This window comes from Mesorhizobium neociceri, from assembly GCF_013520985.1.
Taxonomy (GTDB): Bacteria; Pseudomonadota; Alphaproteobacteria; order Rhizobiales; family Rhizobiaceae; genus Mesorhizobium; species Mesorhizobium neociceri.
The window spans coordinates 173,015-884,971 of record NZ_JACDTY010000001.1 but is presented as its reverse complement, the minus strand read 5'-3'; the positions used below and the strand labels follow the sequence as shown (position 1 = coordinate 884,971).

General features: G+C 63.1%; 668 protein-coding genes, 7 tRNA genes, 2 other RNA genes, 4 pseudogenes and 2 riboswitches (1 of these 683 running past the window's edge). Of the genes and pseudogenes, 293 read left to right on the top strand and 388 right to left on the bottom strand.

Features of this window, described 5'->3' with window-relative positions; translation table 11 throughout:
- Positions 1 to 208, bottom strand: a 208-nt coding sequence (locus H0241_RS04150) for a helix-turn-helix domain-containing protein (protein WP_181056173.1), incomplete at its 3' end; no start/stop codon positions are given.
- An 85-nt stretch (positions 209 to 293) separates the two neighbouring features.
- Between H0241_RS04150 and H0241_RS04145 the strand changes: the two genes are divergently transcribed.
- The 4 genes from H0241_RS04145 to H0241_RS04130 all read left to right on the top strand — a co-directional run bounded on the left by H0241_RS04145 (position 294) and on the right by H0241_RS04130 (position 5,966).
- Positions 294 to 1,289: a zinc-dependent alcohol dehydrogenase family protein gene (locus H0241_RS04145; RefSeq protein WP_181056117.1), complete on the top strand. Its 996-nt coding sequence runs from the start codon at positions 294 to 296 to the stop codon at positions 1,287 to 1,289.
- 462 nt (positions 1,290 to 1,751) lie between these two features.
- The gene (locus tag H0241_RS04140) at positions 1,752 to 2,873 is read left to right on the top strand and encodes a trypsin-like serine peptidase (protein WP_181056116.1); all 1,122 of its coding nucleotides are present in this window, start codon (positions 1,752 to 1,754) and stop codon (positions 2,871 to 2,873) included.
- 17 nt (positions 2,874 to 2,890) lie between these two features.
- Positions 2,891 to 4,153 carry a hypothetical protein gene (locus tag H0241_RS04135; RefSeq protein ID WP_181056115.1) on the top strand — a complete coding sequence of 421 codons (1,263 nt, stop codon included), beginning with the start codon at positions 2,891 to 2,893 and terminating at the stop codon, positions 4,151 to 4,153.
- Complete coding sequence (locus tag H0241_RS04130; RefSeq protein ID WP_181056114.1) at positions 4,146 to 5,966, top strand: pentapeptide repeat-containing protein; 1,821 nt, start codon at positions 4,146 to 4,148, stop codon at positions 5,964 to 5,966. Before H0241_RS04135 ends, H0241_RS04130 begins: the two co-directional genes overlap by 8 nt.
- Before the next feature lie 747 nt (positions 5,967 to 6,713).
- On the opposite strand, the gene H0241_RS04120 is transcribed toward H0241_RS04130, so the two are convergent.
- Together H0241_RS04120 and H0241_RS04115 are read right to left on the bottom strand one after the other, a co-directional pair.
- On the bottom strand, positions 6,714 to 7,493 hold the full coding sequence (locus H0241_RS04120; RefSeq protein ID WP_181056172.1) for an alpha/beta hydrolase: 780 nt from the start codon (positions 7,491 to 7,493) through the stop codon (positions 6,714 to 6,716).
- A gap of 198 nt (positions 7,494 to 7,691) precedes the next feature.
- Positions 7,692 to 8,627, bottom strand: a complete 936-nt coding sequence (locus H0241_RS04115) for a LysR family transcriptional regulator (RefSeq protein WP_268926399.1) — start codon at positions 8,625 to 8,627, stop codon at positions 7,692 to 7,694.
- Positions 8,628 to 8,821: 194 nt separating this feature from the next.
- Here H0241_RS04115 and H0241_RS04110 point away from each other — a divergent pair, with 194 nt between their 5' ends.
- The 7 genes from H0241_RS04110 (at position 8,822) to H0241_RS04080 (ending at position 15,160) form a co-directional block, all read left to right on the top strand.
- Positions 8,822 to 9,748, top strand: coding sequence for a DMT family transporter (locus H0241_RS04110; RefSeq protein ID WP_181056112.1), 927 nt, complete (start codon positions 8,822 to 8,824; stop codon positions 9,746 to 9,748).
- Positions 9,749 to 9,982: 234 nt separating this feature from the next.
- Positions 9,983 to 10,867 (top strand): cytochrome c oxidase subunit II, encoded by an 885-nt coding sequence (locus H0241_RS04105; protein WP_181056111.1) that lies wholly within the window; start codon positions 9,983 to 9,985, stop codon positions 10,865 to 10,867.
- Positions 10,868 to 10,891: 24 nt separating this feature from the next.
- Entirely contained in the window at positions 10,892 to 12,661 is a 1,770-nt protein-coding gene (gene ctaD, locus H0241_RS04100) for a cytochrome c oxidase subunit I (protein ID WP_181056110.1), read from the top strand.
- On the top strand, positions 12,658 to 13,362 hold the full coding sequence (locus tag H0241_RS04095) for a cytochrome c oxidase subunit 3 (RefSeq protein WP_181056109.1): 705 nt from the start codon (positions 12,658 to 12,660) through the stop codon (positions 13,360 to 13,362). Before ctaD ends, H0241_RS04095 begins: the two co-directional genes overlap by 4 nt.
- A 13-nt stretch (positions 13,363 to 13,375) precedes the next feature.
- Positions 13,376 to 14,098 carry a heme-copper oxidase subunit III family protein gene (locus tag H0241_RS04090; protein WP_181056108.1) on the top strand — a complete coding sequence of 241 codons (723 nt, stop codon included), beginning with the start codon at positions 13,376 to 13,378 and terminating at the stop codon, positions 14,096 to 14,098.
- Between the two features lie 9 nt (positions 14,099 to 14,107).
- Positions 14,108 to 14,512: a cytochrome C oxidase subunit IV family protein gene (locus H0241_RS04085; protein ID WP_181056107.1), complete on the top strand. Its 405-nt coding sequence runs from the start codon at positions 14,108 to 14,110 to the stop codon at positions 14,510 to 14,512.
- 174 nt (positions 14,513 to 14,686) lie between these two features.
- Complete coding sequence (locus tag H0241_RS04080) at positions 14,687 to 15,160, top strand: aminoacyl-tRNA deacylase (protein ID WP_181056106.1); 474 nt, start codon at positions 14,687 to 14,689, stop codon at positions 15,158 to 15,160.
- 54 nt (positions 15,161 to 15,214) lie between these two features.
- On the opposite strand, the gene H0241_RS04075 is transcribed toward H0241_RS04080, so the two are convergent.
- The 4 genes from H0241_RS04075 to tig form a co-directional block, all read right to left on the bottom strand.
- A complete protein-coding gene (locus H0241_RS04075; RefSeq protein WP_181056105.1) occupies positions 15,215 to 16,033 on the bottom strand; it encodes a DUF2189 domain-containing protein in 819 nt (272 codons plus the stop codon).
- Between the two features lie 377 nt (positions 16,034 to 16,410).
- Positions 16,411 to 17,343 carry a heme o synthase gene (cyoE, locus tag H0241_RS04070; protein WP_181056104.1) on the bottom strand — a complete coding sequence of 311 codons (933 nt, stop codon included), beginning with the start codon at positions 17,341 to 17,343 and terminating at the stop codon, positions 16,411 to 16,413.
- A 52-nt stretch (positions 17,344 to 17,395) separates the two neighbouring features.
- Positions 17,396 to 17,776 (bottom strand): c-type cytochrome, encoded by a 381-nt coding sequence (locus H0241_RS04065; RefSeq protein ID WP_181056171.1) that lies wholly within the window; start codon positions 17,774 to 17,776, stop codon positions 17,396 to 17,398.
- A gap of 388 nt (positions 17,777 to 18,164) precedes the next feature.
- Positions 18,165 to 19,640, bottom strand: coding sequence for a trigger factor (tig, locus tag H0241_RS04060; protein WP_181056103.1), 1,476 nt, complete (start codon positions 19,638 to 19,640; stop codon positions 18,165 to 18,167).
- Positions 19,641 to 19,980: 340 nt separating this feature from the next.
- Between tig and H0241_RS04055 the strand changes: the two genes are divergently transcribed.
- A tRNA-Leu gene (locus H0241_RS04055) sits at positions 19,981 to 20,065 on the top strand.
- A 97-nt stretch (positions 20,066 to 20,162) separates the two neighbouring features.
- Here H0241_RS04055 and H0241_RS04050 read toward each other — a convergent pair.
- The 3 genes from H0241_RS04050 to H0241_RS04040 all read right to left on the bottom strand — a co-directional run bounded on the left by H0241_RS04050 (position 20,163) and on the right by H0241_RS04040 (position 23,390).
- A complete protein-coding gene (locus H0241_RS04050; RefSeq protein WP_181056102.1) occupies positions 20,163 to 21,611 on the bottom strand; it encodes an aromatic amino acid lyase in 1,449 nt (482 codons plus the stop codon).
- An 88-nt stretch (positions 21,612 to 21,699) separates the two neighbouring features.
- The gene (locus tag H0241_RS04045) at positions 21,700 to 22,281 is read right to left on the bottom strand and encodes a GDYXXLXY domain-containing protein (RefSeq protein ID WP_181056101.1); all 582 of its coding nucleotides are present in this window, start codon (positions 22,279 to 22,281) and stop codon (positions 21,700 to 21,702) included.
- Positions 22,278 to 23,390, bottom strand: coding sequence for a DUF2157 domain-containing protein (locus H0241_RS04040; protein ID WP_181056100.1), 1,113 nt, complete (start codon positions 23,388 to 23,390; stop codon positions 22,278 to 22,280). The genes H0241_RS04045 and H0241_RS04040 overlap by 4 nt, the downstream gene beginning before the upstream one ends.
- A gap of 347 nt (positions 23,391 to 23,737) precedes the next feature.
- Here H0241_RS04040 and H0241_RS04035 point away from each other — a divergent pair, with 347 nt between their 5' ends.
- A complete protein-coding gene (locus tag H0241_RS04035) occupies positions 23,738 to 23,878 on the top strand; it encodes a DUF1127 domain-containing protein (RefSeq protein ID WP_091596947.1) in 141 nt (46 codons plus the stop codon).
- Between the two features lie 51 nt (positions 23,879 to 23,929).
- Positions 23,930 to 24,073 carry a DUF1127 domain-containing protein gene (locus H0241_RS04030; RefSeq protein WP_142865062.1) on the top strand — a complete coding sequence of 48 codons (144 nt, stop codon included), beginning with the start codon at positions 23,930 to 23,932 and terminating at the stop codon, positions 24,071 to 24,073.
- 323 nt (positions 24,074 to 24,396) lie between these two features.
- Here the strand turns inward: H0241_RS04030 and H0241_RS04025 are convergent, their stop codons facing one another.
- Positions 24,397 to 25,296 (bottom strand): LysR family transcriptional regulator, encoded by a 900-nt coding sequence (locus H0241_RS04025; protein WP_181056099.1) that lies wholly within the window; start codon positions 25,294 to 25,296, stop codon positions 24,397 to 24,399.
- Between the two features lie 135 nt (positions 25,297 to 25,431).
- Here H0241_RS04025 and H0241_RS04020 point away from each other — a divergent pair, with 135 nt between their 5' ends.
- The 4 genes from H0241_RS04020 to H0241_RS04005 all read left to right on the top strand — a co-directional run bounded on the left by H0241_RS04020 (position 25,432) and on the right by H0241_RS04005 (position 28,317).
- The gene (locus H0241_RS04020; RefSeq protein WP_181056098.1) at positions 25,432 to 25,911 is read left to right on the top strand and encodes a carboxymuconolactone decarboxylase family protein; all 480 of its coding nucleotides are present in this window, start codon (positions 25,432 to 25,434) and stop codon (positions 25,909 to 25,911) included.
- A 63-nt stretch (positions 25,912 to 25,974) separates the two neighbouring features.
- Positions 25,975 to 26,727 carry an SDR family oxidoreductase gene (locus H0241_RS04015; RefSeq protein WP_181056097.1) on the top strand — a complete coding sequence of 251 codons (753 nt, stop codon included), beginning with the start codon at positions 25,975 to 25,977 and terminating at the stop codon, positions 26,725 to 26,727.
- 58 nt (positions 26,728 to 26,785) lie between these two features.
- The gene (locus tag H0241_RS04010; RefSeq protein ID WP_181056096.1) at positions 26,786 to 27,214 is read left to right on the top strand and encodes a cupin domain-containing protein; all 429 of its coding nucleotides are present in this window, start codon (positions 26,786 to 26,788) and stop codon (positions 27,212 to 27,214) included.
- A gap of 65 nt (positions 27,215 to 27,279) precedes the next feature.
- Positions 27,280 to 28,317: a mechanosensitive ion channel family protein gene (locus tag H0241_RS04005; protein WP_181056095.1), complete on the top strand. Its 1,038-nt coding sequence runs from the start codon at positions 27,280 to 27,282 to the stop codon at positions 28,315 to 28,317.
- On the opposite strand, the gene H0241_RS04000 is transcribed toward H0241_RS04005, so the two are convergent.
- Positions 28,300 to 28,788, bottom strand: a complete 489-nt coding sequence (locus H0241_RS04000; RefSeq protein ID WP_181056094.1) for an RrF2 family transcriptional regulator — start codon at positions 28,786 to 28,788, stop codon at positions 28,300 to 28,302. The two genes, H0241_RS04005 and H0241_RS04000, sit on opposite strands and share 18 nt — an antisense overlap.
- Before the next feature lie 167 nt (positions 28,789 to 28,955).
- Here H0241_RS04000 and trmFO point away from each other — a divergent pair, with 167 nt between their 5' ends.
- From trmFO to H0241_RS03985, 3 genes are all read left to right on the top strand, one after another.
- The gene (gene trmFO / locus H0241_RS03995; RefSeq protein WP_181056093.1) at positions 28,956 to 30,365 is read left to right on the top strand and encodes a methylenetetrahydrofolate--tRNA-(uracil(54)-C(5))-methyltransferase (FADH(2)-oxidizing) TrmFO; all 1,410 of its coding nucleotides are present in this window, start codon (positions 28,956 to 28,958) and stop codon (positions 30,363 to 30,365) included.
- A 69-nt stretch (positions 30,366 to 30,434) separates the two neighbouring features.
- Positions 30,435 to 30,737, top strand: coding sequence for a type II toxin-antitoxin system ParD family antitoxin (locus H0241_RS03990; protein WP_181056092.1), 303 nt, complete (start codon positions 30,435 to 30,437; stop codon positions 30,735 to 30,737).
- Positions 30,709 to 31,035: a type II toxin-antitoxin system RelE/ParE family toxin gene (locus H0241_RS03985; RefSeq protein WP_181056091.1), complete on the top strand. Its 327-nt coding sequence runs from the start codon at positions 30,709 to 30,711 to the stop codon at positions 31,033 to 31,035. Before H0241_RS03990 ends, H0241_RS03985 begins: the two co-directional genes overlap by 29 nt.
- A 7-nt stretch (positions 31,036 to 31,042) precedes the next feature.
- On the opposite strand, the gene H0241_RS03980 is transcribed toward H0241_RS03985, so the two are convergent.
- From H0241_RS03980 to yajC, 6 genes are all read right to left on the bottom strand, one after another.
- Entirely contained in the window at positions 31,043 to 31,993 is a 951-nt protein-coding gene (locus H0241_RS03980) for a sterol desaturase family protein (protein ID WP_181056090.1), read from the bottom strand.
- Positions 31,993 to 32,427, bottom strand: a complete 435-nt coding sequence (locus H0241_RS03975; RefSeq protein WP_181056089.1) for a hypothetical protein — start codon at positions 32,425 to 32,427, stop codon at positions 31,993 to 31,995. The genes H0241_RS03980 and H0241_RS03975 overlap by 1 nt, the downstream gene beginning before the upstream one ends.
- An 82-nt stretch (positions 32,428 to 32,509) precedes the next feature.
- Positions 32,510 to 33,331 carry a phytoene/squalene synthase family protein gene (locus H0241_RS03970; protein ID WP_181056170.1) on the bottom strand — a complete coding sequence of 274 codons (822 nt, stop codon included), beginning with the start codon at positions 33,329 to 33,331 and terminating at the stop codon, positions 32,510 to 32,512.
- Positions 33,332 to 33,356: 25 nt separating this feature from the next.
- Positions 33,357 to 33,746, bottom strand: coding sequence for an Mth938-like domain-containing protein (locus tag H0241_RS03965; RefSeq protein WP_181056088.1), 390 nt, complete (start codon positions 33,744 to 33,746; stop codon positions 33,357 to 33,359).
- Positions 33,747 to 33,757: 11 nt separating this feature from the next.
- Positions 33,758 to 36,307, bottom strand: a complete 2,550-nt coding sequence (gene secDF / locus H0241_RS03960; RefSeq protein WP_181056087.1) for a protein translocase subunit SecDF — start codon at positions 36,305 to 36,307, stop codon at positions 33,758 to 33,760.
- A 287-nt stretch (positions 36,308 to 36,594) separates the two neighbouring features.
- Positions 36,595 to 36,942, bottom strand: a complete 348-nt coding sequence (gene yajC / locus H0241_RS03955; protein WP_023667680.1) for a preprotein translocase subunit YajC — start codon at positions 36,940 to 36,942, stop codon at positions 36,595 to 36,597.
- A gap of 272 nt (positions 36,943 to 37,214) precedes the next feature.
- Between yajC and H0241_RS03950 the strand changes: the two genes are divergently transcribed.
- Positions 37,215 to 38,090: an ATP-binding protein gene (locus H0241_RS03950; protein WP_181056086.1), complete on the top strand. Its 876-nt coding sequence runs from the start codon at positions 37,215 to 37,217 to the stop codon at positions 38,088 to 38,090.
- A gap of 130 nt (positions 38,091 to 38,220) precedes the next feature.
- Here H0241_RS03950 and H0241_RS03945 read toward each other — a convergent pair whose 3' ends face one another.
- The 13 genes from H0241_RS03945 to H0241_RS03885 form a co-directional block, all read right to left on the bottom strand.
- Positions 38,221 to 39,723: a peptidoglycan DD-metalloendopeptidase family protein gene (locus tag H0241_RS03945; RefSeq protein WP_181056085.1), complete on the bottom strand. Its 1,503-nt coding sequence runs from the start codon at positions 39,721 to 39,723 to the stop codon at positions 38,221 to 38,223.
- Positions 39,724 to 40,103: 380 nt separating this feature from the next.
- Positions 40,104 to 40,760, bottom strand: coding sequence for a protein-L-isoaspartate(D-aspartate) O-methyltransferase (locus H0241_RS03940; RefSeq protein WP_181056084.1), 657 nt, complete (start codon positions 40,758 to 40,760; stop codon positions 40,104 to 40,106).
- A 26-nt stretch (positions 40,761 to 40,786) separates the two neighbouring features.
- Positions 40,787 to 41,548 carry a 5'/3'-nucleotidase SurE gene (gene surE, locus H0241_RS03935; protein ID WP_181056083.1) on the bottom strand — a complete coding sequence of 254 codons (762 nt, stop codon included), beginning with the start codon at positions 41,546 to 41,548 and terminating at the stop codon, positions 40,787 to 40,789.
- Complete coding sequence (serS, locus tag H0241_RS03930) at positions 41,548 to 42,852, bottom strand: serine--tRNA ligase (RefSeq protein WP_181056082.1); 1,305 nt, start codon at positions 42,850 to 42,852, stop codon at positions 41,548 to 41,550. Before serS ends, surE begins: the two co-directional genes overlap by 1 nt.
- A gap of 109 nt (positions 42,853 to 42,961) precedes the next feature.
- Positions 42,962 to 43,837: a twin-arginine translocase subunit TatC gene (tatC, locus tag H0241_RS03925; protein WP_181056081.1), complete on the bottom strand. Its 876-nt coding sequence runs from the start codon at positions 43,835 to 43,837 to the stop codon at positions 42,962 to 42,964.
- Positions 43,834 to 44,580: a Sec-independent protein translocase protein TatB gene (gene tatB, locus H0241_RS03920; protein ID WP_181056080.1), complete on the bottom strand. Its 747-nt coding sequence runs from the start codon at positions 44,578 to 44,580 to the stop codon at positions 43,834 to 43,836. The genes tatC and tatB overlap by 4 nt, the downstream gene beginning before the upstream one ends.
- A gap of 86 nt (positions 44,581 to 44,666) precedes the next feature.
- Positions 44,667 to 44,888 (bottom strand): twin-arginine translocase TatA/TatE family subunit, encoded by a 222-nt coding sequence (locus tag H0241_RS03915; protein WP_181056079.1) that lies wholly within the window; start codon positions 44,886 to 44,888, stop codon positions 44,667 to 44,669.
- Positions 44,889 to 45,068: 180 nt separating this feature from the next.
- Positions 45,069 to 45,854 (bottom strand): SMC-Scp complex subunit ScpB, encoded by a 786-nt coding sequence (scpB, locus tag H0241_RS03910; RefSeq protein ID WP_181056078.1) that lies wholly within the window; start codon positions 45,852 to 45,854, stop codon positions 45,069 to 45,071.
- Positions 45,851 to 46,651, bottom strand: coding sequence for a segregation and condensation protein A (locus H0241_RS03905; protein WP_181056169.1), 801 nt, complete (start codon positions 46,649 to 46,651; stop codon positions 45,851 to 45,853). Before H0241_RS03905 ends, scpB begins: the two co-directional genes overlap by 4 nt.
- Before the next feature lie 175 nt (positions 46,652 to 46,826).
- The gene (nagZ, locus tag H0241_RS03900) at positions 46,827 to 47,846 is read right to left on the bottom strand and encodes a beta-N-acetylhexosaminidase (RefSeq protein WP_181056077.1); all 1,020 of its coding nucleotides are present in this window, start codon (positions 47,844 to 47,846) and stop codon (positions 46,827 to 46,829) included.
- A gap of 135 nt (positions 47,847 to 47,981) precedes the next feature.
- On the bottom strand, positions 47,982 to 51,320 hold the full coding sequence (locus H0241_RS03895; RefSeq protein ID WP_181056076.1) for an SPOR domain-containing protein: 3,339 nt from the start codon (positions 51,318 to 51,320) through the stop codon (positions 47,982 to 47,984).
- 103 nt (positions 51,321 to 51,423) lie between these two features.
- Positions 51,424 to 53,187, bottom strand: coding sequence for an arginine--tRNA ligase (gene argS / locus H0241_RS03890; protein ID WP_181056075.1), 1,764 nt, complete (start codon positions 53,185 to 53,187; stop codon positions 51,424 to 51,426).
- A 62-nt stretch (positions 53,188 to 53,249) separates the two neighbouring features.
- A complete protein-coding gene (locus H0241_RS03885) occupies positions 53,250 to 54,464 on the bottom strand; it encodes a deoxyguanosinetriphosphate triphosphohydrolase (RefSeq protein WP_181056074.1) in 1,215 nt (404 codons plus the stop codon).
- 76 nt (positions 54,465 to 54,540) lie between these two features.
- Between H0241_RS03885 and erpA the strand changes: the two genes are divergently transcribed.
- From erpA to H0241_RS03865, 4 genes are all read left to right on the top strand, one after another.
- Positions 54,541 to 54,888 (top strand): iron-sulfur cluster insertion protein ErpA, encoded by a 348-nt coding sequence (gene erpA, locus H0241_RS03880; protein ID WP_181056073.1) that lies wholly within the window; start codon positions 54,541 to 54,543, stop codon positions 54,886 to 54,888.
- Between the two features lie 3 nt (positions 54,889 to 54,891).
- Complete coding sequence (locus H0241_RS03875; protein WP_181056072.1) at positions 54,892 to 55,284, top strand: VOC family protein; 393 nt, start codon at positions 54,892 to 54,894, stop codon at positions 55,282 to 55,284.
- Between the two features lie 7 nt (positions 55,285 to 55,291).
- The gene (xth, locus tag H0241_RS03870) at positions 55,292 to 56,086 is read left to right on the top strand and encodes an exodeoxyribonuclease III (RefSeq protein ID WP_181056071.1); all 795 of its coding nucleotides are present in this window, start codon (positions 55,292 to 55,294) and stop codon (positions 56,084 to 56,086) included.
- Positions 56,087 to 56,202: 116 nt separating this feature from the next.
- Entirely contained in the window at positions 56,203 to 56,457 is a 255-nt protein-coding gene (locus tag H0241_RS03865) for a hypothetical protein (protein WP_235983916.1), read from the top strand.
- A 206-nt stretch (positions 56,458 to 56,663) separates the two neighbouring features.
- Here the strand turns inward: H0241_RS03865 and H0241_RS03860 are convergent, their stop codons facing one another.
- From H0241_RS03860 to H0241_RS03845, 4 genes are all read right to left on the bottom strand, one after another.
- On the bottom strand, positions 56,664 to 57,488 hold the full coding sequence (locus H0241_RS03860) for a tetratricopeptide repeat protein (protein ID WP_112564806.1): 825 nt from the start codon (positions 57,486 to 57,488) through the stop codon (positions 56,664 to 56,666).
- Complete coding sequence (ilvD, locus tag H0241_RS03855) at positions 57,475 to 59,199, bottom strand: dihydroxy-acid dehydratase (protein WP_181056069.1); 1,725 nt, start codon at positions 59,197 to 59,199, stop codon at positions 57,475 to 57,477. The genes H0241_RS03860 and ilvD overlap by 14 nt, the downstream gene beginning before the upstream one ends.
- A gap of 291 nt (positions 59,200 to 59,490) precedes the next feature.
- Positions 59,491 to 60,756, bottom strand: coding sequence for an OmpP1/FadL family transporter (locus H0241_RS03850; RefSeq protein ID WP_181056068.1), 1,266 nt, complete (start codon positions 60,754 to 60,756; stop codon positions 59,491 to 59,493).
- Between the two features lie 359 nt (positions 60,757 to 61,115).
- The gene (locus H0241_RS03845) at positions 61,116 to 63,899 is read right to left on the bottom strand and encodes a valine--tRNA ligase (protein WP_181056067.1); all 2,784 of its coding nucleotides are present in this window, start codon (positions 63,897 to 63,899) and stop codon (positions 61,116 to 61,118) included.
- 258 nt (positions 63,900 to 64,157) lie between these two features.
- Between H0241_RS03845 and H0241_RS03840 the strand changes: the two genes are divergently transcribed.
- Positions 64,158 to 64,799: a bleomycin resistance protein gene (locus H0241_RS03840; protein ID WP_181056066.1), complete on the top strand. Its 642-nt coding sequence runs from the start codon at positions 64,158 to 64,160 to the stop codon at positions 64,797 to 64,799.
- Between the two features lie 57 nt (positions 64,800 to 64,856).
- Here the strand turns inward: H0241_RS03840 and H0241_RS03835 are convergent, their stop codons facing one another.
- From H0241_RS03835 to H0241_RS03820, 4 genes are all read right to left on the bottom strand, one after another.
- On the bottom strand, positions 64,857 to 65,780 hold the full coding sequence (locus H0241_RS03835) for a PopZ family protein (protein WP_181056065.1): 924 nt from the start codon (positions 65,778 to 65,780) through the stop codon (positions 64,857 to 64,859).
- Between the two features lie 270 nt (positions 65,781 to 66,050).
- On the bottom strand, positions 66,051 to 67,433 hold the full coding sequence (locus H0241_RS03830) for a TolC family outer membrane protein (protein ID WP_181056064.1): 1,383 nt from the start codon (positions 67,431 to 67,433) through the stop codon (positions 66,051 to 66,053).
- Between the two features lie 187 nt (positions 67,434 to 67,620).
- The gene (locus H0241_RS03825) at positions 67,621 to 68,295 is read right to left on the bottom strand and encodes a protein-L-isoaspartate O-methyltransferase family protein (RefSeq protein ID WP_181056063.1); all 675 of its coding nucleotides are present in this window, start codon (positions 68,293 to 68,295) and stop codon (positions 67,621 to 67,623) included.
- A gap of 109 nt (positions 68,296 to 68,404) precedes the next feature.
- Positions 68,405 to 68,478, bottom strand: a tRNA-Cys gene (locus H0241_RS03820).
- A gap of 260 nt (positions 68,479 to 68,738) precedes the next feature.
- Between H0241_RS03820 and H0241_RS03815 the strand changes: the two genes are divergently transcribed.
- The gene (locus H0241_RS03815) at positions 68,739 to 68,900 is read left to right on the top strand and encodes a hypothetical protein (RefSeq protein ID WP_181056062.1); all 162 of its coding nucleotides are present in this window, start codon (positions 68,739 to 68,741) and stop codon (positions 68,898 to 68,900) included.
- A 21-nt stretch (positions 68,901 to 68,921) separates the two neighbouring features.
- On the opposite strand, the gene H0241_RS03810 is transcribed toward H0241_RS03815, so the two are convergent.
- Entirely contained in the window at positions 68,922 to 69,182 is a 261-nt protein-coding gene (locus tag H0241_RS03810) for a PGPGW domain-containing protein (protein ID WP_181056168.1), read from the bottom strand.
- A gap of 232 nt (positions 69,183 to 69,414) precedes the next feature.
- On the opposite strand from H0241_RS03810, the gene H0241_RS03805 reads away from it, so the two are divergent.
- Positions 69,415 to 69,489: transfer RNA gene (locus tag H0241_RS03805), tRNA-Asn, on the top strand.
- Positions 69,490 to 69,709: 220 nt separating this feature from the next.
- Here H0241_RS03805 and H0241_RS03800 read toward each other — a convergent pair.
- The 6 genes from H0241_RS03800 to H0241_RS03775 form a co-directional block, all read right to left on the bottom strand.
- Complete coding sequence (locus tag H0241_RS03800; protein WP_181056061.1) at positions 69,710 to 70,600, bottom strand: adenylate/guanylate cyclase domain-containing protein; 891 nt, start codon at positions 70,598 to 70,600, stop codon at positions 69,710 to 69,712.
- A gap of 714 nt (positions 70,601 to 71,314) precedes the next feature.
- Positions 71,315 to 71,680, bottom strand: coding sequence for a hypothetical protein (locus H0241_RS03795; protein WP_181056060.1), 366 nt, complete (start codon positions 71,678 to 71,680; stop codon positions 71,315 to 71,317).
- Positions 71,681 to 72,318: 638 nt separating this feature from the next.
- Entirely contained in the window at positions 72,319 to 72,729 is a 411-nt protein-coding gene (locus tag H0241_RS03790) for a TadE/TadG family type IV pilus assembly protein (RefSeq protein WP_181056059.1), read from the bottom strand.
- Positions 72,719 to 73,135 (bottom strand): TadE/TadG family type IV pilus assembly protein, encoded by a 417-nt coding sequence (locus tag H0241_RS03785; protein ID WP_235983911.1) that lies wholly within the window; start codon positions 73,133 to 73,135, stop codon positions 72,719 to 72,721. The genes H0241_RS03790 and H0241_RS03785 overlap by 11 nt, the downstream gene beginning before the upstream one ends.
- 46 nt (positions 73,136 to 73,181) lie before the next feature.
- The gene (locus tag H0241_RS03780) at positions 73,182 to 74,423 is read right to left on the bottom strand and encodes a pilus assembly protein TadG-related protein (RefSeq protein ID WP_181056057.1); all 1,242 of its coding nucleotides are present in this window, start codon (positions 74,421 to 74,423) and stop codon (positions 73,182 to 73,184) included.
- Between the two features lie 407 nt (positions 74,424 to 74,830).
- On the bottom strand, positions 74,831 to 75,094 hold the full coding sequence (locus H0241_RS03775; RefSeq protein ID WP_181056056.1) for a hypothetical protein: 264 nt from the start codon (positions 75,092 to 75,094) through the stop codon (positions 74,831 to 74,833).
- A 356-nt stretch (positions 75,095 to 75,450) separates the two neighbouring features.
- Here H0241_RS03775 and H0241_RS36110 point away from each other — a divergent pair, with 356 nt between their 5' ends.
- Together H0241_RS36110 and H0241_RS03770 are read left to right on the top strand one after the other, a co-directional pair.
- Positions 75,451 to 75,585 carry a hypothetical protein gene (locus H0241_RS36110; protein WP_268926398.1) on the top strand — a complete coding sequence of 45 codons (135 nt, stop codon included), beginning with the start codon at positions 75,451 to 75,453 and terminating at the stop codon, positions 75,583 to 75,585.
- Positions 75,586 to 75,892: 307 nt separating this feature from the next.
- Positions 75,893 to 76,390, top strand: a complete 498-nt coding sequence (locus H0241_RS03770; protein ID WP_181056055.1) for a cytochrome b — start codon at positions 75,893 to 75,895, stop codon at positions 76,388 to 76,390.
- Between the two features lie 266 nt (positions 76,391 to 76,656).
- Here the strand turns inward: H0241_RS03770 and H0241_RS03765 are convergent, their stop codons facing one another.
- Entirely contained in the window at positions 76,657 to 76,884 is a 228-nt protein-coding gene (locus H0241_RS03765) for a KTSC domain-containing protein (protein ID WP_181056054.1), read from the bottom strand.
- 173 nt (positions 76,885 to 77,057) lie between these two features.
- Here H0241_RS03765 and H0241_RS03760 point away from each other — a divergent pair, with 173 nt between their 5' ends.
- From H0241_RS03760 to H0241_RS03725, 9 genes and pseudogenes are all read left to right on the top strand, one after another.
- On the top strand, positions 77,058 to 77,672 hold the full coding sequence (locus H0241_RS03760; protein ID WP_181056053.1) for an alpha-ketoglutarate-dependent dioxygenase AlkB: 615 nt from the start codon (positions 77,058 to 77,060) through the stop codon (positions 77,670 to 77,672).
- 145 nt (positions 77,673 to 77,817) lie between these two features.
- On the top strand, positions 77,818 to 78,270 hold the full coding sequence (locus H0241_RS03755) for a hypothetical protein (RefSeq protein WP_181056052.1): 453 nt from the start codon (positions 77,818 to 77,820) through the stop codon (positions 78,268 to 78,270).
- A gap of 93 nt (positions 78,271 to 78,363) precedes the next feature.
- A pseudogene (locus H0241_RS36330) lies at positions 78,364 to 78,459 on the top strand (SEC-C metal-binding domain-containing protein); the annotation flags it as partial.
- Complete coding sequence (locus H0241_RS03750; protein ID WP_235983909.1) at positions 78,460 to 79,974, top strand: hypothetical protein; 1,515 nt, start codon at positions 78,460 to 78,462, stop codon at positions 79,972 to 79,974. It abuts the pseudogene before it with no gap.
- Positions 79,975 to 80,479: 505 nt separating this feature from the next.
- The gene (locus H0241_RS03745; RefSeq protein ID WP_407941712.1) at positions 80,480 to 80,767 is read left to right on the top strand and encodes a DUF6925 family protein; all 288 of its coding nucleotides are present in this window, start codon (positions 80,480 to 80,482) and stop codon (positions 80,765 to 80,767) included.
- Positions 80,768 to 80,899: 132 nt separating this feature from the next.
- A complete protein-coding gene (locus H0241_RS03740) occupies positions 80,900 to 81,334 on the top strand; it encodes a cupin domain-containing protein (RefSeq protein ID WP_181056049.1) in 435 nt (144 codons plus the stop codon).
- A 107-nt stretch (positions 81,335 to 81,441) separates the two neighbouring features.
- Entirely contained in the window at positions 81,442 to 82,212 is a 771-nt protein-coding gene (locus tag H0241_RS03735) for a copper homeostasis protein CutC (RefSeq protein ID WP_181056048.1), read from the top strand.
- Positions 82,209 to 82,718, top strand: coding sequence for a GNAT family N-acetyltransferase (locus H0241_RS03730; protein WP_407941703.1), 510 nt, complete (start codon positions 82,209 to 82,211; stop codon positions 82,716 to 82,718). Before H0241_RS03735 ends, H0241_RS03730 begins: the two co-directional genes overlap by 4 nt.
- Positions 82,719 to 82,790: 72 nt before the next feature.
- Complete coding sequence (locus H0241_RS03725; protein ID WP_235983906.1) at positions 82,791 to 83,138, top strand: SRPBCC family protein; 348 nt, start codon at positions 82,791 to 82,793, stop codon at positions 83,136 to 83,138.
- A gap of 203 nt (positions 83,139 to 83,341) precedes the next feature.
- On the opposite strand, the gene H0241_RS03720 is transcribed toward H0241_RS03725, so the two are convergent.
- Complete coding sequence (locus tag H0241_RS03720) at positions 83,342 to 83,608, bottom strand: hypothetical protein (protein ID WP_181056047.1); 267 nt, start codon at positions 83,606 to 83,608, stop codon at positions 83,342 to 83,344.
- 301 nt (positions 83,609 to 83,909) lie between these two features.
- Between H0241_RS03720 and H0241_RS03715 the strand changes: the two genes are divergently transcribed.
- A complete protein-coding gene (locus H0241_RS03715) occupies positions 83,910 to 84,149 on the top strand; it encodes a hypothetical protein (RefSeq protein ID WP_181056046.1) in 240 nt (79 codons plus the stop codon).
- 365 nt (positions 84,150 to 84,514) lie between these two features.
- Here the strand turns inward: H0241_RS03715 and H0241_RS03710 are convergent, their stop codons facing one another.
- From H0241_RS03710 to H0241_RS03685, 6 genes are all read right to left on the bottom strand, one after another.
- Entirely contained in the window at positions 84,515 to 85,537 is a 1,023-nt protein-coding gene (locus H0241_RS03710) for an acyltransferase family protein (RefSeq protein WP_181056045.1), read from the bottom strand.
- 288 nt (positions 85,538 to 85,825) lie between these two features.
- On the bottom strand, positions 85,826 to 86,623 hold the full coding sequence (locus H0241_RS03705) for an FAD binding domain-containing protein (RefSeq protein ID WP_181056044.1): 798 nt from the start codon (positions 86,621 to 86,623) through the stop codon (positions 85,826 to 85,828).
- A 12-nt stretch (positions 86,624 to 86,635) separates the two neighbouring features.
- On the bottom strand, positions 86,636 to 88,987 hold the full coding sequence (locus H0241_RS03700; protein WP_181056043.1) for a xanthine dehydrogenase family protein molybdopterin-binding subunit: 2,352 nt from the start codon (positions 88,985 to 88,987) through the stop codon (positions 86,636 to 86,638).
- A 120-nt stretch (positions 88,988 to 89,107) separates the two neighbouring features.
- Positions 89,108 to 89,608: a (2Fe-2S)-binding protein gene (locus tag H0241_RS03695; RefSeq protein ID WP_181056042.1), complete on the bottom strand. Its 501-nt coding sequence runs from the start codon at positions 89,606 to 89,608 to the stop codon at positions 89,108 to 89,110.
- Positions 89,609 to 89,839: 231 nt separating this feature from the next.
- Positions 89,840 to 90,238 carry an HK97 gp10 family phage protein gene (locus tag H0241_RS03690; RefSeq protein ID WP_181056041.1) on the bottom strand — a complete coding sequence of 133 codons (399 nt, stop codon included), beginning with the start codon at positions 90,236 to 90,238 and terminating at the stop codon, positions 89,840 to 89,842.
- Positions 90,213 to 90,557: a head-tail connector protein gene (locus H0241_RS03685; protein WP_181056040.1), complete on the bottom strand. Its 345-nt coding sequence runs from the start codon at positions 90,555 to 90,557 to the stop codon at positions 90,213 to 90,215. Before H0241_RS03685 ends, H0241_RS03690 begins: the two co-directional genes overlap by 26 nt.
- A 132-nt stretch (positions 90,558 to 90,689) precedes the next feature.
- Between H0241_RS03685 and H0241_RS03680 the strand changes: the two genes are divergently transcribed.
- From H0241_RS03680 to H0241_RS03660, 5 genes are all read left to right on the top strand, one after another.
- Entirely contained in the window at positions 90,690 to 90,971 is a 282-nt protein-coding gene (locus H0241_RS03680; RefSeq protein WP_181056039.1) for a hypothetical protein, read from the top strand.
- 402 nt (positions 90,972 to 91,373) lie between these two features.
- Positions 91,374 to 91,769 carry a PadR family transcriptional regulator gene (locus H0241_RS36325; RefSeq protein WP_181056038.1) on the top strand — a complete coding sequence of 132 codons (396 nt, stop codon included), beginning with the start codon at positions 91,374 to 91,376 and terminating at the stop codon, positions 91,767 to 91,769.
- Complete coding sequence (locus tag H0241_RS03670; protein ID WP_181056175.1) at positions 91,750 to 91,983, top strand: hypothetical protein; 234 nt, start codon at positions 91,750 to 91,752, stop codon at positions 91,981 to 91,983. The genes H0241_RS36325 and H0241_RS03670 overlap by 20 nt, the downstream gene beginning before the upstream one ends.
- Positions 91,984 to 92,398: 415 nt before the next feature.
- Entirely contained in the window at positions 92,399 to 93,583 is a 1,185-nt protein-coding gene (locus tag H0241_RS03665) for an FIST signal transduction protein (protein ID WP_328824612.1), read from the top strand.
- A gap of 4 nt (positions 93,584 to 93,587) precedes the next feature.
- Positions 93,588 to 94,931 carry an ATP-binding response regulator gene (locus tag H0241_RS03660; protein ID WP_181056037.1) on the top strand — a complete coding sequence of 448 codons (1,344 nt, stop codon included), beginning with the start codon at positions 93,588 to 93,590 and terminating at the stop codon, positions 94,929 to 94,931.
- A gap of 128 nt (positions 94,932 to 95,059) precedes the next feature.
- Here the strand turns inward: H0241_RS03660 and H0241_RS03655 are convergent, their stop codons facing one another.
- On the bottom strand, positions 95,060 to 95,743 hold the full coding sequence (locus H0241_RS03655) for a response regulator (RefSeq protein WP_023672627.1): 684 nt from the start codon (positions 95,741 to 95,743) through the stop codon (positions 95,060 to 95,062).
- Between the two features lie 178 nt (positions 95,744 to 95,921).
- Here H0241_RS03655 and H0241_RS03650 point away from each other — a divergent pair, with 178 nt between their 5' ends.
- From H0241_RS03650 to H0241_RS03640, 3 genes are read left to right on the top strand one after another with little or no spacing between them, the layout of a single operon-like run.
- Complete coding sequence (locus H0241_RS03650; RefSeq protein ID WP_181056036.1) at positions 95,922 to 96,617, top strand: fumarylacetoacetate hydrolase family protein; 696 nt, start codon at positions 95,922 to 95,924, stop codon at positions 96,615 to 96,617.
- Positions 96,618 to 96,624: 7 nt separating this feature from the next.
- Entirely contained in the window at positions 96,625 to 97,275 is a 651-nt protein-coding gene (gene maiA, locus H0241_RS03645) for a maleylacetoacetate isomerase (protein WP_181056035.1), read from the top strand.
- A 36-nt stretch (positions 97,276 to 97,311) separates the two neighbouring features.
- Entirely contained in the window at positions 97,312 to 98,352 is a 1,041-nt protein-coding gene (locus H0241_RS03640; protein WP_181056034.1) for a zinc-dependent alcohol dehydrogenase family protein, read from the top strand.
- Between the two features lie 27 nt (positions 98,353 to 98,379).
- Here the strand turns inward: H0241_RS03640 and H0241_RS03635 are convergent, their stop codons facing one another.
- A complete protein-coding gene (locus H0241_RS03635; RefSeq protein WP_181056033.1) occupies positions 98,380 to 99,243 on the bottom strand; it encodes a DMT family transporter in 864 nt (287 codons plus the stop codon).
- 106 nt (positions 99,244 to 99,349) lie between these two features.
- On the opposite strand from H0241_RS03635, the gene H0241_RS03630 reads away from it, so the two are divergent.
- On the top strand, positions 99,350 to 100,768 hold the full coding sequence (locus H0241_RS03630) for an aminotransferase-like domain-containing protein (RefSeq protein ID WP_181056032.1): 1,419 nt from the start codon (positions 99,350 to 99,352) through the stop codon (positions 100,766 to 100,768).
- 4 nt (positions 100,769 to 100,772) lie between these two features.
- On the opposite strand, the gene H0241_RS03625 is transcribed toward H0241_RS03630, so the two are convergent.
- Entirely contained in the window at positions 100,773 to 101,666 is an 894-nt protein-coding gene (locus H0241_RS03625) for a LysR family transcriptional regulator (protein ID WP_181056031.1), read from the bottom strand.
- A 129-nt stretch (positions 101,667 to 101,795) separates the two neighbouring features.
- Between H0241_RS03625 and H0241_RS03620 the strand changes: the two genes are divergently transcribed.
- Complete coding sequence (locus tag H0241_RS03620) at positions 101,796 to 103,250, top strand: MFS transporter (protein ID WP_181056030.1); 1,455 nt, start codon at positions 101,796 to 101,798, stop codon at positions 103,248 to 103,250.
- Between the two features lie 15 nt (positions 103,251 to 103,265).
- Here H0241_RS03620 and H0241_RS03615 read toward each other — a convergent pair whose 3' ends face one another.
- The 3 genes from H0241_RS03615 to H0241_RS03605 form a co-directional block, all read right to left on the bottom strand.
- Positions 103,266 to 103,763, bottom strand: a complete 498-nt coding sequence (locus tag H0241_RS03615) for a MaoC family dehydratase (RefSeq protein WP_181056029.1) — start codon at positions 103,761 to 103,763, stop codon at positions 103,266 to 103,268.
- A gap of 179 nt (positions 103,764 to 103,942) precedes the next feature.
- On the bottom strand, positions 103,943 to 104,365 hold the full coding sequence (locus tag H0241_RS03610; protein WP_181056028.1) for a phasin family protein: 423 nt from the start codon (positions 104,363 to 104,365) through the stop codon (positions 103,943 to 103,945).
- Positions 104,366 to 104,487: 122 nt separating this feature from the next.
- Complete coding sequence (locus tag H0241_RS03605; protein WP_181056027.1) at positions 104,488 to 105,783, bottom strand: DUF445 domain-containing protein; 1,296 nt, start codon at positions 105,781 to 105,783, stop codon at positions 104,488 to 104,490.
- A 290-nt stretch (positions 105,784 to 106,073) separates the two neighbouring features.
- On the opposite strand from H0241_RS03605, the gene rirA reads away from it, so the two are divergent.
- Positions 106,074 to 106,535: an iron-responsive transcriptional regulator RirA gene (gene rirA, locus H0241_RS03600; RefSeq protein ID WP_181056026.1), complete on the top strand. Its 462-nt coding sequence runs from the start codon at positions 106,074 to 106,076 to the stop codon at positions 106,533 to 106,535.
- A gap of 5 nt (positions 106,536 to 106,540) precedes the next feature.
- Here the strand turns inward: rirA and H0241_RS03595 are convergent, their stop codons facing one another.
- The 5 genes from H0241_RS03595 to hemP all read right to left on the bottom strand — a co-directional run bounded on the left by H0241_RS03595 (position 106,541) and on the right by hemP (position 110,740).
- Positions 106,541 to 107,329 carry a heme ABC transporter ATP-binding protein gene (locus tag H0241_RS03595; protein ID WP_181056025.1) on the bottom strand — a complete coding sequence of 263 codons (789 nt, stop codon included), beginning with the start codon at positions 107,327 to 107,329 and terminating at the stop codon, positions 106,541 to 106,543.
- A 7-nt stretch (positions 107,330 to 107,336) separates the two neighbouring features.
- Positions 107,337 to 108,434 (bottom strand): FecCD family ABC transporter permease, encoded by a 1,098-nt coding sequence (locus tag H0241_RS03590; protein WP_181056024.1) that lies wholly within the window; start codon positions 108,432 to 108,434, stop codon positions 107,337 to 107,339.
- A gap of 4 nt (positions 108,435 to 108,438) precedes the next feature.
- A complete protein-coding gene (locus tag H0241_RS03585; RefSeq protein WP_181056023.1) occupies positions 108,439 to 109,326 on the bottom strand; it encodes a heme/hemin ABC transporter substrate-binding protein in 888 nt (295 codons plus the stop codon).
- A 125-nt stretch (positions 109,327 to 109,451) separates the two neighbouring features.
- Positions 109,452 to 110,510: a hemin-degrading factor gene (locus H0241_RS03580; protein WP_181056022.1), complete on the bottom strand. Its 1,059-nt coding sequence runs from the start codon at positions 110,508 to 110,510 to the stop codon at positions 109,452 to 109,454.
- Between the two features lie 23 nt (positions 110,511 to 110,533).
- Positions 110,534 to 110,740 (bottom strand): hemin uptake protein HemP, encoded by a 207-nt coding sequence (hemP, locus tag H0241_RS03575; protein ID WP_023673860.1) that lies wholly within the window; start codon positions 110,738 to 110,740, stop codon positions 110,534 to 110,536.
- A gap of 272 nt (positions 110,741 to 111,012) precedes the next feature.
- Here hemP and H0241_RS03570 point away from each other — a divergent pair, with 272 nt between their 5' ends.
- From H0241_RS03570 to H0241_RS03555, 4 genes are all read left to right on the top strand, one after another.
- Positions 111,013 to 113,154, top strand: coding sequence for a TonB-dependent hemoglobin/transferrin/lactoferrin family receptor (locus H0241_RS03570; RefSeq protein WP_235983903.1), 2,142 nt, complete (start codon positions 111,013 to 111,015; stop codon positions 113,152 to 113,154).
- Between the two features lie 5 nt (positions 113,155 to 113,159).
- Positions 113,160 to 113,600: a hypothetical protein gene (locus H0241_RS03565; RefSeq protein WP_181056020.1), complete on the top strand. Its 441-nt coding sequence runs from the start codon at positions 113,160 to 113,162 to the stop codon at positions 113,598 to 113,600.
- A 127-nt stretch (positions 113,601 to 113,727) separates the two neighbouring features.
- Complete coding sequence (locus H0241_RS03560) at positions 113,728 to 114,687, top strand: energy transducer TonB family protein (RefSeq protein WP_181056019.1); 960 nt, start codon at positions 113,728 to 113,730, stop codon at positions 114,685 to 114,687.
- Between the two features lie 42 nt (positions 114,688 to 114,729).
- Positions 114,730 to 115,044 (top strand): antibiotic biosynthesis monooxygenase family protein, encoded by a 315-nt coding sequence (locus tag H0241_RS03555; protein ID WP_023714379.1) that lies wholly within the window; start codon positions 114,730 to 114,732, stop codon positions 115,042 to 115,044.
- Positions 115,045 to 115,085: 41 nt separating this feature from the next.
- Here H0241_RS03555 and H0241_RS03550 read toward each other — a convergent pair whose 3' ends face one another.
- A complete protein-coding gene (locus H0241_RS03550) occupies positions 115,086 to 116,138 on the bottom strand; it encodes a glycosyltransferase (protein ID WP_181056018.1) in 1,053 nt (350 codons plus the stop codon).
- 87 nt (positions 116,139 to 116,225) lie between these two features.
- Complete coding sequence (gene putA / locus H0241_RS03545) at positions 116,226 to 119,834, bottom strand: bifunctional proline dehydrogenase/L-glutamate gamma-semialdehyde dehydrogenase PutA (protein WP_181056017.1); 3,609 nt, start codon at positions 119,832 to 119,834, stop codon at positions 116,226 to 116,228.
- A gap of 165 nt (positions 119,835 to 119,999) precedes the next feature.
- Here putA and H0241_RS03540 point away from each other — a divergent pair, with 165 nt between their 5' ends.
- Positions 120,000 to 120,452 (top strand): Lrp/AsnC family transcriptional regulator, encoded by a 453-nt coding sequence (locus H0241_RS03540; RefSeq protein WP_023739069.1) that lies wholly within the window; start codon positions 120,000 to 120,002, stop codon positions 120,450 to 120,452.
- On the opposite strand, the gene H0241_RS03535 is transcribed toward H0241_RS03540, so the two are convergent.
- The 3 genes from H0241_RS03535 to H0241_RS03525 are packed head-to-tail and all read right to left on the bottom strand — an operon-like array spanning position 120,439 to position 122,275.
- Positions 120,439 to 120,609 (bottom strand): hypothetical protein, encoded by a 171-nt coding sequence (locus H0241_RS03535; protein ID WP_181056016.1) that lies wholly within the window; start codon positions 120,607 to 120,609, stop codon positions 120,439 to 120,441. The genes H0241_RS03540 and H0241_RS03535 overlap by 14 nt on opposite strands.
- Before the next feature lie 18 nt (positions 120,610 to 120,627).
- Complete coding sequence (locus H0241_RS03530) at positions 120,628 to 121,827, bottom strand: cytochrome-c peroxidase (protein WP_181056015.1); 1,200 nt, start codon at positions 121,825 to 121,827, stop codon at positions 120,628 to 120,630.
- A 4-nt stretch (positions 121,828 to 121,831) separates the two neighbouring features.
- The gene (locus H0241_RS03525) at positions 121,832 to 122,275 is read right to left on the bottom strand and encodes a FixH family protein (protein ID WP_181056014.1); all 444 of its coding nucleotides are present in this window, start codon (positions 122,273 to 122,275) and stop codon (positions 121,832 to 121,834) included.
- 156 nt (positions 122,276 to 122,431) lie between these two features.
- Between H0241_RS03525 and H0241_RS03520 the strand changes: the two genes are divergently transcribed.
- Positions 122,432 to 123,352: a sugar kinase gene (locus tag H0241_RS03520; RefSeq protein WP_181056013.1), complete on the top strand. Its 921-nt coding sequence runs from the start codon at positions 122,432 to 122,434 to the stop codon at positions 123,350 to 123,352.
- A 7-nt stretch (positions 123,353 to 123,359) separates the two neighbouring features.
- Here H0241_RS03520 and H0241_RS03515 read toward each other — a convergent pair whose 3' ends face one another.
- The 3 genes from H0241_RS03515 to H0241_RS03505 all read right to left on the bottom strand — a co-directional run bounded on the left by H0241_RS03515 (position 123,360) and on the right by H0241_RS03505 (position 127,331).
- Positions 123,360 to 124,379 (bottom strand): aldose epimerase family protein, encoded by a 1,020-nt coding sequence (locus H0241_RS03515; protein ID WP_181056012.1) that lies wholly within the window; start codon positions 124,377 to 124,379, stop codon positions 123,360 to 123,362.
- A gap of 200 nt (positions 124,380 to 124,579) precedes the next feature.
- Positions 124,580 to 126,037 (bottom strand): NAD-dependent succinate-semialdehyde dehydrogenase, encoded by a 1,458-nt coding sequence (locus tag H0241_RS03510; RefSeq protein ID WP_181056011.1) that lies wholly within the window; start codon positions 126,035 to 126,037, stop codon positions 124,580 to 124,582.
- A gap of 343 nt (positions 126,038 to 126,380) precedes the next feature.
- Complete coding sequence (locus H0241_RS03505) at positions 126,381 to 127,331, bottom strand: AEC family transporter (RefSeq protein WP_181056010.1); 951 nt, start codon at positions 127,329 to 127,331, stop codon at positions 126,381 to 126,383.
- Positions 127,332 to 127,441: 110 nt separating this feature from the next.
- Here H0241_RS03505 and H0241_RS03500 point away from each other — a divergent pair, with 110 nt between their 5' ends.
- The 10 genes from H0241_RS03500 (at position 127,442) to H0241_RS03455 (ending at position 138,082) form a co-directional block, all read left to right on the top strand.
- Complete coding sequence (locus tag H0241_RS03500; RefSeq protein WP_181056009.1) at positions 127,442 to 130,456, top strand: caspase family protein; 3,015 nt, start codon at positions 127,442 to 127,444, stop codon at positions 130,454 to 130,456.
- A gap of 102 nt (positions 130,457 to 130,558) precedes the next feature.
- Positions 130,559 to 131,107 (top strand): histidine phosphatase family protein, encoded by a 549-nt coding sequence (locus tag H0241_RS03495; protein WP_181056008.1) that lies wholly within the window; start codon positions 130,559 to 130,561, stop codon positions 131,105 to 131,107.
- A 218-nt stretch (positions 131,108 to 131,325) separates the two neighbouring features.
- Positions 131,326 to 131,399: transfer RNA gene (locus H0241_RS03490), tRNA-OTHER, on the top strand.
- Position 131,400: 1 nt separating this feature from the next.
- A tRNA-Met gene (locus tag H0241_RS03485) sits at positions 131,401 to 131,467 on the top strand.
- Positions 131,468 to 131,834: 367 nt separating this feature from the next.
- Positions 131,835 to 132,980 (top strand): slipin family protein, encoded by a 1,146-nt coding sequence (locus H0241_RS03480; RefSeq protein WP_181056007.1) that lies wholly within the window; start codon positions 131,835 to 131,837, stop codon positions 132,978 to 132,980.
- A 177-nt stretch (positions 132,981 to 133,157) separates the two neighbouring features.
- Complete coding sequence (locus H0241_RS03475; RefSeq protein ID WP_181056006.1) at positions 133,158 to 133,439, top strand: acyl carrier protein; 282 nt, start codon at positions 133,158 to 133,160, stop codon at positions 133,437 to 133,439.
- Positions 133,440 to 133,495: 56 nt separating this feature from the next.
- Positions 133,496 to 134,686: a beta-ketoacyl-ACP synthase gene (locus tag H0241_RS03470; protein ID WP_181056005.1), complete on the top strand. Its 1,191-nt coding sequence runs from the start codon at positions 133,496 to 133,498 to the stop codon at positions 134,684 to 134,686.
- A 42-nt stretch (positions 134,687 to 134,728) separates the two neighbouring features.
- Positions 134,729 to 136,000, top strand: a complete 1,272-nt coding sequence (locus H0241_RS03465) for a beta-ketoacyl-ACP synthase (protein ID WP_181056004.1) — start codon at positions 134,729 to 134,731, stop codon at positions 135,998 to 136,000.
- 38 nt (positions 136,001 to 136,038) lie between these two features.
- Positions 136,039 to 137,067 (top strand): zinc-binding dehydrogenase, encoded by a 1,029-nt coding sequence (locus H0241_RS03460; RefSeq protein WP_181056003.1) that lies wholly within the window; start codon positions 136,039 to 136,041, stop codon positions 137,065 to 137,067.
- Between the two features lie 4 nt (positions 137,068 to 137,071).
- Positions 137,072 to 138,082, top strand: a complete 1,011-nt coding sequence (locus H0241_RS03455) for a lipid A biosynthesis lauroyl acyltransferase (protein ID WP_181056002.1) — start codon at positions 137,072 to 137,074, stop codon at positions 138,080 to 138,082.
- Between the two features lie 4 nt (positions 138,083 to 138,086).
- Here H0241_RS03455 and H0241_RS03450 read toward each other — a convergent pair whose 3' ends face one another.
- Complete coding sequence (locus tag H0241_RS03450; RefSeq protein WP_181056001.1) at positions 138,087 to 138,518, bottom strand: L,D-transpeptidase; 432 nt, start codon at positions 138,516 to 138,518, stop codon at positions 138,087 to 138,089.
- Between the two features lie 218 nt (positions 138,519 to 138,736).
- Here H0241_RS03450 and H0241_RS03445 point away from each other — a divergent pair, with 218 nt between their 5' ends.
- From H0241_RS03445 to H0241_RS03425, 5 genes are all read left to right on the top strand, one after another.
- Positions 138,737 to 140,017, top strand: a complete 1,281-nt coding sequence (locus H0241_RS03445) for an acetylornithine deacetylase/succinyl-diaminopimelate desuccinylase family protein (RefSeq protein ID WP_181056000.1) — start codon at positions 138,737 to 138,739, stop codon at positions 140,015 to 140,017.
- 122 nt (positions 140,018 to 140,139) lie between these two features.
- Positions 140,140 to 141,618: an ABC transporter substrate-binding protein gene (locus H0241_RS03440; protein ID WP_181055999.1), complete on the top strand. Its 1,479-nt coding sequence runs from the start codon at positions 140,140 to 140,142 to the stop codon at positions 141,616 to 141,618.
- A 253-nt stretch (positions 141,619 to 141,871) separates the two neighbouring features.
- Positions 141,872 to 142,819, top strand: coding sequence for an ABC transporter permease (locus tag H0241_RS03435; RefSeq protein WP_181055998.1), 948 nt, complete (start codon positions 141,872 to 141,874; stop codon positions 142,817 to 142,819).
- On the top strand, positions 142,816 to 143,685 hold the full coding sequence (locus H0241_RS03430; protein WP_181055997.1) for an ABC transporter permease: 870 nt from the start codon (positions 142,816 to 142,818) through the stop codon (positions 143,683 to 143,685). Before H0241_RS03435 ends, H0241_RS03430 begins: the two co-directional genes overlap by 4 nt.
- On the top strand, positions 143,682 to 145,304 hold the full coding sequence (locus H0241_RS03425; protein WP_181055996.1) for an ABC transporter ATP-binding protein: 1,623 nt from the start codon (positions 143,682 to 143,684) through the stop codon (positions 145,302 to 145,304). Before H0241_RS03430 ends, H0241_RS03425 begins: the two co-directional genes overlap by 4 nt.
- 15 nt (positions 145,305 to 145,319) lie before the next feature.
- Here the strand turns inward: H0241_RS03425 and H0241_RS03420 are convergent, their stop codons facing one another.
- On the bottom strand, positions 145,320 to 145,751 hold the full coding sequence (locus H0241_RS03420) for a TerB family tellurite resistance protein (RefSeq protein ID WP_181055995.1): 432 nt from the start codon (positions 145,749 to 145,751) through the stop codon (positions 145,320 to 145,322).
- 172 nt (positions 145,752 to 145,923) lie between these two features.
- Between H0241_RS03420 and H0241_RS03415 the strand changes: the two genes are divergently transcribed.
- Positions 145,924 to 146,709, top strand: coding sequence for a TSUP family transporter (locus H0241_RS03415; RefSeq protein ID WP_181055994.1), 786 nt, complete (start codon positions 145,924 to 145,926; stop codon positions 146,707 to 146,709).
- A gap of 580 nt (positions 146,710 to 147,289) precedes the next feature.
- Here H0241_RS03415 and H0241_RS03410 read toward each other — a convergent pair.
- Positions 147,290 to 147,535 (bottom strand): annotated as a pseudogene (locus H0241_RS03410) (DUF5131 family protein); the annotation flags it as partial.
- Positions 147,536 to 147,636: 101 nt separating this feature from the next.
- Here H0241_RS03410 and H0241_RS03405 point away from each other — a divergent pair.
- Complete coding sequence (locus tag H0241_RS03405; RefSeq protein WP_181055993.1) at positions 147,637 to 148,239, top strand: hypothetical protein; 603 nt, start codon at positions 147,637 to 147,639, stop codon at positions 148,237 to 148,239.
- A 108-nt stretch (positions 148,240 to 148,347) separates the two neighbouring features.
- On the opposite strand, the gene H0241_RS36105 is transcribed toward H0241_RS03405, so the two are convergent.
- The 4 genes from H0241_RS36105 to H0241_RS03385 form a co-directional block, all read right to left on the bottom strand.
- Entirely contained in the window at positions 148,348 to 149,280 is a 933-nt protein-coding gene (locus tag H0241_RS36105) for a hypothetical protein (protein ID WP_181055992.1), read from the bottom strand.
- Between the two features lie 406 nt (positions 149,281 to 149,686).
- Entirely contained in the window at positions 149,687 to 150,247 is a 561-nt protein-coding gene (locus H0241_RS03395) for a J domain-containing protein (protein WP_181055991.1), read from the bottom strand.
- Between the two features lie 10 nt (positions 150,248 to 150,257).
- Entirely contained in the window at positions 150,258 to 150,713 is a 456-nt protein-coding gene (locus tag H0241_RS03390; RefSeq protein ID WP_181055990.1) for a hypothetical protein, read from the bottom strand.
- 88 nt (positions 150,714 to 150,801) lie between these two features.
- Positions 150,802 to 151,080: a hypothetical protein gene (locus H0241_RS03385; RefSeq protein WP_181055989.1), complete on the bottom strand. Its 279-nt coding sequence runs from the start codon at positions 151,078 to 151,080 to the stop codon at positions 150,802 to 150,804.
- A 103-nt stretch (positions 151,081 to 151,183) separates the two neighbouring features.
- On the opposite strand from H0241_RS03385, the gene H0241_RS03380 reads away from it, so the two are divergent.
- The 3 genes from H0241_RS03380 to H0241_RS03370 all read left to right on the top strand — a co-directional run bounded on the left by H0241_RS03380 (position 151,184) and on the right by H0241_RS03370 (position 152,785).
- Positions 151,184 to 151,354 carry a hypothetical protein gene (locus H0241_RS03380; protein WP_112565466.1) on the top strand — a complete coding sequence of 57 codons (171 nt, stop codon included), beginning with the start codon at positions 151,184 to 151,186 and terminating at the stop codon, positions 151,352 to 151,354.
- A 114-nt stretch (positions 151,355 to 151,468) separates the two neighbouring features.
- The gene (locus H0241_RS03375; RefSeq protein WP_181055988.1) at positions 151,469 to 152,293 is read left to right on the top strand and encodes a helix-turn-helix domain-containing protein; all 825 of its coding nucleotides are present in this window, start codon (positions 151,469 to 151,471) and stop codon (positions 152,291 to 152,293) included.
- A gap of 72 nt (positions 152,294 to 152,365) precedes the next feature.
- Positions 152,366 to 152,785, top strand: coding sequence for a VOC family protein (locus tag H0241_RS03370; protein ID WP_181055987.1), 420 nt, complete (start codon positions 152,366 to 152,368; stop codon positions 152,783 to 152,785).
- A gap of 48 nt (positions 152,786 to 152,833) precedes the next feature.
- On the opposite strand, the gene H0241_RS03365 is transcribed toward H0241_RS03370, so the two are convergent.
- From H0241_RS03365 to H0241_RS03355, 3 genes are all read right to left on the bottom strand, one after another.
- The gene (locus H0241_RS03365) at positions 152,834 to 153,862 is read right to left on the bottom strand and encodes an IS110 family transposase (RefSeq protein WP_235983901.1); all 1,029 of its coding nucleotides are present in this window, start codon (positions 153,860 to 153,862) and stop codon (positions 152,834 to 152,836) included.
- Positions 153,863 to 154,239: 377 nt separating this feature from the next.
- Entirely contained in the window at positions 154,240 to 155,709 is a 1,470-nt protein-coding gene (locus H0241_RS03360) for a cobyric acid synthase (RefSeq protein ID WP_181055986.1), read from the bottom strand.
- A 3-nt stretch (positions 155,710 to 155,712) separates the two neighbouring features.
- Positions 155,713 to 156,321 (bottom strand): dimethylsulfonioproprionate lyase family protein, encoded by a 609-nt coding sequence (locus H0241_RS03355; protein WP_181055985.1) that lies wholly within the window; start codon positions 156,319 to 156,321, stop codon positions 155,713 to 155,715.
- A gap of 150 nt (positions 156,322 to 156,471) precedes the next feature.
- Between H0241_RS03355 and H0241_RS03350 the strand changes: the two genes are divergently transcribed.
- Both H0241_RS03350 and mmsB read left to right on the top strand, forming a co-directional pair.
- Positions 156,472 to 157,638 (top strand): isobutyryl-CoA dehydrogenase, encoded by a 1,167-nt coding sequence (locus H0241_RS03350; RefSeq protein ID WP_181055984.1) that lies wholly within the window; start codon positions 156,472 to 156,474, stop codon positions 157,636 to 157,638.
- Between the two features lie 25 nt (positions 157,639 to 157,663).
- A complete protein-coding gene (gene mmsB, locus H0241_RS03345) occupies positions 157,664 to 158,548 on the top strand; it encodes a 3-hydroxyisobutyrate dehydrogenase (protein ID WP_181055983.1) in 885 nt (294 codons plus the stop codon).
- A 283-nt stretch (positions 158,549 to 158,831) separates the two neighbouring features.
- On the opposite strand, the gene H0241_RS03340 is transcribed toward mmsB, so the two are convergent.
- The 5 genes from H0241_RS03340 to H0241_RS03320 form a co-directional block, all read right to left on the bottom strand.
- Positions 158,832 to 159,473, bottom strand: a complete 642-nt coding sequence (locus tag H0241_RS03340) for a cytochrome c oxidase assembly factor Coa1 family protein (protein WP_235983899.1) — start codon at positions 159,471 to 159,473, stop codon at positions 158,832 to 158,834.
- A 115-nt stretch (positions 159,474 to 159,588) separates the two neighbouring features.
- Entirely contained in the window at positions 159,589 to 159,954 is a 366-nt protein-coding gene (locus H0241_RS03335; RefSeq protein ID WP_181055982.1) for a hypothetical protein, read from the bottom strand.
- Positions 159,955 to 160,074: 120 nt separating this feature from the next.
- On the bottom strand, positions 160,075 to 161,454 hold the full coding sequence (locus H0241_RS03330) for an aspartate aminotransferase family protein (RefSeq protein WP_181055981.1): 1,380 nt from the start codon (positions 161,452 to 161,454) through the stop codon (positions 160,075 to 160,077).
- Between the two features lie 257 nt (positions 161,455 to 161,711).
- Entirely contained in the window at positions 161,712 to 163,781 is a 2,070-nt protein-coding gene (locus tag H0241_RS03325; RefSeq protein WP_181055980.1) for a prolyl oligopeptidase family serine peptidase, read from the bottom strand.
- Between the two features lie 124 nt (positions 163,782 to 163,905).
- Positions 163,906 to 165,081, bottom strand: a complete 1,176-nt coding sequence (locus tag H0241_RS03320) for an MFS transporter (RefSeq protein ID WP_181055979.1) — start codon at positions 165,079 to 165,081, stop codon at positions 163,906 to 163,908.
- 267 nt (positions 165,082 to 165,348) lie between these two features.
- Between H0241_RS03320 and H0241_RS03315 the strand changes: the two genes are divergently transcribed.
- The 5 genes from H0241_RS03315 to H0241_RS03295 all read left to right on the top strand — a co-directional run bounded on the left by H0241_RS03315 (position 165,349) and on the right by H0241_RS03295 (position 173,075).
- Positions 165,349 to 166,926, top strand: coding sequence for a trimethylamine methyltransferase family protein (locus tag H0241_RS03315; protein WP_181055978.1), 1,578 nt, complete (start codon positions 165,349 to 165,351; stop codon positions 166,924 to 166,926).
- Positions 166,927 to 167,035: 109 nt separating this feature from the next.
- Positions 167,036 to 167,500 (top strand): endonuclease domain-containing protein, encoded by a 465-nt coding sequence (locus tag H0241_RS03310; protein WP_407941711.1) that lies wholly within the window; start codon positions 167,036 to 167,038, stop codon positions 167,498 to 167,500.
- Positions 167,501 to 167,518: 18 nt separating this feature from the next.
- A complete protein-coding gene (locus H0241_RS03305; RefSeq protein ID WP_181055977.1) occupies positions 167,519 to 170,089 on the top strand; it encodes a GcvT family protein in 2,571 nt (856 codons plus the stop codon).
- A gap of 83 nt (positions 170,090 to 170,172) precedes the next feature.
- Positions 170,173 to 171,708 carry an ArnT family glycosyltransferase gene (locus H0241_RS03300; protein WP_235983897.1) on the top strand — a complete coding sequence of 512 codons (1,536 nt, stop codon included), beginning with the start codon at positions 170,173 to 170,175 and terminating at the stop codon, positions 171,706 to 171,708.
- 56 nt (positions 171,709 to 171,764) lie between these two features.
- Positions 171,765 to 173,075: a M24 family metallopeptidase gene (locus H0241_RS03295; RefSeq protein ID WP_181056161.1), complete on the top strand. Its 1,311-nt coding sequence runs from the start codon at positions 171,765 to 171,767 to the stop codon at positions 173,073 to 173,075.
- An 11-nt stretch (positions 173,076 to 173,086) separates the two neighbouring features.
- Here H0241_RS03295 and H0241_RS03290 read toward each other — a convergent pair whose 3' ends face one another.
- The 3 genes from H0241_RS03290 to H0241_RS03280 form a co-directional block, all read right to left on the bottom strand.
- Complete coding sequence (locus H0241_RS03290; RefSeq protein ID WP_181055976.1) at positions 173,087 to 174,871, bottom strand: hypothetical protein; 1,785 nt, start codon at positions 174,869 to 174,871, stop codon at positions 173,087 to 173,089.
- Positions 174,872 to 174,987: 116 nt separating this feature from the next.
- Positions 174,988 to 175,821 carry a phosphate/phosphite/phosphonate ABC transporter substrate-binding protein gene (locus H0241_RS03285; RefSeq protein ID WP_181055975.1) on the bottom strand — a complete coding sequence of 278 codons (834 nt, stop codon included), beginning with the start codon at positions 175,819 to 175,821 and terminating at the stop codon, positions 174,988 to 174,990.
- 91 nt (positions 175,822 to 175,912) lie between these two features.
- Entirely contained in the window at positions 175,913 to 176,923 is a 1,011-nt protein-coding gene (locus H0241_RS03280) for a fatty acid desaturase (RefSeq protein ID WP_181055974.1), read from the bottom strand.
- A gap of 230 nt (positions 176,924 to 177,153) precedes the next feature.
- Here H0241_RS03280 and H0241_RS03275 point away from each other — a divergent pair, with 230 nt between their 5' ends.
- Complete coding sequence (locus tag H0241_RS03275) at positions 177,154 to 178,011, top strand: helix-turn-helix domain-containing protein (RefSeq protein ID WP_181055973.1); 858 nt, start codon at positions 177,154 to 177,156, stop codon at positions 178,009 to 178,011.
- Positions 178,012 to 178,125: 114 nt separating this feature from the next.
- The gene (gene bmt / locus H0241_RS03270) at positions 178,126 to 179,148 is read left to right on the top strand and encodes a betaine--homocysteine S-methyltransferase (RefSeq protein ID WP_181056160.1); all 1,023 of its coding nucleotides are present in this window, start codon (positions 178,126 to 178,128) and stop codon (positions 179,146 to 179,148) included.
- 92 nt (positions 179,149 to 179,240) lie between these two features.
- Here the strand turns inward: bmt and H0241_RS03265 are convergent, their stop codons facing one another.
- The 7 genes from H0241_RS03265 to H0241_RS03235 form a co-directional block, all read right to left on the bottom strand.
- A complete protein-coding gene (locus H0241_RS03265) occupies positions 179,241 to 179,429 on the bottom strand; it encodes a hypothetical protein (RefSeq protein ID WP_235983895.1) in 189 nt (62 codons plus the stop codon).
- Between the two features lie 326 nt (positions 179,430 to 179,755).
- Positions 179,756 to 181,879 (bottom strand): vWA domain-containing protein, encoded by a 2,124-nt coding sequence (locus H0241_RS03260; protein ID WP_181055971.1) that lies wholly within the window; start codon positions 181,877 to 181,879, stop codon positions 179,756 to 179,758.
- A 2-nt stretch (positions 181,880 to 181,881) separates the two neighbouring features.
- On the bottom strand, positions 181,882 to 182,442 hold the full coding sequence (locus tag H0241_RS03255) for an RNA polymerase sigma factor (protein WP_181055970.1): 561 nt from the start codon (positions 182,440 to 182,442) through the stop codon (positions 181,882 to 181,884).
- A gap of 280 nt (positions 182,443 to 182,722) precedes the next feature.
- On the bottom strand, positions 182,723 to 183,901 hold the full coding sequence (locus H0241_RS03250) for a BaiN/RdsA family NAD(P)/FAD-dependent oxidoreductase (protein WP_181055969.1): 1,179 nt from the start codon (positions 183,899 to 183,901) through the stop codon (positions 182,723 to 182,725).
- 102 nt (positions 183,902 to 184,003) lie between these two features.
- Positions 184,004 to 184,735 carry a dienelactone hydrolase family protein gene (locus H0241_RS03245; protein WP_181055968.1) on the bottom strand — a complete coding sequence of 244 codons (732 nt, stop codon included), beginning with the start codon at positions 184,733 to 184,735 and terminating at the stop codon, positions 184,004 to 184,006.
- A gap of 116 nt (positions 184,736 to 184,851) precedes the next feature.
- Entirely contained in the window at positions 184,852 to 185,535 is a 684-nt protein-coding gene (locus H0241_RS03240) for a 4Fe-4S dicluster domain-containing protein (protein ID WP_181055967.1), read from the bottom strand.
- 89 nt (positions 185,536 to 185,624) lie between these two features.
- Positions 185,625 to 187,199, bottom strand: coding sequence for a trimethylamine methyltransferase family protein (locus H0241_RS03235; protein WP_181055966.1), 1,575 nt, complete (start codon positions 187,197 to 187,199; stop codon positions 185,625 to 185,627).
- Between the two features lie 261 nt (positions 187,200 to 187,460).
- Between H0241_RS03235 and H0241_RS03230 the strand changes: the two genes are divergently transcribed.
- A complete protein-coding gene (locus H0241_RS03230; protein ID WP_027029468.1) occupies positions 187,461 to 188,159 on the top strand; it encodes a corrinoid protein in 699 nt (232 codons plus the stop codon).
- Positions 188,160 to 188,249: 90 nt separating this feature from the next.
- Here H0241_RS03230 and H0241_RS03225 read toward each other — a convergent pair whose 3' ends face one another.
- Complete coding sequence (locus H0241_RS03225; RefSeq protein ID WP_112565267.1) at positions 188,250 to 188,390, bottom strand: entericidin A/B family lipoprotein; 141 nt, start codon at positions 188,388 to 188,390, stop codon at positions 188,250 to 188,252.
- A gap of 65 nt (positions 188,391 to 188,455) precedes the next feature.
- On the opposite strand from H0241_RS03225, the gene H0241_RS03220 reads away from it, so the two are divergent.
- From H0241_RS03220 to H0241_RS03185, 8 genes are all read left to right on the top strand, one after another.
- Complete coding sequence (locus tag H0241_RS03220; protein ID WP_181055965.1) at positions 188,456 to 189,085, top strand: DUF1638 domain-containing protein; 630 nt, start codon at positions 188,456 to 188,458, stop codon at positions 189,083 to 189,085.
- A gap of 114 nt (positions 189,086 to 189,199) precedes the next feature.
- Positions 189,200 to 189,775: a DUF4893 domain-containing protein gene (locus H0241_RS03215; protein WP_181055964.1), complete on the top strand. Its 576-nt coding sequence runs from the start codon at positions 189,200 to 189,202 to the stop codon at positions 189,773 to 189,775.
- A gap of 109 nt (positions 189,776 to 189,884) precedes the next feature.
- Positions 189,885 to 190,667 carry a formyl transferase gene (locus H0241_RS03210; protein ID WP_181055963.1) on the top strand — a complete coding sequence of 261 codons (783 nt, stop codon included), beginning with the start codon at positions 189,885 to 189,887 and terminating at the stop codon, positions 190,665 to 190,667.
- Positions 190,668 to 190,859: 192 nt separating this feature from the next.
- Entirely contained in the window at positions 190,860 to 191,162 is a 303-nt protein-coding gene (locus H0241_RS03205) for a virulence factor (RefSeq protein ID WP_181055962.1), read from the top strand.
- The gene (locus H0241_RS03200; RefSeq protein WP_181055961.1) at positions 191,155 to 191,766 is read left to right on the top strand and encodes a methylenetetrahydrofolate reductase C-terminal domain-containing protein; all 612 of its coding nucleotides are present in this window, start codon (positions 191,155 to 191,157) and stop codon (positions 191,764 to 191,766) included. The genes H0241_RS03205 and H0241_RS03200 overlap by 8 nt, the downstream gene beginning before the upstream one ends.
- Positions 191,763 to 192,854 carry a methylenetetrahydrofolate reductase gene (locus H0241_RS03195; protein ID WP_181055960.1) on the top strand — a complete coding sequence of 364 codons (1,092 nt, stop codon included), beginning with the start codon at positions 191,763 to 191,765 and terminating at the stop codon, positions 192,852 to 192,854. The genes H0241_RS03200 and H0241_RS03195 overlap by 4 nt, the downstream gene beginning before the upstream one ends.
- Positions 192,855 to 192,930: 76 nt before the next feature.
- The gene (locus tag H0241_RS03190) at positions 192,931 to 193,905 is read left to right on the top strand and encodes a methyltetrahydrofolate cobalamin methyltransferase (protein WP_023670394.1); all 975 of its coding nucleotides are present in this window, start codon (positions 192,931 to 192,933) and stop codon (positions 193,903 to 193,905) included.
- Positions 193,856 to 195,985: an ASKHA domain-containing protein gene (locus H0241_RS03185; RefSeq protein ID WP_181055959.1), complete on the top strand. Its 2,130-nt coding sequence runs from the start codon at positions 193,856 to 193,858 to the stop codon at positions 195,983 to 195,985. The genes H0241_RS03190 and H0241_RS03185 overlap by 50 nt, the downstream gene beginning before the upstream one ends.
- Before the next feature lie 41 nt (positions 195,986 to 196,026).
- Here H0241_RS03185 and H0241_RS03180 read toward each other — a convergent pair whose 3' ends face one another.
- The gene (locus H0241_RS03180; protein WP_181055958.1) at positions 196,027 to 197,520 is read right to left on the bottom strand and encodes a hypothetical protein; all 1,494 of its coding nucleotides are present in this window, start codon (positions 197,518 to 197,520) and stop codon (positions 196,027 to 196,029) included.
- 359 nt (positions 197,521 to 197,879) lie between these two features.
- Between H0241_RS03180 and H0241_RS03175 the strand changes: the two genes are divergently transcribed.
- A complete protein-coding gene (locus H0241_RS03175) occupies positions 197,880 to 198,047 on the top strand; it encodes a hypothetical protein (RefSeq protein WP_181056174.1) in 168 nt (55 codons plus the stop codon).
- Between the two features lie 251 nt (positions 198,048 to 198,298).
- The gene (locus tag H0241_RS03170) at positions 198,299 to 199,279 is read left to right on the top strand and encodes an alpha/beta hydrolase fold domain-containing protein (protein WP_181055957.1); all 981 of its coding nucleotides are present in this window, start codon (positions 198,299 to 198,301) and stop codon (positions 199,277 to 199,279) included.
- Here the strand turns inward: H0241_RS03170 and H0241_RS03165 are convergent.
- Positions 199,198 to 199,548: a hypothetical protein gene (locus tag H0241_RS03165; RefSeq protein WP_181055956.1), complete on the bottom strand. Its 351-nt coding sequence runs from the start codon at positions 199,546 to 199,548 to the stop codon at positions 199,198 to 199,200. The genes H0241_RS03170 and H0241_RS03165 overlap by 82 nt on opposite strands.
- Positions 199,548 to 200,447, bottom strand: a complete 900-nt coding sequence (locus H0241_RS03160; RefSeq protein ID WP_181055955.1) for a LysR substrate-binding domain-containing protein — start codon at positions 200,445 to 200,447, stop codon at positions 199,548 to 199,550. Before H0241_RS03160 ends, H0241_RS03165 begins: the two co-directional genes overlap by 1 nt.
- Before the next feature lie 203 nt (positions 200,448 to 200,650).
- On the opposite strand from H0241_RS03160, the gene H0241_RS03155 reads away from it, so the two are divergent.
- The 5 genes from H0241_RS03155 (at position 200,651) to H0241_RS03140 (ending at position 203,477) form a co-directional block, all read left to right on the top strand.
- Positions 200,651 to 200,836, top strand: coding sequence for a hypothetical protein (locus tag H0241_RS03155; RefSeq protein ID WP_023700331.1), 186 nt, complete (start codon positions 200,651 to 200,653; stop codon positions 200,834 to 200,836).
- 364 nt (positions 200,837 to 201,200) lie between these two features.
- A complete protein-coding gene (locus H0241_RS36100; RefSeq protein WP_268926397.1) occupies positions 201,201 to 201,335 on the top strand; it encodes a hypothetical protein in 135 nt (44 codons plus the stop codon).
- Positions 201,336 to 201,686: 351 nt separating this feature from the next.
- The gene (locus H0241_RS03150; protein WP_407941710.1) at positions 201,687 to 202,625 is read left to right on the top strand and encodes a GlxA family transcriptional regulator; all 939 of its coding nucleotides are present in this window, start codon (positions 201,687 to 201,689) and stop codon (positions 202,623 to 202,625) included.
- Between the two features lie 73 nt (positions 202,626 to 202,698).
- Complete coding sequence (locus H0241_RS03145) at positions 202,699 to 202,989, top strand: type II toxin-antitoxin system TacA family antitoxin (RefSeq protein ID WP_181055953.1); 291 nt, start codon at positions 202,699 to 202,701, stop codon at positions 202,987 to 202,989.
- Entirely contained in the window at positions 202,986 to 203,477 is a 492-nt protein-coding gene (locus H0241_RS03140) for a GNAT family N-acetyltransferase (protein WP_328824603.1), read from the top strand. Before H0241_RS03145 ends, H0241_RS03140 begins: the two co-directional genes overlap by 4 nt.
- Before the next feature lie 4 nt (positions 203,478 to 203,481).
- Here the strand turns inward: H0241_RS03140 and H0241_RS03135 are convergent, their stop codons facing one another.
- The 15 genes from H0241_RS03135 to H0241_RS03065 form a co-directional block, all read right to left on the bottom strand.
- Complete coding sequence (locus H0241_RS03135; RefSeq protein WP_181055952.1) at positions 203,482 to 204,276, bottom strand: ABC transporter ATP-binding protein; 795 nt, start codon at positions 204,274 to 204,276, stop codon at positions 203,482 to 203,484.
- On the bottom strand, positions 204,273 to 205,046 hold the full coding sequence (locus H0241_RS03130; RefSeq protein WP_181055951.1) for an ABC transporter permease: 774 nt from the start codon (positions 205,044 to 205,046) through the stop codon (positions 204,273 to 204,275). The genes H0241_RS03135 and H0241_RS03130 overlap by 4 nt, the downstream gene beginning before the upstream one ends.
- Before the next feature lie 88 nt (positions 205,047 to 205,134).
- Positions 205,135 to 206,085, bottom strand: coding sequence for an ABC transporter substrate-binding protein (locus H0241_RS03125; RefSeq protein ID WP_181055950.1), 951 nt, complete (start codon positions 206,083 to 206,085; stop codon positions 205,135 to 205,137).
- Between the two features lie 94 nt (positions 206,086 to 206,179).
- Entirely contained in the window at positions 206,180 to 207,028 is an 849-nt protein-coding gene (locus tag H0241_RS03120; RefSeq protein ID WP_181055949.1) for a DUF1194 domain-containing protein, read from the bottom strand.
- A 94-nt stretch (positions 207,029 to 207,122) separates the two neighbouring features.
- The gene (locus tag H0241_RS03115; protein WP_181055948.1) at positions 207,123 to 207,998 is read right to left on the bottom strand and encodes a M50 family metallopeptidase; all 876 of its coding nucleotides are present in this window, start codon (positions 207,996 to 207,998) and stop codon (positions 207,123 to 207,125) included.
- A 48-nt stretch (positions 207,999 to 208,046) separates the two neighbouring features.
- On the bottom strand, positions 208,047 to 210,608 hold the full coding sequence (locus tag H0241_RS03110; protein WP_181055947.1) for a GcvT family protein: 2,562 nt from the start codon (positions 210,606 to 210,608) through the stop codon (positions 208,047 to 208,049).
- A 154-nt stretch (positions 210,609 to 210,762) separates the two neighbouring features.
- Positions 210,763 to 211,521 (bottom strand): FkbM family methyltransferase, encoded by a 759-nt coding sequence (locus H0241_RS03105; RefSeq protein WP_181055946.1) that lies wholly within the window; start codon positions 211,519 to 211,521, stop codon positions 210,763 to 210,765.
- Positions 211,518 to 212,753 (bottom strand): hypothetical protein, encoded by a 1,236-nt coding sequence (locus tag H0241_RS03100; RefSeq protein WP_181056158.1) that lies wholly within the window; start codon positions 212,751 to 212,753, stop codon positions 211,518 to 211,520. The genes H0241_RS03105 and H0241_RS03100 overlap by 4 nt, the downstream gene beginning before the upstream one ends.
- A 14-nt stretch (positions 212,754 to 212,767) precedes the next feature.
- Positions 212,768 to 214,198, bottom strand: a complete 1,431-nt coding sequence (locus H0241_RS03095; protein WP_407941709.1) for an aspartate aminotransferase family protein — start codon at positions 214,196 to 214,198, stop codon at positions 212,768 to 212,770.
- Positions 214,199 to 214,264: 66 nt separating this feature from the next.
- Positions 214,265 to 215,272 carry an NAD-dependent epimerase/dehydratase family protein gene (locus H0241_RS03090; RefSeq protein ID WP_181055944.1) on the bottom strand — a complete coding sequence of 336 codons (1,008 nt, stop codon included), beginning with the start codon at positions 215,270 to 215,272 and terminating at the stop codon, positions 214,265 to 214,267.
- On the bottom strand, positions 215,269 to 215,703 hold the full coding sequence (locus H0241_RS03085) for an EamA family transporter (RefSeq protein ID WP_181055943.1): 435 nt from the start codon (positions 215,701 to 215,703) through the stop codon (positions 215,269 to 215,271). The genes H0241_RS03090 and H0241_RS03085 overlap by 4 nt, the downstream gene beginning before the upstream one ends.
- Before the next feature lie 124 nt (positions 215,704 to 215,827).
- Positions 215,828 to 217,180, bottom strand: a complete 1,353-nt coding sequence (locus H0241_RS03080; RefSeq protein WP_181055942.1) for an FAD-binding oxidoreductase — start codon at positions 217,178 to 217,180, stop codon at positions 215,828 to 215,830.
- Between the two features lie 3 nt (positions 217,181 to 217,183).
- On the bottom strand, positions 217,184 to 218,617 hold the full coding sequence (locus tag H0241_RS03075; protein WP_181055941.1) for a UbiA family prenyltransferase: 1,434 nt from the start codon (positions 218,615 to 218,617) through the stop codon (positions 217,184 to 217,186).
- A 207-nt stretch (positions 218,618 to 218,824) separates the two neighbouring features.
- Entirely contained in the window at positions 218,825 to 219,088 is a 264-nt protein-coding gene (locus tag H0241_RS03070; protein ID WP_023670370.1) for a hypothetical protein, read from the bottom strand.
- 279 nt (positions 219,089 to 219,367) lie between these two features.
- Complete coding sequence (locus tag H0241_RS03065) at positions 219,368 to 221,857, bottom strand: mechanosensitive ion channel family protein (RefSeq protein WP_181055940.1); 2,490 nt, start codon at positions 221,855 to 221,857, stop codon at positions 219,368 to 219,370.
- 320 nt (positions 221,858 to 222,177) lie between these two features.
- On the opposite strand from H0241_RS03065, the gene H0241_RS03060 reads away from it, so the two are divergent.
- From H0241_RS03060 to H0241_RS03040, 5 genes are all read left to right on the top strand, one after another.
- Positions 222,178 to 223,437: a sarcosine oxidase subunit beta gene (locus H0241_RS03060; RefSeq protein WP_181055939.1), complete on the top strand. Its 1,260-nt coding sequence runs from the start codon at positions 222,178 to 222,180 to the stop codon at positions 223,435 to 223,437.
- An 11-nt stretch (positions 223,438 to 223,448) separates the two neighbouring features.
- A complete protein-coding gene (locus H0241_RS03055; RefSeq protein WP_181055938.1) occupies positions 223,449 to 223,745 on the top strand; it encodes a sarcosine oxidase subunit delta in 297 nt (98 codons plus the stop codon).
- Positions 223,742 to 226,738, top strand: coding sequence for a sarcosine oxidase subunit alpha (locus H0241_RS03050; RefSeq protein WP_181055937.1), 2,997 nt, complete (start codon positions 223,742 to 223,744; stop codon positions 226,736 to 226,738). The genes H0241_RS03055 and H0241_RS03050 overlap by 4 nt, the downstream gene beginning before the upstream one ends.
- Positions 226,739 to 226,745: 7 nt before the next feature.
- Positions 226,746 to 227,333 (top strand): sarcosine oxidase subunit gamma family protein, encoded by a 588-nt coding sequence (soxG, locus tag H0241_RS03045; RefSeq protein WP_181056157.1) that lies wholly within the window; start codon positions 226,746 to 226,748, stop codon positions 227,331 to 227,333.
- 175 nt (positions 227,334 to 227,508) lie between these two features.
- Complete coding sequence (locus tag H0241_RS03040; RefSeq protein ID WP_181055936.1) at positions 227,509 to 228,951, top strand: MFS transporter; 1,443 nt, start codon at positions 227,509 to 227,511, stop codon at positions 228,949 to 228,951.
- Positions 228,952 to 228,973: 22 nt separating this feature from the next.
- Here the strand turns inward: H0241_RS03040 and H0241_RS03035 are convergent, their stop codons facing one another.
- A complete protein-coding gene (locus H0241_RS03035) occupies positions 228,974 to 229,678 on the bottom strand; it encodes a nitroreductase (protein WP_181055935.1) in 705 nt (234 codons plus the stop codon).
- 283 nt (positions 229,679 to 229,961) lie between these two features.
- Between H0241_RS03035 and H0241_RS03030 the strand changes: the two genes are divergently transcribed.
- From H0241_RS03030 to H0241_RS03010, 5 genes are all read left to right on the top strand, one after another.
- A complete protein-coding gene (locus H0241_RS03030) occupies positions 229,962 to 230,504 on the top strand; it encodes a helix-turn-helix domain-containing protein (protein WP_181056156.1) in 543 nt (180 codons plus the stop codon).
- A 95-nt stretch (positions 230,505 to 230,599) separates the two neighbouring features.
- Positions 230,600 to 233,053: a GcvT family protein gene (locus H0241_RS03025; RefSeq protein WP_181055934.1), complete on the top strand. Its 2,454-nt coding sequence runs from the start codon at positions 230,600 to 230,602 to the stop codon at positions 233,051 to 233,053.
- Positions 233,050 to 233,949, top strand: a complete 900-nt coding sequence (locus H0241_RS03020) for a homocysteine S-methyltransferase family protein (protein ID WP_181055933.1) — start codon at positions 233,050 to 233,052, stop codon at positions 233,947 to 233,949. The genes H0241_RS03025 and H0241_RS03020 overlap by 4 nt, the downstream gene beginning before the upstream one ends.
- Positions 233,949 to 235,130 carry a pyridoxal phosphate-dependent aminotransferase gene (locus H0241_RS03015; protein ID WP_181055932.1) on the top strand — a complete coding sequence of 394 codons (1,182 nt, stop codon included), beginning with the start codon at positions 233,949 to 233,951 and terminating at the stop codon, positions 235,128 to 235,130. Before H0241_RS03020 ends, H0241_RS03015 begins: the two co-directional genes overlap by 1 nt.
- On the top strand, positions 235,127 to 237,574 hold the full coding sequence (locus tag H0241_RS03010; RefSeq protein WP_181055931.1) for a GcvT family protein: 2,448 nt from the start codon (positions 235,127 to 235,129) through the stop codon (positions 237,572 to 237,574). The genes H0241_RS03015 and H0241_RS03010 overlap by 4 nt, the downstream gene beginning before the upstream one ends.
- 161 nt (positions 237,575 to 237,735) lie before the next feature.
- Here H0241_RS03010 and H0241_RS03005 read toward each other — a convergent pair whose 3' ends face one another.
- The 7 genes from H0241_RS03005 to H0241_RS02975 form a co-directional block, all read right to left on the bottom strand.
- Complete coding sequence (locus H0241_RS03005) at positions 237,736 to 238,323, bottom strand: NAD(P)H-dependent oxidoreductase (RefSeq protein WP_181055930.1); 588 nt, start codon at positions 238,321 to 238,323, stop codon at positions 237,736 to 237,738.
- Positions 238,323 to 238,904 (bottom strand): NAD(P)H-dependent oxidoreductase, encoded by a 582-nt coding sequence (locus tag H0241_RS03000; RefSeq protein WP_181055929.1) that lies wholly within the window; start codon positions 238,902 to 238,904, stop codon positions 238,323 to 238,325. The genes H0241_RS03005 and H0241_RS03000 overlap by 1 nt, the downstream gene beginning before the upstream one ends.
- 201 nt (positions 238,905 to 239,105) lie before the next feature.
- Complete coding sequence (locus H0241_RS02995; protein ID WP_181055928.1) at positions 239,106 to 240,509, bottom strand: FAD-binding oxidoreductase; 1,404 nt, start codon at positions 240,507 to 240,509, stop codon at positions 239,106 to 239,108.
- A complete protein-coding gene (locus H0241_RS02990) occupies positions 240,509 to 241,810 on the bottom strand; it encodes a cytosine deaminase (protein ID WP_181055927.1) in 1,302 nt (433 codons plus the stop codon). Before H0241_RS02990 ends, H0241_RS02995 begins: the two co-directional genes overlap by 1 nt.
- Positions 241,811 to 241,987: 177 nt before the next feature.
- Positions 241,988 to 242,839 carry an ABC transporter permease gene (locus tag H0241_RS02985; protein WP_181055926.1) on the bottom strand — a complete coding sequence of 284 codons (852 nt, stop codon included), beginning with the start codon at positions 242,837 to 242,839 and terminating at the stop codon, positions 241,988 to 241,990.
- Complete coding sequence (locus H0241_RS02980) at positions 242,826 to 243,635, bottom strand: ABC transporter ATP-binding protein (protein ID WP_210284757.1); 810 nt, start codon at positions 243,633 to 243,635, stop codon at positions 242,826 to 242,828. The genes H0241_RS02985 and H0241_RS02980 overlap by 14 nt, the downstream gene beginning before the upstream one ends.
- A gap of 17 nt (positions 243,636 to 243,652) precedes the next feature.
- Positions 243,653 to 244,657 (bottom strand): ABC transporter substrate-binding protein, encoded by a 1,005-nt coding sequence (locus H0241_RS02975; protein WP_181055924.1) that lies wholly within the window; start codon positions 244,655 to 244,657, stop codon positions 243,653 to 243,655.
- A 253-nt stretch (positions 244,658 to 244,910) separates the two neighbouring features.
- Here H0241_RS02975 and H0241_RS02970 point away from each other — a divergent pair, with 253 nt between their 5' ends.
- On the top strand, positions 244,911 to 245,294 hold the full coding sequence (locus H0241_RS02970) for a RidA family protein (RefSeq protein WP_181055923.1): 384 nt from the start codon (positions 244,911 to 244,913) through the stop codon (positions 245,292 to 245,294).
- Between the two features lie 137 nt (positions 245,295 to 245,431).
- On the top strand, positions 245,432 to 246,235 hold the full coding sequence (locus H0241_RS02965; RefSeq protein WP_181055922.1) for a creatininase family protein: 804 nt from the start codon (positions 245,432 to 245,434) through the stop codon (positions 246,233 to 246,235).
- A 10-nt stretch (positions 246,236 to 246,245) separates the two neighbouring features.
- Here H0241_RS02965 and H0241_RS02960 read toward each other — a convergent pair whose 3' ends face one another.
- On the bottom strand, positions 246,246 to 246,755 hold the full coding sequence (locus tag H0241_RS02960) for a tyrosine phosphatase family protein (protein ID WP_181055921.1): 510 nt from the start codon (positions 246,753 to 246,755) through the stop codon (positions 246,246 to 246,248).
- The gene (gene cobD / locus H0241_RS02955; RefSeq protein WP_181056155.1) at positions 246,752 to 247,807 is read right to left on the bottom strand and encodes a threonine-phosphate decarboxylase CobD; all 1,056 of its coding nucleotides are present in this window, start codon (positions 247,805 to 247,807) and stop codon (positions 246,752 to 246,754) included. The genes H0241_RS02960 and cobD overlap by 4 nt, the downstream gene beginning before the upstream one ends.
- Between cobD and cbiB the strand changes: the two genes are divergently transcribed.
- On the top strand, positions 247,806 to 248,783 hold the full coding sequence (gene cbiB, locus H0241_RS02950; protein ID WP_181055920.1) for an adenosylcobinamide-phosphate synthase CbiB: 978 nt from the start codon (positions 247,806 to 247,808) through the stop codon (positions 248,781 to 248,783). The genes cobD and cbiB overlap by 2 nt on opposite strands.
- 11 nt (positions 248,784 to 248,794) lie before the next feature.
- Here cbiB and cobO read toward each other — a convergent pair whose 3' ends face one another.
- From cobO to H0241_RS02925, 5 genes are all read right to left on the bottom strand, one after another.
- Positions 248,795 to 249,409, bottom strand: coding sequence for a cob(I)yrinic acid a,c-diamide adenosyltransferase (gene cobO, locus H0241_RS02945; protein WP_181055919.1), 615 nt, complete (start codon positions 249,407 to 249,409; stop codon positions 248,795 to 248,797).
- Positions 249,409 to 249,921 carry a bifunctional adenosylcobinamide kinase/adenosylcobinamide-phosphate guanylyltransferase gene (cobU, locus tag H0241_RS02940; RefSeq protein ID WP_181055918.1) on the bottom strand — a complete coding sequence of 171 codons (513 nt, stop codon included), beginning with the start codon at positions 249,919 to 249,921 and terminating at the stop codon, positions 249,409 to 249,411. Before cobU ends, cobO begins: the two co-directional genes overlap by 1 nt.
- Positions 249,914 to 250,693, bottom strand: coding sequence for a CbtA family protein (locus tag H0241_RS02935; protein WP_181055917.1), 780 nt, complete (start codon positions 250,691 to 250,693; stop codon positions 249,914 to 249,916). The genes cobU and H0241_RS02935 overlap by 8 nt, the downstream gene beginning before the upstream one ends.
- A gap of 15 nt (positions 250,694 to 250,708) precedes the next feature.
- Positions 250,709 to 250,888 (bottom strand): CbtB domain-containing protein, encoded by a 180-nt coding sequence (locus H0241_RS02930; RefSeq protein WP_112565177.1) that lies wholly within the window; start codon positions 250,886 to 250,888, stop codon positions 250,709 to 250,711.
- A 36-nt stretch (positions 250,889 to 250,924) separates the two neighbouring features.
- A riboswitch (cobalamin riboswitch) is annotated at positions 250,925 to 251,119 on the bottom strand.
- A 68-nt stretch (positions 251,120 to 251,187) separates the two neighbouring features.
- Positions 251,188 to 251,880, bottom strand: a complete 693-nt coding sequence (locus tag H0241_RS02925; protein WP_181055916.1) for a gamma-glutamylcyclotransferase — start codon at positions 251,878 to 251,880, stop codon at positions 251,188 to 251,190.
- 121 nt (positions 251,881 to 252,001) lie between these two features.
- Here H0241_RS02925 and H0241_RS02920 point away from each other — a divergent pair, with 121 nt between their 5' ends.
- Positions 252,002 to 253,165, top strand: coding sequence for an aromatic ring-hydroxylating oxygenase subunit alpha (locus H0241_RS02920; RefSeq protein ID WP_181055915.1), 1,164 nt, complete (start codon positions 252,002 to 252,004; stop codon positions 253,163 to 253,165).
- Here the strand turns inward: H0241_RS02920 and H0241_RS02915 are convergent, their stop codons facing one another.
- Positions 253,166 to 254,365, bottom strand: coding sequence for an MFS transporter (locus tag H0241_RS02915; protein WP_181055914.1), 1,200 nt, complete (start codon positions 254,363 to 254,365; stop codon positions 253,166 to 253,168). It abuts the gene before it with no gap.
- A gap of 211 nt (positions 254,366 to 254,576) precedes the next feature.
- Here H0241_RS02915 and H0241_RS02910 point away from each other — a divergent pair, with 211 nt between their 5' ends.
- Positions 254,577 to 255,572 (top strand): DUF1624 domain-containing protein, encoded by a 996-nt coding sequence (locus tag H0241_RS02910; RefSeq protein WP_181055913.1) that lies wholly within the window; start codon positions 254,577 to 254,579, stop codon positions 255,570 to 255,572.
- Positions 255,569 to 256,075 (top strand): methyltransferase family protein, encoded by a 507-nt coding sequence (locus tag H0241_RS02905; protein ID WP_181055912.1) that lies wholly within the window; start codon positions 255,569 to 255,571, stop codon positions 256,073 to 256,075. The genes H0241_RS02910 and H0241_RS02905 overlap by 4 nt, the downstream gene beginning before the upstream one ends.
- A 315-nt stretch (positions 256,076 to 256,390) precedes the next feature.
- Here H0241_RS02905 and H0241_RS02900 read toward each other — a convergent pair whose 3' ends face one another.
- Together H0241_RS02900 and mgtE are read right to left on the bottom strand one after the other, a co-directional pair.
- Positions 256,391 to 256,777: a MerR family transcriptional regulator gene (locus H0241_RS02900; RefSeq protein WP_023685221.1), complete on the bottom strand. Its 387-nt coding sequence runs from the start codon at positions 256,775 to 256,777 to the stop codon at positions 256,391 to 256,393.
- Between the two features lie 157 nt (positions 256,778 to 256,934).
- Positions 256,935 to 258,353: a magnesium transporter gene (gene mgtE, locus H0241_RS02895; protein WP_181055911.1), complete on the bottom strand. Its 1,419-nt coding sequence runs from the start codon at positions 258,351 to 258,353 to the stop codon at positions 256,935 to 256,937.
- A gap of 301 nt (positions 258,354 to 258,654) precedes the next feature.
- Between mgtE and H0241_RS02890 the strand changes: the two genes are divergently transcribed.
- The 10 genes from H0241_RS02890 to H0241_RS02845 all read left to right on the top strand — a co-directional run bounded on the left by H0241_RS02890 (position 258,655) and on the right by H0241_RS02845 (position 270,881).
- Positions 258,655 to 259,509 (top strand): MipA/OmpV family protein, encoded by an 855-nt coding sequence (locus H0241_RS02890; RefSeq protein WP_181055910.1) that lies wholly within the window; start codon positions 258,655 to 258,657, stop codon positions 259,507 to 259,509.
- A 26-nt stretch (positions 259,510 to 259,535) separates the two neighbouring features.
- A complete protein-coding gene (locus H0241_RS02885; protein WP_181056154.1) occupies positions 259,536 to 260,312 on the top strand; it encodes a response regulator in 777 nt (258 codons plus the stop codon).
- Positions 260,309 to 261,634 carry an ATP-binding protein gene (locus tag H0241_RS02880; protein WP_181055909.1) on the top strand — a complete coding sequence of 442 codons (1,326 nt, stop codon included), beginning with the start codon at positions 260,309 to 260,311 and terminating at the stop codon, positions 261,632 to 261,634. Before H0241_RS02885 ends, H0241_RS02880 begins: the two co-directional genes overlap by 4 nt.
- A 337-nt stretch (positions 261,635 to 261,971) precedes the next feature.
- A complete protein-coding gene (locus tag H0241_RS02875) occupies positions 261,972 to 262,592 on the top strand; it encodes a LuxR C-terminal-related transcriptional regulator (protein WP_181055908.1) in 621 nt (206 codons plus the stop codon).
- Positions 262,593 to 262,738: 146 nt separating this feature from the next.
- A complete protein-coding gene (locus H0241_RS02870) occupies positions 262,739 to 263,929 on the top strand; it encodes an aminotransferase class V-fold PLP-dependent enzyme (RefSeq protein WP_181055907.1) in 1,191 nt (396 codons plus the stop codon).
- Between the two features lie 11 nt (positions 263,930 to 263,940).
- The gene (locus H0241_RS02865) at positions 263,941 to 264,903 is read left to right on the top strand and encodes an HpcH/HpaI aldolase/citrate lyase family protein (protein ID WP_181055906.1); all 963 of its coding nucleotides are present in this window, start codon (positions 263,941 to 263,943) and stop codon (positions 264,901 to 264,903) included.
- Positions 264,904 to 264,921: 18 nt separating this feature from the next.
- Complete coding sequence (locus H0241_RS02860; RefSeq protein WP_181055905.1) at positions 264,922 to 266,106, top strand: malate--CoA ligase subunit beta; 1,185 nt, start codon at positions 264,922 to 264,924, stop codon at positions 266,104 to 266,106.
- A gap of 14 nt (positions 266,107 to 266,120) precedes the next feature.
- A complete protein-coding gene (gene sucD / locus H0241_RS02855) occupies positions 266,121 to 267,020 on the top strand; it encodes a succinate--CoA ligase subunit alpha (protein ID WP_112565157.1) in 900 nt (299 codons plus the stop codon).
- An 87-nt stretch (positions 267,021 to 267,107) separates the two neighbouring features.
- Positions 267,108 to 268,076: a 2-hydroxyacid dehydrogenase gene (locus H0241_RS02850; RefSeq protein ID WP_181055904.1), complete on the top strand. Its 969-nt coding sequence runs from the start codon at positions 267,108 to 267,110 to the stop codon at positions 268,074 to 268,076.
- A gap of 135 nt (positions 268,077 to 268,211) precedes the next feature.
- Positions 268,212 to 270,881: a phosphoenolpyruvate carboxylase gene (locus tag H0241_RS02845; protein WP_181055903.1), complete on the top strand. Its 2,670-nt coding sequence runs from the start codon at positions 268,212 to 268,214 to the stop codon at positions 270,879 to 270,881.
- Between the two features lie 32 nt (positions 270,882 to 270,913).
- On the opposite strand, the gene H0241_RS35540 is transcribed toward H0241_RS02845, so the two are convergent.
- The 3 genes from H0241_RS35540 to H0241_RS02835 all read right to left on the bottom strand — a co-directional run bounded on the left by H0241_RS35540 (position 270,914) and on the right by H0241_RS02835 (position 272,829).
- A complete protein-coding gene (locus H0241_RS35540; protein WP_328824600.1) occupies positions 270,914 to 271,171 on the bottom strand; it encodes a glycine cleavage T C-terminal barrel domain-containing protein in 258 nt (85 codons plus the stop codon).
- Positions 271,125 to 272,510: an FAD-dependent oxidoreductase gene (locus H0241_RS02840; protein WP_328824599.1), complete on the bottom strand. Its 1,386-nt coding sequence runs from the start codon at positions 272,508 to 272,510 to the stop codon at positions 271,125 to 271,127. Before H0241_RS02840 ends, H0241_RS35540 begins: the two co-directional genes overlap by 47 nt.
- 234 nt (positions 272,511 to 272,744) lie before the next feature.
- A tRNA-Leu gene (locus H0241_RS02835) sits at positions 272,745 to 272,829 on the bottom strand.
- Positions 272,830 to 273,064: 235 nt separating this feature from the next.
- On the opposite strand from H0241_RS02835, the gene lipB reads away from it, so the two are divergent.
- Positions 273,065 to 273,808 (top strand): lipoyl(octanoyl) transferase LipB, encoded by a 744-nt coding sequence (gene lipB / locus H0241_RS02830; RefSeq protein ID WP_181055902.1) that lies wholly within the window; start codon positions 273,065 to 273,067, stop codon positions 273,806 to 273,808.
- A gap of 21 nt (positions 273,809 to 273,829) precedes the next feature.
- Here the strand turns inward: lipB and H0241_RS02825 are convergent, their stop codons facing one another.
- The 6 genes from H0241_RS02825 to mce all read right to left on the bottom strand — a co-directional run bounded on the left by H0241_RS02825 (position 273,830) and on the right by mce (position 280,511).
- On the bottom strand, positions 273,830 to 275,080 hold the full coding sequence (locus H0241_RS02825; protein WP_181055901.1) for a site-2 protease family protein: 1,251 nt from the start codon (positions 275,078 to 275,080) through the stop codon (positions 273,830 to 273,832).
- A gap of 656 nt (positions 275,081 to 275,736) precedes the next feature.
- On the bottom strand, positions 275,737 to 276,420 hold the full coding sequence (locus H0241_RS02820) for an ABC transporter ATP-binding protein (protein WP_181055900.1): 684 nt from the start codon (positions 276,418 to 276,420) through the stop codon (positions 275,737 to 275,739).
- Complete coding sequence (locus tag H0241_RS02815; protein ID WP_181055899.1) at positions 276,417 to 277,748, bottom strand: lipoprotein-releasing ABC transporter permease subunit; 1,332 nt, start codon at positions 277,746 to 277,748, stop codon at positions 276,417 to 276,419. Before H0241_RS02815 ends, H0241_RS02820 begins: the two co-directional genes overlap by 4 nt.
- Positions 277,745 to 279,073: a proline--tRNA ligase gene (gene proS / locus H0241_RS02810; protein WP_181055898.1), complete on the bottom strand. Its 1,329-nt coding sequence runs from the start codon at positions 279,071 to 279,073 to the stop codon at positions 277,745 to 277,747. Before proS ends, H0241_RS02815 begins: the two co-directional genes overlap by 4 nt.
- Before the next feature lie 752 nt (positions 279,074 to 279,825).
- Positions 279,826 to 280,110: a DUF1467 family protein gene (locus H0241_RS02805; protein ID WP_181055897.1), complete on the bottom strand. Its 285-nt coding sequence runs from the start codon at positions 280,108 to 280,110 to the stop codon at positions 279,826 to 279,828.
- The gene (mce, locus tag H0241_RS02800) at positions 280,107 to 280,511 is read right to left on the bottom strand and encodes a methylmalonyl-CoA epimerase (protein WP_181055896.1); all 405 of its coding nucleotides are present in this window, start codon (positions 280,509 to 280,511) and stop codon (positions 280,107 to 280,109) included. Before mce ends, H0241_RS02805 begins: the two co-directional genes overlap by 4 nt.
- Before the next feature lie 134 nt (positions 280,512 to 280,645).
- On the opposite strand from mce, the gene H0241_RS35535 reads away from it, so the two are divergent.
- Entirely contained in the window at positions 280,646 to 280,999 is a 354-nt protein-coding gene (locus H0241_RS35535) for an MBL fold metallo-hydrolase (protein WP_235983890.1), read from the top strand.
- Positions 280,996 to 281,487 carry an MBL fold metallo-hydrolase gene (locus H0241_RS35530; RefSeq protein ID WP_235983884.1) on the top strand — a complete coding sequence of 164 codons (492 nt, stop codon included), beginning with the start codon at positions 280,996 to 280,998 and terminating at the stop codon, positions 281,485 to 281,487. The genes H0241_RS35535 and H0241_RS35530 overlap by 4 nt, the downstream gene beginning before the upstream one ends.
- Positions 281,488 to 281,508: 21 nt before the next feature.
- Here the strand turns inward: H0241_RS35530 and H0241_RS02790 are convergent, their stop codons facing one another.
- The 19 genes from H0241_RS02790 to H0241_RS02700 all read right to left on the bottom strand — a co-directional run bounded on the left by H0241_RS02790 (position 281,509) and on the right by H0241_RS02700 (position 300,573).
- A complete protein-coding gene (locus H0241_RS02790; protein ID WP_181055895.1) occupies positions 281,509 to 283,179 on the bottom strand; it encodes a ribonuclease J in 1,671 nt (556 codons plus the stop codon).
- A gap of 33 nt (positions 283,180 to 283,212) precedes the next feature.
- Positions 283,213 to 284,034, bottom strand: a complete 822-nt coding sequence (locus H0241_RS02785; RefSeq protein WP_181055894.1) for a biotin--[acetyl-CoA-carboxylase] ligase — start codon at positions 284,032 to 284,034, stop codon at positions 283,213 to 283,215.
- Between the two features lie 5 nt (positions 284,035 to 284,039).
- The gene (gene nuoN, locus H0241_RS02780; protein ID WP_181055893.1) at positions 284,040 to 285,476 is read right to left on the bottom strand and encodes an NADH-quinone oxidoreductase subunit NuoN; all 1,437 of its coding nucleotides are present in this window, start codon (positions 285,474 to 285,476) and stop codon (positions 284,040 to 284,042) included.
- A gap of 18 nt (positions 285,477 to 285,494) precedes the next feature.
- Positions 285,495 to 287,000: an NADH-quinone oxidoreductase subunit M gene (locus H0241_RS02775; RefSeq protein WP_181055892.1), complete on the bottom strand. Its 1,506-nt coding sequence runs from the start codon at positions 286,998 to 287,000 to the stop codon at positions 285,495 to 285,497.
- The gene (gene nuoL, locus H0241_RS02770) at positions 287,000 to 288,973 is read right to left on the bottom strand and encodes an NADH-quinone oxidoreductase subunit L (protein WP_181055891.1); all 1,974 of its coding nucleotides are present in this window, start codon (positions 288,971 to 288,973) and stop codon (positions 287,000 to 287,002) included. Before nuoL ends, H0241_RS02775 begins: the two co-directional genes overlap by 1 nt.
- A 10-nt stretch (positions 288,974 to 288,983) precedes the next feature.
- Positions 288,984 to 289,292: an NADH-quinone oxidoreductase subunit NuoK gene (gene nuoK / locus H0241_RS02765; protein WP_023670810.1), complete on the bottom strand. Its 309-nt coding sequence runs from the start codon at positions 289,290 to 289,292 to the stop codon at positions 288,984 to 288,986.
- 1 nt (position 289,293) lies between these two features.
- Positions 289,294 to 289,914, bottom strand: coding sequence for an NADH-quinone oxidoreductase subunit J (locus tag H0241_RS02760; RefSeq protein WP_181055890.1), 621 nt, complete (start codon positions 289,912 to 289,914; stop codon positions 289,294 to 289,296).
- A gap of 236 nt (positions 289,915 to 290,150) precedes the next feature.
- A complete protein-coding gene (nuoI, locus tag H0241_RS02755) occupies positions 290,151 to 290,642 on the bottom strand; it encodes an NADH-quinone oxidoreductase subunit NuoI (protein WP_181055889.1) in 492 nt (163 codons plus the stop codon).
- Positions 290,642 to 291,685 carry an NADH-quinone oxidoreductase subunit NuoH gene (nuoH, locus tag H0241_RS02750; RefSeq protein ID WP_181055888.1) on the bottom strand — a complete coding sequence of 348 codons (1,044 nt, stop codon included), beginning with the start codon at positions 291,683 to 291,685 and terminating at the stop codon, positions 290,642 to 290,644. The genes nuoI and nuoH overlap by 1 nt, the downstream gene beginning before the upstream one ends.
- A 2-nt stretch (positions 291,686 to 291,687) precedes the next feature.
- Complete coding sequence (gene nuoG / locus H0241_RS02745) at positions 291,688 to 293,769, bottom strand: NADH-quinone oxidoreductase subunit NuoG (RefSeq protein ID WP_181055887.1); 2,082 nt, start codon at positions 293,767 to 293,769, stop codon at positions 291,688 to 291,690.
- Complete coding sequence (locus tag H0241_RS02740) at positions 293,769 to 294,050, bottom strand: pentapeptide repeat-containing protein (RefSeq protein ID WP_181055886.1); 282 nt, start codon at positions 294,048 to 294,050, stop codon at positions 293,769 to 293,771. The genes nuoG and H0241_RS02740 overlap by 1 nt, the downstream gene beginning before the upstream one ends.
- Positions 294,051 to 294,059: 9 nt before the next feature.
- Positions 294,060 to 294,752, bottom strand: coding sequence for an NADH-ubiquinone dehydrogenase (locus tag H0241_RS02735; protein ID WP_181055885.1), 693 nt, complete (start codon positions 294,750 to 294,752; stop codon positions 294,060 to 294,062).
- Positions 294,753 to 294,826: 74 nt separating this feature from the next.
- The gene (gene nuoF / locus H0241_RS02730) at positions 294,827 to 296,131 is read right to left on the bottom strand and encodes an NADH-quinone oxidoreductase subunit NuoF (protein ID WP_181055884.1); all 1,305 of its coding nucleotides are present in this window, start codon (positions 296,129 to 296,131) and stop codon (positions 294,827 to 294,829) included.
- Between the two features lie 11 nt (positions 296,132 to 296,142).
- Entirely contained in the window at positions 296,143 to 297,429 is a 1,287-nt protein-coding gene (locus tag H0241_RS02725; RefSeq protein WP_181055883.1) for an NADH-quinone oxidoreductase subunit E, read from the bottom strand.
- A 22-nt stretch (positions 297,430 to 297,451) separates the two neighbouring features.
- Positions 297,452 to 297,823, bottom strand: a complete 372-nt coding sequence (locus H0241_RS02720; RefSeq protein WP_181055882.1) for a hypothetical protein — start codon at positions 297,821 to 297,823, stop codon at positions 297,452 to 297,454.
- Between the two features lie 2 nt (positions 297,824 to 297,825).
- The gene (locus H0241_RS02715) at positions 297,826 to 299,016 is read right to left on the bottom strand and encodes an NADH-quinone oxidoreductase subunit D (protein ID WP_181055881.1); all 1,191 of its coding nucleotides are present in this window, start codon (positions 299,014 to 299,016) and stop codon (positions 297,826 to 297,828) included.
- A gap of 9 nt (positions 299,017 to 299,025) precedes the next feature.
- Complete coding sequence (locus tag H0241_RS02710) at positions 299,026 to 299,631, bottom strand: NADH-quinone oxidoreductase subunit C (protein ID WP_181055880.1); 606 nt, start codon at positions 299,629 to 299,631, stop codon at positions 299,026 to 299,028.
- A gap of 4 nt (positions 299,632 to 299,635) precedes the next feature.
- Positions 299,636 to 300,217 (bottom strand): NuoB/complex I 20 kDa subunit family protein, encoded by a 582-nt coding sequence (locus tag H0241_RS02705; RefSeq protein WP_095087216.1) that lies wholly within the window; start codon positions 300,215 to 300,217, stop codon positions 299,636 to 299,638.
- Positions 300,208 to 300,573: an NADH-quinone oxidoreductase subunit A gene (locus H0241_RS02700; RefSeq protein WP_112394699.1), complete on the bottom strand. Its 366-nt coding sequence runs from the start codon at positions 300,571 to 300,573 to the stop codon at positions 300,208 to 300,210. Before H0241_RS02700 ends, H0241_RS02705 begins: the two co-directional genes overlap by 10 nt.
- Before the next feature lie 333 nt (positions 300,574 to 300,906).
- Here H0241_RS02700 and H0241_RS02695 point away from each other — a divergent pair, with 333 nt between their 5' ends.
- The 8 genes from H0241_RS02695 (at position 300,907) to H0241_RS02660 (ending at position 311,019) form a co-directional block, all read left to right on the top strand.
- A complete protein-coding gene (locus tag H0241_RS02695) occupies positions 300,907 to 302,106 on the top strand; it encodes a winged helix-turn-helix domain-containing protein (RefSeq protein WP_181055879.1) in 1,200 nt (399 codons plus the stop codon).
- A gap of 29 nt (positions 302,107 to 302,135) precedes the next feature.
- Positions 302,136 to 302,340, top strand: a riboswitch (cobalamin riboswitch).
- 38 nt (positions 302,341 to 302,378) lie between these two features.
- Entirely contained in the window at positions 302,379 to 302,804 is a 426-nt protein-coding gene (locus H0241_RS02690) for a DUF1636 family protein (RefSeq protein WP_181055878.1), read from the top strand.
- Between the two features lie 2 nt (positions 302,805 to 302,806).
- The gene (cobW, locus tag H0241_RS02685; RefSeq protein ID WP_181055877.1) at positions 302,807 to 303,844 is read left to right on the top strand and encodes a cobalamin biosynthesis protein CobW; all 1,038 of its coding nucleotides are present in this window, start codon (positions 302,807 to 302,809) and stop codon (positions 303,842 to 303,844) included.
- 18 nt (positions 303,845 to 303,862) lie between these two features.
- Positions 303,863 to 307,384 carry a cobaltochelatase subunit CobN gene (locus tag H0241_RS02680; protein ID WP_181055876.1) on the top strand — a complete coding sequence of 1,174 codons (3,522 nt, stop codon included), beginning with the start codon at positions 303,863 to 303,865 and terminating at the stop codon, positions 307,382 to 307,384.
- The gene (gene cobG / locus H0241_RS02675) at positions 307,381 to 308,862 is read left to right on the top strand and encodes a precorrin-3B synthase (protein ID WP_181055875.1); all 1,482 of its coding nucleotides are present in this window, start codon (positions 307,381 to 307,383) and stop codon (positions 308,860 to 308,862) included. Before H0241_RS02680 ends, cobG begins: the two co-directional genes overlap by 4 nt.
- A 2-nt stretch (positions 308,863 to 308,864) precedes the next feature.
- Positions 308,865 to 309,497, top strand: coding sequence for a precorrin-8X methylmutase (locus tag H0241_RS02670; protein ID WP_181055874.1), 633 nt, complete (start codon positions 308,865 to 308,867; stop codon positions 309,495 to 309,497).
- Positions 309,494 to 310,258, top strand: a complete 765-nt coding sequence (locus H0241_RS02665) for a precorrin-2 C(20)-methyltransferase (protein ID WP_181055873.1) — start codon at positions 309,494 to 309,496, stop codon at positions 310,256 to 310,258. The genes H0241_RS02670 and H0241_RS02665 overlap by 4 nt, the downstream gene beginning before the upstream one ends.
- Complete coding sequence (locus H0241_RS02660; protein ID WP_181055872.1) at positions 310,255 to 311,019, top strand: precorrin-3B C(17)-methyltransferase; 765 nt, start codon at positions 310,255 to 310,257, stop codon at positions 311,017 to 311,019. The genes H0241_RS02665 and H0241_RS02660 overlap by 4 nt, the downstream gene beginning before the upstream one ends.
- Here the strand turns inward: H0241_RS02660 and H0241_RS02655 are convergent.
- The gene (locus H0241_RS02655) at positions 310,983 to 311,750 is read right to left on the bottom strand and encodes a cobalt-precorrin-6A reductase (RefSeq protein WP_181055871.1); all 768 of its coding nucleotides are present in this window, start codon (positions 311,748 to 311,750) and stop codon (positions 310,983 to 310,985) included. The two genes, H0241_RS02660 and H0241_RS02655, sit on opposite strands and share 37 nt — an antisense overlap.
- 1 nt (position 311,751) lies before the next feature.
- Here H0241_RS02655 and cbiE point away from each other — a divergent pair, with 1 nt between their 5' ends.
- The 7 genes from cbiE to cobT are packed head-to-tail and all read left to right on the top strand — an operon-like array spanning position 311,752 to position 318,049.
- Positions 311,752 to 312,987 carry a precorrin-6y C5,15-methyltransferase (decarboxylating) subunit CbiE gene (gene cbiE, locus H0241_RS02650; RefSeq protein WP_181055870.1) on the top strand — a complete coding sequence of 412 codons (1,236 nt, stop codon included), beginning with the start codon at positions 311,752 to 311,754 and terminating at the stop codon, positions 312,985 to 312,987.
- Positions 312,984 to 313,370, top strand: a complete 387-nt coding sequence (locus H0241_RS02645) for a cobalamin biosynthesis protein (RefSeq protein ID WP_181055869.1) — start codon at positions 312,984 to 312,986, stop codon at positions 313,368 to 313,370. The genes cbiE and H0241_RS02645 overlap by 4 nt, the downstream gene beginning before the upstream one ends.
- The gene (gene cobM, locus H0241_RS02640) at positions 313,367 to 314,131 is read left to right on the top strand and encodes a precorrin-4 C(11)-methyltransferase (RefSeq protein WP_181055868.1); all 765 of its coding nucleotides are present in this window, start codon (positions 313,367 to 313,369) and stop codon (positions 314,129 to 314,131) included. The genes H0241_RS02645 and cobM overlap by 4 nt, the downstream gene beginning before the upstream one ends.
- A complete protein-coding gene (cobA, locus tag H0241_RS02635) occupies positions 314,128 to 314,940 on the top strand; it encodes a uroporphyrinogen-III C-methyltransferase (protein WP_181055867.1) in 813 nt (270 codons plus the stop codon). The genes cobM and cobA overlap by 4 nt, the downstream gene beginning before the upstream one ends.
- Positions 314,937 to 316,250 (top strand): cobyrinate a,c-diamide synthase, encoded by a 1,314-nt coding sequence (locus H0241_RS02630; protein WP_181055866.1) that lies wholly within the window; start codon positions 314,937 to 314,939, stop codon positions 316,248 to 316,250. Before cobA ends, H0241_RS02630 begins: the two co-directional genes overlap by 4 nt.
- Positions 316,247 to 317,014 (top strand): adenosylcobinamide-GDP ribazoletransferase, encoded by a 768-nt coding sequence (cobS, locus tag H0241_RS02625; RefSeq protein WP_181055865.1) that lies wholly within the window; start codon positions 316,247 to 316,249, stop codon positions 317,012 to 317,014. Before H0241_RS02630 ends, cobS begins: the two co-directional genes overlap by 4 nt.
- Positions 317,015 to 317,038: 24 nt before the next feature.
- Positions 317,039 to 318,049 (top strand): nicotinate-nucleotide--dimethylbenzimidazole phosphoribosyltransferase, encoded by a 1,011-nt coding sequence (gene cobT, locus H0241_RS02620; protein WP_181055864.1) that lies wholly within the window; start codon positions 317,039 to 317,041, stop codon positions 318,047 to 318,049.
- Between the two features lie 106 nt (positions 318,050 to 318,155).
- On the opposite strand, the gene H0241_RS02615 is transcribed toward cobT, so the two are convergent.
- From H0241_RS02615 to H0241_RS02605, 3 genes are all read right to left on the bottom strand, one after another.
- Positions 318,156 to 318,845: an outer membrane protein gene (locus tag H0241_RS02615; protein WP_181055863.1), complete on the bottom strand. Its 690-nt coding sequence runs from the start codon at positions 318,843 to 318,845 to the stop codon at positions 318,156 to 318,158.
- A gap of 204 nt (positions 318,846 to 319,049) precedes the next feature.
- Positions 319,050 to 319,125: transfer RNA gene (locus tag H0241_RS02610), tRNA-Lys, on the bottom strand.
- Positions 319,126 to 319,231: 106 nt separating this feature from the next.
- On the bottom strand, positions 319,232 to 320,140 hold the full coding sequence (locus tag H0241_RS02605) for a PhzF family phenazine biosynthesis protein (protein ID WP_181055862.1): 909 nt from the start codon (positions 320,138 to 320,140) through the stop codon (positions 319,232 to 319,234).
- Between the two features lie 113 nt (positions 320,141 to 320,253).
- Here H0241_RS02605 and H0241_RS02600 point away from each other — a divergent pair, with 113 nt between their 5' ends.
- Genes H0241_RS02600 through H0241_RS02590 form a run of 3 tightly spaced genes read left to right on the top strand, consistent with a single transcriptional unit; the run spans position 320,254 to position 323,475 of the window.
- Positions 320,254 to 321,543, top strand: coding sequence for an efflux RND transporter periplasmic adaptor subunit (locus tag H0241_RS02600; protein WP_181055861.1), 1,290 nt, complete (start codon positions 320,254 to 320,256; stop codon positions 321,541 to 321,543).
- Positions 321,544 to 321,547: 4 nt separating this feature from the next.
- Entirely contained in the window at positions 321,548 to 322,255 is a 708-nt protein-coding gene (locus H0241_RS02595) for an ABC transporter ATP-binding protein (protein WP_181055860.1), read from the top strand.
- A gap of 2 nt (positions 322,256 to 322,257) precedes the next feature.
- Positions 322,258 to 323,475, top strand: coding sequence for an ABC transporter permease (locus H0241_RS02590; protein ID WP_181055859.1), 1,218 nt, complete (start codon positions 322,258 to 322,260; stop codon positions 323,473 to 323,475).
- Between the two features lie 174 nt (positions 323,476 to 323,649).
- On the opposite strand, the gene H0241_RS02585 is transcribed toward H0241_RS02590, so the two are convergent.
- Positions 323,650 to 324,126 carry an Lrp/AsnC family transcriptional regulator gene (locus tag H0241_RS02585; protein ID WP_181055858.1) on the bottom strand — a complete coding sequence of 159 codons (477 nt, stop codon included), beginning with the start codon at positions 324,124 to 324,126 and terminating at the stop codon, positions 323,650 to 323,652.
- A gap of 146 nt (positions 324,127 to 324,272) precedes the next feature.
- On the opposite strand from H0241_RS02585, the gene H0241_RS02580 reads away from it, so the two are divergent.
- Entirely contained in the window at positions 324,273 to 325,376 is a 1,104-nt protein-coding gene (locus H0241_RS02580; protein WP_181055857.1) for a 1-aminocyclopropane-1-carboxylate deaminase, read from the top strand.
- 4 nt (positions 325,377 to 325,380) lie between these two features.
- Here the strand turns inward: H0241_RS02580 and H0241_RS02575 are convergent, their stop codons facing one another.
- A complete protein-coding gene (locus H0241_RS02575; RefSeq protein ID WP_181055856.1) occupies positions 325,381 to 326,106 on the bottom strand; it encodes an NUDIX hydrolase in 726 nt (241 codons plus the stop codon).
- A gap of 2 nt (positions 326,107 to 326,108) precedes the next feature.
- Positions 326,109 to 327,221, bottom strand: a complete 1,113-nt coding sequence (locus H0241_RS02570) for an endonuclease/exonuclease/phosphatase family protein (protein ID WP_181055855.1) — start codon at positions 327,219 to 327,221, stop codon at positions 326,109 to 326,111.
- Between the two features lie 167 nt (positions 327,222 to 327,388).
- Here H0241_RS02570 and H0241_RS02565 point away from each other — a divergent pair, with 167 nt between their 5' ends.
- Together H0241_RS02565 and H0241_RS02560 are read left to right on the top strand one after the other, a co-directional pair.
- Positions 327,389 to 327,985 carry a BA14K family protein gene (locus H0241_RS02565; RefSeq protein ID WP_181055854.1) on the top strand — a complete coding sequence of 199 codons (597 nt, stop codon included), beginning with the start codon at positions 327,389 to 327,391 and terminating at the stop codon, positions 327,983 to 327,985.
- A 169-nt stretch (positions 327,986 to 328,154) separates the two neighbouring features.
- Positions 328,155 to 328,439, top strand: coding sequence for a PilZ domain-containing protein (locus H0241_RS02560; protein ID WP_181055853.1), 285 nt, complete (start codon positions 328,155 to 328,157; stop codon positions 328,437 to 328,439).
- Positions 328,440 to 328,517: 78 nt separating this feature from the next.
- On the opposite strand, the gene ilvC is transcribed toward H0241_RS02560, so the two are convergent.
- Both ilvC and H0241_RS02550 read right to left on the bottom strand, forming a co-directional pair.
- Positions 328,518 to 329,537 (bottom strand): ketol-acid reductoisomerase, encoded by a 1,020-nt coding sequence (ilvC, locus tag H0241_RS02555; RefSeq protein WP_181055852.1) that lies wholly within the window; start codon positions 329,535 to 329,537, stop codon positions 328,518 to 328,520.
- 26 nt (positions 329,538 to 329,563) lie between these two features.
- Positions 329,564 to 330,181: a TetR/AcrR family transcriptional regulator gene (locus H0241_RS02550; RefSeq protein ID WP_181056153.1), complete on the bottom strand. Its 618-nt coding sequence runs from the start codon at positions 330,179 to 330,181 to the stop codon at positions 329,564 to 329,566.
- Positions 330,182 to 330,368: 187 nt separating this feature from the next.
- On the opposite strand from H0241_RS02550, the gene H0241_RS02545 reads away from it, so the two are divergent.
- Positions 330,369 to 330,800, top strand: coding sequence for a DUF1772 domain-containing protein (locus H0241_RS02545; protein WP_181056152.1), 432 nt, complete (start codon positions 330,369 to 330,371; stop codon positions 330,798 to 330,800).
- Between the two features lie 27 nt (positions 330,801 to 330,827).
- Here the strand turns inward: H0241_RS02545 and H0241_RS02540 are convergent, their stop codons facing one another.
- The gene (locus H0241_RS02540; RefSeq protein ID WP_181055851.1) at positions 330,828 to 331,286 is read right to left on the bottom strand and encodes a MarR family winged helix-turn-helix transcriptional regulator; all 459 of its coding nucleotides are present in this window, start codon (positions 331,284 to 331,286) and stop codon (positions 330,828 to 330,830) included.
- A 97-nt stretch (positions 331,287 to 331,383) separates the two neighbouring features.
- Here H0241_RS02540 and H0241_RS02535 point away from each other — a divergent pair, with 97 nt between their 5' ends.
- Positions 331,384 to 331,689 carry a Rieske (2Fe-2S) protein gene (locus H0241_RS02535; RefSeq protein WP_181055850.1) on the top strand — a complete coding sequence of 102 codons (306 nt, stop codon included), beginning with the start codon at positions 331,384 to 331,386 and terminating at the stop codon, positions 331,687 to 331,689.
- Position 331,690: 1 nt separating this feature from the next.
- Positions 331,691 to 332,386: pseudogene (locus H0241_RS02530) on the top strand (glutathione S-transferase family protein); the annotation flags it as partial.
- On the opposite strand, the gene H0241_RS02525 reads toward H0241_RS02530, so the two are convergent.
- Together H0241_RS02525 and H0241_RS02520 are read right to left on the bottom strand one after the other, a co-directional pair.
- On the bottom strand, positions 332,283 to 333,596 hold the full coding sequence (locus H0241_RS02525; RefSeq protein ID WP_235983882.1) for an FAD-dependent oxidoreductase: 1,314 nt from the start codon (positions 333,594 to 333,596) through the stop codon (positions 332,283 to 332,285). The pseudogene H0241_RS02530 and the gene H0241_RS02525 overlap by 104 nt on opposite strands.
- A gap of 75 nt (positions 333,597 to 333,671) precedes the next feature.
- Entirely contained in the window at positions 333,672 to 334,079 is a 408-nt protein-coding gene (locus H0241_RS02520; protein WP_181055848.1) for a winged helix-turn-helix transcriptional regulator, read from the bottom strand.
- 136 nt (positions 334,080 to 334,215) lie between these two features.
- Between H0241_RS02520 and H0241_RS02515 the strand changes: the two genes are divergently transcribed.
- Complete coding sequence (locus H0241_RS02515) at positions 334,216 to 335,109, top strand: SDR family oxidoreductase (RefSeq protein WP_181055847.1); 894 nt, start codon at positions 334,216 to 334,218, stop codon at positions 335,107 to 335,109.
- 56 nt (positions 335,110 to 335,165) lie between these two features.
- Here H0241_RS02515 and H0241_RS02510 read toward each other — a convergent pair whose 3' ends face one another.
- Entirely contained in the window at positions 335,166 to 337,085 is a 1,920-nt protein-coding gene (locus H0241_RS02510; RefSeq protein WP_181055846.1) for a potassium transporter Kup, read from the bottom strand.
- Positions 337,086 to 337,188: 103 nt separating this feature from the next.
- Positions 337,189 to 337,929: a pyridoxine 5'-phosphate synthase gene (locus H0241_RS02505; RefSeq protein WP_181055845.1), complete on the bottom strand. Its 741-nt coding sequence runs from the start codon at positions 337,927 to 337,929 to the stop codon at positions 337,189 to 337,191.
- 245 nt (positions 337,930 to 338,174) lie between these two features.
- Here H0241_RS02505 and H0241_RS02500 point away from each other — a divergent pair, with 245 nt between their 5' ends.
- Positions 338,175 to 338,594 carry a SpoIIAA family protein gene (locus H0241_RS02500; protein WP_181055844.1) on the top strand — a complete coding sequence of 140 codons (420 nt, stop codon included), beginning with the start codon at positions 338,175 to 338,177 and terminating at the stop codon, positions 338,592 to 338,594.
- Positions 338,595 to 338,600: 6 nt separating this feature from the next.
- Here the strand turns inward: H0241_RS02500 and H0241_RS02495 are convergent, their stop codons facing one another.
- From H0241_RS02495 to H0241_RS02460, 8 genes are all read right to left on the bottom strand, one after another.
- Positions 338,601 to 339,728, bottom strand: coding sequence for an ATP-dependent DNA helicase (locus H0241_RS02495; RefSeq protein WP_112565033.1), 1,128 nt, complete (start codon positions 339,726 to 339,728; stop codon positions 338,601 to 338,603).
- Between the two features lie 137 nt (positions 339,729 to 339,865).
- Positions 339,866 to 340,210, bottom strand: a complete 345-nt coding sequence (locus H0241_RS02490; protein WP_181055843.1) for a nitrile hydratase accessory protein — start codon at positions 340,208 to 340,210, stop codon at positions 339,866 to 339,868.
- Entirely contained in the window at positions 340,197 to 340,856 is a 660-nt protein-coding gene (nthB, locus tag H0241_RS02485; RefSeq protein ID WP_181055842.1) for a nitrile hydratase subunit beta, read from the bottom strand. Before nthB ends, H0241_RS02490 begins: the two co-directional genes overlap by 14 nt.
- Entirely contained in the window at positions 340,853 to 341,458 is a 606-nt protein-coding gene (gene nthA, locus H0241_RS02480; protein WP_181055841.1) for a nitrile hydratase subunit alpha, read from the bottom strand. The genes nthB and nthA overlap by 4 nt, the downstream gene beginning before the upstream one ends.
- A 64-nt stretch (positions 341,459 to 341,522) precedes the next feature.
- Positions 341,523 to 344,687 carry an efflux RND transporter permease subunit gene (locus H0241_RS02475; RefSeq protein WP_181055840.1) on the bottom strand — a complete coding sequence of 1,055 codons (3,165 nt, stop codon included), beginning with the start codon at positions 344,685 to 344,687 and terminating at the stop codon, positions 341,523 to 341,525.
- The gene (locus tag H0241_RS02470; RefSeq protein WP_181055839.1) at positions 344,684 to 345,973 is read right to left on the bottom strand and encodes an efflux RND transporter periplasmic adaptor subunit; all 1,290 of its coding nucleotides are present in this window, start codon (positions 345,971 to 345,973) and stop codon (positions 344,684 to 344,686) included. The genes H0241_RS02475 and H0241_RS02470 overlap by 4 nt, the downstream gene beginning before the upstream one ends.
- Before the next feature lie 227 nt (positions 345,974 to 346,200).
- On the bottom strand, positions 346,201 to 346,797 hold the full coding sequence (locus H0241_RS02465) for a LysE family translocator (RefSeq protein WP_181055838.1): 597 nt from the start codon (positions 346,795 to 346,797) through the stop codon (positions 346,201 to 346,203).
- A 128-nt stretch (positions 346,798 to 346,925) separates the two neighbouring features.
- Complete coding sequence (locus H0241_RS02460) at positions 346,926 to 347,882, bottom strand: acyl-CoA desaturase (RefSeq protein ID WP_181055837.1); 957 nt, start codon at positions 347,880 to 347,882, stop codon at positions 346,926 to 346,928.
- A gap of 151 nt (positions 347,883 to 348,033) precedes the next feature.
- On the opposite strand from H0241_RS02460, the gene H0241_RS02455 reads away from it, so the two are divergent.
- Positions 348,034 to 348,423 carry a metalloregulator ArsR/SmtB family transcription factor gene (locus H0241_RS02455; protein ID WP_328824597.1) on the top strand — a complete coding sequence of 130 codons (390 nt, stop codon included), beginning with the start codon at positions 348,034 to 348,036 and terminating at the stop codon, positions 348,421 to 348,423.
- A gap of 338 nt (positions 348,424 to 348,761) precedes the next feature.
- Here H0241_RS02455 and ilvN read toward each other — a convergent pair whose 3' ends face one another.
- The 4 genes from ilvN to tmpA all read right to left on the bottom strand — a co-directional run bounded on the left by ilvN (position 348,762) and on the right by tmpA (position 353,361).
- On the bottom strand, positions 348,762 to 349,334 hold the full coding sequence (gene ilvN, locus H0241_RS02450) for an acetolactate synthase small subunit (RefSeq protein ID WP_023668352.1): 573 nt from the start codon (positions 349,332 to 349,334) through the stop codon (positions 348,762 to 348,764).
- A gap of 82 nt (positions 349,335 to 349,416) precedes the next feature.
- On the bottom strand, positions 349,417 to 351,198 hold the full coding sequence (locus H0241_RS02445) for an acetolactate synthase 3 large subunit (protein ID WP_181055836.1): 1,782 nt from the start codon (positions 351,196 to 351,198) through the stop codon (positions 349,417 to 349,419).
- Positions 351,199 to 351,628: 430 nt separating this feature from the next.
- Complete coding sequence (gene tmpB / locus H0241_RS02440; RefSeq protein WP_181055835.1) at positions 351,629 to 352,213, bottom strand: (R)-1-hydroxy-2-trimethylaminoethylphosphonate oxygenase; 585 nt, start codon at positions 352,211 to 352,213, stop codon at positions 351,629 to 351,631.
- Positions 352,210 to 353,361 (bottom strand): 2-trimethylaminoethylphosphonate dioxygenase, encoded by a 1,152-nt coding sequence (gene tmpA, locus H0241_RS02435; RefSeq protein ID WP_181055834.1) that lies wholly within the window; start codon positions 353,359 to 353,361, stop codon positions 352,210 to 352,212. Before tmpA ends, tmpB begins: the two co-directional genes overlap by 4 nt.
- 114 nt (positions 353,362 to 353,475) lie before the next feature.
- Between tmpA and H0241_RS02430 the strand changes: the two genes are divergently transcribed.
- On the top strand, positions 353,476 to 354,372 hold the full coding sequence (locus H0241_RS02430) for a LysR family transcriptional regulator (RefSeq protein ID WP_181055833.1): 897 nt from the start codon (positions 353,476 to 353,478) through the stop codon (positions 354,370 to 354,372).
- Positions 354,373 to 354,545: 173 nt separating this feature from the next.
- Entirely contained in the window at positions 354,546 to 356,348 is a 1,803-nt protein-coding gene (locus H0241_RS02425; protein ID WP_181055832.1) for an NAD(P)/FAD-dependent oxidoreductase, read from the top strand.
- Here H0241_RS02425 and H0241_RS02420 read toward each other — a convergent pair.
- From H0241_RS02420 to H0241_RS02410, 3 genes are read right to left on the bottom strand one after another with little or no spacing between them, the layout of a single operon-like run.
- A complete protein-coding gene (locus H0241_RS02420; protein WP_181055831.1) occupies positions 356,345 to 356,872 on the bottom strand; it encodes a GNAT family N-acetyltransferase in 528 nt (175 codons plus the stop codon). The genes H0241_RS02425 and H0241_RS02420 overlap by 4 nt on opposite strands.
- Before the next feature lie 23 nt (positions 356,873 to 356,895).
- Positions 356,896 to 357,204, bottom strand: coding sequence for a hypothetical protein (locus H0241_RS02415; RefSeq protein ID WP_181055830.1), 309 nt, complete (start codon positions 357,202 to 357,204; stop codon positions 356,896 to 356,898).
- Between the two features lie 4 nt (positions 357,205 to 357,208).
- Positions 357,209 to 357,775, bottom strand: coding sequence for a helix-turn-helix domain-containing protein (locus tag H0241_RS02410; RefSeq protein WP_181055829.1), 567 nt, complete (start codon positions 357,773 to 357,775; stop codon positions 357,209 to 357,211).
- A gap of 151 nt (positions 357,776 to 357,926) precedes the next feature.
- On the opposite strand from H0241_RS02410, the gene H0241_RS02405 reads away from it, so the two are divergent.
- Entirely contained in the window at positions 357,927 to 359,762 is a 1,836-nt protein-coding gene (locus H0241_RS02405) for an ATP-binding protein (protein WP_181055828.1), read from the top strand.
- A gap of 220 nt (positions 359,763 to 359,982) precedes the next feature.
- Here H0241_RS02405 and H0241_RS02400 read toward each other — a convergent pair whose 3' ends face one another.
- A complete protein-coding gene (locus H0241_RS02400; RefSeq protein ID WP_181055827.1) occupies positions 359,983 to 360,774 on the bottom strand; it encodes a GGDEF domain-containing protein in 792 nt (263 codons plus the stop codon).
- A gap of 131 nt (positions 360,775 to 360,905) precedes the next feature.
- On the bottom strand, positions 360,906 to 361,889 hold the full coding sequence (gene miaA / locus H0241_RS02395) for a tRNA (adenosine(37)-N6)-dimethylallyltransferase MiaA (RefSeq protein WP_181055826.1): 984 nt from the start codon (positions 361,887 to 361,889) through the stop codon (positions 360,906 to 360,908).
- Between miaA and serB the strand changes: the two genes are divergently transcribed.
- Positions 361,879 to 362,766, top strand: a complete 888-nt coding sequence (gene serB / locus H0241_RS02390; RefSeq protein WP_181055825.1) for a phosphoserine phosphatase SerB — start codon at positions 361,879 to 361,881, stop codon at positions 362,764 to 362,766. The genes miaA and serB overlap by 11 nt on opposite strands.
- Positions 362,763 to 363,326 carry a GNAT family N-acetyltransferase gene (locus H0241_RS02385; protein WP_181055824.1) on the top strand — a complete coding sequence of 188 codons (564 nt, stop codon included), beginning with the start codon at positions 362,763 to 362,765 and terminating at the stop codon, positions 363,324 to 363,326. Before serB ends, H0241_RS02385 begins: the two co-directional genes overlap by 4 nt.
- Here the strand turns inward: H0241_RS02385 and H0241_RS02380 are convergent, their stop codons facing one another.
- From H0241_RS02380 to H0241_RS02340, 9 genes are all read right to left on the bottom strand, one after another.
- Positions 363,327 to 363,587: a pilus assembly protein HicB gene (locus tag H0241_RS02380; RefSeq protein WP_181055823.1), complete on the bottom strand. Its 261-nt coding sequence runs from the start codon at positions 363,585 to 363,587 to the stop codon at positions 363,327 to 363,329.
- Positions 363,584 to 364,009: a putative toxin-antitoxin system toxin component, PIN family gene (locus H0241_RS02375; protein ID WP_181055822.1), complete on the bottom strand. Its 426-nt coding sequence runs from the start codon at positions 364,007 to 364,009 to the stop codon at positions 363,584 to 363,586. Before H0241_RS02375 ends, H0241_RS02380 begins: the two co-directional genes overlap by 4 nt.
- A gap of 51 nt (positions 364,010 to 364,060) precedes the next feature.
- Positions 364,061 to 365,578 carry a DegQ family serine endoprotease gene (locus H0241_RS02370; protein ID WP_181055821.1) on the bottom strand — a complete coding sequence of 506 codons (1,518 nt, stop codon included), beginning with the start codon at positions 365,576 to 365,578 and terminating at the stop codon, positions 364,061 to 364,063.
- 143 nt (positions 365,579 to 365,721) lie between these two features.
- On the bottom strand, positions 365,722 to 365,907 hold the full coding sequence (locus H0241_RS02365) for a DUF2065 domain-containing protein (protein WP_181055820.1): 186 nt from the start codon (positions 365,905 to 365,907) through the stop codon (positions 365,722 to 365,724).
- 4 nt (positions 365,908 to 365,911) lie between these two features.
- On the bottom strand, positions 365,912 to 366,868 hold the full coding sequence (gene hflC, locus H0241_RS02360) for a protease modulator HflC (RefSeq protein WP_181055819.1): 957 nt from the start codon (positions 366,866 to 366,868) through the stop codon (positions 365,912 to 365,914).
- Positions 366,868 to 367,986, bottom strand: a complete 1,119-nt coding sequence (gene hflK, locus H0241_RS02355; RefSeq protein ID WP_181055818.1) for an FtsH protease activity modulator HflK — start codon at positions 367,984 to 367,986, stop codon at positions 366,868 to 366,870. Before hflK ends, hflC begins: the two co-directional genes overlap by 1 nt.
- A 154-nt stretch (positions 367,987 to 368,140) precedes the next feature.
- Positions 368,141 to 368,755 carry a dimethylsulfonioproprionate lyase family protein gene (locus H0241_RS02350; protein WP_181055817.1) on the bottom strand — a complete coding sequence of 205 codons (615 nt, stop codon included), beginning with the start codon at positions 368,753 to 368,755 and terminating at the stop codon, positions 368,141 to 368,143.
- Positions 368,752 to 369,282, bottom strand: coding sequence for a dihydrofolate reductase (locus tag H0241_RS02345; RefSeq protein ID WP_181055816.1), 531 nt, complete (start codon positions 369,280 to 369,282; stop codon positions 368,752 to 368,754). The genes H0241_RS02350 and H0241_RS02345 overlap by 4 nt, the downstream gene beginning before the upstream one ends.
- Positions 369,282 to 370,298, bottom strand: coding sequence for a DUF4424 domain-containing protein (locus tag H0241_RS02340; protein WP_181055815.1), 1,017 nt, complete (start codon positions 370,296 to 370,298; stop codon positions 369,282 to 369,284). Before H0241_RS02340 ends, H0241_RS02345 begins: the two co-directional genes overlap by 1 nt.
- Positions 370,299 to 370,446: 148 nt before the next feature.
- On the opposite strand from H0241_RS02340, the gene cobF reads away from it, so the two are divergent.
- Positions 370,447 to 371,217, top strand: a complete 771-nt coding sequence (gene cobF / locus H0241_RS02335; protein ID WP_181055814.1) for a precorrin-6A synthase (deacetylating) — start codon at positions 370,447 to 370,449, stop codon at positions 371,215 to 371,217.
- Positions 371,218 to 371,227: 10 nt separating this feature from the next.
- Here the strand turns inward: cobF and H0241_RS02330 are convergent, their stop codons facing one another.
- The 4 genes from H0241_RS02330 to modA all read right to left on the bottom strand — a co-directional run bounded on the left by H0241_RS02330 (position 371,228) and on the right by modA (position 374,275).
- A complete protein-coding gene (locus tag H0241_RS02330; protein ID WP_112394630.1) occupies positions 371,228 to 371,569 on the bottom strand; it encodes a winged helix-turn-helix domain-containing protein in 342 nt (113 codons plus the stop codon).
- A 69-nt stretch (positions 371,570 to 371,638) separates the two neighbouring features.
- Positions 371,639 to 372,751 carry a molybdenum ABC transporter ATP-binding protein gene (gene modC / locus H0241_RS02325; protein ID WP_181055813.1) on the bottom strand — a complete coding sequence of 371 codons (1,113 nt, stop codon included), beginning with the start codon at positions 372,749 to 372,751 and terminating at the stop codon, positions 371,639 to 371,641.
- On the bottom strand, positions 372,748 to 373,452 hold the full coding sequence (modB, locus tag H0241_RS02320; RefSeq protein WP_181055812.1) for a molybdate ABC transporter permease subunit: 705 nt from the start codon (positions 373,450 to 373,452) through the stop codon (positions 372,748 to 372,750). Before modB ends, modC begins: the two co-directional genes overlap by 4 nt.
- A gap of 25 nt (positions 373,453 to 373,477) precedes the next feature.
- Positions 373,478 to 374,275: a molybdate ABC transporter substrate-binding protein gene (gene modA, locus H0241_RS02315; RefSeq protein ID WP_407941700.1), complete on the bottom strand. Its 798-nt coding sequence runs from the start codon at positions 374,273 to 374,275 to the stop codon at positions 373,478 to 373,480.
- A 159-nt stretch (positions 374,276 to 374,434) separates the two neighbouring features.
- Here modA and H0241_RS02310 point away from each other — a divergent pair, with 159 nt between their 5' ends.
- Entirely contained in the window at positions 374,435 to 374,641 is a 207-nt protein-coding gene (locus tag H0241_RS02310) for a TOBE domain-containing protein (RefSeq protein WP_112618756.1), read from the top strand.
- A 22-nt stretch (positions 374,642 to 374,663) separates the two neighbouring features.
- Here H0241_RS02310 and H0241_RS02305 read toward each other — a convergent pair whose 3' ends face one another.
- The 4 genes from H0241_RS02305 to H0241_RS02290 all read right to left on the bottom strand — a co-directional run bounded on the left by H0241_RS02305 (position 374,664) and on the right by H0241_RS02290 (position 376,918).
- Positions 374,664 to 375,059, bottom strand: a complete 396-nt coding sequence (locus H0241_RS02305) for a hypothetical protein (RefSeq protein ID WP_181055811.1) — start codon at positions 375,057 to 375,059, stop codon at positions 374,664 to 374,666.
- Positions 375,038 to 375,457, bottom strand: a complete 420-nt coding sequence (locus tag H0241_RS02300) for a HEPN domain-containing protein (protein WP_181055810.1) — start codon at positions 375,455 to 375,457, stop codon at positions 375,038 to 375,040. The genes H0241_RS02305 and H0241_RS02300 overlap by 22 nt, the downstream gene beginning before the upstream one ends.
- A complete protein-coding gene (locus H0241_RS02295) occupies positions 375,454 to 376,248 on the bottom strand; it encodes a thymidylate synthase (protein ID WP_181055809.1) in 795 nt (264 codons plus the stop codon). The genes H0241_RS02300 and H0241_RS02295 overlap by 4 nt, the downstream gene beginning before the upstream one ends.
- A gap of 358 nt (positions 376,249 to 376,606) precedes the next feature.
- Entirely contained in the window at positions 376,607 to 376,918 is a 312-nt protein-coding gene (locus tag H0241_RS02290; RefSeq protein ID WP_181055808.1) for a DUF2853 family protein, read from the bottom strand.
- Positions 376,919 to 377,086: 168 nt separating this feature from the next.
- Here H0241_RS02290 and ssrA point away from each other — a divergent pair.
- Positions 377,087 to 377,447, top strand: a transfer-messenger RNA (tmRNA) gene (ssrA, locus tag H0241_RS02285).
- A 111-nt stretch (positions 377,448 to 377,558) separates the two neighbouring features.
- A complete protein-coding gene (locus tag H0241_RS02280) occupies positions 377,559 to 378,110 on the top strand; it encodes an AAA family ATPase (protein ID WP_181055807.1) in 552 nt (183 codons plus the stop codon).
- Positions 378,111 to 378,153: 43 nt separating this feature from the next.
- On the opposite strand, the gene H0241_RS02275 is transcribed toward H0241_RS02280, so the two are convergent.
- On the bottom strand, positions 378,154 to 379,359 hold the full coding sequence (locus tag H0241_RS02275) for a multidrug effflux MFS transporter (protein WP_181055806.1): 1,206 nt from the start codon (positions 379,357 to 379,359) through the stop codon (positions 378,154 to 378,156).
- A 185-nt stretch (positions 379,360 to 379,544) separates the two neighbouring features.
- On the opposite strand from H0241_RS02275, the gene H0241_RS02270 reads away from it, so the two are divergent.
- From H0241_RS02270 to H0241_RS02255, 4 genes are all read left to right on the top strand, one after another.
- The gene (locus H0241_RS02270; RefSeq protein ID WP_181055805.1) at positions 379,545 to 380,234 is read left to right on the top strand and encodes a TetR/AcrR family transcriptional regulator; all 690 of its coding nucleotides are present in this window, start codon (positions 379,545 to 379,547) and stop codon (positions 380,232 to 380,234) included.
- 127 nt (positions 380,235 to 380,361) lie between these two features.
- Complete coding sequence (locus H0241_RS02265) at positions 380,362 to 380,907, top strand: SspB family protein (RefSeq protein WP_181055804.1); 546 nt, start codon at positions 380,362 to 380,364, stop codon at positions 380,905 to 380,907.
- 18 nt (positions 380,908 to 380,925) lie between these two features.
- On the top strand, positions 380,926 to 381,120 hold the full coding sequence (locus H0241_RS02260; protein WP_181055803.1) for a DUF4169 family protein: 195 nt from the start codon (positions 380,926 to 380,928) through the stop codon (positions 381,118 to 381,120).
- A 13-nt stretch (positions 381,121 to 381,133) separates the two neighbouring features.
- Positions 381,134 to 381,361 carry a ribbon-helix-helix domain-containing protein gene (locus H0241_RS02255; protein ID WP_181056149.1) on the top strand — a complete coding sequence of 76 codons (228 nt, stop codon included), beginning with the start codon at positions 381,134 to 381,136 and terminating at the stop codon, positions 381,359 to 381,361.
- Here H0241_RS02255 and H0241_RS02250 read toward each other — a convergent pair.
- From H0241_RS02250 to H0241_RS02230, 5 genes are all read right to left on the bottom strand, one after another.
- On the bottom strand, positions 381,358 to 385,311 hold the full coding sequence (locus H0241_RS02250; RefSeq protein ID WP_181055802.1) for an AsmA family protein: 3,954 nt from the start codon (positions 385,309 to 385,311) through the stop codon (positions 381,358 to 381,360). The two genes, H0241_RS02255 and H0241_RS02250, sit on opposite strands and share 4 nt — an antisense overlap.
- A gap of 130 nt (positions 385,312 to 385,441) precedes the next feature.
- The gene (locus tag H0241_RS02245) at positions 385,442 to 385,963 is read right to left on the bottom strand and encodes a hypothetical protein (RefSeq protein ID WP_181055801.1); all 522 of its coding nucleotides are present in this window, start codon (positions 385,961 to 385,963) and stop codon (positions 385,442 to 385,444) included.
- 78 nt (positions 385,964 to 386,041) lie between these two features.
- On the bottom strand, positions 386,042 to 386,548 hold the full coding sequence (locus H0241_RS02240; protein WP_181055800.1) for a hypothetical protein: 507 nt from the start codon (positions 386,546 to 386,548) through the stop codon (positions 386,042 to 386,044).
- Between the two features lie 88 nt (positions 386,549 to 386,636).
- Entirely contained in the window at positions 386,637 to 387,095 is a 459-nt protein-coding gene (locus tag H0241_RS02235; RefSeq protein ID WP_328824595.1) for an STM3941 family protein, read from the bottom strand.
- Positions 387,096 to 387,115: 20 nt separating this feature from the next.
- Positions 387,116 to 388,525 carry an FAD-binding oxidoreductase gene (locus H0241_RS02230; protein ID WP_181055798.1) on the bottom strand — a complete coding sequence of 470 codons (1,410 nt, stop codon included), beginning with the start codon at positions 388,523 to 388,525 and terminating at the stop codon, positions 387,116 to 387,118.
- Between the two features lie 120 nt (positions 388,526 to 388,645).
- Here H0241_RS02230 and H0241_RS02225 point away from each other — a divergent pair, with 120 nt between their 5' ends.
- Both H0241_RS02225 and H0241_RS02220 read left to right on the top strand, forming a co-directional pair.
- Positions 388,646 to 389,131 (top strand): thioesterase family protein, encoded by a 486-nt coding sequence (locus H0241_RS02225; RefSeq protein WP_181055797.1) that lies wholly within the window; start codon positions 388,646 to 388,648, stop codon positions 389,129 to 389,131.
- 145 nt (positions 389,132 to 389,276) lie between these two features.
- Positions 389,277 to 389,474: a hypothetical protein gene (locus tag H0241_RS02220; protein ID WP_013531006.1), complete on the top strand. Its 198-nt coding sequence runs from the start codon at positions 389,277 to 389,279 to the stop codon at positions 389,472 to 389,474.
- 47 nt (positions 389,475 to 389,521) lie between these two features.
- Here H0241_RS02220 and H0241_RS02215 read toward each other — a convergent pair whose 3' ends face one another.
- Positions 389,522 to 390,427, bottom strand: a complete 906-nt coding sequence (locus H0241_RS02215; protein WP_181055796.1) for a dienelactone hydrolase family protein — start codon at positions 390,425 to 390,427, stop codon at positions 389,522 to 389,524.
- Between the two features lie 455 nt (positions 390,428 to 390,882).
- On the opposite strand from H0241_RS02215, the gene H0241_RS02210 reads away from it, so the two are divergent.
- Together H0241_RS02210 and H0241_RS02205 are read left to right on the top strand one after the other, a co-directional pair.
- Positions 390,883 to 391,314: a hypothetical protein gene (locus H0241_RS02210; protein WP_181055795.1), complete on the top strand. Its 432-nt coding sequence runs from the start codon at positions 390,883 to 390,885 to the stop codon at positions 391,312 to 391,314.
- A gap of 394 nt (positions 391,315 to 391,708) precedes the next feature.
- The gene (locus H0241_RS02205) at positions 391,709 to 393,784 is read left to right on the top strand and encodes a putative bifunctional diguanylate cyclase/phosphodiesterase (protein WP_181055794.1); all 2,076 of its coding nucleotides are present in this window, start codon (positions 391,709 to 391,711) and stop codon (positions 393,782 to 393,784) included.
- A 19-nt stretch (positions 393,785 to 393,803) separates the two neighbouring features.
- On the opposite strand, the gene H0241_RS02200 is transcribed toward H0241_RS02205, so the two are convergent.
- Positions 393,804 to 396,119, bottom strand: coding sequence for a glucose/quinate/shikimate family membrane-bound PQQ-dependent dehydrogenase (locus tag H0241_RS02200; protein WP_181055793.1), 2,316 nt, complete (start codon positions 396,117 to 396,119; stop codon positions 393,804 to 393,806).
- 198 nt (positions 396,120 to 396,317) lie between these two features.
- Between H0241_RS02200 and H0241_RS02195 the strand changes: the two genes are divergently transcribed.
- Together H0241_RS02195 and H0241_RS02190 are read left to right on the top strand one after the other, a co-directional pair.
- The gene (locus H0241_RS02195; protein ID WP_235983878.1) at positions 396,318 to 396,494 is read left to right on the top strand and encodes a hypothetical protein; all 177 of its coding nucleotides are present in this window, start codon (positions 396,318 to 396,320) and stop codon (positions 396,492 to 396,494) included.
- Positions 396,495 to 396,633: 139 nt separating this feature from the next.
- Positions 396,634 to 399,390: an ATP-dependent helicase gene (locus H0241_RS02190; protein ID WP_181055792.1), complete on the top strand. Its 2,757-nt coding sequence runs from the start codon at positions 396,634 to 396,636 to the stop codon at positions 399,388 to 399,390.
- A gap of 20 nt (positions 399,391 to 399,410) precedes the next feature.
- Here the strand turns inward: H0241_RS02190 and H0241_RS02185 are convergent, their stop codons facing one another.
- The 5 genes from H0241_RS02185 to H0241_RS02165 all read right to left on the bottom strand — a co-directional run bounded on the left by H0241_RS02185 (position 399,411) and on the right by H0241_RS02165 (position 404,381).
- Positions 399,411 to 400,451: an ABC transporter permease gene (locus H0241_RS02185; RefSeq protein ID WP_181055791.1), complete on the bottom strand. Its 1,041-nt coding sequence runs from the start codon at positions 400,449 to 400,451 to the stop codon at positions 399,411 to 399,413.
- Positions 400,448 to 401,245, bottom strand: a complete 798-nt coding sequence (locus tag H0241_RS02180; RefSeq protein WP_181055790.1) for an ATP-binding cassette domain-containing protein — start codon at positions 401,243 to 401,245, stop codon at positions 400,448 to 400,450. The genes H0241_RS02185 and H0241_RS02180 overlap by 4 nt, the downstream gene beginning before the upstream one ends.
- An 86-nt stretch (positions 401,246 to 401,331) precedes the next feature.
- On the bottom strand, positions 401,332 to 402,345 hold the full coding sequence (locus tag H0241_RS02175) for a substrate-binding domain-containing protein (RefSeq protein WP_181055789.1): 1,014 nt from the start codon (positions 402,343 to 402,345) through the stop codon (positions 401,332 to 401,334).
- A gap of 99 nt (positions 402,346 to 402,444) precedes the next feature.
- Positions 402,445 to 403,353 (bottom strand): sugar phosphate isomerase/epimerase family protein, encoded by a 909-nt coding sequence (locus H0241_RS02170; RefSeq protein WP_181055788.1) that lies wholly within the window; start codon positions 403,351 to 403,353, stop codon positions 402,445 to 402,447.
- Positions 403,350 to 404,381 (bottom strand): Gfo/Idh/MocA family protein, encoded by a 1,032-nt coding sequence (locus tag H0241_RS02165; protein ID WP_181055787.1) that lies wholly within the window; start codon positions 404,379 to 404,381, stop codon positions 403,350 to 403,352. Before H0241_RS02165 ends, H0241_RS02170 begins: the two co-directional genes overlap by 4 nt.
- 194 nt (positions 404,382 to 404,575) lie before the next feature.
- On the opposite strand from H0241_RS02165, the gene H0241_RS02160 reads away from it, so the two are divergent.
- Positions 404,576 to 405,601, top strand: coding sequence for a LacI family DNA-binding transcriptional regulator (locus tag H0241_RS02160; RefSeq protein ID WP_181055786.1), 1,026 nt, complete (start codon positions 404,576 to 404,578; stop codon positions 405,599 to 405,601).
- Positions 405,602 to 405,629: 28 nt separating this feature from the next.
- Here the strand turns inward: H0241_RS02160 and H0241_RS02155 are convergent, their stop codons facing one another.
- Positions 405,630 to 405,944, bottom strand: a complete 315-nt coding sequence (locus tag H0241_RS02155) for a ferritin family protein (protein WP_181055785.1) — start codon at positions 405,942 to 405,944, stop codon at positions 405,630 to 405,632.
- A gap of 220 nt (positions 405,945 to 406,164) precedes the next feature.
- On the opposite strand from H0241_RS02155, the gene H0241_RS02150 reads away from it, so the two are divergent.
- Entirely contained in the window at positions 406,165 to 407,646 is a 1,482-nt protein-coding gene (locus H0241_RS02150; protein WP_181055784.1) for an esterase-like activity of phytase family protein, read from the top strand.
- A 79-nt stretch (positions 407,647 to 407,725) separates the two neighbouring features.
- Here the strand turns inward: H0241_RS02150 and H0241_RS02145 are convergent, their stop codons facing one another.
- Positions 407,726 to 408,520: a L,D-transpeptidase gene (locus tag H0241_RS02145; protein ID WP_181055783.1), complete on the bottom strand. Its 795-nt coding sequence runs from the start codon at positions 408,518 to 408,520 to the stop codon at positions 407,726 to 407,728.
- Between the two features lie 169 nt (positions 408,521 to 408,689).
- Between H0241_RS02145 and H0241_RS02140 the strand changes: the two genes are divergently transcribed.
- On the top strand, positions 408,690 to 410,162 hold the full coding sequence (locus H0241_RS02140) for an MATE family efflux transporter (RefSeq protein WP_181055782.1): 1,473 nt from the start codon (positions 408,690 to 408,692) through the stop codon (positions 410,160 to 410,162).
- Positions 410,163 to 410,165: 3 nt separating this feature from the next.
- Here H0241_RS02140 and H0241_RS02135 read toward each other — a convergent pair whose 3' ends face one another.
- Complete coding sequence (locus H0241_RS02135) at positions 410,166 to 411,371, bottom strand: MFS transporter (protein WP_181055781.1); 1,206 nt, start codon at positions 411,369 to 411,371, stop codon at positions 410,166 to 410,168.
- Positions 411,372 to 411,525: 154 nt separating this feature from the next.
- Between H0241_RS02135 and H0241_RS02130 the strand changes: the two genes are divergently transcribed.
- Positions 411,526 to 412,101, top strand: coding sequence for a TMEM175 family protein (locus H0241_RS02130; protein WP_181055780.1), 576 nt, complete (start codon positions 411,526 to 411,528; stop codon positions 412,099 to 412,101).
- A 9-nt stretch (positions 412,102 to 412,110) separates the two neighbouring features.
- Here the strand turns inward: H0241_RS02130 and H0241_RS02125 are convergent, their stop codons facing one another.
- Complete coding sequence (locus H0241_RS02125) at positions 412,111 to 412,392, bottom strand: hypothetical protein (protein WP_181055779.1); 282 nt, start codon at positions 412,390 to 412,392, stop codon at positions 412,111 to 412,113.
- Between the two features lie 132 nt (positions 412,393 to 412,524).
- Here H0241_RS02125 and H0241_RS02120 point away from each other — a divergent pair, with 132 nt between their 5' ends.
- Entirely contained in the window at positions 412,525 to 413,391 is an 867-nt protein-coding gene (locus H0241_RS02120) for an SDR family NAD(P)-dependent oxidoreductase (protein ID WP_181055778.1), read from the top strand.
- Between the two features lie 11 nt (positions 413,392 to 413,402).
- On the opposite strand, the gene H0241_RS02115 is transcribed toward H0241_RS02120, so the two are convergent.
- From H0241_RS02115 to H0241_RS02100, 4 genes are all read right to left on the bottom strand, one after another.
- Positions 413,403 to 413,828, bottom strand: coding sequence for a low affinity iron permease family protein (locus H0241_RS02115; RefSeq protein WP_181055777.1), 426 nt, complete (start codon positions 413,826 to 413,828; stop codon positions 413,403 to 413,405).
- Between the two features lie 406 nt (positions 413,829 to 414,234).
- Positions 414,235 to 414,876: a DapH/DapD/GlmU-related protein gene (locus H0241_RS02110; protein ID WP_181055776.1), complete on the bottom strand. Its 642-nt coding sequence runs from the start codon at positions 414,874 to 414,876 to the stop codon at positions 414,235 to 414,237.
- A gap of 106 nt (positions 414,877 to 414,982) precedes the next feature.
- On the bottom strand, positions 414,983 to 415,486 hold the full coding sequence (locus H0241_RS02105) for a CreA family protein (protein WP_181055775.1): 504 nt from the start codon (positions 415,484 to 415,486) through the stop codon (positions 414,983 to 414,985).
- A gap of 63 nt (positions 415,487 to 415,549) precedes the next feature.
- Entirely contained in the window at positions 415,550 to 416,056 is a 507-nt protein-coding gene (locus H0241_RS02100) for a cytochrome b (RefSeq protein ID WP_181055774.1), read from the bottom strand.
- Positions 416,057 to 416,268: 212 nt separating this feature from the next.
- On the opposite strand from H0241_RS02100, the gene H0241_RS02095 reads away from it, so the two are divergent.
- The 3 genes from H0241_RS02095 (at position 416,269) to H0241_RS02085 (ending at position 419,669) form a co-directional block, all read left to right on the top strand.
- Positions 416,269 to 416,856, top strand: coding sequence for an SCO family protein (locus tag H0241_RS02095; RefSeq protein ID WP_181055773.1), 588 nt, complete (start codon positions 416,269 to 416,271; stop codon positions 416,854 to 416,856).
- Positions 416,856 to 417,728: a 50S ribosomal protein L11 methyltransferase gene (locus tag H0241_RS02090; protein ID WP_181055772.1), complete on the top strand. Its 873-nt coding sequence runs from the start codon at positions 416,856 to 416,858 to the stop codon at positions 417,726 to 417,728. The genes H0241_RS02095 and H0241_RS02090 overlap by 1 nt, the downstream gene beginning before the upstream one ends.
- Before the next feature lie 96 nt (positions 417,729 to 417,824).
- Positions 417,825 to 419,669, top strand: a complete 1,845-nt coding sequence (locus tag H0241_RS02085; protein WP_181055771.1) for an aminopeptidase P family protein — start codon at positions 417,825 to 417,827, stop codon at positions 419,667 to 419,669.
- Here the strand turns inward: H0241_RS02085 and H0241_RS02080 are convergent.
- The 4 genes from H0241_RS02080 to H0241_RS02065 all read right to left on the bottom strand — a co-directional run bounded on the left by H0241_RS02080 (position 419,659) and on the right by H0241_RS02065 (position 422,373).
- Positions 419,659 to 420,555, bottom strand: coding sequence for a LysR family transcriptional regulator (locus H0241_RS02080; RefSeq protein WP_181055770.1), 897 nt, complete (start codon positions 420,553 to 420,555; stop codon positions 419,659 to 419,661). The genes H0241_RS02085 and H0241_RS02080 overlap by 11 nt on opposite strands.
- Before the next feature lie 356 nt (positions 420,556 to 420,911).
- A complete protein-coding gene (locus H0241_RS02075; protein ID WP_181055769.1) occupies positions 420,912 to 421,208 on the bottom strand; it encodes an AzlD family protein in 297 nt (98 codons plus the stop codon).
- Positions 421,205 to 421,933, bottom strand: coding sequence for an AzlC family ABC transporter permease (locus H0241_RS02070; protein WP_181055768.1), 729 nt, complete (start codon positions 421,931 to 421,933; stop codon positions 421,205 to 421,207). Before H0241_RS02070 ends, H0241_RS02075 begins: the two co-directional genes overlap by 4 nt.
- A gap of 95 nt (positions 421,934 to 422,028) precedes the next feature.
- Positions 422,029 to 422,373: a hypothetical protein gene (locus H0241_RS02065; RefSeq protein ID WP_181055767.1), complete on the bottom strand. Its 345-nt coding sequence runs from the start codon at positions 422,371 to 422,373 to the stop codon at positions 422,029 to 422,031.
- Between the two features lie 205 nt (positions 422,374 to 422,578).
- On the opposite strand from H0241_RS02065, the gene H0241_RS02060 reads away from it, so the two are divergent.
- On the top strand, positions 422,579 to 423,337 hold the full coding sequence (locus H0241_RS02060; RefSeq protein ID WP_181055766.1) for an SDR family NAD(P)-dependent oxidoreductase: 759 nt from the start codon (positions 422,579 to 422,581) through the stop codon (positions 423,335 to 423,337).
- A gap of 12 nt (positions 423,338 to 423,349) precedes the next feature.
- Here the strand turns inward: H0241_RS02060 and H0241_RS02055 are convergent, their stop codons facing one another.
- The 21 genes from H0241_RS02055 to mraZ form a co-directional block, all read right to left on the bottom strand.
- Positions 423,350 to 424,069, bottom strand: coding sequence for a DUF2461 domain-containing protein (locus tag H0241_RS02055; protein ID WP_181055765.1), 720 nt, complete (start codon positions 424,067 to 424,069; stop codon positions 423,350 to 423,352).
- A complete protein-coding gene (gene ligA / locus H0241_RS02050) occupies positions 424,042 to 426,246 on the bottom strand; it encodes an NAD-dependent DNA ligase LigA (RefSeq protein WP_181055764.1) in 2,205 nt (734 codons plus the stop codon). The genes H0241_RS02055 and ligA overlap by 28 nt, the downstream gene beginning before the upstream one ends.
- A 130-nt stretch (positions 426,247 to 426,376) precedes the next feature.
- Complete coding sequence (gene recN / locus H0241_RS02045) at positions 426,377 to 428,050, bottom strand: DNA repair protein RecN (protein WP_181055763.1); 1,674 nt, start codon at positions 428,048 to 428,050, stop codon at positions 426,377 to 426,379.
- Positions 428,051 to 428,239: 189 nt separating this feature from the next.
- The gene (locus tag H0241_RS02040; protein WP_181055762.1) at positions 428,240 to 429,109 is read right to left on the bottom strand and encodes an outer membrane protein assembly factor BamD; all 870 of its coding nucleotides are present in this window, start codon (positions 429,107 to 429,109) and stop codon (positions 428,240 to 428,242) included.
- A 263-nt stretch (positions 429,110 to 429,372) separates the two neighbouring features.
- Positions 429,373 to 430,320, bottom strand: coding sequence for a UDP-3-O-acyl-N-acetylglucosamine deacetylase (lpxC, locus tag H0241_RS02035; RefSeq protein WP_181055761.1), 948 nt, complete (start codon positions 430,318 to 430,320; stop codon positions 429,373 to 429,375).
- A gap of 275 nt (positions 430,321 to 430,595) precedes the next feature.
- On the bottom strand, positions 430,596 to 432,254 hold the full coding sequence (gene ftsZ / locus H0241_RS02030) for a cell division protein FtsZ (RefSeq protein ID WP_181055760.1): 1,659 nt from the start codon (positions 432,252 to 432,254) through the stop codon (positions 430,596 to 430,598).
- Positions 432,255 to 432,320: 66 nt separating this feature from the next.
- On the bottom strand, positions 432,321 to 433,628 hold the full coding sequence (ftsA, locus tag H0241_RS02025) for a cell division protein FtsA (protein ID WP_112560390.1): 1,308 nt from the start codon (positions 433,626 to 433,628) through the stop codon (positions 432,321 to 432,323).
- Positions 433,625 to 434,566 (bottom strand): cell division protein FtsQ/DivIB, encoded by a 942-nt coding sequence (locus tag H0241_RS02020; protein ID WP_181055759.1) that lies wholly within the window; start codon positions 434,564 to 434,566, stop codon positions 433,625 to 433,627. Before H0241_RS02020 ends, ftsA begins: the two co-directional genes overlap by 4 nt.
- The gene (locus H0241_RS02015) at positions 434,554 to 435,480 is read right to left on the bottom strand and encodes a D-alanine--D-alanine ligase (RefSeq protein WP_181055758.1); all 927 of its coding nucleotides are present in this window, start codon (positions 435,478 to 435,480) and stop codon (positions 434,554 to 434,556) included. The genes H0241_RS02020 and H0241_RS02015 overlap by 13 nt, the downstream gene beginning before the upstream one ends.
- Before the next feature lie 304 nt (positions 435,481 to 435,784).
- On the bottom strand, positions 435,785 to 436,750 hold the full coding sequence (gene murB, locus H0241_RS02010; protein ID WP_181055757.1) for a UDP-N-acetylmuramate dehydrogenase: 966 nt from the start codon (positions 436,748 to 436,750) through the stop codon (positions 435,785 to 435,787).
- Positions 436,747 to 438,153 carry a UDP-N-acetylmuramate--L-alanine ligase gene (murC, locus tag H0241_RS02005; protein ID WP_181055756.1) on the bottom strand — a complete coding sequence of 469 codons (1,407 nt, stop codon included), beginning with the start codon at positions 438,151 to 438,153 and terminating at the stop codon, positions 436,747 to 436,749. Before murC ends, murB begins: the two co-directional genes overlap by 4 nt.
- Positions 438,153 to 439,277: an undecaprenyldiphospho-muramoylpentapeptide beta-N-acetylglucosaminyltransferase gene (murG, locus tag H0241_RS02000; protein ID WP_181055755.1), complete on the bottom strand. Its 1,125-nt coding sequence runs from the start codon at positions 439,275 to 439,277 to the stop codon at positions 438,153 to 438,155. The genes murC and murG overlap by 1 nt, the downstream gene beginning before the upstream one ends.
- Before the next feature lies 1 nt (position 439,278).
- Entirely contained in the window at positions 439,279 to 440,430 is a 1,152-nt protein-coding gene (gene ftsW, locus H0241_RS01995) for a putative lipid II flippase FtsW (protein ID WP_181055754.1), read from the bottom strand.
- Positions 440,430 to 441,830, bottom strand: a complete 1,401-nt coding sequence (murD, locus tag H0241_RS01990) for a UDP-N-acetylmuramoyl-L-alanine--D-glutamate ligase (RefSeq protein WP_181055753.1) — start codon at positions 441,828 to 441,830, stop codon at positions 440,430 to 440,432. The genes ftsW and murD overlap by 1 nt, the downstream gene beginning before the upstream one ends.
- Positions 441,831 to 441,838: 8 nt before the next feature.
- Positions 441,839 to 442,921 (bottom strand): phospho-N-acetylmuramoyl-pentapeptide-transferase, encoded by a 1,083-nt coding sequence (gene mraY / locus H0241_RS01985; RefSeq protein WP_181055752.1) that lies wholly within the window; start codon positions 442,919 to 442,921, stop codon positions 441,839 to 441,841.
- 19 nt (positions 442,922 to 442,940) lie between these two features.
- Positions 442,941 to 444,374, bottom strand: a complete 1,434-nt coding sequence (locus H0241_RS01980; RefSeq protein WP_181055751.1) for a UDP-N-acetylmuramoylalanyl-D-glutamyl-2,6-diaminopimelate--D-alanyl-D-alanine ligase — start codon at positions 444,372 to 444,374, stop codon at positions 442,941 to 442,943.
- Positions 444,371 to 445,825: a UDP-N-acetylmuramoyl-L-alanyl-D-glutamate--2,6-diaminopimelate ligase gene (locus tag H0241_RS01975; RefSeq protein WP_181055750.1), complete on the bottom strand. Its 1,455-nt coding sequence runs from the start codon at positions 445,823 to 445,825 to the stop codon at positions 444,371 to 444,373. The genes H0241_RS01980 and H0241_RS01975 overlap by 4 nt, the downstream gene beginning before the upstream one ends.
- A gap of 55 nt (positions 445,826 to 445,880) precedes the next feature.
- A complete protein-coding gene (locus tag H0241_RS01970) occupies positions 445,881 to 447,623 on the bottom strand; it encodes a peptidoglycan D,D-transpeptidase FtsI family protein (RefSeq protein ID WP_181055749.1) in 1,743 nt (580 codons plus the stop codon).
- A complete protein-coding gene (ftsL, locus tag H0241_RS01965) occupies positions 447,620 to 448,015 on the bottom strand; it encodes a cell division protein FtsL (protein WP_181055748.1) in 396 nt (131 codons plus the stop codon). The genes H0241_RS01970 and ftsL overlap by 4 nt, the downstream gene beginning before the upstream one ends.
- A 4-nt stretch (positions 448,016 to 448,019) precedes the next feature.
- Positions 448,020 to 449,036: a 16S rRNA (cytosine(1402)-N(4))-methyltransferase RsmH gene (rsmH, locus tag H0241_RS01960; RefSeq protein ID WP_181055747.1), complete on the bottom strand. Its 1,017-nt coding sequence runs from the start codon at positions 449,034 to 449,036 to the stop codon at positions 448,020 to 448,022.
- A complete protein-coding gene (gene mraZ, locus H0241_RS01955; protein ID WP_181055746.1) occupies positions 449,033 to 449,491 on the bottom strand; it encodes a division/cell wall cluster transcriptional repressor MraZ in 459 nt (152 codons plus the stop codon). The genes rsmH and mraZ overlap by 4 nt, the downstream gene beginning before the upstream one ends.
- Between mraZ and H0241_RS01950 the strand changes: the two genes are divergently transcribed.
- Complete coding sequence (locus H0241_RS01950) at positions 449,490 to 449,783, top strand: hypothetical protein (protein ID WP_181055745.1); 294 nt, start codon at positions 449,490 to 449,492, stop codon at positions 449,781 to 449,783. The genes mraZ and H0241_RS01950 overlap by 2 nt on opposite strands.
- 113 nt (positions 449,784 to 449,896) lie before the next feature.
- Positions 449,897 to 451,012, top strand: coding sequence for a cystathionine gamma-lyase (locus tag H0241_RS01945; RefSeq protein ID WP_181055744.1), 1,116 nt, complete (start codon positions 449,897 to 449,899; stop codon positions 451,010 to 451,012).
- A gap of 242 nt (positions 451,013 to 451,254) precedes the next feature.
- Here H0241_RS01945 and H0241_RS01940 read toward each other — a convergent pair whose 3' ends face one another.
- From H0241_RS01940 to H0241_RS01915, 6 genes are all read right to left on the bottom strand, one after another.
- Entirely contained in the window at positions 451,255 to 451,566 is a 312-nt protein-coding gene (locus H0241_RS01940; protein WP_181055743.1) for a type II toxin-antitoxin system ParD family antitoxin, read from the bottom strand.
- A gap of 182 nt (positions 451,567 to 451,748) precedes the next feature.
- An RNA gene (gene rnpB, locus H0241_RS01935) (RNase P RNA component class A) lies at positions 451,749 to 452,146 on the bottom strand.
- Positions 452,147 to 452,196: 50 nt separating this feature from the next.
- Positions 452,197 to 452,916: a lytic transglycosylase domain-containing protein gene (locus H0241_RS01930; protein WP_181055742.1), complete on the bottom strand. Its 720-nt coding sequence runs from the start codon at positions 452,914 to 452,916 to the stop codon at positions 452,197 to 452,199.
- Positions 452,917 to 453,102: 186 nt separating this feature from the next.
- Positions 453,103 to 453,870, bottom strand: a complete 768-nt coding sequence (locus tag H0241_RS01925; protein WP_181055741.1) for an N-acetylmuramoyl-L-alanine amidase — start codon at positions 453,868 to 453,870, stop codon at positions 453,103 to 453,105.
- The gene (locus H0241_RS01920) at positions 453,867 to 454,586 is read right to left on the bottom strand and encodes a J domain-containing protein (RefSeq protein ID WP_181055740.1); all 720 of its coding nucleotides are present in this window, start codon (positions 454,584 to 454,586) and stop codon (positions 453,867 to 453,869) included. Before H0241_RS01920 ends, H0241_RS01925 begins: the two co-directional genes overlap by 4 nt.
- A 210-nt stretch (positions 454,587 to 454,796) precedes the next feature.
- A complete protein-coding gene (locus tag H0241_RS01915; RefSeq protein ID WP_181055739.1) occupies positions 454,797 to 455,000 on the bottom strand; it encodes a hypothetical protein in 204 nt (67 codons plus the stop codon).
- Positions 455,001 to 455,175: 175 nt separating this feature from the next.
- Here H0241_RS01915 and H0241_RS01910 point away from each other — a divergent pair, with 175 nt between their 5' ends.
- The 5 genes from H0241_RS01910 (at position 455,176) to H0241_RS01890 (ending at position 461,669) form a co-directional block, all read left to right on the top strand.
- On the top strand, positions 455,176 to 458,868 hold the full coding sequence (locus H0241_RS01910) for a hydantoinase B/oxoprolinase family protein (RefSeq protein WP_181055738.1): 3,693 nt from the start codon (positions 455,176 to 455,178) through the stop codon (positions 458,866 to 458,868).
- Positions 458,869 to 459,011: 143 nt separating this feature from the next.
- A complete protein-coding gene (locus H0241_RS01905; protein WP_181055737.1) occupies positions 459,012 to 460,259 on the top strand; it encodes a DUF3419 family protein in 1,248 nt (415 codons plus the stop codon).
- Positions 460,256 to 460,921 (top strand): class I SAM-dependent methyltransferase, encoded by a 666-nt coding sequence (locus tag H0241_RS01900; protein WP_181055736.1) that lies wholly within the window; start codon positions 460,256 to 460,258, stop codon positions 460,919 to 460,921. Before H0241_RS01905 ends, H0241_RS01900 begins: the two co-directional genes overlap by 4 nt.
- Positions 460,922 to 461,052: 131 nt before the next feature.
- Positions 461,053 to 461,349 (top strand): type II toxin-antitoxin system RelE/ParE family toxin, encoded by a 297-nt coding sequence (locus tag H0241_RS01895; protein WP_181055735.1) that lies wholly within the window; start codon positions 461,053 to 461,055, stop codon positions 461,347 to 461,349.
- 11 nt (positions 461,350 to 461,360) lie between these two features.
- The gene (locus H0241_RS01890) at positions 461,361 to 461,669 is read left to right on the top strand and encodes a HigA family addiction module antitoxin (RefSeq protein WP_181055734.1); all 309 of its coding nucleotides are present in this window, start codon (positions 461,361 to 461,363) and stop codon (positions 461,667 to 461,669) included.
- 34 nt (positions 461,670 to 461,703) lie between these two features.
- Here the strand turns inward: H0241_RS01890 and H0241_RS01885 are convergent, their stop codons facing one another.
- Positions 461,704 to 463,074 (bottom strand): serine hydrolase domain-containing protein, encoded by a 1,371-nt coding sequence (locus H0241_RS01885; protein ID WP_181055733.1) that lies wholly within the window; start codon positions 463,072 to 463,074, stop codon positions 461,704 to 461,706.
- A gap of 293 nt (positions 463,075 to 463,367) precedes the next feature.
- On the opposite strand from H0241_RS01885, the gene H0241_RS01880 reads away from it, so the two are divergent.
- Both H0241_RS01880 and H0241_RS01875 read left to right on the top strand, forming a co-directional pair.
- Positions 463,368 to 464,165: a glycoside hydrolase family 25 protein gene (locus H0241_RS01880; RefSeq protein WP_181055732.1), complete on the top strand. Its 798-nt coding sequence runs from the start codon at positions 463,368 to 463,370 to the stop codon at positions 464,163 to 464,165.
- Between the two features lie 134 nt (positions 464,166 to 464,299).
- On the top strand, positions 464,300 to 465,427 hold the full coding sequence (locus H0241_RS01875; RefSeq protein ID WP_235983876.1) for a lytic murein transglycosylase: 1,128 nt from the start codon (positions 464,300 to 464,302) through the stop codon (positions 465,425 to 465,427).
- A 162-nt stretch (positions 465,428 to 465,589) separates the two neighbouring features.
- Here H0241_RS01875 and H0241_RS01870 read toward each other — a convergent pair whose 3' ends face one another.
- A complete protein-coding gene (locus H0241_RS01870; RefSeq protein ID WP_181055730.1) occupies positions 465,590 to 466,810 on the bottom strand; it encodes an alanine racemase in 1,221 nt (406 codons plus the stop codon).
- A 210-nt stretch (positions 466,811 to 467,020) separates the two neighbouring features.
- Between H0241_RS01870 and H0241_RS01865 the strand changes: the two genes are divergently transcribed.
- Positions 467,021 to 467,938 (top strand): DMT family transporter, encoded by a 918-nt coding sequence (locus H0241_RS01865; RefSeq protein WP_181055729.1) that lies wholly within the window; start codon positions 467,021 to 467,023, stop codon positions 467,936 to 467,938.
- A gap of 493 nt (positions 467,939 to 468,431) precedes the next feature.
- On the opposite strand, the gene metF is transcribed toward H0241_RS01865, so the two are convergent.
- On the bottom strand, positions 468,432 to 469,349 hold the full coding sequence (gene metF / locus H0241_RS01860; RefSeq protein WP_181055728.1) for a methylenetetrahydrofolate reductase [NAD(P)H]: 918 nt from the start codon (positions 469,347 to 469,349) through the stop codon (positions 468,432 to 468,434).
- A complete protein-coding gene (locus tag H0241_RS01855; protein ID WP_181055727.1) occupies positions 469,349 to 470,371 on the bottom strand; it encodes an ArsR/SmtB family transcription factor in 1,023 nt (340 codons plus the stop codon). The genes metF and H0241_RS01855 overlap by 1 nt, the downstream gene beginning before the upstream one ends.
- 157 nt (positions 470,372 to 470,528) lie before the next feature.
- On the opposite strand from H0241_RS01855, the gene tsaA reads away from it, so the two are divergent.
- Together tsaA and H0241_RS01845 are read left to right on the top strand one after the other, a co-directional pair.
- Complete coding sequence (gene tsaA / locus H0241_RS01850; RefSeq protein WP_181055726.1) at positions 470,529 to 471,035, top strand: tRNA (N6-threonylcarbamoyladenosine(37)-N6)-methyltransferase TrmO; 507 nt, start codon at positions 470,529 to 470,531, stop codon at positions 471,033 to 471,035.
- The gene (locus H0241_RS01845) at positions 471,032 to 471,346 is read left to right on the top strand and encodes a DUF2293 domain-containing protein (protein WP_181055725.1); all 315 of its coding nucleotides are present in this window, start codon (positions 471,032 to 471,034) and stop codon (positions 471,344 to 471,346) included. The genes tsaA and H0241_RS01845 overlap by 4 nt, the downstream gene beginning before the upstream one ends.
- A gap of 6 nt (positions 471,347 to 471,352) precedes the next feature.
- On the opposite strand, the gene H0241_RS01840 is transcribed toward H0241_RS01845, so the two are convergent.
- Complete coding sequence (locus tag H0241_RS01840) at positions 471,353 to 471,859, bottom strand: hypothetical protein (protein ID WP_181055724.1); 507 nt, start codon at positions 471,857 to 471,859, stop codon at positions 471,353 to 471,355.
- 153 nt (positions 471,860 to 472,012) lie between these two features.
- Between H0241_RS01840 and H0241_RS01835 the strand changes: the two genes are divergently transcribed.
- Positions 472,013 to 472,975, top strand: coding sequence for an aminotransferase class IV (locus H0241_RS01835; RefSeq protein ID WP_181055723.1), 963 nt, complete (start codon positions 472,013 to 472,015; stop codon positions 472,973 to 472,975).
- A 142-nt stretch (positions 472,976 to 473,117) separates the two neighbouring features.
- Positions 473,118 to 473,960, top strand: a complete 843-nt coding sequence (locus H0241_RS01830; protein ID WP_181055722.1) for an SDR family oxidoreductase — start codon at positions 473,118 to 473,120, stop codon at positions 473,958 to 473,960.
- A 61-nt stretch (positions 473,961 to 474,021) separates the two neighbouring features.
- Here H0241_RS01830 and H0241_RS01825 read toward each other — a convergent pair whose 3' ends face one another.
- A complete protein-coding gene (locus H0241_RS01825) occupies positions 474,022 to 474,660 on the bottom strand; it encodes an MOSC domain-containing protein (protein ID WP_181055721.1) in 639 nt (212 codons plus the stop codon).
- The gene (locus H0241_RS01820) at positions 474,657 to 475,406 is read right to left on the bottom strand and encodes a TetR/AcrR family transcriptional regulator (RefSeq protein WP_235983868.1); all 750 of its coding nucleotides are present in this window, start codon (positions 475,404 to 475,406) and stop codon (positions 474,657 to 474,659) included. The genes H0241_RS01825 and H0241_RS01820 overlap by 4 nt, the downstream gene beginning before the upstream one ends.
- On the opposite strand from H0241_RS01820, the gene H0241_RS01815 reads away from it, so the two are divergent.
- The 3 genes from H0241_RS01815 to H0241_RS01805 all read left to right on the top strand — a co-directional run bounded on the left by H0241_RS01815 (position 475,399) and on the right by H0241_RS01805 (position 476,901).
- Positions 475,399 to 475,821, top strand: a complete 423-nt coding sequence (locus H0241_RS01815) for a hypothetical protein (protein ID WP_181055720.1) — start codon at positions 475,399 to 475,401, stop codon at positions 475,819 to 475,821. The genes H0241_RS01820 and H0241_RS01815 overlap by 8 nt on opposite strands.
- A 19-nt stretch (positions 475,822 to 475,840) precedes the next feature.
- Complete coding sequence (locus H0241_RS01810; protein WP_181055719.1) at positions 475,841 to 476,233, top strand: VOC family protein; 393 nt, start codon at positions 475,841 to 475,843, stop codon at positions 476,231 to 476,233.
- Positions 476,234 to 476,340: 107 nt separating this feature from the next.
- On the top strand, positions 476,341 to 476,901 hold the full coding sequence (locus tag H0241_RS01805; protein WP_181055718.1) for a methyltransferase family protein: 561 nt from the start codon (positions 476,341 to 476,343) through the stop codon (positions 476,899 to 476,901).
- A 66-nt stretch (positions 476,902 to 476,967) separates the two neighbouring features.
- On the opposite strand, the gene H0241_RS01800 is transcribed toward H0241_RS01805, so the two are convergent.
- The 6 genes from H0241_RS01800 to ettA form a co-directional block, all read right to left on the bottom strand.
- Positions 476,968 to 477,216 (bottom strand): hypothetical protein, encoded by a 249-nt coding sequence (locus H0241_RS01800; RefSeq protein ID WP_181055717.1) that lies wholly within the window; start codon positions 477,214 to 477,216, stop codon positions 476,968 to 476,970.
- 386 nt (positions 477,217 to 477,602) lie between these two features.
- Complete coding sequence (locus H0241_RS01795; protein ID WP_181055716.1) at positions 477,603 to 478,724, bottom strand: beta-ketoacyl-ACP synthase III; 1,122 nt, start codon at positions 478,722 to 478,724, stop codon at positions 477,603 to 477,605.
- A gap of 137 nt (positions 478,725 to 478,861) precedes the next feature.
- A complete protein-coding gene (gene tam / locus H0241_RS01790; protein WP_181055715.1) occupies positions 478,862 to 479,650 on the bottom strand; it encodes a trans-aconitate 2-methyltransferase in 789 nt (262 codons plus the stop codon).
- A complete protein-coding gene (locus H0241_RS01785; RefSeq protein WP_181055714.1) occupies positions 479,647 to 479,913 on the bottom strand; it encodes a type II toxin-antitoxin system RelE family toxin in 267 nt (88 codons plus the stop codon). The genes tam and H0241_RS01785 overlap by 4 nt, the downstream gene beginning before the upstream one ends.
- On the bottom strand, positions 479,910 to 480,158 hold the full coding sequence (locus H0241_RS01780; protein WP_181055713.1) for a DUF6290 family protein: 249 nt from the start codon (positions 480,156 to 480,158) through the stop codon (positions 479,910 to 479,912). The genes H0241_RS01785 and H0241_RS01780 overlap by 4 nt, the downstream gene beginning before the upstream one ends.
- Positions 480,159 to 480,221: 63 nt before the next feature.
- Positions 480,222 to 481,871: an energy-dependent translational throttle protein EttA gene (ettA, locus tag H0241_RS01775; RefSeq protein WP_181055712.1), complete on the bottom strand. Its 1,650-nt coding sequence runs from the start codon at positions 481,869 to 481,871 to the stop codon at positions 480,222 to 480,224.
- A gap of 241 nt (positions 481,872 to 482,112) precedes the next feature.
- Here ettA and H0241_RS01770 point away from each other — a divergent pair, with 241 nt between their 5' ends.
- Positions 482,113 to 483,396, top strand: coding sequence for a GGDEF domain-containing protein (locus tag H0241_RS01770; RefSeq protein ID WP_328824591.1), 1,284 nt, complete (start codon positions 482,113 to 482,115; stop codon positions 483,394 to 483,396).
- Between the two features lie 15 nt (positions 483,397 to 483,411).
- Here the strand turns inward: H0241_RS01770 and H0241_RS01765 are convergent, their stop codons facing one another.
- Entirely contained in the window at positions 483,412 to 484,026 is a 615-nt protein-coding gene (locus H0241_RS01765; RefSeq protein ID WP_181055711.1) for a hypothetical protein, read from the bottom strand.
- A gap of 59 nt (positions 484,027 to 484,085) precedes the next feature.
- Positions 484,086 to 485,039, bottom strand: coding sequence for a ribonuclease T2 family protein (locus H0241_RS01760; RefSeq protein WP_407941708.1), 954 nt, complete (start codon positions 485,037 to 485,039; stop codon positions 484,086 to 484,088).
- 223 nt (positions 485,040 to 485,262) lie between these two features.
- Between H0241_RS01760 and H0241_RS01755 the strand changes: the two genes are divergently transcribed.
- The 3 genes from H0241_RS01755 to H0241_RS01745 all read left to right on the top strand — a co-directional run bounded on the left by H0241_RS01755 (position 485,263) and on the right by H0241_RS01745 (position 489,097).
- Positions 485,263 to 486,195 (top strand): alpha/beta fold hydrolase, encoded by a 933-nt coding sequence (locus H0241_RS01755; RefSeq protein ID WP_181055709.1) that lies wholly within the window; start codon positions 485,263 to 485,265, stop codon positions 486,193 to 486,195.
- An 80-nt stretch (positions 486,196 to 486,275) separates the two neighbouring features.
- Complete coding sequence (locus H0241_RS01750) at positions 486,276 to 487,451, top strand: CaiB/BaiF CoA transferase family protein (protein WP_181055708.1); 1,176 nt, start codon at positions 486,276 to 486,278, stop codon at positions 487,449 to 487,451.
- Positions 487,448 to 489,097, top strand: coding sequence for a thiamine pyrophosphate-binding protein (locus tag H0241_RS01745; RefSeq protein WP_181055707.1), 1,650 nt, complete (start codon positions 487,448 to 487,450; stop codon positions 489,095 to 489,097). Before H0241_RS01750 ends, H0241_RS01745 begins: the two co-directional genes overlap by 4 nt.
- A gap of 223 nt (positions 489,098 to 489,320) precedes the next feature.
- On the opposite strand, the gene H0241_RS01740 is transcribed toward H0241_RS01745, so the two are convergent.
- Positions 489,321 to 489,764, bottom strand: coding sequence for a CHRD domain-containing protein (locus tag H0241_RS01740; protein ID WP_181055706.1), 444 nt, complete (start codon positions 489,762 to 489,764; stop codon positions 489,321 to 489,323).
- Positions 489,765 to 489,925: 161 nt separating this feature from the next.
- Positions 489,926 to 491,209, bottom strand: a complete 1,284-nt coding sequence (locus H0241_RS01735; RefSeq protein WP_181055705.1) for a cystathionine gamma-synthase family protein — start codon at positions 491,207 to 491,209, stop codon at positions 489,926 to 489,928.
- Between the two features lie 122 nt (positions 491,210 to 491,331).
- Here H0241_RS01735 and H0241_RS01730 point away from each other — a divergent pair, with 122 nt between their 5' ends.
- Positions 491,332 to 491,790, top strand: a complete 459-nt coding sequence (locus H0241_RS01730) for an Lrp/AsnC family transcriptional regulator (RefSeq protein WP_181055704.1) — start codon at positions 491,332 to 491,334, stop codon at positions 491,788 to 491,790.
- A 52-nt stretch (positions 491,791 to 491,842) separates the two neighbouring features.
- On the opposite strand, the gene H0241_RS01725 is transcribed toward H0241_RS01730, so the two are convergent.
- The 5 genes from H0241_RS01725 to H0241_RS01705 are packed head-to-tail and all read right to left on the bottom strand — an operon-like array spanning position 491,843 to position 496,189.
- Positions 491,843 to 492,814 carry an ABC transporter substrate-binding protein gene (locus tag H0241_RS01725; RefSeq protein ID WP_181055703.1) on the bottom strand — a complete coding sequence of 324 codons (972 nt, stop codon included), beginning with the start codon at positions 492,812 to 492,814 and terminating at the stop codon, positions 491,843 to 491,845.
- Between the two features lie 39 nt (positions 492,815 to 492,853).
- Positions 492,854 to 494,008, bottom strand: a complete 1,155-nt coding sequence (locus tag H0241_RS01720; RefSeq protein ID WP_181055702.1) for an ABC transporter permease — start codon at positions 494,006 to 494,008, stop codon at positions 492,854 to 492,856.
- A complete protein-coding gene (locus H0241_RS01715; RefSeq protein ID WP_181055701.1) occupies positions 494,005 to 494,883 on the bottom strand; it encodes an ABC transporter permease in 879 nt (292 codons plus the stop codon). Before H0241_RS01715 ends, H0241_RS01720 begins: the two co-directional genes overlap by 4 nt.
- A complete protein-coding gene (locus H0241_RS01710) occupies positions 494,884 to 495,405 on the bottom strand; it encodes an endonuclease domain-containing protein (protein ID WP_407941707.1) in 522 nt (173 codons plus the stop codon). It abuts the gene before it with no gap.
- On the bottom strand, positions 495,398 to 496,189 hold the full coding sequence (locus H0241_RS01705; RefSeq protein WP_181055699.1) for an ABC transporter ATP-binding protein: 792 nt from the start codon (positions 496,187 to 496,189) through the stop codon (positions 495,398 to 495,400). The genes H0241_RS01710 and H0241_RS01705 overlap by 8 nt, the downstream gene beginning before the upstream one ends.
- 116 nt (positions 496,190 to 496,305) lie before the next feature.
- Here H0241_RS01705 and H0241_RS01700 point away from each other — a divergent pair, with 116 nt between their 5' ends.
- A complete protein-coding gene (locus tag H0241_RS01700) occupies positions 496,306 to 496,710 on the top strand; it encodes a cupin domain-containing protein (RefSeq protein WP_142865483.1) in 405 nt (134 codons plus the stop codon).
- A gap of 17 nt (positions 496,711 to 496,727) precedes the next feature.
- On the opposite strand, the gene H0241_RS01695 is transcribed toward H0241_RS01700, so the two are convergent.
- The 6 genes from H0241_RS01695 to H0241_RS01670 form a co-directional block, all read right to left on the bottom strand.
- Entirely contained in the window at positions 496,728 to 497,102 is a 375-nt protein-coding gene (locus tag H0241_RS01695) for a hypothetical protein (RefSeq protein ID WP_181055697.1), read from the bottom strand.
- A gap of 17 nt (positions 497,103 to 497,119) precedes the next feature.
- Positions 497,120 to 497,491 carry a hypothetical protein gene (locus H0241_RS01690; protein WP_181055696.1) on the bottom strand — a complete coding sequence of 124 codons (372 nt, stop codon included), beginning with the start codon at positions 497,489 to 497,491 and terminating at the stop codon, positions 497,120 to 497,122.
- Positions 497,492 to 497,493: 2 nt separating this feature from the next.
- Positions 497,494 to 498,945, bottom strand: a complete 1,452-nt coding sequence (hydA, locus tag H0241_RS01685) for a dihydropyrimidinase (protein WP_181055695.1) — start codon at positions 498,943 to 498,945, stop codon at positions 497,494 to 497,496.
- A 35-nt stretch (positions 498,946 to 498,980) separates the two neighbouring features.
- Positions 498,981 to 499,421 carry a contact-dependent growth inhibition system immunity protein gene (locus H0241_RS01680; protein WP_181055694.1) on the bottom strand — a complete coding sequence of 147 codons (441 nt, stop codon included), beginning with the start codon at positions 499,419 to 499,421 and terminating at the stop codon, positions 498,981 to 498,983.
- Positions 499,418 to 500,668 carry a Zn-dependent hydrolase gene (locus H0241_RS01675; protein ID WP_181055693.1) on the bottom strand — a complete coding sequence of 417 codons (1,251 nt, stop codon included), beginning with the start codon at positions 500,666 to 500,668 and terminating at the stop codon, positions 499,418 to 499,420. Before H0241_RS01675 ends, H0241_RS01680 begins: the two co-directional genes overlap by 4 nt.
- 69 nt (positions 500,669 to 500,737) lie before the next feature.
- The gene (locus H0241_RS01670; RefSeq protein WP_181055692.1) at positions 500,738 to 502,066 is read right to left on the bottom strand and encodes an aspartate aminotransferase family protein; all 1,329 of its coding nucleotides are present in this window, start codon (positions 502,064 to 502,066) and stop codon (positions 500,738 to 500,740) included.
- A gap of 254 nt (positions 502,067 to 502,320) precedes the next feature.
- On the opposite strand from H0241_RS01670, the gene H0241_RS01665 reads away from it, so the two are divergent.
- The gene (locus tag H0241_RS01665; RefSeq protein WP_142868293.1) at positions 502,321 to 502,950 is read left to right on the top strand and encodes a TetR family transcriptional regulator C-terminal domain-containing protein; all 630 of its coding nucleotides are present in this window, start codon (positions 502,321 to 502,323) and stop codon (positions 502,948 to 502,950) included.
- Positions 502,951 to 502,959: 9 nt separating this feature from the next.
- On the opposite strand, the gene H0241_RS01660 is transcribed toward H0241_RS01665, so the two are convergent.
- A complete protein-coding gene (locus tag H0241_RS01660; RefSeq protein ID WP_181055691.1) occupies positions 502,960 to 503,832 on the bottom strand; it encodes a helix-turn-helix transcriptional regulator in 873 nt (290 codons plus the stop codon).
- A gap of 102 nt (positions 503,833 to 503,934) precedes the next feature.
- On the opposite strand from H0241_RS01660, the gene H0241_RS01655 reads away from it, so the two are divergent.
- Together H0241_RS01655 and H0241_RS01650 are read left to right on the top strand one after the other, a co-directional pair.
- Positions 503,935 to 504,774, top strand: coding sequence for an SDR family oxidoreductase (locus H0241_RS01655; RefSeq protein ID WP_181055690.1), 840 nt, complete (start codon positions 503,935 to 503,937; stop codon positions 504,772 to 504,774).
- Positions 504,771 to 505,490, top strand: coding sequence for an SDR family oxidoreductase (locus H0241_RS01650; protein WP_181055689.1), 720 nt, complete (start codon positions 504,771 to 504,773; stop codon positions 505,488 to 505,490). Before H0241_RS01655 ends, H0241_RS01650 begins: the two co-directional genes overlap by 4 nt.
- Before the next feature lie 3 nt (positions 505,491 to 505,493).
- Here H0241_RS01650 and H0241_RS01645 read toward each other — a convergent pair whose 3' ends face one another.
- The 7 genes from H0241_RS01645 to H0241_RS01615 form a co-directional block, all read right to left on the bottom strand.
- Positions 505,494 to 505,871 (bottom strand): DoxX family protein, encoded by a 378-nt coding sequence (locus H0241_RS01645; RefSeq protein ID WP_181055688.1) that lies wholly within the window; start codon positions 505,869 to 505,871, stop codon positions 505,494 to 505,496.
- Between the two features lie 85 nt (positions 505,872 to 505,956).
- On the bottom strand, positions 505,957 to 506,415 hold the full coding sequence (locus tag H0241_RS01640; RefSeq protein WP_181055687.1) for a carboxymuconolactone decarboxylase family protein: 459 nt from the start codon (positions 506,413 to 506,415) through the stop codon (positions 505,957 to 505,959).
- A 29-nt stretch (positions 506,416 to 506,444) separates the two neighbouring features.
- On the bottom strand, positions 506,445 to 506,963 hold the full coding sequence (locus H0241_RS01635) for an RrF2 family transcriptional regulator (protein WP_181055686.1): 519 nt from the start codon (positions 506,961 to 506,963) through the stop codon (positions 506,445 to 506,447).
- 109 nt (positions 506,964 to 507,072) lie between these two features.
- Complete coding sequence (preA, locus tag H0241_RS01630; RefSeq protein WP_181055685.1) at positions 507,073 to 508,386, bottom strand: NAD-dependent dihydropyrimidine dehydrogenase subunit PreA; 1,314 nt, start codon at positions 508,384 to 508,386, stop codon at positions 507,073 to 507,075.
- 12 nt (positions 508,387 to 508,398) lie between these two features.
- Complete coding sequence (locus tag H0241_RS01625) at positions 508,399 to 509,241, bottom strand: class I SAM-dependent methyltransferase (RefSeq protein ID WP_181055684.1); 843 nt, start codon at positions 509,239 to 509,241, stop codon at positions 508,399 to 508,401.
- A 5-nt stretch (positions 509,242 to 509,246) separates the two neighbouring features.
- Positions 509,247 to 510,602: an NAD(P)-dependent oxidoreductase gene (locus H0241_RS01620; protein ID WP_181055683.1), complete on the bottom strand. Its 1,356-nt coding sequence runs from the start codon at positions 510,600 to 510,602 to the stop codon at positions 509,247 to 509,249.
- Positions 510,603 to 510,738: 136 nt separating this feature from the next.
- Positions 510,739 to 511,446 (bottom strand): gamma-glutamylcyclotransferase, encoded by a 708-nt coding sequence (locus tag H0241_RS01615; protein ID WP_181055682.1) that lies wholly within the window; start codon positions 511,444 to 511,446, stop codon positions 510,739 to 510,741.
- Positions 511,447 to 512,385: 939 nt separating this feature from the next.
- Here H0241_RS01615 and H0241_RS01610 point away from each other — a divergent pair.
- Together H0241_RS01610 and H0241_RS01605 are read left to right on the top strand one after the other, a co-directional pair.
- On the top strand, positions 512,386 to 513,165 hold the full coding sequence (locus tag H0241_RS01610; protein ID WP_181055681.1) for a hypothetical protein: 780 nt from the start codon (positions 512,386 to 512,388) through the stop codon (positions 513,163 to 513,165).
- Positions 513,166 to 513,452: 287 nt separating this feature from the next.
- Complete coding sequence (locus H0241_RS01605) at positions 513,453 to 514,229, top strand: VOC family protein (protein WP_181055680.1); 777 nt, start codon at positions 513,453 to 513,455, stop codon at positions 514,227 to 514,229.
- Positions 514,230 to 514,302: 73 nt separating this feature from the next.
- Here H0241_RS01605 and H0241_RS01600 read toward each other — a convergent pair whose 3' ends face one another.
- A complete protein-coding gene (locus H0241_RS01600; protein ID WP_181055679.1) occupies positions 514,303 to 514,791 on the bottom strand; it encodes a hypothetical protein in 489 nt (162 codons plus the stop codon).
- 211 nt (positions 514,792 to 515,002) lie between these two features.
- Here H0241_RS01600 and H0241_RS01595 point away from each other — a divergent pair, with 211 nt between their 5' ends.
- Positions 515,003 to 515,395, top strand: coding sequence for a DoxX family protein (locus H0241_RS01595; RefSeq protein WP_181055678.1), 393 nt, complete (start codon positions 515,003 to 515,005; stop codon positions 515,393 to 515,395).
- Between the two features lie 27 nt (positions 515,396 to 515,422).
- Here H0241_RS01595 and H0241_RS01590 read toward each other — a convergent pair whose 3' ends face one another.
- Both H0241_RS01590 and H0241_RS01585 read right to left on the bottom strand, forming a co-directional pair.
- A complete protein-coding gene (locus H0241_RS01590) occupies positions 515,423 to 517,849 on the bottom strand; it encodes a GcvT family protein (RefSeq protein ID WP_181055677.1) in 2,427 nt (808 codons plus the stop codon).
- A gap of 57 nt (positions 517,850 to 517,906) precedes the next feature.
- Positions 517,907 to 519,445, bottom strand: coding sequence for a trimethylamine methyltransferase family protein (locus H0241_RS01585; RefSeq protein WP_181055676.1), 1,539 nt, complete (start codon positions 519,443 to 519,445; stop codon positions 517,907 to 517,909).
- 217 nt (positions 519,446 to 519,662) lie between these two features.
- On the opposite strand from H0241_RS01585, the gene H0241_RS01580 reads away from it, so the two are divergent.
- Positions 519,663 to 520,256, top strand: coding sequence for a transglycosylase SLT domain-containing protein (locus H0241_RS01580; RefSeq protein WP_181055675.1), 594 nt, complete (start codon positions 519,663 to 519,665; stop codon positions 520,254 to 520,256).
- Between the two features lie 39 nt (positions 520,257 to 520,295).
- On the opposite strand, the gene H0241_RS01575 is transcribed toward H0241_RS01580, so the two are convergent.
- From H0241_RS01575 to H0241_RS01545, 7 genes are all read right to left on the bottom strand, one after another.
- Positions 520,296 to 520,973, bottom strand: coding sequence for a glutathione S-transferase family protein (locus tag H0241_RS01575; RefSeq protein WP_181055674.1), 678 nt, complete (start codon positions 520,971 to 520,973; stop codon positions 520,296 to 520,298).
- Positions 520,974 to 521,139: 166 nt separating this feature from the next.
- Entirely contained in the window at positions 521,140 to 523,473 is a 2,334-nt protein-coding gene (locus H0241_RS01570; RefSeq protein WP_181055673.1) for a dipeptide ABC transporter ATP-binding protein, read from the bottom strand.
- A 47-nt stretch (positions 523,474 to 523,520) separates the two neighbouring features.
- Complete coding sequence (locus H0241_RS01565; RefSeq protein ID WP_181055672.1) at positions 523,521 to 524,678, bottom strand: ABC transporter permease; 1,158 nt, start codon at positions 524,676 to 524,678, stop codon at positions 523,521 to 523,523.
- A gap of 12 nt (positions 524,679 to 524,690) precedes the next feature.
- Positions 524,691 to 525,725 (bottom strand): ABC transporter permease, encoded by a 1,035-nt coding sequence (locus H0241_RS01560; protein WP_181055671.1) that lies wholly within the window; start codon positions 525,723 to 525,725, stop codon positions 524,691 to 524,693.
- 226 nt (positions 525,726 to 525,951) lie between these two features.
- Positions 525,952 to 527,604 (bottom strand): ABC transporter substrate-binding protein, encoded by a 1,653-nt coding sequence (locus tag H0241_RS01555; protein ID WP_181055670.1) that lies wholly within the window; start codon positions 527,602 to 527,604, stop codon positions 525,952 to 525,954.
- Positions 527,605 to 527,869: 265 nt separating this feature from the next.
- Positions 527,870 to 533,917, bottom strand: coding sequence for a translocation/assembly module TamB domain-containing protein (locus H0241_RS01550; RefSeq protein ID WP_181055669.1), 6,048 nt, complete (start codon positions 533,915 to 533,917; stop codon positions 527,870 to 527,872).
- A gap of 2 nt (positions 533,918 to 533,919) precedes the next feature.
- A complete protein-coding gene (locus H0241_RS01545) occupies positions 533,920 to 535,848 on the bottom strand; it encodes an autotransporter assembly complex protein TamA (protein ID WP_181055668.1) in 1,929 nt (642 codons plus the stop codon).
- A gap of 278 nt (positions 535,849 to 536,126) precedes the next feature.
- Between H0241_RS01545 and H0241_RS01540 the strand changes: the two genes are divergently transcribed.
- From H0241_RS01540 to H0241_RS01500, 9 genes are all read left to right on the top strand, one after another.
- The gene (locus H0241_RS01540; protein ID WP_181055667.1) at positions 536,127 to 541,610 is read left to right on the top strand and encodes an alpha-2-macroglobulin family protein; all 5,484 of its coding nucleotides are present in this window, start codon (positions 536,127 to 536,129) and stop codon (positions 541,608 to 541,610) included.
- Positions 541,611 to 541,816: 206 nt separating this feature from the next.
- Complete coding sequence (gene pbpC, locus H0241_RS01535; protein WP_235983866.1) at positions 541,817 to 543,907, top strand: penicillin-binding protein 1C; 2,091 nt, start codon at positions 541,817 to 541,819, stop codon at positions 543,905 to 543,907.
- A gap of 188 nt (positions 543,908 to 544,095) precedes the next feature.
- Complete coding sequence (locus H0241_RS01530) at positions 544,096 to 544,842, top strand: M15 family metallopeptidase (RefSeq protein ID WP_235983864.1); 747 nt, start codon at positions 544,096 to 544,098, stop codon at positions 544,840 to 544,842.
- Between the two features lie 228 nt (positions 544,843 to 545,070).
- A complete protein-coding gene (locus tag H0241_RS01525; RefSeq protein WP_181055665.1) occupies positions 545,071 to 546,099 on the top strand; it encodes a sulfate ABC transporter substrate-binding protein in 1,029 nt (342 codons plus the stop codon).
- Between the two features lie 23 nt (positions 546,100 to 546,122).
- Positions 546,123 to 546,974, top strand: coding sequence for a sulfate ABC transporter permease subunit CysT (gene cysT / locus H0241_RS01520; protein ID WP_181055664.1), 852 nt, complete (start codon positions 546,123 to 546,125; stop codon positions 546,972 to 546,974).
- On the top strand, positions 546,967 to 547,851 hold the full coding sequence (gene cysW / locus H0241_RS01515) for a sulfate ABC transporter permease subunit CysW (RefSeq protein ID WP_181055663.1): 885 nt from the start codon (positions 546,967 to 546,969) through the stop codon (positions 547,849 to 547,851). Before cysT ends, cysW begins: the two co-directional genes overlap by 8 nt.
- Positions 547,852 to 547,863: 12 nt before the next feature.
- A complete protein-coding gene (locus H0241_RS01510) occupies positions 547,864 to 548,904 on the top strand; it encodes a sulfate/molybdate ABC transporter ATP-binding protein (RefSeq protein WP_181055662.1) in 1,041 nt (346 codons plus the stop codon).
- A gap of 192 nt (positions 548,905 to 549,096) precedes the next feature.
- Positions 549,097 to 550,083, top strand: a complete 987-nt coding sequence (locus H0241_RS01505) for a sulfate ABC transporter substrate-binding protein (RefSeq protein WP_181055661.1) — start codon at positions 549,097 to 549,099, stop codon at positions 550,081 to 550,083.
- A gap of 259 nt (positions 550,084 to 550,342) precedes the next feature.
- On the top strand, positions 550,343 to 550,792 hold the full coding sequence (locus H0241_RS01500; RefSeq protein ID WP_006202816.1) for an RrF2 family transcriptional regulator: 450 nt from the start codon (positions 550,343 to 550,345) through the stop codon (positions 550,790 to 550,792).
- A gap of 17 nt (positions 550,793 to 550,809) precedes the next feature.
- On the opposite strand, the gene H0241_RS01495 is transcribed toward H0241_RS01500, so the two are convergent.
- Positions 550,810 to 552,363 (bottom strand): acyl--CoA ligase, encoded by a 1,554-nt coding sequence (locus H0241_RS01495; RefSeq protein ID WP_181055660.1) that lies wholly within the window; start codon positions 552,361 to 552,363, stop codon positions 550,810 to 550,812.
- 86 nt (positions 552,364 to 552,449) lie between these two features.
- Here H0241_RS01495 and H0241_RS01490 point away from each other — a divergent pair, with 86 nt between their 5' ends.
- Complete coding sequence (locus tag H0241_RS01490) at positions 552,450 to 553,598, top strand: hypothetical protein (protein WP_181055659.1); 1,149 nt, start codon at positions 552,450 to 552,452, stop codon at positions 553,596 to 553,598.
- Here H0241_RS01490 and H0241_RS01485 read toward each other — a convergent pair.
- The 7 genes from H0241_RS01485 to H0241_RS01455 all read right to left on the bottom strand — a co-directional run bounded on the left by H0241_RS01485 (position 553,593) and on the right by H0241_RS01455 (position 561,525).
- On the bottom strand, positions 553,593 to 554,147 hold the full coding sequence (locus H0241_RS01485) for a gluconokinase (protein WP_181055658.1): 555 nt from the start codon (positions 554,145 to 554,147) through the stop codon (positions 553,593 to 553,595). The genes H0241_RS01490 and H0241_RS01485 overlap by 6 nt on opposite strands.
- A 2-nt stretch (positions 554,148 to 554,149) precedes the next feature.
- Complete coding sequence (locus H0241_RS01480) at positions 554,150 to 555,136, bottom strand: ABC transporter permease (protein ID WP_181055657.1); 987 nt, start codon at positions 555,134 to 555,136, stop codon at positions 554,150 to 554,152.
- Entirely contained in the window at positions 555,133 to 556,113 is a 981-nt protein-coding gene (locus H0241_RS01475; protein WP_181055656.1) for an ABC transporter permease, read from the bottom strand. The genes H0241_RS01480 and H0241_RS01475 overlap by 4 nt, the downstream gene beginning before the upstream one ends.
- Positions 556,110 to 557,657: a sugar ABC transporter ATP-binding protein gene (locus tag H0241_RS01470; RefSeq protein WP_181055655.1), complete on the bottom strand. Its 1,548-nt coding sequence runs from the start codon at positions 557,655 to 557,657 to the stop codon at positions 556,110 to 556,112. Before H0241_RS01470 ends, H0241_RS01475 begins: the two co-directional genes overlap by 4 nt.
- 78 nt (positions 557,658 to 557,735) lie before the next feature.
- Complete coding sequence (locus H0241_RS01465; RefSeq protein WP_181055654.1) at positions 557,736 to 558,860, bottom strand: sugar ABC transporter substrate-binding protein; 1,125 nt, start codon at positions 558,858 to 558,860, stop codon at positions 557,736 to 557,738.
- Positions 558,861 to 559,169: 309 nt separating this feature from the next.
- The gene (gene gntR / locus H0241_RS01460) at positions 559,170 to 560,198 is read right to left on the bottom strand and encodes an HTH-type transcriptional regulator GntR (RefSeq protein ID WP_181055653.1); all 1,029 of its coding nucleotides are present in this window, start codon (positions 560,196 to 560,198) and stop codon (positions 559,170 to 559,172) included.
- A 154-nt stretch (positions 560,199 to 560,352) separates the two neighbouring features.
- Entirely contained in the window at positions 560,353 to 561,525 is a 1,173-nt protein-coding gene (locus tag H0241_RS01455; protein ID WP_181056145.1) for an MFS transporter, read from the bottom strand.
- 228 nt (positions 561,526 to 561,753) lie between these two features.
- Between H0241_RS01455 and H0241_RS01450 the strand changes: the two genes are divergently transcribed.
- From H0241_RS01450 to mocR, 4 genes are all read left to right on the top strand, one after another.
- Complete coding sequence (locus tag H0241_RS01450) at positions 561,754 to 562,041, top strand: DUF3175 domain-containing protein (protein WP_181055652.1); 288 nt, start codon at positions 561,754 to 561,756, stop codon at positions 562,039 to 562,041.
- A 115-nt stretch (positions 562,042 to 562,156) separates the two neighbouring features.
- Positions 562,157 to 563,068, top strand: coding sequence for a myo-inosose-2 dehydratase (gene iolE, locus H0241_RS01445; protein ID WP_181055651.1), 912 nt, complete (start codon positions 562,157 to 562,159; stop codon positions 563,066 to 563,068).
- A 213-nt stretch (positions 563,069 to 563,281) separates the two neighbouring features.
- Positions 563,282 to 563,488, top strand: coding sequence for a LacI family DNA-binding transcriptional regulator (locus H0241_RS01440; RefSeq protein ID WP_181055650.1), 207 nt, complete (start codon positions 563,282 to 563,284; stop codon positions 563,486 to 563,488).
- A 14-nt stretch (positions 563,489 to 563,502) separates the two neighbouring features.
- Positions 563,503 to 564,957 carry a rhizopine catabolism transcriptional regulator MocR gene (gene mocR, locus H0241_RS01435; RefSeq protein WP_235983862.1) on the top strand — a complete coding sequence of 485 codons (1,455 nt, stop codon included), beginning with the start codon at positions 563,503 to 563,505 and terminating at the stop codon, positions 564,955 to 564,957.
- A gap of 21 nt (positions 564,958 to 564,978) precedes the next feature.
- On the opposite strand, the gene H0241_RS01430 is transcribed toward mocR, so the two are convergent.
- Positions 564,979 to 566,223 carry a DegT/DnrJ/EryC1/StrS family aminotransferase gene (locus H0241_RS01430; protein WP_181055649.1) on the bottom strand — a complete coding sequence of 415 codons (1,245 nt, stop codon included), beginning with the start codon at positions 566,221 to 566,223 and terminating at the stop codon, positions 564,979 to 564,981.
- 319 nt (positions 566,224 to 566,542) lie between these two features.
- Here H0241_RS01430 and H0241_RS01425 point away from each other — a divergent pair, with 319 nt between their 5' ends.
- From H0241_RS01425 to H0241_RS01405, 5 genes are all read left to right on the top strand, one after another.
- Complete coding sequence (locus H0241_RS01425) at positions 566,543 to 567,454, top strand: polysaccharide deacetylase family protein (protein WP_181055648.1); 912 nt, start codon at positions 566,543 to 566,545, stop codon at positions 567,452 to 567,454.
- Between the two features lie 63 nt (positions 567,455 to 567,517).
- Positions 567,518 to 568,486 carry a rhizopine catabolism ABC transporter substrate-binding protein gene (locus H0241_RS01420; protein ID WP_181055647.1) on the top strand — a complete coding sequence of 323 codons (969 nt, stop codon included), beginning with the start codon at positions 567,518 to 567,520 and terminating at the stop codon, positions 568,484 to 568,486.
- A gap of 144 nt (positions 568,487 to 568,630) precedes the next feature.
- A complete protein-coding gene (locus tag H0241_RS01415) occupies positions 568,631 to 569,746 on the top strand; it encodes an ABC transporter permease (protein WP_181056143.1) in 1,116 nt (371 codons plus the stop codon).
- Positions 569,743 to 570,573 carry an ATP-binding cassette domain-containing protein gene (locus H0241_RS01410; RefSeq protein ID WP_181055646.1) on the top strand — a complete coding sequence of 277 codons (831 nt, stop codon included), beginning with the start codon at positions 569,743 to 569,745 and terminating at the stop codon, positions 570,571 to 570,573. Before H0241_RS01415 ends, H0241_RS01410 begins: the two co-directional genes overlap by 4 nt.
- 28 nt (positions 570,574 to 570,601) lie before the next feature.
- A complete protein-coding gene (locus H0241_RS01405; RefSeq protein ID WP_181055645.1) occupies positions 570,602 to 571,708 on the top strand; it encodes a Gfo/Idh/MocA family protein in 1,107 nt (368 codons plus the stop codon).
- Between the two features lie 60 nt (positions 571,709 to 571,768).
- Here H0241_RS01405 and H0241_RS01400 read toward each other — a convergent pair whose 3' ends face one another.
- Positions 571,769 to 572,545, bottom strand: a complete 777-nt coding sequence (locus tag H0241_RS01400) for a FadR/GntR family transcriptional regulator (protein WP_181055644.1) — start codon at positions 572,543 to 572,545, stop codon at positions 571,769 to 571,771.
- A 119-nt stretch (positions 572,546 to 572,664) separates the two neighbouring features.
- The gene (locus H0241_RS01395; RefSeq protein ID WP_181055643.1) at positions 572,665 to 573,555 is read right to left on the bottom strand and encodes an NAD-dependent epimerase/dehydratase family protein; all 891 of its coding nucleotides are present in this window, start codon (positions 573,553 to 573,555) and stop codon (positions 572,665 to 572,667) included.
- A gap of 117 nt (positions 573,556 to 573,672) precedes the next feature.
- Between H0241_RS01395 and H0241_RS01390 the strand changes: the two genes are divergently transcribed.
- Positions 573,673 to 574,611 carry an NAD(P)-dependent oxidoreductase gene (locus H0241_RS01390; protein WP_181055642.1) on the top strand — a complete coding sequence of 313 codons (939 nt, stop codon included), beginning with the start codon at positions 573,673 to 573,675 and terminating at the stop codon, positions 574,609 to 574,611.
- Between the two features lie 210 nt (positions 574,612 to 574,821).
- Here H0241_RS01390 and H0241_RS01385 read toward each other — a convergent pair whose 3' ends face one another.
- Positions 574,822 to 575,604 carry a FadR/GntR family transcriptional regulator gene (locus H0241_RS01385; protein WP_181055641.1) on the bottom strand — a complete coding sequence of 261 codons (783 nt, stop codon included), beginning with the start codon at positions 575,602 to 575,604 and terminating at the stop codon, positions 574,822 to 574,824.
- Between the two features lie 173 nt (positions 575,605 to 575,777).
- Positions 575,778 to 576,767, bottom strand: a complete 990-nt coding sequence (locus H0241_RS01380; protein WP_181055640.1) for a sugar-binding protein — start codon at positions 576,765 to 576,767, stop codon at positions 575,778 to 575,780.
- Between the two features lie 520 nt (positions 576,768 to 577,287).
- On the opposite strand from H0241_RS01380, the gene H0241_RS01375 reads away from it, so the two are divergent.
- From H0241_RS01375 to H0241_RS01320, 12 genes are all read left to right on the top strand, one after another.
- Complete coding sequence (locus H0241_RS01375) at positions 577,288 to 578,031, top strand: ATP-binding cassette domain-containing protein (protein ID WP_181055639.1); 744 nt, start codon at positions 577,288 to 577,290, stop codon at positions 578,029 to 578,031.
- Positions 578,032 to 578,086: 55 nt separating this feature from the next.
- Positions 578,087 to 579,085 carry an ABC transporter permease gene (locus H0241_RS01370; RefSeq protein WP_181055638.1) on the top strand — a complete coding sequence of 333 codons (999 nt, stop codon included), beginning with the start codon at positions 578,087 to 578,089 and terminating at the stop codon, positions 579,083 to 579,085.
- Positions 579,086 to 579,124: 39 nt separating this feature from the next.
- Positions 579,125 to 579,895 carry an SDR family oxidoreductase gene (locus H0241_RS01365; protein WP_210284711.1) on the top strand — a complete coding sequence of 257 codons (771 nt, stop codon included), beginning with the start codon at positions 579,125 to 579,127 and terminating at the stop codon, positions 579,893 to 579,895.
- Between the two features lie 326 nt (positions 579,896 to 580,221).
- Positions 580,222 to 581,049: an AraC family transcriptional regulator gene (locus tag H0241_RS01360; protein ID WP_181055637.1), complete on the top strand. Its 828-nt coding sequence runs from the start codon at positions 580,222 to 580,224 to the stop codon at positions 581,047 to 581,049.
- A 113-nt stretch (positions 581,050 to 581,162) separates the two neighbouring features.
- The gene (locus H0241_RS01355) at positions 581,163 to 581,606 is read left to right on the top strand and encodes an SRPBCC family protein (protein WP_181055636.1); all 444 of its coding nucleotides are present in this window, start codon (positions 581,163 to 581,165) and stop codon (positions 581,604 to 581,606) included.
- A gap of 25 nt (positions 581,607 to 581,631) precedes the next feature.
- On the top strand, positions 581,632 to 582,426 hold the full coding sequence (locus H0241_RS01350; RefSeq protein WP_181055635.1) for an FAD binding domain-containing protein: 795 nt from the start codon (positions 581,632 to 581,634) through the stop codon (positions 582,424 to 582,426).
- Positions 582,427 to 582,489: 63 nt separating this feature from the next.
- A complete protein-coding gene (locus tag H0241_RS01345) occupies positions 582,490 to 582,972 on the top strand; it encodes a (2Fe-2S)-binding protein (RefSeq protein WP_181055634.1) in 483 nt (160 codons plus the stop codon).
- A 10-nt stretch (positions 582,973 to 582,982) separates the two neighbouring features.
- Complete coding sequence (locus H0241_RS36095) at positions 582,983 to 584,350, top strand: xanthine dehydrogenase family protein molybdopterin-binding subunit (RefSeq protein ID WP_181055633.1); 1,368 nt, start codon at positions 582,983 to 582,985, stop codon at positions 584,348 to 584,350.
- 1 nt (position 584,351) lies between these two features.
- Positions 584,352 to 585,356 (top strand): xanthine dehydrogenase family protein molybdopterin-binding subunit, encoded by a 1,005-nt coding sequence (locus H0241_RS36090; RefSeq protein ID WP_181055632.1) that lies wholly within the window; start codon positions 584,352 to 584,354, stop codon positions 585,354 to 585,356.
- 8 nt (positions 585,357 to 585,364) lie between these two features.
- Positions 585,365 to 586,246: an AAA family ATPase gene (locus H0241_RS01330; RefSeq protein WP_181055631.1), complete on the top strand. Its 882-nt coding sequence runs from the start codon at positions 585,365 to 585,367 to the stop codon at positions 586,244 to 586,246.
- Between the two features lie 83 nt (positions 586,247 to 586,329).
- On the top strand, positions 586,330 to 587,511 hold the full coding sequence (locus tag H0241_RS01325; protein ID WP_181055630.1) for a vWA domain-containing protein: 1,182 nt from the start codon (positions 586,330 to 586,332) through the stop codon (positions 587,509 to 587,511).
- The gene (locus tag H0241_RS01320; protein ID WP_181055629.1) at positions 587,511 to 588,398 is read left to right on the top strand and encodes an amidohydrolase family protein; all 888 of its coding nucleotides are present in this window, start codon (positions 587,511 to 587,513) and stop codon (positions 588,396 to 588,398) included. The genes H0241_RS01325 and H0241_RS01320 overlap by 1 nt, the downstream gene beginning before the upstream one ends.
- A 238-nt stretch (positions 588,399 to 588,636) precedes the next feature.
- On the opposite strand, the gene H0241_RS01315 is transcribed toward H0241_RS01320, so the two are convergent.
- Positions 588,637 to 590,070 (bottom strand): DHA2 family efflux MFS transporter permease subunit, encoded by a 1,434-nt coding sequence (locus H0241_RS01315; protein WP_181055628.1) that lies wholly within the window; start codon positions 590,068 to 590,070, stop codon positions 588,637 to 588,639.
- 119 nt (positions 590,071 to 590,189) lie between these two features.
- Here H0241_RS01315 and H0241_RS01310 point away from each other — a divergent pair, with 119 nt between their 5' ends.
- Positions 590,190 to 591,191, top strand: coding sequence for an ornithine cyclodeaminase family protein (locus H0241_RS01310; RefSeq protein ID WP_181055627.1), 1,002 nt, complete (start codon positions 590,190 to 590,192; stop codon positions 591,189 to 591,191).
- Positions 591,188 to 592,705 carry an HAL/PAL/TAL family ammonia-lyase gene (locus tag H0241_RS01305; RefSeq protein ID WP_181055626.1) on the top strand — a complete coding sequence of 506 codons (1,518 nt, stop codon included), beginning with the start codon at positions 591,188 to 591,190 and terminating at the stop codon, positions 592,703 to 592,705. Before H0241_RS01310 ends, H0241_RS01305 begins: the two co-directional genes overlap by 4 nt.
- Here H0241_RS01305 and H0241_RS01300 read toward each other — a convergent pair.
- From H0241_RS01300 to H0241_RS01280, 5 genes are all read right to left on the bottom strand, one after another.
- Positions 592,670 to 593,470, bottom strand: coding sequence for a 3-methyl-2-oxobutanoate hydroxymethyltransferase (locus H0241_RS01300; protein ID WP_181055625.1), 801 nt, complete (start codon positions 593,468 to 593,470; stop codon positions 592,670 to 592,672). The genes H0241_RS01305 and H0241_RS01300 overlap by 36 nt on opposite strands.
- Before the next feature lie 88 nt (positions 593,471 to 593,558).
- Positions 593,559 to 594,653 (bottom strand): fatty acid desaturase family protein, encoded by a 1,095-nt coding sequence (locus H0241_RS01295; protein ID WP_181055624.1) that lies wholly within the window; start codon positions 594,651 to 594,653, stop codon positions 593,559 to 593,561.
- A gap of 17 nt (positions 594,654 to 594,670) precedes the next feature.
- Positions 594,671 to 595,585, bottom strand: coding sequence for a sugar phosphate isomerase/epimerase family protein (locus H0241_RS01290; protein WP_181055623.1), 915 nt, complete (start codon positions 595,583 to 595,585; stop codon positions 594,671 to 594,673).
- A gap of 54 nt (positions 595,586 to 595,639) precedes the next feature.
- Complete coding sequence (locus H0241_RS01285; protein ID WP_181055622.1) at positions 595,640 to 596,728, bottom strand: Gfo/Idh/MocA family protein; 1,089 nt, start codon at positions 596,726 to 596,728, stop codon at positions 595,640 to 595,642.
- A gap of 118 nt (positions 596,729 to 596,846) precedes the next feature.
- On the bottom strand, positions 596,847 to 597,617 hold the full coding sequence (locus H0241_RS01280) for an IclR family transcriptional regulator domain-containing protein (RefSeq protein WP_181055621.1): 771 nt from the start codon (positions 597,615 to 597,617) through the stop codon (positions 596,847 to 596,849).
- A gap of 102 nt (positions 597,618 to 597,719) precedes the next feature.
- On the opposite strand from H0241_RS01280, the gene H0241_RS01275 reads away from it, so the two are divergent.
- Genes H0241_RS01275 through pcaF form a run of 3 tightly spaced genes read left to right on the top strand, consistent with a single transcriptional unit; the run spans position 597,720 to position 600,569 of the window.
- Complete coding sequence (locus tag H0241_RS01275) at positions 597,720 to 598,577, top strand: CoA transferase subunit A (protein WP_181055620.1); 858 nt, start codon at positions 597,720 to 597,722, stop codon at positions 598,575 to 598,577.
- Entirely contained in the window at positions 598,574 to 599,362 is a 789-nt protein-coding gene (locus H0241_RS01270; protein WP_181055619.1) for a CoA-transferase subunit beta, read from the top strand. Before H0241_RS01275 ends, H0241_RS01270 begins: the two co-directional genes overlap by 4 nt.
- Position 599,363: 1 nt before the next feature.
- Positions 599,364 to 600,569, top strand: a complete 1,206-nt coding sequence (gene pcaF, locus H0241_RS01265) for a 3-oxoadipyl-CoA thiolase (RefSeq protein WP_181055618.1) — start codon at positions 599,364 to 599,366, stop codon at positions 600,567 to 600,569.
- Between the two features lie 13 nt (positions 600,570 to 600,582).
- Here the strand turns inward: pcaF and pobA are convergent, their stop codons facing one another.
- The 6 genes from pobA to pcaD form a co-directional block, all read right to left on the bottom strand.
- A complete protein-coding gene (pobA, locus tag H0241_RS01260) occupies positions 600,583 to 601,755 on the bottom strand; it encodes a 4-hydroxybenzoate 3-monooxygenase (RefSeq protein WP_181055617.1) in 1,173 nt (390 codons plus the stop codon).
- Entirely contained in the window at positions 601,755 to 602,807 is a 1,053-nt protein-coding gene (locus H0241_RS01255; RefSeq protein WP_181055616.1) for a 3-carboxy-cis,cis-muconate cycloisomerase, read from the bottom strand. Before H0241_RS01255 ends, pobA begins: the two co-directional genes overlap by 1 nt.
- Before the next feature lie 112 nt (positions 602,808 to 602,919).
- Positions 602,920 to 603,534: a protocatechuate 3,4-dioxygenase subunit alpha gene (gene pcaG / locus H0241_RS01250; protein ID WP_181055615.1), complete on the bottom strand. Its 615-nt coding sequence runs from the start codon at positions 603,532 to 603,534 to the stop codon at positions 602,920 to 602,922.
- Positions 603,534 to 604,289 carry a protocatechuate 3,4-dioxygenase subunit beta gene (gene pcaH / locus H0241_RS01245; protein ID WP_181056141.1) on the bottom strand — a complete coding sequence of 252 codons (756 nt, stop codon included), beginning with the start codon at positions 604,287 to 604,289 and terminating at the stop codon, positions 603,534 to 603,536. The genes pcaG and pcaH overlap by 1 nt, the downstream gene beginning before the upstream one ends.
- A complete protein-coding gene (gene pcaC, locus H0241_RS01240) occupies positions 604,279 to 604,692 on the bottom strand; it encodes a 4-carboxymuconolactone decarboxylase (RefSeq protein ID WP_181055614.1) in 414 nt (137 codons plus the stop codon). Before pcaC ends, pcaH begins: the two co-directional genes overlap by 11 nt.
- A complete protein-coding gene (gene pcaD, locus H0241_RS01235) occupies positions 604,685 to 605,494 on the bottom strand; it encodes a 3-oxoadipate enol-lactonase (protein WP_181055613.1) in 810 nt (269 codons plus the stop codon). Before pcaD ends, pcaC begins: the two co-directional genes overlap by 8 nt.
- 93 nt (positions 605,495 to 605,587) lie before the next feature.
- On the opposite strand from pcaD, the gene pcaQ reads away from it, so the two are divergent.
- From pcaQ to H0241_RS01195, 8 genes are all read left to right on the top strand, one after another.
- Positions 605,588 to 606,505 (top strand): pca operon transcription factor PcaQ, encoded by a 918-nt coding sequence (gene pcaQ, locus H0241_RS01230; protein ID WP_181055612.1) that lies wholly within the window; start codon positions 605,588 to 605,590, stop codon positions 606,503 to 606,505.
- A 300-nt stretch (positions 606,506 to 606,805) separates the two neighbouring features.
- Positions 606,806 to 608,104, top strand: a complete 1,299-nt coding sequence (locus H0241_RS01225) for an ABC transporter substrate-binding protein (protein WP_181055611.1) — start codon at positions 606,806 to 606,808, stop codon at positions 608,102 to 608,104.
- Positions 608,105 to 608,192: 88 nt separating this feature from the next.
- On the top strand, positions 608,193 to 608,867 hold the full coding sequence (locus tag H0241_RS01220; RefSeq protein WP_328824608.1) for an ABC transporter ATP-binding protein: 675 nt from the start codon (positions 608,193 to 608,195) through the stop codon (positions 608,865 to 608,867).
- The gene (locus H0241_RS01215; RefSeq protein WP_181055610.1) at positions 608,864 to 609,592 is read left to right on the top strand and encodes an ABC transporter ATP-binding protein; all 729 of its coding nucleotides are present in this window, start codon (positions 608,864 to 608,866) and stop codon (positions 609,590 to 609,592) included. The genes H0241_RS01220 and H0241_RS01215 overlap by 4 nt, the downstream gene beginning before the upstream one ends.
- The gene (locus H0241_RS01210; protein ID WP_181055609.1) at positions 609,589 to 610,485 is read left to right on the top strand and encodes a branched-chain amino acid ABC transporter permease; all 897 of its coding nucleotides are present in this window, start codon (positions 609,589 to 609,591) and stop codon (positions 610,483 to 610,485) included. The genes H0241_RS01215 and H0241_RS01210 overlap by 4 nt, the downstream gene beginning before the upstream one ends.
- On the top strand, positions 610,482 to 611,546 hold the full coding sequence (locus H0241_RS01205; RefSeq protein WP_181055608.1) for a branched-chain amino acid ABC transporter permease: 1,065 nt from the start codon (positions 610,482 to 610,484) through the stop codon (positions 611,544 to 611,546). Before H0241_RS01210 ends, H0241_RS01205 begins: the two co-directional genes overlap by 4 nt.
- A 2-nt stretch (positions 611,547 to 611,548) precedes the next feature.
- Entirely contained in the window at positions 611,549 to 612,334 is a 786-nt protein-coding gene (locus H0241_RS01200; protein ID WP_181055607.1) for a coniferyl-alcohol dehydrogenase, read from the top strand.
- 95 nt (positions 612,335 to 612,429) lie between these two features.
- On the top strand, positions 612,430 to 613,875 hold the full coding sequence (locus H0241_RS01195; protein WP_181055606.1) for an aldehyde dehydrogenase: 1,446 nt from the start codon (positions 612,430 to 612,432) through the stop codon (positions 613,873 to 613,875).
- A gap of 159 nt (positions 613,876 to 614,034) precedes the next feature.
- On the opposite strand, the gene H0241_RS01190 is transcribed toward H0241_RS01195, so the two are convergent.
- The 5 genes from H0241_RS01190 to H0241_RS01170 all read right to left on the bottom strand — a co-directional run bounded on the left by H0241_RS01190 (position 614,035) and on the right by H0241_RS01170 (position 618,881).
- Complete coding sequence (locus H0241_RS01190) at positions 614,035 to 614,889, bottom strand: sugar phosphate isomerase/epimerase family protein (RefSeq protein ID WP_181055605.1); 855 nt, start codon at positions 614,887 to 614,889, stop codon at positions 614,035 to 614,037.
- A 4-nt stretch (positions 614,890 to 614,893) separates the two neighbouring features.
- On the bottom strand, positions 614,894 to 615,670 hold the full coding sequence (locus H0241_RS01185) for an ATP-binding cassette domain-containing protein (RefSeq protein ID WP_181055604.1): 777 nt from the start codon (positions 615,668 to 615,670) through the stop codon (positions 614,894 to 614,896).
- Positions 615,667 to 616,659: an ABC transporter permease gene (locus tag H0241_RS01180; protein WP_181055603.1), complete on the bottom strand. Its 993-nt coding sequence runs from the start codon at positions 616,657 to 616,659 to the stop codon at positions 615,667 to 615,669. Before H0241_RS01180 ends, H0241_RS01185 begins: the two co-directional genes overlap by 4 nt.
- Positions 616,660 to 616,741: 82 nt before the next feature.
- Complete coding sequence (locus H0241_RS01175; protein WP_181055602.1) at positions 616,742 to 617,731, bottom strand: sugar ABC transporter substrate-binding protein; 990 nt, start codon at positions 617,729 to 617,731, stop codon at positions 616,742 to 616,744.
- A gap of 76 nt (positions 617,732 to 617,807) precedes the next feature.
- Complete coding sequence (locus tag H0241_RS01170; RefSeq protein ID WP_181055601.1) at positions 617,808 to 618,881, bottom strand: LacI family DNA-binding transcriptional regulator; 1,074 nt, start codon at positions 618,879 to 618,881, stop codon at positions 617,808 to 617,810.
- A gap of 200 nt (positions 618,882 to 619,081) precedes the next feature.
- Here H0241_RS01170 and H0241_RS01165 point away from each other — a divergent pair, with 200 nt between their 5' ends.
- Positions 619,082 to 620,113, top strand: coding sequence for a hydroxyacid dehydrogenase (locus H0241_RS01165; protein ID WP_181055600.1), 1,032 nt, complete (start codon positions 619,082 to 619,084; stop codon positions 620,111 to 620,113).
- A 354-nt stretch (positions 620,114 to 620,467) separates the two neighbouring features.
- Here H0241_RS01165 and msuE read toward each other — a convergent pair whose 3' ends face one another.
- Positions 620,468 to 621,028, bottom strand: a complete 561-nt coding sequence (gene msuE / locus H0241_RS01160; protein ID WP_181055599.1) for an FMN reductase — start codon at positions 621,026 to 621,028, stop codon at positions 620,468 to 620,470.
- A 269-nt stretch (positions 621,029 to 621,297) separates the two neighbouring features.
- Here msuE and H0241_RS01155 point away from each other — a divergent pair, with 269 nt between their 5' ends.
- Entirely contained in the window at positions 621,298 to 622,944 is a 1,647-nt protein-coding gene (locus H0241_RS01155) for an acetolactate synthase large subunit (protein WP_181055598.1), read from the top strand.
- A gap of 125 nt (positions 622,945 to 623,069) precedes the next feature.
- Here H0241_RS01155 and melA (H0241_RS01150) read toward each other — a convergent pair whose 3' ends face one another.
- From melA (H0241_RS01150) to melA (H0241_RS01125), 6 genes are all read right to left on the bottom strand, one after another.
- The gene (melA, locus tag H0241_RS01150) at positions 623,070 to 624,440 is read right to left on the bottom strand and encodes an alpha-glucosidase/alpha-galactosidase (protein ID WP_181055597.1); all 1,371 of its coding nucleotides are present in this window, start codon (positions 624,438 to 624,440) and stop codon (positions 623,070 to 623,072) included.
- A 20-nt stretch (positions 624,441 to 624,460) separates the two neighbouring features.
- Positions 624,461 to 626,128 (bottom strand): ABC transporter ATP-binding protein, encoded by a 1,668-nt coding sequence (locus H0241_RS01145; RefSeq protein ID WP_181055596.1) that lies wholly within the window; start codon positions 626,126 to 626,128, stop codon positions 624,461 to 624,463.
- Positions 626,129 to 626,138: 10 nt separating this feature from the next.
- Positions 626,139 to 627,272, bottom strand: coding sequence for an ABC transporter permease (locus H0241_RS01140; protein ID WP_181055595.1), 1,134 nt, complete (start codon positions 627,270 to 627,272; stop codon positions 626,139 to 626,141).
- Positions 627,273 to 628,280, bottom strand: a complete 1,008-nt coding sequence (locus H0241_RS01135; RefSeq protein WP_181055594.1) for an ABC transporter permease — start codon at positions 628,278 to 628,280, stop codon at positions 627,273 to 627,275.
- A gap of 102 nt (positions 628,281 to 628,382) precedes the next feature.
- Positions 628,383 to 630,434, bottom strand: coding sequence for an ABC transporter substrate-binding protein (locus H0241_RS01130; protein WP_210284735.1), 2,052 nt, complete (start codon positions 630,432 to 630,434; stop codon positions 628,383 to 628,385).
- A gap of 230 nt (positions 630,435 to 630,664) precedes the next feature.
- Positions 630,665 to 632,131 carry an alpha-glucosidase/alpha-galactosidase gene (gene melA / locus H0241_RS01125; RefSeq protein ID WP_181055593.1) on the bottom strand — a complete coding sequence of 489 codons (1,467 nt, stop codon included), beginning with the start codon at positions 632,129 to 632,131 and terminating at the stop codon, positions 630,665 to 630,667.
- 247 nt (positions 632,132 to 632,378) lie between these two features.
- Between melA (H0241_RS01125) and H0241_RS01120 the strand changes: the two genes are divergently transcribed.
- Positions 632,379 to 633,221 carry an AraC family transcriptional regulator gene (locus H0241_RS01120; protein ID WP_210284734.1) on the top strand — a complete coding sequence of 281 codons (843 nt, stop codon included), beginning with the start codon at positions 632,379 to 632,381 and terminating at the stop codon, positions 633,219 to 633,221.
- 18 nt (positions 633,222 to 633,239) lie between these two features.
- Here the strand turns inward: H0241_RS01120 and H0241_RS01115 are convergent, their stop codons facing one another.
- The 7 genes from H0241_RS01115 to H0241_RS01085 form a co-directional block, all read right to left on the bottom strand.
- Positions 633,240 to 634,307: an ABC transporter ATP-binding protein gene (locus tag H0241_RS01115; protein WP_181055591.1), complete on the bottom strand. Its 1,068-nt coding sequence runs from the start codon at positions 634,305 to 634,307 to the stop codon at positions 633,240 to 633,242.
- 3 nt (positions 634,308 to 634,310) lie between these two features.
- A complete protein-coding gene (locus H0241_RS01110) occupies positions 634,311 to 635,159 on the bottom strand; it encodes a carbohydrate ABC transporter permease (RefSeq protein ID WP_112562064.1) in 849 nt (282 codons plus the stop codon).
- Entirely contained in the window at positions 635,159 to 636,082 is a 924-nt protein-coding gene (locus tag H0241_RS01105; RefSeq protein WP_181055590.1) for a carbohydrate ABC transporter permease, read from the bottom strand. Before H0241_RS01105 ends, H0241_RS01110 begins: the two co-directional genes overlap by 1 nt.
- A gap of 222 nt (positions 636,083 to 636,304) precedes the next feature.
- Positions 636,305 to 637,582: an ABC transporter substrate-binding protein gene (locus H0241_RS01100; protein WP_181055589.1), complete on the bottom strand. Its 1,278-nt coding sequence runs from the start codon at positions 637,580 to 637,582 to the stop codon at positions 636,305 to 636,307.
- Between the two features lie 26 nt (positions 637,583 to 637,608).
- Entirely contained in the window at positions 637,609 to 638,805 is a 1,197-nt protein-coding gene (locus tag H0241_RS01095; RefSeq protein WP_181055588.1) for a PLP-dependent transferase, read from the bottom strand.
- On the bottom strand, positions 638,802 to 639,536 hold the full coding sequence (locus H0241_RS01090; protein WP_181055587.1) for a FadR/GntR family transcriptional regulator: 735 nt from the start codon (positions 639,534 to 639,536) through the stop codon (positions 638,802 to 638,804). The genes H0241_RS01095 and H0241_RS01090 overlap by 4 nt, the downstream gene beginning before the upstream one ends.
- A gap of 121 nt (positions 639,537 to 639,657) precedes the next feature.
- Positions 639,658 to 640,365, bottom strand: a complete 708-nt coding sequence (locus H0241_RS01085; RefSeq protein ID WP_181055586.1) for a DJ-1/PfpI family protein — start codon at positions 640,363 to 640,365, stop codon at positions 639,658 to 639,660.
- 87 nt (positions 640,366 to 640,452) lie between these two features.
- Here H0241_RS01085 and H0241_RS01080 point away from each other — a divergent pair, with 87 nt between their 5' ends.
- Complete coding sequence (locus H0241_RS01080; protein ID WP_181055585.1) at positions 640,453 to 641,400, top strand: GlxA family transcriptional regulator; 948 nt, start codon at positions 640,453 to 640,455, stop codon at positions 641,398 to 641,400.
- Between the two features lie 52 nt (positions 641,401 to 641,452).
- Here the strand turns inward: H0241_RS01080 and H0241_RS01075 are convergent, their stop codons facing one another.
- The 6 genes from H0241_RS01075 to H0241_RS01050 all read right to left on the bottom strand — a co-directional run bounded on the left by H0241_RS01075 (position 641,453) and on the right by H0241_RS01050 (position 648,421).
- Complete coding sequence (locus H0241_RS01075; protein WP_181055584.1) at positions 641,453 to 642,358, bottom strand: dihydrodipicolinate synthase family protein; 906 nt, start codon at positions 642,356 to 642,358, stop codon at positions 641,453 to 641,455.
- A gap of 9 nt (positions 642,359 to 642,367) precedes the next feature.
- Positions 642,368 to 644,080 carry an L-arabinonate dehydratase gene (araD, locus tag H0241_RS01070; protein ID WP_181055583.1) on the bottom strand — a complete coding sequence of 571 codons (1,713 nt, stop codon included), beginning with the start codon at positions 644,078 to 644,080 and terminating at the stop codon, positions 642,368 to 642,370.
- 4 nt (positions 644,081 to 644,084) lie between these two features.
- On the bottom strand, positions 644,085 to 644,864 hold the full coding sequence (locus H0241_RS01065; protein ID WP_181055582.1) for an SDR family oxidoreductase: 780 nt from the start codon (positions 644,862 to 644,864) through the stop codon (positions 644,085 to 644,087).
- Positions 644,865 to 644,888: 24 nt separating this feature from the next.
- Entirely contained in the window at positions 644,889 to 645,839 is a 951-nt protein-coding gene (araH, locus tag H0241_RS01060; protein WP_181055581.1) for an L-arabinose ABC transporter permease AraH, read from the bottom strand.
- A gap of 10 nt (positions 645,840 to 645,849) precedes the next feature.
- Positions 645,850 to 647,361, bottom strand: a complete 1,512-nt coding sequence (araG, locus tag H0241_RS01055) for an L-arabinose ABC transporter ATP-binding protein AraG (RefSeq protein ID WP_328824589.1) — start codon at positions 647,359 to 647,361, stop codon at positions 645,850 to 645,852.
- Positions 647,362 to 647,431: 70 nt separating this feature from the next.
- Entirely contained in the window at positions 647,432 to 648,421 is a 990-nt protein-coding gene (locus H0241_RS01050; RefSeq protein WP_181055579.1) for an arabinose ABC transporter substrate-binding protein, read from the bottom strand.
- Positions 648,422 to 648,680: 259 nt separating this feature from the next.
- On the opposite strand from H0241_RS01050, the gene H0241_RS01045 reads away from it, so the two are divergent.
- Together H0241_RS01045 and dgoD are read left to right on the top strand one after the other, a co-directional pair.
- On the top strand, positions 648,681 to 649,370 hold the full coding sequence (locus H0241_RS01045; protein WP_210284732.1) for a FadR/GntR family transcriptional regulator: 690 nt from the start codon (positions 648,681 to 648,683) through the stop codon (positions 649,368 to 649,370).
- 7 nt (positions 649,371 to 649,377) lie between these two features.
- Entirely contained in the window at positions 649,378 to 650,526 is a 1,149-nt protein-coding gene (gene dgoD, locus H0241_RS01040; protein WP_181055577.1) for a galactonate dehydratase, read from the top strand.
- Positions 650,527 to 650,565: 39 nt separating this feature from the next.
- Here dgoD and H0241_RS01035 read toward each other — a convergent pair whose 3' ends face one another.
- Positions 650,566 to 651,372, bottom strand: coding sequence for a family 1 encapsulin nanocompartment shell protein (locus tag H0241_RS01035; RefSeq protein WP_181055576.1), 807 nt, complete (start codon positions 651,370 to 651,372; stop codon positions 650,566 to 650,568).
- Positions 651,369 to 652,421 (bottom strand): Dyp-type peroxidase, encoded by a 1,053-nt coding sequence (locus H0241_RS01030; RefSeq protein ID WP_181055575.1) that lies wholly within the window; start codon positions 652,419 to 652,421, stop codon positions 651,369 to 651,371. The genes H0241_RS01035 and H0241_RS01030 overlap by 4 nt, the downstream gene beginning before the upstream one ends.
- A gap of 348 nt (positions 652,422 to 652,769) precedes the next feature.
- On the opposite strand from H0241_RS01030, the gene H0241_RS01025 reads away from it, so the two are divergent.
- The 3 genes from H0241_RS01025 (at position 652,770) to H0241_RS01015 (ending at position 655,306) form a co-directional block, all read left to right on the top strand.
- On the top strand, positions 652,770 to 653,081 hold the full coding sequence (locus H0241_RS01025; RefSeq protein WP_181055574.1) for a hypothetical protein: 312 nt from the start codon (positions 652,770 to 652,772) through the stop codon (positions 653,079 to 653,081).
- Positions 653,082 to 653,177: 96 nt separating this feature from the next.
- The gene (locus H0241_RS01020; protein WP_181055573.1) at positions 653,178 to 654,083 is read left to right on the top strand and encodes a WecB/TagA/CpsF family glycosyltransferase; all 906 of its coding nucleotides are present in this window, start codon (positions 653,178 to 653,180) and stop codon (positions 654,081 to 654,083) included.
- Positions 654,080 to 655,306 carry an FAD-dependent oxidoreductase gene (locus H0241_RS01015; RefSeq protein WP_181055572.1) on the top strand — a complete coding sequence of 409 codons (1,227 nt, stop codon included), beginning with the start codon at positions 654,080 to 654,082 and terminating at the stop codon, positions 655,304 to 655,306. Before H0241_RS01020 ends, H0241_RS01015 begins: the two co-directional genes overlap by 4 nt.
- Before the next feature lie 17 nt (positions 655,307 to 655,323).
- On the opposite strand, the gene H0241_RS01010 is transcribed toward H0241_RS01015, so the two are convergent.
- Positions 655,324 to 656,472, bottom strand: a complete 1,149-nt coding sequence (locus H0241_RS01010; RefSeq protein WP_181055571.1) for a GNAT family N-acetyltransferase — start codon at positions 656,470 to 656,472, stop codon at positions 655,324 to 655,326.
- A 259-nt stretch (positions 656,473 to 656,731) separates the two neighbouring features.
- On the opposite strand from H0241_RS01010, the gene H0241_RS01005 reads away from it, so the two are divergent.
- Positions 656,732 to 658,246, top strand: coding sequence for a glucosamine inositolphosphorylceramide transferase family protein (locus tag H0241_RS01005; protein WP_235983858.1), 1,515 nt, complete (start codon positions 656,732 to 656,734; stop codon positions 658,244 to 658,246).
- On the opposite strand, the gene H0241_RS01000 is transcribed toward H0241_RS01005, so the two are convergent.
- A complete protein-coding gene (locus tag H0241_RS01000) occupies positions 658,232 to 659,326 on the bottom strand; it encodes a glycosyltransferase family 4 protein (RefSeq protein WP_181055570.1) in 1,095 nt (364 codons plus the stop codon). The two genes, H0241_RS01005 and H0241_RS01000, sit on opposite strands and share 15 nt — an antisense overlap.
- The gene (locus tag H0241_RS00995) at positions 659,323 to 660,735 is read right to left on the bottom strand and encodes a lipopolysaccharide biosynthesis protein (protein WP_181055569.1); all 1,413 of its coding nucleotides are present in this window, start codon (positions 660,733 to 660,735) and stop codon (positions 659,323 to 659,325) included. Before H0241_RS00995 ends, H0241_RS01000 begins: the two co-directional genes overlap by 4 nt.
- A gap of 234 nt (positions 660,736 to 660,969) precedes the next feature.
- Between H0241_RS00995 and H0241_RS00990 the strand changes: the two genes are divergently transcribed.
- From H0241_RS00990 to H0241_RS00980, 3 genes are read left to right on the top strand one after another with little or no spacing between them, the layout of a single operon-like run.
- Positions 660,970 to 663,117, top strand: coding sequence for a GumC family protein (locus H0241_RS00990; RefSeq protein ID WP_181055568.1), 2,148 nt, complete (start codon positions 660,970 to 660,972; stop codon positions 663,115 to 663,117).
- 3 nt (positions 663,118 to 663,120) lie between these two features.
- A complete protein-coding gene (locus H0241_RS00985; RefSeq protein ID WP_328824588.1) occupies positions 663,121 to 664,251 on the top strand; it encodes a glycoside hydrolase family 5 protein in 1,131 nt (376 codons plus the stop codon).
- On the top strand, positions 664,248 to 665,774 hold the full coding sequence (locus tag H0241_RS00980; RefSeq protein WP_181055567.1) for a hypothetical protein: 1,527 nt from the start codon (positions 664,248 to 664,250) through the stop codon (positions 665,772 to 665,774). The genes H0241_RS00985 and H0241_RS00980 overlap by 4 nt, the downstream gene beginning before the upstream one ends.
- A gap of 67 nt (positions 665,775 to 665,841) precedes the next feature.
- On the opposite strand, the gene H0241_RS00975 is transcribed toward H0241_RS00980, so the two are convergent.
- The 5 genes from H0241_RS00975 to H0241_RS00955 all read right to left on the bottom strand — a co-directional run bounded on the left by H0241_RS00975 (position 665,842) and on the right by H0241_RS00955 (position 672,850).
- Positions 665,842 to 666,726, bottom strand: a complete 885-nt coding sequence (locus H0241_RS00975) for a hypothetical protein (protein WP_235983855.1) — start codon at positions 666,724 to 666,726, stop codon at positions 665,842 to 665,844.
- A 159-nt stretch (positions 666,727 to 666,885) separates the two neighbouring features.
- The gene (locus H0241_RS00970) at positions 666,886 to 668,538 is read right to left on the bottom strand and encodes an FAD-binding dehydrogenase (protein WP_181055566.1); all 1,653 of its coding nucleotides are present in this window, start codon (positions 668,536 to 668,538) and stop codon (positions 666,886 to 666,888) included.
- 49 nt (positions 668,539 to 668,587) lie between these two features.
- Positions 668,588 to 670,300, bottom strand: coding sequence for an aldehyde dehydrogenase family protein (locus H0241_RS00965; protein WP_210284709.1), 1,713 nt, complete (start codon positions 670,298 to 670,300; stop codon positions 668,588 to 668,590).
- A gap of 79 nt (positions 670,301 to 670,379) precedes the next feature.
- On the bottom strand, positions 670,380 to 671,564 hold the full coding sequence (locus tag H0241_RS00960) for an alanine racemase (protein ID WP_181055565.1): 1,185 nt from the start codon (positions 671,562 to 671,564) through the stop codon (positions 670,380 to 670,382).
- Complete coding sequence (locus H0241_RS00955; RefSeq protein WP_181055564.1) at positions 671,561 to 672,850, bottom strand: D-arabinono-1,4-lactone oxidase; 1,290 nt, start codon at positions 672,848 to 672,850, stop codon at positions 671,561 to 671,563. The genes H0241_RS00960 and H0241_RS00955 overlap by 4 nt, the downstream gene beginning before the upstream one ends.
- Before the next feature lie 304 nt (positions 672,851 to 673,154).
- Between H0241_RS00955 and H0241_RS00950 the strand changes: the two genes are divergently transcribed.
- Complete coding sequence (locus H0241_RS00950) at positions 673,155 to 674,321, top strand: alpha-D-ribose 1-methylphosphonate 5-triphosphate diphosphatase (RefSeq protein ID WP_181055563.1); 1,167 nt, start codon at positions 673,155 to 673,157, stop codon at positions 674,319 to 674,321.
- A gap of 17 nt (positions 674,322 to 674,338) precedes the next feature.
- Here the strand turns inward: H0241_RS00950 and H0241_RS00945 are convergent.
- From H0241_RS00945 to H0241_RS00925, 5 genes and pseudogenes are all read right to left on the bottom strand, one after another.
- Positions 674,339 to 674,476: pseudogene (locus H0241_RS00945) on the bottom strand (mannonate dehydratase); the annotation flags it as partial.
- 253 nt (positions 674,477 to 674,729) lie between these two features.
- Complete coding sequence (gene bamA / locus H0241_RS00940; protein WP_235983852.1) at positions 674,730 to 677,051, bottom strand: outer membrane protein assembly factor BamA; 2,322 nt, start codon at positions 677,049 to 677,051, stop codon at positions 674,730 to 674,732.
- Positions 677,052 to 677,267: 216 nt separating this feature from the next.
- Positions 677,268 to 677,852 (bottom strand): class I SAM-dependent methyltransferase, encoded by a 585-nt coding sequence (locus tag H0241_RS00935; RefSeq protein ID WP_328824607.1) that lies wholly within the window; start codon positions 677,850 to 677,852, stop codon positions 677,268 to 677,270.
- A gap of 203 nt (positions 677,853 to 678,055) precedes the next feature.
- On the bottom strand, positions 678,056 to 678,622 hold the full coding sequence (locus H0241_RS00930) for a hypothetical protein (protein ID WP_181055560.1): 567 nt from the start codon (positions 678,620 to 678,622) through the stop codon (positions 678,056 to 678,058).
- Between the two features lie 208 nt (positions 678,623 to 678,830).
- A complete protein-coding gene (locus H0241_RS00925; protein ID WP_235983849.1) occupies positions 678,831 to 679,553 on the bottom strand; it encodes a response regulator in 723 nt (240 codons plus the stop codon).
- 167 nt (positions 679,554 to 679,720) lie between these two features.
- On the opposite strand from H0241_RS00925, the gene H0241_RS00920 reads away from it, so the two are divergent.
- The 3 genes from H0241_RS00920 to H0241_RS00910 all read left to right on the top strand — a co-directional run bounded on the left by H0241_RS00920 (position 679,721) and on the right by H0241_RS00910 (position 683,518).
- Entirely contained in the window at positions 679,721 to 681,127 is a 1,407-nt protein-coding gene (locus H0241_RS00920; protein ID WP_181055559.1) for a HAMP domain-containing sensor histidine kinase, read from the top strand.
- Between the two features lie 191 nt (positions 681,128 to 681,318).
- Entirely contained in the window at positions 681,319 to 681,936 is a 618-nt protein-coding gene (locus H0241_RS00915; protein ID WP_181055558.1) for a DedA family protein, read from the top strand.
- Positions 681,937 to 681,979: 43 nt separating this feature from the next.
- A complete protein-coding gene (locus H0241_RS00910) occupies positions 681,980 to 683,518 on the top strand; it encodes a class I SAM-dependent methyltransferase (protein ID WP_181055557.1) in 1,539 nt (512 codons plus the stop codon).
- 63 nt (positions 683,519 to 683,581) lie between these two features.
- Here the strand turns inward: H0241_RS00910 and uxuA are convergent, their stop codons facing one another.
- Positions 683,582 to 684,766 carry a mannonate dehydratase gene (uxuA, locus tag H0241_RS00905; RefSeq protein WP_181055556.1) on the bottom strand — a complete coding sequence of 395 codons (1,185 nt, stop codon included), beginning with the start codon at positions 684,764 to 684,766 and terminating at the stop codon, positions 683,582 to 683,584.
- An 83-nt stretch (positions 684,767 to 684,849) separates the two neighbouring features.
- Here uxuA and H0241_RS00900 point away from each other — a divergent pair, with 83 nt between their 5' ends.
- The 4 genes from H0241_RS00900 to H0241_RS00885 all read left to right on the top strand — a co-directional run bounded on the left by H0241_RS00900 (position 684,850) and on the right by H0241_RS00885 (position 688,653).
- Positions 684,850 to 685,635: an SDR family NAD(P)-dependent oxidoreductase gene (locus H0241_RS00900; protein WP_181055555.1), complete on the top strand. Its 786-nt coding sequence runs from the start codon at positions 684,850 to 684,852 to the stop codon at positions 685,633 to 685,635.
- Positions 685,636 to 685,784: 149 nt separating this feature from the next.
- Entirely contained in the window at positions 685,785 to 686,336 is a 552-nt protein-coding gene (locus tag H0241_RS00895) for a MaoC family dehydratase (RefSeq protein WP_181055554.1), read from the top strand.
- The gene (locus H0241_RS00890) at positions 686,333 to 687,493 is read left to right on the top strand and encodes a CaiB/BaiF CoA transferase family protein (RefSeq protein WP_181055553.1); all 1,161 of its coding nucleotides are present in this window, start codon (positions 686,333 to 686,335) and stop codon (positions 687,491 to 687,493) included. Before H0241_RS00895 ends, H0241_RS00890 begins: the two co-directional genes overlap by 4 nt.
- Positions 687,490 to 688,653, top strand: coding sequence for an extracellular solute-binding protein (locus H0241_RS00885; protein WP_328824586.1), 1,164 nt, complete (start codon positions 687,490 to 687,492; stop codon positions 688,651 to 688,653). Before H0241_RS00890 ends, H0241_RS00885 begins: the two co-directional genes overlap by 4 nt.
- A gap of 51 nt (positions 688,654 to 688,704) precedes the next feature.
- On the opposite strand, the gene H0241_RS00880 is transcribed toward H0241_RS00885, so the two are convergent.
- Together H0241_RS00880 and H0241_RS00875 are read right to left on the bottom strand one after the other, a co-directional pair.
- The gene (locus tag H0241_RS00880; protein ID WP_181055552.1) at positions 688,705 to 689,541 is read right to left on the bottom strand and encodes an amidohydrolase family protein; all 837 of its coding nucleotides are present in this window, start codon (positions 689,539 to 689,541) and stop codon (positions 688,705 to 688,707) included.
- A gap of 67 nt (positions 689,542 to 689,608) precedes the next feature.
- On the bottom strand, positions 689,609 to 690,397 hold the full coding sequence (locus H0241_RS00875) for an IclR family transcriptional regulator (protein ID WP_181055551.1): 789 nt from the start codon (positions 690,395 to 690,397) through the stop codon (positions 689,609 to 689,611).
- 163 nt (positions 690,398 to 690,560) lie between these two features.
- Here H0241_RS00875 and H0241_RS00870 point away from each other — a divergent pair, with 163 nt between their 5' ends.
- From H0241_RS00870 to H0241_RS00835, 8 genes are all read left to right on the top strand, one after another.
- Positions 690,561 to 691,880, top strand: coding sequence for an ABC transporter substrate-binding protein (locus tag H0241_RS00870; protein WP_181055550.1), 1,320 nt, complete (start codon positions 690,561 to 690,563; stop codon positions 691,878 to 691,880).
- 135 nt (positions 691,881 to 692,015) lie between these two features.
- Positions 692,016 to 692,912, top strand: coding sequence for a carbohydrate ABC transporter permease (locus H0241_RS00865; protein ID WP_181055549.1), 897 nt, complete (start codon positions 692,016 to 692,018; stop codon positions 692,910 to 692,912).
- A gap of 2 nt (positions 692,913 to 692,914) precedes the next feature.
- Complete coding sequence (locus H0241_RS00860; RefSeq protein WP_181055548.1) at positions 692,915 to 693,781, top strand: carbohydrate ABC transporter permease; 867 nt, start codon at positions 692,915 to 692,917, stop codon at positions 693,779 to 693,781.
- Position 693,782: 1 nt separating this feature from the next.
- Positions 693,783 to 694,880: an ABC transporter ATP-binding protein gene (locus tag H0241_RS00855; protein ID WP_181055547.1), complete on the top strand. Its 1,098-nt coding sequence runs from the start codon at positions 693,783 to 693,785 to the stop codon at positions 694,878 to 694,880.
- Positions 694,881 to 694,883: 3 nt separating this feature from the next.
- Positions 694,884 to 695,996, top strand: a complete 1,113-nt coding sequence (locus tag H0241_RS00850; RefSeq protein ID WP_181055546.1) for a mandelate racemase/muconate lactonizing enzyme family protein — start codon at positions 694,884 to 694,886, stop codon at positions 695,994 to 695,996.
- Between the two features lie 11 nt (positions 695,997 to 696,007).
- A complete protein-coding gene (locus H0241_RS00845; RefSeq protein WP_181055545.1) occupies positions 696,008 to 696,337 on the top strand; it encodes an L-rhamnose mutarotase in 330 nt (109 codons plus the stop codon).
- Positions 696,330 to 697,406: a Gfo/Idh/MocA family protein gene (locus tag H0241_RS00840; protein WP_181055544.1), complete on the top strand. Its 1,077-nt coding sequence runs from the start codon at positions 696,330 to 696,332 to the stop codon at positions 697,404 to 697,406. Before H0241_RS00845 ends, H0241_RS00840 begins: the two co-directional genes overlap by 8 nt.
- Positions 697,403 to 697,858 carry a MaoC/PaaZ C-terminal domain-containing protein gene (locus tag H0241_RS00835; protein WP_181056132.1) on the top strand — a complete coding sequence of 152 codons (456 nt, stop codon included), beginning with the start codon at positions 697,403 to 697,405 and terminating at the stop codon, positions 697,856 to 697,858. Before H0241_RS00840 ends, H0241_RS00835 begins: the two co-directional genes overlap by 4 nt.
- Positions 697,859 to 697,889: 31 nt before the next feature.
- Here the strand turns inward: H0241_RS00835 and H0241_RS00830 are convergent, their stop codons facing one another.
- The 11 genes from H0241_RS00830 to H0241_RS00780 form a co-directional block, all read right to left on the bottom strand.
- Positions 697,890 to 699,419, bottom strand: coding sequence for an MDR family MFS transporter (locus tag H0241_RS00830; protein WP_181055543.1), 1,530 nt, complete (start codon positions 699,417 to 699,419; stop codon positions 697,890 to 697,892).
- Between the two features lie 93 nt (positions 699,420 to 699,512).
- Positions 699,513 to 699,668: a hypothetical protein gene (locus H0241_RS00825; protein ID WP_181055542.1), complete on the bottom strand. Its 156-nt coding sequence runs from the start codon at positions 699,666 to 699,668 to the stop codon at positions 699,513 to 699,515.
- 41 nt (positions 699,669 to 699,709) lie between these two features.
- Positions 699,710 to 699,946, bottom strand: a complete 237-nt coding sequence (locus H0241_RS00820) for a tautomerase family protein (RefSeq protein ID WP_181055541.1) — start codon at positions 699,944 to 699,946, stop codon at positions 699,710 to 699,712.
- A gap of 15 nt (positions 699,947 to 699,961) precedes the next feature.
- A complete protein-coding gene (locus tag H0241_RS00815) occupies positions 699,962 to 700,672 on the bottom strand; it encodes an SDR family NAD(P)-dependent oxidoreductase (protein ID WP_181055540.1) in 711 nt (236 codons plus the stop codon).
- A 151-nt stretch (positions 700,673 to 700,823) separates the two neighbouring features.
- The gene (locus H0241_RS00810; RefSeq protein WP_181055539.1) at positions 700,824 to 701,759 is read right to left on the bottom strand and encodes a LysR family transcriptional regulator; all 936 of its coding nucleotides are present in this window, start codon (positions 701,757 to 701,759) and stop codon (positions 700,824 to 700,826) included.
- Between the two features lie 263 nt (positions 701,760 to 702,022).
- The gene (locus H0241_RS00805; RefSeq protein WP_181055538.1) at positions 702,023 to 704,068 is read right to left on the bottom strand and encodes an SPFH domain-containing protein; all 2,046 of its coding nucleotides are present in this window, start codon (positions 704,066 to 704,068) and stop codon (positions 702,023 to 702,025) included.
- A 452-nt stretch (positions 704,069 to 704,520) separates the two neighbouring features.
- Complete coding sequence (locus H0241_RS00800) at positions 704,521 to 705,720, bottom strand: mandelate racemase/muconate lactonizing enzyme family protein (RefSeq protein WP_181055537.1); 1,200 nt, start codon at positions 705,718 to 705,720, stop codon at positions 704,521 to 704,523.
- A gap of 8 nt (positions 705,721 to 705,728) precedes the next feature.
- Positions 705,729 to 706,055, bottom strand: a complete 327-nt coding sequence (locus H0241_RS00795) for an NIPSNAP family protein (RefSeq protein WP_023767759.1) — start codon at positions 706,053 to 706,055, stop codon at positions 705,729 to 705,731.
- Positions 706,056 to 706,101: 46 nt separating this feature from the next.
- Positions 706,102 to 707,460, bottom strand: a complete 1,359-nt coding sequence (locus H0241_RS00790; protein ID WP_181055536.1) for a mandelate racemase/muconate lactonizing enzyme family protein — start codon at positions 707,458 to 707,460, stop codon at positions 706,102 to 706,104.
- A gap of 62 nt (positions 707,461 to 707,522) precedes the next feature.
- On the bottom strand, positions 707,523 to 708,689 hold the full coding sequence (locus H0241_RS00785; protein WP_181055535.1) for a mandelate racemase/muconate lactonizing enzyme family protein: 1,167 nt from the start codon (positions 708,687 to 708,689) through the stop codon (positions 707,523 to 707,525).
- A gap of 54 nt (positions 708,690 to 708,743) precedes the next feature.
- Positions 708,744 to 709,454, bottom strand: coding sequence for a GntR family transcriptional regulator (locus tag H0241_RS00780; protein WP_181055534.1), 711 nt, complete (start codon positions 709,452 to 709,454; stop codon positions 708,744 to 708,746).
- Positions 709,455 to 709,663: 209 nt separating this feature from the next.
- Between H0241_RS00780 and H0241_RS00775 the strand changes: the two genes are divergently transcribed.
- Both H0241_RS00775 and H0241_RS00770 read left to right on the top strand, forming a co-directional pair.
- The gene (locus tag H0241_RS00775; protein ID WP_181055533.1) at positions 709,664 to 711,142 is read left to right on the top strand and encodes an ABC transporter substrate-binding protein; all 1,479 of its coding nucleotides are present in this window, start codon (positions 709,664 to 709,666) and stop codon (positions 711,140 to 711,142) included.
- Positions 711,143 to 711,219: 77 nt separating this feature from the next.
- Positions 711,220 to 711,957: the 5' portion of a carbohydrate ABC transporter permease gene (locus tag H0241_RS00770; protein WP_181055532.1), read on the top strand. The gene runs 222 nt beyond the window's last position; 738 of the gene's 960 nt are visible here — the first part of the coding sequence; it begins with the start codon at positions 711,220 to 711,222; its stop codon lies beyond the right edge, outside the window.

The following is a 711,957-nucleotide window of genomic DNA, read 5'->3' as shown; positions in this document are numbered from 1 at the left end:
CTGCCTCCGTCAGGTTCACGCTTCTGGTCGTGCGCACAAAAAGCGGTGAGCCGACACGGGCCTCGAGGTTCCGAATTGCCTGGCTGACGGCGGACGGCGTCACCCCGAGACGCGTGGCCGCGGCCCGGAACCCGCGCAGTTCGGCAACGGCCAGAAACATGACCACGCCGTCCATGCGCGCTCGATCTATTGTGAAGTTTGATTGCACAGGCCGTACCAATATAGGGCGATTATCAAACAATCATGCTCCCGATAGACAGAAACCACAAGGCATCGAGCCCAGGAGCAAGATCATGCGTTCATTCCACATCAACAGTTTTGGCGGGCCCGACAGCCTGATCATCAAAGAGAGCGAAATTCCGAAGCCTGGTCGCGGTGAAGTCCTGGTCCGCGTCAGGGCGTCGTCGCTCAACTTCCGCGATCTGCCCATTTTTGCCGGCCAGTATCAGCCGACCGTTCAAATCGGCCGCGTGCCGTTGTCGGATGGCGCCGGCGAAATCGAGGCGATCGGTGAGGGCGTCAATCGCTTCCGGGTCGGCGACAAGGTCGTCAATTCCTTCTTTCCCAACTGGTTTGGCGGAACGTTGAACACGCCACCCGACCAGTGGGTCGTCCATCACGATGGCTGGCTGACGGAATACAAGGTGGTCAACGCGGAGATCCTTGTTGCCATGCCGTCTCACATGAGCTTCGAGGAAGGCGCCACGCTTTCCTGTGCCGCGGTGACGGCATGGTCGGCACTTGCCGGTGTTCGCGCCGGCGATGTGGTGCTCACCCAGGGCACCGGTGGCGTCTCACTGTTCGCTGTGCAGCTGGCCGTCGCGCTCGGCGCCAGGGTGATTTCGACGACCTCCAGCCATGACAAGGCGCAGACGCTTCGCAGGCTCGGCGCGCACGCCGTCATCGATTACAGCACGACGCCCGAATGGGGTGACGTGGTCCGCGACCTCACCAACGGCCGCGGCGTCGATCGCGTTGTCGAGGTGGGCGGCCCATCGACTCTGCCGCAGTCGATGAAGGCCTCCGCGGTTGGCGGGGAAATCTCCATCGTCGGCATCCTGGCAGGGTATGAAGGTGGCGTCGACTTCATGACCATGTTCATGAGCCGGGTCGGCTTTCGCGCGGTGACAGTTGGAAGCCGCCGGGACCTCGAGGACATGTGCCGGGCGATGGAAAAGCATGACATCCGCCCGGTCATCGACAGCGTCCATGCATTCGACGACGCCAAGGCAGCCATCGCACACTACGGCGCGCGCAATAGCATCGGCAAGGTCGTCATTCAGCACTGATCTCTTGCCGGACCTAAGGGAGCGCAGACGGGGCACGAACAACCGCTCGGCCTCGCCACGATCACATCCTCATCGGCAGGAATGGCAATGTCTCGATGAAGGGTCTGCTGCTAGTCTGCCCGCTTGGGCGGCAGCATCGCTGCCCTACTTCTTCGAGTTCATCGGCGGCAAACCCACCAGACTCGCAGGAAATATGCTTGAAAATATCCAGCACGACAGATGAAGAGCGCCAACAATTCATATCGACCCCGGGCGGCCTGATTTGAAGCCAATGCCTCCGCAAATATGAATCAGTGTTGCGTAAAGAGTTAGAATAACAAATATTAAAGCAAGCGCCGGATTTGCCGTATTCGGCGTTCAGCCGCTTCGAAGAGTGTCGCATGCGAGCTTGATCAATCATCGTCGGTGTTACGTTCTCTGCGCGGCCCTCCACAAGCGCCGGTTACGGAAAGGAGAAGGAGTTTGAGTAACCTGAGCGGAACCGCAATCGCCGAGCTCGGCAAGCTTATCGCCGACACCCTGAGCTTCGACGATCTAAACGAATTCGTTCACGCTAGCACCGGCGACCGGCTTTTCGTGGAGTATGTTGGCTTGGGGAAGCCGCGCAGAGCAACTGTCATTGAGCTGCTCAACGCCTTGGAAGAACTAGGGACAACCAAGCTGTTCCTCCGGTATGTGTATGTTCATCGGCCAGGCAGAGACGACGTCCGTCAAGCGATAGCGAAGCAGTGTCCGGCCGCGCTTGCCGTTCCCGACCACACGATCGCCATTTCTGCCCAGACTGCTGGGCAACTGCTGCCTAAAACCCCTGCGGAAGCGATGGCGCCCGGCCTACAGCGGAACGTGCGGCCCTATCTCGCAAAGCTCGACGTGCGGGTTTGGGTCGAGCGGCTGCTCGAGATAGAGCGCCGCGTCTGCCGTATCGAGTACGCTGGCACTGCCGCGGGAAGCGGTGTCCTCGTCGGGCCTGACGCCGTTCTTACCAACTGGCACGTATACGAAGCTGTGAAGGCGGCCGGATACCTTGCGGATCTCGCTTGCCGTTTCGATTACACGCGCCTACCCGACAACAGTCTGCAGGCCGGTCAGCTAGTGGCGGCGCATCCAGACCCGATCGATTGCAGCCACTACAGCGCCGCAGAGACGACCGACACGCCCGAGAACCCGTTGCCTACCGCCCAGGAGCTCGATTACGCACTGCTGCGGCTCAAGAGCGCGGCCGGAGAACAGATGCTCAATGGCGAAAAGCGTGGCTGGATCGTGCTACCCGCGGCGGCCCAGCCGCTCCCCAGTGACGCACCGATCCTGATCGTGCAGCATCCGGAAGGATCGCCGATGAAGCTCGCTCTCGACACGCAGGCGGTGATCGGACGCAATGGCAACGGCACGCGCCTGCGCTACCGCACCAATACGGATCCCGGCTCTTCTGGCTCTCCCTGCTTCAACATGGATTGGGATATCGTAGCCCTGCATCACTACGGCGATCCGAAATGGGCGAACCCACTGTTTAATCAGGGAGTCCCGATCGAGCTGATCCGCCAGCTCATCGCCACCAATGGTTTTTCCGGCGCGTTGGGCGACTGAAGGCAGCGAGAAGAGTTATGTCCATTCTCCCCAATCTGCGCCCTCTCGTTACCAAGGACATTGGAGCCTTCCTGAACGACAGCGATAAGATCCGGGACCTCGTCCAAGAGGCCACTGGCGAGAACCCACATGTCAACTGGACTAATCCAACGCTTCCGCTAGGTAAACAAATCTCGGATGTCCTGACGGGGCTAGAGGAAACGAAAGCCGATCGCTGGCTGCTGACTTATGTGTTGATTGCGGCGTTGGAAAACGGGCCGGAACATGACAAACTGCGCGAGCTGATTGTAAGGGCATGCCCTGAGACGCTAATCACAACACCAAAGCTGCAGCAACAGGTCGAACGCGTGCTCGCTGACCTGCAGCAGTTCCTGGTGACTCCGGTGCCGCCCAATGTGAGGGAGGAGTGGCGCCTCAAGCAAACACGGCTGCAGGCGATGGTGCAGGACACGGCTCGGCTGTTCGCCTACAAGAGCCTGCACGAGTCGCTGCATGGGCTGAAACTGCAGCTGACGTTTGGAGAGGTGCTTGGCCAGGCCACTGAGGCGCACATAGCGATCGACGATGCCCTCGAACGGGCCACTCTAGCGACGCCATTGCTCGGGGCCGACACCGACGAGGAGAGGGTAGAGCTGGAGTGGATGGCCGCGCTTAAGCCGCTGGGCACGCAGCTCGAGGCTGCTGCCGCAGCGCAAGACGGTAACATCGAACGTGACTTGATCGAGCAGGTCCGCGATCTTATCTGGCCGCATCTGATTCGTCTCAACGGCCACGTCTTCGACGCCGCCCGAAAACTGTCGCTGCCGGCAATCGTGGAGGATCCGCCGCTCGACTTCAGAACAAGGCCGGAGTTCATCGACTTGGGATATGCAGTGCACGACCTCAAGCCGACCGTGCTGGCGCGTGCTCTCAAGCACAGGATGTGGCAGGACGCTGAGAAGGAGTTGCCGCTAATCGACGCCCTGCTCGACGTGCCAGGCCCCACTAAAGCGGAGACCATTAACGATTGGTTCAGGTTCAAATCGCGCATCCTGTGGCTTGCCGAGCTCGACCCAGATGCTGGTTGGAGCGTGGACGCGAGGACCTTTGCTGACCAAATCAGCGACGCGATGGCCGACGCCGAGGAGCGGGACAGGATCAACATCCCGCGCGAAAACTATCGCAAGCTGATCGCGGCCTGCTTCTTCGCGATCGGCGCGATGCTAAAGGCCGACTGCGTCATGTTGCGGAAGGTCAATGAGCCGCTTAACGCGATCTTGCAGGAACTCGACCGTGTCTGAAACCGCAGCCACTACCGCCGGTTCGCCCGCGCCGGTTTCCGCTGCCGCACCGTTCGAGAGTTTCGCTGTGCTGCATCGGGAACACAGCGAACTTCGGCAGAGGTGCGGGAAGACGAAGGCAGACGCCCTGCGCGATGGCGTCGCCGAGAATGTGCGGCAGTTCATCCGCAGAGCAGCGGCAACCGGCGTGACGCTAGGCGAGCCGAGTGAGCGCAAAGGAGCGCAGGCGATCATCGAATACTGGTGTTCCGAACTGCTGGGATTACCCAATCCCCAGTCCGGTGACTTCAAACGCGTACGGCTGGCGGAACCTTCGGATACGTTGCAAGCGGCCGGTGCGACGAAAGCAGCAAACGCAAGGCCGGATCCTGAGACGCGCGACGTCATCCGGCTGGCTGCGACCGCCCGGTTGTGGCGCGACTCCGGGAAGAAGGGGTTTCTGCTGACTGGGGACGCTCTCAGCCACGCGGCCAAATTCCGCAGCATGGATGACGACATCGAGAAACTAGTACACGCAAGCCAGAAGGCGCTCCAGAAGATCTGGATGATCAGTACCATTGCGGCAATCGGGGGGGTGACTGCTGTGCTCCTCTTTCTCTTCGTCTTGGTGCCGCTTCTTAGCGAACGTGCTATCGTCGCCATCAAGAAAACGGCGCTTCGCGATTCCAACGGCGAATCCGTACGCGATAGTCTGTGGCAGCTTGGGCTGTACCAGCCGCTGCAGAAGCCATATGATCTTTCGGGCAATATCTTGTACCGAGAGGTGAAGGCGCCCGGGCTGAAGCTGAACGCGCCCAACTTCTCGTCGGCCACGTTCATATCGGTCGATCTTCAAGGCTCCGACCTGCACAACGCCTCTTTCAGTAACACGAGCATCACAGGAAGCAACTTTAATGGGGCGAACCTCTCGCTGACGCAGTTCCGCGAGGCCAACATCGCGGGAACATCCTTCGCCGATGCAGGGCTATACCGTGCGATCTTCGATCGGGCCTGCATCGGCGAAGACGTAAATTTTGAGGGCGCCGACTTGCGACTTGCCTCGTTCTGGGGGGCAACGTTCGATGATCGGTTCCCGTTCGACAGCAAGTTCAGAAATTCACCATGGTGGCTAGCCGAAGGCTGGAACTCGCGCCAGATCGCCGCGCTTTTGACTGCGGAACAAGCCGGATTTTTCGAGTCGAAGGGATTTGAGAAACATATCTGGCCTGCTCATGTGAAAGAACGTGCGGCGGCTAATTCGCCCGGCGCCTCGGAGAACCAGCTAGCATGGGATCTTGCGACTTGGGGCCTGCCCCCTCCTGCAACACCTCCCTTGCCGTCGCCTTCGCTTTCGTTGGACCAGATCTGTAGTAGTCGTGTCACTGTTCGCGCTAGCGAGCTTTCCAGACCAGAACTGGCACTAGATGCCGCCGAAGAGGCGGTGTGCATAGTGCAAAGGCTCAAAAAGTCAGACTCAGCTCCGAATTTGACGTGGAATCTGGCGAACCTGCAGGACACGAGAGCATATGTGCTGCTTCAGAGTGGCCGCAGCACCGAAGCGGCGGATATCTATCGAAACGAGGTCACGCCGATCCTCGACAAGGATGGTGGGGCGCTGTTCCGGGCGGCTGTGGCGCACCAGGCGATCGACGATCGCGACTTGGCGCTAGCCTTCCTCAAACGTTCGGTCGAACTGCGATATGTCCCGAGTCACGAGATGCACACACTGCGGGCTTATATCAAAGGAGATTTCCAGAAGGCGATCTACGAACAAATTGATAGATTCCGTCCTTCTATGCCGCCCCCAGCCTTCTGCCAAGGAGCACGAAGTTAAGCGCGGGCGAGCGAGTCAACACTGTACCGTGCACTGGCTCGGCCCTGCTTGGGCGGGCACAGAGCCGCCTAGCGTGGCCAAACCCGCCGCGATCCCGCATATCAGGGCGAAAATGGCTGCAAAGCCCAAAATTCTATTGGAACACACAACTGCTCCCTCCTAGGTTTGGAAAATATACACGATCAGACCATCTCCCGCAACACGAGGTTTTCAAGAACCCAGTCGCCAAGTCTCACTAGGCTTCGAATTAAGAACTCTAACAACAACTACTTATCGATAGATGCGCCGTAGTGCTGAAGTATGGGTCCGAGCAGTCCGCGGCGTCGCAGCATGGATGCTGTTGTGGCTCTACTACCCGCATCTGGATCGCCGCAAAAAAATGCAGCGCGAACGCCAGAAGGCCGAGCACACAGCCGCCGTCCCCTTGAGCCTTACCGCAACGCAGGCGGTAATCTCGCAGGTCCCCCGCATGCCGCTACCGAGTCCCGCCTAGCCATGCTGTTGAATAAGTCAGGGCGCGCAGAAGCGACCGACGAGTCGGCCTGCAGTTCCGATCATGCTCCATCCACGACCGCACGCTGGGTCGTTCTCATCATGCCCTTCCCATGAGACATCGAGATGACCAGGCAGATCGTCGACGCCGCCAGGCCGCTCGGCATCGTCGTCCACGATCACATCATCATCGGCAGGAAAGGGCAATGCCTCGATGAAGGGCGCCCTGAGGCGCCTCAGATCCGGCCAATCTCGCTAGCTGAGCGGCCCGGCTGCTTGCGAGATGAGTTGGGCGATCTCGTGCGGGTGAGAGATCAACGACAAATGGCTTGCCTTCACTTCGATGGTCTTTGCGTTCATGCGCTTTGCCATGAAGCGCTCGAGATCCGGGTTGATCGTGCGATCCTCGGTCGAGACCGCATACCAGCTTGGCTTCGAGCGCCACGCCGCTTGCGTTGTCTTGCCGGTGAAAAGCTTGTCAGAGATCGGCCCCTGGACGGCGTAGAGGATGCGCGCCTTCCCGCGAGGAATATCGCCGGCGAAATCGCGCAGGAAAGCCTCCTCGCCGAGCTTGCCGTAGCCTGCGGACCAGACGAGCCCGGCGGAGGCGGGCGGCGCCGCAAAAGTCTTGGCGAGCGCCGTGTAGTCTTCGCCCGCATCCGGCGCGCGCGCCGCGACATAGACGAGCGAGGACACCTTTGGATCCATTCCTGCCTCGGTGACGATCATGCCGGCAAAGGAGTGTCCGACAAGGACCGTCGGTCCATCCTGGAGGGTGATCGCACGGCGCGTTGCCTCAACGCCTGCCTCCAGCGTGGTCAGCGGATGCTGGACGACAGTTGCGTTGAGGCCTGCCTGTTGCAGCAGGCCAACCACCTCTGACCAGCACGAGCCATCCGCATAGGCGCCATGGACCAGAACGACATTGCGAACCTTGGGGGCCGTCTGCGCGCGCGTCTTGTGGGAGCCGGCCAATATGCTCGTCGCCACCCCAGCGACGAGCGCGGTGGAGAAAGTACGCCGATTTATCATGATCGTGGATTCCTTGAGAGGTTGGCAGATCGCGCCCAGACTTGCGCCGGGACGCGCCGCAAATGCTTCGCCCGGCGCCGACGTCCACACTTCGCAGCCTGTCGAGCCTTCGTTACGGCCGTCACCGCTTCGTGATCGCATGCCTCGGGCTCTCGCCGAGCTCGGAGGCTTTTTGTGGGGCTGAACCCGAGCGCACACGCTTCAGCTAGCATTCCTCTCGAGCACGCCGCCGCCAAGCCTGCCTTCCAGAAGATCGCGCCGCTGCTGCAATTCGCCGGAGACGAATTTGGTGAAGGCGTGGACGCGCGCCGTGCGGCGCAGATCGTCATGCACGAGCACCCACAGCGCCGAGCCGATCTCCTCGATCAGCCCTCCGACCCGCACAAGCCCGGGCAGACTGTCGCCGAGATAACAGGGAAGTGCGGCAACCCCCATGCCGGCGCCGGCAGCGTGCGACATCGTCACCAGGGAATCCGCGCGCAAGGCAATCTCGGCATCCGGCAGTGACGACCGCATCCAGCGGGCGACGCCGGTGTTGGCCAAGCTGTCATCGGGCGCGATCCAGCGCAGGAGCCCAAATCTCGGCTCCGCCGGCAGCGTCTCGGCATAGGAGCGTGCCGCATAGGCGGCGAAGGCGACGCCCGAAATGCGCCTGCCGACCAGGATTTCCTGCGGCTGCGACACCGGCCGGATCGCCACGTCGGCATCCCGATGCGTCAGATTGGCGATCGAATTCTGCGTCATCGCCTCGACCCGTATGCCGGGATGCAGCTTGTGGAATGCAGCCAGGATCGGCGGCAGCACCGACACCATAAGCGTGTCGGTCGTGGTGACCCGCAACGTGCCCTCGAACCTCAGATCCTGCCCTGACAGTTTGCGCGCCAGCTCATTGACCGTTTCGGCCATTGTGCGCGCAGCACCCAGCAATTCCTCGCCGCCGGCGGTGAGCGCATAGCCCGTCGGCAACCGATCGAAAAGACGGATGCCAAGCCGCGCCTCGAACGCGTTGACGCGCCTCAGCACTGTGGTGTGGTTCACGCCCAGGATGCGCGCCGCGGCCGCCAGCGACGCGCCGTCGGCGACAGCCAGCACCATGCGGAGATCTTCCCAGTCGATGTGGTCGCGAGAGCTGTGCATTTACGCAGATAAATAGCGGACGGCGCTGCGGTTGGCGAGCCAGGAACATAAGTCTTTCGGGTCATCCGTTCGCATGCCTGTGCAAATTTGCACGACTATTGGGCAAATCGGCAGATCGCTCTGCGACAACGCGTACGCCATATGAGCCGACGATACCGCTTGGCCGGTATGATCCAAATTTAGGAAACACGATCGTGGAAATCCTCTTCATCCCCCTGGCGCTTGTCGCCGGCGGTCTGCTCGCCGTGCAGGCCGGCGCCAACGCACAACTTTCAAAGGCAGTCGGTTCGCCCTTTGCCGCAACCACGCTTCAGCTCGCGGTCGGCGCGGTCGTGCTGCTGTCGATCACAGCCCTCACCGGAACGACGCCGGCGCTGCTGGCCATTCGCAAGGCCGAATGGTGGCACGCGATTGGCGGCATGGCATCGGCCTTCTACGTCGTCTCAACCATTCTTCTGTTCCCTCGCCTCGGCGCCGTCGTGTCGGTCGGGCTGTTCATCGCCGGGCAGATGCTTGCATCCTTCGCCCTGGACACGTTCGGCTGGCTCGGGATTCCAGAAGCTGGACTGCGAGCCGGGCCAGCCTTTGGCATGCTTATTGTGCTCGTTGGTGCTGCCCTCATCGTTCTCGGACAGAAGGGCGCGGCGGACAATCTCGCGTCCTCAAAGCTGGGCTGGATAGGGCTGGCGCTGCTGGCCGGCGCCGTGCTTCCGGTGCAAGGCGCGGTGAATGCCTTGCTTCGGCACGACCTTGGCGGCGCGCCGTTCGCCGTCGGCACCATTTCGTTCCTGGTGGCGATGCTGGCGATGGCCGCAGTTCTTCTGGCCACGTTCGCCCTGGCGAAGACACCTCGCCCTCGCCTCGCAGGCCTGTCATCGATGCCCTGGTGGGGTTGGGTCGGCGGGTTTGCAGGCGCGACCTATGTCACGACGGTGTTCACCGCCATCCCGGTCATCGGGGCGGCGGCTGCCGTCAGCCTGACGGTGGCAGGCCAGCAGGTTGCCAGCATCTTCGTCGACACGTTCGGCTGGTTTCGGCTGCCGCAGCGGCTGGTGTCGGGCATGCGGCTCGCCGGCGTCGTCCTGCTTCTGGCCGGCTGCATCGTCATCAAGGCGCTTTGATCCCGGTGGCGCGGCACGTCAGCCGAAATCGATCACCAGTTCCTGTCCCTCCCCTGATCTGGGGGGTCGAGGTGTCGCCGCGAGGTCACCAACGAAGCAAGGTCCGCCGTCCCAAAAGCAATTTTTCGCCCCTTCCACAGCCGGCTCTAGAATTTCGATCGCAAATCACGCATGATGCATTTGGTATTTTCCCGGGACGGCTTTGCGCCCCTGAAATACCGGGAGGAACGGGACATGCCCATCGTGGTTGTACTCGTTTTGATCGTCGTGGGCTCGGTGTTGTTCCACTTCCTGAGCCCATGGTGGTGGACTCCGATTGCCTCGAACTGGGACTATATCGACAACACCATCATCATCACCTTTTGGATCACCGGCGTCGTCTTCGCCGCCGTCGTGCTGTTCATGGCCTATTGCGTCTTTCGCTTCCGTCATCGGGAGGGGGGCCGGGCGGCCTACGAACCGGAGAACAAGCGGCTCGAATGGTGGCTGACGATCGTTACCGGCGTGGGTGTAACCGCCATGCTGGTCCCCGGGCTGTTCGTCTGGAGCCAGTTCGTCAACGTTCCAAGCGACGCAACCGTGGTCGAAGTCGTCGGCCAGCAATGGCAGTGGAGTTTCCGCTTGCCCGGCAAGGACGGCAAGCTCGGCACATCCGACACCCGTGACGTCACCGCAGAAAATCCGCTGGGCGTGATCGCCAAGGATCCCAACGGCCAGGACGATGTCGTGGTCGAAGCGGCCGACCTGCATCTGCCGGTCGGCAAGCCGGTCAAGATGCTGCTCCGCTCGATCGATGTGCTGCATGATTTCTATGTTCCGGAATTCCGCGCCAAGATGGACATGATACCGGGCTCGGTCACCTATTTCTGGTTCACCCCGACCAAGACCGGAACCTTCCAGGTCCTGTGCGCCGAACTGTGCGGCCAAGGCCATCCGATGATGCATGGCATCGTTATGGTCGACACCCAGGAAGACTATGTGGCCTGGCTCGACCAGCAGCAGACGTTCGCGCAATTGTCGGCGCCCCAGCAGACGGGCTCGGCGGAACAGGCGCCGGGCAACGCGACGGCGTCAGCTCTAGAAGTTGCGGTAAAACTCGAAACAGTCGGGTCCCGCTGAAAAGGGCACGGAGGTGCTCCGCCTATGGTCGATGTCACGCCTGCAGATGCCGTCCCGCCTGCCGAAGTTGCGGAAATGGAACTCTACCATCCGCACAGCTGGTGGACGAAGTATGTCTTCTCGCAGGATGCCAAGGTCATCGCCATCCAGTATTCGGCAACGGCAACGGCCATCGGCCTTGTCGCGCTGGTGCTGTCCTGGCTGATGCGCCTGCAACTCGGCTTCCCCGGCACGTTCGATTTCATCACCCCCGAGGCCTACTACCAGTTCATCACCATGCACGGCATGATCATGGTGATCTACCTGCTCACGGCACTCTTCCTCGGCGGCTTCGGCAACTACCTCATCCCGCTGATGGTCGGCGCGCGCGACATGGTCTTTCCCTATGTCAACATGCTGAGCTACTGGATCTACCTGCTTGCCGTGCTGGTTCTGGTGTCGAGTTTCTTTGCGCCTGGCGGACCGACCGGCGCCGGCTGGACGCTCTACCCGCCGCAAGCCATCATGACCGGAACACCTGGCGGCCAGGAATGGGGCATCATCCTGATGCTCGTCTCGCTGATCCTGTTCATCATCGGCTTCACCATGGGCGGCCTGAACTATGTCGTGACGGTGCTGCAGGGCCGCACGCGCGGCATGACAATGATGCGCCTGCCGCTGACCGTCTGGGGCATATTCACCGCCACCGTCATGGCGCTGCTCGCCTTCCCGGCGCTGTTCGTCGCCTGCGTGATGATGCTGCTTGACCGCGTGCTCGGCACCTCCTTCTTCATGCCCGCGGTTGTCGAGATGGGCGAACAGTTGCAGCACAATGGCGGCAGCCCGATCCTGTTCCAGCATCTGTTCTGGTTCTTCGGCCACCCCGAAGTCTACATCGTGGCGCTTCCGGCCTTCGGCATCGTCTCCGATCTGATCAGCACGCACGCGCGCAAGAACATTTTTGGCTACCGGATGATGGTCTGGGCCATCGTTGGCATCGGCGCCCTGAGCTTCGTGGTATGGGCGCACCACATGTATGTCAGCGGCATGCACCCCTATTTCGGCTTCTTCTTCGCCACCACGACATTGATCATCGCCATCCCGACCGCGATCAAGGTCTACAATTGGGTGCTGACGCTGTGGCGCGGCGACATCCATCTCACCATACCGATGCTGTTTGCCATGGCTTTCATCGTCACCTTCGTCAATGGCGGGTTGACCGGGCTGTTTCTCGGCAACGTCGTCGTCGACGTCCCGCTGTCGGACACGATGTTCGTCGTCGCTCACTTCCACATGGTCATGGGTGTTGCCCCGATCGTCGTTATCTTCGGCGCGATCTACCACTGGTACCCGAAGGTCACCGGCCGGATGCTCAACGAGACGCTCGGCCGGTTCCATTTCTGGGTCACCTTCCTCGGCGCCTACCTGATCTTCTTTCCCATGCACTATATCGGCCTGATGGGCGTGCCGCGGCGCTATGCCGAGATGACCGATGTGACGGTGATGACGGAGTCGGCGCATCACCTGAACTCGTTCATCAGCATCATGGCGTTCATAGTCGGCTTTGCCCAGATCGTGTTCCTGTTCAATCTGATCTGGAGTATCCGCCATGGCCGCGAGGCCGGTGGCAATCCATGGCGGGCCACCACGCTCGAATGGCAGACGCCGCAGACACCACCGGCGCATGGCAATTTCGGCAAGGAGCTGCCGATCGTCTATCGCTGGGCCTATGACTACAGCGTGCCGGGCGCCAAGGAGGACTTCATTCCGCAAAACATGCCGGGCACCTTCGGCCCCTCCAGGGAGCCCGCATGAGCGTCATCCTGGTCTTCCTGCTCGTGATTGCCGGCTTTGCCGGCTGGTGGCTCTCCCATCAGCGGCTGATGACCAAGCCATGGCTCGAGCAAGGTGTGGCGGAAGATTTTGTCCCCTTCGACCGGTCGGGCCTGCCGACCGCCAAGATCGGCCTCGGTGTCTTCCTTGCCGTCGTCGGTTGCCTGTTCGCGCTGTTCACCAGCGCCTACTTCATGCGGATGGCGCTGTCGGACTGGCAGCCGCTGCCAATGCCCCGCCTGCTCTGGCTCAACACCGGCATGCTGGTCCTGAGCAGCATCGCGCTGCAATGCGCCTCCGTCGCGGCACGCAAGCGCCAGATGGACACGGTCAGGCTCGGCCTTGTCGCGGCTGGGCTCACCGCGATCGCCTTCCTCATCGGGCAGCTCATGGCATGGCGGGACCTGACCGCCGATGGCTATTTCCTGGCCTCCAATCCGGCCAACAGTTTTTTCTACCTGATAACCGGGATGCACGGCCTGCACATAGTCGGAGGGCTGGTGGGCCTGAGCAGAACAACCGCCGGCGCCTGGAACGGAGCACGGCCGGAACGGCTTCGCCTCAGCGTCGAATTGTGCGCCATGTACTGGCATTTCCTGCTTTTCGTCTGGCTCGCCATCTTCGCTCTTTTGGCCGGCTGGGCCGCGACGTTCATCGATATTTGCCGGCAGTTGCTGACCTAGGAGGTCGAGGAGCATGGCAGAAACGACACTGACGCATACCGGCCAAACGGAGTCGCGGCCCGCAGGCTGGCAAGGCATCGCCGCCGACTGGTCGTCGGATCAGCGCGCGTTCAAGAACGTGTCCTGGGGCAAGGCCATGATGTGGATCTTCCTGCTCAGCGACACCTTCATCTTCGGCTGCTTCCTGCTCTCCTACATGACCGCGCGCGTCTCCACGCGCGTGCCGTGGCCCAATCCGAGCGAGGTCTTTGCGCTTCGTATCGGCGGTTCGGATATTCCACTGATCCTGATCGCCATCATGACCTTCGTGCTGATATCGAGCAGCGGAACGATGGCCATGGCGGTCAATTTCGGCTATCGCCGCGACCGCCGCAAAACGGCAATCCTCATGCTTTTGACGGCAGCGCTAGGAGCCACCTTCGTCGGCATGCAAGCCTTCGAATGGACCAAGCTGATCACCGAAGGCGTACGGCCCTGGGGCAATCCATGGGGCGCGGCACAATTCGGTTCGACTTTCTTCATGATCACCGGCTTCCACGGCACGCATGTGACGATCGGGGTGATCTTCCTCATCATCGTGGCACGAAAGGTCTGGCGTGGAGACTACGACGTCGGACGTCCCGGCTTCTTCACCAGCCGCAGGGGTCGCTACGAGAACGTCGAAATCATGGGGCTCTACTGGCATTTCGTCGACCTGGTCTGGGTGTTCATTTTCGCATTCTTCTATCTTTGGTGAGAGGCTGACATGGCTGAAGCAACCGCAAATGGCCTTGGACAACACGGACTTCACGCCAGCCATGCGCATGACGCGCCAGCGACTGGCGTCGCCCAGGCGGAGGTTCATCAGGAACACCCGATCAAGCTCTATATGGTGGTCTGGGCATGGCTGTTCATCCTCAGCACCTGCTCCTATCTGGTCGATTATTTCGGCCTCCACGGCTATCTCAGATGGTCGCTGATCTTGATCTTCATGATTCTCAAGGCGGGGCTGATCGTCGCCGTGTTCATGCACATGGCCTGGGAGCGGCTGGCGCTGACGTATGCGATCATCCTGCCGCCGGTTCTGATACTGGTGTTCGTGGCTATGATGCTGTTCGAAGCGGATTACACGCTTCTCACCCGGATGTCGTTTTTCGGGCCCGGGCCCTGACGCGCAATCCGAATTTGAGGCCTGGTCGACAGAGGCGCCCTGCTGTTAGGGTCGGGCTGGTGCTGCCTTGAAACAAGCGGCGGCTGATCCATCTTGTTATTGTCAGAAACGATCGGAGGAGAATGATTGCCCTCGTTTCCAATGCGCCGCGAAACTCCAGCAGGGAGGCCGAAGATGACGATCGCAAACAGACTGAAGGACTACATTGACGGGAGAGGAATCTCCTATGACACCGTCGCCCATCATCGCACATCGACGAGCAGGCAGTCCGCCATTGCCGCGCATGTGCCCGGCAGCATGATGGCCAAATCGGTGGTCGTTCACCACGAACTCGGTTATGCGCTGGCCGTAGTCCCAAGCACGCACAGAATCGAGCTCGGTACACTGCAGGACGTCATGGACAGGCGTCTTGGACTCGCTTCCGAAGACGAGGTGGTCTCACTCTTCGGCGATTGCGACACCGGCGCCATTCCACCGATCGGTGCCGCCTATGATGTCCCGGTGATCCTCGACGACAGCCTCGGCGAGGCTGCCGACATCTATTTCGAGGGCGGCGACCACAGGACGCTGGTGCATGTTAGCGGCAAGGATTTCCACAATCTGACAATGGACGCACGTCACGCCCGCTTCAGCCACGCTGCCTACTGAAAAATCAACCGGCTGCACCGGCACTCTCGCCCGTGCAGCCGGGGCCGGATATCGTCAACTCGCCGGTCTGACCGGCGACGGCGGTTCCACAACCTTGCGGTAGACATGCCAGGTGGCGTGACCGAGGATCGGCAGCACGACCGCCAGCCCGGCAAACACCGGCAGCGAGCCGATGATGAGGGCGACGGCGACAATCAGTCCCCAGACAGCCATGGGGATCGGGTTTGCCAGCACCGCTCGCACCGAGGTGTGGATGGCTTCGTAGGCGCCGACATCGCGGTCGAGCAACAATGGGAAGGCGACGACCGTTGTGCACAACACCACCACGGCGAAGACGAAGCCGATGGCGTGCCCCATGACAATCAGAGACCAACCACGTCCGGTGGCAAATATTTCATTGATGAAGCCGGATATCGATGCCGGCGGAGCCGGGCCGAAGAGATATTGGTAGAACACCTGCGCCGTCAAAAGCCAGGCGATGAAGATTGCAACCAGCATGATTCCGACCGCCGCGATGGCTGGCAGGGCCGGAGAATTCCTGACCTCGAAAGCGTGCCTCCAGGAGGTGTCGAGCCCGGCTTCTCGTCTGCGGCTTATCTCATAGAGGCCGATCGCCGCGAATGGACCGATCAGCGCAAAGCCGGACACCAGCGGAAACAACAACGGCAGCGCATTGGCGCCCGAAGTCCAGGCAGCGAGCACGACGCCGACAAGCGGATAGATCAGGCAGAGAAAAACGATGTGCGATGGTTTGACCATGAAATCGTCAACACCGCGCTTGAGTGCATCGAAAAGATCGGAAACACCGATTTTTCGAATTTTGGTGTGTTCCAGCGTCTCGCTGGCGCCTGCAATCACGTGAAAACTTGTCATGCCGTTCCTCCAGACCAGGTCCGGTAAGGTCGCGGTTTCACGGTGCTGCCGTTCTGCATGACTGGCCACGCAAAACCGCGACCTGCACCGCAATCAACATACCCCATTGCCTGGAACTTGTCGCCCTTTTGTCACAAAGGCTCGGAAGGCCATACGCTGGCCCTTGAGGCCTTTCTTCGATAACCTCTCCAATCGAAGGTGTAGGTCATGGACGGAAAAACCATTCTGCTGCTCGGCCTTGGCGTCGTCGCTCTACTGATCCTTGGATTCTGTGCTCTACCATCGTGAGCCGATCCTGGTGTGCAACGTTTTCGGTGCACCGATCACCGACCTGCCGTCTCGACCCGGCGAGAGTTCCGAGAACAGCGGTAAAGCTGTCAACCTCCGGCTGACATGAACGCGCGCATCGCGATGGTGTCGGCAAGCAGCACGGCAAAGATCGCGAAAAGATAGAAAATCGAATAGGCAAACAGTGCCTTTGCCGGCTTCATCTCCTTGTCGGGGATGACCAGAGCCTTCCAGGCATGCCAGATGAAACCCGCGCCCAATGCGGCCGAAACAAGCCCATAGAACCCGCTCGTGAATCCGAACGCCCAGGGCAGCACGCCGATTGGTGCCAGGAGCAGTGAATAGGCGAAGATCTGCCTCCTGGTCGAGGCCTGGCCGGCCACGTTCGGCATCATCGGGATGCCGGCAGCGGCGTAGTCGCCGGCCTTGAACAGCGCGAGCGCCCAGAAATGCGGCGGCGTCCACAGGAAAATGATCAGGAACAGGATGAGGCTTTCAATGCCGATGGCGCCAGTGGCCGCCGCCCAGCCAATCATCGGAGGAAGGGCACCCGCCACGCCGCCGATGACGATGTTCTGCGGCGTCGAGCGCTTCAGCCACATCGTATAGATGACGACGTAGAAAAAGATGGTGAAGGCCAGCAGAGACGCAGCAAGCCAGCCCACCAGCACGCCGAGCGTCATGACCGAAAGCGCGGAAAGCACCAGGCCGAAACCGAAAGCTTCGCCGGGAGCGACGCGGCCTGATGGAACCGGCCGCTTTGACGTGCGCGACATCAGCGCGTCGATGTCCGCGTCGTACCACATGTTGAGCGCTCCGGCCGCTCCCGCTCCAACCGCAATCGCGCCTATTGCGATCACGGCAATGACCGGGTCCATCGCGCCGGGCGCCACCATCAGACCGACGAAGGCGGTAAAGACGGCAAGCGCCATGACCCGCGGCTTCAAGAGCGCAAAGAAATCACCGGCCGTCGCTTCCGAGAGGCGGACGCTGGTATCCTTGAGGCTTTCCTTGACCGACATTTGAGACGACCATCGATGGAAAACGGGCAGCCTAGCCGGCCGAAGAGCCAGGCTACTGGGAAAATTGCTTCAGATAGGCGATGACGTTGGCGACGTCCTCGTCCTTCTTGAGGCCGGGAAACGCCATCTTCGTCCCTTTCACTTTGGCCTTGGGATCGTGAAGGTAAGTCGTCAGCGTGGGTTCGTCCCATACGACGCCGGATTTGCCGGCGGCGATCATGGCCTCGGAGTATTTGAAATCCGGATGCGTGCCGGCCGTCCGGCCGATAACGCCGTGCAACGAAGGACCGATCTTGTTCGTGTCTACGTCCGCGACGTGGCAGACCTTGCATTTGGTGAAGACCTTCTCGCCCGCCGCAGCATCCTGTGCCCGCGACGGATTGGCGATGAAAGTTGCAACAGACACGACGGCGAAAAACGCAATCAAGCGCATGGCATTTCCTCCCTGATCGTCAAATTTGCCTGAGACGATTTGCGCATGCCGATACCGCCAGCATACGCCTTGCACGGCAGAACAGATTCTCCGCTTCTCCCCCAAATTGAATTGCGGCATCTGTCTACCACAGAATCTAGCCGGCAGGTAGAACAGGTCGACCGTACAAAGGTTTAGAGCAATTCCAGGAAAAGTGTGAAGCGGTTTTCCCGGGAAAAGCGCGTAGCGCTTTCCCTTGGGAATTGCGTAAGAACAAATACATAGAGCGGTTCGCCGTTTCCATGAAACGGTGAAGCGCTCTAGGTGGTTTGCGGTGGCTCGAGGCACATCCGCCACAACGAAAAAGGCCGCCTCAAGGGCGGCCTTTTCTGATCTTGTCTTCAGGCGCTTATTCGGCGTCCTTGGCGGCCTTCTTCTTCGGCGCGGCCTTCTTCTTGGGCTCTTCCGCGTCGTCGGCCTTTTCAGCCTTGTCGGCCTTCTTGGCAGTGGCCTTCTTCGCCGGCTTGGCCTTGGCGGTATCGGCCTCCTCCTCGTCGGCCATCAGCTCTTCCTTGCTGACCTTGACGTCGGTGACCGAGATCTGGCCGAGCAGATGGTCGACGACCTTCTCCTCGAACATCGGCGCACGCAATGTGTTCAGCGCTTCCGGGTTGCTGCGGTAGAACTCGAAGGCTTCCTGCTGCTGGTTGGCCGGGTAGCGGCGCACCTGCTCGAACAGGCCGCGCTGCAATTCCTCGTCCGAAACGGTGACGCCGGCCTTTTCGCCGATCTCGGCCAGAACCAGGCCGAGACGCACGCGGCGCTCGGCAAGGCGCAGATATTCGGCGCGTGCCTCTTCTTCCGTCGTCTCTTCATCGGCGAAGGTACGGCCGGCGGCTTCGAGATCGCGGTTCACCTGGGTCCAGATGTTGTTGAACTCGGCATCGACGAGCTTCGACGGCGCTTCGAACGAATAGGCCGCGTCGAGCTGGTCGAGCAGCTGGCGCTTGACCTTCTGGCGCGTCATCGAACCGAACTGGTTCTCGATCTGGCCACGCACCACGTCGCGCAGGCGCTCCAGCGATTCCAGGCCGAGATTCTTGGCCATCTCGTCATTGATTTCCAGCGCGCCGGGCTTGGACACTTCCTTGACGGTGACGTCGAAGGTGGCTTCCTTGCCGGCCAGATGCGCCGCCTGGTAGTTTTCCGGGAACGTGACCGTGACCTGCTTTTCATCGCCGGCCTTGGCGCCGACGAGCTGGTCCTCAAAACCCGGGATAAATTCCTTGGAACCCAGAACCAGCGGCTGGTCGGTGCCGGCGCCGCCTGAGAATGCCTCGCCGTCGATCTTGCCGACATAGTCGATCGAAACACGGTCGCCTTCGGCGGCCTTGCCGGTCTTCGGCTCGAAGCTGCGTGCCGATTCGGCGACGCGCTGGACCTGCTCGTCGATCTCGCTGTCCGGCACGTCGAACACCTGGCGAGTCACCTTGATGTCGGAGAAATCCTTGATCTCGATCGCCGGGATGATCTCGTAGTTGAGGCGGAATTCGAAGTCAGCGCCGCCGGCCAGGATCTTCTCGGCCTCTTTTTCGTCCTCGGTCATGATCACTTCGGGCTGCATGGCGGCCTTTTCGCCGCGGCCGGTGATGATCGAACGGGTCGAATCGTTGAGGATCTCGTTGACCACTTCGGCCATGAACGACTTGCCGTAGACCTTGCGCAGGTGCTGGACCGGCACCTTGCCGGGACGGAAGCCGTTGATGCGGACCTTGTCGCGGGCATCGGACAGCCGCGCCATAAGCTTGGCTTCCATATCACCGGCCGGCACGGTGATCTTGATCTCGCGCTTGAGACCGGAGTTGAGCGTTTCGGTGACCTGCATCGTAAAACCTTTATCTTCACCAAAGAGACTGCCACGGCGTTTTGCCGTTCACAGCCTGCCGGTACAATCTTGCCGGGAATGGCTTTTGGTACGGAACCTGGCGATTTGACCGAAATTACGGCTCAAACTCTTCCAAACTGCGTTCCAAGATGTGAATAAGTTCTTGTTTTTCCTACTTCTTATCACATTCTGCAGAAGCGGATCGGCGCGTCCCGTCACATTTGACACGCCTTTTGTCACAGGCGAGGCTAATTTTCAACCATCTTCGCGTTGCAGCGAATTGACGCCATTTTCGCCCCGACATTGACAGAATGATGGCTACATGGGATTGCCGGGCGATGCGGATGTGGCGGAACTGGTAGACGCCCTGGATTTAGGTTCCAGTGCCGAAAGGCGTGGGGGTTCGAGTCCCTTCATCCGCACCACCCTTCGCTCTTTCGAGCTTCGGGTGGCAGGCCACGGGAAGCTCGAAAGACCGAAGGGTGTCCTCCGAAGCCTTGGCGAAGGAGGACTGGCGGCGCCCTACGCTTCAAACACCTGGCCCGTGAACCAATCTGCCAGCTTCGCCAGTTCAGGCCCCAGCACCCGGTCGGCATCGACCGGCGGGACGATCTTCCTGATATCGGCCACGAACGACTGCAGCGCCGGCGGTGCCGCGCGTTCAGTCACGTGTAGGGCCTGCGAGGCGATCATGGCCAGCATCGCCATCGCCGCATCGAGGCAGCGGCCCGCGGTTGCTTCCTTGGTCCAGGCGAAGAATGCCGTGGTGGCGACGTCGTCCTGGCCGGCGCCTGCCGATTCGGTTCCCGGAATGAAGGTGCGCTGCGCCGCGAGCTTGGCCTGTTCGAGATAGCCGGTGATCGCCATCGGCACATAGCCGACATTGCCGTGGCCATCGCTGTCGGCCCAGTGCCGCCCGGTCATCAACAGGTCCGGCAGCAGCGACACCTTGCCGTTGAGCAGTTTCGAGGCGTGACGGTCGCAGAGCAAGCAGAGATCGGCCCAGATCGCCGCCAGATCGTCGAGCGCCGGCGTCGCCATGGCATTGTGATAGCCGCCGGTGGAGATGCAGCGTCCGAGCGGATGCGCCTCGTCGGGCGGGATATAGACCGGATTGTCCGAGATCGAGGCCAGCGACACGGTGGCTGCCTGCTCGGCGCCGGCCAGCGCGCGATGCGCGTGGCCGAGCACGCGTGGCACGATGCGGTAGCTGACCGGCGCCTGGTAATTGCGCCGCCCGTCGCCTGCGCCGACCAGAAACTGCCGCAACCCGGACAAGGCCGCCGCCTCGTGCTCGTCGCCCCAGAGCCCGTCGAGCGCGGCATCATAGTGCTCAAGCGGCGCGCGAAACGCCTCGATCGACAGCGCAAACACCTTGTGCGCCATGGCGACGCGACGGCGCGCCGCCAAGGCCGCGTCCGCGACCAGTGCCGCCGCGCAAGGCGAGCCGTTGATCAGCGAACCCCGCTCCTTCACTTCGAGCTCCAAGCCAGCGGTAAGCGCGGCAAACAGCGGATAGAGCGCCAGGATCTCGCCGGCGCCGCCCTGCCCCTGCGACGGCACCACCGGCATCGGCCCGCCGTCCAGCATCGCGGCAACCGCCTGCGCGACGCGCGGCGTGGTGGCGGCATTGCCTTCGATGAAGTTGGTCAACCGGGCCAGCACGATCGCCCTGACGACGCGCTCCGGCAGCGGCTCGCCAAACGATGTGGCGGCGGCAAAAGCCTTGATCCGCGCATGACGGTCGCGCTCGTCACGTTCGAGCTTGCGGCTCGCCAGTTCGCCCATGGCGGTGGTGACGCCATAGATGACCGGCGGCGGATCGGATTCGATGAGTTTCAGGAATGAGGCGCGGCATTCGGCAATGCATTGCAAGGCCTTGTCGCCGATTGCGACCGTGTCGTTTTTCCAGGCGACACAAAATACAGAGTCGAGATTGATGTCTTCGCGCGTCGTCAGCGTAGTCGTCATGGTTCTTCGCCCGGACCTTGTTGCCTGCGGGCGAAGCGATCGATCTTTACCGAAACCCATGCCCTGAAATGAATTCCAGTCGTCAATTCTAGTAGAGCGGTTCCTCGAACATTGTCTTGTCGCCGTCCATAAGCGCCTTGATCTGCGCCTCGCCATTGGCGGCGAGCGCGATGCGCACCCCGAATGGCCGCACCCGCATGTCGTTCTGGATCGCCATGCCCTGGCCCTCCGGCAGGTAGAAGCGGTCGATGCCGTATTGCGGCGCGATCGTGGACTCGGGGTCAAGCGTCCAGCCCGGCGCGACCTGGCCGACAATATCGGCTTCGTCGGCGGCTGCCGGCGTCGGCGCCTTGCCGAACCAGGCCGTGGTCGCATGCCAGTAGCCGTCGGCGCCCGGCTTCAGCCGAACCACGATCGGCGTGGTGTCGCTGGTGGTCTGGCCGGCCGCAATGTTGGCGATCAGTTTCACCGGCAAGCGCGATATCTCGTAGCCGAGGATGATATAATCGCCGCGCAGCAGATCGCGCGGATCGACCGGCTCGATCTTCAGCAACACTTCCTTGCCGTTGCGCAGGATCGCGGCGCGGCCGGCGATGATCCAGCTCAGGAAGCCGATCTGGACGAGCGCCAAGACCAGCGCCGAGATGACAAGTTTCTTTCCCGATATCATGCTGCCGCTCCTTCCGGGGCCTTCATGCGCTTTTCCACGCGGATGATGACAAGCGCCAGTATGCCGAACAGCACCGCTGCGGCCAGGAAGAAGCCGGCCGTGTCGAGCATCGACTGCAGTGTCACCACGTAGATGATGGCGAGTTCGAAGGCAAAGCCGGCATAGGCGACCCAGCGCAGCCCCCTGCTCTCGCGCCCGCCCAGCATGATCGCCGCGGCAATGCCGGCCAGTGCCACGACCGAGGCGATGGCAAAGCCGCCGTTGAAGGTGCTGTGATCGCCAAGCTCAAACTGGATCATCGCCAGACCAGTCAGAAAGCCGATCAAGGCGTGCAATGGCAATCGGCCGCCGAGTTGCAAAATCCGGTCGACCGGCTCGGCTGCGAAGATCGCGACCGCAAACAGCAATGCCGACACCACGACCAGCGGGATGGCCAGCAGCAAGGTGTTGTGATCCATGCCGCGCACCGCAATATAGAAAATGACCGAGAGAATAATCAGGTGCCGGGCCGGCTGGCTGCGCGTCCAGAACGAGATGACAAACAGCACCGGCGCCATGATGACGAAGAAATTCGGGAATTCGGTGCGGTTGTAAAAGTCGAACTCCCGCACGAACAGCCAGGCAACGGATATGCCGACGGCCGCGACGGTCAGCGGGTTCGAGCGCAACGCCACCGCGGCAAGCGCCGTGCCGATGCCCCAGGTGACGATGGCCGAGGCCTCGTCGCCTGTGAGATGGTACATCTGGCCGATCAGCGCGATCGATCCGCCGAAGGCCGCGGCCGCCACGATCCACAGCGCCTCGCCGATCGCCGCATGGTCGCGCATCTTCAAGAGCGCGCCGCCGACATAGCCGGCGAGAATGACGGCAAACAGTGCCGCGACGCGCACCAACCGCGGGATGGCGTCCCAGTTGGAAGCGACGAACAACAGGATCGCGGCTCCAAACAGCAGCGCCGCCATCATTGCCAGGATGGTGCCGAAGCTCAGCGATTTGCGTTCGTTTGCCTCGATGTCGCGCGTCAGCGCATCGGCCGTCGGCGCATCGATCAGACCGGCCTGCAGCCAACGCCCGATATCCGACCTCACCCGTGACGAATAGCTCGCCATGCCGCGTCTCCCCCAGTTTGGTCTTTCTGACAGCCGATCGGGTCAAATTATTGACGCCAGAGCATGATGCCGAAAAGTGTGACGCGGTTTTCGGGCGACATCATGCTCTATCTCTTAGTTTAGAGGCGGATTCAGATTTCAGGTCGAACAGACCTGAAACCATCCGACTCTAGGCATTTTCCGATTCGGGTTTCTTTATGTCGAAGCCGTGAACGGGCGTTAATGTTGCATTGCACAATTTGCATTGCTGCCATGCGTCAATGGCACTTTTAAATCGATATAGTCCCACCTATTTTCTGTTCGTATACAAACGGAATGATCCGAAGAAAGACGAAACGAGTACTACCATGAACCTGATCCGCAACTACCGCAACTGGCGCCGCTACCGGGACACCGTCTCCGAGCTGAGCCGCCTGTCGACCCGTGAACTGACCGACCTCGGCATCAGCCGCAGCGACATCCACTACGTCGCCCGCAAGGCGGTCTAATCCTCTTCGGATCGCAAATGGTCCGAACCTGTTTTGAAAAAGAGAACGACAATGAACCTGATCCGCAACTATCGTAACTGGCGCGTTTATCGCGACACCGTTACCGAGCTGGGTCGCCTTTCGAACCGCCAGCTCCATGATCTCGGTATCGTCCGCGACGAGATCAAGATCATCGCCCGCAAGGCGACGATCTAAGTAAGAATTTCGCCAGGGTCGACCTCCTCCCCGACCCTGACGGATACGGTCAGCCTTCACCTCCTCCCGAGGGTTGACCACCAAAACGGCGCCCGCCGCACCTCCTCCCGCGGCGGGCGTTGTTTCCAAAGCGAACGTAGTTCGTCTTCCAAGAGGAAAGAATTTCGTCAAAGCCGACCTCCTCCCCGGCGATGACGAATAAGGCCGATCCCCACCTCCTCCCGAGGATCGGCCCCCAAAACGACACCCGCCGGATCCTCCCCCGGCGGGTGTTGCTGTTTCTAGGGTAGGCTTTCAGCTGAGCACGCCGTCGACCAAGGCGCCTAGGCCGCCATGAGAGCATCGTCGCGGACAGACTGGACAAGAAAGTCGAGCACCGTCGTCACACGCAACGGCATGTTCTTGCGGGTTGGGTACACGACATTGATCGGCAGCCGCGTCGGCGGAAAATCCGGCATCACCTTGACCAACCTGCCTTTCTCGATGTCCGGCCCGGCCAGGATATGGGACAGCACCGCAAGCCCTGCTCCCGCCAGCGTTGCCCGATGGACAGCCATTGAATTGTTGGCGACCAGGCGAGGCTCAACCCGCAGAACAACATCATCCGCCCCGTCGGAGAACGACCATGACCGGCCATCGCCGGCACGGCTGTAACAAATGCAGCGATGATCCCTGATGTCTTGCGGTGCTCGCGGTGTATCCCGCCCTTCGAGATAGCAAGGCGAGGCCACGAGAAAGGCCGTCGTCCAGCCGATCCGGCGGCAGATCAGGCTGCTGTCGCCGACCGGGCCGAGGCGCACCTCGAGATCGATGGCATCCGCGACGAGATCCGAGGGTTCCTCCCGCAAGATCAGGTCGACGGCGAGAGATGGATGGCTCTCCAGCAGCCTTGCAAGGCGGTCGCCGATAAACAACCCGAGCGGCGTGGGCAGGCTAAGCCGCACTTTTCCCGATACGGTTGCGCCCTCAGTGCCACTCGCTTCGCTCAGCGCCTCGACCGCTTCCACCACACGCAGCGCCATCGGCAGTATCTGCTCGCCCTCCACCGTCAAGGCAAGCGCGCTCGTCGTGCGATGCAAAAGGCGCGTCCTCAGATGCGCTTCCAGCGCCGAGACCTGCCGGGATACGGCCGGCTGCGTCAGGTTGAGGTCGATCGCGGCCGCGGAGAAGGACCTTGTCTGCGCCACCCGCAGGAACGTTCGCAACGCCGATACGACGTCCATCCTCAGCCTCATTACCTTTCGACATATGCCTTATGTCCGCATCCTAGGCGGCAGGCGCTTTACTGTCCAGATATTATGGATATTAATTGTCCTTAAGGACACAAAATATCCTCAAAACCCCCAGAAGGACAAGCAATGACACAGCGTCTGAACGCCGCCCAACAATCGCCCGAGCTGTTCAAGAAACTTTCCGACCTCAGCATGGCCGAGGCACACAGTGCCATCGAAGAGAAGATCCGCGATCTCGTCCATATCAGGGCATCGCAGATCAATGGCTGCGCCTTTTGCCTCGACATGCATGTCAAGGAAGCAAAGATCCATGGCGAGAGCGAGCTGCGGCTCTACCATGTCGCCGTCTGGCGGGAATCGACCCTGTTCATTCCGCGTGAACGCGCCGCCCTCGCCTGGACCGAAGCCGTCACCAAGCTTCCCGAAGGCGGCATTCCCGACGACCTCTATGAGCGCGTGCGCGGGCAGCTTTCGGAAAAGGAAATCTCCGACCTGACCTTCTCGATCATGGCCATCAACGCCTGGAACCGCGTCAGTGTTGCCTTCAAAGCCGTGCCCGGCTCCGCCGACAAGTTCTACGGCCTCGACAAGGCCGGCCTGAACTAACGCGTTCCCAGAGCAACCCATCAATCGACGCGGCGCGACAGCGCGCCGCAAACGGAGAGCATCATGAAAATCGTTATCATCGGCGGAACCGGCCTCATCGGCACCAAAACCACTGAGCGCCTGCGCAAACAGGGCCATGAGGTGATCGCCGCCGCCCCGAACACCGGCGTCAACACCATCACCGGCGAAGGCCTGAAAGAGGCGCTGGCCGGCACCGAGGTCGTGATCGATCTCGCCAACTCACCCTCCTTCGAGGACAAGGCCGCCATGGATTTCTTCACGATTTCCGGCCGCAATCTGCTCGCGGCAGGCAAGGCTGCCGGGGTCAAGCACCATATCGCGCTCTCGGTTGTCGGAACCGAACGCCTGCAGGACTGCGGCTATTTTCGCGCCAAACTCGTCCAGGAACAGCTGATCAAGGCCTCCGGCATTCCCTACACCATCGTTCATTCCACGCAGTTCATGGAATTCCTCGCCGGCATCGCCAAGTCGGGCACGGTCGGCGAAGCCGTGCATCTGTCGCCGGCCTATGTGCAGCCCATCGCATCCGACGACGTCGCCGACGTCATGGCGCGTGTCGCGCTCGCCGCGCCGATCAACGGCATGATCGAGATTTCCGGTCCGGAGCGCGTGCGGATGAGCGAACTCGTCACCCGCTACCTCAAGGCTGTCGGCGATCCCCGCAAGGTTGTGGCCGATCCGGAGGCGCTCTACTTCGGCGCGCGGCTGAACGACAATTCGCTCGTCTCCGACAACAATCCTCGCCTTGGCCACGTCACCTTCGAGCAGTGGTTCGCCACCGCGGCGCGGAAATGACCGTCGGGCTGCGCCTCAGCCCAGGCGCAGCGCATTCCTCAACAAAGGAGTTTTTCAAATGGTCAAATCAATCGTGGCTGCCCTCATCGTGGCGGCAGCCGTGGCCGGGCCGGCCGGAGCCACAGATACCCATCCCGCCGGCGAAAAAGCTGCCAAGGTCACCCTCGTCTATGAGCATGAACTGCCGAATGCGCCGGGCAAAAGCATCAAGGGCATCCTGGTCGAATACGGCCCCGGCGGTTACTCGGAAGCGCACACCCATCCAAGCTCGGCCTTCATCTATGCGACGGTGCTGGAAGGCTCCATCCGCAGCCAGGTCAATGACGACCCGGCCAAGGTCTACAAGGCCGGCGAGAGCTTTTCGGAGATGCCGGGCGATCGCCACAGCGTGAGCGAGAACGGCTCCAAGACGAAGCCCGCAAAACTGCTTGCCGTCTTCGTCGTCGACACCGCCCAGAAGGAATTGACCTATCCGGTCACGAAGTAGGCCGAAACGCCGGGCGCCTTGCTGGCGTCCGGCACTGCCTTGAGTTTGTATCATATCGGGGACCCATGTTCGGCGATCATCACTTCCTTGCCCTGGTCTTGATCAATCTGCTGGGGCTTGCCGGCATTGTCGTCTGGTGTTTCCAGGGCCGTGGGCGTCCGATGGCACGCCTGATCGCCCAGATCCTGTTCTTCGCCGGCATGACCGCGGTGCTCGGCTTCAGCGGTATCCTGCCGCATTGGGTGGCCGAGACAGATCTCACAGATATCCAAGGCGCGGGCGCGTATCTGGCGAAGTCGGCGCGCATCCTCTGGTGGATACACCTTGCCTGGACGCTCGTCGGCTTTGTGCGCCTCTATGTCGTCGTGGAACACCGGCCACGAGAAGCGCGCCTGCTCCAGGAACTGGTCGTCGCAGTCATCTATCTCGGCGTGGCGTTGTCGATAACGGGTTTCGTCTTCGGAGTTCCCGTCGCAACGCTGGCGGCAACGTCGGGCGTGGTCGCCATCATTGTCGGGCTTGCGCTGCAGAACACGCTTGGTGACGTCTTTTCCGGCATCGCGCTAACGCTGGGCCGCCCCTACACGCTCGGTGACTGGATCATGCTGAGCGACGGTACGGAAGGACGCATCGTCGAAACAACCTGGCGCTCCACCCACCTGCTCACCGGCGCCAACAACATCGTCGTCGTGCCCAACAGCGTGTTGGCGAAGATCAGCCTGACCAATCTCAGCCGTCCCGACGAGAGGCAGTTGATAAGCCTGACCGTGCGGATTGCGGCGACGCACGCGCCGCACATCATCGAGGAGGCTATGCATGCGGCTCTCCAGAAATGCCAACGGATCGTCAAGGACCCGGCACCGCTTGTCGCGCTCAAGGACATCGACGCGGTGGCAATCGGGATCGACCTGCTCTTTTGCGTGGCCGGCCCCGGCGATCGGTTGCTCGCCAGGAATGACGTGATCGACCTTGTCCATCGCCATTGCGAGGCGAATGGTTTGTTCCTTGCGATGTCACCCCAGAGCTATGCCGTCGTATTGCCGGCGACGGCTGACCAGCCGCCTGCGACGGTCATGCGTTCACGTTCATCCGGCGCGCTCTAGCACCCATTCAAAACTGTCCTTCCAAAGCTCCGGCGGAATCTCCTGCGCCAGCGCTTCGGTGAGGTCGGAAAGCCTGACGCTGCGCAGTTTCGCCCGCCAGGCCTCGTCGGCTTCCCACATGATGCGCGAGACCGCGCAAGGGCTGCTTTCGCAATAACCCTGCGGACGGCACGGATTGTTTTCGCGGATGTTGGTGCACACAAACGTCCGCGCCTTGCCCTCCACCGCTTCGACGATTTCGAGGAAGGTCAGCTCTGCCGGTGGCCGCGCCAGCCGGTACCCGCCTGACGGACCGAGCGTCGTATCGACCAGGCCCGCCTGCGACAGGCTTTGCAGCGCCTTGGAGAGATACTCCTTGGGAAGGCCGTGAAACTCGGCGAGCGCTTTTGTGGAGAGATACCGCCCTGCAGGCAGGCCCGCGAGAATGGCGCAGCAGTGCAGCGCCCATTCGACTTGGCTTTTCAGGATCATCAATGGATTCCGGGTCGATACCGATCGAGACTATTAAGGATATGAAATATCCCTATTTTCCTGCTGTGTAAACAGACGGTCCGGCGGAGTGGTTAGGGCGACGGTAACAACACAGGCTCGCAGCCGGCCAATTGCAAACAGCGCGCCAAGCGATTATTCCGGCGCTCATGAGCAAAAATCCAATCCACATCGTCGGCGGCGGCCTCGCCGGCTCCGAAGCCGCATGGCAGGCAGCGCAAGCCGGCGTTCCGGTAATCCTGCATGAGATGCGCCCGGTGCGCGGCACCGATGCCCACAAGACCGACAGTCTGGCCGAGCTCGTCTGCTCCAACTCCTTCCGCTCCGACGATGCCGAGAACAACGCCGTCGGCCTGCTGCATGCCGAAATGCGGCTGGCCGGTTCGCTGATCATGAGCGCCGGCGACGCCAACCAGGTGCCGGCCGGCGGCGCGCTGGCTGTCGACCGCGACGGCTTCTCCGACGCGGTGACCAAAAAACTCGAAGGCCACCCGCTGATCACTATTGAGCGCGAGGAGGTGCCGGGCCTGCCGCCGGCGGAGTGGGATCAGGCGATCATCGCCACCGGGCCGCTGACTGCCCCTTCGCTCGCCCAATCGATCGCCGAGGCAACCGGCGCTGATGCACTGGCCTTCTTCGACGCCATTGCCCCGATCATCCATTTCGACACGATCGACATGGACATTTGCTGGTTCCAGTCGCGCTACGACAAGGTCGGACCCGGCGGCACCGGCAAGGACTACATCAACTGCCCGATGGACAAGGAGCAGTATCTCGCCTTCGTGCAGGCGCTGATCGACGGCCAGAAAACCGAATTCAAGCAATGGGAAGGCACGCCCTATTTCGATGGCTGCCTGCCGATCGAGATCATGGCCGAGCGTGGCGTCGAGACGCTGCGCTACGGGCCGATGAAGCCGATGGGATTGACCAATGCGCACAACCCAACGGTCAAAGCCTATGCCGTGGTGCAGCTGCGCCAGGACAATGCGCTGGGCACGCTCTACAACATGGTCGGTTTCCAGACCAAGCTGAAGCATGCCGAGCAGGTGCGCGTCTTCCGCACTATTCCCGGCCTGGAAAACGCCGACTTCGCCCGACTGGGCGGCCTGCACCGCAACACCTACATCAACTCGCCGACGCTGCTCGACGCCTCGCTGCAGCTGAAGTCGCGGCCCGGCCTGCGTTTTGCCGGCCAGATCACCGGTTGCGAGGGCTATGTCGAGAGCGCCGCCATCGGCCTGCTCGCCGGCCGCTTCGCCGCCGCCGAGCGTCTCGGCTATGAGCTGTCGCTGCCGCCGCTCACCACCGCCTTCGGCGCGCTGCTCAACCACATCACCGGCGGCCACATCGTCTCCGACGATGAGCCGGGCAAACGCTCCTTCCAGCCGATGAACGTCAATTTCGGCCTGTTCCCGCCGGTAGAAGCGCCGAAGACCGAAGGCAAACGCCTGCGTGGCAAGGACAAGACGGTTGCCAAGCGCCATGCCATCACCTCGCGTGCGCAGGCTGATTGCCGGGAGTGGCTCGGGTTGCCGGCGCGGGCCGAGGCGGCGGAGTAAGCACGTTCAGGTTGGACGCTCGGCACAAAGTAGGATAGTATCCTACTTCGTGCATGATGGAGCCCAATCATGGAATCCGCCGAGAAACTGTCCGTCACCGTCACCCCCGCAATGGCGCGTATGATCCGCGAAAAGGTCGAGGACGGCTCTTTCGGGTCGGCGAGCGAAGTCATTCGCGCAGCGCTGCGCGCCTTCCAGCGCGAGGAAGATGAACACGCCGAACGCATGGCGTCAATCAGGGCACGGGTAAAGGCGTCGATCGAAGACACAAGGCCTGCTGTTCCGCTCGATGAGGCAATCGACAGGGTAAAGGGCCGGATTTCGCAACTCGCGCGAGACAGTGATGATCCAGCGCCTCGTCGTCGTTCTTAGCGAAAACGCAATCTCCGATCTCGAAGCGATTGCCAGCTACATCCTTGAGGCACGCGGCAGCGAAAACGTAGCCAAAGGTTTCGTGGATCGGATCAGGGAGCGCTGCCAGAGCATCGGCAACGCGCCTCGCGGCGGCCGATCGAGAGATGATATCTCGCTTGGACTGCGCACTGTCCCGTTCGAGCATTCAGCCGTCATCGCCTATGTGATCGAGAGCGATGCAGTTCTCAACATCTTCTACGGCGGTCGCGACTATGAGGCACTTATGCGGGATGGCGGATCGGGCGACCCATCCTGAAACGCAGCTACTCCGCCGGCTCAACGCCCGTCATCGGCAGCCCCGGCTTGCCGGCCTCGCCGGGATTTCGTCTGACATAGGCAGCCTTCAAACTCTCCGAAGTCTCGCGCGAACCGTCATGGCTCCAGCCGGGCGGCTTGATCAGGTAGTTGATGCGATCACGCATCGTCAGCCCCGGCGCAAAGGCATCCCTGAACATGCCGATCCACTCGTGGAACGCCACTTTCAGCGGATTGAACGTGCCGAGATTTTTCACGATGCCGTAGCGCGGCCGGTCCTCCTCCAGCTCCGCGACAAAGGTGCCGAACATGCGGTCCCAGATGATCAGCGTGCCGGCATAGTTGGCGTCGAGATAGCGCGGATTGGTGGCATGATGGACGCGGTGATGCGAAGGCGTATTGAAGATGAATTCGAACCAGCCCCACATCTTGCCGATCGCCTCGGTGTGGATCCAGAACTGCCAGACCAGGTTGAAGCCGAAGGTGAAGGCGATGACCGCCGGATGGAAGCCGAGCAGCACCAAAGGCGCCTGCAGCACGAACATGAAGGTGAAAAGCCCGGTCCAGCTTTGACGCAGCGCTGTCGACAGATTGTAGTGCTGGCTGGAATGATGGTTGACGTGCTCAGCCCACACCCAGCGCACCCGATGCGCGATGCGGTGATAAACGTAGTAGCGCAAATCATCGAGCAGGAAGGCGGCCAGGAACACCCACACCGACAGGCCGAGATTGAAGAAACGAAACTGCCACAGCCACAGCAGTGCCCAATAGGAGACGACGCCGAGCAGCAGGCCGGCAACGACATTGCCGGTGCCCATCATCAGGCTGGTCAGTGTGTCGCGCGTCTCGAACGAGCCCTTGGCGCGGCCCGTCCGCACCAGCCACAGCTCGATCAGGATCGCGGCGACGAAGAACGGGATGGCAAGCTGGGTCACCTCAGGGAAATTATAGTCGTCCATCACGCGGCTTCCTTCGCCTGGCTCGGATTATGCGGCCCAAATGCCGCCGCGACGGCCTTGGCGTCAGCCTTGTCGGCGAAGGCGAAGCGTCCGCCTTTCCAGGTCAAGTCTGCCAACTTCAGCGAAAACGCGCCGTCTTCATCGAGGTCAATGGCCTTGATGTCGTGCGGCGTGACGATGCGGGTCAAAAAGCAGTCGCCGACACTGTGGACGATGCCGCTGCGGGCTGGACCGAGATCGAGGAACGCCGTCCGGCCATCAGCCGTCAGGCGCACGGCAGAAGCCTTCTCGTCGGGAAAATCGTCGGCAAACCGGCTGAGCGCTTGATCGGCACCGGCCAGTGTGGCGATTTTGCTGCCACCGGTGAAGTGCACGGCCAGGACCGACAGCGCAATGCCGACAGTGACGAGGGCCACCAGAACGGGCAGGCTCATTGGCAGAAATCTCCTCCGGACCGGTCGCGTCTTTTGGCGACGATTTCGGGCCGACGGAGTCCTAGCACGATTGACGTTTACGTCAAATGGGCGGCCAGCCCCGCGTCGCGCGTCTGAGCAGCAGCCAATGCCGGCGCAAGGCCGAAAGCCGCGCTACGCCGGCCAGCGGTGACCGACGACCATTCGCCATTTTGCCGAAATAGGCGCTGGTCAGCGCCAGCGGCAGGAATGCCGGACGCAGTGTGTCCGGAAGCGCTGATGCCGCTTGCTCAAAAGCGCTGAGATGCTCCTGCGCCAGCGCGATCATCGCGGCCACCGCACGCTCGGCGCCGGGGCCGCCATCGCCGCTGACGAATTCTTCCGGCGACGAGCCGGCCGCTGCGAGAATATCGACTGGGATAAAACACTGCCCGCGCCGGAGATGCAGCGGCAACAGCAGCAGAAGGCCGGTCATCGCCTGGGCACAGCCCGCCCTGCCCGCAAGTTCAGCAAAGCGCGGCGCCTCAACGGGATCGAGCACCATCGCCGCCAGCTGGATCAGCGCCGCCGCCGTCTCGCCGCAATAGCCTTCGAGATCGGTGCGCGACGGCATCGGGTCGTCATAGAGGTCGAAGATGCGCGCCTCGAGCATGTTGTCGAAGGCAGCTTTCGGCAGGCCGTGGGCGGCAATCGTCGCCTTCAGCGCGTCGGCGAGCGGGTTGCCGGTGGCTGCGGCTTCAGCGGCGATGACATCGCGCCACCATTGCAGCCTCACCTCACCCGGCAATGCCTCATGGATGCGGTCGCGAACAGAGGCGATCTCGGCATTGAAGGCGTAAAGCGAAAACAGCGCCTCGCGCTTGTCGACTGGTGCGTAGAGTGCGCTGACATAGCGGTCATGGTCGCCGGCGCGCACCGCCTCCATGACGATGTTGGCGGTGTCGGTCACGTCAGTCGACGGCGATCAGCGCCGCAGCCACGGCGCGGTCTTCGGCAAGCAGCACATTGTATGTCCGCACCGCCGCGCCGGTCGACATCGGGTTGGAGGCAATGCCAGCCGCTTTCAGCGCCGCGCGCAGTGCCGCGGGCAAAGGCCGCAAATCCTTGCCGGTACCGACCAGCAGGATCTCGACCTTGCCGGCCTCGGCCAGCAGCAAGCCGAAATCGGCGGCCGTCAGCGCCAGAGGATCGGCCGGTTCCCAGCCATGGATGCCGGAGGGCAGGCACAGCAGCGAGCCGCGATGCGACATGTCGGCGAAGCGAAAGCCGCCATTGCCGTAGGCCTCGATCGGCGCCCGGCCGGGGAAATGCGCCTCGCGAATGACGATACCTGTTGCCACGTGAGCGGCCGTCAGGTCGCCACGGCCTTGCCGCCACCAACCGGCTTCTCCTCGTCGGCCGTCGCCTGTGGCCGCAGCCTGAACAGGATCAGCAAGGGTGCGGCGATAAAGATCGACGAATAGGTGCCGAAGACGACGCCGAACAGCATCGCCATGGTGAACGAGCGGATCACTTCGCCGCCGAACAGCACCAGCGCCAGCAGCGCCAGGATGGTCGTCACCGAGGTCAGCGTCGTTCTCGACAGCGTCTCGTTGATGGCGTTGTTCAGCAATTGCGGCAGCGGCATCTTTTTGTATTTTCGTAGATCTTCTCGAACGCGGTCATAGACGACGATCGTGTCGTTGAGCGAGTAGCCGATGATGGTCAGGATCGCCGCCAGCGACGATTGGTTGAACTCGAGCCCGGTGATGACGAAGAAGCCCAGCGTCATCACCACATCGTGCACCGTCGCCACGATGGCGCCGACCGCGAACTGCCATTCGAAGCGGAACCAGACATAGACCAGGATGCCGATCAGCGCGATGATCATCGCAATCGTGCCTTGCTTGGCAAGTTCCCCCGAAACCGTCGGTCCCACCACTTCGACGCGGCGGAAATCATAGGTGTCCTGCAGCTCGCCGCGCACCTTGTCGATGACGGTCTGCTCGGCATTCTCGCCGCCATCCTGGGTGCCGACGCGGATCAGGACGTCATTGGGGGCGCCGAACTGCTGAACCTGCACGTCACCGATGTTGAGCTCCGATAGCCTGCTGCGGATATCGGCCAGATCGGCATTGCCTTGCTTGGACTGCACCTCGATAATCGAGCCGCCCTTGAAATCGATGCCGTAATTGATGCCGACGGTCATGAACGTCACCACCGACAGGATCGACAGAGCGCTCGACAGTGTGAAAGTCCAGCGGCGGATGCCCATGAACGGAATTTTTGTCCCCGGTGGAACGAAGGTCACCGGCGCGCGGGGCAATTCCTTCGGACGCGCGCGGCGCAGCCAGATCGACACCAGCAAGCGGGTGAAGGTGAAGGCGGTGAACACCGTGGTCAGGATGCCGATGGCATAGGTGATGGCAAAGCCCTTGACCGGACCGGTACCGAGATAGAACAGCACCACCGTGGCAATCAGCGACGTCACGTTGGAATCGACGATCGTCGCCAAGGCCTTGGTGAAACCGGTATCGATCGCCTGGATCACCGAGCGGCCGGCGCGTCGCTCCTCACGGATGCGCTCATAGATCAGCACGTTGGAATCGACCGCCATGCCGATGGTCAGCACGATACCGGCAATGCCGGGCAAGGTCAGCGTTGCGCCAAGCAGCGACAAAAGCCCGACGATCATCGCCACGTGGACGGCCAGCGCAATGTTGGCGAGGAAACCAAGGAAACCGTAAGCGACGAACATGAAGGCGACGACGAGAATAGAGCCGATGATGCCGGCGACCTTGCCGGCATGGATCGAATCCTGGCCGAGGCCTGGGCCGACGGTGCGCTCTTCGATCACGGTCAGCTTTGCCGGCAGCGCGCCGGCGCGTAGCAGCACGGCAAGATCATTGGCGCTTTCAGCGGTGAAATTGCCCGAAATCTGGCCGCTGCCGCCGAGGATCGGTTCGCGAATGACCGGCGCCGAAATCACCTGATTATCGAGAATGATGGCGAATGGCTTGCCGACATTCTGCTGTGTCGCCTGGCCGAACCGGGTCGCGCCGCGCGAGTTGAAGGTGAACGAAACCACCGGCTCGTTGTTCTGCGAGTTGTAGGTTGCCGTCGCCTTGGCGAGATCCTCGCCCGAAACGATGACGCGATTCTCGACCAGATACGGAACCGGCGGATCGTCCTGCGAGTAGAGGACCGAGGAGCCGGCCGGCGGGCGGCCATTGAGGGCGTCCTGCACCGACATCGAGGTGTCGACCATCTGGAAGGTCATCTTGGCCGTCTGGCCGATGATCTCCTTCAGCCTTTGCGGATCCTGCAGGCCCGGCACCTGGACCAGCACACGGTCGTCGCCCTGCCGCTGCACGATCGGCTCGGTGGTGCCCAGTTCGTTGACGCGACGTTCGACGACTTCGATCGACTGCGCTAAAGCGGCCGAGGTGCGGTATTTGATGCCGGCGTCGGTGACGGTGAATTTGAGCAGGCCGGCTTCGGAATCGTCCAGTGACATTTCCTGGATGGAGCCGCCGGTGAACAGGCCGGCGGCGACCGGATCGGTCAGCGGCTTCAGCGCCGTCTTGGCGGCATCGATCTGGGCTGGGTCGGTGATGCGCACCTGCACGGTCCTGCCGGTGCCACCAAGGCCGGTATAGGCTATCTTCGCATCACGCAGCAGCGTGCGGATCTCATCGCGCGTCGTCTCCAGCTGCGCCTTGACCAGATCGTTCTGATCCATCTGCAAGAGGATGTGCGAGCCGCCCTGCAGATCGAGACCGAGCGTCATCTGCCGCTTCGGCACCCAACTGGGCAACTGCGCCAATGTGCTGGCCGGGAAGAGATTGGGCGCGGCAAGGATGAACGTGGCGGCGACAGCCAGCCAGATCAGGATCATCTTCAGGCGCGAAAAATACAGCATATGGCGTTGTCCGTCAGGGCGTGCTGGCGGATCGTTCCGCCGACAATTCGGTTATTTCTTGGCGTTGTTATTTGCCACCGGCTCGCCCTTACCCCGCACACCGTCGATTGTCGAGCGCGCCAACGCCAAATTGCCTCTGCCGCCGGGGTGGGTTCCGGCGTCAATCGGTTGATTTTCGGCCTTATTATAACGCGGAACACCGCCAGGCGTGATGCGAAATCAACATCCGGCTTTTACCCGTCGTATCGGCGGATGACACCGCCCGAAGGGCCCGTATCTCCGGATGCTTACTTCTTGGCGTTCTGGTTGGCCACCGGCTCGCCCTTGACCCGCACATCGGCGATCGTCGAGCGCAGCGCCGTCACCTTGGTACCGCCGCCGAGGTCGATCTCGAGCTCATTGTCGTCGATCACCTTGGTCACCTTGCCGACGAAGCCGCCACCGGTGATGACCGTATCGCCCCGGCGCACCGCCGAGATCATCTCCTGGCGCTTCTTCAGTTGCGCGCGCTGCGGCCGGATGATGAGAAAATACATGATCACGAAGATTAGGACGAACGGGAGTATCATGCCGATATCCCCGAACGGACCAAGCGGAGTTCCCGTGGCTTGGGCGTATGCCGGTGTGACGAACATCAAGAACTCCTGGTTACGAAGAAGGCCATAAGGCGGCCTCGCCAAATTTGGCCGGAATATAGTGGGTAAAGTTGCCAATGCAACTGCGCGGCCCGGCTTTCGGCTGCTTTTCCGGCCGGTTGACCCGTGTTAGAGCATGCTCCCGGATAGCGGGCGTGGTTTTCGCAAAAGATCATGCTCAAACAAAAGCTTGGAACCCGTTTCTATCTCGCCCGAACCAGGACGATTTCCGCCCCTACCCACGTTCGTGCAGAACAACAAAAGACCGAGACATGACCGACAGCACCATCGAGGCCCTGAACCAAAAGCTCGACCGCCTGATCGAGGCGGTCACCCGCCTCGCCCCGCCGCCGGTGCCGCAGACCGATCTTGCCGTGGCCGATTGCTTCGTCTGGCAGGCCGATCCCGGCTATCTCGAGCCGGTGCGCAAGGTCAATCGCGTCGACATCGGCCTGATCCGCGGCGTCGACCGGGTGCGCGACATTCTTGTCGAAAACACCGAGCGCTTCGCCGCCGGCCACGCCGCCAACAATGTGTTGTTGTGGGGGGCGCGCGGCATGGGCAAATCCTCGCTGGTCAAAGCCGTGCATGCCGAGATCAACGCCAAGGCCAAATCCGACCTGCCGCTCAAGCTGATCGAAATCCATCGCGAGGACATCGACACGCTGCCCAGGCTGATGGGCCAGGTGAAGGCAGCGCCCTTCCGCTTCATCCTGTTTTGCGACGATCTGTCGTTCGACCATGACGACACCTCCTACAAGTCGCTGAAGGCGGCCCTTGAAGGCGGCGTCGAGGGTCGCCCGGCCAATGTCATCTTCTACGCCACCTCGAACCGCCGGCACCTGTTGCCGCGCGACATGATCGACAATGAGCGCTCGACCGCCATCAATCCGTCGGAAGCAGTCGAGGAAAAGGTTTCGCTGTCCGACCGTTTCGGCCTGTGGCTTGGTTTCCACAAATGTTCGCAGGACGAATATCTCGACATGGTCAACGGCTATGCCGGCCACCACGGGCTCACCATCGATCCGGAACAGCTGCGCGCCGAAGCGCTGGAATGGGCAACGACGCGCGGCAGCCGCTCAGGCCGTGTCGCCTGGCAGTTCACCCAGGATCTGGCCGGCCGCCTCGGCAAGCCGCTCAACGACTGATGGCCGTCAGGCGCCCAATATCTTTTCGGTCACTGAAAAAGCCCGCCCCTTGCGGAGCGGGCCGAGCCGGCGGGCCGGACTGGAGGTCAGACGGCCTGCAATCGTTTATTGTTCTATTCGAGATAGCCGCCTATTCGAGATAGCCCGAGGGATCGACCGGGGCCGAGTTCTTGCGCACTTCGAAGTGCAGTTTCGGCGAGTCCGTGGTGCCGCTCATGCCCGACAGCGCGATTTCCTGGCCGCGCTTGACCTTCTGGCCGCGCTGCACCTCGATCGAACTGGCGTGGCCATAGACGGTGACCAGACCGTTTTCGTGGCGCACCAGCACCGTGTTGCCGAATTCCTTGAGGCCGTCGCCGGCATAGATGACGACGCCGTTCTCGGCCGCCTTGACCGGCGTCCCTTCCGGCACGGCGATGTCGACACCATCCTTGCCGCCACCAAAGCTGGAGATCACGCGGCCACGCACCGGCCAGCGCATCTTGCCGATGCCGGTGGCGTCCGGCGCCACAGCGTCGTCGTCCTCGGCCTGCTGGATAACCTTGGTGTCCTTCTTCGGCGGCGTGTAGGTGGCGAGTGTCTCCGTCGGCTTTGCCGCCGGCTGGGTGGCCGCCGTCGTCACCGGATCGACCTTTGCCGCCTTGGCGCTGGCGACTGTCGCGGTGCCGCCGGCCGGAACCTTCAGCGTCTGGCCGATCTTGAGCAGACCGTCCTGCATGCCGTTTGCCTGCTTCAGCGCGACGACGCCGACGCCGGTCTTCCTGGCGATGGAGGACAGCGAGTCGCCCTGCTGGACCGTATAGGTGCCCGCGCCGGCCTTGGGCGCGGCCGCAGCGGTCTGCTGCGCCGGCTTGTCGGTCTTCGGCTTGTTCGCGGCGGAGGCATCGACCTGCGCAGCGGATTTGCCGTCCTTGAGTTTCGGCTGCTGCGGCAGCACGGCGACCTTCTCCGGCGCCGGCGCCTTGGGGCTGTTCGCCGGCTTGCCGTCGGCAAGCTTCGGCTCGGTCCCCTTGCTCGAATAGGCATAGGCCGGAATAACCAGCTTCTGGCCGGTCTTGAGCCCCTTGGTGGCGCTCAGGCCGTTGACCTTCATGATCACGTCGGCCGGCACGTGATAGTGCTGAGCAATGCCGGAAATGGTCTCACCGTCCCTGACCACGATCTCCGTGGCATGCGGCGTACCAGCAGCAGCTGGTTTCGGATCGGAGTCACCAGCATTCTTGAACGGCCTCGCCGGTTGCACAGTGCCAGTGGTCGTCCTGTCGACATGCGGTGCAGGCGCAAGCGCGGGCGCCGAGGCGGTGCGCATTGGAGCAGCCTTGGCCTGGCTTGGCGGCGGCAGCTGCTGGACGGTGACCGGCTCCAGGCTGGAGCGGCTGACCGATTGGCTATGGCTGCCATCGACAGGTGCAGCAGCGACCGGCTCGGCCGCCACGTCGCCCGGATAGGGCTGCGCGTTGCTCTGCTTGTCGATAATGGCGCGCTGATTGTTGGTCGAGGAGGTGAAGACGTCGTCGACACCGTTGAACCGTGAGGCCTGGGAGCTACACCCCGCCGCCACTCCGGCTAGCATGAGAACAGCGCACCCCCGCGACAGAGTACGCCCGTTTGCCTTCAAAACACTGAATTGCATCGCACTAACCCGCACAGACCCGGTACACACTGGTCATGATTAAAGCGCGTTAATGTTACTGGCGGGTTAACCCCATAGAATCAGACGCAAATTTTCTTAAAACATTTTGGAAGGCGTCGAGGGTGCGTTGAGATTCAGGTCAGCGCCAGCTTCGTCGTCCCTGGGCGAAGCAGCCGCGAAGCGGCGTCGCGGAGACCCTGGGATTCATTCCGTGACGTTGGCCGAAGAATGCAGCAGAGCAGAATTCTGCGCCGTAGCAACGCCTTGATGGCGCGGCATGGATCCTCGGGTCTGCGCTGCGTCGCTACGCTCCTTGCTCCGCCCGAGGATGACGAAGGGAGAGGCGTCGGCCTACCTTCGAAGCAAGCGATGCACAGAGATCAAATCACCGCTGCGACGCTGCGCAGGATCGGCTGCAGGCGCACGGTTCCGATATCCTCGCGCTCGAAACGGCTGCCTACCTTGGTCAGCTTGGCCAGCACCTGCTCGCCCTCCTCCGGCCCGATCGGTGCAATGACGATGCCGCCGCTCGACAGCTGGTCGAGCAGGAAGCGCGGCAGGTTGTCGAAGGCCGCCCAGGCGACGATACGGTCGAATGGCCCTTCATTGGCGAGCCCGTTGGAGCCGTCGGCCTGGCGCACGATGACATTGCCTATGCCCAGCGCCTCGAAGCGTTGCCTCGCCTGTTCGGCCAGCGTCTTGTAGCGGTCGACGCTGACGATGCGCGCCGCCAGTCGCGACATCACCGCTGCCGTATAGCCGGAGCCCGTGCCGATCTCGAGCACCCGGTTGCCGGGCTCTATTGCCAACGACGCGATCACCGCCGCCTGCAGGTCGGCGCCCTCGATCGCCTCGCCGCATTCGATCGGCAGCATGCCGTCCGACCAGGCGATGGAATGGTACTGGCCGTTGAGGAAGCCGCGCCGCGGCGTCGCCTCAAAGGCCGCGATCAGCGCCTTGGGCACCGCGCCGCCGCGGCCACGCAAGCGCAGCAGGAAAGCGGCAAAACCCTCGCGGTCGTCTAGCGGCATGTTCATGCAAAAACCCTGTTCATGCCAAAACCTTAATCAGACAGAGCCTTGGTCAGTTGGTCACGGATTTCATGCGCGGTGAGATCGAGCTGCAGCGGCGTCACCGACACCAGCCGGTTGCGCAGAGCGTGGAGGTCAGTGCCTTGCTTGCCCTCGACCGGTTCGCGACCGAAGCGCAGCCAGTAGTAAGGCAGGCCGCGCCCGTCGCGGCGCTCGTCGACCCACAGGCTGTGCACCAGCTTGCCTTGCGAGGTGACGACGGTGCCGGCAACCTCGTCAGGCAGGCAGTTCGGAAAATTGACGTTGAGCAGCACGCCGTCCGGCAGCGGCATGGCGACGAGCTTTTTCAGCAGCGCCGGCGCCAGCGTCTCGGTGGTCTCATAAGGCACCACACGATCCTCGCCGACATACGAATAGCCCTGGCTGAGCGCGATCGAGCGGATGCCGAGCAACGCGCCTTCCATGGCGCCGGCAACTGTGCCGGAATAGGTGACGTCGTCGGCGATGTTGGCGCCCGAATTGACGCCCGACAGGATCAGGTCGGGCGGCTCAGGCAGGATCTTCTTGACGCCCATGATGACGCAGTCGGTCGGCGTGCCGCGCACGGCATAATGCTTCTCGCCGATCTTGCGCAGCCGGAGCGGCTCCGAGATCGACAGCGAATGCGCATAGCCGGACTGGTCCTGCTCCGGCGCCACCACCCAGACATCGTCCGACAGGGTGCGCGCGATGCGCTCGAGCGACGCCAGGCCCTCGGCATGGATGCCGTCATCATTGGTCAGAAGAATGCGCATTATTTCGATTCGATCTTCGCCAGACCGCCCATATAAGGCCGCAGCACTTCAGGAATGGTTACGCTGCCATCCTCATTCTGGTAGTTTTCGATGACAGCTATGAGGGCGCGGCCGACGGCGGTGCCCGAGCCGTTCAGCGTGTGGACGAAGCGGTTGCCCTTGCCATCCTTGTCCTTGTAGCGGGCATCCATGCGCCGAGCCTGGAAATCGCCGCAGACCGAGCAGGACGAGATCTCGCGATAGGCGTTCTGGCCGGGCAGCCAGACCTCGATATCGTAGGTCTTGCGCGCACCAAACCCCATGTCGCCGGTGCACAACACCATGGTGCGGAACGGCAGCTCCAGCCGCTTCAGCACTTCTTCGGCGCATTGCGTCATCCGCTCATGTTCGGCGAGCGAGGACTCCTGGTCGGTGATCGACACCAGCTCGACCTTGTAGAACTGGTGCTGGCGCAGCATGCCGCGCGTGTCGCGCCCGGCCGAGCCCGCTTCCGAGCGGAAGCACGGCGTCAGCGCGGTATAGCGCAGCGGCAGTTTCTCATGCGCGGTGATCTCCTCGCGCACCAGATTGGTGAGCGGCACTTCGGCGGTGGGGATCAGCCCGAGCCGACCCTCGCCATGCTGGACGAAAAACAGATCGTCCTCGAATTTCGGCAACTGATTGGTACCGAACAAAACTTCGTCGCGCACCATGAGCGGCGGGATGATTTCCTCATAGCCGTGCTCGGTCGTGTGCAAATCGAGCATGAACTGGCCGATGGCGCGTTCCATGCGCGCCAGTCCGCTCTTCAGCACGGTGAAGCGCGAACCCGACAGTTTTGCCGCCCGCTCGAAATCCATCATGCCGAGCGCTTCGCCGATCTCGAAATGCTCTTTCACCCAGTTCGGGCGGGTCGGTATCTTGCCGACGATGTGCCTGACGACATTGTCGTGCTCATCCTTGCCGACCGGAACGTCGTCGAGCGGCACATTGGGCAGCACCGCCAGCGCGTCGTTCAGCGCCTTGTCCAGCTCACGCTCGCGCGCCTCGCCATTCTGGATGAAGGTCTTGATGTCGCCGACTTCGGCCTTGAGCTTCTCGGCCAAAGCCGTATCGCCCGAACGCATGGCGTTGCCGATCTCCTTCGAGGCAGCATTGCGGCGTTCCTGCTTGGTCTGCAATTCGGTGACATGCTCGCGACGCGCCTCGTCCCGCTTGATCAGCTCATCGACCGTGGACTGCGCCTCGTCAGCCGACCACGAGCGCTTTGCCAGCGCCTCGACAAGGGCCTTCGGGTTGTCGCGAATCCATTTGATATCAAGCATGGTTGGTCCGTCCTCAGGTAAGGTCTGAGGGGGTAAACCGCATCCTTGATCGATGCAAGACGAGCGTTCGGCGGCTGTCGCGTTTTTCCGCTGGCGGGAACGCTGTCGTCTATGAAGGAGCCTGCGTTGAGGACGCCTTCGCAGCCTTTTCGGCCACCGCTTCGGCAGCCTCCTGCTTCTCGCGCGCCAGCTTTTGCTTGACCTGGTCGCGCTCGATAAACCGGGCCGCCCAGATCGAGACCTCGTAGAGCAGGATGGTCGGGATGGCCAAACCGATCTGGCTCATCGGATCGGGTGGCGTCAGCACCGCCGCGACGACGAAGGCAATGACGATCGCCCATTTGCGCTTCTCGGCCAGCGCCTTCGACGACAGCATGCCGACGCGCGTCATCAGGCTGGTCACCACAGGCAGCTGGAACACAAGGCCGAAGGAGAAGATCAGCGTCATGATCAGGCTAAGGTATTCCGACACTTTCGGCAGCAGAGAAATCTGCACCTGGTCATCGGTGCCGGCCTGCTGCATGGCGAGGAAGAACCACATCACCATCGGCGTGAAGAAGAAATAGACCAGCGACGCGCCCATCAGGAACAGGATCGGCGATGCGATCAGGAACGGCAGGAAGGCGTTGCGTTCGTTCTTGTAGAGGCCTGGCGCGATGAATTTGTAGATCTGCGTGGCGATCAGCGGAAAGGCGATGACCATGCCGCCGAACATTGCGAGCTTGACCTGCGTGAAGAAGAACTCCTGCGGCGCCGTATAGATCAGCTCGACCTTGTGCGGATCGAGGCCTGCCCATTGCGTCGCCCATTTGAACGGGACGACCAAAAGGTTGAACAGCTTCTTGGCGAAGAAGAAGCAGACGAGGAAGGCCACGAAGAAGCCGCCGATCGACCAGATCAGCCGCCGCCGCAGTTCGATCAGATGCTCCATGAGCGGAGCCGACGACTTCTCGATCTCGTCCTTTTCGCTGTCCGAAACGCTCACTTGGCGGCCCCCGCCGTCTTCTTGGCTGCCGTCTTTTTGGCCGGCGCGGATTTCGGCTCAGCCTTTGCGGCGGTCTTTGGTGCAGCCGCAGGCTTTGCGGCTTTTGCCGGCGCCACCTTGGCGGCGGCTGCTGACGGCTTGGCCGAAGCTTTCGCCCCAGGTGTAGCTTTTACCAGTGCTGTCTTGGTTGCCGCCGTCGTGGTTGCCGGCGCGTTAGCTCGCTTGGCTGTCGCGGCCTTCTTTGCAGGCGCTTTCTGTGGCGTTTCCGTTGCAGCAGCCGGCATCACCATGGACTCGTCGGTCATGGCCGGAAAGATCGGCGCTGCCGGCGCTGCTTCCGGTCCGTTTACGCCGGGCATCACCGTCGCGCCGTTCTTGAGCGGCTCGGCTGCCTGCGGCGTCTCTGCAGGCGGCGTTGAGGGATCGACCGCGGGCTTGGGCTTCATCACCGCATCGACGCCGGAGCGCACATCGGCAGCTGCCTGTTCGAACGGATTGAGCTGCTTGCGGATCTCGGCTGCTGGATTGAGGCTTCGCAGTGAATCGACCGACTTCTTGACATCGTCGAGTTCGGCTTCCTTCAGCGCCTCGTTGAACTGCTTCTGGAAGTCGGAGGCCATGGCGCGCAGCTTCGCCGTCGTGCGGCCGAAGGTGCGCAGCATATTTGGCAAATCCTTAGGCCCGACGACCACGATCATGACGATCGCGATCACCAGCATTTCGGTCCAGCCGACTTCAAACATGGCAATCTGTTCCGACTAGTGCTTGTCGCCCAAAAGTGCGAAGCGGTTTTGGGACAACGACTTGCACAAAAGCAACAACCTTGGGCTCAGCTCTTGCTGGCCTTTTCCTTCACTGCCGAAACGGTCTCGTCCGGGCGGTGCTCGACGGTGCGCTTGTCATCGGCGGTCTCGTCGTCGGCCATGCCCTTCTTGAAGCTCTTGATGCCCTTGGCCATGTCGCCCATCAGCTCGGGAATCTTGCCGCGGCCGAACACCAGCAACACGATCACCAGCACGATCATCCAGTGCCAAATCGAAAATGAACCCATTGTAACTCTCTCTCGAATGTTTTCCCTGGCGATGATCTATGCGTTTTCGCGTTGGGATTCAAACACAACAGCGACAAAGTTTATGAAGGCGCGGCTTATGTCACGCATTTTCGGCAAAGCGGCCCGCTACCAATCGGCGCATCTACTGCCGCAATGCAGCTTTTTGACAGCGGCTTGCGGTCAATCTTCCGTGACGCGCGGCGTCAACAGGCCGAGTTCCTCGAGGTCGATGTCGGTCAAAGCATCCTCGTCCTCGGTCAGCGCATCCGGATCGGCAGGCGGCAGCGGGATGGCGAAATTCGACGGCATGCGGCCGGAGAGCAGCCCTGCGCCCTTCAGTTCGTCCATGCCGGGAAGATCGCGGATCTCCTCGAGCGCAAAATGGTCGAGGAAAGTGTCCGTCGTGCCGTAGGTGACCGGACGGCCCGGCGTGCGGCGGCGGCCGCGCATGCGCACCCATTCCGTCTCGAGCAGCGTATCGAGCGTGCCCTTCGAGGTCTCGACGCCTCTGATGTCCTCGATCTCGGCGCGCGTCACCGGCTGGTGGTAGGCGATGATTGCCAGCACTTCGAGCGCCGCGCGGGAAAGCTTGCGCTGCTGGACCGTATCGCGGCTCATCAGGAAGGCGAGATCGCCGGCGGTGCGGAACGCCCAGGCGTCGCCGACCCGGACCAGATTGACGCCGCGCCTGGCATAGATTTGCTGCAGCTCGGCCATGGCAGCGGCAATGTTGATGCCGTCGGGCAGCCTGGCTGCGAGCTGCTTTTCACTCACCGGCTCGGCGCTGGCGAACACGATCGCCTCGGCCATGCGTATGGCTTCGGCCATATGCAGCCGCTCGCCAGGATTCATTGGCGAGTTCTGGGACGAATTCTGGGTCTCGGTCGGGTCCTGGCCGATGATGCCCTCCTCGGTCTCTTCTTCAACCTTGAACGGAATGACCGAAGCGTTGGCGCGTTCGCTCATGATGCCACCTCGACTGCCTTGATTGGCTGCGCGCGGCCGCGCAGATAGAGCGGCGCGAACACCTGGTCCTGCCGCATCTCGATGCTGCCTTCGCGCACCATCTCAAGCGACGCCGCAAACGAGCTGGCAATCGCGGTGCGCCGCTCTTCCGGGCTGGTCAGATAATCGATCAGGAAGCCGTCCAGCGCCGTCCAGTCGCGCAGCGAGCCGATCAGCCGGGCCAGGATGTCGCGCGCGTCCTTGAGCGACCACACGCCGCGCCGTGCGATCGTCACATTGGTGATCGCATGTTTCTGGCGCTGCTGGGCGTACGCGGTAAGCAGGTCGTAGAGCGAGGCCGAATAGGCGTTGCGCTTCTCGACGATGACCATTTCCGGCATGCCGCGCGCGAACACGTCGCGGCCGAGCCGATTGCGATTGACCAGTCGCGCCGAGGCGTCGCGCATGGCTTCCAGCCGCTTCAGCCGGAACTGCAGCACCGCCGCCAATTCCTCGCCGCTTTCGCCTTCATCGCCAGGCTGCTTGGGGATCAGAAGCTTCGATTTAAGGAAGGCCAGCCACGCCGCCATCACCAGATAGTCGGCGGCAAGCTCAAGCCGCAGCGCCCTCGCCGTCTCGACAAAGGTCAGATATTGCTCGACCAGCGCCAGGATCGAAATGCGCGCCAGATCGACTTTCTGGGTGCGGGCGAGATGCAGGAGGAGATCGAGCGGGCCTTCGAAGCCGGCGACATCAACGACCAGCGACGGATCGCCCGTGACGCGTGAATCGTCGTTCTCGGCCCACAGACGGTCCATCGGTGCGGCCTTCGCAGCCTTGCTGTCCAATGTTTCCGCCACTTGCCCCTTTGTCTCCTGTCTAGTGCATGATGCCGAAAAGTGTGAAGCGGTTTTCGGACGACATCATGCTCTCTCTATCTAGTTTAGAGCCGGATTCAGATTTCAGGTCGAACAGACCTGAAATCATCCGGCTCTAGGCCACCGCGTCGAAATAGGTGGCAAACTCGGCGCGTATTTCGGTTTCGTCGGCCCGGTCGTGGTCCTGTATATAGGTCAGCGCCCGCTTGGCGCGTTCCAGCGACGAGCCTTCAAGTCCTGTGGTTCGCGATGCGATGCCCGCCATCTCCTCGAAAACGCCATTGCAGTGAAGGACCAGATCGCAGCCCGCCGCAAGGATCGAGGCCGCCTTTGTCGGGAAATCCCCAGAAAGTGCCTTCATCGAGGTGTCGTCGCTCATCAACAGCCCGTCGAAGCCGATCTCGCGGCGGATGATCTCGTCGATGACCTTGCCCGACGTGGTCGCCGGGTTGTTCGGATCGATGGCGCTGTAGACGACATGCGCCGTCATCGCCATCGGCAGATGGCTAAGCTCCCGGAACGGGGCGAAATCATGCCGCTGCAGGTCGCTCAGCGAGGCGTCGACCACAGGCAGTTCGAAATGCGTGTCGGCAAAGGCGCGGCCATGGCCTGGAATGTGCTTCATCACCGGCAGCACGCCGCCCGACATCAACCCTTCCGCCGCCGCACGGCCGAGTTCGATGACCGGGCGCGGCTCCTTGCCATAGGCGCGCGCGCCGATGACGTCGCTGGCGCCCTCGATCGGCACATCTAGCACCGGCAGGCAATCGGCCGATATGCCGTAGCGCAAAAGGTCGAAGGCGTGCAGCCGCGCCATCAGCCAGGCGGCGCGGGTGCCGGCATCGTGGTCCTTGCGCCACAATGCGCCGAGCGCGCCGCCGGCCGGATAGTTCGGTGCCAGCGGCGGCCGCAGGCGCTGGACCCTTCCGCCCTCCTGGTCGATGAACACCAGCGCATCTGGGCGCCCGATGCAATCGCGCATCTCGGCGACCAGATCGCGGATCTGCTCGGTCTCACCGATGTTTCGCGCAAACAGGATGAAGCCCCACGGGCATTCATTGCGATAGAAACGGATTTCGTCGCGGGTGAGCGATTTCCCGGCACAGCCGAGGATCATGGATTTTGATTCGGTCATCCCAAGAGTTTAGGGCTTCGCGCCGTCAAAGGGAATCACCCCGGACGCCAAGCGCCTGAACCCCTCGCCCATCCACATGAAAAAGCCGGCGCGACCCCTTGGGAACGCGCCGGCTTTGATGATTGGGTCAGCTTTTTAGCGCGACACGAAGCAGTTGCCACCAGCAGCCTTGTAGCTGGTGCACAGATTGATTGCATCGTTGCGCGACTGCGCCGGGACGCGGACGCGGTAGAAAGTGCCCTTGCCGGCGATCTCCGCCTTGACGATGTTGGCGGTGCGGCCAGCAAGCACGCTGCCATAGCGGCGCTGCAGGTCTGCATAGTTAGCCTGGGCGCTTTCGACCGTCGGCTGCGAAGCAATCTGCATCGACCACGAACCGCCAGATGTCGAAGCCGTCGCCGGAATGGAGGCAACCTGGTCGGGCTTGACCTCACCGACCACGTCGACCGGCTGGTCGGACGGGCGCTGCGGCGCCACGGCAACCGTCTCCGGCGTATTGGCGGACTGCGCCTCAGCCTTCGGCGCGGCCGCCGGCTTCACCGGCTTGACCGGCTTGGCGGGTTCGGCACTTGCCTGATCGCTGTTGGCCTGATCGGCGGCCGGCGCCACGGTGCCGGTCTGCTCGGCATCGGCTGAGGGGGCGACGTGCTGCGGCGCCGGGTCAAGCGGCTCGGCAGCCGCAACCTGCGGTGCGGCCGGCGTCGGATCCTCGCGTGCAACCAGCGAGCCGTCGGGCTTGACCACCATGGTCCGTACCTTGCGCGGGGCGACGGCGACCGTATCGGGATTCTTGTCCGCTTCCTGCAGAACCTGCGCGATGCGGTCCTCGGATTTTGGCGCCGGCGCGACAGCCGCGTCGGGATTGCCGGCGGCATCGGGATTACCGGCAGCGTCGGTGCCCGGGGCAGCATCGGTATCGTCCGGCGACAGGTCGACGACGCGGCTTTCCGGCTCCTTCGCCTTCACATCAACCGGCTCTTCGGTGTTTGTGACCAGCTTTTCCTGCACCGGCTCGGCCGGCTTGGTGCCCTTGGCCACCGCGTCATAGACCTTGTTGTCCTGGTTCGGCACCACGGCGCCGCCCGGATTTTCCGGCTTGACCTTGATCGGGGTGTTGTCGGCCTTGACGATCACCGGAGCGTCGCTGCCGCCCTTGCCGCCAAAGGACAGGGCAAAAGCGCCAAGACCGCCGGCAATCGCCACCGCAGCAACGACCCCCGCGATCAGCAGGCCGCTCCTGCGCGGCCGTGCGGTTTCCTGTTCGGCCAGGCCCGGCACCGCCATCGCCTCGTCGAGATCCGGATCGTAGTCGAGTTCGTCGACAGCGAAATCGTCAGCCTGCGAAACCGGCCGGCTGCCCGGCAAATCGTTCATGTCGAAGCCACCGGCGGCACCGGCATAGGACGGTTGCGCTGCGGCCACAGGCGCTTCTGCCGGCCGCGCTGCATAGGCACGCTGGTCGAGCTCGTGGCCAAAACTGAAGCCGGAGCTGTAGGAGTCGTCGTCATAAGCGGCGCTGCGCGTGGCCGCAGGCGGCGGCGCCACTTCCAGCGCGTTCATGTCGGTGAGCAGACCGGCGAATTCGGCGTCGATATCGTCATAGGCCGCCGGCTCGTCTTCCTGGAAGCTGAGCTCGGGAATATCGAGGTCGTCAGCAATCGCCACCACGCGCTCCGGCACGTCGACTGTCTCGACATCCGGCATCTCGTCATAGGCCTGAGGCGGCGCTTGGTACGTCGGAGCAGCGGCTGCGACCGGCTGGTCGCGATAGGTTGGCGCTGCCGCCGGCGGCATCGAAGGCTTTTCTGCAAAAGAAGCTTGCGGCTGTGCTGTAAAAGAAGGCTGCGCTGCAAAGGAAGGCTGCGCGGGGGTCGGGGTCACGCGGCTCCACGAACGCGCCGGCTCCGGCGGCGTCGAGCGCCAATCGTCAGCAGAGCGTTCGGACGTGCCGTCATCACCGAGATCGATGCCCTTGGCCAAGGCCGCATCGAAGGCGTGATCATCGAACTCGATCTCTGGCTCCTGGCCCTCGAGTTCACCGGCAAGCAGATCGCCGAAATCGGCATCGTTCTGGGCAGCGGCGGCTTGAGGAGCCTGCGCAGCCGCGTGTTCGTCCAAATCCCAGTCGAGATTGTCGGCAGGAGCGACCGGCGTTGCAACGGATCGCTGCACCGGGGCAACCGGCTCATAAGCCCTGGTGGGCTCGATGGCGGCAGCCCTGGTGGGCTCGTTGACGACCGGAATCGGGGCGACTGGAGCTGGGCGTGGCGTGGTCATCGCGCCAAGCAGCGCGTTGAGTTCGTCTTCCAGTGTCCGTTCGTCCGCAACCGGCGCTGCCGGGGTCGCCACGACGGTAGGCGCCACATAGGCGGGTTCGACCGGGGCTGGCTGCACGGGCGCGGCTGCGATTTCGGCAACCGGCTCGTGGTCGGCAACTGCATCGTCGATGCTCAGATCGAAATCGTCGAATGCTTCGTGCGCGGCCTCATGGGGAGCCCCCGCAGTGGGAGCCTCCGCAGTCCAGGCCAGCAGCTCATCGCCTTCCGGCGCATCGACCTCAACCGGCGCGCTGGCCTCCAGATCGCTGACATCCAGATCGCGCTCTTCCGGATCCTCGGCTTCAACAGGCTGAGTTTCGAAAGCCTGAGGCTCGAAATCCTGGGCTGCAAAATCCATGTCGACATCGGCCATCGCGTCGTCGAAATGACCGCCAAAGTATTCGTCGGCAACAGCGTGGTCGCCGGCATCGACAACCGGCGCCTCGGTTGCCGGAGCGGCATACTGGTCCTGCGCCGGCACATCTCTGTCCAGCGTCAGCTCGTCTTCCAGCGACATCGAGACGGTATTGTCGAAATCATCGTCGAACGCGACATCGTCAACAGGCGCAGCAGCAACCTCGGCGACATCTACGCCATGGGCGACGTCATCGGTCGCATCGTCATCGAGCAGCAACCCCTGCTCGAGCGAAGCGGCAAGCTCGTCGTCCATCGGCAGGTCGTCTTCGAGCGGCGACACGTTCTCCAGCGAACTGGCGACGGCAGTGCCGAAATCGTCATCGAATGTCGGTTCGTCAAATGCGGGCTGGGCAAACGAAGGTTCGACGGCAGAAGCCGCAGCCTGCGCGGGAGTGCCAAAATGATGATCGGCGGCATCTTCGAAGACGAAATCATGGTCCAGAGAAGCGGCAAGCGCATCGTCCATCGCAGCGTCGGCAGCTTCGAAAGCCGGCTCGCGAATCTCTGCGGCAGGCTGGCTAACCTCCGTGGACGCGACGTCGTCGCCGAATTCGCCCATCAACTCCTTCTCGAGGTCGATGTCGAAATCACCCTCGTCCGCAGCCTTCTCGACGGCTGGCGCCTGTGGCTTGACCGGCTGGCGCGGATCGAAACCCATGATCCTGGTCAGTTCCGCGAACGGATCATCCTCGGCGAGGTCGTTGTTGTCGGCTACTCTCAGCTGGGTTCTGTCTGCCATTATTGTTCCCGAACTCGCACTCATTCGGACGCCATGGACGTCGCGTAGGGTTGGCCCTTACCAGCGCAATGTGGGCAAATGGTGACAGGTGTTTTAGTTAAACCTAACGCATTTCGGTGGGCGCATCAGCCCCAATCAGCGTCAGGCCGGAGGTCAAAACATCCGAAACAGCCTGCACCAGCCCTAGTCTGGCATGCGTCAATTGTCGGTCGTTAACCTTAACAAAACGTAAGTCGGGATTCTCGGTGCCCCGATTCCAGTGTCCATGAAAGCTGGAGGCCAGATCGTAGAGGTAGAATGCCAGTCTGTGCGGCTCCAGCGCAAGGGCCGCGGATTCGATCAGCCGGGGATATTCAGCCAGCTTCCGGATCAGGCCGATCTCGCCCTCATCGGTCAGCGACGCCGAGGCTGCCGCCAGGCTGTTGCGGTCGAAATTGGCCTCGCCGAGCTGCTCGCTCGCCTGCCGGAACACCGAATGGCAGCGCGCCGAGGCGTACTGCACGTAGAACACCGGGTTGTCCTTCGACTGCTCCGTCACCTTGGCAAAGTCGAAGTCGAGCGGCGCGTCGCTCTTGCGGTAGAGCATCATGAAGCGGATCGCATCGCGGCCCACCTCCTCCACCGCTTCGCGTAGAGTCACGAAATCACCCGACCGCTTCGACATCCGAACCGGTTCGCCGTCGCGAAACAGCTTCACCAGATTGCACAGCAGCACGGTAAGCTGGAGCTTCAGATCATCACCGGCAATCGCCCGCGCCAGTGCTTCCAGCCGCTTGACGTAGCCGCCATGGTCGGCGCCCAGCACATAGATCAGGTCGACGAAACCGCGATCGACCTTGTCCTTGAGATAGGCGACATCGGCGGCGAAATAGGTGAACGAGCCGTCCGACTTGATCAGCGCCCGGTCCATGTCGTCGCCGACCGCGGTCGAGCGGAAAAGCGTCTGCTCGCGGTCTTCCCAATCGTCCGGCTTCTCGCCCTTGGGCGGCGGCAGCTTGCCCTTGTAGATATGGCCCTTCAGCGTCAGATCGTTGATCGCCAAGCGGATCTTTTTGGCATTGTCGGCATGCAGCGTGCGCTCGGAGAAGAACACGTCGTGATGCACGTTAAGCAGCGCCAGATCCGAGCGGATCATCGCCATCATCGCATCGATGGTGCGGTCCTTGACGATGGCCAGCACCTCGTCGTCGGGCATTTGCAGCAGCTTGCGACCGAACTCGGCGGCCAGCGCCTGGCCGACCGGCACCAGGTAGTCGCCGGGGTAGAGACCGGCAGGTATCTCGCCAATGTCGTCGCCCAGCGCTTCGCGGTAGCGCAGGAAGGCCGAACGTCCGAGCACGTCGATCTGCGAACCGGCGTCGTTGATGATGTATTCCTTGGTCACGTCGTAGCCGGCGAAGGCCATCAAATTGGCCAGTGTGTCGCCGACCACCGCACCCCGGCAATGGCCGACATGCATCGGCCCGGTCGGGTTGGCCGAGACATATTCGACATTGGTCTTGCGGCCACCACCGATTGTCGAACGGCCATAGTTGCGGCCCTGCCCGAGCAGCGCCGTCAGATGCGCCTGCCAGAAGGCGTCCTTGAGCCTGAGATTGACGAAGCCGGGGCCGGCTACGTCGGCTGCGGCGACATCGGCGTCCGTGCGCAGCACTTCCACCAGCCGCTCGGCCAGGGCGCGCGGGTTCTGTCCCGTGGGCTTGGCCAGCACCATCGCCGCATTGGTGGCGAGATCGCCATGGCTGGCGTCGCGCGGCGGCTCGACGGCGATGCGCGACAGGTCGGGCGCAACGCCATTACTGTCTTTCAAATCAAGCGCTTCGACGGCTTTTGTGATTCGCGCGCTGAAATCGGCGAAGATGTTCATGGGTCTGACTCTGGCGGACTATGCAGGGTGACCGGCTCGTTGGCCGGCAAATCGCGCCCGCCCTAGCTTAAATCGGGCGTATGGTCAAACAGACGGCGGTGTTCCTTCAAGGCGTAGGTGTCCGTCATCCCCGCCAGGAAATCGGCAACGCTGCGCGCCTTGATGCGGTCCTCGGCCCTGTCGAGCCCTTCGCGCCAGCCATCCGGCATGGCGCGCGGATCGGCGAAATAGACATCGAACAGGTCGCGCACAATCTGCTCGGCATCGCCACGCACGCGCATCACCTCGTCATGGCGGTAGAGGTGCTTGTAGAGAAAGGTCTTCAATTCCTTCTCGGTCGCCGACATTTGTGCCGAAAACGTCACCATCGTCTCGCCCGCCGCCCGCACCGCTTCGGCGCTGTCAGGTTTTATACGCGCCAGATTGGCGGTGGTCGAAACAATGACATCCTCGACCATCATCGTGATCTGCCGGCGCATCAGCTCATGTCCGGTGCGGACATCGTCAAGGCCCGGGTAACGTGCGCGCACGCCTGCCAGGATCGATCCCGGCAGCGTAACCGTCTCCAGCATGTCGAGCGTCAGGAAGCCGGAGCGCAGGCCGTCATCGATGTCATGGGTGTTGTAAGCGATGTCGTCGGCGATCGCCGCGCATTGCGCTTCTATGCCGGCGAAACGGTCGAGTTCGAGGTCGTGCAGTTCGGAATAGTCGCGGATCGCTTGCGGAACCGGGCCTTTGAGGCCTTTTCCCTTGGCATCGGTCAGCGGGCCATTGTGCTTGACCAGACCTTCCAGCGTTTCCCAGGTCAGATTCAGCCCATCGAACTCGGCATAGCGCCGTTCCAGCCGCGTCACCACGCGCAGCGACTGCGCATTGTGGTCGAAGCCACCCCATTGGGACATCCGCTCGTTCAGGGCGTCCTCGCCGGTATGGCCGAACGGCGTGTGGCCGAAATCGTGCACCAGGGCGACCGCCTCGGCCAGATCCTCGTCACCGCGCAGCGCCCGCGCCAAAGCGCGCGCAATCTGCGCCACCTCGATCGAGTGCGTCAGCCTTGTGCGATAATGGTCGCCCTCGTGGGCGACGAACACTTGCGTCTTGTGTTTCAGCCGGCGAAACGCCGTGGAATGGATGATGCGGTCGCGGTCGCGCTGGAACGGCGTGCGGGTCGGGCTCTCGACCTCGTCATAGAGCCGCCCGCGCGACTTGGCCGGGTCGCTGGCATAGGCCGCGCGCGGCCGATAGCCGAACCCAATGTCGCCAAGCTCATTTGTCATGGCTGATGCCGCCGCAGTTGACTTGCCCCTTCCCGCTTCATACCTATCATGTGAAACCGAAAGCAAGGTGACGCCCATGGGCGCTGATGCCAAGACTGCCATGAAAGTCGAGATGACCGACTCCGCCGCCAGGCGGATCGCGAAAATCGTCTCTGGCGAAGCCGGCAAGACGGCGCTGCGCGTTTCCGTCGAAGGCGGCGGCTGCTCCGGCTTTTCCTACAAATTCGACCTGGTCGACACGCGCAATGACGACGACGTTGCCGTCGAAAAGGACGGCGCCACCGTGCTGATCGACGATTTATCGCTGGTCTATATGGGCGGCTCGGTCATCGACTTCGTCGACGATCTGATGGGTCAGTCGTTCCAGATCCGCAACCCGAATGCAGTAGCCTCCTGCGGCTGCGGCACCAGTTTCTCCATCTAGCAGATGTCTGCCATCGGCGCGGTCCGTCAGGTCGCGCTGTCGGCCGGGCGCGATCTCGACGTTACGCTGGCGTTCTGGCGTGACGTGCTCGGCTTGGGCGTGCACGCCCGCTACGATCCGCCGGGCATGGCCTTCATCATGGCCGGTGATATCAGGCTGCTGTTCACCGACGGCGTGCCGGCCGGCACCGTCTATCTCGACATAACAGGCCTCGAAGCCTTCCACGCCGAGGCGAAAGCATCCGGCGTTCCCTTCACCGCACCGCCTGCGCTCGTCCACAACGATAGCGAAGGCACGTTCGGTCCAGCGGGGGAAAGCGAGTGGATGGCCTTTCTAAAGGACCCGGCTGGCAATACGATCGGGCTTGTCGAACGTCTCCCGCCCGAACATCCCTGAGGCTGCTATGAAAATCGTCACCTGGAACATCAACGGCGTTCGCGCCCGCATCGGCAACCTCACCCATTGGCTGACCGAAAGCCAGCCCGACATCGTCTGCCTGCAGGAGATCAAGACGGTCGACGAGCAGTTCCCGCGCGCCGAGATCGAGGCGCTCGGCTACAACGTCGAAACCCATGGCCAGAAAGGCTTCAACGGCGTCGCCCTGCTGTCGAAGCTGCCCTTCGACGAGGTTATCAGGGGCCTGCCCGGCGACGACACGGATGAGCAGGCGCGTTTTATCGAAGGCGTGTTCTCGACCGACCAGGGCGCGCTGCGCGTCGCCTCGCTCTATCTGCCGAACGGCAATCCGATCGATGACGAGAAGAAGTTTCCCTACAAGCTGTCCTGGATGGAGCGGCTGCATCGCTGGGCCGAGCAGCGTCTGCTTCTGGAAGAGGCGCTGGTGCTGGCCGGCGACTACAATGTCATCCCCGAACCGATCGATGCGCGGTTCCCCGAGAACTGGCTTGGCGATGCGCTGTTCCAGCCGCAGACCCGGCAGGCCTTCCGCCGACTGAAGAACCTCGGCTTCACCGAAGCGGTGCGCGCCGTCACCGACGCAGCCGACGTCTACACCTTCTGGGATTACCAGGCCGGCGCCTGGCAGAAGAACAACGGCATCCGCATCGACCATCTGCTGCTGTCACCCGAGGCCGCCAACCGCTTCTCCTCGGCCTCGATCGAAAAGCACGTGCGCGCCTGGGAAAAACCGTCCGACCATGTGCCGGTGGCGATCGATCTGGCACTCCAGCCCGCCTGATATCAGCCGAAACCCTGATATCGCCACAATCAAGCCATTCAGTCGGATCTCAGCATGGCGGCTGGGGTTCCATGACCATACGATTCCTTCTTTGTCCGATCGGCTTGGCATTTACCATGGCTGCACCTGCAGCGGCCCTTGCCGATCAGGAATGCCTGGCCAATGGCAAGTCCTACCAGGTAGGCCAGGTTGCTTGCCTGACGGTTTCCGACCAGAGCCATATGGCCCGCTGCGACCTGGTGCTCAACAACACCTCATGGACGAAGATCGGCGACACCTGCCCCGACAACACGATGAAGCCGCACCTGCACGTAACGCCGATCTCGATGCCGGCATACAGCGCGGTGCCAGCGGAACCCACCGAGAACTGATTTTGTTTGAGAGCTGATCTCCCCCCTCGTGGGGGAGATGGCCGGCAGGCCAGAGGGGGGCGCGAAGGATCGCTATCTTCGATTAAGCCCTGCGAGCGACGACGACATCCGTAAGCGACTTGCAATCGAATGGCAGGCCGGAGGGACAGCGCCCCCCTCTGCCCTGCTGGACATCTCCCCATGAAGGGGGATTGGCAGTTCGACCCTTACTGGTCGCCGCCGCCCTTGGTCAGGATGTCGTCGGCCAGCGATATGGCGGTGCGGCGGTCGGCTTCGCCGGCGGCGGCGAACGCCTCTTCCTGCATGCCGCGGATCCATGGCTGGTCGGCTGGCGAGGCGCGTTCGAGCGCAGCCGTCATCATCGCCAGCCCGCGCACGATCTTGCCGCTCTGAAACAAGAGATTGCCAAGCGTCGCCTGCGCGCCGGCATGGCCTTTTTCGGCGGCGAGCTGGAACCAGCGGCCGGCCTGCTTGACGCTGGCCTTGACGCCGCCCTCGCCCTTCAGGAACATCTGGCCCATCTCGAACTGGGCGTTCGGATTGCGGTAATTGGCGGCCGCGCGCATGTAATATTCCTGCGCGGCGACCTCGTTTTCCTCGACCGGACTGCCGGGAATGCCTGTCCTGAGATAGTCGCCCAGCGCCACCAGCGCGTCGGAGACATAGCTTTCCTCCGGCGATCCCGGCTCGACGTCCTGGTCGACGATCTCGGAGAAGAATTTGAAGGCCGCATAGTCGTCGCGCGTCACGCCGTCGCCTTCGGCATACATACGTGCGAGCTTCCAGGTGGCGCCGATCTGGCCATTCTCGGCGGCGTATTTATAAGCCTCGACCGCCTGTTCCTTGTGGCCGCTCTTATAGGCGGAGAAGCCGAACTGGAACACGGCCCACGGGCTCGATTGCGGCTTCACGCCGGTCTTGTCGTCGAACACCTTGTCGTCGAAGGCCATGGCCTGGCCCACGGCGCCAAAGATCGCGACAGCGACCAGTGCCGGAAGGACAGACGACCTCAACAACTCAGATATCCGCATAGCAATGTGTTTCTTTGGCACCGCCGGGATGGGTGACCGCGCCGTCGCGGGCAGGCCCTACCGTCTGTGCGTATTTCCAGATCGCGCCCGACTGATAGTCGGTCGTGCGCGCCTTCCAAGTCTTTGCCCTCGTTGCCAGTTCAGCCTCGGACAGGTCGACCTCGATCGTGCCTTTGGTTGCATCGATCGAGATCACATCGCCGTCTTTCAAGAGCCCGATCGGTCCGCCAACAGCAGCTTCGGGGCCGACATGGCCGATGCAGAAACCGCGCGTCGCGCCCGAAAAACGGCCGTCGGTGATGAGGGCCACCTTGCCGCCCATGCCCTGGCCGTAGAGCGCCGCCGTCGTCGACAGCATCTCGCGCATGCCCGGGCCGCCGCGCGGTCCCTCATAGCGGATGACGAGAACCTCGCCTTCCCGGTAGTTGCGGTGCGTGACCGCCTCGAAACATTCCTCTTCCGAATCGAAACAGCGTGCCGGGCCTGAGAATTTCAGCTCCGTCATGCCCGCGACCTTCACGATCGCGCCTTCGGGGGCAAGGTTGCCCTTCAAGCCCACGACACCGCCGGTTTGGGTGATTGGTCGGTTGGCGGGACGGACCACATCCTGGCTATCATTCCAGACAACGTGCTCCATGTTTTCGGCCAAAGTACGGCCAGTCACGGTCAGGCAGTCGCCATGCAAATAGCCGTGGTCGAGCAGCGTCTTCATCAACAGCGGAATGCCGCCGGCCTCGAACATGTCCTTGGCGACATATTTGCCGCCCGGCTTGAGGTCGGCGATGTAGGGCGTCTTCTCGAAAATCGCGGCGACGTCGAACAGGTCGAACTTGATACCTGCCTCATGCGCGATCGCCGGCAGGTGCAAAGCCGCATTGGTCGAGCCGCCGGTGGCCGACACCACGGTCGCTGCATTTTCCAGCGCCTTCAGCGTGACGATGTCGCGCGGCCGGATGTTCTTGGCGATCAGCTCCATGATCTTTTCGCCCGAGGCGAAGTTGAAGCGGTCGCGCATTTCATAAGGCGCCGGCGCACCGCAGGAATAGGGCAGCGCCAGGCCGATCGCCTCGGCGACGGTGGCCATGGTGTTGGCGGTGAACTGGGCGCCGCAGGAACCGGCCGACGGACAGGCGACCTGCTCGATCTCGAGCAGTTCGGCGTCGCTGATCGTGCCGACCGAATGCTGGCCGACCGCCTCGAACACATCCTGCACGGTGATCTGACGGCCGCGATAGCTGCCGGGCAGGATCGAGCCACCATAGATGAAGATCGACGGCACGTTGAGCCGCACCATGGCCATCATCATGCCGGGCAGCGACTTGTCGCAGCCGGCAAGGCCGACCAGCGCATCGTAGCAATGGCCGCGCATGGTGAGTTCGACCGAATCGGCGATGACATCGCGCGACACCAGCGAAGACTTCATGCCCTGGTGGCCCATGGCGATGCCGTCGGTGACGGTGATGGTGCAGAATTCGCGCGGCGTGCCGTGGGCGGCCGCGACGCCCTTCTTGACCACTTGCGCCTGGCGCATCAGCGAGATGTTGCAAGGTGCCGCTTCGTTCCAGCAGGAGGCGACGCCAACCAGCGGCTGCGCGATCTCGGCTGCCGACAGGCCCATGGCATAGAGATACGAACGATGCGGCGCACGCGCCGGACCGACGGTCACATGGCGGCTCGGCAGCTTAGCCTTGGAAATGACTCTGGCGTCCATACTCTTCCTTGCCGCGGGCGGTGCGGCCTGCCTCATCGCCGAGCCTTTTGGCGCGTGTCCCGAGACAAATTTGAGGTGCGCCGGGTTTATGGCGGGAAATGGGCAATTTGGTCGAGCGGGACTGTAGCGCGGGGGTTGTTCAGAAACTGTTGCCAAAACGCCACAATCGCGAGAGGCGACGCATGTGCGTCGTATCTGCAACGCCGGCCCTCGCCGGCACGGCTCGAAACCGTGCCCGCATACGAAAAAGGCCGGGCGGTGCCCGGCCTTTTTCTCTTCAATTTGAAAGGTTTACCATTTGACCTTCAACGAGGTGGAGATAGCCGAGACAAGGTCGTTGCCGAAGTCGGCGGTATAGTCCGTCCCGTAGGTAACGCCATCGTCGCCTACGACTGGATGGATCGATCCGCTGGTGAGTACACCCAATGCGCCGCCAAGACGAACCTCGATGTTCTGGGTCGGCGTGTAGGCCACGCCACCGCTAACCGTCCAGGTATCCGTCTGGGCGCTCAGACCGGTGGAGGTTCCGCGATCCCAGGTCAGAGCGGCAGCACCGCTCCACTGATCATTGAACTTGTGGCCGATACCGCCAGAGACCGTCCAGCCGTCCCGATAGAGCAGATCAAGTGAAGTAGCCCGGTAAGGGCTGGTGGTCGAGCAAGAAGGGGAACCCGTCGGGCAGAAAGGAATGCTCTGCAATACGCTCCAATTCACCCACTTGATCGATCCGAATGCCAGCCAGCCGGGAGCAACGCCTGACTGCAGCTTCAGTTCGAGCGAGTCCGGCACTTGCGCGGAACCGCTGACATCGGTAACCACGCCCAAAAGCGGGTTACCCGGAAGAGGAACCTCGGTCAGATCGAGCGTTCCAGAGAGGTTGTCGAGCTTCACCGCCGAATTGTAGACTAGGCTGGCGCGCAGCGCGATATCAGGGATTTCATAGGCGACACCAGCGCGCCATCCCCAACCATCACCTTCGAGATCGAGACGGCCTATGCCGGTACCAATACCAAGCAACACTGGGAGAGGCGACACGAACTGTTCCTTGAAGCCCGAGACGTCCTCGTGGAACACGCCGCCGATGAAACGAAACTGTCCTTTACCGAGGTCCATCTTGTACGAGCAGGTCCCGCCCACGGCTTCGCTCTTGACCTTGGTTACGATATTGCCGTTCGCACCGGCCCAATTGGCGCCGGGATTGCTGTACGCACCGATCGGCTGGCCGTAGTCGATAAGACAATCGACGGGCCCCATACCAGCTTTAATACCGACGCTCGGCACCCAATAGCTTTCGGTATCGCGGGCACTGCTGGAGAACCCCGGAGCGTTAAGATCACCGCCACCCGTAAACAGGTCCGGATTAATGTCCTTGACGTTCTTCAGGTCGCGCTGCGGCATCACATAGGTGCCGGTAACCTCGCCCGTGACCTGCGCAGGATCGAACAGCAGATCGATGTCATAACCGCCGCGTTCCAGGCCGCCGGCATGCACGGAACCGATCAAGCCCAGCGAAAAACACCCCGCCCCCAGCAGTGTTTTCAAACGCAAATTGCTCATGGATGTCCTCCCCGAAATACTAGTGCGTCAAGCTAGAACCAATTCAGGTTAACGGTGCAACAATGAATTCAGATAGCGTACACGTACACTCTTGCGGACCGCATTTCGAACACAGTGGCGGCCCTGGCCAGCAGGTCCGAAAATGACCACTTGGGAGGCACACTAGGAAAAAAATCAGAAAAAAACGCTTAAAACGGCACGAAATCCGGCTATTTTGCCGGCATTCCGCCCGATTGTTACATTATGGCAACAATGGGGCTGAAACTTTCCGTTTACGTCAACATTAACGCAACGGAATGCCTATTTTTCGGGCAAAAGAGCCGTCGCGACGCGCTTGTCGGCGCCTCGCGAATCCGCGCTCAACCGGCGTCGCGGACCCTTGTCAACGCCACCGAAAGCTTCTCCTGCTGATCGCGGTATTCGTCGAGTTTTTCGCGCTCGGCTGCGACGATCTCTTCCGGCGCGCTGGCGACGAATCGTTCGTTCGACAGCTTCTTATGCAGCCGCGCGATTTCCTCGGTCACCTTGGCCAGCTCCTTCTGCAGCCGCGCCGCCTCGGCGGAGATATCGATCAGGCTGCCGAGCGGCAGGCAGATCGTCGCCTCGTTGAGCACGATCTGGGCCGAGCCCTTGGGTGCGGCGTCCTGCAGCGAGATGTCGCCGACCCGGGCCAGCCGCTTGATGGCGGAAGCATGACGTTCGAGCCTCTGGTGGGTCTCGGCGCTGGCGCCGACCACCACCAGCGGCGCGATCGCCGCCGGCGGCACGTTCATCTCCGAGCGCACGGAGCGGATGCCGGAGACCAGATCGACCAGCCAGTTGATGTCGGCGGCGGCGTCTACATCCTCGAAGTTCGGTGACGGCCAGGCGGCGTGACAGAGCAACGAGTCGCGCGTCATACCCTCGCCTGCCGTCTGCGCCCACAATTCCTCGGTCATGAACGGCATCATCGGGTGAAGCAGCTTGTAGATCTCGTCGAGCACGAAGGCGACGCAGGCGCGGCTTTCCGCCTTGGCCGCCTCGTCGGTGCCCATGAACACCGGCTTCAGAAGTTCCAGATACCAGTCGCAGAACAGGTTCCAGACGAAGCGGTAGGCAGCGCCCGCCGCTTCGTTGAAGCGGTATGAGGTGATGCCCTCGGTGATCGCGTGCGACGCCCTGGTCAGCTCGGTCAGGATCCAGCGGTTGACCGGCAGCTTGGCGTCGTTCAGCCAGAAATCGTCATTGCGCGCGACCTCGTTCATCTCGGCAAAGCGCGTCGCGTTCCACAGCTTGGTGCCGAAATTGCGGTAACCGGCGATGCGCGCCGGATCGAGCTTCACATCGCGCCCCTGCGCCGCCATCACCGTCAACGTGAAGCGCAGTGCGTCGGCGCCAAACTCGTCGATGAGTTCGAGCGGGTCGATGACGTTGCCTTTCGACTTCGACATCTTCTGCCCGTTCTTGTCGCGCACCAGGGCATGCACATAGACCGTGTGGAACGGCTCCTCGTGCATGAAATGCAGCCCCATCATCATCATCCGGGCGACCCAGAAGAAGATGATGTCGAAACCGGTCACCAGCACGTCGGTCTGGTAGTAGGTTTTCAACTCCGGCGTGTGATCCGGCCAGCCCAGCGTCGAGAACGGCCACAGCGCCGACGAGAACCAGGTGTCGAGCACATCCTCGTCGCGGGCAAGGATTTCGCCGGGCTTGAAATTCTCCAGCTTGTCCTCGACCCAGGCCTTCCACGGCCCTTCCAGCGCCAGATAATACTCAATTGCCGCGGCCAGCGCCTCTTCCTCGGTCTTCTCGACGAAGACACGCCCATCCGGCCCGTACCAGGCCGGGATCTGGTGGCCCCACCACAGCTGGCGTGAAATGCACCAGGGCTGGATGTTCTCCATCCAGTCGAAATAGGTCTTTTCCCAATTCTTCGGCACGAAGTTGGTACGGCCCTCGCGCACCGAGGCGATCGCCGGCTTGGCCAGTTCCGCGGCATTGGCATACCACTGCTCGGTGAGGAACGGCTCGATCGGCACGCCGCCGCGGTCGCCATGCGGCACGGCGTGGCGATGCGGCTCGATCTTGTCGAGAAAGCCGCCGGCCTCCATCAGCTCGACGATCTTCTTGCGCGCGACGAAACGGTCGAGACCGTCGAGCTCGTCCCAGACAGCCTGACGTTCCGGCGTCACGTCGAGCCCGGCGAGGAAGTCCTCATTGTCCCTGAGCTTGATCGCGGCCTCGATGGTCAGGATGTTGATCGCCGGCAGCTTGTGGCGCTTGCCGACCTCGAAATCGTTGAAGTCGTGCGCCGGTGTGATCTTGACCGCGCCGGAGCCTTTTTCCGGATCGGAATACTCGTCCGCCACAACAGGGATCTTTCGGCCGACGATCGGCAACACGACATTCTTGCCGACCAGATGCCGGTAGCGCTCGTCGTCCGGGTGCACGGCGACTGCCGTATCGCCCAGCATTGTCTCGGGCCGTGTCGTCGCCACGGTGATGAATGTCCCAGGATTTTCCGGATCGAAAATCTCACCCTCGATCGGATAGCGGAAGTGCCAGAGATTGCCGTTGACCTCCTGCGGCTCGACCTCAAGGTCGGAGATCGCGGTCAACAGCTTGGGGTCCCAGTTCACAAGGCGGTTGTCCTTGTAGATCAGCCCTTGCTTGTAGAGGGTGACGAAGACTTCGAGCACGGCCTTGGACAGGCCTTCATCCATGGTGAAGCGTTCGCGCGACCAGTCGGCCGAGGCGCCAAGCCGCTTCAGCTGGTTGAAGATGGCGCCGCCGGACTCGGCCTTCCACTCCCACACCTTCTCGATGAACTGTTCGCGGGTGAGATCGCGGCGATGGATCTGCTTTTCCATCAGCTGCCGTTCGACCACCATCTGCGTGGCGATGCCGGCATGGTCCATGCCGGGCTGCCACAGCACGTTCTTGCCGCGCATGCGCTCGAAGCGCACGAGTATGTCCTGCAGCGTGTTGTTGAGCGCGTGGCCCATATGCAGCGAGCCGGTGACGTTGGGCGGCGGGATGACGATGGTGAAGGCCTCCGCCCCCTCCTCGGCGCCGGCGCCAGCGCGAAATGCGTCCGCCTCTTCCCAGACTTTGGCGATCTTGGGCTCGACGGTTTTGGCGTCGTAGGTCTTTTCAAGCATGGGAAAATGGTCCGCGCTGTCGGGATTTTTGCTGGTTCGGTGTAAATCGGAAGGTCTTGGCCAAGTCAACCGCAAGGGCGGTCAACGGCACCAGCCATTAGATAGGGCGATATAGATCGAGGCAACAGGCCCGGGCGCGGCCTTGGTCTTGACCGCAAGCCGCAAACCGCCATACCGTGCCTACGCTGCTGTAGGGCGCATCGGCTTTTGGCCGGAGGGGCATTGCCCGCCTACGCCACCTCAACCCACAATGCGCCCATGCCAACGCTCGAACACCACAGAAAACAGGCCAAGCTCTACCTGAAATGGCATCGCGAGCGGTATTATCCCGTTGCCGATGCGATCGGGTCGCTCTTGCCGCGTTTCCGTCATCTCTCCGACAGCCAGATCCTGGACCACAGCTTCAAGCTCGCTGACGCCCTGGAACTGGTGGCCAGGAAGGCAGGTTTCGAGAGTTGGCAGGGGCTGAAGAAAGGCCTTCAGACCATGACCGACAGCACAACATCCGATGCCCAAAAACCATTTCTCGCCATGGCGGAACCCCAGCTTTTCGTTTCCGACATCGCTGCCACCTGCTCGTTCTACGAACAAAAACTCGGCTTCACGACGCGCTTCACCTATGGCGAGCCGCCCTTCTACGCGCAAATATTCCGTGACGGTGCGCGGCTCAATTTGCGCCATGTCGACCTGCTCCTTGTCGACACGAGCCTCCGCGCCAGGGACGACCTGCTGTCGGCTACGATAGTGGTCGAGGCTATCAAGCCGTTGTTTCTTGAATACCAGGCGGCCGGCGCCAGCTTTCATCAGACGCTGCGGACCGAGCCATGGGGTGCCCGCACTTTCATCGTCAGCGATCCCGACGGCAATCTGATCGCCTTCGCGACATCGGCCGCAGGCTAATCCGCAACGAAAAAGCGCCGCCCAACGGCGGCGCTTTGATCGGTGAGGTTGTGATCGCTACTGCGCGCCGCGCGCGACGCGCTCGATTTCCTCGCGCACCAGGCGCTCGACCAGCGTCGGCAGATTGTTGTCCAGCCAGTCCTGCAGCATCGGCCGCAGCATCTCCTCGGCCATCTCGTCGAAGGTCTTCTTGCTGCGGCTGGCAAAGGCGTCGGAGAGCTCGCCGAAGGCGGCGGCGACTTGCCGTCCCGTATGTTCCGAAACGATCGCCGGACGGACCGGCATTGCATCGGCCTGGCGCGCCTGCTCGCTGCGCGAAGGGCCATGCTCGAAAGTCGGCTCGGCCGCCAGATCGTCCTCGAAAGCCTCGATCTCCACGGATACAGCCTGCTGCCTCCCCGTCTCTTGCTGCTTAGTCTCCTGCGGCCTGATCTCTTGCGGCCTGACTTCCTGCGGCTTGGCCACATCGGCTGGCTTTGTCTGACTGCCCACGGCGGCAATTTCGCGCCGCCAATCGGTGACGATCGAATCGCTGGTTTCCGCCTTTGCCCGGGCCGGCGCTTCCGCCTTGGCCGCCGGAGCAGACTCGCCAGCGATTCTGGCGCTGACTTCCGCCAGGGTCATCGGCGCATGCGCGGGAGGCGCAGCGGTTGTAAGGGCCGGATTTGCCGGTGCCGGAGTGCTCGGCTTCACTGGCGCCGGTTCGGAGCGTGTCTCCAGCCGCGTCACGACAGGCTCGGCCAGTTGGGCCTGCACATCGGCCAGCGTCACCGGCTTCTTGCTTTCGGCCGCGCTGTGCAGCTCGCTGCGGAAGGCCTCGACATCCGAGGCCGGTCCGGCGGCCGGCGCAAGATCCTGGCGCAACTCATCGGCGTCACCCGGCTGCTTGCGGCCGGTGTCGCTGTCTTCGATGATCCTCCTGATGGAAGCCAGTATTTCTTCCATGGATGGTTCGCGCTGTGCGCTGCTTGCCGTCGCCATCGTCACATCCGCCGCCCTTGTGACCCGTTTGCAGATTCCTGTCCGGTAAAGCCGGGCACGAATCATGGCGACAGCGTAGCCGACGGATCGCCATCCGAGAATCCCCAATCTCGGGAGATGCGGGATTTCAACAATTTAGACATGGCTCGGAGCCGAAGACCTTCCTTCGGAAAAGATCATGTCGCTACAAAAGGATAGCGCCGCGCATCCCTAAGATGCGCGGCGCTCCAATGCTTCAATCCCGGCGGGATTTGAACCGTCTGGATGCGATCAGCGGCCGTCCGGCGTGCGCAGGCCGATCCATTTGTCCTTGACGGCTCTGTAGTGCTCTTCAGGCTTGTACTTCGTCACCTGCAGAGCAAGCCGCTCGACCGACAGGCGGCCCATGGCCGAAAGGATGGCATAGCTCGCCACCACCACATCGCGCTCGGAGCTGGCGAGGTCGATCTTGGCCGAGATGACGGCGTTCTGGGCGTTCAACACGTCGAGCGTGGTGCGCTGGCCGACATTGCGCTCTTCGATGACGCCGTTGAGCGCCAGTTGCGCGGCGGCGATCACCTGCCGGTTGGCGTCAACGCTTTCCTGCGCAGAGGTATATTGCGTCCATGCCGACGTCACCGCCTGGCGGACCTGATCGCGGCTGACATCGACCTCGATGCGAGCCTGGCTAAGCGATTCCTTCGACTGGCGGACCAGGGCCGAGGTGCGGCCGCCCGAGTAGATCGGAATCGTTAGCGACGCGCCGATGCTGGCGGCATTTGACGTGGCATCGCTGGTGGCGCTGGGAACCGTGTTGCTGTAGGCGCGGGAAACGCCGGCGCTGGCGGTGAGCTGCGGCAACAATGCTCCTTCCTGCGACTTCACCGCAAAACCCGCCGCATCGACAAGATGCTCGGTGGCGAGAATGGCCGGGTGTTCGGTCGCCGCGATGCCGATCGCCGCATCGAGGCTCCTCGGCAACAGCTTCGCCAGCGGCGAGGCCGCCTTGAGCTTGCCCGGCTCGTCGCCGACGATCTGGCGATAGGTCGCCGCACTGGCGAGCGCCTGCGCGCGGGCAGCGCTCAACTGCGCCACCGCGGCCGAGCGCGAGGCGTCGGCCTGTGCCACGTCGGTGCGTGTGCCTTCGCCGACCTCGAAACGCGAACGCGCCGCGCGCGCCTGCTCGGTCAGGAATTGCAAATTCTGTTCCGTCAGAACCGCCACCTGGCGATCATGGATCACATCCATGTAGGCGCTTGCCGCGTTGAACAGGGTGTTCTCTTCGGTGTTGCGCAAACTCTCAACCGAGGCCCTGACCTGCGCTTCGGCCGCCGCGACATTGTTTTTGGTCTGAAACCCGTCGAAAAGAGTCTGGTTGATCTGGATACCGAAACTGCCGGTGGTCAGGGCCAGGCTCCTGTTGGCACCGACAATGTGTCTGGACGTATAGTCAATGTCAGCCGAACCGTTGATGGTCGGGCGCCAGCCCGACTTGGCGATAGCGACGCCCTCATCGGTAACGCGCACGCCCGCACGGGCGGAATTCAGCGACGAATTGTTCTGGTAGGCCTTGGAAAGCGCGCCGAGAATGGTTTCCGCCGAGGCGGCTATCGGCGAAAGCGCGGTCGCGGAAATAAGGACGGTAGCAAACAAGCTCTTGGCTAAGGACGGCACTTTAAATCCCTCATTCGTTTTGCACGGGAACCACGCCACGCCAGCCCATCCCGAGGGATCAGCCAGCGCCGCGTCGATTTATCGTTCCCCCGCTGACGGCCTCCCGAAAACACCGGTTAACCAAATCAGCAACGATTGTCCAATCGCAAGCCAACATGACAGCGCCTTTGCTGCAAGGCAAAATCACTTAGAATTCGAACGCGTGAATACGTTCAAATCCCGGTAGTGGCTTAATTGCCGCATTAAATGCCCGTCTTCCGGTTACAACCCCCCCTGCCCTAATAAACAAGCGGGCCACGCCCGCATTGCCCTGCCCTTCGACGGCGACCAGACGGCCGCCTTCGGCGAGTTGGCCGAGCAGCGCCGCCGGCACTTCCTCGACGCTGCCGCCGATCACAATCACATTGTAGGGCGCCTTGGCGGCATGACCTTGCGGCAACGGCCCGGTGACCACGGCGACATTGTCGCAGCCCTGCGCCGATAGTGCGGCCTTGGCCGTTTCCGCCAGTCCGGCATCGCTTTCCAGCGCAATGACGGATTTTGCCAGTCTGGACAGCAGCGCCGCGCAATAGCCGGTGCCGCAACCGACATCGAGCACCGAATCGCCGGGGCCGATCTCGGCCAGTTGCAAAAGCTTGGCCAGCGGCGACGGCTCCATGAGGTAGCGTGCACCGCTGCCGTTGGCGCCATCGGAGATGCGGATATCCTCGTCAATATAGGCAAGAGCCTGCTGGCCAGCCCCGACAAAGGCCTCGCGCGGCACCGCGAGCATTGCATCGAGCAATGCTGCGTCTGTCACGTCGGTGGTGCGGACCTGGCCGTCGACCATCTTGACGCGAAGTTCGGAGAAATCAGCGCTCATGTCCCAACCAATCCGTCAAAAGCCAATGCGCTGAAATGCGCTTGTCGCGCCAACACTGCGGCGCATTCGACCGGAACTCAAGCCCCCGCCACGCGGGAGCTGAAGCAACTGGAGGCCTCGCCCGGAATCGAACCGGGGTGCAAGGATTTGCAGTCCTCTGCGTAACCACTCCGCCACGAGGCCTCGTCGCTCCCGGCGAGCGAACTCAATATGGTGGCAGCGAAAGGTCGTCAAGCGTCCGCGCAGCATTCCGGCGCGCTTTCCTCGTCAGCCTCCGCAACGTGGTTCCCGAGCGGTTTAACCGCTTGGCGCAGCGGTATATTAGGCAGTCATTAAGCATGGCCTGGCGATTGGTGAAACTCGAACCCGCGGGTTTACGTTGCGGGAGATGGAGGTAGCCCATGCCCAGGGCCGCAACAGACTGGAAAAACAGCGAGGGCAGATTGTCGCTGCTGCGCTGCGAAGAACTTGTGCGCTACGCGATCGACCGCCTCGGCATCGAGGGTGCAAACCGGCTTTCGCCGCATGATCGCGCGCGGCTGGCTTCAGCGGCCGCCGTTCTCAAGGAAATCTGCGAGGGGCTGGAAAAGCGCAGCGACCGCTGAGCCACGACCGGGCCATCGCTTTCAACTCGGCCGGCGGCGTCGTTCCCACCAGACGACGAACCGCCGCCGCTGGCGGCGCACCGCGGCAAATTCGTAGGAAAGCACCAAAAGGCCGAGCGGAATCATCCAGAAGCCGAGAATCGGCAGGAAGCCGAGAATGCCGAAAAACACCAGCACGATGCCGATGGCGATCCTGAGGCCGCGCGAGCGCGGCATGGTGAACTCGCGGCCGAACACCGAAATTTTCCGCGCCGGTGCCTGGTTTTCGCCTGCTGCAGTCATGTCGAAAGTCGATCCGGTTGCCATCAGTAAAGCCATATGCCGTAAAGGCTGCAATCGCCTTTTCGGTTCCGCCGACCAAGGCCGGACGGCGCCCAAGACCGCTCATATGTGGTGTGATCAGGCGATTGCCAGAAACCATCGCATGAAAAAGCGCAAAAAAAATGCGAAATGCTTCTTTGCAAAGCCGAAACGGGTTTGCTATAGGCTGCGCCACTCACATGAGAGCCTCTGTTCCCCGGTAGCTCAGTGGTAGAGCAACCGGCTGTTAACCGGTTGGTCGCTGGTTCGAATCCGGCCCGGGGAGCCAACATTTCCAAGGTTTTTAGAGTTCTCAGGAACAGCCGGAGATCGGCTGATCTACAGCATATCTACACAACTCGACTTCGCTGGGTGCCGATCTACACCCGGAGGAGAGAATGACCATTGACCACGTTTTCGACGGTCTGATCCGGCTGGAGGGAGTCCAACCGAAAGGAAATTGGCGTGCCTTTGCCATGTTCGACTGACCTACTGGCCGCCTCGCCGGGTCAGCCTGAGATAATCTCGTAGCTAAGAATCTGAGCGTCGCTGAGGGACGATCTCCGTCCAGGCGAGATGACGCCGGAGCCGAACAGGAGAATGGCTTCACGGCGCACGAACACTTCTTGGTCAGGTCCAGTCGACACAAATGTGCCCGACGAGCTTCGCTCAGCAAGCCCCGCCCTGCCGTTCGAAATGGTGAAGGTCGCGTGGTGCCGTGAGACCCAGGGCCGCGGGACGACGATATTGCATTCAGGAGATCGGCCGATGGTCACGAATTCGTTGTTGCGGCAAGATCGCAACTGATCTCCATAGCGGATGACCAGATTGATGTGCCTAGCCGGGGCGAACCGCCTATCGATAATGGTGCCCTGGCTGGCGATCTGCGTAGTGAGGCCCCCATCGTCGCTACCCAAGGTATAGACGTCGAAGGGCTCTTCCTTGCCCTTGAAGGGCATTTTGTCGAGGAGCCGCAAGGCACTGCGGCCCTCTGAGGAAAGGGCTTCGAAGAAGCTCTGGCTGATCAGCACCTCCCCCGGGTTGGCCGTGGTGGACAACCTTGCGGTGACATTGACAACGTCGCCGAATACTTCGCCCCGCGTGCGAATAACCGCCCCGAAGTGCAATCCGATTCGGGTGGTCAGCGACCCTTTCGTGAGCTGGCTGCTAATTTGAAGGACGGCCCTCAGGGCCGCCTCTGGCCTCTCGAACAGGCTAAGCACGTCATCGCCCTTCGAGTGAATGAAATCGCCGCCGTGCCGGACGGCAATCCCGCGTATCGCGTCTAGGCAATCTGAGATCTGCTGCAGAGCGGCATCGTCGCCGATGCGCTCATAGAGCGGCGTGCTGCCCACCACATCGGCTAAAAGGACTGCGGCTAGAATTCTTTCCTGATTCATCGTCCTAAAGCGCACTCCGGCGGCACCGGCTTAGCCTACAACCGAGCTTGTCACCCGTCCCTGAGTCCTTGATGCTTGCGTTGTATCAGATTTCCCCTCCGATGGTCCCGCTCTACATCGCCTGCATGGCCCTCCTGATGCTCGCCAGCGCTGTTTGGCGATACCGACGGCGCGATATGCTGGGGCATGACCGCCTAAATGCGGCTTCTCAAACACGCTAACGATGTCAGATAGTTGTTGCGGGCTCAGGAATGGCTGGCGTACTTCACCTTGCCCCACTGACTGCATTGAGGACACAAAGGATGGAGATAGGCCAACTTGTCTCCCGGAATATTTCCCGAACTAGTGATCGTCAGGCTGCTGCCCTCGAAACCCTCCAAGCTGTAGGATTCCCAAGTGCCGCTGAGGGGCTGAGCGTCTTCCCGTAGTTTCAAATACCCGGTGCGACCGCATTCGCAAACCAGCTTTTCCCGCAATACAGTTGAGAGCACTTAGGACAGCCTTCCGACGATGCGGCGAACAGGCCCGATGCTACCATGGGCACTTGGTATTCGAGTTACCCCGCACTGCCCAAGCTACAGGCGTATTAGCGATAGCTCAACTAAGACTGAAGTCCCCTAAGCCCTCTCTCGAAGGTCGGCTTCCACTCGCGATTGCTCTTGGCCTGATGCCCTCGTAATCAGGAACCACCGTGAAGAACATAGTCAACATTGATTAGAATGCGGTGGTGACCCTCGGCTTCATCTTGGCGATCAATTTATCCAACGACGCTATGTCGTTCAGTGCTGTGAAATCGAGATCGTCGCGGGATTGTTCAAGAGTCATCAAGCGAAGTTTTCCGTCCTGCCCGATCGATGAATAGCCAGCTACCAGCGCGGCACGATACTGCTCCAAGAGGATGATCGCCTGGTCGATCAGGCGCACCTTATCAGGTATCCAATCGCGCAGTGCAAAAACGAATTGGCGCGCACCTAAGCCGGATCGTCTCGCCAAATCGGCACGCGATTGATTTTGATCGCTACTAGTCGCCGAATCCAGCCCCGACCGCCTCGCGCCCTGTTGGCGCAAATGCTTCAACATCGAGCCTGCACCTTCGCAAAGGAAACAGCCCGACGCGCGCCACGCAGGTCGGCGGAACCTGGACGCGCGCCGGGCCATTTGCGGGTGGGCTCAGACTTGGGTATGGCCCGCAACGCCCAAACTATAGGCACCGTAGCTATTTGCTCAACCAGGACTGAAGTCCCCGGTCTTCCGTGGGTTCTGTCCCCGCAGGCTCGCCGAGAACACCCACCCGGGTTCTCAGCGAGCCAGCCACGCCGGCACGAGGGACACAACGGAGCGACCTCTAACCTGTACGGGTTCGATGTGCGAAAAGTTGCGAAGCATGACCCAAGAGAGTTCGTGCCACTCAATCTACGGCTGGGTAGCATCATCCGGACCACCCAAAATATATGAGGATTCACTAAAAAGTTTGGAACATCAGATGGACAGGGACAGAACCAAAGCGGTCACGCCAGACCTTCGAAAGCAAGCCGCAAGACTTTAGTCTGATAGAAAAAGCCCACCAATGAGGTCCCAGCAGCGGGCTTTAAGCGGCTACATCCACAGAGGGAATCGACCGCCCTGCAAATACAACTCCAGATGGGCGACTACGTTCCCGGTGGATCCGTTACGGTCTGAGTTGGGCGCCGCCAATTCAACGGAAGCCGGCGGTGCCCTTAGCTGGCAACCAGCGGAACGGTGACCGTTGTCGAGTAATTGATGGGGTATTGGTCGAAATACGGGAAGGCGATGACGAAGCCATAGCTGGCGGTCAGATGCGCCATCTTGAAGCCGCCGCTGGCAGGGTCGATCGCGATCGTCACAATAACGTTGTGCAGACCCAGGTTCACCAATTTCTGCGTAGCGATGGCCTGGATGTCGCTCTGCGAAAGCGTGTTGTTCAGCTGCAGCGCCCGAGAAGAGGTCTCCAGCGTATAGCGGACGGTCGACACGGCATTCATGGCCCAGCCGAAGGCGAAGATTCCGAACAAAAGCATCACCAGGACAGGGGCGATCAAGGCGAATTCCAGCCCTGCTGCGCCGGAGCAATCACGGCGCCATCTGGACCCGATCCTTTCAGCGGACACGGATCACCTGTTGATGTCTCATCGCGCGCGGGTCCGGGAAGACACCGAAGTTGAACGGGGGCACCCAGGTGCCCGTCGCCGTTATCTGGACGAAGATAGACGGCAACTTTGTTGTCCCGACGCAGAGCGTCTTGTCGTCGGCCACGACCGTGCTGCCGCACATGAACGACCTCGTCAGCGCGACCGTCCCGTCATCGGGGCGATTGTTCCAGCTCGAAAGCGCGACCGCCTGCGTTCCCGGGTCTTTGGCCGCGTCACTGCCCGCGCCGGCCATCACGAGATTGGCCGCGGTTTTGACGCCGGCGCGCATATGCAGGTAGCTCGTCACGTAGGACCAGCCGTCGGCGATGCCGAAGCAGACCAAGCACAGGATGGGCAGCACCACGGCAAATTCCACGGCGGCCATCCCGGCTTTGTCCCGGACAATGCGTAAGGCCCGCTTACCCATCCCGCTACTCGACCAGCTGAACGGACTGCGTCGCCGGAATGTCCTTAATCCCGAGGCTGGTGCAGTCCTGCTTGATGGTCGTACTGCCGGACCATTGGATGGTGTTGGCGACGACCTGAGTGCAGCCGCCGTTCCCCGAGAAGTTGCCAAGGTAGTTGACCTGCTGCTTGGGAAAATAGATGGCGCCGGTCAAAAGCGAGTCCGCCGTGCCGTTGAAGGTGCTCTGCGCTGCGGTCCCGGTCCTGTCGCCGTAGAACAGCACGCCGGAATAGGTTCCGGATGTCGGCGCGCTCAGCGTCACCTTAGCGTTGCCGTTCATGCTGACGGTGTTGCTGCCTGCCATGAAGATGGTTACCCCGTTGCCCGCGACGACCGCGTTGGCGTTGACCTTCATACTGCCCTGCACGACATAGACGCCGGGAGAAAGCGTGACGTTGCCGCTGAGGCTCATGCCGCTGCAGTAGGTGCCAGGCTGGAGTGTTTGCGAGTTCTTGTTGCCGTTGACATTCTTGCATGGGTTGCCGGCCGCAGGCGTCGCCAGGCTGGAGAAAGGATCGGCAGCCGGCAAAGCGTGGGTGATGTTGGACTTGCAGACCGTGGTCGCTGGAACGTTCAGCACCATGCCGCCGACCGTGATCAGGCAGTCGGCCTTTATCGTCGCCGATCCCTGGGTCTTGATGGCGTCCGAGGCAATCGAGTCCGACATGACCGAGCAGCCGGTGAGGTTGACGGTGGTGTTGCCGGAAAAGAGCGCAGCCTGGGCGGCCGACGGGCTGAGCGCCAGCACGCAGGCTTTCGAGGCGTCGGTGATGAGCGCCACGGCCCTCGCCTGTTCCGGAACCGGCGTGCTGTTGAAGATCGCCGTGAAGTAGCGATCGACGTTCTGCTTTACGATGACCTCCACCGCCTTCTTCGCGGTGTTCGGGCCGGACAATGGCGGCGTGTTGACCTGGATCGTGCCCGGCGTGGCAAAATTGTTCGAGGTCGCCGACTGCGTCGCGGCGGCGATGATGGTCGGGTTGTCGGAACCCGCGACCTTCTCGAGCGCGCCGGCATAGGCCGCGGCATCGGCCACCGCCTGCAGCTTCAGGCTGTTGTAGTACCAGAGGGAGGTCTCGACACCGAGGCCTGCGCCGCCGACCACGACCGGCAAGGTAAAGGCAAAGATGACGGCAACGTTACCGTTCGTGGCGCGTCTTAGGCGGCCCCAAAAAATCCGGATCCGGGTAAAAGCATTGAATGCCATGTGTTATTAGAAATCACGAATAGATAAACGAATGTCTAAAGACTCCATTCCGATTCGACGTAGTGCGACGGGCTAGGCGCGCGTTCGCGCCTGGAATTATCGTTGGGAAGCTAGTGATCTGTCGCGTGTCACCGCCACCGATGGCGGAAGACAAGTCGATATGAGCACGTGGTCCAAGTCGGATCGCGAGCGGCACACTCAACCGTGACGGAGCCGGATGGGCGTTTACCCGCCAGACATCGGCGCCCGGTGCGTTTCATTCGCTTAATGCATGTCGCCCAAAAGTGCGCAGCGGTTTTGGGACAACGACTTGCATAAATACAACAACCTAAAGCGCGTCGCATGAGGCCGTTCGGGCGCGACGCGCTTTAGGCCTTCAAACGCCACCGAATTATTCTCTGAAATCGTCAAGCACGCCCTTGCGGGGGCGTGGCTGCTCGCTTGACCGGCTGTTTGGCGGCGTCCGGAATGGCCTCCTTCGCCTCCTGCTCAGTGTTCCGCCGCCCGTAGACAAGCCCAAACACAAGCGCGAAATACCCCGCCTGCAGCAGAAAAGCGGCGATGACGCCCCAGATTACACCCTTCCCGACGGACCCCGTGTCAAGATAGGCCCAAACTGCAACGAGCACCGACGTCGCCAGCATTCCCACCAGAAACCGCGGAAAATACATTGCCCCAAACCCCTTTGCCGCCGTTCCCCAACGGCTCCCCGCACCTCCTGACCATTATTTAGTATTTTAGCAATTGCGCAAGTATGGCGGTTCGGTCGCTTGCGCAGCCGCCCTCTTCCGGGCTAGGTGTCCTCGCGGAAATCCTGCAGCGAGGCAGGGCGCACGTCCTCCCGGCAAGGCTATATGCCCTACGCGATCACACCATACCCTTGACTGGTGAGTCCGCTATTCTTCATGAGCGGCGGACCCCATTTCCGCCTTAAGGCCGGCGCCACCCCAAAAGCCCACCCAGGCATACCCCAACGGCGTCGGCCATTTTTCCCCGGAACATCTCCACGACAGCGACGTTCGCCTTGATGGCTATCGTCACCGGGTTCGCATCCGCAGTGGTGGTTCTTTTTGTCGTGCTGCTGTTCAGCCATGCGGCCCGAGACCTGCAAAGCTCGCCCAGCTATCACCGGTTATGTCGCCGCCTGCGCAAAGGCTTTTAGCGCCTGACGCGCATCTGCCTATTGATTCCCATCAGGTAGGGCCTGCGAGAGCGCTTGCGATGTGCCCGGTCGCATAGCAATTATTGTCCTCGTTGCGCGACCTTTTCAACGGAGATCGCCAATGGCCAAAAGGCGAAATTCATCCAGTGGAACATCGCCGGGGCGGCGTAGCCGCCTACGGCTGGGTAGCGCTTACAAATCTGTAACCTACTCGCCATAATTCCGGGAGGATTCGAGCCCAATTCGACCAAGGTTTCCTAGCTATTCAGTAACGCGACTGAAAAACTGTTCACATCATCAGGGAAAAATGACAGAAACTGGATCGGGATATTCAGCTTATCAGATTGCGCTTCACTGGATCACAGCTGCCCTTGTTTTATTCCAACTGTTATTTGGCGAGAGCATGACAACCGTGGTGGATGCCGCCGACGAGGGGCAACCGGTTTCTGCTCTCGACCAGACGCTAGGCTCTGCACACTACTGGATAGGTCTGGCGATCCTGGCTCTTGTCGTGGTCCGGCTGATTATGCGGTTGGTGTCAGGAGCTCCCAAGCCCGTAGAGGGCGGCCCTAGCTGGATGCAGATCGCGGCCCGCCTGTCGCATGGGCTGTTCTATCTGCTGCTGCTGGCAACGCCCATCCTCGGGCTTCTCGCCTTCTACGTTGGCGACCCTTGGAGTGATATCCACTCGCTCAATAAGCCGCTGTTTATCGTCTTGATTTCGGTCCATGCCTTGGCGGCTCTATTTCACCAGTTCTGGATTCGCGACGGGACGTTGAAGCGGATGCTGGCGCCAGATCGCTAGCCCGGTCTGTCAAATATTACTATCCCCATGCCTGCCGGCGACCAATTCTTCATTCATGTCTTCCTCGCAGCGGCGTACGCACATTTGGGCGAGACGCAGAAGGCGCGCGCTGAAGTCGAGGAAGCACTGACGAGGAAACACGACCTGACTGTCCGGCTGTTTTCAGGTTCCCGTTCGCCGACCAAGTCGCCCTCGAGCTTTTCACGTCAGGCTTCAGAAAGGCCGGTTTTCCAGCGTGAATGCGCCTTCCGGGCTTGATGCGTTGCTCAGGATCCAGCCGCTCGCCGGCGCCCTTCCTCAACCAGGCGAAACCGGTAGCGATCGCGTATGAACTCGTTGAAGAATTGTCCTTTCGAGAAGGCGGCCCGGAACGCCGCATGGGTCTCGGGCTCGACCTTCTCATAGTCATAACGGGAGCCGCTCGGGACGAACCAGACCGAAAGGACCTTCGTCGCCGGGTCGTAATGCATGTTGCGGATGGCAGTGGACGGCATGCCAAGAATCCTGCTTTGCCCTAATCCTGCTTCGCTCAAAGCCGTGCTTCGCCCCAAAATCCTGCTTCACCAGTGCGTAATGCCGCGGAGACGCGGAGGTTCCGTTAGGGTAGTTAGGCCGCGACAGCGCCGAAATCTTGCTTGCGCGCAGAGGCTCCCTATCTCTGCGTCAGATGTCGCTGACAAAATCCAACACAGAAGCCCATGCCAGCCAGGGCGATCTCTTCGGCGCGGTGGCTGCGCTGCCGGAAGGGTTTTCCTACCGGCCGGGCCTGATCACAGCAGGTGAAGAGGCGGAACTGGTCCATCACCTCCAGGGACTGTCGTTCAAGCCCTTTGATTTCCACGGCCATCTTGCCAACCGGCAGGTGGCCGGCTTCGGCCTGCACTACGACTATGATCGGCGCCGGGTCGTCGAAGCGCCGCCCATCCCCGAATTCCTGCTGCCGCTTCGCGATAAGGTCGCGGACTTTGCCGGCCGCCCCGCCGCGGAGTTCGCGCAAGTGCTGATCAACGAGTACCGACCGGGCGCGGGCATAGGCTGGCATCGCGACAAGCCACATTTCGATCTTGTCGCCGGCGTCTCGCTGCTGGCGCCTTGCAGCTTCCGCCTGCGCCGCAAAAATGGTGCGAAATGGGATCGCGAGACGATCGAGGTCGAGCCAAGGTCCGTCTATCTCATGGACGGACCAGCGCGTCACCAGTGGGAGCACGGCATTCCGCCGGTCACCGGGCACCGCTATTCCATCACGCTGCGCACGCTGAAAGTAGAGGGCTTCAAGAGGTGACGATCCAGCAAGCGTCAGGTCGCGCGAGAAAATATGCCAAACGGTCGGCAAGGTGGGCCAATTCGCATCGACAATGTTATGCCTGACGCGAAGCCTGTTCACGTTACGGTTTCATCAGGAAGTTCATTGTTCGGGAGGGGTTCGAATGGCTTTGTTTGGCGAACTCAAGAGATATCGGGACGAACGCGACGCGCTTATTCAGCATCGGCACAACCGGGACAGCCTTCTGGAGAGACTCAACGAGACCACTGCTGGGCTTAAGCGGAACTCACAAGAATACCAGATCGCCGTAGGCGACTACTTTGCCACGATCGACATTGTCGACGCAGAGATTGCTGAGATAGAAACAGCGCAGACGCTTAGGCGCGCTGGTCAATGGCGTATCCTGACGCCGCAACGGCCCTACAAGGAGGACGAAGACAACGACTTCTGGGAATGGCATGGTGTCCACGGTCGGTACTATCTCACCGAGGAAGCGATGCGGAGGGTCAGGCGAGAAGTCTATGAAGAGCGCGAGATGCGGATGAAGCCATGGCTAACATGGTTGGCTGTTTTGATCAGCGTCATCAGCTTGGCGATTTCAGTGCTCAAATCATAGGACGCCTGCCTCCCTTGACGAACATAGCGAGACGGGTAGGGGTAAGGCACAAGCTGGGACACCAGCTATAGATGCGTGTGCTAAAATACGCTTATGAGTAAAGGGACATCGAGTCGATTTCTCCCGATCAGCAGAAATGCGCCCTGCCCCTGTAATAGCGGTCGGCGCTACAAACATTGTCATGGCCGTTTGAACACCACGCCGGCAACGGACGAAGCTTTCGAGCGACGGCTTCGCGAGCTGATGCAGTTACACGAAGCCGAGGAAATGGTGCGGAAACGCCAGCAAGGCCACGGTCGGCCAATGGTGACGTCTCTTTATGACGGTAGGCGTGTAGTAGTCGTCGGCAAACGTATGGTCCATTCGGCGAAGTGGCAGTTCGTATCCGATTTTATGATCGACAACATGAAGCACGTATTCGGCCATGACTGGGGTGCAGCAGCCTCCCGCAGCACGCCGGACCATACCCTCTTCCGGTGGCTCCGAAAACTTCAGGAAGCACGAAAGGATGTCGGCGGTGGCGTCGCACTGCCTGCCAAGGGACATCTTTCCGCACTAAATCGTCTCGCTTACGCGCTCTACCTGATAGAGCACAACGACAAGCCGCTTAAAAGCCTGATCAAGAGGCTTCGACATCCGAACGATTTTGACCCTGCTCTTTACGAAGCAATCGTTGCATCCGCGTTCGCATTGGCAGGCGCGAAAATCGACGGTGCTGAAGACGCCAAAGGAAATCAGCCCAAGCCGGAATTTTTCGCTACATTTCCGGACGGGAGAACGTATGCCGTCGAAGCAAAACGAAAGCGCAGTTGGAAAGCCTCATTCGATCTCGATAGTGAGGCATTTGTCGCAGAACTGAATGGATGGTTGCGCGACAAGCTGCATGGCGCGTCCAAGAAGAATCTCGACAAGCCTGTCTACTGGTTTGAACTGGGAATTGGTGACGAAGCCACTGTAGAACAGCTTGAGCGCCTTCGTGTTTTGGTCACCAGCGCGGTGAGAGATGCCGAGGCTATCACGGTCAAGGGCGACCCTCCTCGCGCCGCGTACGTGTTCGTCACGAACAACAGGGATCTCGTGAACGATGATGCATCAAACCTGATGTTCTTCGGGTTGCTAATGGGCTTCGCCATGGACGACTTTCGCGAGGCTACTCTTGAGATAGAAACCGCAATGGAACTGCACGACAAGCATCGGCCAATTCGATGGGTGCATGATTGTCTAGCGCTGGTGCAGCGGGTGCCCAATAATTTCGAAGGGGTGCCCGACGAGTTGCTGGACGAGCGCGGCAAGCCAATTGAAACACTGCGGATTGGTGGCTTGTTCGCCTACCCTAGACGGGATGGAAGCGAGGGCTTTGGGACGATCGAGGAAGTCACATCCTTCGACAGTGACGCATATGCAATCATTGCCGACGAAGAGACCAAAGATCGGGTGATGGTCAAAGTCCCACTGACCGAACAAGAAGCAGCGGCTGCGAAAAAGCTTGGAAATGCTATCTTTGGCAAGCCGGAATCGCCGAACGAACCCATCACCGATCCGCTAAGATTTTACGATCGAATGCTCGAAATCTATGCGAACTATCCTCGCGAGTCGCTTTTAAATCAGGTCAAGAACCATGCGAGATTTGCTGAACTCGAGAAACTAGATACCGAAGCCCTACGAGTTCGCGTGGCACGAGAAGTAACCAAGATGCTGCGCTAGACCTCGAACAGGTCAGAGGGGCTGATACCGATCTCACCGACGATGCCCGGCGTGTTACTCCTGCTCCGACCTCGCTGTCAGTAGGCCCACATCGTCATCAGATCGGACGGTAATGGCTCCATCAGGCCGCGAGGATCCGACTGCGGCCCAAGCCAGCGCATGTAGTCGGGCGGTGCGGGATGACCGGCACGCGGTCGTCAAGAGAATGATACGGCGGGAAGTGCCTAGTACACACTCTACCGTGACGCAGCAGGCTCATCGGCCTGAGGGGGAGCTATTGAGTGCGATGCCGACAGGCAGCCATTCCATCATGGTCGTAGGGGCGGTGTTTGCCGCCCTCGCCTTGAGACGGACCAGCGCGCCACGAATGGGAGCACAGCATTCCGCCGGTCGCCGGGCACCGCTATTCCATCACGCTACGCACGCTGAAAGGCGGGGACTTCAAAAGGTGACGATCTAGCAAGCGTCAGCCGCCGAATCCCACCGGCGGAGTGAGAGGCGGCGTCTGCACCGCGACTTCCAGGCCTTGCCGGAAAGTTACGGCAACCCCGAAATCGTCGCCGTGAAGCAGCATGTGCTGGACGAGGTTGCCTGCGGCGATGGACCGGAGCGTTTCGACATGCCCGCCAACCGGTTTGCCCGCGCCGCCGTCAGGCTGGCGCTGCGCCAGCAGGCGCATGTCGCCACGCACGATCGCAACGACAGGCTCGGCGCCGTCATCGCCGCCTGGCAGGCCGTGCATGAGCAGACCGCCCAGCAGGATGTGGAAGACGACGACGCGCCGGGGCACTAGCCTGACGCCCCTTGTCGCGCAATCATGATGGACGATGGAACGGGCGGATGACGTTATGCCTCGGTAATTGAACTTGGCCCCATTGGCGCGGATGCCTGCCGCGGGACGGTGGCGGCAAAACCTGGAGGACCCATGCGAAAGATTCTGGCATCGACGCTGCTGTTCGCGGTCGCGCTATCTGCAAACCCTGCTGCGGCACTGGACAGTTCCAGCCCACCGGTGGTCGTGACGCCGCTTGCCGATCGTACCCAGACGGCTTCCGGCCAGCCGATCATGCTGCCGCAGAAAAATGTCCAGGTGCTGGTTTCGACCTACGACATCGCCGTCGGCGCCACCTTGCCGGTGCACAAGCATCCGTTTGCCCGCTATGCCTATGTCGAGGCCGGGACGCTCAAAGTGACGAATGTCGAGACCGGCAACAGCAACACATACAAGACTGGCGACTTCATCGTCGAGATGATCGGCCAGTGGCACCAGGCCACCAATGTCGGCGACGGTCCGGTCAAGCTGCTGGTCATCGACCAGGTCGAACAGGGCGCCAAGAACACCATCCTGCAGAAACAATAGATCTCTCGCGACGGATCTAAGCTGCGTTGCCGGCTGGCCCAAGCAGCGATTGGCTGTTCCCGCTTCCCCGGCAATCGAGCCGATGCTAGGGCTGGCCGTCTGCAACCATGAAGGATCGCCCTTTGGCCGGAAATGCTCGCCCCCTGATCGAAATCTGCGTCGAAGGCATCGACGGATTGCTGGCCGCGCAAGCCGCCGGCGCCGATCGGGTCGAGCTCTGCGCCAGCCTCGTCGAAGGCGGCATCACGCCGAGCCTCGGCACGGTGCGCGCCGCACTCGAGAGCGCGACCATTCCCTTCCACGTCATCGTGCGGCCGCGCGGCGGCGATTTCCTCTACAGCGAGGCCGAATACCGCTCTATGCTCGCCGATGTCGCAGCGCTGCGCGATCTCGGCGTCGCCGGTGTCGTTGTCGGCTGCCTCAATGCCGACGGCACCATGGACGAAACCCACATGGGCGCACTGGTCGAGGCGGCCGGTCCGCTCAACGTCACCTGCCACCGCGCCTTCGACATGACGCGCGACCCGGCCGAGGCGCTGGAAGCGCTGATCCGCTGCAAGGTCGGTCGCGTGCTGACCAGCGGCCAGAGGGATACCGCGGTGGAAGGCGCCGGCCTATTGGCGGATCTCGTCCGCCAGGGTGGCCACCGCATCATCATCCTCGGCTGCGGCGCGCTCGATCCCGAAAACATCGCCGGCGTGCTGGCAGCCACCGGGCTGACGGAAATGCATTTCGCCGCGCTCAAGGACGTGCCGAGCACCATGACCTACCGCAATCCACAAGTCGGCATGGGCGGCACCGATCTCGACCGCGAGTACCGCACCACGGTCACCGACGGCGCGCTGGTGGCAGCGACGATCGCGGCTGCCAGAGCATGATGCGCAAAGCCATGACTGCGCCCTCGCCGATCAGCCGCGTCTCGGCACCCGATGAAGCCGCCATCCTCGCGCTCAACAACGAGCACGCCGCCGAGCTGTCATGGCTTGAGCCGGAACGGCTGTCCTTCCTGCTCGGCGAAGCGTTTTATGCACGTCGCATCGGCGCGCTCGAAGCCTTTATCATGACCTTCGACCAGGATGCATGCTACGACAGCCCAAATTTCCTCTGGTTCCGCGAGCGCTACACCAGCTTCGTCTATGTCGACCGTGTCGTCGTTGCCGCAGAAGCGCGCGGCCGCGGCCATGCCCGCCGGCTCTATGAGGACCTGTTCGTGAAAGTCGCCCACGCGGGCCACAGCATCGTCACCTGCGAGGTCAATGCCGAACCGCCCAATCCGGCCTCGGACGCCTTCCACGCCGCGCTCGGCTTCACCGAGGTCGGCGACGCCGTGATCCACGGCGGCAAGAAAGCGGTGCGCTACTACCTCAGGCAGATCGCCGGCTGACGTGGGCGCCACTGGCGCCATAAAGAAGCCAAGGCTAGTGTAATCGCTCTCCGCCAGTTGGGGCGAAACACCATGCCAAGCAACGTCTTCCGCTTCGATGAGAGCTGGGACATCCCTGAAGCGACACCGCAACAGGTGTGGGATGTGCTCTCCGACGCCGAATTGCTGCCGCTTTGGTGGGGCGACGTCTACAAGGAGGTCGTGCCGCTCGACAAGAGAGGCAAGGGCGTCGTCGGCTCGCGCGCCAAAGCTCGGGCGCGCGGCGCCCTGCCCTATGAGTTGAGCTTCATCGTCGAGGCCGCCGAACTCGAGCCCGGCCGCCTGGTCGTGGTCAAAACCTTTGGCGATTTCGACGGCCTATGGCGGGCGGAATTGTCGCCCTCATGTAACGCGCAAGATCGGATGGCATCTGCCGGCTAAGGCTGGGAAAAGGTGATAATCGGCGGGATCAGCCGCCAGAAGCCCGGAAAACAAGGCGTTCAGCGGTAGACGGCGGTCGGGATAGCCAGAAGGCCAGAAATCTGGCCGCGCAACTTCACTTGGCATCAGAAACGGGCAGCGGCGCCGGCCGCGCAAGATCGAATGGCAGCGGCGAACACATTAAACTATGTGTTCCAGGTCCCTCAGGAGCCCAGAAGGTCGACCAGCTCGGCCTGGCTGAGATACTGGTTGTTGCGGCAGTCGGTCAGAATAAGCTCATAGGTGCCCAGCCCTTCCGACAATGGCAGCGGTGAGCCGGCGCGGATGGCGCGGGCGCGCGTTACAGCCTCTGCGCAAGCCGCTTTGGCCTCGACCAGGTCTACTCCTGGACGGATGCCGCCCGTGGCGGCCTGGTAGGCGCCGAGCGTCACTAGTCCCAGCGCGATGATCACAATGACCTTCTTTTCCATGCGCGTTCTGCCCTCAAACCGGACCTATCCCGTTGCCCGGAACTCTGACCATGCGTCAGAGTTCGGCCCGGCGAGTGTTGTACCGCCAAAACCGCTTATATTTCAAGCGTATGGGGAGGGCTCGTCGAACGGGAGGGTCGAGACAAAGGACGAAGCTGTCTTTGCCGTCGAACGCGCCTATACCAGGATCGTGGTTAAGGCCGATTATCCGAAGTGAGGGCATCCCGATTTGGCTCTAGGGTGAACTCGACAGACGTTTGTTTCGGTGGTTTGCTGCCCTCTCACACCTAGGGAGAGGCGAATGGAATTCGATTCGGGCGCACTGACTGCTGGCGCGCAGGCTGCGAAGCTGGGCTTCGACACGGTGAGGTCCCTCTTAGGCCTGCTCAAGGACGCCAAGGAGGCGTTGCCGAAGGGACCCAAGGCTGATGCAGTCGGTCTCGCCATTGAACAATCTGAGAAGCATTTTGCCATTGCGGAAGCACATTGGCCAAAGGGCTCGGCTACGAGCTCTGCAAATGTGAATTCCCGCCGACCATAATGCTTACGGTCGGCAATAAATTCGCCAGGGGAGATCGTGGCCCTGTTTATGAGTGTCCGAAGTGCCACTACAACACAGCGGCGCCATATGACTTTCATCGCATTCGGGACATTTAACGCTCCCTATTTGGTGCCAAATGAAGTTGCGCGGAGGTGCCAAACGATTTTGCGCGCTACACGGCACCCCACGTAGATCTTGTCTGGCAGGTGACGGTCGAGAGGCCGATCCTCAAACTCCTGGCGCCGCTGCTGCGCCCGGCCTTTGCTTGGAACCATCGCTGGCCACCCCGCGCGGCGAAGCCGGCCTGCGCCGCTATCTCGCGGCGCAGAAGAAGTCGGCCTGATGCCGCCTCGGCGCCGCAGAACTCACCAATTGCGGTTCAGCCAGGCCCGCGCCGGCTTCTCGACCAGATAGTAGCTGCACAATGCGCAGGCGAAGACTGCCGCCAGCATCGGGATCGGCGCGCTGCCCTGCTCGGCGACGAATTTGTAGAAGGGCTGCTGCCAGAGATAGAGCGAGTACGACCACAGGCCGATCATCACCATCGGCCTCGACGACAGCAGGCCGCTCAAATGCCAGCTGCTGGTATCCAGCGTATTGACGGCAAGGGCCAGCAACGGCACCGCGAAGAGATAGTGGATCGGCGTAGGCACCGGATCGAGGAACAGGAGGATAGCCGCGGCCGCCGACACCAGGCTGACATAGGGCCCTTTCAGCAGGGACGGCAGCCGGTCATCATGCTTGAGCAAGCAGATAGAAGCCGACAGCAGGATCGAGGCGATATGCACGTCGGTGCGCCAATAGCTGTGCTCATAGTCCATGCCGTACACCCAGTATGAAATGGCGCCGTTGGCCATCGCGAGCAGCGACAGCGTCACCAGCAGCCGCACGACATTGCCCCGCCCGGTCACCACCACGCTGATCAGCGCCAGGATGATGTAGGCATGCTCTTCCACGCACAGCGACCAGATATGGTCGAGCGCGCCGGCGCGATTAATGAGAATGCCGGCGTAGTTGTAGGTGAAGGTCAGCGCCGTCAGCGCTGCCTTCCATTTGAAGGCGATGAAGGTTCCGGAAAGACCGACCATGGCTGCGATGACGAACACCAGCAGCGCCGGGTAGATGCGCGAGAAGCGGCGCTTGAAGAACTTTTTCAATGGAAAACGTTCGATGAACAGGATCTCGCCCATCAGTCGGCCGCTGAGCACGAAGAAAAACTCGACGCCGAGCACGCCGAGATTGATCCCGGGAACGGGGAAAAAATGCCCGATCAGCACCAGAGCGATCGACAGCCCGCGCCAGCCGTCGAGATAGGCCAATCTTGCTCTGGCTGCTTTGTCGGTGACGGATCTGGACGGCACGACATGCGTCGCGGAGATGTCGGTCATCCCGGCTCCCTTCGCATTGAAATCTACGAAAAGGGTCGCAGGCCGCTTGCAACGCCCCGAACCCAGCTCGCGCTGGTCACCAGCATATTGCAGTGCAATATCGCTTTGTGCAAGTGCGAGAATGGCGCCGGGGCAGTCCCTGGGAAGTATGCGTCTGTTCTTGCACGGGAATTACCGGAAGCGACGGATACGCGCGCGGCGGCGCACTGGGAAGAACTGGGCAGGTACAGCCACCTTCCACGAAAAAGGGGCCGCAAGGGCCCCTTTCCTTGTCAGTAGTTGACAGTGTCAGGCATTGGCCGCGGCCACAGCGCGTTTTGCCATCACTGCGATCAGGTTGGCGCGGTATTCGGCCGAGGCGTGGAGGTCGGTCATCAAGGTCTTCGCCGGCACTTTTACGCCGTCGAGCGCCGATGCGGCAAAGTTCTTGGCCAGTGCGGCCTCGATCTCCTTCGAGCGGAACACACCATCATCACCGGCGCCGGTGACGGCAACGCTGACCCCGTCCTTGCCCTTGGCCACGAACACGCCGACGATCGCATACCGCGAGGCCGGATTGCGGAATTTTTCGTAAGCCGCCTTGGCCGGCGCGGTAAAACTCACGGCGATGATGATCTCGCCATCCTTCAGCGCCGTCTCGAACAGGCCGGTGAAGAATTTGGCCGCCGCAATCTCGCGCTTGTTGGTGATGATGGTGGCGCCGAGCGCCAGCAGTGCTGCCGGATAGTCGGCGGCCGGATCGTTGTTGGCGACCGAGCCGCCGATCGTGCCCTTGTGGCGCACCGCCGGATCGCCGATCAGCGACGCCAGATGCGCAAGTGCCGGACAGGCCTTCTTCAGCTTCTCGTCATTGGCAACGTCGTAATGCGTGGTCGCGGCGCCGATGGTGACGGTTTTGCCCGACACCTTGACGCCTTGCAGCTCCTTGATCCGCGACAGGTCGACCAGGTCGGAGGGGGCTGCAAGCCGTGTCTTCATCGCCGGGATCAGCGTCATGCCGCCCGACAAAAGCTTGGCGTCGCCGCTTTTCACCAGCTTGGCGGCGTCAGCGACCGAGGCGGCGCGGTGGTAATTGACCGAATACATCTTCGTTCCTCCTCAGTGCTTCTTCGTCGCGCGGATCGCCGCCCAGACCGTGGATGGCGAGGCCGGCATGGCGATGTCGGTAATCCCCAAAGCGTCGGTGATGGCGTTGATGACCGCGGGCGGCGAACCGATGGCGCCGGCTTCGCCGCAGCCCTTGATGCCGAGCGGATTGCTCGGACACGGCGTGTTCGAGGTCGAGACCTTGAACGACGGCAGGTCGTCGGCGCGCGGCATGGTGTAGTCCATGTAGCTCGCCGTCAGCAGTTGCCCGCTGGCGTCGTAGTGGGCGCCTTCCAGCAGCGCCTGGCCAATGCCCTGGGCGATACCCCCATGCACCTGGCCCTCGACGATCATCGGATTGATGATGTTGCCGAAATCGTCCGCCGCGACGAACTGGACGATGTCGGTCGTGCCGGTTTCCGGATCGATCTCGACCTCGCAGATGTAGCAGCCTGCCGGGAAAGTGAAGTTCGCCGGGTCGTAGAAGGCGGTTTCCTTCAAGCCGGGCTCCATGCCGGCCGGCAGATTGTGCGCGGTGTAGGCGGCAAGCGCCACCTGGAACCAGGGCAGGCTCTTGTCAGTACCGGCGACCTTGACCTCGCCATTCTCGATGACGATGTCGCCCTCATCGGCCTCGAGCAAATGGGCGGCGATCTTCTTGGCCTTGGCCTCGACCTTGTCGAGTGCCTTGGCGATGGCCGACATGCCGACGGCGCCTGAGCGCGAGCCGTAGGTGCCCATGCCCATCTGCACCTTGTCGGTGTCGCCATGGACGATCGAGACCGAGTCCAGTGGCACGCCGAAGCGCTGGGTGACCAATTGCGCGAAGGTCGTCTCATGGCCCTGGCCATGGCTGTGCGAGCCGGTCAGAACTTCGATCGTGCCGACGGCATTGACCCGCACTTCGGCCGATTCCCACAGGCCGACGCCGGCGCCGAGCGAGCCGACCGCCGCCGACGGCGCGATACCGCAGGCCTCGATATAGCAGCTCATGCCGATGCCGCGCAGCTTGCCTTGCTTGGCGGCGGCGGCCTTGCGTTTGGCAAAGCCGGCATAGTCGGACGCCTTTGTCGCTGCATCCAGCGAAGCGCCGTAGTCACCGGCGTCATAATTCATGATCACCGGCGTCTGATGCGGGAAGCTGGTGATGAAGTTGGTGCGCCGAAGCTCCGCCGGCGACACGCCGAGTTCGCGCGCCGCAGTCTCCATTGTACGTTCGAGCAGATAGGTCGCTTCCGGCCGCCCTGCCCCGCGATAGGCGTCGACCGGTGCAGTGTTGGTGTAGACGGTGCGCACATTGGCGTGGATCGTCGGAATATTGTACTGGCCCGACAGCAGCGTCGCATAGAGATAGGTCGGCACGCAGGACGAGAACAGCGACATATAGGCGCCGAGATTGGCGATGGTGTCGACCTTGAAGCCGGTGATCTTGTTGTTCTTGTCGAACGCCATTTCGACCGTCGAGACATGGTCGCGGCCATGCGCGTCGGTGAGAAAGCTTTCGGTGCGGTCGGCGACCCATTTGACCGGCACGCCGGTCTTCTTCGATGCCCACAGGCAGACGATCTCTTCGGGATAGATGTAGATCTTCGAGCCGAAGCCGCCGCCGACATCGGGCGCAATGACGCGCAGCTTGTTTTCCGGCGCGACATTGTAGAAGGCGCTCATCACCAGCCGCGCGACATGCGGGTTCTGCGAGGTCGTCCAGCAGGTAAAGTGGTCTTCGGCCTTGTCGTAATGGCCAAGCGCCGCGCGCGGCTCCATGGCGTTGGGAACCAGCCGGTTGTTGACGATCTTCATGCGCGTGACGTGGGCCGCCGCCTTGATCGCGGCATCGGTCGTCTTGGCGTCGCCGATCTCCCAGTCGAAGATCAGATTGTCGTCGGCCTCGGCATGGACCTGCGGCGCGCCTTTTTGCAGCGCCTTGGTCGCATCGACCACCGCCTTCAATTCCTTGTAGGTGATCTCGACGGCTTCCGCCGCGTCGCGCGCCTGGCCCTTGGTTTCGGCCACGACGATGGCGATGGCGTCGCCGACATAGCGCACCTTGTCGACGGCGAGCGGCGACCAGCCGCCCATCTTCATCGGCGAACCGTCCTTGGAATGGATCATCCAGCCGCAGATCAGGTTGCCGATGCCATCGGCCTTGAGTTCCTTGCCGGTGAGCACACCAATGACGCCAGGCATGGCCTGCGCCTTTTTGACGTCAATCTTCTTGATCTGCGCATGCGCGTGCGGGCTGCGCACGAAAGCGGCATGCTTCATGCCGGGAACCACCATATCGTCGACATAACGGCCGGCGCCGGTGATGAACCTTTTGTCTTCCTTGCGCACGACCCGAGCGCCGATGCCTTCAATGCCCATAAGAAATTCCTCCGGAATTTAGGGAGTAGTCAGTAGGGATTAGGCAGTAGGGGAAAGGGGCTCTCGGATCCGCGTGGGCCGCTTGCCCTACTCCCTATTGCCTACTCCCTACTGCCTTGTTCACGCTGCCTGTTTCACCTTGCCCTTCGACACCTTCGCCATCGTCTTCGATGCGGCGAGGATCGCCTTGACGATGTTGTGGTAGCCGGTACAGCGGCAGATGTTGCCTTCGAGCTCGGCGCGAACCGTCGCCTCGTCGAGGCCTTCGGGATGGCGGGCGATCATGTCGGTCGCCGTCATGATCATGCCCGGCGTGCAGAAGCCGCATTGCAGCCCGTGATGCTCCTTGAACGCCGCCTGCACCGGATGCAGGTCGGCGCCGTTGGCGAGCCCCTCGATCGTCACCACGGTCGATCCGGAGGCCTGCACGGCCAGCATCGAACAGGACTTCACCGCCCTGCCGTCGACATGGACGACACAGGCGCCGCATTGCGAGGTGTCGCAGCCGACATGCGTTCCGGTGAGACCAAGATTTTCGCGTAGGAAATGAACCAGAAGCGTTCGGTCCTCGACAGCGCCGCTGACCCGTTTTCCGTTCACGACAAACGAAACGTCCGACATGCATCCTCCCTGGGTAGAACCTCGGTAATCATGCTGCCGATGCGGCGTTGGCGCTCGGCCACGCGCTATTCGTACACCGCACAACGCGCAAAAAACACACGGGTGCTCCTTGTACTTTCGGACATGGAGAAAACGAAAATCATGGGCAACTCGTGGTCGGCAATCTTTCGCTGCTCGACCAGCACGCCAAGCACTTTGCGCCATTCCTTGGCCGCACGCGGCGGCATGTCCTTAGGTGCGGGAGGCACCTTCGACAGTGCGCCGTCCAAGGCCGTTACAGTCGCATTCCGCCCACGCATTATTTACCCCACGTTTTCTTGATTGACTTGGAAATTGCTCGATCAATTCGGCCGCGAATGCGCTTTCGGAGCGATCGTTCAGACACCCAAAGAACGGGTTGGCTGGCATCTTCCGAGTGCCGTATTCCTGGTACAAGGCCGCATCATTGTCGGTGAAAACGGTCCGCGACAAAGGCCGCGGGCCGGGCTCAGATCTTATGCTGGCTTGCAATTCACCGGTCTCGTCGGGCGCGAGGTAACGCATTCTCGCGACCAGTTCGTCGGCGCCCCGGTCGATTGCGGGCTGGATTGCTGCCTTGGCGGCTTTAGGGATGGCGTCGAGCGCCTTCATGAGGCGCGCAAGGTCTTGGTTCGCTGCCATCAGAACGTGTAGTTCCGCCGCTCGCGAACAATGTCCCAATGCCGAGAGGAAGTACGCCGGGAACGTCGCCCGAGGTTGCCTCGCGGTTCTCGTACCAGTTGGCCGCCAGCTGCATCACAGCCTGCACCAGGTCGGTCGGCACAACCTCGAATTCTTCCTCTATCGTGTAGCCCAGTAACTGCTCGAGGTGGGCCTGAGCTCCGTCAATCTGGGCCTGGATCTGCGCATCGTCGTCGTTGAAATCGACGCGCATGTGCGCCTTCTGGTCGTCAAGCGAGACGATGGCCATCAGTTCAAATTCCTATTTAGCGATTATTGCGAATTGTTGGGCGCGGGTGGTCTAGGAGCGAGGGCGGAAAGTCGCTTTCCTGCCCCCCGTGGGCTATTATTGGCTTGCGTCCGACAGATTCTGGAGGGGGAAATGGCTGAACGATTTCATGAAAACGAGATTGCCTACCGCGGATACATGGTGATGGCTGATATCTATCAACGAGGGCTAACCTCGATGATTTCAGAGGTGATAGCCTTTGCACTAATGATCTACCTCATATCGACATACTCACGTATATCGGCGATCGCACTTTCGGCCTGCCTCATCGCTTACGTGACTTGGAAGGATAACAAGCAAGTAAACAAGATGCTCGAGACTATGGCCAAGATGGAAGAGCTATACCCTGCCGCCCAAAAACACCCTCGCTCTTGATGTTCTTCCTGCTGTTGCAGCCACGCGCATAGGGCTGCCAGTTCAATCTATCCCAGAACAGAGCCATGCCGCCTTTCGGCGCGATCTTGTGGTCGACCATGTCGGCTTACCTGCCGCAGCCGCACGCGCACAGCGGGGCACCTAGCGCCGCCAAATAGGCCCTCGACTCCTTCTGCCACTTCGTACCGTAGCCGCGGCTAGGGCGCTGCCCCGCGCCTTGCCGTTTGCTACTTGGCGCGCTTTTGCATTGCGTACCTGGCACGCGCACTTGGTGCCTTTCGGCACGCTGAAGCCGCAGGGACAAATCCTGTTCATTCCGCAGCCCTTGTTTTCTTCACCTTCGTGTTATATAAATACGGTGTGGAGAAACCACACCCTCCGCCCGACACGGCGGAGTCAACAATGGAGAAAAGGAGAAGACACCACCATGGCGAAGAGCCCTTTATTTCGGCCAACAGTCTTAGCGTGGAGCTAGGACCTTTCGAACTGAGGCTGTTGGCCTCAATCAACCGACTGAGAGATGTTGCATGGGGGTCCAAACTCCAAGCCGAACTCTCGAGGTCTCTCGGAAGAGACGTAGCTGTAGGCCAGCTTTACCTGGCGCTCTCAAAGCTGGAGCGCAAAGGATTCATCTCCTCCGAGATCGTAGATCCAGAGCCCGTACGTGGCGGCCGCTCGAAGAAAGTGTTTCGACTGGAAACACCGGGTGCGAGGGCTCTGGAGAGAACGGTCGCTTTTTTAGACGCATCTGGTGTTCTCCTTCCAACGGAGATTCACCATGGCGAGAGTGCCATCTAAGATTGTCCGCTTTCTCGTCTGGTGCACAGCGGATAGCGGAAACAGGAATGATATAGTCAACACCTTGGACGAGCGCTTCGGTGAGCTATATGACGAATTTGGACCAGCCTATGCGCATTTCTGGAGTTTCAGCCAAGCGCTGAGGTCTCTGCCTTACGGCCTGATCGTCAACATTCTTCAGATAGCCGTTACGATCTGGGCTATCGGCAACTAGATCAAAGGCAAGGGAGTCTCATCTCCCTTGCCTTTGCCATTTCTGACGACAGCGCAAAGCATGCCGTCCGCAGTATCCGCAAGGGCACCACCCCTCGCTTGCCTTAGCTAGAATCGCAAGGAAGGTCGTTTGGCGGGCCAATCCTAGCCTTTCGCCGGCGCAGGCCACGTCCGTAAAGTTGGTGCCGTCATCGGACTCCTGCAGCTTCGGTGTGAAGTTGCCAGATCCGGCGATTGCGTCGATATAGATGACAATGCTCGCCGAGTTGTAGTCAAGCAGGTCAATTGCGGTCGACGTGTTCGTAGTTCGTCCGCCCATTGCCAAAGCCCGGATTGAAGGCAACAATACCACCGACGCTGGCGCTCCAAAGGACATAAAAACAAAAAACAGGCGCGCACAAAAATGCGTCGGAGGAATACGGAGAAAGCTGCTGGCCAGTTCGCGGACGAGCTATGCATCCGGCCTGTCGGCACTCACCACCGACGAGCCCGACCCCGATGCATTCGCCCGGGCGGTCGCCACTGAGGCCGCTGCCATCGACGCCGGCTTTGCGCTGCTGTTCTTCTCGCAGAGCCTGGTCGATGCCGCCGCTTTGTCGCAGGCGCTGAAGGCCCACGCACCGGCGCTGGCCTACGCCGCCTGCTCGACCGCCGGCGAGATCACCCCGCAGGGCCTGGAGGACGGTCACGTACTGGCCCTGCTCTTTCCCTCCGCGTCGTTTTCGGCGGTCAGCACCATGGTCGACAATCTCTCCTCGTCGGGCATGGACAGGATCACCGACGAGGTCGAGGCCTTGCGGCGATTGCTGCGCGGACGCACCGGCAGTTGCCACACCAAAAGCACCTTCGCGCTCTGCTTCATCGACGGCCTGTCCTTTGCCGAGGAAGCAGTGACCTCGGCCATCCATTGGGGGCTGGACGACATCCCGCTGCTCGGCGGTTCGGCGGGCGATGATCTGAAATTCGAAACCACCAGGCTGATCTCGAACGGCAAGGTGGCTTCCGACAGCGCCATCATCGTGCTGATATCGACCGAGATTCCCTTCCACGTCTTCAAGACCGACAATTTCGTTCCCACCGACGAGAAGCTGGTGGTAACGGCATCCGATCCCGACCACCGCACCGTGCGCGAGTTCAACGCCACCAATGCAGCTGAGGAATATGCAGCCTCGGTCGGCATCGTTGCGCAGAACCTGACGCCAATGAGCTTCGCTTCGCATCCGGTGGTGGTGAAGGTGGGCGGCGAATATTACTGCCGCTCGATCCAGAAGATGCATCCCGACGGCTCGCTGTCGTTCTTCTGCGCCATAGACGATGGCGTCGTGCTGTCGATCGCGCAGCCGAAAGACATGGTGGAATCGACCCGCGCCGCACTGCGCGACGTCGAGGAGCGGCTCGGCGGCATCGACATGATCCTCGGCTTCGATTGCGTGCTGCGCAGGCTCGATGCCCGCAACCGCCAGGTGTTCCGCGACATTTCGGAGCTTTACCGGGTCAACAACGTCATCGGCTTCGGCACCTATGGCGAGCAGTACCGCTCGATGCATCTCAACCAGACTTTCACCGGCATCGCTTTTGGCGACCGACAGGCAGCGGAATAGGCCCATGCCGCTGAGGGATATCGACGACATCGACAGGCTGAAGAAGATCAACGCCGCCCTGGTCAGCCGCGTCGAGCGCTCGATGGACCAGCAGGGCAACGCCTTCTCGCTGTTCCAGACCGCGATTTCTCTGGAAAACCGGGTGCGCATCCGCACCGAGGAACTGCATTCGACCCTGCGCCGGCTGGAACAGTCGAACATCGACCTCAGCGCCGCGAAGGAAAACGCCGAGCTGGCGAACCTGTCCAAGACCAGGTTCCTGGCCGCCGCCAGCCATGACGTGCTGCAGCCGCTGAACGCCGCCCACCTCTCCGTCTCGGCGCTGGCCGAAGTGCAGACCAGCGACGAGGGTAAAAAACTCGTCCGCCAGGTCGAGCGCTCGCTGGAGACCATGGAAGACCTGTTGCGCACGCTGCTCGACATTTCCAAGCTCGACGCCGGTGTGGTCCAGCCCGACATTGGCGACGTCAATTTGGAGACGCTGTTTTCCTCGCTGCGCTCGGATTTCCTGCCGGTGGCCGAGACGAAGGGCCTGGCGCTGAAGTTCCGCCCGGTCAGCGCGGTGGTGCGTTCGGACCGCACGCTGTTGCGCCGCATCCTGCAAAACATCCTGTCCAATGCGCTGCGCTACACCCGCTCCGGCGGCGTGCTGGTCGGCACCAGGCACCGCGGCGACACCATCCGCATCGATGTCGCCGACACCGGCTGCGGCATTCCCGAAGACCAGCGCGAGGCGGTGTTCGAGGAATTCCATCGCGGCGCCGCCATTCCGGCCGATACCGGGATCTCCGGCGGCGGGCTGGGGCTGGGCCTTGCCATCGTGCGGCGCATGGCCGCCGCGCTCGGCCATCCCGTGACGTTCTCCTCGAAGGTCGGGCGCGGGACCATCTTCCACATCGATGTGCCGGTCGGCATCGGCGCCAGCGCCGACGCCATCGCCAGCCTTGCCGAGATGGAGCGCCCGCGCGGCTATGGCCTGTTCGGCACCAAGGTGCTGCTGGTCGAAAACGACGCCGACGTCCTGCAGGCGATGACCTTCCTGCTCGAGCGCTGGCAATGCCTGGTGCGCGCCGCGACCTCGACCGAGGATGCAATCAGCCTGCTCGGCGACACCGACTGGGTTCCCGACATCGTCATTGCCGACCAGCATCTCGACGACGGCGACCTCGGCACCGCCACCATCGCCGAAGTCCGCGACTATCTCGGCCGTGCCGTGCCGGCGCTGATCGTCACCGCCGACAGTTCAGAAGCGGTGGTGAGAGCCGCCCGCGCCGCCGGCATCGAGCTGATGCGCAAGCCGCTGAAACCAGCGCAATTAAGGGCGCTGCTGGCGCATTTGTTGGCTTAGGCTCCATACCCTCCCCTCGATGGGGAGGGTCGGTGAGCAGCGCCGGGGTGGGGTGGACTTAGCCAGGCATCCCCACCCCGCTCCGCTTCGCGGATCGACCCTCCCGCGCGGGGAGGGTAAGCAAAGCCTCAAAACCCCGCCTGATCCCTGAATAGCTCCGCATTGTCGAGCTTAGACACCTCGATCACCGCTTGCGTGCGGCTGTAGACGTTGAGCTTGCGCAGGATTTCCGAGACATGCGCCTTGACCGTGGTCTCGCCGACCTGCAGCTCATAGGCGATCTGTTTGTTGAGCAGCCCCTGGCGCAGCATCTGCAGCACCCGCAGCTGCTGCGGCGTCAGTTTCGCCAGCCTCTGCACCATATCGGCGCGGTCGGCGCTATCGGCGTCGGGCGGCTGCCCCTCATAGGTCTCCGGCACATAGATGGCGCCCTCCATCACCGAGCGGATGGCGGCGGCGAGATCGCTCTTGCGGGCCGATTTCGGGATGAAGCCGGCAGCACCATAGGACAGCGCCTCGGAGATGATCTTCGGCTCCTCATAGCCCGAGACGACGACCACCGGCAGCCGCGGATGGCGGGTCCTGAGCTGCAGCAGCCCGTCAAAGCCATGGACATCGGGCATGTTGAGATCGAGCAGCGCCAGATCGAACGGTTTTATTCCACCCAGAAGATCGAGCGCTTCGGCGATCGAGCGCGCTTCCACCGTGTCGACTTCGGGATAGGCCATCTGCACCGCACTGTGCAGCGCTTCGCGAAACAGCGGGTGGTCGTCGATGATCAGGAATCGGGCGCGATCGTTGATTGCGGTCATGGGGTTCGTTTCAGTCCTCCCTGGGCACGATACTCCCGCTGGTATGGCCAGCTTATTGGCAAATAGTCTATCGCCATCTTAAGCCGGAGGCCGAGCCGGCGCTTTTGCGAACGCTCATGCCTTGCCCGGCGGTTCAAATCGGTCAAATGTGCCGGCAGCTGAAGCAGAAAGACCGCGCATGACAGAGTTCGTCCTTCCCCTGCCCGCAACCCCGTCGGTCGCCATAGAAGGTTCGCCGGACCGTTTTGCGGTGCGCCGCATCTTCTGCGTCGGCCGCAACTACGCCGCCCACGCCCGCGAACTCGGCAATGACGAGCGCGACCCGCCCTTCTTCTTCACCAAGCCGGCCGATGCGGTGGTCGATAGCGGCAGCACGATCCCCTACCCGCCGCTGACCAAGAACCTGCATCACGAGATCGAGCTGGTCGCGGCCATCGGCAAGGCCGGCTTCCGCATTCCACGCGCAGAGGCGCTCGACCATGTCTGGGGTTACGGCGTCGGCATCGACCTCACCCGCCGCGACCTGCAGGACGAGGCCAAGAAGGCGGCACGGCCTTGGGACTGGTCGAAGGCCTTCGACCGTTCGGCGCCCTGCGGCCCGCTGGTGCCGGCGGTACAATCCGGCCACCCGCAACAGGGCCGCATCTGGCTCGCCGTCGACGGCACGGTGAAACAGGATGGCGATCTTGCCGAGCTGATCTGGCCTATCGCCGATATCGTTTCGATCTGCAGCGAGTCGGTTGCCCTACAACCGGGCGACCTGATCTTCACCGGCACGCCGGCCGGCGTCGGCGCGGTCGCCTCGGGGCAGACGATAACCGGCGGCGTCGACGGCATCGGCACGATCGAACTGACCGTCGGTCAACCCAGTTGAGGACGTGATGAGCGATCTCGTCCTCCACAATTACTACCGCTCGTCCACCTCCTACCGCGCACGCATCGCGCTGGAGATGAAGGGGCTGACGTACGAGTACGTGCCGCATCATCTGCGCCATGGCGAGCATCTGGAGCCGGCCTATCTCTCAGTCAATCCGCAGGGGCTGGTGCCGGCGTTGATCCTCAGCGACGGCACGCTTTTGACGCAGTCGCTGGCGATCATCGAATATCTCGACGAGACCAATCCCGAACCGCCGCTGCTGCCGAAGGACGCGCTCGGCCGCGCCCGCGTGCGAATGCTGGCGCAGATGATCGCCTGCGACATCCATCCGGTGAACAATCTGCGCGTGCTGACCTCGCTGCGCACTCTGTTCGGCGCCGGCGACCAGGATGTCGTCAACTGGTTCCGCCACTGGGTGAACGAAGGCTTTCAGCCGCTTGAAAAGATTCTGGCTTCATCTGATGAGACCGGCACCTTCTGCCATGGTGATGCACCGGGCCTCGCCGACATCTGCCTGGTCGCCCAGATCGCCAGCAACGCCCGCTTCGGCGTCGACCTGACGCCCTACCCCGAGATATCGCGTATCCACGCCACCTGCATGGCGTTGCCGGCCTTCCAGAAGGCGGCGCCGGAGAATCAGATAGATGCGGAATAGGCGCACACTGCCGGAGCAGAGCATGGAGACTTGCCGATGAAAGCCGTCGTCTTCGAAAAATTCGGCGAGGCGCCGACGATCCAGACCGTGCCGGATCCGAAACCGGCCGCCGATGGTGTCGTCATCAAGGTCGAGGCGACAGGGCTCTGCCGCAGCGACTGGCATGGCTGGATGGGACATGATGACGGCATCACGCTGCCGCATGTGCCGGGTCACGAGCTGGCCGGCATCGTCGTCGCCGCCGGCAAGCAGGTCACCCGCTGGAAGGCCGGCGAACGCGTCACCGTGCCGTTCTGCGTCGGCTGCGGCCGCTGTTTCGAATGCACCTCCGGCAACCACCAGGTCTGCGAGCACCAGACGCAGCCGGGCTTCACCGCCTGGGGCTCGTTTGCCGAATATGTCGCCATCGAGCATGCCGACACCAATCTCGTGCGCCTGCCCGACGAGATGGAATTCGCCACCGCCGCCAGCCTCGGCTGCCGCTTCGTGACCTCGTTTCGCGCCATCGTCGACCAGGGCCGGGTGAAGCCCGGTGAATGGGTGGCGGTGCATGGCTGCGGCGGCGTCGGCCTGTCGGCGATCATGATCGCCAGCTCCATGGGCGCCAATGTCATCGCCATCGACCTCACCGACGAGAAACTGGAGTTCGCCAAAAAGATCGGGGCGGTGGCGACCATCAACGCCTCGACGACGCCGAACGTGGTCAAAGCGGTCAAGCAGATCACCAATGGCGGCGTGCACATGTCGATGGACGCGCTCGGCCACCCCACCACATCGTTCAACTCGATCGCCAATTTGCGCCGGCGCGGCCGCCACGTGCAGGTCGGCCTGATGCTGGGCGAACATGCCCGCCCGCAAGTGCCGATGGACAAGGTGATTGCCTTCGAGCTCGAAATCCTCGGCAGCCATGGCATGCAGGCCTACCGCTACCCCGCGATGATGGAGATGATCCGCACCGGCAAGCTGAAACCCGAGCTTCTGGTCGGCAAGAAGATCAGCCTCGACGAAGCGCCCGCGGCCTTGATGGCGATGGGCGGTTTTGAAGGCATCGGCATCGGGGTTGTAACGAAGTTTTAGGGACGGAGCCGTCCTCCGCCACCCGAACTACCGCGCAAACTTCTTCGCACCGAACACGCAGGCCACCACGCCGAGCGTGACCACAACCATCAGCGGGCTGACCTGCTCGTGCAGCAGCGTCGCCGCCAGTGCCAGGCCGAAGAAGGGCTGCAGCAACTGCAACTGCCCGACCGCGGCGATGCCGCCTTGCGCCAGGCCGCGATACCAGAAGACGAAGCCGATCAGCATGCTGAACAGCGAAACGTAGGCGAGACCCGCCCAGGCGCCGGGGCCGACGGCGGCAAAGGATGGCGGCAGGGTCGCGAAGGTCAGCACCAGCATGATCGGCAGCGAGATCGCCAGCGCCCAGCAGATCACCTGCCAGCCACCGAGCCTGCGCGACAGCGCCGCGCCTTCTGCATAGCCCAGCCCGCAGACGATGATGGCGGCCAGCATCAGACCGTCGCCGACCGGCGACGCCGTCACGCCTTGCATCAGGGCAAAGCCCGCGACCAGTGCGCTGCCGATGCAGGAGAACAGCCAGAAGGCGGGGCGCGGACGCTCGCCACCGCGCAGCACACCGAAGATCGCGGTGGCCAGCGGCAGCAGGCCGACGAAGATGATGGAATGGGCGGAGGTGACGTGCTTGAGCGCCAGGGCGGTCAACAAGGGAAAGCCGACAACCACGCCAAGGGCAACGATCACCAGCGACAGAAAATCGCTGCGCTCCGGGCGCTTCTGCCGGAACAGGACAAGCATCGCCAGACCGAGCAGTCCGGCAATCGCCGCGCGGGCCGAGGTCAGGAATGTCGGATCGAAATCGGCCACCGCCACACGCGTCGCCGGCAGCGAGCCGCTGAAGATCAGCACGCCGACGAATCCGTTCACCCAGCCGCTCGCGGTCTTGTCCATTCCAGGCTCCATTGCTTGCGCTCTCTATCGGGCACGCGCCTATGGTGCAGCCAGAGACAATGCGGTACAATTCGATCAAACTGTAATGGCTTATCGAGCAGTACGGATGACCGAACTCGTTTTGAAAACCGACAGCGCACACACTCTTGTCGCGACCACGCTGGTCGAAACTGTCATGGCGACCATCCGCCAGAGGATTGCCGCACGCAGCCTGACGCCGGGGGCGCGACTGCCTTCGATCCGCGCCTTTGCCAAGGCCATGCAGGTGTCCAAATCCACCGTGGTCGAGGCCTATGAGCGGCTCGCCGCCGAAGGCGCGATCCGGTCTCGGCCTGGCTCGGGCTTCTATGCCGCCGGCTCGCTGGCGCCGCTATCGCTGGCGGAGATCGGCCCGCGGCTCGACCGCGCCATCGATCCGCTGTGGGTGTCGCGCCAGTCGCTGGAGGCCAGCGGCGAGATGCTCAAACCCGGCTGCGGCTGGATGCCGGCCTCGTGGATGCCGCAGTCGGCGTTGCGCCGCGCGCTGCGCACCGTGGCGCGCGCCGACGATGTCGACCTCGCCGATTACGGCACGCCGCTCGGCCTGCCGCCGCTGCGGCAATTGCTGGCGCGGCGGATGGAAGGGCACGGCATCGAAGTTTCACCCGAACAGATCATGCTGACGGAATCCGGCACGCAGGCCATCGATCTCCTGTGCCGGTTCCTCATCGAACCCGGCCATACCGTGCTGGTGGACGATCCCTGCTATTTCAATTTTCACGCGCTGCTGCGCGCCCACCGCTCCAAGGTGGTCAGCGTGCCTTACACGCCATCGGGGCCAGACATCGAGCTGTTCGCGCAGGCGTTGGCGGAACACAAGCCGCGCCTCTACATCACCAATTCCGCCATTCACAACCCGACCGGCGCGATCCTGTCGCCGGTCACCGCGCACCGGCTGCTGAAACTCGCCGACCAGTCGGGCCTGACCATAATCGAGGACGACATCTTTGCCGATTTCGAACATACGCCCGCGCCCCGGCTGGCGGCATTCGATGGCCTCAACCGCGTCGTCCACATCGGCAGCTTCTCCAAGACGCTGTCGGCCTCGGTGCGCTGCGGCTTCATCGCCGCGCCCCGCGACTGGATCGACCAGCTCACCGACCTCAAGATCGCCACCACCTTCGGCGGCGGCCGGCTGGCGGCCGAACTGGTGCTGGCGCTGCTCAAGGACGGCAGCTACCGCAAGCACATGGATCTGCTGCGGGCGCGGCTTTCCCGCGCCATGGGCGAGACGAGCGCGCGCCTGAAAGCAATCGGCATCAGGCCCTGGATCGACCAGCCCGCCGGCCTGTTCCTGTGGTGCAGTCTGCCGAACGGTGTGGATGCGGCCGAAATCGCCCGCCGCGCGCTGGCCGACAACATCGTGCTGGCACCCGGCAACGCATTCAGCCTGTCGGGAACCGCCAGCCGCTTCCTGCGCTTCAACGTTGCCCAGTGCCAAGACGAGCGGATTTTCAGGGTGCTTGAGACGGCAATGGCGCGCTGATCGCTCAGCGAGAGGCCGCACAGACCTCGCGCACGCAATCGCGCAGCCAGCGTTGCGCCGGATCGGCGTCAAGCCGTGGATGCCACAGCATCGAGATGGTGACCTCGACGGTGGCGACCGGCAGCGGAAAGCTGACCATGCCGGCGCGTGCGCCTTGCGTATGCCGTTCGGGCACGCTGGCGATCAGGTCCGACGTGCGCGCCATAGCAAGAGCCGCCGAGAAGCCGGAAACCATGCACGCCACAGTCCGCTGCAGGCCGAACCCACTCAACGCCTCATCGATCGGCCCTTTTTCGCGGCCGCGCCTGGAAACGCTGATGTGGCGGCCGGCCGCATAGCGTTCCGGCGTTATCGCGCCTTCGCTCAAGGGATGGCCCGCTCGCACCGCGCCGACGAAGCGGTCGCGAAACAGCGCCTGAATGCGGACCTCCGGTCCCGTCTCACCGGCAACGCCGATTTCCAGGTCGATCGCCGCGTCGCGCAGCGCCATCGCATCCTTGCCGGATTTGGGCGCAAAGCGCAGCCGCACGCTAGGTGCCTCGGCTCCGACCCGGGCGACGAGACGCGGTCCAAACTCCTCGACGAAGCCTTCATTGGTGCGCAGCGTGAAAATCTGGTCCAGCTTCGCGAGATCGAGAAGCCTGGCAGGGCGCAGCAGCGTTTCCGCATCCTGGACGACACGGCCAGCCTGCTGCCGCAACTTCTCCGCGTGCGGCGTCGGAACCAGGCCACGGCCGGCGCGAACCAGCAGCGGATCGCCGGTCGCCTCGCGCAGCCGCGCCAGCGTCCGGCTCATTGCCGACGGGCTGAGCCGCAGCCGACTGGCCGCGCGTGCCACGCTGCCTTCGGCGAGCAGGACGTCGAGAGCGAACAGCAGATTGAGATCGGGCGATGTCATTGTCTAGCTATAACATGACATGGCGTTCTATGCATGAATAACATGCAAATGCTGCGCCTTCCGCCCTGCCACTTTAGAAATTAGATCTCCGACAGGTCCGTTTCCCGGACCAAGAAGAAGGAGATCGCCATGGCAATTGCTGAGCAAAACGAGCGCGCATCGGCGTCGCGGAAAACCCAGTCCGCAGTCTTGGCATTGGCAAGCCTGTCGCTCGCCACGCTGCTGTCGTCGCTCGGAACCAGCATTGCCAGCGTTGGGCTGCCGTCCCTGATGCAGGCCTTCGGCGCGTCGTTCCAGTCGGTGCAATGGGTGGTTCTCGCCTATCTGCTCGCCATCACCGCCCTGATCGTCAGCGCCGGGCGGCTGGCCGACATGGTCGGCCGCCGGCCGTTGCTGCTTGGCGGCATCGCGCTGTTCACGCTGGCTTCGGTGTTCTGCGGGCTGGCGCCGACACTGTGGATGCTGATCGCGGCGCGCGCCGTGCAAGGGCTTGGCGCGGCGCTGATGATGGCGCTGACGCTGGCCTTTGTCGCGGAGACCGTGAGCAAGGAGAGAACCGGCAGCGCCATGGGCCTGCTCGGCGCCATGTCGGCGATCGGCACCACGCTCGGCCCCTCGCTCGGCGGATTGCTGATCGCCGGTATCGGCTGGCGAGCGATCTTCCTCGTCAACGTCCCGCTCGGCGTCGCGACCTTCGCGCTTGCCTGGCTGGCCCTGCCTGCCCGCGGCAAGTCTACGGAAGCCGCTCAAGGCAGCTTCGATGCGGTAGGCACCGCGCTGCTCGCTCTGACGCTCGCCGCCTATGCACTGGCGATGACGCTCGGCCGGGGCAATTTCGGCACCCTAAACATCGGCCTGCTTATCGCCGCCGGCATCGGCGTCGTTCTGTTCGGCTTTGCGCAGACGAAGGCGAAGAATCCCTTGATCCGGCTTGCCCGGTTGTACGACTTCCAGCTCAGCGCCAGTCTGGCCATGAGCCTCGCCGTCGCCACCGTCATGATGGCGACGCTGGTGGTTGCGCCGTTCTATCTGTCGCGTGGGCTTGGGCTCAATGCCGCGATGGTCGGCTTAGTGCTATCGACAGGTCCGCTGGTCTCGGCGCTCTCGGCGCTTATCGCCGGCCGCCTCACCGATCGCTTCGGCGCCAACAGGATGATGATCGCCGGGCTGCTCAGTCTTGCCATCGGCACCTTCCTGTTGTCGCTCGCCATGACGGAACTCAGCATAGCCAGTTACATCGTGCCGATCACCGTCACCTGCTTTGGCTACGCGCTGTTCCAGACATCCAACAATGCCGCGGTCATGACCGGAGTCGGCGCCGGTGAGCGCGGCGTCGTGTCCGGCTTGCTCAATCTGTCGCGCAATCTCGGCCTGATCACCGGCGCATCGCTGATGGGCGCCATCTTTGCGGCCGCCTCGGCGGGAGGACAGGAAACTCAGGACGTGTTGACCTCAGCGGCAGCCGCCCATGGAATGCAGGTGACCTTTCAGGCAGCAACGGTTCTGGCAGTAACTGCACTGTTGCTGGCGCTGCTATCGGCCCGATCAGCCGGCAGGTCATCGTCGCGGCAACAGCCATCGTGATCGAAAGTAGGGTGCTTAAGGCGCGGCCCGCTTGCGACGTTCATAGAGCATGACCAGCGTTTCGGCGGTCAATGCCGGCCTCTGCTCGCCCTCGATCTCGACCGTGTTGGCGGCCTTCATCAGATACTGGCCTGGTCCCCGGTCCTCCACCGACAAAAGCGTGGTGCGCAGCCTGATGCGTGCGCCCACCCTGACCGGCGCCAGGAACCGCACCTTGTCGAAGCCGTAATTGAAGGCGGCTTGGGTGTTTTCGGGCACGATGCCCAGATCGAGCGCCAGCGCGCCGATGATCGACAGCGTCAGATAGCCATGCGCGATCGTGGTGCGAAATGGGCTCTGCCGCTTCGCGCGCTCCGGATCGACGTGAATCCACTGATGGTCGCCCGTGCATTCGGCAAACTGGTTGATGCGGTTCTGGTCGATGGTCGTCCATTCCGACACGCCGAGCTCCTGCCCGGCCATCGCCTTCAGCTGCTCAAAGGTCGGCGGCGTCTTCGGCCGTATTTCCGTCATTCCTGCTTTCCCGATGGCTCCAAATGCCTCGGACCACGAACCGACAGCCCCTGTCAATTCGCCTGTTGCGATTCCGTTCCGCCATTTTCCGCCAAACGGCACGCCTCGTCCATGGCCACGCGCTGCAAACCGCCCGCCTGTACAGGAGGCGGCGGGCCGCGATCACGCAACGCCAAGAATCACTTCTTGTCGTAGCCGGAGCGGATCTCCTCCATCGCTTCCTTGATGCGCTCGCGCAGGATCTCGACAGATTCGGTGCCAGATTTCTTGACCAGCTCGGCCACTTCGCTGGCATTTTTCAGGGCGGCTTCGAAGGATTTCTTGGCGAACTCTGCCTGTTTCGACATCAGCTCCTGGGGATTGCCCGGCGCCTTGTAGCTGTGCGCCATGTCGCTGACTTCACGCAGCGTGTCCTGCAGCATCTCGCGCTGCCTGGACAGAAGCGATGTCGCTCCGGCAGCCCCGGCCCGCGCTGATTTCTCCAGCGCTTCGAGGTTCTTGCGGTGATGCGCAAGGATCGCCTCGACGTTCGGCACCTTCAGGTCACGGCCGAACCGGCTGAACATGTCCAGGAACGAATCGGATTCGGGTTGTTTGGCCATTGCTCGCTTGCTCCCCAGTTTGCGCAAATGCTGGAACCCTGTTGCGGACAATAGCACTCGCGCGCCGCGTGTCCATTCGCCCGCGCAACGCAATTTTGCGGTGCAAAGGCGAAGCGCCCGCTTCAACCAGCGAGGAACAATAGCTCCGCCGTGTAAAGCACCAGGCCGGCAAGGCCGCCGATGATCATGCCGTTGAAGCGGATGTATTGCAGGTCCCTACCGATGTTCATCTCGATCAGCCTGGTCAGCTGGGCAAGGTCCCAGCGCTTGACCTGGTCGGCGATGAACGTCGACACGCCGCTCTTCTGACTCTCCACGAACGAGCTAAGCGCCACGACAAAGCCTTGGTTCATGTCGGCCCTGATCTGCGGATCGCCGGCGAGATGGCGGCCGACCTCGACGAACATGTTGGCGAGATGCTCGCGAACGATCGAATTCTCCGCCCTGGCGTCCTGTTCGATGAACACGCTGAGGCTCTGCCACATGTCACCGGCCAGCGCCTTGACCTCCGGCCGCGCCAGGAAATCGCGCTTCAGCTTCTCGGCCCGCTTGGCGTATTGCTTCGAGGTCCTGAGCCGCTCGATGAAGCTATGCGCGAAACGGTCGAATTCGGCGCGCATCGGGTGATCGGGATCGGCCCGCACCTCATCGAGCAGCGAGCCGGCGGAAGCGACGATTTTCTTCAACAGATACGCGTCGGCGCGGAACAGGTTGAAGAGCGACGGCAATTCCTCGCGGATTTTTTCGCGCATGGTCGCCAGCGCTTCCTCGTCGTTGAGGAAGCGGCCGATCACGCGGGTAAACTCGTCGAACAGTTTCTGGTGGCGACGGTCGTCGGTCAGCGCCGACAGCAGCTCGGCCGCTAGCGGCGCCAGCGGCACCTTGTCGATCTGCTCCAGCATGCGGCTGGTGACGAAGCCGCGCAGGCCGGATTGCTCGATGGCCGCAAGCGTCTGCGGCACCAGCCGCACGACGAAGCGCGACAGGCCGGCGGCGCGCTCGGCGTCGGCCAGCCAGTCGGCGACGAGCGCCGCAAAATCGACATCGGCGAGCTTTTCGCGCACCGGCTCTGGCGCCAGGAAATTGACCTCGATGAAGCGGCCGAGATTGTCGGCGATGCGGCTCTGGTTCGCCGGGATGATCGCGGTGTGCGGGATCGGCAGGCCGAGCGGTCGCTTGAACAGCGCCACCACCGCATACCAGTCGGCCAGGCCGCCGATCGTCGCCGCCTCGGCGAAGGCCGCGACGAAACCAAGCCACGGATAGGTGCTCTCAAACGACTTGGCCATGGCAAAGACCACGACGCAAAGCACCAGCGCAGCCGTGGCGAGGAACTTTGTCCGACGCAGCGCCGAAAGCTTGGCACCCGCCTCGCTGTCAAAAGCGGCGGGCGCCACGGACGAAACCGATTGAGACATGGATGAGGCGCTCCTGGTCGATCTCTATCTGGTCTGGGCTATTTAGGGAGTGTTTCGGCCCGCGGCATGATCGGATAGGCCGATTTCGCCCGGGACTTGCCGATTTCGCACGCAAAGTTGACAAGAATATTCATCTATCATGCAATCCCAGTCTGGAATTGTTCCAAGGTATAGGCCATATTCCGGCTAGGCCAGTGCGAGCGAATCCGAAGTTCCGGATGAGAAGCCGCGCCAGCACGAATCTAAATCTGGTGCAGTTCCAATGCGCCAGCACTTGGGTGAGGAATGAAATGCGGTTAACGCGCCAAACCAACTACGCCATGCGCATCCTGATGTATTGCGCGGCCAACACCGAACGGCTGAGCCGCATCCCGGAAATCGCGGCCGCCTATTCGGTGTCGGAACTCTTCCTGTTCAAGATCCTGCAGCCGTTGGTCGAGCACGGCCTGGTCGAGACCGTGCGCGGCCGCAATGGCGGCGTGAGGATCGGCCGCCCGGCCGAGCAGATCAGCCTGTTCGACGTCGTGCGGGTGACCGAAGAGAGCTTCGCCATGGCCGAATGCTTCGAGAACGACGCCGCCGAATGTCCGCTGGTCGACAGCTGTGCGCTCAACTCGGCGCTGCGCGAGGCGCTCAACGCCTTTTTTGCCGTGCTCTCCCGCTACACGATTGCCGACATGGTGGCGGCGCGCCCGAATGTCCGCCATTTGCTCGGCATCGACATGCTGGAACGCCGCGCCCCGGCCGCCTGAACTTTCTAGGCTGCGGACTGCGGCAGGACGAACGGCATATTGGCTGCAGGCAACACGCCGACACGCAGCCGGCAATCAAAGACCTTCTCGATCAGATCGTCGCTCAGCACCTCTTGCGGTGAGCCGTCGGCGGCGAGCCGGCCGCGATGCATGACGAAAATCCGGTCGGCATACATGGCGGTCAGATTGAGGTCGTGCAGGATGGCGATCACGCCGCCGCCGCGCCGGGCGAAATCGCGGGCGATGTTCATGATGATCAGCTGGTGCTTGATGTCGAGGCTGGACACCGGCTCGTCGAGGAACAGGTAGCGCGGCTTGCCGTCGAGCACCGGCGCCCAGACCTGGCACAGAACGCGCGCCAGCTGCACGCGCTGCTGCTCGCCGCCCGAAAGCTCCTGGTAGAAGCGGCCGGCAAAGCCGTCGAGGTCGACACGCGCCAACGCCCGCTCCGGCAGACGATCATCTTCGCCCGGCAGCACGCCGGAACGGCCGCCGACAAGGCCGAGCCTGACCACTTCGCGCACGGTGAAGGGAAAAGACAGCGTCGTCGCCTGCGGCAGCACGGCACGCGCTGTCGCAGCCTCCACCGGCTTCATCACGGAGAGGTCGCGGCCGTTGATATCAACCGTTCCTGAAAACGGCAGATCACCTGACAAGGCCTTGAGAAAGGTGGTCTTGCCCGAGCCATTGGGTCCGACGATTGCCGCGATCTCGCCCGGCCGCGCGGCAAAATCGACATTGGTGACAATGCGCTTGCCGCCGATCGCCACCGAGACATCGCGTGCTTCGATCAAGACAGCCTCACAAGTCGACTACGCCGCGCTTACGCAGCAGGATCCAGAGGAAGAACGGCGCGCCGGCGATCGCGGTGACGATGCCGATCGGCAGTTCGGCCGGCGCCACGATGACGCGGGCGACGGCATCGGCCAGAAGCAGCATCGAGGCGCCGAGCAGCGCCGATGCCGGCAAGAGATAGCGATTGTCCGGGCCGATCAGCAGCCGCAGCAGATGCGGCACGACGATGCCGACGAAGCCGATGCCGCCGCTGACCGCGACCGAGGCGCCGACTGCCGCCGAAACGCCGACGATCGCGGTGTATTTCAGCCGCTGCACCGGAATGCCGAGATGACCGGCGGTCGCCTCGCCCAGCGCCAGCGCGTTGAGCCCGCGAGCCAAAAACGGCATTGCCGCCAGCGCCAGCACGATGATCGGGCCGATGGAAGCGATCTTCGGCCAGGTCGCGCCGCCGAGCGATCCCAGTTGCCAGAAAGTCAGGTCGCGCAATTGTCGGTCATCGGCCATGAAGATCAGGATGCCGGTCAGCGCCATAGCAAGCGCGGCCAGCGCAATGCCGGCAAGCAGCATGGTGGCGACCGAGGTGCGTCCCTGCCGCGTGGCGACGCGGTAGAGCACCAGCGTCACCGCGAGGCCACCGCAAAAGGCGGCGAGCGGCAAGGCCAAACTGCCGAGCGCCAAAGTGAGCGGCGCCAGCCAGGTCGTGCCGAGCACGATGACGGCAACCGCACCGAGGCTCGATCCGGCGGAAACGCCGATCAGGCCGGGATCGGCGAGCGGATTGCGAAACAGCCCCTGCATGACAGCGCCCGATACGGCCAGTGCCGCCCCGATCAGCACGCCGAGCAGAACGCGTGGCATGCGTATGTCATAGACGATCAGCCGGTCGCGGGCGCCGAGTGCGGCATCTCTAGGTACAGTGCCGGTCAGCCAGTCACGGATGACACCGACGGCCGATGCATCGGAGGCGCCCGACGTCAGCGACAGGAACATGGAAAGCGCAAGCACCACGCACAGAAGCAAGATAACCAGGCGCGCACGCCCCGAACGATCGCCTTCGGCCGCCACTTTGCCCGCCACGCCGGCGATCGACTGATCCACCATCGGCTCAGTCCGTGACCTGACTGCCATAGAGCGAGACGGCGAGATCGTGGATGGCGTTGGCCGTGCGCGGCCCGAAGCCGAGGAGGTAGCTGCCATCCATCAGGATCAGTTTGCGGCCTTCGCCGGCCGGCGTCGAGGTGATCGACGGGATAGCGAACAGCTCGGCCTCCGCAATCGGCGGTCCGGCATTCTTCATGGCCAGGATCACGTCCGGCCTGGCGGTGACGATGGCCTCGTCGGACATCGGCTTGTAGCCGGAAAAACCTTCGACCGCATTGACCGCGCCGGCAAGCTTGATGATGCCGTCGCCGGCGGTGTCGCTGCCGGCGGCCAGGATCTTGCCGCCCTGGATCGACAGCACAAACAGGATGCGCTTGCGCTCCTTGATCGACGCCGTCTGCTTCTCGGCAGCCTTCAGCTTGGCATCGGTCTCGGCTACCAGCTTCTCGGCCTTGGCATCAACGCCGAGCGCCTTGGCGACGATGCGGATCTTTTCCAGGATGCCATCATGGCTGTAGTGCTCGGGCACGTCGATGAACGGAACGCTCGACTTTTTCAGCACATCGACCGCTTCCTTCGGGCCGCTGCCGTGCAGCGCCAGAATGCCGGACGGATTGACCGACAAAACACCTTCCGCCGACAGCTGGCGCATATAACCGACATCGGGCAGCGCGACCGCGGCCGCGGGGTAGCGGCTGGTCGAATCGCGGGCGACGAGATGGCCTTCCTCGCCGAGCGCGTAGACGATCTCGGTGATGGAACCGCCGATGGCCGCGATCCGCGACGTGTCGGCAAACACCCCCACGTTTTCGCTGGCCGGCGCCGGCGCGGCAAGAAACAGCGATAGGCCCATGGCCGCGGCAAGCGTCGGGCGCCTGAACAGTGAAATCATCGTCGTGGTCCTCAGAGCATGATGCCGAAAAGTGTGAAGCGGTTTTCGGACGACATCATGCTCTATCTCTTTGATTTAGAGCCGGATTCAGATTTCAGGTCGACTCGACCTGAAATCATCCGGTTCTAGGCTGCGGTCGGGCTTGGAATGCGCGGCAGGTTTTCGGCCAGGAACCGCCAGTCGTCGCGCTCGCCCTCGCCTTCATGCCGCTTGCCGAAGAACTGGATGATCATCTTGCCGTCGGCGCCATAGGCTTCGAGCGACGTGACATGACCGTCCTTGGTTGGCTTGCGCACGGCCCAGACCTCGTGGATGTGATCGGTGCGCAAATGCAGGTGGAAGGTCTCGTCCATGACGTTGATCCAGGGACCCATCGGCTTGATCGACTTGACCGGACCGGAATGGATCTGGATGCAGCCACGGTTTCCGACAAAACACATGATCGGCATGGCGTCCGTCGCGGCGTGATGGAACATGGCGCTGACGGCGTCACTGTCGAGCAGCCAGGCATAATCCTGGCCGACCATGCGCACAGCCTGGCGTCGGCTGAGCTTGAGCGCCTTCAGCATGCCGAAGAACTGATGCACATCGGTCAGCCGGCTCCAGCGGTCGCGCAAATCGTCGACGTTTGCGGGGGCGCCCGGCGTTTCGGCGTCATCGTCAGCCAGGCCTGCGATAGACACGGTCGGCTCCTGATTCGACGATTCGAGACCGGCCACGAGCTTCTGATAGGCGTAGAGATTGGACGCCGGCCGCAGATGCACCTTGTGCACCGCATCGCCCGCCGCGTCGAAGAATTGCAGGCTGCGGCGGATATCGCCGTCGTCGCGTTTTTCGACGGCAAAGCCATGCGCCCAGACCTTCGGAAAGATGCGCAGGTCGATGTTTTCGCCCAGCACCATGGCATTGTGCGCGCCAGGCACGACCTTGTCGTAGGCGCCGATCTTCTCGTGCACCGCGCTTTCGTTGCGGGTCAGCGCCATCACTTCGCCGACGGCGTCGAGGCCGGTCAGAAGATCGTTGACCCGCGGCTCGACGCGCACGACGCCGTCGCCGCAATGCGCGGCGACCAGTTCGGCCTCGGAAATACCGAGCTCGGCGGCCAGGTCGCGCTCGCGGGCCTTCGGGTTGTCTGCCCGCGCCCGCCGGATTTCATGCGGGGCGGGTTTCACGCGCTGGTCCATGTCCTGCTTACCTGTCTGGTTCGTCACTTGTTGAGGATCAGCTTGCCCTGGCGGGTGATCTTCAGCCGATAGAGCGCGCCATGGTGCTCGATGCCGATCTCGTGCTCGCCCTGGAACAGCGTGTTGGAGGACAGCGTCCTCACCGCCAGCGGCACCCGATCGAAACGGGTCGGCGTCTCCTCGGAACGGCGGACGCGGTAACGGAAGTCATTGGGATTGTGGGTGTTCATCTCTGTCGATCCCTTTCCTGTGCCGGGCGTCTGGCTAGGCGTTGCAAAATGCCGATTCATTTCTTGACTTGAATAGTCATGTTTATTAGTCAGTGCATTACCGGACCAAATGAGTCAACATTTAAGACGCCGGACGGAATGAAAAATGCCAGCGAGCGCCGCCGCCAGCCAGCATCGAACCTGGATTTGGAGTTGGGGCAATGGGGTTGGCAAATCGTGGACGACTGGATCTGGCAAACACCGATCCGGTGCATCGGCCTATGGTAAAGGCGATGGCAGCCTTGCTTGCGGGAACAGCTGCGATCGCACTGCTGACACCGTCGGCCAGCGCTCAACAGGCAGCTCAGCCGGCCGCTGACCAGGCCGACCAGGCCAAGAAAACCGAAGACGCCAAGCCCGCCCCTGCCGGCGTGACGCTGCTGGACAAGATCCTCGTCATCAGCCGCACCGGCGAAACGGCGATCGAATCGCTGGCCTCGGCCAGCCATGTCGACCAGGAACAGCTCGACCGCCGCATGGCGACGACACCGAACGAAATGCTGCTAGGCGTTCCCGGCGTCACCGTGCAGGCCGATGGGCGACGCGTCAGCTCCAGCATCAACATTCGCGGCCTGCAGGATTTCGGCCGCGTCGCGGTCATCGTCGATGGCGCCCGACAGAATTTCCAGCGCTCAGACCACGGCACGCAGTCGACCTTCTATGTCGATCCCGAACTCATCAAATCCGTAGATGTGATCCGCGGACCAACCGCCAACACCTATGGCTCCGGCGCCATTGGCGGCGTCGTCTTCTTCGACACCAAGGATGCTGAGGACTTCTTGAAGCCGGGTGAGACCTGGGCCGGCTCTGTCACCGGACGCTACGAAAGCAATGGCAAGGGCTGGACCACCAGCGCCAGCGGCGCCTACAAATTCAACGAAAACTGGGATGTGCTGGGCAACATCGTCTACCGCGACTACGACGACTACAAGAATGGCAGCGGCGACACCATCGCCGGCACCGGCTTCGACGTGCTGAGCGGCTTGCTCAAGACCACCATCCGCCCCAGCGAAAACAGTGAATTGAAGCTCGGCTGGGTCGGCTCGAGCGACAGCTGGACGGAAACCAGCGGCAGCGTGCCGGCCAACGACGTCGACCTGAAGTCGAACACCTTCACCGCCCGCTACAACATCACCGACGACGCCGAGAGCTGGCTCGATTTCCACATCAACGCCTCCTACAACAAGACCAAACTCGACCTGACGACGCTCGTGCCGCAAAACCGGTTCGATCCGGTCACCGGTCTTCCCGTGGTGCTGCCGGCAGGCTCGACATCGACCTTCGATGTCGGCACCACCGGCATCGACATCTGGAACACGTCGCGTTTCGAGACCGCCGGCATCGCGCACGAGCTGACCTATGGCGGCGACTGGGTCGGCGACAATGTCGAGACCGGCGGCACGTCGGGCGGCGACAGCTTCTACACGCCGTCGGGCAAGCGCAACGTTTCGGGCGCCTACATCCAGGACAAGCTGACATGGGACTGGCTCGAAGTCATCACCGGCCTGCGCTACGACAATTACAGCTTGAAGGATTCGGACAACGAAACGTCAGGCGACAGGCTGTCGCCGCGCATCACCGTCGGTGTCTCGCCCTTCGAAAGCGCCAGCCTTGCCGGCCTGCAATTCTACGGCACCTACGCGGAAGGCTACCGCTCGCCGTCACTGACCGAAACGCTGATCAGCGGCAACCATCCGGCCGGCGTCACCTTCCCGTTCCTGCCCAACCCGAACCTGCGGCCTGAAACCGGCAAGACCACCGAATTCGGCGTCAACTACAAGCTGAACGACGCTATCGAGGCCGGCGATGCGTTTCGGCTCAAGGCCGCCTACTTCCACAATAATGTCGACGACTACATCGCGGGCGTGACGCTGTCGCCATTCGACCCGACCAGCGGCTGCCCGTTCGGCCCCGGCATTCCGATCTGCTTCCAGTACCAGAATTTCGCCCAGGCCAAGATCAACGGCTTCGAACTGGAAAGCGTCTACGATGCCGCCTGGGGTTATGCCGGGCTCTCGGCCTCGATCATCAACGGCCACACCATCTCTTATGAAGGTGAGCGCGCCGACCTTGCCACCATCCCGTCCTCGCAGGTCACCGGGCAGCTCGGCTTCCGCTTCCTCGAAGACAAGCTGACCGTCGGCGGCGAGGTGCAGTACAACGGCAAGCCAAAGGGCAATCCCGTGGCCAAGGACTATACGCTGGTCAACGCCTTCGCCAGCTACCAGGCGACCGACAATTTGAAGGTGGACTTCCGCGCCGACAATTTGTTCGATGTCAAATACACCAACCCGCTGAACGGCAGCACCACCGCCGTCGTCTACGAACCCGGCATCACGCTGAAGCTGGCCGCAACCATGCGCTTTGGAGGCTGACACCCATGATACGCTTGACGACATCGCTTCGTCTGTTGACCTCGACGTTGGCGATGTCGCTTGGCTTGGTGCCGGCGTGGGCGCAGTCCGCGCCGGCTCCGCAACTCAGCCTCGAGTTCAACGCCGTCCAGCCCTCCGACAAGGGCTGCCGCCTGACCTTTGTCGTCAACAATGCGCTGGGTGCCGATCTCTCCAAGGCGGCGTTCGAAATCGCGCTGTTCAACGAGGTCGGCGTCGTCGACCGTCTGAGTGTGCTCGACTTCAAGGACCTGCCGGCCGGCAAGACCAAGGTGACCCGCTTCGACCTCGCCGGCACCGACTGCACCAAACTCAGCCGCGTGCTGATCAACAGCGCCACCGAATGCGCCGGCGCCGGTATCGAGCCGGGTGCCTGCATGCGCGGCCTGAAGACGCAGACCAAGACCGGTATCGCATTCGGCGTCTGAGGTGGGACTGCATCGCGCCTTCCTGCAAGATAGTTCGGCGCGGCCCGTCTCCGGCCCACCGTCATGGCCGGCAACCGATCTTGATTTGACAATCCCACCCCGCTCGCGGCAGGTCTCGCCGCGAGACATGCAGGACATCACCCCCCTCCCCGACGCCGGCAACGAACCGGCGATTACGCTGGCCGAGTCGCTTGCGCAGCCATCGGCCGCGGACCGCAAATGGACCGTGGCGATCATCGCCTCCTGCCTGCTCCATGTCGCCGCTGCGGCAGCGTTCCTGATCGCACCCGCCGGGACGTTCGATACCGGGGATGCAATACAGTCCGAAGGCACCGATCAATTGGGCGCCGACGTCCTCGGCACCGCTTTGAAAAACCCGGCACCTGACGCGATCGATGTTACCCTGGTGGCCGATCCGCAGCCGGCCAAACCCGAGGCCGCTCAACCCGTGCCGCCAACCGAGGCGCCTCAACCCATAAAGACGCCGGCGGCGCCCAAGTCTGCGCCGGAAGCCGCCGAACAGGCAACCGTCGCTCCATATCCACTGACGGCCGCCATCCCGAATGATCAAAGTGTTGCCCCAGAGGCTGAGACGTCGACCCCGTCAGCCGTTCAAACGCAGAGTTCAGAAGCGCCGCCAGCCGATAAGCCTGCTGTTGATTTGCCCGCCGAAAGGCCACCGGTCCCAAGCCAGAGGCCAAGCGCACCCATATCGGGAGAGACTGGCGGCACGGCAGATGGCGAAGAGCGTGAGGCACCGGCGGTTGCCAGCAAAGGCGAAAAACAGGGCGCGGCCGGCAATGCGATGGAATCCGGCTATAGCGTTGAAGTTCAGAACAAGCTTGTCCGCGCCAACCGCCACGTTTCGAAAAAGATTCAAGAGAAGGCTCGCAACAATGCCAGGGTCGTTTTCGTCGTCATGGCCGATGGCAGCATCAGCGACTTGCAGCTTGCCGAAAGTTCAGGGTCTGCCGAGCTTGACCAATTCGCTTTGAAACTGGTGCGCCAGCAGGCCCCGTTCCCGCCCATTCCACCCGAGACCGGATTATCAAGCTGGGTGTTCAGGGCGCGGATCGGTCCGTTTTAAGCACCTTCGCCAGATGCTATCCACCAATTCGAGAGGACGCCAATGTACATCGCCATGAACCGCTTCAAGGTCCAGAACGGCTCGGAGACCGCCTTCGAGGATGTCTGGAAGAACCGCGATTCCAGCCTGTCGGAGATGAAAGGCTTCAGGGAATTCCACTTGCTGCGCGGCCCGGTCAACGAGACCGAGGGCTACACGCTGTTTGCCTCGCACACGGTATGGGCAAGCCACGAGGATTTTGTCGCCTGGACCAAATCCGAGAATTTTCGCGCCGCCCACCGCAACACCGGCACCTCGAAGGTGCACTATCTCGGCCATCCCCAGTTCGAAGGCTTTTCGGTCGTCGAAGGTGCTTGAAATATTTAGCCTCAGGCAGCCGCATTCGAGGCTGCCCACTGTCAGGCCCGACCGACCAATCGCCGCAAAGAGCGGGTGACGCGTTTGCGCAGCCGTCGCAACCGGCTTCTGCGATCCAGAAAAGGCGTCACGCGCGGATCATCTCCCAGGCGGCCGAACCGCCTGATGTGCTGCGCCAGGAATCCAGGCAGGAAATCGCGGCCATTGACGGCACCGAGCCGATCCGCACTGGCAAGCACATAGTCGAGAACATCCGTACCCAACGTAATCTCATGCGTACGATAGGCCGCCGATTGCTGCACGTGGCCTCCGGCATGGGAGACACCGGCGGATGCGTTGGCGCCGTGCAGGCGATAGAGGCCGAGACATTCCGACAAGAGCAGGCTGCCGGCCGACAGATGCGCGCATGTCGCGGCCAGATAGTCGGTCCCTATCCTGGTCTTGAAGGGGAACGCCAGAACCGGTTCCAGTGCGCCACGCCTGAAAACCATCGATGATGTCGGCGCCCACATCCAGCCATAGACCCCTGGCCCAAAATAGGTGACCGGATGATCCGATGCATAGGCGAGCTTGGGCGCCATCTCGCCAAGCTGCTTGCCGGCTGGGATGATGGTCCCGAGGCCATCCGGCTTCGGACGCGGCTTGCGCAACAGGACATAGGTGCCGCCCAGCAATGTTCGGTCGCCATCGACCAGGAACACGTCTGAACTGGACAGCGCCGCAGAGCGCACTGCATTGAGATGGGCTGAAATATGCGCCAAGAGAAAATTCGGCAGCCAGACATCGTCGGCGTCGAGGAACGTCACAAAAGGCGCGTCACCAGCGGCAAAGCCGTCGCGGAAGGCAGCCAGTTGGCCGCCATTTTGCGGCCGTACCAAGAGACGCAGGCGCGGATCGTCGATTGACTGGAGAAGCTGGCGGACATGCTCGGCCGAGCCGTCGGTCGAGGCATCGTCGACGATGACGCAGTCCCAGTTCCGGTAAGTCTGCGCCAATACCGAACGGATCGCATCCTCGACATAGACGCGATAGTTGTGACAGGTGATGACCACACCAACGCGCGGCAGCTCAAACGGTGGGGACTTCTCTTCCATCTGTTTGGCTGTGGCCGCTCGAGTTGCTGTCTATATCAGCGCATACGCTTACAATCCGACGCAGACAAGCGAGCCACGAAAAGTCCTCTACGCCGCGGCCAGCAGGCTGGCATTGCCGCCGGCAGCGGTGGTGTCGACGCAGACGGCTCGTTCATGCGCATAGGCCGCCGGGTTCAGCACTTCGCTGACCAGCGGCACGATCGGGCCGGTCCGATTGGCGATCACCTTGCGCACGATGCGGGCCGCTTCCGGCTTGCCCGAAAAGGCGACCACATCGACACGCAGCGAACGCGTCTCGACCGGATCGGGCCGGCCATCTATGGCCGCGAGCGGCAGCCCCTTGCCGGTCAGCGCCGACAGTGCTGCCGGCGCGCCCGGCGCCACGGCCAGCACCGCATTGCCGGCGGCCAGCGCCTGGATCGCCTGCGCAAGCAGCGTGTCGGCGTCCGGCCCGAGGCACAGCACCCGGCCGCGCGGTGACAGCGACAGCGTGTTGGCCTCGCCGGTCGGGCCGGGCAGGTCGACCTGGCCGAAATCGATGCCGGCGGCAGCGCCGATCGCTGCCGCACCCTTGCCGCGCAGATGCTTTCTCAAAATGGCGATGCGGTCCGGCCGCGTCGACCAGCCGCCAAGCGTCGGATCGGGCAGGTTGTCGGCGAGTTCGGTTGCCGTCACCTTGTGCCCCTCGGCAATCTCGGTGCCGGCCTCCGGCCCCTTGCGGAAACGGCGGAGATAGTGCGGACCGCCGGCCTTCGGCCCGGTGCCTGAAAGCCCCTCGCCGCCGAAGGGCTGCGAGCCGACGACAGCGCCGATCTGGTTGCGGTTGACGTAGATGTTGCCGGCATGGATGCCGTCGACGAAATGCTGGACGCGACCTTCGATGCGGGTGTGCAGGCCGAAGGTCAGGCCGTAGCCCTTGCGGTTGATGGCGGCGATGACGGCGTCGATCCCGTCGGCGTCAAAACTCGCGACATGCAGCACCGGCCCGAACACTTCGCGCTCCATCTCCTCGATGCCTTTGACCCGGAACACATGCGGCGCGACGAAGCGGCCATCCCCAGGCGCCTCGAGCTTGGCGATCAGCCGGCCCTGCAGACCCATCGTGGTGCAATAGTCGCGGATCGAAGTCTGCGCCTCATCGTCGATGACCGGACCGACATCGGTCGAAATCTGCCAGGGATCGCCGATGGTGAGCGCCTCCATGGCGCCTTTCAGCATCTCCAGCATCTTCTTCTCGACGTCCTTCTGCACGTAGAGCACGCGTAGCGCCGAGCAGCGCTGGCCGGCACTCTGGAAGGCAGACGCCAGGATGTCGCGCACCGCCTGTTCGGGTAGCGCGGTGGAATCGACGATCATGGCGTTGAGACCGCCGGTCTCGGCGATCAGCATGGCGTCGGGCGCGGCGGTTTCGGCCAGCTGCTTCTCGATCAGCTTGGCAACCTCGGTCGAGCCGGTGAAGCAGACGCCGGCAATGCGCGGATCGGCAGTCAGCGGTCCGCCGACCGACGGGCCGTCGCCGGGCAGAAGCTGGATGACATCTTCCGGCACGCCGGCTTCGCGCAGCAGTTCGACGGCGCGGAAGGCGATCAGCGGCGTCTGCTCGGCCGGCTTGGCGATGACCGAATTGCCGGTGACCAGCGCTGCCGCGATCTGGCCGGTGAAAATGGCGAGCGGAAAATTCCATGGCGAGATGCAGACAATGGCACCGCGCGCCTCGGTGCCCGCTTCGTTGTTCGCCGCTTCGGCCGCATAATAGCGCAGGAAGTCGACGGCTTCGCGCACTTCGGCGACGCCGTCGGCCAGCGACTTGCCGGCTTCCCTTGTGGCAAGCGCGAAGAACTCGACGGCATTGGCCTCATAGAGATCGGCGGCGCGGTTGAGGATGGCGGCGCGCTCGGCGACGGGACGCTTTGCCCAGGCCGGCTGCGCCTCGACCGCAAAGCGTACGGCCGTCGCGACCTGCTTGGCAGCGGCTTCGGCGACCGTGCCGACGATTTCGGCAGGTTTCGCTGGATTGACCACCGGGCGCTGCTTGCCGTAGCCGGCGGCGCGGGTGATCGGCTTGGCATGCCAGCGCTCGGGCCCGGCGAAGGCCGCCTTGGCCTTGTCGATCGCCGCCAGAGTCACCGGATCGGTGATGTCGAACCCCTTCGAATTGCGACGCCCAGTGCCGAAGATCGTCGCCGGGCGAGCGATTGCCGGATTGGCTGCCGGACCCTGGCTCTCGACCGTTTCCAGCGGATCACGCGCAATATCTTCCGGCTCTACATCCTCGTCCGTCAGCTGATGGACGAAGGAGGAGTTGGCGCCGTTTTCCAGCAGGCGGCGGACCAGATAGGCCAGCAGATCGGAGTGCGCGCCGACCGGCGCATAGATGCGGCAGCGCGTGCCTTCGCTGTGGCGCACCGTCTCATGCAACGCCTCGCCCATGCCGTGCAGGCGCTGGAATTCAAAAGCGTCACGGTTGTCGGCCATCGACAGGATGGCGGCGACGGTATGGGCGTTGTGGGTGGCGAATTGCGGATAGATGCGGTCGGTCATCGACAGCAGTTTTTTGGCGCAGGCGATGTAGGAAACATCGGTGTTGGCCTTGCGGGTGAAGACGGGATAGCCGGAAAGCCCGAGCATCTGCGCCCGCTTGATCTCGGTGTCCCAATAGGCGCCCTTGACCAGCCGCACCATGATGTTGCGGTTGTATTTCTTCGCCAGCGCATAGAGCCAGTCGATGGTGAAGGCCGCGCGCGGGCCATAGGCCTGGACGACGACGCCAAAGCCGTTCCAGCCGGCGAGCTCCGGCTCGGACAGCACGCGCTCGATGACATCCAGCGACAGGTCGAGCCGGTCGGCCTCCTCGGCGTCGATGTTGAGACCCATGCGCGAATGCCGTGCGGCCAGCGCCAGAGACAGCAGCCGCTCGGCCATCACCGGCAGCATCTTTTCCTTCTGCGCCTCTTCATAGCGCGGATGCAGCGCCGACAGCTTGACCGAGATGCCGTGGTTCTGGCGGATATCGGGACCGTTGGAGCCGGAATCGAGCGAGGAAATCGCGTCGGCATAGGCCTTGAGGTAGCGCAGCGCATCGGCCTCGGTACGGGCCGCCTCGCCCAGCATGTCGAAGGAATAGAGATAGCCTTTCTGGATCATCGCCTTGCCGCGCTTGACGGCTTCCGCAATGGTGCGGCCAAGCACGAACTGCTCGCCCATTTCGCGCATGGCGGCGGCAACCGCCTTGCGGATCACCGGTTCGCCCAACCGGCGCACCATCGAGCGCAGCGTGCCTTCGATGCCGCCCTCGCCCTCGTCGAGCACGCGACCAGTCAGCATCAGCGCCCAGGTCGAGGCATTGACGAAGATCGAGCTCGAACCGCCCGAATGCGCCGACCAGTCATGCGGCGCGATCTTGTCGGCGATGAGGTCGTCCATGGTCTCGGTGTCGGGCACGCGCAGCAGCGCCTCGGCCAGGCACATCAGCGCCACGCCTTCCTTGGTGGAGAGGCCGTAAGCCGAGAGAAAAACCTCCATCAGCCTGGGATCGGACGAGCCGCGCACCGCCCGCACAAGATCCGCGGCACGGACCGAAATCGCATCGCGGTCTTCGGTGGAAAGCCCGGTTGCGTCGGCAAGCCTCTTCACCGCCACGTCTTCGTCGGGCAGGTAGTTGGCGCGGATCTGCTGGCGGATGGTGTCGAGCGGCATGGCGGTCCCTGCGGAGCGAGCATCTGGGAGCGGGCCGGCGGTCGCCGGACCGAATGGCGCAAGCTAGCACAGCGCCGTATTTTCAGCCGGTCCAAAGAAATCGACATAGCAGGTTGATCGATCTATCATTGCGATCAAATTGTCATCAAATGGACTATAATATCCGTGACAGAAGACCAATTGGACCGCATCGATAAGAACATCCTGTCGGCGCTGGCGCGCGACGGGCGGCTGTCCATGTCGGAACTGGCCGGCAAGGTTGGCCTCTCGAAGACGCCGGTGCAGGCACGCGTCAAACGCCTGGAGAAGGACGGCTACATCAGGGGCTACCAGGCGATCATCGATCGCGAGCGCATGGGCGAAGGCCATGTCGCCTTCGTCCAGGTCAAATTGTCGGATACGCGCTCGGCCGCCCTCGACGCCTTCAACCGCGCGGTGCAGGCGGTGCCGGAAATCGAGCAATGCCACATGATGGCGTCGAGCTTCGATTATCTCCTGAAGGTTCGCACCACCGACATCGCCGCCTACCGCCGCGTGCTCGGCGAGCGCATCTCGGCACTGCCGCACGTCGCCCAGACCTCGACCTTCGTGGCAATGGAAACGGTTAAAGACCGGTAGCGGAGGACTCTCCTGTCTGATCGAGTTCACCGCCGGTAACAATTAACGCTTCTACGGTCGCGAACTCAGCCTCCAAGGCCTCAAATTCAGCGGCAAATTCCGGGTCCTTGAACCAGTCCCTGGCAGCGTCTTCGACGGGAATTGTTTTTCGGTTCATGAGATGTCTTTTACCCCATCACTCCGACAGCGTCTTCAAAAACGCCACCAGCGCCGCGCGTTCGTGGTCCGACAGCTGCAGCGGATGGACCTCGGAGGTACCCTCGACGCTCGCCTCCGCCTTCGCATAGTGCGCCACCACTTCCTCCAGCGAGGAGAACTGTCCGGCATGCATATAGGGCGGCCGCGTTGCCGCTCCCCTGAGCGACGGCGTCTTGTAGGCGCGCACCAGTTCGGGTGCTGCCTTGACCATGAAGCGCAGTTCGCCGCAGGCGCCGGCATCGCCGTCGCGGAAGGCGCCGAAGCAGTTGAACGGGTCGGCCTCAACCTGGGCCACGGCATCGAAGCGGCCGCGATCCAGCGGAAGGTCCTTGACCGGCGGCACGCCGGTGTTGTGGAAGCTGTTGTCGGTGAAGCGCGGACCGTTATGGCAGGTCACGCAATTGGCCTTGCCGATGAACAGTTTCAGCCCGAGCATTTCCTCCGGTGAAAACGCAGCATCGCCTTTCGGCTTGGCGCCTGACGCCAGGTCGATGGCAAAACGGTCGAAGCGCGTCTGCGCCGGTTCGATCGAGCGTTCGAAGGCGGCGATCGCCTTGCCGATATTGGCAAAGACGCGGTTGACGCCCTCAGCCTGGGTTGGGGTCATTGCCTTCCACGCCGCTTGCTCGGCTTCGTTGCCGAGCGGGCTGGCGTTGGCGGGCACGGTCGAAAGGTCGGGCAGCGGTCCGAAGATGCGCTCATAGCGCTCGCCGAAGCGCTTCTGAATGTAGTGCGCAAAGGCGGCGCGGTTTCCCGCTTGCTCGAGCGGATTTTCCAGCGGCGTCAGCGCCTGCGCCCACAGGCTGTCGCGCCGTCCGTCCCAGAAGAACCATGGATTGCGCGCGACGCCGGCCAGCGGCATTGAGCGCCGGTTGGTGCGGCCGACGCCAACGGCCTGCGGCAGGTCGTCCTGGAACTGTCGGTCGATCTTGTGGCAGGTCGAGCACGACACGTTGCCGTCATGGCTCATGCCCTGGTCGAAAAACAAAGTGGAGCCCAAAGCCGCCGCGGCGGGCACGTCGGCGAAGCGGTTGGTGGTGTCCGGCTTCAACGCCGGCAAAGCGTTCAGCGCCAGCGAAGCAATGGTGTTCTTCTCGGCGTCGGAAAACTGCGGCTTGCCGCAGCCGGCAACCAGCAAGACCGCCGCCAGTGCCAGAAGGCGCGACAGGCGGATCATCGGCTCACAGCACCACGTTGAAGACGACCGTATCGGAACCGGCTGCCGCAGAAATGGCGAACCGCAACTGCCACACGCCGCTCATGGTGAATTTCAACCCCTCGATGCGGTAGCGCCCCTCGCCCAGATAGTCGGTCGCCTGCGGACTGGTCGGCAGGCCGTGATTGTGCTGCGGCATGCCGCCGGAGACCGAGATCGCCGCACCTTCCACCGGGGCGCCGGCAACCGTCTTCAGGGTCAGCAGCCAGGATTGCAGCTCGCCTTGTTTGATAATGCCCCGCTCCGGCTGGAAACTGGCGACAAACAAGCCGTTCGCCGTTTTCTTCGAGCGCGAAATATCCGGCCCCGGCGCTGACTGCGGCGCGGTCAGATAGACGATCGCCAGTATGCCAGCTAGCAAGGCGGCCAGACCTAGGCCCGCAAGAAGATAACGCCATAGTGATGCCAAACCGGTTCCTCTTCCAAACATAACGTCTCGGGAAGCAATTCGCGTCCCGCCGCTTCTGTGGGAAAACGCTTCTGGCGCAAAAATCCGCCGCCGCCAAGCATGGCGCTGCCGGCCGCAAAAAGCTACAGGACCGAAACCGAGCCCTGAGGGAGAGTTATGGCAACAGACGGCGTCGCTTCGATTGGTGAATGCATGCTCGAACTGTCCGGCCAGGCCGGACCGAACTGGCGCATGGGCTTTGCCGGCGACACGTTCAACACGCTTTGGGCGCTGCACGCGCTGAGTGGCGAGAGACCCGCCACTTACGTCTCTGCCTTCGGCGACGATCCGTTCTCGCAGGGTCAGATTTCCTTCTTCGCCGAAAACGGCATCGGCGTCGGCGCCAGCCCGGTCATTCCAGGCGCGCGACCCGGCCTTTACGCCATCACCTTGACCGGCGCCGAACGCGCCTTCACCTATTGGCGCAGCGATGCGGCGGCAAAGCGCCTTGCGTCGGACCCGGCCGCCCTGGCAAAAAGCTTGGAAAACCAGGCACTTGTGTATTTTTCCGGAATCACTTTGGCAATTCTGGACGCCGCCGCGCGCAAGACGTTGCTGGTAGCCGTCGCCAAGGCGCGCGCCGCCGGTTCGCGCATCGCCTTCGACCCCAACTACCGGCCGCGCTTGTGGCAGAGCCGCGATGAGGCGCAAGCGGCGATCCTCGATGCGCTTGCCGTCACCGATATCGCGCTGCCGACCTTTCCCGACGAGCAGATGCTGTTTGGCGATACGGCACCCCAGGTGACCGCCGAGCGGATGGGAAAACTGGTCGGCGAAGTCATCGTCAAGAATGGCGAGGAACCGGCGCTGATCGCCACTGGCGGAACCCTGCAGCCGGTTCCGGCTCAGCATGTCGCCACCCCCGTCGACACCACCGGCGCCGGCGATTCCTTCAATGGCGGCTATCTCGCCGCCCGGCTTGCCGGCCACGCCCCGGCAGAGGCCGTGCAACGCGCGCACCGCGTCGCCGCCGCCGTCGTGCAGGTGCGCGGCGCGCTGGCGCCGTTCGAAGTTCTGAGGACCGCGTTCGACAGCTAAAGAGACCTCAAGGCAAGCGGAACCGATATTCCGTGACCTGATGATAGATCTGGCCCGGCCACAGCGTGGCCTGCGGGAAATAGGGCCGGTTCGGCGCGTCGGGCCAGGCCTGGGCTTCGAGACAAAAGCCGGAAAACGCCTTGTAGCGCCGCCCGTCCAGGCCGCCCGGGGTCGGCGCGACGTACTGACCGGTGTAAAGCTGGAGGCCGGGCTCCGTGGTCCAGACTTCCATCTCGACGCCTGAATTGGCGCCTTGCGCCCACGCCACCTGGTGAAGCGGTCCTCGAGCTGACGCCAGGCAGAAATTGACATCGTAAGGCAGTTGCTCGCCTTCCGTTTCCATGCGCAGCGGCCGCGCCTGGCGGAAGTCGAAAGGCGTGCCGTCGACAGGCTTGACCACGCCGGTCGGGATCATCTCGGCATCGACCGGTGTATAGGCGCCGGCATTCAGCATCAGCCGGTGGTCGAGAATGTCACTGGTGCCGCCATCATCGAGATTGAAATAGGAATGCTGCGCCAGATTGCACAGCGTCGGCTCTTCGCAGGTGGCGGTCAGCTCCATCGAGAGCGTGCCGGGGATCTTCAGCCGATAGGTGCAGGTCACGTCGAGCGCGCCGGGAAAGCCCATCGTGCCGTCGGGATCGTGCAGGGTCAGCGTGACAAAGTCCCGGCCATGCAGCGAGACCGTCCATGGCCGGTGGAAATAGCCCCGCGAACCGCCATGCAGCGTGTGCTTGCCGAGAAAATTGCGTTCGGTCTGGTAACGCTGGCCGGCGATGGTGAAGCGGCCGTCGCGAATGCGGTTGGCATAGCGGCCGACGACCGCGCCGAAGAAGGCCCGGTCGGTCTCGTAGGGCTCGAAGCGGTCATAGCCGAGCACCAGCGGCGCATCGTGACCGGCAAGCCGCAAATCCTGGATGATGGCGCCGAGCCCGATGATATTGGCGCTGATGCCGCCGCCCCGGATGGTGAAACGGCGCACCGGTTCGCCCGCCTGCGTCGTGCCGAAGACTTCGCCGTCCTTCATCGCTGTGCCCAAACGTCGGTTCGTTGATCCATGGACTTAGAGCAATTCCAGGAAAAGTGTGAAACGGTTTTCCGTCTCGGAATGCTTCAAACAAAGAAATAGAGCGGTTTGACGTTTCCGTGAAACGGTGAACCGCTCTAGGCTGGCTGAATGTCGTCTGGCAAGGGCAGGCGCGCGGCCTGCCCCATCTGTCTACGCTGTTAGAGGCCGAGGCCGCCGATGCAGACATATTTGGTGTCGAGATAATCCTCGATGCCCTGATGTCCGCCTTCCTTGCCGAGGCCCGATTCCTTGACGCCGCCGAACGGCGCTTCCGGCGTGGTGATGAGGCCTTCATTGACGCCGACCATGCCGTATTTCAGACCTTCCATGACGCGGAAGGCGCGACCGAGATCTCCGGTGTAGAAATAGGCGGCAAGGCCGAACTCGGTGTCGTTGGCGAGTGCGATGGCTTCTTCCTCGGTCTCGAACTTGAACACCGGGGCGATCGGGCCAAAAATCTCTTCCTTCATGAAGCGCATGTCAGGCTTCGCATTGGCGATGACCGTCGGCTGGAAGAACGAGCCGCCAAGCGCGTGGCGCTTGCCGCCGGCGACAACCTTGCCGCCCTTGGACGTGGCGTCGGCGATGAATTCCTCGACCTTCTCGACCGCCTTCACGTCGATCAGCGGCCCCTGCTGCACACCCTCTTCGAGGCCCGAACCGACCTTGAGATTGTTGCTGGCGGCGACCAGCTTCTCGACAAACTTGTCGTAGATACCGGCCTGCACGAGGAAGCGGTTGGTGCACACGCAGGTCTGGCCGGAATTGCGGTACTTCGCCGTGATGGCGCCGGCGACGGCGCGATCGAGGTCAGCGTCGTCGAAGACCACGAACGGCGCGTTGCCGCCGAGTTCCATCGACACTTTCTTGACGGTCACCGACGATTTCTGGATCAGGAGCTTGCCGACCTCGGTCGAGCCGGTGAAGGTGATCTTCGAGATCAGCGGGTTGGCGCAGATCTCGTCGCCGATCTCGCTGGCCGACCCGGTCAGGATGTTGACGACACCCTTGGGGAAGCCGACCTCCTCGGCAAGAGCGCCCCAGGCAAGACCGGAATACGGCGTCTGCGAGGCCGGCTTGACCACGGCGGTGCAGCCGGCCGCAAGTGCCGGGCCAAGCTTGCGGGCAAGCATCGAGGACGGGAAATTCCACGGCGTGATGGCGGCGATGACGCCGACCGGTTCCTTGGTTACCAGGATGCGCCGATCGCCCCACGGCGACGGCACGACGTCGCCATAGGTGCGCCGGCCTTCCTCGGCGAACCACAGGATGTAGGACGCGGCCGAGCCGATCTCGCCCTTGGATTCGGCCAGCGACTTGCCCTGCTCGATGGTGAGCAGTTCGGCCAGCACGTCCTGATTGTCCATCATTGCGTCATGCAGCTTGCGCAAGAGCTTCGAGCGTTCGAGCGCAGTGGTCTTGCGCCAGGTCTTGAAGGCTTCGGCGGCGGCCTCGATGGCGCGGCGGGTTTCCGCCTTGCCCGACTTCGGCACGGTGCCAATCTTGAGGCCGGTGGCCGGATTGTTGACGTCGACTGTCTGGCCGCTGTCGGCCTGCACCCATTCGCCATTGATGAGATTGGCCTGGCGCATGAAATGGCTGGTTTTCTGAAGCATGGTCTAGCCTCCGTTCGGCGCGCTGACGGGCCGTCGCTGGATTTGATCGATGAGCGTGCGCATCGGTGCCGGCACGCCAAGTCATGAATTCATGACTTTGAGCCACTGCTCTTTACCGAGGGCAAGCCCCGCAAGCAATTGCAAGATGGCATATAGGGGTTGGGCCAGCGCAAGACGAGAGCCCGTTGGCGGATGTCGTTCAAGGTACGTTGAGATTCAGGTCAGGCCGAGTCGAGAGCGAGGGATTCCGAGAACCGGAACGGAGCGGACATTTGGTCCGTGAGTACCGGAAGCGCAGGAAGCCTTCGCTCGCAGGCCGGCATCACCTGAATATCGACGTACCTTAGCCAAAGACATGGACAACCACCGTCAGCCAGAAAGTCGTGGTGAGAGCGGCGCAGGCGGTGGCAATGGTCATCTGGTTCGACGCCAGCGCCTGGCCGGTGTTGAACTGCACGGCGATCAGGTAGGAATTGACGCCGGATGGCATCGCGGCCACCATCACCGCCACCTTGGCCGTCAAGGGCGGCAGGCCGAGCAGCCAGACGAAGACCAGGACCAGCGCCGGCATCAGGAAGAGTTTCAGTGCCGAAAGCGCCAGCGCCGGCCTGACATTCCCCGAAATGCCGAAGCGGCGGAGGCTGAGCCCCATGGCGAACAATGCCACCGGCCCCGCCGTACCGGCCAGCGCATCGACCAGGCGCGTGGCTACATCAGGCAGCGGCGCACCCGTGATGCGCCATGCAAGCCCCGCCAGAATGCCAATGACCAACGGATTCATGAACAGCCGCCTGAGGAAGCGACGGATAACGCGCAAAGGATGCACGGGTTCGCCGCTGCCGCGGCCGAATATCTCGAACAGCACGATCGAGGCCATCAGCATGATCGGCAGATGCACCGAGACCAGCAGAGACAGCACCTCGAAGCCATCGGCGCCGAATATGCCGAGGATAAAGGGCGCGCCGAGCAGCACGACATTGGAAAACGCCGACGACACGCCGCCGACGACACCTGCGCGGGCATCCCGGCCGAAAATGCGCGTGGTGACCAGATGGCCGGCGGCCCAGGTGATGGCGACCGCCGTAAAATAGGCGAACCATAGCGGCCATGGCGCCACCCCGTGGAAGTCGGACCTCACCATCGTCTGGAACAACAGGAGCGGCATAGCCACGTTGACGGCGAACTCCGATATCCCCTCGCCGCTCGCCGGCTTGAGATAGCCGGTCCACCCGGCGACATAGCCGAGCGCGACGAGGCTGAAGACGAAGAGGACGGTTTCGGTAAGTGCAGACATTTCCCGAGGGATAAGCGAGCCATGGTCGCGGCGCAATCGCGCCCGAATTTGATCATCGTCGGCTGGCAGGCTTATAGAGGGTTTGGATCATCGGGCGGACGACACGACAAATGGCCTTTGTCGGCACTTCAAATGGCAATTGTGTCCGGCGGCTGACGCGTCTCGTCGCCGTGCTGTTCTGCCTTGCCGTATCAGCGGTTCAGGCTGCCGAAACCAAAAGCCTTAAGGGCGTGGCGCTGATCATCGGCCAGTCGAAATACGACCATATCGCCGCCCTTGCAAATCCGGCCAACGACGCCCGCGACATGGCCAAGATGCTGACCGACCTCGGCTTCGATGCCCGCAACGTCACCGATCGTGACGCCGCCAAGCTGAAGCGCGACCTCGACCGGTTTGTCGAGGACGCAGAAGGCGCCGACGTCGCTTTCATCTATTATTCCGGCCACGGCATCGAAGCCGGCGGCGAGAACTATCTGGTGCCGGTCGACGCCGACGTGTCGTCGCTGAAGAATGCCGGTGAGGCGCTGGTGCCGATTTCGGCCGTCATGGTTGAGTTGAAGAAGACCGTGCCGGTGACGATCGTGCTGCTCGATGCCTGCCGCACCAATCCGTTTCCGCCAGATGCAGTTGTGCGCCTAGGGCCGACGGCCTCCGCCGAGCCCATCGGCGCCGGCGGGCTCGAACCGATGCGCGGCGCCAAGGCGCTCGCCAATGCCTCAGTGGACGATGCCAGCCTCGGCACCGTGGTTGGCTTTGCCGCCGAACCGGGCCGCCCGGCGCTCGACGGCGCCGCCGGCGAAAACAGCCCCTACGCTGCGGCGCTGCTGCGTCATCTCACGGCGATGAAGGGCACCGAATTCGGTTCGGTCATGCGCATGGTGACCGAAGAGGTCTATCTCGACACCAAGGCGAAGCAGCGCCCATGGGTCAGCGAGAGCCTGCGCCGGCTGCTCTATTTCGGCGTCGCGCCACCGGAGCCGACTGGCGATGACGGGCTGATCACTGGCGAGCGGCGGCAATTGCTGCTGACCATTTCCGACCTGCCCGACCCCAAGCGGGCGCAGGTGGAGCTGGCCTCGCTCAAGGACGACGTGCCGCTCGATGCGCTCTATGGCGTGCTCAAGGCGCTCGGCACGGAAAAGATCCCCGAAGATCCGAACGACCTGCAGAAGGTGCTGGACGGCCAGGCCGAGCGCCTGAAAAAGATGATGGCCGAACGCGCGGCGCTGCGCACCGACGATCCCGAAATCTCGCGCCTCGTCGCCTCGGCCGACAAGGCCATCAGCCAGGGCGCCATGGTGACGGCCCGTAAATTCCTTGATGACGCTGTCGCCCGGGTCGAGCAAAACAGCGGTGCAGTCGACCAGGCCGAGGATCTGCTTCGGAAAAAGCGCATCGCCGACGCCGCCGTCTACGCCAAACGCGCCGACGCCGCGGCACTGGTCTTCGACTACAAATCCGCCGCCAACGACTATGCCAAGGCGTTCTCGCTGGTCGAGAAGTGGGATGAAAAGCTGCGCTGGAACTACAAGAACCAGGAAGCCGAGGCGCTGAACGCTTTTGGCTACGCCACGGGCGACCTCAATGCCCTGCAACAATCCATCGAGGCCTATCATGTCATCCTGAACTTCATCCCCAACGGTGAACAGAATCGCGATTGGGCAATCACTCGCAACAACATGGCGGTCGTGCTGCAAACCATCGGCGAACGCGAAACCGAGACCGCGCATCTGGAAGAGGCGGCGCATATCTTCCGCGATTCGCTTGCCGTCTTCGAGCGCGAGAAAGATGATCGCAACTGGGCTGCGGCGCAGAACAACCTGGCCAACGTGCTCTTGAAGATTGGGGAACGCGAAAGCGATCCCAAGCTCCTGAACGATGCGGTGGCGGCAATGCGCGCCACACTGGAAAAGCGTCCGCGCGACAAGCTGCCGCTCGACTGGGCCGCGTCGCAGAACAATCTCGGCCTGGCGCTCTATGCCCTTTCCGAACGCGAGCCCGCCGGCGAGCATCTGAAGGACGCGGAAGCCGCCTACCGGCTCGCGCTCGAGGAATACACGCGCGAGAAAGCCCCCGTGGAATGGGCGATGGTCGAGAACAATCTCGGCAACACGCTGGTGACGCTCGGCATCCAGCTCAACGACAAGGCCAAGATCAGTGAGGCGGCCGCCGCGTTCCGCGCCGCACTCGAAGTGCGAACCCGCGAAACCTTCCCGGTGTCGTGGGCCACCAGCCGGCTCAACCTCGGTAATGCACTCACTGGCGTCGCCCGCTACGACATGGGCACGGCTACGCTCGACGAAGCAGCTTCCGCCTATGACGACGCGCTGACCGTGTTCACCCGCCAGCGCTTCCCGATGGACTGGGCCTCGGCGCAGAACAATCTCGGCTCGATCTATCAGACGCTTGGCCAGCGGACACGTGATGCGGCCAAGCTGGAACAGTCGGCGGCAGCCTTCCAGGCCGCCCGGCAGGTTTATGTCCGACGAAAATTCCCGCAAGATTGGGCCATGAGCTACTACAATCTCGGCAACACGCTGCAGCTGCTGGGCGGCGTGACCGACAAGCCCGAGCACTACAGCGCTGCGGTCGACGCCTACGGCAATGCGTTGCGCGAATACAAGCGCGAGACGAATCCGCGGCAATGGGCACTGGCCCAGGCTGGCCTGGGCTCGACGCTGCACTGGCTGAGCATGAGCAATTCCGATCCCAAGACCCTGCAGGATTCGATTGCGGCGCGGCGGGCAGCGCTTGAAATACTCACCATCGAGGCCGCACCGGTCGACTGGGCCAATGCTCAAAATGGCATCGGCATGAGCCTGCTTAATCTCGGCAATCTCCAGCGGACCGACAAATATCTCAATGACGCCGAGGCGGCGTTCACGGCGACGCTGAAGGTGTTTACGCGCGAAAGTCAGCCACTGCAGTGGGCCTTCGAGCAAAACAATCTCGGTGACGTCCACTGGAACCGCGCCAGCTATGGCGCAGGCAAGCCGGAATATCTCAAGGCGATCGAATTCTTCGAGAACGCCAAGCAGGGCTTTACCGAAGCCGGCTACACGATCCCCATCCCGCTCACCGACCAGAAGATCGATCTGGCGAAGAAGCAGATGGCGAAAAAGTGAAGCTACCGGCGGAGCGTCTGCCTTTCGCTTGTCTTTGTGCCGGCTTTCAGGTCCCTATATCAGAACAACCGGAGCCGACATCTGGCTCCCGGAAAGGTTTCGATGATTCGATTTTTGCTGGCGCTGTTCCTGCTTGCCGTCCCTGCCGTCGCCCATGCGACGGACGCCGGCTGGGCGCTGCTGCGGGACGGCGGCCGTGTCGTGCTGCTTCGCCATGCGCTGGTCACCGGCACCACCGACCCCGCCAATTTCGACATCGGCAACTGTGCGACCCAGGTCAATCTGTCGGCACGCGGCAAGCAGCAAGCAAACAAGATTGGCGCCTTGTTCGGCGCTCGTTCCGCCCCGGTGGAGCGCGTGCTGTCCAGCCGCTATTGCCGCTGCCTCGACACCGCCCGCATCGCCTTCGAAGCGGAACCGGAGCTTTTTGCACCGCTCGACCTCCTGAAGAACGATCCGATCGAGAAGGCGGCACAGCTCGACGCGGTGATGAAGGAAATCCGCGCCTATTCCGGTTCCGACAATCTGGTCATGGTCACGCATCTCGAAAACATCCAGGCGTTGACCGGAGTGTCGCCGCGCGAAGGCGAAGCGGTGGTGGTCGAACCGCAAGGCGACGGCCTGCGCGTGCTCGGCCGCGTCACCTTCTGAGCAGCCTGTCAGCCCCCGCGCACTGTTGCCGAAATACCACCGCCGAAAGAAGCCGCAAAGAAGCCGCCACAATGCCGCTTGCGACAACCCGTCGCAGGGTCTATAGGCGCGCTCCCGGTCACGAAAACCGAAGCGAGCACAACGGTTGGAGCTTTCGTCTCCGCCCGTGCAGGCGGCTTTGCCGCCCTGTATACGGCGCCGCTTTGGGGATTGGGATCGCGGATGTAGCTCAGGGGGAGAGCGCCGGATTTGGGTCCGGAGGTCGCAGGTTCGAATCCTGCTGTCTGCACCACGGATAGCTCAGTTTGGGTAGAGCATCAGACTCATAATCTGACGGTCGAAGGTTCGAATCCTTCTCCAATGGCTGACAGGCCACCACCCTTTCACGGTGTTATCTGAAAAAACGGTCCGGGGACCGGAATGCTGAAGACCTGACCAGCCGCCGAAGCCCACGGGCCAAGGCCGGTTCGAAAGATCTGACGCCATCGGCTCGCGGCCAGGCCCGCGGTGATGATCAAGGCGCAGTGTCGCCGGCAAGGGAGGCTTCGGCCTCCGGCGTCCGCTTCGCTGCCCCGCGATCCGCTCCCGAAGGTCCGCCACGATTTGATGCCACCCGGTCTCCGGATCATTCGTGCGGGGACGACGACGAAGTGAAACGAGAAACGAAGGGAAGATCGACGCATGACGTGACGCCTCGCATGGGGCCATGCCCGACAGGAGTAAGACAATGACGACTATTCTCGACAAGGTTCTTGGACGCGAGCGCGTCCTCGTAAAGGAAAACGAACGTGCCCTCACCCTCTACAAGGGGGAGATCAAGGCTGTCCTACTGCCGGGTGAGCATTCGCTCGCCAACCGGCGCGGACGCCTGGAAGTGTCGCGGCACGATCTGAAGAACCCGGAATTCGTTTCGGCGTACGAGAAGGCGTTGTTCGACAAGCTCCCGGATGTGGCCGCGCGTCATTTCACCGTCGTTCGCACCGGACGCACGGATGTTGCCGTCATCGAGCGTGACGGTAACCTCCATGCCGTTCTGGCGCCGGATCGCAAGCTGGTGCTGTGGACGGATGCCGGTCCGTGGAAGGTGGCATCGGTCGACACTGCGAACGATCTCGCCATCGACCCGGCGCTGATGCGCCGGCTCGGTCAGGCCCGGAAGACGGAATTGATGTTCGTCCATCCGGTGGTCGATGGTCAGGCCGGACTGCTGTTCGTCGACGGCGTGCTGGTGCGCACGCTGGCCGCGGGCGTGCATGCGTTCTGGAACGTCGGACGCATGGTTCAGGTGAAGGTCGTCGACCTCAAGCGCCAGTCGCTCGATGTCGCCGGGCAGGAAGTGCTGACCAAGGATCGGGTGACGATCCGGGTCAACATCGCCGCCGAATACCAGGTCGTCGACCCGGTCAAGGCGGTGAGCACGGTGAAGGACTTCTCCGAAGCCCTCTACCGCGCCCTGCAGTACGCCTTCCGCAAGACGCTTGGCGCGCTGACGCTCGACCAGATCCTTGAAAAGAAGGTGACGGTCGATGAGGAGGCGGCGGCCAAGGTCCGTGCCGACATGGCCGCGATCGGGGTCGAGGTCAGCGACATCGCCCTCAAGGATGTCATCCTGCCGGGCGAGATGCGCGAAATCCTCAACCAGGTGGTTTCGGCCGAAAAGCAGGCCGAGGCCAACGTCATCCGCCGCCGCGAGGAGACGAACGCCACGCGTTCGCTCCTCAACACGGCCAGGGTGATGGCCGAAAACCCGGTGATGCTGCGGTTGAAGGAGCTCGAGGCTCTGGAAACCATCGCCGGCAAGGTCGAGCGGCTGACCGTCCACAACGGGACGGGCGGACTGCTCAACGACATCGTCAAGCTCCGCGAAAACTGAGCTGACGTAACGTCAATCGGAAGGGCCGCCGGCTTATCGGGCGGCCCTTCTTGTCTTTATGGGAAGGCCATCCCATCTGCGCCCGGCGCATCAGGCCTTTTCCTGCCGGGAAAAACCGATTAGACAGCGCCCAAACCAGATGCGGACAGATTCCGCCCGCAACCGAAGGAAGAGCCCTTGTCCACCACGTTCGAGAAAGTCGCCAAGATCATTGCCGACACCAGCGAGATCGATATCGACACCATCACCCCCGAGAGCCACACGATCGACGATCTCGGCATCGACAGCCTCGATTTTCTCGACATCGTCTTTGCCATCGACAAGGAATTCGGCATCAAGGTGCCGCTGGAAAAGTGGACCCAGGAAGTCAATGACGGCAAGGCTTCGACCGACGATTACTTCGTCATGAAGAACCTGTGCGCCAAGATCGACGCGCTGGTCGCCGCCAAGACCGCCTGAGATCGGGCAAGCGCGCGGCCTTGACGGGCTGCGCCGCCTGACCCACAAAGCCGCTCATGAGCAGCCCCCGCGACGTCGTCATCACTGGCATCGGCCTTGTCTCCTCGCTTGGAGAAGGCCCTGACGCACACTGGCAGAAGCTGGCGCAGCCGGGCCTGCAGCCGGTGATTGAGGCCGCGCGCTTTGCGCCCTACACCGTGCATCCGTTGCCCGAGATCGACTGGAACCTGCAGATCGCCAAGCGCGGCGACCAGCGGCAGATGGAAACCTGGCAGCGGCTCGGCACTTATGCCGCCGGCCTGGCGCTGGACGATGCCGGCATCAAGGGCAATGACGAGCTCTGCACGACCATGGACATGGTTGTCGCCGCCGGTGGCGGCGAGCGCGACGAGGCGGTCGATGCCGCGATCCTCGCCGCTTCGGAAAGCCGCAACGACCGTGACGTTCTGCTCAATGAGAAGCTGACCACTGAGTTGCGGCCGACGCTTTTCCTGGCACAGCTCTCCAATCTGCTCGCCGGCAACATCTCCATCGTCCACAAGGTGACGGGATCGTCCAGGACCTTCATGGGCGAGGAAGGTGCCGGCGTTGCCGCCGTCGAGACGGCCGCCGCGCGCATCCGCTCGGGACAGTCGACGCATATACTAGTCGGCGGCGCCTTCCAGACCGAACATTCAGACATGCTGCTCGGCTATGAGCTTGCCGGCTATCTGCATCGCGGCCCGTGGAAGCCCGTCTGGCAAAGACAGGGCGCCGAGGGCGGCGGCCTGGTCTCCGGCTCCGGCGGCGCATTCCTGGTGCTGGAACAGCGCGAACACGCGGAAAGCCGTGGCCGCAAGATTTATGCCGAGCTCGGACCGGTCGTCTCCGGCCGCGCCCGGCGCTCGCGCGGCGAACTCGACGCCGAGATCGCGGCATTGCTCAAACAGGCGGCGCTCCCCAGCCGCAAGCTGCTTGCCCTGTCCGGCGCCTCCGGCGCGCACACGGCAACATCGGCCGAGAAGGCGGCGCTCGATGCCAATCCGGCGATATCGGCGCGCGGCTTCGCGACGTTGACCGGGCACATGAAGGAAGCGCAGTTTCCGTTCGCCGTGGCGCTTGCCGCGCTGGCTGTCGACCGCAAGGCCGCCTATCCCGTTTTCGATGCCGCGACCGAGAAGCCGTTCGAAGGCATTCCGCAAACCGTGCTTGCAACGGCGATCGGCTATCACCAATTCGAGGGCATGGCGCTGGTCAACGCTGCTTAAAGCGGCGCTACGCGATCATGCTGCAAAGTTAAGAGGTTCCGGATGGCCAATCTCAGAGATCACATGGGCAGGCCGATCGTCGCCGTCACCGGCATCGGCGTGGTGACCTCGCTCGGCATCGGCAAGGCAGACAATTGGGCAGCGCTGACCTCCGGCAAGTCGGGCATCCACCCGATCACCCGTTTTCCAGTCGACCACCTCAACACCCGCATCTCCGGCATGGTCGACTTCCTGGATTCAAGCTCAAAGGGCGCCAGCCTGCTGACCTACGAGTTGGCGGAAACCGCCGCGAATGAGGCGGTGGCCGAGTCCGGTCTCGATTCCAACGACTTCGGTGGGCCGCTCTTTCTCGCCTCGCCCCCGGTCGAACTCGACTGGCACGACCGCTTCTCGCTCTACAATTCCGACGGCCAGGGTGCCGGCGCCGAAAGGCTGCTCAGGGTGGCGCGCGGACTAAAGGAAACAGATACTTTCGCAACCACACAGTTCGGTGCGATCGCCGACCGGCTGGCCGACCGCTTTGGCACGCGCGGCCTGCCGATCACGCTGTCGACCGCCTGCGCTTCCGGCGCCACCGCCATTCAGCTTGGCGTCGAGGCGATCCGTCGCGGCGAATGCGACCGGGCGCTGTCGATCGGCGCCGACGGCTCGGCGACGGCCGAGGCGCTGATCCGCTTCTCGCTGCTGTCGGCGCTGTCGACCCACAACGACATCCCGGAAAAGGCCTCAAAACCCTTCTCCAAGGACCGCGACGGGTTTGTACTGGCCGAAGGTTCCGGCGCGCTGGTGCTGGAATCGCTTGAGGCTGCCCTTGCCCGCGGCGCCAGCGTTCTCGGCATTCTGCGCGGTTGCGGTGAAAAGGCCGACGATTTCCACCGCACCCGCTCCAAGCCCGACGGTTCGCCGGCGATCGCCGCGGTGCGAGCCGCCCTTGCCGATGCCGGCTTGAGCAAGGACGAAATCGACTACGTCAACGCCCATGGCACCTCGACGCCGGAAAACGACAAGATGGAGCATCTGTCGCTATCGACCGTGTTCGGCGAACGGATCGGCTCGATGCCGGTCTCGTCCAACAAGTCGATGATCGGCCACACGCTGTCGGCCGCCGGCGCGGTCGAAGCGGCGTTTTCGCTGATGACCATGCGCGAAAGCGTCATTCCGCCGACCATCAACTACGACAATCCCGACCCGGCAATCGTGCTCGACGTGGTGCCGAACAAGAAGCGCAATGCCGAAGTCGGCACGGTTTTGTCGAACTCCTTCGGCTTCGGCGGCCAGAACACCTGCCTTGTCATGGCGCGGGAACCGGTCTAAGCGAGCCACTTCCGCTCCAACAGAACCCGACAGGCCTTATGCGCGCACTGCAACTTATCGAGGACCGCCGTCTTGAAACGGTGGACCTGCCGCCCCCGCCGCCCCCCGCACTGGGCGAGGTCACGCTGCGCATCAAGGCGGTGGCGCTGAACCATATCGACGTCTGGGGCTGGCGCGGCATGGCCTTCGCCAAGCGCAAGCTGCCGCTGGTCGTCGGCGCCGAAGCTTCGGGCGAGGTCGAGGCCGTCGGCCCCGGCGTTTCCAGCCTGCTGCCAGGACAATTGGTGTCGATCTACGGCGCCCGCACCTGCGGCCTCTGCCGTGCCTGCCGTGAAGGCCGCGACAATCTCTGCGAACATGTCTCGGGCGTACACGGCTTCCATCTCGACGGTTTTGCCCAGGAGAAGATCAACCTGCCGGCTCGCCTGCTGGTCCCTGCCCCTCCGGGCGTGACCGATGTCGGCGCCGCTGTCGCCCCCGTCACCTTCGGCACCGTCGAGCACATGCTGTTCGACAATGCGAAGCTGCAGCCCGGTGAGACCATCCTCATCCATGCCGGCGGTTCCGGCATCGGCTCGGCGGCGATCCAGCTCGCCAAGCGGATGGGCTGCACCATCATCACCACGGTCGGCTCGAACGACAAGATCGACAAGGCAAAGGCGCTCGGCGCCGACCATGTCATCAACTACCGCGACGACCGTTTCGAAGGCGTCGTGCGCAAGCTGACCAAGAAGAAGGGCGTCGATGTCGTCTTCGAACATGTCGGCGCCGACACTTTTGCCGCCTCGATGCTGTGCCTGAAGCGCGGTGGCCGCCTGGTCACCTGCGGCTCAACCTCCGGCGTGTCGACGCAGATCAATCTGATGCAGCTCTTCCAGCAGCAGTTGAAACTGCTCGGGTCCTTCGGCTGCCGCATGGAGAACATGGCCAACGCCATGCAGAAGATGGCGGTGGGTCAGGTTGCCCCGGTTATCGACACCGAAGTCGGCTTCGACGGCATCGACGCCGCGCTGAAGCGCATGGAAGGCCGCGACGTATTCGGCAAGATCATCCTGCGCGTTTCCTAGGACGATGGTCAGCAAGGTGTTCAAGAAAGCCCGCCGGGACTTCATGTTCCGCTATGGCCGCCGGCTGCGCCAGCTGGACCACTGGGTGACGGCGCGCGCCGCGATGCTGATCATCTCGCTGCTGCGCTTGCTGCCTGCCGACAGGGCGCTCAATTTCGCCGACCGCGCCGCCCGGCGGATCGGCCCGCGGGTCGGACGCCACCGCGTCGCCATCAACAATCTGCGTCTGGCCTACCCCGACAAGAGCGATGTCGAGATCGAGGCCATCGCCTCCGATATGTGGGGCAACATGGCCCGGCTTGCCGCCGAATACATCTTCCTCGATGCGCTTTTCGACTATGACCCGAATGCGACGACGCCCGGGCGCGTCGAAGTCGGTGGCGCCGACCACTTCAAGCACATCGCCACCGAGCAGAAGCCGCACATCCTGTTCACCGGCCATCTCGGCAATTTCGAGCTTTTGCCGGTGGCGGCCGCCACCTTCGGCATGCAGATCACGGCACTGTTTCGCCCGCCCAACAACCCGTACCTCGCCGACTACATCCACTCGACCCGCCGTTCGAGCATGGGCGCGCTGCTGCCGTCCTCCACCGGCGCCTCCTTCGCGCTGGCGTCCATTCTCGAGAATGGCGGCAATATCGGCGTTCTGGTCGACCAGAAATTCTCAAGCGGACTGGAGACGACCTTCTTCGGCCGCCCGTGCCAGAGCAATCCGGTTCTGGGCATGCTCGCCCGCCACTATGATTGCGACGTCTATCCGGCGCGCTGCGTCCGGTTGCCCGGCAACCGTTTCCGCCTCGAAATCGAAGACAAGCTCACTCTACCGCGCAATGAGAGCGGCAGTGTCGACGTCCCAGCCACCACGCAACTGCTCGCCGACGTCGTCGAGCGCTGGGTTCGCGAGGACCCGGGACAGTGGATGTGGTTCCACAAGAGATGGGAAATCTCAGGCAGGCGTCGCCGCCGGCGCGGACAGTCCAAAGACGCCGCCGGCCAGCGGCAGCGTCAATCTTAGGGCGTCAGTTCGTCACCACGATCCGGGTGTTGCCGAAGCCGACTTCCCGCACCATCGAATAGAAGGTCGCGGCATTTGCCGTATGCAACCGCACGCAGCCATGCGAGGCCGGACGCCCAAGCTGCCTCACCGCATTGGTGCCGTGGATGGCGTAGCCGCCATGGAAGAACACCGAATAAGGCATTGGCGACATGTGGTATTTTTTCGAATACCACATCCGCGCCGTCCGTTGCGGCCGATAGGTACCGGGCGGCGTGAAGTAGCCGCGGCGCGCGGTGGAGACGCTCCAGCGATAGAGCACCTGGCCATACTGGCTGACGGTCATGGTCTGCGACGAGACGTCGATGCTGGCGACCAGCGAAGCAGCCCGGCTTTCGATGGACGTGCCGAACAGCATCGCAGCAAAAGCTGCCGCCATGAGAACGATTTTAGTCATGAGATCAAACCCCTTTGATGCCCCTTGCCTGCCATCACGCGATTTTTCAGCTTTTTAACGGCAGGTGAATGAACTAACACACACTCCTTGATAAAATCGCCAATCTAAAGCAGCGAATTTGAACGATTTTCCCGCTATAGTTGCCGCTGCAACACGTAGTTTGGGCGCCAGTGGCATGACGCTTGCAAAACCATCGCCTTGCCTGCTCAAATCCGGGAATGAACGAACGACTCTTCAAAGCAATCGACGACCGTTCCGATGAACTGGTCCAGCTTACCGTCGACCTGATCCGCTTCCCGACCATCAACCCGCCGGGCGAAGCCTATCGACCCTGCGCCGAATATGTCGGTGCCCGGCTAAGGAAACTTGGCTTCGAAACCGAATTCATCCGCGCCGAGGGCACGCCGGGCGACACCGACCGCTATCCGCGGGTCAATGTCGTCGCCCGCTTCGACGGCCGCTCGCCCGGTGCCTGCGTCCATTTCAATTCGCATATCGATGTCGTCGAAGCCGGCGAAGGCTGGAGCGTCGATCCCTTTGCCGGCGTGGTGAAGGACGGCCGGGTTTACGGGCGCGGCGCCTGCGACATGAAGGGCGGCCTCGCCGCCTCGATCATCGCGGCCGAAGCCTTCATGGAGGTTTTCCCCGACTTTCCCGGCGCCATCGAGATCTCGGGCACGGTCGACGAGGAGTCCGGTGGCTTCGGCGGCGTCGCCCATCTGGCTGGGCTCGGCTATTTCTCGAAACCCAAGGTGGACCACGTCATCATCCCGGAGCCGCTGAACAAGGACCGCATCTGCCTTGGCCATCGCGGCGTCTGGTGGGCGGAGATCGAGACCAAGGGCGAGATCGCGCATGGCTCGATGCCCTTCCTCGGCGACAATGCGGTGCGCCACATGGGCGCCGTGCTGCAGGCCTTTGAGGACGAACTGTTTCCGGCGCTCGACCGCAAGGTGACGCGCATGCCGGTGGTGCCCGAAGGCGCAAAGCGCTCGACCATGAACATCAACTCGATCCATGGCGGCCAGACCGAGGATTTCCGCCCCGGCCTGCCCTCGCCCAACGTGCCGGATGCCTGCCGGCTGACCATCGACCGCCGCTTCCTGCTCGAGGAAGACCTTGGCACGGTCAAAAGCGAGGTGACCGACATCCTCGACCGGCTGAAACGTGAGCGCAAAAAGTTCGACTATGAAATCCGCGACTTGATGGAGGTGCTGCCGCTGATGACCGAGCGCGATGCGCCGGTGGTCAAGGCGGTGGCGCAAGGCATCGTGGCGATCTTCGACCGCGAACCGGATTATGTCATTTCACCAGGCACTTACGACCAGAAGCACATTGCCCGTATCGGCCACATCTATGACTGCATCGCCTATGGTCCGGGCATTTTGGATCTCGCCCACCGGCCCGACGAGTGGGTCGGTATCTCGGACATGGTCGAGTCAGCGAAGGTGATGGCGATCGGGCTGAATGTGCTGCTCAGAGGAACGGCTACCGGCTGACCCCGCCGGTATCAACTGAAAAAACATTCCTCCTGGCGCCGCTGCAGAGCACGAAACGCAATTTACTCCACCTCGAAATCACGCTTCTATCCACCAGGGTCCGAGCATTTGGGAGTTGCACGATGAAATTGTGGAAAACCATTCTTGCCGCCGCGCTGTTGGCGCTGGCCACCAGCTCTCAGGCATATGCCGCGCGCACCGACCTAGTGATCGGCATTACGCTCGAACCGCCGCATCTCGACCCGACTGCCGGTGCGGCCGCGGCGATCGACGAAGTGCTCTACGCCAACGTCTTCGAGGGCCTGACCCGCATCGGCCCGAACGGCGAAGTGCTGCCCGATCTCGCCGAAAGCTGGGCTATCTCGGACGATGGCAAGGTCTATACATTCAAGCTGCATACCGGCGTGAAATTCCATGACGGCACCGATTTCGACGCCAGCGATGTGAAATTCTCTCTCGACCGCGCCCGCGCCGACAATTCCGTCAACGCGCAAAAGGGCCTGTTCGCGGCAATAGACACGGTCGACGTCGTCGATCCGGCGACTGTGAAGGTGACGCTGAAGAACCCGCAAGGCTCGTTCCTCTACAATATGGGCTGGGGTGACGCGGTGATCGTGGCGCCCGAGAGCGCCGAGACCAACAAGGAAAAGCCCATCGGCACCGGCCCGTTCAAATTCCAGAGCTGGGCCAAGGGCTCGTCGATCACGCTGGTGAAATCGGACAACTACTGGGGTGCCCCGGTATCCCTCGACAAGGCCGAATTCCGTATCGTTCCCGATGCCGCTGCTGCCGTGCCGGCACTGCTCTCCGGCGACATCCAGGCCTTTCCCTTCTTCGATCCCGACAGCGTCGCCCAGGTCAAGGACGACCCACGTTTCAAGGTGGTGATCGGCTCGACCGAGGGGGAGACCATCCTCGCGATCAACAACAAGAAGCCGCCTTTCGACAAGCTCGAGGTGCGGCAGGCGATTGCCTTTGCGCTCGACCGCAAGGCGATCATCGACGGCGCCTCGGCCGGCCTCGGCGTGCCGATCGGCTCGCACATGTCGCCCGCCAGCAAGGCCTATGTCGACCTCACCGGCCTCTATCCGCACAATGTCGACAAGGCCAAGGAACTGTTGAAACAGGCTGGCCTGGAAAACGGCTTCAAGGCGACGCTGAAACTGCCGCCGCCTTCCTATGCCCGGCTTGGCGGCGAGATCATCGCCTCGCAGCTGCGCGATGTCGGCATCGATCTGGAGATCATTCCGGTCGAATGGGCGCAGTGGCTGGATCAGGTGTTCACCAAGAAGGATTACGACCTGACCATCGTCTCCCACACCGAGCCCAACGACATCGATATCTATTCGCGCAAGGACTATTACTTCAACTACGACAACCCGGCCTTCGACAAGATCATCGCCGAGCTGAACCTCACCTCCGACGACGCCAAGCGCAACACGCTGCTCGGCGAAGCGCAGAAGATACTCGCCGACGATGCCGTGGTTGGCTTCCTCTACGAACTGCCGAAGGTCGGGGTGTGGGACGCCAAGCTGCAGGGCCTGTGGGAGAACGCGCCGATCCAGGCGAATGACCTGACCAAGGTGAAGTGGAGCGAGTGAGGCTGTTGGCCAAAGGGCCGCGCTTGCGCTCCGTCACACCCCCCTCTGCCCTGCCGGGCATCTCCCCCTCAAGGGGGGAGATTGCGCTCTCATTTCTGCTTTCGCCAATCACCAACGCTACGGAGAGAGGCCCGGCGCTGAAACTGCCAATCTCCCCCCTTGAGGGGGAGATGTCCGGCAGGACAGAGGGGGGTGGGCGGGAACGCGACCTTTGCCCGGTCGTCGCCACGCGCAACGCACCAACGCCTCCACCATGACCGCCTACCTCCTAAAACGCCTCGTCATCGCCATCGCGACCTTGATCCTGGCCTCGATGGTCGTCTTCGCCGTGCTCGAAATCCTGCCCGGCGACCCGGCGCGGCTGATGCTTGGCCTCAACGCCAGCGCCGACCAGGTCGAACTGCTGCGCGACCAGATGGGGCTCAACGCGCCGCTGGTCCTGCGCTACCTCCATTGGGTGGGCGGACTGCTCAGCCTCGATTTCGGCCGCTCCTATACCTATTCGGTGCCGGTCATCGACCTTGTGCGCGAACGCATGGCCGTTTCACTACCCCTGGCGCTGATCGCGCTGGCGCTCTCCACCGTCATCGCTATTCCCGTCGGGCTCTATTCCGCCAGCCGGCGCGGCCGGGCCGGCGACACGATCGCCATGGGCGCCGCCCAGCTCGGCGTCGCCGTGCCGAACTTCTGGTTCGCGCTGATGCTGATCTACCTCTTTGCCGTCTGGTTGCGGCTGGTGCCGGCCGGCGGCTTTCCCGGCTGGAGCGCCGGTGTCTGGCCGGCGCTGAAATCACTGCTGCTGCCGGCCGTAGCACTCGCTCTGCCGCAGGCGGCGATCCTGGCGCGCGTCGCCCGCTCGGCGCTGATCGAGGTGCTGAACGAGGACTATATCCGCACTGCCCGCGCCAAGGGCCTGCCCTACCGCGCCGTGCTGTGGCGGCATGCGCTGCGCAACGCGATGATTCCGGTGCTGACCATTTTGGGGCTGCAATTCGCTTTCCTGATCGCCGGCACCATCATCATCGAAAACGTCTTTTATCTGCCCGGCCTTGGCCGGCTGGTGTTCCAGGCGATCACCCAGCGCGACCTGATCGTCGTCGAAAGCATCGTCATGCTGCTGGTCGTCGCCGTCATCGCGGTCAACCTCGTCGTCGATGTCTCCTACGCGTTCGTCGACCCGCGCCTTCGAGGCCGGCAATGACGCTGCACATCGACATCCCCGAGGAGACGCTGGGCAGTATTCTGGCCAAGGCGTTTCGCAACCGCTCCTTCCTCATCGGCTTCGTCATCACGGTGTTGGTTGTGGCAATGGCGCTCATCTCCTACGTCTGGACGCCCTATGACGTGACCAAACTGGTGATTTCGGACAAGACGCTCGCGCCTTCTTCGGCGCACTGGTTCGGCACCGATCATTTCGGCCGCGACATCCTGTCGATGATCATGGTCGGCGCCCGCAATTCGATCGCCGTGGCGCTGGTCGCCGTCGGCATCGGCATGGGCGTCGGCGTGCCGCTCGGTGCCTTTGCAGCGGCTCGCGGCGGCCTGATCGACGAGTCGCTGATGCGGCTGAACGACCTCGTCTTCGCCTTCCCGGCGCTGCTGTCGGCGATCATGATCACCGCCATCTTCGGACCGGGCGCCATCAACGCCATCATCGCCATCGGCATCTTCAACATACCGGTGTTTGCGCGCGTCGCCCGCGCCGGAGCGCTGGCAATCTGGCCGCGCGAATTCATCCTTGCAGCGCGCGCCGCAGGCAAGAGCAAGACGCAGATATCAATCGAACACGTGCTGCCCAACGTCGCCACGCTGCTTCTGGTGCAAGGCACCATCCAGTTCGCGCTTGGCATCCTTGCCGAAGCCGGGCTGTCTTATGTCGGCCTCGGCGCCCAGCCGCCAATGCCGAGCTGGGGCCGCATGCTGTTCGATGCGCAGACGCGCATGGTGGTGGCGCCATGGATGGCGATCTTTCCCGGCATGGCCATCGTCATCACTGTGCTCGGGCTCAATCTGCTCGGCGACGGCATCGCCGACATACTCGACCCGAAATCGCGGCGGCAGCGATGAGCCTGCTGGAGATCGAGAACCTGTCGCTGACGATTGGCGACACGCCGATCCTGAAGGGGGTCGAGCTCTCCGTCGCGCCCGGCGAGGTGATGGGGCTGGTCGGAGAATCCGGCTCCGGCAAGTCGATGACGGCGCTGACCGTCATGCAGCTTCTGCCGCACGCAGCGCGCGCCAGCGGGCGCGTCAGCTTCGACGGCATTGACATCCTCGCCGCCACCGAGGACCAGATGTGCGCCCTGCGCGGCGACGATATCGGCATGGTCTTCCAGGAGCCGATGACAGCGCTGAACCCGGTGAAAACCATCGGCGAGCAGGTCGCTGAGGGCATTCGCTGGCACACCAAAGCGAGCCGCGCCGAGGCCGAGGACCGGGCGCGCAAAATGCTCGACCGCGTCGGCCTGCCCGAGGCGAAATTCCCGCTGTCGCGCTATCCGCACGAACTGTCGGGCGGCCAGCGCCAGCGCGTCGTCATCGCCATTGCCTGCGCGCTCAAACCCAAGCTGCTCATCGCCGACGAACCGACCACGGCACTCGACGTGGTGCTGCAGGCGCAGATCCTCGACCTGTTGCGCGGCCTTGTCAGCGAAAACCGCATGGGCCTGCTGCTGATCTCGCACGACCTCGCCGTCGTGACCGAAATGGCCGACCGCATCACCATCCTGCGCCATGGCGAGGTGATGGAGGCCGGCGACACCGCACGCACGCTGTCGGAACAGCTGCATCCCTACACGCGCCAGCTGGCGCTGGCCTCGATGCATGTGCCGGCGCGCGCCAAGGCGCATTCCACCGGCCAGGGCAAACCGCTGCTTGAGGTCGAAGGCGTGACGCGCGACTATCCCGGGCGGCGCACCTCCCTGTTCAAACCCGCGCCTCCCATCCGCGCTGTCGACGACGTCTCCTTGTCGCTGGCGCCGGGCCAATCGGTGGCGCTGGTCGGGCGCTCCGGCTGCGGCAAGTCCACGCTTGCCCGCATGATCCTGGCGCTGGACAAATCCACCTCGGGAACGATCCGCTTCCGCGGCGAGACCATCACCGGCAGGAGCGAAGCGGAGCTGAAGCCAGCGCGACGCGACATGCAGGTGGTGTTCCAGGACCCTTACGGCTCCTTCGACCCACGCCAGAAGGTCGAGAAACTGGTGGCCGAACCGCTGCATGTGCTGGAGAAGAAGCCAACTTCAGCCGAGCGGCGCGAGATGGTGGCGCATGCGCTGCACGAGGTCGGCCTCGGCGTCAGCGACATGGACAAATATCCGCATGAGTTTTCGGGTGGCCAGCGCCAACGCCTGTCGATCGCCCGCGCCATCATCACGAGGCCGAAGCTGGTGGTTGCCGACGAACCGGTCTCCGCACTCGACGTCTCGATCCGCGCCCAGATCCTCGATCTGTTCGCCGAGCTCAACCAGAAACTCGGCATCGCCTATCTCTTCATCACCCACGATCTGACCGTCGCCCGCGCCATCGCCGACGAGGTGCTGGTCATGCATGACGGCAGGATCGTCGAGCGCGGCAAGACCGGCGACGTGCTCGACCATCCGCAATCCGAGGCGGCAAAGGCGCTGGTGGCGGCAGCGCCAGATTTGCATCGAGCGATCGCACGCCGGATGCAGGAACAAGGGTGAGCAGCCGCAGCCGGCTCACTCCTCCGGCTTCACCACATCGACCGGGCTGATGTCGAGCAGGTCGAGCGTGCGGCGCAGCAGCCGCACCTCGCTCTCGGCCAGTTTTGAATCTGCCTTGGCGATCTCCGCCATATGGCGTGCCAGCAGCTTGCGCCGCTCGACGTCGAGATCGCGAAACAGCGCGATGGCTTGCGAGCCGTTGGTCTCGTAGCCGAACTCGTTGAGATATTCGATGACCGCGTCGATGCTGGTTTCCGGGATGCCGAAAGCGTCCTTGCAGATGCGCCGGAAGGCAACCATCTCGCTCTCCGACACCGAACCGTCGGCCAGTATCATGCGAAACAGCATCAAGAGTTCCGCCGACAGCACCGGATCGTCGGCAACCTTGCGCACGCCGGGATCACCGTCGAAGATCGAAAGAATCTGATCGAGCAAAGCCATCGCCAACAGTGTCCCCTTCCCAAGTCCGCCCAGCGGTACTGGGATAATGACATGCAACACAGAAAATCCAAGCGCAACGCGCTTGGATCGACGTCACGCGGAAACGGTCTTGCGCAAACCGGGTCGCCGTGGTCGAAGGCGCGGCACCACCTTTCCCGCCGGAATGCCTTTAGTACCGATGTCCGACCTCGCCACCCAGACCGTCATCATGCTCGCCTTCGCCGCCTTTGCAGCCGGCTTTGTCGATTCGATAGCCGGCGGCGGCGGCCTGATCACCATCCCGGCTCTGCTGCTTGCCGGTTTCCCGCCGGTCGCAGCGCTCGGAACCAACAAGCTGCAAGGCATCTTCGGCACGGCGTCGGCGACAATCCACTATGCCATGAATGGCCATGTCGATCTGCGCCGCCAGCTTCCGTCAGCACTTCTCGCCCTTGCCGGCAGCGCCGTCGGCGCCTTGCTGGCAGCATTCGTGCCCGGCGATCTCCTGCGGGCGCTGCTGCCGCTGTTGTTGATCGCCATCGCACTCTACTTCGCCGTGAAACCCAACATGAACGATGTCGACCGCACCGAGCGCCTGTCGCCCTTCCTGTTCGGGCTGACGGTCGCACCCGCGGTCGGCTTCTATGACGGCCTGTTCGGACCCGGCGCCGGCTCCTTTTACATGCTTGCCTTCGTCAGCCTCGCCGGCTTCGGCGTGCTCAAGGCGACGGCGCACACCAAGCTGCTCAATTTCGCCTCCAACATCGGCGGCTTCATCGTCTTTGCCGTGGCCGGCGTCATCTACTGGAAGATCGGGCTGATGATGGGCGTCGCCCAGTTCCTCGGTGCGCGTCTCGGCGCCAGTCTTGCCATCCGCATCGGCGCCCGGCTGATCAAGCCGCTGCTGGTGATCATCTGCCTAGCGCTGGCTATAAAGCTGCTGGCCGATCCGGCAAACCCATTGCGCCAGCTAATTGGTGTATGAGCCTCACGCCTGATAGACTGCGCTTGTACGAATCATGTTGGAGGAGCCAAACCTCCCGCCCGAGAAGCGCCGGTTTCCGCCATTTTCCGCATAGACCTTGACCTCCTTCGCCCGTTGTGGGCCTTATCGTCTGTAACAATACGTGTAACCATGGGGCGGCGGGGATGATCAAACAGGCTAAGGCCAAACCACACAAAGTGGACGGCGCCTGGTATCTCGTTCGCCGCGTTCCAAAGGAATTTACAGAGTTCGATCGCCGCGGGCTGGTCCGCATTTCGACCGGGATAGCCATCGTTGACGATCCCCGCGCCATCCGCGCCGGCAAGATCGTCGAGCAGCTGGACAACGAGCTCTCCGCCTACTGGCGCGGCATCCGAGACGGCCGTTCGGGTGAAGCCCGATTGCGCTTCGAGGCGGCGCAGGCGCGCGCTCGAGCGCTTAGTATTCCATACATGACCAATCAGGAGCTTGCCGACGGGCCGACCGACGACATCATCAAGCGCATAAGGCTGCTGCTCGACCGGAACGCCGTCGAGGACGAGCTCGAGGTTGCGGCCGTGATGGGAGGCGAGGAGCGCCCTACCCGACGCGGCTTTCTCCACTTAAGCGGCGCCGCAAGTGCCTTCTCGTCCAGCGATATCTTGCCAGTCCATTTGCTGCGACCGCCGCTTTTCCTGGTCAGTCCGCGGTATTTTTCGACCCCCATAGCCTCAAGGCGGGCAGCCATTCGCATCGCATAACAGAATTTGCAGCCATCCGATTCGATTGAACAGCCAGCGACCGGATTCCATGTTACATCGGTCCACTCGATAGAAGTCTGCGCCATGGGAATAATCTCCTCACACACACGCATCTATGCACGGTGGCGATTCAGGCGGCAAGTTCGATATCACTGCTGCTGCCATGTGGTTAAGCGGAGATCCAGCGATGCCGGTGAACATTACAAACTCGCAAAGCAACGAGGTGCACACCAGCGTGCCCTATCCAGCGTTCTTCAGCCCAACACGTAGCAACAGGGGTTTTGTGGATCTGCGCGGCCGACCGGAGTTGGCTGCCGGCATCGCGGAAGCCGTGACTTCGAAGGCCCTGAGAGCTTTTTTGGTCCGTATTGCGGCGACGCAAACATCTCTGTTTTCCATCGGTTGTGACCTAGGGCACCACGTCGATCCGGCAGCGCCAAAGGGCCGACGTCGCGTAGCAGGCGGGTATATCCAACTGACGAGCAGCCACTATGATCTCGTCCGACCGGACGATTGGGCTCGCCTTTGCAACGGCGTATCCGACACGCTTCAGCAATCTGCCCCAATGGACGAATGGGACGTGCACTTCAAACTTGAGCCGGTTTGGGTAGAGATCGATGACGTAGACCAAGCGACTGGAGCTGTGCACGTCGCCTTTTACGCCAATGCGAAGACCCATCATGACGCCTTGCGCTCACGAGAGCGGCTGATAGCGGCAATCGACGTTGGTTTCTCTGACGAATCCATAGACGCGACGCTGCGCTCTGTCGCATGCCGGTCCACGGGTTGAAGGTGTAGAGGGAGTAGCGGTTGGGCTAAGCCAATTCGCCGCAGGCCATATGGCCAGCGGCGCTGCAATCAGGGTGGAATCTGCTCGAAACGGCGGTGCGTTTGCTGACTAAAAAAACCCGCCGAGGTCCTTCATCTTTATCACATACATCTCGCCTTTGCTGCCGCCTACACCCGGATCTCCATCGCCTAGATTGGCCGGATTAGGATACGAACCTGAAGAGCCGGGTCCGGAAGACCCGCAAAAGCCATTCCGACCAGCGCCACCTCCGCCTGGACCGGGGGTACCAGGCGCACCTCCTCGGCCTACTAAGCCGGGCAAGCCCCCCTGGTTATTTACTCGGGCGTAGCTAAAGGTTTCACCGCCAGTTGGAAGTGATACAAAGATCACCGTCGCCCCGGAGCCACCATTCCCGGCCGGGCCGCCCTTTCCTCCAGGACCTGATGTGCCTCCATTTCCACCTGGCCCAGGGCCCTCTTTACAATCAAAGAGACTAGTGGCGCCCTGCTTGCCATTGCCCGCATGCCCTCCATTGCCACCCCTGCCGCCAGAGCCTCCTGTCCCGCCATCAATTCCTCGAACGAGAACTGCAAGGTTCAGTATTCCAGCCGGTATCTCCTTGTCATGATCGTCCAAGAGCTTTTCTGCTATTATATACACAATTGGCAGTTGGATCGTCTCGCCAGGGCCGCCACTACCACCAGCCCCACCGGGATGGCCATCATTGCCCCGCCTGTTGCGCTCCCCGAAATCGTCGGCTCCTTTTGCGCCGGCGTCACCGTCTTGCCCTGCTGCGCCCGCCTGAACACCCATATCCCGTTCAATGAACGAGTAACCAAACGGATCACGAAACTTGATCCTGTGAGCGACTATGGCCACCCAAGGCGCCGTTAAGTTAGTGAAGACCATATGGGCACCAGCATCAAAAACTATATCATCAGCTTTGATGACTTGCTGGGCGAATGTCTCAGAGTTGTGGATAGGAAGAACGGCTTGCACAGTCGGCGTTGCTTTAACCGCGTCGATGACCTCTTGCGGCATCTGAGGAGTTCTAACCTCCTCCGGAAGAGTGCTCATGTTCATAATTGTGATCGGGCCTGTGACCCCTTGGGATTGGGTCTGCTGCGCGTTAACGACTGACGCTGCAGCCAAGTATAGAGTTCCCGTCACGACGATTAGTCGACGCATCTCGTCCTCCCTTGCAGTTTGGTATATAACGATTGCCTAAAACTTTAATTAATGCAATGCTAAAATACAGTCGCCGCTGATGGGGAAGATGAAAATACTGTAGAATCAAAGCGTTATTAAAAAAGCGAAAATGCGAGCAGCCATGGCAATATCAGTTACTGCCAACCAAGTTGGCGGTACATTGGTGATGTTTCTTTGCTGCCGGGAATTTCGATGTTGCCCGAAACAAGCGTGATGACTTTGCTTTCCAGGGTGATTTTCATGGGGCCAGTTCCTTTAGAGCTGCATCGCGGGCGACGTTGAGCTCGGCCAGGCGCTGCTCATTCCCGGAATTCTTCGCGAGCTCGCGGTAGCGAGCGTTGACGTTGAGTGCGATCACGTGGTCGCCCGGCTTGAAGCCGAGGATCTCGCGCCAGCTGCTGCCGGTCGGCGGGGCGATCGCCAGCAGGCCACGGAATGAGGCACGCACGAGCGCAAGGGTGCCGTGCCGGATCTCGACGCGCCTCGCCTCGAGGACGTGGTGAATGGCCTGCAGGTTCGCCTCGATCGTGGTGTAGCGATCGATCGGGATGCACACTTGGATCTCGTCCCACACGAACCAGACCGCAACGCCTGGGTCGGCCGGCCGGCGTTCGGTTAGCGTGTAGTTGGACGAAATGACAAGGTTCTTTGCAGCCTTGCCACTGTCGGCGCCGAAACGGCGCAGCGAATGCTCAACGTTGGCGATCGACGCCGGTAGCGTCATCTTGAAGCGGCCAGCCTCGCGCGTCTTGTGGCGGGGGATGAGATCTGGCCACGTCAAAGGGTACTGCGCTGTCATGGCTGGTTCCTCACCGTTTGTAGCCGTCGCGTTTGAAAATCGGGGGTCCGCCGTTGCAGTAGGAGCAGGCGCCATGCTCGTTGTAGACGTAGGCAAAGGTAGTCAGATTGCCCTGCTCCTTCGCCGCGGCGATCGCCAGCGGCCGGGTGTCGAAATCGCCGTGGTGCCACTCCTGATGAGGAAAGCCCTTCTTCTTGGGTTTGACGCACACCACTTGGTATTTGCCCGGCGGTGCCTCGATGACGACCACTCGGCTGGGGCCGACGCGCTTGCGGCCGAGAGCTATGAATTGATCGACCTCGACAGCGCTGGTATCGCCTCCTATCTCGAAGATGACGCCGATCGGCCCGAAGTCCTGCCATGACAGCAGGATCTCGTTGGTGAAGGTGGATCGGGACATTGGCGGGCGATCGGCGAGCGTGTAGCCGGCGTCGGCGAGGAGCTTGCGGGCGTCGTCGACGTTCATCGCGTGCGACTCGCTTCGCGCACGAGCGCCCCTGCGACCAGTATCTCGTAGAGCAGCCAGCAGGCGCGCTGGGCCTCGAAAGGGCCTGTCATGGTGCCACCCAATCGGCAACATGAGTAAGCGCGACGCATCCGCCCCCGCCGGCGATGTAGACGACGGGCGTATGGCCGCCGAGAATGCAGGCGGGATGTCGGATCTCGCATTCTACCGGCCGGCCCTCTCGCGGTCCGGTCCAGCACTCGATGACGTCACCGATCTTGTGGGTAGCGTTGAAGGCGTCGCAGGCGGCCTGCATCTGCTCCGGGGTTTGAGGCTTTGGTCGCCGCCTGCTTACGGCACCGTCGCGCGAATCTGATACGGTGCTCATGGCCGCACCGGGCACGTAACAGTGTCTGTAACAGTGTTACCTTGAAAACCCAGCAAACGTTCGGTTTTCGGCCAAGGTTGCAATCCTGTTGGAGGGACCACACATGAATCTTAGTGCACCCACTCAGCTTATTTTCATTATTTCCCTTGTCATCGCCATCATCGGCGTGCTCGCCGCGCTTGGCGTTCTTGCGTTTATTCCCTTGGCATCGGTCTGGATTATGCTCATCGCCTACATCGTGCTTGCCGCCGGCTGCATGATGCGCGGCGCCTGAGCACGCATATCTCAGGTAACCGAAGCGCCCGGCCAAAGGCCGGGCGCTTTTGCTTTCGGCCCGTTTTGATTCAGATCAGGGCGTCTGCTAGATTTGATCGGCAAAGGATGGCCGATGCCGATCGAGATGCAGCGCCGCAAGGAAGAAGACTGCTCCATCGCCGGGCGGTTCGAGATGCTCCGGCGGGCACCGCCGCCCGCGCTCGACGACATTGTGTCGGACATTTGCGGCTATCGCGAAACCGCGCCCGGCCATTTCCGCAATATCGAATACGCCTCGCTGACCGTGCCTCTGGTGATCAGCTTCGCCGAACCCTTCGCCATCGGCCTCGGCAAAGACCCTGGCGACAATGATCGTTTCGCCAGTTTTGCCGCTGGCCTGTTTGCCGGCCCGGTGATGATCGAATCCTTTGGCGGCGCCTGCTGCGTGCAGATCAACTTCACCCCGCTCGGCGCTCGCCGGTTCTTCGGCCTGCCGATGAGCGAGCTGACCGACAGCATGGTTGTGCTCGACGATGTGCTTGGCGCCGAGGGCATGGCACTGCGCGAACGGCTTGGCAACGCACCGGACTGGGCGGCGCGTTTCGATCTCGCCGAGGCCTTCGTCGCCACGCGTCTCCGGCATGCGGCTGACACGCCGGCTGAAATCACCTGGGCCTATGACCGCATCGTCGCATCGGGTGGCCGCACCCGCATTGCCTCGATCGCCGAAAAACTGGGCTGGAGCCGCAAGCATCTCGCCGGCAAATTCTCCGATGCGACCGGCATCGGGCCGAAGACGCTGTCGCGCATCGTCCGCTTCAACCGTGCGCTCGGCCTATCGCGGCAGGACCAAAGCGACTGGGCCGATATTGCCGCCGACTGCGGCTATGCCGACCAGGCGCATCTGGTGCGCGAGTTTCGCCAGCTCGCCGGCGATCCGCCGACGGCGCTGAGGTAACATTTCTTCAAGACGGCGGGAGGGCCTTCGAACAGACTGGGTTATCGACCAACCCAATGAAGGAGGTTTTTAATGCCCGCCACCACCGAAGCGCCCCGGCTCTACCCGGCCCTGCGCTACAAGAATGCAGGAAAAATGATCGACTGGCTGTGCGAGGCCTTCGGCTTCGAAGTGCGCGCCCGCTATGGCGAGGGCGACATCGTGCACCACGCCGAACTCACCTTCGGCTCCTCGATGATCATGCTGGGTACCGCGCGCAGCGACGACTATGGCAAGATGGTCGGCGAACCCGGTCCCAGTGGCGGCAAGTCGATCTACGTCGCCGTCGACGACGCCGACGCCGCCCATGCCAAGGCCAAAAAAGCCGGCGCCACGATCATCCAGGACCTGACCGACCGCGACTATGGCAGCCGCGAATTCATCTGCCGCGACCCCGAAGGCAATGTCTGGTCGTTCGGGACGTATTGGCCGAAGGCGGGCGAGAAGGCGTGAAGTAGCGCTGCGGGTTCGCGATTGGCCGGCAGCCTCTCAACTTCGTCATCAACTCTGAGGAATCGCGGCGTCTCGAAGCCTTGCGTTTAGGGTGACGACGATCTTTCGCATGACGGCTGCGATGGCCACCATTGGCTTTTTGCCGTTGGCGATGAGGCGTTTGTAGAAGGCTGCGAACTCGCCCTTTCCCGCAGCGGCGCGCAGAGCGGGCATGAAGAGCGCGGTTCTGACATCAGGCCGACCACCGCGGATTTTGCGGTAGCCGTGTTTTTGACCGCTATCATTTGGATGCTGCGCGACGCCGGCAAGGGCTGCAGCCTTGCGGCGTGTCATGGAGCCGAGCTCGGGCAGGATGGCCAAGAGCTTGGCCGCCACAATCGGGCCGAGGCTGTCCATAGCCGTGCAGATGGCTGCCCGATGCTTGAGGGTGCTGCTGTTGGCGATCAGCTCGCGTATTGCCGCATCGATAGCTTGGATCTGACGCTCGACGACTTTGATCACAGCCTCGAAGGAGATCGCAAGATCGCAGCCGCCAGGTGCCTTGGCGCGGTTCTTCTCTGCGACCTTCATGGCGATGAGCTCCTGGCGGCGGCGCACCAAGGCGCGCAAGCGGGTCTCATCTGGATCCGGAGCCTGCCAAAGGGCCAGCTTTGCCCAGCGTTCGCGGCCGTAGCCGCTCAACATCCCGGCATTGATGGCGTCGCTTTTGCCGTGCGTGCCATAGGAGCGGATGAAGCTCTTGACCTTGAGCGTGTCGGCGCGATGACAAGCGATGCCGGCGCGCAGGCACTCTTCGAGCAACAGGCCTTCATGACCGCCTGTTGGCTCACACACGACAAGGTCTATGTGTTTATAGCCCTTCAGGAAGGCACGGATCGCTCTGCGCTGATTGGCGATGGTGCGGGTGGTGGTGCCGTCAGAGACGGTGATGGTGTCCTTGGCGATATCGAAGCCAAGGCACAATTGCGGTTGTTGATGCAAAAAGGCCATGCTGGTGGTATCCTTGTCAGGCTTCGGATTGTTTGCGGGCGTGGCGCAAGCCAGCGGCCAATCAACTCTCCAAGCGATGGCGGACAAAGACGGCAGGGACCTTGATGACGTCGGGTGTTACCCGATCCCAGGGACGGTCGCCTGCCGCCGGGACTGCCGGCTGTGATGGGCCGCAGTCCCGGCCGCCAAACTACCTGATCCTGCTCAAACAATCCCAGGGCGGAGCAGGAGCGAAGCGACGTCGCGGAGACCCTGGGATCCATTCCGTGACGGGCCGCCGAAGAACGCAGCGGCTCAGAATAAAGGTCGTGCTCACCAGAGCCGGTTCTGCACTGTAGCATCGCACAGACGTCGCGGCATGGATCCTCGGGTCTGCGCCGCGTCGCTACGCTCCTTGCTTCGCCCGTGGATGACGAAGCGGCGGGCGTCTTCGCTAATCGCAGAGCTGTATGGTTCGACGGGATTTACCTCGCCAACCCAAAGATCGCGTCGCAATCGAGATGGATCTCCAGCTCGGCTGCGATCTCGTCCAGCGCCTTTTCCACCTCGGCGCGATAGTCGATGCCGCCGCCTTTGACGCCGAGGCTTTCCAGGAATTTTGCCCGGAAAGCGTCGGCGGAAAACAGGCCATGCAGATAGGTGCCGAAAACCTTGCCGTCGGCGGAGATGGCGCCGTCATCGGCGCCGTTGATGACGGCCGACGGCCGCGCCATGTCCGGCCCGGTGGTGCGGCCGAGATGGATCTCATAGCCCTCGAGCGGCAGGCCGAACGGCACTGAGCGCGCGCTGGCATTGCGCACTGTCTTTTCCGGCTCCATCACCGTTTCGATGTCGAGCAGGCCGAGGCCTTCCGCCTCGGTTGCGCTGCCTTCGATGCCGTCGGGGTCGCGCACCACGCGCCCGAGCATCTGAAAACCGCCGCAGATGCCGACGACATGGCCGCCGCGCTTGCGGTGCGCGAGAAGATCGCGATCCCAGCCATTCTCGCGGAACTTTATGAGATCGCCGATCGTCGATTTCGAGCCGGGAATGACCACCAGGCCGGCATCCTCCGGCAAGCGCTGCCCCGGCGGCACGAACACCACGTCGACCTGCGGCTCGGCCTTGAGCGGATCGAGATCGTCGAAATTGGCGATGCGGCCAAGCATCGGCACAGCGATCTTCAGCGCCCGTTTCTCGCCCGACGCCAGGCGTTCGAGCACGACGGAATCCTCCGACGGCAATCGCGCCGCCGCCTTCAGCCACGGCACGACGCCAAAGCAGCGCCAGCCGGTGAAGTTGTCGATCGCCTTGATGCCGTCGTCGAACAGCGAGACATCGCCGCGGAACTTGTTGATGACGTAGCCGACGATCATGCGCCGGTCTTCCTCCGGCAGGATCAGATGCGTGCCAGCGACCGAAGCGATGACGCCGCCGCGGTCGATGTCGCCGACGAGGATGACCGGCACATTGGCGCGCGTGGCAAAGCCCATATTGGCGATGTCGCGGCTGCGCAGATTGATCTCGGCCGGCGAGCCCGCGCCCTCGACAATCACCAGATCGGCGCCCTCGCCCACCTTGCCCCAGGACTCCAGCACGGCGTCCATCAGCCGGCCTTTCAGCGCCTGATAGTCGCGCGCTTTCGCCTCGCCGAACACCTTGCCCTGCACCACAACTTGCGCTCCGACATCGGTCTGCGGCTTGAGCAGCACCGGGTTCATGTGGACGCTGGGCGCGACACCGCAGGCGATCGCCTGCAGCCATTGCGCCCGGCCGATCTCGCCGCCGCTGTCGTCACCCGGAATGTCGGCGACGGCGGCATTGTTCGACATGTTCTGCGGTTTGAATGGCCTGACCTTCAGCCCGCGATTCCTGGCCGCACGGCAAAGCCCCGCCACCAGCACGGTCTTGCCGACATCGGAGCCCGTGCCTTGCAGCATGATCGCCTTGGCCATGGCTCAGCCTCTGCCCTGCGCGCCGGGAATGGTCGACTTCTGCGCCAGCGGCCCGCCGCGCCAGATGTAAAGTGCCAGCAGCGGCTCGCGACCGGTGCGCATGGCATGGCTGACATTGGGGGCGTGATGGATCACTTCGCCCGCATGGCGAACGTGAAAGCCGCCCTCGCCCATGCGCCATTCGGTGCCGCCGGTCAGTGGAATGTAGATCTCCTCGGCAATGTGATGGTGGTCGGGATAGGTAATGCCGGGCCCGAGGATCAGCAATCCGGCCGCGACCTCGTCATTGGCAAAATGGCCTCGCAGCCCAAACACCTCCAGCCAGCCATATTTCTGCAGGAACGCTTCACCGAAATCTGCCGCGTTGTAGGTTTGCCCCCAGCGGAGATCGTTGCGGTGCTCCGCCAGCAGCCGCACCAGACGCTGCGCATCCGGCGGCGCCAGTTCAGCGATCCGGTCGAGCTGATCGAGGCACGGCAGTCTATGCGGTTCGAGCGAACGCGCCGGCATGTTCCAGGCGATCCGGGCGACAGCGTCCCGCACCAGCGCATTGTCCACGCCCCGGAGATAGGCATGGAAGCGATCAAGCAGCTCATCGAAATTTGTCAGCACGCAATGCTCCGTTGATCCATTCATGCACAGCCGCTGCGCAGCAGGCCGGGTTGCGCGGCGGCATCATTGGTCTAGATTGGGCGCCGCGCAAAGCCAAAAACAACAGGCCAGCAAGCCAACCCCCAGCTAGGGAAACACAGGGAGCACGCCATGGACGCCGCGGTCGATGCGAGCACCAGCCAGTTCGAACTCAACGAGGAACAGCGCGCCATCCAGGAGATGGCGCGGGCCTTCGCCGCCGATCGCGTCGCGCCCAATGCGCTCCAGTGGGACCGGGAAAAACACTTTCCCGCCGATGTGATCCGCGAGACAGGCCCGCTCGGCCTCGGCGGCATCTATGTCAGGGACGATGTCGGCGGTTCGGCGCTCGGCCGGCTTGATGCCGTGCTGATCTTCGAGGCGTTGTCGCACGCCGATCCGGCCTTCTCCTCCTTTATCTCGATCCACAACATGGCGGCGTCGATGATCGACCGCTTCGGCAGCGACGAGCAGCGTCAGCGCTTCCTGCCGAAGCTGACCTCGATGGAATGGCTGGCGAGCTATTGCCTGACCGAGCCGGGCTCCGGCTCCGACGCCGCGGCGCTGAAAACGCGCGCGGTGAAGAGCAGCGACGATTATGTGCTGAACGGTGCCAAACAGTTCATTTCCGGCGCCGGCGACAGCGACCTCTATGTCGTCATGGCGCGCACCGGCGCCGACGGTCCGAAAGGCATTTCCACCTTCATCGTGCCCAAGGACGCGCCCGGCCTCTCCTTCGGCGCCAACGAGCACAAGATGGGCTGGCACATGCAGTCGACCCGCCAGGTGATCTTCGAGGATTGCAAGGTGCCGGCGCAAAACCTGCTGTCGGGCGAAGGCGCCGGTTTCGGCATCGCCATGGCCGGGCTCGACGGCGGCCGCCTCAACATCGCCGCCTGTTCGCTCGGCGGTGCTCAGTCTGCGCTCGACAAGGCGCTTGCCTATACGGGCGAGCGCAAGGCTTTCGGCTCGAAAATCAACCAGTTCCAGGCGCTGCAGTTCCGGCTGGCCGACATGGAGACCGAGCTGCAGGCGGCGCGCATTTTCCTCTACGCCGCCGCCTCGAAACTCGATCGCAAGGCGCCGGATGCCGGCAAATGGTCGGCCATGGCCAAGCGCTTCGTCACCGACATCGGCTTCAACGTCGCCAACGAGGCGCTGCAGCTGCATGGCGGCTACGGCTATCTGCACGATTACGGCATCGAAAAACTCGTCCGCGACCTGCGCGTCCACCAGATCCTCGAAGGCACCAACGAGATCATGCGCGTGATCATCGCGCGGGCCTTGATCGGACGCTGAAGCAAGCAATACCGGGAGAGAGACAATGACGACGATCGCCTTCATCGGCCTCGGCAACATGGGCAATCCTATGGCCGCTAACCTTGTCAAAGCTGGGCATACGGTGAATGGCTTCGATCTGATGCCGGAGAATTTGACCGTTGCGCGCGAACATGGCGTCGTCGTCATGGCCAATGCCATTGCCGCGGTGAAAGATGCCGATGTCGTCATCACCATGCTTCCCGCCGGCAAGCACGTGCTCTCCGTCTATGAGGATGCCGCGCCCAAGGCCAAGCAAGGTGCGCTGTTCATCGATTCCTCGACCATCGATGTCGAGTCGGCCCGCAAGGCGCATTCCGTTGCAAAGAAGCACGGACTGCTTTCGATCGATGCCCCCGTCTCCGGCGGCACCGGCGGGGCTGCCGCCGGCACCCTCACCTTCATGGCCGGCGGCGCCAAGGATGCTTTCGCCAAGGCCGAGCCAATCCTGAAGCCGATGGCTGGCCGCATCGTCCATTGCGGCGACGACGGCGCCGGCCAGGCAGCCAAGATTTGCAACAACATGATGCTCGGTATTTCGATGATCGGCGTCGCCGAAGCCTTTGTGCTGGCCGAAAAGCTTGGCCTCTCGCATCAGGCGCTGTTCGACGTCGCCTCGACCTCGTCGGGCCAGTGCTGGTCGCTGACCACCTACTGCCCGGTGCCCGGCCCGGTGCCGGCATCGCCGGCCAACAGGGATTACAAGCCTGGCTTTGCCGCGGCACTCATGCTGAAGGACCTGAAACTGTCGCAGGAAGCGGCCCAAAGTGCCGGCGCGGTGACGCCGATGGGGGCCGAAGCAGCCCAGCTTTATGCGCTGTTCAACGCGCAGGGAAATGGCGGCACCGATTTTTCAGGTATCATAAATTTCCTTCGCGGCAATCCTTTATAAGTTTCGAATTTTGCAGCGTTTTTATCGATTTTTCTCGCACGGAAAATTTGCAAATTTAGATTTGCTTAAGCTCTCGATAACCCGACGGTAACGATGTGCCTATACAACGGATGGCGAGGCGGACATATCGCATCCGCCCGGCGCTCCGGATCAGGTCTCGCGTACCGGAGCCCGTAAGTTTCGCAAGTGTATTGTTGGCGAAACGCCATGCGTATCTGGCAAAGCCGCGTTCCTGATGGGACGCGGTTTTTGCGTTTCTGCGAACTATTGCTGCGGCGTCCAGTTATATTTTGGTTGCCGTGCCTGGACTGCCGATGTGATCCTCGTCAACCAGCACGATTGGCGCCCCTCCGGCCATGACGACAAGCAGGCGCAGGTTCCATTTCCCCGCGTTGCGCACGACATGCGACATCACCCAGGCCGATCCATGGCTGCCATGAATGGGCATACTAAGCTGGGCATCGCCCAAGCCGTTTCCAAAGATCTGAACGCTGCCGACCACCCAATAGCTGGCGTCAATGTCTTCACCCAGCGCGGCCTTGACGCGGTCGTCGGCGCGCACCGTCTCCATGGTTAGCCGGTAGGCGTCGCTGTTCTTCATCATGCGAGGGACGAGGACGGCTACGGCGGCGATACTGAAAAGCCCGACCACGAACAGGCTGAACCCGGCGATCGCCCAGTTGCGTTGCACCCTTCGGAAATGCTCGGCGTCGCGCCAGGAAACATTCTGCCACGCCCAGCGGCTGCCCTTGGCGCCCAGCACGAACAGCATGACGATGTTGACCAGCGGGACGAACATCAGCAGCGCGATGAAGGTGCTATTGCCGATGCCCCAGATCCAGTTGAGGAAAAACGCGCCCCAGTTCCAGCGGTCGAGTTCGGGCGGAATTTCAGCGGGCTGGTTAAGCGGCTGTACGGCCATCATGTCCCCCATCGGCAAAGACTGCCTGACAGGATTCTAACGCAGGCGCCGCAAAACCGGAAACCGGTTTTCCATCCATTTCGGACAGAAGCGCGGCGTTGCCCGGCCCGACGCTCAATCAGCCTTTTGACGACAGCCGGCGGAAATTCGCTTTCACGGCGCGGCTGGTGGGCTTCAGCGCAGCGTTGACCGAATTCACCGCCGCGGTGCCGTTGAACAGCGACGGCGTGCGGCCGGAAAGGACCTCGGGCCAGAAGCGCGCGGCCGACTGAAACAGCGCCATCTGCGCGGCAAACGCGCCTTCGGCAACAGCCGTGGTTTTCTCAGTGATGGCGCGTGCTGTCTCGGAGCCAAGGCCCCGGCCGTTTTGTGCGTCCGCAGCCATCAGCGGCAGGCGCATGGCCATCACCAATGGCGCCAGCATCAGGTCGGCGCCTATGGCGACCGCTCCTCGCGTGCGCGGTCTCGTCGTGATCTTTTTCATGGAACCCCTCAACTGCAGCCGATCCTGCCGGCCCAGACACTACGCGCCACGGCGGCTATCGTTCCCTGACGTCACGAAGTCGCACGGGCGCCCTGGTCGCAGGGCACCCGGCGATCGGTCCTACTTCTTGCGCAGATCCGCTTGCGCCAGATCCAGCGCCTTGGCGATGCGAGCGCAAGCCATGTCGATCGTCTCACGCGTCCAGATCAGCGGCGGCGACAGGATCATCGTGTCGCCGGTGGCGCGCAGCATCAGGCCTTGTGCGATCGCGTGGTCGCGGACGGTGACGGCGGCACTGCCTGCCGGCAGGAAGCGCTCCTTGGTTACCTTGTCCTTGACGATCTCGATCGCCCCCATCAGGCCGATCGAGCGCACCTCGCCGACCAGATCGTGGCCTGCGATGCGCTCCTGCAGCGCCTGGGCGAAATACGGGCCGGTGTCGTTCTTGACCCGGTCGACCAGACCTTCGCGCTCCATGATCTCGAGGTTCTTCAGCGCCACCGCGCAGGCCACCGGGTGACCCGAATAGGTGTAGCCGTGGTAGAACTCGCCGCCCTTTTCGACCAGCGTCGCCGCGATGCGGTCGCCGACCAGCAGCGCCGACAGCGGCTGGTAGCCCGAGGTCAGCGCCTTGGCGGTGGTGATGGTGTCGGGCTCGATGCCGAAGGTCTGCGCGGCGAACCACTCGCCGGTGCGGCCATAACCGGTGATCACCTCGTCCAGCATCAGCAGCACATCATATTTGCGGCAGATGCACTGCACTTCAGGCCAGTAGCTCATCGGCGGGATTTTTACCCCGCCCGCCCCCATCACCGGCTCGCCGATGAAGGCCGCAACCTTGTCGGCCCCAGCTTCGAGGATGGCGTCCTCGACCGCCTTGGCCGCGCGCAGGCCGAAATCATGGTCGCTTTCGCCGGGCAGCGCCAACTCATAGGCATAGGGCATCATCACATGGACGATGTTGGGGACGGCGCCGCCAAGCTGCTTGTGCATCAGGTCCATGCCGCCGAGCGAGGTGCCGGCGATAGTCGAGCCGTGATAGCCCATCTTGCGCGAGATGATGCGGTTCTTCTCCGGCTTGCCCTCCAATGCCCAGAAGTGGCGCACGAGCCGGAGCGCCGTGTCGTTGGCCTCCGAGCCGGAGGAGCCGTAGAACACCTGAGCGACGCCCTTGGGCGCCAGTTCGGCCAGCTTCTTCGACAACAGCACCGGCGTCGGCGTCGAGCATTTGAAGAAGGAGTTGTAGTAGGGCAATTCCTTCATCTGCGCGTAAGCCGCTTCGGCCAACTCGTCGCGGCCATAGCCGACATTGACGCACCACAGCCCGGCCATGCCGTCGAGGATTTCGGTGCCGTCGGCATCGTAGATGAACGGACCGTTGGCGTGGGTGATGATGCGCGAACCGGCCTCGCGCAGTTCCTTGTGGTCGGTGAAGGGATGCAGATGATGCGCGGCGTCGATCTGCTGAAGCTGCTTCAGCGAATAGTTCTGGTAGGTCATGGATGTGCTCTTTCCTCAGAAATCTGTCCGGCGATGCCGGGGCGAATTCGTCAGAGGAGAGCAGGAGGTGAATAGCCGATGCGGGCGCACAACCGCAAAAGCTCGGCGCGCAGCGTGCGCGGTGACGGCGTCACCGCGACCCGAAATACGCGAGCCCCAAAGGCGCTGACCAAGATCCTGACGAGAGCCATGGCCGCACCTTAGAGCAAAGGCTGGTCGAGGTGAACCACCCTTCGCTTGGGCCATGCGGGATCTGTCTAGGCCTTGGCGGACAACGCCTTTTGCAGGAAAACATACTTCATCGCCGTTTGCGCCGCCTGCGGCCGGCGATCGCCGCGTCCGCCATGGCCGCCCTCGGTTTCCTCGAAGAACAACGTCCTGTCGTGCCCGGCTTCCTGCAGCCGCGCCGCCATCTTGCGGGCATGGCCGGGATGGACACGGTCGTCGGCAGTCGAGGTCGTCAACAGCACCGGCGGAAAGGCGGCATCGCCCGACACATGCTGGTAGGGTGAATAGGCGCCCAGCCACCTGGCCTCTTCCGGTTTCGACGGATCGCCATATTCGCCCATCCACGAGGCGCCGGGCGGCAGTTCGGTATAGCGCAGCATGTCGAGCAGCGGCACCTCGATGATGACGGCACCGAACAGCTCGGGATGCTGGGTCAGCGAAACGCCGGTCAGCAGGCCGCCATTCGAACCGCCCTGGATGCCGAGCGAGCCGGCCGTGGCGATGCCGCGTTTGACGACATCCTGCGCCACCGCGGCGAAATCGTCGAAGGCATTCTGGCGATTGCCCTTCAGCGCCGCCTGATGCCAGGCCGGCCCGAACTCACCGCCGCCGCGGATGCAGGCCTGCACATAGGCATTGCCCTTTTCCAGCCACAGCCTGCCACGCACGCCGGCATAACCGGGCAGCAGCGGCACCGCGAAGCCGCCATAGCCGTAGAGCAGCGTCGGCACCGGACCCTTCTGGTCGCGCCGCCGGACGACGAAATACGGGATCATCGTGCCGTCCTTCGAACGCGCCTCGAACTGTTCGGAGATCAGGGGCGCTGCATCGAAACGCGCTGGCTGCGACTTCACCGTGGCCAGCGTCTCGCCATCGTCATCCGACCAGATGATCGAACTCGGCGTCAGGAAATCGGTGAAGGAGAAGGAAACGCTGCGGCCGAAATGCTCGGCATGCGCAATGCCGACATTGCCGTTTTCGGGCAACGCGACCGGTTTCATCGACCAGCCGTCCGCCTTGCGCCCGCAGACGATGACCTTGCCGCGCACATTGTCCATCAGATTGATGAACAGCCGGTCCTGCGTACCGGCAAGACCCGCGATCGAGACCCGATGTGCCGGCTCGAGCATGGTTTCGACAGGCCCCAGTTCGCCAGTGTCGATCCAGCGTTCGAAATCAAGCGAATAGAGGCCGTCAGGCAAGCACTCGGTGCCGTCCGGCGCCGTCCACGGGGTGCGCACGCCGAACACAAACCGACCCTTGAACAGCGTAGTGTCGGTGACATCGTCCGGCAGCGGGATGCGCCGGTTTTCGCCCGACGGCAGGCGTAGAAAACTGTGCGAGGAGAAGAAGGCGATCGCGCGGACCAGGAACAGATACTGCTTGTCGCCGTCATATTCGACACCAACGCCGGCGGCGAGGTCCTGCTTCTCGGCCTCGAAGATCGGCGTTGCGTCTTCCAGGCGGGTGCCGCGCTTCCACAGCTTGACGACGCGCGGATAGCCGGACTGGGTCTTGTCTCCTTCCTCGAGAGCGGCCGAGACAAGGACGGTGTCCTTGTCCAGCCAGGAAAAGCCGGATTTGGAGGCGGGAGCGCTGAAGCCGCCCTCGACAAAGGATTTGGCTTCAATGTCGAATTCGCGCATCTCGCTGGCATCGCCGCCGTCCGGCGACATCGCCACCAGGCAAAGGTTGAAATCGGGGTAGAGGCGGCTGGCACCGCTGAACACCCATTTCACGCCCTCCTTGGCCGAGAGCACGTCGAAATCGATGATTGTCTGCCAATCCGGCTTCTCGGTCTTGTAGGAGGCGACGCTCGTGCGGCGCCAGAGGCCGAGCACATTGGTCTTGTCCTGCCAGAAATTATAGACATGGCCGTTGAGCGCGGCACCGACGGCGATGTTGTCTTCGGCCGTCATCAGGTCGAGCGCCGTCTCGAACGCCGCCTGGTAGGATGCATCGCCCTGCAGTTCGCCGACCGTCAGCTCGTTCTGGCGATGCACCCAGTCGAGCGATTGCTTGCTGGTCCGATCTTCCAGCCAGAGGAAATTATCCTCGGTGGCGGCCTCGGTCTGGCGTTTTGTCGTCGATTGGGTCACGCGTGGTCTCCAAGCTATTGGCGGGCGGCCCCGCCTACATCGCGTCCCGGGTGGTTTTATTCAAGATGGTGACGTCAGGTCATTGGCCTTGATGGGAGTAAGCCCTGTCTCCGGGAAAAGCCTGTCAGGCGTTTTGGCGCTTGAACGAGCGGTAGAGCGCGAAACTCACCAGCAGCGCATCGAGGGCGGCGATGACCACTGGCAGGCCGAGCGGACCGATGACTTGCATCAGCGCGCCGGCGCCAGGCGGGCCGACAATGCCGCCGGCGCCCCACATCAACGCGAAGGCGGCGTTGCCGGCGACCAGCACCGTCCCCTTGAAGCGGCTGCCGAGCTCGACCAGCGCCATGGTGTAGACGCCGTAGCCGACCGCGCCCATGACGAGGAGGACGACCCAGATCGCCGGCGTGGTAATCAGCAACGGCAGCAAAACCGCGCAGGTCGTTGTCGCCAACGCACAGAAGATGATCATCGCTCGCCCGCCGAAACGCTCGGCCAGAAGGCCAAGCGGGATTTGCAGGAAGATGTTTCCCAGCGACAGTGCCATCACCAGGGCCGCCAGCGTCCTTTCGGGCAGGCCATAGGCAGCACCGAACACCGGCATCAATGCGTAGGTGCCCTGCTGGACCGCCGCCGAAACCAGCACGGCAAACAACAGCGCCGGCGCCAACCTGGCAAAACCGAAAAATCCGCCAGACGACTGGCCATCGTCCTCGAAGCCGGCGAGGCTTGACGAAACAGCGCGCAGGATCACGGCGCACAGCATGAACCCTGCCGTCCCGACCAGGAAAGGAACCCAGCCCGAAATGCCGACTGCGGTCAGGACCAAGGGCCCTGCGGCATAGCCCGCGCCCAGCACGGTGTTGAATGCACCCATCACCCTGCCGCGGCGCGACGGCGGCGCCAGCGACAGCGCCCAGACTTCGCCCAGGATATAGAGCGGGTTGATGACGATACCGATGATGAAACGGAGGACGAACCAGCCCACCCAGTCCTGCAGATAGCCGATGCCCAGGAAGCACAGCGCCCCAATCAATGAGCAGCCTACAGCCAGCGAGCGTGCGCCGACCAGCCGAACGGCTGCCGGCACGAACGAGGCCGAAAGGATCAGGCCAAGCGGCATCATCGCAGCCGACAAGCCGATCAGCGCCGGCGACATGCCTTGCTTCTGCATCAGCAGCGTAAACAGCGGCGAACTCAGCCCTTGCGCGGCCCCGAACATGGCCAGGGCAGCAGTGACCCCGGCAAGCGCCGCCCACTGCGTCCCCGCTTCGCCATCGCTCGAACCGGTCGCGACCATTCTGTCTTCCCAATGAATTGCCGGCCCAGCGGCAAACCACCTGAGCTAGCGGTTCGATTCAGGGAAAGGAAGAGCCGCGGATGAAATCCCCTTGCGCCAAGGGACGTGGTGGGTGCGTCCTGTCCGCCAATCTCCCGCAAGGTTGTCAGCTATCCAGCTGCCGTTCCGGCATGTCGCTTCCCTCGTCCTAGTGGTCGCCGCCTCCGCAATGGCCGGGCAGCCGCCGGTCCATTATGCCGCCGCTACCCGCATCGTACGAGGACCATCATGACCGCCGCCCTGCATCCAGCCGAACCGCCCTTGGCAACCGACCGCGCCCGTCGCGGTGGCCGTGCGGGCAAGCGCGCCGGCGGCGCGGCCGCCTTCGAACAGCCGGCTTTCCGGCAGCTGAGGAACCCGCTGACGCCGACCAAGCTGGTTTCCGACGATGAGCTGGAATCGATCCACCTCGCCTCGCTGCGCGTCTTGAAGGAAATTGGCGTCGACGTGCTGCATGACGAAGCCCGCCGCATCATGAAGGAAAATGGCGCTGATGTCCGCGAGGGCAGCGAGCGGGTGCGCTTCGACAGCGACATGATCCTCGATCTGATCTCGAACTGCCCGTCGGAATTCACGCTGCATGCCCGCAACCCGGCGCACAATGTGCGCTTCGGCGGCAACAATGTGATCCTGTCGATGATGGCCTCGGCGCCGAACTGCTCTGACCTCGATCGCGGCCGCCGTCCGGGCAACCAGGCCGACTACCGCAACTTCCTGCGCCTGGCGCAGATGCACAACATCCTGAATTGCACCGGTGGCTACCCGGTCGAGCCGACCGACATCCACCCGTCGGTGCGCCACCTCGAATGCATCCGCGATCTTGCCACGCTGACCGACAAGGTGTTCCACATCTATTCGCTCGGCAAGGAACGCAATGTCGACGGCATCGAGATCACCCGCATCGCGCGCGGCATCAGCCATGAGCAGATGCTGGAAGAGCCGTCCGTCTTCACCATCATCAACACCAATTCGCCGCTCAAACTCGACGTGCCGATGATGGAAGGCATCATCCAGATGTCAAGCAAGGGCCAGGTCGTGGTCGTCACGCCGTTCACGCTGTCGGGCGCCATGGCGCCGGTCACCATCGCCGGTGCGCTGGTGCAGCAGAATGCCGAAGCGCTGTCCGGCATCGCCTTCGCGCAGATGGTGCGCAAGGGCGCGCCGGTCGGCTATGGCGGCTTTACCTCCAATGTCGACATGAAGTCTGGCTCGCCGGCCTTCGGCACGCCCGAATATATGAAGGCGCAGCTTGTCGGCGGCCAGCTTGCCCGCCGCTACAAGATCCCCTACCGCACTTCCAACACCTGCGCCGCCAACACGGTCGACGCGCAGGCCGCCTATGAAAGCGTGTTTTCGCTGTGGGGCGCGATCCAGGGCGGCGGCAATCTGATGATGCACGGCGCCGGCTGGCTCGAAGGCGGCCTGCGCTGCTCCTACGAGAAGACTATTCTCGACATCGACCTGTTGCAGATGGTGGCGGAGTTCCTCACCCCGCTCGACCTCTCCGAAGAGGCGCTCGGCTTCGACGCCATCCAGTCTGTCGGCCCCGGCGGCCATTTCTTCGGCACCCAGCACACGCAGGACCGCTACAAGAACGCCTTCTATTCGCCCATCCTTTCCGACTGGCGCAATTTCGAGACCTGGGCGGAAGCCGGATCGCCGACCGCGCTGGAAAAGGCCAACAAGGTCTGGAAGGAACGGCTGGCGTCCTACGAAGAACCCTATATGGACCCGGCGATCCGCGAAGAGCTCAACGACTTCGTCGAAAAGCGCACGTCCGAAGGCGGCGCGCCGACCGATTTCTGATCATCTGTGTTGGTTTGATGAACTGATCATTCGTATGGATTTGATGAACGGTCGACCCCCACTCCGTCGAGCTCCGCTCGACACCTCTCCCCCGATCGACGGGGGAGAGGTGGCGCCGCGAAGCGGCGACGGAGTGGGGGAAGGCGCTCATGAAACCCGCAGTCGCCGAAAAACAGGAACAACCCACCGAGCACGAACGCTCAGGCAGTCAGGCAATAAAGCGGAAGCATTGCTTTGGCTTGAACTGAAGGCACGCAAGCTTGGCGGCCACCAGTTTACGCGCCAGTTTTCCATCGGCCCGTTTTTTGCCGACTTCGCTTGCCGCGAAAAATGGCTTGTCGTCGAAGTCGACGGGCACCAACACGCCGACAGTTCCCTTGACCGCCGCCGCGACGACTTCATGCGCGCCCAAGGCTATTCGGTCCTGCGCGTCTGGAACCATGACGTCCTGAAACATCGCACTTCCGTCTGTGAAACCATCCTTGCCGTGCTTGATGGCAGGCTGGCCGAGAACGTCGTCGTATCCGATCTCCGCTTTGTTTTCACGCCCCGCTCACTCGATTCAATCTCTTAAAAAACGGACCTATCTCCCATGAAATCTCACGTAAAAGCGGTTGTCATCGGCGGCGGCGTCGTCGGCTGCTCGGTTCTCTATCATCTGGCCAAGGCCGGCTGGACCGACGTCATGCTGATCGAGCGCTCGGAGCTCACCTCCGGCTCGTCCTGGCATGCGGCCGGCGGCTTCCACACGCTGAATGGCGATCCCAATGTCGCCAAGCTGCAGGCCTACACGGTGCAGCTGTACAAGGAGATCGAGGAAATCTCCGGCCAGTCCTGCTCGCTGCATCTGACCGGCGGTGTCATGATGGCCGATACGCCCGAGCGCATGGATTTCCTGCGCCTTGCCCACGCCAAGGGCCGCTATCTCGGCATGGACACCGAACTGATCACGCCCTCCGAAGCCAAGGCGATGTTCCCGCTGATGGACGAGACGAATTTCGTCGGTGCCATGTGGGATCCGGTCGAAGGCCATCTCGATCCCTCCGGCACCACCATCGCCTACTCCAAGGCGGCCAAGAAACTCGGCGCCGAGATCGTGCTGCGCAACCGCGTCGTTGATCTCACGCAGCAGCCCGACGGCACCTGGAACGTCGTCACCGAACAGGGCACGGTTCATGCCGAGCATGTCGTCAATTGCGGTGGCCTGTGGGCGCGCGAGATCGGCCGCATGGTCGGCGTCGAACTGCCGGTGCTGGCGATGGAGCACATGTACCTGCTCACCGAACCGATGCCGGAGGTCGAGGAGTTCAACAAGTCGACCGGCCGCGAGATGATCGGCGTGCTCGACTTCAAGGGCGAGATCTACACCCGTCAGGAGCGCAACGGCATCCTGCTCGGCACCTATGAAAAGGCCTGCAAGCCGTGGTCGCCGGTCAACACGCCGTGGGATTTCGGCCATGAACTGCTGCCGCCCGATCTCGACCGTATCGCGCCGTCGCTGGAAATCGGCTTCAAGCATTTCCCCGGTATCGAAAAGGCCGGCATCAAGCAGATCATCAATGGCCCCTTCACTTTCGCGCTCGACGGCAACCCGCTGGTCGGTCCGGTGCAGGGCCTGACCAATTTCTGGTGCGCCTGCGCGGTCATGGCCGGCTTCAGCCAGGGTGGCGGCGTCGGCCTCGCACTGTCCAACTGGATGGTGCATGGCGATCCGGGCTTCGACGTCTGGGGCATGGATGTCGCCCGCTTCGGCGAGTGGGCCGGCCTGCGCTACACCAACGCCAAGGTGCGCGAGAACTATTCTCGCCGCTTCTCCATCCGCTTCCCCAACGAGGAACTGCCGGCGGCGCGCCCGGCGCAGACGACGCCGCTCTACGACACCATGCTGGCCAACAACGCCGTCATGGGCGACAGCTGGGGTCTGGAAACGCCGCTGTGGTTCGCGCCGAAGGGCAAGGAGCCGAAGGACATCGTCTCCTTCCACCGTTCCAACGATTTCGGCCCGATCGGCGAGGAAGTGCGTGCCACCCGCGAGAAGGTTGGCGTCACCGAGATCGCCAACTTCGCCAAATACGAAGTGTCGGGGCCTGCGGCGGAGGATTTCCTCAACCGGCTGATGACCAACCGCATGCCGAAGATCGGCCGCATCGTGCTGACGCCGATGATCAACGAATTCGGCAAGCTGATCGGCGACTTCACCATCGCCAAGGCCGGTGAGGACCGCTTCATGATCTGGGGATCGTCGGCCGCGCAGAAATACCACATGCGCTGGTTCGAGAAGCAGCTGCCGAAGGATGGTTCGGTGCGCATCCACCGCTTCGACCAGACGCTTGTCGGTCTCTCCATCGCCGGTCCGAAATCGCGCGATCTGTTGCAGAAACTGGTCGATGTCGACATTTCGACCAAGGCCTTCCGCTTCATGGATTTCCGCGAAATGGCGGTCGGCGGCGCGCCCTGCATGGTCAACCGCATCACCTATACCGGCGATCTCGGCTACGAGATCTGGATGGCGCCGACCTATCAGCGCCTGGTCTACAAGGCGATCAAGGACGCCGGTGAGGAGTTCGGCCTGGTCGATTTCGGCATGCGCGCGCTGCTGTCGATGCGCCTGGAGAAGAACTTCCCGACCTGGTACCGCGAGCTGCGGCCGATCTACGGCCCGTTCGAAGGCTCGATGGACCGCTTCATCAAGCTCGAGAAGAACGACTTCATCGGCCGTGAAGCCGCCGCCAAGGAACAGGCGGAAGGGCCAAAGCTGCGCCGCGTCTCCTTCATCGTCGATGCGGCCGATGCCGATGTGATGGGCGACGAGCCGATCTGGGCCAAGGTCAGCAAGGATTACGGCACGGTCGAAAAGCCGCATGGCTATGGCGCGCCGCGCTTCGACACCGCGGGCAAGGAAGTCCGCGGATCCAAGGCCGCCGAAGGCGCTTCCGCCGTACGCGGCATCGTCGATGGCGACTGGCGCGTGGTCGGCTGGGTCACCTCGGGCGGCTATGCGCATTCCGTGCAGAAGTCGATGGCCCAAGGCTATGTGCCGGCAGCACTCGCCGAGGACGAAAGTGCCGGCCTGTTCGAGATCGAAATCCTCGGACACAGGCGCCCGGCCCGTATCAATATCGAGGCCCCCTTCGATCCCAGCGGCGAGAAGATGCGGACCTAAAAAGACGACAGCGCGCGTGAGATCGTGTAAGGGGCCTTCGGCAGCTGGCCGCAGGCTTTTCCCCCAATGAGAAGACGATCCCCTTGCAGTATCTAGAGAAATGGACGGACTGGCTCTGCGAAGGCAAGGTCGGTCCCTTCAACGCCGCGCTCTTTTGTCTCGCGCTCTACTGCCTCGTCCAGATCGCGGTGATGACGCTGTCGTCCCATATCGTCGGAACCGGTGTCGGCGTCGATGATTCCGAACAGCTGATGTACATGCGCTATTTCTGGGCCGGCTATGGCGGGTCGCAGCCACCGCTTTACACATGGCTTGCCCGTCTCGTCGCCTCCGTGATCGGCACGAACATCCTTGCGCTCAAGATCGTGAAGTACCTTCTGATCGGAGTGGCGCTGGCGTCGACTTTCATCGCTGTCCGCCGTCTCGGCTATTCGAGCCGGGCCGGTGCCGCGGCGATGTTCGGCCTGCTGCTGTTTCCGCAGATGGTGTGGGAAATGCAGCATGCCCTCACTCACTCGATCGCTGCCTTCTGTTTTTCAGTGGTGCTGTTTCTTGCGCTCGTCGAACTGGTGCAGAGGCGATCGCTGACAGCCTATGTCCTGTTTGGCGTGGCCATAGCAGCCGCGATCCTGTCGAAATACAACAATGTGATTTTTCTCGGCGCGCTGGTGCTGTCCACCCTGTCGCTGCGCGAAACGCGCGGCGTCATCCTCAACCGCCAGTTTTTGATCAGCGTGGCGCTGGCCGTACTGCTTTGCCTGCCGACGCTCTATTGGAGCCTGACGCACACCGAACAGGTGCTGTCGCATGCGGGCGGTTTCGGCATGGCCAGGGAAAATGGTGTGATCCAGAACGCGCTCACTGGAGTATGGGGGCTCGGCAAGGCGATGCTGAATTTTGCAGGGCTGCCGGCCGGCATATTCGCGGTGGCTTTTCTCATCGCAAGGAACAGGCCGGCGCCGGCCCTGCAACCGCTGCCATGGGCCGAGAAACTGGTATGGCGCACCATCGCTTTTGCCCTTGCCATCACCATCGTGCTCGTCCTGGCGACCGGGGCAACGCAATTCCGCGACCGCTGGATGCTGCCCATCCTTGTGTTGCTGCCCGTCGCACTCGCCCTTCGCACGGACGCCAGGGGAGACAGGGGCCGGAAGATCCAGGACATCGCCGTCTTTGTCGGCGCGACGCTCGCCATCCTGGTGCTGCCGGTTACATGGTACGCCCACCTCAAAGGTGGCGACAGCCGCGGCAGCATCGCGCGTGTTGACTACAATTCGCTCTACAGCCAGTTGACGGCAAACGGACCGATACGCACCACCGTATCGAGCTGGCACTGGTTGGGAAATCTGCGTTTAGTCGACCCCGATCTTGTAGTCCTCGATGGAGAATTGCCGGACTTCGGCCAATTGCTGAAGGAGCCGGCGGTGTTCGTCACGGCAGACGACAGGGTGGGGGTCGAAACTATCCTCAAACTGCTGGATCAGGCCGGCTACACAGCGGATGGTCCACCGCAGCAGCTGGCCGTGCCGATGCTGTTCGGCAGCGACCCGCCCACCCGCACTGTTACGGTCACGCGGCTGAAAAAGGTGGCGGCCGCGGCAGGCGCGGCACCACAATAGCATCGGCAGGGAGGCCTCGGGTGGAGAAGCAAGGGTTCGGTCGTCACCGCAAGATCATGCCGTTCGAGCCCGGCTCGGTCGAGGCTTTGCGCGACGCCTCGCGCCAGAAGGCGGCGTCGCTGAACCAGCATGTGCTGGGTTATGGCGCGCTGGCTGAAGCCGAATGGCAAGCCGCTGGTATCGCCGCGCCGGACCTTGCCGCGATGCGCAAATACCGGCTCGAGCGCATCCGCACTGAACTGAAGCGCCGCGGCTACGCCGGTGCCCTGCTCTACGACCCCGTCAACATCCGCTACGCCACCGATTCGACCAACATGCAGCTCTGGGTCGCGCACAACCCGACCCGCCACTGCTTTGTCGCCGCTGAGGGACCGGTGGTGCTGTTCGACTATTTCTCCTGCGAGCATCTCTCCGACCATTCCGGCGTCGTCGACGAGGTGCGGCCGGCAGTGTCGTGGATGTATCTCTATAGCGGCGAACTGACCGACCAGAAAGTCCGCCGCTGGGCCGCCGGTATCGCCGATCTGGTCAGGGAGCATGGCGGCGGCAACAACCGTATCGCCGTCGACCACATCAATCCCGAAGGCGTCGAGGAACTCGCCCGGCTCGGCATTGCCATCGGCAATGGCGAAGCGGTGATGGAAAATGCGCGGTTGATCAAATCACCCGACGAGATCCTCGCCATGCGCCGCGCCATTGTCGCTTGCGAAGCGGCAATGGGCGAGATGGAGAAGGCGCTCAAGCCGGGCATTTCCGAAAACGAGTTGTGGGCCGAACTGCATCGCGGCAACATTGCACGCGGCGGCGAATGGATCGAAACCCGGCTGCTGGCATCGGGGCCGCGCACCAATCCGTGGTTCCAGGAGTGCTCGTCGCGTGTCGTCGAGGAAGGCGACCTGGTTGCGTTCGACACCGACCTGATCGGCCCCTACGGCTTCTGCGCCGACCTGTCGCGCACCTGGCTGTGCGGTGACGCCAAGCCATCGAACGAGCAGCGCGACCTGTTTCGCATCGCCGCCGACCAGATCGCGCACAACACCGAGCTGATGCAGCCCGGTATTTCCTTCCGCGACCTCGTCGAGCGTTCGGTGGTGCCGCCGGGAGATTGCTTCCCGACGCGCTACGGCGTGCTCTATCACGGCGTCGGGCTGGCGGATGAGTACCCGACGCTGCCGCATGCCAGTGACTGGACGCCGGACACGCCCGACGGCGTGCTGGAGCCGGGCATGGTGCTGTGCGTGGAAAGTTATATCGGCAGGCTAGGCGGGCACGAGGGCGTCAAGATCGAGGAGCAGATCCTGATCACCGACACCGGCAACGAGCAGCTTTCAACCTACAAGCTGGATGCGAGGCTGTTGGCCGACTGACGGCGGACCCGTCAGTAACTGCAGTCGATCTTGTGCTTTGCCCGCTCGAAGACGCTATCGAACCGCCCCCGACTGATGGTCTGGTCCTTGGCCGAGACGGCCTGCCAGGTCCGCTCCTTGTCGGCGCCCATGCCGGCCAGCGTGTTGATCGCCAGGTCGTCGTAGCTGGAATAAAGCGGGATGGTTCCCGCCTGGATACGCTCCAGAAATGGCTCCGCGGCGGGAGCTCCCCGCTCTCCAAGTTGGCAAAGACCCTGGACTCCAGCCAAGTAGGAGTGCTGCCAGAAATTGCCCTTGTCGCGCGGCTGCAGCGCAGCGTCGTCGATCAGATAGAGCATCGTCGGGATGCCATCGGCACCAAGCGCCGACAACCTCGTCAAGACACGATACGCGGCCACACGCCGCGGCGTATCCCTCGCCAGCCTTTCGAGATTGGCACGATGCGCCGGAATCACGTCGTCCGGCAGGTATTGGATAGCGAGAGCCAGGTCGCCGGCTTGCGGTGCATCGATGTTGCCGAATCTTCCGACCTTGATGTCAAGCTCGAACAGCCTCGCGAAGAGCACGTCGGCAAGACGCGCGATGCTCTGCGGCGTCACGTCCTTTGCATGGCTCGCGGCCGTATAGACATGCCTCGGGATGTCCAACCGCCGGTCGTTGAGTGCAGCTACGGCGAGATCGATGTCGGCCTGCGACGCAGGCCGCTTGTCACCCAGCCTGCTGAAGAAATCCTCGGCGAGGGAATTGGTGACGGCGTCGATCGGCTGGGACAGACCGAGCTTCGCAGCCAGGACGACAGCGGCATCCGCCGAACCAGCAGGCAGCGCAAGCTTCATGCCGAGCACATGGACGACGAACCCGCTCCAGTCGGGTCTTGGGCCGAACCGGTCGAGCTGAGTGAGCCGAAGCAATCGCGGGAAGCCGATGCGAATATCGAACTGGTAGCCTGTCACGTAGCTTGGCAAGAGCAGCGGCAGCAGCCGATAGGAAGCAACGCCGGTCGATCGATAGACTTCGGAAAAACGGCCGCCCGCCTTGCTCTGCATGGAGATGCGGTAGACCGACATCGTGTCTGCCGTCGGATCGAGCCCCGCCCGATAGTCGTCCAGCCCGCGCTTGACCTGCCCTGTGCTGATCACGGTATCGGCTTCCGAAAGCGGCGCCTCGGCCTCGATCAGGCAATTGCCCTTGGCAATCTCGATCCGCATGCGTTCAGAGGCTTTAGGCGCTTTGAAATCCCGGGGACCATCGAGATCGAGGAGACGCGCATCGACGAGTTCGACCAGCGGACAAGAAGCTCGACGCTCCATGTGGAAGGTCCTGGCAGTGGCCGAAAAATCGACATCGGGCATTTCCTTGTCGTAGTCGAGCACCATGATGCGCTGGACGCTGCCGGTCAGCAGTGCGCGCATGCAGAAATCGTCGCAATGCGTCTGGGTTTTGGTCCAGAAGACGGATTGATCGGAACGAACCGCCAGTGTCCCGGTCTGGAAAGGCCGAATGACCTGGTCGCGGTCGCCGGACACCAGCGCCGTCGTGGTCTGGTCCATCGATCTGTTGATCAGGAAAGGTGGCACGGCAAGCAGCGCCGCCGCAATCAAGGGGCTGGTCAGCCAGGCCAGCCGGGTTGGGAGGCCAAGGCTGACTGTCGCGGTCAACAGCACGAACAGAAACGCCGGCGGGATCAGCGCCATCAGTATGGCGATCGGGATGCCGACGATGCTCATCGCCGCGACGATCGCCATCTGCGGAAAAAGCAGACACGGTATGGCCGCCAGTCCCAGGACCAGCAACACGGCTCGGAATGTCCATCTCTGCACAGTTGCGACGGCCATATGCACCATCCCGCGAAGTCCCGTGCAGGCTGCACGAAGATGATGACGGTCGCGTAAAGATTGGCCTCGGGCCCGGTCTATCGACGGGCAGAGTTAGCGAACGGTGTGTATGACAGGTCAGGGGCCACCATTTCGGCCATGATCCGCCTGACGGACTCCGGCGTCGTTCTGGCGGTGATGTAGGGCAGGCCTTTGCGCCGCGCCGTCCACCCGACCACTGCCACCTTTTGGGCCGCAGGCTCGAAACGCTGCGCCAGCGCCCAGCTTTCACAGTCGATCGCGGCGATATCCGCCTTGCCCCCGGCCACAGTAACGATCGAGCCGCGATGGCCGCCGCTCTCGCTGCGCGAGGAAAAGATATCGAGACTTTCGCCAACCGCTTGCAGGTCGCGCGTCAGCCCAATGCTGCCCGACATCGAATCGAGGCTGTTGAAGGTGAAGCGCTTGCCGCGCATGAGATCGAGCGGGAGTACGGCCTTGCCGTCCGCGGGCGAGCGAACCTGTGGCCCCTCGCCTGTGCGCATCACCAGCGCGCTCGAATAGAGTTCGCCCTGGCCGCCTTCATAGGCGTCGTAGCCCGGCTGCCCGACCACCTGCACATGCTTGTTCAGGCCAAGCTCCATCGGACCCCAGCAGGTCTGCGCGAACAGCAGCGCCGGATGCAGCCAAAGCTTGTGATAGTCGAGTTCGTTCGGCGGCAGTGTCGCCGGATCGGGCGCGATCAGCTTGCCCTCGGCGTCGTGGATGCCGCCCGGCACCGGCGGCAGGTCACCGTTGCGGCGCACGATAGACTGCGGCGCATCGATGCCCCTCTGCCGAAAAGCCTCGCGCAACCCAGCCCACTGCGCGTCGACCTCGTCGCGCATTTCGGGCCAGTCATACATCGGCAAAGCCGCAATCAATTCACTCATGCCGACACTCAATCATCATGTCTCAGGAAAGGATCGCAAAAACGCGGCGCCCAATCAGAATTGGCCGACACGCGCCCCGGTATGCCCCGGATTATTCCTTGGGCGGCTCGGCGGGAACCGGCGCGCTGCCAAGCCCGCTGACGCTGCGCGCCCTGATGCGCGGCTTGAACGCCCTGCCCGGCTCCGCCTGGCGGCGCAGCACCGGGTGCACGATCGGCTCCTTGGCCTTGAAAGCGTAAGCTTTGATCAGCGCAAAATAGTTTGGGTAGGCATAACCATTGTTCATCCGCAGCCACTCGTCGCGGCGGTCGCGAAACAGCTTCGGCAGCCTGTACCAGGCCACAGTCGGGGTCTTGTGGTGGACGAAGTGCAGATTGTTGTTGAGAAACAGGAACGACAGCGGCGAACGCTCGATGATCACCGTACGGCCCTCAGGGTGCTCGGACCACTGATGTTCGGCAAAGGTGCGGACAGCAATCAGCGACTGGCCGAGCCACACCGGCACCAGAATATAGAGCCATACGGGGATGCCGAAGCCGAACTGCACGACCGGCAGTACGATGGCGAGGCCGATCGCATGCAGCAGCCATGCCTTGCCGATCACCTTGTCGCCGGCAATCATGTGCTTGGCGTCGTCGATGAAGAAACCGACACAGGACAGCCAGGGGCCGAGGAAGAAGCGGCCGGCCATGGTGTTGTTGATCTTGAGCAGGAATTTCATCGTCGGCGGCAGATCGTCATGCATCCACAGCGCCTGGTAATAGCTCTCGGGGTCGTCGAGCGGATCGGTCAAGCGCTCGTCGGCGTGGTGGCGCAAGTGAAGCGTCTTGAAGCGGCGGAACGGCCAGACCAGGCCGATCGGCATGAAGACGAAGGCTTCGTTGATCAGCGCGCTGCGTGTCGGATGGCCGTGCAGCACTTCGTGCATGATCGACGACTGCAATGCCAGGATGAAGCCAAGGAGAGCGAGAGCCAGGATCGGATAAGAGGGCCAGAGCAGGAACCCGGTGGCGAGCCATGTTCCGTAACAGAAGAAAGCGAGTATCACGGTCGGCCACTCGATGGCCGCTGTGTTGCGTCGCTTGATGCTCTTGCCTGTCATGCTATCGACCACTGTCCCTCAGTCGCCGGAACCCCAATTGGTTCCTGACAGCATAATGTCAGGAGAAGCGATTCCACTCAACGAGACAAAGTGTACAAAATGTTGCATTTGCGCATTTTTGACCGCACATGTTACACATTGTAAACAAGCTTAGGGATTCATTTACGCCTTGAGCGCTGATTCGGCGGCTATGGCGCAAATTTTTCCTAAGAGAGAGCGGAGAACGAACAGTGGACAAACGGGACCTGTCAGCCATCTTTCGGGAGCGTCTGAAGCTGCTCCTGACACGGTCCGATCTCAACCAGTCGGCCTTCGCGTCAGCAGTCGGCATCGACCGCTCGGCTCTGTCGCAACTGATGTCCGGCGCCTCGACCCGCCTGCCGCGGGCCGAAACGCTGCTCAACATCGCCGCCGAATTCAAGATCTCGCTGGACTGGCTGCTTGGCCTCAGCCAGGACGAAGGCGTCACCGGCGAAATCCGCGAAAGCCTGGAGATCGAGGAGGCGCCCGACGGCTTCGACCGTACGCTGCTCGCGAAATGGTTCGCCGAGGCCGCCGGTACCAAGATCCGCTACGTGCCGGCCGGCATTCCCGATCTTCTGCGTACACACCAGTTGGTCGACTATGAGGCCAACATCACCAACCGCAGTCGCCTGGCGCAGGCCAGCGAGACGCAATACCGCATCGAGTATAACAGGCGCCCGGAGACCGACATGGAGGTCTGCATGCCGCGCCATACGCTGGAGATCTTTGCCCGCGGCCTCGGCGTCTGGGACCGTTTTCCCGAGGCAGACCGCCGGCAGCAACTCGCCCATATGGCGACGCTGCTTGACGATCTCTACCCGACCTTCCGGCTGTTTCTCTATGACGGCCGCATGCGCTACTCGATCCCGCTGACCATCTTCGGTCCCTACCGCGCCGCCATCTATGTCGGCGACATGTATGTCGTGCTGAACGCCACCCAGCCGGTGCAGGCGCTGACCCAGCATTTCGACAATCTGATCCGCGCCGCTGATATCAACCCGCATGAAGCAGCCGCCTACGCGCGCAATCTGGCCGGCGCGTCATTTCCGTCGGGTTCAGCCTGATCGCCAACGCCCCGGAATGGCGCGCGGCGCGGCAGCCGCGGGCCGCAAATACGTTGACTAGACATAAAGACTTCTTTATATCCTTATTCGAGTTAAAACATGAAAGCCGATCCGATGACCGCGACAAATCCCATCGACGCACTGTTGGCCGAAAAGGGCGTGCTGCTGGCCGATGGCGCCACCGGCACCAATCTGTTTGCGATGGGTCTGGAGGCCGGCGAAGCGCCCGAGCTGCTCAACGAGACTGCGCCTGATACCATCACCAGCCTGCACAAGAATTTCGTCGATGCCGGCGCCGACATCATTCTCACCAACTCGTTTGGCGGCACCCGCCACCGGCTGAAGCTGCATCATGCGCAGGACCGCGTGCACGCGCTGAACAAGCGCGCCGCCGAGATCGCCCGCGCCGTTGCCGACAAGGCCGGCAGAAAAGTCATCGTCGCCGGTTCGGTTGGCCCGACGGGCGAGTTGCTGGTGCCGCTCGGCGCCATGACCTACGACGAGGCGGTCGAGGCCTTCGCCGAACAGATCGAAGGTCTGAAGGAAGGCGGCGCCGAAGTTGCCTGGATCGAGACCATGTCGGCACCGGACGAAATCCGCGCCGCGGCCGAAGCCGCCATCCGCGTCGGCCTGCCCTACACCTATACCGGTTCGTTCGACACCGCCGGCCGCACCATGATGGGGCTGCTGCCCAGGGATATCCACGGCGTTGTCGACGGACTTTCCGAGACACCCCTCGGCGTCGGCGCCAATTGTGGTGTCGGCGCCTCCGACATCCTGGCCTCGCTGCTCGACATGACCGAGGCCAAGCCCGAGGCGACAGTGATCGTCAAGGGCAATTGTGGCATCCCGGAATTCCGCGGCACCGAAATCCACTATTCCGGCACGCCGGAACTGATGGCGGACTATGTCCGTCTTGCGGTCGATGGCGGCGCGAAGATCATCGGCGGCTGCTGCGGCACCTCGTTTCAGCATCTCGCCGCCATGCGCAAGGCGCTCGATGCGCACACCAAGGCGGATCGTCCGACTGTCGCCACGATCGTCGAACGCATTGGCCCGATGCGCAACAAGGTGGCGACGGAAAACACCGCCGAGACCAGCGAAGCCCGCCGCGAACGCCGTCGCAGTCGGGCCTGATATCGAATGCATGTCGCTCAAAAGTGTCCGCGGTTTTGAGAGAACGACATGCATAAAACAAAGGTCTAAAGCGCGCCGGCGCGCTTTAGGAGTTATTCGCTGTTTTCAGCGTAGCGCGACAGCGCCGTCTTGAAATCCAGGACGGTGCTGTCTGCGTTTCCGCCCATCGTCACCAGGTCACCCGATGACTGCGGATTGCCGATCTGCTCCAGCATGACGCGAAAGCGATCGTTGGTCAGCGCCGACATGGCGGTATTCCGGGCCGCGTCGACGTCGTCCATGATGCGCCTTGATTCCGGTGAAAGCGCCGTCGACCCCGACACCTGCGTGTGCCTCACCGCCGGCGTCGTGTTTCCGATATTCGTGATCTGCAATTCACGGCCCCCTCAAGCCCAATCCCAAGCCATGAGATAACAGCGGGGCATTGCAATGAAGTTCCGGAAAAGCCACGCAATTTAATGATCGCAAGAGATCATTGTGCGCTTCGGGTCAATAGATCCGAAAAAAAGGCCGGCAAGGTTTCCCTCGCCGGCCTGCCTCACCCGCCCGTGGCCAGTTCCCCCGTATCAGAACGACCCCCGTCTGAAAGGAACCGGCGTTATTGCCACTACCGGTTACCGCCCAGCGCCGAGGCAAGGCGCACAAGCGAAAGGAACTCGGACCTGTACCCAAACGGGTCGGCTCCTCGGGCGGCGGTGGCAATCTCCATGATCTTGTCGTAACCGAACTTCGCGGTTGCATCCTCGTCGCGCAGCTTTTGGCCGAAGGCGGCGACAGCGACGGAGAAACGCTGGTCGGTGCCGGCCTCGTCGAAGGACTTGACCTCGTTGGCCGACGTCACCGGCGTCGTGATCAGCTTCGAGACGTCCTCGTTGGGCAGCTTGTAGCGGATCTTCACGAAGGCATATTCGTCGGCATTGGCGACGCCGCCATTGTTGACCGTTGCCTGGCCATAGCGCAGCGGGTCCATCTGCTCGCCGCCACTGCCCTTCGGCGTGATCTCATAGATGGCTGTCACCGAATGGCCCGAGCCGATATCGCCGGCATCGACGCGATCATTGTTGAAATCCTCGCGGTTGAGCGCCCGCGTCTCGTAGCCGATCAGCCGGTATTCCGAGACCTTGTCCGGATTGAACTCGACCTGGATCTTCACGTCCTTGGCGATGGTGAACAGCGTCGAGGAGGCATCCTCTACCAAAACCTTCTCGGCCTCGGCCAGCGTGTCGATGTAGGCGGCGGTGCCGTTGCCGTTCTGGGCGATGGTTTGCATCATCTGGTCGTTCAGATTGCCGCGGCCGAAGCCAAACACCGACAGGAACACGCCTGTCTTGCGCTCTTGCTCGATCAGCCGCTTCAGATCCTCGTCGTCAGTCTGGCCGACATTGAAATCGCCGTCCGTGGCCAGCATCACACGGTTGATGCCGTCCTTGACGAAGGACTGCTGGGCAAGCTTGTAGGCTTCCTTGATGCCCGCCTCGCCGGCCGTCGAGCCGCCAGGCTGCAGATTGTCGATGGCGTTGAGGATCTTGTCCTTCTCGGTGACCTTGGTCGGCATCAGCACCGTGCCGGCATCACCGGCATAGGTGACGATCGAGACGGTGTCGTCCGCCTTGAGCTTGCTGACCAGCAGCCGGAAAGCCGACTTGAGCAGCGGCAGCTTGTCCGGCTCGTCCATCGAACCCGACACGTCGATCAGGAACACCAGATTGGCCTTGGGCTGCTCGACCGGCTTGATGTCAAAACCCTTGATGGCGACGTGCATCAGCTTGGTGTGCCCGTTCCACGGCGTCGGCATGACGCTGACGGTCGAGTTGAACGGCGTCGACGCGGATTCCGGCCCCTTCCAATCATAGGGGAAGTAATTGACCATCTCCTCGACGCGCACCGTATCGGCCTGCGGCAGGTAGCCCTGCTTCAGCGAGCCGCGCACGAAGGAATAGGAAGCAGTGTCGACGTCGATCGAGAAGGTCGAGACCGGATCCTGGAGTGCTGCATGCACCGGATTGGTCTTGAAATCCTCGACCCGGTCGCGGTTTGGCTCCTGCGGCGCTATCAGGTCGGCCGGCAGCGTAGAGGGCTGCTGCGGCGCCATCAGCTTGGACTCGGCGGCCCCTTGGACACGGCTTGCCCGTGCGGCGTCTGCCGCTGGCGCAGGTGGTGCCATTTGCATGACAACTCTGCCACCCGATGGTGCGGCCTCGGTGCTTGGCGCAGGCTCGGGCGCCTGCTGGTAAGTCTGCAAAGTGCCGTACTCCGCCGGAGCCTCGGTCTTCGGGGGCGCCGTCGGCGTAACAAGCGCATCGGTGACGTCGCGGCTCCGCACTTCTGCGTCGGCGTCGGCCTTCTTCAGGTCGCCTTCGGGCGCCTGCTTTTCTTTCAGCGGCCCATTGGTTGCAGGCTTGTCGGCCAGCGTTTCGGTGATCTTCTCGTCGCCGCCGAACGGCGACGGCTGTTCCCTCAGCATATGGAAGGTGGCGTATCCGGCGATCGGCAGGGCGACGAGCCCGGCAATGGCTGGCGTGGCAATGAGTTTCTTTTGCATGATCTCGCTCCAGAGCTTTTGTGCTCGCTCTGTGAGACGAAGCCCGCCAACCGATCCTTGGGTGGCGGCCGAAATATTTTCCTGATCAAAGGCGCGCATGGCGGCTTCGAAGGCGCGTGCCTTCGCGCTTTCGCCCGGCGCCGGTACTGCTGCATCGCGCAGCCTGTTGAGTTCGTTGTCGTCGACCATGGTCACACTTCCCCGGCTGAACGCATCAACGTCTTCAGCCGTTTCTTCGCTTCATGGATGTGCCAGGAAACCGTCGTCTCCGAGATTGCCATCGCCTCGGCGGCGGCAGCATGGCTCAAGCCTTCGCCATAGACCAGAAGCACCGCATCGCGCTGCTTGTCCGGCAATTGCCGCACCGCTGCCCAGAGCGCCGCAGTCGGATCTTCGGGCTCGGCCGAGGCCTCTCCCGAAATCATGCTGTAGGCGCCATAGGCCTCGGTCTTGACGTTTTCGCGCGTCGTCTTGCGCATCATGTCGCGCGCCGCGTTCATCGTCACGGAGTATAGCCATGTCGTGAACGCACCGCCGCCGCGATAGTCGCGGATTGCCTTGCCGAGACGGACGCAGACTTCCTGGGCGATGTCTTCGGCATCGGCCTTCCTGCCGCACCAGCGATAGGCGGCGCGATAGACGAAGTCATAGTGCCGCTCCAGCAATTTGCCGAAGGCACCCCTGTCTCCGCCCTTCGCCCGCCCGATCAATTCGGCGTCGGAGGCTTCGCTCTCATCCAGCATCATCGCCATCATTTGCCTGTAGGACGAAGGCTAATGGCCAATCCTTGGGGTTATGGAAAGAATTTTTTCGGGAGCAACGAATTCAGCGCGCAACAGGTGTGTTGAGATTCAGGTAAGGCCGAGTCGAAAACGATGGCTTTCGAGAACCGGAGCGGAGCGTACTAAAGTACGTGAGCACCGGCCTGCGCCGCCCGTAGCCTTAGCTGCCACGATCCTTAGTGAATGGCTTCGGCCGGCGAAGGCCGGAAGCGCAGGTGCCAGCCATTCGCAGACCGGCCTCACCTGAATATCAGCACACCTGACCGGCTACCCAGCCGGACGACCAGGCCCACTGGAAATTGTAGCCACCGAGCCAGCCCGTGACATCGACGACTTCGCCGATGAAAAACAGGCCCGGCACGGATTTCGCCTGCATCGTCTTCTGGTCGAGGCCGTTGGTATCGACCCCGCCAAGCGTCACTTCGGCCGTACGGTATCCTTCGGAGCCGGCCGGCTTTATGCGCCAGTCGTTGACGGCGGCCTCGACGGTTTTCATCTGCAGGTCCGTCAAATCGGCGAGATTGCCATCGATCCCGCCGCGCTCGGCGACCGCTTGCGCAAGGCGTTTCGGCAGATGGTTTGCCAGCACGGTCTGCACCGCTTGCCTGCCGTTGACGCGCCGGGCGGCGCGAAGCAGTTCCGCCACATCCACCCCCGGCAGCATGGCGATGCGAATCTCGTCGCCTTCGCGCCAGTAGGACGATATCTGCAGGATGGACGGCCCGCTCAAGCCGCGGTGCGTGAACAGCATCGCCTCCGAAAACCGCGTCTTGCCACAAGCGACTTCGGCATCGACGGCATTGCCGGCCAAAGGCGCCAGCCGCTCGAGCGTTCTTGCGTCGAAGGTCAGCGGCACCAGCGCCGGCCGCGTTTCCACCACCGCCAGGCCAAATTGTGCCGCAAGCTCGTAGCCGAAACCGGACGCGCCCATTTTGGGGATCGACTTGCCGCCGCAGGCCACGACCAGCGATCGGCATCCGACGCTGCCGGTGGAGAGCGCCAGCACAAAACCGTCCGCGGTCTTGCTGACGTTCCTCACCTCGATCGACAGCGCCAGTTCCACGCCCCGGTCCTGCATTTCGGCGACCAGCATGTCGATGACCTGGCGCGCCGAGCCATCGCAAAACAGCTGTCCCAGTGTCTTCTCGTGATAGGCGATGCCATGGCGTTCGACGAGCGCGATGAAATCGCGCTGGGTGTAGCGGCTGAGCGCCGAGATGCAGAAATGCGGATTGCCGGAGAGAAAATTCTTCGGGCTGGTGTGGATGTTGGTGAAATTGCACCGGCCACCGCCGGAGATGCGGATCTTCTCGCCGGGCTTTGCCGCGTGATCGAGCACCAGAACCGAGCGGCCACGCTTGCCCGCCTCGATGGCGCACATCATTCCGGCCGCACCCGCGCCGATAACCACGACATCATAGGATTGCATCAGGCCATTCGTTCCCGCTCGACTGGCGCCGTCTTGCAGGCCGCGCCAATCGTGCAGTCTCTACCCGTTCGATGCGACTGCAGGCAACGTCTCGATCAGTGTTTAGCCCAGCGTTTCGGCAAACAGCGTCGTCAATCGCTTCCAGTGGCGTTCGGCGCCGGTCGCGTTGAAGACACTATGGTCCGACACGCACCAGCCATGCGCCATGCCGGCATAGTTCTCGATGGCGTGGTCGACTTCGGCCACGCGCAGCGCCTCGGCCAACCGCGCCGACTGCTCCGGCGGAAAGCTGCGATCGACGCCGGCAACGCCGACATAGACACGCGCCTTGATCGACGCTGCCTTGCGGTGCGGGCTGTCGGCATTGTCGCCAGCCAGATTGCCGCCGTGGAAGCTGGCGGCCGCCACGATGCGATCGGGATGGGTTGCGGCGGCATTCAGCGCCCGCGCCCCGCCCATGCAGTAGCCCACGACGCCAACCGGCCCGGTGATGCCCTCCGAAGCCAGCGCATCGAGGAACGCGCCGCTGTCGCGGATGGTCATCTCCTGCGTCGTGCCTGTGACCAGTGCCATCAGCGCCACTTTCGTCTCCTCGACGGCAAAAGCCGTCTTGGCGTCGAACGGGCCATAGGGCGCATTGCGGTAAAAAAGGTCTGGCACCAGCACGGCATAGCCCTGCCCCGCCAGCCGCTCGGCCATCATGTCGAGCGCCGGACGCGGTCCGAAAGCGTCCATGTAGAGAATGATGCCTGCCTTGGCCGCTGCCGTCGAGCGAAACAGCCCGGCTTTGGCCACGCCATCCCTGGTCTTTATGTCGATATCCTGCCTGGCCATGGCCCGCTCCACTTAAGTGTCGCGCGATACATATCCGTGACAAGCGGCTGGGCAAGTCAATCAAGGACCCGCCGCGTTCACAAATGCGTATCGTCGGCAGCCTAGTCGCGAATGGCTCAGCGCGCGAATGCCGCCATGTGAAAGGCCTGCACATCTGAGGGATAGCGATAGGCCGTGCCATAGGGACAGGCGTTGCGGTCAAGGCAGCCGCCGGTTCGGCAAGGCGAGCCATCCGCACCCCGCATATGCGCGAGACAGGACTGATAGGCAAAGCCATCCTTCGAATAGGCGTTGACCGGGCAGGATTTCATGCAGGGTTTTTCGACACATGCATCGCAAAGGTGAATCGATGCCTGAGACGCTTCGACCGCGATCTCGTCCTCGAACAGCAAAGCGCCGCGATAGGCGTGCCAAAGCCCATATTTCGGATGCATGAGAATGCCGAGCGGCGACGGTTTTAGCCCTTTCGCCCGCATCGCCCATTGCTGGAACGGCAGATACGGCCTGTCGGATGGAGACACGGCGCGCGCGCGAAATTTTTCCGCTACCGCCCCGATCACGTCGCGCGACCAGCTGTCGAGCGGATTGGCGGTGGTTTGCGGCTGCCGCTCGCGCCAGTGCAGGAAATGCGGCCAGGGTGCCGCGCCCGCCTGCCCGACCAAAAGGGCTGATTTGGCGGAAGCGCCTGATAGGCCAGAGGGTGCCCTCTCGCCTTCGGCGAACGTGACGCAGCCGCGCAGAATGAGGCCGTTGGCGGAAAGCGCGGCCGCTATCGCGTCAGCGGTGCCGCGCGCAATCATCCCTTCTGGTCCGGGTCGGAGAAAGCGCTCCGCCAGACTTCCTTGTGGATGATGTTGGCGACTTTAGCCCCGCCTGACTCGGGCTCCTTTCAAGTGAAGGCGTCAGCCATCGACGCCTTCTTGGTGGCGATGTAGTCCTTCAGGCCGTCGTCGATGCCCGGATCGAGATACGGCGCCTCGTAAGCCTCCAGCCAGCGGCGTGCCAGATCGTTGGCACGCTGCGGTGCCGTCTTTTCGCCTTCGGCCAGCCACTGCTCGTAGGAATTGTTGTCGGCGATGCTGGAGCGGTAGAAGGCGGTCTGGAAATTGGCCTGCGTGTGGTCGCAGCCGAGATAGTGGCTGCCGGGGCCGACCTGGCGGATGGCATCCATCGCCTGGCCATTTTCCGACAGGTCGACGCCTTCGGCAAACTTCTGCTGCATGCCGAGCTGGTCGATGTCCATCATGAACTTCTCGTAGCAGGACGCCAGTCCGCCTTCGAGCCAGCCGGCCGAATGCAGCACGAAATTGGTGCCGGCCAGGATGGTCGAGTTCAGTGTGTTGGCGCTCTCATAGGCGGCCTGCGCGTCCGGAACCTTGGAGGCGCAGAGCGAGCCGCCGGTGCGGAACGGCAGCCCTAGCCGGCGCGCCAGCTGTGCGGCGCCGTAGGAAACCAGCGACGGCTCGGGCGTGCCGAAGGTCGGCGCGCCCGACTGCATCGAGATCGACGAGGCAAAAGTGCCGAACAGCACCGGCGCTCCTGGCCGGATCAACTGCGTGAACGACGCGCCGGCCAGCACTTCGGCCAGGACTTGCGTCAGCGTGCCGGCAACGGTCACCGGGCTCATCGCGCCGGCGAGGATGAACGGCGTGACAATGCAGGCCTGGTTGTGGCGCGAATAGACTTTGAGCGCGCCGAGCATGGTTTCGTCAAACACCATCGGCGAATTGGCGTTGATCAGGCTGGTCAGCACCGTGTTGTTTTCGACGAAATCGTCGCCGAACACGATCTTGGCCATGGCGACGGTGTCTTCGGCCCGCTCCGGCGCAGTCACCGAGCCCATGAACGGCTTGTCGGAATACTTTATGTGCGAATAGACCATGTCGAGATGGCGCTTGTTGACCGGCACGTCGACCGGCTCGCACACCGTGCCGCCCGAATGGTGGATCGACGGCGCCATATAGGCGAGCTTCACGAAATTCTGGAAATCCTCGATCGTCGCGTAGCGCCTGACACCGTCGAGATCGCGCACGAAGGGCGGGCCGTAGACCGGCGCAAAGACCGTGGCGTTGCCGCCGATCTGCACCGAACGCTCGGCATTGCGCGCATGCTGGGTGTAGATGGGCGGCGCGGTCTTGAGCAGCGAGCGGCACAGACCCTTGGGGAAGTGCACCCGCTCGCCCTTGACGTCGGCGCCGGCCTCTTTCCACAGCTGCAGCGCTTCGGCGTCGTCGCGAAAGATGATGCCGATCTCTTCCAGCACCGTGTCGGTGTTGTTTTCGATAATCGCCAGGCCTTCCTCGTTGAGGACCTCATAGATGTTGATCTTGCGCTTGATGTAGGTGAGCTGGGTGCCCGGCCCGCCACCCGAGCGGGCCGCGCGCCTGGCTGCCGCGCCGCCGCTTGCAGCGCGCCCACGTCGCGCATTGGACGCTTCCTGGTCGACTGACGCGTTCTCACTCATGATCGTTTTTCCCTAAAAACCGTTTGCGGCCGCGCATCGCGGCTTCTCGCCCGGATCGTAGCCATGCACCCTATTCGAAACGGCCCGCCAGCGCCAACGCCTGTCGCAAAATCGACAAGAATTCCAATAGATTTGCGGTCGCTTTCCTTTTGCGGGAAGTCGCAAATCAGCTATGGATACACGCCCCTGCCGGGTTAGGTATTGACGCGATAAATTTGAGCCGCCGCGATCTCATCCCGCGCGGCAAGGAGCCTGAGAAAAATGTCCGACGACGAGATCATCCTCTCCGAGCTTTCCGACGACGAGTTGGTGCAGCAGATGCACGACGATCTCTATGACGGGCTGAAGGAAGAGATCGAGGAAGGCACCAACATCCTGCTCGAGCGCGGCTGGGTGCCCTACAAGGTGCTGACCGAAGCTCTGGTCGAAGGCATGCGCATCGTCGGCGAGGACTTTCGCGATGGCATCCTGTTCGTTCCCGAAGTGCTGCTGTCGGCCAATGCCATGAAGGCCGGCATGTTCATCCTGCGCCCGCTGCTCGCCGCCACCGGCGCGCCCAAGCAGGGCAAGATGGTGATCGGCACCGTCAAGGGCGACATCCACGACATCGGCAAGAACCTCGTCGGCATGATGATGGAGGGTGCTGGCTTCGACGTCATCGACCTCGGCATCAACAATGCGGTCGAAAAATATCTCGACGCCATCGAGCAGCACCAGCCCGACATCATCGGCATGTCGGCGCTTTTGACCACCACCATGCCCTACATGAAGGTCGTCATCGACACGATGAAGGAAAAGGGCATTCGCGACGACTACGTCGTTTTGGTCGGCGGCGCGCCGCTCAACGAGGAATTCGGCAAGGCCGTCGGCGCCGATGCCTATTGCCGCGACGCGGCTGTGGCCGTCGAGACCGCCAAGGACTTCATGAAGCGCAAGCACAACGTGCGCGCTTCAGCCTGATCTTTTCCGCAAGGCGTTGGCCAACAATCGAAAGCCGCGCCTTGCAGCGCGGCTTTTTTGTTCCCAGATGTTGGCGACGACGGCCGCGTCTCAGGGTTTGGTGACGGTGTCGTCGATGGCTTTCGCGGTCGATTTGAGATCCCGGCCGACGCCTCGGACGGTGTTGGCGCAGGCCGTAAGCGCCAGGGCGCAGGCAAGGATTGCGATCGGCGCAACGCGTAACAGTTTCATGGACGGTTTATCCCTCTCTCGATAGATTCGCCCCACAGCAACGAAGGCCGCTTCGACCGGGTTCCATGGCCAGGATGCAAAAAACGAAACCGAATCAAGACGACAGGCTGCTGGTTATCGCCTGCGGAATGATTGCGCGCGAAGTTTTGGCCGTCAAGGAGCAGCTCAAGCTCGACCATCTCGACCTGACTTGCCTGCCGGCGGAGTTCCATTTCTACCCCGACCGAATCGCACCGGCGATGGACAAGGCGATCGAGAAGGCCAAGGCGGACGGCTACCAGAACATCTTCGTCGGCTATGCCGATTGCGGCACTGGCGGCCTGCTCGACCGGGTGCTGGAGAAGCACGGCGTCGAGCGCATGGCCGGCCCGCACTGCTTTGCCTTCTACCAGGGCATGGATGCCTATGCGAAGGTCGCCGACGACGACATGATGTCGTTCTACATGACTGACTTCCTGTGCCGCCAGTTCGACGCCTTCTTCATGAAGCCGCTCGGCCTCGACAAGCATCCGGAGCTGATCAAGGACTATTTCGGCAATTACGAGAAACTGGTCTACATCGCCCAGACCAACGATCCCGAACTCGACAAGGTTGCCGAAAAGGCCGCCAAGCTGCTTGGCCTTGTTTATGAACGCCGCTCGACTGGCTATGGTGATTTGACGGCCGAGCTGGCGCAGGCCGCCGCACACGCCTGAAGCAATTCTTGAGCTGCGACGCCGTCGAGGACAGATGACAGGCCACCGCGAACCGGTAAGTTGTGCGCCCAAGCAAACAGGCTGATTCAGCCATCCGAACACGGAAACGTCCCGATGACCCCACGCCTGCTGATAGCCGCCCTTTGCCTCCTCTGTCTCGCCCTGCCTGCCTTGGCCGACGGCGCGGTGCAGAAGATCATCACGCCGGCCGACAAGGTGCGCCTCGACAAATATGGCGAGACCCGCAAGGCGGCCCTGGCCGAGGCAAAAGCGGGAGATCCCGCAGAGGTCAGTCAACTCGACGCGCTGCTGGCCAAGCCGCTGGTGGCCTTTTCCGATAAGGACCTGACCGGCAACTGGCAATGTCGCATCATCAAGGTCGGCGGTATCAGCCCGCTGGTCATCTATGGCTGGTTCAAATGCAAAGTGACCGACGACGGTTCGGGTTGGCGGCTGGAAAAGATCAGCGGCTCGCAACGCACAACGGGCCGTTTCTTTGATGATAGCGAGAAACGCGCCATCTATCTCGGCTCCGGCTATGTCAACGAGAACAAGCCAAAGCCCTATGGCAGCGGCCCGGAAAGCGACCAGGTCGGCTATGCTTTCCGCACCGGCGCCAATGAGTGGCGCATCGAATTCCCGGCGCCCTACTACGAATCGCATCTCGACATCATGGAATTGAAGCGCTGAGCCACTGGTCTCTCGCCGGCCGGGTGGTCATCAAGATTTAACCCGCCCGGCACAGAATTGAGCCGGGCAGCGCACGGCGAATGGTTGCGCGCCGGCAAGAAGGCGCGCCATGGTTTCAGCTGACAAAAACATTGCCGCGATCGTCGTCGTCACCGAAGGCGGCCCGCATATCTGGGCCATCGTCAACGCCATCGCCGACCAGCTCGGCTCTGTCAGCGTCATCCTCGAACGCCCTGAATCCAAAAAGCAATTGCTGCTCGGCCGCGCACGCCGCCAGGGCTGGTTTTCCGCCATCGGTCAGCTCGGCACGATGGTGCTGACCAGGCTCGGCAAGCGCTTTTTCGCCGGACATGCCGAGCGGCTGATCGCCGGGCAGAAACTTGAGACCGAACCAAAGCCAGGCCAGAAGATCATCCACGTCTTCTCTGCCAACGCAACCGATTGCCTGCAGGCGATCGCCGACATCCGGCCGGGCGTGGTGCTGCTTGCCGGCTGCCGGCTCTTGTCCCGGCAGACGCTGGCGAAAATGCCTTGTCCGGTGCTCAACTACCACGCCGGCATCGCCCCAAAGTATCGCGGCATGAATGGCGGCTACTGGGCGCTGGCCTCTGGTGACGCGGGAAATTTCGGCACCACCGTGCATCTGGTGGATGCCGGCGTCGACACCGGCGGGGTGCTGAAACAGGCACGCGGCAAGCCCGAGCCCGGTGACACCATTTCGAGCTACGCACTGCGCCAGGCTGCGTTCTCGCGCGACATCTGCGTCGAGGCGGTCCGCGATGCGCTGGACGGCAAGCTGGCGACGGTCCAGCCGGACCTGCCGTCGAAACAATGGTACCACCCGACGATCTGGTTCTATCTCTGGACCGGCCTCACCAGGCGGGTCTGGTAGCCGGTTTCGCCTGCGAATCCCGCCTTTCTTTTTGCGACGTCCAATAGCGTCGCTTTTGAATGCGCGCGCGTCGTCCCATAACAAGCAGCCCCACTGCGCATCCGGCAATGCTCGCTGCTGCTGGATAAAGTGGTCGAGAGTCCTTCGTGCGTCCAAGTGGACGCATGGCGCTCGACAGGGAGTGAGAATTTCATGGCCGATCTGATCGTCGTCTATTGGCGCGACATCCCCGCCCAGGTCATCGTCAAGAAGGGCCGGCAGAACGCCAAGCGCGAACTGCCGCTGCGCTTCACCGAGGCGATCGACATGTGCGCCATGCGCACCGGCGCCGGCGGCACTGACGACTACCTCGCCGAATGGCGCAAGGCCGAACCGGTTCCGGTCGGCGACGATCTCGAGGCCGAGGTCGAGAAGGCGTTCAGCGACATCGACGCAAAATACGACCGCGAGCGGCTGGTCGCTCTGGTCAAGGCGGGTGGAAAAGAAAATGTCTGAAACCACTCCTGCCAAAGAGGGCCCGGCGGTTACCCAGGCCACTCTGGTCAAGAAGGCAGCGCCGAAATCCGACTACAAGCCGGCCGACGTATCGCCGCAGCGGCGCGTGCAGCGCTCGTTTGCAGTCAGGCTGTGGTCGATCCGCCATTCGCGCCTGCTCGAATGGTTCTACTCCCGGTTCGCCGACATGTTCCTGCTTCTCCATCCTTTGTGGAAAGGCCTTGGCTACGGGCGCGTCGAAGCCCCGGTCAAGTTCGTCGAAAAGCGCGTCAAAGGCTTCATGTTCGACTGCCGCATGTGCGGCCAGTGCATCCTGTCCTCGACCGGCATGTCGTGCCCGATGAACTGCCCCAAGCAGCTGCGCAACGGCCCTTGTGGCGGCGTGCGCGCCAACGGCAATTGCGAGGTCGAGCCTGATATGCCCTGCGTTTGGGTAAAGGCCTGGGAAGGCTCGCAGAACATGGTGCACGGCGACAAGATCCTGACCGTGCAGAAGCCGGTCGACCAGTCGCTGCGCGAAACCTCGGCCTGGCTGCGGGTAACCGCGCAGTCGGCAGCGGCCCGCGAAACCGCGGCCAAGGCCAACACCGGGGCCGCCGCATGATCGCCCGCCAGCGCGACGAAAACCCGGCCGGCATCCATCTGCCGCTCGATCCCCTGCCCGGCCACTCCTCACGGGGCCGGCTGGAGCGCGTGCTGCGGCGCGGCGAATTCGCTGTCACCACCGAACTCAACCCGCCTGACAGCGCCGATCCGGAAGATGTTTATAACCGGGCGAAAATCTTCGACGGCTGGGTCGACGCCATCAATGCCGTCGATGCCTCCGGCGCCAACTGCCACATGTCCTCTGTCGGCATCTGTGCGCTTTTGACCCGCATGGGCTACGCCCCGATCATGCAGATCGCCTGCCGCGACAGGAACCGCATTGCCATCCAGGGCGACGTTTTGGGTGGTGCCGCCATGGGCGTCGCCAACATGCTGTGCCTCACCGGTGACGGCGTGCAGGCCGGTGACCAGCCCGGCGCCAAGCCGGTGTTCGACCTTGATTCCATGTCGCTGCTCGAGACCTGCCGCATCATGCGCGACAACGGCAAGTTCCTGTCAGGCCGCAAGCTGACGACGCCGCCGCAGATTTTCCTCGGTGCCGCCGTCAACCCGTTCGCGCCGCCCTTCGATTTCCGCCCGATACATCTCGGCAAGAAGATCGCCGCCGGCGCGCAGTTCGTGCAGACGCAGTACTGCTTCGACGTGCCGATGTTCAGAACCTTCATGCAGAAGGCGCGCGATCTCGGCCACACCGAGAAGGTGTTCATCCTGTGCGGCGTCGGCCCGCTGGCCTCGGCCAAGACGGCCAAATGGATCCGCTCCAACGTGCCCGGCATCCATATCCCGGATGCCATCATCAAGCGGCTGGAAGGCGCCCAGGACCAGAAGAAGGAAGGCAAGCAGCTCTGCACCGACATCATCAACGAGGTGAAGGAAGTCCCGGGCGTCGCCGGTGTCCACGTGATGGCCTACCGCCAGGAGGAATATGTCGCCGAGATCGTCGATGAATCGGGCGTGCTGAAGGGCCGCCAGCCGTGGAAACGTGAGATCCGCCACGACGACCAGATGGTCGCCGACCGGCTCGACCGCATATTGCATGACGAGATTACCGAAACACAGGTGGACATGGTAAAGACCGCGCACTAAGCCCGGCCGATCACCAGACCCTGGAACGAAACCAGACACGATATAAAGAGCACTTTATATCAGGCGGAGAGACTTCATGACCCGGACCATCGTCGCCTCGGCGACACGCGAAATCATCATCGGCTTCGACCAGCCCTTTTGCGTGATTGGCGAGCGCATCAACCCGACCGGCCGCAAGAAGCTGGCCGCCGAGATGATCGCCGGCAATTTCGAGACCGTCATCAAGGATGCGTTGGAACAGGCGGCCTGCGGCGCCACCATGCTCGACGTCAATGCCGGCGTCACCTCGGTCAACCCGAACGAGACTGAACCGGGCCTTCTCGTGCAGACGCTGGAGATCGTGCAGGGTCTGGTCGACCTGCCGCTGTCGATCGATAGCTCCGTCACCGCCGCCATCGAAGCCGCACTGAAGGTCGCCAAGGGTCGCCCGCTGGTCAACTCCGTCACCGGCGAAGAGGAAAAGCTCGAAGCCATCCTGCCGCTGGTCAAGAAGTACAACGTTCCGGTCGTCGCGATCTCCAACGACGAGACCGGCATTTCGATGGATCCGGATGTGCGCTTCGCCGTCGCCAAGAAGATCGTGCAGCGTTGCGCCGATTTCGGCATTCCGGCGCATGACGTCGTCGTCGACCCGCTGGTGATGCCGATCGGCGCGCTCGGCGATGCCGGCCGCCAGGTGTTTGCGCTGCTGCGCCGCTTGCGCGAAGAGCTTAAGGTCAACACCACCTGCGGCCTGTCCAACATCTCCTTCGGCCTGCCGCATCGCCACGGCATCAACGCCGCTTTCATCCCGATGGTGATCGGCGCCGGCATGACCAGCGCCATCATGAACCCGGTTCGCCCGCAGGAAATGGAAGCCGTGCGCGGCGCCAATGTGCTCAACGGCACCGACGAGAACTGCACCAACTGGATCAGGACCTACAAGGATTACAAGCCGGCCGAAGGCGGCCAGGCGGTTGCGGCGCCCACCGCGGTCAACGCGCCGGGCGAAGGCGGCGGCAATGGCGGACGCCGGCGCGGCGGCCGTGAAGCCCGCATGGCCAGGGGATAAGCGCGCAATCGTGAACTCGCCTGCAAACATTACCGATCCGCTCGTGCTGTTCATGCCGTCAGGCAAGCGCGGGCGGTTCCCTGTCGGCACACCGGTGCTCGACGCAGCGCGCCAGCTCGGCGTCTATGTCGAAAGCGTCTGCGGTGGCCGCGCCACCTGCGGACGCTGCCAGATCGAGGTGCAGGAAGGCAATTTCGCCAAGCACAAGATCGTCTCTTCCAACGACCACATCTCGCCCAAGGGCGCCAAGGAAGAGCGCTACGAGCGCGTGCGCGGCCTGCCCGAACGGCGCCGCCTGTCCTGTTCGGCGCAGATTCTCGGCGACCTCGTCATCGACGTGCCGCAGGACACCGTCATCAACGCGCAGACCATCCGCAAGGATGCCGACACCCGCGTCATCGCCCGCGATGCGGCGATCCGCATGTGCTATGTCGAGATCGAAGAACCCGACATGCACAAGCCACTTGGCGATCTCGACCGCCTGAAGATCGCCCTGATGAAGGATTGGGGCTTTAAAAACCTCGAATTCGATTTCTACCTGATGCCGCAGGTGCAGGGCATCCTGCGCAAGGGCAACTGGACCGCGACCGCTGCCATCCACAAGGATGCCGAGAGCGACATTGCGCGCGTCATAGCACTTTGGCCCGGCCTCAAGAACGAAGCCTATGGCCTGGCCTGCGACATCGGCTCGACCACCATTGCCATGCATCTGGTGTCGCTGCTGTCGGGCCGCGTTGCCGCTTCGTCCGGGACCTCCAACCCGCAGATCCGCTTCGGCGAGGATCTGATGAGCCGCGTCTCCTATGTGATGATGAACCCGGACGGCCGCGAAGGCATGACGGTCGCCGTGCGCGAGGCGATCTCTGGCCTGGTCGACAAGGTCTGCGCCGAAGGCAATGTCCAGCGCAACGACATCCTGGATAGCGTCTTCGTCGGCAATCCGATCATGCACCATCTGTTCCTCGGCATCGATCCGACCGAGCTGGGCGGCGCGCCGTTCGCGCTCGCCGTCTCGGGCGCCGTGCGTATCAAGGCTTCCGATATCGGCCTGAAGCTCAACCAGGGCGCCCGCCTCTATATGCTGCCTTGCATCGCCGGCCATGTCGGCGCGGATGCCGCCGCCGTGACGCTGTCGGAAGGCCCGCACCGCCAGGACGAGATGATGCTGATCGTCGACGTCGGCACCAATGCCGAGATCGTGCTCGGCAACCGCACGCGCGTCGTCGCGGCGTCCTCGCCCACCGGCCCGGCCTTCGAGGGCGCCGAAATCTCCGGCGGCCAGCGCGCCGCACCCGGCGCGATCGAGCGCGTGCGGATCGATCCCGACACGCTGGAGCCGAAATACCGCGTTATCGGCTCTGAACTCTGGTCCGACGAACCCGGCTTCCTCGACAGCGTGCAGGCAACGGGCGTCACCGGCATTTGCGGCTCCGGTATCATCGAGATCGTGGCCGAGATGTATCTCGCCGGCATCATCTCCGAGGACGGCGTCGTCGATGGCTCCCTTGCCGCCCGCTCGCCACGCGTCACCGCCAATGGCCGCACCTTCTCCTATGTGCTGAAGGAAGGCGAACCCAAGATCACCATCACCCAGACCGACGTGCGCGCTATTCAGCTTGCCAAGGCGGCGCTCTATGCCGGCACCAAGCTTTTGATGGAAAAGCAGAACACCGAGCACGTCGACCGCATCCACTTCGCCGGCGCCTTCGGCTCCTTCATCGACCCGAAATACGCCATGGTGCTGGGCCTGATCCCGGATTGCGACCTCGACAAGGTGTCAGCCGTCGGCAACGCCGCCGGCGCCGGTGCCCGCATGGCGCTCCTCAATCGCGGCTATCGTCGCGAGATCGAGGTCACGGTCAGCCACATCGAGAAGATCGAGACGGCGCTTGAGCCGAAATTCCAGGAGCATTTCGTCTACGCCATGGCGCTGCCCAACAAGGTCGACCCATTCCCGAAACTGTCGGCGGCGGTGAAATTGCCACCGCGCAAGACCGTCAGCGAGGATGGCGTGGCTGGCGATGCTGCCCCACGTCGGCGTTCGCGCGAAGGCCACGCCGCCAGGCGCAGCCGCGAATAACAAGGCTCAAGTGCCGTTTTGCCAAGTGGATTTGAGCGGCTTCAATAGCGTAGGCCGATACCAAGCGCCACTTCGTTGGTTCGCTTTTCTGTGAGCTCGTTCTGGCTTAACTCATAGTCAAGATTGAGCGTCACGTTCCCAGCGTCGTCTAAAGTCCACGCCAGCCTGTTCGCCCAGTCATATGTATGTTCGTTGTCACCCGTCACATTCCAGGAATCCCGGAATTCGGACGTAAGCGTTGAGACCCGTTTGCCGTCCCTGATCCATGCAAGTTCGGCCGTAAGCCCGTAACCCACATTGAGATAATCGTCATATGGAGATGGGACACCACCATCTGAAAGCACGCGCTCGTAAGTCCCAAATAATGATGGAGCCAAGCGCGCAATTATTCTCCCGTGCGGTACAGTGAAACCGCGCAGGAACGCGAAAGAAAACGGCTCATAGACGGCTTCCGCGCCGACCACCTTGCGCTCGAATTCAGTATCGGTTTTCAAATAGCCCCAAGCGCTGAGGTACTGCACGGGAAACATCAAGCCCGCAATTTCCAAGTCCCCGCCACCACGCAACTCCAAAGCGTTTGTCTCGAACTTCTTACCGCGAGATTCAAAAGACCGATCGATCGCTATCGATCCGCCATATGTGAGCGCGCTGATATATGGCCCCGTTGCCGGCGCAAACTTGTCCTTGAGCCGCAACTCCCGCAGCACCCCGAACGCCGCAGTGACGCGCCCGCTTGCAGTCTCCGAAATCGCGTTGTTCTTGTATGAAAAATTTGCTCCGTTTCCATCAAACTTGTCTGCCCGAATGGACACGTCGCGTCCTGATTTCCTCAGATAGAATTTGAGGTCGTCGGAATATGTTCTCTTGTCCTCTGCTTCCTTTTCAATTCTTGCTTTCTCAATCTCGGCAGGGGTTGGAGGTACCTTGGGTTTCTGTCCCAAGACGGACATAGCTTCTTTCACGGCAATTGGAGCAATCGGGAGTCCTGTTTCCTGGGGCGTCGATGCAAAATTCGCTGCCGCTTCCTCCTCTGCCAGGGAATGGAGCTTCTTGTTAAACTCGTCCAGTTCAGAGGGATCGATCATTCCATTCTTGTTTTTGTCGAATTCGCCGATGGAAACTGTCGCCTTGTTGGCGAAATAAACGATCATTTCCTGGTAGCTGATAGTGCTCTTGTCACCGTCTGTATTGTATTCATCTATATTCGTACTCGACCTGGCGTTATGAGCGGAGCCAAGCATGCCGATCATAGCCGCAATAAAGAGAACCGGGACGCGAGGCTCTATTAACTTCCGCAATTTGCGAACCGTTGTCTGGTCTGCAGTGCTGGTTGGTGTAAGCACCGGTTTCAACGGAGTGCCGTTTGCGCTAAATTCGTTGTTCAGTGGCTTATACAATGCTCGCCTGGCTGTGATGTCCAGCCCGTAAAGAGATTCCAAATCCTCGTCAGCCTTTGGCTCGAACGGCCCAACACCTCCGCCCAAAACCTTTCTGATGGTGCTTCGAATAAGCGCGTAGATTGTATTTGGATGCATCGCCCTCTCCCTTAACCCCAGCGGTGATCATAAATTTTGATTTACGTTTGTCAAACATTTAACAATGAATACTTTATAGAGTTGCCAATTAGAGTATTTTTCCAGGGCCACATACCCCCGCGAAATAGGCTTGTTAGAAGTATCTTAGCGCTAGCAACTCACCTGTTGACAGACGAATGAGGAATCGCCGCCCTAGAGCGCCAGATTCATTTGTATGCAAATGTTTCCAGATCGCCCCGATCTGGAAACCGAAACGCTGCTTTCGCGCAATCCGTCCGATACAGACGTGAAGCATTTAACGGACACCGAAAGGCGGGCCGGACTATTGCGCCGTCACAACGCTTCAAAGGAGAATGAAGATGTTCGAGACCCTCGGCCGCTTTCGCGCGGCCATCAAGCACGCCCAGTCCATGCGCGCCATGAACAGCCTGCCGCCCGAAGTGCAGAAGGACATCGGCTGGCCCGTGTCGCCGCGCATCGACGCCCACGCCAACCTGACGCGCCTGATCCTGGGCTCGGGACGCTGATGACCTTCGCCGACAAATGCAAATTGCTGGCCAAACGCCGGGACCGCCGTGTGGTCCCGGCGACCACCGACATCAAGTTGCGCGCTGCGCTGCTGCCCCGGCGCTGAGCCCGTTTGAGGGAAACCGCAGACCTGGTTGATCAAACAACCGTGTTGCATTGGGCCAAATTCTTGACATTTCGGCTGGAGGCACGATGTTCGAGATAGTGGGGGAATTCTCTTAGTCGGCTGCGGCCGAGCCTGTGTATTCGAATGCCCAGTTTCAAAAGCCATCTCGTTTCCTTCATCCTCCGGCATAGCCGCAAGAAGGCGTTTGCCAGTCCTGAAAACCTGCAGCGCTGGATCGCCTATGCGCGCAAGACCGAGGATCATCATCCCCCGGCACTGCTGCGTGAGCGGCTCGATATCACCGAGCGCAGCGTCGATGGCTTCCCTGTATACGAGATCGCGCCGAAGGCCGGCGAGCGCCGGCGCATCCTCTACATGCATGGCGGCGCCTATGTCTTCCAGATCACCTCCTATCATTGGGGACTGATCGCCGAGATGGCGGAACGGCTGGGTTTCGGCATCACCGTGCCGATCTACCCGATAGCCCCCGAGCATGATTTCCACGCCATGTTCGGCATGGTCGGCGACGTCTACCGGCAGATGCTGGATCAGACGGACGCCGAAGACATCGTTTTCATGGGCGATTCCGCTGGCGGCAACATGGCCGTGGTGCTGACCATGATGGCCGCGGAAGATGGCCTTCCCCTGCCCTTGCGCCACGTGCTGATCTCGCCCGGGCTCGACATGTCGCTCTCCAACCCCGAAGTGTTCGAGGCCGAGCGCTATGATCCCTGGCTCGGCATTTCGGGCGGAATGGAGGCCGTGCGGCTCTACAGCGCCGGCTTTGATCGCAGCGACTGGCACATCAGCCCGCTCTACGGCGACCTCTCGGTTTTGCCGAAGACGCTGCTCCTGACCGGCTCGCGCGACCTGCTCAGCCCCGACAATTTGATCTTCGCCGAGAAGGCGCGTGCCGCCGGCGTCGAGGTCGAGGTCGTCTACGAGGAAGGCATGTTCCACGCCTGGCCGCTGATCGAGATGCCCGAAGCGCGGCGGGCGCGCGAGCGCATCGTCGCCTTTCTGAGTAGCGATAAAGCCACTGGTCAGGCCAAGAGCGAGGCGATCACCTGGTCGGTCAAGGCTTCATCAAGCAAGCCATTCAAGACCGGATTGGCCAGCACGTAGATCGCTTCGAGTATTTCTTCATCTCGTTCTGGCTGGTTGTCGATGTCTTCCCTGCATTCGATCAGGTCCGCCCATGCTTCCATGTCGGCAGCAGTAAGTTCTCCTGCCTGGAACCGTCGGAGCACATTCAAAACATGATCAGTGGTCAGGATGACCACTGGCGTCTCGGACCAACCGAGGTCGCTTACGATTGCAGAAAGAACATCAATCGGTTTTCTGAACTCGATGAGATCGTTGAGACCTGAAACGCGGCTCACATCGTGGCTCATCAGAACTTGCCGGTCTCCCTGAACACTTCAAAGGTCGCGCGGATATGGTCGGCGACTGCCTTGACCGGCGCGCTGGCGTCCGGCGACACCACCATCGCCAGATTGTAGGTGCCGATGTCGGGCATGCCGTCCTTCGGGCACAGCTCGACCATGTCATTGCCGAGGAACGACTTCGGCAGTGGCGCCACGGCGAGGTCGGACATGATGGCGGCGCGCTGGCCGGCCGTGTGGGCGCTCATATAGGCGATGCGGTAGTTGCGGCCCTCACGGCTCAGCGCATCGAGCGCGCCGGCCCGCCAGGCGCAGCCCTCTTCCCATAGCGATACAGGCAAAGGCTCGCGCAGATGCGCGCTGCCGCCCTTGGCGCCCGCCCAGACAATCGGCTCGGTCAACAGCACCTCGGCGCCGAGCGCGCTGGTCTTGTAGGAATTGGTGAGCAGCGTGATGTCGAGCGCCCGGTCGTCCATGCGGCGGCGCAGATTGCTGCTCTGGTCGATGGTGACGTCGACGGCAATCGACGGATGCGATTGCGCGAAACGCTTCAAGACATGCGGCAGCACGCGCTCGCCATAATCGTCTGGCGAACCGAGCCGCACCACGCCGACGATCTCGGGGATGATGAACTTCGACACCACCTCGCGGTTGATCGACAGCAGCCGGCGGGCATAGCCGAGCAGCATCTCGCCATCGGTGGTCAGCGTCACCGAGCGCGCATCGCGCGCAAAGACCGAGCGGCCGAGAATGTCCTCGAGCTTCTTGATCTGCATGGAGACCGCCGACGGCGTGCGGAACACCGCATTGGCCGCGGTGGTGAAGCTACCGGTCTCGGCAATGGCCACAAACGTGCGCAAAACATCGAGATCGAGCAGCGGCAGGGGATGATTGAGTGGGGCGTTCATCGGGATCGACCTTCAATTTTTCTGATGTGAAGCATCATTCCATTTCGTTTGATTGAACATCAGAATGGGAGGATAGTCAACTCCATCGAAGGCAGGACGCGCCACGGCTTCAAACGCTCCTGACACGAAATTGCATTCGATGCGGAATATCCCGGCGACGAAACGCGTTCATGCGGGACGTGCCACAACCAAAGGAGAATGAAATGTCTATCCTGTCATCCATCGGTCGGCTTGCGACCGAGTTCAGCGCCGCCCGCGCCCGCTTCCAGACCGAACGTGCGATCCGCTCGCTGCCGATCGAACTGCAGAAGGACATCGGCTGGCCTGAAGCTGCCGACACCAAGACCGGTGCACGCCATGGCGTCGGATCCTGGGCTGGAGCAAAGTAAACCATTGTGTACCATGTGCTGAAGGCCTGCCGCGCAAACCAGCCCGGCAGGCCTTCTCTGTTTTACCCTGCTTGCCTTCCCTAACTTATTTGCATTCAAATGAATTTCAGAGCCATGTCGCCCTTGCATGGCGCATATGAGCAAGCTGCATAGCAGCTCAAATATTGGCTTAACGCCTTGTAAATAATCATAAATCCTGGGCATCCTGCCCAAAAATGTCGCAATTTATGTCGCTTTTCATATCAAGCGCTTCGCATTTGCGATTTAGTTTCTGCTCACACAAGCCTATATCACCGTCAGCAAACGAGCTGCCCCACTCCATCAAGCGAAGGCGACCCGTCTGAGCAACCGATAGGAGATGATGATGAAGCTTTTTGCCCGCCTCTTTGCCCGCCGCGAAATGAACCTGACGACCGCTCTCGAGCGCCAGCGCCTTGCCAACACCATGCCCGGCCAGACCGGCGCCATGAATGCGGTGCGCCTCGGCCTCGTCGCCTGAGATAACGGCTACCGCGCAGCGCTTCCCTGCCGCTGCCGAAAGTCGACAAATGCGCCGCTTCGGTTTGACCGAGGCGGCGTTTTTTCGTTCTGAAGCCGATGTTGCCGGGTAGCGATGCTCAATCCGGCGGCAGCGTGTGCCCGTCATCCCGGACCATTGCCCATTTGCGACCCATGTCGCAAATTTAGTTGCCGCTTAGCCGCCTAGCCGATTGACAGGAATGGTTTTTCCTGATGTCGCTATGCTGTTCGCGACATCCTGTTCGCGCCATGGCTGCGTGAGGTTCCCTTGAACGCCGTAAAGCATCCGATCAAGCGATCGTTTGTATTCTTCCTCGTCCCCGACTTCACCATGATCGCCTTTGCGACGGCGCTCGACCCGCTGCGCTCGGCCAACCGCATGCTTGGCTATGAAGCCTATTGCTGGCGCCTAGCCAGCATCGACGGCAAGCCGGTGCGCGCCTCCAATGGCGTCGAATGCGCGGTCAACACCTCGCTTGAGGAAGAGCGCAAGAAGATGGCCGGGCCGGATCGGCCGAACATGGCCATTGTTTGCAGCGGCATGAATGTCGAGCGCTACCAGAACAGGTCGGCCTTCGCCTGGCTGCGCGAGGAGTATAACAGAGGCGTCGCCGTCGGCGGCCTGTGCACCGGCGCCCATATCCTTGCCGCCGCCGGTCTGCTCTCCAACAAGCGTTGCGCCATCCATTGGGAAAACCTGCCGGGCTTCTCCGAGGCCTTCCCGAAGGCCAACGTGTTTGCCGATCTCTTCGAGATCGACCAGAACATCTACACCTGCGCCGGCGGCACCGCTGCGCTCGACATGATGCTGAAGCTGATCGGCGACGATTTCGACGACAATCTGGTCAACCGTGTGTGCGAGCAGGTGCTGACCGACCGCGTGCGCAGCCCGACCGACCGCCAGCGCCTGCCGCTGCGCGCGCGGCTTGGCGTGCAGAACTCCAAGGTGCTGACCATCATCGAGCTGATGGAAGGCAACCTGTCCGAGCCACTGTCGCTGATCGAGATCGCCGACCATGTCGACCTGTCGCGCCGCCAGATCGAACGCCTGTTCCGCACCGAGATGGGCAGATCCCCTGCCCGCTACTATCTCGAAATCCGCCTCGACCGCGCCCGGCATCTGCTGATCCAGTCGTCGATGCCAGTGGTCGAGGTGGCGGTCGCCTGCGGTTTCGTCTCGGCCTCGCATTTCTCCAAATGCTACCGCGAGCTCTACGCCCGCTCGCCGCAGCAGGAGCGCGTCGACCGCAAGCAGTTGCTGGCGGCTTGACCCGAAACGCGAGTCGCAGATTTGTCATGACATTGTCTGGCAGACATATTATCTCTCTATCGAGAGGTACACCATGACGACAAGAACCAATCGCTCCGAGAAACTGGACTTGCGACTTACTCCCGATGCAAAGCGGATCCTCGCGACGGCTGCTGCCGTCGAGCGGCGCTCGCTGAGCGACTTCGTTCTCGAAAGCGCGCTAGGGCGCGCCGAGGAAACACTTGCCGACAGGCGCAGCTTCGGCCTCGACGCGGACAAATGGGCGGCATTCATGGCGGCATTGGACGCCCCGACGCGTGAATTGCCGCGTCTCAAGCGCCTGCTGACCGAGCCGAGCGTCTTTTCCGATCACGATCCAGCGTGAACCCGTTTCGTATCGAGAAGCTGGCTCGCACCCATCTGGTGGATATGTTCGATTGTGGTGAGGAACCCCTCAATCGGTTTCTCGCCCGCTACGCATTTCAAAATCAGCAGGCAAACGCCTCGCAGACCTATGTTGGTCTCTCCGGTGAAGACGTGATCGGGTTTTATACGCTCGTCGTTGGCGAAGTTGCTTGCGACGGTGCACCTGAGCGACTGACGAAAGGCCTTGCACGCTATCCGGTTCCGATAATGCTGCTGGGGCGCCTCGCAGTCAGTCTGAACTGGCAAGGTAAAGGCGTTGGCGGCGGGCTGTTGCGCGATGCTATTCTGCGCAGCTTACAGGCGGCCGACATTGCGGGTATCCGCGCAGTAACCGTGCATGCCAAGGATCATAGTGCCCGCCACTTTTACGAGCGCTACGGGTTCATCCAATCCCCAACCGATCCGCTACACCTCTACGTGCTTGTTAAGGATCTCAAAAAACCTTGACGCGTCACGAGACAGCCATGTTCTGCGCCGTCCGCATCGCCTCGACACGGATATCTTCGGTCAGCCGCGCCTTCAGGTCTGAGAATTCCGGGCTGGTCTTCAGCGTGTAGTGGCGCGGATGCGGCAGGTCGATGGCGACATCGGACTTGATGCGGCCGGGCCGTGCGCTCATCACGATCACCCGCGAGGCCATGAAGATCGCCTCCTCGATGTCATGGGTGACGAACAGCACCGTCTTCTTGCGCCGTTCCCATATGCCGAGCAAAAGCTCCTGCATCAGTCCGCGGGTCTGGTTGTCGAGCGCGCCGAAAGGCTCATCCAGCAACAGGATCTCGGGATCGTTGGCCAGCGCCCGGGCAATCGCCGTGCGCTGCTGCATGCCGCCGGAAAGCTGCTTTGGCCAATGGTTCTCGAAGCCCTTGAGCCCGACGAGATCGACATAGGACGCGACGATCCCGTCGCGCTCCTTTTCGGCCATCCCGCGTTCGCGCAGGCCGAAGGCGATATTCTGCGCCACCGTCAGCCACGGAAACAGCGTGTAGGACTGGAAGACCATGCCACGATCCGGCCCCGGCCGGGTCACCGCCTTGCCGTCGAGCAGCACGCGGCCCGTGCTCGGCGCCTCGAGGCCGGCGACGATCCTGAGCAGCGTCGACTTCCCGCAGCCGGACGGCCCCAGAATGGTGATGAAGTCATTGGCGGCAACCGCGAGATCGGCCGGCATCAGCGCCTTGACCGGCTGTCCGCCGCGCACGCCGGCGAAGGTGCGCGAGACGCCTTCGATAAGCAGCTTGCTCATGCCAGGCTCCAGGGGAAGAGCCAGCGGTTGAACGCCTTGAAGGCGAAGTCGGACAACAGCCCGATCAACCCGATGACGATGATGCCGAAGATGATCTGCCCCGTCGCCAGCCGCGACTGGCTGTTGATGATCATGTAGCCAATGCCCGACGACGAACCGATCAGCTCGGCGACGATGACATAGGTCCAGGCCCAGCCAAGCACCAGCCGCAGCGTCTCGGCAATCTCGGGCGCATTGGCCGGCATGATCACCCGTTTGACGATGCCGTTGTTGGTCGAGCCCAGCGTATAGGCCGCCTCGACCAGATCGCGCCGCGTCGAGCCGACCTTGACCGCGACGATCAGGATGATCTGGAACACCGAACCGACGAAGATGACCAACAGCTTCTCCAGTTCGCCAATGCCCGCCCAAAGAATGAGCAGCGGAATGAAGGCCGAGGCCGGCAGATAGCGGGCGAAGGAGACGAACGGCTCCAGAAAAGCCTCCACCGGCTTCCAGGCGCCCATGGCGATGCCGATCGGCACGGCGACGACCGACGCCAGCAGGAACCCGCCGAAGACGCGCCAGATGGTGATCAATATGTCGAGCCAGAACCGGTCCTCGACCAGCAGCCGCCAGCCATCCCTGAGCATCGACAGCGGATCGGCGAGGAAGATGCGATTGACGTGACCGCCAAGCGTGATCCACGCCCAGAAAGCGACGAACAGCACGAAGAAGGAAATGCCGAGCACGGTTCGAATGCCCGGCGACACCGGATGCAAGGGGCGCATCGTCAGATCGTCCGCATCGTCAAATCATCATGTCCAGGAGAGAGCGGCGGCGTCAGGCGCCGCCGCTTGAAGGTCAAAGGCCGGACTGTCAGTTCGACACCGCGCTGGTGTCGGTCAACGAGGCGACATCAGGCGCTTCCTTGATCAGTCCCATCTGCAGGAGCAATTCGCCGGCGGTCTTGGAGAAATCCTGGAACTCCTTGGTGAAGAACTGCTTGTTCTCCGCCTTGTCGGCCCATTTCAGGTACTTCGCCGAATCCTCGAACTCCTTGGCCGACTGCTTCACGTCGGCGCCCATGATCTCGTAGGATTTCTGCGGATCGCTCTTGATCAGGTCGAGCGCCTCGAAATAGCTGTCGGCCAGCGCCTTGGCGGCGTCGGGATTGGCGGTGAGGAATTCGGGCGTGCAGCCGACCGTGTCGAGCACCATTGGATAGTCGAGCGTGGTCGCCAATATATGGCCCTGGTCGGACTTGTCGCGCACCGCCGAAATGAACGGCTCATAGGTCACCGCCGCATCGTTCTGACCGGCGAGGAAGGCTTGCGCCGCTGCATCCGGCTCCAGGTTGACGACCGTGACATCCTTCGTCGACAGGCCGTTCTTGTTCAGCACCCAGGCCAGCATGAAATAGGGCGACGTGCCCGGCGCCGAAGACGCGACATTCTTGCCCTTGAGGTCGGCGACGGTCTTGATGTCGTTGCGCACGACAATGCCGTCGGCGCCGTAGGATTTGTCGAGCTGGAAGATCTGCTTGGTGGTGACGCCGCTGGCGTTCCACACCAGCCAGGTCTCCACCGTGGTGGCGGCGCATTGCAGGTCACCGCTGGCGATGGCCAGCGGCCGGCTGGCCTGCGGTACCTTCTTCAAGGTCACATCGAGGCCATGCTTCTCGAAGATGCCGGCTTGCTTGGCAAGCGTCAGCGGCGCAAAGCCGGTCCATCCGCTGATGCCGATGGTGACCGATGTGGCGGCCTCAGCCGGTGCGGATAAGCCCGCGCCAAGCGCCAATGCCGCGGCAAAGACGATAGTGTTGTTCATGTCAGTTCCCCTTTTTTCTGATGGGGAATTGTGTCACAGACGCCCATAGGCTTGTCAATGAAACTGATGGTGCACTGCGGCATGGACCAAAGCTCTAGCGGGCGTCGAACATCCAGCTGCGGTCGCGCCACATCTTTTCGCCGACCTGGCAGTCGGTAGGCCGGTCCTGCGCCAGCACCACCGGCGGGTGAGCGGCCTCCTCGCTGGCCCATTGCGGTGAAGCGGGTCCGGCCAGCTCCAACACCAGCTTGCGGCGGATGGCTTCGGGAAACTGCGTCCAGTCATTGACCGGGATCATGAAGGCGCCGGGCCCGCCGATGACGCAGTCGCTGTAGTAGCGGTCGAGATTGTTGACATCGTAGGCGCCACCAAATCCGCCGCCGCGCGTCATCAGCGGCAGGCCGTTGATGATTATGCCTTGCTTGACCACCGCGTCGCGGGCGATGTCGACGGGCGCGCCCTGGTTGTTGGGCCCGTCACCGGAAATGTCGATGACGCGCTTTGTCCCTAAGAAGCCGCTTTCGGCGAAGAGGTCGCTGCCGAATTCCAGCGCACCGGAAATCGAGGTGCGCCGGGCGCTGGCCGGCGGATGGGCGGAAAGCTGCGCGGCCACCCGCTCGGCGTCAGCCCGGCTGGCGATCACCGTCCATGGCACGACGACCAGCTGCGTTGTCGCTCCCGCCCATTCGACATAGGTGACGGCGACCTTGCCATAGGCGCCCTCGGCTATGGCCTGCAGCACATTGTCGTGGGTCAATGCCGCGGCATAGCCGTGGCGCTGGATTTCGAGTTCGCCCGGCGACATCGACAGTGACACGTCGACGGCCAGCACCAGCTCGACATCGACCGGCTCGGCAGCATGAATCTGTGATGTCAGCCAGAGGCCCAGCACCAGCGCGGCGCTGCCTGAAAGGAAATGTCCTGCGCGCGAAAAAGCAGACATGCCGCAAGGTAAGCGAGAATCAGCTGCTGACAAAGGGAAAAGCCGGAACTGCGGGTTCTGCGCCTAATCTCGGAACAGCAGCTGCGGTTCGGCCTTATTTGTTGATGGGTCGCCCACCTTTGCCGCGCCATTCCCGGCGCGGACCGGTCTTCTTTCTGCCGGCGCCACGCAACGCCCTCCAGTTCGGCCTGAATGACGGCGGGAGCCACACCAGGATGCCCGCCACGGCGGCCGGCAGGATCACTGCGAAACGCAACACAGAGAGCACGACACCGCAGAATCCGACGATACGCGCGGCTCGCCCCTCGCCGAAACGCCGCGCAAGCAAATGCCGTGCGATCATCCCGCCATCAAGGGGATAAGCCGGTAGAATGTTGAGAATGGCCAGGACGCCGTTCAATAAGGCGCCGATCCATAGCGCCCACGCCAGATGGGCGATCGGCATTGGTGGCGGCGCACTGAACAGGCTGTCCGCCTCGACGGGCGCCAAAGGTTTGGCGATCAAATAGGAAGCAGCGAAAAACACTGCCAACAGGATGTTGGCCAAGGGGCCGGCAAACGCAATCCACGCCCAGCCATACGAAGACGTTGCGCCGCGCTTGAAGTAGGCAACCCCGCCAAACAGATAGAGCTCTATCCTGTCGGTTCCGATACCTTGCCGGCGAGCGGCCCATGCATGCGCCAGTTCGTGCAGGAATACCGATGCGAAGAACAGCGCGGCAAAGATCGATGTGTGGATCAGTGCGGTTTTGGGACGTGTCGACCACTCCTGCAGAAAGGGCAGGACAATCGGAATGGCAAAGGTCCAGCTGACGCGAACGGGGATGTTCCCATTCAGGCTGAACACCAGCGCATCGTTCTTTCTGTCCCAGCCAAACCGCTGCAAGCGCTTCACTCCGCCTGCGCAACGGTAGGCGGAAATCACCTGCTTAAAAAGAGAAAAGCCCGGCAAAGCCGGGCGTTCATGCACTTGTCTTCCACCACGCCAACGCCAGCCAGGCTGCCGAGGAGCTGGCGGTTAACTTCTCGGCTTGAGGTTCTCCGGATCGTAGAGCGGCTTGTAGCCGACGGCAGCCACTTCGACCGGATAGGTCTCACCGAAATATTCGATGGCGAACTTGCAGCCTTCCTGGGCATGGGCCCAGGGCAGATAGGCGAGGCCGATGTTCTTGCCGATGGTCGGGCCATAGGCCATCGACGTCGTGAAGGACCGGCGGCCGAGTTCGTCGACCAGCGTTTCGCCGGTCTTCGGATCCATCACCGGCATGGTGCCGACGGGATAGCGGGCAACGCCCTTCGAATCGACGTTTTCCGTCATCACCAGCGTGCACAGGATCGCCGGCTGGTGCTCACGGGCGCGGTATTCGACATGCTTGGCCTTGCCGCAGAAATCGTTCTCCTTGACCTTCGGCCGGGCGAGATCGGCCTCGAGCAGATTGTATTCGGTCAACAGGTCGGCGTTCTGCAGGCGCAGGCTCTTTTCCATGCGGCGCGTGTTGGCATAGGTCTCGACGCCGAACGGCATCACGCCGGTCGAGCGCAGCGCGTCCCAGACAGCGAGGCCGTCCTCATAGCGCATATGCAGTTCCCAGCCCTGCTCGCCGACATAGGAGATGCGGAAAGCGGTGACATCCTTGCCGCCGATCCTGACCGGCTTGATCGCCGCGAAGGGGAAGTTCTCGAGCGACAGGCCTTCCGGATTCTCGACCACCTTCTGCAAGGTCGCGCGGGCGTTCGGACCCCAGATGCCGATGGTGACGTATTTCTCGGTCACGTCGGTGATGGTCACGTCAAAGCCTTTGTCTTGCGCGGTGCGCTGCATGTAGCGGAAATCGCGCGGGCCGGCGTCGGCGCCATCGATCAAACGGCAGCGGTCGGCCATGCGGATCACCGTGAAGTCGGCCCGCACCATGCCCTCCTCGTCGAGGAAGTGGGTGTAGATGCCCTTGCCGATATTGTTGTCGCCGCCGACCTTGGCCGCGCACAGCCATTCCAGCAGCGCGACATGGTCGGGTCCCTCGATGTCGTACATGGAGAAATGCGACAGGTTGACGATGCCGCAATCCTCGCTCATCGCCAGGTGCTCGGCATTGGAGACGCGCCAGAAATGGCGGTTGTCCCATTCATTCTCACGCACGGGAACACGGTTGCCATACTTCTCTAGCAGATGCTCGTTGGCGGCGTAGCCGTGCGCGCGCTCCCAGCCACCCAGCTCCATGAAGTAGCCGCCAAGTTCCTTCTCGCGTTCCCAGAACGGCGAGCGCCTGATGTTGCGGCCCTTGGAGAACGGCTCGCGCGGATGCACCGCGGGATTGTAGACCTTCATCGCCGTTTCGGTGCAGCGATCCCAGATGAACTGTTCCTTGGTCTGGTGCGGGTAGAAGCGCGCATAGTCGATGGCGTGGTGATCGATCTCGGTGCGGCCGTCGGTCATCCAGTCGGCCATCAGCTTGCCCATGCCGGGGCCATCCTTGACCCAGATGGCGACGGCGTACCACAGGCCCCTCACCTTCTGGCTTTCGCCCATGGACGGGCCGCCATCGGCGGTCACCTGCAAGAGGCCGTTGAAAGAATGGCTTTCATTATAGCCGAGTTCACCCAGGATCGGTGTCAACTCCATGGCGCGCTCGAGCGGCGCCAGGATCTGCTCCATGTCGAGATCGCGTTGCGACGGCGACAGCCGCGCCTGGTCCTTCTCCAGCAGGTCGCGCGGGTGGCAGAGACGCGGATTGGTCTCTTCATAATAGCCCCATTCGATCTGGCCGCCCTCGGCGGTCTTGGGATCGCCGGTGTCGCGCATATAGGCCGAATTGCCCTGGTCGCGCAGCAGCGGCCAGCCGATCTCCTTGCCGGTGCCGGCAAACTCGTTGTACGGGCCGAAGAAGGTCAGCGGATGGTCGATCGGCATCACCGGCAGGTCCTCGCCGACCATTTCGGCGATCAGCCGGCCCCAGATGCCGGCGCAGACCACGACATAGTCGGCCATGATGGTGCCGCGGTCGGTGACGACGCCCTTGATGCGGCCTTCCTCGACGATGAGGGATTTGGCCGGCGTGTTGGCGAAGGATTTCAGCTTGCCTGACGCTTCCGCCTGGTCGACCAGCTTGCCTGCGACGGTCTGCGAGCGCGGGATGACCAGGCCGGCATCCGGATCCCACAGGCCGCCTTGCACCATTGACTCTTCGATCAGCGGGAATTTTTCCTTGATTTCGGCCGGCTCGATCAGCCGGGCGCGGGTGCCGAAGGATTTGGCCGAGGCGATCTTGCGCTTGATCTCATCCATGCGGCTGTCGTCGCCGACGCGCGCCACTTCGAGCCCGCCGATACGGGCGTAGTGGCCCATCTTTTCGTAGAAATCGATGGAATAGAGCGTCGTCCAGCAGGACAGGAAATCATGGCTGGTCGTGTAGCAGAAGTCCGAAGCATGTGCGGTCGAGCCGATATCGGTCGGGATGCCCGATTTGTCGATGCCGACAATGTCGGTCCAGCCGCGTTCGATCAGATGATGGGCGATCGATGCGCCGACAATACCACCCAGGCCGACGATGACGACCTTCGCCTGTTTCGGAAACTCTGCCATTGCCCGCGACTCCAAAGGGATAAAGCGGGCGCGTCCGCGCCCGTTCGAATGGCGCACAATATGCAGAGGACGTGGATGGAGCTACCGCCTGTTTGCGACACGTCGCAGATGCGGCGCGACCAGCGCGCCGACGTGTCGTCAGTGGCGATCTATCTCAGGCGAAGGCCCAGATGTCCTCGGCCTGGAAGCCGACCTGATAGCCTGATGTCTTCAGCTTGACCACGACCTGGCCGATTTCCGCAGCGGGCAGCGCACCGACCTCGACCTTGATCATGCCGGGACGATAACGCTTGAGGTCAAGCTGTTCGAAGACGATCCAGTCGGCGCCTTCGCAATCGACCAGGAAGGCGTCGATGTGCGTGACGCCGTTGCGGTCGAGCAGCGTCTGCAGCGTTTCCGACGGCACTTCGATATCCCTGAGGTGCGGCGCGAATTTGTTGAAATTGGCGTCGTCCTCACCCCAGGCATTCTTGCCCGACATCAGATTGGTGTCGGTCACCGACGAGCAGCCGATGAACTCGATCGGCAAGGCGCCGGCCTCGAGTGCTGCTGCATCGAAAGTGTGGACGGTGATCGTCCCCTTGGTCTTCGTCACCGCCACCGGCTCGATGACGAAGCGTTCCGTGTCGGGATAATTGGCGCGCAGCCGCTTCTGATTGTAGGGGATCGGCTCTACCAGCACCGCCCGCGCCCGCGGGATACGATGCAGCCACGGCGTAACGTCGTCGAACAGCGAACCATCGCAGGCGCCGACATTGACCATCTGGAACGGTTGTTTGCTGCCGCCGAAGCGCGCCTTCAGCGCCGCCTTGGCCAGGAACTTCGTGCCGCGCAGCGACGGTCCGCGATCGAGCAGACCGGCGGGCAGACCGAGTGAGAGGGCAATGCGCGCCAGACCGGATACAGAACTCAAGGCTTATCTCCTGGTATGACCTGCAAGGCGGCGGGCCGCCTTCCATTCAGGCTTGCCGACGCCCACAGCGCCATGATTGGGCCCACCAGCAGCAGGAACGGCGGCAGAAGGTTGGGGAAGTAGATGCGGGTATCGTGGATCGGGAACACGGTGAACTTCGACAGCACGCCGAGCACCAGTGCTGCAAGCAGGATGCCGGCGCGGCGCTCCAGCCGGAAGCCGGCGCGGCTAAGCGCAAACCAGCCGGCCAGCGCGAGCACGCAGACGCCGACCCAGCTGTTGATGCTGATGGCGCGAATGAAGGATGCGGCAAACGCCTTGAGATAGGCGGCGACTGAGAACGGCGGCTCGAACCCGTCCATATTGTAGTGCTGCTCGATGCTGGAGAACCACAGATGCGGCCACCAGCCCGGATGATGCGCCCAATGCGAAATCGCGAAATAGGCGACGAAGGAAGCGGCAAAGCCGACCAGCGCGCCCCATGCCCGTTGCCGGAAGACCAGCAGCAACACCGCGAAGATGGCAAGGAAAACAATGTTGTCCGGCCGCGCCATGAAGGCGAGGAAAAGCAATACGGCGGTTGCTGCTTCGCGGCTACGCACATAGGCGAGCAGCCCGCCGAGGAACAGCGCGGAACACAACAGATCCGGCGTCGAGGCGCGCGCCGCGTCACCAAAATCGGCCATGATCAGCACCGCGCCGACCAAGGGCGCCAGCGCCAGCCCGCCTTCGGTTCGCAGCCAGAGCAGCGTGATCATCCCGAACAGCAGCACCGAGACCACCTGCAGCACCCGCATCGCCTCGACCGGCGACATCACCGCGCTCATCGTCGACAGCATTTCGGCGTAGAGGAACTTGATCCGGTACATGCCGAGGAGCGAGTGGAAGTCGGCGGCATTTTGCGCCATGTGGCTGCGAAAGCCGCCGCCATCGTCGGTCAGCGCCTTGTAGTCGGCGGCCGACACGCCCGCCTGGACCGTGCTGTACGCATAATCATGCAGCGCCTGCGCATCGGGATAGCTGCCCTCTTCGGCAATCGCGAGATAAGGGAGCATGTCCCAATTGGCGTCGGGCATCGTCCAGGCGGTAAACGCCGTCAAAAGGATGTAGAGCGAAAACGCGATCGCGCCGATCGGCGCCGCCCAGCTTGCATACGTCCCCTCGCCCCATGCGAGACCGGCCGCAGTCAGCCGGTCGAGTGTGTTTTGCGGGGCGGGAGACTTGCTCAGCATCGTCAGGACTTCGCTCAACGGACCTGGCTTTTGACGAAATCCTTCACGATTCCCACGATGCCGCGCGACAACAGGCTGTCGAAGGCATCGACGAAACGGTCGACATGCTCGCGCTGGCAGATCAGCGGCGGCTCGAGCCGGATGACGTTGCGGTTGTATTCAGTGAAGGCGACGAGCACGTCATAGTCGCGCAGCAACAGCGCGCCGACGAAGCCCGACAGCGACCCCTTCAGCTTGTCATCGAGCACGCTGACGATCGGCCGCAGCACCATCGGCAAGGTCTGCGAGAAGTCGTGGAACTCCAGCCCGACCATGAAGCCCTTGCCGCGCACATCCTTGATGATCTTGGGGTATTTCTCCTTCAGCGCCTGCAGCCGCTGCAGCAAATAGTCGCCGGTCGAGGCGGCGTTGTCGATCAGCCCCTCGTCATAGAGCACGTTGATGCCCTCGATCGCGGTGATGCAGGCCTCACCCATGCCGCCGAAGGTCGCCATGGCATGAATCATCGCCGTCTTCGGCGTGCCATAGGCCTTCATATAAATCTCGCGCCGCGCGATCATGGCACCGACCGCCGCCTTGCCGGCGCCGAGCGACTTGGCCAGCGCCGTCACATCGGGCACGACGCCGTAGTGTTCGAAGGCATAGAAGCGGCCGGAACGGCCATAGCCGCACTGCACTTCGTCGGCCACCCACAGCACGCCATACTGGTCGCACAGCGCGCGCAGCTTCTGCCAGTATTCGGCAGGCGCCTGGATAATGCCGCCGCCGCCCTGGATGGTTTCGAGCACGATGACGCCGACCTCCGGGTCGGAGCGGAACAGCCGTTCGACCGCCTCGATGTCGGCGAACGGAATGCGCACCGTGTTTTCGGCCATCTTGAAATCGGCGCGGTAGAGCTGGCCGTCGGTGATGCCGAGCACACCCTTGGTCTTGCCGTGGAAGGAATTCTCGGCATAGACGATTTTCGGCCGCTTCGGCCCGGCGGCGCGCTCGGCGAGCTTTACCGCCGCTTCCATCGCCTCCGAGCCGGACGAGCCCAAAAACACCATGTCGAGATCACCGGGCGAGCATTTGGCGATGTTGTGCGCAAGTGCCGCCGCGTATTGCGACATGAAGGCGATGGCGATTTCCTGGCGCTTCTCTTCCTGGAATTTGCGGCGAGCCTCCAGGATGCGCGGATGGTTGTGGCCGAAGGCCAGCGAACCGAAACCGCCGAAGAAGTCGAGAATCTTGCGGCCGTTCTGGTCGATGTAGAACATGCCTTCGGCGCGTTCGATCTTGATCTTGTGGAAGCCGAGCAGCTTCATGAAATGCAGCTGGCCCGGGTTGAGATGCGCCTTGAACAGGTCTGTCATGCGCGCGACGTCCATCGACTTCGCCTGCTCGACGCTGATCAGATCGGGCTTGGCAATCGTGGTGGGCGACATCGCCGGCGCGCTGACCATGGTGCGCGCGTTCGTCTGCTCAGGCTTGGCCATGACGGTCATCTCGGAGTTCTCCTGGTCGTCCCATTATTCGGCAGGGACATGATTGGCGGCGACGGCATGGCCGTCCTTCTTGGCGCGGTATTCGCTGTAGGCGGCGATCAGCATGTCCTCGTCGCGATATTGCGGCACCCAGCCGAGCTGGCGCTCGGCCTTGGACACGTCGAGCACGCACTCCTCATCGGCGATCAGATATTGTTCCGGATCCATGATCGGCATGTTCATGAGATCGAGCAGGTCGAGCGTGCGCTTGACCGCCCAGCCCGGCGTCGGGATCAGCAGCGATTTCGACCCGGCATGCTTGATCAGGTCGCCGAGCAGTTTCCTGACCGGCGGCGGATTGAGCGAGCCGAGATTATAGGCCTCGTTGGGCACGCCGGCCTTCCAGGCCGCGTGGGCGGCTTCCGCACAGTCGAACACTGAGATGAACTGATAGGGATTCTTGCCCGAGCCGATCATCGGCACCGGAAAGTTCCAGTCGATCAGCTTGAACAGTTTTTCCAAAATGCCGAGCCGACCGGGGCCGATGATGAGGCGCGGCCGAAACAACGAGATCGACATGCCGCGCTTGCGCCATTCGGCGGCGAGCTCTTCGGTCTTCTGCTTCGACCAGCCATATTCGCCGAGCGGGGCAACTGGGTGTTCCTCGGTCATCGGTTGCGTCACCGTATGACCGTAGATCATGTCGGTTGTGTAGTGGACGAGCTTCGGTGCGCCGGCCTTGTCCATGGCCTGCATGATGTGCTCGGTGCCGTGGAAATTCACCGGGAAGAAGAAGTCGTGGCGCTTGGCGCGCACCTGGATGGGCGACAGCATCTTGGCCGACAGATTGTAGACCATGTCGTCGGCCTTCAATCCGACTTTGGCCACCGAGGCTGGATCGGTGACATCGCAGGCGACGAAGCGGACCGACCGGTAATGCGGCAGGTCGCTCTTGACGATGTCGGCAACGACAACCTCTTCACCGTCGGCCACAAGCTTCGGGGCAAGATGACGACCGACGAAGCCGTCACCGCCGAAAATTACATGTCTCATCGAACGGTCTCGTTTGCGTGGATCTTGTCGGGGGTGATGGAAGCGGTCTGGTCGTCATGCCCACGCCCACTTTGCGCAATCAGCACGGTGCCGACGCAGATGAAGGCGATGCCGGAGATGCGCCAGGCGTTGAGGTCTTCGCGGAAGATGAAATAGGCGAAGATCGCGACCGCGACATAGGCAAGGCTGAGGAACGGATAGGCAAAGCTGAGCTCAACCTTGGACAGCACATAGAGATGCGAAGCCATCGAGATGACGAAGGTGCACAGGCCGAGGAACACCCACGGACTGAAGACGATCTGCAAGAGTTTCAGAAGCGGGTTGGTGCCCTCGAACGAGATCGGGCCGAGCGACATCATGCCTTGTTTCAGCATCAGCTGCGCCGCGGCATTGGTCATGACTGTGAACAGAATGAAGACGATATATTTCATATTTTCCACCCGCCGCTTGCGACGGTCCTACTACTAACCTGCAAACATTTCGTGAAGTCACAACAATGTTTTGAGTAAGCCATGGAATTTACCATCTATTTACCATGATTTATTCAAATTGGATCTATTCCGCCGCCTCGACGCGCCCCCGTGGCATCTCCAGTTTTTTCGCCGTCCGCAGCCAGAAACTGGACATGAACGCCGGGTCGCGCAACGCCTCCAGCCGCTGCCAATCCGGGAAGGACGCCGCGAAAATATCGGCACTCATGCGCGCATCCTTGTACGGGTTGACCGCCCCGCCGGCCGCGACCGTGATGCGGTCGAGTTCGCCCAGCAGGGCCAGCGTTTTGTCGCCGCGATTGGGAAAATCCAGCGTCAGCGTGAAGCCGGGCCGCGGAAATGACAGCAGACCCGGCGAGCGGATCGACCCGAAGCGCTTCAGCACGGTGAGGAAGGAGCCCTGCCCGGCCCGCCGCGCCGCGTCGAGCAGCGCCGGCACGGCCTGGCGCGCGGCATGTTCCGGCACCACGCTCTGGTGCTGGTAGAGACCTTTGGGGCCATAGAGCCGGTTCCAGTCACCGACACCGTCCAGCGGAAAGAAAAAGCCTTGATAGCCGGTCTGGCGCGGTTCCGCCGAGCGCCCCTTTTTCCAGCGATAGGCGGCATTGAAGGCTGTGAGAAACGGCCGGTTGAGCACATTGAAAGGTGGCTGGACGGGCACCGAAAGGCGCGAGCCGGCGCGCGACGCCTGGTGCGAGCCTTGCTCGGCATGGTTGCCTGACAACAACAGGCCGCGCCCGCGGCCATGGCCGCCGGCCAGCTGGTCGATCCAGGCGACGGCATATTCATTGGCCTGATCGGCAGCCTCGGCCAGTTCGAAGAATTCACCGAGATCGGCAAACCGCGTCGCCGTCTCGACGATGTCGAGCGAAGGCACCCGCATCAGCCGGATCGACGCCGACAGGATCAGCCCGGTCAGCCCCATGCCGCCGATCGTTGCCGCAAACAGCCGGGCGTTGTCCGTTGCCGAGCAAGTATAGGTCCGCCCGTCCGAGCGCAGCAGCGTGAGAGACTCGACATGGCAGCCAAAGGTGCCGCGCCGATGATGGTTCTTGCCGTGAACGTCGTTGGCGATGGCACCGCCAAGGGTGACGAACTGGGTGCCTGGAACCACCGCGGGAAAGAAGCCGTAGGGTGCGGCATGCGCTATGATGTCGGACAGCAATACGCCGGCTTTCGCCTCGAGCAGGCCGGTCTCGACGTTGAATGCGCCGATACGGTTCAGCGACCGCATGTCGACGACCGAACCTGGCTCGTTCTGGCAGGAATCGCCGTAGGAACGACCGTTGCCATAGGCGAGCAAGCCGTTTGCCTTTGCCTTGCCACTCTTCATCAGTTCGATAGCCGTATCGGCCGCGACAGTCCGCTTTGCGGCTGGCGTGGCGCGGCCGAAACTCTGGAATCGTTCGCCCGCCATGCCTTACCAGCCTCCGGCGACCAGTAGCGCTGCGCCGATAGCCACGATGATCTGGCTGCGCCAGTCGCGGATGATGAAGACGACCGGATCGTCATTCATCTCGTCGCGGCGCGCCAGGATCCACACGCGCATGGTCAAATACAGCACGATCGGCGCCAGCGGCCAGACCAGCCACGGATGCGGATAGAGTTCGCGCACGGAGACGCTGTCCATGTAGAGCGCCAGCACCAGCGCCGAGGAGAAGGCCGACGCCATGCCCGCCTGGGCGACGATCTCCTGGTCTTCGATGCGGTAGCCGCGGCCAGCTATGCGCTCGCCCACTGGAATGGTTGTGGTGCGCAGTTCGACATAGCGCTTCACCAGCGCCAGCGACAGGAAGAAGAAAATCGAGAAGGCGAGCAGCCAGAACGAGACCTCGACGCCGGTCGCCGCCGCACCCGCCAGCACGCGCACCGTGTAGAGGCCGGCCAGCGTCAGCACGTCGACCAGAAGCATGCGCTTGAACGACAGCGAATAGGCCGTGGTCACCACAATGTAGCCGGCAAGCACACCCAGGAACTCGATCGGCAGCAGAAGCCCGGCGGCAATACCGGTCGCCAGCAGCGCGGCCATCGCGCCGAGACCGAACGGGATCGACAGTGCGCCGCTGGCGAACGGCCGGTTGCGTTTGGTCGGGTGCTTGCGGTCGAGCGCAAGGTCGAAGAAATCATTGAGGATGTAGATGGCCGAAGCCACCGCGCTGAAGGAGACGAACGCCAGCACGCACTGCCAGATCATGTTGGCGTTGAAGTATTCGTGCGACAGCACCATCGGCACCGCGATCAGCGAATTCTTCAGCCACTGATGCACCCGCAGCATCTTGACGAATGTCTTCAACGTCCTTTTCGGGGCCGGCATCGTTTCGGCGCTATGCGCGGCCTGCCAGCGTGCCGCGTGGCGGTCGGGCGCCACGACGATGGCGTCGCGCGCGGCTTCGAAAACCTCGAGATCGTGACGGCTGTTGCCGGCATAGTCGAAACCGCCATCGCCATAGGCGGCGACGAGCGCGTCGCGCTTGCGGCCTGAGGTCATGTTGTGCGGACCATCGGTCGCCAGCACGTAGTCGAAGATGCCCAGATGGGCGGCAATCGCTTCGGCGAACTTGCGTGGCGTGCCTGTCGCCAGCACGATCTTGCGGCCGTCCACATGGTCAGCCCGCAGGCGCTGCAGCAGCGCTTCGCGATAGGGCAGCGAAGCCGGATCGATGTCGATGCGGTCGGCGATGGCTTGCTTCAGCCGCGCCGGCCCGCCGGCCAGCCAGAACGGAACCAGGAAAACATAGAGCGGATTCTTCTTGAGAAGGATGAACAGGCCTTCCCAAAGAAGGTCGGTCGCAATCAGCGTGCCGTCGAGGTCGACCGCAAGCGGGATTGCGTTCTTGTCCGACCGCGCATCCATATCTGTCCTGCCCTACTCATAAACCCGTCGCGCTGTGTTTGGGCGTCTTCGTATGGGTATAGCGGCGGAACGGCGTAGTGAACGTTAAAACGCCTGGTTGCAGCCGGTAGGCGCGACGATATTTCCTGCGTCATTGTTAAGCAATCACTACCGCGAACAATAAAAGGCCGGGCATTGCCCGGCCTTTGCAAGAGCTGCCTGCCGACTTTACTTGATGCGGGCAACGCCGCCCGAAATTTCGACCGTTTCCGAGCCGGTCAGGGCCTCGAGGTCACCATTGGGCAAGGTGACGAAACAGCCGTTCGGGCAGAATTCCACGGTTTCGCCGGCGGCCAGCGCCAGCTCGGTCTTGCCGCCGCCTTCCGTCACGATCAGCGTACGGGTCTCAGCGTCCTTGTTGACCGCGCTGGCGGCAAAGGCCGAGCCACTCGCTGCGGTAAGAGCGATGGCGACGACGAGCGACTTCCACATTTTGCAATATCGGTGTTTCCACACCGCCTCTGTTGCATTTCGCAAGGCATTCTCGCCTTTGCATGTGAGCTTATATGAGATGCAAGCTGAACCGCAACTGAATGCCGCATTCATGCCGCAATTGGTTTCGCTAGGCCCAAGGTGCGTTGAGATTCAGGTCAGGCCGAGTCGAAAATGGCCGATACCGAGAACCGGAGCGGAGCGTACTTAAGTACGCGAGCACCGGAAGCGCAGGTATCAGTCATTTTGCAGGCCGGCCTCACCTGAATATCAATGCGCCTAGCTGGGATCGGGCTTTCGGGCCTTGCGGCCTGATTTGGCCAGCCGTCTCGCCTCGGCAGCGGCTTCGGCCTCCGCCTGTTCCTTCTCGGCGAACTCGACTTCGATCTTGTCGTCGTCGAGCGGCCATGCCTCGGTCTGCTTGACCTTGACCTCGGCGCGCGGCGTCGAGGGAATCTCGATATGCTCGCTCTCGAAAGCATCGAGCACGGCAAAGCGGATATCGTTCTGAACGATCGCGCCGTTCAGCACGTCGGCCAGGAACACGCGGATCTCGAACTCGAGTGCCGCCGGCCCGAAATTGGTGAACAGCACGAACGGCTCCGGGTTCTTCAGCACCAGCGCATGGCCGCGCGCGATCTCCAGCAGGATGGCATGCACCCGCTTGACGTCGCTGCCATAGGCGACGCCGACCTTGATCTCCACACGTCCGAGCTTGTTGCGGTGCGTCCAGTTGCCGACGGCGTTGTTGATCAGGTTCGAGTTGGGCAGGATCACCGATTGCCGCTGGAAGGTCTCGATCTCGGTGGCGCGTACGCTGATCTTCTTGACCGTGCCTGAGGTGTCGCCGGCGACGATCCAGTCACCGACCTTGAACGGCCGCTCGGCGAGCAGGATCAGGCCGGACACGAAGTTGGAGACGACATTCTGCAGGCCAAAACCGATACCGAGGGAAAGTGCGCCGGCAACGAGCGCCAGGTTGGAGAGATCGATGCCCGCCGCCGAGATGCCGACGAGACCGGCAACGGCGACGCCGGCATAACCGACCGCCAGCCGGATCGAATTGCGCACGCCGGTATCGACCTTGCCGCGCGCCATCACCGAGCCGTCGAGCCAGCCCTGGAACCAGCGCGTCAGGAAATAGCCGATGATGAAGACGACGATGCCGCTGAGGATGCCGGTGACCGAAATCGTCACCGAGCCGATCGTGATGCCCGTCGCCAGCTTGTAGGCCCAGGCCTGGATGTCGCCGGGCTGGAACCCCCACATGAACAGGATCAGTGGCAGGAACACCAGCACGATCATCACGTTGATGGCGACGCTGACCACCAGGCCGAGCTGGTCCAGCGCGGTGTCCTCGTAGCTGGCATTTGCCGACAGCCAGCGCCCGATCGAGGTGCCGGCGAAACCGCCCTCCTCGCCGATCTCGCGCGCTGACAGGAAGCCGATATAGGCGGTGACCAGGATGGTGCCGGTGACCACGACCTGGACCGAAACGAAGATGGCCAGGCCGATGTAGCCGAACAGCGCTGCCACAATAGTGGCTAGGCCGAGCACGATGGCGGTGTAGCGCAGCCATGCCGGCCACGGGCGCCAGCTTCCGTCGGAGCCTTTGTACGGCTTCAGCAGCGCCATCAGGACCAGGATGACGCCAACGATGATGGTCGAGACAAAACTTCTGGCGATGGTCAGCGACAGCGGCGAGCCCATCTTGTCGTTGACCACCGACAGGAAACTGTTGACGCCGATGACAACCGCCATCGCTGTCGTCAGCCGCACCAGCCAGCGCGCCGGACCGGTCTCGACCTGGATCAGGCGCCAGTTCGGCTGCCGTGGTTCCAGCGCCGCATTGGTCAGCCGGTTGACGCAGAACACCACGGCGATGACCGCGGCCAGTGTATTAAGGAAAACGCCGATGTCGCCGCGCAGCACATTGTAATAGTTGAACAGGAAGACCGTCGAAGCGAGGAAGGCGCTGAACGCCAGCGACGGCAGCAATGTCGACCAGAACGCCACCGACAGGCGGCTGAGATAGGTGGGATCCTCGACCGACGGATCGGCTTCGAAGATGCGCCCAAACAGGCGGCGCCCGCCCACCAGAAGCACCGCTGCCAGCGCCAGCGACATCAAGGTCGCCGCAAGCATCGCCTGGAACTTGAATTTGAAGGCAAAGCTCAGCCACGACGATACAGCCCTGTAGAAGTTTGTGTACTCCGCCTGGGCGTCGGAGAACACCTGCGGGCTCAGCGCATCGGACAGCACGTAGCGCTTGGTGAGCAGGTTGCGGAACAGCTCGCTGCGCATGTTGCCGATCTTCGCGATCAGCGCATTGATGCGGATAGCCAAGGTCTGGGCGCTAGAGATGACGGCATTGATCTCCGCCTTTTCGGATGCCAACGCCTGGCGCTCGCCGGTCACGATATCCGGTTCCGGGGGCTGTCCGGCTGCCGGCGGCGTGCCAAGCTGCTCCAGCCTTGGGTTGATCTCCGAGAGCCGGGAACGGAACGCCAGCGCGCTGTTCAGCGCCTCACGCGACAGCTCCTCGAGCTGCAGGCGGATATCGACAAGCGTGGTGTCGTCGACCCCGTCGGCCTGGGCCTTCTTCTCCAGAGCGTCGGTTTTCGTCATCAGGCCCTGCAGGATTTTCTGCTGGTCGGCGACCAGCCCGGCAGGCGCCTGGCCCAATCCCTGCGCCATCGCGCCGAACGAATGCGGCGCCGAGACAACCAGCGCTAGGACGAGGAGCAGGCGGAGGAAACGAAAAAACATAATGGTAGCGACTCAATCGCGCGGCAGAGGCCGCTTCTAAAGCGGTCCTTGATAAAGACGCTCATCCCATGGGGCAAGTCATGGCTAAGTCATGGCGGTTGGCGGCCTTGCGGGAGTCGGCCAGTCGAAAAGCCATGGCGCAATCTTGGCTTTGCGCCCGCCGCCTGCTCTATAGTCTGCCGCATCGCACCCGAGCCGGATGATTTCAGGTCTGTTCGACCTGAAATCATCCGGCTCTAAAAATCAAAGATATAGAGCATGATGTCGTCCGAAAACCGCTTCACACTTTTCGGCATCATGCTCTAGGGATGACATGAAGAATGGCGGAATATTCAGCCTTTTCGCTTCTCACGAACGCGCTCAAGGGAAACCAGGACTGGAAGCCGGCCTGGCGCAAGCCCGACCCCAAGGCTTCCTATGATGTCATCATCATCGGCGGTGGTGGCCATGGCCTGTCGACGGCCTATTATCTGGCCAAGGAGCACGGCATCACCAATGTGGCTGTGCTGGAGAAGGGCTGGCTGGGCTCCGGGAATGTCGGCCGCAACACCACGGCGGTGCGCTCCAACTACCTCCTGCCCTCCAACACCCGCTTCTACGAACATTCGATGAAGATGTGGGAGAACCTGTCGCACGACCTCAACTACAACGTCATGTTCTCGCAGCGCGGCTGCCTGAACCTTGCGCACACGCCGGCCCAGTTCGACGATTTGGCAAGGCGCGGCAACGCCATGCGCCATCTCGGCGTCGACGCCGAACTGATGAGCACCGCCGAGATCAAGCGCCTGGTGCCGGCGCTGGACATGTCGGCCTCGGCGCGCTTTCCCATCGTCGGCGGCCTGATGCAGCCGCGCGCCGGCACCGCCCGCCACGACGCCGTGGCCTGGGGCTATGCGCGCGGCGCCGACCGTCGCGGCGTCGACATCATCGAGAATTGCGAGGTCACCGGCTTCCTGCGCGACGGCGACCGCATCACCGGCGTGCAGACGACGCGCGGCGAGATCCGCGGCAAGAAGGTCGCGGTCGCCGTCGCCGGCAGCACCGGACGGGTGATGCAGCTTGCCGGCGTCGACAGAATGCCAATCGAGAGCCATGTGCTGCAGGCCTTCGTCACCGAATCGCTAAAGCCTTTCATCGACACGGTGCTGACCTTCGGCATGGGTCATTTCTACATGTCGCAGTCCGACAAGGGCGGCCTCGTCTATGGCGGCGACATCGACGGCTACAACAGCTACGCCCAGCGCGGCAATCTGCCCATCGTCGACGAGGTGATGAGCGAGATGCTGGCCCTGTTTCCCGGCCTTGCCCGCGTGCGCATGCTGCGCTCGTGGGGCGGCGTCTGCGACATGTCGATGGACGGTTCGCCGATCATCACCGCCGGGCCGCTGCCCGGCATGTATCTCAACTGCGGCTGGTGCTATGGCGGCTTCAAGGCGACGCCGGCCTCGGGCTGGTGCTTCGCATACACCATCGCCAAGGACGAGCCGCACGCGTTCAACGCGCCGTTCACGCTCGACCGTTTTTATCGCGGCCTGGTGATCGACGACAAAGGCCAGGGCGCGACGCCCCGGCTGCATTAGGGTTCAAACAAATGCTTATTACCTGTCCCTATTGCGGCCCGCGCGACGTCATCGAGTTCACCTATCAGGGCGACGGCAATCGCGAGCGCCCGCAGCCCAACTCGCAGGACCTCGACGCCTGGAACGCCTATGTCTACGACCGGCTGAACCCGGCCGGCGACCACAATGAGATCTGGCAGCATTCCGGTGGCTGCCGCACGCATCTGAGGATGGTGCGCAACACGCTGACGCATGAGATTTCCAGCACCGGTTTCGCCCGCGGCGACCACAATGCCGCCGCCCGGCACAAGGCGGGGGGCAAGTCGTGAGCCCGCGCCGCACCGAGACCGGCGGCCGCATCGACCGGCTGCGCACCATCCGCTTCACCTTCGACGGCGCGCCCTACACCGGCCATGCCGGCGACACGCTGGCCTCGGCGCTGCTTGCCAACGGCGTCACGCTGTTCGGCCGTTCGTTCAAATACCACCGCCCACGCGGCGTGCTCTCCGCCGGCGTCGAGGAGCCGAACGCGCTGGTGACGGTGCTGCGTGGCGAGGTGCGCGAGCCCAACATCGCCGCGACCATGGTCGAGATCTATGACGGGCTGGTTGCCGTCAGCCAGAACCGCTTTCCCTCGCTCGCCTGGGACGTCAACGCCATCAACCAGCTCGGCGGCAGGATCCTGGCCGCCGGCTTCTACTACAAGACCTTCATGGGTCCGGTCTTCGGCCCGCTGAAAGGCACCCGCTTCTGGATGTTCTGCGAGCATTTCATCCGCCGCGCCGCCGGCCTCGGCCGCGCCGGCATTGCCGCCGACACCTCACGCTACGAGCGCATGAACGCGTTCTGCGATGTGCTGGTGGTCGGCTCCGGCCCGGCCGGACTATCGGCTGCCAAGACGGCCGCCGACCAAGGCGCGCGTGTCATCCTTGCCGAACTCGAGCCGCGTTTCGGCGGTTCGGCCAACTGGTCCGGCGAGACGATCGACGGCGCGCCGGCCGCCGACTGGGCGGCGCGCGCCGTCAGCCAGCTCGAAGGCCATGACACGGTCCGCCTGCTGCCGCGCACCACGGCGTGGGGCTATTATGACGGCAACACGCTTGCCGCACTCGAGCGCGTGACCGACCACAAGGAAACGCCTGGCAAGGGCGAGCCGCGCCATCGCTACTGGGCCATTCGAGCCAAGACGGTGGTGTTGGCCACCGGCTCGTTTGAGCGGCCGCTGGTATTTCCAGGCAATGACCGGCCGGGCGTCATGCTGGCGCATGCCGGAGAGCGCTACGCCAATGACTATGGCGTGCTGCCCGGCGACAGGATCGCCCTGTTCACCAACAATGACAGCGCCTATCGCTCGGCGCTGGCGCTGAAGAAGGCCGGCGCGGCCATTGTCGCCATCGTCGATGTGCGCCCCGAACTGTCGGCCGAGATGCGCAGCCTCGCCACCGAGGCCGAAGCCGAAATCCTCTCCGGCCATGCCGTGGTCGCCACCGAGGGCAGCAAGGCGCTGAGTGGCCTCAAGGTACAGCGCTTCGACATGAACTCCGGCGTACTGAGCGGCGACGCCCGCAGCATCCACGCCGATTGCCTGCTGATGTCGGGCGGCTGGTCGCCCACCATCCACCTCGCCAGCCAGGCTGGCGCCAGGGCCGAGTGGAACGCCGCCCGCCAGGCCTTCCTGCCGCCGAAGCCAACGCAACAGCGGTGGGTCGGTGCCGGCGCCTTCAACGGCAGTTTTTCGACCGTCGAAGCCATTGCCGAAGGCCGCGCCGCTGGACTTTCGGCCGCCGGTGCAACGGGCGCGCCGGCAGCCTTGCCGGATGTCGAAGCAGCCCCGGGAAGTCCCGATCCGGCGCCGGTGTTCGAGATCAAGGCGAAAGGAAAAAGCTTCGTCGACTTCCAGCACGACGTGACCGCCGAAGACGTGCGGCTGGCGCATCGCGAAGGTTTTGTCTCCGTCGAGCATTTGAAGCGCTACACCACGCTTGGCATGGCGACCGACCAGGGCAAGAATTCCAACGTGCCGGGCCTCGCCATCATGGCCGAGGCGCTCGGCAAGCCGATCCCCGAAGTCGGCACGACGCGCTTCCGCCCGCCCTACTCGGCGGTGTCGATCGGCTCGCTAGCGGCGGAGCGCTTCGGCGATTTGAAGCCCGAGCGGCTGACGCCGATGCATGACTGGCACCTCGCCAATGGCGCGACGATGTATTCAGCCGGCCTCTGGTACCGGCCGATGATCTACGGCCTCGCCGGCGAGACGATCGAGCAGGCCTATGTCCGCGAAGCCAAGGCCACGCGCGAAAGCGCCGGCATCGTCGATGTCTCGACGCTGGGCAAGATCGCCGTGCAGGGGCCGGATGCGGCGGAATTCCTCGACCGCGTCTACACCAACATGTTTTCCACCCTTGCCGTCGGCAAGGCCCGCTACGGGCTGATGCTGCGCGAGGATGGGTTGGCCTTCGACGATGGCACCACCTGGCGGCTCGGCGAACAGGATTTCCTGATGACCACCACCACGGCCAATGCCGGCAAGGTGATGCAGCATCTCGAATATTTCCTCGACGTCATCTGGCCAGAGCTGAAGGTGCACGTCACTTCGGTGACCGACGAATGGGCGGGTGCCGCCATCGGCGGACCGAAGGCGCGGGCCATCCTCGCCGCCTGCGTCACCGGCACAGCGGTCGACAACACGGCTCTGCCCTTCATGGGCATCGTGCATGGGCGGATCGCCGGCGTGCCGGTGATGATTTGCCGGCTGTCCTTCTCCGGCGAAATGGCCTTCGAAGTCTATTCCGGCGCTGGCTACGGCACCCATGTCTGGGAAGCGCTGGTCGAGGCCGGCAAGCCGTTCGGCCTGGTCACCTACGGGCTGGAAGCGCTGGGCACGATGCGCATAGAGAAAGGCCACGTCACCGGCGCCGAGATCGACGGCCGCACCACGGCGCGCGACCTGCATCTCGACTGGATGCTGTCCAAGAAGAAGCCGTTTATCGGCTCGGCGATGATGGACCGCGAAGGCCTGATCGCGCCCGACCGGCTGCAACTGGTCGGGCTGGTCTCGCTCGACAATCGTCCGTTCAATGGCGGCGCGCATATCGTCGAGGAGCTGGACGAGGCCAATCCGCACGATTCCATTGGCCACATCACCGCCTGCTGCTATTCGCCGGCGCTGGGCAAGCATATCGCGCTGGCCCTGGTCGAAGGCGGCAAGGCGAGGCACGGCACGCGCGCCTTTATCTCCGATCCGCTGCGCAAGCGGTTCGGGCCGGTCGAGATCGTCTCCAACCACTTCTACGACCCGGACGGGAGCCGCATGCATGGCTGAGCGCCAAATACCCGAACGCCTTTCGCCGCTCGAGCCGGTGTTCCATCCGGGCTCGCACGGCAATTTCGAGCATGGCGTCGATGTCATCCTGACCGAGACCCGGCCGGGTTCGATCCTGCAGCTCGCCGCATGGCCGGGCGAAGAGAAGCGGCTGATCGAGGCGATCCGCAAGGTCACCGGCCTCGCTTTGCCTGATGGTGCCGGCGGCGGCGTTGCCGATGGCGCCAAGGCTGTGTTCGGATTCGCGCCGGGAAAATTCACCGTCGCCGACGCGGCCGAGGGCCTGGCAGCGGCCTTTGCCAAGGTCGTCACCCCAGCCATTGGCACCGTCACCGACCTCTCCCATGGCCGCACCGCCATCCGCATCGCCGGGCCGAAGGCCGAATGGGTGCTGGCGAAATTCTTCGCCATCGACTTCGCGCTGCCCGCCTTCCCCATCGGCGCCGGCCGCTCGACCACCCATCACGACGTCTTCGCGCAGATCCAGCGCACCGGCGCCGACCAGTTCGATATCTATGTCTTCCGCTCCTTCGCCCGCTCGTTCTGGAAGGCGCTCTGCCATGCGAGCGACGAAGTCGGCTACGAGGTGCAGTAGCGGGCGCGGTAAAAAAGGTCCATTCATCCGGCCTCTGGCATCAAGGCCAGCCGGCTCTGCCGCTAGAGAATCCTGCAGCGGAGGCCCATGGTGGGAAACATGGCCGCCCAACCGGTCCAAGGGGTTGAAAAATCCCGTCTCAGAGTCGGCATCGTCGTTTGGTTCGAATATCCCCATGACTGCAGAACTATCCGCCGGCGCCACGGATCGCGCCGATGTGTCGGCCAGAGCCTTGCTCCTGCTGCCGCTGACGGTCGCCTGCGGCGTGTTCATGACCAGCCTCGACCAGAACGTCGTCGTCACCGCGCTGCCCGGCATCAGCGAAAGCCTCGCCCGCCCGCCGAGCCAGCTCGGCCTGTTGATCACCGTCTATGTCGCCAGCCTGATCATCTCGATGCCGCTCGGCGGTTGGGCCGCCGACCGCTTCGGCCTGCGCAACGTCTACTGCTTTGCCTTGCTGGTGTTCGCGGCGTCATCGGCGCTGTGCGGGCTCTCCAACGACATCTGGACGCTGGTCGGCGCCCGCGCGCTGCAAGGTTTTGGTGGCGCGCTGATGGGTACGCTCGGCCAGGTCGTCATCCTGTCGACCTTCCCGCGCAGCCGCACGCTGAAGATCAACATGTATATCTCGCTGGCCGGACAGTCCGGACCGCTGGTCGGGCCGCTCGTCGGCGGCGCGCTGACCACCTACATTTCCTGGCGCTGGATCTTCTTCATCAACGTGCCGTTCGCGCTGGCGGCGGCCGTCCTTGCCGCCTCGCTGTTTCCGACGGTCACCAAGCCGGTGCGCACGCCATTCGATTTTCCGGGCTTCCTGCTGGTCGGCAGCGGCATTGTCCTGCTGGTCTTCGGCATGGATTCGCTTGCGGCGAAAGATGCGGCCGCCAGCATGATCGCGGCAGAGCTGGCGCTGGCGATCGTCATCCTGACGCTTGCCTCCTTCTACTGCCTGCGTGCCCGCAACCCTTTGCTTGACCTGAAGCTCCTGCGCATCCGCACCTTCCGCATCTCCTTCCTCACCGGCGGCGGGCTGGATACGATCGGCCTGAGCTCCGTCGTCTTCCTACTACCACTGATGTTCCAGCTCGGCTTCGGCATGAGCGCGGTGCAGGCGGGCTCGCTGACCTTCGTCGCGGCGATCGGATCGCTGATCATGCGTGTGTTCATGCCGCGCCTGCTCAACCGCTTCGGCTTTCGCCGCGTGCTGGTCGTCAACACGCCGATCGTTGCCGCGATGGTTGCGGGCTTCGCCTTGATCGAGGCAACAACGCCGGTCTGGATCGTGCTTGCCTATATCTTCGCCTTCGGTGTCCTGCGCTCAGCCCAGTGGGCCTCGACCGGCAACCTCGCCTATTCCGACATTGCGCCCGAACAACTCGCTCGCTTCAGCGCCCTCTACTACATTCTCTGGCAGCTGGCGGTGGCGATCAGCGTCGGCCTGGCCGCCGCGCTGCTGTCGTTCCTGGCTGGCGGCGGGCCGGCGGTGACCAACGACTTCCGCATCCTGTTCGTGGTCGAGGGCGTCATCACGCTGTGTGCGCTGATTGCTTATCTCAAGCTGACGCCGCAGGACGGCGCCCATGTCAGCGGCCACGGCGCACAATTGACCGTAGAATAGAACGGGCGAGCTAAGGCTCGCCTTATTCGCTGAACGTCACCCACTCTTCCAAAGGCACGCGGTCGGTGCGGAAGTCGTTTTCGGGCTTGGACGTATCCTCAAGGCCGAGCGCCATGCCGCAGACGACGATCTCCTCGTCGGGAATGTTGAGCACCGGCCGGATCTGCCGATGATAGGGCGCGAAGGCGGCCTGCGGGCAGGTGTGCAGGCCCCTGCCCCGCGCCGCCACCATGATGTTCTGCAGGAACATGCCGTAGTCGATCCACGAGCCTTGGTTCAGCCGCCGGTCGATGGTGAAGATCATGCCGACCGGGGCATCGAAGAAGACGAAGTTGCGGTCGTGCTGGGCGCGCATCTTGTCGACCTCGCGGCGGCCGATGCCGAGCGCGCCGTAAAGCCCGAAACCATTGGCGCGACGGCGGGTGAGATAAGGCTCGAAGAACTGGGTGGGGTAGTAGCGATACTCGTCCCAATCGGCCTTTTCGGCGCGAATGCCGGAATTGAGAATGGCATCGGTGATCTGCTGCTTGATCTCGCCCTTGGTCACATAGACCCGCCAGGGCTGCATGTTGGTTCCCGAAGGCGCGCGCGCGGCGACGCCAAGAATGGCGCGGATCGTCTCGTCATCGACCATGTCGGGCAGAAAGGCGCGCACCGAACGACGCGACAGGATTGCCTCGTCGACAGCAGCCGTATCCTGCGCTCTCAGGGCGTTTTTTTCCAGCATGGGCCGTCCCTTTGCGCATACTCGGAAGGCCAGACCGGCTTTCGGAGAAGACCTTGCGCAGATTTCAATCCTTGGTCGCCGCCCGGACGTCCCCACACACGCCGTTCGCGGCCGAGCCTTTGCATGAACCGCCAAAATCGCGCAAGCAAATCTTGTAGCCTCATGAAAATCCCCTTGATTTTTTCACGGGCGTGGGCTTTCATGAAATTCACTTCCAAATTTTCATCAAGTGAGCGTTTTGCCCCCAGCTACCGCCAAAACATTGCAGGGACCTGACGAGCGCCTGCTGGCGAGCGATATCCGTGCGCTGCGCAAGGCGCGTGGGCTGACGCTGGCCGAGATCGCGCTCAAGCTCGACCGCTCCGTCGGCTGGGTCAGCCAGGTCGAGCGCGGCCTGTCGATCCCTTCGCTGGGCGACCTCAGGGCCTTCGCCGACCTGTTCGGCGTGCCGCTCAGCCTGTTCTTCAGCCACGACGTGCCGATCGAGAAGGAGCGTGGCGTTGTCGTGCGCGCCGGCAGCCGGCGCACGCTTGGCACAAGCGAATCCGGCCTGGTGGAGGAGCTTCTCTCGCCCGATCTCGGCGGTAGTTTCGAGATGGTGCGCTCGATCTTCGCGCCGGGCGCGGAGCTGAAGAGCGAACAGCTGCGGCCGACAGAGGAAGCCGGCTACATCGCCTCGGGTATTTTCGAGATCGAGATAGCGGGTGTCTGGCACCGTCTTGTCGAAGGCGATTCCTTCCGCTTCGAGCGCAAGCCGTACCGCTGGCGCAATCCCGGCACCGAGCCGGCCGTGGTCATCTGGGTGGTTTCACCGCCTGTTTATTGAATGCATGTCGCCCAAAAGTGTGCAGCGGTTTTGGGATAACGACATGCATCAAGCAAAAATAGAAGCGCAACGCGCTTCAGGTTTGGGAGAAGAACATGGCCGGTTTGCCGACCACGGCACGCGTGGTGATCATCGGAGGCGGTGTCGTCGGCACGTCCTCGCTCTACCACCTTTGCAAGGCGGGCTGGACCGATTGCGTGCTGCTCGAAAAGAACGAGCTGACATCGGGCTCGACCTGGCATGCCGCCGGCAATGTGCCGACCTTCTCGTCCTCCTGGTCGCTTATGAACATGCAGCGCTATTCGACCGAGCTTTATCGCGGCTTGGCCGACGCGGTCGACTATCCCATGAACTACCATGTCACCGGCTCGCTCCGCCTCGCCCACACAAAGGAGCGGATGCAGGAATTCCAGCGCGCCAAGGGCATGGGCCGCTACCAGGGCATGGACATCGACATTGTCGGCCCTGATGAGATCAAGCGCCGCTATCCCTTTATCGAGACGCATGATCTGAAAGGCGCGCTCTACGACCCAAGCGATGGCGACATCGACCCGGCGCAGCTGACGCAGGCGCTGGCCAAGGGCGCGCGCGACATGGGCGCCAGAATCATCCGCTTCTGCCCGGTGTCAGGCGTGCGCCGCGAGAACGACGAGTGGGTGGTTGAAACGCCGCAAGGCGAGATCCGCTGCGAGATCGTCGTCAATGCCGCCGGCTATCGTGCGGCCGAAGTCGGCAAAATGTTTGGCCGCGACGTCCCGATGATGGTGATGAGCCATCAGTACATACTGTTCGAGGAAATCCCCGAACTGATGGCGTGGTCGAAGGAACAGGGCAAGAAACTGCCGCTGCTGCGCGACGTCGACACCTCCTACTATCTGCGCCAGGAAAAGAACGGCATGAACCTCGGCCCCTATGAGCGCAATTGCCGCGCCCATTGGGCGACCCACAACGATCCGATGCCGGAGGATTTTTCCTTCCAGCTGTTCCCCGACGACCTCGACCGTCTCGAGCACTATCTGGCCGACGCCATCGCTCGCGTGCCGATCCTCGGCACGGCCGGCCTGTCGAAGGTCATCAACGGCCCGATCCCCTATGCGCCGGACGGCAACCCGCTGATCGGTCCGATGCCGGGCGTGCCCAATGCCTTCGAGGCTTGCGTCTTCACCTTCGGCATCGCGCAAGGCGGCGGCGCCGGCAAGGTGCTGGCCGAGTGGATCACCGAAGGCCAGACCGAATGGGACATGTGGTCGTGCGATCCGCGCCGTTTCACCGCCTTTGCCGCTGCACCGGACTACAGCGTCGCCAAGGGCATGGAGATCTATGGCAACGAATACGCCATCCAGTTCCCGCGCCATGCCTGGCCCGCGGGGCGCGACCGCAAGCTGTCGCCGATCCACGACCGTATCAAGGCGCTTGGCGCCCAGTTCGATGCCTATAATGGCTGGGAGCGCGCCACCTGGTATGCGCAACCGGGCGATGACACGTCCGAGGAAGCGACGCTGACCTTCCGCCGCGACGGGCCATGGCAACATCGCGTACGCGAAGAGTGCCTGGCGGTGCGCGACGCCGCCGGCATTCTCGACCTGCCCGGCTTCTCGCGCTTCCGCTTGCAAGGCCCCGGCGCCCGTGACTGGCTGGTGACGATGATCACCGGCCTGGTGCCGAAACCCGGCCGCATCGGCCTCGGCTATTTCTCCGACGACAAGGGCCGCATCGTCACCGAAATGTCGATCATGGCGCTGGCCGAGGATCTCTTCTTCCTGATCACCGCTTCAGTGGCGGAGCAGCACGATTTCGAGTGGCTGCAGCACCATCTGCCGCGACCCAATCAGCTCACGCTGCAAAATCTCACCGACGCCTTCAGCTGCCAGATCCTGTCCGGGCCGAAATCCCGCAGCGTTCTCTCTGAACTGACCGACGCCGACCTGTCGCTGCCCTGGCTTTCGCATCAGTCGGCGCAGATCGCCGGACACTGGTGCCAACTGGTGCGCGTCTCTTTCGCCGGCGAGCTCGGCTGGGAAATCCACACCAAGGTGGAAGACACCGGCGCCATCTTCGACGCCGTCTGGGCGGCGGGACAAAAGCACGGCCTAAAGCCGTTCGGCATGTATGCGCTGGATTCGCTGCGGCTGGAAAAAGGCTACCGCACTTGGAAGGGTGATCTTTCGACCGACTACACGATCCTGCAGGGCGGGCTGGAACGCTTCGTCAAATGGGACAAGGCCGACTTCCGCGGCAAGGCAGCCCTGCAGAACGAAAAGCAGCAAGGCGTGAAGAAGCGCTTCGTCACGCTGGTGGTCGAAAACCCCGGCGATTGCGACGCGCCGTCGGTGTCGACACTGTGGCATGACGGCAAGATCGTCGGCGAAACGACGTCCGGCGGCTGGGGCCATCGCATCGACAAGTCGATCGCGCTCGGCATGCTGCGCGCCGACCTGGCTGAACCGGGTACCGCCATCGAGATTGAAATCTTCGGCGATCGTTTTCGAGCGGTCGTGCAGAAGGACGAGCCGCTGTGGGATCCTAGGAACGAGAGGCTGCGTGCGTGAAGACAGTTATCCTCACCGATGGCGGTATGGGCCAGGAGCTGGTCCGCCGCAGCAGCTCCGAACCGACGCCGCTATGGTCGGCCAGGGTGCTGATCGACGAACCGGATCTGGTGCGCGACCTGCATGCGGAGTTCATCCGTGCAGGCGCCCGTGTTATCACCATAAACACCTATTCGGCCACGCCGGAGCGGCTGGCGCGCGAGGGCGCGGAGGAGCTGTTCAAGCCGCTGCAGAAGCGCGGCATCGAGCTTGCAAGGCAAGCTTGCGAGCAAGCCGGAGAGGCAACCATCGCCGGCTGCCTGTCGCCGTTGTTCGGCAGCTATGCGCCGGCGCTCACCATTTCCTATCAGGACACACTCGACATTTATCGCCGCATCGTTGCCGAGCAGGCGGACGGCGTCGATCTCTTTCTGTGCGAAACCATGGCGTCCGCCGATGAAGCGCGCGCGGCCGTCACAGCGGCATCGGAAAGCGGCAAGCCGGTCTGGGTGTCGTGGACGCTGGCCGACCACGGCACCCCGCGCCTGCGGAGCGGCGAAGCGATCGCCGCAGCCTCTCGTGCACTCGACGGCCTGCAGCTCGCAGCAAGGCTGGTCAATTGCTGTCGGCCCGAAGCGATCGCCGCGGCACTCCCCGAGCTGATCGATCTCGGCGGCCCGGTAGGCGCCTATGCCAACGGCTTCACCTCCACCGAAGCGCTCAAGCACGGCGGCACCGTCGATGTGTTGCACGCGCGCCACGACCTTGGTCCGGATGCCTATGCCGAACAGGCGCTCGGCTGGGTCGAGGCCGGCGCCACCATCGTCGGCGGGTGCTGCGAAGTCGGCCCTGCCCACATCGCTGCCTTGCGCGACCGGCTCGAACAGGCCGGTTACCAGATTTCGGGAGTTCAATGATGCCCAGACCGTCAAAGCGCATTTCCGGCATCGTGCCTTCGGGCAAGGATGGCTGGGAGGTCCACACCGAGGCCTGGGCCCGCAAGGAGGCCGGCCAGGACATCATCATGCTGTCGGTCGGCGACCATGATTTCGATACGCCGTCGCAAACGATCGAAGCCTGCGTGACCGCGGTGCGCGGCAGCAACCACCATTACACGCCGCTTCCCGGCGTTCCGCGCCTGCGCCGGGCAATGGCAGCCGCGTCGACCGCCTGCACCGGCATCGAGACGAGCCCCAACCAGGTGATCGCCACGCCAGGCGGCCAGGCAGCCCTTTATGCCGCCGTCCAGGCCGTTCTCGACCAGGGCGACCATGCCATCGTCGTGGCGCCCTACTACGCCACCTACCCCAACACGTTCAGCGCCGCCGGCGCCAGTTTCACCGTGGTCGAGACGCCGGCCGAGGACGGTTTCCAGCCGCGCGCCGACAGGATCCGCGCGGCGCTCAAGCCCAACACGCGCGCCATATTGATCAACACGCCGAACAACCCGACCGGCGCCGTCTATTCGCGCGAGCGGCTGGAAGAACTGGCCGATATCTGCAAAGAGCACGATCTCTGGCTGCTGTCGGACGAGGTCTACTGGACGCTGGGCGGCGGCGAGCACGTCTCGCCGCGCGGCCTGCCGGGCATGGCCGAGCGCACGCTGGTCATCAATTCCATGTCCAAGAGCCACGGCATGACCGGCTGGCGCATGGGCTGGCTGACCGGCCCGGCTCAGATGATCACGCTTTTGACCAACCTCAACCTGGTGACGACCTACGGCCTGCCGGCCTTCATCTCGATCGCCTGCGCCGAGGCGCTGGAGAACCGCTATGGCGTCAAGGAGATCGCCGAACGCTATGCGGCGCGGCGCACTGTCCTGCTCGACGCCGTGCGCGGCATGAACAATGTCACCGTGCACGGCTCCGAAGGCGGCATGTATGTCATGCTCGACATCTCGGCCGTCGAGCCGGACGACGAGAAATTCGCCTGGGCTTTGCTCGACGCCGAAAAGGTCGGCGTCATGCCCGGCTCCAGCTTCGGCCATGCTGCCGCCGGCCATATCCGTATCAGCCTTTGCCAGCCGGAACCGGTGCTTCAGGAAGCCGCAAAACGCCTGCGCCGTTTTGCATCCAGCTATCGCCGCGAGGCCGCATGACCAAGACGATTCCCACGAAAGCCCGCGCGGTTATCATCGGCGGCGGCGTCTCCGGCTGCTCGGTCGCCTATCATCTGGCCAAGCTCGGCTGGACCGACATCGTTTTGCTCGAACGCAAGCAGCTGACCTCGGGCACGACGTGGCACGCCGCCGGCCTGATCGGCCAGCTGCGCGGTTCGCAGAACATGACGCGACTGGCAAAATATTCGGCCGACCTTTACGTCAAGCTGGAAGCCGAAACCGAAGTCGGCACCGGCATGCGCCAGGTCGGCTCGATCACCGTAGCGCTGACCGAGGAGCGCAGGCACGAAATCTATCGGCAGGCGTCGCTGGCCCGCGCCTTCGACGTCGATGTGCGCGAGATTTCGCCCAGGGAAGTCAAAGAGATGTACCCGCATCTCAACGTGTCCGACGTGGTCGGCGCCGTCCATTTGCCGCTCGACGGCCAGTGCGATCCGGCCAACATCGCCATGGCGCTGGCCAAGGGCGCGCGCCAGCGCGGCGCCACCATCGTCGAGAATGTGAAGGTAACCAAGGTTCACACCAAAGCCGGCCGCGTCACCGGCGTCTCCTGGGCGCAGGGCGAAGACCAGGGCACCATCGAGGCCGGCATTGTCGTCAACTGCGCCGGCATGTGGGCGCGCGAACTCGGCGCCCAGAATGGCGTCACCATCCCGCTGCACGCCTGCGAACATTTCTATCTCGTCACCGAGCCTATCCCCGGCCTCGGCCGGCTGCCGGTGCTGCGCGTGCCGGACGAATGCGCCTACTACAAGGAGGACGCCGGCAAGATGATGCTTGGCGCCTTCGAGCCGGTGGCCAAGCCGTGGGGCATGGACGGCATCCGCGAGGATTTCTGCTTCGACCAGTTGCCCGAGGACATGGAGCATTTCGAGCCGATCCTCGAAATGGGCGTCAACCGCATGCCGATGCTGGCGACCGCCGGCATTCACACCTTCTTCAACGGTCCCGAAAGCTTCACGCCGGACGACCGCTACTATCTCGGCGAGGCGCCGGAACTGTCCGGCTACTGGATGGCGACCGGCTACAACTCGATCGGCATCGTGTCGTCCGGCGGCGCCGGCATGGCGCTGGCACAGTGGATCAATGATGGCGAAGCGCCCTTCGACCTGTGGGAAGTCGACATCCGTCGCGCCCAGCCATTCCAGAAGAACCGCCGCTATCTCAAGGAGCGGGTCTCCGAGACGCTAGGCCTGCTCTATGCCGACCATTTCCCCTACCGGCAGATGGCGACATCGCGGAATGTCCGGCGCTCGCCTTTGCATGAACACCTCAAGGCACGCGGCGCGGTGTTCGGCGAGGTCGCCGGCTGGGAGCGCGCCAACTGGTTCGCCCGCGAAGGACAGGAGCGTGAATACCGCTACTCCTGGAAGCGGCAGAACTGGTTTGACAACCAGCGCGAGGAACATCTGGCGGTCCGCAACAAGGTCGGCCTGTTCGACATGACCTCGTTCGGCAAGATCCGCGTCGAGGGCCGCGACGCCTGCGCTTTCCTGCAAAAGCTCTGCGCCAACGACATGGACGTGGCGCCCGGCAAGATCGTCTACACGCAGATGCTCAACCAGCGCGGCGGCATCGAAAGCGATCTCACCGTGTCACGCCTCTCGGATACGGCATATTTCCTCGTCGTGCCGGGCGCGACGCTGCAGCGCGACCTCGCTTGGCTGCGCCGGCATGTCGGCGAGGAATTCGTCGTCATTACCGATGTGACGGCGGCTGAAAGCGTGCTTTGCCTGATGGGTCCCGATGCGCGAAAGCTCATCCAGAAGATCAGCCCCAACGATTTCTCCAACGAGAACAATCCGTTCGGCACCTTCCAGGAGATCGAAATCGGCTTGGGTCTCGCGCGCGCCCACCGCGTCACCTATGTCGGCGAACTCGGCTGGGAGCTCTATGTCTCGACCGACCAGGCGGCGCACGTCTTCGAGGCGATCGACGAGGCCGGTGCGGATGTCGGCCTGAAACTCTGTGGCCTGCATACGCTGGATTCGTGCCGCATCGAAAAGGCTTTTCGGCATTTCGGACACGACATCACCGACGAGGACAATGTGCTGGAAGCCGGCCTCGGCTTTGCGGTGAAGACCGCAAAGGGCGAGTTCATCGGCCGTGATGCCGTGCTCAAGAAAAAGGAAGCCGGCCTGTCGCGCCGGCTGGTCCAGTTCCGCCTGAAAGACCCGCAACCCTTGCTCTTCCACAACGAGGCGATCCTGCGCGACGGCAAGATCGTCGGCCCGATCACCTCAGGCAACTACGGCCATCATCTTGGCGGCGCCATTGGGTTGGGTTATGTGCCGTGCCGGGGCGAAAGCGAGGCGGATGTGCTGTCCTCGTCCTATGAGATCGAGATCGCCGGCGAACGCTTCGCCGCCGAAGCATCGCTGAAGCCAATGTACGATTCGAAGGCGGAACGGACGAAGATGTAGCGCTCCTTACCCTCCCCCTTGTGGGGAGGGTCGATCCGCGTAGCGGATCGGGGTGGGGGTCTGCCAAGACTCTCGTTCCGTCGCACCCCCACCCCGGCACGCGATCGCCGCTTCGCGGCGTTCGCATGCCGACCCTCCCCACAAGGGGGAGGGTGAAAAACTCAAAACCGCTCCAGCTTCGCCCGCACCTTCACCAAAAACGCCGCCCGGCTCTTTGGCGTCGAGGCATCCATCAGATAATGCGCCAGGAAGAAGGTCCGGCAGCGCGTCGCGCACAGCGCCCGCATGCCGCGCAGCAACGTCTTGCGGCCGGGCTGGCCGACGACGACGCTCCACCAGGTCGGCGCGCCGCAAGTGGTGATGACGCCGACCTTGGTGACATGGGTCATCAGCGACTGGATCCGCCCCTTGCCCGCCGGCAGCTTGAAGGCGACATCGGTCGCCCAGACCCGGTCGAGCCATCCCTTCAGCATGGCCGGCAGCCCGTACCACCAGGTCGGGTAGATGAAGAGGATCGCCTGCGCCCAGGCGAGATGCTCGAAATGCGGCTTCAGCGCCGGATCCTCCGGCGCGCGGTCGTTGTAGGCGCGCCGCTCCTCGCACCCCATCACCGGGTCGAACTTTTCCGCATAGAGGTCGAGCAGCCGCACCTCCCAGCCTCTGCGCGTCAGCACGTCGACCGCTGTATCGCGGATGGCAGCGCAAAAACTTTCGGGCACTGGATGGCAGTAGACCACCAGCACACGCATCAGAATTCATCCATCCCGGCCGCGACCTCGGCCATGAAGGCCGCCCGTGTCTCGTCGGTCGACAGGTTCATCGAATAATGCGCGAGGTAGGACACCGAGGCGCCGGGCTTGATCGTCGCGCGCAGCATGCGCTTGACCAGCCGGCGCGGCGGATCGCCCATCAACATGGCGCGAAACCGGTCGCCGCCATAGGTGGTGACGGCCGTCAGCTTGCGGATGTTGTGCAGCGAGGGCTGCGCCTTGCCGTCCACCAGCTTGAACGACACGCCGGGCAGAAACACGCGGTCGAAAAAGCCTTTCAGGATTGCCGGAAAGCCGTAATTCCAGACGGGGTAAGACAGCACCAGTGCTTCGGCCCGCAACAGCCGCTCGACATAGGGTGCTGCCGGGTCTGCGGAGCTGCGCTGGTTATGATAGTCCAGCCTCTCCCCACGCGTCAGCCTGGGATCGAAATCCTCGGCATAGAGGTCGCAATCGTCGACCTCATGACCCGCCGCCGTCAGCCGTTCGACGATCGTCCGGTGCAGGCCGGCATTGAAGCTGGTCTCCATCGGATGCGCATAGAGGACGAGGACTTTCACAGGAGAATACCCGCGAGGTCAGTGCGAGGCACCCCCCTCTGCCCTGCCTGGCATCTCCCCCTCAAGGGGGGAGATTGGCAGCTTTTACGCCGGGCTCTTCCTTCCAACGTCGGAGATTGGCTAAAGCGGCGGAGCGAATAATCTCCCCCCTTGAGGGGGAGATGGCCGGCAGGCCAGAGGGGGGTGTTCAAGCGCAACCTCTCATCCCACCTTCTGCAATCCCTTGAACAAAAAAGTCCGCCCGGAGCGATAGTCGTAGTCCGGATTTTCCCAGGCGATCATCTTGCCGGGGTTGAGCAGCCCTTGCGGATCGGTCTCGCGCTTGAAGGCGAGCTGGATTTCATCAGTCTGCTTCATGCCGCCCTCTTCCAGCGTGTAGCGGTGCGGGTTGAAGATCGGGCAGCCATTCTCCTCATGCAGCCGGATGATTTCGTTGAGCCGCGCCTCGGTGGTGAACTTGACCAGCGGCAGGCCGAAGCAGGTGATATTGCCGTCGAGCCGCACGAATTCGAGATGCGAGAAGACTTCGCCCGGAAACATCGCATCCATCTTCTCGACCAGCGCCAACTGGTTGGGAAACGGATAGAGCGACTGCAGATAGGTGATCGAGGGATCGACCCGCAGCGCCCGCAGCGTGGTGTGGTTCCACGCCAGTTCGAAACCCGGCGGCAGGCCTTTCTTGTCCTCGTCCGCCGCCGTCGCTGCATTGAAGATGACCTCGCCGCCAGCGCGGCGAGTGAAGGCGAGGAACGCATCGAGCCCATGCCGTGCGACCATGACGACGCAGATGCTTTGCCCTTCCCTAAGGAACTTCTGGTGGCGCTTGAAGTAGAGCTGCGGCACCGGGGCGGCTATCGGCGTGATCAGCTTGGTCAGGATGCCGTCCTGGCAGGCCAGCGCATTGCCGTAGCGGGCGGCCGGCATGAAGCTGTCGAAGCCGACGATCACGTCGATCCATTCATATGCCGCCGTCAGCGGCATCTCGACTTCGGTGATGATGCCATTGGTGCCATAGGCGTGCGTCACCTTATGCAGATCCTCGCCGGTGAGTTCGAGAACCTTCGGCTCCGCTTCCATGGTGACGACACGCAGGCGCAACACATTGCCGAAATCGCGCAAGCCGCCAAAATTGATCGAGCCGACGCCGCCGGAGCCGCCGGCGATGAAGCCGCCGATCGAGGCGGTGTTGTAGGTCGACGGCGACAGCCTGAGCTCCTGCCCGGAATGCGCCCGCGTCGCCTTGTCGATGTCGGCAAGGATCGCGCCCGGTCCCGTCACCACGCGGCCTGGCGCGATGGTCGTTATCTCGTTCATCTCGGCAAGGTTGAGCACCACGCCGCCAGACAGCGGCATCGCCTGGCCGTAATTGCCGGTGCCGCTGCCGCGCGGCGTCACCGGGCTGCCATGCCGGTGGCAGGCGGCGAGCACACGGATCAGTTCGGTCTCGTTTTTCGGGGTCACGATCAGGTCGCCGGTGACATGGTCGAGCTGCTGCTTCAGCACCGGGCTGTACCAGTAGAAGTCGCGGCTCTTCTGCTGGACGATGGCCGGATTGTCATCGAGTTTTATCCCGTCGAGATCGCGTTTGAGCGCCGAAACATCCATTAGTCCACCATCAGTTCGTCGAGCTCGGCATAGTCGGGCAATTGCCTGTCGATCGCCTTGCCGTCGCGTACGACGATGCGATCCGATTCGGGCCGCGACAGCAATTCCGTCCAGCTCCGGCCCTTGAAGACGATGAAATCCGCGCTGCCGCCAGTGGCGAGCGTGCCGACACCATCGAGCCGCATCACCTTGGCCGGCGTCGAGGCCACCGCCTGCGGCCAGTCCCCGACCGGATGGTCGAAATGCAGGATGCGCGTCGCCATGCGGTAGACCTCCAGCATGTCGAGATCGCCATAGGCATAGAACGGGTCGCGGGTGTTGTCGGAGGCGACGGCGACCGGAATGCCCCGCGCCTTCATCTCGTGCAGCAGCGTCACCCCGCGCCATCGTGGCGTGGTCTGGTCGGCACGCCGGTCCTGCAAATAGAGATTGCACATCGGCAGCGACACAACCGCCAGCCCGGCCTTGGCCACCTTGTCCAGTGTATCCAGCACGTCGAGGTCCGGCTGGCGTGCCAGCGAGCAGCAATGTCCGACCAGGATGTTGCCCTCAAAGCCATTCCAGAGGGCAGCTTCGGCGATCTTCTTCAGCGAGATCGCCGCGACATCGTCGGTCTCATCGGCGTGGAAATCGAGGTCGAGCCCATGCTTGATCGCCTCGGCGAACACCTTGTCGAGCAGCTCCTCAAGGTCGGGCACCATATAGGTGACCACGCCGAGGACGCCCTTGGCCGCAGCGACCCGCTTGGCCAATCTCTCGAACCATTTTTTGTCGCGCACGCCTTCGATGCCGAGCAGACAGGCCGCCTGCAATTCGATGCGGCCGCGCCATTTCTCCCGCATCGCCTCGAACACCGGCCAGGAGATCTCCTCTTGCGGCGGCACGCTGTCGAGATGCGTACGCAGCGCCCTGGTGCCGTGCGCATAGGCCGAGCGCAGCGAGAAATCCATGCGCCGCGCGACATCCTCGGCGCTCCAGCGCGCGGCGCGGTCGGCGCCGGTGGCATTGAGCGCGCCCATGAAACTGCCGTCGGGATTGGGCTTGCGCGGCCAGATGTGGCCCTTGTCGATATGGGTATGGCAATCGACGAAACACGGCAGCACGATGCGGCCGGCGAGGTCGATGGCATCCGCCAGCGTTTTTGATTTCTTATGCGCGGCGATGCCTGAGATCTTGCCGTCGGCGACGGTGATGTCGGCCAGCGCGAAACCGTCAGCATCGAAGGTTGCGGTGAGGCCTGGCGTCAGGGATCGATGAACGCGGACATTGGCGAGATGGAAAGAGCCAGAGGTTGGAATCAAGAACTGCCCCCCTCTGCCCTGCCGGGCATCTCCCCCTCAAGGGGGGAGATTAGCAGTTTCGCTGACAGCGCCCATCTTGTGGCAATGATTGGTGAAAGCAAAAATGAGAGTTGATCTCCCCCCTTGAGGGGGAGATGGCCGGCAGGCCAGAGGGGGGTGTTTCGCGCCGACATTTCCCTATCGCTCCTGCTTCAGCGCGCTCTCGTGCCAGCGCCGCAGGACGAGATGCGACACCAGCGACAGCACCAGGAAGATCAAGATGCCGGTGAGCGAGATCAGGATCAGCGCCGCAAACAGCCTTGGTGCATTGAGCCGGTAGCCGGCCTCGATGATGCGCGACGCTAATCCCGACGACTGCCCCTGCGCGCCGGCGACGAACTCGGCCACCACGGCGCCGATCAGCGACAGGCCTCCGGCAATCTTCAGGCCGCCGAGGAAATACGGCATCGCCGCCGGCAGCCTGAGATAGCGCAATTGCTGCCAGCGCGTCGCGCCGTTGAGCTTGAACATGTCGCGCAGGTTGCGGTCGACCGAATTGAGGCCAAGCGTGGTGTTGGACAGGATCGGGAAGAAGGCGACGATCCAGGCGCAGAGCAGCAGTTTCACCGTCTGATTGTTCACATAGATGTTGATCAGCGGGAAGATCGCCACGATCGGCGTCACCTGCAGCACGATGGCGAAGGGGAAAAACGACATCTCCACCCATTTCGATTGCGCAAACAGCACCGCCAGCCCGACGCCGCCGATGACGGCAAGCACCAGGCTGAGGAAGGTGATCCTGAGCGTCACCAGCAGCGAGGAGAACAGCAGCCCGGCATCGTCATAGAGCGTCTGCAGCACCACGCCCGGGCGCGGCAGGATGTATTTCGGGATCTCATTCCAGACGCAGACGCGATCCCACAGCCAGATCGCCAGGATCATGATCGCCAGTGGCAAGACCCATCGGCCGATCCGCTCCAGCCGCTCCTGGCGCACGCGGCCGGCCTCCTCCGGATCGAGGGTCAGCACGGTTTGCTCAATGGCCGTCATGGTGTGGTCCGGCTGATGTGTTGATGGCATTGACCAGAATGTCCGAGGCCTGGCGGCAGAGCGCGGCATAGTCGGGCGAGGTGCGAAACACCTCGTCGCGCGGATAGGCCGCATCGATTGCCAACTCTGCATGGACGCGGCCCGGCCGTGCCGCCATGACGACGACACGGTTGGACAGGAACACGCTTTCGAAGACGCTGTGGGTGACGAAGACGACGGTGAAGCGCTCGTCCTGCCACAGCTCCAGAAGATCGTTGTTGAGCTTGAAGCGGGTGATCTCGTCGAGTGCGGCGAACGGCTCGTCCATCAACAGGATGCGTGGCTTGGTCACCATGGCGCGCGCGATCGAGACGCGCATCTTCATGCCGCCGGAAAGCTCGCGCGGTACTGCGTTCTCGAAACCGGTCAGATGCACCCGCGCCAGCATTTCCGTCACCGCCGGTGCAGCCTTGGCCCGCGAGATGCCTTTTAGCCGCAGCGGCAGCCAGACATTATCGAAGACATTGGCCCAGGGCAGCAGCGTCGGCTCCTGGAAGACGAAGCCGATGTTGGCGCGGTCGATCGAGCCGCGCCAGTCGAGCACGCCTGAGGTCGGCGTCGACAGGCCGGCGATCAGCCTGAGCGCCGTCGACTTGCCGCAGCCGGACGGCCCGAGCAGGCTGAGAAAATCACCCTCGCGAATAGTGAGATCGACATCGCTCAGCGCCGTGACGCCGTTGGAAAACACCTTGCCAACATGGCGCAGCGCCAGCAGCATCGGGCTTTCACCCGATGCCGTCATGGGCGCCTGCGCCATTGTCTCCAGTCTCACGATTACTTCTTCAGCTCGAGCCCGACGCCCTTGTTGATGAAGGCCAGCGTATAGGCCTTCTTGATGTCGATGCCGGGCTGCGCGACCTTGGCCTTGACCATCTTGTCGTAGAAACTCTGGATGCGTGCGTCGGTCATGGCGCCGATGCCGAGCTTTTCCGAATCGCCGGAATCGACCACGCCGAACTTTTTCAGCTGTTCGATCGAGAAGGCGATCTGCTCATCCGTCATGTCAGGATTGTCTTTCTTGATCATGTCGTTGGCGGCTTTGTTGTCGCCGTAGAGGTAGTTGTACCAGCCCTTGGCCGAGCCATCGACGAAGCACTGGACGACCTCCGGCCGCTTGTCGATCGTGTCCTGCATGACCTCGACGGTGGTCGCATAGGTCTCCCAGCCATAGTCGGCGAGCAGGAACTGGTTGGGCAGGAAGCCGCCCGCTTTCTGCACCGCGAATGGCTCCGAGGTGACATAGCCCTGCTGGATCGACTTCTTGTTGGCGATGAAGGGCGCGGGATTGAAGGTGTAAGGCACGCGCTTGGCCGCATCGAACCCGAGCTCGGTGACCATCCACTGGAAGAAGGTCTGCGCGCCCTCGTCGCCGAGTATGTACTGGTCGGCGTTCTTCAGGTCTTCCCATTTGTCCAGCCCCTGCCCCGGCTGGGACATGATGACCTGCGGGTCCTTCTGGAAATCGGCCGCCACGACGCGCATCGGAATGCCCTGCTGGACGGCGTCGAAGGCCGACAAGAGATTGCCGCCCATGTAGAAATCGAGCTTGCCGGCCAGCAGCAGCGGCCGCCCGCTGACCTGCGGACCACCCTGCGAGATCGTCACGTCGAGGCCGCATGCGGCATAGGTTCCGTCGGCGACAGCCTGATAGTAGCCGCCATGCTCGGGCTCGGCCAGCCAGTTGGTGCCGAAGGTGACCTTTTCGTTCGCGGCCGCACCTAGCGTGCTGGCCCCAAGCAGCGCGAGCGCGCCAGCCAAAATCTTCTGTCTTCCGTACATCGACACCACCCTTTGTTGGCTCCGGAGCGTCACGCGCCGGGCTCGACACCATTGGTCCAAGAAGCAAGACACATGCCACCGCCCGGACCGCCTGCTTCACGCGGACGTCATTGCCGAGACCGGACGGGTCATGCTGTGCGGGAGGCATCGTGCCTATTTTTTGGACGCCTGTCCACAATCGCCCGAGCGACATGCACCGCATCTTGAGGGACTTGCTTTCGGGCCCTAGGCTGGCCGTATCCAGGAGATTTCCATGTTCAGATTCCTCACCCCGAAGTCGATCAAGCCGCCTTTCGCCCGCTACAGCCACGGGGTCGAGGTGCCCCCAGGCAAGCGGCTGGTGTTGTGCTCCGGTCAGGTCGCCATCACCGCGGATGACCAGATCCCGGAGGATGCCGGCGCGCAGGCCGAATTGTGCTTCCAGAACATAGCAGCGATCCTCGGCGAGGCCGGCCTGGGGCTAGGCGATATCGTTCGCATCAACGCCTACGTCACCGACCGAGCGCATCTGCGGCCCTATATGGACGTCCGCGACCGCCTGTTTTCCAGCCCTGCGCCAGCCTCGACGCTGATGATCGTGTCAGGCTTTGCGCGACCGGAATTCAAGGTCGAGGTCGAGGCGATCGCGGCTGGGTAAGGAGCGGTCCGCGAAGCGGATGGAAAGCCGCAGAATTGGCTTTCCAAGCGACGAACACCCGAAGCCATAGCGGAGGGCCGGATCGACAATTTCGGGTTCCAGCTCTAAGGCTGGCTCATCTATGAAAGAGGCATGACATGACCGTTGCAAACAGACGCGTATGGTGGGGCGACTACCGGACCACCGAATACGCCGCGATCGATCCGGAGGCGACGATTGCCGTGCTGCCGGTGGCGGCGATCGAGCAGCATGGCCCGCATCTGCCGGTGTCGACCGACACATCGATCATGAACGGCATGCTGGAGACCGTGATCGCCCGCCTGCCCGGCGATCTCGACATCCGCATCCTGCCGGTCCAGGCGGTCGGCAAGTCGAACGAGCATCTGCATGCGCCGGGCACGCTGACCTTGCCGGCGACGACCCTGGTCGATGCCTGGACCGAGCTTGGCCTGTCCATCGCCCGCGCCGGGGTGAGGAAGCTGATCGTCGTCAACTCGCATGGCGGCAATGAAGAGATCATGGGCATCGTCACGCGCGAACTGCGCGTGCGTGAAAGGATGCTGGCGGTGAAGACCAGCTGGCAGCGCTTCGGTCGCCCGGCCGGCATGTACACCGAGCTGGAGGATCGCCACGGCATTCACGGCGGCGACGTCGAGACCTCGCTGATGCTGCATTTCCGCCCGGACCTGGTCGACATGGGCAAGGCCGACAATTTCGTCTCCAAGGTCGCCCGCGCCGAGACGGAGTTTGCGCTGCTGCGCCACACCGGAACGCACGCCTTCGCCTGGATCGCCAGCGATCTCAACCCGAACGGCGTCGTCGGCGACGCCTCGATCGCCACAGCAGAAAAAGGCCGGCTGACCGCGGAGCATCAGGCCGACGGTTTCATCACCCTGCTGAAGGACGTGCGCAAGGCGAAGCTTGCCGACTGGCTGGCGTAGCGGCCCGCCTTTAGCCGTCGATTTTCAAAACGAAAGGCGTGCCCTCAAAAGCGTCGGCGCCACGCCCGATCGCCTCTATCGCCTCGATCATGCGACCTTGGCGTGAGAGCAACGTATCGGCCACAGCGATCAGCCGCGGATTGGGCGTCGCCGAGGGCGAAAGCTTCCGCAATGTCTGCGCCAATTCCGCCTCGTCGCGCTTCGGCGCCAATGCCGCCGCGATGATGTAGGCCGACGCCGTCGAGCGGCTGATGCCGGCATAGCAATGCACAACCATGGGCTTGGCGCGGTCCCATTTGCGGGCGAAAGCGAGCAGATTGCGCACGTGGTCTTCGCCCGGCATGGTCATGCCGTCCTGCGCCACCGCGATGTCGTGCATCACCAGATGCAGGTGGTTTTCCCTTGATATCGAGGTCGGCCGCGTCACCTCGGTGCCGGCGGCGAGCAGCGACAGCACGCGCTCAGCGCCGCTTCTGGCCACCGTCTCCTCAAGCTTCGCTAGCGAACAGACATGGATCATGGCGCGATCTCCTTCGGCTTATCGTTGCGCCGTGCGGCCCAGTCGGCAAGCGCGGATTCGAGCCTTTGCCATTCCTCCCGACTTCCAGGCAGCCCGGCACGCAGCACCTGCGGCCGGTCGGAAAAATGCCGGAGCAGGATGCCGCGCTCGCCGAGCGCCGAAAAGAGCCCGGCCGCGTTCGGAATCTGAAGATAACGAAACAACGTCGTGCCACCGGCGACGGGAACGCCATACCGCGCAAACAGCGCGTCGAGCCGCGCGGCATCCGAAACCAGCCGGCGTCGCATGTCAGCCTGCCAGCCGCTATCGGCAAGCGCGCGAATGCCATACTCCAGCGCCGGACCGGCGACAGCCCACGGTCCGAATTGCGTTTCAAGCCTTTCGACCGTCAACGCATCGGAAAGCGCGAAGCCGAGCCGCAGGCCGGCAAGGCCGAAGAACTTGCCGAACGAGCGCAGCACGACGATGCCGCCCTGCCCGACATCGCCGGCCAGGCTTTCGGCGTGCGGGCCGACATCCATGAAGGCTTCGTCGACGACCAGCAACCCGCCCTTGGCGCGCAATGTCTCGGCAAGCCGCAGCAGCCTTTCCCGCGACACGACGCGTCCATCGGGGTTGTTGGGATTGACGACGATCGCGAGGTCGACCGCGACGAGCGCCTCGACATCGTCGACCTCCGCCACGGCATGGCCGGCAATCGTAGCCGCTCTGGCGTGCTCGGCATAGGTCGGCCCGAGCACCAGCGCCCGGCCGGGGCTCACCAGGGAGGCGACGCGCGGCAACAGGATCTGCGTGCCCGGAGCTGCTGCCACATGGGCTGCCGACGGCGCGCCATAGGCGCTGGCCGCGATCCTGGCCAACTCACGCAGGCGGCCGGCTTCCGGCAATCGTGACAGGGCGGTGGCGGGCAGCTCGAAAAGCGGGTAGGAGTGCGGATTGATACCTGTCGAGAGATCGACGAAAGGCTGTGGCGCGTGAGGGAAGAGCGCGCTCGCCCGGCCAAGGGATCCACCATGATCCACCGCAGCAATCGCTCCATCAGAAAGCTTCATGTCGATCCTGATCGCTTTCCTGTCGCTGGCCATCGAACGCATCCTGGGTTACCCGGACTGGCTGTTCCGTGCAGTCGGCCATCCCGTCACCTGGTTCGGCAGGCTGATATCCTTTCTCGACCTCAGGCTCAACCGCGCCACTGATTCCGACGCCTCGCGTCGCCGCCGGGGCGTACACGCGTTGCTGGTCATTGTTCTGGTGCCGGCGGCGATTGCCTTTGCCGTGCAAATCCTGCTCTGGCAGCTCTTTCCCGCCGGCATGATCGTCACCGCGATCCTCGCCTCGTCGCTGCTGTCGCAGAAGAGTCTCACCGAGCATGTCGAAGCGGTCGCCGATGCGCTGGACACAGGCGGGCTGGCGCTCGGCCGCATCGCGGTTGCCCGCATCGTCGGCCGCGACCCCGAAAAGCTCGACCACGCCGGCGTCAGCCGCGCCGCGATCGAAAGCCTGGCCGAGAATTTCTCCGACGGCATCGTCGCGCCGGCCTTCTGGACCGGCGTCTGTGGGCTGGCCGGCGGCGTCGCCTACAAGGCGGCCAACACCGCCGATTCGATGATCGGCCACCGCACCCCGCGCCATGAGGCCTTCGGCCGCGCGGCAGCGCTTTTCGATGACTGGATCAACCTGCCGGCCTCCCGGCTGACCGCACTGCTCATCATTGCCGCCGCCTTTCTTGTCAGCGACGCCGACCCGCGCAATGCCTGGGAAGCAGTGCGACGCGACGCCAAAAAGCACCGCTCGCCCAATGCCGGCTGGCCGGAGGCGGCAATGGCCGGCGCACTCGGCCTGGCATTGGCGGGACCGCGCAGCTATGGCGGCGTTGTCGTCGAGGATGCGTTCATGGGCGAAGGCGGCCGCCGCGAAGCCGAGAGCCTGGACATCAGGCGGGCACTGAAACTCTACCAGGTCGCCGACTACCTGCTGATTGGGTTGTTCGGATTGCTTTCGGCGGTGCTGATCTACCTGACGTTCTGAGACCTTTATCCTCAGAACTCGATCCCTTGCTGCGCTTTCACGCCCGCAGAAAAATGGTGCTTGGTCACGCCCATTTCGGTGACGAGGTCGGCGGCCTCTACCAGCGCCGGCTTGGCATTGCGGCCGGTGACAACGATATGCAAGCCTTCGCGCCGCGCCTTCAACCCCGCCACAACCTTGTCGAGATCGAGATAGTCGTAGCGCAGCGCGATGTTGAGTTCGTCGAGCACGACAAGGCTGACGGAGGGATCGGCGATCAGTTCCAGCGCCTTGGCCCACGCCGCTTCGGCCGCCGCGATGTCGCGCTTCAAATCCTGCGTCTCCCAGGTGAACCCCTCGCCCATCGTGTGCCAGACGACGCGGTCGCCGAACGCGGCGAAGGCATCCTTTTCGCCTGTGTGCCATTTGCCCTTGATGAACTGGACGACGCCGACGCGCTTGCCGTAGCCGAGCATGCGCAGCGCCAGGCCGAAGGCGGCCGTGGTCTTGCCCTTGCCGGGTCCGGTGTTGACGATCAACAGGCCCTTCTCGACCGTCTTTTCCGCTACCTCGGCGTCCTGCACCGCCTTGCGCTTGGCCATCTTGGCGCGGTGGCGTTCCTCGTCCTTTGCGTCGATGTCGGTCATTATTTCACCTTGAGCGGCAGCCCCGCCACCATCAGTAGCACCGTATCGGCAATTGCCGCGACCTGCTGGTTGAGTCGGCCGGCGGCGTCTCGGAACCGACGCGCGAGCGCATTGTCCGGCACGATTCCTTGCCCGACTTCGTTGGAGACCACGAACCACGGCCCGCGCGGCCGCGACAGCACGTCGGCCAGCCGCCGGCATTCCGCCTCGAGATCATGGTCGGAAAGCATATGGTTGGTCAGCCACAGCGTCAGGCAATCGACAAGCACCGGCTGGTTGTCGGGCAAGAGTTCGAGGGCACCGACAAGATCGAGTGGCGCATCGATGGTCGCCCAGCCTTCGCCGCGCCGCGACCTGTGTTGCGCGATGCGCTCACGCATCTCATCGTCATAGGCTTCGGCAGTCGCGATATAGGCCCATGGCGGCGGCAGCGCCGTCGCCAGGGTTTCGGCATGCGCGCTCTTGCCGGAGCGCGCACCGCCGATGATGAAGGTCAAACTGCGATCAGGCAAAGCTGTCGCGCAGGCTGGTCGCGGTGCCGGTAAGACGTCCGCGCACCACGCCAATGACAGCGCCGAGCACCAGCCAGAACACCAGATTGGTCACCGTCACCGCCACCACGAACTGATGATGCAGGCCTTCCGGGATCGGCGTCTCGAAACTGTCCGGCTGCGGCGCGCCGACAATATGCGGGGCGACGATCAGGACGACGGCTAGGACAGTCAACGGCGCCGACGTGCGGAAGGCGATCAAGGCAAGGCCAATAGCAGTCGCCACAACCGTTGCCACCCACCAGATCTGGCGCGGCATGAGATCGGCCGCCGGCATTGCCGGCAGTTCCGGCGGCAGGCCGAGGCCCGGCGCCAGCGTGAACACGGCAAAGCCGGCCAGGCCCCAGAATACGCCCTGGCGCCAGTTGCCGATGCCGCCGGCGAATTCGGAGACCGCCACCAGGACCAGCGCGAAACCGATGCCGGTGACGATATTGGCCAGCACGCTGAAGGCGAAGCGCTCGAAGCCGTCGGCCGGCGCCCAGCCTTCGTCCTCCGCCGGCGCGGCTGCTTCAGCCGGTGCGGATGCTGCGGTGCTCATGGCATTGGTGTCCGTAGCGTTGGCGGCGGGCGCTGCGGCATGCTCATGTTTATGGCCGCCACCGGCCTGTTCGTAGACTTCCGCCTTCAGGATGAGCGGCACGGTGGCATAGGCCTGCATGCAGGCGAGAACGACGCCGGCCACGAGCCCGGCAATCGCCGCGACAAACACGACGTTGCGAAACAGGTTCATGATGTCAGATCCTCGTCAGTGGCAGGGAAACGCCATCGAATGGCGATAGTCATGCGCGGCATTGTGGACCGCATCGATATGCGAGAAGCCGACAACGCCGATGACGAAAATGCCCAGAAACGCGCTAAGCACGAGCTGCATGAAGCGCGACTGCGAGGAGACGGAAGCGCCGAGGGAGACGGAAGCGGTATTCATATCTTGTCCTTTCGCCCTCCACCCGAGGGCATCGAAGTCAGTTCCCTGTCGCCGGCAGGTCTCCTGGCTCGCGGATCAGCGCCCTTCCCCACCTTCCCGAGGAAAAATCCTCAGTGGCTTGGAGAGGACTACCGCACACAGTTGCGGGGGCAGCCACGGCATTGGGCAACAAGTCAGCCCTCACCGCATTCCCTCTTGGTCCCTAACGGAACCGACGACATGCATGACTATAGGCTGAAACAGCCGCATCCGGCAAACCAAATTCCGGCAGCCAACAGCGCGAATGCGCCACTCAGGCATCAGGGGTTCAAGGCGGTGATCCGCTCCGCAACCAGTCGCTGCAGTCGCCACAGATGGCGGTCGTGAATGCCGCGTTCCTCCAGATTCTTCACCGTGTTGTAGAGATAGTCGGCACCCGACCCCCAGTGCCCGCAGGATATGGCCAGCCTGTCGACGACCTTCGCCTCGTCGAGCGGACCGGAATAGGTCAGCCCGTTGCGGTTGATGACGAAAGCCAGCGCCTTCAGCGGACCGGCCTCGCTTGCAAGCTTCAGCATACGCGGCCGGTAGCTTGTCGGCTTCAGCGTGACTTCGCGCCGCAAGAGCCGGCCCAACTGCTCTCGCCTGTCATCGTCGGCCAGCCGAAAGGCGACGCCTTTGCACTGACCGCCACTGTCGAGCGCCATCATCAGGCCGGGGCTTTCCTTGGTGCCCCGCCAGCGCGTCATGTTCATGCAGAAAGACCGATGCCAGCCGCGCGCCAGGGCAACACGGTCCTCGACATAATCGAATTCCGGCTTCCAGATCAGCGAGCCATAGCCGAACAGCCACAGCGGTTCGCTATCCGGGAGCTCGGCCTGCAAAGCATCCAGCAGCGAATCGTAGTCGCCGTCATCGAGGTGCATCGCCTCCGGATCCGGTCCGGTATCCCTGATCTCGCGCCAGCAGCGCGCGACCAATTCCGGCGTAAGCGACATCTGTCGTGCGGCCAATTTCCGAATCCCCCATGTCGCGGACATGATTATGCGCCGCACCGGCAACCGGCAATGTCAGCCGTGATTGACAAACGATTTGCCGGGGTGTCGGCTGGCCTATCCCTAAAGGAAGCCAGCCATGCAATCCAATCCGAGCCAGCGCGACCCTTATAACGGCCTGACTCAGGCCGAGCCAACGCTGCCGTCCTCGGCCTATTGGGACGCCGGCGCCTACCAGCGCGATCTCGACGCCATCTGGTACAAAAGCTGGCTGCTGGTCTGCCGCGAAGCCGATCTCGCCCAGCCTCTGGCGTTCAGGACATTCCGCGTCGGCACGCAGGAGATCGTCGTGCTGCGTGACGACACCGGCGAGCTGCGCGCCTTCCACAACACCTGCCGGCATCGCGGTTCGCAGCTTTGCCAGGAAAGCGAGGGCCGGCTGAAGGCGCGGCTCATCACCTGCCCCTACCACGCCTGGTCCTATTCGCTGCGCGGCGATCTCGTCCGCGTGCCCTCGAAATCGCTGCCCGAGGGTTTCGATAAGGCCGACCATCCGCTCTACCGGGTGGCGCTCTCGGTCTGGCGCGGCTTTGTCTTCGTCAACCTGCAGGAGGATGCGGCCGGCTCGGCGCAGGCATCCTTCGATCCGGCATCCGGCGACCTCGCCAACTGGCCGCTGGAAACGCTGGTGTCAGGCCATGTGCTGCGCAAGGTGATGAACTGCAACTGGAAGATCTTTTGGGAAAACTTCAACGAGTGCCTGCACTGCCCCGGCGTCCACAAGGACCTGTCGCGGCTGGTGCCGATCTACGGCCGCGGCCTGATGAGCCGGCACGACGACCCCGACTGGGTGCGCCATGCCGACAATGACGCGCCGGAGTTTTCCGGCGGCCTGCGCGCCGGCGCCGAGACCTGGTCGCGCGATGGGCAAGCGCACGGTCCCGTGTTTTCCGGCCTGACACCGGCCGAGCGCGCAGCCGGCCAGACCTATGCCACCAGCCTGCCGTCGATGTTCATCGTCGGCCATGTCGACTATGTCCGCACCGTGCGGCTGACACCGCTCGGCCCCGAGCAAACCGAGCTCACCGCCGAATGGCTGTTCGCACCCGAAGCGCTTGCTGAGACCGACATCGACAATGTCGTCGCCTTCGGAACCCAGGTGCTGGAAGAAGATGCCGCGATCTGCGAGGTCAACCAGAAAGGCCTGCGCTCGATGCGCCACCAGGCCGGCGTGCTGATGCCCGAGGAATATGACCTGCACCGTTTCCACAACTGGGTGCGCGAGCGGCATGCGGCATCCTGATCAAAGCGATTTCGGCAGATAGCGCCAGGTGACGAATCCGCAGACCACCGCTAGCATACCGAGCGTCACGAATACCGAGCCCAGGCCGAAAAACGCCAGCACCACGGAATAGACCAGCGGCGGCGTCAGTTCGGAAAAGTCGAGATAGGTGCGGTAGACCGCGGCCATCTGCGACCGCTCATAATGCCTGACCGAGCGCATGAAGGCGGTCGAGCCCAGCGCATCGAGCGCGATGGTGAAGACGGCGCCGCAGAGCAGGAAGAAGCCGGTGAGCAGCGGCGCGGTCGCGCCGACCGCGCCCGCCGCCAGCAACGTGGCCGACATGGCGAAATAGGCGAAGGTCATGGTGCGCCGGCCACCGAAGCGTTTTCCGGCCTTACCCCAGAAGATCGCCATGAACAGCAGCGCATTGCCGGCCGAAACCAGCAGGCCGCCGGCAAGCTCGCCCTCGCCGGTGATGACCATGAACAGCGGCCCATAGACGAAGAAGGTCGTCCAGAAGCAGGAACGGCCGAAGGCGATCAGCCAGGCAAGTCTAAGTCTGGGTTGCGCGACGAAGCGGCCGATATTGGCCAGCGGATTGGCCGGCCGCGTCCTGCCCGGGCGGATAGACTGGTTGTCGCCCAGCCTGTAGGTCCAGAACAGCGCCAGCAAGGCCAGCGCAAACACCGCCACCGCTCCATGCGCGGCATAGATGCCGTAGCGTGTGTAGAGGAAAATGCCGAGCGTCGGCCCGCCGGTCCACGCCAGCATCGACCACGCCATGCGCAGCGATTCAGCCTGCATGAAGTCGGTCTTGCGAATGTGGTCCATGATGTAGAGGTTGAGCGTGATCGACAGCGCGCTCGCCCCCATGACGCGGCACAGCATGCCGGCTAGCTGCCCGGCAAGCGTATGGGTGACGAAGAACAGCGAGCCGATGGCAAGCAGACAGGCGCCGGCGGTATAAACCCAGCGCCGGGCAAAGCGGCGGATCAGCATCGGCATGAACAGCGTCACCGACAGGCCGAGCAACGCCACGATGGTGTAGAGGATCGAGACGATCTGCTCATTGTGCAGGATCTCGTAGGCCTGGATCGGGATGACGCTCGACACCGTGGCACGGGCGAAGGATTCGACCGCATAGAGCGAGGCAAAGGTGCGCGCATCCGCCGGACGCAAGGCCGGAAGCCAGATCGGGTGGCGCACATGGGTGGACATTTGATCCCCAAAAGCAGACTCGCGGCGTCAAATCTGCGCTGGCGATTCCGCAGCCGGTAACAGGAAACCGACCCCTTCCCGGCAAAAAGCGAATTCGGTCAAAGGCTTTCCGGCTCTGGCCTAAAGCACCGCCTGATGCAGCCGCGCGGCCTTCTTTTGTCCGGTGCAACCGTGATAGTCGTCTTGAGGGGCTGAATCAGATCGCGAGACCATGAGCATCCATACCGCACCCCCTGGGGATCAATCGAAGCGCATCACTGTCATTGATGTCGCGCGCGGCATCGCGCTGATCGCCATGGCCAGCTACCACTTCACCTGGGATCTTGAGAATTTCCACTACACCGATCCCGGCCTCACCGCCTTCGGCTGGTGGAAGCTCTATGCCCGCTGCATCGCCTCGACATTCCTGTTCCTGGTCGGCGTCAGCCTGTTTCTCGCCCATGGCAGGCAGATCCGCTGGAACGGCTTCTGGAAACGCTTTGCCATGGTCGCCATCGCGGCAGCCGCCATATCGGCGGTGACGTATTTCATGACGCCGGACAGCTTCATCTTCTTCGGCATCCTGCATGAGATCGCGCTGGCCAGCCTGCTCGGGCTTTTGTTCTTGCGGCTGCCGTCCTTGCTGACGCTGGTCGTGGCGGCGGTGGTGATCGCAGCGCCCATCTACCTCCGATCCGAAGCCTTCGACCACCCGGCGCTGTGGTGGGTCGGCCTGTCGGCGATCAACCCGCGCTCCAACGACTATGTTCCACTGTTTCCCTGGTTCGGCGCCGTGCTTGTCGGCATCGCGGCGGCAAAGCTGGCGTCCACCACCGGCCTGCTGGCGCGGCTGGCGACGCTGACGCCCGGAAGCTGGGCCAAGCCATTCACCTTCATCGGCCGCCACAGCCTGGCTTTCTACCTGATCCACCAGCCGCTGCTGTTCGGCTGTGTCTGGCTATTCGCGCAGATCATGCCGGCGCCGGTCGAGACACGGGAAGTGGTCTTTCTGAAGGAATGCCAGGTATCCTGCGAACAGCAACGCGACACGGCGTTCTGCGCCAGCTATTGTGTGTGCATGCTGGACACGCTGCAAAGCGAGGCGGCATTCGACCGGCTCTACAATGGCGACCAGACCCCGGAGTTCAAAGCGCATCTCGGTGAACTCGCCGGCATCTGCACCGCCAAGACGGAGGAGAGCCCGATGACGCAGGGAGGGCAACAATGACCGACAAGCTGCCAAAAGCCGGGCTGCCAAAACCAGGGCTATCGAAAGCCGGGCTGATCCCTTGGCCGCCACTGATCTACTGCGCCGCCATCGCCATCAGCATCGTGCTTGGCTTACTCTATCCCCTGCCCTGGATCGGCGATCTCCTTGGCGACCTCCTGTTCGCGGCCGGCTTTGTGGTGCTGTTTGCCGTTGCCGCACTCTGGTTCACCGCCATCCGCGCTATGACGCGCGCCAAGACGACAATGAACCCTAACGGCGTGCCGGAGCATCTGGTGACGTCAGGCCCGTTCGGCGTCACCCGCAATCCGATGTATCTCGCCAACACGCTGCTGTTGATCGGTGCCGCCTTCGTTTCAGGGATAGTATGGTTCCTGCCGCTGGCGCTGATCGCCGCCTTCGCCACCCAAAAGGTCGCGATCGAGAGCGAGGAGAAGGTGCTGGCAGCCAAATTCGGCAAGAAGTACCGCGACTACGCCAAGCGCGTGCGGCGCTGGATCTGAGCTGGGCGTGGTCGCTGGCAGGGGTCGCATGCTTTGGCGATTGGCATAAACGCCCGTCTCTTCGTCATCCACGGGCAAAGCAAGGAGCGTAGCGACGCAGCGCAGACCCGAGGATCCATGCCGCGAACTCTAAGCGCCGCGTCGGTGCAGAATTCTGCACCCACTGCACTCCACGGCCAATGTCACGGCATGGATTCTAGGGTCTCCGCGACGGAGCTTCGCTCCTGCTCCGCCCTAGAATGACGAAGTTCTGAAGGCTTCCGCTAATCCCAAACGTTGGCGATCATCACCAAAGCGCGCCATGGCCCAGTCCGCTCAGGTATTAACACCCAGCTCCACCAGCCGCTCGACGCAGGACTCTTCCGCCTGGTCGAGTTCGGCCAGCGTCTCTTCGAGATCCCTGCGTTTCTGCCTGAGATCCTCGCGCTTTTCCTCGATGCGCTTGATCATCAGGTTGAGTTGGCCGACTTCGCCGGGCGGCTCCTTGTACATCTGGATGATTTCGCGGATTTCGTTGATCGAGAAGCCGAGCCGTTTTCCGCGCATGATCTGGCGGATCAGATGCCGGTCCGAAGGGCGGAACAACCTTGTGCGGCCACGCCGCACCGGCTGCACCAGGCCCTCATCCTCGTAAAAGCGCAGCGTCCGCGTCGACACGTCGAATTCGCGGGTCAGTTCGGTGATCGAATAATATTCCCGCATTCTTGCTCCCAAGCCGGAACGTAAGCGACCGCCTGCCAAGCGACGCACCCACCCATCCCGATCAATCATGTCCCATGCCGGACTCGACATGAAACCCCGGCGCGAACCTCGCACGGCATTTACGTAAAAGTCAATTGAGACCGCGCTGCCTGTTTCTTCAAGGTACCGCGAACCACCAGGTGGCCAACCCCAGAAAGGCAAAAAAGCCAACGACATCGGTGACCGTGGTGACGAAAACCGCTGACGCCACCGCTGGGTCAATCTTGAACCGGTCGAGCAGCAGCGGGATCAGGATACCGGCGAGCGCTGCGACGAACATGTTGATGATCATCGCCGCCGCGATGATGCCACCCAGATTGGGATCGCGGAACCAGGCCGCCGCGACGATGCCGATCAGCACCGCGAAGATGATGCCGTTGATCGAGCCGACGCCCATTTCACGGCGGATGATGCGGCCGGCATTGTAGATGTCGAGGTCCTTCGTCGCCAGCGCACGCACGGTGACGGTCATGGTCTGCGACCCTGCATTGCCGCCCATGCCCGCCACGATCGGCATCAGCACGGCCAGCGCCACGATATGCTCGATCGTGCGGTCGAACAGGCCGATCACCGACGCCGCCAGGAACGCGGTCAGAAGATTGACCAGCAGCCAGGGAACGCGCGAGCGCGAGGTCGACAGGATGCTGTCGGACAGTTCTTCGTCGCCGACGCCACCCATGCGCAACAGATCTTCTTCCGCTTCCTGCTGGATGACGTCGACGACGTCATCGATGGTCAGCACGCCAACCAGCCGCTCGTTCTCGTCGACGACGGCGGCGGACAGAAGATCGTATTGCTCGAACTCCCGTGCCGCCTCTTCCTGGTCCATCGTGGCCGGAATGGCGTGCCTTGTCTCATGCATCACCTCCTCGACCTTGATCGTGCGCTTGGTGCGCAGGATCTGGTCGAGGTCGATGGCGCCGAGCAGCTTGAAACTCGGATCGATGACGAAGATCTGGCTGAATCGGTCGGGAAGGTTCTGGTCCTCGCGCATGTAGTCGATGGTCTGACCGATGGTCCAGAACGGCGGCACCGCGACGAACTCGGTCTGCATGCGCCGACCGGCCGTCTCTTCGGGATAGTCGAGCGAGCGGCGCAGCCTGATCCGTTCGGTAAACGGCAGCTGCGACAGGATCTCGTCCTGGTCTTCTTTTTCAAGGTCTTCGAGAATGTAGACGGCGTCGTCGGAATCGAGTTCCTGCACCGCCTGGGCAATCTGCGCATTGGGCAGATTGTCGACGATCTCCATACGGATCGCCTCGTCGACCTCGGTCAGCGAGGAAAAATCGAAATCCGCGCCAAGCAGTTCGACCAGCGCGCGGCGCTGTTCAGGATGCAGCGCTTCGAGCAGGTCACCGAGTTCGGACTGGTGCAGGTCGTCGACTTCGCGCTTCAGCGTCAGCGTGTCGCGATCGGCGATCGCAGCACCGATCTGCGCCAGGAAGGACGACAGAACGGCGCCATCCTCGCCATAGATGTCGGCGTGGGCATCGTCAGCGGCTTTGGCGCCGCTCGTCTGTTCGTGTTCGCCTTCCACCGGCGCCTCCCGCCATCACAATCCCGCAAAAGGTGCCCGTCAGGTCTAGACCATGATCCCGAAAAGGGGAAACCGGTTTTCGGAAAAGATCATGATTAAACACTGAGATAGGCGGTGGCGCGATTTGGCTTGAGAGCACGCTACATGGTCGCAGGACGTTGTGCGGAGGTCGCTTCGTACAGCCGCCAAAAAGCGACCAAGATTGCGCAACAAAAATTAACATCACTTCACGCATGCAGCCAACTTCGCCTGAAATAGTCCAAGCATCAGGGGCTCACCGCCTCGCTGCTCTGGAGCATGCATGTTCAATATGGATTCTGGAATGTTTGCCGGCCGGGCCTCTCTTGCGGCGATGGCAGTGCTGTTTTCAACGCATTCGGGCATCGTGCTGGCGGCTGACGCCATCGCCGTGAATTCCGATGACTTTAGCCCTCCGCCCGACCCTTCCCGTTTCGGAGGCTTCGAACAAAAACTGGCCGACTGGCACGTCGTCGTTGGAGGCGGCGCCATCATCGTCCCCAAATACGAGGGCAGCGACGAGTTCAAGGTCATGCCGGTGCCTTTCGTCACCGCGACATTCCTCGATACGGTGACGATTGATCCGACGGGCGCCAACATCGCGATCTACGAGCAAGGCCCGTTCGAATTCAGCGCGCGGCTTGGCTATGAGATGGGCCGCAAGGAAGACGACGCCGACCACCTGCGCGGCTTGGGGGATGTCGACATGGGCGCGACAGTCGGCGTGAAGGCCGCGGTGAAGTTCGGCCCGGCTGAAATCTTTGCGCAGCTCGACAAGACCATCGGCGGCAGCGATGGCCTCGAGGGCAAGGTCGGGATCGAGGTCAGCCAGCCTCTGTCCCCATCGTTGGTGATCGGCGCCAGTGCAGCCGCCGTCTTCGCGGACGAAAATTACATGCAGGCCTATTTTGGCGTCACGCCGGAACAATCGGCTCGCTCGGGGCTGGCTCGCTATGATGCTGGTGCCGGGTTGAAGCGCGCCGATTTTTCAATTTCCGCCACATATATGCTCAATCAGAACTGGATGGTGCGGGGCGAAGCGGGGGTCGGCATTCTCTTGGGTGACGCCGCCGACAGCCCGATCGTCGTCGACAAGGTTCAGCCTTCAGGGATGCTTCTGGTCGGATACCGGTTCTGACATCGACGCAGGCACCTATGCAGGCTATGACAAACTCCGAGATCGCACGGCAAAGGCACCCAAGCGATTTGAGCGCCGAATCGAGATCGACAAGGCAAGGTTCGCGTATCCTCATCGTCGAAGACGACCTCGAAATCGCGCGCATGCTGGGTGACACGCTCACCGAAAACGGCATGATCGTGGAAATAGCCGGGAACGGCGTTCGGATGGACGCCGCGCTTCGCAACCAGAAATTCGATCTTATCGTGCTTGATGTCATGCTGCCTGGCGAAAACGGCCTCAGCATCTGCCGCCGCCTTCGCGCGCAAACGAACGTTCCGATCCTGATGCTGACCGCCCTTGGCGAAGAAATCGACCGCATCTTCGGACTCGAGATTGGCGCGGACGACTACGTGACAAAGCCGTTCAGCGCGCGCGAACTGACGGCCAGGATACGGGCGCTGCTGCGCCGCACGACCTACGCTCCCGAGGAACGGGATCGGTCGAAGGTGCTTCGCTTCAACGGCTGGCGCCTCGACCCCATTCGCCGGCAATTGCATGATCCGAGCAACGCGCGGGTCGCGACCACCACGCATGAATTCGACCTGTTGCTTGCTTTCTGCCGTAATGCCGGCCGGGTTCTCTCGCGCGAGGAACTCCTTGGCGTAACCCATGCAGGGCTTGCCGGGCCAATCGAGCGCAGCGTCGATGTTCACGTCAGCCGGATCCGCCAGAAGATCGAAAAGGATGCGCGCGATCCGGTGCTTCTCAGGACCGTTCGGCTGGGCGGCTACATCTTCACCGCGACGGTTGAGGAAGCATGAGGGATTTGATCCGCCGTTTCCTGCCGCAGTCTGTGCGTGGGCAGTTCGCGGCAGTCATCATCGTCACGGTGGTTGTGATCCTGTCCGCTGGATCGGTCGTCGAAAATGTTACAGCGAGTATCGACCTGCCGGCTGTCGACGACAGCGCCACACGAACCGCCGTGGTTGCTGCCTTGTTGCGCGAAGCACCAGCGGAAGCTCGCAGCGTGGTCTTGGCAGCGGCGGCGCAAGCCGGTTTTGATTTCAAGATATTGCCCAAGGAGCAGATCGACAGTATTCCAGTTTCCTATCTTCAGTGGCGAAATATCGAATGGCTTTTCCGGTTCAACAACGAACCGACGGATGGGCGTTGGCTAACAATCGACGGTGAATATGCCTTCGTGCTGGATCTGGACCAACAGGCCGTCCTGGCTCATTTTGGCGTGCCCGATACCTTGCTGACATCAGGTTTTATCCGTTCCCTGTTCTACAAATTTATGGCTTTTGTCGCCTTTCCTGCCCTGATTTGGCTTTTTGCAGTATGGGCCGTGACAAACCCCCTAAGACGCATTTCGACCGCTGTCGGGTCGGCAGAGATCGAGAACAGCGACGAGCTTTTCATCGAACGCGGCTCCATCGAGATGGTCGGCCTGGTGCGCGCTCTGAACAGGATGAGAGCGCGTATCCGGACGATGATCGAGAATCGCACGCGCATGTTGCGCAGTGTCAGCCATGATCTGCGCACGCCTTTGACGCGGCTGCGGCTCCGCGCCGAGCGGATGGATGACGGCCTCATCCGAACCGCGATGCTGTCCGATGTCCAGCATATTGAAGAGCTGATCAACGAGACTTTGACTTATCTGCGCAACGACGTTTCGACGGAGAAGCTGCAACGCGCAGACATTGCCAGCGTGCTGCAAACAGTCTGTGCCGAATTCTCCGATGTCGGGTTTTCGGTCTCGTATTCCGGACCGGATCGGCTTCTGGGCTGGTGCAAACCCAATGCGCTGGCGCGTGCGATCACCAATCTCTGCGACAACGGGGTTAAATTCGCCGGCAATGTCACCGTCGCATTGACGCTGACCGAGACGACGGCGCGCATAGCGGTCGGCGACGATGGACCGGGCATTTCGATGACGGCGCGCTCCCGCGTATTCGAGCCATTCTTCAAGGAGGACACATCGCGTGGCGTTGCCTCGAAGCATGGCTTCGGTCTTGGTCTCTCGATCGTTGCCGACATCATCCAGGGTCATGGTGGCAAGATCGAATTGCAGGATAATCAACCAACAGGGCTCATCGTGACCGTCGATCTGCCGAACGGACCAGTTGCCTCGCCATCATAATGGCTCCCCGGGGTTCGGCGAGCGCATGTCAGGTTGATCCCACAACCCACGGAATTTCAAACGAAATGCGCCCTCCCGCCTGAACGGCGACACTGGCAGGCGAGATCACTCCGGCCGGCGCTGACAACACCAATCCCATCAAAAACCGATGCCCCGCCGGCTTAAGGCAGCGCGACAGCGCATGTCGCTGGGGAAAGAGCACCCCCGCACGGTTGGGGCAGAATTGTCATGATGCAGGTCCAGGCAATCGCCGGACCGCTGAGATTGCAACCAGAACAGCCGGAAGCCCTTGAAGATCAGGTCGCAGACAGAACCCAAGGTATCAGCGGAACGGCGCGTGCGTGTGGTCGTGGCCGAACGCAATCCGCTCGTCATATCGGCGCTGCGCGAAATGCTGGAATGCGACGGCCGCTTCGATCTCCTCGCCTGCGTGCAAAGCGGCAGCCATTTCCTCGAACTGGCGATGGCAGGCGAATTCGACGTCGCCGTCATCGGCTGGAAGCTCGCCGACATGGACGGCGCCGATGTGCTTGCCGAGGTTCACAGCCGCAAGCTCGGCGTGCGCATCGCGGTGTTTTCCAACGACCACGACATCGGCATCCTGAAGCAGTGCGTGCGGCTTGGAGCGCAGGGCTATTGCTTCCAGTTCGATGATCCGTCGATCATCTTCGAGACCATCCTGGCGGTCGCGCATGGGCGCATCTGCATCCCTTATATCGACATCAACAAGGTCAACGACACGCCCCTGTCGCAGCTCACCGTGCGCGAGCGCGAGCTGCTGGCGGTGCTGTCCGACGGCTGGACCAATCTGCAGATCGCGACGCGGACTGGGATTTCCGAGAACACGGTAAAATACCACCTCAAGAATCTCTATGACAAACTCGACGTCCGCAACCGGGCGATGGCCGTTGCTCTCTATGCGCGCGAGAGGCGTACCCAGAAGCAGCCTTTCGGGTAGGCAAGCGACGGGCCGCGGGTAGGCCAACCGGGTAGGCCGCCCCCACCCGTGCGCGGCAAGATGTTACCCGGCAAGGTGTTGTTGCCTTTAGCCGTCGAAACGAAACTCCCCATCACCGCTTTGCTGGATCAGGAGGAGTTCGCACCATGGCCGGTTTCACCCATCTTTTCATTCCCGGACCGACCAACATCCCCGAACAGGTCCGGCAGGCGATGAACCTGCCGATGGAGGATATGCGCGCCGCATCCTTCCCCGATCTCACCTTGCCGCTGTTCGAGGACATCAAGAAGGTCTTCAAGAACGAGACCGGCCGCGTCTTCATCTACCCCTCCTCCGGCACCGGCGCCTGGGAGGCGGCGATGACCAATGTGCTCAGCCCCGGCGACCGCGTGCTGATGTCGCGCTTCGGCCAGTTCTCGCATCTGTGGGTCGACATGGCCGAGCGCCTCGGCCTCGAGGTCGATGTCATCGATTGCGAATGGGGAACGGGCGTGCCGCTCGAGCTCTATGCCGAGCGGCTGAAGGCCGACAAGGCGCACCGCATCAAGGCAATTTTCTGCACGCAGAATGAGACGGCGACCGGTGTGACCAGCGACGTTGCCGGCTGCCGCGCCGTGCTCGACGACGCAAACCACCCTGCCCTGCTGTTCGTCGACGGTGTCTCTTCGATCGGTTCGATCGATTTCCGCCAGGAGGAATGGGGCGTCGACTGCGCCGTCAGCGGCTCGCAGAAGGGTTTCATGCTGCCCGCCGGCCTCGGCTTCCTGTCAGTCAGCAAGAAGGCGCTTGTCGCTTCGAGGAGCGCCACCCACCGTCGCTGCTTCTTCTCTTTCGAGGACATGATCCGCGCTAACGATGCCGGCTATTTCCCTTATACGCCGGCTACACAGCTGCTGCGCGGCCTGCGCGCCTCGCTCGACCTGATCGCCGAGGAAGGGCTGAAGAACATCTTCGCCCGCCACCATCGCCTCGCCGAAGGCGTGCGCAAGGCGGTCGACGCCTGGGGCCTGAAACTCTGCGCCAAGGCGCCGAAATGGCATTCCGATACGGTCAGCGCCATTCTGGTGCCCGAAGGCATCGACAGCGGTGACGTCGTCAAGCGCGCCTACGGCACCTACCAGACATCGCTCGGCGGCGGCCTCAACAAGGTGATGGGCAAGGTCTTCCGCATCGGCCATCTCGGCTGGCTGAACGAGGTGATGGTGCTGGCTTCGCTGTCGGCCGCCGAAATGGCGCTGCTCGATTGTGGCGTCAGACTGGCGCCGGGTTCCGGCGTCGGCGCCGCCATCCAGCATTTCCGCGCCTCGGCCGCCGTGCCGGTCGCCGAAGCCGCCTGAGGGAGCGCACGATGAGCCATACCATCAACCATCTGAAGAAGCTCCGGCTGCAGCGCAGCGAGCTCGCCGTTCCCGGCTCGAGCCCGGAGATGATCGACAAGGCGGCGAACAGCGCCGCCGACTTCATCTTCCTCGACATCGAGGACGCGGTCGCGCCGCCCGACAAGGAACGTGCCCGCAAGAACATCATCCAGGCGCTCAACGACATCGACTGGCGCGCCAAGGGCAAGACCGTTTCGGTGCGCATCAACGGCCTCGACACCCATTACATGTACCGCGACGTGGTCGACGTCATGGAACAGGCCGGCGACCGGCTGGACACCATTTTGGTGCCGAAGGTCGGCGTGCCGGCCGATCTCTACATGGTCGAGGCCATGGTCAACCAGATCGAGATGGCCAAGGGTTTCAAGACCCGCGTCGGCCTCGAAGCGCTGATCGAGACCGCGCTCGGCATGGCCAATGTCGAGGCTATCGCAGCCACGCCCGGCCGGCTAGAAGCCATGCATTTCGGCGTCGCCGATTATGCCGCAAGCTGCAAGGCGCGCACCGTCAACATTGGCGGGCTCAACCCCGACTATCCCGGCGACCAGTGGCATTTCGCACTGTCGCGTATGACCGTCGCCTGCCGCGCCTACGGCCTGCGCGCCATCGACGGGCCGTTTGGCGACTTCTCCGATCCGGAGGGCTACATCGCCGGCGCCAGGCGCGCGGCGGCGCTGGGCATCGAAGGCAAATGGGCAATCCATCCATCGCAGATCGCGCTCGCCAACGATGTCTTCTCGCCACCGGAAAAAGAGGTCACCCGCGCCAGGCGCATCCTCGAAGTGCTGAAAGAGGCCGAGGCGCAGGGCAAGGGAGCGGCAGCGCTGGACGGCAAGATGATCGACGCAGCGTCGGAACGCATGGCCAGGAACGTATTGGTGGTCAACGAGGCAATCGAACGCGCTGGCCAACCGCGCGTCGCCACGCATTGACTGTTCAGGGAGGACAAAATGGACATCCACGAATATCAGGCCAAGGAACTGCTGGCACGCCACGGCGTGCATGTGCCGCGCGGCGGGCTGGCTTACAGCCCCGAGCAGGCAACTTACCGGGCGCGCGAGATCGGCGGCAGCAAATGGGTGCTGAAGGCGCAGGTGCACTCCGGCGCGCGCGGCAAGGCCGGCGGCATCAAGCTCTGCGCCAATGACGAGGAAATCTCCAACGCCGCCGAGGCCATGCTCGGCCGCAAGCTGGTGACCCAGCAGACCGGGCCGCGCGGCAAGCTGATCTCACGTCTCTACCTCGAGGAAGCCGTCGACATCGCGCAGGAGCTCTATGTCGGCTTCGTCCTCGACCGCAAGGAAGAGCGCGTCATGATCGTGGCCTCAGCCGCCGGCGGCATGGAGATCGAGGATATCGTCGAGAAGGCGCCCAATTCCATCCTGCGCACATCCGTCGATCCCGGCGTCGGCATGCAACGGTTTCAGGCCCGCGAAATCGCCTTCGGGCTCGGCCTCGATCACAATCTGATCGGCAAGGCGACCGAGACCATCTTCGCCTGCTACCAGGTGTTTCGCGACTACGACGCCTCGATGCTGGAGATCAATCCGCTGGTGGTGACCCGTGACGGCAATCTGATCGCGCTCGACGCCAAAATGTCGTTCGACGAGAACGCGCTGTTCCGCCGGCCGGAAATTTCCGAACTGCGCGACAAGAGCCAGGAAGATCCGCGCGAGACCTTCGCCAGCGACCGCGGCCTCTCCTATGTCGGCCTCGACGGCAATATTGGCTGCATCATCAACGGCGCCGGTCTCGCCATGGCAACCATGGACATGATCAAGATCGCCGGCGGCGAGCCGGCCAACTTCCTCGACATCGGTGGCGGCGCCTCGCCCGAGCGGGTGGCGAAATCCTTCCGCGCCGTGCTCGGCGACAAGAATGTCGAGACCATCCTGGTCAACATCTTTGCCGGCATCAACCGCTGCGACTGGGTCGCCGAAGGCGTCATCAAGGCGATCCGCGAGGTCGGCGTCAACGTGCCGCTGGTGGTCCGACTCTCAGGCACAAGGGCCGAGGAAGGCCGCCGCATCCTGGCTGATTCCGGCGAAGCGGTAATTGTTGCCGACACGCTGGCCGAAGCCGCCGAAAAAGCCGTCGCCGCCTGGCGCGCGGCCACCAAGAAAAAAGCAGCCTGAGGGAGGTCGAGAAAATGGCAATCCTGCTCAACCGAAGCACCCGCGTCATCGTCCAGGGGTTTACCGGCAAGATCGGCAGCTTCCATGCCGACGACATGAAACGCTACGGCACCAAGCTGGTCGGCGGCGTCACCCCCGGCAAAGGCGGCCAGAAGCATCTCGGCCTGCCCGTCTTCAACACGGTCAAGGGCGCGGTGCGCGAGACCCGCGCCGAGGCGAGCATCGTCTTCGTGCCGCCGCCCTTTGCCGCCGATTCGATCATGGAAGCGGCCGACGCCGGCATTAAACTGTGCGTCTGCATCACCGATGGCATCCCGTCGCAGGACATGATGCAGGTCAAGCGCTACATGCTGCGCTACCGCTACGAAGACCGCATGCGGCTGATCGGCCCGAACTGCGCCGGCGTCATCACGCCCGGACAGGCGCTGATGGGCATCATGCCCGGCAGCATCTACCTCCCCGGCCGCGTCGGCATTGTCGGTCGCTCCGGCACGCTGGGCTACGAGGCGGCGTCGCAGATGAAGTCGCTTGGCATCGGTGTGTCGACCAGCGTCGGCATCGGCGGCGACCCGATCAACGGCTCGTCCTTCAAGGACATGCTGAAGCTGTTCGAACAGGACGACGAGACCGACGCCGTGGTGATGATCGGCGAGATCGGCGGACCGCAGGAAGCCGAAGCCGCGATCTGGGCGCGCGACAATATGCGCAAGCCCCTGATCGCCTACATCGCCGGCCTCTCCGCCCCGAAAGGCCGCCGCATGGGCCACGCCGGCGCCATCATCTCGGCCTTCGGCGAATCAGCGCAGGAAAAGGTTGAAATCCTCAAAGACGCCGGCGTCGTCATCGTGCCGACGCCATCCTCCTTCGGCGAGGTGGTGGCCGATACGCTGTCGCGGATGAAGAAGGCGGCTTGAACGGCGGTCGGACGAAACCCGCATAGAGCAATGTGACGTTGGGGCTGGCGCCAGGCATCGCCACCCCCTCGATCGGCAGGATATCAGATGAAACCGCGTTTGATTGTTACTCGCAGATGGCCGGCCCCCGTCGAAGCGATCCTCGCCGAACGCTTCGACACGACGTTCAACACAAACGATACGCCATTGAGCCCGGCTGCAATGACGTCTGCCTTCGCCGATTATGACGCGATCCTGGCAACGGTCAGCGACCGCTTGCCTGACGCGGTGTTTCCAGAATCCTCCGCCCGCACCCGGATCATCGCCAATTTCGGCGTCGGCTTCAGCCACATCGATGTCGCGGCCGCCCGCGACCGCGACATCGTGGTGACCAATACGCCCGGCGTGCTGACCGATTGCACCGCCGACCTGGCGCTCAGCCTGATATTGGCTGTCGCGCGCCGGACCGGTGAAGGCGAACGCCAGCTGCGGGCCGGAGAATGGCGCGGCTGGTCGCCGACGCACATGGCCGGCGCGAAGGTGTCGGGCAAAACCCTTGGCATTGTCGGCATGGGCCGCATCGGCAAGGCAACAGCCAGGCGCGCGCATTTCGGTTTCGGCATGAAGATCGTGTTCGTCAATCGCTCGCCGGTCGACGATGACGAGACGCGCGCCATGGGCGCGGTGCAGATGCAGACTATGGAAGGGCTGCTCGCGGCATCCGATTTCGTGTCGCTGCATTGTCCGGGCGGCGCGGAAAACCGCCATCTCATCGATGCCCGCAGCCTGCGTCTGATGAAACCCGGCGCATTCCTGATCAACACGGCGCGCGGCGATGTCGTCGACCAGGATGCCCTGATCGGTGCGCTGGAAAGGCGTGAGATAGCAGGCGCTGGTCTCGATGTCTTTGCCGACGAACCGGCCGTTCCGGAGACGCTGAAGCGGTTGGAGAACGTCGTGCTGTTGCCGCATCTCGGCAGCGCGACCGAGGAAACGCGCGTGGCGATGGGCATGAAGGTGGTGGAGAACCTGACCGCCTTTTTCGAGGGTCGCCCGGTCCCCGACCGGGTCGCCTGATAGCCTTAGCAATTCCAGGAAAAGTGTAAGCGGTTTTCCGTCCGGAATTGCGCAGAAACAAAGAGATAGAGCGGTTCGCCGTTTCTGTGAAACGGTGAAACGAACTAGCCGCCCTCGGCCCGGGAGGAAAGCGTTTTGGAACAAAGCAAACCTATCAAGTTTCGCGAAGACGAGCGCAGCCTGCTGTTGCGGCTGCTGCTTCAGGTCGCAAGCGCGCGCGAGCCCGAGATCGCCTCAGTTCTGAGCGGGCGCAGGTCGCTTGTCTCGCTTGCCCCGGAACAGCGCATCCCGGCGTTGCAGGCGAGCGGCGTATGGTTCCAGTTGCTGGCGATCGCCGACGAGTTGCTTGCCATGCGGGCACGCCGCGAGCTCGAACAGGGCGCGGGCGTCGACGAAGTGCCGGGCTCCTTCGCCAGCGTAGTCGCGCAGATGGCGGCGAACGGGCGCTCGGCGGCCGAAGTGCAGGCTGCGTTTGATGAACTTTGCGTCGGCCCGACCATGACCGCTCACCCGACGGAGGCCAAACGCGTCACGGTTCTCGAGATCCACCGCCGCATCTATCGCAAGCTGACCGAGCTCGACCAGCCGCGCTGGGCGCCGCGCGAACGCGAACTGCTGGTCGCCGATCTGGAAAGCGAGATCGAGCTGCTGTGGATGACGGGCGAGCTCAGGCTGGAACGCCCGACGGTCGAACGCGAAATCGCTTGGGGCCTGCATTTCTACCGCGAAGTCATTTTCGAGGCGACGCCGCAGCTCTACGGCAAGCTGCAGGACGCCTTCCAGCGTCACTATCCCGGAGAGCCGGTGAAAATTCCTTCCTTCATGCGCTATGCCTCTTGGATCGGCGGCGACCGCGACGGCAATCCGAACGTGACCGCCGCCATGACCGCCCATGCCTTGGCCGAATACCGCACCACCGCCATTGGCTGGTACCTGACGCAAATGCAGCGGCTGGTGACGGTGCTCAGCGCCAGTTCGAACGTCGTCGACCTGCCGGCCAGCTTCACGCCGCTTCTGCAAAGGGCACTCGACAAAAGCGGACAGGCGCACGACATCGCCGCGCGCAATCCTGACGAACCGCTTCGCCAGTTCGCTTCGGCCTTGTTGGCCCGGCTTGAAGCCACACGCGATGGCGGAGCCGCCGCCTACCCCTCCGCGGAGGCGTTTGGCGCTGATCTGCGCGGGCTTGCTCTCGTCCTCGAAGCGATCGGCGGGCGCGCGGTCGCCCGGCGTTTCGTCCAGCCGCTGCTCTGGCAGCTCGGAAGTTTCGGCTTCCGGACGGTCTCGCTCGACATCAGGCAAAACTCCACTGTCGTCAATCGGGTGCTGGCCGAGATCTTTGCTCTGGCAGACCCGGTCACATCAGGTACGCCGCAATGGTCGGCGCGTATCCGCGCAGCCCTTGGCCAAAGCGAGCGGATGGACATCGACGCGGATCGGCTTTCGCCCGAGGCAAGGGAACTGCTTTCGACATTCTCTGTCATCGCCAACCACATCGCCGGCTCCGATAGCGATGCCGTGGGCTGCTTCGTTCTCAGCATGACCCGCTCGGTTGACGATCTGCTCGCGGTCTATCTGCTGGCGCAATATTGCGGGCTTTCGACCGCGCCCGGTGGCGACGGCACGATCAGGCTGCGGATCGTACCCTTGTTCGAGACCATCGCCGACCTGCAGGCGGCCCCTGGCATCCTGAACGGATTGCTCGACATTGCCCTGGCGAGGCGCACGGTGCGGGATTTCGGCGCGCGCCAGGAAATCATGCTCGGCTATTCGGATTCCAACAAGGATGGTGGTTTCCTGGCCTCCAATTGGGAGCTGGCCAAGGCGCAAAAGCGCCTCGCTGCCGTCGGCCGCAAGCACAAGGTCAGGATCAGTTTCTTTCACGGCCGTGGCGGCTCCGTCAGCCGCGGCGGCGCGCCAACCGGCCGGGCGATCGCGGCGCAGCCGGCAGGTACAGTCACTGGGTCCATGCGGGTGACGGAACAGGGCGAGGTCGTGTCGTCGAAATTCGCCAATCGCGGCACCGGCCTCAACCAGCTCGAAATCCTCGCCGCTGCCGTTCTGGCTCACAGTGCCGTATCGCCGGGCGACGTCGAAACAAAGCAGACACCCGAGTTCGACGAAGCGCTGGAAGCGCTGGCCGGCATGTCACAGGCCTCCTATGCCGGGTTGATGGCGGAGCCAGGCTTCCTCGATTATTTCAACCAGGCGAGCCCGGTCGCGGAGCTGGGCCTCCTGAAAATGGGCTCACGGCCGGAGCGCCGTTTCGGCGCCGGCGGCATTGCCGACCTGCGCGCCATCCCCTGGGTGTTCGCCTGGAGCCAGAACCGCCATCTGCTGACCGGCTGGTATGGCATCGGCAGCGCGCTGAGTTCCTTCGTCGCGGTGCGCGGCGATGCCGGGCGCGAGCTTCTGGGGCGCATGTTCGAACACTCGCGCTTCTTCCGTCTGATCGTCGACGAGGCGGAGAAGACGCTGTACCAGTCCGACATGGAGATCGCGCGGCTCTATGCCGGCCTGGTGTCCGACAGCGATGCGTCCCACCGGATCTACACCCGCATTTTCGCGGAATACGAGTTGACGCGGGGCCTGATCCGCGACCTCACCGGGGGCGATCTTTCCGTGCGCTTTCCGATGTTCAAGCGGCGTTTCGACAGTCTGCGGCGTCAGATGGACGACATTCACCGGCTGCAGGTCGATCTCCTGCGTGAAGTCAGAGCAGGCGCGGCGGATCAAAAGCGGGCGACCGACGCCCTGCTTGTCTCGATCAACTGCATCTCCTCAGGCCTTGGATGGACGGGGTAGGCCCGCTTTTCGCCGACTGTGCTGCAGGTCCCTCACATACGCCCGCGCGCGCCTTCAGGGTCATAGGGAGAGTCGGCGATCACCCGTGCCGGGCGCCGCTCGCCGAGAATTGAAACCTCCAGCGCCGTGCCGGGCGTGCCAAGCTCCAGCGGCAGCAGCGCCAACGCTATGTCATGGCCAAACGTGTAGGAGTAACCCGCCGACGTGACGCGGCCGACAAGGCTGCCGTCGCGATAGACGCCCTCATAGGCAAAGGCGCTCGCCCCATCCGTGTCGATGGACAGCGTCACGATCCGGCGTGCCGGGCCCTGCTTCTGCTGCGCAGCCAGGGAGGTGCTGCCAATGAAGTCTAAGGCGGTCGTAGGACGGAGCTGTTTTCTGCGGACGTGCCGCCGGCATGTCCTGGCCCGGATAATGTTGTACTGCATGGGTGCCCCAGGCTTCCCGCACCTTCTCCCGGGTCCAGTTCTTGTTGGCATGGTCGCCAAAGCGCCGCGGATCCAGTTCCGCCGTATCGATGCTGTTGCCGCCTTCGACAATCCGCTCCGAAAGATAGTGACCGATCGCTCCGCCCCACAGGATGCCGCCCGGCACGCCTTCGGCGAGCCAGACATTCTGAAGCCCCCAGGCCGGCCCCATCAGCGGCAGCTCATCGGCGGTCATCTGGAACGGTCCGCGCACATTTCTCTTGATGCCGGCGCGCCCGAGCGCGGGCACGAGTTCGCTCGCCCGTTCCCAGTTCCAGGAGACGGCCTCGAAATCCTCATCGAGCAGGTCGGCGCCGAACCATTCCGGCACGCCGTTCTCGGCGAACAGCTTGAGCTGTTCGGTGCGCTCGTAGGGGCCGAACAGCAGCCCGTCCCCCTCTTCACGCAAATAGCCCTCGTAGCCCTCGTCCCTCAGGATCGGCATTTCCGGAAGGCCCTGCCGCTTGCGCTCCACCACTTCGGGCACCGCGTCTGTCATCCAGTACTGATGCACGATCGGAATTGCCGGAATGTCGAGGCCCAGCATGGCGCCGGTCTGGCGTGCATAATTGCCGGTGGCGAGGATTACGTGTTCGCAGACCATGTCGCCGCGGGAGGTTTTGACCTTCCACTCGCCGCCCGGCATCCGCTCGAACCCCGTAACTTCGGTGCCAAGATGGATCTTCGCGCCGAGGTCGCGTGCGCCCTTGGCCATGGCCTGGGTTACGTCAGCGGGCGCGATGTGACCGTCATCGGGATGATAGAGCGCACCCAGCATGCCGCTGTTGTTGAGCAGCGGCCAGATTTCTCGGGCCTCGGCGGGCGATACGATCCGCGCCCGTATGCCCTGAACCTCGGCGACGTCGATATAGCTGCGGTATTCGTCGAGCCTGTCGCGCGTGTTGGCGATACGCAGCTGGCCGCATTTGTGCCAGCCCACCTTCTGGCCGGTTTCGACTTCGAGGCCCTCATAGATCTCAATGGATTTGGCGATCATCCGGCCGACGTTGAGACTGCGGGCATAGGACGGTATCAGCCCCGCCGCATGCCATGTCGAACCGGCGGTGAGCTGCGTCCGCTCAAGCAGCGCGACATCGCTCCAGCCGCGCTTCGCCAAGCCGTAAAGAATACCTGCGCCGACACAGCCGCCACCGACGACCACCGCACGAACATGACCCAACATATGCGATGCTCCCGGATGAAATTGTCCTGGGCACTATAGGTAAGCGCGACACCGTCGGTCACGCCATTTGCGACGCCGGCATGGCGGTTGGTATGCCCGCCCGATGTGGACAGCGTTTACGGATCGGTTGAATCTTGGATTTGAAGGCCGATCTCTCCGTTGCGCTGGGGCGCACTATCGCCGAGGCAAGCCGAGATCAGATCGGAGAGATGTTGGTGCGGTCGAGAAGACTCGAACTTCCACGGGTTGCCCCACAGCGACCTCAACGCTGCGCGTCTACCAATTCCGCCACGACCGCCCGTGGTAGGAGCCGGAACGAACCGGCTCGCGGCGTGTAGCAAATCGTTTCCGGTGAAACAAGGGCGCGGCGCGCAATAATCGCCGGGAATTGGCATAACGGTCGGGAAGGCCGAAATGCGGGGCGAACTGGACGTTTCAGCCAGATACCGCCATATGAAGGGCAAATGCATTCCGCCCCAAGGCGCAAGGCGGGTTTTGGAAGCCGGCGTGCATTGCGCGAAAAACGAAAAGCCATGACAGAACGCAGCCAGATCGCCACGTCTTTCCTGCCCTTGCCCGGCTCAGCTCCGGTCGAATGGCGCATCGAGCCTGGCCTTACCGCCTATCCCGATGCGCTTGCCCTGATGGAAACGCGCGCCGAGGCGATCCGCTCCGGTGCGGCCGCCGAGATGGTCTGGCTGGTCGAGCATCCACCGCTTTACACCGCCGGCACCAGCGCCCGCATCGAGGATCTGATCGATCCCGACCGTTTCCCGGTGTTTGCAGCCGGCCGTGGCGGCGAATACACCTATCACGGGCCGGGACAGCGGGTCGCCTATGTGATGCTCGACCTGAAGCGCCGGCGCGAGGATGTGCGCGCCTTTGTCGCCGCGCTCGAACAATGGATCATCGGCACGCTCGCCGCCTTCAACGTGCGCGGCGAACGCCGTGAGGACCGCGTCGGCGTTTGGGTGGTGCGGCCCGATCGCCCTTCCCTGCCCGACGGCTCGCCGGCCGAGGACAAGATCGCGGCTATCGGCATCCGGCTGCGGCGCTGGGTGAGCTTTCACGGCATTGCCGTCAATGTCGAGCCGGACCTCAGCCATTTCAGCGGCATCGTGCCGTGCGGCGTGCCGGACCATGGCGTCACCAGCCTCGTCGACCTCGGCCTGCCCGTGACCATGGCCGACTTCGACCTGGCGCTGAAGTCTTCCTTCGAGGATGTTTTTGGCGCGGCGGAGGGCATGTCTGCCGAACCGGCGCGCAAGGCCGGCTGAAGTCCCGCCTCGACCAAGCGCTCAAAGTAGCTTCGCCGAGGCCCACAACAGCCCGTAGCCGTGGATGGCGAAGACCGCCAGCAGCGCGCCGGCCATAGCGAAACGGTCGAAGGTGCGGATCGGCTTCAGCTCATGGCGCGGTTTTACCCCGCTGCCCATGGTCAGCAGGCTGAGGATGGCAAAGACAGCGCCCGCCACCAGCAGAAAGCTTTGGGAAAAACCGGCCAGCCAGCCGATCGCCAGCAAGGCCGACAGCAGGGAAAACGAGGCCAGCGCCAACGCGATCGGTCCCGGGCAGATCTGGCGCAGCACCTGGCCGCCATCGAATTTCCAAACCGGCACCAGATTGGCGATGTTGAACAGCGCGGCAAAGCCGGCGAGCGTCGCCAGAAAGGCCGCGGCCAGCCGATGCCCTTCGCCGGAGGCGAGCCCGCTGGCGGCGATCAGCAAAGGCACCAGGAAGGCGGAGAACCCCGCCCCCATCAGCGCCACGAAGGCGACCTCGAAGCGGCTGTCATAGGGCCGCCCGCCAATGGCGATGCCGCCGAGCAGCGGGATGAAGATCATCCGCGCCTTGCGATGCCCGGTCAGCCGGAAGGCCGCCATATGGCCGAGCTCGTGCAGGGCGACCACCGAGGTCAGGATCGCGGCCAGCGCCAAGCCACCGAGATTGAGCCCGAAGAACGGCCACAGGATGAAGGCCGACAAAACGGCAAAGCCGACCTGGCTCAGCGGATGCTCGAACCAGCCGCCCTTGCGATACTGCCCGGTCTTCGCCCAGTGCTGTAACTTGCCGAGCTCGCGGCGCATGGCGAAGTAGCGGAACACCAGGAAGGCGACGCCTCGATAGCGGTCGGTCTGGCTGAGTGTCACCCGCGTGCCAGCGCCCTCCGGGACGAGCTCGGTGGTCTCGTAAAAATCCTTCCAGAACGACGCATCGAGCGCGGTGTCCTCGATCACGCGCATCGAAAAACGACTGCCCTCGACAACGTCTTCGAACCGCGACCTGCGCTCGATCGGTTGACCGTCACGGCCTTCCCAGGACAGCATGATGCGGGCCGTGCCCCGCTCGTCCAACGGCTGCGCCGACAGGATCTCGCCAGACCAGCCGGCGTCGCTGCCGAGCGGCCACAGCGCCTGCCAGAGGCGCTGCCGGTCCATGGCCACCACACGGCTGCGCCTCACCGTGCGCAAACCGAGCGGCGCGGTCATCAAAAGGAAAATCAGTCCGAGATTGCCGGCCACGAGAAGGGCCGTGATGATCGGCGACACTTGGGTGTTTGCTCCCTGTCTTGGTGGAGCACCCTAGCGTCACGGCGGCAAGAAAGGCTTAACGGCACAACGCCCTCCTGCCCGCCCTAAAACACTGCGGCGAACCGCAGGGTCATCACATGGCGCCGATCCAGACCGCCATGGAAACGAGAAACGCACTCATGCACACCAACGAAACGACGTCCTGAACAAGATCGCTCATAACTCTCTCCTGTTGTTGCTATGTTCGTATTTTGTTCTAATTTTGTTCGAATGTCAACGACCGGAAAGCGGCATGCCGACGAATCCCGACAGCCGGTTTGGGCAGGGTTAAGAAAGCGTTTATGTGATGAGGAGCTGGATCGTGCGGTGGAAGATATCCACTGCCGGCGATCGCTTCAGATGGCGAGTTGCTCGCGAACGTCGGCGCCGCCCCTCACCTGCCTGCCGGCATCCTCTCCCCGTATAGTGACGGGGAGAGGGGCGCTGTCATCGGTGATTTCGCTAATCGCTAGCGTTGCAGGAATAGCGCCGAGGCAGCGGCCAGCCCTTTCTCCCCGTCACTATACGGGGAGAAAGGGCTGGCAGGGCAATGAGGGGCGGAGCTGACTTCGGCGATCTTTGCTCCCCAAAAGGGCTAAGATCCGCAGGCCGGCCTCACCTGAGTATCGCCGTGCCTAAAGCGGGACGACCTTACCCTCATGCAACGTCACCCGCCGATCCATCCGCGAGGCCAGTTCGTGATTGTGGGTGGCGATCAGCGCGGCAAGGCCCGATTGCTTGACCAGCGCCCCCAGCGCCTCGAAGACATAAGACGCGGTGACCGGGTCGAGATTGCCGGTCGGCTCGTCGGCGAGCAGCAGCAAGGGCGCATTGGCGACCGCACGGGCAATGGCGACGCGCTGCTGTTCGCCGCCGGACAGTTCGGACGGACGGTGCGACGCACGCTTGCCGATCTGCATGTAGTCGAGCAACTGCGCCGCGCGCTCCGACGCTTCCTTGCGCGACAGCCCCTTGATCAGCTGCGGCATCATGATGTTTTCGAGCGCCGAAAACTCCGGCAGCAGATGATGGAACTGATAGACGAAGCCGACATCGTTGCGGCGGATCGCCGTGCGCTCGTCGTCGGAGAGCCGTCCGCAGGCGCGGCCGGCCAGAATGACGTCGCCGGCGTCGGGACGCTCGAGCAGGCCCGCCGTGTGCAGCAGCGTCGACTTGCCGGTGCCCGATGGCGCCACCAGCGCCACCATCTCGCCGCGCTTCAGCGAAAAGTCGGCGCCGTTCAAAATGGTGAGCTTGCGCGGCCCCTGGACATAGTGCCGCTCGACGCTCTTCAGCTCGATAATGATCTCGGACTTCATTCGTATCTCAAGGCCTCGACCGGATCGAGCCGTGCGGCCCGCCACGCCGGAAACACGGTTGCCAGGAAGGACAGGCCGAGCGCCATCAGGATGACGTAGGTGGTCTCGCGCGGGTCCATCTTGGCCGGCAGCTGGCTGAGGAAATAGAGCTCCGGATTGAACAGCACCTTGCCGGTCATCCAGGAGAAGAACTGGCGGATGGATTCGATGTTGGTGCAGATGAGCACCCCGAGCAGAACGCCGGCGAGCGTGCCGGTGACGCCGATCGCCGCGCCCGTCATCAGGAAGATGCGCAGGATGGCGCCCCGCGAGGCGCCCATCGTGCGCAGGATGGCGATGTCGTGGCCCTTGTCCTTCACCAGCATGATCAGCCCGGAGATGATGTTGAGCGCCGCCACCAGCACGATCAGCGTCAGGATCATGAACATGACGTTGCGCTCGACCTGCAATGCGGAGAAGAACGTCTCGTTGCGCTGGCGCCAGTCGACCATGTCGATAGGCCGCTGCGCCGCCGCATCGACCAGCGGTTTCAGCGCATCGACATTATCGGGATTGTCGACATAGATCTCGATCGTCTGTGCCCGGCCGTCCATGTTGAAATAGAGCTGCGCTTCCGAAAACGGCATGTAGGCGATGGAACTGTCATACTCCGACATGCCGACTTCGAAGATCGCCGCCACCTTGTAGCCCTTGAGGCGCGGCGTCGTGCCCATCGGCGTCACATCGCCATCCGGCGAGATCAGCGTGATGGTGTCGCCGAGCACAAGGCCGAGATTCTCCGCCATGCGCTTACCGATGGCGACGCCCTCGCCGGAATCGAAACCGTCAAGCGTACCTTGCTTGACGTTTTTGGCGACGATGGCGATCTTGCCGAGGTCTTCGGCGCGTATGCCGCGCACCAGTGCGCCCATGCCGCCGCCGACATTGCCTTGCGCCAGCACCTGGCCGTCGATCAGCGGGATGGCGTATTTGACGCCGGCCACGCCGTTGATGCGGGCGGCAACCTGCGCATAATCCTCAAGCGGCGAATCCAGCGGCTGCACGATCAGATGACCGTTGACGCCAAGGATGCGGGTCAGAAGCTCGGCCCGGAACCCGTTCATAACCGCCATGACGACGATCAGCGTCGCGACGCCGAGCATAATGCCGAGGAAGGAGATCGAGGCGATGACCGAGATCACCGTCTCCTTGCGGCGCGAGCGCAGATAGCGCCAGGCGACCATGCGTTCGAACATGGAGAACGGGCCTGCGACCGGAGACTTGGCGACCGGCGACTTGCCGACCGGAGACTTGGCGACCGAAGGCTTCGCTGCCGCGGCTTGGCTCATGCGGTTGCACCGAAGCGTTTCTTGGCCTCCGCCACCGGCAGCGTCTCGCGCTCGCCGGTCCGGCGGTTCTTGATCTCGATCTCGCCGGCGGCCACGCCGCGTGGCCCGACGATCACCTGCCAGGGCAGGCCGATCAGGTCGGCCGTGGCGAACTTGCCGCCCGGCCTCTGGTCGGTGTCGTCGTAAAGCACATCCTTGCCCGCACCGGCGAAGGCGGCATAGAGCTCGTTGCAGACGCGGTCGCAGTCGGCGTCGCCCACCTTCATGTTGATCAGGCCGACGTCGAACGGCGCCACCGCCTCCGGCCAGATGATGCCGTTGTCGTCATGGCTGGCCTCGATGATCGCCGCCACAAGGCGCGAAGGACCGATGCCGTAGGAGCCGCCGGAGACGAAATGATCCTTGCCGTCGGGCCCGGTCACCTTGGCGCCCATCGGCTTCGAATATTTGTCGCCGAAATGGAAGATGTGGCCGACCTCGATGCCGCGCGCCGAGACCCGGTCCGCTTCGCCGAGCTTGTCCCAGGCCGCCTCGTCGTGCATCTCGTCGGTGGCGGCGTAAGGCGTCGTCCACGTCTTGACGATGTCGGCGATCTCGCCGTCATTGGCGAAGTCGGTGTTTTCGCCGGGCACCTGAAGCGACAGATACTCGCGATTGCAATAGACTTGGCTTTCGCCGGTGTCGGCCAGGATGATGAATTCGTGGCTGAGGTCGCCGCCGATCGGCCCGGTGTCGGCCCGCATCGGAATGGCCTGCAACCCCATGCGCGTGAAAGTCCTGAGATAGGAGACGAACATCCTGTTATAGGCCGCTTTGGCGCCCTCGAAATCGAGGTCGAACGAATAGGCGTCCTTCATCAGAAATTCGCGTGAGCGCATGACGCCAAAGCGCGGCCGCACCTCGTCGCGGAACTTCCACTGGATGTGGTAGAGGTTGAGCGGCAGGTCCTTGTAGGACTTGACGTAGGCGCGCACGATCTCGGTGACCACTTCCTCATTGGTCGGACCGTAGAGCATGTCGCGGTCCTGCCGGTCCTTGATGCGCAGCATCTCCTTGCCGTAGTCATCATAGCGGCCGCTTTCGCGCCACAGATCGGCCGACTGGATGGTCGGCATCAGGATTTCCAGCGCGCCGGCGCGGTTCTGTTCCTCGCGGATGATCCGGCAGACCTTGTCCAGCACCAGCTTGCCCAGCGGCAGCCAGGAAAAGCTGCCCTGCCCCTGCTGGCGGATCATGCCGGCACGCAGCATCAGCCGGTGCGAGACGATCTCGGCCTCGCGCGGATTTTCTTTCAGGATGGGCAGGAAAAACTGCGACAAACGCATGGACAGGTCCGTGAGAGAGGAGGCTGCGCCGGAATCGGCGCGGCTGGCTTGCTTGCCCCGGCTTCATAGCTATTTCGTGACGGAATGGAAACCCGACCGGCCGCATCGGCCCGAAATCGCAAAAATCGATTCTTCTTCCAAAGACCTTCGAACGGAAAACGATAATCCTTAGGCGCAAAGTGCTCCGCCTGGCTGCAAAGTGCTGATACACGCTTTGCGCGTCCGAGCGACGCAGCACACCTGGCCAGATTAATGCGGCAGCCCCGGTGTTGTTCGTTTCGCAAGCAAAGCCTGCCGCACTATTGTGCAGTGCAGCACAGGATTGCCCGTTAGCGGGCAAAATTCTGCGTGACAATTTCATCGGGGTTAGGCTAGTGTGCCCCGATAACCGAGAGGGTAGAGAAAAATCTGCTCTCCTACGCGGTCAAAGTCTTGGGAGGATGCGATCTAGGCGCGGTTACCCGCTGCCGCCGGAAACCGGAAAACAGATCGGAACGCGTTTAAATTGCAAGGCCTTGTGCCTTGCATTTTTTTTGCCCAATCATCTGGTTAGATCAAACTGTTCCCAAATCACGTGAGCTTGCGCCAGGGTGATCTGGTCGTGATCTGGTCGCGATTCTATCAGGATTGGCTATGCTTGCGCGCGGAGTTGCTAACCTTGGCCCGAGGCGCCGAAACTGGAGTCCGATGCTCCGAAAATAGGCACAAAAAGCCGCATGCTGCCCGCCCGATTTTGTCGGCAGGAAAGTGCTTTAATTAGCCGGTGCCTGGCTGGCTTCGGGGATGATGTGCGGGACTTCGTCGAGGCTGTAACCCAGCCCGTGCGTCAGGCCGTAGAAAATGCCCATGACAACAGCCGTGACGATGGTGGTGCGGATCACGGCGCGCAGCATATGCGGCCCGCGCGGCGCGCTGGCAACGGTGCCCAGCGTCACGTCGTGATCGTCATCCTGCGTTTTGACGCTGAACGGCAGCACGATGAACAGCATCAGCCACCAGGTGATGAAGAACAGCGCGGCAAACGAAATCCAGCTCATGCCTGCTCCAGTTCGACCAGCGTGCCGAAGAAATCCTTGGGGTGCAGGAACAGCACCGGCTTGCCGTGGGCGCCGGTTTTGGGATTGCCGTCGCCCAGCACGCGGGCGCCGCTCGCCTTGAGATGATCGCGCGCGGCAAGGATGTCGTCGACCTCATAGCAGACATGATGCATGCCACCCGAGGGGTTCTTCTCGAGGAAAGCCGCGATCGGCGAGCCCTCGCCCAGCGGCTCCAGCAGCTCGATCTTGGTGTTGCCGACATCGACGAACACAACCGTCACGCCATGCTCCGGCAGCGCCTGCGGCGCCGTGACGTTCGCACCAAGCGTATCGCGGTAGGCAGCGATCGCCGCGGCCAGATCCGGCACGGCAAGCGCGACATGGTTCAGGCGTCCCAGCATGAAACCTCCAGCTTCGATGCTGGCGTCTTACGTCAAATCGGCCGACATCAATAGCCTTTGCCGAGGCGCGCAAGGTCGCACTTGGGGCGAACCGCCGCCCTGTTCCAATCGAAATCAGCGAAGTACAAAAGACAATGTCCGATACACGCCCACGCGTTTTCAGCTTCGATCTTGGCTCATTCAAGGTTGTCGCCCTCCTCGACGCCGTCGATCTCCGCGACAATCTCGCCGCGGCTTTCGCCCCCGGACAATCGCCGGGCGCGGTGCGGGAACTCGCCGTCTCGAACGTCATCGATCCCCATCGATACGAGCATTGCTTCATCCCGACGCTGATCGACACCGGCGCGGAAAAGATCCTGTTCGACACCGGATTCGGCGACGAGGACAGTGCACTCCTGCAATGCCTGCAAGACCTTGGGCTCGAACCCGCCGAAATCGACGTGGTGATCATCACGCATGGCACCCCGACCACATTGGCGGCCTTGTGAACAATGGCGAAGCCGTCTTCAGCCGGGCGCGCTACGTGTTCGGTGCGGCAGAATTTGTCTTCTGGACCGAGGCGGATACGGTGCGCGAAGCCAGGCTGAGCAATCGCGACCTGTTCCGGCGCGTCTGTGCCAGCCTTGCCGACCGGGCGACATTCGTAGCGCCGGGCGACGAAATCGTGCCGGGCATCACCGCCATCGACGCCGCAGGCCATTCTCCAGGGTTGCTGGCATTCCACATCGAAAGCGACGGACAGCAATTGCTCGTCTGGTCGGACGCATTCCTGCACTCTGTCGTGTCGATCCAGCGCCCCGAATGGCATGCCGATCTCGACGACGAGAAGGAGCAGGCCGTCGAGACCCGCAGGCGCTTGCTGAAAATGGCCGCGGAACACCGGTTGCTTGTCGCCGGCTATCACATGCCGTTCCCGGGTCTCGGGCACATCGAGCGGGTGGACGGGACGTTTCGCTGGCGTCCCGTCAGCAGCTGAATTCCAGCGCTTGGTTTCGCCCTATCTCGTGACGAACACCGTCACCAGCGGCTTCTTGCCCCAGGCTTCGTTGGCGGCGCCGCGCACGGCGCGGCGCACCGCTTCCTGCACCAGATCGAGGTCCTTGCGACGCTGGCGTGGGATCGAATCCACCGCGCCGACGGCCGCGTCGAGCATCAGATCTTCCATGTTCTCGCCACGTGCATCAGCCTCGGCGACGCCGATGGCGACCAGGTCGGGATCGCCGGCGAGTTCATATTTGTCGTCGAGCACGACATTGACCGCGACATGGCCGGCAAACGACAATTTGCGCCGGTCGCGAATGCCCATCGCCTGGTCGGTGCCGATCAGCCTGCCGTCCTTGTAGATGCGGCCGAACGGCACCTGGTCGATGATCGTGGCCGGACCGGGCGCCAGCCGCAGCATGTCGCCGTCGCGCACCTGCGCCACCTGGCCGATGCCGGAGGTCGACATCAGCGACCCCTGCGCCACCAGATGTGCGGCCTCGCCATGCACGGGAACGCCGATTTGCGGGCGCACCCACTCGTACATCCTGCGCAATTCGCTGCGGCGGGGATGACCGGAGACGTGAACCAGCGCGTCGCCGTCCTCAATGATCTTGATGCCGAGATCGATGAGGCGGTTCTTGATCTCAAGAATCGCCTTTTCGTTGCCGGGAATGGTGCGCGAGGAAAACACCACGGTGTCGCCTGCCGTCAGAGACACCGATTTCATCTCTTCGCGCGACAGTTTGGCCAATGCAGCCAGCGGCTCGCCCTGGCTGCCGGTGCAGATGATGACCAGGTTTTCGCGCGGGATGAAACCGAAATCCTCCTCGGCGATGAATTCCGGCAACCCGTCCATGTAGCCGAGTTCACCGGCGACATCGATGACCCGCTTCAGCGAGCGTCCGAGCACCAGGCACTGGCGGCCCGCATCGCGCGCCGCCTTGGCGATCGAGACGATGCGCCCGACATTGGACGAGAAGGTGGTGACGGCGACACGGCCGACGGCGCTTTGGATGACCCCCCTCAGGCCCTCGCCCACCGCCACTTCCGACGGCGATTCGCCTTCGCGCAGCGCATTGGTCGAATCGCAGATCAGCGCCAGCACGCCCTTGTCGCCATAGGCGCGGAGACGCGCCTCGTCGGTCTTCGGGCCAATCGTCGGTTCCGGATCGATCTTCCAGTCACCGGTATGGATGACGGTGCCGGCCGGCGAGGTGATCGCCAGCGACATTGGCTCGGGGATGGAATGTGCCACCGGAATGGCCTCGATCTCGAACGGACCGACGGTGAATTTTTCGCCTGCCCGGTAGATCGTCACCGGGATTTTCGGCGCGCCCTGCTCGCCCTGGCGCTTGGCGTCCAGCAGGCCGGCGCTGAACGGCGTCATCCACACCGGCGCCTTCAGCTTCGGCCATGTGTCGAGCAGCGCACCGTAATGGTCTTCATGCGCATGGGTGATGATGATGCCGCGCAGGCCGGCGAGGTTCTCCTCGATGAAGCGCGTATCGGGCAGGATCAGGTCGACGCCCGGATGCGCCGCATCCGGAAAGGTCACGCCGACATCGACGACGATCCACTCGCGCGCGCCGGGCGGCCCGTAGCCGTAAAGGGCGAAGTTCATGCCGATCTCGCCGACGCCGCCGAGCGGCACGAAGACGAGTTCGGCGTTTTGCGCTTTCGCCATCAATTTTCCCTTCCCGGCCCCTGCGGCCAGCCCCTAAACTTTTGCCGACGCGACAGCGCCGAAATGCACGTCGCCGGCGGCTACCGTCACGACCGACCCCTCATCATCGCGGATCACGAAACGGCAGTCCTCGTCAATGGTCTCGAAGGTACCGCGCACCACATTCCCGTCAATCCTGACAGCAACCTCGCCCCCGAGCCCAGCCGCGCGCGCCAGCCAGCGCCGCCGGATGGCGTCGAGCCCGCGTCCTTCATCCCACAGCCGGGCATTGTCGGTCCACGCATCCGACAGCGCCAGGAACAGCGTTTCGGCATCGCATGTCGCGCCAAGCGCCTGCAGCGATGTCGCCGGATACGGCATATCAGTGGGATGCGCCACCACATTGACACCGATGCCGACCGCCACCGCGAAACGGCCGCCGTCGAGAATGGCCGATTCCAAGAGGATGCCGGCCAGCTTGGCGCCCGAGGCCAGCACATCGTTCGGCCATTTCAGCTCGAAACGGTTTTGCCCCTGGCTGGCGCCGTCGAGGCCGACCGCGATCCTGCCCTTCGGCACGACGGCGTCGAGCGCGTCGGCCAGCGACAGGCCGGCGACGAAACCGAGCGTCGCGGCAAGGCGAAGCTCACCGCCGGTGATGACGAGCAAGGTCGCGGCCAGATTGCCTTCCGGCGACACCCAGGCCCGGCCGCGCCGGCCGCGTCCGCTTTCCTGCTTTTTGGAAACGACCCACAATTTGCCGGGGTCGCCTGCCCTTGCATGGTCCAGCGCCACCGTGTTGGTGGAGCCGATACTGTCATGGGCCTCGAGCCGGAACCCTTCCGTCTCAGAGGTTGGAGCCAGCCGAAATGCCATCCCGCTCAGAAAAATGTCTTGGCGGCGGCTTCGGCGTAGGTCGCGATCGGACCGCCGATCAGCACGTAGAACAGCACGAAGGCGCCGGAGACGCCGAGCACGAGGCGCAGTTCGCTGGCCATCGGCACGAAGCCGCCGGCCGGTTCGTCGAACCACATGATCTTGATGATGCGCAGATAGTAATAAGCGCCCACGACCGAGGCCAGCACGCCGATGATCGCCAGCGCATAAAGGTTGGCGTTGATGGCGGCGAGAAAGACGTACCACTTCCCCCAGAAGCCGGCGAGCGGCGGGATACCGGCCAGCGAGAACATCAGGATGGTCAGGATCGTCGCCATGATCGGGTTGGTCGAGGAGAGACCGGCGAGATCGCTGATCTGCTCGACATTGCCTTCCTTGCGCCGCATGGCGAGGATGAAGGCGAAGGTGCCGAGCGTCATCACCAGATAGATCAGCATGTAGATGGCAACGCCGCGCACACCGGCCTGGCTGTTGGCGGCAAGGCCGACCAGCGCATAGCCCATATGACCGATCGAGGAGTACGCCATCAGCCGCTTGATGTTGGTCTGGCCGATTGCGGCAAAGGCGCCGAGCGCCATCGAGGCGATCGAAATGAAGACGATGATCTGCTGCCAGTCAGCCGCGATCGGCTTGAAGGCGCCCATGGTGACGCGCACGATCAGCGCCATCGCCGCCATCTTGGGAGCCGCCGCCAGGAAGGCGGTGACCGGTGTCGGCGCGCCTTCATAGACGTCGGGCGTCCACATATGGAACGGCACCGCCGAAATCTTGAAGGCAAGGCCGGCGAGCACGAAGACCAGGCCGACGACGAGGCCGAGCTGACGCTCGCCGCTGCCGAGAGCCGAGGCGATTTCCTGGAAGCCGACATTGCCGGTGTAGCCGTAGACGAGGCTGATGCCGTAGAGCAGCATGCCGGACGACAGCGCGCCGAGCACGAAGTACTTCAGGCCGGCCTCGGTCGAGCGCAGATTGTCGCGGTTGATCGCCGCCAGCACATAGATCGCCAGCGACTGCAGTTCGAGGCCGAGATAAAGCCCGATCATGCCGTTGGCCGAGATCATCAGCATCATGCCGAGCGTGCAGAGCAGGATCAGCACGGGGTATTCGAACTTGTCGAAATGCTCCTGTTTGGCAAAGCGCATCGACATGACCAGCGTCACCGCCGATCCGATCAGCGCCAGCACCTTCATGAAGCGGGAAAAGGGATCCTGGATGAAGGCGTTGCCATAGGCGCTGCCCAGCTCCGTGGAAAGGATCAGCCAAACGCCGGCGATCACCAGCACAGCGACGGCAAGGCCGGTTACCAGATTGACGGCGTTGGCACGCGAATAGGCGCCCACCATCAACAGCGCCAGCGCGCCGATGGCAAGGATCAGCTCCGGCGTCGAGAGCGAAAGGCTGGCGTAAAGGTCCGGCGTCATGGTTCGCAAAACCCTTGGTTAGTTCGCCGCCGCGGTCTGCGCGGCGCCGATGGATGCGGTGACATTGGTGACGAGCGCCTTGACCGACTGGGCCGTGGCATCGAAGACGGGGGCGGGATAGACGCCGAAGAAGATGACCAGCACGACCAGCGGATAGATGATCGCCTTCTCGCGCGTCGACAGGTCGAGCAGCCCCTTCAGGCTTTCCTTGGTCAGCGCGCCGAAGATCACCCGGCGATAGAGCCAGAGCGCGTAGGCAGCCGACAGGATGACGCCGGTGGCGGCGAAGAACGCCACCCATGTGTTGACCCGGAACACGCCGAGCATGGTCAGGAACTCGCCGACGAAACCTGATGTGCCGGGCAGGCCGACATTGGCCATGGTGAAAACCATGAACACGGTGGCGTATTTCGGCATGTTGTTGACGAGGCCGCCATAGGCGTCGATCTCGCGCGTGTGCATGCGGTCGTAGATGACGCCGACGCACAGGAACAGTGCGCCGGAGACGAGGCCGTGCGACAACATCTGGAAGATCGCGCCCTGCACGCCTTCCTGGTTCATGGCGAAGATGCCCATGGTGACGAAGCCCATATGGGCGACGGAGGAATAGGCGATCAGCTTCTTCATGTCCTCCTGCATCAGCGCCACCAGCGAGGTGTAGATGATGGCGACGACCGACAGCGTGAACACCAGCGGTGCGAACATTTCCGACGCCAGCGGGAACATCGGCAAGGAGAAGCGCAGGAAGCCGTACCCACCCATCTTTAGCAGGATGGCGGCCAGGATCACCGAACCGGCCGTTGGCGCCTCGACGTGGGCATCCGGCAGCCAGGTGTGCACCGGCCACATCGGCATCTTTACCGCGAAGGAGGCGAAGAAGGCCAGCCAAAGCCACGTCTGCATGCTGGCCGGGAAATTGTGCGTCAAAAGCGTCGGGATGTCGGTGGTGCCGGACTGGAAGAACATCGCCATGATGGCCAAGAGCATCAGCACCGAGCCGGCCAGCGTATAGAGGAAGAACTTGAACGAGGCGTAGACGCGGCGCTTGCCGCCCCAGACGCCGATGATGATGAACATCGGGATCAGGCCGGCCTCGAAGAAGACGTAGAACAGCACGATGTCGAGCGCGCAGAACACGCCGATCATCAGCGTTTCCAGAAGCAGGAAGGCGATCATGTAGGCCTTGACGCGCTTGTCGATCGCTTCCCACGACGCCAGGATGCAGAGCGGCATCAGGAACGTCGTCAGGATGACGAACAGCATCGAAATGCCGTCGACGCCCATATGGTAGGAGATGCCGGAGTCGAGCCAGGCGTATTTCTCGACGAACTGGAAGCCGGCCTGCGAATTGTCGAAGCCGGTCCAGATGGAGAGCGACACCAGGAAGGTGAAGGCCGTGGTGGCAAACGCGATCGCCCTGATATTGCGGCGCGCATTCGGGCTGTCATCCCTGATCGGCAAGATCAGCAGCACACCAACCAGCGGCAGGAAGGTGACCAGCGAGAGGATTGGCCAGGCGGTCATCAGAGCATCATCCAGGTGACGAGAGCGGCCACGCCGATCAGCATGGCGAAGGCATAGTGATAGAGGTAGCCGGTCTGCAGCTTGACGACGCGGTTGGTGACATCGACGACGCGCGCTGAAACGCCATCGGGGCCAAGGCCATCGATGATGGTGCCGTCGCCGGTCTTCCACAGGAAGTGCCCAAGAGCCTTTGCCGGCCGCACGAACAGGACGTCGTAGAGCTCGTCGAAGTACCATTTGTTGAGCAGGAAGGCGTAGAGCAAGCGATGGTTGGCAGCGACACTCCGGGGCAGTTCCGGCGAGCGGATGTAGAATTTCCAGGCGATCGCAAAGCCGATGAGCATGGCGATAAACGGCGCCAGTTCCACCCACAGCGGCAATTCATGGATCTCGTGCAGAATGCGGTTGTCCGGCAGGGTGAACAGCGACGCCTTCCAGAACTCGGCATAGCCTTCGCCGATGAAGGCGTTGTGGAAGATGATGCCGGCAAACAGCGCGCCGGCGGCCAGGATGAACAGCGGCACCAGCATCACCGGCGGCGATTCATGGACATGGTGCATGACGTCGTGGCTCGCCCGCGGCTCGCCGTGGAAGGTCATGAAGATCAGCCGCCAGGAGTAGAACGAGGTGAAGCAGGCGGCGATAACCAGCAGGATGAAGGCGACGCCGGCGACCGAATTGTGACCGGCAAAGGCAGCCTCGATGATGGCATCCTTGGAAAAGAAGCCGGCGGTGCCGATGACCGTCACCGGGATGCCGACGCCGGTCAGCGCCAGCGTGCCGATCACCATCATCCAGTAGGTCTTCGGAATAAGCGTCCTCAGGCCGCCCATCTTGCGCATGTCCTGTTCGTCGGAGACGGCATGGATGACCGAGCCGGAGCCGAGGAACAGCAGCGCCTTGAAGAAGGCATGTGTGAACAGATGGAAGATCGCCGCACCATAGGCTCCAAGGCCGAGCGCCACGAACATGTAGCCGAGCTGCGAGCAGGTCGAATAGGCGATGACGCGCTTGATGTCGTTCTGGACCAGGCCGACGGTTGCGGCGAAGAAGGCGGTGAAGGCGCCGATGAAGGTGACCACGGTCAGCGCCGAATGCGACAGTTCGAACAGCGGCGACAGCCGTGCCAGCATGAACACGCCGGCCGTCACCATGGTGGCGGCGTGGATGAGCGCGGAAACCGGCGTCGGGCCTTCCATGGCGTCCGGCAGCCAGGTGTGCAGCGGCACCTGCGCCGATTTGCCCATGGCGCCCATGAACAGCAGCAGACAGACGATGGTCATGGCCGCCTGCTTGTCCAGCGCATAGCCGAGGAAGGTGAGCACGGCAGCGCCTTGCGGCGCGCCTTCAACCGGAATGAACGTCGCTGCATTGGCGAAGATGGTGCCGAGATTGACCGAGCCGAACAGCACGAAGACGCCGAAAATGCCGAGTGCAAAGCCGAAATCGCCGACGCGGTTGACGACGAAAGCCTTGATGGCGGCGGCATTGGCCGACGGCTTCTTGTACCAGAAGCCGATCAGGAGGTAGGAGGCGAGACCCACCCCTTCCCAGCCGAAGAACATCTGCACGAGATTATCAGCCGTCACCAGCATCAGCATGGCGAAGGTGAACAGCGACAGATAGGCAAAGAAGCGCGGCCGGTTCGGATCGTGGTGCATGTAGCCGATCGAATAGATATGGACCAGCGCCGACACGGTGTTGACGACCACCAGCATGACCACGGTCAGCGTATCGATCCTGAGTGCCCAGGACGCGTCGAGCCCGCCCGACTGGATCCAGCGCAGCACCGGCACGGTGAACACCTCGCCTTCGCCGAAGCCGACGGAGAAGAAGGCAACCCAGGACAGCACGGCCGAAATCACCAGGAAACCCGAGGTGATGTATTCCGAGGCCTTGGCGCCGAGTGAATTGCCGAACAGGCCGACGATCAGGAAGCCGAGCAGCGGAAGGAAGACGATCGCTTGATACATAACTGCCTCGTCAACCCTTCATCTGGTTCACGTCTTCGACCGCGATCGAGCCGCGGTTGCGGAAGAAGACGACAAGAATGGCAAGCCCGATGGCCGCTTCGGCGGCCGCGACCGTCAGCACGAACAGGGCAAACACCTGTCCGACGAGATCGCCGAGGGCGGCCGAGAAGGCGACGAAATTGATGTTGACCGCCAAAAGGATGAGCTCGATCGACATCAGGATGACAATGATGTTGCGGCGGTTGAGGAAGATGCCGAACACGCCGAGCGTGAACAGGATCGCCGATACGGTGAGGTAATGCGCGATGCCGACGACCATCTCAGAGTCCCTCGCCCGACTTGACCTTGCGGATTTCCATGCCCGTTGCCGGGGTGCGGCCGACCTGGGCAGCGATCGACTGCCGCTTGACGCCTTCCTTGTGGCGCAGCGTCAGCACGATGGCGCCGATCATGGCGACCAGCAGCACGAGGCCCGAAATCTGGAAGTAGTAGAGGTAGTCCGTATAGAGGATATCGCCCAGCGCCGCCGTATTGGTCCGTGCGGCGAGATCCGGGATCGGTTTCGAAACCGTCGAAGCCAGCTGCGGCGCGAATGTGTAGCCGCCGAGCACGATGATCAGCTCCGCCGCCAGGATCAGCCCGACCAGCGCGCCGATCGGCGCATATTGCAGGGCGCCCTCCTTCATCTCGGCGAAGTCGACGTCGAGCATCATGACGACGAACAGGAACAGCACCATGACCGCGCCGACATAGACGACGAGCAGAATCATCGCCAGGAACTCGGCGCCTGTCAGCATGAACAGGCCGGCGGCGTTGAAGAAGGTCAGGATCAGGAACAGCACGGAATGCACGGGGTTGCGCGCCGAAATGACCATGAACGCAGACGCCACCGCGACAAAGGCGAAGAGGTAGAAAAAGGCCGCCTCTAGTCCACTCAGCATTGGGGATCCCCCGGGTTCCTGTCCGAAACAGGACGCTCGTCCTGTTCGATGTTTGCGACCGCCTCCGGCCGGCAAGTTGCGTGTTTCCTAGCCCATGTTCCGATCGGGTTAAAAGACCCGATCGAAAGAAACATGGGCCACTTAGAATTTCCGGAGGATGATCTTGTCCGAAAAGTCTGCAACTTTTCGGGATCATCCTATGGACGAGGCCCCTCGCCCCGTCCATGCGTCAAATGTCAGCGATAGGGCGAGTCCAACGAGATGTTGCGCGCCAGTTCGCGCTCCCACCGGTCGCCATTCGCCAACAGCCTGTCCTTGTCGTAGTAAAGCTCCTCGCGCGTCTCCGTCGCGAATTCGAAATTCGGCCCCTCGACGATGGCGTCGACCGGGCAGGCTTCCTGGCAGAAGCCGCAATAGATGCACTTCACCATGTCGATGTCGTAGCGCACCGTGCGGCGCGTACCATCATTGCGGCGCGGGCCGGCTTCGATTGTGATCGCCTGCGCCGGGCAGATCGCTTCGCATAGCTTGCAGGCAATGCAGCGTTCCTCGCCATTGGGATAGCGGCGCAGTGCATGCTCGCCCCGGAAGCGCGGGCTCACCGGCCCTTTCTCGTGCGGATAGTTGATCGTCTCCTTCGGCGCGAAGAACTGGCGCATCGACAGGAAGAAGGCGCTGACGAAATCCTGCAGCAGCAGCGATTTTGCGGCTTGGCCAAGAGCGGACATCACGCAAACCCCGTGATCTTGAGGAAGGCAGCGACGATCACCACCATCGCCAGCGAGATCGGCAGGAAGACTTTCCAGCCAAGGCGCATCAGCTGGTCGTAGCGATAGCGCGGCACGAAAGCCTTCACCATGGAGAACATGAAGAACATCAGGCAGATCTTGAGCACGAACCAGATCACCCCGGGCACCCAGGTGAAGGGCGCGAAGTCGAAGGGTGGCAGCCAGCCGCCGAGAAACAGGATGGTCGCCAGCGCGCACATCAGCACCACGGCGACATATTCGCCGAGGAAGAACAACAGGAACGGCGTCGACGAATATTCGACCATGTGGCCGGCGACGAGTTCCGACTCGGCTTCCACCAGGTCGAAGGGCGGGCGATTGGTCTCAGCCAGCGCCGAGATGAAAAAGATGACGAACATCGGGAACAGCGCCAGCCAGTGCCAGTCGAGGAAGCTGTTGGGCAGGCCAAGCTTGGTGCCCAGCCCGTCCTGCTGCGACATCACGATGTCCGACAGGTTGAGCGAGCCGACGCAAAGCAGCACGGTGACGATGACGAAGCCGATCGAGACTTCGTAGGACACCATCTGCGCCGCCGAGCGCAACGCGCCGAGGAACGGGTATTTCGAGTTCGACGCCCAGCCACCCATGATCACGCCATAGACCTCGAGCGAGGAGATGGCGAAGACGTAGAGGATGCCGACATTGACGTTGGCGATCGCCCAGCCGGCATTGACGGGAATGACCGCCCAGGCCGAGATCGCGAGCACCGCCGACACCAGCGGCGCCAGCAGGAAAACGCCTTTGTTGGCGCCGGACGGAATGACCGGCTCCTTGAAGACGAACTTCAACAGGTCGGCGAAAGCCTGCAGCGTGCCCCATGGGCCGACGACGTTCGGGCCACGGCGCAGCTGCACCGCCGCCCAGATCTTGCGGTCGGCATAAAGCAGATAGGCGACCCCGATCAGCAGGACAACGATGAGGAACACCGACTGGGCCACAATCCAGAGCGCCGGCACCACATAGAAGGAGAAGAAAGTGTCCATGCTTATTCCGCCGCCTGCTTGAAGCCGCTCTTCGCCAGCGCCGAGCACTCAGCCATCACGGCCGACGCCCGCGCGATCGGGTTGGTCAGATAGAAATCCGTGACCGGCGAGGTGAAGGTGCCCTTGTTCAGCCGCCCGCCGAGCTTCGCCACCTTGGCGATGTCGTCGGCATTGCCGGCCTCGACATGATCGATGCGGGCGAGATGTGGGTATTCGCCATAGAGTTTGGCGCGCAGCTGCTGCAGCGAATCGAAGGGCAGCTTCTTGCCGAGCACATCCGACAGCGCCCTCAGGATCGCCCAGTCCTCGCGCGCATCGCCCGGCGCGAAACCGGCGCGGTTGGTCTGCTGCACGCGGCCCTCGGTGTTGACATAGGTGCCCGACTTCTCGGTGTAGGCAGCACCCGGCAGGATGACATTGGCGCGATGCGCGCCGGCGTCGCCATGGGTGCCGACATAGACGACGAAGGCGCCGCCGGTCTTCGACATGTCGATCTCGTCGGCGCCGAGCAGGAACAGCACGTCGCTCTCGCCGAGCATGCCGGCGACATTCTTGCCGCCCTCGCCCGGCACGAAGCCGACATCGAGGCCGCCGACACGGGCAGCTGCATTGTGCAGCACGGCAAAGCCGTTCCAGTCGGCGCGGGCAGCATTGATCGCGGCAGCGAGCTTCGCCGCCTGGCCGAGCACGGCCGCACCGTCGGCGCGCGCCAGCGCGCCCTGGCCGACGATGATCAGCGGATGCGTCGCCTTCTTCAGCACCTGGAAGAACTTGCCGTTGCCGTCGGCCAGATCTTTCAGCGATTCCGGACCGGCGCCGAGCTGCTCATAGTCGTAGCGTGTGTCGCCGACCTCGCCGATGACACCGACCGGCAGGTTGCCGATGCGCCAGCGCTTGCGGATGCGGGCGTTGAGCACAGAAGCCTCGAAGCGCGGATTGGCGCCAATGATCAGCACCGCATCGGCCTGCTCGATGCCTTCGATGGTCGGGTTGAAGATGTAGCTGGCGCGGCCGAGCGCCGGATCGAGTGCGGCGCCATCCTGGCGGCAATCGGTGTTCTTGGAGCCGAGCGCAGCCATAAGCTGCTTCAGCGCGTAGATTTCCTCAACCGCCGCAAGATCGCCGGCAATGGCGCCGATCTTTTCGGGTGCCGCCTTCGAAACCGCATCCTTGATCGCCGAAAAAGCCTCGGCCCAGCTGGTCGGCACCAGCTTGCCGTCCTTGCGCACATAGGGGCGGTCCAGGCGCTGCGTGCGCAAGCCGTCCCAGATGAAGCGGGTCTTGTCGGAAATCCACTCCTCGTTCACCGCCTCGTTGACGCGCGGCAGGATGCGCATCACTTCGCGGCCACGGCTATCGACGCGGATCGCCGAACCGACGGCGTCCATCACGTCGATGGATTCGGTCTTGGTCAGCTCCCACGGCCGCGCCTGGAAGGCGAACGGCTTCGAAGTCAGCGCGCCGACCGGGCAGAGGTCGATGACATTGCCCTGCAGTTCCGAGGTCATGGCGCTTTCGAGATAGGTGGTGATCTCGGCATCCTCGCCGCGGCCGATCAGGCCGAGCTCGGAGATGCCCGCAACTTCCGTGGTGAAGCGGACGCAGCGCGTGCAGTGGATGCAGCGGTTCATCACCGTCTTGACCAGCGGGCCGATATACTTGTCTTCGACCGCGCGCTTGTTCTCGTGATACCGCGAGGAATCGACGCCGAAAGCCATTGCCTGGTCTTGCAGGTCGCACTCGCCGCCCTGGTCGCAGATCGGGCAGTCCAGCGGATGGTTGATCAGCAGGAACTCCATCACGCCTTCGCGGGCCTTCTTGACCATCGGCGTGTTGGTGAAGATTTCCGGCACCTCGCCATTCGGGCCGGGGCGCAGGTCGCGCACGCCCATGGCGCAGGAGGCCTGCGGCTTGGGCGGCCCGCCCTTCACCTCGATCAGGCACATGCGGCAATTGCCGGCGATCGACAGCCGCTCATGGAAGCAGAAGCGCGGCACTTCCGCGCCCGCGTCCTCGGCCGCCTGCAGCAGCGTGTAGTGGTCGGGTACAGTGATCTCTTTCCCGTCGACCTTGAGCTTTGCCATCAATTGCCCCCGGCGGTCTTCGCCGTCTCATATGCCTGAAACAGATCGCTCAGCCTGATGCCATTGATCATCATGCCGGCGACTTCAGCGTTTTCTATCTTCACGTTGCTCATATTCACATTGCTGAAAGACGCGTTCGAGAGGTTCGCGTCGTCCACCAGGGCCGCCGACAGGTTGAAGTTGTGAAACTGCGTGTTCGCCAGGTTCACATCGTCAAATCTGGAGTTGCTGACGATGGCATTGCGCACATCGAGAACTTCGCTCCTGTCGTGGAAATCCATGCCTGCCCCCTACCTCTTCGCCTTGGCGGCCAGCGTCAGCGCCGCCGCCTGGCGGGTCCACTCGTCGCGGCCGATGCGGCCCTTAAGCGACAGGTAGTCCTCGACCCAGGCGATCTCCTCCGGCGTCCATGCGGCGATCTGGGCATAGGTCCAGATGCCGAGGCCGTTCAGCACTTTTTCAAGCTTCGGCCCAACACCCGCTATCGCCTTGAGATCCGACGGCTTCGACGGACGCGCAATGGTCTTGGGCTGCCTGAAATCCTCCGGCATCAATCCGGTCGTCGCGTCTTCGGCGACCGGATCCGCCTTCTCCGGCTCGGCATCGACGGTGCGGGCGGCAATATCGGTCACGTCCTGCGCGAAAGTCTGCGCCTCGGCGATCAGGGTTTTGGTCGCCGCGCGCGCCTTGGTGGCGGGGGCGGTCTCCGAATAACGCTCGGCGCGCTGCTCGTAATCGTCGATCATCGGCTGGAAAATCCGCTGCGATGCCTCGGCGGCACCGGACCATGCGCCGAGCCACACGCCAAAGGCGTGGTTGGCAAGGCCGAGGCCAAGCGCCGACATGGCGGCGGCACCCGCGACAGGATGCGCGAGAAGGTTGACGGCGCTGGCCATCTCCTTCGGCATCATCCTGGTCAAATCCTGGTTCATCTTCTCAAGCTGGTCCAATTTGGGCATCAAAGGGTTCGAATACGGCGCCATAGAAATCTCCTGGTCGATTCTTCGTTTGCCCCGCCCCGCACGTTCAGTCCCGGGCTCGCGCCCGCATTCCAAATCTATTCCGCCGCCACCATCACCGGTTCGGCCCGGTGCGCGTTGCGCGAAAACTCGTCGATGCGCCGCTCCACTTCGCCGCGGAAATGCCGCATCAGCCCCTGGATCGGCCACGCCGCGGCATCGCCCAGCGCGCAGATCGTATGGCCTTCCACCTGCTTGGTGACGTCGAGCAGCATGTCGATCTCGCGCTTCTGCGCCTCGCCGCGCACCAGCCGCTCCATCACCCGCCACATCCAGCCGGTGCCTTCGCGGCACGGCGTGCACTGGCCGCAGCTTTCGTGCTTGTAGAAATAGGACAGCCTGGCAATCGCCTTCACGATATCCGTCGACTTGTCCATGACGATGACAGCCGCCGTGCCGAGGCCGGATTTGAGATCGCGCAGTGCGTCGAAATCCATCGGCGCATCGATGATCTGCTCAGCCGGCACCAGCGGCACCGAAGCGCCGCCCGGAATGACCGCCAGGAGATTGTCCCAGCCGCCGCGAATGCCGCCGCAATGCGTCTCGATCAGCTCGCGAAACGGGATCGACATCGCCTCTTCGACGGTGCACGGATTGTTGACGTGGCCGGAGATGCAAAACAGCTTGGTGCCGACATTGTTGGGCCGGCCAAAGGACGAGAACCAGGCAGCACCCCGGCGCAAAATGGTCGGCGCCACCGCGATCGACTCGACATTGTTCACGGTTGTCGGACAACCGTACAAGCCGACATTGGCCGGGAATGGCGGCTTCAGCCTGGGCTGGCCCTTCTTGCCTTCGAGGCTTTCGAGCAGTGCGGTTTCCTCGCCGCAGATGTAGGCGCCGGCGCCGTGATGCATGTAGATGTCGAAATCGTAGCCGGACGTGTTGTTCTTGCCGATCAGCTTGGCCTCGTAGGCCTCGTCGATGGCGCGCTGCAGCGCCTCGCGCTCGCGGATGAACTCGCCGCGAACATAGATGTAAGCGGCGACCGCGCCCATGGCGAAGCCGGCAATGAAAGAGCCCTCGACCAGCGTGTGCGGATCGTTTCGAAGGATGTCGCGGTCCTTACAGGTGCCGGGCTCGGATTCGTCAGCGTTGACAACGAGATAGCTCGGCCTTCCATCGCTCTGCTTGGGCATGAACGACCATTTCAACCCGGTCGGGAAGCCGGCGCCGCCACGGCCGCGCAGACCCGACGCCTTCATCTCGTTGACGATCCAGTCGCGCCCCTTGGCGATGATGCCAGGCGTGTTGTCCCAAGCGCCGCGCGCCATGGCGCCCGCCAGCGACTTGTCGAAGAGGCCGTAGATATTGTTGAAGATGCGGTCTTTGTCCTGAAGCATTTTTCTTACCCTCAGACCGGCTTCTTGCCGAAGACGCGGATGTATTCGGCGACGCCGCCCTTGGCGAGCGCCTTGGCTTGGCCGACCCAGTCGTCGCGGTCGATGCGGCCGTGGAAGGCGAGATAGCCGTCCACCCAGTCGCGCTCTGCCTTCTTCCACGAAGCGACCTGCGCGAAGGTGAAGATGCCCAGCGTGTGCAGGATGCCTTCGATCTTCGGGCCGACGCCGGAGATCAGCTTGAGATCGTCGACCGCCGCCGGCCTGTCGATGCCGGCCGGACGGTTCTTGTCCTCGAGCGACGGTTTTGCCGGCTTGGCGGCTGGAATCTTGACTTCCGGCGCCTTGAAGGCAGTCGCCGGCTCGGCTTTGTTCCTGGGGCCGCTGCGCTGTTTCGAGACCTCCTCGACTTCCGGCGCAGCCAGATTGGCATTGGCAGCCGAATGCAGCGGTGCGGCAACGCTCGCTGCTTTTTCCACCTCGGGCGCGACCTTGACCGGCGATGGCGACTTCAGAGCCGGACTGGTCTCTGGAGCATCGGTCTTTGGCTTGCCGGCCTTGGACGGCGCAACCGGCGCTACGGCCGGCGCCTGCGAAACCGTAGCGGCCGGCGCAACTGCGGCTGGCGCCGCTTTGGCAGCCTTGGTCGCCGCTTTGGCTTCCTTGTCGCGGGTCGACTTCAGGATCGCCTTTTCGCTCTTCAGCGTCGTCAGGCCGGGGGCCGGCTCCGAGCCGGTGCGGCCGTTCTGCGGTCCCGTGGGAACCGTGGCACCCTTGCCCGCATCGTAAAGATCGATGATTTCGGCCAGCCGTTCCGGCGTCAAATCCTCGAACGTATCCTTGAAGACCATCACCATCGGCGCGTTGACGCAGGCGCCAAGGCACTCGACCTCCTCCCACGACAGCGTGCCCTTGTCGTTGGTGTGGAACTGGTCGTGATGGATTTTCGAGCGGCACACATCCATCAGCGCTTCCGAACCGCGCAGCATGCAGGGCGTGGTGCCGCAGACCTGGATATGCGCGCGGGTGCCGACCGGATTGAGCTGGTACTGCGTGTAGAACGTCGCAACCTCAAGCCCGCGAATGCGCGGCATGCCGAGCATGTCCGAAATCGTCTCGATCGCCGCTTTGGTGACCCAGCCTTCCTGCTCCTGCGCGATCATCAGCAAGGGAATGATCGCCGACTGCTCGCGGCCCTTCGGATATTTCTTGATCCATTGCTTGGCCACCGCCGCATTCGCCCGGTTGAAGGCGAAGGTGGCTGGCTGGACGCTGGCTTCTGCGAGACGGCGGACTGACATGGAGTTTCGCTTTTATGTTTTCTTATTGAAGTGAACTGGAGACGCGATAGCAGTTCTCAGATTGCCCTATCACGCACACAAACTCTTCTTTACCGCGCTTCAGGCGGACATACTCATCATACCGATCATCAACCCAAGAGACACAGTAAGGCCTCGGCCGGCCGGGCACCTGGGCTACGAACGTCTCGATCGGGCACGCCGGACGGGAATGAATAACAAAATCCTGATCCATCGGCGCGTGCCTCTCGTATGTGCGCCCCATCAACAAGTCACCTTCAGCGACCAGCTCAAACCCGATCTTGACCAAGTCTCTCGACAGCAGCCGACCATCGGGACCCCAAGCAGGAACCTGGGTCGCCATTGCCAGAACCGCTGCGGTGACAAGAGCATTCATTGCTACCGATCGACCTCACCAAAGACGATATCGAGTGAACCCAACACGGCGGTGACGTCGGCCAGCATGTGGCCGCGGCAGAGGAAATCCATGGCTTGCAGATGCGCGAAACCGGGGGCGCGCAGCTTGCAGCGGTAGGGCTTATTGGAGCCGTCGGAGACGAGGTAGACGCCGAATTCGCCCTTCGGCGCTTCGACCGCGGCATAGACCTCACCGGCCGGCACGCGATAACCTTCGGTGTAGAGCTTGAAGTGGTGGATCAGCGCTTCCATCGAGCGCTTCATCGCCTGGCGCTTGGGCGGCACCACCTTGCCGTCGAGGTTCGACACCGGCCCGACGCTTTCCTTGCCGAGCAGCAGATCGACGCACTGGCGCATGATCTTGGCCGATTGACGCATCTCTTCCATGCGCACGAGATAACGGTCGTAGCAGTCGCCGTTCTTGCCGATCGGGATGTCGAAATCCATCTCGGAATAGCATTCATAGGGCTGCGACTTGCGCAGGTCCCAGGCAGCACCGGAGCCGCGCACCATGACGCCGGAAAAGCCCCAGGCCCAGGCATCGGCCAGCGACACCGTCCCAATATCGACATTGCGCTGCTTGAAGATGCGGTTTCCAGTGAGCAGCTTGTCGAGATCGTCGAGCGACTTCAGGAACGGGTCGATCCACTTGCCGATGTCCTCGACCAGCTTCGCCGGCAAATCCTGATGGACGCCGCCCGGACGAAAATAGGCGGCATGCATGCGCGAACCCGAGGCGCGCTCATAGAACACCATCAGCTTTTCGCGCTCGACGAAGCCCCACAGTGGCGGTGTCAGCGCGCCGATATCCAGCGCCTGCGTCGTCACATTGAGGATGTGCGACATGATGCGGCCGATCTCGCAATAGAGCACGCGGATCAGCTGGCCGCGCTTCGGCACTTCGATGCCGAGCAGCCGCTCGGCGGCGAGCGCGAAGGCATGCTCCTGGTTCATCGGCGCGCAATAGTCGAGCCGGTCGAGATAAGGTATCGCCTGCAGATAGGTCTTGTGCTCGATCAACTTTTCGGTGCCGCGGTGGAGCAAGCCGATATGCGGATCGACGCGATCGACCACTTCGCCGTCCAACTCAAGCACCAACCTCAAAACACCATGCGCTGCAGGGTGTTGAGGTCCAAAGTTGATGTTAAAATTGCGGACGGAGGTTTCGGCCATTCTGGCGCCTCAATTCGTCTTGGCTTTTTCATCGCCCGGCAGGACGTAGTCAGTCCCTTCCCATGGCGAGAGAAAATCGAAATTGCGGAATTCCTGCTTGAGCTCGACCGGCTCGTAGATCACCCGCTTGGCTTCGTCGTCGTAGCGGACTTCGACGAAACCGGTCAGCGGGAAATCCTTGCGCAGCGGATGGCCCTCGAAACCATAGTCGGTGAGAATGCGGCGCAGGTCCGGATGGCCGGAGAACAGGACGCCATAGAGATCATAGGTCTCGCGCTCGAACCAGTCGGCGCCGGGATAGACTGATGTCAGCGACGGCACCAGCGTCTCTTCGTCGGCCTGGACCTTGATGCGGATGCGCAAATTCTGCTTCGGCGACAACAGGTGATAGACGACATCGAAGCGCTTGGCCCGCGACGGATAGTCGGCGCCACAGACATCGATGATCGAGATGAACTGGCAGCCTGCATCGTCGCGCAGGAAGGTCGCCACGTCGATAAGGTCACCGGGCTCAACAGAAATGCCGAGCTCGCCATAAGCCAGCACCGCGTCTTTGACACGGCCCGGCAGCTTTTCGCCGAGATAGGTCGACAGTTCGCTCAGGGATGCGGCCATGGATTTACCGTTCGATCGTGCCGGTGCGGCGGATTTTCTTCTGCAGCAGAAGAATACCGTAGAGGAGCGCTTCGGCGCTCGGCGGGCAGCCGGGCACATAAATGTCGACGGGCACGACGCGGTCACAGCCGCGCACCACCGAATAGGAATAGTGGTAATAGCCGCCGCCATTGGCGCAGGAGCCCATCGAGATGACGTAGCGCGGCTCCGGCATCTGGTCGTAGACCTTGCGCAGCGCCGGCGCCATCTTGTTGGTCAGCGTTCCCGCGACGATCATGATGTCGGACTGGCGCGGAGACGCGCGCGGCGCAACACCGAACCGCTCCGAATCATAGCGCGGCATCGAGGTGTGGATCATCTCGACGGCGCAGCAAGCCAGGCCGAACGTCATGAACATCAGCGAGCCGCTGCGTGCCCAGGTGATCAGCGCCTCGGTCGAGGTGACCAGAAAACCCTTGTCGGCGAGTTCATTGTTGATCTCGAGGAAGAACGGATCGTCAGAACCGACCGGGCGACCGGTATTGGGGTCGATCAGGCCCTTGGGCTTGGGCGCGACGAGCGTACCGGAACTGTCGTTCAATCCCATTCCAGCGCTCCTTTTTTCCATTCATAGGCAAAACCGATGGTCAGCACCGCCAAAAACACCATCATCGACCAGAAACCGAGCATGCCGATCTTCGAGAACGACACCGCCCACGGGAACAGGAAGGCCACTTCCAGATCGAAGATGATGAACAGGATCGACACCAGGTAGAAGCGGATGTCGAACTTCATGCGGGCATCGTCGAACGAGTTGAAGCCGCACTCATAGGCGGAGAGCTTTTCCGGATCGGGATTGCGGTAGGCCACCAGGAACGGCGCGATGATGAGCGCCAGGCCGACGACCGCCGCCACGGCGATGAAGAGGACGATGGGCAGGTACGAACTGAGCAATGCGTTCATGCTGCGGCTTTCCGTTGGCGGCCAATCCACTTTGATTACAGCAACCAACCCTAATGCGGAAGCGTGACAGTTTAACCGCTGAACCGTTTTAGGTGCCTTTGCTGCAACGCGGCGAGGGTTAGCGCAGGGCTTTGAGCGAAGCAAGTCAAACCTTGTTCAAAAGAGGGTGCTGGACGGCAGTTCGGGAAAAACTGGTCCGATCCCCTCCTGTTTGATTTCCTTCACATTTTACTCCACTTTTGTCTCCTGACATGTCTCCCGCCACAAGCCTGCTAGCATCGCCGGAATCACCGGCTAAAAATACGCGGACAGGACCAGGGCAAAGGCATCTTGATGAAGGACAAAATATCACTCGCCATGGCCAGGCGCATTGCCCTTGGGGCGCAGGGTTTTACCGACCCACGGCCGGGCGGCATACCCGACCGCCGCCACCTCGCCCGCGTACTTTCGCGCACCGGCCTGCTGCAGATCGATTCCGTCAGCGCGGTGGTGCGCGCCCATTATATGCCGCTCTATTCGCGGCTTGGCCCCTACCCGCAGGCTTTGCTCGACAATGCCGCCGTCACCCGCAAGCGCACGGTGTTCGAGTACTGGGCGCACGAGGCCTCCTTCCTTCCGGTCGAGACCTGGCCGCTGATGCGCTGGCGTATGCAACGCGCCGAGCAGGGCGACGAAATGTATCTCGGTCTCGCCAAATGGGGCCGCGAGCACGCTGTCTATATCGAAGAGATCTACCGCGCGGTTGCCGACCGTGGCCCGATCGCCGCTTCGGCTCTGGAAGGCCAGAAGGGCTCGGGCGGTTGGTGGGGCTGGAGCCACGCCAAGCATGCCTTCGAATGGCTGTTCTGGGCCGGCCGCATCACCACGGCGCACCGCCGCGGCTTCGAGCGTTTCTACGACCTGCCCGAGCGCGTGCTGCCGCAGGCGATCCTCGATCTGCCGGTGCCGGCCGCCGAGGACGCACACCGCGAATTGCTGCGCATTTCCGCCCGCGCCCATGGCATCGCGACATCGGGCGATCTGCGCGACTATTTCCGCCTGTCGCCGGCCGACATGAAGGGCCGGCTGGAGGAACTGGTCGAGTCGGGCGAACTGCTGCCAGTGCGCGTCGAAGGCTGGGACAAGCCGGCTTTCCTTCACCGGGACGCGCGCCTGCCGCGAAAAATCGAAGCCCGCGCCCTGCTGGCACCCTTCGATCCTGTCGTCTTCGAACGGTCGCGCAGCGAGCGCCTGTTCGATTTCCATTACCGCATCGAGATCTACACCCCTGCCGACAAGCGCCAGTATGGCTACTACGTCCTGCCCTTCCTGCTCGGCGACAGGATCGTGGGGCGGGTCGACCTCAAGGCCGACCGGCCTGCGAGTGTCCTACGCGTCCACGCCGCCTACGCCGAGCCCGGCGCGCCGCCTGGAACCGCCGCTCAACTCCTCGAAGAATTGAAGCAGATGCAGGGCTGGCTTGGCCTCGAGCGCATCGAAGTGACGCCGGCTGGCGGTCTGGGTCGGCCTTTGGCCGACATTGCCATGTCGTAGCCGTGCGTTGACTTCCACTACCCTAACCGCCTAAATCCGGTCCAGACGGTCCCCTGCCCGCAACGGCAAGGGCCAAGAGGGAATGCGGTGCGGGATTTCGATCTCAAATCCGCGGCTGTCCCCGCAACTGTAAGCGAAGAGCCAAGGCCGAAAGCCACTGGGTAACACCGGGAAGGCGGCTAACCAAGGCGATGACCCGCGAGCCAGGAGACCTGCCGTCTGAGACAAAGTATCCGATCGCCTGGCGGGTTTCCGGGCAAGGAGCCCGGTTTTTGGACCAGAACAGCAGTTTTTCGGCTGGCACAGCGGATGTTTCGTCCGCCGATGGTGACGCCTTGTCCGGCGTGACCGTCATCGTCTGCGCCTCCTGCCGCGATGAGACCGGCTCCGACGCCCATCCGCGCGCCGGCGAATCGCTGGCTGAGGACACGCGCCGCGCCGCTGCCGGCGATGTCCGGGTCCGCACCGCCGAATGTCTCGGCAATTGCAAGCGCCGCCTGAGCGCCGCGATCCTGCGTGACGGCTGCTGGAGCTATGTCTTCGGCGACCTGACCACGAACAGCGGCGCCGACCTCGTCACCGGCGCAAAGCTCTTCGCCACCTCGACCGACGGCCTCATCCCCTGGCGCGGCCGGCCCGATAGCCTCAAGCGCGGCCTCGTTGCCCGCATCCCGCCCCTCGACATGCTGAAGGACTGATCATGACCGCATCTGTATCCCGTGTTCCCTGCACCGTCGTCACCGGCTTCCTCGGCGCCGGCAAGACGACGCTGGTCCGCCATCTCCTGGAAAACGCCGGCGGCAAGCGCATTGCCATCATCGTCAACGAGTTCGGCGACATCGGCATCGACGGCGAAATCCTCAAAGGCTGCGGCATCGACACCTGCCCGGAGGAAAACATCGTCGAACTCGCCAATGGCTGCATCTGCTGCACCGTTGCCGACGATTTCGTGCCGGCGCTCGACAAAATCCTCGCACTGACACCAAGGGTCGACCACATCCTGATCGAAACCTCCGGCCTCGCTCTGCCCAAGCCGCTAGTCCAGGCGTTCCAGTGGCCGAGCGTGAAGAGCCGGGTGACGGTCGATGGCGTCATCGCCGTGGTCGACGGCCCGGCTCTGGCCGAAGGCCGCGTCGCCAACGACATGGACGCCCTGCAGGCGCAGCGTGTCCAGGACGAGACGCTCGACCATGACGATCCGGTCGAAGAGGTATTCGAGGACCAGATCGCCTGCGCCGACCTGATCATCCTGTCGAAGAGCGATTTGATGGATTCAGCCGGTTCGGCCCGCGCCAACGCCATTATCAACGAACACTCTGCCCGCGCCGTGAAGATCGTATCGACCGCGCATGGCAAGGTCGATCCTTCCGTACTGCTTGGCCTCGGCCTCGCCGTCGAGGACGATATCGAGAATCGCAAGTCGCATCATGACGGCGCCTTCGACCACGAGCATGACGATTTCGACACCTTCATCGTCGACATCCCCTCGATTGCCAATCCGGACGAGCTCGCAAAGCGGGTCGCCACCGTTGCCGAAGAAGAGAATGTGCTGCGTGTGAAAGGCTTCGTCGATGTCGGCGGCAAGCCGATGCGGCTTTTGCTGCAGGCCGTCGGCCCGCGCGTCAATCACTACTATGACCGCGCCTGGACGGCCGAGGACGACCGCCGCTCGCGCCTCGTCGTCATTGGCCTGAAGGGGCTGAACCGCCCGGCGATCGAGCGTATACTCGCCGGCTGAGGCAAAACACGAACCACGATGCACATCCTCACCACCACATCCGCCTCGCTCGACGATCTCGCCGAGCCTGTCGATCTCAGGCAGACGCCGGCGGATATCGTGGCGCTATCCTTCACCGACAGCGACCTCGCCGGACTGGCGGCGGCGTGGAAGGCTGACGCCGGTGGCCTGCCCTCGATGCGGCTAGCCGCGTTACGTGATTTGCGCCACCCGATGTCCGTCGACCTCTGGGTCGACAGCGTCGCCCGCCACGCCAAGGTCATCCTGGTGCGCATCCTCGGCGGCTACGACTGGTGGCGCTATGGCTGCGACCAGCTTGCCGCGACGGCTCGTGGACGGGGCATAAAACTGGCGCTGCTTCCCGGCGAGAGCCACGACGAGGATCTCAGGCTGATCGAAGCCTCGACGCTGCCGCGCGCGGAATTGGATGCCTTGCTTGGTTATTTCCGCGAGGGCGGGCCGGAGAATATGACGGCGCTGATGCAGCGGCTGGCGGGGCTGGCCGGGTCGGATGTCGCGGCGGCTGAGCCGGTTGCCGTGCCGAAAGCCGGGTTTTATGAGCCGGGCCGTGGCGTCCTCCCCCTCCCCCTCGAGGGAGACGGAAAGGTCATCCCCATCCTCTTCTACCGCTCGATGTTGCTGGCCGCCGACATCGCGCCTATCGACGCGCTTTTTGATGCACTCCGCCAGCGCGGCATCACCCCTGTTCCAATCTTCGTCTCCAGCCTCAAAGACCCAACCTCCCTCGCCTTCGTCGAAACAGCACTTGCCTCGCTAAAACCCGCCGCCATCATCACCGCCACCGCCTTCGCCTCCGGTGCCGAACCCGGCGTCGAAACCCTGTTCGACCGTGCCGGAGTGCCTGTCTTCCAGGTCATTGTCGCCACCACCCGCCGCGACGTCTGGGACAACAACCAGCGTGGCCTGGCACCCGCCGACCTTGCCATGCATGTCGTGCTGCCCGAACTCGATGGCCGCATCCTCGCCGGCGCCATTTCCTTCAAGGGTGAAAGCGAGACCGACCCCGCGCTCGGCCACCGCGCCTTCGCCAACCGGCCGGAGCCGGATCGCGTCGCGCAGGTGGCGGACAGGGTAGCGGCCTTTCTCAAGCTGAAGCAAACGTCGCGCGCAACGCGCAAGCTCGCTATCCTGATTCCAGACTATCCGAGTGCGCCCGGCCGCACCGGTTATGCCGTGGGCTTGGACGTGCCGTCGAGCGTGCTGGCCATGCTGCATGACCTGAAGGAGCAGGGCTATGGCGTTGAAGGGATTCCACAAACGCCGCGTGAGTTGCTGGATGCGTTGGAGCGGGGCGGCGATGGGTTGGGGCTGGAGGAGTATCGGGACTTTTCGAAGAGCCTGCCAGCAGCTGCAATTGCCGCGGTAGAGGCGGCATGGGGAAAGGCTGAAGGCGAGACAGGTTTGCGCAAGGCGCCCCCCTCTGTCCTGCCGGACATCTCCCCCTCAAGGGGGGAGATTAGCGGTTCCGTCGCCGCTGTCATTCCTGTGGCGTTGGCGATTGACGAAGGCCGAGACGAAGGAACAATCTCCCCCCTTGAGGGGGAGATGTCCGGCAGGACAGAGGGGGGTGTTCAAGCGCCGACCTCAGCCCACTTCCCCTTCCGCGCCGCCACCTTCGGCAATGTCACCGTAGCGCTGGCCCCCGACCGCGGCCGCTCCGCCGATCGCCGCGCCGACTACCACGACCCGACGCTCCCCCCGCGCCACGCCCTTCTCGCTTTCGGCCTGTGGCTGCAAAAATCGCTCGGCGTCCATGCGCTGATCCATGTCGGTGCTCACGGCACACTGGAATGGTTGCCGGGCAAGACAGTCGCGCTTTCCCAAAACTGCTTCCCCGAGATCGTCACCGGCTCGCTGCCCGTGATTTATCCCTTCATCGTCTCCAACCCCGGCGAGGCGGCGCAAGCCAAACGGCGCATCGCGGCCGTCACACTTGGCCATCTGCCGCCGCCGCTGACCGGCGCGGGCTTGGACGAAGAGCAGCACAAGCTCGAACGGCTGGTCGACGAATACGCCCAGGCCGACGGCCTCGACCGCCGCCGCCGCGACCGGCTGGCCAGGCTGATCGTCGACACGGCCCAAAAGACCGGCCTCGCCTCCGAAGCCGGCGTCGCCAGGACCGACGCGCCCGACGAGGCGCTGCGCCGCATCGATGCCTGGCTCTGCGACCTCAAGGATTTCGCCATCAAGGACGGTCTGCACATCTATGGCCGTGCACCTGACGACGAGCCCGACGCCATGCGCCGGCAAAGCGCCGAAGCCGAGAAGTCGGCACTGCTCGCCGCGCTCGACGGCCGCCACGTCAAGGCCGGCCCGGCCGGCGCGCCCGCGCGCGGTCGCTCCGACGTGCTGCCGACCGGCCGCAACCTCTTCACCTCCGACCCACGCACCATGCCGACGCCGACCGCCTATGACCTCGGCAAAGCAGCAGCGGAAGAGGTCGTGCGCGGCTATATGCAATCGCACGGCGACTGGCCGCGCTCGCTGGTCATCGATCTCTGGGGCTCGGCCTCGCTGCGCACCGGTGGCGAGGAGATTGCGCAAGGCCTGGCGCTGATGGGCTGCCGGCCGCAATGGGATTCTTCCACCGGCCGCATCACCGGCATCGAGGTGCTGCCGCCGGCCACACTCGGCCGCCCGCGTGTTGATGTCACCTGGCGCATATCCGGCCTGTTCCGCGACATGTTCCCGACCCAGATCGCGCTGATCGACGCCGCCGCCAACGCCGTTGCCGCCCGCGACGAGGACGATTCGGAAAACCCGCTCGCCGCCAAAACCCGCGCCGATGGCAAGATCAGCCCGCGCATCTTCGGCACCTCGCCCGGTACATACGGCGCCGGCATCGAGGACCTTTTGTCGAGCGGCGACTGGGGCGCACGCGAAGAGATCGGCCGCGCCTATCTCGATGCCACATCGCATGCCTATGGCGGCGCCGAGGGCGAAGGCATCGCTTCGCCCGGCGCGTTCGAGACCCGCATCGCCGAGGCCGATCTGCTGGTCCACACTGGCGACGATCCCGGCCGCGATATTCTCGAAGGCTCTGCCGATGTCGCCTTCATCGGCGGCTTTTCGGCAGCGCTTGCGGCGCTGGGGCGGAATGCCGACGTCATCGTGCTCGACACCACGGACCCGCAGAAGCCAAAGCCGCGCTCGGTCAGCGAGGCTGTATCGCGGGTGGTGCGCGCCCGCGCCGTCAATGCCCGCTTCATATCAGGCCAGATGCGCCACGGCCCGCGCGGCGCCTCGGAATTCGCCGAGACCGTCGACCGTCTCATCGGCTTTGCCGAAACCACGCAGGCCATTTCAGGCGCCCTGATCGAGGCCGTGCATGACGCCTATGTCGGCGATCCCGACGTCCGTGCCTTCATCCTGCGCGAAAACCCGGCCGCCGCCAAAGTCATCGCCGAGCGCTTCCTGTCGGCGCGCCGGCGCGGCCTCTGGCATCCCCTGCGCAACTCCATCGACGACGACCTCGCAGCCTTGATTGCCGAGGCCGAGGCGCTCGGGGTCGCGGCATGAACGCCTTCCCGCGTCGCGGCGCCTGCCCGGCTTTGTCTGCGCCGATGCAGACCGGCGACGGCCTGCTGGTGCGGCTCAACCCGGTCGCGGGAGGATTGTCGCCGAAGCTTCTGATCGGACTCGCTGAATCGGCTCTGCGCTACGGCAACGGCATCATGGAAGTGACCGCGCGCGGCAGCCTGCAGATACGCGGGCTGACGGCGAATAGCGCAGCATTGCTCGCGGCGGAGGTCGATGCGCTGGGGATAGCAGTGCGTACGGGGGTGCCGGTCGAGACCGGTCCGCTGGCGGGCATCGATCCGCGGGAGGTCGCCGATCCGCGGCCTTCGGCTGAGCGGATCAGGGCGGCGGTTGAGGAGGCTGGGCTGACGCCAAGGCTCGGACCGAAGGTGTCGGTGGTTGTCGACGGTGGCGGGCAATTGACGATGGATGCGGTGACGGCTGATGTGCGGCTGAAGGCGGTGCGGGCCAGCGCTGGAATTCAGTGGCAGGTGTCCGTCGCGGGTGACGGGCAGACCGCGAGGCCGCTCGTCCTTGCCGATGAAAGTGCGGCGCGCGACATCACGGTTGCTGCTCTAAGGATGATTGCAGAGAAGGGCCAGGAGGCCCACGCGAGGGATTTGTCGGAGAGGCAATTGGCTTCTCTCGCGGGTTGGCATTCCGTCGCGCCCCCCCCTGTCCTGCCGGACATCTCCCCCTCAAGGGGGGAGATCAGCAGCTCCTCTGCAGGCACTCCAACTGCAGCGTTGATGATTGGCGAAAGCCGAGGTGAAAGCTCAATCTCCCCCCTTGAGGGGGAGATGTCCGGCAGGACAGAGGGGGGCGCGAAGGATCGCCGGCCTATCGGAACTTTCGAGCTGAACGCAAACACCACGGCCCTCGGCATCGCTCTCCCCTACGGCAGCATGCCAGCCGAAAAACTCATCGCCCTCACCCAACACGCCCTCGCCCTCGGCGCCACCGAAATCCGCCTCGCCCCCGGCCGTGCCCTGCTCTTCCTCGGCCAACCATCAGCCGCCAACCGCCCCCTCCAAGCCGCCGCCACCGCCCTCGGCTTCGTCACCTCCCCCACGGACCCGCGCACCCGTATCGCCGCTTGCCCCGGCACGCCTGCCTGCGCCTCCGGCCGCATCGCCACCCGCGACATCGCTGAAACCATTGCCGCCGAAAACGCCGACATCCTCGACTTCACCCTTCACATTTCCGGTTGCGCCAAGGGCTGTGCGCATCCCGGTCCGGCGGCGCTAACAATTGTCGGCGGCGAAAACGGAGCCGGACTTGTCGTGAACGCGACGGCAAAGGCCCTTCCTGCGGGCTACAGGCCGGGCTATGACGCCGCGCGCGGCATCAGTCGCGTCGCTGCGATGGTCCGCAGCGCACGATATCAAGGCGAAACCGCCGCCCACTGCCTGATAAGGCTCGGGCCGGCGGCAATCGCCGAGGCTTACCGACAGGCCCAAACTGAACAACGGAAATAAGCATGGCCGCCTACGACTACATCCATGACGGCAACGCGATCTACGAGCGCTCTTTTGCCATCATCCGCGCCGAGGCCGACCTGTCGCGCTTTTCCGGGGCCGAGGCCGATGTCGCCATCCGCATGATCCATGCCTGCGGCCAGGTCGAAGCCGCCAGCCATTTTGCTTTCTCCAGCGATTTCGTTGCCGCCGCCCGCGCCGCTTTGGCAGCCGGCGCGCCGATCTTCTGCGATGCCGAAATGGTCTCGCATGGCGTCACCCGTGCCCGCCTTCCGGCCGGCAATGAGGTGATCTGCACCTTGCGCGACGCACGCACGCACGACATCGCCAAGGCGATCGGCAACACCCGCTCGGCCGCGGCAATCGACCTCTGGGGCGAACGCATGGCGGGCTCCGTCGTGGCCATCGGCAACGCGCCGACCGCGCTGTTCTATCTGCTGGAAAAACTGCGCGACGGCGCACCGAAGCCGGCGGCGATCATCGGCATGCCTGTCGGCTTCGTCGGTGCGGCCGAATCCAAGGACGCGCTGGCCGAGAATTCCTATGGCGTGCCCTATGCCATCGTGCGCGGCAGGCTCGGCGGCAGCGCCATGACCGCCGCCGCGCTCAATTCCCTGGCGAGGCCCGGCCTGTGAACGCGCTCCCCAAAGGCCGGCTCGTCGGCGTCGGCACCGGTCCCGGCGATCCCGAACTGCTGACGCTGAAGGCCGCCCGCGTCCTGGCCGAGGCCGACGTCGTCGCCTATTTCGCCAAGCGCGGCAACAACAGCAATGCCCGCGCTATTGTCGAGGCGCGCTTCCGCCCGGATATGCTGGAAATGCCACTGCTCTATCCCCTCACCACCGAGATCGACAAGGATCACGACGACTACCGCTCGCAGATCACCGATTTCTACGAGCAGTCGGCCGAGCAAGTCGCCGAACACCTCGAAGCCGGCCGCATGGTTGCCGTGCTGTCGGAAGGCGATCCGCTGTTCTACGGCTCCTACATGCACCTGCATGTGCGGCTCGCCCATCGCTTCCCGACCGAAGTCATCCCCGGCGTGACCGCAATGTCCGGCTGCTGGTCGCAGACCGGCGTGCCGATCGTCCAGGGCGACGATGTGCTGACGGTTTTGCCGGGCACGATGAGCGAGTTCGAACTGACCCGCCGGCTGGCCGATACCGATGCCGCCGTCATCATGAAGGTCGGCCGCAACCTGCCCAAGATCAGGCGGGCGCTGGAAGCAACCGGCAAGCTCACCCGCGCTGTCTATGTCGAGCGCGGCACCATGGCCGGCAGCGTCTCGATGCGGCTCGCCGACAAGCTCGACGACAAGGCGCCGTATTTCGCCATCGTGCTGGTCGCCGGCTGGTCCGGCCGGCCTGGCGCTATGGGAATGGGAGCCAAGCCATGAGCGGCCGCCTCACCGTTATCGGCCTCGGGCCCGGCAATGCCGACCAGGTGACGCCGGAGGCCAGCCGCGCCGTGGCGGAAGCAAAGTTCTTCTATGGCTACAAGCCCTATCTCGACCGGCTGGAACTGCGTGCGGATCAGACGCGCGTTGCCTCCGACAATCGCGAGGAACTCGCCCGCTCCAAGGATGCGCTGGTCAAGGCCGCCGAGGGCCATGACGTCGCTGTCGTTTCCGGCGGCGACCCCGGCGTATTCGCCATGGCGGCGGCGGTGTGCGAGGCGATCGAGGCCGGCCCGACCGAATGGCGCTCGGTTGACGTCGCCGTCGTTCCGGGGATTACCGCCATGCTGGCGGTCGCCGCTCGCATCGGCGCGCCGCTCGGCCATGATTTCTGCGCCATCTCGCTGTCCGACAATCTGAAGCCGTGGGACCTGATCGAACTGCGCCTGCTCGCGGCCGCCGGCGCCGGCTTCGTCATCGCGCTCTACAACCCGATCAGCAAGGCACGCCCCTGGCAGCTTGGCCGCGCCTTCGAATGCCTGACCGCCATCCTGCCCGGCACCACGCCGGTGATCTTCGGCCGCGCCGCCGGCCGTCCGGACGAGCGCATCGAGGTGTTTCTGCTGGCCGATGTCGAGGCGGAAAAGGCCGATATGGCGACCTGCATCATCATCGGCTCGCCGGAAACAAGGATCATCAAGCGCGGCGACAAGCCGGCGCTGGTCTACACGCCGCGCTCCGCGACGGGGTCGAGCAAATGATCGGCCAGCGCGGCGAGCTCATCGACGGTTTCAGCCGAAGGCACGCCCGGCAGGACGGGCCTGCGCACCATGACCACCTCGATGCCGAGTGCCCGCGCCGCGGCGATCTTGCCATAAGTGGCCTCGCCGCCGCTGTTCTTGGACACGACGACATCGATGCGGTGCTCCAGGAGCAGTGCGCGTTCGTCCGCCTCGCGAAAAGGTCCGCGCGCCAGCAGGTAAGCCGCATCCGGCACCGCCAGTTTGGGTTCGACCGGATCGACGCTGCGGATGAGATAATGATGCTGCGGCGCCACCTCGAAAGCCGCGACCTCTTGCCGACCGAGCGCCAGGAAGGCGCGGCGCGGCGCCGTTCCAAGCGCCAGCACGGCATGCCCAACCGTATCCACCAGCGTCCAGCGGTCGCCGTCGACAGGGTTCCAGCCGGGACGGCGCAACGCCAGGATCGGCACGCCAGTCATTTGCGCGGCCTGTGCGGCATTGGCGGAGATTTGCGCGGCATAAGGATGCGTGGCGTCGATCAGCAGGTCGGTGCCCGTCCCCTTGAGATAGGCGGCCAGCCCGTCGGCGCCGCCAAATCCGCCGCTGCGCACCGGTACGCCTTGCGCCACCGGACTTTGGGTGCGGCCGGCCAGCGACAAGGTGACAGAAAGATCGGCGCGCGCGGCCAGCTTTCCCGCCAGTTGCCGGGCTTCGCTGGTGCCGCCAAGGATCAGAATGCGGTGGGTCATCATGCCTGCTGATGCTATGCGCCGCGCCAAACCGAAATGGCTGACCGTGATCGGCATCGGCGAGGACGGTTTAGCGGGTCTCGGCGACGAGGCCAAGCGGCTGATCGCGGAGGCCGAATTCGTCTTCGGCGGCAAGCGGCATCTGGCGCTGGTCGCTTCGCTGACCAAGGGCGAGCCGCGCCCTTGGCCGGTGCCCTTCGATGCCGGCATGGCTGATGTGCTGGCGCTTGCCGGCCGGCAGGTCTGCGTGCTCGCCTCCGGCGATCCGTTCTTCCACGGTGTGGGCGCCACCCTTGCCCGCAAGGTGAAGCCTGAGCAGATGCATGTCATCCCTGCCCCCTCAGCCATTTCGCTTGCCGCCGCTCGGCTTGGCTGGGCACTGCAGAACATCGAGACCGTCTCGCTGCATGGCCGGCCGCTCGACCTGATCCGGCCGCTGCTGCAGCCCAAGACCCGCATCCTGGCGCTGACATCGGACGGCGATGCGCCTGCTGCAATTGCGCGCCTGCTCACCGAACTCGATTTCGGCACTTCGCGGCTGACGGTTCTTGAGGCGCTGGGCGGGCCAAACGAGAAGCAGCGTTCGGCCCGCGCCGATGCCTTCGATCTTAGAGATATCAATCCGCTCAACGTGCTGGCGCTCGAACTTGAATCGATACCGGAAGCCCGCATCCTGCCGCTGACCGTTGGCCGCGCCGATCATCTGTTCGAGCATGACGGCCAGATCACCAAGCACGATATCCGCGCCATTACCCTGTCGGCGCTGGCGCCGAGGCGTGGCGAGTTGCTGTGGGACATCGGCGCCGGCTCCGGCTCCGTCGGCATCGAATGGATGCTCGCTCACCCCTCGATGCGCGCCATTGCCATCGAGGCCAACAGCGATCGTGCCGCCCGCATCGCCCGTAACGCCGCCCATTGTGGCGTTCCCGGCCTTGTCGTGGTGGAAGGGTCAGCACCCAAGGCACTTGCCGGGCTGGCCACGCCGGATGCGATCTTTATCGGCGGCGGCGGAAGTGATGCCGGCGTGTTGAACGCCGCCATCAAGGCGCTGCGCGCCGGCGGCCGTCTCGTCGCCAATGCCGTCACGCTGGAGATGGAAACTCTGCTCCTCGCCCAGCACACAAAGCGCGGCGGCGATCTCACCCGCATCGCCATCGCGCGGGCTTCGCCGGTCGGTTCGATGCAGGCCTTGCGGCCGGCCATGCCGGTCACCCAATGGAGCTGGGTGAAGCCATGATGGTCGCGGGCATCGGCAGCCGGAAGGGCGTGAGCGTCGAAGACGTGCTGGCGGCGATCGAAACCGCCCTCGAAGCGCATGGGCTGGCGATGACGGCGATTTCGGCACTGGCCACTGCCGCGCTGAAGAAGGACGAAGAAGCGATCGCTGCCGCCGGCCGCGCGCTGAACCTTCCGGTCATCATCGTCGATGATTCAGCACTTCAGGCAGCCTCGCCGGGGACGCTAAGCAACTCCGGCCTCTCGCAAGATCTCGCCGGTACACCCTCGGTCTCCGAAGCGTCGGCTCTTGCGGTTGCCGGCGCCGGTGCAAGATTGCTCGGCCCTCGCAGCGTGCTCGGCCCGGTCACCTGCGCCATCGCCATCAGCGGAGATGCGCCATGACCGTTCATTTTATAGGCGCCGGTCCCGGGGCTGCCGACCTCATCACACTGCGTGGTGCAAAACTCCTGGCAAGCTGCCCGGTCTGCCTGCATGCCGGTTCGATCGTCGCGCCGGAATTGCTGCAGCATTGCGCGCCGGGCACGAAACTGATCGACACCGCGCCGATGTCGCTCGACGAGATCGAGGCGGAATATGTCGCTGCCCACAAGGCCGGTCACGATGTCGCCCGCTTGCATTCTGGCGATTTGTCGGTGTGGAGCGCCGTGGCCGAGCAGATCCGCCGGCTGGAAAAGCACGGCATCCCTTACACGCTGACACCGGGCGTTCCCTCTTTCGCCGCTGCGGCCGCCGCCCTTCGCCGCGAACTGACCATTCCCGAAGTCGCCCAAAGCCTGGTGCTGACCCGTGTCTCCGGCCGCGCCTCCAAAATGCCGCCGGGCGAAACGCTGGCCGGCTTCGGCCGCACCGGCGCCACGCTGGCCATACATCTCGCCATCCATGCCATCGACCGCGTCGTCGCCGAATTGACGCCGCATTATGGCGGCGATTGCCCGGTGGCGATCGTCTTTCGTGCCTCATGGCCGGACGAACGCGTGCTGACGGGCACGCTAGCGACCATCGAGGCGCTGCTCGCCGCCGATCCGATGGAGCGCACGGCGATCATCTTCGTCGGCTCTTCGCTGGCGGCGGAAGGGTTTGGCGAGAGTTCATTGTACGACGCCCACTATCAGCGGCGTTTTCGCGGACGGGACGGATTGTGAGCGGCAAGACCAACAGCGAAAACGCCACGTTCGAACTGGCGCTTGCGCGGCTGAATTTCAAGCCGAAGCGGCTTGAGCCGGGCCATGTCTGGCTGGCCGGCGCCGGTCCCGGCGACCCCGGCTGCCTGACGCTGGAAGTGCTGGCGGCTTTGGCCGAAGCCGACGCGCTGGTCTACGACGCGCTGGTCTCGCCTGACGTTGTCGCCGTTGCCGAAAAGGCCGAGCTGTTCTTTGCCGGAAAACGCGGCGGCAAACCATCGATGAAGCAGGACGACATCACCGCTCTACTGGTGCGGCTGGCGCGCGACGGCCGCCGCGTCCTCAGGCTGAAGGGCGGCGATCCCTATATTTTCGGCCGCGGCGGCGAAGAGGCGCTGGCGCTGGCGCGGGAAAATATCCCGTTCCGCGTCCTGCCCGGCCTGACATCGGGTTTGAGCGCGCTGGCTGCCATCGGCATTCCCGCCACCATGCGCGGCATCAACAAGGCGGTCATCCTGGCGACCGGACACGCCGCCGGCACCGACGACGATCTCGACTGGGCGGCAATCGCCCGCACCGGCCAGCCGGTGGTCATCTATATGGGCATGGCCAACCTGCCCACCATCGCCGCGTCGCTGCTCGAAGGCGGGCTGGCGCCATCGACACCGGCGGCGGTCATCGTCTCGGCGACGACGCCGCAGGAGCGAACCGTCGTCGCCACGCTCGCCACCATCGCCGAGGCGGCAGCAGAGGCGGGGCTCGCCTCGCCGGCGCTGATTGTCGTCGGCGGCATCGTCGCCATGCGCGCGGCACTGGCGGGCGAGCAATGACCCGCGCCATCATCATCGGCGCACCGCGCTCCGGCTCCGGCAAGACCAGCGTCACCATCGGCATCTTGCGCGCGCTTGCCCGGCGCGGTCTGAAAGTGCGCGGCGCCAAATCCGGCCCCGACTATATCGATCCCGGTTTTCACACTGCGGCGACGGGGCTCTCCGGCGTCAATCTCGACAGCTGGGCGATGTCGCCCGACCTGCTCAACGCGTTGGCCGGCAACGCCACCGAGGATGCCGACTTCATTTTCCTCGAAAGCGCCATGGGCCTGTTCGACGGAATACCGGCTGCCGAAGGCCGAACCGGCTCGGCCGCCGATCTTGCGCGGCTCTACCATCTGCCGGTGCTTTTGGTGCTCGACGTCTCCGGCCAGTCGACGACGGCGGCCGCCGTCACCAAGGGTTTTGCCACTTACGACCCCGATGTGCGCATGGCTGGCGTCGTGCTCAACCGTCTCGGCAGCGAGCGCCACCGCAAGCTGTGCGGCGAGGCCATCGAAGCGCTTGGCCTGCCGGTCGTCGGCGCCATCCTTCGCGATCCCACGCTGAACCTGCCCGAGCGTCATCTCGGCCTCGTCCAGGCCGGCGAATATGATGACTTGATGGCGCATCTTGATCGTCTCGCCGACATGGTCGAACGCTCGCTCGACCTCGACGCCATCATGGCGCTGGCGGCGCCATTTTCGCCGGCATCGGGCAGTTTCGAAAACGCCTTGCCGCCGCCCGGCCAGCGCATCGCGCTTGCGGAAGACGCCGCCTTCACCTTCCTCTATCCGCACGTCGCCGCTCACTGGCGCAAGGCCGGCGCGGAGATCGTGCCGTTCTCACCGCTCGCCGATGAAGCGCCGGCGCAGGACTGCGATGTCTGCTGGCTGCCCGGCGGCTATCCCGAGCTTCATCCCGGCCGTCTCGCGGCGGCAATGCATTTCCGCGCAGGCATGGCAAGGTTTGCCGCGAGCAAGCCCGTCCATGGCGAGTGCGGTGGCTTCATGGTGCTGGGCGAAGCGCTGGAGGATGCGTCTGGCGAAACCCACGTAATGCTCGGCATGCTCGGCCATTCCACCAGCTTTGCCAAACGCAAGATGAACCTCGGCTACCGCGAGGCGCGATTGCGCGCAGCCTGTCCGCTGGGGGCGCAAGGCGCTGTGATTCGCGGTCATGAATTCCACTATGCGCAGATGACTGCGACCGGCAATGACGAGCCGCTGGCCGACCTTGCCGACGGCCAGGGCAATCCGCTCGGCGCCTCCGGCTACCGGCGCGGCCATGTCAGCGGCACCTTCTTCCACGCCATTGCGAGGGGTGGATGAGCACAGTCCCCTCGCCCCGGCAGGCCCTCGACGACATCGCGCTCTGCCTCGTCTTCTTCACAAGGTTGCCGCTGCCGGTGTTCGACTTTCGCAGCCGCAGCCTTGCCGATGCGATCTGGGCGGCCCCCATCGCCGGCCTCGCGGTGGCGGTGGTTGGCGCCGTCGTCTACGCCATCGGGGTAAAGCTCGGCCTTGCCGCCGGTCCGGCGGCGGCGCTCACGCTTGCCGCAACGCTGCTCGCCACCGGCTGCCTGCATGAGGATGGGCTGTCGGATGTCGCCGACGGTTTTGGCGGCGGCAGGACGTCTGAGAAAAAACTGGAGATCATGCGCGACAGCCGCATCGGGGCTTACGGTGCCTCGGCCCTTGGCCTGTCGCTGCTCATCCGCTGGAGCGCGCTGTCGCAACTCGCCAATCCGACCAGCGTTCTCTTCGCGCTCATCGCCGCCCATGCCGCCTCGCGCGGCCTGCTCGGCGCGTTCATGCATCTGGCGCCGCCGGCGCGCAGCGACGGCCTGTCGGCCGGCGCAGGCACCGTCTCGGCACAGACTGCTGTTCTCGGCGCCGGGCTCGGCGCCGCAGCACTTCTGGCGCTCGGGCTGGGCGGTGCCTTGGCCGCGCTGATCCTGCTGGCGCTGGTGTTCAGCGCCTTGCGTGCGCTCTGCCTTAACCAGATCGGTGGCCAGACCGGCGATACGATCGGCGCCCTGCAGCAAATCGGCGAGGTCACTGTTCTGCTCGTCGCATCCGTTTCCCTCACCTGAATCACTTCCGGAGATCGTTCCCCCATGCCCTTCAAATCGCTTGATGAACTGCGCGCCGCCTGTCTCGACCTGCCCACCGGCAGCGATAGCGCGGCCAATGCCGTCGCCCGCCGCCAGGACACGCTGACCAAGCCGCAAGGCAGCCTTGGCCGTCTGGAAACCATCGCCGCCTGGCTGGCGCGCTGGCAGGGCCGCGACATGCCCAAGCTCGACCGTGTGAAGGTTTTCGTCTTCGCCGGCAACCATGGCGTGACAGCGCAAGGTGTGTCGGCCTTCCCATCCGAGGTCACCGTGCAGATGGTGGCGAATTTCGCCGGCGGCGGTGCCGCCATCAACCAGCTTGCCCGCATCGCGGGTGCGGAACTCGACGTCATCCCGCTCGACCTCGACCATCCGACTGGCGACTTCACGCAGACAGCAGCAATGGACGAAAAGGCCTTCCTCGCCGCTGTCTCGGCCGGCTATGACGCGGTGACGAAAGACCTCGACCTCGTCTGCTTCGGCGAAATGGGCATCGGCAACACCACGCCGGCGGCCGCCATTTCGACTGCCCTGTTCGGCGGCGGTGCTGAAAAATGGACCGGGCGCGGCACCGGCGTCGACGATGCCGGCCTGAAGCGCAAGGTCACCGCCATCGAAGCCGGCCTCAAGCGCCATGCCGACGCGCTGTCCGATCCGCTGAAGATCGCCGCCGCCCTTGGCGGCCGCGAATTGGCCGCCATCTTCGGCGCCACGCTTGCCGCGCGCCGCAACAATGTGCCGGTGCTGCTCGACGGTTTCGTCTGCACGGCTGCGGCGGCACCTTTGGCGCGGCTGCACCCGTCTGGCCTCGCCCACACAATCGCCGCCCATGTCTCGGCCGAATCCGGCCACCGCCGCCTGCTCGAAGCGCTCGGCCTGCCGCCGCTGCTCGACCTCGGCATGCGACTCGGCGAAGGCTCCGGCGCCTGCCTCGCCGTCAACATCGTCCGCTCGGCGCTGGAGTGTCACGCCAGGATGGCTAGTTTTGCCGAGGCCGGTGTGTCGGAGAAGTAAACGCCTGCAAGGGTGTGGCAGAGCACACCCACGACGCCCCAGCCGCCCATTCACACAACAAAAAAGCCTCGCCGAAGCGAGGCTTTGAAGAACGTACAGTCCGAAATCAGAACTTGTAGCTAAGTCCAACGCGAACATCATTGGTGGTCAGATCAAGCCTGACTTGCTCCGTCGGGAAGGCAAACAGCGGAGGTTGCGATTTACGGCCATAATCGGAATAGCGGTATTCGACGCGCGCAATCAAATTGTCGGTCACGGCATATTCAAGTCCGGCGCCTGCCGTCCAACCAACCATGTTATCGCTGTTCTCGGTCGACACACCTAGAATATTGGTTGCGCCGGAGTAATGACCGATAGCAAGACCGCCAGTTACAAATGGCAGGAAACGATCGAATGCGTAGCCAGCACGCAGGCGCGCTGACCCAAACCATTTTAATTCACTGCTCGCGGTCGGACCGGGAAAAGCAGGAAACGTGCCGTCCCCATCGGCGCTGGCGAAATTGGCATCAGCTTCGATGCCGACGACGTAGTTGCCATTGAACTGGTAGTTATAGCCAACATAGGCACCGCCAAAGCCGCCTTTGGGATCGACGGAGGCGCTGAGGAAGGGGGGGCCAGCCGGAGACCCGGCGCCGTCGTAAGTTGAATTTCCCCAAAGGTACCCGGCCTCCGCACCCACATAGAGACCGGTCCAGGAATAAGCCGCAGGCTCGGTCGGCAGCGGGGAAAGGTCCGCCGCCAATGCGGGAGTGGCAAATGCAAGCGAAGCAAGAAAGGCAAATTTCAGTGTGCGCATCGGGCCATTCCTTGGGGTGTAAGCGAAAACCGATGACTCGTTTGTATCCGATCCCATGAAAAGCGATGTAACGTTTCTGCCACAATTGAGATTTGTTTGATCGGCACCCAGATCGCTAGGCAAACCTGCCCCATGATTGAGGCATGCCGAGGCGCGTCAACGCGTCCCGCATTCCAAGGTCTTCCACCAATTTTCTTGAAAATTTGGTGGGTGCGCACAGGATTGAACTGTGGACCCGCTGATTAAGAGTCAGCTGCTCTACCAACTGAGCTACGCACCCACTCGACCGGTAAAACCGGCGTTGGCGGGCATATAGCCGCCGATACCGGTCCTGTCCAGCCCTGCCGGAATCATTTCCCGACAAATAGCTGAACTGCCGCAGGCGGTCAGACGAACAGCTTGCCTTCCGCCACCTTGATGGCATGGCCGCCGATGCGCGCAGAGGCCAGTTTTCCGCCTTCGACAGTGAGTTCGAGGCGGATGCGCGACGGGCGGCCCATCTCCAGCCCTTGCTCGATCCACAGCTGCGAAATACCGTCGGTTGGCGCGTCGAAATGCATGATGGCGCCGGCAAAGGCCGCTGCCGCCGAACCGGTCGCCGGATCTTCGTAGGACGGCGTGCCCGGCACGATCATGCGGACATGGAAGGCGCTGTCGTGGTTCACCGTCTGGCGGCAATAGACATACGGGCTGGCGAAGGCCCATTCGCTCTTGCGCGGCGCGAGTTCCGACCAGGCCTGGTTGTCCAGCTTGATCCGGCCCGCAGCCTCCAGATTGGCGACAGGGATGGTCACGTAAGGCACGCCGGCGGACCAGAACGACACCAGATGATTCTCGAAGCCGATTTCATGCGGCGCCAGGCCAAGGGCTGCGCCAATCGCTTGCGGATCGGCATCGAGCTCTAGCGGTTCCGGCAGTTTCGCCAGGTCGAACTCGGCAAAGGTGGCGCCATCGTGCCGGCTGACGGCGCAGCGCACCGGGCCGATATTCTCCTCCAGCACGAAGATGCCGGCTTCGCCCTCGCCTGCCAGTTCGGCCAGCGCGATCGCCGCGCCGACGGTCGGGTGGCCGGCAAACGGCATTTCATAGTCGGGCGTGAAAATGCGGATGCGGTTGCGATGTTTTGGATTGTCCGGCGGCAGCACGAAGACCGATTCGGACAGGTTGAACTCGCGCGCAATGGCCTGCATGGCGGCCGTGTCCAAACCTTTGCTATCCAGCACGACAGCCAGCGGATTCCCGGCCAGCCGTTCCGTCGTAAACACATCATAAAGCAAGTAATTGCGCGTCTGCATCTTGGAAAACCTTCCGCCTCAATCCGAACATGGCCGAAATTTAATTTGATATTCGAACCGCTAAGCCTGATCTGTGCATCTATAGGGACATTACGCTTTCATAGGGGTCCAGCGTGGACCAGCTTGTCAATCTGCCAAAGACGGAATCGGATTCCGCCATCGAAGCGGCACTTGGGCTAGACCAGAACGGCGTGCGCAAGAAGCGCCGCCGCGGCTGGCTTTACGCGCTGCTGGCGCTGATCGCGGTTGCCTCTGGCCTCGCCGGCTACCAATGGTATGCCGGCTCTCCCGCCAAGATCGACTACACCACCACGCCGGCCACAATTGCCGATCTTACCGTCGCGGTGTCGGCGACCGGCACGCTGCAGCCGCTCACCCAGGTCGACATATCGAGCGAGCTCTCCGGCATCATCCGTTCGGTGTCCGTCGAGGAGAACCAGCAGGTCAAGAAGGGCGACGTGCTGGCGACGCTCGACACGGTGAAGCTCGAGGTCCAGATCGAGCGCGCCGAGGCCTCGGCCAAGGCCGCGGCCGCCAATGTCGAGGACGCCACGGTAACGCTGGCCGAGAACGAGAAGGCGCTGGTGCGCGCCGCCGAACTGACCAAGCGCGGCATGGCCACCGACCAGTCGCTCGAGGCGGCAACCGCCACGCGCGACCGCTCCAAGGCAGCGCTCGACAGTGCTGAGGCCAATCTTGCCATCGCCCAGGCCGACCTCAAGGCGCAGCAGACCGACCTTGCCAAGAGCACCATCTACGCGCCGATCGACGGCATCGTGCTGACGCGTTCGGTCGACCCCGGCCAGACGGTCGCCTCCTCGCTGCAGGCGCCGGTGCTGTTCATCATCGCCGCCGATCTCAGAAACATGGAACTGGTGGCGGCGGTCGACGAAGCCGATATCGGCGCGGTCAAGGCCGGCCAGCATGCACGTTTCACCGTCGATGCCTTTCCGGAGCGGCCGTTCGACGCCGAGATCCGCGACATCTCCTACGCCTCGGTCACCACCGACGGCGTCGTCACCTACAATGCGCGGTTGGAGGTCAATAACAATGAGTTGCTGCTGCGGCCCGGCATGACCGCCACCGTTTCGGTCGTGACCAGGCAGGCCAAGGGCGTACTCACCGTGCCCTCCACCGCTTTCCGCTATCGGCCGGCACAGCAAGCCGCCCGCGCCTTGAGCCTGAGCGACCTGTTTACCGGCCGCATGGGCCGCCCCGGCGGCGACCGCCGCCAGCAGGTGGCGGTGCCCACCGACGGCTCACGCACGCTCTATTTGCTGGAGAACGGCCGGCCGCATCCGGTCAACGTCAAGATCGGCTCCACCGACGGCGAACTGACCGAGATCACGTCCGGCCTCGACGAAGGCGCTCAGGTGATCACCGCCTCACAGCTGCGGAGCTGACGCCGTGGCCGCGAATGCTGCCCTCATCGGCTTCGACACGGTCTGGAAGAGTTATGGCCAAGGCGAAGCCAAAGTGCATGCGCTGGCCGGCGTCGACCTTGCCATCCAGCGCGGCGAATTCGTCGCCATTATGGGTCCGTCCGGTTCGGGCAAGTCGACGGCGATGAACATCATCGGCTGCCTCGATACGCCGACCGCTGGAACCTACTCCTTCATGGGCATCGATGCCGGCCGGCTCGACCGCAACCGCCGCGCGCTTCTGCGCAATCTCTACATCGGCTTCGTCTTCCAGGGCTACAATCTGTTGCCGCGCACCACTGCGGCGGAAAATGTCGAGCTGCCGCTGATCTATCGCGGCGCGCCTGCCCGCGAGCGCCGCGACCTTGCCATGCAGGCGCTGGCCGAGGTCGGTCTTGTCGGGCGCGAGCATCACACGCCGGCCGAACTCTCCGGCGGCCAGCAGCAGCGCGTGGCGATCGCCCGCGCTATCGTCACCAGGCCGACGCTGCTCGTCGCCGACGAGCCGACCGGCAATCTCGACACCGCCCGCACACACGAGATCATGGAACTGCTGACGCGGCTGAATCGCGACCTCGGCCTGACCATCGCCATGGTCACCCACGAGGCCGACGTCGCTGACTATGCCGAGCGCACCATCCGCTTCCTCGACGGCCACGTCGCTTCCGATTCCTCGAAACTGGAAGTGGCCTAACCGTGATCTGGGAAACCGTCCGCCTGTCGCTGCGCTCCATCCGCCGCAATGTGCTGCGCTCGTTCCTGACGCTGCTCGGCATCGTCATCGGTGTCGCCGCCGTCATCGCCATGCTGACCATCGGCTCCGGCACCACGGCCAAGGTCAAGTCCGACATTGCCAAGCTTGGCTCGAATCTGCTGGTCGTGCGCCCTGGCCGCCCTGCAAGCACTGGCGGGCCGGGAGGTCTCGACCAGGCGGTGCGGCCGCTGGCCGACAAGGATGTTGCAGCCCTCGTCGCGCATCTGACCGGAGCGCGCGCCATTGCGCCGGCTTCGCAGAAACAAGTCCGCGTCATCTTCGGCACCGAGAGCCTGACCTCGGGCGTCACCGGCACCGACAGCGCCTATCTCGACGCCCGCGACTGGAAGTTGGTCTCCGGCCGGCCGTTCTCGGATTCCGAGACACGCTCCGGCACCGGCGTGTGCCTGATCGGCGAGACGGTGCGCCAGCAGTTCTTCGGCGCCGGCGAGCCCGATGGCGAGATCATTCGCGTCAACCGCACCTCGTGCAAGATCATCGGCCTGCTCGAACCCAAGGGCTACACCGGCTTTGGCCAGGACCAGGACAATGTCGTGTTGATGCCGCTTGCCGCCTACCAGCGGCGCATTGCCGGCAATCGCGACATCGACAACATCTACGTCGCTGCCGACGACCGCACGCCGACCACCGAACTGCAGCCGCGCGTCGAGGACATCTTGCGCGACACAAGGCGCATCACGCCCGACCGCGAAGACGATTTCTCGATCCGCGACATGACCCAGATCGCCGACGCCATGGCCAGCGCCACCACCACCATGACCGGCATGCTGGGCGCGGTGGCCGGCGTCAGCCTGCTGGTCGGCGGCATCGGCATTATGAACATCATGCTGGTGTCGGTGACCGAACGCACGCGCGAGATCGGCATCAGGCTCGCCATCGGCGCGCATGAAAAGCACATCCTCATCCAGTTCCTGGTCGAGGCGACGGTCCTGTCGCTGCTCGGCGGCATCATCGGCATCCTGATCGGCCTGGCATTGGCCGGCCTCGCTTCGGCGGCGCTGACCATACCGTTCGCGCCAAGCCCGGCAGTCATCCTGCTCGCCGTCGGCTTTTCCGCTTTGATCGGCATGGTGTTCGGCTTCTTCCCGGCACTGCGCGGCGCCAGGCTCGATCCGATCGACGCGCTGCGGCACGAATAAGCGCCAGATCAGCTCCACCGTCACCGGCGATTTCCAGGCGGTCGTCGGCCAGACGATGGGGACCGCGATGGGTGGGCTGCTGGGTCTCGGCTTAATCCTGTTTGTCGCCGCAGCCCGCAGCGATCGCAAGGCGGCGCAGCAAAAAGCGCAACGCTGAGCTACGCTTGAAGCCTGTCAGAACGGCAGTCGCGCATTCTCCTTGACCTCCTTCATGACGAAGAAAGTCCGGGTTTGCCGAACGCCTGGTAACGCGATCAGTTTTTGCCCATGCAGCTTGTTGAAATCCGCCATGTCGCGGACCCTGATCTTCAGGAGATAGTCGAAGTCGCCGGCCACGAGATTGCAGTCCAGCACCTCCTTGAGCTCGAGCACAGCCGCTTCGAAAGCGGCGAAGCTTTCCGGTGTCGAGCGATCGAGCACGACGCCGACCATCACCAGCGCGCCAAGGCCGACCGCGACCGGCGCGATTTCCGCCCTCACCCCTGATATGAAACCCTCCTCGAACAGGCGTTGCGTGCGCCTATGGCAGGTGGCGGCGCTGACATTGACGCGGGCCGCCAGCTCCGCATTGGTCAGCCGTCCCTCGGCCTGAAGGGCGCGCAGGATTTTCATGTCGATCCGGTCAAGAGCCTGTGTGGAAGATTCTTCCATTTCGATGATCCTTCATGGATGATCTGGGCAACCAGATCGCTCATTTGTGAAGCATGTAAAAACCCTTGACGCAAGTTCGAGAGCACCTTTCGCATAACTGCGCCTATCTTCAGCCGACCGAAAACGACCATGGCGGAGGCAGATCGATGTCACTTCTCGCAAAGTTCGAACGTTATCCCCTGACCTTCGGCACGACGCCGATCGAGCATCTGCCGCGGCTGAGCGCGGCGCTGGGCGGCAAAGTGCAGGTCTACGCCAAGCGCGACGATTGCAATTCCGGGCTCGCCATGGGCGGCAACAAATTGCGCAAGCTCGAATACATCGTGCCGGACGCCATTGCCTCCGGCGCCGACACATTGGTGTCGATCGGTGGCGTCCAGTCGAACCACACCCGCATGGTCGCCGCGACCGCCGCCAAGATCGGCATGAAGTGCGTGGTGATCCAGGAGAAATGGGTGCCCCATTATGATGCGGTCTACGATCGGGTCGGAAACATCCTGCTGACGCGGCTGATGGGCGCCGACAGCCGGCTTGTCGATGACGGTTTCGACATCGGCATCCGCAAGAGCTGGGAGGACGCCATCCAGTCGGTGAAGGACGCCGGCGGCAAACCCTATCCGATCCCGGCCGGCGCCTCCGTGCACAAATTCGGCGGGCTGGGCTATGTCGGCTTTGCCGAAGAGGTGGCGAACCAGGAAGCCGAACTCGGCTTTACCTTCGACTACATCATCGTGTGCGTGGTGACCGGGTCGACGCAGGCCGGCATGGTCGTCGGCTTTGCCGCTCAAGGTCGCGCCGACCGCGTGATCGGCATCGACGCCTCGGGGACACTGGACCAGACCCGCGCCCAGGTCCGGCGCATCGTCGATGACACCGCCGCCCTCGTCGGACTCGGCCGCGCTGTGCGCGACGACGAAATCGTCATCAACCCCGACTATGCCTATCCGGCCTACGGTGTTCCCTCGAACGAGACCAACGACGCGATCCGGCTGGCGGCCCGCACCGAGGCCATGATCACCGACCCGGTCTATGAGGGAAAGTCGATGCAGGGCCTGATCGATCTGACCCGCAAGGGCTTCTTCCCCGAGGGGTCAAAAATTCTCTACGCGCATCTCGGCGGCGCGCCGGCGATCAACGGCTACAGCTACTACTACAAGGACGACGGCGCCCCGACCCGGCCGCAACCGGCAGCGATCTCTGAACCTCGGGAAAGCGAGTCACAGGAGACGCTGCCGCCGCTGTTTCCGTGACAGGTCAGGGGTCCTCGCCACCGTTGGCAAAATGCCACTCGATCAGCGGCTTCATATGCGGCGCCAGCCCTTCCGGCAGATCTTCCGCATGGCGGATGATCACCGGTCCTTCGATCTCGGGATCGGCCTCGGTGGCGACGAAGGCCGAGATGCGCCGCGCGATCTCACTGGCCGGCGCATCGACGTGGTAGCGGCGGAAGAGAACCGTGCCGGTCGAAGTCGACAGCGCATGGTAGCGCCTGCCGCGCGCGGCGCCTGTCAGGTCAAGCCCGGTCTCCTCGCGCACTTCGCGGATCATGTTGAAATCGACATCGACGCGGCCGTCGCGAAAATCGATCGGCTCGAACGAGCCAGCGGCGAAATAGACACTGCCGGCGCCGACCGTGTGCGAGCCCATGCGGATCGCCACCAGCGCATTGTCGCCGGCGACCAGCATGGCGTGGCCATAGGCGTGCTCGGCGCCGGTCCCCTGCCGGTTCTTGCGCCACAGCATGAAGGTCGAATACTTCACCGCGTGACAGCGCCCGACGAGATGGTTGTCGCCCCAGGAGAGCGCCGAGAGCAGCACCACGGTGCCGTCGAACAGTGCCGGCTTGGCAGCGATTTCCCGGCGCCAGTTATCAGTGATGGCCTGTGCATTGTCGCGCTCGAACGGATGCGGGCCCGGGTCGAGCCGAACGTCGATTTCATCGACCGGCAGGATGACGTTGCGCGGCAGGTCGAAACTCACGCTCAGGCCATGTCCAGGGTGATCGCCACCGGACAATGGTCCGAGGCCTTCGGCCGGTCCCAGCCGGCGCGTGGAAAGCGTTCCACCGCCTGGCCGGCCGGAAAGATGGTGCGCCAGGGCTGGCCGTTGCGGATGATGTCGGGAACGGCGGTCGCATTCTTCGCCGCCAGCCCTTTCGACAACAGGATGTAGTCGAGCTGGCACAGATGCCGCTCCTTCGGTCCGCGCGTGTGATAGAAACTCCAGCGGTCCATCTCCGGCCGCCGCTCGACGACATTCTCGCAAAAGCCGCCGGCGGTAAGCACATTGAGACAGGACTGGCTCTCGTCGATCACCTGGAAGCGGTAACCGTCGACGGCGTCGCCCTCGATCTTCACCCGCTGCCGGTAGTCGTTCATGTCACCGCAGATCGCCCAGCGCTTGTCGGCGGCGTGATCCTTGCTGAAGCGCTCCTCGATGATGTGTCGTACCGCCTGTGCCTCGGCGACGCGCATCGGCATCGTCGCTTCGCGACCGTCGAGCCCGTTGCGCGGCGAGCCCATCGATTTGAAATGCACGAGATAAAGCGTCAGCGGCACGCCGCCGACCTTGATGTCGACCTCGAGGCAGTCGCGCCGGAAGATGCGCTCATTGGCTTGATGCCCGAGTTCGGCCAGTTCCGGCGTGAACAGGCCGAACTGTTCGAAGGTGACATAGGCATGGCTGGTCATGCGCACGAATTCGATCGGCTGGCCCTGCGCGGTCTCGTTGCGCATCATCACGGCAACATCGATGCCGCGCGAATCATTGCCGGAGGTGGTGTATTTCTGCCGGTAGCCCTCACCCACCATCTTGAAGAGATAGCCATATTCGAAGGCCTTCAGCGCCTCGATATTGTCGACCTCCTGCATGCAGATGATGTCCGCGCGCGTGGCAGCTATCGCCAGCGCCGTCAGCTGGCGCGTATCGTCGGACTGCGCGATGGCGCGCGCCTGCTCCAGCATCCTGTATTCGGCCTCGCTCTGGATGTCGAAAAGCGCCAGCGTGCGGTCTTCGTTGAGCTGGTTGCGGTAGCCGGAGAAATCGAACCTGTTCATCAGGTTTTCGACATTGAAGGTAGCGAGGCGTAGCGACATGGCCGTGACCTTTGCCTGCAAGCGGCGTCGAAAACAAGGGCTTCGCCCTTGCTCGCCTGGGTTGATGGAACCTTTTTGTTCATCCTCCGTTCAGATGGAAAGTTCCATCAATAGGCTTCTTCCCTGGGGTATTCTGGGCGTGGGGCCTGTATCGATTGGAGAGTGCAATGAACTCGCTCTTTTCTTCCACGGTCAAATCCGGGCTGATAGCGCTCGGTCTCGTCTCGGGTCTCACGGCGCCGTCCGCCGCCGGCCCGATCCTGCAGCCAAACCTGTCTGTGCCGACAAGCACAGCAGCCCCGACGGTCACGCCGGTTCGCGACGACTGGGCGGGCGGCAATGACCGCCGCTCCTTTAACGATTGGCGGTGGCGCCGCCACGACGGCCGTCGCTTTTCCCGGTCAGGCAACTGGAACAACGGCAACTGGAATAATGGCGGCAACTGGGATGGCGGCGACAACTGGCGCTGGCGCCATCATCGCCATCGTCACGGCCGCGATTTTGATAGCGGCGCCGCCGCGGTTCTCGGCCTCGGCCTGGGTCTCGGCCTCGGCAGCATCTACAACAACGGCTACTATAATAACCGCTACTACAATGACGGCTACTACGTGCAGCCGGCGCCCCGCCGCTATTATCGTACGCAGCGTCTTTCCAGCGCCCATGTCCAGTGGTGCTATGACCGCTACCGGTCTTACCGGTCCTGGGACAACACGTTCCAGCCCTACAATGGCCCGCGCCAGCAATGCTGGTCGCCCTATAGCTGAACTATAGGCGACAATGCACAACGGCGCCGCCCATCGCGGCGCCGTTTCCATTTGGGAGAGAGGCCTGGAGACGATCGTCGCTAACCATATGTTTATCGGCTCAGCCTATCCATGATACGGTTCCCTCATCTGACGATCGCGCCGATCCGGTCGCGAAGGACGTGCCGTCATGGCCGACGACGAATTGAGAAACAAACACCGGGCGCGCGTGCTGAAAGGCGCGACGATCCTGACCGGCATCACCAATTCCGAGATCACGTGCACGGTGCGCAACATGCATGCAGGCGGCGCCGAGCTGAAAGTGCCGATCGACGCGCGCGTGCCGGACGAGTTCCTGCTGTATGTGCCGGTCGACGGCATCGGCTACAAGGCCATCGTGCGCTGGCGCCGCGACGACCGCATCGGCGTCGAGTTCACCGGCACCGAGCCGAAGCCGCACTGGCACTATGGCTGAGTGCCCTTACGCAGCGAACTGACGAAAAAGCCGGCGGATCACTCCGCCGGCTTTGCTGTTCAACGCTGAAATCGCGAATTAGTTTTTTGCCTTGTCGACCAGCTTGTTCTTCGAGATCCAGGGCATCATAGCACGCAGCTTGGCGCCGACTTCCTCGATCTGATGGCTGTCATTGTTGCGGCGGATGCCCTTGAAGCGCGACATGCCGGCGCGATATTCCTGCATCCATTCAGAGGTGAACTTGCCGGTCTGGATGTCCTTCAGCACGCGCTTCATCTCGGCCTTGGTCTCGGCGGTGATGATGCGCGGGCCCGAGACATATTCGCCCCATTCGGCGGTGTTCGAGATCGAGTAGTTCATGTTGGCGATGCCGCCTTCATAGATCAGGTCGACGATCAGCTTGACCTCGTGCAGGCACTCGAAATAGGCCATTTCCGGTGCGTAGCCGGCTTCCACCAGCGTCTCGAAACCGGCTCGGATCAGTTCAACCAGACCGCCGCACAGAACCACCTGCTCGCCGAACAGATCGGTCTCGCATTCCTCGCGGAAATTAGTCTCGATGATGCCCGAACGACCGCCGCCGACGCCGCAGGCGTAGGACAGAGCGAGATCGAGCGCATTGCCCGAAGCGTCCTGGTTGACGGCGACCAGGCACGGCACGCCGCCACCCTTCTGGTATTCGCCGCGCACCGTGTGGCCGGGGCCCTTCGGCGCGATCATGACGACGTCAACCGAAGCCTTCGGCTCGATCAGGCCGAAATGCACGTTGAGGCCGTGCGCGAAGGCGATTGCGGCACCGTCACGGATGTTCGGCGCGATTTCTGATCTGTAGATGTCGGCCTGCAACTCGTCGGGCGTCGCCATCATCATCAGGTCGGCCCATTTGGCGGCGTCCGCCACGCTCATCACCTTGAGCCCGTCGGCCTCGACCTTCTTGGCGGTCGCCGAGCCGGCCTTGAGGCCGATGGCGATCTCCTTGGCGCCGGAATCCTTGAGGTTGAGCGCATGTGCCCGGCCCTGGCTGCCATAGCCGATGATGGCGACCTTCTTGCCCTTGATCAGGTTGAGATCGGCGTCGCGATCGTAATAGACACGCATTTTGGTCTTCCTTCCCGTTTTATGAATCAGAGGCCTTGCGGCCCGGTTTTTGCTCCGAAAAGAGCGAGAAACTGTTGCGTTGCCCGGACGGCATCGCCGCCGATCGCCGCTTCAGTCAATTCCAGCCGGTCGCCGAGCAGCAAGCGTATCTGCACGTCGCGGGCGACCAGCCCGAAAAAGCTGCGGAACGCCGTTTCGGCATCCGCGAAATCGAGCAACCCGGCCTGCTTGCCGGCAAGCAGCACCGGCTTCAGCCGCCTGGCCAGCGCGAATCGGCCATTCTCCAGCACGATGGCGCCGAGATCGTCCTTGCCGGATCCGGCGTGGCCGACAGCGACACGGTTCAGCGCGATGGAAGTGTCGCTCGAAATCACCTTCAGCCAGTCAGAAGCGAAACCTTCGAGGCTTGCCGTCAGCGAAGTGAGATCGAGCCTCTCGCCGTCGACCGGCACGACACGCACTTTCGAGGCCTGCCACTGAACCGTCGCCGTCAACAGCCCATCGCGGTCGCCGAACCATTTGTAGAGCGTTTCCTTGGAGCAGCTGGCGCGGCGCGCCACCGCGGTCATAGTCAGGTTGTCACCCTCCTCGACCAGCAGGCGCAAGGCCGCGTCGAGAACGGCCTTCTGCCGCTCCGTCAGCATCGCGCTGGTGTCGATGTCGGCGTTTGCCTGCAACACGGTTGTTCCTCGGGCACTGCCGGCCGGCAAATGCGGCAGGCGTACCGTACGTTACGGTTCGGCACCTCTATGGCGTATTGTCCTTGGCCTTGCAAGCCCCTATTTCTGTTCGGACAGTTCACTTCACGCCTGCCCTCGGGGAACGAAGATGCTGACCGGATTGCTTGCCTTGACGGTCGCTGCCGCATTCTCCGGCGCCGCGATCTATGTCAGCGTCGCAGAGCAACCGGCGCGGCTTGGCCTCGACGATAAGGCGCTGCTCAGGGAATGGCAGCCTTCCTACAAGCGCGGCGCGGCTATGCAGGCATCGATCGCCATCGTTGCCTTCCTTCTCGGCCTGATCGCCTGGTGGCAGACCGGTGGCTTCGCCTTCTTGCTCGGCGCTGTGTTGATCATCCTGCCCTGGCCGTGGACGCTGATGGTGATGATGCCGACCAACAAGGTGCTGGAGGCGATGGACGCAAGTGCCGACAATCCGCAAGCCAGGGCCTTGATCGTCAAATGGGGCAGCCTGCACCTGATGCGCGCCGGACTGGGTGTGCTGGCGACGCTGGCCTTTCTCTGGGGCAGCCATCCGGCCTGACAGCCAGAGGCCCGCAGCGCGGCGTGCTCAGTCCGTTGCAGGCGGCAGGCGCAGACGGCCGAGCAATGCCGACACCGTGCGCAACTCGTCCGCCGAGAGCTTTGCACCAACCAGCTCCATGATCGAGCGCCCGTAGACCGCCCACATCCGCCGCCGCGTCTCACGGCCCTTGGCCGAAATGCGGATGGTCTGACCGCGTCCGTCATCGGCCGCCTTCAGTTTTTCGACCAGTCCGTCGGCCTCGAGCCGCGCCAGCAGCCGTGAGATGTTGTACTGCGCAAACAGCGTGCGCTCGATCAGCTGGAACGGTCGCAGCCCGCCCTCGCCCGCCTCTGCAAGCTCGTGCAGCACGTCGTACCAGGCGAGCGGCGGCAAGCCGCTGTCCTTCAAAGCCTCTTCAGCCTGTTCGATGAGCTGGCGTGAAACCCGCATCAGGCGCGCCCAGGCCTTGATGGCTTCGGGCGAAGGCGTGGCTGTTTTGGTCATGGCTCATCCTAGACGATAGATGCAATTGCATCAAGCTTGACGATCAATGCATCTGCATCTATATTAATGCAATTGCATCAATCGCCCGAGGAATCCCATGAAACACGAAATCTGCAAACTCGCCGATATTCCGCCGACAGGCAGCCTGATCGCGCCGTTCTTCGGCCGCGAGGTCCATGTCTGGCGCAGCGGTGATCGCATCCGCGCCGCCGCCAATGTCTGTTTGCATTTCGGCGGGCCGCTCGACTGCAAGGACGGCAAGCTGGTCTGCCAATGGCACGGCGCCGCCTTCGACATGGCATCAGGCGACCGGCTCGAGGGTCCGGCGCCAAAAGCATCCCGCCTGATGTTCCTGTCGACGCGCGTCGAGGACGGTTCGTTAAACTATGTCTGGGGCGAGTGACATGACCGACAAGCTCATTCTCGTTAGCCATCATCTGTGCCCCTATGTCCAGCGCGCCGCGATTTCGTTGGCCGAGAAGGACGTGCCGTTCGAACGCGTCACCATCGACCTCGCCGACAAGCCGGACTTGTTCAAGGCGATCTCGCCGTTGGGCAAAGTGCCGCTGCTCATCGTCCAGGCAAATGGCGAGGAGACGGTGATCTTCGAATCTGCCGTCATCCTCGAATTCCTGGAGGAGACGCAGGCCAATCCCCTCCACCCTGCCGACGCTCGCGCCCGCGCCCGGCATCGCGCCTGGATTGAGTTCGGCTCGGCAACATTGAACACCATCGGCCGCTTCTACTCGGCGTCGACTGAGGCAGCCTTCCTGGCGGAATCCGCAGCGCTGTCAGCCATGTTCGATCGCCTGGAGGACGAATTGGCCGACAAGGCCGGACTGTGGTTCGACGGCGAGCGCTTTTGCCTCGTCGATGCCGTTTACGGCCCGGTCTTCCGCTATCTCGACGCCTTCGACCGGATCGGCAGTTTCGGCCTGCTGGACGGCAAGCCGCTGGTCCAGGCATGGCGCAAGGCTTTGAGCGAACGCGCCTCGATCAAGGCCGCCGTGGCACCCGACTATCCGCAGCGGCTGAGTCAATTCCTGCGGGCGAAAAATTCGTTTCTCTCGACCTTGATCCAGCCGGATGATCTGGCCAGTCTGCCTCCTTTAGCCCGATCCGCCTGAACGGGTCGATCAGCGTTCCGGCCACCATCGAGGCGAGCACGCCTGGCACTGGCGGGATCTTTGCGATGGTCGCCACCAGCCTGTCACGGAAGAATGGCAGCATCGTGCCGTCCGACTGGTAGAACGGCGTCAGCGCCAGCGACAGCAACTGGAAGACCCGGACATGCCATCGCCGCGCCCGGGCGTAGGTTTCCAGCGCTGCTTCGACGTTGCCCGTCTTTGCCAAGGCATGGCTGAGCGCCGCGGCGTCGAGCAGCGCCATGTTCGCGCCTTGCCCAAGCTGCGGGCTGGTCGAATGCGCGGCGTCGCCGATCACCGCCAGCCTCCGTCCCGCCGGCAGTTTCATCGTGTGGTGGCCATAGCGCGCCAGCGACAGCTGATCGAAACTGTCGATCTGGTTGGTGAACGCCTCGCATTCCGGCCACAGCGAGACCAACCTCGCCTTCCAGGCGCCGAGCCCCGCCGCGCGCACGCTCTCGACATCCGCCGGCTTCAGGCTCCAGAAGAACGCCGCCATCTTTTCGGCGCCCGACTGCGGCCGGCCGATCGGCAGCACGCCGATCATCACGCTGGCCTTGTCGTAGCGCTGCAGCAGCGCATTTTCGTCGAACCCGTCGCGCCAGCCGAGCGACGCCCAGAACGCGCCATAGGTGAGCGGCCGTGGCTCGGCCGGATCGTTGAGACACTGGCGCAGCTTCGAGCGCGAGCCGCTGGCGTCGACGACAAGGTCGAACGGCCCTGCCTTACGGCCATTGTCGAAGATCAGGTGCGCTCGCTCGCCAACGTCCAGCGTCTCGATCTCGGCGCCGGTTTCGATGGCGATGTCTTGGCGCTGCGCGGCGCGAAACAATACGTTGAACAGCGCCGCCCGGTGCACCGCCAGGCCAAAGCGACCGCCGGGCTCCGCATCGTAGCGCACTGCAAGCACCATGCGGCCGGTCGAGGCATCGGCGCCATGCAAACGCTCGATACGGCTGCCCAGCGCCAGGATGTCGTCGAGCAGGCCGAGATCGGCAAGCACGCTCAGCCCGGTCGGTTGCAGGATCAGTCCCGAGCCGACCGGCTTCGGCTCATCGAACCGTTCGAAGACGGTAACGTTGTGGCCGGCGCGCTTCAAGTAGAGCGCCGTGGCCAGCCCCGCCGGGCCGGCGCCGGCAATCGCGATGTCGAGAGATTTTTTCATTGCCCGCCCAACCAATGGCCGGACAATCCTTCAGCGGCCCTGCCAAATCAAGCCATTGCGGCATGCGCCAAAATATCAGCCACCAGCGTCGAAGGCAGCCCGCGCGTCGCGCACCGCATCATGGTTGCGTTCGGCCCACAGAATCAATTGATGAAACGCGCCGAACATCGAGCGCCCGAGATCGGTCAGGCTGTATTCAACGCCCGGTGGCTTGGTCGGGAACACCTCACGATGCACGTAGCCATCGCGCTGCAAATCATGCAGCGTCTGGGTCAGCATGCGCTGCGAAATGTCGGGCACAAGGCGCCGCAACTCGCCGAAGCGATAGGGTTGTTCAGCCAATGCCATCATCAGTAGCGATCTCCATTTGCCGCTGACGCCCTGGATGACATCACGAACCGGACAATTGGCAATATTGCCGCCGCCGCTGATCGCTTTGTAGATCTCCATCTTCGATTTCAGATTGATGACCTTGCCGTCCATGGCTGGTTCCCTGCGCGTGCCTACCTCCCGAAAAACTGCCTTCTTTACGGCACCGGGTCAATTCCTATTTTAGTGCTGGTCTCTTTTTGAGACCACCAGAGCACCCGCCACATCGGCGCAAAATCAGGATCTCCCGATGACCGAAACCCTTCTCGTCACCGGCGCCTCCGGCCAGCTTGGCCGCGGCGTCATCCGCTATCTCCTGGACACGCATAAAATTCCACCGGCGCGGATCATCGCCACCACGCGCAATCCCGAAAGCCTGGCCGATCTGGCGGCGCGCGGCGTCATCATCAGGCCCGCCGACTTCAACGACGCGGCCTCGCTGGAAACCGCATTCAAGGGCGCCGACAAGGTGCTGATCATTTCGACCGGCGATCTCGATCTCAAAAGCGGCAGGCGCCTGAAGCAACACGAGAATGCCGTCGCCGCGGCCAAAAACGCCGGCGTTTCGCATTTGCTCTACACCTCGATGCCCAATCCGGAGCCGGTATCGCCGGTCCTGTTTGCCGATGACCACTACAGCACCGAGCAGGCCATCAAGGGGAGCGGCATTCCCTATACGATCTTCCGCAACGGCTGGTACCAGGAGAACCTGTTCCTGGCACTGCCGCACGCGATCGCCTTGGGACGCTGGTATACGTCCGCCGGCGAAGGCCGCATCGCCCACGGCGCACGCGACGACATGGCAGCAGCGATCGCCGCCGGCCTTGCTTCCGGCTCGACCGACAGCAAGACCTACACGCTGACCGGCCCGCAGGCGTATACGACGGCCGAAATCGCCGCCCTTGTCAGCGACGTCACCGGCAAGAAGCTGGAAGTCATTCAACTGCCTGACGAGGCGCTGACCGAAGGCGTGAAGGCGGCCGGCGTCCCCGAGGATTTCGCTCGCGTCATCGTTTCCTTCGACGCCAACACGCGCTCCGGCCGCATCGACATGGTGACGGACGCTGTCGAAACGCTCTCCGGCAGGAAGCCGCAAACGCTCAAGCAGTTCCTTGAGGCCAACAAGGCCGCCTTGGCTGGCTGAAGACCGTGTCCCGACGCCATGACAAAGGCCGTGCCCACGGGGGCGCGGCCTTTTGTTTAGATCGCCACCTGCGTGCCGATCTCGACCACGCGCCCCGTGGGGATCTGGAAATATTCCGTCGCGTCGGCCGCCGTGCGGGCGAGCCCGATGAACAGCTTGTCCTGCCACACCGGCATGCCGGAATTGGGCGAGGCCTTGAGCGAACGCCGCGACAGGAAGAACGAGGTCGTCATGATGTCGAACTTCCAACCCTGCTTGCGGCAGATCGCCAGCGCGCGCGGAATGTTGGGCTGTTCCATATAGCCGAAGGTCAGCGTCACTCGCATGAACAGCTCGTTGACCGTCTCCATCTTGACCCGCTCGCTGTCGGGCACCAGCGGCTGCGGCGCCGTCACCACCGAGAGGATGACGTTCTGCTCGTGCAGCACCTTGTAGTGCTTCAGGCTGTGCATCAGCGCGGTCGGCGCGCTTTGCGGATCGCTGGTCAGGAACACGGCGGTGCCGGACACCAGCTGCGGTTTCTTCTTCAACAGATTGCCGGCGAGGAAATCGAGCGGGATTTCGTTGCGGCGGGTCTTGTCGAACAGATAGCGGCTGCCGCGCACCCAGGTCCACATCGCGAGCACGATGGTGAAGGCCACCGCCAGCGACGCCCAGCCACCTTCGAACACCTTGACGATGTTGGAGGCAAAGAAGCCGACATCGATGAACGCGAACACCGCTGTCATCGCCACTGCTACCCAAAGCCGCCATTTCCAGATGCGCGTCATGACGACGAACAAAAGCACCGTCGTCACCAGCATGTTGCCGGTGACCGAGATGCCGTAGGCGGAGGCGAGCTTGCTCGATTCGCCGAAGCCGACCACCAAAAGCATCACCACCAGCGCCAGCAAAAGGTTGACGCGCGGCATGTAGATCTGGCCGGACTGCCGTTCCGACGTATGCAGGATTTCAAGACGCGGCAGCATGTTGAGCTGCACCGCCTGCCGGGTCAGCGAGAAAGCGCCCGATATGACCGCCTGGCTGGCGATAACCGTCGCCGCCGTCGCCAACACGACCATCGGGATCAGCGTCCAGCCTTCGTTCATCTCGAAGAATGGATGGCCGACCACGCCGTTCTTGGCCAGCACGAAAGCGCCCTGCCCGGCATAGTTGAGCAGCAGGCAGGGGAACACGATGGCCAGCCAGGCGAGCACGATCGGCTTGCGGCCAAAATGGCCGAGATCGGCATAAAGCGCCTCGGCGCCAGTGACGGCGAGGAAGATGGCGCCGATGGTGACGAAGGCCACATCGGGCGAATTGATCAGGAAGGCGACGATGTAGTGCGGGCTGACCGCCCACAGGATTTCCGGATCGGCGATGATGTGGTTCAGGCCGGAAAGGCCGATGGCCAGGAACCAGACCGCGGTGATCGGACCGAAGATCAGCGCCACACCGCCGGTCCCAAAACGTTGCACCGAAAACAGGATCGCCAGGATGACCAGCGTCAGCGGCACGACATAGGGCTGGAAGGTCGGCGTGACGACATTCATGCCTTCGACCGCCGACAGCACCGAGATCGCCGGCGTGATGACGGCATCGCCGAAGAACAGCGATGCACCGACAATGCCGATGGCCAGGATGATCGCCGATCGTGTCGGGAAACTGCCCCGCGCCAGCGCCATCAACGACAGCACGCCGCCCTCGCCGCGGTTGTCGGCGCGCAACACGAAATTGATGTATTTGATGGTGACGATGATCGTCAGCGACCAGATGATCAGCGACAGCACACCCAGAATATCGCCGCGGTCGGCGACTTCGCCGCCGGACGACGCCACCAGCGCCTCGCGGAACGCGTAGATCGGGCTGGTGCCGATGTCGCCATAGACCACGCCGAGCGCGCCCAGCATCAGCACCTTGGTGCTATGCTGTTCGATTTCGGGATGACTCGATTGTTCGACGGGTTCTGCCTCACTACCACTATTGGTAAGGGCCATGGACGACACTCCGATAAGCGCGCGGTGCTCTACGCTTGCTGCGATGCAATATCAAGTGCCCTCACGTAATGGCTGATATGCGGTAATGCCAGCCATCTGCCCTCTACCATCCGCATGCCTTAAGGAACCGCCCCACCGTGCCGGCCATGCCATACTCCAACGCATCGGCTGTCAACCCATGTCCGATTGACACTTCGGCCAATGCCGGGATGCGCTTTGCCAGCGCCGGCAGATTGTTCACCACCAGATCGTGCCCGGCATTGACCTGGAGCCCGGCCGCGAGTGCGGCATCGGCGGTTTTTCCCAATCTTTCCAGCTCCTTCTGCGCCTTGGCGGAATCGGAATGGAAGCTGCCGTAAGGTCCGGTATAAAGCTCGATACGGTCGGCGCCGGTGTCGCGCGCGGCATTGACGCCGGCGGGATCCGGATCGGAAAACAGCGACACGCGAAAGCCCCCCTTTTTCAGGCGCTTGACGATGGGGTTAAGGAACGCCGCCTCGACGGCAAAGTTCCAGCCGTGGTCGGAGGTCGCCTGCGCCGGATCGTCGGGCACCAGGGTCACCTGTTCGGGCTGGTGCTTTTCCACAAGCACCAGAAAATCCTCGGTCGGGTAGCCCTCGATGTTGAATTCGGCCTTGGGAAACTCGTCATCGATCAGCGCCCGGATCTCCGGCAGGTCGGAATACCTGGTGTGGCGCTCGTCGGGCCGCGGATGCACCGTCAGCCCGTGCGCGCCGGCGGCCAGCGCCAGGCGGCCGAGCCCGGTGACGCTCGGCCATGGCAGGTCGCGGCGATTACGCAGCATGGCGATGGCGTTGAGATTGACGGAAAGCTTGGCTGGCATGGTTTTGGGTCCGGTCCGGGGGCGTTTTGGCAGCGCATCTATACTGCCTTTGATGGGAACAGACAGGGGGTTTCGGGTGTTCCAGTCAGGTATGTGCCCTGCGAGAGCAGTTCCAGGAAAAGTGTCACACGGTTTTCCCGGGAAAACCGCGTAGCGCTTTCCCTTGGGAACTGCGTCAAATCAAAGAGCTAGAGCTGGTCGCCGTTTCCGCGAAACAGCGAAACGCTCTAGCGGAGGACCAGCCGATGAATTTTCTCCAATCCGTGCCCGCGATCCGCCGTATCGAAACCGACCGTGAGGATCTTTTCGCCATCGACGTTGTCGGCCATATCTCGGCCGCCGACGGTGAAAATCTGTTTGGATTGCTGGAGGCGGCCTATGCGCTTCACCCAAGGATCGACGTGTTGATGCGACTGGTCGATCATGAGGGCGTCGACTGGACGGATGTCGCCGACGAGACGCTGAAACAGGGTACGGTGCACGCCCTGGAACATATCGCCCGGTGCGCAACGATCGGCGAGCCGAACTGGATAGCGGATGCGCAGGCTTTCCTTCCGGCTTCATCACCCATCGAGTTCCGGCATTTCAAGGCCGAGGATGAAGCAGACGCTTGGGCGTGGCTGGGCGCGACGCCACTCAGCCCTGCTACGCCAGCTGCTACCTGACGCCAGCTACCTAACGATGGTCAGCCGCTCTGCCGCCCGCGTGATCGCGGTGTAGAGCCAGCGCTGGCGGGTTTCCTTGAACGCCCAGCTCTCGTCGAACAGCACCACGTCGTTCCATTGCGAACCCTGCGCCTTATGCACGGTCAGCGCGTAGCCATAGTCGAAATCGTCGAATCGCTTTTTCTGCTGCCAGGGGATATCGGCGTCCGGATCCTCGAACGCCGACTTGAGCAGCTTGATCTTGGCGACGCCGCGGTCGGGATCGTCCTCTTCCGGCGAGACCAGCAGATTGATGCCGGGCTTCACCGTCTCGCGCGACGAGGTCATCACCTTCCACAGCGAACCGTTGAGCAGGCCCTTGGCGGGGTCGTTGCGCAGGCAGACCAGCTTGTCGCCGGCCTGCGGGTAGTCGGCATTAAAGCCTTTCAGCTCGCGCAGGCGCTGATTGTAACGGCGCCGCGTACGGTTGGTGCCGACCAGCACCTGGTCCGCCTTGAGCACCAGCTCCTGGGTGACGTCCTCCTTGCCGATCACCTGCGCGGTTCCGTAGTCACCGCGCATGAACTCGCGGCCCTCACGCACATCGAGCGCCAGCTGGATGATTGGATTGTCGCGCGCCTGGCGATGGATTTCGGTCAAGAGCACATCCGGCTCGTGCTCCGTGAAGAAGCCGCCGCCCGATATCGGCGGCAGCTGCGCCGGATCGCCAAGCACCAGGATCGGCGTGCCGAAACTCAGGAGGTCGCGGCCGAGCTGCTCGTCGACCATCGAGCATTCGTCGATGACCACCAGCTTGGCGCGCGAGATCGGACTTTGCCGGTTGAGCGAAAAGGTCGGCGACATCGACGTCTTGCCGGTCACCTCGTCGGCAACCGATTCCTCGCCCTTCGGCCTATAGATCAGCGAATGGATGGTGCGGGCATTGACCGCGCCCTTGGAGCGCAGCACCTGCGCCGCCTTACCGGTGAAGGCGGCGAACTGCACCTGCCCGTCGACATGTTCGGCGAAATAGCGCGCCAGCGTCGTCTTGCCGGTGCCGGCATAGCCGAACAGCCGAAAAATCTGCGGCCGGCCCTCCTTGAGCCAGCGCGCAACCGCCTTCAATGCCTCATCCTGTTGGGGAGAGAATTCCATCAGCGCGAGAGACCGGATTCGCAAGGGAAAGACAAGGCCGTCACCATCAATGCCGAAGATGGCGCCGCCGCCAGAGGCGCAAACTATCAGGCGCACATCGGAACGTAAAGGGAACAAACGAGCCTGTGAGCAACGACCTAGAGCCCGGGATCATTCTCCAGCAGGATCGGCTTGCCATGCGGCGTCGCATGCGCGGCGCGTTCCCAGGCAGCGGCTAGCGTGTCGACATCGCCCTTCCCGGCGACGCCCTTAGCCGCCAGCAGTTTCTCCAGCGCCGCCAGCCAATGCTCGTAGTAATCGTGGCCATCGCTTGCGGCGCCCGGCTTCTTCACTTCCGCCGACAGCGAATCGGCCCATTCGCTCCACGAAAACAGGCCTTTGTCGTGCAACGCCACCGTCATGGCGAAGGCTTCGGCCTGCCATGGCTCTGAAAACACCGGCTCGTCGATATCATCCGGCAATGCGCCTTCATGCCGGCTCAAGATAGCTCTCCCAGGCATCGATCGAGACGCTCAGCGTCGGGTCGGCGCCTTCACCCCAGATTTCCGAGCCGTCGAAGACCACGGTATAAACCCATTGCGGGTTTTCACCTTGCCCATGCGCGTTGCTGTCGGGGAAGACAAATCCGTCGCGCACGGCCTCGATCACACCCTGCTTGTCGCGCGCATAGCGCGGCAGCCTTGTGTGCCCGGTCGGATTGAAATTCTTCGTCCGCACGGGCTGGCCAGCCTTGAACCGTGCCGGCGTGGCAACCGGCCGGTCGCAAGGCCCGCCCTCGGCCAGCACCGCCGGCACGCTTTCGGCCTTCAACACCCTTTTGGGCGTCGCCGCCGGATCGACTGCCTTGCCGGCGGCGAGATCGCGCTCGCTGACAAAGCCATGGCGCTTCAACAGAACTTCCAACGCCTTGATCCAGATCTGATAGTAGCTCGATGCATAGTAGACGGCGGGATGCAGCGATTCGCGCGCATGCCGGCTCTCGTCGATGTTCCAGGCGCCCATGGCGCCGGCGGTCAGTGTCACGCCCAGGGCCCGCCTCTCCCAGTCGGCATGGAAATAGGGCTCGTTCTTCTCCGGCGCGACAGGCCCGAATCCCATCTGCCCGCCGAGATCCTGTGGCCCGTTCATGCCGGTGCTTTCGCCACCGCTGTCCCGATCATCGCATCGCGGCTGATCAGTTCGGCGAGCTGTTCCTCGCTCCAGCCCTCGGTGTTTTGCGGCCGCATCGGCACCACGAGATAGCGCAGCTCGGCCGTCGAATCCCAGACGCGGATTTTTTTCTCCGCCGGCAACGTCAGCCCGAACTCTTCAAGCACGCCGCGCGGATCGATCACCGCCCGCGAGCGATAGGGCGGTGCCTTGTACCAGACAGGTGGCAGCCCAAGCACCGACCACGGATAGCAGGAGCACAGCGTGCAGACGACGAGGTTGTGCGTCTCTTCCGTGTTGAACACCGCCTGCATGTGCTCGCCCTGGCGGCCGGTGTAGCTCAACGATTCGATCGCCGCCGTCGCATCGCGCTTCAGCCAGTCGGCATAGGCCGGATCGCTCCAGGCTTTCGCCACCACCCTGGCGCCGTTGCGTGGTCCGATCTTCGTCTCATAGGTGTCGACGATGACATCGATCGCCGCCGGATCGATCAGGCCTTTTTCGGTGAGGATGGTTTCCAGCGCGCGCACCCGCGCTGCAAACGGGTCGAGCTCGTTGTCGTGATCATGATCATGGGACATGACTGCAAATTAGGATCACCGGTCTGCCGCCGCAAGCACCACGCCTTGGGCCAGACGCCGCCGCCTATTCGGCGGCGGCCTGCTGCGGTTCGACGAGCCGGTCGTCGGCGTCGAACAGCGACCCCTGCTCGCCGCTCTCGACGGCATGCAGCGCCGGCCTGTTCTTTTTCGAGGAGAAGAAGCCCATCAGCCAGCCTGAGAAGTTCTCGAAATAGACGTAGATCACCGGCGTGACGAACAGCGTCAGCGCCTGCGAAGCGAGCAACCCGCCGACCACGGCAACGCCGAGCGGCTGGCGAAGTTCAGCACTTGCGCCGGTGCCGAGCGCGATCGGGAACGTGCCCATCAGGGCCGCCAGCGTGGTCATCATGATCGGCCGGAAACGCATCAGGCAGGCCTTGTGGATGGACTCCGTCGCCGACATGCCCTCTCGTCGCAGTTCCAGCGCGACGTCGACCATCATGATGCCGTTCTTCTTGACGATGCCGATCAGCATCAGGATGCCGATCACCGCGATGACCGACAAATCCATGCCGGCAAAGCGCAGCGCCACCACCGCGCCCAGCACCGCCGAAGGCAGGCCGGTCAGAATGGTCAGCGGATGGATGAAGCTCTCATAGAGGATGCCGAGCACGATATAGATGGTCAGGATGGCGCCGCCGATCAGCAGGCCCTGGTTGGCAAGCGAATCCTGGAAGGTCTTGGCGGTGCCGGCGAAGCTGGTCGAGATCGCCGTCGGCATGCCGATCTGCTCCTTCAGCGCGTCGATGCGGGCCGTGCTGTCGCCGAGCGCCACGCCTTGCGGCAGATTGTAGGAGATGGTCACCGCCGGCAGCTGGCCGAGCTGGTTGACCGTCAAGGCGCCGGCCGTGCGGTCGACGCGGGCAAAGGCGCCAAGCGGCACCAGGCTGCCGCTCGCCGTCCTCATCTGGATGGCGAGCATGCGCTCCGGCGACCATTCGATGTTGGGATCGAGCTCGGTGATGACCTCATAACTGTCGGCCGAACCGAAGATCGTCGAAACCTGGTCGGTACCGAATCCGCCATAGAGGGCGGATCGCAGCGTGTCGGTGTCGATGCCGAGCTGGGCGGCCTTGTCGCGGTCGACCACCAGCGATGCCTGCAGGGCATTGTTCTGCAAGTCGCTGGTGACGTCGGTGAAATTCGTATGGTCGGCCGCCATCGCGTCATTCAGCTTCTGTGCCCAGATGTCGGTCTGGCCGGTATCGAGGCCTTGGACGACCAGCTGGTAGGCGCTGGCCGAAGAGCGCGAACCGAGCCGCAGGTTCTGCACCGGCTGCATGTAGGTTTCGATACCCGCCACACCGGCCAGTTGCCGCCTTAGATCCGAAAGCACCTTCTCGATGTCGGGACGCTGGTCCTTGCCCTTGAGCTGGACGAAAAGCTGCCCCTGGTTGAGCGCATTGCTGCCGCTGCCCGCCGACCATGCGACATGATCGACATAGGGCGAATGCGAGAAGACGCTGGCGACCTGCCCCTGCAGCCTCGACATGGCGTCGAACGAGATGTCCTGGCGCGCAATTGTCGTCACCGAGATCTGGCCGATATCCTCCTGCGGGAAGAAGCCCTTCGGCGACACCTCGATCAGCCACACCGATCCTGCCGCGGTGCCGAGGAAGACGAGGAACACCAGGAAAGTGTGGCGCAGGCAGAAGGTCAGAAGCCGGTCATAGCCGCGTGTGACGAAGTCCTGCTTGTGGCCAGGGCCATGCTTGTCGCGGTCGGCTTTCGTCACCGACAGCAGCCGTGAGCACAGCATCGGCGTCAGCGTCAGCGACACGAACATCGACGCGAGGATGGCGACTGTAACCACGACGGCGAACTCGTTGAAGATGCGGCCGATGACGCCGCCCATCAAAAGCACCGGGATGAACACCGCCACCAGCGAGATCGAGATCGAGATGATAGTGAAGCCGATTTCGCGCGCGCCCTTCAGCGATGCGTCGAAGGCCGACAACCCATCCTCCTCCATGTGGCGAAAAATGTTTTCCAGCATGACGATGGCGTCGTCGACGACAAGGCCGACGGCAAGCGTCAGGCCCATCAGCGATATGTTGTCGATGGAAAAGCCGAACAGGAACATCGCGCCCAGCGTGGCAATCAGCGAGATCGGCACCGCCACGGCCGGAATGATGGTTGCCGTCACCCGGCGCAGGAAGACGAAGATCACCATCACCACCAACGCGATGGTCAGGAGCAACGTGAACTGCACATCGTCGACGGCCTGGCGGATCGAGGTCGAACGGTCGTTGAGCAGCTTGATCTGGGCGGCGGCCGGCATCTGGTCCTGGAAGGACGGCAGCATCGCCTTGACCTTGTCGACGACGTCGACAGTGTTGGCGTCGGGCTGGCGCTGCACAGCCATGATGATCGCGCGGGTACCATCGTACCAACTCGCGGTCGTGGTGGTCTGCACCGAATCGACGACGCGGGTCACCTCGCCTAGCCGCACCGGGTGGCCATCCTTGGTGGCGATGATGAGGTTGGAGAAGCCGGCGGCGTTGGTGAGCTGCGTGTTGGCTGTGATGGTCAGCTGTTGCTTGTCGTTCTGCAGCACGCCGAGCGGCGTGTTGCTGTTGGCCGACGCGATCGCCGTCTGCAGCTGGTCGATCGAGATGCCGCGCGCGGCAAGCGCGGTCGGATCGATCTGGATGCGCACCGCATATTTCTGCTGGCCGAAGATCGAGACCTGCGCCACCCCGTCGATGGTCGACAGCGACGGCGAGATGACGTTTTCGGCGAAGGCATCGAGATCGGTCAACGGAACCGTGTCGCTGACCAGCGACATCAACAGGATCGGCGCGTCGGCCGGATTGACCTTGCGGTAGCTCGGCGGCGACGTCATTTCCGGCGGCAGCGATTTCTGCGTACGCGCGATCGCCGCTTGCACGTCGGCGGCGGCCGCGTCGATGTCGCGGTTGAGCACGAACTGAATGGCGATCGAGGTCTGGCCGAGCGAGTTGGTGGTCGAGATCGAATCGATGCCGGCAATCGTCGCGAACTGCTTGATCAGCGGCGTCGCCACCGAGGTTGCCATGGTTTCGGGCGAAGCGCCGGGCAGCGACGCCGAGACGTTGACGACCGGAAATTCAGCACTTGGCAGCGCTGCAACAGGCAGGAATTTGTAGGCAAACAGCCCACCCAGCACGAGGGCGAACGACATCAGCAGCGTGGCGACGGGCCTGCGTATGCAGAATTCGGAAATCATTGGGCAGCCGCCTTGTCGGCTTGCGCGACCTTTGGCGCGGCCTGATCACCACCGGCCGCCTTGCCCTCATGCACGGCGGCGCCGTCCTTCAGCCTGGTCTGGCCCTCGACGACCACCTTCTCGCCGGACTTGACGCCCTCGCTGATGGCGCTGTTTTCGCCTTCGGTCAGCGCCACCTGCACCGGCCGCATCTCGACCGTGTTGTCCGGCTTGACCACATAGACAAACGGCCCCCTCTGGCTGGGTTGCACGGCAACGGTCGGAACCGAGGTCATCTGCGGCATGATGCCGGCGTCGAGCACGACATTCACGTATTGCCCGGGCCACAGCGACAGATCGGCATTGGGTATGCTTGCCCGCGTGGCAATGGTGCCGGAAGCGGTGTCGACGCTGGAATCGACGAAGTCGAGCGTGCCCTTGCCGATCGGCGTCGGGTCGCCGTCCTTGGTCAGCGTCACCGCCCCTTGCTGCGGATTGGCCAGCGCCTTGTGCAGCAGCGCCAGATTGCTCTCCGGCAGATTGAAGTTGACCTGCAGCGGATCGATCTGGGTGATCGTCACCAGCGGCGTCGCCGTGCTCGAGTTGCCGTTGCTGACGGTGACGAGATCGCCGACCGCGACGCTGACTGCGCCGAGCCTGCCGGCAATCGGCGCCGTGATCGTGGCAAAGCCGAGCTGGACATTGTCGGCATCGATGGTCGCCTTGTCGGCATCGACGGTCGCCGCCGCAGCCTTTTGCGCCGCCACCGCCTGATCGTAGGTCTGCTGCGTGCCGGCCTGTTTGGCGACGAGATCCTTGGCGCGCTGGAGATCTGACACCGAGCTCGCCAGCATTGCCTGGTCCTTGGCAAGCGTCGCCTGGTCCTTGGCAAGCTGCGCCTTCAGCGCCCGGTCGTCGAGCGAGAACAAAAGGTCGCCGACCTTCACCATCTGGCCGTCCTTGACGTCGATCGACACGATCTGGCTCGACACCCGGGCGTTGATGTTGACCACGGCCGGAGACGAGACGAAGCCGATGGCGTAGCGGCGGATCGGGAAATCGGCCGTTGTCGCGGCCGCCGAAACGATCGAGGCCGAACGGGCGGCATTTCCGCCGGCACCGGATTTGCCCCCAGCCTTGTCAGCCGAAGCCTTGTCCGATCCAGCCGGCTTGTCCGCCGCCGCCGTCTGCTTGGCGCCCGGCAGCATCTGCTGAAGACTGCCCATCGCTGTCGGCGAAAAATAGACCCAGGCCGCGGCGACACAGGCCGCTGCCACCACTACCGCCAGAACGACTTTCCCGCGCATCGACTACAAGCCTTATGATCCGACACGCCGAACCCGGTGGTCTCATTCTACCGCAAATCATGGCGCCTTGCCGCGATTGTGCAGAAGTAGATAGGACACGCCTTTGTCGGAAAAGGGCCAAAACGCGGCATTACGAAGATTTAATGTGCACTGCACAATGAATGTGCAGCCGGCTCAACAGTCGGAAAAGCCAGCCAGGATGTGGTTGAGATTCAGGTCAGGAAGATCTAGCGCAGCATCGGCCAGAGCGTCGCGGCGAGCAGCACGCCCATGGCGATGTTGAACCATTTCAGCCGCACCGGATCCGACAGGAAGCCGCGCAGCGCCGTGCCGAAACCGGCCCACACCGACACGCTCGGCAAGTTGACGATGGCGAACGCCGCAGAGATCAGCGCCACCGACAGGAACGGGTGGTCGGCGTTGGTGTAGACGGCCATGGCGGTGATCGCCATCACCCAGGCCTTGGGGTTGACCCACTGGAACGCCGCCGCATCGATGAAGCGCATCGGCTTTGCCTCAACCTCGCCCTTTGCGCTGAGCGAGCGTGACATGGCGATCTTCCAGGCGAGGTAAAGCAGATAGGCGGCACCGGCGATCTTCAATCCGGTGTGCAGCGCTGGAAACGCCGTCAGCACGGCGCCGAGGCCGAAGCCGACGGCCAGCAACAGCACGAAGAAGCCGATGCTGATGCCGAGCATATGCGGAATGGTCCTGACGATGCCGAAATTAACACCCGACGCCAGAAGCATAAGGTTGTTCGGCCCTGGCGTGATCGAGGTCACGAAGGCATAGACCAAAAGGGCAAGGAAGGTGTCGAGGGACATGACGGCTCATAAAGGTCAGGAATACTGACTTAAATCGACGGGGCGTCCGGACGCAACTTCATTCGATTGGTCCAATACGCCCTGCCGTCGTCTGTTCCTGTCGCCAGCCCAGCCACGGCCGGCATAGTCTACCTGCCGTGGGGTCGTGCCGACAACAGGCCGGGAGCGGCCGCCGTCTCTTGATGGCCGGCCACACGCCGCAGGCCTTTGCGCTTCGGCGTGTTCCCGGGAAGCTTCACCCCATGCGCGAGACCCAAAGCGGCGAGGATGCGGATGAAGACCCAGCCGAGGTCGATCTGCCCGCGTTCGAGGCCGAGCCTGGCGGATTCGGGGAACGCGTGATGGTTGCCGTGAAAACTCTCGCCGAACGTCACCAGGCCGAAACGCGGCAGATTGTAGCCTTGCACGGCGACGCCATCAACGCGCCAGCCCTGCTGCCCGCTGCGATGGGCGAAATGCCCGATCAGCCAGTGCCCGGTGAGCGAAACCGAGACCCGCACCGCAATGCCCCAGACGACCCAGCTCCAGCCGCCAAGGACAAAGAACAGGATCGCCCATGGCAATTGCTGCAGCATCCAGGTGCGCTCGACGAATTTGTAGAAGCGGTCGTTGCGGATCGACGGCTCGATGACGAAGTCAGGCGGATTGCGCAACGCAACGGCGCAATGCATCTGCCAGAAAGCGTCGGTGAAGAATGGCCGGCGGTGGGCGTGCAGATCGTGGCATGCCGTCTGGCGCTGCGCCCAGTCGCGTATGTCATGCGCATAGATCATGCCGAAGGGACCGGCCATGCCGACAAGCGTGCCGAGATAGACCAGCGCATGTTCGATCCAGATATGCACCTTGAACGAGCGATGGATGAGCAGGCGATGCATGCCAACCGAATGCCCGGCGCAGATCGTCACCGCCGTCGTCACCACGAACAGGGCAAAGGCGCTCCAGCTGAAGGTCAGCGGCCCGAACACAAGGACAATCAGCGTCATCGCGCCAACCCAGATCGACTTGACCGGCATCCAGACGACCTCGCCGTCTTCGGCGTCGCTCAAGGGCTGCGAGATCATTCTGGCTGTGGATATGGTTTTCATCGGTACCCCTCCTCTGCAGGAACATTTCCGAACCAAGAGCCTTGCCTTCCGGCGCATCGGCCTTTATTTAGGCACTAAGCTAATTATCTATTAGGCCGGATTAGGTATTTAGGCAATGGCCTAATTACCAGAGGCAAAAACGAGGCAAGCAGTGATCGAAGACAATGCAGCGGATGGTGAAACGGCTGCCGGCGGCAGCGGCGCCATACAGCGCGTGTTCGAAGCGCTCTCGTCGCAGCCCCGGCGCAAGATCCTCGCCTATCTCGCCCATTCCTCGCTGACGGCCGGCGAGATCGCCGCGCGCTTCGACATGTCGAAGCCGTCGATCTCGCAGCATCTGAGCATACTGGAAACGGCCGGCCTTATCGCCAGGGAGCGGCAGGGCCAGTTCATCCACTACTCGCTGGTCCAGAACAATCTGGTGAACACGTTGAACGGCTTCGTCCAGGACGTCTGCCCAGTGGCGCGCCCGATCAAACGGGAAAGCAAGGAACTGGCGAGCGGCAAGGTCGATGCAAAGCAGACAAAGTCCGCCGGCTGATATCTCGATTGCATCTCCCGCCGCATCAGTTCCGGTGACGATACTTCAGTGCCCAGAGAAACCAACTGAAGACGACGATGGATCCGGCGTGGAACAGGACCCCATCCCAGAATCTGGTCGGATTGTCCGCATACGCAACCAGGCTATAGGTTCGTCCGACAGGGACCGTCATCGTTACCCAGGCATGGGCAAGAACCCAGATCGAGAATGCGATCAGAGCGTACATCATCACATGTATGATCAGCTCTTTGCGCGGAGTCATGCGTCACCAATTCTCAAGCCTGCTGTCCGACTGTCTGGCCGACCGTGATTGCGGAACTTTAATTTCGCATGAATGCCTACATCCCTTGCGGGCCGCGGTTCATCGCCGCCACGCCGGTGCGGCAGATCTCAACCAGGCCGAGCGGCTTCATGATGGCGATGAACTGGTCGAGCTTCGAGCCCTTGCCGGTGATCTCGAAGATGAAATGCTCGGTGTTGGCGTCGATGACGCTGGCGCGGAAGGCATCCGCCAGCCGCAGCGCCTCGACCCGAGCCTCGCCGGTACCGGCCACCTTGACCAGCGCCAGTTCGCGCTCCAACGGTCGCTCCTGACCGAATTCGTGCGAGCGCACGGTGAGGTCGACGACGCGATGCACCGGCACGATACGCTCGAGCTGATGCTTGATCTGCTCCAGCACATGCGGCGTTCCGCGCGTCACGATGGTGATGCGCGACAGATGCTTTTCGTGCTCCGTCTCGGAGACGGTGAGGCTCTCGATGTTGTAGCCGCGGCCGGAAAACAGGCCGATGACCCGGGCAAGCACGCCCGGCTCATTGTCGACCAGCACGGAGAGCGTGTGGTTCTCCGGCTTCTCGGTTTCCTTGGCGATGAAGTAGGCGGAGCCGGTCGGTTGAAGCTGTGCGTTCATGACATGAATCTCGATTTCAGACTTTTGAGCTAATTCTCTGTTTGCGCACGGCTTCTTTCGACAAGCCCTGCCCCGGCTTGTCCTAGACCAGTTCCCTGCCCTTGGCGTCGATGGCGTTGGCCACGGCTTCGTCGGTCGCCTCGTCGGGCAGGAGCATTTCGTTATGCGCCTTGCCCGAGGGGATCATCGGGAAGCAGTTGGCGAGCGTCGCCACGCGGCAGTCGAACAGCACCGGCTTGTCCACCGCGATCATCTCCTTGATCGCGTCATCCAGTTCGTCCGGCTTCTCGCAGCGAATGCCGTGGCCGCCATAGGCGTCGGCCAGCTTGACGAAGTCCGGCATCGCCTCGGTGTAGGAATGCGACAGCCGGTTGCCGTGCAGCAGCTGCTGCCACTGCCGCACCATGCCCATATACTGGTTGTTGAGGATGAAGATCTTGATCGGCGCATTGTGCTGCACGGCAGCACTCATCTCCTGCATGGTCATCTGCACCGAGGCGTCGCCGGCGATGTCGATGACCAGTGCATCGGGATGCGCGATCTGCACGCCGAGTGCGGCCGGCAGGCCGTAGCCCATCGTGCCCAGCCCGCCCGATGTCATCCAGCGGTTCGGCTTCTCGAAATGATAGTGCTGCGCCGCCCACATCTGGTGCTGGCCGACCTCGGTGGTGATGTAGGTGTCCATGTCCTTGGTCAGCGCATAGAGCCGCTGGATGGCGTATTGCGGCATGATGACGTCGTGGTTCATCTTGAAGGCGAGTGAATCGCGCGCGCGCCATTTGGCGATCTGCTCCCACCAGGGATAGAGCGCCTTCTTGTCCGGCTTGGCGGTCGCCCGCCACAGCCGCACCATATCTTCCAGCACGCGGCCGACATCGCCGATGATCGGCACGTCGGTGTGAACGTTCTTGTTGATCGACGACGGATCGATGTCGATGTGAACCTTCTTCGAGTTCGGCGAGAACGCCGTCAGCCGCCCGGTGATACGGTCGTCGAAGCGCGCGCCGATGCAGATCATCACGTCGCAATCGTGCATGGCCATATTGGCTTCGTAGGTGCCGTGCATGCCCAGCATGCCCATCCAGTTCTTGCCCGAGGCCGGATAGGCGCCGAGCCCCATCAGCGTCGAGGTGATCGGGAAACCGGTGAGATCGACCAGTTCGCGCAGCAGATGGCTCGCTTCCGGGCCGGAATTGATGACGCCGCCGCCCGAATAGATGATCGGCTTTTTGGCGCCGGCCATCAGTTCGACGGCTGCCTTGATCTTCTCCAGATCGCCCTGGACCTTCGGCTGGTAGCTGGTGCGCGGCGCCGTCTGCGGCGGCACATAGATGCCCTTGGCGAACTGCACGTCCTTCGGGATGTCGACCACCACCGGGCCGGGACGGCCGGTGGTCGCGACATGAAAAGCTTCATGGATTGTGGCGGCGAGTTCGTTGACGTCCTTCACCAGCCAGTTGTGCTTGGTGCAGGGGCGCGTAATGCCGACCGTGTCGCACTCCTGGAAGGCGTCCGAGCCGATCAGCGAGGTCGGCACCTGCCCGGTCAGACAGACCAGCGGGATCGAATCCATCAGCGCATCCTGCAAGGGCGTCACCGCATTGGTGGCGCCCGGCCCCGATGTCACCAGCAGCACGCCGGCCTTGCCGGTCGAGCGCGCATAGCCTTCCGCCGCATGGCCGGCGCCCTGTTCGTGGCGGACCAGAATGTGCTCGACCTCGTCCTGCTGAAAGATTTCGTCATAGATCGGAAGGACCGCGCCGCCGGGATAACCGAAGACATGCTTGACGCCATTGTCCTTCAGCGCCTGCACCACCATTTCAGCGCCCGTCATTTCGCGCCGTTCGTTCTGTCCGTTGCTCATCGGTCTGGTCCCGTACTGTCGCCCCATGGGCGTTGCCATTTGGGTGTTATTGGTCGTTTAGTCGTGTTTTGGGCAATAAAAAAGGCCCCCGAGGGAGCCTGTGTGTTGCGCATGGGAGGTTTTCGCCCGGCGGTTACACCGCCTTGCCCACGCGCTTTCCTACGAGAATGAGTGCCTTTTTCATCGTGGCGGACAATAGGATTGGTTTTGCGCCGCTGTCAACGGGCAATGTGGGTGGCCGCATCGGGCTCAGATCCGCCCGCAGTATGCGGTTCGTTCACTTTGCCGCGAGAAGCAATTGGCGATGGCTCGGAGGAACTGGCCGGGAGCACGTGCTCCCGGCATTTATCCGGCCTGTGAGCCGTCACCGCGCATTGACCGTCGAAGCGGAAGCACATGGCCGTTCCCCCTCTCGAGTGTGGATTTGCGATCAGGTGCGATTGGCGAAGTCGCGAACGACGCGCTGCAGCAACGGCACGTAATCGCGAAATGCCCGGGTCTTCATGTTGGCGATCTTGCCGGCCTCGTCCCAGATGCGGACCCGCACCGCTTCCTCATGGAAAGGGTTCTTGCGGAACTCGGCCACTTCCTCGGCATTCATCGGCCCGCCCTGCAGCGACAGCGTATGCACCGAGGCCTGCGAGAGCCTGCCGAAATAAGTGGGGTCGGTGGCGCAGAGGTAGCGCTTGGCCGAGACATGCAGCCGCACACACTCGACGATGACAGGCGGGAAGAACGGCGCCAGCACCTCGCCGCCGGCTTCGTCATGATGCTTGTCCTCGACATCGTCGGGCGAATAGGTGCCGAACTCGCTGGTGTAGTGGCCGATGTCGTGCAGCAGCGCTGCCGCCACCAGCACCTCCGGCGCGCCGTCCTTCTCTGCAAACCAGGCGCCCTGCAGCATGTGCTCCGACATGGTGACGGGTTCGCCCAGATAGGATTCCGCCCCTCGGCGTTCGAAAATATCGGCGATGAACTCGACGATGTTGTCCGCGTTCAAATCCTGGCCGCTCATTCCGCGGCCTCCTTGAACGCGTGTTCGATCGCCGAAAGCGTCGACAGCAAGCCATCCTTGTCGGCGTAGCATCCCTGCAGCCAGCGCTTGCCGGTGCCCGAAAATTGCTTGCGGGCATGCATGACGCGGGTGTTGTCGACGATGAAGGCCTGCCCTGCCTCAAGCTTGAAGGTCACTTCGAAGGACGGATCCTCGATCAGTTCGGCGAACCGGCGATAGGCAGCGTAGTAGGCCTCCATGTCGGCGAACGGCACGTCGACAGTCGGCGCCAGCGAGCGGTTGTTGAAGCGGATGGAGATGAGCTCGCCATCAGGGCCGAGCTCGATCATCGGCCGCTTGGCCTGCAATCGCACGCCAGTCGAACCGGCATATTCGAAACGCGCCGGGTGTGAACTCAGGAGACGGAAGCCTTCGGGATTTTCAGCCTGCAGCGCCGCCGCAACGGCAAAACCATCGACGACGCTGGATTCGCCGCCCTCTACCGTGTTTTCGATGCAGGACAGGATCTGCAGCGTCGGCACCGGATCGCGATAGGGATTGTCGGTGTGCGCCTGCAGGCCTAGATTGGTGTAGGCCAGATTGGTCGGATTGACCTCGGCGCGCACTTCGAACCAGCGGCCGTAATTGGTCTCCCTGATATAGCCGAACAGATCGGACACTTTGCACAGCGCCCCGGATTCGGTCGGCAGGTCGTCCATCACCGCGAAGCCATAGGTCTTCACCGCCGACAGCCACTGCCCCAACACAGCGCGGTCGCGGCTGGCAGCGACATAGCCGGCGCGCGGCACCGAATTCTGCATTGAGGCCTTGGTCCATCGCACGGTGGCCTCGCCTGTCCAGCCGGGCTGGCGGGCGGCATCGCGGTCATAGGCATTGGCGCTCAGCCACGCCGCGGGAAAGCTGACGGTCTTCTGTTCGGGCACGAAGCTGATTTCGAGAGCATCGCCCTTGATCGCGGCCGCGCCGATCCGCGTTTGCGCCGGAATGTCGAGAATGGTGATGAGCCGCTGGCCGTTGCCGGCGCTGCGCGTCTTTTCGTCCAGTGCATTGTCGCGCAGCCACATCGCGTGAAAGCGGGTGCGCGTCCCGTCCTTCCAGCCAAGGTCGATTGTTCTGCCTTCATCGCCGATCAGCGCGTGGGTAAGCATGGAGATCCGTTCCTGTCCGCTGCGCCCCACTTCAGTGGGGCTTCGATTGCATGTTGGCGGGATAAGAGGCATAATTCAAATTATCGTTTTTCGGCCTATGGGCATAAATTTCTAATGGCTCAAACAATCCTGCCCTTGCCGCCGCTCGACTGGCTGCGCAGCTTCGAGGCCGCCGCGCGGCTGTCGAATTTCACCGCCGCCGCAGCCGAACTCGGACTGACCCAGGCGGCCGTCAGCCAGCACATCCGCTCGCTCGAAGAGCGGCTGAAGCATGCCCTGTTCATCCGCCTGGCGCGTGGCGTGGAGTTGACGCCGGAGGCCGCGGCCTACCTGCCGCATTTGCAATCGGCCTTCGCCGTGATCGGCAACAGCACGCGCGAGCTGTTCGAACCGAGGACGATCCAGAGCGTGACGATACGCTCGCCGATTTCCTTTGCCGTGCTGATGATCGCGCCGGTCCTGCCCGAAATGGCGACCAGCCTGCCGCACGTCCAACTGCAGATCGAGACCATCCACACGCCGGCCGACTATGGCGAGCGCTCAGGCATGCTTGACATCCGTTTCGGCACCGGCTCCTTCGCCGGACGGCAGGCCGATCGGCTCACCCGGGAAACATTGACGCCGATGGCAGCACCCAGCCTTGCCAGGATGCCGGACTGGACGGAATTGCCGAAACTCACCGTCGTCGGCGCGCGCGAAATGTGGGGCGAATGGTTCGCCGCCGCCCGCATGAAGCCCACCATCGGGCCGGCGCACAAATTCGACAGTTTCGTCGCCGCTCTCGAGGCGGCAAGACACGGTGCCGGCATGGTACTGGGATCGCGCCCGCTCGCCGATGCGGCGTTGCGCGACGGATCGCTGGTGACCCTTTCCGAGTTTGCACTGTCAGGCGGTGCCGGCCACTATCTGACGGCCCCTTCCGGCGCCCATCTCAGCCGCGCCGAGGACGATGTCCGTCAGTGGCTCGCAACCGTCTTCGGCCAGCGCATGGCTGACCGCCGTAGCATTTGAGCCGGGCCCGTCCGCATCGGCAATTTTCCGATAAGCCGCTGAAAATGCGCCAAACTATTGGACGACGTGACGCGGCGCATAATTTGCCGCGATACTGCGCGAAGTCGGACGTCAAGCTTCGGCAGGGTTCCGCTCGCTACAGGCGGCCAGGAAAAAATCGCGGAGGAAATTCAATGCTCGACAAGGCCCCCAACAAGAAGCTTTCCGACCTGCTCGATCGCTTTGGCGCGGCACTCGCCGCCGGCGATGTCGACAAAGCTGTCGCCTGCTTTCAGGAGGATTGTTACTGGCGCGATCTCGTCAGCTTCACCTGGAACATCAAGACGATGGAGGGCCGCGATCAGGTGCGCGACATGCTGGTCAGCCAACTGACGAAGACCAAACCGTCGAACTGGGCGATCGCCAAGGGCGAGGACGCCACGGAAAGCGACGGCGTGCTTGACAGCTGGATAAGCTTCGAAACGGAGGTGGCGCGCGGCTTCGGTCACATCAGGTTGAAGGACGGCAAGATCTGGACTCTGCTCACCACCATGGTCGAGCTCAAGGGCCATGAGGAGCCGGCCGGCTTCGACCGCCCGCTCGGCGCCAAGCATGGCCATGGCAAGAACCGCCCGACCTGGAAGGAGGAGCGCGAGAAGGAGGCCGCCGAACTCGGCTTCAAGACGCAGCCCTACACACTCATCATCGGCGGCGGCCAGGGCGGCATTGCGCTCGGCGCGCGGCTCAGGCAACTCGGCGTGCCGACCATCATCGTCGAGAAGAACGAGCGGGCCGGCGACAGCTGGCGCAAGCGCTACAAGTCGCTCTGCCTGCACGACCCCGTCTGGTACGACCATCTGCCCTATATCGACTTCCCCAGGAACTGGCCGGTCTTCGCGCCCAAGGACAAGATCGGCGACTGGCTGGAAATGTACGCCAAGGTGATGGAGCTGAACTACTGGTCGTCGACCGAGGCCAAGAGCGCTGTCTATGACGACAAGAAGAAGGAATGGACGGTGGTCGTGCGCCGCGACGGCAAGGACATCACGCTGAAGCCGAAGCAGTTGGTGCTGGCCACCGGCCAATCCGGCAAGGCCAACATGCCAAGCTTCAAGGGCATGGAAAGCTTCAAGGGCGACCAGCATCACTCCTCGAAGCACCCCGGCCCCGACGCTTATGCCGGCAAGAAGGCGGTCATCATTGGTTCCAACAACTCCGCCCATGACATCGCGGCAGCCCTTTGGGAGGCCGGCGCCGATGTTACCATGGTGCAGCGCTCGACCACGCATATCGTCAAGTCGGACACGCTGATGGAGATCGGGCTGGGCTCGCTCTATTCGGAAAAGGCGGTCGAGAGCGGCATGACCACCGCCAAGGCCGACCTCGTCTTCGCCTCCCTGCCCTACAAGATCCTGCACGAGTTCCAGATCCCCGCCTATGCCGAGATGAAGAAGCGCGACGCCAGCTTCTACAAAGGCCTGGAGAAGGCCGGCTTCATGCTCGATTGGGGCGACGACGGCTCCGGCCTGTTCATGAAGTATCTGAGGCGCGGCTCGGGCTATTACATCGATGTCGGCGCCTCCGACCTGATCATCGACGGTTCGATCAAATTGAAGAGCGGTGTCGAGGCGAAGGAGATCAAGGCGCATTCGGTACTGCTCTCCGACGGATCCGAACTGCCGGCCGATCTTATCGTCTACGCCACCGGCTACGGTTCGATGAACGGCTGGGCAGCCGATTTGATCTCAAGGGACGTCGCCGACAAGGTCGGCAAATGCTGGGGCCTCGGCTCGAACACCACCAAGGACCCGGGACCATGGGAAGGCGAGCTGCGCAACATGTGGAAGCCGACGCAGCAGGAGGCGCTGTGGTTCCATGGCGGCAATTTGCACCAGTCGCGCCACTATTCGCAGTTCCTGTCGCTGCAGCTGAAGGCGCGCATGGAAGGCATCGCAACGCCGGTCTACGGGCTGCAGCAGGCTCATCACAAGGGTTAGGTGAACAGGCCGATGCGCTTCCAGTAGATGAGCGTGCCGGTCAGCCCGCCATGCGGCTTCAAGGCAAAGTCCGGTATCTCGCCGGTAAGCGTGAAGCCGATTTTCTCGTAGAGGCCGGAAGCGCCCTCCTCGGTCGCGGTGTCCAGTACCAGCAGCGTGCGGCCTTTCTGGACAGCGAGTGCTTCCGCGGTCCGCATCAGCTGCCTCGCTATCCCCTTGCCGCGGTGGGCGAGCCGGATCATCAGCTTGGCGATCTCGGCCCGGTGCGGCTGGTTATCAGGGAAATCGAGCAGCAAGGTCACTGTGCCAACGAGGACACCGCTGTGCCACGCGCCCAGCACCGCTCTCTCACCCCTTGATGCTGCCATCAGTGAGTTGTCCCAGAAGGTTTCCGCCGCTTGCCTAGATAATGGATGCATGAAGCTGACGGATCCGCCGGCCGCGACCGTCTCGATCAGAAGGTCGGCCAGCATCGCCAGAGTCGCGGTGTCACGCGTGAAAAGCCTGATTTCGATGGAACTCATGCCTGCACCATTCCCTTGTGCCGTCAATCCAGCCGCGCGACGCGGCGTCGTTTTCGTCCTACCTTGATCGCGGCAATGCGATCGGCGTCTTTTGGCTGCAGATGCAGCCCGCGTTCGAGGATTTCGAGCGTGTATTCCTCATAGGTCAGGCCGAGCTTCTCGGCCTTTTCCATGCGCATCAGCATCACGTCACGGCTCGGCGCCTTCCACGCCTTGGCGTGCGCTGCCTGCCAGGCGAGGAAGATGTATGGATCGCCCTTGCCCCAGGGCGGGCCTTTGTAATCATCGAGCGGCGGTCCGCCATTGTCGGAGCGCTTGGGACGTCTTGCCACGAGTTCAGCCTCTGACCAGCGCGACCAGATAGTCGGCGGGCTGCGGCCCGACGGCATGGAACGTGCAGTCCGACGGCGCGCCGAGCGCCAGGCAGTCACCGGGCGCGAGACTGTGCACGACATCGCCCTCGGTGAATTCGAGACGCCCGGAGATCAGCCACATCTGCTGCTTGATGAAGGCATAGGACGCTGCCGGAAAGCTGACCCTTGCGCCCGCCGGCAGTTGCACCCGGATCAGTTCGAGCGGCATGTCGGAGACCGGCGACAAATGCCGCCTGACGTAACCGGTGCCGGGATCGCGCCACACCGGCTGCTGGCTTTCGCGCAGCAACCCGCCGCCCTGCTGCTCGGCGCGTGCAATCAGCGTCGACAGCGTCATGCCGAAGGCGGCGGCGATGCGCACCAAGAGCGCCGCGGTTGGGCTGGTCATGCCGCGCTCGATGGTGCTGAGCATGGCCTTGGAGACGCCGGAGCGATCCGCCAGCTCCGCCAGCGACCAGTTTCGCAAGGTTCTTTCGGCATGGATTCTTTTGCCGATCGTGGTGGAAATGTCATTCGCTATATCAATCATTCGTCCAATATATTGAAATTCTGAATTCAGTGAAGAGCCGGTAGATTGAATTTTCGCTGCCGGGTTAACGCCTGCTACACCATCCCGCCACACGCCACCTTAACCCCATTTGTGTAGGGTCGACGCTCCACGGGAATGGGGATCGGACTGCATGTTTGTCGAGCGCGAAGCCTCCGTCGGAGAACCGACCTCGCAGGAGCGTCGCCGCGCCGAGCAGAACGACAAGCGCATTCTGGGCAATGTCGTGCAGTGTGACGGCGCCCGCGCCACCATCAGCGCCTATGCCGACGATATTGAAGGCGCGGTCACCGGCCTGTGGACGGTCGGCAAGATGATCTCCATCAACCTCGGGACATCGCGCACCGTTGGCCTGGTCTATGAGATCGGCAAGTCGGATCGCGCCTGGAGCAATGAGGGGCAGAATCCGATCGAGGTCAGCGTGGAACTGATCGGCGAGGTGCGCGACGGCGCCGAGCCCGGCGACCGCCCGATCTTCGACCGCGGCATCACGACCTATCCGCATATCGGCGCCATTGCCCACCGCATCCGCAGCCGCGACCTGCGGGCGGTCTACGACCTTGCCGGGCGTCACTCGATCACCATCGGCACGCTGTCGCAGGATGAGGCGATCGACGCCAACATCGCCATCGACGACACGCTGGCGCGTCACTTCGCCATTGTCGGCACGACAGGCGTCGGTAAATCCACCGCCGTCTCGCTGCTCTTGCGCAAATCGATCGCCGCCCGGCCGGATCTGCGCATCCTGATCCTCGATCCGCACAATGAATTCGCGGCGTCGCTGCCGGAATTCTGCGTCCGGGTCGATTCCAAGACACTTGATCTACCGTTCTGGATGTTCAGGCTGGAGGAGTTCGCAGAAGTGCTGTTTCGCGGCCGCGAGACGGTGCCGGAAGAAGTCGATGTGCTGCGCGATCTGATCCCCGCCGCCAAGAACCTCTATCGCAACCCGAATTCCGGCTCCTATGTGCGCCGCGGCAGCGATGCGCTGACTGCCGACACGCCGGTGCCCTACCGCATGGTCGATCTCATCAAGCAGATAGACGAGCGCATGGGCCTCCTGGAAAGCAAGAACGACCGTCCGACGCTGAAATCGCTGAAGACGCGCATCGAGTCCGCTGCGTCCGACCCGCGCTATCGCTTCATGTTCAATTCGCGATTGATCGAGGACACGATCCACGAGACGATCGGCAACATTTTCCGGGTGCCGCATCATGGCCGCCCGGTGACCTGCTTCGAGATGGCCGGCATGCCGTCCGAGGTGGTCAATTCTGTCTGTTCGGTGCTGGCGCGCTTCGCCTTCGACCTTGCCCTGTGGAGCGACGGCCGGCTGAAACTTTTGCTGCTGTGCGAGGAAGCGCATCGCTACATGCCGGCCGATCCGCGGCTCGGCTTCGCACCCACGAGGCACGCACTGTCGCGCATCGCCAAGGAAGGCCGCAAATATGGCTGCTATCTCGGCGTCGTCACCCAGCGCCCGGGCGAACTCGATCCGACCATCCTGTCGCAGTGCTCGACCTTTTTCGCTATGCGGCTGGCCAACGAGCAGGACCAGGCAATCATCCGCTCGGCGATCGCCGATTCTTCGGCCTCGACGCTGGCCTTCCTGTCCTCCATGGGTCAGCGCGAAGCCATCGCCTTCGGTGAAGGCGTGGCGACGACCATGCGGCTGAAATTCGAAAAACTGGCGGAGAACCTGATCCCCGGCACCGCCAAGCGAGAGCAGGACGAGTTCTCGCTGGACGGCAACGACGTCGATCTCGCGGCCATCGTCGAACGACTGCGCAACGTGCCGAAAACGCAGCAGCAGATGGCCTTCGCCGAGGCGGTGGATTCCGGCCGCCAGGCCGGCGATCCAGATTACCGCAAGCCGGCCACCACCACCCAGCGCGCCCAGCCGGATGACGATTTCGACCTGCGCTATGGCCTCAAGCCCACAACCTTCGGCATGCGCCCGCAAAACGATTGAGCTTTAGCGTAACGTCCTTCTACCGAACAAAAGCCGCGTCGGCGTCGAAGCCTCGGCGTCGTTGGCCCGCTTGGGTAAATCCCGAAAGGGAATTCATCAGGCCGGATTGAATGGCGTGGCTTTTCGAGAAGCCGGAGCGCAGCGGACATTTAGTCCGTGAGCACCGGAAGTCGAGAAAGCCGCGTCAGGCAATCGGCCTCATGAATTCTTCTTCGGGATTTTAGGCGCAGACGCGATTGCGGCCCTGCCTCTTCGCCTCATAAAGCTGGCGGTCGGCGCGGCGGTAAAATTCCTCGGCCGTTTCCTTCCGATCCCACACAGCAAGTCCGACGCTGGTGGTGATCTTGAGCCGGACATTGCCCGACAGCACCGACATGTTGGCGATCGCCTTGCGGATGCGTTCGGCGAATTTCCCCAGCAACTCCGCATCCATGTTTGGCGTGACCACGGCAAACTCTTCGCCGCCGAGCCGCGCCACCACGTCGTGATAGCGCGTCATGCCTTTGAGGCAATTGGCGACTGCTCTCAGCACCTCGTCGCCGACATCGTGGCCATGTGTGTCGTTGACCTGCTTGAAATGATCGAGGTCGAGGATCATCAGCCCGACGGGCTTTTCGATGCGGCGGAATTCTTCGAGATATTCCTTCAGCGCATCGTCGAAATAGCGCCGGTTCTGCATGCCGGTAAGGCCATCGGTCAAAGCCGCATGCTGCAGCGTTTCCGAACGGGCGCTGAGCGACACAGTCATCGCCCGCAGCTTGCCCTCTTCCGTCGCCTGCCTGCGGATCAGCGGGTAGATGAAGAACACACCGAAGAACAGCGCCGTCGCCAGAAGCACGCCGGTGATGAACAGTAGCCTGTTGAGGTAGACGATCCTGTCGATGCGGGACGCCGTATCCATGTCGGCGGCAATGCCCTGCAAAAGACCATAGGCATGAAGCGTCACCAGGCCTGCGGCGAGGATCACGAAAATAAAGACGAAAAATGCGGATTCCGCCTTGTGGAAACGCATCTGCTCCCCGTTGGAAAAGTACCCGCCTGATTTATGGCATGACGGCGCCTTACGGACTGTTAATCCAGACAACCGGAACGGGAATGTTCATTTCAGCTCCTGTTTCTGTAATTGCATTAGCAACAGGAAAATCAAAACGCTTTGTTCGGGTCGTCGCCGGGCTGCAATCTCAGCCATTCTGGGCCCAGTTGATGGCGAAACCACGTCGTTTGCCGTTTGGCATATTGCCGCGTCGCCGCCTTGCAGCGCTCGATGGCCTCGGGAAAGCTGAGGTCATCAGCCATCGCGGCCGAGAGTTCGCGAACGCCGATCGCCTTCATCGCCGGCAAATCAGGATCGAGGCCAAGCGCCACAAGCCGTTTGACTTCATCGAGAGCGCCAAGATCGAGCATGCGGTCGAACCGGCTCTCGATCCGTTCGACAAGGGCGGCGCGGTCCGGCTCGATGACGAAGAAACGCGCACTGTCGCGGTCGATCAGCGGCCGGCCGCGCGCCGCTTGCCATTCGAGAATGGAGCGGCCGGATGCGTCAAGCACCTCGAGCGCGCGCACGATGCGCTGGCCGTCGGTCGGCTTCAGCTGCATGGCAACCGCGGAATCCTCGTGCAGCAGGATGCGGTGCAGCTTGGCCGCGCCTTGCTCCTTGAGTTCGTAGCGCCACCGGTCGCGCACCTGCTGCGGAATGTCGGGCATTTCCGAAATGCCCTCGGCAAGCGCGCGAAAATAGAGCCCGGTGCCGCCGACGAAAATCACCGGACGTTCGAAGGCCGGGCCATCGGGCCGCCGGGCAAGCGTACCGTCGTCGATCAGCTTCATCACGTCGCGAAGCCAGGCGCCGGTGGAATAGGCGGTGGAGGGATGCACGTGACCGTAGAGAAAATGCGGCGCGCGGGCGAGTTCGGCAGCAGCTGGCCGCGCCGTCAGCACGTCGAGCACCGAATAGCCCTGCATGGAATCGGTGTTGACGATGACACCGCCCTTGCGCTCGGCGAGATCGAGCGCCAGCGCCGACTTGCCGCTGGCGGTCGGCCCGGCTATCAGGATCGCGTTCTTCACGCGGCCCTCGCCCGCCTGCCTGCCTCCAACTTCTTGCCTGGAAGTCTCCATGCCGCTCATTGCCACGCTTGTGTCTCACCCCGTCAGCCGCACTGTCTCGGCCTCGCTTGCGAATATGGCCTCACGGTCGGTCGGCGCAAGCGCTGTTCGCTGGCTTGGCGACGGCGTCGCCTGCGATCTGGTGCTGGCCGAAGGGGCTGAAGTCGCTGAGACGGTTGCCGCCTTGCGCGCTGCACTTGGTTCCGAACCCATCGACGTCATCGTCCAGCAGTCTGAAACACGCCGCAAGGCAATCCTGCTTGCCGACATGGATTCGACCATGATCGACCAGGAATGCATCGACGAACTCGCCGACGAGATCGGCGTCAAGGATCGCGTTGCCGCCATAACGGCGCGCTCGATGAATGGCGAGATCGCCTTCGAGCCGGCGCTGCGTGAACGCGTGGCGCTGCTGAAAGGCCTCGACACCGCAGTCGTCGACCGCATCATCGCCAACCGCCTGACGCTGGCGTCTGGCGGCCGCGCTTTGGTGCAGACGATGCGGGCCAACGGAGCCTGGACGGCCCTCATCTCTGGCGGCTTCGACGTGTTTACCAGCCGCATCGCGGACATGCTCGGCTTCCAGGAAAACCGCGCCAACCGCCTGATCGAGGAAAACGGGCGCTTTGCCGGCCTGGTCGCCGAGCCGATCCTCGGCCGCGCCGCCAAGGCCGACGCCCTGAACGAGATCTCAGCCCGCCTCGGCCTGACGCCGGCCGACGCCATTGCCGTCGGCGACGGCGCCAACGATCTCGACATGATCCGGCTTGCCGGCACCGGTGTTGCGCTCCACGCCAAACCGACTGTGGCCGCGCAAGCCAAGGTTCGCATCGACCACGGCGATCTGACGGCGCTCCTCTATCTCCAGGGCTATCTCCAGGAGGAATTCGCCTCGTGAAACCGATGCGCACCGAACGCCTGATCCTGCGCAACTGGGAAGAGCGCGACCGCGAGCTCTTCCACCGCATCAACTCAGACGAGCGGGTGATGGAGTTCTTTCCATTTCGCCGCGACCGCGCCGAGACGGATGCAAAGATGGACGAATTTCGAGGCTGGATCGCCGAGGACGGCTTTGGTTTTGCCGCCGCCGAGATTGCCGCGACGGGCGAATGCATTGGCTTTGTCGGCCTCCTAGAGACCGATCACGTGCCGTCCATGCCTTCCGATACGATCGAGATCGGCTGGCGGCTGGCGCCGGAATTCTGGGGCAAGGGCTATGTCACCGAGGCCTCCGAAGCCTGGCTCGCCTTTGGCTTCAAAACGCTAGACCGCGACGAAATCGTCTCCTTCGCCGTCGCCGCCAACCGCCGCTCGACCGCGGTCATGGAACGCCTCGGCATGAGCCCCGACCCGGCTCGCGATTTCGACCACCCATCCATCCCTGACAGCCACCCGCATCTCAAGCGGCATGTCCTCTACCGGCTGTCCCGCAAGGACTGGCAAAAGAGACGCGGCTGATCAATGTCTCTTAGACGGCCTTTCGTCGCCTAGCTGTGGCGGCTCGGCTGCGACCCGGTCGAGAATTCTTGCAAAATCCTCGCCTGATGCATCGCCGGCCCGTTGGCGCAGGAAATCGGCGGCAGTCTCCATGGCCCCAACCTTTTGTGCCACAGCCGAAGCGATCCATTGGTTGAGCGAGACGCCATCGGCCTTAGCCAGACGCGCTGCTGCTTCCTTGACTGAAAGAGGCAGCTTCAAGGGATAAGTCGCCTTGCTCATGCTCGAAATCCTTCCAACAATTCTGCAGGACTCATGATCTGAATGTTGAAGCGAGCGGCCGCTGCGACAAAATCCCGACGATTATGCGTTACCAGCGCTTCCGCTCTGCCGTTGACCGCCGTCTCGAGCACCATCTCATCTTTCGGATCGCCCAACTGCGGACGCCAGAGAAAGTGCAGTTCCACTGGTTCCGCCAAGGCAGCGAAACCGGACAACAGGCGATCCAGCTCCATTGCGGACAGTCCGTGAACAGCCACCTGCTCAGGTCGACTCAGCACTGCTTCATATTCAAGAAACAGCGCCGTCGTCACCAATGGGCGAAGTTGCCGGTCAGCAACCATCCGCAACACGGCGAACGAAGCTCCATTCCTGCTTCGTAGGCCCGCCGTCAGTACGTTTGTGTCCAGAACAATCCGCTTCACAGGTCAAAATAGTACATCCCATAGGATGTTTCAACCTAACTGTGAAGACTGCTAATCCATGCGGATCGTAACGAACCGCAACTCGCCGGTCTTCGACGCCAGCATCAGAAGCGCGTTCTTGCGGCCCTGCTCCTTCAGCGCGCCGATCCGGTCCATGACGTCCTTCGGGGTCGCGACCGATTCCTGCGCAATCTCGGTGATCACCTCGCCGGCCTGGATGCCGCGCTCGGCGGCAGCTGAATCCTTGGTGACGTCGGTGATGACGACGCCCGAAACATCGGCAGCGATGCCGAACTTGGTCCGCGTCTCGTCATTGAGTTCGCCGACGGTCATGCCGAGCACCGAAGCCGTCGAAACCGCGGGCGCCTTGTCGCCGCCCTTGTCCTCGTCGGTCGTGCCGTCTTCGCCGCTGGAGAGCTTCTCGCCGTCTTCGAGCCGGCCAAGCGTCACCTTCACCGTCTGTTCGACGCCCTTGCGCACGATGATCACGTCGACCGCCTTGCCGACGGGGCTTTCCGCCACGACGCGCGGCAGGTCGCGCATTTCATGGATGTCCTTGCCGTCGAACTTGATGATGACGTCGCCGGCGAGAATAGTGCCGTTGTCGACCGGTCCGCCCTTGATGACGCCGGCCACCAGCGCGCCCTTGGCGGTCGCCATGCCGAGGCTTTCGGCAATGTCGTCAGTCACCGGCTGGATGCGCACGCCGAGCCAGCCGCGGCGGGTTTCGCCGAACTGGCGCAACTGGTCGACGACGCCCGAGGCTAGCTGCGAGGGAATGGAGAAGCCGATACCGATCGAGCCGCCCGACGGCGAGATGATCGCGGTGTTGATGCCGATGACCTCGCCCAGGCTGTTGAACAGCGGGCCGCCGGAATTGCCGCGGTTGATGGCGGCGTCGGTCTGGATGAAGTCGTCATAGGGGCCGGAATTGATGTCGCGGTTGCGGGCCGAGACGATGCCGACCGTCACCGTGCCGCCGAGGCCGAACGGATTGCCGATCGCCATCACCCAGTCGCCGACGCGCATCTTGTTGGAATCGCCGAACTTCACCGCGGTCAGCTTGTGGCCCTTCGGGTCGACCTTGAGCACCGCGACGTCGGTCTTGGTGTCGGTGCCGACCAGCGTCGCCTTGAGCGTCACCCCGTCGGAGAAATTCACCTCGATGTCGTCGGCATCCGCGATCACGTGGTTGTTGGTCACGACAATGCCTTGCTCGGCATCGACAACGAAGCCCGAACCCAGCGACTGCACCTTTTGCGCGCCGCCATCCTTGTCGCCGCCACGGTTCTTGAAGAAATCGTCGAAGAAGTCCTGGAACGGCGAGCCCTCCGGCAGTTGCGGCATCGGCACCGCGCCCGGACCTTCAGTGCCCTTCACGGTCTGCGAGGTCGAGATGTTGACCACCGCACCCAGCAGGCCTTCGGCGAGGTCGGCGACCGAAGCCGGTCCGTCCGCGGCCACCGTCGGCGTCACGAAAGCCGGAACGGCAAGCGCGCCGACCATAAGTGCCGCAGCACCTGCGATGAACGTCCGCCGCGCCGCGCGCAGAAGGGTGTTGGATGTCATCGAGAGCCTCCCGGAATTGCTGAAAAGAAAAAGCGCTTCGGCAAAACGCCGCGTCGCGTCATGTTGGCAAGAAATACGGCACGTTTGCGGCTATAGCCACATCGGGAGGATAAATCCTCCGTTACACCTGATACCACCGGTCCTCAGCCACGCACCAGCCAGACAATGCCGACGCCGATGGCGATCGCCGCCAGCCCGACGATGCGTAGTGCATTTTCCGGCGTCGACAGCACTTCGCCGGCAAGACGCTTGGCGAGACCGGGAAAGCCGCCATAGACCAGGCCCTCGAGGACGAGGACCAGACCTATGGCCGCAAGGAAATCCCGCACCGCCCTACTGGGCGGGTGCAGGTTGCGCTGCCGGGGCGGCAGGTGCCGCCGCCGGAGCCGCAGGTGTCGCCGGCTTCGCGTCCGTGCCGTCGGGGTTGCGGAAGAAGCGGAAGAACTCCGAGTTCGGCGACAGCACCATCGTCGTCCCCGAGTTGTCCAGCGCCGTGCCATAGGCATTCATCGACCGGTAGAAGTCGAAGAAGGCCGGATCGCGTTTGTAGGCATCGGCGAAGGTCGCGCTGCGCTGGGCCTCGCCCTCACCGCGCAGGATTTCCGATTCCTTGCGCGCTTCGGCGACGATTTCCACCACTTCGCGGTCGGCGCGTGCGGTGATGCGCTGCGCCGCCTCTTTGCCGCGCGCTCTCAGCCGTTCGGCCTCGGCCAGGCGTTCGGCCTTCATGCGGTCAAAGGTCTGCTGCGAAACCTCCGCCGTCAGGTCGGTCCGGCGGATGCGCACATCCTCGATCTGCAGACCGAGCGACGTCGCGTCCGGCCGAAGCTGATCGCGCACTTCGCGCATCATCACAGCCCGCTCTTCCGAGAGCGCCGCTTCGAAGTCGCGCAGACCGTAGACACGGCGGAGCGCTGCATCGAGACGCGTCCTCAGTCGGGCTTCGGCCAGTGTGATCTGGCCGGACACGGCGGAGCGGAACACGCGCGGATCCGAGATACGGTAAGCGATGAAAGCGTCGACCTCGTAGAACTTGCCGCCCGAAACCTGGACGCGGATGTTGTCGAGATCGAAGCGCAGCACCCTGTTTTCGATCAATTGCACGCTGTCGGCGTCGAAGAAGGCGAACGGCGCCTTGAAATAGATGCCGGGTTCATTCTTGACATCGACGATCTCGCCGAACCGCAGCACGAGCGCCTGCTGGCGCGCGTTGACCACGAAGACCGAGGAGTAGAGCAGGAAAAGAAGCACGGCCGCGATGACGGCAAGGATGGGAAGACGATTGGCCATCATTGGGCTCCTCCGGTCGTGGCGCCAAGGGGCGCCGGCGCCTTCGGCTGTAGTGCCGGCAGGGGCAGATAGGGGACGACCCCTTGCCCATTGCCCTGTTCGACGATGACCTTGCTGGAGTCTTTCAGGACCTTCTCCATCGTTTCCAGATAGAGGCGCTTGCGCGTCACATCGGGGGCCTTGGCGTATTCGTCATAGACCGAGATGAAGCGCTGCGCCTCACCTTCGGCCTCCTGCACGACACGGTTCTTGTAGGCCGCCGCGTCTTCACGGACCTGTGCGGCCTCACCGCGCGCCTGGCCGAGCTTCTGGTTGGAATACTGGTTGGCTTGCTCGACAAACTTGTCCTCGTCCTGTTCGGCGCGCTGCACTTCGTCAAACGCGTCCGCCACTTCACGCGGTGGCGCCGCGTCCTCGATCGAAACCGCATTGACGTTCAGGCCGGCCTTGTAGCCGTCCAGCGTCGTCTGGATGATTTCACGCACCGACGCGGCGATGCCTTGGCGATCGTCGCGGAAAATGTCCTGGGCCGGTCGCCGGCCGACGGCTTCACGCATGGCGCTTTCGGCGACCTGCTGCAGCATGCCTTCGGGATCGGAGACGTCGAACAGGTAGGCTCTTGGATCGGAGACCTGGTAGGCCACCGAGAACTGGACGTTGACGATATTCTGGTCGCCGGTAAGCATTAGCCCGGAAGTGTTGCCGCTCGTCGCGCCGCCACCACCGATATCGACGAGCTGCTCGGCGATGTTGGCCGTCTCGACGGTTTCAACGGGCCACCAATGGAAATGCAGACCAGGCTGCGACAGCTCCGCCTTCGGCTTGCCGAAGCGCAACTCGACCGCAACCTCGTCCGGCTGCACGGTGTAGACCGCCTTGAATGCCCACAGCACGACCAGTGCCGCCGCAATCAGCGCAAACACGGCCGGGCTGGCGCCGCCGCCGCCGGGCAGCGCGCGCCGCAGCCGGTCCTGGCCGCGGCGGATGATGTCTTCGAGATCGGGAGGTGATCCCTGCGGGCCGCTAGGCCCCTTCGGTCCCTGCCCCCAGGGTCCCTGATTGTTGCCGCCGCCGCCCCATGGGCCGCCGCCGCCACCGCTCTTGTCGTTCCAGGGCATGAATGTCCTTTCGCTTGGAATTCCCTCAGCGCCGGCCTCGCGGCGCAAAATCCAGTTGTTCTTCTATAGGGACGCCGCGATGCGCTTTCAACGCGATCCGGCACTGCACCGTCCGATTTGGACCGCTGCAAGCAGCAAATTCCAATAAGTCGCCCTATGAATGCGACGTATTGTCGAGAGGCAGGCACCAAATGGCAAAAAGCGGCTTCGCATCCGCGCGCATGGCATGAACGATGTCAGGTGGATTGTAGACCACCCCGCCGACCCCTGGTTCATGCCACGCCTCGGCATTCTGCCGCCACTCACCCTGTGACAGGACAAGATAAAGCTCTTCCGGCGGATGCCGATGGTCGGGATAGGTCGTGTGCGGCGCCATGACCGAGACTCCGATCTCGATTGTACTGCTCGGGACGAAACCGCCCGGACCGACGATGAAGGAATCGGCATAATTCTCGGCCAGCACCGCGGACTTGCGACGCTCGCTTTGATTGTTCCAGCTAAGATGCGGCTCAATCTCGCGCAGCGCGGCCGCGAGCCTGCCGAGATTGCCACCGACCTTGTCAAGCTCGGCAAAGCATTCCGCGAGGTGACGACAAGCCGGCTGACGCTGGGGTTGCTCACCGCTCCCCTGCGGCGCCGCAAGCGCGGTGTTACCGAAAATCCGCCGATGCGCGGCCGCGCGCGCCGGGTCATTTCCCATACGCGAGCGTATTTCTGTGCCGAGCAAATCCATGAAAGTGCCGAGCGGTGGATGCTTGTTGGCCGTCATGGAGATACCTGCGTCATGGGCCGGCTGCGCTCGTAAACCGTATAGCGCGTTGCGTGGCTGTCCTTTTCACCAGCCGGAAAATCCTGCCAACGCACAATTCGCCAGCTGGCCGGATCGATCGGCGGGAAATGCGCGTCGCCGTCGACTGTGGCCAGCACATGGGTGACATGCAGGCGGTCGGCGCGCGGCAGCGCCTGGGCATATATCTCGCCGCCGCCGATGACGCAGATCTCGTCGACGCCGCTCATGCAACGCCCGCGCACCGTGGCCAGCTGGATTGCGGCTTCCAGCGAATTTGCTGTTTCAACGCCCTCGGCGCGCCAGGCCTTGTCACGGGTCACCACAATGTTCAATCTGCCCGGCAGCGGCCGGCCGATGCCTTCATAGGTCTTGCGGCCCATGATGACGGGCTTGCCCATCGTGTCGGCTTTGAAGCGCTTGAGATCGGTGGACAGCCGCCACGGCAGGCCGCCGTCGCGCCCGATCACGCCGTTCTCGGCGATGGCGACATAGATCGCGACGTCCATCAGTTGGCCTCCCCGGCGCCGTCATCCGACGGCACCAGCAGCAATATGTCGATGTTGTGCTCGGGATAGAAGTCCTTCGCCGTCGTATCGAAGGTCGTCGGCCCGACCTTTTTGACATTGTCGCCGCAGAACGAAATCAGCGCTTTCGGATTGCCCTTGTCGACGGTCAGCTTGAACTTGCCGATGCTGCCGTTCGCCCAATTGCCGCCGGTGGTCAGGATATATTGAATGCGGTTCTCATAAAAATGCGGATAGCCGTCGGCCTTGGCGGCCTGGCGCACGGCATTCTCGAACCCGTCGTCCATGCAGAACCGGGTCTTGTAGCTTGTATATTGGCTGCCCTCGGAGAACTTGCCGTCATAGAAGAAACTGACAGACGACGTACCGCCGACGCTGGGCTTGTAGCGGTGCGAGACATGGACATCCTTGTTGGCCGGAAAGGTCGAGCGCCACCAATAGGTCGAGCGCAACTGCCACCACGGCGTGTAGACCTTGTTCGCCTCAGTACCATCGCTGCCCGGATCCTCGATGATGATGCCGCGGTTCTCCCAATCCTCGGCCACCGCTTTCGGCAGCTTCGCCAGGGCCGCCTTTGCCGCATCGCCGAATGGATTGAACGGCACGTTCTGCGCCTTCAGATCGGCGCCGATATCGATGCCGACAGCGAACACTTTCTGCTCGAGCTGCGGCTTTGCCGGCGCGCCATCGATCGTCACCTCGAAGCCAAGGAAATTGTCGCTCTGGTTTTCCGGGATGGCCGGCATTTCCTCCGGGTCACCTTCGATGTCGGGCAACGGGAAGGCGACGATGGCATTTACATCCTTGTCAGTGTTGTTGTGGAAGACGTAGTCGACCGTCACCTTTTCCGGCGAGATGAACAGATCCTCGCTTTGCATCGCCACCGCATCGCTGCGTGACAGGATCAGGCCACCGGTGCCGAGTTCGGCGGTCGAATCGTTGGCCAGTGCGGGCGTGGCTGAAAGCGCCAGCGCTACAGTCAAAACATATCGCAACATCGAAGCCCCTCGCCAAGAATGCCGCGACCCTAGCCGTTTCAATGTGGCGTTTCAAAGCCCTTCCCTCTCCAAGCAGGGCGCCACAGTGTCTGGACACGCCAATCGGCGGTCTGGACTAACAGGTTTCGATCGGGCAGGAGTTCGCGTCATGCGCAAGCTTCTCGTCATCGGCATCGGCGCCGGCAATCCCGATCATATGACCGTTCAGGCGGTAGACGGCCTGAACCGGGCGGACGTCCTGTTTATTCCAGACAAGGGGGCGAAGAAGAACGATCTTGCCGAACTCCGCCGCCAGATCTGCGATCGTTTCGTCACCAATCCCGAATCGCGCCGCGTCGAGTTCGACGTGCCGGTGCGCGCCGAGCCGGCGCCGTCCTACCGCTCGACCGTCGACGACTGGCACGAGGCCATCGCCGAAATCTATGAAGGCCTGGTCCGCGACGAACTTGCCGAAGATGGCTGCGGCGCTTTCCTGATCTGGGGCGACCCTTCGCTCTATGACAGCGCGCTACGCATTCTCGAGCGGGTGCGGCTCAGAGGCAATGTCGGGTTCGAGCTGGAGGTCATCCCCGGCATCACTGCAGTTCAGGCGCTCGCCGCCAGCCACAAAATGGCGCTGAACCGCATCGGCGACCCCGTGCTGATCACCACTGGCCGCCGCCTGACCGAGCAAGGCATGCCGCAAAATGCCGGCAGTGCGGTGGTCATGCTCGACGGCAAATGCGCCTTCAACACGCTGGTCGACAAGGATCTGATCATCCACTGGGGCGCCTATCTCGGCACGCCGGACGAGATTGTTGTTTCGGGACGCCTCGGCGATGTCGGCGCGGAGATTGAGAGGGTGCGTGAAGAAGCCCGGAAGAGAAAGGGCTGGATCATGGACACCTATCTGCTGCGCAAGGCAGGAGAAGACGACTAGTCCCTACTCCCTACCCAGCATCAATCTCCGCCTGCAGCGCCTCCATATGCGTCGAGGCCGCTGCAGCCGCAGCCCGCTCAATGGCGCGGAAGCGGCTGACGACCGCCAGTCCGACCGAGGTCAACTGCGCGCCGCCGCCCTTGCGGCCGCCGGTCTGCGCTGCGACCAGTGGCTTGCCGAACACCCGGTTCATATCCTCGACCAGATCCCAGGCGTGCTTGTAGGACATCTCCATGCCGCGCGCGGCGGCCGAGATCGAGCCGAAGGTGGCGATCTGTTCGAGCAATTCGATCTTGCCCGGACCTATGCGCCCGTCCGGATCGAGATTTATCCGCAGGCTCAGCGACGGCATCTCTTGTCCTCCACGGTCACACTAGCCCCTCCCGATCCATAGCGCTATTCCAAAACGATATAGCGGCTCTCAGCCATCCGCTTCGGCCGGCAGGCCGGCGCTGGTATTGGCACGGTCGAAACTGACCGTCTTGATCACCGCGAACACCTTGCCGCCGAGATGAAGTTTCAGCGCCTGCCTGGACTGTTCGGTGATGCGGGCAAGCACGGTTGCGCCATTGCAGTCGATGCCGATGTCGACCGTTGGCCCCTCGCCCGGGCTGATCGCGACGATGATGCCCGGCAGGATGTTGAGCGCGCTGAGCCCCATCGGCTGTTCGGTGGCGATCATCACGTCGCGGGCGCGGATGCGGATGCGCACCGGCGCGCCGGTCGCGACAGCCAGCCGCGGCACCCGGATTTCGCCCGCCGCCGAGCCGAGCACGGTCATACCAAAAGCCTCGTCATGGCGCAGCACCTTGGTGTCGAGCACCGCGCCACCTTCGCCGCGTTCCTCTGCCGGCAGGAGGTCGAGCCGCTGCATGATCGCGCCGGTCGGACCGGAAGCCGCGACCTTGCCTTGCGCCATCACCACCACGTCGCTCGCCAGCCGCGCCACTTCGGCGACGGAGTGGCTGACATAGACGATGGGCAGCTTGGTCTCGTCGCGCAGCCGCTCGATATAGGGCAGGATCTCGGCCTTGCGCGCATCGTCGAGCGAGGCCAGCGGCTCGTCCATCAACAGCAATTTCGGGCTGGCGAGCAACGCCCGACCGATCGCAACGCGCTGCTTCTCGCCGCCCGACAGCTTTGCCGGCCGCCGGTCAAGCAGTGGACCGATGCCGAGCAATTCGACGACGGCGTCCATCTCGGCATACCGTTCCGCCGGCGGCGTGAACCAGCGGCCATACCGCAGATTGCCGGCCACGCTCATATGCGGAAACAGCCGCGCATCCTGGAACACCATGCCGATTCGGCGCTTGTGCTTCGGCACGAAAATGCCGGCATCGGTGTCGACGAGCACCCGACCGTCGACCGCAATACGGCCCTTGTCCGGCCGGATCAGGCCGGCAATCATGTTGATCAGCGTCGTCTTGCCCGAACCGGACGGCCCGAACAGCGCCGTCAGCCGCCCGGCGCTTTCGAAACGGGCGTCGATGGCGAAATCGCCGAGCCGATGGCTGATGTCGACAAGGACGCTCATTCGATGTCCATCCGCCTGCCGACGCGCCGCGCCAGCACTTCCGAGGCGACCAGTGCGGCCATCGAGATGATGATGGAAATCAGCGTCAACCGTAGCGCTCCATCATCGCCCCCCGGCACCTGCGTGAAGGTGTAGATCGCCGAAGGCAGCGTCTGCGTCTCATTGGGAATGTTGGAGACGAAGGTGATGGTGGCGCCGAACTCGCCCATCGCCTTGGCGAAAGACAGGATGGAGCCGGCGATCAGCCCCGGCAGGATCAGCGGCAGCGTGATGGTGGCGAAGACGAACAGCGGATTGGCGCCGAGCGTTCCCGCCGCCGCCTCCATCTTGCGGTCGACCGCCTCGATCGACAGCCGCATCGCCCGCACCATCAAGGGGAAACCCATGATGCCGCAGGCCAGTGCAGCACCTGTCCAGCGAAACGAGAAGACGATGCCGAAATGCTCCGCCAGGAACGCACCAGCCGGACCGCGCCTGCCGAAGGTGAGCAACAAGAGATAGCCGGTGACCACAGGCGGCAGGATCAGCGGCAGATGCACCACGCCGTTGAGCAGCGTCTTGCCCCAGAATTTTCCGCGGGCAAGCAAGAGCGCAATCAGGATGCCCGGTGGCAGGCTGAACAGCATTGCCACGGTCGCCACCTTGATCGACAGCCGGACCGCATTCCATTCGTCGGGAGTGAGGTCCAGCAGCCAGTTCATATTGTCAGGTGAAGCCCCTTGGAACTCAGTTGCTTGGCGCCAGGACCGTGAAACCCTGTTCCTTGAACAGTTCCGCCGCCTTGGCGGACTGCAGGCACTTCAGGAAAGCCGGCGTATCCTTGTCCTTTGAATCAGCGGTCTGGGCAACCGGATAGATGATCGGCGGATGCGAATTCTCCGGGAAGGTGCCGACCACCTTGACACCCTTGTCGGCATGCGCGTCGGTGGCATAGACGATGCCGAGCGCCGCTTCGCCGGTCGAAACCAGCTTCAGCGCCGCGCGCACATTTTCGGCCTGCGCCACCTTGCCTTCGACCGACGACCAGACGCCAAGCGATTCCAGGGCTGCCTTGCCGTATTTGCCGGCCGGCACCGCCTTGAAGTCGCCCATGGCGAACTTGCCGTCGCCGACCAGCTTGGCGAGATCAAAACCTTTCTCGATCTTGGTCTCGACCTTGGAATCCTTCGGTGCCACCAGCACGATCTGGTTGCCGAGCAATTTCACTTCGGTGTCCGGCTTGGTCAGCTTCTTGTCGGAGAGATATTTCATCCAGTCGAGATCGGCCGAGATGAAGACATCGGCCGGCGCCCCACCCTCGATCTGCTTGGCCAGTGCCGAGCTCGCGGCGTAGGACACGGTCGCGGCCTCACCGACATCGGCTTCACAGGCCTTGTTGACGGCATCAAGCCCGTCCTTGAGGCTAGCGGCGGCAAATACGATCAACTTGTCGTCTGCGTGAGCCGCCGGCACTGCGGCCATCAACGCTGCAGCAAAGCCGCCAATCGCGATCGCCCTCAATCCAAAACCTGTGTGCCTCAACATGAAAACTCTCCCTGGGTTTGAAATCCGCTCGGCTCGAAGCCTAGGATCGATATATCCGGATGAATATAACATGGGAAGGCCGTCACCTTGCGAAAGCGTCTGTTCGGCATCGATCGTTCTGGTTATGACGGGCACTGAAACCTTGGAAAGGAAGTCCCCATGAAAATCAGCGCCCGCAACATCCTCAAGGGAACGATCGTCGAGATCGTCAAAGGCGCCACCACCTCGCATGTCCGCATCGATGTCGGCGGCTCGGTCGTCACCGCCTCGATCACCAACGAGGCCGTCGCCGATCTCAAGCTCGAAAAGGGCAAGCAGGCCTATGCCGTGATCAAGGCGTCGGACGTCATGGTCGGCATCGACTGAGCGGTTTCCTAATTTACAAAGTTCAGGCGGCAAGCCTATGGATCAGCGCATCTTCGACATAGATGCCATTGATGGTGTTGTGAGAAAATCGCACCTCACCGAGACCATCGACCCGCATGGCGATACCTAGGCCGGCGATGAGCCGGTCGTCCGCCGACGTGATCTTCACCTTGCTGAGATCCAAGATAGGTTCTTGCGGACGTGCCTTACGCCAGTCGGCGGCTATGGTTGCCGCATCGAGATATTTTTTCTCAAGATCCTTTCGCGGACCGCGATAAGCGATGATCATACGCCAATTGTCGACATCGCTGTTGTACAACCACAGCGCAGCCGCGACTCCGAATCCCTTTCCATCAAGAGCACGAATTAAGTTGATACCGGCATCAATGTCGGTCCTTACCAACGTTCCTGAAGCCATCTGAATATTCCTTGCTCTTCGTCGACCATGGCGTTTCGCATGGACGTCGCCTCAAACACATCTATCATATCGTAACGCGAAGCCTCATTCCAATCTGAGACCGCCGACCAATGGCCATCGAATACAGGCGACGCCGTCCGGCTTTCGGTAAGGTCTGCAGATAAGCCGGCCAACGCGATAAGCCTGTTGAGGTCATGGCTGTAAATGTCTTGAACGAATTTCTTGTCAGGAATGGTATCGGGCTGAAAAAGCCTCGAAATTCGTGACTTTATGGCAATTTCTGCCGCATATCCGAATAGGTAGTAAGCATTCGAATAGCGTTCGTTTTGAAATAGGAGTTCGGCGTCGTGCAGCTTCGCGTTGGCTATCGCCTGGAGCGCGGTCCTTTCTAGCGTCATACCGCGATCGGCGCCTTGATCGACGCGTCAGCAAAGTAGTTTTCCAGCCGGAAATCCTCGAAGCGGAAGGCGAACAAGTCCTTCACCTCTGGATTGATCCACAGCGTCGGCAGCGCCTTGGGCGTGCGCCGCAATTGCTCGCGCGCCTGCTCGAAATGGTTGGAGTAGAGATGCGCATCGCCGAGCGTGTGGACGAAATCCCCGGGTTTCAGCCCGGTGACCTGCGCCACCATCAAGGTCAGCAGTGCGTAAGACGCAATGTTGAAGGGCACGCCGAGAAAAATGTCGGCCGAACGCTGGTAGAGTTGGCAGGACAGTTTGCCGTCCGAGACGTAGAACTGGAACAGGCAGTGGCAGGGCGGCAGCGCCATGGCTTCCACTTCAGCCGGGTTCCACGCCGAAACGATCAGCCGGCGCGAGTTCGGATTCTTGCGTATCTCCTTGAGAACATTGGCGATCTGGTCGATCGACCCGCCATGGCCATCCGGCCAGGAGCGCCATTGTTTGCCATAGACCGGGCCGAGGTCGCCATTCTCGTCTGCCCATTCGTCCCAGATCGAAACGCCATGATCTCTAAGGTATTTGATGTTGGTGTCGCCGGCCAGGAACCACAGGAGTTCATGAATGATCGACTTCAGATGCAGCTTCTTGGTGGTGGTGACCGGAAAGCCGCGCGAGAGATCGAAGCGCATCTGGTAGCCGAACACCCCACGCGTACCAGTACCGGTGCGGTCGCCGCGATCGGCGCCGTTGTCCAGCACATGCTGCAAAAGGTCGAGATATTGGCGCATGGGTTCCAGCTCGATTCGAGGTTTGCCGATAATAGCCGACTGACGGGCCACAGAACACACCAAAACCGCGCAAATAGCGCTTGCGCACAACTACACTTTTCCAAAAGTTAGCGCCGCCCCTCATTGCCCTGCCGGGCATTTCTCCCGGTATAGTGACGGGGAGAAAGAGCTGGTTGTGACGCCGCCGCTTTTCCTGCGACGCTAGCGACTGGCGAAATCGCCCACGAGAGCGCCCTTCTCCCCGTTTACGGGGAGAAGATGGCGGCAGCCAGATGAGGGGCAGCGCTGACGCCCGGTGAACCGAAATTCCAACCCGACGCGACAAGCCCTCTCGCGCCAAGCTTCGTAAACTGGTGGTTCAGAGGGAGCCGAGCTTGCCGAGATCCTTGGCGACCAGATAGTAGAAAGTCACGCGGCTTTTGGTATTGTCGGCAGCCATCGCCTTGCAGGTCTTTTCGATCGACGCATCCGCCTTGGCGCCGTCGGCGACGCCGAGTTTCTTGGCAACCCAGTTGGTCTTGACGCGCTCCAATTCCTTGGGATCGGTGCAGGATACCAGCGAGGAATCGCGGTTGCGCAGCGCAATGCCCAGATGCTTCACAATCTTGGCAACCACATCGGCATTTGCGGCGGCGTCGTATTTCTTCACGTCTGCGAGATAATCGGCCATCAAATTTCCCCACGTCGGCGCCACGGGATCCGATCGATGAGGGCTGTGGCGCGCTGCCGCAACTTGTGCGCTAGGTCGATACTCCTCACCGCGGCAAAGCTTCGGTTGAGACCGCGCGCGAGTCAACCCTCCGGTGCGTAGTTTGACACAGGGACAAAGCGTCAATGCGGCCTTTCATTTCTTGCGATGCACCCCTATATTCGTTTGGTCGGCTTGACCGACTATGGCGATAAATGGGCGATGTAATAAGCCGTTCGGACCCGGGGGCGGTACCCGGCGCCTCCACCAAGAACCGCTCTGTTATCCAGAGCGGCTGTTGCTGGGGGCGAAATAGGATCGACGAAGGTGTAAAGATCGTACTTTTGCCCGGCATGGCACCACCGTCATCGGGCTAAACCTGTAGTTGCAAATGACAACTATGCGGAAGCACGTCTCGCTGCTTAATGCAGTGCGATAGCTTCAAATCAAGCCCTAGAGGTTCGCACTTCTAGGCGGGGTTCGGAGGTACCTGGCAACAGAAACCTCCACTTCTCCCCCCTCCCTCAATATCCTACGTGCAACGTCGGCTGGCGCTGGCCAGACTTCGCATGGCCATGGGCCGCGAAGCCGTCGAGCCGCGCCCTTCTCCATGGAACAAGAGATGAAAAACGACTGCGATCGATTCTTCGTGCTGACCGGCGGTCCCGGTTCCGGCAAGACCACACTCATCGAAGCGTTCAGCGTCGCCGGCTTCGCCAACTCGCCCGAAGCCGGGCGCGGCATCATCCGCGACCAGCTGGCAATCGGTGGAAATGCCCTGCCCTGGCAGGACCGGGCGCTGTTTTCCGAACTGATGCTGTCCTGGGAGCTGCGCTCATGGCAGGCCGCTTGCGACCTGTCCGGACCTGTCTTCTTCGACCGCGGCGTACCGGATACGCTGGGCTACTACAGGCTGATCGGGCTGCCGGCACCTGCTCACGTCGGCAGCGTTGCGGCGAAATTCCGTTACAACCGACGCGTCTTCATTGCCCCGCCATTGCCGGAAATCTTCATGCAGGACGAAGAGCGAAAGCAGACGCTCGACGAGGCCGAGCGCACCTATCATTCGCTGGTCGGCGTCTACGGCGAATTGGGTTACGAACTGGTAGAGCTGCCTCGGGCGCCGGTCGAAGAGAGGCGGCGCTTCATTCTCACCGAAGCCGGATTGAAATAAAAAGGCCGGGGAAACCCGGCCTTTTTTATATGTCTGTGGCTGTTTACTCCGCCGGCGCTTCGATCGCTTCGCGCGAACGGCCGAGCGTCAGCTTGGCCAGTGTGAACGAGATCACGGCGCACAGCGTAATGCCGGCCACCATCGGCAGTGGCGTGCCGTCGAAGAAGATGCCGGCGACACCCATGGCCAGCGCACCGATGGCGAAATGCAGCGTGCCCATCAGCGCCGAGGCGGTGCCGGCGATCTCGCCATGCTCTTCCATGGCCAGCACCGAGGTCGTCGGGATCACCAGGCCGAGGAAGCCGTAGCCGACGAAGAGCAGCGCCGCCATCACGTCGAGCCGGTCGACGCCGGACGCCATGACAGCGAACAGCACCACCATGGTCGTAGCGTAGCCGGTCACCGCAACCCAGACGACGCGCTTCAGCCCAAACCGTTCCGACAGCAGTCCCGTCAGCTGCGACATGCCGATGAAGGCCACCGCGTTGATCGAGAAGAACACGCTGTAGACCGAAGGCGACAGCCCGTAATGGTCGATCAGGATGAAGGACGAGCTCGACAGATAGACGAAGAAGCTGGCAATGCCGAAGCCGGCGATGGCCACCAGGCCGAGGAAATTGCGGTCACCCATCAGGAAGCGGTAACCGGCGAGTGCGGTTCCGAAGGAGGATCCGACGCGTTCGTCCGCGGGCCGCGTCTCCTTGAGCGAGGTCGCCAAAAGAATGGTCGCCAGCAGAGCAGCGCCCGTCACCGTCCAGAACACGGCGCGCCAACCAAAGTTCTCGATGATCTGGCTGCCGGTCAGCGGCGCCAGGATCGGCGACACCGAAAACACCAGCATCAACAGCGACATCAGCTTGGCGGCTTCAGTGCCTGTGTGCAGGTCGCGCACAATGGCGCGCGGCACAGCCATACCGGCGCTAGCGCCAAGGCCCTGCAGGAAGCGGAAAGCGATCAACCATTCAATGGTCGGCGCCATGGCCGAACCGATGCCGCCGACCATGAACAGCGCAAGCCCGCCATAGAGCGGCAGCTTGCGGCCGACCATATCCGAGATCGGCCCGACGATGATCTGGCCGAAGCCCATCGACAGGAAGAAGATCAAAAGGCTCATCTGCACGGCAGCGGTGCCGGCATGCAGATCCTGGCCGATCGAAGGCAGCGCGGGAAGATACATGTCGATGGCGAAGGGGCCGATGGCGGACAACAGGCCGAGCACGACCGCGATGCGGAGGAATTTGGGACTCATGATAAAGGCTTCTTTCGAATCTGGTTACCGCCGGCGAGCGGCGTCTAACCCTAGGACGTTCCATCCCTTGAAATTCCGACTCCAGAGTGAATTAAGCCGCCTCTCCGGAACGAAATCTCTCTTTGTTATGTCCACAAAATTAGACAGTCTTGTCTAATTCGTCAATCACCTCTATATAGATTTTGATGAAGCTTGCCGTTTCTCCTGACATTTTCCCGCCGCGCGGCCATGAGGCCAAGCGTATGTCGATCATCGACGCGGCGGCCTCGGTCTTTTGCCGCGAAGGCTTTGCCGGCGCCAATATCGACCTGATCGCGATGGAAGCCGGCGTCTCGCGCCAGACCATCTACAATCACCACCGCGACAAGGAAAAGCTCTTCATGGCCGTGGTGCGCGATCTGACCGAGCGCTGCAATGCCGGCATCTTCGCCACCTTTGCCAGCTTCCCCGACCAGCCGAGGGAACTCGAAGCCGATTTGATCGGCTTTGCCGTGCGCATGAACCAGAATTGCATCTGCAATCGCGACGGACGCTTCCTGCGCAAGCTGATCCAGACCGAGGGCGAGCGCTATCCCGAACTGTTTGCCGAATGGCGCGACCAGGGTCCGGGTCGGACCTGGCCCGCACTTGCCGCCCGTTTTGCCCGCCTCGCCCATGCCGGCCATCTCGCGGTCGACGACCCCGATGTTGCCGCGCGCCAGTTCCTGGCCCTGGCCAACGCCGAATTGCAGACGACCTTCATGCTTGGCGGCACGCCGTCGGAGGATGAAGTGCTGCAGTCGGCGACGCACGGCGTGCGCACCTTCCTGCGCGCCTTCGGCAAGCGCAGATCCGCGGCCGCGGTGGAAAAGCAGGCCCTGCTGGCCAGCGCTTGATCGAACCAAGCGATCAAATCGTCAGTGATAGGCTTCGCTTCGGCGTGCCTGCGATCTATATCCGGTTTACGCCGCCCTCAAGCTTGATTACAGCTATGCGGACGATTCAACGGAACCCGACCAGCACATGGCCGACGACCACATCCGCTACGACATTCTGGCCCAGGAGGCGTTGCGCGGCGTCATGCGCAAGGTGCTGGCCGAAGTCGCGCGCACCGGCCTTCCCGGCAATCATCATTTCTTCATCACTTTTTTGACCGGCGCGCCGGGCGTGCGCGTCTCGTCCAGGCTGCGCGAGCGTTATCCCGAACAGATGACCATCGTCATCCAGTTCCAGTATTGGGACCTCAAGGTGACCGATACCGGCTTCGAGGTCGGGCTGTCCTTCTCCGATGTGCCGGAGAAACTGGAAATCCCATTCTCGGCCGTACGTGGCTTTTACGACCCGTCGGTCAACTTCGAACTCGAATTCGACGTCAAGACCGACATTCCCTCGGAAGACGAAACGCCGGCACAGCCGGCTCCCGAGCCCTTGGCCATCGTCTCCGAGAAAAAGCCGAAAGCCGAGAAGAAGGCCGCCGCTGCTGAAGCCGAGAAGAAGCCGGCCGTGGCCGATGCCGCCGCCGGCAAGGGCGCCGACGTCGTGTCGCTCGACGCCTTCCGCAAGAAGTAGCGGCGCGGACAGCGCGACATGGGCGAAATCGTCAATCTTCGCCAGGTCCGCAAGCAGAAGGCGCGCGCCGAAAAAGAGCGGCAGGCCGGCGAGAACCGTGCTCTGCACGGCCGCTCCAAAGCCGAAAAAACCCGTGACCGGCTGATTTCCGACAAGGCTGAAAACTTCGTTGCCGGCCATCGTCGCGAACGTCCGGAAGATCAGGACGATTGATGGGCAGCCTGCGGTGAGCCCGGTCGAAAAACGCTCCGTGACGATCCGCGGCCACCGCACCAGCTATTCGCTCGAAAAACCTTTTTACGACGACCTCGTCGCCATCGCCGCGGCACGCAAGCTGACGCTCGCCGCCCTTGTCGCCGAAATCGACGAAACCCGGCCGCGCGACGCCAATCTGTCCTCGGCGCTCAGGCTCCACGTACTGGACTGGGCGAAGCGTGGAATGAACCCGCCCTAATTGCCCAGCGACTTCAGCAGATTGTCGACCGAGAACGGATTTGTCCTGGGCTTCGGCGGCGCCGGGGCCGAACCGTCATTGACGCCGGGCAGTGAGCGGTCGACCTTCGGCGCCTGCTCCTGAGCCTTGCGCTCGGCCTCCAGCCTGGCCTTTTCCTGCGAAGCAGTCCGCATCGCCTGCTCAGCCTTCTTGCGTTCGTCTTCGGCCTTGGCGGCGTCTTCGGCAGCCTGCTGCTCGGCCTGCGCCTTAGCCTTGGCGTCGGCCTCCGCCTGCGCTTTCGCAGCGGCATCGGCCTTTGCTTCGGCATCGGCCTTGGCCTTCGCATCCGCTTCGGCCTGTGCCCTGGCGTCGGCTTCTGCCTTCGCCTTGGCGTCAGCCTCCGCTTTCAGCCGCGCCGCTTCCTCCTGCTTGCGCAATTCCTCGGCCGCGTTGTCGCGTTCGGTCTGCAGAGCAGCGTAATAGCGCACTTCGCGCCGCAGCCGCTGTTTCTCGAGCAGCGCGGCCTGCATCGCCTCGACCCGCTGCTGCTCCTTTTCCAGCGCGCGCTGAGTCAAAAATTGCGCCAGCGGCTCGCTGTCGAACTGCTTCTTCATCGCACCGAACGGCCCGTCGACACTGAAATTGACCGTCGGATCCGATCCGACCAGCGCCTCGTCGCCGGGCTTATAGGTGATCGTGCCCCTGGCGGCGACGGTGCTGGTGTTGAGGTCCGCCGCGATGTCGGCGGACAGCGCCGCCCCAGCGTTTTCCAGCTTGACCGGCGGCGCCCTGAGCGTGCCGCCGGCAACCGTAAAGGCGATGTCGGTATCGCCGGCTGCAAAACTGCCGTCGCCGGCGATGTCAGGCGCAAAGCCCGCGGTCTTGGCTACGTCGATGTCGCGCCCGATCGCATCGGCCTTGGCGATCAAGGCGCCGAAGGCATCGGGATTGACGCCGGCAATGGTCAGCCCCTTCAGCGCCGCGGTGCCGGAGCCGGAGAGTGCCGCGATCATCGCATCGACCGATTTGCCGCTGGTCGACAGGCCAGTCGAGAAATCGCCGCTGCCGCTGAGACCGGCATTGGGCAGCACAGTCGCCAGATCGGCGCCGGCAAGTTTCATCTGGCCGGAGAACAGCCCGGTGCCGTCTGTGTTCTTCAACTCGAACAGCCCGGTGAGCGCGCCGCCGAGCAGCTTCGCCTTCAGGTCCGAAACGCGGATGCCTTCCTGGTCGAGTTTCAGCGACAGCGACGCATCATAGGCCGTCGCCATCGGCCCGGCGGCAAGGGTTGCCGTGGTCAAATCGAGGTCGGCGCTGAACGGCAGGCTGGATTTCTGGCTGAACGGCGCCGTCGGCCAGCTCCCATTGCTGGCCAGGAACGACTGGTCACCAAACAGCGCCACCGCGATCGGGTCGAGATCGAGCTCGTCCAGCACCAGCGCACCTGAGAGATGCGGCAGGCCCTGCTTCGCATCGATGTTGACGTCGCCCGACACCGCCGCTTCGTTGATGGATCCGCTGAGACCGCTCAGCACCAAAAGGCCATTGCCGAAATCGGCATCGGCGCTGAGCGAGGTCGAGGTGCCCGTCCCCATGCCCGGCAGGCCGACGCCGGTCGTCATCAGCCACGGCTCGATGTCGGAGGCGTCGAGGCCGATCTTGCCTTTGACGGTGGCGCCTTGCGGGCTTTCGGCGACGGTGCCGTCGAACGTCGCCTTGAAATCATCGGCGGCGAGGTTGAAGCTCGTTGCCAGGCCGCCGCCAAGCGTGCCTTTGGCCGAAATATCGGTGCTTGCCTGACCCAGCATGCCGAGCGGCAGCGCCGGCAAACCGTAGAGCGCCAGCAGCGCCGTGGCATCGGGGTTCCTGGCGTTGAAGGTCAGCGTCACCGGCGCCTCGAGCAGCTGGCCGACGGCCCCCTTGCCCGACAGCGACGCCGAAAAGGACGAGCCGCCGGCCTTGCCCTGCCCGCTGACCGCCAGCCCTGTCGTGCCGTCGCCATTATCGGCGGCACTTGCCACCAGATCGACGCGGGCGTCCTGGAACAGTTCGGGATAGGCGGCGGTGCGGCTTGCCAGCCCCTTCAGCACATCATTATCGGGATAGTGCTGCGCGGCAATGTCGATCAGCGGCTTCAGATCGACGGCGACCACCGAGGCGTCGAGCTTGCCGGTCGGGCTTGCCGGGAAATCCTTGATCCGGCCGGTGGCGCTGATCGACGCGCCGGCAAGGCCGCCAATCGACAGCCGGTCGATTTCGAGCAGGCCATCGCGCAGCCTGAGCGCGGTATCGACCGTGTCGGCGGTGAGCCCGCCGGCGCTGACCGGCCCGGCCTTGATCTGGAAATCGAGGTCGCGATCGGAAAAGCGGTTGGTGCCCTTGTCACTGACGAAGATCGAGGCGAAGGCCGTCAGCCCGTCGACATCGAGCTCACCGCCCTGGAGCCGCATCAGCACCGATGGCCTGGCGCCGTCCGGCTGGCTGGAATCGATGCGGCCGGAAAACTTTGCCTTGCCAAGGATAAGTTCGAGGTCGCTGAACGCCTGGCGGTCCTCGGAAAGATCGACCTTGGCCTTGAAGCCGGCAGCCGGCAGGCGGCGGATCGCCTCGTCGACATCTTTCGACAACCAGGCAGCAAAGCCGGAAGGCTGCGCCACCGCCAGAAGCAGCGAGCCGGTGAAGCCGAAATGATCCTCGACGCTGAGCATGCCGCTGGCTTCCAGCGTGGTGCGTCCCGGCAAGGTCGCGGCCATCGACTTCACCGACCACCCGCCCTCGACCGGCTCGGCGGAGAGATGTACGTCGCGCACGGTGGTGTCGCCGGCTACGACCGCCGGCAGCTTGACCTCGACAGTGCCGGGTATGGTCGGCTTCGGCAGGTCGAGCAGCGCCTGCTCAATTCCGGCAATGCGCTGATCCAGTGTCAGGCCGGCGCCCTTCTCAGCACCCACCGCTTCGTCCAGTTGCACCTGCGCGCCATTGGCTTCGATGGTAAAGCTGGGCTTCAGGCCAAGATCGACCGAAGCCTTGCCGTCGGCGGTATAGGGATTGTCGAGCGGCCCGGTCTCGAAGCGGAATTCGTCGACGCCAAGCTTCTGGTGATCGAGCGAGAACTTGCCGTTCAGCCGAAACCCCGGATCGGGCTTGCCGGCGCTGACCTTGCCCGTATTGACCTCGACAACCTCGCCATCGGTGCCGCGCAGCGCGGCCGCACTTTTGTCGGGACTATTCTTGTCATTCCCGGAAATCTTGAACTGGCCGGAGTAGACGGCAGCCCCGTTGACGATGCCGGCATTGCCGTCGGTCTCGACGACCAGCGGATAGGCATCGGGATCGACCTTGAGCCTCAGCCGCATCTGGCCGTTGCCCTCGGCCTTGCCGGTCGACGCGGCAACGGTCGAGCGCAGGCCATCGAGCCGCAACGTGCCGTCCATGCGCCACGGGCCAGCCAGCGACTTGGCGGAGATGGTCGAATTGATTTCAGAAATCAGATGGCTGCGCCCGCCCGCGGCATGGCTGAGCGCAATCTCGCCGTCGGTCACCGTCAGCTTCTCGATCGAGATCTGGTTGATATCGAAAGGTGAGGACGGCCGCATCGCCCAGTCGACCGTACCGTCATCGGCGATGTCGATCGTCGCCTTCGGATGCACCAGCCGCATGTCGAAGATCAGCACTTCGCCGCGCAGGAACGGCGCCAACTCCGCATCCATCGAAAACGTCTCGACGGTCATTGCCTGCTGGCCACCTGGGCCACCGGCGACGGTGACATTGGAGAAGGTGACCGACGGGAACGGCAACAGCCTTGCCGTCGCATCGCCCTGCACCGTCACCTTGCGGCCGAGAATGGCGCTCGCCTCGCGCTCGAACTCAGCGCGGTAGCCGGTCCAGTCGATAAAATACGGCACCACCAGCGCCGCAAGCAGCACCAGCACGAACAAGCCACCGAAGATCACGAACAGGCGTGCGAGCATCAGCTCCGAACGGGTTGATTGAAAGTCAGCCGCACTCTACCCGCATCAGCGTGTCGATAAAGAGGCAATTTCCTTGGCGCGGCGCGCCTTAGACTGCAAACTTCATCCAGGCCGTCCACACCAAAGAAGCTCAGCGCGCGTCGCGCTTTGCCTGCGCCACCTTGGCCGCTTGCCGCTGCCGGCCGCGCTCCGCCGGCCGAACCAGATCCGGAGGCCGCTGGTTGGCCACCGACCGCATGCCCTTATGTGCGGTGCGCGCGTTGAAATCCGGCCCGTTCGCGGCGGCCTCTTGCTTCCTGGCCAGTGCGTTGCGGGCATTCGTGACCAGCGAGACCCGCGCTGCCAATTGCCGGCGACGCTCGGCCTCGCCGTTCAGCCGCCGCATGGCCATCGCCAGAACCTCGAGCTTGAGCTGCGAGCCGCCATCGGCTTTCGAAGCTGCCGCACCTTTCGGAGCGCCTTTGCCGCGTATCTCGCGCCGCCGGCGATGCGCCTCGGTCTGTGCCTTGTTGCGCCGTTCCCGCAGCAGCTTGACCAGATTGCCAAGGTCGCTGTCGGCAAGCTCCTGCACCGCCGGATGATGCGACTTGTCGACCAGACCCTGTTCATCAGTGCTCAGCGCCCGCGCTTCTTCCTTGCGTGACATTGCCATGGCATCGTTCCTCCCTTGGTGAAGCCCGCCTCTTCCCGGTCTGCCCGCACGGAAGTCTGCGTCCAAACGGCGGTCCGATCAAGGTATGGGATCGCCGATGCTCTCCATCAATGCAGTCAGGACCGCCCCCTGATGAAGGTTGACCGAAAAGCTTCGGGCAATGAATTCCAGCGTCGAATCATGAAACGTCAGGATGAAGTGCCGATAGCCGGAAAACAGCGCCGGCGTGTGGGACGAATGAACCCGATTTGCCTTCTCGAAGGAGGCGATCCAGGAGGAATTGAGGACTTCGAACGCGGAATAGGGCTTTAGGCCCAGCCCATACAAACGGTGCCCGCTAATGACTTCGTCGTTTGGCGGGCCGAACTGAAGCGCCAGATAAGAATCCGCCGTCAGGATGGCGATCGATTGATCGCCGGTCACGGACGAGATCGAGCGCGGATTCGCGCCGTCGAATTCTGGATCCGGGCTGTGGGCAATATAGGCGATGAGCAGCCTGCCCTCATCGGCAAAGACATGCGGCAAAGGCGCGCCGGCGGACGATAGCGGCACGTCGATCGGCAACAACGCCTCTGATGTCGGCATCTATTGGCCCTCCCCCAGCGACGACACAGCTCTTGCGCCCCGCGGTCTTATCCCACCATGGCCCTTCGGCGATATTCGTTCAGCAGCACTACCATCTCCTCGGGCGACAATGTCCAGCCCTGGGGTAATGCGGCTTCGGCGCCCAGGCTTTTGGTGACGCTGCGCATGACCGAGCTTTTCTTGACCCCGGTGCGAAATTGTAGCCGATCATATCGCCGATCCTGCGCCGACGATGGACGACGAAGAAGCCTTCGATATCCTTCCAGGGGACCAGCTTGGGCGATCGAACAAGACCGCCGCCGAGACTGAAACCTTGTCCGTTCAGCACCAGAATCTGCGGGCGCACAAGCTGCCAGGCAAACACCAACGCGCCCAGCCCGAAAAAGGCAATGCACCACCAAAGGCCGGCGGTGTCGCCGTCCTTGGAGACATGAATCAGGAAAGCGCAGGCCAGGACAAAGAAGAGGCTGGCCGACAGCAACAACAGTGTCTTGCCGCGCGATGCGCTTATAGTCAGGGGCTCAATAGTCTCGGTCCCGTATCGCATTGCCGCTCCTCACATTTCGGCTATGCAGGTAATATCTTGCCCGGGTTCATGATGTCTTGCGGGTCGAGCGCTTTTTTGATGGAACGCATGATGTCGACGCCATGGCCGAGTTCATGGCGCAGGAAGCCGATCTTGCCCTGGCCGATGCCGTGTTCGCCGGTGCAGGTGCCGTCCATGGCGATCGCCCGCATGTTCAGCCGCGCGACGAATTTCTCTGCCAGCGCGATCTCCTTGGGATCATTCACATCCATCAGCACCAGCACATGGAAATTGCCGTCGCCGGCATGACCGACGATCGGCGCGACCAGGCCCATCTCGGTAATGTCGGCCTCGGTTTCGGCAACGCATTCGGCCAGCCGCGAGATCGGCACGCAGACATCGGTCGACAGGCCCTTGGTGCCGGGCCGCAGCGTCAGCGATGCCCAGTAGGCGTCGTGCCTCGCCTTCCACAATTTCGTCCGCTCCTCGGCGACGCTGGTCCACAGGAACGGTCCGCCGCCATTGTCCTCGGCGATGGCGCCGAAGGTTTCGGCCTGCTCGGCAACGCCGGCATCGCTGCCATGGAATTCGACGAACAGGCACGGGCTCTCGGGATAATCGAGCTTGGAATAATTCTTCATCGCCCGCATCTGCAGCGCGTTGACCAGTTCGATGCGCGCCACCGGAATGCCCATCTGGATGGTCGCGATAACAGCGTTGCAGGCTGCCTCGAGGCTCGGAAACGGACACACGCCGCCGGAGATCGCCTGCGGAATGCCTTGCAGCTTCAGCGTCAGCGACGTGATGATGCCGAGCGTGCCTTCCGAGCCGACCAGCAGCCGCGTCAGGTCGTAGCCGGCCGAGCTCTTCTTCGCCCGCTTGCCGGTCGTCACCGTCTCGCCATCGGCCATGACAGCCGTCAGCGACAGCACATTCTCACGCATCGTGCCGTAGCGCACAGCATTGGTGCCGGAGGCCCGCGTCGCCGCCATGCCGCCGAGCGAGGCATTGGCGCCGGGATCGATCGGAAAGAACAGGCCGGTGTCGCGCAAATGCCGGTTGAGATCCTCGCGCGTCACGCCGGGCTCGACCGTGCAGTCAAGGTCTTCAGGGTTGACCGACAGGATGCGGTTCATGCGCGAGGTGTCGACCGAAATGCCGCCGCCAGGCGCGTTGGTGTGGCCCTCCAGCGAAGAGCCGACGCCAAAGGCGATCACTGGCACGCGATGCGCGGCGCAGGCGCGCACGATCTCCTGCACCTCTTCGGTCGTCTCCGGGAACGCGACGCCATCGGGCGCCTGTGTCGGAATGTAGGTGGTGGTGTGAGCATGCTGCGAGCGGATCGCCGCGCCGGTCTGGAAGCGTTCGCCGAGCTGCTGCTTGAGGATGCCGAGCACGGCGGCGATGCCCACCTCGTTGCGTTCGACCGGATTGAGGTCGCTCAGAGCCATGAATTCCTCCGCGAATGGACCAGCGTCCATGCTTGTTATGCGATTATTGATGCGTAGTCTCACCTGCCGCGGCCTGTCCAGCACCAGAACTCGGTCCAGCACCAGAACAAGGAAGTTTCCATGCCCATCCCCGCCCCCTTCGTCTCCAAACCGATGGACATCGAGAAGGACTGGATCGACTACAACGGCCACCTCAACATGGCCTATTACAACGTGCTGTTCGACCGCTGCTCGGATGAGGCGTTCGAGGCGATGGGCATGGGGCTGGACTATGTCAAAGAGCGGCGCCTGACCATCTACACGGCGGAAGTCCATGTCTGCTACGTCCAGGAGCTGCATCTCGAACACAAGGTCGTCGTCTCGTTCCAGCTGATCGACCATGACGACAAGCGGCTAAGGGCCTACCAGGAAATCCGCCATGTCGACGGCTGGCTCGCCGCCACCTCCGAAACCCTGTCGCTGCATGTCGACATGTCCGGGCCGAAAGTCGCGCCCTTCCCCGCCGACGTGCAGGCCAAGGTGGAAGCGATGCGCGCCGCCCATTCTGCACTGCCGATGCCCGAACGCGCCGGCCGTTCGATCGGTATTCGCCGCAAGACCGCTTGAAGCCCTCCGACGCCCGCGTTAACCTTACCAAGGTTTTAACGTGAACAAGCCATTTGAGCCATTGAACGACTCAGCAGACCGTTTGAGAACGGGTTGATCCGAGTTGCGATGCAGGCGGCGGGCACAGGCGGTTCGAGGAACGTGCATGAAAACCGACATCAAGGTCGAAGTGGACAGGCTGGCTGCCGATCCGCGCATCACCGACTATGATTTCTGGCGCTCGTTGAAGAACGTCAACAACGAGATCTTCCACATCGCCAACAACAACGAGCCGATCCCCTTCGACATGATCCGCTGGCGTGCCATCCTGAAGCAGGCGCGCATGAAACGCGGCCACGCCTGACGTCGGCCTGCACCGCCCTCATTGCCCGCCGGGCGTTGACTGGTCGACTAAGCCAGCTTCTCCTTCAGGAAAGCGATCGTCCTGCCCCAGGCCAGATCGGCGGCCTTCTTGTCGTAGCGCGCGGCTGACGTGTCGTTGTTGAAGGCGTGATTGACGCCGTCATAGACATAGACCGTGTATTCGACATGGGCAGCGTCGAGTGCCTTCTTGTAGGCATCGATGCCGGCGTCGATGCGCTCGTCGAGTCCGGCATAGTGCAACAACAGCGCCGCCTTGATCTTCGCCGCATCCTCGGCCTTCGGCTGTATGCCGTAATAGGCGACGCCGGCTGAGAGATCGGGCGCGTTGACGGCCAGCGTATTGACCGTGCCGCCGCCCCAGCAGAAGCCGACCGCGCCGACCTTGCCATTGCCGTCCTTCTCGCCCTTGAGATAGGCGATGGTCGCCAGGCCGTCGGCGGTAACCTGGCTGGCGTCGAGCTTGGTGAACATGTCGCGCGCCTTGTCTTCGTCAGCGGGCGTGCCGCCAAGCGGCGACAGGAAATCCGGCGCCAGCGCCACGAAACCTTCCAGCGCCACGCGCCGCGCAATGTCCCTGATATGCGGGTTGAGACCCCTGTTCTCGTGCACCACGATGACGGTGCCGAGCTTGCCGGACTGATCCACCGGCTTGACCAGATAGCCCTTCATCTCGCCGCTGCTGCCGGGATAGGTAATGTCTTCGGCCTTCACCCGCGGATCGTCGTCGGCGACAACAGCCGCCTGCGCCGAATTCGCCGCCAGCAGCGGTGCGATCGCGGCGGCCGCGGCGCCCGACCCGGCAAGCCTGGTCAGCTGCTCCATGAAGCGGCGGCGGTCGAGCGTCAGATGCGTGTATTCGTCATAGGCGTCGATCATCGCCTGGGTGATGGCGGGGTTAGCAGACTTGGCGGCTTCGGCGGTGGGTTTCGTCATGGCGTGCTCCTCGCTAGGAGATGACCTTTCTGTCATTCCGGGATGACCTTGCGGGTCACTCAGAGATGACCTCGCGGATCAAGATAGGGTGCAAGCTCGCACGGTCCAGTCACGGGTGAGTGACGCTCCCTCCGCGAAGCAATATCGCGCGGCTGGCCCTGAGCAATTCGCCAGACTGTCATCACATTTTGGTCATTTCAGAGAATGTTGATGGTGCCGCCACAATATGAGGTGAAGCTGACTGTGGGTTCGCCTGTCGCGGCGGGCCTGACGAAAAGGAACAACGCCATGACCTTGTCCACTCCGATCCTTTTAAGCGCACTCGTCCTTGCGGGCGCGGCCTTGCTGGCCCTGCGCTCCGCCGCTTCCGCGGCCGCTGCGCGGATGGTGAAGGTCCGGGTCGATAGGCGTCGTTCGAAAACCCGATAACCGACAGCAACACCGAGGGGAATACCATGGACGCCCGGAGCATCGTGAACACCGTCGCTGAGAAAGCCGGCCTCGATCAGGCCGTAACGGAAAAGGTCGTCGGCACCATCTTCTCGGTTCTCGAGCATGAAGCCGAAGGCACCGCAGCCTCGTCATTCTTCGCCAAGATACCGGGCGCCGATGCGCTGGCGCAGAAATATGATGTCATGGCGGCAGCGCCGGCTGGTGGCGGTGGCTTCCTGTCGTCGCTGCAGGGTGCGCTTGGCGGCGTGCTCGGCGAAAAGACAGGCGCGCTGATCAACGGCGTCGCCGCGTTGAAAGCCTCCGGCCTCGACATGGCGCAGATCCAGAAGGCCGGCGCAACGCTGGTCCAGCAGGCAGAAGTCGCCGCAGGGCCGGAGCTGACCAACGAAGTGCTGGGCTCGGTGCCCAGCCTTAAAGGCCATCTCGGGCTCTGATCGCGCCTTCCCTCTGCAGACATGATCCAGCGCAGCGTGGCACTTTGATCGATCGGTCGGTGTAAAGGCTGCCCGGCCGATATACAGTCCTGCGGGCGCCTCAAAGCACCACCAGAAATATCGATATAATTGTGCTTTCGAAATTATTCTACACTTTCTGGAAACCATGCATCGAGACGCGCAAGCGCCGGCGAATGCAATTAACCACCTATTAGAAGTTGAACCCCAGGGTTGGGTTTATCGGCAACCGCGTTTTGGGGGCGGCTGCCTTCTCGCCTTTGTCACCCCCTGCTCGAACTGGGCATGTCAGCCGTTCACGGACGGCACCGGGCGGCGGATTGATCGAGGCGGAAGGCGCGGCACCTCCGCCAAAAGCGAAGAAGGCGTCACGATCATGATGCGCGTCATCTCCTGTGTGACAATGGAGCACAACCTTTGGCTGGTGCTTGTCGCGGCGCTGGTCTGCAGCGCCGGCTCATGGGCGACGATCAGGCTTTTCCTGCGTGCCAACGAAGCCTCCGGCCTGCAACAGATCGGCTGGCATTTCCTGACCTCGGTCTGTGCGGGATCTTCGATCTGGTGCACGCATTTCGTCGCCATGCTGGCCTACGATCCAGGTGCGCCCGTCGCCTTCGATCCGGTGTTGACGATCGCCTCGCTGTTCATCGCCATGGCGGGCACCGCCGCCGGCTTCATCGCCGCAACGGCCCGTGCTCCAGGCATTGCCCCCTCCGTCGGCGGCATCATCGTCGGGCTGGCCATCTCCGGCATGCACTACACCGGCATGGCCGCCTACCATGTCGACGGCCTGGTCGAATGGGACATGACCTATCTCGTCGTCTCGATCGTGTTGTCGGCGGTCTTTGCCTGCCTAGCGATCAACGTCGCATTGAACGAGCGCTTATCCGGCCACAAATACTGGGCCGCGACGATCCTGGTGGTGGCCATCGTCAGCCTGCATTTCACCGCCATGGCGGCGGTCAAAGTGACACCGCTGGCCCTGCGCGGCGACTACACCGATCCTGCTGCCTTGCGGGCCATGGCGCTTGGCGTTGCCGTGGCCGGATTGATCATTATCGGCACCGGTCTCGCCAGCTATCTGATCGATGATCGCACGCGCTCCGACACCTTTCGGCGCCTGCATCATCTGGCGATGAACGATGCGCTCACCGGCCTGCCGAACCGGGCCAACTTCAACGACTATCTCGACCGTGAGATCGACCGCGCAAAAGAGCTCGGTTGCAAGGTGGCGGTAGTCGGCATCGATCTCGACCGTTTCAAGGAAATCAACGACCTCTGGGGTCACGGCGCCGGCGATCTGGCCCTCAAAACGCTGGCGGGACGTATGAGTGCGCTTCTGCAGGAAGGCGAATTCGTCGCGCGTCTCGGGGGCGATGAGTTTGCCGGCATAAAACGCATGAAGGGCCAGTCGGACCTCGTGGACTTCGTGTCGCGGCTGGAGGCAGCGCTGTCTGCGCCGCTCAGGATCGCCGACTTCGAGACAGCAACCGGTGCCAGCCTCGGGGTCGCGATCTATCCCAATGACGCGCTCAACAGGGAAGCGCTCGTCAACAATGCCGACCTGGCAATGTATCGCGCCAAGGCCAACGTGACGCGGACCGTCTGTTTTTACGAACAGGCCATGGACGAGGCCGTCCGTGCCAACCGCACCCTGGCCAACGATCTGCGCGACGCGGTGGAAAACGGACAACTCGACCTGCATTATCAGGTGCAAACCTCGGTCCTGACCGGTGACATCAGAGGCTATGAAGCGCTGCTGCGCTGGAAGCACCCGACGCGCGGCAATATTCCCCCGCTCGAGTTCATTCCGCTGGCCGAGGAAAACGGTCTCATTTTGCCGGTCGGCGAATGGGTTCTGCGCACCGCTTGCAGGGAGGCCGCCTCATGGGAGCATCCATACAAGGTGGCGGTCAATCTCTCCCCGGTCCAGTTCGCTCATGCCGACCTGCCGAAACTCATTCATGAAATCCTGATCGAGACGGGCCTGCGGCCAAGCCGGCTGGAGCTGGAAATCACCGAATCCACCATCATCGCCGACAAGAACCGCACCTTGAACATCTTGCGGCGGATCAAGGCGCTGGGCGTCACCATCGCCATCGACGATTTCGGCACCGGCTATTCGTCGTTGGAAACGCTGCGCGCCTTCCCCTTCGACAAGATCAAGCTTGATCGCTCGTTCATGTCCGAGGTCGAGACCAGCCCGCAGGCCAAGGCCATCATCCGCGCCGTGCTGGCGCTCGGCCAGAGCCTCGATATCCCGGTGCTGGCCGAAGGCGTCGAGACGCAAAGCCAGCTGTCGATCCTGCGCGCCGAAGGCTGCAACGAGGCGCAAGGCTTCCTTCTCGGCCGGCCGGCGCCCTTCGGCGAGATCTTCGCGCTGGCGCAAGGTGGCGAAACCGTCTTTGCGATCAAGGTGTTGCCGGCGCTGCCCGCACGGGCAGTCGCCTGAGAAACTCGCACCTCCGCCCTTACTTCGGCAGCGTATACGCCATCACATAATCGCCCGGCTTGGTGCCGACCGAGCCGTGGCCGCCGGCGACGATGACCACGAACTGGCGGCCATCGGCGACCGTGTAGGTCATCGGCGTCGACTGCCCGCCGGCGGGCAACCTGGCCTGCCAGAGCTGCTTGCCTGACGTCACATCATAGGCGCGCAGATAGTCGTCAACCGCCGCACCCAGGAAGGCGACGCCACCCGCGGTGATCATCGGCCCGCCAATGCCGGGCACGCCGACTTTCAGCGGCAAGGGCAACGGCGTCATGTCGTAGATGGTGCCGTTGCGGTGCTTGTAGGCGATCTTGCCGGTCCTGAGATCCGCTCCCGCGACATAGCCCCATGGCGGCGCCTGGCAGGGAATTCCGAGCGGCGACAGGAACGGCCCCATCACCACCGCATAGGGCGCGCCCTCATTGCGATTAAGCCCTTGCTCGCTGCCCTTGGTGTTGTCGCCCGGCGCCGGCACATCCGCGCGCGGCACAAGCCTGGAGGTGAAGGCGAGATAGGTCGGCATGCCGAACATCACCTGGCGGACTGGATCGACGGCGACGCCGCCCCAGTTGAAGACGCCGAAATTGCCGGGATAGATAAGCGAGCCCTGCACCGAAGGCGGGGTATAGCGGCCTTCGTAGCGCAGCTTCTTCAGTTCGATGCGGCAGGCCAGTTGGTCGAACATGGTGATGCCCCACATGTCGGCGCCGGTCAGCGGCTTCGGATTGAAGGACAGATCCGAAGACGGCTGCGTCGGTGAGGTGTGGTCGCCCTCGATCGCGCCGCCCGGCGCCGGCGCTTCCTTGACCGGAATGATTGGTTCGCCGCTGCGCCGGTCGAGCACATAGAGATCGCCCTGCTTGGTTGGCCCGACCAGCCCCGGCACCACGCCGGCGGCGGTGGTGATATCGACCAGCGTCGGCTGCGCCGGTACGTCCATGTCCCAGAGGTCGTGATGCACGGTCTGCCGCACCCAGCGCAGTTGCCCGGTGGCGACATCGAGCGCGGTGATCGACGAGGAAAACTTCTCGACATTGGCGCTGCGCCCGGCGCCGAGCTGGTCCGGCGTCTGGTTGCCGAGCGGCACATAGAGCAGGCCGAGCTTCTCGTCGGCGCTCGGCGTCGACCACATGTTGGGCGAGTTGGCGGTGTAGGTCTGGCCCGCCGCCAAGGGCGTCGTCTGGTCCGGATTGCCGGAATCCCAGTTCCACACCAGGGCGCCGGTTTCGACACCGAAAGCGCGGATGACGCCGGACGGTTCCTGCGTCGAATAATTGTCGTTGACCGCGCCGCCGACGATGATTTTGCCGGCAACGATCAACGGCGCCGAGGTCGAATAATAATAGCCCGACTTCGGGTATGGCATGTTGGTCAACAGGTTGAGCGTGCCGGCTTCGGCGAAGGACGGGCAGACCTGGCCGTTGGCGGCATCAAGCGCGATCAGCCGCGCATCCGAGGTCGGCAGATAGACGCGCGCCGCACAGGGCTGGCCAGCCGCGATCTTGGCATCCGCATAATAGGATACGCCGCGGCAAGTCTGGTGCTGGCGGTCCTTGTCGAGCTTGACCTTGGGATCAAAGCGCCATTTCTCCTTGCCGGTCGCCGCATCGATGGCGATGGCGAAATTATGCGGCGTGCAGATGTAGAGCGCATCGCCGATCTTCAGCGGCGTCACCTGATAGGTGGTCTCGCCGATGTCGTCCGGACCCTTGACGTCACCGGTCTGGTAGGTCCAGGCCGGCTGCAGCTTGGCGACGTTGTCCGGCGTGATCTGGTCAAGCGGCGAATAGCGCTGGCCATAGGGCGTGCGGCCATAGAAGTGCCATTCGCCGGGAGGCACATTGCCGCCGAGATCGGCGGTCGGCGTCACCTTGTCAGCGCTGAGGTCGCCGGCGATGTCCTTGGGATCGGCGGTCATCGAATAGCCGGCGACCGCGAGCGATGCGAGCACCGCCAGGATGAGCGGCGCGCGCGCGTCGGGGCCGGTGAGGCCCCGCCTTGCCCATGGCGTCAGCAGCCACAGAGCGAGAAGCACGATGACGCCGCCGCGCGGGCCGAGTTCCCACCAATCGAATCCGATTTCCCACACCGCCCAGGCCAGCGTGCCGATCACGATCGCCGCGTAAAGCCACAGCGCCGTCGACTTGCGCCGGAAGAGCAGCCAGGCGGTGATCAGGAAGGCGAGACCGGTGATGACATAGTACCAGCTGCCGCCCAGCATCGCGAGCCGGATGCCGCCGCCGCCAAGTGCCAGGCCGATGAGGAACAGGATGAGGGAGGTGAGGACGACAGCCAAGATGATACTCCTTCGACTGATGCGCGTTCCGCGACGCGGCCATGGGCAGCCGGCATCCCGTCCCTGCCCCCGAGGGTACAACTTTCTCCCGCCCGCCGTGCCTGTCAAGCAAGGCTGACCGCACAGGTTGAGAACAAACCTTGCTTTTGCCCTCTCGCCTCAGCTTAGCGCTGCAGCACATCCATGAGATTTTGACCGGTGGCACGCTGGACATGTGCAACGACCATCTCGGTCGGCACCTGGGCGATCGGCCTCTATGTCTGTGGCCTGCATTTCCAGCACTCGACCTCGTCCATCATGATCCATGGCGCGGCGCGAGATGCCGGCTACGTCGCCGACAAAATCGCCGAGCGGATGCGGGCAGCAGCCAAGTAGGCCGGGCGAGAGGTTTTGCACAGGCTGTCGGGCGCCGGGGCGATAATATTCGCACGGCGCCCGGGAATCTGGCTTCCAAACCGGAACAAAACGTAGACACTTCTGGTCTTTCGCCGCCGAATCACTACATTCGGGGGCGATGTCCGGCTTTTCGGAAGACATGCCCTTCTTTGACGAACCCAATGCGCGGCCCGCGGCCCCGTCGGGCATAGCCGCGCGCGCCATGGCCGCCCGCAGCGGCCACAACAGCGCGCCCGATTATCTCAGCGGCCTCAACCCGGAGCAGCGGCTGGCGGTCGAAACCACCGAGGGCCCGGTCCTGGTGCTGGCCGGCGCCGGCACCGGCAAGACGCGCGTGCTGACGACCCGCATCGCTCACATCCTCGCCACCGGCAGGGCCTTCCCGTCGCAGATCCTGGCCGTGACCTTCACCAACAAGGCCGCGCGCGAGATGAAGCAGCGCATCGGCCATCTCGTCGGCGAGGCCGTCGAGGGCATGCCGTGGCTCGGCACCTTCCACTCGATCGGCGTCAAGCTGTTGCGCCGCCATGCCGAGCTGGCCGGGCTGAAATCCGATTTCACCATCCTCGACACCGACGATGTCGTGCGGCTGATCAAGCAGCTGATCCAGGCCGAGGGCCTCGACGACAAGCGCTGGCCGGCCAAGCAGTTCGCGCAGATGATCGACGGCTGGAAGAACAAGGGGCTCGGCCCTGCCGACATTCCCGAAGGCGACGCGCGCAGCTTCGCCAACGGCAAGGGCCGCGAGCTCTACAAGGCCTATCAGGAGCGGCTACAGACGCTGAACGCCTGCGACTTCGGCGATCTCCTGTGCCATCCGATCCGCATCTTCCGCGCCAACCCGGATGTGCTCAAGGAATACCACAAGCGCTTCAAATACATCCTGGTCGACGAATACCAGGACACCAACACCGCGCAATACATGTGGCTGCGCTTGCTGGCGCAAAGACCGGAAGGTGTGGGAAAAAGCGCGAACGTCGGCGGCAAGCCGATCTCCCCCCAAGTGGGGGAGATGTCCGGCAGGACAGAGGGGGGCGCGAAGGATCGCGGCGTCTCCGATAATCAGAACGAAAATGCCGGCGGGACAGCGCCCCCCTCTGTCGGCTCCGCCGACATCTCCCCCACAAGGGGGGAGATTGGGCGTTCTTCGGCCGAAGCCCGCGCCACGGTAAATATCTGCTGCGTTGGCGACGACGACCAGTCCATCTATGGCTGGCGTGGCGCGGAGGTCGACAACATCCTGCGCTTCGACAAGGATTTTCCGGGCGCCACCATCATCCGGCTGGAGCGCAACTATCGCTCGACCGCGCACATCCTCGGCACCGCCTCGCACCTCATCGCCCACAATGAGGGCCGTTTCGGCAAGACGCTGTTCACCGAAAAGGTGGCAGAGGACGACGAGAAGGTGCATGTCCACGCCGCCTGGGATTCCGAGGAGGAGGCGCGGGCCGTCGGCGAAACCATCGAGACCTACCAGCGCGCCAAGCACAATCTCAACGACATGGCCATTCTTGTCCGCGCCTCGTTCCAGATGCGCGAGTTCGAAGACCGCTTTGTCACGCTCGGCCTCAACTACCGCGTCATCGGCGGCCCGCGCTTCTATGAGCGCATGGAAATCCGCGATGCGCTGGCCTTCTTCCGCGTCGTCGCGCAAGGCGCCGACGACCTTGCCTTCGAGCGCATCGTCAATGTGCCGAAGCGTGGCCTTGGCGAAGCCACCATCCGCCAGATCCACGATACCGCGCGTGCGCTGCGCATTCCAATGCTGGAGGCCGCGGCCAAGCTCGCAGAAAGCGACGAGCTGAAGCCCAAGCCGCGCGCGGCCCTGCGCGAAGTCGCCGCCAATTTCGAGCGCTGGCAGAAGGCGCTGGAAACCACACCGCACACCGAGCTCGCCGAGACCATTCTCGAGGAGAGCGGTTATACCGACATGTGGAAGAACGACCGTTCGGTCGAAGCGCCGGGACGGCTGGAGAATCTGAAAGAACTGATCCGCTCCATGGAGGAATACGAGTCGCTGCGCTCCTTCCTCGAACATGTCGCCCTGGTCATGGACGCCGAGCAGAACGCCGAGCTCGACGCCGTCAACATCATGACGCTGCATTCGGCAAAAGGTCTCGAATTCGAGACCGTGTTTCTCCCCGGCTGGGAGGAAGGTCTGTTCCCGCATCAGCGCGCGCTCGATGAAGGCGGCCGCTCCGGCCTGGAGGAAGAGCGGCGCCTCGCCTATGTCGGGCTGACCCGCGCCAAGAAGAACCTGCATCTGTGGTTCGTCTCCAACCGCCGCATCCACGGCCTGTGGCAGTCGACCATCCCGTCGCGGTTCCTCGAAGAGTTGCCGAACGCCCATGTCGAGATCGCCGAAAGCGGCAACAGCTATGGCGGTTACGGCAATTCCTATGGCGGCGGTTCTTTTGCATCTGGCCGTGGCGGCCAGGGGGCAGGAAGACAGAACCCCTATGGCGCCTCACGTTTCGACAATGTCGGCGCCAACACCGGCAGCGCGGAAAAATCCGGCGCCTTCTCTAACACCTATGCCACGCCCGGCTGGCAGCGGGCGCAGGCCAATCGCACCGAGGCCACCGACCGCAACTGGGGCTCGCGCTCCGGCCACCAGGTCGAGCGCATCGGCTATGGCGAGACCGACTCCGGCTACGGCGCCGGCCGAACCTCGGTCAAAGGCCGTACCATAGACGGCGAACTGGTCGCCAAATCCGTCGCCGACACGCCGTCGCCCTTCAGTGTCGGCGACCGCGTCTTCCACCAGAAATTCGGCAACGGCAACATTTCCAACATCGAAGGCAACAAGCTGACCATCGACTTCGACAAGGCCGGCCAGAAACGCGTGCTGGACGGGTTCGTCGCGGCGGTGTGATCCGCCTTAGGTGGCTGCCCTCACCTATACCTCGCCTGGTTCCACTTGTGCCCCAGCAGCGACAGGATGATGATCAGGCCGTTGAAGAACTGCACGTAGAAGCCGCTCAGGCCCGCTGCCACGACGCCGGTCTGGATGAACGACACGGTGACCGCGCCGATCGCTCCACCGGCAACCGTGCCGATACCGCCCCAGGTCGGCGTGCCGCCGACGAACACCGAGGCCAGCACCGGCAGGAGATAGCCGTCGCCGGCCGTCGGCCACCAGGTGAAGTTGATCATCACCGAGAAGGTGCCGGCGATCGCCGCGCCGATACCGACGAAGACGAACACTTTCACCCGCACGCGCTTGACGTCGATGCCCATCTGCTGGGCGCTGTCGGGATTGTCGCCGACCACCCTCACCTGCGCGCCGAAGCGATGGCGGTTGTACAGCATTGCCGACAAAACGACGAAGGCGAAGGCCCAGAAGATCTGCACTGGGAAGCCCCACACCTGGCTGGAAAAGATGGCATAGGCCCAGCTGTCACTGAGACCGGTCAGCGCTGTCGACTTGCCTTCGTTGATGATCTGGATCAGGCCGCGTAGCAGGAAATTCATGCCGAGCGTGGCAATCAGCGACGACAGCCCGCCATAGACAACCAGCGACCCGACCAGGAAGCCGAGCAGTGTGCCGGTGAGAACCGCGGCGGCAATGCCGAGGAACGGATCGTAGCCGGCCTGCACCACCAGCGCGAACACCCAGGAGGCAAAACCCATCGTTGCCGGAAACGACAAGTCGATCTCGCCGCAGGTGACGACGAAGACCAGCGGCACCACCACGAACAGCGCAACGGGAAGCGTCGTCAGCACGGATCTGTAGAGATACCAGGTGGTGAAGACAGTCGGGTTGGCGATCAGGAACGCCGCCATCATGACGATGAACACGACGAGCGTGCCGAGCGCGGCGCGATTGTCGAGGACGAAGCCGCGCAGCCAGTGGTCGGACGGGTGCTTCCACTCTGTCCGGGCTGCCTCGCCGCCAAGCGGGCTCTTCAGATCAGGTTCCATGGTCTTGCTCATCGTGCTGCCCTCCCCGCGTCGGCGGCCCCGTGCAGCCCGGGCAATCCGCCGGGGTGTGCGACATCTTCCATGAAGTTGATGAGATCCTCCGCCGACTTGACCTCGGTGCGATCGGCGGTCAGCGCCACCTTGCCGCGGTCCATCACCACGAAGCGGTCGGCAATGTCGAAGACGTGGTGGATGTTGTGGCCGATGAACAGGATCGAGCGGCCGCTCGCCCGCACCTGGCGCACGAAATGAAACACCTTGGCGGTCTCGGTCAGCGACAGCGCCGTCGTCGGCTCGTCGAGGATGATCAGCTCGGCCTGCTTGTAGATGGCGCGTGCGATCGCCACGCCCTGGCGTTCGCCGCCCGACAGCTGGCCGACGATCGAATGCGGCGTGAACACCTTCGAGGTGAAGCCGATCTCGCGCATCAGCCTGCTCGCCTCCTCGATTTCCTTGTTAACCCTCAGAAAGCCCATGAAGCCGGTGAGTTCACGGCCCATGAAGATGTTGCGCACGATGGTCTGTTGCACCGCCAGCGCCCGGTCCTGGAACACCGTCTCGATGCCGGCGTCGCGCGAGCGTGCTGCACTCCAGCCGGTCACCGGCTTGCCGCGCACCAGAATCTCGCCGCTGGTCGGCTTGACCACGCCGGACAGAATCTTGATCAGCGTCGACTTGCCGGCGCCATTGTCGCCAATCAGGCCGACGACCTCGCCGCGGTCAACCGAGAGATTAACCCCGCCCAGCGCATAGACCTGACCGTAGGATTTGCTGATGTCGCGCAGTTCGATGATGCGTTCGGCCATGGCCATCCTCGCTAAATTGTCGCTTGCCGGCATTCTCGCCGGCGGTCCTGCCGGCCGGGCCTGGGCCCGGCCGACAGCTTGGGAGGTTAGCGCAGCGCCTGCTTGGCGAGCTCGGCGACGATCTCGTAATTCTGCGGCGTGACGAAGCCCGCACCGGTGTCGACATTCATCGGCGCCAGGCCCAGCACCACCTGCTGGCAAAGGCTGAGGATCGGCAGGTAGCCCTGCAGGAATGGCTGCTGGTCGGCGGTCAGCTGCACCCAGCCGCCCTTGAACGCCTCGACGATCTGCGGGCTGGTGTCGAAGCCGAAATTGAAGATGTCGCCGGGCTTCCTGCCCGCCGCCTGCATGTAGGTGGCGACATTGCCCAGCATCTGGCCGCCGGGATAGCCGACCGCCTTGACGTCTGGATTGTTGAGCAGAGCCGCGGTGATCACAGGTATCGCCAGGTTGGGGTCGGATGCCCATTCGCCGCTCGGCGGCGACGACAGCTGGATCACCTCGACGCCGGCCTCCTTCAGCGCGGCGACCGTGCCGCGCTCGCGCGCGCCGCGGGCCTCGTTTTCGAACGGGCCGATCATGATCGCCTTGTCGCCGGCCTTGAGCTTGCCGAGCTTGAACGCCTCGGCGCCGAGCGCGCGGCCCTGCTGCTCCTGCTGGGCGCCGACATAGCCGCCGCCGAACGCTTCCACCACCTTCGGCACCGGCACATTCTGGTACATCATCTTGATGCCGTCCTTGTGCGCCTGTTCGGCCAGCGGCATGATCGCGGCGTCGCCGGGATGGCCCATCATGGCGATACCGTTGGGCTTCACGGCGACGGCTTCGCGCAATTGCTGCACCATCTTCTCGACGTCCCACTGGGAGAAGATGTAGTCGACCTTAGGCCCGAGATCGGCCGCCGCCTGCTTGGCGCCATTATAGACGATGGTGCCGAAAGCGTCGCCCTCGGCGCCGCCGACGAAGAAGCGGATGTGGACATCCTTGCACCATTGGGCGTCGAGCGCGTGGGCCGGCAGAGTGGAGATGGCGGCGCAGAGCGCGGTGGCGGCGGCCACGACGGTCGAGCGCAGAAGTGTCGTTCTCATTGCGATGCTCATGCACGTTCCTCCCTTTTGTCCTCGGTGAGCCGAGGGGTTTTCGTCATTCGCTTTCAGCAAGTACTCAACGATTAGGCCGGCTCCTCCCGCCGGCCGCCGTCACGCCGGGTTCGGCAGGTAGGTCGCTCCTCCCCGGCATTGCTTGAGGTATTCCAGCCCGCGCAGCTGACCCGTGATTTCGAGGTCGCCGCGGTAGACAGGGTCGTGCCAGCCTTCGATGTCGATGGCGCCCTTGAAGCCGGCCAGCCGCAATTCGCTGATCACCCGTGTCCAGTCGCTGTCGCCAAAGCCCGGCGTGCGCATCTGCACGAAGGGCAGCCGGCCGAAGACGCCATGCTCGCGGATCACGTCCCAGCGCACGGTCGCGTCCTTGCCATGGACATGGAAGATGCGCGGCGCCCATTTGCGGATCTGCGGCATCGGATCGATGAGATAGACCAGCTGATGGCAGGGCTCCCATTCGAGACCCAGATTGTCGTCGGGCAATTCGTTGAACATCAGCTCCCAGGCATCGGGATTGTGGGCGATGTTCCAGTCGCCGGCGGCCCAGTTGCCGTCCATGGCGCAGTTTTCGAAGGCGATGCGCACGCCCTTGTCGGCGGCGCGTTTGGCCAGCGGACCCCACACCTCGCGAAAGCGCGGCAGGCTGTCGGTCAGCTTCTTGCCGCGCAGGCGGCCGGTGAAACCGCTGACCATCGAAGCGCCGAACAAATGCGCATTGTCGATCACCGTTTCCCAGGCCGCGAGCACGCCGCGATGGACCTCGCCATCCTCCAGCGGATTGCCGAACACGCCGATCGAGGACACGCTGACATCGGCATCGCCGATCGCCTCGCGAATCTCACCGGCCAGCCGCGGCAAATCCTTGCCGCCCAGCGTCTGCCAGAAGAAGGGTTGGATGCTCTCGAACCCGAGCGGCAGGATCTGCTTGATGTAGGCAGCCGGGTCGTCGAGATTGGCCCGCACCATGGTGCCGATCCGGATGTCGAGAAGCGGGTTTGGCGTCATGACGCTTCCTCTGCAATGGCGACGCGGCGTCCGGTCTCGGCGCTTTCGATAGCACCGAAAACCATGGCCAGGCTTTTGATATTGTCGGCGCCGCGCGTCTCCGGCTCGCTGCCGGTCTCGATGGCGTGGATGAAATCCCTGATGATGCCGAGATGGCCGCCGACGCGGTCGGCCGGATCGAGCGCCGGCACCTCGATGGCCTGCGTTTTGTCGAAAATCCCATCGCGGCCCGGCACCACGGCCTCCGCCTTCAACGCGTCGCTGCCGTCCCAGGTCAGGCTGCCGCGCTCGGCGACGATGCGCCAACTGCCTTCCCAGCTGGTGCGAAAACCGTCGGCGCACCAGGAGCCGGCATAGGTAAAAATCTTGCCGCCGCCGAGATCGAAGACGGCGCTAGCCGACGACCCCTGCCGGTACCAGGAATTGGCCGGCTCCCATTCCTGGCAATAGACGCCGGCGGGCTCCCCACCGACCATGTAGCGCGCGGCGTCGAATGTGTGGATCGCCATGTCGAGCAAGAGCACATGCGCCATTTCCTCGCGAAAGCCGCCGAAATGCGGCGCGACGAAGAAATCCGCGTGAATGCTGGTCGGTTTGCCGATAGCGCCGGAGTCGAGAAACCGCCTGATCCGCCTGACATTGGCGACATAGCGGCGGTTCTGCACCACGGCATGGACGCGCCCTGCCCGGCGCGCGGCCTCCACGATGGCGCGGGCATTTTCCGGGGTGTCGCCCAGCGGCTTTTCCGTCAGCAGATGGCAATTGTGGTCAAAGGCGGCAAAGGCAACATCGCGCCGGGCAGCGGGAACCACCACATCGAATACCGCTTGCGGTTTGGTCTGTTCGAGGACAGCTTCAAGATTGGTTCCGACGACGGCGCCATCAAGCCCGTATTCGCGTGCCCTCGCCTTCGCCCGTTCGGCGTCGAGATCGACAAGGCCGACAATGGCGAGCCCATCGATCTGCCTCGCGGCATCGAGCCAGGCCTTGCTCATCGCACCACAGCCGACGAGGACGGCATTCATCATCCGGCATTCCTCCCGTCCGGTCCCTCCAGACCGAATGTCACGGCATCCACGGCATCACCGTAAACGTTTTCCCGTAAACGTTTACGAGAACACACCCGATGGCGTAGAATGTCAATCGGCTGCCAGCAAAAATCATCCCGAAGCCTTGGCCTGAGCGGCAGCCGGTGCTAGCCAAGGCAGGGGGAGAACTGACCTTGGCGTCCAGCATCCATGACCTTGCGCGTCACCTGAACATTTCGATCGGCACCGTGTCGCGGGCGCTGAACGGCCGCGCTGACGTGAATGCCGACACCCGCCAGCGCGTGCTCGCCGCCGCCAAGCAGCTGAACTATTCGCCGAACCAGTCCGGCCGCAGCCTGCGGCAAGGCGCCACCCGTTCCATCGCCTTCATGCTGCAACCGCATCCCGGCGACCAGCAATATGGCGAACCGTTCTTCATCCCGTTCCTGACCGGTCTGCAGGCGCGGCTCGCCGAGTACGACCTGGATCTGATGGTCGTCATGGGTGAACCCGGCCAATATCAGCAGGAGAGGCTGCGCCGCGTGGTTGAGACGCGCCGGGCCGACGCGGTCGTGTTGGCCAATACACGGCGGAAAGACGATCGTATCGACTATCTCAGCAAGGCCGGCTTTCCCTTCGCCACGCTTGGCCGCAGTCAATCCGGCGGCGACACCTATCCTTCGCTCGATATCGATTTCGAGAGGGCGGGTGATGAAGCCGTCGACCGGCTGGTCGCGCGCGGCCACCGCCGCATTGCCGCCATCCGCCCTTCGCATGATCTCAACTTCGGCTACCTGTTCCTCGACGGCTACCGCAAGGCGCTGAAGCGGCACGGCATCGAAGTCGACCCCGGCCTGATCGCCGACGGCTTCATCAACGAGGCCGGAGGCTACCAGGTGACGCCGCGCGTGATGCTCTCCAAGGACCCGCCCACAGCCATCATCTTCAACAATGACGCAATGGCGCTCGGCGGCTGCAAGGCACTCGCCGAGATGGGCATCAGGCCCGGCCACGACATCGCGGTGATCGTCATCGTCGACACGCCGCTTTGCCGCTACTTTTCGCCCGCGCTGACCGCCTTCCGTCCGTCGCTGGAGCCGATGGGCCGGCGGCTGGCTGAAATGCTGCTGGCCTCGCTGCCGGCCTTCGCCGGACCCGAAGGCACACGCATCATCCGCGAAGTCTGGCCGCTGGAGCTGATCGCACGCGACAGCGATTGATCCGCCGCGCGACGTAGGCCGGTCGGCCTCAATCCACCTTCTTCTCGCCCTTCTCGCCGGCCTTGACGATATCACCCGTCGTGAACAGGATTTCCTTCAGTTCCGCCCGCCAGTCCTTCTTCTGGCGCAGCAGGAATTCGAGATCCATGCCGAAATGCTTGAACTCCTCGCCTTGCGCGCTCTTCATGATCGCCTTGGCCTGAGGATCCTTCTCCACCGACATGCGCTGCTCGTACCAGCCGATCGCCTCCGCTTCCTCGATCAGCGAGCTGATCATGCGGGCAAAAGTCCGCACCTTCTGCGTCAGTTCTTGCGGCGGTTCGTGATACTGATCGAAACCCATTTTCGTCCTCTCCTGATCCCCTGCCCTCGCCGATCGATCGGAAGCGGCGCCAGGGCTCGGCTGCAACGGATCAAGATCAGGAATGGTTCCCCAGCAGGTGGCCCCACCTGTCACGCAAGTATCATGTTCGCGTCCTAGACCGCTTTGCGAGAGGGCGACATCGTCGATGCGATGCGGGGCCCTTTGCGCCGCTCAAGGCTTTGTCACAAAGAGGATCTCCATGAAAATCTCGCACCGAACCGTGTCGCTCGGCGCCGCATTGGCGCTGTTTACCGCCCTGACCCCTGCCCTTGCCGACAGCACCGCCACCGTTGGCGGTGTCAGCTTTGTCAACAAGGGCCTGGTAGGCGTCGGCCGCATTCCGGCCGACCTGAAGGACAAGTTCGGCGAGACCTTCGGCTCCGGCTCCGGCATGTCGATCGACGCCGCAAGCTGGACGCATGACGCCAATGGCTACAAGGGTTCGCTCTGGCTGCTGCCGGATCGTGGCTACAATGTCGTCGGCACCACCGACTACCGGCCGCGCCTCAACACCATTGCTATCGAACTCACGCCGACCGCCCTGGGTGCTGCGCCCGCCGCCGGCCAGGAACAGACCGGCGTCAAGGCGACGCTGGCCGATTCCCTGCTTTTGACCGACGACAAGGGCGCCGACGCTACCGGCCTTGATCCGCTCAACGGCGTGCGCGCGGCGAGCGGCGAGCTGCCGATCCTCCCCGAGGCCAACGGCAAGCTGGCGCTCGACAATGAGGCGATCGCGCGGCTGCCCGACGGCACCATGTTCATCTCCGACGAATACGGCCCCAACATCTACCGCTTCTCGGCCGACGGCCATCTGATGTCGGCGACGCAGCCACCGGCCGCTTTGGTGCCGACGCGCAAGGGCAAGCCGAACTTCGCCTCCGACAATCCAGGCCCCGGTGCCGCCGAACCCGATCCGAAGGATCCCGAGACCGGCCGCCAGAACAACCAGGGCCTCGAAGGAATGGCGCTGACGCCGGACGGCAAGTCGCTGATCGCGGTGCTGCAGTCGGCGCCCCGCCAGGATGGCGGCGATTCCGGCGCGACGCGCCAGAACACCCGCGCGCTGGTCTATGATGCCTCCGACCCGGCTCACCTCAAGCTGGCGCACGAATATGTCGTGCCGCTGCCGGTGTTCAAGGACGACAAGGGCAAGACCAAGATCGCCGCGCAGAGCGAGATCGTCGCGCTCTCCGACAAGACCTTCCTGATGCTGGCGCGCGACAGCGGCAACGGCCAGGGCGTGAAGGGCGACACCTCGCTGGTGCGCCAGATCTTCGTCGTCGATGTCTCGGCCGCGACCGACATCGCCGGCGGCGCCTTCGATGCCGCCGACAAGCCGGTCGCGCCCAAGGGCGTCCTCGACCCCTCGGTGACCCCGGCCAAGCTGACGCCGTTCATCGACATCAACGACAACAAGGAACTCGGCCGCTTCGGCCTGCATGACGGCGCGCCGAACGACAAGAACAACCTGTCGGAGAAGTGGGAGGCGATGTCGGTGGTCAGCGTGCTCGATCCGGCGCTGCCCGATGACTATTTCCTGGTCGTCGGCAACGACAACGACTTCCTCGCCCAGGACGGTTTTCAGGTCGGCGCGCCCTACAAGGCCGAGGACGGCGCCGATGTCGACACGATGTTCCTGGTCTATCAGGTCACGCTGCCGGGCCTCGCCAAGAAGTAATCGAAGACAACAGACAGAAAAAAGCGGACGCGCTGGCGCGTCCGCTTTTTTTGTCGGCGCTCAGCGCATCGCTGATGCCTTACTTCAAGATCTCGGCGTCCTTCGGCACGCCGGCATCGATCGGCTCGGCGGTCCTGTTCGACACCGCGGTGATCTTGCCCGCAGCCGAAAGGTTCGGCCGCACATAGACCTGGGCGACGCCGTTGACCCGGCTGTAGAGGTCGATGATGTCCTGGTTCATGAAGCGCACGCAGCCCGACGATGCGTTCTTGCCGATGGAATCCCATTCCGGCGTGCCGTGCAGCCGGTACATTGTGTCCTTGCCGTCGCGGAACAGATAGAGCGCACGGGCGCCGAGCGGGCTCTGCGGTCCCGGCGGCATGCCATCCTTGTACTTCGCCAGTTCGGGGCGGCGCTGAATCATTTCCGGCGGCGGCGTCCACACCGGCCACTTCTTGCGGGCCTGGACCACGGCGCTGCCGGTCCATCCGAAACCGGCCTTGCCGACGCTGACGCCATAGCGGATAGCCGTGCCGCCATCGCGCACCAGATAGAGGAAATGCTCGGAGGTATCGACGACGATGGTGCCGGGTTTTTCACCGGTCGGGTCTGCCACGATCTGGCGCACGAACTTCGGATCGAGCTTGGCCACCGGGATCGCCGGCAGCTGATAACCCTCGTCGACGCGCGCCGCATACATGCTTTCGGCAGCGCCGAAAGCCGAGTCGCTTGGCGGCGGCGGCGCTGCCGCTGGCGGCGTGACGACGTCCGTGGTGGTGCAGGCCGCAAGAGCCACGGAGGCCGCGCTCAAAGCGGATGCGCCGAGAAACGCGCGCCGGTTCAGACGCTCAGAAAACAGCGGATTGTCAGACATGATCCCCCCGGTTTGCGCCCCACACGGCGACGATCCATATCCCATTCGGGATGCTTTGAGAACCTGATTGGCGCAGGCACGCAAAGCGGAATGTTCCGATGCCGCATCGACCTTGCCCACTAAATCGGCGATCATTACGACCGGACTGAGACAGCGCCGAGTGCCCGCCATGGACGAAAAAATGCCCCCGCGCCGGCGCACCGTCGACCTGACCAGCGGCCCGATCCCGCGCACGCTGCTTTTGTTCGCGCTGCCGGTGCTTGGTTCCAACGTGCTGCAGTCGCTCAACGGTTCGATCAATGCCGTCTGGGTCGGCCGCTTCCTCGGGGAATCGGCGCTGGCCGCGACCTCCAACGCCAATCTGGTGCTGTTCCTCATCCTCGGCACGGTGTTCGGCATCGGCATGGCGGCGACCATCCTGGTGGCGCAATCGGTCGGCGCCCGCGACCTGCCCGAAGCGCGCCGCATCGTCGGCACCAGCGCCACCTTCTTCTTCCTCGTCTCGGTGGTCTTCGCCGTCTGCGGCTGGATCTGGGTCGACGCCATCCTCAACACGCTGGGAACACCGCCCGACGCTCTGCCGCTGGCGCGCTCCTATCTGCGCATCATCTTCGTCGCCGTGCCGATGATGAACCTTCTGTCCTTCGTCATGACGGTGCTGCGCGGCGCCGGTGACTCGCGCACGCCATTCTTTTTCATGGCGCTCGCCGTGGTCCTCGATATCGTGCTCAACCCGTTGCTGATCCGCGGCATTGGCCCTTTCCCCGAGCTCGGCATTGCCGGCTCCGCCACCTCGACACTGATCGGCCAGACGGTGAGCGTGATCGCCATCCTCGTCGTGCTTTATGCCCGTAAGCATCCGCTACGGATTGCTGGCGCCGACCTCGCTCTGCTGCGGCCGGACCCGACACTGCTCAGGATCGTCGTCTTCAAGGGAGTGCCGATGGGTCTGCAGATGATCGTGATTTCGGCGGCAGCGCTGACGGTGATGGGCATCGTCAATTCCTACGGCTCGCAGGTCGCCGCAGCCTACGGCATCGCCGCGCAGCTGTGGACCTACATCCAGATGCCGGCACTGGCGATCGGCGCCGCGGTCTCTTCGATGGCGGCGCAAAATGTCGGCGCCGGGCGCTGGGACCGGATCGGCCGCATCGCCGCCTCCGGCGTCGGCTTCAACCTCGTGCTCACCGGCGCGCTGGTGGCGCTGTTGTTCTTCTTCGACAGGCCGGTGCTCGGCCTGTTCCTCAGCGGCGACAGCACCGCGATCGACATCGCCGCCTACATCAACAAGGCGGCGTCCTGGTCGTTCATCCTGTTCGGCATCACCATCGTGCTGTTCGCCACCGTGCGCGCCACCGGTGCCGTGATGCCGCCGCTGATCATCCTGGTCATTTCGGTGCTGGTCGTTCGCACCGGCTTTGCCTATTTCATGCGCGGCGTCATCGGCGAGGAAGCACTGTGGTGGAGCTTTCCGGCGGGCTCGATCACCTCGCTGGTGCTGGCCGCCGCCTACTATCGCTTCGGCCACTGGCGAACCATGCACATGATCGAAGACCGGCCGGCCGCCGGCGAGCCGCCCGACACCGGCCTCGGCATTCCGCGCCAGCGCGCCAACATGGCTCCCGAGACGCCGAACGGGTGAGGTTCAGCGCGCGTATTTGGCGCCGAATCCCAGTGCTACGACCGAGAAGACGGTGATCATGCCGGCGAAGGCCAGGCTTGCGGTGGCGGCGCTGGTCCAGCTCGACAGCAGGCCGATGCCGATGACCGGCAGCGCATTGCCGCAGAAGCAGCAGATGAAGAATGCCGACACCACTTCGGCACGGCGATCCGCAGGCGCGATCTGGTTCACCACTTGCAGGCCGCCGCGATAGCCGAGCGCCGCAGTCACGCCGCACAAAGCAGTGGCGGCAATCATCAGCGACATCGAGGCAAAGATCTGCGCCGCAACCACCAGCGCCACCGCCGGGATCATCAGCGCCAGCGCCGCCAGCATGCCGGCGCGGCTGGACAGTCTGGTCGTGCCTAGGATGGTCACGGCCGCAACGATCGACAGTTCGAAGAACAGCCCGCCGGCCTCGGCATGGTTGGCCACATGCAGCTGCTGCGCCAGGATGCTCGGCGCAAGTGCCGCATAAAAGCCGACCAGCGCCATGGCGCCGAAACCGGTGACGGCCGGCGCTACGAAAGCGGCGCGGATGTCAGCCGGAACCGACAGCCGCGGCTGCAGCGAAACATCGGCCAACCTCCCCGGCCGCGAGACCGTTTCGCGGGTGCGCCAGATCAGCAGCGTCACCACCACGAGCAAGGCAAGATAGACCGCAAACGTCAGCCTCAACGGCCAAGGCGCGTATTCGCCGAGCAGCCCCGATACCAGCGCGCCAAGGCCGAGGCCAACGAAGTTGGTACTGGTGGCGATAACGGCCGCGCGCGATTTGTCCTCACCCTCGATCAACTCCGCGAGCCAGGCGGTGCCGGTTCCCGCACCGACGCCAATGCCAAGCCCGCTCAGGATGCGGGCGACATCGAGCCAGGCGACATTCTCGGCCAACAGGAACACCAACGCGCTGACCACCGCCACTGCCATCGCTGCCAGTGCTGCCGGCCGGCGGCCAATGCCGTCGGAAAGGCGTCCGAACATCAGCAACGCGCCAAGATTGCCGACGACATAGACGGCATAGACCAACGTCAGCGTGATCTGCGAGAAGCCGAACGCCTGCTTGTAGATGACGTAAAGCGGCGTTAGCGCCGTGCTGCCGGCGAACAGACCTGCGATCATGGCGGCAACGGCCATCCCGGCGCGGCCGCCGAGTTCATTGTCGCGCGTCATGGTTTCGGCATTACTGGTCATGGCAACCTCCGGCCAGCTGCCCAACGCCCCAATCGAAGTCCAACGTCCATGTAAGGACGGCCGTTCCACTTGCCCAACCCGCTCCTGACAATCTTGTCAGGATGGCCTTGCCCGAGATCCTCCCGTAACGTCTGTCCATCGAGAGGGAGGAATCATGGGCAAAGGCAGGGTCGAGGCATTCACCGATGGCGTCGTCGCCATCATCATCACCATCATGGTGCTGGAGCTGAAAGTGCCGCATGGCGAGGATCTTTCCGCGCTGGCGCCGCTGTGGCCGATCTTCTTCAGCTATGTCTTGTCCTTCATCAATGTCGGCATCTACTGGAACAATCTGCACAACATGTTCCACACCGTGCAGCGCGTCGACGGCCGCGTGCTGTGGGCCAACCTGAACCTTCTGTTCTGGCTGTCGCTGATCCCGGCAACGACGGCCTTCATGGGCGAGAATCATTTCGCGCCGATCCCTGTCGCCGTCTATGGCGTCGACCTGGCGCTGTGTGGGGTGGCCTACAGGATTCTTGTGACCAAGCTGCACCACCTGCATGGCAACGAGACCGCCTTCGCCAAGGCGCTGGGCAGTGACCGCAAGGGCAAGATTTCGGTCGCGCTTTACACAGCAGCGGTGCTGCTGACTTTCGTCAACCAGTGGATCGGCGTCGCGATCTACGTATTGGTGGCCGCGATCTGGTTCGTGCCGGATACGCGTTTTTCGCGGGTGATCGAAAAGTAGCGGCCGGCGCTACTTGCGCATCGCCTTCAGCTTTTCGGCGACCGACGCGGCGAGATCGGCATAGCGCTCCTCCAGCCGTTCGGCCGCCTTGATGATCGAAAAATCATGGCCGAATTTTTCCAACGCCACGCGCAATTTCTCGACGAACTCTGCCTGTTTTTCCAGCGCCGAAAACAACGTCTTCACCTGCGCTTCGCTGATATCGGGATTGGCGAGCATCTGCGGCACCTCACGGCCCATCTGGTCGCCGGTGGCGGTCTGCTCCCTCAGGATTGCGATCCAGTCGGTCAATCGGCAGTCTCCCTTTTCGGTCGTAACATGCGCAGCCGCCGCCGACGCGGTCAACCCGAACACACTGGCCGGCCTTGCACGAAGCGCATCCCGCGCTAAGTTCGGCGCGACCCGAAACCCAAGGAAAAGATCATGACCAGCGACGCCGAAATCCAGTCCGCTTTGCCCGCCCTCAGCCGAGGCAATGTCGCCGTCATCACCGGCGGCGCCAGCGGCATCGGCCTTGCCGCGGCCAAAAGGCTGGCGGCGATGGGCATGAAGCTGGTGCTGGCCGATATAGGCGGCGCGCGCCTCGATGCGGCCCGGCAGGCGGTCGCCGCGATCACCGGCGAGGATACGGTGCTTGCCGTCGCCACCGACGTCTCGAAGGCCGACGATCTCGCCCGGCTGGCGGAAAAGACGCACGCCGCCTTCGGCCCTGTCTCGCTACTGATGAACAATGCCGGCGTCGGCAACAATCCGGGAAAACCGTGGGAAAACGGTGAGGCCTGGAAGCGGCTGATCGACATCAATTTCTGGGGCGTCGTGCACGGCGTCGAGGCCTTTACACCGGCCATGCTGGCGTCGGGCAAACCCGGCCTGATTATCAACAGCGGCTCCAAGCAAGGCATCACCACGCCGCCCGGCAATCTCGCCTACAACGTTTCCAAATCGGCGCTGAAGACCTTCACCGAAGGCCTTGCGCATGCGCTGCGCAACGAACCGGGCGCGAAGCTGGCGGCGCATCTCTTGATTCCCGGCTTCACCTTCACCGGCATCACCGAGGGAGCGACCGAAAAACCGGCCGCCGCATGGACCGGTGAGCAGGTGATCGACTTCATGCTGGCCTCGCTCATCAGCGGCGATTTCTACATCCTGTGCCCCGACAATGAGGTGAAGCGGGCGACGGACGAAAAACGCATGGCCTGGGCGATCGGCGACATCATCGAGAACCGCCCTGCCCTGTCTCGCTGGCATCCCGACCACAAGGACGCCTTCGCGGCCTTCATGGATCGCTGATCAATGTGACTTTAGGCAGCGCGTTTCTTGGACGCGCGCTTCTGCGTGACGGCCTTCTTGGCGGCCAGCTCCGCGATCTCGCGGTCATGGCGTTTTGCCGCCCGCTCGCATTTGTCTCTGATTTCCTCGACCTCGGATTCCGTCAGGTGTTCGATGCCGATGAAATGGTTGTGACCCCTGCCGACCCGGATCAGTTCGTCGAGCTTGGCCTGGACCGCGGCGCCATCGCGGTTCTGGGTGTTCTGGATCAGGAACACCATCAGGAAAGTGATGATCGTCGTTCCGGTGTTGATGACGAGCTGCCATGTATCGGAAAAGCCGAAGAACGGCCCGCTGGCCGCCCAGACGACGACGATCGCGCAGCAGCCGACAAAGGTCAGCGGCAGGCCGGCCAGATGAGCAACTGTGTTGGCGATCCTGGTAAACAGCTTTTCCAATTCAAATCCCTCAATGTCCCAAAGCGCGGTGAGCCGTACGGCGCCGCACTCGTTGCTCAGCAAGAAACAATCGGCAGCCGCTCCAGGTTCCCTGTCCGCCTTACAATCGCTGATGCAATTGACCACACGCCAAAGGCGCAGCGCCGGGAAAAGCCGCCTTATGGGTTTGTTGCCATAGTCCCTGTGTAGGCCAGAAAGCCTGCTCCTTCCGCTTCACGGCGGTTTACCTCCAAGCCCCTTCCGCTGCGCCACCCCCGCATAGCGGAAGGGGTTACCGGAGACCGGCGGAAGCTCGTCCCGACAGGCGCGTAGTCTCAGAATTTCGGCGCCAGGATTTCGACCAGCCAGTCGATGAAGACGCGCACGCGCGGCGATAGCTGGCGGCATGCTCATCTGAGCGCGGCGCTCAGGAGGGATCCTGTTCCCAGCGGTCGAGGAAGGCCTCGATCGGCAACGCCTGCATGTCGGGAACCGCCTTGGCGAGTTTCTCCGGCGGCCAGTCCCACCAGGCGAGGCTTTCGATCCGCGCCGAGATCTCGGCCGGAAACCGTCGGCGCAATGGCTTCGCCGGCACTCCGGCGACGATCGCATAGGCCGGCACGTCCCGCGTCACCACCGCATTGGCGCCGACAATGGCGCCATTGCCGATGCTGATGCCGGGCATGATTACAGCGCCATGGCCGATCCAGACATCGTTGCCGATGCTGACGGCCTTAGCCTGCCGCCGCTCGCGGAACGCCGCGTCGATGCCAAGCCAGCGGAAATATTCGTTCGGCCGGTAGCTGAGCTTGTGCTGGGTGAGCCGCTCGATCGGATGCTCCAGCGCATTGATGCGGCTGTTGGCAGCGATCGAGCAGAACTTTCCAATGGTCGTGTAGATCGCCTCGGCATGGCGCTCGAAATAGGAGAAATCGCCGACGACCACCTCTCGCAGCACCACCCGCTCGCCGATCGAGACATAGCGGCCAAGCTTGCACGCCTTCAACTCCGCAGTCGGATGGATGCGCGGCTCAGGATCTTTGAGGACAAGGTTTTCGCTACGGTCCATATGGCGGCTTTACGTCAGAGCAATTGCCGCCGCAAGGCGGAAGCAATTGTCCCCGCGCAATTGCTGGAAGCAATTGTCGCGTCGCCTAACAGCCCAGAGTAACCACCTATTTCGGCTGGCCGCTGGTCCATACCACGCTCTGGCCGAACAGCGGTACCGTGGTTACCGACATTTTCGCCGAGCCGTCCTGCACCTGGCGCGAATGCGACAGGTAGATCAGCGTCTCGTTCTTCTTGTCGTAGATGCGGTTCACCACCTGCTTCTTCCAGATCAGGCTGATACCTTGCTTGAACACCTCTTCGCCGCCCTCGCTCATGTCGATGTCGCCGATGGTGATCGGGCCGGTCTGGCGGCATGAGATCGAGGAATCGGACGGATCCTCGAACCAGTTGCCCTTGTGCAGCCGGTCGATAACGCTGCGGTCGAAATAGGAGACATGGCAGGTCACGCCCTCGACCTTCGGGTCCTTGATCGCTTCGACGATGATGTCGTTGCCGACCCAGTCGACGCCGACCTTGCCGACCTCCTCGGCCACGGCGGCGCCAGCACCAAGGGCAAAGCATGCGGCCAATGCGCCACCAAACAGTTTTCGCCCAATCCGTCGTTGCAAGGGAGCCTCCTCAGGTTCTGGTTTTGCCGACCACAGGTGGGGCGACCAGCCTGGCTTTGCAAGCTAGGCCTGCCGGAATGCCAGCATCCGCCGCAGCACATCGGTCTTGAAGACGAAATGCTGAAAGAGCGCGCCAGCGGTGTGCAGGAGCACAATATAGAGCAGGACATTCTGGCCCAGTACATGCACCTGGGCCGCCGCCGATACACCCAGGAACCAGGCGACCGCGCCGGCAAGCGGAACGATGAAGATAAGCGCGTAGATGACGAAATGCGTCGCTCTCGCCAGCAGTCTCAGGGCCGGATGCTCCATGCCTGAAACCGGCGGAACGCCGCGTGCGATCCTGAGCCAGAGCCGCCATGCGGCCAAAGTCAGAACCGTGAGGCCGATCACGACATGCATATAGGCCAGCGGCACGTCGCTGGGTGACACCTCCTGCCCCCTGCGAAACGCGCGCCAGACATGCTGCATGCCGTCAGGAGCGACAAACTGGACCAGGATCAGCGCTGCGATGCTCCAATGCAGCCATATCTGGGTCTTCGAGTAGGAGGCTACAGGCGTGTCCGACATGGGCTGGTTCCATCGCAAGAGAGCAGACCGTCAAGATAGGTAGAGGTCCGAACCGGTCAAATTACGGTTTGGTAATTCCGACCACATCTGAGGCAGCATCGAAAGCCGGTTGCGGCAACGCGACATCTTTGCGCGCACGGGATCAACCCGTTAAGACTGTTCGCCAAACGGCGCTGATCCGGCGCCCATCAAATCACGACGGACACTTCCTGATGATGCGTTCAATCCTGGTCGGCATTCTCGTCCTTATGGCGGCCGGCATCGGCTGGCTCACCTTCGACTGGTACAAGGGCCATTATGGCGGCGAGCCGTATGGCGGCGCTTTCGCGCTGGTCGACCAAAAAGGCGAACCGATCACGGAAGCCGCCCTAAGGAGCGGCCATCCCAGCGTCGTCTTCTTCGGCTTCACCCATTGCCCGGAAGTCTGTCCGACCACGCTGTTCGAACTCGCCGGTTGGCTGAAGACCCTGGGCGACGACGGCAAGAACCTCAACGCCTATTTCGTTACCGTCGACCCGGAGCGCGACACGCCCGAGGTGATGAAAACCTATGTCGGCAATTTTTCCGACCGCATCGTCGGCATATCGGGCGATCCCGACAAGGTGCACGCGATGGCGAAGTCCTTCAGCATCTACTGGAAGAAGGTCGACACCGGTGACGGCGACTACACGATGGACCACACCGCCTCGGTGCTGCTGCTGAATGCCAAGGGCGAGTTTTCGGGCACCATTGCCTATGGCGAAAGCGCCGATACGGCGATCGCCAAGCTGAAACGATTGGCCGCAGGCGCCCAAAGCTGATGGTGCAGACCAGACTCTATTTCACGGCTGGGAAGGTCGAGGCCGACAGCATCTTTGCCGCGCTCGAAGTGGCTTTCGAGGATGAAGGCCTGCCGCTCGCCGTGCTCGAAGTCGACGAGGACCGCGACATCTACGAGGTTTCGCTCTATGCCGATGGCGATGTAGACGCTGTCGAGACAAGGCTAAAGGACATCCTTGCCGGACTTTCGCTGCCGAAGCCGATCGAGCGCGAGGTCTTGCCCGATATCGACTGGGTGGCGCGCTCGCTGGAAGGGCTGACGCCGGTGCGCGCCGGGCGCTTCTTCGTCCATGGCGCGCATGACCGCCGGAAGCGCCATAGCGGCGAACTCGCCATCGAGATCGAGGCCGGCCTTGCCTTCGGCACCGGCCATCACGGCACCACCGCCGGCTGCCTCGAAATGCTGGAACGGGTCGTGCGGCGTGAGCATCCAAAAAATGCCCTCGACCTCGGCACCGGCAGCGCCGTGCTGGCGATCGCCGTCGCCAAACTGGCACGTATTCAGGTGCTGGCGACCGACATCGATCCGATTGCTGTCAGGGTCGCTGCCGCCAATGCCCGTCTCAACCACGTCAAGGCGCTGGTCGAAACCGTAACGGCGCCCGGCCTCCACCACCCGATCTTCGGCAAGCGTGCGCCCTTCGACCTCATCGTCGCCAACATCTTGGCGCGGCCGCTGATGCGGCTGGCGCCGGAAATGGCCAGGCACATCAGCCTCGGCGGCTCGATCGTGCTGTCCGGCATCCTCGAGCGCCAGTGCAACGCCGTGATCTCGGCCTATGTCGGCCAGAATTTTCGGCATGTCAGGACCTTGCACCGCGAAGGCTGGGTGACGATCCACCTCAAGCATTAAACTGGACCAACCCCAGCCTGTTAGGGACACCGAAAATCGATTCCGGTTTTTCGGGTCATGCGCTACGGTCGCGCCGAATACAGGAGGATATCAGCCATGTTCCAGACCTTCGATTCCGCCGGCGATCCCAGCGTCGGCAAGCCGCGCGTGAAGCTGCTGCGGCGATGGCTGGCGGACAATGGCCTCGACGGTTTCCTGGTGCCCCGCGCCGACGAACACCAGGGCGAGTATGTCGCCGATCGCTCGGCGCGGCTGAAATGGCTGACCGGCTTCAGCGGTTCGGCCGGCGTCGCGCTGGTGCTGCGCGACCGCGCCTTCATGTTCGTCGATGGCCGCTATACCTTGCAGGTGCGCCACGAAGTCGATCTCGACATTTTCTCGATCGAAAGCCTCGTCGAAAACCCGCCGGCCTCATGGATCAAGGACAATCTCGGCAAGGGGGCCAGGCTTGGCTTCGACCCCTGGCTGCATACGATTGGCGACATCAAGGCGCTGAAGGCTTCAGCCGAGCAATCCGGCGCGACGCTGGTGCCGCTGGACAAAAACCCGATCGACATCATCTGGAAGGATCAGCCCGAGCCGCCGGTGGCGCCGGTCGAGATCCATCCGATCGGCTTTGCCGGCGAATTGGCCAAGGACAAGCTGGCGCGGTTGGCGGCGGCAATCGGCAAGGACGGCGCAACGCACGCCGTGCTCACCGACCCCTCCTCCATCGCCTGGGCCTTCAACATCCGCGGCTGCGACGTGCCGCACACGCCGTTGGCGCTCGGCTTTGCGATCCTCGCAGCCGACGGCAAGCACCAGCTGTTCATGGACAGCCGAAAATTCTCGCGCACGGTCGCCGCCTATCTCACCCAGCTCGCCGAATTGCACGAGCCCGGCGAATTCGAAGCGGCGGTGATTAACCTCGCCAAGGGTGGTGCAAAGATCGCGCTCGATCCGGTGCTGGCGGCGGAGAAGCTGCGAATGCTGGTCGGGGACAATGGCGGCACCGTTGTCGCCGCGCCCGATCCCGCCCGCATTCCGCGCGCCACCAAGAACCAGGCGGAAATCGCCGGCAGCCGGGCCGCGCATCGCCGCGACGGGGCGGCCGTCGCCAAGCTGCTGTGCTGGCTGGAGCGGCAAAAGCCGGGCTCGCTCGACGAAATAACCGTCGTCACCAAACTGGAAGAGACGCGCCGGCAGACCGGCGAGGAAACGCAGATGCCATTGCGCGACGTCTCTTTCGACACCATTTCCGGCGCCGGCCCGAACGGCGCCATCATGCATTACCGCGTGTCGCGCGCCACCAACCGCAAACTGGCAAAGGGCGAACTGTTCCTGCTCGATTCCGGCGCCCAATATCAGGACGGCACCACCGACATCACCCGCACTGTGCCGATCGGCCAGCCGACCGAAGAGATGCGCGAGCGCTTCACCCTGGTGCTGAAAGGCATGATCGGCATTTCGACGCTGCGTTTCCCCGCCGGCACGCGCGGTTCGGAGATCGACGCGGTGGCGCGTATGGCGCTGTGGAAGCATGGCTGCGACTTCGCCCATGGCACCGGCCATGGCGTCGGCTCCTATCTGGCCGTCCATGAAGGGCCGCAGCGCATTGCCCGCACCGGTACCGAAAAGCTGCTGGCCGGCATGATGCTGTCCAACGAGCCCGGCTATTACAAGGAAGGCTCCTACGGCATTCGCATCGAGAACCTGATCCTGGTGACGCAGGCCGAAACGGTCGAGGGCGGCGACATCGCCATGCACAGTTTCGAGACGCTGACGCTGGCGCCGATCGACGTCAGGCTGATACGCACCGACCTGTTGACGCGCGAGGAGTTGCACTGGCTGGATACTTACCATGCCTGGGTGCTGGCCGAGATCGGCCCGATGCTCGACGGCGAGACGCTGGCCTGGCTAGGAAAGGCCACCGCGCCATTGCCGCACGATCTCAAGCAGTAGTCGCGGCGGCAACCTTGCTTGGTATTGGGGAGCCTTGCTCCGCAAGCAGCTCCCGCAAAGCCTGGACGTTGGGAGAGCCGGCTCCCTTGCGCCAAAACAATACCGTCAGGGCACTGTCCTCGTCCGAAGGCAGTTCATGCACCTGCAGCCTGCCACTTTCAGGGAAGCCCTTGAGCACGCTTTTGGGCATCAGCGCTATGCCCATGCCAGCCGCCACGCAACCGAGCATCGCATGATATGAACCGAGCTCGACGATTTGCTCGGCCATGAAGCCTCGGCGCGCATACCATTCTTCCAGCCGCCTGCGATGTGGACAGCCATGCTCGAAGGCTATCATGGTTTTGGGCATGTCGCTGCGGTCCTCAATCGAACCGCGCGATGCCGCCGAGACAATGACCAACTCCTCGCAAAATGCAGCCTGCTTCTCGAACGGAGCGTCTGCGAGCGGCTCGGCCGCGAGCGCAGCGTCGAGTTCGCCGGCGAGCATGGCGGCCGCGAGAACCTGCGGGTTGCCGGTGCGCAGTTGGATCTCCACCTCGGGATAGCGTGCGTGGTACTCGGCGAGCAGGCCAGGAAGCCGAGCTGCGGCGGTGCTCTCCATAGCGCCAAGTCGCAGCTTACCGCGTGGGCGCGGATCGAGGACCGCCGTTCGCGCTTCCTCGGCAAGCGCCAGCAACCGGTCCGCATAGACAACCAACCTTCGGCCGGCTGCCGACACCTGCAGCCGCTTGCCTTCGCGGATAAACAGCCGGACGCCCAGATCCTCTTCAAGCTGCCGGATGCGAGTGGTCACGTTGGACTGCACACGAAACAGCTTTTCCGCTGCCTTGGTGATACCGCCCTCGCGCACCACCATGCGAAAGATGCGAAGGTCGGCCAAATCCATATATCTCTCCCGGAGAATAAAATGATCTTAATAATTCATTTTATCTGATGATCAACGGCGCGTAAATCGCCTGTTATTGACGCCGATTCGGGCGGTCAACCACGGGAGATGGAAATGTCACCTGAACCTCTCGGCCACTGGCCGATCGATCTTGGCGCATTGACTCCGATGCAGCGCGAGGCCCTTTACACCAACCTTGTGCGTCACGCCCATCAGGAGAGATCGGAGGCAATTCGGCTGAGCGCGGTGTGGATCGCTTCGATTTTCAAGAAGCGCCTGACTGGAATTATTGCCTCGATCACCACATGTGTCGGCGCTGCGTTAGTGAGCATACGTGGACTGACTAAGACAAAAAGTCAGCCGGCGAACTGCCGCGCCAGGATCAGCACCGCCGCTCCGGCCAAGAACATCGCCATCAGTCCGCCGCGCAGCGAGACGGCGGCGGCGACGGTCAGCGCCGCCCATTCCGCCGGCCCGGCGCTGAGCGCGGCGGGAGCCACCAGCGTCGTCAGCACCGCCGCCGGCACGGCGTTCAGGCCCGCCTCGACGCGCGGATGGATGTGGTCGAAGCGCGAGATCACCAGGTGGCCGCCAACGCGGGTGAGATAGGTGGCGATCGCACCGGCAATGATGATCCAGAAGGTGGCACTCATCGCTTTGCCTCCACGCCGCTATGATGGGGCGGCAGGATGACGGCCAGAAGCACGCCGGCAATGGCGCCGATGGAGACGTGCCAGGGCGAACCGACCGTCTTGTAGGCAATGATCGAGGCGGCCGCACTGGCAATCACCACTGGCAGCCACAAGGGCCGTTTGCGAAAACCCATGACCAGGCCGAGGAAATAGATCGGCAGCAGGAAGTCGATGCCGAGCGCATGCGTGTCCGGGATAAGCTTGCCGAACACGGCGCCCAGGCCGCTCTCGACCACCCAGAACACATAGACCGGCAGTCCAAGCCCCATATACCAGACGAAGCCAACCGGACGGCCGGACTCTGCCCTGGCCTCGGCCACGGCGAACTGCGGATCGGTGAGCACGAAATAGCCCAGTGCCTGCTGAATGACAGGCCAATGCGCGATGCGTCGGCCGATGCTGGCGGAGTAAAGCACGTGACGGAAATTGACCGCGAAGATGGACAGCACGATCAGCCATGGCGCGACATGCTGGCCGAACAATTCGATGCCGACCATCTGGCTGGCGCCGCCGAAGATCAGCGCGCTCATCAAAGAAGCTTCGAGAACGGAGAAGCCATTATCGACAGCAATGGCGCCGAACAGCAGCCCAAAGGGCGCCGCGGCGACGACCACCGGCATCGACAGCCTCACGCCGTCCCAGAAATCGCTCTTCGCACTTTTTTCGGAAATTGCTTCCACCGCCATAGAGCGCTCCTTCACGAAGCGCGGTATGTAGGCAGAGCCGGCTCGGTTGTCACACCAATTCGCTTGAGCCAAACGATCAGCGGAAATGATCGCCGCTAGGATTTACGCGAAATCGTGCATTCACTTTCCGGGATATCGCCAAGCCCTTTGGTCTCAATGATGAGGTCGCTTCGAGGAAAGCTTTTGACAAAAATGAAACCGGCTTTCTCACAAGCCGCCACGCATCGTGTAACGTTGGGTGGAGGATTCTTGCTTTGTCCTGACATGTTGACGCCATAGGTGCCGCTTGAGCACACAGCCTCCGCGCCGTCCGCATCCCGGCGCAGCTCAACAATGTCGAAAGTCTCGCCAACGATGCAGCCGGCGAGCCCGAACAGGGTTGCACCCAAAACGATGTATCGACCCGGCGTCACAACAACGGCCTCATAGACCCAGCGCAACGAATATCGGATGCCGCGCTCTGCTTGATTAGCAGCGTCGCGCTGAAAAGAGGGCGAATCTTGGACGAAGGGTTATTCTGCCTACTGACGAAATAGCGCTGTCATTTCGAAGTTGGTGATGTGCGAGACCTGCGCTTTCCTTGCCTGGCGTCTGGAAGCGGGTCATGAAGGTGGCGACCAGAAAGAAGTACACGAGGGGGTTCAGATGATCGCTTATGATTTCACCGGCAGGCATGCGGTCGTCACCGGCGCCGGCGGCGGCATGGGTGAAGCCATCACCTTGGCGTTGCTCGATGCCGGCGCTTCGGTCACCGCCATCGACGTCAAGCCGCGTCCGGCCTCGCTCGCCGCCTATGACGACAGGCTCACCTTCGCGCAAGGCGACCTCACCGACGCTGCCTTTGTCGAGCAGACCATCAACGCTGCGGGCCGCGAGCGCGGCGGCATCGACTATCTCGCCAATGTCGCAGGCGTGCTGTGGTTCGGCCGCGACAAATCGGCCCTCGAGATGGACCTCGATGTCTGGGACCAGGTCTTCAACATCAATCTGAAATCCTTTGTCCATACCGCGCGGGCGGTGGTTCCGCATATGCGTGCCGGCGGGCGCGGCGGCGCCATGGTGCATTTCTCGACCATCCAGTGGTATCGCGGCGATCCGACCCCGCAGGATGCCTACCAGGCCTCCAAGGCCGGCGTCTGTGCGCTGTCGAAGTCGCTGGCCATGCAGCTGGCGAGCGATGGCATCCGCTCCAATTCGATCTGTCCCGGCATGGCTCTGACCCCGCTGCAGGCACGCTGGGACACCGACGAGAAGCGCGCTGCCGTTGCCAATTATGCGCCGCTCGGCCGCATCGGCACGCCGCAGGACATGGCCAACGCCGCGCTCTTCCTGCTCTCCGACGCAGCAAGTTATATCACCGGCATTGAGCTCGCCGTGGACGGCGGTCTTTTGATGCGGATGTAGCCGTACAGCGTGCTAGCTCCGCGGTGCCGTGCCCTGGATCGCCCTGCCCCAGTCGAGCAGCGGCTTGGCGCGCATAGTGAAATCGACAAGCTCGTCGACCAGCGCCGGCGCGTGGATTCCGGCCGGATCGATCATGTGCTGGACATAGAAGTGCCGGTTGCGGATGGCGTCGACAAGATCGGGCTCGTTGACCTGCTCGAAGCCGCGCGGCATGCGCTTCAAGCGGCCTTCCGTTTCGAGTTCGAAGCCGTTTTTCTTCAGCGTTGAAAGCAGTTTTCGGAACTCGGCTGGCCGAGCGATAATGGCCTTGCGCATTGCCAGCAGCAGCGGCGGCTCCGGGTTCCACCAGGCGACATCGGCAAAGCAGCGGTCGACCCCGACATAGACGAAGAACACGCCCTGCTCCATCTTGGTGCCGTCCGGCGACAGCATCGCTGACAAATGCTGGTTATAGGGCCGCTTGTCCTTGGCGAAGCGGACATCGCGATTGATGCGAAACAGCGATTTCTTGCGGTCGCCGCGCAAGCCGAGCCCTGCCGCCGCGAAGCGCTCGGTCAGCGTCTCGACCAGATCGCAGAACGGCTCATGCAACTCGCTGTCGTAAAGCGCCCGGTTCTCCTGGAACCATTCGCGGCTCTGATGGAAATCGAGCGCCTTGAGGAACGGGATGGCTTTCTGGCCAAACCCTTTGAACGAACCGCCGGTCACGCCTTGCCGACCCGCTGCAGCCATGTGTCCTCGTCGACGACTTCGATGCCGAGTTCACTGGCAAGCTTCAGTTTGGAGCCAGCCCCCGGCCCGGCCACCAGGAGATCGGTTTTCGCCGACACTGATCCAGCCACCTTGGCGCCAAGCCGTTCGGCCATCGCCTTGGCTTCGGAGCGGGTCATCTTTTCCAGCGTGCCGGTGAAGACGATGGTCTTGCCGGCAACCTCGCTGTCGGCCGAAACGGTGACGATGTAGGGCTTCGGCTTGACCTGCTCGAGCAGCTTGTCGAGCACATCGTCATTGCGCTCATTGCCGAAGAAATCGCGCAGCGCGTCGATCACCGTGTCGCCAATGCCGTTGACCGACGGGAAGACGCTGTGCGGATCCTCGGCCGCTGCCGTCTCCTTGCCAACACGGATCAGCTCCTCGATGGTCGAGAACGTCTTGGCAAGCACGGCGGCCGTCGTTTCGCCGATATGCCTGATACCAAGTGCGAAGATGAAGCGGTCGAGTTCCGGCTCGCGGCGCGAATCGATGGCCGCGAACAGCTTGTCGAGACCTTCATAATTGCGGCCCTCGACACCGCGCACATTCTTGCGCGCCTTGCCCGATGCCGCCTCGCGCTGCCTGGCCTGCTCCTCGCGCCGCTCGGCCAGTGCTCTGGTGACAGCCGGCCGGCGATCCCTGAGGGTAAAGATATCGGCGGCTGTCTTGACCAGTCCCGAATTGAAGAACAGATCGATGTTTTCGGCGCCGAGGCCCTCGATGTCGAGCGCGCCGCGCGAGACGAAATGGCGCAGCCGTTCCACGGCCTGGGCGGCGCAGATCAGCTCGCCCGTGCAGCGCCGACGAGAATCTTCCTTGCCGGTCTTCTCGTTGACCTCGCGCGTCGCCGGCGAGCCGCAGACCGGACAAATGTGCGGGAATTCGTAGGGCACCGCATCGCCCGGCCGCTTGTCGATGACGACGCTGACGATCTGCGGGATGACGTCGCCTGCCCGTTGTATGACAACCGTGTCACCGATGCGGACATCGACGCCGTCCCGGATCGGCAGGCCGTTGCTGTCGAAGCCCTTGATGTAATCCTCATTGTGCAGCGTGACGTTTTCGACCACGACGCCGCCGACCGTGACCGGCGCCAGCCGCGCAACCGGCGCCAGCGTGCCGGTGCGGCCGACCTGGATGTCGATCTTCTGCACCGTCGTCATCGCCTGTTCGGCTGGGAATTTGTGCGCGACCGCCCAGCGCGGCTCGCCGGTGACGAAGCCCCAGCGGCGCTGCAGTTCCAGCTGATCGACCTTGTAGACAACGCCATCGATGTCGTAGCCGAGCGACGAGCGCTGCTCTTCGATCTTGTGATATTGCGCGATCAGTTCCTCGACCGACTTCGCTCGCACCATCAGCGGACTGACCTTGAACCCCCACTCGGCGAATTTCTGCACCGAACCATACTGGGTCGGCGCCGGGTCCGCCGTTGTGTAACCCCAGGCGTAGGCAAAGAATTTGAGATTGCGGCTGGCGGTGACCGAGGCATCCTTCTGGCGCAGCGATCCGGCAGCCGTGTTGCGCGGGTTGACATAGTCCTGGCCGCCAACCGCCGCGGAGCGCGCCTTCAGCGCCTCGAACTCGGCGTAGGTCATGTAGACCTCGCCGCGTATCTCGATGGTTTCGGGCCAGCCCGATCCCTTCAGCTTGGCGGGAATGTCGGCGATGGTCCTGAGGTTGGCGGTGATGTCTTCGCCGACAGCGCCATCGCCGCGCGTCGCACCCTGCACGAACACGCCGCGTTCATAGCGCAGCGATGCCGACAGGCCGTCGATCTTCGGCTCAGCCGTAAAGGCGATGTCGAGATCCTTATCGCGGTCGAAGAAGCGCCGGCCACGGTCGATGAAATCAGTGACGTCCTCGTCGGTATGGGCCTTGGCGAGGCTGAGCATCGGCACCGCATGGCGCACCTTGGCAAAGCCTTCCGCCGGCGCGGCACCGACCCGCAGCGAGGGCGAATCCTCGCGCACCAGACCGGGAAAGCGCTCTTCAATGGCAAGGTTGCGCCGTCTGAGGGCATCATATTCGGCATCGGTGATCGTCGGCGCATCCTCGGCATGGTAGCGCCGGTCATGGCCGGCGATCTCCTCGGCCAGAAGCTGGAGCTCATCCGCAGCTTCGCTTTCGCTTAACGATTCGACTGGTTTTTCAGACATGCAGCGGTCCCTGGATAGTGGCGCGACACATTAGATCAGGATTCTCTCACAGGGGAGAGCGGCCTTGGGAAAATCATTCCCGAACAGCGGGATGGAGCCATATCCTGACTCTGCCGAAAGCCGATAATGGCTAGGCGGCAGCGGTATTCTCGCGCAGCAGCCGCTCAGCCGCCGCACGGGCCTCGTCGGTGATGGTTGCGCCGGCCAGCATGCGTGCGATCTCTTCCTGACGCGACGCACGGTCCATCTCGGCAATGCCGGTGGCGACCTTGTCCGAGCCGCCGGATTTGGAGATCAGGAAATGCGTCGCCGCGCGCGCCGCCACTTGCGGCGCGTGCGTCACCGACAGGACCTGCACCCGCGTCGACAGCCTGGCCAACCGCTGCCCGATGGCATCGGCCACGGCGCCGCCGACGCCTGTATCGATCTCGTCGAAGACCAATGTCGGCGCCGAGCCACGGTCGGCCAGCGCTACCTTGAGCGCCAGCAGGAAGCGCGACAGCTCGCCGCCGGACGCGACCTTCATCATCGGGCCGGGCCTGGTGCCGGGATTGGTGCGCACCCAGAACTCGACCTGGTCGATGCCCTCTTCCATGCGGTTCTCGCCATCGCTGGTCAGTTCGACGATGAACTCGGCCCGCTCGAGCTTCAGCGCCGGCAGTTCGGCCATCACAGCCTTGGTCAAGCCGACCGCCGCCGCTTGGCGAAGCGAGGACAGCTGGGCCGCGGAAATGTCATAGGCCTCGCGCGCTGCTGCCGCCTGCTTTTCCAGGACATGCAGGCGCCCCTCGCCGGCATCAAGATCGGCAAGGTCGGCCGACATGGTGTCGCGCAGCTGCGCCAGATCGTCGACCGCGACGCTGTGCTTGCGTGACGCCGCGCGCAGCGAAAACAGCCGCTCCTCCGCCTTTTCCAGCCGCTGCGGATCATATTCTGTCGCGCGCAAAGCCGCCTCGACGCCGGACTGCGCGGCATCCAGCGACAGCATCGCCTCATCCAGTGACTTCACCACATCCTCGAGCAATCCAGGCGCTTCGCTCGCCTTGCGCTGCAGCCTTCTCAGCAGGCTGGCCAGTTGCGGCAGCGGCGAGGACGGGCCTGACAGCACATCCTGCGCGTCGTGTATTTCCGAAGCGATCTTTTCCGCCCGCATCATCGTGGCGCGCAGCTCCGCCAGTTGCGTTTCCTCGCCGGGCTGCGGATCGAGCTTCGCCAGCTCGGCGACCGAGGCCCTGAGATAATCGGCCTCGCGCGCCGCCGCCTCGACCTTGGCGCGGTGCCGGGCAAAGTCCTGCTCGCAGTCGCGCCAGTAGCGCCATGCCTCGCCTGAGGCACGGGCAGCACCGAGATGGCCGCCAAAACTGTCCAGCAAGTCGCGATGCGCGCCAGGATCGACCAAAGCGCGCTCATCGTGCTGGCCGTGAATCTCGACCAGCGCGTGGCCGATGTCGCGCATCAAAGTGACGCTGGACGGCTGGTCATTGACGAAGACACGCGTGCGGCCATCCGCCGTCTGCAACCGGCGCAGGATGATGTCGCCGTCATCCTCGATGGCGTTTTCGGCCAGCAGAGCGCGCACCGGGTGGTTGCGCGGCACATCGAACACGGCAATGACCTGGCCCTGGGCCGCACCGTGACGCACCAGCGAGGCGTCGCCGCGCGCGCCAAGCGCCAGCGACAGTGCGTCGAGCAGGATGGATTTGCCGGCGCCGGTTTCACCGGTCAGCACGGAAAGGCCGGGCTGGAAGTCGATATCCAGCTTCTCGATCAGGACGATATCGCGGATCGACAGTCTGGAAAGCATCAGAACCCGAACCTATCGCATGTCGCCCCAAAGCGGACCGGTTTGGGGCAACGGCATGCACAAAACAAGAGACTAAGGCGCGACGCGCCTCAATGCGGCATGCGACCGGTGGAGTCGCAGCGCCGCACTATCTTTTTGTTTGAGCGTCGGATCAATCCGAAAAGCGCTGTGATCGCTTCAGTCGAGGCGTCAGGCGCCGGTGATCAGCTTTCCGGCCTTGGATATCCACGATCCCGCATTCTCGCGCGGCTCAAGCCCGTTGCTCTGCAACAGCTTGTAGGAATCCTTGTACCACTGGCTGTCAGGATAGTTGGTGCCAAGCACGGCGGCAGCTGTTTGCGCTTCCGAGGTCAGGCCCATCGCGTAGTAGCTTTCGGTCAGGCGCGCCAGCGCCTCTTCGACGTGACGGGTGTTGGAATAGTTCTCGACCACGTTGCGGAAGCGCTTGACGGCAGCGATGTATTCGCGCCGCTCAAGATAGTAGCGGCCGATCTGCATCTCCTTGCCGGCCAGCTGGTCGTTGGCGAAGCGGATCTTTTCCTTGGCGTCGTCGACATATTCCGAGGTCGGCCAGCGCGTCACCAGATCCTGCATGGTCTGCACGGTCTGGCGCGCTTCCTTCTGGTCCTGGGTCACGTCCTTGATCTGGCGGTAGTAGCTCAAGCCGATAATGTACTGCGCGTAAGCTGCGTCGTCGGTCGACGGATAGAGCGTGAGGTAGCGCTTGGCCGAGCCGATCGCTTCGTCATAATGGCCGGCGCGGTAGTCGGCGAAGGCGCCCATCACCATCGATTTGCGGGCGAATTCCGAATACGGATGCTGGCGGTCGACGGCGTCGAACTTCTTGCTCGCCTCATCCAGGCGACCGGCATTGAGATTGGCAAGGCCTTGATTGTAAAGGACGTCGGCCGGTTCGGTCTGGTCGACATAGGTCGACAGATCGACGTCTTTCTCGGACGACATGCAGGCCGAGAGGAACAGCGATGGCACAACCACCGAAAGCGCCAGGAAAACAGCCCGATACGGCGCTTTCGATTGACCAACTCGCTTGAAGAACATGATTGGATTGCGCCCTTTCGGCGTTATTTCAATGCCTTTCGCATGGCGTTCCCTCAAAACTGGTCCCCACTTTTGAGCGACATGCACCTAATAGACGGCAGCAGCCATAAACCATAACTGCCTTGCCCAGCAACGCTATGTCTAGCCAATCGCACATTTTTGTGGCGGCTTCGCGTTGCCCCGAAAGCTATGCGCTTTCACCGGCCAGTGATGCATCCATGCAACACAAGCCAGCGCTCAGAAAGCCAGAAAATCGTTAAGAATCAGATCACCCAGGGCGCAAAGACGGGCCCGGTGACGGCGCTCATCTCGGCAGTGCGGCCGCGCTCGCGGCGTGTCGTCTCGACGACCTCGAAGGCCGAACGGTCAGACAGCAGGCGCCGCAACGCCGCGGCGTTCATCCGGTGGCCGCCGCGATAGGAGCGGAAGCAGCCGATGAAACGGGCACCGGCCAGCGCCAGATCACCCATCGCGTCCATCGTCTTGTGGCGGGCGAATTCATTGGGATAGCGCAGGCCGCCCATGTTGATCACCCGGTTGTCGTCGCCGATCACCAGCGAGTTCTCCAGCGAGGAGCCCAGCGCATAGCCGGCCGCCCACAGCCGCTCGACATCCTTCATGAAACCGAAGGTGCGGGCGCGTGCAATGTCCTGGCGGAAGACATCGGGGTTGATGTCGGAGGCAAACAGCTGACGGCCGATCGCCGGGCTTTCGAAATCGATCTCGACCTCGAAGCGGGTGCCGCTATAGGGCCTGAATTCCGCCCAGGAGGCGCCGTTCTCGATCCGGACCGGCTTGACCACCCTGATGTAGCGGCGCTTGACCGCCAGCGTCTCGATGCCGGCCTGGTCAATGGCTTCCACGAACGCCACAGCACTACCGTCGAGGATCGGAACCTCGTGGCCGTCGATCTCGATGACGATGTTGTCGATGCCAAGCCCGAAAAGCGTCGCCATCAGATGTTCGACGGTGGCGATGTGTTCGCCCGCCGGGTCGCCAAGCATAGTGCAGAGATCGGTCGCGCCGACTTCGGCAACCAGCGCGCGGAATTCGCGGCTCGCGCTTCCATTGGAAAGGTGAAACACGACGCCGGTGTCGGCATCTGCGGGGAGGAAATTGACCGTGACCGGTTTGCCGCTGTGAACGCCGGTACCGGTCAGCGTCGCACGCGATCTAAGTGTCGTCTGGTAGTCTTGCAAGACAAACCCCATAGCCCATAACGCCAGTGTCCGCTCTATAGCCCCAAAGGGCGCGGCTCTTGATTATCGGCAGGCAGGGCCAACTCCCCGAATCCCAGCACACCGAAAGTGCTGCGGCAAAGATAGTGGTCCGTCAGGGAGACTCCAAATCACGGTTTCTTACTCTGTGTAACCGCGACAGGCTGTGAGCGTCACATCGTAACGCCTTGTTATCAAATAACTTTAAGTGTTAACAGGCAAACGATCTCTCGTCTGCCTGTTAACAAGTGTTACATACCGTTAACGGCTCAGTTGGCCTGACGGCGCAGGAAAGCCGGGATCTCCAGCTGGTCGTCTTCCTGGGTTGACCTGGTCTGCGGCGTCAACCGGCCCTGATCGTCGAGCTGGCCGCGGCGCGGCGCGTAAAGCTGCGGATCCTGGCTGGCAAGGCGGCGCATTTCGGGCGCTGCCTGGCGCAGTTTCGGTTCGCGCGGCTGCGCCGGCTGCAACCGGGCCGGTTCTTCCTCGCGGCGCGTCAGGCCGTTCGTCAGCCGCTTGAGCAGCCCCATCGGCCCGCTGTTTTCATGGTCGGCTGGACGGCCCTTGGCTTCAACTTCGGCCTTCACCACCGGCGGAAAGTCCTCCACCCGCGGCATGCGCTGCGGTGCGGCGGCCACCGGCTGCGGCATTTCCCTCAGCGGCGCCGGCTGCATCGCCTGCTGCACGACAGGCTGCGGCTGGGCAGGCGGGGCCTGGAAGATCTTGCTCTGCGGACGGAAATCGTCCGCCTGGGCCATCGGAGCCGGGCGAGCCTGCGCCATTGCAGCGGCATTGGCCTCGGCAAGCTGGATCGCCTCGGCGACTGGATCGGCCGCGCGCTGCTCATAGGTCTGCTGGACCGGCGCTGGCCGGCCTTCCGCGACCGGAGCCGGACGGCTGACCGGCTTCTGCTGCGGCGGCATGGCGCGGATCGAGATCGGCGCCGCGGCGATTTCAGCCGCCGTCTTGTCGATGCCGGTGGCGACAACCGAGACGCGGATGACGCCTTCGAGTTCCTCGTCGAAAGTGGCGCCCAGGATGATGTTGGCGTCCTGGTCGACTTCTTCGCGGATACGGGTCGCCGCTTCGTCGACTTCGAACAGCGTCAGGTCGCGCCCGCCAGTAATCGAGATCAGCAGGCCCTTGGCGCCGCGCATTGTCGTTTCGTCGAGCAACGGGTTGGCGATCGCGGCCTCGGCGGCGGCCATTGCACGGCCTTCGCCCGAAGCTTCGCCCGTGCCCATCATCGCCTTGCCCATCTCGCGCATCACCGAACGCACGTCGGCGAAGTCGAGATTGATCAGGCCTTCCTTGACCATCAGGTCGGTGATGCAGGCGACACCGGAATAGAGCACCTGGTCGGCCATGGCGAAGGCATCGGCGAAGGTGGTCTTGTCATTGGCCAGCCGGAACAGGTTCTGGTTGGGGATGACGATGAGGGTATCGACGCATTTCTGCAATTCCTCGATGCCCATATCCGCCGTCTTCATGCGGCGCTGGCCTTCGAAATGGAACGGCTTGGTGACGACGCCGACGGTGAGGATGCCCTTTTCGCGCGCAGCGCGGGCAACGACCGGAGCTGCACCGGTGCCGGTGCCGCCGCCCATGCCGGCTGTGACGAAGCACATATGGGTGTTGGAGAGGTGATCGATGATCTCATCGATGCACTCCTCCGCCGCCGCGCGCCCGACTTCAGGCTGCGAGCCTGCGCCGAGGCCTTCGGTGACATGCGCGCCGAGCTGGATCAGCCTGTCGGCCTTCGACATGGTCAGCGCCTGCGCGTCGGTGTTGGCCACCACGAACTCAACGCCGCGCAAGCCGGCGGTGATCATGTTGTTGACGGCATTGCCGCCGCCGCCGCCGACACCGAACACGGTGATCCGCGGCTTGAGCTCGGTGATGTCCGGCTTTTGCAGATTGATGGTCATTGTCTCCGTCCTTTGCCTTTCCCGCCGCTTCGCCGCCGCGGCCGCCTATGGGGCTGTCCCCGTCAATTAGAAACTGTCTCTCAACCACTGACTCATGCGATGCAGTTTTCCGCCCGTTCCGGTCATCCTGAGACCGGAAATTCCTTTCGCCGGATGGCTCTCGAAGCTCGCCATCTGCGGGTAGATCAGCAGTCCGACCGCCGTCGAGAAAGCCGGCCCCTTGGCGGCTTCCGGCAGGCCGGCCACGCCGAGCGGGCGGCCGATGCGCACATTGCGTCCCAGAATCCGGCGCGCCGCTTCCGGCAGGCCTGCAAGCTGGCTTGCGCCGCCGGTCAGCACGACGCGTTTTCCCACGGCATTTCCGTAGCCGGACTTGTTCAGCCGGTCGCGCAGGAGTTCCAGCGTCTCGTCGATGCGGGCGCGGATGATGCGCGTCATCACCGAGCGCGGGATCTGCAGCGGCATCTCGCCTTCCTCGCCGATCGGCTGGATCGAGACCAGGTCGCGGTCGTCGGCACTGCCGGGCAGCGCCGAGCCATGCATCACCTTCAGCCGTTCGGCGGCGTCGAGCGACGTCGACAGGCCCTTGGCCATATCCAGCGTCACATGATTGCCGCCGATGGCAATGGCGTCGCCATGCACGAACTTGCCTTCCGAAAACACCGAGATCGTCGTCGTGCCGCCGCCCATGTCGATGCAGGCCGCGCCCATTTCGAGTTCGTCGTCGACAAGCGCCGCAAGCCCGCTGGCATAGGGCGTCGCCACCATGCGCTCGACCGACAGATGCGAACGGTTGATGCAGAGCTCGAGATTGCGCAGCGGTGCTGCGTCACCCGTCAGCACATGCATGTCGACGCCAAGTTGATCGCCGACCATGCCGCGCGGATCGCGCACGCCGCGCTCGGCGTCCAGCGAAAAGCCGACCGGCAGCGAATGGATCACGTCGCGCTCGGCCTTGAGCGCCTGCTTGGCGCCGGCGGCAAGCACGCGCTTGATGTCGGCCTCGTCGGCCTGATGGCCACCGAGGTTGATGGTGGCGGAATAGGTTTCGCTCTTCAGCCGGCCGGCCGTCATGTTGACGATCAGCGAGTCCACCGTCAGTCCCGCCATCCGCTCGGCGGCGTCGACGGACAGGCGGATGGCATGCTCGGCACGGTCGAGATCGACGACCACGCCCGACTTCACGCCCTGCGATTTCTGATGGCCGATGCCGATCACCTGGATGCGATGCGAGCGGCCACGCAAAAGCTTGCCGTCCTCGCGCGGCTTCAGCTTCGCCACCACGCAGCAAACCTTGCTCGAGCCGACATCCAGCACGGTGAGCGTGCCGGAACGGCGCGAAGACGCATCGCTGTTGCCGCCAAGCCAGCTCATATCTTCGTCCCCGACTTGCGCTTCAGATTCTGAGGCTTTTCGTTAAGCGCGGCCTGGCGCTGCGTCGCCGCTTCCGGCGTCAGCTGCACGACAAGACGGTCGGAGATGCGCATGTCGACGGCAGCGATATCGCGCGTCAGAAGCCCGTTGTCATGATCCATGCGGACCAGATCGGCGATCGCCTGATCTTCGCCATCCTCGGGCAGCTTGATCGTTATGCCGTTTTCCAGTTTCAGGTCCCAGCGCCGTTCGCCGATGCGGATATAGCCTTTGACCCGCGCCGCGAGCTCGGGAAATTTCTTGATCTTGGCCAGGAAGTCGGGCGCCTTGGCCGGCGCACCGGTGCCGATGATCAGCGGCAGCAAAGCCTGCTTGCCACCCGAGAACGGCGCGATCACCGCGCCGGAGCGCTCGATGACCGAAAGCTCTGAACCCTGCTGCCAGAGCGCGAACGGCTCACGCTCCTCGACGCGCACTTCCAGCGTATGCGGATAGACCTTGCGCACGGCCGCCACTTCGACCCAGGGCAGCGTATCGATACGTTCACGCGCTGCCTCGGCATCGAAGCCGATCAGCGACGTCCAGCCATCGAGTTCAAGCCGGTCCAGTATGTCGATCTCCGAGGTTTGGCGGTTGCCGACCACCTTGATCTGATCAACGGCAAAGCCGGTGCGGGCGGTGATGCCCTGGACGATGTCGTCGGCATGGCCACCGAGAACGGCGCCATAGAGGCTGCTTGATGCAATGAGCGAAGCAGACAGGATGGCCGCGGAAAAGCGCGGCGCGACGAAGTCGCCGCCACCCAGGCGCGCCAGCACCCGCACCGGCCGGCGCAGCACGCGCGGCAGCACGAAATGGTCGAACGACAACGGCATGCCGAACAGCACCGGCCCGGCGCCGCCCCTGCCCTTGTCCTGCCCCCATTTCAACGCAGACACGAAGCGTCCTCCACCATCCAACTCAACAGATCGCCGAATGAATGCCCCGCTTGGGCGGCGATTTCAGGCACCAAAGACGTCGGCGTCATGCCGGGCTGAGTGTTGATCTCGAGCCAGACAATTTCGCCGTTTTCGGAGTGACGATCGTCATAGCGGAAGTCCGACCGGGAAACGCCCCGACAGCCGATGGCCAGATGTGCCTTGAGCGCCAGTGTCTGTATTTTTTGGTAAATATTCGGTGAAATTTTAGCAGGGATTTCGTGTTTTGATCCGCCGGCGACGTATTTTGAATCGTAGTCGTAGAAGGAATGGCCGGTCGGAATGATCTCGCAGACGCCAAGCGCCACATCGCCCATGACGGCGCAGGTCAACTCGCGGCCATGGATGTAGCGCTCGACCATGACGGTCTCGCCATATTTCCATTCGGACGAACCGATGACCTGCGGCGGATGTGACTGCCCTTCATGCACGATGACGACGCCGAAGCTTGAGCCTTCGTTGACCGGCTTGACCACATAGGGCGGCTTCATCGGATGCTTGTTCTGGATGGCGAAGCGGCTGGCGACCTTCGATTCCGCCACCGCGATGCCGGCGGCCTTGGCGACCTTCTTTGCCTGCTCCTTGTTCATGGCGAGCGCCGAGGCGAGCACGCCCGAATGGGTGTAGGGAATAGCGAGATATTCGAGGATGCCCTGGATGGTGCCGTCTTCACCGAACGGGCCATGCAATGCGTTGAAGACAACATCGGGCTTGAGTTCGGCAAGCACGGCACCGACATCGCGCGCAACATCGACGCGGGTAACCTGGTAGCCTTCATTCTCAAGCGCATCCGCACACGCCTTTCCCGAAGACAGAGACACGGGCCGCTCCGACGAGAATCCGCCCAGGAGGACAGCCACATGCTTGTTCTTCATTTCCCGTCATCCCCTCTCACGGCGGGCCCGCAAACCACGCATTCAGCGGCCAGATTGAGTCCGAGTCTCCCGGCAGGTTGCCCCCCAGACGGAAAACGCGGTCGACGCGTCGAACGACTCAAATCAGGAAACGCTTTAGGGCAGAGAATCAGAGAGTTGATTCGCTGGCAAGTGCTTATGATTCCGACAGATTCACTTTCCGCGAAAACGGCGGCAAAAAGCACGCTGTGAGTCTTTCGAGCAACGGTCGCGCTGTTGTTTCAGGCCTTTTGAAGTTCAAGCATCACATGAACTTCAGCTCGCGCTAAAGGAGCTGTCCGAGGAACTCCTGCACGGCATGGCCGGGGCGGAAATTGCCGAGGCGCTTGATTTCCCACTGCAGCCTTATGCCGGAATTTACAAGCACGCGAGCGCGCACCGTCTCGCCGAGATATTCGAGATCGTAGCCGGTCGCGGTTCCGGTGTTGATCATGAAGTTGCAGTGCATCGGCGACATCTGCGCGCCGCCAATCATCAGCCCACGGCAGCCTGCCTTGTCGATCTCCTTCCAGGCCGAGGTGCCTTCCGGATTCTTGAAGGTCGAGCCGCCAGTCTTCTCGCGGATCGGCTGCACCGTCTCGCGATGCGTCTGGACGGCGTCCATGGCTGCCTTGATCGCCACCTTGTCTTCCAGAACACCTTCGAAAATGGCGGAGGTGAAGATCAACCCCGCAGGTGCTGCCGAGTGACGATAGGCATAGCCCATGTCCTGATTGCTCAGCGTGTGCAGATTGCCCTTGCGGTCGAGCGCCCGCACCTCGACGACGCGCTCGCGCGTCTCGACACCGTTGGCGCCGGCATTCATCCTGAGCGCCCCGCCGATGGCGCCGGGAATGCCGTGGTAGAAATGAAAGCCGCCAATGCCGGCCTCATAGGTGACGGCGGCAACGCGCTTGTCCGGCGTCGCCGCGCCCGCCTTGACGCGGATCGGCGAAACCACCTCGGCCTCGCCAAAGCCCTTGGCCGAAAGCCTGATGACGAAACCCGAAATGCCGCCGTCGCGCACCAGGAGGTTGGAGCCGACGCCAACGACGGTGAGCGGGATCTCCTCCGGCACCGCGCGCAGGAAGGCGGCAAGGTCTTCCTCGTCTGCGGGCTGGAACAGCACCTCGGCCAGACCGCCGGCACGGAACCAGGTGATCTTGTCCATCTCGGCGTTGGGCGTCAGCCGGCCGCGCAGGCCGGCAAGCCCGTCGCCAAGTTTGTCGAGCAGGTCCTGGCCGCGCATCATGAGACCGCACCGCCGAGTTCCCTGGGCAGCGCATAGGCCCATTGGGTGATGTTGCCGGCGCCGAGGAAGACGACGAAGTCTCCGGGCTTGGCCAACTCGCGAATGGCTGGGGCGATTGCAGTCGGACCATCTATGTAACGCGCGTCGCGGTGACCACCGGAGCGGATGCGCGACACCAGCGCCTCCGAGGTGACGCCATCGATCGGCTCCTCGCCCGCCGCATAGACCGGCGCCAGCATAACCGTGTCGGCATCGTTGAAGCAGACCGAGAATTCGTCGAACAGATCGTGCAGCCGGGTAAAGCGGTGCGGTTGCGCGATGGCAATGACGCGGCCCTTGGTGGCGCTGCGCGCCGCCTTCAGCACCGCTGTTATCTCGACCGGGTGATGGCCGTAATCGTCGAAGATTTCGACGCCGTTCCACGAGCCGGTGTGGGTAAAACGCCGCTTGACGCCGGCAAAGGACGACAGTCCCTTCTTGATCGCCTCAGCCGACAGGCCGAGTTCATGCGCGACCGCGATGGCCGCGGTCGCGTTGGAGACGTTGTGGCGGCCGGGCATGGGCAGGCGCAGGTCCGATATCGTCGTCTGGCTGCCGGTCTTGCGGTCGCGGATCACCACGTCGAATTCGCTTGCCGCACCGGCCATGCGATGGTTGGTGAAGCGCACATCGGCCTGGGCATTCTCGCCATAGGTGATGACGCGGCGGTCCTCGATGCGGCTGACCAGCGCCTGCACTTCCGGGTGGTCGGTGCACATCACGCCAAAGCCGTAGAACGGCACGTTCTCGACGAACTGGCGGAAAGCCTCGCGCACCTTGTCGAAGCTGCCATAGTGGTCGAGATGCTCAGGATCGATGTTGGTGACGACGGCGATTTCGGCAGGCAATTTGAGGAAGGTGCCGTCACTTTCATCGGCCTCGACCACCATCCACTCGCCGTCACCCATGCGCGCATTGGTGCCATAGGCATTGATGATGCCGCCATTGATCACCGTCGGGTCGAGCCCGCCGGCGTCGAGCAGCGTCGCCACCATCGAGGTCGTCGTCGTCTTGCCATGCGTGCCGCCAATCGCCACCGCTTGGCGGAAGCGCATCAATTCGGCCAACATCTCGGCGCGGCGAACAATTGGGAGCAACTTCTCCCGCGCGGCCTTCAACTCGGGATTGGATTTCTTGATCGCGGTCGACACGACCACCACTTCTGCAGCGCCGATATTCTCGGCCTTGTGGCCGACGAAGCATTCGATGCCCTTGTCGCGCAGCCGCTGCACATTGGCGCTGTCGGCCTGGTCGGAGCCCTGCACCTTGTAGCCGAGATTGTGCAGCACCTCGGCAATGCCGCTCATGCCGATACCGCCAATGCCGATGAAATGCACAAGGCCGATGGTCTCCGGCATCTTCATCAATGCGTCCCTTTCCTGAAATCCGATACGGTTTTTCTGGACGCAATAGCCTCTGTGAGATCGGCGAGCAACCGTGCAGCGTCTGGCCTGCCGGCCGATTTGGCGCCGGCAGCCATGGCCGCCAGCCGTTCGGGATTGTCCATCAGACCGCCAATGAGGGCTGCGATGCGCTCCGGCGACAGCGAGGATTGCGGATGCACCTCGCCCCCTCCAGCGGCGGCAAGGGCGGCTGCATTTGCCGCCTGGTCGTGGTCGAGCGCATAGGGATAAGGCACCAGCAGCGCCGGCCGGCCGATGACAGCGATTTCCGAGACCGTCGAGGCGCCGGAGCGCGAGATCACCAGATGCGCCGTCGCCATGCGCTGTGCCATGTCGGTGAAGAAGGGCGAGACCTCGACATGGACGCCAAGTGCTGCATAGCCAGCCTTCACCCGCGCCACATCGTCGGCACGCGCCTGCTGGGTGATCACCAGCCGCTTGCGTTGTGCGTCCGGCAGCAGGCCAATCGCACCCGGCATAGCATCGGAAAAGAACTGCGCGCCCTGGCTGCCGCCGAACACCAAGAGCCGGAACGGCTCCTCCCCGGCGGATGCATTGTAGGGCGTCTTTGCCGCCTCCAGGATTGGCGGCCGGACCGGGTTGCCGGTCGTCACCGTCTTGGCGCCGACGACACTTTCATCCTGCGGCAGGAAGCCGCCGGCAATGGCGTCGACGCGGCCGGACAGCGCCCGGTTGGCGCGCCCCATCACCGCATTCTGCTCATGGATCAGCGTCGGCACTTTGCGCCGTGTCGCGGCATAGAGCGGCGGCAAGGTCGGATAGCCGCCGAAGCCGACAACCGCATCCGGCTTGATCCTGGCGATGACGGCGGAAGCCTGGCGCACGCCACGCCAGATCTTCCAGAAAGCGCCAAGCAGTGCGACAGGGTTTTTCGAACCCATCGTTGCCGACTGGATTGGATGGATGGCGGCGGCCGGGAAATGGCCGGCAAACCGCTCGGCGCGGTCGTCCGTTGCCAGATGCACGCTCCAGCCGCGCTCGATCAGTTCATGCGCCAGCGCCTCGGCCGGAAACAGATGTCCACCGGTTCCGCCCGCCGCGAGAAGAATGACACCCCGCGCCATGTCACTCCGCCGGCAAGGCGCGCTGCGACAAGGCAAAGCCCATCTGCTTGCGCTTTTCCGGTCGCTTGCGCGTCAGCGCCAGCACCATGCCCATCGAGATGGCAATGGCGATCTGCGAGGAGCCGCCATACGAGATGAATGGCAGCGTCATGCCCTTGGCCGGCATCAGCTGCAGGTTGACGCACATATTGATGACCGACTGCAGGCCGAACACTGTGACGAGGCCGCCGACGGCATAGCGGGTGAAATCGTCATGCTCCTTGAGAGCGGTGTTGAGGCCGCGCAGCACGATGAAGGCGAAGATAGACATGATGAAGAAGCACATGATCAACCCGAACTCTTCGCCGGCGACCGAGAACACGAAGTCGGCATGCGCGTCGGGGATGACGCGCTTGACAGTGCCCTCGCCCGGCCCGACACCGAACCAGTGGCCGTTGATCAGCGCCTCGCGACCCATATCGACCTGGAACGTGTCGCCTTCGCCAGTCAGGAATTTGTCGATGCGGGCGGCGACGTGCGGAAATACAGTATAGGCGGCAAACAGGCCGCTGGCGCCAGTGGCGCCAAGCGCGATGATCCACAGCCATGGCAGGCCGGCCATGAAGAACATGACGCCCCAGGTGCCGGTCACCAGCATGGTCTGGCCGAGATCAGGCTGCGCCACCAAAAGCGAGATGACCAGGATCAGCAGCAGCAGCGCAAACAGATTGCCGGGAATGTCCGGCTGGCGCTTGTGTTCGGCAAACAGCCAGGCGCAGACGATGACGAAGGCGGGCTTCAGGAATTCCGATGGCTGGATCGACATGCCGACAAACGACACCCAGCGCCGCGCGCCTTTCACCTCGACGCCGATGTAGAGCACGGCCACCATCAGCACCAGCATGATGCCCAGGATGATCAGCGCCATGCGCCGGATCTGCCGCGATTCAAGGAAGGACACGGCCAGCATCACGCCGAGCGCCGGCACGGTGAAGATGATCTGCCGGGTGGCAAAGTGGAAACTGTCGAGGCCGATGCGTTCGGCCACCGCCGGGCTTGCCGCGAAGGACAAGACGATGCCTAGCCCCATCAGCGACAGGAATGCCGCCAGAAACCAGCGATCGATCGTCCACCACCAGGTTGCAACCGGGCTTTTGTCGAGACGGCTTTGCATTATCGTGCCCCTCCGATGGGTTTGACGCCATCTATAGCATTCGCAGCTTGCCTGAAGGCTTCGCCGCGAACTTCGAAATTCTTGAACTGGTCGAAACTGGCGCAGGCCGGCGACAACAGCACCACCGCCTCGCCGCTATCGTCCTTGGCCGCATCCTGAGCGGCATGGTCGACCGCAGCGGCCAGCGTGCCCGAGATTTCATAGGGCACGGCCTCGCCGAGCGTCGCCGAAAAAGCAGGCGCCGCCTCGCCGATCAGATAGGCCTTGGCGATGCGCGGAAAGAACCCGCGCAGCGGCTCTATGCCGCCTTCCTTGGGCAGCCCGCCGGCGATCCAGTAGATGCGCGAAAAGCTCGAAAGCGCCGGTGCTGCCGCGTCTGCATTGGTCGCCTTGGAATCGTTGACGAACAGCACATGATCCTTGCGGCCGACCTGCTCCATGCGATGCGCCAGCCCGGGAAAGCTCTCGAGCCCCGCCTGTATCTCGCCGAGGCTTAAGCCCACCTTGAGGCAGGCGGCGACAGCGGCCAATGCGTTCTGCGCATTGTGCTGGCCGCGCAGCGACCCTATGCCTTCGAGGAACGCGACGCGGCTGTAGCGGCCATGCACGGCTTCCATCAGATCGGTGCCATCGGCGAAATAACCATCGGTCAGCGGCAGCCGCTTGGAGATGCGGATCACCTGCCTGCCCGCCCGCTCCAGCCGGTCGGCGATCTGCGCGCACCAGCTGTCGTCGACGCCGACGATCGCCGTCTCGCTGCCGGCGACCAGCCGCTCCTTGATCGAGGCGTAATGCTGCATGGTGCCGTGGCGGTCGAGATGGTCGGGCGTCAGGTTGAGCAGGATGCCGGCCGTCGGGTTGATCGAGGGCGCGAGATCGATCTGATAGGAGGAGCATTCGACGACGTAATGCCGGTCCGGCTGCGGCGGGTCGAGCGTCATGATGGCGCGGCCGATATTGCCGCCCATCTGCGTGTCGCGCCCGGCCGATTTCAGGATATGCGCGGTCAGCGCTGTCGTCGTCGACTTGCCGTTGGTTCCGGTGATGGCAATGAACGGTGCCGTCGGCGCGCGCGCGATCCGCTCGCGGCAGAACAATTCGATATCACCGATCACCTCGACGCCGGCGCCACGCGCCAACTCCACCGTCCAGTGTGGTTTCGGATGCGTCAGCGGCACGCCCGGCGACAGCACAAAGGCCGAAAATTTCGCCCAGTCGGCGCCGCGCAGATCGGCGGTCGCAATGCCTTGGCCCGCGGCCTTGGCGACGCTGTCGGGATTGTCGTCCCAGGCAAGCACGTCGGCCCCGCCTTCGATCAGCGCGCGCGCCGTGGCGATCCCCGAGCCACCGAGCCCGAAGAGCGAAACGCGTTTGCCCGAAAAGGATTCGGCGGGGATCAAGCGGGCTCCTATCTCAGCTTGAGGGTCGACAGGCCGACCAGCGCCAGGATGACGGCGATGATCCAGAAGCGGATCACCACCTGGCTTTCAGTCCAGCCGAGTTTTTCGAAATGGTGGTGGATCGGCGCCATCAGGAAGACGCGCTTGCCGGTCATCTTGAAGTAGCCGACCTGGATGATGACCGACAGGATTTCGACGACAAACAAGCCGCCGACAATGACCAGCACGATCTCGTGCTTGGTGGCGACCGCGACGGTGCCGATCAGGCCGCCCATGGCCAGCGAACCAGTGTCGCCCATGAAGATTGCCGCCGGCGGCGCGTTGAACCAGAGGAAGCCAAGGCCGGCGCCGATGACAGCGCCGAGCACGACGGCCAGTTCGCCGGTGCCGGGCACGAAATGGATCTGCAGATATTCGGCGAAGACAGCATTGCCAGAGAGATAGGCGATGACGCCGAAGGAGGCCGCGGCGATCATGATCGGCACGATTGCCAGCCCGTCGAGGCCATCGGTCAAATTCACCGCATTGCCGGCGCCGACGATGACGAAGCAAGAGAACGGCACGAAGAACCAGCCGAGATTGATGATGAATTCCTTGGCGAAGGGGAAAGTCAGCGACGAGGAGAACGGCGCCTGGCCATTGTGCATGATCGCCCAGGCCGCAATGCCGGCGATGACGAATTCCAGCGCCAACCGCGCCTTGCCGGAAAAGCCGAGATGCGACTGCTTCGTCACCTTGAGATAGTCGTCGTAAAAGCCGATCGAGCCGAAGCCCAGCGTCACCAGAAGCACCACCCAGACATAGATGCTGGAGAGGTTCGCCCATAAAAGCGACGAGCCGACGATGCCGCACAGGATCATCAGCCCGCCCATGGTCGGCGTGCCGGCCTTCTTGAAATGCGTCTGCGGCCCGTCGGCGCGGATCGGCTGGCCCTTGCCTTGCCTGAGCCGAAGCGAATTGATGATGGTCGGCCCGAAGATGAAGACGATCAGCGCCGAGGTGATCAGCGCGCCGCCGGTGCGGAAGGTTATGTAGCGGAAGACATTGAAGACAGAGATCTTGTCCGCAAAATCGACGAGCAATGTAAACATGCGATTCCGTCTCCCGGAACTAGTTCTGTTTCGTGCCTGCGGCTTCCGCCGGATATTTGCCGAGCAAGGCCTCGACCAGTTTTGAAAAGCCGATGCCTTTCGACGATTTGATCATCACCACGTCACCGGCCTTCAGCGCCGACAACAGCAGTGGCTTCAGCTCTTCGGCGCCTGGGCGGTATTCCGTCGCAATCTCGGCGGGCAGCACATCGGCCAGCGCCTGCATTTCCGGACCGCCGAGAAAGACCGTCTGCGTCCCGGTGCCGACGATCAATTCGGCTAGGGCGGCATGGAGCTTGGCCGAATGGTCGCCGAGCTCGAGCATGTCACCGAGCACGGCGATGCGCCGGCCCTCGCCCGTGACAGGCGTCGCGTTGAGCAGCGCCATGGCAGCAGCCATCGATGCCGGATTGGCGTTGTAGCTTTCGTCGATCAGCGTGATCGGTCCCTTGGGATGACGCAGCACATGGCGCTTGCCGCGGCCGCGCTCGGCAGAGAGATCGGCCAGCGCCTCCGCCACCTTGCCGATGTCGGCTTCAGCGAGATGCGCCGCGCCTAGTACGGCTAGCACATTCTGCACCATGTGGCGGCCGGGCGCGCCGATGCGAGCGGTCACATCCTGCCCGCCGATCCTGGCGGTGATGTCGGAATGATCGGCATGCAGCTCACATTTGGTGAGCTTGTAGGTCGAGCGCGCATTTTCGCCGAAGCCGAAGACATGTTCGACGCCGGCCGCGCGTGCCATTTTGTCGAGCAGCTTCCAGCGCCCATCATCGCGGTTGAGCAATGCAGCACCGCCGGGCTCGATCCCTTCAAAAATCTCGGCCTTGGCCTTGGCGATCTCGTCGAGATTTTTGAAGAAGCCGAGATGAGCGGCGGCGATCAGCGTGACGATGGCGACATGCGGCCGGACCATCTTGACCAGCGGCCGAATCTCGCCGGGATGGTTCATGCCGATCTCGAACACCGCGTAGTCGCAATCGTCGGGCATGCGCGCCAAGGTCAGCGGCACGCCCCAGTGGTTGTTGAACGACTGCGCCGAGGCATGCACCTTGCCGACGGCCGACAGCACATGGCGCAGCGCTTCCTTTGTGGTGGTCTTGCCGGCCGAGCCGGTCACCGCGATAATTTTCGCCTTGGAGCGCGCGCGGGCGGCAACACCGAGTTTCTCTAGAGCCGCCAGCACATCCTGCACGACGATCATCGGCGCCGTCAGCCGCCCGAGCGACGGCAATTTTCCTTCGGCGACAACCAGCACGCCGGCGCCGGCCTTGATCGCCGCGGTCGCAAAATCATGGCCATCCATCGCCTCGCCCTTGATGGCGAAGAAAGCATCGCCCGGCTGCAGGCTGCGGCTGTCGATCGAGATCCCCGATATGCCCTCCGGCATCGGCCCGAGCGGCCGTCCGCCCATGGCGTCGACCAGCGCATCGGCGGTCCACAGCACGCTCATGCGGCCCGCTCCCGCAACGCAGAGCGGACTTCCTCATGATCAGAGAAAGGAAATGTCTCGGCGCCGATGGTCTGGCCTTCTTCATGGCCCTTGCCGGCAACGATCAGCGTGTCGCCGGCCTTCAGCATGGCGACCGCTTCGTGGATCGCCTTGCGGCGGTCGCCGATCTCGATGGCGCCGGGCGCGGCCGCCAAAATCGCGGCGCGGATGGTTTCCGGAACCTCTGAGCGCGGATTGTCGTCGGTGACGATGACGACATCGGCGAGCCGCGTGGCGATCTCGCCCATGATCGGCCGCTTGCCCCGGTCGCGGTCGCCGCCGCAGCCGAACACGACGATGACGCGGCCAGTGGTGAACGGGCGCACCGCGGCAAGCACATTTTCCAGCGCATCCGGCTTGTGGGCATAATCGACATAGACCGGCGCGCCGTTCGCGGTCGCGCCGACAAGATCGAGCCGGCCCGGCGCGCCCTGGAGTTTCTCCAATGCCATCAAGGCCTTGGCGACTGGTGTTCCAGTGGAAATCGCTAGGCCTGCCGAAACCAGGGCATTGGCGATCTGGAAGTCGCCAGCCAGCGGCAGGTCGATCTCGTAGAGCACGCCGTCGGCTTCCACCTCGGCGCGCTGGCGATGGCGCTCGTGCTCGACCCGCTTCAGGCGCAGGAAATCGCCATGGCGGCCGACCGTCAGCACATTGAGCCCCGCTGTCTGCGCTGCCTTGATCGTCGGCGCAGACCACGGATCGTCGGCAAAAATGACGGCCGGCGCGCCTTTCGGCAGCAGCGTATCGAGCAGGCGCAATTTGGCGCGATGGTAGTCCTCGACCGTCGGATGGTAATCCATGTGGTCGCGGCCGAGATTGGTGAAGCCGCCGGCAGCGAGCTTGACGCCGTCGAGGCGGCGCTGGTCGAGACCGTGGCTGGAGGCTTCCATCGAGGCATGGGTAACACCGGCCTCAGCCAATTCCTTGAGCAGCTGGTGTAAGGCCACAGGATCGGGCGTGGTCAGCGACCCGTAGTCGTTGCGGCCCGGCGCCACCACGCCGGTGGTGCCGATCGACGCCGCGGCAAAGCCGGCCTGCCCCCAGATCTGCCTGACGAAGGCTGCGACCGAAGTCTTGCCCGCGGTGCCGGTCACCGCGACCATGGTCTCCGGCTGCTTGCCGAAGAAGCGCGCGGCACTCAGCGCCAGCGCCAAGCGAGGGTCATCGACAGCGAGAACCGGGACAGACAGGCCGGTAACGGAACTGGCTTTGCCCACAACGATCGCCGCCGCGCCGCGCCTAGCCGCATCGGCGGCATAGGCAGCACCATCCGCCTTGCTGCCGGCGAGCGCGAAAAAGACGACGCCCGGCCTTACCTGACGGGAATCCGACGAAATCCCGGTTACCTCCAGATCGCGGGAAGCTGTTCCCTCGACAGGCAGGATACCGGCTAAATCTCTCAGGTGCATCGAACCCCGTTTATCTCAACAAAATAGCGCGCAGTTGCCGGCGCGCCCCTAAGAATCACTGATAGGAAACCAGCGTTGCAGCATTTTCATGGCTGAAATCTGGCTTCACGCCAAGCATGGCGGCTGCCCGCCTGATGATGTTTCCGGCCATAACACCCGCATTGTTGGCGGCGACGTCGGTCATACCAGGCTTTTCCGGGTGCGGGGCGTCGGCGATCGTAAACACCAGATACTGCGGATCGTCCATCGGGAAGGCAGCGACGAAGGTGTTGAAATTCAGTTCCTTCGAGTAGCGGCCATTGATGACCTTCTCGGCCGTTCCAGTCTTGCCGCCAACGCGGTAGCCGGGGGCCCTGGCGTTTCTGGCCGAGCCTTTCTCGGCATTGAGCGTGTAGAGGTAGCGCATGCCCTCCACAGTCTTTTCGCTGACCACTCTCTTGGCCACCGCCATGGCATCCTGCTCGCTGCGGACCAGGAAAGTCGGCGGGATCAGGTAGCCCTGCATCAGAGCCGCGCAGCCGACAGCGGCCTGCAGCGGTGTCGTCGACACGCCATGGCCGAACGCGATGGTGAAGGAGTTGACCTGCTTCCAGACCTTCGGCTCGGTCGGGCGGGCGACTTCAGGCAGTTCGGTCTGCATCCTGTCCAAAAGGCCAAGGCGATGCAGGAATTCGCGGTGCCCCTCGATGCCGACCATTTCGGCCTCACGGGCCGATCCGATGTTGGAGGAGTAAAGGAACACCTCCGGCAATGACAGCACGCGGTTCTTGCCATGGAAATCGTGGATGGCCTGATGGCCGACACGGATCGGGTGTGACGCGTCGAAACGGCTGTTCATGTTAGCCTTGCCGGAATCGAGCGCCATAGCCGAGGTAAAGCTCTTGAACGTAGAGCCCATCTCGTAGAGGCCGGCCGACATACGGTTCAGCCGATCCTTGTCCTGTGCATTGAAGGGGTTGTTCGGATCGAAATCCGGCACCGAGGCCATCGCCACCACTTCGCCGGTCTTGATGTTGAGCACGACGGCGCCGGCGCCCATGGCGCGGTAGCGCTCCAGGCCGGCGGCGATCTCGTCGCGCACCACATGCTGGACGCGCAGATCGATCGACAGCTGCACCGGCTTCAGATCCTTGGCGATCGCAAGCCCCGACGCCTGCAGGTCGCTCAGCCCCTGCTCGTCGATGTATTTCTCCATGCCGGAGATGCCCTGATTGTCGATGTTGGTGAGGCCGACAATGTAGGACGAGGTCACGCCGGCCGGATAGAAGCGGCGCTTTTCGGTGCGAAAGCCGATACCGGGAATGCCGAGCTGCATGATGTCGGCCTGCTGCTTGGGCGTCAGCTGCCGCTGCAGCCAGACGAAGCCGGCGCCGCTCTTCAGCTTGTGGTAGGTCTGCTCGGGGTCGATATCAGGCAAAATGGTCGACAGCTTCTCGATCGCCTCGTCGGCATCGACGATGCGGCGCGGCTCGGCAAACAGCGACGCCGTCTTGATGTCGGTCGCCAGCACCTCGCCGTTGCGGTCGACGATGTCGGGACGCGACGCCGTCACCCGGCTTTGCGGCCCGCCCGACATGTCGGGGGACTGGAAACCGAGATAGACCAGCCGCCCGGCGATGGTCGAATAGATGCCGAAAAACACCGCCATCGTCATGATGATGCGGGTCTTGGCCTTGCCGCCGGTCGCCTTGCGCGCGCCCTCGACGACGATCGAGCCGTCCTCACCGGTCCTTGCGCGGCGCTTCAGCAATTTGCCGATCGACGGAAGTCTGGCGCTCGTTGGAAACCCGATGGTCATTGGACGATGGCTCCGGTCACCACGGGATCCTTGCCGTCGGCTGGTCCTTTGCCGGAATTGTCCGCCATGCCGCCAAGCCGTTGCGACGACAGGTCCTCGATGTTGAGCGGTTTTGCCGGAAGATCGTCGATCCCGACGATCTGCCGCGCATTGACCGGCTCGAGTGCGAGCTGCGATTTGTAGGTTTCAGCCAGCTTTTGCAGGCGCGACGGCTGGGTCAGCAGGCTCCAGTCGGCCTTGAGCAGGTCGATCGTGTCCTCCTCGTAGCGGATTTGCGCTTCGATCTTCTGCACCGAAGCCAGTTGTTCCTCGGCCTCGCGCTTGGCCTTATAGGTCAGGGCCGCGGCCGAGACCATGACGGCGATCAGGACTATGTCGCTGGTTCGAAACACTTATTCACCTCTCTCGCGGCGCCTGGATGCCGGGAAGCTTTGGAAGGCCGAAAATCGAAAGATCGCCGGCGCGCGCCGGCGCCTCGGTGCGGATGGCAGCGCGCAGTCTGGCCGAGCGCGCCCGCGGATTGGCGGATATTTCGGCATCACCGGGCGTGACGCCGCCACCGGCCTTGCGGAAGGTCGCGCTGCGTGCATGCGCCTCGGGCATATGACGCGAGCCGGTCACCGCGTCGGCACGGTCGGCGATGAAGCGCTTGACGATACGGTCTTCCAGCGAATGGAATGTCACCACGGCAAGCCGCCCGCCGGGCTTCAGCACGCGCTCGGAGGCGACCAGGGCCTTGGCCAGTTCGCCCAGTTCATCGTTGACGAAAATGCGCAGCGCCTGGAAGACGCGGGTGGCCGGATGGATCTTGTCTTTCGGCGCGCGGCCGATATGCGTCTCGATGGCGTCGGCAAGGTCGAGCGTGCGCTCGAACGGACGTTTTTCGCGGCGGCTCTCGATCATGCGGGCGATGCGGCCGGCGTTGCGCTCCTCGCCAAGGAAACCGAAGATGCGGGCGAGATCGCCCGTCTTGAACGAATTGACGACATCGGCGGCGCTCAAACCGGCCTGCGCCATGCGCATGTCGAGCGGCCCGTCGGCGCGGAACGAAAAGCCGCGCTCGGCCTGGTCGACTTGCATGGAGGAAATGCCGATGTCGAGCACCACGCCGTCGGCGCTTTCGACCTGCTCGTCCAGCGTCGAGAACGGCGCTTGCACCAGCCTCAGCCTGCCGCCCGATTGCTGTTCCAGGCTGCGTCCAGCAGCAATGGCGTCCGGATCGCGATCGATCGCCACCACCGAGGCGCCGCTTGCCAGGATCGCCTTGGTGTAGCCACCCGCGCCGAACGTGCCGTCGACGATCACATCGCCGACTTTGGGCGAGAGCGCTTCCAGCACTTCGGCAAGGAGGACCGGAATGTGGCGGACCGATCCGCCAACGGCGCTGATATCATCGCCGTGATCCGCCATCATTCCGGTCGCTCCCCAGGCTTCGTCCCCTGCCGAAGCTGCAAAAGCCGGGCGCGCGCCTGCGCTCCATAGGCGGCAAGCCGCCCCGGTTCCCAAACTTGAAAGAAATTGCCGCGGCCGACAAAGGCCACTTCGCTCGTGATGCCCGTATGTTCGCGGATGAAATCGCTCATCGTGATGCGGCCGTCCTGGTCGAGTTTCAGGAACGTCCCGTCGCCATGGCAGAAGAACGACATGTCGTCCGCCGTCTGCAAAAAGGGGTCTTCCAGCGCGATGCGCTGCTCGTAGCGGTCGAGCAAATCGAGACCGCCGACATCCATCACCGGAACGTCCAGGCCACGCAGCGCATAGAGCTCCGAATAGCCACGCTTCTGCACGACCGCGCGGAAATGCGCCGGAACGGAGACCCGCCCCTTCGCATCGATCCTGTTCACCGCGCTTGACAGAAACCGGTCCATGACACGCTACAGCCGCTTCCGCCGCCGCACCCCTCTCCATGTTTTCGTCCGCGCCGAAGCGCGTCCCCTGCCGAAAATCTGCTTCGGTCCCAACAGCAAAACCCTGCAAACGCACAGCCGCTGCGGCTGCCCGATTGGCGTACGCTTTACCCTGACGCGGAACGAAGGCTTTGGTATCGAAATGGGATATCATGGGGCACTATGGGCGTCAACGGGATCAGGCTTCACAAACGCGCGCGCCACAACCGGTGAGAGCAGCTTTGACGACGCTCCCGTCTTTATCTCCCATTAAGCCTAACGAAGGGTTTAGAGCGGGCTTGGCCCAACCGGAGGCGGCTTGCGATGCACCGCTGCCGCGCATAGCGTCAGCCCGTCTTTCCGCTCAGCAACGAGGTTTGAAAATCCATGCCCGAAACAGCCAGGTCACGCGCGGCGTCCCTTGCCCATCTGCGTCGCGACGGGCTTGCCAAAGGCGATCCCATCCCGTTGCCCCTGACCATGGCCGCCATTTTCCACAACCCGGGCGATGGCGCCGGCTACAGCCAGTATGGCCGTTACAGCAACGCCACCTGGGACGCGGTCGAGCACATGCTGGCGCATCTGGAAGACGCGCCTTGCGTCGGCTTTCCCTCGGGAATGGCGGCGATCTCGGCGGTGTTCTTTGGCCTGCTGAAAACAGGCGACCGCGTCCTTTTGCCTTCGGACGGCTATCACGCCACGCGGGCGCTGGCCGAACGTTTCCTCAAGCCGTTCGGCATCGCCTATGATCTTAGACCGACATCGACCTTCCTCGACGGCGGCTTCGACGGCTATCGCCTTGTCTATGTGGAGACCCCGTCAAATCCGCGACTGGACATCTGCGACATCACAGCCGTCGCCGAAGCCGCCCACCGGGCGGGCGCGATGGTCGTCGTCGACAATACGACGATGACGCCATTCGGCCAGCGTCCGCTCGATCTCGGCGCCGACATCGTCGTTGCAGCCGACACCAAGGCGGCCAATGGTCATTCCGACGTGCTGTTCGGCCATGTCGCGAGCCGCAACCCCGACATCATCGCCGCCGTCACCGGCTGGCGCGAGACCGCCGGCGGCATTCCCGGGCCGTTCGAGGCATGGCTGGTGCATCGCGGCCTGGAGACGCTGGACGTACGCTTCGACCGCATGTGCACTTCCGCCGAGGTTATCGCGAAGCGTCTGAAAAACCATCACGCGGTGAGCGGCCTGCGCTATCCCGGGCTGGAAGGCGACCCGTCGCACAACCTCGCCCGCGCCCAGATGGAGCGCTTCGGTTTTCTCGTCTCCTTCGAACTCGCCTCCGAGGACAAGGCCGAGGATTTCATCAACAACTGCACGCTGATGCAGGCGGCAACCTCCTTCGGCGGCGTCCACACTTCCGCCGAACGGCGCGCCAAGCGCGGCGATGCCGTTCCGCCCGGCTTCGTGCGCCTGTCGGTGGGCTGCGAACCGGCGGAAGAACTCTGGCAGGCGATCGAGGCATCGCTGGACAAGATCGGGGCTTGAAGCGCTAGACGTGATGTCCTTGAGATTGACCGGCATCAGCGCCGCCCCTCATTGTCCTGCCGGACATTTCTCCCCGTGGAGAACGGGGAGAAAGGCGCTCTCTTTGACGGTTTCGCCAATTTCCCAGACTGTAGAAAAGGGCCGACGTTGCGGCCAACCCCTTCTCCCCGTCGCTATACGGGGAGAAGGTCCCGGCAGGGGGATGAGGGGCAGCGCCAACCTCTGAAGCGATAGCTAGTGTCTCACTTCTGAGAGTCGCCTACCGCAGTCATCGCAGCATATTTGGCCCGCAAGCGCTCCATGAACAGATGCCCTTCCGCCTTGATCTCATCCATCGAGGCAAACCGTCCAGGCCCGCTGTCGATCCCCTCCTGAACCAGCTTGCGCAGTTCCTCGACCGTATAGCCGAGCAGGTCGCGGCGGTCTTTCCATTGCCGGAGCGCGTCACGAATCACTTCACTGGCCGAGGCATATTCGCCGGCGGCCACGACATCGTCGACGGCCGCCGCCAGTTCCGGCGAAAGCGTGATACTGCGTTTGTCGACATGACCCATGACGTGCTCCTGATCCATCCACCACGATGGTCATGGTACGATTTAATCGCACCAGCTTCAAGAACGCCATGGCTCTCAGCCCACCCGCGCGGTTGGTTCAATTGCTGAAGCACATGAATCGACAGCTGCGCCCAAAGGCGCAGCCTGCTGATCTCAAAGGATTAATCGCGATATTGTGCAGAATTGCCAGCTGGCCTGTAAGCCGGGTTTTGTATGGCCCTCGCCCCTTGCGGAGCGAGAACGTGGCGGCCATTCATCTTGGGCGCATGTTGCCATGCGCCTCACGCAACCTACCCGGACGGTGGGCCGGAAACAGCCCTCGAAGGTTTCCCCTCGCACCGTCCCTATTCGGTCTTGCTCCCGGTGGGGTTTACCGTGCCGCTCCTGTTGCCAGTCGCGCGGTGGGCTCTTACCCCACCCTTTCACCCTTACCCCGATAAATCGTGGCGGTTTGCTTTCTGTGGCACTTTCCCTGGGGTCGCCCCCGCCGGCCATTAACCGGCACCGTGTTCCCATGGAGCCCGGACTTTCCTCACCCGCAGCCTTTCGGCTTTGCGGGTGCGGCCGCCCGGCCAGCTGGCAGAGCGTATAAAGGGGTTCACGTTCCAAAACGCAAATGAAAAAGCAGACTTATGCGGGAGATCCAAGGGCTGCCATCTGCACCTTGACCTTGCCGCAATAGGCGGCCGACACCGGGTTCATCCGCGTCGCGGCATGGCCGGCATTGTATTTCAGGATCGTGCCGCAGGTCGTGCCGCCGCCGAGGTTGCGCGCCATGGCGAGATACTTCATGCCGTATTTGATGTTGGTGTCGGGATTGAACAGACCCTTGGTCGAGCCGCTATAGCCCATCATCCGCGCCGTGGCCGGCTTGATCTGCATCAGGCCGATTTCGCCCGCGCTGCCGACGATATTCGGCCGGTAGTTGCTCTCGATCTTGATGACTGCCTTGGCCAGCGACACCGGCACGCCTTCGGCCGCCGCATAGCGGGCAATGATCGCCGAATATTGGCCGCCAAGGGCGGCCGCCGCCGTCGATTCCGCCGCGGTGCTTGGACCGATCGACGCGGTCGTCGTCCGGTCGACGCTTTTCCTGCCGCGCTTCAGATGCCTTTTGGCCGTCGCTTTTCTGGCCTTCACCACCGCTGCTTTCTGCACTTTTGCGGTGGTTGCCCTTTTTGCTGTTGGGTTCGCTTTCGTCATGGCGGTTTTGGCGGGGGCGGTTTTGGCGGGTGCGGTGAAGAAGCCCTGGTCTGCCCTCTGGCTTAGTGGTGCGGCATCGGCCGCGCTGAAGGCAAAAGTCATCACGCCGGCAGCAATAGCTGCCGTTACAACGGTCAATTTCTGCATGTGGTCCTGTTCTGTCTGGGCCGCGCGAAGATCTTCACGCAGCAACGCCTAATCAATATCGGGACTTCCGGGGGGATGAAGGCCTGATAACTTGCACGAACTGCCTTTGAGGGCCGAATTGGTGTCGAACAAGGCGAGGCAATTCACTTTCAGTGACAGGCTGGTAACTTGAATATCAGGAAAAGATTATTTAGACGCAGCTGACCTAAGGGAAGTCAGCAGGCTTTGCAGCGTGCGGATCGTCGAGCCGTCGGCGATGCCATTGACCAGCCGCGGCCGGAAATGCCGCTGAAACGCTTCGACGACGATTTCGGTCTGGCGGTCGAAGGCGCCGGATATCTCGACGCCATAGCCATAGAGCGCCAGCATCGACTGCAACGCCTCGACCTCGGCGCCGGTATCGCCGGCTTTCAGCACCGGGCCGCGCCGGATCGGCGACGCAGGCACGAGATGGCCGACCCCGGCCGCAAACAGTGCCCTCCAGGGGAATTTCTCGCCCGGATCGATCTTGCGCCCCGGCGCGATGTCGGAATGGGCGAGCACCCTTTGTGCCGCGACGGAATGCCGCCCGATGATCCCCTTGCAGAGCCCGATCACCGCCTCGATCTGCCGCTTGGGAAAAGCCGAATAACCAAGCGAATGGCCGGGATTGACGATTTCGATGCCGACCGAGCAGGAGTTGATGTCGGTGCGCCCGAACCAGGAGCTTGCGCCGGCATGCCAGGCGCGGTCGCTCTCGCGTACCATCTGGATGATGCGGCCATCTTCGTGGACGAGGTAGTGCGACGAGACTTCGCTGGCGGAGTCGCACAGCCAGGCTTCGGCGGCAGCACCCGTCGCCATTCCGGTATAGTGCAGCACGATCATGTCAGGCCTGAGCGTCACGCGCCGCTGGCCGAAATTCGGCGATACCCTGACCTCGGCGCCTGGCTCGTCGGGCAGGAAACCGCTCATGCGTGCCTGAGGCCCCGCTCGATCATCTCGTAGGCCGCGTTGATCGCCGCGACCCTGGTCGTCGCGATCTTGATGAACTCCTGCGGCAGGCCACGCGCGATCAGCCGGTCGGGATGATTGTCGGAGACCAGCTTGCGATATCGCTTCTTGACCTCGTCGAACGGCTTGCCGCGCTCGATGCCGAGCACGACATAGGGATCGCCGGCGCCGAGATTGACGTGCCTGGCCATGATCGATTCGTAATGCGCCTCGTCGATGCGGAAAATCTCGGCAATACGGTGCAGGAAGATGCCTTCGCGTTCATGCACCAGCCCATCGGCCTTGGCGATGTGGAACAGCCCGTCGAGTATGTCTTCCAGCATGACGCAGTTCGAATGGCCAGAACCGCACATCCGCGCCATCTGCTCGGCATAGGTCTCGAACCCGGCCACGTCGCGCTTGGCCAGATCGTAGAGCCGCGCCACGTTGCGGGTCTGCTCTCTCGGCACCTCGAATATTTCCTGGAAGGCGCGCACCTCGTCCTGGGTGACGATACCATCGGCCTTGGCCATCTTGGCCGACAGCGCAATCATCGCCACCGAGAAGGCAACGCGCCGGCGTAGATCCGGGTCGCCGGAGAAAACCGTGCGCACGGCTTCGACCACTTCGGCAACGCCGGAAGTGGCTGAAGAAGAAACGCGGGTGATGAACTCGCCGAGGCGATCCCAAATCGACATCAGCGCTTATTAGGGCGGCCGGCCACCGCTATCAAGCCGAGACAGTGCCGCAGGGTGGATCGATTTACGCAAACAACCGACGTGCCATATCGCAAATCACAGGAATTAGCCGATTATAGCCCACGAAACCGCCCGGCTGGCCCTAAACGCCGGAAGGCCGGCGCGAAGCCGGCCTCCTCTCCCGTCACATCAAAGTGACCGAGACTGCTGCTACTGCGCGGGGGCGGCAGGAGCAGGTGTTGCCGGAGCCGGTTCAGCAGGCTTCGGAGTATCGGGATTTGCCGGTTGCATCGGCTGTTCGGCGGCCGGCGGATTGGTGCTCTGGGTGGTGGTGTTATCCGTGCCGCTGTCGCTGCAGGCGGCAACGCCGAGCAGGGCCAAGGCGGAAACGGAAGCAAGAATGAGCTTTTTCATGACATCTCTCCTTCAACACACGCTCACATTGCGGTGAACGGTCGAAGAGGAAATGCATCAGACGGCCATGAGTTTCGTAACGTTGCGTTTCCTGATGTAACATCCAGAGCGGTGATTGCAGGCAAAGCGATGGCACACTAACAGTCTGAAACCAAATGCAATGCCGGAGCTCTGCGTGGACAAGAAATGGGACTTCTGGATCGATCGCGGCGGCACTTTTACCGACGTGATCGGGCGCGACCCGCAAGGCGGGTTGCATCCCAGGAAACTCCTGTCGGAAAACCCCGAGGCCTACCCCGACGCGGCCATAGCCGGAATCCGCGAGTTGCTCGGCCTGAAATCCGGCGCCGCCATTCCGTCTGGCCTGATAGGCGACATCAAAATGGGCACCACCGTCGCCACCAACGCGCTTTTGGAGCGCAAGGGCGACCGTGTGCTTTTGCTCGTCACCAAAGGCTTTCGCGATGCACTGAAGATCGCCTACCAGGCGCGGCCGGATATCTTCGCCAAGGAGATCATCCTTCCCGAGCAGCTCTATGAGCGGGTCATCGAGATCAACGAGCGCGTGCGCGCCAATGGTGATGTCGAGCGCTTGCTCGACATAGCCGCCTGCCGTCCCGCCATCGAACAGGCCCGCGCCGACGGCATCGATGCGGTGGCGATCGTCTTCATGCATGCCTGGAAATACCCCGACCACGAAAAGGCTGTGGCGAAAGTCTGCCGCAAGATCGGCTTTTCGCAGATTTCGGTCAGCCACGAAGTCTCGCCGCTGATCAAACTGGTCGGCCGCGGCGACACCACCGTGGTCGATGCCTATCTCTCGCCGATCCTGTCGCGCTATGTGCAAAGCGTGGCGGGAGAACTAGGCACCGCCCCACCAGCGCCTCACTCTGTCACGCTCCCCTCTGCCCTGCCGGGCATCTCCCCCACGAGGGGGGAGATTGGCCAATCCCCTCGGCTGATGTTCATGATGTCGTCGGGCGGGCTCACCGCTGCCGACATGTTCCAGGGTAAGGATGCGCTGTTGTCCGGTCCGGCCGGCGGCGTCGTCGGCATGGTCGAGACGGCGAAGCTTGCCGGCTTCGAGAAAGTCATCGGCTTCGACATGGGCGGCACCTCGACCGATGTCGCCCACTATGACGGCGACTATGAACGCGCCTTCGATACCGAGGTTGCCGGCGTGCGCATCCGCGCTCCGATGATGCGCATCCATACCGTCGCCGCCGGCGGCGGCTCGATCCTGCATTACGAAGCCGGCCGCTTCCGCGCCGGGCCGGATTCCGCCGGCGCCAATCCCGGACCTGCCGCCTATAGACGCGGTGGCCCGCTCGCCGTCACCGACGCCAATGTGATGCTGGGCAAATTGCAGCCCGATTTCTTCCCAGCGATTTTCGGCCTCGGCCAGGACCAGCCGCTGGATGTGACAGCGGTGCGCAAGAAATTCACCACGCTTGCCGCCGAAATCGGCGATGGCCGCACGCCCGAAGCCGTCGCCGAAGGCTTTGTCACCATCGCCGTCGAGAACATGGCCAACGCCATCAAGAAGATCTCCGTCCAGCGCGGCTATGACGTCACCGAATATCTTCTGAACTGTTTTGGCGGCGCCGGTGGCCAGCATGCCTGCCTGGTTGCCGATGCGCTTGGCATGGAGGCGGTGCTGATCCACCCCTTCTCCGGCCTGCTGTCGGCCTATGGCATCGGCCTGTCGTCCGTTTTCGCGTCGCGCCAGCAGGCGCTGCTCAAGCCGCTTGCCGAAGAGTCCAGGACCGAGATCGGCAGCCTCATTGCCTCGTTGAAAAGGGCCGTCATCGCCGAACTCGCGGCGCAAGGCATCGGCGAGGACAAGGTTGCCGCAAAGCCGGTGCTGCACATCCGCTATGACGGCACCGACACCACGCTGCCGGTGAATTTCGACGGTGACTCGATCTTCCAGGCCAGGCGCGATTTCGAAATCGCCCACAAGGCGCAGTTCGGTTTCGTTTATGAAGACAAGCCGATGATCGTCGAGACCGTTGGCGTCGAAGGCAGCGAAGTCACCGAGACCAGGGCCGAGGCCGTTGCTCCGGCCGGACCGGCAAGGGTTGAAGCCGGCGCTTCGGGCACGCGGCGCATCTACACCGAGGGCCGCTGGCATGAAGCCGGCATCCATCGTCGCGAAAACCTGCGCCCCTCCAACCTGGTCCCAGGCCCCGCTTTGATCATCGAGCCGAACCAGACCATCGTCGTCGAGCCGGGCTGGCAGGCCGAAATTACCAATCTCAACCACGTCGTCATCCGCCGCACGGAACGGAAAGTGCGCACGGCTGCCCTCGGCACTGAAGCAGATCCGGTGATGCTGGAGGTCTTCAACAACCTCTTCATGTCGATCGCCGAACAGATGGGCGTCACGCTGCAGAACACCGCCTATTCCGTCAACATCAAGGAAAGGCTGGATTTTTCCTGCGCCGTTTTCGACCGCCACGGCGCGCTGGTCGCCAACGCACCGCATATGCCGGTGCATCTCGGCTCCATGGACCGCTCGGTCGAAACCATCATCCGGTTGAACTCCGGTGACATCCACCCCGGCGACGTCTTTGCGCTGAACGCACCCTACAATGGCGGCACACACCTGCCTGACATCACCGTGGTGACGCCGGTGTTCGATGACGCCAAGAAGGAAATCCTGTTCTGGGCCGCCTCGCGCGGCCACCATGCCGATATCGGCGGCACTGCCCCTGGCTCTATGACGCCGCTCGCCACCACGGTCGACGAGGAAGGCGTGCTGTTCGACAATTTCCGCGTCGTCGATCGTGGAAAATTCCGCGAGGCGGAACTGCAGACGCTGCTCACCAACCATCCCTACCCCGCCCGCAACCCACACCAGAACGTAGCCGACCTCAAGGCGCAGATCGCCGCCAATGAAAAGGGCGTGGCGGAACTGCGCAAGATGGTCGCCCATTTCGGCCTCGATGTCGTCGAAGCCTATATGGGCCATGTCCAGGACAATGCCGCCGAAAGCGTGCGCCGCGTGCTGCAGCGGCTGCCCGACAGTTCTGAGTATGAATACCCGACCGACACTGGCCAGGTCATCAAGGTGAAGATCACCGTCGACCGGCAAAAGCGCGAGGCGACAGTCGACTTCACTGGCACGTCGCCCGCGATGAAGAACAACTTCAACGCGCCAGAGCCCGTCGCCCGCGCCGCCGTGCTCTATGCCTTCCGTGTCATGGTCGAGGACATGATCCCGATGAATGCCGGCTGTCTGCGGCCAATCAACATCATCATCCCCGACGGCTCGATGCTGAAGCCCGCCTACCCCGCCGCCGTCGTCGCCGGCAATGTCGAAACCTCGCAGCATGTCACCAACGCGCTGTTCGGCGCCATGGGCGCGATGGCCAATGCGCAAGGCACGATGAACAACCTGACCTTCGGCAACAAGCAGTACCAGTATTACGAGACAATCTGCTCCGGCTCGCCGGCCGGGCAGATGAACTCCGGTCGCGGCTTTGCCGGCACCTCCGGCGTCCACACCCACATGACCAATTCGCGCCTCACTGATCCGGAAGTGCTGGAACTGCGCTTTCCCGTGCTGCTCGAGGATTTCAACATCCGTGAAGGCTCCGGCGGCAAAGGCAAATGGAGCGCCGGCGACGGCACCAAGCGGACGATCCGCTTCCTCGAAAAGATGGAATGCGCCATCCTGTCCTCACATCGCAACCGGCCGCCGCAAGGCCTGGACGGCGGCGGCGATGGCGAAGTGGGCTCAACCAAAGTCCGCCGCAACGACGGCACAATCGATGTGCTGAAGGCTTGCGACCAGACCGTGCTCGACGCCGGTGACGCCGTCATCCTGACGACGCCGACGCCGGGAGGGTTTGGCCAAGATTAATGCACATCGCCCAAAAATTGTTCATCCGTTTTGGGAAAACCACTTGCATCAAAACAACAAGCTGAAGCGTCAACAGCCTGTCACTGGCCTGTCATGACGCTGCGCTACCCGCTTGCGCCAAAGCAAACGGGGAATCATTAGCCATGACGGACGTTTCGGCAGATCTGGTCTTTCGCCGTGGCAAGGAAGTTGGAAAAGCCGTCTACCAGAACCGTCCGCTGTCGAAGGCCGGCCTTTCCGAACGGCTGTTTGCGCTTCTGTTTTCCGGCCTCGTCTACCCGCAGATCTGGGAAGACCCCGAAGTCGACATGGAGGCCATGCAGCTTGGACAGGGCCACCGCGTCGTCACCATCGCCTCCGGCGGCTGCAATATTCTCGCTTACCTCACCCGGTCGCCTGAACGTGTCGATGCGGTCGATCTCAACGCCGCCCACATCGCCTTGAACCGGATGAAGCTGGAAGCGGTGCGCCACCTGCCTTCGCAGGGCGACCTGTTCCGTTTCTTCGGCGCCGCCGACACCAGCCACAATTCGGAAGCCTATGACCGCTTCATCGCGCCGCATCTCGATCCGGTGAGCCGCCACTATTGGGAGCGTCGCAACTGGCGCGGCCGCCGGCGCATCACCGTCTTCGACCGCAATTTCTACCAAACCGGCCTGCTCGGCCTGTTCATCGCCATGGGCCATCGCACCGCCAAATTCTTCGGTGTCGATCCCGCCGGCATCATGGCCTCGAAGAGCATCGCCGACCAGCGCCGCTTCTTCAATGAAGAGCTGGCGCCGGTTTTCGACAAGAAGCTCTTGCGCTGGGCGACGTCGCGCAAGGCCTCGCTGTTCGGTCTCGGCATTCCGCCGGCGCAGTACGATTCGCTGATCACCTCGGGCGACGGCTCGATGGCCAGCGTGCTGAAGGCCCGGCTGGAAAAGCTCGCCTGCGATTTTCCCTTGAAGAACAATTACTTCGCCTGGCAGGCCTTTGCCCGCCGCTATCCCAATCCGGGCGAAGCCGCCCTGCCCGCCTATCTCGAAGAGCGCAATTACAAGACAATCCGCAACAATGTCGGGCGCGTCGGCATCCACCACGCCAATCTGATCGAATTCCTGGCCGGCAAGGATGCCGGGACCGTCGACCGCTTCATCCTGCTCGACGCGCAGGACTGGATGACCGATGACCAGCTCAACGCGCTGTGGTCTGAGATCACCCGCACCGCTTCGGTCGGCGCTCGCGTCATCTTCCGCACCGCCGCCGAACCCAGCCTGCTGCCCGGCCGTGTCTCGACGTCGCTGCTCGACCAGTGGACCTACGAGGACGAAGCTTCGCGAGACTACTCGGCCCGCGACCGCTCGGCAATCTATGGCGGCTTCCACCTCTATGTGAAGCGCGCGGCATGAGCACGAGCGAACTGCCGGCCGACCATGCCGAACTGATGGACGGTGTCTATCGCTGGCAGCGCCACATCTACGACCTGACCCGCAAATATTACCTGCTCGGCCGCGACCAGATGATAGCGGGGCTGGACGTGCCGGCGAACGGCACAGCGCTCGAGCTCGGCTGCGGCACCGGCCGCAACATCGCGCTTGCGGCCCGCCGCTACCCGAATGCCCGTTTCTACGGCCTCGACATCTCGGCCGAGATGCTGGAGACCGCCAGCAAGACGATCGCCCGCGAAGGCCTGTCCGGCCGCGTCGTGCTGGCGCGCGGCGACGCCACCGATTTCGACGCCAAAACGCTTTTCGGCGTCGAGCACTTCGACCGCATCTTCGTGTCCTACTCGCTGTCGATGATCCCCGGTTGGGAAAAGACGGTTTCAGCAGCGCTTGCGGCACTCGCACCCGGCGGCTCGCTGCATGTCGTCGATTTCGGTCAGCAGGAAGGTTTGCCGCGCTGGTTTCGGGCCGTGTTGCGCGGCTGGCTCAAAAAATTCCATGTCACGCCGCGTGAATCTCTGCGCGAAGTCCTGGAATCGGAATCTCGGCGAACCGGCGCAACCTTCCGTTTCCGCACGCTTTATCGCGGTTATGCCTGGCTGGCGATCGTCAAGATCGCCAACTGACCTGGGTATCAAACGTCTGAGTTTTGAACTCTGAAGGCCTACCGTTCCACCTCAATGAGCGGCAGAAACTGTGAGCGCATTGCTATGTGACCCACTGAGTGGTACATTACCTCGATGCTTGGAAGCATGCGATGATCGTCGACTTTAGAGACGGATGGCTGCGAGCTTTCTTTGTCGATGACACCCACTCCCGCAACATCCCTTCCGATCTTGAAAGCCGCCTGTTTCGCAAACTCCAGATGAGCGACGACGCGATGACTGACCAGGATTTGCGGGTCCCGCCCAGCAATCATTTCGAGAAACTGCGCGGCAATCTTGAACGCTTCCACTCGATCCGCGTCAACAAGCAATGGCGGCTAATCTTCCGCTGGGATGGTGGCCGCGGCGAGGCGTCGGAAATCTATCTCGACGACCACAGGTATAGATAGAGGTGAGACACATGTTGATGACCGCGCGCAAGCCCGCAACGGTTGGCGAAATCCTCACGGAAGAATTCATGCAGCCGCTCGGCCTGACACAGGCGGCTTTGGCCGAGGCGATGGGCGTCCAGCGCAAGCACGTGAACGAGTTGTGTAACAATCGCCGAAATGTGACGGCGGCGACCGCGCTCATTCTGGCGCGCGTGTTCGGCAACAGCCCGGATTTCTGGCTGAACGTCCAACGCCGCAACGATCTTTGGCACGTCATGAACTCGCCCGATGAACGGGCGCGCGTTGATCGCGCCAAACCTTTGCCGACCGCCGCGTAGGGAAGTTTTTGCGGCGGTCGAGCGTCGCATCCCTCTAATGCAGCACCTTGATCAGTGCTCCAAGCATCAGCTGCGGCCGGTAGCCAAGCTTGGCCGGCGTCAGCCCGAGCCGCACCACCACCAGTTGCTCCGACGGGATGATGGCGACCGTCTGGCCGTCATGGCCCTCCATCCAGTAGGTATCCTTTGGCAGGCCGGCGGCGACACCGGCGCCGGGATTTCCCTCGTCGCCCGGCGCCTCGATCCACAACTGGCCCTTGCCATAGACTTTCGAGGCCGGCGCCGGCTCGCGCATCCAGTCGACGAAACCGGCCGGCAAGATCTGGTTGCCGTTCCACACCCCGCCCTGCAGCAGGAATTGGCCGAACCGTGCCCAGTCATGGCCCGTGGCGTAGAGATAGGATGAGCCAACGAAGGTGCCCTGCTCGTCGGTTTCGAGCACCGCGCTCTGCATGCCGAGCGGCGCAAACAATGCGGTGCGCGGCCAAACCAGCGCCTTGTCCTTGTCGCCGATCGCGTCCTGCCACAGCCGCGACAGCATCACCGCCGTGCCGCTCGAATAGGAGAAGACCTTCCCCACTTCACCGGTCAGCGGCTTGGATTCGGCGAAGCTCGCCATGTCGGGCTCGAGATAGAGCATGCGCGTCACATCGGCGACGTCGCCATAATCCTCGTTGAATTCCAGCCCGCTCGACATCGCCATCATGTCGGCAAGGCTGATGGCGGCACGGCCGTCCGCCTTCCACGGGCCGAACAGGCCCTGGTTGGTCACCGCCATCTTGCCGTCCTTGACCAGCGTGCCGACGAGCGCGGCATTGACCGTCTTTGTCATCGACCAGCCTAGCAGCGGCGTCTTTTCCGAAAACCCGTCGCCATAACGCTCGGCGACGATGCGGCCGTTCTTGACCACCACCACGGCGCGCATGCCGATGCCGGTCATCCCTGCATCGTCGAGAATTTTGGCGATCTCGGGATTCTGCGAGGCATCGACCCGATCTCCCTCCGGCCACAGATCGCCCTTGGTTGCCGCCGACGCCTCGGCAGGGATTGTCGTGCGCCGAACCTTGCCGACATCGCCATCGGGGACGGAGGCGCAACCCAGTCCGTCGCGCGCGACAGCAACGCTCTTGCCGAGGAAGCCAAGCAGCCCGGCCGAGACGGTCCCCCTGTTCTTGTCGACCGACACTTTCATCAGCCTGAGCAGTGGATGGCCGGGTGCCTGCACGTCGACGGCAAGCACCTCATTGGGGTCACGCCCAGCAACAAAAACATTCGAGCAGACGATCTTGGCCGAATAGCCGGAGCCGACGCGGATCAGTTCCGGCGGCGCGATGTAGAGCCAGGCAAACAGGGCGGCAACCGCCAGCACGACCAGCCATTTGATGATCTTCACGACGATCCGCATCTTTTCGTCCCTGCTTTTCCGCTGCCCGGTAGCTTCCGGCTCGATTAATGTCATCGATTTGCCGCCATTGCTTCCGCAAAATCGGTGTTCTTGTCGAGCGCCATCAACCTGTTATCAACCATGATCGGCGATCACTGGTGCATGTCGCCCAAAAGTGCACGGCGGTTTTGGGACAACGACATGCACGAGAATAGAGAATCAGGCGATGCTGTGGGGCGATCGTCTGGTCTGGTGGGGCCACCCGCAACAACACAACCCAACAGCGACCGGCTGATTCCGGCTCGGGAAATGCGATGCGCCGTTTCGCGGCCTTCATCACGTTGACGCTGCTGGCCGCCTGCTCGACCGCCGGCGATCTCATGCCGTCGATGTCGCCTTCGGGCAGCCCGACGGTTGCGGTGCGCGCACCGCGCTTCGAAGACTCCAAGCCGCATGAATGGGACAGCGGCGCGCCCTGGAATTACGCCGTTCACGGCACCGATGTCTCAAAGTACAAGACGTCGGTCGACTGGCCGACAGCCAAGGCCAACGGCATCTCCTTCGCCTTCATCAAGGCGACCGAGGGCGGCGATCGTTTCGACGAGTATTTCAACGAGCATTGGGCCCGCACCAAAGCCAATGGCATTCCGCGCGCGGCCTACCATTTCTTCTATTTCTGCACGCCGGCCGCCACCCAGGCGCGCTGGTTCATCGAGAACGTGCCCGTCGACCGCTCGGCCATGCCGCCGGTGCTCGACATGGAATGGAACCCGAAATCGCCGACCTGCCGGCTGCGCCCGGATTCGGCGACGGTGCGCGCGGAGATGACCACCTTTCTCGAAATCGTCGAGCGGCACTACGGCAAGAAGCCGATCATCTACACCTCGGTCGACTTCTTCGACGACAACAACCTTTCGACTTTCCGCGGCTATCCCTACTGGCTGCGCTCGGTCGCCGGCCACCCCCGCCAGAAATATGGCAGCCATCCCTTCACCTTCTGGCAATACACCGGCACCGGCATCGTTCCCGGCATGACCGGCAAGAGCGACATCAACGTCTTCAACGGCTCCGAGGCCGCCTGGAAAAAGTGGCTGCGGCAGAACACGCATTGACACCGGCTCTGCCGCCTGCTTTTCGACGTCCCATGCGCACTTGCTTGCAACCACTGGGATATCCATGCCGGAAACAGTCGAGGAGTCGACTATGCTCCGGGTTCCTCGCGGCCCTGCTGCTTGGCGCCGCGGCCATGCCGGCGGTGGCGCAGGAATGCGGCGGCGACTTCGAAGCCTGGAAGCAAGGCATCGCTGCGGAAGCCAAGGCAGCCGGTGTCGGCGCTGTCGGCCTCGGCGCGCTGGAAGCCGCTTCCATCGACGACAAGGTGCTGGCGCGTGACCGCGCCCAAGGCGTCTTCGCCCAGACCTTCATCCAGTTCTCCAACCGCATGATTTCGGCCTACCGGCTGAAGCAGGGTGCGGCCAATCTGAAGAAATACGCCGACGTCTTCGCCCGCGCCGACCAGCAGTTTGGCGTCCAGGCGCCGATCATCACCGCCTTCTGGGGGCTGGAGACCGATTTCGGCGCCGTGCAGGGCGATTTCCACACGCTGAGCGCCTTGGTGACGCTGTCGCATGACTGCCGCCGCCCGGAGCTGTTTAGGCCGCAACTGGTGCCGCTGTTGATGCTGATCGATCGCGGCGTCGTGCCGGCCGAGGTCACCGGCGCCTGGGCCGGCGAGATTGGCCAGACGCAGATCCTGCCCTCCGACTATCTGGCGCGCGGCGTCGATGGCGACGGCGACGGCATTGTCGACCTCAGGCGCAGCGTGCCCGACGTGATCATGACCACGGCCAGCAAGGTGCTGTCGCGTGGCTGGAAACGCGACCAGCCCTGGATCGAGGAAGTGCGCGTGCCCGAGGACATGCCGTGGGAGCAGACCGGCCGCACCAACAAGCTGCCGCTGTCGCAATGGGCTCAATGGGGCGTCACCAACCCCGACGGCACGCCGCTGATCGACAACGGCCTGAAGGCCGGCCTGGCGCTGCCGATGGGCCGCAAGGGGCCCGCCTTCCTCGCCTATGACAATTTCGACGTCTATCTCGAATGGAACCAGTCCTTCACCTACGCGCTGACCGCCGCCAACTTCGCCACCCGGCTGGCCGGCGCAAAGCAGTTCGACCCGCGCACTCCCGAAACCGGTCTCAATGGCGACCAGATGAAGGAATTGCAGACCAAGCTCGAAGCCAGGGGCTATGACGTCGGCACCGTCGACGGCATTCTGGGCACCAACACCCGCGAAGCCATCCGCAAGGAACAGATGCGGCTCGGGCTGGCGGTCGACGGCTGGCCGACGCCGGAGTTGTTGGGGAAGCTGTAGCACCTCTTCCTTCTCCCCTTGTGGGAGAAGGTGGATCGGCGCGCAGCGCCGAGACGGTTGAGGGGTGTTGGAAGGAATGAGACGCTGGCGTTCCCTGGAACACCCCTCATCCGACCGAGCTGCGCTCGGCCACCTTCTCCCACAAGGGGAGAAGGGAAAAACTCAATCCGCCATCGTCTCCAGGCTCGCAAACCCCTGCGGCGCATCGCCTTCGTCGAAGGGCGTCGTCACCTCGACGAAAGTGTCGGGGTAGAAGCCGTTGAAGCGGGTCCGCAGCGACAGCGAATAGGCGCCGATATGGCCGATCTCGATCCAGTCGCCAGTGTCGACGGTTTCCGGTAGCCAGAAGGGCCGGGACAGAATGTCGACCGAATCGCAGGTCGCGCCGCAGACCTTGAACGGCACGATGTTCTTCTCTTCGCCATTGCGCGAGCGGATCGCCGGATCGGGGATGAAGCGGGCCGGCAGCGTGATCTTGCCGGTCCATGAATCCGACAGCGACGCCCAGATGCCGTCATTGATGTAGAGCCGCTTGCCCTTGCGCAACAGCACCCGCACGATCAGCGACAGGCAGCGTGCCACGATCACCCGGCCGGGCTCGGCCACCAGCGGGATCTGGTCGAACTGGTATTCCCGGAGGTCGCCCGACAGCCGCGACATGATCTGGCCGAGCGACGGCATCTCGATCTGCTTGCGGTTGGGATCATGGCCATATTCGGCGGGAAAACCGCCGCCGACATCGAGACCGGCAACGTCGAAGGTCAGCCGGTTGCGCACCCAGTCGGCCGAGGCCAGCGCCCGCTCATAGGTGTCGGGATCCTCGATCTGGCTGCCGACATGGAAGCACAGCCCAACCTTGTAGCCGGTGCGGTTCAACCGCTCGGCGAGTTCGACCGCATAGGCCGGACCGGCGCCGAATTTCTTCGACAGTTCGTAGGCCGCCGACCCCTTGGTCTGGATGCGCACGAAGACGCTGATCGCGCCCGGATCGATGTCGAGCGCCCGCACCACCCGCGTCAGCTTGGTGATCTCGTCCTCATGGTCGAGCGAGATGACGCGGATGGCGTATTTCTCCAGCGCCAGCTTGATGTCCGACTGCGCCTTGACCGGATGCATGTAAAGCATCTCGGCGTCGGGTGAGACCGCGCGCACGGCGGCGAACTCGCCCGGCGAGGCCACGTCAAAGGCGATGACGCCGGCTTCGACCAGCGCCTTCAGCACGATCTGCTCGCCATTGGTCTTGACCGCATAGGCGGTCTTGCCGGGAAACATGCCCATGAACTGTTTGGCATCCGCCTTCAGCACCTGCGGGCGAAAGCAGTAGACCGGGTCGTCCGGACGAAGCGTCAGCGCCGCCTCGCGGGCATTCTCGAATCGCTGCATGGACGAATCCCCAACTTCTCGGCTGCGCACAATTAATCCAAGCTAGCGGCTAAAGAAAACAATTCTGTGTCTGGTGGGTGCGGACACTTCGGCTAGCGTGGGACCGGGCGTTTGCCAACGATCAGGTTTCGGGTGGCCCTTGTCGCCGGACCCGATATGCCATCTGCCTCCAACTGGCATTCATGCCGCCTTGGGGGAGGACGATTCGCTATGGCAATAGCCACGACAGCCGTGCAGCGCGGACCGATGACGCTCAGGGACTGGGGCCAGCTTCTGCTGCTCGGCGCCATCTGGGGCGGCTCGTTCTTCTTTGCCCGCATCGCGGTTGCCGAGATGCACCCGCTGGTGCTGGTGCTGTTTCGCGTCGCCATCGCGGCCATTGCGCTGCAGCTCTATCTCGCCATTCGCGGCCCATCCTTCCGCCTCGCCTTCCCGCATGCCGGCCTGTTCTTCCTCCTGGCGTTTGCCAACAATGTCGTACCGTTTTCGCTGATCTTCGCCGGCCAGACCGCGCTCGGCGCCGGCGTCGCCTCGGTGCTCAACGCAACGACGCCGTTCTGGACACTGATCCTCGCCAACGCGCTCACATCGGACGAGAAACTGTCCTGGAACAAGCTTGCCGGCATCGGGCTCGGCATTGCCGGCACCGCTGTCATGATCGGCCCCGGCCTGCTTGCCGGTCTCGGCGGTCCGGTCTGGGCGAAGTTCGCGCTGATCGGCGCCTCGCTATCCTATGCCGTCGCGCTGATGATTGCCCGCCGCTTCAAGGGCGTGCCCTCGCCGGTCATCGCCACCGGGCAATTGACCGCGTCGACCATCATCATGATCCCGGTGGTGCTGTTCACCTATGGCCCGGCCGGCCTGTTCTCCGCCTCGCCACCGGTCTGGGCGGCGGTGTTTGCGCTGGCGCTGCTCTCCACCGCCTTCGCCTACATCCTCTATTTCAACCTTGTCGCCTCGGCCGGCGCCACCAACGCCTCGCTGGTCACGCTCATCGTGCCGGCCAGCGCCATCCTGCTCGGCTTGCTGTTCCTCGGCGAGCGGCTCGCTTTATTTGAGTTCTGCGGTATGGCGCTGATCGCCTTCGGCCTGGTGACGATCGACGGGCGGCTATTCGGTCGGCGCTAATGCATGTCGCTCAAAAGTGGCCCCGGTTTTGAGAGAACGACATGCACAAAAACAAAGACCTAAAGCGCGTCGCGTGAATCCGCTCAAACGCGACGCGCTTTAGGTCTGGTAGCGCTGCCATGCCACGCTTCCGCCACAGCTCCGTCACAATTTATTCACAGCCCGCCAGCGGGCATTTGCCGAAGAGTTTCAATGCCTAACGCCAAATGGCAGGTCGCAAATTCCACAATCGCGTCGCATTGCAGCATATTTTCCGCTTGCCTGTGGCACAAATGACCCTAGACTCCACCCATAGCTCTTTCATAGAGGAGGCTATGACATGGGACTTACGAGGCCAATCAACGCATTGATGATCTGTGCTGCATTCGCATTCATTGGCGCCCTTATCATAGGCGTTCTTCCGTAAACGCCAGAGCGGAAGAAGACAGCACCAAAATAGTCTAAGCTATTCGAAAGGCCGGGTTTTTACCCGGCCTTTTGCATTTCCAACCACTCACGCAGCAGCCGATCCCGCCGCCTCCGCCTCATGCGAGCGGATGCCGATCATGTGGCAGATGGCAAACACAAGGTCGGCCCGGTTCATGGTGTAGAAGTGGAAGTCGCTGACGCCGCGCTCGACCAGATCTAGCACCTGCTCGGCCGCCACAGCCGACGCCACCAGCGCATGGGTCTGTGGGTCGTTGTGCAGCCCTTCGAAACGCTCGGCCAGCCAAGCCGGCACCAGCGCGCCGCAGCGCGCCGAGAAATTGGCGACCTGGGTGAAATTATGCACCGGCAGGATGCCGGGCACGATCGGGATGTAGATGCCGGCGCGCCGCGCCTTCTCGACGTAACGCTCGTAGAGATCGTTGTCGAAGAAGAACTGGGTGATCGCCCGCGTCGCGCCATTGTCGGCCTTGCGCTTCAGCATGTCGAAGTCCGTGGCGAAGTCCGGGCTTTCCGGATGCTTTTCCGGATAGGCCGAGACCGAAATGTCGAAATCGCCGGCGTCCTTCAGCGCCCCGACCAGTTCGGCGCCATTGGCATAGCCGTCGGGATGCGGCCGATAGGCCGTTCCGACACCCGCCGCCGGATCGCCACGCAGGGCGACGAAGCGCTTCACGCCCATCTCGGCGAATTCGCGGACCACGGCGTCGACCTCATGGCGGGCGGCGTCGACGCAGGTCATGTGCGCCGCCGGCGTCAGCGTCGTCTCGTTGAGGATGCGCTTGACGGTGCGGGCGGTGCGTTCGCGCGTCGAGCCGCCGGCGCCATAGGTCACCGAAACGAATTTCGGCTTCAGCGGCTCCAGCCTGGTGACGGTGTCCCACAGCCTCGCCTCCATCTCGTCGGTCTTCGGCGGGAAGAACTCGAAGGAGACGCGCACCTTGTCGCCAATGTCGGGACGGCGGGAAAAGCGGAACTGGTTCATCAGGCGGTTTCCCCAATTTGGTATGCTTTGGCCGGTAGAGTGTCGTTGGAGGGTTCGGCGATCAGCAGGCGGCGGTCGCGGCCGAGCCACAGCTTGACGGTGAGCCTGGCTTCGTTGCCGCCGCGCGGCTCGAATTCTTGTGCATCCTCGAGGTCGAGCCCGGCCTCTGCAAACCATTCTGACATCTGCCGGTCGGAGAAACCCAGCCTGACATGCGCATGCTGGTCGCGCAGGAATTCCAGCGCATGCGGCGCGAAGTCGACGATCACCAGCCGGCCCGCCGGGCGCAGCAGCCTCGCCGCCTCGCGGATGGCGCGGGCGGGATCGTCGAGATAGTGCAGCACCTGATGGATGGTGACGAGATCGAAAGCGTCACGCTCGACCGGCGGCGAAAAAATGTCGCCCTGGCGGACCTGCGCATTGGCAATGCCGGCCTTGTCGAGATTGGCGCGCGCCACCGTCAGCATTTCGCGCGACATGTCGATGCCGACGCCACGCCGGTAGAGCGGCGAAAAGATCTCGAGCAGCCGCCCGGTGCCGGTGCCGAGATCGAGCATCGACTGGAACGGCCGCTTGCCGACCAGCTTGAGCAGTGCCGCTTCCACCGCGCGGTCGGGCACATGCAACGAGCGGATGTGATCCCAACTGGCGGCGTTTTCGGAGAAATATTCGGCCGCACGGTCCTGGCGCTTGCGCTTGACGGCAGCCAGCCGCTCGAGATCGCGCTCGACCTGCGGATCGGCGCCGCGAATGCCGGAGACCAGCCCCATGACGAAGTCACGTGCCGAATCCGTATCGGACAGCCGGAAGAAGGCCCAGGAGCCTTCCTGGTAGCGGCCGATCAACCCGGCTTCCAGCAGCAGCTTCAAATGGCGCGACACCCGCGGCTGCGACTGGCTGAGGATTTCGGTGAGATCGGATACGGTGAGGTCGCCGCGCGACAAGAGCGCCAGGATGCGCAAGCGGCTGGATTCTGCCGCCGCCTTCAACGTATCCACCATCGTATCGAGTGAGACATGCATCAGCGTATTCTCGTTGAAAAGATATAAACATATGTTTATGTCAGCTTTGACGGCATGGCAAGGCCTATGTCGCTTCCTGACAAGAAAATGCCGCACCATCGGCGGGAACCGCTTTTCCCTGACGATCGGCTGGAAACTTGTGCTAGGGCGAAAAGCCATGTTCGAGACGCGCGACGGCGAAAAGCTCCTGCAGGCAGACCCGGCCGACATGCCGCCGGATGGCCATGTCGTGTTCATCGGCCGCATCGCCTCGCCATGGACGACGCGCGAAAGCTGCCCGAAGAACATGCGCGCGGCCCGCGAGACAGGACAGGCCGCTACGGTCCTTGTCGACCCACCCTATCGCGATGGCCTCCTTGCATTGGAGCGCGCCAGCCACATCGTCATCCTGTCCTGGCTGCATCACGCACCGCGGGGACTGATTGTGCAAAAACCCCGCCATGCAGCTGAACCGAAAGGCGTTTTCTCGCTGCGCTCCCCTGCCCGGCCGAATCCGATCGGACTGCACATAGCCAAGCTGATCGCCGTCGACATCGATACCGGCCGCATCGACATCGACGCTATCGATGTGCTCGACGGCACGCCGGTGATCGACATCAAGCCCTATTTCGCTTCGACCGATGCCTTTGCCGAGGCAACCATTGCCGGACGCGACGAGAAATGAGCGCCCCCACCGGCCGCCGCCGCGCCATCGCCAAGGCGCTGACCGCGCTGCTGCCGCTGGCGCCCTATGCCGATATGGAAAAAATCCGCACCGAGGCCGGTGCAGTGCACATGAAGACGCTGCCGCCGGGCATTGCCGTGTGGCTGGCGACGATCGCCCATATCAGGCACGGCCATACCGACTATGAAAAGCTGCTGGCCGAAGGCTATGACCGCGACTCGGCGCGGTTTTTCGTCATCGAGCAGACCAACATGGTGCTGACCCGCTGGCGCGCCACACGCCTGCTCGAAGCCGACGATGAAGAGGAATGACTTCGGCTATTGCCGGCTGAGCACGGCAACGGCGTTATAGGGCTGGCCGTCGGCCTGCCCGACCCAGGTCCAGGACAGGTTCCCCTTGAAAAACCGGACGGTGATGCCGCCGCCGTCGATGCACTTATCCTGACCGTAGGTGATGTTCTCCCTGTATTCCGCCGAGCTGTCGTCGCGAGAAATCTGGGTCAGGGATCCGCCGCAGCCAAGCGAAGGATAATCGATCGACGCGGCGCCATCGCCAATGGTCATGGCGATTGCCCAGTCCGCGCCGGCAGCCCCGGCAGGACTTTGATGACCGCTGCCGGTCCAGACGCCGTTCAACCCCGTCGCGTTGACCACGCAAGGCATGTTCTGGAAGATCGGCGTCAGCTCGCTGCCCGTCTTCTCGCAACGATAGGTCTGGCCGTTCTGGCACAGCTCCTCGCCCTCGCGAGCGCATTGGGCAAAGGCCTCGCCGGTGACGAAGATGAGGAAAATTGCAAAGATAATGGTCTGAAAAAATCTGCCCACATCGCCCCTCCCGGCCGGATATTTTCAAGCCGGATCATAAGACATATCGAATGTGCTACCTAGGACAAACGGCGTTGCCCGGGTGGCTCTATGCCGTCGGCCGAAGACCGCTAGCCTGACCCGAGCCGCATTGAGCCGAAGGGACCAATCGCCATGAGCCGAAGCGCAGCAGCGGGTAGCATTGTGCCATTGCCGGCCCTGTCAGACCGCCATATCGATCCGCATTCCTATCCCGACGGTATCGCCTTCCTCGACGGCCAGTACCTGCCGATGTCGCAGGCGAAAATCTCGGTGCTCGACTGGGGGTTTCTGCATTCCGACGCCACTTACGACACCGTGCATGTCTGGAATGGAAGCTTCTTCCGGCTCGACCTGCATCTCGACCGGTTCTTCGGCGGGCTGGAGAAGCTGCGCATGACGATCCCGTTCGATCGCGATGGCGTGAGCGAGATCCTGCACAATTGCGTGGCGCTGTCCGGCCACCGTGCGGCCTATGTCGAGATGCTGTGCACGCGCGGCGCCTCGCCGACCTTCAGCCGCGACCCGCGCCAAGCGGTCAACCGCTTCATGGCATTCGCCGTTCCCTTCGGCTCGGTCGCCAATGCCGAGCAGTTGCGGCGCGGCCTGCATGTCGCCATCAGCGACAAGGTGCGCATCCCGCCGGCTTCGATCGACCCGGCGATCAAGAACTACCACTGGCTCGATCTGGTGCGCGGCCTCTACGACGCCTACGACCGCGGCGCCGAGACGGCGCTGATCCTCGACTTCAACGGCAATGTCGCTGAAGGGCCCGGCTTCAACGTGTTCTGCGTCAAGGACGGCAGACTGTCGACGCCGGCCATCGGCGTCCTGCCCGGCATCACCAGGCGCACCGTGTTCGATCTTTGCGCCGAAGAAGGGTTTGCCGCCGCCGCAGCCGATGTCAGCGTCGCCGCGCTGAAGGGAGCCGACGAAGTGTTCATCACCTCGACCGCCGGCGGCATCATGCCGGTGACGGTGATCGACGGCGTTCCTGTCGCCGACGGCAAGATAGGCGCAATCACCAGCCGGTTGATGGCGCTCTACTGGCAAAAGCATGACGACCCGGCATGGGCGAGCCCGGTGCGCTATCCCTGAGCGCCTTGCTCACCGGACGGTCGGGGCAAAAAGATTTCCCCTCGCCTCTGGAAAATCGCGGGATGCACCGTATATGGCAAAAACGGAGAAGCCTCCGTTTCCATCCCCCATTCACGGCCCGCATGGCCAAGGATTCCACATCATGACATCAAAGGTTTGGTTCATCACCGGATCGTCTAAAGGTTTTGGCCGCGTCTGGGCCGAGGCCGCACTCGCCCGTGGCGACCGGGTCGCCGCAACCGCGCGCGATGCCGGCACGCTCGCCGATCTCGTCGCGAAATATGGCGACAACATCGCCGCAATAAAGCTCGACGTCACCGACAAGAAGGCCGTCGATGCGGCCATCGCCGAGGCGCACAAGCGCTTTGGCCGGCTCGACGTCGTCATCAACAATGCCGGCTATGGCCATTTCGGCGCCATCGAGGAAGTCAGCGAAGAGGAAGCCCGCGACCAGATCGAGACCAATGTCTTCGGCGCGCTCTGGGTCACTCAGGCCGCTTTGCCGATCATGCGGGCGCAGCGTTCCGGCCACATCATCCAGATCTCGTCGATCGGCGGCGTCAACGCCTTCGCCTCGCTCGGCCTCTACCACGCCTCGAAATGGGCACTGGAAGCCTTCAGCCAGTCGCTCAACATCGAAGTTGCCGAATTCGGCATCCATGTCACGCTGGTCGAGCCGGGCGGCTTCTCCACCGATTGGTCCGGCGCCTCGGCCAAGGTCTCCAAGCCGATCGAGGCTTACGCGCCTGCCCGCGCCAAGATGGCCGAGCGTCGCGCCAACTCGGTTGCCGGCGATCCCGAGGCCACCGGACCGGCGATGCTTGAAATCGTCGATGCGGCCGAGCCGCCGCTGCGCGTGTTCTTCGGCGATGGCGGCCTGCCAATGATCAAGCAGGAGTACACCAGCCGCATCGCGCTTTGGGAAAAGTGGGACCACGTTTCCGTCGAGGCGCAGGGCGCCAAGAAGAACCGCAAGGCGGCTTGAGCGCGTCTTGAAATTCGGCTGCGTCGCCTCGGCGGCGCAGCCGTCTCTTCCTATCGCAGAGCTAGGCTCGATAAATCCATTGCTCTGGCACGCGCACCGAGATCTCTTCACCTGTGGTAATACAACCCGGTTTCTCGACCCAGGCAACCAGGCCGCGCAACCGCTTCGCCGCCTTCGGGAAGGCCAGCGCGCCGGCCTCGTGATCGGCCATCCCGGCATTTTCGGCAACCGAACGCCCAGCGAGGCGGCACGGTCCGTTCTGCGCATCGACCTTGATGGTCACCCCGCCTTTGAAGAACAGCAGCGTGCCCGAAGGCAACATCGACAGATGCGGCACGCCTTCGATCAGCAGATTGGCGCCGATCCACTCCGGCTTGATTTCTGCAAGGCCCATGCGCGCGGCAACGACGGCGAGTTCATCCGCCGCCACGATCGATATTTGCCGTTCGTTGCGCATTTCTGTGCCGCGCAGATACCACGGCTCGCGCCCGCCCGAACGGCGCGTGGCGCCGGCGTGGAAATCGCCTGATATGCCGTCGAAACCGAGCTGCAGTTCTTCCACCGGGCGCGTCTGGAAATGATCTGACGGCGCGACGTAGAGCGCCCCCACCTTGGCGGAAAGCTTCTTCGCAGGAATGATGTCGACCGGCTTCTCAGCTTCGGAGGACAGGTCCAGCGTGGCGTTCTGTTTTTGATTCATGCGCTCGTTTTTTGCCCTCCGCTCGGCAGAGCCGCAAGAGCGGTTTCAGCCAGGTCGCGCAACTCTTCCACCGAAGCGCCGTCCCGCGCCTGGATCGACATGCCGTTCATGGTCCCGGCCAGGTATTTGGCGAACCCTTCGACCGAGAAAACTTCCGGCAGGTCACCTTTTGCCTTGCCCACCGCCAGCCGTCCCGCGATCGCTGCTTCGCTCGCCTTGCGATACGTCTTGAGCTCATCGGCAATGGCCTGCGCCTGCGGCGAGGTCGCCAGCGCACCGCTGACGAACAGGCAGCCGCCGGGCTTGCCAGGCCTCGAATAGGCCTCCGCCGCGCCGAGCAGCAACCGCCGAATCGCCTCCCCCGTCGACACCGGCGCGCTCAGCGCTTCCAGCGCAAAGCCGATCTGCGTCTGGTGGTAGAGCTCAAGCGCCTTGCGGAACAAAGTCTCCTTGTCGGTGAAGGCATTGTAGATCTGCGGCGGCGTCAGCCCCATCGCTTCGCGCAGCATGGTGAGCGACGTCGCCTCATAACCGTGCTCCCAGAAAAGATGCATCGCGGCATCCAGCGCCCGGTCTGGGTCGAACGCACGTGGCCGGCCGCCGCGGGGCTTTTCCAAATTATCCATAGCGATCGATACGAAACCTGTTGACTCATCTTCTCCGCGTAACGTAACAATCGATACGAAACATGGCAAGCCGCAACTGCAAGGCCATGCGATCTCCAGGAGAGGATAGAAAATGCCCATCACCGTAACCGCACCGCAAGGCGTACTGACCCCAGCCGGAGAACGCGAGATCCTGCCCCGTCTCAGCGCCGCCCTGATCGAAGCCTCCGGCGCCACCGGCAATTCTTTTTTCACCGCAATCGTCGGCGGCACGGTCCATATCCTGCCGCCGCATCACATCTATGCCGGCGGCGCCAATCGGCCTGTCGTCATGGTCGAACTGAAACTGCCCAATATCGGCCTCGGCTCGGTCGAAGCTCGCAACGCCTTCATCACCGCGGCCGCGGGAATCGTCGCCGAGCTTTGCGTTCCCGATCACAGGCCCGAAAACACCTGGATCAACATCGTCAACGCGCTCGATGGCGGCTGGGGCATTGGCGACAGGCAGTATACCGGCGACGCGCTCATCGCGGCCGCAACCGCCGCCGCGCATTGATCTGACAAGGAACGATATGGTGCGGCTCTCCCCTTCGCTGTTCTTCACCACCAATTGCGAGCCGGCGCTGGCCTTCTACGAGCAGTGTGGGCTTGGCCGGGCAACGATCCTGCTGCGCTGGGGCGACAGCGGCATGCCGGTACGGACCGAAGCCATGCGCGGAAAGGTGCTGCATGCACGTTTCGAAGGTCCGGGCGTGCTGTTTCATGCCTCCGACAATGACGATGCGGAGCCGATGAAAGGCTCCGCTTTGATGCTCGAGTTCGACGACATGGGAACAATGCGCGAGCTTTTCGACCGCATGGCCTCGGGCGGCCGGATCACTGTGCCGCTGGCGCGGCAATATTGGGGAACCAGCTTCGGCATGCTGGTCGACGCCTTTGGCGTACAGTGGATGTTTTCCGGCCAATGAGCGCGGATCACGATCCTCTTACCTGAAAACGGAGCCAGTTGCGCATCGCGCCGCATTGCTGCCGTGCCGCGCCGGCTTCATGGTGAGACAGTCTGTGGAGATCCCCCATGCGACCGGTGACGGCAATCACATTGCTCTGGCTGATCTGGGTCGTGTCCTGGTTTCTAGCCGCTTTCTGGGCCGATCCGGCGCAAAAGCGCGCTGGCATCCAGGCGGAGCTTCGCTATCGCGCTTTGTGGTTGATCGGTGCGGTGCTGCTGTTCATTCCCGCGCATGGCTATGCCGGCCGGCTGAGGCTCTGGTTTCCGACCCTTGCCGAGGCGTGGATCTGCGTCGGGCTCATCGCCATTGGCCTGATATTCGCCTGGTGGGCGCGGCTGCATCTCGGCCGTCTCTGGTCGGCTTCGGTGACGGCCAAGGCCGAGCACCGTGTCGTCGACACCGGTCCCTACGGGCTGGTCCGCCATCCGATCTATACCGGACTGCTCTTGGCGATCCTGGCCACCATGGCGGCCAAGGGCACGGTCTGGGGCATTGCCGGCGCGGTCTTTCTCACCATCGGCGCCGTGATGAAAGCGAGGCTCGAGGAGCGCTTCCTGCGCGGCGAGCTCGGTGCAGCCTATGACGACTACAGCAAACGCGTTCCAATGCTGGTGCCTTGGATTTGAAATTCCTGCTCGTCTGCCGTTCGATGTGCCGATCGGCGGCGCGATCTGCGACGAATTCGAAGCGATTTAGTTCGAATATTCAGTGCAGGTAGGTTTCGACATGCCCTTGCTTGCAACTTGGCAATATCGCACTTGCCCATCCTTTCTGAGAATCCAAACCCCAGGATAGGTTTCCCCGGAAATCACGCCGACAACCCCAGCAAGTTCAAATTCATCAACCCCAGCTGCAGACGTTCCTTGCGATTGAAATAACACAAAAACTCCAATCGCTAAAGACGTTAGAAGCAGCAGCATCCAACGAACCGGCAGTTCCATAAGATCCCCCTCAATACATATCGTTACGTCAACGACCCAGCGCCCATCATTGTAGAAAGTCAACTAAAAAGCTTTTTGGATCGAAATAGGCCGAGATGGGTATCGCTGCGAATAATCCCGCTCGATCAGCCTTTGAAATTGATTGCCGCAAACTGCGTCTTAACTTGGATCAATCGATCTTCTTCAGCGTCATACGACTAGCTCTCCGCCTGCTCTGCCGTATACCCGTCGTGGGCTCTTGGCTCATCGGCGCCAGATCGCGTTCCAGGAGGCGTGGCCGCCGCTGCTGCTCCGTGGGAGGTGCGGCGGCACACGGTCACTTGTTGGCCATACCATCAGCCCCGAGCGCATTGCGGCTAATGCCGTTCGCGTTAAAGAGGGGCGGGTCATAACATCCTGAGCAGCGCGCCACCAATCGAATACCCTGCGCCAAACGCGCACAGCACGCCGAAATCGCCGGGCTTCATGTCGGCGTGGTTTTCCGAGAGCGCGATGATGGCGCCGGCGCCGGCGGTGTTGCCGAGCCGCTCCAACACCATCGGCGCACGGTCATGGTCAACCTCGTGGCCGAAAGCCAGCTTCAGGATCATCGCGTTCATCCGCGCATTGGCCTGATGCAGCCAGAAGCGCCTGACGGCTTGCGGCGTCAACCCGTGCTCGGCGAGGAATTCGACGATGAATTTGTGACCGGCGACAGTGACTTCCTTGAACACCTTGTTGCCGACCTGTTTGATCAGATTGCCCTCGAGGCTGATCATGTAAGGATCGTCCTGGGCGGTGCGGGTGTGATAGCCCAGATTGGTGCGGATGTTGTTCGACATCTGCGTCCAGGTGCGCGTGTCCAGCACCTCGAAACGCCCCGGCCGCTTCTCGCCCTTGGCCAGCCCCTCGACCACCATCGCCACGGACGCGTCGCCGAAGATGAAATGCGTCTGCCGGTCGCGGAAATTGAGATGGCCGGTGATGATCTCCGGGGTAACCACCAGCACGCGTTTGTGCGCGCCCGTCCGCACCAGATTGACCGCAATGTGCAAGGCTGCTGCCGCCGACGAGCAACCAAGCCCCATGTCGAAGCCGGCGCCCTTGGTGCCCAGAGCCTCCTGCATTTCGATGGCTATCGCCGGATAGGGCCGCTGCTGGTGCGAGGCCGAACAGATCACCAGGTCGATGTCGGATGGCATCAGGCCGGCATGGTCGAGCGCCTTGCTGGCTGCGGCCACGCCGAACTCGGCTTGCAGCGAAAGCGCATCGTCGGGCCGCGCCGGGATGCGCGGCGCCATGCGGGTCGGGTCGAGGATGCCTTCCCGCTCGATGACATGGCGGGTCTGGACGCCGGAGGCGTGGACGATGAAGGCGCTGTCGGATTTCTGCAGCGGCGTCTCATCCGTGCCTTGGCGACGCGCATTCTCCGTGTCGACCCAGGCATTGAAGCTGGCGACCAGTTCTTCATTGGTGATCTTGGCTTCAGGGATTTCAACGCCGATGCCGCTGATGATGACGCGATGCATGTTTCAGTCCGTCCCATCCGCAGGCGTTGCGGTCTCATGTGGGCGCCGAGACGCTTCGGCGCAACAGTTTTCTCACTCGGCCGGTTTACGCCGACTTAAACCACAGGCTGCGGCAGGATGTCATCAGGCGCAGAGCCCTAGCCGGCGTGCTTGGCGACGATGAAGATGCGCGGAAAGCGCAGCAACACCTTGCCGTTTGCGGTCTTCGGATAGGCCTGTTTTATCTTGACCGTGTAGCTGTCGAGGAACATCTCGCGCTCGCCGGCTTCCAGCGGATCGAGGAAAGGCTTCAGCCCCGTCGACTTCACCCATTCGACGATCGCCTCGGCGTCGGCCAGCGGATGATTGTAGGCCGTATGCCAGATATCCACCCGGTCGGAGAGTGGCGACAACAGGTCGTAGTAGAACGATACCGGCGGCAACGGCCCGCGCGCGGCCCCCGCCATCTTGGCACTGAACGGCATTTCGGCCGCGGTCTCGCGCATCAGCTGATGCGAGGGCTCAAGCAGATTGTCGGGCATCTGGACGGCGAGCGCGCCGCCGGGCGCGAGAAAGCCCATCAGCCGCTGAAGGACAGCTGGATGGGTGGGCAGCCACTGGAACACCGCATTGGCGAAGATGACGTTGACCGGCTCTGCCGGCTGCCATGTCGAGGCATCGGCGAGGTCGAAATTGACGCTGGGCAGGCGCGCCCTCGCCTTTTCGATCATGTCGGGCGAGGTGTCGAAGCCGCTGACCTCAGCATCCGGCCAGCGCTCGACCAGCAGCTCTGTCGAATTGCCCGGCCCGCAACCGATGTCGACCACCCGGCGCGGAAAATCCACCGGCACCTGCGCGACCAGATCACGCGCCGGCCGCGTGCGCTCATCCTCGAATTTCAGATATTGGGCGGCGGACCAATCGGGTTTTTTTGTTGTGCTGCTCATCGATAGACCTCACGACGATTGCCGACCTCCACGACCAGCACGACAAGCCGGCTGTCCTGGAACTGAGTGATGATCCTGTAGTCCCCGACGCGAAACCGCCAAGCCTCTTCCTTGGTGCCCGTCAGGCGTTTGGCCAGGGCCCTCGGATTGGGGTGCGCCGAAACTCTTTGAGTGAGGAACTCCAAGATGCGCCGTTGATCTTTCGTGGAAAGCCGTTCGATGTCTTTCTCGGCGCGAGGCGTGAACTCGACACGCCAGGTCATTCAGCGGCAGGCTTCTTGCGACGCTCCTCGATTTCACGACGTTCGATCTTCCGCATCATTTCATCCAGCGGAATGCGCACACCGTCATCGTCTCTCAGGCGTTCATCCGCGATCGCGGCGTCATGCCAATCCTCGATCGCCTCGAGGATCGCTTCGGTTGCGACCTGATCGACAGTGCGGCCGCTGGCCTTTGCCATATCGGCCAGCAGCTTCTCGGCTTTTTGCGGCAGTTTGACTGTGATCATGGACGACTCCACCTGATCAATTTAGGTCAAACGAACATCGCCTGCAACGGATCGCTGCCAGCCTTACCGCGTCAGCCTCTTGTAGGTCATGCGGTGCGGGTTGACGGCTTCGGGGCCGAGCCGGCGGATCTTGTCCTGCTCGTAGTCCTCGAAATTGCCCTCGAACCATTCGACATGGCTGTCACCCTCGAAGGCGAGGATATGCGTCGCCAAACGGTCGAGGAACATACGATCGTGCGAGATGATGACGGCGCAGCCGCCGAAGTTTTCCAGCGCGTCTTCGAGTGCCGCCAGCGTTTCCGTGTCGAGATCGTTGGTCGGTTCGTCGAGCAGCAGCACATTGCCGCCGGTCTTCAGCATCTTGGCCAAATGCACGCGGTTGCGCTGGCCGCCGGAGAGGTTGCCGACCTTCTGCTGCTGGTCGCCGCCACGGAAGTTGAACGACGCGCAATAGGCGCGCGTGTTGGCCTCGAACTTGCCGAGCTTGACCACTTCGGCGCCGCCGGAAATCTCTTCCCACACCGTCTTTGACGGATCGAGCGCATCGCGGCTCTGGTCGACATAGCCGAGCTTGACCGTCTCGCCGACCCGGACCGTGCCGGCATCCGGCTTTTCCTGGCCGGTGATCATGCGAAACAGCGTCGTCTTGCCGGCGCCGTTGGGGCCGATAACGCCGACAATGCCGCCCGGCGGCAGCTTGAATTCCAGCCCTTCGATCAAAAGCGTGTCGCCGAACCCCTTCGACAGGCCGTCGACCTCGATCACCACATTGCCGAGCCGCTCGCCATGCGGAATGACGATCTGGGTGTCTGTCGGCCGCCGCTTGTCGGCTGCATCCAGCAGGTCCTGGAAGGCCTGGATACGCGCCTTCGACTTGGTCTGGCGGGCTTTGGGGCTGGACTGGATCCACTCGCGTTCGCGGCCGATGGCGCGCTGGCGGGCATCGTCCTCGCGGCCCTCCTGCTTGAGGCGCTTGGCCTTTGCTTCGAGGTATTTGGTGTAGTTGCCCTCATAGGGAATGCCGCGGCCACGATCGAGTTCGAGGATCCATCCGGTGACATTGTCGAGGAAGTAGCGATCGTGGGTGATGATCATCACCGCACCGGGATAGGCGCGCAGATGCTTTTCCAGCCAGGCCGTGGTCTCGGCGTCGAGATGGTTGGTCGGTTCGTCGAGCAGCAGCAGATCGGGCTGGCGCAGCAGCAACTGGCAGAGCGCGACGCGGCGGCGCTCGCCGCCCGACAGCTTGGTGACCTCGGAATCCTTGGGCGGGCAGCCCAGCGCTTCCATCGCCATCTCGACCTGCTGTTCGAGATCCCACAGGTTGAGCCGGTCCATCTCGTCCTGGAGCTTGGCGGACTCGTCCGCCGTCTCGTCGGAGTAGTTCATCATCAATTCATTGTAACGCTCGATGATGGCGGTCTTGGCGGCGACGCCTTCCATGATGTTCTCGAACACCGTCTTCTTCGGATCGAGCGCCGGCTCCTGCGCCAGATAGCCGACGGTGGCGCCTTCGGCGAGCCAGGCTTCGCCGTTCCACTCCTTGTCGAGACCGGCCATGATCTTGAGGATCGTCGACTTGCCCGAACCGTTGGGGCCGAGGATGCCGATCTTGGCGTCCGGGTAGAAGGACAGATGAATGTTCTCGAGCACCTTCTTGGTGCCATAGGCCTTGTTGAGGCCGGCCATGTGATAGATGAACTGGCGTGCCACGCGCGCTTCCCTGATGATTGACCGAAAATGTCGGATTGAATGGAGGTTGCGCGCTATGTAGGCGATGCCGGGCCGAACGGCAATCGCTTTTGCCATTTCAGGCCGGATGTGCGCTGTCCCCCAAGTTTTCCGCCGGTCGCAGGCGTGCTGAAATCTCCTTTTAACCCTTCAGCGTCAAAACAGGATCGGATGGGATCGCTGGCCTTCCGCGATCGAGAGAACAGAGATCGGACCGACGGCAGTGCTGAACAGTTTCCTGCTCCTTGCCGAAGCGGTCGTCTACTTCAGCGTCATGGTCACGCTGTTCCGCTTCAGGGACCGCATCGGTCTCGGCGTCTTTGTCTGCGCGCTCGGCGCCATGCATTTCCTCGAAACCTATCTTGCCAGCGTCTTCTACGTCGCTTTGCCCTTCGGCATGGTCTCGCCGGGTTCGGCGGTGCTGTTCTCCGGCAAGCTGGTGATGCTGCTTCTGCTCTACATGAAGGAGGACGCGGCAAAGGTACGGCAGCCCATCTATGGCTTGCTGCTGGGCAACGCCTTGATGATCGGGCTGGTGCTGATCCTGCGCCTGCATGACATTTCGGCCCTCTCCGGCGGCAAACTTCCCGATATCGGCTTCATCGACCAGATGGGCTGGCTGATGGTGTGGGGCACGACACTGCTCTTCGTCGACGCCATCCTGATCATCCTGCTTTACGAAAAGCTCGGGCGCTACCTGCGCAAGACGCAGTTCACCCGCATCCTGATTTCGGTCGCCTGTGTGCTCACCTTCGACCAGGCCGGATTTTTCACCGCCCTGCATTTCGTCGCCGGCGCGCCGATCGCGGTCTTTTTCGGCGGTTGGTTCGCCAAGATGGGTGCCGCTTTTGCCTACAGCGCCATGCTTGTCGCCTACCTCAGGTGGTTTGAGACGCGACAGGTCGTGGCAGCGCGTGGATTGTCCGACGTATTCGACACCTTGACCTACCGCGAGCGCTACGAAGCCCTGGTCGAACATGTCGGCCGCGACGGCCTCACCGGCCTGTTGCACAGGGGACGTTTTGACAGCGATGGCGAAAAGTCGGTTGCCGTCAGCCTGCGCGCGGCCCAGCCGCTCAGCCTGTTGATCGTCGACGTCGATCATTTCAAATCGATCAACGATCGCTTCGGCCACGCCGAAGGCGACAGGGTGCTGAGATCGATCGCCCAGGTGCTGACCCAGGCAGCCGGCGCGCAGGATCAGGTCTTCAGGATCGGCGGCGAGGAGTTCGCCATCCTCTGTTCGCAACCGCATCCGGTCGCCAGATTGCTTGGCGAAAACATCCGCAATGCCGTCAAGGCGTCCGCAAACCGCTTCGACATCAGCGTCAGCGCCGGCGTCGCCACCGTCAACGAGGCGGTCGGCTCGCTTGCCGATCTCTTCGCCCTTGCCGATGAACGTCTCTACAAGGCCAAGTCCACCGGCCGCGACCGCGTCATCGGCGAAACCAGGGACGATGCCGAAGATTTTGGCGCGCGGACACTCACACGCGGCATCGGCGGCTGACGCCCACCGACGCTGTCAGCTCCGCTTACGCTGCTGCAACGCGCCGACCGCAACCGAGACGGCCATCAGCACGATCGCCAGCCATTTCAGCGTGGTGATGATCGGACCGGCATCGATATCATAGGCGATGAACAGCAGGATGCCCGGCACCAGCAGGCCGCACATGATGAGCATGATCCGGTTGATCTGCCAAGACACTTTTGCCGCCAGTGCCTCATCGCCGGCTTCCACGACAAGACCGGCGCGCATCTCCTTGGAGGTAAGAAACATGCTCGACAGGCGCATGGAGACCGGCAGGCCTAGCCCGATGATCAGGAAGGCGCACGCCGCCAGCAGAGCCGAGAATTTGAGCGCGCTGGTCTCGGCCGGCACCGGAAACAACAGGGTTGCCAGCGGCAGGAAGACACAGGCGATGCCGAGCGCGGCAATGGCGATGAAAATCGCGGCATTGACCATCGTGAACAGCTGGTAGTGGCCGGCCCCGATCGGCGCGGCAAGCGCGCGCATGCGCGCCCATTCCGCATCGGTATAGGAAAAGCCAGGCCACTCCATGCGGCCGTCCTGGATTGCGGTCATTCCCCTGGCCCAGAAAGCCAGCCGCGCCAGCGCGCCTGATGTCATGCCACTCATCGCCACCCCCGCCGACCAGACCATATCACCGCGTCACTGCCGAGCGACAGACGGATATCCTACTGGAACCCCGCCGCATCGACCGACCCCTTCGGGCAGCCGGCCTTGGTCGTCGGCGCCGAGGCAAGCATCAGGCTGCCCAGCGAACTGTTCGGGCCGATCGGGCCGGTCAGGCCGAGCGTCAGCTCGCCGATCAGCCGCCTGCCGCTCGACGGATCGACCAGGCAAGAGACGCGCACCCGCGCGCCTGCCCCGGCACCGAAAGCGCTGTCGAAGGCCTTGCGGATCTGGTCCGAGGTCAGCTGCTTGCCGACATTCTTGGTGAAGAGCTCACGCACCGGCGAGGCATTCACCGCCCGCATCAGATTCAACGCCTCGGCAAAATACTCCTGCTGGCTCTTGCCATAGCAGGTGCCATGCTTGATCCACTCGTGCCGTTCGAGCTTGGACGCCGTGCCCGGCATCACCTGATCGAGCTCGGCGCGCGTATTGGCATCGAGATCGACCGGCGGCAGGTCGGCCCAGTGGGCCGGATTGTCATTGGCCTTGTCGCTTGCCGGCACCTGGCAATAGAAGTTGCCGTTCGGCTGCGGCCACAGGCCGTGCAAGGTGAAATGCGAGGCGTCGAAACCGCCCGCCGTCTGCGCCTGGCATTCGGGCTTGCTCGACTTGGTTTCGCAGAAGGCCGGCTGCCAGCTCAGCGCAAAGACATATTCGGGCTTTCCCGAAGCTGCAGGCTTGCCCTGATCGGCTGGGGCCGCCGGCTGGGTGGAGGCGCTACCGCCTGAGACATGGCCGCAGCTGATCTTGACCCAGCGACGCTCCGGATCGGCGCCGGGCACGCGGATGAGGTAATGCGTCGGCGCATCCTTGTTACCGGCCAGGAGATCATAGCTTTGCCCGGCAGTCGTCGAAACATTGCCCGGGTTCTTGCCGCTCTTGATCGCCTGTGTCGCCGGACATGCGGCATCGGCGACGAACGAGCCGCTCATCTTCACATCGGCTTGCACCATGCCTGCGCTGGCCAGCGCCACCAACACCGCAGCCCATATCGCCGATATCCGCATTCCAGCACTCCTAGCGTTTAATGCCGCAAGCTAGAAACGTACGACATGTCAGAATTACGATTTCTTTCGTCCGCCGCAAAAACAATCTCCACAAGGTGCGGCTGGCGCTTCCCGACCTCCCTTGACGTCGGTCGCGCCGTCGCCCAACAGTCGCCGACGGGAGCGAGACATGGCATTTGACAGACAGACGACGCTGGCCTCACCAACTGGGGCCACGCTCAACCTTTATGTGAAGCACGCGAGCGGCTCTCCGCGCGCGGTCGTCCAGATCAATCACGGCCTTGCCGAGCACGCCGCGCGCTACGCCCGCTTCGCCGACTACCTCGCGCCGCGCGGCATCCATGTCTACGTCCACGACCATCGCGGCCACGGCGCGACCAAGGCGCCCGATGCCCCGCTCGGCAGGTTCGCCGGGACCGATGGCCCCGCCAAGGTGATCGCCGATGTCGACGCCGTCCACGATCTCATCGCGAAGGAGCAGCCCGGCCTGCCGGTCATCCTGTTCGGCCATTCGATGGGTGCATCGGTGGCGCTCAACTACCTCCTGGCGCACTCGCCACGCGTCCACGCCGCCGCGATCTGGAACGGCAATTTCTCAGCTGGCCTGCTTGGACAGCTTGCGTTCGCTATCCTGGCCTATGAGCGCTTCCGGCTAGGCTCCGACGTTCCCTCGCGTATCTTGCCCAGGCTCACCTTCCAGGCCTGGGGCAAGGCGGTGCCCAACCACAAGACGCTGTTCGACTGGCTGTCGCGCGACGAGGCGGAGGTGGCGAAATACATCGCCGATCCGCTCTGCGGCTGGGACGCCTCGATCTCGATGTGGCACGATGTCGTCCAGATGGCGCAGAATGGCGGTAAGGATGGCGGATTTGCCAGCATAAGGCGCGACCTCCCGGTCAGCATCGTCGGCGGCGAAAAAGACCCGGCTTCCGACTATGGCAAAGGCATCGATCATCTCGCCAAACGCATGCGCAAGATGGGCTTTTCGAATCTGGTTTCAAAGGTTTACGCCGACACCCGCCACGAAAGCCTGAACGAGGTGAACCGCGACACCGTCATGAACGATTTCGCTGCCTGGGCCGACAGCGTTCTCAAACGGTGACCGTACTGGCCTACCGCAACGCTCGTGACAGCCGCATCGGGTGTTGATAGAGGCTGCACTTCCGACCCATCTGGTGATTTATGGCTGAACCTCCGCTGAAAGGCGTCCGAATTATCGAACTGGCCCGCATCCTGGCCGGGCCATGGGCCGGACAGCTGCTGGCCGATCTCGGCGCCGATGTCATCAAGGTCGAGAGCCCCGATGGCGGCGACGATACCCGCAAATGGGGTCCGCCCTTCGTCATGAGCCATGACGGCGAGAACCTGTCGGCCGCCTATTACCACTCCTGCAATCGCGGCAAGCGCTCCATCGCGGTCGATTTCTCGACGCCCGGAGGGGCCGAGACGGTGCGCCGGCTGGTCGCCACGGCCGACGTGCTGATCGAGAACTTCAAACTCGGCGGGCTCAAAAAGTACGGGCTCGACTATGAGAGCCTGAAGGGGATCAATCCAAAGCTTGTCTACTGCTCGATCACCGGCTTCGGCCAGGACGGGCCTTACGCGCCACGTGCCGGCTACGACTTCATCATCCAGGCCATGGCCGGCATGATGTCGATCACCGGCGAGGCCGGGCGCGAGCCGCAAAAGGCCGGCGTCGCCATCTCCGATATCTTCACCGGCCTCTATTCCGTCATCGCTATTCAGGCAGCGCTTCGCCACGCCGAGCAGACCGGCGACGGCCAGCACATCGACATGGCGCTGTTCGACACCCAGATCTCGGCGCTCGGCAACCAGAACCTCAACTACCTCGTCTCCGGCAAGTCGCCGGTGCAGATGGGCAATGCACATATGAACATTGCGCCCTATGAGGTTGTGCCGGTCAGGGACGGCCACATCATCCTGGCGGTCGGCAATGACGGCCAGTTTACCAAATTCTGCGCCGCTGTCGGTCTCGACCATCTCTCAGCGAACCCTGATTTCGCCACCAACCCGGCCCGCGTCGCCAGCCGGGTGAAATTGCGCGAGCACATGATCGAGGTCCTCAAGAACTGGGATCGTGATCCGCTGCTGGCGAAACTCGAGGCGGCAAGCGTGCCGGCGAGCCCGATCAACAATATCGGCCAGATGTTTGCGGACCCGCAGACCATCGCGCGCGGCATGCGCCTCGACCTCGACGATGGCCACGGCAACCGTCTGCCGTCGGTGCGCGCGCCGATGGTGATGTCCGGCACGCCGCTGGTTTATGAGCGTCCCTCGCCGCGCCTTGGCGAACACACCGAAGAAATCCTTGCCGAACTGGAGAAGTCTGGAAAATGAAGACCGGCGGACAATTGATTGTCGACGCACTCGAAGCGAACGGCACCGACCGCATCTTCTGCGTGCCCGGTGAATCCTATCTCGCGGTGCTCGACGCGCTGCACGATTCCAAGATCCGCACCATTGTCTGTCGCCAGGAAGGCGGCGCCGCGATGATGGCCGACTGCCAGGGGCGGTTGACCGGCAAGCCCGGCATCTGCTTCGTCACCCGCGGCCCCGGCGCCACCAATGCGTCGGCCGGCATTCACATTGCCATGCAGGATTCGATACCCGTCATCCTGTTCATCGGCCAGGTCGCCAGTCACGCCAAGGAGCGCGAGGCCTTTCAGGAAGTCGACTACAAGAGGTTCTTCGGTGACATTGCCAAATGGGTGGTCGAGATCGACGACGCCGCGCGCATCCCCGAATTCGTCACCCGCGCCTTTGCGGTCGCGACCTCCGGCCGCCCCGGTCCCGTCGTCATCTCGCTCCCCGAGGACATGCTGACCAGCCTGGTCGAAGCGCCAGCTGCCTTGCCGCACACGCCGGTCGAAACCCGCCCGGGCGAAGCCGAGCTCGACGCGCTGGAGACGCTACTGGCCAAGGCCAGGCGTCCTTTCGTCATCCTCGGTGGCACACGCTGGGACGAGGAGGCGGTGGCACGGATGCGCACCATCGCCGAAGCCTGGTCGCTGCCGGTCGGCTGCTCCTTCCGCCGCCAGATGCTGTTCGATCATCTGCACCCGAACTATGCAGGCGATGTCGGCATCGGCATCAACCCGAAGCTGGCCACCGCCATCAAGCAGGCCGATGTCGTGCTGCTGATCGGCGGGCGCATGGGCGAGATGCCGTCCTCCGACTATACGCTGCTGAAGAGCCCCTACCCGGACCAGGCGCTGGTCCATGTTCATGCCGATGCCGGCGAACTCGGCCGCGTCTACCGTCCGACGCTGGCGATCAACGCCTCGCCAGCCGCCTTCGTCGAAGCTTTTGCCAAGCGCAAACCTTCGGGATCGCCGGTTTGGGCGGATGAGGCGCCAAAGCACCATGCCGCCTATCTCGACTGGTCGACGCCGCCGGAAAGCGGCCCCGGTCCGGTCCAGATGGGACCGATCATGAATTACCTGGAAAAGGTGCTGCCCGACGACGCCATTTTGACCAACGGCGCCGGCAACTATGCCACCTGGGTGCATCGCTTCCACCGCTTCCGCCGTTTCGCCACGCAAGGCGCGCCGACCTCCGGCTCGATGGGCTACGGCACGCCGGCCGCGGTCGCCGCCAAGGCGCTCCATCCCGACCGCACCGTGATCGCCTTTGCCGGCGACGGCTGCTTCCTGATGAACGGGCAGGAATTCGCCACCGCCGTGCAATACGACCTGCCGATCATCGTCATCGTCGTCAACAACGGCATTTACGGCACCATCCGCATGCACCAGGAGCGCGACTATCCCGGCCGCGTCGTCGCCACCGATCTGAAGAACCCCGACTTTGCGGCGCTTGCCCGCGCCTATGGCGGCCATGGCGAGACGGTGGAGAAGACAGCCGATTTTGCGCCCGCCTTCGAACGCGCGCGCGCCAGCGGCAAGCCGGCGATCGTCGAGATCAAGCTCGATCCCGAAGCGATCACGCCCACCCGGACGATGACGCAAATCCGCGACAAGAGCTGAGAACGGTAAGAGCGTAAGCCGAGTTCCTTCGCGCCCCCCTCTGCCCTGCCGGACATCTCCCCCACTTGGGGGAGATTGGCCTTCACCGGTGCCGGTTCTCTGTTTTGCAGCGCTGAAAATTAGCGAAAGCAGTCGCAAAATCCGATCTCCCCCCATGTGGGGGAGATGTCTGGCAGGACAGAGGGGGGCGCTGTCCCGCCGACAATCGCTATTCTGTCCGCCCCTATTTCGCCGCCTCGATCTGGCCGCGGATCTCGCCGTCCTTATTGGCGGCGGTGTGGACATTGACGTAATAGTTGCCAGCAGCCAGGTCGGCGGCCTGCGCGTCGGTCAGCTCGGCCGAACCCTTGATCGGGCTCTTGAGCTTGCCTTTGAACGGGATAGCGGGAGCAGCATTTGCACCCATCGCCGCCGGGCCATGAATGTGCGCAGCCGTCGCCGGCCCGCTGAGGCCGGAATATTTGACGTTCCAGCTAAGCTTCTTCTTGGTGGTGTCGAATGTGAGAGTGGCGGTTCCCTTGCCCTTTGTGGCGACGGGTGGGCTTTGCTGGCTGCCATCGAGCGTCGCCTTGTATTTCACGACCTCGGCCATGGCCGGGGATGCGAACAGGAAAGCGGCCGAGACGGCCAGAGCCGAAAGCACTGGCAGGAAGGATTGTGCGCGCATGAAGAACCTCCGATTGCATGTCACATGCGTCGCGGCCCCCCGGCGCGCGCATGCCTCAACTGAAACGGCTGGGCGGCGCATTGTTTCCCCGCACACGGTTTTGTGACTGGGAAAACAAAAAAGGGGGCGATCGCCCTTTTCCAGTTCCAGAAGAGCTGCCGTCAGACCGCCGCCAGCGCCTGCGTCAGGTCGGCGATCAGATCGTCCGGGTGCTCGACACCGATCGACAGCCTGACCGTGGTTTCCAGCACGCCGATGCGCTGGCGCACGTCGAAGGGAATGCCGGAATGGGTCATGGCCGCCGGATGGCTGGCGAGCGACTCCGTGCCGCCGAGGCTCACCGCCAGCTTGAAGATCTGCAGCCCGTTGAGAAAGGCAAAGGCGGCCTTCTCTCCGCCTTTGATGTCGAAGGAGAACGTCGAGCCGGCGCCGCTGCATTGCGCCTTGTAGGCGCGGCCCGCAGCCGTATCTTCGCCCAGGAACGGCAGGTAATGCACCTTCTCGACCTTGGCATGGTCGCGCAGGAATTCGGCCACGAGCCGCGCATTGTCGTTGGCCCGCTCCATGCGGATCGAAAGCGTTTCCAGCGAGCGGCCGAGCATCCAGCAGGAATGCGGGTCGAGCTGCGTGCCGATGGCGCCGCGCAGCGCCTTGATCGGCTTCGTCACTGCCTTGCTGCCCATGGCAGCACCGGCGATCAGGTCGGAATGGCCGCCGACATATTTGGTCAGCGAATAGACCGAGACATCGGCGCCATGTTCGATCGGCCGCTGGAACACCGGGCCGAGCAGCGTGTTGTCGCAGACGACGATCGGCGTTGACCCTTGCTTGCCGCCGATCTCGTCGGCAATCTTCCTGATCAGCGCGATATCGACCAGGCTGTTGGTCGGGTTCGACGGCGTCTCGATGAGGATGACCGAGACGCGCCCCTTCGCCACGGCAGCATCGGCAGCCGAGCGCACCGCCTTCTCGTCGACGCCGTCGGCAAAGCCGACGGCGCCAATGCCGAAGCCGGACAGCGTGCGCGTTAAAAGCGTCTCGGTGCCGCCGTAAAGCGGCTGCGAATGCAGGATGACATCGCCCGGGCGGGCATAGGCGAGCAGCGTCGTCGCGATCGCCGACATGCCCGACGAAAACAGGATGCAGGCATCGGTCCCCTCATAGACCGCCAGCCGGTCCTCGACGATCTCTGAGTTGGGATGGTTGAAGCGCGAATAGACCAGGCCCGATGCCGTGCCGCTCGGCGGTTCCTTGCGGCCGGACGTGTAGTCGAAGAAGTCGCGTCCCTCTTCCGCCGACTTGAACACGAAGGTCGAGGTCAAGAACACCGGCGGCTTGACAGCGCCTTCCGAAAGCTGCGGATCGAAGCCATAGCTCAGCATCAGCGTCTCCGGATGGAGCTTGTGGTTGCCGATGTGGGTTTTCGACGGGCGCGGCGCGGTCATGGTTTTCCTGCCTTTTTGAGGGATGTTGCGCGGCAATTTATGCGATCCCCTTCGCGCAGTCCTTGCTATTTTCGGCCTCCCATGGCTGCATCCCGGCAACAAATTGCCTGGAGTGGCCAAAATTGCAGCAGAAGATAGCCGACGATTTCGACCTTAAAATCCTGCGTGAATTGCGGGCCGACGCCCGCATCACCAACAACGAGCTGGCCGAACGCATCGGCCTGTCGCCGTCGCCTTGCCTGCGGCGCGTGCGGCGGCTGGAGGAAGCCGGCATCATCCGGGGCTACACCACGCTTGTCGATCCGGCCGCCTTCGGCTGGAGCATGGTCGCCATCGCCACCGTCCGGCTCAGCCGCCAGAACGAGGACGAGATCGTCATGTTCGAGGAGGCGATCCGCGGTTGGGAAGAAGTGCTGGAATGTCACCTCGTCACCGGATCGCGCGACTATGTGCTGAAAGTGGTAACCGGCAGCCTCGACCAATACGAGCGCTTCATCAAGGAAAAGATCGCGCGGCTGAAATGCGTCGCCTCGATCGAAACCAGCTTCGTCATGAACACCATAAAGGAACGGCGCCTCTGACATTTTTTGTCGGAGGCGCCGTTCTGAAGATCAGAATATTAGACAGCCAGACTTATTTGATCGCCTTGTCGGTGATGGCCGTGGTGTAGGCGCCGGTCGGCGCCTTGGTGATGATCTTCTGGTCGAGCAGCGCCTTGGCGGTACGCTCGTAGGTCGCCGGGTCGAGCTTGCCGTCGGCATTGTCGATCAGCTTGGCGACTTCGCTCATCATCCGCTTCTGGTGGTTCTCGTCCTGGCCACCGCCGTCCATGACAATGCCTGCTGCTTCGTCATTGTTGTCGATGGCGTATTTCCAGCCCTTCATCGAGGCGCGCACGAAACGCACCATCTTGTCCTCGAAGGCCGGATCCTTGAGCTTGTCTTCCGAGGCATAGAGCCCGTCCTCGAGCAGGTCGTTGCCCATCGCCGAGTAGTTGAACACGGTCAGCTGCTCCGGCTTGTAGCCGGCATCGATCAGCTGCCAGTACTCATTGTAGGTCATGACCGAAATGCAGTCCGCCTGCTTCTGGATCAGCGGCTGCACGTCGAAGCTCTGCTTGAGAACCGTGACGCCGTCCGCCCCGCCTTCGGTCTTGAGGCCGAGCTTGTTCATCCAGGCGTAGAACGGATACTCGTTGCCGAAGAACCAGACGCCAAGCGTATGGCCCTTGAAGTCGGCTTCGGTCTTGATCGGGCCGTCTGCCGGGCAGACCAGTTCCATGCCGGCCTTCTTGAACGGCTGGGCGATGTTGACCAGCGGCACACCCTTTTCGCGCGCGGCCAGCGCCCCGCCCATCCAGTCGACGATGACGTCGGCGCCACCGCCCGCAATCACCTGCTCCGGCGCAATGTCGGGACCGCCCGGCTTGATGTCGACGTCGAGACCTTCGGCCTCATAGAAACCCTTGGCCTTGGCGACGTAGTAGCCGGCAAACTGGGCTTGCGTGACCCATTTCAGCTGCAAGGTCACCTTGTCGGCGGCCATAGCCTGGAACGCAGCCAGCGACATCGCGCCGGCCAGAACTGGAATAATCAGTCTTTTCATGTTTTTACCCTCTGAAGTTAACACCCAAAACCCACCGCCCTATCCACCACGGACAGAGGGATGCCAAAACGTGACGGCTCTCTCGATAAGAGCGACCACGCCATAAAAGACCGAACCCGCCAGTGCTGCAACTGCGATTTCGGCCCAGACCATGTCGATGTTCATCCGCCCGACCTCGGTCGAGATGCGGAAGCCCATGCCGACAACCGGCGTGCCGAAGAATTCGGCGACGATGGCGCCGATCAGCGCCAGCGTCGAGTTGATCTTCAGCGCGTTGAAGATGAAGGGCGCGGCGGCCGGCAGCCGGAGCTTCAACAGCGTTGGCCAGTAGCCCGACGCATAGGTGCGCATCAGGTCGCGCTCCATATGGCCGGATGCGGCAAGGCCTGCGACCGTGTTCACCAGCATCGGGAAGAAGGTCATGATGATGACTACAGCCGCCTTGGACGGCCAGTCGAAACCGAACCACATCACCATGATCGGTGCGACGCCGATGATCGGCAGCGCCGAGACCATATTGCCGATCGGCAACAGCCCGCGCCGCAGGAACGGCACGCGGTCGGCCGCGATGGCCACCAGGAAGCCGGCGCCGCTGCCGACGACATAACCGAAGATCACCGCCTTGAAGATGGTCTGCCGCACATCGGCGCCGAGCACCGGCAGGGAACTGGCGATACGCGCACCGATGGCGCTCGGCGGCGGCAAAAGGATGAAGGGAATGCCGGCGCCGCGGGTGACCGCTTCCCAGATGATCAGAATCCAGGCGCCGAAGATCGCCGGGATGATCAGGCGCAGCGCCATGCGGACGCCTTTCGCCATCGGCCGAAGCCCCGACAGCACCGCCACGCAGCGCCATGCAAGCAGCCAGGCGGCCGCGAGCAGCAGGAAATACGGCGCCAATGCCGTGCCCTCGAAACCGGCAATGCCTGAAATCAGCATCCAGGCGACGAGGTGGGCGCCGACAAACAGCACCACGGCCTCCGCCAGCGACGAAATCCTGAGCATTGAGATCAGCCCCGCCAGCACGGCCAGACCGATCATCGGCGTCTTTATTCCAAAATAGGGGTAGTCGAAGCTGGCCGCAGGATCTGCAAGTGCTGCCGCTTCCGGCTTCGACATCGCGCCGAGCGCCAGAGCGACAAGACACAGGAGAATGGCCAGCACCGCTTGCCAGGATGGCTTCAGCCAGTTCATGCCGGCCTCCCGCCCATGGCGCGGTCGACGAGGCGCCCGGCTATACCGACCACCATGACCAGCAGCGCAGCCACCACCGAGCCAGCCACAAGTGCGGACCAGATATCGATGGACTGGCTATAATAGGCGCCGGCGAGCAGCTTGGCGCCGATGCCGGCGACAGCGCCCGTTGGCAGTTCGCCCACAATGGCGCCGACAAGGCTTGCCGCCACCGCGACCTTCATCGAGGTGAACAGGAACGGCACCGATGCCGGCACGCGCAGTTTCCAGAAGGTCTGCGAGGCGCTGGCATTGTAGGTATGCATCAGGTCGAGATGCATGATCTCCGGCGAGCGCAGGCCTTTCACCATGCCCACCGTCACTGGAAAGAACGACAGATAGGTCGATATCATCGCCTTCGGGATGAGACCGGTGACGCCAATCGCCGCCAGCACCACGATGATCATCGGCGCCACCGCCAGGATGGGAATCGTCTGCGAGGCGATGATCCACGGCATCAGGCTGCGGTCGAGCGTCGCCACATGCACGATGCCGACCGCGATGATGATGCCGAGCGCCGTGCCGAAGGCAAAGCCGAGCAGCGTCGACGACAGCGTCACCCAGGCATTGTAGACGAGGCTGCGGTTGGAGGTGATGGGCCGCAGAAAGGTGTTCTCGAAGAAATTCACCGCCACCTGATGCGGCGCCGGCAGCGTCGGCTTTGGTTGCGACAGCGTCTTGCCGATGAATTCGACGGTGCCGTGGGTTTCGTTGGCGCGGCGGTCGAGATCGCGCTGGAACGGCGCGTTGAGGATGACGGCGAAGATGTACCAGAGCACCACCACGCCCAGGAGGATGGAGGTAACTGGGACGAGCTTGTCGCGGAAGGTGTCCATCTAGCGCTCCCCTTCTCCTCTCCCCACCGGGGAGAGGGTGGCCGGAGCGAAGCGAAGGGCGGGTGAGGGGGAGTGTATCTGACCCTCAAGCACGGCTAAGATCGTATCCAGAACCGCCCGCCGTTCCGCCAGAACCTCGTGATTCCAGAAGCGAAGAACAGAATAACCATGGCTGTTCAGCCAAGTTGTTCTGCTTTCATCAGTCAGGGACTCGGCATGTTGGCTGCCATCGATTTCGACGATCAAGCTCTTCTCGCGGCAGAGAAAGTCGGCGAAGAACGGCCCGAGTGGCACTTGCCTTACGAACTTGTAGCCGTTGAGGTGACGGCCCCGTAACTCACCCCAAAGCCGATATTCGGCCTTTGTCTCGTCAAACCGTAGCTCTCGGGCACGAGAGGTTGCCCCGACATTTCTCTTGGTCGGATCCGTCGGCGCCGCCCCCTCACCCGACCTCCGCTTCGCTCCGGCCACCCTCTCCCCGATGGGGAGAGGAGGAGCCTCGTTCTCCGCCCCCTCAATCATCATAGCTATGCCCTGCCCTCAAGCCGTCGCGCACGCGTGCCGCGATCGCCAGAAACTCCGGCGTCTCGCGGATATCCAGCGGCCGCTCCTTCGGCAGTGTCGATTCGATGATGTCGGTGACCCGGCCCGGGCGCGGCGACATGACGATGATGCGCGTCGACAGATACACCGCCTCGGGGATGGAATGGGTGACGAAGCAGATTGTCTTGTTGGTCCGCGCCCACAGTTCCAGAAGCTGTTCATTGAGATGGTCGCGAACGATCTCGTCCAGCGCGCCGAACGGCTCGTCCATCAACAGAAGATCGGCATCGAAGGCGAGCGCGCGGGCGATCGAGGCGCGCTGCTGCATGCCGCCGGAAAGCTGCCAGGGGTATTTCTTCTCGAAGCCGGAGAGGTTGACGAGCTCCATTGTGCGCTTGATGCGCTCGGCCTGCTCGGCCCTGGAGAGGCCGATGATCTCCAGCGGCAGCGCCACATTGCGCTCGATCGTGCGCCACGGGAAAAGGGCTGCCGCCTGGAAGACGTAGCCATAGGCGCGTTTCTCGCGCGCCTGCTCCGGCGTCATGCCGTTGACGGAGATGGTGCCCGAAGTCGGCTTCTCCAGATCGGCGATGACGCGCAGCAAGGTGGTCTTGCCGCAGCCCGATGGGCCGATGAAGGAGACGAACTCGCCCTTGCCGATGGTCAGGTCGACATTGGAGAGCGCCTGTACCGGACCGTCATTGGTCTGAAAGGTAAGGCCAAGTTTGCTTGCCGAAACAACGGCTGGCGAGGTTCCCGTCATTGGCTATGGCCTGCCTCTCGCAGCCGCTGCTGCGCAGGATGAAATGCCGTTGCATTTGCGTTGATGTTGTTTTCCACTCGTCCAATCCCACTCAACCGACGCCCGGAGCCTTGCCGATGTCGCCGAAACCCACTTGTCACCTTATCCGCCCTGAAAGCACTTATGAAGGCAAGCAGGGGTTGACCTATTTCGCCGGCATTGCCGCCGAAACGGTCGGTTCCTCCGGCATCTGCATGCATCTGCTCACCCTGCCGCCCGGCGCCCGCGCCAAGGCGCACCTGCATGAAAGCCATGAAACGGCAATCTACGTGCTCTCTGGCGAGGTCCACACTTGGTATGGCGACCGGCTGGAGCATCACATCGTCGTCAAGGCCGGCGACCTCTTCTACATCCCAGCAGGCGTGCCGCATCTGCCGGCCAATCTGAGCAACGCTCCATCCTCGGCCGTCATTGCCCGCACCGATCCCAACGAACAGGAAAGCGTCGTCCTGCTGCCGGAACTGGATGCGCTGGTCGCCTGACACTGGCGGGATCGCCGTCATTTGCACCGCGAGACTTCGCCCATGACGTTGCCGTCTTCGTCGGCGATCGTCAGCTTTTTGGGGCTTTTCGCGCTGCGCTCGATGGTGAACTTGGTAGGCTCCTGTCCCTCTTCGCCTTCCGCCTCACAGGTTGCTGTCACCACCAGCGAACCATTAGCCTGCGCCTGCTTCTGCGTGAAGGTGCAGGCGCTGGCGGCGGTGACCAATTCCTTGTCGGTCAAAAGCAGCATCTGATCGGCAGCGACTTCCTGGCCGTTCCGGTTGATGCAGCCATATTTGTCGCCGTATGGTTTCGACAGGTCGATCCCTGCCGCCGAAGCCTGACCGGCCAGAACGACAAGCATCGCAACAGACAGCCTAAAACCACGCATGCTCATTCCCCCAAAAATCATGAACAAGGCTGCAGCGGCCCCATCTCCTCAAGACCGGGAATGGTCACGAAGAAACCACCCTCGCCCCTGTTGGTGACCACCACGGTTTCAGCCGTCGTCCCCGCCTCGCCCTCGGCGGAACAGGTTGCATCAAGCGATTGCGTACCCGGCGCCGAGGTCAATTGCTGCGCAAACCGGCAGCCACTGCCATAGGTCTCGATGCCTTCGGCAGTCAGCACGATATAATCGTCGCCGTCCTGGTAACCGGCATTTGCCACGACGCAGCCGGCATCGTTGCCCCAGGAGCCAACCAGCGCGCTGGCCGCTTCTGCCGGACCGGCAATGACGGTCGCCACGACCAGTGAGATGAGCGCTGCGGAGCTCCGCAACCTCAGACCCCGGTCGCCGGAATGCCGGTGCGTTCCACCTTGCGTGGGGCGGTAATGTCCTTCCAGGTCGACAGCGCCCGGTTGACCGCCGCGTTCGGCTCGCGGGCGACGAACTCGCCATGGCCGGGCTTGGCCTTGACCTCGGCTTCCTCGATCGACAGTTCGCCGCGCGAAAACACGAAGCGCGGCAGGCCGGTCACCTCGAAGCCCTCGAAGACGTTGTAGTCGATCACCGACTGCTGTTTCTTCGACGTGATCTTCTTCTTGGCGCTGGGATCCCACACCACGATGTCGGCATCCGCGCCTTCGACGATGGCGCCCTTCTTCGGATACATGTTGAGGATCTTGGCGATGTTGGTCGAGGTAACCGCGACGAACTCGTTCATGGTCAGCCGGCCGGTGTTGACGCCGGTGGTCCACAGCACCGGCAAACGGTCTTCGAGCCCACCGGTGCCGTTCGGGATTTTTGTGAAATCGCCGACGCCGTTGCGCTTCTGCTTGGTGGTGAAGGCGCAATGGTCGGTCGCCACCACTTGCAGCGATCCCGCTTGCAGGCCGGCCCACAGCGAATCCTGGTGCAGCTTGTTGCGGAAAGGCGGGCTCATCACGCGGCGCGCCGCATGGTCCCAGTCCTTGTCGAAATACTCGCTCTCATCCAGCGTCAGGTGCTGGATCAGCGGCTCGCCGAACACCCGCATGCCCTTCTGGCGGGCCCGGCGGATGGCTTCGTGGCTCTGCTCGCACGAGACGTGCACGACATAGAGCGGCACGCCGGCCATGTCGGCGATCATGATGGCGCGGTTGGTGGCCTCGCCTTCCACTTCCGGCGGCCGCGAATAGGCATGACCCTCGGGGCCATTGTTGCCGGCGGCGAGCAGCTTCTGCGACAGCGCCGCAACCACGTCGCCGTTTTCGGCATGCACCAGCGGCAGCGCGCCGAGATCGGCGCAGCGCTGGAACGACGCATACATCTCGTCGTCATCCACCATCAGCGCGCCCTTGTAGGCCATGAAGTGCTTGAACGAGGTGATGCCCTTGTCGACGACGGTGGCCATCTCGTCGAACACCTGCTTGCCCCACCAGGTGATCGCCATGTGGAAGGAGTAGTCGCACGACGCTTTCGAGGTCTTGTTGTCCCACATCTGCAAGGCCTCGAGCAGCGATTGCTGCGGCGCCGGCAGGCAGAAATCGACCACCATGGTCGTGCCGCCAGAGAGCGCCGCACGCGTGCCGGATTCGAAATCGTCGGCCGAATAGGTGCCCATGAACGGCATTTCGAGATGGGTGTGCGGATCGATGCCGCCCGGCATGATGTAACAGCCGGTGGCGTCGAACTCATGGTCGCCATGCAGGTTCGAGCCGATGGCGACGATCTTGCCGTGCTGCATCAGCACATCGGCCTTCCAGGTGCGATCGGCGGTGACGATGGTACCGTTTCGGATGACTTTGGTCATTTTCTTGTTTCCCCTGTAAATTCGCGCTGGCAGGCCTAGGCTTTCGTCGACCTCGCGTTCTGACTGTTCCAAGCCTCCCACGCGGCGTCAAATTGTGGCCGGTGCTTGCCAATGTCCGAAACGGTTTGGTCAAGCGACCGCAAGATCCCGTCAAGCTCCACCCACAGATGCTGGTTCTCCATCCAGAATTGCTGCGGAACCTTGAGACAGCTTATGAGCAGATCGCCGTCGTAGAACGTGACCCCTATCAGCGGGTTTTCAAGCAGGATGGAGATTGCTTTCGGAACCACGTACTCCAGGCCGAACCCCTGGCTGACCAGGAGCCTCACCTGCTCCTTGGTGAGATCCCGCAACGGCGTTGCCAGGGCAATGCTGCCCCGTTCGACAAGAGATGTTGGGTATGGAGGCGGATCCGCCTTCCAGCCCAACAGGACGTTGAGCGTCCGATCCTCGTCGAGATTGCGTCGCGGCTTCACGCCACGATCCCCGCTGTCTCCACCACCGCATGGAACAGCACGTCAGCGCCGGCGCCGGCCCATTCCTTCGAAATTTCCTCGGCCTCGTTGTGTGACAACCCGTCAACGCAGGGGCACATCACCATCGCGGTCGGCGCGACGCGGTTGATCCAGCAGGCGTCGTGACCGGCGCCGGAGACGAGGTTGCGGTGGGAATAGCCGAGCCGATCGGCGGCGTCGCGGATTGCCTTGACGCAGCCGGCATCGAAGGTCACCGGATCGAAAGCGCCGACCTGCTCGACCTTGTACTGGATGTCGAGCGCCTCGCAGATCGTGTCGATGCCTTCGCGGATGCGGCCGTCCATCGCGTCCAGCACTTCCTTCTCCGGCGAGCGGATGTCGATGGTGAAGACGGTGCGGCCGGCGATGATGTTGCGCGAGTTGGGAAACACTTCCATGTGGCCCACCGCGCCGACGGCGTCGGGCTGATAGTCCATGGCGATTTCGTGCACCAGTTCGATCACACGGGCCATGCCGAGCCCGGCATTGCGGCGCTTGGGCATAGGCGTCGAGCCGGTATGCGCTTCCTTGCCGGTGAGCGTCACCTGCAGCCATTTCAGCCCCTGGCCGTGGGTGACGACGCCGATGTCGATGCCTTCGTCCTCGAGGATCGGCCCCTGCTCGATGTGCAGTTCGAAGAAGGCGTGGATCTTGCGATCGCCGACCTTCTCCGTACCTTTCCAGCCGATGCGCTCCAACTCTTCACCGAATTTTTTTCCCTGTTTATCGGTGTGCTGATACACGTCCGCCTGCTCCAGCACGCCGGCGAACACGCCGGACGCCATCATCGCCGGGGCAAAGCGCGAGCCTTCCTCGTTGGTCCAGTTGGTGACGACGATCGGATGCCTGGTGGTGATGCCGAGATCGTTGAGCGAGCGGATGATCTCCAGTCCGCCGAGTACGCCGAGCACGCCGTCATACTTGCCGCCCGTCGGCTGCGTATCGAGATGGCTGCCGACATAGACTGGCGGCAGGCTGGGATCGGCGCCTTCCCGGCGGGCAAACATGGTACCCATCTCGTCGAGGCCCATTTCGAGCCCGGCCGCCTCGCACCAACGCTTGAACAGATGCCGGCCCTCGCCGTCCTCGTCGGTCACGGTCTGGCGGTTGTTGCCGCCGGCAATGCCAGGGCCGATCTTCGCCATCTCCATGATGGAATCCCACAAACGGTCTGAATTGATTCGCAGATTCTCGCCGGGTGCGGCCATTCAAAGTCCTCTCATTTCATATCACCAGTCGGGCGGCGGTTCCCGCCGCCGCCCGACTGGTTGGATAGGTTAATCGATCGCCCTCAGCACTTCACGCACATGGTCGACCAGTTCGTTGATCTGGCCCTTGGTGATGATCAGCGGCGGCGACAGCGCGATGATGTCGCCGGTGGTGCGGATCAGAGCGCCGCGCTCGAACGCCTTGACGAAGGCCGAAAAGGCCCGCTTGGTCGGGCTGCCGGCGATCGGCGCCAGTTCGATCGCGCCGATCAGGCCGATGTTCCTGATGTCGATGACATGCGGCTCGCCCTTCAGCGAGTGCAGCGCGTCTTCCCAATAAGGCGCCAATTCCTCGCCACGGGTCAGCAGGCCCTCTTCCTTGTAAGTGTCGAGCGTGCCCAAAGCCGCGGCGCACGCGATCGGGTTGCCCGAATAGGTGTAGCCGTGGAAGAACTCGATCATGTGCTCGGGGCCGGTCATGAAGGCGTCGTGGATTTCCTTCTTCACGAACACCGCGCCCATCGGGATGACGCCGTTGGAAACACCTTTGGCGGTGGTCATGATGTCGGGCGTGACGCCGAAATAGTCGGCGGCAAACGGCGCGCCGAGACGGCCGAAACCGGTGATGACCTCGTCGAAGATCAACAGGATGCCGTGCTTGGTGCAGATTTCGCGCAGCTTCTGCAGATAGCCCTTGGGCGGCAGGATAACGCCGGTGGAACCGGCAACCGGTTCGACGATGACCGCGGCGATGGTTGAGGCGTCATGCAGCGTAACGATACGCTCCAGCTCGTTGGCGAGCTCCGCGCCATATTCTGGCACGCCCTTGGAGAAAGCGTTCTTCTCCGGCAGATGCGTATGCGGCATATGGTCGACGCCGCCGAGCAGCGTGCCGAACATCTTGCGGTTGGAAACGATGCCGCCGACAGAAATGCCGCCGAAATTGACGCCGTGATAGCCGCGCTCGCGGCCGATCAGGCGGGTGCGCGCGCCCTCGCCCTTCACGCGGTGATAGGCGATCGCCATCTTCAGCGCCGTATCGACCGATTCCGACCCGGAATTGGTGAAGAAGACATGGTCCATGCCTTTGGGCGCGATGTCGACCAGGCGGTTTGCCAGTTCGAACACGATCGGGTGGCCCATCTGGAAGGCAGGCGCATAGTCGAGCTCGGCTGCCTGATGCTGGATCGCCTCGGTGATCTTCGGTCGGCAATGGCCGGCATTGACGCACCAGAGACCCGCAGTGCCATCGAGCACCTTGCGGCCATCGCTGGTGGTGTAATGCATGTCCTTGGCGGACACGAACATGCGTGGCGCCTGTTTGAACTGCCGGTTTGCCGTGAACGGCATCCAGAATGCGCTGAGATCGTTCGGCGTGACTTTCAGCCGGTTGGACATGACCAAGACTTCCCCTTGTAACCTGTTTCGGTGCGGCTAACGCTTGGTCTTTCCAACGCTTGGTCTTTGCTGCGTTTTCATGCTACGCAAATTTTGACCGATTGGACAAACGTTAGCACCGCCCTGTCGGCGGTCAAGGGATTACTAGCGGAAATGCGGCCTCCGAAGTGCGCTCCACGGGTAAGAGAAAAACTGGTCCAGAGAATTGGTCCAGATGACCCGCGCGGCCAAGGCTTGGCCGTATGACCGACGCCATGGAAGGCTCCGCCCCTCGCCGCACCCGCATCCAGCAGGAAAAGCGCGAGCTGATCCTGGAAGCAGCCCTCGAAGTCTTCTCCACCAACGGCTTTCGCGGCTCGACCATCGACCAGATCGCCGAAGCCGCAGGGATGTCGAAGCCGAACCTGCTCTATTACTTCCGCCGTAAGGAAGATATTCACGAGACGCTGATGGAGCGGCTGCTGGCGACCTGGCTAGCGCCGCTGCGCGAACTCGACGACATCGGCGATCCCCTGACCGAGCTCCGGAGTTATATCAGGCGCAAGCTCGAAATGGCGCGCGATTTTCCCAGGGAGAGCCGGCTGTTCGCCAACGAGATTTTGCAAGGCGCGCCGCGCATCATGCCGCTTTTGGAAGGCGAACTGAAAACGCTGGTCGACGAAAAGGCCAACGTCATCAAGGGCTGGATGCGCGCCGGCAAGATTGCCCGCACCGATCCCTGGCATCTGATCTTTTCGATCTGGGCGACGACGCAGCACTATGCCGATTTCGACGTCCAGGTCCGTGCCGTGCTCGGCGCCGACCGCGGCGGCGACGGCCGCTTCGAGGATGCCGCGCGCTTCCTCGAACAGTTGTTTATCGACGGACTGAAGCCGAAAGGCTGACTTTGGGCGTCAGGCGCTGCGCAGTTCCTGCGGCTGCGCCTTCAGCAGTTCTTCCAGCTTGGCGATCGAATTCTGTTCGGCCAGCGGCGTGTAGACGATCAGCTTCATGTCCGAGCCGTCATCGATCGACAGGCTCATATGCTCGAACGCCATCGCGCCTGCGATCGGATGGCGCAGATACTTCTTGCCGGAGAGCCGGTGCACCACGTCGCGCTGCGGCCACCATTCCCGGAACTCCGGGCTTGAGCGCATCATCAGCGCGATCAGCCGCTCGAAATCCGGATCGCCGGTGTATTTCGCACTCTCGGCGCGAAACGCCGCAAGGGTTGCGCGTGCCAGCTGTTCCCAGTCGACCAGCAAATGGCGCCGGTGCGGATCGGTGAACACACCATGGATGATATTGCGGGCGTCGCCTTCCAGCAGGCCGTAATCGCCGAAAATGGCGACGGCTCCGGCATTCCAGGCCAGCACATCCCAGCGCGGCCCGACAATATAGGCCGGCTGCAGGACCAGGCTCTGCAGCATGTGCAGCAGGGGACCTTCGACCTTGACCGGGGTGATGCGCCGCCGCTCAGGTTGCTGGCGGCCGGCCAGCGTAAACAAATGCCGCTTCTCGGCAGCGTCAAGCCGCAAGGCCTCGCAGAGCGCCGTCAGCACCTCCACGGAAGGTCGCACGTCCCTGCCCTGTTCCAGCCAAGTGTACCAGGTCGTGCCGACGCCGGCGATCATCGCCACCTCCTCGCGCCTCAGCCCGGGCGTGCGCCGCCGGGCGCCGGCGGCGATACCGGTGGCCGACGGCGAAAGTCGCTCGCGGCGCGAGCGCAGGAAGGCGCCAAGTTCGCGCCGGCGGCTGTCTTCGGGTGATGGCGCGGGAACATCCATGGGCTCAGTATAGCAGTATCGATACCAGGATAAAGTTTGAACTGTTTGCGGCGCGCCGATCGCCCCATCTTGTCATCCAGAGCGAATATGGAGGCTCCCGACATGGATCTGAAAGACAAGACAATCCTCATCACCGGCTCGACCGACGGCGTCGGCCGTGTCGTCGCGCAAAGGCTTGGCGCCGGCGGTGCGCGCGTGCTGGTGCATGGCCGCGATGCGGCGCGCGGCAAGGCAACCGTCGCCGAAATCGAAGCCGCCGGCGGCAAGGCCGAGTTCCTCGCCGCCGACCTCGCCTCGCTGGCCGAGGTGCGCCGTCTCGCTGAGGCCGTGCGCGCAAAAGCCGACCGGCTCGACATCCTGATCAACAATGCAGGCATCGGCACCGCCGGCGCCAAGCGACAGCTCAGCGCCGATGGCTTCGAACTGCGCTTTGCCGTCAACTACCTCGCCGGTTTCCTGCTGACGTCGGAACTGCTGCCGCTGCTCAAGGCGAGTTCGCCATCGCGCATCGTCAATGTTGCCTCGGCCGGCCAGCAGGCGATCGACTTCGGCGATATCATGCTGACCCATGGCTACAGCGGCGCGCGTGCCTATTGCCAGAGCAAGCTGGCGCAGATCCTGTTCACCATCGACCTCGCCGGAGAGCTGAAAGGCAGCGGCGTCACCGTCAACGCCCTGCATCCGGCGAGCTACATGAACACCACCATGGTCCGCCAGGCCGGCGTGACGCCGTGGAGCTCGGTCGAGACCGGCGCCGACGCCATCCTCAACCTCGCGACATCGCCCGCGCTGGAGGGCCGCAGCGGCCTCTATTTCGATGGCCAGAAGGAATCCCGCGCCGACGCGCAGGCCTATGACGCGAAGGCCAGGCAGCAATTGCGAACTCTCAGCCTCGATCTCGTTGGGCTGGCTTCTGCAAAATCGAAGGAACAGCATTCATGAGCAAGATCGAACACACGGTCATCATCGGCGGCTCATCCGGCATCGGCCTGGCGACGGCGCGCAAACTGCTTGGCCCGGGCATGAAGGTGACGATCACCGGACGCAATCCGGAGAAACTCACCGGCGCCTGGAAAAGCCTCGGCGGCGCCGCCGAAAAGGCCGCCTTCGATGCTTCGAAGCCGGACGAAGTACGCCAGTTCTTTAAACAGCTCGGACCCTTCGATCACCTCGTTCTGGCCGCCAGCGGCGGTAAGGGACTTGGACCGTTCGAAACCCTCGACCTTGCCGACATCGCCGGCGGTGTGGACGAGAAGGTGCGGCCGCAGCTGTCCTGTTTGCAGGCGGCTTTGCCGACGCTCAACAAATCAGGATCGGTCACCTTCATATCGGCGGTATCGGCGCAGCTGACCGCGCCCGGCGTCGCCGGCATCGCCGCCGTCAACGGCATGCTGTTGACCGTCGTACCGATCCTCGCGGTTGAGCTGAAACCGCTGCGCGTCAATGTCGTGGCACCCGGCGTCATCGACACGCCATGGTGGGATTTTCTGCCCGACGACCAGCGGCAGGCGGTGTTTGCCGACTATGCAGGCAAGACCCCCGTCGGCAGGATCGGCCACGCCGAGGACGTCGCGTCGGCAATAGCCTTTCTCGTCTCCAACGGCTTCATGACCGGCCAGGTGCTGACCTGCGATGGCGGCCTGCGATACGCAGCTTAGCCGTCAAAGCGACGGCGCCATCAGCGTCAGAAAGCCACCGGCGAGCGCGGCGTTGCCAACAAAGCCGTTGATGCGCGATGCTCGGTCCGGGCCCTGATGGTCCCAGAAATTGTGGAACATCGGCGTGGCGACGATGAGAAACAGCACCAGCACCGCGCTGGCGATCGCGGTCCAGATGCCAGCCATCACCAACGCACCGGCAATGGTCTGCAGGATGATGCCGGCCCACAGCGCCAGCTTGGCCTGCGGCACGCCGCGCGCGGTCATCAGCCCGGTCAGGAAGGCCTCGTTCTGGACGTTGCGCAGGCCGGCGACAACGAAGGCGCCGCCGAGTAACAGGCGGCCGAGAAACAACAGGCTCGAAGGCAAATCGACAGGCATGAAACTCTCCCCCTAAAAAAAACAACACCTAAAAGCAGTCGGAGCGCCGCCCTCTCGGACGGTGCTCCATTGCTAAACCGGACGGTCAGGCTGCTTTGGCCGCCGGCATCGGATGAATGGCATGGAACGGGATGCAAAGCCGGTTCCAGGTGTTGATCATGCCAATCGCAACCGACAGCTTGACCAGTTCCTCTTCCGAGAAATGCGCGAGCGTGTTCGCATAGAGTTCGTCCGAAACGCCATTGTTGGCGATCAGGGTCGTCGCCTCGGTCCAGGCAAGCGCCGCACGTTCCCGCTCGGAAAACAGTGGCGATTCCTTCCAGGCCGAAACCAGATAGAGCCGTGTCTCGGTCTCGCCGTCGCGCCGCGCCTCGCGGCTGTGCATCTCGACACAGTAGGAGCAGCCATTGATCTGCGACGCCCTGAGCTTGATCAAATGCAGCAGGGCCACTTCAAGCCCGCATTCCTCGACTGCCTTGTTGAGCGACGACACCACCTTCATGAGTTCCGGCGCCTTGACGAAGAATTGCAGTCTCTGTTTCATCGTCTTTCCTTTCACGTCTGTCTGGCGGGTTAAATCTGCTTGGTCGCAGCGGATTTTTGCGGCCGCTGGTTGCGTGCGATGAAGGCACAGCTCGCGGCAAACGATCGCGGATCGCCCTCGGCTTCGTAATCAGCCACGATGTCGGACAACCGGGTTTCCGCGAGAGTCGCGCGATAGGCGCGCTCGGCCTTGAGCATTGCAGCATTGATGCCGCAGGGCTTCACATAGGCCGAAGCATCTATCTTGACCGGGCCGCGCTGGCGGATCTCGCCGCAGCGGAAAGCAGGCTCACGCCCTTCGATCGCCAGCACGATGTCGAGCAGCGTGATGCGCTCGGCCGGCCTCGCCAGCCGGTAGCCGCCCGCCGGCCCCGGCACCGATTCCAGGATGCGCTCCGCCGTCAGCATGTTGAGATGCTTCAAGAGATAACTCGGCGACAGGCCGAAGGACTCCGCCAGGGCAGCGCCCGGCATGGTGCTGTTGCCCTTGACGCTGGCCAGCGTGGCCGCGCAGTGGATGGCCGCTTCAACGCCCTCGCCCAACTTCATGATGTTGATCTCCAATTCATGGATACTTTATATCGTGGATAAATCTTATCTGCAATAGGAAAATGAAAAACGGCGCCCGAAGGCGCCGCTTTTTTCGTCGATCCGTCCCCTACTCCGCGGCGACCTTGGCCATCGGATTGTTCGGGTGCGTCGTCCAGTTGGCGTAGACCGGCGACACCGGCTTGCCGGTGCGCTGGTCCATCACACCGGCAGCCAGCGGCTCCATGGTGATGCAGTTTTCCACCGGGCAGACATTGACGCACAGATTGCAGCCGACGCATTCGGCCTCGATCACTTCAAAGTGCCTGACGCCGTCGACCATGCTGGTGATCGCCTGGTGCGAAGTGTCCTCGCAGGCGATGTGGCAGCGGCCGCATTTGATGCAGGCATCCTGGTCGATATGCGCCTTGGCGATGTAATTGAGGTTGAGGTACTGCCAGTCGGTGACGTTGGGCGTGGCGCGGCCGACAATATCGTCGAGCGAGGCATGACCCTTCTCGTCCATCCAGTTTTCCAGGCCGGCGATCATCTCCTGCACGATCTTGAAGCCGTAGGTCATGGCAGCCGTGCACACCTGCACATTGCCGGCGCCGAGCGCCATGAATTCGGCTGCATCGCGCCAGGTGGTGATGCCGCCAATGCCGGAGATCGGCAGGCCGTGGGTCTCGGGGTCGCGGGCGATCTCGGCGACCATGTTCATGGCGATCGGCTTCACCGCCGGACCGCAATAGCCGCCATGCGAGCCCTTGCCGTCGATGGTCGGCTGCGGTGCGAATGAGTCGAGATCGACGCCGGTGATCGAGTTGATGGTGTTGATCAGCGACACCGCGTCGGTGCCGCCGGAGAGTGCCGCGCGCGCGGGCTTGCGCACATCGGTGATGTTGGGCGTCAGCTTGGTGATGACAGGCATGCGAGTATTTTGCTTGCACCAGCGCACCACCATTTCGATGTATTCCGGCACCTGGCCGACCGCCGCCCCCATGCCGCGCTCCGACATGCCGTGCGGGCAACCGAAATTGAGCTCGATGCCGTCGGCCTCGGTCTCCTCGACCACCGGCAGGATCGCCTTCCAGCTTTCCTCGACGCAAGGCACCATCAGCGAGACGACGATGGCGCGGTCGGGCCAGTCCTTCTTGACCTGCTTGATCTCACGCAGATTGACTTGCAAATCGCGGTCGGTGATCAACTCGATATTGTTGAGGCCGAGCAGGCGCCGGTCGGCGCCCCAGATCGCGCCGTAGCGCGGACCGTTGACATTGACCACTGGCGGACCTTCCTCACCCAGCGTTTTCCAGACAACGCCGCCCCAGCCCGCCTTGAAGGCGCGGATGACGTTGTAGGCCTTGTCAGTCGGCGGCGCCGAGGCCAGCCAGAACGGGTTGGGCGATTTGATGCCGACGAAATTGTTGCGGATGTCAGCCATGACAGGTCCCTTTCAACCGAGACGAAGGAGCAGTTCGACGGGTGCGAGAATACCGCCTTCAAGCGCGGCGGTGAGATTGGCGATCTTGGTGCGGGCGTTCTCGCCCATGATGAGATTAACGCCGGGCGGCGGCTTTTTGCCTTCCGTCTGCGCCACAGCCATCCGGGCGCGTATCGTGGCGAAAAATTCGATGGCGAAGACGCCGCGTGGGCGCTCGGCGGTTACAGAGAACCCTGCAGCCGCAGCAGCCGAGCGATAGTCGTCGGGCGTGGCGACGAAGGACATGCTCTCATCCGATGCCCATGGCAGCGGATAGGTCAGCGCACCTGCCTTGAGCCGCATCACATCGTAGACGGCAAAGACGCCGCGCGGCTTGAGCACACGCGCCGCCTCGCTCATCAGCTTTTTCTTGTCGGGAAGATTCATGCCGACATGCAGGATCATGGCCGTATCAAAGCTTTTGTTGCTGAACGGCATGTCCAGCGCGCTGCCCTGCACGAACCGGACTTTGTCGGCCATTCCCACCCGCTTCGACAGGCTGGTCGCGATGTCGACATAGCTTTGCGTCAGATCAATGCCGGTGACATCGGCGCCGGCATTGTTGGCGGCAAAGCGGGCTGGACCACCCACGCCGGAACCAATGTCGAGCAGCCTGGCCCCCGGCTTCAAACCCATCTGGCCGATGAGTTCCCTGGTGGCGGCGATACCGCCAATGTGGAACTCGTCGACCGCTTCGAGATCGCCGGCGCGCAGATGGCCAATGTCCACGCCGGTATCGGCGAGCACGGCAAGAATGTGCTGCTCCAGATCCGATACGTCGTAGTGACGGGCGATGCCCGATTCCACCGAGGCCATGATCTCTATCCCTGCGTCAGACTCCTGTTGATGCTCTCAGCCGCATCGCGGCCTTGTGCCACGGCCGAGACCGTCAGGTCGTCGCCGCCGAAGATGCAGTCGCCACCGGCCCAGACATTGGCGAGCGAGGTGCGCCCTTCCGCATCGACCTTGATGCGGCCGGCTTCGAGTTCGATCGCAGCACCACTGCCGTTGAGCGCGGCCGGCACAAAGCTCTGGCCGATCGCCTTGAACACCTGGTCGGCGGTGAGCGTCAGCCGCTCGCCGGTGCCAGCGAGCTTGTCGCCGTTCATGGCGGTGTATTCGAGCTCGATGCCCGACACCTTGCCGCCTTCGGCAATGACCCGCTTCGGCTGCAGCCAGTGACGGATGGTGACGCCATTGGCGGCGGCCAGATCCTGCTCGAATTCGGAGGCGTTCATGTGCTCCTGGCCGCGCCGGTAGCAGATCGTCACTTCCTCGGCGCCGAGCAGCTTCGACTGCACCGCCGCGTCGATCGCCGTCATGCCGCCGCCGATGACGACGACGCGCCGGCCGACCGGCAGGCTGGAAAGATCGCTGGCCTGGCGCAGTTCGGCGATGAACTCGACGGCATTGGTGACGCCGTCGGCATCCTCGCCATCGGCGCGCAGCGCATTGACGCCGCCAAGCCCCATGCCGAGGAAGACGGCATCGTAGTTCCTGGTCAGGTCCGACAGCTGGTAGTCGCGGCCGAGCGCCTTGCCGTTCTGGATGTCGATGCCGCCGACGGCGGTGACATAGTCGACCTCGGCCTGGGCGAAATTGTCGATGCTCTTATAGGCGGCGATGCCATATTCATTGAGGCCGCCGGCCTTCGGGCGGGCTTCGAGAATGGTCACCTCATGGCCGTGGCGGGCGAGCCGGTGGGCGGCGGCAAGACCGGCCGGCCCGGCGCCAACCACAGCGACCGATTTTCCGGTCGATTCCGCACGCGGATAAAACTGTTTGTGCTCGGCCATGGCGACATCGGTGGCGTAGCGCTGCAGGCGGCCGATCTGCACCGGCTTGCCTTCCGCTACCTCACGCACGCAGACCTCTTCGCACAGCGTCTCGGTCGGGCAGACGCGGGCGCACATGCCGCCCAGGATGTTCTGGTCGAAAATCGTCTTGGCGGAGCCGATCGGATTGCCGGTCGAGATCTGGCGGATGAACAGCGGAATGTCGATCGAGGTCGGGCACGCGTTCATGCACGGCGCGTCATAGCAGAAATAGCAGCGGTCGGATTCGACCAGCGCCTCGTGGTGGTCGAGCGGCGGATGCAGGTCGGAAAAATTCTCGGCGTACTGGTCGGCCGGGAGCCGTCCGCCGGCAATACCGTCCTTGAACTGGCCTTCTGGCATCGTCAGTTCCCCATGTTTTCGTTTTGGGGAAGGCTAGCACGTTTTATTTTTTTATCAATTGGTCAATTTTCGGCGCAAGCCTCTGAAAACCTTTGATAATAACATGATTTTTTTACTCATGTTATGGGCTTTCGACCTATGTCGCGGGCGAAAGGCCGGAGCTTGCAGCACCACCATGGATCGACCTTATCTCGTCGGCGACCAGTTGCTGCAATCGCCATAGATTGCGGTCGCGAATGCCGAATTCCTCGAGGTGGCTGACGGTGTTGTAGAGATACTCCGCACCTGAGCCGGCATGGCCGCAGGCCCGGGCCAGCACCTTTGCCACTATGTCCAGCGGCTGCCCAAGCGACGTCCCCCTGCCCGTCACCCCGACCCAGAAGCCGAGCGCTCGCACCACCCCTTGGGCCGTGCGCACCGGAACCCACCGGACCGAGCTGACACTTTCATGGTCGTCGATCTCGCGCCGCAACAACCGTTCGATCTGTTCTGGCTTGTCGCCGTCCGGCAGGCGGTAGATGACGCCATCGCATCGCCCGCCGCGCTCAAGCGCCATCATCAGCCCCGGCTGCGCTGCGGTGCCGCGCCAGCGCACCATGTCGAGGCAAAACGAGCGATGCCAACCGAAAGCAGTGGCGCGCTGTCGCTCGACGGATTCGAAGGCTGGCTTCCAGATCAACGAGCCATAGGCGAACACCCATAACGGCCCCGCATCGGCTTCTTCGGAGAGCCGTAAGGCAAGGGTGCGGAAGTCCTCGTCGGTCAACTGCGTCCAGCTGCCATCAGGCCCGGGATCGGCCTCCTCGCGGTGGCACAGTGAGACGAGCTCGGACGTGAGCGACATTTGACGATGCATGGAACAAAAACCCCGTTGGCGCCAGAAAAGGGGAAAACCACAAAGCGCGCAAGCCGTGGAACGCTTGTGAACGCACCGTCATTATTGTGTGGCCAATGTCGGATTTGCGTCGCGAAGATCGTCCTAGGATGGATCACGCATGAAAGGGCAAGTTTGACCCCCGGAACGCGCCATGGCGACGGGGCGGCCTTTACCTAAACGTATCTGAGAACGGCAAGCGTAATTGACTCAGCATCAAAACCAAGGACGGACCAGCAGGGTTCTACATGCCCACCGGCCTACCGGTATCTACCCCGCCTGGGCAGAACTGATCCCGACAAGTTTTCGCATAGGCCGAACGTCCGTATCTCAAATAGTCGTGCGTAAACGCTTGTAAGCACGCGCCTTTGTTCCATTTGTCTTGATTTAAGGGTGCGGCGGCCTCAATTGTTCGACCAAAGCTCAAGAGCGAGTCGAACACATGGCAAATCGAGTTCATATCGACGCACCCCGGTGTAATAGAGATCGAAGGCGAGAGAGAATTTGTCGAGGGTGCACTCGCTAAGTTCTTGCCGCTGATCGAACAAGCCGGATTTGGTAGTCGGCCGCGTAGCCTAGCATCTGGCCAGGATGGCGAAGACGAGCTTCTGGCAAACGGCGACGTAGCGCCCGCAGGGGATGGTGGCAAGGCGAAGGCCAAGCGCAGGAAAGGAGTCATACCGCCGAGGGGACAGGCATGTGGCGACCGCATCTTCACACTAAGGGGTGATGGCTTCTTCAAAGAGCACCGCGGCCTTCCGGCCATCACTGCCGGGCTTAGAGAAAAGGGTTGGACGTACCAATCCAATCAAGTTTCGGCTGCACTAGATGGCATGTTCAAAAAAGGCACTATTCAACGAACCAAGGTTGGAAATGGGCCTTGGACATATTTCTGGGATAGGGACTAGCGTGAGCTCGGCCTCTATCCGCGATGCCCTCAAGGCCCTTCCTGACGGCCTGAAAGAACCGCTCCTTGCCGAGTTCGAGCAGGCGATGGACGAGTTCCGCGCGGGCGATTGGGAAGCAGTCGGCGTCAAGGCCGGCAAATTCTGCGAGATTGCCTACTGCATCTGCGCCGGGCACGTGGCGGGTAAGTTTCCGTACACTGCGCACAAGCCCGACAACTTCCCGAAAAGCTGCAACCTACTGGAGGAACACAACAAGACAAAGGGCAGGGGTATGTGCGTCCAGATACCCAAGATCCTTATTGCGCTCTACGAGTTACGCAACAATCGAGCCATTGGTCATGTTAGCGCAGAGGTCAGCCCCAACCACATGGACGCAGAGTTCTTTCTGCGAGGCATGAAATGGGTCATGGCAGAGTTCATCCGCCAACTGTCTACCCTAGCCCTTGACGATGCTCACGCGCTAGTCGAGGCCGTCACGGCACGGACTTTCCAGATAGTCTGGACGAGTGGTGACACCAGACGGATACTCGAACCTGCCAAGACGGTCAGTCAGAAGGTGTTGATCCTGCTGTATGCCGAAGGGAAGCCAGTAGACAGGACGGTGTTGAGGCATTGGGTAGATTACAAAAACCCAAGCTATTTCCGAAACACGGTCCTGAAGGACCTACACAAGCACGCCCTTGTCCATTTTGACGAGGCGAAGGATACGGTTGAAATTCTCCCACCGGGTCAATCCCAAGTGGAAAATTCTGGTTTGCTGCTGATGGGCGGCAAGGCTTAAAGGTGTTGCCCATAGCATCGACCCGGAACTGCTTTCATCGCGCGATGGCACAGTGAAACAAGCTCAGGCGTGAGCGACATCCGGCGCATGAAACGACTACCCCTCGTTCGCCCTAAGGAAAGTCGAAAACCGCCGTGCGTGCAAGCCGCCGGGTGGGGCGAAGTGGGGAACGATGTGTTCACCCACACGTTGAATTTTCTGCGGTTCGCTGTCGGATTCGCGTCGCTGAAAACGTTCTCTGATGGATCGGACAACGATCGATGCATGAAGGTGAGGAGACCGAAAAAATGCCGAAAACCCCAATGCCCTTCTTCTGGTACGAGCTGATGACCAACGACCTCGATGCGGCGGAAGCGTTCTACACCACCGTCGTCGGCTGGAAGGCCGAGCCCTTCGACAAGGCTCCCGGTATGCCGCGCTACATCGTGGTGAACTCCGCCGAGCGTGGCGTCGGCGGGCTGATGACCATGCCCGAGGACGCCGCCAAGATGGGCATGAAGCCGGCATGGCTCGGCTATATCCACACCAGGGACGCGGATGCCTCGACCAAGGCGCTGAAGGCCGCCGGCGGGGCTGTTCACCGCGAGCCGGACGACATTCCCGGCGTCGGCCGCTTCTCGGTCGTCGCCGATCCACAGGGCGCTGCCTTCATGTTCCTGCAGCCCAATGGTCCCGACCAGCCCGTCCTTCCGGCAACGACGCCTGGCCATGTCGGCTGGCACGAACTCTATGCAGCGGACCGGCAGGCGGCCTTCGACTTCTACTCAAGCCAGTTCGGCTGGACCGATGCCGGGAGCATGGACATCGGCGAGATGGGCATCTACCAGACCTTCTCGGCCGGCCCTGAATCCGGCGGCGGCATCATGAACAAGCCGCCGCAGCTGCCGGTGCCGGTGTGGCTGTTCTACTTCAATGTCGATGCCATCGACGCCGCCGCCAAACGTGTCACCGACAATGGCGGCAAGATCGTCATGGGTCCGATGCCGGTGCCGACCGGCCAATGGATCGCCCAGTTCACCGATCCGCAAGGCGCCTATTTCGCGCTGATCGCACCGGGACGCTGATCCGGTATTACATCGTCACGGACTGCTCTCATCGCACTGCCAGGTGCGATGAGAAACGCACCGGGACGCAAAGTCATTCCGGCGCTAACACAGCGACCTTGAGGTTCTCTTTCTTGGCGCCACTGAGCTGGATCGTGGCCGCCCCGGCCGCAAGTTTGAAGCGCACGCTCTTGCGGATGCCGGGACAGGTCTTCACACCGCTGAAAGCCACGGACTTCGAGGCTTGGCCATTCTGAATGACGTCGACCCACGCCTCATCGGACAGGCTGATCTGGAGCTCGCCCTCCGGAGGCACGGCGACGTTTGCCGTCGCGCCGAATGTCCCGGCTGCCGGCGCGCGTTCCGGCGGCACGGCAAAGCTAATCGTGTCGACCGCCGCGAGCGTGAAATCCACCGCTTGCCCGACTGTCACAGCACCGCCGGACTGCGCGGCTGGCGCTGCCGGAAATAGTTCCTGTTCACGTGTCACCGGCCATTTGAAGGCATCGCAGCCGCTGTCGGCGGCCATGGCGACGCTGGTGCCCGCAAGGATTGCGAACAGGCTGATGGTGACTTTTTTCATGGCTAAGGGAACCCATCTGGTTTGGAGTGTCTACGCGCAGATATACAACCATAGCGATACGCATGCAACCATAGCGAGAACAACTATCGAAGTCCAGACTGAAAACAATTTTCAATCACCGATTGTTGATGGCAGGCCATGGGAAGTGAATGGTCCGAGGCCAGGCGATAATCTATGGCCGGGCCGAAGGGTTGGAAAAATGGAGTTTTAGATGAAGCTTTTTGACGGTCTCAGCAGATTTCAGCCGCAGATGCTCGGCGTGCTGCGCATCATCACGGCCCTGCAGTTCATCGAGCATGGCTCGCAGAAGCTGTTCAATTTCCCCGTAAGCGCCGAGGCTCACGCTCTCACCGGACTGACGACGACGGCAGGCATTATCGAATTCGCCGGCGGCATCCTGCTGGCGCTCGGTCTCCTCACTCGGCCCGTTGCCTTCCTGCTGGCCGGCGAGATGGCCATCGCCTATTTCATGGCGCACTTCCCGCGCGACTTCTTCCCGATCAACAACAACGGCGACGTGGCGATCTCCTTCTGCTTCATCTTCCTCTATCTGGTGTTTGCCGGCGCCGGCGCCTTCGCGCTCGACAACCGTCGCAACGCCTGACAAGGGCGGGACAAAGGGGGTGAGCCTTCATCCCCTCATGCGTTCGAAATTCGCATCGAACAGCGGCGCCGCCTGCATGCGCGCCGTGTGGCGTTTGCCCAAAAGTTCGATCTCAAACCCGTCGCTCTCGTCGGCGATCTCCGTCGGCACATAGCCGAGAGCGACGGACTTTTTCGGATGGTGCGCATAGCCGCCTGACGTCACCCAGCCGCGCACCGCGCCATCGTACCAGATCGGCTCGTCGCCGATGACATCGGCATCGTCGGCTTCGAGGATGAAGGTGCGCAGCCTGAGCTTGCCGCCTTGCTTGCGCTCGGCAAGAGCGCCGGCCTTGCCGATGAAATCGGCGTCCTTGCCATAGGCGACGAAACGGTCGAGCCCGGCCTCCAGCGGCCCGTAGATCGGCCGGTATTCGCGCGCCCATGAGCCGTAGTTCTTCTCCAGCCGCAGCGCATTGAGCGCGCGCGAGCCGAACAGGCCAATGCCGAATTCTTCGCCCGCCGCCATCAGCGCCTGGAAGGCAGCGCGCTGGTATTCCGGCGCCACCCAGATCTCGTAGCCGAGATCACCGGTGTAGCTGACGCGGCCGACCAGGCATGGCGCCATGCCGATGTCTATCTTGGCGACTGCCATGAATGGAAACGCGGCATTGGCGACATCGGCGCGGGTGACCTTTTCCAACACCTCCCGCGCCTTCGGACCGGCGATCGCCAGACCGGTGAGTTTTTGCCCGAGCGCCTCGATGCGCACCGAACCATCCCCCGGCAAATGCGCCTCGAACCAGCGCATATGATACTGCTCGGCGACACCGGATCCAGCGATGAACCACTCGCCGTCGCCGATATTGGCCAATGTAAAATCGCCGATCAGCTTGCCGTCGTCCTTCAGCATCGGCGCCAGCGTCATGCGGCCAGGCTTCGGCAGTTTGCAGGCAAAGATCCTGTCGAGCCAGGCGGCGGCTCCCTCGCCCGTCACCTTGTATTTGGCAAAGTTCGAAATCTCCGCCAGGCCGACGCCTTCACGAACCGTCGCGACCTCCTTGGCGACATGGGTGAAGTCGCTGGACCGCCGCCAGGAGAACTCATCCTTGACGCCCTCGGGCGCATACCACAGCGGCACTTCCAGCCCATAGGACACGCCCCATTGCGCGCCCTTGGCCGACAGCAAATCGTAGATCGGCGTTGTCTTCAGCTGCCGTCCGGCGGGCAGTTCTTCATTGGGGAAACGGATGGAGAAGCGGCGCGAATAATTCTCGCGCACCTTGGCGTTGGTGTAGGCCATCGTCGCCCAGTCGCCATAGCGCGCCACATCCATGGCCCAGATGTCGGCGCCGGGATCGCCCTCGATCATCCAGTTCGACAGTGCCAGCCCCACACCGCCGCCCTGTGAAAAGCCCGCCATGACGCCGCAGGCGACCCAGAAGCCGGGAAGGCCGCGCACCGGCCCGACCAGCGGATTGCCGTCGGGCGCGAAGGTGAAGGGGCCGTTGATGATCTGCTTGATGCCGGTCCTCTCGAAGGCCGGGAAATGCCGGAAGCCGACCTCGAGCGACGGCGCGATGCGGTCGATATCCGGTTCCAGCAATTCATGGCCGAAATTCCACGGCGTGGAGAACTCGGACCAGACCTTGTTGGCCTTCTCGTACGTGCCCATCAGCATGCCGCCGCGCTCCTGGCGCAGATAGAGCTCGCCGTCGAAATCGACAGCATGGATGATCTCCGTGCCGGTCTTGGCGTTCCACGCCGCGACCTCGGGCATGTCCTCGGTGATCAGGTACATGTGCTCCATCGCCAGCACCGGCAGTTCCAGCCCAACCATGCGGCCAACCTCCCGCGCCCACAGGCCGCCGGCATTGACGACATGCTCGGTCACCACCTCGCCCTTGTTGGTGATGACACGCCACATCCCGTCGGGCCGCCGCACAATGTCTTCCACCTTGGTGAAACGCTCGACCTCGGCGCCGAGCTTGCGCGCCGCCTTGGCATAGGCGTGCGTCACCCCCGAGGGATCGAGATGGCCATCCTCTTTGTTGCGGACAGCGCCGACAAACTGTTTCGGGTCGAGCAGCGGCATCAGTTCGGCTGCTTCATTGGCCGAGATTTCTTCAAGGTCGATGCCGAGATATCGCCCCTTGGCAACGACGCCGCGCAGCCAGTCGAGCCGCGCCTCGGTCGCCGCCAGAAGCACGCCGCCGGTCAGGTGCACGCCGGTCGCTTGACCAGACAGCTCCTCGATCTCCTTGTAGAGCGAGATCGTGTATTTCTGCAGCTTGGCGACGTTGGGGTCGCCATTGATCGTGTGCATGCCGCCGGCCGCATGCCAGGTCGAGCCGGAAGTCAGCTCATCGCGCTCAAGAAGCACCACATCCGTCCAGCCATGGCGGGCCAGATGGAACAGCACAGAGCAGCCGACCACGCCACCGCCAATGACCACCACCTTTGCATGCGATTTCATGAGTTTTGCTCTGTTATCAATGAGTTGGATGGGTGAGATGAATCAGGATGGAAAGCGTCACGGCTCGCCTTGCCCGATCGCTTCCTTGCGCCTAGCCATGTACGCCTCCAGCGCTTCGCGCACGGCGACATCCATCACCGGCTCGACATAGTCTTCCAGCGCCTTCTTCCAAAGCCGGGTCGCCCGCGCCGTCGTGTCGAGACCACCGGCCTCCTGCCACGCCTCGTAATTCTGCCAGTTGGACAGCATCGGCTGGTAGAAGGCGGTGGCATAGCGTTCCAGCGTGTGCGGCTCGCCGAAGAAGTGGCCACCGGTCGGCACCGCGCCCAGCGCCTCGACCGCGAGCTCTGCCTCGTCAACCACGATCGGGCGCAGGAACTCCATCATGTGCTGGATCATCTCGACATCGATGATGAGCTTTTCGAACGATGCCGTCAGCCCGCCCTCCTGCCAGCCGGCGGCGTGGTAGACAAGATTGCCGTGGCCAAGCACCGTGCCCCACAGCGCCATCAGCGTCTCATAGGCGCCTTGCGCGTCGGCGGCGTTGGAGGCCGAACCCGGCGTCGTGCGATAGGGCAGATTGTAGCGCCGCGCCAATTGCCCCGAGGCGATGTTGGCCTTGGTGTTCTCCGGCGTGCCGAAAGCCGGCGCGCCCGACTTCATGTCGACATTGGAGGTGAAGGCGCCGTACATCACCGGCGCGCCGGGGCGCACCAGCTGCGTCAACACCACACCGAACAGCGCTTCGGCATTCTGCTGCGCCAATGCGCCGGCCAACGTCACCGGGCTCATCGCGCCCATCAGGGTGAACGGCGTCACCGCCACCGACTGGCCGAACTCGGCCATGGTCATCAGGCCTTCGGCCATCATCTCGTCGAAGCGGCGCGGCGAGTTGACCGAGATGATGGTGGCGATGCCGGGATCGTCACGCATCTCATCCAGCGTCAGCCCGCGCGCGATCGCCATCATCTCGATGCCGTCGAGCGCCCGGCCCCTGCCGATCGCCGAGACATGGAAGGATTTGTCGGTCAGCGTCAGATTGGTGAAATAGGTGTCCATATGCCTGGTGTTGGCCGGCAGCTCCACCGGCGCGCAGACCTGGTTGCCGAGCATGTGGATGCAGTTGAAATGCTGCGCCAGCCGGGTGAGATCGGCATAGTCGCGCAAATTGCCGGCTCGCCGGCCACGCTCCATGTCATGCACATTGGGCGGCCCGGCGACGAGGGTGAAATTGATCGTGTTGCCGCCGAGATGAATAGTGTTGGCCGAATTGCGCGGCGTCAGCCGATAGCTGGACTGCGTGGTCTTCAGCGCCTCGGCGACAAGGCCCCTGTCGATGCGGACATTCGCCGTCGCATGATCGACCGTGGCGCCTGCCTTCTCGAACAGTGACAGCGCCCGCGGGCTCATCACCTCGATGCCGAAATTTTCCAGAATATGCATCGAGGCCTGATGGATCGCCTCGATCTGGTCGGCCGACAGCATTGCCATCGGTGGATAGGGATTGGTCACGCGCCTGAGCGGCAGTTGCGGGATGGCCGACGGCCCCCTGTTGCTGGTTCGCTCGGCGCCGCGCTTGCGTCTTGGTTCATTCATGCCGGCATCAGAGCGCCAGCATCGGAATGTGGCTGTCAGAAATCCGCCCTTCACAGGCGTGATTTTAGCCAAGGCGGCATTTCCGGATTCCGATGAAGACAAAAACGACGCAAAAGGTCGGAATAATGATACAGGCTCTCTTAGGTTGAGCCGGGCCGGCAAGCCGTTAAGAAACGCAGCAAGATTCCCTTTATGATTTCGGCCTATTCGTCTTCCAATGCGTGTGTCGAGTTTTAGTAAAATTGTAGCGGTTGGTGTGCTGCTGGGGCTTTCGGCCTGCGCGACGCCGCCGAGCCACATCAACGATGTCTGCGCCGTCTTCGACCAGAACGATGGCTGGTTCGACAACTGGCAGGCTGCGGCCGAACGCGCCTCGCAGAAATACGGCATCCCGGTGCCGGTGCTGATGGCGACGGTGCGCAAGGAGTCCGGCTTCAAGAGCAACGCCAGGCCGCCGCGCACAAAACTGCTCGGCTTCATTCCGTGGAAGCACGTCTCCTCGGCCACTGGTTTCTCGCAGGCACTCGACGGCACCTGGTCGCAATATCAGAGCGAGACCGGCAGCTGGGCGGCGCGGCGCACGAAATTCGCCGATGCCGTCGATTTCGTCGGCTGGTATCATTCCAAAACCGCCGACACCTTCGGCGTCGCCCGCAACGACACCTACAATCTCTACCTCGCCTACTATCTCGGCTGGACCGCCTATGGCCGCGGCAATCGCGGGGATGCCGGCGTGCAAGGCTATGCGCGGGCGACCGACAAGATGGCCCGCGACTACGCCGTCCAGCTACAGCAATGCGGCAGCAACTGAGCGAGCGCGCATACAAGGCGTGAGGTCCGTCGGGATCGATCAGGCTATGACGCCTCCGGGATGCTTCTTCATCATCGCAGCATAAGCATCCGCCGCTCTTTCGGTCTCTTCGATATAGGGAGTTGCGCTGGGGCGAGAGCGAACCAACTCGTATAGCCTGGCAATCGACGGAAGCTGCTCGCACACCATTTGGCGGTCAAGATAGGCGATCCAAAAACTCAGATAGAAATCCGCAAGTGAGAAACGAGGCCCCAGGACGTAAGGGCCTCTTAGTGCCAGCCTTGTGTTCATGATCTTCAGGCGGCTGAGAACCGTCGATTTTGCCAGGTCCTGAACCCCAGCGTCATCGTCTCGTCTCAGCGAGAAGCGATGCGGGTAATGGAAGCGCTTCATCTCGGACTGTATATCTGCGGCGATATGAAAAACCGTCGAGAGAAAGAGGCCCCAGTCCGGGTCGGTCACCGCAGGCGCAAGCTCCGTGAGCTGATGCCGTTCGGCCAGGCAAAGCATCAGCGCGGCCACCTCGTAGAGCGCCTCGCCCTCAGGCGTGATCAGCACCGGCACGAGCCCGGCCGGATTTATCGCCAGGAATTCCGCGCTGCGGTGCTCACCGTTCAGAATGTCAATTTTTCTGAGCTCATAGCGGACCTTGCCTTCCTCAAGCACCCACTGGACAAGAGGAGCGCGGGTGAAGTCACCGCCATAGAGAATGTACATCGGCCCCTCCGCGACTGCACCTCGCCTATTATCTCGGCTGGACAGCCTATGGCCGCGGCAACCGCGGCGATGCCGGCGTGCAGGGCTACGCGCGGGCGACCGACAAGGATGGCCCGCGACTAAGCCGTCCAACTGCAGCAATGCGAAAACTAGCACCCTTCCTGGTTTAGTGCCGCCTTGTCGTATCTTTCGGCCTTTTGACACCGGTTTCGGAAGCCTCGTCGACTACTTTGTTGCGACGGGCTCGCATCCCGGCCTGACCCTGCTCCACGGCCTCGCCGATCTCGTCCGCTTCCGCGGTCGACGCTTTGCCACGCGGCCGGTTGGGCGCTGTTCCTGTCGAACCCGAGCCGCTGCCATGCGGCGCATCTTCCGGCACACCCTCATGCGCCGCGTGCTCCTTGTCGAACTTGATGACCGGCTCCATCGTCGCCAGCACATCGTCCGACAGCCAGCACAGGCTCATATGGCCGTCGCCGAGATGCTTGACCGGCGGCACCTTGGTCTCGCACAGATTGTCGGGCACCAGCTTCTTGTAGCCGCACCGCGTCTGGAACGGGCAGCCGCTCGGCGGGTTCATCGCCGACGGGATGTCGCCTTCGAGCACGATGTGCTTCTTGACCACGCTGGTGTCGGCAATCGGGATCGCCGACAGCAGCGCCTCGGTATAGGGGTGATAGGGCGGCGCGAAGATCTGGTCTGTCGTGCCTTGCTCGACGATGTAGCCGAGATACATGACGACAACGCGGTCCGCGATGTAGCGCACGACGGACAGATCGTGGCTGATGAATAGCATCGTCGTCTTGTTCTTGCGCTGGATGTCCATCAACAGCTCGGTCACGGCCGCCTGCACCGACACGTCGAGTGCCGAGACCGGCTCGTCGGCCACCACCACCTTGGCATCGCCGGCGAAGGCGCGCGCCACGCCGATACGCTGCTTCTGGCCGCCGGACAGCTGGCGCGGCTTGCGTGTTTCGAAAGCGCGCGGCAGCTTCACTAGGTCGAGCAGTTCCAGCATGCGCTTGCGCCGCTCGGCAACATTGTTGCCGACATTGAATTTCTCCAGCGTGCGGATGATCTGCGAACCGACCGAGTGGCTGGGATTGAGCGTGTCGAACGGGTTCTGGAACACCATCTGGATCGACGACACCGTATCGACGCTGCGCTTCTCGATGCCGGTCGACTGGATCTGCTTGTTGCCCAGCGTCACGGTGCCTGAACTTGCCGTCTCCAGCCCGAGCAGCACCTTGGCCAGCGTCGACTTTCCGCAGCCGGATTCGCCGACGATGGCGACGGTTTCGGATTCGCGCGCCATGAACGAGATCGTCTCATTGGCCTTGACGACGCGGCCCTCGCTGGAGCCGAACACTTCGCTGCCGCCGACCTTGTAGTATTTCCTGAGGTCCTCGATCTTGAGCACCGGCGCGCCGGGCACGACGCGCTCATTGACCTTCTTGGCGCCGGGCGGCAGTGCTTCCCAGTCGATCTCGTTGAAGCGTACGCAGCGCGAGAAATGCCCCTCGTGACCGGCGACTTCGATCATCGGGATTTCGGCGGCGTTGCAGACGCCCTCGACGAAATGGTGGCAGCGCGGGCCGAAATTGCAGCCCTTGGGCCGCTCGTGCGGCAGCGGCAACTGGCCGGGGATCGAGATTAGTGGCCGCGAATTCTTGTCGGCGCCCGGCAGCGGGATCGAGCGGAACAGCCCTTGCGTATAGGGATGACGCATCCGGTCGAACACGTCCTTGATCTTGCCGGTCTCGACCGCTTCGCCCGAATACATCACCGTGATCCGGTCACACGTCTCCAGGATCAGGCCGAGATTGTGCGACACGAAGATCATCGACGTGCCGAACTTTTCGCCGAGCCCCCTGACCAGTTCGACGATGCCGGCCTCCACCGTCACGTCGAGCGCGGTGGTCGGCTCGTCGAGCAGAAGCAGCGCCGGCTTCGACAGCAGCGCCATGGCGATGACGATGCGCTGCTGCTGGCCGCCGGAAAGCTGGTGCGGATAGGAACGCATCATGCGCTCGGGGTCGGGCAGTTTCACCGCCCGCACCATTTCCAGCGCCCTTTTGTAGGCCTCTTCCTTCGATACCTTGTCGTGGATCAGCGGCACTTCCATCAATTGCTGGCCGACCTTCATCGCCGGATTGAGGCTCGCCATCGGCTCCTGATAGATCATGGCGATCTTGTTGCCGCGAATGGACCGCAGCTCCTCGTCGGAGAGCTCGCCCATGTCCTTGCCCTGGAACTTGATCTTGCCGCCGACGATCTTTCCGATGTTGGAGAGATCGCGCATGATGCCGAGCGACACGGTCGACTTGCCGCAGCCGGATTCGCCGACGATGCCCATGGCTTCGCCGGGCATGACCGTGCAGGAAAAGTCCATGACGGCGGGGATCTCGCCCTTGCGGGTGAAGAAGGAGATCGACAGGTTCTCGATCTCGATGATCGGCCCATTGGTCGACTTTGGGGGATTTCGAACTGCCTCATTCATGGGTCGCTCCAATCCTATTTTTCATGCGCCGGGCCAAAACCCGCAGATCAGTCTTTCATCGATTGTTCGCGCAGCGAGTCGGCGAGCAGGTTCAGTCCCAGCACGAACGACATCAGCGCGATCGTCGGCGGCAGCGCCGGGTGGATGAAGGAGCGCAGCAGGCGGCTGGCATCCTTGATCGCGGTGCCCCAGTCCGGGCTCTCCGGCGCCAGGCCGAGACCGAAATACCCCAGCGTGCCGAGCAGGATCGTGGTGTAACCGATGCGCAGGCAGGCATCGACGATCAGCGGTCCACGCGCATTGGGCAGGATCTCCCACAGCATGATGTACCAGGGCGATTCACCGCGTGTCTGCGCCGCCGCCACATAGTCGCGTGTCTTGATGTCCATCACAAGGCCGCGCACGATGCGGAACACGCCGGGGCTGGAGGCGAATACCACCGCCACAAAGATGTTGAGCTGGTTGGGATCGATGTGGATGACCTTGAACGGATCGGCATCGAACACCAGGCCGGCATAGACCCAGCCGCCAAGGACCAGCGTCAGCCCGAGCAATATGTAGAGCCGGTCCGGCCGGTTCTTGTAGCGGGTCCAGAACAGCACGGAAAAGAAAATGATCGGGAAAAGGAAGAACAGGCCGGCCATGGCATAGGGGATGGGCGTGTCCATGATGCCTGGCGTCACCAGCAGGTAGAACAGCAGGATGACCGGGAAGGCCAGCACCAGATTGGCCAGGAAGGACAGCACGGTGTCGATCCTGCCGCCGTAATAGCCGGCGGGCAGGCCGAGCGTGATGCCGACCATCAGTGCGAACCCTGTCGCCGCCGGTGCGATGATCAGCACGATCTGGCTGCCATAGACCATGCGCGAGAAGACATCGCGGGCGAGCTTGTCGCCGCCGAAATAGTAGATGAGCTTGGATATCGGCTCGATCCCGCCCGGCAGCGCGTCCTTCATGATCGGCACCTGGGAAAGCGGATCGAAGGGCGCGACGGTCGACGCGAAGATCGCGGTGAACAGCCAGAACAGGCAGATGCCGACGCCGACAATGCCGACGCCGCTGTCGAACAGCTGGCCGTAAAGGCCGAGCCTTTTCTTGTAGCTGAAGCTCGCCCCCATCACCAACGCGAGCCCCAGCCAGACCGGCCAGAAACGTGCGATCACGCCGAGCACAATGTTGAAGGCGCCGATATATTCGACCTGCATCTGCCCAGCCCCCTATTGAACTCTGATACGCGGATTGAGGAACGCGTAGCCGACATCCGAGATGAGCTGCGTGATCAACACGATGAACACCGAGACCAGCGAGCAGCCGAGCAGCAGGTCGATGTCGTTGTTCCCGGCGGCCTCGACCAGCGTGTAGCCAAAGCCCTGATAGCGGAACATCACCTCGACGATGACGACGCCGGTGAGCAGCCAGGGGAATTGCAGCATGATGACGGTGAACGGCGCGATCAGCGCATTGCGCAGCGCGTGCTTGACGACGACGCTGCCGAAAGAGAGCCCCTTCAGCCGGGCGGTGCGGATATATTGCTGCGTCATCACCTCGACCATCGAGGCGCGCGTCATGCGGGCGATATAGCCGATGCCGTAGATCGCCAGCGTCATCACCGGCAGGGTGAAATTGTAGAAGGTGATACCCTGGCTGGCCGAGGCGGCCGAACCGTTCAGCCAGCCGAGCCAGGAGGCGAAGATAACGGTGAAGATGACGCCCGACACATATTCGGGCGTCGCCGTCGAGGCGATCGAGGCGACGGACAGCGTTCGATCTGTTCGTGACCCCTCGCGCATGCCGGCCAAAATGCCGATCAGCAGCGATATCGGCACCATCACGGCCAGCACGCAAAGCATCAGAATGCCGGTGGCGCCGAGTGCGGGGAAGAGCTTTGACGCAACGTTGGTCTTGAACTTGGTCGAACAGCCGAAATCGCCTTCCAGGACGCCGGAGAATTTCGGCTCCAGCGGGTCATTGCAGAAGGAAAAACGCTGCGTCGGCTTGCCCGTCGCCGGATCGGTCACCGGCTGCTTGGGCAGGACGCCCAGCCACTGGCCGTAGCGTACGAAGAAGTTCTGCCGGTAGCCATGGTTGACCAGCCAGCTTTCGAGCTGCTCGGCAGAGGTGTGCATTTCAGTCTGGCTGATCGCCAGCTTCTTCAAATTCGGCTCGAGGTTGATCAGGAAGAAGACGATCATCGTCAGGCACAGCATCGTCAATGCCATGGTGCCGAGACGCCGGATTACGAAAGAAAGCATGGCGGTCCCCTGCCGGTCTGGTTGGGGTTGGAGCCAGCCTGGAAAACCAGCTTTGCCGTTGCCGGCAGAGTTGGCCCTCAAACCGGCCCTCGAATGCGATCAACCCTGTTTTATTGCGTGGCCCTTCCCGAGAAGTCCGCAGATCTATGCTGCGCCGGCTTCCGGTTCTGGATCATGCGAGGCGTGACGGGGAAGAGGCGAAGCGCCTCTCCCCCGATCAGGTCGATCAGGCCTGTTCGAGCCAGATCTTGCCGTAGTCGCGCTCGTAGGTCGGGTGCATCTTGTAGTTCTGCACCGCCTTGACCGAATGGCTGTAGAGCTTGCGCCAGTAGGGCTGAATGATGATGCCGGAATCCTGCAGCGTCTGCTCGATATCCTTCATCATTTCCTTGCGCTTGGTAGCGTCGGCGACCGACAGCGCCGCGTTGAGCTTGGCATCCCACTCCGGATTCGAGTAGGCGGCCTCGTTCCAGGCTTCGCCGGTGCGGTATGCGATGGCCAGCACCTGGACGCCCAGCGGGCGCATGTTCCAGTTGGTCATCGACAGCGGGTACTTCGTCCAGTCGTTCCAGAACGTCGAACCCGGCAGCACCGTGCGCTTCACTTTGATGCCCGCGTCGCGCAGCTGCGCGGCGATGGCGTCACCGGTATTCTTGTGCCAGTCCTCGTCAACCGTGATCAGCTCATGTTCGAAATCGGCCTGGCCGGCTTCGGCCATCAAAGCCTTGGCCTTGGCGGGATCGCGGGCGATCTTCGGCAGTTCGTAATATTCCGGGTGGATCGCGCATACATGGTGGTTCTCGGCGACGGTGCCGGCATTGCCGTAACCGAGTTGGAGGACCACGGCGTTGTCGACGCCGAGCTGCAAGGCCTGACGAACCTTCTGGTTGTCATAAGGCTTGTTGTTGATGTTGGTGCGGCACACGATGGTGGCTGCGGTAACAACTTCCGACTTCACCAGATCCATGCCGTCGAGGATCGACACATAGTCGGCCGACGTTTCGAAATTGGTATGGACTTCGCCAGCTTCGAAAGCGCTGACCATGGCCGCCGGATCGGTGCCGTAGTCGACGAATTCGATGCCGTCGAGGAAGACTTCACCGTCCCACCACTTGTTGTCTTCGCGGCGCTTGTAGACCACTTTCTGGCCGACATCGTAGGACACCAGTTCGAACGGACCGGTGCCGATCGGGCAGGCTTTGAAATCGCCGCCCTTCTCGTCGAAGCTCTTGTGAACGATGAGGCCGGGATAGTCGCACATGTTCGGGATCAGCGCGATGTCCGGCTTGCCGAGCTTCAGCTTGACGGTCATGTCGTCGACCTTGGTCACGGCACTCTCGTCGAGCTTGTCGTCCTTGACCAGCGTGCCGAGGCGGCCGGGCATCGAATTGCCCTCGGCCTTCTTGTCGGCCCAGCGGCGAATGTTGAAGATGACGTCCTCGGCGGTGAAGGCGTCGCCATTGTTCCAGGTCACGCCCTTGCGCACATGCAGCGTGTACTCCGTGGCGTCGTCATTGACGTCCCAGCTCTCCAGCAGGTAGGGGCGGAACGTGTATTCGGTCGTGTACTTGACCAGCGGTTCGAGCGCCTGGCGCTCGGCATTGGCGATTTCCGACCAGTCGGACTTGCGCGGGTCCTTGGGATCCTTGATCCACTGTGCGACCTTGAGGATGCCACCCTTTTTGCCTTGAACTTCTTCGGCCTTGGCCGGCGTCGGATCTACCAGGCCGAGCATGCCGTATGCCATCGCCGTGGACGCGCCAAAGACGCTGGCCATGGCGAGGAATTCGCGGCGATCGACCTTGCCTGCCTTGGCTTCTTCGGCCATGGCCAGGATGTGATCCGGAACGCGATCGCCATTACTCTTGTAAATTGTCATGACTTAACTCCCATTGTTGGCTTTCCGCCTTTTAACATTCCGCATCCAGGCCACGATGTCAAAGCGGCATGGAGTGGGAACATGTTAGCGAATGTGCAACTTTGAAAAGGGAGCGGTTCGCGCGATAACGACAGTCTTGGCGCAAATTTGCTACTGCCTGACGGATTCCTCAAGAATCTCGTTTTGTCGATTAAACTGAGACATTTACTCAGGCCTGCCCAGTGCCAGCCTCAAACCGCGGTGAGGCCAAAGGCCGGCCGAAGGCTCAGTATTCCCTCTCGTAGAAAATGCCGCCCTTGGCCTCGCCGCCATCATTGGCCTCGCCACGCAGCTTGACGCCGCGCCCCACATTGAGGTCGATCGTCGCCTTGCCCGATCCCGGCTTGTCGCCCTTTTGAATCGTCACATAGGTGCGGTCGTTGAGGTACTTGCCCGCCGACACGGCCGTGCCGCCCTGGTCGTCGGTGGTCACATCCAGATCGTCGACGCCGATTGCGCTGCGCAAATTTTCGAGCAGCGAGGTCGAGCCGCCGACACCGGCCAGCTGCCCCGCGGCCTCGGCCAGCTGGGCGATCTGCAGCGGCGACAGGTTCGACATCGAACGGCCGAAGATCAATTGCGCCAGCACCTCGTCCTCCGGCAGCGCCGGCACCGAGGAGAAGGTGAATTTTGGATTGGTCGCCTCGCCCGACACCACGATGGTCACGGTGGCGCTTGTCGTCGTCGATGTCGCGGTCAAATTGAGGTAGGGCACCAGCGAGCCGGAAAAGCCGACCGTGCCTTCGGTGAAGGTCAGCCGCTTGCCGAGGATCGACAGCCGCCCGCGCTGCAAGGTGAAGGTGCCGACCGCTTGCGGCGACGATGCTGGGCCGGTCAGCCTGAGCGAACCGCCGAGCTCGGCATCGACACCCCTGCCCTGGATGAATATCTGGTTTGGCGCGTTCACCGTGACATCGAGGTTGAGGCCGCTGCCGCCACCGCCGCTCGCGGTGGCGGGGCGCAAAGCCTTGTCCTGCGCCCGCACGCTGGCCGGCGCGTTCTTGTGCTTGACACCAAGTGCCGTCAGCGAGCCCGGCAGCTTCTCAGGAACGGTGATGACGGTCTTGGCAAGGTTGACGGTGCCCGAAATCACCGGCGCTGAGGTGAGCGGTCCCTTGATGGTCAGGTCGCCGCCGAGATTGGCCGTCACCACCCGCCCGTCAGTATAGCGGCCATCGACCAGCTTGATCGACAGGTCAGCAGGAAAACCTTGCGCCGGATTGATGCCGACCGTGCCGCTGGCCGACAGGCTGCCGCGTGTCGACAATGTGCCGGTCAGCCGGTTGATCCGGGCGACGCCATTGCCGATCGAAACGTCGGCGGCGATGTCGTTGACGGCAAGGCCCGAGCGCGCGTCGACCAGGCGGGCGCCGGACGTGCTGACAGTGCCGCCGATCACGGGCGATGTCGCCGGGCCGCGCACCTGGACATTGACGTTGGCCGTGCCGCTCAGCGACAGGCCTTGCGCGGCAAGCTTGGCGGCGAGGAAGGAAAACGGCACCTTGCCGTTGAAGTCGAGCACCAGCGCCGGCGTGCCCGCTGTGGTGACGCTGCCACCGCCCTTGAGGCCGAGCCCGGCGCCATCGCTGATATCGGCATTGAAGGTGAGTTTCTTGCCGGCGAACGTACCCGACGATGAGATGTTCATGCCGCCGAGGCCGGCGCCACGGGTCTGTGATGTCTGCACCCCGCCGGCGTCGATGTCGAAGGCAACAGCCGGATTGGCCGGTGCGCCGGTCACCTTGACGGTCCCTGAAATCGACCCGGCGGCATCGAGGCCCGGCGAGAAACTGTTGGCCAGCGAGGCCGGCACCTTCGACAGCGCGGCATTGATGTCGAGCGCCTGCCCGACCTTGCCGGTCACCGTAGCCGTACCACCGCCGAGGTTGAGCACCAGCCTGTCCAGTGTCGTCGTGCCATTGGCAATGCTGACGGTCGAGGCCTGCGCGATGGCGGCCTTGATGCCCTGCACCGTGGCCTGGCCGGAAGCGAGTTCGATGGTGGTCGTGCCGCCTGCCACTTTCACCCGGCCCGCGGCCTTTGCCGGAATGCCCTTGACGGTGGCGCCGCCGGAAAAGCCGGTCCAGTCGCCGTCGCGCTTGAGGTCGACATCGATGCCGCTGATGGCGGTGCCGCCGGAGATGACGTTGTCGGCGCGGATTTTGCCTGAGATGACCGGCCCGGCGAGATAGTTGGCGACCAGCGCATCGATCGACACCGTCTTTGCCTGCAGGTCACCGCGCGTGATCGAAGCCGTCGAAGCCTTGACGGCGACGTTGGGACCGTCGGCGGTCTTGGAGAAGGCGATGGTGCCGCGCACGTCGCCCTCGGCCTTTTCCAGCGCCAGCGCTGCCAGCGGTCCGATATCGGGCAGGTCGAGCGCGATGGTGCCGACCGGAACGAAAGCCTCGTCGAGCGCGAGGTCGCCGGAAATCTTGTTCTTGCCGAGCGAAAGCAACAGGCCGTTGATGGCGCTCTTGCCGTCGGCTGTGGCCAGCACCGCACTGCCTTGCAGCGCTTGTCCCGCGACATTGCCGGTCAGTTGCACATTGGCCGCCGGATTGGCTGCATCGGCCTTGCCGGTGGCCGTCAGCTTCAGCCTGGTGATTTCGCGTTCCGCCACCAGCAGCCGGTCGCTGTCCACGGTCAGTGACAGGTCCGGCGCCATGACAGGCCCTTGCGCGTTGAGCGCGAACGCGATGGCGCCCTTGGCATCCCCCGACAGCAGCGAGATGTCGGCCAACGCGCCCTTGATGTTGGCGCTGAGCTTGTTGTCGACAAGGCTGGCCTGGCCGTCGGCAGTCAGCGCGCCCGATACCAGCTTGACCGGATTGGCACTGACATTGCCTTGCGTATCGCGCTTCAGCGCGGCGCTAAGCTGCGTCCGCTCGGCCAGCACGCCACGCGCCGCTGCCGGCAATGCCGCCGACAGCGCATCGGCATTGAGGTTGAGGTCGATTGCTCCATCGGCGAAGGAGACGCGGCCATTGAAGGCGCTGTCGAGTGCCGCGCCCTGCACCGAGCCGCTGTCGATGGTGATTGCATCCGCCGCCAGGCTGCCGGCGACCTTGGCGGTGATCTTGCCGGCAATCAGCGGCGCGATGGTTGGATTGTCGAGACCGATCTTTTCCGCTGTCACCGTGCCCGAGATCGGGCCGGTTCGGCTTTTCACATCGAACGCATCGGAGTGCAGCGCCAGCGCGACGCCCTCGACCTTGGTGAAATTCGTCGCCACCGACGGCAGCACCGCCGAGATATCGAGCTTCGCTTGCGCAGCCTGGCCCGCCGCCTTCACCGACAGTCCCTGCAACTCGAGCTTGATTGGGCTCTCAGTGCTGCCGAGCGTCAACGGCAAGCTTGGGCCGGACGATGTCAGGTCGAGCGCGAAATCGCTGGCGCCGTTCGGGTTGATCGTGCCGGCCGCCTTGCCGGAGATTTTTTCGCCGGAAAGCGTCGCCTGGTCGAGAACCACGCCGCCGGCCACGGAATAACTGCCGGCCGCATCGAGGTCGAGCGGCCCGAGCCCGGCCTGGCGGGTCTGGCTGGTCTCGGCGCCAGCCAGTTTTGCATTGAAGCGGACGTCGGGATTTGCCGATGGTCCGGTGATTTGCGCCGTGCCGTCGAGCGTGCCCGCGGCATCGAGGCCGGGCGAAAAATCATTGGCAAGCGCCGCCGGCAAGGCGGAGAAATTTGCCGCCAGATCGAGCGTCTGGCCTGCCGTGCCGGAGAGCGTCACCGAGCCGCCGCCGAGATCGACCACCAGCCTTTGAATGGTGGTGACGCCATCGGCGATCGTCAGGCTCGACGGTTCGGTGATCGCCGCCTTGATGCCGCGCACCGTCGCTTCGCCGGACGCGATCTCGACGCTGGTCGTGCCGCCGGCGATCTTCGCCCGCCCCGCGGCCGTCGCCGGGATTCCTGATATGGTCGCGCCGCCGGTAAAATTGGTCCAGTCGCCGTCACGCTTGAGGTCGACGCCGATGCCGCTGACCACCGTCGTCCCCGAGGTCACGCTGTCGGCCTTGATCGTACCGGAGATCGCCGGGCTGTTGAGATAATTGGCGATCAGCGCGCTGACGGTGATTGCCTTGGCCGCCACATCGCCGCGCGCAATCGACACGCTGGCTGCGTTGACGGTGACGGTGGGCGCTTCGCCGTCCTTGGCGAAGACGACGGTGCCGCCGATATCGCCGGCCGCCGTCTGTCCGGCCAGCGACGCCAGCGGCGCAATATCGGGTGCGGAGATCGTCAGCGTGCCCAGCGGCAGGAAATGATCGTCCAACGCAAGATCGCCCGACACCTTGTTGTCGCCGAGCGCAACGCTGAGCCCGTTGATGGAGCGCTTGCCGTCGCTGGTCACCAGCGCCGCCTTGATGGCGAGCGCTTGGTCGTCGACCGAGCCGGTCAGCGAGACATTGGCGGCAGGGCTCACAATGTCGGCCTTGCCCGATGCGGTCAGCTTGATGTCTTTGACCGTACGCCCCGACGCCGTCAGGCTGGCGCTCTCGGCCGAAACCGAAAAATCCGGCGCGTTGCGCGCGCCGCTTGCCGTCAGCGCGAAATCGACGCCGCCGGCGACCGGCACGCCAACCAGCGGCGACAGCACCGAGACGTCGCCGAGCTTGCCCTTGATGTCGGCCTGGATGTCGCTGCCCTGCGCGCTGGCGGTGCCACTGGCGCTGAGCGAGCCGGAGGTGAGTTCGATCGAATTGGCGGCAAAGGAGCCTTGCGGATCGCGGGTGGCGGTCGCCGAGAATCTGACTCGTTCGCCAAGTAGCGAGCTGATCTGCGGCGGCAGCGCCGTCGACACCGCATCGGCGTTCATCTTCATCGTCATGGCGAGGTCGGCCAGCGTCACCTTGGCCGTCAGCCCGGCATTAAGCGCATCGCTGCGCAGCGTGCCTTCGTCGAGCGATATCTCATCCTTGCTGACCGTACCGGCAAGAGAGGCCGTCAGCTTGCCGGTGATCAGCGGCGCCAACGTCGCCACGTCGGTCTTCAGTCCGGCCGCCACCAGCGACACGCTGACCGGGCCACTGCGGTTCTCGATGTCGAAGCCGTCGGAATGGATCCGCGCATCCAGATTGTTCACCTGGGAGCCGCCCGCCACCACCGAGACCAGCGAAGCGCCGGCATCGATCATCGGCGCCTTGCCATCACCAAACGCGCGGGCGGTGACATTGTTGATGGCCACCATGATCGGCTGCGCGGCGTTGCCGACATTGATCACCACGGGCTCGGCTTTGGCCGCCAGTTCCACCGACAGGTCGCTGGCGCCTTTCGGGTCGACCATTCCGGCGGCGGTGCCGTGCACGGCGTCGCTCTCGATTGCGGCGCGCTCGATGTCGACGCCGCCGGCCGTGGTCGCGGTTCCGGCGAAGTCGAAACTGGTCTTGCCGGCGAACAGCGATCTGAACCGTTCCGGCAGAAAGCCTTCGAACGAACCGTCGCCCATGGCCTCTATCCGGTTGCCCTTGTCAGTCTGCTGATGACGGCCGGTGAGTTGGGTGACGATCTGACCGTCGACCATGAAGGTGCCGACGCCGCTCCAGTTGGCCAGCGGCCCGGTGCCGGAAACAACGATGTTGACCGGCGGCGCGCCCGGCAGCTTGAGCAGGTTGGCGATGATACCATCCGCCGGTTCGGACGCCTTGAGATCGACATCGAGCTTGTTGTCGGCGGGCGCGAAATGGATGTTGGCGTCGACATTGCCCTGCTTGCCGTCATGACGGGTGACGTTGAGCACCGTCTCAATTGCCAGCGGCGATGCATCGACCTTGGCCGATCCCTTGGCGGCGAGTTCGGCAATGCCGCTGCCGGCAAGCTGCTGACCCAGCGCGATCTGCGGCAGATCGATTGCTTTGATGTCGAGCGAAACCGGCAGGCCTGTCGACCCGCTTTTGCTCGGCTCGGTGCCCGCCACCGGCAGCCGCGCCAGTTCGATGCGCTCGGCTGCGATACGGTCGGCGCTGAAATTCTTCGACAGCAGCGCCAGCGGCGACCAGTCGACGGCCACCTTGCGCGCCACCAGCCAGGCGCCGTTGCGGTCTTCCAGCACGACATGGTCCACTGTCAGCGCACCCGACCAGATGCCGTCAATGCCGCTGACCGTGACTTTGCTGTCGGCTGATGAGGCCATGGACGAGATGATGCCGGCGAGGTTTTCGCGACCGCGCTCGGTCTTGGTCAGCACGACGAGCGCGCCAACGGCCGCCGCCACCACGATCAGCAGCGTGTAGAAAAAGAGGCGGAGGATGCGTTTGAACATCTTCATCGTCAGAACGCCTGTCCGATGCCGGCATAGATGCCGAAACGCGGGTCGCCACGGTCGCGATTGAGCGGCAGGGCGGCGTCGATGCGCAGCGGCCCAAACGGCGTGATGTAGCGCAGCCCGACGCCGGCGCCGACCTTGACGTCGGAAAAGTCGGGCGTCGATTTGGTCGACACGGTGCCGGCATCGACGAATGGCACGATGCCGATCGTGTCGGTCAGCGCTATGCGCATCTCGACCGATGTCTCGAAGAAGGACAACCCACCGATCGGCTGATTGTCGATGTCCTTGGGACCGATGCCTTGATAGGCGTAGCCGCGCACCGAACCGCCGCCGCCGGAATAGAAGCGCCGGTCGGCCGGAACGTGCTCGAGGCTGGTGCCGACGATCGAACCCAGGGCGACACGTTCGGCCAGCACGAATTTCGAGGCCGTGTCGAGCGACTGATAGGCCGATCCCTCGCCCTTCAGCTTGAGGAAGGCAGCACCGCTCATAATGTCGTAGCTCGGCTCGGCATAGGCCAACACCCTGAAGCCGCTGGTCGGGTTGAGGCGGTTGTCCCTGTTATCATAGACATATTGCAGCGGGATGCTGGCGATCAGGTATTTGTGCTTGCCGAAAGCGTCGGTGATCCTGGAATAGTCGAGCGCGATTTCAGCCGAAACCGTCTGCTTCTTGTCGATCTCATAGGACAGGCCGGTGCTGCCCTTGACCGAGAAATGGTCGTAGGCGTCGGGATGTTCGAGCACGGTCTTGACGCTGGCAATGAATTTCGAGGCCGGCCCGACCACGCCCGGCTTCTCGAACATGATGCCGGCATTGTAGTTGAGTTCGCTGAGATCATTGCTGCCGATGCCGCTGATCTTGCCGTCGATGCGCACTTTTTCGGCCCGGCCGAACAGATTGCGGTGGCCCCAATAGCCTTCGAGACCGAGCCCTTCGGTGTTGGAGAAGGTACCGCCGACGCCGAAATAGCGGGGCTTGCGCTCGCTGACCTGGACGCCGATCGGGATGTTGCCGTCGGCGTCGAGACTGTCGGCTTCCTTCAGCGTGACGCTGTTGAACACTTCGAGCCCGAGCAGCCGGTCGCGGGCATCGTCGATCTCGTCAGGTGAATATTGCCGGCCGCGTTTCAGCCCGGTCATGTATTCGGTGAACTCGCGATCGACCTTTTCGGTGCCCTCGACGGTGGTGTCGCCATAGCCGGCTACCGGACCTGCGGCCACCGTCAGCGTCACGTCGAGTGTCGAGGTGTTGTGCTCGGCAACGACCTGCCGGTCGGTGATCCGTGCCAGCGGCCGGCCCTCCTGCTTCAGCGCCCGCACGATCAGCGCCTCGGCCTTGAGCACCGCGCCCGAGCCGGCATCGCCGCCGGCAATCAGGCCGAAATCGGCGCTCGCCAGTCCGGCCGCATCGCCCTCCAGCCTGATGTTGCCGAGCGTGAATTTGGGGCCGCTGGCGATGCTGATCACCACCGGGATCGGCTGCGGACCGGAAAATTCGGCGTCGGGCGGCAAATCGTCGAGCGCCTTGCCCTGGATGGTGATGGTGACGACCCCTTCATAGCGGGCATCCGCATAAAGGGCGGCGACCAGCTGTTCGCGGTCGCTGCGCGCCTTGGCCAAAAGGCCGAGCGAACCGGAAACCGGGCGATCCTCGTCGGCTTTCAGCGACGAGGCGTTTTCGAGCTTTTTGAGCAAATCCTTGTCGGCATCGGGCGCCTCGATTGTCACGGCATAGCGCAGCGGGTCGACGATATCGGCGTCCTCGTCATTCGACGAGCCCCACAATTTGATGCCGAAAATCTCGAAGGCGGCCGCCGATGCCGATTCGGCGGCGAGCACGGTCGAGCACGCCAACGCCAGAAGCAGCGCGCGCGAAAGCGCACGCCGTGGCGCGGTTCCCTTCGACATCTGCCCTTCATACGCCGGCATTAAGACAACCTAGATTACAAAACTAAAATTGGAATGAAGTTCTGAAGTGCTCGTAAAGGGGCCACAATCCAATTGTCTGAAATAGGCAGGGCTTGGAATTCACACCTTTTGCGTTGCCGCAAGAAAGCGTGATCCCTTCCCTGTGGATGAACTATCGGCATACCGGCCATTTGCCGGTTTGGGAACCGTTGGCAGGCGGAAACCGGCCCGTCCTCGTGTTGACAAGCTTGACTGAAGCTTGAACAAGCCTTGGACGTCAGCAGTGTCTGGAGGGTGTTATGGCAATGCGCGCGGCTCGTGGTCTGTCTATCCTGATCCTTCTGTTTTTCGCCTGGGGAGCTGTCGCGCAAGCGGCCGAAGCGCGCCGGGTGGTGACCTCAAACAACTCCGACTATTTCGGTTTCGATCTCAGATCCGACCAGAACGTCAGCCTCGATCAGTGCAAGACGACATGCCTCGGCGACCCCGCCTGCCGCGCCTTCACCTACAACACCAAGGCCAAATGGTGCTTCCTCAAATCCGACTATAACCAGTTGAAAACATTCAACGGCGCCGTTGCCGGCAAGGTCGTCAATGTCGATGGCGACCCCGATATCGGCGCCCCGCCGGAACTCGCTTTCTTCCCCAACTGGATGGCTGACCAGGCCCAGCAATACCGCAACAAGCTGACCGATCCGGCCTATGACAAGCCGACGGACGGGCTGGAAGCGCTGCGGGCAGCGGCTGAACAGGCGGCGCTGACTGGCGACCATGGCCAGGCCATGCAGAAATACGAGGCCGCGGTTTCGGTCCTGCCCGACGACGGCCAGCTCTGGCTCGGTCTGGCGCGTGAAACACTCGCCATACAGCCGGCTAACGGCAGCTCCGAATCCTACAATCTGCCGGTCAAGGGCACCTCCGCCGCCATCAACGCCTACAAATTGCTGCGCACCACCAAGACCCGCGCCGAGGTGCTGGCGCTGCTCGGCAACGGCCTCGACCGCCGCGATCTCTACCGTCCGGCCCTGCAGGCCTATGAAGCGAGCCTCGCGCTGGTCAGTTCGCCGGCGGTCAAGGCCGAATATGAGGACCTCAAGGCCCGCAAGGGCTTCCGCGTCATCGATCATTCGGTCGACGCCGACACCAGCGCACCGCGCATTTGCGCGCAATTCTCCGAGGAATTGGTCAAGACCGGCGTCGACTACGCGCAGTTCGTCACCGTGGACAACCAGCCGCCCAAGGGCGTCGAAGCCAAGGACAAGCAGATCTGCGTCGAAGGCCTCGAACATGGCCAGCACTACGAAGTGACCTTCCGCGCCGGCCTGCCGGCGGCCATCGGCGAAGTCACCGCCGCCCCGGTTGTGCTGTCGATCTATGTCCAGGACCGCGCCCAGTCCGCCCGCTTCACCGGCGACAGCTTCGTGCTGCCAGCCGGCGCCCGCCGCGGCATCCCGGTGGTCACCGTCAACATGACTGCCGCGCAGATGAAGCTCTACCGCATCGGCGATCGTTCGCTGGCGCAGCTTCTGTCCGGCTACCAGTTCCTCAAGCAGCTCGACGGCTACGACATCTCGAGCATTTCCGACCAGATGGGCGAGCCGGTCTGGGACGGCCAACTCGACATCGCCAACGACCTCAACAAGGACGTCACGACGTCGTTCCCGGTCGACGAGGCCTTGCCGCAGCGCAAGCCCGGCGTCTACGTGCTGACCGCGCAGCCGGTCACCACGAACGGCGAGGACGATTACAATTCGCTTGCCACGCAGTGGTTTGTCGTCTCCGACATCGGTCTCTCGACCTATACCGGCCAGGACGGGCTGAACGTGTTCACCCGCTCGCTCGGCACCGCCAAGCCGATCGCCGGCGCCGAACTGACGCTGCTGGCCAGGAACAATGAGATCCTCGGCACCGCGACGTCGGACGCCGAAGGCCATGCCGTCTTCAACCCCGGCCTGACCCGCGGCGACGGCGGCATGGTGCCGGCCGTGCTGATGGCCAAGCAGGGCGACAACGACTTCGTCTTCCTCGATATGGGCCGCGCCGGCTTCGATCTTTCCGATCGCGGCGTCTCCGGACGTGCCGCACCTGGTGCGCTCGATGTCTATGCCTGGACCGAACGCGGCATCTACCGCGCCGGCGAGGACGTTCACGTCGCAGCCCTTGCCCGCGACGGCGCCTCCAAGGCGGTCGAGAATCTGCCGCTGACCTTCATCTTCACCCGTCCCGACGGCGTCGAGAACCGCCGCATCGTTGCCGACGGCGTCTCGGCCGGCGGCTATGCCGTCGACCTGCCGCTCGAAGCCAACGCCATGCGCGGCACCTGGACGGTGTCGATCTACACCGATCCCAAGCAGGCCGCCGTCTCCAGCCAGATGTTCCTGGTCGAAGATTTCGTACCGGATCGCATCGAATTCGACATGAAGTCCGACAAGCACGAGATCGCACAGGGCGAGACCGCCAACATCGACATTGATGGCCGCTTCCTCTATGGCGCGCCGGCAGCCGGCCTCGCGCTCGAAGGCGAACTGACGCTGTCGACGGCGCGCGACTGGGACCGTTTCACCGGCTATTCGTTCGGCCTCGCCGACGAGCAGTCGGCCGAACCTTCGGTCACCCCGTTCACCGGTCTTCCCGTGGTCGGCGATGACGGCAAGGCGACCTTCCCGGTCACGGTCGACCAGTTGCCATCGACCACCAAGCTGGTCGACGCCAAGGTCACGGTGCGCATGCGCGAAACCGGCGGCCGCGCCATCGAACGCTCGCTCAACATCGGCATCCGCCCGCAAGGCCACATGATCGGCATTCGTCCGGACTTCGCCGACAACGAGGTGCCGCAGGGCGGCACCGCCAAATTCAGCCTGATCGCGGTCGATCCTGAGGGCAAGCGCGAAACGCTGAAAGGCGCGCAGTGGTCGCTGGTCAAGGTCGAACGCAATTACCAGTGGTACCGCAACAACAACTCCTGGAACTACGAACCAGTTACCTTCACCAAGTCGATCGCCAACGGCCAGGTCGACCTCAGCGCCGATGCCGAGGCGACCGTGACGATGCCGGTCGACTGGGGCCAGTACCGGCTCGAGATCGAAACAGCCGATCCCGAGGGGCCGGCGACCAGCTATGAGTTCGACGCCGGCTGGTATGTCTCCTCGACCTCCACCGAAACGCCTGATGGGCTCGAAATCGCCCTCGACAAGGACAGCTACGCCGCCGGCGAAGTGGCCAAGCTGAAAGTATCGCCGCATTTTGCCGGCGAACTGCTGGTCACCATCGGCGCCGACAAGCTTCTGAAGACCGTCACGGCAACCGTGCCGGCCGGCGGCAGCACCGTCGACATCCCGGTCGGCGACGACTGGGGCGCCGGCGCCTACATCACCGCGACCCTGTTCCGGCCGGGCGATGCGCAGGAAACCCGCATGCCGGCCCGCGCTATCGGCGTGAAATGGCTGAAGGTCGATCCGGGCTCGAAAAAGCTCGCCGTCACCCTGACACCGCCGGACAAGACCATGCCGCGCCAGCAGCTGTCGGTCCCCGTCTCGGTGGCCGGCATTGCACCCGGCAGCAACGCCTATGTCACGGTCGCAGCCGTCGATGTCGGCATCCTGAACCTCACCAACTACAAGGCGCCGGATCCGGAGGACTGGTATTTCGGCCAGCGCATGCTGGGTCTTGAAGTCCGTGACATCTACGGCCGCCTGATCGACGGCTCGCTCGGCACCACCGGCAAGCTCAGGACCGGCGGCGACGGCGCCTCGATGCAACCGCAAGGCAGTCCACCGACCGAAAAGCTAGTCGCCTTCTTCTCCGGCCCGGTCCAGCTCGACGCCGACGGCAAGGCGCGGATCGACTTCGACATCCCGCAGTTCAACGGCACCGTGCGCGTCATGGCTGTCGCCTGGACCAAGGATGCCGTCGGCCATGCCACGACCGACGTCATTGTCCGCGATCCGGTGGTGATCACCGCCGGCCTGCCGCGCTTCCTGGCGCCGGGCGATGCCGCCATCATGCGGCTCGACGTCGCCGATACGGACGGTCCGGAGGGCGACTATGCCCTGTCGATCGACACCACGGGCGACCTCTCGACCGGCGACAAGCCGCTGCCTGAAAAGCTGACGCTGGCCAAGGGCAAGCGGCAGACGCTGACCGTGCCGCTTGTTGCACAGACGGCGGGCAATGCCTCGATCACCATCAAACTCGCCCATGGCGGTGGCACTTCCGTGGAACAGACGCTCTACGTGCCGGTTCGTCCGGCGCAATTGCCGATCACCACCCGCCTGGTCGTCGACCTCAAGGGCAATGGCGGATCGCTGCGCGTCGACAAGGAGCTGCTCGCGGCAAGCCTGCTCGACGGCGCCTCGGTCAGCGTCGGCGTTTCGCAGGCAGCCGCCTTCGACGTGCCGTCGCTGCTGATGACGCTCGACCGCTACCCCTATGGTTGCGCCGAGCAGACCACCAGCCGCGCCATGCCGCTGCTCTACGTCAACGATCTGGCGTCCTCCATCGGCATGGCAAGCGACCCCGATCTGCACGGCCGCGTCCAGGCCGCTATCTACAAGGTGCTGAGTTACCAGGCTTCGGCCGGCAGCTTCGGCCTTTGGGGTCCGGGCTCCGGCGATCTGTGGCTCGATTCCTATGTCACCGACTTCCTGACCCGGGCACGCGAGCAGAACTACGACGTCCCGGCGCTGGCGATGAGCCAGGCGCTGAGCAACCTGCAGAACTCGGTCGGCTACGACCAGGACGTCCAGGACCGCGGCAGCGAAATCGCCTACGCGCTCTACGTTCTGGCCCGCAACAAGAAGGCCTCGGTCGGCGATCTGCGCTACTACGCCGACACCAAGCTCGAAGCCTTCTCGAGCCCGATGGCCGTTGCCCAGTTGGCGGCGAGCCTGGCGCTCTACGGCGACGCACAGCGTTCGGAAGCGACCTTCCAGACGGCGCTGCAGCTGGCCAAATCGACCACCGACTACGACTACTACCGGTCCGACTATGGCTCGCGGCTGCGTGACGGCGCCGCGATCCTGGCGCTCGCCGCCGAATCGAAGCCGGTGCCGACCATCGTGCCGGAGTTGATCAGGCTGGTGGCAAGGGAACGCGCCGATGCCCGCTGGACCAGCACGCAGGACGAGTCCTGGATGCTTCTGGCGGCTCGTGCGCTGAAGTCGGGCAACGACTCGATCAAGCTGTCGGTCAACGGCGCGCCGCATGCCGGTGGTTACTCCACCCAGCTTAGCGGCACCGATATCGCCGACAGCCCGCTGACCATCGCCAACACCGGCACGACGCCGTTGCAGGCGGTTGTCACCACGGTCGCCTCGCCGGTCGAGCCCTTGCCCGCCGGCGGCGACGGCTTCAACATCGATCGCACCTACTACAAGCTCGATGGCACCGAAGCCAACGTCACCGAGGCGACGCAGAACGAACGCTACGTGGTCGTGCTCAAGATCTACGAGCAGAACCGCTGGCCGTCGCGCCTGCTGATCACCGACCTGTTGCCGGCCGGCTTCGAGATCGACAATCCGGGCCTGGTTTCCAGCGCCCAATTGTCGAACTTCACCTGGCTGGCGCAGACCGACGCTGCCCATCTCGAATTCCGCGACGACCGTTTCGTAGCCGCATTCAACCCCAACGACGGCGACGGCGACCGCAACATCATGCTGGCCTATGTCGTGCGTGCGGTGACGCCGGGCACCTATGCTCATCCGGCAGCCACGGTGGAGGACATGTACCGGCCGCAGTATTCGGCCCGCACAGCCACCGGCATGATGGAGATCAAGGCGCCATAAGGCGCCTTGATAGACGTAGCGATGGCGCTGCCCCTCATCCGCCTGCCGGCACCTTCTCCCCGTATAGAGACGGGGAGAAGAGGGCTGCTGCGATCGTCGGCACCTCTTTTGCAACGTTGGAAAGTGGCGAAAACCTCTGCGCAGGCCCCTTTCTCCCCGTCTCTATACGGGGAGAAATGCCCGGTAGGGCAATGAGGGGCGGCGCCATGCTTTCCAGGAAATTCCTTCGCCGCACCGCCATAACCGCAGCTGCCTGCGCCGGAATTCTCGCAATCGCTGCTGCTTCTCTGTGGGAACTCGACCGCGCCTTCCCGCCGCCCCTGCCCGAAAAGCTCACCGTCTCCACCGAGGTCCAGGACCGCGACGGCCAACTGTTGCGCGCCTTCGCCACGCCGGATGGCTACTGGCGGCTCGATACACACCTCGACCAGGTCGACAAGCAGTTCGTCGACATGCTGGTCACCTATGAGGACAAGCGCTTCTGGGACCATGACGGCGTCGACGTGCTCGCGCTGGCGCGTGCCGCCGGCCAGCTTGTCACCAACGGCCACATCGTCTCCGGCGGCTCGACGCTGTCGATGCAGCTTGCCCGCCTGATCGAGCCGCGCGAAAGCCGCAGCCTCGGCTCCAAGCTCAAGCAGATGCTGCGCGCCATCCAGATCGAGCGGCGGCTGTCCAAGCAGGAGATCCTCGAGCGCTACCTGACTTTGGCGCCCTATGGCGGCAATCTCGAAGGCGTGCGCGCGGCGTCGCTCGCCTATTTCGGCAAGGAGCCGAAGCGGCTGACCGTCTCGGAAGCCGCCCTGCTCGTGGCGCTACCGCAATTGCCGGAAAAGCGTCGGCCCGACCGCAATCTCGACATTGCGCACGCCGCCCGCGACCGCGTGCTGACCCGCATGGTTTCATCCGGCCTGCTTGGCGAGCGCGAGGCCGCGCGTGCTGCCCTTGACGATGTCTCGGGCCTGCGCCGCAAACTGCCGGCGCTGGCGCCGCACGCCGCTTATGCCATGTTGCCCAAGGCAGTGCCCGGCAGGCCGCTGCAACTGACGATCCGCAAAAGCGTCCAGCAAGGGCTGGAACAGGTGGCACGCGATGCCGCGATCAAGCTCGGCCCGCGGCTCTCCGTTGCCATGGTGATGGCCGATGCCCGCACCGGCGACATTCTGGGCGAAGTGGGCTCGGCCGATTTCTTCGATGCCAGCCGCTCCGGCTGGATCGACATGACCAAGATCGTGCGCTCACCCGGTTCGACGCTGAAGCCGTTCATCTATGGCCTCGCCTTCGAGCAAGGGCTGGTGGCGCAGGAAATGCTGATCGAGGACAGTCCGGTCGATTTCGGCGGCTACCGGCCGAAGAATTTCGACATGGGCTACCAGGGCGATGTCTCGATCCGCCAAGCGCTGCAGCTGTCGCTCAACGTGCCGGCGATCCGTGTGCTTGACTCCGTCGGCCCGGCACGGCTGATGGCGCGCTTCCGCCAGGCCGGCGTCAGCCCGGTGCTGCCGGTCAACGAGGCGCCGGGCCTCGCCATCGGCCTCGGCGGCGTTGGCGTGACGCTGCGCGAGCTCGTCCAGCTCTATACCGGGCTCGCCAATGGCGGCAAGGCGAACACCCTGCATGACGGCACCGAGCCGGCCAATTCCGAGCGCACCACCGCCACCATCCTCGACGCCCAGGCGAACTGGCAGATTACCGACATCTTGTCGGGCGTAAAGCCGCCCGAGGGCGCCTTGCAGCGGGGCATCGCCTACAAGACCGGCACGTCCTATGGCTACCGCGATGCCTGGTCCGTCGGCTTCGACGGCCGGTATGTGCTGGGTGTCTGGGTCGGCCGTGCCGATGCGGGTGCGGTGCCTGGCCTCTCCGGCTATGTCTCCGCCGCGCCCATTCTCTTCGAAGGCTTCGTCCGCTCGGGCCTCGCCGCAGTGCCGCTGCCCGGCCAGCCGGCCGGCGTCGTCAAGGCCAAGCGCGAAGACCTGCCGGTGACCCTGGCCCGTTTCGGCGCCGGCGCCGACGGGCTGGTGCAGGCAGGCCCGACCGAACCGGCGCCGACGATCATCTTTCCTCCCAACGGCGCCCGCGTCGATCTCGCCACCAACTCCGCCGAGGCCTCGCCGCTGGTGCTGAAACTGCAAGGCGGCCGCGCGCCGTTCCGCTGGCTCGCCAACGGCAAGCCGCTCGTCGGCATCGACCGCCGCCGCACCGCGACCTGGCTGCCCGACGGCGCCGGCTATTCGACGCTCACCGTCATTGACGCCGTGGGCCGCGCCGCCAGCGTGAAGGTGTTCGTTGAATAGACTGCGCCAGGCGATTCAGGGGATTGGGCTTTTTCGCCTGAAACCCGGCGCGAGGCACCCCCCCTCTGGCCTGCCGGCCATCTCCCCCTCAAGGGGGGAGATTATTCGCTTCGATGCCTTCGCAAATCCTCGACCTTAGAAAGACAGGGGCGGCGCCCAAACTGCCAATCTCCCCCCTTGAGGGGGAGATGCCCGGCAGGGCAGAGGGGGGTGCCGCGCACCATACCTTCCGCACCTTTGCCGCCATTCTCGCCACCTTGCTGATAACCCTCCCCGCCTCCGCCGATCCCCTGCCCGCAGGCTTTGTTCGCCTTGCCGATGTCGATCCCTCGATCCGCCAGGACATCCGCTATGCCGGCCTGGAAAACTTCCTGCACCGCAAGGCCGACGGCTATGACGCGCCCGTCTGTATCCTTACAAGACAGGCGGCGGAAGCGCTGTCCGGTGTACAGAAAACACTCGCCGCCGACGGGCTGACGCTGGTCGTCTTCGACTGCTACCGCCCGGCGCGCGCCGTCGCCGACATGGGCAAATGGACCAGAGAACGCGGCCCGCCCGATCCGCAATGGTACCCTCAGGTGCAGCGCGGCGACCTCATCGCCAAGGGCTATATCGGCGAACTATCCACCCATTCACGCGGCTCGACCGTCGACGTCGCCATCGCCCGCAGCGACGGCAAAAACAATTCATCGGCAGCCTGCGGCGCGGCCGGCGCCGGCACGCTCGATTTCGGCACCAGCTTCGACTGTTTCGACCCGGCGAGTGAAACCGCGCACCGGCCACTCGGCGTCGATGCTGCGGCAAACCGCAAAAGACTGCTCGATGCCATGCGCGCTGGCGGCTTCAAGAATTATGCCCGCGAGTGGTGGCACTACACGCTTCGGGATGAGCCGTTTCCAAAGCAGCGCTTCGACTTTCCCATCACTGCGGACTGAACCCCCGGCGAAGGCGGTCCTCTGCCGCCGCAGCCTTGCCCCCGCGCTGTCCGCTTCTAGATAGCGTCAAACCGGCCCGGATTCGGGTTAGGCTAGTATGAGGAAAATGTTTCCTCTCAGCGCGCAATAACAGCGAAAAATTGCTTCATGGGGGCAAAAAAGGCAACGTTGAATGCATCTAATTTCTATCAATTCGATAGAGTTCAGCCGTCATCAACGGAGGCGGAAATGACCAAACCTCATTTCAGGAAACTGCTCGGCGCACTGGTCGCCACATCGATCCAGTTCGGCACGCTCGGTTTCGCGTTTGCCGATACCACCATTCTCAACGTGTCCTACGATCCGACACGCGAACTCTACAAGGCCTATGACGAGGCCTTCGCCGCCCACTGGAAGGCCGAGAGCGGCGAAACCGTTACCATCCAGCAATCGCATGGCGGATCGGGCGCCCAGGCCCGCGCCGTGATCGACGGCCTCGATGCCGATGTGGTGACGCTGGCGCTCGAAGGCGACATCAACGCCATCGTCACCAAGTCGAAAAAGATCAATCCGGACTGGCGCAAAAAGTTCGAGAACAATTCGGCGCCTTACACCTCGACCATCATCTTCCTGGTCCGCAAGGGTAACCCGAAGGGCATCCATGACTGGAGCGATCTGGTCAAGGACGGCGTCCAGGTGATCACGCCGAACCCCAAGACGTCGGGCGGCGCGCGCTGGAACTATCTCGCCGCCTGGGCCTACGCCAACGCCAATGATGGCGGCGACGAAGCCAAGAACAAGGAATTCGTCGGCAAGCTCTACGCCAACGCTCCGGTACTCGACACCGGCGCGCGCGGCTCAACCGTCACCTTCGCGCAAAAGGGTATCGGCGACGTGCTGATCGGCTGGGAAAACGATGCCTATCTGGCGCTCAATGAATTCGGCGCCGACAATTTCGAGATCGTCTATCCGCCGACCTCGATCCTGGCCGAGCCGCCGGTGGCGATCGTCGACGCCAATGTCGATGCAAAGGGCACCCGCAAGGTCGCCGAAGCCTATCTCGGCTGGCTCTATTCCAAGGAAGCCCAGACGATCATCGCCAAGAACCACTATCGTCCTGCCAAGCCAGAACTGGTGGATGCGGCGGATATCCCGAAAACGCCTGAAATCAAGCTGATCTCCATCGACGATCCGCTTTTTGGCGGCTGGAAGAAGGCACAGCCTTACCATTTCGGCGACGGTGGTATATTCGACCAGATCTACAAGCCGGCCCAGTGAGCTAAAATCTAGATCGGGACGACATGACCATAGCACCCGCCAAGGCGGGGTGGCGGTTCAGACAGCCGAGTGTCATTCCGGGTTTCGGATTGACGCTCGGCTTCTCGCTTGCCTACCTCACGCTTATCATCCTCATCCCTCTGTCGGGCCTTGTGTGGCGTTCGGCAGCTCTCGGCTGGGCCGATTTCTGGGCGATCGCCACAGACCGGCGCACCCTCAACGCGCTCGAAATCAGCTTCGGCACCGCCTTCATCGCGGCTGCCGTCAATGTCGTCTTCGGGACGCTCGTCGCCTGGGTGCTGGTGCGCTACCGTTTTCCCGGGCGCCGCATCGTCGACGCCATGGTCGATTTGCCCTTTGCGTTGCCGACGGCGGTGGCCGGCATTGCGCTGACCACGCTCTATGCGCCCAATGGCTGGATCGGCCATCTGCTGGCGCCGCTGGGCATCAAGGTCGCCTACACGCCGCTCGGCATCGTGGTGGCATTGGTCTTCATCGGCTTGCCCTTCGTCGTGCGCACGGTGCAGCCGATCATGGAGGAGATCGACAAGGAAGTGGAGGAGGCGGCCGCGACGCTCGGCGCCAACCGCTTCCAGATCATCACCCGCATCCTGTTTCCAGGCCTGTCGCCGGCCATTGTCACCGGTTTCTCTCTGGCCTTCGCGCGCGGCGTAGGCGAATACGGCTCGGTCATCTTCATCGCCGGCAATCTGCCCTACAAGTCGGAGATCGCGCCACTTTTGATCGTCATCCGGCTGGAGGAGTACAATTATCCTGCAGCGACCGCGATCGCGGCGATCATGCTTTTGCTGTCGTTCTCGATGCTGCTGGTCATCAACCTGGCGCAGTCATGGAGCCGCAAGCGCTATGGCTGATCCCGAGATCAAATCCTACGAGCCGCATCACGAGAGCCAGTCGGCGGCGGTGACCGAAAGCCGGCCGGTGCGGTTGCTGCTGATGGCGGTGGCCTTCGCCTTCCTCGCCATCTTCCTGCTCTTGCCGCTGATCATCGTCTTCCACGAGGCGCTGGCCAAAGGCCTCAGTGCCTACACGGAGGCACTCTCCAATCCCGATACGCGCTCGGCGATCCGGCTGACGTTGCTGGTGGCGGCGATCGCCGTGCCACTCAACGTCGTCTTCGGCATCTCCGCTGCCTGGGCGATCGCCAAGTTCGAATTCAAGGGCAAGGCGTTTCTCACCACGCTGATCGACCTGCCCTTCTCGGTCTCGCCGGTCATATCAGGCCTGGTCTATGTGCTTTTGTTCGGCGCGCAAGGGTTGCTTGGCGGTTGGCTGAAGGAGCACGGCATCCAGATCTTGTTCGCTGTGCCGGGCATTGTGCTGGCCACCGTCTTCGTCACCTTCCCTTTCGTCGCCCGCGAACTGATCCCGTTGATGCAGGAACAGGGCAATGGCGATGAGGAGGCCGCGCTCTCGCTCGGCGCCAATGGCTGGCAGACCTTCTGGTATGTGACGCTGCCCAACGTCAAATGGGGATTGCTCTACGGCGTGCTTTTGTGCAACGCCCGCTCGATGGGCGAATTCGGCGCGGTCTCGGTCGTGTCCGGCCACATACGCGGGCTGACCAACACCATGCCGTTGCATGTCGAAATCCTCTACAACGAGTACAACGCCGTTGGCGCTTTTGCCGTCGCTTCGCTGCTTGCCGGCCTGGCGCTGGTGACACTGGTCTTGAAAACACTTCTCGAGATGCGCTACGGCGCCGAGATCGCCGCGACGCGCGGACATTAGAGGGTTCTGTAAATGGAAGTTCGCGTTGCCAACGTGCGCAAGGAGTTTGACCGGTTCCCGGCCCTCCATGACGTATCGCTTGACATCAAGTCGGGTGAGTTGATCGCGCTGCTGGGGCCATCCGGTTCCGGCAAGACGACGCTGCTCAGGCTGATTGCCGGGCTGGAGCGGCCGACGCGCGGAAAGATTTTCTTCGGCGACGAGGATGCCTCGCAGAGGTCGATCCAGGAGCGCAATGTCGGGTTCGTCTTCCAGCACTATGCGCTGTTCCGGCACATGACGGTCGCCGACAATATCGGTTTCGGCCTTAAGGTAAGGCACGGACCGTCGCGGCCGCCGGCGGCCGAAATTCGCCGCCGCGCCTCTGAATTGCTCGACCTCGTTCAGCTTTCCGGCTTGGAAAGGCGCTACCCGGCGCAGCTTTCGGGCGGCCAGCGCCAACGCGTGGCGCTGGCGCGCGCCATGGCGATCGAGCCCAAGGTGCTTCTGCTCGACGAGCCGTTCGGCGCGCTCGATGCGCAGGTGCGCCGCGAGTTGCGCCGCTGGCTGCGCGAGATCCATGACCGTACCGGCCACACCACCGTCTTCGTCACCCACGACCAGGAAGAGGCGCTGGAGCTTGCCGACCGTGTCGTGGTGATGAGCCAGGGCCGCATCGAGCAGGTCGGGTCCGCCGACGAAATCTACGACACGCCGAACTCGCCCTTCGTCTACTCCTTCATCGGTGAATCGAGCACGCTGCCGGTCAAGGTCGAGGACGGCCAGGTCTGGATCGCCGACCGGCCGATCGGGCTGTCGGCGCCGCATGCGCCAAGTGGCGAAGCCATGCTCTACTTCCGCCCGCACGATGTCGAACTGCTCGACGGCTGCAGCGGCTGCATCGCCGGCACGGTCGCCGCCAGCCGCCGCGTCGCCGGCACCAGGCGCGTCGAACTGGAAATCGGCGGCGAGCGCCAGCGGGTCGAGATCGAATTGCCCGTCGACCATCCGGCGGCGCAGAAGAGCCGGGTGGCGTTCAGGCCGCGGCGCTGGAAGCTTTTCCCGACGGCATAGACGTCATCCGTCAACAGGCCGAAGCGAATCCGTTTGGAAGGAAATCCTACCAACCGGCTGTTTCGGCAATACTTTTTCTCACCACTGGATGGCAGGCCGCGTCCGCATGTCTGGTCGCGCTGGACATGGTCCTATTATGTTCGCGCATTATATCGGTGCATCCGACAACGGCCTTCTCAAGGAGCCCTTTTCATGAAGCGATTTTTCGTCAGCGTCGCCACCGCCGCCGGCCTGTTTCTCGCCTCCTCGCAGGCCTGGTCGGCCGACAAGTTGCTCAACGCTTCCTATGATGTCGGCCGCGAGCTGTTCGTCCAGGTGAACAAGGCCTTTGTCGCTGGCCACCCGGGCGTGAGCATCGACCAGTCGCATGCCGGCACCTCGGCGCAGGCGCGCGCCATTGCCGAAGGCCTTGGCGCCGATGTCGTCACCTTCAACCAGGTCACCGACATCGATTTCCTGGTCAAGAAAGGTCTCGTCTCCGCCGACTGGCAGAAGGATTTCCCCGACAACGCCTCGCCCTTCTATTCGCTACCGTCCTTCCTGGTGCGCGCCGGCAACCCCAAGCACATCAAGGACTGGAACGACCTCGTGCGCGACGACGTGCAGGTGATCTTCCCCAACCCGAAAACATCGGGCAATGCGCGCTACACCTACCTGGCGGCAACCGCCTACGCCAAGGAAGCCTTCAAGGGCGACGACGCCAAGGTGAAGGAGTTCGTCACCAAGCTGTTCAACAACGTGCCGATCTTCGATACCGGCGGCCGCGCCGCCACCACCACCTTCGTGCAGCGCGAGATCGGCGACGTGCTGATCACATTCGAGTCGGAAACGCGCGGCATCCGTAAGGAGTATGGCGACGACAAGTTCGAACAGGTCACCCCGACCGTCAGCCTGCTCGCCGAATTCCCGGTGGCGATCGTCGACAAGGTTGCCGACGAGCATGGCAGCCGTGATCTCGCCAAAAGCTATCTCGACTTCCTCTACACCCCGGAAGGCCAGACCATCGCCGCTGAAAATGGCCTGCGGGCCCGCGATGCGGCTGTAGCCGCGAAATACAAGGCCGACTTCCCCGATGTCCGCCTACTGACGGTGGAAGACGTCTTCGGCGGCTGGGACAAGGTGCAGAAGGAGCACTTCGCCGCCGGCGGCCTGCTCGACCAGACCTATGGCAGCCGCTGAGCAGCAGCATCCAAGCTGAAAACTGAACAAGAAAGCCGGCTCTTTGCCGGCTTTTTCGTTTTGCCGCCGATATACGGCTTTCCCGCATAAACCTGCGCCATAGGTGAAAAACGTTACAAAGAATCAACGCGTTTGTGCCTAACGTGCCCTCGGACGGCTTGTTTTGCGCGAAACCGGGTTGAGCAGACGAAACGTCATGATTTGCACACAAACAACCGCCAGATGCGGGCGGTTGGGGTTTTCATGAACTGAATCGGGCATGCTTACCAAAAAAGGCAAATACGGCCTCAAGGCCCTCGTGCATCTCTCCGGCCTGCCGGTCGGCCAGCTTGCATTCGTCAACGACATCGCTGTCGCCAACAATATCCCGAAGAAATTCCTGGATGCCATTCTGGGCGAGTTGCGCAATGCCGGTTTCGTCCAGAGCCGCAAGGGCAAGGAAGGCGGCTATCGCCTCGCCCGGCCCGCTTCCGAGATCAAGATCGGCCATGTTGTGCGCGTCCTTGACGGGCCGCTGGCGCCGATCCCTTGTGCCAGCCGTACGCAATACCAGCGCTGCGAGGATTGTGACGAGGCGACCTGCCAGGTCCGGCACATGATGCTGGAGGTGCGCCAGGCCATCGCCGAGGTGCTGGATAACAGAAGCCTCGCCGCCATGCGCGATGCCGACAATGATGATTTTCCGGTCGAACTGACGTCGCAGATCTAAATCCTGCGGTCAGCCTCTCAGACCAGGCCCAGCCTGCCGGCAAGGCCGACGCGCTGGATCTTGCCGGTCGGGCCCTTGGGTATCTCCTGCAGAAACAGGATGTGGCGTGGCACCTTGAATTCGACGATGCGGCTGCGCGCGAAATCGCGGATCTGTTCGGCATCGGCGGTGGCGCCCTCGGCCAGCACGATGGCAGCCCCCACCTCCTCGCCGAGCATTGCGTGCGGCACAGCGAAGGTCACCGCCTGCGCCACCAGCGGATGGTCGAGCAGCACATTGTCGACCTCGAGTGGCGAGATCTTCTCGCCACCGCGGTTGATGATCTCCTTCAGCCGCCCGGTGATCTTCAGGTCGCCATCCTCGTCGATCAGCCCTTGGTCGCCGGTGCGGAACCAGCCGTCGGTAAAGGCCGTGGCGTTGGCTGCCGGATTGTTGAGATAGCCGTCATGGACGTTGGCGCCACGCACCGCGATCTCGCCCTTTTCGCCGGTAGCCAGGATCGTGCCCTTGTCGTCGAGGATCGTCACCTCGGGGCCGGCAGGCAGACCGACCACGCCCGGCTTGCGGCGCGCAGGCGGCAGGCCGTTCGACGTCATCTGGTGCGCCGCCTCGGTCATGCCATAGGCCTCGACCACCGGACAGCCGAAGACGCGCTCGAGATCGCGGAACACGGTATCGGGAAGCGCTGCCGATGACGAGCGGATAAAGCGCAGCTGTGCCGTCGCAATGGTGTCGCCATTGCGCGCCGCGCGCGCCAGGATCGCCTGATGCATGGTCGGCACGGCGCTGTACCAACTCGGCCGGAAGTCGGCGAGCCAGCCGTAGAATTTGAGCGGGTTGAAGCCTGGCGTGCAGACAACAGTGCCGCCGACTGCCAGCTGTGCGCTGAGCGCCGCCATTAGCCCGTGAATGTGGAACAGCGGCATCACATTGAGACAGATGTCGTCTCTCGACAGCGCCAGCGTGCGGGCGATGTTGGCCATCGATGCCTGCAGATTGCGTTGCCGCAAGCCGACGATCTTCGGCCGCGCCGTGGTTCCCGATGTGTGCAGGACCAGCACGAAATCGTCGGGTCCGTTGAGCTGCGCGTCGCCACGAGCCGCCGGTTCGGCGTCGCCCGACAGGACAAATTCGCCGGCCTTGGCGCCCTCGGTTGCGACGACGTCGAGCACCGCAATGCCGAGCCCCTTTGCGGCGTTGCGCGCGGCATCGCCCATGCCTTGTCCGCACAGCAGAAGCTTCACGTCGAGATCGCCGAGATAAAAGCGGAATTCGTCTTCGCCGTAAGCCGGATTGAGCGGCGCCGCCGTCGCCAGTGCCGAGACCGCCAGGAAACAGCTCGCCATTTCCGGGCCGTTGGGCAGGACGATGCCGACGGCCATGCCGCGGCGAACGCCACGCCTGGCGAGATCGCCGCAGAGTTGGTCGACAAGGTTGGCGAGGCCGGCAAAGCTGAGCGGGGGCCGGTCCGGCGCCATCAGCGCCACCGCAGCCGGCTGCCAGGGCGCCAGCTGTGGAAGCGCTTGGGATAGCGCCTGTTTCAAGCTTGAACCTTGAATGCCGATCACCATGGCCTTGCCGACGCCGATTGCGCGCCCGTGGCAGACGCAGTAAAGCGATTTTCGGACGTGCGCAAGAACAGGTGGACACCGATCGGATGAGGCTGCCGTGGTTGGGAAAATCCCGGAAAGCCGACCGGACACCGTCGTCCGCCGTCATTTACCATACGGAAATCATCGCCGATGTGCTGGTGCCCGAACGCGCCGAGCATGTACGCTTCTTCAGCCGCAAGCTGGTTCGCGCCGGCAAGTTGCGTACCTTCAACAACAGGGATTTTCGCGAGCTGCTGCTGGCCGCCTTCTATCTCGGCGTCGCGGCGGTGCTGCCGGTCAGTTGGTGGGCCGCGATCTGCCATCGCGTATCGGGGCTGCGCCTCAAGCGCCACACCCGCAAGGATTTCGTGCGCTATGCCGCCGCGACGCGCGCCGTGCTGGGCAATGGCATCGATGCGCAAAAGCTGTTCAGGGCTCTGCTCTATTCCAACCATCGCCGGCGTCTGCTGCTTGCCGTGCATCTCGTCGGCCGCCGCTGGTCGCCCGATATCCGGCTGGAGGGACTGGAAGGCCTGCAGGCGGCGCTGAAGCGCGGCCACGGCGCCATCATCTGGTGCGATCAGTTCACGGCCCAGGCCATCATTGGCAAACGCGCGCTCTATGAGGCCGGCATCGAGGCGAACCAGCTCAGCGTCAGCGCTCACGGCATATCCGATTCGACATTCGGCCTGCGCGTCCTGAACCCGCCGACGGTCCAGGTCGAGAACCGTTTCTTGAAAAGCCGGATCGTGTTCGAACGCAGCGACGCCTACCAGGTCACCGGCCGTATCCAGAAGGTCCTTGGTGGCAACGGCGTCGTGCTGATCACCAATTCCATCCACGCTGGTTCGACATTCACCGAAGTCGGCATTGGCGAGAGCGGCTGGACCCACCTCGCCTCGGCGCCGGCGAATTTCGCCGCCAGAGGCAAGGCGGCGCTGTTTTCCATGTCGACCTTCGAGACCGATCCGTTCCGCCAATACCGCGCCATCCTAAGTCCCGAACTGGTGCCGGCCCCGGCGGGAGCCGGCGAGCCCACGACGAGGACTGGCGGCGGCAAGAACACGGTGTTGCAGGCCGAGTACATATTGCTCAAGCGCGACCGCGTGCTGGAGGCGCTGAAACTCTATCCCGAGCAAATGATGGTCTGGTCCGGCCATGACCGGTTCACCGAACGGCCGGAAAGCGCCTTGCCCGATGACGGTGGTTCATGATTTTGCACCGGCCGGCAGGCTGGCAACGGCGGTGACGATGTCGGCCACTGGACGTGTGGCGTCGACCGTCAGCGCCTGCTCGTCGGCGCCAGGCGGCTCAAGGATGGCGAACTGGCTTTCGACCAGGCTGGCCGGCATGAAATGCCCCTTGCGGCTGGCGACGCGCCGCTTGGCGATTGCGGGATCGATCTCCAGATAGACGAAAACGATATCCCGGCGAAAACCACGCAGACGATCGCGATAGCTGCGCTTCAGTGCCGAGCAGGCGGCCACCACGCCCTGGCCGCTGCCGGCCAGGTCCGCGATCCGTTGGCCAATGGCGTCGAGCCAGCCTTCACGAAGCTGATCGGTGAGCGGCTCGCCGCTTGCCATGCGCGCGACGTTTTCGGGTGGGTGCAACCTGTCGCCTTCGACAAAGACGGCCGCTTCCGCTGCCGCCAACGCCTTGCCGACGGCCGACTTGCCGCAGCCGGCGACGCCCATCACCACGATGGCCCGAGGCACCGAGCCGGGAGCGCCCGTTGGCGCCTGTGCCGTCTTTTCGTCCACGGTCAGCGGCTTGCCGGCGCGCGGCCGTAGAGCAGGAGCATGGCGACGATGACCAGACCATAGACGATCTGCCGGCCGGCCTCAGGCATCTGCATGACCGACAGGATGGACTGCAGCAGCGTGATCAGGATGACGCCGGCAACGGTGCCGAGATAGGAGCCGCGTCCACCGAGGATCGAGGTGCCGCCAAGCACCACGGCGGCGATCGACGGCAGCAGATAGGCGTCACCCATCGACTGCGCCGCCTTGGAAGCATAGCCGGCCAGAAGCACCCCGCCAAAGGCCGAGAGGCCGCCCGATATGGCGAAGGCGATCATCACCACGCGCCTTGTGTCGATGCCGGAGAGATAGGCGGCACGCTCGCGGTTGCCGATGCCGTAGACGCTGCGGCCGAAGCTGGTGCGGGTCAGCACGAGCACCATCGCAGCACCGATCAGCGCCCAGATGATGACGGCGTTGGGCACGCCCGGAATGGTAAAACCTGTCGCGAGATAACGCATGGCGCCGGTGGCCGAATCCTGTGGCGAGAAGCCACCTGTATAGACGACCATGAGCCCTTGCGCGACGGCGTTGGTGGCGAGTGTGATGATCATGGAGGGGATGCGCAGATAGGCGACACCGATGCCGTTGACGATGCCGATCAGCACCCCGCAAAAGATGCCGAACGGAATGGCCAGCGCCACACCGATCGGGCCATAGGCCGCGGCCGCGGCCGCCATCATGGCGCCGACCGCCACCGACCACGGCACCGACAGATCGATCTGGCCGAGCAGGATGACCAGCATCATGCCGGTGGCGATGACACCAAGAAACGACGCCACCTTGAGCTGCTGCAGCAGATATTCCGGCGACAGGAAGCTGCGCGAATAGAGGCTGCCGAGGAACAGCAAGAGCACAATGCAGGCAAAGGCGGTGAGCACCGCCGGATCGGCGCGGCGGATGAATTTGGGCATACGGTTGGCGATGCCGTTCATCGTCGTCTCGCTCACAGGAACCACTCCAGCCGGTTGCGGACCCGAAACAGGGCGAAGGCGCCGAGGCTGACGGCAATCAAAAGAATAACGCCCTGGAACAGCGGCTGCCAGAGTGGATCGAAATCGAAGACGAAGAGCAGGTCGCCGATGGTGCGGAAGGCGAGCGCGCCGAAGATGGCGCCGATGGCGCTGCCCTTGCCGCCGAACAGCGAAACGCCGCCCAGCACGACGGCAGCGATCGAGAACAGCGTGTAGGCGTTGCCGCTGGCATAGGCCGCATCGCCCGTATAGGTGAAGAAGGTCAGGAACAGTCCGCCGATCGCCGCCAGCAGCCCGGCAAGCGCGTAGGCGGCGAACTTTCCGCGTCGGATCGGCACACCTGACATGTAGGCCGCCGTCTCGGATGAGCCCGCGGCGTAAGCGGCACGGCCAAGCACCGAACGGCTGAACGGCACCCAGACGATCAGCACCACGGCGAACAGCGCGACCAGGCTCGCCGGGACGACGCCGAAGAGGCGCCCGGTGAGCGCATCGGCCAGATCCTCATTGACCGAGCCGCCCGGGAACGGCCTGAGCAGCAGTGCAATGCCGAAATAGACGGCACCCGTGGCGATGGTGGCAACGATCGGCTGCAGTCGGCCGTAAATGACGATGGCGCCATTGATCGCCCCGCACAAGAGCCCGGTGCCGAGCACGGCGATGACGCCGAAGGCGGTCTCGAGGCCGGTGCCGATGACCAGCCAGGAGGCGAGGCAATTGGTCAGCGTGAAGATCATGCCGACGGAAAGGTCGATGCCGGCGGTGATCACCACCAGCGTCTGCGCCATGGCGACGAAGGCGAGCAGCACGCCCTTGTTGGAGGCCGTCTGCACGACATTGGCGGTAAATCCCGCCGGATGGTTCGCGGTGTAGATCGCGAACATGACGATGAAGATGGCGAACGCCAGCAGCGTTCCGCGTTGTTCGGCAAGCCAGTAGCGCCAATCCTTCACGCGTCCGCTCCGTGCCTTGGGGTGGCGTCGCCGCCATGGATGTTGAGCGCGCTGGCGATCAGAGCCCGTTCGGTGAGCTCGGCGCCGACCAGCTCTCGCTTGACCGCGCCGTCATAGAGCACCAGCACCCGGTCGCAGCAGCCGATCAGCTCGTCATAGTCGGTCGAGTAGAACAGGATCGCGGCACCCGCGTCCGCAAGCTTGCGCATCAGTTGATACAGCTCCTGCTTGGTGCCGACATCGATACCGCGCGTCGGGTCGTTGAGCAGGATGATGCGCGGCTGGCGCATCAGCCATTTGGCGATGACCACCTTCTGCTGGTTGCCGCCCGACAGCGCGCCGACCGGAATGTCGAGGCCCGCCGTCTTGATCGCCAGCAGCCCGACCATGTCGTCGATCAGCCGCTGCTCGGCGGCGCGGTCGATGATGCCGCCTTTGGACAGCCGGTCGAGCGCCGCGAAGGAGAGGTTTTCGCGCACGGTCATTGGCAGCATCAGCCCTTCCGTCTTGCGATCCTCGGGGATCAGCGCCATGCCGATCCGGTCGTCGCGCGCCGCCGCCGGGCTGGCGATCGCCACCGGCCTGCCATCGATCAGGATTTCTCCGGAGAGACCGCGCAGCACGCCGAAGAAGGCAAGCAGCAACTCGCGCTGACCCTGGCCGTCGAGGCCGCCGAGGCCCACCACCTCGCCGGCCGCGACGGTCAGCGAGACATTGTCCAGCCGGTCTGTCCACGACAGGGTGCGCGCTTCGAGCACTGGGGCAGCGGTAGCCGGCAGCCGCACCGGCTTGGGCGGAAAAATATGGCTGTATTCTCGCCCGATCATCAGCTCGATGACCTCATTGTCGCTCTTGGAACCGGCGGCATAGCTGGCGACATTGCGGCCGTTGCGAAACACCGTGCACTGGTCGGCGAGTTCCGCGATCTCGTTCATCCGGTGCGAGATGTAGAGCAACGCCAGCCCTTCCCCACGCAGCCGCTTCAGGACGGCGAATATCTTGGCGACATCGGCGGCAGCCAGCGCCGAAGTCGCCTCGTCGAGGATCAGGATGCGCGGCTTCCTGGCCAATGCCTTGGCGATCTCGACCATCTGCCGTCTTGAAAGGGGAAGATCCTTGACCAGCGCCAGCGGATGGATGTCGGCCGCACCCGCGCGTGCCAGCGCCTCTTCTGCGATGCGGCGCTGCGCCTTGCGGTCGATCATGCCGAACCGGGTCGGGGGATCGGAAATGACGATGTTGTCGGCGACGCTGAGTTCGGGGACCAGCGACAGTTCCTGGAAGATGCAGACGATGCCGGCCTGGTTGGCCGCGGCCGGCGAGGCAAAGCTGACCTCGCGCCCGTCCAGCGTCATCGACCCCTCGTCGGGCGCCACCACGCCGGCCATGACCTTGATCAGCGTCGATTTGCCGGCGCCATTTTCGCCGAGGATGCCGTGGATGCTGCCTGATGTGACCGAAAGTTCGGCCTTCTCCAGCGCACGCACGCCGCCATAGCGCTTAGAAATGCCTTCCATGCGAAAGAGTGGAGCCGCACCGTCCATCAGCCCTCCGGGGCAGTTAGGATTGAGATGGCAAGTGGTTCGGCGCCGCGGAGCATCCCGCGGCGCCGAATGTGCAGCCTATTGGTCCGCCTTGGTCTGGCCCATGATTTCCTGCGCGGTGAAATTGATGCCGCAGGTCGGGAAGGAATTGCCGACGAAGAAATTGTCGGACTGGTCAGGGAAGTAGTCCTGGCCTTCCTTGAAGTTCGGATCCTCGACGATGGCGAGCGGCAGTTTGACCGATTGCGGTACGACCTGACCCTCAAGTGCGGCGATCGCCGTCTTGATGGCGACCGCGACCTGGGCAGGGCCGGTGCCGGCCGAGGAGCATTTTAGGCCGTCTGCCGCATGCGCTGCGCAGAACTTGCGGAAGCCGTTCTCGGTTTCGCCGCCAAACGGCACGAACGCATGCTTGGCGTCGATCATCGCCTGAACGATGCCGGTGTCGCCGCCTTGGCCGGTGATGCCGACGAACGGACCATTGGTGGCGATCGCGTCAGCCGTGACCTTCTGCGCCGTCGGATCATCCCACTTGCCGGCGACTTCGGTGACGTCCCATTTCTTGCCCGAGGCGTCGAAGGCCTCATGGATGCCGTTGTGGCGGTCGGTATCGACCGACGTGCCGGCAACGCCGCGCACTTCAAGTATCTTGCCGCCATCCGGAATATGGTCGATCAGCCATTTGCCCCACAGCTCGCCAAGACCCTTCTGGTCCACGTTGACGTTGATGGCGTCCTTGGTGTCGAGGATGTTGTCGAAGGCGACCAGCACGACGCCGGCTTCCTTGGCGCGCTTGATGACCGGCCCGAAGGCGGTCGGATTCTGCGCATTGACCACGATGGCGTCAAAACCGGAATCGATGAAGTTGTTGATCGCCGAGATCTGCGCCGGCACATCCTCGCCGGTCGATACGACCTTGAATTCCTTCAATTTTGCCGCGACGTCCTTCTGCGCGGCATAGGCCTTGGCCGTCTGGATCATCTGGATGCGCCAGGTGTTGGCGATATAGCCGTTGGCGAGCGCGATGCGGTATGGGCCATCCTTCTTTGGGAATTTGAAGAACTGTGTATCGGCAGCCCATGGCGCGAAGCAGTCGGGCTCGGCCGCTGGTCCCTTGACGACTTCAGGGCCGGCCATCGCCGACGAACTCAACATGACGAATGCAGTGGCGGCAACGATGCCACCAACAAGTGACTTGATCATCGATATTCCTCCCAGTTGCAGTTTTATTTGATGCTGCTTGTCGTGGTGCGTTTTCCACGCCCGGGCGAAGGCCCTCCAGCCTTGCGGGCGGCACGTCTCAAGGGCCCGAAACCGGCCCGATCCCCTCCTCCTCGTCGCTTCACGGGCGAGAAACGAAACCTAGCATATTATACATAATAAACAAGCATGAGCTGTTGCTTATGTATAATAAACAGGCATGGCCTTCCGCCAAAACTCCTGTCCGATAAAAATGGTAGCGCTACCATGACGTTGTGTAAAGCACCATTTGCTGAGGCCTCGAAAGCATGTTCAGCGTGCTGTGCTCTCGCGGGGCTTGAGCTCGAAACCGAGATCGACGACCCGCTGCTCAGGCCTCCGCCCGGCGATGGCCGCCAACGCCATGGCAACAGACCGACGGCCGATTTCATAGCGAGGGGTGCGGATGCTGGTGAGCGGCGGGAACGCCGCCTGCATCATTTCGAGGTCGTTGAAGCCGACAATGCCGATTGTCTTCGGCACATCGAGTGCGGCGCTATGGCATTCGAACAGAACGCCGAGCGCGATATCGTCATTGTTGCAGAAGACGCCGTCGAGCGCCGGCATCTTGGCCAGCGCATCGCGAAGCAGCTCGCGGCCGAGCGTCATGCTGGACAGTAGCGGCGTGGTGGTGATCAGCCGCGGGTCGAACAGGCCGGCCTTCTCCATTGCGGCGCGATAGCCGGCCAGGCGCCGCTGCGAGCGCGGATCCATGCGTGCGCCGATGAAGCCGATCCGCCGGTAGCCCGCCTCGATCAGGTGCTCGGTCGCTGTCCGGCCACCGTCGAAATGCGAGAAGCCGACCAGCATGTCGACCGGGTCAGGCCCGGTCTCCATCACCTGCACCACCGGGCAGCCCGCACTCTCCAGCAGTTTTCGCGACGTCGGCGTCTGATCGATGCCGGCCACGATCAGCGCCGCCGGGCGCTGCGGCGCGAAGACCTGCAGCAGGCGCTCCTCCTCGAGGCCGGAATAATGGGTGTTGCCGAGCTGGACGCGGAACGGGCCGTCCGACAGGCTGTCATAGATGCCGCGCACCACTTCGGCAAAGACGTTGTTGGTGAGCGACGGCACCAGCACGCCGAACACATCGGCGCGCGCCGAGGCCAGCGCCCGTGCATTGGGATCCGGCACATAACCGAGTTCGTCAACGGCGGCCTGGATCTGGCGGCGCAAATCCTGGCTGACGCGGTCGGGCTCGCGCAGCGCTCGCGACACGGTGATGGCGCCGACGCCGGCCTTGCGCGCCACATCGGCAATGGTCGGGCGGCCGCCGCCACGGCGCGAGCGTGGCTTGGTCATGGCCCTGCCCCTTGCGTCGCGCGCGATTGCGGCTTCGTCGTCTCTGTCGCCATCTTTGTCCGGCTTCCCCACTACGCCATGCCAGCTTGGCGTCGCGCAGCAACTGGCGATTGTCAAGCCGACGGCAGGTTGCGGCGTCGCCGGCTGAAGTCCTTCAGGCCGTGACCATGGCCGGGCGCCCGGCCCTCCACATCAGCAAAAGGATGGCCGCCACATTGATCAGGTTCCACGCGATCCCGTTGAGAAACGCAGCCGCGTAGGAGCCAGTCAGGTCGTAGATCCAGCCCGACATCCAGCCACCGATCGCCATGCCGAAAATGGTCGCCATCATGACGATACCGATGCGCTGGCCGGCCTCCTTGGCGGGCAGGTATTCGCGCACGATGATGGCATAGCAAGGCACGATGCCGCCTTGCGACAGGCCGAACACCAGCGACACGACATAGAGCGAGGCGAGCCCGTCGAACGGAATGTAAAACAGCAGCGACAGGCATTGCAGCACGGAACCGATAAGCAGGGTTTTCACACCGCCGATGCGGTCGGCGACAAAGCCGGAGGCGAGCCGGCTGACGACGCCCGCCGCCATCATGATCGACAGCATGTCGGCGCCATGCGCGATGCCATAGCCAAGATCCATGCAATAGGCGACGATGTGCACCTGCGGCATCGACATCGCCACGCAGCAGCCGAGACCGGCGATGACCAGCAGCACCTGCAGTGCCGCCGGCGAGATTGAAATCGGCTGCACGGGCCGGCTTCCAGGCGAGCCGGCCGCCGCCGCGTTTGGAGCGCCGCGCCGCAGCAACAGCACCAGCGGTATCATGGTGACCAGACAAAAGATGCCGATGGCGGCATAGGTGAAGCGCCAGCCTTCCGCCTTGATCAGCGTCGGCATGATGGTTGGCCAGAGCGCTCCGGCGAGATAATTGCCCGCTGCCGCCGCCGTGACGGCGACGCCGCGTCGACGATTGAACCAGTGCGAAATATCGGCGATCAGCGGCCCGAAGATCACCGATGAGCCAAGCCCGATCAGCACGCCTTGGGCAAGGGTGAATTGCAGGATCGACGTCGACGCCGCCGCGAGCAGGAGACCGGTTGCGAGTGCGACCGAGGAAATCAGCGCCGGAATCCAATAGCCCATGCGATCAATGGCGCGGCCTACCAGCACATTGCCGGCGGCAAAGCCCACCATGGTTGCGGTGTAGGGCATCGATGCCGCCGCGCGGTCAACGCCGAACTCGGCCTGCACGGCCGGCAACACCACCACGACGGCCCACATGCCGACCGCGCCGATCGTCGCCAGCAGCATCGAGATGGCAAGCCGCATCCAGGCATAACTGCTGTCGATGCCAGGGCTATCAGCCTGATTGGCGACGATTGGGGTCAAGGCGTTTCCTGTCCGAGGTCTGGGAGGTCGACCATTCCAGCGCCACTATCGGCGCATTCGCGACGACGGGCAGCGCCACAGCAACCTCATCCGTGGCTCCAGCGATAGGGCAAATTATTCGGGAACCGGCAACGCCGTGACGAGTTCTCGACAGGAAGGAGTTTTGCCATGACCGCGAAGAAAAAATGGTCGGCCGATGTGACCGAACACAGCAATGCGATGGACCTCGAGGAGCACATATTCGAATCCGACGATGCCAAAAAGATCGCGGCTTCGCTGAAGCGCTCGGCCGAGCACAGCGACCGCCGCAAGGCGGAGCCATTCCAGTCGGCGATGTCGATGCTGAATTTCTACATCAACCGTGCCGGCAAGAACCTGCCGCAGGCGCGCAAGAAAGTGCTTGAGGACGCCAAGGACGAACTGCGCGCTGCCTTCGGCCGTCCGGAACAGGATTAGCTCTTCGTATTTGGTTCTGCCAAATTCACTTGAACTGGACCTAGTGACAGGTCCTCTTTCCCCTCAGTCTGCCAGTCTCGGGCATTGTGTTTCCCCGAGCCTGCAAAGTGGCGGCATGACGGTCAAGATCGGCATCAATCCCATCACCTGGAGCAATGACGATGTTCCCGAACTCGGCGGCGACACGTCGCTTGAGACCTGCCTGTCGGAAACCCGGCAGGCCGGCTTTCGCGGCACCGAACTCGGCGGCAAATTCCCCAGGCGAAGCGACGAGCTTGGACCGATCCTGTCCTCTTACGGGCTGGAGCTCGTCTCCGGTTGGTATGACGGCCGCATTCTCGACCGCACGGTCGACGAGGAATTCGCCGCCATCACGCCGCATCTGACCTTGCTGCGCGACCTCGGCGCCAAGGTTGTCGTCTATGCCGACACGTCGCGCGGCCGTCACGACGGCATTTTTGCACCGATCTCGCAGTGTCCGCGCCTCGCCGATGGCGAATGGACCGCTTATGGCGAGAAGCTGACCCAGCTTGCCGATCGCATGGCCGCCTTCGGCGTCGGCATGGCCTTCCATCACCATATGGGCACCATCGTCGAGACCGACGACGAGGTCGACAGGCTGATAGCCGCAACCGGCAAGAGCGTCGGGCTGCTGTTCGATACCGGCCATTGCCTGTTCTCGGGCGGCGACCCGGTCTCTCTCCTGAATCGGCATCTCGACCGCATCGTGCATTTCCACTGCAAGGACGTCCGCGCCGCCGTGCTGGAAAAGGCGCGGCGCGAGGACATGAGTTTCATGGCGGCGGTTATGGAAGGGATTTTCACTGTGCCCGGCGATGGTTCCGTTGACTTCCTGTCGTTGCTGAAGCCTCTCGCAAAACGGGGTTTCGAAGGCTGGATCGTCGTCGAGGCCGAACAGGATCCGGCCAAGGCAAATCCCTTGACCTATGCCACGAAGGGTTACGCTTCGCTTCTCGCCACGGCCCGCAAGGCCGGGTTCGAGGTAGCGACACGAGATTTGGCCTGACCACCGCCGGGGGGCTGGTGGTTGGCCGGTTGGGCGCGCGCCTCGGTAGGGGTAGCGACGCGAAAGCGCCCGGCGATCCGCGCCGCCGTCCTCCCTTGGCGGCGCGGGTCGCAGAATTCTCGGCCCGGGCTTGGTGAGGCCGAGTTTTCGACCCCGGAGTTTCCGGCTTGAGGCTGGCGGCAAGCCGTGCCTTGATGCAGGTGGAGGAGCGACATGGCATTCGAGGCGGCACTCGGCATGGAACGGCTTTGCACAATCCGTGAGATTGCGCAAAAGGCGGAACTCGGCGCCGCCACCGTGCATCGCGCGCTGAAGAACAGCCGCGAGGTCCGTGCCGAAACCAGGCGGCTGGTGCTTGAGACTGTCTGCCTCCTCAACGAAGAGAAGATCGCCCGCGCGGCCAGGTTCGTCGGAGGCTAGGTTTGGGCGACCACATGCGCCTTTCCCTCGACATTATGTCGGTCGACCGCGCGTCGGACGAACCGATGCATCGGCAGATCTACGGCGCCTTGCGGCGCTTCATCCTCGACGGTCAGATCCAGCAGAACACGCTACTGCCGTCGACCCGCTCGCTGGCCGAGGATTTGAAAGTCGGCCGCAACACGGTGATCGCCGCCTACGACCAGCTGCTCGCCGAAGGATTTATCGAGGCGCGCGCCGGCTCCGGCACCTGGGTGGCGCCGATCCAGCAGAAGCGCCCGCCGGCCTCGCTCCGCGCCGGCCTTGCCGCTCCGCAAAAACTCTCGCGGCGCGGCCAGACCATCGTCAACGGCCCGCAGCCGCCGCGCAATGCCGGCGTCATCAACTTCCATCCCGGCGTGCCGGAAACGGCGTCCTTTCCCTTCACCATCTGGTCGAGCCTTTTGGTGCGCAATGCCCGCAGCCGCGACGAGAACCTGCTCGGCTACCTCTCCTTTGCCGGCCATCCCGGCCTGCGCCAGGCCATCGCCTCGACCATCAGCCTGTCGCGCGGCATCAACTGCACCGCCGATCAGGTCATCATCGTCACTGGCGCGCAGGCAGCACTCGACCTCGCCTCGCGCGTGCTGATGGACGAAGGCGATCATGTCTGGATGGAGGAGCCCGGCTATCTCGGCGCCAAGAGCGCCTTCCTCGCCAGCGGCGCGCAGCTTGCACCCTTGAAGGTCGACCGGCACGGCTGGCACCTTGCCGATCCGGAATTGCCGCCGCCGCGCCTGATCTATGTGACGCCGTCCTGTCAGTGGCCGTTCGGCACCATCATGCGCATCGAGGAGCGGCTGCAACTGCTCGACATTGCCGAGCGTCACGGCGCCTGGATCGTCGAGGACGATTATGACGGCGAGTACCGTTATCGCGGCCGGCCGGTGCCGGCGCTGCGCGGCCTCGATCACGCCGACCGCGTCGTCTATATCGGCTCCTTCGGCAAGACGCTGATCCCGGCGCTGCGCATAGGCTATCTCATCGTGCCGCGCGAATTGTCCGTGCCCTTCGACCGCGCCGTCTCGATCACTGGCCAGTTCGCGCCGCTGATCCTGCAAGCGACGGTCAACGACTTCATCACGCAAGGCTATTTCGCCACGCATCTGAAGCGCATGCGCCGTCTCTATGCGCGCAGGCAGGCCAATTTCGTCAAGCTGTGCCAGGAGCATCTGTCCGAATGGCTGGCGGTGACCGAGAACGATTCCGGCATGCAGCTACTGGCGAGTTTCACAAGGCCTTACAAGGACAGCGACGTCGTTGCCGCCGCCGTCAAGGAAGGGCTCGACGTGCAAGGCATTTCCATCAACTACCATTCGAGCGAGCCCGAGCACGGCCTGCTGCTCGGCTATGCCGCGATGGACGAACGCCAGATCCTGCGCGCGGTGCTGGCGTTGCGCGCTGCCTTTACGCGGCTGGACCGGCAGTAGACCGGTCCAGAGTGCCGCGCCTCAATTCACGCTGTCGAATTTCTGCAGATCGACGGGGGCTGCCTTGCGCACCCCCACGTCATCCAGCGAGGCGTTTTCCAGCGCTACCCGCGCCGCCGCGTCTATGTTGTGGATCATGTCGTCGATCTCGGCGTCGCTGTGCGCCGGGTTCATCGCCACCATCACCGTGCGGTTGAGAATGTCGAGCGAGCCCTTGCCGAGATCGTCGGCGTAGTTGAGCCGCAGCCCCTTGTTCTGAGGCAGCGTGTAGGGGTTAAGCGCCGGATGGTGCGCGCCCTCATGCATCAGCACCTGGTCCCACTGGGTGAAATTGTGACGGCCGGTCTTGCCGGCAATCACGCTCGGGATGGTCTTCGAAAAAGACTGCGCCGCCTGTTCGCTGGGCAGGAGATACATCACCTGTGCCGCGCAATCGTCGTCCGGGCTGTTCATCGGCGACGGCGTCAGGCCGAGATTGCCGAGATGGCGCGTGCCGGCCAGCACCTTCTTCTTCTCCGCCCGCATCGCCTCGATGATGCCGTCGAGGCGATCAAGCTGGACATTGAGCATCGCCCCCATCAGTTCCGAGGCGCGCGCGCCGATACCGGCGAACGGCTTGATGCTGTCGTTGCGGCCCTGCCAGTAGAAGTGGCAGGGGTCGATGGCGCAGCGCGCCCGCTCGGCCACCTTCGGATCGCTGGTGGCGATGCCGCCGCCTTCGCCCGACGTCATGTTCTTGAAGTAGTTGAAGGAATAGGCGCCGGCATGGCCGATCGAGCCGAGCTTTTTGCCCTCATAGCCGCCGCCAATGCCCTGGCAGACATCCTCCAGCACCTTGAGGCCACGCTTCTTGGCGATGTCCATGATGGCGTTCATGTTGCAGGCAGCACCCCACATATGCACGGGAATGACCGCCTTGGTGCGCGGCCCGATGGCGTCGCGCAGCGCTGCCGGATCGATGGTCAGGCTCTCGTCGATATCGACGATGACCGGAATGGCGCCGACCGACAGCACTGCGGTTGCGGTGGCCATATAAGTGTGCGCCGGCACCAGCACTTCGTCGCCCGGACCGATGCCGAGCCCGATCAGGCCGGCGGCCAGCCCATAGGTGCCGCTGGCGGCAAGCGCGAAATGTTCGACGCCGAGATGCCTGGCATAGCGCGCCTCGAAGCGGTTGCATTCGCTGTTCTCGCCATAGCGGAACAGCGCGCCGGAACGGATCACCCGGGCAATGGCTTCGATTTCTTCTTCACCGGCAGTGTACATGGCAGCTCTCCACATCGCTTGATGGTGTGAAAGCTCTACGCTTGCCGCCGCTGTTTGAAAGAACCACTCCGCCACGATCGGACCAAGCCATCCCGGCTGCGCGGGACCAGGTTTGACGCCGAATAGAATGAAACCGGCATTCCAGAACGCAGGTTCGCGGAAAAATCGTACCCATCCGAATTCGCTGAAGTGGCCCTGTCGGAAAGACGGCTTTGGGCGTTCCATCGCGTCCAGTTGGGCAAACGGTCGGTTCCATGCAGCACGGGACACACTTTGGAAGACCCTCGCAACCGGCGTGCCGGCAAGACGGTGGCCGTCCATGAGGCGACAGCTTGTCCTGCACGAAGACGATGTCGGCATGTGCCATGGCGCCAACAGCGCCTTCCTCGAACTGACCGGACTGGGCGCCTGCAGCTCCGGCGCGGTGATGGTGCCGTGCCCGTGGTTCCCGGAGATGGCCGAAGCGGCAGCGGCCGATCCGCGGCTCGATCTCGGCGTCCACCTGACGCTGAACAGCGAAAAGCAGCACTACAAATGGCGGCCGCTGACATCGCCGTCTCGCGCCGCCGGCCTGACCGACGAGTTCGGCTATTTCTGGCCCGATGTCGCAACCACCCGCCGCAAGGCAGCACCCCAAGCGGTCGAGACCGAACTGCGCGCCCAGATCGACACAGCCTACCGCGCCGGCATCGACGTCACCCATCTCGACGCGCATATGGGGGCGGCGCTGTCGCCCGAGTTTTGCGACGTCTACATCAGGCTCGGTCTGGAATATCGGCTGCCGGTGCTGCTGACCAAGACGCTGTCGGCCTATTCGCCCAACGATAATCTGGTCGGCGTCACCGAAGCGGCCTTCCAGCGCGGCGTCGCCGAGGCTCGCGCCAAAGGCTTTGTCATTTTCGACGCCGCGATCCAGACGACCTGGGGCCGTCCACGCTCCAAGCCGATAGAGCCGGCCTACAAGGCGTTGGTCGAAGGCGTGCGCGAAGGCCTGACCTTCTTCTGCCTGCACTTCAACGCGCCGGGCGAGTTGGAACTGATCGAGCCGCGCTCCGCCTATATCCGCACCGAGGAATATGAGCTGTTTCGCGATCAGGGTTTTCGCGACTGGCTCGGCGCGCAGGACATCGACATCATCGGCATGAAGCCGTTGCGCGAGGATCTACGCGCAAGGCTTGGACTATCGACACCGGCAAAGGCCCGCAAAGCGGCCATCCGGTCAGCGCAGTAAGCCGATCCGTCGGCCAACAGTGCAAAGAGGGAATTGGAACTGCAACGACAATGGGAGAATGACATGAAGACTGTTCTGAAACTGGCGCTCGGCGCGCTTGTCTCGATGAGTATGCTGGCGGGCGTCGCGCATGCCGCTGGTCTGAAGGACCCGAAGGACGTCCGCATCACCTTCGTGGTGCATGGCTCGGCCTCCGACCCCTATTGGTCGGTGGTCAAGCGTGGCGTCGACGATGCGGCGGCACTGACCGGCGCCAAGGTCGAATATTACGCACCGCAAGTCTTCGACGTGGTCGAGCAGGCGCGTCTGCTCGATGCGGCCATCGCCACCAACCCGGACGGCATCGCCGTCTCCATCGCCGACGCCAATGCGCTCGGCAAATCGGTCAAGGCGGGTCTTGCCGCCAACATCCCGATGGTGGTGCTGGATTCCGGCGAGAAAGAAGGCGCCGAGCTCGGCACGACGCTCTATGTCGGCACCGTCTCCGAATATGATTCCGGCAAGAAGGCCGGCGAGCGGCTGGCCAAGGACGGCACGCTCAAGGTCGTCTGCATCAACCACGAGGTCGGCAATGTCAGCCTCGACCAGCGCTGCCAGGGTTTGAATGACGGGCTGAAGCCTTCAGGCGGCGGCACCGAAGTTCTAACCGTATCGCCCGATCCGGCCGATATCCAGCGCCGCACCGAAGCCTATCTGTCGGCGCATCCCGACACCCAGGCCGTGTTCGCGCTCGGCGCCACCGCCGCCAACCCGCTGATCCCGTTCTTCCGCCAGAAGGAACTGTTCGGCAAGATCAAGCTCTACACCTTCGACATCAGCCCCGAAGTCCTGGATTCCGTCGTTGCCGGCGAGATGGGCTTCGGCATGGACGCCCAGCAATATCTGATGGGCTATCTGCCAGTGGTCTATCTGGTCGAGCATGCCACGCACGGCTTCTGGCCGCAGAACAACGCCTATACCGGCCCGCTGTTCATCGACTCGCCCGACAAGGCCAAGGCCATCCTGGCGCTCGCCAAGGACGGCATCCGCTAGTCGAGCCAACTAAACGGATCGGGGAGCCGCCATGCGCTCCCCGATCTCGTGTCGAGATTGCGAAGTGAGCGATTGGGGAGCCTAATGGCAGCCGTGGAAGACAAGGCGATACCTTCAGAAGTGCCGGTCAAGGGCCGTTTCGGCATGACGTCGAAGCGAGCCGCCGGCACCGATGAACGGCTGGCCAGCACCGGCCGGCTGACGCAATGGCTGCGCCGGCCCGAAGCTGGTGCGGCCGGCGGCCTCATCGCCACCATCATCATCTTCGCCCTGCTGCCGGGTGCGTCGAACCTGTATTCGCTGCAGGGGTCGATGACCTTCCTGACGCTGGCCGCCGAACTCGGCATTATCGCCACGGCCGCAGCGCTCCTCATCATCGCCGGCGAATTCGATCTCTCCGTCGGCTCTATGGTCGGCTTCGCCGGCGTCGTCATCGGCCTGACGGTCAAATATTGGGGCCTGCCGCTGTGGGGTGGCATCGCCTGCGCCTTCGCGGTCGCCATCCTGACCGGCTACGTCAACGGCCTGATCGTGGTGAAGACGCGCCTACCCTCCTTCATCGTCACGCTGGCCTCGCTTTACATCCTGCGGGGCCTGTCGATCGGCATCACCCGCGCCGTCACCGGCCGCACGCAGATCCCCTATATCCTCGACGGCGCGCCCGACCCGGCCACCGCCGGCCTGTTCAACGGCCATCTGTTCACCGGCTTCTTCCACTGGATGGGCACGCAAGGCTGGATCGCCACCCGCACCGACGGCATTCCCTTCGTCGTCGGCATTCCGATGTCGATCGTCTGGTGGCTCGGCCTGACCGCTTTGGCAGGCTATGTGCTGACCCAGACCAAATACGGCAACTGGATTTTTGCCACCGGCGGCGACCTCAATGCCGCCCGCAATGTCGGCGTGCCGGTCGACCGCGTGAAGATCGCGCTGTTCATCTACACCGCTTGTGCCGCGACCTTGCTCGCCACCATCCAGGTGATGGAGGCTGGCTCCGCCGACACCACGCGCGGCCTGCTCAAGGAATTCGAGGCGATCATCGCCGCGGTCATCGGCGGCGTGCTGCTCACCGGCGGCTACGGTACCGTCTATGGCGTGCTGTTCGGCGCGCTGATCTTCGGCCTGGTGCAGATGGGCATCTTCTACACCGGCATCGACACCGACTGGTTCAAGGTCTTCCTCGGCATCGTCATTCTGATGGCTGTGCTGGTCAACAACTACATCCGCCTCAAGGCACTCGGACGCGGAGGCGGCAAATGACCAACCCGGCCCAGACCATCCAGCCGGCAATGGAACTGCGCGGCGTCTCGGTCAATTTCGGTTCGGTGCGCGCCCTGCAGGACATCGACATCAAGGTCTATCCCGGCGAGGTGCACTGCCTGCTCGGCGACAATGGCGCCGGCAAGTCGACGCTGATCAAGGTGCTGTCGGGCGTGCACCGGCCGAGCAAGGGCGAGATTTTTGTCGACGGCAGGCAGGTCGCCTTCCGCAGCCCGCGCGACGCGCAGGACCTCGGCGTCGCCACCGTGTTCCAGGACCTCGGCATGATCTCACTGATGTCGATCACTCGCAATTTCTTCCTCGGCCGCGAGCCGACCAGGAGCCGCCTGCCCTTCTCGCGCTTCGACAAGGAGCGCGCCAACACTATAGCCCGCCAGGCTATGGCCGATATCGGCATCGACGTGCGCGACCCGACGCAGGCCGTCGGCACGCTGTCGGGCGGCGAGCGCCAGTCAGTAGCGATCGCGCGCGCCGTGCATTTCGGCGCCAAAGTGCTGATCCTCGACGAGCCGACCTCGGCGCTCGGCGTGCATCAGGCGGCGATGGTGCTGAAATTCATCATCGAGGCACGTATGCGCGGGCTGGCTGTGATCTTCATCAGCCACAACATCCATCACGCCTATCCCGTCGGCGACACCTTCACGCTGCTCAACCGCGGCCGCAATCGCGGCACCTACGCCAAGTCGGAGATCTCGCGCGACGAGGTGATTTCGATCATGTCTGGCGGTGAGGATTTGAAGGCCGTGGAAGCAGAGATCGCCGGGCTTTTGGCGCAGATCGGCAATCGGCCATCGGCGGCGCCGTGACGTCTCAGACCATCAAGAGAGATAACGCATGAGCAGGATACGGGTCGGCGTCATCGGCGCCGGCATGATTTCGCAGGTCGAGCATATTCCAAACCTGTTGCGGCTCGGCGATCTGTTCGAGCTGGTCGGCGTCGCCGACCCGTCGAAAATCTCACGCCAGTTCGTCACCGACATCCATGGCATTGCCAATTTCGAAACGCCGGAGCAGCTGTTCGACCAGAAGCTCGACGCCGTCGTCATCGGTTCGCCCGACCCGCTGCATCACGAGCAGGTGCTGGCGGCTCTTGAGCGTGGCCTGCATGTCTTCTGCGAGAAGCCGCTCTGCTATTCACCGCAGGAGATCGCCGAGATCGTCGCCGCGCGCGACAAGGCCGGCAAGGTCATGCAGGTCGGCTACATGAAGCGCTTCGATCCGAGCTACCAACTGGCGCTGATATCACTGCCCGGGACGGCGAAGACGCTGCGTTCCGTCTCGGTCGAGGTCAACGATCCCGACGCGTGGCCGTTCATCGCCCACCAGCGCTATATCCGCGGCAATGATATTCCCAGGGACCTGATTGCCGCCGCTCAAGGCAAGCAAAAGCAACAGGTCGAGCGCGCCATCGGGCAGCCTTTGACCGATCTCGCTTTCCGTGGATTTACCGGCGCTTACGGCTCCGCCTTGATTCACGATGTGAATGCCGTGCACGGCCTGCTCGACGCGCTCGGCGTACCGGATGGCGAGGTCGTCGGCGCGCAGATCTTCGCTAATGGCGATGGCGGCCAGGGTGCGGTGAAGCTGCTCGACGGCCAGGCGCTGTGGACGATGACGCATCTCACCGTGCCGAAACTCGCCGACTACAAGGAACGCATCACGCTGTTCTTCGACGATGCCAGCCTCGAGCTCGAATTCCCCTCGCCCTGGCTCAACCATCATCCGACCCGGCTGACGGTGAAGACATCGGACGACCATACGCTATCGACCAGGGACCTCCGTGCCGGCTACGGCGAAGCCTTCGTCGAGGAACTGCGCGGCTTCTGGGGTGCGATCGTCAACGGCGACGAAGTGGTCAATCGCCCCGAGCACGCCGCCCGCGACCAGGCGCTGCTGATTGGCCTGACGCGACAGCATATGGCAACGTCGCCAATCGGCTGAGCGCTCGAAGGATGTGTTGAGATTCAGGTCAGGCCGGCCTCACCTGAATATCAGCACATCCTATCTGGTGTTGATGACGCCGTCGGTATTCGCGAGCAGCTTGCGCACCGCGTTGCGGGCTGCATCCGGCCGCTGCAGGCGGATGGCTTTTTCGATCGCCTCATGCAGCTGCTGTGCGTGTTGCAGATCGTCGAGTTCACGCGTCGTATAGGTGAACAGGTGGTCGAAGGCAGATTCGATCAGCACGCCGAGTGGCACCAAAAGATCATTGCCGGAGGCGCGCAGGATGGCGAGATGGAAGCGCGTGTCGGCGCGCGTGCGCTCCTGCAGGCTCGTCGCCTCGCCCATCTCGCGACAGGCCTGGCTGATCTCGGCCATCTGCTCTTCGGTGCGCCGCATGGCGGCGAAGGCGGTCGCTTCCGGTTCGATGATGTGGCGGAATTCCTGCACGGTCTTCAGGAACACTTCGCGGTCGGGCGAGGTCGCGTACCAGGCGAGCACGTCGCGATCGAGCAGGTTCCAGCGCTCCCTGGGCTCGACCCAGCTGCCGATTTTGGGGCGCGATGCCAGAAGGCTTTTGGCCATCAGCATCTTGATCGCTTCGCGCACTGCCGAACGGCTGACGTTGAAGGTTTCAGACCATTTGGCTTCGTTGGGCAGGATGGTGCCCGGCGGATAATCGCCGCGCACGATCCGCAGCCCGATTTCGCTGGCCAGCGAGGCATGCACGCTGGAGCCAGGCATCCGGGTTGCGTCAGCCCGACGAACCACTGCCGGCCTCTCGGCCGATGCCGCCTTGTCAGACTTCTTTCCCTTATTCGGCTTTCCGTCCCTCATGCGTCCACAAAGTCCGGATTTCGAAAGCTGTCAAGCAGAGGACGGGGCGCAGGCGACAAAGCCTGCGGCTGTGCACAGATCAGGTTACAACCTTGCCCCCAAAGCCCTATTTGCCAGCCCTATTTCACGTATTTGCGCCAGCTGTGCTCGGGACGGAAGCCAAGCATATCTCTCGCCTTGCGGTTGGAAAGCAGCGTTTCATATTCGCCGAGCTTCGTCTTGACCGGCACGTCTGGATAAAACCGTTTCAACAGTTCGGCCGTCGGCAGGTCGGACGAGGTGTCGTCATTGGCGGCGTTGAACACCTGGAAGCCGAGCCCATCCGTTTCGACGGCACGCAGCGTGATCTGGCCGAGATCGCGAGCATCGACGTAACTCCAGGCAATGCGCTTGCGGAAGCCCGGATCGGCGAACCATTTCGGAAACAGCAAGTACTCGTGCGGCTCGATGACGTTGCCGATGCGCAACGCGTAGATATCGGTGCCGTTGCGCTGCGCAAAGGCGCGCGCCGTGTGCTCGTTGACGACCTTGGACAGCGCATAGCTGTCCATCGGATCGACGTCGTATTCTTCGTCGAGCGGGAAATATTTAGGGTCGCGCGGCTCGTTGGCGAACACCACGCCATAGGTCGTCTCGCTGGACGCGATCACCACTTTGCGGATGCCAAGCTTCACCGCCGCCTCGATGACGTTGTAGGTGCCCATCGCATTGATGCGGAACACCTCATTGTCGGGCGTGATCATGATGCGCGGGATGGCGGCGAAATGCACCACGGCATCGACCGGCTGCGGACGCAGCGACGGGTCGAATTCGTGCAGCCCCATATAGCTCGACAGCGCGTTGAACACCTGGCCGCTGTCGGTGATGTCGGTGATCAGCGTACGCACTTTGGGATTGTCGAGCGGCTTGGTGTCGATGTTGAGCACCTGGCAGCCCTGTTCGACCAGATATTGCACGACGTGGCGCCCGGCCTTGCCGCTGCCGCCGGTGAACATGATCCGCTTCGTCATTTTCGTCTCCAGTGCCTAGGATTCCTGTGTATTGTCAGACAATATGGCGCTCCGCAACCACCCCCGCCTGCAAAACGGCGACGCCTGATATCAATCATCGCAACAGGACTTCACGACATGACCACGACTGCCGCGAGCGAAAAGATCGGTTTCATCGGCCTTGGCCTGATGGGGCACGGCATCGCCAAGAACATCGTCGACAAGGGCTATAAGCTGACTTTCCTCGGCCGCAAGAACCGCAAGCCGGCGGAGGACCTGCTGGGCCGCGGCGCCACGGAGGCAGCGACCTCGCGCGAGGTGGCTGCGGCATCCGATATCGTCTTCATCTGCGTCACCGGCTCGCGCGAGGTCGAAGCCATCATCCGTGGCCCCGGCGGCCTCAAGGAAGGCCTGAAGAAGGGCTCGGTCGTCGTCGATTGCTCGACCTCCGATCCGGTCTCGACGGTGGCGCTGGCGGCGGAACTGAAGGAGATCGGCGTCGACTTCGTCGATGCCCCGCTGAGCCGCACGCCCAAGGAAGCCTGGGAAGGCATGCTCGATGCCATGGTCGGCGCGCCCGACGCGCTCTTTGCGCGTGTAAAGCCCGTCATCGAAACCTGGGCCGGCCGCATCGTCCATATCGGCGACACCGGCGACGGCCACCGCATGAAGCTGCTCAACAACTTCATCTCGCTGGGTTACGCCGCGATCTATTCCGAGGCGCTGGCGCTGGCCGAAAAGGTCGGCATTTCGCCGCCGCGCTTCGACAGCGTCATCCGCAACGGCCGCATGGATTGCGGCTTCTACCAGACCTTCATGCGCTGGACGCTGGAAGGCGACCGCGACGCGCATAAATTCACCATTGCCAACGCCTTCAAGGACCTGACCTATCTGGAATCGATGGCGGGTGCCGCCGGCATCGCCAACCCGCTCGGCAATGCCACCAAAAACTCCTTCGCCGGCGCCCATGCCACCGGCCCGGCCGAACAGTTCGTGCCGATGCTGGCCACGCATATCGCCAAGGTGAACGGCGTCGACCTGATGCCGGTGAAGGATGGGAAAAAGCAGACGATTTAAGCGGCAGCCTTTGGAATCGGCCGATCTCCCCCCGAGTGGGGGAGATGTCCGGCAGGACAGAGGGGGGCGCGAAGGAACGCAAGCTTTCAATTTGACCTTGGCGCGCTGAGGGACGTGCGCAGGTATCACCCTGTCTGAAGGTCGGCGGGACAGCGCCCCCCTCTGCCCTGCCGGGCATCTCCCCCACAAGGGGGGAGATTAGCCTGCCCCTCACCGCCGCGCCTTGCCGATCCCTTCATCCGTATTGGCCAGCAACTTTCGCACCGCATTGCGCGCGGCCTCGGGCCGTTGCAGGCGGATGGCCTTCTCGATCGCTTCGTGCAGCTTCTGGGCGTGCTGCTGGTCGCTGACCTGTATGGTCGTGAAGACGAAGAGATGGTCGAGCGCCGATTCGATCAGCACGCCGAGCGGCACCAAAAGATCGTTGCCGGAGGCGCGCAGGATTGTGAGATGAAAGCGCGTATCGGCGCGGATACGCTGCTGCAGGCTCAGCGCCTCGCCCATTTCCCGGCAGGCCTGGCTGATCTCGGCCATCTGCTCGTCGCTGCGTCGCATCGCGGCAAAGGCGCTGGCCTCCGGTTCGATGATGTGACGGAACTCCTGCACCGTGCGCAGGAACGCCTCCCGGTCCGGCCCGGTCGCGTACCAGGCGAGCACATCGCGGTCTAGCAGGTTCCAGCGTTCCCTCGGCTCGACCCAGCTGCCGATCTTGGGCCGTGAAGCCAGCAGGCTTTTGGCCATCAGCATCTTGATCGCTTCGCGCACCGCCGAGCGGCTGACGTTGAACATCTCCGCCCATTTGGCTTCGTTGGGCAGGATGGCGCCTGGCGGATAGTCGCCGCGCACGATCCGAAGCCCGATCTCGTTGGCCAGCGAGGCGTGTACACTGAAGCCGGGGGGCCAGGCTGTATCCGGTCGTCGAACAGCGGTGGCAACCGGGCCGGCCGGCACATCTATCCTGGCGGATCGCCCTTTTGATCTGTCGTCCGGCATCGTCGGAATCGGCAATTTGTCGCTGGGAAACCGTCCGGAATTGTCCGTGCCCTTCGCCGAAAGCAAGACGCATGAGCCCGTCAAAGCCGGAGCCTGCGCCCCGACAATGTTGCCTGTCCTTGTCCTGAGGAAAATGACGGGGCGCCCCCGAAAGGACGCCCCGGTATCGCTGACTATTTCTGGATGCAGGTGTCGACCGTGTCCTTGGTGCATTCGTCGAGGCCGGTGAACACCGGATCGGCGACGGCCTTGCCTTCGACCAGGTCGATCATCACCGACGGTGCCTTGTAGCCCATTTCGAACGGCCGCTGACCGACCAGTGCGGTCACAAGACCATCCTTGGCGATCGCCACCTCGTCGCCGATCGTGTCGGCGGCGCCGATGACGAAGTCGTTGCTGGCGATGCGGTCCTTGAGCGGCCCAAACAGGTCGCGATAGGGCTGCGGCGCGCCGAACAGCGGCCAGCCGCCCATGATGCCGAAGGCGTCGAGCTTCGGGTTGGCGGCGAGGATGTCGGTCATCGCCTGCACGCCCTTGGCGCCGTCATCATTGGTGAACACCGGGCAGCCGGCGACTTCGGTCCAGCCACCTTCGCCGGCAAGTGCGGCAAGGCCTTCCTTGCCCGACAGCGCATCACGCATGCCCTGCGCGCGGCGCAGGATGTTGTCGGCCGCGGGATTGCCCTCGATGGTGCAGATCGTGCCGCCATTCGGCTTGCCCTTCTTGATGTACTCACCGATCTTGTGACCCATCAGATAGTTGTCGGTGCCGAGATAGGTCTTGCGAAGTGCTGCATCTTCCTTGCTGAGGTCGGCGTCGAGGGTCATGATCGGGATCGTTGGATTGGCGGTCTTGATCGTCTGCGCGATCAGCGGCGCGTTGGACGGTGAAATCGCCATTGCCACCGTGTCTGCCTTGCTCAGCATGTCCTGGACGATCTGCGCCTCGCCGGCCTCGTCGGAGGTCGACGCCGGGCCGGTGTAGAAGCACTCATACTCCGAGCTGGCGTTTTCCTTGTTCCATTTCTCGCAACCCTGGTGGATCGCCTCGAAGAATGGATTGTCGAGACCTTTCACCACGATGACGAGCTGCTTCTTGGCCAAAGCCGGTCCGGCGCCCAGCGCCATAGCGGCGACGGCGGCAAGCAAAACTGTTTTCCTCATGTCAGTCCTCCCTTGGAAACAGACGGACACGACGTGCCCGCCACACAAACCAACCCGGAATGCGGTGACAGAGGGTCGCTATGCGAGCGCTCTTGTCGGCAGGCCAGGTCGATAGGCATTTCATTTCGGTCAGCTGGTTCCAAAAGAGACCGGCAGCACCGATGCATTCCCGCTGATCCCACACGCAAACCGGCACGAGGTCGGCAGGCTATTCCTCCGCCTTCCAGCTAATATCGGCTTGGCATCGACGTCAATGGTATTTGTCCGACAAAACGGATTTTTAGATTCCACAGCCGATTGACGCCCGCGCAGGCATTTGCGTAAATGCAACTCAACATCGCTGTCCCGGGAGGAGCTGGGCGAGCGAGGGCCGCGGGTAGAACCGATGGCCTGAGCATGATCCCGAAAGGTGGGAACCGGTTTTCGGTAGAGATCATGCTCCAACCAACAGAGTGTTGGATCAGGATGACGTTTCAACCAACGTTATCCTGATCCAAGTCACGGGGAGGCAAGAAGGCTGGTGGCGGTTCTCGAACTCACCAACATCTCAAAACATTTCGGCGCCATCCAGGCGGTCAACGACGTCTCGTTGTCCATCGAGCCGGGACAGGTCGTAGGCCTGATGGGCGACAACGGCGCCGGCAAGTCGACGCTGGTCAAGATGATCGCCGGCAATTTCCGCCCGAGCCATGGCGACATGCGCCTGGAAGGCAAGGAACTGATCCTGCACAAGCCATCGGAAGCCCGCCAGCACGGCATCGAGATCGTCCATCAGGACCTTGCGCTGTGCAACAATCTCACTGCCGCCGCCAACGTCTATCTCGGCCGCGAATTGCGGCGCGGCGTCGGTCCGTTCCGGATCCTCGACTATGCAGCCATGTACAAGCGCGCCGGCCAGCTTTTCGCTCAGCTGAAATCTGAAACGCGGCCCCGCGACCTCGTCAAGCAGATGTCGGGCGGCCAGCGCCAGGCGGTGGCGATCGCCCGCACCATGCTGTCGCAGGCCAAGATCGTGCTGATGGACGAGCCGACGGCGGCTATTTCGGTCAGGCAGGTGGCCGAGGTGCTCAACCTGATCCGCCATCTGCGCGATCAGGGCATCGCAGTCGTGCTGATCAGCCACCGCATGCCCGACGTCTTCGACGTGGCTGATCGTGTCATCGTCATGCGGCGCGGGCGGAAGGTCGCCGACAAGCGGATCGCCTCGAGTTCGCCCGAGGAAGTCACCGGGCTGATCACTGGCGCCATAGAGCAAGTGGTATAAGCAGCATACAGTTCACCACGCCGGCGCATTTGGCCATCGGCAGGAGAGGTCGATAATGGCAGTCACCCTTGACCAGACGATCGCACAGAAACAGCACAGTTTTCTGTCGCGCATGTTCTCCAGCCAGACCTTCTGGGTGGTGATCGCCGTCATCCTCGCCTGCATTTTCCTGTCGTTTGCCACCGACGCCTTCGCCACCCAGAAAAACCTCTACAACATCACCCGCAACATCACCTTCGTCGCCATCATCGCGCTCGGCATGACCTTCGTCATCATCACCGGCGGCATCGACCTGTCGGTCGGCTCGGTGCTGTGTCTGTCGTCGATGGTGTTGGCCGTCACCATGCATGCCGGCTACTCGATCGAGGTCGGCATCCTCGCCTCGATCGCCACCGCGCTCTCGATCGGCGCCTTCAACGGCATCCTTATCGCCTATCTCGGCTTTCCACCCTTTGTGGTGACGCTCGGCATGCTGTCGATCGCGCGCAGCCTGGCCATGGTCGCTTCCAACAACACCGTGGTCTTCCAGTTCGGCCCCGACCACGACAAGCTACTGGCGCTTGGCGGTGGCGCCTGGGTGTTCGGCATCGCCAATCCCGTGCTTTACATGATCATTTTGGCGCTGATCACCGGCTTCACGCTGCGCTGGACCAAGTTCGGCCGGCACATCTTCGCCATCGGCGGCAATGAGCATGCGGCGACGCTGACCGGCGTTCCGGTGCGCCAGATCAAGGTCGCGGTCTATATGATTTCTGCGCTGGCGGCAGGCATTGCCGGCATCGTCCAGACCGGTTGGCTCGGCGCCGTCACCACCAACCTCGGCAACGGCATGGAACTGCAGGTCATCGCCGCCACCGTCATCGGCGGCGCAGACCTTGCCGGCGGCGTCGGTACCGCCTTCGGCGCGATTGTCGGTGCTGCACTCATCGAAGTCATCCGCAACAGCCTTGGCCTGCTCGGCATCAACGCCTTCTGGCAAGGCGTATTCATCGGCGGCGCCATCCTGCTCGCAGTGCTGTTCGACCGCATCCGCAACTTCAGGCGCAACGACTGACAGTTTCGGGACTGAAACCTTCCGCTGGAAATCATTGCTTTGACATCGAAATCCCTGTTCAGCCTCGACGGACGGCTGGCGCTCATCACCGGCTCCGGCCAGGGCATCGGCCTTGCGCTGGCGCGCGGCCTTGCCGAGCATGGCGCAAGCGTCGTGCTCAATGGCCGTGATGCCGGCAAGGTTGCCAATGCGGTGGCAGGTTTGCGCGATGCCGGCCTCAAGGCGCATACCTCGACCTTCGACGTGACGGATTTTCGCGCCGTCGATGCGGATGTGGCCCGCATCGAGGCCGAGATCGGGCCCATCGACATCCTGATCAACAATGCCGGCGTGCAGTTTCGCGCCCCGCTTGAGGATTTTCCCGAGGAGCAGTGGGAGCGGCTGTTCAAGACCAATGTCTCCGGCGCCTTCCATGCCGGCAAAGCCGTCGCCCGCAATATGATTGCGCGCGGCAAGGGCAAGATCATCAACATCGGCTCGGTGCAGAGCGAACTCGCCCGACCCAACATCGCACCCTATACCGCGACCAAGGGCGCGATCCGCAATCTGACCAGGGGCATGTGCACCGACTGGGCGAAATACGGCTTGCAGATCAATGCCATCGCGCCCGGCTATTTCCGCACCGAGATGAACCAGGCGCTGGTCGACAACCAAGAATTCTCCGCCTGGCTGGAAAAGCGCACGCCGGCCGGCCGCTGGGGCTATGTCGACGAACTGATCGGCGCCGCAGTGTTCCTCGCCTCCGACGCCTCGTCCTTCGTCAACGGCCACACGCTCTATGTCGATGGCGGCATGACTGCTTCGGTTTGAATGCCTCTTCCCTTCCCCCCTTGTGGGGGAAGGTGGATCGGCGCGGAGCGCCGAGACGGATGAGGGGTGTTCCAGGGAACACCAACGCCTCACTCCGCTGGAACACCCCTCATCCGGCCGAGCTTCGCTCGGCCACCTTCTCCCACAAGGGGAGAAGGGAAAACCGACGTCAGCGCTATTCGTTTCAGTACCTATCGCTCAGTCTGAAAATCCACCGCCACCGACCGCCTGCCACCCCACCAAAACCCCCGCGCCTTGACGCGAGCCCGAACTCAGCCGCACAATCCCCTCTGCGGGCGACCAGTCGTCTGCGGGAGGATATACCCATGACGGACGCGATCAGGCTCTATTGGGGCCGGTTCGGACATGTTTCTGTCCTGAATGTCGCCAGCGACTTCGTCACCCATGCGCATGTCGAGGCCCATATCATCATCTGGCTGGAAGGCACGGCCGGCGAGATGACCATCGGCCGCGAGACGGTGCGCCTGGGTCCCGGCACCGCCGCCGGCATCAATTCCTACCAGCCGCATAGCCATGTCCTGTCGCAGAATGGCAGGCCGGGCCTGTTCCTCGCCTTCTACATCGACCCGGACTGGGCGCGCCGGCGCCGTGACCTGCCTTCCTCGGCACCGCTGTTCGCGCAGGCCGCGATCACACTCGAACCCTGGCTCCACCAGGCCGCCGCCAATCTGCTCGACCATCTGAGCGACAATGAAAGCGTCGACGACATCGCCAATTACGAGATCGAGCGCTTCATCGATTCCGTGCTCGACGCAGCCGACGCCTCGGCGCCGCAAGAGGCGCGCATCCGCATCAACACCATGCAGGATTTCCGCGTCCGCAAGGCGATCCAGCTGATGAAGGCCAATGTCTGCGAACGTATTTCGTTCGATGACGTCGCCCGCAGCGTCGGCCTGTCGCGGCCGCATTTCTTCGCCCTGTTCAAGGAACAGACCAATCTGACGCCCAACGTCTACTGGAACACGCTGCGCATGGAGGAAGCCGTGCGGCAGTTGCAGTGGTCGCAGGAACCGCTGATCTCGGTCGCCTGCAATCTGGGCTTCACCACCCAGGGCAATTTCTCGCGCTTCTTCCGCGACCATGTCGGTGTGCCACCGACGCTCTACCGCGAGGCGGCGCGAGCCATGGCCTGAGCAAAGCCGCTCGTTTTTCAGACTCCTTGATAGGGCCGCAAGACCCATTGATAAGCGCAGCACCAGCCGCCGCCCTACCCTGCTGCATATCGAATTCGTAGGGGAATGATCATATGGCTGTTGTCACCATATCCAGCGTCATCGACGCACCGGTCGAAAAGGTCTGGGCGCGCATCCGCGACTTCAACGGCCTGCCGGGCTGGCACCCACGCATGGTCGAAAGCCATATCGAGGACGGCAAGAGCGCCGAAACCATTGGCTGCGTTCGCAATTTCGAGCTCGCCAGCGGTGCCCGTATCCGCGAAAAACTGCTCGACTTCTCCGATAAAAACTTCCTCGTCAGCTACTCCATCCTGGAGACGCCGCAGCCGCTGACCAATCACAAGGCGACGCTGCAATTGCGCCGCGTGACCGACGGCGATCGCACCTACGCCGAATGGAGCGCCAACTTCGACGCTGCGCCCGAAGAGGCCGACAAGATCGCCGCCGGTATGGGCGCCAATGTCTTCCAGGGCGGCTTCAACGCACTGAAGAGCCACTTTGCCGGCCAAAGCTGAACCTGGCTGAACCTAGGAGCCTGCCATGGCGCTTGCCCTCCAGACTTTTGCGACCGTAAGCGACGCCAACGCGGCGCTAAAGGCGGCCGGCACCCGCTATCTCGGCGGCGGCACGCTGGTCGTGCGCGCCGCCAATGAAGGCGATATTTCAGTCACTGGGCTGGTCCGCTCGACCGATCCGACCCTGTCCGGCATCACCGTATCCGGCGGCAAGGTCCGCATCGGCGCTTCGGTGACCATGGCGGCAATCGCCCGCCATCCGGAGCTCGGCGCCATTGCCAAAGCCGCGCGCGCTGTCGGCGGCCCGGCGATCCGCAACATGGCAACCGTCGGCGGCAATCTGTTCGCACCCGCGCCCTACGGCGATTTCGCGGTCGCGCTGCTAGCGCTCGACGCCAGCGTCGGCACCAATGATGGCGAGATGCCGATCGAGACCTTTCTTGCCGGACGCGACGGCAATCCGGCCATTGTAACCTCGGTCAGCTTCACGCTACCGAAGGCCGACAGCTTCCGCTTCCTGAAAGTCTCGCGGGTCAAGCCCAAGGGCGTCTCGGTGCTCAGCATCGCCGCTGTGCCCGAACAGGCCGGTGACGGCACTGTGTCCTCGGCGCGGATCGCGCTCGGCTGCATGGCAGACCGGCCGATGCGCGCCTGCGCGGCGGAAAAGGCGCTGATCGGCCAGAAACTTGATCCGGATGGCATCGCAGCGGCACTGGCCACGGCAGGTGAAGGCACCTCGCCCATCACCGATCCGATCGCCAGCGCCTGGTATCGCACCGAGGTCCTGCCGGTCCATCTCGGCCGGCTGCTGTTGACCTGAAATACCCCCGTTGGGGCGCGCGCGTCTGTTCGGTCATCCGGGCAGGCGCGCAAGGGAGGAAGAATGGCAAAGGTCCCGATCCAGTTCACGCTCAACGGCTCCGAGAAGGCCGAATTCGTCGAGGGCGGCACGACGCTGCTGCACGCGCTGCGCGACAAGACCGGCGACACCTCGCCGAAAGGCGGCTGCCATCAGGGCACGTGCGGCGCCTGCTCGGTCATCATCGACGGCGAGTTGCGGCTTTCCTGCCTGACACTGGCCGAGACCTGCAGCGGCACCGACATCCAAACGACATCGGGCCTCGCCGAAGCCGGCGTCCTGCATCCGCTGCAGCGCGCCTTCCTCGACGCCTTCGCCACGCAATGCGGCTTCTGCACGCCTGGGATGATCATGGCGGCCAAGGTGCTGCTCGACCATACGCCCAATCCGAGCCGCGAGGACGTGGTCGAGGCGCTGTCCGGCAACATTTGCCGCTGCACCGGCTACGAACCAATCATCCAGGCGGTGCTCACCGCTGCGCGCGCCAATTCGCAGAACGCGGCCTAAGGACCAAAAGATGGAATTGCGCAAAAACTATTTCGCCGATCAGCGTAAGGACGGTCTGCACGAGATCGGGCAGCCCAGGCCACGACTCGATTCGCCGGGCCATGTCACTGGGAAAACCGCCTATTTCGCCGACCGCAATTTTCCGGGCATGCTGCACCTGAAAATGGTGCGCAGCCCGCATCACCACGCCCGCATCCGCTCGATCGACACCTCAGAGGCGGAAAAGCATCCAGGCGTGGTGAAAATCCTCACCGCCAAGGATGTGCCGCACAATGTGTACACCATCCTGATCCTGATCCAGATCGGGCCGGAGGACGAGACGGTGCTGGCTGACGGCAAGGTGCGCTGGAAGGGCGAGGCCGTGGTGGCCGTGCTGGCCGAAACCGAGCGCGCGGCACAAGAGGCGGCGGCCAAGGTCAAGGTCGACTATGAGGTGCTGCCGGCCGTCTTCGACATGGAGGAAGCGCTGAAGCCCGGCGCGCCTCTGGTCAACGAATATCACGGCCAGAACTATTATCTCTATGACAGCGGCGAATGCCGCAAGGTACGGTTCGGCGATGTCGAGGCGGGCTTCGCCGAGGCCGACCACATCCTTGAACAAAGCTACCAGTCCTCGCCGATCGAGCATGCGCCGACCGAGACCACCGGCTGCGTGGTCATGCCCGAGGGCAATGACCGCTTCACCTGCTACACCAACACGCAGGCAATGTTCTTCACCCTCGACAACGCCTCGATCATCCTGCAGATGCCTGGCAGCAAATTGCATTTCGTCGGCGGCACGGTCGGTGGCGGCTTTGGCGGCAAGGTCGACGTCATCGTCGAGCCGATCGCCATTCTCGGCGCAAAGCTCACGGGGCGTCCAGTCTCCTTCATCTACAGCCGCGAGGAGGAGATGCAGATCTCCTCGCCACGCGCGGCCGAAAAGGTCGTCATCAAGGACGGCGTCATGAAGGACGGCCGCATCGTCGCGCGCAAAGTCACCGGCTACACCGACGCCGGCGCCTATTCGCGGCACTCGCCTTATGGCGCGCAGAAAGGTGCGGCTCACTATCCCGGCCCCTACACCATCCCCAATGTCTGGATCGACACCTATTGCGTCTACACCAACCGCACGCCCTCGTCCGCCATGCGCGGCTTCGGCGTCACCATCGGCGATTTTGCGCTCGAGGTGCAGATGGACAAGCTGGCGCGGCTGATCGGCATGGACCCGCTCGAATTCCGCTTCATCAACGCCTATCGCGACGGCGATATGAAGGCGCATCGCCAGCCGACCGAAGGCGCAGCCCTCATCGAATGCATGCAGGAGGCCTCGCGCGCCGCCAACTGGCCGGTGGCGGAAAAATACATGGCAATGTCCTCCTACAAGAAGGGAGCCTGAGATGGCGATCCGGCGCGGACGCGGCGTCGCCGCGATCAACTATCCCACAGGCATGAACCTTGGCGGCGACCCTACGCAAGCGCTGGTGCATTCGACGCCGACGGGTAATTTCATGGTGACGCTGTCGTCAGTCGATCTCGGCCAGGGCTTGAAGCAGATCATGGCGCAGATCTGCGCTGAAACCATCGGCGTTCCGACTGACCGCGTCATCATCGACACCGCCGACACCGACACCGGCCCGCACTGCATGGGCACCTTCGCCTCGCGCGGCACGCACCGCGCCGGCAATGCCGTCATCCAGGCGGCCAAGGAAGCCCGCCAGGTGATGCTGGAGGTGGCCGCCGAAGAGCTGGAGGTCAACGCCTCCGACCTCGAGACCGACGGCGAAGGCAACATCCTGGTCAAAGGCGCGCCGCAGAAGTCGATCTCGATCTTCGACGTCGCGCTGTCGGCGCATTTCAAGCGCGGCCGCTCGATATCCGGCCGCGGCATGTTCCTGATACCCCGCTCCTATCCGGAGAAGGAAACCGGCGCGATGAAGCCGTCGACCTGCTACGCCCATGCCTGCACGGTGGCCGAGGTCGAGGTCGATAACGAGACCGGCGAGGTGACGGTGCTGATGGTCAAGAACATTTTCGAGATCGGCCGCGCGCTGAACCCGAAAATGGTCGAGCAGCAACTGGTCGGCGGCTCCTGGATGGGCATCAGCCACGCGCTCTACGAAACGACCGAGCCCTACTACCCGAACCGCGACCATGGCGGCACCGACTTCAACCAGTATCTGATGCCGGGACCGGGCGACCTCGCCCAGACCGAGATCATCGTGCTGGAACGGCCTTCCGCCGATGGCCCCTATGGCGCCAAGGGACCGGGCGAAATGTGCGCCAACCCGCAGATCCCCGCCGTCGCCAATGCCGTCTTCGACGCCATCGGCGTGCGCATCGACACGCTGCCGATCACGCCGGAGCGCATTTTGCGGGCACTGAAGGCGCAAGCGGCAAACTGAGGACTGACATGCCCAAGGTGAACGCCGAGACTGTTGCGACCTCACCGGAGGCGGTGGCGCAGCAGCTCGCCGCTGCGCGCTATCTCGCCGACGACAGCCTGGCCACCGCCATCTTTCTGGCCATCCGTCTGGGCAAGCCGCTGCTGCTTGAAGGCGCACCGGGCGTTGGCAAGACCGAAGCGGCCAAGGCGATTGCCGAGCTGCTCGGACGCGATCTGGTGCGGCTGCAATGCTATGAAGGCATCGACGCCGCGCATGCACTCTACGAATGGAACTACCAGCGCCAGCTGCTCGCCATCCGCCATGCCGGCGAGCATGAGATCGACATCTATGACGACCGTTTCCTGATCGCCCGGCCGCTGCTGCAGGTGTTGCGCGCGCCCGAACAGCGCGTGCTGCTGGTCGACGAGATCGACCGCTCCGACCATGAATTCGAGGCCCTGCTTCTGGAATTCCTCTCGGATTTCCAGATCAGCATCCCCGAGCGCGGCACGATCCGCGCCGAGGCGCAGCCGATCGTCATCCTGACATCGAACCGCACCCGCGAACTCGCCGAAGCGCTGCGCCGGCGCTGCGTCTACCACTGGATCGGCTATCCCGATGCAAGGCGCGAAGCCGAGATCATCATGCTGCGCGCCGGCGATGTGGCTGAGGCAACGGCTCGCGCCGTGGCGACCGCCGTGCAGACCATCCGCGCCCGCCCACTGGCCAAGCCACCCGGCATCGCCGAAGCGGTGGAATGGGCCAATGCCGCCACCATCCTGGAAAAGGGCGGCAGCCCATGGCCGGAAGCCTTCCGCCGCGCCATCGGCGTGCTGATCAAGGACGAGGAGGACCTGTCCTATATCGCACCGGAACTTGGCCGGATCGTCGAGGAGGCGCTGGCGTGAGCCGCGACCTCAACAACACCTTCTCCCCGTTCACGGGGAGAAGGTGCCCCGAAGGGGCGGATGAGGGGCAGCGCGAACCTCCGATGTCGGCGCCGCCCCTCACCTGCCTGCCGGCATCCTCTCCCCGTAAACGGGGGGAGGAAGGCTTTCCCCGCGCCGCCGCACCGTTGCTCAGCTTCGCCCGCTTGCTGCGCCGCTACGGCTTCGCCATTGCCCCCGAGCAAGTCTCCAGCTTCATGCAGGCTGCAACCCTGCTCGGGCCGCGATCCATGGCCGACATTCGCGAGGCGGCGCTTGCAACACTTGCGCCCTCGCCCGATCGCCGCAATGAATTCGAGGTGCATTTCCGCAGCCACTTCTATGGCGATGGCCAACCCTCCGTCGAAGGCGAAGAAGACGAGGAAACCCGCATCAAGGACGACGGCGGCACGCGTGAGAAGGAGAGCGAGACCGCACGCCAGGAGAAAGGCGGCGCGTTGTCCTCCGCCCTGGAGCAATTGAGCACGCGCGACTTCCAGCGCGATGATGACAGGCTGACCGCCTTTCGCCGAAAACTCGCCTACGCCCTGCCCGCCCGCCGCTCCTTCCGCACCGTACGCACCCACTCACGCGGCAAGCTCGACCTGCGCCGCTCGCTCAGGGAAATCGTAAGCGCCGATGGCGACGTCCCCTCACCGCTGCTGCGCCGCCGCCAGACGGTGCCGCGCAAGCTGCTGATCCTGATCGATGTCTCCGGATCGATGAAGCTACACACGGCCGATTATCTCAAACTGGCGCATGCCGCTGTACAAGGCGCCGACCGTGCCGAGATCTTCACCTTCGGCACGCGGCTCACCCGCATCACCTCGGCGCTGCGGATCCGCGACCGCGACCAGGCGCTGGCGCGCGCTGCGGCCCAGGTCGACGATTGGGACGGCGGCACCCGCATGGGGCCGACCTTGCTCGCCTTCCTGTCGGTGCCACGCTTCTCCGCCTTCGCGCGCGGGGCAGCCGTCGTCATCCTGTCGGACGCGCTCGAACGTGGCGATCATGGCGCGTTGGAGACTGCGATACGCCGGCTGAGCGCCCGCGCCTTTCGGCTGTCGCTGGCGACGCCGCTGGCCGGCGATCCGCGCTTTCATCCTGAAACGGCGGCGCTGAGCGCCATCCTGCCTGAGCTCGACGATCTGATCGACGGCTCATCGTTGAAGAGCCTCTCCGATTTCATCCTGTCGCTCGCCCGCCCTGCCCCGGTGGCTTCGACAATCTGGAAAAGGGTATCGTGATGCAGAAGGCCATCGACGCGCATTTCCACATCTGGCGCCAAAAGGACCAGCCCTGGCTGGTCGGCCCGATGGTGCCGCGCATCTTCGGCCCCTACGAGCCGATCCGCCGCGACTACCCGATCACGGAGTTTCTCGAGGACCAGAAAAGCGCTGGCGTCGAGAAGGCCGTCTATGTCCAGACCAACTGGGCGAAGGAGGATTTCGAGAAGGAAGTCGCCTTCCTGCAAAAGACCGCTGACGAGACCGGCTGGCCGCATGCCATCGTCGGCTATGCCGATATGACGGTGGACGATGTCCGCCAGCAGATCGACCGGCTGATGAAATACAAACTGCTGCGCGGCGTGCGCATGCAGTTGCACTGGCACGAAACGCCAGCCTTCCGCTTCGCCGCCTCGGCCGACCAGGTTATCGACCCAAAGGTGCGCGCCAATGTCGCGCGGCTGAAGGATTACGGCCTGTCCTTCGACCTGCAGCTTTTCCCTGCCCAGATGAAGGACGGGCTGACGCTGGTCGGGGAAAACCCTGAGACCAATTTCATCCTCACCCACGCCGGCATGCTGACCGGCATGGAGCCGAAAACCGCCGAAGCCTGGAAGGCCGGCCTGCGTACGCTCTCAGCCGCGCCGAACTTCTACGCCAAGCTGTCGGGGCTGGGCACTTTCGTCCACCGCAACGACCCGGCCGTCATCGCCTACATCGTCGACAATGCGATCGACATCTTGGGCGCAGACCATTTGATGTTCGGCTCGAACTTCCCGATCGAGAAACTCTGGACCAGCCACGCCGAGCTGATCAAGGCGCATCGCGCGGCAGTGGCAAAGCACGGCGCCACGGCAGAGGCGGATATCTTCTGGAATACGGCGGAGAAGGTTTACCGGCCGGTATAGCGCGGGGCACTTCCCTTCTCCCCTTGTGGGAGAAGGTGGATCGGCGCGCAGCGCCGAGACGGATGAGGGGTGCTGGAAGAAACGATGCGAGAAAAAGATTGAGCAATTTTAAGTGCTTAGTTCTTGAACGTAGCGATCCTTCCAGCACCCCTCATCCGACCGAGCTTCGCTCGGCCACCTTCTCCCACAAGGGGAGAAGGTATAACCGCCGCGCCATGCCGGTGCGAAAAATTCAACGTCAATTCTCCAGCGCATGGCCCGAAACCTCGGAGCCGGCGTTGGGCGGCAAGACGATGAAGCGGAATGAGGCCGCCAACGCTATGAGGCCGATCACGACAAAGGCGATGCGAAAATCGACGAGATCGGGCGCCGCCTCGCTTCGGGCGATCTGCGACAGATTGACGATCGCCGCCGCCACCGCAACGCCGAACAGCATCGCCACCTGCTGCAGCATGGAAGACAGCGTCGCCGCCGAACTGCGCTGCGTCGCGTCGATGTCAGCGAAGGCCAGCGTGTTCAGCGCTGTGAACTGCATCGAACGCGACAGGCCGGCGATCAGCATCAGCGCCACGACCAGCGCCTGCGGCGTCCCGGGCGAGATCGCCGCGCAAGCCATGATCGCGGCCGAGGCGATCAGGCCGTTGACGACCATCACCGTGCGGAAACCGAAACGCCGCAGCGTCGGCGTCGTCACCGTCTTCATGCCGAGATTGCCGAGGAAATAGGCCAGGATCATCAAGCCGGCATCGACCGGCGAAAGCCCAAAGCCAACCTGGAACAGCAGCGGCAACAGGAACGGCGTGGCGTTGATCGCCACGCGGAAGATGGTGCCGGCGGCAAGCGTCGAGATAGCGAAGGTCTGCACCTTGAACGCGGAGAGATCGAGCAACGGATGCGGCGCGCGCCGGAGATGCCGCACCGCCAGCCAGCCGATGACGATGCCGGCGGCAACCAGCAGCAGCGTCGGCAAGGCGCCATCCTCGGGATGCGCGATGCGCTCCAGGCCATAGAGCAGCAGCGCTAGGCCCAGCGATGTCAGGAAAAATCCGGGCCAGTCCAGCGGCTTGGGATCGGCCTCGCGGTCACCCGGAATGAAGCGTGCGACCAGCGCCAGTCCGATCAGCCCAAGCGGGATGTTGATGAAGAAATTCCAGTGCCAGGACAGGTATGTGGTGATGAAGCCGCCGAGCACCGGCCCGACCACGGGCGCAAACAACGCCGGCCAGGTGATCAGCGCCGTGGCATTGAGCAGTTCCGACTTCGGCGCATTGCGCAAAACGAGAATGCGCCCGACCGGCGTCATCAGCGCACTGCCCAGTCCTTGCACGATGCGGGCGGCAACGAATTGGGCAAGGCTCTGCGAGAAGCCGCAGGCGAGCGACGCCAGCGTGAACAGCACGATCGCCAGCAGAAAAATGTTGCGCGCGCCAAAACGGTCGGCGAGCCATCCCGACAGCGGCACGAACACCGCCATGGTCAGCATGTAGACGGTGATGCCGATGCTCATCGCCACCGCCGGCACGCCGAAGGATTGGCCCATCTGCGGCAGCGAGGTCGAGATGATCGTCGAATCCAGCAACTGCATGAAGAACGCGATGGCGACGATCAGCGCCACGCGCCGCGCACTGCTGGCGGGATCAGTGGAGGCTTCGGTGTCGGGAACGGCAGTCATGACGAACCGCGTTGAACAGCATATGGCTGGCCCAGTCCAGAGCCTAGCCAACAAACTTCCGTGTCGGCCCACAGCCTGCTATGGGATGGGCGGGGCGACGGAGGAAAGTGCGCGCATAAATGAAGCCGATCTATATCGACTACCTCAATGCCCTCGATATCGAAGCCCTTGAGATGACCGACGGCGAAATCATCGCCGCCGTCGAGGCCGGACTGGTTGCGCAAGGCAATGGCCAGACGGTCATCGAGCCACGCGTCCATCTCGAACCGGATCCGGGCTTCCATGGCCATTTCAATGTGTTGCGCGGCTACGTCGCGCCGCTCGACGCGGCCGGCGTGAAAATCGTCGGCGACTATGTCGACAACTATCTGCACGGCCTGCCCTCGGAATTCGGCATCCTCAATTTGTTCGATCCGCGCACCGGCACGCCGCGCGCCATTCTCGACGCCACCGTCATCACCGACATGCGCACCGGCGCCGTCACCGCCATCGGCGCCAAGCACCTGGCGCGCAAGAATTCCAAGGTGCTGGCCCATATCGGCGCGCGCGGCACCGCCTACTGGAATGTGCGCCTGCTCGACCATCTCTTCGACTTCGACGAAATCCGCGTGCATTCGCGCCGCCCGGAAAGCCGCGACGGCTTTGCCGCCAAACTCTCCGCCGATCTCGGCAAGACGGTCACCGCGGTCGCCGACTGGGAGAGCTGCGTCAAGGGCGCCGATATCGTCGTCGAGGCTTCGCGGCTGTCGGAACCGCAGCCGCTGCTCAAGACGGAATGGATCAAGCCCGGCGCGTTCGTCGTGCCTTATGGCACGATGAGCGCGGTGGAGCTGTCACTGACCGACATCATGCAGAAAATGGTCGTCGACGATTGGGGCCAGTGCAAGGGCGGCAAGTTCGGCTCGCTGCGCGCCCATGTCGAGACCGGGCGGCTGAGCGAAAAAACGCTGCATGCCGAGCTCGGCCAGATCGCCGCCGGCCTGAAGGCCGGGCGTGAAAGCGACGACGAGACGATCCTGTTCTGGCATCGCGGCCTGTCGCTCTCCGACATTGCTTTGGGCAAGGCGATGTTGGCCAAGGCCGCGGACAAGGGCATCGGCCAGAGGCTGCGCTTCGCATGAGCGCGCTCGTCCTCACCGGCGCCGGCGTCAGCGTCGAGGATGTCGCACAGGTCGCTCGCAGCGGCCGCAAGGTCGAGGTTGAGCCCGTCGTCATCGAGAGGCTCGACAAAGCGCGCAAAGTGCTCGACCAGGCCGCCGCGTCCGGCCAGCAGATTTACGGCCTCAACACCGGGCTCGGCGCCAATCTCGGCACCTCGGTCGAAGGCGATGCCAGCGCCTTCCAGCGCCAGCTGCTGGAAGGACGCAGCGCCGCTGTCGGCGAGCCGCTGCCGCAAGAGGCGGTGCGAGCGACCATGTTTGCCCGTGCCGCGATGTTCTCTGTCGGCGGCTCGGGCATTTCGCCCGCGGTTTTCACCGCCCTCGTCGATGCGCTCAATGCCGGCGTGCATCCGGTGATGCCGCAGTTCGGCTCGATCGGCGCCGGCGATCTCGTGCTGATGACGGGGCTTGCCCGCCTGCTCACCGGCGATGGTGAGGCCGACTATCAGGGCCGGCGCATGCCAGCGGCCAAGGCGCTGATGATGGCGCGGTTGGCCCCGATCAGTCTGGCGCCGAAGGACGGGCTGTCGCTGATCAATGCCTCGGCGGTCTCAGTCGGCAGCGGTGCGCTGGCGCTGGCCGACGCGCTGTCGGCCTTCGCGCAACAACAGCAGGCCGGCGCGCTGACCATGGAAGGGTTTGGCGCCAATCGCACCATCCTCGATCCGCGCCTGCATCTGGCGCGGCCGGCCGCCTGCCAGCAACTGGCGGCAAGAGGCCTGCGCGATTTGCTTGCCCGCGATGGGGAGCCAGCGCCCACCACTTTGCAGGATCCGCTGTCGATTCGCTGCATGCCGTCGATCCACGGTGCGCTGATCCAGGCGACCGACCATGCGCGGCTGGCGCTGGAGATCGAGCTCAATGCCGCCACGGACAATCCGCTGGTGCTGGGCGATGACGGGCTGGTGCTGTCGACCGGCAATTTCCACACCGCGTCGCTAGCGCTGGCCTTCGAGACGCTCGGCCTGGCGATCGCCCAATGCGCAGCCGCAAGCGTTGCCCGCTTGATCCAGCTCTCCGGTTCCGGCCGCAACGGCCTGCCGAAATATCTGTCGCCGGTCGGCGGCGCCTCGGCCGGTTTCGTGCCGCTGCAAAAGACCGCGACGGCGATCCTGGCCGCCATTCGCCACAAGGCCAATCCCGTGATGCTGGATTTCCTGCCGGTGTCGGAAGGTGTCGAAGATCATGCAACGCAGACACCGCTCACCGTTTCGAAGTGTACCGGGATGATCGTGCTGTGGCGGCGGCTGATCGCCTTCGAACTGATGGCTGCCGCGCAAGCCGTCGACCTGCGCGAAGGGCTGACGCTGGCGCCACACACCGCTGCGATTCACACGGTGATACGCGCGCTTGTCCCAACACTGAAAGACGACCGGCCGCTCGGCATAGATGCTGAAGCGCTCTACGCCACGCTTGCTGGTGGAAACTGGCAAGCGACCTTACAATTGGCCGACCTTGTCGAGGAACAGCTTTAGCTCGGCCGGATCCATGCGCACGACATGCTTGTCCTCCGGATAGGCGCCGCTGTTGACGTCGGCGACATATTCGGAAAATGCCGCCACCCGCTCGGCTTGCAGCCGGTCATACTCGGCGGCGAAGTTACGATAGACCTTGGAGTGGCGCGGCATGTGGCCCCGGTTCTGGCCGAGAATGTCGTCGGCGAACAGATATTGCGCATCGCAGCCGGTGCCGGCTCCCATCGACAGCATGATCAGCGAGGTGCGTTCGGAAATCGCCTTGGCGACCTCGACCGGCACCACCTCGATCTCGGCGCCCAGCGCACCGACGGCCTCATACTGCTTGACCGCCTCGAAGATCTGCATGGCGGTCTCGGCGGTCTTGCCGACGGCCTTGAAGCCGCCGGTCCAGGTCGCACGGGAAGGAATGAGGCCAACATGGCCAATGACAGGAATGGCGTCATCGGCCAGCCGCTTGACGGTGGCGAAACCGGCGCTGCAATAAACGGCGTCGGCGCCGGCCTTGTAGAGCCGGAAGGCCCAGCGCAGGAAATCATCCGCCGTGCCGATTTCATAAAAGTTCTCGCCCGGCATGGTGAACAGGCTGGGGGCTGCGTCGCGATACTCAGGGTTGAGCACCAGCTCCGGCGGCACCGAGACGATGTCGACCCCTGCCCGCTCGGCGGCCTCGGCCTCATCCATGGTCAGGACGCGCAGCATGGTCAGCTGGCGCTTGCCCTTCATGGCGCGCAGATCGGCGACGGTCGGTCTCTTTCGGCTCATCGGGATGTCCCTGTTTGCTGGAATTTGATTTTCCCGGTCACCTTACCGGCCACGTAACAAGCCGGATAGAAGGCGGGTGGTTTATTCGCTATTTGGCGGCCGCCGACATATCGACCTCGTGGAACTCACCGCGATAGGGCCGCGCCGCCGGCGGCAATTCGCGCTTGAGGAAATAGTCTTCGTACTGGAGCTGCTTCAAAAGCACCGGCCAGACTTCGCGATAGGCGTGCCACATGGACGGGTTCGGCAGCGGCAGATCGTGCTTGATCAGTTCATGCAGCTTCGGCAGTGCGTGATAGGGCACCATCGGGAACATGTGATGCTCGACGTGATAATTCATGTTCCAGTAGATGAAGCGGCTGACCGGGTTCATGTAGACGGTGCGCGTGTTCAGCCGATGGTCGACGACATTGTCGGCGAGCCCGATATGCTGCAGAAGGCCGGTCAGCACCATGTGCCAGCTGCCATAGAGGCGCGGCAGGCCGATCAGCACCAGCGGCAGCCATGACCCCAGCGCGATCGCGAAAGCGATCGTCGCAACGTACACGGCGATATGCCAGCGCGCCGCTGTGACCGCCTTCGCCTGCTCCATCTCGGGGATGTAGCTCTTCTCGTCATCCGACAATCTGCCGAACACCTGCCGGACCAGCGTCGGCAGCGCGTAACGGAAATCGAGGATGCCGGTGAAGGCGAGTGCTGCCCTGAGAAGATCGGGCGGCCGCATCACCGCGATCTCGGCGTCGCGGCCCACGATGATGGTGTCGGTGTGGTGGCGGGCATGGCTCCAGCGCCACTGCACCGGATTGCGCACCAACATGAACGAGGCAATCTCATAGACGACGTCGCTCATCCAGCGTGTGCGGAAGGCGGTGCCATGGCCGCATTCATGCCAGCGCGAGTCGCTCGACGAGCCATAGAGTACGCCATAGACAAGCAGGAACGGCAACACCCACCACGTGCCCCAGAACCAAACGATGCCGGCTGCCGAGCCCAGGATCGCAGCGATCCAGATCACCGTGTCACGGATCGCCGGACCGTCGGAACGCTGCATCAGCTCCTTCATCGCCTTGCGCGGCACATCGGTGTGATACCACTCGGCTGAAGCCAGCCCGGTCTCGATGGCCCGGCGGGTGCTCTCGCCGACCAGGCTGTAATCGCGCTTTGTCTTGGCCGCCGTCGCCATCGCCTCTCGCCCTGCCCTCAAAGCCCGTTGGCGCGGAATTTCCCGTCGAGAAATGTTTTCGCGCGCGGCACGTCATCCTCGGTCAGATGCTCGATGATGACGGGGATGTTCGGGTGCTTCTCGCTGAGCCGTTTCAGATAGAGATCGTAGTTGAGCGAACCGAGACCGGGCGCCGGCAATTCGATCTCGCCGACGCCGCGGAAGGTCAGCCCCTCATGCGCGTCCGCGTCACCGATATCGGCATGCTTCTCCGTCTTGTCGCTGCCAGAGCGCTTCACGTCCTTGGCATGCGCGATGCGAATCTTGTCGGTCAGCGTGTCGAACACCTGGTTCAGCACCTGGTCCATGCGGTCGATGTTGTGCGCCTCGAAATAGTTGGTCGGGTCCATCAAAAGGCCAAGGCCGGGATGATCGACCTGCGCGAACATTTTCACCGTCTCCTCAACCGAGCCGACGACATTGTTGACATAGGTTTCGAGCAGGAACACCGCGCCATGGTCGTAGGCCGTCTGGGCAAGGTCCGAGATCACCTTGCGGCATTCCTCAAAACCTTCCTCGGTCTTGTTTTTGGGGTGATGCACCCAGTCGGATTCGGTGTTGTAGGTGCCGGTCTCCGAGATCACGTAGGGCGAGCCGAAGTCGCGCGCGTTGCGGATGATCTCCTTGAGATAACCGACGCGCTTCTCGCGCTCGGTCTTGTCAGGGTGGATGATGTTGGTGTAGCCGGAGATACAGCAGACTGGCAGATTGTGATCGCGGAACGTGTCGCGGACTTTCCTGGCCTTGTCTCCGGTGATCTGCCCGGCGGACAGATCGACATCCCTGAAATGCATGTCGAGCTGCACCGTGTTGAAACCGAGCGCGCGGATGCGCCGGGCTGCTTCTGCGAGCTCATAGGGGAAATAGCCGGTGAAGATCCCTGCCTGCATCATGATGTGAACTCCTCCCGGTAAGCGATTCAGTCGCCACGCTATTCGGCGGCCTGTTCAGTCGATCGATATCTCGGACAGTTTTACGGTGCGGCCTTCAGCCATCGAGCGATAGCCGGCCTCGACAAGCGCCATCGTCTTGACGTTGTCGGCAACGGACAGCGCCGGCGGCGTGCCCGTCTTCACCGCATGCTGCAATTGTTCCATTACGCCGATGAACGCGTGCGGGAACCACATCGTCTCCCAGCTTGGGCTGACCCATTCGCCGCCAGTCGTCTCGGTCGAGGCATAGGTCAGCGTCGAGGCCACGCCCTTCGGCCAGCCGATCGTGCCCTTTGCGACACCTTTGGTGCCATCGACGCGCCAGTTGATGTGCTGGTCGTCCTTGTAGCCCTCCTGGCGCGGGCCGGACCAGACATCCTCCAGCGACACGGCGAGGACGCCAGAGGGAAAGCGCAGCGTCGAGACGGTGATGCCGTCGGTATGGTCGAATGTGGTGCGCGGGTCCTTGCGCGTCAGCGTGGTGATCTCGTCGGGGTCTCCGAACAGGAAACGCAAGACGTCGAGATGGTGCACGCTCATATTGGCGAGCGTCAGCCGGTCGTAGCCGGCCAAGAAAGTCTGCCAGTGCGGGATCGCATGCATGTCGATCTGGGCAAAGACGATCTCGCCCAGCGCGCCGCTGTCGATGATCTGCTTCAAGACACGCATCGACTGGTCGTAGCGCATGTTCTGGTTGACCGAGAGGATCTTGCCGGACTTGGCCGCCTCGTCGCGTAGCTTGACCGCCTCCTCGACCGACAGCGCCAATGGCTTCTGCGCCAGGATCGCTTTGATGTGTGGCTGCTTCAGCGCATGGCGGATAAGTGCCGGCTGCTGGTCGGGCGGAAAGGCAAGGTCGACGATCTCGACCTGGGGATCCTCGATCAGCTGTTCCGGCGTGTCGTGGACAGTCGCAATACTCCAGCGCTTCGCCACCTTCTCGGCGCTGGCCTTGGTCCGCGAAGCGATCGCCACCACGGGAAATCCGGCCTGCGCATAGGCGGCGAGATGGCATTCGGCCATGATCATACCGGCGCCGATGCAGCCGATCCGGTATTCGCTGGTGCGAACCTTTACATCCGGCTCAAAACCCTGGCCTGCCATCCATTCCTCCCGTGAAGGACAGGATATAACGCCATGGCCGGTGGATCAGCCAAGGTCCGCTCCATCAATTCCCATCAGAACCATGGCAGCGCCAGGCTTCGGATAATTCGCGCGCCGGTCAAACGAAGAAGAATTCTTCGATCCGCTGCTTGGCCTTCCGCAGCGCCGGCAGGATATCCCGCTCCATCTCCGCCACCGAAAAACGCGCCGACTGGGTCGACATGTTGATTGCCGCCACCGTCCGCCCGGATCGGTCGGCAATCGGCACGGCGATCGAGCGCAGGCCGAGCTCCAGTTCCTCATCAACGATGGCAAAGCCATCCGCCCGAGCCGCGTCGATCGCCTTGCCAAGAGCGGCGCGACTGGTGATCGTCTTCGGCGTCCGCCGCTCGATCCTGGCTTCGGAAAGGAAGGCCTTCAGGTCGTCGGTGCCCAGCCCCGCAAGCAGGACGCGCCCCATCGAGGTGCAATGTGCCGGCAGCCTGGTGCCGACATCGAGCGACACGCTGAGGATGCGGCGGCCGGGTATGCGCGCAACATAGACGACCTCCTCGCCCGACAGAACCGCTGCGTTGCAGGCCTCATTGAATTGCCCCGCCAGCTCTCGCATGATCGGCGACGCGAACGTCCACAGCGAAGCGCCGCCGAGCCATGTCCGCACGACAGTCAGGAGACGTGGCGAAAGCGAAAACAGTCGGCCGGCCTGCGTCGCGTAACCCGTCGCGGTCAGCGTCAGCAGAAAACGCCGCGCGCCAGCGCGGGTCAGCAACGCCTCCTCGGCCATTTCGGTCAGTGTCATGCCGGCGGGATGCCGGGCAAGGATCTCCATGACCGCAAGGCCGCGCTCCAGCGAACCAACATGGTCGCGCGTCGTTCCCTCGTCGTCCATATGGCCTCCGCAAGCGACGTTATTGACTCGACGCGACGATCCGATGTAGAAGTATCGCATACAAAACATTTGTTCGCAATGCGAACTTTTGGAGTTCCCGCGATGGTCAAATTCCTGCCGCTCAAACAGGCCGTGGCCGAGAACCTGCACGATGGCGACTCTGTCGCCTTCGAAGGTTTTACCCATCTAATCCCGACGGCGGCGGCGCATGAGGCGATCCGCCAGGGATTTCGCGACCTCACGCTCATCCGCATGACCCCTGACCTGATCTACGACCAGATAATCGGCATGGGCATGGCGAAGAAGATCATCTTTTCCTATGTCGGCAATCCCGGCGTCGGCTTGCTGCGGCGCGCCCGCGATTCCATCGAGAACGGCTTCCCCCGGGCGATCGAGATCGAGGAGCACAGCCATGCCGGCATGGCCAACGCCTATGAGGCGGGTGCGGCTGGCCTGCCCTGCGCGGTGTTCCGCGGTTATCGCGGTGCCGGGCTGGTCGCCGTCAACCCGAATATCAAATCGGTCACCTGCCCGTTCACCGGCGAGGTGCTGGCGGCCGTTCCATCGATCCGCCCCGACGTCACCTTCATCCATGCGCAGAAGGCCGATAAGAAAGGCAATGTGCTGGTCGAAGGCATTATCGGCATCCAGAAGGAAGCGGTTCTCGCCGCAAAACGCGCCGTGGTGACGGTCGAGGAAGTCGTCGACGATTTCGACGATCTCCACCCCAACCTCACCGTGCTGCCGCGCTGGACGATCGCGGCGATATCGGTGGTGCCCGGCGGTTCGCACCCCTCCTACACGCATGGCTATTATGCGCGTGACAACGCAGCCTATCTCGAATGGGACGACATCGCCGCCGACCGAGAAAAGTTCCAGGCCTGGATGCAGGCCAATGTCATCGCGCGTACCGCCGACGATTTCGCGGCCCGAGTCGAGCATCTGAGGAGCGCGGCATGAGCGGCTTCACCCCCAATGAGATGATGACGATTGCCGCCAGCCGCGCGCTCAGGAACGACGATGTCTGTTTTGTCGGTATCGGCGCGCCGTCTGCCGCCTGCAACGTCGCGCGGCTGACGCACGCGCCCGACATCACGCTGATCTATGAAAGCGGCACCATCGGCACCGCGCCGGATGTGCTGCCGCTGTCGATCGGCGACGGCGAACTCTGCGACACCGCCGTCACCACCGTCTCGGTGCCGGAGATGTTCCGCTACTGGCTGCAGGGCGGCCGTATCTCCATCGGTTTCCTTGGCGCCGCGCAGCTCGACAAATTCGGCAACATCAACACCACCGTCATCGGCGACTATGCGCATCCCAAGACCCGCCTGCCCGGCGGCGGCGGCGCGCCGGAGATCGCCACCTCGTCGAAGGAGATCTACATCACCATGGCGCAGTCCAAGCGCGGCATGGTCGAGAAGATCGACTTCTTCACCTCTTTCGGTCACGGCGACGGCGGCGATCACCGCCAGCGCCTCGGCATCGACACCGCTGGGCCGACGCTGCTGATCACCGACCTCGCCATCTGGAAGCCTGACCCGGTGAGCAAGGAATTCACCGTGGTGTCGCTGCATCCCGGCGTGACGCGCCAGCAGGTTCAGGATACCTGTGGCTGGGTAGTGAAGTTCGCCGATGCGCTTGAACAGACGCCGGCGCCGACCGCGCTCGAACTGACGACACTGCGCGACCTGCAGGCCCGCACCAAGGCGGCGCACGAGGGAAGCGGAAAAGAAAAGGCTGCATGACATGGCCGAGGCCTTCATCTGTGATTACATCCGCACCCCGATCGGCCGCTTCGGCGGTTCGCTGTCCTCAGTGCGTGCCGACGATCTCGGCGCCATCCCGCTGAAGGCGCTGATCGAGCGCAATCCCGGCATCGACTGGCAAGCGGTCGACGACGTCGTCCTGGGCTGCGCCAACCAGGCCGGCGAAGACAATCGCAATGTAGCGCGCATGTCGCTGCTGCTGGCCGGATTGCCGAAGGAGGTTTCCGGCTCGACCGTCAATCGCCTGTGCGGCTCCGGCATGGATGCGCTCACCATCGCCGCCCGTGCCATCAAGGCTGGCGAGGCCGAATTGATGATCGCTGGCGGCGTCGAATCGATGAGCCGCGCGCCCTTCGTCATGCCCAAGGCCGAGACCGCCTTTTCACGCCATGCCGAGATTTACGACACCACCATCGGCTGGCGCTTCATCAACCCGCTGATGAAGAAACAGTATGGTGTCGATTCGATGCCCGAGACCGGCGAGAATGTCGCCGAGGATTTTTCGGTTTCGCGCGCCGACCAGGACGCCTTTGCCGTGCGCAGCCAGGACAAGGCTGTCGCAGCGCAGGCCAATGGCCGGCTGGCAAAAGAGATCACCCCGGTGACGATCCCGCAGAAGAAGGGCGATGCGATCGTCGTCTCCAAGGATGAGCATCCCCGTGCAGGCACCACGGTCGAGACCTTGGCCAATCTGCCGACGCCGTTCCGCCAGGGTGGCACGGTCACCGCCGGCAACGCGTCGGGCGTCAACGATGGCGCGGCGGCGCTGATCGTCGCCTCGGAAGCAGCTGTGAAAAAATACGGCCTGACGCCGATCGCCCGCATCCTCGGCGGTGCCGCTGCCGGCGTGGCGCCGCGCATCATGGGCATCGGCCCGGCGCCGGCGACGAAAAAGCTCTGTGCCCGCCTCGGCCTGACGCCGCAACAATTCGATGTCATCGAACTCAACGAAGCCTTCGCCTCCCAGGGCATCGCCGTGCTCCGCCAACTCGGCATCGGTGAGGACGCGGATTACGTCAACCCGAATGGCGGCGCCATTGCGCTCGGCCATCCGCTCGGCATGTCGGGCGCCCGCATATCAGGTACGGCAGCGCTGGAATTGCGCGAACGCGGCGGCCGCTATGCGCTGGCCACCATGTGCATCGGTGTCGGCCAAGGGATCGCGGTGGCGCTCGAACGGGTTTGACGGCTTCCACCGATCAATAGGGAAGTCCGACGTAGTTCTCGGCCAGCGCGGTCGACGCCGCCTGCGAATGCACGAGATAGTCGAGCTCGGCCTCCTGGATGCGCTGGCCGAAATCGCCCATATCGGGAAAGCGATGCAGCATCGTCGTCATCCACCAGGAGAAGCGCACCGCCTTCCAGACCCTGGCCAGCGCCTTGGCCGAATAGGCGTCGAGCCCGGCCTGCGATTTCCCCAGATAGAATTCGCGAAGTCCGGCAAAGAGATAGCAAACGTCGCTGGCGGCAAGGTTGAGCCCTTTGGCGCCGGTCGGCGGCACGATGTGAGCGGCGTCGCCAACCAGGAACAGCCGGCCGAAGCGCATCGGCTCGGCGACGAAGGAACGCAACGGCGCGATCGACTTTTCGAAGGACGGGCCGGTGACGACGGCGGCAGCGGTCCGTTCCGGCAGACGGCGCCGCAACTCATCCCAGAAGCGGTCGTCGCTCCAGGCTTCGACGCGCTCGTCGGCCGGGACCTGCACATAGTAGCGGCTGCGATGGGTCGAGCGCATCGAGCACAGCGCAAAGCCGCGCTCGTGATTGGCATAGACCAGTTCGTGATCGGCCGGCGGCACTTCGGCCAGCACGCCCAGCCAGCCGAAGGGATAAGTCCGCTCGAAGGTTTTCAGCGCGCGCTCAGGCACCGATTTGCGGCTGACGCCATGATAGCCGTCGCAGCCGGCGATGAAGTCGCAGTCGATGCGATGGCTGACGCCATCCTTTTCATACGTGACGAAAGGCGCTTCGCCGTCGAAACCGTGCAGCACAACGTTTGCCGCCTCGTAGACAGTGGTCAGGCCCGCCGCCTCGCGTTTGTCCATCAGATCGTGCGTCACTTCGGTCTGGCCGTAGACGGTGACGTGCCTGCCGCCGGTCAGCGCCGACAGGTCGAGCCGGTGCAGGCTGCCGCCGAAGGCGAGCGAGATGCCGGCATGCGGCAGACCCTCGGCATGCAGCCTTGCAGCCGCGCCCGCCTCCTCCAGCAACTCGACCGTGCCCTGTTCGAGCACCCCTGCCCGCACCCGGCCAAGCACGTGCTCCCGGCTCGAACGCTCGAGGATCACCGTCTCGACGCCGATGCTGCTGAGCAGCTGGCCGAGCAGCAGGCCAGACGGTCCCGAGCCGACGATGACGATTTTTGTGCGCATCAGTGCCCCAGGCTTTCGATCTGTCCGGTAAGTTCCGCGGCAAGCCGTAATGCAGCCGCGGTCGCAACCGCCATTTGCGGCAAGAGCAGCCATTCCAGCGTCCAGGCAGCGCCGGACCGCTCCTGCTCATGCACCAGCGCCTGATGCATGCCGGAAAGCTGCGTGGCGTTGAAGCGCGCCAGCGTCACCAAGACCTCCGCCTTCACCGGGTTCTGCTTGTGCGGCATGGCCGATGAACCGCCGCCGCCGGACAGCTTGATGTCCGTGCCGGCCTGCGCCATCAGGGCGATGTCCTGGCCGAACTTGCCGAGGCTGCCGGTCACCAGCGACAGCCAACCTGCAAAATCAGCGAGCGCATCGCGCTGGCTGTGCCATTGCGGCGCGTCGCCAAGGCTGAGTTTAGCAGCAAGCGCCGCGCGCACCGCCGGTCCCTTGTCGCCGAGCTTTTCCAGCGTGCCGGCGGCGCCGCCAAACTGCACCACAAGCAGGCGTGGCGACTGTTGCGACAATCTCTGCCGATGCCGTTGCAGCGGCGCGCGCCACGCCGCAACACGGTCCGACACGCGGATGGAGATCGCCGGCTGCATGCGTGTCATCCCGGTGAACGCCTTGTCACCGAAGCGTTCTTCCAGCGCCGTAAGCCGCAGGATGTTTTCGGTCAGCAGAAGATCAAGATGATCGATCACCTGGCGCAGCCGAAGCACCAGGCCAGTGTCGATGACATCCTGGCTGGTTGCGCCGAAATGCACGCTGGCATCGTGCGGCGCGCCGACCGCAGCCTTCAACTGACGCACCAGTTCGGGAACGATCACCCCGTCTTTCGCCACACCGGCTCGCAGCCGCGTGGTATCCGGTTTGTAGGACAACAGGACAGACACGATCGCCGCCGCGGCATCCTTGCCGATGATCCCGCTTTCGGCTTGCGCCTGCGCCAGCGCGCGCTCGAAGTCGAGCATCGTATCGATTTCCGCATCGGCGGAAAAATGCCGTGCTGCCTCCTCGTCGCCGAGAAGGCCGGACAGCAGCGGATGGTCGAACGGCGATACGGTCATGCGCGGGTCTCACAGAGCAATTCCAGGAAAAGTGTGAAGTGGTTTTCCGTCCGGAAGTGCGTCAGAAAAGGAGCTAGAGCCGTTCAGTGTTTCCGTGAAACGATGAACCGCTCTAGCTGTCGAAGAAGACCGTTTCCTTCTCCCCCTGGAGATGGACATCGAAAATGTAGGCATCGCCTTGCCGCTCGGCGATCAGCGTCGGCACACGCACTCGGTGCTCGATGCGGGCCAGGATCGGATCCTCGGCATTGGCCCTTGCCTCGTCGGAAAAATATAGCCGCGTGTGGAGACCTATGTTGATGCCGCGGGCGACGATCCACAGGCTGATATGCGGCGCCATCAACCGCCCGTCGCCGAACGGCACGCGTCCGGGCTTGATCGTCTGAAAACTGCACAGGCCGGTTTCCATGTCGGTTGGCTGGCGGCCCCAGCACTGGAAATCCGGATCGGCATCGCCGCGCAACTCGGCCGGCGAATTGTAGAAGCCGTTGGCATCCGCCTGCCAGATCTCGATCAACGCATCCCTGAGCGGCGTGCCGGTGCCGTCGAGCACGCGGATGCGCAAGCCGATGCGCTCGCCCTTGGTCTTGTCGTTGAGCATCGTCGCGCCGAGGTCGGTCGGATAGACGCCGCCGATGCCGCCGAAATTCGGCGTCAGTCCGATATGCACATAAGGCCCCGCCGTCTGCGACGGACTTTCCTTCAGCCGGGTGAGCGACTGCGCCATCAATTGCCCTCCGGCCGGTTTTCGAACAGCGAGGCGCGGCGTCCGCGCAGCACGATGTCGAACTTATAGGCCCGCGCGTCGAACGGGATCGTGGCCTGCATGTCGAGCGCGGCGATCAGCGTCTCAACGGCCGCCTTGTCGCGGATACCGCGCACGATCGGGCACCGCCAGATCAGCGGGTCGCCCTCGAAATACATCTGCGTGACCAGCCGCTGCGCAAAGCCATGGCCGAACACCGAGAAATGGATATGCGAGGGTCGCCAGTCATTCGGCCCATTCGGCCAGGGATAGGGGCCGGGCTTCACCGTGCGAAACGCATAGCCGCCGTCGGCGTCGGTGATGGTGCGGCCGCAGCCGCCGAAATTCGGATCGAGCGGCGCGAGATAGCCGTCCTTCTTGTGGCGGTAGCGGCCGCCTGCATTGGCCTGCCAGAATTCGAGCAGCGCGCCTGACACACCAACGCCGCGCTCGTCGAGCACCCGGCCATAGACGATGATGCGCTCGCCGATTGCGCTTTCGCCGGGCTTTGCGAAATTGTGGATCAGATCATCGTCGAGTTCGCCCAGAATGGCGTGGCCGAACACCGGACCGGTGATTTCCGACGCCGTGTTGTCGAAGGCAAGCAGCGCCTTCTGCGGCGAGCGCAGCACCGACGTCTTGTAGTCCGGCGTCAGCGCCGGCGGATGCCAGCTCCTGTCGCGCTGGAAGAAGGCGCCGGTCTCGGGCCTGCGGTTCGAGCCGGCATCAGCTGGCATGGCCATTCCTGCTTCCGTCCATTTCCGAAAACACTTCCTTGGCGATCCTGAAGGCGCGGTTGGCCGCCGGCACGCCGGCATAGATCGCGACATGCAGGAACGCTTCGCGGATGTCGTCACGCGACGCCCCGGTGTTGGCGGTGGCGCGCACATGCATGGCGACCTCTTCATCATGGCCGAGTGCGGCGAGCAGGGCCAGCGTCACGATCGAGCGCTCGCGCTTGCTAAAACCCGGCCGTGCCCACACCGTCCCCCAGGCTGCCTCGGTGATCAGCTCCTGGAACGGCCGGTCGAAATCGGTGACGGCATCCTCGCTGCGATCGACATGCGGGTCGCCGAGCACCGAGCGCCGCACCGTCAGCCCGGCCCGGTATCTGGTTTCGTTCTTGGACACTTCATCCATGGATCTGCTTTCTCTGAGGAAGCGACGCGACAAATTCTCGGATCAGGGCGATCAGCGCCCCGGGTTGCTCGACGCAAGGGATGTGGCCGGCATCGCGGATGATCTCAAAGCGCGCGCCGGGAATGAGGTCGGCCAGCCAGCGGACGAGGTCCGGCGGCGTCGAGCCGTCCTGGTCGCCGACGACGCAAAGCGTGGGCACGGCGATGGCCTGCGCTGCCTGGGTGAAATCCGCATCGCGGACCGCGGCACAGGTTCCGGCATAGCCGGCCACGGCCTGCCGGGTCATCATGTTCCAATAGCCGTCGAGCTCGGCGACACGTTCCGCGTGGAAGGCCGGCGTGAACCACACCTTGAGCACCGCGTCGGCGATAGCCTGAATGCCTTTGCTTTCGACTGTTGCGATGCGCGTATTCCAGCTGTCGGCTGTGCCGATCTTGTGCGCGGTGTCACACAGGATGAGGCCTTCGACGAGTTCGGGGCGCCGCGCGTAAAACCCTTGCGCGACCAGGCCGCCGACCGACAGGCCGCAGAGCACGACATTGGTCAGCCCGAAATGATCGATGAGGCCGGAGAGATCGTCGACATGATCGTCGATCGAGGAGATGCCGCCAATGTCGGACAGCCCGTGGCCGCGCTTGTCGTAAACCAGCAAGGGCATGTCAGCGTTCAAGTCGTCCACCACTTGGTCCCAGATGCGGAAATCGGTGCCGAGCGAATTGATGAACACGACCGGTCTCGCACTGCCCTCCGCCTTGAAGTGACGATGGTGCAGCGTGATGCCGCCAATGTTGACGAATGGCACGATTTCGATCCTCCGTGTCCACATTGCACAAGGCATTTGGTTTGGTAAAATGATATTTTGCGCCGTTTCATTAACTGAGAGGTTACGAAAACCATGTCCGAAAGCCGCATAAGGTTCCGTCACCTGCAGGCATTCCTGGAAGTAGCGCGGCAAGGCAGCGTGGCGAGGGCGGCCGATTTTCTTCATGTCAGTCCGCCGGCGGTGACCAAGACACTGCGCGAGCTGGAGGAGGCGCTTGGCATCGCCGTTGTCGAACGCGACGGCCGAGGCATCAGGGTTACGCGGCTCGGCGAAATCTTCCTTGGCCATGCCGGCACGGCGATCACCGCTTTAAAGCGCGGCGTCGATTCCGTCAGGCAGGACGGCGCCATCAACCGCCATCCGATACGCATCGGCGCCCTGCCCACGGTGTCGGCCAGGGTCATGCCGCTCGCCATGAGCCTGTTCCTGAGTGAGAACACCGGCGCGGCGATCAAGATCGTTACCGGCGAGAATGCGGTGCTGCTCGAACAGTTGCGCGTCGGCGCGCTCGACCTCGTCGTCGGCCGGCTGGCGGCGCCGGAAAACATGACCGGCTTCTTCTTCGAGCATCTCTATTCCGAACAGGTGCTGTTCGTGGTGCGGGCCGGCCACCCGCTGGCGCAGCCGGGCCAGGACATCTTCGCGCGGCTCGACGAATTCCCGGTGCTGATGCCGACGCGGGAATCGGTCATCCGCCCGTTTGTCGACCGCCTGTTCATCACCAACGGTATGACCGCGCCGGCGACCGAGATCGAGACCGTCTCGGATTCCTTCGGCCGCGCCTTCCTGCGGCAAAGCAATGCCGTCTGGATCATCTCGACCGGCGTCGTCGCCAATGAAATCTCCAGCGGAGCCTTCGTCGCTCTGCCCGTCAACACCGAGGAAACCAAGGGACCCGTCGGGCTGACCATGCGCACCGACACAGCCCCCTCGCCGGCCTTCGCCATCCTGCTGAAAACCATCCGCGAGGCAGCCAGCCGAGGCGGCTGAGGCAGTTGTCTTTTACCGAGGGCGCAGCAATCGGGTCAGTCGCGGCAGGCGACGTGGAATGCGGAATTCTCGTAACCCCAGGGTTAACGAAACACCGCAAAATATCATTTTACCAAACCAAACGCCTGGGGCACTGTGGCAATGGGAGGATCGAAATCGTGCCGTTTGCCGGCATTGGCGGCGTTCCGCTGCCGCCTCAAAGCCAGCCGGGGCATATCCGATCTGAACGACGGGCGGCACCGATTTTGAGCAGGCCGGCGGTCGCCTCCAGGCACCGCCAGGAAAGGGAGGAATATCAGCATGACCTCAAGCACATCCGGCGTCTCGCGGCGCCAGTTCATCGCTACATCGATCGCCGGCGGAGCGGCACTTGCACTCGGTCGCGGCAAGGCCTTCGCGCAAGCCGCCGACACACTCAAGGTCGGCTTTGTCAGCCCGCGCACCGGCCCGCTCGCCGGCTTCGGCCAGACCGACGGCTATGTGCTCGACCTCGCCCGCAAGGCGCTCGCCGGTGGCCTCGACATCGGTGGCAAGAAATACAGCGTCGAGATCATCGACCAGGACACGCAGTCCGATCCATCCCGCGCCGGCCAGCTCGCCAAGGACCTGATCAACAACCAGGCCGTCGACCTGATGCTGGCGGTGTCGACGCCGGAGGTGATCAATCCGGTTGCCGACGCCTGCGAAGCCGCCGGTGTGCCTTGCCTTTCCACCGTCATGCCGTGGGAGGCCTGGTATTTCGGCCGTGGCGCCAAGCCCGGCGCACCCTCGCCGTTCAAGTGGACCTATCATTTCGGCTTCGGCGTCGACGAGTTCTTCCGGACCTACATCTCGCAATGGAACCTCATCGAGACCAACAAGAAGGTCGGCGTCATGTACCCCAACGACGCCGACGGCAACGCCATCCGCACCCATCTGGCGCCGCTTCTGGCCAAGCAGGGTTTTACCATCGTCGATCCCGGCGCCTACGAGACCGGCACCACCGACTATTCCTCGCAGATCGCGCTGTTCAAGCAGGAAGGTGTCGAGATATTCAACTCCTTCCCGATCCCGCCGGACTTCGCCGCCTTCTGGCGTCAGGCAGCACAGCAAGGCCTGATCAAGCAGATCAAGATCTGCCAGGTCGCCAAGACCGGGCTGTTCCCGTCCGACATCGAGGCGCTTGGCGATCTCGGCAACAAGATTTCGAGCGCCGCCTACTGGCACAAGGCCTTCCCCTACAAGTCGCCGCTGACCGGCGTTTCGGGAGCCGAGCTTGCCGACGGCTATGAGGCGGCGAGCGGCAAGCAGTGGACGCAGCAGCTCGGCGCTTCGATGTCGCTGCTCGACGCCGGCTTCGAAGCGCTGAAGGCCAGCACCGACGCCAAGGACAAGGCGGCGGTCGCCAAGGCGCTGAGCACGCTCAACACCGAGACCATGATCGGCAAGGTCGACTTCACCAGCGGCCCGGTCGCCAGTGTCTCGCCCGGCCCGATTATCGGGACGCAGTGGGTGGCCGCCAAGGAAGGCAGCAAATTCCCGCTCGACTATGTCGTGACCGAGAACGCCACCGACCCGAAGGTGCCGGTCGAAGCCAAGCTCCAGCCGTATAACGGCTGACGAACGGTACGGGGATCGCATCGTGAACGGTTCACCAAACGCTGCGATCCTCAGCGCCGCCGGCATCCAGAAACGCTTCGGCGCGCTGGTGGTGCTCGACGATATCGACTTCGCCATGAATGCCGACGAGGCCATCGGCATCGTCGGCCCGAACGGCGCCGGCAAGACGACGCTGCTCAGCGTGCTATCAGGCGCCTTTCCGCCAAGCGCCGGCACCGTTGCCTTTAGGGGTGGTGACGTGACGGCGCTGCCGGCCACGGCGCGCTGCCGGCTCGGCTTGGTGCGCACGCACCAGGTGCCGAAACCGTTCAGCGGCATGACCACGTTCGAAAACGTCTTCGTCGCCGCGTCGCATGGCGCTGGTCTCGGCCGCGACGAAGCCTATGAGGAGGCGCTGGCGTCGCTGAAACTGTGCGGCATGCTGGGCGTCGCCAACCGGCGCGCAGAGACGCTCGGCCTGCTCGACCGCAAGCGGCTGGAACTGGCCCGCGCGCTCGCCGCGAGGCCGACGCTGCTTCTGCTCGACGAGATCGGCGGCGGCCTGACCGACGGCGAAGCGAGCGAACTTGTCGACACCATCAAGGAATTGCGCCGGCGCAAGATCGGCATCGTCTGGATCGAGCACATCGTCCACATCCTGCTGCAGGTAGCCGAACGGCTGATCTGCATGGATGCGGGAAAGATCATCGCCGACGGCGAGCCGCAAGCGGTGATGGCTGACCCGGAAGTCGTGCGCGCCTATCTCGGTGGAGGCCCGAAATGAGCCTGCTCGCAGTCGAAAACCTGGTTGTGCGGCACGGCCTGCTGCAGGCAGTGCGTGGCGTGAGCTTTACGATCGAACGTGGCGAAACGCTGGCGCTGGTCGGCGCCAATGGCGCTGGCAAAACAACGCTGCTGAGGGCAATCGCCGGCGCGCATCAGCCGACGGCCGGCCTCGTGCTGCTGGATGGCGCCGATATCACCGGCGTGCCGTCGCACAAGCGTGTCGGCATGGGCGTCGCGCTGGTGCCGGAAGGGCGAAAGCTGTTCGTGCAGATGACCGTCGAGGAGAACCTCCTGCTTGGCAAGACCGCCGGCCGGCCCGGCGACTGGAGCGTGGAACGGGTGCTTGACACGTTCCCCAACCTGAAGCCGCGCCGCCATGCCAAGACCGGGCATCTCTCCGGCGGCGAGCAGCAGGCCACGGCCATCGGCCGCGCGCTGATGAGCAATCCCGAACTGCTGCTGCTCGACGAGGTCTCGCTCGGCCTGTCGCCGCTTGTGGTCGACCGCGTCTACGCGTCGCTGCAAGGCCTGATCAGTTCCGGCACAACAATCATCCTGGTCGAACAGGATCTCAACCGCGCGCTGTCGGTGTCGGACAAGGTCATCTGCATGCTCGAAGGACGCGTGGCACTGGAAGGCCCGAGCAAGGGCATGTCCCGCGACGAAGTGACGAAGGCCTATTTCGGCCTGCACAGGAAAAGCGCCGGGAGCGTGCCGGCATGAGCAACCAGATCGTCCAGGGCATCCTTCTCGGCGGCTACTACGCGCTGATCGCCTGCGGCCTCTCCTTCATGTTTTCGGTAATGCGCATCATCAACCTGGCGCATGGCAGCCTTGCGGTGTTTTCAGCCTATGCACTGTGGTGGCTTGCCTCGCAATTCCACATCTCGCCCTTCGTCGGCCTGCTCATCGTGCTGCCGCTGATGGCGGCGATCGGCTGGGCGCTGCAGCGCTTCCTGCTCGAGCGCAGCGCCCGCGGCGGCGCGCTGCTGCCGATCCTCACCACCTTCGGTCTCGCCATCGTCATCGACAATGCGCTGTTCGAGCAGTTCGGCGCCGACACCCGCTCGCTGGCGCCCTATATTGGCAGCCTGTCCTACGATTCCTGGGAATGGCCGGGCAGCATCAATGTCGGCAAGCTTGCCGTGATCATGTTTGCCGCCGCCGTCATCCTGCTTGGCGGGCTGCAGCTGTTCCTTACCCGCACCAGGCTTGGCCGCTCGATCCGCGCCACCTCGGAAGACCCTGATACCGCTGGTCTCGTCGGTGTCGACGCGCGCCGCGCCAACGCCCTTGCCGCGGCCATCGCAATGGTCACCGTCGGTCTTGCCGGCGCGTTCCTTGGCATGCGCGCCACCTTCGATCCCTATACCGGCGCACCGCAATTGCTGTTCGCTTTCGAGGCGGCCGTCATCGGCGGCGCCGGTTCGCTGTGGGGCACGCTGATCGGCGGCATCGTGCTGGCGCTCGCCCAGACACTTGGCGCGCAGATACATCCGCAAGGGTTTCTCATCGGCGGCCATGTCGCCTTCCTGATCGTGCTGTTCATCCGGCTCTCCACCTCAGGCCTCGGCCTGCGCGGCCTGCTGCGGCTGCCCGCGAGGAAAGCATCATGAGCGCCGTTTCAAACTCCCCCGTCATCGAGCGCGGCACCTCGGCCTCGCGCATCTCGGCGATCGCGGTCGTCGTCATCATCGCGCTGCTCGCGGTCGCGCCGCATTTCCTGTCGGCCGGCGCTGTCGACCGCATGACGGCTTTGTTCATCTATGTGATCCTGGCGGCGATGTGGAATGCGCTTGCCGGCTTCGGCGGACTGGTCTCGGTGGGACAGCAAGTGTTCTTCGGGCTCGGCGCTTATTTCGCCATTCGCCTCGCCGATGCCGGCCTCAACCCGTTTGCCTCGCTGTTCGTCTCGGCGATCATCGTCGGCGCGATCTCATGGCCGATGTCGCTTTTCATGCTGCGGCTGAAGAACGGCGAGTTCGCCATCGGCATGTGGGTGATCGCGGCGCTCACCCATCTCCTGGTCAATCTCGACCGGCTGGTGCAAGGCGAAACCGGGACGTCGTTGATCTCGCTCAACGTCTATGACGCCGGCGCCAGGCGGGCGACGATCTACTGGCTGGCACTGGCCTCGATGACGGCGCTGCTCGCCATCCTGTTTGGCCTGCTGCGCGGCAGCACGGGGGCGGCCATCCGCGCCATCAGGGACAATGAGGATGCCGCCGCTTCGGTCGGCGTGCGCGTCACCGGCACCAAGCGGCTTTTGTTCGTACTCGCCGCCTTCGGCATCGGCATTGCCGGTGCGTTGTGGCTGGCCACCTCGATCACCTTCCAACCGAAGACTTACTTCAACGTCCAATGGACCGCCTACATGATCTTCATGGTGCTGGTTGGAGGCATCGGCACCTTCGAGGGCGCCATTTTGGGTGCGCTGCTGTTCTTCCTCATCGAGACCTGGTTCGGCGGCACCGGCGTCTGGTATCTCATCGGCCTTGGCGCCACGGCGGTGCTGTTCTCGCTGTTCCTGCCGCGCGGTCTGTGGGGAACTCTGGAAGAGCGCTTTGGCCTGCGCCTGCTGCCGGTCGGCTATCGCGTCAGACTGCCGGCAAACGCAACTGATGGCGACACGGCATCGACGTTGCAACAAGCCACGACACAGCGGGAAAAGGCCTGACCATGCTTTTCGGCAAGACCATCCTCATCACCGGTGTCGCCTCCGGCATCGGCGCTCGCACGGCGGAGCTCGCCGGCCAGTTCGGCGCCGATGTGATCGGCGTCGACGTCCGTGAACCTGCCGCACCGGCCGGCAGCTTCGTCAAGGCCGACATCTCGTCCAAGGCCGGCGTCGATGATCTCATTGCGTCCCTGCCGCAGCGCATCGATGCGCTTTGCAACGTCGCAGGTCTCTCCGGCAACACCGGCGCGGTGTCGACACTAGCCGTCAACTTCTACGGCCTGCGCGCGCTGTCCGAAGCCTTGGCGCCAAGACTTCGCGAAGGCGGCGCCATCGTCAACGTCGCCTCGATCGCCGGCTATGGCTGGCGCGCCAATCTCAACCGCGCGGCGTCGATGGTCGGCATCGAAGGTTTTCCCGATGTCGCCAAAGTGGTCGCCGACCACCAGGTGAAGAACGAGGAAGGCTATCCGGTCTCAAAGGAGTTGCTGCTGTTGTGGACCTTCCGCGCCGCGCATCAGGAGCTGTTCAAAAACCGCGGCATCCGCGTCAATGCGGTGAGCCCCGGCCCGGTCGAAACGCCGATCCTGAAACAGTTCCGCAATGTGCTGGGCGACGCCCGCGTCGACAGTGATATAGCCCGTGTCGGACGCGCCGGCACATCGGGCGACATCGCCCCTGTCGTGCTGTTCCTGTGCTCGGATGGCGCGCGCTGGGTCAACGGCGCCAACGTGCCGGTTGACGGCGGCCTCGAAGCATCGATCAACGCCGAAGTGCTCGGCTTCTAGACCATGATCCCGAAAAGTGGGAGCCGGTTTTCGGATAAGATCATGGTCAATAATAAGATAGAAAAGACGCTCGACTGAGAGCCAGGGAGAAAACAATGGACATCGGACTTCTGATCGACGGCGACAAAAGGGATGCGTCCGGCTCGGCTTCCTTCGAGCGCATGGACCCGTTCACCGGCAAGCTGGCGACGCGCGCCGCCGCAGCCAGCATTGCCGATGCCAATGCCGCCGTCGAAGCCGCAGCCGCCGCCTTCAAGACCTGGTCGAAGACCGGGCCTGGCGAACGCCGCGCTTTGCTCTCGAAGGCCGCCGATGTGATGGATTCCAAGGTTGGCGAATTCACCAAATTGATGATGGAAGAAACCGGCGCCACCGGTCCGTGGGCCGGCTTCAACGTCATGCTGGCCGCCAAGATGCTGCGCGAGGCGGCCGCGATGACGACGCAGATTTCGGGTGAGGTCATCCCTTCCGACAAGCCGGGCACTTTGGCCATGGCGATCCGCCAGCCGGCCGGTGTATGCCTCGGCATCGCGCCGTGGAATGCGCCGGTCATTCTCGGCACCCGCGCCATCGCCACGCCGATCGCCTGCGGCAACACGGTGGTGCTGAAAGCCTCTGAAATGTGCCCCGGCACGCATCGGCTGATCGGCCAGGTGCTGGTCGAGGCCGGCCTGCCCAAGGGCGTCATCAATGTCGTCACCAATGACCCCAAGGACGCGGCAGTAATTGTCGAGGCGCTGGTCGCGCATCCCGCGGTCAGGCGCGTCAACTTTACCGGCTCGACCAAGGTCGGCAGGATCATCGCCGAGCTGGCCGGCAAGCATTTGAAGCCGGCGCTGCTCGAGCTTGGCGGCAAGGCGCCGCTGGTCGTGCTCGACGATGCCGACATCGACGCCGCGGTCAATGCGGCTACCTTCGGCGCCTACATGCATCAGGGCCAGATCTGCATGTCGACCGAGCGCCTGGTCGTCGACGAGAAGGTCGCCGACGAATTCGTCGCCAAGCTCGCAGCCCGCGCCTCACAATTGCCGGCCGGCGACCCGCGCGGCCACGTCGTGCTCGGCTCGCTGATCAGCAGCCAGGCCGCCGACAAGATGGAGGAACTGGTTGCCGACGCCGTCGCCAAGGGCGCCAAACTGGTGGCCGGCGGCAAACGCACCGGCACGGTGGTCGAAGCGACGCTGCTCGACCATGTCACGCCCGCCATGCGCGTCTATGCGGAAGAATCCTTCGGCCCGGTCAAGCCGGTGATCCGCGTCAAGGGCGAGGACGAAGCCGTGCGTGTCGCCAACGACACCGAATACGGCCTGTCGTCGGCCGTGTTCAGCCGCGACATCCGCCGCGCCATGGCGGTTGCCGCGCGCATCGAAGCCGGCATTTGCCACATCAACGGCCCGACCGTCGGCGACGAGGCGCAGATGCCGTTCGGTGGCGTCAAAGGTTCGGGCTATGGCCGCTTCGGCGGCAAAGCCTCGATCGCCGAATTTACCGATTTGCGCTGGCTGACGATCGAGGATCCGAACCAGCACTATCCGTTCTGATTCTTCCTTCTCCCCTTGTGGGAGAAGGTGGATCGGCGCGACAGCGCCGAGACGGATGAGGGGTGTTCCAGCGGAGTGAGACGTTGGCGTTTCCTGGAGCACCCCTCATCCGTCGCCTGCGGCGACACCTTCTCCCACAAGGGGAGAAGGGAAGACCCCTTACCCCAGTGTCAATCCCGCCTTCCGTGCCTCTTCACGCAGGAACGGCAGACCGACGCCGATCACATTGTCGGGATTCTCCGCCACCGGCCGCCAGACGGCGAGACCACCGGCAATGTCGACATCGACATGGTTCATGCTTTCCAGCGTGATGGCGCCGGTATAGCCGATGTCGGCGATGGCCTTCATGCAGGCGGCCCAGTTCAGCATGCCGCGTCCCGGCACGCCGCGATTGGCTTCCGAGACGTGGACGTAGCCGAGATAGGGCGCGGCTGCCTTGAAGCCGGCCGCAAAACTCTCTTCCTCGATATGCATGTGGTAGGTGTCGAGATGGATGAAGATGTTGTCGGCGCCGACGCGTTCGATAATCCTGGCCGCGTCAATGCCACGGTTGATCAGATGCGTCTCGTAGCGGTTGCACGGCTCGATGCCGAGTTTTAGGCCATGCGCCTTGGCGGCCTTGGCCGCGCGGACCAGGAACCGGCACATGCCGTCGATCTCTTCCGTCGTCGGCGCACGGCCTGTTGTCTTGCCGATCGTGCCATAGGTGACGCCGCCAAGGGCCTTGCTGCCCACCGCTTCGCAGACGGCAAAGGCCGGCTCGAGGAAGGCCAGCGCCTCGTCCGGCCGTGCCACCACGTCGAGCGCACGCGGCAGGCCGAGCGATGGAATAAGCTCAACATTCCAGCGTTCAGCAAAGGCGCGTGTGCGCAGAGTGTCGATCTCCTCGGGGCGCAGCAGCGGGATTTCAAGCAGACCTATGCCGAGACCTTTCAGCCGCTCCATCTGCGGCTCGATCAGATCGAGATCCCAGACCGGGGCGATGGCGAAAGTGTGCAGTCCAAAAGTGTTCATCAGTTCAGCCTCGTTGTTCGTGCGCCGCCGCGGCGCCAATATCGCCGCCGCCGACAATGCGGCTGACGACTTCGGTCATGTTGGTGTTTGCGGTGACGAGATCGGCATCGGCCCGCCCGTGGCGCAAAACCACGATCCGGTCGGTGACCGACAGCACGTCGTTGAGCCGGTGCGAGATCAGGATGACGGCGATGCCTTCCGATTTCAGCCGGCGGATCAGATCGAGCACGCTTTGCACCTCGCGCACGGCGAGCGCCGCGGTCGGCTCGTCCATGATGACCAGCTTCGGGTTGAAGGTCAGTGCGCGCGCAATCGCCACCGTCTGCTGCTGCCCGCCCGAGAACGAGCCGACCGAACGGTTGATCGACGGCAGATGCGCGCCGAGTCGCTCGATCATCTTCGCCGCCTGGCGGTCCATCTCGGCCTTGTCGACAAAGCCCGGGATGACGCCGAACAGTTTTTTCACCGGCTCGCGGCCGAGGAAGATGTTGGCCGCCACATCCTGCTGCTTGGCCAGCGACAGGTCTTGGTAGATCATCTCGATGCCGAGCCGGCGCCGCTGGCCGGGATCGAGCGGCAATATGTCCTTGCCGTCGAAGTGGATCGAGCCGGAATCGGCGCGGTAGATACCGGTGATGGTCTTCATCAGCGTCGACTTGCCGGCGCCATTGTCGCCGACCAGACCGACCACTTCGCCGGCGTCGACCTTGAGGTCGACGCCATGCAGCACGTCGACCGCGCCAAAACTTTTGCGAATGCCTTGCAACGAAAGGAGGCTCATACGCGTGACTCCTTGCGCACCTGGTACTGGTCGATGAACACCGCCAGGATCAGCACCGCGCCGATCGCCATCTGTTGGTAATAGGATTGCACGGCGAGCAGCGTCAGCCCGTTTTGCAGCACACCCATGATCAGCGCGCCGATCATGGTGCCGAGGATCGAGGCGCGGCCGCCGAACAGATTGGTGCCGCCGATGATCGCGGCGGTGATGGCAGTCAGCTCATAGTTGATGCCGGCGGTTGGGTCACCGGCATTGACGCGGGCTGTGAAGAGCAGGCCGGCAAGACCGGCAAGGGCACCGGACAGCGTGTAGATGATGCGGCGGTGATGTTCGACGCGAATGCCGGCGGCGCGCGCGGCACCCTCGCTGTCGCCAAGCGCCAGCGTGTGGCGGCCAAAGCGGGTATAGGCGAGCAGGCAGTGCGCGACGATGGCCGTCAGCACCAAGAGGATGACCGGCATCGGGATACCGAAAGGACGGCCCTGGCCAATATAGACGATCTCGGCCGGCAAGCCGTAGATCGCCCTGCCCTGCGAGATGACCAGTGCCAGCCCACGCGCCAGGCCGAGCATGCCGAGCGTGACGATGAAGGCCGGCACGAAGGCGCGGGTGACCAGCTGGCCGTTGATATAGCCGGCAATGCCGCCGGCGATGATGCAGGCGCAGATCGCCAGTGGCCACGGCCAGCCGAGATTGACAGCGACGAAGGCACCGGCGACGCCCGACAGTCCCATCACGGAGCCGAGCGACAGATCGAGCCCGCCCGAACCGATGACGAAGGTGGCGGCGATCGCCAGCACGCCGATCGTCGATGTCGCGAGCAGGATGTTGAGAAAGTTGCTGAGCGACAGGAAGTATGGCGACAGCACCGCCATGACGGCGCTGAGCGCCACCAGCACCAGCAGCGATTCCAGCCTGATATGAAGCCGCTCGACGGATGCGCGCTGCACCCGTGCCCAGAAGCCGGGCTGCGCCGTTTCAGAAGCCATCTTTTTCACACCTTTGAAAGAGGTGGCTGGCGCGAGCATGCCGCGCCAGCCCGCGGGGGAATACCCCCAGTCCTGGGAGGGACTATTTCACAAATTCGAGCATCGGCTCCTTGCCGGCGTCCAGCACTTCCTTGGTTAGCACCAGGGTCGGCACGGCGATGCTGTCTTCGACCTTCTCTCCGGCCAGCGCCTTCTTGACGTTCTCGACCGCCTGCTTGCCGACGAGGTAAGGCAGCTGCGCCACCGAGGCATTGAGGCGGCCTTCCTTGATCGACTTCACCGCATCGGAATTGCCGTCGACGCCGATGATCGTCACCTGCGGACCCTTGCCGGCGGCGTAGACGGATTCCACCGCGCCCAGCGCCATGCCGTCATTGGCACAGAAGATGGCGACGAGGTCGGGATGCGCCGTCAGCGTGTCGGTGGCGATCGAGGCGGCCTTGCCGCGGTCCCAGTCGCCCGGCAGCGAAGCGACGATTTCGAGACCCGGCGCCAATTCCTTGAGCTTGTCGGCAAAGCCCTTGGCACGCTTCTCCCCGGTGATGTTGCCCGACAGGCCTTCGATCACCAGCACCGGGCCTTTGGCATCCTTGCCGAGCTTGGAGACGAGATAGTCCGCGCCTTGCGCGCCGGCCGCGCCATTGTCGGAGCCGATGTGGAAGGTGACCTTGATGCCTTCCTTGTCGAGCACCGCCTGGTCCATATTGTTGTCGAGGTCGACAATCTTGACGCCGGCCTCCTGCGCCACCTTCAGGCAAGGCAAAAGGTTGGTCGAGTTGATGGCCGCGGTGATCATCGCCGCCGGCTTGCGCTCCAGCATGGTGTTGCACAGGTTCAGCTGCGGCTCGGCCGCCTGGTCGCTTTCGGCCGCCTGCTCGAAGATCTTCACGCCGGATTCCTTTGCGCCGGCCTCGACGCCCTGGCTCATCGCGCCCCAGAACGGATTGGCCAGCGTCTTCATCAGCACGCCGTATTCGGCATCGTCGGCTTTCGCCACGGAGATGGCCGAGAACGCGATTGCCGCGCCGAGAGCGAAAGTAAATCGATTTATCTTCAGAATGCGCGATGTCATTTTTGTTATCCTCCGGTTGATGTCACGTGCCGCGAGCCTAGGCCAGGTGCAGCTTATGGGTTGTCGACAATGGGGGCTATTGTCGGTGTCCTCCCCCGGAATGCGGGCCGTTGCCTGGCGAGCCAACGGATTCCCGCATCAAAACCCGGCAAGGCTCGAGCCGCGCGATCGGCGGCCCCTCCCCACCCTCAATTCTTGCAAACAGCGCTTCCATGGCGTGGCCGGCGATCTGGCGCACCGGCTGCACGACGGCGGCGATGGCCGGCCACGTCACCTGCATCCATTCAGCGTCGTCGAAGCCGACCAGCGAGATGTCGTTCGGACAATGCCAGCCGCGCCGGCGGAATTCCGACAGCGCCACCAGCGTGCCCTTGAGGAACAGCGAATAGACCGCCGTCGGGCGCTCGCCCCCATTGGCGCCTTGCCCGAAATACTCGCGCAGCTGCGCCCTCAGCGGTTCGACATCGGTTTCGGCCAGTACGACATCGATGCGCACATCCGGCGCCAGTTTGAGCGCGGTCGAGCGAAACCCGTCGAGGCGCGCGCGCACCGTCGCCGCCTGCTCGCCGAGGCCGACGACCAGTATGTGACGATGGCCCTTGGCGATCAGTTCGCGCGCCACTTCGGTGCTGGCCGCCGCGCTGTCGGCCGACACCGTGTCGAAGGCGTCGTCGGAGAGCACACGGTCGATCAGCACGCCGGTCATGCCATTGGCCTTCATGAATTCAGCCGCCGGGCCATGCTCGTTGCGCACCGGCGCCAGCACCACACCGGCGACGCGCCAGTCATGCATGCGGGCCAGGATTTCCTTTTCGCGCGTTTCGGATTCGCGGCTCGACGCCGCCACCAGCGTATAGCCGCGCTGCTCGGCGAGGCTCTCGAGCTGGGTGACCATCTGGCCGAAAAATTCGCTTTCGAACTCGGGCATGATGGCGCCGATGATGCGGCGCTTGGCCCGGCGCATGTCGGAGGCCAGCGGGTCGACGCGGTAGCCCAGTTGCTCGACCGCATCGAAGACGCGCTGTGCATTTTCCGGTTTCACCGTGGTGACGCCGGCCATGACCTTGGAGACGGTGGCTGCGGACACGCCCGCGCGGCTTGCCACGTCGTGGATCGACGCGCGCCGCTGCTGGTCCTGCCTATGCGCCATTGGTCCTCCTCCCGAGGCGCGGACCGAGGCATTTCCGTCCGCTGAGGAATGAGTAAATCGATTTTTCGTAGTTGTAAATCGTTTAATCGTGGGTATTTTGTCCCACGAGCACGTGTCGCCCCAAAGTGTGAAGCGGTTTTGGGACAACGGCAAGTGCAAAGCAAAAAAACGCGATGCGGATCGCGTCGGGAGGAATCGTCATGCCAAACAAGGCCTTGCCGCTGGTCATCAGCGCGCCGGAACCGCGCACGCTCGAGCTGATCTTCACACCACCACAACTGGCGCGGCTCAAGGCGCACTACCGCATTGTCGAGACGACGGCCGACGGCGTGGCGACACTGCCCGCCGATGTTCTGGCGCAGGCCCGCTACATCATCGGCCAGCCGCCGATCTCGCCCGAAACGTTAGATCAGATGACGGCGCTGCGTTGCGTCTTCAATGTCGAGACCAACCTCGTCAACAACATGCCCTATGAGACGCTGTTTGCACGCGGCATCCATGTCGTCACCACCGGCTTGGTCTTCGCCGAGCCGGTGGCCGAGCTTGGCCTTGCCATGGCGCTCAACCTTGCCCGCAACATCGTCGATGCTGACCTCGCCTTCCGCAAAGGCGAGGAGCTGTGGGGCGGCGACGGCAATTCGACGGCGCGGCTTCTGTCTGGCGCCGATGTCGGCATCATCGGTTTCGGCGATCTCGGCCGGGCGCTCAACCGCCTGCTGTCGGGCTTCCGCACGCGAACCAAGGTCTTCGATCCCTGGCTGCCGCCGTCGATCCTGATCGACAATGGCGTCGAGCCGGCCTCGCTCGATGACGTCCTGACATCAAGCGACTTCGTCTTCGTCGTCGCTTCGGTGACCTCAGAGAATCAGGGTTTTCTCGGCGCCGACGCTTTTGCCAGCATGCGCAAGGGCGCTGCCTTCATCCTGCTCAGCCGCGCCGGCGTCGTCGACTTCCCTGCCCTGATGGCGGCGGTGAAGAGCGGCCACATCGTCGCTGCAAGCGATGTCTTCCCCGAAGAGCCTTTGGCGCAGGACCATCCGGTCCGCACAATCCCCGGCTTCCTGCGCTCCGCCCACCGCGCCGGCGCGCTCGACATCGCCTTCAAACGCATGGGCGATATGGTGCTGGAAGACATGGACCTGATCGACCGCGGCCTGCCCCCGCTGCGCTCCAAGCGCGCCGAGCGCGAGACGGTCGCGCGCATGCGCTCGAAGCCGGCGGACAGGAATTAGTTCTCGCGATAAATCCGTCCTGAAATGGATTTCGGCGTTGGGCCAAGCCGCTTTGTCATCGTCGCTCAGGATGACCGCGAGCGCGGGAACCTTTGCCCGGCATTGGCGTTTTTCAACCGGATCGCTCCCATTCGATCCAGACCCTCCAATCAATACCCCGCCAGGCCTGGCCGGCGGGGTATTGATTCTGGCTATGACTTAAGGACTTGCCGGGATCTCACGGAACCATCCTCCTCCCGGATAGTTTTGAAAGCAGTCGGGCTGTGGGAGCCCGGCGTACTCCAAGAAGGCCCGTCACGATTCGCGTCGGTGGCGGGCCTTTCTGTTCACTCCCGGGCAAACGCCGTTAAGGCTCTATCCGGCAACAACGCCGGCAGCCGAGCGATTGGCCAGCACCAGCCCGACCTCGCCGACGACCTGCTCGACGCGCTTCAGGATGGGTTCGGCCCGCAGCACGCCATCGGAGAAATCCTTGTCCGTGGCATAGATCCCTGTCGGCAGCGTCAGCGCCTCGAAGAAGCCGAACAGCGGCCGCAACTGGTGCTCGACGATCAACGCATGGCGATCGTTGCCGCCGGTAGCGAGCAGCACCACCGGCTTGCCGCGCAAGGACGCTGGATCGAACAGATCGAAGAAGTGCTTGAACAGGCCGGTGTAGCTGCCCTTGTAGGTCGGTGACCCCACCACCAGGACATCGGCATTGACGACACTGTCGAAAATCGCCCGCGCCTGCCCGTCGAGATCGCGCGCCCATTTGGCACTGCCGAGCGAAGGGCCGAGATCTTCGATGTCATAGGTGCTCGCCGACAGGCCATGCTGGCGCGCAATGTCCCTGACCACCTGGTCGACGAAGCCGCGCGTCTTGGACGGCCGGGTGAAATTGCCGGAAAACCCGACGACTGTTGGATTGGGCATGTTTCTCACCTCTCGCGGACCCGCTTCATTCCGCATATTTACAGGCTTGCGCCAGCCGCAAGAAGCAAGGATAGGCCCTCCAGCGCCATTGCCGGGGATTTTTTTTCCGTTTGTTAGAAGCGCTCGCAGGTCTCAGGCCGCGAGAAACAGAACGGTCTGTAAGCGCAAAACGACATTGGCGGCGACTGCGCCTCGCGGTAGGGCTTTGTCAGCACTATGTCTGATCATATCCCGGCGGGGCTCGCCCCGCGTCGCCCAGGAGACGCTTCGTGCCCAAAGGTTCTGACCTGCTTGTTGCCGCCCTCGAGAATGAGGGCGTCGATCGCATCTTCGGCATACCGGGCGAAGAAAACCTCGACGTCGTCGAATCCATCCGCAAATCGTCGATCCAGCTCATCCTGACCCGCCATGAGCAGGCAGCGGCCTTCATGGCCGCCACCCATGGCAGGCTCACCGGCAAGCCCGGCGTCTGCATCACCACGCTGGGGCCCGGCGCCCTGAACCTGACGACCGGTGCCGCCTATGCGCTGCTCGGCGCGATGCCGATGATCATGATCACCGGGCAGAAGGGCATCCGGTCGTCGCGCCAGGCCCGCTTCCAGATTGTCGATATTGTCGCGGCGATGAAGCCGCTGACCAAGCTGTCGCGCCAGATCATCTCGCCGCGGACTATTCCCGCCGTGGTGCGCGAAGCGTTTCGGATCGCCGAGGAGGAACGTCCGGGACCGGTGCATCTGGAACTGCCCGAAGACATCGCAGCCGAGGAATGCGACGATGTCGCGCTGATCCCGCCGCATCCGGTCGAGCTTCCGCTGGCAAGCCCACTCGCGCTCGACCGCGCCGCGCAGATGATCATCAAGGCGCAGCGCCCGCTGGCGATGCTGGGCGCCGCCGCCTCACGGCCGCGCTCGACCTCCGACCTCGCCCAGTTCGTGATCAGGACCGGCATTCCCTATTTCACCACGCAGATGGGCAAGGGCACGGTGCCCGGCGGAACCGAGCTCTACATGGGCACCGCAGCGCTCTCGGAGCGCGACTATGTGCATGAGGCGATCGAACAGGCCGACCTCATCATCACCATCGGTCACGACACGATCGAGAAGCCGCCCTTCATCATGGGCGACAAGGGACCGAAGGTGATCCATGTCGGCTACCAGCCGGCCAATGTCGAACAGGTCTATTTCCCGCAGACCGAAGTGGTCGGCGACATCGGCGCTTCGCTCAGGCTGCTTGCCGATCGCATCGAGGGTAAGATCCCGAATGCACAGGCGCTGCTGCCGCTGCGCGAAGGCATCTTGAGCCGCATTGCCGCGCGCGCCACCGAGGACCGTTTCACGCCGCAGCGCCTGGTCCACGACATCCGCGCGGTAATGCCGGCCGACGGCATCCTGGCGCTCGACAACGGCATGTACAAGATCTGGTTCGCGCGCAACTACCGCACGCGCGTCGCCAACACGCTGCTGCTCGACAATGCGCTGGCGACGATGGGCGCCGGCCTGCCGTCTGCGATGACGGCGGCGATGCTCTACCCCGGGCGTCGTGTCATGGCGATCTGCGGCGATGGCGGCTTCATGATGAACAGCCAGGAGCTGGAAACCGCCGTCAGGCTGAAACTCAACCTCGTCGTGCTGATCATCGAGGACCATGCTTTCGGCATGATCCGCTGGAAGCAGGCGGTCGACCAGTTTCCCGATTTCGGCATGACCTTCGGCAACCCCGATTTTGTCAAATATGCCGAGGCCTATGGCGCCAAGGGCACCAGGGTCAGCGCCGTCTCAGAAATACAATCGACGCTTGAGCAGGCGTTCACCGGCGGCGGCGTCCATCTCGTCGTCGTTCCCATCGACTATTCGGAGAACGAGCGCGTCCTGGTCGAGGAGCTGCGCCACCGGTTGCCGGCGCCACCGGAGGCCTAGAGCAATTCCAGGACAAGTGTGAACGGTTTTCCCGGGAAAGCGCGCAGCGCTTTCCCTTGGGAATTGCGTAAACAAAGAGATAGAGCAATTCGCCGTTTCCCTGAAACGGTGAATTGCTCTGACGCTCAGGCTGCCCGGACTTTGGCGCTCCCACGCGCCCAGGCCGGCAGCCAGTCGCCATGCGCCGCCAGCAGCTCATCGACCAGCGACCAGATCTGGTCGAGGTCGAGTTCGGCCGCGGTATGCGGGTCCATCATCGCCGCGTGGTAGATGTGCTCGCGGTTCTCGGTCATCAGCGCCTGTACCGTCAGTTCCTGCACATTGATGTTGGTGCGGATCAGTGCGGTGAGCTGCGGCGGTAGCTCGCCAATATAGGTCGGCTGGATGCCTGAGGCATCGACCAGGCAAGGCACCTCGGCCGCGCAATTGTTCGGCAGCGAGGTGATACAGCCATTGTTGCGGACATTGCCGTAGATCACCGACGGCTCGCCGGTCCACACCGAATTCATGATCGAGGAGGCGTATTCCTTCGACTGCTCGACCTCGATGCGATCGGCCGAGCGATAGGCCTCGGCCTGCCCCTTCCAGCGCTCGATCTGCTCGATGCAGCGCTTCGGATATTCGTCGAGCGGAATGCCGAATTTCTCGATCAGGTCGGGGCGGCCGTCCTTGATGAAATAGGGCGTGTATTCGGCGAAATGCTCGGAGCTTTCGGTGACGAAATAACCAAGCCGCGTCAGCATCTCGTAGCGCACCTTGTTGGGACAGCGCGGGTTCCAGCCGGGCTTCGGCGCCCTGCCCTCGCGATAGGCGCGGACCAGATCCGGATAGAGGTTGCGATAGGAGCCGTCCGGCTGGCGATGCTCGAATCTAAGATAGAAGGCCATGTGGTTGATGCCGGCCGAGCGGTAACGGATCTCCTCGTAGGGAATGTCGAGATCGTGCGCCAGCTCCATCGCCGTGCCTTGCACGGAATGGCAAAGGCCGACCTGTTTGATCTCAGGGTATTTCTCTGAAATCGCCCAGGTGTTGATCGCCATCGGGTTGACATATTGCAGCATGATCGCTTCGGGGCAGACAGCCAGCATGTCCTCGCAGATCTTCCACAGATGCGGCACAGTTCTGAGGCCGCGCATGATGCCGCCAACGCCGAGCGTGTCGGCGATGGTCTGGCGCAGGCCGTATTTCTTCGGCACCTCGAAATCGGTGACGGTGCACGGCTCGTAGCCGCCGATCTGGAAGGCAACGACGACGAAATCGGCGCCGGCGAGCGCCTTCTTCTGATCCGAATAGGTCTCGGCTTTCGCCTTCACGCCGAGCGTCGCGATCAGCTTGTTGACGACGATGGCGCTCTCTTCCAGCCGCTGCGGGTTGATGTCCATCAGCGCGATCATAGCATTCGACAGCGATGGCCGCTGCAGCACGTCGCCGACAATGTTCTTCATGAACACGGTCGAGCCGGCGCCGATGAAGGTGATCCTGGGATGTCTTGCCACTTTAAACCTCCGGCACTTTGCTACGCCACGTCGAAGGCGGCCCTGACGAGCCGTTCGGTATAGGCGGTCTTGGGATTGGTGAGGACCTCGTCGACGGGTCCTTGTTCGACGATCTGGCCGTTCTGCATGACGATGACGCGGTGGCAGAGCGCGCGCACCACCTTGAGGTCGTGCGAAATGAAGAGATAGCTCAAGCCGCGCTCATCCTGCAGCTTGCGCAACAGGTCGATGATCTGCGCCTGCACCGAGAGGTCTAGCGCCGAAGTCGGCTCGTCGAGCAGGATGAACTCAGGCTCCAGCGCGATGGCCCGCGCAATCGCGATGCGCTGCCGCTGGCCGCCGGAAAATTCGTGCGGAAAGCGCGAAAGAATGTCGCCGGGCATGCCGGCGCTGACCAGGGCGTCGCGCACCCGCTCGACCCGTTCGCGCCGCGTCGCGCCGATCTTGTTGACAACCAGTCCTTCCTCGATGATCTGGCCGATCGTCATGCGAGGATTGAGCGACGAAAACGGATCCTGGAACACGACCTGCATGCGCGAGCGCAGCGGCCGCATTTCGGCACGCGACAAGCCCTGGATCGGCTGGCCGTCGAACCTGATCTCGCCGCGCTTGGCGTCGGTGAGCTTGAGCAGAGCGAGACCGAACGTGGTCTTGCCGGAGCCGGATTCGCCGACCAGCCCGAGTGTTTCGTGGCGGCAAAGTTTCAGGCCGAGATCGTCGACGGCGACGAGCTCGCGCCAGTCCGGCTTCAGGAAGCTGCCATGGCGCAGCATGAAGCAGACGCGCATGTCGCGGGCCTCGAGGATGGTGCCGCTGTTCTCCGGCAGCGGCTGTGGCTTGCCGTGCGGCTCGGAAGCGAGCAGCCTCTTGGTATAGGGATGCTGCGGGTCGGCGAACAACCGCTCGGTGACGTTGTGCTCGCACATCTCGCCATACTGCATGACATAGACATAGTCGGAGAATTTCCGCACCACGGTGAGGTCGTGGGTGATCAGGATGACCGCCATCCTGAGCTCTTTCTGCAGATTGCGGATCAGGTTCAGGATCTGCGCCTGGACCGTGACATCGAGTGCTGTCGTCGGCTCGTCGGCAATCAGCACGTCGGGGTCGTTGGCCAAGGCCATGGCGATCATCACACGCTGGCGCTGCCCGCCGGAGAGCTGGTGCGGATACTGCTTGATGCGCGCTTCCGGCTCAGGGATCTGGACATGCCGCAGCAGCTCGAGCGCGCGCGCCCAGGCCTCTCTACGGCTCACTTTGCGGTGCACCCTGATCGCCTCGACGATCTGGCTGCCGACCGTGTAGATCGGGTTGAGCGAACTCATCGGCTCCTGAAAAATCATCGAGATGCGGTTGCCGCGCAGCTTGCGCCGGGCGCTCTCGGGGAATTTCAGTATGTCCTGCCCGCAATAGTCGACGGTTGATTTCGGCGACACGGTGGCCCGCTTCGACAACAGCCCCATGACGGTGCGCGCCGTCACCGACTTGCCGGAGCCGGACTCGCCGACGATGGCGATCGTCTCGCCGCGATAGAGCTGGAACGAGACGTCCTTCACCGCCTCGACGACGCCGTGCTCGACCTTGAAGGCGACCTCGACGTTGCGGGCATCGATGATGGGTTGGTCGTGGCGGCCGGCATGGTCGAGCCGGACGGCTGGTGCGAAGGATTCTGCGAGCGCGACACTCATCCCGGCCACCTCAATAAGGATCGACGGCATCGCGCAGGCCGTCGCCCAGCGCGTTGAAGGCGAAGACGGTGATCAGCACGAAGCCGACCGGCGACAGGATCCAGGGATAGGTGCCGATGACCGAATAGGTCGCCGTGTCCTGCAGCATCAGACCCCACGAGATCAGCGGCGGTTTCACCGCGAAGCCGAGGAAGCCGAGAAAGGCTTCGAGCAGCACCACCGTCGGGATCGCGATCGTCACGGCGACGATGACGTGGCTCATCACATTGGGAAAGATGTGCTGCATGATGATGCGCATGTCGGTGGCGCCGACCGCCATGGCGGCGCGCACATAGTCGATCCGCGCCAGCGCCAGCGTCTTGCCGCGCACCTCGCGCGACATCTGCGCCCAGCCCAGCGCCGACATGACGATGATGACGAAGGCAAGGAAGACGTTGGTCGGCGCGGTGACCGGGATCAGAGTCGTCAGCGCGAGATAAAGCGGCAGCTGCGGGAAAGCGAGCACCAGCTCGACGAAACGCTGCACCCAGATGTCGAAGCGGCCGCCGAAATAGCCGGAGACCATGCCGACCGTTGTGCCGATGACGGTGATGATGAAGACCACGGTTAGCGCGATCATCAGCGAGACGCGCGATCCCTGGATGGCGCGCGACAGCACGTCCCTGCCGAATTTGTCGGTGCCGAGGAAATGCACCGGCTGGCCATCGGTCGAGGCGAAGAAATGCCGGTTGGCGGGGATCAGCCCGAGCAGCCGGTACTCGGCACCACTAACGAAGAAGCCGAGCAGGCGCGGATGCTCGTAGTCCGGACCGACGACCGGCTGGAAGGTGACCGGGTCGAGATCAGCGGAATCCGCCAGCGCATAGACCCGCGGCTGGAGCACGAAATTGCCGTCCTTGTCGTGAAAACTCATCACTTGCGGCGGAGCGAAAGCGACGTCGGTCGCCTTCGGGTCCATCGGCGCGAAGAAATCGGCAAACAGCGCCATCACCACCAGCAGCACGACCAGGATCAGCCCGGCCATGCCGGTCCAGGAGCGCCTCAGCCGGCGCCAGACCAGCGCCATGTAGCTCTCATTGCCACGCGGGGTCGCAATCGCGGTTGCTTCAGCCGGCGGCGGCGGGGATGGGTCGCGTGCCAGCATCTAGCTCTCCCCGAATTGGCGCACGCGCGGATCGAGCAGCGCGAGCAGCATGTCGGCGATAATGTTGCCGACGATTAGCGTCGCCGACAGCACCATCATGAAGGTTGCCGTGACATAGACGTCGCCGACCGCCATCGAGCCGACAATGGCCGGCCCGACCGTCGGCAGCGTGAAGATGATCGCCGTCTCGATCTCGCCGGTCAGCATGTAGGGCAGCACCACGCCCTGATACATGATGAGCGGATGCAGCGCGTTCGGCACGGCATGGCGCATGACGACGGCGCCGCCGGTAAGCCCCTTGGCCTTGGCCGTCTCGACATACTGGGCGTTCAGCGTATCGAGCAGATTGCCGCGCATGACGCGCATATTGTAGGCGAGCCCGCCGAAGGTGGCGATCGCCACCACCGGCCAGACATGCTTCACGAGGTCGGCGAATTTCGCCCACGACCACGGCGCGCCGCCATATTGCGGCGAGAAGAAACTGCCGATTTCCGACACGTTGAACTGGAAGACCATGAGATAGACGATGATCAGCGCCATCAGGAAGCGCGGCACCGTCATGCCAAGGAAGGAGATCGCCGACAGCGTCGAGTCGATCCAGGTGTATTGCCTTGTCGCCGCCCAGATGCCGAAGGTGATGCCGAGCACCGAGGCGAGCAGATGGCAGACGAGCGCCAGCAGCAGCGTGCGCGGCAGCCGCTCGCCGACCACGGCGGCGACCGGCTTGTTGTAGTAGAGGCTGTAGCCGAAATCGCCGCGGGTGACGATGCCGGCGATCCAGTTCAGGTACTGGACCGGCAGCGGCTTGTCGAGGCCGTGCTCCACGCGGTAGGCCTGTGCCTGCGCATCGGCTTCGGCAAACGACGCCCCGCCCTGGTTGATGAGCTGCGAGCGGATGTAGTCGGCATAGTCGCCTGGCGGTGCCTGGATGATGGCAAAGGTGACCAGGCTCAGGATGACCATAACCGGCAACGCCGATGCTATGCGCATGACCAGGAATCGCAGCACCGTCTCGCCTCCTTGTTGCAGGTTTCAGGGTTGTCTGCCGCTGAGCTTACTCCGTCCCGGCCGCGCGCGCAGCGCGGCCGGGCGTCAGCCAGGGGAGGTAACTCAGTTCGTCGGACCCTTGTCGCCGGGCTTGCCGGGAAGCTGCTCGGGGAAGAGTTCGTATTTCTGCTGCTTGTCGGCGGCAACGAACAACCGCTCGCGCACGATCGAATCCTCGGCCCAGTTGAACATGAAGATCGGCGTTCCCTGCGGGACGTTGGAGAAGCGCTTGTTGATGATCAAGGCACCGGGATATTCCGTCAGCCCGACATTGTAGACATGCTCCGTCGAGATCTTCTGGAACGTCTTCATCAGGCTGGCGCGCTCGTCATTGTCCTGGCTGGAGACGAACTTGTTGACGATGTCGACAAGCTCCTTTTCGAACGGCATCAGGTCGACCTCGCCGCTTTCCGGCGCGCGATGGTTCCAGCTGGTCTTCGGGCCGACCGGCGCGAGTTGCTCGGTGTTCTGCACCACGGCGGTCAGCTCCTGGTCGTTGCGCCGGACCAGCCAGTCGAAGCGGCCCGAATATTGGGCGGCGTCGCGCTGGGTGCCGTTCAGACTGTTGAGCACGACGCGAATGCCGAGCTTTTCCATCTGGCCGACGACGCCTTCCGCCAGGCTCTTGTCGGTGGTGTAGTCATTGTTGACCAGCATGACGATCTCGACATTCTTGCCGCCGGCCGTGCCGGCCGGGAAATTGACGAAGCCGTCACCGTCCGTGTCCTTCAGGCCGGCCTTGGCGAGTTCGGCCTTGGCGCCTTCGAGATCGAACGGATAGTAGACTGTCGAGCTGCGGTCATAGAAACTGGTGCCGGAGGAGAAGCCGCCGGGATAGATGGCGTTGAACGGACCCTTGACCAGCGAGTCGCCAAGCGCCTTGCGGTCGAGCGCCATGGTGACGCCCTTGCGGAAATCCTCGTTGCGGTTCAGCTCGCGGATCGCCTGGCCGCGCTCATCCGGATTGCCCCAGCCATTGGCGGAGAAATTCATGCGCAGATTGTAGCCGATCAGGCGCGGACCGAAGGCGAGCCGGGCCGGCGCGTCCTTGTCCGCCGCCCGCTTCAGCGAAGCGACGAAATTCTCCGGCTGCTCGAGATTGGAGAAGTCGGCGGCGCCCGCCACCGCCTGCACGTCTCGGTCGGCCCAGGTCGACAGCTTGTAGTGCACCTCGTTGAGGTAGGGCAGCTGGTTGCCCTTCTCGTCGACCTTCCAATAGTAGGGGTTGCGGCGCATGACGACGATGTCATCGGGCCTGTATTCCACCGGCACCCAGGCGCCCATCACCGGTATGTTCATATATTCCGGCGGGAAGGCGTTCTTGAACTGCTCGTAGGTGTTCTTGGAATATTTCGGGTGCTGCGGCTTCAGGATGTGCGCTGGACCGGGGCAGAAGGTGCCGTAGGCCATGGCGTAGAGATACTGTTTTGGGAAAGCCTCCTTGAACGTCCATTCGACAGTGTAGTCGTCGATCTTCTTCAGCGTCGTGCCGACGCCGAAGGTTTCCTGCGTGGCACCATTTAGTGGCGAGACATTGGGATCGACGACCTCATCATCCCAGTAGAACATCAAATCGTCAGCGTTGAAGGCGACGCCGTCCGACCATTTGGCACCCTCGATCAGATGCATGGTCAGCTTGTGGCCGTCCTTCGACCACTCCCAACTCCTGGCGAGGTTCGGCAGCGGTTCGGTGTCCTTGGCCTCGACCTGGAACAAGGGCGCGGTGCGCGTCAGGCATTCGGAAAGGCCGATGTCGATGCCGCCCCACCCTTGCGTCTGGCCGGCGCCATAGTTCCAGCCTTCCGGCCGGCCGCCGATGACGTGGCGCATGGTGTCGCCATAGACGCCGATGCCGTCCGGCATGTTGCTGGTCTTGAACACCAGCGGCTCCTTTGGCAGGCGATCCTTGACCGGCGGCAGCTTGCCGGTCTTGACGTATTTCTCGGTGACCCAGTCGGGCTCGTGATATTCGGGCAGCGCCTTGAACTCCAGGATGGAATCGCGGGCGACATATTTGATCTTGCCCTCGGCGGGAAACTGCGCCGGCGGCGGCGGTGTGGTTGGCTCGGATGCGTATGCGCTGCTGAGCGCCGATGCCGAGACGCTCAGCGCCATGCCGGCGAGAATGCTAATTCTTCGCCCGGCGAGAATGCCAATTCTTCGCCCGGCGAGAATGCCAATTCTTCGCCCGGCGAGAATGCCAATTCTGCGCCCGGCGAAAATGCCAATTCTGCGAAAGTTCCTCATAGTCTCCTCCCAGATGTTTCGACGTCCTGCTGCTGCCCGCATCTCTTCGTGACAGCTGATTGGCGAACCGGCCTCCCGCGGTCCGCCTGAAAGCATCCTCAGCCGGCCTGTTTCAGCGCCGTCTTTTCGGCGCGCAGTTCCTCGATCGAGCGCACCTTGCGCCGCGCCGCCCCTGCCCAGTCGCGGGTCTTGACCTTCGACGTGGAAAGCCGCTCTTTGGCGGCCGGCATGGCGTCGGCATATTGCGGCAGCCAGCGGGCCTGGGCGACGACCATCTCGTCGACCATCTGCCAGACCTCTTCCGGCGTCGACACAGCGCCGACCAGCGGATCGTGCAGCACGGCTAGCTTCAACAGGTCGATGTCGCCTGATATCGCCGCATGCACCGACATGCGCTGGACGTTGATCGAGGCCATGCAGGTGGCGGCACACGCTTCCGGCAGCGTGATGCCGGAGGCCATGTTGATGCCGAAGCGGTCGACGAAGCCCGGCGATTCGATGATGGCGTCCTGCGGCAGGTTGGTGATGATGCCGGTATTCTTGACGTTGAAATGGCCGCGATAGACGCGGTTGGTCTCCAGCGCTTCGAGAATGTGGCTGGCATGCTCGTTTGAACGCTTGGCCGGATCGAGCGGCTTCGACGCCGCCTCGAGGAATTGCGGGAACTCCGTCTCGAACCAGTTGCGCGTCTCCGTGGAGTAACGGAGGTAGCCGCCGGTCTCGCCGTGGATCCAGTCCGACATGTCGATCCAGCGGGTGATTTCGTCCGGCCGCTTGCGATACCACGGCAGATATTCGGAAAGATGACCGTTGCTTTCGGTCGAATAGACGCCGAAGCGCTTCAGCACATCGATGCGCAGCTTTTCCTGCTGCGAATAAACCGGGTGCTCCTCGAAGGCGGCGACCAGCTCGTCCTTGCCGATCTTGCGGCCGTTGAGCCTCAGGCCGATGAACCAGGTCTGGTGGTTGATGCCGGAGCAGACATAATCGAGTTCGCTGTGCGACTTGGCGCCAAGCACTTCGGCGATCTGTTCGGCGCCGTGCTGGACTCCATGGCAGAGGCCGACGGTGTCGACCTTGCCATATTCGATCGCGGCCCAGGTGTTCATCGCCATCGGGTTGGCATAGTTGAGGAATTTCGCGCCGGGCTCGGCGACCTCCAGTATGTCCTTGCAGAAGTCGAGGATGACCGGGATGTTGCGCTGGCCGTAGAGGATGCCGCCGGCGCAGATCGTGTCGCCGACACACTGGTCGATGCCATATTTCAAGGGAATTCGGATATCGTCGGCATAGGCTTCGAGCCCGCCGACCCGCACGCAGCTGATGACATAGCGCGCGCCTTCCAACGCCTTGCGGCGGTCGGTCGTCGCCGTCACCTTGGTCGGCAGCTTGTTGGCCTCGACGATGCGGTCGAGGATCGCCTTGATCATCCCGAGATTGTGCTCGCTGAGATCGGTCAGCGCGAATTCGATGTCGCTGAATTCCGGAACGCACAGAATGTCGGTGAACAGTTTTTTGGTGAAGCCGACACTGCCGGCGCCGATAATAGCGATTTTGAAACTCATCACCTTCACCTCGATCCAATCGAATGCCAGGCAAGGAGCAACGGAGGAGCGTATGGCGGCGCGCCATGGCGCGCGTGCCATTCGAGCCGGAATTCCGGCTCTTTCTCCTCCCCGCCCGCTCCTCGACCGCGGGTCTTTCGCGTTCTCAGGATTTGGATTATGCCGTTATTCCAGGCCGCGGCCAGAGAACGATTATGCTTTCGAGGGTAATTTTGTGCTGCGTGATCTGATCGCCAACGGACAGTTGATGCGCACCATCTCGCTGCCGCGCGGCCGCCAGCGCCTGCATGCCATGCCGACAAGCACGGGCTATGAGGTGCGCGAGGGTGTGACCTACGACTGGGATGGGCGCAAGCGCGGCCAGACACCGTTCACCGTGCTGCAGCACACGATCAGCGGCACCGGCCAGCTGCGCTACGAGAACCGCAATTACCGCCTGCAGGCCAACGACACGCTGCTGGTGCTGGTGCCGCACAACCACCGCTACTGGCTGGAGAAGGGCGACCGCTGGGAATATTTCTGGATCTCGATGAATGGCGAGGAGGCGCTGCGCATCCACAAATCCATTCTGAGCGTCTCCGGCCCGGTGTTCCGGTTGCAGCCGGAGACGATCGATCATCTCGCCGATTGCAGCCTGCGTCTCATCAACGGCGCCGCTTCGCCGGGGGCTGCTTCGGCGATCGCCTATGAGGCGGCGATGGCGCTTTACGACGATGTCTTCGGCTCGCACGCCTTCACCGAGAAACAGAGCGCCATGCAGCCGGTCATCGACCACATCAACGCCAATCTCGACAAGCCTCTGCCGGTGGCCGATCTCGTTCAAATCAGCGGCCTCAGCCGTGCGCATTTCTCGCGCTGCTTCGCCGAGAGCGAAGGTATCCCGCCGGCCGAATTCGTGCTGCAGCAGCGGCTGCAACGGGCTGCCAAACTTTTGACCAAGGCCGACTTCCTGCCGGTCAAGGAGGTCGCCATCCTGTGCGGCTTCGAGGACGCCAACTATTTCTCGAAAGTCTTCCGCCGGCTCTACGGCATCAACCCGACGCAGTTCCGCACCACCGGCATGTATGCCAGCCTGGGCAACCACCGGTAGGTTGATTGCCGGGCACTCTCATCCGATGCGATTGCCGGTCGCAGGATCGAACAGATGCGGCGCAGCCGGATCGGCTGACAGCCGCACCGTATCGCCCGGCCGGACATTGCTGCGTCCCATGACGAAGACGCAAATCTGCTGGTCCGCGAACCTGACATAGAACTGTGTCGACAGGCCGAGCGGCTCGACCACCTCGACCTCTGCCTTGAGCGGACCATCGTCGGCAAGCTGGATGTGTTCCGGCCGCAGTCCGACGGTGAGCTTGTCACCATCCTTCAAGGGCAAGCCGTCAGGCAATCTCAGCTTCTGGCCATCGGCCAGCACCGCATCCACCTTGCCGCCCTTGGCCACCGTTGCCGGCAGAAAATTCATGCCGGGCGAGCCGATGAAGCCGGCAACGAAGGTGTTGATCGGCCGGTCATAGAGTTCCAGGGGATGGCCGACCTGCTGCACGTAGCCGTCATGCATGACGACGATGCGGTCGGCCATCGTCATGGCTTCGATCTGGTCGTGGGTGACATACACCGAAGTGGTCTTGAGCTGCTGGTGCAACGCCTTGATCTCGGCGCGCATATGCACACGCAGTTTGGCGTCGAGGTTCGACAGCGGTTCGTCGAACAAGAACACTTTCGGATCGCGCACGATGGCGCGGCCCATGGCGACGCGCTGGCGCTGCCCGCCGGACAATTGCCGCGGCAGCCGGCCGAGGAAACTGTCGAGGCCAAGCCGCTTGGCTGCTGCCCCTACCCTACCGTCGATCGTCGTCTTCTCCGCCTTCTTCAAAAGCAGGCTGAAGCCCATGTTCGACGACACATCCATATGCGGATAGAGCGCGTAGGACTGGAACACCATGGCGATGTCGCGGTCCTTCGGCGCGACATCGTTGACCAGCCGCTCGCCGATGCGGATTTCGCCGCCCGACACCTCCTCCAGCCCGGCGATCATGCGCAGCAAGGTCGACTTGCCGCAGCCGGACGGGCCGACCAGCACGACGAACTCGCCATCGGCGATTTCGAGGTCGACGCCGTGCAGGATGCGCAGCGAACCATAGTCCTTCTCGACATTTTGCAGCGTGACGGAAGCCATCGATTATCCTTTGACCGCGCCGGCGGTCAGGCCGGTGACGAGATAGCGTTGCAGGAAGGCGAAGAAGATACAGACCGGGATCAGCGCCAGGATCGACGCCGCCATCATCTGCCCCCAGTCGACGGCGAACTTGCCGATATAGGTGAGCAGGCCGACGGCGAACGTCTTCTGGTCGTCGCTGGAGATCAGCATCAGCGCGAACAGCAGTTCACTCCACGCAGCGGTGAAGACGAAGCCGAGCGTGGCGCCCATGCCAGGCAAGGTCAACGGCACGATCACCTTGCGCATCGCCTGCGCCCGCGTGCAGCCGTCGATCATCGCCGCCTCCTCCAGATCCTTGGGAATGCCGTCGAAGAAGGACTGCATCAGGAAGGTGGCGAAGGCGGTGTTGAAGGCGGTGTAGATGATGATCAGCCCGACCAGGCTGTTGGTCAGGCCGAGTTCACCCATGACGCGGTAGATCGGCGGAATGACCATCACCAGCGGGAAGGTTTGCGTCAGCAAAAGCATGATCGCCAGCGTCGCCTTGCCGCGAAAGGTAAAGCGCGACATGGCGTAGCCGGCAAGCGTGGCGATGACGGTGACGAATGCCGCTGTCGACACCGAGACGATGACGCTGTTGAGGAAATAGCGGGGGAAGTCAGAGGCTTCGAGCACGGTGATGAAGTTGCGGAATGTCGTTTCCGAGGGCCACAAAGTGATGCCTTCGGAATAGAGCAGCCGCTCCGGCGTCACCGATATCTTCAGCGTCCAGAAGATCGGGAACAGCGCAAAGATCATGTAGGCGGCAATCGCCGCGTAGAGGCCGATACCGCTGAAAATGCGCGAGGAGGTGGAGCGTCCGGCGATCATCAGACGTGCCTCACCAGCAAGCGGCGGATAGCGATCAGCGCGATCGCATATGCGATGAGCAGCACCAGCAGCAGCACCGCCACCGCCGAGGCATAACCCTTGTCCAGAGACTTGAAGGCGCTGACATAGATGTAGACCGGCACCGTGCTGGTCGAGCCCGCCGGCCCGCCTTCGGTCATGACGAAGATCAAATCAGCGAAGGTGGCGATCCAGATCGTGCGCAGCATGACGGTGATAACGATGGTCGGCGCCAGGAAGGGCAGCGTCACCTTGGTGAAGCGTTGCCAGGGCGAAGCGCCGTCAATGGCCGCCGCCTCATGCAGTTCCGACGGGATCGACTTCAATGCCGCGAGCAGCGTGATGGCGAAGAACGGAATGCCGAACCAGATGTTGGCGATGATCGGCCCCCACATCGCGGTGGCGGGATCAGACAAGACATTGGTCGGTTCTGCCTTCAGCCCGAGCCCGAAGAGCCAGTGCGGCAAAGGCCCGATGATCGGGTTGAACAGCCATGCCCAGGTCAGGCCCGACAGGAAGGACGGCACCGCCCAGGGCAGGAAGACAACTGCCTGCACGAACTTGCGTCCGATAAACGGCTTGTCGAGCAGCAGCGCCAGGCCGAGCCCAAGGAAGAACTGGAAGAACAGGCTGGCCACCGTCCACCACAGCGTGTTGACCAGCGCCTGCCCCAGCACCTGGTCGGTCAGCATCGCCTGATATTGGCCGAGGCCGACATATTCGGATTTGAAGGCCGAGAATTTGCGGAAGGAATAGCTGATACCGATGATCAACGGCACCAGCAGCACCACAACCAGCAGAACGATCGCCGGCGAGAGATAAAGCCAGGGCTCGATGGCGGCATGCGTCAGCCGCTTCTTTCGCGGCCGGCCTGCGGATCGTATTTCGGACGCGGCGTAGGTCATCGGGTGCTAAATCGTCTCCTGGAGGAGCGCCGGAATTGGCGACAAGCGTCCTCCCCATCACGGGGAAAGATGCCGGTCCACCCTCCGTAGCTGCAGCGCAGCTGCGGCGGAGGACGGGCAGGCAGATGAGGGGCAGCGCGAGCCTTCGGAGGATAGCGCTGCCCCTCATCCGTCACTTCGTGACACCTTCTCCCCGTGAAACGGGGAGAAGGGAAAGGGCGCCTACTTCTTGTTCTTGGCCAGCCAGTCCTGCTGTTCCTTGGTCAGGAAGGTGGCCCATGCGTCGGCCGCCTCCTTGGCCGTCTTCTGCCCGAGCAGCACTTCCTGGAAGTTCTTGATCGCCACCTGGTCGACGAAGTTGCCGAGGTTTTCCAGATGCGTCGGCGGCGTCACCATTTCATATTTGGAGGTGTCGCTGAGCTCGGTGAACCAGCCCTTGAACTGCTCGGTCTTGAAATGAGCGTCCTGGTCGGCGCCGTTGTGGATCGGCACGACGCCGACTTCCTTGGCCCACTCCAGATTGTCCTTGGGCGACAACAGTGTCGCCATCAGCTTCCAGGCATCGTCCTTGTGCTGCGAATTGGCGAACATCGCCCAGCCGGCATAGCCCAGCGTCGGATAGGATTTGCCGCTCGGTCCGACCGGCAGCGGCGCCACGGCAAAATCATCGGCGCTCATCTTGTCGGCAATGCCGATCAGCGCATCCGGATCCTGGTTGAGCATGGCGCAGGTGCCGGAATAGAAACCGGTGACCGTTTCGTTGAAGCCCCAGCTCACCGCATCCTTCGGCGCAAGGCCGTCCTTGTACATGTCGGCCAGCATCTGCAGGCCCTTGACCGAGCCCTCGTCATTGATGGTCGAGGTTCCGTCCTCGTTGAAATAGCCGCCCTTGCCGGCGGCGATGTTCATGAACATGTGCATGCCGTTGAAGGCGCCCGGACCGCCGCGCAAGCAATAGCCGTACTTGCCCGGAATGGCGGAGATCTTCTTCGAATCGGCGATGAAGTCGTCGAGCGTCGCCGGCGGGCCGTCGAGACCGGCTTCCTTGAACAGCTTCTTGTTCCAGAACAGCGCATTCACATAGTAGCCGTAAGGGATCATGAACTGGGTGTTGTTGACCGTCGAGCCGAACTGCTTGGCGCGGTCGCCCAGTGTCTTGGCGTCGTCCCACTTGGCCATGAAGGGCCCGAGATCCTCGAGCTGGCCATTGGTGGCGTAGAGGCCCATCCAGCGCTCCGGCATCTCGACGATGTCGGGCGTATCGCCGGCCTGCACCATGGTGAGGAATTTCTCGAACGCCTGGCCCCAGGGCAGCGAGACCACCTCGACCTTGACGCCTGCATTGGCCGCCTCGAAGTCGGCGATCTGCTTCTTCAGAAATTCTGTGCGCTGCGGGCTGGTGATGACCTCGACCAACTTGAGGGTGGTGTCGGCCAGCGCGCCACTGGCGGAAATCGCCAGGCCGGCAGCGGTGGCAAGCATGACTGTCAGTCTTCTCATGTTCAGAACTCCCATTTTGAACCCAGTTATTTTTTTGCTTTGTCGAAGGCCTGGGCGATGTCGGCCCAGAGGTCTTCGACGCTTTCCAATCCGACACTGAAGCGGATGGTTCGGGGGCTGACGCCGAAGCGCGCCATCGAATTGAGACCCGGCGTCTGCTCTAGCGAGGCCTTTGCCGGCACGACCAGGCTTTCATGGCCGCCCCAGCTGACGCCGATACGGAAGAATTTCAGCGCATCGACGAAAGCGGGAATATCGACATCCTCCGTCACCTCGAAGGAGAACAGCCCGGCATAGCCGGCAAGCGTTTTCTTGCCGGGATGGTTGGAATAGGCGGGATGGTTGACGCGCTCGACCTTGTCATGCGCCTTCAGCCGCTCGGCGATGGTGAGCCCGCTCTTCATGTGGTGCGGCAGCCTCAGCGGCAGCGTGCGCAGGCCGCGCAACAGCAGCCAGCCTTCGAAAGGCGACAGCTTGCCGCCGAGCTGGGAGTAGGTCTGGTCGTTGATGTGCTTGATATGAGCGGCCGAACCCGCCACCACGCCGGCGACGGTGTCGCTGTGGCCGCCGAGATATTTCGAGGCCGAATGCAGCACCAGATCGACGCCGTGCCGGATCGGCTTCTGGAAAACCGGCGTCGCCCAGGAATTGTCGATTGTGGTGACTATGCCTTGCTCTTTCGCCAGCCGCGTCAGATGCGCCAGATCCTGGAGCTCGAACATCATCGAGGTCGGGCTTTCCAGATAGAGCAGTTTCGCGCCGGGAAGTGCGGCAGCGACCGCATCCGGATCGGAACCGTCGACATAGTCGACCTTGATGTTCAGGCGCGGGAACAGCCGCTCGAACAGCCGGTAGGCGTCGCCATAGCAGTTGCGCACAGCAACGATACGCTCGCCGGCGCCGACGAAGGCAAGCACGGTAGAGCTGATTGCCGCCATTCCGCTAGAGAATCCGCGCGCGGCCTCAGCGCCTTCAAGTGCTGCGACCCGCGCCTCGAATTCCATCACCGTCGGATTGTCGCCGCGCGAATAGATCGGCTGCTTTCTGCGGCCGGCAAAGGTGTCTGCCATCTCGGCATAGCTGGCGAAGGTGAACAGCGAGGTCTGGTAGATCGGCGGCACCACGGCATTGCCGGGGAACGGGTCGTCATGCGCCAGAAGGGTCGCCGCCTCGGCGAGATAGTCGCTGCCGGAAATGCCTGGATCGAAGCTGTGCTCGTTCATTTGCGGTCCGAAAGTTTGAGGTTGGCGGCACCGCGCTTCAAATCGTCCTCGACCGTGGCGATCAGCTTCAGCGCCTCGGCCCGGGCGCCTTCCGGGTCGTGCGCAGCGATGCAATTGAACATGGTGCGGTGGTAGGGAAAGCTGGCGTGGCCGAAATCGCGCACGCCAAGCGGATGTTCCCAGAAGCGGTGGAACAACTCGTGCATGGCGGCGATGATCTGCTCGAACAGCGGATTGCCGCAGGCGCGGTAGATCGCCTGATGGAATTCCCAGTCCTCTTCCGACGACATGCCGGCCCGGCTGAGAAACTCTTCCTCCATGATGTCGAGCTTGCGCTCGATCTCGGCGAGATCGTCTTCGTCGGCGCGAATGGCGCAAAGCGCGGCGGCTTCCGCCTCCAGTGCGCGGCGGATTTCCAGCGTGCGCATCAGGCCGGTAAAATCATTGCCGCCGGCAAGCGTCAGCGGCATGTGCAGCATGTCGAGCGAGACGGCGGCCTTGAGGTAGGTGCCTGAGCCCTGCCGGCGCTCGACCAGGCCAAGCCCTTCCCAGCGCGTCAGCGCCTCGCGCACCGTGTTGCGGCTGACCTTAAGGCGCTCGGCGAGGATACGCTCGGTCGGCAGTCTCTCTCCCGGCTCCAGCTTTTCGCGCATGACAAAGCCGGCCAAAGCCTTCAGCACCGCATCGTCGCGGGCCGTCGTCTGGATCGGCGGAAGGCTGAATTCGGTCACGCCAGCGGAAACTCAAGTGGTTCAATGGTCCAACCAATTTCTACACAGACGAAGGGACGTGTCAACAGTGGAAACGCAGGTGGGCCGAAGGCCAGAGATAGGCGCCTTCGGCCCTGTCGCTTCAGCCGTGGATGCGCGCCGGTGCGGCGGCCGCGCGAGCCTCGCGCCAGCGAGCGAACATTTCCTCGCGAACGCGCCTCGAACCCGCAAGCCGCTCCTTTGCCTGCGCCAGCACGACAGGCGAAGCCTCGGCAGGCGTGCCCGACCGGAAAGGAGGAGCCGGGGCATATTCGAGCGAGAGCTGCACGATCTCAGCCTCCTCCTGTCCAAGCAGCCTCGCAACCAGCGCCAGCCCGAAATCGATGCCGGAAGTGACGCCGCCGGCGGTAATGAGCTTGCCGTCCTCGACAATACGTTCATCGACGGGGATCGCCCCGAACTCTTCAAGGAAATCATGCGCATACCAGTGCGTGGTCGCGCGCTTGCCCTTCAGCAGCCCGGCCGCACCGAGCACCAGGGCGCCGCTGCAGACCGAGGTTATGTAGCGCGCCTGCGCCGCGCGCTCCCACACGAAATCGAGGACTGTCTGGTCCTCCAGCAGCGCGTTGACCCCGCCCCCACCCGGAATGCACAGCACGTCGAGAGGCCGGCAATCGTCGAAGGTCGCAGTCGGGGTAAGCGAGAGGTGCGTCGACGACATCACCGGGTTGCGATCCTTCCAGATCAAATCCACCTCGGCGCCGTTGGTGGACGCAAGGACCTCGTAGGGGCCGGTGAGGTCGAGCTGTTGGACGTTGGGAAATACGAGGATGCCGAAACGAAGGGGCATGGAAATCTCCGCGGGTTGACTTCAGGCAATCTACGGCATCATGGTTTGGCACGATTGCCATTCACCCCTCGTTTCAGGCCAAACCCAATGCGCCGTATCGAAGTGCTTGCCTATCCCGACATCCAGCTCCTCGACGTCAGCGGACCGCTTCAGGTCTTTGCCAGCGCCAACGACTTCAAGAGGCAGGCCGGAGAACCAGCGCCCTACGAGGTCGTGATGGTCGCCGCCACGCCAAGGATCACGACATCGGCCGGTCTCGTGCTGGAGGCAGCGGCGCTGCCAACCCACGGAGGTGAGATCGACACGCTGGTCGTGCCCGGCGGATGGGGCGTCAATGCGGCCTGCGAAGATGCCAAGCTGGTCCAATGGATCGCCAGCCGCTCGCGCAATGCCACACGAACCGCGTCCGTCTGCAGCGGCGCCATGCTGCTGGCGATGGCAGGCCTGCTCGACGGCCGTCGCGCGGTGACCCACTGGGGACGCTGCGCGGAGTTCGCCCGGCGCTTTCCGTCGGTTCGCCTCGAACCCGACCCAATCTTCATTCGTGACGGCAATGTCTGGACATCGGCCGGCGTGACGGCCGGTATCGATCTCGCCCTCTCCCTCGTCGAGGCCGATCTTGGCCGGCATACGGCGCTCAGCGTGGCGCGCGAGTTGGTGGTCTTCCTGAAACGTCCCGGCGGCCAGGCGCAATTCAGCCAGACGCTCAAGCTGCAGCAAGGCGACGGGCGCTTCGACCGGCTGCATGGCTGGATCCTCGAAAATCTAGCAGGCGACCTGTCGCTGACGCAGTTGGCCGACCACGCCAATATGAGCCCGCGCAGTTTTTCACGGCGCTATCGCGAGGCCACCGGCCGGACACCTGCCCGCGCAATCGAGGAGATCCGGATCGAGGCGGCGCGACGGATGCTGGAGCGGGGCCAGCCCGTCAACCAGACGGCACGCCGCTGCGGTTTCGGTTCGGAAGAGACGATGCGGCGCGGCTTTCTGCGCGTGCTGGGCACCAATCCGCGCGCCTATCGCGAGCGTTTCTGATCGCGGCTGCTCGCTCCATCAGCGCGGCGTCGACGCCGCAGGGATAGAGCCCCTATCCCGGTAATTTGCCCAGGTGGGATGCAAAGCGCTCGACCATCGCAAGGCCGACCTCATTTGGCCGCATTGCCGGCGCGCGGTCGTGTATCGGCACGCCGGCACGAGCGCCGAACAGTCTCTTGCCGTAGCAGATCAGGTTCTCGATGCCTTGCATGACGAAGACGGCCGCCGGCAGTATTTTTGCGTACTCGGCCTCGGCCACGGCTTCATTGCCGGCGCGGAACGCCTCATAGGCACGCACGGCGAGGTCGATGCAGTCAGGCGCCAAAATCATGCCGCGGCAGCCGATGCGGAAATTGTCGATAAGCTCCAGCCCGCCACGCCCGTTGAAGACAGGAATGCGGCCTTCGGTACGCTCGATCAATCCGGCAATGTCGGTGACCGGCCCCTCGCCCTTGACCAGCCTTATGTTGGGATGAAGCGTGACGAGGTCGCGGATTTCGTCCGCTGTCAGGCCGCGGCCGAAAAAGGCCGGCGCGTTCTGGATCGCCACCGGCAGGTCGGTGGCCTCTGCGACGCGGCCGAAGAAGCGGATGCATTCCGGCGCTCCATAGGAGCCAACCGGTGGCGGCTGCAGGATCACCCAATCGGCGCCGACGCTTTCGGCGTGCCGCACCTGCGCGACCTGTTCAGCCACTGATGAGCCGAAAATGGTGAAGGCGAGCGGCACCTTGCCCGCGATATCCTCCGCCGTCCAATCCATGATCGTCCGCCGCTCGGCCTCTGTCAGTTTGGCAACCTCCGTCGCCAAGCCAAGCGCCGCCATGCCGTGCACGCCGGTCGCCAGGCAGATCTCGACTTGCCTGCGCATCGCCGCGCGGTCGAGTTTTTCCTGTTCGTCGAAGAGCGCGTAGAGAATGGCGTGAATGCCGTGGAAATCGTCAGGCCGGAAATTCGGCATCGGTCGGCCTCAATGGCTTTCGCGCGGAATGGCGTGGCCGCGACTGCCGACAAGGAAATCGAGGTCGGCGCCACGATCGGCCTGCAGCACGCGGTCGACATAAAGGCTCTGATAGCCTCCTCGCATCGCCGGTGTGGGCGGCTGCCAGGATTCACGCCGCCGCGCCAGCTCCTGTTCCGAGACTTCGAGATGCAGCTTTCGCGCCTCGACATCGAGCTCGATGATGTCGCCGCTCCGGACCAGCGCCAGCGGCCCACCGACGGCAGCTTCCGGCGCAGCATGCAGCACCACCGTGCCGAAGGCAGTGCCCGACATGCGGGCGTCGGAAATCCGGATCATGTCGCGCACGCCCTGCTTGAGCAGCTTCTGCGGCAGCGCCATGTTGCCGACCTCGGCCATGCCGGGATAACCCTTCGGCCCGCAATTCTTCAGCACCATGATCGAGCTCTCGTCGATGTCGAGCGCCGGATCGTCGACACGCGCCTTGTAGTCGTCGATGTCCTCGAACACGACGGCGCGGCCACGATGCTTCATCAGCGCTGGCGAGGCGGCCGACGGTTTGATGATGGCGCCGTCAGGCGCCAGATTTCCGCGCAGCACCGCGATACCACCCTGCTGCGTAAGCGCCTTGTCGCGCGGGCGGATCACCTCCGGATTGTCATTCCTGGCATCGGCGATGTTGTCGCGCACGCTGTTGCCGGTCACCGTCAGCGCATCGAGATCGAGCATGTCGGCGATCTCTTTCATGACAACCGGAATACCGCCGGCGTAGCAGAAATCCTCCATCAGGAAGCGGCCGGACGGCATCAGGTCGAGGATGGTCGGTACATCGCGGCCATACCGGTCCCAGTCGTCCAGTGTCAGCTCGGCGCCGACGCGGCCGGCAATCGCCAGCAGATGCACGACCGCATTGGTCGAGCCGCCGATCGCGCCATTGACGCGAATGGCGTTGGCGAAGGCCGCCTTCTTGAGAATGGCCGACGGGCGCAGATCCTCATTGACCATCTCGACGATGCGCCGCCCCGTCATACGGGCGATGCGGTTGCGGCGCGCATCGACCGCAGGATAGGCGGCATTGCCCGGCAGCGCCAGGCCAAGTGCCTCGACCATCGAGGCCATGGTCGAGGCCGTGCCCATGGTCATGCAGTGGCCCGGCGAGCGCGACATGGCGCTTTCGGCATCGGCGAAATCCTGTTCGCTCATCACCCCGGCGCGGACATCCTCCGAGAATTTCCAGACATCCGTGCCGGAGCCGATCGCGCGGCCCTGGAAGCGGCCGTTGAGCATCGGCCCGCCGGAGATGACGATCGCCGGCAGGTCGCAGGAGGCAGCCCCCATCACCAGTGATGGCGTGGTCTTGTCGCAGCCGGCCATCAGCACGACGCCGTCCATCGGATTGCCGCGAATCGCCTCCTCGACATCCATCGAAGCGAGGTTGCGAAACAACATCGCCGTCGGCCGCAGATTGGATTCGCCGCACGAAAACACCGGGAACTCCAGCGGCAGGCCACCGGCCTCTAGGACACCCGCCTTGATGTGCTCGATCAGGCCGCGGAAATGGACATGGCAGGGCGTGAATTCTGAAAATGTGTTGCAGATGCCGATCACCGGACGGCCGTCGAAAGCATCGTCGGGCAGGCCGTTGTTCTTCATCCAGCTGCGGTGGATGAAGGCATCTTTGCCCTGCCCGCCGAACCAGTGCTGCGATCGTCTCTTGGTCATGATGTCAGGCGGGATGCTGCAGCTGGCTGAGCCCGCCATCGACGACGAGAGTGGCCGCGTTCATGAACGGGCACTCGTCGGAAATCATGAACACGGCGGCCAGCGCGATCTCGCGCGCCGAGGCGATGCGGCCGCCGGGATGCAGCGACAGCGTCTTGGCCCGCGCGGCCGCCGGGTCGGCAAAACTGTTCCAATAGTCGGTCGCCTTCTGCGTCTCGACATAGCCCGGCGCCAGTGCGTTCACGCGCACGCCCTGCCCCGCATATTCCAGCGCCAGCGATTTGGTCAGCCCAAGCAGCGCATGCTTGGCGACGGGATAGGGAAACGTGTGCGGAATGATGGTGAAGCTGTGCGTCGAGGCGATGTTGAGGATCGCGCCACCACCGCTTGCGATCATGCCCGGCAGCACCGCCTTGCTGCAGTTCCAGGCGCCTTTTACGTTGACGTCGAAATTATGGTTCCACTCCTCCTCAGTCGCCTCGAGCGGGGTGGAGAACACATTCATCCCGGCGTTGTTGATCAGTGCGTTGATGGGACCGATCGCTTCGGCTGCTTGCCTGACCGCAGCAGCAATCGCGACCCCGTCGCTGATGTCGGCAGCAATGTGCCCGAGATGAGCGCGCGGTGCGGCAAGACCGGCAACCGTCTTGTCCAGCAGCGCACCATCGCGGTCGACCAGGAACAGCTTTGCCCCCTCGGCCAGGCAGGCCTCGGCGATGGCGAGCCCGATGCCTTGTGCGGCGCCGGTCAGGAAGATGCGTTTACCGGACAGGCGCCCAGCCATGGCTGTCACTCCACTGGAAGATGGTCAGCGCCGGCCCAGTGCCGACGAACGCAGATTGTCGAGCAGCACGGCAAGCAGCAGGATCACGCCGCGCACAATGTACTGGTAGAAGGCCGGGATGTTGAGCAGGTTCATGGCGTTCTCGGCAATGCCCATGATCAGCACGCCGACGATGACGCCCGACATGGTGGCACGGCCGCCGGCAAGCGAGACGCCACCGAGCACGCAAGCCGAGATGACCGAGAGTTCAAGCCCGACCGCAGCATTGGGCTGGCCCGACGTGATGCGCGATGCCAAGAGGATGCCGGCAATGCCGCAGACCACGCCCTGCAGCGCAAAGATCCAGATGCGCGTCCAGTCGACATTGACGCCGGCCAGCCGCGACGCCTCCGGATTGCCGCCAATGGCCAGCGTGTTCTTGCCGAACACGGTACGGTTCAAGACGAAGCCGAAAATGCAGAACAGCACGGCCAACACCCAGATCGGCGTCGGAATGCCGAGCAGCTTCGACAGCGCCAGCTGGTAGAAATCCGGGCTGTTGATGCCGACCGCGCGGCCGTCCGATGCAATCAGCGCAAAGCCGCGCACGATCTGCATGGTGGCCAGCGTCGTGATCAGCGCGTTGATGCGGAATTTGGCGATGACGACGCCATTGATGAAACCAACGAAGGCGCCGCAGGCAATTGCTGCGAGGAGGCCAAGCAGGATCGAACCGGTGGCGTTCGACGCCATCACCGCGACCATGCCGGCAAAGGCGACGATCGAGCCGACCGACAGATCGAAGTCGCGCGCGGCGAGGCAAAACATCATGGTGCAGGCGACGATGCCGACGGTGACCACCGACTGCAGCAGGCCAAGCATGTTGCGGTCGGTGAGGAAGTTCGGCACCAGCAGCGACACCAGAGCAAAGGCGACGATGAAGATGACGACGAGGCCCTGTTCGCCGAGCAGGATTTTCTTCAACTGGTCGGTCATGGCAAGATCCTCAGGATGCTATCGCGTCGGGTGTTTTCTGATCGGGAAGAGCGGCGGCAAGGATCGCCTTTTCGGCGAACTGGTCTCGGCTGAGCTCGGCGTTGATGCGGCCGCCGCACATCACCAGGATGCGGTCGCAAATGCCCATCACCTCCGGCAATTCGGACGAGACGACGACGATCGCCATGCCGACCTCGGCAAGCTGATAGAGCAGGTCGTATATCTCCGCTTTGGCGCCGACGTCGATGCCGCGTGTCGGCTCGTCGACGATGAGCACACGCACGCCCTGCTCCGACAGCCAGCGGCCCAAAATGACCTTCTGCTGGTTGCCGCCGGAAAGGTTGATGATGTCCTGTTTGCGCGACGGCGTGCGCACCTTGAGCTTCTTGATGAAGGTATCGGCGGTGGCGATCTCGCTGGCGCGGTTCAAGACGCCGAAGCGCGTGTGGTGGCGCCGCGACGAGATGTTGATGTTTTCCTCGATCGAGCGGCCTTGGATGATGCCGTCATGCTTGCGGTCTTCCGAGCACAGCACGATGCCGGCGCGGATCGCATCATGCGGATCGGTCGCACGAACGACCTTGCCGTCGACGCTTATGCTGCCGCCCGAGCGCGGGTCGGCACCGAACACCAGCCGCATCAGTTCAGAGCGCCCGGCGCCGATCAGGCCGAAGAAACCGACGATCTCGCCGGCGCGGGCCTCGAAGCCGGCCGGCGTCTTCAGTTTTGCTCCGGAAACAGCGTCGACCTTCAGCCGGACATTGCCGGATGGGCGCGGACGAAAACCCCAGATATCAGAAATTTCGCGGCCGACCATTTCGGCGACGACCTGGTCGCGGGTGACATCTTTCAGCGAGGCGTGATGCGCCGCAAGCTTGCCGTCGCGCAGCACGGTCAGGCTGTCGCAGAGCCGGAACACTTCGTCCAACCTGTGCGAGACATAGATGATGACCTTGCCCTCGCCGCGCAGGCGGTCGATCAGGGCAAACAGGATTTCGCTTTCGCGCGACGACAGCGACGAGGTCGGCTCGTCCAGCGCGATGACGCGCGCATCGAGCATGATCGCCTTGGCGATCTCGACCATCTGACGCTCGCCGATCGACAGCGTCTTGACCTTGCGGCTGATGTCGATGTCGATGCCGGCCGATTTCAGCTTGGCGCCGACGTCGTCCAGCATCCTGGCGCGGGCGATGATGCCGGCGCTGGCGGGAAAACGGCCGAGGCTGAGATTTTCGGCGACGGTGAGTTCTGGCACCAGCTGCAGTTCCTGGTGGATGACGATGACGCCATTGTCGAAGGCATCTCGCGTCGATGAATAGGCCTGGACCTTGCCGTCGATGCTGATCTCGCCCTCATCGGCATGCTGGTCGCCGGACAGGATCTTGATCAGCGTGGATTTGCCGGCGCCGTTCTCGCCCATCAGGCCATGCACTGCGCCCTTGTCGACGCCGAAGGAGACGTCCGACAGCGCCTTGACGCCCGGATAGGTCTTGGTGATGTGCGAGAAATCGAGAAAGGACACTGGCGTCGATCCTTCTGCGTGATGCCAAACAGGCGGCGGCATGAGCCGCCGCCTGTTTGTACAGGGAGGATTATTCGATGCCGAGACCCTGGCGGACCGTCTGGTAGTCGTCGCGCTTGGCGAGCGCACCGGCGGTCAGGATCAGCTTCTCGGGTTCCTTGTTGTTGGCGACCCAGTCATACATGTTGAGCGCCGTCTCGTAGCCGTGACGCTTCGGCGAGATGATCACCGTACCGACAAAGCCGGTAGCGGTCGGCTTCTTGAACTCGTTGATCGCCGAGTCCGCGCCGCCAATGCCGACGCCGATCATGCCGTCGGCCGGAATGCCGACGCTTTCGGAAGCGCGCACGGCGCCGAGTACGGCTTCGTCATTGAGGCCGAAGGAGACCCACTTCTTGATGTCGGCATGGGCATTGAGCACCACCGTCGCCGCATTCAGCGCAGCCTCGGTGTCGGTCTTGGCCTGCGGTGCATCAAAAATGTTCTCGGCCTTGAAGCCGTTCGCCTTGAGCACCGAGATGGCGCCTTCGACACGGTCGACGGCGGTCGGCAGTTGGTCATAGGAGACGCGGATGGCGCCGACCTCGTCGGCCTTCCAGCCGCGCACCTTCATTTCGTCGACGATCGCCTGGCCGACGGCCTCGCCGATCTTGGTCGCCGAAATGCCCATATGCGGCACGTCTTCCAGCGCATTGCCGTCTGCGCCGACGAGGCGGTCGTCGACCGTCATCAGCTTGAGGTTGTTGGCGGCGGCCTTGGCGACGATGCCGGGACCGAGCTTCACATCTGGCGTGCAGACGATGAAGCCCTGCGCGCCCTGCGCGCCGAGATTGTCGATTGCCGACATCAGCTTCTCACCGTCCTCGGCGCCGATCTTGACCAGGGTAAAACCCTTTTCCTTGGCGGCCTGGTCGGCGAACTTCCATTCGTCCTGGAACCACGGCTCCTCGGGCTGTTTGACGATGAAACCGATCTTGGTGTCCTGAGCATATGCAGCGATGGTCGTGACGGACAGCACGGCAAGCGCGCCCGCGACGAGCGCGGTCTTCAAAAGTCGCATGATTACCTCCCAGCGATAGGCCGGGCGCTCAGGCCCGGGTGTTGGAGTCTCTAATTGTTTTTATCATACTCGTCAATTGATCTGGTATGATAATTAAGATACATGCTCTGACCAGGGATCGCTGGCGCAAATCATCCGCATCCGGTAAGGCCGGACCGGTTGTGCGAGATCAGCGGTTTCGCCGCCTTGGAGGAGGGCTGAGGTGACCGAGATTTCGAAGAAGGCATCAGGCGACACGCCTACCCGCCGCCCGCGCGTCATGCCTGACGTGATCAAGGCAATCGCCTCCGACATCTTTTCCGGTCGCTATCCGGCCGGCTCGTCGCTTCCGACCGAAAACGAACTCGGCGTCGAATATGGCGTCAGCCGCACCGTTATCCGTGAGGCGCTGAAGGTACTGGCCGCCAAGGGGCTGGTGCTGTCGCGGCCGCGCATCGGCACGGTTGTATGTGAACAGGACAACTGGAACATCATCGACCCGCAAGTGCTGGCCTGGCACGCTCCGCATGCGCTGGACGACAAGCTGTTCGACGCCATCCTCGAAACGCGCCGCGCCATCGAGCCGCTGGTCGCCGAACTCGCGGCGACGCGCGCGACGCTGCAGGAGATTGCCGATCTCGAAGCCGCATGGCGCGGCATGGCCAACGCCGGCGAGGATCTCGTCACCTTCTCGCGCTCGGACATCACCTTTCACCAGATCGTCTATGCCGCGAGCCACAACCCGATCTTCCGCCAGATCGGCAATTTGATCGACACCGGGCTCAAATTCTCGCTGGAAGCGACGGCGACCATCTCGCTCGACCGGCGCATGGAAGCGGTCGCGGCACATCGCGAAGTCGTCGAGGCGCTGCGCATGCGCGATGCCGCGGCGGCGCGTGCGGCAGCGGGCCGGATTCTCGACCTTGCGGCGCGCGACCTCGTCAGCGCCAAGAAACTCAAGAACAACTGAGACCAGCATGAAAATCATCTCGCTCACCACCTACATCGTCCCGCCGCGCTGGCTGTTCCTGAAGATCGAGACCGATGCCGGCGTCACCGGCTGGGGCGAGCCTGTGGTCGAAGGCCGGGCGCTGACGGTCGAGGCGGCGGTCAAGGAACTTGGCGACTACCTCATCGGCAAGGATCCTCGCCTGATCGAAGACCACTGGACGGTGATGCATCGCGGCGGCTTCTACCGCGGCGGCCCGATCCTGATGAGCGCAATTGCCGGTATCGACCAGGCGCTGTGGGACATCAAGGGCAAGGCGCTCGGCGTGCCGGTGCATGAACTGCTCGGCGGCAAATTGCGCGACAGCATCAAGGTCTATTCCTGGATCGGCGGCGACCGCCCGGCGGAAGTGGCCGCCGGCGCCAGGGAGGTGGTTTCGCGCGGTTTCCAGGCGCTGAAAATGAACGGCACCGAGGAACTGCAGATCGTCGACAGCCATGACAAGATCGATGCGGCTGTCGAGCGCGTCGCCGTGGTGCGCGAAGCGGTCGGCCCCAACATCGGCATCGCCGTCGATTTCCACGGCCGCGTGCACCGGCCGATGGCCCGCATGCTGGTCAAGGAGCTGGAACCCTACCGGCTGATGTTCATCGAGGAACCGGTGCTCAGCGAAAACCGCGAGGCGCTGAAGGAGATCGCCGCGCTCGGCTCGACGCCGATCGCGCTCGGCGAGCGGCTCTACAGCCGCTGGGATTTCAAATCGGTGTTCGAGCAAGGCGCCGTCGACATCATCCAGCCCGATCTTTCGCATGCCGGCGGCATCACCGAATGTCGCAAGATCGCGGCGATGGCAGAAGCCTATGACGTGGCGGTCGCGCCGCACTGCCCGCTCGGGCCAATCGCGCTTGCCTCCTGCTTGCAGCTCGACGCGGTGAGCTACAATTGCTTCATCCAGGAGCAAAGCCTCGGCATCCATTACAACGCTGCCAACGACCTGCTCGATTATGCGGCCAACAAGGACGTCTTCCGCTACGAGGATGGCTATGTCGCTATCCCGGATGGCCCAGGGCTCGGCGTCGAAATCGACGAGGACTACGTCAAGGAACGCGCCAAGGAAGGCCACCGCTGGCGCAACCCGATCTGGCGCCACAAGGACGGTTCCTTCGCCGAATGGTAGCCCGGCCGATCTTGCGGCCAGGCCGTTACGACTTCGCGTTCACTTCCGCGACGGCGCAAGCGTAACGCAGGCCTCTGACGTCAGCAGCCGGAAGGTGAATGTCTCCTGCAGATAGAGTTCGACGCTTGTGCTGGAATGCGAGAGATAGCCGATCGACAGGTCCTGGCCGATATCGAGCTCGAAATCGCCACCCCGCGTGGACAGCACAAACCCGCCTTCGATGGCCGGCGCCCAGATGATACCGCCATCGACCATGCGCTCGATATGATGGAAGACCGGGTAGCCCTCGTCGCTGCCGCCGCTGACGGCCGTGAAGGCCGCAGCACCCAGCACCAGCGCATAGGGGCCATTGACGCCGGCAAGCCGCAACTGGCTGACCGCCTGGGCGACCGCTTCCGGATAGGCCATCACCTTGGCCGGCAGTGCCACGACCGGATTGCTGGTGCCTTCACGAAGGCCCTGGATGCCGGCGGCGGCGTAGCCGTCGAACACCGAGCGATCCTCGGCGAAGGCAATCTTGCGCGCCGCTTCCTTCACCGCGGACCAGTCTGAATCCGTAGCACCCCGTTCGACATCGTTGATGGCCTGGCGTGTCAATTCGAACGGAACGCGCAACTCGACCAGCGCCTTGACCTCGCGCTGCACTGACTGAACCCCCTCGTCGGGCGCCGCGATCGGCTTGGTATGGCCGGTGCCGACGGAAGACAGGTCGAAACCCTTCGGGCCGACGACATCGACAACACGCCGCGCCGCCAGATGGCGCTTGAGGGTGCGCGATGCCTCGTCCTCGATCTGCGCCCAAGCGGCGTCGGAAATGGGAGCGAGTTCCCGATAAAGAGTATTCATGTCTGCCTCACATCCTTGAGAGATCCGATACCGAGTGAACCGTCGCGCGGGCGCGACTGGGTTTGATCCGTCGCCTCGGGTTGGGCCGCGAGCGGAGCGGCAGCCGCATCCACTGCAACATCTTCGAGGAACGTCGCCGACGGCACAAAAAACAGCGTGCCGGTCACCGCGCGGCTGAAGTCGAGCAGCCGGTCGTAATTGCCGGGCGGACGGCCGATGAACATGTTTTCCAGCATCTGCTCGATGCGGCGCGGCGAGCGGGCATAGCCGATGAAATAGGTGCCGAACTCGCCCTTGCCTGCATCGCCGAACGGCATGTTGTCACGCAGGATTTCCAGCTCTTCGCCATCCTCGGTAATCGACGTCAGCGCATTATGCGCCGATGTCGGTTTGACCGCGTCGTTGAGTTCGATGTCGGAAAGCTTGGTCCGACCGATGATCTTTTCCTGCTCGGCCACCGGCACCTCGTTCCAGCGCGCCAGATCGTGCAGGTATTTTTGCACGATCACGTAGCTGCCGCCGGCAAAGTCAGGATCCTCCTCGCCGATGATGGTGGCGTCGATGGCGCCCTGATCCACCGGGTTCTCGGTGCCATCGACGAAACCGATCAGGTCGCGGTTGTCGAAATAGTTGAAGCCCTGCACCTCGTCCGTCGTGGCGACAGCGCTACCAAGCCGCGCCATGATCTGCGTCGCCAGTTCGAAGCAGAGGTCCATTCGCGCCGCACGGATATGAAACAGCAAGTCACCCGGCGTCGAAACAGCGTGATGCTGGCCGCGGATCTCGCGGAACGGATGCAGATCCCTAGGCTTCGGGGTTGCAAACAACCGGTCCCACGCGTCGGAGCCAATTGCCATGACACAGGACAACCCGCCCTCGAGGTCGCGGAAGCCGACCGCTCGCTTGAGCGCGGAAAGGTCGGCACACAGGCCGCGTGCGGTCGCGTCATGTTCAGGGCCGGATTTGAGCGTAATGACAAGAAAGATCGCGGCCCGCGTCAGAAGGGCGACGACCGGTTGCGAAACAACGGCTGGCAAACTGGACTCCATGCTTGATCCGTTCGGTATCCTCCGACGCGGTGCCTGAATCAAGCAGCATCTTGCTCAGGTTGGTTCACTGGATTTGGCGCTTGCGCCGCACTGGACGATAAGGCATTCCCACCGCAATGGGCATCCCTCCAAGGGATAGGTCGGAAGGATTTTCGGTCCGTCTGCATCACGATGCGCCTGCCCTTCGATCACCGGTATCGCGGGCAGGCCCAACAGAGCGAAGCGGGTTGCGACAAGCCGCGGCGTCGAATTCTCGACGCATGGCACGAGAACAATGTCTGCAAGTAAATGCAACCGGAAAGACATAGTTTTACTAAGGGCGGTTGCTTGCAAGCATCGGATCGGTTGATGCCTTTGACATCCAATCCAAAGCAATCTCTGCCTATGGAACATGACGGAAATCCTGTCATCATCGACCTTTTCTTGACCCAGGCCGCGTCGACATTCCGAGTCGCCCGCTGGCTGCGTGAGCGTTCGCAAAGCCAAAGTCCCCGCCACGCCACCATCGAATTCTGGCGGCCGACAAAATGCAAAGAGCGCGTTGATCCAATTGGATTTTTCATGCTCCAGGGCCAAAAAATGCCCGACCTGAAATGGTTCGTTCCTCGCGATTTGGGCAGCGCTTCATCCGGACGGCACAACTCATTGATTTATCTATAGATTTTATGAAAAGTTTACGCGTTAACTACCTATTAACGTATCGCTTAACTTTCCCCACTATTTACTTAGAATACTTCGAAATAGGTAATTTCCACGATGCGCGACGTTTCAAAAAAGTCTCAAGGGGGTAAGGGCGCGATCCGCGAAGCGGATGCGCGGCGCCCCGAGGCGTCCGCAGCAGGTGAGGCTTCCCATCCCCGCTCGCTTGGCGAGACCGGACCTGCAGGCGTCACAACCCGCGCGCAGCTTCCCGCCTTGCCGACGGTTGTGCTCGGCGGTCTGCCGATCACCGTGATCGATCGGCAAGACGCCGCCCGGCTGATGATCGCGTCGGCGCGTGGGCATCTGCCCAACACCCGCCCCTATTATTTCACCTCCGCCAATGGCGATGTCATCGCCCAGGTGGGGCAGAACACGGAAGTCGCCCGGCTATTTCGCCAGGCCGACCAGATCTTCGCCGATGGCCAGCCGCTGGTTTTTGCCTCGCGCCTGCTGTGCAGCGTGCATCTGCCGGAGCGGGTCGCCACCACGGACCTGTTCCATGATGTTGCCAGGCTCGCCGAACAGGAAGGCACGACATTCTACCTGCTGGGCTCGACGGAGGCGGAGAACAACAAAGCTGTCGCCCGCATCAGCGCCAAATACCCTCGCCTGCGCATCGCCGGGAATTGTCACGGCTTTCTGGCCGGCCAGGCGCTTGAAAGGAAACTCGACGAGATCAACGCGCTTGCACCCGACATATTGTGGCTGGGCCTCGGCGTGCCGCGCGAGCAGATCTTTATCCGCGACTATGCATCGCGGCTCCACAATGTCGGCCTGATCAAGACGTCGGGCGGGCTTTTCGACCATATCGCCGGCAAGGTCCGGCGCGCCCCGCTATGGGTGCAGAAGGCTGGCTTCGAGTGGCTCTGGCGTGTGATGATGGAGCCGCGCCGGCTTTTCTGGCGCTACTTCACGACCAGTCCACGGGCCGTCTACGCCCTATTGAGGTATTCCAAATGACGGCCGAGCACCGCCACAATCCGCTGCCCGAAGGGACCGATGCCGAGATCGCCATCGTCGGCGCCGGACTTTCCGGCACCATTGCGGCGAATGTGCTCGCACGAGCCGGTTACAACGTCATCTTGATCGATCGCCATTCGGTCTTTCCCAGGGAGTTTCGTGTCGAGAAAGTCTCCAGCGACCAGGCTGAAAAACTGCGCCGGCTTGGCCTTCTGGACAGGCTTTCGACGGCGGCCGTGGCCTTCGACGACATCGTCAACATTCGCAGGGGGCGTATCCTCGACCGCACGCACGCGCGCCACTACGGCATTTTCTACGATGACCTCGTTGCCGCCATGCGCGCCGAACTGCCCGAAAACGTTCGCTTCATCTCCGGCCGCGTCAACGGGCTGGAGACAGGAGCGGACCGCCAGCGCGTGTCGATCCTCGACCATCACGACGTGACGGCGCGGCTGCTCGTGCTGGCCACCGGCATGGGCGATATTCTGAAGCGCGACGTCGGCATCGAGCGCCACTTCGTTCACCAGAAGCAGTCGCTGACGTTCGGCTTCAATCTGCGCCCGGTGGGAGCAAGCGCCTTCAAGCACCCGGCCGTTACCTACTACGGCGAGCGGGTCTCCGACGGCATCGATTACCTGACCCTGTTTCCCGCCGCCGACGTCACGCGCGCCAATCTGTTCGTCTTCCGCGATCACCGTGATCCCTGGGTGAAGGCCCTGCGCGAACGTCCCCGGGAAACGCTCATCGAAACACTGCCGGGGCTGGTTAAGACATTCGGCGATTTCGAAGTCATCAACCGGGTCGACAGCTGGCTCACCGACATCACGGTGGCGCAGAACTGTGTGCGCAATGGCATCGTTTTGATCGGCGATGCCTATCAGACCTCTTGTCCGGCCGCCGGAACCGGCGTCAGCCGGCTGCTCACCGATGTCGAGCGGCTGTGCACCGTGCATGTGCCGGACTGGATGGCTTCGCCCGGCATGACGGCGGCCAAGATCGCAACGTTCTACGACGATCCGGTAAAGCTGGCGATGGACGAACACGGCCTGCATATGGCTGATTTTCGCCGCAGCCTGACCATTGACACGGACCTACGCTGGCGCGCACGCCGGCAGCTTCATTTCAGCCGCCGCCGCGTCATGCAGAGGATCGACGCTCTGAGCCCCGCCTTCGCCGCCAGGCTGCGGAGTTTCAAAAAGCCACGCATAGAAGCCACGACCTGATCGCAGGCATCGGACGTTCAGGATCCAGCGGCCTCGTCGCTGGGCGCCTGCGGCAGCACGGTACGGCCGGACTTGGGCTTCTTGCCATGCGATCCGACCAGCCGCCGCGCCAGCGCCTTGGCCGCCGGCAGTTTCTCGACCGTCATGTGCGCGGCATAGCCGAGCGGGCTGCCGGCCCTGAAAATCTGCCACATCGGCGATGGCCGGCCACCGAAGGTAATCTTGTAGGGTTCGTCCCCAATCGTGAAATCGAGCGAATGGTCGCCGCGCTCGATGCAGTCGCGGGCGATCTGTTCGAACATCAGGCTGCCGATCGACTGCTTCCTGTAACCCGCCTCGTCAAAGCCGCCGAGAATGACCAGCAGCGAGCCGCGATGTGCGAGACCGAGCGCGCCGGCGATCGCCCGATCGTCCATCCAGAACGTGTAGGTGCGGGCAAAGCCGCCACATCCCTCGGCCGCCACGGCCATATAGAACTCGAAATAGGACGGCGACTGCAACAGGTCGGCCGGGCCGTCGCTGCCGTCGAAACGCTTGCCGCGGTACAATTTGAGTGCATCGAATGTCGTCCGGATGGCGTCGATACTATCCGAACATTCAAAACGCGCCTGGCCCATCCGGCCGAGCTGCCGCGACTTCTTGTCGAGTTCCTTGCGATAGGAACTGTCGAGTTGATGTTCGCGCCACGCCGCGAATGTCGTCTCCAGCTTGCTGGAATAGGCGCTCATGCCCATGCTTTCGCGCTTGTCGATGCCAAACAGGCGCTCGATTGGCAGCGAGCGATCGGCCAGCTTGCCGATACGCAGCAGATCATAGGGCTTCAGATGTTTTCGGATGGCGGCCACAGTGCGGCCGTCCGCCACGATAAGTGAAAACGTCTCCTCGTCGGCGACCGGCGATATGTAGTCGGAAACACGCATGTCGGCGAATTCCACGACTTTCAGCAGCGTATAGCGGCGCCTGACCAGCGGCAGGACCATCGCCAGTCTTCCGGCTGTGCGCACGACGATGATCAGCGGCGTGGCCACACCATGCCCAACGATCTTCTCGTACAGCAGGGCGAGCCAAATGGGGTGCTGAAAAGCGGTCGCGGCCGAGCTGGCGAAAAGCTCGGCATATTCCTCCGAACGAAAATCGAACGAATCCTCGACTGTGACTTCAAACATTTATGGTCCGAACCGGCTGGGCATGGTCTATCGACGCTGTCTTGCGTTCCACGTCAAGGTCAACCACATGGAATGTTAGGAACTTGGTATATACGGGGCCTCAGGCGCTGATTGCATATCTGTCGTCAATCCAGCATTCGGCGGCTGCCCGGCAGGATTGGTCAAGTTCTTCCCATAAAGCGGATGGCCAGACTTCCAAGTAACCGCAAGGTAAGTTTTTTCAGTCAGTCATTTGTTTGTACCGGTCATTTCTTTTGCAATGTCCAGGCCGGGTCCCGATACAATCGCGAACTGGTACGACATGCTGGCGATCGACGTCATTGTTCCGCAAACTACCCCGCGCCTGTGGCAGAAGATTGTCATCGAGCGGCTGCGTTCGGACGGCCACGATGTCGCTGTGCTACAGCAGCCGGGAACGGCAGGCTGGCCAGGGTCGGCCAAAGCCGCCTTTGCTTTCGAACAGCGCTTGTTTCGGCGCCGCCGTCCGAATCTGGCCGCGGCGCTGAACGAGATTCCGGTCCAGCCCACCGGCCGGCCCGCAGCGCTCAGGCTGGACCTTTCCGGTAATGCGCCGCGATCCGATGTTCCAACCATTGGCCTCCTGTTCGACGGTTCTCAGTCCGATCTTGCAGTGGCTAGGGCGATCGCGGCCGGAAGGTTGCCTGTGATCGAGGCCGTCCTTGATGGAAAAGCGGTTGCCCGGGCACGGCCCATGGTGGACAAGCGGGAATCGGTGGCGCTCGGCACGGAAGATGTACTCGCGCGCGCCATCACCCTGGTCGTCTCGGTCGCCAAGGCTTTTGCCGACGGCCGGCCCTTGCAGAACGAACAGTCGTCTGAAGCTCGCAGCGCTCCGGCAACGCAATTCCTGCCCGCCTATCTCGGTTCGGCGCTGCCGCGGCTTGGCCGTGAAATCATCCGGCGCGTCGGCTATCGCCACGCGCATTGGCGGGTCGGCTACCGCTTTACCGATGCTCCCGGTGTCGCCGAAACCGGCAGGCTTGGCAATGGCTGGTCGATCCTGCCCGACCCGGGCGATCATTTCTACGCCGACCCGTTCCCGTTCGAATGGCAGGGCCGGTCGTTCCTGTTCGTCGAGGACTATCCTCACGCCACCGGCAAGGCTGTCATCTCGGTCATTGCGTTTGACGCCAACGGCGTTCCCGAGGCGCCGCGCGTGGTGCTGGAGGAACCGCACCACCTCTCCTATCCCCAGGTATTCGAGCGTGACGGGGCAGTCTGGATGCTTCCCGAAGCCAGCGCCAGCGGCAAACTCACCCTCTATCGCGCGTCAGCTTTCCCCGATCACTGGACCGCCGAGACCGTTTTGGTCGAGGGCGAGATTTCCGACGCAACGCTGCTCGAGCATGAAGGGCTGCTCTGGCTGTTCGCCACCGACCGCGACGGCTACGGCAGCACCTCCGACACGCTGGTGGTGTTTTCGGCTCCCGCCCTCACCGGCCCCTGGACGCCACATGCCGGCAATCCGATCCTGATCGATCACCGCGCGGCACGTCCGGGCGGCGCTTTCGTTCGCAGCCCGGACGGACGCATCGTCCTTCCCGTTCAAGATGGAACGCTCGGCTATGGCGGCGGCCTCAGTCTGTCCGAACTGTTGCAGCTCGACCGGCAGACGGTGCGGCTTTCAGCACCCCGGCCGATCGTCGCCGACGGCGACTGGCCATACCCGAAAATCCACACGCTCAACCGAGCCGGCAGGCTGGAAGTGATCGACGGGATCGCAGCCGTGCGAAGGCGTTCAGGAAAGCAGTAGCGCCTCGTAGCCGGCACACATCCGGGCCGGCGAGTACTTGTCCCTGAGCCGCCGCCCGGCCGCCGAAAGCCTGGCCATGAACTCCGGCCTGGCAATCATCTCAGCCAGCCCCGCGGCCATGCCGGCGGCGTCGGCCTCGACGAAGATCGCAGCCGGTTCGCCGTCTCGCGCGGTCAGCACTTCGCGCATCACCGCAAGATTGCTCGCCACCACCGGCAGGCCGGAAATCGCCGCTTCGACACAGGCAAGACCGAAGGTCTCGCTCGTCGACGGAAAGGCGTAGACATCGCCCGCCGCCAGGAATTCGAAAATCTGTACCGGCGGAACTTCGCCGACCAGGTGCAACCGGTCCGCCACACCCCGCTCCCTGGCAAAGGTGACAAGCGTCTCCAGTTCCGGTCCGACGCCGGCAAGCGCTACATGGATGTCGGACAACCGTTCAAGTGCCCCGACCAGCGCGATCTGGTTCTTCGACCGTGTCAGCCGTCCGGACGAGACGGCAAGCCATGCATTGCCCGGCAAGCCGAAGCGGGCACGCGCCGCTGCCTTGTCGAATTGCTCACGCGGTGCCGGAACACCGTGATCGATGCGATGGAGGCGCCGCCGGTAGGCTTGCGGATAGTGATCGAATTGCGCCTCGGTCCAGGCCGAGTTGACGATGTTTGCGTGGTAAAGGCCGGTCACGCCCATCAGCTTGTCGATCTGGGAGAGCAGGCCCATGGTGCCCCTGGTGTGCGGTGCGCCGCTCTGGTTGGCGACGATGTGCCTGACCCCGGCCAGTCGGGCGCCGATCGTGCCGAAGATGTTGCCATAGTGCTGATAGGTGATGACGGCATCCGGCCGCGCGTTGCGCAGATAGCTCACCAGCCCGATGGTTGCCCGGATCTGTCCCGGCAAGCCTTTTGGCGGCTCGGTAAGAATGAAATCGGCGCTGGCGTCGTGGTCGAAGGCGTCGGTCTTCCGGTACATGAAGACGGTGCGGGCATCATGGCCGCGCGCCCGCAATCCTTCACCCACCATGTCGGAAACGCGTTGCGCGCCGGCCGCCTCCGCCTGCGTCTGGACCTGCACGATCTTCACGTACGGTCTCTAAGCACAGGGCGGGAAACGGCTGCCGCCTTGCCCGCCGCGAGGCCGAAGATGGACGGGTTTATGCCTATTCGGCGCCGTGCGATCGACACTGCGATGGCAGTCCAGGCAATGACCGTTGCGGCGATGGTGACCGCCGCGCCGACCGGCCCGAAATAATAGGTCGTCGCGGCCGTCGCGGCCAGCCCCAGCACGTTGACGACGACCAGGACCTTGAACAGCGCATGCTGCAGGCCGGTCAGTTGCAGCAGTATCTCGATCGGGCCGCAAGCGGTTCCGAAGGTCGCGCCGATGCCGAAGATGACCAGCGTCGTGCGCATGGTCGGCGTGTCATAGGCCGGATTGAAAATGGACAGGATGAAGCCGCCGAAAAGCCAGAACGCCGCCAGCACGCAGAGCGCAATGGCAAAGCTGCCAAGTGCCGCAAGGCTGGTGATGCGCTGCACATGCGCCCTGTCGCCGCTGTAGAAGGCGCTCGAAATCTGCGGCGCCAGCGCCTGGTTGATACCGTTGAGCGCCAGCGCCACGAACCGCGTCGTCCGGTCCGCCACGAAGATTGCACCGGCCGGCACCGGCCCCAGGATCATGGCTACCAGCAAGGTGCTGACCTGGCCGAGCGCCGGCGGCAGCGAGGTGACGCCCCACAGGCCAAGCGTCACGGTCTTGAATTCCTGCTTTTGCGCTGGGCTAAGCGGGCCGCGCTCGGCGCGCGACGTGTCGCGCAGCAGAGACAGCGTTTGCGGCACCACCGAAAGGAGGAGCAGCCCGGCGGTCAGGTAGGTCGCCTCCACCGCGCTGACGCCGACATGCATGAAGCGAAAGCCGAGAATGGCGGCAATGGTTGCCGCCCGCCATATGATATCGCGCGGCAACAGGCCGTAAATGAGCGCATTCTTGGCGCGGAAGGCGCCGGAGGTGAATTCCGACCAGCCGAGCGAGAATGACAGCACCGCGGCAGCCAGGCACAGCGACAGCCATTCGGGCGTGCCGCCGCCGACGAACGGCAAAAACCCCGCCACCAGGATGAGCAGGCTGGAGACGACTAGCCCGAGCAGCGCGACCAATATTGCGCGCGCCATCATGCCGTGCGCCGAGTTGAGGTCGCCGAGGCCGGCATATTGCGGCCAGAACCTGAGCACCGTGCTCTGCTGGCCAACCGATGCAAAGAAAGAAACCAGGCTGGCGCCGGCATAGGTGGCGCTGTAGAGGCCGAACTGCCGCTCGTCCATCACCATCGCTACGGCCACGAACATCAGGAACGACAGGCCGGCACTGGCGAGCTTGATCACACCCGCGACTGCCCCGCTCCTGGCGAGCGCGGGGATGGACATGCGCATGTCGGCTGCCGGATTGCCGCTCCCAGCCATTGCGGCTCTGTTGTCGCTTATGTTGTCATCCAAGACCGGCTCCTGTGACGATCGGCAATGGCCTTGCCCCCGCGGCAGCCGAACCGACCCTGAAACCTGTCCCTGAATAGAACAAAAACTCACGCAAGCGCCAGCCCCGAACGCGACGAATGGTTACTGGCACACCTGCATACAAAGGTGAAACGCTTTGGTAACCTTAACGAAAGGCTAACGATAATGGGGAATAGTGCGAGGTGTAGAGTGACGTGACTCTGCAGAGGAAAAATGATGAGTCCTGCCAGCATCGACGACCGCACGCTTCCACCGTTGTTTGATATCGCGGCGCTGTGGGCGATTCTTTGGGGCCGCCGCCTGATGATTTTTGTCATTGCAGGTGCCGTGCTGCTGCTGACGGTGCTCTATCTCTTGGTGACCAGCCCGAGCTACACGGCAACGGCCTCGATCCTGATCGACCCGCGCGATTCGCGGTCCACCAATTTCAACAGCGTTCTTCCCGGCATCGGCTCCGACAGCGCCGCCATTGCCAGCCAGGTCTTCGTCATCGAATCGCAGGATCTGCTGGGCGACGTATTCGACGGTCAAAAGGTGGCGAGCGACCCCGAATTCTCGGGCCGCGGCCTGATATCGCGGCTGTTTTCCATATTCGGATCGGACCAGAAGGCTACGCGCGACGCGACCTTCAAGCGCTTTCAAAAGGCGGTATCGGTGGAGCGCGAAGGGCTCACCTATGTCATCAATGTCAGCTTCACCTCGAAATCGCCGGAGACGGCCGCGCGCATCGCCAACGCCATCGTCGAGCGCTACCGGACCGGCCTTGCCGGAGAGCGCGAAGGCGCCAACAGCGATGTGAACTCCCTCCTCAACGACCGGATCAAGGGCCTGCAGAAGGACGTCAGCGACGCCGAACGCGCGGTCGAGGATTTCAAGACGACGCACAGGATCGTCGATCCGACCGATGGCGGCACGTTGCAATTCCAGCTCGACCAGCTGACGACGCAGCTGATCACCGCCCAGGGCGACGCCGACCAGGCAAGGGACCGCTACAATCAGGCGCTTGCCGTGGGCAGCTCGCCGTCCGGTCTGGCCAGGCTGGCGGAAATCCTGTCTTCCAACTCGGCCATCAAATTGCGCGACGACTACAATCAGCGCGCCGCCGAACTCGCCAATCTCGAAACCATGTATGGGCCGCGCCATCCGGCGATCGCGCGGTTGCGATCCGAGCTCGAACGGATGAACCGGCTCATGGGCGCCGAGGCCGACCGCATCAGGCAGCAGCTGAAGGCCAGCTACGATCTTGCCGCGCAAAATGTCGGCAAGTTGCAGGCCAAGCTCGAAGCCTTGCGCCAGCAGTCTTCCGACTCGAGCCTTGCCCAGGTGCAGCTGCGGCAGCTGGACTCCAAGGCCCAGGCCGCTCGCGGCGTCCTCGACGACTATCTGAAGCGCGCCAAGGAAACCTCGCAGATGGAGGGCGTACAGACCTCCGAGGCGCGCACGATCGCCAAGGCTTCGCCGCCACTGCAGCCGACCTGGCCGAAGCCGGCCCTGCTCCTGCCGGTGAGCGCGGTTCTCGGACTTCTCGCCGGATGCGGTCTCGCTCTGGCGTTCGGCCCGGTCCGCCGGCCCGAAGACGAACCGCAAGCGCCCAAGGAAGAAACGGTGCCGGCGATCCAGCCGAGGCAGGAGGCACCGCGTGTCGCTGCCCAGCCGGCTCCGAAGCCTGTGCCGGCCAGTCTGGGCGAATACCGCGTGCCGGCCAGCGGTACGGCGCTTTCAGGCATCAAGGCAATCAGGGCCTCACTGTTCCAGGACGGCGACGAGACGCTTTCGCGCGACGTGCTGAAGCTGATGCGGCAGATCATTCTGCGCCTGCACGACCATCCCAAACCCTTTGTGCTGGCCGTGTCCTCGACGCGCAGCAGCCTCGAGGCAAGGCTTGCCGGAGCATTGATCGGGATCAGCCTGCAGCGTGTCGAGCAGAACGTGCTGGTTGTTGAGATCGAAGGCCAGCCGTCCACTTCGACGGGCCACGGCCCCGGTATATTCGTCGACAGCGCCAGCGGCCTGCGAACCGCCATCTGCAGTCCGCAGGGGCAAAAAGGTGGACGGACCTTGGGCGACGTCCTGACCGAGGCCGGAAACGCCTTCGACTTCATCCTCGTCAGCGCCCCGGCCTTCGGCGAAAAGGCCTGGTCTCCGGAATTTTTCACGCAGGCCGATCTGACGCTGCTGGCGCTGAACCCGTCGGAGCAGGCAGCCGACGCTGCCGCCCTGTTGGTGCAACGGCTGGGCGTCGCCCAGATCGGACGCAGCGCCACCCTGGTGATCGCACCGCAGACCGCGCAGTCGGTCGCCCGCACGCCAATGCAACCATCCGGCGCCGCCGATTGGCGCCGCAGTCTGGCCGCGAGGAGCTGATCCGTGCCGGCGGAGCGGACATCGCTGCCGGAGATGTCACGGCGGCAAGCGCTTGCGCTGGCTGGCGGGGCTGTGCTTGCCGCCCTCCCCTTCCCGGCCTCTGCCACCACGACCGCGCGCAGCGTTCCATCGCGCGGCTTCAATCTTCCGGGATGGCTCGATCGCGAGGCGGGAATCGCCCCCGCCGCTGCGACGCTGGAAAAGCTGCGCCAATCCGGGTTCGAAACCATCCGCTTGCCGGTGAACAGCGATCTTATCTCGGCCGGCGACCCGGCTTGGCTCCGCCGCATCCATGATGGCGTCGCCGACCTTGTCGGGCTAGGCTTTGCCGTTCTCGTCGACATGCACCCGTCCGCCGGCCTTCACGCAGCTTTCGAGCGCGATCCGGCGGCCGCAAGCGAACAGGTTGTGCAGGCATGGACGGCCTTGCGTCCCGTCATTGCCGAGCTGCCGGCGGCTTCGGTCTATCCGGAACTGTTGAACGAGCCGCCGATGGAACGCGCCGTCTGGCTGGCGCTGCGCGACAGGCTCGCTGAAACGCTGCGCGCAACATGTCCGCGCCACACGCTGGTCTGGGGGCCGGCACGCTTCCAGGGCATATGGGAAATAGCCGATGCGCCGCCTCTGGCCGACGACAACCAGATCGCCGCCATCCATTTCTATGCGCCGACGGCCTTCACCCATCAATGCGAGAACTGGGATGCGTCGCCGCTGGCGCGCATGGCCAACCTGCCCTTTCCCGCGACAAGGGAGACCCCTGCGGTCCGCGACCTCATTGCAAGATTGCGCGCTGCCGGCGACGAAGAAGCTGCTTCCCTGCTCGAGAACGAACTTTCGAACCCATGGACGGCGGCCGCGATTGCTTCGAACTTTGCCGAGGCCGCACGCTGGTCGGTGGCTCATGACTGCCCGCTGATGCTGAACGAGTTCGGCGTGCTCAATTTCTGCGTCGATGCGCAAAGCCGTGCGGCCTGGGTCCGTGCCGTGCGCGAGGCCGCCGAAGCCAACCATATCGGCTGGACCTATTGGGAGCTCGACCAGGGCTTTGGCTTCATTGCCAGCAGGCTGAGCCCGGAAGGGTTCGACGCCTCGATGATGGCTGCCCTCCTGGGCGGCGAGGCGGCCGGGCAATGAGCGTCTCCGGAGCATATCCCCGCGTCGGGCTCAGCGCACCGAACGCATCGAGCGCCGAGGCCCTGCTGCATATCTCGATGGCGCTCATCGTCGTGGCGCTCGGCGTTTCGGCTTTTGCGGTGTGGACGCCGTTCGGGATTGTCGCGACGTTCATAGTGACGCTGATCGTTTCGAATGCGGTGCCTGCCGGCATTCCTGTCGTAATCATCTGCGCCTTTCTCTACCAGAACCTCATGGTGGCGTGGTACACGCCTTACATTCCCGACAACGATACGTTCGATGCGCTGCGCGGTACGAACTTCATCATCCTGATGACCGCCTTCTGCATCTTCCTTGCCGCGTCGTTCCAGCACCGCGTGCGCGCGCTGACCGAATTGCGCCCCTGGCTGCTGCTCAGCCTCGTGCTCTGCGCAACCATCACCTTCTATCTGGCGCTCGGAGCCGTGCATGGCGGCCCCAAGGACGCGGTCGTCTATTTCCGCAACACCATCACGCCACTCGCCTGCTTCCACATCGCGGTGCTCGCCGCCGCCCTCTATCCGGTCGACCTGCGCAAGAGCATGCTCTGGCTCGGCACCGGCGCGGTCATTTACGGCTATGTCGAACTGACCTTCACGATGAATTTCCTCGGCCTCTTTCATGGCGACCTCTACATCGAACGCAACATCGCCCGGCAGATCGAGACCGGCGTGTGGGAGAAGGCGCTCAAGGAGACTGGCTTCGTTTTCCGTGGGCTCGAGGACGTGATGACGACGACCTTCTTCAACACGCCGTTCTTCAACGACATCCTGCCAAGTGTCTTTCGTATCGGCGGTCCGAACTTTCATTCGATCAGCTATGCCTATGCGCTCAGCATCATATCGGCGTGGCTGCTCTTCAGAGGCCGTTGGCTGCTGCCCATCGCCGCCTTGCCGCTGCTGGCTGTCATCGGCTCCAAGGGCGCGACATTCATGCTGCTCGTCGCGCTGTGCGTGCGGCTGTTCCATCGCCCTTCCCGCACCGGTCTGACGCTTGCCGGCGTCATCGCCCTGGCCATCGTCTGGACGACCGCGGCAATCGCCTATGGCGCCACCCATGGCGACTATCACGTGCTCGGCCTGGCGGCAGGCCTGCGCGACTTCCTCTCCAATCCGCTTGGCCAAGGACTGGGGCTGGGCGGCAATCTGTCGAGCACCAGCATCAATCTCAGCTGGGCAACCGCCCAGGCGGAAGGTGCTGCCTCCGTTCCCGTCGAAAGCGCCGTTGGCGTCATGCTTTACCAGATGGGAATTGGCAGCCTGGTCTTCTTCGGCTTCCTGGCGGCGCTCGCCATGGCGGCACGTCGGCAGTTGATCGAAACCGGCGACCCGGATTTCCTGTTCGGCTTCGTCGGCATCGTCACCATCTCGGCCAATGCCGTGCTGCAGGAAGAGGCATTCTACTCACCCCTCGCTCTCGCTTTCTGCCTGCTGCTTGTCGGTGTGTCGCTGGGCACGCGCTGGCGCGAGCTGGCGGTGCAAAGAGCAATTCCAGGAAAAGTGTGAAACGGTTTTCCCGGGAAAAGCGCGTAGCGCTTTCCCATGGGAATTGCGTCATGAAAGCAGAGAGCGATCAAGGCCCGAACACCACAAGTTCGGTGAAGGTCAGGTCGCCCGGCGCCGGCGGCTTCGGGCCCTTGAAGTATTTTATCCCCCTGTTGGCGAAGTAGCGGCCGAACAGGCCAGGGATGGGCTCCTTGGCGTCGGCGAGGCAAAGCAGGATCCCCCGTCGCAGGACAAAACGCCCCACGGCGCCGGCACACCGGCTCAGATCCGCCAGCGAGCGGCAATAGACGATCTGGGCGCAGGGGATAAGACCATGCAGTATTCGGCGCGGCATCAAAACCAGCGGAGACGCCACCCCGTCGCAAATGCAGACCAGAGAGATGCAGCCCAGCGCGGCATGTTCCAGGACGATGTATCTTTCGCCGTCGGAGAGCATCGCCAATTCGGCAAGATCGGGACGAACCTCAAGTACCCGACACGACTTCCGCACCGAACTCAAGGCGGGCAGGAAGGCAAATTGTCCATGCGAAAATAGCCGAAAGCCGAGTGCCTTGTTGGCCTTCAATGTCGCCGGCGCCGGCGAAATGTTCGTGAAGGTCACGTCCCTCTGTCTGAGAACCGGCCAAATCAACTTCATGGCCTGGGGACGGTATCCTTCGTCCACCGTCCAGCTTGAAATGTTGCAGCGGATTTCGTCGCCTTCCAGGCCAGGGAAGCGGGCGTAAAGCGTCAGCACAACGCCGACGATCTGGCCGGCATTCTCCAAGGCAAAGCCGTATTGTGGAAAATCGGCGACGATGGGCCGCTGCGACAAACGGGCGAGCGCCCGCATCCAGTAGTTGCGGCCACGTTCTGGAAAACCCCGGAGCAGGCAATCGGCTACGCCGTCCCAATCACCCTGGTGAATTGGCCGGCAGCTAAGATCGGGAAGAAGGGTGCCAAGTGCTGCCATAGTCGACCCGTGAATACGATCAGATTACCAGACCCATTCACCCCCAAGACTGCCAATAACGCAGGACGATTAATAATCTGCTTTTTCGTCAGAAAATATCCCCGTTATGGCGCCCGATGATGGCCTGTCTCGGTGTCGATGGCAGCGTTGGCCAGGGCGTCATCTGCCCGCCGCGTGCCGACCTGCATTCCTGCCGGAAAAGATGCAGCTGCCGAGAAATGTCCCTTCAAGCGCATTGTAGCCGTGATAGCCGCCGCCACCACCGCCGGCCACCTCGCCCGCTGCGTAGAGCCCGGGAATGGGTTCACCTTTGCCGTCGAGAACCTGCGAATTGAGGTTGGTGTGCAGGCCGCCCAGCGTCTTGCGCGTCAGGATGTTGAGGCGCACCGCGATCAGCGGCCCGTGCCTGGGGTCGAGTATCTTGTGCGGTTTGGTCACCCGGAAGATCTTGTCGCCGATGTAGTTGCGGGCGCCGCGGATCGCCGTGACCTGCGCGTCCTTGGTGTAGGCATGCTCGACCTCGCGGTCGCGCGCCACGATCTGCGCCTTGAGCCGGTCGTAATCGAGCAGATTGTCGCCGGACAACGCGTTCATGCCGGCGACCAGATCGGCCAGGTTTTCGCGGACGACGAAATCCTCGCCCTTTTCCAGAAACGCCGCCACCGATGGCGGCGCCTTGCCGCCACGCCGGTTCTTCAGCACTGCCCGCCAATCCTTGCCTGTGAAGTCGAGGTTCTGCTCGGAGCCCGACAGCACGAACTCCTTCGAGGCGATCGTCTTGGTCAGCACGAACCAGGAATAATCATGGCCGGTCGACAGGATGCGTTTCAACGTGCCGAGCGAATCGAAGCTTGGGAAGAACGGCGCCTCCATGCGTTGTCCGACCGCATCGAACCATAGCGGCGATGGCGCCGACAGGATGCGGATGCCGTGGTTCGGCCAGATCGGATTCCAGTTCTTGATCCCCTCGACATAGTGCCACATGCGGTCAGCGTTGATCACGGCGCCGCCGGCGTCCTGGGTGATCGCCACCATGCGGCCGTCGACATGGTGCGGCACGCCGGCGATCATACGCTTCGGTGCCGGCCCCAGCCGCTCGACCGGCCAGACCTTGCGGACAATATCATGGTTGCCGCCAATGCCGCCGGAGGTGACAATGACGGTACCGGCCGAGAGTTCGAAACCACCGACGACCGCGCGGTTCGACTGCTTGCCGCGCTCGACGTTGGACGCCTCCAGGATTTCGCCAGCCACGCCCGTGACCGCGCCGTTGGTCTTGATCAACCGGCTGACCTGGTGGCGGAATTTCAAAGTGATCAGCCCCTTGGCAACGTGTTCGCGCACACGCCTTTCGAACGGCGCAACCACGCCCGGCCCAGTGCCCCAGGTCAGGTGGAAGCGCGGCACCGAATTGCCATGGCCGTTGGCCAGCCCACCGCCGCGCTCGGCCCAGCCGACCACCGGCCACCAACGCATGCCCATGCCGTGCAGCCACTGCCGCATCTCACCTGCGGCGAAATCGACATAGGCTTCCGCCACTTTCTTTGGCCAATGATCCTCGGGCCGGTCGAACTGGGCCGAACCCAGCCAGTCCTGCCAGGCAAGGTCGCGGCTGTCCTTGATACGCAAGCGGCGCTGCTCGGGCGTGTCGACCAGAAACAGACCACCGAGCGACCAGAATGCCTGGCCGCCGAGAAAACCTCCGCCTTCCTGTTCGACGATGATCACGCGCTTGCCGGCATCGCCGAGTTCCGCGGCCGCAGCCAGGCCAGCCAGCCCGCCGCCAACGATGATTGCATCCGCGTCAGCCATTGTCGTCACTCCTGTCTCGGCTTTTTGTTTTGACATCGGATGCTTGTTGCTACCCGCGCAGCGCGTTCCAGATGATGCGCAGCAGTTTCAGGAGGCTCGGCCGGTAGTTGAACTCGGTGATCAGGCGGCCGACCATGTGCGCCCTTTTGTGGGTCAGGAACCACGCCGGCTTCGGCATGATGCGGAACGGCGCTTCGAGCACGCTGCGTTCCGGTTTGTCGAACAGATAGGTGTTGTGGACGACACCGATGCCGCTCTGCACGTCGTCGAGCGTGTGGCCTGGGAAAGCACCCCAGGTCGGGCGCAGCAGCGCGAACAGAACGCCGCTCCAGGAATTGATGCCGATGCCGCCATAGCGCAGTTCGGCAACGATCTCCTCGAAGCGCGGCCGGCCGATTTCGGCGATCGTCTTGGGATGGATGAGGATGTTGGCGGCCAGCGTGCCGTGCAGCTTTTCATTCGCGTAGGCGACAGCAGTGCGCAGGTAGGATTCAGCGTTGCCCGCCGGCAATCGCATGACGCTGAGTGCAGGCGCAAACACCTCGGCGTTTTCGAGATAGGCGTCCGTGCCCGGCCGGAACGGCACCACCACGCAGGCCGGCCCGCCGGGCCGCTCAAATTTCTGCACGCTATCGGCATGCGCTTCGAAGGCAGCGAGACGCTCGGTGGCGCCAGGGTAGTAAGCCGGTCGCGACGGGGCCGCCTGCATCACCTCTTCGAGTGCTGCCAGCAGCGCATCGGATTTGTCCCAGCTCTCAGGCAGCACCAGCATCTGGCAGGCGATACAGTTGAAGCCGGAATTGTTGAGCTTCTGCGTGGCGATCAGCTCGGCGTGGTAGGCGATGTCGGCATTCGACCACGGGCCGGGCACGACGATCGTCGGCGCCACGCCGCCAAGCTCGGAGGTGATGCGGCGGCTGTTCCTCGGCGTGCCCGCTGCCTTGTTCTTGCGGCCTTCCTCGCCGGGGCCCCAGACGATCGCATCATGCGAGGCGGCCGCACCGGTGATGTGGATGTCATCGACGAGGTCGTGGTTGCACAGATACGCGCCGACATCGGTGCCGCCGCGCACGATGCGCAGCGCGCCGAACTCGATCAGCGGCCGCAATGCCGGCCGCAGGAAATCGATGAGATAGTCGTTGACCGGGTTCATCTTGAGCAGGACGACCTGGTGCTCGACCAGGAGCTTGTGCAAGCAGTCGAGCGGCGCGATCGAGGCGACATTGCCGGCGCCGAGCACCAGTCCGATCTGGCCCTTGCGGCTCGTCGCCGGCGCGTCGTAGGCCGAGGCAGTGTTTGCGGCGAGGTTCGCCTTGGTCACGCCGGGCTGCATCCATATCTCGGCCTTGAGACCGGTGAACAGCACCTTGTCCCAGAGCGAATTCGGAACCACCGTCACCGCCACCTGTCCGTTGGGCAAGGTGCGGACCGGCAGTCTGTCGAGGAACTTCTTGCCCTCCATCAGGCTCAGCGTGTGGATGAACTGGTTGCAGCCATCCATCAGCGCCGCCGGGCCGGCTAGCCATTCCTCGCCTTCCAGCGGCGAGCCGGTCGGGATGCCCTTCTTGCGCACCGCCGTCTTGACCCACGCTTCGGCGACCTCGCGGAGGTGATCCTTGACCTGCTGCAACAACGCGATCCGCTCGCCATTCGAGGTCTGCGCCCAGTCGTCCTTCCTGGCGTCGAGATCGGTGAGCGCCAGGTCGAGTTCGGCTGCCCATTCAGGCTGCACGGGCTGCATTTTGACTGCCTTGGCGACCATCCTATCCTCCTCCACTTCGATCTCTTTGTTTGACGCAATTCCGGACGGAAAACCGCTTCACACTTTTCCTGGAATTGCTCTAAGAAAACGGCAGCGCGGCCCATTGCGCGGCGATCTTACCGCCGGAATAGACCTGGATCGAACCGAACTGCTGTAGCACGAATTCGCTCTGCGTCGGACGCAGGAAGGCGTAGTCGTCTGGCCCGACATTGGCCCCGATACTGGCGTCGTCGGGCAACGCCATGAATTGCTGATTGGTCGAGAAGCCAAACGTCTTGTCTGTCTTCATCCCGGCGGGATAAACGGGCTTGGCCATCCATTTGCCGCCATAGAGAAAACAGCCGCGGCGCGGTAACAGCCCAAGCTTTTGCAGCAGCCAGGAGCGCTCGTCGAGGCCCGGCAGCCGGACATCGACCACCTTCAGGATCGGCGTCGCGATGAAAGCGGCGGGCTGCAATTGACTGAGGCTGGGCACGTCGAAATCGGTCGGCAGCATGAACGCCGATCCGATGGACAATTCATTGGCGCCGACCCAACTGTCATAGAGCAATGCGGTGCTGCTGCCGCCGAGATTGAGGATCTTGCGCTGATCGGCGGCAAGGCAGGCGACATACTGGCGAAACAGGCTGACCGCCTTAGCCCGCGCCTTGGCCGGTCCTCCCAGCAGTTTGGGGATGTGGCCGATATGCGCCTCATAGGCCATGACGCCTTCGCATTTCAGCCGTGGATAATTCGCCAGCGCGGCAACCGCCCGCGCCAGTGCGTCGGGATTGCTGACACCGCCGCGATGCAGCCCGACATCGACCTCGAAGCAGATGCGCAGCTCGCGGTCGAGCTCGGCGGCAAGCGCGCCATAGGCAGCCAGCCGCTCCTCGGTATCGATCAGCCAGACGATGCGCGACGTCGCGTCGCCAAGGCCGTTGAGCACTCCCTTGGTAAGGGAGTGCCTGGCACCGGCGACCGTCATCGGTTTGCCCAGCAAAAGATCGACATCGGGAAAGGCTTTCAGCATCTCGGCGCTGATCGGCAGATGGAAGGTCATCAGCCTGTCGGTCGCGAACGCCGCGCGGATATGCTGGATGAGCGGCAGGCATGGCAGCGACTTGTCGACGAGGCGCAGATCGAGGCCCGTGGCGAACTTCGCCTTGATCGCGGCGATGTTGTGGTCGAGCCGATCGAGATCGAGCACCAGGCAAGGCTGAAAAATCCCGGCCGCCCTGAGCGCGCCCGACAGTTCGGCGAAATAGGTGTCGGTCAGGCTCATGCCGCGACGCCGAGCAGCCTGGCCATGTAGGGCGTCACGAAACGGTTGTCCGGATCCATCTCGCGGCGCACCGCCATCGCATCGTTCCAGCGCGGATAGAGCGCGCTCAGCTCTTTGGCGGTGAGGCTGTGCATCTTGCCCCAGTGCGGGCGGCCGCCGCGCTTCCTGAAGATCGGCTCGGCGGCGTTGAAGTACGCCATCGGATCGCGCTCGACGCCGTGATGGATGGCGATCGAACAGGTCGGGCGCTTGTAGAAGGGGCTTAGCCAAACATTGTCGGGCGCGACGACGCGCACCTCTATCGGAAAGTAGACGTCCGGAAACCGCGTCTCGAGGAGCGATATGATTTCGCCGAGCGCCGCCGCCCCTTCCTCGAACGGCAGGTGATATTCCATCTCGTTGAACTTGACGTTGCGCTCGGAGGTGAAGACCTTCAGCCACTCCTCGACATAATCCTCGGGCGGCACTTTTGCGAAGGCCGAGCCGATGAGACGGCGGCGCAGCCAGGGAAACCAGCTGAGATAGTCGCGCAACTTCCTCAGCGTTGTCACCGCATCGTCGTCTTCCGTCGGCGGGCGCACCGTCGCCGGCGCGTCGGTGATGTCGCTGGCGATCAGCAGCGCCTGGCCCGAAAACGGCACGTAGTAGAATTCTGCCGAACGATGCGCCGTCACGGTGCTTTCGAATTGCGCAAGCACGTCGGCAATCGGCGCTGTCCAGCGGCGATACCGCATCCGGTAACTCGCGACATTGCGGATCGTCACCTCGGTCACCGCCCCGAAGGCGCCGAGCGAGGCGCCCATGGCATCGATCATGTCTGGGCTTTTGGCGCGGTCGAACTCCTTGACCTCGCCACGCCCGTCGACGATCTGCATCGCCTCGAGCTGGGTGTGGTAGGCGCCGAGCGTGATGCCCGAGCCATGCGTGGCGGTGCCGAGCGCTCCCCCAAATGCCTGCTTGTCGATGTCACCCATGTTCGGCAGCGCCTGGCCGACGCCGTGCAGAAGTTTTGCCAGCGCGCCGATCTTGGTGCCGGCACCGACCCGGGCCGTCAGTTTTTCGGGATCGTGTGCCTTCAGCCCTTCAAAGCGATCGAGCGACAGGATGGTGCCGTCATTCCTGACCAGCGGCGTGAAGGAATGTCCGGTGCCGACGAAGCGCATAGGGCCTGGCGCGCTGCGTACGAGCTCGCCCAATTCATCGAGCGTCTGCGGTTCGGCAAAAGCCTGCGGCCTGGCCGTGACATAGCCCGACCAATTGCTCCACTGGCTGATAGCGTCTCTCACAATCGCCTCCCTGGGACAGCCGGCTTTACCGGTCTTGCTCGCTGCGCGGAATAATATGATACATAGTCAGCTTTTTGGATATGATACATTGTCAGCTTTCTGTCAAGCTGGCAATCGAGTGACAAACCCGAAGCCGACTTGAAAAGAAATGCGGCCGTGAACTTCATGAACCGCGACTTTTCAGGTCAATCACCAGGCGTGCCCTGACTGTCATTTTTCGGGGACAAGCAGCTGTTATGGGGACGCCTGTCCCTTGGTCTTGTCGACCGAAAAACCGTCCTGACCCGCCTCGAAGAGAAATCGCATGTGGCTAAATGAATTCGAAATTGTCCTGCGCGACCGCGTCATCCCGAGCGGCGCCATCCGCATCGAAAACGGCCGGATTGCCGAGATCCGAAACGAGCCGGTCGAGAATGCCGACATATCGGGCGGCGGCCGCCTGCTGCTCCCCGGCTTCATCGACATGCATGGCGACATGGTCGAGCAGGAAGTCGAACCGCGCCTTGGCGTGCATGTGCCGATGAAGATCGGCATTGCCGAACTCGACAAGAAGCTTGCCTCCTGCGGCGTCACCACCGCCTATGCCGCGCTGTCCTTCATCGGCGCCAGCATCACCAGCGGCGTGGCGCGCTCCGAAGAGCATACGTCGGCGATCATCGACACCATTGCCGGCATGAAGGACCATTTGCTGGTCGATCACCGCATCCATGCCCGCTTCGAAGTGACCTTCACGCCGGCCATCGCCATGCTGCAGAAGCTGATGGATGCCGGCAGGCTGCATCTGATCTCGCTGATGGATCACACGCCCGGACAAGGCCAGTATCGCGATGTCGAGCTTTACATCGCCCGCATCGCCAAGGAGCGCGGCATGTCGGTTGCCCAGGCGTCCGAGGTCGTCGGCCATCGCATCGCGGGCCGCGAAGGCCAGGGCGATGTGCTCAACGCATTGCAGGACCTGTCGGCGCGCGCACAGGCTAATGGAGTGGCGCTTGCCTCGCATGACGACGACACGCTGGAAAAGGCGGAACTGGTGCATGGCCTGGGCGCCACACTGAGCGAATTCCCGGTGACGCTGGAAGCGGCTAAGGAAGCCAGGAGGCTTGGCATGCACACCGTGATGGGCGCGCCCAATGCGCTGCGCGGCCAATCCTATTCCGGCAATCTGTCGGCACGGCAGGCTTATGAGGCGGGGCTGCTCGACATGCTGGCCAGCGACTATCACCCGGCCTCGATCCTGCCGGCGGTGCTTGGCCTGTCTGAGCTGCGCGACGGCGGCCTGGTGACAGCGGCAGCGCTGACCAGCACCAACCCGGCGACAGCGCTAGGCCTTGCCGATCGCGGCGCCATCGAGCCGGGACTGCTCGCCGATCTCGTCGTTGCCGATCGCCGGCCGGTGGCGCGGGTGCGGGCGACATTCCGTGCCGGCCGCATGATCTACAGCGACGGCACGCTCAGCCAGCGCTGGCATTGAACGCAGAGTTTGTCCCTTCAAGCCAGCCCGAATGTCTCCACGGCGCGCATGATGCCGCGCAGTTCGGCGAGGCCCTTCAGGCGGCCGATCGGCGAGTAGCCGGGATTGATCCTTGTCTTGCCGATATCGTCGGCGAGCAGATGGCCCGATGTGGGGGTTACATCGACTGAAAGTCTCAAATTGAGCAGATGCCTGCCGCCCGGAAAACTGAGGACCGAATTGGCAGTGTTGGAGAATTCAGGTTTCGACGAGGCCGCGACGCGGCTCGCCCCAGGCGCTGATCCTTGCCAACTTCACCCAACCGGACCAATTCAATCGCGGCTCCATGTCGGTTCGCCGTCAGGGAGCTAGCTACCAGCAGTTTGTCCGATGGGTATGTCCGGTTTGTCCCAATTTGTATCCGGCGCGTCAGAAGCGTGTGGCGAGGCCGAAGTTGAACTCCTGCACGTCGTCGCTCGCCTCTTTCTTCACCGGCATCGCATAGTCGATGCGGATCGGGCCGAAGGGTGAGGCCCACATCAGGCTGAGGCCGACGGAAGCCCGCCATTGCATGCCGGTGGTGGAGGCGTCGACCAGGGCCGGATCGACCTCACTGCCATAGAGCGTCGCCGCATCGGCGAACACCGCACCGCGCAGGCCAAAGCTTTCCGGGATGACCGGCAGCGGAAACTGCGCTTCCGCCGAAGCGTTGAAATAAGTGGTGCCGCCAAGATGGTCACCGGCGCCGTCGGAGTCGACCGGGCCGATGCCGCCATAGGCGAAGCCGCGGATCATCTTGTCGTTGCCCTGGAAGTGGTCGAAGACGCGCAAGCCGTCGCCGCCGTAGCCCTCGATGTGCCCTGCCCCGGCCGACACAAGCCCGACCAGATCCATCTGGTCCGACAGAGTTTGATAGACCGTGGCGCGCGTGGTGAATTTGAAGAACTTCGCATCGCCGCCAAGACCGGCGACTTCGGCTGTTGCGCTGGCATAGAGACCCTCATGCGGGTTCTTCATGTCGTCGACACTGTTGTAGACGAGGCCCGCGCTCACCGACGACTTGATCCAGGCGCCTTCCGCAACGCCCTGGCGGATCGCCTGGGATACGTCGCAGTCGACATCAGGGCTGGCCGGGTCGTCGGTGGTGTCGCAGGTGTCGGAGTATCCGTATTCTTCCTGCTCGATGTTGTAGGCCAGCTGGGTCGACAGGCCGTTGGTTATCGGAACGCCAAGCCGCACGGTCGCGCCTGTCGAGGTGGCGGTGTAGTTGGTGAAGTCGCTCGTCGACCGGTAGATGTCGAAACCGGCCGCAAGGCGCCGCCCGAGAAAATAGGGTTCGGTGAAGGAAAGATTGTAGTTCTGTGAGGTGGTGCCGCCGGACGCCGACAGTTTGATGAACTGGCCGCGGCCGAGGAAATTGCGCTCGGTGACCGAACCTTCCACCGTCGGGCCCGGTGTGGCGCCGGTCGAATAGCCGGCGCCGATCGAGAACTCGCCGCTGGCTTTCTCGACCAGGTCGACCACCACCACGACCTGGTCGGGCTCCGATCCCGGCACGGCCGATATATCGACCTTCTCGAAATAGTCGAGCGCCTCCAGCCGCTTCTTTGCGCGCTGAATGAGGACCTGGTTGAAGGCGTCGCCTTCGCTGACGTCGAATTCACGGCGAACGATGTAGTCGCGCGTCCGCTCATTGCCGCGGATCTCGATGCGCTCGATATAGGCCTTGGTGCCCTGGTCGATCGTGTAGACGACCGAGATGGTGTGGTCGTCGAAATTGCGGGCGCCGCGCGGCGTCACCTGCGCGAAGGGATAGCCGACGCCGGCCACGTGCTCGGTCAGCGCGATGATGGTGTCCTCGACATTCTTGGCATTGTAGATGTCGCCCTTGCGGGTTTCGACCACCGAGCCCAGCGCCTGGCCGTCGACCCCCGGGATCGTGCTGTCGACGCTGACGTCGCCGAAGCGGTAGCGCTCGCCCTCCTGGACGGTGATCGTGATCGTGTATTTGTTGGTGGTCTCGTCGAGCTCGCCGACCGCGGAGACAACCTGGAAGTCGGCATAGCCGTGACTGTAGTAGAAGCGGCGCAACAGTTCCTGGTCGGCGCGCAACTTGTCCTCGTCATAGACATCGTCGCGCAACAGGAACGACAGATAGGACGTGCGTCTGGTGGTGATGACGTCGGACAGACGGCGGCCCGAATAGGCGCTGTTGCCGACGAAGTTTATGGCCGTGATCTGGGTGCGGTCGCCCTCATTGATGTTGAAAACGACGTTCACGCGGTTCTCGCCGAGATCCATGATCTGCGACGTCACCGTCGCGTCGTCGCGACCGATTTTCCTGTAGGCGGTCTTGACCGCCTCGACGTCGGCGTCGAGTGCCGCTTGCGAGAAGACACCGCGTGGCTTCAGCTGGACGCCCATGGCGAGCTGCGCGTCCTTGAGCTTTTTGTTGCCCTGGAACAGGACCTGGTTGACCACCTTGTATTCGGAAACGTTGACGACCAGCGCGGATCCGACCTGGTTGATCTCGACATCGGAAAACAGCCCCATCCCGAACAGCGCCTTGACCGCATCGTCGATATCGTTGCCGGAGAATTCCTTGCCGGGCTTGATCGGCAGATAGTTGCGGATGGCGTCGGCATCGACACGCTGATTGCCGGTGACCTCGATGCGCGAGACCATGGCGGCGTGCGCATTGCCGACGGCAACCAGGGCCGTCACCAAAAGGGCGAACAGCAGGCTGAGCAATTGTTGAGGCTTGTGTGCAGGTCGCGGTCGCGGAGCAGAATTTTTCGGCGCTCGCCGGTTGTGAAAGACCGACGTGCTACGGGAAGCCAACTGCATGTCTGAGGAATCCGGGTTGGTGGGGCTGCCGTTTCCTAGGCAGCGAATATTTCCGGCATGTTTCCAGGCCGGCCGCCTCCAGCGAGGCGCCAAGCCGCAAGGCCCACGATCATCCGGTAATTATTGGCTCTCTCTGGAGATGCGATAAACAGCGGCTGGAGGGATGTTGCGCAGCGTCCTGCCGATGCGGGTCGCCCGCAGCCCGAGCTGATCCAGTATCGCGGCCGGGACCGGGCAGCGCGGCCCGTAAGTGAACTGGTAGAACGCACCGCCCTCTTTCATGTGCGAGAAGGCGCCGGCGAGAATGGCGATGACCTTTGCCGTCGGCATCGACAGCAGCGGCAGACCGCTGACGACCGCGCCGACCTTGCCGTTGCGCCAGGTGTCGACGGCGCTGAGATCGGCGGCATCCACGCACAGGATATGCGCCTTGGGAAACCGCAGGCCGAGCATACATGCGAAATTCGAGCCGACCTCGACGAGCGTAAGATTCTTCTCCGAGACGCCGCGGGCCAGCAAGGCTCGGGTGAACGAGCCGGTGCCCGGTCCGAGTTCGATGACAACGCCGGTGGAGGCGTCGATTTCGGACGTCATCAGGCTGGCGAGCGCCGTGCCGGACGGGGCCATCGCGGCGACACGCAGCGGATTTGCCATCCAGGCGCGCAGGAAAAACAATGTGTCGGCGGCGGCTTTTTTCATGGAGATCCCGTCATGATCGGCGCGGCCACGGAAGCAGCGCCACTGGTAGCTTTGTTGATCGGAAAGGACAGCCGGCCAGCCCTGTCGAAAGGTCCCCTCGACAAGACTGGCCGGCGCGGCGGATCCGGCCCCTTGGCGGGCCCGGCTCGGGGTTGAGCTCCGGGCGATCGGGGCCGCCGCTTGCTCGTTGAACCATCGCGAGGAGAGTGTCATTCTCGACGGTTCATCGAGGCAACAAGGTCCAGTTGCTGCTGGGACAGCACGGTGCGCAGCGTCGCGATTGCCGATTTCAGCTTCGCAGCCGCCGCGGCCTTTTCGATCTCGGCGTCGGCCAGCTTCTGTTCGCGGTCGAACGGATCCTTCGGCCCATGGGTTTCGCCAGCCCCCTGCCCGTCATCGGATCTGCGCGGCGACGCCAGCACGCTTTGCAGGCTGGCCGTGTAGTCGCGCCAGGCATCGAGCTGCCCTGCCCTGATGCCGATGCGCGTCTCGACAGCGGAAAGCCGCGCAGCCAGCTCGAAAGCATCTGGTTTGCCGGCCTGTTCGGCATGAGGTTTTTGCTTCGCCTCGTCCCGGTCCTTCGCTCCGTCGTCGTACTCCTTGGCGCGGTCCCAGTCGGAGCCGGCCCCGTCGGAACCGGCCTTGTCGAAACGCGGGATTTTGCCGATGTCGGCTTCATCACCAGCGGCAACGACTGCCGCCGACCTGTCGCCGGCCAAGGTCGGGCAGGCGATCGAAGCCGTGGTCAGAGCGATGGCAACAACAAGGGATCGCATGATGGTTTGTTCCTTCGCGTTTGCGATGAGCAGACGCTAGGAACACCACGTTTCCGCAATGTTTCCGCATATTGCCGGATGATTTCATGCCGCCGAGCGATGGCCGGCTTTTGGTCACGGAATACGCGACCGGCAAAAGCAGCCGCGAGCGCCGTGAGGCACTTGGCTTGCCTGGCCCGTCAAAGTCGATGGTGAAGCGTCTCACCTTCTATTGCGTCGTGGTCACTTTCGGCACGAACATATAGCCTTCATTGCGTACCGTTCGGATCAGGCTGTCCTCTCCCGCCTTCAGCTTGCGTCGAAGCCTGCTGACCTGGACATCGATTGCCCGGTCGAAAGCTTCGCTGTCCGACCCGCGTGCGGCTATGAGCAGGTCGTTGCGGGAGAGGACGCGCCGCGAGCGTTCCATGAACACCCGCAACACCTGAAACTCGCCGTCGGAAAGGTCGATCAGCACCCCCTTGGCGTTGAACAGCTCATGCGTGTCGAGATCGACACGGTAGCCCGCAAAGAACAGCGTGCGCGGTTGCTCGTCCTGCCTGTTCTGCCGGCGCAGAACCGTGCGCACATGCGCCAGGATTTCCTGCGCGCTGCACGGTTTCGGCAAATAGCGATCGGCGCCGTGCTCCAGCCCGATGATGCGGTCGGTTTCCTCGCCCAGCGCGCTGAGCAGGATGACCGGCGGGCCGCCGCTTTCCTCCAGGCGCCGGCACGCCGACAGACCGTCCTCGCCCGGCATCATGACGTCCAGGATCACCACATCGACAGTCTGCCTGGCCAACACGCGCCGCATTTCGGCAGCGTTGGCGGCGGTGGTGACCTGATAGCCCCGCGCCCCCAGATTGGTGGCCAGCAGCGAACGTATCCCGACATCGTCGTCAACGACGAGCAAGGTGGCCAGTGGCCCTTCGTCCTGGGTCGCGGTCATCATGGCATCTCAATTGCATTCAAATGTGTTTGGAATGTTTCCGGGTTTTCGGTCGTGAAACGCTGCCGCCGCCAAGGGCGGCAATCGCCTGAAACGCCGTGGAAACAAAACTCGTCGAAGGGACGAGGTGGTGGCAGGATTGAGCCGTTGGAGCGGCACCGGGGTAGAGAATGAACGACGCACAAGGGCGACCGCCGATAAAGGCCGAAAGCGTCCCGCCACCGGCGGTACGGCGCGGCCTGCCGCTGTTCCTGCGCATCTTTGCCGTCACGCTGGGTGCCGTTCTGTGCGCCCAGGCGCTCAACCTCGTCAGCGTTTTTCTGGTGCGTCTGCCCGAACCGCGAATCCACCAGCTGAGCGAGATTGCCGACGCACTGGCTTCGGGACGAAGCCAGTCGCCGCAATTGAAGGTGTCGGTTGGCGAGCCTCCCGCCGAAGCCGATCAGGATGTGCGCGACCTCGAAGTGCGCGCCGGGCTTGCAGCGCGTCTCGGCGTCGATGAGCAACAGGTTCGGATGGTCATATCCCGGCCGCCGCAATTCTATTACCAGAAGCAGCTTGAGGGCCTCAAACCCGGGCGAACGGCCAAACCCTTCGAGGCGAAAGCCGGGGATGAGAGCCGCCGCTCGGATCTGGTCATCGGCGGCTTCACGGCAGCACTTCGCCTGCCCGACGGCCGATGGCAGGTGGCCGCTACGACCGGCGGCACGATCGAGCCGTGGCAACGGCAATCCCTGCTGATGCTGGCCGGCACGTTGCTGATCGCAGCACCGCTGGCCTGGATCATTTCGCGGCGGATTGCAGCACCCGTCAATCTGTTTTCGGCCGCTGCCGAACGGCTCGGCCGCGATCCGACCGTGCCGCCGCTTGTGCCGATCAAGGGACCGCCGGAGATTGCTGCGGCGGTGGTCGCTTTCAACACCATGCAGGCCAGGCTCAAACGCTATGTCGACGACCGCACGACGATGGTGGCGGCAATTGCGCATGATTTGCGCACGCCGCTGATGCGGCTGACCCTGCTGCTCGAGGACGCGCCTTCCGGCATGAAACAGGCGGCGGAGGCCGAGATCAAGGAGATGACCGACCGCATCCGCAGCACGCTGGGCTTCGTGCGCGATGGCACGCAGCCTGTGCGCCGCCAGCGCCTCGACCTGCGCACGCTGGTCGAAAGCGTGGTCGACGAGATGGCCGATCGCGGCGCCCGTGTCGTCATGCAGCCCGGCGCCGACGCCACGGTCGATGCCGACGTGGCTGGTTCACGGGCACTCTTCGTCAACCTGGTCGAAAACGCGGTTCGCTATGCCGACGGCGCCGAAGTGACACTGCGACGCGACAACGACCAGGTTCTCATCGAGGTTGCCGACCGCGGACCGGGCCTTCCCATAGCCGAACTCGAGCGCGTCTTCGAACCGTTTTACCGGCTGGAATCTTCGCGCAACCGGTCAACCGGCGGCAGCGGCCTCGGCCTTGCCAGCGCAAGAACCGTGGCGCGCGCGCATGGCGGCGATATCACCCTTCACAATAGGCCGGAAGGCGGGCTCACGGCGATGGTCGTGCTGCCGCTCTGCCGGGAGTAGCGGGGCACTTTTTGAGGCGCGGTATGCGCCACGCCGAGATCGGAAATTCTCCGGAAACAATCCGCGGCTTTCTTGACTGCCATGCCTTTCAAGAAAGACCTGAGATGAAAATGATCCCGCCAGTTTCGCGCCACACCTTGCCGGGCATTAGCCGCTTTGCGCCTGACGGCGACAACGGGCGCCGCTGCTGAATGAAGGCGTATCTCAACCAGACCCTGGAGCGGCTGCTCGACGCTGTGGATCTTCCGAGTGTGTTGCTGGCGTCGTTTGTCGAAAAGTTCATGCCGCTGCTGCCGTCTTACGTGCTGTTTCCCGCCATTGGCATGGGCGCAGCCGACGGCATCGACCTTCTGCTGCGCTGTCTCATTGCGACGATCGGCTCCGTCGCGGGCGCCGCCGGCTGGTATCTTGTCGGCGCTCTGGGCGGTCCGCACCGCATCCGCGGCATGGTCGTCCGCTACGGTCCCTCGGTGCTGTTGAAGGTCGCTTTGTATGACCGCATCGCGGCGTCCTATCGGGGCCGGCCCTTCGGCATCACGGTTGCGGGTCAGCTGGTGCCGACGGTCCGCATCTTCCAGGCCTTGCCGGCCGGTGTGCTCAGGCTGCCGTTGCTGCCCTTCCTCGCCGCGACCGCGATCGGCGCCCAATGCTGGATCGTGCCGCTGGCCGCGGCCGGCTATTTCCTGCGCCGGCAGGGCTGGTCGGCGCCGCAGGTCGGCACGGGATTGTTCACCGCGCTGCTGACGATCGAAGTCGCAGCCTTGCTCATCGTCCTTGCTGCGGCCAGGTGGCGAAGCAATGCGTCCTGAACCCGGGCTCCGGGCGCCTGTGCGATCACACGGAGCACGCCCGATGAATTGGTCATACGGGTATTATACCGAGCTCAATTACACGCATGGCTACTACCGGCAGATGGCTCCGGCGCTGCTGCGCATGGCTTGCCTGTGCGGCGGCATCGAAGCGCAGCTGCGGGACCAGCCCGTCTATCTGGAACTGGGGTTCGGTCAGGGGCTTTCCGTCAACATCCACGCGGCGGCCAACGGCGGACAGTTCTGGGGAACCGACTTCAACCCGGGACAAGCGGCGTATGCGCGAGAGCTGGCAGAGGCCTCCGGCGTAGATCTGCATCTGTTCGATGACTCATTCGAGGAGTTTGCTGCCCGCACCGATCTGCCGGATTTCGACATTATCGCCCTGCATGGCATCTGGAGCTGGGTTTCCGAGGCCAACCGCAAGACGATCCTCGATCTCATCAGGCGAAAGCTGCGCGTCAGCGGCCTTGTCTATGTCAGCTACAACTGCCTGCCCGGATGGGCTCCCGCCATTCCTGTGCGCCAGCTGATGACGCTTTACGGCGACTATGGCGGCGGCCAGATGGCGGGCCCCGAAGGCACGATCGAAGGCGCCATCAAATTCTCGGCCGACGTGCTCAAGAACGGATCGGTCTATTTTCGCGAAAATCCGTCCGCGGCCCACCAGCTCGAGCGCCTGTCGAAACAGAGCGCGAATTACATCGGCCACGAATATCTCGGCGCGGACTGGCATCTGGTCCACGTCTCCGACATGGCCCGCAGCCTCGAGGAAGCCAAACTCAGTTTCGTCGGACCCGCGCGCCTGCTGGACAGGATTGACGGCATGCATCTGACCGAGGACGGGCGCAAATTTCTGGGCGGGATCGGACATCCTCTGCTGCGCGAAACGGTGCGGGACTATCTGGTCAACCAGCGCTTTCGCTGCGACGTATTCGTCAAAGGCGCGATCCCGCTTGCCGGCGCCAAGCAGCGCGAGGCATGGCGCGCGCAGCCCTTCGTGCTGACGGTCTGTCATGAAGACATCCCGAAGACGATAGCCGGCGCACTGGGCGAAGTCGAGCTGCCGGAAAAGATCTATGATCCGGTGATCGATGTTCTGTCCGAGCATTGCTACAGGCCCAAACGCATTGACGAGCTGATGGCCAGTCCAAAGCTCGCCGGAATGAAAGTGAACATCGTCATCGAGGTGCTGATGGTGCTCACCGGCGCCGGCTTCGTCAGCCCGGCGCAAACGCCGAGCGAGAAAACGATCGAAAGCTGCCACGCACTCAATCGGCACATTTGCGGGCAGGCGCTGACAAGCACCGACCTCTCCTACCTCGCCTCTCCAATCACCGGCGGTGGCATTTTCATCCCGCACATCTGCCAGCTCTTCATTCTGGCCATGGATCGGGGCAGGACGAGCGCCGCCGAGCTGGCGACTTTCGTCTGGGACTTCCTCGACGGCGTCGGCGAGCGGCTGCTGAGAGAAGGGACGCGCGTTGAGTCGAGGGAAGAAAACATCAAGGAGTTCAGCCGGCTCGCAAACAGGTTCCTGACCCGGACCCGCCCCATGCTGCAGGCCCTCAAGGTCGTCTAGCTGCGGTGAGGATGCTCCGGCGCCTGTTCTGCCAGGCGCCGGCCGGGCCGCTTCCAGATGGCTTCAAGCCAGCCCGAATGTCTCCACGGCGCGCATGATGCCGCGCAGTTCGGCGAGGCCTTTCAGGCGGCCGATCAGCGAGTAGCCGGGATTGATCCTTGTCTTGCCGATATCGTCGGCGAGCAGATGGCCATGGTCCGGCCGCATCGGGATTTGCCAGTCGGCGCGGCCTTCTCTGTGGCGGCGTGCCTCCTCCTGCATCAGCGCCAGAATGACATGCGCCATGTCGGTGCCGCCCTCGAGATGCTCGGCCTCGTAGAACGAGCCGTCCTTCTCGATGGTGATGTTGCGCAGATGGGCGAAATGGATGCGGTCGGCGAATTCCTTGACCATGGCGACGATGTCGTTGTCGGCACGCGTGCCGTAGGAGCCGGTGCAGAACGTCAGCCCATTGGCCTGGCTGTCGACGGCACTCAAGATGAAACGCGCATCCTCAGCGGTCGAAACGACGCGCGGCAGGCCGTAGAGCGAGAAGGGCGGATCGTCGGGGTGAATGCACATGCGCACCCCCTCCTCTTCCGCCACTGGAATGATCTCGCGCAGGAACCAGGCAAGGTTGTCGCGCAGCTCCTTCGGCCCGATCCCCTCATAGTCCGCCAAGGCCTCGCGAAAACTCTCGCGATCATATTTGCGCTCGGTCGCCGGCAGGCCGGCGATGAGGTTGCGCTCGATCTGGTCGATCTTCTCGGGCGGCAACTCCTTGAGCCGCTTCTCCGCCTCGGCAATGCGCGCCGGCGTGTAGCTGTCAGCGCCGTCTTTGCGCTTCAGCACGAACAGATCGTAGGCGGCGAAATCGATCGCATCGAAACGCAGGGCATAACCCGTCGTCGGCAGCCGGTAGGCAAGGTCGGTGCGGGTCCAGTCGACCACCGGCATGAAATTGTAGCAGACTGTGGCGATGCCGGCCCTAGCCAGCGCGCGGATTGAGTCGCGATAGTAGCCGGCATAGCGCTCGCGTTCCGGCGCGCCGATCTTGAACGAATTGTGAACCGGGATGCTCTCGACGACCGACCAGGTCAGTCCGGCTTCCTCGATGATGCGCTTGCGCTCCAGCACTTCGGCTTCAGGCCACGCCCTGCCGTCATAGATGTGGTGAAGTGCCGAGACCACGCCGGTGGCGCCAGCCTGCTTGACATGATCGAGCGTCACCGGATCGTCGGGTCCATACCAGCGCCAGCATTGTTCCATTTTCGGCTTTCCTTCTGCGAGAGGTTGGCAACTTATTGTTGGACCGCGACGGGAGTCGATAGAAAAGGAAGGAGTTTTTAGAAATGACGGATTTCGACGGCAAGGTGGCCCTGGTGACGGGTACGACCGGCATTGGTCTGGCGAGCGCCAAGCGCCTTGCGGCCGGCGGCGCTGCAATCATCGCCTGCGGCATCGACCGCGCCGCCAATGCGGCGATGAAAGCGCAACTGGAAAGCGCCGGCGCCAAAGCGTTGGTCATTGACACCGACGTCTCCGTCTCCGACCAGGTGCGCGACGCGGTGGCGGCCGGCGTGGCGAAATTCGGTGGCCTCGACGTCATCGTCAATTCGGCCGCCGTCCACCCCTATGGAACCGCGACGACGACCGACTGGGAAACCTGGAACCGGACGATGACGGTCAATGTCGGCTCGATCTATCTGACGGCGCATTTCGGCATTCCGGAAATAATCAAGCGCGGCGGCGGCGCCATCGTCAACGTCGCTTCGGTGCAGGGCTTTGCCTGCCAGCAGAACGTCGCCGCCTACGCCACGACCAAGGGCGCCATCCACACGCTGACCCGCTCGCTGGCGCTCGACTATGCCTCAGCCGGCATCCGAGTGAACTCGGTGAGCCCGGGCTCGATCCGCACGCCGATCCTGGAAAAGGCCGCGCGCGGCGACAGTGGCAGCGATGCCGATGTCGAAGAGGCCTACAGACGCTTCGGCGCGGCGCATCCGCTTGGCCGCATCGGCGAACCGGAAGAGGTGGCGGAACTCATTGCCTTCCTGTGCTCGTCGAAGGCCGGCTTCTGCACCGGCGCCGACTACCGGATCGATGGCGGCCTGACCGCCGGCATCGGCGTGAAGTAAGGCTGCCAAGCCGCCTGTTCACGCTTGCAACACGACCCCATATGTGAAAATACTATTCACAAAAGAAGATTGGCGGGAGGATCGATCATGCAATCAGCGGGTCCGCGGCGCGCCCGGACGGATGCTTTGTCCGTTCATGGGATCGCGCCATGACTGGGTTTGCACCGACCGTTTGCGTAGCATCGACGCACCCTGCCAACATGCCCAGGGATCACGCCGATCTTCCGGTCTGGAACGCCGAGAACTGGTTCTATGAGGACTGGCCGGTCGGCCAGAAAATCCGCTCGTTGCGCCGCACCATGGCCGAGGGCGACAGCCATCTCTTCAACACGCTGGTGCTCGACATCCACCCTTATGTGCAGGACCAGATGTTTGCCGAGACGGAAGGCATTTTCGGCAAGCGGCTGATCGCCGGCGCCTTCGTCTTTTCGGCCGGTCTCGGCCTCGTCGCCACCAACTGCGTCAACGCCTTTTCCTACGGCTACGACAAGCTCCGTTTCATAAAACCTGTCTTCATTGGTGACACGATCTATTCGATCCGCTCCAACCTCGACAAGAAACCGCGCTACAAGGAGATGGGGCTGATCCGTGCCAGCTACGAAGTGTTCAAGGGTGAAGGCGAGCTCGTTTTGTATTGCGAGCACCTGCAGACGGTGAAGTACCGCAACCCCGCCGATTTCGTCGGCAAGACGGAGAAATGACGATGGCAGCCGAATTGCCGCTTGCCGGTCTGACCGTCGTCGACATGAGCCAATTCCTGTCCGGGCCCTACTGCTCGCTGCGGCTGCTCGATCTCGGCGCCCGCGTCATCAAGGTCGAACGTCCGGATGGCGGCGACCTGTCGCGGCGGCTCTATCTCAGCGACACCGAGATTGGCGGCGATTCCACCATCTTCCATGCCATCAACCGCGCTAAGGAAAGTTTCGCTACCGACCTCAAGAACGAGGCCGATCTGAAGGTGTTGCGCGGGCTGCTGGCCAAGGCCGATGTGCTGATCCAGAATTTCCGGCCAGGCGTCATCGAGCGGCTCGGCCTCGACTATGAGTCCGTGCGCAAGATCAATCCTCGGCTCGTCTACGCCTCGATCAGCGGCTATGGCGAAGAAGGTCCCTGGGTCAAACGGCCGGGCCAGGATCTGCTGGCGCAGTCGCGCTCGGGCGTGATGTGGCTGAACGGCGACGAGGACCAGGGGCCGGTGCCGTTCGGCCTCGCCATCGGCGACATGCTGGCGGGCGCCGCCTGCGCGCAAGGCATTCTCGCCGCCCTGGTGCGGCGTGGCGTCACCGGCCAGGGCAGCCATATCGAAACCAGCCTGCTGGAAGCTCTGGTCGACTTCCAGTTCGAAGTGCTGACCACCCATCTAAACGATGGCCGCCGCTTGCCGCGCCGCTCCAGCTTCCGCAGCGCGCACGCCTATCTCTCAGCGCCTTATGGTGTGTATCCGGCCAAGGACGGCTATCTCGCCATCGCCATGACGCCGATCCCGAAACTGGCCGATCTTCTGTCGCTCGATGCGCTCGCCCCCTACCGCGATAAGCCGGCCTCCTGGTTCACCGCACGCGACGACATCAAGGCGATCATCGCGCAGAGAATCTCCACGAAGACCATCGACGAATGGCTGGCCATTCTCGAGCCCGCTGACATCTGGTGCGCCAAGGTGCTGACCTGGCCCGAGATGCTGGCCAGCGAAGGCTTTCAGTCGCTCGACATGCTGCAGACGGTGACGCGCGAGGACGACGTCTCGATCCTCACCACCAGTTCGCCGCTCAGGGTCGACGGCGTCAGGGCCAAGGTCGATCGAGCAGCACCGCGCATCGGCGAGCACAGTGCCGCAATCCGCGCGGAGTTCGACCTGTGAGCCAGGCGACGCTCCGCGGCATGACCTGGAGCCATCCGCGCGGCTACGATCCGATGGTCGCCTGTTCGGCGCTGTGGGAGCAGAAGACCGGCGTCGCCATCGAGTGGGACAAGCGCTCGCTGCAGGATTTCGAATCCTTCCCGGTCGAGGAACTGGCGCGCGCCTATGATTTGATCGTCATCGATCATCCGCATGTCGGCCAGATCACCGCGGAGCGCTGCCTAGCCCCGCTCGATATCGCCGGTCGCGAGACGGAGCGTGCAGCGCTTGCTTCGGGCAGCGTCGGCCAATCCTATCCGAGCTACAACTGGCAAAGCCGGCAATGGGCCTTCCCCATCGATGCGGCGACGCAAGTGCAGGCCTGGCGGCCCGATGCGCTCGATACGCCGCCGACGCGCTGGAGCGAGGTGCTCGACCTCGCCCGGCAAGGCCGCGTGCTGCTGCCGCTGCGGCCGCCCCATTCCCTGATGACTTTCTACACGCTGGCCGGCAATCTCGGTCACGCCTGTGGGACTGATCCATCCCACGATCTCATCGACATCGAGACCGGCGGCAAAGTCTTCGAGGCGATGCGCGAGATCGCGGCGCTGGTCGATCCCACCTGCTTCGAGATGGATCCGATCGCCGTTTCCGAACGCATGGCTGAGGCCAACTCCCGCATCGTCTGCGCGCCGCTGATTTACGGCTATGTCTCCTATGCGATATCAGGCTTTCGCGCGCATCGCCTAGCCTTCGCCGACATTCCGGTCGTTGGCTCAAACGGTCCAATCGGCTCGGCGCTTGGCGGAACCGGCATAGCCGTATCGGCCTTCTCCAAGGCCAAGGACGCCGCCATCGACTTCGCCTACTGGGTTGCCAGCGGCGACGTCCAGCGCGGTCCCTATGCCGCTGCCGGCGGCCAGCCCGGCCACGCTGCTGCCTGGGAAGACCAGAGCGTCAACGCCGCGACCGGGAATTTCTACAGCGACACGCGCGCGACGCTGGAAGGCGCATGGGTGCGGCCACGCCATGACGGCTACATGGCGTTCCAGCAGAAAGCATCCGACCGCATTGTCGCCGGCCTGACGTCAGGGCATCGGCCCGGCCAGGTCGTTGCCGATCTGAATCATCTGTTCCGGGAGGGTAGTCCGGCGCCCGGCGCTACCGATGGAGGAGCCTGAACCCAGAGGCAGAGATGCGCTCGCCAACGGGCGAGCGCCGTCCGACTACCGCTACAGTTTCCACATCCGCTTGGCATTGCCTGAAAGCAGCTTCGTCCGCTCGTCGGCACTGGCACCCCCGATCAGCGCATGCGTCGCCGCCACCCAGGTCGCAAGCCCGCCGCCAAGCGTGCACACCGGCCAGTCGCTGCCCCAGACCACGCGGTCCCAGCCGAAAAACCCGATCGTGTGTTCGACATAGGGACGCAAGCTTTCGACCGTCCATGAGCCGGAATCCGCATAGGCGACCACGCCCGAAATTTTGCCGATGACATTCGGGCGTCGCGCAATCTCGGCCATGTGTTCGCGCCATGGGTGCTCCGCATTGCCCTTGATATCGGGCACGCCGCAATGGTCGAGCACGAACTGCACATCGGGCGCGAGATCCACGAGCGCAATCGCGCGCGGGATCTGATGCGGCAGGACGACGAGGTCGAAGGTCAGGCCGGTGCCGGCAAGTCGTTTGATGTTCTCGCGAAACAGCGCGCTTTCCGAAAGCTCGTCGGGCATGACGTGCAGCACGCGGCGAAACCCTTTGACGAAGGGATCGGCCTGCTGGCGCTCGAGATAGGCGGCAAAGCCGGCCTCTTCCGGACGGCATGAGGCGATCGCGCCGCGCAGCAGACTGCCCTGCTCCAGCGACTGTGCCTTCACGTGGCTGGTCTCCGCCTGAATGTCGGCCTGGTCGACATCGACCTCCATGTGCAAGGCCGCCTCGATGCCGGCGCGGCGCGCCTGCGTCGCATATTCCGTATGCGAAAAATCGCGGTTGAGTGCCGGCGCGCCGCCGAGCCAGGGATAGTGCAACGCCGACAGATCGATCAGGTGCAGATGGGTGTCGATGATCATGGTGGCGCCGTCCTCCTCGTCTATTTCAAATCATCTCACGGAGAAATCATTCATTCAAATAAGAATTTCACTTCGATGGCTTGAAGGTTGACCCCGCCAGCTGCGACAGCTTTTCGGCCGCCGCCTGCAACAGCGCGATGGTCTTGGTGATGTCGGGCGCCTGGGGCGAATTGACCAGCGTGATGTAGGGCACCGAAAGGGCTGCGATCGCCTTGCCGTCCGATCCCAGCACCGGTGCCGACAGGTTGAACACGCCGGCGGTCTGCAGCGACGCCATCATTTCGTAGCCGCGCTCGCGGATCTGGTCGAGGCGGGCAAAGAATTCCGGCGACTGCGCCGGCTTGTCGGTGCTGCGGATATGCTCCGAAATCATCATCTGTCGCTCCTCGTCCGAGCGGAAGGCGAGCAACACATGGCCCGAGCCGGTGTCGAACAGGCTGATATGCGAACCGACGCGAATCGAGATGCCCCAATAGTCCGGTGCCTCCTGTTGCGCGATCACCACGGCTGAACCGCGGTCGAAGACCACCAATTGGTTGGCCTGCTGCGAAGTTTCGGCCAGTTCCCGCATCAGCGGCGTGGCAAAGGAGCCGAGCCTGCGCACCGGCGCATGCAACTGCGCCAGGCCGAACAGTTTCAGCGTCAGCGAGTAGCGATCGCCGTCGGGGCGCGTGACATAGCCGCGCCGCACCAGGCGGTCGAGCATGCGGTAGAATTCGTTCGGGCTGCGGTCGAGTTTTTTGGCGATTTCCGCCTGCGTCAGGCCGCCATCGACGCCTGCCAGCAGCTCGAGAATGTCGAGCCCCTTGTCCAGCGCGGGGGCGCGATAGCGGTCGTCGTCATCATCCTCGGCCATGCTCACTCTCCAGTGAATTTCAGACTTCATATACGCATACCGATCGTCATCTGAAAGCACTTTCCGGCTTGACGCTACCATAAATGTTTTGTTTGTATATGAATGAAGGCTGTCAATCGAATCCCACAACGGGTTCGACGCAGGCTCTTTGGGAGGAAACCAAATGAACAGACTGTTTTCCGGCCTGTCGGCCGGCGTGACATTGCTTGCTCTGTCTGCCAGCGTCGCCTTTGCCGGCGACCTGCCCGGCAAATTCGACGGCGTCACCATCGACGCCAAGCTGATCGGCGGCCAGCAATATGAAGGCCTCTACGCCCGCATCGGCGAATGGGAAAAGGCGACCGGTGCCAAGGTCAACGTCATCTCGAAGAAGAACCATTTCGAGCTCGACAAGGAAATCAAATCGGATATCGCCTCGGGCAGCATCAACTGGTGCGTCGGCTCCAACCACACCTCGTTCGCGCCGCAATATCCGGGCATTTACACCGATCTTGCCAAGCTGTTGCCGAAGGAGGAGATCGACGCCTTCGTTCCTGCCAACATCGCCGCCGGCACGCTGGACGGCAAGCTGGTTATGCTGCCGCGCGCGCAGTTCGACGTCTCGGCGCTCTACTACCAGAAGAGCCTCTATCAGGACGAAGCCAAGAAGAAGGCCTACAAGGACAAATACGGCGAGGAGCTCGCGCCGCCGGACACGTTCGACGAGATGGCGCAGCAGGCCGAATTCTTCGCCAGCCCGCCGGATTTCTACGGCACCCAGTTTGCCGGCAAGGAAGAGGCAATCAACGGCCGCTTCTACGAGATGGTCATCGCCGATGGCGGCGAATATCTCGACAAGGACGGCAAGCCGGCCTTCAATTCGGAAGCCGGCGTGCATGCGCTCGACTGGTTCGTCAATCTCTACAAGGCCAAGGCCGTGCCGGCCGGCACCACCAACTATCTCTGGGACGATCTCGGCCAGGGCTTTGCCTCTGGCACCGTCGCCATCAATCTCGACTGGCCGGGTTGGGCCGGCTTCTTCAACGACCCGAAATCGTCCAAGGTCGCAGGCAATGTCGGCGTCAAGGTTCAGCCTAAGGGCTTGTCCGGCAAGCGCTCGGGCTGGTCCGGCGCGCACGGCTTCTCGGTGACCGAGAACTGCGCCAACAAGGAAGCAGCGGCGTCACTGGTCTGGTTCCTGACCAACGAGGACAGCCAGAAGCTGGAGGCAGCCGCCGGCCCGCTGCCCACCCGCACCAAGGTGTGGGAATGGGACATCGAGCAGGCGAAGTCCGATCCTTACAAGACCGAAGTTCTGCAGGCCTTCCAGGAGGCAGCCAAGAACGCCTTCCCGGTGCCGCAGACGCCGGAGTGGATCGAGATCTCCAACGCCGTCTATCCTGAGCTGCAGGCCGCCATCCTCGGCGACAAGACCTCTAAGCAAGCGCTGGACGACGCAGCCGCCAAGGCCACCCAGATCCTCGAGGACGCCGGCAAGCTTTGATATCCTCCCTGGGGCGCGGCATTTGCGAAAGCACCGCGCCCCAAACATTTTCCAACCAGCAAGATGCACTCTCTCTGATGTCCCCTCGCCGCTAACGGCTTGCGGCATCACGGCGCCAACCAGAACCGGATCGACATGAAAGGCTGGAAACTCTCACCACCGTTCCTGCTTCTGCTGCCGGCCGTCATCGTGCTGGCGGCGGTGGTGGTGGTGCCGTTGCTGTTGTCGCTCTATTCCAGTTTCACGCCGTTCCGGCTGACTCGGCCGGAGACCTTCTGGGTCTTCATCGGCGCCCGCAACTACATCAACATTTTCACCAGCCGCGATTTCTGGGTCGCCTTCGCCCGCACCGTGGTGCTGCTCACGGTAGCGCTCAATTTGGAAATGCTGATCGGCCTCGGCCTTGCGCTGCTGGTCGAGAAGGCATCGCGCGGACAGCGCCTGCTGCGCACCATCATGATGTTCCCGATGATGTTTTCGCCGATCCTGGTCGGCTTCCAGTTCAAGTTCATGTTCAACGACAATATCGGCCTGGTGAACAACGCGCTGCAGGCGCTTGGCCTGACCGACCGCGCCATCCCCTGGCTGATCGACGGCAACCTCGCCTTCATCGCCATCCTGACCGCCGAGATCTGGTCGTCGACCTCGGTGTTCGCGATCCTGATCCTTGCCGGCCTGCTCGCCATGCCGCGCGAACCGGTCGAGGCGGCGCGCGTCGACGGCTGCACGCCTTGGCAGACATTTCGCTATGTCACCTGGCCCTTCATCATGCCGTTTGCCTTCATCGCCATGACCATCCGCTCGCTCGACGTGGCGCGCGCCTATGACATCGTCAAGATCATGACCGATGGCGGCCCGGCCGGCCGCACGGAACTGGTCTGGACACTCGTTGCCCGCACTGCCTACAGCGACGCCAAGATGGGGCTGGCCAACGCCATGGCCTATTTCTCGATCTTGCTGTCGATCGGCTTCACTGTCTATTTCTATCGCAAGCTCGCCGCGGCGCGCACGCAGATCGCGGCGGAGTGGTGAGGATGGACCAGAACAGCATCCATCGCGTCCGCCGCCAGGCGCTCGGCATCGCGCACGGCGTCGGCCTGTTCCTGGCCATGCTGGTCATCTGCCTGCCCGGCATCTGGATCGTGCTGTCGTCGCTGCGGCCAACCGTCGAGATCATGGCCAAGCCGCCGGTGTGGATCCCGCAGGAGCTGTCGCTCGACGCCTACGTCGCCATGTTCAGCGGCATCGGCAAGGGCGGCATTCCGGTGCTCGACTATTTCCGCAACTCGCTGATCATTTCGGTCACCTCCACCGTCATCGCCATCGTCATCGGCATGGCCGGCGGCTACGCCTTCGCGCGTTACCGCTTCCGCGCCAAATCGGCGATGTTCCTCGGCCTGATGCTGACCCGCACGGTGCCCGGCATCGCGCTGTCGCTGCCGCTGTTCTTCGTCTATGCGCGGCTCGGCATCATCGACACGCATTTCGGCCTGATCCTGGTCTATGTCGCGCTCAACGTGCCGTTCACCGTCTGGTTGATCGACGGCTTCTTCCGCCAGGTGCCGAAGGATCTTGCCGAGGCAGCGCAGATCGATGGCTGCACGCGCTGGCAGGCGTTCTGGCAGGTCGAGTTTCCGCTGGCCGGACCCGGCATTGCCTCCGCCGGCATCTTCGCCTTCCTGACTTCGTGGAACGAGTTCGCGCTGGCCTCGCAGCTGACGCGCTCGATCAACTCCAAGACGCTGCCGGTCGGCCTGCTCGACTACACCTCCGAATTCACCATCGACTGGCGCGGCATGTGCGCGCTGGCCGTGGTGATGATCATCCCGGCCCTCACGCTTACCTTCATCGTCCAGAAACACCTTGTCGGCGGCCTGACCTCCGGCGCGGTGAAAGGCTGACATGGCAACCGTATCCCTGAAGACACTCAGCAAGAACTATGGCCCTGTCGCGGTCGTGCACGGCATCGACCTCGAAGTCGCCGATCGCGAATTCATTGCGCTGGTCGGCCCGTCCGGCTGCGGCAAGTCGACCACCTTGCGCATGATCGCCGGCCTCGAGGACATCAGCGGCGGCACGATCGAGATCGGCGGCCGCAAGGTCAACGATTTGCCGCCCCGCTCGCGCAACATCTCGATGGTGTTCCAGTCCTACGCGCTCTACCCGCACATGACGGTGCGCGAAAATCTCGGCTTCTCCCTGAAGATCGCGGGAGCGGCGAAAGAGGAAATGGACCGCCGCGTCGCGGAGGCGTCGGGCATTCTCGGCCTCGACACGCTGCTCGACCGGCGGCCGTCGCAGCTGTCGGGCGGTCAGCGCCAGCGCGTCGCCATGGGCCGCGCCATCGTGCGCGATCCCGACGTCTTCCTGTTTGACGAGCCGCTCAGCAATCTCGACGCCAAGCTTCGCACGCAAATGCGCACCGAGATCAAGAAGCTGCACGCCAAGGTGCAGTCGACGGTGATCTACGTCACCCATGACCAGGTCGAGGCGATGACGCTGGCCGACCGCATCGTCATCATGCGCGACGGTTTCATCGAACAGGTCGGCACGCCCGACGAAGTCTTCCGCCGGCCGGCGACGCGCTTCGTCGCCGGCTTTATCGGTTCACCGCCGATGAACCTGCACGAGGCGACGGTCGACAACGGAGAGCTGCTGTTTGCCAGCGGCGAGCGCCTGCCGTTGCCCAGCCAGTTCAAGCCGAACGTCACTGCCGGTGACAAGGTCGTGTTTGGGCTGCGGCCCGACGATATCTATCCGACCGGCCATGGCCTCAACTCCGGCGCCGATACCGATGTCCATCAGGTCGAGCTGCCAGTGACAGTCACCGAACCGCTCGGCAACGAGACACTGGTATTCGCTGAGTTCAACGGCACCGACTGGGTGTCGCGCATGCTCAACCCTAAGCCGCTCAAGGCCGGCGACCGGGTGAAGATGAGCCTCGATCTGTCGCAGGCGCATCTGTTTTCCGCCGCAACCGGCAAGACATTGCGGAGCTAGACCATGGCGAAAATCGAAAAAGTCGAGCTGCGCATCGTCGACCTTGTGCCCAAGGTCAAACGCACCGACGCCATCCAGAGCTTCGTCAGCCAGGAAACGCCCATCGTCACCATCACCGATGCCGACGGCGCGGTCGGCACCGGCTACAGCTACACGATCGGCACCGGCGGCTCCTCGGTGATGCGGCTCTTATCCGACCATCTGGCGCCGCGGCTGATCGGCCGCGATGCCGACCAGATCGAGGCGATCTGGCACGACCTCGAATTCGCCACCCACGCCACCACCATCGGCGCCATCACGGCGATAGCAATCGCGGCCATCGACACGGCACTTTGGGACCTGCGGGCCAAGAAACAGAACCTGCCTCTGTGGAAGCTCGCCGGCGGCGCCAAGGACCGCTGCCCGCTCTACACCACCGAAGGCGGCTGGCTGCACATCGAGACGGAAGCGCTGGTCGACGACGCGCTCGCCGCCAAGGCCAAGGGCTTTCGCGGCTCGAAGGTCAAGATCGGCAAGCCGCACGGCTCGGAAGATCGGGCCCGGCTCTCGGCGGTGCGCGAGGCGGTCGGCGACGGCTACGAGATCATGACCGACTGCAACCAGGGCTTTTCCGTCGACGAAGCCATCCGTCGTGCCGAACGGTTGCGCGACCTCGATCTCGCCTGGATCGAGGAGCCGTTGCCGGCCGACGACATCGATGGCCACATCAGGCTGTCCAACGCGACGTCGACGCCGATCGCCATCGGCGAGTCGCTCTACTCCATCCGGCATTTTCGCGAATACATGCAAAAGGGCGGCTGCTCCATCGTGCAGGTCGATGTCGGCCGCATCGGCGGCATCACGCCCTGGCTGAAAGTGGCGCATGCGGCCGAAGCCTTCGATATGCCGGTCTGCCCGCATTTCCTGATGGAGTTGCATGTCAGCCTGACCTGCGCAGTTCAGAACGGCCGCTATGTCGAGTATATTCCCCAGCTGGACGATCTGACGGGCAAGAAGATGCGCATCGAGAACGGTGAGGCGCTGGCGCCAGACGAGCCCGGCATCGGCATCGACTGGGACTGGGATGCGGTCAAAGCTAAGAGCATCGCCGAATTCACCACGACGATTGCGAAATAGGGAGGCGGCACATGCAGCGGATGGGAATGGTGCTCGGCCTCAAGCCGGAAAAGGTCGCGGAATATGTCCGCCTGCACGCCGCCGTCTGGCCCGACGTGCTGACCATGATCTCCGCCTGCAACATCAAGAACTATTCCATCTATTTGAAGCGGCCAGAGAATCTGCTGTTTTCGTATTTCGAGTATCACGGCACCGACTATGCCGCCGACATGGCGAAGATGGCTGCGGACCCGAAGACGCAGGAATGGTGGGCCGTCTGCATGCCGTGCCAGGAGCCGCTGGCGACGCGCAAGGACGGCGAATGGTGGGCTTCCATGGACGAAGTCTTCCACCATGACTGACGGCGCTTTCGACCCGGCCTCGCTCGTTCAGTCCTGGCCGAAACCATCAAAGCCTCGGCCGATCGTGACATTCGGCGCGGGATCGATTGTCGGCGACGCGCATTTCCCGGCCTACCGAAAGGCGGGGTTTCCGATCGCCGGTCTCTACGATCCGGACCAGGACAAGGCGCAGACGCTGGCCGAGAAATGGGGCGTGACCGCGTTTCGTTCGGTGACAGAAGCCGCTGCTGTCAAGGACGCGATCTTCGACCTGGCGACGCCGCCGGGCCGGCACGCCGAAATCCTGAACGCGCTGCCTGACGGTTCGGTCGCACTGATCCAGAAACCGATGGGCAACTATCTCGGTGAAGCCACCGAAATCCTCGAAATCTGCCGTGCGAAAAATCTAAAGGCCGCGGTCAACTTTCAGCTACGCTTCGCGCCAATGATGCTGGCACTCAAGGATGCCATCGCCAAGGGCTGGCTTGGCGAAATCGTCGATTTCGATGCCTGGCTCGCGCTGGCCACACCCTGGCAGCTCTGGGAGTTCCTGCTCAAGGCGCCGCGCGTCGAGATCGCCATGCATTCGATCCACTATCTCGACCTGATCCGGCAATTGCTCGGCGACCCCAAAGGTGTGCACGCCAAGACGCTCGGCCATCCCAACCACAAGGTGGCGCAGACCCGCACCAGCGCCATCCTCGACTATGGCGACACCGTGCGCTGCGCGCTGTCGATCAACCACGACCACAAATTCGGCCGTCACCACCAGGCCTGCGAGTTCCGCATCTGCGGCACCGAGGGCGCTGCCTATCTCAAGCTCGGCCTCAATCTCGACTACCCCACCGGCGAGCCGGATATTCTGGAGATCTATCCCAAAGGCGGAACCGATTGGGTCGCGGTGCCGCTGGCCGGCGAGTGGTTTCCCGACGCCTTTGTCGGCCGCATGGCCAACGTCCAGCGCTATGCCGGCGGCGAGGACGCCGAACTGGTAAGCTCCGTCGAGGACGCCTGGAACACCATGGCGCTGGTCGAGGCGGCCTATCGATCGAGCGCAGCGCCGGCGACGCCGATCGCGGAAAGACCCTGATGGAACAGATCCAGTATTTCGAGGACTACGAGATCGGCTCTACCCGGCTGACCAGCGGCCGCACCATCACCGAGACCGACTTCATCGTTCATGCCGGCCACACCGGCGATTTCTTTCCGCACCACATGGACGCCGAGTTCATGAAGACGACGCCGTTCGGCCAGCGCATCGCCCATGGCACGCTGGTCTTTTCGGTCGGCGTCGGACTGACGGCAAGCGTCGTCAACCCGGTCGCCTTCTCCTACGGCTATGATCGGCTGCGCTTCATCAAGCCCGTCTTCATCAGCGACACGATCAAGACCCGCACAACGATTTCGGCCAAGGAAGACGATCCGAAACGGCCGGGCTCAGGACGGGTGATCGAACGCTGCGAAGTGATCAACCAGCATGGCGACGTTGTGCTGGCCGCCGACCACATCTACATCGTCGAGCGCCGCAACAAACCGGCGTAGGCGACGCGCCCGACAGGCTCCCTGCCCCGGCTCAAACCCGCTTCGGAATCTCTTTATCCTCAAGCAGCAGTGTCAGCCCCATGGCGACGAAGTAGAGCGCCGCCACCCAGATGAACATCACGTTGAAGCCACTGGAGTAATGGTCGAGCACCACTTCGCGGATCGCGTCCGGCAGGCTTGACGCGAGGTGCGGGGTCAACCCGTTCAGGCCCTGCGGCAGCAGGGCGGCAGCATCGGCCGGGAGTTCGGCAGTCTGCCGGTTCAGCGCCCAGATCATCACCGCCCCGTTCAGCGCCAGTCCGAGCGATGCTCCGAGCGTCCGCGCTTGCGTGATCAGCGAGGTCACCGCGCCGATATCCTGCAGCGGTGCTGCCGCCTGGATCGCCACGATCAGCACCTGGAATTGCAGGCCCATGCTGATCCCGAACACAGCCATCATCGTCGCCAGCACCCAGATCGGCGTGTGCTGGCTGGTGACGACGAAGCCCAGCATCAGGAACCCGCCAATCCCCATCGCCACCACCGGCATCCATTTGTAGCGTCCGGTTGCGGCAATCACCCGCCCGGCCACGATCGAGATGACCATCGACGTCAAGGACGCCGGCAAGAACAGAAAGCCGACTTCAGCGGGGCTCAGGCCCGTCAGAGTCTGCATGTAGAGGGCGAAATAAAAGAACATGCCCAGCGTCACCGTTCCGGCAACCAGCGACACGCCCGAGACGATGCTGACCGTCGAATTGCCGAACAGCCGCAAGGGCACGATCGGCTCCTCGGCCCGCCGCTCGACCATGATGAACAAGGTGATGGCAACCAGCGCGAGCACAGGCAGCGCGAAGGTGATGAGGTCCGGTCCGGTGGGGTCGAGCACGTGATAGCCCCAATAGACGATGGCCGTCGTACCGGTGGCCAGCAACAGACCGCCGAGATAGTCGATGCGGTGCCGCTTTTCGTTGAACCGGCTGCGCATGGCGAAGGCCAGCACGGCCAGCACGATGATGCCGATCGGCAAATTGACCAGGAACACCCAGCGCCAGCCGAACAGGCTGGTGATGTAGCCGCCGGCCAGCGGACCAAGCACCGACGACAGTGCAAACACCGCCGAACTGTAGCCCTGGTATTTGGCGCGGTCGCGCGGCCCGAACAGCTCGCCGATCATGGCGAAGGCCGAGACCATCAGGCCGCCGCCGCCGATGCCCTGCAGCACGCGCGCGGCGATCAGGCTCTCCATCGACCATGCCATGCCGCAGACCAGCGACCCCACCAGAAACAGGGTGATCGCCGTCAACACCACATTCTTGCGACCATACATATCGCCGAGCTTGCCGTAGAACGGCGAGACCGCGGCGGTCGACAGCAGGTAGGCAGCACCCACCCAGCCGAACAGATGCAGATTGCCGAGTTCGCCGGCAATGGTGGGCAAGGCGGTGACGACGATCTGCATGTCGATGGTGGCCATGAACATGGCGATCAGCGCGCCGAAATAGACGATCAGCGTCGTCAGATCGGGCCTGGCTTCGGCCTCCACGGGCGCTGCATTCGGCAGCGTCTGCTCGACAGTCATCGGTGTCTCCGTAACTTGGGGCGCGATTTATGTGCCCACAGCCGAGAGGTGTCAAATAGGCGATAACGCCATGCCTGGACGCAGTCCGTTCGGTTAACAGGAAGAGCCCCAGCGGACGATGCAGTCGTGGATGATCGTCGTCGCGACCTGTTCCGCGGGGTCGCGTGCGATCAGCTCGACGATGCTGTCGATGAAGGCGGTGTGATCGAGCGCAAGCGTCGTCAGATTGTGGCTCTCCCAGGCCGCCATCGCAATGACGGCGGGCCGCCACGGCGTGGCGGCCCGGTTGGTTAGCTGTTGCCGGCGGCGCGGCGCCTTCGATACTCAGGCACCGGCAATCCGCCCCAGCCCCAGTTTTCCAGTTCAACCTCCTCGATGACGACAAAGGTCGCCTCAAGCGGCTTGTGGAGCACGTCGAGCAGCAACTGGCTGACCCCGGCGATGAGCGCGGCCTTCTCTTCGGTGGTGACGGAATCCCGGCCAGGGGCAGATCCCTCACGCGTGACTTGAATGGTGACGATGGGCATGGCGACCTCCCCCCTTTAATGACCGGCGCTCTGGCCGCCATCGACATGCAGGATTTCGCCTGTCACGAACCCTGCGGTTTCGAGGTAGAGTACGGCTTCCACGACGTCACGCAGCTCGCCCATGTGCTTGACCGGATGCAGCGCAGCCAGGAACTCATGGTTTTCCGAAGCGTGCATCGAGGTCTTGATGATGCCGGGCGACACGGCATTCACGCGCACGCCCTTGTCGGCATATTCGATAGCCAGTGCCTTGGTGGCCGAATTGAGCCCGCCCTTGGTCAGGTTGGCCAGCACCGTCGGCACGCCGGCCACGGCATGATCGGTCAGGCTCGTGGTGATGCTGACGATGTGGCCGGAACCCTGCTTCAGCATCTGGGCGGCGACTGCCTGGGTCATATGGAAGAAGCCGGCCAGATTTGTCGAGATCTTGGAGGCGAAATCCTCAGTGGTGTAGTCGGTGAACGGCTTGGCGATGAAAATGCCGGCATTGTTCACCAGCGTGTCGATGCGTCCGAACCGCGCAATGGTTTCTTTGACGACACGATCTGCTGTCGCGGGATCGCCGATATCGCCGGCAATGGCGAGGATATCCTGGTCGCTGCCTTGCTTGATCGAACGCGAGGTGGCGACGACCTTGAAGTTGCGGTCGCGGTATGCCTTCACCAGGGCGCCGCCGATGCCCTGCGATCCCCCGGTGATGACGACGACTTTCTGTTCGTTGCTCATGATCTGTCCTGTCTTGAAAGAGGTCCGGCAGGCCAATTGCTGCCGTCGACCCGTTGAAGCGGGCCGGCCACGGATATCGGATCGATCAGGAAACGGCAGAATAGCTGCTGCTCGGCAGGCATCCTTCCCCAAGCCGGAAGAATGAGCGCAGTCAGTCCTTGAGAGCGTCGGCCTGCGCTGACAGTCTTGCAAACTCGGCGCGCAGGCGCGGAACCGCAAAGTCCACGAAGGTACGGACCTTTGGCGCCAGCGTACGGCCGTGAGGCGTGAGCAGGTGCACTGGCAGAGCGGGGGGTTCGGCGTCACGCAACACGATCTTCAGCGAACCGTCCTGGACGTGCTCGGCCACATGGTAGGTGTAGAGACGCGTTACGCCATGGCCGCCTACGGCCGACGCCAGCGCGGCGCGAACGCTGTTGACCACCAGCCGGGGCTTGAAGTGGACTGAGCGGGCGATGGTGCCGCCCGGCGGTGGCGCAAAGACCCACGCGTCATGACCGAAATGCGTGGTCGTCACGATGCGATGCCTGGTCAGATCCGCGGGCTCGACGATGCGCGGATGCTCGGCGAGATAACGCGGCGACGCCACGATCACACGCTTGACGTCACCGCCCACCCGCACCGCGACCAGGGACGAATCTGGCAGTTGCGCGACGCGAAGGGCAACATCGATCCCCTCCTCGACGAGATTGGCGTGGCGGTCGAGCAGGATCAGATTGACCGCCACGGCCGGATAGGCGTCGAGATAAGCGTCGATGACCGGGCGCAGAATTTCCTCGCCGCTGATCGGCGGCGCGCTGATCGTCAGCGTTCCTCGCGGCGCGGCGCGCTCGCCGGCGACGGACATGTCGGCTTCCTCGAGATCGATCAGGACACGCCGGCAGGCTGAGGCGTACCGCTCGCCCGCTTCGCTGAGCTTGATCGACCGCGTCGTGCGGTGCAGGAGTTCGGCGCCGACATGCTGCTCGAGAAAGGCAATGGCGCGGCTGACCGCAGCCGGCGAGCGTTTCAGCTTGCGTCCCGCGGCCGCCAGACTGCCCTCGTCCAGCGCCGCCACGAACACCCGCATGGCTTCGATACGGTCCATCTATTCTTCCCGGATGCGCAACATTACCGCCGGATTCTCAACGAGAAATCCGGTTGTGGCAACAATCCATGCCGCATCGTCCCCGACGATTGTGCCGATATCGGGAAGGTTTTCTGCCGCGCGCCCGCCTTCATTCGATGCGGGAGCGCTTTCGCATGCCCCTGTCTATGCGGGTGAACGGATCGGCCGGCATGAGTGGGCTCCTGCGCCTCGCCGCGGTATGTTTCGGCAAGGCGCCAAATGGGCCGGTGGCCCACCCTCAATCATTCCTCCTCAACCGGTGCCGGGATCTCTTCCGGTAGGCTTTGCGGTCCAACCCGGTCGGCGACGAGCATCGAAAGCATCATCTCGACAAGGCCATTGGCAGCCCCCTTCTCACCACCGGTAGCGCCGATCTGGATCTGCGGCACGAGCGGTATCCTGCCATTCTCGATCGCCTCGGCGAAGCGCATGAGAACCTGCGAGTTGAGCTGATAGTCCGGGCCGCCGAAGGCCGCGACCTTCTTCTCGGTGGCCTCGGCCTCCGCCAGACCGAGGGCGCGCACCTTCTCGGCTTCAGCAAAACCGGTCGCCTTGATGCGTTCGGCATCGGCAAGCGCGATAGCCTTGATCATGTCGGCCTCGCCCTGGCCGCCGAGGCGCACCTTCTCGGCCTCTGCCTTGGCAGTGACCTGAATGGTTTCCGCCTCCTGGCGGGTGCGGGCGAGTTGCGCCTTGCCCTCGTTCTCACTGATCTCGATGGTAAGTGCCGACGTCGTGATCTTGGCTTGCTGTTCGGCGAGCGCCTCCTTCTCACGCAACGTGCGTTCCTGAATGGCCGCCTTCTCTTGCAATTTATAAGTCTCGACCTTTTCGACTGCGATCTGGCGCTCGCGCAGCTGGATCAGGATCTGCTCTATGCTGTTTTGGCCATTGGCAGCACGGGGCGTACCAATCAGCACTTCCTGCAGCTCGAGGCTGTAGGTATTGAATTTTTCGCGCATCTCCTCGCCCGATTTGCGCTGGATATCGCTACGCTCCTGCAAAAGCTGGATCAGCGTCTTTGTCTGGGCGATATTCTTGAAGTAGGCAGAGACCATCGGATCGAGCGTCTGTTCGACCAGCCGCTTGATGTCACCGAAACGCTGAACCACGAGCGGCGCCTTCATATAGTCGATATGCACGACGACGGAGAGTGGCAGCACAGGCTCGAACGCATCCTTGGTGATCAACGACACTTCAGACAGGTTCTCGTCCAGCCTGTGTTCGCCAAACTGCTCCTTCGTCCATTTGAGCACGAAGTTGGTGGTCGGCACGGTGATGATTTTGCCGGCATAGGTATTGAACGCATACTTGCCTGGCAGTAGCGGCGTCGACCAGACACCGCGTGCGCCGATTTCGACCAGCTCGCCGTGACGGTATGCCTGCCCGGATATATCCGTGCCGTGTCGGCCGTTGTAGGAGACGACGACACCCACCGTGCCAACGTCGATGATCGTCTTCTCGACCAGTTCGATGGTCGCGAAAATGCGATTGAGGAAATAGCTACCGTCGGCCAGTACCTGCAGCTGCCGGCCACGGTAGCCACCGGCATTGAGAAACTTCTCCGGGTCCTGAAAATTGTTGTGGAAGTTCGGGTCGTTCGGATCGTTGGCGACGGTCGGTGCTATGATCTCGCCGTCCGGTAGGGCCGGACCGTCATGGATGGTGACGATGCCGATCATGTCATCGGCATTATGGATGACGACCGGCTCAAAGCCGCCCCGTTCCGAGATCATGCTGGACATATTGGAAAAAAGGCTTTGTTCCGACGAACTCAGATTGACGGAATAGATCGACTGGGCGGTCAGCACGATGAATTGTGCGAGATTGATGGCATAGGTGCCTTCACGCAAGATCTTGCGTTGCGGTCCTTTCTGTCCGCCTTTTTCGAGAAAGCCGCGCACATCCTGGAAATCATCGGCGTCGGTGTTGGAAGCAAGTGTCTGCGTCGGAGGCAGCGACTTGCCATCACGGGCAAAGACATAGCCGATCTGGCCCTGCGGGATGGTGACAAGATTGGCGCGATGCATCGAATATTGGAACGGCATGAAGAAATGCAGGCCACCGCGCACAACTTCCGGCTGGTAACCTGCCTCACGGTTGAGCGCAATGAAGCCATTGCTAACGGAGCCGCGAAAGCTCCATAGTTTTTCCAGGATGCCGAGCCTGTCGTTTGGGATGTAGCGGACCACGCCGCTCCACCGGAACAGGATTGCCAGCACGATGGCCAGCACGGCTATCTCGATCGCCATCCATTCCATCGGGCCGACATATTGTAGGGCTTCCATCTGTTGTCTCCTATGGGCGCGCGGGTTCGTTCACCCGAGGGCCACCCGGTTGCTGTTGATTGATGAAGCGGGGAGATTGCGCGCCGACACGCTCGACGCACCAAGGGCGTGTCGAACGTTTGGGCTGCTCTTTGTATGGGAAAATAACCGCGCATCCCGAGTCCCCAGTAAGGGGAAGCGTGGTCGTGAGCTATGTCACATCGGTGTTGCCTTGACAGACATTACAACAAGTGACGTAGGGATCGCGACAACAGGTTTAAAGATACTCCGCGTGGAAATCGCATAAGTATTTCCAAACGCTTTTATTTCGAAAGCGTGGTGGTTGGCTTTTACAAATTGGCAAGAGCGCAAAATGGCGCTCTTGCCGGCTTAGAACCGTCGGCCTCCGATCCGGCCGACAGCAGCAAACTTCGAGGGATGTCGCTGGCCGGTGGCCTTAGTGGCCGCAAGCGCTAGTCGAAGAAACCGGCGTCCTCTTCCGCGAGATATTTCTTCGCTCCCGCGGCATCGATGTCGAGGCCCAGCCCCGGTGCTTCGAGCAAGTCGACCATGGAATCCCTAACGATCTGCCCTTTGGGCAGGCCAATGACGATGTCTTCCCACCAGGGGTCGGAGGCGCTGGGATATTCGAAGGCGATGTAGTTGGCGGGCAGTGCGGCGCAGACATTGATCAGCGCGCCGAGGCCGAGCAGACCGTTCGCCGTGCCATGCGGCGCCATCATGATCGAGTGCATATAGGCGTGCTCGGCCACCCATTTGAGCTCGGCGATGCCGCCTATATCGGCCGGGTCCGGGCCGATGACGCGCACCGCCTGCGTCTCGATCAGTTCCTTGAAATTATGCCGCAGGTAGATCTGCTCTCCCGTGTGGATCGGGGTGGACGTGGACGTCGTGAGTTCGCGATAGGCCTGCGGATTGACCCACGGTACGTAGTCGCCGGTCAGCATATCCTCAAGCCACATCAGATTGTATTTTTCGACGGCCCGCGCAAAGCGGATGGCGTCGGGCAGAAACCAGCCGGGACCGCAATCCAACGCCAGCGAGACCTTGTCGCCCAGCACCTCCTTCATGGCAATGACGCAGTCGATCATGTGCGCCATGCCGCGCTCGCTGATCTGCCCCTGGTCCATTGCGCCGTGATAGGTCGGCGGCTGGCGCACGCCATAATGGAAGTCGGGGACGCTGGTCTTCATGTTGGAGTGGAAACTGATGCCTTGCTTGACCATGAAGAAGTTTTCAGGCCGCCCCATCATCCATTTGACGTCGGCCGCGTAATCCTCGGGCTTGTCGCCGGTGCGCTTCTTGCGGATGGAGCCGTTATAGACCCGCACCTGGTCGCGCACCTTGCCGCCGAGCAGTTTGTAGACCGGGACGCCGGCGGCCTTGCCGGCGATGTCCCACAGCGCATGCTCGATGGCGCTGACGGCGGCGCCGTAGGGCTTGAACGAGCCGCGCTGGCGGATCTTCAGCATGCAGCGTTCGACGTCGGTCGGGTCCTCGCCGATCAGCGCGTCGCGGAAATGCAGCACCCAGGGCTTGAGATAAGGCTTGGTGTATTCGACCTCGCCGAGGCCATAAAGGCCTTCGTCGGTGACGATGCGGACGATGGGATGCTTGCCGATGACGGCGCACCGGAGATCGGTGATCTTCATGATGTCCTCTATTTCACCGACGAGAAGGCGGTTGGCGCGAGAAACTGGCTGGAAATATTGGCCAGGATCGGGCCATCGCGCTCGGACTCGTCGCGGACCTTGAGCCATGCCGGATCGGTGGTGAAGGCCTTCCATTTCACTTCACGCTCGGCAAGGGATTCCCAGGCGACGAAATAGGTCAGTCGATTGCTGCTTTCGCCGACCACCGTGGTGAAGAACCCGGCCTGGCGGATGCCGTGCTTATCCCACAGCGCCAAGGTATGGTCGTTGAAACGCTTGAGCAGCGCCGGCAGCTGGCCCGGCAGGCAGTCGTAAATGCGAAGTTCGTAGATCATGGTCGATCCTTCTGTTCACCTCTCCCCCAAAGGGAGAGATGTAGCGTCAGCTCCAGGTGCGGTCCCAGGAATATTCATCGTCCCAGTGATCGGTCGGCTGCCAGATGCCGGTGACGCCGGGCTGCAGGTGCTGGCTGATCACTTCGTCGACGACGTCGTCGATGCCCAGGCCCGGCTTGTCGGGGACGGTGATGAAGCCGTCCTTGACCAGCGGCTTGGGCAGGCCGGTGACGATGTCGTCCCACCAGTCCACTTCGACGCTGTGATATTCGAGCGCCATGAAGTTTTCCGTCGCCACCGCCACATGGGCAGCGGCCATTGCCGCGATCGGGCTTTCCGCCATGTGAATGGCCATCGCAACGCCATGCTCCTGCGCCGCGTCGCCGATCTTCTTGGTCTCGAGAATGCCGCCGGTGGTCAGCAAATCCGGGTGGATGACCGAGATGCCCGCTTTGAGCAGCGGCTCGAATGCTTCCTTGAGGTAGATGTCCTCGCCCGTGCAGATCGGCACCGACGTCGCCTGCTGCAACTGGCGATACTGCTCCGTGTACTGCCAGGGGATCACGTCCTCGAGCCAGGCCGGTGCGTATTTCTCGATCCGCCGGGCGAGACGGATGCCGTCCTGCAGCGAGATGTGGCCGACATGGTCGATGGCGAGTGGAACCTCGTAGCCGATCACCTCGCGGACCTCGTGGATATACTGATCGAGCAGGTCGATGCCCTTTTCCGTGAAGTGCAGGCCGGTGAAGGGATGCGGCACGTTCTGCGCGTCATAGGCGGCATTGCGCGCCCGGCGCTCTTCCAGCGTGCGCGCCCGGCCGCGGGCGGCATGGGTGCGGAAACCGTCGAGCACGCCGGCCGGCGCCACCACCGCGCCCGGTATGTGGGATATCTGCGCCAGACCGAGGTCCATCTTGAGGAAGGTGAAGCCGAGATCCATCCGCGCCTTGAGCCGCTTGCCGGTCTCGGTGCCGCTGGGCTTGTCCGCGTCGGTGTCGCAATAGACACGCACCTTGTCGCGGAACTGTCCGCCGAGCATCTGGTAGATCGGCACACCGTACGCCTTGCCGGCGAGATCCCACAGCGCGATCTCGATTGCCGAGACACCGCCACCTTGCCGTCCATGGCCACCAAATTGCTTGATGCGGCGAAACAGCCGGTCGACGTCACAAGGGTTCTCGCCCAGCAGCCGGCTCTTCAGCATCAGCGCATAGGTCGCGCTGGCGCCGTCGCGCACTTCGCCCAGGCCGACAATGCCTTGGTTGGTGTAGATCTTGATGAGCGCAGAGGTGAAAGGCGCACCGACGATCTCGGCGACACGCAGGTCGGTGATGCGCAGTTCGGACGGCTTGGAGTTCGTATTTACCCGATTGAGCGCCTCGCCGGCGCTACCCGTCTTTGCCATGGCTTATCCTCGTTCTGATCGGCGGGCTTGTCGCCCCGCACGCCCGGCCGGCATGAGCGTTGCTAGCTCAGCTCTATCTCGTGGGCCTGCAGGTAGTCGTGGTTCATCTCGACGCCCAAGCCAGGCCTCGAGGTCAGCTTGAGGTTGCCGTTCGAAACGTCGAGCCGTCTGTCGATGAGGTGATTGTATTTATCCAGGTTCCACTCCGACGTTTCGAGCTTGTAGAAATTGGGAACCGTCATCATCACCTGCGCTCCCGCAACCACGTTGATCGGTCCCGCGGCGTCATGGGGCGAGACCGGGATGTAGTAGGCTTCGCACAGGGCGGAAATCTTCTTCAGTTCGGTAATGCCGCCGGTCCAGGTAACGTCCGGCATGATGTAGTCGGCAAGCCTGTTCTCGAGCACCGGCACGAAATCCCACTTCGTGTGGCCGCGCTCGCCCCACGAGATAGCGGCGCTGACCTTCTCACGCACCTGCTTGAGGGCATTGAGGCTCTCGGGCGGGCAAGGCTCCTCAAACCAGTCGATCTGGCCGGCTTCCTCGAGGCTTCGGCAGAGGCGAATGGCGGTAGGAACGTCGAAGCGGCCATGCGCGTCGATCAGAATGTCGACATCAGGCCCCGCCGTTTCGCGGATCAGAGCCGTGAGTTCGGCGGCCTCGCGCTCGTCCTTGCGGGTCATGCTGCCATCGAGGTAGCCGTCCCGCTGTTCGCGCGCCAAGCCATCGGCGGTGCGACCCTGGTGGGGGAAAGGATCGAACTTCAGCCCCGTGTGTCCGGACTCGACGATGTCTCGAATTTCGCGGACCACAGCCTCCTTGCTGGTAAACTTGCGTTGGTTGGGATGGGTATAGAGCGCGACCTCATCGCGTACCGGTCCGCCCAGCAGCTCGTAAATCGGCTTGCCGAGAACTTTGCCCCGGATGTCCCAGAGCGCTATGTCGATGGCGCTCACGCATTCGACTGCGGCGCCGCGGCTGCCCATATAGGTGAAGCTGCGGAAAATCTTGTGCCAGAGATGCTCGATACGCGCCGGATCCTCGCCTGTCACGGCGACACCGATCTGCCGCAAGATCGTGCAGAGAGCGCGGTTGGCGAGCCTTGTGGTGGTGGTGATTTCTCCCCAGCCACTCACCCCTTCGTCGGTCGTCACCTCGACGAACAGGAACTCTCCCCAATAGGAAGCATCGGACTTGATCAGCCACGGCCGAACGCTCGTGATTTTCATCTCTCAACTACCTCTATCTGATTGTCGGGCCAATGAGGTTCTGGGCTGGAAATTCTATCCGGCTCGAGCGGCGTTGCGCGCACGCATCTGTTCGAGAACGTGCCGGCCGGAACCCTCGACATGGCGGGCAATGAGTTCGGCGGCTTTGTCAGCCTCTCCTGCCTTGGCGAGTGCGATGAGTTCGCGGTGTTCGCGAATGATCGCGGCACGCCGTGCGAGCGTGAAATTGAAGCGCCGGCTCACGGCGCGCAGCACCTCGCGATGCTTCCACCACAGCTCGGCGGCATGGCGATTATAATGCCGCTGGTACATCACGGTGTGGAAGGCGGTATCGAGTTCACTGTGTCTGAATGGGTCGGCGAAATTGTTCTCTTCAATCATGCTTTGGAGACGTTCGAGTTCGGCGATGTCCTCGCCGGTCGCCATATTCACGAACCATCGCGTCAGGGCCGGCTCGATCAGAACTCCGATCTCGTAGATATCCCGGACAAAATCCTGATCTATGGGTCGGACGCGCGCCCCACGGTTGGCGATAAAGGTGACAAAACCCTCCCCGCGCAACAACTGCAGCGCCTCACGCACGGGGTTGGTCGAGGTGCCGTGACGCCGGGCGAGATCGGTGACCACAAGCCGTTCGTTGGCGGCGAGCCGTCCCTCGATGATGTCTTCCCGGATCAGTTCATAAAGCGAGGCGCCCTCGCTTGAGGCTCCGATGGCGTCAATCCCCACGGGTGGCTCTGCTTTGAAATCGCTTGTTTCGGCCAAGGCCGGCTCCCCGGATTAATACACACTCTGCCCGATATCACGCACGGTTCCCAAAAACAATGTACGATCCGACGCGTTGACAGGCAATCCATGATCTGAAAACGTACCAGATGATCGAAGGGATACATTGAGCAAAAGACGCATCCCGCGCGGTCGAACGAGCCGCTTGCCTTGGCGCAGAGCGGCATGGGAGAACCTGGGAGGATACTATGACGAGGATTACACTCGGCGGTGCTGTCCTGCGCGGCACTGTCGCCACTGCTTTGATGGCATCGCTCATGTCCGGATCGGCGCTAGGTGCACCGCCGGTCGACCTGAGCAAATGGTCGCCGGAATATGTGCGCTCCATTGCGGGCACACAGGATTTTGACACGGCCGCCGATTGCGGCAAGGTCACTCCGCTGGACTACAAGGGGCGACTGACATTCTGGTATCAGGGCGTGTTCGAGGGCGACCCCGACCTCCTGCGCCAGTACTACAAGGATTTCTTCGAGACCTTCCGCAAGACCTATCCGAACATCCAGCTCGAGGATCAGGCCCTCACCTACAACGACCTTCTCGACAAATTCCGCACGGCCCTCCTGGGCAATGCCGCGCCGATGGCGGTCCGCCTGCAAATCCTAGGTGGGACCGAGTTCGCCTCGAAGGGCTATCTGGAGCCGCTCAAGCCCGAGGATGTGGGCTATTCGACCGAGGATTTCTGGCCCGGCGCCATGAAGGCCGTGACCTGGGATGGGGTGACCTACGGTATTCCCACCAACAATGAGACGATGGCGTTCATCTGGAACGCCGACATCTTCAAGCGTGCGGGCCTCGATCCGGACAAGGCTCCGGCAACCTGGGACGACGTCGTCAAATATTCCAAGCAGATCCATGACAAGCTCGGCATTGCCGGCTACGGCCTCGTGGCGCGCAAGAATGCCGGCAACACGCCGTACCGCTTCATGCCGCAGCTATGGGCCTATGGCGGCGGCGTCTTCGACGAGGCGACGGCAAACCCGACCTATGAGCAGGTCGAGCTCAATACCCCGCAAAGCAAGGCGGCGCTGCAAGCCTCGTACGACATGTATGTTCGCGACAAGTCGGTTCCGGTGTCGGCGCTCACCAACCAGCAGGCCGACAACCAGCCTCTGTTCGTCGCCGGCCAGCTCGGCATGATGATCTCGCACCCGTCCGACTACAACGTCATGCTCGACCTGCAGAAGAAGGCGACGGGCGCCGACAAGGACAAGGCGCAGACCGTCATCGACAACATGCGCTACGGTCTCATTCCGACTGGCCCCGACGGCAAACGCGCCGTCGTGTTCGGCGGCTCGAACATCCACATCCTGAAGCCCGAATATGTCGAGGGCGGCAAGGTGGACGAGCCGGCTGCAAAGGCGATCATCTGCATGTGGACCAGCCCGGAATGGTCGCTGAAGATGGCCTACGCCGGCTCGAACCCGGGCAACCTCAACGGCTTCAAGACCAAATGGATGAAGGAACGTCTGGACAACATCAAGTTCCTCGACGTCACGACGTCGATGCTGCCATACGGCATCCCGTTCCCGGCGCTGCCGCAGTCTCCCGAGATCATGAATATCATCGTCCCGGATATGCTGCAGAATGCCCTGACCGGAGCGATGACCGTCGATCAGGCGGCGGACGACGCGGCCAAGAAGGTGAAAGACCTGATGGGTGGACTCTAGTCCGAGCCTGACCTGCGACCTGACCGGCTGCGCTGATAGTGCAGCCGGTCGTTCAGAACAATAAGGGCACATCACAAGTGACGACCGTGACCGGCAAGGCCGAGGCTCGCCGAAGATTGCAACCCGGTAGGTCCGGCGGGCTGCGCAAGATATGGGAGCATCGCGCGGACTATGCGTATGTGCTTCCTGCGATCGCGGTTATGCTCATCGTCATCGCCTATCCGATCTACTACACGATCGAGCTGTCGTTCTTCAAAACACCGCCTGGCCTGCAGCTTCGCGACAAGAGCTTCATCGGCTTCGACAACTACACGGCCATCCTCACCAGTGAGGTGTTCTGGAAAGTCACGCTGAACACCTTGATCTGGACAATCGCATCTACTTTCTTTTCCTTTGTCCTGGGATTTGCCGCCGCGCTGGCCCTCCACCGCGAGTTTGTCGGCCGGGGTGTGCTGCGCGCCATCCTGATCATTCCCTGGGTCATCAGCGCGGTTGCCGCCTCCTATATCTGGAAGTGGATCTACCATTCGGACTTCGGAATCATCGGCGCGGTGCTGGTCGGCCTCGGACTGGCTGACCGGCCGCCGAACTTCATCGACAACGTCAGCACGGTGTTGCCCTCCTTGATCGTCGTCAATATCTGGCGCGAGTTTCCGTTTGCCATGATCATGATGATGGCCGGCTTGCAGACGGTCCCCGACCAGTTGTTGCGCGCCGCGGAAGTCGACGGGGCCAACGCATGGCAGCGTTTCTGGCACGTCACCTTCCCGCACCTGAGCAACGTCTCGACGGTGACGATCCTGCTGCTCGCGGTG

Excerpts from the sequence above, each read along its gene's own strand:
- H0241_RS04145 (WP_181056117.1), top strand. The coding sequence starts at position 294 with ATGCGTTCATTCCACATCAACAGTTTTGGCGGGCCCGACAGCCTGATC.
- H0241_RS04135 (WP_181056115.1), top strand. The coding sequence starts at position 2,891 with ATGTCCATTCTCCCCAATCTGCGCCCTCTCGTTACCAAGGACATTGGA.
- H0241_RS04115 (WP_268926399.1), bottom strand. The coding sequence starts at position 8,627 with ATGCACAGCTCTCGCGACCACATCGACTGGGAAGATCTCCGCATGGTG.
- H0241_RS04105 (WP_181056111.1), top strand. The coding sequence starts at position 9,983 with ATGCCCATCGTGGTTGTACTCGTTTTGATCGTCGTGGGCTCGGTGTTG.
- ctaD (WP_181056110.1), top strand. The coding sequence starts at position 10,892 with ATGGTCGATGTCACGCCTGCAGATGCCGTCCCGCCTGCCGAAGTTGCG.
- H0241_RS04095 (WP_181056109.1), top strand. The coding sequence starts at position 12,658 with ATGAGCGTCATCCTGGTCTTCCTGCTCGTGATTGCCGGCTTTGCCGGC.
- H0241_RS04090 (WP_181056108.1), top strand. The coding sequence starts at position 13,376 with ATGGCAGAAACGACACTGACGCATACCGGCCAAACGGAGTCGCGGCCC.
- H0241_RS04085 (WP_181056107.1), top strand. The coding sequence starts at position 14,108 with ATGGCTGAAGCAACCGCAAATGGCCTTGGACAACACGGACTTCACGCC.
- H0241_RS04080 (WP_181056106.1), top strand. The coding sequence starts at position 14,687 with ATGACGATCGCAAACAGACTGAAGGACTACATTGACGGGAGAGGAATC.
- H0241_RS04075 (WP_181056105.1), bottom strand. The coding sequence starts at position 16,033 with ATGACAAGTTTTCACGTGATTGCAGGCGCCAGCGAGACGCTGGAACAC.
- cyoE (WP_181056104.1), bottom strand. The coding sequence starts at position 17,343 with ATGTCGGTCAAGGAAAGCCTCAAGGATACCAGCGTCCGCCTCTCGGAA.
- H0241_RS04065 (WP_181056171.1), bottom strand. The coding sequence starts at position 17,776 with ATGCGCTTGATTGCGTTTTTCGCCGTCGTGTCTGTTGCAACTTTCATC.
- tig (WP_181056103.1), bottom strand. The coding sequence starts at position 19,640 with ATGCAGGTCACCGAAACGCTCAACTCCGGTCTCAAGCGCGAGATCAAG.
- H0241_RS04050 (WP_181056102.1), bottom strand. The coding sequence starts at position 21,611 with ATGACGACTACGCTGACGACGCGCGAAGACATCAATCTCGACTCTGTA.
- H0241_RS04045 (WP_181056101.1), bottom strand. The coding sequence starts at position 22,281 with ATGATATCGGGAAAGAAACTTGTCATCTCGGCGCTGGTCTTGGCGCTC.
- H0241_RS04040 (WP_181056100.1), bottom strand. The coding sequence starts at position 23,390 with ATGGCGAGCTATTCGTCACGGGTGAGGTCGGATATCGGGCGTTGGCTG.
- H0241_RS04035 (WP_091596947.1), top strand. The coding sequence starts at position 23,738 with ATGAACCTGATCCGCAACTACCGCAACTGGCGCCGCTACCGGGACACC.
- H0241_RS04030 (WP_142865062.1), top strand. The coding sequence starts at position 23,930 with ATGAACCTGATCCGCAACTATCGTAACTGGCGCGTTTATCGCGACACC.
- H0241_RS04025 (WP_181056099.1), bottom strand. The coding sequence starts at position 25,296 with ATGGACGTCGTATCGGCGTTGCGAACGTTCCTGCGGGTGGCGCAGACA.
- H0241_RS04020 (WP_181056098.1), top strand. The coding sequence starts at position 25,432 with ATGACACAGCGTCTGAACGCCGCCCAACAATCGCCCGAGCTGTTCAAG.
- H0241_RS04015 (WP_181056097.1), top strand. The coding sequence starts at position 25,975 with ATGAAAATCGTTATCATCGGCGGAACCGGCCTCATCGGCACCAAAACC.
- H0241_RS04010 (WP_181056096.1), top strand. The coding sequence starts at position 26,786 with ATGGTCAAATCAATCGTGGCTGCCCTCATCGTGGCGGCAGCCGTGGCC.
- H0241_RS04005 (WP_181056095.1), top strand. The coding sequence starts at position 27,280 with ATGTTCGGCGATCATCACTTCCTTGCCCTGGTCTTGATCAATCTGCTG.
- H0241_RS04000 (WP_181056094.1), bottom strand. The coding sequence starts at position 28,788 with ATGATCCTGAAAAGCCAAGTCGAATGGGCGCTGCACTGCTGCGCCATT.
- trmFO (WP_181056093.1), top strand. The coding sequence starts at position 28,956 with ATGAGCAAAAATCCAATCCACATCGTCGGCGGCGGCCTCGCCGGCTCC.
- H0241_RS03990 (WP_181056092.1), top strand. The coding sequence starts at position 30,435 with ATGGAATCCGCCGAGAAACTGTCCGTCACCGTCACCCCCGCAATGGCG.
- H0241_RS03985 (WP_181056091.1), top strand. The coding sequence starts at position 30,709 with ATGATCCAGCGCCTCGTCGTCGTTCTTAGCGAAAACGCAATCTCCGAT.
- H0241_RS03980 (WP_181056090.1), bottom strand. The coding sequence starts at position 31,993 with ATGGACGACTATAATTTCCCTGAGGTGACCCAGCTTGCCATCCCGTTC.
- H0241_RS03975 (WP_181056089.1), bottom strand. The coding sequence starts at position 32,427 with ATGAGCCTGCCCGTTCTGGTGGCCCTCGTCACTGTCGGCATTGCGCTG.
- H0241_RS03970 (WP_181056170.1), bottom strand. The coding sequence starts at position 33,331 with ATGGAGGCGGTGCGCGCCGGCGACCATGACCGCTATGTCAGCGCACTC.
- secDF (WP_181056087.1), bottom strand. The coding sequence starts at position 36,307 with ATGCTGTATTTTTCGCGCCTGAAGATGATCCTGATCTGGCTGGCTGTC.
- yajC (WP_023667680.1), bottom strand. The coding sequence starts at position 36,942 with ATGTTCGTCACACCGGCATACGCCCAAGCCACGGGAACTCCGCTTGGT.
- H0241_RS03950 (WP_181056086.1), top strand. The coding sequence starts at position 37,215 with ATGACCGACAGCACCATCGAGGCCCTGAACCAAAAGCTCGACCGCCTG.
- H0241_RS03945 (WP_181056085.1), bottom strand. The coding sequence starts at position 39,723 with ATGCAATTCAGTGTTTTGAAGGCAAACGGGCGTACTCTGTCGCGGGGG.
- H0241_RS03940 (WP_181056084.1), bottom strand. The coding sequence starts at position 40,760 with ATGAACATGCCGCTAGACGACCGCGAGGGTTTTGCCGCTTTCCTGCTG.
- surE (WP_181056083.1), bottom strand. The coding sequence starts at position 41,548 with ATGCGCATTCTTCTGACCAATGATGACGGCATCCATGCCGAGGGCCTG.
- serS (WP_181056082.1), bottom strand. The coding sequence starts at position 42,852 with ATGCTTGATATCAAATGGATTCGCGACAACCCGAAGGCCCTTGTCGAG.
- tatB (WP_181056080.1), bottom strand. The coding sequence starts at position 44,580 with ATGTTTGAAGTCGGCTGGACCGAAATGCTGGTGATCGCGATCGTCATG.
- H0241_RS03915 (WP_181056079.1), bottom strand. The coding sequence starts at position 44,888 with ATGGGTTCATTTTCGATTTGGCACTGGATGATCGTGCTGGTGATCGTG.
- scpB (WP_181056078.1), bottom strand. The coding sequence starts at position 45,854 with ATGAGCGAACGCGCCAACGCTTCGGTCATTCCGTTCAAGGTTGAAGAA.
- H0241_RS03905 (WP_181056169.1), bottom strand. The coding sequence starts at position 46,651 with ATGGACCGTCTGTGGGCCGAGAACGACGATTCACGCGTCACGGGCGAT.
- nagZ (WP_181056077.1), bottom strand. The coding sequence starts at position 47,846 with ATGACCGAATCAAAATCCATGATCCTCGGCTGTGCCGGGAAATCGCTC.
- H0241_RS03895 (WP_181056076.1), bottom strand. The coding sequence starts at position 51,320 with ATGGCAGACAGAACCCAGCTGAGAGTAGCCGACAACAACGACCTCGCC.
- argS (WP_181056075.1), bottom strand. The coding sequence starts at position 53,187 with ATGAACATCTTCGCCGATTTCAGCGCGCGAATCACAAAAGCCGTCGAA.
- H0241_RS03885 (WP_181056074.1), bottom strand. The coding sequence starts at position 54,464 with ATGACAAATGAGCTTGGCGACATTGGGTTCGGCTATCGGCCGCGCGCG.
- erpA (WP_181056073.1), top strand. The coding sequence starts at position 54,541 with ATGGGCGCTGATGCCAAGACTGCCATGAAAGTCGAGATGACCGACTCC.
- H0241_RS03875 (WP_181056072.1), top strand. The coding sequence starts at position 54,892 with ATGTCTGCCATCGGCGCGGTCCGTCAGGTCGCGCTGTCGGCCGGGCGC.
- xth (WP_181056071.1), top strand. The coding sequence starts at position 55,292 with ATGAAAATCGTCACCTGGAACATCAACGGCGTTCGCGCCCGCATCGGC.
- H0241_RS03865 (WP_235983916.1), top strand. The coding sequence starts at position 56,203 with ATGGCTGCACCTGCAGCGGCCCTTGCCGATCAGGAATGCCTGGCCAAT.
- H0241_RS03860 (WP_112564806.1), bottom strand. The coding sequence starts at position 57,488 with ATGCGGATATCTGAGTTGTTGAGGTCGTCTGTCCTTCCGGCACTGGTC.
- ilvD (WP_181056069.1), bottom strand. The coding sequence starts at position 59,199 with ATGGACGCCAGAGTCATTTCCAAGGCTAAGCTGCCGAGCCGCCATGTG.
- H0241_RS03850 (WP_181056068.1), bottom strand. The coding sequence starts at position 60,756 with ATGAGCAATTTGCGTTTGAAAACACTGCTGGGGGCGGGGTGTTTTTCG.
- H0241_RS03845 (WP_181056067.1), bottom strand. The coding sequence starts at position 63,899 with ATGCTTGAAAAGACCTACGACGCCAAAACCGTCGAGCCCAAGATCGCC.
- H0241_RS03840 (WP_181056066.1), top strand. The coding sequence starts at position 64,158 with ATGCCAACGCTCGAACACCACAGAAAACAGGCCAAGCTCTACCTGAAA.
- H0241_RS03835 (WP_181056065.1), bottom strand. The coding sequence starts at position 65,780 with ATGGCGACGGCAAGCAGCGCACAGCGCGAACCATCCATGGAAGAAATA.
- H0241_RS03825 (WP_181056063.1), bottom strand. The coding sequence starts at position 68,295 with ATGAGCGCTGATTTCTCCGAACTTCGCGTCAAGATGGTCGACGGCCAG.
- H0241_RS03810 (WP_181056168.1), bottom strand. The coding sequence starts at position 69,182 with ATGACTGCAGCAGGCGAAAACCAGGCACCGGCGCGGAAAATTTCGGTG.
- H0241_RS03800 (WP_181056061.1), bottom strand. The coding sequence starts at position 70,600 with ATGAATCAGGAAAGAATTCTAGCCGCAGTCCTTTTAGCCGATGTGGTG.
- H0241_RS03795 (WP_181056060.1), bottom strand. The coding sequence starts at position 71,680 with ATGTTGAAGCATTTGCGCCAACAGGGCGCGAGGCGGTCGGGGCTGGAT.
- H0241_RS03785 (WP_235983911.1), bottom strand. The coding sequence starts at position 73,135 with ATGGCCGCCGTGGAATTTGCCGTGGTGCTGCCCATCCTGTGCTTGGTC.
- H0241_RS03780 (WP_181056057.1), bottom strand. The coding sequence starts at position 74,423 with ATGGCATTCAATGCTTTTACCCGGATCCGGATTTTTTGGGGCCGCCTA.
- H0241_RS03775 (WP_181056056.1), bottom strand. The coding sequence starts at position 75,094 with ATGTATTTTCCGCGGTTTCTGGTGGGAATGCTGGCGACGTCGGTGCTC.
- H0241_RS36110 (WP_268926398.1), top strand. The coding sequence starts at position 75,451 with ATGGCTATCGTCACCGGGTTCGCATCCGCAGTGGTGGTTCTTTTTGTC.
- H0241_RS03770 (WP_181056055.1), top strand. The coding sequence starts at position 75,893 with ATGACAGAAACTGGATCGGGATATTCAGCTTATCAGATTGCGCTTCAC.
- H0241_RS03765 (WP_181056054.1), bottom strand. The coding sequence starts at position 76,884 with ATGCCGTCCACTGCCATCCGCAACATGCATTACGACCCGGCGACGAAG.
- H0241_RS03760 (WP_181056053.1), top strand. The coding sequence starts at position 77,058 with ATGTCGCTGACAAAATCCAACACAGAAGCCCATGCCAGCCAGGGCGAT.
- H0241_RS03755 (WP_181056052.1), top strand. The coding sequence starts at position 77,818 with ATGGCTTTGTTTGGCGAACTCAAGAGATATCGGGACGAACGCGACGCG.
- H0241_RS03740 (WP_181056049.1), top strand. The coding sequence starts at position 80,900 with ATGCGAAAGATTCTGGCATCGACGCTGCTGTTCGCGGTCGCGCTATCT.
- H0241_RS03735 (WP_181056048.1), top strand. The coding sequence starts at position 81,442 with ATGAAGGATCGCCCTTTGGCCGGAAATGCTCGCCCCCTGATCGAAATC.
- H0241_RS03730 (WP_407941703.1), top strand. The coding sequence starts at position 82,209 with ATGATGCGCAAAGCCATGACTGCGCCCTCGCCGATCAGCCGCGTCTCG.
- H0241_RS03725 (WP_235983906.1), top strand. The coding sequence starts at position 82,791 with ATGCCAAGCAACGTCTTCCGCTTCGATGAGAGCTGGGACATCCCTGAA.
- H0241_RS03720 (WP_181056047.1), bottom strand. The coding sequence starts at position 83,608 with ATGGAAAAGAAGGTCATTGTGATCATCGCGCTGGGACTAGTGACGCTC.
- H0241_RS03715 (WP_181056046.1), top strand. The coding sequence starts at position 83,910 with ATGGAATTCGATTCGGGCGCACTGACTGCTGGCGCGCAGGCTGCGAAG.
- H0241_RS03710 (WP_181056045.1), bottom strand. The coding sequence starts at position 85,537 with ATGACCGACATCTCCGCGACGCATGTCGTGCCGTCCAGATCCGTCACC.
- H0241_RS03705 (WP_181056044.1), bottom strand. The coding sequence starts at position 86,623 with ATGTATTCGGTCAATTACCACCGCGCCGCCTCGGTCGCTGACGCCGCC.
- H0241_RS03700 (WP_181056043.1), bottom strand. The coding sequence starts at position 88,987 with ATGGGCATTGAAGGCATCGGCGCTCGGGTCGTGCGCAAGGAAGACAAA.
- H0241_RS03695 (WP_181056042.1), bottom strand. The coding sequence starts at position 89,608 with ATGTCGGACGTTTCGTTTGTCGTGAACGGAAAACGGGTCAGCGGCGCT.
- H0241_RS03690 (WP_181056041.1), bottom strand. The coding sequence starts at position 90,238 with ATGAAGGCGCTCGACGCCATCCCTAAAGCCGCCAAGGCAGCAATCCAG.
- H0241_RS03685 (WP_181056040.1), bottom strand. The coding sequence starts at position 90,557 with ATGGCCATCGTCTCGCTTGACGACCAGAAGGCGCACATGCGCGTCGAT.
- H0241_RS03680 (WP_181056039.1), top strand. The coding sequence starts at position 90,690 with ATGGCTGAACGATTTCATGAAAACGAGATTGCCTACCGCGGATACATG.
- H0241_RS36325 (WP_181056038.1), top strand. The coding sequence starts at position 91,374 with ATGGAGAAAAGGAGAAGACACCACCATGGCGAAGAGCCCTTTATTTCG.
- H0241_RS03670 (WP_181056175.1), top strand. The coding sequence starts at position 91,750 with ATGGCGAGAGTGCCATCTAAGATTGTCCGCTTTCTCGTCTGGTGCACA.
- H0241_RS03660 (WP_181056037.1), top strand. The coding sequence starts at position 93,588 with ATGCCGCTGAGGGATATCGACGACATCGACAGGCTGAAGAAGATCAAC.
- H0241_RS03655 (WP_023672627.1), bottom strand. The coding sequence starts at position 95,743 with ATGACCGCAATCAACGATCGCGCCCGATTCCTGATCATCGACGACCAC.
- H0241_RS03650 (WP_181056036.1), top strand. The coding sequence starts at position 95,922 with ATGACAGAGTTCGTCCTTCCCCTGCCCGCAACCCCGTCGGTCGCCATA.
- maiA (WP_181056035.1), top strand. The coding sequence starts at position 96,625 with ATGAGCGATCTCGTCCTCCACAATTACTACCGCTCGTCCACCTCCTAC.
- H0241_RS03640 (WP_181056034.1), top strand. The coding sequence starts at position 97,312 with ATGAAAGCCGTCGTCTTCGAAAAATTCGGCGAGGCGCCGACGATCCAG.
- H0241_RS03635 (WP_181056033.1), bottom strand. The coding sequence starts at position 99,243 with ATGGACAAGACCGCGAGCGGCTGGGTGAACGGATTCGTCGGCGTGCTG.
- H0241_RS03630 (WP_181056032.1), top strand. The coding sequence starts at position 99,350 with ATGACCGAACTCGTTTTGAAAACCGACAGCGCACACACTCTTGTCGCG.
- H0241_RS03625 (WP_181056031.1), bottom strand. The coding sequence starts at position 101,666 with ATGACATCGCCCGATCTCAATCTGCTGTTCGCTCTCGACGTCCTGCTC.
- H0241_RS03620 (WP_181056030.1), top strand. The coding sequence starts at position 101,796 with ATGGCAATTGCTGAGCAAAACGAGCGCGCATCGGCGTCGCGGAAAACC.
- H0241_RS03615 (WP_181056029.1), bottom strand. The coding sequence starts at position 103,763 with ATGACGGAAATACGGCCGAAGACGCCGCCGACCTTTGAGCAGCTGAAG.
- H0241_RS03610 (WP_181056028.1), bottom strand. The coding sequence starts at position 104,365 with ATGGCCAAACAACCCGAATCCGATTCGTTCCTGGACATGTTCAGCCGG.
- H0241_RS03605 (WP_181056027.1), bottom strand. The coding sequence starts at position 105,783 with ATGTCTCAATCGGTTTCGTCCGTGGCGCCCGCCGCTTTTGACAGCGAG.
- rirA (WP_181056026.1), top strand. The coding sequence starts at position 106,074 with ATGCGGTTAACGCGCCAAACCAACTACGCCATGCGCATCCTGATGTAT.
- H0241_RS03590 (WP_181056024.1), bottom strand. The coding sequence starts at position 108,434 with ATGGTGGATCAGTCGATCGCCGGCGTGGCGGGCAAAGTGGCGGCCGAA.
- H0241_RS03585 (WP_181056023.1), bottom strand. The coding sequence starts at position 109,326 with ATGATTTCACTGTTCAGGCGCCCGACGCTTGCCGCGGCCATGGGCCTA.
- H0241_RS03580 (WP_181056022.1), bottom strand. The coding sequence starts at position 110,510 with ATGGACCAGCGCGTGAAACCCGCCCCGCATGAAATCCGGCGGGCGCGG.
- hemP (WP_023673860.1), bottom strand. The coding sequence starts at position 110,740 with ATGAACACCCACAATCCCAATGACTTCCGTTACCGCGTCCGCCGTTCC.
- H0241_RS03570 (WP_235983903.1), top strand. The coding sequence starts at position 111,013 with ATGGCAGCCTTGCTTGCGGGAACAGCTGCGATCGCACTGCTGACACCG.
- H0241_RS03565 (WP_181056020.1), top strand. The coding sequence starts at position 113,160 with ATGATACGCTTGACGACATCGCTTCGTCTGTTGACCTCGACGTTGGCG.
- H0241_RS03560 (WP_181056019.1), top strand. The coding sequence starts at position 113,728 with ATGCAGGACATCACCCCCCTCCCCGACGCCGGCAACGAACCGGCGATT.
- H0241_RS03555 (WP_023714379.1), top strand. The coding sequence starts at position 114,730 with ATGTACATCGCCATGAACCGCTTCAAGGTCCAGAACGGCTCGGAGACC.
- H0241_RS03550 (WP_181056018.1), bottom strand. The coding sequence starts at position 116,138 with ATGGAAGAGAAGTCCCCACCGTTTGAGCTGCCGCGCGTTGGTGTGGTC.
- putA (WP_181056017.1), bottom strand. The coding sequence starts at position 119,834 with ATGCCGCTCGACACCATCCGCCAGCAGATCCGCGCCAACTACCTGCCC.
- H0241_RS03535 (WP_181056016.1), bottom strand. The coding sequence starts at position 120,609 with ATGAACCGAAAAACAATTCCCGTCGAAGACGCTGCCAGGGACTGGTTC.
- H0241_RS03530 (WP_181056015.1), bottom strand. The coding sequence starts at position 121,827 with ATGATCCGCCTGTCGCGCCTTCTGGCACTGGCGGCGGTCTTGCTGGTT.
- H0241_RS03520 (WP_181056013.1), top strand. The coding sequence starts at position 122,432 with ATGGCAACAGACGGCGTCGCTTCGATTGGTGAATGCATGCTCGAACTG.
- H0241_RS03515 (WP_181056012.1), bottom strand. The coding sequence starts at position 124,379 with ATGAAGGACGGCGAAGTCTTCGGCACGACGCAGGCGGGCGAACCGGTG.
- H0241_RS03510 (WP_181056011.1), bottom strand. The coding sequence starts at position 126,037 with ATGCTTCAGAAAACCAGCCATTTCATGCGCCAGGCCAATCTCATCAAT.
- H0241_RS03505 (WP_181056010.1), bottom strand. The coding sequence starts at position 127,331 with ATGTCTGCACTTACCGAAACCGTCCTCTTCGTCTTCAGCCTCGTCGCG.
- H0241_RS03500 (WP_181056009.1), top strand. The coding sequence starts at position 127,442 with ATGGCCTTTGTCGGCACTTCAAATGGCAATTGTGTCCGGCGGCTGACG.
- H0241_RS03495 (WP_181056008.1), top strand. The coding sequence starts at position 130,559 with ATGATTCGATTTTTGCTGGCGCTGTTCCTGCTTGCCGTCCCTGCCGTC.
- H0241_RS03480 (WP_181056007.1), top strand. The coding sequence starts at position 131,835 with ATGACGACTATTCTCGACAAGGTTCTTGGACGCGAGCGCGTCCTCGTA.
- H0241_RS03470 (WP_181056005.1), top strand. The coding sequence starts at position 133,496 with ATGAGCAGCCCCCGCGACGTCGTCATCACTGGCATCGGCCTTGTCTCC.
- H0241_RS03465 (WP_181056004.1), top strand. The coding sequence starts at position 134,729 with ATGGCCAATCTCAGAGATCACATGGGCAGGCCGATCGTCGCCGTCACC.
- H0241_RS03460 (WP_181056003.1), top strand. The coding sequence starts at position 136,039 with ATGCGCGCACTGCAACTTATCGAGGACCGCCGTCTTGAAACGGTGGAC.
- H0241_RS03455 (WP_181056002.1), top strand. The coding sequence starts at position 137,072 with ATGGTCAGCAAGGTGTTCAAGAAAGCCCGCCGGGACTTCATGTTCCGC.
- H0241_RS03450 (WP_181056001.1), bottom strand. The coding sequence starts at position 138,518 with ATGACTAAAATCGTTCTCATGGCGGCAGCTTTTGCTGCGATGCTGTTC.
- H0241_RS03445 (WP_181056000.1), top strand. The coding sequence starts at position 138,737 with ATGAACGAACGACTCTTCAAAGCAATCGACGACCGTTCCGATGAACTG.
- H0241_RS03440 (WP_181055999.1), top strand. The coding sequence starts at position 140,140 with ATGAAATTGTGGAAAACCATTCTTGCCGCCGCGCTGTTGGCGCTGGCC.
- H0241_RS03435 (WP_181055998.1), top strand. The coding sequence starts at position 141,872 with ATGACCGCCTACCTCCTAAAACGCCTCGTCATCGCCATCGCGACCTTG.
- H0241_RS03430 (WP_181055997.1), top strand. The coding sequence starts at position 142,816 with ATGACGCTGCACATCGACATCCCCGAGGAGACGCTGGGCAGTATTCTG.
- H0241_RS03425 (WP_181055996.1), top strand. The coding sequence starts at position 143,682 with ATGAGCCTGCTGGAGATCGAGAACCTGTCGCTGACGATTGGCGACACG.
- H0241_RS03415 (WP_181055994.1), top strand. The coding sequence starts at position 145,924 with ATGTCCGACCTCGCCACCCAGACCGTCATCATGCTCGCCTTCGCCGCC.
- H0241_RS03405 (WP_181055993.1), top strand. The coding sequence starts at position 147,637 with ATGCCGGTGAACATTACAAACTCGCAAAGCAACGAGGTGCACACCAGC.
- H0241_RS36105 (WP_181055992.1), bottom strand. The coding sequence starts at position 149,280 with ATGCCGCAAGAGGTCATCGACGCGGTTAAAGCAACGCCGACTGTGCAA.
- H0241_RS03395 (WP_181055991.1), bottom strand. The coding sequence starts at position 150,247 with ATGACAGCGCAGTACCCTTTGACGTGGCCAGATCTCATCCCCCGCCAC.
- H0241_RS03390 (WP_181055990.1), bottom strand. The coding sequence starts at position 150,713 with ATGAACGTCGACGACGCCCGCAAGCTCCTCGCCGACGCCGGCTACACG.
- H0241_RS03385 (WP_181055989.1), bottom strand. The coding sequence starts at position 151,080 with ATGAGCACCGTATCAGATTCGCGCGACGGTGCCGTAAGCAGGCGGCGA.
- H0241_RS03380 (WP_112565466.1), top strand. The coding sequence starts at position 151,184 with ATGAATCTTAGTGCACCCACTCAGCTTATTTTCATTATTTCCCTTGTC.
- H0241_RS03375 (WP_181055988.1), top strand. The coding sequence starts at position 151,469 with ATGCCGATCGAGATGCAGCGCCGCAAGGAAGAAGACTGCTCCATCGCC.
- H0241_RS03370 (WP_181055987.1), top strand. The coding sequence starts at position 152,366 with ATGCCCGCCACCACCGAAGCGCCCCGGCTCTACCCGGCCCTGCGCTAC.
- H0241_RS03360 (WP_181055986.1), bottom strand. The coding sequence starts at position 155,709 with ATGGCCAAGGCGATCATGCTGCAAGGCACGGGCTCCGATGTCGGCAAG.
- H0241_RS03350 (WP_181055984.1), top strand. The coding sequence starts at position 156,472 with ATGGACGCCGCGGTCGATGCGAGCACCAGCCAGTTCGAACTCAACGAG.
- mmsB (WP_181055983.1), top strand. The coding sequence starts at position 157,664 with ATGACGACGATCGCCTTCATCGGCCTCGGCAACATGGGCAATCCTATG.
- H0241_RS03340 (WP_235983899.1), bottom strand. The coding sequence starts at position 159,473 with ATGATGGCCGTACAGCCGCTTAACCAGCCCGCTGAAATTCCGCCCGAA.
- H0241_RS03335 (WP_181055982.1), bottom strand. The coding sequence starts at position 159,954 with ATGAAAAAGATCACGACGAGACCGCGCACGCGAGGAGCGGTCGCCATA.
- H0241_RS03330 (WP_181055981.1), bottom strand. The coding sequence starts at position 161,454 with ATGACCTACCAGAACTATTCGCTGAAGCAGCTTCAGCAGATCGACGCC.
- H0241_RS03320 (WP_181055979.1), bottom strand. The coding sequence starts at position 165,081 with ATGGTCGCGACCGGTTCGAGCGATGGCGAAGCGGGGACGCAGTGGGCG.
- H0241_RS03315 (WP_181055978.1), top strand. The coding sequence starts at position 165,349 with ATGACCGCCGCCCTGCATCCAGCCGAACCGCCCTTGGCAACCGACCGC.
- H0241_RS03305 (WP_181055977.1), top strand. The coding sequence starts at position 167,519 with ATGAAATCTCACGTAAAAGCGGTTGTCATCGGCGGCGGCGTCGTCGGC.
- H0241_RS03295 (WP_181056161.1), top strand. The coding sequence starts at position 171,765 with ATGCCGTTCGAGCCCGGCTCGGTCGAGGCTTTGCGCGACGCCTCGCGC.
- H0241_RS03285 (WP_181055975.1), bottom strand. The coding sequence starts at position 175,821 with ATGAGTGAATTGATTGCGGCTTTGCCGATGTATGACTGGCCCGAAATG.
- H0241_RS03280 (WP_181055974.1), bottom strand. The coding sequence starts at position 176,923 with ATGACAGGCAAGAGCATCAAGCGACGCAACACAGCGGCCATCGAGTGG.
- bmt (WP_181056160.1), top strand. The coding sequence starts at position 178,126 with ATGACCGCGACAAATCCCATCGACGCACTGTTGGCCGAAAAGGGCGTG.
- H0241_RS03265 (WP_235983895.1), bottom strand. The coding sequence starts at position 179,429 with ATGGACGACGTCGACGCGGCCCGGAATACCGCCATGTCGGCGCTGACC.
- H0241_RS03260 (WP_181055971.1), bottom strand. The coding sequence starts at position 181,879 with ATGGTCGACGACAACGAACTCAACAGGCTGCGCGATGCAGCAGTACCG.
- H0241_RS03255 (WP_181055970.1), bottom strand. The coding sequence starts at position 182,442 with ATGGCGATGATGCTGGATGAGAGCGAAGCCTCCGACGCCGAATTGATC.
- H0241_RS03250 (WP_181055969.1), bottom strand. The coding sequence starts at position 183,901 with ATGCAATCCTATGATGTCGTGGTTATCGGCGCGGGTGCGGCCGGAATG.
- H0241_RS03245 (WP_181055968.1), bottom strand. The coding sequence starts at position 184,735 with ATGGCCAGGCAGGATATCGACATAAAGACCAGGGATGGCGTGGCCAAA.
- H0241_RS03240 (WP_181055967.1), bottom strand. The coding sequence starts at position 185,535 with ATGATTGCGCGCGGCACCGCTGACGCGATAGCGGCCGCGCTTTCCGCC.
- H0241_RS03235 (WP_181055966.1), bottom strand. The coding sequence starts at position 187,199 with ATGAGTGAGAACGCGTCAGTCGACCAGGAAGCGTCCAATGCGCGACGT.
- H0241_RS03230 (WP_027029468.1), top strand. The coding sequence starts at position 187,461 with ATGTCCGACGACGAGATCATCCTCTCCGAGCTTTCCGACGACGAGTTG.
- H0241_RS03225 (WP_112565267.1), bottom strand. The coding sequence starts at position 188,390 with ATGAAACTGTTACGCGTTGCGCCGATCGCAATCCTTGCCTGCGCCCTG.
- H0241_RS03220 (WP_181055965.1), top strand. The coding sequence starts at position 188,456 with ATGGCCAGGATGCAAAAAACGAAACCGAATCAAGACGACAGGCTGCTG.
- H0241_RS03215 (WP_181055964.1), top strand. The coding sequence starts at position 189,200 with ATGACCCCACGCCTGCTGATAGCCGCCCTTTGCCTCCTCTGTCTCGCC.
- H0241_RS03210 (WP_181055963.1), top strand. The coding sequence starts at position 189,885 with ATGGTTTCAGCTGACAAAAACATTGCCGCGATCGTCGTCGTCACCGAA.
- H0241_RS03205 (WP_181055962.1), top strand. The coding sequence starts at position 190,860 with ATGGCCGATCTGATCGTCGTCTATTGGCGCGACATCCCCGCCCAGGTC.
- H0241_RS03200 (WP_181055961.1), top strand. The coding sequence starts at position 191,155 with ATGTCTGAAACCACTCCTGCCAAAGAGGGCCCGGCGGTTACCCAGGCC.
- H0241_RS03195 (WP_181055960.1), top strand. The coding sequence starts at position 191,763 with ATGATCGCCCGCCAGCGCGACGAAAACCCGGCCGGCATCCATCTGCCG.
- H0241_RS03190 (WP_023670394.1), top strand. The coding sequence starts at position 192,931 with ATGACCCGGACCATCGTCGCCTCGGCGACACGCGAAATCATCATCGGC.
- H0241_RS03185 (WP_181055959.1), top strand. The coding sequence starts at position 193,856 with ATGGCGGACGCCGGCGCGGCGGCCGTGAAGCCCGCATGGCCAGGGGAT.
- H0241_RS03180 (WP_181055958.1), bottom strand. The coding sequence starts at position 197,520 with ATGCATCCAAATACAATCTACGCGCTTATTCGAAGCACCATCAGAAAG.
- H0241_RS03175 (WP_181056174.1), top strand. The coding sequence starts at position 197,880 with ATGTTCGAGACCCTCGGCCGCTTTCGCGCGGCCATCAAGCACGCCCAG.
- H0241_RS03170 (WP_181055957.1), top strand. The coding sequence starts at position 198,299 with ATGCCCAGTTTCAAAAGCCATCTCGTTTCCTTCATCCTCCGGCATAGC.
- H0241_RS03165 (WP_181055956.1), bottom strand. The coding sequence starts at position 199,548 with ATGAGCCACGATGTGAGCCGCGTTTCAGGTCTCAACGATCTCATCGAG.
- H0241_RS03160 (WP_181055955.1), bottom strand. The coding sequence starts at position 200,447 with ATGAACGCCCCACTCAATCATCCCCTGCCGCTGCTCGATCTCGATGTT.
- H0241_RS03155 (WP_023700331.1), top strand. The coding sequence starts at position 200,651 with ATGTCTATCCTGTCATCCATCGGTCGGCTTGCGACCGAGTTCAGCGCC.
- H0241_RS36100 (WP_268926397.1), top strand. The coding sequence starts at position 201,201 with ATGAAGCTTTTTGCCCGCCTCTTTGCCCGCCGCGAAATGAACCTGACG.
- H0241_RS03150 (WP_407941710.1), top strand. The coding sequence starts at position 201,687 with ATGATCGCCTTTGCGACGGCGCTCGACCCGCTGCGCTCGGCCAACCGC.
- H0241_RS03145 (WP_181055953.1), top strand. The coding sequence starts at position 202,699 with ATGACGACAAGAACCAATCGCTCCGAGAAACTGGACTTGCGACTTACT.
- H0241_RS03135 (WP_181055952.1), bottom strand. The coding sequence starts at position 204,276 with ATGAGCAAGCTGCTTATCGAAGGCGTCTCGCGCACCTTCGCCGGCGTG.
- H0241_RS03130 (WP_181055951.1), bottom strand. The coding sequence starts at position 205,046 with ATGCGCCCCTTGCATCCGGTGTCGCCGGGCATTCGAACCGTGCTCGGC.
- H0241_RS03125 (WP_181055950.1), bottom strand. The coding sequence starts at position 206,085 with ATGAACAACACTATCGTCTTTGCCGCGGCATTGGCGCTTGGCGCGGGC.
- H0241_RS03120 (WP_181055949.1), bottom strand. The coding sequence starts at position 207,028 with ATGTCTGCTTTTTCGCGCGCAGGACATTTCCTTTCAGGCAGCGCCGCG.
- H0241_RS03110 (WP_181055947.1), bottom strand. The coding sequence starts at position 210,608 with ATGGCAGAGTTTCCGAAACAGGCGAAGGTCGTCATCGTCGGCCTGGGT.
- H0241_RS03100 (WP_181056158.1), bottom strand. The coding sequence starts at position 212,753 with ATGCTGAGCAAGTCTCCCGCCCCGCAAAACACACTCGACCGGCTGACT.
- H0241_RS03095 (WP_407941709.1), bottom strand. The coding sequence starts at position 214,198 with ATGGTCAGCGCGCCGGCGATGTCGCCCACCACGATTGCCAAGCCCGAT.
- H0241_RS03090 (WP_181055944.1), bottom strand. The coding sequence starts at position 215,272 with ATGAGACATGTAATTTTCGGCGGTGACGGCTTCGTCGGTCGTCATCTT.
- H0241_RS03085 (WP_181055943.1), bottom strand. The coding sequence starts at position 215,703 with ATGAAATATATCGTCTTCATTCTGTTCACAGTCATGACCAATGCCGCG.
- H0241_RS03080 (WP_181055942.1), bottom strand. The coding sequence starts at position 217,180 with ATGGCGGGCGAACGATTCCAGAGTTTCGGCCGCGCCACGCCAGCCGCA.
- H0241_RS03075 (WP_181055941.1), bottom strand. The coding sequence starts at position 218,617 with ATGGATGCGCGGTCGGACAAGAACGCAATCCCGCTTGCGGTCGACCTC.
- H0241_RS03070 (WP_023670370.1), bottom strand. The coding sequence starts at position 219,088 with ATGTGGAAGTCGCTCGTCGTCGCCATCGCTCTTACCGCAGCGAGTGGC.
- H0241_RS03065 (WP_181055940.1), bottom strand. The coding sequence starts at position 221,857 with ATGTTTTTTCGTTTCCTCCGCCTGCTCCTCGTCCTAGCGCTGGTTGTC.
- H0241_RS03060 (WP_181055939.1), top strand. The coding sequence starts at position 222,178 with ATGGCGGAATATTCAGCCTTTTCGCTTCTCACGAACGCGCTCAAGGGA.
- H0241_RS03055 (WP_181055938.1), top strand. The coding sequence starts at position 223,449 with ATGCTTATTACCTGTCCCTATTGCGGCCCGCGCGACGTCATCGAGTTC.
- H0241_RS03040 (WP_181055936.1), top strand. The coding sequence starts at position 227,509 with ATGACTGCAGAACTATCCGCCGGCGCCACGGATCGCGCCGATGTGTCG.
- H0241_RS03035 (WP_181055935.1), bottom strand. The coding sequence starts at position 229,678 with ATGCTGGAAAAAAACGCCCTGAGAGCGCAGGATACGGCTGCTGTCGAC.
- H0241_RS03025 (WP_181055934.1), top strand. The coding sequence starts at position 230,600 with ATGGCCGGTTTGCCGACCACGGCACGCGTGGTGATCATCGGAGGCGGT.
- H0241_RS03015 (WP_181055932.1), top strand. The coding sequence starts at position 233,949 with ATGCCCAGACCGTCAAAGCGCATTTCCGGCATCGTGCCTTCGGGCAAG.
- H0241_RS03010 (WP_181055931.1), top strand. The coding sequence starts at position 235,127 with ATGACCAAGACGATTCCCACGAAAGCCCGCGCGGTTATCATCGGCGGC.
- H0241_RS03005 (WP_181055930.1), bottom strand. The coding sequence starts at position 238,323 with ATGCGTGTGCTGGTGGTCTACTGCCATCCAGTGCCCGAAAGTTTTTGC.
- H0241_RS02995 (WP_181055928.1), bottom strand. The coding sequence starts at position 240,509 with ATGGATGTTTCGGCGCTCAAACGCGATCTCGACGGGATAAAACTCGAT.
- H0241_RS02985 (WP_181055926.1), bottom strand. The coding sequence starts at position 242,839 with ATGACGGCCATTGAGCAAACCGTGCTGACCCTCGATCCGGAGGAGGCC.
- H0241_RS02980 (WP_210284757.1), bottom strand. The coding sequence starts at position 243,635 with ATGGCGCAGGCGCCCATGACGGCATCGGGTGAAAGCCCGATGCTGCTG.
- H0241_RS02975 (WP_181055924.1), bottom strand. The coding sequence starts at position 244,657 with ATGTACGGAAGACAGAAGATTTTGGCTGGCGCGCTCGCGCTGCTTGGG.
- H0241_RS02970 (WP_181055923.1), top strand. The coding sequence starts at position 244,911 with ATGTTCAGATTCCTCACCCCGAAGTCGATCAAGCCGCCTTTCGCCCGC.
- H0241_RS02965 (WP_181055922.1), top strand. The coding sequence starts at position 245,432 with ATGACCGTTGCAAACAGACGCGTATGGTGGGGCGACTACCGGACCACC.
- H0241_RS02960 (WP_181055921.1), bottom strand. The coding sequence starts at position 246,755 with ATGATCCATGTCTGTTCGCTAGCGAAGCTTGAGGAGACGGTGGCCAGA.
- cbiB (WP_181055920.1), top strand. The coding sequence starts at position 247,806 with ATGTCGATCCTGATCGCTTTCCTGTCGCTGGCCATCGAACGCATCCTG.
- cobD (WP_181056155.1), bottom strand. The coding sequence starts at position 247,807 with ATGAAGCTTTCTGATGGAGCGATTGCTGCGGTGGATCATGGTGGATCC.
- cobO (WP_181055919.1), bottom strand. The coding sequence starts at position 249,409 with ATGACCGACATCGACGCAAAGGACGAGGAACGCCACCGCGCCAAGATG.
- H0241_RS02935 (WP_181055917.1), bottom strand. The coding sequence starts at position 250,693 with ATGAACCTGTTTCGCAACGTCGTGTTTGTCGCGGCGATTGCCGGGCTC.
- H0241_RS02930 (WP_112565177.1), bottom strand. The coding sequence starts at position 250,888 with ATGAATACCGCTTCCGTCTCCCTCGGCGCTTCCGTCTCCTCGCAGTCG.
- H0241_RS02920 (WP_181055915.1), top strand. The coding sequence starts at position 252,002 with ATGCAATCCAATCCGAGCCAGCGCGACCCTTATAACGGCCTGACTCAG.
- H0241_RS02915 (WP_181055914.1), bottom strand. The coding sequence starts at position 254,365 with ATGTCCACCCATGTGCGCCACCCGATCTGGCTTCCGGCCTTGCGTCCG.
- H0241_RS02910 (WP_181055913.1), top strand. The coding sequence starts at position 254,577 with ATGAGCATCCATACCGCACCCCCTGGGGATCAATCGAAGCGCATCACT.
- H0241_RS02905 (WP_181055912.1), top strand. The coding sequence starts at position 255,569 with ATGACCGACAAGCTGCCAAAAGCCGGGCTGCCAAAACCAGGGCTATCG.
- H0241_RS02900 (WP_023685221.1), bottom strand. The coding sequence starts at position 256,777 with ATGCGGGAATATTATTCGATCACCGAACTGACCCGCGAATTCGACGTG.
- H0241_RS02890 (WP_181055910.1), top strand. The coding sequence starts at position 258,655 with ATGTTCAATATGGATTCTGGAATGTTTGCCGGCCGGGCCTCTCTTGCG.
- H0241_RS02885 (WP_181056154.1), top strand. The coding sequence starts at position 259,536 with ATGACAAACTCCGAGATCGCACGGCAAAGGCACCCAAGCGATTTGAGC.
- H0241_RS02880 (WP_181055909.1), top strand. The coding sequence starts at position 260,309 with ATGAGGGATTTGATCCGCCGTTTCCTGCCGCAGTCTGTGCGTGGGCAG.
- H0241_RS02870 (WP_181055907.1), top strand. The coding sequence starts at position 262,739 with ATGGCCGGTTTCACCCATCTTTTCATTCCCGGACCGACCAACATCCCC.
- H0241_RS02865 (WP_181055906.1), top strand. The coding sequence starts at position 263,941 with ATGAGCCATACCATCAACCATCTGAAGAAGCTCCGGCTGCAGCGCAGC.
- H0241_RS02860 (WP_181055905.1), top strand. The coding sequence starts at position 264,922 with ATGGACATCCACGAATATCAGGCCAAGGAACTGCTGGCACGCCACGGC.
- sucD (WP_112565157.1), top strand. The coding sequence starts at position 266,121 with ATGGCAATCCTGCTCAACCGAAGCACCCGCGTCATCGTCCAGGGGTTT.
- H0241_RS02850 (WP_181055904.1), top strand. The coding sequence starts at position 267,108 with ATGAAACCGCGTTTGATTGTTACTCGCAGATGGCCGGCCCCCGTCGAA.
- lipB (WP_181055902.1), top strand. The coding sequence starts at position 273,065 with ATGACAGAACGCAGCCAGATCGCCACGTCTTTCCTGCCCTTGCCCGGC.
- H0241_RS02820 (WP_181055900.1), bottom strand. The coding sequence starts at position 276,420 with ATGAAGTCCGAGATCATTATCGAGCTGAAGAGCGTCGAGCGGCACTAT.
- H0241_RS02815 (WP_181055899.1), bottom strand. The coding sequence starts at position 277,748 with ATGAGCCAAGCCGCGGCAGCGAAGCCTTCGGTCGCCAAGTCTCCGGTC.
- proS (WP_181055898.1), bottom strand. The coding sequence starts at position 279,073 with ATGCGTTTGTCGCAGTTTTTCCTGCCCATCCTGAAAGAAAATCCGCGC.
- H0241_RS02805 (WP_181055897.1), bottom strand. The coding sequence starts at position 280,110 with ATGAGCTGGATTTCGTTTGCCGCGCTGTTCTTCATCACCTGGTGGCTG.
- mce (WP_181055896.1), bottom strand. The coding sequence starts at position 280,511 with ATGCTGGGACGCCTGAACCATGTCGCGCTTGCCGTGCCGGATCTGGCC.
- H0241_RS35535 (WP_235983890.1), top strand. The coding sequence starts at position 280,646 with ATGTCCGATACACGCCCACGCGTTTTCAGCTTCGATCTTGGCTCATTC.
- H0241_RS02790 (WP_181055895.1), bottom strand. The coding sequence starts at position 283,179 with ATGGCGAAAGCGCAAAACGCCGAACTCGTCTTCGTGCCGCTCGGCGGC.
- H0241_RS02785 (WP_181055894.1), bottom strand. The coding sequence starts at position 284,034 with ATGGCATTTCGGCTGGCTCCAACCTCTGAGACGGAAGGGTTCCGGCTC.
- nuoN (WP_181055893.1), bottom strand. The coding sequence starts at position 285,476 with ATGACGCCGGACCTTTACGCCAGCCTTTCGCTCTCGACGCCGGAGCTG.
- H0241_RS02775 (WP_181055892.1), bottom strand. The coding sequence starts at position 287,000 with ATGACCGCCTGGCCAATCCTCTCGCTGGTCACCTTCCTGCCGCTGGTT.
- nuoL (WP_181055891.1), bottom strand. The coding sequence starts at position 288,973 with ATGTATCAAGCGATCGTCTTCCTTCCGCTGCTCGGCTTCCTGATCGTC.
- nuoK (WP_023670810.1), bottom strand. The coding sequence starts at position 289,292 with ATGGTCGTCGGCATCGCGCATTACCTCACCGTATCGGCGATCCTGTTC.
- H0241_RS02760 (WP_181055890.1), bottom strand. The coding sequence starts at position 289,914 with ATGCTGAGTGGACTAGAGGCGGCCTTTTTCTACCTCTTCGCCTTTGTC.
- nuoI (WP_181055889.1), bottom strand. The coding sequence starts at position 290,642 with ATGTCCGCTCTTGGCCAAGCCGCAAAATCGCTGCTGCTGCAGGATTTC.
- nuoH (WP_181055888.1), bottom strand. The coding sequence starts at position 291,685 with ATGGACACTTTCTTCTCCTTCTATGTGGTGCCGGCGCTCTGGATTGTG.
- nuoG (WP_181055887.1), bottom strand. The coding sequence starts at position 293,769 with ATGGCAAAGCTCAAGGTCGACGGGAAAGAGATCACTGTACCCGACCAC.
- H0241_RS02740 (WP_181055886.1), bottom strand. The coding sequence starts at position 294,050 with ATGGATTTCCACGACAGGAGCGAAGTTCTCGATGTGCGCAATGCCATC.
- H0241_RS02735 (WP_181055885.1), bottom strand. The coding sequence starts at position 294,752 with ATGGCGCCGTATTCGAACCCTTTGATGCCCAAATTGGACCAGCTTGAG.
- nuoF (WP_181055884.1), bottom strand. The coding sequence starts at position 296,131 with ATGCTTCAGGACAAAGACCGCATCTTCAACAATATCTACGGCCTCTTC.
- H0241_RS02725 (WP_181055883.1), bottom strand. The coding sequence starts at position 297,429 with ATGTCAGTCCGCCGTCTCGCAGAAGCCAGCGTCCAGCCAGCCACCTTC.
- H0241_RS02720 (WP_181055882.1), bottom strand. The coding sequence starts at position 297,823 with ATGAATGCTCTTGTCACCGCAGCGGTTCTGGCAATGGCGACCCAGGTT.
- H0241_RS02715 (WP_181055881.1), bottom strand. The coding sequence starts at position 299,016 with ATGGCCGAAACCTCCGTCCGCAATTTTAACATCAACTTTGGACCTCAA.
- H0241_RS02710 (WP_181055880.1), bottom strand. The coding sequence starts at position 299,631 with ATGGCCGCATCCCTGAGCGAACTGTCGACCTATCTCGGCGAAAAGCTG.
- H0241_RS02705 (WP_095087216.1), bottom strand. The coding sequence starts at position 300,217 with ATGGGATTGAACGACAGTTCCGGTACGCTCGTCGCGCCCAAGCCCAAG.
- H0241_RS02700 (WP_112394699.1), bottom strand. The coding sequence starts at position 300,573 with ATGAACGCATTGCTCAGTTCGTACCTGCCCATCGTCCTCTTCATCGCC.
- H0241_RS02695 (WP_181055879.1), top strand. The coding sequence starts at position 300,907 with ATGAAGGACAAAATATCACTCGCCATGGCCAGGCGCATTGCCCTTGGG.
- cobW (WP_181055877.1), top strand. The coding sequence starts at position 302,807 with ATGACCGCATCTGTATCCCGTGTTCCCTGCACCGTCGTCACCGGCTTC.
- H0241_RS02680 (WP_181055876.1), top strand. The coding sequence starts at position 303,863 with ATGCACATCCTCACCACCACATCCGCCTCGCTCGACGATCTCGCCGAG.
- cobG (WP_181055875.1), top strand. The coding sequence starts at position 307,381 with ATGAACGCCTTCCCGCGTCGCGGCGCCTGCCCGGCTTTGTCTGCGCCG.
- H0241_RS02670 (WP_181055874.1), top strand. The coding sequence starts at position 308,865 with ATGGCCGCCTACGACTACATCCATGACGGCAACGCGATCTACGAGCGC.
- H0241_RS02660 (WP_181055872.1), top strand. The coding sequence starts at position 310,255 with ATGAGCGGCCGCCTCACCGTTATCGGCCTCGGGCCCGGCAATGCCGAC.
- H0241_RS02655 (WP_181055871.1), bottom strand. The coding sequence starts at position 311,750 with ATGACCCACCGCATTCTGATCCTTGGCGGCACCAGCGAAGCCCGGCAA.
- cbiE (WP_181055870.1), top strand. The coding sequence starts at position 311,752 with ATGCCTGCTGATGCTATGCGCCGCGCCAAACCGAAATGGCTGACCGTG.
- H0241_RS02645 (WP_181055869.1), top strand. The coding sequence starts at position 312,984 with ATGATGGTCGCGGGCATCGGCAGCCGGAAGGGCGTGAGCGTCGAAGAC.
- cobM (WP_181055868.1), top strand. The coding sequence starts at position 313,367 with ATGACCGTTCATTTTATAGGCGCCGGTCCCGGGGCTGCCGACCTCATC.
- H0241_RS02630 (WP_181055866.1), top strand. The coding sequence starts at position 314,937 with ATGACCCGCGCCATCATCATCGGCGCACCGCGCTCCGGCTCCGGCAAG.
- cobS (WP_181055865.1), top strand. The coding sequence starts at position 316,247 with ATGAGCACAGTCCCCTCGCCCCGGCAGGCCCTCGACGACATCGCGCTC.
- cobT (WP_181055864.1), top strand. The coding sequence starts at position 317,039 with ATGCCCTTCAAATCGCTTGATGAACTGCGCGCCGCCTGTCTCGACCTG.
- H0241_RS02615 (WP_181055863.1), bottom strand. The coding sequence starts at position 318,845 with ATGCGCACACTGAAATTTGCCTTTCTTGCTTCGCTTGCATTTGCCACT.
- H0241_RS02605 (WP_181055862.1), bottom strand. The coding sequence starts at position 320,140 with ATGCAGACGCGCAATTACTTGCTTTATGATGTGTTTACGACGGAACGG.
- H0241_RS02585 (WP_181055858.1), bottom strand. The coding sequence starts at position 324,126 with ATGGAAGAATCTTCCACACAGGCTCTTGACCGGATCGACATGAAAATC.
- H0241_RS02580 (WP_181055857.1), top strand. The coding sequence starts at position 324,273 with ATGTCACTTCTCGCAAAGTTCGAACGTTATCCCCTGACCTTCGGCACG.
- H0241_RS02570 (WP_181055855.1), bottom strand. The coding sequence starts at position 327,221 with ATGTCGCTACGCCTCGCTACCTTCAATGTCGAAAACCTGATGAACAGG.
- H0241_RS02565 (WP_181055854.1), top strand. The coding sequence starts at position 327,389 with ATGAACTCGCTCTTTTCTTCCACGGTCAAATCCGGGCTGATAGCGCTC.
- H0241_RS02560 (WP_181055853.1), top strand. The coding sequence starts at position 328,155 with ATGGCCGACGACGAATTGAGAAACAAACACCGGGCGCGCGTGCTGAAA.
- ilvC (WP_181055852.1), bottom strand. The coding sequence starts at position 329,537 with ATGCGTGTCTATTACGATCGCGACGCCGATCTCAACCTGATCAAGGGC.
- H0241_RS02550 (WP_181056153.1), bottom strand. The coding sequence starts at position 330,181 with ATGCTGACGGAGCGGCAGAAGGCCGTTCTCGACGCGGCCTTGCGCCTG.
- H0241_RS02540 (WP_181055851.1), bottom strand. The coding sequence starts at position 331,286 with ATGACCAAAACAGCCACGCCTTCGCCCGAAGCCATCAAGGCCTGGGCG.
- H0241_RS02535 (WP_181055850.1), top strand. The coding sequence starts at position 331,384 with ATGAAACACGAAATCTGCAAACTCGCCGATATTCCGCCGACAGGCAGC.
- H0241_RS02525 (WP_235983882.1), bottom strand. The coding sequence starts at position 333,596 with ATGAAAAAATCTCTCGACATCGCGATTGCCGGCGCCGGCCCGGCGGGG.
- H0241_RS02520 (WP_181055848.1), bottom strand. The coding sequence starts at position 334,079 with ATGGACGGCAAGGTCATCAATCTGAAATCGAAGATGGAGATCTACAAA.
- H0241_RS02515 (WP_181055847.1), top strand. The coding sequence starts at position 334,216 with ATGACCGAAACCCTTCTCGTCACCGGCGCCTCCGGCCAGCTTGGCCGC.
- H0241_RS02510 (WP_181055846.1), bottom strand. The coding sequence starts at position 337,085 with ATGGCCCTTACCAATAGTGGTAGTGAGGCAGAACCCGTCGAACAATCG.
- H0241_RS02505 (WP_181055845.1), bottom strand. The coding sequence starts at position 337,929 with ATGCCAGCCAAGCTTTCCGTCAATCTCAACGCCATCGCCATGCTGCGT.
- H0241_RS02500 (WP_181055844.1), top strand. The coding sequence starts at position 338,175 with ATGAATTTTCTCCAATCCGTGCCCGCGATCCGCCGTATCGAAACCGAC.
- H0241_RS02495 (WP_112565033.1), bottom strand. The coding sequence starts at position 339,728 with ATGGAATTCTCTCCCCAACAGGATGAGGCATTGAAGGCGGTTGCGCGC.
- nthB (WP_181055842.1), bottom strand. The coding sequence starts at position 340,856 with ATGAACGGGCCACAGGATCTCGGCGGGCAGATGGGATTCGGGCCTGTC.
- nthA (WP_181055841.1), bottom strand. The coding sequence starts at position 341,458 with ATGTCCCATGATCATGATCACGACAACGAGCTCGACCCGTTTGCAGCG.
- H0241_RS02475 (WP_181055840.1), bottom strand. The coding sequence starts at position 344,687 with ATGATTTCCGAATTCTGCATACGCAGGCCCGTCGCCACGCTGCTGATG.
- H0241_RS02470 (WP_181055839.1), bottom strand. The coding sequence starts at position 345,973 with ATGCGCGGGAAAGTCGTTCTGGCGGTAGTGGTGGCAGCGGCCTGTGTC.
- H0241_RS02465 (WP_181055838.1), bottom strand. The coding sequence starts at position 346,797 with ATGTCCCTCGACACCTTCCTTGCCCTTTTGGTCTATGCCTTCGTGACC.
- H0241_RS02460 (WP_181055837.1), bottom strand. The coding sequence starts at position 347,882 with ATGAAAACCATATCCACAGCCAGAATGATCTCGCAGCCCTTGAGCGAC.
- ilvN (WP_023668352.1), bottom strand. The coding sequence starts at position 349,334 with ATGAACGCACAGCTTCAACCGACCGGCTCCGCCTACTTCATCGCCAAG.
- H0241_RS02445 (WP_181055836.1), bottom strand. The coding sequence starts at position 351,198 with ATGAGCAACGGACAGAACGAACGGCGCGAAATGACGGGCGCTGAAATG.
- tmpB (WP_181055835.1), bottom strand. The coding sequence starts at position 352,213 with ATGAGCGGCCAGGATTTGAACGCGGACAACATCGTCGAGTTCATCGCC.
- tmpA (WP_181055834.1), bottom strand. The coding sequence starts at position 353,361 with ATGCTTACCCACGCGCTGATCGGCGATGAAGGCAGAACAATCGACCTT.
- H0241_RS02430 (WP_181055833.1), top strand. The coding sequence starts at position 353,476 with ATGGCTCAAACAATCCTGCCCTTGCCGCCGCTCGACTGGCTGCGCAGC.
- H0241_RS02425 (WP_181055832.1), top strand. The coding sequence starts at position 354,546 with ATGCTCGACAAGGCCCCCAACAAGAAGCTTTCCGACCTGCTCGATCGC.
- H0241_RS02420 (WP_181055831.1), bottom strand. The coding sequence starts at position 356,872 with ATGAGTTCCATCGAAATCAGGCTTTTCACGCGTGACACCGCGACTCTG.
- H0241_RS02410 (WP_181055829.1), bottom strand. The coding sequence starts at position 357,775 with ATGATTGATATAGCGAATGACATTTCCACCACGATCGGCAAAAGAATC.
- H0241_RS02405 (WP_181055828.1), top strand. The coding sequence starts at position 357,927 with ATGTTTGTCGAGCGCGAAGCCTCCGTCGGAGAACCGACCTCGCAGGAG.
- H0241_RS02400 (WP_181055827.1), bottom strand. The coding sequence starts at position 360,774 with ATGCGTTTCCACAAGGCGGAATCCGCATTTTTCGTCTTTATTTTCGTG.
- serB (WP_181055825.1), top strand. The coding sequence starts at position 361,879 with ATGCCGCTCATTGCCACGCTTGTGTCTCACCCCGTCAGCCGCACTGTC.
- miaA (WP_181055826.1), bottom strand. The coding sequence starts at position 361,889 with ATGAGCGGCATGGAGACTTCCAGGCAAGAAGTTGGAGGCAGGCAGGCG.
- H0241_RS02380 (WP_181055823.1), bottom strand. The coding sequence starts at position 363,587 with ATGAGCAAGGCGACTTATCCCTTGAAGCTGCCTCTTTCAGTCAAGGAA.
- H0241_RS02370 (WP_181055821.1), bottom strand. The coding sequence starts at position 365,578 with ATGACATCCAACACCCTTCTGCGCGCGGCGCGGCGGACGTTCATCGCA.
- hflC (WP_181055819.1), bottom strand. The coding sequence starts at position 366,868 with ATGGCCAATCGTCTTCCCATCCTTGCCGTCATCGCGGCCGTGCTTCTT.
- hflK (WP_181055818.1), bottom strand. The coding sequence starts at position 367,986 with ATGCCCTGGAACGACAAGAGCGGTGGCGGCGGCGGCCCATGGGGCGGC.
- H0241_RS02350 (WP_181055817.1), bottom strand. The coding sequence starts at position 368,755 with ATGACGGCCAACAAGCATCCACCGCTCGGCACTTTCATGGATTTGCTC.
- H0241_RS02345 (WP_181055816.1), bottom strand. The coding sequence starts at position 369,282 with ATGGACGTCGCGATCTATGTCGCCATCGCCGAGAACGGCGTGATCGGG.
- H0241_RS02340 (WP_181055815.1), bottom strand. The coding sequence starts at position 370,298 with ATGTTGCGATATGTTTTGACTGTAGCGCTGGCGCTTTCAGCCACGCCC.
- cobF (WP_181055814.1), top strand. The coding sequence starts at position 370,447 with ATGCGCAAGCTTCTCGTCATCGGCATCGGCGCCGGCAATCCCGATCAT.
- H0241_RS02330 (WP_112394630.1), bottom strand. The coding sequence starts at position 371,569 with ATGCCGTCGCTGAGCCTGCGGATAAATCTCGATCCGGACGGGCGCATA.
- modC (WP_181055813.1), bottom strand. The coding sequence starts at position 372,751 with ATGAGCGTCCTTGTCGACATCAGCCATCGGCTCGGCGATTTCGCCATC.
- modB (WP_181055812.1), bottom strand. The coding sequence starts at position 373,452 with ATGAACTGGCTGCTGGACCTCACTCCCGACGAATGGAATGCGGTCCGG.
- modA (WP_407941700.1), bottom strand. The coding sequence starts at position 374,275 with ATGTTGAGGCACACAGGTTTTGGATTGAGGGCGATCGCGATTGGCGGC.
- H0241_RS02310 (WP_112618756.1), top strand. The coding sequence starts at position 374,435 with ATGAAAATCAGCGCCCGCAACATCCTCAAGGGAACGATCGTCGAGATC.
- H0241_RS02305 (WP_181055811.1), bottom strand. The coding sequence starts at position 375,059 with ATGGCTTCAGGAACGTTGGTAAGGACCGACATTGATGCCGGTATCAAC.
- H0241_RS02300 (WP_181055810.1), bottom strand. The coding sequence starts at position 375,457 with ATGACGCTAGAAAGGACCGCGCTCCAGGCGATAGCCAACGCGAAGCTG.
- H0241_RS02295 (WP_181055809.1), bottom strand. The coding sequence starts at position 376,248 with ATGCGCCAATATCTCGACCTTTTGCAGCATGTGCTGGACAACGGCGCC.
- H0241_RS02290 (WP_181055808.1), bottom strand. The coding sequence starts at position 376,918 with ATGGCCGATTATCTCGCAGACGTGAAGAAATACGACGCCGCCGCAAAT.
- H0241_RS02280 (WP_181055807.1), top strand. The coding sequence starts at position 377,559 with ATGAAAAACGACTGCGATCGATTCTTCGTGCTGACCGGCGGTCCCGGT.
- H0241_RS02275 (WP_181055806.1), bottom strand. The coding sequence starts at position 379,359 with ATGAGTCCCAAATTCCTCCGCATCGCGGTCGTGCTCGGCCTGTTGTCC.
- H0241_RS02270 (WP_181055805.1), top strand. The coding sequence starts at position 379,545 with ATGAAGCTTGCCGTTTCTCCTGACATTTTCCCGCCGCGCGGCCATGAG.
- H0241_RS02265 (WP_181055804.1), top strand. The coding sequence starts at position 380,362 with ATGGCCGACGACCACATCCGCTACGACATTCTGGCCCAGGAGGCGTTG.
- H0241_RS02260 (WP_181055803.1), top strand. The coding sequence starts at position 380,926 with ATGGGCGAAATCGTCAATCTTCGCCAGGTCCGCAAGCAGAAGGCGCGC.
- H0241_RS02250 (WP_181055802.1), bottom strand. The coding sequence starts at position 385,311 with ATGCTCGCACGCCTGTTCGTGATCTTCGGTGGCTTGTTCGTGCTGGTG.
- H0241_RS02245 (WP_181055801.1), bottom strand. The coding sequence starts at position 385,963 with ATGGCAATGTCACGCAAGGAAGAAGCGCGGGCGCTGAGCACTGATGAA.
- H0241_RS02240 (WP_181055800.1), bottom strand. The coding sequence starts at position 386,548 with ATGCCGACATCAGAGGCGTTGTTGCCGATCGACGTGCCGCTATCGTCC.
- H0241_RS02235 (WP_328824595.1), bottom strand. The coding sequence starts at position 387,095 with ATGCGATACGGGACCGAGACTATTGAGCCCCTGACTATAAGCGCATCG.
- H0241_RS02230 (WP_181055798.1), bottom strand. The coding sequence starts at position 388,525 with ATGGCTCTGAGCGACCTCAATCCGGTCGAACGCAACGAGGTGGGCATC.
- H0241_RS02225 (WP_181055797.1), top strand. The coding sequence starts at position 388,646 with ATGCCCATCCCCGCCCCCTTCGTCTCCAAACCGATGGACATCGAGAAG.
- H0241_RS02220 (WP_013531006.1), top strand. The coding sequence starts at position 389,277 with ATGAAAACCGACATCAAGGTCGAAGTGGACAGGCTGGCTGCCGATCCG.
- H0241_RS02215 (WP_181055796.1), bottom strand. The coding sequence starts at position 390,427 with ATGACGAAACCCACCGCCGAAGCCGCCAAGTCTGCTAACCCCGCCATC.
- H0241_RS02210 (WP_181055795.1), top strand. The coding sequence starts at position 390,883 with ATGGACGCCCGGAGCATCGTGAACACCGTCGCTGAGAAAGCCGGCCTC.
- H0241_RS02205 (WP_181055794.1), top strand. The coding sequence starts at position 391,709 with ATGATGCGCGTCATCTCCTGTGTGACAATGGAGCACAACCTTTGGCTG.
- H0241_RS02190 (WP_181055792.1), top strand. The coding sequence starts at position 396,634 with ATGTCCGGCTTTTCGGAAGACATGCCCTTCTTTGACGAACCCAATGCG.
- H0241_RS02185 (WP_181055791.1), bottom strand. The coding sequence starts at position 400,451 with ATGAGCAAGACCATGGAACCTGATCTGAAGAGCCCGCTTGGCGGCGAG.
- H0241_RS02180 (WP_181055790.1), bottom strand. The coding sequence starts at position 401,245 with ATGGCCGAACGCATCATCGAACTGCGCGACATCAGCAAATCCTACGGT.
- H0241_RS02175 (WP_181055789.1), bottom strand. The coding sequence starts at position 402,345 with ATGAGCATCGCAATGAGAACGACACTTCTGCGCTCGACCGTCGTGGCC.
- H0241_RS02170 (WP_181055788.1), bottom strand. The coding sequence starts at position 403,353 with ATGACGCCAAACCCGCTTCTCGACATCCGGATCGGCACCATGGTGCGG.
- H0241_RS02165 (WP_181055787.1), bottom strand. The coding sequence starts at position 404,381 with ATGATGAATGCCGTCCTCGTCGGCTGTGGTGCGATGAGCAAGGCCTGG.
- H0241_RS02155 (WP_181055785.1), bottom strand. The coding sequence starts at position 405,944 with ATGGGTTTCGATCAGTATCACGAACCGCCGCAAGAACTGACGCAGAAG.
- H0241_RS02150 (WP_181055784.1), top strand. The coding sequence starts at position 406,165 with ATGAAAATCTCGCACCGAACCGTGTCGCTCGGCGCCGCATTGGCGCTG.
- H0241_RS02145 (WP_181055783.1), bottom strand. The coding sequence starts at position 408,520 with ATGTCTGACAATCCGCTGTTTTCTGAGCGTCTGAACCGGCGCGCGTTT.
- H0241_RS02140 (WP_181055782.1), top strand. The coding sequence starts at position 408,690 with ATGGACGAAAAAATGCCCCCGCGCCGGCGCACCGTCGACCTGACCAGC.
- H0241_RS02135 (WP_181055781.1), bottom strand. The coding sequence starts at position 411,371 with ATGACCAGTAATGCCGAAACCATGACGCGCGACAATGAACTCGGCGGC.
- H0241_RS02130 (WP_181055780.1), top strand. The coding sequence starts at position 411,526 with ATGGGCAAAGGCAGGGTCGAGGCATTCACCGATGGCGTCGTCGCCATC.
- H0241_RS02120 (WP_181055778.1), top strand. The coding sequence starts at position 412,525 with ATGACCAGCGACGCCGAAATCCAGTCCGCTTTGCCCGCCCTCAGCCGA.
- H0241_RS02110 (WP_181055776.1), bottom strand. The coding sequence starts at position 414,876 with ATGGACCGTAGCGAAAACCTTGTCCTCAAAGATCCTGAGCCGCGCATC.
- H0241_RS02100 (WP_181055774.1), bottom strand. The coding sequence starts at position 416,056 with ATGTCGGACACGCCTGTAGCCTCCTACTCGAAGACCCAGATATGGCTG.
- H0241_RS02095 (WP_181055773.1), top strand. The coding sequence starts at position 416,269 with ATGATGCGTTCAATCCTGGTCGGCATTCTCGTCCTTATGGCGGCCGGC.
- H0241_RS02090 (WP_181055772.1), top strand. The coding sequence starts at position 416,856 with ATGGTGCAGACCAGACTCTATTTCACGGCTGGGAAGGTCGAGGCCGAC.
- H0241_RS02085 (WP_181055771.1), top strand. The coding sequence starts at position 417,825 with ATGTTCCAGACCTTCGATTCCGCCGGCGATCCCAGCGTCGGCAAGCCG.
- H0241_RS02080 (WP_181055770.1), bottom strand. The coding sequence starts at position 420,555 with ATGGATTTGGCCGACCTTCGCATCTTTCGCATGGTGGTGCGCGAGGGC.
- H0241_RS02075 (WP_181055769.1), bottom strand. The coding sequence starts at position 421,208 with ATGAGTGCCACCTTCTGGATCATCATTGCCGGTGCGATCGCCACCTAT.
- H0241_RS02070 (WP_181055768.1), bottom strand. The coding sequence starts at position 421,933 with ATGGCGGTGGAAGCAATTTCCGAAAAAAGTGCGAAGAGCGATTTCTGG.
- H0241_RS02060 (WP_181055766.1), top strand. The coding sequence starts at position 422,579 with ATGATCGCTTATGATTTCACCGGCAGGCATGCGGTCGTCACCGGCGCC.
- H0241_RS02055 (WP_181055765.1), bottom strand. The coding sequence starts at position 424,069 with ATGGCTGCAGCGGGTCGGCAAGGCGTGACCGGCGGTTCGTTCAAAGGG.
- ligA (WP_181055764.1), bottom strand. The coding sequence starts at position 426,246 with ATGTCTGAAAAACCAGTCGAATCGTTAAGCGAAAGCGAAGCTGCGGAT.
- recN (WP_181055763.1), bottom strand. The coding sequence starts at position 428,050 with ATGCTTTCCAGACTGTCGATCCGCGATATCGTCCTGATCGAGAAGCTG.
- H0241_RS02040 (WP_181055762.1), bottom strand. The coding sequence starts at position 429,109 with ATGTTCTTCAAGCGAGTTGGTCAATCGAAAGCGCCGTATCGGGCTGTT.
- lpxC (WP_181055761.1), bottom strand. The coding sequence starts at position 430,320 with ATGGGGTTTGTCTTGCAAGACTACCAGACGACACTTAGATCGCGTGCG.
- ftsZ (WP_181055760.1), bottom strand. The coding sequence starts at position 432,254 with ATGACCATCAATCTGCAAAAGCCGGACATCACCGAGCTCAAGCCGCGG.
- ftsA (WP_112560390.1), bottom strand. The coding sequence starts at position 433,628 with ATGAGCTGGCTTGGCGGCAACAGCGATGCGTCTTCGCGCCGTTCCGGC.
- H0241_RS02015 (WP_181055758.1), bottom strand. The coding sequence starts at position 435,480 with ATGAAGAACAAGCATGTGGCTGTCCTCCTGGGCGGATTCTCGTCGGAG.
- murB (WP_181055757.1), bottom strand. The coding sequence starts at position 436,750 with ATGATGCGCGGCCAGGACCTGCTCGACAAACTTGGCGACGGGCTTGCC.
- murC (WP_181055756.1), bottom strand. The coding sequence starts at position 438,153 with ATGAAGATGCCGGAGACCATCGGCCTTGTGCATTTCATCGGCATTGGC.
- murG (WP_181055755.1), bottom strand. The coding sequence starts at position 439,277 with ATGGCGCGGGGTGTCATTCTTCTCGCGGCGGGCGGAACCGGTGGACAT.
- ftsW (WP_181055754.1), bottom strand. The coding sequence starts at position 440,430 with ATGCAAAGCCGTCTCGACAAAAGCCCGGTTGCAACCTGGTGGTGGACG.
- mraY (WP_181055752.1), bottom strand. The coding sequence starts at position 442,921 with ATGTTTACATTGCTCGTCGATTTTGCGGACAAGATCTCTGTCTTCAAT.
- H0241_RS01980 (WP_181055751.1), bottom strand. The coding sequence starts at position 444,374 with ATGAGCGTGCTGTGGACCGCCGATGCGCTGGTCGACGCCATGGGCGGA.
- H0241_RS01975 (WP_181055750.1), bottom strand. The coding sequence starts at position 445,825 with ATGCACCTGAGAGATTTAGCCGGTATCCTGCCTGTCGAGGGAACAGCT.
- H0241_RS01970 (WP_181055749.1), bottom strand. The coding sequence starts at position 447,623 with ATGACCATCGGGTTTCCAACGAGCGCCAGACTTCCGTCGATCGGCAAA.
- rsmH (WP_181055747.1), bottom strand. The coding sequence starts at position 449,036 with ATGATGGCGGATCACGGCGATGATATCAGCGCCGTTGGCGGATCGGTC.
- H0241_RS01950 (WP_181055745.1), top strand. The coding sequence starts at position 449,490 with ATGACACGCTACAGCCGCTTCCGCCGCCGCACCCCTCTCCATGTTTTC.
- mraZ (WP_181055746.1), bottom strand. The coding sequence starts at position 449,491 with ATGGACCGGTTTCTGTCAAGCGCGGTGAACAGGATCGATGCGAAGGGG.
- H0241_RS01945 (WP_181055744.1), top strand. The coding sequence starts at position 449,897 with ATGCCCGAAACAGCCAGGTCACGCGCGGCGTCCCTTGCCCATCTGCGT.
- H0241_RS01940 (WP_181055743.1), bottom strand. The coding sequence starts at position 451,566 with ATGGGTCATGTCGACAAACGCAGTATCACGCTTTCGCCGGAACTGGCG.
- H0241_RS01930 (WP_181055742.1), bottom strand. The coding sequence starts at position 452,916 with ATGCAGAAATTGACCGTTGTAACGGCAGCTATTGCTGCCGGCGTGATG.
- H0241_RS01925 (WP_181055741.1), bottom strand. The coding sequence starts at position 453,870 with ATGAGCGGTTTCCTGCCCGACGAGCCAGGCGCCGAGGTCAGGGTATCG.
- H0241_RS01920 (WP_181055740.1), bottom strand. The coding sequence starts at position 454,586 with ATGTCGATTTGGGATCGCCTCGGCGAGTTCATCACCCGCGTTTCTTCT.
- H0241_RS01915 (WP_181055739.1), bottom strand. The coding sequence starts at position 455,000 with ATGAAAAAGCTCATTCTTGCTTCCGTTTCCGCCTTGGCCCTGCTCGGC.
- H0241_RS01905 (WP_181055737.1), top strand. The coding sequence starts at position 459,012 with ATGACGGACGTTTCGGCAGATCTGGTCTTTCGCCGTGGCAAGGAAGTT.
- H0241_RS01900 (WP_181055736.1), top strand. The coding sequence starts at position 460,256 with ATGAGCACGAGCGAACTGCCGGCCGACCATGCCGAACTGATGGACGGT.
- H0241_RS01895 (WP_181055735.1), top strand. The coding sequence starts at position 461,053 with ATGATCGTCGACTTTAGAGACGGATGGCTGCGAGCTTTCTTTGTCGAT.
- H0241_RS01890 (WP_181055734.1), top strand. The coding sequence starts at position 461,361 with ATGTTGATGACCGCGCGCAAGCCCGCAACGGTTGGCGAAATCCTCACG.
- H0241_RS01885 (WP_181055733.1), bottom strand. The coding sequence starts at position 463,074 with ATGCGGATCGTCGTGAAGATCATCAAATGGCTGGTCGTGCTGGCGGTT.
- H0241_RS01880 (WP_181055732.1), top strand. The coding sequence starts at position 463,368 with ATGCGCCGTTTCGCGGCCTTCATCACGTTGACGCTGCTGGCCGCCTGC.
- H0241_RS01875 (WP_235983876.1), top strand. The coding sequence starts at position 464,300 with ATGCCGGCGGTGGCGCAGGAATGCGGCGGCGACTTCGAAGCCTGGAAG.
- H0241_RS01870 (WP_181055730.1), bottom strand. The coding sequence starts at position 466,810 with ATGCAGCGATTCGAGAATGCCCGCGAGGCGGCGCTGACGCTTCGTCCG.
- H0241_RS01865 (WP_181055729.1), top strand. The coding sequence starts at position 467,021 with ATGGCAATAGCCACGACAGCCGTGCAGCGCGGACCGATGACGCTCAGG.
- metF (WP_181055728.1), bottom strand. The coding sequence starts at position 469,349 with ATGAACCAGTTCCGCTTTTCCCGCCGTCCCGACATTGGCGACAAGGTG.
- H0241_RS01855 (WP_181055727.1), bottom strand. The coding sequence starts at position 470,371 with ATGCATGTCTCACTCGATACGATGGTGGATACGTTGAAGGCGGCGGCA.
- tsaA (WP_181055726.1), top strand. The coding sequence starts at position 470,529 with ATGTTCGAGACGCGCGACGGCGAAAAGCTCCTGCAGGCAGACCCGGCC.
- H0241_RS01845 (WP_181055725.1), top strand. The coding sequence starts at position 471,032 with ATGAGCGCCCCCACCGGCCGCCGCCGCGCCATCGCCAAGGCGCTGACC.
- H0241_RS01835 (WP_181055723.1), top strand. The coding sequence starts at position 472,013 with ATGAGCCGAAGCGCAGCAGCGGGTAGCATTGTGCCATTGCCGGCCCTG.
- H0241_RS01830 (WP_181055722.1), top strand. The coding sequence starts at position 473,118 with ATGACATCAAAGGTTTGGTTCATCACCGGATCGTCTAAAGGTTTTGGC.
- H0241_RS01825 (WP_181055721.1), bottom strand. The coding sequence starts at position 474,660 with ATGAATCAAAAACAGAACGCCACGCTGGACCTGTCCTCCGAAGCTGAG.
- H0241_RS01815 (WP_181055720.1), top strand. The coding sequence starts at position 475,399 with ATGCCCATCACCGTAACCGCACCGCAAGGCGTACTGACCCCAGCCGGA.
- H0241_RS01820 (WP_235983868.1), bottom strand. The coding sequence starts at position 475,406 with ATGGGCATTTTCTATCCTCTCCTGGAGATCGCATGGCCTTGCAGTTGC.
- H0241_RS01805 (WP_181055718.1), top strand. The coding sequence starts at position 476,341 with ATGCGACCGGTGACGGCAATCACATTGCTCTGGCTGATCTGGGTCGTG.
- H0241_RS01800 (WP_181055717.1), bottom strand. The coding sequence starts at position 477,216 with ATGGAACTGCCGGTTCGTTGGATGCTGCTGCTTCTAACGTCTTTAGCG.
- H0241_RS01795 (WP_181055716.1), bottom strand. The coding sequence starts at position 478,724 with ATGCATCGCGTCATCATCAGCGGCATCGGCGTTGAAATCCCTGAAGCC.
- tam (WP_181055715.1), bottom strand. The coding sequence starts at position 479,650 with ATGAGCAGCACAACAAAAAAACCCGATTGGTCCGCCGCCCAATATCTG.
- H0241_RS01785 (WP_181055714.1), bottom strand. The coding sequence starts at position 479,913 with ATGACCTGGCGTGTCGAGTTCACGCCTCGCGCCGAGAAAGACATCGAA.
- H0241_RS01780 (WP_181055713.1), bottom strand. The coding sequence starts at position 480,158 with ATGATCACAGTCAAACTGCCGCAAAAAGCCGAGAAGCTGCTGGCCGAT.
- H0241_RS01765 (WP_181055711.1), bottom strand. The coding sequence starts at position 484,026 with ATGAGTGGCATGACATCAGGCGCGCTGGCGCGGCTGGCTTTCTGGGCC.
- H0241_RS01760 (WP_407941708.1), bottom strand. The coding sequence starts at position 485,039 with ATGGTGCAAGCCGATGTGAAGATGAGCGGCTCGTTCGTCGCCGATGCC.
- H0241_RS01755 (WP_181055709.1), top strand. The coding sequence starts at position 485,263 with ATGGCATTTGACAGACAGACGACGCTGGCCTCACCAACTGGGGCCACG.
- H0241_RS01750 (WP_181055708.1), top strand. The coding sequence starts at position 486,276 with ATGGCTGAACCTCCGCTGAAAGGCGTCCGAATTATCGAACTGGCCCGC.
- H0241_RS01745 (WP_181055707.1), top strand. The coding sequence starts at position 487,448 with ATGAAGACCGGCGGACAATTGATTGTCGACGCACTCGAAGCGAACGGC.
- H0241_RS01740 (WP_181055706.1), bottom strand. The coding sequence starts at position 489,764 with ATGCGCGCACAATCCTTCCTGCCAGTGCTTTCGGCTCTGGCCGTCTCG.
- H0241_RS01735 (WP_181055705.1), bottom strand. The coding sequence starts at position 491,209 with ATGACCGCGCCGCGCCCGTCGAAAACCCACATCGGCAACCACAAGCTC.
- H0241_RS01725 (WP_181055703.1), bottom strand. The coding sequence starts at position 492,814 with ATGAAAAGACTGATTATTCCAGTTCTGGCCGGCGCGATGTCGCTGGCT.
- H0241_RS01720 (WP_181055702.1), bottom strand. The coding sequence starts at position 494,008 with ATGAACTGGCTGAAGCCATCCTGGCAAGCGGTGCTGGCCATTCTCCTG.
- H0241_RS01715 (WP_181055701.1), bottom strand. The coding sequence starts at position 494,883 with ATGGACACCTTCCGCGACAAGCTCGTCCCAGTTACCTCCATCCTCCTG.
- H0241_RS01710 (WP_407941707.1), bottom strand. The coding sequence starts at position 495,405 with ATGATTGAGGGGGCGGAGAACGAGGCTCCTCCTCTCCCCATCGGGGAG.
- H0241_RS01705 (WP_181055699.1), bottom strand. The coding sequence starts at position 496,189 with ATGACGGGAACCTCGCCAGCCGTTGTTTCGGCAAGCAAACTTGGCCTT.
- H0241_RS01700 (WP_142865483.1), top strand. The coding sequence starts at position 496,306 with ATGTCGCCGAAACCCACTTGTCACCTTATCCGCCCTGAAAGCACTTAT.
- H0241_RS01695 (WP_181055697.1), bottom strand. The coding sequence starts at position 497,102 with ATGCGTGGTTTTAGGCTGTCTGTTGCGATGCTTGTCGTTCTGGCCGGT.
- hydA (WP_181055695.1), bottom strand. The coding sequence starts at position 498,945 with ATGACCAAAGTCATCCGAAACGGTACCATCGTCACCGCCGATCGCACC.
- H0241_RS01675 (WP_181055693.1), bottom strand. The coding sequence starts at position 500,668 with ATGGCCGCACCCGGCGAGAATCTGCGAATCAATTCAGACCGTTTGTGG.
- H0241_RS01670 (WP_181055692.1), bottom strand. The coding sequence starts at position 502,066 with ATGTCCAACCGGCTGAAAGTCACGCCGAACGATCTCAGCGCATTCTGG.
- H0241_RS01665 (WP_142868293.1), top strand. The coding sequence starts at position 502,321 with ATGGAAGGCTCCGCCCCTCGCCGCACCCGCATCCAGCAGGAAAAGCGC.
- H0241_RS01660 (WP_181055691.1), bottom strand. The coding sequence starts at position 503,832 with ATGGATGTTCCCGCGCCATCACCCGAAGACAGCCGCCGGCGCGAACTT.
- H0241_RS01655 (WP_181055690.1), top strand. The coding sequence starts at position 503,935 with ATGGATCTGAAAGACAAGACAATCCTCATCACCGGCTCGACCGACGGC.
- H0241_RS01650 (WP_181055689.1), top strand. The coding sequence starts at position 504,771 with ATGAGCAAGATCGAACACACGGTCATCATCGGCGGCTCATCCGGCATC.
- H0241_RS01645 (WP_181055688.1), bottom strand. The coding sequence starts at position 505,871 with ATGCCTGTCGATTTGCCTTCGAGCCTGTTGTTTCTCGGCCGCCTGTTA.
- H0241_RS01640 (WP_181055687.1), bottom strand. The coding sequence starts at position 506,415 with ATGAAACAGAGACTGCAATTCTTCGTCAAGGCGCCGGAACTCATGAAG.
- H0241_RS01635 (WP_181055686.1), bottom strand. The coding sequence starts at position 506,963 with ATGAAGTTGGGCGAGGGCGTTGAAGCGGCCATCCACTGCGCGGCCACG.
- preA (WP_181055685.1), bottom strand. The coding sequence starts at position 508,386 with ATGGCTGACATCCGCAACAATTTCGTCGGCATCAAATCGCCCAACCCG.
- H0241_RS01625 (WP_181055684.1), bottom strand. The coding sequence starts at position 509,241 with ATGGCCTCGGTGGAATCGGGCATCGCCCGTCACTACGACGTATCGGAT.
- H0241_RS01620 (WP_181055683.1), bottom strand. The coding sequence starts at position 510,602 with ATGCCAGAAGGCCAGTTCAAGGACGGTATTGCCGGCGGACGGCTCCCG.
- H0241_RS01615 (WP_181055682.1), bottom strand. The coding sequence starts at position 511,446 with ATGTCGCTCACGTCCGAGCTCGTCTCACTGTGCCACCGCGAGGAGGCC.
- H0241_RS01605 (WP_181055680.1), top strand. The coding sequence starts at position 513,453 with ATGCCGAAAACCCCAATGCCCTTCTTCTGGTACGAGCTGATGACCAAC.
- H0241_RS01600 (WP_181055679.1), bottom strand. The coding sequence starts at position 514,791 with ATGAAAAAAGTCACCATCAGCCTGTTCGCAATCCTTGCGGGCACCAGC.
- H0241_RS01595 (WP_181055678.1), top strand. The coding sequence starts at position 515,003 with ATGAAGCTTTTTGACGGTCTCAGCAGATTTCAGCCGCAGATGCTCGGC.
- H0241_RS01590 (WP_181055677.1), bottom strand. The coding sequence starts at position 517,849 with ATGAAATCGCATGCAAAGGTGGTGGTCATTGGCGGTGGCGTGGTCGGC.
- H0241_RS01585 (WP_181055676.1), bottom strand. The coding sequence starts at position 519,445 with ATGAATGAACCAAGACGCAAGCGCGGCGCCGAGCGAACCAGCAACAGG.
- H0241_RS01580 (WP_181055675.1), top strand. The coding sequence starts at position 519,663 with ATGCGTGTGTCGAGTTTTAGTAAAATTGTAGCGGTTGGTGTGCTGCTG.
- H0241_RS01575 (WP_181055674.1), bottom strand. The coding sequence starts at position 520,973 with ATGTACATTCTCTATGGCGGTGACTTCACCCGCGCTCCTCTTGTCCAG.
- H0241_RS01570 (WP_181055673.1), bottom strand. The coding sequence starts at position 523,473 with ATGAATGAGGCAGTTCGAAATCCCCCAAAGTCGACCAATGGGCCGATC.
- H0241_RS01565 (WP_181055672.1), bottom strand. The coding sequence starts at position 524,678 with ATGCAGGTCGAATATATCGGCGCCTTCAACATTGTGCTCGGCGTGATC.
- H0241_RS01560 (WP_181055671.1), bottom strand. The coding sequence starts at position 525,725 with ATGCTTTCTTTCGTAATCCGGCGTCTCGGCACCATGGCATTGACGATG.
- H0241_RS01555 (WP_181055670.1), bottom strand. The coding sequence starts at position 527,604 with ATGACAATTTACAAGAGTAATGGCGATCGCGTTCCGGATCACATCCTG.
- H0241_RS01550 (WP_181055669.1), bottom strand. The coding sequence starts at position 533,917 with ATGAAGATGTTCAAACGCATCCTCCGCCTCTTTTTCTACACGCTGCTG.
- H0241_RS01545 (WP_181055668.1), bottom strand. The coding sequence starts at position 535,848 with ATGCCGGCGTATGAAGGGCAGATGTCGAAGGGAACCGCGCCACGGCGT.
- H0241_RS01540 (WP_181055667.1), top strand. The coding sequence starts at position 536,127 with ATGGCAATGCGCGCGGCTCGTGGTCTGTCTATCCTGATCCTTCTGTTT.
- pbpC (WP_235983866.1), top strand. The coding sequence starts at position 541,817 with ATGCTTTCCAGGAAATTCCTTCGCCGCACCGCCATAACCGCAGCTGCC.
- H0241_RS01530 (WP_235983864.1), top strand. The coding sequence starts at position 544,096 with ATGCCCGGCAGGGCAGAGGGGGGTGCCGCGCACCATACCTTCCGCACC.
- H0241_RS01525 (WP_181055665.1), top strand. The coding sequence starts at position 545,071 with ATGACCAAACCTCATTTCAGGAAACTGCTCGGCGCACTGGTCGCCACA.
- cysT (WP_181055664.1), top strand. The coding sequence starts at position 546,123 with ATGACCATAGCACCCGCCAAGGCGGGGTGGCGGTTCAGACAGCCGAGT.
- cysW (WP_181055663.1), top strand. The coding sequence starts at position 546,967 with ATGGCTGATCCCGAGATCAAATCCTACGAGCCGCATCACGAGAGCCAG.
- H0241_RS01510 (WP_181055662.1), top strand. The coding sequence starts at position 547,864 with ATGGAAGTTCGCGTTGCCAACGTGCGCAAGGAGTTTGACCGGTTCCCG.
- H0241_RS01505 (WP_181055661.1), top strand. The coding sequence starts at position 549,097 with ATGAAGCGATTTTTCGTCAGCGTCGCCACCGCCGCCGGCCTGTTTCTC.
- H0241_RS01500 (WP_006202816.1), top strand. The coding sequence starts at position 550,343 with ATGCTTACCAAAAAAGGCAAATACGGCCTCAAGGCCCTCGTGCATCTC.
- H0241_RS01495 (WP_181055660.1), bottom strand. The coding sequence starts at position 552,363 with ATGGTGATCGGCATTCAAGGTTCAAGCTTGAAACAGGCGCTATCCCAA.
- H0241_RS01490 (WP_181055659.1), top strand. The coding sequence starts at position 552,450 with ATGAGGCTGCCGTGGTTGGGAAAATCCCGGAAAGCCGACCGGACACCG.
- H0241_RS01470 (WP_181055655.1), bottom strand. The coding sequence starts at position 557,657 with ATGGACGGTGCGGCTCCACTCTTTCGCATGGAAGGCATTTCTAAGCGC.
- H0241_RS01465 (WP_181055654.1), bottom strand. The coding sequence starts at position 558,860 with ATGATCAAGTCACTTGTTGGTGGCATCGTTGCCGCCACTGCATTCGTC.
- gntR (WP_181055653.1), bottom strand. The coding sequence starts at position 560,198 with ATGACCAAGCCACGCTCGCGCCGTGGCGGCGGCCGCCCGACCATTGCC.
- H0241_RS01455 (WP_181056145.1), bottom strand. The coding sequence starts at position 561,525 with ATGCGGCTTGCCATCTCGATGCTGCTGGCGACGATCGGCGCGGTCGGC.
- H0241_RS01450 (WP_181055652.1), top strand. The coding sequence starts at position 561,754 with ATGACCGCGAAGAAAAAATGGTCGGCCGATGTGACCGAACACAGCAAT.
- iolE (WP_181055651.1), top strand. The coding sequence starts at position 562,157 with ATGACGGTCAAGATCGGCATCAATCCCATCACCTGGAGCAATGACGAT.
- H0241_RS01440 (WP_181055650.1), top strand. The coding sequence starts at position 563,282 with ATGGCATTCGAGGCGGCACTCGGCATGGAACGGCTTTGCACAATCCGT.
- mocR (WP_235983862.1), top strand. The coding sequence starts at position 563,503 with ATGCGCCTTTCCCTCGACATTATGTCGGTCGACCGCGCGTCGGACGAA.
- H0241_RS01430 (WP_181055649.1), bottom strand. The coding sequence starts at position 566,223 with ATGTACACTGCCGGTGAAGAAGAAATCGAAGCCATTGCCCGGGTGATC.
- H0241_RS01425 (WP_181055648.1), top strand. The coding sequence starts at position 566,543 with ATGAGGCGACAGCTTGTCCTGCACGAAGACGATGTCGGCATGTGCCAT.
- H0241_RS01420 (WP_181055647.1), top strand. The coding sequence starts at position 567,518 with ATGAAGACTGTTCTGAAACTGGCGCTCGGCGCGCTTGTCTCGATGAGT.
- H0241_RS01415 (WP_181056143.1), top strand. The coding sequence starts at position 568,631 with ATGACGTCGAAGCGAGCCGCCGGCACCGATGAACGGCTGGCCAGCACC.
- H0241_RS01410 (WP_181055646.1), top strand. The coding sequence starts at position 569,743 with ATGACCAACCCGGCCCAGACCATCCAGCCGGCAATGGAACTGCGCGGC.
- H0241_RS01405 (WP_181055645.1), top strand. The coding sequence starts at position 570,602 with ATGAGCAGGATACGGGTCGGCGTCATCGGCGCCGGCATGATTTCGCAG.
- H0241_RS01400 (WP_181055644.1), bottom strand. The coding sequence starts at position 572,545 with ATGAGGGACGGAAAGCCGAATAAGGGAAAGAAGTCTGACAAGGCGGCA.
- H0241_RS01395 (WP_181055643.1), bottom strand. The coding sequence starts at position 573,555 with ATGACGAAGCGGATCATGTTCACCGGCGGCAGCGGCAAGGCCGGGCGC.
- H0241_RS01390 (WP_181055642.1), top strand. The coding sequence starts at position 573,673 with ATGACCACGACTGCCGCGAGCGAAAAGATCGGTTTCATCGGCCTTGGC.
- H0241_RS01385 (WP_181055641.1), bottom strand. The coding sequence starts at position 575,604 with ATGCCGGACGACAGATCAAAAGGGCGATCCGCCAGGATAGATGTGCCG.
- H0241_RS01380 (WP_181055640.1), bottom strand. The coding sequence starts at position 576,767 with ATGAGGAAAACAGTTTTGCTTGCCGCCGTCGCCGCTATGGCGCTGGGC.
- H0241_RS01370 (WP_181055638.1), top strand. The coding sequence starts at position 578,087 with ATGGCAGTCACCCTTGACCAGACGATCGCACAGAAACAGCACAGTTTT.
- H0241_RS01360 (WP_181055637.1), top strand. The coding sequence starts at position 580,222 with ATGACGGACGCGATCAGGCTCTATTGGGGCCGGTTCGGACATGTTTCT.
- H0241_RS01355 (WP_181055636.1), top strand. The coding sequence starts at position 581,163 with ATGGCTGTTGTCACCATATCCAGCGTCATCGACGCACCGGTCGAAAAG.
- H0241_RS01350 (WP_181055635.1), top strand. The coding sequence starts at position 581,632 with ATGGCGCTTGCCCTCCAGACTTTTGCGACCGTAAGCGACGCCAACGCG.
- H0241_RS01345 (WP_181055634.1), top strand. The coding sequence starts at position 582,490 with ATGGCAAAGGTCCCGATCCAGTTCACGCTCAACGGCTCCGAGAAGGCC.
- H0241_RS36095 (WP_181055633.1), top strand. The coding sequence starts at position 582,983 with ATGGAATTGCGCAAAAACTATTTCGCCGATCAGCGTAAGGACGGTCTG.
- H0241_RS36090 (WP_181055632.1), top strand. The coding sequence starts at position 584,352 with ATGGCGATCCGGCGCGGACGCGGCGTCGCCGCGATCAACTATCCCACA.
- H0241_RS01330 (WP_181055631.1), top strand. The coding sequence starts at position 585,365 with ATGCCCAAGGTGAACGCCGAGACTGTTGCGACCTCACCGGAGGCGGTG.
- H0241_RS01325 (WP_181055630.1), top strand. The coding sequence starts at position 586,330 with ATGTCGGCGCCGCCCCTCACCTGCCTGCCGGCATCCTCTCCCCGTAAA.
- H0241_RS01320 (WP_181055629.1), top strand. The coding sequence starts at position 587,511 with ATGCAGAAGGCCATCGACGCGCATTTCCACATCTGGCGCCAAAAGGAC.
- H0241_RS01315 (WP_181055628.1), bottom strand. The coding sequence starts at position 590,070 with ATGACTGCCGTTCCCGACACCGAAGCCTCCACTGATCCCGCCAGCAGT.
- H0241_RS01310 (WP_181055627.1), top strand. The coding sequence starts at position 590,190 with ATGAAGCCGATCTATATCGACTACCTCAATGCCCTCGATATCGAAGCC.
- H0241_RS01305 (WP_181055626.1), top strand. The coding sequence starts at position 591,188 with ATGAGCGCGCTCGTCCTCACCGGCGCCGGCGTCAGCGTCGAGGATGTC.
- H0241_RS01300 (WP_181055625.1), bottom strand. The coding sequence starts at position 593,470 with ATGAGCCGAAAGAGACCGACCGTCGCCGATCTGCGCGCCATGAAGGGC.
- H0241_RS01295 (WP_181055624.1), bottom strand. The coding sequence starts at position 594,653 with ATGGCGACGGCGGCCAAGACAAAGCGCGATTACAGCCTGGTCGGCGAG.
- H0241_RS01290 (WP_181055623.1), bottom strand. The coding sequence starts at position 595,585 with ATGATGCAGGCAGGGATCTTCACCGGCTATTTCCCCTATGAGCTCGCA.
- H0241_RS01285 (WP_181055622.1), bottom strand. The coding sequence starts at position 596,728 with ATGGCAGGCCAGGGTTTTGAGCCGGATGTAAAGGTTCGCACCAGCGAA.
- H0241_RS01280 (WP_181055621.1), bottom strand. The coding sequence starts at position 597,617 with ATGGACGACGAGGGAACGACGCGCGACCATGTTGGTTCGCTGGAGCGC.
- H0241_RS01275 (WP_181055620.1), top strand. The coding sequence starts at position 597,720 with ATGGTCAAATTCCTGCCGCTCAAACAGGCCGTGGCCGAGAACCTGCAC.
- H0241_RS01270 (WP_181055619.1), top strand. The coding sequence starts at position 598,574 with ATGAGCGGCTTCACCCCCAATGAGATGATGACGATTGCCGCCAGCCGC.
- pcaF (WP_181055618.1), top strand. The coding sequence starts at position 599,364 with ATGGCCGAGGCCTTCATCTGTGATTACATCCGCACCCCGATCGGCCGC.
- pobA (WP_181055617.1), bottom strand. The coding sequence starts at position 601,755 with ATGCGCACAAAAATCGTCATCGTCGGCTCGGGACCGTCTGGCCTGCTG.
- H0241_RS01255 (WP_181055616.1), bottom strand. The coding sequence starts at position 602,807 with ATGACCGTATCGCCGTTCGACCATCCGCTGCTGTCCGGCCTTCTCGGC.
- pcaG (WP_181055615.1), bottom strand. The coding sequence starts at position 603,534 with ATGGCGCAGTCGCTCACCCGGCTGAAGGAAAGTCCGTCGCAGACGGCG.
- pcaH (WP_181056141.1), bottom strand. The coding sequence starts at position 604,289 with ATGCCAGCTGATGCCGGCTCGAACCGCAGGCCCGAGACCGGCGCCTTC.
- pcaC (WP_181055614.1), bottom strand. The coding sequence starts at position 604,692 with ATGGATGAAGTGTCCAAGAACGAAACCAGATACCGGGCCGGGCTGACG.
- pcaQ (WP_181055612.1), top strand. The coding sequence starts at position 605,588 with ATGTCCGAAAGCCGCATAAGGTTCCGTCACCTGCAGGCATTCCTGGAA.
- H0241_RS01225 (WP_181055611.1), top strand. The coding sequence starts at position 606,806 with ATGACCTCAAGCACATCCGGCGTCTCGCGGCGCCAGTTCATCGCTACA.
- H0241_RS01215 (WP_181055610.1), top strand. The coding sequence starts at position 608,864 with ATGAGCCTGCTCGCAGTCGAAAACCTGGTTGTGCGGCACGGCCTGCTG.
- H0241_RS01210 (WP_181055609.1), top strand. The coding sequence starts at position 609,589 with ATGAGCAACCAGATCGTCCAGGGCATCCTTCTCGGCGGCTACTACGCG.
- H0241_RS01205 (WP_181055608.1), top strand. The coding sequence starts at position 610,482 with ATGAGCGCCGTTTCAAACTCCCCCGTCATCGAGCGCGGCACCTCGGCC.
- H0241_RS01200 (WP_181055607.1), top strand. The coding sequence starts at position 611,549 with ATGCTTTTCGGCAAGACCATCCTCATCACCGGTGTCGCCTCCGGCATC.
- H0241_RS01195 (WP_181055606.1), top strand. The coding sequence starts at position 612,430 with ATGGACATCGGACTTCTGATCGACGGCGACAAAAGGGATGCGTCCGGC.
- H0241_RS01190 (WP_181055605.1), bottom strand. The coding sequence starts at position 614,889 with ATGAACACTTTTGGACTGCACACTTTCGCCATCGCCCCGGTCTGGGAT.
- H0241_RS01185 (WP_181055604.1), bottom strand. The coding sequence starts at position 615,670 with ATGAGCCTCCTTTCGTTGCAAGGCATTCGCAAAAGTTTTGGCGCGGTC.
- H0241_RS01180 (WP_181055603.1), bottom strand. The coding sequence starts at position 616,659 with ATGGCTTCTGAAACGGCGCAGCCCGGCTTCTGGGCACGGGTGCAGCGC.
- H0241_RS01175 (WP_181055602.1), bottom strand. The coding sequence starts at position 617,731 with ATGACATCGCGCATTCTGAAGATAAATCGATTTACTTTCGCTCTCGGC.
- H0241_RS01170 (WP_181055601.1), bottom strand. The coding sequence starts at position 618,881 with ATGGCGCATAGGCAGGACCAGCAGCGGCGCGCGTCGATCCACGACGTG.
- H0241_RS01165 (WP_181055600.1), top strand. The coding sequence starts at position 619,082 with ATGCCAAACAAGGCCTTGCCGCTGGTCATCAGCGCGCCGGAACCGCGC.
- msuE (WP_181055599.1), bottom strand. The coding sequence starts at position 621,028 with ATGCCCAATCCAACAGTCGTCGGGTTTTCCGGCAATTTCACCCGGCCG.
- H0241_RS01145 (WP_181055596.1), bottom strand. The coding sequence starts at position 626,128 with ATGAGTGTCGCGCTCGCAGAATCCTTCGCACCAGCCGTCCGGCTCGAC.
- H0241_RS01140 (WP_181055595.1), bottom strand. The coding sequence starts at position 627,272 with ATGCTGGCACGCGACCCATCCCCGCCGCCGCCGGCTGAAGCAACCGCG.
- H0241_RS01130 (WP_210284735.1), bottom strand. The coding sequence starts at position 630,434 with ATGGCGCTGAGCGTCTCGGCATCGGCGCTCAGCAGCGCATACGCATCC.
- melA (WP_181055593.1), bottom strand. The coding sequence starts at position 632,131 with ATGAGTTTCAAAATCGCTATTATCGGCGCCGGCAGTGTCGGCTTCACC.
- H0241_RS01120 (WP_210284734.1), top strand. The coding sequence starts at position 632,379 with ATGCGCACCATCTCGCTGCCGCGCGGCCGCCAGCGCCTGCATGCCATG.
- H0241_RS01115 (WP_181055591.1), bottom strand. The coding sequence starts at position 634,307 with ATGGCTTCCGTCACGCTGCAAAATGTCGAGAAGGACTATGGTTCGCTG.
- H0241_RS01110 (WP_112562064.1), bottom strand. The coding sequence starts at position 635,159 with ATGATCGCCGGACGCTCCACCTCCTCGCGCATTTTCAGCGGTATCGGC.
- H0241_RS01105 (WP_181055590.1), bottom strand. The coding sequence starts at position 636,082 with ATGACCTACGCCGCGTCCGAAATACGATCCGCAGGCCGGCCGCGAAAG.
- H0241_RS01100 (WP_181055589.1), bottom strand. The coding sequence starts at position 637,582 with ATGAGAAGACTGACAGTCATGCTTGCCACCGCTGCCGGCCTGGCGATT.
- H0241_RS01095 (WP_181055588.1), bottom strand. The coding sequence starts at position 638,805 with ATGAACGAGCACAGCTTCGATCCAGGCATTTCCGGCAGCGACTATCTC.
- H0241_RS01085 (WP_181055586.1), bottom strand. The coding sequence starts at position 640,365 with ATGCCCCTTCGTTTCGGCATCCTCGTATTTCCCAACGTCCAACAGCTC.
- H0241_RS01080 (WP_181055585.1), top strand. The coding sequence starts at position 640,453 with ATGCGCCGTATCGAAGTGCTTGCCTATCCCGACATCCAGCTCCTCGAC.
- H0241_RS01075 (WP_181055584.1), bottom strand. The coding sequence starts at position 642,358 with ATGCCGAATTTCCGGCCTGACGATTTCCACGGCATTCACGCCATTCTC.
- araD (WP_181055583.1), bottom strand. The coding sequence starts at position 644,080 with ATGACCAAGAGACGATCGCAGCACTGGTTCGGCGGGCAGGGCAAAGAT.
- H0241_RS01065 (WP_181055582.1), bottom strand. The coding sequence starts at position 644,864 with ATGGCTGGGCGCCTGTCCGGTAAACGCATCTTCCTGACCGGCGCCGCA.
- araH (WP_181055581.1), bottom strand. The coding sequence starts at position 645,839 with ATGACCGACCAGTTGAAGAAAATCCTGCTCGGCGAACAGGGCCTCGTC.
- H0241_RS01050 (WP_181055579.1), bottom strand. The coding sequence starts at position 648,421 with ATGCGACTTTTGAAGACCGCGCTCGTCGCGGGCGCGCTTGCCGTGCTG.
- H0241_RS01045 (WP_210284732.1), top strand. The coding sequence starts at position 648,681 with ATGCCTGACGTGATCAAGGCAATCGCCTCCGACATCTTTTCCGGTCGC.
- dgoD (WP_181055577.1), top strand. The coding sequence starts at position 649,378 with ATGAAAATCATCTCGCTCACCACCTACATCGTCCCGCCGCGCTGGCTG.
- H0241_RS01035 (WP_181055576.1), bottom strand. The coding sequence starts at position 651,372 with ATGAATACTCTTTATCGGGAACTCGCTCCCATTTCCGACGCCGCTTGG.
- H0241_RS01030 (WP_181055575.1), bottom strand. The coding sequence starts at position 652,421 with ATGGAGTCCAGTTTGCCAGCCGTTGTTTCGCAACCGGTCGTCGCCCTT.
- H0241_RS01025 (WP_181055574.1), top strand. The coding sequence starts at position 652,770 with ATGCCTTTGACATCCAATCCAAAGCAATCTCTGCCTATGGAACATGAC.
- H0241_RS01020 (WP_181055573.1), top strand. The coding sequence starts at position 653,178 with ATGCGCGACGTTTCAAAAAAGTCTCAAGGGGGTAAGGGCGCGATCCGC.
- H0241_RS01015 (WP_181055572.1), top strand. The coding sequence starts at position 654,080 with ATGACGGCCGAGCACCGCCACAATCCGCTGCCCGAAGGGACCGATGCC.
- H0241_RS01010 (WP_181055571.1), bottom strand. The coding sequence starts at position 656,472 with ATGTTTGAAGTCACAGTCGAGGATTCGTTCGATTTTCGTTCGGAGGAA.
- H0241_RS01005 (WP_235983858.1), top strand. The coding sequence starts at position 656,732 with ATGTCCAGGCCGGGTCCCGATACAATCGCGAACTGGTACGACATGCTG.
- H0241_RS00990 (WP_181055568.1), top strand. The coding sequence starts at position 660,970 with ATGAGTCCTGCCAGCATCGACGACCGCACGCTTCCACCGTTGTTTGAT.
- H0241_RS00980 (WP_181055567.1), top strand. The coding sequence starts at position 664,248 with ATGAGCGTCTCCGGAGCATATCCCCGCGTCGGGCTCAGCGCACCGAAC.
- H0241_RS00975 (WP_235983855.1), bottom strand. The coding sequence starts at position 666,726 with ATGGCAGCACTTGGCACCCTTCTTCCCGATCTTAGCTGCCGGCCAATT.
- H0241_RS00970 (WP_181055566.1), bottom strand. The coding sequence starts at position 668,538 with ATGGCTGACGCGGATGCAATCATCGTTGGCGGCGGGCTGGCTGGCCTG.
- H0241_RS00965 (WP_210284709.1), bottom strand. The coding sequence starts at position 670,300 with ATGGTCGCCAAGGCAGTCAAAATGCAGCCCGTGCAGCCTGAATGGGCA.
- H0241_RS00960 (WP_181055565.1), bottom strand. The coding sequence starts at position 671,564 with ATGAGCCTGACCGACACCTATTTCGCCGAACTGTCGGGCGCGCTCAGG.
- H0241_RS00950 (WP_181055563.1), top strand. The coding sequence starts at position 673,155 with ATGTGGCTAAATGAATTCGAAATTGTCCTGCGCGACCGCGTCATCCCG.
- H0241_RS00930 (WP_181055560.1), bottom strand. The coding sequence starts at position 678,622 with ATGCGATCCCTTGTTGTTGCCATCGCTCTGACCACGGCTTCGATCGCC.
- H0241_RS00925 (WP_235983849.1), bottom strand. The coding sequence starts at position 679,553 with ATGATGACCGCGACCCAGGACGAAGGGCCACTGGCCACCTTGCTCGTC.
- H0241_RS00920 (WP_181055559.1), top strand. The coding sequence starts at position 679,721 with ATGAACGACGCACAAGGGCGACCGCCGATAAAGGCCGAAAGCGTCCCG.
- H0241_RS00915 (WP_181055558.1), top strand. The coding sequence starts at position 681,319 with ATGAAGGCGTATCTCAACCAGACCCTGGAGCGGCTGCTCGACGCTGTG.
- H0241_RS00910 (WP_181055557.1), top strand. The coding sequence starts at position 681,980 with ATGAATTGGTCATACGGGTATTATACCGAGCTCAATTACACGCATGGC.
- uxuA (WP_181055556.1), bottom strand. The coding sequence starts at position 684,766 with ATGGAACAATGCTGGCGCTGGTATGGACCCGACGATCCGGTGACGCTC.
- H0241_RS00900 (WP_181055555.1), top strand. The coding sequence starts at position 684,850 with ATGACGGATTTCGACGGCAAGGTGGCCCTGGTGACGGGTACGACCGGC.
- H0241_RS00895 (WP_181055554.1), top strand. The coding sequence starts at position 685,785 with ATGACTGGGTTTGCACCGACCGTTTGCGTAGCATCGACGCACCCTGCC.
- H0241_RS00890 (WP_181055553.1), top strand. The coding sequence starts at position 686,333 with ATGACGATGGCAGCCGAATTGCCGCTTGCCGGTCTGACCGTCGTCGAC.
- H0241_RS00880 (WP_181055552.1), bottom strand. The coding sequence starts at position 689,541 with ATGATCATCGACACCCATCTGCACCTGATCGATCTGTCGGCGTTGCAC.
- H0241_RS00875 (WP_181055551.1), bottom strand. The coding sequence starts at position 690,397 with ATGGCCGAGGATGATGACGACGACCGCTATCGCGCCCCCGCGCTGGAC.
- H0241_RS00870 (WP_181055550.1), top strand. The coding sequence starts at position 690,561 with ATGAACAGACTGTTTTCCGGCCTGTCGGCCGGCGTGACATTGCTTGCT.
- H0241_RS00865 (WP_181055549.1), top strand. The coding sequence starts at position 692,016 with ATGAAAGGCTGGAAACTCTCACCACCGTTCCTGCTTCTGCTGCCGGCC.
- H0241_RS00860 (WP_181055548.1), top strand. The coding sequence starts at position 692,915 with ATGGACCAGAACAGCATCCATCGCGTCCGCCGCCAGGCGCTCGGCATC.
- H0241_RS00855 (WP_181055547.1), top strand. The coding sequence starts at position 693,783 with ATGGCAACCGTATCCCTGAAGACACTCAGCAAGAACTATGGCCCTGTC.
- H0241_RS00850 (WP_181055546.1), top strand. The coding sequence starts at position 694,884 with ATGGCGAAAATCGAAAAAGTCGAGCTGCGCATCGTCGACCTTGTGCCC.
- H0241_RS00845 (WP_181055545.1), top strand. The coding sequence starts at position 696,008 with ATGCAGCGGATGGGAATGGTGCTCGGCCTCAAGCCGGAAAAGGTCGCG.
- H0241_RS00840 (WP_181055544.1), top strand. The coding sequence starts at position 696,330 with ATGACTGACGGCGCTTTCGACCCGGCCTCGCTCGTTCAGTCCTGGCCG.
- H0241_RS00830 (WP_181055543.1), bottom strand. The coding sequence starts at position 699,419 with ATGACTGTCGAGCAGACGCTGCCGAATGCAGCGCCCGTGGAGGCCGAA.
- H0241_RS00825 (WP_181055542.1), bottom strand. The coding sequence starts at position 699,668 with ATGGCGGCCTGGGAGAGCCACAATCTGACGACGCTTGCGCTCGATCAC.
- H0241_RS00820 (WP_181055541.1), bottom strand. The coding sequence starts at position 699,946 with ATGCCCATCGTCACCATTCAAGTCACGCGTGAGGGATCTGCCCCTGGC.
- H0241_RS00815 (WP_181055540.1), bottom strand. The coding sequence starts at position 700,672 with ATGAGCAACGAACAGAAAGTCGTCGTCATCACCGGGGGATCGCAGGGC.
- H0241_RS00810 (WP_181055539.1), bottom strand. The coding sequence starts at position 701,759 with ATGGACCGTATCGAAGCCATGCGGGTGTTCGTGGCGGCGCTGGACGAG.
- H0241_RS00805 (WP_181055538.1), bottom strand. The coding sequence starts at position 704,068 with ATGGAAGCCCTACAATATGTCGGCCCGATGGAATGGATGGCGATCGAG.
- H0241_RS00800 (WP_181055537.1), bottom strand. The coding sequence starts at position 705,720 with ATGAAGATCACCGATCTCCGGTGCGCCGTCATCGGCAAGCATCCCATC.
- H0241_RS00795 (WP_023767759.1), bottom strand. The coding sequence starts at position 706,055 with ATGATCTACGAACTTCGCATTTACGACTGCCTGCCGGGCCAGCTGCCG.
- H0241_RS00790 (WP_181055536.1), bottom strand. The coding sequence starts at position 707,460 with ATGGCAAAGACGGGTAGCGCCGGCGAGGCGCTCAATCGGGTAAATACG.
- H0241_RS00785 (WP_181055535.1), bottom strand. The coding sequence starts at position 708,689 with ATGAAAATCACGAGCGTTCGGCCGTGGCTGATCAAGTCCGATGCTTCC.
- H0241_RS00775 (WP_181055533.1), top strand. The coding sequence starts at position 709,664 with ATGACGAGGATTACACTCGGCGGTGCTGTCCTGCGCGGCACTGTCGCC.